Annotated in this window: 816 protein-coding genes, 14 tRNA genes, 3 rRNA genes, 1 other RNA gene, 8 pseudogenes and 1 riboswitch (2 of these 843 cut by a window edge); of the genes and pseudogenes, 535 read left to right on the top strand and 307 right to left on the bottom strand. The window is 60.6% G+C overall.

The window, feature by feature from the left end:
* The 4 genes from AC1Z36_RS16645 to AC1Z36_RS16630 form a co-directional block, all read left to right on the top strand.
* On the top strand, positions 1–7,548 hold the 3' portion of the coding sequence (locus AC1Z36_RS16645) for an SdrD B-like domain-containing protein (protein WP_483561476.1). It extends 975 nt beyond the left edge of the window; 7,548 of the gene's 8,523 nt are visible here — the last part of the coding sequence; its start codon lies beyond the left edge, outside the window; the stop codon is at positions 7,546–7,548.
* A 180-nt stretch (positions 7,549–7,728) separates the two neighbouring features.
* Positions 7,729–10,056, top strand: coding sequence for a helix-turn-helix transcriptional regulator (locus tag AC1Z36_RS16640; RefSeq protein WP_133833059.1), 2,328 nt, complete (start codon positions 7,729–7,731; stop codon positions 10,054–10,056).
* Positions 10,057–10,328: 272 nt separating this feature from the next.
* Positions 10,329–10,592: a type II toxin-antitoxin system Phd/YefM family antitoxin gene (locus AC1Z36_RS16635; RefSeq protein WP_105657093.1), complete on the top strand. Its 264-nt coding sequence runs from the start codon at positions 10,329–10,331 to the stop codon at positions 10,590–10,592.
* Entirely contained in the window at positions 10,589–10,837 is a 249-nt protein-coding gene (locus AC1Z36_RS16630) for a type II toxin-antitoxin system RelE family toxin (RefSeq protein WP_105657094.1), read from the top strand. The genes AC1Z36_RS16635 and AC1Z36_RS16630 overlap by 4 nt, the downstream gene beginning before the upstream one ends.
* Positions 10,838–11,122: 285 nt before the next feature.
* Here the strand turns inward: AC1Z36_RS16630 and AC1Z36_RS16625 are convergent, their stop codons facing one another.
* Positions 11,123–12,427, bottom strand: coding sequence for a CocE/NonD family hydrolase (locus AC1Z36_RS16625; protein ID WP_402735501.1), 1,305 nt, complete (start codon positions 12,425–12,427; stop codon positions 11,123–11,125).
* Between AC1Z36_RS16625 and AC1Z36_RS16620 the strand changes: the two genes are divergently transcribed.
* Positions 12,417–12,872: a hypothetical protein gene (locus tag AC1Z36_RS16620; protein ID WP_166650658.1), complete on the top strand. Its 456-nt coding sequence runs from the start codon at positions 12,417–12,419 to the stop codon at positions 12,870–12,872. The two genes, AC1Z36_RS16625 and AC1Z36_RS16620, sit on opposite strands and share 11 nt — an antisense overlap.
* Positions 12,873–13,262: 390 nt before the next feature.
* Here AC1Z36_RS16620 and AC1Z36_RS16615 read toward each other — a convergent pair whose 3' ends face one another.
* A complete protein-coding gene (locus tag AC1Z36_RS16615) occupies positions 13,263–15,053 on the bottom strand; it encodes an ABC-F family ATP-binding cassette domain-containing protein (RefSeq protein ID WP_105657291.1) in 1,791 nt (596 codons plus the stop codon).
* Positions 15,054–15,250: 197 nt separating this feature from the next.
* Between AC1Z36_RS16615 and AC1Z36_RS16610 the strand changes: the two genes are divergently transcribed.
* From AC1Z36_RS16610 to AC1Z36_RS16600, 3 genes are all read left to right on the top strand, one after another.
* Positions 15,251–15,325: transfer RNA gene (locus tag AC1Z36_RS16610), tRNA-Gln, on the top strand.
* A 133-nt stretch (positions 15,326–15,458) separates the two neighbouring features.
* Positions 15,459–16,910 (top strand): bifunctional UDP-N-acetylglucosamine diphosphorylase/glucosamine-1-phosphate N-acetyltransferase GlmU, encoded by a 1,452-nt coding sequence (gene glmU / locus AC1Z36_RS16605; protein WP_402735502.1) that lies wholly within the window; start codon positions 15,459–15,461, stop codon positions 16,908–16,910.
* 72 nt (positions 16,911–16,982) lie between these two features.
* Positions 16,983–17,963: a ribose-phosphate diphosphokinase gene (locus AC1Z36_RS16600; protein ID WP_105657098.1), complete on the top strand. Its 981-nt coding sequence runs from the start codon at positions 16,983–16,985 to the stop codon at positions 17,961–17,963.
* 136 nt (positions 17,964–18,099) lie between these two features.
* On the opposite strand, the gene AC1Z36_RS16595 is transcribed toward AC1Z36_RS16600, so the two are convergent.
* The gene (locus AC1Z36_RS16595; RefSeq protein WP_402735612.1) at positions 18,100–18,801 is read right to left on the bottom strand and encodes an HpcH/HpaI aldolase family protein; all 702 of its coding nucleotides are present in this window, start codon (positions 18,799–18,801) and stop codon (positions 18,100–18,102) included.
* 568 nt (positions 18,802–19,369) lie between these two features.
* Here AC1Z36_RS16595 and AC1Z36_RS16590 point away from each other — a divergent pair.
* From AC1Z36_RS16590 to sufU, 5 genes and pseudogenes are all read left to right on the top strand, one after another.
* On the top strand, positions 19,370–19,666 hold the full coding sequence (locus AC1Z36_RS16590) for a hypothetical protein (RefSeq protein ID WP_146112922.1): 297 nt from the start codon (positions 19,370–19,372) through the stop codon (positions 19,664–19,666).
* Positions 19,667–19,880: 214 nt separating this feature from the next.
* A pseudogene (locus AC1Z36_RS16585) lies at positions 19,881–20,153 on the top strand (50S ribosomal protein L25); the annotation flags it as partial.
* Positions 20,154–20,195: 42 nt separating this feature from the next.
* Positions 20,196–20,777, top strand: a complete 582-nt coding sequence (gene pth, locus AC1Z36_RS16580; RefSeq protein WP_105657104.1) for an aminoacyl-tRNA hydrolase — start codon at positions 20,196–20,198, stop codon at positions 20,775–20,777.
* Positions 20,778–21,034: 257 nt separating this feature from the next.
* Positions 21,035–22,327: a SufS family cysteine desulfurase gene (locus AC1Z36_RS16575; protein ID WP_105657292.1), complete on the top strand. Its 1,293-nt coding sequence runs from the start codon at positions 21,035–21,037 to the stop codon at positions 22,325–22,327.
* Positions 22,328–22,780: a Fe-S cluster assembly sulfur transfer protein SufU gene (sufU, locus tag AC1Z36_RS16570; RefSeq protein ID WP_105657105.1), complete on the top strand. Its 453-nt coding sequence runs from the start codon at positions 22,328–22,330 to the stop codon at positions 22,778–22,780.
* Between the two features lie 80 nt (positions 22,781–22,860).
* Here sufU and nhaA read toward each other — a convergent pair whose 3' ends face one another.
* Both nhaA and AC1Z36_RS16560 read right to left on the bottom strand, forming a co-directional pair.
* Positions 22,861–24,210, bottom strand: coding sequence for a Na+/H+ antiporter NhaA (nhaA, locus tag AC1Z36_RS16565; protein ID WP_402735503.1), 1,350 nt, complete (start codon positions 24,208–24,210; stop codon positions 22,861–22,863).
* Between the two features lie 170 nt (positions 24,211–24,380).
* Positions 24,381–24,875, bottom strand: coding sequence for a DUF2505 domain-containing protein (locus tag AC1Z36_RS16560; protein ID WP_105657107.1), 495 nt, complete (start codon positions 24,873–24,875; stop codon positions 24,381–24,383).
* A 240-nt stretch (positions 24,876–25,115) separates the two neighbouring features.
* Here AC1Z36_RS16560 and mfd point away from each other — a divergent pair, with 240 nt between their 5' ends.
* Positions 25,116–28,730, top strand: coding sequence for a transcription-repair coupling factor (gene mfd / locus AC1Z36_RS16555; RefSeq protein WP_105657108.1), 3,615 nt, complete (start codon positions 25,116–25,118; stop codon positions 28,728–28,730).
* A 60-nt stretch (positions 28,731–28,790) separates the two neighbouring features.
* Here mfd and AC1Z36_RS16550 read toward each other — a convergent pair whose 3' ends face one another.
* From AC1Z36_RS16550 to AC1Z36_RS16530, 5 genes are all read right to left on the bottom strand, one after another.
* The gene (locus AC1Z36_RS16550) at positions 28,791–29,285 is read right to left on the bottom strand and encodes a tetratricopeptide repeat protein (protein ID WP_105657109.1); all 495 of its coding nucleotides are present in this window, start codon (positions 29,283–29,285) and stop codon (positions 28,791–28,793) included.
* A gap of 84 nt (positions 29,286–29,369) precedes the next feature.
* Entirely contained in the window at positions 29,370–29,627 is a 258-nt protein-coding gene (locus AC1Z36_RS16545) for a hypothetical protein (RefSeq protein ID WP_105657110.1), read from the bottom strand.
* Between the two features lie 35 nt (positions 29,628–29,662).
* Entirely contained in the window at positions 29,663–30,349 is a 687-nt protein-coding gene (deoC, locus tag AC1Z36_RS16540) for a deoxyribose-phosphate aldolase (RefSeq protein ID WP_402696468.1), read from the bottom strand.
* 59 nt (positions 30,350–30,408) lie between these two features.
* Positions 30,409–32,139 (bottom strand): phospho-sugar mutase, encoded by a 1,731-nt coding sequence (locus AC1Z36_RS16535; protein WP_426735265.1) that lies wholly within the window; start codon positions 32,137–32,139, stop codon positions 30,409–30,411.
* A 52-nt stretch (positions 32,140–32,191) separates the two neighbouring features.
* A complete protein-coding gene (locus AC1Z36_RS16530; protein ID WP_483561979.1) occupies positions 32,192–32,992 on the bottom strand; it encodes a purine-nucleoside phosphorylase in 801 nt (266 codons plus the stop codon).
* A gap of 126 nt (positions 32,993–33,118) precedes the next feature.
* Between AC1Z36_RS16530 and AC1Z36_RS16525 the strand changes: the two genes are divergently transcribed.
* The 4 genes from AC1Z36_RS16525 (at position 33,119) to AC1Z36_RS16510 (ending at position 37,734) form a co-directional block, all read left to right on the top strand.
* The gene (locus AC1Z36_RS16525; protein WP_181148819.1) at positions 33,119–34,528 is read left to right on the top strand and encodes an NAD(P)H-quinone dehydrogenase; all 1,410 of its coding nucleotides are present in this window, start codon (positions 33,119–33,121) and stop codon (positions 34,526–34,528) included.
* Between the two features lie 335 nt (positions 34,529–34,863).
* Entirely contained in the window at positions 34,864–36,252 is a 1,389-nt protein-coding gene (locus tag AC1Z36_RS16520; protein WP_483561475.1) for an MFS transporter, read from the top strand.
* A gap of 183 nt (positions 36,253–36,435) precedes the next feature.
* Positions 36,436–37,176 (top strand): SDR family oxidoreductase, encoded by a 741-nt coding sequence (locus tag AC1Z36_RS16515; protein ID WP_483561474.1) that lies wholly within the window; start codon positions 36,436–36,438, stop codon positions 37,174–37,176.
* Between the two features lie 102 nt (positions 37,177–37,278).
* Positions 37,279–37,734, top strand: coding sequence for a DUF6176 family protein (locus AC1Z36_RS16510; protein ID WP_483561473.1), 456 nt, complete (start codon positions 37,279–37,281; stop codon positions 37,732–37,734).
* A gap of 71 nt (positions 37,735–37,805) precedes the next feature.
* Here AC1Z36_RS16510 and AC1Z36_RS16505 read toward each other — a convergent pair whose 3' ends face one another.
* Positions 37,806–39,587, bottom strand: a complete 1,782-nt coding sequence (locus AC1Z36_RS16505; protein WP_181148829.1) for an acetyl/propionyl/methylcrotonyl-CoA carboxylase subunit alpha — start codon at positions 39,585–39,587, stop codon at positions 37,806–37,808.
* A gap of 303 nt (positions 39,588–39,890) precedes the next feature.
* Between AC1Z36_RS16505 and AC1Z36_RS16500 the strand changes: the two genes are divergently transcribed.
* Complete coding sequence (locus AC1Z36_RS16500) at positions 39,891–40,313, top strand: hypothetical protein (RefSeq protein WP_483561472.1); 423 nt, start codon at positions 39,891–39,893, stop codon at positions 40,311–40,313.
* A 190-nt stretch (positions 40,314–40,503) separates the two neighbouring features.
* On the opposite strand, the gene AC1Z36_RS16495 is transcribed toward AC1Z36_RS16500, so the two are convergent.
* Positions 40,504–41,022, bottom strand: coding sequence for a CGNR zinc finger domain-containing protein (locus AC1Z36_RS16495; protein ID WP_332498375.1), 519 nt, complete (start codon positions 41,020–41,022; stop codon positions 40,504–40,506).
* Between the two features lie 25 nt (positions 41,023–41,047).
* Between AC1Z36_RS16495 and AC1Z36_RS16490 the strand changes: the two genes are divergently transcribed.
* Entirely contained in the window at positions 41,048–41,251 is a 204-nt protein-coding gene (locus AC1Z36_RS16490) for a hypothetical protein (protein WP_332487832.1), read from the top strand.
* A 54-nt stretch (positions 41,252–41,305) separates the two neighbouring features.
* On the opposite strand, the gene AC1Z36_RS16485 is transcribed toward AC1Z36_RS16490, so the two are convergent.
* The 5 genes from AC1Z36_RS16485 to AC1Z36_RS16465 all read right to left on the bottom strand — a co-directional run bounded on the left by AC1Z36_RS16485 (position 41,306) and on the right by AC1Z36_RS16465 (position 48,325).
* Positions 41,306–41,947, bottom strand: a complete 642-nt coding sequence (locus AC1Z36_RS16485; protein ID WP_483561471.1) for a Maf family protein — start codon at positions 41,945–41,947, stop codon at positions 41,306–41,308.
* Positions 41,944–45,447: an MMPL family transporter gene (locus tag AC1Z36_RS16480; protein WP_483561470.1), complete on the bottom strand. Its 3,504-nt coding sequence runs from the start codon at positions 45,445–45,447 to the stop codon at positions 41,944–41,946. The genes AC1Z36_RS16485 and AC1Z36_RS16480 overlap by 4 nt, the downstream gene beginning before the upstream one ends.
* A gap of 4 nt (positions 45,448–45,451) precedes the next feature.
* Positions 45,452–46,123, bottom strand: coding sequence for a TetR family transcriptional regulator (locus AC1Z36_RS16475; protein WP_483561469.1), 672 nt, complete (start codon positions 46,121–46,123; stop codon positions 45,452–45,454).
* Positions 46,124–46,237: 114 nt separating this feature from the next.
* Positions 46,238–47,614 carry a dicarboxylate/amino acid:cation symporter gene (locus AC1Z36_RS16470; protein ID WP_483561468.1) on the bottom strand — a complete coding sequence of 459 codons (1,377 nt, stop codon included), beginning with the start codon at positions 47,612–47,614 and terminating at the stop codon, positions 46,238–46,240.
* A 246-nt stretch (positions 47,615–47,860) separates the two neighbouring features.
* Positions 47,861–48,325: a DUF2975 domain-containing protein gene (locus AC1Z36_RS16465; RefSeq protein ID WP_483561467.1), complete on the bottom strand. Its 465-nt coding sequence runs from the start codon at positions 48,323–48,325 to the stop codon at positions 47,861–47,863.
* Between the two features lie 189 nt (positions 48,326–48,514).
* On the opposite strand from AC1Z36_RS16465, the gene AC1Z36_RS16460 reads away from it, so the two are divergent.
* A complete protein-coding gene (locus AC1Z36_RS16460; protein ID WP_105657125.1) occupies positions 48,515–48,904 on the top strand; it encodes a VOC family protein in 390 nt (129 codons plus the stop codon).
* Positions 48,905–48,957: 53 nt separating this feature from the next.
* Here AC1Z36_RS16460 and AC1Z36_RS16455 read toward each other — a convergent pair whose 3' ends face one another.
* The gene (locus AC1Z36_RS16455) at positions 48,958–50,625 is read right to left on the bottom strand and encodes a DUF885 domain-containing protein (RefSeq protein ID WP_105657126.1); all 1,668 of its coding nucleotides are present in this window, start codon (positions 50,623–50,625) and stop codon (positions 48,958–48,960) included.
* Positions 50,626–50,976: 351 nt separating this feature from the next.
* Between AC1Z36_RS16455 and AC1Z36_RS16450 the strand changes: the two genes are divergently transcribed.
* The 9 genes from AC1Z36_RS16450 to AC1Z36_RS16410 are packed head-to-tail and all read left to right on the top strand — an operon-like array spanning position 50,977 to position 67,972.
* Positions 50,977–57,171 (top strand): Ig-like domain-containing protein, encoded by a 6,195-nt coding sequence (locus tag AC1Z36_RS16450; RefSeq protein ID WP_483561466.1) that lies wholly within the window; start codon positions 50,977–50,979, stop codon positions 57,169–57,171.
* Positions 57,172–57,220: 49 nt separating this feature from the next.
* Entirely contained in the window at positions 57,221–58,231 is a 1,011-nt protein-coding gene (locus AC1Z36_RS16445) for an AAA family ATPase (protein WP_105657128.1), read from the top strand.
* The gene (locus AC1Z36_RS16440; protein ID WP_483561465.1) at positions 58,231–59,550 is read left to right on the top strand and encodes a DUF58 domain-containing protein; all 1,320 of its coding nucleotides are present in this window, start codon (positions 58,231–58,233) and stop codon (positions 59,548–59,550) included. The genes AC1Z36_RS16445 and AC1Z36_RS16440 overlap by 1 nt, the downstream gene beginning before the upstream one ends.
* Positions 59,547–61,901 carry a DUF4129 domain-containing transglutaminase family protein gene (locus AC1Z36_RS16435; protein WP_105657130.1) on the top strand — a complete coding sequence of 785 codons (2,355 nt, stop codon included), beginning with the start codon at positions 59,547–59,549 and terminating at the stop codon, positions 61,899–61,901. The genes AC1Z36_RS16440 and AC1Z36_RS16435 overlap by 4 nt, the downstream gene beginning before the upstream one ends.
* Positions 61,892–62,989: an RDD family protein gene (locus tag AC1Z36_RS16430; RefSeq protein ID WP_105657131.1), complete on the top strand. Its 1,098-nt coding sequence runs from the start codon at positions 61,892–61,894 to the stop codon at positions 62,987–62,989. The genes AC1Z36_RS16435 and AC1Z36_RS16430 overlap by 10 nt, the downstream gene beginning before the upstream one ends.
* Positions 62,986–63,810 carry a PP2C family protein-serine/threonine phosphatase gene (locus AC1Z36_RS16425; RefSeq protein ID WP_105657132.1) on the top strand — a complete coding sequence of 275 codons (825 nt, stop codon included), beginning with the start codon at positions 62,986–62,988 and terminating at the stop codon, positions 63,808–63,810. The genes AC1Z36_RS16430 and AC1Z36_RS16425 overlap by 4 nt, the downstream gene beginning before the upstream one ends.
* Entirely contained in the window at positions 63,807–65,705 is a 1,899-nt protein-coding gene (locus tag AC1Z36_RS16420; protein ID WP_105661755.1) for an FHA domain-containing protein, read from the top strand. The genes AC1Z36_RS16425 and AC1Z36_RS16420 overlap by 4 nt, the downstream gene beginning before the upstream one ends.
* The gene (locus tag AC1Z36_RS16415) at positions 65,702–67,261 is read left to right on the top strand and encodes a serine/threonine-protein kinase (RefSeq protein WP_105657134.1); all 1,560 of its coding nucleotides are present in this window, start codon (positions 65,702–65,704) and stop codon (positions 67,259–67,261) included. The genes AC1Z36_RS16420 and AC1Z36_RS16415 overlap by 4 nt, the downstream gene beginning before the upstream one ends.
* 9 nt (positions 67,262–67,270) lie before the next feature.
* Positions 67,271–67,972 (top strand): hypothetical protein, encoded by a 702-nt coding sequence (locus AC1Z36_RS16410; RefSeq protein ID WP_105657135.1) that lies wholly within the window; start codon positions 67,271–67,273, stop codon positions 67,970–67,972.
* 79 nt (positions 67,973–68,051) lie between these two features.
* On the opposite strand, the gene AC1Z36_RS16405 is transcribed toward AC1Z36_RS16410, so the two are convergent.
* Together AC1Z36_RS16405 and AC1Z36_RS16400 are read right to left on the bottom strand one after the other, a co-directional pair.
* The gene (locus tag AC1Z36_RS16405; RefSeq protein ID WP_105657136.1) at positions 68,052–68,270 is read right to left on the bottom strand and encodes an acyl-CoA carboxylase subunit epsilon; all 219 of its coding nucleotides are present in this window, start codon (positions 68,268–68,270) and stop codon (positions 68,052–68,054) included.
* A 52-nt stretch (positions 68,271–68,322) separates the two neighbouring features.
* Positions 68,323–69,933, bottom strand: coding sequence for an acyl-CoA carboxylase subunit beta (locus AC1Z36_RS16400; RefSeq protein ID WP_105657137.1), 1,611 nt, complete (start codon positions 69,931–69,933; stop codon positions 68,323–68,325).
* Positions 69,934–70,128: 195 nt separating this feature from the next.
* Between AC1Z36_RS16400 and AC1Z36_RS16395 the strand changes: the two genes are divergently transcribed.
* The 7 genes from AC1Z36_RS16395 (at position 70,129) to AC1Z36_RS16365 (ending at position 77,836) form a co-directional block, all read left to right on the top strand.
* Complete coding sequence (locus AC1Z36_RS16395; protein ID WP_105657138.1) at positions 70,129–70,986, top strand: SDR family oxidoreductase; 858 nt, start codon at positions 70,129–70,131, stop codon at positions 70,984–70,986.
* Between the two features lie 57 nt (positions 70,987–71,043).
* The gene (locus AC1Z36_RS16390) at positions 71,044–71,910 is read left to right on the top strand and encodes a biotin--[acetyl-CoA-carboxylase] ligase (protein WP_105657139.1); all 867 of its coding nucleotides are present in this window, start codon (positions 71,044–71,046) and stop codon (positions 71,908–71,910) included.
* A gap of 86 nt (positions 71,911–71,996) precedes the next feature.
* Positions 71,997–72,545, top strand: a complete 549-nt coding sequence (locus tag AC1Z36_RS16385) for a hypothetical protein (protein ID WP_105657140.1) — start codon at positions 71,997–71,999, stop codon at positions 72,543–72,545.
* Positions 72,542–73,753, top strand: a complete 1,212-nt coding sequence (locus AC1Z36_RS16380) for an adenylate/guanylate cyclase domain-containing protein (RefSeq protein ID WP_105657141.1) — start codon at positions 72,542–72,544, stop codon at positions 73,751–73,753. The genes AC1Z36_RS16385 and AC1Z36_RS16380 overlap by 4 nt, the downstream gene beginning before the upstream one ends.
* A complete protein-coding gene (locus AC1Z36_RS16375) occupies positions 73,753–74,709 on the top strand; it encodes a PP2C family protein-serine/threonine phosphatase (RefSeq protein ID WP_105657142.1) in 957 nt (318 codons plus the stop codon). The genes AC1Z36_RS16380 and AC1Z36_RS16375 overlap by 1 nt, the downstream gene beginning before the upstream one ends.
* 47 nt (positions 74,710–74,756) lie before the next feature.
* Positions 74,757–77,033 carry an NAD-dependent DNA ligase LigA gene (gene ligA / locus AC1Z36_RS16370; protein WP_286134146.1) on the top strand — a complete coding sequence of 759 codons (2,277 nt, stop codon included), beginning with the start codon at positions 74,757–74,759 and terminating at the stop codon, positions 77,031–77,033.
* A 2-nt stretch (positions 77,034–77,035) separates the two neighbouring features.
* Positions 77,036–77,836 (top strand): inositol monophosphatase family protein, encoded by an 801-nt coding sequence (locus AC1Z36_RS16365; RefSeq protein WP_105657144.1) that lies wholly within the window; start codon positions 77,036–77,038, stop codon positions 77,834–77,836.
* On the opposite strand, the gene AC1Z36_RS16360 is transcribed toward AC1Z36_RS16365, so the two are convergent.
* Positions 77,833–78,390: a hypothetical protein gene (locus tag AC1Z36_RS16360; protein ID WP_105661756.1), complete on the bottom strand. Its 558-nt coding sequence runs from the start codon at positions 78,388–78,390 to the stop codon at positions 77,833–77,835. The genes AC1Z36_RS16365 and AC1Z36_RS16360 overlap by 4 nt on opposite strands.
* A 197-nt stretch (positions 78,391–78,587) precedes the next feature.
* Here AC1Z36_RS16360 and AC1Z36_RS16355 point away from each other — a divergent pair, with 197 nt between their 5' ends.
* On the top strand, positions 78,588–78,821 hold the full coding sequence (locus AC1Z36_RS16355) for a hypothetical protein (protein WP_105657146.1): 234 nt from the start codon (positions 78,588–78,590) through the stop codon (positions 78,819–78,821).
* 9 nt (positions 78,822–78,830) lie between these two features.
* On the opposite strand, the gene AC1Z36_RS16350 is transcribed toward AC1Z36_RS16355, so the two are convergent.
* From AC1Z36_RS16350 to AC1Z36_RS16340, 3 genes are all read right to left on the bottom strand, one after another.
* Positions 78,831–79,280, bottom strand: a complete 450-nt coding sequence (locus AC1Z36_RS16350) for an SRPBCC family protein (RefSeq protein ID WP_105657147.1) — start codon at positions 79,278–79,280, stop codon at positions 78,831–78,833.
* Between the two features lie 28 nt (positions 79,281–79,308).
* On the bottom strand, positions 79,309–80,115 hold the full coding sequence (locus tag AC1Z36_RS16345; RefSeq protein WP_105657148.1) for a glucosamine-6-phosphate deaminase: 807 nt from the start codon (positions 80,113–80,115) through the stop codon (positions 79,309–79,311).
* Between the two features lie 69 nt (positions 80,116–80,184).
* Positions 80,185–81,315, bottom strand: coding sequence for an ROK family transcriptional regulator (locus AC1Z36_RS16340; protein WP_181148822.1), 1,131 nt, complete (start codon positions 81,313–81,315; stop codon positions 80,185–80,187).
* Between the two features lie 192 nt (positions 81,316–81,507).
* Here AC1Z36_RS16340 and AC1Z36_RS16335 point away from each other — a divergent pair, with 192 nt between their 5' ends.
* Positions 81,508–82,068 (top strand): GNAT family N-acetyltransferase, encoded by a 561-nt coding sequence (locus AC1Z36_RS16335; RefSeq protein WP_105657150.1) that lies wholly within the window; start codon positions 81,508–81,510, stop codon positions 82,066–82,068.
* A gap of 63 nt (positions 82,069–82,131) precedes the next feature.
* Positions 82,132–84,045, top strand: a complete 1,914-nt coding sequence (locus AC1Z36_RS16330) for a penicillin-binding transpeptidase domain-containing protein (protein ID WP_105657151.1) — start codon at positions 82,132–82,134, stop codon at positions 84,043–84,045.
* A 16-nt stretch (positions 84,046–84,061) separates the two neighbouring features.
* Here AC1Z36_RS16330 and AC1Z36_RS16325 read toward each other — a convergent pair whose 3' ends face one another.
* Positions 84,062–84,661 carry a GNAT family N-acetyltransferase gene (locus tag AC1Z36_RS16325; protein ID WP_181148823.1) on the bottom strand — a complete coding sequence of 200 codons (600 nt, stop codon included), beginning with the start codon at positions 84,659–84,661 and terminating at the stop codon, positions 84,062–84,064.
* A gap of 85 nt (positions 84,662–84,746) precedes the next feature.
* Between AC1Z36_RS16325 and AC1Z36_RS16320 the strand changes: the two genes are divergently transcribed.
* From AC1Z36_RS16320 to AC1Z36_RS16295, 6 genes are all read left to right on the top strand, one after another.
* Entirely contained in the window at positions 84,747–85,298 is a 552-nt protein-coding gene (locus tag AC1Z36_RS16320) for a maltokinase N-terminal cap-like domain-containing protein (RefSeq protein ID WP_105657153.1), read from the top strand.
* 84 nt (positions 85,299–85,382) lie between these two features.
* The gene (gene gatC, locus AC1Z36_RS16315; protein ID WP_038989805.1) at positions 85,383–85,679 is read left to right on the top strand and encodes an Asp-tRNA(Asn)/Glu-tRNA(Gln) amidotransferase subunit GatC; all 297 of its coding nucleotides are present in this window, start codon (positions 85,383–85,385) and stop codon (positions 85,677–85,679) included.
* A gap of 5 nt (positions 85,680–85,684) precedes the next feature.
* A complete protein-coding gene (gene gatA, locus AC1Z36_RS16310) occupies positions 85,685–87,223 on the top strand; it encodes an Asp-tRNA(Asn)/Glu-tRNA(Gln) amidotransferase subunit GatA (protein WP_483561464.1) in 1,539 nt (512 codons plus the stop codon).
* A gap of 5 nt (positions 87,224–87,228) precedes the next feature.
* Positions 87,229–88,737 carry an Asp-tRNA(Asn)/Glu-tRNA(Gln) amidotransferase subunit GatB gene (gatB, locus tag AC1Z36_RS16305; RefSeq protein WP_105657155.1) on the top strand — a complete coding sequence of 503 codons (1,509 nt, stop codon included), beginning with the start codon at positions 87,229–87,231 and terminating at the stop codon, positions 88,735–88,737.
* A gap of 143 nt (positions 88,738–88,880) precedes the next feature.
* Positions 88,881–89,813, top strand: coding sequence for a hypothetical protein (locus AC1Z36_RS16300; RefSeq protein WP_146112253.1), 933 nt, complete (start codon positions 88,881–88,883; stop codon positions 89,811–89,813).
* Positions 89,814–89,876: 63 nt separating this feature from the next.
* Positions 89,877–90,419, top strand: coding sequence for a GrpB family protein (locus AC1Z36_RS16295; RefSeq protein WP_105657157.1), 543 nt, complete (start codon positions 89,877–89,879; stop codon positions 90,417–90,419).
* On the opposite strand, the gene AC1Z36_RS16290 is transcribed toward AC1Z36_RS16295, so the two are convergent.
* Positions 90,373–91,320 carry a GlxA family transcriptional regulator gene (locus AC1Z36_RS16290; protein ID WP_105657158.1) on the bottom strand — a complete coding sequence of 316 codons (948 nt, stop codon included), beginning with the start codon at positions 91,318–91,320 and terminating at the stop codon, positions 90,373–90,375. The genes AC1Z36_RS16295 and AC1Z36_RS16290 overlap by 47 nt on opposite strands.
* Before the next feature lie 70 nt (positions 91,321–91,390).
* On the opposite strand from AC1Z36_RS16290, the gene AC1Z36_RS16285 reads away from it, so the two are divergent.
* The 3 genes from AC1Z36_RS16285 to AC1Z36_RS16275 all read left to right on the top strand — a co-directional run bounded on the left by AC1Z36_RS16285 (position 91,391) and on the right by AC1Z36_RS16275 (position 92,888).
* Positions 91,391–91,966, top strand: a complete 576-nt coding sequence (locus tag AC1Z36_RS16285; protein WP_208294210.1) for a cysteine hydrolase family protein — start codon at positions 91,391–91,393, stop codon at positions 91,964–91,966.
* Between the two features lie 89 nt (positions 91,967–92,055).
* On the top strand, positions 92,056–92,595 hold the full coding sequence (locus AC1Z36_RS16280; protein ID WP_105657159.1) for a GNAT family N-acetyltransferase: 540 nt from the start codon (positions 92,056–92,058) through the stop codon (positions 92,593–92,595).
* Between the two features lie 119 nt (positions 92,596–92,714).
* Positions 92,715–92,888: a hypothetical protein gene (locus AC1Z36_RS16275; RefSeq protein WP_166650654.1), complete on the top strand. Its 174-nt coding sequence runs from the start codon at positions 92,715–92,717 to the stop codon at positions 92,886–92,888.
* 26 nt (positions 92,889–92,914) lie between these two features.
* Here the strand turns inward: AC1Z36_RS16275 and AC1Z36_RS16270 are convergent, their stop codons facing one another.
* The gene (locus AC1Z36_RS16270; RefSeq protein WP_105657160.1) at positions 92,915–93,388 is read right to left on the bottom strand and encodes a mycothiol transferase; all 474 of its coding nucleotides are present in this window, start codon (positions 93,386–93,388) and stop codon (positions 92,915–92,917) included.
* Positions 93,389–93,451: 63 nt separating this feature from the next.
* On the opposite strand from AC1Z36_RS16270, the gene AC1Z36_RS16265 reads away from it, so the two are divergent.
* The 8 genes from AC1Z36_RS16265 to AC1Z36_RS16230 all read left to right on the top strand — a co-directional run bounded on the left by AC1Z36_RS16265 (position 93,452) and on the right by AC1Z36_RS16230 (position 104,147).
* On the top strand, positions 93,452–94,387 hold the full coding sequence (locus tag AC1Z36_RS16265; protein ID WP_105657161.1) for an aminoglycoside phosphotransferase family protein: 936 nt from the start codon (positions 93,452–93,454) through the stop codon (positions 94,385–94,387).
* A gap of 1,709 nt (positions 94,388–96,096) precedes the next feature.
* Positions 96,097–97,284 carry an ROK family protein gene (locus tag AC1Z36_RS16260; protein ID WP_105657162.1) on the top strand — a complete coding sequence of 396 codons (1,188 nt, stop codon included), beginning with the start codon at positions 96,097–96,099 and terminating at the stop codon, positions 97,282–97,284.
* 120 nt (positions 97,285–97,404) lie between these two features.
* Complete coding sequence (locus AC1Z36_RS16255; protein ID WP_483561463.1) at positions 97,405–99,006, top strand: peptide ABC transporter substrate-binding protein; 1,602 nt, start codon at positions 97,405–97,407, stop codon at positions 99,004–99,006.
* A gap of 84 nt (positions 99,007–99,090) precedes the next feature.
* The gene (locus AC1Z36_RS16250) at positions 99,091–100,014 is read left to right on the top strand and encodes an ABC transporter permease (RefSeq protein ID WP_105657164.1); all 924 of its coding nucleotides are present in this window, start codon (positions 99,091–99,093) and stop codon (positions 100,012–100,014) included.
* Between the two features lie 8 nt (positions 100,015–100,022).
* Positions 100,023–100,919 (top strand): ABC transporter permease, encoded by an 897-nt coding sequence (locus tag AC1Z36_RS16245; RefSeq protein WP_105657165.1) that lies wholly within the window; start codon positions 100,023–100,025, stop codon positions 100,917–100,919.
* Complete coding sequence (locus AC1Z36_RS16240; protein WP_105661759.1) at positions 100,919–101,923, top strand: ABC transporter ATP-binding protein; 1,005 nt, start codon at positions 100,919–100,921, stop codon at positions 101,921–101,923. The genes AC1Z36_RS16245 and AC1Z36_RS16240 overlap by 1 nt, the downstream gene beginning before the upstream one ends.
* The gene (locus AC1Z36_RS16235; protein ID WP_105657167.1) at positions 101,916–102,962 is read left to right on the top strand and encodes an ABC transporter ATP-binding protein; all 1,047 of its coding nucleotides are present in this window, start codon (positions 101,916–101,918) and stop codon (positions 102,960–102,962) included. The genes AC1Z36_RS16240 and AC1Z36_RS16235 overlap by 8 nt, the downstream gene beginning before the upstream one ends.
* A 3-nt stretch (positions 102,963–102,965) precedes the next feature.
* On the top strand, positions 102,966–104,147 hold the full coding sequence (locus tag AC1Z36_RS16230) for a Gfo/Idh/MocA family protein (protein ID WP_105657168.1): 1,182 nt from the start codon (positions 102,966–102,968) through the stop codon (positions 104,145–104,147).
* A gap of 108 nt (positions 104,148–104,255) precedes the next feature.
* Here the strand turns inward: AC1Z36_RS16230 and AC1Z36_RS16225 are convergent, their stop codons facing one another.
* Both AC1Z36_RS16225 and AC1Z36_RS16220 read right to left on the bottom strand, forming a co-directional pair.
* Positions 104,256–104,909, bottom strand: a complete 654-nt coding sequence (locus AC1Z36_RS16225) for an HAD family hydrolase (RefSeq protein ID WP_286134589.1) — start codon at positions 104,907–104,909, stop codon at positions 104,256–104,258.
* Between the two features lie 55 nt (positions 104,910–104,964).
* Positions 104,965–105,411 (bottom strand): MarR family winged helix-turn-helix transcriptional regulator, encoded by a 447-nt coding sequence (locus tag AC1Z36_RS16220; RefSeq protein WP_105657169.1) that lies wholly within the window; start codon positions 105,409–105,411, stop codon positions 104,965–104,967.
* 114 nt (positions 105,412–105,525) lie between these two features.
* Between AC1Z36_RS16220 and AC1Z36_RS16215 the strand changes: the two genes are divergently transcribed.
* Both AC1Z36_RS16215 and AC1Z36_RS16210 read left to right on the top strand, forming a co-directional pair.
* A complete protein-coding gene (locus tag AC1Z36_RS16215) occupies positions 105,526–106,707 on the top strand; it encodes an MFS transporter (protein ID WP_448940005.1) in 1,182 nt (393 codons plus the stop codon).
* Between the two features lie 44 nt (positions 106,708–106,751).
* Positions 106,752–107,582, top strand: a complete 831-nt coding sequence (locus AC1Z36_RS16210) for an aldo/keto reductase (RefSeq protein WP_105657171.1) — start codon at positions 106,752–106,754, stop codon at positions 107,580–107,582.
* A 440-nt stretch (positions 107,583–108,022) separates the two neighbouring features.
* Here AC1Z36_RS16210 and AC1Z36_RS16205 read toward each other — a convergent pair whose 3' ends face one another.
* The gene (locus AC1Z36_RS16205; RefSeq protein ID WP_146112254.1) at positions 108,023–108,499 is read right to left on the bottom strand and encodes a hypothetical protein; all 477 of its coding nucleotides are present in this window, start codon (positions 108,497–108,499) and stop codon (positions 108,023–108,025) included.
* Between the two features lie 237 nt (positions 108,500–108,736).
* Between AC1Z36_RS16205 and AC1Z36_RS16200 the strand changes: the two genes are divergently transcribed.
* Entirely contained in the window at positions 108,737–109,699 is a 963-nt protein-coding gene (locus AC1Z36_RS16200; RefSeq protein WP_105661761.1) for a carbohydrate ABC transporter permease, read from the top strand.
* A 154-nt stretch (positions 109,700–109,853) separates the two neighbouring features.
* Here AC1Z36_RS16200 and AC1Z36_RS16195 read toward each other — a convergent pair whose 3' ends face one another.
* A complete protein-coding gene (locus AC1Z36_RS16195; protein WP_105661762.1) occupies positions 109,854–110,765 on the bottom strand; it encodes a LysR family transcriptional regulator in 912 nt (303 codons plus the stop codon).
* A gap of 135 nt (positions 110,766–110,900) precedes the next feature.
* Between AC1Z36_RS16195 and tdh the strand changes: the two genes are divergently transcribed.
* From tdh to hutI, 7 genes are all read left to right on the top strand, one after another.
* The gene (tdh, locus tag AC1Z36_RS16190; RefSeq protein ID WP_105657175.1) at positions 110,901–111,953 is read left to right on the top strand and encodes an L-threonine 3-dehydrogenase; all 1,053 of its coding nucleotides are present in this window, start codon (positions 110,901–110,903) and stop codon (positions 111,951–111,953) included.
* 31 nt (positions 111,954–111,984) lie between these two features.
* Positions 111,985–113,184 (top strand): glycine C-acetyltransferase, encoded by a 1,200-nt coding sequence (locus tag AC1Z36_RS16185; protein WP_483561462.1) that lies wholly within the window; start codon positions 111,985–111,987, stop codon positions 113,182–113,184.
* Positions 113,185–113,254: 70 nt separating this feature from the next.
* On the top strand, positions 113,255–114,271 hold the full coding sequence (locus AC1Z36_RS16180; protein WP_483561461.1) for a LacI family DNA-binding transcriptional regulator: 1,017 nt from the start codon (positions 113,255–113,257) through the stop codon (positions 114,269–114,271).
* A 134-nt stretch (positions 114,272–114,405) separates the two neighbouring features.
* A complete protein-coding gene (locus tag AC1Z36_RS16175) occupies positions 114,406–115,764 on the top strand; it encodes an ABC transporter substrate-binding protein (RefSeq protein ID WP_105661765.1) in 1,359 nt (452 codons plus the stop codon).
* A 68-nt stretch (positions 115,765–115,832) separates the two neighbouring features.
* Positions 115,833–116,972, top strand: a complete 1,140-nt coding sequence (locus tag AC1Z36_RS16170) for a carbohydrate ABC transporter permease (protein WP_483561460.1) — start codon at positions 115,833–115,835, stop codon at positions 116,970–116,972.
* Positions 116,969–117,916 carry a carbohydrate ABC transporter permease gene (locus AC1Z36_RS16165; RefSeq protein WP_332498752.1) on the top strand — a complete coding sequence of 316 codons (948 nt, stop codon included), beginning with the start codon at positions 116,969–116,971 and terminating at the stop codon, positions 117,914–117,916. The genes AC1Z36_RS16170 and AC1Z36_RS16165 overlap by 4 nt, the downstream gene beginning before the upstream one ends.
* Before the next feature lie 136 nt (positions 117,917–118,052).
* Positions 118,053–119,240 carry an imidazolonepropionase gene (hutI, locus tag AC1Z36_RS16160; RefSeq protein WP_133833010.1) on the top strand — a complete coding sequence of 396 codons (1,188 nt, stop codon included), beginning with the start codon at positions 118,053–118,055 and terminating at the stop codon, positions 119,238–119,240.
* Between the two features lie 574 nt (positions 119,241–119,814).
* Here hutI and AC1Z36_RS16155 read toward each other — a convergent pair.
* Positions 119,815–120,441, bottom strand: a complete 627-nt coding sequence (locus AC1Z36_RS16155) for a class I SAM-dependent methyltransferase (RefSeq protein WP_105657182.1) — start codon at positions 120,439–120,441, stop codon at positions 119,815–119,817.
* Positions 120,442–120,539: 98 nt separating this feature from the next.
* Between AC1Z36_RS16155 and tpx the strand changes: the two genes are divergently transcribed.
* From tpx to AC1Z36_RS16105, 10 genes are all read left to right on the top strand, one after another.
* Positions 120,540–121,037, top strand: a complete 498-nt coding sequence (tpx, locus tag AC1Z36_RS16150) for a thiol peroxidase (RefSeq protein ID WP_105657183.1) — start codon at positions 120,540–120,542, stop codon at positions 121,035–121,037.
* A gap of 427 nt (positions 121,038–121,464) precedes the next feature.
* Positions 121,465–122,367, top strand: coding sequence for an SIS domain-containing protein (locus AC1Z36_RS16145; RefSeq protein WP_105657184.1), 903 nt, complete (start codon positions 121,465–121,467; stop codon positions 122,365–122,367).
* Positions 122,368–122,377: 10 nt separating this feature from the next.
* Complete coding sequence (locus AC1Z36_RS16140) at positions 122,378–123,316, top strand: ROK family protein (protein WP_105657185.1); 939 nt, start codon at positions 122,378–122,380, stop codon at positions 123,314–123,316.
* 26 nt (positions 123,317–123,342) lie between these two features.
* On the top strand, positions 123,343–124,245 hold the full coding sequence (locus tag AC1Z36_RS16135) for a 1-phosphofructokinase family hexose kinase (RefSeq protein WP_483561459.1): 903 nt from the start codon (positions 123,343–123,345) through the stop codon (positions 124,243–124,245).
* 11 nt (positions 124,246–124,256) lie between these two features.
* Positions 124,257–125,099 carry a class II fructose-bisphosphate aldolase gene (locus tag AC1Z36_RS16130; protein WP_105657187.1) on the top strand — a complete coding sequence of 281 codons (843 nt, stop codon included), beginning with the start codon at positions 124,257–124,259 and terminating at the stop codon, positions 125,097–125,099.
* Between the two features lie 207 nt (positions 125,100–125,306).
* Positions 125,307–126,560 carry an extracellular solute-binding protein gene (locus AC1Z36_RS16125; protein WP_105657188.1) on the top strand — a complete coding sequence of 418 codons (1,254 nt, stop codon included), beginning with the start codon at positions 125,307–125,309 and terminating at the stop codon, positions 126,558–126,560.
* A 123-nt stretch (positions 126,561–126,683) separates the two neighbouring features.
* On the top strand, positions 126,684–127,613 hold the full coding sequence (locus AC1Z36_RS16120) for a carbohydrate ABC transporter permease (RefSeq protein WP_105657189.1): 930 nt from the start codon (positions 126,684–126,686) through the stop codon (positions 127,611–127,613).
* A gap of 2 nt (positions 127,614–127,615) precedes the next feature.
* On the top strand, positions 127,616–128,473 hold the full coding sequence (locus AC1Z36_RS16115) for a carbohydrate ABC transporter permease (RefSeq protein WP_286134151.1): 858 nt from the start codon (positions 127,616–127,618) through the stop codon (positions 128,471–128,473).
* A gap of 2 nt (positions 128,474–128,475) precedes the next feature.
* The gene (locus tag AC1Z36_RS16110; protein WP_166650652.1) at positions 128,476–129,186 is read left to right on the top strand and encodes a copper homeostasis protein CutC; all 711 of its coding nucleotides are present in this window, start codon (positions 128,476–128,478) and stop codon (positions 129,184–129,186) included.
* A gap of 12 nt (positions 129,187–129,198) precedes the next feature.
* The gene (locus AC1Z36_RS16105) at positions 129,199–130,011 is read left to right on the top strand and encodes a DeoR/GlpR family DNA-binding transcription regulator (protein ID WP_105657191.1); all 813 of its coding nucleotides are present in this window, start codon (positions 129,199–129,201) and stop codon (positions 130,009–130,011) included.
* Between the two features lie 144 nt (positions 130,012–130,155).
* Here AC1Z36_RS16105 and AC1Z36_RS16100 read toward each other — a convergent pair whose 3' ends face one another.
* Positions 130,156–131,064 (bottom strand): phosphotransferase family protein, encoded by a 909-nt coding sequence (locus AC1Z36_RS16100; RefSeq protein WP_105657192.1) that lies wholly within the window; start codon positions 131,062–131,064, stop codon positions 130,156–130,158.
* Positions 131,057–131,902: a phosphotransferase family protein gene (locus AC1Z36_RS16095; protein WP_105657193.1), complete on the bottom strand. Its 846-nt coding sequence runs from the start codon at positions 131,900–131,902 to the stop codon at positions 131,057–131,059. The genes AC1Z36_RS16100 and AC1Z36_RS16095 overlap by 8 nt, the downstream gene beginning before the upstream one ends.
* A gap of 96 nt (positions 131,903–131,998) precedes the next feature.
* On the opposite strand from AC1Z36_RS16095, the gene AC1Z36_RS16090 reads away from it, so the two are divergent.
* Complete coding sequence (locus tag AC1Z36_RS16090; protein ID WP_483561458.1) at positions 131,999–132,781, top strand: CPBP family intramembrane glutamic endopeptidase; 783 nt, start codon at positions 131,999–132,001, stop codon at positions 132,779–132,781.
* A gap of 18 nt (positions 132,782–132,799) precedes the next feature.
* Positions 132,800–133,216 (top strand): GNAT family acetyltransferase, encoded by a 417-nt coding sequence (locus AC1Z36_RS16085; protein WP_105657195.1) that lies wholly within the window; start codon positions 132,800–132,802, stop codon positions 133,214–133,216.
* A 61-nt stretch (positions 133,217–133,277) separates the two neighbouring features.
* Here AC1Z36_RS16085 and AC1Z36_RS16080 read toward each other — a convergent pair whose 3' ends face one another.
* Entirely contained in the window at positions 133,278–133,922 is a 645-nt protein-coding gene (locus AC1Z36_RS16080) for a VOC family protein (protein WP_105657196.1), read from the bottom strand.
* Between the two features lie 172 nt (positions 133,923–134,094).
* Positions 134,095–134,214, top strand: a riboswitch (SAM riboswitch).
* Positions 134,215–134,305: 91 nt separating this feature from the next.
* On the opposite strand from AC1Z36_RS16080, the gene AC1Z36_RS16075 reads away from it, so the two are divergent.
* Both AC1Z36_RS16075 and metX read left to right on the top strand, forming a co-directional pair.
* Positions 134,306–135,649, top strand: coding sequence for a bifunctional o-acetylhomoserine/o-acetylserine sulfhydrylase (locus tag AC1Z36_RS16075; RefSeq protein WP_105657299.1), 1,344 nt, complete (start codon positions 134,306–134,308; stop codon positions 135,647–135,649).
* Between the two features lie 2 nt (positions 135,650–135,651).
* Positions 135,652–136,797 (top strand): homoserine O-acetyltransferase MetX, encoded by a 1,146-nt coding sequence (gene metX / locus AC1Z36_RS16070; RefSeq protein WP_105657197.1) that lies wholly within the window; start codon positions 135,652–135,654, stop codon positions 136,795–136,797.
* Between the two features lie 82 nt (positions 136,798–136,879).
* On the opposite strand, the gene AC1Z36_RS16065 is transcribed toward metX, so the two are convergent.
* Both AC1Z36_RS16065 and AC1Z36_RS16060 read right to left on the bottom strand, forming a co-directional pair.
* The gene (locus AC1Z36_RS16065; RefSeq protein WP_402472421.1) at positions 136,880–137,737 is read right to left on the bottom strand and encodes an SGNH/GDSL hydrolase family protein; all 858 of its coding nucleotides are present in this window, start codon (positions 137,735–137,737) and stop codon (positions 136,880–136,882) included.
* Positions 137,738–137,805: 68 nt separating this feature from the next.
* Positions 137,806–138,204, bottom strand: coding sequence for an SHOCT domain-containing protein (locus tag AC1Z36_RS16060; RefSeq protein WP_105657199.1), 399 nt, complete (start codon positions 138,202–138,204; stop codon positions 137,806–137,808).
* Between AC1Z36_RS16060 and AC1Z36_RS16055 the strand changes: the two genes are divergently transcribed.
* The gene (locus AC1Z36_RS16055) at positions 138,203–138,502 is read left to right on the top strand and encodes a hypothetical protein (RefSeq protein ID WP_105657200.1); all 300 of its coding nucleotides are present in this window, start codon (positions 138,203–138,205) and stop codon (positions 138,500–138,502) included. The genes AC1Z36_RS16060 and AC1Z36_RS16055 overlap by 2 nt on opposite strands.
* A 35-nt stretch (positions 138,503–138,537) precedes the next feature.
* Positions 138,538–139,188 (top strand): alpha/beta hydrolase, encoded by a 651-nt coding sequence (locus AC1Z36_RS16050; RefSeq protein WP_105657201.1) that lies wholly within the window; start codon positions 138,538–138,540, stop codon positions 139,186–139,188.
* On the opposite strand, the gene AC1Z36_RS16045 is transcribed toward AC1Z36_RS16050, so the two are convergent.
* A complete protein-coding gene (locus tag AC1Z36_RS16045) occupies positions 139,189–139,419 on the bottom strand; it encodes an RNA-binding S4 domain-containing protein (protein ID WP_181148825.1) in 231 nt (76 codons plus the stop codon). It abuts the gene before it with no gap.
* A 180-nt stretch (positions 139,420–139,599) separates the two neighbouring features.
* On the opposite strand from AC1Z36_RS16045, the gene AC1Z36_RS16040 reads away from it, so the two are divergent.
* The 4 genes from AC1Z36_RS16040 (at position 139,600) to chrA (ending at position 144,277) form a co-directional block, all read left to right on the top strand.
* Entirely contained in the window at positions 139,600–140,985 is a 1,386-nt protein-coding gene (locus AC1Z36_RS16040) for a glycine--tRNA ligase (protein ID WP_105657203.1), read from the top strand.
* 6 nt (positions 140,986–140,991) lie between these two features.
* Complete coding sequence (locus AC1Z36_RS16035; protein ID WP_105657204.1) at positions 140,992–141,921, top strand: GNAT family N-acetyltransferase; 930 nt, start codon at positions 140,992–140,994, stop codon at positions 141,919–141,921.
* Positions 141,922–142,000: 79 nt separating this feature from the next.
* Positions 142,001–143,014, top strand: coding sequence for a DMT family transporter (locus AC1Z36_RS16030; RefSeq protein ID WP_353615990.1), 1,014 nt, complete (start codon positions 142,001–142,003; stop codon positions 143,012–143,014).
* A 57-nt stretch (positions 143,015–143,071) separates the two neighbouring features.
* On the top strand, positions 143,072–144,277 hold the full coding sequence (gene chrA / locus AC1Z36_RS16025; RefSeq protein WP_105657205.1) for a chromate efflux transporter: 1,206 nt from the start codon (positions 143,072–143,074) through the stop codon (positions 144,275–144,277).
* Positions 144,278–144,355: 78 nt separating this feature from the next.
* Here the strand turns inward: chrA and AC1Z36_RS16020 are convergent, their stop codons facing one another.
* The 6 genes from AC1Z36_RS16020 to AC1Z36_RS15995 all read right to left on the bottom strand — a co-directional run bounded on the left by AC1Z36_RS16020 (position 144,356) and on the right by AC1Z36_RS15995 (position 150,500).
* Positions 144,356–145,324, bottom strand: a complete 969-nt coding sequence (locus AC1Z36_RS16020; RefSeq protein WP_102598153.1) for an ABC transporter substrate-binding protein — start codon at positions 145,322–145,324, stop codon at positions 144,356–144,358.
* A gap of 13 nt (positions 145,325–145,337) precedes the next feature.
* Positions 145,338–146,138: an ABC transporter ATP-binding protein gene (locus AC1Z36_RS16015; protein WP_105657206.1), complete on the bottom strand. Its 801-nt coding sequence runs from the start codon at positions 146,136–146,138 to the stop codon at positions 145,338–145,340.
* A complete protein-coding gene (locus tag AC1Z36_RS16010) occupies positions 146,135–147,181 on the bottom strand; it encodes a FecCD family ABC transporter permease (protein WP_105657207.1) in 1,047 nt (348 codons plus the stop codon). Before AC1Z36_RS16010 ends, AC1Z36_RS16015 begins: the two co-directional genes overlap by 4 nt.
* On the bottom strand, positions 147,178–148,254 hold the full coding sequence (locus AC1Z36_RS16005) for a FecCD family ABC transporter permease (RefSeq protein WP_105657208.1): 1,077 nt from the start codon (positions 148,252–148,254) through the stop codon (positions 147,178–147,180). The genes AC1Z36_RS16010 and AC1Z36_RS16005 overlap by 4 nt, the downstream gene beginning before the upstream one ends.
* 135 nt (positions 148,255–148,389) lie before the next feature.
* Positions 148,390–150,036, bottom strand: coding sequence for a DUF5671 domain-containing protein (locus AC1Z36_RS16000; protein WP_105657209.1), 1,647 nt, complete (start codon positions 150,034–150,036; stop codon positions 148,390–148,392).
* A complete protein-coding gene (locus AC1Z36_RS15995; RefSeq protein WP_133833007.1) occupies positions 150,036–150,500 on the bottom strand; it encodes a hypothetical protein in 465 nt (154 codons plus the stop codon). The genes AC1Z36_RS16000 and AC1Z36_RS15995 overlap by 1 nt, the downstream gene beginning before the upstream one ends.
* Positions 150,501–150,603: 103 nt before the next feature.
* Here AC1Z36_RS15995 and dusB point away from each other — a divergent pair, with 103 nt between their 5' ends.
* From dusB to AC1Z36_RS15975, 4 genes are all read left to right on the top strand, one after another.
* Entirely contained in the window at positions 150,604–151,788 is a 1,185-nt protein-coding gene (gene dusB / locus AC1Z36_RS15990) for a tRNA dihydrouridine synthase DusB (RefSeq protein ID WP_105657211.1), read from the top strand.
* Between the two features lie 77 nt (positions 151,789–151,865).
* Positions 151,866–153,149, top strand: a complete 1,284-nt coding sequence (locus tag AC1Z36_RS15985; RefSeq protein WP_105657212.1) for a deoxyguanosinetriphosphate triphosphohydrolase — start codon at positions 151,866–151,868, stop codon at positions 153,147–153,149.
* Between the two features lie 9 nt (positions 153,150–153,158).
* A complete protein-coding gene (gene dnaG / locus AC1Z36_RS15980; RefSeq protein ID WP_105657213.1) occupies positions 153,159–155,039 on the top strand; it encodes a DNA primase in 1,881 nt (626 codons plus the stop codon).
* Positions 155,040–155,092: 53 nt separating this feature from the next.
* Positions 155,093–155,165: transfer RNA gene (locus AC1Z36_RS15975), tRNA-Asn, on the top strand.
* 162 nt (positions 155,166–155,327) lie between these two features.
* On the opposite strand, the gene AC1Z36_RS15970 is transcribed toward AC1Z36_RS15975, so the two are convergent.
* Positions 155,328–156,155, bottom strand: coding sequence for a hypothetical protein (locus tag AC1Z36_RS15970; RefSeq protein WP_105657214.1), 828 nt, complete (start codon positions 156,153–156,155; stop codon positions 155,328–155,330).
* Between the two features lie 336 nt (positions 156,156–156,491).
* On the opposite strand from AC1Z36_RS15970, the gene AC1Z36_RS15965 reads away from it, so the two are divergent.
* From AC1Z36_RS15965 to AC1Z36_RS15945, 5 genes are all read left to right on the top strand, one after another.
* Positions 156,492–157,301: a DUF4352 domain-containing protein gene (locus AC1Z36_RS15965; RefSeq protein ID WP_166650651.1), complete on the top strand. Its 810-nt coding sequence runs from the start codon at positions 156,492–156,494 to the stop codon at positions 157,299–157,301.
* Between the two features lie 284 nt (positions 157,302–157,585).
* A complete protein-coding gene (locus AC1Z36_RS15960) occupies positions 157,586–157,777 on the top strand; it encodes a hypothetical protein (RefSeq protein WP_133833006.1) in 192 nt (63 codons plus the stop codon).
* Positions 157,770–159,290, top strand: coding sequence for an ATP-binding protein (locus tag AC1Z36_RS15955; RefSeq protein WP_133833005.1), 1,521 nt, complete (start codon positions 157,770–157,772; stop codon positions 159,288–159,290). Before AC1Z36_RS15960 ends, AC1Z36_RS15955 begins: the two co-directional genes overlap by 8 nt.
* Entirely contained in the window at positions 159,287–160,846 is a 1,560-nt protein-coding gene (locus AC1Z36_RS15950) for an SLC13 family permease (protein WP_105657217.1), read from the top strand. The genes AC1Z36_RS15955 and AC1Z36_RS15950 overlap by 4 nt, the downstream gene beginning before the upstream one ends.
* A gap of 58 nt (positions 160,847–160,904) precedes the next feature.
* Positions 160,905–162,131, top strand: a complete 1,227-nt coding sequence (locus tag AC1Z36_RS15945) for a glycerate kinase family protein (protein WP_105657218.1) — start codon at positions 160,905–160,907, stop codon at positions 162,129–162,131.
* Between the two features lie 44 nt (positions 162,132–162,175).
* Here AC1Z36_RS15945 and AC1Z36_RS15940 read toward each other — a convergent pair whose 3' ends face one another.
* Positions 162,176–162,550 carry a PH domain-containing protein gene (locus tag AC1Z36_RS15940; RefSeq protein WP_483561457.1) on the bottom strand — a complete coding sequence of 125 codons (375 nt, stop codon included), beginning with the start codon at positions 162,548–162,550 and terminating at the stop codon, positions 162,176–162,178.
* 136 nt (positions 162,551–162,686) lie between these two features.
* Between AC1Z36_RS15940 and AC1Z36_RS15935 the strand changes: the two genes are divergently transcribed.
* The gene (locus AC1Z36_RS15935) at positions 162,687–163,343 is read left to right on the top strand and encodes a DUF6308 family protein (protein ID WP_105657219.1); all 657 of its coding nucleotides are present in this window, start codon (positions 162,687–162,689) and stop codon (positions 163,341–163,343) included.
* A gap of 96 nt (positions 163,344–163,439) precedes the next feature.
* Here AC1Z36_RS15935 and AC1Z36_RS15930 read toward each other — a convergent pair whose 3' ends face one another.
* From AC1Z36_RS15930 to AC1Z36_RS15910, 5 genes are all read right to left on the bottom strand, one after another.
* A complete protein-coding gene (locus AC1Z36_RS15930; protein WP_105657220.1) occupies positions 163,440–163,877 on the bottom strand; it encodes a 6,7-dimethyl-8-ribityllumazine synthase in 438 nt (145 codons plus the stop codon).
* A 110-nt stretch (positions 163,878–163,987) separates the two neighbouring features.
* Positions 163,988–165,010 (bottom strand): LLM class flavin-dependent oxidoreductase, encoded by a 1,023-nt coding sequence (locus AC1Z36_RS15925; protein WP_105657221.1) that lies wholly within the window; start codon positions 165,008–165,010, stop codon positions 163,988–163,990.
* A 55-nt stretch (positions 165,011–165,065) separates the two neighbouring features.
* The gene (locus AC1Z36_RS15920; RefSeq protein ID WP_286134163.1) at positions 165,066–165,818 is read right to left on the bottom strand and encodes an NADPH-dependent F420 reductase; all 753 of its coding nucleotides are present in this window, start codon (positions 165,816–165,818) and stop codon (positions 165,066–165,068) included.
* 16 nt (positions 165,819–165,834) lie between these two features.
* On the bottom strand, positions 165,835–166,161 hold the full coding sequence (locus AC1Z36_RS15915) for an ArsR/SmtB family transcription factor (protein WP_105657301.1): 327 nt from the start codon (positions 166,159–166,161) through the stop codon (positions 165,835–165,837).
* Between the two features lie 104 nt (positions 166,162–166,265).
* Positions 166,266–166,559 (bottom strand): helix-turn-helix domain-containing protein, encoded by a 294-nt coding sequence (locus AC1Z36_RS15910; RefSeq protein ID WP_105657223.1) that lies wholly within the window; start codon positions 166,557–166,559, stop codon positions 166,266–166,268.
* Positions 166,560–166,605: 46 nt separating this feature from the next.
* Between AC1Z36_RS15910 and map the strand changes: the two genes are divergently transcribed.
* A complete protein-coding gene (map, locus tag AC1Z36_RS15905) occupies positions 166,606–167,388 on the top strand; it encodes a type I methionyl aminopeptidase (protein WP_483561456.1) in 783 nt (260 codons plus the stop codon).
* A gap of 22 nt (positions 167,389–167,410) precedes the next feature.
* Here map and bioB read toward each other — a convergent pair whose 3' ends face one another.
* The 5 genes from bioB to AC1Z36_RS15880 all read right to left on the bottom strand — a co-directional run bounded on the left by bioB (position 167,411) and on the right by AC1Z36_RS15880 (position 171,108).
* On the bottom strand, positions 167,411–168,643 hold the full coding sequence (bioB, locus tag AC1Z36_RS15900; protein ID WP_105657225.1) for a biotin synthase BioB: 1,233 nt from the start codon (positions 168,641–168,643) through the stop codon (positions 167,411–167,413).
* Positions 168,644–168,823: 180 nt separating this feature from the next.
* Positions 168,824–169,600, bottom strand: coding sequence for an ABC transporter permease (locus AC1Z36_RS15895; protein ID WP_105657226.1), 777 nt, complete (start codon positions 169,598–169,600; stop codon positions 168,824–168,826).
* Positions 169,597–170,388 carry an ABC transporter ATP-binding protein gene (locus AC1Z36_RS15890; RefSeq protein ID WP_105657227.1) on the bottom strand — a complete coding sequence of 264 codons (792 nt, stop codon included), beginning with the start codon at positions 170,386–170,388 and terminating at the stop codon, positions 169,597–169,599. Before AC1Z36_RS15890 ends, AC1Z36_RS15895 begins: the two co-directional genes overlap by 4 nt.
* 1 nt (position 170,389) lies before the next feature.
* On the bottom strand, positions 170,390–170,761 hold the full coding sequence (locus AC1Z36_RS15885; RefSeq protein ID WP_105657228.1) for a DUF1048 domain-containing protein: 372 nt from the start codon (positions 170,759–170,761) through the stop codon (positions 170,390–170,392).
* Between the two features lie 2 nt (positions 170,762–170,763).
* Positions 170,764–171,108 carry a PadR family transcriptional regulator gene (locus tag AC1Z36_RS15880; RefSeq protein WP_105657229.1) on the bottom strand — a complete coding sequence of 115 codons (345 nt, stop codon included), beginning with the start codon at positions 171,106–171,108 and terminating at the stop codon, positions 170,764–170,766.
* Positions 171,109–171,316: 208 nt separating this feature from the next.
* Between AC1Z36_RS15880 and AC1Z36_RS15875 the strand changes: the two genes are divergently transcribed.
* Positions 171,317–171,964, top strand: coding sequence for a maleylpyruvate isomerase family mycothiol-dependent enzyme (locus tag AC1Z36_RS15875; RefSeq protein ID WP_105657230.1), 648 nt, complete (start codon positions 171,317–171,319; stop codon positions 171,962–171,964).
* A 54-nt stretch (positions 171,965–172,018) separates the two neighbouring features.
* Here AC1Z36_RS15875 and AC1Z36_RS15870 read toward each other — a convergent pair whose 3' ends face one another.
* Genes AC1Z36_RS15870 through AC1Z36_RS15860 form a run of 3 tightly spaced genes read right to left on the bottom strand, consistent with a single transcriptional unit; the run spans position 172,019 to position 177,214 of the window.
* Positions 172,019–174,367: a GNAT family N-acetyltransferase gene (locus AC1Z36_RS15870; protein ID WP_105657231.1), complete on the bottom strand. Its 2,349-nt coding sequence runs from the start codon at positions 174,365–174,367 to the stop codon at positions 172,019–172,021.
* A 10-nt stretch (positions 174,368–174,377) separates the two neighbouring features.
* Entirely contained in the window at positions 174,378–175,724 is a 1,347-nt protein-coding gene (locus AC1Z36_RS15865; RefSeq protein ID WP_105657232.1) for a lysine N(6)-hydroxylase/L-ornithine N(5)-oxygenase family protein, read from the bottom strand.
* Complete coding sequence (locus tag AC1Z36_RS15860; RefSeq protein WP_483561455.1) at positions 175,721–177,214, bottom strand: pyridoxal phosphate-dependent decarboxylase family protein; 1,494 nt, start codon at positions 177,212–177,214, stop codon at positions 175,721–175,723. The genes AC1Z36_RS15865 and AC1Z36_RS15860 overlap by 4 nt, the downstream gene beginning before the upstream one ends.
* Before the next feature lie 353 nt (positions 177,215–177,567).
* On the opposite strand from AC1Z36_RS15860, the gene AC1Z36_RS15855 reads away from it, so the two are divergent.
* The 7 genes from AC1Z36_RS15855 to AC1Z36_RS15825 all read left to right on the top strand — a co-directional run bounded on the left by AC1Z36_RS15855 (position 177,568) and on the right by AC1Z36_RS15825 (position 183,684).
* Complete coding sequence (locus AC1Z36_RS15855; protein WP_133833003.1) at positions 177,568–178,821, top strand: MFS transporter; 1,254 nt, start codon at positions 177,568–177,570, stop codon at positions 178,819–178,821.
* Positions 178,822–178,863: 42 nt separating this feature from the next.
* Positions 178,864–179,937, top strand: a complete 1,074-nt coding sequence (locus AC1Z36_RS15850) for a glycosyltransferase family 4 protein (RefSeq protein WP_105657234.1) — start codon at positions 178,864–178,866, stop codon at positions 179,935–179,937.
* Positions 179,938–180,076: 139 nt separating this feature from the next.
* Positions 180,077–180,152, top strand: a tRNA-Asn gene (locus AC1Z36_RS15845).
* A gap of 273 nt (positions 180,153–180,425) precedes the next feature.
* On the top strand, positions 180,426–181,271 hold the full coding sequence (locus tag AC1Z36_RS15840; RefSeq protein WP_166650650.1) for a phage holin family protein: 846 nt from the start codon (positions 180,426–180,428) through the stop codon (positions 181,269–181,271).
* Between the two features lie 86 nt (positions 181,272–181,357).
* On the top strand, positions 181,358–182,269 hold the full coding sequence (locus AC1Z36_RS15835; RefSeq protein WP_105657236.1) for a DMT family transporter: 912 nt from the start codon (positions 181,358–181,360) through the stop codon (positions 182,267–182,269).
* A gap of 51 nt (positions 182,270–182,320) precedes the next feature.
* Positions 182,321–183,508, top strand: coding sequence for a glycosyltransferase (locus AC1Z36_RS15830; protein ID WP_105657237.1), 1,188 nt, complete (start codon positions 182,321–182,323; stop codon positions 183,506–183,508).
* A 99-nt stretch (positions 183,509–183,607) separates the two neighbouring features.
* Positions 183,608–183,684 (top strand) — tRNA-Ile (locus tag AC1Z36_RS15825).
* A 256-nt stretch (positions 183,685–183,940) separates the two neighbouring features.
* Here the strand turns inward: AC1Z36_RS15825 and AC1Z36_RS15820 are convergent.
* The gene (locus tag AC1Z36_RS15820) at positions 183,941–184,474 is read right to left on the bottom strand and encodes a M23 family metallopeptidase (RefSeq protein ID WP_105657238.1); all 534 of its coding nucleotides are present in this window, start codon (positions 184,472–184,474) and stop codon (positions 183,941–183,943) included.
* A gap of 396 nt (positions 184,475–184,870) precedes the next feature.
* On the opposite strand from AC1Z36_RS15820, the gene rpsB reads away from it, so the two are divergent.
* From rpsB to AC1Z36_RS15790, 6 genes are all read left to right on the top strand, one after another.
* Complete coding sequence (gene rpsB / locus AC1Z36_RS15815; RefSeq protein WP_105657239.1) at positions 184,871–185,722, top strand: 30S ribosomal protein S2; 852 nt, start codon at positions 184,871–184,873, stop codon at positions 185,720–185,722.
* 145 nt (positions 185,723–185,867) lie between these two features.
* The gene (tsf, locus tag AC1Z36_RS15810; RefSeq protein ID WP_105657303.1) at positions 185,868–186,704 is read left to right on the top strand and encodes a translation elongation factor Ts; all 837 of its coding nucleotides are present in this window, start codon (positions 185,868–185,870) and stop codon (positions 186,702–186,704) included.
* Positions 186,705–186,908: 204 nt separating this feature from the next.
* The gene (gene pyrH / locus AC1Z36_RS15805; RefSeq protein WP_105657240.1) at positions 186,909–187,631 is read left to right on the top strand and encodes a UMP kinase; all 723 of its coding nucleotides are present in this window, start codon (positions 186,909–186,911) and stop codon (positions 187,629–187,631) included.
* A 79-nt stretch (positions 187,632–187,710) separates the two neighbouring features.
* Entirely contained in the window at positions 187,711–188,268 is a 558-nt protein-coding gene (gene frr / locus AC1Z36_RS15800; RefSeq protein WP_105657241.1) for a ribosome recycling factor, read from the top strand.
* The gene (locus tag AC1Z36_RS15795) at positions 188,268–189,824 is read left to right on the top strand and encodes a phosphatidate cytidylyltransferase (protein ID WP_286134152.1); all 1,557 of its coding nucleotides are present in this window, start codon (positions 188,268–188,270) and stop codon (positions 189,822–189,824) included. Before frr ends, AC1Z36_RS15795 begins: the two co-directional genes overlap by 1 nt.
* A 149-nt stretch (positions 189,825–189,973) precedes the next feature.
* Positions 189,974–190,546, top strand: coding sequence for a DivIVA domain-containing protein (locus tag AC1Z36_RS15790; RefSeq protein WP_105657242.1), 573 nt, complete (start codon positions 189,974–189,976; stop codon positions 190,544–190,546).
* Positions 190,547–190,650: 104 nt separating this feature from the next.
* Here the strand turns inward: AC1Z36_RS15790 and AC1Z36_RS15785 are convergent, their stop codons facing one another.
* On the bottom strand, positions 190,651–191,154 hold the full coding sequence (locus tag AC1Z36_RS15785) for a MarR family winged helix-turn-helix transcriptional regulator (protein WP_105657243.1): 504 nt from the start codon (positions 191,152–191,154) through the stop codon (positions 190,651–190,653).
* Between the two features lie 39 nt (positions 191,155–191,193).
* Between AC1Z36_RS15785 and AC1Z36_RS15780 the strand changes: the two genes are divergently transcribed.
* Positions 191,194–192,144: a DMT family transporter gene (locus tag AC1Z36_RS15780; protein ID WP_105657244.1), complete on the top strand. Its 951-nt coding sequence runs from the start codon at positions 191,194–191,196 to the stop codon at positions 192,142–192,144.
* Here AC1Z36_RS15780 and AC1Z36_RS15775 read toward each other — a convergent pair.
* From AC1Z36_RS15775 to AC1Z36_RS15760, 4 genes are read right to left on the bottom strand one after another with little or no spacing between them, the layout of a single operon-like run.
* Entirely contained in the window at positions 192,141–193,616 is a 1,476-nt protein-coding gene (locus AC1Z36_RS15775) for a sodium/solute symporter (RefSeq protein ID WP_388023966.1), read from the bottom strand. The genes AC1Z36_RS15780 and AC1Z36_RS15775 overlap by 4 nt on opposite strands.
* The gene (locus AC1Z36_RS15770; RefSeq protein ID WP_105657246.1) at positions 193,609–193,974 is read right to left on the bottom strand and encodes a DUF485 domain-containing protein; all 366 of its coding nucleotides are present in this window, start codon (positions 193,972–193,974) and stop codon (positions 193,609–193,611) included. Before AC1Z36_RS15770 ends, AC1Z36_RS15775 begins: the two co-directional genes overlap by 8 nt.
* 59 nt (positions 193,975–194,033) lie before the next feature.
* On the bottom strand, positions 194,034–194,750 hold the full coding sequence (locus AC1Z36_RS15765) for a LytR/AlgR family response regulator transcription factor (protein WP_105657247.1): 717 nt from the start codon (positions 194,748–194,750) through the stop codon (positions 194,034–194,036).
* Between the two features lie 29 nt (positions 194,751–194,779).
* On the bottom strand, positions 194,780–195,961 hold the full coding sequence (locus AC1Z36_RS15760) for a sensor histidine kinase (protein ID WP_105657305.1): 1,182 nt from the start codon (positions 195,959–195,961) through the stop codon (positions 194,780–194,782).
* A 197-nt stretch (positions 195,962–196,158) separates the two neighbouring features.
* Between AC1Z36_RS15760 and AC1Z36_RS15755 the strand changes: the two genes are divergently transcribed.
* Positions 196,159–196,503 (top strand): DUF485 domain-containing protein, encoded by a 345-nt coding sequence (locus tag AC1Z36_RS15755; RefSeq protein WP_105657248.1) that lies wholly within the window; start codon positions 196,159–196,161, stop codon positions 196,501–196,503.
* The gene (locus tag AC1Z36_RS15750) at positions 196,504–198,129 is read left to right on the top strand and encodes a solute symporter family protein (protein WP_105657249.1); all 1,626 of its coding nucleotides are present in this window, start codon (positions 196,504–196,506) and stop codon (positions 198,127–198,129) included.
* An 85-nt stretch (positions 198,130–198,214) separates the two neighbouring features.
* On the opposite strand, the gene AC1Z36_RS15745 is transcribed toward AC1Z36_RS15750, so the two are convergent.
* Entirely contained in the window at positions 198,215–198,688 is a 474-nt protein-coding gene (locus AC1Z36_RS15745) for an Lrp/AsnC family transcriptional regulator (RefSeq protein WP_105657250.1), read from the bottom strand.
* A 150-nt stretch (positions 198,689–198,838) separates the two neighbouring features.
* On the opposite strand from AC1Z36_RS15745, the gene pdhA reads away from it, so the two are divergent.
* The 11 genes from pdhA to AC1Z36_RS15690 all read left to right on the top strand — a co-directional run bounded on the left by pdhA (position 198,839) and on the right by AC1Z36_RS15690 (position 214,635).
* The gene (pdhA, locus tag AC1Z36_RS15740) at positions 198,839–199,954 is read left to right on the top strand and encodes a pyruvate dehydrogenase (acetyl-transferring) E1 component subunit alpha (protein ID WP_105657251.1); all 1,116 of its coding nucleotides are present in this window, start codon (positions 198,839–198,841) and stop codon (positions 199,952–199,954) included.
* A 14-nt stretch (positions 199,955–199,968) separates the two neighbouring features.
* Positions 199,969–200,958 carry an alpha-ketoacid dehydrogenase subunit beta gene (locus AC1Z36_RS15735; RefSeq protein ID WP_105657306.1) on the top strand — a complete coding sequence of 330 codons (990 nt, stop codon included), beginning with the start codon at positions 199,969–199,971 and terminating at the stop codon, positions 200,956–200,958.
* Positions 200,958–202,307 carry a dihydrolipoamide acetyltransferase family protein gene (locus AC1Z36_RS15730; RefSeq protein ID WP_105657252.1) on the top strand — a complete coding sequence of 450 codons (1,350 nt, stop codon included), beginning with the start codon at positions 200,958–200,960 and terminating at the stop codon, positions 202,305–202,307. Before AC1Z36_RS15735 ends, AC1Z36_RS15730 begins: the two co-directional genes overlap by 1 nt.
* Before the next feature lie 196 nt (positions 202,308–202,503).
* Complete coding sequence (locus AC1Z36_RS15725; RefSeq protein ID WP_105657253.1) at positions 202,504–204,135, top strand: peptide ABC transporter substrate-binding protein; 1,632 nt, start codon at positions 202,504–202,506, stop codon at positions 204,133–204,135.
* A gap of 190 nt (positions 204,136–204,325) precedes the next feature.
* Positions 204,326–205,252: an ABC transporter permease gene (locus tag AC1Z36_RS15720; protein WP_105657254.1), complete on the top strand. Its 927-nt coding sequence runs from the start codon at positions 204,326–204,328 to the stop codon at positions 205,250–205,252.
* Positions 205,245–206,267, top strand: coding sequence for an ABC transporter permease (locus tag AC1Z36_RS15715; protein ID WP_286134154.1), 1,023 nt, complete (start codon positions 205,245–205,247; stop codon positions 206,265–206,267). Before AC1Z36_RS15720 ends, AC1Z36_RS15715 begins: the two co-directional genes overlap by 8 nt.
* Positions 206,268–206,270: 3 nt before the next feature.
* A complete protein-coding gene (locus AC1Z36_RS15710; RefSeq protein ID WP_105657255.1) occupies positions 206,271–207,914 on the top strand; it encodes an ABC transporter ATP-binding protein in 1,644 nt (547 codons plus the stop codon).
* A gap of 437 nt (positions 207,915–208,351) precedes the next feature.
* On the top strand, positions 208,352–210,160 hold the full coding sequence (locus tag AC1Z36_RS15705; RefSeq protein ID WP_332498227.1) for an ABC transporter family substrate-binding protein: 1,809 nt from the start codon (positions 208,352–208,354) through the stop codon (positions 210,158–210,160).
* A 141-nt stretch (positions 210,161–210,301) separates the two neighbouring features.
* Positions 210,302–211,819 (top strand): ABC transporter permease, encoded by a 1,518-nt coding sequence (locus AC1Z36_RS15700; RefSeq protein WP_105657257.1) that lies wholly within the window; start codon positions 210,302–210,304, stop codon positions 211,817–211,819.
* 51 nt (positions 211,820–211,870) lie between these two features.
* On the top strand, positions 211,871–212,941 hold the full coding sequence (locus AC1Z36_RS15695) for an ABC transporter permease (protein ID WP_105657258.1): 1,071 nt from the start codon (positions 211,871–211,873) through the stop codon (positions 212,939–212,941).
* A complete protein-coding gene (locus AC1Z36_RS15690; RefSeq protein ID WP_332486603.1) occupies positions 212,938–214,635 on the top strand; it encodes an ABC transporter ATP-binding protein in 1,698 nt (565 codons plus the stop codon). Before AC1Z36_RS15695 ends, AC1Z36_RS15690 begins: the two co-directional genes overlap by 4 nt.
* Positions 214,636–215,080: 445 nt before the next feature.
* On the opposite strand, the gene AC1Z36_RS15685 is transcribed toward AC1Z36_RS15690, so the two are convergent.
* The gene (locus tag AC1Z36_RS15685) at positions 215,081–215,542 is read right to left on the bottom strand and encodes a GNAT family N-acetyltransferase (RefSeq protein ID WP_105657260.1); all 462 of its coding nucleotides are present in this window, start codon (positions 215,540–215,542) and stop codon (positions 215,081–215,083) included.
* A 69-nt stretch (positions 215,543–215,611) separates the two neighbouring features.
* Positions 215,612–216,232 carry a TetR/AcrR family transcriptional regulator gene (locus AC1Z36_RS15680; RefSeq protein ID WP_105657261.1) on the bottom strand — a complete coding sequence of 207 codons (621 nt, stop codon included), beginning with the start codon at positions 216,230–216,232 and terminating at the stop codon, positions 215,612–215,614.
* A 237-nt stretch (positions 216,233–216,469) separates the two neighbouring features.
* Here AC1Z36_RS15680 and AC1Z36_RS15675 point away from each other — a divergent pair, with 237 nt between their 5' ends.
* The 15 genes from AC1Z36_RS15675 to AC1Z36_RS15605 all read left to right on the top strand — a co-directional run bounded on the left by AC1Z36_RS15675 (position 216,470) and on the right by AC1Z36_RS15605 (position 233,263).
* Positions 216,470–217,624 (top strand): acyl-CoA dehydrogenase family protein, encoded by a 1,155-nt coding sequence (locus tag AC1Z36_RS15675; protein WP_105657262.1) that lies wholly within the window; start codon positions 216,470–216,472, stop codon positions 217,622–217,624.
* 76 nt (positions 217,625–217,700) lie between these two features.
* Positions 217,701–218,924, top strand: a complete 1,224-nt coding sequence (gene dxr / locus AC1Z36_RS15670; RefSeq protein ID WP_105661821.1) for a 1-deoxy-D-xylulose-5-phosphate reductoisomerase — start codon at positions 217,701–217,703, stop codon at positions 218,922–218,924.
* The gene (locus AC1Z36_RS15665; RefSeq protein WP_483561454.1) at positions 218,921–220,270 is read left to right on the top strand and encodes a M50 family metallopeptidase; all 1,350 of its coding nucleotides are present in this window, start codon (positions 218,921–218,923) and stop codon (positions 220,268–220,270) included. Before dxr ends, AC1Z36_RS15665 begins: the two co-directional genes overlap by 4 nt.
* 23 nt (positions 220,271–220,293) lie before the next feature.
* Positions 220,294–220,593: a YciI family protein gene (locus AC1Z36_RS15660; protein WP_105657265.1), complete on the top strand. Its 300-nt coding sequence runs from the start codon at positions 220,294–220,296 to the stop codon at positions 220,591–220,593.
* Between the two features lie 114 nt (positions 220,594–220,707).
* Complete coding sequence (arfB, locus tag AC1Z36_RS15655) at positions 220,708–221,130, top strand: alternative ribosome rescue aminoacyl-tRNA hydrolase ArfB (protein ID WP_483561976.1); 423 nt, start codon at positions 220,708–220,710, stop codon at positions 221,128–221,130.
* A gap of 121 nt (positions 221,131–221,251) precedes the next feature.
* Positions 221,252–221,806: an NAD(P)H-dependent oxidoreductase gene (locus tag AC1Z36_RS15650; protein ID WP_105657266.1), complete on the top strand. Its 555-nt coding sequence runs from the start codon at positions 221,252–221,254 to the stop codon at positions 221,804–221,806.
* A gap of 139 nt (positions 221,807–221,945) precedes the next feature.
* On the top strand, positions 221,946–223,112 hold the full coding sequence (gene ispG, locus AC1Z36_RS15645; protein ID WP_105657267.1) for a flavodoxin-dependent (E)-4-hydroxy-3-methylbut-2-enyl-diphosphate synthase: 1,167 nt from the start codon (positions 221,946–221,948) through the stop codon (positions 223,110–223,112).
* Positions 223,113–223,278: 166 nt separating this feature from the next.
* Complete coding sequence (locus AC1Z36_RS15640; protein ID WP_483561453.1) at positions 223,279–223,962, top strand: GNAT family N-acetyltransferase; 684 nt, start codon at positions 223,279–223,281, stop codon at positions 223,960–223,962.
* A gap of 135 nt (positions 223,963–224,097) precedes the next feature.
* The gene (locus AC1Z36_RS15635; RefSeq protein WP_133832999.1) at positions 224,098–224,751 is read left to right on the top strand and encodes a hypothetical protein; all 654 of its coding nucleotides are present in this window, start codon (positions 224,098–224,100) and stop codon (positions 224,749–224,751) included.
* Between the two features lie 56 nt (positions 224,752–224,807).
* The gene (locus AC1Z36_RS15630; RefSeq protein WP_105661825.1) at positions 224,808–225,557 is read left to right on the top strand and encodes a hypothetical protein; all 750 of its coding nucleotides are present in this window, start codon (positions 224,808–224,810) and stop codon (positions 225,555–225,557) included.
* Positions 225,558–226,058: 501 nt separating this feature from the next.
* Positions 226,059–226,784 carry a substrate-binding domain-containing protein gene (locus tag AC1Z36_RS15625; protein ID WP_105661826.1) on the top strand — a complete coding sequence of 242 codons (726 nt, stop codon included), beginning with the start codon at positions 226,059–226,061 and terminating at the stop codon, positions 226,782–226,784.
* A gap of 103 nt (positions 226,785–226,887) precedes the next feature.
* The gene (locus AC1Z36_RS15620; RefSeq protein ID WP_286134597.1) at positions 226,888–228,105 is read left to right on the top strand and encodes a helix-turn-helix domain-containing protein; all 1,218 of its coding nucleotides are present in this window, start codon (positions 226,888–226,890) and stop codon (positions 228,103–228,105) included.
* Between the two features lie 124 nt (positions 228,106–228,229).
* A complete protein-coding gene (locus AC1Z36_RS15615; RefSeq protein WP_133832998.1) occupies positions 228,230–230,020 on the top strand; it encodes an NAD(P)/FAD-dependent oxidoreductase in 1,791 nt (596 codons plus the stop codon).
* Positions 230,021–230,625: 605 nt separating this feature from the next.
* Positions 230,626–232,413, top strand: a complete 1,788-nt coding sequence (locus tag AC1Z36_RS15610; RefSeq protein WP_105661828.1) for a proline--tRNA ligase — start codon at positions 230,626–230,628, stop codon at positions 232,411–232,413.
* A 37-nt stretch (positions 232,414–232,450) separates the two neighbouring features.
* Entirely contained in the window at positions 232,451–233,263 is an 813-nt protein-coding gene (locus AC1Z36_RS15605) for a TSUP family transporter (protein ID WP_181148826.1), read from the top strand.
* A 5-nt stretch (positions 233,264–233,268) separates the two neighbouring features.
* On the opposite strand, the gene AC1Z36_RS15600 is transcribed toward AC1Z36_RS15605, so the two are convergent.
* Together AC1Z36_RS15600 and AC1Z36_RS15595 are read right to left on the bottom strand one after the other, a co-directional pair.
* Complete coding sequence (locus AC1Z36_RS15600; protein WP_133832996.1) at positions 233,269–233,700, bottom strand: hypothetical protein; 432 nt, start codon at positions 233,698–233,700, stop codon at positions 233,269–233,271.
* 465 nt (positions 233,701–234,165) lie between these two features.
* Positions 234,166–235,239 carry a hypothetical protein gene (locus tag AC1Z36_RS15595; protein WP_105661829.1) on the bottom strand — a complete coding sequence of 358 codons (1,074 nt, stop codon included), beginning with the start codon at positions 235,237–235,239 and terminating at the stop codon, positions 234,166–234,168.
* Between the two features lie 175 nt (positions 235,240–235,414).
* Between AC1Z36_RS15595 and AC1Z36_RS15590 the strand changes: the two genes are divergently transcribed.
* The 6 genes from AC1Z36_RS15590 to AC1Z36_RS15565 all read left to right on the top strand — a co-directional run bounded on the left by AC1Z36_RS15590 (position 235,415) and on the right by AC1Z36_RS15565 (position 241,743).
* On the top strand, positions 235,415–235,981 hold the full coding sequence (locus AC1Z36_RS15590) for a ribosome maturation factor RimP (RefSeq protein WP_105657278.1): 567 nt from the start codon (positions 235,415–235,417) through the stop codon (positions 235,979–235,981).
* 2 nt (positions 235,982–235,983) lie between these two features.
* Positions 235,984–236,967, top strand: coding sequence for a transcription termination factor NusA (gene nusA, locus AC1Z36_RS15585; RefSeq protein WP_105661830.1), 984 nt, complete (start codon positions 235,984–235,986; stop codon positions 236,965–236,967).
* 141 nt (positions 236,968–237,108) lie between these two features.
* Complete coding sequence (locus AC1Z36_RS15580) at positions 237,109–237,429, top strand: YlxR family protein (RefSeq protein WP_105657280.1); 321 nt, start codon at positions 237,109–237,111, stop codon at positions 237,427–237,429.
* A 176-nt stretch (positions 237,430–237,605) separates the two neighbouring features.
* On the top strand, positions 237,606–240,572 hold the full coding sequence (gene infB, locus AC1Z36_RS15575) for a translation initiation factor IF-2 (RefSeq protein ID WP_105661831.1): 2,967 nt from the start codon (positions 237,606–237,608) through the stop codon (positions 240,570–240,572).
* A 101-nt stretch (positions 240,573–240,673) separates the two neighbouring features.
* Entirely contained in the window at positions 240,674–241,108 is a 435-nt protein-coding gene (rbfA, locus tag AC1Z36_RS15570; protein WP_105657282.1) for a 30S ribosome-binding factor RbfA, read from the top strand.
* A gap of 188 nt (positions 241,109–241,296) precedes the next feature.
* Positions 241,297–241,743: a YdeI/OmpD-associated family protein gene (locus AC1Z36_RS15565; RefSeq protein ID WP_332727082.1), complete on the top strand. Its 447-nt coding sequence runs from the start codon at positions 241,297–241,299 to the stop codon at positions 241,741–241,743.
* A gap of 114 nt (positions 241,744–241,857) precedes the next feature.
* Here the strand turns inward: AC1Z36_RS15565 and AC1Z36_RS15560 are convergent, their stop codons facing one another.
* The 4 genes from AC1Z36_RS15560 to AC1Z36_RS15545 all read right to left on the bottom strand — a co-directional run bounded on the left by AC1Z36_RS15560 (position 241,858) and on the right by AC1Z36_RS15545 (position 245,799).
* Positions 241,858–243,342 (bottom strand): molybdopterin-dependent oxidoreductase, encoded by a 1,485-nt coding sequence (locus AC1Z36_RS15560; RefSeq protein WP_483561975.1) that lies wholly within the window; start codon positions 243,340–243,342, stop codon positions 241,858–241,860.
* 199 nt (positions 243,343–243,541) lie between these two features.
* Positions 243,542–244,384: an anti-sigma factor gene (locus tag AC1Z36_RS15555; RefSeq protein WP_483561452.1), complete on the bottom strand. Its 843-nt coding sequence runs from the start codon at positions 244,382–244,384 to the stop codon at positions 243,542–243,544.
* Positions 244,384–244,965, bottom strand: coding sequence for an ECF RNA polymerase sigma factor SigK (gene sigK, locus AC1Z36_RS15550; RefSeq protein WP_286134161.1), 582 nt, complete (start codon positions 244,963–244,965; stop codon positions 244,384–244,386). Before sigK ends, AC1Z36_RS15555 begins: the two co-directional genes overlap by 1 nt.
* Before the next feature lie 171 nt (positions 244,966–245,136).
* Positions 245,137–245,799 carry a fasciclin domain-containing protein gene (locus AC1Z36_RS15545; RefSeq protein WP_105657286.1) on the bottom strand — a complete coding sequence of 221 codons (663 nt, stop codon included), beginning with the start codon at positions 245,797–245,799 and terminating at the stop codon, positions 245,137–245,139.
* Positions 245,800–246,078: 279 nt separating this feature from the next.
* Between AC1Z36_RS15545 and truB the strand changes: the two genes are divergently transcribed.
* From truB to AC1Z36_RS15490, 11 genes are all read left to right on the top strand, one after another.
* On the top strand, positions 246,079–247,002 hold the full coding sequence (gene truB, locus AC1Z36_RS15540; protein ID WP_105661834.1) for a tRNA pseudouridine(55) synthase TruB: 924 nt from the start codon (positions 246,079–246,081) through the stop codon (positions 247,000–247,002).
* Between the two features lie 17 nt (positions 247,003–247,019).
* Entirely contained in the window at positions 247,020–247,382 is a 363-nt protein-coding gene (locus AC1Z36_RS15535; protein WP_105657288.1) for a hypothetical protein, read from the top strand.
* 10 nt (positions 247,383–247,392) lie between these two features.
* Positions 247,393–247,860 (top strand): hypothetical protein, encoded by a 468-nt coding sequence (locus AC1Z36_RS15530; protein ID WP_181148828.1) that lies wholly within the window; start codon positions 247,393–247,395, stop codon positions 247,858–247,860.
* Positions 247,861–247,924: 64 nt separating this feature from the next.
* Positions 247,925–248,878 (top strand): bifunctional riboflavin kinase/FAD synthetase, encoded by a 954-nt coding sequence (locus AC1Z36_RS15525; protein ID WP_332730826.1) that lies wholly within the window; start codon positions 247,925–247,927, stop codon positions 248,876–248,878.
* A 5-nt stretch (positions 248,879–248,883) separates the two neighbouring features.
* Positions 248,884–249,669 carry a class I SAM-dependent methyltransferase gene (locus tag AC1Z36_RS15520; protein WP_483561451.1) on the top strand — a complete coding sequence of 262 codons (786 nt, stop codon included), beginning with the start codon at positions 248,884–248,886 and terminating at the stop codon, positions 249,667–249,669.
* A 107-nt stretch (positions 249,670–249,776) separates the two neighbouring features.
* Positions 249,777–250,046 carry a 30S ribosomal protein S15 gene (gene rpsO / locus AC1Z36_RS15515; RefSeq protein WP_013348393.1) on the top strand — a complete coding sequence of 90 codons (270 nt, stop codon included), beginning with the start codon at positions 249,777–249,779 and terminating at the stop codon, positions 250,044–250,046.
* Positions 250,047–250,673: 627 nt separating this feature from the next.
* On the top strand, positions 250,674–251,549 hold the full coding sequence (locus tag AC1Z36_RS15510; protein WP_434691541.1) for an ABC transporter substrate-binding protein: 876 nt from the start codon (positions 250,674–250,676) through the stop codon (positions 251,547–251,549).
* Between the two features lie 6 nt (positions 251,550–251,555).
* Positions 251,556–252,404, top strand: a complete 849-nt coding sequence (locus tag AC1Z36_RS15505; protein ID WP_105658237.1) for an ABC transporter ATP-binding protein — start codon at positions 251,556–251,558, stop codon at positions 252,402–252,404.
* Positions 252,401–253,243 (top strand): ABC transporter permease, encoded by an 843-nt coding sequence (locus tag AC1Z36_RS15500; protein ID WP_105658236.1) that lies wholly within the window; start codon positions 252,401–252,403, stop codon positions 253,241–253,243. Before AC1Z36_RS15505 ends, AC1Z36_RS15500 begins: the two co-directional genes overlap by 4 nt.
* A gap of 29 nt (positions 253,244–253,272) precedes the next feature.
* Complete coding sequence (locus AC1Z36_RS15495; protein WP_286134290.1) at positions 253,273–254,601, top strand: LLM class flavin-dependent oxidoreductase; 1,329 nt, start codon at positions 253,273–253,275, stop codon at positions 254,599–254,601.
* Positions 254,602–255,178: 577 nt separating this feature from the next.
* Positions 255,179–255,736 carry a hypothetical protein gene (locus AC1Z36_RS15490; protein WP_483561450.1) on the top strand — a complete coding sequence of 186 codons (558 nt, stop codon included), beginning with the start codon at positions 255,179–255,181 and terminating at the stop codon, positions 255,734–255,736.
* A 199-nt stretch (positions 255,737–255,935) separates the two neighbouring features.
* Here AC1Z36_RS15490 and AC1Z36_RS15485 read toward each other — a convergent pair whose 3' ends face one another.
* Positions 255,936–256,667 (bottom strand): type 1 glutamine amidotransferase domain-containing protein, encoded by a 732-nt coding sequence (locus tag AC1Z36_RS15485; RefSeq protein ID WP_105661919.1) that lies wholly within the window; start codon positions 256,665–256,667, stop codon positions 255,936–255,938.
* 304 nt (positions 256,668–256,971) lie between these two features.
* Here AC1Z36_RS15485 and AC1Z36_RS15480 point away from each other — a divergent pair, with 304 nt between their 5' ends.
* Both AC1Z36_RS15480 and AC1Z36_RS15475 read left to right on the top strand, forming a co-directional pair.
* A complete protein-coding gene (locus AC1Z36_RS15480; RefSeq protein ID WP_483561449.1) occupies positions 256,972–258,642 on the top strand; it encodes an amidohydrolase in 1,671 nt (556 codons plus the stop codon).
* Between the two features lie 95 nt (positions 258,643–258,737).
* Positions 258,738–259,958 (top strand): MFS transporter, encoded by a 1,221-nt coding sequence (locus AC1Z36_RS15475; RefSeq protein ID WP_105661839.1) that lies wholly within the window; start codon positions 258,738–258,740, stop codon positions 259,956–259,958.
* Between the two features lie 206 nt (positions 259,959–260,164).
* Here the strand turns inward: AC1Z36_RS15475 and phnE are convergent, their stop codons facing one another.
* Genes phnE through AC1Z36_RS15455 form a run of 4 tightly spaced genes read right to left on the bottom strand, consistent with a single transcriptional unit; the run spans position 260,165 to position 263,965 of the window.
* Positions 260,165–261,040, bottom strand: a complete 876-nt coding sequence (phnE, locus tag AC1Z36_RS15470; RefSeq protein ID WP_286134602.1) for a phosphonate ABC transporter, permease protein PhnE — start codon at positions 261,038–261,040, stop codon at positions 260,165–260,167.
* Positions 261,037–261,813 carry a phosphonate ABC transporter ATP-binding protein gene (locus AC1Z36_RS15465; protein WP_105661840.1) on the bottom strand — a complete coding sequence of 259 codons (777 nt, stop codon included), beginning with the start codon at positions 261,811–261,813 and terminating at the stop codon, positions 261,037–261,039. Before AC1Z36_RS15465 ends, phnE begins: the two co-directional genes overlap by 4 nt.
* 2 nt (positions 261,814–261,815) lie before the next feature.
* On the bottom strand, positions 261,816–262,736 hold the full coding sequence (locus tag AC1Z36_RS15460; protein WP_105658230.1) for a phosphate/phosphite/phosphonate ABC transporter substrate-binding protein: 921 nt from the start codon (positions 262,734–262,736) through the stop codon (positions 261,816–261,818).
* A 29-nt stretch (positions 262,737–262,765) separates the two neighbouring features.
* Positions 262,766–263,965: a TIGR03364 family FAD-dependent oxidoreductase gene (locus AC1Z36_RS15455; protein ID WP_286134603.1), complete on the bottom strand. Its 1,200-nt coding sequence runs from the start codon at positions 263,963–263,965 to the stop codon at positions 262,766–262,768.
* Positions 263,966–264,133: 168 nt separating this feature from the next.
* Between AC1Z36_RS15455 and AC1Z36_RS15450 the strand changes: the two genes are divergently transcribed.
* The 3 genes from AC1Z36_RS15450 to AC1Z36_RS15440 all read left to right on the top strand — a co-directional run bounded on the left by AC1Z36_RS15450 (position 264,134) and on the right by AC1Z36_RS15440 (position 266,820).
* Entirely contained in the window at positions 264,134–264,892 is a 759-nt protein-coding gene (locus AC1Z36_RS15450) for a GntR family transcriptional regulator (RefSeq protein WP_332594941.1), read from the top strand.
* Positions 264,893–264,905: 13 nt separating this feature from the next.
* A complete protein-coding gene (locus AC1Z36_RS15445) occupies positions 264,906–265,613 on the top strand; it encodes a phosphonatase-like hydrolase (RefSeq protein WP_286172039.1) in 708 nt (235 codons plus the stop codon).
* Positions 265,614–265,722: 109 nt separating this feature from the next.
* Positions 265,723–266,820 (top strand): pyridoxal-phosphate-dependent aminotransferase family protein, encoded by a 1,098-nt coding sequence (locus tag AC1Z36_RS15440; RefSeq protein ID WP_105661843.1) that lies wholly within the window; start codon positions 265,723–265,725, stop codon positions 266,818–266,820.
* Positions 266,821–266,911: 91 nt separating this feature from the next.
* Here AC1Z36_RS15440 and AC1Z36_RS15435 read toward each other — a convergent pair whose 3' ends face one another.
* Positions 266,912–267,928, bottom strand: coding sequence for a S66 family peptidase (locus AC1Z36_RS15435; RefSeq protein ID WP_105661844.1), 1,017 nt, complete (start codon positions 267,926–267,928; stop codon positions 266,912–266,914).
* A gap of 179 nt (positions 267,929–268,107) precedes the next feature.
* Between AC1Z36_RS15435 and AC1Z36_RS15430 the strand changes: the two genes are divergently transcribed.
* Positions 268,108–268,506, top strand: coding sequence for a DUF4282 domain-containing protein (locus AC1Z36_RS15430; RefSeq protein WP_105661845.1), 399 nt, complete (start codon positions 268,108–268,110; stop codon positions 268,504–268,506).
* A 69-nt stretch (positions 268,507–268,575) separates the two neighbouring features.
* Here the strand turns inward: AC1Z36_RS15430 and AC1Z36_RS15425 are convergent, their stop codons facing one another.
* Genes AC1Z36_RS15425 through AC1Z36_RS15410 form a run of 4 tightly spaced genes read right to left on the bottom strand, consistent with a single transcriptional unit; the run spans position 268,576 to position 272,095 of the window.
* The gene (locus AC1Z36_RS15425) at positions 268,576–268,977 is read right to left on the bottom strand and encodes a universal stress protein (protein WP_332727091.1); all 402 of its coding nucleotides are present in this window, start codon (positions 268,975–268,977) and stop codon (positions 268,576–268,578) included.
* Positions 268,974–270,560 carry a tripartite tricarboxylate transporter permease gene (locus AC1Z36_RS15420; RefSeq protein WP_483561974.1) on the bottom strand — a complete coding sequence of 529 codons (1,587 nt, stop codon included), beginning with the start codon at positions 270,558–270,560 and terminating at the stop codon, positions 268,974–268,976. Before AC1Z36_RS15420 ends, AC1Z36_RS15425 begins: the two co-directional genes overlap by 4 nt.
* Positions 270,561–270,581: 21 nt before the next feature.
* Positions 270,582–271,085: a tripartite tricarboxylate transporter TctB family protein gene (locus tag AC1Z36_RS15415; protein WP_332594928.1), complete on the bottom strand. Its 504-nt coding sequence runs from the start codon at positions 271,083–271,085 to the stop codon at positions 270,582–270,584.
* Entirely contained in the window at positions 271,082–272,095 is a 1,014-nt protein-coding gene (locus AC1Z36_RS15410; protein ID WP_105661846.1) for a Bug family tripartite tricarboxylate transporter substrate binding protein, read from the bottom strand. Before AC1Z36_RS15410 ends, AC1Z36_RS15415 begins: the two co-directional genes overlap by 4 nt.
* A gap of 229 nt (positions 272,096–272,324) precedes the next feature.
* Between AC1Z36_RS15410 and AC1Z36_RS15405 the strand changes: the two genes are divergently transcribed.
* Complete coding sequence (locus AC1Z36_RS15405) at positions 272,325–273,935, top strand: sensor histidine kinase (RefSeq protein ID WP_105661847.1); 1,611 nt, start codon at positions 272,325–272,327, stop codon at positions 273,933–273,935.
* Between the two features lie 10 nt (positions 273,936–273,945).
* The gene (locus AC1Z36_RS15400; RefSeq protein ID WP_102598037.1) at positions 273,946–274,620 is read left to right on the top strand and encodes a response regulator; all 675 of its coding nucleotides are present in this window, start codon (positions 273,946–273,948) and stop codon (positions 274,618–274,620) included.
* A 49-nt stretch (positions 274,621–274,669) separates the two neighbouring features.
* On the opposite strand, the gene AC1Z36_RS15395 is transcribed toward AC1Z36_RS15400, so the two are convergent.
* The 4 genes from AC1Z36_RS15395 to AC1Z36_RS15380 form a co-directional block, all read right to left on the bottom strand.
* Positions 274,670–275,530, bottom strand: a complete 861-nt coding sequence (locus AC1Z36_RS15395; protein WP_105661923.1) for a prephenate dehydratase — start codon at positions 275,528–275,530, stop codon at positions 274,670–274,672.
* Positions 275,531–275,655: 125 nt separating this feature from the next.
* Complete coding sequence (locus tag AC1Z36_RS15390) at positions 275,656–276,663, bottom strand: NAD-dependent epimerase/dehydratase family protein (protein ID WP_105661848.1); 1,008 nt, start codon at positions 276,661–276,663, stop codon at positions 275,656–275,658.
* On the bottom strand, positions 276,660–279,251 hold the full coding sequence (locus tag AC1Z36_RS15385) for an alpha/beta fold hydrolase (RefSeq protein WP_483561973.1): 2,592 nt from the start codon (positions 279,249–279,251) through the stop codon (positions 276,660–276,662). The genes AC1Z36_RS15390 and AC1Z36_RS15385 overlap by 4 nt, the downstream gene beginning before the upstream one ends.
* Entirely contained in the window at positions 279,245–280,270 is a 1,026-nt protein-coding gene (locus tag AC1Z36_RS15380; RefSeq protein WP_013348415.1) for a 3-oxoacyl-ACP synthase III, read from the bottom strand. Before AC1Z36_RS15380 ends, AC1Z36_RS15385 begins: the two co-directional genes overlap by 7 nt.
* Positions 280,271–280,687: 417 nt before the next feature.
* Here AC1Z36_RS15380 and AC1Z36_RS15375 point away from each other — a divergent pair, with 417 nt between their 5' ends.
* Together AC1Z36_RS15375 and AC1Z36_RS15370 are read left to right on the top strand one after the other, a co-directional pair.
* Complete coding sequence (locus AC1Z36_RS15375; protein WP_332486513.1) at positions 280,688–282,007, top strand: YjiH family protein; 1,320 nt, start codon at positions 280,688–280,690, stop codon at positions 282,005–282,007.
* Between the two features lie 824 nt (positions 282,008–282,831).
* Positions 282,832–283,806: an ADP-ribosylglycohydrolase family protein gene (locus AC1Z36_RS15370; RefSeq protein ID WP_332486511.1), complete on the top strand. Its 975-nt coding sequence runs from the start codon at positions 282,832–282,834 to the stop codon at positions 283,804–283,806.
* A 22-nt stretch (positions 283,807–283,828) separates the two neighbouring features.
* On the opposite strand, the gene AC1Z36_RS15365 is transcribed toward AC1Z36_RS15370, so the two are convergent.
* Positions 283,829–284,140: a DUF1883 domain-containing protein gene (locus AC1Z36_RS15365; protein WP_166650648.1), complete on the bottom strand. Its 312-nt coding sequence runs from the start codon at positions 284,138–284,140 to the stop codon at positions 283,829–283,831.
* 473 nt (positions 284,141–284,613) lie between these two features.
* Here AC1Z36_RS15365 and AC1Z36_RS15360 point away from each other — a divergent pair, with 473 nt between their 5' ends.
* A complete protein-coding gene (locus AC1Z36_RS15360; protein ID WP_133832980.1) occupies positions 284,614–285,216 on the top strand; it encodes a hypothetical protein in 603 nt (200 codons plus the stop codon).
* Between the two features lie 95 nt (positions 285,217–285,311).
* On the opposite strand, the gene AC1Z36_RS15355 is transcribed toward AC1Z36_RS15360, so the two are convergent.
* A complete protein-coding gene (locus tag AC1Z36_RS15355) occupies positions 285,312–286,355 on the bottom strand; it encodes an NAD(P)-dependent alcohol dehydrogenase (RefSeq protein ID WP_332486506.1) in 1,044 nt (347 codons plus the stop codon).
* Between the two features lie 558 nt (positions 286,356–286,913).
* Between AC1Z36_RS15355 and AC1Z36_RS15350 the strand changes: the two genes are divergently transcribed.
* The gene (locus AC1Z36_RS15350) at positions 286,914–289,145 is read left to right on the top strand and encodes a polyribonucleotide nucleotidyltransferase (protein WP_105658211.1); all 2,232 of its coding nucleotides are present in this window, start codon (positions 286,914–286,916) and stop codon (positions 289,143–289,145) included.
* A 620-nt stretch (positions 289,146–289,765) separates the two neighbouring features.
* A complete protein-coding gene (locus AC1Z36_RS15345) occupies positions 289,766–290,647 on the top strand; it encodes a PaaX family transcriptional regulator (RefSeq protein WP_332502873.1) in 882 nt (293 codons plus the stop codon).
* Here AC1Z36_RS15345 and AC1Z36_RS15340 read toward each other — a convergent pair.
* Together AC1Z36_RS15340 and AC1Z36_RS15335 are read right to left on the bottom strand one after the other, a co-directional pair.
* Positions 290,624–291,367: an alpha/beta hydrolase gene (locus AC1Z36_RS15340; protein WP_332595228.1), complete on the bottom strand. Its 744-nt coding sequence runs from the start codon at positions 291,365–291,367 to the stop codon at positions 290,624–290,626. The genes AC1Z36_RS15345 and AC1Z36_RS15340 overlap by 24 nt on opposite strands.
* Positions 291,368–291,440: 73 nt before the next feature.
* The gene (locus AC1Z36_RS15335) at positions 291,441–291,929 is read right to left on the bottom strand and encodes a cupin domain-containing protein (RefSeq protein WP_105658208.1); all 489 of its coding nucleotides are present in this window, start codon (positions 291,927–291,929) and stop codon (positions 291,441–291,443) included.
* 227 nt (positions 291,930–292,156) lie between these two features.
* On the opposite strand from AC1Z36_RS15335, the gene AC1Z36_RS15330 reads away from it, so the two are divergent.
* Positions 292,157–293,191, top strand: a complete 1,035-nt coding sequence (locus tag AC1Z36_RS15330) for an MBL fold metallo-hydrolase (RefSeq protein WP_332502878.1) — start codon at positions 292,157–292,159, stop codon at positions 293,189–293,191.
* Positions 293,188–294,663: an MFS transporter gene (locus tag AC1Z36_RS15325; protein WP_332499018.1), complete on the top strand. Its 1,476-nt coding sequence runs from the start codon at positions 293,188–293,190 to the stop codon at positions 294,661–294,663. Before AC1Z36_RS15330 ends, AC1Z36_RS15325 begins: the two co-directional genes overlap by 4 nt.
* 391 nt (positions 294,664–295,054) lie before the next feature.
* Here the strand turns inward: AC1Z36_RS15325 and AC1Z36_RS15320 are convergent, their stop codons facing one another.
* Positions 295,055–296,398, bottom strand: coding sequence for an MFS transporter (locus tag AC1Z36_RS15320; protein ID WP_332489234.1), 1,344 nt, complete (start codon positions 296,396–296,398; stop codon positions 295,055–295,057).
* A 113-nt stretch (positions 296,399–296,511) separates the two neighbouring features.
* On the opposite strand from AC1Z36_RS15320, the gene AC1Z36_RS15315 reads away from it, so the two are divergent.
* From AC1Z36_RS15315 to AC1Z36_RS15305, 3 genes are all read left to right on the top strand, one after another.
* Complete coding sequence (locus AC1Z36_RS15315) at positions 296,512–296,991, top strand: acyl-CoA thioesterase (protein ID WP_286134605.1); 480 nt, start codon at positions 296,512–296,514, stop codon at positions 296,989–296,991.
* A 209-nt stretch (positions 296,992–297,200) separates the two neighbouring features.
* Positions 297,201–298,016 carry a cyclase family protein gene (locus AC1Z36_RS15310; protein ID WP_105658204.1) on the top strand — a complete coding sequence of 272 codons (816 nt, stop codon included), beginning with the start codon at positions 297,201–297,203 and terminating at the stop codon, positions 298,014–298,016.
* Positions 298,013–299,665 carry a thiamine pyrophosphate-binding protein gene (locus tag AC1Z36_RS15305; RefSeq protein ID WP_332489232.1) on the top strand — a complete coding sequence of 551 codons (1,653 nt, stop codon included), beginning with the start codon at positions 298,013–298,015 and terminating at the stop codon, positions 299,663–299,665. The genes AC1Z36_RS15310 and AC1Z36_RS15305 overlap by 4 nt, the downstream gene beginning before the upstream one ends.
* Here the strand turns inward: AC1Z36_RS15305 and AC1Z36_RS15300 are convergent.
* The 6 genes from AC1Z36_RS15300 to AC1Z36_RS15275 all read right to left on the bottom strand — a co-directional run bounded on the left by AC1Z36_RS15300 (position 299,662) and on the right by AC1Z36_RS15275 (position 307,653).
* Positions 299,662–300,999, bottom strand: a complete 1,338-nt coding sequence (locus AC1Z36_RS15300) for an amino acid permease (RefSeq protein ID WP_483561972.1) — start codon at positions 300,997–300,999, stop codon at positions 299,662–299,664. The genes AC1Z36_RS15305 and AC1Z36_RS15300 overlap by 4 nt on opposite strands.
* Before the next feature lie 256 nt (positions 301,000–301,255).
* The gene (locus tag AC1Z36_RS15295; RefSeq protein WP_483561448.1) at positions 301,256–303,652 is read right to left on the bottom strand and encodes a bifunctional salicylyl-CoA 5-hydroxylase/oxidoreductase; all 2,397 of its coding nucleotides are present in this window, start codon (positions 303,650–303,652) and stop codon (positions 301,256–301,258) included.
* A 63-nt stretch (positions 303,653–303,715) separates the two neighbouring features.
* Entirely contained in the window at positions 303,716–305,347 is a 1,632-nt protein-coding gene (locus AC1Z36_RS15290; RefSeq protein WP_483561447.1) for an AMP-binding protein, read from the bottom strand.
* A gap of 34 nt (positions 305,348–305,381) precedes the next feature.
* Positions 305,382–306,272: an acyl-CoA thioesterase gene (locus AC1Z36_RS15285; RefSeq protein ID WP_483561446.1), complete on the bottom strand. Its 891-nt coding sequence runs from the start codon at positions 306,270–306,272 to the stop codon at positions 305,382–305,384.
* A complete protein-coding gene (locus AC1Z36_RS15280) occupies positions 306,269–306,751 on the bottom strand; it encodes a cupin domain-containing protein (RefSeq protein WP_483561445.1) in 483 nt (160 codons plus the stop codon). Before AC1Z36_RS15280 ends, AC1Z36_RS15285 begins: the two co-directional genes overlap by 4 nt.
* 41 nt (positions 306,752–306,792) lie before the next feature.
* Positions 306,793–307,653 (bottom strand): fumarylacetoacetate hydrolase family protein, encoded by an 861-nt coding sequence (locus tag AC1Z36_RS15275; protein ID WP_483561444.1) that lies wholly within the window; start codon positions 307,651–307,653, stop codon positions 306,793–306,795.
* A gap of 145 nt (positions 307,654–307,798) precedes the next feature.
* Between AC1Z36_RS15275 and AC1Z36_RS15270 the strand changes: the two genes are divergently transcribed.
* Positions 307,799–308,218, top strand: a complete 420-nt coding sequence (locus AC1Z36_RS15270; protein WP_483561443.1) for a RidA family protein — start codon at positions 307,799–307,801, stop codon at positions 308,216–308,218.
* Positions 308,219–308,291: 73 nt separating this feature from the next.
* Here the strand turns inward: AC1Z36_RS15270 and AC1Z36_RS15265 are convergent, their stop codons facing one another.
* The gene (locus AC1Z36_RS15265; protein WP_483561442.1) at positions 308,292–309,164 is read right to left on the bottom strand and encodes a PaaX family transcriptional regulator; all 873 of its coding nucleotides are present in this window, start codon (positions 309,162–309,164) and stop codon (positions 308,292–308,294) included.
* Positions 309,165–309,238: 74 nt separating this feature from the next.
* Positions 309,239–309,799 (bottom strand): phosphorylase family protein, encoded by a 561-nt coding sequence (locus AC1Z36_RS15260; RefSeq protein ID WP_483561441.1) that lies wholly within the window; start codon positions 309,797–309,799, stop codon positions 309,239–309,241.
* 121 nt (positions 309,800–309,920) lie between these two features.
* Between AC1Z36_RS15260 and AC1Z36_RS15255 the strand changes: the two genes are divergently transcribed.
* From AC1Z36_RS15255 to AC1Z36_RS15245, 3 genes are all read left to right on the top strand, one after another.
* Positions 309,921–310,412 (top strand): S-ribosylhomocysteine lyase, encoded by a 492-nt coding sequence (locus AC1Z36_RS15255; protein WP_105661860.1) that lies wholly within the window; start codon positions 309,921–309,923, stop codon positions 310,410–310,412.
* A gap of 28 nt (positions 310,413–310,440) precedes the next feature.
* On the top strand, positions 310,441–310,935 hold the full coding sequence (locus tag AC1Z36_RS15250) for a hypothetical protein (RefSeq protein ID WP_146112930.1): 495 nt from the start codon (positions 310,441–310,443) through the stop codon (positions 310,933–310,935).
* A gap of 177 nt (positions 310,936–311,112) precedes the next feature.
* The gene (locus AC1Z36_RS15245; RefSeq protein ID WP_332487865.1) at positions 311,113–312,483 is read left to right on the top strand and encodes a M16 family metallopeptidase; all 1,371 of its coding nucleotides are present in this window, start codon (positions 311,113–311,115) and stop codon (positions 312,481–312,483) included.
* Between the two features lie 70 nt (positions 312,484–312,553).
* Here AC1Z36_RS15245 and AC1Z36_RS15240 read toward each other — a convergent pair whose 3' ends face one another.
* Positions 312,554–313,264: an alpha/beta fold hydrolase gene (locus AC1Z36_RS15240; protein ID WP_181148897.1), complete on the bottom strand. Its 711-nt coding sequence runs from the start codon at positions 313,262–313,264 to the stop codon at positions 312,554–312,556.
* Between the two features lie 115 nt (positions 313,265–313,379).
* Positions 313,380–313,790: a hypothetical protein gene (locus AC1Z36_RS15235; RefSeq protein WP_105658192.1), complete on the bottom strand. Its 411-nt coding sequence runs from the start codon at positions 313,788–313,790 to the stop codon at positions 313,380–313,382.
* A 195-nt stretch (positions 313,791–313,985) separates the two neighbouring features.
* Here AC1Z36_RS15235 and dapB point away from each other — a divergent pair, with 195 nt between their 5' ends.
* Positions 313,986–314,744: a 4-hydroxy-tetrahydrodipicolinate reductase gene (gene dapB, locus AC1Z36_RS15230; protein WP_105658191.1), complete on the top strand. Its 759-nt coding sequence runs from the start codon at positions 313,986–313,988 to the stop codon at positions 314,742–314,744.
* Positions 314,741–315,193 (top strand): tetratricopeptide repeat protein, encoded by a 453-nt coding sequence (locus tag AC1Z36_RS15225; RefSeq protein WP_133832973.1) that lies wholly within the window; start codon positions 314,741–314,743, stop codon positions 315,191–315,193. Before dapB ends, AC1Z36_RS15225 begins: the two co-directional genes overlap by 4 nt.
* Positions 315,194–315,250: 57 nt before the next feature.
* Here AC1Z36_RS15225 and AC1Z36_RS15220 read toward each other — a convergent pair whose 3' ends face one another.
* Entirely contained in the window at positions 315,251–316,492 is a 1,242-nt protein-coding gene (locus AC1Z36_RS15220; protein WP_483561440.1) for a heparan-alpha-glucosaminide N-acetyltransferase domain-containing protein, read from the bottom strand.
* Here AC1Z36_RS15220 and dapA point away from each other — a divergent pair.
* Together dapA and AC1Z36_RS15210 are read left to right on the top strand one after the other, a co-directional pair.
* Positions 316,491–317,402 (top strand): 4-hydroxy-tetrahydrodipicolinate synthase, encoded by a 912-nt coding sequence (gene dapA / locus AC1Z36_RS15215; RefSeq protein ID WP_332487875.1) that lies wholly within the window; start codon positions 316,491–316,493, stop codon positions 317,400–317,402. The genes AC1Z36_RS15220 and dapA overlap by 2 nt on opposite strands.
* A 19-nt stretch (positions 317,403–317,421) precedes the next feature.
* Positions 317,422–319,128, top strand: coding sequence for a ribonuclease J (locus AC1Z36_RS15210; RefSeq protein ID WP_105658187.1), 1,707 nt, complete (start codon positions 317,422–317,424; stop codon positions 319,126–319,128).
* A gap of 91 nt (positions 319,129–319,219) precedes the next feature.
* Here AC1Z36_RS15210 and AC1Z36_RS15205 read toward each other — a convergent pair whose 3' ends face one another.
* The gene (locus AC1Z36_RS15205) at positions 319,220–319,510 is read right to left on the bottom strand and encodes a hypothetical protein (RefSeq protein ID WP_332487877.1); all 291 of its coding nucleotides are present in this window, start codon (positions 319,508–319,510) and stop codon (positions 319,220–319,222) included.
* Positions 319,511–319,731: 221 nt separating this feature from the next.
* Here AC1Z36_RS15205 and AC1Z36_RS15200 point away from each other — a divergent pair, with 221 nt between their 5' ends.
* The 21 genes from AC1Z36_RS15200 (at position 319,732) to AC1Z36_RS15100 (ending at position 340,087) form a co-directional block, all read left to right on the top strand.
* A complete protein-coding gene (locus tag AC1Z36_RS15200; protein WP_105658185.1) occupies positions 319,732–320,559 on the top strand; it encodes an ABC transporter ATP-binding protein in 828 nt (275 codons plus the stop codon).
* Positions 320,556–321,242, top strand: coding sequence for an ABC transporter permease (locus tag AC1Z36_RS15195; protein WP_105658184.1), 687 nt, complete (start codon positions 320,556–320,558; stop codon positions 321,240–321,242). Before AC1Z36_RS15200 ends, AC1Z36_RS15195 begins: the two co-directional genes overlap by 4 nt.
* Positions 321,239–321,970 carry an ABC transporter permease gene (locus tag AC1Z36_RS15190; protein ID WP_105658183.1) on the top strand — a complete coding sequence of 244 codons (732 nt, stop codon included), beginning with the start codon at positions 321,239–321,241 and terminating at the stop codon, positions 321,968–321,970. Before AC1Z36_RS15195 ends, AC1Z36_RS15190 begins: the two co-directional genes overlap by 4 nt.
* Complete coding sequence (locus tag AC1Z36_RS15185; protein ID WP_332487882.1) at positions 321,967–322,869, top strand: ABC transporter substrate-binding protein; 903 nt, start codon at positions 321,967–321,969, stop codon at positions 322,867–322,869. The genes AC1Z36_RS15190 and AC1Z36_RS15185 overlap by 4 nt, the downstream gene beginning before the upstream one ends.
* Positions 322,870–323,105: 236 nt before the next feature.
* The gene (locus AC1Z36_RS15180) at positions 323,106–324,125 is read left to right on the top strand and encodes an ABC transporter substrate-binding protein (RefSeq protein WP_332487883.1); all 1,020 of its coding nucleotides are present in this window, start codon (positions 323,106–323,108) and stop codon (positions 324,123–324,125) included.
* Complete coding sequence (locus AC1Z36_RS15175; protein WP_105661867.1) at positions 324,125–325,039, top strand: histidine racemase CntK family protein; 915 nt, start codon at positions 324,125–324,127, stop codon at positions 325,037–325,039. Before AC1Z36_RS15180 ends, AC1Z36_RS15175 begins: the two co-directional genes overlap by 1 nt.
* The gene (locus AC1Z36_RS15170) at positions 325,032–325,865 is read left to right on the top strand and encodes a class I SAM-dependent methyltransferase (protein WP_105658179.1); all 834 of its coding nucleotides are present in this window, start codon (positions 325,032–325,034) and stop codon (positions 325,863–325,865) included. Before AC1Z36_RS15175 ends, AC1Z36_RS15170 begins: the two co-directional genes overlap by 8 nt.
* A gap of 3 nt (positions 325,866–325,868) precedes the next feature.
* A complete protein-coding gene (locus tag AC1Z36_RS15165; protein ID WP_483561439.1) occupies positions 325,869–327,164 on the top strand; it encodes an opine metallophore biosynthesis dehydrogenase in 1,296 nt (431 codons plus the stop codon).
* Entirely contained in the window at positions 327,161–328,414 is a 1,254-nt protein-coding gene (locus AC1Z36_RS15160) for an MFS transporter (protein WP_332731601.1), read from the top strand. The genes AC1Z36_RS15165 and AC1Z36_RS15160 overlap by 4 nt, the downstream gene beginning before the upstream one ends.
* Entirely contained in the window at positions 328,411–329,517 is a 1,107-nt protein-coding gene (locus AC1Z36_RS15155) for a FecCD family ABC transporter permease (protein ID WP_332498705.1), read from the top strand. Before AC1Z36_RS15160 ends, AC1Z36_RS15155 begins: the two co-directional genes overlap by 4 nt.
* A gap of 30 nt (positions 329,518–329,547) precedes the next feature.
* Positions 329,548–330,345 carry an ABC transporter ATP-binding protein gene (locus tag AC1Z36_RS15150; RefSeq protein ID WP_483561438.1) on the top strand — a complete coding sequence of 266 codons (798 nt, stop codon included), beginning with the start codon at positions 329,548–329,550 and terminating at the stop codon, positions 330,343–330,345.
* A 78-nt stretch (positions 330,346–330,423) separates the two neighbouring features.
* Positions 330,424–331,827 carry a mycothione reductase gene (mtr, locus tag AC1Z36_RS15145; RefSeq protein WP_133832961.1) on the top strand — a complete coding sequence of 468 codons (1,404 nt, stop codon included), beginning with the start codon at positions 330,424–330,426 and terminating at the stop codon, positions 331,825–331,827.
* 95 nt (positions 331,828–331,922) lie between these two features.
* Positions 331,923–332,384: a hypothetical protein gene (locus tag AC1Z36_RS15140; protein WP_133832960.1), complete on the top strand. Its 462-nt coding sequence runs from the start codon at positions 331,923–331,925 to the stop codon at positions 332,382–332,384.
* A 135-nt stretch (positions 332,385–332,519) separates the two neighbouring features.
* Positions 332,520–332,771, top strand: a complete 252-nt coding sequence (locus AC1Z36_RS15135) for a hypothetical protein (protein WP_133832959.1) — start codon at positions 332,520–332,522, stop codon at positions 332,769–332,771.
* 97 nt (positions 332,772–332,868) lie between these two features.
* Positions 332,869–335,859 carry an FtsK/SpoIIIE family DNA translocase gene (locus AC1Z36_RS15130; RefSeq protein ID WP_105661875.1) on the top strand — a complete coding sequence of 997 codons (2,991 nt, stop codon included), beginning with the start codon at positions 332,869–332,871 and terminating at the stop codon, positions 335,857–335,859.
* Between the two features lie 5 nt (positions 335,860–335,864).
* The gene (pgsA, locus tag AC1Z36_RS15125; protein ID WP_133832958.1) at positions 335,865–336,467 is read left to right on the top strand and encodes a CDP-diacylglycerol--glycerol-3-phosphate 3-phosphatidyltransferase; all 603 of its coding nucleotides are present in this window, start codon (positions 335,865–335,867) and stop codon (positions 336,465–336,467) included.
* 10 nt (positions 336,468–336,477) lie between these two features.
* Positions 336,478–336,960: a CinA family protein gene (locus AC1Z36_RS15120; RefSeq protein ID WP_105661877.1), complete on the top strand. Its 483-nt coding sequence runs from the start codon at positions 336,478–336,480 to the stop codon at positions 336,958–336,960.
* A gap of 196 nt (positions 336,961–337,156) precedes the next feature.
* On the top strand, positions 337,157–337,570 hold the full coding sequence (locus AC1Z36_RS15115; RefSeq protein WP_105658240.1) for a helix-turn-helix domain-containing protein: 414 nt from the start codon (positions 337,157–337,159) through the stop codon (positions 337,568–337,570).
* Positions 337,571–337,681: 111 nt separating this feature from the next.
* Positions 337,682–337,906 carry a DUF3046 domain-containing protein gene (locus AC1Z36_RS15110; RefSeq protein WP_483561437.1) on the top strand — a complete coding sequence of 75 codons (225 nt, stop codon included), beginning with the start codon at positions 337,682–337,684 and terminating at the stop codon, positions 337,904–337,906.
* A 241-nt stretch (positions 337,907–338,147) separates the two neighbouring features.
* On the top strand, positions 338,148–339,200 hold the full coding sequence (gene recA, locus AC1Z36_RS15105; RefSeq protein ID WP_105658167.1) for a recombinase RecA: 1,053 nt from the start codon (positions 338,148–338,150) through the stop codon (positions 339,198–339,200).
* 98 nt (positions 339,201–339,298) lie between these two features.
* Positions 339,299–340,087, top strand: coding sequence for a regulatory protein RecX (locus AC1Z36_RS15100; RefSeq protein WP_133832957.1), 789 nt, complete (start codon positions 339,299–339,301; stop codon positions 340,085–340,087).
* Here AC1Z36_RS15100 and AC1Z36_RS15095 read toward each other — a convergent pair.
* Entirely contained in the window at positions 340,081–340,404 is a 324-nt protein-coding gene (locus tag AC1Z36_RS15095; RefSeq protein ID WP_146112308.1) for a hypothetical protein, read from the bottom strand. The genes AC1Z36_RS15100 and AC1Z36_RS15095 overlap by 7 nt on opposite strands.
* 159 nt (positions 340,405–340,563) lie before the next feature.
* Between AC1Z36_RS15095 and miaB the strand changes: the two genes are divergently transcribed.
* The 3 genes from miaB to dapF are packed head-to-tail and all read left to right on the top strand — an operon-like array spanning position 340,564 to position 343,968.
* Entirely contained in the window at positions 340,564–342,093 is a 1,530-nt protein-coding gene (gene miaB, locus AC1Z36_RS15090) for a tRNA (N6-isopentenyl adenosine(37)-C2)-methylthiotransferase MiaB (RefSeq protein ID WP_133832955.1), read from the top strand.
* Positions 342,094–342,097: 4 nt separating this feature from the next.
* Complete coding sequence (gene miaA / locus AC1Z36_RS15085; RefSeq protein WP_133832954.1) at positions 342,098–343,000, top strand: tRNA (adenosine(37)-N6)-dimethylallyltransferase MiaA; 903 nt, start codon at positions 342,098–342,100, stop codon at positions 342,998–343,000.
* 32 nt (positions 343,001–343,032) lie between these two features.
* Positions 343,033–343,968: a diaminopimelate epimerase gene (dapF, locus tag AC1Z36_RS15080; RefSeq protein WP_133832953.1), complete on the top strand. Its 936-nt coding sequence runs from the start codon at positions 343,033–343,035 to the stop codon at positions 343,966–343,968.
* Positions 343,969–344,037: 69 nt separating this feature from the next.
* Here the strand turns inward: dapF and AC1Z36_RS15075 are convergent, their stop codons facing one another.
* Positions 344,038–344,643, bottom strand: coding sequence for a class I SAM-dependent methyltransferase (locus AC1Z36_RS15075; RefSeq protein ID WP_105658161.1), 606 nt, complete (start codon positions 344,641–344,643; stop codon positions 344,038–344,040).
* 419 nt (positions 344,644–345,062) lie between these two features.
* Here AC1Z36_RS15075 and hflX point away from each other — a divergent pair, with 419 nt between their 5' ends.
* From hflX to AC1Z36_RS15060, 3 genes are all read left to right on the top strand, one after another.
* Positions 345,063–346,631, top strand: a complete 1,569-nt coding sequence (gene hflX / locus AC1Z36_RS15070; RefSeq protein WP_483561436.1) for a GTPase HflX — start codon at positions 345,063–345,065, stop codon at positions 346,629–346,631.
* Positions 346,624–348,621 carry an ATP-dependent DNA helicase gene (locus AC1Z36_RS15065; protein WP_105658159.1) on the top strand — a complete coding sequence of 666 codons (1,998 nt, stop codon included), beginning with the start codon at positions 346,624–346,626 and terminating at the stop codon, positions 348,619–348,621. Before hflX ends, AC1Z36_RS15065 begins: the two co-directional genes overlap by 8 nt.
* Positions 348,622–348,726: 105 nt before the next feature.
* Entirely contained in the window at positions 348,727–349,806 is a 1,080-nt protein-coding gene (locus AC1Z36_RS15060) for a glycoside hydrolase family 76 protein (RefSeq protein WP_133832952.1), read from the top strand.
* 56 nt (positions 349,807–349,862) lie between these two features.
* On the opposite strand, the gene lexA is transcribed toward AC1Z36_RS15060, so the two are convergent.
* Entirely contained in the window at positions 349,863–350,582 is a 720-nt protein-coding gene (gene lexA, locus AC1Z36_RS15055) for a transcriptional repressor LexA (protein ID WP_105658157.1), read from the bottom strand.
* 258 nt (positions 350,583–350,840) lie between these two features.
* On the opposite strand from lexA, the gene AC1Z36_RS15050 reads away from it, so the two are divergent.
* The 8 genes from AC1Z36_RS15050 (at position 350,841) to AC1Z36_RS15015 (ending at position 357,060) form a co-directional block, all read left to right on the top strand.
* Complete coding sequence (locus AC1Z36_RS15050) at positions 350,841–351,194, top strand: LysM peptidoglycan-binding domain-containing protein (RefSeq protein ID WP_105658156.1); 354 nt, start codon at positions 350,841–350,843, stop codon at positions 351,192–351,194.
* A gap of 81 nt (positions 351,195–351,275) precedes the next feature.
* A complete protein-coding gene (locus AC1Z36_RS15045; protein ID WP_105658155.1) occupies positions 351,276–352,382 on the top strand; it encodes a histidinol-phosphate transaminase in 1,107 nt (368 codons plus the stop codon).
* Positions 352,383–352,404: 22 nt separating this feature from the next.
* Positions 352,405–353,025: an imidazoleglycerol-phosphate dehydratase HisB gene (hisB, locus tag AC1Z36_RS15040; RefSeq protein ID WP_013348471.1), complete on the top strand. Its 621-nt coding sequence runs from the start codon at positions 352,405–352,407 to the stop codon at positions 353,023–353,025.
* The gene (gene hisH / locus AC1Z36_RS15035; protein WP_105658154.1) at positions 353,026–353,661 is read left to right on the top strand and encodes an imidazole glycerol phosphate synthase subunit HisH; all 636 of its coding nucleotides are present in this window, start codon (positions 353,026–353,028) and stop codon (positions 353,659–353,661) included.
* A 2-nt stretch (positions 353,662–353,663) separates the two neighbouring features.
* The gene (locus AC1Z36_RS15030) at positions 353,664–353,813 is read left to right on the top strand and encodes a hypothetical protein (protein WP_166650645.1); all 150 of its coding nucleotides are present in this window, start codon (positions 353,664–353,666) and stop codon (positions 353,811–353,813) included.
* 27 nt (positions 353,814–353,840) lie between these two features.
* Positions 353,841–354,578, top strand: a complete 738-nt coding sequence (gene priA / locus AC1Z36_RS15025; RefSeq protein ID WP_105658153.1) for a bifunctional 1-(5-phosphoribosyl)-5-((5-phosphoribosylamino)methylideneamino)imidazole-4-carboxamide isomerase/phosphoribosylanthranilate isomerase PriA — start codon at positions 353,841–353,843, stop codon at positions 354,576–354,578.
* 221 nt (positions 354,579–354,799) lie between these two features.
* Positions 354,800–355,681, top strand: a complete 882-nt coding sequence (locus tag AC1Z36_RS15020) for an SseB family protein (protein WP_105658152.1) — start codon at positions 354,800–354,802, stop codon at positions 355,679–355,681.
* A 41-nt stretch (positions 355,682–355,722) separates the two neighbouring features.
* Entirely contained in the window at positions 355,723–357,060 is a 1,338-nt protein-coding gene (locus tag AC1Z36_RS15015) for an MFS transporter (protein ID WP_105658151.1), read from the top strand.
* Here AC1Z36_RS15015 and AC1Z36_RS15010 read toward each other — a convergent pair.
* Together AC1Z36_RS15010 and AC1Z36_RS15005 are read right to left on the bottom strand one after the other, a co-directional pair.
* A complete protein-coding gene (locus AC1Z36_RS15010) occupies positions 357,057–357,602 on the bottom strand; it encodes a GNAT family N-acetyltransferase (protein ID WP_286134277.1) in 546 nt (181 codons plus the stop codon). The genes AC1Z36_RS15015 and AC1Z36_RS15010 overlap by 4 nt on opposite strands.
* A 104-nt stretch (positions 357,603–357,706) precedes the next feature.
* Positions 357,707–358,072: a DUF1844 domain-containing protein gene (locus AC1Z36_RS15005; RefSeq protein ID WP_013348478.1), complete on the bottom strand. Its 366-nt coding sequence runs from the start codon at positions 358,070–358,072 to the stop codon at positions 357,707–357,709.
* Positions 358,073–358,402: 330 nt separating this feature from the next.
* On the opposite strand from AC1Z36_RS15005, the gene infC reads away from it, so the two are divergent.
* The 9 genes from infC (at position 358,403) to AC1Z36_RS14960 (ending at position 366,470) form a co-directional block, all read left to right on the top strand.
* Positions 358,403–359,053 (top strand): translation initiation factor IF-3, encoded by a 651-nt coding sequence (infC, locus tag AC1Z36_RS15000; RefSeq protein ID WP_388023856.1) that lies wholly within the window; start codon positions 358,403–358,405, stop codon positions 359,051–359,053.
* A 165-nt stretch (positions 359,054–359,218) separates the two neighbouring features.
* Complete coding sequence (rpmI, locus tag AC1Z36_RS14995) at positions 359,219–359,413, top strand: 50S ribosomal protein L35 (protein WP_013348480.1); 195 nt, start codon at positions 359,219–359,221, stop codon at positions 359,411–359,413.
* Between the two features lie 104 nt (positions 359,414–359,517).
* A complete protein-coding gene (gene rplT / locus AC1Z36_RS14990) occupies positions 359,518–360,168 on the top strand; it encodes a 50S ribosomal protein L20, sunset domain variant (protein WP_105658148.1) in 651 nt (216 codons plus the stop codon).
* Positions 360,169–360,279: 111 nt separating this feature from the next.
* A complete protein-coding gene (locus AC1Z36_RS14985; protein ID WP_133832949.1) occupies positions 360,280–361,194 on the top strand; it encodes a TrmH family RNA methyltransferase in 915 nt (304 codons plus the stop codon).
* Positions 361,184–361,624, top strand: coding sequence for a (deoxy)nucleoside triphosphate pyrophosphohydrolase (locus AC1Z36_RS14980; RefSeq protein ID WP_133832948.1), 441 nt, complete (start codon positions 361,184–361,186; stop codon positions 361,622–361,624). The genes AC1Z36_RS14985 and AC1Z36_RS14980 overlap by 11 nt, the downstream gene beginning before the upstream one ends.
* 72 nt (positions 361,625–361,696) lie before the next feature.
* Entirely contained in the window at positions 361,697–362,338 is a 642-nt protein-coding gene (locus AC1Z36_RS14975) for an LppM family (lipo)protein (protein ID WP_483561435.1), read from the top strand.
* A 142-nt stretch (positions 362,339–362,480) separates the two neighbouring features.
* Complete coding sequence (gene pheS / locus AC1Z36_RS14970; RefSeq protein ID WP_483561434.1) at positions 362,481–363,560, top strand: phenylalanine--tRNA ligase subunit alpha; 1,080 nt, start codon at positions 362,481–362,483, stop codon at positions 363,558–363,560.
* Between the two features lie 3 nt (positions 363,561–363,563).
* Complete coding sequence (pheT, locus tag AC1Z36_RS14965) at positions 363,564–366,107, top strand: phenylalanine--tRNA ligase subunit beta (RefSeq protein ID WP_483561433.1); 2,544 nt, start codon at positions 363,564–363,566, stop codon at positions 366,105–366,107.
* Between the two features lie 153 nt (positions 366,108–366,260).
* Positions 366,261–366,470 (top strand): hypothetical protein, encoded by a 210-nt coding sequence (locus AC1Z36_RS14960; RefSeq protein WP_105658142.1) that lies wholly within the window; start codon positions 366,261–366,263, stop codon positions 366,468–366,470.
* Here the strand turns inward: AC1Z36_RS14960 and AC1Z36_RS14955 are convergent.
* The 3 genes from AC1Z36_RS14955 to AC1Z36_RS14945 all read right to left on the bottom strand — a co-directional run bounded on the left by AC1Z36_RS14955 (position 366,467) and on the right by AC1Z36_RS14945 (position 367,935).
* Complete coding sequence (locus AC1Z36_RS14955) at positions 366,467–366,949, bottom strand: GNAT family N-acetyltransferase (protein WP_133832945.1); 483 nt, start codon at positions 366,947–366,949, stop codon at positions 366,467–366,469. The two genes, AC1Z36_RS14960 and AC1Z36_RS14955, sit on opposite strands and share 4 nt — an antisense overlap.
* Positions 366,950–367,030: 81 nt before the next feature.
* The gene (locus tag AC1Z36_RS14950; RefSeq protein WP_133832944.1) at positions 367,031–367,618 is read right to left on the bottom strand and encodes a hypothetical protein; all 588 of its coding nucleotides are present in this window, start codon (positions 367,616–367,618) and stop codon (positions 367,031–367,033) included.
* 44 nt (positions 367,619–367,662) lie between these two features.
* Positions 367,663–367,935: a hypothetical protein gene (locus AC1Z36_RS14945; protein WP_483561432.1), complete on the bottom strand. Its 273-nt coding sequence runs from the start codon at positions 367,933–367,935 to the stop codon at positions 367,663–367,665.
* Between the two features lie 127 nt (positions 367,936–368,062).
* Here AC1Z36_RS14945 and AC1Z36_RS14940 point away from each other — a divergent pair, with 127 nt between their 5' ends.
* Positions 368,063–368,770 (top strand): hypothetical protein, encoded by a 708-nt coding sequence (locus AC1Z36_RS14940; RefSeq protein WP_133832942.1) that lies wholly within the window; start codon positions 368,063–368,065, stop codon positions 368,768–368,770.
* Here AC1Z36_RS14940 and AC1Z36_RS14935 read toward each other — a convergent pair.
* Positions 368,759–369,742: a GNAT family N-acetyltransferase gene (locus AC1Z36_RS14935; RefSeq protein ID WP_133832941.1), complete on the bottom strand. Its 984-nt coding sequence runs from the start codon at positions 369,740–369,742 to the stop codon at positions 368,759–368,761. The genes AC1Z36_RS14940 and AC1Z36_RS14935 overlap by 12 nt on opposite strands.
* 119 nt (positions 369,743–369,861) lie before the next feature.
* Here AC1Z36_RS14935 and AC1Z36_RS14930 point away from each other — a divergent pair, with 119 nt between their 5' ends.
* Positions 369,862–370,335 (top strand): GNAT family N-acetyltransferase, encoded by a 474-nt coding sequence (locus AC1Z36_RS14930; protein WP_133832940.1) that lies wholly within the window; start codon positions 369,862–369,864, stop codon positions 370,333–370,335.
* A gap of 60 nt (positions 370,336–370,395) precedes the next feature.
* Here AC1Z36_RS14930 and AC1Z36_RS14925 read toward each other — a convergent pair whose 3' ends face one another.
* Entirely contained in the window at positions 370,396–370,917 is a 522-nt protein-coding gene (locus tag AC1Z36_RS14925; protein WP_105658140.1) for a phosphoribosyltransferase, read from the bottom strand.
* Between the two features lie 294 nt (positions 370,918–371,211).
* On the opposite strand from AC1Z36_RS14925, the gene AC1Z36_RS14920 reads away from it, so the two are divergent.
* A complete protein-coding gene (locus AC1Z36_RS14920; protein ID WP_166650644.1) occupies positions 371,212–372,726 on the top strand; it encodes a DUF5129 domain-containing protein in 1,515 nt (504 codons plus the stop codon).
* Positions 372,726–373,406, top strand: coding sequence for a 4'-phosphopantetheinyl transferase family protein (locus AC1Z36_RS14915; RefSeq protein WP_483561431.1), 681 nt, complete (start codon positions 372,726–372,728; stop codon positions 373,404–373,406). The genes AC1Z36_RS14920 and AC1Z36_RS14915 overlap by 1 nt, the downstream gene beginning before the upstream one ends.
* 22 nt (positions 373,407–373,428) lie before the next feature.
* Here AC1Z36_RS14915 and ppk2 read toward each other — a convergent pair whose 3' ends face one another.
* The 4 genes from ppk2 to AC1Z36_RS14895 all read right to left on the bottom strand — a co-directional run bounded on the left by ppk2 (position 373,429) and on the right by AC1Z36_RS14895 (position 380,952).
* Entirely contained in the window at positions 373,429–374,325 is an 897-nt protein-coding gene (gene ppk2, locus AC1Z36_RS14910) for a polyphosphate kinase 2 (protein ID WP_105658137.1), read from the bottom strand.
* A 131-nt stretch (positions 374,326–374,456) separates the two neighbouring features.
* Entirely contained in the window at positions 374,457–375,758 is a 1,302-nt protein-coding gene (locus tag AC1Z36_RS14905; RefSeq protein ID WP_133832938.1) for a M1 family metallopeptidase, read from the bottom strand.
* Between the two features lie 13 nt (positions 375,759–375,771).
* Positions 375,772–379,707 carry a Pls/PosA family non-ribosomal peptide synthetase gene (locus AC1Z36_RS14900; protein ID WP_483561430.1) on the bottom strand — a complete coding sequence of 1,312 codons (3,936 nt, stop codon included), beginning with the start codon at positions 379,705–379,707 and terminating at the stop codon, positions 375,772–375,774.
* A gap of 276 nt (positions 379,708–379,983) precedes the next feature.
* The gene (locus tag AC1Z36_RS14895; protein WP_181148893.1) at positions 379,984–380,952 is read right to left on the bottom strand and encodes a quinone oxidoreductase family protein; all 969 of its coding nucleotides are present in this window, start codon (positions 380,950–380,952) and stop codon (positions 379,984–379,986) included.
* Positions 380,953–381,133: 181 nt separating this feature from the next.
* Here AC1Z36_RS14895 and argC point away from each other — a divergent pair, with 181 nt between their 5' ends.
* The 7 genes from argC (at position 381,134) to AC1Z36_RS14860 (ending at position 389,059) form a co-directional block, all read left to right on the top strand.
* The gene (gene argC, locus AC1Z36_RS14890) at positions 381,134–382,165 is read left to right on the top strand and encodes an N-acetyl-gamma-glutamyl-phosphate reductase (RefSeq protein ID WP_133832936.1); all 1,032 of its coding nucleotides are present in this window, start codon (positions 381,134–381,136) and stop codon (positions 382,163–382,165) included.
* Entirely contained in the window at positions 382,162–383,376 is a 1,215-nt protein-coding gene (gene argJ / locus AC1Z36_RS14885; RefSeq protein WP_105658133.1) for a bifunctional glutamate N-acetyltransferase/amino-acid acetyltransferase ArgJ, read from the top strand. The genes argC and argJ overlap by 4 nt, the downstream gene beginning before the upstream one ends.
* Before the next feature lie 21 nt (positions 383,377–383,397).
* The gene (gene argB, locus AC1Z36_RS14880) at positions 383,398–384,333 is read left to right on the top strand and encodes an acetylglutamate kinase (protein ID WP_483561429.1); all 936 of its coding nucleotides are present in this window, start codon (positions 383,398–383,400) and stop codon (positions 384,331–384,333) included.
* The gene (locus AC1Z36_RS14875; RefSeq protein ID WP_483561428.1) at positions 384,330–385,589 is read left to right on the top strand and encodes an acetylornithine transaminase; all 1,260 of its coding nucleotides are present in this window, start codon (positions 384,330–384,332) and stop codon (positions 385,587–385,589) included. The genes argB and AC1Z36_RS14875 overlap by 4 nt, the downstream gene beginning before the upstream one ends.
* A 52-nt stretch (positions 385,590–385,641) precedes the next feature.
* Positions 385,642–386,601: an ornithine carbamoyltransferase gene (gene argF, locus AC1Z36_RS14870; RefSeq protein WP_483561427.1), complete on the top strand. Its 960-nt coding sequence runs from the start codon at positions 385,642–385,644 to the stop codon at positions 386,599–386,601.
* Between the two features lies 1 nt (position 386,602).
* Positions 386,603–387,106, top strand: coding sequence for an arginine repressor (locus tag AC1Z36_RS14865; protein WP_105658129.1), 504 nt, complete (start codon positions 386,603–386,605; stop codon positions 387,104–387,106).
* Positions 387,107–387,205: 99 nt separating this feature from the next.
* Positions 387,206–389,059 (top strand): HNH endonuclease signature motif containing protein, encoded by a 1,854-nt coding sequence (locus AC1Z36_RS14860; RefSeq protein WP_483561426.1) that lies wholly within the window; start codon positions 387,206–387,208, stop codon positions 389,057–389,059.
* Positions 389,060–389,139: 80 nt separating this feature from the next.
* Here the strand turns inward: AC1Z36_RS14860 and AC1Z36_RS14855 are convergent, their stop codons facing one another.
* Positions 389,140–389,691 (bottom strand): macro domain-containing protein, encoded by a 552-nt coding sequence (locus AC1Z36_RS14855; protein ID WP_105661899.1) that lies wholly within the window; start codon positions 389,689–389,691, stop codon positions 389,140–389,142.
* Positions 389,692–389,943: 252 nt separating this feature from the next.
* Here AC1Z36_RS14855 and argH point away from each other — a divergent pair, with 252 nt between their 5' ends.
* The 19 genes and pseudogenes from argH to AC1Z36_RS14760 all read left to right on the top strand — a co-directional run bounded on the left by argH (position 389,944) and on the right by AC1Z36_RS14760 (position 414,349).
* Positions 389,944–391,359, top strand: coding sequence for an argininosuccinate lyase (argH, locus tag AC1Z36_RS14850; protein ID WP_105658126.1), 1,416 nt, complete (start codon positions 389,944–389,946; stop codon positions 391,357–391,359).
* Positions 391,360–391,478: 119 nt separating this feature from the next.
* Positions 391,479–392,219: a maleylpyruvate isomerase family mycothiol-dependent enzyme gene (locus AC1Z36_RS14845; protein ID WP_105658125.1), complete on the top strand. Its 741-nt coding sequence runs from the start codon at positions 391,479–391,481 to the stop codon at positions 392,217–392,219.
* 105 nt (positions 392,220–392,324) lie between these two features.
* Positions 392,325–392,864 (top strand): adenine phosphoribosyltransferase, encoded by a 540-nt coding sequence (locus tag AC1Z36_RS14840; RefSeq protein WP_105658124.1) that lies wholly within the window; start codon positions 392,325–392,327, stop codon positions 392,862–392,864.
* Between the two features lie 248 nt (positions 392,865–393,112).
* Positions 393,113–395,395 (top strand): HelD family protein, encoded by a 2,283-nt coding sequence (locus tag AC1Z36_RS14835; RefSeq protein ID WP_105658123.1) that lies wholly within the window; start codon positions 393,113–393,115, stop codon positions 395,393–395,395.
* Positions 395,396–395,585: 190 nt separating this feature from the next.
* On the top strand, positions 395,586–396,905 hold the full coding sequence (gene tyrS, locus AC1Z36_RS14830) for a tyrosine--tRNA ligase (protein ID WP_483561425.1): 1,320 nt from the start codon (positions 395,586–395,588) through the stop codon (positions 396,903–396,905).
* 522 nt (positions 396,906–397,427) lie between these two features.
* A 16S ribosomal RNA gene (locus AC1Z36_RS14825) occupies positions 397,428–398,953 on the top strand.
* A 598-nt stretch (positions 398,954–399,551) separates the two neighbouring features.
* Positions 399,552–402,683 (top strand): 23S ribosomal RNA (locus tag AC1Z36_RS14820).
* 164 nt (positions 402,684–402,847) lie between these two features.
* A 5S ribosomal RNA gene (gene rrf, locus AC1Z36_RS14815) occupies positions 402,848–402,964 on the top strand.
* Together the 16S, 23S and 5S rRNA genes form the textbook arrangement of a ribosomal RNA operon.
* 390 nt (positions 402,965–403,354) lie before the next feature.
* Positions 403,355–404,197, top strand: a pseudogene (locus AC1Z36_RS14810) (hypothetical protein); the annotation flags it as partial.
* Between the two features lie 318 nt (positions 404,198–404,515).
* The gene (locus AC1Z36_RS14805; RefSeq protein ID WP_105659023.1) at positions 404,516–405,382 is read left to right on the top strand and encodes a tetratricopeptide repeat protein; all 867 of its coding nucleotides are present in this window, start codon (positions 404,516–404,518) and stop codon (positions 405,380–405,382) included.
* 48 nt (positions 405,383–405,430) lie between these two features.
* The gene (locus tag AC1Z36_RS14800) at positions 405,431–406,438 is read left to right on the top strand and encodes an HAD-IIA family hydrolase (protein WP_105659024.1); all 1,008 of its coding nucleotides are present in this window, start codon (positions 405,431–405,433) and stop codon (positions 406,436–406,438) included.
* Positions 406,439–406,440: 2 nt separating this feature from the next.
* The gene (locus AC1Z36_RS14795) at positions 406,441–406,614 is read left to right on the top strand and encodes a hypothetical protein (protein ID WP_388063492.1); all 174 of its coding nucleotides are present in this window, start codon (positions 406,441–406,443) and stop codon (positions 406,612–406,614) included.
* Entirely contained in the window at positions 406,611–407,399 is a 789-nt protein-coding gene (locus tag AC1Z36_RS14790) for a TlyA family RNA methyltransferase (RefSeq protein WP_105659025.1), read from the top strand. The genes AC1Z36_RS14795 and AC1Z36_RS14790 overlap by 4 nt, the downstream gene beginning before the upstream one ends.
* Positions 407,400–407,473: 74 nt before the next feature.
* The gene (locus tag AC1Z36_RS14785) at positions 407,474–408,499 is read left to right on the top strand and encodes an NAD kinase (RefSeq protein ID WP_105659026.1); all 1,026 of its coding nucleotides are present in this window, start codon (positions 407,474–407,476) and stop codon (positions 408,497–408,499) included.
* A gap of 117 nt (positions 408,500–408,616) precedes the next feature.
* Positions 408,617–410,371, top strand: coding sequence for a DNA repair protein RecN (gene recN, locus AC1Z36_RS14780; protein WP_483561424.1), 1,755 nt, complete (start codon positions 408,617–408,619; stop codon positions 410,369–410,371).
* A 107-nt stretch (positions 410,372–410,478) separates the two neighbouring features.
* Positions 410,479–412,158 carry a CTP synthase gene (locus AC1Z36_RS14775; RefSeq protein ID WP_332487349.1) on the top strand — a complete coding sequence of 560 codons (1,680 nt, stop codon included), beginning with the start codon at positions 410,479–410,481 and terminating at the stop codon, positions 412,156–412,158.
* Positions 412,159–412,278: 120 nt separating this feature from the next.
* Positions 412,279–412,923, top strand: a complete 645-nt coding sequence (locus AC1Z36_RS14770) for an NUDIX domain-containing protein (protein ID WP_105659029.1) — start codon at positions 412,279–412,281, stop codon at positions 412,921–412,923.
* Complete coding sequence (xerD, locus tag AC1Z36_RS14765) at positions 412,920–413,843, top strand: site-specific tyrosine recombinase XerD (protein ID WP_483561423.1); 924 nt, start codon at positions 412,920–412,922, stop codon at positions 413,841–413,843. The genes AC1Z36_RS14770 and xerD overlap by 4 nt, the downstream gene beginning before the upstream one ends.
* The gene (locus AC1Z36_RS14760; RefSeq protein ID WP_483561422.1) at positions 413,843–414,349 is read left to right on the top strand and encodes an 8-oxo-dGTP diphosphatase; all 507 of its coding nucleotides are present in this window, start codon (positions 413,843–413,845) and stop codon (positions 414,347–414,349) included. The genes xerD and AC1Z36_RS14760 overlap by 1 nt, the downstream gene beginning before the upstream one ends.
* 14 nt (positions 414,350–414,363) lie before the next feature.
* On the opposite strand, the gene AC1Z36_RS14755 is transcribed toward AC1Z36_RS14760, so the two are convergent.
* From AC1Z36_RS14755 to AC1Z36_RS14730, 6 genes are all read right to left on the bottom strand, one after another.
* The gene (locus AC1Z36_RS14755; RefSeq protein ID WP_105659032.1) at positions 414,364–414,576 is read right to left on the bottom strand and encodes a helix-turn-helix domain-containing protein; all 213 of its coding nucleotides are present in this window, start codon (positions 414,574–414,576) and stop codon (positions 414,364–414,366) included.
* Positions 414,576–415,073: a DUF2975 domain-containing protein gene (locus AC1Z36_RS14750; protein WP_483561421.1), complete on the bottom strand. Its 498-nt coding sequence runs from the start codon at positions 415,071–415,073 to the stop codon at positions 414,576–414,578. The genes AC1Z36_RS14755 and AC1Z36_RS14750 overlap by 1 nt, the downstream gene beginning before the upstream one ends.
* Before the next feature lie 178 nt (positions 415,074–415,251).
* Positions 415,252–416,391 (bottom strand): bifunctional 2-methylcitrate synthase/citrate synthase, encoded by a 1,140-nt coding sequence (locus AC1Z36_RS14745; protein WP_332487340.1) that lies wholly within the window; start codon positions 416,389–416,391, stop codon positions 415,252–415,254.
* A gap of 95 nt (positions 416,392–416,486) precedes the next feature.
* Positions 416,487–417,416 carry a methylisocitrate lyase gene (prpB, locus tag AC1Z36_RS14740; protein ID WP_400343243.1) on the bottom strand — a complete coding sequence of 310 codons (930 nt, stop codon included), beginning with the start codon at positions 417,414–417,416 and terminating at the stop codon, positions 416,487–416,489.
* A gap of 1 nt (position 417,417) precedes the next feature.
* On the bottom strand, positions 417,418–418,935 hold the full coding sequence (locus AC1Z36_RS14735; RefSeq protein ID WP_483561420.1) for an MmgE/PrpD family protein: 1,518 nt from the start codon (positions 418,933–418,935) through the stop codon (positions 417,418–417,420).
* The gene (locus AC1Z36_RS14730; RefSeq protein WP_400290604.1) at positions 418,932–419,585 is read right to left on the bottom strand and encodes a GntR family transcriptional regulator; all 654 of its coding nucleotides are present in this window, start codon (positions 419,583–419,585) and stop codon (positions 418,932–418,934) included. Before AC1Z36_RS14730 ends, AC1Z36_RS14735 begins: the two co-directional genes overlap by 4 nt.
* 188 nt (positions 419,586–419,773) lie before the next feature.
* Here AC1Z36_RS14730 and AC1Z36_RS14725 point away from each other — a divergent pair, with 188 nt between their 5' ends.
* Positions 419,774–421,690 (top strand): AMP-binding protein, encoded by a 1,917-nt coding sequence (locus tag AC1Z36_RS14725; RefSeq protein ID WP_483561419.1) that lies wholly within the window; start codon positions 419,774–419,776, stop codon positions 421,688–421,690.
* Between the two features lie 13 nt (positions 421,691–421,703).
* Here AC1Z36_RS14725 and AC1Z36_RS14720 read toward each other — a convergent pair whose 3' ends face one another.
* Together AC1Z36_RS14720 and AC1Z36_RS14715 are read right to left on the bottom strand one after the other, a co-directional pair.
* On the bottom strand, positions 421,704–422,453 hold the full coding sequence (locus tag AC1Z36_RS14720; RefSeq protein WP_105659039.1) for a response regulator: 750 nt from the start codon (positions 422,451–422,453) through the stop codon (positions 421,704–421,706).
* Positions 422,454–422,467: 14 nt separating this feature from the next.
* Positions 422,468–424,165 (bottom strand): sensor histidine kinase, encoded by a 1,698-nt coding sequence (locus tag AC1Z36_RS14715; protein ID WP_332498099.1) that lies wholly within the window; start codon positions 424,163–424,165, stop codon positions 422,468–422,470.
* Between the two features lie 176 nt (positions 424,166–424,341).
* Between AC1Z36_RS14715 and AC1Z36_RS14710 the strand changes: the two genes are divergently transcribed.
* The 3 genes from AC1Z36_RS14710 to AC1Z36_RS14700 all read left to right on the top strand — a co-directional run bounded on the left by AC1Z36_RS14710 (position 424,342) and on the right by AC1Z36_RS14700 (position 426,820).
* Positions 424,342–425,640 (top strand): cation:dicarboxylate symporter family transporter, encoded by a 1,299-nt coding sequence (locus AC1Z36_RS14710; protein WP_483561418.1) that lies wholly within the window; start codon positions 424,342–424,344, stop codon positions 425,638–425,640.
* A 115-nt stretch (positions 425,641–425,755) separates the two neighbouring features.
* Positions 425,756–426,367 (top strand): DUF459 domain-containing protein, encoded by a 612-nt coding sequence (locus tag AC1Z36_RS14705; RefSeq protein ID WP_133834499.1) that lies wholly within the window; start codon positions 425,756–425,758, stop codon positions 426,365–426,367.
* A gap of 9 nt (positions 426,368–426,376) precedes the next feature.
* Positions 426,377–426,820, top strand: coding sequence for a cytidine deaminase family protein (locus AC1Z36_RS14700; protein WP_105662547.1), 444 nt, complete (start codon positions 426,377–426,379; stop codon positions 426,818–426,820).
* 16 nt (positions 426,821–426,836) lie between these two features.
* Here the strand turns inward: AC1Z36_RS14700 and AC1Z36_RS14695 are convergent, their stop codons facing one another.
* The 3 genes from AC1Z36_RS14695 to AC1Z36_RS14685 all read right to left on the bottom strand — a co-directional run bounded on the left by AC1Z36_RS14695 (position 426,837) and on the right by AC1Z36_RS14685 (position 427,852).
* Positions 426,837–427,187, bottom strand: a complete 351-nt coding sequence (locus AC1Z36_RS14695) for a VOC family protein (RefSeq protein ID WP_133834498.1) — start codon at positions 427,185–427,187, stop codon at positions 426,837–426,839.
* A 69-nt stretch (positions 427,188–427,256) separates the two neighbouring features.
* The gene (locus AC1Z36_RS14690; protein WP_133834507.1) at positions 427,257–427,427 is read right to left on the bottom strand and encodes a maleylpyruvate isomerase N-terminal domain-containing protein; all 171 of its coding nucleotides are present in this window, start codon (positions 427,425–427,427) and stop codon (positions 427,257–427,259) included.
* 44 nt (positions 427,428–427,471) lie between these two features.
* Entirely contained in the window at positions 427,472–427,852 is a 381-nt protein-coding gene (locus AC1Z36_RS14685; RefSeq protein WP_105659045.1) for a hypothetical protein, read from the bottom strand.
* Between the two features lie 186 nt (positions 427,853–428,038).
* Here AC1Z36_RS14685 and AC1Z36_RS14680 point away from each other — a divergent pair, with 186 nt between their 5' ends.
* From AC1Z36_RS14680 to abc-f, 10 genes are all read left to right on the top strand, one after another.
* Complete coding sequence (locus tag AC1Z36_RS14680; protein ID WP_013348536.1) at positions 428,039–428,935, top strand: ParA family protein; 897 nt, start codon at positions 428,039–428,041, stop codon at positions 428,933–428,935.
* On the top strand, positions 428,935–429,837 hold the full coding sequence (locus AC1Z36_RS14675; protein WP_332498103.1) for a segregation and condensation protein A: 903 nt from the start codon (positions 428,935–428,937) through the stop codon (positions 429,835–429,837). The genes AC1Z36_RS14680 and AC1Z36_RS14675 overlap by 1 nt, the downstream gene beginning before the upstream one ends.
* The gene (gene scpB / locus AC1Z36_RS14670) at positions 429,830–430,420 is read left to right on the top strand and encodes an SMC-Scp complex subunit ScpB (RefSeq protein WP_105659047.1); all 591 of its coding nucleotides are present in this window, start codon (positions 429,830–429,832) and stop codon (positions 430,418–430,420) included. The genes AC1Z36_RS14675 and scpB overlap by 8 nt, the downstream gene beginning before the upstream one ends.
* Before the next feature lie 101 nt (positions 430,421–430,521).
* A complete protein-coding gene (locus tag AC1Z36_RS14665) occupies positions 430,522–431,631 on the top strand; it encodes a pseudouridine synthase (protein WP_105659048.1) in 1,110 nt (369 codons plus the stop codon).
* 3 nt (positions 431,632–431,634) lie between these two features.
* Positions 431,635–432,735: a prephenate dehydrogenase gene (locus AC1Z36_RS14660; RefSeq protein WP_483561417.1), complete on the top strand. Its 1,101-nt coding sequence runs from the start codon at positions 431,635–431,637 to the stop codon at positions 432,733–432,735.
* Positions 432,717–433,412: a (d)CMP kinase gene (cmk, locus tag AC1Z36_RS14655; RefSeq protein WP_426734947.1), complete on the top strand. Its 696-nt coding sequence runs from the start codon at positions 432,717–432,719 to the stop codon at positions 433,410–433,412. The genes AC1Z36_RS14660 and cmk overlap by 19 nt, the downstream gene beginning before the upstream one ends.
* Before the next feature lie 65 nt (positions 433,413–433,477).
* The gene (gene der / locus AC1Z36_RS14650; protein WP_105659051.1) at positions 433,478–435,010 is read left to right on the top strand and encodes a ribosome biogenesis GTPase Der; all 1,533 of its coding nucleotides are present in this window, start codon (positions 433,478–433,480) and stop codon (positions 435,008–435,010) included.
* Between the two features lie 101 nt (positions 435,011–435,111).
* Positions 435,112–435,185, top strand: a tRNA-Pro gene (locus AC1Z36_RS14645).
* A 100-nt stretch (positions 435,186–435,285) separates the two neighbouring features.
* On the top strand, positions 435,286–436,128 hold the full coding sequence (locus AC1Z36_RS14640) for a PhzF family phenazine biosynthesis protein (RefSeq protein WP_400343255.1): 843 nt from the start codon (positions 435,286–435,288) through the stop codon (positions 436,126–436,128).
* 209 nt (positions 436,129–436,337) lie between these two features.
* On the top strand, positions 436,338–438,044 hold the full coding sequence (gene abc-f, locus AC1Z36_RS14635; RefSeq protein WP_483561416.1) for a ribosomal protection-like ABC-F family protein: 1,707 nt from the start codon (positions 436,338–436,340) through the stop codon (positions 438,042–438,044).
* Here abc-f and AC1Z36_RS14630 read toward each other — a convergent pair.
* Positions 438,037–438,489, bottom strand: coding sequence for a hypothetical protein (locus AC1Z36_RS14630; RefSeq protein ID WP_332487305.1), 453 nt, complete (start codon positions 438,487–438,489; stop codon positions 438,037–438,039). The genes abc-f and AC1Z36_RS14630 overlap by 8 nt on opposite strands.
* Positions 438,490–438,525: 36 nt before the next feature.
* Between AC1Z36_RS14630 and AC1Z36_RS14625 the strand changes: the two genes are divergently transcribed.
* Positions 438,526–438,837 carry a hypothetical protein gene (locus AC1Z36_RS14625; protein ID WP_483561415.1) on the top strand — a complete coding sequence of 104 codons (312 nt, stop codon included), beginning with the start codon at positions 438,526–438,528 and terminating at the stop codon, positions 438,835–438,837.
* A 211-nt stretch (positions 438,838–439,048) separates the two neighbouring features.
* Positions 439,049–440,938 (top strand): FAD-binding monooxygenase, encoded by a 1,890-nt coding sequence (locus AC1Z36_RS14620; RefSeq protein ID WP_105662555.1) that lies wholly within the window; start codon positions 439,049–439,051, stop codon positions 440,936–440,938.
* 236 nt (positions 440,939–441,174) lie between these two features.
* Here AC1Z36_RS14620 and AC1Z36_RS14615 read toward each other — a convergent pair whose 3' ends face one another.
* Positions 441,175–441,537, bottom strand: a complete 363-nt coding sequence (locus AC1Z36_RS14615; RefSeq protein WP_133834491.1) for a DUF488 domain-containing protein — start codon at positions 441,535–441,537, stop codon at positions 441,175–441,177.
* Positions 441,538–441,804: 267 nt separating this feature from the next.
* On the opposite strand from AC1Z36_RS14615, the gene AC1Z36_RS14610 reads away from it, so the two are divergent.
* From AC1Z36_RS14610 to AC1Z36_RS14595, 4 genes are all read left to right on the top strand, one after another.
* A complete protein-coding gene (locus AC1Z36_RS14610) occupies positions 441,805–442,257 on the top strand; it encodes an FHA domain-containing protein (RefSeq protein WP_105659058.1) in 453 nt (150 codons plus the stop codon).
* A 74-nt stretch (positions 442,258–442,331) separates the two neighbouring features.
* Positions 442,332–443,087 carry a transcriptional regulator FtsR gene (ftsR, locus tag AC1Z36_RS14605; protein WP_286172266.1) on the top strand — a complete coding sequence of 252 codons (756 nt, stop codon included), beginning with the start codon at positions 442,332–442,334 and terminating at the stop codon, positions 443,085–443,087.
* A 40-nt stretch (positions 443,088–443,127) separates the two neighbouring features.
* Positions 443,128–443,610, top strand: coding sequence for a bifunctional nuclease family protein (locus AC1Z36_RS14600; RefSeq protein WP_105662558.1), 483 nt, complete (start codon positions 443,128–443,130; stop codon positions 443,608–443,610).
* Positions 443,611–443,852: 242 nt separating this feature from the next.
* Entirely contained in the window at positions 443,853–444,446 is a 594-nt protein-coding gene (locus tag AC1Z36_RS14595) for a MerR family transcriptional regulator (protein WP_105659060.1), read from the top strand.
* Positions 444,447–444,539: 93 nt separating this feature from the next.
* Here the strand turns inward: AC1Z36_RS14595 and AC1Z36_RS14590 are convergent, their stop codons facing one another.
* Positions 444,540–445,355 carry a ParA family protein gene (locus AC1Z36_RS14590; RefSeq protein WP_105659072.1) on the bottom strand — a complete coding sequence of 272 codons (816 nt, stop codon included), beginning with the start codon at positions 445,353–445,355 and terminating at the stop codon, positions 444,540–444,542.
* Positions 445,356–445,706: 351 nt separating this feature from the next.
* Here AC1Z36_RS14590 and AC1Z36_RS14585 point away from each other — a divergent pair, with 351 nt between their 5' ends.
* Together AC1Z36_RS14585 and AC1Z36_RS14580 are read left to right on the top strand one after the other, a co-directional pair.
* Complete coding sequence (locus tag AC1Z36_RS14585; protein WP_483561414.1) at positions 445,707–449,159, top strand: pyruvate carboxylase; 3,453 nt, start codon at positions 445,707–445,709, stop codon at positions 449,157–449,159.
* A 98-nt stretch (positions 449,160–449,257) separates the two neighbouring features.
* Positions 449,258–449,800, top strand: coding sequence for a hypothetical protein (locus AC1Z36_RS14580; protein ID WP_332487293.1), 543 nt, complete (start codon positions 449,258–449,260; stop codon positions 449,798–449,800).
* On the opposite strand, the gene AC1Z36_RS14575 is transcribed toward AC1Z36_RS14580, so the two are convergent.
* The 3 genes from AC1Z36_RS14575 to AC1Z36_RS14565 all read right to left on the bottom strand — a co-directional run bounded on the left by AC1Z36_RS14575 (position 449,773) and on the right by AC1Z36_RS14565 (position 452,902).
* Positions 449,773–451,584, bottom strand: coding sequence for an AMP-dependent synthetase/ligase (locus AC1Z36_RS14575; RefSeq protein WP_105659063.1), 1,812 nt, complete (start codon positions 451,582–451,584; stop codon positions 449,773–449,775). The two genes, AC1Z36_RS14580 and AC1Z36_RS14575, sit on opposite strands and share 28 nt — an antisense overlap.
* Positions 451,585–451,697: 113 nt before the next feature.
* Positions 451,698–452,132 (bottom strand): hypothetical protein, encoded by a 435-nt coding sequence (locus AC1Z36_RS14570; protein WP_105659064.1) that lies wholly within the window; start codon positions 452,130–452,132, stop codon positions 451,698–451,700.
* Positions 452,129–452,902, bottom strand: a complete 774-nt coding sequence (locus tag AC1Z36_RS14565; protein WP_105659065.1) for an alpha/beta hydrolase — start codon at positions 452,900–452,902, stop codon at positions 452,129–452,131. The genes AC1Z36_RS14570 and AC1Z36_RS14565 overlap by 4 nt, the downstream gene beginning before the upstream one ends.
* Before the next feature lie 135 nt (positions 452,903–453,037).
* Between AC1Z36_RS14565 and AC1Z36_RS14560 the strand changes: the two genes are divergently transcribed.
* Positions 453,038–453,709, top strand: coding sequence for a lysophospholipid acyltransferase family protein (locus tag AC1Z36_RS14560; protein WP_105659066.1), 672 nt, complete (start codon positions 453,038–453,040; stop codon positions 453,707–453,709).
* A 71-nt stretch (positions 453,710–453,780) separates the two neighbouring features.
* A complete protein-coding gene (locus AC1Z36_RS14555) occupies positions 453,781–455,184 on the top strand; it encodes a class II 3-deoxy-7-phosphoheptulonate synthase (protein WP_105659067.1) in 1,404 nt (467 codons plus the stop codon).
* Positions 455,185–455,255: 71 nt separating this feature from the next.
* On the opposite strand, the gene AC1Z36_RS14550 is transcribed toward AC1Z36_RS14555, so the two are convergent.
* The 3 genes from AC1Z36_RS14550 to AC1Z36_RS14540 form a co-directional block, all read right to left on the bottom strand.
* Positions 455,256–457,472, bottom strand: coding sequence for a Stk1 family PASTA domain-containing Ser/Thr kinase (locus AC1Z36_RS14550; protein WP_105659068.1), 2,217 nt, complete (start codon positions 457,470–457,472; stop codon positions 455,256–455,258).
* A 202-nt stretch (positions 457,473–457,674) separates the two neighbouring features.
* Positions 457,675–457,923, bottom strand: a complete 249-nt coding sequence (locus AC1Z36_RS14545) for a WhiB family transcriptional regulator (RefSeq protein ID WP_013348560.1) — start codon at positions 457,921–457,923, stop codon at positions 457,675–457,677.
* Between the two features lie 638 nt (positions 457,924–458,561).
* Positions 458,562–462,371: an FHA domain-containing protein gene (locus AC1Z36_RS14540; RefSeq protein ID WP_483561413.1), complete on the bottom strand. Its 3,810-nt coding sequence runs from the start codon at positions 462,369–462,371 to the stop codon at positions 458,562–458,564.
* Between the two features lie 249 nt (positions 462,372–462,620).
* Here AC1Z36_RS14540 and AC1Z36_RS14535 point away from each other — a divergent pair, with 249 nt between their 5' ends.
* From AC1Z36_RS14535 to AC1Z36_RS14525, 3 genes are read left to right on the top strand one after another with little or no spacing between them, the layout of a single operon-like run.
* A complete protein-coding gene (locus AC1Z36_RS14535; RefSeq protein WP_483561412.1) occupies positions 462,621–463,841 on the top strand; it encodes a TadA family conjugal transfer-associated ATPase in 1,221 nt (406 codons plus the stop codon).
* Between the two features lie 2 nt (positions 463,842–463,843).
* Positions 463,844–464,695, top strand: coding sequence for a type II secretion system F family protein (locus AC1Z36_RS14530; protein ID WP_483561411.1), 852 nt, complete (start codon positions 463,844–463,846; stop codon positions 464,693–464,695).
* Positions 464,692–465,633, top strand: coding sequence for a type II secretion system F family protein (locus tag AC1Z36_RS14525; RefSeq protein ID WP_483561410.1), 942 nt, complete (start codon positions 464,692–464,694; stop codon positions 465,631–465,633). Before AC1Z36_RS14530 ends, AC1Z36_RS14525 begins: the two co-directional genes overlap by 4 nt.
* A gap of 216 nt (positions 465,634–465,849) precedes the next feature.
* Here AC1Z36_RS14525 and AC1Z36_RS14520 read toward each other — a convergent pair whose 3' ends face one another.
* The 4 genes from AC1Z36_RS14520 to AC1Z36_RS14505 form a co-directional block, all read right to left on the bottom strand.
* Positions 465,850–466,014 carry a hypothetical protein gene (locus AC1Z36_RS14520; protein WP_483561409.1) on the bottom strand — a complete coding sequence of 55 codons (165 nt, stop codon included), beginning with the start codon at positions 466,012–466,014 and terminating at the stop codon, positions 465,850–465,852.
* Between the two features lie 416 nt (positions 466,015–466,430).
* On the bottom strand, positions 466,431–466,745 hold the full coding sequence (locus AC1Z36_RS14515) for a hypothetical protein (RefSeq protein ID WP_483561408.1): 315 nt from the start codon (positions 466,743–466,745) through the stop codon (positions 466,431–466,433).
* A gap of 8 nt (positions 466,746–466,753) precedes the next feature.
* Positions 466,754–467,692 (bottom strand): VldE C-terminal domain-containing protein, encoded by a 939-nt coding sequence (locus AC1Z36_RS14510; protein ID WP_483561407.1) that lies wholly within the window; start codon positions 467,690–467,692, stop codon positions 466,754–466,756.
* 2 nt (positions 467,693–467,694) lie between these two features.
* A complete protein-coding gene (locus AC1Z36_RS14505) occupies positions 467,695–467,829 on the bottom strand; it encodes a hypothetical protein (RefSeq protein ID WP_402735808.1) in 135 nt (44 codons plus the stop codon).
* A gap of 111 nt (positions 467,830–467,940) precedes the next feature.
* Between AC1Z36_RS14505 and AC1Z36_RS14500 the strand changes: the two genes are divergently transcribed.
* Positions 467,941–468,477: a hypothetical protein gene (locus tag AC1Z36_RS14500; protein ID WP_402735807.1), complete on the top strand. Its 537-nt coding sequence runs from the start codon at positions 467,941–467,943 to the stop codon at positions 468,475–468,477.
* A gap of 18 nt (positions 468,478–468,495) precedes the next feature.
* Here the strand turns inward: AC1Z36_RS14500 and AC1Z36_RS14495 are convergent, their stop codons facing one another.
* The 33 genes from AC1Z36_RS14495 to AC1Z36_RS14335 all read right to left on the bottom strand — a co-directional run bounded on the left by AC1Z36_RS14495 (position 468,496) and on the right by AC1Z36_RS14335 (position 494,869).
* Positions 468,496–468,957 carry a hypothetical protein gene (locus AC1Z36_RS14495; protein WP_402735806.1) on the bottom strand — a complete coding sequence of 154 codons (462 nt, stop codon included), beginning with the start codon at positions 468,955–468,957 and terminating at the stop codon, positions 468,496–468,498.
* A 123-nt stretch (positions 468,958–469,080) separates the two neighbouring features.
* Positions 469,081–469,875 (bottom strand): ATP-grasp fold amidoligase family protein, encoded by a 795-nt coding sequence (locus AC1Z36_RS14490; RefSeq protein ID WP_483561406.1) that lies wholly within the window; start codon positions 469,873–469,875, stop codon positions 469,081–469,083.
* Between the two features lie 203 nt (positions 469,876–470,078).
* Positions 470,079–471,545, bottom strand: coding sequence for a hypothetical protein (locus AC1Z36_RS14485; protein WP_483561405.1), 1,467 nt, complete (start codon positions 471,543–471,545; stop codon positions 470,079–470,081).
* Positions 471,546–471,548: 3 nt separating this feature from the next.
* Positions 471,549–473,126 (bottom strand): SGNH/GDSL hydrolase family protein, encoded by a 1,578-nt coding sequence (locus AC1Z36_RS14480; protein WP_402735803.1) that lies wholly within the window; start codon positions 473,124–473,126, stop codon positions 471,549–471,551.
* A 111-nt stretch (positions 473,127–473,237) separates the two neighbouring features.
* The gene (locus tag AC1Z36_RS14475; protein WP_402735802.1) at positions 473,238–473,726 is read right to left on the bottom strand and encodes a hypothetical protein; all 489 of its coding nucleotides are present in this window, start codon (positions 473,724–473,726) and stop codon (positions 473,238–473,240) included.
* Positions 473,727–473,761: 35 nt separating this feature from the next.
* Positions 473,762–473,980, bottom strand: coding sequence for a hypothetical protein (locus tag AC1Z36_RS14470; protein WP_402735801.1), 219 nt, complete (start codon positions 473,978–473,980; stop codon positions 473,762–473,764).
* A gap of 11 nt (positions 473,981–473,991) precedes the next feature.
* On the bottom strand, positions 473,992–474,921 hold the full coding sequence (locus AC1Z36_RS14465) for a hypothetical protein (protein ID WP_483561404.1): 930 nt from the start codon (positions 474,919–474,921) through the stop codon (positions 473,992–473,994).
* Positions 474,922–474,923: 2 nt separating this feature from the next.
* Positions 474,924–475,901 (bottom strand): hypothetical protein, encoded by a 978-nt coding sequence (locus AC1Z36_RS14460; protein ID WP_402735799.1) that lies wholly within the window; start codon positions 475,899–475,901, stop codon positions 474,924–474,926.
* Positions 475,902–476,026: 125 nt separating this feature from the next.
* On the bottom strand, positions 476,027–476,200 hold the full coding sequence (locus tag AC1Z36_RS14455) for a hypothetical protein (protein ID WP_402735798.1): 174 nt from the start codon (positions 476,198–476,200) through the stop codon (positions 476,027–476,029).
* Positions 476,201–476,208: 8 nt separating this feature from the next.
* The gene (locus AC1Z36_RS14450; RefSeq protein ID WP_402735797.1) at positions 476,209–476,970 is read right to left on the bottom strand and encodes a hypothetical protein; all 762 of its coding nucleotides are present in this window, start codon (positions 476,968–476,970) and stop codon (positions 476,209–476,211) included.
* On the bottom strand, positions 476,963–480,058 hold the full coding sequence (locus AC1Z36_RS14445; protein WP_483561403.1) for a phage tail tape measure protein: 3,096 nt from the start codon (positions 480,056–480,058) through the stop codon (positions 476,963–476,965). Before AC1Z36_RS14445 ends, AC1Z36_RS14450 begins: the two co-directional genes overlap by 8 nt.
* Before the next feature lie 15 nt (positions 480,059–480,073).
* Positions 480,074–480,370 (bottom strand): hypothetical protein, encoded by a 297-nt coding sequence (locus AC1Z36_RS14440; RefSeq protein ID WP_402471085.1) that lies wholly within the window; start codon positions 480,368–480,370, stop codon positions 480,074–480,076.
* A 41-nt stretch (positions 480,371–480,411) separates the two neighbouring features.
* Entirely contained in the window at positions 480,412–480,996 is a 585-nt protein-coding gene (locus AC1Z36_RS14435; RefSeq protein ID WP_483561402.1) for a hypothetical protein, read from the bottom strand.
* A 102-nt stretch (positions 480,997–481,098) separates the two neighbouring features.
* Positions 481,099–481,611, bottom strand: coding sequence for a phage tail tube protein (locus AC1Z36_RS14430; protein WP_483561401.1), 513 nt, complete (start codon positions 481,609–481,611; stop codon positions 481,099–481,101).
* Positions 481,608–481,784 (bottom strand): hypothetical protein, encoded by a 177-nt coding sequence (locus AC1Z36_RS14425; protein ID WP_483561400.1) that lies wholly within the window; start codon positions 481,782–481,784, stop codon positions 481,608–481,610. The genes AC1Z36_RS14430 and AC1Z36_RS14425 overlap by 4 nt, the downstream gene beginning before the upstream one ends.
* 18 nt (positions 481,785–481,802) lie before the next feature.
* A complete protein-coding gene (locus tag AC1Z36_RS14420; protein ID WP_483561399.1) occupies positions 481,803–482,228 on the bottom strand; it encodes a hypothetical protein in 426 nt (141 codons plus the stop codon).
* Positions 482,225–482,620 carry a hypothetical protein gene (locus AC1Z36_RS14415; protein ID WP_483561398.1) on the bottom strand — a complete coding sequence of 132 codons (396 nt, stop codon included), beginning with the start codon at positions 482,618–482,620 and terminating at the stop codon, positions 482,225–482,227. The genes AC1Z36_RS14420 and AC1Z36_RS14415 overlap by 4 nt, the downstream gene beginning before the upstream one ends.
* Positions 482,617–483,009, bottom strand: coding sequence for a DUF6093 family protein (locus tag AC1Z36_RS14410; protein ID WP_483561397.1), 393 nt, complete (start codon positions 483,007–483,009; stop codon positions 482,617–482,619). Before AC1Z36_RS14410 ends, AC1Z36_RS14415 begins: the two co-directional genes overlap by 4 nt.
* 3 nt (positions 483,010–483,012) lie before the next feature.
* Entirely contained in the window at positions 483,013–483,399 is a 387-nt protein-coding gene (locus AC1Z36_RS14405) for a hypothetical protein (RefSeq protein ID WP_483561396.1), read from the bottom strand.
* A gap of 27 nt (positions 483,400–483,426) precedes the next feature.
* A complete protein-coding gene (locus tag AC1Z36_RS14400) occupies positions 483,427–483,744 on the bottom strand; it encodes a hypothetical protein (protein WP_483561395.1) in 318 nt (105 codons plus the stop codon).
* 12 nt (positions 483,745–483,756) lie between these two features.
* Positions 483,757–484,713 (bottom strand): major capsid protein, encoded by a 957-nt coding sequence (locus AC1Z36_RS14395; protein WP_434690848.1) that lies wholly within the window; start codon positions 484,711–484,713, stop codon positions 483,757–483,759.
* 54 nt (positions 484,714–484,767) lie between these two features.
* Positions 484,768–485,454, bottom strand: coding sequence for a hypothetical protein (locus AC1Z36_RS14390; protein WP_434690845.1), 687 nt, complete (start codon positions 485,452–485,454; stop codon positions 484,768–484,770).
* A 54-nt stretch (positions 485,455–485,508) separates the two neighbouring features.
* Positions 485,509–486,744, bottom strand: a complete 1,236-nt coding sequence (locus AC1Z36_RS14385; protein WP_483561394.1) for a hypothetical protein — start codon at positions 486,742–486,744, stop codon at positions 485,509–485,511.
* On the bottom strand, positions 486,741–488,195 hold the full coding sequence (locus AC1Z36_RS14380) for a phage portal protein (RefSeq protein ID WP_483561393.1): 1,455 nt from the start codon (positions 488,193–488,195) through the stop codon (positions 486,741–486,743). The genes AC1Z36_RS14385 and AC1Z36_RS14380 overlap by 4 nt, the downstream gene beginning before the upstream one ends.
* A gap of 16 nt (positions 488,196–488,211) precedes the next feature.
* Positions 488,212–488,802 carry a terminase gene (locus tag AC1Z36_RS14375; protein WP_483561392.1) on the bottom strand — a complete coding sequence of 197 codons (591 nt, stop codon included), beginning with the start codon at positions 488,800–488,802 and terminating at the stop codon, positions 488,212–488,214.
* Positions 488,799–489,842 carry a terminase gene (locus AC1Z36_RS14370; protein ID WP_483561391.1) on the bottom strand — a complete coding sequence of 348 codons (1,044 nt, stop codon included), beginning with the start codon at positions 489,840–489,842 and terminating at the stop codon, positions 488,799–488,801. The genes AC1Z36_RS14375 and AC1Z36_RS14370 overlap by 4 nt, the downstream gene beginning before the upstream one ends.
* On the bottom strand, positions 489,826–490,341 hold the full coding sequence (locus AC1Z36_RS14365) for a hypothetical protein (RefSeq protein WP_483561390.1): 516 nt from the start codon (positions 490,339–490,341) through the stop codon (positions 489,826–489,828). The genes AC1Z36_RS14370 and AC1Z36_RS14365 overlap by 17 nt, the downstream gene beginning before the upstream one ends.
* Positions 490,342–490,611: 270 nt before the next feature.
* Entirely contained in the window at positions 490,612–490,944 is a 333-nt protein-coding gene (locus tag AC1Z36_RS14360; RefSeq protein WP_434690830.1) for a hypothetical protein, read from the bottom strand.
* Positions 490,945–491,011: 67 nt separating this feature from the next.
* Positions 491,012–491,635 carry a DUF4145 domain-containing protein gene (locus AC1Z36_RS14355; RefSeq protein WP_483561389.1) on the bottom strand — a complete coding sequence of 208 codons (624 nt, stop codon included), beginning with the start codon at positions 491,633–491,635 and terminating at the stop codon, positions 491,012–491,014.
* A gap of 109 nt (positions 491,636–491,744) precedes the next feature.
* On the bottom strand, positions 491,745–492,404 hold the full coding sequence (locus AC1Z36_RS14350) for a hypothetical protein (protein ID WP_483561388.1): 660 nt from the start codon (positions 492,402–492,404) through the stop codon (positions 491,745–491,747).
* A gap of 64 nt (positions 492,405–492,468) precedes the next feature.
* Complete coding sequence (locus AC1Z36_RS14345; protein WP_434690823.1) at positions 492,469–492,825, bottom strand: VRR-NUC domain-containing protein; 357 nt, start codon at positions 492,823–492,825, stop codon at positions 492,469–492,471.
* The gene (locus AC1Z36_RS14340; protein WP_483561387.1) at positions 492,825–494,084 is read right to left on the bottom strand and encodes an HNH endonuclease; all 1,260 of its coding nucleotides are present in this window, start codon (positions 494,082–494,084) and stop codon (positions 492,825–492,827) included. The genes AC1Z36_RS14345 and AC1Z36_RS14340 overlap by 1 nt, the downstream gene beginning before the upstream one ends.
* A gap of 470 nt (positions 494,085–494,554) precedes the next feature.
* On the bottom strand, positions 494,555–494,869 hold the full coding sequence (locus tag AC1Z36_RS14335) for a hypothetical protein (RefSeq protein WP_483561386.1): 315 nt from the start codon (positions 494,867–494,869) through the stop codon (positions 494,555–494,557).
* Between the two features lie 118 nt (positions 494,870–494,987).
* Here AC1Z36_RS14335 and AC1Z36_RS14330 point away from each other — a divergent pair, with 118 nt between their 5' ends.
* Entirely contained in the window at positions 494,988–495,248 is a 261-nt protein-coding gene (locus AC1Z36_RS14330; protein WP_105661338.1) for a GlsB/YeaQ/YmgE family stress response membrane protein, read from the top strand.
* Positions 495,249–495,302: 54 nt separating this feature from the next.
* On the opposite strand, the gene AC1Z36_RS14325 is transcribed toward AC1Z36_RS14330, so the two are convergent.
* The 15 genes from AC1Z36_RS14325 to AC1Z36_RS14255 are packed head-to-tail and all read right to left on the bottom strand — an operon-like array spanning position 495,303 to position 502,140.
* Positions 495,303–495,719: a hypothetical protein gene (locus AC1Z36_RS14325; protein ID WP_483561385.1), complete on the bottom strand. Its 417-nt coding sequence runs from the start codon at positions 495,717–495,719 to the stop codon at positions 495,303–495,305.
* Positions 495,698–495,961, bottom strand: coding sequence for a hypothetical protein (locus tag AC1Z36_RS14320; RefSeq protein WP_483561384.1), 264 nt, complete (start codon positions 495,959–495,961; stop codon positions 495,698–495,700). The genes AC1Z36_RS14325 and AC1Z36_RS14320 overlap by 22 nt, the downstream gene beginning before the upstream one ends.
* Positions 495,958–496,191, bottom strand: a complete 234-nt coding sequence (locus AC1Z36_RS14315) for a hypothetical protein (protein ID WP_483561383.1) — start codon at positions 496,189–496,191, stop codon at positions 495,958–495,960. The genes AC1Z36_RS14320 and AC1Z36_RS14315 overlap by 4 nt, the downstream gene beginning before the upstream one ends.
* Positions 496,188–496,712 (bottom strand): hypothetical protein, encoded by a 525-nt coding sequence (locus AC1Z36_RS14310; RefSeq protein ID WP_483561382.1) that lies wholly within the window; start codon positions 496,710–496,712, stop codon positions 496,188–496,190. The genes AC1Z36_RS14315 and AC1Z36_RS14310 overlap by 4 nt, the downstream gene beginning before the upstream one ends.
* Before the next feature lie 59 nt (positions 496,713–496,771).
* Positions 496,772–497,866, bottom strand: a complete 1,095-nt coding sequence (locus tag AC1Z36_RS14305; protein WP_483561381.1) for a DNA translocase FtsK — start codon at positions 497,864–497,866, stop codon at positions 496,772–496,774.
* Positions 497,863–498,207 carry a WhiB family transcriptional regulator gene (locus AC1Z36_RS14300; protein ID WP_483561380.1) on the bottom strand — a complete coding sequence of 115 codons (345 nt, stop codon included), beginning with the start codon at positions 498,205–498,207 and terminating at the stop codon, positions 497,863–497,865. The genes AC1Z36_RS14305 and AC1Z36_RS14300 overlap by 4 nt, the downstream gene beginning before the upstream one ends.
* A gap of 2 nt (positions 498,208–498,209) precedes the next feature.
* A complete protein-coding gene (locus AC1Z36_RS14295; RefSeq protein ID WP_483561379.1) occupies positions 498,210–499,718 on the bottom strand; it encodes a ParB/RepB/Spo0J family partition protein in 1,509 nt (502 codons plus the stop codon).
* Between the two features lie 44 nt (positions 499,719–499,762).
* The gene (locus AC1Z36_RS14290; protein WP_483561378.1) at positions 499,763–499,972 is read right to left on the bottom strand and encodes a hypothetical protein; all 210 of its coding nucleotides are present in this window, start codon (positions 499,970–499,972) and stop codon (positions 499,763–499,765) included.
* 5 nt (positions 499,973–499,977) lie between these two features.
* Complete coding sequence (locus AC1Z36_RS14285) at positions 499,978–500,277, bottom strand: hypothetical protein (protein ID WP_483561377.1); 300 nt, start codon at positions 500,275–500,277, stop codon at positions 499,978–499,980.
* Positions 500,274–500,729 (bottom strand): hypothetical protein, encoded by a 456-nt coding sequence (locus AC1Z36_RS14280; RefSeq protein ID WP_483561376.1) that lies wholly within the window; start codon positions 500,727–500,729, stop codon positions 500,274–500,276. Before AC1Z36_RS14280 ends, AC1Z36_RS14285 begins: the two co-directional genes overlap by 4 nt.
* Positions 500,722–501,039 carry a hypothetical protein gene (locus AC1Z36_RS14275; RefSeq protein ID WP_483561375.1) on the bottom strand — a complete coding sequence of 106 codons (318 nt, stop codon included), beginning with the start codon at positions 501,037–501,039 and terminating at the stop codon, positions 500,722–500,724. Before AC1Z36_RS14275 ends, AC1Z36_RS14280 begins: the two co-directional genes overlap by 8 nt.
* Positions 501,036–501,170, bottom strand: coding sequence for a hypothetical protein (locus tag AC1Z36_RS14270; RefSeq protein WP_483561374.1), 135 nt, complete (start codon positions 501,168–501,170; stop codon positions 501,036–501,038). Before AC1Z36_RS14270 ends, AC1Z36_RS14275 begins: the two co-directional genes overlap by 4 nt.
* A gap of 12 nt (positions 501,171–501,182) precedes the next feature.
* The gene (locus AC1Z36_RS14265; protein WP_483561373.1) at positions 501,183–501,506 is read right to left on the bottom strand and encodes a hypothetical protein; all 324 of its coding nucleotides are present in this window, start codon (positions 501,504–501,506) and stop codon (positions 501,183–501,185) included.
* A complete protein-coding gene (locus AC1Z36_RS14260; RefSeq protein WP_483561372.1) occupies positions 501,503–501,880 on the bottom strand; it encodes a hypothetical protein in 378 nt (125 codons plus the stop codon). The genes AC1Z36_RS14265 and AC1Z36_RS14260 overlap by 4 nt, the downstream gene beginning before the upstream one ends.
* Positions 501,877–502,140 carry a helix-turn-helix domain-containing protein gene (locus AC1Z36_RS14255; RefSeq protein WP_402735761.1) on the bottom strand — a complete coding sequence of 88 codons (264 nt, stop codon included), beginning with the start codon at positions 502,138–502,140 and terminating at the stop codon, positions 501,877–501,879. The genes AC1Z36_RS14260 and AC1Z36_RS14255 overlap by 4 nt, the downstream gene beginning before the upstream one ends.
* Positions 502,141–502,388: 248 nt before the next feature.
* Between AC1Z36_RS14255 and AC1Z36_RS14250 the strand changes: the two genes are divergently transcribed.
* The 14 genes from AC1Z36_RS14250 (at position 502,389) to AC1Z36_RS14185 (ending at position 514,330) form a co-directional block, all read left to right on the top strand.
* Complete coding sequence (locus tag AC1Z36_RS14250; protein WP_483561371.1) at positions 502,389–503,021, top strand: hypothetical protein; 633 nt, start codon at positions 502,389–502,391, stop codon at positions 503,019–503,021.
* The gene (locus AC1Z36_RS14245; protein ID WP_402735759.1) at positions 502,987–504,207 is read left to right on the top strand and encodes a hypothetical protein; all 1,221 of its coding nucleotides are present in this window, start codon (positions 502,987–502,989) and stop codon (positions 504,205–504,207) included. The genes AC1Z36_RS14250 and AC1Z36_RS14245 overlap by 35 nt, the downstream gene beginning before the upstream one ends.
* Before the next feature lie 48 nt (positions 504,208–504,255).
* Positions 504,256–504,687: an ImmA/IrrE family metallo-endopeptidase gene (locus tag AC1Z36_RS14240; protein ID WP_483561370.1), complete on the top strand. Its 432-nt coding sequence runs from the start codon at positions 504,256–504,258 to the stop codon at positions 504,685–504,687.
* Between the two features lie 90 nt (positions 504,688–504,777).
* Positions 504,778–506,202 carry a recombinase family protein gene (locus AC1Z36_RS14235; RefSeq protein WP_483561369.1) on the top strand — a complete coding sequence of 475 codons (1,425 nt, stop codon included), beginning with the start codon at positions 504,778–504,780 and terminating at the stop codon, positions 506,200–506,202.
* 141 nt (positions 506,203–506,343) lie between these two features.
* Positions 506,344–506,763, top strand: coding sequence for a TadE family protein (locus AC1Z36_RS14230; RefSeq protein ID WP_105658363.1), 420 nt, complete (start codon positions 506,344–506,346; stop codon positions 506,761–506,763).
* Positions 506,756–507,202 (top strand): hypothetical protein, encoded by a 447-nt coding sequence (locus AC1Z36_RS14225; protein WP_105658364.1) that lies wholly within the window; start codon positions 506,756–506,758, stop codon positions 507,200–507,202. The genes AC1Z36_RS14230 and AC1Z36_RS14225 overlap by 8 nt, the downstream gene beginning before the upstream one ends.
* 49 nt (positions 507,203–507,251) lie before the next feature.
* Positions 507,252–507,650, top strand: a complete 399-nt coding sequence (locus AC1Z36_RS14220) for a hypothetical protein (protein WP_332487271.1) — start codon at positions 507,252–507,254, stop codon at positions 507,648–507,650.
* A 391-nt stretch (positions 507,651–508,041) separates the two neighbouring features.
* Positions 508,042–509,157, top strand: a complete 1,116-nt coding sequence (gene prfB / locus AC1Z36_RS14215) for a peptide chain release factor 2 (RefSeq protein ID WP_105658366.1) — start codon at positions 508,042–508,044, stop codon at positions 509,155–509,157.
* A 280-nt stretch (positions 509,158–509,437) separates the two neighbouring features.
* Positions 509,438–510,235, top strand: a complete 798-nt coding sequence (gene ftsE, locus AC1Z36_RS14210) for a cell division ATP-binding protein FtsE (protein ID WP_105658367.1) — start codon at positions 509,438–509,440, stop codon at positions 510,233–510,235.
* Positions 510,232–511,146 (top strand): permease-like cell division protein FtsX, encoded by a 915-nt coding sequence (gene ftsX, locus AC1Z36_RS14205; protein ID WP_105658368.1) that lies wholly within the window; start codon positions 510,232–510,234, stop codon positions 511,144–511,146. The genes ftsE and ftsX overlap by 4 nt, the downstream gene beginning before the upstream one ends.
* A 53-nt stretch (positions 511,147–511,199) precedes the next feature.
* The gene (locus AC1Z36_RS14200) at positions 511,200–512,663 is read left to right on the top strand and encodes a M23 family metallopeptidase (protein WP_105658369.1); all 1,464 of its coding nucleotides are present in this window, start codon (positions 511,200–511,202) and stop codon (positions 512,661–512,663) included.
* 54 nt (positions 512,664–512,717) lie between these two features.
* Positions 512,718–513,197 carry an SsrA-binding protein SmpB gene (gene smpB / locus AC1Z36_RS14195; RefSeq protein WP_105658370.1) on the top strand — a complete coding sequence of 160 codons (480 nt, stop codon included), beginning with the start codon at positions 512,718–512,720 and terminating at the stop codon, positions 513,195–513,197.
* A gap of 113 nt (positions 513,198–513,310) precedes the next feature.
* Positions 513,311–513,679: a transfer-messenger RNA gene (gene ssrA / locus AC1Z36_RS14190) on the top strand.
* Positions 513,680–513,856: 177 nt separating this feature from the next.
* Complete coding sequence (locus tag AC1Z36_RS14185) at positions 513,857–514,330, top strand: DUF2568 domain-containing protein (protein WP_166650814.1); 474 nt, start codon at positions 513,857–513,859, stop codon at positions 514,328–514,330.
* A gap of 47 nt (positions 514,331–514,377) precedes the next feature.
* Here the strand turns inward: AC1Z36_RS14185 and crcB are convergent, their stop codons facing one another.
* The 7 genes from crcB to aroA form a co-directional block, all read right to left on the bottom strand.
* On the bottom strand, positions 514,378–514,758 hold the full coding sequence (gene crcB, locus AC1Z36_RS14180; protein WP_105658372.1) for a fluoride efflux transporter CrcB: 381 nt from the start codon (positions 514,756–514,758) through the stop codon (positions 514,378–514,380).
* Positions 514,758–515,219, bottom strand: coding sequence for a CrcB family protein (locus tag AC1Z36_RS14175; RefSeq protein WP_105658373.1), 462 nt, complete (start codon positions 515,217–515,219; stop codon positions 514,758–514,760). The genes crcB and AC1Z36_RS14175 overlap by 1 nt, the downstream gene beginning before the upstream one ends.
* Positions 515,216–515,701, bottom strand: a complete 486-nt coding sequence (locus AC1Z36_RS14170; RefSeq protein WP_332504504.1) for a universal stress protein — start codon at positions 515,699–515,701, stop codon at positions 515,216–515,218. The genes AC1Z36_RS14175 and AC1Z36_RS14170 overlap by 4 nt, the downstream gene beginning before the upstream one ends.
* A 74-nt stretch (positions 515,702–515,775) precedes the next feature.
* Positions 515,776–516,405 (bottom strand): metal-dependent transcriptional regulator, encoded by a 630-nt coding sequence (locus AC1Z36_RS14165; RefSeq protein WP_105658375.1) that lies wholly within the window; start codon positions 516,403–516,405, stop codon positions 515,776–515,778.
* 14 nt (positions 516,406–516,419) lie between these two features.
* A complete protein-coding gene (locus AC1Z36_RS14160) occupies positions 516,420–517,226 on the bottom strand; it encodes an inositol monophosphatase family protein (protein ID WP_105658376.1) in 807 nt (268 codons plus the stop codon).
* A 14-nt stretch (positions 517,227–517,240) separates the two neighbouring features.
* The gene (gene rsgA, locus AC1Z36_RS14155; RefSeq protein ID WP_105658377.1) at positions 517,241–518,332 is read right to left on the bottom strand and encodes a ribosome small subunit-dependent GTPase A; all 1,092 of its coding nucleotides are present in this window, start codon (positions 518,330–518,332) and stop codon (positions 517,241–517,243) included.
* Positions 518,332–519,648, bottom strand: a complete 1,317-nt coding sequence (gene aroA, locus AC1Z36_RS14150) for a 3-phosphoshikimate 1-carboxyvinyltransferase (RefSeq protein ID WP_133834483.1) — start codon at positions 519,646–519,648, stop codon at positions 518,332–518,334. Before aroA ends, rsgA begins: the two co-directional genes overlap by 1 nt.
* A 295-nt stretch (positions 519,649–519,943) precedes the next feature.
* Between aroA and AC1Z36_RS14145 the strand changes: the two genes are divergently transcribed.
* Together AC1Z36_RS14145 and rsrA are read left to right on the top strand one after the other, a co-directional pair.
* Positions 519,944–520,597: a sigma-70 family RNA polymerase sigma factor gene (locus AC1Z36_RS14145; protein ID WP_166650812.1), complete on the top strand. Its 654-nt coding sequence runs from the start codon at positions 519,944–519,946 to the stop codon at positions 520,595–520,597.
* A 1-nt stretch (position 520,598) separates the two neighbouring features.
* A complete protein-coding gene (rsrA, locus tag AC1Z36_RS14140; RefSeq protein WP_105658379.1) occupies positions 520,599–520,859 on the top strand; it encodes a mycothiol system anti-sigma-R factor in 261 nt (86 codons plus the stop codon).
* Positions 520,860–520,931: 72 nt separating this feature from the next.
* Here rsrA and AC1Z36_RS14135 read toward each other — a convergent pair whose 3' ends face one another.
* The 3 genes from AC1Z36_RS14135 to AC1Z36_RS14125 all read right to left on the bottom strand — a co-directional run bounded on the left by AC1Z36_RS14135 (position 520,932) and on the right by AC1Z36_RS14125 (position 525,684).
* Positions 520,932–521,006: a 50S ribosomal protein bL37 gene (locus AC1Z36_RS14135; protein ID WP_369299107.1), complete on the bottom strand. Its 75-nt coding sequence runs from the start codon at positions 521,004–521,006 to the stop codon at positions 520,932–520,934.
* 98 nt (positions 521,007–521,104) lie between these two features.
* Positions 521,105–521,710 (bottom strand): GDSL-type esterase/lipase family protein, encoded by a 606-nt coding sequence (locus AC1Z36_RS14130; protein ID WP_105658455.1) that lies wholly within the window; start codon positions 521,708–521,710, stop codon positions 521,105–521,107.
* 215 nt (positions 521,711–521,925) lie between these two features.
* Positions 521,926–525,684, bottom strand: a complete 3,759-nt coding sequence (locus AC1Z36_RS14125) for a multifunctional oxoglutarate decarboxylase/oxoglutarate dehydrogenase thiamine pyrophosphate-binding subunit/dihydrolipoyllysine-residue succinyltransferase subunit (RefSeq protein WP_105658380.1) — start codon at positions 525,682–525,684, stop codon at positions 521,926–521,928.
* A 429-nt stretch (positions 525,685–526,113) separates the two neighbouring features.
* Here AC1Z36_RS14125 and AC1Z36_RS14120 point away from each other — a divergent pair, with 429 nt between their 5' ends.
* The 5 genes from AC1Z36_RS14120 (at position 526,114) to AC1Z36_RS14100 (ending at position 531,035) form a co-directional block, all read left to right on the top strand.
* Positions 526,114–527,430: a hemolysin family protein gene (locus AC1Z36_RS14120; RefSeq protein WP_105658381.1), complete on the top strand. Its 1,317-nt coding sequence runs from the start codon at positions 526,114–526,116 to the stop codon at positions 527,428–527,430.
* Positions 527,423–528,496 carry a hemolysin family protein gene (locus AC1Z36_RS14115; protein ID WP_166650811.1) on the top strand — a complete coding sequence of 358 codons (1,074 nt, stop codon included), beginning with the start codon at positions 527,423–527,425 and terminating at the stop codon, positions 528,494–528,496. Before AC1Z36_RS14120 ends, AC1Z36_RS14115 begins: the two co-directional genes overlap by 8 nt.
* Before the next feature lie 130 nt (positions 528,497–528,626).
* Positions 528,627–529,460: a metal ABC transporter ATP-binding protein gene (locus AC1Z36_RS14110; RefSeq protein ID WP_105662569.1), complete on the top strand. Its 834-nt coding sequence runs from the start codon at positions 528,627–528,629 to the stop codon at positions 529,458–529,460.
* Positions 529,461–529,469: 9 nt separating this feature from the next.
* Complete coding sequence (locus tag AC1Z36_RS14105) at positions 529,470–530,327, top strand: metal ABC transporter permease (protein ID WP_105658383.1); 858 nt, start codon at positions 529,470–529,472, stop codon at positions 530,325–530,327.
* Between the two features lie 78 nt (positions 530,328–530,405).
* Positions 530,406–531,035 carry a maleylpyruvate isomerase family mycothiol-dependent enzyme gene (locus AC1Z36_RS14100; protein WP_105658384.1) on the top strand — a complete coding sequence of 210 codons (630 nt, stop codon included), beginning with the start codon at positions 530,406–530,408 and terminating at the stop codon, positions 531,033–531,035.
* Positions 531,036–531,080: 45 nt separating this feature from the next.
* Here AC1Z36_RS14100 and AC1Z36_RS14095 read toward each other — a convergent pair whose 3' ends face one another.
* Entirely contained in the window at positions 531,081–532,541 is a 1,461-nt protein-coding gene (locus AC1Z36_RS14095; protein ID WP_483561368.1) for an HNH endonuclease, read from the bottom strand.
* 114 nt (positions 532,542–532,655) lie between these two features.
* On the bottom strand, positions 532,656–533,081 hold the full coding sequence (locus AC1Z36_RS14090) for a Fur family transcriptional regulator (RefSeq protein ID WP_105658386.1): 426 nt from the start codon (positions 533,079–533,081) through the stop codon (positions 532,656–532,658).
* A gap of 152 nt (positions 533,082–533,233) precedes the next feature.
* Here AC1Z36_RS14090 and AC1Z36_RS14085 point away from each other — a divergent pair, with 152 nt between their 5' ends.
* From AC1Z36_RS14085 to AC1Z36_RS14070, 4 genes are read left to right on the top strand one after another with little or no spacing between them, the layout of a single operon-like run.
* Positions 533,234–533,938, top strand: coding sequence for an MBL fold metallo-hydrolase (locus AC1Z36_RS14085; protein WP_133834478.1), 705 nt, complete (start codon positions 533,234–533,236; stop codon positions 533,936–533,938).
* The gene (locus AC1Z36_RS14080; protein WP_402697264.1) at positions 533,935–534,771 is read left to right on the top strand and encodes a sulfurtransferase; all 837 of its coding nucleotides are present in this window, start codon (positions 533,935–533,937) and stop codon (positions 534,769–534,771) included. Before AC1Z36_RS14085 ends, AC1Z36_RS14080 begins: the two co-directional genes overlap by 4 nt.
* A 29-nt stretch (positions 534,772–534,800) precedes the next feature.
* Positions 534,801–535,229 (top strand): HIT family protein, encoded by a 429-nt coding sequence (locus AC1Z36_RS14075; RefSeq protein ID WP_105662573.1) that lies wholly within the window; start codon positions 534,801–534,803, stop codon positions 535,227–535,229.
* 3 nt (positions 535,230–535,232) lie between these two features.
* Entirely contained in the window at positions 535,233–535,613 is a 381-nt protein-coding gene (locus AC1Z36_RS14070) for a hypothetical protein (protein WP_105662574.1), read from the top strand.
* Here the strand turns inward: AC1Z36_RS14070 and AC1Z36_RS14065 are convergent.
* Positions 535,610–536,044, bottom strand: coding sequence for an Lrp/AsnC family transcriptional regulator (locus tag AC1Z36_RS14065; RefSeq protein ID WP_105658391.1), 435 nt, complete (start codon positions 536,042–536,044; stop codon positions 535,610–535,612). The two genes, AC1Z36_RS14070 and AC1Z36_RS14065, sit on opposite strands and share 4 nt — an antisense overlap.
* 81 nt (positions 536,045–536,125) lie before the next feature.
* Between AC1Z36_RS14065 and AC1Z36_RS14060 the strand changes: the two genes are divergently transcribed.
* Complete coding sequence (locus AC1Z36_RS14060) at positions 536,126–536,902, top strand: AzlC family ABC transporter permease (protein ID WP_105658392.1); 777 nt, start codon at positions 536,126–536,128, stop codon at positions 536,900–536,902.
* Entirely contained in the window at positions 536,892–537,215 is a 324-nt protein-coding gene (locus AC1Z36_RS14055; protein ID WP_105658393.1) for a branched-chain amino acid transporter permease, read from the top strand. Before AC1Z36_RS14060 ends, AC1Z36_RS14055 begins: the two co-directional genes overlap by 11 nt.
* Here the strand turns inward: AC1Z36_RS14055 and hrpA are convergent.
* Complete coding sequence (hrpA, locus tag AC1Z36_RS14050) at positions 537,210–541,169, bottom strand: ATP-dependent RNA helicase HrpA (RefSeq protein WP_483561367.1); 3,960 nt, start codon at positions 541,167–541,169, stop codon at positions 537,210–537,212. The genes AC1Z36_RS14055 and hrpA overlap by 6 nt on opposite strands.
* Before the next feature lie 398 nt (positions 541,170–541,567).
* On the opposite strand from hrpA, the gene AC1Z36_RS14045 reads away from it, so the two are divergent.
* The 3 genes from AC1Z36_RS14045 (at position 541,568) to AC1Z36_RS14035 (ending at position 544,364) form a co-directional block, all read left to right on the top strand.
* Positions 541,568–542,563, top strand: coding sequence for an ABC transporter substrate-binding protein (locus tag AC1Z36_RS14045; RefSeq protein ID WP_105658395.1), 996 nt, complete (start codon positions 541,568–541,570; stop codon positions 542,561–542,563).
* A gap of 99 nt (positions 542,564–542,662) precedes the next feature.
* The gene (locus tag AC1Z36_RS14040; RefSeq protein WP_133834475.1) at positions 542,663–543,580 is read left to right on the top strand and encodes an ABC transporter permease; all 918 of its coding nucleotides are present in this window, start codon (positions 542,663–542,665) and stop codon (positions 543,578–543,580) included.
* The gene (locus AC1Z36_RS14035) at positions 543,573–544,364 is read left to right on the top strand and encodes an ABC transporter ATP-binding protein (RefSeq protein ID WP_133834474.1); all 792 of its coding nucleotides are present in this window, start codon (positions 543,573–543,575) and stop codon (positions 544,362–544,364) included. Before AC1Z36_RS14040 ends, AC1Z36_RS14035 begins: the two co-directional genes overlap by 8 nt.
* Positions 544,365–544,625: 261 nt before the next feature.
* Here the strand turns inward: AC1Z36_RS14035 and AC1Z36_RS14030 are convergent, their stop codons facing one another.
* From AC1Z36_RS14030 to AC1Z36_RS14015, 4 genes are all read right to left on the bottom strand, one after another.
* Positions 544,626–544,751, bottom strand: coding sequence for a hypothetical protein (locus AC1Z36_RS14030; protein ID WP_286134315.1), 126 nt, complete (start codon positions 544,749–544,751; stop codon positions 544,626–544,628).
* An 826-nt stretch (positions 544,752–545,577) separates the two neighbouring features.
* On the bottom strand, positions 545,578–546,060 hold the full coding sequence (locus AC1Z36_RS14025) for a hypothetical protein (protein WP_133834473.1): 483 nt from the start codon (positions 546,058–546,060) through the stop codon (positions 545,578–545,580).
* A 276-nt stretch (positions 546,061–546,336) separates the two neighbouring features.
* Positions 546,337–547,173, bottom strand: a complete 837-nt coding sequence (locus AC1Z36_RS14020; protein ID WP_133834472.1) for an SDR family NAD(P)-dependent oxidoreductase — start codon at positions 547,171–547,173, stop codon at positions 546,337–546,339.
* Between the two features lie 181 nt (positions 547,174–547,354).
* Positions 547,355–547,430 (bottom strand) — tRNA-Arg (locus AC1Z36_RS14015).
* 166 nt (positions 547,431–547,596) lie between these two features.
* Here AC1Z36_RS14015 and argS point away from each other — a divergent pair.
* From argS to AC1Z36_RS13915, 20 genes are all read left to right on the top strand, one after another.
* Positions 547,597–549,240, top strand: a complete 1,644-nt coding sequence (gene argS, locus AC1Z36_RS14010; RefSeq protein WP_105662579.1) for an arginine--tRNA ligase — start codon at positions 547,597–547,599, stop codon at positions 549,238–549,240.
* Between the two features lie 6 nt (positions 549,241–549,246).
* Entirely contained in the window at positions 549,247–550,668 is a 1,422-nt protein-coding gene (lysA, locus tag AC1Z36_RS14005; RefSeq protein ID WP_105662580.1) for a diaminopimelate decarboxylase, read from the top strand.
* On the top strand, positions 550,669–551,955 hold the full coding sequence (locus AC1Z36_RS14000) for a homoserine dehydrogenase (RefSeq protein WP_105662581.1): 1,287 nt from the start codon (positions 550,669–550,671) through the stop codon (positions 551,953–551,955).
* Between the two features lies 1 nt (position 551,956).
* Entirely contained in the window at positions 551,957–553,057 is a 1,101-nt protein-coding gene (thrC, locus tag AC1Z36_RS13995; RefSeq protein WP_105658402.1) for a threonine synthase, read from the top strand.
* Positions 553,058–553,187: 130 nt separating this feature from the next.
* Positions 553,188–554,120, top strand: a complete 933-nt coding sequence (gene thrB, locus AC1Z36_RS13990; protein WP_483561366.1) for a homoserine kinase — start codon at positions 553,188–553,190, stop codon at positions 554,118–554,120.
* Positions 554,121–554,455: 335 nt separating this feature from the next.
* Complete coding sequence (rho, locus tag AC1Z36_RS13985; protein WP_483561365.1) at positions 554,456–556,684, top strand: transcription termination factor Rho; 2,229 nt, start codon at positions 554,456–554,458, stop codon at positions 556,682–556,684.
* 188 nt (positions 556,685–556,872) lie between these two features.
* Entirely contained in the window at positions 556,873–557,946 is a 1,074-nt protein-coding gene (gene prfA / locus AC1Z36_RS13980; protein ID WP_105658405.1) for a peptide chain release factor 1, read from the top strand.
* Between the two features lie 7 nt (positions 557,947–557,953).
* Positions 557,954–558,811 carry a peptide chain release factor N(5)-glutamine methyltransferase gene (gene prmC, locus AC1Z36_RS13975; RefSeq protein WP_332731250.1) on the top strand — a complete coding sequence of 286 codons (858 nt, stop codon included), beginning with the start codon at positions 557,954–557,956 and terminating at the stop codon, positions 558,809–558,811.
* Between the two features lie 34 nt (positions 558,812–558,845).
* On the top strand, positions 558,846–559,529 hold the full coding sequence (locus AC1Z36_RS13970) for an L-threonylcarbamoyladenylate synthase (RefSeq protein WP_332731251.1): 684 nt from the start codon (positions 558,846–558,848) through the stop codon (positions 559,527–559,529).
* On the top strand, positions 559,526–560,647 hold the full coding sequence (locus tag AC1Z36_RS13965) for an MraY family glycosyltransferase (protein ID WP_332488148.1): 1,122 nt from the start codon (positions 559,526–559,528) through the stop codon (positions 560,645–560,647). The genes AC1Z36_RS13970 and AC1Z36_RS13965 overlap by 4 nt, the downstream gene beginning before the upstream one ends.
* Before the next feature lie 247 nt (positions 560,648–560,894).
* Positions 560,895–561,251 (top strand): hypothetical protein, encoded by a 357-nt coding sequence (locus AC1Z36_RS13960; protein WP_483561364.1) that lies wholly within the window; start codon positions 560,895–560,897, stop codon positions 561,249–561,251.
* Positions 561,252–561,536: 285 nt separating this feature from the next.
* Positions 561,537–562,328 carry a F0F1 ATP synthase subunit A gene (atpB, locus tag AC1Z36_RS13955; RefSeq protein ID WP_105658410.1) on the top strand — a complete coding sequence of 264 codons (792 nt, stop codon included), beginning with the start codon at positions 561,537–561,539 and terminating at the stop codon, positions 562,326–562,328.
* A gap of 107 nt (positions 562,329–562,435) precedes the next feature.
* Positions 562,436–562,648: an ATP synthase subunit C gene (locus AC1Z36_RS13950; protein WP_013348621.1), complete on the top strand. Its 213-nt coding sequence runs from the start codon at positions 562,436–562,438 to the stop codon at positions 562,646–562,648.
* Between the two features lie 80 nt (positions 562,649–562,728).
* Positions 562,729–563,283 (top strand): F0F1 ATP synthase subunit B, encoded by a 555-nt coding sequence (locus AC1Z36_RS13945; RefSeq protein WP_013348622.1) that lies wholly within the window; start codon positions 562,729–562,731, stop codon positions 563,281–563,283.
* Complete coding sequence (locus AC1Z36_RS13940; protein WP_332488160.1) at positions 563,283–564,095, top strand: F0F1 ATP synthase subunit delta; 813 nt, start codon at positions 563,283–563,285, stop codon at positions 564,093–564,095. Before AC1Z36_RS13945 ends, AC1Z36_RS13940 begins: the two co-directional genes overlap by 1 nt.
* Before the next feature lie 125 nt (positions 564,096–564,220).
* Positions 564,221–565,858: a F0F1 ATP synthase subunit alpha gene (gene atpA, locus AC1Z36_RS13935; RefSeq protein ID WP_483561363.1), complete on the top strand. Its 1,638-nt coding sequence runs from the start codon at positions 564,221–564,223 to the stop codon at positions 565,856–565,858.
* Positions 565,859–565,934: 76 nt separating this feature from the next.
* Positions 565,935–566,828 carry a F0F1 ATP synthase subunit gamma gene (locus AC1Z36_RS13930; protein ID WP_133834460.1) on the top strand — a complete coding sequence of 298 codons (894 nt, stop codon included), beginning with the start codon at positions 565,935–565,937 and terminating at the stop codon, positions 566,826–566,828.
* Positions 566,829–566,863: 35 nt separating this feature from the next.
* Positions 566,864–568,309 (top strand): F0F1 ATP synthase subunit beta, encoded by a 1,446-nt coding sequence (atpD, locus tag AC1Z36_RS13925; protein ID WP_133834459.1) that lies wholly within the window; start codon positions 566,864–566,866, stop codon positions 568,307–568,309.
* Between the two features lie 2 nt (positions 568,310–568,311).
* The gene (locus tag AC1Z36_RS13920) at positions 568,312–568,581 is read left to right on the top strand and encodes a F0F1 ATP synthase subunit epsilon (RefSeq protein WP_038990466.1); all 270 of its coding nucleotides are present in this window, start codon (positions 568,312–568,314) and stop codon (positions 568,579–568,581) included.
* Positions 568,582–568,589: 8 nt separating this feature from the next.
* A complete protein-coding gene (locus AC1Z36_RS13915; RefSeq protein WP_105658413.1) occupies positions 568,590–569,018 on the top strand; it encodes a DUF2550 domain-containing protein in 429 nt (142 codons plus the stop codon).
* A 131-nt stretch (positions 569,019–569,149) separates the two neighbouring features.
* Here AC1Z36_RS13915 and AC1Z36_RS13910 read toward each other — a convergent pair whose 3' ends face one another.
* Complete coding sequence (locus AC1Z36_RS13910) at positions 569,150–569,287, bottom strand: hypothetical protein (RefSeq protein ID WP_181148912.1); 138 nt, start codon at positions 569,285–569,287, stop codon at positions 569,150–569,152.
* Between AC1Z36_RS13910 and AC1Z36_RS13905 the strand changes: the two genes are divergently transcribed.
* Positions 569,286–570,272, top strand: coding sequence for an NAD-dependent epimerase/dehydratase family protein (locus AC1Z36_RS13905; protein WP_483561362.1), 987 nt, complete (start codon positions 569,286–569,288; stop codon positions 570,270–570,272). The genes AC1Z36_RS13910 and AC1Z36_RS13905 overlap by 2 nt on opposite strands.
* 23 nt (positions 570,273–570,295) lie before the next feature.
* Here AC1Z36_RS13905 and nagA read toward each other — a convergent pair whose 3' ends face one another.
* From nagA to nucS, 3 genes are all read right to left on the bottom strand, one after another.
* Positions 570,296–571,504: an N-acetylglucosamine-6-phosphate deacetylase gene (nagA, locus tag AC1Z36_RS13900; RefSeq protein ID WP_402697275.1), complete on the bottom strand. Its 1,209-nt coding sequence runs from the start codon at positions 571,502–571,504 to the stop codon at positions 570,296–570,298.
* A gap of 129 nt (positions 571,505–571,633) precedes the next feature.
* Positions 571,634–572,380 (bottom strand): DUF4126 domain-containing protein, encoded by a 747-nt coding sequence (locus AC1Z36_RS13895; RefSeq protein ID WP_146112977.1) that lies wholly within the window; start codon positions 572,378–572,380, stop codon positions 571,634–571,636.
* Positions 572,381–572,556: 176 nt separating this feature from the next.
* A complete protein-coding gene (gene nucS / locus AC1Z36_RS13890; protein WP_105662590.1) occupies positions 572,557–573,252 on the bottom strand; it encodes an endonuclease NucS in 696 nt (231 codons plus the stop codon).
* Between the two features lie 59 nt (positions 573,253–573,311).
* On the opposite strand from nucS, the gene AC1Z36_RS13885 reads away from it, so the two are divergent.
* Positions 573,312–573,683, top strand: a complete 372-nt coding sequence (locus tag AC1Z36_RS13885) for a hypothetical protein (RefSeq protein WP_402697277.1) — start codon at positions 573,312–573,314, stop codon at positions 573,681–573,683.
* Positions 573,684–573,707: 24 nt separating this feature from the next.
* Here the strand turns inward: AC1Z36_RS13885 and AC1Z36_RS13880 are convergent, their stop codons facing one another.
* Complete coding sequence (locus tag AC1Z36_RS13880; protein ID WP_105662591.1) at positions 573,708–575,075, bottom strand: AI-2E family transporter; 1,368 nt, start codon at positions 575,073–575,075, stop codon at positions 573,708–573,710.
* A 161-nt stretch (positions 575,076–575,236) separates the two neighbouring features.
* Here AC1Z36_RS13880 and AC1Z36_RS13875 point away from each other — a divergent pair, with 161 nt between their 5' ends.
* The 6 genes from AC1Z36_RS13875 to AC1Z36_RS13850 all read left to right on the top strand — a co-directional run bounded on the left by AC1Z36_RS13875 (position 575,237) and on the right by AC1Z36_RS13850 (position 582,668).
* Positions 575,237–576,931 carry a hypothetical protein gene (locus AC1Z36_RS13875; RefSeq protein WP_402697280.1) on the top strand — a complete coding sequence of 565 codons (1,695 nt, stop codon included), beginning with the start codon at positions 575,237–575,239 and terminating at the stop codon, positions 576,929–576,931.
* Positions 576,932–576,936: 5 nt separating this feature from the next.
* Positions 576,937–577,848 (top strand): co-chaperone YbbN, encoded by a 912-nt coding sequence (locus AC1Z36_RS13870; protein WP_105662593.1) that lies wholly within the window; start codon positions 576,937–576,939, stop codon positions 577,846–577,848.
* 139 nt (positions 577,849–577,987) lie between these two features.
* Positions 577,988–578,746, top strand: a complete 759-nt coding sequence (locus AC1Z36_RS13865) for an ABC transporter ATP-binding protein (protein WP_105658422.1) — start codon at positions 577,988–577,990, stop codon at positions 578,744–578,746.
* Positions 578,728–580,293 (top strand): transporter, encoded by a 1,566-nt coding sequence (locus AC1Z36_RS13860; RefSeq protein ID WP_105658423.1) that lies wholly within the window; start codon positions 578,728–578,730, stop codon positions 580,291–580,293. The genes AC1Z36_RS13865 and AC1Z36_RS13860 overlap by 19 nt, the downstream gene beginning before the upstream one ends.
* A gap of 301 nt (positions 580,294–580,594) precedes the next feature.
* The gene (locus tag AC1Z36_RS13855; protein ID WP_105658424.1) at positions 580,595–580,846 is read left to right on the top strand and encodes a DUF3039 domain-containing protein; all 252 of its coding nucleotides are present in this window, start codon (positions 580,595–580,597) and stop codon (positions 580,844–580,846) included.
* A 55-nt stretch (positions 580,847–580,901) separates the two neighbouring features.
* The gene (locus tag AC1Z36_RS13850) at positions 580,902–582,668 is read left to right on the top strand and encodes a DEAD/DEAH box helicase (protein WP_105658425.1); all 1,767 of its coding nucleotides are present in this window, start codon (positions 580,902–580,904) and stop codon (positions 582,666–582,668) included.
* 78 nt (positions 582,669–582,746) lie between these two features.
* Here AC1Z36_RS13850 and AC1Z36_RS13845 read toward each other — a convergent pair whose 3' ends face one another.
* A complete protein-coding gene (locus AC1Z36_RS13845; protein WP_105658426.1) occupies positions 582,747–583,340 on the bottom strand; it encodes an isochorismatase family protein in 594 nt (197 codons plus the stop codon).
* Positions 583,341–583,444: 104 nt separating this feature from the next.
* Positions 583,445–584,743 carry a nicotinate phosphoribosyltransferase gene (locus AC1Z36_RS13840; protein ID WP_105662594.1) on the bottom strand — a complete coding sequence of 433 codons (1,299 nt, stop codon included), beginning with the start codon at positions 584,741–584,743 and terminating at the stop codon, positions 583,445–583,447.
* Between the two features lie 142 nt (positions 584,744–584,885).
* Here AC1Z36_RS13840 and clpS point away from each other — a divergent pair, with 142 nt between their 5' ends.
* The 4 genes and pseudogenes from clpS to AC1Z36_RS13820 all read left to right on the top strand — a co-directional run.
* Entirely contained in the window at positions 584,886–585,170 is a 285-nt protein-coding gene (clpS, locus tag AC1Z36_RS13835) for an ATP-dependent Clp protease adapter ClpS (RefSeq protein WP_105658428.1), read from the top strand.
* 2 nt (positions 585,171–585,172) lie between these two features.
* The gene (locus tag AC1Z36_RS13830) at positions 585,173–585,751 is read left to right on the top strand and encodes a DUF2017 domain-containing protein (RefSeq protein ID WP_105662595.1); all 579 of its coding nucleotides are present in this window, start codon (positions 585,173–585,175) and stop codon (positions 585,749–585,751) included.
* Positions 585,752–585,754: 3 nt separating this feature from the next.
* Positions 585,755–586,678, top strand: a complete 924-nt coding sequence (gene murI / locus AC1Z36_RS13825) for a glutamate racemase (protein ID WP_105662596.1) — start codon at positions 585,755–585,757, stop codon at positions 586,676–586,678.
* Positions 586,675–587,469, top strand: a pseudogene (locus AC1Z36_RS13820) (MBL fold metallo-hydrolase); the annotation flags it as partial. The gene murI and the pseudogene AC1Z36_RS13820, both read left to right, overlap by 4 nt.
* Before the next feature lie 228 nt (positions 587,470–587,697).
* On the opposite strand, the gene AC1Z36_RS13815 reads toward AC1Z36_RS13820, so the two are convergent.
* On the bottom strand, positions 587,698–588,081 hold the full coding sequence (locus AC1Z36_RS13815; RefSeq protein WP_483561361.1) for a hypothetical protein: 384 nt from the start codon (positions 588,079–588,081) through the stop codon (positions 587,698–587,700).
* Between the two features lie 169 nt (positions 588,082–588,250).
* Here AC1Z36_RS13815 and AC1Z36_RS13810 point away from each other — a divergent pair, with 169 nt between their 5' ends.
* From AC1Z36_RS13810 to rdgB, 3 genes are all read left to right on the top strand, one after another.
* Positions 588,251–588,907: a helix-turn-helix transcriptional regulator gene (locus AC1Z36_RS13810; protein ID WP_105662597.1), complete on the top strand. Its 657-nt coding sequence runs from the start codon at positions 588,251–588,253 to the stop codon at positions 588,905–588,907.
* An 89-nt stretch (positions 588,908–588,996) separates the two neighbouring features.
* Positions 588,997–589,731, top strand: coding sequence for a ribonuclease PH (gene rph / locus AC1Z36_RS13805; RefSeq protein ID WP_388025335.1), 735 nt, complete (start codon positions 588,997–588,999; stop codon positions 589,729–589,731).
* The gene (rdgB, locus tag AC1Z36_RS13800; RefSeq protein ID WP_105658434.1) at positions 589,728–590,360 is read left to right on the top strand and encodes an RdgB/HAM1 family non-canonical purine NTP pyrophosphatase; all 633 of its coding nucleotides are present in this window, start codon (positions 589,728–589,730) and stop codon (positions 590,358–590,360) included. The genes rph and rdgB overlap by 4 nt, the downstream gene beginning before the upstream one ends.
* A gap of 66 nt (positions 590,361–590,426) precedes the next feature.
* Here rdgB and AC1Z36_RS13795 read toward each other — a convergent pair whose 3' ends face one another.
* The gene (locus AC1Z36_RS13795) at positions 590,427–591,554 is read right to left on the bottom strand and encodes an HNH endonuclease signature motif containing protein (protein ID WP_426734837.1); all 1,128 of its coding nucleotides are present in this window, start codon (positions 591,552–591,554) and stop codon (positions 590,427–590,429) included.
* Positions 591,555–591,937: 383 nt separating this feature from the next.
* Between AC1Z36_RS13795 and AC1Z36_RS13790 the strand changes: the two genes are divergently transcribed.
* The 5 genes from AC1Z36_RS13790 (at position 591,938) to AC1Z36_RS13770 (ending at position 595,852) form a co-directional block, all read left to right on the top strand.
* Positions 591,938–592,297: a GntR family transcriptional regulator gene (locus tag AC1Z36_RS13790; RefSeq protein ID WP_181148913.1), complete on the top strand. Its 360-nt coding sequence runs from the start codon at positions 591,938–591,940 to the stop codon at positions 592,295–592,297.
* Positions 592,298–592,326: 29 nt separating this feature from the next.
* Positions 592,327–593,244 carry an ABC transporter ATP-binding protein gene (locus AC1Z36_RS13785; protein WP_332488202.1) on the top strand — a complete coding sequence of 306 codons (918 nt, stop codon included), beginning with the start codon at positions 592,327–592,329 and terminating at the stop codon, positions 593,242–593,244.
* Positions 593,241–593,936 (top strand): hypothetical protein, encoded by a 696-nt coding sequence (locus AC1Z36_RS13780; protein ID WP_105658437.1) that lies wholly within the window; start codon positions 593,241–593,243, stop codon positions 593,934–593,936. The genes AC1Z36_RS13785 and AC1Z36_RS13780 overlap by 4 nt, the downstream gene beginning before the upstream one ends.
* A gap of 189 nt (positions 593,937–594,125) precedes the next feature.
* Positions 594,126–594,623 (top strand): SRPBCC family protein, encoded by a 498-nt coding sequence (locus tag AC1Z36_RS13775; RefSeq protein ID WP_332502815.1) that lies wholly within the window; start codon positions 594,126–594,128, stop codon positions 594,621–594,623.
* A gap of 227 nt (positions 594,624–594,850) precedes the next feature.
* Positions 594,851–595,852, top strand: coding sequence for a 3'-5' exonuclease (locus tag AC1Z36_RS13770; RefSeq protein WP_483561360.1), 1,002 nt, complete (start codon positions 594,851–594,853; stop codon positions 595,850–595,852).
* A 77-nt stretch (positions 595,853–595,929) separates the two neighbouring features.
* Here AC1Z36_RS13770 and AC1Z36_RS13765 read toward each other — a convergent pair whose 3' ends face one another.
* Positions 595,930–596,868 (bottom strand): hypothetical protein, encoded by a 939-nt coding sequence (locus AC1Z36_RS13765; RefSeq protein WP_332498734.1) that lies wholly within the window; start codon positions 596,866–596,868, stop codon positions 595,930–595,932.
* 51 nt (positions 596,869–596,919) lie between these two features.
* Between AC1Z36_RS13765 and AC1Z36_RS13760 the strand changes: the two genes are divergently transcribed.
* The 3 genes from AC1Z36_RS13760 to AC1Z36_RS13750 all read left to right on the top strand — a co-directional run bounded on the left by AC1Z36_RS13760 (position 596,920) and on the right by AC1Z36_RS13750 (position 602,563).
* Positions 596,920–598,086 (top strand): exonuclease SbcCD subunit D, encoded by a 1,167-nt coding sequence (locus AC1Z36_RS13760; RefSeq protein ID WP_483561359.1) that lies wholly within the window; start codon positions 596,920–596,922, stop codon positions 598,084–598,086.
* Complete coding sequence (locus AC1Z36_RS13755) at positions 598,083–601,175, top strand: AAA family ATPase (RefSeq protein ID WP_483561358.1); 3,093 nt, start codon at positions 598,083–598,085, stop codon at positions 601,173–601,175. Before AC1Z36_RS13760 ends, AC1Z36_RS13755 begins: the two co-directional genes overlap by 4 nt.
* 113 nt (positions 601,176–601,288) lie before the next feature.
* Positions 601,289–602,563, top strand: coding sequence for an MFS transporter (locus tag AC1Z36_RS13750; protein ID WP_105658442.1), 1,275 nt, complete (start codon positions 601,289–601,291; stop codon positions 602,561–602,563).
* Between the two features lie 115 nt (positions 602,564–602,678).
* Here the strand turns inward: AC1Z36_RS13750 and AC1Z36_RS13745 are convergent, their stop codons facing one another.
* Positions 602,679–603,374, bottom strand: a complete 696-nt coding sequence (locus AC1Z36_RS13745) for an IclR family transcriptional regulator (RefSeq protein ID WP_105658443.1) — start codon at positions 603,372–603,374, stop codon at positions 602,679–602,681.
* Positions 603,375–603,640: 266 nt separating this feature from the next.
* Between AC1Z36_RS13745 and AC1Z36_RS13740 the strand changes: the two genes are divergently transcribed.
* Entirely contained in the window at positions 603,641–604,981 is a 1,341-nt protein-coding gene (locus AC1Z36_RS13740; protein WP_388025320.1) for an MFS transporter, read from the top strand.
* 197 nt (positions 604,982–605,178) lie between these two features.
* On the opposite strand, the gene AC1Z36_RS13735 is transcribed toward AC1Z36_RS13740, so the two are convergent.
* Together AC1Z36_RS13735 and AC1Z36_RS13730 are read right to left on the bottom strand one after the other, a co-directional pair.
* Complete coding sequence (locus AC1Z36_RS13735) at positions 605,179–606,186, bottom strand: LacI family DNA-binding transcriptional regulator (RefSeq protein ID WP_402697289.1); 1,008 nt, start codon at positions 606,184–606,186, stop codon at positions 605,179–605,181.
* A gap of 112 nt (positions 606,187–606,298) precedes the next feature.
* Positions 606,299–607,987 (bottom strand): glycoside hydrolase family 13 protein, encoded by a 1,689-nt coding sequence (locus AC1Z36_RS13730; RefSeq protein ID WP_483561357.1) that lies wholly within the window; start codon positions 607,985–607,987, stop codon positions 606,299–606,301.
* Positions 607,988–608,255: 268 nt separating this feature from the next.
* On the opposite strand from AC1Z36_RS13730, the gene AC1Z36_RS13725 reads away from it, so the two are divergent.
* The 7 genes from AC1Z36_RS13725 (at position 608,256) to AC1Z36_RS13695 (ending at position 616,177) form a co-directional block, all read left to right on the top strand.
* Entirely contained in the window at positions 608,256–609,524 is a 1,269-nt protein-coding gene (locus AC1Z36_RS13725) for a sugar ABC transporter substrate-binding protein (protein ID WP_105658446.1), read from the top strand.
* Positions 609,525–609,640: 116 nt separating this feature from the next.
* The gene (locus AC1Z36_RS13720) at positions 609,641–611,236 is read left to right on the top strand and encodes an ABC transporter permease subunit (RefSeq protein WP_434693425.1); all 1,596 of its coding nucleotides are present in this window, start codon (positions 609,641–609,643) and stop codon (positions 611,234–611,236) included.
* The gene (locus AC1Z36_RS13715; protein WP_434693428.1) at positions 611,236–612,150 is read left to right on the top strand and encodes a sugar ABC transporter permease; all 915 of its coding nucleotides are present in this window, start codon (positions 611,236–611,238) and stop codon (positions 612,148–612,150) included. Before AC1Z36_RS13720 ends, AC1Z36_RS13715 begins: the two co-directional genes overlap by 1 nt.
* 101 nt (positions 612,151–612,251) lie before the next feature.
* The gene (locus AC1Z36_RS13710) at positions 612,252–613,241 is read left to right on the top strand and encodes a hypothetical protein (protein WP_332595165.1); all 990 of its coding nucleotides are present in this window, start codon (positions 612,252–612,254) and stop codon (positions 613,239–613,241) included.
* Positions 613,242–613,304: 63 nt separating this feature from the next.
* Positions 613,305–614,060 carry a TetR/AcrR family transcriptional regulator gene (locus AC1Z36_RS13705; RefSeq protein ID WP_105662609.1) on the top strand — a complete coding sequence of 252 codons (756 nt, stop codon included), beginning with the start codon at positions 613,305–613,307 and terminating at the stop codon, positions 614,058–614,060.
* A gap of 98 nt (positions 614,061–614,158) precedes the next feature.
* Positions 614,159–615,715: an MFS transporter gene (locus AC1Z36_RS13700; RefSeq protein WP_332488224.1), complete on the top strand. Its 1,557-nt coding sequence runs from the start codon at positions 614,159–614,161 to the stop codon at positions 615,713–615,715.
* Positions 615,716–615,760: 45 nt separating this feature from the next.
* Positions 615,761–616,177: an META domain-containing protein gene (locus AC1Z36_RS13695; RefSeq protein ID WP_105658452.1), complete on the top strand. Its 417-nt coding sequence runs from the start codon at positions 615,761–615,763 to the stop codon at positions 616,175–616,177.
* A gap of 22 nt (positions 616,178–616,199) precedes the next feature.
* Here AC1Z36_RS13695 and AC1Z36_RS13690 read toward each other — a convergent pair whose 3' ends face one another.
* Entirely contained in the window at positions 616,200–617,300 is a 1,101-nt protein-coding gene (locus AC1Z36_RS13690) for a fatty acid desaturase family protein (protein ID WP_400290833.1), read from the bottom strand.
* 127 nt (positions 617,301–617,427) lie between these two features.
* Positions 617,428–619,068, bottom strand: a complete 1,641-nt coding sequence (locus tag AC1Z36_RS13685) for an ABC-F family ATP-binding cassette domain-containing protein (RefSeq protein WP_105661061.1) — start codon at positions 619,066–619,068, stop codon at positions 617,428–617,430.
* 83 nt (positions 619,069–619,151) lie between these two features.
* Here AC1Z36_RS13685 and AC1Z36_RS13680 point away from each other — a divergent pair, with 83 nt between their 5' ends.
* From AC1Z36_RS13680 to AC1Z36_RS13660, 5 genes are all read left to right on the top strand, one after another.
* The gene (locus tag AC1Z36_RS13680; protein ID WP_105658020.1) at positions 619,152–619,517 is read left to right on the top strand and encodes an ArsR/SmtB family transcription factor; all 366 of its coding nucleotides are present in this window, start codon (positions 619,152–619,154) and stop codon (positions 619,515–619,517) included.
* Positions 619,518–619,544: 27 nt separating this feature from the next.
* The gene (locus tag AC1Z36_RS13675) at positions 619,545–620,789 is read left to right on the top strand and encodes an MFS transporter (RefSeq protein ID WP_105661062.1); all 1,245 of its coding nucleotides are present in this window, start codon (positions 619,545–619,547) and stop codon (positions 620,787–620,789) included.
* A gap of 310 nt (positions 620,790–621,099) precedes the next feature.
* Positions 621,100–622,335 carry a CaiB/BaiF CoA transferase family protein gene (locus tag AC1Z36_RS13670; protein ID WP_105661063.1) on the top strand — a complete coding sequence of 412 codons (1,236 nt, stop codon included), beginning with the start codon at positions 621,100–621,102 and terminating at the stop codon, positions 622,333–622,335.
* Complete coding sequence (locus tag AC1Z36_RS13665) at positions 622,332–623,213, top strand: hydroxymethylglutaryl-CoA lyase (RefSeq protein WP_286134517.1); 882 nt, start codon at positions 622,332–622,334, stop codon at positions 623,211–623,213. The genes AC1Z36_RS13670 and AC1Z36_RS13665 overlap by 4 nt, the downstream gene beginning before the upstream one ends.
* Before the next feature lie 93 nt (positions 623,214–623,306).
* Entirely contained in the window at positions 623,307–624,710 is a 1,404-nt protein-coding gene (locus AC1Z36_RS13660; protein WP_483561356.1) for a 2-hydroxycarboxylate transporter family protein, read from the top strand.
* Positions 624,711–624,791: 81 nt separating this feature from the next.
* Here the strand turns inward: AC1Z36_RS13660 and AC1Z36_RS13655 are convergent, their stop codons facing one another.
* Positions 624,792–625,436: an IclR family transcriptional regulator gene (locus AC1Z36_RS13655; RefSeq protein WP_105661066.1), complete on the bottom strand. Its 645-nt coding sequence runs from the start codon at positions 625,434–625,436 to the stop codon at positions 624,792–624,794.
* Between the two features lie 210 nt (positions 625,437–625,646).
* On the opposite strand from AC1Z36_RS13655, the gene AC1Z36_RS13650 reads away from it, so the two are divergent.
* Positions 625,647–626,741 (top strand): isocitrate/isopropylmalate dehydrogenase family protein, encoded by a 1,095-nt coding sequence (locus AC1Z36_RS13650; RefSeq protein ID WP_105661067.1) that lies wholly within the window; start codon positions 625,647–625,649, stop codon positions 626,739–626,741.
* Between the two features lie 10 nt (positions 626,742–626,751).
* A complete protein-coding gene (locus AC1Z36_RS13645; RefSeq protein WP_105661068.1) occupies positions 626,752–627,744 on the top strand; it encodes an NAD(P)-dependent oxidoreductase in 993 nt (330 codons plus the stop codon).
* A 104-nt stretch (positions 627,745–627,848) separates the two neighbouring features.
* Here AC1Z36_RS13645 and AC1Z36_RS13640 read toward each other — a convergent pair whose 3' ends face one another.
* The 5 genes from AC1Z36_RS13640 to AC1Z36_RS13620 all read right to left on the bottom strand — a co-directional run bounded on the left by AC1Z36_RS13640 (position 627,849) and on the right by AC1Z36_RS13620 (position 633,450).
* On the bottom strand, positions 627,849–628,475 hold the full coding sequence (locus AC1Z36_RS13640) for a phosphoribosyltransferase (RefSeq protein ID WP_483561355.1): 627 nt from the start codon (positions 628,473–628,475) through the stop codon (positions 627,849–627,851).
* A 200-nt stretch (positions 628,476–628,675) separates the two neighbouring features.
* Positions 628,676–629,122, bottom strand: a complete 447-nt coding sequence (locus AC1Z36_RS13635) for an HD domain-containing protein (RefSeq protein ID WP_332488666.1) — start codon at positions 629,120–629,122, stop codon at positions 628,676–628,678.
* Positions 629,123–629,309: 187 nt separating this feature from the next.
* Positions 629,310–630,818, bottom strand: a complete 1,509-nt coding sequence (locus tag AC1Z36_RS13630) for a carboxyl transferase domain-containing protein (RefSeq protein ID WP_133834734.1) — start codon at positions 630,816–630,818, stop codon at positions 629,310–629,312.
* Complete coding sequence (locus AC1Z36_RS13625) at positions 630,815–632,044, bottom strand: CaiB/BaiF CoA transferase family protein (protein WP_332488669.1); 1,230 nt, start codon at positions 632,042–632,044, stop codon at positions 630,815–630,817. The genes AC1Z36_RS13630 and AC1Z36_RS13625 overlap by 4 nt, the downstream gene beginning before the upstream one ends.
* A gap of 44 nt (positions 632,045–632,088) precedes the next feature.
* The gene (locus AC1Z36_RS13620) at positions 632,089–633,450 is read right to left on the bottom strand and encodes an SLC13 family permease (protein ID WP_105658024.1); all 1,362 of its coding nucleotides are present in this window, start codon (positions 633,448–633,450) and stop codon (positions 632,089–632,091) included.
* A gap of 153 nt (positions 633,451–633,603) precedes the next feature.
* On the opposite strand from AC1Z36_RS13620, the gene AC1Z36_RS13615 reads away from it, so the two are divergent.
* The 3 genes from AC1Z36_RS13615 to AC1Z36_RS13605 all read left to right on the top strand — a co-directional run bounded on the left by AC1Z36_RS13615 (position 633,604) and on the right by AC1Z36_RS13605 (position 636,101).
* On the top strand, positions 633,604–634,314 hold the full coding sequence (locus AC1Z36_RS13615) for a FadR/GntR family transcriptional regulator (RefSeq protein ID WP_332498674.1): 711 nt from the start codon (positions 633,604–633,606) through the stop codon (positions 634,312–634,314).
* A 460-nt stretch (positions 634,315–634,774) separates the two neighbouring features.
* Complete coding sequence (locus AC1Z36_RS13610) at positions 634,775–635,104, top strand: PadR family transcriptional regulator (RefSeq protein WP_105658025.1); 330 nt, start codon at positions 634,775–634,777, stop codon at positions 635,102–635,104.
* Position 635,105: 1 nt separating this feature from the next.
* Entirely contained in the window at positions 635,106–636,101 is a 996-nt protein-coding gene (locus AC1Z36_RS13605) for a permease prefix domain 1-containing protein (protein ID WP_483561354.1), read from the top strand.
* 429 nt (positions 636,102–636,530) lie between these two features.
* Here AC1Z36_RS13605 and AC1Z36_RS13600 read toward each other — a convergent pair whose 3' ends face one another.
* Positions 636,531–637,427 carry a LysR family transcriptional regulator gene (locus AC1Z36_RS13600; protein ID WP_105658027.1) on the bottom strand — a complete coding sequence of 299 codons (897 nt, stop codon included), beginning with the start codon at positions 637,425–637,427 and terminating at the stop codon, positions 636,531–636,533.
* 126 nt (positions 637,428–637,553) lie between these two features.
* On the opposite strand from AC1Z36_RS13600, the gene AC1Z36_RS13595 reads away from it, so the two are divergent.
* Together AC1Z36_RS13595 and AC1Z36_RS13590 are read left to right on the top strand one after the other, a co-directional pair.
* The gene (locus tag AC1Z36_RS13595) at positions 637,554–638,969 is read left to right on the top strand and encodes a M20 family metallopeptidase (protein WP_105658028.1); all 1,416 of its coding nucleotides are present in this window, start codon (positions 637,554–637,556) and stop codon (positions 638,967–638,969) included.
* A 9-nt stretch (positions 638,970–638,978) separates the two neighbouring features.
* Entirely contained in the window at positions 638,979–640,292 is a 1,314-nt protein-coding gene (locus tag AC1Z36_RS13590) for an MFS transporter (RefSeq protein WP_105658029.1), read from the top strand.
* Between the two features lie 79 nt (positions 640,293–640,371).
* On the opposite strand, the gene AC1Z36_RS13585 is transcribed toward AC1Z36_RS13590, so the two are convergent.
* Positions 640,372–641,367, bottom strand: a complete 996-nt coding sequence (locus tag AC1Z36_RS13585) for a helix-turn-helix transcriptional regulator (RefSeq protein WP_332595293.1) — start codon at positions 641,365–641,367, stop codon at positions 640,372–640,374.
* Between the two features lie 94 nt (positions 641,368–641,461).
* Between AC1Z36_RS13585 and AC1Z36_RS13580 the strand changes: the two genes are divergently transcribed.
* Positions 641,462–641,827 carry a VOC family protein gene (locus tag AC1Z36_RS13580; protein WP_105658031.1) on the top strand — a complete coding sequence of 122 codons (366 nt, stop codon included), beginning with the start codon at positions 641,462–641,464 and terminating at the stop codon, positions 641,825–641,827.
* 126 nt (positions 641,828–641,953) lie between these two features.
* Here the strand turns inward: AC1Z36_RS13580 and hpaD are convergent, their stop codons facing one another.
* From hpaD to AC1Z36_RS13560, 4 genes are all read right to left on the bottom strand, one after another.
* Complete coding sequence (gene hpaD / locus AC1Z36_RS13575) at positions 641,954–643,051, bottom strand: 3,4-dihydroxyphenylacetate 2,3-dioxygenase (protein ID WP_105661547.1); 1,098 nt, start codon at positions 643,049–643,051, stop codon at positions 641,954–641,956.
* A 63-nt stretch (positions 643,052–643,114) separates the two neighbouring features.
* On the bottom strand, positions 643,115–644,608 hold the full coding sequence (hpaE, locus tag AC1Z36_RS13570) for a 5-carboxymethyl-2-hydroxymuconate semialdehyde dehydrogenase (RefSeq protein ID WP_105658032.1): 1,494 nt from the start codon (positions 644,606–644,608) through the stop codon (positions 643,115–643,117).
* 78 nt (positions 644,609–644,686) lie between these two features.
* Complete coding sequence (locus AC1Z36_RS13565; protein WP_105658033.1) at positions 644,687–645,346, bottom strand: GntR family transcriptional regulator; 660 nt, start codon at positions 645,344–645,346, stop codon at positions 644,687–644,689.
* Positions 645,346–646,869: a fumarylacetoacetate hydrolase family protein gene (locus AC1Z36_RS13560; RefSeq protein ID WP_181148882.1), complete on the bottom strand. Its 1,524-nt coding sequence runs from the start codon at positions 646,867–646,869 to the stop codon at positions 645,346–645,348. Before AC1Z36_RS13560 ends, AC1Z36_RS13565 begins: the two co-directional genes overlap by 1 nt.
* Before the next feature lie 547 nt (positions 646,870–647,416).
* Between AC1Z36_RS13560 and AC1Z36_RS13555 the strand changes: the two genes are divergently transcribed.
* Positions 647,417–649,045: a hypothetical protein gene (locus AC1Z36_RS13555; RefSeq protein ID WP_483561353.1), complete on the top strand. Its 1,629-nt coding sequence runs from the start codon at positions 647,417–647,419 to the stop codon at positions 649,043–649,045.
* A gap of 189 nt (positions 649,046–649,234) precedes the next feature.
* On the opposite strand, the gene AC1Z36_RS13550 is transcribed toward AC1Z36_RS13555, so the two are convergent.
* From AC1Z36_RS13550 to AC1Z36_RS13540, 3 genes are read right to left on the bottom strand one after another with little or no spacing between them, the layout of a single operon-like run.
* Positions 649,235–650,470, bottom strand: a complete 1,236-nt coding sequence (locus tag AC1Z36_RS13550) for an ABC transporter permease (protein WP_105658037.1) — start codon at positions 650,468–650,470, stop codon at positions 649,235–649,237.
* A complete protein-coding gene (locus AC1Z36_RS13545) occupies positions 650,467–651,174 on the bottom strand; it encodes an ABC transporter ATP-binding protein (protein ID WP_105658038.1) in 708 nt (235 codons plus the stop codon). Before AC1Z36_RS13545 ends, AC1Z36_RS13550 begins: the two co-directional genes overlap by 4 nt.
* Entirely contained in the window at positions 651,164–652,243 is a 1,080-nt protein-coding gene (locus AC1Z36_RS13540; RefSeq protein WP_146112297.1) for an efflux RND transporter periplasmic adaptor subunit, read from the bottom strand. The genes AC1Z36_RS13545 and AC1Z36_RS13540 overlap by 11 nt, the downstream gene beginning before the upstream one ends.
* An 886-nt stretch (positions 652,244–653,129) precedes the next feature.
* Here AC1Z36_RS13540 and AC1Z36_RS13535 point away from each other — a divergent pair.
* Positions 653,130–660,983: a prealbumin-like fold domain-containing protein gene (locus tag AC1Z36_RS13535; protein WP_483561352.1), complete on the top strand. Its 7,854-nt coding sequence runs from the start codon at positions 653,130–653,132 to the stop codon at positions 660,981–660,983.
* 167 nt (positions 660,984–661,150) lie between these two features.
* On the opposite strand, the gene ilvD is transcribed toward AC1Z36_RS13535, so the two are convergent.
* Positions 661,151–663,070 carry a dihydroxy-acid dehydratase gene (ilvD, locus tag AC1Z36_RS13530; protein WP_105661080.1) on the bottom strand — a complete coding sequence of 640 codons (1,920 nt, stop codon included), beginning with the start codon at positions 663,068–663,070 and terminating at the stop codon, positions 661,151–661,153.
* 85 nt (positions 663,071–663,155) lie between these two features.
* Between ilvD and AC1Z36_RS13525 the strand changes: the two genes are divergently transcribed.
* Positions 663,156–663,935 carry a helix-turn-helix transcriptional regulator gene (locus tag AC1Z36_RS13525; RefSeq protein ID WP_332489037.1) on the top strand — a complete coding sequence of 260 codons (780 nt, stop codon included), beginning with the start codon at positions 663,156–663,158 and terminating at the stop codon, positions 663,933–663,935.
* A 434-nt stretch (positions 663,936–664,369) separates the two neighbouring features.
* Here AC1Z36_RS13525 and AC1Z36_RS13520 read toward each other — a convergent pair whose 3' ends face one another.
* Both AC1Z36_RS13520 and AC1Z36_RS13515 read right to left on the bottom strand, forming a co-directional pair.
* On the bottom strand, positions 664,370–665,518 hold the full coding sequence (locus tag AC1Z36_RS13520) for a TRAFAC clade GTPase domain-containing protein (protein WP_483561351.1): 1,149 nt from the start codon (positions 665,516–665,518) through the stop codon (positions 664,370–664,372).
* Between the two features lie 142 nt (positions 665,519–665,660).
* Positions 665,661–666,419, bottom strand: a complete 759-nt coding sequence (locus tag AC1Z36_RS13515; protein WP_483561350.1) for an alpha/beta fold hydrolase — start codon at positions 666,417–666,419, stop codon at positions 665,661–665,663.
* A 116-nt stretch (positions 666,420–666,535) separates the two neighbouring features.
* Between AC1Z36_RS13515 and AC1Z36_RS13510 the strand changes: the two genes are divergently transcribed.
* From AC1Z36_RS13510 to AC1Z36_RS13490, 5 genes are read left to right on the top strand one after another with little or no spacing between them, the layout of a single operon-like run.
* On the top strand, positions 666,536–667,261 hold the full coding sequence (locus AC1Z36_RS13510; RefSeq protein WP_332489031.1) for an NUDIX hydrolase: 726 nt from the start codon (positions 666,536–666,538) through the stop codon (positions 667,259–667,261).
* 51 nt (positions 667,262–667,312) lie between these two features.
* The gene (nadA, locus tag AC1Z36_RS13505; RefSeq protein WP_483561349.1) at positions 667,313–668,596 is read left to right on the top strand and encodes a quinolinate synthase NadA; all 1,284 of its coding nucleotides are present in this window, start codon (positions 667,313–667,315) and stop codon (positions 668,594–668,596) included.
* Positions 668,593–670,236, top strand: coding sequence for an L-aspartate oxidase (gene nadB, locus AC1Z36_RS13500; RefSeq protein WP_402734958.1), 1,644 nt, complete (start codon positions 668,593–668,595; stop codon positions 670,234–670,236). The genes nadA and nadB overlap by 4 nt, the downstream gene beginning before the upstream one ends.
* Positions 670,233–671,099: a carboxylating nicotinate-nucleotide diphosphorylase gene (gene nadC, locus AC1Z36_RS13495; RefSeq protein ID WP_402697534.1), complete on the top strand. Its 867-nt coding sequence runs from the start codon at positions 670,233–670,235 to the stop codon at positions 671,097–671,099. The genes nadB and nadC overlap by 4 nt, the downstream gene beginning before the upstream one ends.
* Entirely contained in the window at positions 671,096–672,238 is a 1,143-nt protein-coding gene (locus tag AC1Z36_RS13490) for a cysteine desulfurase family protein (protein WP_332489023.1), read from the top strand. Before nadC ends, AC1Z36_RS13490 begins: the two co-directional genes overlap by 4 nt.
* 65 nt (positions 672,239–672,303) lie before the next feature.
* On the opposite strand, the gene AC1Z36_RS13485 is transcribed toward AC1Z36_RS13490, so the two are convergent.
* Positions 672,304–673,731, bottom strand: a complete 1,428-nt coding sequence (locus AC1Z36_RS13485; protein ID WP_483561348.1) for a D-alanyl-D-alanine carboxypeptidase family protein — start codon at positions 673,729–673,731, stop codon at positions 672,304–672,306.
* Between the two features lie 449 nt (positions 673,732–674,180).
* Between AC1Z36_RS13485 and AC1Z36_RS13480 the strand changes: the two genes are divergently transcribed.
* Both AC1Z36_RS13480 and AC1Z36_RS13475 read left to right on the top strand, forming a co-directional pair.
* Positions 674,181–674,690, top strand: a complete 510-nt coding sequence (locus AC1Z36_RS13480; protein WP_181148973.1) for a GNAT family N-acetyltransferase — start codon at positions 674,181–674,183, stop codon at positions 674,688–674,690.
* A 69-nt stretch (positions 674,691–674,759) separates the two neighbouring features.
* On the top strand, positions 674,760–675,236 hold the full coding sequence (locus tag AC1Z36_RS13475) for an SRPBCC family protein (RefSeq protein WP_332499038.1): 477 nt from the start codon (positions 674,760–674,762) through the stop codon (positions 675,234–675,236).
* 13 nt (positions 675,237–675,249) lie between these two features.
* Here the strand turns inward: AC1Z36_RS13475 and AC1Z36_RS13470 are convergent, their stop codons facing one another.
* The 5 genes from AC1Z36_RS13470 to AC1Z36_RS13450 all read right to left on the bottom strand — a co-directional run bounded on the left by AC1Z36_RS13470 (position 675,250) and on the right by AC1Z36_RS13450 (position 678,753).
* Entirely contained in the window at positions 675,250–675,843 is a 594-nt protein-coding gene (locus AC1Z36_RS13470) for a dihydrofolate reductase family protein (protein ID WP_133834714.1), read from the bottom strand.
* Between the two features lie 109 nt (positions 675,844–675,952).
* Positions 675,953–676,636, bottom strand: a complete 684-nt coding sequence (locus tag AC1Z36_RS13465; RefSeq protein WP_332489013.1) for a GIY-YIG nuclease family protein — start codon at positions 676,634–676,636, stop codon at positions 675,953–675,955.
* A gap of 122 nt (positions 676,637–676,758) precedes the next feature.
* On the bottom strand, positions 676,759–677,217 hold the full coding sequence (locus tag AC1Z36_RS13460; RefSeq protein WP_105658053.1) for a MarR family winged helix-turn-helix transcriptional regulator: 459 nt from the start codon (positions 677,215–677,217) through the stop codon (positions 676,759–676,761).
* Positions 677,201–678,334: an LLM class flavin-dependent oxidoreductase gene (locus AC1Z36_RS13455; RefSeq protein WP_483561347.1), complete on the bottom strand. Its 1,134-nt coding sequence runs from the start codon at positions 678,332–678,334 to the stop codon at positions 677,201–677,203. The genes AC1Z36_RS13460 and AC1Z36_RS13455 overlap by 17 nt, the downstream gene beginning before the upstream one ends.
* Positions 678,335–678,519: 185 nt before the next feature.
* Positions 678,520–678,753, bottom strand: coding sequence for a hypothetical protein (locus AC1Z36_RS13450; protein ID WP_483561346.1), 234 nt, complete (start codon positions 678,751–678,753; stop codon positions 678,520–678,522).
* 87 nt (positions 678,754–678,840) lie between these two features.
* On the opposite strand from AC1Z36_RS13450, the gene soxR reads away from it, so the two are divergent.
* The gene (gene soxR / locus AC1Z36_RS13445; RefSeq protein ID WP_332489009.1) at positions 678,841–679,350 is read left to right on the top strand and encodes a redox-sensitive transcriptional activator SoxR; all 510 of its coding nucleotides are present in this window, start codon (positions 678,841–678,843) and stop codon (positions 679,348–679,350) included.
* On the opposite strand, the gene AC1Z36_RS13440 is transcribed toward soxR, so the two are convergent.
* Positions 679,331–680,008: a response regulator gene (locus AC1Z36_RS13440; RefSeq protein WP_483561345.1), complete on the bottom strand. Its 678-nt coding sequence runs from the start codon at positions 680,006–680,008 to the stop codon at positions 679,331–679,333. The genes soxR and AC1Z36_RS13440 overlap by 20 nt on opposite strands.
* A gap of 15 nt (positions 680,009–680,023) precedes the next feature.
* Positions 680,024–681,373 carry a sensor histidine kinase gene (locus AC1Z36_RS13435; protein ID WP_483561344.1) on the bottom strand — a complete coding sequence of 450 codons (1,350 nt, stop codon included), beginning with the start codon at positions 681,371–681,373 and terminating at the stop codon, positions 680,024–680,026.
* Between the two features lie 140 nt (positions 681,374–681,513).
* On the opposite strand from AC1Z36_RS13435, the gene AC1Z36_RS13430 reads away from it, so the two are divergent.
* Positions 681,514–682,437: an ATP-binding cassette domain-containing protein gene (locus AC1Z36_RS13430; protein WP_483561343.1), complete on the top strand. Its 924-nt coding sequence runs from the start codon at positions 681,514–681,516 to the stop codon at positions 682,435–682,437.
* Positions 682,434–683,228 carry a hypothetical protein gene (locus AC1Z36_RS13425; RefSeq protein ID WP_483561342.1) on the top strand — a complete coding sequence of 265 codons (795 nt, stop codon included), beginning with the start codon at positions 682,434–682,436 and terminating at the stop codon, positions 683,226–683,228. Before AC1Z36_RS13430 ends, AC1Z36_RS13425 begins: the two co-directional genes overlap by 4 nt.
* A gap of 71 nt (positions 683,229–683,299) precedes the next feature.
* Here AC1Z36_RS13425 and AC1Z36_RS13420 read toward each other — a convergent pair whose 3' ends face one another.
* From AC1Z36_RS13420 to AC1Z36_RS13410, 3 genes are read right to left on the bottom strand one after another with little or no spacing between them, the layout of a single operon-like run.
* Positions 683,300–683,737 carry a DoxX family protein gene (locus AC1Z36_RS13420; RefSeq protein ID WP_483561341.1) on the bottom strand — a complete coding sequence of 146 codons (438 nt, stop codon included), beginning with the start codon at positions 683,735–683,737 and terminating at the stop codon, positions 683,300–683,302.
* Positions 683,730–684,152 carry an organic hydroperoxide resistance protein gene (locus AC1Z36_RS13415; protein ID WP_105658061.1) on the bottom strand — a complete coding sequence of 141 codons (423 nt, stop codon included), beginning with the start codon at positions 684,150–684,152 and terminating at the stop codon, positions 683,730–683,732. Before AC1Z36_RS13415 ends, AC1Z36_RS13420 begins: the two co-directional genes overlap by 8 nt.
* A 34-nt stretch (positions 684,153–684,186) precedes the next feature.
* Positions 684,187–684,639: a MarR family winged helix-turn-helix transcriptional regulator gene (locus tag AC1Z36_RS13410; protein WP_400290915.1), complete on the bottom strand. Its 453-nt coding sequence runs from the start codon at positions 684,637–684,639 to the stop codon at positions 684,187–684,189.
* Positions 684,640–684,871: 232 nt separating this feature from the next.
* Between AC1Z36_RS13410 and AC1Z36_RS13405 the strand changes: the two genes are divergently transcribed.
* The 3 genes from AC1Z36_RS13405 to AC1Z36_RS13395 all read left to right on the top strand — a co-directional run bounded on the left by AC1Z36_RS13405 (position 684,872) and on the right by AC1Z36_RS13395 (position 686,684).
* Positions 684,872–685,312, top strand: coding sequence for a DUF6153 family protein (locus AC1Z36_RS13405; RefSeq protein ID WP_483561340.1), 441 nt, complete (start codon positions 684,872–684,874; stop codon positions 685,310–685,312).
* A 93-nt stretch (positions 685,313–685,405) separates the two neighbouring features.
* Positions 685,406–686,011 carry a DUF305 domain-containing protein gene (locus AC1Z36_RS13400; protein WP_434693516.1) on the top strand — a complete coding sequence of 202 codons (606 nt, stop codon included), beginning with the start codon at positions 685,406–685,408 and terminating at the stop codon, positions 686,009–686,011.
* A gap of 34 nt (positions 686,012–686,045) precedes the next feature.
* Positions 686,046–686,684: a CueP family metal-binding protein gene (locus AC1Z36_RS13395; RefSeq protein WP_483561339.1), complete on the top strand. Its 639-nt coding sequence runs from the start codon at positions 686,046–686,048 to the stop codon at positions 686,682–686,684.
* A gap of 87 nt (positions 686,685–686,771) precedes the next feature.
* Here the strand turns inward: AC1Z36_RS13395 and AC1Z36_RS13390 are convergent, their stop codons facing one another.
* On the bottom strand, positions 686,772–690,119 hold the full coding sequence (locus AC1Z36_RS13390; RefSeq protein WP_483561338.1) for an efflux RND transporter permease subunit: 3,348 nt from the start codon (positions 690,117–690,119) through the stop codon (positions 686,772–686,774).
* A 250-nt stretch (positions 690,120–690,369) separates the two neighbouring features.
* Between AC1Z36_RS13390 and AC1Z36_RS13385 the strand changes: the two genes are divergently transcribed.
* Positions 690,370–690,648, top strand: coding sequence for a hypothetical protein (locus tag AC1Z36_RS13385; protein WP_105661102.1), 279 nt, complete (start codon positions 690,370–690,372; stop codon positions 690,646–690,648).
* A 70-nt stretch (positions 690,649–690,718) separates the two neighbouring features.
* On the opposite strand, the gene AC1Z36_RS13380 is transcribed toward AC1Z36_RS13385, so the two are convergent.
* From AC1Z36_RS13380 to AC1Z36_RS13370, 3 genes are all read right to left on the bottom strand, one after another.
* Positions 690,719–692,212 carry a malate:quinone oxidoreductase gene (locus tag AC1Z36_RS13380; protein ID WP_483561971.1) on the bottom strand — a complete coding sequence of 498 codons (1,494 nt, stop codon included), beginning with the start codon at positions 692,210–692,212 and terminating at the stop codon, positions 690,719–690,721.
* A 72-nt stretch (positions 692,213–692,284) separates the two neighbouring features.
* Positions 692,285–694,129, bottom strand: coding sequence for an ABC transporter substrate-binding protein (locus AC1Z36_RS13375; RefSeq protein ID WP_483561337.1), 1,845 nt, complete (start codon positions 694,127–694,129; stop codon positions 692,285–692,287).
* A 150-nt stretch (positions 694,130–694,279) separates the two neighbouring features.
* Positions 694,280–695,212, bottom strand: coding sequence for a 2-hydroxyacid dehydrogenase (locus AC1Z36_RS13370; RefSeq protein WP_483561336.1), 933 nt, complete (start codon positions 695,210–695,212; stop codon positions 694,280–694,282).
* 173 nt (positions 695,213–695,385) lie between these two features.
* Here AC1Z36_RS13370 and AC1Z36_RS13365 point away from each other — a divergent pair.
* Positions 695,386–695,458, top strand: a tRNA-Lys gene (locus tag AC1Z36_RS13365).
* 49 nt (positions 695,459–695,507) lie between these two features.
* Positions 695,508–695,580: transfer RNA gene (locus AC1Z36_RS13360), tRNA-Lys, on the top strand.
* 358 nt (positions 695,581–695,938) lie between these two features.
* Here the strand turns inward: AC1Z36_RS13360 and AC1Z36_RS13355 are convergent.
* Positions 695,939–696,466 carry a hypothetical protein gene (locus AC1Z36_RS13355; protein WP_483561335.1) on the bottom strand — a complete coding sequence of 176 codons (528 nt, stop codon included), beginning with the start codon at positions 696,464–696,466 and terminating at the stop codon, positions 695,939–695,941.
* Positions 696,467–696,924: 458 nt separating this feature from the next.
* On the opposite strand from AC1Z36_RS13355, the gene AC1Z36_RS13350 reads away from it, so the two are divergent.
* The 4 genes from AC1Z36_RS13350 (at position 696,925) to AC1Z36_RS13335 (ending at position 698,410) form a co-directional block, all read left to right on the top strand.
* Positions 696,925–696,997, top strand: a tRNA-Lys gene (locus tag AC1Z36_RS13350).
* 66 nt (positions 696,998–697,063) lie between these two features.
* Positions 697,064–697,555 (top strand): thioredoxin-dependent thiol peroxidase, encoded by a 492-nt coding sequence (gene bcp / locus AC1Z36_RS13345; protein WP_133834698.1) that lies wholly within the window; start codon positions 697,064–697,066, stop codon positions 697,553–697,555.
* Positions 697,556–697,647: 92 nt separating this feature from the next.
* A tRNA-Leu gene (locus AC1Z36_RS13340) sits at positions 697,648–697,732 on the top strand.
* Between the two features lie 117 nt (positions 697,733–697,849).
* Positions 697,850–698,410, top strand: coding sequence for a MarR family winged helix-turn-helix transcriptional regulator (locus AC1Z36_RS13335; protein ID WP_483561334.1), 561 nt, complete (start codon positions 697,850–697,852; stop codon positions 698,408–698,410).
* Between the two features lie 20 nt (positions 698,411–698,430).
* On the opposite strand, the gene AC1Z36_RS13330 is transcribed toward AC1Z36_RS13335, so the two are convergent.
* Positions 698,431–699,894, bottom strand: a complete 1,464-nt coding sequence (locus tag AC1Z36_RS13330) for an SDR family oxidoreductase (RefSeq protein ID WP_483561333.1) — start codon at positions 699,892–699,894, stop codon at positions 698,431–698,433.
* Positions 699,891–700,721: a tryptophan-rich sensory protein gene (locus AC1Z36_RS13325; protein WP_332499214.1), complete on the bottom strand. Its 831-nt coding sequence runs from the start codon at positions 700,719–700,721 to the stop codon at positions 699,891–699,893. Before AC1Z36_RS13325 ends, AC1Z36_RS13330 begins: the two co-directional genes overlap by 4 nt.
* Positions 700,722–700,834: 113 nt before the next feature.
* Between AC1Z36_RS13325 and AC1Z36_RS13320 the strand changes: the two genes are divergently transcribed.
* The 10 genes and pseudogenes from AC1Z36_RS13320 (at position 700,835) to AC1Z36_RS13275 (ending at position 707,663) form a co-directional block, all read left to right on the top strand.
* Positions 700,835–701,323 (top strand): MarR family transcriptional regulator, encoded by a 489-nt coding sequence (locus AC1Z36_RS13320; RefSeq protein ID WP_181148977.1) that lies wholly within the window; start codon positions 700,835–700,837, stop codon positions 701,321–701,323.
* 12 nt (positions 701,324–701,335) lie between these two features.
* Complete coding sequence (locus AC1Z36_RS13315; RefSeq protein WP_332499218.1) at positions 701,336–702,439, top strand: polyprenyl synthetase family protein; 1,104 nt, start codon at positions 701,336–701,338, stop codon at positions 702,437–702,439.
* Positions 702,440–702,444: 5 nt separating this feature from the next.
* On the top strand, positions 702,445–703,389 hold the full coding sequence (locus AC1Z36_RS13310; protein WP_483561332.1) for a phytoene/squalene synthase family protein: 945 nt from the start codon (positions 702,445–702,447) through the stop codon (positions 703,387–703,389).
* Positions 703,380–703,448 (top strand): annotated as a pseudogene (locus tag AC1Z36_RS13305) (hypothetical protein); the annotation flags it as partial. The gene AC1Z36_RS13310 and the pseudogene AC1Z36_RS13305, both read left to right, overlap by 10 nt.
* Before the next feature lie 3 nt (positions 703,449–703,451).
* Entirely contained in the window at positions 703,452–704,978 is a 1,527-nt protein-coding gene (gene crtI / locus AC1Z36_RS13300) for a phytoene desaturase family protein (RefSeq protein ID WP_483561970.1), read from the top strand.
* Positions 704,975–705,337, top strand: a complete 363-nt coding sequence (locus AC1Z36_RS13295) for a lycopene cyclase domain-containing protein (RefSeq protein WP_483561331.1) — start codon at positions 704,975–704,977, stop codon at positions 705,335–705,337. The genes crtI and AC1Z36_RS13295 overlap by 4 nt, the downstream gene beginning before the upstream one ends.
* Positions 705,327–705,647, top strand: coding sequence for a lycopene cyclase domain-containing protein (locus tag AC1Z36_RS13290; protein ID WP_483561330.1), 321 nt, complete (start codon positions 705,327–705,329; stop codon positions 705,645–705,647). Before AC1Z36_RS13295 ends, AC1Z36_RS13290 begins: the two co-directional genes overlap by 11 nt.
* Positions 705,644–706,507 (top strand): prenyltransferase, encoded by an 864-nt coding sequence (locus tag AC1Z36_RS13285; RefSeq protein WP_483561329.1) that lies wholly within the window; start codon positions 705,644–705,646, stop codon positions 706,505–706,507. Before AC1Z36_RS13290 ends, AC1Z36_RS13285 begins: the two co-directional genes overlap by 4 nt.
* A gap of 26 nt (positions 706,508–706,533) precedes the next feature.
* Positions 706,534–707,058: an isopentenyl-diphosphate Delta-isomerase gene (gene idi, locus AC1Z36_RS13280; protein WP_483561328.1), complete on the top strand. Its 525-nt coding sequence runs from the start codon at positions 706,534–706,536 to the stop codon at positions 707,056–707,058.
* Positions 707,059–707,138: 80 nt separating this feature from the next.
* Complete coding sequence (locus tag AC1Z36_RS13275) at positions 707,139–707,663, top strand: hypothetical protein (RefSeq protein WP_332728512.1); 525 nt, start codon at positions 707,139–707,141, stop codon at positions 707,661–707,663.
* An 81-nt stretch (positions 707,664–707,744) separates the two neighbouring features.
* On the opposite strand, the gene AC1Z36_RS13270 is transcribed toward AC1Z36_RS13275, so the two are convergent.
* Complete coding sequence (locus AC1Z36_RS13270; RefSeq protein ID WP_105658083.1) at positions 707,745–708,206, bottom strand: hypothetical protein; 462 nt, start codon at positions 708,204–708,206, stop codon at positions 707,745–707,747.
* A gap of 619 nt (positions 708,207–708,825) precedes the next feature.
* Here AC1Z36_RS13270 and AC1Z36_RS13265 point away from each other — a divergent pair.
* From AC1Z36_RS13265 to AC1Z36_RS13250, 4 genes are all read left to right on the top strand, one after another.
* Positions 708,826–710,709 carry an acetolactate synthase large subunit gene (locus tag AC1Z36_RS13265; RefSeq protein WP_105658084.1) on the top strand — a complete coding sequence of 628 codons (1,884 nt, stop codon included), beginning with the start codon at positions 708,826–708,828 and terminating at the stop codon, positions 710,707–710,709.
* A gap of 3 nt (positions 710,710–710,712) precedes the next feature.
* Positions 710,713–711,231 carry an acetolactate synthase small subunit gene (gene ilvN, locus AC1Z36_RS13260; protein ID WP_105658085.1) on the top strand — a complete coding sequence of 173 codons (519 nt, stop codon included), beginning with the start codon at positions 710,713–710,715 and terminating at the stop codon, positions 711,229–711,231.
* 122 nt (positions 711,232–711,353) lie between these two features.
* Positions 711,354–712,385 (top strand): ketol-acid reductoisomerase, encoded by a 1,032-nt coding sequence (gene ilvC / locus AC1Z36_RS13255; protein ID WP_013348730.1) that lies wholly within the window; start codon positions 711,354–711,356, stop codon positions 712,383–712,385.
* Positions 712,386–712,658: 273 nt separating this feature from the next.
* The gene (locus tag AC1Z36_RS13250; RefSeq protein ID WP_483561327.1) at positions 712,659–713,924 is read left to right on the top strand and encodes a hypothetical protein; all 1,266 of its coding nucleotides are present in this window, start codon (positions 712,659–712,661) and stop codon (positions 713,922–713,924) included.
* Between the two features lie 136 nt (positions 713,925–714,060).
* On the opposite strand, the gene AC1Z36_RS13245 is transcribed toward AC1Z36_RS13250, so the two are convergent.
* Positions 714,061–714,717, bottom strand: a complete 657-nt coding sequence (locus AC1Z36_RS13245; RefSeq protein ID WP_105661116.1) for a sunset domain-containing protein — start codon at positions 714,715–714,717, stop codon at positions 714,061–714,063.
* A gap of 164 nt (positions 714,718–714,881) precedes the next feature.
* Here AC1Z36_RS13245 and AC1Z36_RS13240 point away from each other — a divergent pair, with 164 nt between their 5' ends.
* A complete protein-coding gene (locus AC1Z36_RS13240) occupies positions 714,882–715,586 on the top strand; it encodes a class I SAM-dependent methyltransferase (RefSeq protein ID WP_208294286.1) in 705 nt (234 codons plus the stop codon).
* A gap of 56 nt (positions 715,587–715,642) precedes the next feature.
* On the opposite strand, the gene rfbA is transcribed toward AC1Z36_RS13240, so the two are convergent.
* Positions 715,643–716,560, bottom strand: a complete 918-nt coding sequence (rfbA, locus tag AC1Z36_RS13235) for a glucose-1-phosphate thymidylyltransferase RfbA (protein ID WP_483561326.1) — start codon at positions 716,558–716,560, stop codon at positions 715,643–715,645.
* Between the two features lie 105 nt (positions 716,561–716,665).
* On the opposite strand from rfbA, the gene rfbB reads away from it, so the two are divergent.
* From rfbB to AC1Z36_RS13180, 11 genes are all read left to right on the top strand, one after another.
* Positions 716,666–717,682 carry a dTDP-glucose 4,6-dehydratase gene (gene rfbB, locus AC1Z36_RS13230; protein WP_105661550.1) on the top strand — a complete coding sequence of 339 codons (1,017 nt, stop codon included), beginning with the start codon at positions 716,666–716,668 and terminating at the stop codon, positions 717,680–717,682.
* Complete coding sequence (locus AC1Z36_RS13225) at positions 717,682–719,103, top strand: sugar nucleotide-binding protein (RefSeq protein WP_105658088.1); 1,422 nt, start codon at positions 717,682–717,684, stop codon at positions 719,101–719,103. Before rfbB ends, AC1Z36_RS13225 begins: the two co-directional genes overlap by 1 nt.
* Positions 719,104–719,538: 435 nt before the next feature.
* On the top strand, positions 719,539–722,067 hold the full coding sequence (locus tag AC1Z36_RS13220) for a helix-turn-helix transcriptional regulator (RefSeq protein ID WP_483561325.1): 2,529 nt from the start codon (positions 719,539–719,541) through the stop codon (positions 722,065–722,067).
* Positions 722,064–724,751 (top strand): helix-turn-helix transcriptional regulator, encoded by a 2,688-nt coding sequence (locus tag AC1Z36_RS13215; RefSeq protein WP_402697576.1) that lies wholly within the window; start codon positions 722,064–722,066, stop codon positions 724,749–724,751. Before AC1Z36_RS13220 ends, AC1Z36_RS13215 begins: the two co-directional genes overlap by 4 nt.
* A gap of 568 nt (positions 724,752–725,319) precedes the next feature.
* Positions 725,320–726,849, top strand: a complete 1,530-nt coding sequence (locus AC1Z36_RS13210; RefSeq protein WP_105661121.1) for a sugar transferase — start codon at positions 725,320–725,322, stop codon at positions 726,847–726,849.
* Between the two features lie 627 nt (positions 726,850–727,476).
* On the top strand, positions 727,477–728,010 hold the full coding sequence (locus tag AC1Z36_RS13205) for a hypothetical protein (RefSeq protein ID WP_146112301.1): 534 nt from the start codon (positions 727,477–727,479) through the stop codon (positions 728,008–728,010).
* Positions 728,007–729,272, top strand: coding sequence for a hypothetical protein (locus AC1Z36_RS13200; RefSeq protein ID WP_483561324.1), 1,266 nt, complete (start codon positions 728,007–728,009; stop codon positions 729,270–729,272). The genes AC1Z36_RS13205 and AC1Z36_RS13200 overlap by 4 nt, the downstream gene beginning before the upstream one ends.
* A 33-nt stretch (positions 729,273–729,305) precedes the next feature.
* A complete protein-coding gene (locus AC1Z36_RS13195) occupies positions 729,306–734,762 on the top strand; it encodes a PKD domain-containing protein (protein ID WP_483561323.1) in 5,457 nt (1,818 codons plus the stop codon).
* A 244-nt stretch (positions 734,763–735,006) separates the two neighbouring features.
* Positions 735,007–735,750, top strand: a complete 744-nt coding sequence (locus tag AC1Z36_RS13190) for a CDP-alcohol phosphatidyltransferase family protein (RefSeq protein ID WP_105658095.1) — start codon at positions 735,007–735,009, stop codon at positions 735,748–735,750.
* Positions 735,751–735,826: 76 nt separating this feature from the next.
* Positions 735,827–737,119, top strand: a complete 1,293-nt coding sequence (locus tag AC1Z36_RS13185) for a Wzz/FepE/Etk N-terminal domain-containing protein (protein WP_332595080.1) — start codon at positions 735,827–735,829, stop codon at positions 737,117–737,119.
* Positions 737,120–737,121: 2 nt separating this feature from the next.
* Entirely contained in the window at positions 737,122–738,414 is a 1,293-nt protein-coding gene (locus tag AC1Z36_RS13180) for an O-antigen ligase family protein (RefSeq protein WP_483561322.1), read from the top strand.
* A 78-nt stretch (positions 738,415–738,492) separates the two neighbouring features.
* On the opposite strand, the gene AC1Z36_RS13175 is transcribed toward AC1Z36_RS13180, so the two are convergent.
* Positions 738,493–741,039 carry a right-handed parallel beta-helix repeat-containing protein gene (locus AC1Z36_RS13175; RefSeq protein WP_483561321.1) on the bottom strand — a complete coding sequence of 849 codons (2,547 nt, stop codon included), beginning with the start codon at positions 741,037–741,039 and terminating at the stop codon, positions 738,493–738,495.
* Between the two features lie 397 nt (positions 741,040–741,436).
* On the opposite strand from AC1Z36_RS13175, the gene AC1Z36_RS13170 reads away from it, so the two are divergent.
* The 5 genes from AC1Z36_RS13170 to AC1Z36_RS13150 all read left to right on the top strand — a co-directional run bounded on the left by AC1Z36_RS13170 (position 741,437) and on the right by AC1Z36_RS13150 (position 748,986).
* Positions 741,437–742,624: a DUF1972 domain-containing protein gene (locus tag AC1Z36_RS13170; protein ID WP_483561320.1), complete on the top strand. Its 1,188-nt coding sequence runs from the start codon at positions 741,437–741,439 to the stop codon at positions 742,622–742,624.
* A gap of 109 nt (positions 742,625–742,733) precedes the next feature.
* The gene (locus AC1Z36_RS13165) at positions 742,734–743,174 is read left to right on the top strand and encodes an FAD synthase family protein (protein ID WP_332504758.1); all 441 of its coding nucleotides are present in this window, start codon (positions 742,734–742,736) and stop codon (positions 743,172–743,174) included.
* Positions 743,175–743,193: 19 nt separating this feature from the next.
* Positions 743,194–743,946 (top strand): hypothetical protein, encoded by a 753-nt coding sequence (locus AC1Z36_RS13160; protein ID WP_483561319.1) that lies wholly within the window; start codon positions 743,194–743,196, stop codon positions 743,944–743,946.
* Entirely contained in the window at positions 743,943–747,470 is a 3,528-nt protein-coding gene (locus AC1Z36_RS13155; protein WP_483561318.1) for a PKD domain-containing protein, read from the top strand. Before AC1Z36_RS13160 ends, AC1Z36_RS13155 begins: the two co-directional genes overlap by 4 nt.
* Before the next feature lie 70 nt (positions 747,471–747,540).
* Positions 747,541–748,986, top strand: coding sequence for a glycerophosphodiester phosphodiesterase (locus tag AC1Z36_RS13150; RefSeq protein ID WP_483561317.1), 1,446 nt, complete (start codon positions 747,541–747,543; stop codon positions 748,984–748,986).
* A 25-nt stretch (positions 748,987–749,011) separates the two neighbouring features.
* Here the strand turns inward: AC1Z36_RS13150 and AC1Z36_RS13145 are convergent, their stop codons facing one another.
* Positions 749,012–750,097, bottom strand: a complete 1,086-nt coding sequence (locus AC1Z36_RS13145; RefSeq protein ID WP_483561316.1) for a glycosyltransferase family 4 protein — start codon at positions 750,095–750,097, stop codon at positions 749,012–749,014.
* A 431-nt stretch (positions 750,098–750,528) separates the two neighbouring features.
* On the opposite strand from AC1Z36_RS13145, the gene serA reads away from it, so the two are divergent.
* The 7 genes and pseudogenes from serA to AC1Z36_RS13110 all read left to right on the top strand — a co-directional run.
* Entirely contained in the window at positions 750,529–752,121 is a 1,593-nt protein-coding gene (gene serA / locus AC1Z36_RS13140; RefSeq protein ID WP_402734930.1) for a phosphoglycerate dehydrogenase, read from the top strand.
* A gap of 380 nt (positions 752,122–752,501) precedes the next feature.
* Positions 752,502–753,920, top strand: a complete 1,419-nt coding sequence (locus AC1Z36_RS13135; protein WP_483561315.1) for an ATP-grasp fold amidoligase family protein — start codon at positions 752,502–752,504, stop codon at positions 753,918–753,920.
* Positions 753,921–753,956: 36 nt separating this feature from the next.
* On the top strand, positions 753,957–755,879 hold the full coding sequence (locus tag AC1Z36_RS13130) for a glycosyltransferase family protein (RefSeq protein WP_483561314.1): 1,923 nt from the start codon (positions 753,957–753,959) through the stop codon (positions 755,877–755,879).
* The gene (locus tag AC1Z36_RS13125) at positions 755,879–756,847 is read left to right on the top strand and encodes a glycosyltransferase (protein WP_402734927.1); all 969 of its coding nucleotides are present in this window, start codon (positions 755,879–755,881) and stop codon (positions 756,845–756,847) included. The genes AC1Z36_RS13130 and AC1Z36_RS13125 overlap by 1 nt, the downstream gene beginning before the upstream one ends.
* Before the next feature lie 34 nt (positions 756,848–756,881).
* Positions 756,882–757,811: a hypothetical protein gene (locus tag AC1Z36_RS13120; RefSeq protein WP_402734926.1), complete on the top strand. Its 930-nt coding sequence runs from the start codon at positions 756,882–756,884 to the stop codon at positions 757,809–757,811.
* A gap of 30 nt (positions 757,812–757,841) precedes the next feature.
* Positions 757,842–758,126 (top strand): annotated as a pseudogene (locus tag AC1Z36_RS13115) (IS1380 family transposase); the annotation flags it as partial.
* A 151-nt stretch (positions 758,127–758,277) separates the two neighbouring features.
* A pseudogene (locus AC1Z36_RS13110) lies at positions 758,278–758,634 on the top strand (transposase); the annotation flags it as partial.
* A gap of 200 nt (positions 758,635–758,834) precedes the next feature.
* Here the strand turns inward: AC1Z36_RS13110 and AC1Z36_RS13105 are convergent.
* Positions 758,835–760,046 (bottom strand): annotated as a pseudogene (locus AC1Z36_RS13105) (IS3 family transposase).
* Positions 760,047–760,111: 65 nt separating this feature from the next.
* Positions 760,112–760,390, bottom strand: a pseudogene (locus AC1Z36_RS13100) (IS481-like element ISAar27 family transposase); the annotation flags it as partial.
* A 374-nt stretch (positions 760,391–760,764) separates the two neighbouring features.
* Between AC1Z36_RS13100 and AC1Z36_RS13095 the strand changes: the two are divergent.
* The 8 genes from AC1Z36_RS13095 (at position 760,765) to metG (ending at position 775,518) form a co-directional block, all read left to right on the top strand.
* Positions 760,765–765,198, top strand: a complete 4,434-nt coding sequence (locus AC1Z36_RS13095; RefSeq protein ID WP_483561313.1) for a glycosyltransferase — start codon at positions 760,765–760,767, stop codon at positions 765,196–765,198.
* 109 nt (positions 765,199–765,307) lie between these two features.
* On the top strand, positions 765,308–767,221 hold the full coding sequence (locus tag AC1Z36_RS13090) for a glycosyltransferase family protein (RefSeq protein WP_402734924.1): 1,914 nt from the start codon (positions 765,308–765,310) through the stop codon (positions 767,219–767,221).
* A gap of 50 nt (positions 767,222–767,271) precedes the next feature.
* The gene (locus AC1Z36_RS13085; protein ID WP_400289343.1) at positions 767,272–768,447 is read left to right on the top strand and encodes a glycosyltransferase family 4 protein; all 1,176 of its coding nucleotides are present in this window, start codon (positions 767,272–767,274) and stop codon (positions 768,445–768,447) included.
* Positions 768,428–770,203 carry a glycosyltransferase family 4 protein gene (locus tag AC1Z36_RS13080; RefSeq protein WP_483561312.1) on the top strand — a complete coding sequence of 592 codons (1,776 nt, stop codon included), beginning with the start codon at positions 768,428–768,430 and terminating at the stop codon, positions 770,201–770,203. The genes AC1Z36_RS13085 and AC1Z36_RS13080 overlap by 20 nt, the downstream gene beginning before the upstream one ends.
* 132 nt (positions 770,204–770,335) lie before the next feature.
* On the top strand, positions 770,336–771,568 hold the full coding sequence (gene wecC / locus AC1Z36_RS13075) for a UDP-N-acetyl-D-mannosamine dehydrogenase (protein ID WP_133834664.1): 1,233 nt from the start codon (positions 770,336–770,338) through the stop codon (positions 771,566–771,568).
* 27 nt (positions 771,569–771,595) lie between these two features.
* Positions 771,596–772,780: a non-hydrolyzing UDP-N-acetylglucosamine 2-epimerase gene (wecB, locus tag AC1Z36_RS13070; RefSeq protein WP_133834663.1), complete on the top strand. Its 1,185-nt coding sequence runs from the start codon at positions 771,596–771,598 to the stop codon at positions 772,778–772,780.
* Between the two features lie 122 nt (positions 772,781–772,902).
* Positions 772,903–773,910 carry an NYN domain-containing protein gene (locus AC1Z36_RS13065; protein WP_402734922.1) on the top strand — a complete coding sequence of 336 codons (1,008 nt, stop codon included), beginning with the start codon at positions 772,903–772,905 and terminating at the stop codon, positions 773,908–773,910.
* A 57-nt stretch (positions 773,911–773,967) separates the two neighbouring features.
* On the top strand, positions 773,968–775,518 hold the full coding sequence (gene metG / locus AC1Z36_RS13060; RefSeq protein ID WP_400288790.1) for a methionine--tRNA ligase: 1,551 nt from the start codon (positions 773,968–773,970) through the stop codon (positions 775,516–775,518).
* Positions 775,519–775,595: 77 nt separating this feature from the next.
* On the opposite strand, the gene AC1Z36_RS13055 is transcribed toward metG, so the two are convergent.
* Positions 775,596–776,288: a response regulator gene (locus AC1Z36_RS13055; protein WP_105659141.1), complete on the bottom strand. Its 693-nt coding sequence runs from the start codon at positions 776,286–776,288 to the stop codon at positions 775,596–775,598.
* Between the two features lie 7 nt (positions 776,289–776,295).
* Entirely contained in the window at positions 776,296–777,528 is a 1,233-nt protein-coding gene (locus tag AC1Z36_RS13050; protein ID WP_105659142.1) for a sensor histidine kinase, read from the bottom strand.
* 183 nt (positions 777,529–777,711) lie between these two features.
* Between AC1Z36_RS13050 and AC1Z36_RS13045 the strand changes: the two genes are divergently transcribed.
* The 10 genes from AC1Z36_RS13045 to thiL all read left to right on the top strand — a co-directional run bounded on the left by AC1Z36_RS13045 (position 777,712) and on the right by thiL (position 790,222).
* Positions 777,712–778,770: a 3-isopropylmalate dehydrogenase gene (locus AC1Z36_RS13045; protein WP_105659143.1), complete on the top strand. Its 1,059-nt coding sequence runs from the start codon at positions 777,712–777,714 to the stop codon at positions 778,768–778,770.
* Between the two features lie 115 nt (positions 778,771–778,885).
* The gene (locus tag AC1Z36_RS13040; RefSeq protein ID WP_483561311.1) at positions 778,886–779,980 is read left to right on the top strand and encodes a branched-chain amino acid aminotransferase; all 1,095 of its coding nucleotides are present in this window, start codon (positions 778,886–778,888) and stop codon (positions 779,978–779,980) included.
* 155 nt (positions 779,981–780,135) lie between these two features.
* Positions 780,136–782,307, top strand: a complete 2,172-nt coding sequence (locus AC1Z36_RS13035; RefSeq protein ID WP_402734920.1) for a hypothetical protein — start codon at positions 780,136–780,138, stop codon at positions 782,305–782,307.
* 129 nt (positions 782,308–782,436) lie between these two features.
* Positions 782,437–783,201, top strand: coding sequence for a fumarylacetoacetate hydrolase family protein (locus AC1Z36_RS13030; RefSeq protein WP_402696305.1), 765 nt, complete (start codon positions 782,437–782,439; stop codon positions 783,199–783,201).
* Positions 783,202–783,302: 101 nt separating this feature from the next.
* Entirely contained in the window at positions 783,303–784,808 is a 1,506-nt protein-coding gene (gene gltX, locus AC1Z36_RS13025; protein WP_105659146.1) for a glutamate--tRNA ligase, read from the top strand.
* Between the two features lie 686 nt (positions 784,809–785,494).
* Positions 785,495–785,566: transfer RNA gene (locus AC1Z36_RS13020), tRNA-Gln, on the top strand.
* A 48-nt stretch (positions 785,567–785,614) separates the two neighbouring features.
* Positions 785,615–785,690, top strand: a tRNA-Glu gene (locus tag AC1Z36_RS13015).
* Positions 785,691–785,789: 99 nt separating this feature from the next.
* Positions 785,790–787,556 carry a dynamin family protein gene (locus tag AC1Z36_RS13010; protein ID WP_134780360.1) on the top strand — a complete coding sequence of 589 codons (1,767 nt, stop codon included), beginning with the start codon at positions 785,790–785,792 and terminating at the stop codon, positions 787,554–787,556.
* A complete protein-coding gene (locus AC1Z36_RS13005) occupies positions 787,556–789,199 on the top strand; it encodes a GTPase (protein ID WP_483561310.1) in 1,644 nt (547 codons plus the stop codon). The genes AC1Z36_RS13010 and AC1Z36_RS13005 overlap by 1 nt, the downstream gene beginning before the upstream one ends.
* Before the next feature lie 6 nt (positions 789,200–789,205).
* A complete protein-coding gene (gene thiL / locus AC1Z36_RS13000; RefSeq protein ID WP_483561309.1) occupies positions 789,206–790,222 on the top strand; it encodes a thiamine-phosphate kinase in 1,017 nt (338 codons plus the stop codon).
* 27 nt (positions 790,223–790,249) lie between these two features.
* On the opposite strand, the gene AC1Z36_RS12995 is transcribed toward thiL, so the two are convergent.
* The gene (locus AC1Z36_RS12995) at positions 790,250–790,975 is read right to left on the bottom strand and encodes an IclR family transcriptional regulator (RefSeq protein ID WP_105659150.1); all 726 of its coding nucleotides are present in this window, start codon (positions 790,973–790,975) and stop codon (positions 790,250–790,252) included.
* 122 nt (positions 790,976–791,097) lie between these two features.
* Between AC1Z36_RS12995 and leuC the strand changes: the two genes are divergently transcribed.
* The 6 genes from leuC (at position 791,098) to AC1Z36_RS12965 (ending at position 797,693) form a co-directional block, all read left to right on the top strand.
* Positions 791,098–792,537 carry a 3-isopropylmalate dehydratase large subunit gene (gene leuC, locus AC1Z36_RS12990; protein WP_402734990.1) on the top strand — a complete coding sequence of 480 codons (1,440 nt, stop codon included), beginning with the start codon at positions 791,098–791,100 and terminating at the stop codon, positions 792,535–792,537.
* Between the two features lie 14 nt (positions 792,538–792,551).
* Positions 792,552–793,157: a 3-isopropylmalate dehydratase small subunit gene (gene leuD / locus AC1Z36_RS12985; RefSeq protein WP_402734917.1), complete on the top strand. Its 606-nt coding sequence runs from the start codon at positions 792,552–792,554 to the stop codon at positions 793,155–793,157.
* A 257-nt stretch (positions 793,158–793,414) separates the two neighbouring features.
* On the top strand, positions 793,415–794,734 hold the full coding sequence (murA, locus tag AC1Z36_RS12980; RefSeq protein ID WP_402734916.1) for a UDP-N-acetylglucosamine 1-carboxyvinyltransferase: 1,320 nt from the start codon (positions 793,415–793,417) through the stop codon (positions 794,732–794,734).
* Positions 794,735–794,841: 107 nt separating this feature from the next.
* Positions 794,842–795,513: a lysophospholipid acyltransferase family protein gene (locus AC1Z36_RS12975; RefSeq protein ID WP_223261508.1), complete on the top strand. Its 672-nt coding sequence runs from the start codon at positions 794,842–794,844 to the stop codon at positions 795,511–795,513.
* Between the two features lie 33 nt (positions 795,514–795,546).
* A complete protein-coding gene (locus AC1Z36_RS12970; protein WP_402734915.1) occupies positions 795,547–796,581 on the top strand; it encodes an NAD(P)H-dependent glycerol-3-phosphate dehydrogenase in 1,035 nt (344 codons plus the stop codon).
* A complete protein-coding gene (locus AC1Z36_RS12965; RefSeq protein ID WP_388021770.1) occupies positions 796,581–797,693 on the top strand; it encodes a D-alanine--D-alanine ligase family protein in 1,113 nt (370 codons plus the stop codon). The genes AC1Z36_RS12970 and AC1Z36_RS12965 overlap by 1 nt, the downstream gene beginning before the upstream one ends.
* Before the next feature lie 77 nt (positions 797,694–797,770).
* On the opposite strand, the gene AC1Z36_RS12960 is transcribed toward AC1Z36_RS12965, so the two are convergent.
* Positions 797,771–798,220, bottom strand: coding sequence for a DUF3515 domain-containing protein (locus tag AC1Z36_RS12960; protein WP_105659156.1), 450 nt, complete (start codon positions 798,218–798,220; stop codon positions 797,771–797,773).
* 141 nt (positions 798,221–798,361) lie between these two features.
* Here AC1Z36_RS12960 and AC1Z36_RS12955 point away from each other — a divergent pair, with 141 nt between their 5' ends.
* Genes AC1Z36_RS12955 through rsmD form a run of 4 tightly spaced genes read left to right on the top strand, consistent with a single transcriptional unit; the run spans position 798,362 to position 803,183 of the window.
* A complete protein-coding gene (locus AC1Z36_RS12955; RefSeq protein WP_388021772.1) occupies positions 798,362–799,408 on the top strand; it encodes an LCP family protein in 1,047 nt (348 codons plus the stop codon).
* 23 nt (positions 799,409–799,431) lie between these two features.
* Positions 799,432–800,400: a DAK2 domain-containing protein gene (locus tag AC1Z36_RS12950; RefSeq protein WP_105659158.1), complete on the top strand. Its 969-nt coding sequence runs from the start codon at positions 799,432–799,434 to the stop codon at positions 800,398–800,400.
* On the top strand, positions 800,393–802,579 hold the full coding sequence (locus AC1Z36_RS12945) for an ATP-dependent DNA helicase RecG (protein ID WP_402696296.1): 2,187 nt from the start codon (positions 800,393–800,395) through the stop codon (positions 802,577–802,579). Before AC1Z36_RS12950 ends, AC1Z36_RS12945 begins: the two co-directional genes overlap by 8 nt.
* Positions 802,580–802,598: 19 nt before the next feature.
* Positions 802,599–803,183: a 16S rRNA (guanine(966)-N(2))-methyltransferase RsmD gene (gene rsmD / locus AC1Z36_RS12940; RefSeq protein ID WP_105661164.1), complete on the top strand. Its 585-nt coding sequence runs from the start codon at positions 802,599–802,601 to the stop codon at positions 803,181–803,183.
* Here rsmD and AC1Z36_RS12935 read toward each other — a convergent pair.
* Together AC1Z36_RS12935 and AC1Z36_RS12930 are read right to left on the bottom strand one after the other, a co-directional pair.
* A complete protein-coding gene (locus tag AC1Z36_RS12935; RefSeq protein WP_402696292.1) occupies positions 803,160–803,942 on the bottom strand; it encodes a spermidine synthase in 783 nt (260 codons plus the stop codon). The two genes, rsmD and AC1Z36_RS12935, sit on opposite strands and share 24 nt — an antisense overlap.
* Positions 803,939–805,150: an aminotransferase class I/II-fold pyridoxal phosphate-dependent enzyme gene (locus tag AC1Z36_RS12930; protein WP_402734913.1), complete on the bottom strand. Its 1,212-nt coding sequence runs from the start codon at positions 805,148–805,150 to the stop codon at positions 803,939–803,941. The genes AC1Z36_RS12935 and AC1Z36_RS12930 overlap by 4 nt, the downstream gene beginning before the upstream one ends.
* A 110-nt stretch (positions 805,151–805,260) precedes the next feature.
* Between AC1Z36_RS12930 and coaD the strand changes: the two genes are divergently transcribed.
* The 11 genes from coaD to AC1Z36_RS12875 all read left to right on the top strand — a co-directional run bounded on the left by coaD (position 805,261) and on the right by AC1Z36_RS12875 (position 818,202).
* A complete protein-coding gene (gene coaD, locus AC1Z36_RS12925) occupies positions 805,261–805,731 on the top strand; it encodes a pantetheine-phosphate adenylyltransferase (RefSeq protein ID WP_105661166.1) in 471 nt (156 codons plus the stop codon).
* Between the two features lie 55 nt (positions 805,732–805,786).
* Entirely contained in the window at positions 805,787–806,689 is a 903-nt protein-coding gene (galU, locus tag AC1Z36_RS12920) for a UTP--glucose-1-phosphate uridylyltransferase GalU (RefSeq protein WP_402696288.1), read from the top strand.
* A gap of 210 nt (positions 806,690–806,899) precedes the next feature.
* Entirely contained in the window at positions 806,900–807,874 is a 975-nt protein-coding gene (locus AC1Z36_RS12915; protein WP_483561308.1) for an LCP family protein, read from the top strand.
* 136 nt (positions 807,875–808,010) lie between these two features.
* A complete protein-coding gene (locus AC1Z36_RS12910; protein WP_133833488.1) occupies positions 808,011–808,859 on the top strand; it encodes an ABC transporter permease in 849 nt (282 codons plus the stop codon).
* 88 nt (positions 808,860–808,947) lie between these two features.
* Entirely contained in the window at positions 808,948–809,736 is a 789-nt protein-coding gene (locus AC1Z36_RS12905; RefSeq protein WP_402696327.1) for an ABC transporter ATP-binding protein, read from the top strand.
* Between the two features lie 7 nt (positions 809,737–809,743).
* Positions 809,744–810,781 (top strand): glycosyltransferase family 2 protein, encoded by a 1,038-nt coding sequence (locus tag AC1Z36_RS12900; protein ID WP_388021784.1) that lies wholly within the window; start codon positions 809,744–809,746, stop codon positions 810,779–810,781.
* Positions 810,782–810,783: 2 nt separating this feature from the next.
* On the top strand, positions 810,784–811,602 hold the full coding sequence (locus AC1Z36_RS12895) for a CDP-alcohol phosphatidyltransferase family protein (protein WP_402696284.1): 819 nt from the start codon (positions 810,784–810,786) through the stop codon (positions 811,600–811,602).
* A 40-nt stretch (positions 811,603–811,642) separates the two neighbouring features.
* Complete coding sequence (locus AC1Z36_RS12890) at positions 811,643–812,533, top strand: glycosyltransferase family 2 protein (protein ID WP_133833485.1); 891 nt, start codon at positions 811,643–811,645, stop codon at positions 812,531–812,533.
* A 66-nt stretch (positions 812,534–812,599) separates the two neighbouring features.
* Positions 812,600–813,061: an FAD synthase family protein gene (locus AC1Z36_RS12885; RefSeq protein WP_105659212.1), complete on the top strand. Its 462-nt coding sequence runs from the start codon at positions 812,600–812,602 to the stop codon at positions 813,059–813,061.
* A 48-nt stretch (positions 813,062–813,109) separates the two neighbouring features.
* Entirely contained in the window at positions 813,110–814,387 is a 1,278-nt protein-coding gene (locus tag AC1Z36_RS12880; RefSeq protein ID WP_483561307.1) for a CDP-glycerol glycerophosphotransferase family protein, read from the top strand.
* Between the two features lie 302 nt (positions 814,388–814,689).
* Positions 814,690–818,202, top strand: coding sequence for a CDP-glycerol glycerophosphotransferase family protein (locus AC1Z36_RS12875; protein ID WP_483561306.1), 3,513 nt, complete (start codon positions 814,690–814,692; stop codon positions 818,200–818,202).
* 76 nt (positions 818,203–818,278) lie between these two features.
* Here AC1Z36_RS12875 and AC1Z36_RS12870 read toward each other — a convergent pair whose 3' ends face one another.
* Positions 818,279–819,493, bottom strand: coding sequence for a CDP-glycerol glycerophosphotransferase family protein (locus tag AC1Z36_RS12870; protein WP_133833482.1), 1,215 nt, complete (start codon positions 819,491–819,493; stop codon positions 818,279–818,281).
* Between the two features lie 421 nt (positions 819,494–819,914).
* Between AC1Z36_RS12870 and AC1Z36_RS12865 the strand changes: the two genes are divergently transcribed.
* Genes AC1Z36_RS12865 through mutM form a run of 4 tightly spaced genes read left to right on the top strand, consistent with a single transcriptional unit; the run spans position 819,915 to position 822,284 of the window.
* Positions 819,915–820,436: a YceD family protein gene (locus AC1Z36_RS12865; RefSeq protein WP_181148963.1), complete on the top strand. Its 522-nt coding sequence runs from the start codon at positions 819,915–819,917 to the stop codon at positions 820,434–820,436.
* 2 nt (positions 820,437–820,438) lie between these two features.
* Positions 820,439–820,642 (top strand): 50S ribosomal protein L32, encoded by a 204-nt coding sequence (gene rpmF / locus AC1Z36_RS12860; protein ID WP_013348816.1) that lies wholly within the window; start codon positions 820,439–820,441, stop codon positions 820,640–820,642.
* 3 nt (positions 820,643–820,645) lie between these two features.
* Positions 820,646–821,344, top strand: a complete 699-nt coding sequence (rnc, locus tag AC1Z36_RS12855) for a ribonuclease III (RefSeq protein ID WP_105659217.1) — start codon at positions 820,646–820,648, stop codon at positions 821,342–821,344.
* 10 nt (positions 821,345–821,354) lie between these two features.
* The gene (mutM, locus tag AC1Z36_RS12850) at positions 821,355–822,284 is read left to right on the top strand and encodes a bifunctional DNA-formamidopyrimidine glycosylase/DNA-(apurinic or apyrimidinic site) lyase (RefSeq protein ID WP_133833481.1); all 930 of its coding nucleotides are present in this window, start codon (positions 821,355–821,357) and stop codon (positions 822,282–822,284) included.
* A 1-nt stretch (position 822,285) separates the two neighbouring features.
* Here the strand turns inward: mutM and AC1Z36_RS12845 are convergent, their stop codons facing one another.
* The 5 genes from AC1Z36_RS12845 to AC1Z36_RS12825 all read right to left on the bottom strand — a co-directional run bounded on the left by AC1Z36_RS12845 (position 822,286) and on the right by AC1Z36_RS12825 (position 828,128).
* A complete protein-coding gene (locus AC1Z36_RS12845; protein ID WP_133833480.1) occupies positions 822,286–823,014 on the bottom strand; it encodes a DUF6270 domain-containing protein in 729 nt (242 codons plus the stop codon).
* Between the two features lie 84 nt (positions 823,015–823,098).
* A complete protein-coding gene (locus AC1Z36_RS12840) occupies positions 823,099–824,925 on the bottom strand; it encodes a hypothetical protein (RefSeq protein ID WP_483561305.1) in 1,827 nt (608 codons plus the stop codon).
* 124 nt (positions 824,926–825,049) lie between these two features.
* Positions 825,050–825,895, bottom strand: a complete 846-nt coding sequence (locus AC1Z36_RS12835) for a hypothetical protein (RefSeq protein ID WP_133833478.1) — start codon at positions 825,893–825,895, stop codon at positions 825,050–825,052.
* 279 nt (positions 825,896–826,174) lie between these two features.
* Entirely contained in the window at positions 826,175–827,089 is a 915-nt protein-coding gene (locus AC1Z36_RS12830; protein WP_133833477.1) for a hypothetical protein, read from the bottom strand.
* A 166-nt stretch (positions 827,090–827,255) separates the two neighbouring features.
* Positions 827,256–828,128: a serine hydrolase domain-containing protein gene (locus AC1Z36_RS12825; protein WP_286172112.1), complete on the bottom strand. Its 873-nt coding sequence runs from the start codon at positions 828,126–828,128 to the stop codon at positions 827,256–827,258.
* A 104-nt stretch (positions 828,129–828,232) separates the two neighbouring features.
* On the opposite strand from AC1Z36_RS12825, the gene smc reads away from it, so the two are divergent.
* Together smc and AC1Z36_RS12815 are read left to right on the top strand one after the other, a co-directional pair.
* Positions 828,233–831,805: a chromosome segregation protein SMC gene (gene smc, locus AC1Z36_RS12820; protein ID WP_133833476.1), complete on the top strand. Its 3,573-nt coding sequence runs from the start codon at positions 828,233–828,235 to the stop codon at positions 831,803–831,805.
* Positions 831,806–831,879: 74 nt separating this feature from the next.
* Positions 831,880–833,325, top strand: a complete 1,446-nt coding sequence (locus AC1Z36_RS12815; protein ID WP_133833475.1) for a glycosyltransferase family 2 protein — start codon at positions 831,880–831,882, stop codon at positions 833,323–833,325.
* A gap of 136 nt (positions 833,326–833,461) precedes the next feature.
* Here the strand turns inward: AC1Z36_RS12815 and AC1Z36_RS12810 are convergent, their stop codons facing one another.
* Together AC1Z36_RS12810 and AC1Z36_RS12805 are read right to left on the bottom strand one after the other, a co-directional pair.
* Positions 833,462–835,531 carry a cell wall-binding repeat-containing protein gene (locus tag AC1Z36_RS12810; RefSeq protein ID WP_402734909.1) on the bottom strand — a complete coding sequence of 690 codons (2,070 nt, stop codon included), beginning with the start codon at positions 835,529–835,531 and terminating at the stop codon, positions 833,462–833,464.
* Positions 835,532–835,816: 285 nt separating this feature from the next.
* Positions 835,817–837,052: an MFS transporter gene (locus AC1Z36_RS12805; RefSeq protein WP_133833473.1), complete on the bottom strand. Its 1,236-nt coding sequence runs from the start codon at positions 837,050–837,052 to the stop codon at positions 835,817–835,819.
* Between the two features lie 176 nt (positions 837,053–837,228).
* Between AC1Z36_RS12805 and ftsY the strand changes: the two genes are divergently transcribed.
* The gene (ftsY, locus tag AC1Z36_RS12800) at positions 837,229–838,410 is read left to right on the top strand and encodes a signal recognition particle-docking protein FtsY (protein WP_105657694.1); all 1,182 of its coding nucleotides are present in this window, start codon (positions 837,229–837,231) and stop codon (positions 838,408–838,410) included.
* 439 nt (positions 838,411–838,849) lie between these two features.
* The gene (locus tag AC1Z36_RS12795) at positions 838,850–840,982 is read left to right on the top strand and encodes an acyltransferase family protein (RefSeq protein ID WP_133833472.1); all 2,133 of its coding nucleotides are present in this window, start codon (positions 838,850–838,852) and stop codon (positions 840,980–840,982) included.
* 64 nt (positions 840,983–841,046) lie between these two features.
* On the opposite strand, the gene AC1Z36_RS12790 is transcribed toward AC1Z36_RS12795, so the two are convergent.
* On the bottom strand, positions 841,047–841,721 hold the full coding sequence (locus AC1Z36_RS12790; RefSeq protein ID WP_133833471.1) for a DNA-3-methyladenine glycosylase: 675 nt from the start codon (positions 841,719–841,721) through the stop codon (positions 841,047–841,049).
* Positions 841,722–842,099: 378 nt separating this feature from the next.
* Between AC1Z36_RS12790 and AC1Z36_RS12785 the strand changes: the two genes are divergently transcribed.
* The 5 genes from AC1Z36_RS12785 (at position 842,100) to AC1Z36_RS12765 (ending at position 848,034) form a co-directional block, all read left to right on the top strand.
* Positions 842,100–842,414 (top strand): hypothetical protein, encoded by a 315-nt coding sequence (locus AC1Z36_RS12785; protein WP_105657697.1) that lies wholly within the window; start codon positions 842,100–842,102, stop codon positions 842,412–842,414.
* A 220-nt stretch (positions 842,415–842,634) separates the two neighbouring features.
* Positions 842,635–843,855: an ammonium transporter gene (locus AC1Z36_RS12780; RefSeq protein WP_105657853.1), complete on the top strand. Its 1,221-nt coding sequence runs from the start codon at positions 842,635–842,637 to the stop codon at positions 843,853–843,855.
* Positions 843,856–844,089: 234 nt separating this feature from the next.
* A complete protein-coding gene (locus AC1Z36_RS12775; protein ID WP_133833470.1) occupies positions 844,090–846,192 on the top strand; it encodes a catalase in 2,103 nt (700 codons plus the stop codon).
* A 132-nt stretch (positions 846,193–846,324) separates the two neighbouring features.
* Complete coding sequence (locus AC1Z36_RS12770; protein WP_332727418.1) at positions 846,325–847,455, top strand: YihY/virulence factor BrkB family protein; 1,131 nt, start codon at positions 846,325–846,327, stop codon at positions 847,453–847,455.
* 102 nt (positions 847,456–847,557) lie between these two features.
* Positions 847,558–848,034, top strand: coding sequence for a pyridoxamine 5'-phosphate oxidase family protein (locus tag AC1Z36_RS12765; protein ID WP_133833468.1), 477 nt, complete (start codon positions 847,558–847,560; stop codon positions 848,032–848,034).
* Positions 848,035–848,162: 128 nt separating this feature from the next.
* Here AC1Z36_RS12765 and AC1Z36_RS12760 read toward each other — a convergent pair whose 3' ends face one another.
* Positions 848,163–848,354 carry a CsbD family protein gene (locus AC1Z36_RS12760; RefSeq protein ID WP_105657701.1) on the bottom strand — a complete coding sequence of 64 codons (192 nt, stop codon included), beginning with the start codon at positions 848,352–848,354 and terminating at the stop codon, positions 848,163–848,165.
* 260 nt (positions 848,355–848,614) lie between these two features.
* Between AC1Z36_RS12760 and AC1Z36_RS12755 the strand changes: the two genes are divergently transcribed.
* Genes AC1Z36_RS12755 through AC1Z36_RS12745 form a run of 3 tightly spaced genes read left to right on the top strand, consistent with a single transcriptional unit; the run spans position 848,615 to position 851,767 of the window.
* Positions 848,615–849,676: an acyl-CoA dehydrogenase family protein gene (locus AC1Z36_RS12755; protein WP_105657702.1), complete on the top strand. Its 1,062-nt coding sequence runs from the start codon at positions 848,615–848,617 to the stop codon at positions 849,674–849,676.
* Entirely contained in the window at positions 849,670–851,040 is a 1,371-nt protein-coding gene (locus AC1Z36_RS12750; RefSeq protein ID WP_483561304.1) for a PIG-L family deacetylase, read from the top strand. The genes AC1Z36_RS12755 and AC1Z36_RS12750 overlap by 7 nt, the downstream gene beginning before the upstream one ends.
* Positions 851,033–851,767 (top strand): glycosyltransferase family 2 protein, encoded by a 735-nt coding sequence (locus AC1Z36_RS12745; RefSeq protein ID WP_483561303.1) that lies wholly within the window; start codon positions 851,033–851,035, stop codon positions 851,765–851,767. The genes AC1Z36_RS12750 and AC1Z36_RS12745 overlap by 8 nt, the downstream gene beginning before the upstream one ends.
* A gap of 106 nt (positions 851,768–851,873) precedes the next feature.
* Here the strand turns inward: AC1Z36_RS12745 and AC1Z36_RS12740 are convergent, their stop codons facing one another.
* The 7 genes from AC1Z36_RS12740 to AC1Z36_RS12710 all read right to left on the bottom strand — a co-directional run bounded on the left by AC1Z36_RS12740 (position 851,874) and on the right by AC1Z36_RS12710 (position 856,988).
* Positions 851,874–852,200: a hypothetical protein gene (locus AC1Z36_RS12740; protein ID WP_286134213.1), complete on the bottom strand. Its 327-nt coding sequence runs from the start codon at positions 852,198–852,200 to the stop codon at positions 851,874–851,876.
* Between the two features lie 359 nt (positions 852,201–852,559).
* On the bottom strand, positions 852,560–853,987 hold the full coding sequence (locus AC1Z36_RS12735) for a phytoene desaturase family protein (protein ID WP_483561302.1): 1,428 nt from the start codon (positions 853,985–853,987) through the stop codon (positions 852,560–852,562).
* Positions 853,984–854,514, bottom strand: coding sequence for a hypothetical protein (locus AC1Z36_RS12730; RefSeq protein WP_483561301.1), 531 nt, complete (start codon positions 854,512–854,514; stop codon positions 853,984–853,986). Before AC1Z36_RS12730 ends, AC1Z36_RS12735 begins: the two co-directional genes overlap by 4 nt.
* A 120-nt stretch (positions 854,515–854,634) precedes the next feature.
* Entirely contained in the window at positions 854,635–855,249 is a 615-nt protein-coding gene (locus AC1Z36_RS12725) for a flavodoxin family protein (RefSeq protein ID WP_483561300.1), read from the bottom strand.
* A gap of 43 nt (positions 855,250–855,292) precedes the next feature.
* The gene (locus AC1Z36_RS12720; protein WP_483561299.1) at positions 855,293–855,928 is read right to left on the bottom strand and encodes a cyclodeaminase/cyclohydrolase family protein; all 636 of its coding nucleotides are present in this window, start codon (positions 855,926–855,928) and stop codon (positions 855,293–855,295) included.
* Entirely contained in the window at positions 855,918–856,121 is a 204-nt protein-coding gene (locus tag AC1Z36_RS12715) for a DUF6480 family protein (protein WP_105657709.1), read from the bottom strand. Before AC1Z36_RS12715 ends, AC1Z36_RS12720 begins: the two co-directional genes overlap by 11 nt.
* A 141-nt stretch (positions 856,122–856,262) precedes the next feature.
* Entirely contained in the window at positions 856,263–856,988 is a 726-nt protein-coding gene (locus tag AC1Z36_RS12710; protein WP_454090831.1) for an esterase/lipase family protein, read from the bottom strand.
* Positions 856,989–857,873: 885 nt separating this feature from the next.
* On the opposite strand from AC1Z36_RS12710, the gene AC1Z36_RS12705 reads away from it, so the two are divergent.
* From AC1Z36_RS12705 to AC1Z36_RS12685, 5 genes are all read left to right on the top strand, one after another.
* Complete coding sequence (locus tag AC1Z36_RS12705; RefSeq protein ID WP_483561968.1) at positions 857,874–859,505, top strand: M23 family metallopeptidase; 1,632 nt, start codon at positions 857,874–857,876, stop codon at positions 859,503–859,505.
* Between the two features lie 194 nt (positions 859,506–859,699).
* Positions 859,700–861,265, top strand: coding sequence for a signal recognition particle protein (ffh, locus tag AC1Z36_RS12700; protein WP_105657711.1), 1,566 nt, complete (start codon positions 859,700–859,702; stop codon positions 861,263–861,265).
* On the top strand, positions 861,252–862,475 hold the full coding sequence (locus AC1Z36_RS12695; protein WP_146112279.1) for a hypothetical protein: 1,224 nt from the start codon (positions 861,252–861,254) through the stop codon (positions 862,473–862,475). Before ffh ends, AC1Z36_RS12695 begins: the two co-directional genes overlap by 14 nt.
* A 99-nt stretch (positions 862,476–862,574) precedes the next feature.
* Positions 862,575–863,759 carry a hypothetical protein gene (locus tag AC1Z36_RS12690; protein WP_402741336.1) on the top strand — a complete coding sequence of 395 codons (1,185 nt, stop codon included), beginning with the start codon at positions 862,575–862,577 and terminating at the stop codon, positions 863,757–863,759.
* Between the two features lie 393 nt (positions 863,760–864,152).
* Positions 864,153–865,397 (top strand): hypothetical protein, encoded by a 1,245-nt coding sequence (locus AC1Z36_RS12685; protein ID WP_146112280.1) that lies wholly within the window; start codon positions 864,153–864,155, stop codon positions 865,395–865,397.
* 199 nt (positions 865,398–865,596) lie between these two features.
* Here the strand turns inward: AC1Z36_RS12685 and AC1Z36_RS12680 are convergent, their stop codons facing one another.
* The gene (locus AC1Z36_RS12680; protein WP_483561298.1) at positions 865,597–867,309 is read right to left on the bottom strand and encodes an AMP-binding protein; all 1,713 of its coding nucleotides are present in this window, start codon (positions 867,307–867,309) and stop codon (positions 865,597–865,599) included.
* Positions 867,310–867,604: 295 nt separating this feature from the next.
* Between AC1Z36_RS12680 and AC1Z36_RS12675 the strand changes: the two genes are divergently transcribed.
* Positions 867,605–868,408, top strand: a complete 804-nt coding sequence (locus AC1Z36_RS12675) for an IclR family transcriptional regulator (protein WP_105657715.1) — start codon at positions 867,605–867,607, stop codon at positions 868,406–868,408.
* A gap of 49 nt (positions 868,409–868,457) precedes the next feature.
* Here AC1Z36_RS12675 and AC1Z36_RS12670 read toward each other — a convergent pair whose 3' ends face one another.
* From AC1Z36_RS12670 to AC1Z36_RS12655, 4 genes are all read right to left on the bottom strand, one after another.
* Positions 868,458–869,420, bottom strand: a complete 963-nt coding sequence (locus AC1Z36_RS12670; RefSeq protein WP_105657716.1) for a beta/alpha barrel domain-containing protein — start codon at positions 869,418–869,420, stop codon at positions 868,458–868,460.
* On the bottom strand, positions 869,417–870,658 hold the full coding sequence (locus AC1Z36_RS12665; protein WP_105657717.1) for a CaiB/BaiF CoA transferase family protein: 1,242 nt from the start codon (positions 870,656–870,658) through the stop codon (positions 869,417–869,419). Before AC1Z36_RS12665 ends, AC1Z36_RS12670 begins: the two co-directional genes overlap by 4 nt.
* Before the next feature lie 25 nt (positions 870,659–870,683).
* Positions 870,684–872,105 carry a GntP family permease gene (locus AC1Z36_RS12660; RefSeq protein ID WP_105657718.1) on the bottom strand — a complete coding sequence of 474 codons (1,422 nt, stop codon included), beginning with the start codon at positions 872,103–872,105 and terminating at the stop codon, positions 870,684–870,686.
* 259 nt (positions 872,106–872,364) lie between these two features.
* Positions 872,365–874,071 (bottom strand): AMP-binding protein, encoded by a 1,707-nt coding sequence (locus AC1Z36_RS12655; protein ID WP_105657719.1) that lies wholly within the window; start codon positions 874,069–874,071, stop codon positions 872,365–872,367.
* Between the two features lie 756 nt (positions 874,072–874,827).
* Here AC1Z36_RS12655 and AC1Z36_RS12650 point away from each other — a divergent pair.
* From AC1Z36_RS12650 to AC1Z36_RS12640, 3 genes are all read left to right on the top strand, one after another.
* On the top strand, positions 874,828–875,076 hold the full coding sequence (locus AC1Z36_RS12650; protein WP_105657720.1) for a type II toxin-antitoxin system Phd/YefM family antitoxin: 249 nt from the start codon (positions 874,828–874,830) through the stop codon (positions 875,074–875,076).
* Positions 875,077–875,163: 87 nt separating this feature from the next.
* Positions 875,164–875,274: a type II toxin-antitoxin system YoeB family toxin gene (locus AC1Z36_RS12645; RefSeq protein WP_353615991.1), complete on the top strand. Its 111-nt coding sequence runs from the start codon at positions 875,164–875,166 to the stop codon at positions 875,272–875,274.
* A 664-nt stretch (positions 875,275–875,938) separates the two neighbouring features.
* A complete protein-coding gene (locus AC1Z36_RS12640) occupies positions 875,939–876,808 on the top strand; it encodes a VOC family protein (protein ID WP_105657722.1) in 870 nt (289 codons plus the stop codon).
* 78 nt (positions 876,809–876,886) lie between these two features.
* Here the strand turns inward: AC1Z36_RS12640 and AC1Z36_RS12635 are convergent, their stop codons facing one another.
* Together AC1Z36_RS12635 and AC1Z36_RS12630 are read right to left on the bottom strand one after the other, a co-directional pair.
* On the bottom strand, positions 876,887–877,678 hold the full coding sequence (locus AC1Z36_RS12635; protein ID WP_105657723.1) for a CatB-related O-acetyltransferase: 792 nt from the start codon (positions 877,676–877,678) through the stop codon (positions 876,887–876,889).
* Between the two features lie 78 nt (positions 877,679–877,756).
* Complete coding sequence (locus tag AC1Z36_RS12630) at positions 877,757–879,565, bottom strand: glycosyltransferase (protein ID WP_483561297.1); 1,809 nt, start codon at positions 879,563–879,565, stop codon at positions 877,757–877,759.
* Between the two features lie 358 nt (positions 879,566–879,923).
* Between AC1Z36_RS12630 and AC1Z36_RS12625 the strand changes: the two genes are divergently transcribed.
* On the top strand, positions 879,924–880,052 hold the full coding sequence (locus tag AC1Z36_RS12625) for a hypothetical protein (RefSeq protein WP_286134218.1): 129 nt from the start codon (positions 879,924–879,926) through the stop codon (positions 880,050–880,052).
* Between the two features lie 118 nt (positions 880,053–880,170).
* Here the strand turns inward: AC1Z36_RS12625 and AC1Z36_RS12620 are convergent, their stop codons facing one another.
* Positions 880,171–881,178 carry an ABC transporter substrate-binding protein gene (locus AC1Z36_RS12620; protein WP_105657725.1) on the bottom strand — a complete coding sequence of 336 codons (1,008 nt, stop codon included), beginning with the start codon at positions 881,176–881,178 and terminating at the stop codon, positions 880,171–880,173.
* 253 nt (positions 881,179–881,431) lie between these two features.
* Between AC1Z36_RS12620 and AC1Z36_RS12615 the strand changes: the two genes are divergently transcribed.
* The 3 genes from AC1Z36_RS12615 (at position 881,432) to AC1Z36_RS12605 (ending at position 885,231) form a co-directional block, all read left to right on the top strand.
* Complete coding sequence (locus AC1Z36_RS12615) at positions 881,432–882,379, top strand: FecCD family ABC transporter permease (RefSeq protein WP_286134219.1); 948 nt, start codon at positions 881,432–881,434, stop codon at positions 882,377–882,379.
* On the top strand, positions 882,376–883,431 hold the full coding sequence (locus AC1Z36_RS12610) for a FecCD family ABC transporter permease (protein WP_105657727.1): 1,056 nt from the start codon (positions 882,376–882,378) through the stop codon (positions 883,429–883,431). Before AC1Z36_RS12615 ends, AC1Z36_RS12610 begins: the two co-directional genes overlap by 4 nt.
* A gap of 63 nt (positions 883,432–883,494) precedes the next feature.
* Complete coding sequence (locus tag AC1Z36_RS12605; protein WP_402696236.1) at positions 883,495–885,231, top strand: HNH endonuclease signature motif containing protein; 1,737 nt, start codon at positions 883,495–883,497, stop codon at positions 885,229–885,231.
* Between the two features lie 46 nt (positions 885,232–885,277).
* Here AC1Z36_RS12605 and AC1Z36_RS12600 read toward each other — a convergent pair whose 3' ends face one another.
* Positions 885,278–885,907 (bottom strand): LysE family translocator, encoded by a 630-nt coding sequence (locus tag AC1Z36_RS12600; protein WP_105661208.1) that lies wholly within the window; start codon positions 885,905–885,907, stop codon positions 885,278–885,280.
* A 250-nt stretch (positions 885,908–886,157) separates the two neighbouring features.
* On the opposite strand from AC1Z36_RS12600, the gene rpsP reads away from it, so the two are divergent.
* The 17 genes from rpsP (at position 886,158) to AC1Z36_RS12515 (ending at position 900,596) form a co-directional block, all read left to right on the top strand.
* Positions 886,158–886,568 (top strand): 30S ribosomal protein S16, encoded by a 411-nt coding sequence (rpsP, locus tag AC1Z36_RS12595; protein WP_105657730.1) that lies wholly within the window; start codon positions 886,158–886,160, stop codon positions 886,566–886,568.
* 2 nt (positions 886,569–886,570) lie between these two features.
* Positions 886,571–886,813 carry an RNA-binding protein gene (locus AC1Z36_RS12590; RefSeq protein WP_038991490.1) on the top strand — a complete coding sequence of 81 codons (243 nt, stop codon included), beginning with the start codon at positions 886,571–886,573 and terminating at the stop codon, positions 886,811–886,813.
* Between the two features lie 154 nt (positions 886,814–886,967).
* Positions 886,968–887,510: a ribosome maturation factor RimM gene (gene rimM / locus AC1Z36_RS12585; protein WP_133833441.1), complete on the top strand. Its 543-nt coding sequence runs from the start codon at positions 886,968–886,970 to the stop codon at positions 887,508–887,510.
* A gap of 3 nt (positions 887,511–887,513) precedes the next feature.
* Entirely contained in the window at positions 887,514–888,338 is an 825-nt protein-coding gene (trmD, locus tag AC1Z36_RS12580; RefSeq protein ID WP_483561296.1) for a tRNA (guanosine(37)-N1)-methyltransferase TrmD, read from the top strand.
* A 250-nt stretch (positions 888,339–888,588) separates the two neighbouring features.
* The gene (gene rplS, locus AC1Z36_RS12575) at positions 888,589–888,948 is read left to right on the top strand and encodes a 50S ribosomal protein L19 (RefSeq protein WP_105657733.1); all 360 of its coding nucleotides are present in this window, start codon (positions 888,589–888,591) and stop codon (positions 888,946–888,948) included.
* A 13-nt stretch (positions 888,949–888,961) separates the two neighbouring features.
* Entirely contained in the window at positions 888,962–889,609 is a 648-nt protein-coding gene (lepB, locus tag AC1Z36_RS12570) for a signal peptidase I (protein WP_402741333.1), read from the top strand.
* Positions 889,610–890,033: 424 nt separating this feature from the next.
* On the top strand, positions 890,034–892,217 hold the full coding sequence (locus tag AC1Z36_RS12565; protein WP_483561295.1) for a S1 family peptidase: 2,184 nt from the start codon (positions 890,034–890,036) through the stop codon (positions 892,215–892,217).
* 173 nt (positions 892,218–892,390) lie between these two features.
* Complete coding sequence (locus tag AC1Z36_RS12560; protein WP_133833437.1) at positions 892,391–892,978, top strand: hypothetical protein; 588 nt, start codon at positions 892,391–892,393, stop codon at positions 892,976–892,978.
* 164 nt (positions 892,979–893,142) lie between these two features.
* On the top strand, positions 893,143–893,847 hold the full coding sequence (gene lepB, locus AC1Z36_RS12555) for a signal peptidase I (RefSeq protein ID WP_483561294.1): 705 nt from the start codon (positions 893,143–893,145) through the stop codon (positions 893,845–893,847).
* 11 nt (positions 893,848–893,858) lie between these two features.
* Positions 893,859–894,584 (top strand): ribonuclease HII, encoded by a 726-nt coding sequence (locus AC1Z36_RS12550; RefSeq protein ID WP_105657738.1) that lies wholly within the window; start codon positions 893,859–893,861, stop codon positions 894,582–894,584.
* The gene (locus tag AC1Z36_RS12545) at positions 894,584–894,904 is read left to right on the top strand and encodes a DUF2469 domain-containing protein (RefSeq protein ID WP_105657739.1); all 321 of its coding nucleotides are present in this window, start codon (positions 894,584–894,586) and stop codon (positions 894,902–894,904) included. The genes AC1Z36_RS12550 and AC1Z36_RS12545 overlap by 1 nt, the downstream gene beginning before the upstream one ends.
* Before the next feature lie 161 nt (positions 894,905–895,065).
* Positions 895,066–895,428 carry a YraN family protein gene (locus tag AC1Z36_RS12540; protein WP_105657740.1) on the top strand — a complete coding sequence of 121 codons (363 nt, stop codon included), beginning with the start codon at positions 895,066–895,068 and terminating at the stop codon, positions 895,426–895,428.
* The gene (locus tag AC1Z36_RS12535) at positions 895,425–896,984 is read left to right on the top strand and encodes a YifB family Mg chelatase-like AAA ATPase (RefSeq protein ID WP_105657741.1); all 1,560 of its coding nucleotides are present in this window, start codon (positions 895,425–895,427) and stop codon (positions 896,982–896,984) included. Before AC1Z36_RS12540 ends, AC1Z36_RS12535 begins: the two co-directional genes overlap by 4 nt.
* Positions 896,985–896,992: 8 nt before the next feature.
* On the top strand, positions 896,993–898,237 hold the full coding sequence (gene dprA, locus AC1Z36_RS12530) for a DNA-processing protein DprA (protein ID WP_286134221.1): 1,245 nt from the start codon (positions 896,993–896,995) through the stop codon (positions 898,235–898,237).
* 33 nt (positions 898,238–898,270) lie between these two features.
* Positions 898,271–899,266 (top strand): tyrosine recombinase XerC, encoded by a 996-nt coding sequence (locus AC1Z36_RS12525; protein WP_105657856.1) that lies wholly within the window; start codon positions 898,271–898,273, stop codon positions 899,264–899,266.
* Positions 899,267–899,407: 141 nt separating this feature from the next.
* Positions 899,408–899,911, top strand: coding sequence for a DUF3145 domain-containing protein (locus AC1Z36_RS12520; protein WP_105657742.1), 504 nt, complete (start codon positions 899,408–899,410; stop codon positions 899,909–899,911).
* 298 nt (positions 899,912–900,209) lie between these two features.
* Complete coding sequence (locus AC1Z36_RS12515; protein ID WP_105657743.1) at positions 900,210–900,596, top strand: VOC family protein; 387 nt, start codon at positions 900,210–900,212, stop codon at positions 900,594–900,596.
* Positions 900,597–900,602: 6 nt separating this feature from the next.
* On the opposite strand, the gene AC1Z36_RS12510 is transcribed toward AC1Z36_RS12515, so the two are convergent.
* The 6 genes from AC1Z36_RS12510 to aceE form a co-directional block, all read right to left on the bottom strand.
* Positions 900,603–901,178 (bottom strand): dihydrofolate reductase family protein, encoded by a 576-nt coding sequence (locus AC1Z36_RS12510; RefSeq protein WP_105657744.1) that lies wholly within the window; start codon positions 901,176–901,178, stop codon positions 900,603–900,605.
* Between the two features lie 193 nt (positions 901,179–901,371).
* A complete protein-coding gene (gene fabF / locus AC1Z36_RS12505; RefSeq protein WP_105657745.1) occupies positions 901,372–902,619 on the bottom strand; it encodes a beta-ketoacyl-ACP synthase II in 1,248 nt (415 codons plus the stop codon).
* Between the two features lie 121 nt (positions 902,620–902,740).
* Complete coding sequence (locus AC1Z36_RS12500) at positions 902,741–902,986, bottom strand: acyl carrier protein (RefSeq protein ID WP_105657746.1); 246 nt, start codon at positions 902,984–902,986, stop codon at positions 902,741–902,743.
* Positions 902,987–903,205: 219 nt separating this feature from the next.
* A complete protein-coding gene (locus AC1Z36_RS12495) occupies positions 903,206–904,129 on the bottom strand; it encodes an ACP S-malonyltransferase (RefSeq protein WP_105657747.1) in 924 nt (307 codons plus the stop codon).
* Positions 904,130–904,305: 176 nt separating this feature from the next.
* Complete coding sequence (locus AC1Z36_RS12490) at positions 904,306–905,517, bottom strand: PucR family transcriptional regulator (RefSeq protein WP_105657748.1); 1,212 nt, start codon at positions 905,515–905,517, stop codon at positions 904,306–904,308.
* A gap of 156 nt (positions 905,518–905,673) precedes the next feature.
* Positions 905,674–908,418, bottom strand: a complete 2,745-nt coding sequence (gene aceE, locus AC1Z36_RS12485; RefSeq protein WP_105657749.1) for a pyruvate dehydrogenase (acetyl-transferring), homodimeric type — start codon at positions 908,416–908,418, stop codon at positions 905,674–905,676.
* Positions 908,419–908,780: 362 nt separating this feature from the next.
* Here aceE and AC1Z36_RS12480 point away from each other — a divergent pair, with 362 nt between their 5' ends.
* From AC1Z36_RS12480 to AC1Z36_RS12445, 8 genes are all read left to right on the top strand, one after another.
* The gene (locus AC1Z36_RS12480; RefSeq protein WP_105657750.1) at positions 908,781–909,197 is read left to right on the top strand and encodes a DUF3052 domain-containing protein; all 417 of its coding nucleotides are present in this window, start codon (positions 908,781–908,783) and stop codon (positions 909,195–909,197) included.
* Positions 909,197–909,649 (top strand): redoxin domain-containing protein, encoded by a 453-nt coding sequence (locus tag AC1Z36_RS12475; protein ID WP_105657751.1) that lies wholly within the window; start codon positions 909,197–909,199, stop codon positions 909,647–909,649. The genes AC1Z36_RS12480 and AC1Z36_RS12475 overlap by 1 nt, the downstream gene beginning before the upstream one ends.
* 115 nt (positions 909,650–909,764) lie before the next feature.
* Positions 909,765–909,840, top strand: a tRNA-Val gene (locus tag AC1Z36_RS12470).
* A gap of 662 nt (positions 909,841–910,502) precedes the next feature.
* A tRNA-Val gene (locus AC1Z36_RS12465) sits at positions 910,503–910,578 on the top strand.
* A gap of 112 nt (positions 910,579–910,690) precedes the next feature.
* Entirely contained in the window at positions 910,691–911,299 is a 609-nt protein-coding gene (locus tag AC1Z36_RS12460) for a class I SAM-dependent methyltransferase (protein ID WP_105657752.1), read from the top strand.
* Between the two features lie 282 nt (positions 911,300–911,581).
* Positions 911,582–911,908 (top strand): hypothetical protein, encoded by a 327-nt coding sequence (locus AC1Z36_RS12455; protein ID WP_483561293.1) that lies wholly within the window; start codon positions 911,582–911,584, stop codon positions 911,906–911,908.
* Positions 911,895–912,188: a transcriptional regulator gene (locus tag AC1Z36_RS12450; protein ID WP_105657754.1), complete on the top strand. Its 294-nt coding sequence runs from the start codon at positions 911,895–911,897 to the stop codon at positions 912,186–912,188. Before AC1Z36_RS12455 ends, AC1Z36_RS12450 begins: the two co-directional genes overlap by 14 nt.
* Before the next feature lie 161 nt (positions 912,189–912,349).
* Positions 912,350–912,544 carry a CsbD family protein gene (locus AC1Z36_RS12445; RefSeq protein WP_105657755.1) on the top strand — a complete coding sequence of 65 codons (195 nt, stop codon included), beginning with the start codon at positions 912,350–912,352 and terminating at the stop codon, positions 912,542–912,544.
* 86 nt (positions 912,545–912,630) lie between these two features.
* Here AC1Z36_RS12445 and AC1Z36_RS12440 read toward each other — a convergent pair whose 3' ends face one another.
* Positions 912,631–913,757 carry the 3' portion of a methyltransferase gene (locus AC1Z36_RS12440; RefSeq protein WP_105657756.1) on the bottom strand. Its footprint extends 100 nt past the window's final position, so only the last 1,127 of its 1,227 coding nucleotides appear in the window; its start codon lies off the right edge, out of view; it ends in the stop codon at positions 912,631–912,633.

Below are 913,757 nucleotides of genomic sequence, written 5' to 3'. Positions count from 1 at the left end.
ACGGTAGATGCCACGAAGTCCTTCTCCCCGGAGTTGGTCGTTGCTGGTGATGCCGCAGAAATTGGTGAAGGGCGCAATGCTTCTACGGTGAAGCTTGGACTGACCAACACCTCAAATCGAAATCTCACTAATCTAACTTTGAAGGAACCCGCAACGGGTACTTCACCGTTCGGCGAAGGTATTGATTTCGACCAGTTCAACGGCGGCACCTGGCCAGCCGGAGCCACCGCGGGTGTGCTGACGGTTGACGGCATAGAATACCTACTTGAGAACAATGACGGAAAGATCTCCTTGCCTGACAATCTTCCTGCGGGTAGTGACGTCAAGGGCTTTGAAATCTCCTTCGACGGCACTTTCGCCCCTGGATCTGGATACGAGTTCGAATTCGGTGTTCTGGCAACCGCAGTTTCTCCCGACGGCTACAAGAACGTTGTTCTGGGCCAGGGCACTCCCTCTGGAAACCAAGATGTCGTCGAAGACGAAGCCGATGCGACCTTGCTGGTCCAGGAGCCAAAATTCGCGTTGATCGGTGGCAAGGGGTTTACCCCTCACCGCATCGAAGGTATACCGGGCGACAAGACTACCGTTTGGCTAAACACCAAGGTTGATCAGAACAACACCAACATGGACGTCCGCGAGATCGTGCAGACCGACGACTTCTCATCAATGGTCCCCGCACTCAAGGCCAACAGCATCTCGGTGCCGGCTACCCAGGGGGCCACTAAGGTCGTTGTAAAATATAAGGATGCCAGCGGTGATTGGCATGACTTGGTCATCTCCGAAGACGGCAAGGCAATCGAAAACACCATCTTGCCCGAAGGTGCTACCGGAGTTCAGATTACCTACACTCGCGATTCAGGCTCGTTCCCGCACGACAAGGATGTGCAGGCATTAGTCAACTTCGAGGTCATTACGGAGCTATCCGATGAGTTGAAGACCGACAACGTCTTGGGTGTCAACAACGGTGACGATACCGAAGGGTCAGTCTGGGTCGACAAGAAGATTCAGCTGCAAAGTTCGAAGTCTTGGGACCCGAGCGTCATCGTTCAGAAACCTGTTTCCGAGGCGCCGACGAACAAGAACCCAACGAGCGCCTTGAGCCTATGGGCGAAGAACACTTCAACCTATGGTGTCGACAAGCTGTCGATCGTTGATTCGAAAGACGGCGAGGTTAATCCTTTTGACTACGTTGACATTACAGGTATCAGTGTGCGACTGTCTGACGAAGCACTCCAGGATCTAGCCCACCTGACTTTGAAGACCGCTGCTGGGGACCTGAACTTCACCGGTGCGGACGCTCTGACCCCAACGCTTTCGGACGGACGCAGCTGGGAAGAAGTCACAGCATTTGAATTCAGCCTCGCGAAGGACGGCGAAAAGCTGGTTCCACGCGACGCCGAGTTCTGGGTCTCTGTTGGCACCAAGCTGCGCGATGACCTTCGTGGCTCGGATCCGGCACAACCCATCGACGCAGCATTGGCCGAGCTTGACCGTATTGACGGCAAGCGCGGCTACGTTCTGCCTAACACGGCTGTAGCGACCGTTCAGCGCGGTGACGAATCGGCTGTCAAAGAACCACAGGCACCGCTGGAGATCATCACCGAAAACTCGGTGGATCTCAATGCAACTTTGACCAAGACGTTCAACCCCGAAGGCCCGATCGACTTCTTTACCAGCAACGGTAACCCCGCACCGGTAAACGTCACCTTGAACGTTAATAGCGGAACCCACAAGGCCGACTATGTTCAGATTGTGGATCAGGATCCAACATTCTGGAACACCTTCGACTTCGCCGGGTGGGATCCCGTCCCAAACAGCCGTGTCTACGATGTCACCATCGAGTACTTCACCGGTGCGGAGTATGTGTCGAAGGATGGAACGCTGGTCGCTGAAGGCGGCGACTGGACTACTACTGCGCCTGCTAATGATCAGGTTCAAGGCGTTCGAGTCACTGCTGAAGGTCGGAACTTTGAAGAACTTGTCAGCAATGACACGACCATCAAGTTCAATGTTCTGCCGCGGTACACCCTGCGCAGTGGTGAACTGATTGCACTCGAAGACGGTCAGAGTAATCCTGGCGAAACCCAGGCACTGGCAACCGAGAACACTGCTTCGGCAGAGGTCTCCCGTCTGGGCAAGGATCGTGACACCGACGACGCAACCGACGATCTGGTATTCAACCCGGGAAAGACCCATTCCGAGGTTTCTAAGACTTCGGATGCTCGCAACGGTCAGATCGCGCCGGGCCGTGAGTTGAACTACACGTTCACGGCCACCAACAACGGTACCGACGCGATCTTGAATCCTGTCATTACCGATATATTGCCAAGCGATGCTCAGGGTCCGAAGCTGATTCTTGATCCTGAATGGCAGTCGCTGACTACGTATTCTTTTGACAAGAAGTTCAACCAAGCGCCGGAAGGCAGCGCGGTTGATACCTCGAAGGTTGTTGCGGTTGAAGAAGGCAACTCTCTGAAGTTCAGCTTCCCCGAGGGAACCAAACTGTACCCGGGCGAATCGATCACCGTGAAGCTCCCAACCACGGTGCGTGGAGGGCTGAACGCGAAAGAAAAACTGGAGAACAAGGTCACCTTCAGCGGTGACAACTCCGAAGAGAGCAGCGATGACAATCTCGTTTCGATCATCGAAGGCCAAGCCTACTCATCACGTAAGCTCGTTCGCGAGGTTCTGACAGGTGGACAGACCGAGAAGACCGGCGTGTACAACGTCAACTCTAAGGTTGAAAACGCTGACACCTGCTACGAATTTGAAGGCGGATTCTATCGTTACCCATGCATCGTGGAGACCAAACCGGGCGGTATTGCCGAGTGGAACCTCAGCGTCACCAACACCGGTAACGTCAACGCGCAGCACATGGAAATTCTGGATATCTTCCCCTACATCGGTGACACCGGTGTAACGGGTTCCCAAGCCAGCACCCCGCGTGGTTCCCAGTGGATTCCAACCCTCTTGGACATCAAGCTGCCAGAAGTGCCTGCAGGAACCGACATGGTGCTCTCTTACCTGACCGGCGACCCTGCGCTGTGCAAGCCAACCGGCGCAAATATGCAGGATCCATGGGCTGGTTGCGACGGAAACTGGACCACCGAGCGTCCCGCTAATCCGAAGGAAATCAAGGGCATCAAACTTGTCCTGGATTCGTCCGAAGGGTTTGCGCCAGGCGAGAGAGTATCGCTGACCTTCACCACCGTTTCGGAAACTGAAATGCCCGAGGGCGCTTCGGACTTCGCGCCGGCGTGGAACTCCTTTGGTTACGCAGCCCAGGCTCAGGTAAATGGCCAAACCGATTACCGCAGCCAGGAGCCAATCAAGACTGGTATCACCTTCAAGCCTGAGGAGAAGGAGAAGGTCTCGGTCGGTGACTACGTCTGGATCGATGAAAATCGTGATGGTCTGCAGGATGAGGATGAGAAGGGCATCAAGGATGTCGTTCTGACCCTCGCCGGGCCGGATGGCAAGGAAGTTACCGATGTCTTCGGTAACCCAGTGCTGCCGACCATGACCGATGAGAACGGCCTTTACATCTTCGAGAACCTACCAGTCCTCGAAGACGGACAGTCCTACAAGGTGAGCATCGATCGCGAAGCGTCGAAGGAACCGTTGGCTCCTTACATTCCGACCATCGAGACAGATGATAGCCGTGAGAATGACTCCTCGACGTGGGAAGCAACCTCTACCGGTCTGACCGAAGACGGCCAGCATGATCCAACTTTGGACTTCGGATTTGTTACCCCGAAGGTCTCCGTTGGCGACTATGTCTGGATCGATGAAAACCGTGACGGAATCCAGGATGAAGATGAGAAGGGCATCAAGGATGTCGTTCTGAAACTCGCTGGACCTGACGGTGAACCAGTAGTTGATATCAACGGCAACCCCGTTGAAGCAACTATCACCGATGAGAATGGATTCTATGAATTCAAGGACCTGCCGGTACTCGAAGATGGACAGTCCTACAAGGTGACTATCGATCGGGAAGCTTCTAAGGAACCGTTGGCTCCTTACATTCCGACCATCGAGACTGACGACAGTCGTGAGAATGATTCGTCGACATGGGAAGCCATTTCACAGGGGCTGACTGAAGACGGGCAGCACGATCCAACCTTGGACTTCGGATTTGTTACCCCGAAGGTTTCCGTTGGTGACTATGTCTGGATCGATGAAAACCGTGACGGAATCCAGGATGAAGATGAGAAGGGCATCAAGGATGTCGTTCTGACCATCACCGGGCCGGATGGCAAGCCAGTAGTGGATGTCAACGGGAAGCCTGTTGGGCCAACCACCACCGACGAAAACGGCTACTACGTCTTTGACAACCTGCCGGTTCTCGAAGATGGACAGTCCTACACGGTGAGCATCGATCGTGAAGCGTCGAAGGAACCTTTGGCTCCTTACATTCCGACCATCGAGACTGACGACAGTCGTGAGAATGATTCGTCGACTTGGGAAGCCATTTCGGAGGGTTTGACTGAAAATGACGATCATGATCCAACGTTGGACTTCGGTTTCGTCACGATTCCGAAGGTTTCCGTTGGTGACTATGTCTGGATCGATGAAAACCGTGACGGAATCCAAGATGAGGATGAGAAGGGCATCAAGGATGTCGTTCTGAAGCTTGTTGGACCAGATGGTGAGCCAGTAGTGGATGTCAACGGTAACCCTGTTGAACCGACTACTACCGATGAGAATGGTTTCTACGAGTTCAAGGATCTTCCTGTACTTGAAGAGGGGCAGTCCTACAAGGTGATCATTGATCAGGACGCGTCGAAGGAACCATTGGCTCCTTACGTGCCAACCAAGGAAAACGGCGCCGATCGAGATAAAGATTCCTCGACTTGGGAAGCTGAGTCGGGTGACCTGACTGAAGACGGTCAGCGTGATCCAACCCTGGACTTCGGGTTCATTGCTCCGAAGGTCTCCGTTGGTGACTACGTCTGGGTCGATGAAAACCGTGACGGAATCCAAGATGAGGATGAGAAGGGCATCAAGGATGTCGTTCTGAAGCTTGTTGGACCAGATGGTGAGCCAGTAGTGGATGTCAACGGTAACCCTGTTGAACCGACCACTACCGATGAGAATGGTTTCTACGAGTTCAAGGATCTTCCTGTACTCGAAGAGGGGCAGTCCTACACGGTGAGCATTGATCGAGAAGCGTCTAAGGAACCGTTGGCTCCTTACGTGCCAACGATTGAGACCGATGGTAGCCGTGAGAATGATTCGTCGACTTGGGAAGCCATTTCGGAGGGTTTGACTGAAGATGGCGAGCATGATCCAACGTTGGACTTCGGTTTTGTTATTGCTCCAGAGGAACCACGGGTCTCCGTTGGTGACTACGTTTGGGTTGATGAGAACAACGACGGACTACAGGATGAGGATGAAAAGGGCATCAAGGATGTTGTTCTGACTCTTGTTGGTCCAGATGGCAAACCTGTAGTAGATGTCAACGGTAATCCTGTTGAACCGACTACTACCGATGAGAACGGTTTCTACGAGTTCAAGGACCTTCCTGTACTCGAAGAAGGTAAGTCCTACACGGTGAGCATCGACCGAGAAGCATCTAAGGAAGCTTTGGCTCCTTATGTGCCAACTGTTGAGACGGAAGATAGCCGTGAGAATGATTCATCGACTTGGGAAGCCAAGTCGGAGGGTCTGACCGAAGATGGTCAGCACGATCCAACCTTGGACTTCGGTTTTGTACTGAAGCCTGAGCCGGTCAAGACTTATGCCGTGGGCGACTATGTCTGGGTTGATAAGAACAATGATGGGTTGCAAGGCGATTCTGAAGTTCTTGATGGCGTCAAGGTAATTCTGCTTGACGGTAACGGTGAGGAAGTTTCCTCGACGACTACCGATAAGAATGGCCGCTATATCTTTGATGAGCTGCTGGCCGGCGATTACCAGGTCAAGTTCGAGCTGACTGCCGAGCAGGCTGAGAAGTATGAATTTACTTCGCAGGATGCTGGGGAAGATGATGCGAATGACTCGGATGCTGATCCGAAGTCTGGCCTGACTATCAAGTTCACCTTGGATGACGAGAATTCTTCGTTGACCAAGGATTACGCCGATCAGGAGTTCAAGGCTACTGAGGGTATCGACCCAACGTGGGATGCCGGTGTGGTTCTGAAACCAGAACCAGAGCCGACTGAACCAACTGTTGAGCCGACGGAACCGACGGAACCTACGACTCCGACGGAACCTACCGTGGAGCCGACGGAACCTACGACTCCGACGGAACCTACGGTGGAGCCGACGGAACCTACGACTCCGACGGAACCTACGGTGGAGCCGACGGAACCTACGACTCCGACGGAACCTACGGTGGAGCCGACGGAACCTACGACTCCGACGGAACCTACCGTGGAGCCGACGGAACCTACGACTCCGACGGAACCGACGGAACCTACGACTCCGACGGAACCTACGACTCCGACGGAACCTACGACTCCGACGGAACCGACGGAACCTACGACTCCGACGGAACCGACGGAACCTACGACTCCGACGGAACCTACGACTCCGACGGAACCGACGGAACCTACGACTCCGACGGAACCTACGACTCCGACGGAACCTACGACTCCGACGGAACCGACGGAACCTACGACTCCGACGGAACCGACGGAACCTACGACTCCGACGGAACCTACGACTCCGACGGAACCGACGGAACCTACGACTCCGACGGAACCGACGGAACCTACGACTCCGACGGAACCTATCGTGGAGCCGACTGAGCCGACTGAGGAACCTTCGGTTTCCTTGGGCGATTATGTATGGGTCGATAAGAACCGCGACGGAATTCAGGATAAGGACGAAGACCCAATTGAGGGTGTCGTGCTGAAACTGATCGGCCCGGACGGCAAGGAAGTTGTTGATGTCAACGGGAACCCAGTCGGTCCGGTAACCACTGACGAGAATGGCTACTACAACTTCAAGGATCTTCCGGTCTTGAAGGATGGAGAGTCTTACACGGTGGTCATTGATCGGGAGGAATCCGCTGATGCTTTGGATGGCTACCTGCCAACCAAGGAAAATGGTACCGACCGGGATAAGGACTCTTCGACTTGGGAAGCTAAGTCTGAAGGTCTGACCGAAGATGGGGATCACGACGGGACTCTCGACTTCGGCTTCTATCTAGACGAAGATCCTGAACCGACTCCGACGGATCCAACTGAGCCGAGCCCGACGGATCCAACTGAGCCGAGCCCGACGGATCCAACTGAGCCGAGCCCGACGGATCCAACTGAGCCGAGCCCGACGGATCCAACCGAGGAACCTGCAGAAGATTCAACCGAGTCGCCAGAGAAGAGCAAGGATCCTTCACAGGATCCAACCTCTGCTGAGAAGTCTGATCAGCCTTCAGGCTCGGACTCTGTGGATGGTTCCGAGGAACCGCAGCAGACGCAGAAGCCAAAAGACGATGGACTGGCTAGCACCGGTTTCACTGCCTTGTGGCTACTGGCGCTTGGTTTGGTCTTGACGGCGGCTGGTTTAGTTTTGGCTCGACGCACTCGCGGACGTCACAGCTAGTCAGCTCTTGAAGTAATACAAAAAGCAATGCCCGGATTTCCCATTTAGGAGATCCGGGCATTGCCCTATTCCTAGCAATATTTCTCGACCGTGTGAGCTAAAGTCCGGCGGTGCCCCTGTGTCAAAAAACTACCCGGAACTCCTTCCGAAAGATCCCAAGTCAAAAGATATAATTTGGGCATGGACCCCCAAACGCAGTCAAGGCCTCCCGCTGAAGAACTTGTTGCCGAGATTTTATGGGACCGGATAGCCCCAAGCCTCGATCCGGAGATACGCTTGTTGTTGATCTATGCGCCGCAAGAATCGAATCGGCACCGGGTGGCTCTACGATGGCTCGATGGCCAAGGCGAGCTGATCAACGTGGGTATTCCGCCCGAGGAGATCTTCGATAAAATTGCCGAACAGCAGATGCGTGCACCCAACACACGCATAGCGGTCATTCTTCCTGCTGATTTTCCCGCCGCCAAGATGCTGCGCCATTTCAATGCTCACGTTGTTGATTTCAAGGATCTTTTCTTAACCGCTTCAGATATATCCACGTTGACCGGAGAAGATTTCCCTGATGCAGAAAGATTATGGCAACTGACCGGTGGTTGGCCTGGTTGTGTGCGTAGTCTCTTGGCGGATTCCTCTAATCAAAATGCTGCAGTCAATGCGCTGCGTCGTGCAGCCTTGCCATGGATTGATGCTCTTGATCCTGAAGGCATATTGAGGGAGTGCGCGTTCCTTCCTGAACTTACTGAAGATCTCATGGTAGCTTTCTATGGCGATCGTTATCCAAACCCTCCAAGTATCTCGGCCCTTAGCCGCGCGGCCATGGCACAACGCTCCCTGTCCGGGGACTGGGCTATGCCCCAATTGCTTCGGCAGGTGATTATTGACGACTTGGAGTGGCGGGAGCCCCAGCGTGCACAGTGGCTCCACGAGCACGCCATCGAATCCATGCATGCGGCTGGAAGAACCGGCGAGGCCGTACGTTCAGCACTAGGCAGACATTCGTGGCGGGCTCTTTCCACCGTCCTCGTCGATGGGTGGGTGGACCTTTTTACCACTGAGCCACGTCTCCTATTCGAGGCAGGCACCCGGTTGCCTCGATGGGCTACTCGACGATCGCAAATCTATGGTCCTGCGATGAAGATCGCTGCCGCGGCCGTTAAAGACCGGATGGTTATTCCTTTTCCGACAACGGAGCCTGACTATTTGACGGATCAGACTGCCCAATTGCTACGCGAGCACACCATCGAGCTCTATAGGCAACCGAAATCTGAGGCTATCTTCGCGGGCTTGGTTGAGTTGGGAATACTGAGGTTCCACGGCCACTACGGTTCCGAAGGGGCAGATGCCGCACGCCGTCTACGTCGTGCGGTCCGGCAGGCAACAGCTGCTGGCAATGTCAGACCATCGTTGGCAGCCATGGCTGAATTACATGCCGGAATGTCGATGGATATCGCCAACGAACGCCCTGCGGCGGCAGCCGCTTACGAATCTGCGTGGTCCTTGGCCGAGGTTACGGAAAACCATTTTATTGCCGCGGATGCAGCATCCAAATTGTCGCTGGTTCATGCTCAGGAAGGCAACACCCGTGCTGCTCGTCGCTGGCTCGTAAGCTTCCGCCATCATCATTCCAAGGTTCGTTGGGGTTCGGCAATGGTCGGTCGAGCTGCAGAACTTGCCGAAGCATTCGTGGCTTTCGCCGAGTTGGATATCGGAAAATTGGGTTCAGTACTTGGTCAACTGCCAGATGAGCCTGATAACGATGAGTTTTGGGCGGTGCACGCGCTGCTACTTGCCATCCATGCGGCATCGACTGATCGAGCAGAGGCAGCGCACCGGATTCTGGGGGCACTTGTGCTCTCCCGCCCCTATGCAGCCAATTCACCCATGGCCGGTAGAGCCTTGCATCATGCCGCAGCATTTCTGGGTGTTGAGGGTGGTTTCAATGCGTTGAACCATCAAGGCGCGTCCACAATACCCGCTTCTTCACCTGAACTCATTGCAACCCGTGCGCTGTATCGACTGTATCGGGGGGACCGCAACGGGGCTCTTGCTGTTCTGGCGGCAACGCCGAGCTTAGTGACTGGAGCCCGGCACGATAATCTGATCCGAAATACGCGGCTAGCAGCACGTTACATTGGGGTGCTGCCGGAAGGCGTCCTGGAGGACATTGCAAAACGACATGCATTGGATGGTGAGCTGATTGATTTGGCCCCGTTTTGGATGAGCGGGAGCATGTTGGAATTGGAAGAGTTGCTGCAACTTACTTCCGATCAGCTGGGCAGATTGAAGATTTTTATGCCACCCACCAGTGTCGAAGTCAGGCCTGTTTTGACTGATCGTGAACTCAGTGTGCTCGCAGGCCTGCGTGCGGACCGTTCACGCGGTCAGATCGCAGATGAGCTTTTTGTCTCGCCTAATACTGTTAAATCCCAGATTAGTTCTCTATACCGCAAGTTGGATGTGAATTCAAAAGCAGAAGCACTAAAAATTGCCACACGTTGGGGGTACTAATCAGCGCCTGGTAAGCCCCAAGAGATATCCAATGAGCCTAGATGTATCAATACTCGTGGGAAGAGTGCTTTACGGATAGGCGGTTTATGGAACTGGGTTTAACTACGAAATGACTTGGAAAATCTGTTGATTTTTCAACTGTCGAAAATATCGTCAAGGGAAGTTGATTGATGTGTCGTAAACGACGATTTTGACACGCACCGCCGATGCTTTAGTTTTCAATTGAAACTGTCCATTATGTATATTGTGTACACAAATGATATCGTAGAAGAATGAACTCCATCACCTCCTCTGTCACGATTCGCGCACTTCGCGATGGTCTTGCTGATGCTGTTAGCCGTGCTAGCTATGGGCATGAGCGTGTGCAGATTACGAAGAATGGAAAGCCTGCTGCGGTCCTCATTGGACCTGAAGATTTTGAGCTTTTGGAGCAACTGGAGATGTTCCGGGATGTCGCCGATTATCGAGCCGCCAAGCTGGTCGATGATGGCGAGCGCATTAGCCTCAGCGAACTGCGCGCTGAGCTCGACGCGTGACCTCTTGCCGCGTCGAATTTACCACTTCGGCTGCTAAAGAACTGAAGAAGCTAGACCCTGGTATACGGCGTCGCGTTTTGTTAGGTATTGCTCATCTGGAGAGGGATCCTCGTCCTAGCGGGTGTAAGAAACTAGTAGGTGAAACTAACGCGTGGCGGATTCGTATTGGTGACTACCGGGTACTTTATGAAGCGATGGACGAGGTTCTTGTCGTCACGGTCGCCCGAGTGGCGCATCGTCGCTAGGTTTATAGGTAGTCGTCGCCTGAATTGTCAGCTAGCCGCGTCTGGGGCTCCGTTATCAATGATTTCTAGTCGTTGAGCGATTCATTCGCTTTGGCCTTATTTAGGCGGATCGCGCATGGTTCATGCAGGCATTGCGAGATATCAATGCCGTTGCTCGACCTTCGCCCGCTGCGGGGTGAATGATCCTGAGACTTTCAGCTGTGTGTAATCACTCCACATAACCGGCGTACGAACACAATTCCCCGTGGCGCGCTCAGCGCCACGGGGCAGTTGCCAGTATTCAGCTCAGGTCGTCGCGTGCCCTGAAACCGACATCAGCGCCCGTGCCGTCAAGCCCATGGTCAGGCGCCACTTGAGGGAACCAGGCCAAGGGTTCTTGATCCATTCCCCCTGTGCTTCGACTGAAACGATGGGCAGATTCACCTTGGAACCGGTTACGCCGGACAAGATGTCGTTGTGCGAGACGACCATGTCATCTTCGGTGCACGTATTCAGGTCGATGAAGCTGCCTGGGTTGCGTTCGTAGGTGGGGAACTTGCCGCCCGAGATGGCAATTTCAATCCTTTCTCCGGGTTGGACTTGGACCGAGGTCGGGCGCATCTCGATGGTGTAGGTGACTTCTTCGCCTGGCACCACGGCCTCGGGCTTGTCCCGGCCATTCCGGTACCGTGCGCGGGTGATGCCTTCGCTGTAAAGCCGCGAGGTTCCATATGCTGAAACGACATTCAGCTCAACCAGCCAGTCGACGTCTGTGGAGGAGGTTCGAGCTTTGAGCTCGACGCTTGGCCATCCGGTAATCTCGACCGGGACAGTAAGCACGTCCGATTGGTAGACCAGGACCCCAGGGTGGTCGTGATGTGCTCCGACATCGGGCAGGCCACCAACGACGGACTTGGCATCGTATGGGTTGCGCGGATCGTAGTCGAATGAGCGTTCACCTTCTGGGCCTGGATCTACGCTGAGCCTGTTGTCGGCGCGAAGGTAGTGGGAGGTGACCTTGGTTCCAGCGATGGGCCACTGTTGCTCAGCGCGCCACTTGTTGGCACCCAAAACGTAGATGTACGCCGATGGGCTCGACTCATCTCGCTTGCTGTCTCGATTGCGCGATGCGATCCAATCGAACACGATCTGGTTGGTATCCACCGTGCTGCCAGGAAGTTTGACGCCAGACAATTTTTCGCTGACGAAGTTTCCGTGCTGCCACGGGCCGACGACCAGGAGCTGATCGGTCGATGCCATCTCGCTGGCCAGCTCGAACTGCCGCACCGTATTGCGGGTAAAGAGGTCGAACCAACCGCCAATGTGGGCGATTGGAACTTCGATGCGTGCCGCTTCCTCGCGCTCGACGCAGCTCTCGGAAAAGAACTGCGGATCATCTCGGTGGTTCAGGCGGTCTTCCAGCAACGTCGGGAAATGACGGAAGAATGGGAAATCGGACATTGGAAGCCTACGGTATTTTGCCGCTGGATTTGCATTCAAGGCGTCGAGTTCGTCCTTGATCGCAGCACGCTCCGGCTCGGGCTTGGTCGCGATCATGGCTGGCCCGACGATTGGGTTGGTGGCCCATCCCAAGACGTCCTTGATCGACATCACTCCATTTTGGAAAGTGCGGGTGGTGTATTCATTGTTTGCAGTATATTTTTTTCCAGTCGAAACGTCAGCGCACGATCTTTGGCCCGACGTCTTCGTCTCTATTTCGTCGGTGGTAGCTTCTCTTGCTCGGCCACTGGCCGTCATTTTTCTACTTATGAAGTTCCGCACTGGATTAGAAAGTCTCTTGGAAGCGATAAAAGACCGTTTGCCCAGCATGGAAAGCCTGAAAAGTCCTTGGCTTGAGGCTTCGTGGAGCACCGCTGCAGTCAAAGTCCTGTCCGAAGGAATCAAGAGTTTAGGTCAAGAGCAGACTGTTGGCTCTGAGCCATCGGACGAGCTCTCATCGCAACTCGCGAAGGTGAAACCATCGGCCGGGGTTATTAACGCATTTCTCGAGGTTGAGCGGCAAGTCGGAAAGTATCTTAAGGCTGTTGGTTCCTAGCCCTCACGTGCTGGATCGTCCATCACCGCCTTTCGAAGAGATTCCTCCGCCCCCAGTAATCTGAAAAAATGCTGTGACCGAACTAGCTTCGCTTCGAAATGCCGCCGCTCATGGGGTGGGAGATATAAGCCTTGAATCAGCTCTGGAATACATCCGTGTGGCGTCGCAAGTAGCTGGAGAGCTGGATTCCCTCACCAATGAATCGTCGACGGGACTGTCGCAGGGACCCTTCTAAAGGCGCACGGCAGTGATATTTTAGGAACCGTACACAGCCAGTAACGTGGCAAGCCAGTACCAAATAAACTAACAGTAGCGTCGCCTTAACTCGTCTGCGTGTGTCTCAACAATGACCGTTTCCGGACCCTCCAGCTCAGTCACAGTACGCAGACGCTATCCGAGCAGCTCGGACAGTTCCAGCCACCGTTCTTCCAATTCGTCGATCTGCGCTTGATACTCGTTGATCTCAGCGGTGAACTTGCCCAGCCCTTCATAGTCGCTCTGGTCATGATCGGCCATCTTGGCGTGGACCTTGGCGATCTTTTCCTCTAGCTGGCCGACCTTGCGTTCATTGGCATTCAGTTCCTTCTGCGCGGCACGCAGCTCTGCGCCCGAAGGGCCAGCAGGCTTGGCGGCAGTTTCGGAAGAAGCCTGCGAAGGATTGGACCCGCCAGTGGAACCTTCGGCAGCTCGCAGCAACAGGTACTCGTCCACGCCGCCGGGCACGTGGCGGAAGTTGCCGTTCAGGATCGCGTACTGCTGGTCGGTGACGCGTTCGAGCAGGTAGCGGTCGTGGGAGACCACGATCAAGGTGCCGGGCCAGGAATCCAGCAGGTCTTCCAGGGCCGCCAGCATGTCGGTATCGACATCATTGGTGGGCTCATCGAGGATCATCACGTTGGGCTCATCCATCAGGATCATCAGCAGCTGCAAGCGGCGGCGCTGGCCGCCGGAGAGTTCAGCAACCTTGGTCGACAGGTGTGCCGAGGAGAAGCCCAGGCGCTCCAGCAGCTGGGCCGGGGTCAGGTCCTTGCCATCCACATTGAACGTGGTGCGGTAGCGGGCGAGGATTTCGCGGACCTTGTCCTGGCCGATCTGCTCCAGTTCGCGGAACTGCTGGTCCAGCACGGCCAGCTTCACGGTCTGGCCGCGCTTGATCTTGCCGCCAGTTGGCTCCACGGTCCCGGCGATCAGGCCCAGCAAGGTGGATTTGCCGGCACCGTTGGCACCGAGCAGGCCGGTGCGTTCGCCCGGGCCGATGCGCCAGGTGAAGGGCTTGAGTACTTGCTTGGCGCCGAAGGAGACCTCCGTGTCCAGCAGGTCGATGACGTCCTTGCCCAGCCGGCTGGTGGCCATCTTCTGCAACTCCAGCGGGTTGCGTGCCGGCGGGACATCGGCGATCAGCTGGTTGGCTGCCTCAATGCGGAACTTCGGCTTGGAGGTACGGGCCGGGGCGCCGCGGCGCAGCCAGGCCAGTTCCTTCTTCATCATGTTCTGGCGCTTGTTTTCGGTGACCGCGGCGATGCGGTCGCGTTCCACGCGCTGCAGCACGTAGGCGGCGTAACCGCCCTCGAAGGGCTCGACCAGGCGGTCGTGCACTTCCCAGGTGGTGGTGCAGACCGCGTCGAGGAACCAGCGGTCGTGGGTGACGACCATCAGGCCGCCGGCGTTCTTGGACCAGCGGTTATTGATGTGCTCGGCGAGCCAGGAGATGCCTTCGACATCCAGGTGGTTGGTCGGTTCGTCCAGGATGACGACGTCCCAGTCCTGCACCAGCAGCGCGGCCAGAGCCACGCGGCGGCGCTGGCCGCCGGAGAGGGTGCTGACCTTCGCTTCCCAGTCCAGGTCGGCGACCAGCCCGGAGATGATGTCGCGGATGCGCGCTTCGCCGGCCCACTCGTGGTCGTCCATCTCGCCCACCACGCAGAAGTGCACGGTCGCTTCGGGATCCAGGGTGTCTGACTGGTCCAGCACGCCCACGCGCAGGCCGTTGCGCTTGGTAACACGCCCGGAGTTGGGCTCGATCCTGTCGGAGAGCATGCCGAGCAGCGAGGACTTGCCTTCGCCGTTGCGACCCACCAGGCCGATGCGGTCGCCATCGGAAATGCCGATGGTTACCGAGTCGAAAACGACATGGGTGGGATATTCCAGATGTAGGGCTTCGCCCCCGAGTAAATGAGCCACAATTTCCATTTTACGTTCCGGGAGCAAATCGAGGCCCTGGCAGGACCATCTGAGCGTGTGCCGTGCCAGAGGACTTGGGCAGTTTAAAGCAGAGAATAAAAGTGAGTTTAGCTACGGTGTTTTGCGATTTCGCACATTGGGCTGATCATGGCAGAATAATTAGCGTGCTTGTCGGGCATGACCTGCGCAAGCCATTTTCCGCCCTGGTGTAATGGCAACACGCCAGCCTTTGGAGCTGTGCATTCTAGGTTCGAATCCTAGGGGCGGAACCAATGATGAAGCGTCACGCAAGTGGCGCTTTTATTTTTTAAACAGTTTCAGCGCACCCCGAAGCTCGCGATAGACTTGCTTTGAGGTTTTACTTCTCTGCCCAAAACCTTGAATCCAATTTGCAGGAGAATGCACTTGAGTGATCAGGTCAACGCACCAGTAGCTGTCATCGTCCTAGCCGCCGGCGCTGGCACTCGCATGAAATCGGCGAAGCCGAAGATCATGCATGAAATCGCAGGTCGGTCCATGATTGGCCACGCACTCTACGCGGCTTCCGCGTTGGAGCCGCAGAACCTGGTAGCGGTGGTCCGCCACCAGCGTGATCTGGTCGCAGAGCACATTCTGGGACAGTTCCCTTCCATCACCATTGCCGACCAGGATGAAATCCCGGGTACCGGCCGCGCCGTGCAGTTGGGCTTGGAAGCCGTGGACCCATCGCTTGAAGGCACCGTTGTGGTGACCTATGGCGATGTGCCGTTGCTCACCAGCGAGGTGCTCCAGGAACTGGTTGCTACGCACGAGTCGAACCGCAACTCCGTGACCGTGCTGACCACCGAATTGGATGACCCTAACGGCTACGGCCGCATCCTGCGCGATGAACAGGGCGAGGTTGCAGGAATCCGCGAGCAGAAGGACGCTTCGGCAGAAGAACTGCTGATCAAGGAAATCAACTCCGGCATCTACGCTTTCGATGCCCAGATCCTGCGTTCGGCGCTGACCGAGGTCACCACCGAAAATGCGCAGGGCGAAATGTACCTGACCGATGTGCTCGCCATCGCCCGCGGCCGCGGTGGCCGCGTCGCCTCCTCGCAGATCGCTGACCGCTGGCAGATCGAGGGCGCCAACGACCGCGTCCAGGTTTCCAATCTGGCCCGCATCTACAACGAGCGCAAGACCGAATTCTGGATGCGCCAGGGCGTGACCATCGTTGATCCGGCGACCACGTGGATCGACGCTGACGTCATGATCGGCCAGGACGCCACCCTCAAGCCAGGCACCCAGCTGCACGGCGAGACCATCATCGGCGCCAATGCCACCGTTGGCCCGGACAGCACCCTGACCAACGTGGTTGTTGGCCAGCGCGCTACCGTGAAGCGCACCGACGCCACCGACTCGCGCATCGCTGATGGCGCCTCGGTTGGCCCGTTCGCCTACCTGCGTCCCGGCACCGACCTCGGTGCGGATGGCAAGATCGGCGCCTTCTACGAAACCAAGAACGTCACGATTGGCCGTGGCTCCAAGCTCTCGCACCTCGGCTACGCCGGAGATGCTGAAATCGGTGAATTCACCAATATCGGCTGCGGCAACATCACCGCAAACTACGATGGCGAAAAGAAGCACCGCACCAAGATCGGTTCGCATGTGCGCACCAGCTCCAACACCGTATTCGTTGCCCCGGTTGAAATCGGGGACGGCGCCTACACCGGAGCCGGAGCCATCGTCCGCAAGAACGTCCCGGCCGGTGCCTTGGCACTGTCTGTGGCACCGCAGCGCAACTCCGAGGGGTGGACGCTGGAAAAGCGCCCAGGCACCTCCTCGGCTGACGCAGCGTTCAAGTCCTCGCTGAACTCTTCGGCTTCCGAGTAATTCAGCTACAGACTTCATTTCCTCGACAACAACCTCATACGTGATAGCGAAGCGAGCGAGAAAGCAAACCCCATGAGTGAAATCAGCCATAACGTCGACAAGAAGCTGGTGCTGGCCACCGGTCGTGCGCACCCTGAGCTGGCTGCAGAAGTAGCCAAGGAACTCGACACCGAACTGCTGCCGTTGAACGCCTACGACTTCGCCAATGGCGAGATCTACGTGCGTTCGGATGAGTCGGTTCGCGGCAAGGACGTTTTCCTGCTGCAGTCCTACCCAGCACCAACGAACAACTGGCTGATGGAACAGCTGATCATGATTGACTCGATGAAGCGTGCTTCGGCCCGCCGCATCACTGTCGTGGCGCCGTTCTACCCTTACGCGCGCCAGGACAAGAAGGGCCGCGGCCGCGAGCCGATCTCGGCCCGCCTGGTTGCCGACCTGTTCAAGACCGCCGGTGCTGACCGCGTGATTTCCTGCGATCTGCACACCGCACAGATCCAGGGCTTCTTCGACGGTCCGGTGGACCACCTGTTCGGCTTCCCGCTGCTGGCTGACTACATCAAGTCCAAGGTCGATGTAAATGAAGTCACCGTGGTTTCCCCTGACACCGGCCGCGTGCGCGTTGCCGAGCAGTGGGCAGATCGACTGGGCGGCACCCCGCTGGCCTTCGTCCACAAGTCCCGCGATCTGACGGTGCCTAACCAGGCCGAGTCCAAGACCGTGGTTGGCCAGGTGGAGGGCCGCATCGCGATCCTGATCGACGACATGATCGACACCGGCGGAACCATCGCAGGCGCTGTGCGCGTGCTGAAGGAAGCCGGCGCCAAGGACGTCATCATCGCGGCTACCCACGCGGTCTTCTCGGATCCGGCCGCCCAGCGTTTGGCTGATTGCGGTGCCCGCGAGGTTGTTGTCACCAACACCCTGCCAATCCCTGAAGAGAAGCGTTTCGAGAACCTCACCGTGCTCTCGATTGCCCCGACGATCGCCCGCGCGATCTCGGAAGTATTCCACGACGGTTCGGTCACGAACCTGTTTGACGGCCGCGCCTAGCAGCCCTCGTTTCGCAAAGCCTCTGGCCGGCACCTTAGGGTGCCGGCCAGAGGCGGTTAACCGATCATTGACAGTGCCCGTAAGAGGAACGCTGAGCGGGTCAGGGGAATCGGAATCCTGCCCGTCAACGGCAGAATCAGCCATCGAGGGCTAGTGCGGCACCTGCCTTAAGGAGTCCCATATCCGTATCGGTGGCCACCCAGTCGTAGCCGAGTCCTTCGAAGGCGCTGGCCCTGACCGACGAGCCTGCGAAAGCACCTACTTCAATATGGTGGTCATGGCACGCTTTTGCTATGTATCCAAGCGGAGAGTCCTTGGCGGCGAGCAACGAATCCACGTCCGTTCCAAGGCTCATTGCCAAGTCGACCGGGCCCACGAATATGGAGTCGATGCCCGGTGTGCCAAGGATTGCGTCCAGGTTTTCCAGTCCTTCGGCGGATTCGATCATCAACGACAGGTGAATTCGAGAGTTCGCTTCTTGGGGGTTAAGCACGGGTGCCCCGAACAGCGCACTCATCGGTCCCCAGCTTCTCCCGCCCTGCGGAGCGTACCTTGCCGCGTGGGCTACGTCTTGGGCTTCTTCGGCCGTATTGACCATGGGAACCATGATGTGGGTGGCACCGGCATCGAGGGCAAACCCAATATCTGCGTAGCTTCCGCTGCGAACCCGCACGGCGATGTTTCCACCTGGTGCCTCAGCAAGAGCGGAAATTATTTGGGGTTCACTCCACAGGCCATGCTGCATGTCCAACCCGTGCCAACCGAAACCCATCCTTGAGGTCGTTGCCAGAATTGCCGGTGAATCAAGAAAATGCCACAGCCCACGACCTGAATACATTGCCAAGTTGTCCTCCTAGAATACTGCCAACGAACAGCAGGCAGTCCATAGAAAATTTACAGCTATTCCGTGGGCAAGACGATTCAGTATGTGTTTTGTGCTTCATCCTTTCGTCATGTACGTTGGGCATTTTCAAGAATCCTGCATTGAGTTGAAGTTCAAAGATGTATCGCAGGGAAGTGTTCCGTAAGCCGGTCGTCATACGGGATATACGTGTTCTTGACTCGGCTAATTTTTGAAACACCGAGTTTTCAAACACTTCGGATTCCCATATACCCCGCCCGAGAAAATGCCCGGTGAAGGTGCCTTATACAGACACGGAAAACTATTATTTATGGTGGATCAAGGACCAAGAGGGGCAGCATGGAACTTGGCATACGCCAGGTCGCTGTGGGAGGGCTGGAACGCGCTGAGCTACTGCAACGCATGGTCCAAACAGGGGTTCAGCTTAACGACTACGCCAAAATGCTGTTAGCCCACCGGATTTTCGATGAGGTTGTGTCGGCCCCAAAAGGTGACCGTGGTAAGTCGTAATCTGCGACAGCTTGGTCTGGAGGTCGGAGCAACGTTGACTCAGGTCCTTGAACGCGCAGTCAGCGTCGGATTGAAGTTGTGCCCCGCCATGACCGGCCCGTATATGCGACTGGATTTCCTAGACCAAGCGTCTTCCAACAATTCAGTGCTCAGTGATGGGAAGAAGCCGGCTGATTCGTTGACCGTCGCTTCCGCGGCACCCGGCGATCAGGAATTCCCGCGCGGATTCTATCTGCGGATGGTGGATGGAGTGCCGTGGCTGCGCGGTTATCGCTGCGATGACGCCCACGGCTTTACGCTGGACGATACTTTTATTTTCCAAAGCCGTTGAGCGGAATCCAGGAATAGTGGCGTTCGCTACAGGTTTTCCCGTTGGCGATGGCAGCTGGTAGAATTGTTGACTGTGCCCAGGCGAGGGAAACACCAGCAATGGTGGGACCGTTATCGACAAGGCCGGAAAAGCTCTTTCATCTCCTAGATGTTGGATGCTTCCCGAGTCCACGCAAGGGCCTTAACGAAGCATTCATTTCCTAAGGAGAATTATCATGGCATCTGTCAACCTTGACGCCGTTGTACGTAGCGATTTCGGCAAGGGCGCTGCCCGCCAGGCTCGCCGCGATGGCCAGATCCCAGCAGTTGTCTACGGTGCAGGCTCCGAGCCACAGCACGTACTGCTTCCAGGCCGCGAAACCACCCTGGCCGTTCGCGACCGCGGTGTTGAGCTGGTTCTGAACATCGAAGGCAAGACCGTGAAGACCACCATCAAGGACATCCAGATCCACGCGCTGAACCGCACCGTTGATCACATGGACCTGATCATCGCTGCCTAATTACAGCGACCTAGGTTTTAGCTGAGCATCATGAGTGATGGAACTTGGCTCGTAGCCGGACTCGGGAACCCCGGGTCCGGCTACGCTGGCAATAGACACAATATCGGGCAGATGGTGCTCGATGAACTGGCTCATCGAGTCGGCTCGAAATTCAAGACCCACTCCTCGCGTTCCCAGGTTGTCGAAGGACGCATGGGGGTTGGCGGTCCACGCATCGTGCTGGCCAAGCCCATGGTTTTCATGAATCTTTCGGGCGGGCCGGTAGCTAACGCGGCGAAGTTCTTCGGCATCGATGCCGCCCGGCTGATTGTCGTGCACGACGAGATTGACATTCCCTTCGATACCATCAAGCTCAAGCGCGGTGGCGGTGAAGGCGGGCATAACGGCCTGCGGGATATCTCAAAGGCCATGGGCTCCAAGGACTACCTGCGCGTGCGCGCAGGCGTTGGGCGCCCTCCGGGCCGCATGGATACTGCCAAATGGGTTTTGCAGGACTTCTCCAAGACCGAAAAGGCCGATCTTCCGTTTCTGATCGACAATTGCGCTGACGCAGTGGAATTGCTGATGAACTCGGGATTGGAAGCTGCCCAGGCAAAATTCCATATCAGCTGACCGCTGATCCCTATGGGGCGCGGTGAAGCCAAGCGGGGACCGCTGGGGACTTGAACGGTCCGCAGCGGTCCTCGACTTCATTAAATTAGGAAAGCTATGGACCGAGGCGTTCCTTACTAAGGCCTAACTTAGATGTGCTTCGAGGCCCGGAGTGGAATAATTACCCAATGTACCCCTTGCCTAATAGGCCTGTGACGATTCTTTGCCACGGCCTGTCCGGCATCCATGACAATTATTCGGAGGACCACGTGCACACGATGACCGGTCAGCCAGAAGCCCTTGAGGCGTTGACAGCTGGAGAAGTTGAGCGCATCAAGGCCGACTTTGAAATTCTGGAGCACCAAGTCAACGGCGTTGACGTTGTGTACCTGGACTCCGGCGCCACCAGCCAGAAGCCGCGTTGCGTCTATGAAGCCGAGCAGCACTACTACGAGAACGCCAACGCAGCAGTACACCGCGGTGCGCATTCCTTGGCAGTTGAAGCTACCGAGATCTATGAGGAAGCACGCGAGAAGGTCGCCAAGTTCATCGGTGCACGCACCAACGAACTGGTGTGGACTGCCAATGCCACCGAAGCGCTGAACCTGATCAGCTACTCGATGTCCAATGCCTCCTTGGGACGCGGGGGAGAGGCCGCGGCCCGATTCCGCTTGGGCCCGGGCGATGAAATCCTCACCACCGAACTTGAACACCACGCGAACCTGATCCCGTGGCAGGAACTGGCTTTCCGCACCGGTGCTACGCTGCGCTATGTGCCCGTCACCGAAGATGGTGCACTGCGCTACGAATTGCTTGATGAGCTGGTTACCGAGAAAACCAAGCTCGTTGCCTTCACCCACGTTTCGAATGTGCTGGGTACCATCACCGATACCCAGAAGTTCGTTGACGCTGCCCGCAAGGTCGGGGCCCTGACCGTGCTGGACGGATGCCAGTCCGTGCCGCACCTGCCGGTCGACGTGAAAGCCCTGGACGTTGACTTCATGGCCTTCTCCGGCCACAAGATGCTCGGCCCAACCGGAATCGGCGCACTCTACGGCCGTGAAGAACTGCTCAACGCAATGCCACCGTTCCTCACGGGTGGATCGATGATCACCGTGGTGGACATGGAGCACGCAGAATACATGCCATCGCCGCAGCGTTTCGAGGCCGGAACCCAGCGCATCGCCCAGACCCACGGCTTGGCTACCGCAGTCAGCTACCTGGATGAAATCGGCATGGGCCGTATCGCGGCCTGGGAAGAGCACCTCGGAGCAATGCTCTATGAGGGCATCTCGAAAATCGAAGGCGTGCGCGTCTTCGGTCCGGCCGACGCGCAGCGTATCGGTACTGTCCCGTTTGAAGTGATCGGGGTGCACCCGCATGATGTCGGCCAATACCTCGACTCGCGCGGCATTGCGGTACGCGTGGGCCACCACTGTGCGCAGCCGCTGCACCGCGCCCTGGGCGTGAATTCCACGACCCGCGCCAGCACCTATCTGTACAACACGGAAGAAGACATCAAGGCCCTGCTTGAGGCCTTGAGCTCCGTGCGCGAATACTTTGGAGTTTAAATGAACGAATTGGATCAGCTATACCAACAGGTCATCTTGGACCACTCGAAGCGCCGCATCGGTTCGCCGCTGGTTGAGACCACCGAAGGATTGCTGCACGGCGAGTCCCACCAGCACAACCCGATCTGCGGCGACCAGATCCGTGTCCGCGTAGAGCTTGATGACCAGGAGCATTTCACGTCGATGAGCTGGGAAGGCGATGGGTGCTCCATCTCCATGGCCTCTGCCTCGGTGCTGGCCGAGATGCTGCCTGAGCTGACCAAGGAAGAATTTCTTGGGAAGAGGGACTATTTCCGCGAGATGATGCGCTCCAAGGGAAACTTCCAGCCGGATGAAGAGGTGCTGGAAGACGCCGCTGCCTTCGTCGGCGTCTCGAAGTTCCCCGCACGCGTCAAGTGCGCAATGCTCGCTTGGGTAGCCGCTGAGGTCGCCATGCACGAGGCCCGCAAATAGTAGCAAAACCAAATAGCTCGGGCGCCGGCTTCCACATGTGGAAGCCGGCGCCCGAGCTATTTCTTCAGGATTCCAGAAGGCTACTTTCCTTCGTCGTCCTGCTGGTACACATCAGGGATGCCATCCTTATCGGCATCGCGGGTCTCGCGCGCGTGGATGACCTTGTATCGGCGGTTACGGGGAATCAGCCACAGGGCACCGAGGATCGCGGCAACGAATGAACCAGCCAGGATTGCTACCTTGGCATGCTCATAGTGCGCCGACTCCAACCCGAAGGACAATTCGGAGACCAGCAGGGATACGGTGAAACCGATACCTGCCAGCAACGTGACACCCAGCAGGTCGCCCCAGCGGGCATCCTTGTCCAGCGAGGCCTTGGTGAACCGGGTCAGCACCCAGGTCGAGCCCATAATGCCGATCGGCTTGCCGAGCACCAGACCCAGCACGATGCCCCAGAACACCGGATCGGTGAGCAGGCCGCCGCTGCCATTGTCAGGGGAAATCACGGTCACGCCGGCGGCGAAGAAGGCGAAGATGGGAATGCATATGCCGGAGGACAGCGGGCGGAAACGGTGCTCGAATCGTTCAGCCAGGCCGATGCCGTCACGGCCATCGGTGCGCTTGACCGGGACACAGAAGCCCAAGACCACACCGGCGATGGTGGCGTGGATGCCGGAGCCGAAGACGAAGATCCAGGTAATGACACCCAGCGGCAGCAGGATTGCCCACGCGGCCCACGCACGCTTGGCGAAGAACTTGCCAAGGAAACGGGCAAGGACCGTGAAGAGAATGATGGGGATCAGCGACAGGCCCAGGTAGGACAGCTTCAGGTCATCGGTGAATACGACGGCGATAATGACAATAGCGATCAGGTCATCGACTACAGCCAGAGTCAGCAGGAAGATGCGCAGCGCTGCGGGAAGCGCCGAACCAATCACCGCGAGCACAGCCACGGCGAACGCAATGTCTGTTGCGGTTGGAATGGCCCAGCCACGCAACAACTCACCGCCACCGGACATGGAAGCGATAGCGACAAAGATCAATGCCGGCACCAGCACGCCGCCAAAAGCGGCCGCTACCGGTACGGCTGCCGTTTTCGCATTGCGCAGATCGCCAATGACGAATTCTTTTTTCAGCTCCAAGCCGGTCAGGAAGAAGAACACCGCCAGCAGAGCATCGGCAGCCCAGTGGCCGATGGACAGATTCAGATCCACACCGAAAAGGGTAGGTCCGAAGTGGAAGTCACGCAGTGCGAAGTAGGACTCGCGCAGCGGGGTGTTAGCCCAGATCAATGCCAGCAAAGCGCCGGCGATGAGTACCATGCCGCCGACGGTTTCCTTGCGCAGGATGTCGCCGATACGGATAGATTCTTTATAGCTGGGGCGCGAAAACAGGTTCTTGCTGGAACCCGAAGACGGAGTTTGGGTCATGCTTTTAACTCGCTTACTTCGTTAAATGAATATTTCTCGCCGACCAGACTTCCCGGCACACCTGTCACCAACCCTAGCGCGAACAGTGCTTCAGAGCACAAATCCCCGGACGCTTTGCGAGAAATCGCACGTCCGGGGACTGAATGTGAAACGTAACTATTCGGAGTGGCTTATTTCGAAAGCCAGGCATTGACCTGAGCAGCCTGCAAATTCAGTGCCTTGCCCAGGTAAGGCTCCGCAGCCGAAGCCAACTTGCCGCCGATGAATGGAATCGACGAGGAAACCTTGGCGTCGATGGAGAATTCGGAAGTTTCGCCCTGGGCCTTGAGCTGTTCGGTGCCGCTGACGGTCACCGGAACACCGGCAACGGAGATCTTTACCGTAGCCGAGCGGTTGCCGGCAGCATCTGGTGCTGTCCACTGGTCTACCTGGGTGATCTCGATGGTCGCGCCAACGAACTTGCGGGCGATATCCGGAACGCGATCGGTGGGGACCGAACGAACGGTGGTCACGGTGAAGGCGCCTGCGGTATCGCCGTTCACGGAGAAATCGGTCAAGGAACCGTTGGCGACCTTGGTCAGGTGCTCGGCAAAGCCACGATCGCTAAGCGTAGCGATGACCTGGTCTGCAGGGTGGGCGATCTGAGTGCTTGCGTTCAATGCCATGAAAGCTAATCCCAATCTGGAAATCTAAGTGGCCGGGCAACGAAATCGCAGGCCCGGCAACGGACAGTATTAACACTATCTGCAAAGCCGCATTGGGTAGGCTAGGACTGCACCCAAAACAGCATATTGACGTTTCCGGCCGTGGAAAAACATTTACGGTCGGCGTTCGTGGTGTCGTTTCGACGTAATACAGTATGAATGCACCCGGCCAAGCGTCTGCATGAGAGGACCCGAACCCCCATGAGCCTAAGCGGACTTCATGATTTCCTGCGCGAGGAACCTTCCTTCAGGCGTATTGGGCAACGCGCAGCTCATGACTACCCGACGCGCAGCGAAGAGCTGGAAATCGCGGCCCCGCAGGGCATGCGACCGATCCTCTCGGCGCATATCAGCCAGGCGCTGCGTGAAAGCAAGCATTCGGGGGTGACGCTCATCGTCACCGCGACCGGCCGTGAAGCCGAAGAAGTCTCCAGCTCACTGGGTGCCTACCTCCCGGCAGGCCAGATCGCCGAGTTCCCTTCTTGGGAAACCTTGCCCCATGAGCGCTTGTCGCCGCGAAGCGATACCGTGGGACGCCGCCTGGAAGTGCTGCGCCGGCTGCACGACCGGGATGAGAGCCTAAACATCATCATTGCTCCAATTCGTGCCGTGCTGCAGCCGTTGGTCGCCGGCCTTGGCGAATTGCGCCCGGTCATCCTGGAACTGGATGCCGAGCCGGGCTTCGATAAAGTCATCAAGGACTTGGCTGCTGCGGCTTATGCCCGAGTGGACATGGTGACGCACCGCGGCGAGTTTGCGGTGCGTGGTGGCATCATCGATGTTTTCCCGCCGACATTGGACCATCCGGTCCGCATTGATTTCTTCGGGGACCAGATCGACTCGATGCGATTCTTCGCCATCGCAGATCAGCGGTCCACTGATGATCCCGGTCCCACCCGGATCATTGCCACGCCCTGCCGTGAAATGCTCATCACCCCGCAGGTGATGAGCCGGGCAGCGAATCTGAAGAACCATTTCCCGGCGGCCCAGGAAATGCTCACCAAGATTGCCGGCGGCATCGCTGTTGAAGGCATGGAATCCTTGGCTCCGCTGCTGGTGGACAAGATGGTTCCGCTGCTGTCCTTGTTGCCGGAATCGTCCATTGCGCTGGTGATGGAGCCAGAGCGCGTGCGCGCCCGCGCGCATGACCTGAACGCCACCAATGCCGAATTCCTGGCTGCCGCGTGGGCTTCGGCTTCGGATGGAGCCAGCGCTCCGTTGGATCTGACCACCGCGGATTCCGAGCGAAAGCTGGCTACCGGTGATTTTGCCTCGCTGGCAGAAACCGTAGAACACGCACAAGCCGCCAAGGTTTCCTGGTGGGCTATTACCTCCCTGGGCGCCGATGACGAGCTGGATTTGGGCGCGGCCACCATCCGTGTCCCGGCCCGTGAACCGCACGGCTACCAGGGCGACATCGAGGCGATGATGGAATTCATCGCCGGACGCGTCAAGGACCAATGGCGTTTCGTCGTGGCTACCGAGGGTCCCGGCCCGGCAGCCCGCCTCTCGGAGCTTTTCGCCGAGTTCAAGATCCCGGCACACAGGGTGGATGACCTGTCCGCGGAACCCACCGCTGGACTGATCGAGATCACCCAGGCCACCGCCGGCCGCGGGTTTGTCTTCGAGGAACTGAAGCTGGGACTGCTCACCGAAGCAGACTTGCTGGGCCGCTCCAGCGCGTACCCGAACCGCAAGGGCCGCAAGCTGACGGTCAAGCGCAAGCGCAATGCCGTTGATCCGCTGAGCCTGCAGGCCGGGGACTACATCGTCCACGAACAGCACGGCATCGGCAAGTTCGTCGAGCTGGTGGCCCGCAAGGTCAATGGCTCGGGCAAGGATGCCAAGCGCGAGTACCTGGTGGCGGAGTACGCCTCTTCCAAGCGCGGAGCCCCGGGGGACCGTCTGTTCGTCCCGATGGACCAGCTGCATATGGTCACCCGGTATGTCGGCGGCGAAGCGCCGACCTTGTCCAAAATGGGCGGTTCGGACTGGGCCAGCACCAAGTCCAAGGCGCGCAAGGCCGTCAAGGAAATTGCTGGCGACCTGATTAAGCTCTACTCGGCACGCATGGCCAGCCGTGGCCACGCCTTCGCATCAGACACCCCGTGGCAGAACGAGCTGGAGGAAGCCTTCGCGTTCATCGAGACTCCGGATCAGCTCACCGCCATCAACGAGGTGAAATCCGATATGGAGAAGGAAATCCCGATGGACCGGTTGATTTCCGGTGACGTGGGCTTTGGCAAAACCGAAATCGCGGTTCGCGCCGCCTTCAAGGCCGTCCAGGACTCCAAGCAGGTTGCCGTGCTGGTTCCTACCACCCTGCTGGCTTCCCAGCACCACCAGACCTTCACCGAACGCTATTCGGGCTTCCCAGTCCGCGTGAAGACCCTCTCGCGTTTCCAGAGCGCCAAGGAATCGAAGGAAATCCTGGCCGGCCTCAAGGACGGCAGCGTGGACATTGTCATCGGCACCCACCGCCTGCTCTCCAAGAACGTGGAGTTCAAGAACCTGGGCCTGGTCATCATTGACGAGGAACAGCGCTTCGGAGTGGAGCACAAGGAAGAGCTCAAGAAGATGCGCACCAACGTGGATGTGCTGGCGATGAGCGCCACCCCGATCCCGCGTACCTTGGAGATGTCGCTGACCGGCATCCGCGAAACCTCCACCTTGGCGACCCCGCCCGAAGAACGCCATCCGGTGCTGACCTACGTGGGTCCACGCAGCGACAAGCAGATTTCCGCGGCCATCAAGCGTGAGCTGATGCGCGATGGCCAGGTGTTCTTCGTGCACAACCGGGTCAGCTCCATTGAGCGGGTAGCTGCCGAATTGCGCGAGCTGGCCCCCGAAGCGCGCGTGGAGGTAGCGCACGGCAAGATGAGCGAATCCCGGCTGGAGCGGATCATCCAGGACTTCTGGGAGAAGAAATTCGACGTGCTGGTCTCCACCACCATCATCGAAACCGGCCTGGATATTTCCAATGCGAACACGCTGATTGTGGACCGCGCGAACAACTACGGCCTGTCCCAGCTGCACCAGCTGCGCGGGCGCGTTGGGCGCGGCCGTGAGCGTGCCTACGCCTACTTCCTGTGGGATGTAGAGAAACCGCTGGGGGAGGTCGCCCTGGAGCGCCTGAAAGCCGTTGCCGCGCACAACGAGCTTGGCTCCGGCTACCAGCTGGCCATGAAGGACCTGGAACTGCGTGGAGCCGGTAATCTGCTGGGTGGCGAGCAGTCCGGGCATATCGCCGGTGTGGGCTTCGACTTGTACCTGCGCCTGGTAGGCGAGGCCGTGGCCGATTACAAGGGCGAAGGCGAGGAAGAAGCCGCCGAGATGAAGATTGACCTGCCGGTCAATGCCCACCTGCCACACGACTATGTACCTGGTGAACGACTGCGTTTGGAAGCCTATCGCAACATTGCCCAGGCCGAGACCGACGAGGCGCTGGGTGAAGTCCGCGATGAGCTGGTGGATCGCTATGGCAAGCTTCCAACTCCGGTGGAGAACCTCATGCGCGTGGCGGCCCTGCGTATTCGCGCGCGTGCTGCGGGGCTGCATGATATCCAGCAGGTCGGCAACCACATCAAGCTGGCTCCGGCCAGAATTGAAGACCTGCCAGCTTCGCGCCAGGTGCGCTTGGAACGCCTGTACCCGGGGGCTGCGAACAAGCCGGCGCTGAATTCGATCTTCATCCCGAAGCCCAAGACCTCGCCCATTGGCGGACGGGACTTGGCCGACGGGGAGATCCTGGAGTGGGCGGAGAAGCTGCTCTACGCTATTTTCGAGCCAACACCCGCACCGGCAGCAAAGGACTGATTCGGTTGAACTCGCGGGCCAGTAGCATGCCTTTTCCGGCAGGCTGCTGGCCGGCGTTTGCTACCGCTGGCCCGAGGCAGCAGGCGAGGCCAGTTCTCCGGCGTAGCCCTTGATCGCCCGGGCGTAGAGCGAGGCATGGCGCGCTAATGCGCTGACCGCCAGCTGGACCGCTTCGGTGGATTGCCCGGCATCGTGCAGGGCCAGAACCAGGAAGGCCTGGGCGTCGGTAAAGATCGGTGAATCGGCAGTGATCTGCTGCAACAGTTCGATGGACTGGGTGTGCTGCCCGAGATTGCGCAGCGTGCTGGCTAGCTGGAGCAGCGCTTCATCGTGCCTTGGCGCTTCCAGCCCAGCTTCCAGTGCCGCCCGGTAGGGGCCGACCGCTTGTTCTTCTTCCCCTAGGTAGTCGTGCAGGGACGCGACCTCGAAGAGCACCCGCGGATCCTGCGGATCCTTGCCCTGCACCAGGAGTGCCAGTTCGGTGCGCAACTGTTCAGAGCGTTTGCCATTGGCTGAGTTCCAGAATTCTTCGATGCGCTGATCCCATGATTCCATGGGGCCAGTCTAAGCGAGGCAAGGCAGCTTAAACGCAAGAGAGGGAAACCCGGACACGGGTTTCCCTCTCTTGAAAAGTTCTAATTAATTCTGGTGGGCGTTAGCTGCCGCAACCAGATCCTCAGCCTTTTCCGCGCGACCCATCAGGTGCATCGGGATAGCGAAAGCCAGGAACATCAGAGCGAAGCTGACCAGGGTCGGCCACCAAGCAACCTCAAGGGTCCAGTAGCCCAAGGTGTAGACGCCAGCCGAGAACATCACGAAGAAGATCACGAGGTTGACGATATTGCCGACAAGGCGGCCTTCACCGGAATGGGCAGTGTTCTTGCCGTTCGAGTACACTTTTTCTCCTTGGGAAAACGGATTGGTGCGATTTCCTAGTAGCTGGAACCGCTTTGCTCTCCCTCTAGGATAGCAACTCCTGAGCTAGAACCTAGCCGGGTCGCACCGGCCGCAATCATGGCGCGCGCGGTTTCAACACTGCGAACGCCGCCCGAGGCCTTGACACCCATTTCCGGGCCGACGGTCTTGCGCATCAGCTCGACGTCTTCGACGGTCGCGCCGCCGGTGGAGAAACCGGTGGAAGTCTTGACGAAATCAGCGCCAGCGGCCTTTGCGGCCTCGCAGGCCAGGACCTTGGCTTCCTCGGTGAGCAAGCAGGTTTCGATGATGACCTTCAAGATGGCTCCACCTTCATGCGCGGCCTGCGCAATGGCGAAGATCTCGTTGACCAAGGCATCCCGATCGCCACGCAGGGCGGCGGCAACGTCGATCACCATGTCGATTTCGTTGGCACCGTCTGCAACTGCGTGCTTGGTTTCGAATACCTTGGTATCGGTGGCCGAGGCACCCAGCGGGAAACCGATGACCGAACAGGTCAGTACGTCCGAGCCTTCCAGCTCGCGCGAAACGGTGGAAACCCACAACGGGTTGACGCAGACCGACTTGAAGCCGTACTTCTTGGCTTCCTCGCAGATCTGCACAACTTGTTCGCGGGAAGCATTCTGAGCCAACAGGGTGTGATCGATGTAGCTTGCGATCTCGCGGGCGCTTAGTTCAGTCATCATTTCCTCTAACAATAAAGATTTCAATCATTTCAAATGAAGGTCTCGAAGGGGTAAGCCTAGTTGGCATTCAGGTAAGCTGCCAATTCATCCTTGATTGCCAAGACCTGCGCGGTAGCGCGTTTGCGGGCTTCAGGGACCTCGGCCAGATCATCGACCGGCTCAATAGTTTCCAAGTAGCACTTGAGTTTCGGTTCCGTTCCCGAGGGCCGAACGATCACGCGTGCACCGGAAAATGTATGCAAGACCATGGCGTTGGTCGCAGGGAGCTTCTCGGTGCCCATCGACAGGTCGGTCACCTCGGAAACCTCGGAGCCGCCCAGCGAGGCCGGCGCGTTCTTGCGGATCTTTTCCATGAGCACCGGGATCTGCGCCAAGTCGGTGAAGCGCAGGGAGAGCTGGTCGGTGACGTGCACGCCGTGCTTGGCGGCCAGTTCATCCAGGCGGTCCGGGATGGAGCTGCCAGAGGCCTTCAACTGCGCAGCCAGATCGGCCAGGACGATCCCGGCAGAAATCCCGTCTTTGTCGCGCACCAGTTCCGGGGCTACGCAATAGCCCAGGGCTTCTTCGTAGCCGTAGCCCAGGTCCTCAACGCGTGAGATCCACTTGAATCCGGTCAAGGTTTCTTCGTGCTCGCGTCCGGCGTCCTTGGCGATGGCTGCCAGCATGCGCGAAGACACGATGGAATTGGCCAATTTCTTGCCCTCTGGCAAGGTCTTGGAGACCTGGTCTCCGAGCAGCCAACCTACCTCGTCGCCGCGCAGCATCCGCCAGCTGCCGCCGTCGAGGATGGCAGCCGCGCAACGGTCGGCATCGGGGTCATTGGCAATGACCAGATCAGCGCCGACCGTGCGGGCCAGTTCCAGCGACAGGTCGATGGCCCCTGGCTCCTCGGGGTTAGGGAACTTCACGGTAGGGAAAAGCGGATCGGGGTGTTCCTGCTCAACGACCATGTGCACGTCGTCGAAACCAGCGTTCAGCAGGGCTTGGCGCATGGTGTGGCCACCCACGCCGTGCATTGCCGAAACCACAATTCGCAGATTCTTGCGTACCAGGCCCTGCGGCTGGTTAGCTTCGATGATCGGGTGGATGGAAGCGAGATAGGCTGCCTCGATATCGCCTTCTTCGCCTGGGGCCGGGAGCACTTCCCAACCGGACTGTGCCAGCGGGATCTGCGCCACTGGCTGGTCATGGTCAATCAAGGAAGCGATCTGCGCATCGATCGGGGAGACGATCTGGGCCCCGCGGCCCGACGCATCGGTGATCCTGCCGCCAACGTATACCTTGTAGCCGTTGTCCCGTGGGGGGTTGTGGCTGGCCGTGACCATGACACCGGCTTCCGCGCTGAATTCACGAACGGCCCAAGCCAGCACCGGGGTCGGCAAGGCCGAGGGCATCAGCAGCACCTCAAAACCGGCAGCGGCGAAGACGGCGGCTGAATCCTTGGCGAAGGCATCCGAGTTGAAACGGGCATCGAATCCGATGACGACCTTCGGGACATATCCGCCGTTGGCCTTTTCGCCCAGGAAACGGGCGATGCCCGCAGCGGTGCGCAGGACCACCACACGGTTCATGCGCATCGGGCCGGCGCCCAATTCGGCACGCAGGCCTGCGGTGCCGAATTCCAGGACGCCGCTGAAGCGGTCGGCGATGTCCTCGAAGGCCAGCGCGTCGCCGTCGGTGACGCGCTGGATCAGTAATTGCAGTTCTTCCTGCGTTTGCGGATCGGGATCCTGGGCTGCCCATTGGCCCGCCGCATCAAGCAACTGGATTTTCTGCGTGTGATTCACTGATTTCCCTTCGAAGGACACTGACTGCTTCTTTGCGCCGATAATGCGAGGCTTAGAGCTTCGCGATGATCTGTGCCAGCAACTTGGAGATGCGCGGACCGGCGGCCTGGCCGGCCTCGATGACTTCCTCGTGGCTCAGCGGCACCGGGCTGATGCCGGCGGCCAGGTTGGTCACCAGGGAAATACCGAAGATCTCCATGCCTGCATGGCGGGCGGCTATTGCTTCCAATGCGGTGGACATGCCGACCAAATCAGCACCGATCACCTTGGCGTACTGGACTTCGGCCGGGGTTTCGTAGTGCGGTCCGGTGAACTGCGCGTACACGCCCTGATCCAGGGTCGGATCAACTGCGAGGGCAATCTCGCGCAGGCGCGAGGAGTACAGGTCGGTCAGGTCAACGAAGGTCGCGCCCTCCAAAGGGGAGGCGGCAGTCAAGTTGATGTGGTCCGAGATCATTACCGGGGTGCCTGGGGTCCAGTTCGGATCCAGGCCGCCGCAACCGTTGGTGAGCACCAGCTGCTCGCAGCCGGCAGCTGCCGCGGTGCGGATGGGGTGGACGACAGCGCGCACGCCGCGCCCCTCGTAGTAATGGGTGCGGGCACCCAGAACCAGGACCCGCTTTCCAGTGGACGTCAGGATCGAGGAGATGCTGCCCTTGTGCCCGGGTACGGCCGGGGCATGGAAGCCTGGAATGGAGGCGGCATCCAGGGTGTGGGTGGTTTCGCCGATGAGTTCGGCGGCCTGGCCCCAACCGGAGCCCAGGACCACCGCGATGTCGTGTTTTTCGACGCCGGTCTGTTCGGCGATTGCCTGGGCAGCTTGTGCCGCCAGGACCTGTGGGTCATTTTGCATATCAGTCACGGGAAATACGCTACCGGTAGCGGGGCGCTTTGTCAGGTGAAACTAGTGCTTCAGATTCAAAATCACGTTCCGGGATCGTGCTTCGATGTGCGCAATCACCGTGCATGGTGAACAATAGTGAATGTGAGCGCAGATCGTAGGAATGAAGCAACCCGTTTAGTTATTCTCGGCGGAGGACCTGGCGGCTACGAAGCTGCCATGGGTGCAGCCCAGCTGGGCGCCAATGTCACCGTCGTGGAGCGTGCAGGCATGGGCGGTTCAGCGGTGCTGACCGACGTCGTGCCCTCCAAGACCCTGATCGCTACGGCGGACGCAGTGCGCCGGGTGAAGCACGCAGAGACCTTTGGAGTCCACGTTGACGGCCTCGACTCGGCCGTCACCGACTTCTCGGTGGTGAACCACCGCCTGCTGGATCTTGCCAAGGAGCAGTCCTCGGATATCCGCACCACCCTCGAACGCGCTGGCGTGCGCATCGTGATCGGCGAGGGCCGCTTGCTGGACGACCACACGGTTGCCGTATCGCACCCGGATGGTTCCGAGCAGGAAATCGAAGCGGACGCCATGCTGATTGCCGTGGGAGCCCACCCGCGCGAACTGCCTACCGCCAAGCCTGATGGCGAGCGAATCTTCAACTGGACCCAGATCTACAACATGAACGAGGTGCCTGAACACCTGATCGTTGTAGGCTCCGGCGTTACCGGTGCAGAATTCGCTTCGGCGTACAACTTGCTCGGTGCCAAGGTCACGCTGGTTTCCTCGCGCGACCGCGTGCTGCCCGGCGAGGATGCAGACGCAGCTGGCGTGCTGGAAGATGCTTTCAAGGACAACGGCGTTAACGTTGTTTCCCAGGCTCGCGCCGAGGGCGTGGAGCGCCAGGGCGACAGGGTGCTGGTCACCTTGGCGGACGGTCGCGTGCTCGAAGGCAGCCACTGCCTGGTTGCAGTGGGCGGCATCCCCAATACCGCCAACATGGGTCTGGAAGAAGCCGGTGTGCAGCTGACCGACTCGGGCCACATCAAGGTCGATGGCGTTTCGCGCACTACCGCAACCAACATCTACGCTACCGGCGACTGCACGGGCGTCTTCGCCCTGGCTTCGGTAGCAGCCATGCAGGGCCGCATTGCCGTGGCCCACCTGCTCGGCGACTCGGTAAAGCCATTGAACCTGGATCTAGTGGCATCCAACGTCTTCACCTCCCCGGAAATCGCTACCGTGGGTGTGACCCAGCGTGCGGTTGCCGAGGGCAAGTACCAGGCCAACATCATCAAGGTTGACCTGAACACCAACGCTCGCGCCAAGATGATGAACGTGGACCAGGGCTTCGTGAAGATCGTTTCCCGCAAGGGCTCGGGCACTGTTATCGGCGGTGTTGTGGTTGCTCCGCGTGCCAGTGAATTGATCTTCTCGCTGGCACTGGCGGTCCAGAACAGCCTTCATGTTGATGACGTGGCTGAAACCTTCACCGTTTACCCGTCGTTGTCCGGTTCGCTGGCCGAAGCGGCACGTCGCCTGCACCGTCATCGGTAGGTTCTGAAGAACTTTTCCAGGGCGGCATTTCCCTTGCATTCAGGGAGATGCCGTCCTTTTGCCATTAATGCCGTAATACAAGCTCTTGTGACGCCATTCACTTTGCCGACCGACTCTGATATAAGTGTAAAAACCGTTTTCTCAGGTCATGTCTCAATATGTGGAAGCGCATATTCCTGCTAGTAGGCCCATGAATTGCCGTTTGCTGTTCATTTTCATTTCATCTGGTGTCCAAATGCTGGACATCAATATCCGAATACTGGTCACCGAGGTTTACGATTATGGCAACGTAAATGAACATCTGACTCGTACTTTCACTCTAAGGAGCAGCCTCCATGTCGCAGGCTAACCAAGCAGTGGCGCCGAAGGAAAACACCCGCGGTCGCGTGCTGTTTGCCAGCATGATTGGCACCACTGTCGAATTCTTCGACTTCTACGCCTACGCCACCGCGTCGGTTCTCGTTTTCCCGGCGTTGTTCTTCCCTAACGCCTCCACCATCAACGCGATCCTTTCATCGTTCGCGATCTTCGGCGTGGCTTTCGTGGCTCGTCCACTGGGTTCGATCATCTTCGGCCACTACGGCGACAAGCTCGGCCGCAAGGGCACCCTGGTGGCGTCACTGCTGCTGATGGGCATTGCCACCTTCCTGATCGGCTTCCTGCCGCCGGCCGCGGGCAACTGGACCGTTTTGGCTCCGACCGCACTGGTGCTGCTGCGCTTCGCACAGGGCCTGGCGCTGGGCGGCGAATGGTCCGGCGCTGCGCTGCTGGCCACCGAGAATGCGCCGAAGAACAAGCGCGCCATCTACGGCACGTTCCCCCAGCTGGGCGCACCCATCGGCTTCATCATCGCGAACCTGATGTTCGTGGCCCTGCAGACCTTCTGCACTGCAGAGCAGTTCATGGCATGGGGCTGGCGCGTTCCGTTCTACTTCTCGGCAGTCATGGTGATCATCGGCCTGTGGGTACGCCTGAAGCTGGTTGAATCCGCGTCCTTCAAGAAGGTCCTGGACCAGAAGAAGGTAGTGAAGTCGCCGTTTGCGGTGACCATGAAGAAGCACTGGCGCCCAACCCTGGCCGGTACCTTCATCATGCTAGCAACCTATGTGCTGTTCTACCTGATGACCTCCTTCACCCTGACCTACGGCACCCAGCCAGCTACCGTCGAGCAGGCGATTGCTGCAGCTGAAGCCAAGGGCAAAACCTTTGACGCCGCAGGCTTCGTTCCGGGCTTGGGCATTGAACGCCCGACCTTCTTGACCATGCTGATCATCGGTGTCGTCTTCTTCGGTATCTTCACCGTGGTTTCCGGCCCGTTGGCTGAGAAGTTCGGCCGCCGCAAGTTCCTGATCTGGGTTACCGCGGGCATCTTCGTCTTCGGACTGTCGTGGACCCTGTTCTTCGGTCCAGGCCAGGGCGCTGCCATGGCCGGGCTGATCATCGGGTTCACCCTGATGGGTCTGACTTTCGGCCCAATGGCTGCGTATCTGCCTGAGTTGTTCCCGTCCAATGTCCGCTACACCGGCTCGGCTGTTGCCTACAACATGTCCTCGGTGATCGGTGCGGCTCCTGCTTCCTTCGTGGCTGTAGCCCTGTGGAAGGCCGGTGCGGGCAACACCACCGGCGTTGGCCTGTACTTGGCACTTGGCGCGGTACTGACCTTGGTCGCGCTGTTCATGACGCGCGATACCTCTGACATGGACATGGAAGAGTGGGTCGAGTAGTTCGACAGTCTTGCCGAGGGAACGGCTCGGCGAATCATCAAGCCATGATGATTCGCCGGGCCGTTTCCCGTTTCCGTGCAGCCTGGATGAATACGAGCTGAAAAGGGCCATCAACCCCTGACAACTTGATGCGCGGCATGGAAGCATGGGACGCGGAATATCCAATACCGAAGGGGAATGCTCATGCGTATTGCAGTTGCGGGAGGCACCGGCTCTATCGGCACGCTGGTGGTCGAAAAACTCAAGAGTGCTGGCCACGAACCAGTGGTGCTCGCACGGTCCGTGGGATGCGACCTGGTGAACCGCAACGCGGTAAAGCAGTGGCTGGTTGACTGCCAATCGGTCATCGATGTTTCCGGAGTTTCCACCACCAGCTCTGCTGCATCCATGCGGTATTTCACCCACTCGACGGCCAACCTCGTCAGTGTGGGGCGCGAGTCCGGGGTGCAGAACCACGTGGTGCTCTCGATCATCGGAGCGGCCGAAGTGGATTCCAGCTATTACGCGGGCAAAGCCGTGCAAGAGCGGATGCTGCACATGCTTCCCGGTGGCTATACGCTGCTGCGCTCGACCCAGTTCCACGAATTCATTGGCCAGAATATCAAGCGTCTGGGCGCGGGTCCGGTGCAGATGGCGCCGAAAATGCGGATGCAGCCCATCGCGGGCATCGAAGTGGCTGCAGCACTAGTGGATCTTGCCGAGGGGTCGGCGCAGGGCGTGGTGCAAGACCTTGCTGGGCCGCAAGAAGAATACGCTCCCGACCTGTTTGCCAAGTACCTGCAGGCCCAAGGCAGGTCTCCAAAGATGGTTGAAGTGCCTGTTCCTGGCCCCATGGGCAAGGCCATGCGTGATGGGGGACTGCTGCCAGGCGGTTCCGCCCGGTTGGGCCACGAAACCTTCGATGCCTGGCTAGCGCGGCAGTAGCCCAAACCAGCCTCCTTATTCAGTATCCATTGGCTGGCGTGCGGGAACTTCCAGCATCCGAATAGCCGTGACAAAACAAGTGGATTCTGGAAGCATCACGTCATGGACGAAAAAGAACCGCATGTTCCCTACAATCCCACGCCTCGGGACTTTCCCGGCTTTGCGATGCCAGCTTCAGTGCCGCAAGGCATGCGTCTGGAGCTGAGCCGTTCAAGGATCAAGGATGGGCAGGATGAGAACTTTGGCGCCTGGATGGACATGCTCAATGCGCGCTACGAGGAATGCGAAGCATCCTTATCGGCACAACGGGCAGCGCTGGAAGCAACATTCAGGCATGTGGAAGCCGATGGTTCAATATGGATCTACCACCTGAGCCTGGTAGGCGAGAACGGCGGCGGGCTCGATACGCAGCAGGATATCGATGCGGCGCACGAAGCAGCTAGCCGCCAGGCGAAAATGCCTGGCTGGGAAGAACTTGAACCGAAGTTCCTGCTCATGCCCGATCACCTGAAGGCATCCATGGCGCACTGGGCAGAACATGGACAGGTGCCAGAGTAGAAGATTCCAGTTGCAGAACGACGCAGGGCCTGGACATATCTGTCCAGGCCCTGCGTCGATACCAACGAGTGCTACTTGGCTTCTTCGATCGAAGCGATGACCGCGCCCGAGGACAGGGTCTCGCCCGGGGCAACTTCCAAGCCGCTGACCACGCCATCACGGTGCGCAGTAATTGGCTGCTCCATCTTCATCGCTTCCAGCACGACAATCAGATCGCCCTGGGCCACGGCCTCGCCATTCTCAACGGCAACCTTCACGATGGTGCCCTGCATTGGCGAACGCAGTTCTGCGCTGTTCGCGCCAGCGGAGCTGGCTGCCTTGCGGCCCGGCTTGCGCTTCTTCTTGCCTGCGGCCTTCTCGGCACCGTTGGAGGATACCGATCCCAGCGACGAAGGAAGGGTGACTTCCAGGCGCTTGCCGCCAACTTCAACGGTCACGCTGGTGCGCTCGTCTTCGGCTGCGTCCTCGCCGTCCATTGGCATCGGGTGGGGCTCGATGGCGTTATCGAATTCGGTTTCGATCCAGCGGGTGTGGACCTTGAACGGCCCCTGGGCCGGAACGAACGATGGGTCGCTCATCACTGCACGGTGGAATGGCAGCACGGTAGCCATGCCCTCGATCTGGAATTCTTCCAGCGCACGGCGGGCACGAGCCGCAGCCACTTCACGGGTGCTGCCGGTGACGATCAGCTTGGAGATCATCGAGTCGAAGTTCCCTGAAACGCTTTCGCCCTGCTCGATGCCCGAGTCAACGCGAACGCCGGGCCCCGATGGCAGGTTCATCTTGGAGATGGTGCCTGGGGTCGGCATGAAGTTGCGGCCGGCATCTTCGCCGTTGATGCGGAACTCGAAGGAGTGGCCGCGGATCTCCGGGTCGGTGTAGCCCAGTTCTTCGCCGCGGGCGATGCGGAACTGCTCGCGCACCAAGTCCAGGCCGGTGACTTCCTCGGAGACCGGGTGCTCAACCTGCAGGCGGGTATTGACCTCGAGGAAGGAAATGACGCCATCCTGGCCTACCAGGAATTCGCAGGTGCCTGCGCCGTTGTACTTCGCTTCGCGCAAGATGGCCTTGGAAGCTTCGTACAGCCGGGTGGTCTGCTCTTCGCTCAAGAACGGGGCCGGCGCTTCTTCAACCAGCTTCTGGTTGCGGCGCTGCAGCGAGCAGTCGCGGGTGGAAACGACAACCACGTTGCCGTGGATATCGGCCAAGCACTGGGTCTCCACGTGGCGCGGTGCATCCAGGAAACGTTCGATGAAGCATTCGCCGCGGCCGAAAGCGGCTACAGCTTCACGCACTGCCGAGTCGTACATCTCGCCGATTTCTTCGCGGTTGCGGACCACCTTGATGCCGCGTCCGCCGCCACCGTAGGCAGCCTTGATGGCCAGTGGAAGTCCGTGCTCGTCGGCGAAGGCGTATACCTCGTCGGCCGAGGCCACCGGATCCTTGGTGCCGGGAACCAGCGGAGCGCCCACCTTTTCAGCAATGTGGCGGGCCTTGACCTTGTCGCCGAGCTGGTCGATGGACTCTGGCGAAGGGCCAATCCAGGTCAAGCCCGCGTCAATAACAGCCTGGGCGAACTCGGCGTTCTCCGAGAGGAAGCCATAGCCCGGGTGGATCGCGTCGGCGCCGGAGCGTTCAGCTGCGTCCAGGATCTTCTCAATGCGAAGGTACGATTCAGCGGCGGTGGTACCGCCCAGCGCGTAGGCTTCATCAGCCAGACGCACATGCAGAGCATCGCGATCCGAGTCGGCATAGACCGCAACGGACTCGATTCCTTCATCGCGTGCGGCACGGATAATACGCACTGCAATCTCGCCGCGGTTGGCGATAAGCACCTTCGTCAATGGATTCATCATGAACCTTGTCTTTTAAAAATAGGGTTTCTCAGCTACGAGCCTATCGTTTTTGTGGGAACTATATGTAGTTATCGCCTAGAACGAGGGTGTTAGGGCGAATTTTTTGGAGGAATCCTACAAAGGAGCTTCGTACTGGCTCTTCGCGGAACCTGCCCCGCGAGGCTTGCAGACCCTGTCGCCCGCGAGGCCTGGAAAGGGGCGCGGCTCTCCGCTGGTGCGCTGGCAGCGCTGGCATCTGCCCTAGTCTTCGCGCACCCGGCGAACTAGGCTATCGCCAAGATGGAAAACAAGGAGGCAGTCGTGGGAAATCAAGGCAAGGCGCTCTGTGCGCTGCTGGCTGCTGGAACGCTCGCCTTGGCCGGTTGCTCCAGTGGGAGCGGCATCCCGGCGCTTGACCGCGATCCGGCTGGAACCGACCAGTGGCCGGGGGATAGGAGCCAGTTGGAGAACCTTGGCATGCAATCCGTGCGTTTTCTGGTCACGCACGGCAACGCCGACTACTTCGCCACCGCATCGGCAGATGAGCAAACGGCTTGCCTGTTCAAATTCGCCCAAGGAGAGGCCTCGGCAGCTGGCGGATGCGGCGGGGCCGGGGACGCGGATGCCATCGTCGAAGTGAGCGCCCCTGGAACGAGGATGATGCTGGTCCGGGCCGGAGCCGACTTCTCGGACTTGGAAGAGGCGGGCTGGACCAGGATCCACGAGAACATTCTGGTGTTCTAGCTGGCCGGCAGCCCGGATCGCGCTGTGGAATGGTGTCCTGCCAAAGATTGGCGCCCACCGGCCAACCAGTGCCGCGCCAAACCCCCGTCCATCGCTGGATCCAGCAACCCAAGCGCGGCCAAGCCAACCCGGCCTTCCTCCGTGCGCCGCCACGCCATGGCTCCGGTCTGGAAGGAATCAGCCCCGGCGGCTACGCCTGCCGTTCGCGGTGCCGCCTGACGGCCGCGCGATTGGCGCAACGCACCGAGCAGAAACGCTGGCGCCCGTTGCGTGTCACATCCACGACCACATGTCCGCACGGTGCGGCCTCGCAGCGCCGCAGCCGGTGCATGCCCCTGGTGGTCAGGTGCAATGCCGTGCCCACGCAGAAGACCGAGCGCAGCACCTGGGGCATGCTCTGGCCGTCATCGCGATAGTGCAGGTGCCAACCCTCCCCATCGTGGTCCACCAGGCGCGGATAGGCCGACGCACGAGCCGCCTGCAAATTCAGCAGCAGCGCCCGCTCGGGATCGGACGGCGCGTCAACGATGTCCAGCCAGTCATCCACCACCGCGCGCGTTTGCGCATAGTCAGAGGCGAGCTGCGGAAAGGGCATGGTCATGCCGCTCTGACGGGTGCGTTGTTCGATGCCGTCGCGGTCCGATGGCCAGTCATTGGCCAGCGACGCAGCGAGGAGCACTGCATATTCTCCGTAAGGGTTGAGTTGCATAAGAGCATTACATCATGCTGGAGCCATGACTATTGCACAGCACAGCCAAGCCGTTGATTCCCGGCAGGAAACCGTTGTCCATGAGCACTGCTGGGAGATCGGATCCAGCCATCGGACTTCCGCCGGGATTGTTGAATACTTCCATTGCCGCCGCTGCCGGCGCCACATCATGCTCCAGCGCGGGTTCGGGCACGAGCAGATGCTGCTGAGCAGGGAACTGCAGGCATGAAAAAGGTGCCTTCCGCTGTGGGGCGGAAGACACCATTTGCCGGCCGGAACCGGATTATTTCCAGAGATCCACGATGCTGATCCCGGCTTGGGCCAGCAGGCTGCGCAGCACGAAGACATCCAATCCGACGACGTTCTGGAAGTTGCCTTCGATGGACTCGATGAAGGCTGCAGCCAGCCCGTCAATGGTGAATGCCCCGGCGCAGGGCAGCGGTTCCCCGCTGGCGACGTAGGCCTCGATCTCGGCATCATCCACGGTGGAGAAATGCACCACGGTGGAAGATACCTGGCCGCGAGCCTGTTCCGGATTGGCGGGATCAATCAGCCAATGGCCCGAGTGCAGGATTCCGGTAGAACCGCTCAGCTGCAGCCATCGTTCGCGGGCTACCTCTTTGGTGTGCGGCTTGCCGTAGGCCACGCCATCAAGTTCGAAGACCGAATCGCAGCCCAGCACCACGGTGCCTGCCGGATGATCTGCCTGGGCCACGTTCTCGGCCTTGGCACGAGCCAGCAGCAATGCGGTCTGCGCTGGACTCTGCTCGCCGTTGCGGGCCACGGCAGCTGCCAGCACCGCATCTTCATCCACCTCGGAAACCTGGGTGGCGAATTTGATGCCCGCATCGGCCAGGACCTTCTTGCGTCCCCACGAAGCCGAAGCCAGCAGCAACCGGGGTCCTGTCTTCATCTGTTCGCTCATACGGCGGCGTTCTCCTTGGCCTGGTCCTGGCTGGAATTATCAGCGGAAGTGCTTTCCCCGGAATCCAGCATATCGTTGAGTTTCGATCCTTCGACATCAACATCCGGCAGGATCTTGTCCAGCCATTTAGGCAGGTACCAGGCCTTGTCGCCCAGCAGGTGCATCACTGCCGGAATGAAGGTCATGCGGATGATGAACGCATCGAAGAGCACACCGAAAGCCAGCGCGAAACCGAGCGGGCGGATCATTGCCAGGTGCGAGAACACGAAGCCGGCGAAGACCGAGATCATGATCAGCGCAGCGGCGGTGACGACCGGTGCTGCCATCGAGAAGCCGGAACGGACCGCGTCCTTGGCCGGCTCGCCGTGAGCGTAGCGTTCACGCATCGCCGAGACCAGGAAGACCTGGTAGTCCATGGCCAGCCCGAACAGGATGCCGGTGAGCAGGATCGGCAGGAAGCTGAGCAGCGGACCGGGAACGTTGACATCGAAGAGGCCGGAGAACCAGCCGAACTGGTAAACCATGACGCTGGCGCCGAAGGCCGCGGCCAGCGAGAGCAGGAAGCCACCGGTGGCCAGCAATGGAACCACGACCGAACGGAAGACCAGCAGCAGCAGGATCAGCGACAGGCCAACCACGATGCTCAGGTACGGTACCAGGGCGGCGGTGACCTTTTCGGAGACGTCAATCTGCGCGGCAACCTGGCCGGTCACGGCAATGTCAGCACCCGTGGCCTCGGAGAACTCCGAGTAGTCCGCACGCAGCTGGTGCACCAGCGCTTCGGTGGCTTCCGAGGAAGGGCCATCGGTAGGGATCACCTGAATGGCTGCCAAGGTACGGTCTTCGGTCATGGTGACTGGAATTGCGGCCACCACGCCGTTGTATTCGCGCAGTTTCTCGGCCACATCGAGGCTAGTTTCCTCAGCTTCGCGCTCGCTGAGCCCTGCAGGCAGATCAGCTAAGACCAGCAGCGGGCCGTTGTAGCCGGAACCGAACTTGTCGCTGGTTTGCTCGTAGGCCTGGAAGGCCTGCGAATCGGCAGGTTCTGCACTGCCATCAGGCAAAGCGGTTCGCATCTGCGTGGCCGGCAGGGCGATGGCACCCAGGACGACTATCACCAGCAGGGTCACCGGAGCAGCGATCTTGGTGACCATGCGCACCCAGCGAATGGAGAATGATTCCTTGATCTGGGGATTCTCGGCATCCGCAGCTGCCTTCTTGCGGGCCCGCTTGGAAACCAGTTTGGTGCCGGCCAGGGACAGCAGTGCTGGCAGCAAAGTGATGTTCAGCAGCACCGAGCAGAACACGGTGAACGCTGCCGACAGGCCCAAGACGGTCAGGAACGGAAGTCCTGGAACAGCCAGTGCGGCCAGTGCGATGATCACGGTCAGACCAGCGAAGACTACAGCGTTGCCGCTGGTTCCGACGGCGCGTGCAATCGACTCTCCGACCTCCATGCCGGACAGCAGCTGCGAACGGTGGCGGTGGATGATGAACAGCGCATAGTCGATGCCCACCGCAAGGCCCAGCATGAGAGCCAGGGCAGGGGTAATCGAGGCCATGTCAATCAGCGAGGAGAACGCCATCGTAGTGCCCACGCCAGCGCCCACACCGAGGATCGCCAGCAACAGCGGCAGGCCGGCGGCGACCAAGGTGCCGAGCATGGCAATCAGGACAATGGCAGCGATGACCACACCAATGATTTCCGAGGCTCCGAAGACCTGGGACATGTCCTGCATGATCTCCTTGGAGAACAGCACCTCCACGCCGTTGGCCTGTGGACCTGCGGCGATAGCCTTGATCTGCTCGCGGTCATCGGGAGTCAAAGCGTCGGTCTGGACCTTGAAGGTCACCTGCGAAACTGCAGTACTGCCGTCTTCGGAAACGAAACGCATATCGGAGCTTGCGCCCACCTGGCGCGAAGCGAATTCCAGTTCAGCGCGGCCGGATTCCAGATCCTTCAGGCCTTGATCTATGTCCTTCTCGCCCTGCTCAAGCTCGGCGGTCTTTTCCTTGATAGTTTTTTCGCCGTCTTCAAGCTGGTTCTTGGCTTCTGCCAGCTCGGCCTTGCCTGCAAGGAACTGGGCCTTCTTGGCATCGAATTCACGTTGCCCGGCCTCCAGCTTGGCCCTGCCGGCATCGAGCTCGGCCTGGCCTTCGCTCAGCTTCACCTTGTTGCTGGCGATCTCAGTTTTCGCTGCATCCAGCTGCGCCTTGGCGTCGTCCAGCTGGGTTTTGGCGGCGCTAAGCTGGCTGCGGTTCGCCTCCAGTTCCTGATGGCCGGCCTTGGCCTGGGCCTGTCCAGCGTCGAGTTCCTTGCGGGCGGCGTCAAGCTGCTTCAAGCCGGCTTCGGCCTTGGCGATCTGCCCCAGTGCGGCGGTGGCCTGCTGCTTACCGGCGGTCGCTTGGGCGATGCCGGATTCAGCCGAGGTTTTGCCGGCTTCGGCTTCGGCGAGACCACCCTGCAAGGCGTTCAACGCAGCGGTGTATTCGGAGATTTCCTTTTCATTGCCGGCTTCTTCAGCGGCATCAAGCTGCTGTTGCACGCCTGCAATCTGGATCTTCAGATCATCGATAGCGGCTTCAGCCTCGGCCAGTCCGGCCTGTGCGGCGGCCAGGCCATCTTCAGCTGACTTCAGACCCGTGGTGGCTTCTTCCTTGCCGGCCGACAGGGTTGCGTCGAATTCTTCGCGGGAAGAGTCGCCCAGCAGCTGTTCCATGCCAGCCTGGTACTCCTTCTCGCCCGCGGCGAGCTTGGCGTCAGCGGCATCGAGCTTCTGCTCGCCAGCGTCGAACTTTGCGCGGCCAGCGTTGTATTCGGCCGTTCCGTCCTTGTATTGGGCTAATCCGGCGTTGTACTTCGTTTCGCCGGCTTCCAGCTGGGCACGACCCGAAGTCAGCTCGCGCTGGCCGGCTTCCAGCTGCGCGCGGCTATCGGCGAGCTGCTTTTCAGCGGCGGCAATTTGCGGCTCGGCAGCCTGGATTTCCTTCTGGCCGTCAAAGTACTGTGCCCAGCCATCGGTGAGTTCCTCGCGGCCTTCCTTGAGCTGCACCTTGCCATCGGCAATCTGCACCTTGGCATCGTCAAGCTTTTCCTGGCCGTCAACGAGTTCCTGCTGCGCTTTCTCCAGCTCTGGCTGCGCCTTATCGAGCTGTTCCTGCAGTTCGAAGGGGCTCATGGCTTCGACTACCTGGGACTGCATGGCCAGCTGTTCCAGGGACTCGGCGACGGCCTGCTTCTGGGTTTCGTTCAGCGGCCGGTTCGAGCTTTCACGGAACACAATCGAGCCAGAGCCGCCGGCGAGATCCGGGAGCTCTTCCTTCATTCGGTCGAGGGTGCGCTGGGTTTCAGTTCCGGGCAGGGTGAAGGTATTCGATAGCTGGCCCATGAACAAGCTGGCGCACAGGCCGATGAAGATGAAGGCCGCCAGCCACATTGAAATGACGCGGTAGCGGTGCAGGTGTGCCCATCGAGCGAGGCGGTAGAGGAGGGAAGCCATGAGCTTAGATGTCCTTCAAGGTGCTAGTGCTGGTCAGCGGCAAGGCGGTAAAACCCTGGTCAAGGGTTTTCATGGCCTGGGTAATCAAGGAATGGAAGACGGAGATGAGCTCGGGGGAAATATCCAGACCGTGAGTTTCGGTAGCTGGCAGACGCTCGATCCACTCATCAAATGCTGCTTGGCCTGCGCCGAGCAGAGCATGGGTAAAGACTCTGATGGAAAAACTGTCGGCCTGCGGATAACGGCGGGCGACTTTTTCGATGACTTCCGTGGTGGCTGTCCGCCATTCGTTCATCGTGGAGGGGAAGCCGCAGTTGGCTTCTTCCGTTCGCAAGAATGCACCAAACTGGGCCACTTGCCCGAGCATCTGCGACACGTCATCAGACTTGAGCGATTCGATGATCGCTTCGACCAGAGGCATGGAGTCGGTCAGGTCGCTAATGGAATCCACCATGGTTCCCAGAACCTGGTGCAGGGGATAGGAGAAGACCGCATCTACTGATGGAAAGTAGTTGAAGAGTGTACGGCGCGAAACACCGGCCGCTTCAGCGATCTGCGTAGCGGTAAGCGCCGTGGCAGAACCGTTGCGAAGCAGGTCCGCGACGGCTTCAACGATGGCCTGTTTCGTTGCTCGTTTGTTTAGTTCGCGGCGGGTGCCGGTACTCGGGGAAGTCACATAACTTACACTACGTGCAAAGTTGCACCCTGTGCAAAGTAAATCCGTGTGACCTTAAACCGGAAAGCGGCGCACGAGCAATAGTGCTCGTGCGCCGCTTTCCTTCAGCAATGCCTACTTGGTTGCAGCTGCCTCAGCATCTGCCGATGAGATGCTTTCATCAGCGAAGGGGTTGCCATTGCGTGGTGCGTTGTACATGTCAATGTCCAAGATGCCCTCGCGCTTGGCGACAATGGTTGGAATCAGTGCTTGGCCGGCGACATTTACCGCGGTGCGGCCCATATCAATGATCGGGTCAACGGCCATCAGCAGGCCAACGCCTGCCAGCGGCAGGCCCAGGGTGGAAAGGGTCAGCGTCAGCATGACGATGGCGCCGGTAGTGCCTGCGGTTGCTGCCGAGCCCAATACGGAAACCAGCGCAATCAAGAAGTAATCGGTGAGGGACAGTTCAATACCGAAGAACTGGGCAACGAAGATTGCTGCGATCGCCGGATAGATGGCAGCGCAGCCGTCCATCTTGGTAGTCGCGCCCAGCGGCACTGCGAAGGAAGCGTAGCCCGAAGGCACCCCGAGGTTGCGTTCGGTCACGCGCTGGGTCAATGGCAGGGTGCCAATCGAAGAGCGTGAAACGAAGGCCAGCTGCACTGCAGGCCATACACCCGAGAAGTACTGCTTGATTGACAGGCCATGTGCGCGGACCAGTACCGGGTAGAGCGCGAATAGCACCAGTGCCAAGCCGACGTAGATCGCAACGGTGAACTTGCCCAGTGCGCCAATAGTGTCCCAGCCATAGGTGGCAACAGCGTTGCCGATCAGGCCAACCGTGCCGATCGGCGCGATGCGGATGATCCACCAGAGGACCTTCTGGATGATCGCCAGGATAGAGGCCGAGAACGCGAGGAATGGTTCGGCCGCCTTGCCAACCTTGAGGGCAGCGACGCCCACGGCGATGGCAATGACCAGTATCTGCAGGACGTTGAAGCTGATCGAGGTGGAAGCGGTTGCTTCATCAACCAGCTTGGTGCTCGCGCCCAGACCCAGGAAGTTGGCTGGGACCAGGCCAGTGAGGAAGCCGAGCCAGTCGCCGGTCTTGCCATCGTATTCATCTGGCATGCCCTGGCCGGTATTCGCTCCGGGGCGGAAAACGGTGCCAAGAACCATGCCGATGATTACCGAGATCAAGGCAGTGATGGCAAACCAGAGCAGGGTCTGCCACGCAAGGCGTGCCGCATTGGTGACCTTGGCCAAATTGGCAATTGAGGCGACAACCGCAAAGAAGATCAGTGGGATCACTGCAGTGCGCAGCAACGCAACGTAGCTGGAACCAATGATCGACAGGGCTTCACCCAGCCCGTTGGGTTCCTCGGCGGTGCTGCCGGTGTACTTGGCTAGGAGACCCAGTAGAAGACCAGCAATCAGCGCCGCAATGATCTGCGGGCCGAAATTGGTCATCCAGCGTGGAAGCTTAGATGAAGGCGCGGTAGTAGACATGCGTTCAAGATTAGGGCGCTTTTCTTCGCCGGCGGCAGTTTATGTTACGCAACATGACGGTATTTCGCCGTTTGTGCTTTATTGCACTGAAAAGCGGTGTCTAGGGTCACTGGACCGGCGAAATGGCGCACGATTTGTGCGAAGACTTCGGTGCGAGGACACAGATCTTCACATGGGAATTTTTGGCTCCGTGCCATTGTTGCTGGACTAATCGCCGCGACTGTGCTTGAAGAAGCATCGCTCACTTCACGCAGTTTGCTTTCGTATCCTGGACGCGAGCATGCCGCGAAATGCGACCAGCAAGCAAGTGGCAGTTCCTCCCAGTGCCGCCCCGCCGGCAACGGCAAGGACGACACCGGGACCGCCGGCGCCGATAAACCCCAAGAGGTGAATTCCCAGCCCCAGGACCAGCAGGGTTGCTGCAGCGGCGGCGCAACTGGCGATGCTGAACCAATGCAGTGAGCTGGCCTGGTAGAAGGTTCGGCGCCGAAGCTTCAATATGAGGATCCAAAAACAAATCAGGGCAATCTGCAGGAAAACAAGCCCGGCCGTCACTGCGCACCGGTACGGGGTCGCCAGATGGGCCACTTCGGGATGAATGTAGGTGGTCTCCTCGATGAACATCGGCAAAATCAGCACTTGGCCAAGGAGCGCCCCGAGGAAGATTGCGATGAGCGCGATTCGGGCGGGTAAAACTGCGAGACTGGTCATCTAATGATTTTCGGCTATTATCTATCGTTAATCAATAATTTCTTGTTGTTTTTCCCTGGAATATAGAGCTGGGCTCTTCAGTGCTGCTTCCGTGATCTTGACCTGTCGGAACCATATGGAAAGGTAGAAGCCAGCAAGGCGTGGGAAATCCCTGGTTGCTGCATGGGCCGGAACTGAAAGAAGGAAATAATGCGGGTTTATATCACTAGTGTGTGCGTGGATGATCAGGCGAAAGCTAAAGCGTTCTATACCGAGGTGCTGGGCTTCAAGGTCAAGCACGATATACCTGTGGGCGAATACAGCTGGCTGACCCTTGTTGCAGCGGACCAGGAGCAAGGTCCTGAAGTGCTTCTGGAGCCTTCAGCACACCCTGCCGTTGGGCCGTACCGTTCAGCACTGAAAGCAGACGGCATCCCGGCAACTTCCTTTGCCGTTGATGATGTCCAGGTGGAATTCGAGCGTCTTAGCTCACTGGGCGTGAAGTTCACGCAAGAACCGACGGATGCCGGACCCGTCGTGGTTGCGACCTTTGATGACACGTGTGGCAATCTGATCCAGATTTCCAGCTACAAGGGATAAAACGAATGGCGGTCCTGCCAATAAGCAGAACCGCCAAGCCGATTTCCTGGAGGCTACTTCACCAGGGCGCGCTTCAAGGTATCCAGGCCAACTGAACCGAGCTTCAATGCCGCGGTATGGAATTCCTTGAGCGAGAAGTCCTCGCCCTCGGCGGCCGCGAGATCGTCGCGGATCTGCTCCCAGAGCCGTTGGCCGATCTTGTAGGACGGAGCCTGGCCTGGCCATCCCAAATAGCGGTTGTACTCGAAGTCCAGCTGACCCGTGGACATGTCCAGATTCTTCTCCAGGAACTCATAGCCGTTTTCGGCGTTCCAGGTGCCGGTGCCCCACTGTGCAGGAACTTCCAAGCCCAGGTGAACTCCTATATCAAAGACCACTCGCGCGGCTCGAATGCGTTGCGCATCGAGCATGCCCATGTAATCGCCCGGGTCATCGAGGTAGCCCAGCTGGTGCATGAGGCGTTCGGAGTACAGCGCCCAGCCTTCGCCCTGACCGGAAACCCAGCACATCAATCTGCGCCAGCTGTTGAGCGTGGAAGCCTGCATTTGGGCTGTACCGATCTGCAGGTGATGGCCGGGAACGCCCTCGTGATAGACGGTGGTGAGCTCGGCCCACGTGGTGAATTCATCTTCTCCAGGCGGAACCGACCACCACATCCGTCCCGGGCGGCTGAAGTCTTCTGATGGGCCGGTGTAGTACACGCCGCCATCCTGGGTCGGAGCGATCATGCATTCGATGCGGTCCATTGGCGCCGGGATGTCAAAGTGCTTGCCCGACAAGTCCGCCATGGCCTGGTCAGCCTTGCCCTGCATCCACTCCCGCAAGGCGTCGGTGCCTGAGAGCTTGCGCGCCGGATCCTCGTTGAGGATCTTCTTGGCTTCCTCGATCGTGGAGCCCGGCTTGATCTGCTGGGCGACGCGCCGCTGCTCGGCGATGATGGCATCGAGTTCGCCGACGCCCCAGGCATAGGTCTCTTCCAAATCCACTGCGGCGCCCAGGAAACGGCGGGACATCAGCGAGTAGTACTCTCGGCCCACCGCGTCTTCGGCCGGTGCCTGTGCCAGGAGTTCATCTTGCAAGTACGCGGTGAGTTTGCGGTAGGCCTTCTTCGCGGCTTCGGCTCCGGCTTCCAGCTGTGCTTGCAAAGTGGTATCCACTGCGGTGCCGGAGGTGGCCAACTGGTCGAAGAATCCGCCATCCTTGGCGTAATCGGTGGTTTGCGTGATCACTATGGACACTTGGCGCTGCGCCGCAACCAGATCATTTGAAGCGGAATCACGCAAAGATGCGATGTAGCCGTCAATCGCAGCCGGAATGTTGGACATTCGCTGGGCGATGAAAGCGTAGTCCTCGGAGGACTCCTGCGGCATCAAATCGATGATTGAGCGGATTTCCTGTGCCGCGCTGGCGATATTGTTCAGCTCGGTGCGCCCGGTGAACAGGATTTCCAGTTCGAGGCTCAATCGCTCGGTCATCGCGTCAAGCGAGACTTCGTCAATTGCGTCGACCGCAGTGGCGTTGGCCAATGCGCCCAAAGTCTCCCGCAGTAAGCTGATCTGCTGGGTGGTGCCAGCAGGGGAGTAGTCGCCATAGGTGGTCTCGTAGCCTGGCAAGCCAAGGGAAACTCCCCATTCCGGGGTCAGTTCAAGGGACTTGACGAAGAAGGCTTCGGCGATCTGGTCGATTGCCGAAGGCTCGCGGTGCGGTGCAGAGGATGTCATGTAACTAACAGTAGTTGATATGAAAGATTTGTTGAAGACTTTTGCGCAGGTTCGTTCTGAACTGCTTCCGCGGTCGTCTAGCAGGTGCTTCCAGGCGCGGGTTATGCCGCTGGACCTGCCGAAAAGGAATCAAAGGGCATCTGCGGTCGCATAGGCGGTTCCCGCTGATGAAGATGAAGCACGCGAATTGTCTTGCGTTGATGAATCGCCCAGTCAGTGCCCATGGGGAGAACTCTCCATGGCGGAGGTTTTGTCAGTTCGTTAGAATTGGAGGGCGTTGAGTCTGGCTATGGGGAATAAGGCCGGATTCTGGCGCACACTCGTACCAGCAAACCAAGGACTGACCTCTAGATGGCCAAAGCCGCTTCGACCGGATGGACCGGACTGCTCAAAAGCACCGGGTTCAAGGTGACTGCGATCCCAGTCGTGGCGGCCCTTGCCGTCACCGGCGCCATTATCTATCCGGGCTTCGAAACAGCTGACGTGGAACTCAACGACGGTGGTGTCTGGGTAGTCAATCAGTCCGAAGGCAAGATCGGGCATGTCAACTACCAGTCGCGCACCATCGACGGTGGCGTTGCCACCCCGCTGGCCAACTATGACCTGGTGCAGCATGAAGAAAGCGTGCTGGTACGCAACCTGGAACAGGCCTCGCTGACCACTATTGACCCCGCGATGGTGCAATTTGCTGGCGATAACAACCTGCCAGCCAACTCATCCTTCTCCTTCGGTGCGTCCGTTGTCGCCGTCACCGACGCGGAACACGGAACTGTCCAGGCCAGCAACCTCGAACAGATTGCCGATTTCAAGGGCGAAGGCGCCGAACCGCTGATCGAGTCCAAGGGCGAAGTCGCCGCCGTGGTTGGCGCCGACGACACCATCTGGGCCGCAGACCTCAGCGCAGGAACCCTTTCCAGCTTCACCCTGGACGACGATGGGAAAGCCGAACTCGCCCAGGAATTCGAAATTCCGGAACTGGCCGAAATGAAGGAGCCGCAGCTTTCGTCCGTCGGCAAGATCGGCGTGGTCTTCGATGAAGCCACCGGCGAACTGGTCACCTCGGAGGGCAACTCCGCAATTCTCGAGAATCCTGCCAACGCCCGGATCCAGTCTCCGGGCCCGGCAGCCGAGAACATTGCTGTGGCCCTGGACCAGTCGCTGGCAACGGTGAGCCTGTCCGGCAAGGTCACCAACTATGAGCAGCTGGAAACCGCTGGCACCCCTATCCAGCCGGTGCGCGTGGGAACGTGCACCTACGCGGCCTGGCAGACCAGCGGCGAGTATCTGCGCTTCTGCGATGACCCGGCACATAACCAGAGCACCGCAATTCCGGAAATGCCAGAAGGCGCTGAACTGGCGTTCCGCGTCAACCGGGACGTGGTCGTGCTCAACGACGTGCATTCGGGGCAAGTCTGGTTGGCCAATGAAGGCATGGAAATCGTCAGCAACTGGAGTGATCTGGAACCGCCTGCTGGCAAGGGCGAAGCCAAGGAAGAAGAAACCAAGGAAATCACCGACGCCATCGAGCTGCCCAACCGCACCGAGGAAAACAAGAAGCCGATCGCCGAGGACGACAGCTATTCGGTACGCCCCGGCCGCACCACCTTGCTGCCGGTGCTCTATAACGACGTGGATCCGGACGGCGATTTGCTGACCGCGAACCTGGAAGGCGCTGCGCCCTCGGTAGGTGCCGTGCAGCCGGTCCATGACGGCACCGGATTCCAGATTGTGGTCCCCGAAGATGCCAGGGGCGGCGCGAGTTTTTCCTACACCACCAAAGACGGCCGCGGGGGACAGGACACCGCGACCGTCAAGCTGAACGTGGTGGACGATGAAACCAACAAGGCTCCGGAACAAAAGCGCACCACCGTGCTGCGCGTGCAGCAGGGCGAGTCAGTCAGCCACAACGTGCTCGCTGACTGGACCGACGCGGAAGGCGATGACCTCCGCTTGCTCGGTGGAACCTCCGATGGCGATGACGTGATCCGCGTCCAACCCGATGGCACCTTGACCTTCCAGGATGACGGAAAGAAGCTGGGGCAAAAGGAATTGGCCATCCAGGTTTCCGACGGGCAGGAGGGCACCAAGGGCCGGGTACTGATCGAGGTCTTGGCCGACGCCACCGTGAAACCGGTGACCGCGACCGATCATGTGGTGGCCAATATCAATGAATCCGCCAGTTTCTCCCCGCTGGACAATGACACTGATCCCAGCGGAGACGGACTGCGGCTGGCCGGGGTGGATGATGTTCCCGGGTTGGAAATCAAAACCAACGCACAGACCGGAACCGTGACCGCGCGCGCCGAACGCGCCGGAACCTACTACGTTGAATACATGGCCACCAACGGCCCGGCCAGCGCCCCGGGCCTGGCCCGCATCGATATCAAGAAGCCGGAAGAAAATGCCGAGGATCCGATCGCGGTACGCGATGTCGCCTTGCTGCCTGCCGGCCAGGATGTACTGGTCAACGTGCTGGGCAACGACACCGACCCGGCCGGTGGCGTACTGGTGGTAACCGGCGTGCAGACCGCCAGCGACAAGCCGTTCTCCACCTCCGTAGAACGCAATACCTTTGTCCGCATCACCGACGTGCGCGGCCTCACCGACCCGACCACCATTAGCTACACCGTGTCCAATGGCTCTCGTGAAGCGACCGGTTCCATCCGCGTGATTCCGATTCCGGCACCACCACGCATGGATCCGCCGCAGGCCAACCCGGACACCGTCACCGTCCGCGAGAACGACGTGGCCACCGTCAAGGTTCTGGAAAACGACATCCACCCGAACGGCGGAGAGCTGCTCTTGCGTCCCGAGCTGGAAGAAGCTGATGATCTGGGAGAAGGGTCCCTGATCTCGGTTGCCGACGAAACGATTCGATTCCGCGCCGGCGACTTTGGCGGCAAGGCCAAGCAGGTTTCCGCGGTCTACACCGTGGCAGGACCTGATGGCCAGGAAACCAGCGCCAGCGTCACCTTCAACGTCCTGCCCGAGGCAGAAGCCAATGACCTGGAAAAGAACACCCCGCCGAACCCGGAACCAGTCACCGGGCGGGTCTTCGCCGGCTCCAGCACCAACGTGCTGATCCCGATTGACGCTATCGACCCCGATGGCGACTCGGTCTCCCTCGTGCAATTCGGCGATTCTCCGCGCATGGGCACCGCGAAGATCCGCGGGGCCTCCATCGACTACACGGCCAACCCCGATGCCTCGGGCACCGATGAATTCAGCTACGTGGTGGAAGACCGTTTGGGTGCCCGCGCCACCGGCACGATCAAGATCGGCGTGGCACCGCTTGCCGAATCGAATAATTCCCCGGTTGCCGTCAACGACTTCTTGACCGTGCGCCCCAACCGCCCGGTGGCGGTGGACGTGATGGACAACGACACCGACCCGGATGGCGACCCGATCGCCTTGATGAGCGAAGTCTCCACCGAAGCCAGCACGGAGGTGGAAGTCATTGACGGCCGCGTCACCCTGACCTCGCCCCCGGAAGACGGCAACGTTTCGGTGCGCTACATGATTTCCGACGGCCGCGGCGGTACCGCGGCGGGCACGCTGAGCATCAGGTCCGATCCAGAGGCCCAGCTGCTGGCGCCCATTGCCCGCGATGACCGGGTTTCCTTGGAAGAAGTCATCGGCGATGAACAAGTGACCGTAGATATCTTGCGCAATGACGAGGACCCGGATGGCAGCTCCAGCGAATTGGAGATCAGCTTGCCGGATAACCCGTCTACTGCCCAAGTCACCGAAGATGGCCTGGTCGTCACCGCCACCGAGGACGCGCAGATCATTGCCTACACCCTGACCGACCCCGACGAACTGGCTTCTACTGCCTTCGTCCATGTGCCAGGCACCGCTGGAGCACGGCCAATCCTGCGCAGCGGGCTGAATCTGCAGGTCGAGGCGGGACAGGTCCTGCCACTGAACCTGGATGACCTGGTCCTCGTCCGCGAGGGACGCACCCCGCGCTTGACCACCGAAGAGTCGGTGGCCTCGATGCCGCAAAACGACGGCGAGCTGGTCAAGTCCGCCACCGAGCTTTCCTTCCGTGCACCGGTCGATTTCGACGGCTCGGCTACCGTCAGCTTCGAAGTCACCGACGGCACCGGCCCCGACGATGAAATGGGCCTGAAGTCCAAGCTGACCCTGCCAATCAATGTCACCCCGGCTCCACGCCAGGATGATCCCGACGAGCGCCAGAACCAGAACGAAGAAGGCCAGCCGGAGGAGGAAGAGCCAGAGGAAGAGGAAGAAGAGCAGCCGCAGGAGGAGAACTTCGCTCCGACCCTGCAGGCCAATGCCTTGGCCGTGGGCCAGGGCGAGGAGCCAGCCTTCCTGGACCTGCGCATGGCCGCCAACGATGCCAATGAAGACGACGTTCCGAAGTTGAAGTTCGCCATCTCTTCGGTGGATATCCAAGGTGTCCAGGCCGAACTGGTCGAAGAGCATAACCTGAAGGTCAGCGCCGGAGCTTCGACCCCGAAGGGCACCACCGGTACCGTCACCGTCACGGTCAGCGACGGTGTGAACCCGCCGGTTCCGGCCGCCATGAACATCACCGTGACCGGCTCGGTCCGCGAGCTGCCGGTAGCTGTGGCCGATAACGTGGCCGATGCGGCCCAGGGCAAGACCGAAGTGGTCGATGTGCTGGCCAACGACCACAACCCGTACGCGGATGAAGGCCCGCTGCGCCTGATCAACGCCCGCGCCCTGGAAGACACCGGGGAAGTGGAAACGAGCGGCGACAAGGTATCCATCACCCCGAAGGACAACTTCGTGGGCACCATGCGGGTGGAATACACCATTGGCGATGTCACCGAAGACGTGGCACGCAACGTCATCGGTACCGTGACGCTGAACGTCAAGGGCGCCCCGGAAGCCCCGGGCCTGCCACGCGTCCAGTCCACCGGGGATGAGAAGGCTGTGCTGCAGTGGGATCCACCGGCCAACAACGGCTCGCAGATCACCCACTACACCGTGACCGGCGGCGGGCACACCCAGCGGTGCGCCACCACCACTTGCACCATCACCCCGCTGGCCAACGACACCGTATACAACTTCACGGTGACCGCCGCCAACGAGATCGGCCAGTCCCCGGCCTCGGCGCCGTCAGCCGATGCCCGACCGGACGTGGAACCCGAACAGCCTGCCGCCCCGACCGGCACCGACGGCGACCAGCAGGCGGCCTTCAAGTGGACTGCCCCCGCCAGCCGGGGTTCGGCCATCCAGAGCTACACCTTGGAGATCTCCCCGGCACCGGCCAACGGCGTCACCCAGGTCACCGGCATTACCGGCACTTCCTATACCTGGAAGGGCCTGAAGAACGGCACCGATTACCAGGTCCGCGTGCGTGCGGTGAACAAGGCATCCAAGCCATCGGCCTTCAGCGCCTACTCGGCAGCCGTGACCCCGGCTGGCAAGCCGTTCAAGCCGTCCGCCCCCACCGCGGCCCGCAAGGAATCCGCGGTGGATGGCGGCGTGGTCAACGTCGCCTGGAACGCACCGGGCACCAATGGCGCACCGATCACCGGCTATGCCCTGCGCGTCTACAAGTCCGGAACCCTGGAGAAGACCATTGGCTCCATTGCTGCCAACCAGACCAGCCAGTCGGTCACCGGCCTGAGCACCTCGGGTTCCTACACCTTCACCATCGCGGCAACCAACCGCAAGGGCAGCTCGGAACAGAGCTCGAATTCGGTGGCGGTGACCCCGTACGGGCGTCCAAAGGCCGTGTCCAGCGTGAGCGCCAAGGCCACCGGCGCCAATCGCATGGTGCAACTGGGCTTCCAGGCTCCTGCGGCCAACGGCTCGAAGATCACCGGATACCAGTACTCCGCCGATGGCGGAGGGTGGCAGTCCTTCGGCGGCCCCGGCTCGGTGATCGACACCGGTTCCAACGGCACCGCGCATACCTGGCGCGTGCGTGCCTTGAATGCTGCCGGCCCGGGAGACCCCAGCCCGGCCAGCAACCAGACCAGCGCCTACGGTCCGCTGCGCGATAACGCGAAGATTTCCTCGTCGCATGGCGATAATTGGATTTCCTTCAGCTGGAATACAGCCGCCGGCGAATCCAACGGACGCAAGGTCACCCAGACGGTAGCCATTGGCGGGTCTAACACGGCTAACGACGGTACGGAGAAGGTCAGCAACCTGGGCTACTCCACCAGCCGCACCCTTAAGATCGTGGCAACGGATACCGAAGGCCAGAGCAAGTCCTGGTCCAAAACGGATCAGACCAATCCTAAGCCGGCCCGTTCGGTGAAGCTGTCCGAAGGACCGTTGTACAACGGCTACGCGAACTCCACCTGCCCGCCGAACTGCTACAAGTACCACGTGGAGCTCTACGACTTCGACCCGGGCACCCACACCTACCTGGCGCAGTGCTACCACTCCAAGGGAATGTTCTCGGATAATTACGTGACCTTCAACGTCGACGGCAATGGCCGGGCCTCCAAGGACTTGCCATGCGTGATCGAATCGGGATATGCCCAGCCGTACTTCGCGAAAATCGACGGCACGGAATCCGACCGGGTTAATTTCAGATAAGCGCGGCATCGGCCGAGCATCAAGACGTACAGAAAGAACAAACACTGCCATGACCATGAGCACCGAGCAGGCCAACTGGTTCTGCGATACCTTCGCCAAATTGGTGTCCAATGTCGGACTGTCCGTGCTGGGCAAGGACCAGGCCATCAAGCTGGTGCTAACTGCCATGCTCACCGAAGGGCACGTGCTGCTCGAAGACGCACCGGGCACCGGCAAGACCATGCTGGCCCGCTCGCTGGCCGCCACGGTGCGGGGCAGCAACTCGCGCATCCAATTCACCCCGGACCTGTTGCCCTCGGACGTCACCGGCATCACCATCTACGACCAGCGCAGCGGGCAGTTCGACTTCCACCATGGACCGATCTTCGCCAACCTCGTGCTGGCCGATGAGATCAACCGCGCGTCTCCAAAGACCCAGTCGGCGTTGCTGGAAGTCATGGAAGAAGGGCGGGTCACCGTCGATGGCACCACCTACCCGCAGGCTCGCCCGTTCATGGTGATTGCCACCCAGAACCCGATCGAGCAGGCCGGTACCTACCGGCTGCCCGAAGCCCAGCTGGACCGTTTCCTGATCAAGACCTCCATCGGGTATCCGGACCGGGAAGCCACCGTGGCGCTGCTTTCGGGCAGCACCCAGCGTGACCGCTCGACCGCGCTGAGCGCCATCATCACTACCGAAGCAGTGGTGGAAATGGCCGAGCTGGCAACCACCGTGCATGTGGACACCGCCGTGCTGGAGTACGTCGCGGCGCTGTGCGAAGCGACCCGCGAAGTTCCGGAAACCCGTTTGGGAGTTTCGGTCCGCGGAGCCCTGGCGATGGTGCGCGCGGCCAAGGTGTGGGCTGCCAGCCAGGGACGGAACTACGTGCTGCCGGATGACATCAAGGAATTGGCGCCCTATATCTTCACCCATCGCCTGGTGCTGGACCCGGAAGCGGAATTCACCGGCACCACCTCCGCCCAGGTCATCACCTCGGTGCTGCGCAAGGTCCCGGCCCCAACCCGTCGTGGCAATGAAGACTCCGCTCCGGCCGCCGGCAAGGACCAGGACGATCATTAATGAGCAGACGAGCTAAGCGTTCTGCACGGAGCACCAGGCTGAATCGCAGGGCCGAAATGTCGCTGACCATGGCCAGCGAAGCAATGCAGGTGCTGCGCGAATACCTGCGCCCTGCAACATCGCGGGTCAAGGAATTCAGCACCCGTTTCCTCGCACCGGTCACCACGGTCATTTCGCCGCTGGGCTTCGTGCTGCTGGGTACAGCGATTCTCCTGTGGATCCTGGGCGCCAGTTTCGGCTGGCAGGAGGCCCTGCTCGGCGCCTTCATGGCCACCTTGCTGCTGCTGGCTTCCGTGGGATTCATCCTGGGCCACAATGATTTCAGCGTGGACCTGGACCTGCACCGCACCCGTGTCGCTGTGGGGGACCGCGCCGTTGGCGCCCTGCAGGTGGCCAACCAGGCCTCGCGCAGCGCAGCGCCGGTGATGATGGAACTTCCGGTAGGCCATGGTGCCGCCCAGTTCCGGATCCCGCGCCTGGAGCCGCAAGGAACGCACGAAGACCTGTTCACCATCCCGACCCAGCGCCGCCAGGTGCTGGAGGTGGGGCCGGTCCGCTCGGTCCGCCAGGACCCCTTCGCCATTCTGCGCCGGCAGGTGAAATGGACCGACCGCTACGAGCTGTTCATCCATCCGCGCACCACCGCGCTCGATGGCTCCTCTGCTGGTTTCATCCGCGACCTCGAAGGCATGCCCACTTCGGATCTCTCGAACTCCGATGTGTCCTTCCACGCCCTGCGCGAATACCAGGCAGGAGACGACCGCCGCCATATCCACTGGAAGTCAACGGCGCGTACCGGTGAATTGATGGTCCGCCAGTTCGAAGAGACCCGGCGTTCGCACCTGGCACTGAGCCTGAGCACCAATCTGGACGAGTACTGCGAGGCGCACGCAGAGGAAGATTTCGAACTGGCTATTTCGGTCGCTGCCTCCATCGGGCAGCAGGCAGTGGCGGAACAGCGCAAGCTGGCCATCGTGACCCAGCAAGGTCCGGTGCGCACCGACAGCGGCCGCATGATGATGGACTCGCTGACCCGCATCGAAGCAGCCGCTGGCCAGCGCGAGAACCTGGTGCAGGTGGTTCGCCACACCGCCGATATCGTGCCCGGAGCGTCGGTGCTTTTCTTCCTCACCGGCACCAGGACCAGTGCAAAGTCGCTGCGTGAAGCCTGGATGCATGTGCCTGCCGGAGTGCGCGCCATCGCTATCAGGTGCGAGACCGGCATGGAGCCGACGCGCTCGAACATTGGCGAGCTGACGGTACTGAGCCTGGGCAAGCTGGAAGAACTCGGCTTGATGCTGCGAAAGGCCGTGGCATGAAACAGTCTTTGCCCCTCTGGCGCTTCGGCGTTGACGCGATCTGTCTGGGATTGGCCCTGGTCCTTGGTGCCCTGGGTCTCCTGGACGCCTACGGCGCGAGCTTGAACTTCATCCTGGCTGCCGTCGGCGGAATTGTTGCCGGTCTTGCATTGGCCTGGGCCAATGTGCACTTCAAGCTGGGCACGTGGCGGACCATGGCCCTGTTCGCACTGCTGTACCTCGTGCTGGGCACCCCGTTGGCGACTCCACGCGAGGCTGCCTTCGGAATCTTGCCCACCGGGCAATCCCTGCGCACCTTGCTGACCGGCCTGGTCTTCAGCTGGAAAGACATGCTCACCGTGGCGCCACCGGTAGGCTCCTACGGCGGCGTACTGATCGTGGCCTTCCTTTCCGCGCTGCTCACTGCACTGCTGGCCGGCTTGGCGGCCTGGCATTTGCGCTCGCCGTATTGGACTTTGCTGCCGCTGCTGGCGATGTTCGTGCTGGGTATTGTTTTCGGCACCCGCGACGTGCCGATGCCGATCGCCCGTGGCGTCGCCTTGATTGCGGTATTGGTCGGTTGGCTTGCCTGGCGGCGCTTTATGGACACGCGCATTTCCGGCGGATTCAGCTCGCTGAACCACGAGCAGCTTGACTCCCATGGCGGCCAGCAGATGTTGCTGCGCCGCATCATTGCCGGAGCCCTGGTGCTGGCCGGAGCCGGCGTAGCGACCGCCGCGGCCACTCCGCTGCTGGCCCCCGAAACCCCGCGCCAGGTGTGGCGCGATGCGTTGGAACCACCGGTGGATCTCTACGATTATCCAAGCCCGCTGACGAGTTTCCGCAAGTATGTGAAGACAATGGCTGACGACACCCTGCTGACCGTCAAGGGCTTGCCAAAGGGCGAGCGCATCCGCTTGGCCGCATTGGATTCCTACAACGGCATGGTCATCAACGTGGATCCTTCCGCTGGTGGCAGTTTTGCCCCCGTGGGTGATGCCAGCGATATTCGTTCTGCCCAGACGCTGGAAGGCCGCGAAGCGGCTGAACTTGAAATCTCGATCCAGGACTATGAAGGGGTGTGGGTTCCTTCCGGAGGCAAGCTCATGGGCTTGGATCTGGCCGGCGGTCGTGAAGATGAACTGGCCCGTTCCCTGTTCTACAGCGATACCTCTGAAAGCGCGCTGAGCTCCATTGGCCTGGAGAAGGGCGATGCCTACACGGCTAAGGTGCTCTTCCCCGCCAAGCCGAGCGATGACCAGCTCAATGAACTGGATTTGGCGCAGTTCCGCATGCCAGAGCTGGCCAATGTGCCAGCCACGGCGGGAGCCAAGGCCGCCGAATTCACCGGTACGGCACGCGGCGACCTGCAGCGCGTGCGGAGCATTGAAGCCATGCTTTCCGGAACCGGATTCTTCTCCAACGGCACCGAGGGCCAGGTTCCCTCGCTCTCCGGGCACGGAGCGGGACGTATCACCAGCCTGCTCGATGCCGAGCAGATGATCGGCGATGACGAGCAGTATGCTGTCGCGATGGCGCTGATGGCCCGCGAGCAAGGGATCCCTGCGCGCGTAGTCATGGGTTTCTACCCGGAGGAATACGCGCCGGGGAAAGCCGTTGAAATCAAGGGGTCCGATGTTCATGCCTGGGTGGAGATCGCTTTCGAGGAAATAGGCTGGGTTGCTTTCAACCCGACGCCGAATGAAGACGAGCAGCCCACTCCTCCGGAACAGGAACCCAAGGCTGTGCCGCAGCCGCAGGTGCTGCAACCGCCACCACCGGCGCAGGAAGAAGCGGATTTGCCTCCGCAAACTGCACCGGAGCCGCAGGAAGTCGAAGAGGAACCGAAAACCTTCTGGGAACGCTGGGGCCAGGTCATCATTGTCGCCGGCATTTCGCTGGGTTCGGTGCTGCTTGTGCTCTCGCCGCTGCTGCTGGTTGCCTTGCTGAAGCTGCGCCGCAGGCAGAAGCGTTCTCAAACCGGCAGCGCCGGTGACCGCGTGAGCGGTGGCTGGCAGGAATTGCTCAGCCATGCCACTGACCACCGAATCGCGACTGCCAGCGGTGCGACCCGGCGGGAAAGTGCCGGCGTGCTGGCCGACGGTTTCCCGACGCTGTCCAGCCCGGTGCAGTCGCTGGCGCAGCGTGCGGATGCGGCGAACTTCGCGCATGAAGAACCGACCGAAGAGCAAGTGCGGAAGTACTGGGAGGATGTCATTGCGCAGACCCAGAAGATGCAAGAGCCGCTGGGCTTCTTCGGCAAGATGCGGGTGAAATACTCTCCACGCTCTCTGATACACGAGTTGGCGGCTAAAACGGTCACCACGGCACGAACATTGCAACGGAAAAACAGGAGCAAGCCATGGCGGTAAAAATGGACCTGGTAGATGCCCGAACTGCGCAGCGGCTGCTTTCGTGGCTCGTCGACTTCCTGCCAGTACTGGTCCTCTCGGCTATTTTCCTGCCGATGATCGGATCCAGGATGGTGAACTCGCTGGATGCGCCGCAGATCATGGGCGAGATCGCCGGAACGTACATCCTGTACGGCGTCCTGGCTCTGGCCTACACGGTGTTCTTGTGGTGGTGGGAAGCTGCTGCAGGCAAGAGTCTTGGCAATGTGCTCCTCGGGTTACGCACCGCTACTGTGTCAGGCGAGCGCCCGGGCTGGGGTAAAATCATTATTCGCCGTTTGCTGATAGCCGTCGCGGGTATCGTTCCGATCCTGGGACCGGTGCTGATGGTGATCTCCAACCAATTCGACGCGAACGGCAAGAAGCAGGGATGGCACGATAAGGCGGCCGGGACGCTGGTACTGGATATCAAGGCTGGACGGGATCCGCTGACTACCGGTGGTACCGGGGGACCGGGGTCTTTCGCGCCTGAGCAGCAGTATGCTCCGGGCCGTCGCTTCGTGGGCGAACCAGAAGAAGAGCCCGGCAAGTCCTCGGGAGTCATCGATTCGGTGCCAGGCGCCGTGCGCGCCAATGCGCCTGAGGCGCAGAAAGCAGCTCGTCCCCGTCCTGCCTCGCAGCCTAAGCCGGAGGCGAAGATCGTTGAAGTCCCTTCGTCCAAGTCCGGTGGTGACCCGGATGCAGATCTCGGTCACACGCAGATTCGTTCGCAATCGCCTGATGCCTTGCATCTGCTCTTTGACGATAGCCGGTGCCTTGACCTTGCTGGCAGCATCTTGATCGGACGCAACCCTTCCTACGCAGAGGGCGATGCAGGTGTTCACCTGGTCGCGGTGGATGATCCGGAACGCACCGTCTCCAAAACGCATCTGCTGATCGAGCCGGGCGTAGGCAGTGTCTGGGTTACGGACCGGGATTCGGGCAACGGTTCTTCCATTGTCGATGAAGACGGAAATGTGCGCGAACTTGTCCCGGGCAAGCCGGAGCAGGCAATGATTGGCCATACGGTGTACTTCGGTGACCGCTACTTCCAGGTGGAACGTCCGTGACAGATACTAGCCCGGCAGCCAGCCTCAGATTCAGCCACGGCCAGGCAACGGACCGTGGACTGCGCCGCGCCTTGAACGAGGACAGCTTGCTGGCCTCGGAACGGTTGCTGGCCATTGCCGATGGCATGGGCGGACATGAAGCCGGTGAAATAGCTAGCGCCCTGTGCCTCAAGATCCTGGGTGCGGGATTCCAAGACGCCGGCACCAATCTCGATCCGGAAACCCTGGACGCGCTGCTGCTTGAAGCTGACCGCAGCATTGTGGAGGCAGGCTCCGGCCGAGCCGGAACCACACTCACTGGGGCCGTGCTGATTGATGCAAGGACCTCCAGCGGGCAGGAAGAACAACCCGAACTGCTGGTGTTCAATGTGGGCGACTCGCGCACCTACCTGTGGGCCCAAGGATTGCTGCAACAGGTCAGCATCGATCACTCCGAAGTGCAGGAGCTGATGGATATCGGCCAGCTGGACGCCGCGCAAGCGGCCACCCATCCGCGCCGGCACGTCATCACCCGCGCATTGGGGATCAACGCCAACAGCCAACCCGATTACTGGCTGGTGCCACTAGCAGGGCACGAACGCATTCTGGTCTGCTCAGATGGGCTGAGCAGCGAAGTCGGCGACGCCGCAATCCAGGAGATCCTCACGCGTTTCCCGGATCCGCAGCAGGCGTCCGAGGAACTGGTCCAAGCGGCCATCGACGCCGGAGGACGAGATAATATCAGCGTGATCGTCGCCGACGTGCAGTATGGGCACCCCGATGATGTTGGCATTACAATCCCACGCATATCGACCACGAGCCACCAAGAGGAGAAATCATGAACGGCCTGAGTTACATTCCCGGAGACTGGTACGCCCTGGTGAATAACCAGCACATCGTCCTGCTTCCTGCCAGCGCCAGCGCCGAACAGGTCAACGTTTTGTGGTCCAACCTCGTTGGGAAGACGACGGTGGAAGCACTGCTCTCAGAGCTGTTGCCGCTTTACCAGATGAACATTGCCGAGCTGCCGAACTTCGCTTTGGTTTCCCGGGACAGGGCACCGCATCTGGTCTTGCGGGGAGCCCCAGAATTTACCGCACGGACAGCTGCCGGTGACGAGCTGGTCAGCGGTGCCGGCATTGCGACCTGGACCGAACGCAAACTTGGCGAGTCGAAGTCATGGACTTTGAGCACCGGTTCGGCGAATCCTGAAGCTGCGTTCGCGCTGCCAATTAGCGAAGGCATTGTTCGAGTATCAAGCCTTGAGTGGGGCACCGAAGGGGACGCCGCTGCTGGTGCGCCCGCCGGTGCCGCATCCAAATCACCTGCCACCCCTTCTGCTCCGGCCAAAGCAGCTCCAAGCGTGATGGCGCCTGCCGCCGCTGCGGCCAAGCCTGCTGCGGCTCCGGCAAAGGCGCCAGCGCCAACTGCGGCTAAGCCTGCTGCTGCGCCCGCGCAGGCAAAGGCCCCCGCAGCAACGGCGGCTAAGCCTGCGGCGGCCCCCGCTGTTGCCAAGCCGGCGGCTGCTCCGGCAAAAGCTCCAGCGGCAGCGAAAGAGCCAGCGCCAGCTGCGGCTAAGCCTGCGGCGGCCCCCGCTGTTGCCAAGCCGGCGGCTGCTCCGGCAAAAGCTCCAGCGGCAGCGAAAGAACCAGTGCCAGCTGCGGCTAAGCCTGCGGCGGCGCCCGCGCAGGCAAAGACCCCCGCAGCAACCGCGGCCAAGCCTGCGGCGGTGCCCGCGCAGGCAAAGGCCCCAGCGGCAGCGAAAGAACCAGCGCCAACTGCCGCCAAGCCGGCATCCGACCCGGGCGCCGCCGCGCCGTCCAAAGAAGCAGGAGATCCCAAGGGCCCCGCAGCTGTGTTGGCACGAGCAGCCAAGGCAGCCGACGCGGCCAAGGTATCTGCACAGGGTGCCGGGGATGAGCAGACAGATGGCACGGCAACGAGTTATGCGCTGCCGCCGACCGAAGTCTCGGAAGAAACTCAGGATCCAGCACAATACGAGCAGGAAGCCTACTCGGAGGAACTATCGCTGGGCGGACAGCTGCTGGGCGCCAGAGGTGCAGCAGAGACCGTCTACGATACCGGCCAGGGCGATGATCTGGACACGATTATCAAACCGCGCCCGGGAAGTCCTGCCTCTTCGGCGCGGCCGGTTGAACCAGCCGACGACGAGCACACGATCATCCGCGGCTCCAGTGTTCCGAAATCCAGCGCCGCTTCAGGTTTGGACGCCAAGGACGGCACCGAAAATTCGGTGTCGCTGAATGAATTCATCTTGGCCCGCTCTTGCTCCAAGCGGCATCCCAACCCTCCAACTGCCTCGACCTGCCGGGAATGCGGCGAGCGCCTCACCGGCCAAGCGCAGCAAGTTCGCAAACCGGCCATGGGGCGCATGATTGTCAGCGATCACGGTGGCGCCCGCGAATACGCCCATGAACTGAACCGCTCGGTGATCCTGGGGCGCCAGCCAAGCGCAGCAGCCATCAAATCCGACACCGAACCCCGCCTGCTGAAGGTGGAAAGCCCAAGCGGTGACATCTCCCGCTCGCACCTGCATGTGCGAGTGGAAGGATGGCATGTGCAGCTGGTTGACCTGGGTGCGACTAATGGCACCGTGCTCCTGCGCGAAGGGCAGCGGCCACGGCGCCTGTCCCGGCACCAGGAGATCATGCTGATCAACGGCGATGTTGCTGATCTGGGCGATGGCGTGAGCATACGCTTCGAGGATCTGCCGTGAGCCTGCGGCGCGCGCCAGCTCCGGCACCGCAGATCCCGGGATTCACCTACGTCAAGCCGCTGGGCACGGGCGGATTTTCCGATGTCTACCTGTACGAGCAGCACCGGCCCAACCGCAAGGTGGCGGTGAAGGTGCTGCTGGCGGATGTCAGCGATGAGGAAGCCCGCCAGCGATTCGAGGCGGAAGCCAACTTGATGGCCCAGCTGTCCACCCATCCGTATATTGTCACGATCTACCAAGCGGAGATCACCGAAGACGGACGTTCCTATTTGGCCATGGAGTATTGTTCCCGGCCTTCTTTGGACGTCCGATACCGTCGTGGCGTCCTGAGCATTGATGAAACGCTGTCCCTGGCGATCCAGTTGTGTTCAGCGGTGCATACTGCGCATCTTGCTGGCATTGTGCATCGCGATATCAAGCCGGGAAACGTGCTGACCACCGACTACAACAGGCCGGCGCTGACCGACTTCGGCATCTCGGGAACTATCGGTTCACACACCGCTGGGCTTTCGGTGCCATGGTCCGCACCGGAAGCCTTCGGCGATGGCATGCCTCCGGGTGTGCGCATGGATGTGTACTCGCTCGGTGCCACGATCTATACGATCTTGGCCGGGCATTCGCCATTCGTCCGTCCTGGACAGGATAATTCGCAGGCAGTACTCATTGAGCGGATTTGCAATACGCCGTTGGTGCCGTTGGAACGGCTTGATGTTCCTGAATCATTGAGCCAGGCGCTGGCGGTAGCCATGGCGAAGAACCCGGCGTCGCGATTCGGCTCGGCTGCCGAACTGGCCCGCTCGATGCAACGAATCCAGATCGAGCTGGGCTTCTCGGTCACGCCCTTTGAAGTACTTGAAGAACCTGCAGAAGCGGTTGACGAAGATCACGGCGAGAGCACTCGCGTTCGCAATGTTACTTCGATTAGCGATGCGCAGCGTCCGCTGCCTACCCCACCGATGATTTCCTCCGTTCCCGGGCAACGGCTGCGGCAGGCAGGACCGTCAGTTCCAATACCGCGGCTGGAAATGCCGAAGGATTCCATTTCGGCTCCGGGCCAGCAGAGCGCAGCTCGAGGCGAATCAGGAACGCCGGTGGACGCGCCGGCAGAACCGAAGCCGCGCCAGGGCCTGCCGAAGGTCTTCATCGCAGTGGGCCTTGTGCTATTTCTCCTGGTTGGCGGCGCTGTCATTGCCAACATGTACTTGCCGGACCAAAATGCTGCACAGCGTTCTGGCCCGCCTATTACAGCGACGGACGGGCCCAAGGATGCATTGGTTGGCGGCACTGTGCCGAAGGTGGATAATTTTGCGTACTCCACGGTCGGAGAAACTGTAACTTTCCGTTGGTCCAACCCAGAACCGAATAAGGCAGACCATTACCGGTGGGCTCCAATTACCGCCACGGAAACGGGAGAATACAAGCAGACGATGTCCCCAAGCGCCACTACCGAGATCGGGAAAGGCGGACAAACCTGTATCGAGGTCAAGCTCGTGCGCGATGATGGACGTATCTCGGATGGAGCACGGTTCTGCACCGCCGCAGGTTCAGGAAAGTAGGCAAGAGAGATGAGTGAAGTAACTATCGAGTACTGCGGACAGTATTATCCTGTCCAAGACGCCAAGCCCTTCACCATCGGCCGAGAAGGCGATCTGGCCATCGACGACAATCCCTACTTGCACCGGCACTTCTTGACGATTACCAAGCAAAGCGGGCTGTGGTGGCTTAATAACGTCGGTAGCCGGCTGACCGCGACGATTGCTGACCGTACCGGCGGACTGCAGGCCTGGCTCTCGCCGGAATCGAGCCTGCCCCTGGTGCTGAACCGGGTGGGCGTGGTTTTCACCGCCGGTCCCACCACCTACGAGCTATCGATTCATGTTGCGCAGCCGGCATTCCGGCAGGCCTACATGGACTACGACGCTTCGGGCGAGACCACCATTGGCCCGGTGCTGCTGACCAGTGCCCAGCGGGCCTTGGTCGTTGTCCTGGCTGAGCCGATGCTGCGCCGTGAAGGCACTGGCTTGAGTTCAATTCCCACAAGTGCCGTTGCCGCCGCCCGGCTGGGGTGGGGAATTACGAAGTTCAATCGCAAACTCGATAACGTCTGCGACAAATTGGACAAGGCCGGCGTGGCCGGGCTGCGCGGGGGGCCTGGAAAATTGGCCACCAACCGCAGGGCGCGACTGGTGGAACACGCTGTGAGTTCGCATCTGGTGACTCGTGCAGACCTAGCCATCTTGGACTTCGAAGTTCCCGACGAAGACTAGGATGCCAGCGGCGCTGCACAGAGCAATGGCCCGGAAAATTCCGCTAGGGAACGTTCCGGGCCATCGCTTTCAGCAGGCCTTAGCGCCGGCCAATAGTCCAGCCCAAACGCGGGGCCAGCGCCCGGCGCCTGCGGATCCGGGCTACACGCTTCTTGGGCTCTGCGGCTTCTGGTGCAGGAGCCGGAGTATTGCCCATGGCAGCGAGCAGCGCGGTAACTACCGCCACTTCCTCGTCACTGGGGTTTCCCTTGGTGACGCGGATCTGCGGGGCAACAGGCAACGCAGCGTTCTGTTCCATGGGAGTGCTCCTTATTGGTTTTAGCTGGTACTAGGCGGGCAGGCACTGCTGCTTACAGCGGGATGTTGCCGTGCTTCTTCGGCGGCAGGCTAACGTGCTTCTCGCGCAGTGCGCGCAGGCCGCGAACCAGCTGGAAGCGGGTCTCGCTCGGGGCGATGACCGCATCCACGTAGCCCAGCTCCGCCGCCTGGTAGGGGTTGAGCAGTTCGGCCTCGTAGTCGTCGATAATCTGCTTGCGGCGTGCCTCGACGTCTCCGCCTTCGGCTTCCACTGCGGCCAGATCGCGGCGGTAGAGGATGTTCACTGCGCCCTGGGCACCCATCACGCCGATTTGCGCGGTAGGCCAAGCCAGGTTCAGGTCCGCGCCCAGCTTCTTCGAACCCATCACGATGTACGCTCCGCCGTAGGCCTTGCGGGTGATCACGGTCAGCTTCGGCACCGTGGCCTCGGCGTAGGCGTAGAGCAGCTTCGCACCGCGGCGGATGATGCCCTGGAATTCCTGGTCCTTGCCCGGCAGGAAGCCTGGCACGTCCACGAAGGTGAGGATCGGGATGTTGAAGGCGTCGCAGTTGCGCACGAAGCGGGCAGCTTTTTCCGAGGCGGCGATATCCAAGGTGCCAGCGAACTGCATTGGCTGGTTGGCGACGATGCCCACGGTGCGCCCTTCGATGCGGGCGTAGCCAATCATCACGTTCGGTGCATACAGCGACTGCATTTCAAAGAAATGCTCGTCGTCGACAACCGACTCGATGACCGTGCGCATGTCATAAGGCTGGTTGGCGGAGTCCGGGATGAGCGTATCGAGCTCCAGGTCCTCGGCAGTGATATCCAGCTCTTCATCGAATTCGGCAATCAGCGGATCCGAGAGGTTGGACGACGGGAGGAAGTCCAGCAGTTCCTTGCAGAACTCCACGGCGTCTTCTTCATCGGACGCAAGATAGGTGGCGGTACCGGTATTGGCGTTGTGCTGGCGGGCGCCGCCCAGGGTTTCCATGTCGATTTCCTCGCCGGTAACCGTCTTGATGACGTCCGGACCGGTGATGAACATGTGGCTGGTCTTGTCGACCATGATCACGTAGTCGGTCAGTGCAGGGGAGTACGCTGCACCACCGGCCGATGGGCCCATGATCAGCGAGATCTGCGGGACAACGCCCGAGGCATGGACATTGTTGCGGAAGATGTCGGCGAACATGGCCAGGGAAGCGACGCCTTCTTGGATGCGGGCACCTCCGCCATCCAGGATGCCGACAACTGGGCAGCCGTTGCGCAGCGCAAATTCCTGGACCTTGACGATTTTCTCGCCATTGACCTGGGACAGGGAGCCGCCGTAGACGGTGAAGTCCTGGGAGTAGACAGCCACCAGGCGGCCATCGACGGTGCCGTAGCCGGAGACCAGCCCATCGCCTAATGGCTTCTTCTTCTCCATGCCGAAGGCGGTGGAGCGGTGGACTGCGAGGGCGTCGAACTCAACGAAGGAATCCTCGTCCATGAGCATTTCAATGCGTTCGCGGGCAGTGTGCTTGCCGCGGGAGTGCTGCTTTTCAATCGCTGCTTCGCCACTTGGCGCTTTAGAGAGCTTCTGGCGGCGGCGGAACTCAGCAAGCTTTCCGGCGGTGGTGGACAGGTCGATTGACTCGGCTGCCTCGGTTCTGCCCTGCGTCATGCCTTCGACTCCCTCGAGTTGTCTTCAATGTGTAGGAATGGCACAAGAAAAATGCCAACTAAGCCAGTCTAGCTGGGCAAACAGCTCATTTGTTTGTAGGAATCTTACAAAATGGCCCGATATCTGGTGCGTGGCACGCCAGAATAAGTTACTGAACAGTAGCTTAGTGGGGGATCATCGCGTAATCTATATCACATGACTAGTGAATCGCGCACTCTTATCGCACCTGTTCCCGGGAACCTGGAAAACCGCACCATCCTGATGAGCGGCGGTAGCCGCGGCATCGGCCTGGCTATCGCCCTGGCCGCAGCCAGGCTGGGGGCCAACGTGGTCCTGCTGTCCAAGACCGATACGCCGCATCCGGCACTGGAAGGGACCATCCATACCGCCGTTGCGCAAATCGAAGAAGCAGGTGGCAAGGGCCTGGCCGTAGTTGGCGATGTCCGCGTGGACGCCGATGTGCAGCGCGCGGTGGAAGAGGCGGTTGCAAAGTTCGGCGGCATCGACATTGTGGTCAACAACGCCTCGGCCATCAACCTGGCCAAGACCGATCAGCTTGATATGAAGCGCTACGACCTGATGCAGGACATCAACGTCCGCGGCACTTTCCTGCTCTCAAAGTCCGCGCTCCCGTACCTGCGCGCCTCCGAGCATGCCCATGTACTCACCCTCTCCCCGCCATTGAACCTGGAACCGAAGTGGGCTGGACGGCATTTGGCCTACACCATGGCCAAATACGGCATGTCGCTGACCACCCTTGGCCTGGCCGAAGAGCTGAAGGACGATGGCGTCGGCGTGAACTCGCTCTGGCCCGAAACCCTGATCGATACCGCAGCCATCCGGAACCTGCCAGGCGGACAGGAAATGGTTCAGGGAGCGCGCGACGCTTCGGTCGTGGCAGATGCCGCCATGGCCATTCTTGCCAGCCCGCCGGCCGGAGTCAGCGGAAACTTCTTCACGGATGGACAGGTGCTGACGCTGGCTGGGGAGACGGACCTGGAGAAGTACACCTTGAACCCCGAAGTCCCGCTGGTTGAAGACATCTTCCTCTAGGCAGATGACGAGGCAGGACTAAGCGTAATCATCGGCCGGTGCCATAGGGTTGGAGGTATGGAAAACCCGCATGGCACCGACCGCGCAATTCTCGATTCCCGGCTCTTCACCGAGCTCACCGCCCAGCTGGAATTGGGGCTGGTTAATATCAAGCCAACCTCCGGTTCAACCAATACCGAGTTGGCGCAACTGGCTGGCAATGGGGATGCCGGCCACCTCAGCGTGTACTTCACGGAGCACCAGCAGGCAGGCAAAGGGCGTTTGGGCCGTGAATGGGTAACTCCGGCAGGATCCTCCCTGACCGTCAGTGTCTTGGCGGTGCCGGGTCCCAGCTTCCCTGCCGAATCCCTGTCTTGGTACACCATGCTTGCGGCCTTGGCCTGGAGCCGAGCCGCCGAGAATATCGGCGGCGTTCCCTTGGGCATCAAATGGCCCAACGATTTGTTGGCCGGAGAGCAGAAAGTCTGCGGCATACTGGCGCAAATGGTTCCAACTGGCAACGGCTACGGGGTAGTGGTTGGCACCGGAATCAACGTGAACCAGAACCGGGACGAGCTTCCGGTGCCCACCGCGACGTCCCTGCGTTTGGCTGGCGCCCAGAACTTGGACCGCACCGAACTGCTGGCTGAGTACCTGAAGCAATTCGCAGCACTGGATCAGGGTTTCCGCCGGGTCGGCGGCTTTGCGCAGATGCCGTTGCCGGGAAATAATGGAAAATCTTTGCGCCAGCTCGTCAGCGACAAGCTGGCCACACTGGGACATGAAGTGCGTGTGGAATTCCCCGATGGATCCACGCTAGTTGGCAACGCGGTCGAGTTGGGCGCAGACGGCTCACTGGTTCTGGAATATGGAACCGGGCAGCGGAAGCACGTGATGGCAGGGGACGTGCACCACGTACGGCGCGCCGACGGAAAGTATGCCTAACCAGACTTGGGTCTTGGCCCGGGACTATTATTGGAGATGATGACCGAAACACGGAGTCGAGAACAGGAGGGGCGAGGAACAACACGATGAAGTTGCCGCTGCATGAAAGGGAACGAGTGATTATCAAAACTCGTGAACATTCGCGAGTGCTGCGCCAGCCCGTGGGAGCCTTCCTCGTATTGACTGCCGTGTGCACCTTCTCGTTGGGCTATCTCTCCCGGGACGATCTCTCGGACTGGCTAGCTGGCAACGCGAATGTGTGGATGGTCGTTTCGGTGGTTCTCTGGGCCGCACTGGTGCTGATCTGGAGCGTGATTCCCTGGGCCCGGTGGCTACGCAGCCAAATCGTCTTGACCACCGAGCGGATCATGTTCCGGCCCACATACAACGATGGCAAGCTGCAATCTGTAGGATTATTTACAGTTCGCGACCTCGTCGCGCACAGCAAGGCGAAGAACACCATGACGCGTGCGGGAACCTTGGATATCGTGCTGAACCAGGGATACGTGAGACTCTCACATGTCCCCTCGGTACCGTATTTCCGTTCCCTGGCAATGGAGGCGATGGCGAACCTGCGCAGCAACCAGAATGCGGTGCATACCGAAACGACGAACAGTGAGGGCATGGGGGCATGAGCACCGAGCACACCAACACACCCCGAGCAGACTCTCCGCAGTCCGCCGCCGAGGCTGTCCGCGGCGCCCGCCAGCACCCCCCTGTGGCCACACCGGCCGAGTCGGATCCAATTTTCGAACTTGCGCAGGCCATGGAAGGCCCCTTGCGCATTCCGGCCCACACCCCCGACGCTGTCCGCGACACCGTCGCTTCGCTGGAAAGGCGGCTCATCGGCGGCCAACGCGAATTCCGTCGCCGCGAGGTCGCTTCCGAGGCCGGTGTTTCCCTGCACTCCGCGCGCAAGCTCTGGCGCGCCATCGGCTTCCCTGAACTCAGCGATGATGAAGTGTTCTTCACCCAGGCCGACAAGGAAGCCCTGGGCACCATGGTGGGGATGGTCCGCGAAGGCAAGCTGACCGAAGAAACCGCCATTTCCCTGATGCGTTCGGTTGGCCAGATGACTGACCGCATGGTGGTGTGGCAGATCGAAGCACTGGTTGAGGACATGATCGCCAACCAGAACATGTCGGACCGCCAGGCGCGCCGCCAGCTTTTCGGCCTGCTGCCCGAAATCATTCCAGCGATTGAAGACCTGCTGCTCTACTCATGGCGCCGCCAGCTGAACTCTGCCGTGCACCGCATGGCATTGCGGGTGGAAACCGGAGTGGCTGCCTACAACCAAGACCGTGGCGACGAAGATGGCGGCACCCCGCTGCCGCTGGCCCGTGCGGTGGGCTTTGCCGACCTGGTCTCCTACACTTCGCTGTCGCGCCGCATGAACGAGCGCACCCTGGCCCAGCTGGTGCAGCGCTTCGAAGCCAAATGCGCCGAGGTCATTTCCGTGGGCGGTGGCCGCCTGGTCAAGACCATTGGCGATGAAGTGCTCTACGTGGCCGAAACCCCGCAGGCTGGCGCCGAGATTGCGCTGTCCCTGTCGCGCGAGCTGGCCAAGGACGAGCTCTTCCCGCAAACCCGCGGCGCGGTGGTCTGGGGCCGGCTGCTCTCACGCCTGGGTGATATCTATGGTCCTACGGTGAACATGGCGGCTCGGCTGACCTCGCTGGCGGAACCGGGCACCGTGCTGACCGACGCGATTACCGCAAACACGTTGCGCAATGACGCACGCTTTGTGCTCACCGCCCAGGAAATCACCGCGGTGCGCGGCTTTGGAGACATTCAACCCTATGAGCTCTCCGCAGGCGAGGGAGCAGGACTGGTGATCGACTAATGGCTAAAGAACCAGCACCGGTACCGTTCATCCTCGCCGCGGCAGGGCTGACGGACGTGGGCCGGAAACGAACGCAAAACCAGGACCGCATCCTGATGCATGACATCGTGTATGCGGTAGCCGACGGCATGGGCGGTCACGAAGCTGGCGAGGTGGCCAGCCAGCTTGCGGTGGAAACGATGCAGGAAATCTGCACCTTCGCCAATAAGACGTCGGTTCGGAAACTGCCATCCGTGCCGGATGTCCAGCGCCAGGTGCAACTGGCTGATGACCGCATTCGCGAAGCGCTTGAATCACGTGGCGGCACTACCTTGTGCGCATTGGTGCAGATCAAGACCCCCGGCAAAGGCCGGGACAATGTGACCGCTCCACTGGCCGCGGTGCCGCCCTGGACCTCAAGTTTCGCGATGACGCAGAACACTGATGTCATCTCCAAGATCACTCCGCAAATGCTGGAGAACCACCGCGCCAGTTTGGCTCCAGCTACCGAGCCGATCCCGGTGGTCGCCGATGAAATCCCGAGCTTGTTGCTGGTCAACGTGGGGGACTCGCGCGGATACCGGTTGCGTGATGGCGCCCTGCAGCAGCTGACCCGTGACCACTCGGCCGTGCAGGAAATGGTGGATGCCGGGCAGATCACCGAGTTGGAAGCCCGCAATCATCCGCACCGGAATCTGATTACCCGTGCGCTTGGCGCCGGCGCCGAAAGCCAGCCGGATCTCACCGTCTTGCAGCCACGCATCGGCGACCGCTACATGCTGTGCAGCGACGGGCTCTCGGGCGAACTGACCGAAGACATCTTGCAGACCTTGCTGGTGAACTACAAGGACCGCACCGAAGCGGCCCGGATTCTCACCGGGGCCGCACTGGAAGCTGGCGGCCGGGACAACATCGCGGTGATTGTCCTTGATGTGCTGGCAGCCGAGTCCGCGCAAATTGACGCACCTGGGAACTAGGGCTCCAAGCCAGCTAAACTGTCCGCCGGTGGGGCACAATTGAATACGTGAGTGAAAAAGACGTAACACCAGTTGAGGCCACCAACGTTCCGCCAGAAGCTGACAAGTCCCGCTATGAACAGCTGGTCGAGCAGATCCGTGCCCACCGCGAGGCGTACTACCAAAACGATGCTCCTCTGGTCTCCGACGCGCAATACGATGCGTTGTTCCATGAGCTCCAGCTGCTCGAGGCAACCTATCCCATCCTGGCTGGACAGGATTCGCCCACGCAGGAAGTCGGCGGCGAAGTTTCCGCCGCCTTCGCATCGGTCACCCACGCAAGCCGCATGTACTCGCTGGAAGACGTTTTCTCACTTGATGAACTCGAAGCGTGGCTCGAACGTGCCCAGGTCAATGCCGAACGCCTGCACCCGCAAACCCCGGTCAAGTGGCTGTGCGAAGTCAAAATCGATGGCCTGGCACTGAACCTGACCTACCGCCAGGGCAAGCTGGTGCGTGCAGCTACCCGCGGCGACGGCACCACCGGTGAAGACGTTACCCACAATGCGCTGACCATCGGCGACATCCCGCAGGAGTTGTCCGGCACCGGCTGGCCCGAAGAATTCGAAGTCCGCGGCGAAGTTTTCATTGCCACCGATGACTTCAACAAGTTCAACGAAGCGTTGATTGCCCAGGGCAAGGCGCCCCTGGCCAACCCGCGCAACGCGGCCGCCGGGTCCTTGCGCCAGAAAGACCCGGAACAGACTGCTAAGCGCCCGCTGCGCATGTTCGTGCACGGACTGGGCCGCAGCCGCGATTTCAACCTTGCTGAACAGTCCCAGGCTTACGAGCTGATGCGCAACTGGGGTCTTCCGGTTTCGCCCTACGGCCGCGTTGTCGGCAGCCGCCAGGAAGCCAAGGACTACATTGCCGAGCACGGCGAGAAGCGCCACGACTTGATCCATGACATCGATGGCATCGTCATCAAGGTCGATGACCTGGCCACCCAGGAACAGCTGGGCTACACCTCGCGTGTTCCACGCTGGGCTGTCGCCTACAAGTACCCGCCAGAAGAAGTGCACACCAAGCTGCTGGACATCCAGGTCCAGGTGGGGCGCACCGGCCGCGTGACGCCTTTCGGCGTGATGGAACCGGTCCTCGTCGCTGGCTCCACCGTTGCCCGCGCGACCCTGCACAACCAGGAAGTCGTCAAGGCGAAGAACGTCAAGATTGGCGACACCATTATCCTGCGCAAGGCGGGAGACGTCATCCCTGAAATTGTTGGCCCGGTGCTGCCACTGCGTGACGGCAACGAAGACCTGCGTGATTTCGTCATGCCTGTCGAATGCCCATCCTGCGGGCAGCCACTGGCGCCGGCCAAGGAAGGCGATGTGGACATTCGTTGCCTCAACGCTGAATCCTGCCCGGCCCAGCTCACCGAACGCGTGGCCTACCTCGGCGGACGCAGCGCCCTTGATATCGAGGCACTGGGCTACGAAGCAGCGGCGGCCCTGACCAGCGGTCCGGGCGAGGACCCTGCCACCCAGGGCGGCATCATTCTGCCTGCTGGCCCCGGCCCGCTGAAAAACGAAGCCGAACTGTTCAACCTCAAGGACATGCTCGACGAGCTTGGCGAGGTGAAGGTATGGCGGGAAAAGCGTTCCAAGGGGGAGGGCACCGGCATTTTCGAGCTCGTCCCGTACTTCTACTCCAAGGCCACCGCCAAGAAGCCGTCAGAACCAACCAAGAGCACCATGAAGCTGCTCGATGAGCTGGAAAAGGCCAAGGGCAACCCGCTGTGGCGCGTGCTGGTGGCACTGTCCATCCGCCACGTTGGCCCGAACGCTTCGCGGGCCATTGCCACCCGCTACGGCTCCATGGATGCCCTGCTCGAGGTCCTTGACTCGGGCAACGCCGAGGCTGAACTGAGCGAAATCGATTCCGTCGGATCAATCATTGCCGACGCGCTGGTGGACTGGTTCAAGGTGGATTGGCACCGTGAAATTGTCTCCTCCTGGCAGGCCGCTGGGGTGAAGATGGAAGACGAGCAAGATGCGAACATCACCAAGAACCTCGAAGGCTTGGCCATTGTGGTGACCGGTACCTTGGAACACTATTCCCGCGATACCGCCAAGGAAGCGATCATTGTCCGTGGCGGCAAGGCCACCGGCAGCGTTTCGAAGAAGACGGACTTCCTGGTGGCCGGCGAAGCCGCAGGGTCAAAGCTGGACAAAGCCCAGTCCCTGGGTGTTCCGGTACTGGACGAAACCGGATTCGGCGTCCTGCTTGAACAGGGCCCAGACGCAGCGCGCGAGGTAGCCCTCGCCGCACTAACGGAAGGCTAGAAATGGACCGCGCAGTGACTCATGATCCGCTGGTAATGGTTGCCCGCCGGGCCGCCGCCGCCGGCGCCGAAGTACTCAACCGCCGCGATGAATCGCAGTTCAACCTCACCGACAAATCGGCGGCCGGGGACTGGGTGACCGACTTCGACCGTGCCGCCGAGGAAGCAATTCGCGCGGCCATCCTGACCTCCCGGCCCAACGACGAACTGACCGGCGAGGAATATCCAAGTGCCAAGCCTGCGAACCCGAGCGGCTTGCGCTGGAGCATTGATCCGCTGGATGGCACCACGAACTTCGTGCGCAACATCGCCTATTACTGCTCCTCGGTGGGCGTCTGCCAACGCAATGAGGATGGCAGCGAGACCTGGGTAGCCGCGGCCATCGTCGCCCCTGCATTGCAGGTGGAATACTTCGCCGGAAAGGGATTGGGTGCATGGAAGCTTGATCTGCGATCCGGGAAGCTCACACAGCTCACCGGGCCGGCCGAATCCGAGACCAGGATCCTGGCAACTGGCTTCGGCTATGATTCCCAGCGCCGCCAGTTCCAGGCCCAAGTGCTCGGGCAGATGCTCCAGGACTACGTCAATGTGCGCCGACTCGGCTCGGCCGCGCTGGACCTGTGCCTGGTGGCCGAGGGGTCTTTGGACGCCTACGCCGAATATGGCACCCAGGAGTATGACTGGGCTGCCGGCGCGCTGATTGCGGAGGAAGCCGGATGCCAGGTAGGCCGGCCCAGCAGCAACCCGGGCTGGCAGTACGCCGGATTGGTGGATCCAGCCAAGCTCGCGGAGCCTAGCGCCTAGGGAAGCAAAGCTGCTATCCACTGATGCGCGTAATGGATGGCGATGCCCACAGCTACACCGCCGCACACCTGTGCGGCGGTGTGCTGGTAGCTGCGGATCCGGGCCCAGGAAAGCACCGCAAGGAAGAACACCACTAGCGGCATCAGCTCGGCCTGCTGTCCCGCCACCTGCAAAACAACGTAGGTGCCCACAGCCAGGTGCACCGAGACCTTCCACCACAAATTGATCACGGCAACAAGCGCCAATCCAAGCAGGATGCTGAGCACTTCGAGGAAGATCCCGGAACCGGCATCCATGACCCGCAGCACGAGCAGGCCGCACAGGATCAATCCTGCGGTATAGGCATAGATCCCATGCCGCTGACGCCGGACGGTCACGTGCATATCGGTGACCTTGCCGCGCAGTTTCGCCCCGGCCAGGATCAGCCACGGAATAATCGTGGTGAACAAGGCGGCAACAATCGACTCGGTCCAGCGCACTGAGGAATCCCGCCATGGCGTTGCCAACAGCAACACGGTGGCCAGGATAATGGGGGAGAGCACGTGCGAAACCACTAAGGCGATTTTTCGCACCGCAAGAGGTGAGCTGGCTGTCGAGGTCTGCTGCATCGGGGTCATTGGCCTTGATAGGGGTAGCGGTTTACTGCCGTCGTGGCGACTAATCCACTGTACACGTGGAGCCGTCAATAATTCCCCTCGCAGGCCGACGGCGATGAGCCCTCGGATCCAACTTCCAGTCCCGCACTGCAACCGTGTACTCCGTCATCTTGGAGCGGGGCGAAGCCATATTGGATCAAGGCCCGGATCTGAAAATCCCGGTTAACGCCGACGGTTCGTTCACCCACGTGCTTCCGGTGGATGCCAGTGAATTGCCCAGCCCGATGGCCGTCATCGTCCAGGCGCAGCCGCAGACCGGAGAATGCGGGGAATCCGACTCCTGCGCGGTGCGCCAGTGGGCTGTGGTCATCGAGCCACAGGACCGCTAGCGAGCAGGATTAGCCTTGCGCGTTGACCAGGTAGTCGTTGCGGATCCGGATGAGCTTGGGCAGGTACCAGCCAAGCACGAGCCGCTCGGCTAGCCAGCCCAAGGGACCCATTGGAGCGCTGAAGCGGATCTTGTCCACCATCAACGTCCCCTGGTCCGACTCGTAGAATTCATGGACGTGGTGGAAGGACTTGAAAGGCCCTCGCTCCTGCTGGTCGGTGAACGTGTGCGGGGCATCCAGGTCGGAAATCCTCGAGGTCATCCGGAAGGGGATGCCGAAATGCTTGGCACGCCAGGTGACCTGCTCGCCTAATCCGATAGTGCCGCTGGTAACCCCCGCCACGGCCTTTTCCTGCGAATCGGCCATTGAACCGGCGTGCGCGTCGATGCTGAGCGATTTCTCGAAGAGGTCGGCACGTGAAGCACCGCAAAGCGTAACGCATTCAAAGTAGACGGCCATGGCTTCAGTATGCCATTGACTGGGCGGTTTAGCTGACCACGAGGTCTACGACGGTCAGTTCCTCAGCCGCGTCATCGTAGTATTCACGCAGTTTCAGCCCCTTGGCTGCCGCTTCATCAACTACTACCACTGCATCCTGGTGCAGCTGCAGGACGGATGCCGGGCAGGAAGCTGACAGCGGCCCTTCTACGGCAGCGGCAATGGCTTGGGCCTTGCCCGCGCCTACAGCCACCAGGACCAAGCGGCCGGCGTCAAGAATAGTACCTAGTCCCTGGGTGACGCAGTGGGTGGGAACGTGCTCGATGCCGTCGAAGAACCGGGCGTTGTCTTCACGGGTATTGGCCGCGAGGCGCTTGATGCGGGTGCGGCTTCGCAGCGCGCTGCCTGGTTCGTTGAAGCCCAGATGCCCATTGGATCCGATGCCCAGAATCTGTACGTGGATGCCACCGGCCTGGGCGATGGCGTCATCGTACGCCCGGGCCGCCGTCTCGATGGCTTCCACGGATGCGGCCATGCCCTGCGGTACATGCAGGCAGCGGGCAGGCAAGCCGATGACATTGCAGACCTCGTTGATCAGCGTCTGGCGGTAGGACTGTTCGTGGGTGTCCGGGATCCCGATGTACTCATCCAAGGCGAAACCCTGGGTATCGGTGAAATCGGCACGGCCTTCCTGGACCGCACGGGAAAGTTCACGGTATAGGCCCAACGGAGACGAACCTGTGGCAAGCCCCAAATTCGAGGGGGCTCCAGCGCTGTGGTGGGCCAGGCCGGCCAACACGTTGTCGGCAGCGATGCGTGCAACTTCTTCAGGGGATGAACCAATGAGCACTCGCATGGTGGGCACTCTCCGATCTTGGCAGTGATGATTAGTGGAATACAGGTATGGAGAAACCGGGCGGCCCCGCTAGGTGATCCCCAGTTCATGGAATAGCACGTTGACCGCGCAACCTCGGAGCACCAGATGCTCTGGATCTTCGCTCAGCGAAAGCCGGAAGTTCTCGGCGCGTGCCGTATGCGAGCGCAGGGCCAGTGCTTCGCGTAGCGCTTGCGCGAGAGGCTGATCCACGACTTCCGGGGTCCCGGTGAAAATGACATCGCGAATGTCGAGTACCGAAAGAAGCGGGGCAAGTGCGCCAGCAAGATACGCGGCGATCCGCTGATCCAGCTGTTCCTTTGGTTCCCCCTCGGCCAGGGACTTCCAGATTGCAGGAACGGAAGCATAGGCTTCCAGGCAGCCGATTTGCCCGCAGCTGCATAAGGCAGTGTCCTGCGCACGCTGGCGGACATGGCCCAGCTCGCCGGCGGCGAAATCCGAGCCGCGCACCAGGGTGTTGTGGGTGATGACGCCGCAGCCTACACCGCGCCCCAGGCGCAGCAAGATCATGTGGTCGCTGCCTTGGCCGAACGTGTGCTCGGAAAGGATGGCGCAGTCGGCGTCATTGAGGACATGAGCGGCCAGGCCGGTAGCCTGCTCGACCGCAGATCGCAGGTCGTAGTCGCGCCATCCGAACTTTTCGGCTGCGAGGACAATTCCCCGATCGGTCACTACACCGGGCGAGCCAATGCCCACGCCCAGAACCGGTGCGTCGCATTCGGCTAGTGCGGTGTCGAGCAGCTCCAGGAGCTGGACCGTCGCGGCTTCACCGGTTGCTTCGCGTGCCTGGGCAGAAAACTTCTTGAGGATGGCGCCATCCAGGTCCATGATGGCCGCCCGGAACGGGACAACGCCGGATAAGTCCACGCCGATGATCCTGAGCCCCGGGCGATTCAAATCGACGAGGGTGGAGGGCTTGCCGGGGCGTTTTTGCTCTTGCTGCCCGGTCTCAATGACGTGCGAGCGGTTGATCAATTCCGCGACCAGTTCCGAGACGGTGACACGTGTCAGGCCGGTAGCGCGTGCCAGATCGGCACGGCTCGAAGCGCCTTGGTCCGAAAGTGTTTGCAGAACCAGAGAGAGGTTGTGCTCCCTCCCATGGGAGGGCAAAATAGCGCTGCCGTGCGACAGCACATTCCAGTCCTTGCGTGGGGAAGTCACAGGGTTAGTTAACTCCATTAACAAACTTGCGGGCAAGTTTTTCTCCAAGTTATTCGCAAGGCACTATTTCCCACCGCGAATCACTGCAGATCAGAGAAGAATTGCTCAGCAAAAATTTCAGCCAGAGCATCATTTGCCTTGGGCTCGGTGACGTGCAGAAACCCCCTGAGCTCGTGGCACACTTGGAGCATCATGACTGACACGCAAACTTTTTCAACCAGCATTGGCGACTTGTCGATTGAACTGGCTGCTCCCGAGCACTACCAGCGTGTGGGGGAGCTGACCGCAGAGTCCTATTTTGCCGCTGGGCATTTCGACAGCCCGGATAACGAGTACCTGGACTTCGTGCGCAAGGTGGCCGAGCGTGCAGCCCAGACCGAAATCTACGTGGTGCGCCGGGAAGAAGAGATCATCGGTTCCATGACCTTGATCCGGGCGGGCAGCGACTATGCGGACATTGCCAGAGCGGACGAGCTGGAAATCCGCATGCTCAGCGTTGATCCGGCCGCGCAGCGCAGGGGTGTTGGCCGGAGCATGGTGCAGGCCGCCATCGAGCGCGCCCGGCTCATTCCCGGAATCAATGCCGTCTCCCTGACTACCGGCAGCAGCTGGGATTCTGCCCGGGCACTGTATGAATCCCTCGGATTCGTCCACTATCCCGAACGCGACTGGTTTGTGCCGAACACCGATATCGAATTGGTTGTCTACGCCTATAGCCTGCAGCCAAGATGGATTCAGCCTGGATCCAGGTGAACCGCCCATGACTTCGGCGGACACACGTTGTGGTCTGTCCGAGCGCGTGAATAGAATGGCGCCATGAGTGCTATTCGCCGAAGTGTTGCCGCCCTGTCCGTTGCGTCCCTGGCCATGGGCGCACTAAGTGCCTGCAGCGCTGGCGCGCCAGACCCGGCGCCTTCGGCCGATGCACTGGTATCCGCCATGAATAGCGGCGATTTCGGCTCAGTGCAATTCGCTGGGACCAGCCCGAAAGATGCAGCGAAAGCCCAGGAAACTGCCTTTGGCACCATGGGCGAAATCAAGCACACGAGCACCGTTCGTTCGGTGGCCGAAGACGAAGAAGAGCAAGATGGGGTCAAGACAGCTACCGCGAGCATCACCACGGTATGGGATATCGACAAGTCGGACAAGGATCTGAGCTACGACACCCAGGCTGTGTGGGAATTCGACAAGGAATCCGATTCCTGGAAACTGCGCTTTGACCCGTCAATTCTTGCCCCTGAGTTCGAAACCGGCGACTACCTCAAAGCGGCCTTCGACCCTGCAGCACGAGGCAGCATCACCGATGCAGAAGGCGAAAGCATTGTCTCCAATCGGCCGGTGATTCGTGTTGGCATGGATAAGACCCACACCGGAAAAGAAAACTGGGAAAGCTCGGCGAAGAAACTGGCCAAGCTCGTGGACATCGATGAACAGGCCTATGTGCAACGAGTGATGGCCGCTGGCGACAAAGCCTGGGTGGAAGCAATTGTCTTGCGCGACGACGCAACGCGGGAAGTCACCGACGAGGAAATCAAGGGCATTCCGGGTGCCGGCTTCCACAACGACGAGCTGCCCTTGGCACCCACTCGCTCCTTCGCCCGCCCGCTGCTAGGCAGCGTTGGCAAGGCCACCGCCGAGAATATCGAGAAGTCTGAAGGCAAGGTCAAGGCCGGTGACCAGGTAGGCCAATCAGGATTGCAAGCCGCCTACAATGACACCCTCGCGGGAACTGCAGGAGTCTCGGTATCGCAGTACAACGCTGAAGATGAAGCGGTAGCGGAACTGATCACCACAGCCCCGGTAGCAGGCAAGGATCTGAAGACCACTTTGGACACCGGACTGCAGGAAACCGCGGATGAACTGCTGGCCGAAGCCGAATCGAACTCTGCCATCGTGGTCATTCGGCCCTCTGACGGCAGCGTCCTCGCGGCCTCCTCGGGCCCGGTTTCTTCCGGGCTGAACACCTCCTTGCAAGCTTCCTATGCACCGGGTTCTTCCTTCAAGGTCGTGAGCGCCTTGGCGATGCTGCGTGACGGAGCGACACCGGGCACCGAGGTCAAGTGCCCGGCAACCACGGTGGTGGATGGCAAGAGCTTCAAGAACTATGACGGCTATCCTGCTGCCGCCGTAGGCACCATCCCGCTATCCGAAGCAATCGCGCAGTCATGCAACACGGTCTTTGTGAATCAGGGAACGGAAATTGGCGGCAAGAACCTGGCTGAAGCCGCGGCTGCTCTCGGCTTGCTGGCAGAGGACGGAACCGGTGCCGGCGCAGTGTTCGGTTCGGTGCCCGAAGATTCTGAAGGCACCACCCAGGCCGCGAACATGATTGGCCAGGGCGTGGTGGAAGCATCGCCACTGGGCATGGCCACCGTGATGGCATCGATCCAGGCGAAGTCCACGGTGCAGCCCAAGCTGATCCTGGCGCCAGAACCCCAGGCACCTGCCAAGCCGGCTTCCACGCTGAGCGAAGAGGAAGCAGGGCAGCTGTCCACCATGATGGCCGAGGTCGTGGACCACGGAACCCTGGAGGACCTGAAGGCAGTAGGCAGCGGAAAGATCATCGGCAAGAGCGGCACCGCCGAATACGACGGCGAAAAGAACGCGCATGCCTGGGCCATCGCCGCCCAAGGCGATCTGGCGGTTGCCGCGTTCGTCGAGGATGGAGACGGCGGAGCCCAGACGGCGGGACCGCTGGTGAAGTCCATGCTGGAGGAAGCGGCCAAATAGTAGCGCGGGGTGCTGCTCAGCCCCGCTGGGCGAAGTATTCGCCGGCGAGCAGGCTCAGCTGCACCTGGTCGTGGAATACGCCATTGTGGAAGTACACCTCGCGTTGGCGCCCCTCCTGGGTATACCCGGCTTTCTCATAAGCCCGGATGGCCCGCTGGTTGAAGGCGGCAACGCACAGGCTAATCCGGTGCAGTCCCAACTCGCGGAAACCATAGCCGGACATCAACGCGGTGGCACGGGTGCCGAAACCCTGGCCGACGAAGTCCGGGCCGATCATCACCGCCATTTCAGCGGCGCGATGGGGCAACTGGCCGCCATGCAGCGTGATGTGCCCGATGAAGGTTCCGCTGCCGCGCTCGAAGATGCTGAAGCCGGCATCGCCGGAAGAGGGCTTGTTCTCGCTCCACTGTGCGAATATTTCCACGAGCGGAGCCCCGGGACGCGGTTTGATGGTTCGTTGCTGGAGCACCGCCCAGGCCGGGTCGTTCCACCACCCGGCCATGACCGAGAAGTCCTCGTGCTCGGACTCGCGCAGTTCAATGGCGGCATCCCGCAGCAGGTTCTGCCCGTACTGCTGCGCCTGCTGAACTTCATCCCATGGCTCATGTGTGTGCATGAAACCATCGTAGGAGCTATCGGCTGGCCAAAGAACCGTTGCGCTAACACTTGTGCCTAATACCAGCAATTGACAGACTAAGCTCATGGGAATCGTCTACAACACCACCATGTCTCCAACTAAGACCGAGTTGGTGGCAGCCTGGCTGGCCAAGCAGGAGTTCTACACCGGCCAGGGCGCGCCGAAACTTGAAAGTGTTGGCGGATTCCGTCTGGAAGACCCGCAGGGTGAAGTCGGTATCGAGCTGAGCTTCTACGCTGACCACAGCGATACCTCTGACGTGATTTACCACGTTCCGCTGACCTATCGGGATGCCCCGGTTGACGGTGCGGAACGCTACCTCCTGGGAAGGAGCGAGCACGCGATTCTGGGCACCCGCTTTGTCTATGACGCCGCCGGCGACCCCATTTTCATCGCCCAGGCACGTGAACTGCTGGCCGGAAATGCCACGCCGCAGCACCGGTCCGAGTCCTTTACCGCAGATCCGCGGATCCTGGTCCGCGGCGAGAGTCGGGGCAAAGACGCGGTGATCATCCGCAAACCGGTAGCCGGCGATCCCGCCGAAGCCGGTGTTATCGGGATCTGGGAGAACGCCCTCGGCCAGGACCTGAGCGGTTTGGTATTGCGCACAGCATAACTAATGCCCCGCATATAGGCATTGGGGCAGGCGCGTAAGGGATAGACTTGTCTATGAAACCCAACCGCCATTCTAGGGAGATACATGTCTGCCATCAGCCGTGAGGACGTTGTGCATCTGGCACACCTTGCCCACATCGAGATGAGCGACGCAGAGCTGGACAAAATGACCGGTGAACTCGACGCTATCGTCGGTGCCATCGCGTCCGTCAGCGAAGTCGCCGCCTCCGACGTCCCAGCCACCAGCCACCCGATCCCGCTGACCAACGTGTTGCGCGAAGATACGGTGGGGCAGACGCTGAGCATTGAAGAAGTTCTGCTCAACGCGCCTGATTCGGACTCGGACCGCTTCAAGGTCCCGGCTATTCTGGATGGTGAATAATCCAAGTGAACGAACTGATTAAGCTTTCCGCCACCGAGCTGGCCGCCAAGCTGCGCGCCGGCGAAGCCACCTCCGTTCAAGCAGTCCAGGCCCACCTGGACCGCATCGCCGAGGTTGACGGCGCACTGAATGCCTTCCTGCACGTGAACGCCGAAGAAGCGCTCGCCGTCGCAGCCGAAGTTGACGCCATCCGTGCCGCCGGCGGCGCGCAGGCCGAAGCCCTGCACCCGCTGGCCGGCGTGCCCATCGCGATCAAGGACCTGATCGTCACCAAGGGCCAGCCGACCACCGCCGCATCGAAGATGCTCGAAGGCTGGATGAGCCCCTACGACGCGACCGTGATCGAGAAGATCCGCGCTGCCAAGCTGCCGATGCTGGGCAAGACCAACTTGGATGAATTCGCCATGGGTTCCTCCACCGAGCACTCCGCCTACGGCGTGACCCGCAACCCGTGGAACCTGAACCGCATTCCGGGCGGGTCCGGCGGCGGCTCGGCCGCAGCCGTGGCCTCCTTCGAAGCTCCGCTGGCACTGGGCACCGACACCGGCGGCTCCATCCGCCAGCCAGGCGCCGTCACCGGTACCGTCGGCGTGAAACCGACCTACGGTGCCGTCTCACGCTACGGCGCGATCGCCATGGCCTCCTCGCTGGACCAGATCGGCCCGGTCTCCCGTACCGTGCTGGACTCGGCCTACCTGCAGGAACTGATCGGCGGGCACGATCCCAAGGATTCCACCTCGCTGCCCAACCCGCTCGAAGGCCTGGTTGCCGCCGCTGAATCCGGCGCCACCGGGGACATCAAGGGCCTGCGCATTGGCGTCATCAAGGAACTGACCGGCGAAGGCTACCAGGAGGGTGTCCAAGCACGCTTCAACGAGTCGCTGGAACTGCTCAAGGCCGCCGGTGCAGAAATCGTCGAGGTTTCCTGCCCGAACTTCAAGTACGCGCTGGGCGCCTACTACCTGATCATGCCGTCGGAAGTTTCCTCCAACCTGGCCAAGTTCGATGGTGTGCGCTACGGCCACCGCGTGCTTCCGGAAGAGAGCCCGATGACCATCGAGCGCGTCATGGGCTCCACCCGTGCCGCCGGCTTCGGCGACGAGGTCAAGCGCCGCATCATCCTGGGCACCTACGCCCTGTCCGCCGGCTACTACGACGCCTACTACGGCTCGGCGCAGAAGGTCCGCACGCTGATCCAGCGCGACTTCGAGGCCGCTTTCGAGCAGGCCGACGTGCTGGTTTCCCCCACCGCGCCGACCGTCGCCTTCGAGCTGGGCGCGAACGACAACGACCCGCTGGCCATGTACCTCAACGACGTGGCCACCATCCCGGCCAACCTCGCTGGCGTTCCGGGCATCACCGTCCCGGGCGGCCTGTCCGAGAACCTGCCGGTAGGCATCCAGTTCCTGGCCCCGGCCTACGAGGATGCCCGCTTGTACCGTGCCGGCGCAGCACTGGAAACCCTGCTCGAGAAGCAGTGGGGCCACTCGCTGATCTCGCAGGCACCAGCCATTGACACCGCTTCGATCGCGCAGGAGGCCTAGGCACCATGAGCAACTACACCGATGAACTGGTCGACTTCGATACGGCACTGGATCGCTACGACCCGGTCCTGGGCTTCGAGGTCCACGTCGAGCTGAACACCAAGACCAAGATGTTCTCCGACGCGCCGAACGCTTTCGGCGATGCCCCGAACACCAACGTCACCCCGGTAGACCTGGGCCTGCCCGGCGTGCTGCCGGTGGTCAACAAGACCGCCGTGGAGTACTCCATCCTGATCGGCCTGGCACTGAACTGCCAGATCGCGCAGAAGTGCGGCTTCGCCCGCAAGAACTACTTCTACCCGGATACCCCGAAGAACTTCCAGACCTCCCAGTACGATGATCCGATTGCCTTCGACGGCTACCTGGACATCGAGCTGGAAGACGGCGAAGTCTTCCGCGTCGAGATCGAACGCGCCCACATGGAAGAAGATGCCGGCAAGCTGACCCACATGGGTGGCGCTGCCGGGCGCATCCAGGGTGCGGACTACTCGCTGGTTGACTACAACCGTGCTGGTGTTCCGCTGGTGGAGATCGTGACCAAGCCAATTACGGGTGCCGGCAAGCGCGCTCCCGAGCTGGCCAAAGCCTACGTGGCCGCCGTGCGCGAAATCGTGAAGAACCTGGGCGTTTCGGATGCCAAGATGGAACGCGGCAACGTGCGTTGCGATGCCAACGTCTCGCTGATGCCCAAGGGCGCGGAGAAGTTCGGCACCCGTACCGAAACCAAGAACGTGAACTCCCTGCGCGCGGTGGAGCACGCCGTGCACTTCGAGATCGAGCGCCACGCAGCGGTGCTGGATTCCGGGGCGAAGATCGTCCAGGAAACCCGCCACTGGCATGAGGACACCCGTTCGACCACCTCGGGCCGCCCGAAGTCGGATGCCGATGACTACCGCTACTTCCCGGAGCCGGATCTGGTGCCTATCGTCACCACTGCCGAATGGGTCGAAGAGCTGCGCGGCCGCCTGCCGGAACCGCCAGCCGAGCGCCGCAAGCGCCTGAAGGCCGAGTGGGGCTACGCGGACAAGGAATTCCGCGACGTGGTCAACGCCGGTGTGCTCGACGAGATCGAGCAGACCATTGCCGCTGGCGCCAGCGCCGCTGTGGCCCGCAAGTGGTGGATGGGCGAGATCGCCCGCCTGGCCAAGGCCGCGGACAAGGACATCGCCGATCTGGGCGTGAGCGCTGCGACCATCGTTGAGCTGAACTCGCTGATCGAGGCGAAGAAGATCAACGACAAGATCGCCCGCCAGGTGCTGGAATTCGCCATCGCCGGCGAAGGCACCCCAAGCGAAATCGTCGAGAAGCGCAGCTTGGCTGTGGTGAATGACGATGATGCCTTGGGCAAGGCCGTGGATGATGCCATGGCTGCCATGCCTGATGTGGTCGAGAAGATCAAGGGCGGCAAGATGCAGGCCATCGGTGCGCTGATGGGCCCTGTCATGAAGGCCACCCGCGGACAGGCCGACGCCGGCCGCGTGCGCGAAATCGTGATGGAGAAGCTGGGACTCTAGTCCCCGGACTCCAGCCCTGGCGCCAGCCTCGGACTTCCAAGCGTGAAGTCCGAGGCTGGCGTTTTTTAACAAGCATTACACGCAAGCGGTCTTGATGGCACAAGTTTTTATGAGTCGTTTTTATATTCAGTTATCATCTGAACATGGTCAATGCATCTCGTGGAGCAAGAATTTTCAGCACGGTGGCCGCGGTTGGGCTGCTGCTCACTGGGTGCAGCGAACCAGAGCCGGACCTGGAATCCTCAACGCCAACGGTAGTTCCTTCGCCGAGCAAGGAAGAACCTGGGATCGAATCCCTGCGAGATGCGGATCTTGGAAACGCAACCTGGATGGATCCGATGGCGCTCGATGGCAAACCCTCGAAGATCCGTCTTGAGAATTCGAAAGCCAGCGATGAATTCAACAGCTATGAGCTGGGCAAGATCGTCTACGCGGATCTGGATGGCGACGGCGTAGACGATGCCGTCGCATCGTTCATCAGCACGTCCGGCAATGCCTATTGGGAGCACTTCGTTGCCTGGGTTGCGACGGAGGAGGGGCCAGTCCAGGTTCCCGGCGAGATCGCTTATTCGCATAATTGCGGATCCACCGTTGCGAGCGTGGTGCCAGCCACGCAGGGCGTCAAGGTCACTGAGTACCTGCGCAGCGATTTCCAGAATACTGCCTGCGCGGAAAATGGCCCGCTGGAACAGGTTCGAACGGTAGGCGTAAAACAGTATTCCGGCGATGACCAGTACTACCTCGTGCGCACGGACGGTCTTGGAGGCGACGGTGGATACTGCCACCCGGAGGCAAATGGCGACACCATTTCCGTGTCGATCCCCGTCTATTCTGCCCCGAACGCCAAGAGCGAGATGCCTCTGGACGATCAAGAAATGATGGGCTACCTGGCCGGACCGGAAGCCATGGAAAAGGTCACCGACGACGGGCAGTGGATGCTGGGCACGGTGCTGATCAGGGATGGGCAAGCGGTGTCGGGCATGCAGACGCGCTGCGCGTGGATGCCGACGATGAAAAACCCGCTGCATACCGACGGGGAAGCGGTGCTGGGTGAAAACGGCCAGCCGGCTGGATAGGGCGAAGTGGAACCTGCCTGGAATTGCACCTTCCGGCTTCCGGCATCGAGGCATACTGGATAGATGAATAGCGAATGGTTTGATAAGCCCGGTGGTGAACCTGTCCATCTTGTCGAGCATGATCCGTCGTGGGCCGTCCAGGCCGCTGATTGGATGCTGCGCATCCAGGACGCCATTGGTCCTGCCGCGGCATCTGCAGAGCATATCGGGTCGACAGCAGTTCCGGGCCTCATCGCCAAACCAGTTCTCGACCTCCAAATAGCTGTTCCGGATATTTCAGAAGAGTCCGCGTACCGCAGCGGCCTCGAAGCGCTGGGGCTTGTGCTGCGGCAACGGGAGACCGGCCATCTCTTCTTTCGTCCGCCCGCGGGAGAGCCCCGAACAGTGCATGTTCACGTGTGCCAACTCGGTTCGGTCTGGGAACGCGAGCATCTGGTGTTCCGCGATCGACTGAGGGAAGACGCCAATGTTGCTACCGCATATGCCGAGCTGAAACAGGACTTGGCCACGAGGGTCGGGGATGACAGGATCGCTTATGCGCGAGGCAAGGCGCAATTCATCAAGGACGTTGTCGACGGAAAGCCGCTGCATGGCCGGTCGGCGTGATCCCCAATCGCGACGAGAAATGCTTGCGCAGCAGATCATCAGAAGCAAAGCCAACCTGACGGGCAACGGCGCCAACCGACAGGTCGCTTTGTTCCAGTAGGCGTTGGGCCTCGCTGATTCGAAGATCATTGAGCCATGCAATAGGTGTTGTCCCGACCGCGTCTGAGAACCACCGGTGAAAAGTCCGTGGTGACATTGCGCAGACCGCTGCTAGTTCTTGGACGTTCCAATGCCGTTGAAGATCTTGGCTGACTGCCAGATGCAGTTGTTCAACTGACGGCGATGAATTCCCAGGGATGCTGGTATCCGCGTATTGCGCTTGGGTTCCCGGTCTGAAAACAGGGGTGACCATGGCCTTCGCGATAGTTTCTGCAGCGCTGGTTCCCCAGTCTAGACGTACTAGATGGAGTAATAGATCAACTCCTGCGGTGACTCCAGCCGAAGTCCATACTTTGTCCTCGCCACAATACAAATCCCTCGACTTGACGTTGACCTCTGGATAACGCCTTGCAAGTTCATTGGCAAAACGCCAGTGAGTCGTCGCGCTTCGCCCATCGAGCAGTCCTGCAGCGGCGAGTGTGAATGCGCCGGTACACAACGAGGCGACAAGGACCCCGGCGGAAGCAGCTCGTGCAACTGCTGCCACTTCCTGCGGGTGAGGTTCTGCGAGCGGATTCTCGCTTCCTGGAACCACCATCATGTCGAGTTGCTCCACCGAAGCAAGCGGATGTGTGCGCCGTATTGAGCGAACCGGGTCAAGAGCGGTGACCGTGGTTGCTGCGAGGATTCGAACTGCGGGCCGGGGGAGACCACGGTCGGTTCGGTCGTCGTACACCTCGCGTGCAACTTCGATATCAAATGCTCGACGGCCCGGCCCAACTAGAATCCCCACGATGGTCATGGCGCAATCTTATCGAACCATGTCATTTATGCCACTGGTTGGGTTCCTCGATCCCTGATGAAGTAGAAGCATGATGACAAGTACAAAGACCGCATTGATCGTGGTTGACATGCAGCAGGGTTTCTACGACACCTCATGGGGCCCGACAACCAACTACCCGCAATGCGAGAACAACGTTGATCGGCTTCTCTTGGAGTGGTCCCAAAAGAACATGCCGATAGTGATCGTCAGGCACGATAGCCGAAATTCGGACTCGCCCTTGTTCGTGGAAAGTCCCGGCAATAATCTTCACGAATCGGTGCAAGCGGTCACCCCTGATCTGTTCGTAACCAAGTCAGTGAACTCATCATTTTATGGCTCCCCGGATTTGGGCCAGTGGCTGAGGTCCAATCAGATCAAAAAGATCGTGGTTTGCGGAATCCAAACCAACTTGTGTGTAGAAACCACCGCCCGGATGGGCGGAAATCTGGGATTTGACGTCATTGTGCCTCTCGATGCCACACGAACTTTTGATCTGGCAGGACCTGACGGCACGGTAATACCGGCAGCCACTCTGATGCAGGTTACGGCGACCAATCTTCACGGAGACGGCTTTGCGCTGGTGGTTTCGACGCAAGAGATTCTGGATTCATTGAAAGCGGCCTGACATGGAAGCAGATATTCGGCCGGGTGCTGTCGCCACCGGATTCATGTTTACGCTGACTGGATCCGGCATGTCTTCTATAGGCTGGCCCCATGAATATCTCGTTCACAGCAATGGTACCGGAAGACAGCAGTGCCATCGCCGCTTTTCTATCAAGCAACAGCTTCCCATTCCATGTCCGTCGGAACTGGACAGAGCCGGAGCTGAGACGACTAGTCGATAGCGGAAGATATTGGAACAGCGAGCGCCAAGGATTCTGGATTATTGGCGAGGGAGAATGCTTGGGAATGGCAGTACTCGAAGATCTGGAAGACGACACTCCCATGCTTCACCTGCGCTTGGCGGAAAAGCACCGGGGATCAGGCCTGGGTACCCTCGTACTGAGGGAATTGACCGCCAAGGTGTTCACTGATTTCCCCGGCACCTTGCGCTTCGAAGGCCAAACCAGGGAAGACAACATCGCGATGCGCAAGACTTTTCTTCGCGCCGGATTCCTCAAGGAGGCGCATTACCGGATGGCGTGGCCCACCGGCGACGGGCGCCATCTCGCCTCGGTTGCCTACGCGATCCTGCGCCAGGATTGGGAATCCGGGACCGCTACCCGCTTCGATTGGGAAGATCTGGACCTGTGAGCGGCGCGCGGTCCTGCGGCATTTGATTTGGCGCCTCTGGCAACTGCGCACTGATCCTGCTAGGGTTTCACACCAAATCAACTACCGCTGAGCGGTAGAAGGCTTCTAGGAGGGCAGTCATGGCTGCATGGCCCAGAATCGCGGCGCTGGCCATGCTGCTGGCCGCCATGGTGGCATTGATGGCATTCCAGTGGCTTCCAGCTCTCTTGTTCTTGCCTGCTGCAGGAGCCTTGCTCGTTTGGGACGGCTCTGCGCGCGGACGCTCTTCAGGCCCCGGGAAAGGCCATGGGTAGGCCAGCTGTGACCTGCCGGATGCCTTTCACGACGCGTCCTTGGCCAAGTGATCCCGGGTGATTTCCAGATGCCCCAAGTGCTGGCAGAGCTCTTCGAGCACATGCAGCAGCACGCCCTGGCAGGTGGACATCCAGTATTCGCCCTCCCTGCCTGGCGGGGCCGCAACGGGAGCATCATTCATGCCCGTGAGCGCCAGGTCGTTGGCGAACGCCTTCCTGGCCTCATGCGCCAGTTGCAGGGCAGCCTCCTTGTCCATCACCGCGGTGAACTCGGCGGCCCGATCGCGGGGGACCTCGAGGCCGAGATTGACCGTGGAAGACCAGCGGCGCATCATCCCGCAGCAATGCAGCACCAGCTGCACCGGCGAATTGCTGCCGTGAACTGGCAGGACGCTATTGGCTTGTTCCTGCGGAATGCTCGCCAAGGCTTCGGTAAGCTGGTCGAATTTCTCTAGCAGGAGCGTGGCGAGGATCTGCTCGCCGGGTGCAGGGGAGTCCATGCACCGATTCTAGAACGATTCGCGCGGCAGCGTGAGCCATGCGGGGTGCACTAGCATTGAGCAATGACTTCTTCTGTCTCCACGGATAAGGGAATGCCGCCAGCCGAAGTTGAAATTGACGCGGAGCTGGTCAGGCACCTGCTGGTTAGCCAGGCGCCGAACTGGGCGAACCAGGACATTGCCTATCTGGCTACCGGGTGGGATAACGAGGTGTACCGGCTGGGTGCTGAGCTGGTGGTGCGCCTGCCGCGCCGGGAACTAGGCGAGGCCATTGGACTCAAGGAACGGCGTTGGCTGCCGCAATTGGCCGCCGAGACCGGACTGCCCATCGCCATGCCGGTCTTCGTTGGCCGGCCCGCGCCGCAGTACCCCTTCACGTTCTCCATCTGCCCCTATGTCCCGGGCCGCAGCGCAGCGACGGTGGACCGCCGCAGGCGCGATGGCTACGCCGGAGAATTCGCGCAGTACTTGTACCGGCTGCACCAGCCTGCCGGAGCGTCCGGACCGCACAGTGAATTCCGCGGGGTGCCGCTGGCCGCGCTCGACAAGAAAACCCGCAAGCAGATTTCGGCGCTGGACCCTACATTGCACGAACCGGCCCTTGCACTTTGGGAAGACGCAGTGGCCGCGGCACCGCATGAAGGCGCACCGCTTTGGTTGCATGGTGATCCGCATCCGCACAACACGATTGTCAACGACTCAGCCAACGACGATGCCACGGTTTCGTTGGTTGATTTCGGAGATCTCTGCATTGGTGATCCAGCCAGCGACCTTGGCATGTTCTGGATGCATTTCAGCCCTGCAGCAATTTCGGAGGCATTCGACCAGTACGGGGCAGAACCCCGAAGCTCGTTATGGCGACGTAGTCGAGGCTGGGGTCTGAGATATGCAATGTTGACCGCAGACCTCGGCCCTGATGATCTTTTGGGCGTCATTGGCCGTGAAACATTGGGAATTTTGCTTACCGATTCCGAATCAGCGGCGATTGCCGGTAATTGAACGATGGGCGGGTCCGTAACACAATGCGCCATGGGAATGAGCTTCGAATACCTTTTAGGTGGTCAGCTGGGCTTTCAGCCTATTTTCTCTACTCTAAGATTCCATCACTGTTGTCTAGATGATTTGCGGGTGAAGAGTTACGGAAGCGCGTCGAACTGAGAGATGTTGCCCAGGTCAATATTCATTTGAGGGTACGGTATCTGAAGGGTTGATGGGGTAAGCATCAAGAAGAGGATCCTGGAGGATCTTTTGCGCGGTCCGTCGCTCGCATCCGACTACGAGACTTCTCGCGTAGATGTCCTGACCGACGAACCAGCGAAGATTCGAGGGCCACCAGTACATCGGCACACGCTCCGTTGACGTCGTGGACAAGAGGGAAGCTCCGCGCTGATCCGTCAATTTTCCGGAGTAGAGCAGCATTTCGCTTTGATACGGAGAAAACATCGTGGTCTGTTCATGAAATCCATGGCATACCCGGCCCAGGAAGCGAAAGAGTGGGTGCTCGGATCTGGATCGAGGGTTTTGGTCAGTTGCCTTGCAAGACTGGCGGGTGGATTTCCCCTGTCGGGTACCCGCCAGTAACCCTCCGGTTACTTGGCGTCTTTTTTCACTGCGAGCTCGGGCCACTGGATCCATGCCCGAGGCTGACTCCGTTCCTGCCCATGACATCCGTCCGGAGGATAGTTGAACCGTCTCGAAGTTCGACCGGATTGAGGACCAGCACATACGATTCGTAACCAGAGGGAATCACTGAGGTCACTGTGTTTCCCGTTTAGTCCAGCAGCCTGGCGACAGCTTCTGCTGGATGCATATCGGCTTCATAGCGCGAGGTATGCATGGACGTAGACTACCCTGGCTCGATGGCTGAATCCAGTGAAGCCCGATTCGCTTGATATGGTTCCAGTCGGAGAGGAGTAAAGACCAAAATGAACTTGGTTGAGCCTTCCCACAACCATGCTTTGCAGCCACGCCGATTCGGCAAAGGCGGACGTATTTCTTAGCTGGAAAAGTGTGCTTCAAGCTGCTCGGTTCGAGGGCTGATGAAAGCGACTTGCTAGCCTCTTACGGCCACAGCGATAGAAGAACGCTCTACGCGACAGCAGCAGAAATGTCGAATGCGGGGGACCGAGCTCCTTGAACAGCAGCACCGTCCAACCAGGCTATGGGCTGGCAGATGGTGTTGTGGATCGGCGGCAAGGTGATCCCATATCGCCGGGTTTAGCACACGGGGCACAACATTGCTTTTCAAGTTCCGAAGCGCGCTGTTTCCCGCAGTCCGCCCTACTTTACCCACCAGCTTCGCGGCTTCCCACACGGGATCTTCTGCCGCTGAAAGTGCGCGCGTTGGAAAGGGCGCGATCAACCGGTTTTCCGTACAAAGAAACCCGCTGCGCCGAACGAAGCGAAATGCGAGAGTCCTTGCATCACATGTTGTTGATGGCGTACTTGCGGCTTGACGGGGAATATGCCGCAGCCAGCGAATGGGGCAGCGAAAAGTGGTCCGAATGGATGCTGCGGCCCCAGAAAATGGCGAACCAACCAGAACGAACCGGTCCGCTTCGTTCCTGGTGTAATAGCTGGTTGGGCTGCGTAATTCTGCTCAATCATGGCCTCTGAATGCCACCTGTGTTCCCGAAGTTGACCCGCACAGTGACACAATAAGCCAAGTAGCCCCTTCAGGTTGCTGTCATGGAAAGGACCTTCTCCGCATGTCCCGCAAGTCCGACCCGGCCCGGGTGCGCAACTACTCGATGGTGCTCCAGGAGATTTTCTCTTCGCCCGGCGGCTCCCGCAAGGATGTCGCCGATGCCCTGGGCATCAGCGCCGCATCGGTTACCGGCATTGCGGCGAGCTTGCTGGAAAGCTCATTAATCAGCGAAGCCGAACCAATGGCTGTGGGGCAGGGGCGGCCCAGGGTCCCATTGCACGTTGATACCAAGTCCAATCTGGTGATGGGCATCCACCTGGGACCGCGAGTCACCGGCGTGGTGCTTACCGGGCTGGATGGGGTGGCCAAGGCCTCGGTTCTCGTGCCGCATGATGGCTTGGGCGCCCAAGAGTCCTTCAAGCTGGTCATTAACCAAGCGAAACAGCTGGTGGACGAGCATGCCAAGGGGAGGCCAATCTTGGGGACCGGGGTAGCCACCGGCGGCATTGTCGACCGGATCAACGGGCGGATTGTGGAGAATCGCGGTGCTCGTTGGCAACAGGTTCCCGCGGTGCAGATGCTCGAAGAATTGCCCCAGCCGATTATTCTGGACAACAATGCCCGCGCAGCGGCGCAGTCCGAGCTGTTCTATGGGCATGGCGCCACGGAGCGCGATTTCCTGCTCATGGTGATCACCTCGGATTTGGGCGCGGTTTTAGTCAGTGACGGGCGGATCCGCGCCGGCTGGTCGCAGCATGCCGGGAACATTGCCCATCTTCAAGTCAGTGACCAGGGGTTCCCTTGCGATTGCGGACGCAGTGGCTGCCTGCAAGTCATGGCAACCGACGAAGCTACCGTACGCCGGGCGCATGAGGCCGGTCGCCTTGATGTGATGCATTATGGCGATATTGATCGGCTTTATGACGCTGGTGATGAACAGATCCGTGCCCTGGTCGCTGATCGCGACACCTTTGTCGCCCGGGCCGCTGCGATGCTCTTCGACCTGCTGGACCCGGGGCTGCTAGTAATCGCCGGGACCCCGGCCGAACGCCCCGAAACCCGGACCCTGGTCCAAACGGTGGTCGCGGAGAATTCCCTGCAGGGCGCCCAGGCCTCAAGCCGCGTAGTCTACTCCAGCGACCATTCGCTGTCGCTGTCGATCTTCGCAGCCAGCTTGATGGTGAACGAAGTGCTGGCCAATCCGCTGGCCTTTATTGATCGGCTGCATGCGGAGACAGAGGCAGAATAAGCCCCGGAAAGTGTTGACAGTCACACCTTCTGCAATGTTTACTTTATTTCATAAAATAAATAAAGTGACAGCGGCCACGAGCCCGGCACAGGTGCCGGTAGCCGCTCAGGGAGGAACAAGATGGAACGACAGAAGAAAACTGCGCTCGTTGCCTGTGTCGTATCGCTGATGCTCGCCGCAACCGGCTGCTCATCAGCCAGCAGCCAAGCGGAGCAAGTCGGTGATGGATCCGGTGAGGCAACCTTGTCATTCATGACCAGCGAGCCAAAGAGCATCGTGCCGCAGAAGGATCCCGGAAGCCAGATCGGTATGGCGCTGTGCGCGAACCTGATGGAAGTGAATTCCGAAACCCAGAAGCTGGAACCGCTGGCCGCCAAATCGGTGACCAGCGATGATGCCCAGGTCTGGGATATCGAGCTGCAAGACGGATGGACCTTCCACGATGGCACCCCGGTAACGGCACAATCCTTCGCCGATGCCTGGAACGCCACCGCCACCGGATCCAACGCCTGGCAGGGCAATGGCACCTTCGTCTCCTTCGAAGGCTATGACAAAATGAACCCGCTGGATGGAGGCAAAGCCAAGGCCAGCGAGCTCTCCGGAGTCAAGGTTGTGGACGACACCCACATGGAAGTCACTCTGAAGGCGCCGAACCGCGACTTCCCGGCAATTCTGAGCACCAACCCGACCTGCCCGATGCCGCAAAGCGCATTCGATGACGAGACCGGTTACGACCAGGCACCAGTTTCTAACGGACCATACAAGTTCGACTCCTGGGATCACAACCAGCAGGTAGTGATGGAGAAATGGGACGGTTTCAAGGGTGCCGAGGGCTTCAGTGGCGGAGCCGAGAAGCTGATTGGTAAGATCTACACTTCCGTGGATCCGGCCTACACCGACATGACCGCAGGCAACCTGGACATGATCCGCAACGTGCCGGCCACCATGGTGGACAAGGCTTCCAGCCAGCTGGGCGAAGAAGCGCTGTACAAGGTCGCAATCGGCTCCAAGCAGCAGACATTGCAGGTCCCTGACTACGTCGATGAACTGACTTCCCCGGCTCTGCGCCAGGCGATCTCCATGTCCATTGACCGCGAAGCGATCGCCACCTCGCTGCTCAAGGGTCACGCCGAGCCATCTGACTCATTGGTCCCGCCATCGCTGGAATCCTACGTTCCCGGATCCTGCGAAGCATGCACCTTCGACCCCAAGGAAGCCAAGGAGATCCTGGCTGATGACGGCGGCTTTGAAGGCACGCTGACTATCGAAAGCAACTCCAACTCCGACCAGCAGCTGGTGCAGGCCATTGCCAAGCAGATCCAGGACAACCTGGGCATCAAGGTGCAGATGAAGCCGATGCTGGGCACCGAGCTGTCCGAGCGCCGCAACAACCAGAAGCTCGAAGGCGCAGCCTTCGGCTTGTGGGGCTGGTCGTACATGTCTCCTGACCAGTACCTGAGCCAGTATGAGACCGGTGGCGACGGCAATCTGGCCACCGGCTACTCCAATCCAGAAGTGGACAAGCTGCTACGCGCGGCCCGCGCCGAGATGGATGATGGGAAGTCCACCGAGCTGTTCAAGCATGCCGAGGCGAAGATCATCAAGGATCTGCCAGCCATCCCGCTGTTCATCCCGACCGACTACGGCCTGCAGTCCAAGTGCGCCGTGCTCAACGACGTGCAGGGCGACCTGCAGTACTACCGCGCGGGCTACGGCTGCTAGCACCACCAGTCTCCGGCGGGCGGGCCATGAAACGAGTCATGGGTCCTCCCGCCGGTACACACTATTCTTCTTAAGGGGTAACCAATGCTGGGTTATACCGTGCGGCGCATCTTGCAGATGATCCCGGTGCTACTGGGCGCCACCTTCATTATCTACGCACTGACCTTTCTGATGCCGGGCGACCCGATCTCGGCGCTCACCGGCGAACGCCCGCTGCCCGAGGCCACCGTGATGCAGATCCGCCAGGCCTACCATTTGGATGACCCGTTTTTCGTCCAGTACGGCAATTACATCCTCGGGGTCTTCCGCGGGGACTTCGGCATCGACTTCTTCGGCCGCCCGGTACTGGATTTGATCCTCGAGCGCTTGCCGGTGACTTTCGCGCTGGCGCTGACTGCCTGGGTGCTCAAGCTGTTCATTGGCCTGGTTATCGGCGTTTACGGAGGGCTGCGCCGCGGACAGTCGGGAGACCACTTCGCACTGGTGTTCACGGTGCTGTTCATGGGTGTACCGGGCTTCGTGATCGCTCTGGGCGCACAGACCTACTTCGGTGTGCACTTGGGCTGGGTGGACCCGGCCGGCATCCGCGCGGGCTGGCCCATGGCCTTCATTCTGCCCGCCTTGGTCATGGCCTTCGAGGCCGCCGCCGGGCTGGCCCGGCTGACTCGCACCTCGCTGGTGGAAGTGCTGCGCGCTGAATACCTGCGCACCGCCAAGGCCAAGGGCCTTTCCCCGCGGCGGATCATCTGGGGCCACGCACTGCGCAACGCCATGATCCCGGTGGTGACCTACCTGGGCCTGAGCCTAGCCGGCATGCTCGGCGGCGCGGTCATCATCGAGGCCATCTTCAACATCCCGGGCATTGGGGGACTGATGGTCAGCTCCATCAACAACAAGGAAGGCACAATCGTGGTTGGCATCGCTACCTTGCTGGTGCTGGTGTACTTGGTTTTCAACCTGCTGGTTGACCTGACCTACGGCCTGATCGATCCACGGGTGAGAATATGAGTTCGAGCATGAGCACAGTCAATCCCGCCGATGGCGCCCAGGCGGTGGACCGCTCCCCGCAGAAGTCGCGCGGCGCGCACCGGCGCTGGTGGCTGAAGCCGCGCTTCGCGATCTCCGGGTCCATTGTGCTGCTGATGATCCTGATGGCCGCGTTCCCTCAGCTGTTTACCGGCTTTGGTCCCGGGCCCACGGAGAGCTGCGACATCCTCAAATCCAACCAGCCGCCTAGCGCCGCGCACCTGTTCGGCATCGATATCCAGGGCTGCGACTACTATACCAATGTCATATATGGGGCGCGCGCCTCGATCCTAGTGGGCATCGTGGTCTCGGCCATCGCCTTTGGCATCGCCGCGCTGGTCGGGGCCGTCGCCGGATACTTCGGAGGCTGGGTGGACGCAGTGATTTCCCGGGTGTGCGATATGGCCTTCGGCCTACCGTTCATCCTGGCCGCGATCGTGGTGCTGCAGCTGTTCAGCGAGCGCAACGTGTGGACCGTGATCTTCGCGCTGTCCCTGTTCGCATGGCCCGGGGGCGTGCGCTTCATGCGCTCTTCGGTGCTGGAAGTGCGCAACCGCGAGTACGTGCAGGCCTCCCGGCTGCTGGGCGCCAGCAATGGGCGGATCATCGCAAAGCACATCGTGCCCAATGCAATCACCCCGCTGCTCGTGCTGCAGACCCTGGGTGTGGGCGGGATGATCTCTGCCGAGGCCGGCCTGACCTTCATCGGCATCGGGCTCACCCCGCCGTCGGTGTCCTGGGGCCTGCAGCTGGCAGCGGCCCGCGACTATATTGATGCCGCCCCGCACCTGCTGCTGTTCCCAGCCGTATTCCTGACCATTACCGTGCTCGGCTTCGTCCTGTTTGGCGAAGCCATGCGCGACGAGTTCGACCCGAAGGGCAAGTGATGAGCACTGCGCACGAAGCAGCAAACCCGCTGCTGGAGATCAAGGACCTGCGCGTTGAGTTCGCCACCCGGCAGGGAGTTGCCACCGCGATCAACGGCGTGGATCTCTCGCTGCAGCGCGGCCGCGCCCTGGGCATACTGGGTGAATCGGGCTCAGGGAAGTCCGTGACCGCGCGAACCATCATGGGCCTGCTGGACACTCCGCCGGCGAAAGTCACCGGTGGGCAGATCCTGCTGGACGGAGAAGACCTGCTCGCAGTGACCCCCAAGCGCCGCCGGGAGCTGAACTCGGCCAGCGTGGCCATGGTGTTCCAAGACGCGCTCAGCGCCTTGAACCCCGTGCACCCGGTGGGCCGCCAGATCGGCGAGCTGTACCGCGTGCACCGCGGCTACAGCCCGGCAGAGGCCAAGAAAGCGGCCATCCAGATGATGGACCGGGTGCGCATCCCAGTTGCAGCCAGTCGGGTGAACGACTACCCTCACCAGTTCTCCGGGGGCATGCGCCAGCGCATCGTGATCGCGATGGCCCTGGCCCTGGACCCGCAACTGCTGATCGCCGACGAGCCGACCACCGCGCTGGATGTCACCGTCCAGGCCCAGATCCTGGAGCTGCTGACCGAGCAGCAGGTGGAGAACAACATGGGCTTGATCCTGATCACCCACGACATCTCGGTGGTCCGGGAGGTCACCGACCAGGTGGCGGTGATGTATGCCGGGCGGATCGTGGAGAACGGGCCCACCGCCCAGGTGCTCTCCGAACCGGCACACCCCTACACCCGCGGTCTGGCCTCATCGGTGGCCAGCGAGGAGCTCAAGGGCCAGCTTCTTCCAGCAATCCCGGGCAGCCCGCCGGACCTGCTGAACCTGCCGGCTGGCTGCGCCTTCGCTGGGCGTTGCCATCTGGCCAACCAGCAGTGCGCCACCGAAGTCCCGGAACTAGACGAAATCGCCGCGCAGCGCCACACGGCCTGCTTCAACTCCCAGGAGGTGCTAGCCCATGCTTAGCCCGCAGACCCTGCCAGAGACCGCGACACCGGATGCCGCCCCGCTGATGGAAATGCGCGGGGTTACCCGCCACTACCCGGTGGCCCGTTCTCTGCCCATCGGGCCGCGCAAAGTAGTCAAGGCCCTGGACGGGGTGGACCTGCAGGTGCAACAGGGCAAGACCCTGGGAATCATCGGGGAAAGCGGCTGTGGAAAGTCCACCATGGCCCGCGTGCTCAGCGGGCTGGAAAAGCCCACTGCTGGCCAGGTGCTGTTCGAGGGCCACGACATCAATGCGCTGCGCGGAGCGGAGCGGGCGCAGATGCGCCGGAATATCCAGCTGATCTTCCAAGACCCCTACGCGTCGCTGAACCCGCGCATGACTATTGAGCAGATCCTCTCCGAGCCCTTCGAAATCCACCCGGACATCGCCAAGCGCGGCTCCCGCCGAGCTAATCTGGGCGAGATGATGGAATTGGTCGGGCTGAACCCCGATCATTTGGGACGCTATCCGCACAACTTCTCCGGAGGCCAGCAGCAGCGCATCGGCATCGCCCGCGGCATCGCACTGAATCCGAAGGTGCTGATCTGCGACGAAGCGGTCTCGGCCCTGGACGTATCGGTGCGCGCCCAAGTGGTGAACCTGCTCGATTCGCTGCAGCGCGAACTGGGTCTGAGCTACGTCTTCATCGCCCACGACTTGCAGATCGTGCGGCATATTTCCGACTCCGTGGCCACCATGTACCTGGGACGGGTGATCGAGACCGGCTCCTACGCCCAGGTCTATGACGCCAGCGCCCATCCCTATACCCAAGCATTGCTCTCGGCAGCACCGGAACTGCGCCAGGATCCGGCGCATGCGCGCCAGTTGATCATGCTGCAAGGCGACCCGCCTTCGCCGATCGACCCGCCCTCCGGCTGCCGCTTCCACACCCGCTGCCCGGTCGCCCGGCCGGACTGCGCAACTAGCGAGCCGGAGCTGGATCCGGTGGCCGATGGCCACCGCGCCCGCTGCTTCTATCCGGGCCCCATCAGCACAGAACTATCCCAAGGAGACTGAAACATGGATTTGAAAGTTGGCATTATCGGCTTCGGGCTGCGCGCTTCCCTGCACCGCTACCTGCAGCGCCCAAACGAAGGCAGCGTCGTGTCCATTGTTTGCGACACCAGCGAACGCGGCCGTCAGGATGCCGCTGAGGCGCTTCCTGATGCGGTAGTCACCGGGGATTTGCAGGAATTGCTGGACTTCGAGCTGGACGCAGTGCTGGTGCTCACCCCCGACTACACGCACCGGAACGTGGTGGTGCGCACCTTGAAATCCGGTATTCCGACCTTCGTGGAGAAGCCGCTGGACATCACTTTGGAAGCGGCCGACGAGATCCTGGATACCGCTCGGCGCACAGGCACCCGGCTGTATGTTGGACACAATATGCGCCATATGCCGGTGATTCGGCAGATGAAGCAGCTCGTCGACTCCGGGACCATCGGCGAGGTCAAGGCCGTCTGGTGCCGCCACTTCGTAGGCAACGGCGGAGATTACTACTTCAAGGACTGGCATGCCCAGCAGCGCTATGCGAATACGCTGCTGCTGCAAAAGGGAGCCCATGACATTGACGTTATTCACTGGCTGGCCGGAGGCTACAGCACCCAGGTTTCGGGCGTTGGCGCGCTGGCCGTCTACGGGGACGTCACCGATCGGCGGGACAACTCGGATCTGCGCATGCGCGACTGGTTCTCGCTGTCGAACTGGCCCCCGGCCAAGCAGACGCAACTGAACCCAGAACTGGACGTGGAAGACTTGTCAATGGTGCAGATGAAGCTGGATAACGGGGTGCTGGCTTCCTACCAGCAGTGCCATTTCACCCCTGACTATTGGCGCAACTACACAGTGATCGGCAGCGCCGGGCGGTTGGAGAATTTCGGCGACGGTCCCGGGGACTTCATTCACGTGTGGAACACCCGCAGCACCCATGGATTCGCCGAACCGGATTTGAAGGTCGAAGTCAATGGCGATGATGAAGGCCATGGCGGCGCAGATCCGAATTTGATCGCAGAGTTCCTGCGTTTTGCCCGCGAAGGGGGAGCGACCGATACTTCCCCGGTTGCCGCTCGCGCGGCAGTGGCCGTGGGCGACTACGGCGCCCGCTCAATGCGCGCGGAGGGAGAGGCCCTGCAAATTCCAGCGCTCGATGGACAGCTCGCCGAGTATTTCGCTGCCAACCAGCAGGCGGCGGCCGTTAGCTGACCTCGATGGGGCTGGCATTTTTGGTGCAGCTGGGCGGTCGCTTCAACGTTCTGAGCAGGCAGAGCCTGCCAAGATTAGGCGAACCGGCCAGCTCCCCGGGGCTCTGGCTTATTGCTTGGATGCCAAAGCTGGCAGCTTATCCATGGAGGTGAACACCTGCGTTGCGCCAGCTGCGCGCAGCAGCTCGGGCGAAGTGCTCGTGGGTCCGCCGTTGGAATAGCCGTACACCGTCGCGCCGGCCGCGATCCCGGCAGCCACCCCGGTGGCCGTGTCCTCGATAACCAGTGCGCCAGCTGGGTCAATGCCCAGTGACGCAGCTGCGGCCAGGTAGACATCCGGTGCCGGTTTGCTGCGTGGGCATTCCATGCCGCTGAAGACCCGGTCTCCGAAGTACTCGGTGAACCCGGCCAGGGCCAGCTGCATTTCGACCTTGGCCCGGTCTGCGCCAGTGGCGCAGGCAATGTTCTGGCCGTAGACCGCCGAAATCTGATTGACTGCTTCCAGCGCTCCGGGGATCGGCTGCAGCTCCGAGCGCAGCGCTTCGTCGCGGCGTGCGCGGAACTGGCTAATCCACTGGTCGTCGATGCGGAATCCGGTCTGGTCGAGGATGGGTTGCCACTGGTCTTTCAACGCCTTGCCGATGAAGATCTCGATGCATTGCTCGGGGCTGATCTCCCAGCCCAGCTCGATGAGCATCTGGCGGAGCACGGAATTGGTGATGGACTCGGAATCCACCAGGACGCCATCGCAATCGAAAAGCACGGCGGAAAATTTCGGATGCAGCAAGGACGGTCCCTTCCAAGGATTCAGCAATTGGCTACGCGGCAGAGAATTCGTGGAGAATGCGGGCCAGCGGCGCCAGCTCGGGCTGCTCTTCTGCCTGCTTCAACACGCGTTCCAGCGTGGCATCGTGAATGGGCTTGGCCTTCTGGTACAGCTCGTGGCCAGTGGGAGTGAGCTCGGTGTAAATGCCGCGGCGGTCATCGGCGCACAGCACCCGCGAGAGCAGATTGCGGTCTTCGAGCCTGGTAACCAGTCGCGTCGTTGCGCTGGGGCTCAGTGCCGTGGCGCGGGCCAGCTGCGCCATGCGCATATGCCAGCCATCCTGACGATTCAGGGCATCCAGAAGTGTGTACTCGACCACAGAGAGCCCCACCTGCGCCGTCAGGTCCTTTTCAAGTGCAGTATCGATTAATCCGTGCAACGACGCCAAAGTGCGCCACCCTCGGGCACGGATTTCGACAGCATCATCTGCGATTCCCATGGGTTCCTCCAAAAGTACTTGCTTGCGCTGGTTAGTTGCGTGTGCAACGATAGTGTTCATCGCGCAATAACAAGCGTGTGCAACTAATTTATCTAGTCTATCAGGAGTAACGCTATGCCGCTCGGTCTTATTGCGTTGGCCATCGGTGCCTTCGGCATCGGGCTTACCGAATTTGTCATCATGGGCTTGTTGCCGGATGTGGCAGCCGACTTCGGCGTCAGCGAGGCCGCAGCTGGCTGGCTCATTTCCGGATACGCATTGAGCGTCGTGGTCGGCGCGCTCGGCCTGACCGCAGCCACCGTCCGCTTGCCGCGCAAGCCGGTGCTCGTCGGGTTGCTGGTACTTTTCATCATCGGCAACTCGCTTACCGCGATGGCCGCAACGTACGAAGTGGCCATGATCGGCCGCGTCATCGCCGCCCTGTGCCACGGTGCCTTCTTCGGTATCGGCGCGGTCGTGGCAGCTGACCTGGTCCCGGCCAACAAGAAGGCTGGCGCCATTGCCATCATGTTCACCGGGCTGACCGCCGCCAACGTACTGGGTGTTCCCTTCGGTACCCTGCTGGGGCAGCATTCCGGCTGGCGCTCGACTTTCTGGGCCATCTCCGGCATTGGCATTATCGCCCTGATCGGCATCCTCGTGCTGGTGCCAGCCATCAAGCACGCAGCCGAAGGCATCTCCCTGCGCAGAGAACTCGGGGCCTTCACCTCGCTGCAGGTCTGGCTGTCCCTAAGTGTCACGGTCCTTGGCTACGGTGGCATGTTCGGCGCCTTCACATACATCGCCTACACCCTGACCGAGGTCACCGGATTCAATGAGACCAGCGTTCCATGGCTGCTGATGCTCTTCGGCGTGGGTCTGTTCGTCGGCAACTGGATCGGTGGCCGCATGGCTGACAAGAGCATCGACCGCACTCTGCTCATCTTCATCTCGGCACTGCTGGTGGTCCTTGTCCTCTTCGGATTCTTCGCAAGCAACCAGATCGCCACCGTTATCGCTTTGCTGCTGATGGGCGGCTTCGGGTTCGGAACCGTTCCCGGTCTGCAAAGCCGCATCATGCAGTACGCCGGCAATGCACCGACCCTGGCATCCGGCGCCAATATCGGTGCGTTCAATGTCGGCAATGCGCTGGGCGCATGGGCTGGCGGCCTGGGCATTGCGGCAGGCCTGGGCTACACCTCGCCGATCTGGATCGGCGCACTGATCACCCTCGTCGCACTGGTCGTTATTCTCCTGGCCATGGGCTTGGCCAAGAAGTCTTCGGCAGCATCACCCCAGCTGGTTACAGCTGGCTAATCCACAGTTTTGTTCAGTCCCCAACCAATTTCTAGGAGTTAGACATGACTACCCCCATTCCAACCATCACGCTGAACAATGGCGTTGAAATGCCTCAGGTAGGTTTTGGAGTCTTCCAGGTTCCCAACGAAGAGACCACTGCTGCAGTGGGTTCAGCGCTCAAGGCCGGCTACCGCAGCATCGATACCGCCGCCATCTACGGCAATGAGGAAGGCGTGGGCGCAGCACTGGCCCAGTCCGGCATCGCCCGAGAAGACCTGTTCATCACCTCCAAGATCTGGATTGCGGACATGGGTTACGAGCAGGCGCTGGAAGCCTTTGATGCAAGTCTTGAGCGCTTGGGCCTGGACTACCTGGACCTGTACTTGATTCACTGGCCAGCCCCGGAAAAGAATCTCTACGTTGAGACGTGGAAGGCGCTGGAGAAGCTGTATGCAGAGAAGAAGATCCGCGCCATCGGAGTTTCCAACTTCCAGCCTGAGCACCTGGAGCAGCTGGTCGCCGAAGGAACCATCGTTCCGGCCGTGAACCAGGTGGAGCTCCACCCAGCTTTGCAGAACCGCGAAGTCGTTGCAGCTAACGCGCAGCACGGTATCGTCACCGAAGCATGGAGCCCGCTGGCTCAGGGTGCAATGCTCACCGACGAAACCATCGTGGGCATCGCTCGGGCACATGAGGTGTCCGCGGCTCAGGTCATCCTGCGCTGGCATCTGCAGCAGGGCCGGGTGATCATCCCGAAGTCTGTGACTGAATCACGCATCATCGCCAACTTGAACTTGTTCGGCTTCAAATTGACCAGCGACGAACTGGCAAGCATTGATGCCCTTGATCGCGATGGACGCACCGGCCCAAACCCGGACACCTTCAACGGCTAACTTGATGACAACAACCAAGATGCTGCCTGTGCCCTCATCGGGCCACGGGCAGCATCTATGGCTTGGATAGTCCGAGGATTTGTTCGGATGCGGACTTTCTGCACTGGCGCCGGCTGGCCACAAGCATTATGGAGTGACGGACGACTATGCGTCTGATACAGCTATACGGCGGATCGTACAGTTTCCATTGATCAATGCTCTGCGGAAAAATGTAGGTAGAAATCATGTTTCGCCCGTCGGCCAGCTATACAGTCAAATGGAGACAGATCGGCGACGCGTGCTGTCTCCGGTTCGGCATCCTGCTGGTACGGCAAATTTTTTTCTGCCGCAGTCACGGTTGGAGAACGCAACGGCGCGTACTTGCTTGAGAATCATGCCTATCAGCGCCGTAAGTTCGCCTTTGGAGATTTCGAATGCCGAACTTGCAACTGCAGCGGGCGTTAGTTCGCCACCCCGGAGATAGCCACGGCGAGGACTCCACCCGTTCCCTCACCGAGGATGCCGTTGAATTGCACCGCATCGACCTGTGCCGTAGACAGGATCTCTGAAACCGATACGTTGTTCTCCTCGCCATTGCAGATGACTTCGACAGTATCGTTGCCGCTCCAACTGGACCCAGTCTGGGTGGCGAATCCGAGTCGAAGCGTTCCCTCTCCGAAGCAACTGACGCGGATCCCCGTGATCCGGGCGCCGGAGTCATAGTTGAGAACGATGCCCGAATCAGTATCTCCCGGAGTACCTTGGCCAACGCGCAGGGTGCCCCCACCGAGGGATCCCTTTGCAGACGTGGCTGCCTCCAGGAACATACTTGCCTCGTTTTGTGACTGATTCCAATCGACTTCAGGCATCGACGAGCAAGAGGCCAACCCGATAATAAGGACAGTTGGCATGATGACCGGAGAAAGACGTTTAACCATTTGAAGCCATACTATCAAGGTGACTGAAGAATGAAACTTTGGTGTAACCGGACTGTCAGAGCTACGGCACGGCTGGTGTTTGAACGTGTTTGGTTTTAGGCGCACAATGTACAAAGTTCAAAGGCCGTGAATCTGGGCGCGTTTTGTCTCAAAGAGGTGACGTACGCTGGGAGAGGTTGGATCCGCTCAGCCTTTACCCTGCCTGGCGACGGAGCGCCCGCGTCGAGGATCCGATTCATGAGCGTCCATGTAGATTCGAAAATAAGTACTTCTACCGCGCAGGACCGCAATCAGTCTGAGACGGGCTCGACGATTGCTAAATCCAGACTGGGAAAGCTCGTATCCGTGAAACCGGTTCAATCAAATCGTGAAACTACGTTGTTGAGTCGGCTGATTGTCACTATCGTGTTGGGATGCTTTGCGATTTATTTCCTAGCACCAATATGGTGGTTACTGGTGTCGGCTTCAAAACCGATGGGCGAGCAGTTTGCTGCTCCAGGTTTTTGGTTCAACGGAATGCACCTGGGGAACAACATCGCCGAGTTGTTGGCGGCACGCGACGGAATTTTCCTGCGGTGGATTATGAATTCCGTATTTTATGCCGGGATCGGTGCCCTGGTTGGGACGTTACTGGTATCGATGGCTGGCTATGCCATGGCCAAATACCGCTTTCGTGGACGCGAAGTAGTTTTCAGTGTGGTGCTAGCAGCGGTACTAATTCCCAAGATTCTTTTCACTTTGCCCCTGTACCTCATGTTTTCAGAGCTGGGATTGATCAATAATCCATTGGCTGTCCTGCTGCCCAGTATCGTCAGCCCCTTCGGTGTATACCTTTCGCGAGTCTTCGCCGCGCAGTCCGTACCTGACGAAGTAATTGAAGCAGCGCGTCTTGACGGGGTAAGTGAGGTTGGGATCTTCTTCCGCGTGGGTGTGCGCATGATGACGCCCGCTCTGGTGACCATCTTCTTGATCAATTTTGTAGAAATCTGGAATAACTATCTGTTGCCTGCAATGGTCATCAATGACTCCTCATTGCAGCCCGTGACAGTGGGTTTGGTGGCTTGGTTTGCTTCCAATGGCAAGGTGCCAATGTCGCTGGTAGTCGTTGGAGCACTGGTTTCCGTGATTCCGTTGCTGTTGCTATTCCTGTTCCTGCAACGCTTCTGGAAAGCAGGCCTGACAGCTGGCGCCATCAAATAAGCGGAATGCCCAAGGCTCGGTATTTTTACATCATTGGTCAGCAAAGCGGCCAGCTCAACGCTCTAGGTTGAGCTGGCCGCCTTGCTGTTCGGAGCTGTCCGGGAAAGTGGTAAAGCCTCCCAAGAAATGGCCTCCAACGCGAACTAACCCGGCGCTAGAGATTTTCGGCCACCAACTTCCGCGCCGTCTCTCTGAGGGCATCGATAACTCGAATAACTGTCGGTCTGTGAAGGTGTTCGGCGCGTACCAGGATGTCGATTTGTCGACCTGATTCCAAGCCTGAAACTGGTCGTAAAGTCACATCCTTGCCCAGCATGGACCGCGAAGTGAAGCGAGGCAAAATTCCCAAGCAATGACTGGCTCGTACCAGTGCGGCTGCCGTGCCGTAGTCGTTGACCCGATGCTCAATTCGAGGAGCCGACCCCGACAACGCGGCGATGGTATCGAGCACATCAGCCGGCGAGAATCCTGGGCGGGAGACCACCCAAGGCTCTTCGATAACTTGAGCTGGCGAGAGACTTTCAAACCGTGCCAGTGGATGATCTTGATGCACAGCAATATCTAGGGGTTCGAAGGCCAATGGGATTACGGAAACTCTGTCGGCAGGCCAGGCCTCGGTATGCGGCATTCGGTGAGCGAGGACCAGATCATATGTAGAAGTTAGGGCCGGAAAATCTTGTTGTGAAACGTCTTCATCAAAGAAACGCAAGGGCGGCAGGTCATCATCACCGGAATTCAGTAACGGCGCGAAGATCGTTTGGCCAATGGAATGAAATCCAGCGATGAGTACCGGTTGGGCAAAGTTGCCTTCATAGTTCCTGATCTTGGAGTCTGCCTCGGCGAGAGTTGAAGCAACCTGGGCGCTGGCTTGTGCCAAGATCCTTCCTTGGCTGGTGAGTACTAGCCGCCGTCCCTCTTTCTGTGTCAGTGGCACAGGGAAATTGCGCTGCAGTTGGGCCAACTGCTGCGAGACCGCCGAGGGCGAGACAAAAAGGGCCTTCGCCACGGCGTTGACGCTGCCCAAATCCGCGAGTTCACGCAGAATCCTCAACTGATGCAATTCCATGAAGTAAATTCTAAATCGTTGGATCAGTAAATCAGTGATCTTCTAAGGTGTTGTACCGTGCTGTCGGGTGCGACACTTGAAGCGACCCCATGTCTGTGTTGCGCGCACCCAGGTGCCCAATCCAAAGGAACCCGCATGAAAGCACTGTACAAGTCCGGCCCGCACGCGGGGCTGGAACTCGTTGATCGCCCAGAACCAGAGACCGGCGCCCACGAGGTCAAGATCCGCGTCATGACCGCCGGAATCTGCGGCACCGACCTGCACATCGAAGCCTACGACGATGCAGCCAAGGCCATGATCAACACCCCGCTGGTTCCGGGCCACGAGTTCTACGGCGAGGTCGTGGAAATCGGCGACTTCGTGCACGGGGTCAAGATCGGCGACCGCGTCTCGGGTGAAGGCCACGTCGTGTGCGGCCTATGCCGCAACTGCCGCGCCGGCCGCAAGCAGATGTGCATCAACGTCGATTCGGTAGGCGTGCAGCGCGACGGCGCATTCGCCGAATACGTGGTGATCCCCGAAAGCAATGTCTACATCCACCGCGATGAGCGCATCACCCCACTGCTCGGCGCCATCTTCGACCCGTTCGGCAATGCCGTGCACACCGCACTGCAGTTCCCGATGGTGGGCGAGGACGTGCTGATCACCGGTGCCGGACCCATCGGCCTGATGGCCGCGGCAGTGGCTCGCCACGTCGGCGCCCGCAACATCGCCATCACCGATGTCTCCGAGCAGCGCCTGGAACTGGCCCAGTCCATGGGCATCGATCTGGCCGTGAATGTCGCGACCACCCGCATCAAGGAAGCGCAGCAGAAGCTGGGCATGGTCGAAGGCTTCGACTACGGCATGGAAATGTCCGGGCACAAGACCGCCCTGCCGGAAATGATCGAGAACATGAACCATGGCGGCAAGATCGCCATGCTCGGCTTGCCCAGCACCTCGATCGACATCAACTGGGGCAAGGTTGTCACCCACATGCTGACCCTGCGCGGCATCTACGGCCGCGAAATGTTCGAGACCTGGTACGCCATGAGCGCCATGCTCACCTCCTCGGAGGTGATGCGCGAGCGCATTGCCTCGGTGGTTACCGACTTCCTGCCGGCCACCGAATGGCAGCAGGGCTTCGAAGCTGCTCGCAGCGGGCACGGCGGCAAGGTCGTGCTCGACTGGACCGTTTTCTCAGGCTAAGAATTTCCCGCATCAACAAGGAGCATTTGCAATGTACACGGATCTCAAAGACCAGCTTGCCGCCGAATTGGACGAGCTGAAGTCCTCCGGCCTGTTCAAGGCAGAACGCCACATCGACTCGGCCCAGTCCGCCTCCATCATGGCCGGCTCGCTGGGCGACGATGCACGGAAGGTGCTGAATTTCTGCGCCAACAACTACCTGGGCTTGGCCGATAACCAGCAGATCATCGACGCGGCCAAGACCGCCATGGATGAGCGCGGCTTCGGCGTGGCCTCGGTCCGCTTCATCTGCGGCACCCAGGACCTGCACCTGGACCTGGAAGCCAAGCTCTCTAAATTCCTGGGCACCGAGGACACCATCTTGTTCTCCAGCTGCTTCGATGCCAACGGCGGCGTGTTCGAATCGCTGTTCGGCAAGGAAGACGCCATCATCTCCGATGCGCTGAACCACGCCTCGATCATCGATGGCATCCGCTTGTCCAAGGCCGCGCGCTTCCGCTACGCCAACCAGGACATGGCCGACCTGGAAACCCAGCTGCAGGCTGCCGCGCAGCTCAACGGCGGGGCGGGCGCCCGCCGCACCATCATCGTCACCGATGGCGTCTTCTCCATGGACGGCTACCTTGCTCCCTTGGAGGCCATCTGCGATCTGGCTGACAAGTACAACGCGCTGGTCATGGTCGATGACTCCCACGCTGTGGGCTTCATGGGCGCCACCGGGGCAGGCACTCCGGAGCATGCAGGAGTCTCGGACCGCGTGGACATCTACACCGGCACCTTCGGCAAGGCATTAGGCGGCGCCTCGGGCGGCTACGTGTCCGGCCGCGGCGAGGTTGTCGCGATGCTGCGCCAGAAGGCCCGCCCGTACCTGTTCTCCAACTCGCTGGCTCCATCGATTGTCGCTGCCACGTTGAAGGCGCTGGACCTGGTGGTGGACTCCGGGGACCTGCGCGAGAAGCTCTTCGAGAACGCTGCGCACTTCCGCCGCCGCATGACCGAAGAGGGCTTCGAATTGCTCGACGGCGAGCACGCCATCATTCCGGTGATGTTCGGCGACGCGGTCAAGGCCGCAGAGGTCGCAGGCAAGATGCTGGAGCAGGGCGTCTTCGTCACGGCCTTCAGCTTCCCGGTAGTGCCCAAGGGCGCCGCGCGCATCCGCGTCCAGCTTTCTGCCGCGCATTCGGCTGAGGATATCGAGGCCTGCGTGCAGGCATTCGTCGCCAGCCGCTGACCCAGGGGGATTGCCCGGCGCCGTGTTTCAATAGGGATGACGAGTTGGAATAACCAAAGGCGGTGGGCTCATGGCTACCAGGAACGACGTGGCGCGCTTGGCCGGCGTATCTCCTAGTACCGTGTCCTACGTGATCAGCGGCCGGCGCACCATTTCCGAGGCGACCAAGGCCAGGGTCCTGGCGGCCATGCGGGAGTTGAACTACACCCCGGATGCCTTTGCCCAAGGCCTGGCCGGATCGCGCCGGGGCATCCTTGCCCTGCACTTTCCCACCAGCCTGGACGGCTATTCTTCCACCGAGTTCGAGTACGTCACCGCCGCCATGGAGCGTGCCCGCGCGCTGGGCTACCACATGCTGTTGTGGTCCAACCCGATGACCGATGCCATGGGATTGGAAAGCCTGGTCGGGCAGAAGCTGGTGGCCGGGGTGCTCTTGATGGAAGTGTCGATCAATGACCCGCGCTTTGATGTCCTGCGGCGCGCGGGCATTGCCTTTGCCTCCATTGGCCGTCCCGATGACAGCGCGGACCTGTCCTATGTCGATAATGATTTTGCCCAGGCCGGGCGCATCGCGGTGAACTATTTGGCGAGCCTCGGCCACCAATCCATCATGTACATCAACGTATCGGTGGAAGACCAGGAAGCCGGCAACGGCCCGGCCATCCGCACGGCCCGGGCCATCTGCGATGCCGTGCGCGATCGGGGCATGGCGATGCAGGAAGTGCCGGTGGAAAACAACGCCCGCGGCGGCCGCGCGGCGTTGAATGCCTACCTGGAACTGCACCCGCGACCCACTGCGGTGCTGGCGCTCAAGGAGTTCGCCACCGCGGGATTTGTCAACGCCGCTGGCCTGGCTGCGTTGCGGATCCCCGATGACCTCTCGGTGATCGCCCTGGGGGTCGGGGACCGTTTGGCCGAGATGGTTGCCCCGGCGCTGACCACGGTAGCCCCGCCGGGGGAGGCCATTTCCCATGCCGCGGTGGACGCCCTGGTGCAGCAGATCGAGGGGCGCTCCCAGGCGCCGGTGCAGCAACTGGTCGCGCCGCTGATGGTGGTCCGGGACAGCTCGGGCCCGGCACCGCGATGACCTGCCCGCGCCAATTTCTCCACGGTGTTCACCCATAACTGTTGACGCGCGTCGATGACCTGCGTCACTATTGAGGGGATCACTCGTGCCAGGCCGCCTCATCCGGCAGGGCATTACCCAACGTGGAGGGCATCATGACTAAAGCAAAACGTGGGCTGAAGTTCGCGCCGGTTATCTCGGTGGCAGCAATCGGCCTGCTCCTGGCCGGTTGCTCGGGCGGAGCAGACCCCAATGACCCCAACGCCTCCGGCGGCGGCGAAGCCCAAGTGGGCCAAGCCGACGGAGTCGTCGATATCTACGGTCCGGTCACCGGCATTGAAGCCGAACTGCTGGAAGAATCCTGGGCCAAGTGGTCCGAGGAGAACGGCATCAAGATCCGCTACACCGGCGACAAGAACTTCGAATCCCAAATCGGAATCAAGGTCCAGGGCGGCGACACCCCGGACCTGGCCGTCTTCCCGCAACCCGGCTTGCTGCAGGCCACCGTGGCCCAGGGCAAGGTGCAGCAACTTCCCGAGGCAGTCCAGTCCCAGCTGCAGAGCAACTGGTCCGAGGACTGGCAGAACTACGGCAAGGTCGATGGGGTGCAGTACGGGGTGCCGCTGATGGCCAGCGTGAAAGGCTACATCTGGTACTCGCCCAAGCAGTTCGAGCAGTGGGGCTTGAGCGTCCCGGAAACCTGGGATGAAATGACCACCCTGGGCACCGAAATCTCGAAGCAGACCAATGAACCGGCCTGGTGTGCCGGATTCGCCTCGGGCGAGGCCTCGGGATGGCCGGGCACCGACTGGATTGAAGACGCGGTCCTGCGCCAGTCCGGAACCGAAGCCTACGACAAGTGGGTTTCGGGCGATCTGGAATTCACTTCGCCAGAAATCACCAGCGCCTTCGATTCCGTTGGAAAGATCCTGCTGGACCCGGAGCAAGTCAACGCCGGATATGGCGACGTGAAGTCGATCAACGCCACCGCCTTCGGCGATGTTGGCACGGCCGTGGCCAAGGGAACCTGCCCGCTGACCCACCAGGCATCCTTCCTGGAAGGATACGTCCTGGATTCCAAGAACGCCGATGGCGAGAAAGCTACCGTGGCGCCTGACGGGGATGTCTGGGCTTTCGTTGCCCCGCCAGCCAAAGCCGATGACCCCGTATCTGTTGTAGGCGGCGGTGAATTCGTTGCCGCCTTCTCCAATGATGAGGATACCGCCAAGGTCCAGGAATACCTGGCCAGCGCGGATTGGGCCAATAGCCGCGTTGGACTCGGCGGCGTGATCTCGGCGAACTCCGGGCTTGATCCGAAGAACGCCAGCAGCGATCTGCTGCGTTCCGCTGTTGAATTGCTGCAGGATCCGAACACCACCTTCCGCTTCGACGGGTCTGATCTGATGCCCAAGAGCGTCGGCTCCGACTCCTTCTGGAAGGGCCTGGTGGACTGGATCGATGGCAAGCCGACCAAGGAAGTGCTTGAAAATATCCAGTCCGGCTATGACTCCTAGTCGCCATCTGGTCCATTGCCAACGGCCGGGAGCCCCGGCCGTTGGCGGGATTGTAGGAGCCTGAGCGCATGTCTGAATTCTTCCAGTGGCTGGCTGGCGTTCCGCCGCTAGTCCAAGTGCCGATCGTCCTGGTCGCCTTCGCGGTCCTGATCGCAGCGATCCTCGCCTTTGTCGAGATAGCGACCAAGGGCGGACGGGTTTTCGCCGTCGTGCGCTTTGCCGCCGCGGTCTTGGTCCCGGTGGCGATCCTGCTGGTCCTGGGCCTGTACAACTCCGTGATGTGGGTGGCCGCGCTGGCCGCGGTGCTCGGTGCGGTGCTGTTTTTCCTGGACCGGCGCTCGCGATCCGGCGCCGGCTCGCTGCTGCAGCTGTCCGGTTTCCTGGCTCCGGCCATGCTGCTGCTCGCTATGGGCTTGATCTACCCCACGGTCCGCACCGCGCTCAGCGCCTTCATGGCCAACGACGGATCCGGCTTCGTCGGCCTGGGGAATTTCCTCTGGGTGTTCACCAGCCCCGATGGCCTGACCGCCCTGCTCAATACCCTGGTGTGGGTTCTGGTGGCGCCCGTGGTCTCCACTATTATCGGATTGGCCTACGCGGTATTCATCGACAAGAGCCGTGGCGAGAAGTTCTTCAAGCTGCTGGTGTTCATGCCCATGGCGATTTCCTTCGTTGGCGCATCGATCATCTTCAAGTTCTTCTACGACATCCGCCAGGGCGAGCAAATAGGCGTGCTCAACGCGATCATCACGGCATTCGGGGCCACCCCGGTCGACTGGCTCGGGCTCGAACCGTGGAACACGTTGTTCCTGGTGGTCATCCTGATCTGGACACAGGCGGGATTCGCCATGGTCATCCTGTCCGCGGCCATCAAGGGCGTGCCCGCAGAGCAAATCGAAGCAGCCTCCCTGGACGGGGCCAGCCCATGGCAGCGTTTCGCCAATGTCACGCTGCCGGGGATCCGCTCCACCGTCATCGTCGTATTGACCACCATTTCCATTGCCTCGCTCAAGGTCTTCGACATCGTCTCTTCGATGACCGGCGGACGCTCGGATACAACGGTACTGGCATTCGAAATGGTGCGCCAGTTCCAGCTCGGGGCACGCACCGGCTACAGCTCGGCCCTGGCCGTCATCCTGTTCATCCTGGTACTGCCGATCATCATCTACAACGTCCGCCAGCATAAGAAGCAAAGGGGAGTCCGATGAGCACCGTCAGCGAATCCTCTCGACGCCTCTTGGCAGCTACCGAGAAAACCAGCGGGAAACTGCGCAAAGCCACCACCTCCCGCGCAGCCACCATTGCGGCGTTCATCATTGCCGCGGTGTGGACCATCCCCACCTTCGGCCTGTTTGTCTCCTCCTTCAGGCAGGCTGATGACATCAAGACCTCGGGCTGGTGGACGGCCCTGTCCAACCCTTCATTCACGCTCGATAACTATGCGCAGGCCTTTGCCTCCGGCGACAGCCTTCCGCTGTCCAAGGCGTTCCTGAATTCGCTGGTCATCACCATTCCGGCGGCGATCGTGCCGATCCTTGTCGCCAGCTTGGCTGCCTACGCTTTCGCGTGGATCAACTTCAAGGGGCGCAATACGCTCTTCGTTCTCATTTTCGCCCTGCAGATCGTTCCGATCCAGATGGCGCTGGTTCCGCTGCTCCAGCTGTTCTCGGACGGAGTGAAGATCGGTGGGCTGTATATCCTGCCGGGCTTGGGAGTCAACGGGCTGGATGGCGCCTACGCCAAGGTCTGGATTGCCCACACGATCTTCGCCTTGCCGTTGGCGATCTTCATGCTGCACAACTTCATTTCGGAGATCCCCGATGAGGTCATCGAGGCTGCGCGTGTTGACGGAGCCGGGCACGGGAAGATCTTCTCGAAGATCGTCCTGCCCCTGTCGATGCCGGCTATTGCGTCCTTCGGAATCTTCCAGTTCCTCTGGGTGTGGAATGACCTCTTGGTGGCGACGGTCTTCACCTCGGGTGGAGGCTTGCCGATCACGAAAGCGCTCCAAGACCTCTCGGGTACCTACGGGCAATCCTGGGAGCTGCTCACCGCAGGCGCTTTCATCTCGATGATCATTCCGCTGGCGGTCTTCTTCGCCCTGCAACGGTTCTTCGTGCGGGGATTGCTGGCAGGTGCCACCAAGGGGTAACCCTGGCCTGAAGTGGGAACAAAAGGGTGCCAGTCTGAAATCCCAGACGGGCACCCTGTTGTTCTGCCCCATAGGCAACAAGCCATGGGTAGGCTCTTGGCTAAAGGATTGGAAATACCACGAAGGCGGAGCGCTCATGGCAACCTTGTTGCTTACCAACATTGGACAGCTGACTACGGTTGACGCGAAGGGCCGCGTGCTGGAAGACGCGGCGGTGCTGATCGAGGACGGACTGGTCGCATGGATCGGCAACATGGCGCATGCACCTGCTGCAGGACACGAGATCGATTTGGGCGGCCGTGCGGTGCTGCCCGGTTGGGTTGATTCCCACAGCCACTTGATTTTCGGCGGCGACCGCGCCGAGGAGTTCGTAGCCCGCATGGCAGGCCAGTCCTATGCCGCTGGAGGCATCGCGGTCACCACATCGGCCACCGGGCAGCTCTCGGACAAGGAGCTGGCCGACCTCGTGGCTGATCGCCGCCGTGAAGCTCTTGCGATGGGCACCACCTGGATGGAAACCAAGACCGGCTACGGACTGGCACTGGAGGAAGAAATCCGGCATTCGGTGCTGGGCAAGCCGCTGGTCGATTCCCTGACTTTCCTTGGCGCTCACCTGGTACCGGCAGGATGGGACGCCGATGACTACACCGATTTGGTCACCGGACCGATGCTGGATGCCGTGGCGGCCAACGTCGACTTCGTGGATGTCTTCTGCGAACGCGGCGCATTCACCGAAGAACAGTCGCGCCGGGTCCTGGACGCCGCAAGGAACAAGGGACTGGCAACCAAGGTCCACGGAAACCAGCTGGGTCCAGGGCCGGGCGTGAAGCTGGCCGTAGAGTTCGGCAGCCACTCGGTAGACCACGTGAATTACCTGGACGATCAGGACCTCCAGGCGCTCGCCGGAAGCTGGGCTGGCTGGGACACGGGAACAAGAACAGGGACTGCGGGCACCGTCGCCACCTGCTTGCCCGCCTGCGACCTGTCGACACGGCAACCGCTGGCACCGGGCCGTGCACTGCTCGATGCAGGCGTGCGAATCGCACTGGCAAGCAACTGCAATCCGGGTACCAGCTACACGAGCAACATGAACTTCTGCGTGGCTACCGCAGTGCTCCAAATGGACCTGACCCTGGCTGAAGCCATTGAGGCGGCAACCTACGGAGGGGCGCTCGCGCTGGGGGTTGCCGACCAAGTGGGATCCATTGAGATCGGCAAGCGTGCGGATCTGCATGTTCTTGACGCGCCAGTTGCTGCGCATCTGGCGTACCGTCCTGGGATGAACTTGACCCACAGCGTGTATCGGGCCGGCAAAGCGATCTAGAGCTTTGTGAGAGCGCATCTAAAATCTGTCTGGATCGCGCGCGCCCAGGGAAGGGGATAGGGGCGGCAGGAATCCGGCCGCAAGGATTCTTCGGCCCCGAGCCGTGCTGCGGATTGAAGCAGTCCAAGCCGTAAGCAAAACTAGGACTCTGCATTCTGTCCGCCCGGTAGATCGAAGCGATGAGAAGCCTTCAATGCCTGCACCTGCTGGCCACGCAGGTCCGATACTCCCAATTCCCGACGATTGTTGGCGGCTTCTGGCGAGATCGAGGCAAGCCTCCGTGCCTTCCCGGACCGGTAGCTTCCTAGCGCTGGGAAATCAGCGTCTTGTGCCCGGAGCCATGGGCAATTCTCCCCGCTTGGCTCAGCACAGTTCAGCTTCGGGATGCCCACTGTCCCAATGTCACTGAGAATAAAAGAGGCTTGCCGGCGGCTCGTGGAAACCTATGAAACGGCAGCTTCTCTTGCGAAGTCAGTTGGCTACGAAACAGCGGTCGCATTTAGGCAGCGATTCCAGGCCTTGAAAAGTTGCCGCCTGTTGAATACCTGGCGGCGTTTCGCAAATAGCCACGAGGCTAGGAGGGCAGAATGAATATCCCATCTGGGCTCTCGAATCCTGAACGCTGACCGGTGCGCGCGTACACGCTCACAGACCATTGGGAGCCAGAACGGTAGGGAGCTAAATGGCAATCGGCGAATCGCTGCACGAGCTGCAGCGAGGTCCCTTCGCGAAGTTCGTCCTGGTCTTCCGGTCCGCCTCTGGCATGGCGGGTGGTTCCGACAACGAGTACGCCCGAGACGCTGAGTACCGGATCGGCTAAGTTGAATATGCCTCGCAGTTCATCGCGAGAAATGAAAGCAGGCACATTACCGGTCAACAATATGGCGTCGTACGTCCTTGGCAGGTCATGCTCGTCCAATGAGCCCAGGGCCAGCTGGTTCGCCGATAGCTGCCGGAACCAGCTCCCGTCGAATAGCTCTGCAGCTACATCCAGCACTTGGGGTGTGGGATCTATGCCGTAGCCACGGTGTCCCAAGCGGCGCAAGGCGTTGACGGTGTTGCCTACCCCGCAACCGATATCGAGAATTCGTGAATTGCGGCGGCAGAGCATGTCGGTGAAACGGGCGACTACTTCCAAATCAGTGCCGTCAAGGGTCTGAGCACGCATCTTCGCTGCGTATGAATCGTAGTCGGGGCCCATGTCCACAGTTTTGCATAGGAACGAGAGGTGAGCGACTTGTTTGCGCTAGTAGGCAGAAAATATAGCTCCGGATTAGGCATTCATGATAAACAAGACCTATGGCTAATACTGCTTTCAAGGGAACCCCTGTACAGACTATTGGTGATCTGCCGGCCGTTGGCTCGCAGGCTCCAGCTTTCACTCTCACCGACACCGGCCTTGCAGATGTCACCAGCGAATCGCTGGCTGGCCGTCGCGTTGTCCTGAACATCTTCCCGTCGGTTGATACCGGCGTTTGCGCTGCCAGCGTGCGTCGCTTCAACGAATTGGCTGCCGGCCTGGAGAACACGACCGTGGTGTGCGTTTCTGCTGACTTGCCATTCGCACTGGGACGCTTCTGCGGTGCCGAAGACATCGAGAACGTTACCGCTGCTTCGGTCTTCCGTTCCGACTTCGGTTCGGACTATGGCGTGACCCAGGTTGACGGTCCACTGGCTGGCTTGCTGGCCCGTTCGGTTGTTGTCCTGGATGAAGACGGCCAGGTTGTTTACAACCAGATCGTCCCGGAGATCACCACCGAGCCGGACTACGATGCAGCCATCTCAGCACTGAACTAGATATTGTTTGCACCGGAAACGGTGCATGAAAGCCCGCTTGAAAATTTTTCAGGCGGGCTTTCTTTATGCCCAAGCCGGTAATCCCATCGGTCGATCAAGCCAAATCTCACGTGGCTTGTGGTGGGAACACATTTCGCCGAGGTTGATCATCAGTGGACCGGCTATCGGACGAGCAGAATCTGCATGCCTGGAACAACGCGGTAATTTCCTCGCTGACTAGTTAATTCCCATCAATAGTCGATTGCTGCCGCACTTTTGGGAGCGGTCTGCCACTGGCGGGAATTGGAGAATTTCTGGGCAGGCATTCTCAAGACGGGTTTCTCACCCTATACTCGAAATAGATTGTTTCTGACTGTTATCATCTAAAAATAATCATAAAACATCAATCCTGATCTGTCGGGCACTGCATGCCAAAAGGAGCAAACGCATGAGCGAGCGAACCGTGCTAGGCGCACATATGGAAGAAGAGCTGGTCTCGCAACCAGAGATGTGGCGTCGTGCAGTAGCGCAGCAACAGCGCGAAAACCTGTTGCCGGCCAAGGGCGCGAAGGTTGCCGTAGTGGGATGCGGGACATCATGGTTCATGGCTGAAGCCTATGCCGCGGCGAGAGAAGCAGCAGGCCACGGTGTGACTGATGCCTTCGCCGCATCTGAAGCGCGTATCGCTACGCGTGACTACGATGCCGTGGTTGCGATTACTCGTTCGGGCACCACCTCTGAAGTGCTCCAACTGCTGGCCGAACTCGATGACAGCATCCACACCGTAGGCATCATCGGGGACGTGGCCTCGCCCATAGTGGACAGGGTCGATGCCGTGATTCAGCTGCCTTATGCCGATGAGCAGTCCGTCGTCCAGACGCGTTTTGCTACCACTGCCCTGGCTTATTTGCTCTCCAGCGTGGGGGAAAAGCTGGATCACGCAATGACCCAAGCCGAAGCGCTGGTGAACTCGCCAACACCACAAGAACTAGTGGACGCAGAACAATTCACCTTCCTTGGACGGGGATTCTCCGTGGGCCTGGCCCATGAAGCCGCCTTGAAAATGAGAGAGGCTGTCCAAGGGTGGACCGAAGCCTACCCTGCAATGGACTACCGTCACGGGCCGATCGCCATTGCCGCGCCCAACCGAGTGACGTGGATGCTCGGCGAACAGCCCGAGGACCTGGATATCCAGGTGCGCAGCACTGGCGCCATCTACATCAATGAAGACCGTCACCCGTTGGCCGAGCTTGCCTACATTCACAGGGTCACCCTGGACCGGGCGCGTGCCCGGGGGATGGACCCGGACCACCCGCGCAACCTCACGCGCTCGGTGATTCTGGAAGGCTGAGTACTCAGCCATGTTAAAGCGATATCTGCTCTTCGATGTCGGAGGCACCGACGTTAAAGCCGGGCTGGCCACAGAAGAAGGTGAAATTCTCCGGGTACTGCGAGAACCTACGCGCAAGGCATCCCCGCAGCTTGCCGCCCAGGTACTCGTTGACCAGTTGCTCGGGCTCGCAGCCAAGCTCCGTGAAGCGAATGACCAGCAGCCGGCGGCAGCGGGCCTGGTGGTCTGCGGATTGGTAGACCCGGTTGCCGAGATGGCAGTGTTCTCAGCGAACCTCGGCTGGCGCGATGTTCCGATGAAGCGGCTGGTCTCTGACGCGCTCGGACTGCCTGTGGGCTTCGGGCATGATGTGGCTTCGGCTGCCCGTGCAGAACTGGAGTTAGGAAGCGGCGCACACGACGACGCACTGCGGCGCAACAGCGCCATTTTGATCATAGGAACCGGGATTGCGTCGGCCTTGGTGGTCGACGGCCGTCTCTTGGAAGCTGGCGGGTACGCAGGGGAACTGGGGCATGCGCCGGTCCCCGGAGGCCTGCTCTGTGCTTGCGGTGCCACAGGCTGCCTGGAAACCCTCGCCTCGGCCGGTGCCATCGCACGAAGATACGAACAAGCCACGGGAACATCGGCCGGTGCCAAAGAAATCTTCGCCGCCCGGGCCGCTGGAGACGCCAAAGCGGCAACGATCATCGCGGAGGCCATTGAGGCTCTGAGCTTCACGCTGGCTCAACTATGCTCATCAACCGCGCCAGAAGGAATCATCATTGGCGGAGGTTTGGCTCAAGCCGGGCCATCGTTCTTTGCTGAGATAGAACAATCGCTAGAACGGCGATTATCTTTCCAACGCAGACCACGGATTGTTCCGGCGCGGCTTGGCGCGGAGGCAGGGTTGCAAGGTGCCTTGCTGCTCGCCCGCCAGGCAACACGTCCCGGGGCAGGGCGCCACCCATGATTCTTAGCTTCACGCCGAATCCGGCCATGGACGAAACCTACTTGACCCCGAATTTGAAGCTGGACTCCAGCCACAGGGTCACGCTGCAGCATCGCCAAGCAGGTGGCAAGGGGATCAACGTAGCCAAGGTACTGCACTCCCAGGGCATTGACGTCGAAGTCATATGTCCGCTGGGTGGCAGCCTTGGAGAGGAATTCGCTGTCGAATTAGGACAGCAGGGCATTGCGATCAATCCGGTTCGCACTTCTGTCCCCACCCGCCGCTCCATGGCTTTCCATGACGCGGAGTCCGACATGACGAGCATCTTCAACGAAACAGGTACCGCGCTGGCAACTGCCGAATGGTCGCGTATAGAAGACGAGTTCCAGGCCTTGCTATCGACAGCGAGCGCGGTGGCCATCTGCGGATCCTGGCCACCGGGAACTCCCAAGGAAACAATCAGCAGGCTCATTGGCCACGCCACCGGCCAAGGACTGTGGACTGTGGTGGATACCAGCGGGCCAAACCTGCTGCTCGCTGCCAAATGCGGGGCAGTTCTCAAGCCCAACGATCATGAGCTGCGCGAGGCCACCGGTTGCGCCAGCATAGGTGGGGGAGCGCGGGAATTGCTGCGTCTTGGCGCCCCGGAAGTCTATGTCAGTGCCGGGGCCCAAGGGCTGTACCACTTCACCAGGGAAACACCGCTGGTCGCCCATGCCAAACTCAACCGAACGCTGTCCGGGAACCCAACTGGGGCAGGGGATTCGGCCGTGGCCGCTATCGCCTCGGGGTTTGTGCAGCTGCTGAACCGGGAAGCGATCTTGCGACGGGCTGTCGCCTGGTCCGCGGCTACGGTACTCATGCCAACTGCAGGGAGCCTGTCACCCCAGCACATCGAGCTGGCTAGAGACACCAACTACCGCATTATCCCTGCGAACGAACAAATCTAAGGAGCACGACCATGCCATTGGTTCCCACCAGCCAAATTATGGATCAGGCAGTAAAGCAACGCCGAGGCCAAGGAGCTTTTAATGTTATTCACCTCGAGACCGCCCAAGCCATAATCGGTGGTGCTGAGCAGGTCGGGTTGCCGGTGATCTTGCAGATTAGCGAGAATTGCGTGAAATACCACGGTGGACTCCACTCGATTGCCGCTGCAACACTGGCATTGGCCGAATCTGCCGAAGTCCCGGTGGCTGTGCATCTGGATCATGCCGAGGATGAATCGCTGGTATACCAGGCAATGGATCTGGGATTTGGATCGGTCATGTTCGACGGCGCCAAACTGCCCTTTGAGCAGAACGTTGCAGCCACCATACGAGTAGTGGAAGCCGCCCATCGCCAAGGGGTCTACGTCGAGGCAGAACTTGGAGAAATTGGCGGAAAGGACGGTGCCCACGCTCCTGGGGTACGCACCGACCCTGTCGAAGCACGGCATTTTCATTCTCTGACAGAGGTTGATGCCCTCGCCGTGGCCGTCGGTTCCTCGCACGCCATGCTTGAGCGATCTGCCAGCCTGGACTTGCCACTGATTGAGCAGCTTTCGTCAACGCTGGCCATACCAGTGGTGCTCCACGGGTCATCCGGGGTCCCCGACACTACGCTGGTCAAGGCGATTAACTCCGGCATGCGCAAGATTAATGTTTCCACGCACCTGAATGGATTCTTTACCCGTGCCGTGCGTGATTGGCTCGAAGCTAATCCTGGTGCCGTTGACTCACGCAAATATGTGGGCGCTGGCCGCGCAGCCTTGGCCTCAGAAGCGGCCCGCCTGCTCCGCCTCTTTGCCTTGCTTGAGCACTAAACTGGCAAAGAAGCATGCATTAATGATTACTTATGAGCTTTTTCGAACAAGTTAAATCTCTAAATATCAAAATTCTCTTGACCTGTGATCTGTAACACTTCATACTTTTTAGTGAATCTGACTTTTCTTGATTTATATCGGCAAGAAAAGTCACGAATTATTCACACTTGCATCGATGCAAAAGCATCACAGCGATGAGGAGCAACCATGAAACGTACGACGCGAACCGGGGTTCTCGCCCTTTCAACAGCCGCGGCATTGCTACTGACCAGTTGCGGTTTTTCTGATAATGGTGGCGGATCCGCGGATGCTTCAGGTGGCACTACGACCTTGAACATGCTCGTACCGACTTACTCGGATGGGACCAAGGGCCTCTGGGAAGGCGTAATCGCTGACTTCGAAGCCGAGCACGAGAACATTGACGTCAACCTCGAAGTCCAGTCTTGGGAAAACATCGAGGGTGTGCTGAAAACCAAGTTGCAGGGTGGACAAGCTCCTGACATCTACAACGGCGGAGCCTTCGCGGAGTTCGCTGCCGAGGGCCTGCTTGCACCGGCAAGTGACATTGCCTCGCAGGAAACCATCGATGATTTCCAAACGACTTTTGCGGACGCGGAGAAGTTCGAAGGCACCCAATTCGGTTTGCCATTGATCGCTTCGGCCCGGGCTTTGTTCTACAACAAGGCCCTGATGGAAGAAGCCGGCGTTGATGCCGTTCCTACCACCTGGGAAGAACTCCATGATGCATCGAAGCTGATCAGCGAGAAAACCAAGGCCGATGGTTACGGGATGCCCCTGGGCAGCGAGGAAGCCCAGGGCGAATCGCTGATCTGGTTCGCCGGAAACGGTGGCAGTTTCGGAGACTCGCAGAAGATCTCGGTGAATACGCCGCAAAACCTCGAAGCGGCCGAGTTCATGAAGAAGATGGTAGACGACGGTGTCACCCAGAATGATCCCGGTGCCACACAGCGTACCCCGATGCTCAACACGTTCGTCCAAGGCAAGCTCGGCTTCGCCTACGCGCTGCCGCAGACAATCGGGCAGATTGAGGACGAGAACCCGAAGCTGGACTACGGTGTGGCTGCCGTGCCGACGAAATCCGGTGAGCCTGCAACGCTGGGTGTTGCCGATCGCTTGATGTCCTTCAGGAATGACGGCAGCAAGTCTGCTGCCGTCAAAGAATTCATGGACTACTTCTTCTCCGCTGACGTCTACACCGATTGGGTGAGCACCGAAGGATTCTTGCCAACGACGAAGTCCGGCTCCGAGAAGATGGCTGGAGACGAAACACTCACGCCATTCCTGGACATGTTGCCTAACGCGGTCTTCTACCCGACGACAAACCCGGCATGGAACGCCACCGATGGTGCATTCAAGTCACTGATGGGCGAGTTGGGGACCGGCAAGTCTGCTCAGGAAGTACTCGAGAGCATCCAAGCCAAGGCCGACGCCGCAAGCTAGGAACTGCTACCGGAAGCATTCCACGGCAGGCCCGGCGTAACACCGCCGGGCCTGCCGTGCTGGACAACCGAGAATCTCCGGTCCCAGGGTTACCTGGCCGAACGCAACGAAAGCGAGCCGACTATGAGCTCCGTACTGCCAGCTACGAACCGGGCCCGGCGCACCCGCCGCCGAGGCACGGATTCCCAGACATTCTTGTCTTCTTTGCCATGGATTGGGCCGGCACTCTTGCTGATCCTGGCCATCGTGGTGTTCCCCGCCGGCTACATGATCTACAACTCGACCAGGAAGATCTCTTCGGTGGGAACCGATCTTGAATCGGCAGGCCTGGAGAACTTCGTGACCATCTTCCAAGACCCGGTCTTGCCCCGCGTTTTGCTCAACACCGTTCTCTGGGTGGTGTCGGTGGTGGTCATTACCGTGCTGCTGTCACTGGTCCTGGCCCAGTTCTTGAACAAACCCTTCCCTGGACGCACCATCGTCCGGATGGCGGTTATCGTCCCATGGGCCGCCTCAGTAGTCATGACCACCACAGTTTTCTACTACGGGCTGGATCCGAACTACGGCATCTTCAACCACTTCTTTGTTCAACTCGGCTTGATGGATGAAGGCTACGGATGGACCAAGAACGCCGTTCCCGCCATTGCCGTTTCGGTAGTTGTGGCCATCTTTGTTTCCATCCCTTTTACGACCTACACCCTGCTGGCCGGGTTGCAAGCAATCCCGCAAGAAACTTTGGAAGCAGCCCGCGTAGATGGAGCCGGTAGATGGAAAACCTACCTGTTGGTGATCATTCCCCAGCTGCGATCCGCGCTGGCCGTCTCGATGCTGATTAACATCATCAACGTCTTCAATAACTTGCCGATATTGAAAGTGATGACCGGATCCATCCCCGGCAACAGCGCAGACACGCTGATGACCTACATCTTCAAGGTGCTGCAATTCGACCGCCGACTGGATCTGTCTTCGGCACTTTCGGTTGTGAATTTCGCAATCGTGCTGGTGATTGTGGCGATCTACGTGAAAACCGTCAAACCCATGCAGGAGATCTAGCCGTGACATTTTTGGTAACCGAAGATCGAGCCGCGAAGAAGACTGTCATCGGCCGGATGGTTGTAGGCTTCGCGGTAGTCATTATCTTCCTCATTCCCTACGGCACGATGCTGATCGGGTCGCTGAAAACCCAATCCGAAATCCTGGCTATCCCGCCAAAATACCTGCCGCAGGATGGTGCGCAGTTTTCCAACTACATCACCATGTGGGACACCCCGGAAACTCCGGTGCCCTACAACTTGATCTCCACCATCGTGATCGCGGTTTTCGCCACCTTGCTGGTACTGCTGGTCGCGACCCCGGCCGCCTACTACACCGCCCGATTCAAGTTCCCGGGCAAGATGGTGTTCATGTTCTTGGTGATTGTCACGCAGATGCTGCAACCTGCCGTGCTCACCGCAGGTTTGTTCAAGCAGATGCTGGCTTGGAATCTGAACGACACTTGGCTGGCAATGATCCTGATCAATGCCGCCTTCAACTTGGCCTTCGCGGTATGGATCATGCACTCTTTCTTCGCAGGCGTACCACGCAGCATCGATGAAGCTGCGCAGATTGATGGGGCTGGAAAGCTGCGGGTGCTGTTCACCATCAACCTTCCACTGGTTTGGCCGGGTATTGTCACAGCAGTGATCTTCACTTTTGTTTCCTGCTGGAATGAATTCGCTGCCTCGCTGGTGATCCTCTCCACCGCCGAGAACCAGCCGTTGAGCGTCGCGTTGACCAAGTTCGTTGGCCAGTACTCCACTGCATGGCAATACGTTTTCGGAGTATCCATTGTGGCCATCGTTCCGGTGATCGTGCTCTTCGCATTGATCGAGAAGCGGCTGATCGGCGGCCTGGCTGCCGGTGCGGTGAAATAGCCGTGGGCACGGCGTTGCCGGCGCTGGAAATCGTGGCCACGTCTGGTGCATGCGCCCAACGGGCAACGCGGGCCGGAGCCGATCGGCTCGAAGCCTGCCAAGCGCTGGAACTAGGCGGGCTCACGCCAAACCCGGAAGCGCTCGAACAGATCCTTGAGCATCGGCCTCCACGAGGGGTGCACGCACTGCTGCGCAGCCGTCCGGGAAATTTCCGCTACACCACCGAGGAAGCCGCGCTCATGGAGAGGCAAGCTGCACGTCTTGCTGCCGCGGGGGTAGACGGGATAGTGCTCGGTGCGCTGGATCCACGCGGGGCACTGGACTTGGCCATGATGCGGCCCTGGGCCGAGGCCGCCCTGGCGGTGAACCAGAGGCTGGAAATCACGGTGCACCGGGCCATCGATGCCAGCCGAGACCCAATAGGGGAACTTGCCAGGCTTCTGGAGTTCCCGGCTCACCGAGTGCTCAGCAGCGGCGGGAGAAGAACCGTTGGCCAGGGCATGGCCACGATCGAGGCCATGGTTCAAGCCGCCGGCAGCCGGATCGAGATCATGTGCGGTGGCGGGCTGCAGGCAACAGATATTGAATCCGTACGCAGACTGGGAGTCGCAGCCGTTCATTCTTCTGCCAAGACCCGCTATGCCGATACCATCGAAGTATCTGAGCAACAGGTGCGCCAACTGCGCTGCACGCTTGATGAACTGGAAAATTAAGGAGCGCGCACGATGAAACGCGAGGAACGGCAGAACCAGATCCTCGATCTGCTGGCCAGCCGCGGCCAGATCGATGTAGAGGAAGTCGTCAAGCAACTGGGTACCAGCCCGGCCACGGCGCGCCGGGACCTGGACGCATTGGCCGCCGCATCACTGCTTACCCGCACTCACGGAGGTGCGGTCTCCAACTCGGTGGCCTACGACCTGCCTTCCCGCTACCAGCGCGATAGCAACGACCGCGCGAAGGCGCAAATCGCGAAGCTGGCAGCCGACATGGTCTCGCAGAATATGGTCATCGGATTATCCGGGGGAACCACCACCAAGGCGATCGCCAGCGAACTGAGCCTGCGCCAAGACCTGGTGGGTGAACCGGGCCGGGTTACGTTGACCGTGGTCACCAACGCGGTGAACATTGCCTCGATGCTGGCCGTCCGCCCGCATATCCGGGTGATGGTTACTGGCGGCGTGCTCAACGACCGTTCTTACGAGCTGGTTGGTCCAATGGCGCAGTCCTCTCTGGCAAAGATCACCATTGACTTGGCTTTTGTCGGAATCAACGGGTTGGATCCCGAAGTCGGTCCGATGGTCAGCGATGAAATGGAAGCGGCAGTCAATGAGCAAATGATCCGGCAATCGAGCAGCAGCTACCTGGTGGCCGATTCATCGAAGATCGGCAGGCGCTCGTTTGTCATCTTGGATCGTCAGAACCTGACCGGCATCATCACGGACAACGACGCCACAAGCGAGCAACTGGGTGCCTTGGCCAAGGCCGGCATGCGTGCAGCCATGGACGTGGCGGAATATCGGCCCGAGGAGAAATCCTAGCTGCGCTGGAACTGCCCACCGAGCTGCTGGTCCGGTCGGCGTTTGTGCTTGCGGAACCAGCGGATGCCAAGCACTATCTTTTCCGATGGCCTGCGCTGGTCCTGTCAAAGCAAAGCGCGCAACAAGCAGGGCCGGCCGCACAGGTCAAAGCGAGGAGCCCAGGTTTTCAAGCAACGCCCGGCTTCGCGCGAGGAAGAGCTGTTCACGATTGCTATTGGGAGCCACGGAGTTGAATACCCCGGCGAGCATCACCGCAGCATCCAGCCTCAGCACAGTCCACGCTGCCGAAGTGTCGTCGAAACTGCCGCCATTTCCGGTGTATGCAGTACGCAAGCGCTCGCTGTCCAAACCGTTTTCGGCAATGGCAGCGTATTCCTCGATGCGTGCCAGTTCCATCTCCGGGGCAGCGCAGAGGGCATTACTCCAATCGAATATGGCCAGGGGCATTCCAGCCAGAACACGAACGTTCTGCCTACGGATATCCAGATGCAACAGGCTGCGCCGGTGCAAGGATCTTTCGAGAAGAGCACGCAACACGTCGGCCGATGGCAAGGCTGGCATCGCATGCTGGCGGGCTAGCTTCGCGTAGCGGTCAGCGATGCGCTGGGCAACCGTCGCATAAATTGTGCCGGCCTGGCTGCCTTCCTCGTCGAAAGCGAGCGGCGGAAGTTCGTGCAAAGAAGCCAGCAACGAGCCCAATGCGTGAGCGTCCACTGGTGAGCCGTCATCTTCGATGACTTCGGTGATCAACACCGGGTACCCGTCTTGATCTACGAGATCAATTGCCCGTGCGCTGGGCAACCCATGTTGTTGAGCCCAGATGCTGCAGTTCAATTCCTTGATCTGAAGGCTGCTGGCCGGAATCTGCGGATTGTTGCTGGTGTTGTAGACCCGCATTCGAGGGATGCGGTAGCCCTCGTAGCGGGTCCCGCGCAGCGAGCTGTAGAAAAGGAATTCGGTGCCTTCCCCGGTTAGTGCCAGCTCGCGTGCGCCACGGCGGGCGGCTAGCCTGGCAGCGACCTGATGGGGCTCGAGAATATGCGTCCTAGCCATTGATTGACTGCGCAGCGGTGAGGATGCGCGGACCAATCTTGCGCATGAGCTTGCCCATCTTCGGGTTGTCGGTGCGCGAGAGCGTATCCGATAGCCGTTCAAGACTCATCAGGCCCAACCAGATTTTGGCCCTGTATGCTTCCTCGGCGCTGGGAGCAATCAAATCCGCCATTTCCAACCCATGCCACAGGCTCAGGTAAGCGGTGTTCAAAGCCGGGTCCCACGCAGCGGCCAGGTCCCAGTCCAAGATGCCAACCAGTTTCTCGCCGATCCAGTGCATGTTGTGGCCGGCCAAGTCGCCATGAACCAAGCCCGCAGGAACCTGCGCCAGGATATCGAGCTGGGCCCAGAGCTCAGTAGCAGGCCCTCGCAGCTCCTCGGGCAGCGCATCGAAGCATTGCTGCTGCCTGGCCTGGGTCCATTCGCCACGGAATGAAAACGGTTTGGCCAGATGCTCGCTGATCGGCTCCAGCGGCAGCTCGGCCAAATCCTTGACCAGCTGTCCCAGCACCTTCGGATCCCCGTAATGCGGTTCATGGGCGCTGCCGGGGATGAAAGACATGGCCACGGAGCTGAGTCCGTCAACGTGCAGGATCTCGGAAACCGCCACCGGAATCTGGTAGTTGAGCTGGCCCTCCAGCAAAGACAGCAGCTTGACGGAACGGGGCATCTGTTCCGTGGCCGCTGGCGTGCGCGCCATGCGAATCACCGCTTGCGGATTGCCAATGACCACCTTGTGGAATTGTCCGCCTTCGTTCACCGCCGCGTCTTCCCAGGAAAGATCGGGGCAGAGCTGACGGGCAATCTGCAGTTCTCCAATGGTGGCAGGACGGCTCACTCGCACTCTTCTCGTTCAGCTTGCTGGTGGTCTCAACCTCAGGCTATCGCAGGTTTGCCACGTGGCTGCTCAGTACGCGCACAGCCAGATCAGCCTATGATCGGAAACGTGAACGCTGAACAAGTTAAGCAGACAGCAACCCGCGAGACCCTCAAGTTCGAGATCGTCTTGGTTCTTGCCCTGTCTTTGGGACAAAGCGCGGTCTACTCGCTGCTGAGCTTTGCCGATAAGGTCACCCGGGCGCCACTGCGCGAGCAGACTACATCCTTGAACAACCCGCTGAGCACCCGCGAGTTCTTTGATTTCTCCTACCAGCTGCTGGACATCTTCTTTGCATTGGTACCCGTCGTGCTGGCGCTCTACCTGATGAAGCGCACGACCGGACGAACTATCCGGGACATCGGTTTCGATATGCGCAAGCCGGGCAAGGACGCACTGCTCGGGGCGGGGATGTTCTTGGCCATGGGAGTGGGAACGCTGGGCGTCTATGCCGCTGGACGGGCACTGGGCGTCACCACAGCACTGTCAGCAGCGAATCTAGGCGATTATTGGTGGAGCGTTCCCGTGCTTCTGCTGTCGGCTGCACGTCATGCAGTCCTCGAAGAAGTGCTGATGCTCGGATTCCTGTTCACCTACGCCAAGATATTGAAGCTGGGCTTGTGGAGCACCATTATTGGTTCTGCGATAATCCGAGGCAGCTACCACCTCTACCAGGGGGTGGGGCCGATGATCGGCAATATGCTCATGGGCGTCGTCTTCGGCTGGGTATACCAGAAGTACGGGCGGGTGATGCCGCTGGTTATCGCGCACTTCCTGCTTGATGCCATCGGCTTCGTGGGATACGCCTTGGTCGGGCCGGCCATCGGAATCGGCCAGTAGCGCCGGTAAGCTGAGCCAATGCAGATTACCGTGCTGCGCGAGGAGGACCTTCGCCAAGCAGTTGAATTGTGGGAAGCAACTGGGCTGACTCGTCCGTGGAATGATGCGCTCGCCGACGCCCGACGGGCTTTGGCCGAGCCTACTTCCACGGTGCTGTCCATCGTTGAGAACGATCAACTCATGGCTACTGCGATGGTTGGCCATGATGGCCACCGAGGTTGGCTCTACTATGTTGCGGTGGATCCGTGCCGGCAGGGCAACGGCCTGGGAAGGGCGCTGGTGGATGCCGCTGTCCTGTGGCTGCGGGATCTCGGCGTGCCCAAGGTGCAGCTCATGGTCCGCGAGGAGAACTCTGCCGTCATCGATTTCTATGAACGGCGGGGCTTCGAAGACCAGCACGTCGCGGTCCTGGGGAAGCGGCTGGACCGGCCTTAAGGAAAAGAAAGTAGGTGGGGACGCCATTGTCCCCGCCTACTTGCGATCTCTGCGGAACTGTTTACAGCACCACGGTTCCGGACTCGGTCTCAAAGGTAACCGACATGATGCCCGGAGTGCCATTCGGCGCTTCATATTGCATGGTGACAGCGCCCAAATTGACGTTCTGCGGCTGGCCCAGCCAATCCAGCACCCGTTCACGCGAGCCGGCGATGGAGATCTGGCTGATGGCGCCGGCAGGTTCCAGCGCCTTGGACGGATGCAGCTCCTCGGATCCTTCATCCCAGGAAATCAGGTACGGGCACTGCGGATCGGCGATCAGGCCCTTGATGCCAATCTGCTGCCAGGTCAGTTCGCGGCCATCAGGGAACTTCCGGTTGCCCGGCACCGACTTGCGGCCCAAGCGGTCCTCGGCACTGGATAGATCCTCCACCGAGACGCACCAGCCCATCCAGCCGCCGCCGAGCTCCGAACGGGCGCGAACCGCCTGTCCGAAGGGTGCCTTGTCGCTGGCCGGGTGGTTCAGGACTTCAACCACCTCCAGGTACTGGCCATGCTTGAGCGGGAAGATGACATTGCGTGTTCCGAATCGTGGATGCACGCCGCCCTTGACGAATTCCAGTCCAAGGGACTCGGAGATTCTTTCAGCGGTTGGCAACAGCCCGTCCGGGCCGCATGCATAACTTACGTGATCTAGCCTCATCATGTGCCCATCATGACAACATGTGATGCGAGTCTCTACTTAGGCACACCTAAGTTCCGTGATGCTATCGAATACTCTGCGATGAACCTGCAATATTCGCGAAATATGACCGATTGAGTCCAATCACCAGCCCTTGCGTTGCAAAAATCTTCGGTTTTCGGGCAAACTGGTACCAGGTCATGAGTCCCAGTAACAAGCCCCGGCTTACTGGGCGGCAACCCTCCAACCGCGGTGGGGTGCCCCGGGTGAAGACCTGGCCCTTGAACGCACAAGGCATCAAGGACAAGCGCGGGTTACCCCTGGAAGTCGTCACGATATGGTGCTTCCTGTCGGTGTCTTTTCAGTGGCGTACCCCCATAGTCATGAAACGCTATTTGGAGGAAACCATGAGCAATAACTGGTCATTTGAAACCCGTCAGATCCACTCCGGCCAGACCCCGGATCCGACGACCGGGGCACGGGCTCTCCCGATTTTCCAAACCACCTCTTTCGTCTTCCCCAGCGCCCAGAGCGCTGCTGCACGTTTCGCGCTGCAGGAACTGGAGCCGATCTACACCCGTATCGGCAACCCGACCACCGACGCGGTGGAAACCCGCATCGCTGACCTGGAGGGCGGCGTTGGAGCACTGCTGCTCTCCTCGGGACAGGCTGCCACCACTTTCGCCATCTTGAATTTGGCCGAAGCCGGCGACCACCTGGTGGCCAGCCCCAGCCTGTACGGCGGAACCCAGAACCTGCTCAAGCACACGCTCAAGCGCCTGGGCATCGAGGTCACCTTCGTTTCCGACCCGGACAACCTGGATGATTGGCGCGCCGCGGTGCGTCCGAACACCAAGGCCTTCTTCGGGGAAACCATCTCCAATCCGCGACAGGACGTCCTGGACATCGAGGGCATCTCGGCGATCGCCCACGAAGCTGGCGTGCCGCTGCTGGTGGACAACACCCTGGCCACCCCGTACTTGATCCGCCCGATCGAGTGGGGCGCGGATATCGTGATCCATTCAGCCACCAAGTTCCTCGGCGGACACGGCAGTGCCATTGCCGGTGTCATCGTGGACTCGGGCAACTTCGACTTCGCCAAGGACGCCGACCGCTTCCCGGGCTTCAACACCCCGGACGAGTCCTACAACGGCCTGGTCTTCGCCCGCGACCTGGGTGTCAACGGCATCCTGGGCGCCAATCTGGCCTACATCCTCAAGGCCCGCGTGCAGTTGCTGCGCGATTTGGGTTCCTCGGTTGCGCCGTTCAACGCGTTCTTGATCGCACAGGGCCTGGAAACCTTGTCGCTGCGCATTGAACGCCACGGCCAGAATGCCGTAGAAGTTGCCAACTGGCTCGAAGCCCGCGAGGAAGTGCAGAAGGTCGCCTACGCAGGCCTGAAGTCCTCGCCTTGGCATGAGCGTGCGCAGAAGTACAGCGATCAGGGCGCCGGCTCGATCATCGCGTTCGAACTGGAGGGCGGTTCGGAAGCCGGCCAGGCCTTCGTGGACGCACTGGTATTGCACTCCAATGTCGCGAACATCGGCGACGTGCGCTCATTGGTCATCCACCCGGCCTCCACCACCCACGCCCAGCTCTCCGAAGCTGAGCAGGTTGCGGCCGGCGTGAGCCCGGGACTGGTGCGGCTGAGCGTTGGACTGGAGAATATCAAGGATATTCTGGCCGATCTGGAACTGGGCTTCCAAGCAGTTGCAGCCCTCGAGAACAAGGAACTGCAGGAAACCCTCTAGGCATGGCATCCATTGTGACTACTGAAGATACTCTGCGCGCCGAAGAGCTCGCCGGCGGGCAAGACGGCATTTTGCGCCGTAAGTCCGTGGGGGAGCACCACTTCGAATTCGGTGGATTCCTTCCGGACGTGGTGCTGGCCTATGAAACGTGGGGGACGCTAGCAGCTGATGGCTCCAACGCGGTGCTGGTGATGCATGCGCTCACCGGTGACGCCCACGTTGCGCAAGGCGATTCGCAAAGCGCCGGCTGGTGGGAAGAGCTCGTAGGCCCCGGCGCCACGGTTGACACCAATGAGTACTTTGTCGTGTCCATCAACATGGTGGGTGGTTGCAATGGTTCCACCGGCCCCTCGTCCTTGGGCGACCAGGGCCTGCCCTACGGTTCGAGCTTTCCCTTCGTCACCATCAAGGACTCGGTGCGCCTTGAAGCGCGGCTGGCCAAGAAACTGGGAATTGATTCCTGGCATGCGGTCATTGGCGGTTCGATGGGCGGTGCGCGCGCGTTGGAATACGCCGTCGAGTTCCCCGACCAGGTCAAGAATCTCGTAGTGATGGCCTCGAGCGCGCAGGCGACTGCCGAGCAAATTGCCTTTGCACAGGTGCAAACCCAATCCATCCGGTTGGACCCGCACTTCTGCAATGGCGACTACTACGGCAACGATGCCCGCCCGGACGCCGGTCTTGGCTTGGCTCGCCGCCTGGCCCACATCACCTATCGTTCCGAGGCCGAGCTTGAAACCCGTTTCTCGCGCAACCCGCAGGATGGCGAGAAGCCGACGGGTCTGCTCGAGGGGCCTCGCGGGCGGTACCAGGTGGAAAGCTATCTTGACCATCAGGCCAGCAAGCTGGTGAATCGTTTCGACGCCAACAGCTACCTGGTGCTCACCGAGGCGCTGATGAGCCATGATGTGGCTCGCGGCCATGAATCCCTGGAAGCCGCCTTGGCGCGACTGGCGAAGATCAACGTGGTGGTTGCCGCGGTAACCACTGACCGGTTGTACTTTCCTGAGCAGTCAGTGAAGCTGGCCTCGTCGCTGGCCAAGCCAAAACCGGTGCACTACATTGATTCGCCGATTGGCCACGATGGATTCCTGACCGACGCCACGCAGCTCGACGGCGTGCTTCGGACCTTGGTGTTCGGAGACTGAGCCCCGGAAGGGGCTCGGGAAGATTTCAAAGCCTGAAGCAGTTCCGCCAGTAATCGGTGGAACTGCTTCAGGCTTTTCGTGCCTACTTGGCGCTGTCGCCGGCGCCGAGCGAGTCGTTTGGCTTGGTCTGCGCAAACGGCGTGGCCGAGGGCCGCTTCGGGGTGATGCCGTCGCCGGAGGACTGGTGGCGCAGGCGGCGCAATACCCAGGGAGCAAGATGCTCACGCGCCCACTGCAGATCCTCCTTGCGGGCTTCCCGCCAGCTGCGTTCATCCACGGCCGGAACGATTTCGGTGTCCAGCGGATGCGCGACGTTCAGCGAGTCCAGTGCCATGGCGGCAATGCGCTGGTGCCCGGCGGGGGAGAAGTGCAGGCGATCCGGTGCCCACATCTGGGATTGGTGCAACTCCTGCAAGGCCCACATGTCCGCCACGATGGCGTCGTGGCGGGCGGCTACGGTGCGCACGTTTTCGTTGTAGATCGCCACCTTGCCTCGGATGCTTCCCAAAACCGGGGTATCGCGAATATCGGGCCCGGTGAAGAGCAAGAGCGTGGCACCCGTATCGGTGAGCTTGGCTACCGCATTGTCGAGGATATCTGCAATCTTGTCTGGATCCCCGCCCGGGCGCAGGACGTCGTTGCCGCCTGCGCAGAGCGAGATCAGATCGGGCTTCAGGTCAATGCAGGGATCGAGCTGTTCGGCAACGATCTGGCCAATCAGCCGGCCTCGAATGGCGAGATTGGCATACGAGAAGTCCGGGACGGTGCGGCTGAGCTCATGGGCCAAGCGGTCGGCCCAGCCAAGGTGGCGGCCGGTGCTCGACGGGTCGGGGTCGCCGATGCCCTCGGTGAACGAGTCCCCAATGGCGACATAGCGGCGCCACGGATGCAGTGGGGCATTGGCGGATGTTGATGGTTCAGAAGCAGAATCGTTTGGCACGAATCTATTGTTACCAAAGGGTAACTTATAGTCAATCATTCCCGAGGATGATTCCATGAACCGCCGTGCTAGTCGCTCAAAGCGTCCCGGCGCGCCTGCAAGTACTCGTCGCGGGTAATGATTCCTCGCGAGTGCAGGGAATCGAGTTCGGCAAGCTTGTCCTCAAGGGATTTTTCCGGCGCCAGCATAGCTGAATTAGCGGCTCTTGCCATCAGTTCGGTTTCCAGGGTCAGCGGATCAAAACCGGCGCTCTTGGCTTTGCGGTAATTGCGCACCGCTACGAAGATGATCAATCCGATAACGGCGATAAAGAGCATGGCGAACAGGGGAGTGCCGACTGAAAATACGGTGTCCACGTTATCGAATAGGGACGAAGCGCTTCCCGGGTCCGGTTCGATGTACCCGAAACTATCGAGATCCTCTTGCAGCTGCCCCGGAATATCTTCGCTGTATTCAATTTCGTCCATGGCGCCTATTCCTAACTCTGTCGCTGTCTCGTCCGGCGAGAGCGGCGTTCCGGAGGACCGTGAGGCCCTTGGTCCAGTTGAACACGAAAAACTTGAAAAGCTAGGCAATTTTTTGAAGATTTATAATCTTGTAACATGTCAACTGGATTTCGAGGCCTTGGAAGACCATGGTTCCAGGATAGTGCCGGCCAACGCCTTCAGGAGATTCGACGGTGATTACGGGGAAGTTCTGCTGCACCCGGGCGCTGCCATCGCCGGTGGCCGGGGACTTGATGGAATCGGGCCGCGGAAGCGCTGAGCTAGCGAGGTCCTGTTCGATAGTCTTGGGGAACTATGACTATCCCGGACCAGGCTCCAGTGGCCATCATCTCCCGTAACGACGAATCCCGCCTTGGAACTCCGCTGCTGGTGTTCCTGCACGGCTATGGCTCGAATGAACAAGACCTCATGGGGCTCTCGCAGCATCTGCCCGAAGAGTTCACTTACCTCTCGGTGCGCGCACCGCTCCAAGCAGGCCCGGGGTACAGCTGGTTCCCGCTGACCCAGGAAATCGACTACTCCATCGAGTCGGTGGCACGCAGCGTCGAAGCGCTATGGGCATTGCTGGAACCGCTGGTAAAGCAGCACTCCTCGATCACCCTGCTCGGTTTCTCCCAGGGCATGGCCATGGCCACTTCATTGGCACGCTACCAGCCCGATTCCATTGAAGCCGTCGTCGGGCTCTCGGGCTTCGCAGTGGATCCCGGGCCCTTGGATATATTCGACGACGCGAAGCTGGCAGAAAAGCCGCTGCCGCTGTTCTGGGGCCGCGACCTGGCTGACCCGGTGATCACCCGGGACAAGATCGAATACACCCTGGGGTGGGTTCCGGGGCACACCGAATTGGCCAGTGAAACCTACCGGCAGATTGGCCACTCGGTGTGCATGGAAGAACTGCAGGATGTGGCCGAGTTCCTCAACAGGGTCGTCCTGGGGAAAAGCTGACTACTGCTGCGCGGTGACCTTCACGCATTCACCATTCACGCACACCACGTCGCCGGGGCGGATCTGCGCCCCGCGACGGGTGTCCACCTCTCCGTTGACGGTGACGATTCCGTCGGAAATCATTTCCTTGGCGTGGATGCCATCCTCGGCCAGGGAGGCAAGCTTGAGCAACTGGCCCAAGCGGATGGACTCGTCGCGGATTTCTAGGTCAAAAGCTTCGTTGGCACTCATGGCTTCCATTCTTCCCTAAATAAGCGCGCTGCATCGTTAGAATCGGCCAAAGGCGTGGAAGTTCACGTCGGCGTTACCTGATTCGGCTTCGTCTGCAGGCCGCGGAAACGATACCCTTGGAAGGTATGTATTTTTCTACGGACCGCAACCAGCGGCCTCGTAATTCCCATTGGAGTTGATATGGCGCCACAGTCCAAGCTAGACCAGGTTATTTCCCTCGCAAAGCGTCGAGGATTCGTTTTCCAGGCTGGTGAAATCTACGGTGGTTCCCGTTCGGCATGGGATTACGGTCCCCTGGGCACCGAACTGAAGGAAAACATCAAGCGCGAGTGGTGGCAGAACTTCGTTCGCGGCCGCGAGGACATGGTTGGCCTGGACTCGTCGATCATCTTGCCCAAGGCTGTCTGGGAAGCATCGGGCCACGTGGCCACCTTCACCGACCCGCTGGTCGAATGCATCCAGTGCCACAAGCGCCACCGCCAGGACCACCTGATCGAGGCTTTCGAGGCCAAGAAGGGCCGTGCGGCCAAGGACGGGATGAGCGAGATCGCCTGCCCTGACTGCGGCACCAAGGGCCAGTTCACCGAGCCGCAGATGTTCTCCGGCCTGATGAAGACCTTCCTGGGCCCAGTGGATACCGAAGCCGGCCTGGCCTACATGCGTCCGGAGACCGCCCAGGGCATCTTCGTGAACTTCGCCAACGTGCTCACCGCCTCGCGCAAGAAGCCGCCATTCGGCATCGGCCAGATCGGCAAGGCTTTCCGCAACGAAATCACCCCGGGCAACTTCATCTTCCGCACCCGCGAGTTCGAGCAGATGGAAATCGAGTTCTTCACCGCTCCGGAAGATGCCCCCGCCTTCTTCGACCAGTGGGTCAAGGATTGCTGGGCATGGTTCCTGGATCTGGGCATCAAGGAAGAGAACCTGCGCCAGTTCGACGTGCCAGAAGACGAGCGCGCGCACTACTCGGCCGGCACCATCGACTTCGAGTACCGCTTCGGCTTCCAGGGTTCGGAGTGGGGCGAGCTCATGGGCGTTGCCAACCGCACCGACTACGACCTGTCCAGCCATGCGAAGGCTTCGGGCTCCGAGCTGTCCTACTTCAACCAGGCCACCGGTGAGCGCTACACCCCCTACGTGATCGAGCCTTCCTTCGGCCTGACCCGTTCCATGATGGCCTTCCTGGTCGATGCCTACACCGAGGACGAAGCACCGAACACCAAGGGCGGCGTGGACAAGCGCACCGTGCTCAAGCTCGATCCGCGCCTGGCTCCGGTCAAGGCCGCGGTGCTGCCGCTGAGCCGCAATGAGAACCTTTCCCCGAAGGCCAAGGACCTGGCTGCCGAGCTGCGCAAGCGCTGGAACATCGACTTCGATGACGCCGGTGCCATTGGCCGCCGCTACCGCCGCCAGGATGAGATCGGCACCCCGTTCTGCATCACCGTGGACTTCGACACCCTCGAGGACCAGGCCGTGACCATCCGCGAACGCGACACCATGTCCCAGGAACGTGTTTCCCTGGACCAGGTCACCGCTTACCTTTCCGAGCGCCTGAACGGAGCCTAGAGCCCGATGAACGAACTGGAATTCCGCCTGTGGCGCTCCGGGGACGACCTCCAGCTGCTTCAGATCTTCGGCGACCCGCGTTCCCCGCAGGCCCACCAGGATCGCACCATGCTGCGCGAAAACAGCGATGCACCGTTCTCCCGCACTCTGGTAGCCACCGTTGACCAGGTGGCTATCGGCGCCGGGGTGGTGTTCGCTTCCTCGCTGCATCCGCAGCGCCTGTGGCTCTATGTCGAGGTAGCCGCCGAGCAGCGCCGGTCCGGCGTTGGCACCGCCCTGGTGGAACAGCTGCGCAAGCAGATCCCGGCCGGCCAGGCGCAGGAGCTCAAGGCCCGCTACACGGTGACCGCGGGCGATCCTGCTGCCGCGGCGGCTGGCTTCTGCCAGTCGCTGGGCCTGGGAGAAATCCAGGTCTCGCGCGATGTCATCCTGGAGCCGGGGGCTCTGGCTGAACCGGTTTTCGACACCAATGACCGGGTGATCGAGGACCTGTCCACCGGCAGTGTCGAGCTGACCCAGCTGGTGATGGATTTCTACAACGCGGTGCACACCGGTTGGGATCCAGCCAAGATGACCGTGGGTTCGGCGCAGCGCATGCTGCTCGACGAGCACACCGGCGCGCAGGGCGCCCTGGTGCTGCGCGACAAGCCGAAGCGCGAGGGCGGTGTTCCGCTGGCTTTCGCGGTCAGCTACGTGCCCGCCCGCGAGAACGCCCCGACCGACGTGCTGGTAGGCCACAACCCGGCCTTCAGCGATGACGAAGTGGCAGAAGCGGTGCGCGACATGGTCGCCATGCTGATCCACCAGTACCCGGTGAAGCTGGAAGTCGACTCGTCGATGTTCATCCTCTCCTCGCTGATTGATGCGTTGGCCGTGGTTGACCAGGCCACCGTCATATCCACGACGCATATCCTCGCCAGCGACGCGGCGAAGTAATGCCAGCAAGAACGGGACCCGCCTGGCGGGTCCCGTTTTTGCCATTCTGCACCAGCCTCCACTTCGTGAAAGAACTCCGTTGACCACCAGCACCACCATGACCGCGCAGGTCCGCTCCGGCGGAAAGATCCTGTTCATCCTGCTTGCCATCGCTTCGGGCCTGCTGCTGTGCGTGCAGTCTCGCATCAACGGGGCGCTGGGCGCGAAGCTGGGGGACGCCATCGCGGCATCAACCATCAGCTTCGGTGTCGGTTTGGCGGCATTGGTACTGCTGGCCATCTTTGTTCCCGCGGTGCGCGGCTCGGTGGCGCAAGTGCCGCGCGCCTTGGCCCAGGGCCGTTTCCCGCGCTGGTACCTGGTGGCCGGCGCGGTAGGTGCCCTGATTGTCTTCAGCCAGGCCGCCGCGGTGCCGCTCATTGGGGTGGCGCTGTTCACCGTCTGCCTGGTGACCGGCCAGGCAATCGGTTCCATGTTCATGGACCGGGTGGGCTTTGGCGGGGCCGCGCCGCGCAAGATCAATGCCTTGCGCATCCTCGGCGTGGTGCTGACCATTATCGGCGTGGTTTGGGCGGTCAGTCCGCGCGGAGCCGACGCGGACCTTTCCGCGTTGCTCCTGCCGATGGCGCTTTCGGCAGCCGTCGGCATGCTCATGGGCTTCCAGGCAGCTGCCAACGGCGCGCAAGCGGCGGCTTATGGCGGCGCCACGGCGGCGACCCTGGTGAACTTTGCCGTCGGGTTCGTGGTCCTGGCGATGGTGATGCTGGTGCGGTTGCCTGCCGGCATCGGCCTGGACCCGCTGCCAGGCACCTGGTGGTACTACATCGGCGGACTGCTCGGTTGCCTGTTCGTCGGCATCACCGCCCTGGTGGTCAAGCGGCTCGGAGTGCTGGTCACCAGCCTCGCGGCCGTTGGCGGCCAGCTGGTGGGCTCGCTGCTCCTGGACGTTTTCTTCCCGGCTCCCGGGTCGTCCGTCACCGCCGCAACTGTCATGGGTACCTTGCTGACACTGCTCGCTGTTGGCCTGGCCTCGATCTCAGGAGCGCGGAACGCGAAGCGCACCAGCCCCCGGATCCCGGTGGCATCACGCAATTAGCGTGGCGCGCTATCGCTGTTTACCTTCCGTTTTCCTCCACGACTTATGCTGGAATCCATGGAACCACAGCGCATGGCACAGGGCTCGGCCAGGGAAGTCTTCAAGGTCTTCCTGAAGCTCGGCTTGACCTCTTTTGGCGGTCCCATCGCCCACTTGGGATACTTCCGCACCGAACTGGTTGATCGCCGCCGCTGGCTCGATGACCAGCAGTACGCCCAACTGGTCGCATTGAGCCAGTTCCTGCCGGGCCCGGCATCCAGCCAGGTCGGTTTCGGCTTGGGCTTGCACCGGGCCGGAATGCGCGGTGCCCTGGCGGCATTCCTGGCGTTCACCCTGCCCTCTGCGGTGGTGATGGCGGTCTTCGCCTTCGGCGCTTCGCTGTTCAGCGGTCCCATCGGTACCGGGCTGCTGGCCGGCCTGAAAATCGTTGCGGTCGCCATCATCGCCCACGCGGTACTGGGCATGGCAAGGAACCTGGCTCCGGATCGTGCCCGTGCCGCCATTGCGGTTGTCGCCGCCGGATCGGCGCTGCTTTTGGCCGGAAGCTTCGGGCAGGTCCTGGCCATTGCCTTCGGCGCATTGGCAGGATATTTCTGGTGCCGCGGCAAGGATGCCGGAGCAGCGGCGGCTATGCAGTTTCCGGTATCAAGGACCGTGGGCATCAGCTGCCTGTCGCTGTTCGCCATCCTGCTTTTCGGGTTGCCGGTGGCAGCCCTTGCAACGGGCTGGGATCTGCTGGGCTTCATCGATGCGTTCTACCGCTCCGGCGCCCTGGTCTTTGGCGGCGGGCACGTGGTCCTGCCGCTGCTCCAAAGCGCAGTCGTGGATCCCGGGCTGATCAGTTCCCAAGAATTCCTCGCCGGCTACGGCGCGGCCCAGGCCATGCCCGGACCGCTCTTCACCTTCGCCGCGTACCTTGGCGTCCTCGTCGACTCGGGTCCCGGCGGCGCTGCCGGAGCGCTCATCGCCTTGCTTGCCATTTTCCTTCCGGGCTTCCTGCTGCTGCTCGGCGTGCTGCCGTTCTGGAACCGGGTGAGCCACTGGCCTGCCGCCAGGGCCATCATGCATGGCGCCAACGCGGCAGTGGTCGGGGTGCTCGCCGCCGCACTGTACAACCCGGTCTTCACCTCGGCGATTACTTCGGCTCCCGCTTTCGTCCTGGCCTTGCTCTGCTTTGTTTTGCTGACCGCCTGGAAGATGGCCCCATGGATTGTCGTGGCCATCGGTGCGCTCGGGGGAGTGCTGCTGGGCGTGCTGGCTTAGGCAGGCTCGGTGAGCTGCTGGGGCCGGCACCCCGGTGCGCCTCGTGGCCCCCGGGTACCGGACCTCGGCGCAATGCCCCTAGTTCAGGCTCTTGGCTGTGTTGAGCACTGCGATCAGCTCGTCGAACCATTGCGCATAGCTGCTGTAGGTGAACGGACGCTTATCATCCCATTCGACCACCTGGCTGGCCTCTACCGCTGGCAAAGACGCGAAGACGGGATGGTCCTTGACCTGCTGCGCGGTGCCCGAATAGCTCAGCACCACATCGGCAGGGTAATCGGCAACCTTCTCCCAGCTCATTGAAGCCCAGCCGCTGTCCTCGGTCTGGCCGACAATATCGAATCCGAGTTCATCCAGCAGGGCCAGCTGGCCCAGTGATTTCTGGCCGACGTACAGGTCGTCATACCCATTGAGCGCGATGATCCGCAACGGCTGGTCCTTGGCCAAGGCACGCAACTGTTCAAGTTTGGCTTGGTAGTCGGCCTTGGCGGCGGACTGCGACGCAATATCCCCACCCAATGACTTGGCCAATGATTCATAGTCCTCGATGACCTCCAGAACAGGCCGGTTGCCAAATTTGATGCCCAGGAATGGAGCCGTGGCAGTGGCCTCTGCCTGGACCTTGTCATCCCACCAGGTCCAGCCCGTGCCTTCGGCATTGCCGAAGCCCACGATCAGATCCGGGTCGAGGCCAAGCAACTTCTCCAGGCTGAACTCTCCGTCCTGGCCGATGATGGTCATCTCTGCTGGATCCGCACTGCCAAGGGCCAGGCTGCCCGACTCGTCCAAACCGTATCCGAAGACGCCCGAGGGGCGGATGCCGTAGTCCCAGAGTGCCGCAGCCGAATAGGAATCGGTGACCAGCGTTTGCGGTGCAGCATCCATGGAGATGGTTTTTCCATAGCCGGAATCGGTGAAGCTCCACGCTGCGCTGGCTTCGCCGCTTGAAGGGGAAGCGGCCTGGGTGCTCGGGCTGCAGGCGGCCAGGGCCAGGGCTGCGGCCAGCGAAGCTGCGCCGAAAAAGACGCGTCGGGTCATTGGTTGCATGTTCTTTTCCTTCTTAGATGGCCTCGTGGCCCAGCGGGATCACGAGTGGTGTGTGCGAGACGGGATCCTGGATGATGGTGCAGGGCAAGGCGAAAACCTCGCGGATCAGTTCCTCGGTGACAATCTGCGAGGGAGGTCCTGCGGCGACGATCTCACCGGATTTCATCGCGATCAGGTGCGTGGCGTAGCGGCACGCTTGGTTCAAGTCATGGAGCACCGCAACCACCGTATTGCCCTGTTGCTCGTTGAGCCTGCGGCACAGTTCCATGATTTCGATCTGGTGGGAGATGTCCAAGAAGGTGGTCGGTTCATCGAGCAGCAGCAAAGGAGTCTGCTGGGCCAGTACCATAGCGATCCAGACGCGTTGGCGTTGCCCGCCGGATAGTTCGTCGACCAGCCGCCGGGAGAGCCCGGTGGTGCCTGTGGCGTGCATGGCGCTGAGCACTGCTTGCTCGTCCGCGGCAGACCATTGGGAGAACAAGCCTTGGTGCGGGCTGCGGCCGCGGGCGATCAGATCCGCAACGGTGATGCCATCCGGGGCGATGGAGGACTGCGGCAGCAGCCCCAGCCGCTGGGCCACCTGCTTGGCTGGCAGGGACAGGATCGGTTTGCCATCCAGGATGACCTGGCCGGAGGAAGGCTTCAGCACCCTGGACAGGGCGCGCAGCAAGGTCGATTTGCCACAGGCGTTGGGTCCAATGACGACCGTAAACGAGCCCGGGGGGATGGATAGCGAGAGGTTTTCGGAGATGGCCGATGGCCCGTAGCCCAAGGTGAGCCGGTCGGCGGATAGCTGCGGATGGGTCATGCTCATTGGCGTCGTGCCTCACGAAGTAGTAGCCAGATCAGGTAGACCCCGCCGATGCTGACGGTGACTACGCCAACCGGCAGGGAAGTGTTCTCCAAAACGCGCTGGGCCAGCACATCGCTGGCCAGCAGCAGCACGGCGCCGAGCAATGCCGAGTAAGCCAACGACACGCCTGCGCTGCCCATGATCCGGCGCGCGATTTGCGGAGCAGCTAGCGAGATGAAGGCGATGGGGCCTGCCGCCGCGGTGGCCAGGGCAGTCAACGCCACCCCGATCACCAGCAAGGACAGCTTGCTGGATTCGGTGTTGACGCCCAGCGCCACAGCAGCGTCATCGCCCAATTCCAGCAGGCGCATCCTGCGCGTGCAGGCCATGGCGCCCAGCGCGAGAGGCAACGCGACCGCTGCGGCCGGTATGGCCTGGTCCCAGCCGATGGCATTCAGCGAGCCGGCACCCCAGATGGCCGCGGACATGGCGTCCTCCAGCTCGCTGCGCAAGATCAGCCAGGTGTTGGCCGAAGCGAGGATCGCGCTGACCGCGATCCCGACGATGATCAGCCGGAATCCCTCAGAGCCGTTCTTAAAGGACAAGGCATACACCACGGCCGCGGTGGCCAAGCCACCAGCCAATGCACCGAGTGCCACCTGGAAATACCCGCCGCCGAAGACCAGCATGACGGCCAGCGCACCGGTATAGGCACCGGTATTGAATCCGATAATGTCTGGAGAACCCAGGGGATTGCGGGTCATGGATTGGAAAATTGCCCCGCTGGCGCCTAGCGCTGCGCCCAATAGCAGTGCCATCAGAACGCGGGGCAGCCGCCATTGCAGCACCACCCGCTGGCTGCTGGCCTCCCCGGCTCCAGCCAGGGTATTGAGCACTTCGCCCAAGCCCAGCGTGTAGTCGCCAGTGGCCAACGCGTAGAGGCCCAGGGCGGCCGCCAACACCGAGAGGAGTGCGGCGAGAAGCAGCTGACGTGGTTGCACGCGCAACCAGATGCGTCCAATGCGCAGTACCCGGTGGCCCGGGCCAAAATCCACAGCACTCATAGTCCGCTAGCCTGCTTGCGCCGAACCAGCCAAATCAGCACCGGAGCGCCAAGCAAGGCCGTGACGACCCCCACCTGCATTTCGCCGGGCGGGACAACGATGCGGCCGAGCACATCGGAAACGAGCAACAGCACCGGGCCGAGGATCATCGAGAAACACAGGATCCATCGCTGATCCGGTCCGACGATCCAACGGCTGATATGCGGGATCATCAAGCCCACGAAGCCGATCGGGCCGGCGGCGGCGGTCGCTGCGCCGCAGAGCAGGGTGACCGCCACAATCACCACTGCGCGGGTCAGGCCGATATTGGTACCCAGCGCGAGGCTGGCCTCATCGCCCAAGGCCAATGTGTTCAGCGAGCGGGTGCACAGCACCGCCAAGACCAGCCCCAGGATAACGAAAGGGGCGATGACGCCCACCATGGGCAGGGTGCGGTTGTTCAAGGTTCCCGCGCCCCAATAGCGCATGCGGTCAAAAGCCTCGGGGTTGAGCAGGGTCATCCCGTTGGAAATTCCTCCCAGCACGGCGCCCAGTGCGACGCCGGACAAGGTCAGCCTGGCCGGTGTCGCTCCACCGCGGCCACGCGATCCAATGAGGTATACCGCGAGGGTGGCCAGCACGGCTCCGGCGAAGGCGAACCAGATGTACTGGGAAATGTGGGTGATGCCGAGGAACGCCACAGCGAGCACGACGGCGAATCCGGCGCCCGCATTGACCCCGAGGATACCGGGATCTGCCAGCGGATTGCGGGTCAGTGCCTGAATCAATGCGCCGCCAACAGCCAGGGACATTCCTGCCAGGAGCCCAATCGCGGTGCGCGGCAGGCGCAGCTCGTTGATGATCACCAGTGTTTCGGGTGTGCCAATTCCCCATAGCGCCTGCCCGGCAGCCAGCGGCGCAATCGCCTTTGCTCCAATGCCCAAAGACGCGAAGAGGGCGACTGCGAGCAAGCCGAGGCAGAGGGCCAACGCCGCTGACTTCCAAGCATTGCTGGCGGCCAATCCTGCTGATCCATGGGCGGCTTTGGCTTGATCGGACTTGTTGGCGGGCTGATGCGGCGCAAGGAGGGTCATGCGACTTTCCGTAATTAGGGAACACTCACTGAATCGCGAGCACAAAAAGTCACACTACCATGATGTTTTTAGTTTAGGGCAAAATAAGTCACAATAGACGCACCTATTTACAAATTGGTGCTGAATGCGTTCCGACTAGGCGAGATTGATAAAACGCACCGACCCGTCAGCTTCGGCAAGAACCATGAAGGAATCATGATGAGTTGCCAGGTATTCCTCGATGCGCGCCAGCACCGACACCTCGGCCCGGTCGTCCAATGCAGGGCCGGACGAAGCCATCCACGTCACCGCTAGCTCCGGGCGCGCTTTGAGCTGAGCCGCCATCGGCTCGGAAGCCGCCGGGCCAACGATTACCACTGCTCGACGTGTTATCGCCCCCTGAGAGGCAATGGATTCTCCGGAAGAACCGGCTCTGGAATCCTTATCCGAACGCCACAGCGCAAAGTGGTAGCCGGCCACGGCAGCGGTCGCAACCAGCCAGCCCAGCGTGCCGCGAACGGTGTCCAGGAGGGAATCAAGACGAGAATCGGGTTCCAGGTAGAACTCGAAAATCCGGTACCCGAAGACCAGCAGGGAAACCAGCGCGACGACGGAACTGGCTCCGAAGAACAGGACCAAATAGGCGCTGCGCGAGTCTGCCGGGAAGGGCTTCCAGGGCTTGAAGTACCAAAGCCATGCGGCGGCTCCGAAGGCGAGCAAGCCGAGACCATGGCCCAGCAAACCCGCGGAGTAGCCCACCGAGACGCTGGACCCGAGTGCTGCGAAGAGCGCATTGACCACCATGCCCAGCCCGGTAGCCAGCACGGCCAGGCTGACACCGCTCAGCGCCAGGTGCGCTGCGCCAACCACGGCGGCAGGGTGCAGCCCGGAACGCAGCTGGGACTGGTGGTAAATCCAGAGAACCGCGGCCGCCACAATGATGGCCAGCAGGCTTGGACCGCCGTCGAGGAACAGCTCGGTGCGTTCCTGCGCCGTCCATGCCTGCGGCCACACCCAGGAAACCAGCTCGGCGATCGCCAGCAGGAACGCCAACGCCGGTGCGGCCAGGCCCAATACAACCAGCAGGACGCTGTTCAGGAGATTGGACATCTTCTGGACTCTGCGCAGTTTCCAATGCCAGAACCACAGGGCCGAGGAACCTGCCAGCCAGACCAGCGCCATCAGCAGATTCGGCATGCCGGTGGGGCCCACCAGCGTGTTTTCCGGCACGACCAGGATTTCCAACGCGACCGTCAGCGTGGCAATCAGCGAAAGCGCGAAGAGCACCATGCTGAAGTAATTTCCCGCGGTGGCCGCCAGCTGGGCGAATTGCCGCGGTGCCGTACGCGATGAAGTGATTTGGCGGTGCTGCCAGGCGCACACCGTGCCCCAGCCCAAGGCCACCGCCAGCGTCGACTGCCATGCACCGTCGCGGGCTGCGGAAACAAGTCCCGCCAGGAACGCCAGCGCGGCGCAGCTGCTGGCAGCCAGGGTGGCAAGGTACGCGGCCGAGGCCTGCAAGGACCAGATGGCTGAGTCGAAGGCCGACGGCCGGGCCAAGCGCTTGCGGATGGAACGCCACAACAGCCAGGCCAAGGGGATTCCAACCAGGGTGAAGGTGAAGGCCATCGCCAGCTGCTCGGTGCTGACCAGCAAGGAATCGAAACCATGGAAGAGCGCGGTAAAGAGCGTAGACAAGCCCGTAGCCGAGACCATCAACAGCACGAACAGCAAGCCGTGGAGGATCACTGGACGCAGCACGCTGCTGCTTTGCACGTGGAACGCCGGGGCGGTTGCGGCCATCAGTAACCCATCTCCTCGGCGGTGCACAGGCCGACCTGCCACGGCATGCGGTCAATCAGCCATGCTCCATCGATCTTGCGCAGCTCGAACGCCTCTTCATATGAGGACAGATTCCCCAAGGGCAGGAATTGGGCGTCGCGGGTATTGAACCTGGTGCGCACGGTAGCACTGGACTCCTCGACGCTGCTGCGCAGCAGCTGCACATCAAGCGGCTGCGGGGCATAGGGTTCGGGAGAGCACAGCGTCCTGGATTGGCCTTCAACGGTGTAGCCCTGCATGGCCGGCAAATCCTCGGCCTCGAAAGCCATCAGATATCTTTGCACGACCCCTTCCGGAGTGTTCTCCCCGTGGACCTCTGGTGCCGAACGCAGCGAAACCACGAGCAATGCGGCTATAACCAAAGCCACAATGGCGGCGGCAAGGGCCAGCAGAACCACCCGCGCCGCCGAAAATTTACTTGTCATTGCATCATTTTGGTCCACATCAGGACAATAATCCAGCGCCTCGGCATCAAGATTTGATGAAGATCTCAGTTACTGTTTTGCGTTCGTGCGGGATAATGGATGGGTGACGACCCTGACTGATGCGCCAACCAACACCCCGACCCTCAAGCTGCCTCCATTGCAGCTGGGCAAGCTGACCATTGATACCCCGGTGGTTCTTGCTCCGATGGCTGGGGTGACCAACCGCGCCTTCCGCCGCCTCTGCCGCGAATATGGCGGCGGGCTGTACGTGACCGAAATGGTGACCGCCCGGGCACTGGTGGAACGCAACCCCGAATCCTTGCGCATCATCTCCCACGATCCCGACGAGGAGATCCGCTCCATCCAGATCTACGGCGTGGACCCCGGCACCGTGCGCGCTGCCGTGCGCATGGTGGTTGACGAAAACCTGGCGGACCACGTTGACCTGAACTTCGGCTGCCCAGTTCCAAAGGTCACCCGCAAGGGCGGCGGCTCGGCCCTGCCCTGGAAGTCGGATCTCTACACCTCCATCATCGAAGCCGCGACCTCAGAGGCCGCCAAGGGCGATATCCCGCTGACCGTGAAGATGCGCATCGGCATCGACAAGGACCACCTGACCTACCTGGAATCAGCGAAAATTGCCCGGGACCACGGTGCGGCCGCAGTCACCTTGCACGCGCGCACCGCCGGCCAGTACTACGCGGGGCACTCCGACTGGGACGCGATCACGACCTTGCGCGAAGCCATGGATGACATGCCGGTGCTGGGCAACGGCGATATCTTCAGTGCCGAGGATGCCATTGAAATGGTTGAGCAGACCGGTGCCGCCGGCGTCATGGTAGGCCGTGGCTGCCAGGGCCGGCCATGGATTTTCGGCGACCTGCAGGCGGCCTTCGAGGGCCGTGAAGACCGTTTCCGCCCGGGCGTGCGCAAGGTCGCCGACACCGTATACCGCCATGGCGAACTGCTGGCCGAATTCTTCGAGGACGAGGGCAAGGGCATGCGCGATATCCGCAAGCACATTGCCTGGTACTTCAAGGGCTACCCGGTAGGCGGCGAAATCCGCTCGCAGCTGGCCCAGGTGCCATCCCTGGCAGTGCTGCGCGAACTGCTGGACCAGCTGGATCTGGACCTGCCGTACCCGGGGGTTGCCGCAGAAGGCACCCGCGGACGTGCGGGCCACCCGAAGAAGACGCACGTCCCCGACGGCTGGCTGGATAACCGCGTGATGAGCGATGCCCACCGCGAAATGATCAAGGCCGCCGAGCTGGATATCTCCGGCGGCTAGCCACCCCGGGATAGCCACGGCTACGCCACTAGTGGATAACTCCTCAATGCCGGCAAAGAGTTACTAGACTAGGAACTATGACTCAGATCCCCGGATATACCGAAGCCGACCAGCAGCGGTGGGTGCCTGAACCAGCGAAGAAGTCCTACCGTACTGCCTTTGAGCGGGACCGTGCCCGCGTGCTGCATTCCTCCGCCTTGCGCCGTTTGAGCGCCAAGACCCAGGTAGTGGCACCGAACCAGAATGACTTCGTGCGCAACCGGCTCACCCACTCATTGGAAGTGGCCCAGGTGGGCCGCGAGCTCGGTGCGGCCCTTGGCTGCGATCCGGATGTTGTCGACACCGCCTGCTTGGCGCACGACCTGGGTCATCCGCCCTTTGGCCACAACGGCGAGAAGGCGCTGGACAAGGCAGCCAAGGACATAGGCGGATTCGAGGGCAATGCCCAGACCTTGCGTTTGCTCACTCGCTTGGAAACCAAGACCTTCCGGCACAACGGGCATTCGGCCGGGTTGAATCTTTCGCGGGCCTCCCTGGATGCAGCGTGCAAGTACCCGTGGCTCAAAACCGATGCGCCAGAGGTCAACGGCAAGAAAACCAAGAAGTTCGGTGTCTACGAGGATGACGCCACCGTCTTCAACTGGTTGCGCAATGTCCCGGAAGCCACCGCCGGAGCAGTCTGCATGGAAGGCCAGGTCATGGACTTGGCTGATGACATTTCCTACTCGGTCCATGACGTGGAAGACGCAATTGTCGGCGGCAAGCTGCAACTGCGTTGGCTCAAGCAGGATCTGCAGCGCGAGCGCGCGTTGCAGGTGACCAAGGACTGGTACTTGCCGACCACTGGGGAGGCCGACATCGACGCGGCGTTGCGCCGCCTGGAAATCAGCGATGAGTGGGTTTCGCATTTTGACGGCTCACGGCGTTCCATGGCGGCGCTGAAGGACATGACCAGCCAATTCATTGGCCGCTTCGCCGCCGCCGCAATGGATGCCACCCGGGCACGCTTCGGGGAAGGCAAGCTCACCCGCTATAACGCGAACCTGATTGTGCCCGAGGAAACCGAGCACGAGATTGCCGTGATGAAGGGCATCGCGGCCAGCTACGTGATGGCTTCGGAAGTGCGCCAGCCGCTCTATCTGGATCAGCGCACGCTGCTGACCGAGCTGGTCGAACTGCTCTGTGAAACGGGCCGGGATAATCTGGAGCCGATCTTCGCAGCTGACTGGGAAGACGCCGCTGATGAAGCGGCCCAGCTGCGTGTGGTGATTGACCAGGTCGCCTCGCTCACTGACGTCTCAGCCACCGAATGGCACTCGTATCTGGTCAAGGGCGAAGCCCCTGACGCAAAGTTGTTCTAGAAGGGAATCATGGCAGGGCTGATCAAGCGTGAAGATATCGACGAGGTGCGTAACCGCACCGACCTCCGTGAGGTCGTCGAATCCTATGTCACGCTCAAATCCGCGGGCATTGGCTCGTTCAAGGGCCTGTGCCCTTTTCACGACGAACGCAGTCCGTCCTTCCATATTCGCCCGCAGCTAGGAACCTTCCACTGCTTTGGCTGTGGCGAGTCCGGCGACGTGATCGCCTTCATCCAGAAAATGGACCACTCCTCGTTCACCGAAACTGTGGAACTTCTGGCTGCCCGGATCAATTACGAGCTTCGCTATGAAGACGGGGGACCGGGACCGCGCCGCGAAGACTACGGCAAGCGCCAGCGCCTGGTCGACGCGCACAAGGTCGCCGAGGAATTCTTCCGCGCGCAGCTGGCTACCGAGGAAGGAGCCGCCGGCCGCGAGTTCCTTGCCGGTCGCGGTTTTGACCAGGAAGTCACAGCCCAATTCTCCGTGGGCTATGCGCCCAAGGGCTGGGATTCGCTGCTCAAGCACCTGCGCTCCAAGGGCTTCGTTGATGATGAGCTGAAGCTGACGGGCATGTTCTCCGAGGGCAATCGCGGAATCTATGACCGATTCCGAGGACGTGTCATGTGGCCGATCCGCGACCTGTCTGGTGCCACCATCGGCTTCGGTGCACGCAAGCTCTACGAGGATGACCAGGGCCCGAAGTATCTGAACACCCCGGAGACCCAGCTCTACAAGAAATCCCAGGTCCTCTATGGCCTGGACCTGGCCAAGAAGCAGATTTCCAAGAGCCGCCAGATCGTTGTGGTGGAAGGCTACACCGACGTGATGGCCTGCCATCTGGCTGGCATCACCACCGCGGTGGCCACCTGCGGTACCGCTTTCGGCACGGACCACATCAAGATTGCCCGTCGCCTGCTGCAGGATGACGGCACCGGTGGCGAAGTCGTCTTCACCTTCGATGGTGACGCCGCAGGCCAGAAGGCCGCGCTGCGCGCCTTCGAAGAAGACCAGCGATTTATTGCCCAGACTTACGTTTGTGTTGAACCAACCGGTGCTGACCCGTGCGACTTGCGTTTGCACCGCGGAGACGAAGCTGTACGCGAGCTCATCGAGCTCAAGCGTCCGCTGTTTGAATTCGCCATCCGTGCCGAATTGAAGAAATTCAATCTGAACACCGTTGAAGGACGTGTCCAGGCCTTGCGCCAGACCGCTCCGATCGTTGCGCAGATCCGCGACTCGGCCATTCGTCCGGCATATGCCCGTGAGCTTGCCGGCTGGCTGGGAATGAATAATGAGGACGTCAACCGCTCGGTGGGCGCCTCCATCAAACGCGCCCGGTTGCCGAAGAACGCCGACCTGCAGGCACCACACCCGCAACCGGGGGAGGCTGAACAGGCAATCCCGGCGGCGGCCTTTGAACGCCCGGATCACCGCGACCCGGTGATGCGCCTTGAACGACAGGCCCTGGAAGTGGTGATCCAGCAGCCGCAGCGGTTGAAGGACGAGCAATGGCAGGCGTTCTACGAGGCTCGCTTCCTGGCCCCGGCGCACTCTGCTGTCCACGATGGCGTCGTTGCCGCGTCCAGCGCAGGCGCTTCGGCGACCTCCTGGGTTGAAGTCATTCGCGACGAAGTCCCCGAGCAGTTGCGCAGCTTCGTTTCAGAACTCGCAGTGACCAGCATTCCGGCATCTGACGAACATAGCCTGAACCGCTACTGCGCCGATATCATCAACGGCTTGATTGAGCTTCAAATCACACACCGCAAGGCTGAGCTGATCGGCCGCTTGCAGCGTGCTGAAATGGCACCCGAGGGTGAAGAATATGCCCAGATCAACCGGGAACTGATGGAACTGGAGATGCGCCGGAGGATCCTTCGCGGAACCTAGGATCCCGATTTTGCATTCGCGGGAATCTTGGGTAAAGTTATATCTCGTTGCAATCCTCCATAGCTCAATTGGCAGAGCATTCGACTGTTAATCGAAGGGTTACTGGTTCAAGTCCAGTTGGAGGAGCTTACAAGAAGGTTCCGGCTCGCATTCGCGAGTCGGAACCTTTTATTTTCGCCTGAAACCGGAATTCTGGCACCTAGTCCTGACTAGCCTCGCCAGGAAAAAGCCGAGTTAGGTAGCAGGGGCCAGTTGCTGGACCAGCGGCGGGTTTTTTGCCTAGCGGATTCAGGCAGCCGGGTTCCATAAGCGCCGGGATTCCAGATACCAGAAATACGAGAAAAGGCTGATCTCGAACCATTCGACAATGAATAGGGCCTCCTGGATGCCCGCGGCCAGCAGGATCGGCCAGGCAATCAATCCGATGAGCATCAGCACCAGGATGATTGCGTAGTGCAGCTTCTTGCCTCCGCTGGTGTCCATCGCGCACAGCGGCTTGTGGTCCAGGTGGCTGGCGATGGCGATGCCCATGGAGAAGATCAGCAGGAATGCAGCGCTGGCATGCACGCCGGCGAACTGCTTGCCTTCAACGGTCCGCCACAGCAGCAGCAGGACAAAGCCGACCAGGAGCAGGGTGCTCAGCAAACCGAGCGCTTTGGTCGCGGTGCTGTGGAACAGCGCGCGGTGCGGAGCGCGGCTAGTCCTGATTCCCAGCCAGATGAATACCGAGCTGACGACGAGAACCGCAATAACCGATACCTGCACGGAGAAGATGAGCCGCCTCTGCTCGCCCAGGGGCAGCTGCGCCAGCGTTTCACCCAGCTTGGTGGGAACCAAGGCGACGAACATGGCGTAGAAGCCGGCCAAATTCAGTGCATAGTCCTCCAGCTCGTCTCCGGTGTAAACCACCAGCAGCACTCCGGTAGTCACCAGCATCGCAACGAACAAGTCCCGTGCTGGACCCAGGTAATAGGAACTCAGGGAGTCTTCAATGCGCTGGTTGGCAATGCCATAGATGACGATGGCAACGACAAGGAGCAGGGGCACCGCGAGCAGCATGAGGCGCACATAGCGCAATGTACTGCGGCCCGGGGAGTGTTCAAGGGAAGTGGCCATAAGTGCATTCTGTAATGAATCACCCAGGTTTTGCCAACGGGCCCGCCTAGCGCAGGAAAATTCCCGGGAGAATCGCAGGCATCGGTCCGCGGGCCAGATGCACCTGCTGGAACACCTGAATGGTGCACGTCAATCGCCCGCACTTGGCTTCCGGAAACTGCAGCTGCCTTGGGCAGCTCGGCTGGAGCCGAATCCGGGACAAGCTAAATTGTCGTAGGCACTGGCATGATTCTTGAAGAGTCAACAAAGACTCTTTTCGGCCGAAGTCCTCATCCGCTTGGGCTGATATCCGCCTCGGCGCCAGCGTGGCGCCGTCTTCACTCGAAGGAAGCTTTCATGTCCGTACAAAATCCGGTCGATCCGAACATGGTGCCACCGGCACCGCCTGCCAAGAGCTCAGCTGGCAAGGGCCTGGGCATTGCGGCCCTGGTCGTGGCCATCGTTGCATTGGCCCTGTGCTGGGTACCGATCGTCAACAACTTTGCCGCCGTGCTCGGTTTCATTGCTCTGGTACTGGGCATCGTCTCGCTCATTGTCGCTTCCAAGCGCCGTGGCAGCAAGGGCTTGGGCGTTGCATCGAGCATCATCGCCATCGTAGCCATCGTTCTTGTGTTCGCCACCCAGGCAGCCTATGTGAAGGCGATCGACGAGGTCGCCAACGGCATTGCCGACGCTTCCGACGGCGAAGTGGCGGCACCGGCTGAGATCATCGAGCAAGCCGAAGACGAAACACAGGTATTGGCCTTGGGGCAGGCCGCTGCTGTTGGCGAGTATTCGGTCAATGTCAGTGCGGTGAACCTGGATGCCGGCGCACAGATCGCCAAGGCAAATGAGTTCAACCAGGAGGCCGAAGGCCAGTATGTCCTCGTGGACCTTTCTGTTGTCTACAACGGAGAAGAAGAAGGCGACGCATGGCTGGACCTTAATCCAGAGCTGGTGGGCTCGGATGCAAGCATCTACAGCACCAGCAGCGCGACTGCGATCACCGCCAAGCCGGGCATGGACGTTCCTACCTTGGCCAAGGGCGGGAAGGGAAGCTACCAGGTGGTCTTCGACGTGCCGGCCGAGGCCGTGGCAGATGCGAAAATCCGCATGAGCGAAACGCTCTCGTTCACTGACGACTCGGTGCTCTGGGCTGCGAAGTAGCTCGAATTCGCAGAGGTTCCGCTATCCCATCAGGGGTGGCGGAACCTCTTTTCTTTTGCCCTGGCGGCGAGGAAGCCCGCAGCTCGCGGATTGCGACCACAACATGAACACCGAAAATAGGAAGATCGGAAAAATTTTCAAGGAATTCCCCGCGCTGCCGGACCTCGGAAATACGCGAGAACCCGGGGCGATTCGCTCGCTCTCATTTGCTTCTCATGGACGCGCCATAATCCTCTCACCACCGCCTAATGCGCTCCTCACAAGGGTCTTTTAATGTTCAAAGCATGAATCGCCGCATACTTCTCATCCTCATGGTGTTGGCCGTGCCAGCGGGACTGGCCGGTGCCAGCCAGGCACTTGCCGACAAGGCCAATCCGCCCATCCCGCATCAGCAGCCAATCATTGTCCAGCTCTCACCGGCTCCCGAGCCCGCTGCTGCACAAGCGCAAGCTGAGGAGCTGATCGCCAATGGCTGATATCCATGAGCACCAGGGATCAACGGTGTCGGCACGGTTGCGCATTGTCGGGTGGATCGTGCTCACTACTGCACTGGCCCTGCTGGCCGTAACGGTTTCGATGCGTTCGATCATGTCCGGCCAAGTAGCCGAAGCTGCCAACGTGGGCATCGCGCAGGAAATCGAGGAGTTCCGGACCTTCGCCGCCGAGGGACTGGACCCGAAGACAGCTCGCCCGTTTTCCTCGATCGGTGAATTGATGGAACGCTATCTGGCCCGCCAGCAGCCGATGGCCGGCGAAGCGATTCTCGCGCAGGCCAATGGACGGGTGCTCACCGCAGGCACCGCAGCCAACCAGGCCGGGACCTGGCTGGCTGATGACCCCGTGCTCCTGGGCCGTATTCTCGATGACGCGAAGACCTCCGGAATCCTGGAGAGCAACCACGGGACGGTTCGCTGGGCGAAGGCCGAGGCCAAGGATGCCTCCGGAGCCAGCGGGGCGGGGCACCAAGCCCATCTGGTCGTCGCGCACTTCATTGGCGGGGCCCAGGAAGAAGCCAACCGGCAGGCAACCATGCTCTTCGGCGTGGCCGCCGGGGGACTGGCCTTGACCGCGGGGATCGCCTGGTTGGCAGCTGGGCAGATCATGCGTCCCATCCGCACCATGAGCGAAACCGCCGCCTCGATTAGCGCCAATGACCTCTCGGCCCGCGTTCCGGTTGAAGGACGCGACGACTTGGCGCAGCTGGCCAGGACACTGAATGCGATGCTTGACCGGGTTGAAGCTTCGCATCTGGCCCAACGCCACTTCATCGCCGAAGCACGAGAGCACCTGGGAAGCCCGCAACGCAAGATGGCAGCTGCCTTGCAGAAGCTCAACGAGGAAGAGGTGCCCCGGAAGCAACGCGGCAGGATCATCAGCACCGCGCAGGCGCACATTTCGCTGATGGGGCAGACGCTTGCCGACCTGGAATTGCTGGCGCAAAGCTCGGACCCGGACTTCATCCAGCGCCGAATGGTGCCCGTCGGCGAAGTCACGGCGGACGTTGCCGCGGCAGCCGCCCGCCCGGGCGCCTACCCGGACCGCCGATTCCGCATAGCCGAGTCTGCCAAGGCCCAGGCGTGGCTGGATCCGCTGCGCGTTGCCCAGGCCATGCACCAACTGATTCAAAATGCCGTCGCGCATACCGAGGATGGAGAAAGCATCCGGATCGGTTCTGCCGCAGCAAAGGGCATGGCCAGCTTCTGGGTTGCCAACGATGGACCGGCGTTGGACCCGGACCAGGCCCGTGCCCTGCTGGAAAACTATCGCAGTGCCCCGGAAGCCGGCCAGCAGGGATCCGGCATGGGCTTGGGCTTGGCCGTGGTGAAAGCGGTCGCGCAAGCCCACGGCGGCACGGCCTGGGTGGAATCCGGAAACGGCAACGGGACCAGTTTCGGATTTTCCCTCCCGCAAGCTGATGCCGGACAAGGCATCCGCTGCGAAGAAGAATTCGCCCAATCCATGGCCAGCAGCCTGGGCGGTGAGTCATGAGCATCAAGCCAACTGCGCCACGCTCGGGATTCCGCTACACCGCCCAGCGGTCCACGGACCAGGCCGCGGAACAGGGCAACGACGGTGCGGTACGAAACCGGTGGAGCAAGCAGAACGCAGCGCGAATCATCGCCGCACTGGTCTTGCTGGGCTTTCTCGGCTGGTGCGCCTACGGAGCCTTCGGCCCAGATGCGGGGACAGCGCAGGCATTGCCGGCACAAGGGGCCCTGACCCTGGCGGTCTTCGCCTTGGCCATCTGGCTCTGGGTCTTCTCGCCAGTAGGCGATACCTTTATCGCCTTGGGCGCAGCAGTGGTGCTGGTGCTCATGGGCGTGCTGCCCGAAGCCGAACTGTTCTCCTCGCTGGGAGAAGACACCATTTGGCTCTTGCTGGCCGCCTTCGTGATCGCGGCGGGGATCACCGCCACGGGACTGGCTACCCGCGCCGCAGCATGGATAGCCGCAGGGGCGAACACCCCGCGGCAGCTGATCCACCTGACCACCGGGGTGCTGGTCGCTACCGCATTCGCGGTGCCGTCCACTTCCGGGCGCGCGGCCCTGGCCATTCCGGTCTTCATTGCCCTGGCCAAGGCGCTGGCGGATCGCCGCCGCATCGTCCTGGCCCTGTCCCTGGTTTTCCCCTCGGTTATCCTGCTTTCGGCCGTGGCATCCTATCTGGGAGCCGGAGCGCACTTGATCACCAGCCAGATCCTCGCCACCGCGGGCCATGAAGGATTCTCCTTCGCCGGCTGGCTGGTCTACGGATTGCCGCTGGCTTTCGTTTCCTCCCATCTGTGCGCCGAACTGGTGCTGTGGATGTTCACCCGCAAGGAGGACCGCGCAGAACCGCTGGCGGTGGGCATCGAGCGGCTGCAGCAGTATTCGCCGGTGCCGCTCTCGGGCCCGCTCACGGTGGGGCAATCCAGGGCAGCGCTGCTGGTCTCGGCCGTGGTGGTGCTCTGGTGCACCGAGCCCCTGCACCAGCTCCATCCCGCCATCGTGGCCCTGCTTGGTTCATTGCTGGTAGCCAGCCCGGGATATGGCTCTGTAGGCCTGGCCAAGGCATTGAAGGCGGTGCCGTGGTCGATGCTCATCTTCATGGCCGCGACCCTCACCCTGGGCACGGCGCTCGCCGGAAGCGGAGCCGCCGAATGGCTGGCCCGCAAGGTGCTTGGCCCTGTCGAGCAGCTCGGCGCTGCCGCACCCTGGGTCTTCACCGTCCTCGTGGTGGTGGTCTCTGCCGCGGCGCATCTGGTCATCCAGTCCCGTTCGGCCCGCTCAGCGGTGCTGATTCCGCTGGTGGTCTCGCTGGCCCCGGGCGTCGGGGTCAACGCGGTAGCCATTGCCCTGGCTTCCACCGCCGCCGCCGGTTTCTGCCACACCCTGACCAGCAGCGCGAAGCCGGTGAACCTGTTCTCCGAGATCGAGGGCATCGAAACCTATAAGCCGGCAGACCTGCTGCGCCTGAGCGCGGTGCTCGGACCGCTCATGGTCCTGCTGGTCCTGGTCTTCGCCTTCTGGATCTGGCCGGCCATGGGACTGCCGCTGTTCCTCTGAACCACCTCATAGCTTCACATCTCATCGCATTCATCCTCACTGAAAAGGACAACGAATCATGGCACACGCACTTCCACAACGCATCCTGGTAGCCCCTTCCGGATTCAAGGAATCCCTCGACGCGGCGGCAGTCGCGGCGGCCATCGGCGCCGGGGTTCGCCGGGCCTTGCCCGGAGCCACGGTCAAGGCAGTGCCCATCGCCGATGGCGGCGAAGGCACCGCAGAAACCCTGGCGTGCGCTACCGGCGGCCACCTGGTGCCAATGGCAGTCACCGGTCCGGTCGGCCAGCAAGTCGAGTCCCACTACGCCATGCTCGGTGGCGAAGCGGCCGGAACGGCAGTCGTCGAAACGGCCGCCGCTGCGGGCCTGCGGCTGGTTCCCCGCGACCAGCGGGATCCGGGAACCACCACCAGCTACGGTGTGGGCGAGCTGATCGCGGCCGCCATTGATGCCGGGGCCTCCAAGATCCTCGTGGGCTGCGGCGACTCGGGTACCTCGGATGGAGGCATGGGTGCATTGCAGGCGCTGGGTGCACGAATCCTTGATGCCAGCGGCCATGAGGTCAAGGCCGGCGGCAACTACCTCGGATCGGTGGACCGGTTGGATCTGTCCGGCCTGCACCCGGCCCTGGCTGCCGGGAATGTCCGGATCACCATGGCGCTGAACCCGCACAATGTGCTGACCGGCCCGCGCGGAGTGGCCCGCGTTTTTGGTCCGCAGAAGGGGGCAACTCCGGAACAGGTCGAAATCATGTCAGCAGGTTTCGAACGCTGGGCCTCGATCCTGCGCCGCGATGCGTTGGAGTCCTCGCGCTCAACGGATTTCGCTTTGGCCCCGGGGACGGGTGCTTCGGGCGGGCTGGGTGCTGGCTTGGCGGCGGTGGGGGCGGTGCTCTTGCCTCGCTTCGAGGCGATCCTGGACTCGGGCTTGGCCGGCATCGATCTGGACTCGATGCTGCGCGGAGCGGATCTGGTCATCACCGCAGAAGGCGCCATCGACTTCCAGACGCCCAAGGGCAAGGTGCCGGCGGAGGTAGCACGGCGCGCGGCGCTGCATGGGGTGCCGGTAGTGGCCTTGGCAGGAACTCTGGGCCGCGGCTGCCGAGACGTGCACGATATCGGAATTGACGCCATTGCCTCGATCATGCCGATCCCGATGACGCTGCAAGAAGCAGTGGATGACGGGGAGCGGCTGCTGATCGAAGCGGCCGAACGCTTCATGCGCACCATCATCCTGGGTGCATCAATGGCAGCAGCCCGGCTCAGCCCGCGCGAGGCTTGGTAGCAGCCAGCGGTCGCGCCCTGAATAGGAACAAGCGTGCTGCCTTGCTAGAGCACGTAGGAGGCGATGAGCTGAGAGAGGGCCCGGACATCAACTTTGCCCTTGAACTCCAGACGAACTTTGCCCAACCCGCTGAACCACAGGTCCAGCTCCGCATCCAGATCGAAGGTTCCAGCTGTTTCAACGGAGAACGACTGGACTTTCGAATACGGTAACGAGGTGTAATCCCGCTTTTTGCCGGTCATGCCTTGCACAGTGACGGCGATGAGTCGCTTGTTGCTGAAGACCACGTAGTCGCGTGCACCCTTGAAAGCGCTTAGTAGCTCTTCGCCAGTGACCATCATGGGTACGATCTCCGGTGCGACTTGTGAAAGGTCCCATGGGCCCAATTTGAAGACAGAGGAATTATTGAAATCAATCATGTAAAGAGCGTACGAAGGATGAGGGACAAATAGGCGACGACTAATTTCCCGAATCGTGGCTGAGAGCCCAACTTGTCGGTACTTTCAGGTACGGTGAAATAATCAAATCTTCAACCAATAATGGGGGTCAGTGTAAATGCAACTTCGATCAAAAGTAGACTTCAGCACTGCGGTAGAAGATGTAAGGGACTATTTCGGGACCATGGGAAACGGTCGGCCCAAGTATTCTGGATCGCGCTTTGAAACTCTGGGTGAAGGTGTCGATACTGATCCACATCGAATCACTGCGACCGACTTGGTGGCGGTATCGATGCTCTCCGTTGACGTGCCAGCGCAGGCTTCCTTGGGAATCCTCGAAACGCTAGCCGAGCAAATCAGCGAATTGCTGTCCCAGATTCCGCAGGACTTGAAGTTTGAGAATTTGACACCAGAATCATTCGAGAAATATCTCGCTGAGGGATCGCCTGCGGATAAATTGTGGTCGCTTCTACGGCAACATGAAGACCCTTGGAAGGTTGGACAAACCACGGCAAGCAAGATCATGGCTCGCAAGCGGCCGGACTTGATTCCGGTTTACGATTCGGTTGTCGAAGCAGTTGCCGGGATCAAAGGCAGTGGAGAACAGTGGATCGTTTGGTACTCAGCCTTCCACGACGGTTCCTCCGAGGCCGCGGAATTTGTAGACAAGCTCAGAGCGATCAGGGCTGAGGCTGGCCAACCTCACTTGTCGTTATTACGAGTTTTGGATATTGCATTATGGAAGCAAGGAAAGCGCGAAATAAGGCATTCGTAAATCGCGCCTAGGGCTTGGCCCAGAATCGGCTCAGGCGTGCTGCCTTGACCGTTGACAACGGCGTTCAAGGCAGCACGCCTGTTTTTCGCGTATTCCCTAGAGCTCGATAGCCGCCACGGCCTGAACCGCGCGTGCCGCCTCGGCGCCCTTCTTCAGGAAATGCTCGAAGTAGAAGCCCTGGTGCTCATCATTCGAGTGGAAGTGGTGCGGGGTCAGGCTGACCGAGAAAGTAGGTACATCGGTATCCAGCTGGACCCGCATCAAGCCGTCCACTACCGCCTGGGCAACGAAGTCGTGGCGGTAGATGCCGCCGTCAACCACGAGGGCTGCGGCTACCACTGCATCGTACTTGCCGGTCTTCGCCAGGCGCTGGGCCTGCAATGGCATTTCGTAGGCGCCGGGTACGCTGACGACATTGATGGTGTATTCCTGCCCGGAAGAATCCATCTCGGCCTTGAAGCCGGCCAGGGCCTGGTCGACGATATCCGCATGCCAGCTGGCCTTGATGAAGGCGACGTTCAATGGCTTGCTCATGAGTTGCTCCCTGATTCTGCGTGCAAATGTCTAAGTCTTTTGATCTAGCCTAGTGGCGTGGGTCTCAATGGAATAAATGGGGAAGGGATCCGCGTAACGAATGAGCCGGTTCAGCGCCAGCCCATCAGCGGGGCCACGTGCTTGAGCACTGATTCGATGACGTGGGCGTTGTAGTCCACGCCCAACTGGTTTGGAACGGTGAGAAGGAGCGTATCCGCCGCGGCGATGGCTTCGTCTTCGGCCAGCTTCTTGGCCAGTTCATCTGGTTCCCCGGCATAGGACTTGCCGAAGACCGCACGGGTCTTCTCATCGATGTTGCCGATCTGGTCCGAGCTGTAGCGGTCACGGCCGAAGTACTGCCAGTCGCGCTCATCGGTCAGTGCGAAGATGCTGCGGCTCACCGAGACGCGCGGTTCGCGTGAGTGGCCGGCTTCCTTCCAGGCGTCGCGGTAGAGCTGGATCTGCTCGGCCTGCTGGACGTGGAAGGGCTTGCCCGATTCATCGTCCTTGAGCGTGGAGCTCTGCAGGTTCATGCCCAGCTTCGCGGCCCACACTGCAGTGGCATTGGATCCGGAACCCCACCAGATGCGTTCGCGCAAGGTGTCCGAATGCGGCTCGATGCGCAGCAGGCCCGGGGGATTGGGGAACATCGGGTTCGGGCTAGGCTCGGCGAAGCCTTCCCCGGAAAGCACCTCGAGCAGGCGCTCGGTATGCCGGCGGCCCATATCGGCATCCGATTCGCCCTCGCGCGGCTCGAAGCCGAAGTGGCGCCAGCCGTCAATGACCTGCTCGGGCGAACCACGGCTGATGCCCAGCTGCAGGCGGCGATTGGAAATCAGGTCGGCGGAGCCTGCATCCTCAGCCATGTACAGCGGGTTCTCGTAGCGCATGTCGATGACGCCGGTACCGATCTCGATGCGGCTGGTTCGCGCGCCGATGGCAGCCAGCAGCGGGAACGGGGAGGCGTATTGCTGGGCGAAGTGGTGCACGCGGAAATAGGCGCCGTCCGCGCCGAGCTCCTCGGCGGCGACCGCCAGATCGATGGCCTGCAGCAGGGCATCGGAGGCGGTGCGGGTGCCTGATTGCGGGTGGTCGGTCCAGTGGCCGAAGGACAAGAATCCGATGTTCTTCATGCTTGAGGCAACAAGTAGTCTCGAATGGTTATTCCAGTCCTAGCCTCGTGGTCTGCTAGAACTGGCGGGCGGCGACGCCGGCTCGATGCGCAGTGGCGAGCGCCTCTTCGAGCTGCGCGATAGTCACTGGCTGACCGCGATCGGCAAGGTGCGCGGAGTAGAAATTAGCGGGATCTTGGGCGTAGACGTGAGTGTAGCCACCGGATTCGGGCTCGGCGCGCCACGAATCAGCCAAGGTTCCGGCATTGACCGTGTCGAAGCCCAACGCTTGGACAAGTTCCAGCACTTCGGTCTTGGCAGCAAGGTCATCGCCATATATTGGCAACGCGGTCCTCGGAGCTGAATTGACCAGAAGCGGGATGTGATGCGCCACGATGTTGTTGAAGGCTTTGGTGATGCGGGCGCCGGGAAGGAGCGATGCTTCCAATTGCGCAGTAGTGGACTTCAAGGAATCGAGAACTTCTATGCGCCCGTCGCGGGATGGGTAGTAGTTGCCGGTGGATAGGACCGTCTTGTTGGCAAGCACCTGGGTTGGAAGGTCCGAATAAGCCGACAGCGGGATGGCCAACACGACGATATCGCCATATTCAGCGGCTTCAGCAACGGTTGCCGCGTGCGCGTTGTCGCCGAGTTCTTCCACCACGTCGGCGAGCGAGGCGGTGCCGCGTGAGTTCGCGATGGCCACGGTGGCGCCAGCGGCCACAGCTAGGCGAGCAATGGCCTGGCCGATATTTCCGCTACCGATAATCCCGATCTTGGTTGTGCTCATGGGTTGCTCCGAATTCTTATCTTGTGGTCGATGAGGTATCTAAGGGTGAAGAATTTTATGTGGTGCGGGCAAGTTCCTGGCGAACCGTATCCATGAGTCCAGGGAATCGATGATCCAGTTCTTCGGTGCGCAACCAGTTGCGGTGCCGGGTGCCATCAACCTCTTGCCTGATCAAGCCGGATTCCCTGAGGATGCGCCAGTGCCGGGTGAGTGCCGACTTTGAGACACCAAAGTCCGAGCTGCTGCACGCGCCACCGGGGGTTGCGCCAATGTGAGCGATGATGGCGCGCCTGACCGGATCGGCCAGAGCGGCCATGATTTCGAATAGGTCCATTTCCTCTTCGGAGGGAATGGTTAGAGGTCGAGTGAGGCGGCTTGCCACGTTCATTTCCTTAACTCCGAAAGGCGTGCATGTACGCAAAAAAGTGTACATACTAGTTATGTACGCGTCAACATGTACATGCAGAAGGGATCAGGCCCTGCGAATTAGCGGTGCGATAGCTGTGAGGGGTGAAGCGCTGGAGAGCCGCAGGTATTCTGCGAGTTGATGGTTGACCAGATCTCATCGAGCGATAGGCTCAGCGCGGCCGCGACAGCGGCGATGGTGGAAAAAGCGGGAGTGGCGACGCGGCCGGTTTCGATTTTCCGCAGGGTTTCGGGGGAGAGGCCGGCTTGGATCGCGACGTCGAGGATTGTTCGTTCGCCGCGTGCCTGCCGAAGCAGCGCGCCGAGGTTCTTGCCCTGTTCGATTTCCCGGGCGGTAAGCGGCAGTCTGACCATAATGAGACCATTATACCGGTATTAAAATACCGGTATAGTAATTGGAATGATCGAGATTCTCACAGCCAGCGAAGTAGAGCGCGCCCGCGAGACCGGACGCCTTGTCGGAAACATCCTCAATACGCTCAAGCACCGCGTGCAGGTCGGCACCAATCTCTTGGAAATCGACGCCTGGACCAAGGAAATGATCGAGGAGGCCGGCGCGGTCTCCTGCTACCTCGACTACGCCCCGTCCTTCGGCAGCGGCCCCTTCGGCCATTACATCTGCACGGGAGTCAACGATGCGGTGCTCCATGGACTGCCTCGCGACTACCAGCTGGCCGATGGCGACTTGCTCACCCTGGATCTGGCCGTCACCTTGAAAGGCATCGCCTTCGACGCGGCGATCAGCTTCATTGTCGGCACGGCTGCGCGTGCAGAAGACCTGAAGATGATCGAGACCACGCAGCGCGCCCTGGCTGCGGCTATCGCCGAGGCGCGTCCCGGAGCCAAGATCGGCGACCTGTCCTTCGCCATCGGATCGGTGCTGACCGCCGAAGGGTACAAGGTCAACATGGAATTCGGCGGCCACGGCATCGGCAGCACCATGCATCAGGATCCTCACGTTTCCAACGATGGCCGCCGCGGACGCGGGTACACGCTGCGTCCCGGTCTTCTGCTGGCCATCGAACCGTGGGTCATGGCCGATACCAGCAAGCTGGTGACCGACCGCGATGGCTGGACCCTGCGCAGCGCCACCGGCTGCCGCACGGCGCACACCGAGCACACCATTGCCATCACGGAAACTGGCGCGGAGATTCTCACCCTGCCCACCGACCTCTCGGCATAGGCAGAGGCCGGCATGGCGGCGATCAGGCGTTCGGGCTTTCCCCGGTGCCGGCGCCGCGGCGGCGGAGCACCGGTTCGGCACTGCCGGTGCCGCAGCCCGAGGAGGCGCTGCCGCAGGCCGGGGAAGCAACGGAGGTGCAGCACGATCCGCTGCACCCGCTGGCCCCGGCGTTGCCCGCATCCTCCGGCTGGCGCGAAGCATGGCCGGCGGCTTCGCGCAGCGTCCTGGCCAGCTGCGCCGGGTCCTGGCCTTCTTGGCCCAGCACCACGAACCCCGCGTCGGCAATCATCGCCAGGTCGGCTTTCGCATCCTGCCCTTCGCTGGTCAGATAGTCGCCGAGAAACAGCGAATTGGCCACTTCCAGGGCATTGGCCTGCAAGGAACGCAGGTGCATTTCGCGTCCGCCGGCCATCCGGATTTCCTTGTCCGGGCAGGCTAGCCGCACTACGGCCAGGATCCGCAGGCAGGCGCGCGGGGTCAGGTTCCAGGTGCCTTCCAGCGGAGTGCCGTCGAAAGGCATCAAGAAGTTCACCGGAATGGAATCGGCCTCCAGTGCGCGCAAGGCGAAGATCGCCTCGACCAGCTGCTCGGGTGTTTCGCCCAGTCCAACGATGAGCCCCGAGCAGGGGGAGAGGCCGGCTGACCTGGACTGCTGGACGGTGGAGACGCGCTCGGCGAAGCTGTGGGTGCTGCAGATTTCCGGGTAGAGGGACTCGGCCGTATTCAGGTTGTGGTTGTAGGCGTCGGCACCGGCCTCCTTGAGCCGCTGGGCCTGCCCCTGCTTCAGGATGCCGATGCAGGCGCAGACCTCGACCTGCGGATGCGCTTCCTTCAATGCGCCGATCATGTCCGCGACGCGTTCCACATCGCGGTCCGTGGGTCCCTTGCCGGAGGCGACCATGCAGACCCGCGAGGCGCCGCCGGCGATGCCCAAACCTGCCTGGCGCACCGCTTCGCCGGGCTTGAGCCAGGTGTATTTCAGGATTTCGGCCTTGGAGCCCAGACGCTGGGAACAGTAGGTGCAGTCCTCGGGGCACAAGCCGGACTTCAGGTTGACCAGGTAGTTGACCTTCACGGTGTTGCCGAAATGCTTGCGCCGCAGCACCCCGGCCGCACTGACCAGTGCCGACGTCTGCGCGTCGCTGGTGGCCAGCAGCCCGAGGGCCTCTGCTGCGGTGAGCTGGTGGCCAGCGGAGATGCGTGCGGCCAGCTCGGTGAAATCTGCGGTGTCGGTGCGCTGCGCGTGGATGCTCATGGGTTCCTTCGCCTGGTTGGATGGCTGCCTGCCAAGGTGCAGCCATTCTTGAACGGTGTTCAATTGCTGGCACCAATGTACACGAAAAGCCCCCGACTCGAACAATGTTCAAGTCGGGAGCTTGCGCTGCTTTCCACAGCAGTTGCAGACGGCGCGCGTCCCGTGCGGAGCGCCCGCCGCTCAGCTGGAGGTCTTGCTCCGGTAGATCCGCGTGGCCAGCGCCCAAGCCAGGATCAAGATGCCTGCCAGCCAGGCCAGGGCGATCCAGAGCTCGGAACCCACGGGTTCTTGCGACAGCAGGGCGCGCAGCGAATCGACGATAGCAGTGATCGGCTGGTGCTCGGCGAACCAGGCCACCGGCCCGGGCATTGACTCGGTGGGAACGAACGCCGAGGAGATGAAGGGCAGGAAGATCAGCGGGTAGCTGAAGGCGCTGGCGCCATCCACCGATTTCGCGCTCAAGCCGGCAAGCACCGCTACCCAGGTCAGACTCAGGGTCACCAGGCACAGCAGCGCGAGCACGGCGATCCACGCTGCCATGGAGGCGGAGGAGCGGAAGCCCATGGCCAGAGCGACCCCCAGTACCAGCGCCAGGGACAGGAGGTTCGCCGCCAACGAGGTCGCCACATGGCTCCAGAGCACGCTGGAGCGGGAGATCGGCATGGAGCGCAGGCGCTGCACCAGCCCATCGCGCAGGTCCAGGAACAGCCGGTAGGAGGTGTAGGCGACCCCGGAGGCGATGGTGATGACCAGGATCCCGGGCAGCAGGTAGTTGATATACGGCCCGGTGGCGCTGGTGGCGCTGGTGCCGATAGCCCCGCCGAAAACGTAGGTGAACAGCAGCATCATGGCCACCGGGGTGATGGCCGTGGTGATGATGGTGTCGGGGCTGCGGACAACGTGGCGCATCGAGCGCCCGGTGAGGATTCTGGTTTCCCGCAGTGCCGCGATGCTCATGGCTTGCTCCCTTCGGTTCGCTGGTGGTGGCCGATCAGTTCCAGGAAGATCTCCTCCAGGCTCGGCCGCTTGGCCACCAGCTCGGTGGTGGCCGGCGGCAGCAGGGCCTGGAGTTCGGCCAGCGTGCCCTGGTGGATGATGGTGCCCTCGTGGAGGATGGCGATTTGATCGGCCAGGTGCTCTGCTTCATCCAGGTACTGGGTGGTGAGCAGGATCGTGGTGCCGGACTTGGCCAAGTCGCGGATCACCTGCCAGGTCTCGCGGCGCGATTGGGGATCCAGTCCCGTGGTCGGCTCATCGAGCAGGAGCACCGGCGGGTTGCCGGCCAGTCCCATGGCGATATCAAGGCGCCTGCGCATCCCGCCGGAGTAGGTTCCTGCGGGCCGGTCCGCTGCGTCGCAGAGGTTGAAGCGCTCCAGCAAGCCGTTGGCGATGGACCGCGGATTCTCCAAGCGGAGCAGCCGCGCGATCAGCAGCAAGTTTTCGCGCCCGGTCAGGACCTCGTCCACTGCGGCGAATTGCCCGGTCAGGCCCAGCGACCGGCGGACCTGGACCGGGTTCTCGCGCACTGCAGCTCCGCAGACCCGGGCGGTTCCCGCATCGGCGGGAAGGAGGGTGGCCAGGATCCGCACCAGCGTCGTCTTGCCGGCGCCATTGGAACCGAGCAAGGCGAAGATGCTGCCGGGCTGCACGGTGAAGTCCAGTCCGCGCAGCACGGGCAGCTTCTTGAATGACTTGGCCAGTCCGGTGACCTCGATGGCCGGTTCCGGGGCCAATGCGGTATTCATGTCATTGCTCCTTCGATTCGTTCTCTGCTTCGGAAATGGTGTCGGCCAGGCGGGTGCGTTCCTTGTCGGTCCAGCGCTTGCCCCCGTAGGCCTGGGCGAAGTCATCGGCGAATTCCGCCGGGTCCTGGCCAAGCAGTTCGCGCAGCGCGGTGCCGTTGGCGGCTGCTCCTTCGAAGAGGTCGGCCAGGTCCGAATACATGGAGATCATCGTTTCGGCGTCGGTGACCCCGCTCTGGTTCAGCAGGTAGCGCTGCACTCCTGCAGCGGCCTTGGCATAGGGCTGGGGCAGGGCCTTGAGGCGTGCCATGCTCTGCTTGTACTGCTTCTTCTGCTCCAGCGAGCCGGTGAAAGCTTCAATCCATTTGGCGACCATGATCAGTGCCCTTTCTGCGGGGTGCTCGGGTGGGGGAGGTTGTTGATGCGGGAGACGAGCAGGTTCCAGATGGTCCAGAAGTCGTCGAGCTGCTGCTTGCCGCTGGGGTTGAGGGTGAAGACCTTGCGGGGAGGCCCTTTTTCGGACGGGACTTTCTCCACCGAGACGAGGCCTTTCTGCTCGATGCGCACCAGCAGCGCGTAGATCGTTCCCTCGGCCAGATCGGTGAAGCCGCGTTCGCGCAGTTCCGTGGTGATCTCGTATCCGTAGGCCGGGCGTTCGGCCAGGATCGCCAGGACGATCCCTTCCAAGGTGCCTTTGAGCATCTCGGTCATCTGTGTGGCCATGGTGCACCCCTCTCTACTTAGTGTCATTGAGTACAAGTAGATAGTAGAACTAAGTAGCGGTATTTAGCAATACTTAGTACCAAGATTTTCCAGATATTTTTCGGAGCTTTGGAGAACCGCCATTTGACCAGTGGCAAGATGGCGCAACCGGAAATCCGGTATGCTCCTGGAAGCTGAGCCGGTACTGGATCTATGGAGATGAGGCGCCATGAAGGATGCGAGATGGCATTGGGAGCTGGTCCATGCCGAGCGTGCGCGGTTGACAGGATTGCTGGGCAGCTTGGCGCCGGAGCAGTGGAACGCCCCATCGCTCTGCGCGAACTGGCAGATCCGCGATGTGGCGGCGCATCTGGCGGCCGCCGGATCCACCTCGACCGCCCGCTGGCTGGTGAATATGGCTCGTTCCGGATTCAATGCCGACCGGCACAACGAGCGGCTGCTGCGCCTGCAGCTCGGGGACGGCGCCCGGCAAACGCTGGATAATTTCAATCGTTCTGCCAGCAAATCCATTGCCCCGCTGAAATCGGTGACCGGTTTGCTGGGCGAAGTGGTAGTGCACGGGCAGGACATCGCCCAGGCACTCGATCTGATCCTGCGGCCTGAACCCACGGCACTGCGAGCGGTGGCAGGATTCTTCGCCTCCAAGGACTTCGCAGTCAATAGCAGCACCCTGGTCAAGGGCTTGCGGATGTCGGCGGCGGACGACGCTTTCAGTTGCGGGAACGGTCCCGAGGTGCGTGGCGAACTGCTGGATCTGGTCCTGGCGATGGCCGGAAGGGAACAGGTCCTCCCGCGGCTTCAGGGCGCAGGGGTCGGCGAGCTGGCACGCAGGATCACGGCACAGCCGCGGAAATAGCAAGCATCGCGCCGCACGATGACTGTACGGCGCGATGCTGGGGAAGCCGGCAAATCAGCCAGCGGGAATGAGGGCGGTGGCCAGCGGGTTCTCCAGATCGCCTGCGTAGAGCAGGCCTCCGGACTGGTCGGCGAGATCCAGCATCTGCTGGTTGTTGCGCAACTGCAGGCGGTTCAAGCACGACAGCGGGAAGCTCTGCGCGAAAAGTCCCAGCTGATCAAAGCGTTCAGCGAACTGCGGATGCTGCCCGCGATAATCCAGCAGCCGTTGAACTACGGTCTTCCAGAAATCTGCTTCGGAAAGCAGTTCTTCGGCATCCAGCAGCGGCGCGAGGAAGCGGAAGAACGAATCAAAGACATCCGTGAAGACCGACAATACCGGATCTCCACCGGTGCGTACCCGGCGAATCTCCTCCGGGAGTTCCACCCGGTCCGAGAGCACGGCAATCTCTTCGCCCAGATCCTTGAGCAGGACCTTCTTCACAGCACCGTTCTCAAGCACCATGATCACGTTTTCGCCATGCGGCATGAACACCAAATCATAGGCAGCCAGGCAATGCACCAGCGGAATGAGGTAGGCATCGAGGTAACGGCTTAGCCAGTCGGCCGGTGCTAGCCCGCTGCGGCGAATGAGGGCGCCGGCAAAGGACCTGCCGGATGCATCGACATGCAATAGGCTGGCCATCGTAGCCAACTTTTCTTCCGGGCCCAGCAGGCTGATCGGGGACTCCCGCCACAGCGCAGCCAGCATCTTCCGCTGCGGATCGCTCTTGCCGGTGGCTGCTTCGAACTGCGGGTTGCGGTAGCCTACGGCCGCAATTTCACGCAGCAGGGCGACCGGCTGGATCGAGAGCACCGGGTCCTTTGCGAACAGCTCGCCCAACCACTGGTTGATCGCGGGAGTCACCTTCATGTACTCGGCACTGAGCCCGCGCATGAACCCCATATTCAAGATCGACATTGCCGTCTTGACGTAGTGTCGTTCCGGGTTGGACCGGTTGAAGAAGGTGCGGATCGACTGCTGCGCCTGGTACTCGTCAACGCTGGTGCCCAGCCAGATCAATTGCTTGCGGGCAATATCATTGGCGAACGTGATCGACAGGCGGTTCTCCCATTGCCAAGGGTGCACCGGAATGAAGATGTAGTCCCCGGCTGCATAGCCGGTGCCGAACAAGGAGGCCTCCAGGGCCGCATCCAAGCGCTGGCGCTCGGCTGGATCCAGCTCGGCGGCCAGCAGCCCTTCGTAATCCAGCGAATCCACGGCGTCGAATTGTGCTCGGGACTTGTGGGCGGCAGCCCAGCCAAGGTGCAGGGCGGAACCGGTTTCGGGGGCGTACCTCAGGTAGTCGGTGCGCCCGATGCCCATTCTTCCGTTGTTGGCTATGAAGCACGGGTGGCCCTCGGTCATGGAAGATTCGATGAGCTGGAAGGACTGTGCGGCTGTGCCGTCGAACCGGGCCAGCTGTGCTGAATTATGGGTTGCATGAACCTGCTTGTAGCAGTGGCTGGCCAGCGTGGATGAGAGCTCTTCAAGGTAGGTGGGCAGCTGCACCGGGGAAAGCGTGAGTTCCTGGCAGAAGTGGGTGATGAACTCAATGGCGCCCACCTCTGCCTGCTGCCAGCTGCCGTCAACGAAGTGGTGGTGTTCCACGGACTGCGGTGAAACCAACCAGTGGTTCAGCTGGTACCGCTGGGCGCTGAAGCTGTAGCGGTGGGCATCCTTCTGGACTGAGTAGCGGTTTTCTCCATGGCCGGCAGGCTCCAGGAGGCGCTCATGCGAAAATTCGCCCAGGGCCTTGGCCAAGACATGGCGGTTGGCGATGTCCCAACGTGCAGGGGAGAGGAATGAGGATTCCAAGCCGCGGCCGGTAGCGGTTTCGAAATCCTGGCGAGTGCAGATGGACAGCAGAGCCTGCTTGATTGAGCCGTCTGCCTCGGAAAGCTCCACTGGACGTACCGGGCTGAAGCCAACGCGGGCATTCAGGGCATGGATGGCTTTGTTGCGCAGGTCAGGTTCCACGATGATTCGTTCGGTTCCGGGCAGGGCGAAAGCCTGGACCATGGCCGAGGAGAGAGCGTCGAGGGTGAACCCAGGCTGCGGCTCGGTGGCTGCCGGAGCCAGGAAGTGCAGTCCACGGTCGCCGCGGACGCAGTTGTACGCATCGGCCAGTGGCGATGCTGCTGGGTCGTAGAGCTCGACAAGGAATTTCTCGTCCCCTGACGCGTCGATGCCGAAGAGGACTTCGTAGCCTGGGGTGCCAAGCAATGTGCGGTATTCTGCTTCGATTTCCTTTTCGGTTGCGTTGGCCATGCCCCAGAAGGAGGCATGCGCGGTGGCAATCCACGAATGCAGCAGCGCAGTATCCCCGGGCAACGTCACGGAACGGAAAGTGTAGTTGGTCATCGGAAGTTCCTTAGGCTCGTGCGCTGGCATTGGCGGAAGTGGGCAAGCCGCTGAGTTCGGCGGCGCCGAATCGCTGGAAAGCGATCCGTCGCTCGACCGGGTAGACCTCGCGTCCAGCCAAGCGGTTGATAATTACTGAATTGCGGTAGGCTCCCATGCCCAGATCCGGAGCGGTGAAGCCGTGGGTGTGCAGTTCAGCGTTCTGCACGAAGATGTCCTGGTCCAACCCGATGGAATATTCGCGATCTACATTGAAGCGGCCATCGGGAAGGTAATCGATGCGTTGGCTGATGCCTTGCAAGAAGTCCGGAGTGCCTGCGCGGTAGCCGGTTGCCATGACAAGGTGGTCGGCGAGGAATTCCAGGTCTTCACCGGTGCGTTCATGGCGCAAGCTGATGGCCAGGTGATCCGTGTCAGCGCCGATGCTCGTGGCCGCGCAGCCGGTACGCAGGTGCACATTCGCTGCGCCATTGACGCTTCGCTGGTAGAGCTCTTCGTGGATTTCGTTGATCAAGTCCGCGTTGATCCCCTTGTAGAGCCCCTTTTGCTCTGCTGACAGGACATCCCGCTGATCCATGGGCAGGGCATGGAAGTGGTCGATGTATTCCGGAGATGTCATCTCCAAAGTGAGCTTGGTGTATTCCAGCGGGAAGTAGCGTTCTGAACGCGTTGCCCACACCAGATGATCCTCTTCTGGCAAGCTGCGCAGAAGATCCAAGAAGATTTCTGCGGCGCTCTGGCCGCTGCCGAGCACAGCAGTTACTTTCGGGCCGGAACCTGCGGTCCGGGAGGATAGGAGTTTCTCGCGGTGGAAGGCGTAGTCGCTTGAGTGCACCACGTTGCCGGTGGCTTGTGCTTCCGTGGTGAGAACCGGCGGCAGATAAGGCTGGGATCCGGTGCCCAGCACCAACTTGTCTGCGGTGAATCGGGTCAGTCCTGCGGCAGTGAGCACCGACAACAGGTAGACCCCGTCGTGGTATTCGGCTTCGAGCACCCGGTGCCCGAATCGTACGCTTTGAATATTTTCTGCGGCCCACGCCAGGTAGTTGGAATACTCCTCGCGCAAGGCGTAGAAGTCTTCGCGGATATAGAACGGGTAAAGCCGCTGTTTTTCCTTGAGATAGTTCAAGAACGAATGCTTGCTGGTCGGGTCCGCCATGGTCACCAGATCTGCCATGAAGGGAACCTGGAGATGGGTTCCGGGAAGCATCATGCCAGGGTGCCAGACGAACTTCTCTCCGGCTTCCAGAACTGCAACGTGCAGATCATCCAATCCATCGGCCAAGGCGGCAAAACCCAGATTGAAAGGGCCAGCGCCAATAGCGATGACGTCAAAGTGCTCGGTAGGTTCAATCATTTCTTCTCTCCAAGGGTGCGTTCGGCCAGCAGTCCGGAACCAATCCGGCAGATAGCGTCGAGGATCTCGCTGATATCGGCCAGGGTCGTATTCGGATTGAGCAGCGTCAGTTTCAGCAGGCGTTTGCCTTTGACCGTGGTGGCGGCGATCATCGCTTCGCCGCTGGCATAGAGGCGTTGGCGGATCTGGTTGGCCAGGGCATTGTGCTCGTCCAGTTCCAGTGGGTGCTGTGGATCTTCAAAGGAGAAGACCAGCGTGCTCAGCTGCACGTCGGCTGCCATCCGAAGCTGGGCGCGCATGGCAACTTCCTGTTGAGCGTCCTCTGCCAAGGCGATGACCTGGTCGAACATGGCACCCAAACGGCTGGCCCCCAAAGAGCGCAACGTGACCCACAGCTTCAGCGCATCGAAGCGCCGTGTGGTCTGCAGGGACTTCGAGACCTGGTTGGGGGTGGACTCGGCCTCCGCACGCGGGTTCAGGTACTCGGCATAGTGGGCGATGGATTCCAAGGAGGCTGCCGAGCGGACCACCAAGGCGCTGGAGCCGATGGGCTGGAAGAAGGACTTGTGGTAATCCACGGTGACCGAGTCGGCCAATTCAATGCCGTCCAACCGGTGGCGGTGGGAGTTGGAGACGAGCAGGCCGCAACCGTATGCGGCATCCACATGGAACCACGCGCCTACTTCTGTGGCGATAGCACTTAGCTGGGGCAACGGATCGATGGCCCCGAAGTCGGTATTCCCGCTGGTGGCGGAGATGGCCATGGGCACCAAACCGGCGGCGAGGTCTGCGTCCAGGCGCACGCGCAATGCCTGCGCATCCATGCGGTGCTGGGCGTCTGTAGGGATCGCCCCGGCCGCGTCGTAGCCCAGGCCAAGGAGCATCGCGGCGTTGCGAATCGAGAAGTGCGCATCTTCCGAGCAATAGATCCGCAGATTAGCCAGCCGTTCAGGCAAGGTGCCCCGCAGCTTTGCGGTTGCGGTGTTTCGTGCGATCAGCATGGCCTGAAGGTTGGATTGAGTTCCGCCAGAGGTAAAGATTCCGTCTGCCTGCCCGGTCCCGAAGCCGATCAGATCGGCGGTGAAATCGATGAGTTTGCGCTCGATCAGTGTTGCTCCAGCGCTCTGGTCAAAAGTGTCCATCGAGGTGTTGATGCTAGTGACGAAGTTCTCGGCGACCACCGCAGGGATCACGACGGGGCAGTTCAAGTGCGCCGCGTACTTCGGGTCGTGGAAGTAGACCGCGTCGTTGAAATACAACTCATTCAGCTCGGTGAACGAGTCCTGGGTTGAACCCAACGGACTATGCAGGTCGACCAGGTCGATGCGTTCCTGCAACTGCTGCGGAGTCGGTCCGGTCGTCGGCGCGTTCACCGATGCCAATCGGTGGGCCACGCGTGAAATGGCTTCACGCGACTCGTTTTCGTAGACACGGGCGGTGTCTGCGCAGAGCAACGAATCATCGTAGATCGGCAGTGGTAGATCAGGCATTTGCAGGGTAGGCAGTGAGGCACCCAAAAGCATGCTCCTCAGATAGAGACAATCAATAGTTGGTCAGGCTCACCTAACAAGAATCTATTAACAACACACTTCAATTAGTTAATGCAAGCCGAGTAATTCACTCTCTCCGCCAGAAGAAAAGTTTCTACATTTTCCTGCGGGTGGCGCCCGGCTGTGATAAGTTACCCGCTGACCTGCATCTGAGCGAGGCTGAAGTTGGACCCCTGCGAGGTTGAAATGGAGAGAACTTCTCGATTTCCAATGTCCCGGAATTATCACTAATCGTTTGATTGCACTTTCAAGCTAGAACTGTATGATCAAACAGTTAGAGCAAGGGAGGGCAAGTGGCCACGGCAAGCCCAGGAAAAGTCCAGCGATCCCAGCGTCTGCTCCTCGGGTCGAACGCAACGGACGCGGCAGGACGCTCACTTTTTGATATCACGATTGATCTGCTGTTCGTAGGTACCCTTGGCGCAACTGCCATGCAGATGGGAGTGCTCAATGCGCTTGGTTCCCTTTCCTTTGTGCTCGCCAGCATCCCCGCGGGCCATTTGGTCGACAAGTATTCCGCGTTGCGGGTCCTGCGCATCGGTCTCGGGTCCAAGCTTTTCCTGCTGGGGTGCCTAGCGGCGCTGTCCTTCGCCGAGGAGCTAACGATCCCGCTGGGGATGCTGTTGTGCGCATTGCTCGGCTTCTGCAATGTTTTTTCCGAAACGTCCCAAACCACTGCCGTTCCGCAGCTCATCGGAGATGAGCCTGAAGTCCGAGCGGCGAGCATTAGCAAGCTGATCGCCTCGCTGGGAGCTGCGGACCAGTCAATGACCGTGATTGTCCCGGCCTTGGCGGGAACCGGCTTCGCGCTGTGGGGAGCGCCAGCGCTGCTGAGCATCTCGACGGCTCTGGGCCTGCTGGCAATGCTGATGGCGCTGCAGGTGCGTTCCTCTCGCCTGTCGCAAGGCCCTGGCCGCCGCCCCGGGCCGTCGACTGAAAAGGGCGGCATCCTGGCTGGCCTCAGGTATCTGGCCCGGCACCGCCTGCTCTTGGCAATTACCGTTGCAGTGATGTTCTCCAACTTGGGGCTGGCCATCGGGTCATCCGTGGAAGCGATCTTCATTATCAACGAGCTCGGCTTTGGCGAATTCGGGTACGGCCTTTTCGCCTCGGTGGGTGGCGTTGGCGGGCTAATTGGAGCTGCTATCGCAGGAACGCTGGCTGGAAAATTCGCTCCGGCAACCTTGCTGATCTACACCGGTTCGATGCAGGCAGTTTTGGCGGGCTGCGTATTGGCCGCGGCTTATGCAACCGAAATGTGGTCCATGGCGCTGCTGGGAATTTTCGCGCTGGGATGGGGAATCGTCGTGCTGCTCTTCAACATTGCTGCCTCGTCCTGGATTGTGCAGATCGTTCCGGAGCAGCTGCTGGGCCGGGTCCTAAGCGCACGCCGGTTATTCACCTTTGGAGTCGTACCCGTTGGCGGATTGGCGGGCGGCGCATTGGCCAGCGCGTGGGGGATTACCGCTGGACTGCTTGCCTGGGTCGTTGCCGCAACCCTCTCAGTTATTAGCTACCTAGTGATGCGCGGCCCCGCAAGCCGTTAGGCTGGAAAGCATACGCACCACGAAGTAAAGGCAACCGCGCACGTGAAACTCGTTATCGACGCTCGATACACCCGCATCACCCACCATGATGGCATTAGCCGGTATACCGCCGGGTTGATCGAGGCCGCCAGCAAGCTTGCCGAGGTCACGATGCTGGTCAATGACACCAGGCAGCTGGCAATGCTCCCCGATGTTCCGTATCTGAAGATTTCCGGCCCCACGAGCGTGCTCGAGCCATTCGTCGCCCTGCAGATCAACAAGCTCAAGCCGGATGTCGTGTTCTCGCCCATGCAGACCATCGGATCGTTGGGGCGGAAATATCCCTTGGTCTTGACCCTGCATGATTTGATCTACTACTCGCATCCGCATGCACCGAAGTTCCTGCCTGCTCCGATTCGCGCTGGATGGTTCTTGTTCCATCAGGTCTACTGGCCGCAGCGGATGCTCCTGAATCGGGCCGACGCGGTGGCTACCGTTTCCAACACCACAGCCGAACTCATGCGCAGGCATCGACTGACCAAGAAGCGCATTGGACTGGTGTCCAACGCCCCCACCGGAAATTTTGCTCGTCGAGACCAAGCGAAGCGCCCAAAGAAGACCTTGGTCTATATGGGTTCCTTCATGGAATACAAGAACGTCGAGACACTCATCCGCGGTATGGCGCACCTGCCGGACTATGAGCTGCACCTGCTAAGCGGGATCAACGAGCAACGTCATGCTGAATTATCCAAGCTCATCCCCTCGCAATCCACAGTGGTATTCCACCGCGGTGTCAGCGATGAGGAATACGAGCGGCTGCTCAGCGAATGCACTGCCTTGGTAACCCTTTCGCGAGAAGAAGGCTACGGGCTTCCCCTGGTCGAAGCGATGAGCATGGGAACTCCGGTGATTGCCACCGATATGCCGATTTTCAGGGAAGTCGCGGATGACGCCGCGCTGTACGCTTCGGCAGATGATGCACAAGGCTTCGCGGACCAAGTACGCACTTTGGATGAGCAGGCTACCTGGAGACAGTATTCGCAACGCGCCGTGGAACGAGCCGGGCACTACTCATGGGAACAATCAGCGCAGCAGCTGCTGGATTTGGCCAGATATGCGGCAGATCACAGAAAGTAGTTTGCTGCTGCTTGGTGGATAAGCATCCGGTCTCGCCCGGAAAATGGCGGAATTTCGGGGCAGGGAACGCATGCTCCGCAACGGGAACTTCCGATTTGAAAACGGCACTTGGCCAGTGCTAAAGTATTACTCGTTGCATTCCTCCATAGCTCAATTGGCAGAGCATTCGACTGTTAATCGAAGGGTTACTGGTTCAAGTCCAGTTGGAGGAGCCAAAGAAACCTCCCAGCTCCGCAAGTAGCTGGGAGGTTTTGTTTTACCCAAAAGCGGTCGTTGCCATGCGCAAATTCGAAGTGAAAACCCAGCAACACCCGAACCTCCTATAACCACAGGTGATTAGACGATAGACTTTCGAATCGTTAACAGTTACACCCACAGCATGAGATAAATGCAGTGGGTTTTACGCCTGAAGACTGAGTCGTATGCGGCAACCGGGGTGTTAGCGTTTGATGTACCGGTTGCTGAGCGATCGAGAATATGGAGAAACCATGTCTGAAGCTGAATCGACGCAAGCTGACGAAAGCCTTAAGTCGAGTGTCAAGAGTGCTAAGACGCAGGTTGATGGTCTCAAGGAGCTTGTTCCACAACAGCTCTCGGACGAGATCAAACTCGCGACTACGGTACTCAAAGGCAAGGGAATCAGCATTGGCATGGCGGCGGCGCTCGCCGGAGCTGCACTGCTCGTAGTGCTGCTCTTCGTCATTGCTGTTGTAGTTACCCTGGTCAATGTATTGGCTCTCTGGTTGCCCGGTTGGGCAGCCGCATTGATCGTTGCAGGATTCTTCTTGCTGGTTGCTGCCATCTTGGGATTGGTTGGATATGCCAAGGTCAAGAAGGCACTGCCGCTGAAGCCGGAAGCAGCTATTCGCGGACTCCGCCACGACTTGGGCGTGCTCAAGGACGGCAGCGCCTTCGATGTCAGCACTCTTGATGAGCCGCTGAAGAAGAAGTCGGCTGAGGATGACGAGAAGGCTGAAAAGAAGAAGGAACCGAAGCCTCCGGCACCGAGTGCCGATGAGCTGATCCTTCGCACCAAGCGTCGCCGCCGCCAGATCCAGGCTCTGCGTGACAACCTGGGCGAGAGCGTGCAAGCGCCACTGGCCAAGATCGACAAGATTCGTTCGTTCACCCAGGGAGCTGGGGAAAAGTTCTCCGGAGCAGCTGCCAAGGCGAAGGGATTCGTTCGCCCTTCCCCGTCTTCGTCTTCCGAAGACCAATCGGAGGCTGACAGAGCCGGCTCAAACCGCTTAGAGCAGGCACGACCGTATATCGTGATGGCAGGTTCCGGGCTGGCGCTGATGGCTGTTGTCCGCGCATTGTTCAAGCGCTCCTAGGTCTTTCGCCGACGGGGCCAGGCATTAGCCGTACCAAGCGTGCGCGTGCCCCGTCGTATGAAAACTTAGGCTAGAAAGGCACTGACATGGTTTGGATCGCTATTGCAGCGGCACTATGCAGTGCCTTTTGTCTTGCCTTTGGAGCGCACTTCCAATCGCAGGCAGTCCGCAGTGCTGTTGGCGGTCTGGACCTGACAATTAAGAATGTCGGGAAGCTGGCCCGCAACAAACGCTGGATGAGCGGACTGGGGCTGATGGCTCTTGGCATGGCCTTGAATGTTTTCGCGCTAGCCAGCGCGCCCTTGACGGTGGTGCAGCCAATTGGTGCCATTGCATTGGTGATCACTGCGATGGTCAATGCCAAGGAAACCGACCTGACGATGAATCGTCCCACCGTATTGGCGATCATCAGCTGCATGGTGGGTTCGGTTGGCTTCGTGCTTCTGGCCGTCACTGCCACTAGCAGCAACCAGGAGGTAAACGACTACGAAGCGCACTTGATTGAAATGATCTTGGCGGTAGTCGTTGCCATCGTGGGATTGGCCACCATCTTCTTCCACAAGAAGCTCGGTGCGTTCTTCTTCATCCTCGGTGCTGGCGTCCTATTCGGATTCGTCGCCGTACTGGTTCGAACCATTGCAATCGCCGTGATGAATATCGGCGACGGCAGCTTTGTCCAGCTGCCTTGGCTGGCTGGCCTAGCGGTAGTTGTAGCTGGCCTTCTCGGCTCGTATTTTGTGCAAAAGGCCTACTCAAAGGGACCTCCTGACCTTGTCATCGCAGGGTTGACGGTGATTGACCCGATAATTGGCATTGCCATTGGAATCGGTATCCTAGGGGAGCTGCGTCCTGATGTTCCGGTACTGGTCACCGTGCTGATGCTGGTGGCTGCTGGTTTGGCTATCGTCGGTGTGACCGCACTGTCCAGACATCACCCGGATGTTATTGAACGCCGGAACCAGTCTGAAGCAGAAAAATCCATGCCTGATTCCAAATAGACTGAAGCTGCAGATTTTAATAGAAACTACAACGCGTGTGAACGCCGAAGGATGCTCGTGGCCAAGGAAAAACCGCTGACCATCGTCATTGCTGCTGACACTTATCCGCCAGACGTCAACGGTGCAGCGATGTTTTGCTACCGGTTGGCTACTGCGATGCATGCACGCGGCCACCGGGTGCATGTGCTGGCGGCCCGTGGAGATAAGGGCAAGACCTACACCGAGATCCGTGATGAAGCAATTGTGCATCGTCTGGAATCGCATTCGGTACCTACCCACGAGTACTTCCGCATCGTGTTCCCGTGGGAAGTCAATCGGCAGATCAGCAAGCTGCTCTCGGATATCAAGCCCGATGTAGTCCACGCCCAGAGCCACTATATGATTGGCCAGCGCACGATCGGATGGGCTCGCAAGAACAAGGTTCGTTCCATCGCCACGAACCACTTCATGCCGGAAAACCTTGACCCCTTCCTGCCTTTCCCGCAGTGGTTCAAGCGAATTGTCGCGCAGAATTCGTGGAGAGACATGGGGAAGATCTTTGGGCGGGCAGACGCCGTCACGACCCCGACTCCACTGGCGGCCAAGGCAATGCGTGAGCGTGCCAAACTGAACCGGGTGCTTCCGCTGTCTAACGGGATCGAGATCGGCAACTACGAGCTGGCGGCAGGGGAAGAAATCATTAAAAACGAGTTCCCCACGATCTTGTTCGCAGGCCGTCTTGCCGTTGAGAAGAACATCAATGAACTCATCGAGGCATTGCCTTTAATGAGCCAGGTGCCGGATGCCATCATTGAAATTGTTGGCGGGGGAGAGCAACGCGCTCACTTGGAGAAGATCGCCGACGAATTGCAGCTGCGAGACCGTGTCCGTTTCCTTGGGCATGTAAGTGATGAACAACTGCGCCAGGCCTACCTGCGTTGCGATGTGTTCTGCCAACCAGGCACCGCCGAACTGCAGTCATTGGTAACCCTGGAAGCACTCTCGGCTTCCAAACCCGTCGTTCTGGCCAACGCGATGGCCCTGCCGCACCTGGTAGACGAAGGCATCAATGGTTACATGTTCACGCCGGGAGACCGGCAGGATCTGGCCAACAAGCTAGACCAGGTTCTTGCCTTGGATGGGCAGCGCCGTGCCAAGATGGGTGAAGCCGGGCACGAAAAGGTGAAGAACCACGCGCAGGAAAAGACAATGAACTCCTTCGAAGCCCTTTACCGCGGCCACGAAGTTTCCACCCATTAATAGGTTCATCGTCATCGGGTGCGTCAAGTCGGTGTTTCGGCTAGTGATGCCCTAGAATATTTCGAGTGTGGTTACGCCGCTTCGGCGATGGGCCCATGTGGGGAGTTAGCTCAGTTGGTTAGAGCAGGGGACTCATAATCCCTTGGTCATGGGTTCAAGTCCCATACTCCCTACCAAACAAGATCGTCCAGCAGCTTATGCAAAAAAGCTGCTGGACGATTTTTCGTTCCGGGGTCTGGAAACTGGAAGAAGCCAGTTCCCGGCCCATTGCGCGGTGCCAACTTGCAACTCTCATGGCAGTCCAAGGAACAGGCCACGCGGCTGCGCGGCATGGAGCTCTCGCCAGGGGCAAGAACACGCAGAGGATCCGGTCTGCAAGACCCGCGACAGTAACCGTGGCTCTTCATGGTGCACCCCTGGGAGCCTTCACGGTCATTCGTGCAGCGGCAAGAGTATTGATGGACGCATGTCGCGGATCAGCAACACCGGGTCAATGTATTCTCCTTCGAGTCGCACGCCCCAGTGAATGCATCGGCCCGAGCAGTGCGCCCCGGTTGCTACCTGTCCCACCTTCGCGCCAGCCTCGACCCAATCGCCCACCGAGACTCCGGCGGCTACCGGTTCGATGCTGGTCCTGAATCCGGAACCGTGGTCGATGACCAGCACGGGTCGATCCACGATCACTGAAGCGAAGGCGACTTGGCCGCGCTGGGGCGCGAAGACCGAGTCTCCGGAGCTGGCAGCCAAATCCACGCCGCGATGACCGGGAAGCCAATTCTCCTCCGGCTTATCGAAGGGCTCCAGAATTTCCGGTTCGCCAGCTAGCGGCCAACGCCAGCCGTTGCCGGCGGCGAGTGCAGCTTGTGCTTGGACTGGTTGTGGCGCCGCAGTCAGGGGCGAGGCCGGAGGACCACTGAAGGCCAGCAGCAAAACCTGCAGCCCGGCGACTAGATACTTGGATTTCATCCTCTCAGGATGGACCCAATAGCCGGATCTTAAGCAGTTGGAAGAGCGAATTGTGGGCAAGCGAATGGGCTGCAGATCACCGATATCGCCGTGTAAAGCGTTGAGTTCTCTGTAGTACACTTGAAACAGCAGTGTCCTGTCACAGGTGTGTCCAAAACTGGGTGCGTCGGGCAGGGGATTGACTTCGCGTATGAGTATCCACAGCTTCATGAGCTGTGGCCTGAGGTTCCAGTGGTCCGAGAGAATCGGTGGACCGAAGGCGAGATGCCAAGCATCTATCGGTATTCATGCTAGGGCGGATATCCACAATGGCTATCTGCATCAACCCGAACAAACAAGAGCAGTTACCGCGGGCGCATGCGCGCCCGGTCCGCCACTGCTGAAAGGAGTTGCGACATGCCAGTCGTAACCATGCGAGAGCTGCTTGACAGCGGCGTCCACTTCGGCCACCAGACCCGTCGCTGGAACCCAAAGATGAAGCGCTTCATTTTCACCGAGCGCAACGGCATCTACATCATCGACCTGCAGCAGTCGCTGTCGTTCATCGACCGCGCTTACGAGTTCGTCAAGCAGACCGTTGCCCACGGCGGCACCGTACTGTTCGTCGGTACCAAGAAGCAGGCTCAGGAATCGATCGCCGAGCAGGCTAACCGCGTTGGCCAGCCATACGTGAACCAGCGTTGGCTCGGCGGTATGCTGACCAACTTCCAGACCGTCTCCAAGCGCGTTCAGCGCATGAAGGAACTGGAAGAGATCAACTTCGAGGACGTTGCTGGCTCCGGTCACACCAAGAAGGAACTGCTGCTGCTGAAGCGCGAGCTGACCAAGCTGCAGAACAACCTCGGTGGTATCCGTAACCTGACCCGCACCCCTTCCGCTATCTGGATCGTTGACACCAAGAAGGAACACTTGGCTATCGACGAAGCACAGAAGCTGGGCATCCCAGTTGTGGCCATCCTGGACACCAACTGCGATCCGGACGAAGTTACCTACCCAATCCCAGGCAACGACGACGCAATCCGCTCCGTCAACCTGCTGACCCGCGTTGTTGCTGACGCTGTGGCCGAAGGCCTTATCGCCAAGAACAACAAGGCTGCCGGCAAGACTGAGGGTGCTGCTGAGCCAATGGCTGAGTGGGAGCGCGAGCTGCTTGAGGGCGAGAAGGCCAAGGCCGAAACTCCAGCTGCAGAAGCTGCAACTGAAGCACCAGCTGCAGACGATGCAACTGAGGCACCAGAAGCCAAGTAGTCACCTCGGTGACTCCAGAAGTTTGCCTGGGCGCACTAGCGTGTAGCTCGGGGTGAACTTCACCAAGTCTTGTGGGACGGGCCGGAAATCCGACCCGTCCCATAAGCAAAATAAACTTGAAACTCCTAGCTGAATGGGATTGCACGTGGCAAACTACACCGCTGCTGATATCAAGGCACTGCGCGAGCGCACTGGCGCCGGCATGATGGACGTTAAGAAGGCACTGGACGAGGCTAACGGCGACGCCGAGAAGGCCATCGAGATCATCCGCGTCAAGGGCCTGAAGGGCGCTACCAAGCGCGAAGGCCGTTCGACCGCTGAAGGCCTGGTTGCTGCCAAGGTTGAAGGCAACGTCGGCGTCATGATCGAGATCAACTGCGAGACCGACTTCGTTGCCAAGAACGAGAAGTTCATCGCACTGGCCAACAAGGTCCTGGATGCCGCTGTGGCTTCCGGTGCTGCAGATGCAGAAGCACTGCTGGCTTACGAGCTGGACGGCAAGACCGTTGGCGACATCGTTATCGAAGAGGGCGCAATCCTCGGCGAGAAGGTTGTTGTACGCCGTGTTGCACGCATCGAGGGTGCCAAGGTTGCTTCGTACCTGCACAAGACCAGCAAGGACCTGCCAGCTCAGGTTGGCGTTCTGATGGCTGTTGACGCTGACAGCGAAGCTGCCGCAACCGTCGCACACGACGTTGCTGTCCACACCGCTGCAATGGCTCCTACCTTCCTGTCCCGCGAGGAGGTTCCAGCTGACAAGGTTGCCGACGAGCGCCGCATCGCAGACGAAACCGCTCGCGCGGAGGGCAAGCCAGAAGCTGCACTCACCAAGATCGTTGAAGGCCGCCTGACCGGTTTCTTCAAGGAAATCGTCTTGGTTGACCAGGCTTTCGCCAAGGACGCAAAGAAGTCCGTAGGCAAGGTCTTCGAAGAAGCTGGCACCAAGCCAGTTGCCTTCGCACGCTTCCGCGTTGGTGCCTAAGCTTTTACAGCTCTAAGCATTAGCCGTACGCATTAAGCGAACCGCGTTCAGGGCAACCTGAGTGCACAAGATCAAAGGGAGGTGAGCACCGAGAGAAAACTCGGTGACTCGCCTCCCTTTTCTTGAGCCCGGATCTCACGATAGCTTGGGATCTGGGAAGTAGTACCCCCAGCTTGATTCCGACCTCCAGGAGTAAGACACCTCATGCCAAGCACCCCAGAAACCAAACGACGCCGCGTACTGCTCAAGCTCTCCGGTGAAGTATTCGGCGGCGGCAAGATCGGCGTTGACCCGGATACCGTTCGCGGCATCGCCAAGCAGATCGCTGAAACCGTAGGCGAAGTAGAGGTCGCAATCGTGGTTGGCGGCGGCAATTTCTTCCGCGGCGCAGAACTCTCGGCCTCCGGCATGGACCGCTCGCGCGCAGACTACATGGGCATGCTTGGCACCGTCATGAACTGCCTGGCACTGCAGGACTTCCTGGAACAATGCGGCGTCGAAACCCGCGTCCAGTCGGCCATCGCCATGGCCCAGGTCGCAGAAAACTACATCCCACGCCGTGCCATCCGCCACATGGAAAAGGACCGCGTTGTCATCTTCGGCGCTGGCGCAGGCCTGCCGTACTTCTCCACCGACACCGTGGCCGCGCAGCGTGCCCTGGAAGTCGATGCTGACGAAGTTCTGATGGCCAAGTCGGGCGTCGATGGCGTGTACACCGCGGATCCGAAGAAGGATCCGACCGCCAAGAAGCTGGAGACCTTGACCTACAGCGACGCGCTGGTCAACGACATCCGCGTGATGGACCAGACCGCCATGACCATGTGCCAGGACAACAAGCTCAATATGCTGGTCTTCGGCATGGAAGGCGAAGGAAACGTGGCCGCGGCAATTCGCGGCGAGCGGATTGGCACCACTGTCACCGTCTAATCGGTGATCGTGGCTTAGGATTGAAGTAGATTTTAATTTCCCGTAGCGGAAACACAGATGAAGTACTTGAGGAGTACCGGTGATTGACGAAACGCTGGCGGAAACCGCCGAAAAGATGGAACGCACCATTGAGGCCGCCAAGGAGGACTTCGCGACGATCCGTACCGGTCGCGCCCACCCAGGCATGTACTCGAAGGTCATGGTGGACTACTACGGTTCCCCGACCCCACTGCAGCAGTTGGCTTCCTTTGCAGTGCCAGAAGCACGCACCATCACCATCACCCCATTCGATGTGACCGCTATGCGCGCAATCGAAAAGGCTCTGGGCGATCCAGAAGTTGGGGCAAACCCATCTTCGGACGGAAAGATGATCCGCGTTGTCCTTCCAGTGCTGACCGAAGAACGCCGCAAGGAATACGTCAAGCTGGCCAAGGCCAAGGGTGAGGACGCCCGCGTTGCGCTGCGTAACCACCGCCGCAAGGCCAAGGACTCCATCGACAAGTTGGTCAAGGATGGCGAAATTGGCGAGGACGAGGGCACCCGTGCAGAAAAGGACCTCGACGCGCTGACCAAGAAGCACGTTGACGCAGTTGACGAGATCTTGAAGAAAAAAGAAGCAGAGCTGCTGGAAGTCTAATGCCAGGCTCGACAGACAACACTGAGGGCAACGCTTCGGCGGTGCCCTCAGTGGCATCCGGAGAATCCCAGCCCCTGACCCGACGTGAAGCTCGTGCCCAGCGCGAGGCTGCCGCCAAGGGGAAAAAACGCGGTTTCATGAAGAACCGTGCGGCTAGGGAAACTCCAGAACCTGCCACTGGAATCCAAGAACCGGTCACGACTGGACCGGCCAATCCGGTAGCTGCTCCAATGGCCACGCCAGCACCGGCACCAGCCGTGGAGCAAGTTGCCGGCACCGATGGCGTTTTGCCGACCCCTCAGCCAGGGGCTGGCGCGAACCCGGCAGCCGAGGCTTCCCCAGGCAAGGATGCAGCCGCTACGGCTGATACCGGGCAAGCGAAAGAGCGTGCCAAGGCAGCCTTCAAGGCTGATACGTCCAAGTCGGTGGCGGCTCCGGGGCCGGTAGCTGCCCAGCAGGCCGGACCAGCCGAGGAACCGGCTGAGCCCGTAGAATCGGCGGAACCCGGCAAAGCCAAGATCTTAGCGGCCCCAGCTGCCCAGGGTGGTATGCCAGCGAAGGGCGAAGCGACCAAACAGGACGCCGAATCAGCGGCGCAGAATCCAGCGCCTGCCGAGGGCAAGGTGCCTGCTCCACCGGTTTCCGACTCCACGGACCTGGCCGAGACCGGCCAGCCCGACGCGGCAGAAGCAGACATCCCTGCCGAGCTGTTGATAGGAACCCCGGAGCCGAAGAAATCGCGCGCCGGACGCAACCTGCCCGCGGCAATCGGCGTAGGCTTGCTGATGCTCGGCGTCGTCCTCGTTGGCCTGATGTGGTCGCAGCCATTGCTGGTCATCGCGCTGATTGCGCTCAGCGGCATTGGCTGCTGGGAAGTTGCGAGAGCTACTACTCACGCCAAGACCGCGGTGCCTCAATTGCCGTTGTACCTGTCCTCGGTCTTGCTGCCGGTCAGTGCCATTTGGGGCGGGGTGGAAGCCCTTGGATTCAGCTACATTGCCTGTATCCTCATCGCTCTGCTCTTCCGGCTCATGGAAGGACTCAAGGGTGCTGTGGCCTCGGTGATGAGCAGCGTGTTCATCATCAGCTGGGTGCCGCTGCTGCTTTCCTTCGCCCTGCTGATTCTTGATTCCGAGAATGGCCAATGGCTCATTGCCACGCTTTTGCTGCTCGCGGTCGCCAACGACACCTTCGGCTACATCGTGGGTGTGCTAATAGGCAAGCATCCGATGGCGCCAAAGATTTCTCCGAAAAAGTCCTGGGAGGGCTTCGCCGGATCAATGATTGGTTCGATGGCTATTGGTGCTTGCGCAATGCACTTCTGGCTGGAAATGCCATGGTGGACGGGCGTCATCTTGGCGTTCTTCACCACCATTGCCGCGACCACTGGCGACTTCGCGGAATCCATGGTCAAACGTGAACTGGGCATCAAGGACATGAGCAACTTGCTGCCGGGCCATGGCGGAATCATGGATCGCTTGGACTCGATATTGTTTGTCATTCCTCTGGGCTACGTGATTTCGCATGTGTTGGCCTGGAGCGTCGAAGTCTTCTGACCGGTCCCGCCAGCGGGTGTGATCCTCTACTGGAATGCACTGGCTGGTGTGGCCATTAAGCCAACTATTGGCCCAAGCCAATAGAATATGAGGGGTATCGCCTTACCGGGGTACCCAACTGATATCTCTCTAGAGAAAAAGGAACTGTCGTGTCGCAGCAGCAAGATGCTCCGTTTTCCCGCGTACCGGACTCGGAATTCGGCTACAATGCAAAGCAAGTTGATGCATTCCTGAGCCGTGCCCGCGCCACCTTCAACGGTGGAGGAAACGACGACAGTGTGGTCACCAGCCACCTGATCCGCCGCACCACTTTTGCGCCGCAGAAGGGCGGGTACCAGGCCCGCGAAGTCGATGGTGCGCTGGACCGCTTGGAAGATGTCTTTGCCAAGCGCGAGCGCGACGACTTGATTGCCCATCAGGGCGAGGAGGTCTGGCTGCAGCAGGTAGGCCGCCTGGCCGCGATCCTGCGTGGCCGCCTGCACCGTGCCAAGGGTGAGCGTTTCCGTCGCCCGTCGCGTTCCAACGCGTCGAGCTACAACATCGAAGATGTCGATCGCCTATGCGATCAGCTCATCGACTATTTCGAGAACGACGTGCCCATGGCCGTTGACACCGTACGCCGCGTGGAATTCCGCTCTTCGCAGGGAACCGATGGCTACGAGGAATCGCAGGTCGATGCATTCCTTGACCGCGTGGTCGAGCTGATGGCTTCGATCGACTAGCAGCTGTCTCCAGCGCAAACGCATTGCCGCGCAGGGCAGTGGGAAATTCTTCCCGCTGCCCTGCGCGGCTTTTTGCATTCTTGGCGACGCGCTGGCCCATATGGCTAGGGCCGGGTCTGTTCATAGTGGGCCAACCAGTTTCGCAGCATTTCTTCGAGCGCAGGACGATCAGCGGGGGCCAGCTGGTCCACGAGGCGCTTTTCGTTGCGCATGTGGGCGGTAAACGCTTCATCGATTTTCTTCTTGCCGCTAGCCGTCAAGGAGATGCGGCGCCCACGCCTGTCATCACCGGATAGCGCGCGGGTGACCCAGCCGTTGCTGACCAGCTTGTCGAGCCGCTTGGTCATGGCTCCGGTGGTCACCATCGTCTGCTGTGCCAGCTCGCCGGGGGCCAGGGAGTGGGGTTCTCCTGCCCGCCGCAAGGCCGCGAGCACATCGAATTCAGCTTCGGTCAGCCCATGCTCTGCATAAACCGTGCAGAGCTCCTCGGTCAGGTAATTAGCCAAGCGATGCAGCCGGCCGATGATTCCCTGGGGCGCTGGGTCGAGATCCGGCCGTTGTTCTGCCCACTGCTGTTGAATGCGCGATACGTGGTCGTTTTGCTCCATGCCTTTATTATATCTTCCAAGGAAGCTAAAGTATCTTCCATGGAAGATATTTTGAATTCCGCGGGGCACCGGCTTCGAACGCTGGGCTGGGTAGCACTGACCGCGATAGCCCCGATCGCGTGGGGCTCCAATTACTATGTCACCAAGGAATTTCTTCCCGACGGCTCAGCGCTCTGGGGTGCGGCGATCCGCGCATTGCCGGCGGGCTTGGTGTTGCTGGGGCTAGCCAGGAAACTCCCGCAGGGCAGCTGGTGGTGGAAATCCGCGGTTCTGGGCGTGCTGAATATCGGTGCCTTCTTTGCCCTGATCTACGTGGTGGCGCAACTTTTGCCATCGGGTGTCGCTGCTACGACCATGGCGATTTCTGCCGGTGTGCTCATGCTGTTCGCATGGCTATTGCTCGGTGAACGTCCTGCACGTTGGCCTTTGGTTGGGGCCCTCTTGGGCTTCGTCGGCGTGGGCATCATGGTATTCGATGCACAGGCCGGCATCGATATCCTGGGGATCGTCTTGTCGCTGGTAGCAATGGTCCTATCCAGTGCCGGGTTCATCTTGACCAAACGATGGTCTGAAGGGATGCCGATTATCCGTGTCACCGCGTGGCAGCTGGTGGCCGGAGGGGCAGTACTGGTCCCCTGCGCGCTGTTCGTGCATGGAGCACCCCCTGCGCTTGACCTGCAGGCGATGGCGGGCTTCGGCTATGTCAGCCTCATTGCCACCGCGGCTGCCTATCTTGCCTGGTTCACCGGGCTGCGCCATCTCCCTGCATCGTCAGTTGGCCTCATTGGCCTGCTCAATCCAGTGACAGGGGTCCTGCTGGGAACATTGCTGGCAGCGGAAAGCCTCGGCCTCCAAAGCCTGATCGGGATGGGCTTGGTTCTCGGCGGAGTCCTTCTGGGGCTGGCCAAGGGATCCCGGCGCAGATCAGCTTCGGCACGCGAAGCATCTGGCCGCGACGCGCCTGCCGGAGAATCCGTGGAGACTGGCTAGAACTTCGCCCGCCAGTCCGGGACATGGAGCAACGCCATGACGCGTTCAACGTTGGCGGGCACGCTCCGCTTGGTGCTGCGCGATACGAAGATCATCACCATGAAGGCCAAGGGAACGCTCCACGCCGCAGGCTGGCGCAAGAGGTGGATCCAGATCTCATCTTCCTGGGGCAGGAAGGCGCCGGTCATCAAGGCCAGCCCGCAGGAGATGCCGCCAGCCAGCAGTCCGGCAACAGCACCTCGAGCGGTCAGTGAACGCCACCAAATGCCCAAGAGCAGCAGCGGGCAGATGGTGGATGCAGTGAAGGCGAAGACGTTTCCAATGGCGCCCGCCAAGGCCAATGAATTGGTCACCACCGCGACCAGGACGGGCAGGGCGGTGGCCAGCACGGTAGAGATCCTGAAGCCCCGCACGGTACCCGAGAAGAATTCCTGGGACAGCGCACCAGCCAGGGATACCACCAAACCGGAGGTGGTGGAGAGGAAAGCTGCGAATGCGCCACCGACGACAATTGCGGTCAAGGCGTCGCCCAGGAATCCGTCGAAGAGGCGCCCGGGCAAGAGCAGGATGGTGGCATCGGTTTCATTGGTGGCACCGAGCTCCGGGGTGTAGAGCAAGCCCAGCACGCCCAAAGTCGTCGGCAAGAGGTAGAACGCGGAGAGCAGGCACAGCACAATCACCGTGGTGGTACGCGCAGCCTGGCCTGTGGGGTTCGTGTAGAAGCGCACCAGCACATGCGGCAGCCCCAGGGTGCCGAAGAGCAATGCCAAGATGATGGATACCGTCTCGTAGAGGTTCATCGCGTTCACGGACTCCAGCTGCGCATACAGGGCCTGGGCATGCCCGGATGCCGAATGCTCGGGGATGGCCCGCCCCAGCAGGAAAATCGTGGGAATAACCAAGGCCGCCAGCTTGAACCAGTACTGGAAGGCCTGGACGAAGGTCACCGAGCGCATCCCGCCGGACAGCACCGTCACGCAGACAACCGCGGCAACAATGACCGGACCGGCCCAACTCGGGAATCCGGTAGCGATGGATAGGGTCAGGGCTGCTCCGTGCATTTGCGGAACGATATAGAGCCAGCAGATCACCACCACCAGATAGGTGGTGATTTTCCGCAGCATCGGCGAGCCTTCGAAACGGATCTGCGCGAAATCGGGAATTGTGTATGCCCGGGAACGTCGCAGGGGAGCGGCAACAAACAGGAGCAGCATCAAGTAGCCTGCGGTGTAGCCGATGGGGAACCACAAACCTGATTGCCCAGAGAGCACAATCAGTCCGGCAACGCCCAGGAACGAAGCCGCCGACAGGTATTCGCCGCCAATAGCAGAGGCATTCCACCACGGGCGTACGGTGCGTGAAGCTACGTAGAAGTCGGAAGTTGTACGGGACAGGCGCAGGCCGTGGAAGGCGATCAGCATGGTGGTGAGGCAAACGATCACCAGGGAGGAAACGGACAGCAGGCTAGCCACGGCTGATGCTCCGATACCGTTCTTCATTGCGTCCCGCGGCCCTGTTGTAGAGCATTCCGGCCACGATGATCAGTGGATACATGCCGATGCCCAAAACCCACCATGGCAGGGGCAGGCCCAGCAGGTGGATGTCCTCGAAGACCGGCCAAAAGACGAGCAATGCACTGATGCCTACCAGCATCGCCAGCAGGCCCGCCGCGACGGCACAGGCCAGCCGCAGCTGGGAGCGGATCAGCTGGCGAACATAGAATTCTTCTGCTGTGTGCTCGGGACGGTCGGGGGAGACAGTCAAGGATGCATCCTGCGGAGCCTGGACACGCACGCGTTTTGGACGCTGCTCAGCGAAACGTCCGGGCATGAGGGGCTCTCGCCGGCTGTTGTCTTGGGGAAGGTGCTCCACGGAAGGCCAGCAGCTTCCTACAGCGGGCGGACGCGGTTGGCAGCCAAGCGTTCCCGCAGGTATGGCAACGCGCGACGAGAAATCGGAAGTTCGGTGCTGTTGACCAGCACAGCGGCCTTGCCGGTCTGCAAGCGAACGGTTTCGATCTTATCCATGCACACCAGGTAGGAACGGTGGATCCGAACGAAACCGGACTCGCCCCACTGCTGTTCCAGATCGTTGAGCGGAACCCGGATGAGATAGCTCGAATCCTTGGTGTGCAGCCGGGCGTAGTCTCCCTGGGCTTGAACGTAGGCGATATCCGCCCGAGGGATCAGCTTGGTGATGCCTCCCTGGTCCACCGTGATCATTTCCGGCTTGGCAGGGGTCTCCTCGACCAGCTCGCAGATGCGGCGAACGGATTCGGCCAGGCGCTGCGGGCGAATGGGCTTGAGCACGTAGTCGATGGCGGCCAACTCGAATGCTTGCAGCGCTTGATCTTCATCGGCGGTGACAAAAACAATCAGTGGGGGATTGGTGAACCGGGAGATGACGCGGGCAATGTCCAGGCCTGACAAAGCCGGCATGTGGATGTCGAGGAAAAGTGCGTCGACAGTATTTTCCTCCAGCGCCTTCAGCGCCGCGGCACCAGAGGTGGCGCGGTGAATTTTCCCGATGCGGGAATCCTGGCTGAGCAGAAAAGCGATTTCTTCTACCGCTGGAAGTTCATCATCGGCGACCACCACGTTAATCATGCGAAAATTCTACCGTTTATTGGATTTTTCTATGCATCGGAAGTGATCGTGTTGGGCGGACGGAACTTCGGGACACGCAAAGTGATCAGCGTTCCGGCCCCCGGCGCGGTCTCCACCACCAGTCCATTGGAATTGCCGTAGAGCTGGCGCATGCGCAGGTCGACGTTGCGCAGGCCTACGTGCATATTCGGGGTATCGCCAGCTAGCACACTGGACAGCTGCTCGGGATCCATGCCCATGCCGTCATCTTCCACGCTGATGACTGCGTGCATTCCGTCTTCGGTGGCCGTGATGGAGATGACTCCGCCATCTGGCCGGGCTTCGAGTCCATGGCGTACCGCGTTTTCAACCAGCGGCTGCAAGGCCAGGAAGGGAATTTGCGTGGGCAGCACCTCGGGAGCGATCTGCAAGGAGACCTTGATGCGCTCACCGAAACGGGCCTTTTCCAGCAACAGGTAGCGGTCAATGGCTTCCAGTTCTTCGGCCAGGGTGGTGAATTCACCGCGGCGGCGGAAAGAGTACCGGGTGAAGTCGGCGAATTCTATGACCAGCTCACGGGCTCGAGCGGGATCAGTATTGATGAACGAGGCGATCGCATTCAGCGAGTTGTAGATGAAGTGCGGGGAGATCTGAGCGCGCAAGGCACGCATCTGCGCTTCGAGCAGCATGGCCTTGGATTCATCGAGCTGGGCGGTGGAAACTTGCGCGGATACAAAGACCGCTACCTCGGAAACTGCCCGAACGAAGCTGGCGCCGGCCCTGCGTGATAGCGCGGTCACCGTTCCCACGCTTTGATCTCCTACGGTGATCGGCGCGGACACGAAGTCCATGCCGGAGGAACGTTCTACCTGGGTTTTGCCGGTTGCCAGCGCGCTTTTGGAAACCTTGGAGGCTGCTTCTTCGAGTTCCGCGGTGAAATCGGCCCCTGCATCGGTGGCCAGCACATGGGTGGTGTCGCTGATCAGCAATACCTGGCAGTTCAAGAGCCTGCGCAGCGCCTTGGCGCTTTTGGCCGCCCCGTCCTCAGTCAGGCCGCGCTCCAAATGGGGAACCGCAACGGACATGTGGTGCAACGTCTTGTAGGTGGCTTCCTCGACGTCGGTACCCATTTCCTTGGTGGAGCGGGAAATCCTGAAACCGATGTAGCCGACAAGAGCGATTCCGACCATCGCAATGGCGACGATCAGGGTGACTTGCAGCGCTGGAGACATGTATCCCATCTTAGGGCCCTGCCTGATCTGCCGACCGTTCAGCGCGCCATGCTGCGCCGTTGGGCGCAGAAAGCAGTCCGTTGAGCCACGAGCTGTGCAAGCCCCCTAGTCGCCAACGGGTTTATCGCCAATAGTGAACTTAGTCACAAAACCGATGTGCGCCCAGTCACATCATCAACTCGCTCAAGGAGGGCATCATGAGTGCCAACCCGGAACACGGCGTCGCTGCTGACGTTGATTTCGTCAAGGAGAGCCAATCCGAGGAATTCCAGGAACTGCGAAAGACCCACCGCAGTTTTGTTTTCCCGATGGCAGTCTTCTTCCTCGTCTGGTATTTCGCCTATGTGCTGCTAGCCGACTACTTCCACGACTTCATGTCCATCAAGGTTCTCGGCAATATCAACATGGGTATTGTTCTCGGGTTGCTGCAGTTCGTGTCGACCTTCGCGATCACCGCGGCCTACGTCAGTTTTTCGAATAAGAAGCTCGACCCCAAGGCAACCAAAATCCGTGAACGCCTAGAGAGCGAGGGAGTGAACTAAATGAACCAGCTCAGCATCCTGGCCCAGGCCGCGGGAGAGTCGACCCAGGTCGGCAACCCCTTGGTCAATATCGCCATCTTCCTGGCCTTCGTGGGCGTCACCATGGTGATCGTGCTCCGCGCCTCCAAGAACAACAAGACCGCTGCGGATTACTATGCAGGCGGCCGTTCCTTCACGGGAACGCAGAACGGCACCGCAATTGCCGGTGACTACCTCTCGGCAGCCTCCTTCCTGGGGATCGTTGGCGCTATCGCCATCCAGGGCTACGACGGCTTCCTCTACTCGATCGGCTTCCTGGTTGCTTGGCTGGTTGCCTTGCTGCTGGTTGCGGAGCTGCTGCGCAACACCGGCAAATTCACCATGGCCGATGTGCTGTCCTTCCGCCTCAAGCAGCGTCCGGTGCGCATCGCCGCGGCCATCTCCACGCTGGCAGTGTGCGTCTTCTACCTGCTGGCGCAGATGGCTGGCGCCGGCGCGCTGGTTTCCCTGTTGCTGGGTATTGACGAGAAGCTGGGACAGTCGCTGGTGATCGTTATCGTTGGCGCATTGATGATCCTCTATGTGCTGGTTGGCGGCATGAAGGGCACCACCTGGGTGCAGATCATCAAGGCCTGCCTGCTGATCGCCGGCGCGCTGATCATGACCGTGTGGACGCTGGCCATGTTCGGCTTCAATTTCTCCGACCTGCTGGGCAAGGCAGCTGAAGTAGCCGGCAACCCTGAGATCCTGAATCCGGGCATGAAGTACGGTGTTTCTGAAACTGCCAAGCTGGACTTCATCTCGCTGGCCCTGGCCTTGGTGCTTGGCACCGCCGGCCTGCCGCACGTGCTGATGCGCTTCTACACCGTTCCTACCGCGAAGGAAGCCCGCAAGTCCGTCGTCTGGGCTATCTGGCTGATCGGCGCCTTCTACCTGTTCACCCTGGTGCTGGGCTTCGGCGCCGGTGCACTGATTGGCCCGGATCGAATCCAGGCGGCTCCAGGCGGCGTGAACTCTGCGGCACCGCTGCTGGCCTACGAATTGGGCGGCACAGTGCTGCTGGGCCTGATCTCTGCAGTGGCCTTCGCAACCATCCTTGCTGTGGTGGCGGGCTTGACCATCACCGCGGCGGCATCCTTCGCCCATGACGTGTACGCGTCGGTGATTGCCAAGGGCAAGTCCACTCCAGAGAAGGAAATGAAGATTGCCCGCCGCACGGTCTTGGTTATCGGAGTCTTCGCTATCGCTGGCGGCATCGGTGCCCAGGGGCAGAACGTGGCCTTCCTGGTGGCATTGGCCTTCGCGGTGGCCGCTTCGGCTAACCTGCCAACCATCTTGTACTCGCTGTTCTGGAAGGGCTTCAAGACCCGCGGCGCAGTGTGGTCCATGTACGGCGGCCTGGGTTCGGCTTTGCTGCTGATCATCTTCTCGCCAGTGTTCTCGGGCTCGGAGACCGCAATGATCCCAAGCATCGATATGGTGATCTTCCCGCTGGCTAACCCGGGTATCGTCTCCATTCCGCTGGCCTTCTTCCTAGGCTGGCTGGGCTCGGTTACCGACAAGCGTGTCGAGGACATTACCAAGCAGGCGGAAATGGAAGTTCGTTCGCTGACCGGTGTCGGTGCCGAGAAGGCAGTCGACCACTAAGGCGAAGAATTCATAAAACTCAATAGCGAAGTTCCGGGAACCAGCCAGCAGGCTGGTTCCCGGAACTTTTTTGCTGCCCTGAGTGCTACGCGTTGTCGGCTAGCGAGTGCTGAAGCAAAGCGGTGGTGCGATAGGGGACGAGCTCGGCCATGGATAGTGCCGAGTCCGCACGATTCACTCCGTCTATATGCAGCAGCTGTCCATGGACCCGAAACAGCTCCTCGGCGTCTTTGGCCGCTACCCGCACCAAGATGTCGGCAGAGCCGGTGAGCCCGTGTGCTTCAAGCACCTCGGGGATGGCTTCGAGCTTGGCGGCGATGTCCCCGAGATGGCGTTGCTCAACATGCAGCTCGACAAAGGAAAGCAGCCCGTAGCCCAGCACTTCGGGCGGGATGCGGCGGTCAATGGAATCAAGAACTTCATTCTCCAGGCGGGTCATCCGCGTCTGCACGGTATTTCGCCCGAGGTTCAAAGCCGTGGCGATAGCCGAGCCGGTGCGCTTGGCTGCGGTCGAGAGGGCCAGCAGGATGCGCCGGTCGGTAGTGTCCAGAAGTAGCATAATGTGCACGTTAGCACTGACCGGTTCTCATAAACAGTGCGTTTTGCTCTAATTCCAAAAACACCATTGTGCATCCTGCCTTGCGTGAGTAGCATCACATTAAGCGGTGTTTGTGAATGAAAACCCGCAACCGACTACGTGAGAGTAAGGATGCCGATCGTGTCCACACAGCACATTGACGTAGCCGCCGGATGCCTACCCACGCATCAGCTGCTGAACGTCGACGGGAAACGAATCCCGGACGAAGAACTTGACCATTATCTGAAGGACCTCAAAGAAGCGGACCTTGCAGATTTCCTTCGCGACATGGTGGTCCTGCGCCGCATGGACAATGAAGCCACCGCATTGCAGCGCCAGGGCCAGCTGGGACTCTGGGCCCCGTTGCTAGGCCAGGAAGCCGCACAAATCGGCTCGGTCCGCGCCACCGAAGCGGATGACTTCATTTTCCCTTCCTACCGCGAGCATGGCGTCGCATGGGCCAGGGGAGTGAAAGCAGAAGATCTGCTCAGCGTGTGGCGCGGGGCCCAGGCTAGCGGCTGGGATCCGAATGAAGTCAATATTGCTTGCCAGCAGATTGTCATTGGCTCCCAGGCTTTGCACGCAGCCGGATACGGAATGGGAATCAAATTCGACGGGGGCAAGCAAGTTTCTGTGGCCTACTTTGGCGATGGCGCCACCAGCCAGGGCGACGTGAGCGAAGCCATGGTCTTCGCCGCCAGCTACCAGGCGCCAGTGCTGTTCTTCTGCCAGAACAACCAGTGGGCCATTTCCGAACCAGTCCACCTGCAAAGCCGCACCCAGATTGCCGACCGTGCCCACGGCTTCGGGCTGAAGACCTGGCGGGTGGATGGCAATGACATCCTTGCAGTCTACGCAGCCACCAAGGCCGCCCTGAATCACGCGCGCAACGGCCTGGGCCCAACCTTCATTGAAGCGGTCACCTATCGCATGGGGTCGCACACCACCGCCGATGATCCAACCCGCTACCGCAAGAGCGAGCAGCTCGAAGAGTGGAAAGCCAAGGACCCTATCGACCGCCTGGTGAAGTACCTGCATGAGATGGGTGCCGATGTGCAGTCCTACGAGCAGCGTGCCCAGAACGCAGCCGATGATCTGGCCGCGAAGCTTCGCGTCGCGATCACCACCATGGAGGACCCCAAGGTGGAAGAGCTGTTCACCAATGTATATGCCGAGAAGCACGAACCAACCGAACGCGCAGCCAAGAACTATCTGGACTACTTGGCAGATTTTGAAGGTGGAGAGTAACTGTGGCAACCACCATGCTCAAGGCGCTGAACAAGTCGCTGCACGATGCCCTGGACGAGGACGAGAAAGTCATCCTGCTTGGTGAAGACATCGGAACCCTCGGCGGCGTCTTCCGGGTCACCGATGGCCTGAAATCCAAATTCGGCGAGCACCGCGTCGTCGATACCCCGCTGGCAGAATCCGGCATTGTCGGCAGCGCCATCGGCCTGGCCTACCGAGGCTATCGCCCAGTAGTGGAGATCCAGTTTGACGGCTTCACCTACCCGGCCTTTGACCAGCTAGTATCCCAGCTGGCTAAATTGCATTACCGTTCCCGGGGCCGTGTGAAGATGCCGGTGACAGTTCGAATTCCCTACGGCGGAGGAATCGGTTCACCGGAGCACCACTCCGAATCGCCGGAAGCATATTTCGCCCACACCGCCGGTCTGCGCGTCTTCGCGCCTTCAAGTGTCGAAGATGCCTATAGCATGTTGCGCCAGGCCATCGATTGCGATGATCCGGTCATCTTCTTCGAGCCGAAGCGCCGCTACCACGAGAAAAGCACAGCTGAACTTCTGGCTCCAACGCCAGACGGATCGCCAAAGGCCAAGATCATCCGACCCGGTGAAGATGTCACCGTGGTCGGCTATGGCCCGACCACTTACACCTTGGTGGATGCGGCCAAGGCCGCAGAAGATGAAGGTACCAGTCTGGAGGTCATCGACCTGCGCACCCTGGATCCGTTGGATATCGACACCGTGGCCGAATCCGTCAAGCGCACCGGCAAGCTGGTTGTAGTCCATGAAGCCAGCCGCACCAGCGGTATCGGTGCAGAAATCTGTGCCGAAATCACCGAGCGCTGCTTCGACTATCTGGAGCACGCCCCATTGCGCGTCACCGGATTCGATATTCCGTATCCGCCATCGCGGCTCGAAAGCCACCACCTGCCCGATTTGGATCGAGTGATGCACGCGGTTGATACCGTGATGCGCCACAACGAGGCAACCGAAGGAGCTGCCAAGTGATGACCGCCCACACATTCAAACTCCCGGACCTCGGCGAAGGGCTCACCGAGTCCGAGGTGCTGAATTGGAAAATCAAGGTTGGCGAGCATGTTGCGCTCAACCAGATCATTGCCGAAGTTGAAACCGCCAAGGCAGTGGTTGAACTGCCCTCGCCGTATGCCGGCTTCGTTCAGGCTCTGCATGCCACCGAAGGTGAAACAGTGCAGGTTGGCGGTCCGCTGGTCACTTTTGATCAGGAGCCAGGCGCTTCCGGCGGGCAGCCGCCAGCAGCAGGTCCCGGAAATCATGGGGAAAGTGCGGCCGTCGAGCGCACCCCAACCCTCGTTGGCTACGGTGCCCCGGCAGACACCGGCAACCGTCCAACGCGAAAAGCTCGTGGCTCCCGCAACGGGGGAGCGGCGCAATTGGCGGAACCAGTTGCATCCGCACCGGATGCCGCGCCGGCCAGTCCTGAGCGCGAGCAACATGAGACGACTCGATGCACACCGCCCGTACGCAAGCTGGCACGCGATCATGGAGTCGATATTTCGGCGCTCGCCGGCAGCGGCGAGGGTGGGCTGGTGCTGCGTAGGGATGTTCAGCAGGCCATCGATTCCGTAGGTACCAGCACCTCATCGGCAAGGGGAAATGAGCCAGCGTCCTCGCCGGATGTGGACCGCCATGTGAAGATCACCGCCGTCCGCAGAGCCACAGCCAAAGCGATGGTGCAGTCGGCGTTTACTGCACCGCATGCCACCGAGTTCCTCACTATTGACGTCACCGAATCCATGGCGTTGGTGGAAAGAATGCGTTCGCATCGCTTGCTGAAGGACCGGAAACTCAACATCACAACGTTGGCGGCGCTCGTGGTGACGAGATTGCTGAAGACTTATCCTGCGCTGAACTCGACGTGGGATGAAAAGGCTGACGAAATCATTGAGTTCGGGTCAGTGAATCTGGGCATGGCTGTGGCAAGTGACCGCGGCTTGCTGGTTCCGGTGCTGAAAAATGCCCAAGCCAAGACGTTGCCCGTATTGGCAACTGAACTCAGCGAGATTATTCTCCAGGGCCGCGAAGGAACGTTGTCACCAGCCCAATTGACCGGTGGCACATTCTCCATTACCAATGTGGGGGTTTTCGGCGTGGATGCCGGGACCCCGATTCTACCTCCGGGGCAGGCTGGAATCCTGGCATTAGGCCAAGTGAAACGAAGGCCTTGGGAATACCAAGACCAAGTTGCCCTTCGCCATACCATGACTTTGGCTTTGTCCTTCGATCACAGAGTGGTTGACGGCAAGGAAGCAAGCGAGTTCCTCGCAGGTGTCGGCTCGGTATTGGAAGACCCCGGAATGATGAATATTTTTATTTGAGCTTAAATAAAAACTGACCCGGCTGAAGTTATTTCAGCCGGGTGAGTAACCCGATTTCAAGCATTGCTTTCATGACTATTCATTGGTTGTTTCGCAATGTTTGATGTAATCTCATTCACTACGTGCTATAGCTCACGCTTGCCTGCACGGCTCTGCGAAATGCAGAAGCAGCAACGATCTGTTGAGGAGAAATAGGATGCGATACTCGCACGCATCTAAGGCTGTCGTTTTATCTGCAGCCTTGGCGCTGACCCTGTCCGCTTGTGGCGGCGGTTCCAATGAAACCGCCGGTGGCGAAGGTGACGGCTCGTACGTCGTCACCGCAAACACCACCGAACCGCAGAATGGCCTTCTGCCGGCTAACACCAACGAAGTTGGCGGCGGCCGCGTAATGGACCTGATCTTCACCGGTTTGGTCAGCTATGACGCAAAGGGCGCTCCGGTCAATGAACTCGCTGAGTCCATCGAAACCGAAGACTCCCAGAACTACACCATCAAGCTGAAGGCCGGACATACCTTCTCGGATGGTTCCCCAGTAACTGCTGCTTCGTTCGTGGATGCCTGGAACTTCGGCGCCGCGGCAAAGAACGCACAGCTGAACTCGTACTTCTTCGAATCCATCAAGGGCTTCGATGAGGTCAACAAGGAAGGCTCCAAGAAGGAAGAGATGGAAGGCCTGAAGGTAGTGGATGACACCACCTTCACCGTCGAGCTGTCCCAGCCTGAGTCCGACTTCCCGCTGCGCTTGGGCTACACGGCGTTCATGCCGTTGCCTGAAGCGGCCTTCGAGGATCCAAAGGCCTTTGGCGAAAAGCCAATCGGCAACGGCCCATACACGTTGACCGAGTGGAACCACGATGTGAACCTGAAGCTGGACGTCAACGAGAGCTACGACGGACCACGCAAGGCGGCTAACGCCGGCATCGACTTCAAGGTCTACCAGTCCACCGACTCGGCGTACAGCGATCTGCAGTCCAACAACTTGGACGTGCTGGACCAGATCCCGCCAAGCTCGCTGGCTTCCTACGAGACTGATCTGGGCGACCGCTCGATCAACTCGCCCTACGCTGGCAACGCAACCATTACCATTCCGGGTTACCTGGAGCACTTCAAGCAGGGTGAAGAGGGCAACCTCCGCCGTGCAGCGATCTCCCGCGCCATTGACCGCCAGCTGATCATCGACAAGGTGTACAACGGCGGCAAGATCAAGGCCGACGACTTCACTGCACCGGTACTTGAAGGCTATAACGCAGAGGTTCCAGGCAGCGAAGTCCTGGACTTCGACGGGGCTGAAGCCAAGAAGCTGTGGGAAGAGGCTGATGCAATCAGCAAGTGGGACTCCGGCGATGAATTCTCCGTCGGCTACAACGTTGATGGCGCTGGCAACAAGGAATATGTCGAAGCTGTCGTCAACCAGTTGAAGAGCAACCTGGGCATCAACGCCGTGGCCAAGCCATTCAGCTCCTTCAAGGAATTGCGCGAGAAGGTCACCAGCTACGAGATGACCGGTGCATTCCGTACCGGTTGGCAGGCCGACTACCCATCGCTGTACAACTTCCTTGGTCCACTATTCGGTACCGGGGCTGGTTCGAATGACGGCAAGTACTCCAGCAAGGAATTCGACGCCAAGCTGACCGAGGGCCTGTCCGCCACGGATCCTGTTGAGGGTGCGAAGATCTTCAACGAAGCACAGGAAATCCTGTTCAAGGATCTGCCGGCTATCCCGCTGTGGTACCAGGCAGTTCAGGGTGGTTGGAGCGAAAACGTGGATAACGTTGAGTTCGGCTGGAACGGTGTTCCTATGTACCAGCAAATCACTGGCAAATAAGTTTCCTTCAGCATTCGGCCTAATCAGAGCGAATAGAAGCTGAAAACTCGTCAAGGGAGATCCGAGCAGCTCAGGGTCTCCCTTTGGCGTGTCCGTCCTGCCTCGCAAAAATACACGTCGATTACTTTATCGACGGAAAGAGGATAAAAATGGCCTTGTGCCCACATGTGTCTCGAGGTGAGATGCAAGCATGTTAAGTTTTACCCTGAAGAGAATCGCGCAGCTGATCCCGGTGTTTATCGGTGCTACTTTGCTGGTGTACTTCTTGGTTTTCGCGACTCCCGGTGACCCAATCGCGGCACTCTCCGGCGGCAAGCCAATGAGTGATGCCACCCAAGCGGCCCTAACTGCGCAATACAACTTGGATAAGCCTTTTTGGGTCCAATACGGCCTGTACTTGAAGAACCTGGTGACTTTGGACCTGGGAACTTCATTCTCGGGCCAAGAAGTCAAGGAGATGCTCGCACGAGCATTCCCTGTCACTGCACGCCTGGCGATACTGGCGTTGCTGATCGAATCTGTCTTCGGCATCATCTTCGGCGTCATCGCCGGCATGCGCAAGGGCAAATTGTTCGACTCGACCGTCCTGATCGCATCGCTGCTGGTCATCGCAGTTCCAACCTTCGTACTGGGCTTCCTGCTCCAGTACGTGGTCGGAGTCAAGCTCGAATGGGCAAAGCCAACCGTTTCCGGTTCGGCAACCTGGGGCGAACTGATCCTGCCGGCCTTGGTCCTGGGACTCGTTTCTCTGGCTTACGTTTTGCGACTGACGCGTACCTCCATCATTGAGAACAAAACCGCTGACTATGTGCGCACCGCAACTGCCAAGGGCCTGAGCCGCAACCGCGTTGTCACCGTGCACATCTTGCGCAACTCGCTGATTCCAGTCGTGACCTACCTTGGCGCCGACTTGGGCGCACTCATGGGCGGCGCCATTGTTACCGAGGGTATCTTCAATGTCCCCGGTGTCGGCCACTTGCTCTACCAGGCAATCCAGAAGGGCGAAACCCCGACGGTGGTTGCCGTTGTAGGCGTCTTGGTGATCGTCTTCGTGATCGCCAACCTGATCGTGGATATGCTGTACGCACTGCTTGACCCAAGGATCCGTTATGCCTGAGAACCAGAACTTTAATCCCGAAGACGGCCTTCCCATCCGAAACACCCGTGCCGGCAAAGTTTCCAAGTACAAAATTGAGCACTACGTGGCCCCATTGGAGGAGACTCCGCTGCAGGCGGTGGATTCTGTCAAGGAAACCGGCAAGCCATTGTCCATGTGGGCTGAAGCATGGCGTTCACTGCGCAAGCAACCGCTGTTCATCATCTCCACGCTTCTGATCATCGCCGTCGTGGTTGTAGCTGCGTTCCCGCAGCTGTTCACGTCCATTGATCCGACTGGCAACCAGGCATGCTTGCTGGAAAATTCCAATGAGCCAGCACGCCAAGGACATATCATGGGCTTCAACCTGCAGGGTTGCGACATCTACGCCCGTACGATCTACGGCACGCGTGCTTCGCTGCTCGTAGGCGTATTCACTACCCTCATCGTGGTGCTGCTCGGCGGTGCCATTGGCGCCCTGGCAGGCTACTACGGCGGCTGGATCGACACCATCCTGGCTCGTCTGGGCGATATCTTCTTCGCGCTGCCGCTGATCCTTGGCGCCATCATCGTGATGCAGCTTCCTGCCTTCCGTGAAAACCGAAGCGTTTGGACGGTTATCATCACCCTTGCGATCTTCGGCTGGCCGCAGCTGGCACGCATTACCCGCGGCGCAGTGATCGAGGCCCGCAACGCGGACTTCGTGAAGGCCTCGCGCGCGTTGGGCCTGTCCAAGTTCAGCGCTTTGGTCAAGCACGTCATCCCGAACTCGTTGGCACCGATCATTGTTGTTGCCACGGTGAACCTCGGCGTATACATCGTTGCCGAGGCCACGCTGTCCTTCCTGGGCGTCGGGCTTCCGCCAGACGTCATGAGCTGGGGCAACGATATTTCCTCCGCACGTACCCAGCTGCGCAATAACCCGACCATGCTGATGTGGCCAGCACTGTTCCTTTCGGTAACGGTATTGAGCTTCATCATGCTCGGCGATGCAGTGCGCGACGCACTGGATCCGAAGGCCCGGAAGGGAGCCTAAGCAATGACTCAGAGTGCAACTCCAAAGCCTCTGCTGGAAGTCAAGGACCTGGCGATCACTTTCTCCACTCCTGACGGTCCAGTGCACGCAGTGCGCGACGCCAACTTCACCGTGATGCCCGGGGAAACCGTGGCCATCGTGGGCGAGTCCGGTTCCGGCAAGTCAACTTCGGCACTGGCTGCTATCGGCCTGTTGGCCGGCAACGGCAAGGTCTCATCCGGCCAGATTCTTTTTGACGGCGAGGACATCGCCCAAGCGAGCGAAAAGCGATTCGTAGAGCTGCGCGGCAACCATATTGGCATGGTTCCGCAGGATCCGATGTCCAACTTGAACCCGGTCTGGAAGATCGGGTTCCAGGTCAAGGAAACCCTGAAAGCCAACGGCTTGGCGGGGGATAACCCGAACAAGCGTGTAGCCCAGGTCTTGGCCGATGCAGGTTTGCCCGATCCGGAGACGCGTGCGAGGCAGTACCCGCACGAATTCTCCGGTGGCATGCGTCAGCGTGCGCTGATCGCCATTGGCCTGGCCTGCCGCCCGCGCCTGCTGATTGCCGATGAGCCAACCAGCGCACTGGACGTCACCGTGCAGCAGCAGATCCTGGACCATCTGGACACCATGACCAGTGAACTGGGCACCGCCGTGCTGCTGATTACCCACGACCTGGGCTTGGCAGCAGAGCGTGCCGAGAAGGTCGTCGTGATGTACAAGGGGCGTGTCGTCGAATATGGCCCAGCGCTGGAGATTCTGCGCAACCCCAAGCACCCGTACACCCAGCGCCTGATCAACTCGGCTCCATCGTTGTCAGCACAGCGTGGAGACAAGCACGAGGCGATTGTTGATGAGGTAATTCCGGGCAAGGCCGAGCCGCTGCTGAAAGTCAGCAACCTGACGAAGGTCTTCGATATCCGCAAGGGGTTCGGCAAGAAGGAGAAGTTCACCGCGGTGGACAACGTGTCCTTCGAGATCCCCAAGGGCACCACCACCGCCGTGGTAGGCGAGTCCGGTTCCGGCAAGTCCACCATCGCCCAGATGGTGCTCAACCTGTTGGACAAGACCGAGGGCGAGATCATCTTTGATGGCGAACAGATTGGCAACCTGAGCGAGAAGCACTTGTTCAAGTACCGCCGACGTGTCCAGCCGATTTTCCAGGATCCGTACGGATCCTTGGATCCGATGTACTCGATATTCCGAACCATCGAAGAACCACTGCGCATTCACGGTATTGGTAACGCGGCATCACGGGAGAAGAAGGTCAAGGAACTGCTGGATCAGGTTTCCATGCCGGCATCCACCATGCACCGCTTCCCGAACGAGCTGTCCGGCGGACAGCGCCAGCGCATCGCGATCGCGCGTGCTCTGGCCTTGCAGCCGGAAATGATCGTTTGCGATGAGGCTGTTTCGGCGTTGGACGTGCTGGTGCAGGCCCAGGTGCTTGAGCTGCTTGATGAGCTGCAACGCGAAATGGGCCTTACCTACCTGTTCATTACCCACGACCTGGCTGTAGTCCGCCAGATCGCGGACAACGTATGCGTGATGGAACACGGAAAGATCGTCGAACAGGGAACGACGGACGAGATTTTCGATGCGCCAAAGAGTGCATATACCCGCAACCTGCTGGCTGCGATCCCTGGAGCTTCGCTGATCTAGCAGCTCGGAAATCCGCTGAATGGGCCGGTGAAACCGTAAGGTTTCACCGGCCCATTCAGCGCTTAACCTGAGCTCAAGCAACGTCATATTCAACGAATATTTCAGATTTAATCAATCTGAAACAAACGTTGCAAAAATGTTATAAATCACTCCGCGAGTCAACATGCATGAAACAGTTGCCCGATTGATTTTTCCCAATCTGAAAGAAATCCTTGAAATCTCGGGGATGTGAGCTGGATCTCGTAAACCCGTGGGTAACAAGCGCGTTGCGAATGACTCTCAGGGGGAGAGTCGCGGCAATATCTGAAGCGCTTCTTTCTATATCCAAGCCAGAAAATTCGGGTTAGTCTATTGCTCAATGGATTGATCATGTGATCTGATCCACATTGGATCCACCGATCCAGCACTCGTATCGTTCAAGAACTCAAGGAGGCGAAATGCGGTTTCAGCGCGTTTCGAAAGCAGTAGCTGTAGGCGCAGCACTGGCCCTGGCCCTTTCGGCTTGTGCACCAGGCGGCGGAGACACAGGCGCCGATGCATCAAAGGATGCTGGCGCAGGTGGCGGCAACGGTTCGGCAGAAGCAGCAAACAGCGGCAAAGCCGATCTGGGTGATATCAAGACTGCCGAGGACAATATCAACGTCACCGTAGGTGCCCCGGAATTCCTGAGCTACAACGGCTTTACTCCGAACACCTATTCCACCTACAACTCGGCCATCGTGGACCGGATGTTCGCTGGGTTCAGCTACTTCGGTACTGACGGCACGCTGTACCCCAACGAGGCCTTGGGCAGCTATGAGAAGGTGAGCGACGATCCGCTCACCATCAAGTACACCATCAACGAAGAAGCCAAATGGTCCGATGGCACGCCGATCACCGTGGCCGACTCCGTGCTGGCATGGGCAGTGCAGAACCTGAACCTCAACGAAGGTGCCAAGGACAAGCCGCTGTTCAACTCGGTCTCTGTTGATCTCGGCGACACTGTTCCAGCTGGTCCGCAGGGCGACTGGGATGGCAAGGAATTCACTGTTGAATTCGCCGAGCCTGATCCGGACTGGGCCCTCCAGTCCTGGATGCTCCACCCAGCACATGTGGTGGCCGAAGAGTCGGGCATGAGCACCGAAGAGCTCGTCAAAGCCATTCTCGCTGGGGAATCCGACAAGCTGAAGAAGGCTGCCGATTTCTGGAACGAAGGCTGGATGACTGACCCGGGCAAGCTGCCCGATGAGAAGATCTCGCCTGTATCCGGCCCCTACAAGCTGGGTAGCTGGAAAGCTGGAGAGTCCGTAACCCTGGTTGCCAACGAGAACTACTATGGCCCCGCGCCTGCAACCAAGGAACTGACCTTCCGCTTCCTTGAAGACGCAAGCATGGTCCAGGCATTGCAGAATAAAGACGTTGACGTCATTAACCCGCAGCCCACCGTTGATACGCTCGCGCAGCTGGAGAATCTTGGCGACGCTGTAGCAATCCAGAAGGGCGACACCCTGACCTGGGAGCACCTTGACTTCAACTTCGCCAAGGGCAACGAAATGACCAATCTGGAACTGCGCAAGGCCTTTGCCATGTGTGTTCCACGTCAGCAGATTGTTGACAACCTGATCAAGCCGCTGAACCCTGACGCCATCGTGATGAACTCCCGCGAAGTCTTCCCGTTCCAGGATAACTACCAGGAAATAGTGGACGCATCCTACGACGGCCGCTACGACCAGGTTGATATCGAAGGCGCCAAGAAGATCCTCGAAGAGCAGGACGCTGTGGGTACCGAAGTACGCATCGGCTACTCGGCACCTAATGAACGCCGCGCCAACCAGGTCTCGGCCATCAAGTCCTCCTGCGATGAAGCGGGCTTCAAGATCGAGGACACCGGTTCGGCTGACTTCTTCTCGCCAAACGGTGCGCAAGACCGTGGCGACTACGAAGTAGCACTGTTCGCTTGGGCAGGTTCCGGCCAGATCAGTTCCGGCCAGAACATCTACGCCACCGGCAAGCCGCAGAACTTCGGCCAGTACTCGAACGCTGAAGTCGATGCAGCATGGGCGACCCTGGCAAGCTCGCTGGACCCGGCTGTCCATGCCGAGCAGACCAAGAAGATCGAGAAGCTGTTGTGGGATGACCTGTTCGGCATCCCGGTATTCGCCCACCCAGGCTTGAGCGCCTCGGGTTCGGATATCCAAAATGTCCGTCACACCGCAACGCAGGACCAGATCGTCTGGAACGCCGAGCAGTGGGTACGTGCTGAGTAATTGCCCCTAGGCAACGTACTTGCACAATGTGAGTGAGCACATGTGGGGCCCGATCAAAAATCGGGCCCCGCAGTGTGTTCAAAGGTCCCCAACCTCAAGGGCCGGCTCACTTCCGTGAGATGAAAGTAGGACATTAGAACCGTGTGGAAATTTATCGCCAAGAGACTAGGCTCAGCACTTGCCGTGCTGTTCGCCGCATCGCTCTTGCTCTACGTACTGGTAATCAATTCAGGTGACCCGCTCAAGGACCTCCGCGAAAGCAACGCGGATAACCGCGAGTACTTGATGGCCCAGCGTGTGGAATACATGAACCTGGATGCACCCTGGTACGGACGCTACTGGGACTGGCTGACCGGCGCCAGCAAATGCCTGATTGGCCAATGCGACCTGGGACAGAATATCAACGGCGTAGAGGTCTCCGGCTTGCTGGCCAATGCCGCATCGTCCACCTTGCGGCTGGTAGTGCTCGCTACGGTGATCGCCGCGGTTCTGGGTATCGCCATTGGCGTTTTGACTGCAATCCGCCAGTACTCCGGCCTGGATTACATCGTTACCTTCATGACCTTCCTCTTCTTCTCGCTTCCCGTCTTCTGGGCAGCTGTGCTGCTCAAGGAGTACCTGGCGATCAGCTACAACGACTGGCTGGCGGATCCGCAGATATCCCTGGGGTCATCCATAGCCATAGGCATCGTCGTCGGACTCGTCCTGCAGATGTTCCTCGGGGGCTCCTTGAAGCGCCGTGGCATCACCTTCATAGCTGCCGCTGTTTTCGTCCCGCTGGTGCTGCAGTACAGCATTTGGCTGAATTTCTACCGCTACCCGCAAATGGGCCCCGCAATCATCATCGTGCTGACGGCACTCGTGGCCTTGAGCGCCACTGCCATGAGCGTTGGCCTGAATGAAAAGCGCGTGCTGTACCCGGCGCTGATTACCGTCGTGCTGGTCTTGGCCATGTACTACGCGACCTTCTACATGCTGCTGGAACCAAACGCATGGATCCTCTTGTTCGGATTGGTCCTCGCGGTAGCGATTCCGGCAGTAGTCGGGCGCTTCATGGGCGGCCGCTTGCGCAAAGCAGCGATGTCCGTCTCCGTAGCCACCGGTGTTGTCGGTGCAGGATTGACCGTTGTCGATCACATGTTCCGCGCTTGGCCTGGTTTCCTGGATGTCAAGGGTCGCCCCATCGCGACCATCGGGTCGTCCACTGCTAACCTCGAAGGCGGTTTCTGGGATCACTTCCTGGATAACGGCACCCAGTTGCTGATGCCGACCATCCTGCTTGCAGTGATTTCTTTGGCTAGCTATTCGCGCTACACGCGTTCTTCCATGCTCGAAGTGCAGCGCCAGGACTACATTCGCACCGCCCGTTCCAAGGGATTGAGCGAACGCACCGTGATTTTCCGGCACGCGTTCCGCAACGCGATGATCCCCATCGCCACCATTGCAGCCTTCGACTTCGCCGGCCTGATCGGCGGTGCCGTGATTACCGAGCGCGTCTTCGGCTGGAAGGGCATGGGCGAAATGTTCGCAACCGGCCTGGATCATGTCGACCCGGCACCTGTGATGGCGTTCTTCCTGGTTACCGGTACCGCCGCAATCATCTTCAACTTGCTGGCGGATATCGTTTACGCCCTGCTTGACCCACGAATCCGAGTCTAGGAGGCATGGACCAATGAACATCCTTCATGCCTGCAACCCTAAGGACCAGCGATGAGCACCCCGAACAAGAACTTGAACGAGAACGAGCCGCAGAACCTGAATTCCGTGGCCGAGGTGGAAGACGCCAAGCTGGCCCAAATCCACGAAAAGCCGAAGAGCCAGGGACGCATTGTTCTCGAGCGCTTCGTCAGCCACAAGCCGGCGATGATTTCCGCGGTGATCCTGGTCGTCATCACCGTTTTCGCTTTCAGCTCCATTGGCTGGGGACCGATCCCCGGCTGGTGGGGACAGAACTTCTACCACGCTGGTGCCGTTGTGGATGGCGGCAAACCGACCTTGAGCCTGGTCCCCGCCTGGCTCGGCGGCGAAGGCATCCGCATCGGCGAGCACCCCTTCGGGCAGGACTCGGTCGGCAAGGACTACTTCGCCCTGGTCATGAACGGCACGCAGAAGTCCATCATTATCGGCGTTGTGGTTGGCTTGGTCGCCACTGTCCTGGGAACCGTCATCGGTGCTGTTGCCGGCTACTTCCGCGGATGGGTCGACGAAATCCTGATGCGCATCACTGACCTGTTCATCGTGATCCCATTGCTGGTCCTGGCCGCTGTTCTGGGCAAGATGGCTGGTGCATCCACCGGTTCCATCATCATCCTGGCCCTCGTGCTCGGCCTGGTGACCTGGACCGGCTTGGCCCGACTGGTGCGCGGTGAAATCCTTTCGCTGCGCGAACGCGAATACGTTGCTGCCGCCCAGGCCATGGGTTCGAAGACCAGCCGCGTGATCTTCAAGCACCTGATCCCCAACACCATGGGCGTGATCATCGTGAACGCAACCTTCGCGATCGCTGGCGCGATCCTGCTGGAGTCCTCGCTGTCCTACCTGGGCTTCGGCGTGAAGGCTCCAGAATCCTCGCTGGGCCTGCTGATCAGCCAGTACCAGAACGCCTTCACCACCCGCCCGTATTTGTTCTGGTGGCCAGGCATGATCATCGTTACCATCGCCCTGTCGGTGAACTTCTTGGGTGACGGCTTGCGCGATGCGTTCGACCCGCGCCAAATCGGAAAGAAGCGCCGCCGCCGCGCCGGCCTGTTCGCCCTTCCAACCCGCAAGGAGAAGCCATGAGCCACGCAGCACCAATGAACGAACAAGGCTCAGACGGCTACGCGCTGAGCTTCACCGACCTCAACGTCGTCTTTGCCACCGGTGGTGCAGACGTCCACGCAGTCAAGGGCTTGTCCTTGACCGTCCGCCCCGGGCAGGTCGTGGCGCTGGTTGGCGAGTCCGGTTCCGGCAAGTCCGTCACCTCAACTGCGGCGATGGGCCTGCTGCCGGAAAACGCCAATGTCTCAGGTGCCGCCAAGGTCGGCAACGTCAACGTGGTTGGCCTGGACGAAGGCAAGCTGCGCAAGATGCGTGCCACCGACATCGCGATGGTCTTCCAGGAGCCCATGACTGCGCTGAACCCGGTGCTGACCATTGAGCGGCAGTTGACTGAAGCGCTGGAACTGCACGACATCGCCTATGGCAAGGAAGCAACCGACCGGGCCATCGAGCTGCTGGACATGGTGGGCATCCCGGATCCCGCCAAGCGCGTCAAGCAGTACCCGCACCAGTTTTCCGGCGGCCAGCGCCAGCGTATCGTCATTGCCATGGCGATATCCTGCGATCCCAAGGTGATCATCGCCGATGAGCCAACCACCGCACTGGATGTAACGGTGCAGGCAGAAATTCTCGATCTGCTGCGCGAGCTGAAGGATCGACTGAATACCGGCATCTTGCTGATCACCCACAACATGGGTGTTGTCGCGGATATGGCCGATGAAGTGGCCGTGATGTTCCAGGGCAACCTCGTCGAGACCGGCACCGTGGAGCAAGTTCTGCTGCGCCCGGAACATCCATACACCCAGCGCCTGCTGGCCGCGGTACCGCGCTTGTCTGCTCCGGCTGTTACTACTGCGACGCCCCCGCACAGCTCCGAAACTGCGCCTCCAGGACGCGAGCTGGTGCTGGAAGCCAAGGACCTCGTGCTGGAATACGACATGCGGGGAAAGATCTTCCGCGCCGTGGAAGAGGTGAGCTTCGATATTGCCAAGGGCGAAGTCCTAGGCATTGTGGGCGAGTCCGGCTCTGGCAAATCCACCATCGCCAAGGCGGTGCTCGGCTTGTTGCCTGTGGCTAGCGGCAGCTTGTCGGTCCAGGGCCATGATCTGCCGAAACTTTCCCCGAAGGAAGCCCGCGCGGTTCGCAAGAAAATCGGCGTCATCTTCCAGGACCCGGCAGCATCCTTGAACCCGCGTTTCCCTATTGGCGATTGCATCACCGAACCAATGGTGGTTCACAAGGTTGGCAGCAAAGCAGGGCGCATCAAGCGTGCTGAAGAACTGCTCGATGCGGTGAAGCTGCCGCGCAACGTGATCAACCGATACCCCCACGAGCTCTCAGGCGGCCAGCGTCAACGTGTTTGCATTGCTCGCGCGTTGACTTTGAACCCCGAGCTGCTGATTGCCGATGAGCCAACTAGTGCTTTGGATGTTTCGGTTCAGGCAGTCGTATTGGAAATGCTGCAGGACCTGCAACGGGACTTCAACTTCGCGTGCCTCTTTGTCAGCCATGATCTGGCTGTCGTTGACATGCTGGCTGATGCGGTCGTAGTGATGCAGTCAGGCAGGGCGGTTGAGCAGGGCATGGTGGATACCGTGCTGCATGCCCCAACGCACGACTACACCAAACGCCTGTTGGCCGCGGCTCCGGTGCCGGATCCGCATGAGCAGGCAGTACGCCGTGAGGCTTGGCGCTTGCTGAACAGCACGAAGTAGATACTGAGCTGAACGACGAATAAGGGGGCTCGTTTCCAGATCTTTCACTGGAAGCGGGCCCCTTCCGTCTGCCCGGGAGAGCTGGACATGGCGAAAGCCGATTCCCCGGATCCGGCCTCGGTCCGGGAAAGCGATACAAGTACTTGCGGGCCTACGAGCAGGTGCTGGGCGGCGGAACTTGGACCAGCTGAACGAGAGGGAATGCCTCGGGCTCAACACTCATCGCTGCAGGAATCACAGGATGACCCGCACTGGCGTTCTTGCACGGATCGTGCAGCAGAAAACCAGCTCGGACGGAACCCGCAGACGCCTGCCTGGGGCTTTGCGCCGGGCGCGGGACGATGCTGATCCAGGAAAGGACCAAGGGAACCTCGGCGGTAGAGGCCCGTTAATAGGCAAAAGCTGGCTCTCTGCCGAGAGCCAGCTTTTGCCTATCTTTTGGAATCTAGTCCAGCTGCATGACGTTTTCGGTAACGACCTCTGCGCGGGCGTTGGAGAAGATCTGCTCGGTGCCAACGGTCTTGAACCCTCGGCGTTCCAGGACCTTGATGGAACCTAGATTGTCCTGGACCACATGCGCGGTCAATGGGCGCTTGGTGTATTCGGCGAGGAAGGTGTCTACCGCGCTGGTGGTCAGTCCCTTGCCCCAGTACTTGGTCGAAGTCCAGAAATTGATCTCTGGTACTTCGCCGTCGAAGACCAGAATGGATCCAACGACTTCGCCCTCATGCTCGATGGTGCGAACCAGAACATTCGGATCGTTCAGAATCGAGTTCCAGTGGTGGTCGAATACCGCGCGGTCGGCTGGGTTACGCGCTTGATAAGCGGCCATGAGGTTCGCCTCAGGTTCTTGCTGATGAGCGAAGAATGCGTCCAAGTCGGAAGGGCGGACTTCTCGTAGCTGCACGATAAAGGCCTTTCAATCGTGTGGGTCAGCGTGCCGGTATTGGCACACCAGTGAACAATGGCTTGAAACCTACACTACCGGGGAAGTGAGTGCGGCGAGTGCCATGTTGGACAATAACGGCTTCAGGCCGGACTTTTTAGTCCTCGGCGAGTGGGCGGAATGAGCAGTCGAGTTCAGCAAGCCGAAGACGGCGTGCGCGCGGAATCTGTGCGACTGCTTGCTTCCGGTGGGATGCAATTTGGCCAGTTCCGTAGTCCAAAGCCCGATATAGGAGTTCTGGAGTTTGCGGACTAATGCCAGTTCGGCCTTCGGGAGCGATTTCAAATCACGGTCCTGGACCTGCAAAATGTCCGGGCGGGACAGCGAGAAGTCAGTGTGGAAATCAACCAGACGCGAAAGCACCTCCAGGGGAGTGCCGCCGGCTTCCGTGGCCGTGCAGCCCCCGGCATAGATATCTTTGGACATATCTACTAGCAGAGCGATAAGCACTGCCTGCTTGCCGGCGAAATGCCGGTACACGGCCGGACCGGATATGCCGCAGGCAGCGCCCAGATCCTCCAGCGAAACACCCGCGTAGCCATTCAAGGCAAACAGTCGAGTGGCTTCGCGCAAGAGTGCTTCTCGTCGTTCAGCTTTGGCGCGCTCACGCTCTGTTGGTTCATTGAGCGACTGGTATTTGCTCGCCAACACAATCAACTCCTTACGTTTGCCAAGCCTCGGTCTGGACAAGTGTGACCGCTGCCACTAATGTCAAAAATGTAGCTGTTTACCCACCCGTAGGCAGCAACCAGTTAATAAATATTAACCATACGCGTCGCGGCGTGTGCTTCCAAGAAACTCACGCACCTGGCGCAGAACATGACCGCCACCGGTTTATGCACATCCCGCAGCCGATGCCGGTTCGTCCCTCAACGAAGAGAGAGCCTGATGATTGATCTCGAACTCGACGACCAGTATCAAGACCTGGTCGACATGGTCCGCGAATTCGCCCAGGAAGTCGTAGCCCCGCAGAGCGCGCAGAACGATGCCAACCATGCGTTCCCCTATGACATCGTCAAGCAAATGGGGCAGATGGGTCTCTTCGGGCTGCCAGTCTCCGAAGAATACGGCGGTTCCGGCGGCGACTACTTCCACCTCGCGCTGGCGCTCGAAGAACTGGGCAAGGTAGACCAGTCGGTAGCCATCACTCTCGAAGCCGGCGTCTCCCTGGGCGCGATGCCGATCTACCGCTTTGGCAGCGAGGGCCAGAAGCAGAAGTGGCTGCCAGCCCTGGCCGCCGGCGAACGCTTGGCCGGTTTTGGCCTGACCGAACCCGGTGCAGGCTCCGACGCCTCAGCTTCCTTGACCAAAGCGAAACTGGAAAATGGCGAATGGGTTATCGATGGCGCCAAAGAATTCATAACCAACTCCGGTACCGACATCACTTCCCTCGTCACGGCCACCGCTGTCACCGGTGTCGACGAAGCAACCGGCAAGAAGGAAATCTCGGCAATCATCGTGCCGACGGGAACCGAAGGATTCACCGCGGAGAAGGCCTACGACAAGGTGGGTTGGCGTGCCAGTGACACCCATCCGCTGAGCTTCAGCAGTGTGCGAGTTCCGGAGGAGAACCTGCTTGGCGAGCGCGGACGCGGATACGCCTACTTCTTGGAAATTCTCGATGAGGGACGTATCGCCATCGCGGCGTTGGCCACCGGAGCCGCCCAGGGTTGCCTCGACGAGGCGGTGAAGTATGCCAAGACCCGGACTTCCTTCGGTCAGGCCATCGGCCAGTACCAAGGCATCTCCTTCATGATCGCTCGCATGGCTTCGCGCGCCCACACGGCCCGTCTGGCCTACTACGCGGCGGCGGCGAAGATGCTCGCCGGCAAGGACTTCAAGATCGAAGCCGCGCATGCCAAGCTGATTGCCAGCGAAGCGGCGATGGATAACGCCCGTGATGCTACCCAGATCTTTGGCGGCTACGGATTCATGAATGAATCATTGGTTGCACGGCACTACCGCGATTCGAAGATCCTGGAAATCGGCGAAGGAACCACGCAGGTCCAGCAGATGCTCATTGCCCGCAGCTTAGGTCTCTGATTCTTGCCAGAGGGGGCGCTGCATCCTGATTTTGGGGTGTGGCGCTCTTTGGGCGCTCACAGTAAAACGAACCATAATGGGTAGGGTGAGCTCCCAAAAAACTTTCATTCCAGCCGGACATCCCCGTCGCGTCAGCCTGATCGGTTCCACCGGTTCCATCGGCACGCAGGGACTGGACGTCATCGAAAACGCATCCGGACAATTCTCCGTGGCAGCGCTGTCCGGTGGGTACAACCTTGAATTACTGGCTCGCCAGGCAATTAAGCACCGCCCTGCGCTCGTTGGCAGCGCCGTGGAATCCAAGGAGGAGCTTGCCGCGGCCATTAAGCGAGCCGCAGAAGATGCATCGGTAACCGGATACACTCCCGAGCTGGTGGCCGGCGCGCATGCGGCAACCGAGGTTGCCGCTTTCGCCGAGGCCGACGTGGTGCTCAATGGCATCACCGGTGCCATTGGCCTAGCCCCGACCATTGCTGCCTTGGAAGCCGGCCACCTGCTGGCACTGGCCAATAAGGAATCCCTGATCATCGGAGGCCAGGTAGTCAAGCGGATCGCGGCACCAGGCCAGATCTCGCCCGTTGATTCCGAGCACTCCGCCCTCGCCCAGGCCCTGCGCTCCGGCGCGCCCGAGGAAGTGGCCAAGCTGCTGGTGACTGCCTCTGGCGGTCCATTCTTCGGCTACAGCCATGAGCAGCTGCGTGATGTCACCCCCGCCCAGGCGCTGGCTCATCCAACCTGGGACATGGGGCGCATGGTCACCACCAACTCGGCCACCATGGTCAACAAGGCTTTGGAAGTCATCGAAGCCCACCTGCTGTTCGACGTGCCACTGGAAAAGATCGAGCCTGTGGTGCATCGCCAGTCAATCATTCACTCGATGGTGGAGTTCATCGACGGTTCGGTGATCGCCCAGGCATCGCCGCCGGATATGCGCCTGCCGATCGCTTTGGGCATTAATTGGCCGCATCGGGTTGCCGGTGCCGCGAAGGCTTGCGATTTCTCCACCGCAGCAAGCTGGACCTTCGAACCACTGGATGAGGAGGTCTTCAGCGCTGTAAAGCTTGCCAAGCAGGCCGCAGCGTCGTCGGGAACGCATATGGCTGTCTATAACGCCGCCAACGAAATTGCAGTGGATGCCTTCCATGATGGAAAGATCCGCTTCACCGACATCGTTGAGACCGTGGAACGGGCCTTGGACGAGTACACCCCGATGAGCGCAGCGCTATCGGTCGAAACAGTGCTGGAAACAGACCGCTGGGCCCGCGCCCATGCAACGAAGATCATCGAGGCCAAAGCATGAGTGCATTGCTGTTCATCGGCGGCGTCCTATTCATGGTGGTAGCCGTCGGGCTGTCCATTGCGCTGCATGAAATCGGGCACCTGGTACCCGCGAAACTGTTCAAGCTGCGCGTTCCGCAGTACATGATCGGTTTCGGCAAAACGCTGGTTTCCTTCAAGCGTGGCGAAACGCAATACGGCATCAAGGCCCTGCCCCTGGGCGGCTACATCTCGATGGTGGGCATGTACCCGCCACGCGACCAGGTCGTCTCGGATGCTTCCGGGAAGAAGCCGAATCTCTTCCAGAAGGTCTTCGGACAGATGGTGGATGACGCACGCTCGCAGGCCAACGAGAACGTGCTGCCCAGCGATGAAGGCCGGCTGTTCTACCAGCTGCCGATCTACAAGCGCGTCATCATCATGCTCGGTGGCCCAATCATGAACCTGGTCATCGGGTTCGTGGCGATCGGCATCGTGCTGACCAGCTTCGGCCAGGCTACGCCAACCACCACAGTCTCCGAGGTGTACCAGTGCATTGCCAGCGCACAGAACGCAGAGCAGGCCGAATGCACCGACAAGGATGTCCCAGCGCCGGCTTACGAGGCAGGCCTCCTGCCAGGGGACACGATCACCGCCGTAAACGGCACCGCTGTTGCGGAAGCTGAATGGAATAAGCTCACCGATGTCATCCGCGATCATCCAGGAGAAGCCATCACCCTGGACTATGCCCGCGACGGGCAGATTCGCACCACCGAGCTGACTCCGTACCTGACCGAACGCCCGGCGACCGACGAAAATGGCTACGTGCTGCTCGATGAGCAGGGCGAATACATCATGACCAAGGTCGGTTTCGTCGGGATGGGCTCCTTGCAGCGGGACCTGACCCAGCCGCTGAGCGCGGTTCCCGGCGTGATCGGGGATCAGTTGCTGAGAATTGGCGATGTCATCCTGCACCTGCCCCAGCGCATGGTGGATGTCGCCCAAGCTGCTTTTGGCAGCGAGGAACGCGACCCGAATGGGCCGGTGTCCATCGTGGGCGTTGGGCGCATTGCCGGAGAGATCAGCGCGGAGGATTCCATCTCGGTAGCTGACAAATTCGCAACCTTGCTGTCATTGGTGGGCGGTTTGAACTTGGCCCTGTTCGCCTTCAACCTGATCCCGCTGCTGCCGCTGGATGGCGGCCACGTGGTGGGCGCGCTGTATGAGGGGCTGAAGCGCACAGTTGCCAGGATCTTCAGGATCAAGAAGGTACGGCCTGTGGACACGGTCAAGCTTTTGCCGCTGACTTATGTCGTGGTGGTAGCGATGCTGGTCATGGGCGGGCTCTTAATATATGCGGATATCTTCAAGCCGATACAGCTGTTCTAAGCAGGGAGAAATATGCTGTAGGCATGACTGTTTTTGCTGTTGAATACGCGTACGCCGAGAACTCCACCGAGCTGCGCAATGAACACCGTCCAGCACACCGCCAGTACCTTTGCGGCTTCCTCGGCGAAGGTGCGGTACGCCTTCTTGCTTCGGGGCCGACCCCGGTCAACGACGGCGCGCTGTTGATCTTCGCGGCAGAATCGCAAGCTGCGCTGGACGAAGTGCTTTCCAATGATCCTTTCCAGAAGGTTGGCGGAATCGGCGCGGCCACCGTCACCGAATGGAACCCGGTAATTGGCCTGCTGGAGGATTTCGCGTCCTAGACGATAGGTACCTTGCACCAGCCTCCGCTGTTCTTTTCCGAGAACAGCGGAGGCTGCCTGCATTAAACAGCTCGGATGGCGCAGACTGGTAGGGGAGAGGAAGTGGAAAACATCATGGATGTGCAGATCACGTCAACGCTGGCGATCCCTGCAGCCGAGCTGAACTGGCATTTCTCCCGTTCCTCGGGCCCCGGCGGGCAGCATGTGAATACCTCGGACTCACGGGTGGAACTCACCTGGGTAATTGGCGCTTCGCGGGCCTTGTCCGACTGGCAGCGTCAGCGCTTGCTGGCGAAGCTCGGACCTCGCTTGGTGGCCGGGGCCATCGTCGTGACTGCTTCCGAAGAGCGATCGCAATGGCGCAACCGCCAGCTCGCCCAAGAGAAGTTGGGGCGCATCGTGGAAAAAGCGCTGGCGCCGGATGCACCGGCACGCAAGGCAACGAAACCTACCCGCGGTTCTCACCGGCGCGGGCTGAGTGCCAAAGCTACTCGCTCAGCCACCAAGCAACTTCGCCGCAAACCAGGGATGGACTGATCTCAGCGATCAGCTACTGTGCTTCATGTCACTTTGCTGCACGGAATGGTTGGGGTGGGGAAACGGTTGAAAGTAGGTGAAGCGTCAGCTTTCTATTATTTTGCCTTTAGGAGAACACCCTATGACCACCAAGGTCCTCACCCTCGTCGGTTCCCTGCGCAACGGTTCGACCAACCAGCAGCTGGCCGAAGCCACTTCGCACAACGCACCTGAAGGCATGGAAGTTTCCGTGTTCAGCGGCTTGGAGAACATTCCTTTCTACAACGAGGACCACGACGTGGAAGGTGGCGTTCCTGCCGCCGCCCAGGCCCTGCGCGACGCAGCGGGTGACGCCGATGCGCTGATGCTGGTCACTCCTGAGTACAACGGCACCATGCCAGCTGTCCTGAAGAACGCCATTGACTGGCTGTCCCGCCCCTTCGGTGCCGGTGCGCTCAAGGACATGCCAACCGTGGTCGTTGGCACCGCTTTCGGACAGTACGGTGGCGTCTGGGCGCAGGACGAAGCGCGCAAGGCACTGAACATCGCCGGCGCCAACGTGCTGGAAAACGTCAAGCTGGCTATCCCTAACTCGGTAGTACGCTTCGCTGAACTGCACCCGAAGGATGACGCTGAAGTTGTCGAGCAGGTCTCTGGCGTGCTGAGCAGCATCAAGGAAATCGCCGAAGCCAACTAGGTTTTCACGATCCCCGGAAGCTCAATAGTGCAAGAAAGGCCACGGTAACCGTGGCCTTTCTCGCATGAGTACCCGCTCACCGCGATACGGTGACATACTTGGACTAGAGAAATACCCACAATCTATTCGGAGGCGTCCATTGACTTCGGTCAGCCTAGGCATGCCGGCAGGCCCACCGCCGGTACTCGCACCACGTCGCAAGACTCGCCAGTTCCAGGTTGGATCCGTAGGTGTCGGCTCCGACTCGCCGATTTCGGTTCAGTCGATGACTACCACCAAGACCCACGACATCAACGCCACCTTGCAGCAGATTGCCGAGCTGACCGCTGCCGGCTGCGACATCGTGCGTGTGGCCTGCCCAACGGATAAGGATGCGGAAGCGCTGAAGATCATTGCGATGAAGTCGCAGATCCCGGTGATCGCCGATATCCACTTCCAGCCAAAGTACGTCTACGCTGCCATCGAAGCAGGCTGTGGCGCGGTGCGCGTGAACCCCGGCAATATCCGCCAGTTCGATGACCAGGTCAAGGAAATCGCGCAGGCCGCCAAGGACCACGGCACCTCCATTCGCATCGGCGTCAATGCTGGCTCGCTGGATCGCCGCTTGCTGCAGAAGTACGGCAAGGCCACCCCTGAAGCGCTGGTTGAATCAGCTGTTTGGGAAGCTTCCCTGTTTGAAGAGCATGGATTCCATGACTTCAAGATCTCGGTAAAGCACAACGACCCTGTGATCATGGTCCGTGCCTACGAGATGCTGGCCGAACGCGGGGACTGGCCACTGCACCTGGGCGTGACCGAAGCCGGTCCAGCATTCCAGGGCACCATCAAGTCCGCCACCGCTTTCGGTGCACTGCTCTCCAAGGGCATTGGCGACACCATTCGCGTATCGCTGTCCGCTCCACCGGTAGAAGAGGTGAAGGTCGGCAACCAGATTCTGGAATCGCTGAACCTGCGCCCCCGCAAGCTGGACATCGTTTCTTGCCCGTCCTGCGGTCGTGCCCAGGTGGATGTTTACACCTTGGCCGAGCAGGTTACCGCTGGGCTCGAAGGCATGAAGGCTCCATTGCGCGTGGCAGTAATGGGCTGCGTTGTCAACGGACCGGGCGAAGCCCGCGACGCTGACCTCGGCGTTGCCTCCGGCAATGGCAAGGGGCAGATCTTCGTTAAGGGCGAAGTCATCAAGACCGTCCCGGAAGATCAAATTGTTGAGACTTTGATTGAAGAAGCCAACCGTTTGGCAGCAGAAATGGGACTGGACAATGACGAGAATCCTTCCTCGGGTTCTCCCATGGTCTCCGTCAGCTAGAACTAGCCGCCGGAGCGTCGAGGGAGAGCCGCGCATCTTGGGCCGTCGTGATACGACAGCCCTCATTGAGCTGCTCGATCGCGACCCCGTCGCCAATATATTCACCCGTTCGCAGGTGAGCATCCACCGGTCAGCAGTCCCAGACGGGTTTGCGCACATCGTTGGCTTGGACGGCAGCGAAGGTCTTGAATCGGCATGCTGGGTGGGCGCTAATATGGCGCCCACCGCCATGCCGGATTCCGATGCCCAGAAGTACGCCATGCATGCCATCGATTCCCGACAGCGATTCGCCTCGGTATTCGGTCCGGCAGAAACAGTTCTGGCCATGCATGAAGTCTTGCGGGATGGTCCGCAAGAAATTTTTGATGTCCGGGAAAATCAGCCATTAATGGCCATCACCCAAATCCCGGAGGGAATTCGCCGCAACCGGATTCGGCCGGCTCAGGTTCAGGAATTCGACCTAGTCCTGCCTGCCAGCGCTGCCATGTTCGAAGAAGAGCTTGGATATTCGCCGTTGGAAAACGGTGGAAGCTTCTACCGCAACCGTGTACGCCAGTTAATTCGTGAGGGGCACACGCTCATGGACTGCGACCAGCGCGGCAACGTGATTTTCAAGGCTGATTTAGGCACCGTCACCGACGAAGTAGTGCAAATCCAAGGTGTTTGGGTGAACCCGATTTATCGCGGCCAAGGCTTGGCTGCCGGCTACATGGCCTCCACGGTGGACTACGCGATGCAGTTCGCTCCTGTAGTGAGCCTGTACGTCAACGACTACAACACCGCTGCAATCAAGACTTATCAGAGCATCGGCTTTGAACAGGTCGGCACCTTCGCAACGATCCTGTTCTAGCGTGCCGCTGGTTAAATGTCCCTGAGGCTTCTTAATGCGGGGCAAGCGCATCCGAATCTCATACACTCGTAGGTGTTATAACCACGGACGGGGAGAATAGTGTCAGCAGCAATCACTATCAAGAAGATTCCGGCCGTGCTCGCCTTGCTGGCAATCCCGATGTTAGCATCGTGCTCCGTTGGAGGAGAAAGCTCTCCATCTCCGAACTCGCTGCCGCTGGTGCAAATGGATGCCCAGCAACTTGAGACCAGGCTTACCGAATTCGGAAACGGTTTGCCCAAGGCCAAAGTCTTCGATGACCGGGCGCTCCGCTCCAGCATTCCCGTAGCGCAAGAGTGGATGGAAAATATGGAAGTCAATCCCAGCAAATGCGGCGTGACTTTTGCAGCTCCGATTACAGAGCAATTGAAGAATTCCACGATGGGAGCCATCGAATATCAACATGGCTATTTGACCGTGGCCCTGTTCAACGACGAGGAAACCTTGAAGGAACAGTGGAAAGCCAAATTGGAAGAGAACGCCGGATGCTCCCGGTACACCGTGAAATCCGGCAATGAATCGCGGGCCTACCACCTGGCGAAGCAGCCGATCGATTCTCCAGCCGAGATGAGTGAAAGCTATGTAGTAACCAGTAGCAACGGCTCGTCGACGGAACAGCAACTGATTGTCCGTTCGGCAACATCGAACGTGTTGATTGGCCTGCAAGAACCGACTTCGAAGGACTCGGCGGCCGAGCAGCTGACGGCGGCAACTGAGACCATACACGCGTTGCTGGAACAATTGAACTAGAGCGCCACGCTGATCTTCACACGCATGTGCCGGTCGGCAACGACAGGAAGAAAACTATGATTAAGCGTTCAGCCCTCTGGGCACTGCCTTTGGCCATTGCGATGGCTTTGACCAGCTGCTCATCGGGATCGAGTCCAGAGCCCTCCGCTTCCTTGGAATCGCAAGCACCATCGGCGGATCCCAGCCAGCCAGCGGAGCAGTCCGTCGGGGATGCGCTGTCGGCAGAGGAAGTCGAGAGCATCGCCTCCAAGATTGTAGAAGGCGACAAGGCTGTGCAGGTCATTGGCAACGAGCAAATGCAAAAGCAGTTAGCTGTTGCCAAGGATGCGAACTTGCCAAGCGGCATCAAGCCTGAGAAATGCGCCGACATGAATGCCGAATATACGGTCACGGATCTGACCGGCTCTGTCGCAGCCACTGCAACCAGTTCCTCGGAGGCAGTGGGCAAGGTGGTGCAGGTGTTTTCCCTGACCGATGAGGTGACGCGAAAGAGAGTAGCGCAGGCCTTGACGCTGGATGATCTCGAAGACTGCAAGACGGTCGCCATCGATCAAGGGGGACAGGAAATCCAAGCCGAACGCCAGATCCTAGCACTGGATGTGCAAGCAGAGCAGTCGTTGACAATGTCCACTCAAATGGATGCCGGTGGCGGCCAGATTTTGACCTCGGTTGCCGTGCAGGCCTTGGACGGAAACGACTTCGTCCTGGTCACCTTGCAAACCGGCTCGCAACAGCCTGCAGAATTGGCTGGAGAGGCAGTAAACCTGGCGGATCGGGCATTCGCTGAGATCAAATCGGTGCAATAGGACTGCGCTGAAGGCACCCGCGTGATCCCATCCGCAGCAGCGTTGGTGCATCTTTTGCGTCGACTCGAGCCATGGTTTAAGAACCTGGTTCCAACGTGAGCGCAACATGCCCAGCGCAGACGCGGACTTTCCTGGCCATGGCTACGCCATTGCCTTGCCGTGCGACATGGCAATGATTCTGCCCACCTGCCCGGGCGGAGCGGTTCGCAGATTTCCGAATCACCAATGCTGAGCAGAACCTGTAGCTTGTCCCTGGTCCATGCCCAATACTTTCGCGATACGTTCGTTTGCAGCCGCCGGGCGCTGACTGCCGCCCGCAGAGGGTGAGAGGCTTTGACGACGTGCCGTTCCGATCGTGCTACCGAGCTTTGCCAGTGCCGGCAACTGGGGTGAATACGTGCTCAAATCGAATCGCGGCATTACTCCCCGAAAGTACTTTTATTTCCAACGTATTGTGAAATACTGAAGATGATCAATTGTCGTCGACGTGAGGAAGTCACCATGAAGAAGCGCTCAATTTGGGTGTTGCCCGTAGCAATTGCCCTGGCTTTGACCGGATGCGCCAGTTCAGACACCGAAACCGGCGGCACTGCAGATTCCGCTGGAAGCAGTGAATCCGAGGGGGCGTCCGGTAAGGTTCTCGATGCCACGCAGGTCAAATCCGTCATCGACAAGGTAATGGAGGGCCAAGACAGCGCGCAGGTGTTCGACAACGACACGTTGCAGCAGCAGCAAGAAGGCTTGGACCTTAGCGCCTTGGCTGAAGGCGTCTCTCCCAAGGAATGCGCCGATCTGCAGAAGGAGAACAGCTTCACGGATCTCAGCAAGGCCTATGCGGCAGCAGGCGTCGTGGCTGAATCTGCAGGCAGTACCACGGTGCAGTTGCTGTCCTTGAAGGACGATGCAACAAGTCAAACCATTGCTAGTCTGCTGGAGTTCGACGACTTCGGCAAATGCTCCACGATGCAAGTGGAGTCCGGAGGCCAGAAGCTCGATATTGAGTCCAAGGTGCTGGATGCCGATACGCAGGCTCCACATGAATTGGCCATTTCCACGACCACTTTAATGAGCGGAAAAGCAGTCCAGGACAGCGTGAATGTCCAGGCTTTGGACGGTTCGACCTATGTCCTGGTCAATGTCATTGGGCAACCAGGCTCCGAAGGACTGCAAGAGCAGGCAACGCAATTGGCCGAGAAGACTCTGGCTGAAGCCAAGAACGCCCAATAATCAGTTTCGGCGCTGAGGCGTCGCTGATGAGGCCATGGGCCCCGGGAAGTTGATCCTGAATCAGCATCTCGGGGCCTTCACCATGTCGTGATTTGAAAGAGAAGTGGCTGAATTCCTTTTCATCGCCTCGTCGACATGGCATTCTCAATGGATGACCCTGGAACACGGTGCGCCACGCAAATCCATCGAGGCTGCCTTGACTGCGGGCGAGGATCCGACGCGCAAAGCCCGAAGCTTGAAGTCCCTGCATCAGCTCTGGGCCGAAGGTGCGTGCATCCCTGAAGTGGTTCGGCCAGTGGTGGCGCGTTCATGGTCCAGGGCCGGCAAGCTTGAAACAGATATTGTTCCTTTGGATACGTCTGAAATACGCGAGCGCAGGCAGGCTAACGAAGAACTCAACGGACTGGTCGAGCTCTTCAAGGAGCGTTTGCTCTCCTTGGCCACCCAGGCGGGAAACCAGCTGGTCATCTCCGACGAGCAAGGATTCGTGCTCTGGGTGCTCGGGCCCTCTGCAGTACGCCGCCGAAGTGACGGCATCGGATTTGTCGCCGGTGCACGCTGGCGCGAAAGCGACGTGGGCACTAATGGGATCGGCGCGGCAATGGCCGAGCGTACCCCGGTGCAGATTTTCGGCCCGGAGCATGCCCGGGAAGAACAGCACAACTGGGTCTGCACATCGGCGCCGGTCATGAATCCTGCCGCCTCGGCGCTGATTGGCACGATCACGCTGGCAGGCTCGTTCCGCACGGCGCATCCGCACTCCTTGGCTCTGGTCTCATCCGTGGCCCGAGAAGCAGAATTATTCCTGCAAACCGAGCATGCCTTGAAAATGCAGACGCTCCAGCTTTCCACCCAACTGCCCGAAGGCGAGTACGTCCTAGTTGACGTGCAAGGCTCCATAGCCGCCGCCCAAGGCTACAGTGTTGGATCCAAGCTCAATTTGCCGATGTCCATGGAAGAAGGGCGGAACTGGATTTCCGGGCTGGGATCAATTGATGCGCGGCGGACACCGGGAGGCTGGCTGCTGCAAAGGGCAGAAGGCCAGGTGAGCCTCCAGCTGTACGCAGGAGCTTCACTGCAGGCTATTGTCCATTCGCCCGGTGGGGCGACGCGCATCAACTTGAGCGCGAAGCATTGGCAGATCCTTGAGCTGCTGGCTGCGAACCCTCACGGAGTGAGCTCAGGGCAGTTGGCGAGCCTGTGGCCTGCGGATACGCCGAACGTCACCATCCGCGCCGAAATATCCCGCTTGCGTTCCAAGCTGCGTGGCCTGATCGCCTCACGTCCCTACCGGATCGTGGTCCCGGTGAGCAGCCACTAGCAATCCCGGAGCAGCTGCAACCTATTGCAACGCTTTTCTTTTGTGACGCAGATCATATTCTTTCATTAGTCGCGGAGGGCCCGAATGGCCATCCATTGAATCCCGATGAAGAGATGAGACGCAAATGACTGACAATGATTGCTTGTTGCAAGCCCGGAGCTGGTTCCATTCCTTGCAGATAGCGTTGGAAGCGGGTGACGCGCCAGCAGCTGTGCAGCTATTTTCGGAGGAGTGCTACTGGCGGGATCTGGCCTCGATGACATGGAACCTTCACACCAGCGAGGGCCGTGACGGGATCGAGAAGATGCTGCTTGGCGTTGAACGAGGCGCGTGGCCGCGGAACATCGAAGTCACCAGCGCACAAGAGGCTGACGGCGTCATTGAAGCCTGGTACACGTTCGAGAACGACGCATTCAACGGGCTTGGATTACTCCGCTTGCGCGATGGGAAGGCCTGGACCCTGCTGAGCACCGCGCAGGGCCTGCGCAAATTCCCCGAACCTGCTGGTCCGCGCCGCGAACTGGGCGCCGAGCACGGCGTAGCGATGAGCAAGGAAAACTGGCTTGATCGACGTACCGCGCAGCAGCAGTCCCTGGGGATCACCGACCAGCCCTACACGCTGATTGTCGGCGGCGGCCAAGGCGGCATAGGCTTGGCCGCTCGGCTCAAGCGCATGGGTGTTCCTGCCCTGGTCATCGATAGGCATCCGCGTCCCGGTGACCAATGGCGTTCGCGCTACCATTCCTTGGCGCTGCACGATCCGGTCTGGTATGACCATATGCCCTACATTGATTTCCCCGACCACTGGCCGGTGTTCACGCCCAAGGACAAGATGGGGGATTGGCTGGAAAGCTACACCAAGCTCATGGAGCTGGACTATTGGTCACTGACTGAAGCGACCAGCGCCCGGCAGGATCCGGAAGGAGAGGGGTGGATCGTCGAGGTAGAACGCGACGGAGTACCGTTGACCCTGCGTCCCATCCAGCTGGTGCTGGCCACCGGCATGTCCGGTATTCCGAACATTCCCCAGTACCCGGGAGCCGAGATCTTCAAAGGCGAGCAGAACCATTCCTCCAAGCATCCAGGCGGCGAACGGTACGCGGGCAAGAACGTCGTGGTTATCGGCGCCAACAACTCCGCACACGATATCTGCGCGGATCTGGTGCAAAACGGGGCCAAGCCGACTATGGTCCAACGTTCCAGCACGCATATCGTGCGCTCCGAATCGCTGATGAAGCATGTGCTGGGCGGACTGTACTCGGAAGAAGCCCTCGCTGCCGGCATAGACCACAACAAGGCAGACCTGATCTTCGCCTCCATCCCGTACAAAGTCCTCCCGGAATTCCATAAGCCGGTCTTCGAGAAAATCCAGCAGGAAGACGCGCACTTCTACAAGTCGCTGGCGGATGCGGGATTCGAGCTGGACTTCGGCGACGACGGTTCAGGGCTGTTCCTCAAGTACCTGCGCCGCGGCTCGGGGTACTACATCAACATCGGTGCCAGCGAGCTGGTGGCCGACGGATCGATTGCTTTGGCCCATGGCGAGGTATCGCACTTGACCGAAGAATCGGTGGTGCTGGCCGATGGCACTCGGCTGCCGGCGGACGCGGTGGTCTACGCCACCGGTTACGGCTCGATGAACGGATGGGCGGCGAAGCTCATCTCCCAGGAAGTCGCGGATGAAGTCGGAAAATGCTGGGGCCTGGGGTCGGGGACCGCTAAGGATCCGGGTCCATGGCAGGGGGAACTGCGCAATATGTGGAAGCCCACCAAGGTCAAGAACCTCTGGTTCCACGGAGGCAACCTGCACCAGTCCAGGCATTATTCGAAGTATCTGGGCTTGCAGCTCAAGGCACGGTACGAGGGCATCGGAACTCCGGTGTATGCGCTCGCCGAAACCTATCATCAATCCTGATAACACCGTTTCCCTGCCCGTGAATCGGTTTCCCGGACCCGGAGCAAGCGCTGTATGGCGCTTCCTCCGGGTCACCCGCGCGTCTGCCACGTGGCGGTTTTCGGGCCTTATCCGGACGTTTCGTTGAACTGCAACGGCCTGGAAATCGCACAACGAATTGAACGGAAAGCCGGATGAACCATGACTCCCACGCTCCTGGCACCTGCGCAGTTTATGAATCGGCGCAGACCGCGGATGCCGCAACAACGCCGGTGCACCGGCCTGCGCGCCGCAGCCGACCCAGCTGCACCATGCTTCCGCGTAAGCCTCGCCATGGGTGCTGGCAAGTACAAATCGGCGGGGAACTGGCACCCGACTGGGATGTCCTTTGCTGGCAGCGACTCAACGAAACAGAACCCTGCAGCGCCCACCATCTATCCAGAGGCCCGCATCCGGCCCCGGGCACGCAACACGATTCCGCGCAAGCCCTTGAATTTATTGGGAAGTGGCCGAAAGCTGTAGCATTGATTAAGGCCAATTTTGCGGCCAAAACCCATTTGATTTTGCATAGCTAGTCGGCATCCGAAAATATTTCTGAAGTCGACGGACGGAAAAGGACACCCCGAGTGGTTTTGAAGCTTTCCACTACCTTCTTGCGCACCTTGCGTGAAGATCCGGTTGACGCCGAAGTCGCCAGCCACAAGTTGTTGGTACGCGCCGGTTACATCCGTCGTGCGGCCCCGGGCATCTACACCTGGTTGCCGTTGGGTTTGAAGGTCCTTGCGCGCGTTGAAGCTATTGTTCGCGAGGAAATGAACGCTATCGGCGGCCAGGAAGTCCACTTCCCAGCGCTGCTGCCACGTGACCCTTACGAACAGACCGGCCGTTGGACCGAATACGGCGAAGGCCTGTTCCGTCTCAAGGACCGCAAAGATGCAGACTACCTCTTGGCACCGACCCATGAGGAAATGTTCACGCTGCTGGTGAAGGATCTGTACAACTCGTACAAGGATCTTCCGGTCTACCTGTACCAGATCCAGAACAAGTACCGCGACGAAGCACGTCCACGCGCGGGCCTGCTGCGTGGCCGCGAATTCATCATGAAGGATTCGTACTCCTTCAACATCGATGATGAAGGCCTGGACGAAGCCTACATGGCTCACCGCGGCGCCTACCTGAAGATCTTCGAGCGCCTGGGTCTGGAAGTTATTCCGGTCTTCGCGCAGGCTGGTGCCATGGGCGGCTCCAAGTCCGAGGAATTCCTGCATCCAACAGCTATTGGCGAGGATACCTTCGTCCGTTCGGCCGGCGGTTACGCAGCCAACGTGGAAGCTGTCACCACCGTAGTGCCAGCGTCCATCGATTACGCCAACGCACCTGCGTTCGAAGTTGTCGATACCCCGGATACCCCGACCATCGAGACGCTGGTTGCCGCGGCCAACGAGCTGCGCCCACGCGAGTCCGGTGCTTGGGAAGCCAAGGACACCCTGAAAAACGTTGTCCTGGCGGTCACCGATCCAGAAGGCAACCGCCAGTTGGTAGTCATCGGTGTTCCAGGCGACCGCCAGGTGGACCTGAAGCGTGTCGAAGCTACCGTGGGTGCCCCGCTGGGCATCATCGGCGAGGTCCAGGTTGAAGCCGCTAGCGGTGAAGACTTGGCCAAGCACCCGGAATTGATTGCCGGCTACATCGGCCCAGGCAACGGCCTGGATCAGGCTGTTCTGGGTACCGAAGGCACCAGCGGCATCACCTACCTGGTTGATCCTCGCGTAGTATCCGGTACCTCGTGGATCACCGGCGCCAACGAAAAGGGCAAGCACGTTTTCGGCTTGGTGGCCGAGCGCGACTTCGGCTTTGACGGCACCATCGAGTCGGTCAACGTGCTAGAGGGCGACCCGGCACCGGACGGCTCGGGCCCATTGCGCACCGAACGCGGTATCGAAATGGGTCATATCTTCCAGCTTGGCCGCAAGTACGCTGAGGCTCTGGATCTGCGGGTCCTGGACCAGAACGGCAAGCTGAAGGTTGTCACCATGGGCTCCTACGGCATTGGCGTCACCCGTGCGGTAGCAGCACTGGCCGAGGCTTACCATGACGAAAACGGTCTGGCATGGCCAAAGCAGGTTGCTCCAGCCGACGTCCACATGGTCGTTACCGGCAAGGGCCCAGAACTGCTTGAGGCTGCTGAGAAGTTGGCCTCAGAACTAGAATCGGCCGGTTTGGAAGTTATCTTGGATGACCGTCCAAAGGTGTCCGCGGGCGTGAAGTTCTCGGATGCAGAACTGATCGGCATTCCAACCATCGTTGTTGTGGGCCGTGGACTTGCTGAGGGCGTAGTTGAGGTCAAGGATCGTGCCACCGGCGAACGCCGCGATGTCAAGGTCGAGGACGTTGTCGCTGAGCTGAGCGCCTAAAAGGCTGTAGCCAATAACTCAATAGGGGAGTAGCGCGGTGCAAGAGTTCTTGGAATTGCTGTCCGTCAACGGTGAACCCGTCTCCTTCTGGCCCCTGGTGTTGCTGCTTCTTGCAGCTTTGGGCGCTGGATGGATTGACGCGGTAGTTGGCGGTGGCGGCCTGATTCAATTGCCCGCGCTGCTTCTTTTCCCCGGCATCACCCCGGTGCAGGCGCTGGCCACGAATAAGCTGGGCTCAATCTTCGGAACGGCTACCAGCGCGGTGACGTACTACCGGCGCACCAGCCCGGATTTGAAGACCGCTATTCCGATGGCATTGACTGCCATGCTCGGTGCCTTCGGCGGAGCTGCGCTGGCCACAATTCTTCCCTCTGGAGCCATTCAGCCCATCATTATCGCAGCGCTCATTGCGGTGCTGCTGTTCACGATCCTGAAGCCCAAAGCCGGGGAGCTGTCGCGCCTGCGCTACGCCGGGCATGGGCATTATCTTCGAGCCATCCTGATTGGGCTGCTGATTGGCGGCTACGACGGGATGATCGGTCCCGGGACTGGATCGTTCTTGATCATCGCCATGGTGACAGTGCTGGGCTACAACTTCTTGCAGTCCTCCGCCAAGGCGAAGATCGTTAACCTTTGCACCAACGCAGGTGCTCTGCTGCTCTTCATCCCCACGGGGCACGTCCTAGTCGCATTAGGCCTGGCCATGGGCGTGATGAATATGCTTGGCGGTTATCTCGGGGCGCGCATGGCGATCTCAAAGGGCAGCGCCTTTATTCGCATTGTTTTCGTGATCGTCGTTTCGGCACTGATTATCAAGCTCGGCTCGGACCTGATCCTCGCCGGCAAGTGAGAGCTTTAGCGGCCGCTAGCCGCTGATGTGTCGATTGGCGGGTATCCGGCGTAGTGCTGGACATGCTGGGGTTCAATGGCATGGACCATGGAACTGGTCGCCATTTGCGCGATCCTGAAAGTCAAGAAGCTGGAACCCATTGCAGTTTTGTAGAGTTGGGAAACCGTAGTGTGGCTTTCCAGGGGATCTACAACCTGCAACGCTGTGCAACCGATGGATACATACAGGAACCACAAATCGTTGTTCGCCGGATCGAGAGTAGCGATCAGCGCTGGCGGCTGATGCGCGGCCACGAGCGACATGACGTCGTTGACTGTTTCCTCAGGTTGCGCAATGACAATAGGCATGCCCTGGACCCAACCATGTGAACTGAGTTGCGCCCGACCTTGCCTTGAACCGATCACTTCGCTGACCAGTTCTGCTGTCTTCGAACGCATGAATTGACCTGACATTACCCAACCTCCAATTGACGACCTAGCCACAAGTTGTTAGTTCCCCAATAAGTGGAAGAAAGCGGAGAATTCCGCTCCGTGTTATTGGAGCCAAATTCCGTATCTCAAGCACTTGTTATTCACGATAGCCCCTTTCGGCGCGAATATCGAGAGCCAGTGAATAGGAACGAGATTCATATATCTTTGGAGTCATTCCATGGCGGAGGAAATGGTGGTCGTTGATAAATTGGTTTCGAGTAATACCGCGCAAAACCCGCATGCCATATGCGGGTTATATCTTATAGTGCGGATGGAAATCACGGATCATCCGTGAATTTTAGTGCGCCTCGCGCTGTTTTGGCTCTACCCGAACCCGTGCTCTATTTCGACTCAGGGCAATTAGCAGTCGTGATTATTTCGTGATAATTCAACGAAACGTGAAATACGGCTGAATTCTAGCTGAATCCAAAACTATTTGCCGACTTCGCCAGTCTCCAAGATGCGGTATTCCTCATTCGATCCCTGCTGGCCATTGAGAGTCTGGAAAGCGACGGCGGAAATTTTTGCGCCGGCTGCACCATCGCTAACGCCCGCTGCTACGACCAATGCATCAGCAAAATCCCCTTCGGCTTCCGCGGATAGGGCAGCCAGGTCTTCGAGGCCGCCTTCGGGTAGCGCATAGGCGGGTTCACGCAGGTCTGCGCACTGTTCGTCAACGGTCGCACGCAGGCCGCGAAGCTGGCGTCCCAGCTCGCTGCGTCGAGCTTCGACGGCTTCCTTGGCGCTGTCGGCACCACGTGCAGCCGTGAGCTGCAGAAGGAAATCTAGTGCATAGCCGCGGTCCAGGGCCCGGGCGACGGCCGTTGGTTCGATGTTCTGCGCTTCGGTGATTTCCTTCACGGGGTCCAGCAGCTCCTCATTAGGCAGGCAGGCTACTGGCTGGTCTTTCTGCTCTTCTTCACCCGAGACTGCACTCAGTGGCAAGGCCAAGTCCACATCACGCTCTTCTCCCAAAGATGCAACAGCGCTGCGGGCGTCCAGGTTGATCTGGAAAGCAATCTGGGCCAGCTTCGAATCCCTGGACAGCGATGGTTCTGCAAAGGCAGGCATCGCTGACGATGCGTCGGCGACATTCGTGGCAAGCGCAACCAGCGCGTCGGGGGAGAAGGTTTGCGGCAATGCCGCAGGCTCTTGGTCGTCGAAGCGCAATTCACCGAGCACCGCTGACCCCTGCGACAAGGAAGTCGCCAATGCGGATAGCCTCGAAGCGTTATCCTCGGGTGCCAGCTGGGCCAAGGCATGGGCCTGAGATGCCAGGTCTGCCAGCTTTGCCCCGTATTCCCACATCATGCGGGCATCGGCGCTGGCCTCATTGACCTGTTCGGGCAGGCCCCGCTCCACCAGGGCGCCTCGGAAGATGGTGCTGCCAATGCCCCACGTCACGGCAAGGGCAACTGCACCAGCCAGTACCGGAGCAATCCAGCCTGGAGCGCGGCGTACTTGCCTGTCGGTGCGACGGGCGGAATGGGGCGATTTTTCAGTCATAGCGTTTCGATCATGCCATGATCAATGCAGGTAAAGAGGGCAATAGCGGTGTCGAGCGCCACGATGGATAGAAAATGGGCGTGAGTTCCTTCACCTGTGCCCGTTTAGATGTTCTCAATGAGCGGAACGCAATATAGGCTTAACGGACAACATCGAATAGCGTGGGAGGATATCCATGACCGGAATGCCGGCCGATACCGAACAGGAAGCGCAGCGTCTGACTGCATTGCTCTCCAAGGAAGTAGAATCCCACGGGCTTCTCCTGGAGGAAGTCGCCTTGCGTCCCTCCGGCAAGCAGATGATCGTGCAGATCATCGTCGACAAGGCCGACGGTCACGAAACGCTGACTCTCGATGAACTTGGTGAAGTTACCACCACCATCTCCAACGCTCTGGACAAGGACGCCGTCTACGCATCGTCGGCTCCTTACGAACTCGAAGTCAGTTCCCCAGGACTCTCCCGCCCATTGACTGCCCAGCGCCACTGGATCCGCGCCCTCAACCGCATGGTCAAGATTTCGCTGGCCGACGGCACGAAGCTTCGCGGGCGCCTGCTTGAGGTCAACGACGGCGACGTGTTGATTGCTGAGCACCGCGAGCCGGCCAAGAAGGGCATGAAGGTCAAGGTGCTCGATCCTGCGGCCTATGCCTTTGAAAATATCCGTAAAGCTGTTGTCGATCCAGAGCTGAACTTCGATGACGCACTATTTGACACTGCCGATACTGAAGATTTGGAGGGCTAAGCGTGGATATCGATCTGAATGCGCTGCGCATCCTGGAAAAAGACCGCGACATCCCAATGGATGTTTTGATTCCGACCATCGAGTCGGCACTGCTGCTGGCTTACAACAAGACCGAAGGCGCCATGCCTGGCGCCCGCGCGCACATTGAGCGCAGCAACGGCCATGTGGCGATCCTGGTAGAGGACCGCGACAACGCCGGCGTGCTGCTGGGCGAATTCGACGACACCCCGCACGGTTTCGGCCGCATCGCCGCCTCCACCGCCCGCCAGGTAATCATGCAGCGCCTGCGTGAAGCTGAAGATGCGCAGGTTGTCGGCGAGTTCGCAGCCCGCGTTGGCACCCTGATCTCCGGCGTCATCCAGCAGGGCTACTCCTCGCATATGGTGCAGGTCAAGATCGGTGATCTGGAAGCGCTGCTGCCACCAGTTGAGCAGTCCCCAGGCGAGAAGTACCAGCACGGAAACCGCCTGCGCGCCTACGTTGTTTCCGCTGAGCGCGGCAACAAGGGCCCAGCCGTTACCCTGTCCCGTTCCCACCCGAACCTGGTTCGCCTGCTGTTCGAAATGGAAGTTCCAGAAATCGCTGACGGCACCGTCACGGTCGAGGCACTGGCTCGTGAAGCTGGCCACCGTACCAAGATTGCTGTGCGCGCAACCAAGGCCGGTGTCAACGCCAAGGGCGCTTGCATCGGTGAAATGGGAACCCGCGTGCGCGCCGTGATGAACGAACTGAACGACGAGAAGATCGACATCGTTGACTACAACGAGGATCCAGCGAAGTTCATCGCCGCGGCCCTGTCTCCATCGAAGGTCGTCTCGGTAGAGATCCTGGACGAAGCCGAACGCCGTGCTCGCGTGGTTGTTCCCGACTCCCAGCTCTCGCTGGCAATCGGCAAGGAAGGCCAGAACGCTCGCCTTGCTGCCAAGTTGACCGGCTGGCGCATTGACATCCTGGCTGCCTCGGGCGGCAAGGAACCGCAGCTCTAAGCAGCTGCGGGAAATAATTCCAGTTCAGCGTGTTGGAAGCCTAGCTGCGTGTGAGCCACAACTCATGCGTGCTATGGCGTCCAAACGCGCTAGACTAGTAGATGGCTCGTAATAACTAGGGAAGGTGGCGACGGCGCTCGCATGAAGCTGCATCAGCAACGCACGTGCATTGGCTGTCGAACCGTAACCAGTAAAAATGAGCTGCTCCGTTGGGTCCTGAAAGACGGTACACCGCTGCATGCGGTGAGTTTGGATCAACAGGGTTCCGCTTCCGGGCGGGGCACTTGGACCCACGGGACCGAAAAGTGTGTGCAGCAAGCGGTGCAGCGCCGGGCGTTCGCGCGGGCCTTCAGGTCTGCGGTAGACGATTCGCAGGTGCTGCAGGAATTCACTGCATACGAAGATCAGCTGGCAAGCAACCAGCTATCTGGCAAACATGATGAAAGCGGGTCAGAAATCTGATGGCAACCCGATGAGTCGGCAATGCTGAGCGCACAACGATGAACAATCAGTTCTGCGTGATCCACCGTGCGACGGAAGAATTTCACGAATTACACAGCTGATCTGCCAGACCGCTGATCTAAAGATTTATCTTTTGATACCGGGGTTTGAGCAGATCACATCGACACAGGAGAGATGTGGCTAAACCCCGCGTTCACGAGCTCGCTAAAGAGCTCGGAATCACTTCAAAAGAAGCACTAACCAAGTTGCAGGACATGGGCGAATTCGTTCGCTCGGCATCCTCGACCGTTGAACCGCCAGTAGCGCGCAAGCTGCGCGACGCATTCCCAGGTTCCAACGGTGCCGCTAAGCCAGCAGCTGCTGCCAAGCCAGCCGCCGCCAAGCCAGCGACCCCTGGAGCACCGAAGTCGGCTTCCAAGCCGGCTGCTACCCCAGGTGCCTCGGCCCCGAAGCCAGGCGTTAAGCCAGCTGCGGCAGCTCCGGCTCCTGCAGCCCCAGCCGCACCTGCGGCGCCTGCAGCTCCGGTCGCGAAGGCAACCCCTGGCGCTCCATTGCCAGGTGCAGCCCCGGCACCGAAGCCAGGTGCCAAGCCAGCTCCGAAGCCAGGCGCTCCACGCCCAGGCAACAGCCCGTTCTCTTCCCAGCAGGGTATGCGCGGCGCTGAGTCCGGCGAACGCCGTGGTGGCGGCAACCGCGAAGGCGGTCGTGCCCCACGTCCAGGCGCACCTCGTCCGGGCGGTCCACGCCCAGGCAACAACCCGTTCTCCTCGCAGCAGGGTATGCGCGGCGAAGGCGGCCAGGGCGGTCCTCGCCCACCACGCGACGGCCAGCGCGGTCCACGCCCAGCAGGTGCCGGCGGTCCACGTCCGGCTCGTGACGGCCAGGGCGGTCCACGTCCGGCACGTGACGGCCAGCGCGGTCCACGTCCAGCAGGTGCCGGCGGTCCACGCCCAGCAGGCCAGGGCGCTCCACGCCCAGCCGGCGCAGGTGGCCCACGCCCAGCAGGTGCCGGCGGTCCACGCCCAGGTGCTGGCGCAGGTACCACTGCAACCCCGCGCATGATGCCTAACCGCACCGATCGTCCAGCGCCAGCAGGCGGCGGACGTCCAGGTGCAGGTGCCGGCGGCCGCGGTCGCCCAGGTGGCGGCAGCGGTGGCGGCAGCGGTACCGGTGGCGGCTTCCGCCCAGGTGCACCACGCGGTCGCGGTGGCGTTGGCGGTGCTTTCGGCAAGGGAGGCGCCGGTCGCGGCAAGCAGCGCAAGTCCAAGCGCGCAAAGCGCCAGGAATTGGAGCAGATGAGTGCTCCGTCATTGGGCGGCGTGAATGTTCCACGCGGCAACGGCGACACCGAGATCCGTCTGCGCCGCGGCGCGTCGATCACCGACTTCGCTGACAAGATTGGCGCGAACCCAGCAGCACTGGTGACCGTACTGTTCCACCTCGGTGAAATGGCTACCGCCACCCAGTCGCTGGATGAGGCAACCTTCGAGGTGCTCGGCGAAGAGCTGGGCTACAAGGTGCTTGTCGTCTCCCCTGAGGACGAAGACAAGGAACTGCTCGAAGGCTTCGGCCTGGACCTGGATGCCGAACTTGAGGCTGAAGGCGAAGACGTGCTTGAAGAGCGCGCCCCAGTCATCACCATCATGGGCCACGTCGACCACGGTAAGACCCGACTGCTGGATGCTATCCGCAAGTCGAACGTTATCGAGGGCGAGCATGGCGGCATCACCCAGCACATCGGTGCGTACCAGATCAACCACATCCATGAGGGCCGCGATCGCGCAATGACCTTCATCGATACCCCGGGCCACGAGGCGTTCACCGCCATGCGTGCCCGTGGTGCCGAGGTCACTGACGTGGCCGTGCTGGTTGTCGCCGCGGATGACGGCGTCATGCCGCAGACCGTGGAAGCACTGAACCACGCACAGGCTGCCCGCGTGCCGATCATCGTCGCTGTGAACAAGATCGATAAGGAAGGCGCCAACCCTGACAAGGTCATGGGCCAGCTGACCGAATACGGTTTGGTTCCAGAAGAATACGGTGGCGACACCATGTTCGTGAAGGTTTCGGCACTGCAGAAGCAGGGCATCGACGAGCTGCTGGACGCTGTCCTGCTGACCTCGGACGTGCTTGAGCTCAAGGCCAACCCGGACAAGTCCGCTCGTGGCGTGGCCATTGAAGCGAACCTGGATAAGGGCCGCGGTTCGGTTGTTACCGTCCTGGTCCAGTCCGGTACCCTCTGCGTTGGCGACACCATGGTGGTGGGCACCGCCCACGGCCGCGTGCGTGCAATGTTCAACGAGAACGGCGAAAACCTCGACGTGGCACTGCCATCGCGTCCGGTACAGGTCCTGGGCATGTCCTCGGTCCCGCGTGCTGGCGACGGCTTCCTGATCACCGAAGACGAGCGCACAGCCCGCCAGATCGCTGACAAGCGCGAAACCGCAGAGCGCAACGCAATGCTGGCCAAGCGCCGCAAGCGCATCACCTTGGAAGACTTCGACAAGGCTGTTGCCGATGGCAAGATCGATACCCTGAACCTGATCCTCAAGGGTGACGCTTCCGGTGCTGTTGAAGCACTGGAAGACTCGCTGATGAAGATCGAGGTCGGCGACGATGTGCAGCTGCGCGTGATCCACCGCGGTGTCGGTGCGATCACCCAGAACGACGTCAACTTGGCAACCGTGGACAACGCCATCATCATTGGCTTCAACGTCCGCCCAGCCGAGCGCGTGGCAGAACTGGCCGACAAGGAGGGCGTCGACATGCGCTTCTACTCGGTCATCTACTCCGCTATCGACGACATCGAGAATGCGCTCAAGGGCATGCTCAAGCCGGAGTTCGAAGAAGTGGCCCTCGGCACCGCCGAGATCCGCATGGTCTTCCGCTCCTCGAAGTTCGGCAACATTGCCGGTTCGATCATCCGCTCGGGCACCATCAAGCGCAACACCAAGGCTCGCCTGGTACGCGACGGCAACGTCGTGGGCGACAACCTGAACATCGATTCGCTGCGCCGCGAAAAGGACGATGTCACCGAGGTCCGCGAGGGCTTCGAATGCGGTATCGGTCTGGGGTCGTTCAACGACATCAAGGAAGGCGACATCATCGAGACCTTCGAGATGCGCGAAAAGCCACGCGACTAATTGCCGACAAGCAATTAGCAGTGTGACTCACTGATTCGTGGGCGTTTGACCGATAAGCTTTGGTCAAGCGCCCACGAGTTTTGAACCATTAGGAGAAAACCATGGCTGATTCAGCCCGCGCCGCACGCCTGGCTAAGCGCGTACAGGTCCTCATGGCCCAGTCGCTGCGCAACGTCATCAAGGACGAGCGCATTGACAACGTCACCGTGACCGACGCTCGCGTCACCAACGACCTGCAGCACGCGACGGTGTACTACACCGTCTTTGGCGATGACGAGATGAAGAAGGACATCGCCACCATGCTGGAAAAGCGTGGTGGTGCCCTGCGCAAGGAATTGGGCCGCAATCTGACCATCCGCCTGACCCCGACGCTGGCATTCGTCGCCGACGAAATCCCCGAGGGTGCCTCGCACCTGGAGGAATTGCTGGCCAAGGCCCGCGAGAAGGACGCCGAGGTTGCAGCTCTGCGCGAAGGCAAGGACTTCGCCGGAGACCAGGACCCGTACAAGAAGGACGAGGACGCCGAAGAAGCCTAAGGGTTTCTGGGCTTCATCCTGACTGGACCAACGCCCCGGCCAGCACGCATTGCGTGCTGGCCGGGGCGTTATGCGTTGGCCTCGATTACCCTCACAGCGAAGCGCGAATCCCTGCCGAAGGCTGGTCGCCGGGAAGATGGTGGGATAGCGTGATCAGAAACCGCCGGATCCGACCAAAGGTGCAGCACATGCCAGAATTCACCACAACATTGAGCGCAACCGGCGGGAACAACGTGGGCATCGTGGTTCCCGATGGCATCGTGCTCGGATTCGGCCGCGGCAAGCGCGTGCCGGTCATCGTGTGCATTGACGGGGACTACACGTACCGGAACAGCATTTCCTCCATGCACGGGCAGTTCCTCATTTCCTTCAGCTCCGAGACCCGTGCTGCCACGGGCAAGGGTGCGGGCGATGAAATCAGCGTGAAACTCGAGCTGGACGAGGAACCGCGCACCGTCGAAATCCCCGAACCGCTGGCCGTGCTGCTCTCCGCCGAGCCAGAGCTGCTGGACGCCTGGAACAAGCTGTCCTACAGCAAGCAGCGCGGCCACGTGGACCCCATCGTGGCTGCCCGCGGCGAGGACACCAGGACGCGCCGGGTCGAGAAGGTCATCAAGACGCTGCGCAGCCACTAGCCTGCCGGGGCCATGCCCGCTGAGCCAGGAGCTAAGCCAAAGGCGGCGCCCAACAGGCCAGCCAGCCCCGGTCGCAGTCGGCAGTAGTGTGAACAACCCACTGGTGCCCCGGAGCTACTGCACGGTGAATTGCAGGCGCTGCCAGCCGCTGGCGCCATTGGGCACCGGGTTGGCTTTCTCGCTGGTCTGCAGCTTGCCCTGTGCATCATAGGCGCGGACGGTTGCCGAGTGCGTTCCGGGTGCTGCGTCCTTCCATACGAAGCGCCACTGCCGCCAGGTATCCAACGAGGCTTCGGTCGCCAGTTGGGCATCTGCCCACGGTCCGTCATCGATCTGCACCTGCACACGCGAAATGCCCCGGGTCTGCGCCCATGCAGTTCCGCCCAAGACGACTTCTCCGGTAGGCACCTGGGCGAACGGGCGAGGGGTATCGATGCGGGAAGACATCTTGATTGGACCGCGTTCGGACCAGCCGCGAGTAGTCCAGTAGGCCGCCTTGTCCTGGAACCGCGTCACTTCCAAATCGACCACCCATTTGGTGGCCGACACGTAGCCGTAGAGACCTGGCACCACCATGCGCACCGGGAAACCATGCTCGAAAGGCAGCGGCTCGCCGTTCATGCCGATGGCCAGCAAAGCCATCCGGTCGTCGGTGAGCGCTTGGAGCGGGGTGGAGGCGCTGAAACCGTCATGCGAAGTCGAAAGCACCATATCCGCGCCGGCCTGCGGAACCGCGCGCTCCAGCAGCTTACGCAGCGGGTAGCCCAGCCATTTCGCGTTGCCTACCAGATCGCCGCCGACGGGATTGGACACGCAAGTGAGCGTCAGATAGGTTTCCACGAGTTCTTCGCCCAGCAGTTCGTCGAAGTTCACGGTGAATTCCTTCTCCACCATGCCGTGCACGCGCAGCGACCACTGGTTCGGGTCGATCTGCGGCACCGAAAGCGCGGTATCGATGCGGTAGAAATCCTGGTTGGGAGTCACGAAGCGGGGCATGTCCGCTACTTCTACCTGCACCCCTTCGGGCAGGGGTTCCGCCTTGGTCCGGGCCGCAGGCAGGCGCAAGGCCTTGCGTGCGGCGGCGGCCATATTCCGCGATGCCGACAGCGAGGTGGAAACACCGGTGGAGACGGCCGCGGCGGCCAGGGACAGGGCTGCGCCTATCAAGAACTTCCTGCGGCTTGGACCCGTCGCGGTGGCGCCCTCGTCCTGCCTAGGGGCCGCGGCCGCAGCCAGCCGGGTCAGCCACTGCAGAAGCCCTATACCGGCGATCGCGCCCAGTACCGTCGGGATGATATCCAGCAGGCTGGTGGAAGCACGAGCGGCCACGGCACTGGAGAGCAGCACGGCCAAGCCGATGATGGCCGTGCAGGCCAGCGCAAAACTTCGCTTGGCGATCAGGCCGATCATCGCCGCCAGGACTGCGGCGGCTGCACCGATGGAAATGAATAACGCCAACTTGTCATTGGTCCCGAAGGTCGCGATGGCGAAGTCCTTGAGCCATGGGGGAGTCAGGTCGATGATGGCTGAACCCAGCGCGAAAAACGGCGAGGATGCATTGTTGAAAAATGCCGAGGCGAATTGGGCCACGGCAAACATGATTGCGGCCGAGCAAATTCCAGCCACCGCGTGGAATACGAGTTTACTGCTGCTGCGCTTCTGCCAAATGCCCACTGCCACTCACCTCATGCGTTGCGGTCCATGTTCCCCTGCAGAATGCAGGGGGAACAACTTCTCACAGTGTTTTCGGAACGGGCAGCATTGCGGATTGGAACAGGCTACAAGAACTTCCGCACGCTCACAGCGATTGGACCATGATGGGGTCTGTTGTCGGAGCCGGGGAGCCGGTGGCCGGCTCGACCGTGATCCCGAAGTGGGTGATGCCCTTCATTGGATCCGAAACCATGATCATGCCGTTGGCATCGCCGCCGGTGAGCATTCCCGCAGGAACCGCCCCTTCTGCCGAGATCAGCCACAGCTCGTAGCCCTTGTCGCTGGACAAGGCTGGCATGCCCGAGGTGGACACCGCCATCAGGCCTTCGTCGGCAGAATAGGACAGCGTGATTCGCGCGCCGTCGTCCAGTGTCTGCGTTTTCGACTTGGCATCTGGGGCAGCCAGGATGCGGCTGAGCTCTTCTTGATGCGAGGCCATGGCGGCCATCTGGCTTTCCAGCTCGCGCTGCTGGGAATTCTGGTTGATGGCCAAGCCGCCCAGAGCCACCGCTGCGAGCAGCAGGACGCCGGCGGCCAAGGCGAAGAAGCGCTGCGGGCCGCGTTCTGCGCCAGCTTGCGGGGCCTGGTGCGTTGCAGCGGTTTCGGTTTCCCGTACAGCAGGAGCAGCTGGTTCAGCAGGAGCTATTGGGTCCTGTGCCTGGGCGCCGTCGTGATCGAGGGCCGTCTCCTGCACAGGTGCCAATTGCTCGGTAGTGCGGATAGCGGCCATGATGTTGTTCTTCAGCCGGGCCGGAGGATTGACCGGTTGCGCTGACAAGCCGAGCAGTCCAGCAGTTTCCTGCAGGGCATCCAGTTCCCGGCGTGCCTGGGCAGAGTCGGGACCCCCATGCTGGAGGGCTTCGCGTTCCTTGTCTTCCAGAGCATCCAGGGCGAAGCTGTCGGTCAGCTCGTTCTCGTGCTTGTCCATTACGCCGCTCCCATCAGTTCTCGAAGTTTGCCCATTCCATCGCGTATTCGCGTTTTCGCGGTTCCCACCGGTATTTTCAGCAGCTCTGCGACTTCCGTGTGGGTGTATCCGCCGAAGTAGGCCAGGTGTATCGCCTCGCGTTGCGGGGCGGTGAGCCGCTGCAGGGCTTGGGCTACGCGCATGGTCTCGTCGTGCAAGATGGCATTCTCTTCCACGTCGTCGTAGCTGTCCTGGAATTCCTTGATTCCAACGCGCAAATCCCGGTCCTGGCTCGCTTGGCTTGCTCGCACCCGGTCGACGGCCCGGCGGTGGGCAATAGTCAGCAGCCATGATGCTGCCGTGCCACGCGCCGGATCAAAGCGCCTTGCCTGTTGCCACGCTTCGACAAACACTTCCTGGGTGACTTCTTCGCTCTGTGCATTATCGCGAAGCACCCGCAGCACGAGTCCGAAGACCCGTGAAGCCATGGCATCATAGAGCGATTCGAAGGCAGATTCATCTCCCAGCGCGACCTGTTGCAGCAGGACGTCTGGCGTTTTCACGGAATCGTCTTCCATGGCATCGAGTCTATTGGAACTCATGAATCCTAGGGTCTCATGCATCTGTGGCTAAGCGGCTATCTGCTGTGGCGTGGCGTTTTGCGAAAAGATCCGTCCAAGGGAACCAGGTTCCCGTTGCACCGGCGAAGGTGATGCCTGGAAGGTATTCCATGCACCACCTTCATGCCAGCGGCTTTGATGATTCTGGCGATACTACTTCTTTGCCGGTGGCATCAGGACGGTGTCCACCAGGTACACGGTTGCGTTGGCGGTCTGCACGCCGCCGCAGATGACCGAAGCCCCGTTGACTTCCAGATCGTCGCCGCTACCGGTGACTTCCACCTCTTCGCCCTGGACCGTTGCGTGGGTTCCGGGAAGATCATCTGGTGCAATCTGGCCGGAAACGACGTGGTAGGTCAGGATGCTGGTCAGGGTGTCGGCATCCTTGGCAACTGCGGACAGGTCATCCTTCGGGATTGCCGCGAAGGCGTCGTCAACCGGTGCGAAGACGGTGAATTCGCCGCCATTGAGGGTATCGACGAGATCGACATCAGGATTCAGCTCACCGGAGACTGCAGAAGTCAGGGTGGTCAGCAGCGGGTTGTTCGAGGCAGCGACGGCCACTGGATCCTGGGCCATTCCGGCTACCGAGCCATCACCGGTCGGGACTGCTTCGGCGTAGGCCGCGCAACCCTTGCCCACAAGATTGCTTGCTGGATCCATTGCCGATTCGCTGGCCATGGGCGAGCTGCTTTCCGAGGCGGACGCCGTGGGCGATTCCATGGTTTCCGAACCGGTCGAGCAGGCGCTCAGTCCCATGGCGGCGACTGCGATGAGCCCGAATGCTCCAGCGACTTTGCTGTATGTGCGCTTCATGATTTTCTCCTTGCTTCGCCGCGACTGATGTCGTCGGTCCTTTTCCTGTCCGTGCGGATCAGGTTGTCAATGAGCATTCGGGGCAGGTTGCCCGACGGATTGGATTCTCTTGGAAATTTTTTTTCGTCTTGCTGGCAGGCCGTGAAGCTGCCGGATCCGCGGGCTGGCGGGCCCGGTCCCGGAGCATTGCCGGCTCATGGAAATAGGCTGCAAGTGGGATCTGCCACGCTTGGAACCAGCGACAGCCTTATTCTCCGCACAAGCCATATACTGGAAGGCGTGAGTAAAGCCGGGCAGAACACGCAAGAGCAGGCCTCAGGCCTCGTATTAGTCGACAAAGAGCAGGGAATGACCTCCCATGATGTGGTCGGTCGCATCCGCAGACTTGCAGGGACTCGGAAAGTCGGCCACGCCGGCACCCTGGACCCCATGGCCACCGGCGTGCTGGTTATCGGCGTGAACAAGGCAACCCGGCTGCTGACCTACATCGTCGGCCACGACAAGACCTACACCGCCACCATCCGGCTGGGGCAGAACACCGTCACGGACGATGCCGAAGGCGAAATCATTTCCGAGCGCATCGCCGCGGCGGTCAGCGACGAAGACATCGAGCGCGAGATCGCCCAGCTGCGCGGAGACATCGAGCAGATCCCGAGCTCGGTCTCGGCCATCAAGGTCGATGGCAAGCGTTCCTACGCTCGCGTGCGCGCTGGCGAACAGGTAGAACTCAAGGCCCGCCCGGTCACCATTTCGCGGTTCGAGATCCATGAGGTGCGCCGCGAAAACGGCGGCAAGATCCTCGACGTCGACGTCACGGTATCGTGCTCTTCTGGAACCTACATCCGGGCGTTGGCCCGCGACCTGGGCGAAGCATTGAACGTTGGCGGGCACCTGACGGCGCTGCGCCGTACCGAGGTGGGCCCATACAAGATCGAGCTCACCCGCACCCTGGAGCAGCTGGCCGGGGAATTCGAGATTCTCCCAATCGAAAAGGCTGCTGCCGCGCTGTTCCCGAACCGCACGGTCAGCGTCGACGAAGCCGTGGAATTGTCTTTCGGCCGCACCATCCCCGCCTCGCATCTGGGCATGGACATTGCCGAAGGCCAGACCGTTGCGGCTTTCGCTCCCAATGGCGTGCTGGTCGCACTGCTGGAAGACAAGGGCGACAAGGCGCGTACGGCCTTGGTCTTCACCGCTAAGTAATCCCGAAAGGAACTGGCTTGATTGCCGTCAATGGATTCTTCATCGCCGGAGCGGTGGTCTGTGCACTGGCATTGCTGGTGGCAGTTATCGCAACCGCTATCCGCAAGCACCCGGATGACTGGGCGCTGATCGGTGCGGTGGCCACCGAGCTTTTCCTGATTGCCTACGGCATCGCGGCCGCGATCCGCCAGGTCGGGGGAAATGCGGTGCAAGGCGACCCGGTGGAATTCTGGGGCTACTTCATCACAGCGCTGATCATGCCGCCGGTGGCCTTCTTCTGGGCGATCAGCGAGAAGAGCCGTTGGTCCAACGCCGTGCTGGCCGCGTCGGCCGCCGTCACCTTCGTAATGGTGTTCCGCATGGAACAGATCTGGCAGTAGGAGTACTCACATGGGTGAAAAGCCGCGAAATTCGCGAATCATGCAGGCCGCTCAGGCGCGCAGCACCAATAAGGCCCCCAAGCCAAGCCGGTCCACCGGACTGGGCCGGGTGATCATTGCCGTGTACGGCATCCTCGCCCTGGCGGCGAGCGTGCGCGCGGTGTACCAGATCATGAGCAAATTCGACGAAGCGCCGATCGCCTACAGCCTGTCGCTGTTTTCTGGCCTGGTCTATATCCTTGCCACATTCTCGCTGTCTTCAGCCAAGCGTGGTGCCTGGCTGGTTTCGCTCTGGGCGGTAGCCGTTGAATTGGCAGGCGTGATCGTGGTCGGCATCTTGTCGCTGACCCACCCCGAAGACTTCGCCCATCCGTCGGTGTGGAGCGGTTTCGGCGAAGGATACGGCTACGTTCCACTGGTGCTGCCGATTGTCGGCTTGTGGTGGCTGTACCGTAACCGTAATGAGCGTCACGCCTAAAGACGTGCAAGAATTACCACGGTGGGTTTTCCATCCACCGCAGCAGAATTTCTGAAGGAGCAAAGTGCACTATTGGAAGGGCTTGGATGCCGTCCCCGCGGATATGGCTCCCACTGTCGTGACCATTGGCAACTTTGATGGTGTCCACCTGGGCCATTGCGAGGTGCTGGATGCAGCTGTCGCGCAGGCCAAAGCACGCTCGTCTCAATCGGTAGCGATCACTTTCGACCCGCACCCGGCGCTGGTGCACCGTCCCGATGATGCTCCTGAATTGATCATGGGTCTGGCTGACCGCGTGGACACCTTGGCCAGCGTTGGCCTGGATGCCACGCTGATGATCCACTACACCCTGGAATTCGCGGACCAGAGCGCTGAAGAGTTCGTTCGCTCCATCATCGTAGAGAAGCTGAATGCCGTGGCCGTTGTGGTCGGGCATGATGTGCGTTTTGGCCGCGGCAATTCCGGGGACTTCAGCTACATGCAGGAACTGGGCACCAAGTACGGTTTTGAAGTCATAGGTGTCGAAGACGTAGGGGACAAGCGCCGCTTGTCCTCGACCTGGGTCCGTGAAGAACTAGCCGCCGGCAATGTCGAAGCTGCCGCCGCGATCCTCGGCCGGCCGCATCGCATGCGCGGAGAAGTAGTCCATGGCCATGCCCGTGGACGCGAGCTGGGATTTCCCACCGCGAATCTGGACACCGAAGCCACTGGCATCATCCCCGCCGATGGGGTCTATGCCGGCTGGGTGATCGACGAGGCCGAGGTGCGTTGGCCAGCAGCAATTTCCGTCGGGTCGAACCCCACCTTCGATGGCGTCTCCCGAGTGGTTGAAGCCCACGTGATTGACCGCCCCGAAGAAGGCGTGGAAGATTTCGATCTGTACGGACAGCAGATTGTCGTTGAGTTCATTTCCCACCTGCGTCCGATGGTTGCCTACCGCGGCATCGAAGCCCTCATTGAGCAGATGACCGAGGACGTTGACCAGGCCCGTGCGGTGCTGGCTATAGAACGCCACTAGGAATCATGGCTGAGATACCATCATTGCCGCAGCGGGCCTTCGTCGTGGGCGCCCAGCGCCGCGACGAATTAGCTTCCGCTTTCCAAGCCGACGCTGAAAGCTATGACAAGATCCGTCCTTCCTATCCGCAGGAAGCCTTGGAATTCACGCTGCAGCACCGACCGGTGAGTGCCATTGACATCGGTTGCGGTTCGGGCATCTTCACCGAACAGCTCATCCGTGCAGGCCTGGAAGTCAGGGCCGTAGACCCATCGGCAGAAATGCTCTCGGTCCTGTCCAAGCGGCTGCCATCGGTCGAGGTAACCTGCGCCGCAGGTGAAGCGACCGGCTTGGAGGCCGATAGCGCTGGCCTGGTGACCTATGCCCAGGCATGGCACTGGGTGGACCACCCTCAAGCCAGTGCCGAAGCGGCCCGATTGCTCCATGATGGCGGTTGGCTCACCCTGCTGTGGAATCAGCTGGATGTCGCCATTCCCTGGGTTCACCGCTTGGCACGCATCATGCATGCCGGCGATGTGCACCGGCCCGAGCTGGAGCCGCCGTTGGGACCGCAGTTCCAGAAGGCGGAGCATGGCATCTGGCATTGGTCCATGGAACTGGATTTCCAAGAGATCGTCGAGCTGACCAAATCCCGCAGCTACTACCGCAAGTCTTCAGAGACTACCCGCGCCAAGGTGGAAGCGAACTTGGCCTGGTATTGGCAGGAGCATCTGGGGCACGAGCAGGACGCAAAGGTGCAGGTGCCCTATCTCACCCATGCCTGGAGGTCCCGCCGGCGCACCCGTCGGTGATATGATTGACGATGGTTCTCGCTGCAGTCCGCGGTTGCGAGTTTCCGCCGTGAGCGTCTCAACGTTCGCACCGACTTATGAACGCGGTCCAACTCTAGGAGTTTGTTATGGCATTGGATGCCACTATCAAGAACGAAATCATCAAGGCTTACGCTACCCACGAGGGTGACACCGGTTCGCCTGAGGTTCAGATTGCCGTCATGTCCCGCCGTATTTCGGACCTGACCGAGCACCTGAAGATGCACAAGCATGATCACCACACCCGCCGTGGCCTGATGGCTCTGGTTGGTCGTCGTCGTCGTATGCTCGGCTACCTGAAGAACACCGACATCGAGCGTTACCGTTCGCTGATCGAGCGTCTGGGCCTGCGCAAGTAGTCCTCTGCTTCAGAGCAAGAAATTCCCCGTCTCCGCTTCAGGAGTCGGGGATTTTTCTTTGCCTCCGGACCTTGGTAACGCCGTTCATGTGTTCGCTATTTGCCGGCACGAATCAAGATCAGTAATCGACAGAGGCAAGAATCGGATGAATTCCTGCTCTCCCAGGCTCATCCCGCAGGCAAGCACATGACGGAACAGGCGTCGGAGCGACCTTGGACGCACCCGCTAAGGTTTCCCCGGATTAAATTCCGCCCCGAATATCTCGGTATCTGACCTTCCTGTGGAGCCACGTACCGTTGGGCTAAGGCTAATGAGCCATCCCGCGACATTTTCCGAAACCTGAAGGTCACTTTGACCTCAGGTTTCTTCTCGTTTCTCCAGTTTTCCATGCCCTTTCCGAGGCGCCGCCGAAGTGGTTGCATGGCTACCAAGCACGGAAAAAGCGCGAAATAGAGGGGAACAGGGATGAATAATTTCAAACGGTTGAACTTTCGAAGCATGGGCACGGCGGCGGGGCTGACGGCAGCAGCGTTCTTTTTAGCCTCATGCACTGCGTCAGCTCACGGCACGGATCTTGAGAACCCTGACGGCACAATAACCGTCCGCTACGAAGGAAGCGCCAATACCGTGATCCTTCCGGAGCTGGCTGAAGACCTGGGCTACCTTGACGGTGTGTCCTTGGAATGGGTTGGCAACAACTCCAGCGGGCCCTCGGCGATCCAGAACACGGCCACCGGTGCCACCGAGATCGGCAGCGCGTTCTCCGGAGCAGTGGTGAAGCTGCAGGAAGCTGGATCGCCTGTCACCGCGGTGGTCTCATCCTATGGTTCCAATGCAGACTACTTTGTCGGGTTCTACACGAGCGAAGACAGCGGCATCGAAGAACCGAGGGACCTCATTGGCAAGACAATTGCAGTCAATACTTTGGGCGCTCATTCTGAAGCGGTCGTTAGCAGCTATCTGAAATCCGAAGGCCTGACGCCGCAAGAGATCGAGCAGGTGCAGCTGGTCGTTTTGCCACCTACCGACACCGCACAAGCTGTTCGCACCCATCAGGTCGACGTTGGCGCTCTTTCCGGGGCTTCCCAAGTGCATGCAGTGAAGCAAGGCGGCTTGCGAGAAGTTTTCAGGGACACAGAAGTCTTCAGCAACTTTGATGCCGGAGAGTACGTCCTTCGGGATGATTTCATCGCTCAATACCCTGAAGCAGCGCATTCCCTGGCCACTGGCATTGCCAAAGCAGCGGACTGGGCTTCGACGCATCCGCGCGAAGAGGTCATCAAGAGATTCACCGCAATCGTTGAATCCAGGGATCGCGGAGACGACGTTGAAGCCCTGCAGTACTTCAACGGCTATGGCTTGGGCGAACACGCAGCCATCGAAGACGAGGACTTCAGCAGATGGGCGCAATGGCTCAACGACGCGGGGATTCTCGAAGGAGAAATCACCCCCAGCGAGTACTACACCAACGAATTCAACGACCTCGCAAACGAAGGGCAGTAATCGCGCATGTCTACCATTGAGATCAAGAACTTGGGCAAGAAATTCCTCCGCTCCGGATCAAGTGAAGATACTGCCGTCACGGCCATTGAATCACTGGATCTCCGGATCCAGGACGGAGAATTCTTCACCCTTGTCGGCCCCAGCGGATGCGGCAAATCCACTCTTCTGGATATCTTGGCCGGGTTGGCCGCGCCAACTTCGGGCGAAGTTCTCGTTGATGGCGAGCCGGTCTCCGGTCCCAGCCTGGAACGTTCAGTAGTCTTCCAGCAATATGCGCTCTTCCCATGGCTCACGGCAGTGGCCAATGTCGAGGTGGGGCTGGAGAGCCAGGCCCGTCGCGGTCGGGGACTGGACAAATCGGGAAGGCGGATCCGCGCTAACGAATATCTGCGACTCGTTGGCCTGCAGGGTGTGGAAGACAAGTACCCCCACGAACTATCCGGCGGCATGCGTCAACGCGTGGCCATAGCCCGTGCCTTGGCCCATGAACCCAAGGTGCTGCTGATGGATGAGCCGTTCGCCGCCCTGGATGCCCAAACACGCGAACAACTCCAGGACTTGCTGCTAGATATCTGGAGTCGCACCCGAACCACGATTGTCTTCATTACGCACGGCATAGAAGAAGCCGTGTACCTGGGGCAGCGGGTAGCGGTGATGTCCTCCAAACCCGGACGAATCAAGGAGATCATCAACATTGAACTCGACGGGCGCCACAGTGTTGATGACATCCGCTCGGCTCCCCAATTCAGCGATTACCGCCATCGCATCTGGACGCTGCTTCACGAGTCCGCTCCCAGTGCCGGCAAATCGCCGGTGAGCCACAAGTCGCTCGTTTCTCCAGGAGTACCAGCATGAGCACCTTAGCCGTACCGGACCAGCGCCTGCAGGGCTCCACCGGGGAGTCAAACCGGCCTTCTCCTTTCCTGCGTTTGGCCGGAAGACTGCGGTCAACGCTGTACCGTTCGGGTGCGATCATCGGTTTTCTCCTGGTGTGGGAGCTTGTCCCGCAATTCGTCCTGGAACCATCATCCCGGGTCTTTCTTCCTCCCTTGCATGAAGTCCTGCAGGCACTGGGGAAGATGATTGCCTCAGGGGATCTGGGCACGCACATCCTGGCAAGCCTAGGCCGGGCGGCCGTAGGATTCACGCTCGCTGTCCTCATCGGCGTGCCCGTCGGATTGGTCGTCGCGTGGTTCTCGAAAGTCGGCGATTTCCTCAACCCGTTGCTGGAGGTATTCCGAAATACCGCGGCCTTGGCGTTGCTTCCGGTCTTCACGCTCCTTCTCGGTATTGGCGAAGTATCCAAGGTATCGATTGTCGTCTACGCGGCGTTCTTCCCGGTGCTTCTCAACACCATCCTTGGAGCACGCAGCGTAGATCCCTTGCTGATCAGGGCGGCAAAAACCTTGGGGCTCACCAGCTACGAGATCTTCGCGAAAGTTGTCTTGCCCTCGTCCGTACCCATCATCTTCACCGGCGTCCGGATGGCAGGAACGTCATCCGTGCTGGTGCTCATCGCCGCCGAAATGATCGGCGCCAAGGCTGGACTGGGCTTCCTGATCACCAATTCGCAAGCCAGTTTCCTGATCCCGAAAATGTACGCAGCCATACTCACTGTCGCCATCCTAGGCTTCACGGTCAACGCAGCACTTGTAGCGCTGGAGCGCCACTTCTCGCGCTGGGCTCGCGCCTAGACAATCTTCCTACCGAAGGGACTACAACCATGACACGAACTTTGACTCTCAACGCGTTCTTGATGACTACCGGGCATCATGAATCCTCATGGCGCCTGCCGCTGAGCGACCCACATGCCGGAACGGACATCGGCCACTACATCCGTTTGGCGCAGCTGGCCGAGAAAGCGAAGCTCGACGCGATCTTCTTCGCAGACGGCCCAGTGCTTCAAGGGCCGGTCGCCCAACGACCTGCAGGAATCCTCGACCCTGTGACAGTGCTTTCTGCCATCGCCCCGTTGACCCGGCACATTGGGCTGATAGCGACCGCATCAACCAGCTACAACGACCCCTATAATCTTGCCCGCCGCTTTGCAAGCCTGGATGTGATCAGCAATGGGCGTGCGGGCTGGAACGTCGTCACCACAGCAGGCGATGCAGCGGCGAGGAATTTCTCCCAATCCGCCCAATTGGACAGCTCGCAACGATACCGTCGCGCCGAGGAATTCCTGGAGGTGGTCAAGAAGCTCTGGGACTCCTGGGAGCCGGATGCAGTCGTTGCTGACAAGGGAAGCGGGATCTGGGCGGATCCGGGCAAGATACACTCCGCGGCACACATCGGGGAGCACTTCCAGGTTGCTGGAGCGCTCAATGTCCCGCGGTCGCCCCAGGGGCATCCGGTGATCGTCCAGGCGGGAGCTTCGGCCGCCGGCAAGGAATTCGCCGGGCGATGGGCTGAAGCCATTTTCACCGCTCACCAATCATTTGAGTCTGCCAGGGACTTCTACCAGGAAATCAAGGACAAGGCAGCAGGCAACGGCCGAGCAGCGCATTCGGTCAAAGTCCTTCCAGGAATTGTTCCCATCCTTGGTTCCACGGAAGCCGAAGCCAATGAATTGGCGGATTCCCTGGATGAGCTCATTCTGCCGGAATACGCCAGGAATACGTTGGCCCAGCAGTTGCATGTGGAGCCGGCAATCCTTGAACTGGACCGAGAACTTCCCGCCGAGCTGGAGAATACCGTGGCCAAGGAGAAATCCACCTCCCGAAGGGATCTCATCTTGGATCTGGGTTACCGAAGGAAGCTCACGGTTCGCCAGATCATCCGGGAGCTAGGTCCTGGCCGGGGACACCAGACGTTCTCGGGTACGCCGGAGCAGCTGGCGGACCGGATCGAGTACTGGTTCAAAGCCGGAGCGGCCGATGGATTTAATATCATGGCTCCGGTCTTGCCGGCAGGTCTCGAAGTATTCACGGAGCAGGTAGTCCCGATTTTGCAGCAGCGCAAGCTCTTCCGTACTGAATACGAGCAGAGTACGCTTCGCGGAAACTACGGGTTGCCAGTACCGGCAAATAATCGCCTGGGCTTGGCATTCTAGAGCCTGAAAGTCGTGTACCGAAGGGCGAGAGCCATTGCTCTCGCCCTTCGGTTGCCGGTGGGATCAGGCCCCGGCGGATACCGGTTGCTGGTTCAGCTGCGTCCTCCAGGAATGCCCTGGGTGATCAGCATGGAGAAACCGCAAGGAAAGTACTGGCGATGGGAGCCGCACGAAGTTGATTCGACAAGGCTCCCACCACGGGCAGCAGCTGGTGAAGTGCAAATCGAAGTAGCGCGATTACTACCCGGCAACGCGCAAGAGCAATAAGAGCTTCATCAGCGCCAAGGGCCTGGCCAAAACCAAGGCTGTCACCCGTGGCAAGAAAGGCAACGGCGTTTGGGCGCTTTCCAGGAACAAAGCAAAATCCCTAGCTGCAGCTACTAAGGACGGCAAGGCGCCAGTTGGACCCGAAATCAGTGGAGGAGGCAAGAAGGGTACATGTGGCACTTCCACCCCAACAAGCGGACCCCTGACATTCATCTCTTCTACGGAAGCTCGACCTGGGAAAGAACTTGCACGAAGCATTGGTGCCGCCAGCTACTGTTGGCGGCACCAGTAGTGCTTGAATTGGGGAACTATGACTGACTACCAAAAACTCTTGCAGGCTGCTCGTGCACACTACGGGGTTGGCGCTGCTCCACGCGTGTCGGAAGCTGCAGCACTTCTCACCTCGTTGGGTGGCAAGACCTTCGACTACTCCAGGTTCGCCGGCAACCTCATCGATGAATATGTAGACTCGGCACGTGTAGTTGCAGCCTACGATATTTCCGACCCAGAGCTCCTTGCTTCCCGGTCCTTGCCGGTTGAACGCGAAATGATGGAATGGCCTCCCGAAGAAGATGAAGACAGCTACGACGTTGTGTTCACTAAGGATGAAGAGCTGTGGAACGTCATTCAGAACGAGCTCGGTGGGATGAGGCGAGCAATTGTCTTGCTTGAGCATGCTGAAGGGGATGCAGGCGCTGTAGGCAACTTCCGTGTAGCTGGATTCGCACAGTGGCTAAGGGAGACGCTCTGGGCTGCTACCGGTGTCGTTCCGCGAGATCCAGGCTGGCCGGATGAGAGCGCCACTCTGTATGAGAAGGCTTTTGCGATGCAGGGACGGCCAGGTTGCGAACCAGACCCAATCGATTGACGAGTATTGTCGGGTCAATCCGAGACGCTTTCCAAGCTGCTTGCATCACCAGCCACGCTTTCGGCAAGGGGTGCATGGCGTTGCATGGAGTACGGAATGCGTTATATAAAGTCCAGTAGAAGTCGAAAACGCTTGGATCCGCGAAGCTACACGGATCCAAGCGTTTTTTATGAGATTTCGGGCTGGGTTACGACTTAGCTCATTGTGCCTCGGCCTCGGTCTCGGCGGCTGCGGCTTCAGCGGCCTTCTCCTGGTGGATCACTTCGGCCAAGAGCTTTTCCATTTCCTTGGCGACACCTGCGGCGGAAGCTGGGTTCTGTCCGGTGACCAGGCGTTCGGAGACTTGTACATTCTCTTCGAAGTTATCGGCGGCGATATGCGTGGCGCCTTGCTCGGTGAGCTTGTCGGCCAGGAAGAACGGAATGATCTTATCCTTGCCTACGGCCACTTCTTCATCGTTGGTGAATGCTGCAACGGTTTTGCCACTTAAGAGTTTCAAACCATGATGCAGCTCGACATCGAGCAGACCGGCCGGGCCGTGGCAGACTGCACCGACAACGCCGCCCTTGTTGTAGATAGCGCCGACCAGCTTTTGCAGGCCCTCATTATTGGGGAAGTCCCACATGGTGCCGTGGCCTCCCACGAGGTACACGGCGTCGTACTGTTCGGGGTCGACGACTTCAACCCTTGCGGTGTTGTACAAGCCGGCACGGGTCGTTTCGTCCTGGGTGAACTGGACCTGGACCGGGTCGTCCTGGTCCACTGTGTCGCGCGGGGGCTGTCCGCCTTTAATGGAAGCGAAGTCGACGAAGTGCCCGGAATCCCGGAACACCTTCCATGGATGTGCGGCCTCGGCGACGTTGTATCCGGTAGGTTCCTTGTCATTACCGATTTCGGAAACGCTGGTCAGGACCATGAGGATTTTCTTCAAGGTGTGCTCCTTTCGCATTCGTCCTTCCACCCTTGTACAACAGGCAGGCTGTCGCAAGGGCGATGCGCAAGTTGCCAGTTTGCTTTCCGGAATCGTGCTCCGGAGGGAGAACAAGTGGGACGTGGCTCCTGTTTCTAGCCCCGGAGCGAGTTTGGCGTGCGTTGCCAACTAAGCATGCGCTTAAAGCCAACGCCCTTGGGGCGGACTTTGCGAGAATGAATGCACCGGCCGGGATATGCCGTGCATCACTTCTTGAACCTTGGAGAGCCATCCCGGATTGGTATCTTTCGAAAGGATTGCACTCGTGAACACCGCCCCTAGCCTTCTCTTGGTCAACGGCACCATCCATACGCTGGATCCGCATGAACGCATAGTCAATGCGATGGCCGTCCGCGCAGGAAAGATTGTCGCGCTCGGAGAGGATGCGCTGGCGCTGCGTGGGCCGGAAATGGAAATTATCGATCTGGACGGGGCCACGATCATGCCCGGGCTGATGGACGTGCACAATCATCACATGCTTGCCGGGCAGATGGACCTGTTCGAGCTCAACGTTCCGCCAACTCTCAACCTGGACGAGTTCCTGGAGGCAGTCGCGGTCTGGTCGGATAAGCTGGCTGCGGACCAGTGGGTCATCGGTGGCAGCTGGGGTTCGGGCCTGTTGAGCGAGATCAATACGCCCCAGGCACTGGCGCGGCTGGATCAGGCCACCGGCGGCCGGCCGGCCTTGCTCAAGGATGATGCTAAGCACAACCGATGGGTGAACAGCCATGCCTTGGAGCTTGCGGGCATCACCGGCGCGACCCCTCACCCCGAAGGCGGGGAAATCATGCGGGATGCCGAAGGCCGAGCCACCGGCGTGCTGCTGGAAGCCGGCGGGGTCATTGTCGAACAGGTCCGCGAATCAATGAGCCCCACGCCGACTTGGCAGTTGGCCGAAGCGGCATCGCGGGGCATGGAAATACTGCATTCTTACGGCATCACCGGTTTCCAGGATGCTGCCGCCTCCTTGCAACTCATGCAGGCCTTGAAAGAACTCGATGAATCCGGGAATCTGCACGCCTGGGTGGTTTCCAGCATGCAGGCCAATGACTTCATTTTCGGGACCCATCCGCTGGGCGAGGGGATCATTGCCGAGCGCGAGCAAACCAGGTCAACTCATCACCGCCCGGATTTCATCAAGATCTTCCTTGATGGCGTTCCGCCGGCAGGGACCGGAGCCTTCATCGAACCGTATCTGGAGGGTGCGGGATTCCCTGAATGCCATTGCGGCAACACCACAATGCCTCCAGAAGAACTCGCGGGCTGGCTGATGAGCACGGCGCGGCGGGGCATTTCCGCGAAGATCCACTGCACCGGCGATGCTTCGGTGCGCCTGGTCCTGGACACAGTCCAGAAGGTGCGCGAGGCAGGTCTGGGCGAGCCGAAATACCATATCGCCCACGGCCAGTTCATTCACCCGGATGACCTGCCGCGCTTTGCAGAACTGGGAGTCACCGCCGATATCTCGCCGTCATTGTGGTTCCCCGGGGTGATTACCGAAGCCATGAAACTCGTCCTTCCCGCCGACCGGGCATCCAAGATGCACCCGAACAAGACCTTGCTGGCCACCGGGGCGCTAGTTGCCGGCGGCTCGGACTGGCCGGTGAGCGTTTCCCCGAACGCCTGGGAGGGAATCTACGGTCTGGTCACCCGCAAGGATCCTACCGGAGCTTTCCCCGGAACGCTCTGGGAGGAAGAAGCCGTGACCTTGGCGGATGCCTTGCGTATCTACACGATCAATTGCGCCAAAGCGATGGGACTGGATGACCTGACCGGGTCGCTGGAAATCGGTAAGTCCGCTGACTTCATCATGCTCTCGGCAGACCCGTTTGAGGTGCAACTCGAAGAGCTGCCGCAGATCACTGCACAGCAGACCTGGTTCAGCGGGCAAAAGGTCTACGAACGACTCGGATCCTCGAGCGTGCCGGTGCGCTAATCGCCTGCCCAGCACGTTGTTCTCAGCCGGCCAGGGTATCGGCCGGAGCATCATTATTTACCCGCGGCAACTCGCCGCTGTCTCGAAGGAAAGCCATGGACTCGATACTGGCTGGCGCGCGCACAAAAACAGGCGGCGACCGCGGAATCTACATCTACATCGGTGCCTACAGCGCGGTGCTGTACATGGTGCTGCTGACCGCACCGGTGATCGCCTCCAAGCTGGTGGCGCAATTCGGCCTGACGGCCACCCAAGTAGGCGGGCTGCTGTCCATGGAGCTCGGGGCCTTCAGCTTGGCGACTATCCCCGCCTATCTGTGGCTCAAGCGCGTCAACCTCGTGACGGCAACTCGTGTCTTCACGCTGGTTGCCGTGGCCGGAAATGTGGTCTCGGGCTTTGCGGACAACTACGCGCTCTTGGCGGTGTGCCGCATTGTGACGTCCCTGGCTGCTGGCTCGATCACCGTGGTGATCCTGAGCTTGAGCGGCAGGAGCGCGAACCCAGGACGGGCCTATGGGTTATTCGTTGCGGCCCAGCTGGTCATGGGCGCCGTGATTCTGGCGCTCTTCCCGGTGCTCTTCGCGGATTCCGCGGTGTCTGCGATCTACTGGACCATGGCTGGGCTAGCCCTGTGCTGCATGGCGGTTGCGCACCGCATCGATGGCAACGTGCTGTTGGGAAGCGCCGCTGACCCGGCTGCCGATAGTGCCAACTACGGGCACCGGCCGGCCCCGAGATCCAAGGCGTTTCTGGCCCTGGCGGCGGTAATGCTTTTCTACGTAGCGTTGAGCGGGGTGTGGTCGTTCATGGGGCAATTCGCGGCGTCCGCGCAGATCAATTTGGGTACGACGAGCCTGATTCTCGCTGTTGCGACAGTCCCGGGAATTGCTTCCTCCTTGCTGGCCACATTCCTGGGCGACCATCCGCGCCGCCCGCTGTTCCTCATTCTCGGTTATCTGGCGATGCTGCTGTCCATCGGCTTGCTGTTCGGGTTGAGCGGAGCCGTGCAGTTCGCGGCCGCGGCGATCATCTTCAAATTCTCCTGGACCTTCATCCTGCCCTACTTGCTGGCCACGGTCTCCGACCTGGACTCCAGCGGCCACCTGATGAATTCCACGAACTTGATGATCGGCACCGGGTTCGCGCTTGGACCAGTTCTGGGCGGCATGCTCATCGAGGCTGCCAGCGGCTTTGGCGTGCTTCTCGTCGCCTGCAGTGTCGGAGTGCTGCTGTCCATGACCTGCGTGGTTCTCGTCCAGGGCCGCAATCAGCACGGCTTGCCCCAGCGCGTCGCTCCAATGGGAATTCCTGAATAGCAGTGCACGGTCCACCACCGGCACATGCCAACCAGTGGAAAACAACGACTTTCCAGGACCTGCGCCGCTGGTAAAGGTGCCGAGGCATCTTCAGGGACCACAACGATTCGCCCAGAGCGCCATGAAGCCCCAGCCGGTGTCCTCGATCCTGTAAGGTTCACGGACACCCGCTGGGGCCCAGGCGCGCTTTTCCGATTGGCGAGGCGCTAGACTGCCAGCTTGCGGCGGATGAATCCGGACGCTTGGTCAACGACGATGATCAGAATCAGCACGATGATGATGTGCGTAAGCATCGTATCGAACTGGAACGACTTGATCGCCTGGTTGATGAGCAAGCCGATGCCGCCAGCACCGACCAGGCCCAGGACCAGTGACGATCGGACGTTGACGTCGAAGCGGTACAAGAGCAAGCCAACGAACTGCGGGATCACCAGCGGCAGTGCGCCATGGGTAAGCTGCTGAACCCGTGATGCGCCGGTGGTGGACAGCGCTTCCTGCGGGCCCTGATCGGTTTCTTCCAGGGACTCGGCCCAGAGCTTTCCCATCACTCCCGTGTTGTGGCAGATCAGCGCCAGCACACCTGCGAAGGGACCCAAGCCCACGGCGGTGACGAAGATGAGCGCAAAGACGATATCCGGTACCGCGCGGAAGAAGGACAAGATGCTGCGTGCTGCTTGGTAGGCCAGCGGATGCGGCGTCGTGGTGCGGCATGCGAGCACAGCGAGCACCAAGGCCGTAGGAATGGAGAAGGTCGTGCCCAGCAAGCCGATCCACAAGGTGACCAGCGTTGCCTCCAAGCCAGGAAGTATGACCTTGTCCCAGCTCAGATCCGGCGGGAATGCGTCGCTGATGAATCGTGCCATCCCGCGCCAGCCATCCACGAGCAACGCCGGATCAAAATCAGTTCCCGCGATGGCCAGAAGGTGAAGGACGGCAATCACTGCAACTGCGGTAATCCAAAGGGTACGCCGGGCCGCCTTGTGCGGGTCTCTGGGCAGTGCTGGCGCGGTCTTTCCAGCGATCATTTGCGAAGTGCTTTCCACTGCCTGTTCCTTGATGCGAGTCCGGGTATGGAGGCTCATGCTGCAATCCTCTCGGGAGAGTAGAGAACGTCCAGGAAGTCGTCGCCGAGATTCTGGACCGGACCGTTGAAGGCGATACGTCCATGCAGCAACCCGATCGCCCGGTCTGCGTAGCGTTGTGCAAGCTCTGGCTGGTGCAGAACCGTGGCGACTGCAAGGTTTTCGTCGTGCGCCAAGGTAGCGAGCAATTCCATGATGTTCTCGGCCGCATGCGGGTCCAGAGCAGAAACCGGCTCATCGGCAAGCAGCACCGACGCGCGCTGGCACAGGGCCCTGGCGACGGCTACGCGCTGCTGCTGTCCGCCAGAAAGGCGCCCGACCTTGTCCAGGGCGCGGTCGGCCATGCCAACCCGGTCCAGGCAGGCCATTGCTTCTTCCCGCAGTTCGCGCGAGAAGAAAGCGGGGGAGAATGAGGCCAAGCCGGTGACACGGGCCAGGGCGCCTGCGCAGACATTGTACAGTGCTGTGCGGCGGGGCACCAGATGGATCTTCTGGAACACCATGGCTGCCCGGGATCGCGCACGGGCTAGATCACGGCCATGGAGATCGGCCAGGTGGATGCCATCCAATTCGATGCTTCCCGAATCCGGCGTGGCCAATCCCGCGACGCACTTGAGGGTGGTGGATTTTCCGGAGCCGTTGGCACCCAGAAAGACCACGAGCTCGCCGCGGTTGACGGTGAAATCGACGTCATCAAGCACGCGGCGCTGGTTGAAGGACTTGGCCAGGGACTTCACCGAGAGGGCCGGACGGGCCAATTGCGTGGTGTCCATGGTTAGATATCGTCCTCGGTGAGGCCCATTTCGGAAGCCAGGTCGAACAGCGGGCCGTAGGTTTCCTTGGTGACTTCCAGCAATGGGCCCGGAGGGGTCACATCCAGGAAAGCTCCTACCTGGGCGATATCTTCCTCCGGCAGGTTCAGCAGCGCGTGCTTAACGGCTTTCTTCAGTTCCGGGTCGGCATCGGCGCTGATGGTGATCGGGTCGTTCGGGATGGGTTCCGAGGTCCAGATCTGGCGGTAGTCTTCCGGGTTGAAGGTACCTTCTTCTTCGGCAACCGCCTGGGTCTGCGAGTTGAGCTGGGCGGCGTCGACAGTTCCGTTGGCCAAGGCCAGCAGTGATTCAGGATGCCCTCCTGCGTAGTTCAAGTTGACTTCGGACTCGGCAATGCCGGCAGTCTTCAGCGCGTAGCGCGGCAGGACATCTCCGGAGGTTGAGCCCACGCCGCCAAGTGCGAAGTCCTTTCCGCGCAGGTCTTCGAGGGTCTTGATTTCTGAATCCTTCGCAACCCAGATGCCACCGGTGTAGGTGCTGAGCTCGCCTTGAGCGGTCCCGAAGGACACGAGCGGTTCAGCGCCGGCCTGCTGGCTGGCGAACACGTATCCCACGGGACCGAACTGGCCAAGATCCAGTTTTCCATTGCGCATTGCCAGTACCTCTGCGGCGTAGTCCTCGACAACTTGGACCTCGACTTCGCATCCGAGCTCGCGCTCCAATGCGTCGGCGAGCACGCCGTACGCCGGTTCGAGCTTGGCTGGTGCTTCGTAGGGCTCGATGCCGAAATTGATGGGCCCATCGGCGCAGAACGCGGGGGCAGCGGAGTCGGCCTGCTCATCCGCCTGGGCGGACCCGCAAGCGGTGAGGGCCAGCAGGCCCAGCGAGACGGCAGAGAATTTAAATGCCTGAGAGATCTTCATGGTTTGCTCCAATGCGTGGTGTAGCTAGGCTAGGCGGTGATCGATGAAGCCATGGCCGGCTTGGCGAGGTTTTTGATGTTCTTGTCGGCCAGGCCGAAGGACAGGGTCATTCCGACTCCGGCGGTCACGGAGACGACGGTAATGGCGTCGGCGGCATTGCGGATGAGCAAGGGCCCGGTAGCGCTGGAGGCATAGATTCCTTGCCAGCGTTCAATGACTTTCAGCTCGGTGCCACTCATGTAGCCCCCGATGGCCGAGAGCAATGTTTGCGAGGTCGCTTCCTTGAGGAAGGGAGCTTGGGTTGCGGCGTAGCTGTGCGAATCTCCCATGAGCAGGGTGCCGTCGGGCCTTTGGGTGAACATGACATTCGCCTGGATATCCAGCAGCTCCGGGTGCTCGGCGAGAACTTCAGCCTGCAGGGCCTTGGCTGCTGGCACTTCGGTGAAGGCCTCGTAGCGAAGCATGGAGGTGGCGGTGAGGACGGCCGGCTTCAATTCCAGGTCTTCGGAAGCTTCTGCGCGGAGCATCTGCAGCGCGCACCGGGTGATCTGGTGCTCCTGCGCGATCTGCGGGAAGAGGTAGTCCACGTCGTGGCCGACGCAAACGAAAACCTGGTCGGCTTCGAAGGCGCCGCGATTAGTTTGCACGCTGGCCCGGCGATGCCGGCCGGCACCGAATCCCAAGGCGCTGGTGCTGAAGTGGACGCTGCCAGCAACATGGGCGTTGACCCACTGGGCCAGCTTGGCCACCGTGGTGCGCGGGTCGACGCGCAGGTCATCACGCAGGAACGCGCCGCCGAGGAATCCTTCGGTGCTTTCGCGTCCGAGCTGTTCTGCGATGTCCTGCGCGTTGAGCATCTCGACCTGCCCGGTTTCGCGGCGTGCGGACAGTTCGCGCAGGACCTGCAATTCCGTTTCTGTCGAGGCCACCACGACAGCTCCCGATTCACCGGCCCAGAAGCCAGCGCGTTCAGCGTAGTCAAGCCACAAGGGACGTCCTGACTGCGCCAGGTCGTAGAGTTCGCCGGACTGCGCGGTGATGCAGCAGTGGCCGAAGTTGCGGACCGATGCGCCGATGGCCTCATGGTCACGTTCAATGACGATTACCGAGAGGCCGGCGTCCAGGGCTCGAGCGGCATGGGCCAGGCCGACAATGCCGGCGCCGATCACCAGCACATCTGCGTGGTTGGCGACTGGCCGGGGCTGTGGGAAATTTTTTTCGTTGCTCACGACAGTGATCATCCATGCCCGGCATGAGCGGATTCAACCCGAAATGGCACTTGTTTGAACAAGTTTGCCTAGAGTTCAGAATGGGGTCCGTCTATTCACTTTCAGTTCACTGGAATGTCTTGTGAATCGCTGATTTCACAATAAAACCACTTGTATGATCAAGAGGTGATGGAGAACAAGAAGCAACCCAAGTACCAAGCCCTCACCACCTGGTTGCGGCAGGAAATAGCGGCTGGCACATGGCACGAAGGAGATGTCCTGCCCAGCGAGGCAGAACTCTGTGCCCGCGCCAATGCCTCGCGTGGCACGGTCCGGCATGCGCTCGCCCAGTTGCGTTCGGAGGGCCTCATTGCGGGGGGACAAGGCAAGCCGCCAATCGTGGCGCAACAGGTGCAATCCCAATCGTTTACCACCTTCATGTCCTTTACTGATTGGGCGCGCTCCATCGGATTGGAGGCTGGACAGGAAACGCGGGAATTGGCGCAGCGCCCGGCCGATGCCCTCGTGGCCGAGCAGCTCGAACTCGAAGAAGGTGCCAAGGTGGTGCAGATCCTGCGCCTGCGCTTGCTCGATGGGAGCCCGGCGATGCTGGAGCGGACTAGCTTTACCCAAGAAGTCGGTCGGCTGCTCTTCGAATTCGATGCGGATGACGGTTCGATTTTCGAGTACCTGCGGGAGCAAGGCGTAGACCTCTACCGAGGCAAGCACACCATCGACGCGGTGGCGGCCGATGAACTGGACGCGCAGCTGCTGGGTGTCCGGCTCGGCGCCCCGCTCCTGCGCGAACGGCGCGTGACTTCCTCCAAATCGGGGCAGAAACTTGAGTACTCCGATGATCGGTATTTGCCGGATCTGGCCAACTTCACCATTGAAAACACCAGCGAGCATCGCGCCTCATTGAGCCGTGTGCGAAGCATTGCTGTCTGAACAGGAAAACACGATGAAACGAGAAGACATGTTTGAACTCATTGCCTGCGATATGGCTGGAACGACCATTGACGAGCATGCCGATGTGTACCGGGCTCTGGAAAATGCGGTGTGCGAATTCGGTGTTGAGGTCAAGGAGGAGGATCTGCAGCATTGGATGGGCGCCGAGAAGAAGGAAGCGATCAAAGCGCTGATTGAACTTGGCGGAGCTGTTGCCAGCGACGAGCAGGTGCAGGTGCAGTTTGACCGTTTCCGCCATTTGCTGCTGGGGTATTACCAGGAGAATCCGCCCGTCGCATTGCCAGGTGTCGTGCAAGCGCTGGAACGCTTGGCTGCCAGCGGCAAGAAGATCGCATTGACAACGGGGTTCTCGCGCGATGTTGCCGATATCATCCTCGATGGCTTGGGGTGGAAGGTCGGTCCTGGCGAACTTCTCGACGCAGTGGTTGCCGGCGATGAAGCCGCAGCGGGACGCCCCGCGCCGTACATGATTCATCGAGCCATGGAGCTGACGGGAATTCGCGATGTAGCCAAGGTTGTTGCCGCAGGCGACACCGCCAACGACCTGCTGGCCGCGCATCACGCGGGAGTGCATGGGATCGGTGTGCTGACCGGGAAGCTGGGCCGCGAAGAGCTGGACCGGTTCCCGCATGCCGCCATCCTCGAATCCGTGGCGGAGCTGCCGGATTATCTCGAGGCGATCGAGCCCGCGGCCGTGTAGTTCGACCCGAGTAATTTTGCAATGCGGAAGATATGTTTCGTTTCGGATTGGGATGCGGGATATGCTGAGCTCTAGTTGGAACATCCCATTGAGATGAAAGAGAGTCGTCATGAGCAAGACTGTTCTTCAGCGCCACCTGTTCGGACCGGGTCCATGCAACCCGTATCCCGAGGCAACGGCGGCGCTCGGCCTTCCGCTGCTGGGCCATCTGGATCCGGAGTTCATTGCACGCATGGATCGCGTTGCTGATGGTTTGCGTACTCTCTGGGGAACCGGAAACTCCCGTACCTTGCCTTTGAGCGCCACGGGCTCAGCTGGCATGGAAGCCGCTTTCGTCAACACCATCAACCCAGGCGACGTAGCGGTCATCGCGATCAACGGCTTATTCGGCGAGCGCATGTGCGAAGTTGCTGCGCGCGCTGGCGCTGAAGTAGTCCGCGTCGAGCATGAATACGGCACGCCGATCGATGCCGAACGCGTTGCCGCGGCGCACCCGAACCCAACCGTCATTGCCGGCGTGCATGCTGAAACCAGTACCGGAGTTGTTTCCGATATAGCCGCGCTGGGCGCAATCAAGGGCGATGCACTGCTGATCACCGATGCAGTGACCTCCATTGGCGGCATGCCGGTGCTGGCTGATGAATGGGGGATTGACGTTGGCTATGCCGGCACGCAGAAATGCCTCGGCGTGGCTCCGGGATTGGCACCATTTACCATTTCAGACCGTGCTTTCGAGCGCCGCGTCCAGAAGCCCCAATCCTGGTATCTGGATCTAGGCTTGCTCGGCGGCTACGCCACAGGTTCCACCGGGGGCCAACGCACCTACCACCACACCGCACCGGTCTCGATGGTCGCATCGCTGGAAGCCGGCATCGACCGCATCCTGGCTGAGGGCCTGGACGCGGTCACCGCCCGCCATCAGGAAGCGGGAGGCTTGCTGCAAGATGGCTTGCAGGAAATGGGCCTGGAGCTATTCGCCCAGGAGGGGTACCGCCTGCCGCAGCTGACGACGGTCTACGTTCCTGAAGGCGTTGATTCGGCGAAGGTCCGTGGATACCTGCTCGACCGCTTCAATATTGAAATCGGCGGCGGTGTCGGCAAGTACGCGAGCACCGTTTGGCGCATCGGCATGATGGGCCCCAACGCTAATCCGGGATCGGTGGCGCTGCTGCTGGCTGCGCTGAAGGAAGCGATCGGCAAGGCCTAGGCGCGCAAGGGCCGTGGTCCTCTGAATGCAAAGCGAGGCGGGACTAACCAGGGGATTCTGGTTGGTTCCGCCTCTTGCTGTTGCCCATGGGCTAGCTCAGCTGGTCCTGTGAATGCGCAAAATGCAGCTGCACTGAATCAGCACTGGTCGAAATCATGGCGTAGCCGCCAATCGGCAACGTGAACATCGGGGAGGTATGGCCGAAATCGAGGTTGGCCACAACCGGGATGCCCTGCAGGATCGGGTGCTTTGCGATAACTTGCTCCAGCAGGCTACGGGTGATTCCGGACTGCTGCTGGAAGCGCCCGATGGCCAGCCCGGTAATGCCAGCCGCGCTGGGGGACTGCAGGAACGAGGCGAGCTTCCGGGCGATTTCGTGGATGTCTTCTGAGGAGTCATCCTCGATGAAGAGCATTGCCCCGTCCAAAGATGGCATGAAATCGCCGCCCAGCAATAAATGCAGCGTGCCCAGATTCCCGCCAATTACCTTGCCCGTGGCCACCCCCTGGTTCAGGATCCATGGTCCGCTGGATGCTTGGACGGACCTGTTGTCTTGATCCATGAACCACAGATCGTCGGTGAATTCGCTGGCGTGCTCGATGGTCCACGAGTGCTCGTGGGTTGCGGTCCGGAACCACTGGCCGGTCGGTTCAAAATGATCGCGCATGCCGAAAGAGGACCAATGCGCACCGACATAAGTTACCAGGCCGGTCTTGGCGTGCACGGCGTTAGCCAGGGCGGTGAAATCCGAATAGCCGCAAAAGACCTTGGGATTGGCGGCAATGAGATCCCAGTCGAGGTAGGGGAGCAGCTCGTTTGAATTGAAGCCGCCAATGACCGAGATGATTCCGGCGACAGATGGATCGGCAAATGCGGCGTGCAGATCGGCCACGCGCGACGGGATCGGCGAGCTGTCGAAGTCATCGTTCTCGTCTACGTGATCGCCGAATTCCTGCTTGAGCCCCATGGCCTCGAAGCGTTCAGTGATCCACTTCGTATTGTCGTATTCCATCACGAAGGCGCGGGAGCACGATGGCGCAATGGCCCTGATGGTGTCTCCGGATTGCAATCGGGCTGGGACAATCGTCGGCTTCTCATGGCTTGTCATGCAATCAGTCTAGGGTCTGGCTTGGCAGGGGATAATAACCCGCACGCAGTCGCAGGCGACTAGTTGGCGAAATTTTCGCAACAAATGAAGATATTCCGCTCCAGCTACTGGGAGAATACTGCGAAATTCGATAACGTGGGCGGGACAGCGCAATTTCTCTAAAGAAAGAAGCAAATAAGGTGAAGTCCCTCTTCGACTTGGAATTCAAACAATTCATCACGCCATCGATCATCAAGATCGTTTACATCCTGATCATGGTCCTGTTGGCGATCGGCTACCTCGGAATCGTGATTTCCGGGTTCATGGCTGATGCAATGCTCGGCTTCCTCATGCTCCTGATCGTGGGTCCTTTGGTGTCCCTAGTCTATTTGGTACTGGTCCGTGCAGGACTCGAATCCTTGCTGGCACAGATCCGCACGGCAGAGAACACCACTGAACTCGTTCGTCTGGCCGGTGGCATCCCGCCGGCAGAAGGCGGCTACCGCCCGCACCCGGGTAATCCTCCTGCTCCCCAGCAGCCGCAGGATCCAACCGCCAATGGCGGCGGCACTCCGCCAGCCAACCCTTACCAGAAGTAAGTCCAACGGCCAATGGCCCGCACCCGTGGTGCGGGCCATTGGCCGTTGTTGAGCGAACAGCGTGCAGAACTACCAGTCGCTGGACGCTTTGAGCGACAGCACTGGGCAGGAAGCCTGGAGCAGAATCCGTTGCGCGTTGCTTCCCATGAGGAACTTGCCCATTGCCGTCCGCTTGCGCAGGCCGATCACGATCAGCTCGGCTCGTTGGGCCTGGGCTACATGCAGGATCTGGTCTGCCGCATCGGCACCCTGGGTGTGGCGCTCAATCCAGAAATCGATGCCGGCATCGGAAAGGCGGGCTTCCAGCTCGTGGTACTGCTTCGCGTCAATGAGCCTGTCGTCAACGAGCTGATCGCCCTTCGAAGAGTTCACTACGATCAATCGCACCTCGCTGCGCCTGGCTTCGAGAATGGCTCGTTCCAAGGCGGCTTCGCCTTCTGGCGAGGGAATATAGCCCACTACGATCGTCATGATTCATTCCTTTCAGCAGCCTTGCTGTTCTCATTTCCGTGGCCAGGCTTCGCCTGTTCCGGTTCGGGGCCGCCAGCTGCATCGTCGCCCAGCAGGGCCTCGGCGGCGGCAGACGCTGTCCCGCGTTTGCGCCGAATAGCGGAGATCAGCACTGGCAGCAGGAGCAGGACGGCGATGAGCACGTAGATGCCCACGGCCAGCGGCTCGCTCCAGAGACCTGAGACTTCACCAGCAGAAAGCTGGAAGGTCTTGCGCAGCTGTTCCTCGGCCATGGGGCCGATGATGACACCAAGGATCAGCGGAAGCACTGGCAGGCCGAAGCGGCGCAAGGCAAAGCCCAGCAAACCGATCAGCAGCAGCAGCCAGAGATCAGCTACCTGCATGTTCACCGAGAAGGCGCCCAGCGTTGCGAAGAACAAGATGCCTGCGTACAGGTAGGGGCGCGGGATCTTCAGCAGCTTCGCCCATAGCGGCGCTAATGGCAGGTTGATCAGCAGCAGCAACGTGTTGCCAATGAACAAGCTGGCAATCAGGGCCCACACCAGGTCTGGTTCATTCTCGAAGAGCAGCGGACCGGGCTGGATGCCTTTCATGGTCAAGAACGCCAGCATCACCGCAGCGGTGGCATTGGTGGGCAAGCCCAAGGCGAGCATCGGAGTCAGGGTGCCAGCGGCAGAGGCATTGTTCGCGGCCTCCGGGCCGGCAACGCCCTCAATGGCGCCGTGGCCGAACTCCTCAGGATGCTTGGACAGCTTCTTTTCGGTGACGTAGGACAGGAAGGTCGGAACTTCGGCACCGCCGGCAGGCAGCGCGCCGAAGGGGAACCCAAAGGCGGTACCGCGAAGCCAGGGCTTCCACGAACGCTTCCAATCTTCCTTGCCCATCCACGGGGCACCCACCGGAATGGTGCGGGCCGGGCTGGTGCGCAAGTGCGCGGCAATCCACAGCGCCTCGCCAATGGCGAAGATCGCCACGGCGACCACCACGATGTCCATGCCGTCCACCAGGGGAGCGAAGCCGAAAGTCAGGCGCTGCTGCCCGGAGACCGGGTCCATGCCGACCAGGCCAATGGCCAAGCCCAAGCCCAGGGAAGCGAACCCGCGGATCTTGGAAGAGCCCAAGACTGCGGTGACAGTTACCAAAGCGAGGACCATGATGGCGAAGTAGCTCGGTGCGCCAAGGCTCACCGCGAACTTCACGACGATCGGGGCGACGGTCACCAGCAGCGCGGTACCGATGGTTCCTGCAACGAAGGATCCAATGGCCGCGGTGGCCAAGGCCTGTGCCGCACGGCCGGCCTTGGCCATCTTGTGGCCTTCGATGGCCGTGATGACTGTTGCCGATTCACCCGGGGTATTGAGCAGGATCGAGGTGGTTGACCCGCCATACATCCCGCCGTAGTAGATGCCGGCGAACATGATCAGTGCGCTGGAAGTTTCCATGCCGAAGGTCAATGGCAGCAGCAGTGCCACAGCCATGGCCGGGCCGATGCCCGGGAGCACTCCTACAGCGGTGCCCAGGATGACACCGGCGAAAGCGAAGAGCAGGTTAATCGGGGTCAGCGCCGAGGCGAAGCCGCCCATCAATAAATCCAGAGTTTCCAATTAGAGCACCCCCGAGAGGATTCCGGCCGGAAGCTTGATGCCCAGGCCCAGATAGAAGCCGTAGAACGAACCAAGCGCCAAGGCAAGCGAAATAACCAAGGTCAATACCCAGCGCCGCGCACCCAGGCAGGTGGCCGCGCCGAAGAACATGATGGTTCCCGAGATGACCCAGCCAGCCCAATTCACGATCAGCAGGTTCAGCACGAAGATGCCGATCAGCGGGAGCAGGACCTTCCAATCCGAAGGTTGGCTCAGGTCCACGTCTTCGCCTTCTTCGCCCGCTGCAAGGTTGCCACGCATGACGGTGATGGCCAAGGCAATGGACGAAAGAATGAGAATGCCCGAGACGACGTAAGGCAGGGCCTTGGGACCTACAACGTCTGCCTGGGAGTACGTCACATGAAGCTGCGACGCGTCAACAAACACGATGATTCCGACGATAAGAAGAAACGCGGCGAACAGGAGTTCGACGCGTTTCTTCTTTGCGGTGCCTACTTCGCTCACGCCAGGCCCAGGGTCTTCAGGACGCTGGCAACGCGCTCGTCCTGGTCGGTGAGGAAGGCGGAGAATTCGTCACCGGTCATGAAGGCGTCGCTCCAGCCGTTGGTCGCCAGGGCTTCCTTCCACTCGGCCGAATCATGCATTTCGGTGACCAGGTTGACCCACTTGGCCTTGTCCTCTTCGGAAATCTCAGGTGGAGCCACCAGACCGCGCCAGTTGGAGAACACCAGATCGATATCCGATTCCTTCAGGGTCGGGGCATCTACGCCTTCCAGGCGCTCTTCGCCGCTGGTGGCCAGTACGCGAACAGAGCCCTCTTCGATCTGCTGCATGTACTCGCCGGCACCGGAGGCAGCGAAGGCCAGCTTGTTGCCCAGGATGGCCGGCAGCAAGTCGCCCCCGCCATCGTACGATACGAAGTTCACGTCCTTGGGATCAATGCCCACGGCTTCGGCCAGCTGCATTGGCAGCAGATGGTCCGGGCCGCCAGGGGAGGAGCCGCCGCCGACCGAGAGCTTGCTTGGGTCGTCCTTCCAGGCCTTGACCAAGTCGTCAATGCTCTTGTATGGAGAATCCTTGGAAACCATGATCGCTCCGGGCTCTTCGATGAGCTTGGCAATCGGGGTGGTATCGGTCAGCTTGGAGTCGGTTTCGTTGGTGTAGCTTGCACCCACCACGCCCAGGCCCATGAGCATGGCCAGATCGCCATTGCCCTTCTCATTGACAATGCGGGCCAAGCCGACGGTGCCTCCGGCACCGGCAAGGTTGAAGACTTCCGGGTTGCTGGCCAGCGATGCGTCATCCATCACCTTGGCGGCAACACGGGCAGTGGTGTCGTAGCCGCCGCCTGGGGTGTTTGGCACCATGATGCGGAGGTTCGCGATGGGGCCCTTGGACTCTGCGGCATCAGTGCTGGAAGACTCTGATGTCACGCCGCAGCCAGTGGCGGTCAGGGCCAGTGCAGCGGCAGCTGCCAGCGCGCTCAGCGCACGGAACGACTTGAAGGGTTTCATGGGGATTCAGCCTCTTTGCTTTCATCGGGGTTGCGAGTGATACCAACTTACGTGCCATCGTGAGCCGGGTCACTCTTGCGTACTCAAAGAAAATACTGTTCATTGTGTAACCGGAAATTGTGATCTGAACCATTCGAATCTTCGGTAAGGTAGCACAGTGCCCGGATGCAGGTGCCAGCAAGGACCTGCCGGGTGCAACGTGGATTTCTGGAATATTGGGGGCGAGGCAATGGGTGCCGTGCGTTTCTGGCTCGCTAATCTGTACACGCGCCGCAAGCTGACCCTTGCAGGGCAGTACCTGATACTGCAATTGCTCATTATCGCGGTGGTGCTGGCAGGGGTCATCACGGTATCGCTGACCCAGGCCACCAATAACTTCGAAAAAATCGAGGGGCGCCGCAGCCTCTCGGCCGCCGAATCGCTGGCTGCAAACCCCCTGCTGCGCGTGCTCCTTCCCGAGGCGGAGCCGGAAATGGGTTCGGCGTTGCCGGCCATGGGCGAATCGGTGCGCAGCACCTCGGGTCTCCAATTCGTGACCATTGCCGATCCCCGGGGAACGGTCGTCACCTCCAGCTACCCGGATGAAGTCGGAACCTCGATACTGCACCCTGAATCCGCCGTCACCGAAGGCCGCGGATGGACCGGGGAAATCTGGCGCAATGGCAACCACGTATTGATTGCGCAGGTTCCGGTGCTGGACGACGAAGGGAAGATGGTCGGCATTGTCAGCGCCGGCCAAAGCTATCCCAGCACCGGCGAGATGATCCAGGAGATCGCTCCCAACGCCTTGTTCACCCTGGTCATTTCCCTGCTGCTGGGGACCGCCGGCTCAGTCTTGCTGGCCCGCCGGGTCAAGCACCAGACCCGCGGGCTTGAACCCCGGGAAATTGCAGAGCTTTTCGAGCATCGCGAAGCCCTGCTGCACGGAGTCAAAGAGGGAATCATCTCGGTGTCGCCGGATAGCCGGGTGATGCTGGCCAATGATGTCGCCATCGAGCTGCTCCAGCTGCCCAGTCACTGCGTGGGCAGGACCCTGGACGAATTGGATGTTGTTCCGCAGGTCCGCCATGCACTGACCACCAGCCAAGAGCTGCCCGACCGGCAATTCCTTGTCGGCGAGCGGGTATTGGTCTTCAACCGGATGCCGGTCAAGACCGCCAGGCGGGATTTGGGATCGGTCACCACCTTCCGAGACAAGACCGAACTGACCCTGCTGGAACAAGAACTTGGAGACAGCAAGGCCACCGCCGACATGCTCAGGGCGCAGACCCATGAATTCGCCAACCAGCTGCACGCAATTTCCGGGTTGATCCAGCTCGGGGAATACGACGAGGTCGTGGGCTTCATCGATGGCGTGAGCTTCAGCCGGAGCAAGATCTTCGAGGACGTCTCCGCATGCATCGCCGAACCCACGATTGCCGCGTTGCTGATTGCCAAGTCCAGCGTGGCCGCCGAGCGAGGGGTGCACCTGAAGATGGCGCCTAGCTCAACCTTGGGCAGGTGCGAGGACCAGCTGGCGCGGGATCTGACCACCGTGATCGGCAATCTCGTCGATAACGCGATGGACGCGGCCGCTGCGGCTGCCAATCCGGAAATCCAGGTCGGGATCGAGGAAACCAGCGAGCTGGTGCGAATCACCGTGAGGGACAATGGAGAAGGCATCGCGGAAGATGCCATGGACGAGATCTTCACCCAAGGTTTCTCCACCAAGGACAGCGCGGTTTCCGGCGGCAGGGGCTTCGGCCTTGCCATCAGCCGCCTGGTTTGCCGCCGCCGCGGTGGAGAGCTGGCCGCGGCCAATGCACAAGGTGCCCGGTTTACCGCCACGCTCAGGAAGTAGGAAGCAAGAAGTGATCAAAGTACTGGTGATCGACGATGATTTCATGGTCGCCAAGGTGCACGCTGGATTCGTCAACAGCGAACCGGGGTTCACCGTGGTCGGCGTGGCGCACTCCGCCGGTGACGCGATCAAGGCCGCCGGCGCGCTCTCGCCGGATCTCATCTTGCTCGATATCCATTTGCCGGACATGAACGGCCTGGACCTCTTGCAGCGCCTGCGCGAAGTCCAGCCGGAGCTCGATGTCCTGGTGATCAGCGCGGCGCGGGAAATGGATACCGTGCGCCGCGCGCTTCGTGGCGGCATCGTCCACTATCTGATGAAGCCCTTCTCGCGGGATGACCTGCGCGAACGGCTGGAGCACTACGCGAAGGCCTACCAGCCGCTGGGCGAAGCAGCGGACCAGGAATTGCAGCAGGCCGATGTGAACATGCTCTTCGGGCTCGGCGGACAAAAGCGCCGGCCTCTTCCCAAAGGCTGCAGCGCCGAAACCATGGAACTGGTTGAGAGCATCGTCAAGGAAGCTGCCGAACCCATATCGGCCACCGAAACCGCGCAGAAGCTGGGCACGTCCCGGGTGAGCGCTCGCCGGTATCTGGAATACCTGGCAGAGGAAAACCTGGCTCAGGTGAACCTGCGCTACGGGGGAGTCGGCAGGCCCGAACGCCGCTACTCATGGAGGGGGTAGTGGCAGCGGATCGTCCAGCCGCCCCCGGACGCAGAAAGCCGGGGCAGGCCTAGACGAAAGCTGCCGAACCCCGTTGGCGATGCTCGCTGGCCGCGTACGTGCCGAGGATCTTGATTTCCCAGGTGAAGAATTCCAGTTCTTCCAACGCCAAGCGCACAGGAAGGTCTTCGGGGTGGCCCTCGATGTCGACCATGAAGGTGGTAGCGGCGAAGGACGAACCGACCATGTAGCTTTCCATGCGGGTGAGATTCACGCCGTTCGTGGCAAATCCGCCTAATGCCTTGTATAGCGCGCTAGGCACGTTGCGCGCCTGGAACACCAAAGTGGTAATCACCGAGTCGGGGAGCTGGGAACGGTGCGGCAGTTCGTGCCTGCGGGCGAGCACTACGAAGCGGGTCGTGTTCGTCTGGTCGTCCTCGACACCGGAAGCCAGCACCTCCAAGCCGTAGAGTTCGGCCGCCATGGGCGGAGCGAGCGAGAGCTTGGCAGGATCGTTCCATTCGCGCACTTCGCGGGCCGAACCTGCAGTATCACCGGCAATCACCGGGGTCAGGCCGTGCTGGCGTATGACCTTGCGGCACTGGCCCAGCGCATGGATGTGGCTGTGCACCTCGGCCGCATCCGCGATGGTGCTGCCAGGCAGTCCGAGAAGGTCGAAGCGGATCCGCAGGTAGTGCTCGCCGACAATGTGCAGTTCCGACTCGGGGAGCAGGACATGGATATCGGCAACGCGACCGGCAATGGAGTTCTCTATCGGAATCATCGCCAGCTCCGCTTCACCGTTTTCCACCATGGCGAACGCGTCCTCGAAGCTGGCACAAGGCACGGCTTCCATGTCCGGGAAACGTTGCATGCAGGCCATATTCGAGTTGGAGCCGGCTTCGCCCTGGTATGAAATCTTCTTGCTCATTGAATCAAGATATCCCAGCGCAATGGCTGGGCAGGAATCCACGAAAGCAGATGACGCCAAGACGCACGGACTGCTGCCAAGGCAACTGCGCGCGCTCCAAAAACGGCGGCTGCCTTCCCGGCCAACTAGTTCTGGTAGTGATCCGCCAGCTTCTCCAGGCCCTCGTCAATGCCTACCGCAGGTTTCCAGTCCAGGACTTCATGGGTTTCGCGCTGGTCGAACCAATGCGCGGTAGACAGCTGCTCGGCCAGGAAACGGGTCATCGGCGGCTCATCATGAACCAAGTTGCGCGAACCGGCTGCCAACCACAACTTCTCGATCACCGAACCGGCCGCACGGGCCAGCCAGCCCGGAACGTTGAGCTTCGGAGCCGGGGCGCCGCCAGCCTTGCAGATGCCGGCGATCAGCTCGCCCACCGGCCGAGGTTCGCCATTGGTGACCACCAGGGCTCGCCCGTGGGCGTGGTCCATGCGTTCCAGGCCGCGGACAATCGCCGCAGCGGCATTGTCGATATAGGTGGTGTCGATCAGTGCTGCGCCCTGGTCCAGCAGGGGCAGCCGTCCGGCCTTGGCCCGCTGGATGACGCGTTCCACCAGCTGGGTATCGCCGGGCCCCCACACAACGTGCGGGCGGATGGCGGTGACGCGAAGTGCTGGCGAATCGGCGCCCAGGGCATTGAGCTCGGCCGCTGCCTTGGAGCGTGCATAGAATCCATGCGCCTTGGCCGGATCGGCCTCACCCGCACCGGCGCCCGCCAGCGAATCGCCGAAGTGCGCCACGGAAGGGGAAGAGACGAACACGAAATCCCTGATTCCTGCGCGCTTGGACGCTTCGAGCAGATTGCTGGTTCCCGCGATATTGGTGGCGGCGAAGTCTTCCCATGCACCGGTGAAGGAGACCTTGGCTGCCAGGTGGATGACCGCGTCCATGGACTCCACGGCCGCGGCGACAGCCTGCGGATCCGTGAGCGAGCCGCGGACTTCATCAGTGGCTGATGCCGAGCTGCCGCGCTGGAAGGTGCGCACATGGTGACCCTTGTCGCGCAATAGCTGGGCTACAGCGCCACCCAGCATGCCGCTGGCTCCGGTGACCAGAACGCGACGGGCAGCGTCTTCATTTTTCGATGGGCTCACGGATTGCGGATCCTTCCACCTGCGAGGGTCGCGGCAGCCCAGTGGGCGAGCGCGGCCCGGTCAATCTTGGAGTTGTGCCGGATATCGGTGGGCAGGCTTGGGACTACCAGGACCGCTGCCACCTCGGTGCCGGTGGCCGCGACCGCGGCGCGAACCTGGCGGGCCAGATCGCTGGCGGCCGGACCGGATTTGCGGGCCGCGGGCACCGTTTCCATGACGACCACCGCGGCCTGGGTTCCGTCAGGTCCCACGCCGACCAGCGCGGCACGGCCAGCGCCAGCAACCGACTCGACAGCGTGCTCGGCGGCTACCGGGGTAATCGCGCCCTTGGCGGTGCGCAGCACGTGGCCAAGGCGTCCTTCGACCCACAGGCGTCCGGCCTCATCCAGGTGCCCGACATCGCCGGTGCGATGCCAGCCGGGGATGGAGACGCTGAGCTGTTCGGTGATCCACAGCCGGTCGTAGCGGTCCTTGACGTGCGGGGCGCGGACCAGGATTTCGCCGGTGGCATTCGGGGTGTATTCCGGCTTGTCTCCGGCCACGCCCAGGGCGTCAATCGGCGCGATGGCAACGGTGGCTCCGGCGACTGCGGTGCCCACGCACACGCCATTGCCCGCTCCGGCAGCGCGGATGCCGGCCAAGTCGATATCGGTGACCGGCAAGGCCTCGGTCATGCCGTACGGGGTGTGGACCCGGGCATTGGGAACCAGATCCTGCACCTTGGCCAGCAGATGCTCGGGAATCGGGGCGCCGGCGGACAGCATCAGCGAGACGCCTTCCAAGGTTTCCCGCTGAGCCTGGTTCAGCGCATCCTGGGTTTCCAGGACATTAGCCAGCGCGGCGGGGGAGGCGAAGACGGTGGTTGCATCCACCGCGAGGGCGGCGTCTGCCAACGCAGCGGCAGTCAAGGTCCGCGGTGCGGTGACGTCCATGTCCGGGGTGACCGAGGTGGCACCCAAAGCAGGGCCCAGCAGCGCGAACGGCGCGAAGCCTGCCACCAGCGCAGAGCCGGCCTTGAGGTTGTAGGTTTCACGCAGGGTATCGCGCATGGCGGCCAGTTCGCGATGCGTGTACACCACTCCCTTGGCCGGACCGGTGGAGCCGGAGGTGAACAGGACCGCCGCATCGGCATCCGGATCGGATGGCTCGAAAACCCGGGACCCGGAAGCGGCCTGGCTGCCGGCTTCATAGAGCTCGGGCAGGGTATGGGCTACCCCCAGCAGCTTGCGCTTCGCAGCAGGCAGGTCTCCAGCGGCAATCCTGGTTCCCGGCCAGCCGAACAGCCGCGCACCGGTGAGCGCACGGTCGATGCCAATCAGGTAGCTCGGGCCAGCGCCCTTGATGGCTCGTCCCATGCCCTTGGTGCCAAGGCCGGCATCGGCCACCACAATGACCGCACCCAGGCGCAGGCAGGCGTAGATCAGGGTGGTCAGTTCAATTCCCGGTGGAACCAGCAGGTTCACCCGGTCGCCGGCCTCCACTCCGATCTGCCGCAATCCTGCGGCCAGGGCATTCACGCGCTGCCCCAGTTCGGCCCAGGACAGCGATCGCGCAGGATTGATGTCCACGACCGCGGCCGATTGGTCCTCGGTGCGCGAATCGAGTTCGGCAAGCATCGGACGGTATTCGCCCAGGGATTGGGCACGCGAGGTGTTCTTGGAACTCTTCTCGCCGGCAAGCCACTGGAAGATCGGGGTGGCAATATCGTTGTCTTCGCCCACCAAATGGCTGGAGCCTTCAAAGCGGTGTACCTGGGCGTGGGGCAGTCGCGACATCAAATCGCGCAGGTAGCGGTCGGAGAAGACCGGGTCCTTGGGTCCCCAGAGCATCAGGGCCGGGACCTTCAAGGAGCGCACTGCTTCCGAGATCTCGTCCAAGGCCGGACGGCTTGGGTGATCCTGGGAGAACGGGATATCGGCGACAAAGTTGGCTACGCCCTCGCGCTTTTCAGCGTTGGTGTACGGGGCCATGAAGGCCTTGCGGATATCCGGGGCCAAGGCCGGCTGCGCCAGCGCGTGGGTTACCTGCAAGAAGGCAGGGGAAGTCTTGGTGCCCCAACCGTGCACCGCGGGGTGGGACGCGAGTTTCAGCGCGGAGGGAAGCTCGAAGCCTGCAGGGTGGATTGCGGTGTTGGTCAACACCACGTTCTCCAGCTGGTCCGGGTGGGAAACGGCCCAGCCCAGGGAGATGATGCCGCCCCAGTCATGGCCGACGGTGGAGATTTTGCCGGTCAGCCCCAGTGCGCCAGTCAGATCGCCGAGATCGTTGACGCGGTCGGCCAGGCGGCGGAACTTGCCGCTGCGCTCGGAGAAGCCCATGTCCAGCTGGTCCACTGCCACCACTCGCCACGGCAGCCCGTGCTCGGACACATGGTTCAGCAGGCTGCGCCAGAGGTAGGACCAGGTGGGGTTGCCGTGCACGCAGAGCAAGGTGCCGGCCGGCTCAATTCCGCGTTGCTTCAGTTCTTCGTTGTTATCCAGGATGTGCCACCGGTGCCTAGTGCCCGGGGAGTCCACCTGCGACGTGGACGGTACTTCCAGATACTTCGAATAAATGGCATCTACACCGGGGAAAAGCTCGGTCACCAGGCAATCTCCATCATCGCGGTGTTCAGGCCGGAACCGACGCCCATGCACAGCACCCGGTCGCCCTTCTTCAGCGAGTCGGCTTCTTGGGACAGGGTCATGGGCAGGGAAGCCGGTCCGACATTGCCCCACTTGGAGAAAGTGATTGGCACGCGGTCCTTGACCAGGCCGACGGCCTTGATAATGGCATTGGTGTAGGACTTGGAAACCTGATGGGTCACGTAGCGGTCCATGGACTTCCAATTCCAACCGGATTGATGGGCTTCATCCCAGGCATCCACGACCAGTTCGAGGCCGTTATCCAGCAAGCCCTTCGTGTCCGTGTACATGCCCGAGGGTCCGCCGACACACAGCTCGTGGTGCTCGGTGCCGGCACGCGATACGCCGCCGACGATGCGGTGCGCTTCCGGGTGCGCATCCGCTGGGCCAATGACCGCAGCGGCGGCGCCGGAACCCAAGGTCAGCGTGGCGAATTCACGCATGTAGTCATCGCGCGTGGAAGTTTCAGCGTTCAGCCGCTGGAAAGTGGTTTCCTGGGTTGGCTTGGCATCTTCGCCGGCAACAATCAGGGCGTACTTGATCTGGCCGGAGTCGATCATGTTCGCTGCCAGGCTCATGCCGTTGACGAAGCCGAGGCAGGCGTTGGCCACGTCGAAATTCATGGCGGAGGATGGCAAGCCCAAGCCGTTGTGCACCTTGGAAGCCACCGACGGCTCCAAGTTGCGGCGGGTGACCGAAGTGTTGATCAGCAGGCCGATTTCGCTGGCATCGACACCGGCCTGGGCCAGCGCCTTCTTGCCGGCAAGAATTGCAGCGTCGTCGAATTCAACGCCATCGGACCACCAGCGGCGTTCCTTGACCCCGGAAACTCGTTCCAGAAGCTTCTTGGACAGGCGAAGGCGTTTCAGGCTAGGAGCAAGTCGCTCGTCGAATTCTGCAGAGCTCACCACCTCGGGTGCGAGGACGCTGTTCACTGATAAAAGCGCAACGTTGTGGTGCTTAAAGGTGGCATTGCCGTTCAAAATGGTGCCTTCGTTTCTGCTGGACTATCTATGTGCTGCGTGCTGCATTGAAACGTCGTGGCCGATGGGTGTGCGCCATCGGTTGCGTATGTGTTCTCCCTAGGTTATTCCCTGCATGACGCCAAGACCTATTTGAGCGCATTTTTTCAGCCGAAAGCTGGAATCAGTGCCTATGCAGACTATATCGATCCTACAGACTAGTCCTATGAGAATCATGGCAAGTGGGGGCGATCGTTCTGTGGGCCTGCTTCCATCTGCGCAGCCACAGGAAGCGCGCAGAAGCGCTCATCTGCGCGAAGTCTGAAACTCCGGACAATAAAAGCGATCCCCGTCACATTGCTGGGCCAGAGTCGCGTTGTATGGATAGCGCATCAAATCACGCTGATGCCCTCGCCCTCATCGACAAGGCGGTATCCAATGACAACTTCAAGCGTTGAAGCACAAAGCACTCTTCCGGTCGTTCTGCGATTCGTGATCTATAGCCTTATCGGTATTTTGTTCTTCTTCCTCCCCATCACCATCAACGGCAAGAGCACCATCCCGTTGGATCACTTGGTGACGTGGATTCAAACTGCCGCGGCACCGGTCGTTCCGTACATTATCTTGCTGATGCTCGTCTGCGGGACAGTTATTCCCTTCGTCACCGGAGGATGGAAGGCATCCAAGGTACGTGGCATATTCGCATTCCTGAACATCTTCGGGCTGGCTGTCGGCTGTTCGCTGCTCTTCAACTTTGCCCCGGCGTGGCTCAGCGATCCGGACATGGGTCCTTTTCTGCTGGACAAATTGGTCATTCCCGTTGGCTTGATCGTTCCAGTAGGTGCCATCTTCTTGGCCTTGCTAGTTGGCTACGGGCTGATGGAGTTCCTTGGTGTCTTCTGCCAACCGGTCATGCGTCCAATTTGGCGCACCCCGGGACGTTCGGCCGTGGATGCCGTGGCTTCCTTCGTGGGAAGCTACTCGCTGGGTCTGCTGATCACCGACCGCATGTACCGTGGCGGCCGCTACACGGGTCGCGAAGCTGCCATCATCGCTACCGGTTTTTCCACGGTGTCAGCCAGCTTCATGGTTATTGTTGCCAAGGCGCTGGACCTGATGGACCACTGGAGCCTGTACTTCTGGCTGTCGCTGGTAGTCACCTTTGCGGTGACCGCCATTTCGGTGCGCATTCCGCCTTTGAGCCGGATTCCAGACACGACGTACCTGGGCATGGAACATGACAAGGAAAAACTGGTCACGGGCAATCGTGCACGCGTTGCCTGGAGCGAAGCCATGGGAGCCTCGCGGCGAGCGCCATCGCTGCTCAAGAATGTCGGCGCCAACGTATGGGATGGGCTGAAAATGGCCATGGCAATTTTGCCGTCCATTCTCTCTGTCGGATTGCTCGGACTGGTGGTTGCCCGCTTCACTCCAGTTTTCGACTGGCTAGGATACCTGTTTGTCCCATTTGCCTGGATCGTCGGGCTGGATGACCCGTTGCTGGCTGGCAAGGCTTCGGCTACCGGCATTGCTGAAATGTTCCTTCCAGCAACCCTCATTGCGGGACACGAATCCATCGAGCTGCGCATGGTGATCGCCATCGTTTGCGTCTCTGCAATCATCTTCTTTTCAGCATTGGTGCCATGCGTCCTGGCGACGCAGATTCCGCTGAACATCCCGCAGATGGTAGCTATCTGGTTCGTGCGCGTTGTCCTGACCATCCTCATCGCGACACCAATCGTGCGCATGCTGCTATAGGTCGGCTGCGCTGGCGCACGGCAGCTTGCGAAACCAATGGGTTGAACCGAGTGATGCTTTCCGATTCGACGCGACCACGCCATGTCGCGGCACTGTTGCAGCTTTGCGATTCCTGAATGCCGTTGCAAGGCGGAGACGATCCGTCGTTGAATGGTCGAACCGATACGACGGAAAGCAGGTTCCAATGAATCACTTACACGAATCAGGTGCTCCGATGCAGGGTGATCCGAGTATTCCCGACCAGCCAGAACCGCCAGCGCAACCGCCGACACCAGATGCTCCGCCAAGCCCGGCGCAGCCGGACGTACCACCAAGCCCTTCGCATCCGGATGGGCCGATCCCGCCCCCGGGCCCGCAGGATCCCACTGAGCCGGCGCCGGGGCACCCAACTGACCCCACGACTCCGCCACCGCCTGCATTCGCCTAGGCGCAACGACCGAGGCTGGCGACATCCAATGCCCTGCAGGAACCTGGTTCCTGCAGGGCATTGGCCATAACTGCAAGAAGTTGGGTCAAACGCCTATCGAGATCAAGGAGATCTGCCTCCGCTCGGCGATGCCCGTGAGCGCTTGCAGCAAGCCGGGACAGCGACGAAGCCAACCGGGTGAGCTATTTACCGAAGTCGGGATCGCAGGTAGAAGCGGAACGGTTATCGTGACCGCATCAATGTCCTCGTTCGCTATTCCGGTCGACGACGCAAGGACGCAAATCAACCGTGGGAACGCTATCGGGGCCGCTCAGGTAGCTCTACTGTCGCCGCGCATCGGTACAGTGGATCCAAGCAGTATTACTCTGCATTGGCGACCACCCTGTGAAAGGCGCAAATGGCACATTCAGTACAGGTGAAAGATCGAATTCGTGGAGTCCTGACCGGGATGGCTGCCGGAGATGCCCTGGGCGCGGGCTACGAATTCAACGCACCGTTGCCCGAATCCGCCAAAATCTCGATGATTGGTGGCGGGTTGGGCGATTTTGCGCCCGGGGAGTGGACCGACGACACCTCAATGGCCATAGTCATTGCCCAGGGCCTGCTGGATTCCAACGGCAAGCTTGATGGTGACGCGAGCAACTACATGGTTCGGGAATGGGCCAAATGGGCCACGAACGCACCGGACGTCGGCAACCAGACGCGGGCTGTCCTTGCCCACGCCCAGCATGTTGCGTCTGCTGACGGAAGAGCCGAGCCGACCGCTGATGATGCGCTAGCTGGTTCTGAACAGATTCACCGGAGAACTGGCCGCTCCGGCGGGAACGGCAGTCTCATGCGCACAGCGCCCGTGGCGCTGGCTTATCTGTCTGAACCGCCTGCTGCCGCATTCGAAGCTGCGGCAGCTATCAGCAAGCTGACCCATTTTGATGATGAAGCCGCTGAGGCCTGCGGGCTTTGGACAGTAGCCATTCACCACGCTGTGCTCACCGGCGAACTAGATATTCGCAGTGGTCTTGCGATGCTTGAACCAGAACGCGCACAAGCATGGGAGCAGCGCATCCACCAGGCCGAAAACCATCGACCTCGGGACTTCACAAATAACGGTTGGGTCGTTGAAGCATTCCAAGGTGCTTGGAGCGCGATCGCCACCGCCGAACCGGAAGACGGGAACGCTCGCTTGGTTCCGGTGCTGGAAGCGGCTGTTCGCGGAGGCGTGGATACCGACACCGTGGCAGCCATCGCCGGATCGCTCATTGGCGCAGCTTCAGGGTTCTCGAGTGTTCCGGCGCAGTGGGTGGATATGGTCCACGGTTGGCCCGGAATGAGGATGCAACAGCTTGTCGATATTTCGAGTGAGCTCGCGGGCTAAGTTCTCCTGCGGGATCTTGCTTCTAGTCCCGGGCTGGTCGTCGAGCTTCCAGCTTCTGTGGCAGCACGATGCTGACTTCGTGGCGCACCCCACGCGCACCGAGGCCAGTCAGATCAATCGCTAGAAACCAGGGTCCGGAATGGGGCACCTTGATTCGGTATGGAGCACGGCGTGCCAGTCCACCGTATGCTTCGAATTCTTCTCCGTCTTGGAATGCCGCGAAATTTTCCGGATCCATCAACCGCAGATGAGCCGGTCCACTGAGAGTCACTACCAAGATGCTTCCCCGCTCAATGAAATCCCAATAATGTTCAGCAAAATTAGGCTCCGCCAATGCCAGCCTCCTCGATCCCAGGTGATCCGCCGAGCAGCGGATCCAGACCCATTAACTCAAATTCAGGCCAGTGTCGCCAACGCACCCAAGGCAAGAGCACTGTACCGGTTCGGGCATTTGCAACGGCAAAGCTGCAGGAGTCTGGAGAACGGGGTCTTCTGGTCTTTGGGGTGCGTCGCGTTGCCACCTCAACCGATGCCAGATCCGCGATCGCAAGAGGGCTAGTGGCAATTACCATTCGAGCTGCCGGCAGGTGGCATGAGCCGATCGTTGCATTGGACGAGCCGGAAGCCATCGGCTATTGGGTCCCGGATACCGGGGCAAGGAAGCAATATGACGACTCGAACGATTCGATCTCAACCGGATTGACGTGCTAGGCGGCAATTAATCCGCTGCTCGCGATAGCGTACCTAAGTGGGATGAAGTAACGCACAACTTGGGTCATGGCGGCCCAGAGCAATGAGGCAAAGTTCATGGATTTACTGACGGGCATTGGCCTGGAACAACTGCGAATGTGGATTTGGATTCTGGTGATTGGTTTTGCCGTGGCGGCGGGGCTATGGCGGAGGCACCAGCTAGTGGCGGTCGCCCTGGCCTCGGTGCTCTTATTCGCCGCTGCCAGCGCCGGTGCCGGGATCTATATCCTGAAGCGGCCAGGTGATCCGCGATGGACCATGGGCGAGCCTCCGGTGAATGCCCCTGATCTTTCCGGAATACCAGTTGTGGGCAAGCAACTGGCTCCCGTGGAATCTGCATTGGAATCGATTGCCGGGGGAGTGAATTCCTTCTGGGAATTCAATCAGGCCCTGCCGGTGGCCCTCGACTTCTTTGAACGCAGCGGCTGGGCCCTGCTCGCGGCCATTCCGCTGATCATCGCCATGATGATCAAGACTTTCAGGGCTGCCAGCCGCCGCAGGCAGGAACTGAAGAACCTCAGTGGTGCCGTGGCGCAACTCCAATCCGAGCTTGCCGCGATCAAGGGGAATTTGTCTGAGCAGGGCACTGCGGCCGAGGCTCCAGAACAGGGCAGCCAACGGGAGAACGCAGGCACTCGTAGATCGCGCCGGGGCGAATGAACGTTAATTAGCCAGACGCGAAACGGCGCCGGATCTGTCCTGCACTGCTGGACAAGACCGGCGCCGTTCTCTGCGACCCGAGTGAGCTGGGGTAACTAGGCCAACGTCGCGGTATCGATTACGAAGCGGTAGCGGACATCGGATGCCAGCACGCGCTCGTAAGCCTCATTGATCTGCGTGGCACCGATGACCTCGATCTCTGCGCCAATGCCATGCTGGGCACAGAAATCCAGCATCTCCTGGGTTTCCTCGATGCCGCCGATCTGCGAACCTGCGAAGGAACGGCGTCCCCCGATCAGTGCGAAGGCATTGACAGGCAACGGTTCTGCCGGAGCACCAACGTTGACCATGGTGCCGTTCACGCGCAGCAGTCCGAGGTAGGCACTGACGTCGATGGAAGCGCTGACGGTGTTGATGATCAGGTCGAACTTCTTCTGCAGATCCTTGAAGGTGTTCTCATCGCTGGTGGCCCGGTAGTCGGTTGCGCCCAGCTTCAGTCCATCATCCTTCTTCTTCAGCGACTGCGACAGAACGGTGACCTCAGCGCCCATGGCACTGGCGATCTTGACCGCCATGTGGCCCAGGCCGCCGAGTCCCACGACGGCAATCTTCTTGCCCGGCCCTGCACCCCAGTGCCTCAGCGGGGAGAAGGTGGTGATGCCGGCGCAAAGCAGGGGCGCGGCAACATCCAGATCGATGCCTTCAGGAATGTTCAGGGCGAAGTTCTCGGTAACCACGACATGCGTGGCGTAGCCACCTTGGGTCATGCTGCCATCACGGTCAAGAGCACCGTAGGTACCAACACTCTGCTCGCAGAATTGCTGGTCTCCGGCAAGGCAGTTCTCGCATTCCATGCAGGAATTGACCATGCAGCCCACGCCAACGCGGTCGCCCACCTTGTGCTTGGTTACCTCTGGCCCGACTTCGGCAACGATGCCGGCAATTTCGTGGCCCGGCACTAGCGGGTAGGTCTGGTTTCCCCATTCTCCGCGCACCGTGTGGATGTCGGAGTGGCAGATGCCGGAGAACTTGATATCAATCAAGACATCGTGCGGACCTACTGCACGACGTTCAATCTGCGTCGGAATGAGTCCATCAGTCGCAGAGTGCGCTGCGTATGCATTGACCATAGTTGCCATCAGGTTTTTCCTTTGTCTTGCGGGTTGCGACTGGAAATGTTCTGGACTGCGGCGATTGCCGCGGTCCGTCAGGGCAAAGCCCATGGAGAACAACAATCGACAGGCTATGAATAATCCCGGCTGGAGAAATTTTCCTTCTGCAGGTTTCCCTGCCTAAATGAGGATCAACGCGCACCGTGCTGGTTGCGCCCGGGGATCGCCAGGGCAGCAGCGCCGCATGATCTTCGCTGGTTGCCCAGGCTGCAAGGCCGCTCTCAAACGATGAATGGCAGCGACGCAAGTGGCTGGCACGCGCCTATCGCCCAAGAACTGCGTCTTTTGCCAATTCCCGGTAGGCTAGTACCTGGGTCTGCATGTTCTATGCGGGCCCCAAAAGAAAATAACTCCCAGGGCTGACTGACCGTTGGTCCCGACCGCCAGTTTCGCGGTCCTCGGTAGTGACTTTCGCTAGGGCAAATATGCGCCCCAGCGCGGGTCTCGATCGAAGACCAGATCTGGGTAGGGCCACACGGTTCGCTCATCCACCACGTGGGAGCGATCGAAAGGAGCACCCCCTTAATGGAGGGTCCAGAAATCCAATTCGCCGAAGCACAGATCGACAACGGTCGCTACGGCACCCGCACCATTCGCTTCGAAACCGGCCGCATTGCCAAGCAGGCTGCAGGTTCGGCAATGGTCTACATCGATGACGAGACCGCACTGCTCTCGGCAACTACCGCTGGCAAGCACCCACGCGAAGGCTTCGACTTCTTCCCACTGACCGTGGACGTTGAAGAGCGCATGTACGCAGCCGGCCGCATCCCAGGCAGCTTCTTCCGCCGCGAAGGCCGCCCATCGACCGAAGCCATCCTGGCTTGCCGCCTGATGGACCGCCCACTGCGCCCAGCCTTCGTCAAGGGCCTGCGCAACGAGGTCCAGGTTGTCGTCACCGTGCTGTCCATCGAGCCAGATGAGCTGTACGACGTCGTAGCGATCAACGCTTCGTCGATGTCCACCCAGCTTTCGGGTCTGCCATTCTCCGGCCCAATCGGCGGCGTTCGCGTTGCACTGGTTGATGACGGAAACGGCGCACAGTGGGTTGCCTTCCCACGCCACTCCGAGCTGAAGAACGCTGTCTTCAACATGGTTGTTGCCGGCCGTATCGCTGGCGACGACGTTGCCATCATGATGGTGGAAGCTGAAGCTACCGACAACGCTTGGGAACTGATCAAGGAACGCGGCGTCCAGGCTCCAACCGAAGAGGTTGTCGCTGAGGGCCTTGAGGCTGCGAAGCCATTCATCAAGGTCCTGTGCGAGGCCCAGGCCGACCTGGCTGCTCGCGCTGCCAAGGAAACCGTTGAATTCCCGGTCTTCCGCGATTACGAAGAAGATGCCTTCGCCGCTGTCGAGGCTGCTGCTTCGATCCGCTTGACGGAGATCTACACCATCGCTGACAAGCAGGAGCGCGACAACGCTGCCAGCGCATACAAGGAAGAGATCGTTGCATCGCTGGCTGGCGAAGGCAACGCTTTCGCAGGCCGCGAGGGTGAAATCTCCAAGGCATTCGGCGCTGTTACCAAGCACATCGTGCGCCAGCGCATCCTGACCGACCAGATCCGCATCGACGGCCGCGGCCTTGCTGACATCCGCCAGCTCTCCGCCGAGGTCGAGGTTCTGCCTCGCGTTCACGGTTCGGCAATCTTCGAGCGTGGCGAAACCCAGATCATGGGCGTCACCACCTTGAACATGCTGAAGATGGAACAGCAGATCGACTCGCTGTCGCCGGTGAAGACCAAGCGCTACATGCACAACTACAACTTCCCTCCATACTCGACCGGTGAAACCGGCCGTGTTGGTTCGCCTAAGCGCCGCGAAATCGGCCATGGCGCACTGGCTGAGCGCGCACTGGTTCCAGTGCTGCCTAGCCGCGAGGAATTCCCATACGCAATCCGCCAGGTCTCCGAGGCATTGGGCTCCAACGGCTCGACCTCCATGGGCTCGGTTTGCGCATCGACCCTGTCGCTGCTGAACGCTGGCGTGCCACTGAAGGCTGCCGTTGCAGGCATCGCCATGGGCCTGGTTTCGGACACCGTAGACGGCGAAACCCGTTACGCTGCCCTGACCGATATCCTCGGTGCCGAAGATGCCATGGGCGACATGGACTTCAAGGTTGCAGGTACCTCCGAGTTCGTTACCGCGATCCAGCTGGACACCAAGCTGGATGGTATTCCGGCATCGGTTCTGGCCGCCGCGCTGACCCAGGCTCGCGAAGCACGCCTGCACATCCTGAACGTTCTGAACCAGGCTATCGACGCTCCGGATGAACTGAACGTCAACGCTCCACGAATCATCTCCGTGAAGATTCCAGTGGACAAGATCGGCGAGGTCATCGGCCCTAAGGGCAAGATGATCAACCAGATCCAGGAAGACACCGGCGCTGACATCTCGATCGAAGATGACGGCACCGTGCTGATCGGCGCAACCAACGGCGAGTCCGCTGAAGCTGCCCGCTCGGCCATCAACGCTATTGCCAACCCTCAGGTTCCTGAGGTCGGCGAGCGTTACCTGGGTACCGTCGTGAAGCTGACCACCTTCGGTGCGTTCGTTTCGCTGACCCCGGGCAAGGACGGCCTGCTGCACATCTCCGAGCTGCGCAAGATCAACGATGGCAAGCGTGTCGAGGACGTCGAAGACGTCGTCGGCGTTGGCCAGAAGCTGCAGGTGGAGATCACCAAGATTGATGACCGCGGCAAGCTGTCGCTGGCTCCAGTCGTCGAGGAAGAAGCTGAAGAAGCAGTTGCTGCTGAGTAGTCTTTAGATTCTTGCTGAAAACCCCGATTCGCTTGGCGAATCGGGGTTTTTGCTTATTCTTGCCCGGGAGCAGGTTCCTGCCAAAGTCTTTGGCGGTCCTGGTTGGAGGCATGACCTGATGACGCAGCCAATTGAACTCTCATAGATCTTCTCCAAGTTCCAAAGCGGGTGCCGCTTGGCGGAGAGAACCTATCGCGGGGGCTCACGCTTCCAATTCAAGAAGCATCTGCAGTGCCTCGCGAGAAATTGTGCGCAAGGCATTTCCACTGCGCCGCGCTGCCCTTTCGGACGACCTCAGTGGAGTTTCTCAGGCGCTAGCTGCCAGCCTGATACCCAGTACCTTGCGGGCCGCAGCTAGCGCCGGACAACACGTGCTGTACCCCATTGCCGCTTTCCAGCCACGTTGGCTTTGGGCGGAGGCAAGCACTGACCTTAACCAGATAAAACCATCTGGGTCAGATGGACTGCGGAGAGTTGAACCAGCGGTCCTAGTGTCCAGAGTGTACTCGTCCCGGTTCGCTCAGGCGCAGAGCCGCAGGCGGGAAGGCGCTGATACCCCTGATTCGATCGCTGGCCACCTAGGATAGGAACGAGGAATAGAAAAAGTAGCCGTAGCGCAAATGAAGGACGTTGAACCAGTGGATATCGGGGGAACGAAACTGCAGCACCAGAATCTGCTGGTGACGCTGTACGGCCTGTATGGCGAACCGGCCAATGGCTCTTTCCCTGTTTCTATCATCGTCGAGATGTTCGATGCCTTGGGAATCAAGTCGCAAGCAATCCGCTCCACCATTTCACGGTTGAAAAGCCGCGGCGTGCTCATTAACGAACGCGCAGGGAACGAATCCCAGTACCAGCTCTCCGCCGAGGTTATGGACAGCTTCCGGAAGGACGACCAACGGATCTTTGCTCCTTCGCGTTCAACCTCCGGGGACTCCTTGGTGCTGGCTATTTTTTCCGTACCCGAGAGCGAGCGGAATCGCCGGTACGAACTGCGCACCGAGCTGGCTAGCTTAGGGTTCGGGATGGTCTCCGGAGGAGTGGCTGTGGGGCCGCATCTGGCATTCGAGCAGGCTAAGGTCCGCTTGGATGCGCGAGGATTGTCCAAGTACGTCGAGTTCTTCAAGGCTGACTACATGTCCCCTGCCGATATCCGGGACAAGGTTGCCCAATGGTGGGATCTTGAAGCACTGGACCAGCAGTACACCGACTTCCTCCAGTTGTATGTCGGACGCTTAGGAACGTGGCAGCAACGGCTAGCTGATCCCGTCGAGTCAGCCGAGCAGCGCTCGGAACTGGAGCGGGCGGCTTTCGCCTTCTATATTCCGATGCTTACGCGCTGGCGGCGTTTCCCTTATCGGGATCCGAATTTGCCCTTCGAATACCTGCCTGATGGGTGGAAAGCTCCGCAGGCCAAGAAGACCTTCCTGGCGTTGCACGCGCTGTTGTCCCCGCATGCGGAGCTATACGCGAGTCGGCTACTCGGCTCGCGCGTCGACTAGTACCTGCCGCATCCAGGTCTGCACGGCCTGCCAATGATGCTGCTGCGGGTCGATGATTTCAAAGTGGTCCAGCGACCGGTGGATCATTTGTTCCGGCAGAACGTGTCCGGCCAGGGAATCCAGGTATTCCCGCGTGTGCTCCAGCGGTACCCGGTCGTCGTTGAACCCGTGGACCAAGAGCGTTGGCACCGAAGGCGGTGGGGCCTGGATTGGCGAAGCATCGTGGTAGATTACCGGAATCCCGGCCGGAGAATCGCCGAAATATTCCATTGCTGCACCATCGCCGAGGGATTCTGCATGCACCTTGGAAGCATCGGTGACTGGAGCGAGGCCTACCACGGCATCGGCGAAATTGGAGTTCAGCAGCGCCAATTGACCGCCGACCGAATGTCCGATAAGAATAGCTGCCTCGGATTGGCCCTGGTATCGCAACGTGCTGCGCACGAGCTGGATTGCCGCGGCCACATCGAAAGATGGGGTGGGCCACGGGTGGTCCGGACCGCGCCGGTATTCCACGTTGGCCACGCTCCAGCCAGAGCGCAGCAAATCGTCAGCCATCGGTTGCATCACGCTGGCGGTGATCCGCTGGCGCCAGTAGCCGCCGTGGACCAGGACCGCAGTGCCCAGGGAAGGCTGTTTGAACGGGTGCGCCAGGATGAAATGCTGGTCGGGATGATCCCCGTACTTGAGCAACTCGGACTCTCGCGTATTTTGCGGCACTGCGCTTTTTCCTTCCATCCTGCGGCGGCCGGCAGGAGTAACCCTGCCGGCCACGTAGTAATTTCTGCCAATGCTAGTCTGCGCCGGGTACGGATCCCGGTGGCAGGAAGTCCACGTCACGCAGTGCTGAGAGGCGGACAACTTCCTCCGGGTCAGACAAGTTGTGAAGCTCATCGAAGAGCGTGGACAGTTGTCCCGAAGGGCTTACCCAAAAGAGCGATTTGCCCGGTGCGCCATCCTTGACGTAGTAGGCGTGAGGAAGTCCCATGGGCATGCGGACGGTATCGCCAGGCCCGGCCTTGAACCATTCGCCGTCCAGGTACAGGGTGTAAGTGCCTTCCATTATGTAAATGTGCTCATCTTGCTTAGGGTGCACGTGCGGAGGCACACCGGTTCCAGTGGGATCAAGGGAAAGCCATGCAAAGCTGCTGGAACTCTCGACCTTGGAGAGATAGGTGTGGCCGAGGACATTCCACGTCTTGTTGCCCATTGATTCACTGGCCAAAGTTATGCCCTTGGGCAGATCGCCCAGAATGATTTCTTGGCCTTGCTGCTGTTCCATGATGACTCCTTAACGGGTAGATGGCTGGTGCGTCCAGCATGGCATGAATCACATTAGATATGCAATAGGTCTTGCGATCGCAAAATTCGGTGTATATGATTTCTATCACTTCGGCCTATGCTGCCGGACTCTTCACTACCCTCGCAATTCACGCATCGCGGTCCAAGGGACCCGTTGCTGCACTCTACGAGTAAGGCACCAATGTGAATACCACTCAGGTAAAAGGAATGAGCGTCTACACGCTTGGCACCGGAGGCGGCCCGATCGTTTCCAGTTCCCGTGCTGGCACCAGCACGGCGATTAGGGTCGATGGGGCAACCTACGTGATTGACTGCGGCATGGGAAGCATCCGCAATTACCGGTCGCATGCCGAATGGGGCGAATTGCGCGCGGTGCTGCTGACCCATCACCACTCGGACCACATCTACGATCTCGGCGCCTATCTGGTGACCGGGTGGCAGGTCCCGGGGGAGTCTTTCGCCCGGCCTATCCAAGTTTTCGGCCCTGGACGTCCCAATCGCATCCCCGCCCTTGGCCCGGAGCACGAGCAGCAGATCGCTTCGCGCGTCGCCGAGCGGGAAATGACCAGCACCGAAGAAATCGTCGATGCGCTGCTGGACAAGGTCTTCTCCTCCGACGTGTTGATCCGCATGGCCGATGAAGGCCGCGACGAACCCCACGAATGGATCCAGTCGCAGAACATCCAGATCCCCGAGGCATCCGGGGCCTGCGCAGTTGAAAACCGCCACCCGGAAATGGAGCCCTTTGAGATCTACCGAGATGAGCTGGTGGCGATCTCCGCGATTCTGGTCGACCACCGCTTGTGCTTCCCGGCATTCGCCTTCCGGATCGACTCGCGCTACGGTTCCGTCGTGGTCTCCGGAGACACCGCCTACTCCGAGAACTGCATCAGGCTCGCCCGCGGAGCTGACTTGCTGCTGCATGAGGTCATCGATCTGCCTGGCATCCTGGCGACATTCCCGGACGGCCCGACGCGCGATGGCATCGAAGTGCATTTGCGTGAATCGCACACGCCGTACAGCGAGGTGGGCAAGGTCGCCGCGAAAGCCGAAGTCGGCGCGCTGGTGCTGCATCACATCGTTCCCAACACCCCCGGTGCCGCTGATCTGGAAGCTATGCTGGAGACCGCACGCGGTGATTTCGCGGGGAATGTATCCATCGCCGAGGACAATGACGTCTTCAGCATCGGCCCGGCGGCGCTGGGACTCTCCGCGGCCGATTCCAAGGGGAGCTTGGTATGAGTACGACACAGAATCTCGCGGACCACACCTTGCGTGCGGCCATTGCCAACGGCAAGATGAACCGGCGCGCCTGGATGGTGACCGGCATGCTGGTACTCTTCCAGATCGTGAACTTCGCCGACAAGGCGGTCCTGGGGCTCGTGGCTGATCCCGCCATGCGCGAACTCGGGTTGACTGCCGGTCAGTTCGGCTTCATCGGCAGCGCCTTCTTCTTCCTCTTCGCCATTGTCGGAGTTATTGTCGGCTTCCTGGCCGGAAAGGTATCCACCCGCTGGATCCTGCTGACCATGGGCATTGCCTGGGCGGTCCTGCAGTTCCCGATGCTCTTCGGCGGAGGCGCGGCAATCCTGCTGGTCACACGCATCCTGCTGGGTGGAGCCGAGGGGCCGGCGACCCCCATTTCGCTGCAGCATGCCCACGGCTGGTTCAATGCGAAGGAACGTGGGCTGCCCAGCAGCGTCATCGCTGCCGGTTCAACCCTGGGGCCGATCCTCGCGGCTCCTGCCCTTGCATGGATCATCGCCAACCCGGCCCTGGGCTGGCGCTGGGCCTTCGGTTTCCTGGGGATCTTCGGGCTGCTCTGGAGCGTAGCGTGGCTGCTTCTGGGCCGCGACGGCCCGTACAGCCATTCCACGGCGGGCAAGGCACAGGCGAAAGCCGGTGCCATCTCATTGGCGGAGGACCAGCAGCAGGCTGGGCAGAAACCGGAACCGGTCGCCGAATTCGACCTGCAGGGCAAGGGGAGCATTGCGGATTCCTCCGATCTGCTGAAAATCGTGCCGATTCGACGAGTCCTGGGCTCGTGGATGTTCGCGGCGGCGGTGCTCGCAGGTGCCGGCTGCTTCTGGGCGCAGGGATTCTTGACCACGTGGTCCCCGAAATATCTGGCATCCGTCGTTGCCCTGACACCGGAAATGATCGGTTTGGTCTCCACCTTCCCCTGGGTGATCGGCGCTATCGCGCTGCTGGTTTTGGGCTTCGGCTCCCGCTACTTGATGAAGCGCGGCGTGACGGTTCGCTGGGCCATGGGCGCCCTGTTCGGCGCAACGTTGCTGATTTCCGGGGTCTGCTTCTCGATCCTGCCCTTCCTCTCCGGCTACGCCGCCGTGGCGATGCTGACTCTCGGTGCCGGTACGGCAATGATCTATCCCTTGGCTCCCACGGCAATCGCCTTCAGCGTCTGCTCCAGGCAGCGCGCGGCCCTCATGGCCACGCTCACTGGACTGGCTTCGGTGGGCGGCGTGGTCGCTCCCGCAATGGTCGGTGGCCTGATGGACAGCGCGGGCTATATTCCCAGCCCTAAGGGCGTGGCTGACTCGGCGGAGATGGCCGAGTTGCTGGCTCAGGGCATGAATGCCTCATTCGGGATGATCGGAATCTACCTGGTTGTTGTTGGCATCTTCTGCGTCTTGATGCTCAATCCGGACCGGACAGCGCGCAAGCTGCAGACCAGCTTCACGTTCACCGGCTAGCCAAGATCGCCCCGGATCGAGCTGCAGGATCCCATCGGCCAAGTCGCAACGGCCGATGGGATTCTGCTGCACATGGCGATCCGCGGCCTAGCTCCTATGGATGCCGGTGGGAGTGATGGCGCAGGAAGCATGGCCGCACTCAGGGCAGGCATTCATGGAATGCGCTGCAATGCCTGCATGGCTGTTTCGCCTTTTGGAAAATCCCTTTGCATTCCACCCGGCCATCGTTTCCCCGGTGCCAGCGCACTTGCATTTCGCAAGTGCGATCTTGCCGGCAAGCGGACCCTTGGCAGGCCTGGGGGTGCTGGAAAAGGATAAAACCGTGGCACACCGCTGTGCGCGGTGTGCCACGGTTCAGGACGTTCGTGCTGGAAGGTGCGCAGAGCCAGGGCTAATCGGACGCGAAGGCCTGCTTGGCCTTGGCAGATCGGGCAGCATCTGGTTTGATGCGTGGTGGAATCATCGCCACGGAAATGGCGGCGACTACGCCGACGATGGCGAAGAATACGAAATTGAACTCGAAGCTGATGCCCGAAGCCGCGATCCAGCCGCCGATGATGGGGCCGGAGATGGCGCCGATGCGGGCGAAGGACAATGCCCAGCCCGTGGCCGTGCCGCGCTGCGCGGCCGGGTAGTAATCGGCAATGTATCCGGTGAGAACCAGCGACGTGGAAATCGAGCCGATGCCGGCGAAGGCCACGAAGAACAGATTGACCAGCATAGTATTGGGGAACATCAGCAGGAGGATGCCTCCCGCACCGAGCAGGTAGAAAATCACCAGAATGGTCTTCTGCCCGTACTTGTCGGCGAGGAAGCCCAGGGCCAGTCCGCCGGCGGCTGAGGCGAGGGAGAAGACCAGCAGGAATGTTAGCGAGGAACCGAGGTTGTACCCTGCGCTGCGCATGATCTGCGGCAGCCAGGTATTCAAGCCGTAGACCAGGACCATGCCGCAGAATAGCGAGATCCAGAAGAAGATGGTTGATCGCAAGTACGTTGCGGAGAACATGGAAGCCATGACCTGGCGCCAGGGGGCCTTGCCGGTGCGAACCGGTGGCGCCACGGGCTCGTAATCGGGGATGCTGTGCCGGGCGGCCAGTGCTTTGGCTTCGCTGATCCGGCCCTTGGATACCAGATATTCAAGGGATTCGGGAAGCATCCAGGCAACTAAGGGAAGTAGAACTACAGGTAATGCGCCCACCGCGATAACCCCGCGCCAACCTATCGCGGGCAGAAGCGACATAGCGACCAAGGCAGCGGCGACGATTCCCAGGGAATAGCCTGAGTACATGATGCCGTAGTTAAGTGAGCGTTTCTTGGGTGGCGAATACTCGATGGTCAGCGCGGCGGCCACCGGGATGATGCCGCCCATACCCAGTCCGCCGATCAGCCTGAAGAGGCCGAATATCTCGGGAGTAGGAGCTAGCGCGGCACCGGCTTGGGTGATTGTGAAGACTAGCATGGCCAGCAGGAGCATGCGCTTACGGCCGATGATGTCGCTGAGCGTGCCGATGAACAGTGCGCCGAAGAGCATGCCCACCAACGCGTAGGCTCCGAGGCCGCCGAGCTCCATGGGACTCAGCGACCATTCCTTGTATTCGGCCAATGCCGGGAGCACTGCACCGAGCACGCCGACGTCGTAGCCTTCGGCCAGGATGGCCAGCCAGCAGGCGAAGAGCACCATTGAAGTGGTTCGTTTGGGGATTTTCCAATCCGCGGCTGCGGGGGATTTCGGCATTTGTTCAATCTCCTTGTGTGGGTAGGGCGGAGTTCTTGGAACACCAATAGGATTATCACGTTAAAGTGACGTGCGTTACAATAGCTATACACTTTTTAATTAGGGGGATCTTGATGCCTGCATTCGCGGGAATGGACGAATCCGGGCAGTTGTTGCAGCAGCTCGCCGCAGACTTCATCGCGTCGGGAATCGCAGGAACGGCGTTGGAGCGAACCATTGAATGGGTTGATACCGATGCTGCGGGGCATCATCATAATTCAGCCATCTTGCGCTTCGTCGAGGCGGCCGAAGCCAAACTGTTTCGCGAGGCTGGCGCGGAGTCCTACTTCTCCATCTCGCCACGAGTCCGCCATGAGGTCGACTATCGGGCCAAGCTGTATTTCGGCCAAGCGGTGACCACCGCGATTCGCGTGGAGAAGGTCGGGGCCAGTTCGATGTCGTTCGGATTCAAGGTCTGGGGGCATGCGCACCAAGGGCGCGGGTTCGCGCTGGCCGCTGAAGGCCGTTTCGTGACAGTGTGCGTTCCGGTTGGCGGTGAGTCATCTGCCCCCTGGCCCCGTGAAATCCTCGCTGGCATTGATGCTGGTTCCTGAGCGCGGCACCGCGCCCCGTGCGAGCTGGTGGATATATGCGCGAGCCAGATTTGCGGAACTAGGTCTTCGCCCCTGGTTCTCCTTCGGGTGGCCTGTTGGCTAGCAGAGGTGGTGCTGGTAGATTGAAGCTAATTCCGCGAATGTGACGACCGTCAGGATCTCTCTATCGTCGGAATGTGTCCTGGACCGTCTCTGCCCAAGGAGAAACAATGCCTGCTGCCGAAGAAACTTGCACGAGCGCGATATTGTCCGCTCTGGCCTCCGGGACTGTCCAAGTCCATGACCTGACTGCCCCGCTGTCGGACAGGACTCCAACCTTAGTACTGCCCGATCCGTTCTCGAACCTCATTGATTTCAGTCTCGAAGAGGTCTCGGCCTACAACGAGCCCGGACCATACTGGAAGCACCACAATATCCATACTGGTGAGCACATCGGAACGCATATAGATGCGCCGATCCACTGGATTTCGGGACGAGGGGGCAAGGACGTGTCGCAGATTGATCCGCAACGCCTGGTAGGTCCGGCCGTCGTGTTGGACTTCAGATCCTTAGCAGCAGATGATCCGGATGTTCTCATCGATGTGCACCATTTGGAAACGTGGCAATCGGAATATGGGCGGTTTCCTTCCAACGCGTGGCTGCTTTTCCGCACCGGATGGGAGCAATACGGTGATGACAAGACAGCTTTCCTGAATGTCGATGCCACCGGATCGCATACTCCCGGGTTTACTGCGGAGTGCGCCAGATACATCGCCGAGAAGCTGGACATTTCCGGCATCGGCGTGGAAACGGTGGGGATCGATTCCGGCAATGCCGGAGCACTGGAGCCGCCATTCCCCATGCATTACTTCCTGCTCGGTGCAGACAAATACGGGATCACCTCGCTGAAGAACTTGGACAAGCTGCCCGTGTTCGGAGCGATGCTAGTGGTTGCCCCTCTGCCCATAGTTGGCGGTACCGGCGCACCGACCCGGGTGCTGGCATTAGCGCCCCAAAACACCAAGAAAATGGAGGCACAATCGTGAACGTTGCTGAACTGGTCGGCAAGACGCTGGCAAACTTGGGCGTAGGGCACGCTTTCGGCGTGGTGGGAAGCGGGAACTTCGATGTCACGAATGCACTGATTGCCAACGGGGTGCCATATACCGCAGCGCGGCATGAGGGCGGCGCAGCAACGATGGCCGATGCCTACTCACGGACCAGCGGCCAGATCGGCGTGGTCTCGGTGCACCAGGGGTGCGGCCTGACCAACGCGGCCACCGGCATTGGAGAAGCCGCCAAGTCACGCACCCCGATGATCGTGCTGGCCGCCGAAGCCGCCCCGAGCGCCGTGTATTCGAACTTCGCCATGGACCAGGGCTCCTTCTCAACCTCCGTCTACGCCGTCTCCGAACGAATCCACAGCGCCCGCACGGCAGTGGCCGATACAGTTCGCGCCTACCGCAGAGCAGTGAACGACCGGCGGACGGTTGTACTGAACCTGCCATTGAACATCCAAGGGCTCGAAGCTCCGGAATCCCCGGTGGCAGCCGAGGTGGTTCCGGCGGAGCCGGTCCGCCCCTCGCGTGCCGCGGTGCGAGCGCTGGCGGTACTCATCGAAAATGCCCGGCGCCCGGTGTTCGTCGCAGGGCGCGGCGGACGCGGGGCCAAGGCCGAAATCCTGGCGCTGGCCCGGCACAGCGGGGCGCTGGTGGCGACCTCGGCGGTGGCCAAGGGCCTGTTCAACGACGAGGAATTCAGTCTCGGGATCTCCGGCGGGTTCTCGTCGCCGCTGGCCGCCGAATTGATTGCTGGAGCAGATCTGATTGTGGGCTTTGGCTGCGCGCTGAACATGTGGACCATGCGCCACGGTCGGCTCATTTCCGAGGGCACCAAGGTAGTGCAGGTGGACCTGGAAGAATCCGCCCTGGGGGCGAACCGGCGCATCGACTTGGGCGTGATCGGCGACTCGGCGCAAAGCGCACGCGATGCGCTGGAATATCTGGAAGCGCAGAAGATGCCGGCGCGCGAAGGCTACCGCACCTCCGCGGTGAGCCAGCAGATCGCCGAGGGGGCCAACTGGAGTCAGGTAGCCTACCGGGACCTGTCCACAGACGACCGCATCGATCCGCGAACTCTGACCAAGTCGCTGGATGAGCTGCTGCCGGCCGAGCGCATCGTCAGCGTGGACTCGGGCAACTTCATGGGATACCCGAGCCAGTTTCTCGCCGTTCCAGACGAGCACGGTTTCTGCTTTACCCAGGCGTTCCAGGCGATCGGCCTGGGGCTCTACACGGCCATCGGAGCGGCTTTGGCGCAGCCCGGGCGCTTGCCGGTGCTCGGCACCGGAGACGGCGGATTCCACATGGCCATCGCCGAACTGGATACCGCGGTTCGGCTGAAGCTGCCAATGGTGTGCATCGTCTACAACGATGCCGCCTACGGGGCGGAGGTACATCATTTCGGCGATACGGGTACGGCACCGAATATGGACTCGGTGACCTTCCCTGACACCGATTTCGCAGCCATCGGCCGCGGTTTCGGAGCCGATGGCATCACGGTGCGCAAGCTGGAGGATCTTGACTCGGTAGCCAGCTGGCTCGGCTCAGAACCCACGGGGCCGTTGGTCATCGACGCGAAAATCGCTTCGGACGGCGGCGCCTGGTGGCTAGCGGAGGCCTTCAAGGGGCACTAGCCCAGCCCTGGAACCGCGATTGCTGGTGGGTGGCCCCGGTGCGGCGCATGGTGCGCTGCGCCGGGGCTCGCTTGCACCTTCAAGGCGTCGCTGATCTTTTCAGGCTCGCGCGGCTGGCTTGAGCCGCCAGTCTCCTCATTCCCGGTGCCTGGACCTGCCTGTGCCAGTTTCATGCGCTTGCGCATCAGGAAGTACAGGGCAGAGACGGTCAAGGCGAAGGGAATGCCGAACAGCAACGTCATGGAGAATTGCTCGGTGAACAAGGTCGTGACCAGCAACGCGGCCATCAGCTGCGCCCCGGCCGCGGATCCAGCGGGATAGTACGGCAGGCGGTATTTAAGCGGTGCTGCACTGCGCCGATGGGAACGGCGGAAGAACAAGTGCGTGATGAAGATCAGCATCCAGGCCATCATTGCGCCGAACATCGACAGCGCCATCATTATTGTGAAACCGGATTCTGGATTCGATGCGTAGATGATGGCGGCCACGGCGATTCCGCCAGCCGAGAGCAGCAGGGCGTTGACCGGCGCGCCGTTCTTCTTCAACTTACCCAAGCTGCTCGGAGCCTGCCCGCCGCGGGATAGAGAGAACATCATTCGCGTGGAGATGTACAGCTGCGAGTTCATGGCGGAGAGCGCGGCGATGATGACCACGAAATGGAGAGTGGAATCGGCAAACGGAATGCCGATCACCTGCATCACCGTGACGAACGGGCTGTCGCCTTCGAGGATCTCGCTGACCGGTGCGATGGCAAGGATCAGCGACAGGGTCAGGATGCAGAAGAGGAAGAGCCTGAACAAGGTCACCTTGAAGGCCTTCTTCGCTGCGACTTCGGGATCTTTTGCCTCACCGGCTGCGACGGCGATCATTTCGATGCTCAGGTAGGAGAAGATCGCCACGACAACGGCAAACCAGACACCTTGGGCCCCGCCCATGAAGAATCCGGATTCCGCGGTGTAGTTCTGGAATCCGAAATCATTGCCCCTCTGGCCGAAGACCAGATAGGCAGCAAGCAGGATGAACGCGGCAATAGCGAATTCCTTGGTGGCGGAGAACCAGTATTCCAGTGTTCCGAAGGCTTTGACATTGAACATATTCACCCCGATCAGCAAGGCCGATAGGCCGATGATCCACACCACTGCGGGCAAATCCGGGAACCACATTCGCATGCAGCCGCCCACCGCCGTGATTTCGGTGCCTACGGCCAGTACGAGGCAGGACCAGTACAGGTATTTGAGCAGGAACCCGGTGAATGGGTTGATGTAGTGCTCGGCGAAGGCGCCGAAGGAGCCGGTCGTCGGGTGCGCCAGGATCATCTCGGCCAACGCCCCCATGAGCAGCACGGCGATCTACCCGCCGATGGCGCCGCCAAGCGCAATCATGCTCAGCTGGCACGAAGTTAGCTCCTTCGACAGGCCGGCTTCTCGCTGTGCGATTTGATCCAGGGAAGATTTCATTGAATTATCCAAAGGTGGTTTGGTGGCCGATTTGGGATCCGAGCCGAGCCGCCAAGCGGTTCCCGTGCCCGGCAAAAAGCCGCAGGATCGGCAGCCCAAACTGGGCCGCCAATCCTGCGGCTGGCAGCAACAGCTAAGCGCTGGTTACCAAATTGGAGGTTTCGGATTTCCTGGCCGGAATCCAGCGCAGGTGCGTTTGTTCCTGCTCCTCGGCTTCCCGAACCAGCGAGAGCCGCGGGCGGACCGCGTCGGTGCGGGCGGCGGGCGGCTTGCGGCGTCCGGCCTTGAAAGGCAGCGGCCAGGTGGCGCCGTCACCGGTATAGTCCTGCTCGGCGGCTGCCTGCAAGGTCCACTGCGGGTTGTACAGGTGGGTGCGTCCCAGCGCCACCAGATCCGCGCGGCCTGCCAGCAGGATCGAGTTCACGTCGTCGTAGGAGGACACCGCACCCACCGCGATCACCGAGACCCCTGCCTCGGCGGCGACCTGGTTGCGGATCCTGTCGGCGAATGGCGTCTGGTAGCTGCGCCCGAAAGCCGGCTTCTCGTCCTTCACGATCTGCCCCGACGAGACATCGATGAACTGGGCGCCGTGGGCGATGAAGGCCCGGGCGATGTCCACGGCATCTTCTTCGGTATTCCCGCCTGGCGACCAGTCGGTAGCCGAGATGCGCACGCCGATGGTCTTGCTTGCCGGCCATGCTTCGCGGACCGCATCCAGGACCTCAAGCGGGTAGCGCAGCCGGTTCTCCAAGCCTCCGCCGTATTCGTCGGTGCGCTGATTGGACAGCGGCGAAAGGAAGGAAGAGAGCAAGTAGCCGTGGGCCATATGCACTTCCAGCACGTCGAATCCTGCCTCATCGGCGCGGCGTGCTGCGGCGGCGAACTGCTCGCGCACCTCGTCCATCTGCGCACGGTCCATTTCCACCGGCACATGGCAGCCTTCGCCATAGGGCAGTGCGCTGGGGGCGAGCACATCCCAGTTGCCTTCTTGCAGCGGCTGGTCGATGCCTTCCCACATCAGCTTCGTCGAGCCCTTGCGACCCGAGTGGCCGAGCTGGGCGCCGATCTTGGCGTTCGAATTTCCGTGCACGTAGTCGGTCACGCGCTTCCAGGCAGCCGCCTGCTCATCGGTGTACAGTCCGGTGCATCCCGGGGTGATGCGGCCGATATCGGAAACGCAGACCATTTCGGTCATCACCAGCCCGGCCCCGCCCATGGCCTTGGAGCCCAGATGGACCAGGTGGAAGTCCCCGGGCACCCCGTCGGTGGCCGAGTACATGTCCATGGACGAAACCACCACGCGATTGGCCAGATCGGTGTTGCCCAGCTTGTGCGGCTGGAACATCGCCGGCGCCACGGAAGGCGAACCGTTGAGCCGGGCGAAGTTCTCATCGACCTGCTGCGCGAATCCGGTATCGCGCAGCTTCAGGTTCTCGTAGGTGATGCGCCGGGAGCGGGTGAGCAAGTTGAAGCAGAACTGCACCGGGTCCTGGTCCTTGTACTGCCCGATGTTCTCGAACCATTCCAGCGAGGCCTGGGCCGCGCGCTGGGTGGATTGCACTACCGGGCGGCGCTCGGTCTCGTAGGCGGCCAGCGCCGAATCAACATCGGCATGCTCATGCAGGCAGGCAGCCAGGGCCAGAGCGTCCTCCATGGCCAGCTTGGTGCCCGAGCCGATGGAGAAGTGGGCGGTATGCGCCGCATCGCCCAGCAGGACGACGTTCCCATGGCGCCAGTTCTCGTTGCGCACCGTAGTGAAATTGATCCACTTGGAGTTGTTAGTCAGCACCTGGTATCCAGCCAGTTCCTCGGCGAAGATCCCGGCCACCTTGTCCACCGACTTCTGGTCACTCACGCCGGGGGCGAAGACCTCATTTTCGGTTTCGTCGAAGCCGGCCGCGCGCCAGACGTCCTCGTGCATTTCCACGATGAAAGTCGAACCCTCGTCCGAGTACGGGTAGCCATGGATCTGCATGGTTCCGGCATTGGTTTCCTTGACGAAGAACTTGAAGGCCTCGAAGACCTGGTCGGTGCCCAGCCACATGTACTTCGAGGTCCGCGGATCAAGGGAGGGCTTGAAGGAGTCCGCGTACTTGGTTCGCACCGCGGAGTTCAGCCCGTCAGCGGCCAGCACCAGGTCGTACTCGTCCGCCAGCTGCTCCACATCCGGGGCAACGGTGGAGAAGCGCACATCCACGCCCAGTTCGATGCAGCGGCGCTGCAGCAGCTGGAGCAGTTCCTTGCGGCTCATGGCCGCGAAGCCCTGACCGCCCACGGTGTGCATCTGGCCGCGGAAGTGGATGTCGATATCGCTCCAGCGGGCGAAGCGCCGGGACATGTATTCGGCCACCACCGGATCGGCGTTGCCGATGCCGCCCAAGGTCTCATCGGAGAACACCACGCCGAAGCCGAAGGTGTCCGATGCGGCATTGCGTTCCCACACGGTGACATCGTGGTTCTCATCCAGCTGCTTCATCAGAGCCGCGAAGTACAGGCCGCCAGGGCCGCCGCCGATAACTGCAATCTTCATGGTGTGTCCTTTCATCAGCCCCGGAGGGCGATTGGGCCGGGGCCCGAAAAATATCTGGGGAGTTTATGCGACCGGGGAGCCATTGAAGGCCTCGCGCAGCTTGAAGTGCTGCAGCTTGCCGCTGGGATTGCGCGGCAGCTCGGTGACAAAGCGGATTTCCCGCGGGTACTTGTACGGGGCAATCGTGGCTTTGACGAAGTCCTGCAATTCCTTGGTCTTCGCCTCATCGGCTTCGGCGCCTTCGACCAGAACCACGAACGCGCAGACGATTGATCCGCGGTTCGGATCCGGGCGGGCGACCACCGCGTTTTCCAGCACATCGGGATGCTGGTCCAGGGCTTGCTCGACTTCCGGGCCGCCGATGTTATATCCGGAAGAGACGATCATGTTGTCGCTGCGCGCCTGGTAGGTGAAGAAGCCGTCCTCGTCCCGGGAGAAGATGTCCCCGGTGATGTTCCAGCCGCTTTCGACGTAATTGCGCTGCCTCGGGTCATTGAGATAGCGGCAGCCGGTCGGTCCGATAACCGCCAGGCGCCCCGGCTCGTTGGCCGCGGCTTCGTTGCCCTCGGCATCCAGCACCGTGGCGCGGAAACCGGGAATGGCCTTGCCTGTGGTTCCCGGCTTGATGTCCTTGCCGGCGGCGGAGACGAACACGTGCAGCATTTCGGTGGAACCGATGCCGTTGACCAGTTCCAGCCCGGTTGCCTCCCTGACATGGTGCCAGGTGTCGGCAGGCAGGTGCTCGCCGGCGGAGACCGCCACGCGCAGGGGCCTGAGCAGGTCGGCCTTGCCGTTCTTCAAGATGGCCCGGTAGGCGGTGGGGGCGGTGAACAGGATGGTTGCCCCGGCCGCGTGGGACTGCTCGGCCAACTGCACCGGGGTGGCGCGTTCGGTCAGCAGCGAGCTGGCGCCGAAGCGGAAGGGGAAGACCACTAGCCCGCCCAGTCCGAAGGTGAAAGCCAGCGGCGGGGAACCGGCGAAGACATCGTCCTTGGTGGGTTCCAGGATGTAGCGGGCAAAGGTGTCCGCATTGGCCAGGATGTCCCGGTGGAAATGCATGGTGATCTTAGGGACGCCAGTGGTTCCCGAAGTCGGTCCCAGCAATGCCACATCATCTGCGGCTGTGGCCACCGCGGCGAATTCGCCGGATTTGCCTGCTGCCTGCTGGGCCAGGTCGTCGCGGGACGTGCCGCCGTAGCTGATCACAGGGTAGCTGCCGCCGCTGGCCTTGAGTGCGTCCTCGGCGAAGCGGTGGTCGGTGATTAGCGCCACCGGGCCGGTCAGCGTGGCCAGCTTGGAGATTTCCGCAGCGCGCAGGGCAGCCATCGTGGTGACCACAACACCGCCGGCCTTGATCACTCCGAGCCAGCAGGCCACCAGCCATGCGTTGTTCGGACCGCGCAGCATTACCCGGTTGCCCGGCACCAAGCCATAGTCCTCGACCAGCACCTGGGCTACCTGATTGGCCCGCTTGAGCAGCTGCCCGTAGCTCAGGCTGGTGCCATCGGGGGCCAGCAGCGCCGTGCGCTGGGCGCCGAACTTCTCGACGGACTGGTCGATCAGCACTTCGGCGGCATTGAGCCGGTCCGGGTACTGCAGCTCGGGCAAGGTGAATTCCAGCGTCGGCCACAATTCGGGGGATGGAAGATGGTCGCGGGTAAAGATATCGACATGTGCAGAAGGTGAAAGTTCCATAAGGCAACTCCGTTGGCAGGTTCGGTGGGAAGTCCTAGTTGGCGTTCCGCCCGGGGCGGATCATTCCTTCTTGGGCTACGGTGGCCAGCAGCTTGCCATCGCGGGCATAGAAGCGCCCGATGGCCAGTCCGCGGTTGTCCTGGCTCGAAATGGCTTCCTGAGCGTAAAGCACCCAGTCGTCCATGCGCCCCTCGCGATGGAACCACATGGAATGGTCCAAGCTGGCGGTCACCAGGCCCTCATCGCCCCAGCTCAGCCCGAGGCCGCGCATGATCGGCTCCAGGATGGTGTAATCGCAGACATAGGCCAAGGCTGCCTTCTGGATCACCGCATCATCGGGCAGCGGTGAGAAGGCTCGGATCCAGACCGCTTGGCTGCCGGTCTTTTCGCGCTCGCCGGGAAGGTAGATGGCTTCGGGAACATGGCGCATGTCGAAGCTGCGGCCGCCGGCCCAGTACTTGGCGGCGTCGCCCTCCACGCCTTGCAGGGCCTCGGCGGCGCTGGCCAGGGACTGCGGATCCAGGTCCAGCGAAGCGCCGGGGGCATCGAGCGCGAATTCGGCCCCGTCTTCGGGAACGTGGAAGGAGCCTAGCGCGCAGTAGACCGGCTTGCCGTTCTGGAAGGCGCGCACCTGGCGGGTGGAGTAGCCGCGGCCATCGCGCAGGTGCTCCACCTCGTAGCGGACCGGCTGGTGCATATCCACTGGCCGCAGGAAGTAGGAGTGCATGGAGTGCAGTTTGCGGTCGGTGCCTACCGACTTCATCAGTGACAGGGCGCCCTGGGCGACCATGTCGCCGCCGTAGGCCTTGGGCCAGGGCACGTACTGAGGGATGGCGGTGAACGCCTGGTCGAAGACCTCCGCAGCGCATTCGGCCAGGTTGATGGCGTCCAGGAAGACCTGGGCGGACAATGCTGTGGTGCTCATGCTCGGCGGTATCCTTCCAAGGTTTCGTCGGCGACATCGGGCAGGTTGACCACGATGTTCTCCGGGGTCCGGGCGGTGAGCCACACCAGTTCCTCGGTGACCGACATGTTGGCCTCGACATGGGGCATGAACGGTGGGACGAAGACCCAGTCGCCGGCCTTCATGTCGGCGTACTGCTCGTAGTTCTCGCCGAAGTAGATCCGGCCGTGGCCGCGCAGCACGTAGCCGCCGGTTTCCGCTTCACCATGGTGGTGGGGGAGGGAACGGTAGCCCGGGACATTGGAGACCTGGCCGAACCAGATCTTTGTGGCGGGCGTGTGCTGGATGCTGACGCCCGAGACGCGGATGCAGTCCCCGGACTGGGCGGTGTTGGTGTCCTCGGATCCTGCCCGGGTGACTACGGGGACAACCTGGCCATTTTCCGAGGCATAGATCGAATTGTCGCCTTCGGTGCGGTAGGTTATGGGTGCTTCGGTCATGGTGTGCTCCTTCAATTTCGGTAGAGGGATGTTGCTGATGGTCATTGGGACAGGGCCGGGCTGTTCACTCGGAGCCGGAACCTGTTGGAGAGGATGCCGATGCCAGGGATTTCGGTTTCGAGCCGGTCCCCGTCAGCGAGGAAGCGAGGCGGAACCATGCCCATTCCGACTCCGCCGGGGGTCCCGGTCAGCACGATGTCCCCGGCACGCAGCGTGGTGAATTCGGAAATGTAGCTGACCAGCCGCGCCGCGGAGAACACCAGCGTCGAGGTGTTGCCGCGTTGCACTTCCTCGCCGTTGATGCGGCAGATGACCTCCGCGCCGGCCACCGGGTCGATCTCATCTGCCGTGGCCAGCACGGGACCCAGGGGAGTGGTGCCGTCGAAGGCCTTGCCTTGGAACCACTGCAGGGTCCGGCGCTGCCAGTCGCGCATCGAGACGTCGTTGGCTACCGTGTATCCGGCAATGGCGGCCTGGGCTTCTTCCAAGGACGCTGAGCATGCATCTGAACCAAGCACTACTGCCAATTCAGCTTCCCAGTCGACATTGGCGGAGGAAGCGCTGGAAATCTCGGCGTCGGGATCTGCCAGGGTGTCGGCGAACTTTGCGAACAATGTGGGATATTCGGGCAGTTCCCTTCCCATTTCCAGGATGTGGTCGCTGTAGTTCAGCCCGCAGCAGATCACCTTGGCGGGCGCTGGCAGCGGATTAAGCTGCCGGGCCTGCTCCGCGGGGATAAGATCGCCTGCGGTACTGGATTCCAGGGCTTCGGAGGCGATTGCTTTCCAGTCCTGGTGCTTGAGGAACTCGCTGAGATCGCCAGCTGGCAGGGGCAGATATCCCTGATCGGTCTGGATTGCCGCCAGGCTCTTCCCGCCGGCGTGGATCGTTGCGAGTTTCATGTGTGGATTCCCTTTGTCAGTTGGGTGAAAAGCTATGTGTCGACTTTTTTACCGCCGTCACGTAAGCTCAATGTAGCACGCATCACAAAGATGGCGCTAGAGCCAATTGGGGCAAATTTCATGCACCCGGTACAAGGAGTAGGAAATGACTGAAACCAAGTTGCACCGCAACGAGACAATCAACCCCGCATCCATGGCGAAGCCCTCTGGCTATGCCCACGGAGTCAAGGCGGGGGATACGGTCTACCTCGGCGGGCAAACCGCTCTGGACAAGGATATGAAGATCGTGCCCGGCGGCATCGTGGAACAGTTCAAGCAGGCATTCTCCAACGTGCTGACCACCTTGGTTGAAGCCGGGGGCCGCCCCGAGGACCTGACCAGCGTGACCATTTACTTGACCGATGTGGATGATTACATGGCCCATGGCAGGGAAATCGGGCGCCTTTGGCGCGAGATGGCCGGTTCGGAATATCCTGCGATGGCAGGGATCGGGGTAAGCCGGCTTTGGCAGCAGGAAGCCTTGATTGAAATCCAGGGCGTGGCTGTCATCCAGGACTGCAACTAGTCCCTGGATGCGGAACAGGGCTGCGAAACCAATTGGTTTCGCAGCCCTGTTCCTATCGGTCGAGGCGCAAAGATCAGCGTTGCTCGCCGATCACCCGCTGTACATGGCGCGAAGCCAGTGGCGACAGCAGCGTATGCAGGTCCTTGAACAGCGCTTCAGCCTTCAACGCGTTCCAATCCTCCGGGAGCAGCTCGGCCGGCAACCCGGGATCGGAATAGGGGAATCGGCGCCACTGGGTAAGCAGGACCAGATGGTCCGCGAAGCCCTGGGCATCGATCTCAGGGCTGTGCTGCGTGCCGGCGCGTTCCTTCCAGAATTCCAACCGTCCCTGGTTCTCCTTCAGGAATTCGGAGTACATAGCTTCCAGGGTCCCTAAATCCCACCAGGAATCCAGGTTCTCGCGCAGCTGCGCGCCGCCGATGTGCTCGGCCAGGAAGAACTCGAAGTACTTGTCCAGGCCGTGCCGGGCGAAGTAGGCCAAGGCAGGATCCTTGGCATGTTCCGGTGCAATCCAGAGCCCGGGGACCACCGAACCGAAACCCATGCGCACCAGGGAGGAACGGATCTTGTGCCGGATGTTGCGCTGGGTTTCGGGGACCGTGAAGGTTGCCAGCAGCCAGCGGTCTTCGGCCGTTGCGCGGCGTGGATGGAAAATCCGCTCGTCGCCTTCGCCAAAGGTGGTCAGCACCGATTCGGACAACGAGTATCCGTTGCGACCGCGGACTTGCACGCTGTCGATGATGCCGCGCTTCTTCAATCGGGAAATCGAGGAACGAGTGCCTGCAGGCTCGACTCCCACGTCCTGCATCAGGGATATGATTGCCGCCACCTGCAAGGCGCCGCCGTGCTGGCGGGCATGCATGCCGAAAAGCGAAACGATCAGCTGGTGGTGGCGGGGCATGGAGAGCTCTGCTGCACCGACGTGTGGTTTTGCCTGTGCTGTCATGGAACAATCTCCGTTCGCTGCTGGTGTTTCAATTCTAGAGCTAACCTTCGGTGGAAGGTCCCGGCGGCAGTCTGCTACCCCAGGTGCTTGTCGTAGAACTCGCGCAGCTGGACGCTCTTCTGCTTGGCGATATCATCCCATTCGTCGATCGACGCCGAATCATCCGCGTAATCGGAAGGGATCTTGAAGATCTGCAGCGGCACGTTGAAGCGTTGGCAGATGCTTGCGTAGGCGTAGCCTTCCATATCGACCAACGAAGCGCCCAAGGACTTGATGTGGATACGCTGCTCATCATTCGAGACGAACACGTCGCCGGTAGCCATGGTGACCTGGAAATCAGGAAGCAGGATGGCGCCGGTAGGGTCCACATCTGCCGATGGCAGCGGGAAATCATGCTGGATCAGTTTGGTGATCTGGTAAATAGTGTCCAAGCTCGGGCGGTCTTCACCGGCATGGCCAACAACTCCAGCGGTGCCAAGCACGACGACGTTTTTGATGTTGCCTTCAGCAAGCGCGCCAGCCAAGGCTACCGACGCGTTGACCTTGCCAACACCAGAAATCAGGTGCTCGACATCTGCAAAGGCTAGGGCTTCGTCTGCATGCGCAAAGACGAGCAAGGACTTCTGGTCCGACATGAACTTCCCCTCTAAAGAAATCAGTTCGGGAATTGCTGCCCCGAACGTCCTAAGAAGTCTATCGGTTACCTCCTTCGATAAGCTCTCGATTCGCCAGACGGTGAGCAGATAGACTTTGCATATGAGTGATATTGAACTTGCTGAAGTTGAAAGCTTTGCACTGGACCACACCAAGGTCAAGGCGCCGTATGTGCGCAAAATCGGGGTGGAGCACGGTCCCAAGGGAGACGCCATCTCCAACTACGACATCCGTTTAGTGCAGCCGAACCACGGTGAGATTCCAACGGCAGGTTTGCACACCATCGAGCACACCATGGCTGGTCTGCTGCGTACCCGCATCGATGGCCTGATCGATTTCTCCCCATTTGGCTGCCGCACCGGCTTCCATATGATCTTGTGGGGCGAGCCGACACCGGAGGTCGTCGCCGCTGCGATCAAGAGCTCGCTGGAAGATATCGCGGAGAAGGTTACCTGGGAAGATGTTCCAGGAACCGAAGCCGTAAGCTGTGGCAACTACCGCGACCATTCCCTGCACTCTGCTCGCGAGTGGGCCAAGGTCGTCCTGGAGCAGGGCATCAGCCTTGATGCGTTCGATCGTTCCAAGCTTGCCTGAGCAATAGCTTGAGATCTGGAAATCCCGTGTGTTCCGTTTGGAACGTGCGGGATTTTCTTGCTTTGTTGTCCCTTCGCCGAAAGGAAATGATGGCCGCCGATTCGCCAACTTGCAGGATCCCGTCGGTAGCATGGAGACTATGCGCAGAGTTCACTTCTTAGCTGCAGCACTGCGCGCCGTGGCATTAGCTATCAGCGGATGCGAGAATTTCGATGCGGCTAGGACATCTAATATCGGCGAGGAATGCCAGTCGGCAATTCAAAAGCAGAACGAAGCCTGGTCTGATCATGAAACGCCGCAAATTAAGATTAGCGAAGCAGAGAAAATGGCGCTCAATGCTTGCAAGAACCTCGATGAGTGGAGCACTGCCGTCTCCTATAATCCCGGATCAATGGGATATCCGGAATTGAGCACAGAAAATGCAGCGAACACTGTTTATCTAGCCTGCGCTTCAAGTGACCCAGGACGGCAGACCCCAGTGTGCGCTGACGCCGAGAAACGCGGATATCTCGACGCAACTTAGCCCACCAACCGAGCTAGTGAGTATTGCCGCAGTCGCGGTCCGATCGCGTAATTTCCCAGAATGTGATGGCTCCGTCACCACTGAGCTATTGCTTTCAAACCGCGGTTCTATGGGAGAATGAAAGACAGTGTACTTAGCTTGAAATGGCTATTCTCGACGACTTAAGGACGTATATTCGTGGCCATGATTCCATTGCCGTTGCATTCGGTGGAGACCACGCAGTTTTCTCCGATTGACCCGGCGGACCCGACGTTGGTCCACCGAGGCGAAGGCGGCTCTGAAGTCCGGCGCAGCATCCTGCCCGGTGGCGTACGAGTCCTGACAGAAGCGATGCCCGGACAGCGGTCCACCACAGTGGGCTTCTGGGTACCGGTCGGTTCCCGCGACGAGGAATCAGGGCACTTCGGCTCCACGCACTTCCTGGAGCACCTGCTGTTCAAGGGCACTGCCAAGCGCACTGCCTTGGAAATCGCCCAGTCCTTCGATGCCGTGGGCGGCGAATCAAACGCAGCCACCGCCAAGGAATCGACCTGCTATTACGCCCGCGTCCTGGACACGGAGCTGCCAATGGCCCTTGAGGTCATCGCCGACATGGTTACCTCTGCAGTTATCGACCCGCAGGAATTGGAACAGGAACGCGGGGTGATCATCGAAGAGCTGGCCATGGATGCAGATGACGCGATGGATGTCGCCCACGAGCGGTTCGTTGCCAATGTCTTGGGCGATCACCCATTGGGACGTCCCATTGGAGGAACTCCTGAAGAGATCATGGAGATCTCCCGCGAGGCAGTCATGGAGCACTATCGTGCGCACTACCGCCCAAGCGAGTTGATTGTTACTGCCGCCGGATCCCTGGAGCACGACAAGCTGTGCGAGCTGCTTCTCAAGGCGCTGACCGAAGCAGGCTGGGAACTGGACCCGATGGCTGTGCCAGAACCACGCCGCATGGGTGAACCAGCGCAGATCACTTCGAAGGCCGGGCTGGAAGTAATCAACCGTCCGGGCGAGCAAGCCAACATCATCATGGGATGCTCCGGCATCACCGGACATGATGACCGCCGTCAGGTTCTCGCAGTGCTGAACGCTGTTCTCGGCGGCGGCATGAGCTCAAGGTTGTTCCAGGAAATTCGCGAGAAGCGTGGACTGGTGTACTCGACCTACTCCTTCTCCGCCGCCTACACCGATGCCGGCTACTTTGGCATGTACGCGGGCTGCGCCCCGGCTAAGGCTGCTCAGGTTATCGGGCTGCTGGGGGCCGAGCTTGATCGGTTGGCCAAGGACGGCATCACCGAAACTGAATTGGCGCAGGCCAAGGGCCAGCTATCTGGTGGAACGGTGCTGGCACTGGAGGATCCAGGAAGCCGCATGTCCCGTTTGGGCCGGGCAGAAATGATTACCGGAGAATTCCAGGACATCGACGAAGCACTGTCTCGCGTCAATGCCGTCACGGCCCAGGAAGTTCAGGATCTGGCCCAGGAACTGGCCTCCAAGGATCGAGTGATCACCGTGGTGGGACCGTTTGAAAGTGAAGCCGACTTAGGCCTCTAGAGCTGGATGCCGTGCCCCTGGAATCGAATCCGAGGATTTCGATTCTAGGGGCATCGCCGTTTTCTCTGGGTCATGCCGCGGCATCTACTAGCGCTGCAAGCTCGGGCGCATGAGAGAAATTGAAGCCATGCGCACCATGACGCATGACGGTGAGCTTGGCTTGCGGTGTTCTTGCGACCAGGCGAAGACCGAACTCGGGTGGAGACAGCGGATCCCGGGTGCCGCACACGACATCAATCGGGCACTGGACCGTACGGAGCAAATCAACGGTGGAGTAGTCCAGCATCTGGGCGCAGCTTTTGGCCCACCACGGGATGCCGCAGCGCAGGTAATCCACCAGCAAAATCGCCTTCACCGAGTTCAACTCGTGCGGGAAATCTTCAAAGAGCCGACGTGCCTGCCTGAAGAGCGTCGCTTCACGGTCGTTGACCGCAGGAGCCGCAATGACCAGGTGCTTGACCAGATCCGGCCACGCGCGAGCTAGCTCAATGGAAACCTGCGCGCCCATGGAATGCCCGAGGACGATAGCATTCTCGACCTTCAGCTCGCGCAACGCCAATGCTACTTCGTGCGCGAAACGCGGTACGGTCACCGGGCGGCCATCATCCAGATTCTTGCCGTGGCCTGGAAGCTCGGGAACGATCACTCGATACTTCTTAGCCAAGATGTTGGCCAGCGGAGTGAAATAGCGGCTGGATGCTCCGAGCCCGTGAATCAGCACCACGTCGGGGCCATGGCCCGCGACACGAACCGAAAGCCTGGTCCTGAGGGATTCGGGCAATTGCCCAAAGTAATCGTGGCGCACGCCAGCCTTTCATCGTGCGAAAAGTGCGCACACACTATCGGTAGGGAAAATCGGCACGCTCACCTGAAATGGCGAGACAGGCAAAAAGGAATTAACCGCCCGCCCCGGTCGAATGCTGGGTAATAGCGGAACGAAGGTCTTCCGGGAAGAGCTCCTGCACGCCTTCCTCGTATTTGGAACCGTCATCTGGACGGCGCAGTTCCTGCCCGTCAATGCGGAATGGGAAGGCATCCGCCTGGGCAGCGGTGTCCGCCGAGTCCTGGCTATCGGGTGCGCAAGTAGCCCAGCCGTAGGTCGTGGAGTCCTCGATACGGAAAACCTCAACCTGGCAAGTCGGCGAATCGATGACCGTTCCCTGTTCTTGGACGACATCAGTAATAGTTGCTCGCTCGTCATCGGACAGGGTGATCGGTTCATCGCCTGAACCGCAGGAAGTGATTGCAAAGGTCGCGACAAGCGTTGCGCCGATGCCGAAACCAAAGCGCTTAATTTTCTGACCCATGGCCCTGCTTACTACTTGGAGACTCCTGACACATATTTTTCCCCTATTTGCTAGGCAAAACAAGTTGGGCTGGCCGTAGGGAACAAGCAGAAGCAAATATCTGGGAAATCGCCTCAGGGTATTCGCTGCAAAACTCGCGTGGGATCACGTAATCGTTGGCAAGGCAGGTGCCTGCAGGGCGATAGGCTTAAGCCCATGAGTGCACAGATCAAGGTGGCCGTGCTCGGCGCGGCCGGACGAATGGGCTCGGAAGCGGTCAAGGCCGTAACTGAGGCTGCAGACATGGAATTGGTAGCAAGCTTGGGAAGAGGCGACGATTTGTCGCAGATCCTTGAAGCCGGAGCAACGCACATCGTTGACCTTTCTGTGCCGGCATCCACCGAGGCCAATGTGCATTTTGCCGTCGAGAACGGGCTTCATGCAGTGGTTGGCACCACTGGCTGGGATGATGATCGCCGCGCGAATTTGGAAGGGCTGCTGGGCAAGCATCCGCAGGCAGGTGTGCTGATTGCGCCCAACTTCGCCCTGGGCTCGGTGCTCGCCAGCGCTTTCGCGGCTACGGCCGCCAAGTACTTCGAATCCGTAGAGATCATTGAGCTGCACCACCCGAATAAGGTGGACGCGCCTAGCGGCACCGCGGTGCGTACCGCTGAACTGATCGCGAAGTCGCGTGAAGCCGCTGGAGTCCCCGCGAGCCCGGACGCTACCGAGACCCAGCTCGATGGCGCCCGTGGCGCAGTCGTCGATGGAATCAACGTTCATTCGGTACGCCTGCGCGGCCTCGTAGCCCACCAGGAAGTGCTCTTTGGCGGCCCGGGGGAGCAGTTCACCTTGCGCCATGATTCCTTCGACCGTGCCTCGTTCATGCCAGGCGTCCTCCTGGGCCTGCGTACTGTTGGCTCCCGCCCGGGCCTGACCTATGGCCTTGATGGCTTCCTGGAGCTGGGCCAGTGAAAACGAAACTTTGGGTAGGCGGCATTCTGCTGCTGTTCGCGCTGTACATTGGAATGACCTTCACCCAGGCGATCCGTCTGCTGAAAACCGGGGAACTGGTCGCGCAGGTCATGGGCATTGCAATCCTGGTTATTCCTGCACTGTGCGTCTGGATCCTCATTCGCGAGGTGCTCTTCGGGCTGCGCACTGAGAAAATGGGCAAGTCCTTGGCCGCCTCAGGTGAGCTGCCAGAGGATCTTCCCCGCATGCCGTCGGGACGTTTCCTCCGTTCGGCCGCCGACGCTGATTTCCCTATCCATCAGCAGGATGTGGAAGAGAACCCGGAATCATGGAAATCCTGGTACCGTCTGGCACTGGCGTATGAAGCCTGCGGTGACAAGCCGCGCGCCCGCAAATCCATGCGTACTGCGATCGAATTCTGGCGAGCAGACCAGAAGGTCAGCCAGTAATTGCATAAAGCAGCATCCTGTTGATGGCCCGGACTCACGAGAGTCCGGGCCATCGCTCTAGAATTTGCTCTTCGTCTCGGGGGTGCTGTCAGCTCCGCTAAGCACCCGGACGCCATATTCCAAAGGGCCAGAGGCCTTGCTGAAGCCAAGCCAAATTCCGAAGACGGCCGTCGTTGCACAGAGAACCCACCAAATGGCCATTGGGTCCAAGTGCTCTTTCAGCGCCGGCAGCAAGATAACGTGCCCTGCATACAGGGTCAGCGGGGCCCGGCCGGCGCCAGCCAGAATCCGGCCGAGCGCACCCAGACGACCAATGATCAGCTGGAGCAGGCCGATGATAGCGACAGCGCAGGCGGCGTTGTGCAGCGTTGAGAGCGAAGAATTGCTGTGACCGGTCGGCAGCCAGAGATAGGCTGGATTGTCCAGGAATGGATCCAGGTTGGCGCCCGGCAAACGCCCGGTGGTGATCATTGTGGGAACGAGGGATACCTCCAGGCCCAGTTCACGGGCTATGAGCCCGGCATTTTGCATGCTCACCGAATGGCCCACCCATTGGGTTGCCGCCGCGATAATCGAACCGCCCAATGCAAGCAGACTCGCGGTCCTCGTGCTGTGCAGGTTGCATCTTGCAATGGCTATTCCAAGAAGGCCGAAACCGAACCAGACCATCAATGGGTAGTATCCGGTGACCGTTAGATCCTTGAGGAGCAGTTGCAGGGTGAGAATGTCGCCGAAGCTCGGATTATGGCCCAGCGAGTCCGCAATCCAGTTGCTGGCAAGCGGTCGCCAAAGAACCGGCATAAGCAGCAGCCAAAGGGCCGAGACTACCCAAATGGTTATTCTCGACAGCTTCAGCGCCAGTGGAAGCAATAGAAACAGTAGCCCATAGTGGACAAGAATGACTGCGATGGCTTCATTTACTGACCCAATTGCCATTCCGAGCACGGCAATAATTAATGCTCTCAGCACAAGGACTGAGTAAACCTTAGGGTGGGAAAAGCCCTTTCGAGCCAAGGATTTCGAGAGCAGAACCAGGGATAAACCCGCCAGCACCATGAACAGGACAGATGCTCGGCCGGAGGCGAAAGTCCCGGTAAATGTTGGGGAGTAGGCGGGTGCGCCGCTGGTTTCATAGAGCGCGAAAATGTGCGCGGCGAACATCCCGAGGATGGCGGCAAGCCGTGCCGCGTCCACGCCCAGCAACCGCTGGGAACTACCCAAATCGTTCATGGAATCATCGCACCACGAATTGCGCGGGGGATGCCATTGCAACATGCGCGAGTGTAGATTTAATGCCATGGCTACAAGTGCAATTGATAATCAGGCATACCCGTTCGGTACCGTGCTGACCGCTATGGTCACACCCTTCGATGAAGCGGGTGAAGTCGATTACGCGATGGCTGCCAAACTGGCAACGAAGCTGGTTGATGATGGCTGCGACGGACTGGTCGTCACCGGCACCACCGGCGAGACCTCGACCCTGACCGATGAAGAGAACATCGAGATGTTCCGTACCGTCGCCAAGGCGGTGGGGGACCGTGCCGCAGTGCTGGCCGGTTCCACTACCAACGACACCCGCCATTCCATCAAGCTCTCGCTGGCTGCCAAGGAAGCGGGCGTAGACGGTGTGCTGTTGACCACCCCCTACTATAACAAGCCAAGCCAGGCCGGCGTCATCGCCCACGTCAAGGCCATCGCCGAGGCCGTTGAGCTGCCCATCATGCTCTACGACATCCCGGGACGCACCGGCATCGCGCTGGCGCCCGAGACCATCATTGAACTGTCCAGGATTCCTCAGGTCATTGCCCTGAAGGACGCCAAGGCGGATTACCAGTCCACCACCACCGTGCTGGCCACAACCGATCTGCACGTGTACTCCGGCGACGATGGGCTGACTTTGCCGCTGATGGCGGCAGGTGCTGTCGGCGTGGTTTCGGTCACCGCTCACGTTGCGGCCGCTAAGTACCGTACGCTTGTTAATGCAATGCATGCAGGAGATCTGGCGACTGCACGCACCACACACTTTGAGCTGGACGCGATCCAGCGCGGCATCATGGGCCACATTCAGGGCGCCGTAGCCGCAAAATATGGACTTCACTGGCAGGGTGTCCTGCCGAACACCGTCGTCCGACTGCCGCTGTTGGCACCGTCGGACGCAGAGCTCGATGCCATCCGCGCGGACCTACGTGAAGGTGGATGGGATCTGTAACGAAAGGGACTAACCACATATGACTGAGAGTTCAGTAGGCAAGGCTGACGCTGCGCGTATGCAGACTCCGGCGAAGCTGAAGAAGGGAACAATGCGAATTGTTCCCCTCGGCGGCTTGGGCGAGGTCGGCCGAAACATGACCGTTTTCGAACTCAACGGGAAACTGTTGATCATCGACTGCGGCGTGCTCTTCCCCGAGGAGCACCAGCCTGGCGTGGATCTGATCCTGCCAGACTTCTCCTACATCAAGGACCGCTTGGACGACGTGGTGGGCCTCGTGCTGACCCACGGCCACGAGGACCACATCGGTGCTGTTCCGTACCTGTTGCGCCTGCGCGAAGACATCCCTTTGTACGGGTCGAAGCTGACCCTGGCCTTCGTCGAAGCAAAGCTGGCAGAACACCGCATCAAGGCCAACACCAATATCGTGGTGGAGGGCGAGATCGCGCAGGTTGGCAACTTCGAATGCGAGTTCGTAGCTGTGAACCACTCGATCCCGGATGCCTTGGCAGTATTCCTGCGCACCGAAGCCGGTACCGTGCTGCACACCGGCGACTTCAAGATGGACCAGCTGCCACTTGACGGCCGCATCACCGACCTGCGCCACTTCGCGCGCCTGGGCGAGGAAGGCGTGGACTTGTTCCTGCCGGACTCCACCAACGCCGAAGTTCCGGGCTTCACCGTTGCCGAACGCGAAATCGGCCCGGTACTCGAGGCCAAGTTCGCGCGCGCCCGCCGCCGCATCATCGTCGCTTCGTTCTCCTCGCACGTCCACCGCGTGCAGCAGGTTCTGGACGCCGCAGCGGTGCACGGCCGCAAGGTGGCCTTCATCGGCCGCTCGATGGTGCGCAATATGGGCATCGCCGAACGCTTGGGCTACCTCGAAGTGCCACAGGGTGTCCTGGTCGACCTGAAGCAGATCGATTCGCTGCCAGACCACAAGGTCGTGCTGATGTCCACCGGTTCGCAGGGCGAGCCGATGGCTGCACTGTCCCGCATGGCCAACGGCGAGCACAAGGTCCAGATCAACCCGGGCGACACCGTCATCCTGGCCTCCAGCCTGATCCCGGGCAATGAGAACTCGGTCTTCCGCGTGATCAACGGCCTGATGCGCTTGGGTGCCGAGGTCATCCACAAGGGCATGGCCAAGGTCCACGTTTCCGGTCACGCATCGGCTGGCGAATTGCTCTACTGCTACAACATCCTGCGCCCGAAGAACGTGCTTCCGGTGCACGGCGAAACCCGCCACCTGATTGCCAACGGCCGCCTGGCCGCGCAGGCCGGTGTCCCGGAGGACAACGTGCTGCTGGCAGACGACGGCTCGGTCATCGACATGAAGGACGGCGTAGCAAAGCTCGTTGGCCAGGTCGAATGCGGCTACGTCTACGTTGACGGTTCCAAGGTCGGCACCATCACCGATGATGACCTGAAGGACCGCGTCACCCTGGGTGAAGAAGGCTTCATCTCGGTCATCACCGTGATCAACCGCCAGAACGGCACGATCATCTCCGGCCCGGACATCCACGCACGTGGTGTAGCCGAAGAGGACTCGGTCTTCAACGAGATCAAGCCGAAGATCGCAGCTGCGATTATGGAAGCGGTGGGCAACAACCCGAACCACTCCACGCACCAGCTGCAGCAGATCACGCGCCGCGTGATCGGCTCGTGGGTATCGCGCAAGCTGCGTCGCCGCCCAATGATCGTTCCTGTAGTGCTCGAAGCCTAGGCTTCCAAAAATATTGCCTCGAACCAATTAAGGTTCGAGGCAATATTTTTTATGGGCAAGCGCCCGCAAGCCGTGCGTCACAGCTCAAGCGTCAGCCAAAGAAGCCCAGGTATGCAGGACTTGGCGAGTCATCGAGCTCGATTGCCGGGGCGGGACTGTGCGGCAGGATTTGCCCTGTTTGCGCGTCGACTACGACGACCGAATCCCACTGGTCCATATCGATCTGCTCCAGCACCTCGCCGGTGCGGGCTTCCATGGACACTGAGCTGTCCCAATCACCGGATGGGGCGACGTCTTGCTGGCCAGCGAGTGCCGGTGATGAGAGTGCCAGGGCGCCAACGATTAAGGTTGCTGTCGCGATGCCAATTGAGCGTATGCGCAAGGTCTTCTCCAAATGCAGTAAAGATGATTTTCACTGACTCTACCGATGTTCCCGAAGGAAACCGGGAACCACCACGCAGCCTGAAACTGGCTATTTCCCGGACATCTGGTGCTGTCACAGCACTTTTAAGGCAGAATTGGGCTCAACGCCAGCTCAAGGAGACGAAATATGCCCGGGCATCACCCAATGGGTTGGATCGAAGCCGCTGTGGAGGAATGTGCATGATTGAGTTCGATAACGTTTCCAAGCACTATCCGGATGGCACCGTTGCCGTCAAGGATTTCAGCCTGCAAATTCCGGCACACCGCACCACAGTCTTCGTAGGTTCCTCAGGCTGCGGCAAGACAACATTGCTGCGGATGATCAACCGCATGGTTGATCCGAGCAGCGGTACGCTCCGTATCGACGGCGAGGACATCGCCAGCAAGCCGGCGGTGGGCCTGCGCCGCAGCATCGGCTACGTGATGCAGAACTCCGGCCTGCTGCCTCATTTCACTGTCGCACAGAACATTGCGACCGTGCCGCGGCTCATGGGTGAAACGAGCAAGGCATCACGAGCGCGTGCCTTGGAACTGATGGGCACGGTTGGGCTTGCCGGCTCCATGGCCGACAGGTATCCGCATCAGCTCTCTGGAGGCCAGCAGCAACGCGTTGGCGTGGCACGCGGGCTGGCCGCCGATCCGAACATCCTGCTCATGGACGAGCCCTTCGGCGCAGTGGACCCTATCGTTCGCGCCGAGCTGCAAGAAGAATTGCTTCGTCTCCAAAGAGAACTCGATAAGACCATTGTTTTTGTCACCCACGATATTGATGAAGCCTTCCTCCTGGGGGACCAGGTGGTAATTCTGGCGGCGGGCGCACAGAAGCTCCAGGTCGGCAGCCCCAGCGAGATCATTGAAAATCCGGCCAATGATTTTGTCGCCTCCTTCATTGGCGCGCAGCGTGGGGCACGGGCGCTGAGCTTGAAGCAGACGGAGCACGGAACCGTCCTGGTTGATGCGCAAGGCCGGACTCAAGGCAAGCTCGTCGAGGATGGGTCTGTCCAGTGAACTGGGTCCTGGAAAATCTCGGACTCATTGGTTCGCTATCGCTGGAGCACCTGCGCCAGTCCCTGATAGCAATCATTCTCGGATTCGTTCTGTCGATTCCGCTGGGTTGGGTGGCCTGGCGCTACAAACTGGTGCGCGGACCGGTCGTGAGCATCACCGGATTGCTCTACACGATCCCTTCGCTGGCTCTGCTGATGATCCTGCCCGTACTCACCGGGATGAGCGCGATCAGCGAAGCCAATCTCATTCTCGCCTTGGCGATCTACGCGATAGCGATCATGGTGCGCAGCGTGGTCGATGGGCTGAACTCGGTGGACCCGGCGACCAGGTCGGCCGCAACTGCCATGGGCTACGGATCGGCACGCCGCTTCTTCGCTGTCGACCTTCCCTTGGCCGGTCCCGTAGTTCTGGCTGGATTGCGAGTGACAGCGGTCAGCACCATCTCGCTGGCAACGGTCGGCATCCTGGTCGGGGTAACCAACTTGGGCTACCTGTTCACCAACGGTCTGCAGCGTCGCATCATTGAAGAAGTCCTGGCGGGGATCATCGCGGTGGCAGCGATCGCGTTGCTCGTTGACCTGTTGTTGCTCCTGGCCGGCCGTTGGCTGATGCCTTGGGCTGCAACGAGCACCAGGCAAAAACGAACTGCAGCGCAGCCATCCACGCAGAAGGTGTCCTCATGAATCTGATTTCCGATGCGCTGGCGTGGATCTTCGCTCCCGAGCAGTGGCAGGGCGATGGGGGACTGGCTAGCTTGCTGGGGCAGCACTTGCTGTTCACGGTGGTTGCTGTGCTGATTGCTAGCGCGATTGCCATCCCTGCGGGGTGGGCCATTGGGCATACGGGGCGAGGAAGGGAATTGGCCGTCGGGCTGGCCGGCGTTGCGCGTGCGGTGCCATCCTTCGGACTGCTGATTCTGCTGGTGCTGCTTCTGGGGGTACTGCACAAGCCAGAAGCGGCCATGCTGACCTTCGTCGTGCTGGCGATTCCATCACTGCTGGCCGGAGCCTATACCGGCTTCGAAGCAATTGACCGCAAGACCATCGATGCTGCCCGGGCCATGGGGATGACCGAATGGCAGATCCTCGTCAAAGTCGAGATCCCACTGGGACTTGCGCTGCTCGTAGGCGGGATCCGCTCCGCAGTGCTACAAGTGGTCGCCACCGTTACTGTTGCCGCCTACGTGAATCTCGGCGGCCTGGGATTGCCCATCATCACCGGTCTGAACCTGCGGCGCTTCGACATGGTCCTGGGCGGCGCCTTGATGGTTGCCGCGCTGGCCTTGGTGCTGGATTTGGCATTTGCCATCGCCCAGAAAGCGGCAGTACCCCGCGGGCTGGGCGTGCCCTCAAAGAAGAAGACTTTCCAAGATACCGATGACTCAATCACCCGCGAAAGGGAAATGTCATGAAAATCAAGCAGATTTTGTCCACGAGTGCTCTCGTGCTGGCCGGAAGCCTCGCACTTGCTGGATGCTCCGGTGCGGATCCGTTGGCCACCGAAAGCGATGCTGCCCAGGAGGGGGGAGAATCGATCGTTGTCGGTTCGCAGGCCTACTATTCCAATGAAATCGTTGCTGAGATCTATGCCCAGGCGCTTGAAGGAGCCGGCATGGAAGTGGAACGGAAATTCAGCATCGGGCAGCGCGATGCCTACATGCCGCAGTTGGAAGACGGGAGCATTGATGTCTTCCCTGAATACACCGGCAACCTGCTGCAGTTCTACAAGGAAGACACCGAAGCACGCTCCGCCGATGAGGTGTACAGCGAGCTGAAGGAATCCTTGCCGGAATCATTGGCCGTGCTCGAAGCCGCGCCAGCTTCGGATCAGGACTCCTACACGGTGACCAAGGAATTCGCTGAAGCCAATAAGGTCGCGAGCATCGAGGATTTGGCCGGCATTTCCGAACCCTTGACCGTGGGCGGCCCGCCTGAATTGGCCCAACGCCCCTATGGACCCCAGGGCTTGGAGAGCGCATATGGCGTCAAGGCCGAATTCTCGGCAACTGGCGACACGACCGTTGAAGACCTGGCCGCCGGCACGGTGAATGTCGCCAACGTCTTTACCGCGGATCCGCGGATCCAGACGGAGGACTTGGTAGTCCTTGAGGACCCGAAGTCGCTATTCCTGGCATCGAATGTGGTGCCATTGGTGGCCGCTGATCAATCCGGGAAATTGGCAGAAGTCCTGAATCCGGTCAGCGAAAAACTGACAGCGCAGGTTCTGGTGGACCTCAACGTGCAGAGCACCGTGGACAAGAAGTCTGCCGCCGACATCGCTTCGGCATGGCTGACTTCCGAGGGGCTGTAGCCCGGCAAGCCAGCATAAGAACATAGCTTCACCGCAGCCGCACCGCCCACGCAATGACGGGCAGTGCGGCTGCTTTTCCTTGTCCGGAAACGGCAGCGGCTTGGCTGAGGGGTATTCCGTGGCTTGCTCGTTTTGACAATTGATAATGATTCTCATTAGTGTTTAGCTCTGTTGGCAGAGGAGCTCGCCGGATCTCGGCGGCCGAGGCCTGCCCGCCATGAATGGAGCACTGATAGATGAAAAAACTCAATCCCTGGAAGTTGGCCGTGCCGGTTGCCATCCTGGCCCTGGCCACCGGATGCGGCGCGCCAGCCGGATCTGCCAGCGGTGCACCGCAGGGCACCGGCGCCAAGAGCGTTTCCCTGGACAGTTGCGGAAGGCAGGTCGTCTTCGACAAGGCGCCGGACAGCGTTCTTGCAGTCGGGTCGGAAGCCCCGGCCCTGCTGGCCGCCGCTGGAGCGGGAGACAAGCTCACGCACTACGCAGGCAGCTGGCAGGTGCCTTTCGACGAAGAGACCATGGGGGCAGTGCGCAACGCGGAGCGGATTACCGAGGACTCGCATGATGTCTCCTACGAAATGATCCTGGACTCGGGAGCAGACGTGGTGATCGGCACCGATATCGCTGCTGGAATCGATCTCGACTCGTTGGCTGAACGCCTGGAAAGCGCCGGAGTGAAGATGCTGACCGTCAGTGGATATTGCGCCGGATTCGAGGATCGATCCACCGGCGGGCTGAGCGGCTTCGACCAGATCTACAAGGACGTCCAGTCCTACGGCCAGCTCTTCGGCACCGAGCAGGCGGCCGAGGACTCCGTGCAGCAGATGCGAGCACGCGTCGAGCAAGCCGCGCGCAGCGTCAAGCAGGAAAGCCAGCAGCGCGGGATGCCGCTGTACGTGCCCACCGCAGGCACCTTGGGATCCTACGGCCATGAATCGCTGGTTGCCGAGCAGATGGAACTGCTTGGCCTTCAGAACGTCTTCAACGACGTGCCCAAGCGCTACTTCGAGCCCTCCACCGAAGAACTCGTGAACAGCGGCGCCGACAAGGTCTTCGCCATGTACCTGCCGACAGGCTCCTCGAACTTGGAAACCGACCAGCAGGTCATCGAGGCGCTGCGCGACCGCCCCGAATTGGCCGGATTGCCCGCCATCGAGCAGGACAGCGCCATCGTGCCGCTGAACTACTACTATTCCTCGCCCGGTCCGCTGGCAGTGGACGGGGTCGAGCTGATCGCCGACCGGCTGGCCCGTTGATGAGCCAGCCAGCGGCGCTGCGCCGGCAAGCGGCCTCATCGCGCCGCGTGGCCCGCCCGGGGCACGGACGCGGCCCCAACCGCGGCCTGGTCCGGGGCGCCACCCCCGTGGAATTCGTCAAGCTCAGTCCGGCATCGAATACCACCGTGCTGGTGACCAGCCGGCACCCGGCGGCGCACTACCGCAGTATCGCTGACCGGCTGCTGCGCGCCGAGCATGTGCACGCCGAGCAAGTCGGGTTCATCCTGCCTCCCAGCTCGCCCCGGGCCCAGGCCCGGCTGCACATGGCCGGTGGCGAATTCTGCGCCAATGCCGCGATGTCGCTGGCCGCGCTGCAGGCCGCGCGCCGCGCCCGCAGCGGCCCGCTTGAGCTGCTGATCGAAGCCTCCGGCGCCGCGCAGCTGCTGGGCTGCCGGGTCGAGCCGGCCGGTGCCGCCTACCGCTGCCAGCTGAAGATGCCCTGGCCGCTGCGCATCGACCCGTACCCGTTCCCGGGCGTCGCCGGCGCCGGGCTGGTGCGCTACGCCGATGCGGTGCATCTGGTCGCCGAATGCGACGTCTCGGATCCCCAGCTGCGCGGGCATGCGCAGCAGCTGGCCCTGGATCTGGGCGCCAGCGAAGCGGTGTCCGTCGTGGGCATCATGCTCTACGATCCGGACCGCGGGCAACTGGCCCCGCTGGTCAGCGTCCCGGCACTGGGCAGCCTCATCTGGGAGGGCAGCTGCGGCTCGGGAAGCGCCGCGCTGGGCGCCTACCTGGCAACGAAAGCCGGCGCTCCGGTCAATGCCAGCGTGAAACAGCCCGGAGGCACCGTGCAGGTGCACGCCGATGGCAGCCGCGCCAAGGCCACCGCGCTGCAGATCAGCACCGAAGTAAGCATCGTGGCCGAAGGGACTGCATATATCCATGACTGAAACACCACTGGCCACCCAGGCCGCCGCCGCCGGCCTGGCCGGCGTGCTGCACGGCTACCTCGGACGGTTCGCCGAAGCCGCCCGAGACTATGACGGATCGACGCGGCACGCGGCGGCGCTCGAAGAGCTGCTGGCCGGCTATGCGCAGCTGGTCACCGACCCGGCCAATGAACCGGGCTATGCCCAGATGGCCGCCACCGACCAGGGCACGGCGCTGGTGGCGGCGCTGCGCACCGAATCGGCGCGCTGCGTCGCAGTCATCGAGAAGTACCGGGCGCTGCGCCTGCTCGAAGGCCGCAGCGGAGCCGAGGGCTACTTCGCCAACATCGAATCGTGCATCGCCGGGGAATTCGGCGCCGTCGCCCCCGACTCCAGCTCCAAGGTGCTGCTGGTCGGTTCGGGTTCCTTCCCGATGACCCTGCTGAACCTGGCCTCGCGCACCGGGGCCAGCGCCGTGGGGATCGACATCGATCCCGAAGCGCTGGAGCTGGGCCGCCGGGTCGTGGCGCAGCTGGGGCAGGGCCTGGACATCGGCCTGCAGGGCGATCAAATCCACCAGCTGGACTTCCTGCCGCAGGCCACGCACATCGTCTTCAGCTCCACGGTGGCCGTGAAATACGAGCTGCTGCACCAGCTGCACGCGCGCACCCGGCAGGACGTGGTGGTCGCAATGCGCTTCGGCGACGGGCTGAAGTCGCTGTTCAACTACCCGATGCAACCAGTGGACCCCCGGCGGTGGCAGCTGGACGGAACGATCCGCCAGCCCGGGCAGGTCTTCGACATCGCGCTGTACACCAAGGCGCGCACGAGAACGGAAAGCAATTAGCCCATGGATGAACTGGGAAATATCCTCATTGCCGGAACCGGACCGGTTGCGGTGCAAAGCGCCGTGCTGCTCGGGGCGCTGCCCGGGGAACTGGGCATTGCCGGGCGCGCCTCGCAGCGCTGCGCCGCCTTCTTCGACGCGCTGGAGGCCAACGCCGGCACCGCCCGCGTCCAGGTGCAAAACCCCTCCCATGCCGCACTGGCCGGGCAGGTGCGCATCGAGCACCGCTACCGCGGCTACCAGCAGGTGCGCGGCGGCTGGGACACCCTGGTACTGGCGGCCACCGCCGACGCCTACCTGCCGGTGCTGCGCGAACTGCCGCCGGGGGTGCTCGCATCGCTGGCGCGGATCGTGCTGCTCTCGCCCACGCTGGGCTCGGCGGCACTGGTGCGCGAATTCGCCCGCCGCAGCGGCGCCGACCCGGAAATCATCAGCTTCTCCAGCTATCTGGGGGACACCCGGCAGGTGGAGGGGACCGGCGGAGCGCTGGTGCTGACCGCCGGCGTCAAGGCCCGCATCTACGCCGGCTCCACCGGCGGGGCCACGCCCGCGCTGCAGCGGCTGCGTGCGGTGCATGCCGCGGCCGGCACCGAAGTGCAGCTGGCGGGATCGCCGGTTGAAGCCGAGGCGCGGAACATGTCGCTGTACGTGCATCCGGCCCTGTTCTTCAACGAGCTGGCGCTGCGCGCGGTCTTCGCTCCCGCCCCGCCCGTCCAGTACGTCTACAAGCTCTATCCCGAAGGCCCGGTCACCCCGGCGCTGATCCACTCCATGGCCGAGGCCTGGCGGGAACTGTCGGCCATCACCGCCGCACTGGGCGGCCAGCCGGTCAACCTGCTGGCCTTCATGCTCGATGACGGGTATCCGGTGCACCCCCAGAGCATCGACCCGGGGAAAGCGGCCAGCTTCGAGCAGCTGCCGGCCATCGAGCAGGAGTACCTGCTCTACGTGCGCTACGCCTCGCTGCTCATCGACCCCTTCTCGCAGCCCGACGCGCAGGGCCGCTACTTCGACTTCTCGGCCATCGCCTTCCGCCCGGTCTTCCGCGATGACCAGGGCCAGTGGGATGTGCCGCGGATGCCCAAGGAAGACTACTACCGCACCAGGATCATCGCCGGCCTGGCCCGGGAACTGGCCGTGGCCTGCCCGATGATCGACGCGCTGCTCGCCGCCTACGAAGACGCCCTGGTGCAAGCGGCCTCGGCCCGGGAGGGCCAGGGCTGCTCGCCGGCCTTCGCGGTGCAGGATTTCGCCGAGGACCTGGCCATGATCAGCGCCGGAATCGGGAGTGCGGCATGAGCCAGCCAGAAGTCGAAACAGCGCAGCAGCTGCCCAGCGAACGGCGCATCATCGCCGAGATCTGGCCGGCGCTGCTGGCCTCGGCGCTGGGCCTTTTGCCCTTCACGGTGCTGAGCACCTTCCTGGTGCCCATCGCCGACTGGGCCGGGGCCGGCTATGCCGAAACCGGCACCCTGCGCGGGCTGGCCGGCGTCGGCGCGGTGCTCGCCGGGGTTGCGCTGGCCCCGCTGATCGGGCGCATCGCCCCGGGCACCGTGGCCGCCGCGGCGCTGGGGCTGATGGGCGCCGCCGCCATCGCGGGGACCTTCTCGGGCCTGGCGGCACTGGCAGTTTTCTGCCTGGCCACCGGGGTGTCCAACGCGCTGCTCTACCCGGCGCTGTCAACCGCGGCCGCGGACCGCTTCGGCACCACCCCGGCCGCGGGCCGGGCAGCCACCTTGGTGATGACGGCCCAGACCCTGGCCTCCACGATCGGCGCGCCGCTGCTGGTGCTGCCGGCGATGTTCTGGGGCTGGCAGGGAAACCTGGTCGCCATCGCCGCCATCAGCATCGCCCTGATCCCGGCGGTGCTGCGCTACGGCCGCCGCGGCGCCGGGCACTGCGCGGCAGACCCGGCTCCGGCTCCAGCCCGGCTGGGCTACCTGGCTGCCTTCCGCACCCTGGCCGGCGTGCCCGGAGCCCGGGCGCTGCTGCTGGTCTCCTTCGGCCGCGCCGGCGCCTTCATGGGGCACCTGGCCTTCCTGGCCCCGCTGTACGCGGAGAAGTTCGCGCTGACCGCCAGCTGGTTCGCGTTCATCTGGTCGGTCAGCGGCGGGGCCTTCTTCCTGGGGCACCTGCTGGCCGGGCGGATGCTCAACGCCGGGGATTCGCAGCGGCGCACCCGTGCGGTGATGGTTTTCAGCCTGGGCATTTCGCTGGTGGCGCTGTTCGGCGTCTACCTCTCACCGGTGCTGCCGCTGGCGGTGGCCGGCACGGCGGTGCTTTCGGCCAGCCACGCGGTGGTCTCGGCCGCCGTGATGAGCCTGCTGGTGAGCCGTTGCACGCAGGTGCGCGGCACCGCGCTGAGCCTGAACGCGGCCGGCATGTCCCTGGGCCTGTTCCTGGGCACAGCAGCCTCCGGAGCGGCGTTGGCCGCCGCCGGATACCTGGCCGCCGCTGCCGTGCTTGGCGCATTGACCCTGATTGCGCTGGGTGCCGCACTGGGCCTGCGCACCGATTCCATTGGCGAAACCCCCGAAAGGCAGCCATGACCCCGTTGGAACCTATCGTGCGAGAACCCCGGGAACCGCTGGCCTGCGCCGGCGATGACCTGGACCATGACCGGCGGGCCCGGCACAGCTGGCTGTGGATCGCCGGGCTGCTGGCCGTACTCGTGGCCACCTTGCCGGTGGCCGTAGGGCTCGGCCCGGTGTCCATCGAGCCGGGCACCGTGCTGCAGATCCTCAAGGCGCACCTTTCCGGGATGCCCGCACCTGGTGCATTCAGCGCCTCGGACCAGTCCATCGTCCTGCTGCTGCGCGTGCCGCGGGTGCTGCTGGGTGCCGCCGTCGGGGCCGGGCTGGCCCTGGCCGGGGTGGCGCTGCAGGCGCTGACCCGCAACATCCTGGCCGAGCCCTACCTGCTGGGCGTGACCTCCGGGGCCTCCACGCTCTCGGCGGCCGCGATCCTCTTCGGCGCCACGGCCGGCATCGGCACGGCCTCGCTGGCGACGAGCGCCTTTGCCGGGGCGCTGGCCGCCGGGATCTTCGTCTACCTGCTGGCGCGGGTCGGTTCGGAGATGACGTCCACCCGGCTGGTGCTGGCCGGGGTGTCCGTGGGCTATGTGCTGCACGCGCTCACCTCGCTGCTGATCTTCGCTTCGGATGATCCCAATGCGGGCCGTTCGGTGCTTTTCTGGACGCTGGGTTCACTGGCGCAGGCGACCGGGCAATCGGCAATGATCACCTGGATCGTGGTGATCGGGACCGCCACGCTGCTGGCCTATTGGTCGCGGCCGCTGGACGCGCTGGCCATCGGCGATGGCACCGCGCAAGCGCTGGGAATATCTCCGGCGAAGCTGCGTGCGGCCGTCATGGTGGTGACCGCGGTGTGCGTGGGCGCGCTGGTCGCGTCCTCCGGCGGCATCGGATTCGTCGGGCTGGTGATTCCGCACGTAGCCCGGCTGTGCGTCGGTGCCACGCACCGCACCCTGATTCCGGTAGCCGCCCTGCTCGGCGCGATCTTCCTGGTCTGGGCCGATGTGCTGGCCCGGACGGCCATGGCACCGCAGGAATTGCCGCTGGGAATCGTCACCGCATTGCTCGGCGCCCCGCTGCTGTTCGCGCTGGTTCGCAAGCTCAATGCGGCCCAATAGGAACCAAGGACCTGGAAGAAGGCAAGAACCATGATTACTGCTACAGATATTTCGGTGGGCTATGGCGGAAAGCTGGTCATTGAATCGGCGGGGCTGCAGGCAGGCCCCGGGGAAGTGGTGGGGCTGATCGGCCCCAACGGCAGCGGCAAGTCCACCCTGCTGCGCACGCTCTATGCGGCGCTGCGGCCCACGGCAGGGCTGGTGCTCGTGGACGAGCGCCCGGTCAGCGGACTGCGCGGCAACGAACTGGCCCGCAGGATTGCCGTCGTGGCCCAGGAAACGCCGAGCGAACTGCCGGTCAGTGTCACCGAAATGGTGCTCCTGGGCAGGGTTGCGCACCGCAAGGCGCTGGCCGGCTTTGCCCGCGAGGACCACCAGGCGGTTGCTTCGGCACTGTCCCGGGTCGGCGCCCGGCATTTGGCCGACCGCCGCTACTCGACCCTGTCCGGCGGCGAGAAGCAGCGCGTGCTGGTTGCCCGGACACTGGCCCAGCAGGCCGAGCACCTGCTTCTGGACGAACCCACCAACCACCTGGATATCCGCTACCAGCATGAGCTGCTGCGCATGGTCGGGGAACTGGGAACCACCACGGTGGTGGTGCTGCACGATTTGAATCTGGCCGCCCGCTACTGCAGCAAGCTGGTCATGCTGGCCAACGGCGGGGTCATCGCTGCGGGCACGCCCCAGGAGGTGCTGGACCCTGGGCTGCTGCTGCAGGTCTACGGGATCCACGCGGAGCAGGTGGTGGTGAACGGCATCGTGCAACTGGTCTTCAGCCTGGCCGATGAGCCCAAGGTGCAACATAGTGGCACTCCAGTGCCCGGATGATAGCCTGCCCGGTAGGCAAGCATTGGCCAAGCGCCTGCCTGCCGGGCCCCAGCATTGACCGTGAAAGGTACCCCTGCCATGACGTCTTCCGCCGCAATCGAGGCAGACAAGCACTACGATCTGATCATCCTCGGCACAGGTTCTGGCAACTCTATTCCGGGTCCAGAATTCGATGGAAAATCCATTGCCATCATCGAGAAGGGCGCTTTCGGCGGTACCTGCCTGAACGTCGGCTGCATCCCCACCAAGATGTATGTCTACGCCGCAGACGTCGCCCTGGAAACCAGGCAAGCGGCACGGCTGGGAATCGATGCCCAGGTCAATTCCGTGGACTGGCCAGGCATCGTGAGCAGGGTCTTCGATAAGCGCATCGATCCCATTGCCCAGGGCGGCGAAGACTACCGCCGTGGCGGGCAGACACCGAATATCGACGTCTACGACCAGCACGCGCGTTTTGTCGGCGAGCGCACGCTGCGTACCGGGCAGGGAACAGAAGCCAGGACCATCAGCGCGGACCAGATTGTCCTGGCCGCCGGGTCGCGCCCGTTTATTCCGCAGGAAATCATCGATTCCGGCGTAGCCTTCCACACCAACGAGGACATCATGCGCTTGGCCCGCCGGCCCAAGTCCATCGTGATCATCGGTGGCGGCTACATTGCCATGGAGTTCGCCCACGTTTTCGAAGCACTGGGCACCAAGGTCACCATCCTGGCCCGTTCCGAGCTCATGCGCCAGCTGGATGCCGATCTGCGCGGGCCATTCAACCAGATGGCCGCAGAACGCTATGACGTGCGCCAGGGCAGGAGCATGGTCAGCGCCGTGCAAGAGCCCGACGGGGTGAAGCTGACCCTGGATGACGGTTCCACCGCCAGTGCAGAGGTGCTGCTTGTGGCCACGGGGCGCATCCCCAACGGCGACCAGCTGGATCTGGACCGTGCGGGCATCGACTCCGAGGACGGACGGGTCAGCGTGGACGAATACGGCCGTTCGACGTCTGCCGAGGGCATCTGGGCGCTGGGCGACATTTCCTCGCCATTCTTGCTCAAGCATGTGGCCAACGCGGAAATGCGCGCGGTGCGCCACAACCTGCTGAACCCGCAGAACATGAAGAAGATGCCGCATGAGCACGTGCCGGCGGCGGTCTTCACCCACCCGCAGATCGCCTACGTCGGAATGACCGAGGAAGAAGCCCGCGAGGCCGGGCATGCCATTACCGCCAAGGTGCAGAAGTACGGGGATGTGGCCTACGGCTGGGCGATGGAAGACAGCACCGGTATCGCAAAGCTCATCGCTGATAGGGAAACCGGCAAGCTGCTGGGCGCGCACTACATGGGACCGCAAGCTTCAACGCTGATCCAGCAGATGATTACGGTCATGGCCTTCGGACTGGATGTGCGCGAGGTCGCCACGCAGCAGTACTGGATCCACCCTGCCTTGCCGGAGGTCACCGAGAACGCATTGCTCGGGCTGGACTTCTCCTAGCGGCGGTTTTTCGGACCGGCGGCGAACGGATGATAGCTGGCAGCAGAACCCGAAAGGCAGTAGCAAATAGCGCCTGTTCGTCCTAGGCTGTAGCCATGAATGGGAAAACTTCAAGGACCGTGGCCTCGATGACCCGAAGCATGTTCGCGATCGCTGCAGGGGTGGGCATGGCGCTCGGTGCGCTGGCGGTGCTCTGGATGTTCTGGCCGATCCGCGGGGACGGCTATGGCAGCGGTCTGGGTGATCTCGGCCTGCCCTTGGCCTACGGCGCGCTCGCAGGAGTGCTGATGGGGCTTGTCTGCTGCAGCGGTGCGTATGCGGCCATTGAGATCCAGGCCATGGGGAACCAGCCGGCCACGGCTGCCAGGCAATCGGCCGCTGCCGGAATCGGCGCGGTCCTCGCGGCACTGCTTCCGGCGTTGGCCATAGCCGCGCTGGGCCTGGGCGAAATCGATCCGGCCCCGTTCCTAGGCACGGCCCTGGGGTTCCTGGCAGTGTGCTTTGCCTCGGGCTTCGCTATCCTGGCTGGGCTCAACCGCTGCGCGGCCCGCGGCTGAGGCCATCCGGGCTCCGCGGCCAGGCGCTGGCTGGATCTTGGCTGGAAGCTGCTGGCAGTGCAGGGCGTGCTGTGGCACTTTTGGAAGCGGGCGCTTGGCCCAAGCGCCGGGGACGAAAGCAGACCAGGAGTGCAAATGAAGATCAAGAGCCATCTCGCCGCATGCGCCGTGGCCGGCCTGCTGGCCGGGGCGGTGGGGCTGGCCGGAATTCCGGGGGCCCACGCCAGCGGCACGACCTACACCCAAGAGGTCTCCAGCGCCGCTACCTGCGCCATGATGGAAACCGCCACGGTGGATGCCTTCAAGGCGTCCGGGTACGAAGTCGGCAGCCACGCCTGCCTGGAAGGCAATGGCCGCTACACCTTGGTGATCGAGTACTCGCAATAGTTCCCGGGCGCCACGTGACGATTATCTAGCTGCTGGCGCACCCCGTGCAGACGTGTAAATTCTGGGTGCATCCAGCCGGGGGCGATACCCTTGGAGTATGGCCCCACGTACCCAGTCTCAGGGGACGAAGAAGACCGCGGCGCGCAAACCCAAGGCGCCTGGCTCCTCGTCCTCCAAGAAAACGCCCGAGAACCCGGATGCGGAACTCGCCCTGCCGCTGCGCGCAATACGCAGCGTGTGGATGGGCATTGCCCGGATCTTCGGCGGCGCATTCCGCCGCATCGGCGGAACCGTCAAGCCTGACTACGAGCTGCGCCGCGACGGCACCGGACTGTTCCTCGCGCTGATCTCGATGATCGTCGCGATCATCGAATGGTGGGGCCTGCGCGATGCGGGGTGGTTCGGCACCGGCGTGCACGCGGTCGCCGGCGGCACCCTGGGCTTCATGGCCGTGCTGCTGCCGGTGATCTTGTTCATCGGCGCCTTCCGGCTCTTCCGCTACCCGGAGGCGGTCACCGCGAACAACCGCATCGGCATCGGCCTGCTGATCATGACGCTCTCCGGCTCGTCCATCGCCTCGCTGGCCAACGGCTCGCCAGCGGTCTCCGACGATTTCCAGGCGCTCTGGAATGCCGGCGGCATGGCCGGTTCCATCCTGGGCACCCCGCTGGGCCTGCTGATCTCGGTCCCGGGCGCCATGGCCGTGTTCATCTTCCTGGTGGTCATGTCCATCCTGATCGTCACCGCCACGCCATTTACGCAGATCCCTTCGCGCGTGCGTTCGGGCTACAACCGCCTGCTCGGCCAGGACCCGGATGCACCCCGTGCCGCCCGCCCCACGGCCGCAGTGGAACTTGATCCAGCCGGCGAGGACCATGACCAGTCCTACCTCTACCCGCAGGACGAGGCTCCGGCCCCCGCTGCCAGGAAGAAGAAGCCCGGCTTCTTCGAACGCCGGGCCGCGGCCGCCCGCAAGGTCACCGAGGTCTACGACGTGGACGGCGGCGAGCACGCTGAACGCCCCGGCGATGTCGCCTACGACAAGGCGGTCATCGGCCAGGATGATCCTGCCGAACAGTCCACCGGCGCGATGCCTGCCGTCAACCGCAACTCCGGCAAGATCTTCGACGCCGACGAGGCCGCCACCCAGGCCATCGCCCGCCCGGACTTCGAGTCCGCCGCCGCCCCGGCCCAGGAAGACACCGCCACGGTTGCCATCCCGAAGCCCTCCGGTCCTCCGCCAGGGGTCAAGCGCCCGACCAAGGCCGAATCCGAGATGGCCGAGATCATGGCCAATATCGGGCTGAAGGCCGAGCCCGAGGCCACCACCTCCGCGATGGACCAGGTCTCCTCGCGCGCCGCCGGGCTCTCCGCATCCCCGCAGGCGCCGATCCCGGCACGCAGCGAGCAGCTGCAGCTCTCCGGGGATGTCACCTACACCCTGCCCGAGGAGCACTACCTTCCTGCCGGCCCGCCGGCCAAGGAAGCATCCGAGGCCAACCAGGTGGTGGTCGACGCGCTGACCAACACCCTGCAGCAATTCAAGGTCGACGCGAAGGTCACCGGGTTCTCCCGCGGGCCCACGGTGACCCGCTACGAGATCGAGCTGGCCCCGGGCACCAAGGTGGAGAAGGTCACCGCGCTGTCCAAGAACATCTCCTATGCGGTGGCTTCCTCGGATGTGCGCATCCTCTCGCCGATTCCGGGCAAGTCCGCCATCGGCATCGAGATCCCGAACACCGACAAGGAAGTCGTGGCGCTGGGCGATGTGCTGCGCAGCTCCAATGCCCGCAAGACCGAGCACCCGATGGTGATGGGCGTGGGCAAGGACGTGGAAGGCGGCTTCGTCGTGGCCAACCTGGCCAAGATGCCGCACCTGCTGGTGGCAGGCGCCACCGGCGCGGGCAAGTCCTCGTTCGTGAACTCGATGATCACCTCGATCCTGATGCGCTCCACCCCGGACGAGGTGCGCATGGTCATGGTCGACCCCAAGCGCGTGGAGCTGACCGCCTACGAAGGCGTGCCGCACCTGATCACCCCGATCATCACCAACCCGAAGAAGGCCGCCGAGGCACTGGGCTGGGTGGTCCGCGAAATGGACACCCGCTACGACGATCTGGCCAACTTCGGTTTCAAGCACATCGACGACTTCAACAAGGCGGTCAAGGCCGGCAAGGTGCACCCTCCGGAGGGTTCCAAGCGCGTGCTCAAGCCCTACCCGTACCTGCTGGTGATCGTCGATGAGCTCGCCGACTTGATGATGGTCGCCCCGCGCGATGTCGAAGAGTCGATCGTGCGCATCACCCAGCTGGCGCGTGCCGCCGGCATCCACCTGGTGCTGGCCACCCAGCGCCCCTCGGTGGATGTGGTCACCGGCTTGATCAAGGCCAACGTGCCCTCGCGCATGGCCTTCGCGACCTCATCGGTCACCGACTCCCGCGTGGTCCTGGACCAGCCCGGGGCCGAGAAGCTGCTGGGCCAGGGCGACGCCCTGTTCCTGCCGATGGGCACCTCCAAGCCGATGCGCGTGCAGGGCGCCTGGGTGACCGAATCCGAAATCCACCGCGTGGTCGAGCACGTCAAGAGCCAGCTGAAGCCCGAGTACCGGGAAGACGTGATCCCGGCTGCCGAGAAGAAGAAGCAGATCGATGAGGACATCGGAGACGATCTGGATCTGCTGCTGCAGGCTACCGAGCTCGTGGTCACCAGCCAGTTCGGCTCCACCTCGATGCTGCAGCGAAAGCTGCGCGTGGGCTTCGCCAAGGCCGGACGCCTGATGGACCTGATGGAATCGCGGGGCGTTGTCGGCCCTTCCGAGGGCTCCAAGGCCCGCGATGTGCTGATCCAGCCCGATGACCTGCCCATGGTCCTGGCCGCGATGCGCGGCGATGACCCGGCGACCAGCACCCCGTCGGCCACCGAGGCCGCGCTGGTGGCCGAAGCCAACGTGAACCACGCCGAGCCGGTCACCGACTATGCCGAGGACCTGGTTGCCAAGGATCTGGAAGATCGCCCGCAAGCCGTCGACTACTTCGATGGCTCCGACGAACCTGGCGAAGACGCCTGGGACCTGACAGGAAGAAACTGAAACCCATGAGCGAGCAAGCTGGCCGCAGTGCCCAGCCACCGGTACCGACGCTGAATATCGCCAACGTGCTCACTACCATCCGCATCATCATGGTGCCTTTCTTCGTCTGGGCCCTGATGGCCGATAACCACGAGCAAGGCCTGTGGCGCTGGGTCGCGCTGGGACTTTTCGTGGTGGCCATGTACACCGACAAGCTCGACGGGGACCTGGCGCGCAGCCGCGGGCTGGTCACCAACTTCGGCAAGATCGCGGACCCGATCGCCGACAAGCTGCTCACCGGTTCGGCGCTGGTTTGCTTCTCGATCCTGGCCGAGCTGCCTTGGTGGGTCACCATCGTGATCCTGGCGCGCGAATGGGGCATCACCTTGCTGCGCGTGGTGGTCATCCGCTACGGCGTGATTGCCGCGAATATGGGCGGCAAGATCAAGACCGTGTTGCAGGCCATCGTGATCGGCCTGTACCTGCTGCCCTACACCCACACCATTGACTGGCTGGGCACCGTGGCGTGGTACCTGATGCTGCTGACCCTGGCCGTCACCGTGGTCACCGGACTGGAATACCTGGTCAAGGCCGGCCAGCTGGCAGCCGCGGCCAAGAAGCAGAAGTAGGGCCGGCACCATGAAGCCCCAGGCACCCGAGGTGATCGCCAAGGCCATTGAAGGCGATGTGCAGCTGGCTACGGCCGAATCGCTGACCGCTGGCATGATTGCCGCGCGCCTGGCCGAGGTGCCCGGCGCCTCGGCGGTGCTGCGCGGGGGAGTTGTCAGCTATTCCTCGGCGGTGAAGTCATCGCTGCTGGGCGTCGACGAGATGCTGCTTGCCTCCAACGGATCGGTGGATCCCGAGGTTGCCCGGCAGATGGCCGTAGGGGCGCAGCGTGCCTGCGGTGCAGACGCGGCGATTTCTGCAACCGGGGTCGCTGGACCGGACCCGCACGATGGCAAGGCGGTGGGAACCGTGTATATTGGGTGGGCCATGGGCGCTGACTCGGGATCCGAAGTCCACCACTTCGTGGGAGACCGGGCACAGATCCGCGAGCAGAGCACCCTGGCGGCACTTCACCAGTTCGCTGCCATCTTGGATAAAGCTTCTTCACAGTAAGACGCGAAATACTCTTCTTCCCGAGATGTTACGCAAAAATCACGGCATATGTGGCGTAGGTCGCATTTAAGTGATTAGGGTGAATGTACGGGAACAAAATCGTATGACCTGTCGTTGTACGAATTGCAGGGCCGCAAGGATGGCCCCCGTATTTGATTAGATCTTCGAGATGGACCTAGGAGCAGAGGCTAAATTCATGGTCAAGCAACCCGTAACTGTCAATGGTGTCGTCCGTTGGCGCGATATGGGAGAAGCCCATATGGTCCAGCCCGAGAAGGAGGAGCACAAAATGGTAGTACTCCGTCATGAAATCGGCGATGTTCTGCGCGACGTCCGTCAGCGCCAGGGGCGTACCCTTCGCGAGGTTTCGCATAGCGCACGTGTTTCCCTTGGCTACCTGTCCGAGGTTGAGCGTGGCCAGAAGGAAGCCTCTTCGGAGCTGCTCTCCTCGATCTGCGTGGCGCTGGAAATCCCATTGTCCCTGATGCTCCGTGAAGTATCCGAGCGCGTTGCCCTGGCAGAGGGCATTGCTATCCCGGATACCGTCCCTACGGATATGGCCAACGAGTTTGCGGCCAAGAGCGGCAACAAGCCATTGGCCTCGGTCTAGAACCAAATTTTTTAGGGCTACCGCTACTCAGTAATCGAGACTGCCGGCAGCCGTGCAAGGAGCCTGCGCGAAATGCGTGGGCTCCTTGCCTATGCGTGGGAGAATAATTAGGTGAAAATCAGCGATTTCTGGCGCAACATGGAAAACGAGTTCGGCGCGCGGTACTCCCACGTGCTGGCCGATTCCATGGCCCTTACCGAACTTGGCAGCCTTACCGCCGCGCAGGCGCTGGACAAGGGCATCAAGCCCAAGCAGATTTGGAAAGCCCTGTGCAAGGCGCAAGACATTCCGGCCGAACGCTGGCTTGGCGTGGATATCGAGCCGAAGGAATCGTAGCGATTCCGTTCGAAAGTCCCGGCACTGGATCTTCGAACACGCCGTGTTGAATTTCGAACACCTGTTCGGATAGGGTTATCCTAGAAGCAACGCAGGAAACTGCACCAAGAACTTAAGCACTGAGACTGTCCACACTTGAGGGCTATCGGAGTCCAAAGTGTCGGTGGGCAAGCATACTGTCTATTGCAGGACAAAATTCATGAGCAAGTACGTAGCAGGCTTGCAAGAGCAAAGGTGAACCATGGCAGCAAAAAATGATCGGGAAAAGGCGCTAGAGGCTGTCCTGGGCCAAATCGACAAGGCCTACGGCAAGGGCTCGGTCATGCGCCTGGGCGATGAAACCCGTGCACCCATTGAAGTAATTCCTACCGGTTCGGTTGCCTTGGATGTCGCCCTTGGCATTGGCGGCCTGCCACGCGGCCGCGTGGTTGAAATCTACGGCCCTGAGTCCTCGGGTAAAACCACGGTTGCCCTGCATGCAGTCGCCAGCGCGCAGAAGGCCGGCGGCGTTGCGGCTTTCATCGATGCTGAGCACGCGCTTGATCCGGAATACGCCAAGAAGCTGGGCGTCGACACCGACGCACTGCTGGTCTCCCAGCCGGATACCGGTGAGCAGGCCCTGGAAATCATGGATATGCTCGTGGGCTCCGGCGCTCTGGATATCATCGTCATCGACTCCGTGGCAGCACTGGTTCCACGCGCCGAAATCGAAGGCGAAATGGGTGACAGCCATGTCGGCCTGCAGGCCCGCTTGATGTCCCAGGCTCTGCGCAAGATCACCGGCCGCCTCTCGGCCTCGAAGACTACCGCAATCTTCATCAACCAGCTGCGTGAAAAGATTGGCGTCTTCTTCGGCAGCCCGGAAACCACCACTGGTGGCAAGGCGCTGAAGTTCTACGCTTCGGTTCGCATCGACATCCGCCGCATCGAGACCCTGAAAGAGGGCACCAACGCGGTCGGCAACCGCACCCGCTGCAAGGTCGTCAAGAACAAGATGGCTCCTCCTTTCAAGCAGGCTGAATTCGACATCCTGTACGGCCACGGCATCTCCCGCGAAGGTTCGCTCATCGATATGGGTGTCGAGCATAACCTGGTCAAGAAGTCCGGTGCCTGGTTCACCTACGACGGGGACCAGCTGGGCCAGGGCAAGGAAAACGCCCGCCGCTTCCTGCGCGACAACCCGGATCTGGCCGACGAACTCGAGCGCCAGATCTTGCAGAAGCTCGGCGTTCTGCCACAGGAAGAAGTTGAAGAAGACGAGACCGAACTGCGAGTCGTCGAGGGCGATAAGTAGTGGCCCCAGGCTTCCAGCGACGTAGCGTCCGACCCGGAAAGAATTCCGGGTCGGACGCTACGTCCGTTTCCAAAGAGTTCCAGGGGGATCCCGAGGACATGCCGGACTGGGCAAAACCCAGCCCGGAAGAAGTGGAAGCACAAGCGGCTGAGGAATCAGCTAGGCGGGAACGCGCCGCCCGGCGCGCCGCAACCCCAGCCATGCCAGCGGGCAGCACCTCCCGCACCATTGCCAGCTTCCCGGAGGAATCCAGGAAACCGGGCAGTGTTGAAGAGCTGCGTGCGGCGATGGAACAGATTGTTGCCGCGCCCGCACCGGCCAAACCCTCGAAGCAGGAACGCCGCGAAGCACGCGAAGCGAGAAAAGCGGCGCGCGAAGCCGGGGAGCCTGAAGAGCTCAGCGATGACCAGTGGCGGGAAAAGGCGCGTGGCATTTTGCTGCGCCAGCTCGCAGCCAGCGACAAGACCGCGAAACAGCTCAAGGACAAGCTTCTTGACAACCAATGCCCTGAGGATATCGCTGATGAAGTCATCGACCGGTATGCCGAGATCAATCTCGTTGATGATGAACGCTTTGCGAAGTCGTGGGTAGTTGCCCGCGCGCGCTCGCGCGGTTTGGCCCGTGGGGCGATCAAGCGCGAGCTGCGCACCAAGGGCGTAGACGATGAACTGGCCGCTGAAGCGCTTGAGCAGATTGATGATGAGGCCGAGGAGCAGCGGGCCCGTGAACTGGTTCGCGCGAAACTGCGCCCGGAATCCATGGGCGCAGATCGGGATAGGGCATTACGCCGACTAGTAGGGATGCTGGGGCGTAAAGGCTACAACGGCGGCTTGGCCTTCAAGGTCGCGCGCGAAGAATGGGAAGAGCGCTTCGGTAGCCGCTACTGATTGCGCTTCGGATCCTGGGCAGGTGCTTTGCTGCGGCGTCCAAGCCAATCGTCAATGCCCTGGTATGCCCACAGGATCAAGGCGGCGATCCCGGCAAGCACCGAGCCAACACCGATATTGAACAGCAGGTCATCGGTCTCGTGGTCCATCGGCGGGAGGAGGCCGATGGCGATCGGGATGGCGAAAAGGAAAAGTGCGGATATTCCGGCCATCCAGATATGGAAGACCTTCATGCCGCGTGACAAGCGCAATGGGCGGGATTTCTCGGGTTCCGGTTGTGGGCGGGGTGAATGGTTTTCCACGGAAATCTCTCTCATAGGCCGAATTGGCTAGTTGATAGTCTAATTCAATCCTAACCCTTCCGAGGGAAGCGGTGAATCCGGCGATTAGCGGGCACGCGCTGCGAACAGCACGCAGGAGCGCGTCCCAAGGTCACCTGTATTTCAGCAGTACCCAATCTTCGGTAATCTTGAAGAGTGACTGAGCAACATACCTTGAGCAACATAGGCAGTGGAGAACTACCCCGTACCTATGAAGTACGTACCTTCGGCTGCCAAATGAACGTGCACGATTCCGAGCGGCTCTCCGGTCTCCTGGAAGATGCGGGCCTAAGCCGCAAATCCGAAGAGCTGGCCGAAGAAGCAGCCGACGTCGTCGTCTTCAATACCTGCGCAGTGCGTGAAAACGCAGACAACAAGCTCTACGGGCATCTGGGCCTGCTGAAGAACCTGAAGGCCGAACGCCCCAATATGCAAATTGCCGTCGGCGGGTGCCTTGCCCAGAAGGACCGGGACACCATCGTCAAGAAAGCCCCATGGGTAGACGTGGTGTTCGGCACGCACAATATCGGTTCGTTGCCTACGCTGCTGGCCCGCTCGCGCCACAACCAGGAGGCGCAACTGGAGATCCTGGAATCACTGGATGTCTTCCCATCCACCTTGCCGACTCGGCGCGAATCCGTGTACGCAGGCTGGGTCTCCATTTCCGTGGGTTGCAACAATACCTGCACCTTCTGCATCGTCCCATCCTTGCGCGGCAAGGAGCGCGATCGCCGCCCGGGCGAGATCCTCGCCGAAATCCAGGCCCTGGTCGATGATGGGGCCATCGAAGTGACCCTGCTGGGCCAGAACGTGAATTCCTACGGCGTGGAATTCGGAGACCGCTTGGCCTTCGGCAAGTTGCTGCGCGCTTGCGGCGAAATAGAAGGACTCGAACGCGTGCGCTTCACCAGCCCGCACCCAGCGGCCTTCACCGATGACGTCATCGATGCCATGGCCGAGACCCCGAACGTGATGCCGCAGCTGCATATGCCGCTGCAGTCCGGCTCGGACAGGGTGCTCAAGGAAATGCGCCGCTCCTACCGGTCCAAGAAATTCCTGGGCATCCTGGAAAAGGTTCGCGAACGCATCCCGCATGCGGCAATCACCACCGACATCATCGTTGGCTTCCCGGGCGAAACCGAAGAGGACTTCCAAGCCACCCTCGACGTGGTTGAAGCGTCGCGATTCTCCTCGGCATTCACCTTCCAGTATTCCAAGCGGCCGGGAACACCGGCAGCCGAACTTAAAGACCAGCTGCCCAAGGCCGTGGTCCAGGAACGCTACGAGCGACTGACCGCGCTCCAGGACCGCATTGCCAAGGAAGAGAATGCGAAGCAGCTGGGCCGTACCGTAGAAGTGATGGCCACCGAGCAGTCCGGACGCAAGTCCGGGGAAACCCGGCGCCTGTCCGGACGCTCGCAGGACCAGCGCCTGGTGCACTTCTCTGTGCCTGACGGAGCCCAAGCCCCGCGCCCAGGCGATCTGGTCACCCTGCCTATTACCGAAGTGGCATCATTCCACCTGATTTCCGATCCCACCGCTGACCAGTACTCCCTGCGCCGTTCGCGTGCCGGGGATGCCTGGGACCGTGCCCAAGCCGAAAGCTGCGGGGTACCTTCCCCAGCTGCGAACGGTTCCATCGGCCGCACGAGCTTGGGCATGCCAACCTTGAAAGTGCGTAGCTAAGTACATGACCAATTCGAACCTGCCGGTCATCGCCATCGTCGGCCCCACCGGCACCGGCAAGTCAGATTTGGCTATTGCCCTGGCCCGGGAACTGGGCGGGGAAATCGTCAATTCAGATGCCCTGCAGTTCTACCGCGGCATGGATATCGGCACCGCGAAGCTGCCGGTGGATGAACGTGGCGGCATCGAGCATCATTTGCTCGACACCATGGCCATCACCGAGGAAGCGTCCGTCGCGGCCTTCCAAGCCCAAGCCCGCGACCACTTCGCCCGAATCCAGGCCCGCGGCAAGATTCCGGTGATGGTCGGCGGCTCTGGACTGTATGTACGCGCAGCACTTGACGTCATCGATTTCCCGCCGACGGATCCCGGGGTCAGGAAACGGCTGGAGGCTGAGGTCGAGGCCGAAGGCGACGGACCCCTGCGCCGCCGATTGGCCGAGGTGGACCCGGTGTCAGCTGGGCGCAACCTGGATTTGCGCCGCGCGATCCGGGCCCTTGAAGTCTACGAGATTTCCGGGCGGGCCTTCAGCTCCTTCATGCCGCAACGCGAGTATGCCGCACCGGCAATCCAGATCGGTTTGAACTATGACCGGCATGCATTGCACGAAGCCCTGGAGGCCCGCGTGCACAAGATGGATGCCATGGGATTAGCCGAAGAAGTCGCAGGACTTCTTGAACAAGGATTACGCGAAGGCAAGACCGCTTCGCGTGCCATCGGGTACCAGCAGTACATTGACTACTTGGATGCGCTGATCACCCGAGCCGAAGCCATCGACCAGACGATCATCGCCACGCGCAAGTTCGCGCGACGGCAGATCACCTGGTTCAATGCAGACCAGCGGGTCAACTGGCTGAACCCGATCGAACCGGGACTGCTGGAAAAAACGCTGAAGATCATTGGCTAGCCAACATACGCAGGAAAACTCTAGGAGCATTGATGTACCGCACCGAACTAGGACAGCTGGCTGGACAACATTTTGCCAAGGGCCACGCTACCGGCAACGACTTCGTACTGGTTGCAGACCCTGAAGCAAAGCTCGACATCACCCCCGAACAGGTAGCGGCCCTGTGCCATCGCCGCTTCGGCATTGGCGGCGACGGGCTCATCCGTGCCGTGCCAACCTCCAAGGTTCCGGGATACGAAGAGCAGTTCCTGGAGAACCCCAAGGCCTACTGGTTCATGGATTACCGGAACAACGACGGTTCCATCGCCGAAATGTGCGGCAATGGCGTGCGTGCCTTCGCGCACTACCTGATTGCCGAGGGGCTGGTGAGCCTCCAGGTGGGGCAAAGCTTCCAAATCGGCAGCCGTGCAGGGGTCAAGGAAATTACCCGCCTGGTCGATGGCTACGCAGTGAACCTGGGTCCTTGGGGCCTGATCTTCGAGCAGGACGCGGCCGAAAAATCCGTGGACTCCATGGTCAAGCCGCGTGGCTGGGAACAGGCCCTGCCGGCCTTGAGCATCACCATGGGCAATCCGCACACCGTTGTGGCGTTGCCCGATGCCCGAATGCTCGAAGAATTGGACCTGTTCCAGGCACCAGAGGTATCTCCCGTTCCTGCCCACGGCACCAACGTGGAATTCGTGGTTCCATCCGAACCGCTGATTGAAGAAGACGGAGTTGCCCAGGTCCAGATGCGCGTCCATGAACGCGGGGTAGGCGAGACCCTCTCTTGCGGTACCGGTGCCTGCGCGGCTGCAGCTGCCGTACGCTACTGGGCGCGCAGCACCGCGCTGATCAACCAGTGGGCTGTTGCGGTGCCAGGCGGCGTGGTCGGCGTTGAATTCCGCGGCAATGCAAGCGGCGGAGAAGATACGATCCTCAGCGGCCCCGCGGATCTGGTGGCGCGCGGGATCCTCGGTGCGCAGTAGAACTGATCCGGTTCTTCGCAGAACCGCAGATTGGCTCGGCTAGCGGATCTGCGGTTTGCCTTCGGTCCTCTAGGCCGGGCGCGCTACCTTCAGCACGCGGAAGGCCTTGGCGGTCGCTTCGCGGGTGATCTTCCACTCCGAGGGAAGCTGCTCAACCAGCCACTTCTGCAACGAGTCACTGCCAAGGTTCTTCTGCACCACCATCCAGGCCTCGCCGCCCGGCGCCAAACGGGGCAACCACAGCATCAGCAGCTCATGCAGGGCATCCTTGCCGATGCGAATGGGCGGGTTGGACCAGATGGTGTCGAATTCCAGGTTCGGATCCACGGATTCAGGAGTGCCGACAACAACGTTGGACAAGCCCAACGCCGTGGCGTTCAAGCGGGCCAGATCGATGGAACGCTCATTGACGTCGACGCCGTAGACCTCGGACTGCGGGGACTGCTCGGCAGCGGCCAAGGTGATGGGCCCCCAGCCGCACCCGATATCCAGGATGCGTCCGCGAGGGGCCGGCACGTACTGCAGCAATACCGCTGTGCCCTTATCCAGCCCGGCAGGGGAGAAAATGCCGGAGGCCGTCTGCACTTTGCGCAGCGAGCCATTGAGCTCGACTTCGATGGTGCGACGTTCGTCTGCCGAGGCCGGGCTGGCGGTGAAGTAGTGATCCGAGGTCATAGGCAAAGTTTATCGCCCAGTACGGTTACCCCAAAGAACAGGGTCTCCAACGTGAGCAAAGCGATATAGGCACGACACGATATCACTGATAGAGTTTTCCCTATGACTTTCATTTTCGTCTAATACGTAATCCTCTTGGTTACCCGCGATTCCACGAGCTGGCCGTGCACTTCTTGCGCGCCCACCTGCATGAATCAGCAGACAGCAAAGTCATTTCCCCTTCTTGGCAGTTCTTCTTTTTGGAACCCCGCATTCGCCTTTGCTCACCGGTAACCATGCATTCACCTGTCTGCTCATAGACCTTTACTCCTTGCAAAGGACCACGAATGTTTGATGAACCAACCGAAACTGAACGCGCCACGTCGCAAAGTGGGGCCCACCCGCACTATTCTGGAAAGCGAAGTACTTCTAAGGAGACCATGACTAACTCCGAGTCACACGAGCACGATTCGGCATCTATGGATGATGCCCAGATCCAGGCCGCCATCGATCGAATCCTCGCAGCCGACGATGCGCAGAGCCCGCAGGTCCAGCACTTCGGCGAAGAAGAGAGTTCCATCTTCGCCGGGCAAGCCTCTGCACTGAACCGTTTTTCCTCCGGCCTCACCCATTTCGACGGGGACCAGGAAGATTTGGACGACCGCCGTGCGCTGCGCCGCGTCGCAGGCCTGTCCACGGAACTGGAAGACGTCACCGAAGTCGAGTACCGCCAGCTGCGCCTGGAACGCGTCGTGCTGGCTGGCATCTGGAGCGACGGCACCGTCACCGACGCCGAGAATTCTCTGCGTGAGCTCGCCGCTTTGGCAGAGACCGCCGGCTCGGAGGTCCTGGACGGGCTGGTGCAGCGTCGCAGCAAGCCGGACCCATCGACTTTCCTCGGCTCGGGCAAGGCTGAAGAGCTGCGCGGAATTGTTGCTTCCACTGGCGCCGATACCGTGGTTGTCGATGCAGAGCTGGCTCCTTCGCAGCGTCGCGCCTTGGAGGATATCGTCAAGGTCAAGGTGATCGACCGCACCAGCCTGATCCTGGATATCTTTGCGCAGCATGCCCAGTCGCGAGAGGGCAAGGCGCAGGTTGAACTGGCCCAGCTCGAATACCTGCTGCCGCGCCTTCGCGGTTGGGGAGAATCGATGTCCCGCCAGGCCGGTGGCCGCGTGGGTGCCGCCGGTGGCGGTATCGGTTCGCGTGGACCGGGTGAAACCAAGATTGAAATGGACCGCCGCCGCATTCGCGACCGCATGGCGAAGCTGCGCCGCGAGATCAAGGCCATGAAGCCTGCGCGCGAAGCCAAGCGTGCCAACCGCAAGCGCAATGAGGTTCCGGCCGTAGCCATTGCCGGCTACACCAACGCTGGCAAGTCATCGCTGCTTAACCGACTGACCAACGCCGGTGTGCTGGTGGAGAACGCGCTGTTCGCTACCCTGGACCCGACCGTTCGCCAGTCGGCGACCGAAGACGGGCTGACCTACACCCTGGCCGATACCGTGGGATTCGTTTCCAACCTTCCGACCCAGCTGGTGGAAGCCTTCCGTTCCACTTTGGAGGAAATCGCCGATTCGGATCTCATCCTGCACGTCGTTGACGGGTCCCATCCGGATCCCGAAGGGCAGATCCAGGCCGTGCGCACCGTGCTCGGCGAAGTCGACGCGTTGAACATCCCAGAGATCATCGTGGTGAATAAGGCTGATGTGGCTGATCCGTTCGTTATCGAACGCATCCGCAACAAGGAATCCAACACTGTGGTTGTCTCTGCGCATACCGGTGAAGGCATCCAGGAGCTGCTGGAAAAGATCAGTTCCTCGATTCCACGCCCCGGAGTCCAGCTTGAGCTACTCATTCCCTACAACCGGGGGGATTTGATCGCCAAGCTGCACCAGAGCGAATCCGAGATCCTGGAAAGCGAACACCTGGAGGAGGGCACCCGGCTGATCGTCAAGGTGCGCGATTCCTTTGCTGCAGAGTTGGAGACCTTCAACCTTCATGGATAAGCAAGAGCAGGCCCTGGGGCTCCTGGAGGCCGCGGTCACTTCCATGGGCGGCGCCATGCGCACCGGCCAGCAGGAAATGGTCAAGCACGTGGTCAGCGCGTTGGAAGACGAAAAGCATTTGCTGGTGCAGGCCGGTACCGGAACGGGCAAGTCCATGGGCTACCTGATTCCGGCACTGGCCCACGCGCAAACCAGCGCCAAGCCAGTGATCGTCTCCACCGCGACATTGGCGCTGCAATCGCAGATTGTCGGCCGTGACGTACCGCGATTACTCGACTCGCTCAAGGGCAAGCTCTCGCGCCCGATGGATGTCGCGCTGCTCAAGGGGCGCTCGAACTACCTGTGCCAGTACAAGCTCGGCGGCGGATACCCGGATGACGAAGGCACTCTTTTTTCCATGGACGAGCCGGCAATACCTGCCGGCACAACTTACTCGCCGCTGGCTAGCGAAGTAATGAAACTGCGTGAATGGGCCGAAGAGACCGACACGGGTGACCGCGATGAACTGGTGCCCGGGGTTAGTGACAAGGCTTGGAAGCAGGTCTCGGTTTCGGCCATGGAGTGCCTCGGCTCGCAGAAGTGCCCGATGGCGGACGAATGCTTCTCGGAAATGGCGCGTGCCCGTGCCGCCGAGTCCGACGTGGTCATTACGAACCATGCGTTGCTGGCGGTTTCGGCCTTCGAGGGGCTTTCGGTTCTCCCGGACTTCGAAGTCGCGATCATCGATGAGGCCCACGAACTGCAAGATCGCGTGACCAGCTCGGTTTCGGGCGCGCTCTCCTCGCGCATGGTGCTTACCGCCGCTGGCGGTGCCAAGCGCCATTGCGGTATCAATGCGGATGAGATGGTCAAGGCCGCAAACCGCCTGGAAAAGTCGTTGACCGGGTTGCCGACAGGCTTGCTGGAACATGGTCTGCGCGAAGACATGGGCATTGCCCTGAACGACATCGTGGAGCAGGCCCGGCTGGCTCTGGCGCTGTCCAAGCCCGAAGCCAATGCACCGGCCGATGGCGGCCGCCAGACTGCCCGCTCCCAGCTGCAGGCAGTGATGGATGATGCGATTCGCATGCTCGAATCCGAAGAACGCCGCGAGGTCCTGTACACCACCCGTCCGCGGGAGTTTGTCGAAGGCCGGGGCTACGTCGAGGCCGATGAGAGCCAGCCTGCAACCTTGAACGTGGCACCGTTGTCGGTGGCCGGCAAGTTGCGCGAGGGCCTCTTCGACGGGCGCACGGTCGTATTGACCAGCGCCACCTTGGCCATTGGCTCGCAGTTCGACTCGGTAGCAGGCTCCTTGGGCCTGATGGGCGCCGGCGCTCCATCATGGACCGGCGTAGATGTTGGCAGCCCTTTCGATTACCCCAAGCAGGGCATCCTCTACGTGGCCAAGCACCTGCCCAAGCCAGGACGCCAACTGGCGGCGGAGACGCTGGATGAGATCGAAGATCTCATCAAGGCCTCCGGTGGCGGCGCCTTGGCGCTGTTCACTTCCAAGCGTTCCGCCGAGGAAGCGGCAAGCATCTTGCGCGAGCGCCTGGACGTGGAAATCTTGTGCCAGGGTGAAGCCAGCATGAAGTCGCTGGTCGAACAGTTCAGCAGCGAACGCGACACCTGCCTGTTTGGAACCATGACCTTGTGGCAGGGCGTGGACGTGCCAGGCGATTCTTGCCGGCTGGTCATCATCGACAAGATTCCTTTCCCGCGCCCGGATGATCCTATCTCCAAGGCCCGTTCCGAGGACGTGGCCAAGCATGGCGGAAATGGCTTCATGCAGGTTGCCGCCACCCATGCGGCGATTCGCCTGGCCCAGGGTGCTGGGCGCTTGATTCGTTCGGTCGGGGATAAGGGCGTTGTGGCGATCCTTGATTCGCGCATGGCCACGGCGCGGTACGGCAGCTTCTTGAAAGCTACCCTGCCGCCGATGTGGCCGACTGTCGATAAGAAGGTCATCACTGGTGTTCTCAAGCGATTGAACCCGGGCGGGAAATAGCCGCGGCCAGAGTATGAACTTGAGCTGTCCTTCGGGACAGCTCAAGTTCTTTAACCGGTACCAGCATGATGCTTCCAGATGCACTAAGGTCTGTGACAAGAACTGATGAAGCTCGAATCGGAAGGCACCATGGAGTCCATGCAGGAATTGGCGCACCAAGCCGCGATCGACACCCACCAGCGGTTCGGGCATCGCCTCATGGGGTTGCCCGGAACGTGGATTGGACAGAGCTACAGCAAAGCGCATCGGTTGCGCGACGGAAGCATGCTCAGCAATCTCAATGGTTTCGCGCACCCGCTTGCGGAGTGGAACTATTGGTGGCAGGCGCACTATCTGGATGCCATCATCGATGAGGGCCGATCGTACTGGGACGAAGGCAACGAACACCGGGCGCGCGAAGCGCTTGCCCGGGCCAACGGCCTATTGCGCGGCATTCGAATTCGAAACTTCGGGATCTTGCCCAACTACTTCTTCGACGACATGGCTTGGCTTGCCCTGGCCAGCGGCCGCCTGTCAGAGTTCACGCAGCTGGTGACGGGACACAGGAGCCGTCCTGCCGAGGCGGCAGTTCGGACGCTGGGACGGCAGCTCCATGCCGGCATGGATGGGGTGCTGGACGGCGGCCTGTACTGGTCCAGAAAGCGGGATTTCAAGAACACGCCAGCCAACGCGCCGGCGGCACTGTTCTTTGCCCGTACCGGGGAGAAAGAGACCGCGCGAGAGCTTCTCCAGTGGCTGGAAAAGAATCTGTTCAGCGTGGAGCGAGGACTGTATCTGGACGGACTTCGGTTGACCACGCAGGGACACGCCGTGGAACCAGCGGTCTACACCTATAACCAGGGCCTGGTGCTCGGGGCATTGCTTGAGCTTGGCGAGCCTGCTGATCTGGCTCACGCTAAAGTACTGATCGATGCCACCACGAAATCGCTGTCAACTGCTGCCGGGGTCCTCTCGTTCAACAGCGGGGGAGACGGCAACCTGTTCGCGGGGATACTCTGCCGATATCTGGCCCTCGCCGGTAATGATGTCCGCATAGAAGCCCGGAGCCGGGAGCAGGCCAGGAGGCTGGTCATGGCAACGGCGCGCCATCTGGCTGACCAGGAACCACGCCGGCTTTCGGCGGCAATCCAACGCTGGATGATCTTCTCGGCGGCCGCTCAATTCGAGCTGAACGCCGGCCAATAGCGGGTTAAACGAGAATTGCGCTGGTGCCAAGCACCGGCGCAATGACCGTACGTATTCTAGAGCGAGCGCATCACCGAGACGACGCGTCCCATGATCGTTGCGGCATCACCCAAAATTGGTTCGTAGCGCGAGTTCTGCGGAAGCAGCCAGGTATGCCCGTCACGCTGCCGGAAAGTCTTTACCGTGGCTTCTTCATCGAGCAGGGCAGCTACGATGTCGCCGTTGTCCGCCGTCTGCTGGCGGCGGACAACTACCCAGTCGCCATCGCAAATCGCAGCGTCAACCATTGAATCGCCGGAAACCTTGAGCATGAACAGTTCGCCGTGGCCTACGAGCTGACGAGGCAACGAGAAAACATCTTCGACGGACTGTTCGGCAAGGATCGGACCGCCGGCAGCGATACGGCCAACCAGGGGAACCATGGTGGTGTCAGCGGAAGTGCTCAATTCAATGATCTTGGCGTCTTCGCTGGCATCTGGCTCGACCGGCTTCGAAACTTCGGCCTTCTCGGCGTCTTCGGCCAGCTGCAGAGGCAGCAGGATTTCCATTGCGCGCGGACGGCGTGGATCTCGACGGATATAGCCGAGCTTTTCCAGCTGGCTCAGCTGGTGGGTGACGCTCGAAAGGCTCTTGAGCCCTACTGCGTCACCAATCTCACGCATCGATGGTGGATAACCGTTCTTGCCGATTGACCGCTGGATCGTCTCCAGGATCTTCTTTTGGCGAATCGTCAGCGAACGTGCATTCGATCGGGGAGTGCGTTGTGAAGCTGACATGAGATTTTGCCTTCCCTAGCAATCATTCGAAAGTTCGTAAGTCCAAACTGTCGGCGCTAGATGGTGAGATGTTTTCATTGCTCGTCTACTTCGAAATCTTAGTAGATAAGCGAGCTTCTTTCAAAGATTTGTTCGAAAACTTCTGGACAAGTTCCGCAAACCTCTGTTAGAACAGATATACGAGGTTCGAATAAGTTTTCGAATCTACGCTTTCGAATACAAATTCGCATCACTTGAATTTCTTGAGGAGACAAAGTCATGGCAACCGTCGCACTTGACTCAAATCAGACCCAGGCACCACTGAAGATCCGCATCAACCGTCGCGGATGGGCCGTGCTTGTGGGTATGCCCATTTTCGCACTCACCATCGCCGCAGCTTTCTTCATCTCCATGTTTGCCTCTGACGCGCATGCCGCAGCCGATACTCCTGTTGGAGTCGGAACCGTTGATGTCACCGTTATTCCAGGGGATACGCTGTGGAGCCTGGCCCGGGATTACGCCACCGGTTACGACGTGACCTCGGCAGTGGGCCACATCGCCGAACTCAATGCCCTGACCGGCAGCGAAATCCAGGTTGGCGAAACCTTGTCGATTCCGGTCCTTGCCGGCTAGCTTCCCCAGCCTGCTTCGAGTTTGTTACCTGTGGCCGTAGCGGATTCACCGGCAGGCGCGCTGCGCACGTAGACTTGATGCGTGAATGACCGCAGTGAACTTTTGAGTCAGCTGCCCTTGCGTGAGAATCTCCGCGGGCTATCCCCTTATGGCGCACCACAAATTGACGTGCCCATCCAGCTGAACGTCAACGAGAACACCCATCCGTTGCCACCGACAGTCGTCGATGCCATTGCACAAGAGGTGGCCAAGGCGGCGGCAATGTTGAACCGGTATCCGGACCGCGAGTTCACCGAGCTTCGCGAACTCCTAGCCGATTACCTCGGCCACTCGCTCACCAAGGACAATATCTGGGCCGCTAACGGTTCCAATGAAATCCTGCAGCAAATCCTGCAAGCCTTTGGCGGCCCCGGCCGTGCCGTGATGAGCTTCGGCCCAACCTACTCCATGTACCCGCTGCTTGCCAGTGGTACTGACACGAAATATATCGCCGGTGAACGCGCCGCAGATTTCACGTTGTCCGCCGATTCCGCAGCCGCACAGGTTCGCGAGCACAAGCCGAACATCGTTTTCCTCTGCTCTCCGAATAACCCCACCGGCACGGCCCTTGGCCTGGACGTCATCACCGCGGTATATGAAGCCATGAGCGAGCATAACGGCATGGTGATCGTGGATGAGGCGTACGCCGAGTTCTCCTTGGCCAGCACCACCTCGGCGCTGAGCCTGCTCGAAGGCCGCCAGCGGCTGATTGTCTCGCGCACCATGTCCAAGGCTTTCGGCCTGGCCGGTGCGCGCGTAGGCTACCTGGCCGCTGCGCCAGAAGTCACCGATGCCATCCGCTTGGTGCGACTGCCGTACCACCTGTCGGCAGTGACCCAGGCAACCGCCATCGCGGCCTTGAAGAACATCGAGTTGCTGTTGGCCCAGGTCGAGGACATCAAGTCCCAGCGGGACCGCATCGTCGCGCGCCTGAAGGAACTTGGCCTCAAGCCATCGGTCTCCGACTCCAACTTCGTCTTCTTCGGTGGCGTCGAAGACCCCCACAAGATTTGGGAAGGCCTGTTGGAAGCCGGCATCATCATCCGCGACAATGGAATCCCGGGAACCTTGCGTGTTACGGCAGGAACCGAATCGGAAACCACAGCCTTCTTGGAACGACTTGCCGAACTGCTCGGCTCGCAGAAGTAATCAAAGACAAGCGAAGGAAGACATGTCTGCCGAATTGATTGGCGCACGTCGCGCCCGCATGGAACGCGTGACCAGCGAATCGTCCGTATTCGTTGAACTGGACCTCGATGGCACCGGTGTCTCTGAGATCAGCACCTCGGTGCCGTTCTACGACCACATGCTGACTGCGCTATCCAAGCATTCGCTCATCGATCTCACCGTGCGTGCAACCGGCGATACCCACATCGACGTTCACCACACCGTCGAGGACACCGCGATCACCATTGGCGAAGTACTGCGCGTGGCACTGGGCAACAAGGCCGGCATCCGCCGCTTCGGCACCTCCTACGCTCCACTGGACGAAGCCCTGTCCCGTTCGGTAGTCGATGTGTCGGGCCGGCCATACCTCGTGCACTCCGGCGAGCCTGCGGGCCAGGAATACCACCTGATCGGTGGTCACTTCACCGGTTCGATGACCCGTCACGTCTTCGAAGCCATCACTTTCCACGCACAGATCTGTGCTCACATCGAGGTGCTCTCGGGTCGCGACCCGCACCACATCGTTGAAGCGCAGTTCAAGTCCTTCGCGCGCGCATTGCGCGAAGCGGTAGAGCGCGATGAGCGCATGGGCGACAAGATCCCATCCACGAAGGGTGCACTGTAAGTGGAAAAGAAAACAGTAGTTGTCCTGGATTATGGGTCCGGCAACGTCCGCTCCGCTGTGCGCGCTTTGGAAGCCGCCGGTGCCGAAGTGGAACTGACCGCAGATCCGAAGAAGATCGTGGCCGCCGACGGCCTGGTAGTCCCCGGTGTTGGCGCCTACGCCTCGGTCATGGAGCAGCTGGCCAAAACCGGTTCCCTGCGCTGGATCGGTCGCCGCATTGCCGGGGGCCTGCCGGTTTTGGGTATCTGCGTGGGACACCAGGTCTTCTTTGAAGAAGGCGTGGAACACGGTGTGAAAACCGAAGGCATTGGCGAATGGCCGGGCAAGGTTGAACGCCTGCAGTCGGATGTCATCCCGCACATGGGCTGGAACACGGTACGCCCGCCGGAAGGATCCAAGCTGTTCGCCGGCATCGAGGGTGAACGTTTCTACTTCGTGCACTCCTACGCTGTTCAGAAGTGGGAATTCGACGTAACCCAGCCAGCGATGACCCCGCCACAGGTGACCTGGTCGACGCACGGAACGCCCTTCGTGGCCGCCGTCGAGAACGGCCCGCTATCGGCAGTGCAGTTCCACCCGGAGAAGTCCGGGGACGCTGGCGCGCAGCTGCTTCGCAACTGGTTGGGGACGCTCTAGGCATGTGGACCCTTATTCTGGGCGTTGTCGGGGCCTTCCTGATTGGCGGAGCCATTTCGCTGAAGAGCCAGAAGGCCCATATCTCATGGATCATCGCGCTGTGGGTACTTGCAGGCCTGAGCCTGATCGCAGCCTGGTCCTTGACCTACTAATCACATTACTTCTTCACTAAGGACATCATGAGCGAGCAACCAATCCTCGAACTTTTGCCTGCAGTAGATATCGCTGGCGGACAGGCAGTGCGCCTGGTCCAGGGCGAAGCCGGTTCCGAGACCGGATACGGCGACCCGCTGGAAGCTGCGCTCTCCTGGCAGAACGCCGGCGCTGAATGGCTGCACCTGGTCGACCTGGACGCAGCCTTTGACCGTGGCAGCAATGTTGAGATTGTCCAGCGCATTGCCAAGGAACTGGATATCAAGGTCGAGCTCTCCGGCGGTATCCGCGATGACGCTTCACTTGACCGGGCCCTGGAATTCGGCGCTACCCGCGTCAACCTCGGAACCGCCGCGCTGGAGAACCCGGAATGGACCAAGCAGGCCATTGCCCGCCACGGCGACAAGATCGCCGTGGGCATGGACGTGCGCGGAACCACCTTGTCCGGCCACGGCTGGACCAAGGACGGAGGCGACCTGTGGGACGTTCTGGCCCGCCTCGAAGATGCCGGATGCGCCCGATACGTCGTCACCGACGTGACCAAGGACGGCACCCTGCGCGGACCGAACGTTGAACTATTGCGCGAAATCGCTGCCAAGACCAGCAAGCCGATTGTCGCCTCGGGCGGCATCTCCTCGCTCGAAGACCTCCGGGTCTTGCGCGAGCTGGTTCCAGAAGGCATCGAAGGAGCCATCATGGGCAAGGCGCTGTACTCGGGCCAATTCACCTTGCAAGAAGCGCTCGATGTAGCAGGTCGCCGCTAGGCCCCATGCTGCAGCAGGGAAAGACGATTCAGAAGCTCGCGCTTTTGAATCGTCTTTTTTTATTCGTGAAAGCGGATCCCGGTCTTTCCCTCCTCGGGCCCGCGACTGCGCGCAGGTGCTGGGAAAGAAATCTGAAATCATCGGATAGGGGTGTCCAAGCTCATGACTGCAGTTTTGAAACTTCCCTCCAACAACCCCGAAACCACCGATAGCATGGAGCTATGAGTACCGAGCAACCTGAATCTGCACCCAAACGCCACCTGCCGGGACATATTGTCGCTGCACTGGCGCAGGCAGGCTCTAGCACCGACTCTGCCGGTCAGGACTGGGAAGGCCGGGACCTGAGCGGTGAAGGCAACCCCCTGCATAATTTCGACAAGGACGACGGCAAGGCCGACGCCAACGTCGTTGCCGCACTGGCGGCCTTGCGCGATGGCAGCGCAGGGGAGGGCGAGGTGCATAAATCCTTGTCCGAGGCACGCGTTTTCGTTGCGGTGGTAGCCCAGCTCGGCGAAGAAGCCATGACGGAACACGGCTTCGCATCCGACAAGGAAGCCGATATGGCGCTGGTGAAAATCAAGGCTCCAGATGGCCGCATGGCCCTGCCGATCTTCACGACCGTCGAACGATTGCAGGCTTGGCACAAGGAAGCTCGACCAGTGGCGGTTTACGCCCCGCGGGCGGCCCTCTCGGCAGTCAGCGAGGAATGCCAGCTGCTGGTACTCGATCCCGGAAGCGAATTCACCTTCGTGCTTCGACGACCGGGGGTCTGGAACCTGGCCAAGCAGATCGACTGGATTCCGAGTTATCAGAACCAGCAGATCGCCAACCTAGTGCAGGATGCAACCGAAGGCTTTGGCCAGTTGCAGACCGTCAAGGTTGCCCCGGGCAGGGGAGTCGGCTCACGCAGCAAGGACGGGCAAGTGGTCCTTGGCGGAGGTCCCGGACCGGAACTGAACTTGCAGTTTGTTTTTGCTCCCGGAACGAGCGAGAACGACGCTCGCGAGACGACTCGCGCAATCCACGGACGTTTGTCCCAAAACACCGAATTCGCTGAAGCAGTGGATTCCCTCGAACTCAGTTTGCACAGCGCGCCGAACTAAACCGGCGGGCTCCTTTCGACCAGACAAGGAACTTTCCGGGCATGAAAAGCTATTGGCAGATTTTGCGTCAACCGCAGATCTCACTTTTGTTGCTGATTGGCATGATTGCCCGACTTCCGCACTCCGCATTGAGCATGCTGCTGCTCCTGCATCTGGTGAACAACCTCGGCCAATCCTGGGTTTCGGCCGGTCTGGTCACGGCCGTCATGACCTTGGGCATCGCCATTGGCGCCCCGTGGCGCGGTGCCCGCGTAGATGTCTGGGGATTGCGCCGCGCGATGATCCCATCGGTGATCGTCGAAACACTCGTCTGGTGCACGGTGCCGCATGTTCCACTGGTCTGGGTGTACCCGCTGGCCTTCATCGGCGGACTCTTCGCGCTACCGGTCTTCTCAGTGGTGCGTACCGCGCTGGGCATCATGACCACCGGCGAACAACGCCGTACCGCCTTCGCCTTGGATGCCACCGCCACCGAACTGGTGTTCATCGTCGGACCTGCAAGCGCCGGCATTGTCGCCACCCAGATCAGCAGCGTCATTGGATTGAGCGTCATCGGCGTGACCTCGACGGTTGCCGGGTTGGCGCTGATGATCCTGAATCCGCCAACGCGCAGCGATGATCCCAAGGCGATCGCCTCGCGGGCCAACGTGCACGAGGAACGCTTGGGGGCGGAGGCCAGCTTCATTGCGGCCGCGCCGATGGGTGTACCCGAAGTCGAGGGCGAGCTGATCGCAGCCGGCATGAAGTCTGCCCGCGCCCGCATCAAGCAGCGTGGCCGCAACTTCAAGAACCGTTTCAACTGGGTCAGCGCTTCGGTCCTGGCAGTATTCATTGCCGCGGCCGGAGCAGGCATGCTGCTCACCGGCACAGAAGTGGCCATCGTGGCCGAATTGGACGCGTCGGCGCAGAGCCACCAGCTGGGTCTGGTGTTCTTCTTCTGGTGCGGAGCTTCGCTGGTCGGCGGCCTGATCTACGGGTCGATGAAGCGGGTTATTTCTCCACTGGTGCTGCTGCTGAGCATGGCCGTGCTGACGATCCCCATGTACTTCGCGTGGGATACCTGGTCATTGGCGCTGTTCTCCGCACTCCCCGGCTTCCTGTGCGCGCCGACGCTGTCGGCGGCCTCTGAGTGGCTCACCGACTTGGTGGCCGAAAAGCGTCGCGGCGAAGCCATGGGCTGGTATGGCTCTGCGATGACCGCTGGCACCGCGTTGGGATCGCCGATCACCGGCATATTCGTCGACAACCTCGGACCCGCCCCGGCCTTCCTTGGCATCGGCGCCATGGCTGCAGTGGTCGTGGTGATTGCCTTGATTGCGCAGCAGATCCGCCGCCGCGTTCGCCGCGCCCGCCGCCGTCGCCTGGAAACGATCGCCTAGGCTGGTGGAGCTGCCCTGAGCCGCGAGTACATGTACATGTCCCTGCGTGCGGTGCCCACCTGTTCCCAGCTGCGCAGCAAGCCTTCACGCTGGAAGCCGCACGCTTCAGCGGCCCGCCACGACCCCTCGTTCCACGGCTCCACGTAGAGCTCGATCCGGTCGATTCCCGGATGCTCCAATGCCCAGGCGCCGAGCGCAGCCAACGCGTGCTTGGCAATGCCGCGCCTGCGGTGCTCCGGTGCGATCCAGTATCCGATGCTGGCCCTGCCGTGGTCGGCATTGCGCAGCCACAAGCCGATTTGCCCAACGGCACGATCCGTGGCCGTTTCGGCTATGGCAAATGAATACCCGCTGCCCTCGGCCACCCGGCGGTGCTGGCGCTCGATGAATGCCGCATAGCCGGCTTCAGTTCCTTGCGCCGGGACCGTGGTGATTTGCGTAATGTAGGGGTCCGTGGAGGCCTGCCTCACGGCAGGAATGTCGCTGGGCTGGAAGGGGCGGAGCCGGAAAGCACCGGCGTCGATCACTGGTTGTTCGAGCATCTGCATGATTCCAACCTAGCTTGGTGATCCAAACAACAAATGGACCCGTTTCCCTGGGGAAACGAGTCCATGATGTTAATCTCTTAAAATTCAACCAATATTACCTAGTTGACCGGTCCGGTGAACTTCTCGCCCGGGCCCTTGCCTGGTGCATCCGGGATGATTGAAGCTTCGCGGAAGGCCAGCTGCAGGCTGCGCAGGCCGTCACGCAAAGGCGCTGCGTGCTGCGAGCCGATCTCAGGCGCACCGGCGGTGACTAGGCCTGCCAGTGCGGTGATCAGCTTGCGGGCCTCATCGAGATCCTTCAGCTCATTGGCATCTTCGCCCTCTGCAAGTCCGCACTTGACTGCTGCTGCACTCATCAGGTGGACGGCGGCCGTGGTGATGATTTCAACGGCTGCAACTTCTGCGATATCGCGCACCTGCTGGTCGACAGCGTGCTGGTGCGAGTTGGTGTCTTCGTTAGTCATACTGCTAAGCTTGTCACAGACCGACTCGATGCCGGTACTTCTCGCAGTTCTCCAGCTAGCACTGGATGAGGGATTCGTACTAGTATTGAGCCATGCAAGTGGAGGCCAACTCCCACCCGCTGTCGCCGTTTCCAGGCTTCCGGGTATTTCGGCAGGATTGCAGCAATGCATTCCCCAAGCGCTTACGCAGGAGCAATCCCGTGTTCGGCTTTGTCGTTCTTTTTGGCCTTCGCCTGCAATCGCAGACGGGGGCCTTCTTTGTTTGCGGTCATGGATTACGAATTTCAGGAGTGACACATCAGCGATCCACGCATTAATGAGCGCATTCGCGTGCCAGAGGTACGTCTCGTCGGCCCTAATGGCGAGCAGGTAGGCATCGTCCGTATCGAGGACGCGCTTCGTCTTGCTCTAGAGTCCGATCTGGACTTGGTCGAGGTGGCACCCAGCGCCAAGCCTCCAGTGTGCAAATTGATGGATTTCGGCAAGTACAAGTACGAAGCCGCTGTCAAGGCTCGCGAAGCTCGTAAGAACCAGACCAACACGGTCTTGAAGGAAGTCCGCTTCCGCCTGAAGATCGACACCCACGACTACGAGACCAAGGTCGGCCACGCACTGCGCTTCCTGGGCGCCGGCGACAAGGTCAAGGCCATGATCCAGTTCCGTGGTCGTGAGCAGCAGCGTCCAGAGATGGGCATTCGCTTGCTTGAAAAGTTTGCAGCAGACGTCGCCGAAGTTGGAATCATTGAATCCAGCCCGCGCATCGATGGCCGAAACATGGTCATGGTTGTTGGTCCGCTGAAGAACAAGGCAGAGGCTCGCCGCGAACAGCAGCAGAAGTCGGGTGGCCGCAGCGCGGCCAAGCGAAAGATCCGCACCGACGCGCCGGCTGAGACCGAGGGCCAGAATGTCGCAGCTTCCATGGATGATGAAGCCCGCGCCAAGTTGGAGCAGGCACGTCAGGCAGCTGAAGGCGACGCCTAGCCAAGCCTGTTGGGCTTTCGAGCCCGTCACCGTTCACGGTGAAGGATCTTCTTCCGGGAAGGTCCAACTACAAGAGAACAACAGCGGTCACCTTTATCGGGGCCCGCTTCGGATGATCCCCACCCGGTGCTTTACCGGGTGGAGCACGTAAGGAGAACGGCAGCTATGCCGAAGTTCAAGACTCACAGTGGCGCCAAGAAGCGCTTCAAGCTCACCGGTAGCGGTAAGCTCGCTCGCCAGCAGGCCAACCGTCGCCACTACCTGGAGCACAAGTCCTCGCGCGTTACCCGTCGCCTGGCTTCTGACCAGATCGTCGCTAAGGCCGATGTAAAGACCATCAAGCGGATGCTGGGCCTCTAAGCTCTCCCTTTCGCAATACGGGGAAGCAATACCCCACCACCCATAGATTTCACCCATCCCGCAAAATCGCGGGCACTGGGGAACTGACTTGAAGGAGTACACACGTGGCACGTGTGAAGCGGGCAGTAAACGCCCACAAGAAGCGTCGCGTCGTTCTGGAACGCGCAAAGGGTTACCGCGGTCAGCGTTCGCGCCTGTACCGTAAGGCCAAGGAGCAGCTGCTCCACTCGTTCGTTTACAGCTTCAACGACCGCCGTAAGCGCAAGGGCGACTTCCGCCGCCTGTGGATCCAGCGCATCAACGCTGCATCCCGCGCCAACGGCATGACCTACAACCGTCTGATCCAGGGCCTGAAGGCTGCTCAGATCGAGGTTGACCGTCGTATGCTCGCAGAGCTGGCTGTTTCGGACTCGAACGCTTTCGCTACCCTGGTAAAGCTTGCCAAGGATGCACTTCCAGCTGACGTCAACGCCCCAAAGGCTGCCGCTGCTGAGGTTGCTGCACCTAAGGCTGCCAAGGCTCCAAAGGCTGCTGCCAAGTCCGTCGAGGGCGAAGGCGTAGTCAAGGCCGTTGAAGGCGAAGACGCACCTGAGGGCTTCATCATCAAGGGCAACGCCGGCTCGAACAAGTACCACGTTCCAGGCTCGACCTGGTACGACCAGACCGAAGCCGAGTTCTGGTTCAACTCCATCGAAGCTGCCAAGGCTGCAGGCTTCGAACCAGCTGGCGGCGAATCCCGTCAGCAGATGAAGTAAATCTCTTCTCCCTTTGAGCTGAGGCTCAGGTAGGACAGATCACACCGAAGGGTGGGTCCCGCGCACAGCGCGGACCCGCCCTTTGCGTGTTTCTACCGGTATTCTCGAGACATGAGCAGTTTTCCTCCAGAAGTGATGTCCAATCCACGCGCCGAACGAGTCAAGGCCATCGCGCGTCTGGCCAAGAGCAAGGGGCGCGAAGCCACCGGCGAATACCTCGTTGAGGGCCCGCAGGCGGTACGCGAAGCACTCAGGGCCCATCTGGAGGACGACAACCTGGTCCAGGGCGTCTATGTTGTCGGCGGCTTTCTGGAGAGCCACGAAGAATTCGTGCAGCTGCTCGATAGCGCCAAGGTTCCAACCCGCATCGTCACCGGCGAAGTGCTGCACGCCATGGCTGACACCCAGACCCCGCAGGGCATTCTTGCCGTGGTCGCCATGTCCCAGCCGCAGCTGAGCGAGGTGCTGGACACCAAGCCGAAGCTGATCGCCGTGCTCTGCCGCATCCAGGACCCGGGCAATGCCGGCACCATCCTGCGTGCCGCCGATGCCGCCGGAGCCGATGCGGTGATCCTGACCAAGGGCAGCGTGGATATCTACAATCCGAAGGCCGTGCGCTCCACCGCCGGCTCGCTGTTCCACGTACCGGTGCTGAACAACATCGAATTCGACCACCTGGTCGCCGCCGCGAAGACCACCGGAAGCCAGATCCTGGCCGCCGACGGCTATGCGGCGCACAACCTGGACACCCTGCAGGATGCCGCCGTGCTGCGTGCAAGCCAGCCAGGCACCGAAGCGCCAGAAGCACAGCCGGTGCTGGAAGCGCCAACCCTGTGGCTGTTCGGCAATGAAGGCCAGGGGCTGGAGGAGCACGAGAAGGACGCCGCCGACTACCGCGTGGCCGTGCCGCTCTACGGTGTTGCCGAATCCCTGAACGTGGGTACCGCATCCACCGTCTGCCTGTACGCTTCGGCCCGCGCCCAGCGCTCAGCGAATCGGAGCGCACTGGACTCCCATGGAAGCTGAACTCAAGCAAATTGTTGCCGTGGCCATCGTCGATGACCTGGCCCGGCCCACCAGGCTCCTGGCCGCGCGCCGCAACCGCCCTCAAGCCCTTGCCGGGCTCTGGGAATTCCCCGGTGGAAAAGTCGAACCCGGCGAGAGCGAAGTCCAGGCCGTGCACCGCGAGCTGCGCGAGGAACTCGGGGTGCAGATGCGTCTTGGCGCGCCCATCCCAGGCCCGCATCCCCAAGGGTGGCAGCTGAACGAGAAGGCTGCCATGCGCATGTGGTTCGCCCAGATCACCGAGGGCGAGCCAGCGACCCTGGACGGGCATGACCAGCTGGCCTGGCTGGAACTCGATGACTCGCTGTCCGCCGTCGTCCCGTGGATTCCGGCCGATGCGCCGATCGTGGCGGCATGCCTGGCCCAGGCACGTGCCGGGGCGCAGCGCTAAACACCCGTAAGCTTATTACCGCGCCAACTTCTGGCACTGTGCCTATAGCCGATATTTTGAGGAGCACTTTTCGTGAAGCGATTTATGAGCGTTATCGCTCTGGCCTTCGCCGCCGTCCTAGCACTTTCTGGTTGCGTCAACATGAACGCAGAAGTCAACGTCTTGGGCAAAGACAAGGTCGCCGGGGCCGTGCAGTTGACCCTGCACAAGTCGACGCTCAATGGCGTCAGCTTTGAAGAAGTCCTCGAGAGCCAGATCGACATCGAAATGATGGAACAGCAGCTGGGGGACCAGTGGAGCTACAGCAACATCGATGATGGCGAAAACGTCGGCCTGCGCTTTGAAACCACCAGCCCGATGACCTACGTCCAGCTGGCTGACGCATTCCGCGTCTTCGGATTCGAGATCAACCTGGGCGATGACGGGAAGGAATACTCCTTCTCGATGCCGGGCGACAAAGCCACCGTGGATTCTTCCTTCACCGAAGCGAACCTGCACGTCACCTTCCCCGGCGCAGTCACCTCGCACACCCCGGGTTCCGTCGAGCACCACACCGTCACCTTCGACATGATCAAGGGCGCCGCCGCCTACCAGGCCACCGCCAAGGTCGACCACACCATGTTCTACTCCGCCGTATTCGGCGGGGCGCTGCTGGTTTTGACCTTCGTCTTCGTTGCCGCTTTCGCGCCAAGGGGTGCCAAGGAATCGCGTTAATGAGCAGCAATCCTGCTTCAAGGTAAGAAGCTTCACGCCAAGGGCCCGTCATCGGTGAAACGATCACGGGCCCTTAGCCATAGAATGGAAGCAAAGTGTTCTACGCGTAAGTACAAGATAAGAGTAAGGATCGATCGATCCCATGTCTGATCAGACAACTGAACAAGCTCCTGTCGGGGAGTCCAATGTTCCGCACCCAACCGATGAAGCCGGCATCCAGGGCGCGGTCGACGCCGCCCTGACAGCCATCCAGGCCGCTGGCGACCTGAACGAGCTGAAGGAAGCGCGCCTGGCCCACACCGGCGAGAAGTCCGCGCTGTCCCTGGCCAACCGCCAGATCGGCAAGCTGGACAAGACCCAGAAGGCTGTTGCCGGCAAGCTCGTCGGCGGTGCCCGCGGACGGGTCAACAAGGCCCTGGCTGCCCGCACCACCGTGCTCGAAGAAGCCGAAGCCGCCCGCATCCTGGTCGAAGAAACCGTGGATGTCACCGCGGCCGCCCGCCGCCGCAGCGTTGGCGCCCGCCACCCGCTTTCGGTCCTGCAGGACCGTGTATCCGACATCTTCGTCGGCATGGGCTGGGAAATCGCCGAGGGCCCGGAAGTCGAATCCGAATGGTTCAACTTCGACGCGCTGAACTTCAAGCCGGACCATCCTGCCCGCGAAATGCAGGACACCTTCTTCGTGGAGCCTGCCGACGCGCACCTGGTGCTGCGTACCCACACCTCTCCGGTGCAGGTCCGCTCGATGCTCGAGCGCGATGTGCCGGTCTACGTGCTGTGCCCTGGGCGCACCTTCCGCACCGATGAGCTCGATGCCACCCACACCCCGGTTTTCCACCAGTTCGAAGGCCTGGCCGTGGACAAGGGCCTGACCATGGCCGACCTGCGCGGCACCCTGGAGCACTTCGCCCGGCAGATGTTCGGCGCCGAAGCGCAGATCCGCCTGCGCCCTGCCTACTTCCCGTTCACCGAGCCATCGGCAGAGCTGGACATCTGGCACCCAGGTGCCAAGGGCGGACCGCGCTGGATCGAGTGGGGCGGCTGCGGCATGATCAACCCGAACGTGTTGCGCGCAGCTGGCATTGATCCCGAAGAGTACTCCGGCTTCGCCTTCGGCATGGGCATCGAGCGCACGCTCATGTTCCGCAACGATGTCCCAGACATGCACGACATGATCGAGGGCGACATCCGTTTCAGCCAGCACTTCGGGATGGAGATCTAAGCAATGCGTATTCCACTATCTTGGCTGCGCGAGTACGCGCAGGTACCAGCCGACGCATCGGCTGAAGACGTCATGGCAGACCTGGTCAAGGTCGGCCTCGAAGAAGAAGATGTCCACCGTCCAAGCGATGAGCTCTCGGGCCCCATCGTGGTCGGCCAGGTGATTTCCCTGGAAAAAGAAGTTGCCTCCAATGGCAAGACCATCAACTGGTGCCAGGTTCGCGTGGTTCCAGAAGGCGCCGAGCAGACCCTGACCGGCAAGGGCATCGACCCCTCGGGCGTGCAGGGGATCGTGTGCGGTGCGCACAACTTCGTGGAAGGCGACAAGGTCGTTGTCACCCTGCCCGGCGCCGTGCTGCCAGGGGACTTCAAGATCTCGCCGCGCAAGACCTACGGCCACACCTCGGCGGGCATGATCGCTTCCTCCCGCGAGCTGGGCATCGGCGAAGACCACGACGGCATCATGGTCCTGTCCAAGCTGGGCCTGGACCCGGAACTGGGCACCGACGTCTTCGAGCTCTTCGGCCTGGATGACCAGGCGGCGGAGATTAACGTGACCCCGGACCGCGGCTACTGCTTCTCGATCCGCGGCGTAGCGCGCGAATACGCGCTGGCCACCGGCACCTCCTTCACCGATCCCGCATCGATCGTGACCGTTTCGGAAGCCACCGAAGCCGGCCATGAGGTAGTGCTCCGCGACGAAGCGCCGATCTACGGCGTACCGGGCTGCACCCGCTTCGTGACCCGCGAGGTCACCGGCATCAACCCGAGCCTCCCGACCCCGCGCTGGATGGCTTCGCGCCTGCAGCTGGCCGGCATGCGCTCGATCTCGCTGGTAGTCGATATCTCCAACTACGTCATGCTGGAACTCGGCGCGCCACTGCACTTCTACGATGCTGACAAGCTGGCCGGTGCGATCACCGTACGCCGCGCCAACGCCGGCGAAAAGCTGGTGACCTTGGATGCCAAGGAACGCGAGCTGTCGGTCGAGGACCTGCTGATCACCGATGAGTCCGGCGCCATTGGCGTTGCCGGCGTCATGGGCGGCGCGGCCACCGAGGTCTCGGATTCGACCAGCCGCGTGCTGATCGAAGCCGCTCACTTCGACACCGTGTCCATCGGCCGTTCGCGCCGTCGCCACAAGCTGCCTTCCGAAGCCTCCAAGCGCTTCGAGCGCGGCGTGGACCCACGCATCATGCAGATCGCGGCCCAGCGTGCCGTGGACCTGCTGGTGCAGCTGGCCGGCGGCACCGAAACCACCAAGGCCACCGACGCGGGCCAGATTCCTGCCGACACCCAGATCCAGCTGCCGGCAGGTTTCGCTGGAGCCCTGATCGGCGTGAACTACACCGATGAGCAGACCATCACCGCGCTGGAAGGCATCGGCGCGAGCGTTGAGCAGAACGCCGAGGGCTTCCTGGTCACCGCACCAAGCTGGCGCCCGGATTTGGACATCAAGGAAGACCTGGTCGAGGAAGTAGCCCGCGTAGTCGGCTATGACAAGATCCCGGCGACCTTGCCTGTGGCCCCTCCGGGCCGTGGCCTGACCCGCGCCCAGTCCCAGCGCCGCCGCCTGCTGCAGGGCTTGGCAGATGCAGGGCTGACCGAGGTCTTGAACTACCCGTTCGTTTCCGAAGCGCAGAACAGCACCTTTGGTGCTGCGCAAGCCGGTACCGAGGTCAAGGCCATTTCGCTGGCCAACCCGATTTCCAAGGAATTCCGCTTCCTGCGCACCTCGCTGCTGCCGGGCTTGCTGGAAACCGCTCGCCGCAACATCGGCCGTGGCTTCCGCGACCTGGCGCTGTATGAAGGAGGCCTCGTCTTCCTGCCAGGTACGCAGCTGGGCTCCTCGGTTCTGCCTCCGCTAGGTGAAAAGCCAAGCGATGAGGTCCTGGCCGAGCTGCTCAACGGCGTCCCTGACCAGCCATGGCACCTGGCCGCGGTTCTCACCGGCCGCGAAGCATCGGCTGCGGCCGGCTTCGCACCGCGTGCCTGGGACTGGGCCGACGCGCTGGATGCGGCGCACTGCGCGGCAGATGTCCTCGGCGTTGAGCTTGAGGTTGCCCAGGGCAGCCACCAGGCCTTCCACCCGGGCCGTGTTGCAGTACTGAAGGTTTCCGGGCAGGTCGTTGGCTACGCCGGTGAACTGCACCCGCAGCTGCTCAAGGACCAGGACCTGCCAGCACGTACCGTGGCCATGGAACTGAATGCTGCCGCACTGATGGCTGCTGCACCTGCAGTGGTTGTTGCCCAGCAGCACCTGTCCGCCCAGCCGCTGGCTACCCAGGACGTGGCCTTGGTTGTCGACCAGGACGTCGTGGCTGGAGATGTGCTTGCCGCCCTTCGCGAAGGCGCCGGTGAACTGCTCGAAGACATCGCGCTGTTCGACGTGTACCAGGGCCAGGGCATCGAAGACGGCAAGAAGTCGTTGGCCTTCGGCCTGAGGTTCCGTGCCGCCGACCGCACCCTGACCGCCGACGAGGCGTCCGAGGCTCGTGCCGCGGCGGTGGCTGCGGCTACCGAGAAGTTCGGCGCGTCCCAGCGCTAGGCTTTTGGCCTGCCAGATGCCCTGCTGCTCTCCTGATGATCGGGAAGCGGCAGGGCATTTTGCTTTGTCGCCATGCCCGGGTTGGACAGGTTGAGGACTACACTTGATCTGGGATATCCCGACAAGGCGACTAGATGAGGGAAGAGGCTTGAAGTGAAGGGATTGCGGTCATGCGGTGCTGTGCTGCTGGTGTTCTTCCTCGGGATCCTGGCCGTTGCCGTCCTCATCGCGGCAGGCTGGGCAGCGGTGCTGTTTATCCAGCGTGGCGCCGGAACCCACCTCGAAGAACCGGCGACCCCGAGCGCTACGGTAGAGGAAGAAGCACCCGATAGGCTCCGCCCATCGGAAACCTACACGCCCTAGCTGGCTGGCGGCACCGGTACAGTGGGAAGAACCCGTGTCAACGTTATGAGCCCAGGGCCTTCCTTCGCCTGCGCGATGAACCCGTAACGGGCAAGCACTTTCAGCGAGGCGATATTCGAGGCATCGGCACGAGCGATAAATGCGCTTCGACCGGTTTCCTGCAATTGCGCGAGCCCCTCGCTGACTATTTCCTTCGCCAAGCCTTGGCCCCAGCATTCCGGGGCGATCCAATAGCCGATTTCGGTGGCATGCCTGCGTTCGGTAGCGGTGAAAAGTCCAACCGGAGAATTCTGGCGGCGCGCGATAAACCAGGAGATCTCCGGACTGCTCAGGGCATGATCCACGCGTTGCGCGGTGTACTCCAGGCTCCAAGTGCTTCCGTCGCCGATATGGGCCATGACGCGTTCGTCTGCAGCCAGGCGCGCAACGAAATCTGCATCCCCCTCGGTCATTGGCGTTAGCAGCAGTGAAGGACCCATGGGTTCAGCCTATGCGGGAACGAAGCGCGGGCAAACTTGTTTCATTGGCCGTAGCTTTCCCGAAAAGGTACAAGGCCAGCCCTAGATGCGGGATTCCGCTGCTGCTATCGCCAGACGCGAAGATGCGAGTTGATCTTCAGAGGCATTCAGCCTCTGCCTTAGGGATAGGGAACTGCGGAAACAGTCCAGGGCTTGGCCGATCAGGCCCCGGTCGAAATAGAGCTTGCCATGGTGTTGCAGGGCAAAAGCTTCAAGGGTGGTGGCGACGTGTTTCTCTGCAGCGGAGGAGCAGTCCCTATTCTGAATAGACGCTCGCGCTGACTCAAAGATTGCCTGGGCGAGTTCGAAACGACCCTGCCAATGCAGAACATGGGCTAAGCGAAGCGCTGCAGCAACGCCAGAATAGGGCAGTGCATTGCTGCTCGCGAAATCCTGGCTGGCAAAGCCGCTTCGACGCAGGCAGCTCCATGCCAGCTCTTCGGCTTCTTCCAGTCGCCCGGTCATTCTCAGCCACCCGATGCGTTCTGCTTCGCCTGGTGTCCCGAGTTCTTCCAGATGGAGGATTCTTGCCTCCACGGCTGAAACGTCGGTAACAATTTCACGCAGCGTCTGTGGATCAATCGAATATTCCGCTGCAACGGATTCTTTGCTTGTCGAGTTGGCAGTCATGTTCGAATCCACATTTGCGCTCCGAACCTTTCAAACTCTTCCAATTACGGGGCCGATCCCTGTATGCGCGTAGCCACATGTTTTTCCAATTCTTCATCGACGCGAGCTCGCCATGAAGGCAACCAGCTTCTGATCTGCAAATTCATCACTGATGCACAGAGGTCTTGATCAACGCCGAAAAGATTAGCCAGATCAGCTATTGCAGTTTCCCAGTCTGTAGCCTGATCCACTATGGCAAAAACTTCATCACGGCGGTCTAATACCATTTTCATTACTTCAAGGGTTTCTTCGGTGAGAGATTTCGCTGGATTGGCCATGACCCTATCCTGCCAGACCTTTGGGAACTGACGTGATTGGAATTTCGGGTGATTTAAGCCTGCACCGAACGCCCATCTGGAGGTCCCATTCATGGACAAGAACTAGATATCGGAGCATGCTAAAGGCATGAGAAAGGATGGACGTGTTGATGCGGCCACGCCGGATCCACGCTTGGCACAAGCAGAACAACTCAAGCTCATGCCTGTTGCGATAATGGGACTGCGCGCACAGCCACTGTCGGACGATGCGGGATACCTGAGTATTCAAGACAACTATGACGACCATGGTCTGTGCGATATGAGTGTGACTGTCAGCTACACCCTTTGGGATGCTGCGGATGATCGATCGAAATTCCTGGGTGGCTTGGAGCAAGGTGCAGTCGAAGGGGTGGTGCCTGGCTCCGTTCACCAGTACAAGCGGCCGCGGTGGCTGGAAGAATACGTCCGTCGCATGAACTATCCGCAATTATTTGAGGCCGTAAGAACTACATGGACGCGTGATGCAGAAGCAGCTCAGCCGTTGGCCGCAGCGCTGGTTGATCATGCCAACTACGTACTTATCAACCAATTTCGGCAGGAGCTCGGATTGCCTCAGGAATCGTCGGCGATACCGCCGATGATGTTGACCGAGAAGACGGTCAACGGCCACGCAGAGGTCCAGATTGAGGATAGTAAAACCGCAGGTGCTGAGATCGACACCGACCCGTACATCTACGCGGCCGGGGTGGAATTTCCTAGCGGCGCACTCATGACCGCGGTCCTGCCACGCAAGTACTTGCATCAGCTGGAGCTGCGATTTGCGGCTCGCCCGCAAGGAAAGGGATCAGCCGCCTAGAGGCGAGCATTTCTTTTGATAGACCGCTTCATGCTCGACCGGCACAAAGCCGATTTTCTCATTGATCGCATGCATCCAAGTATTCTGGTCGTCGCTGCTTGTTCTTACCCGGTGAATCGTCCCCAGACGTTTGGCAGCGTCCAGGCTAGCTGCCTTCACCGCTGTCCCGAGCTGATGTCCTCGATGCTGGCGAAGAACGAGCGTCCCGTCGATATTCGAAGGGCTCTCCGGTGCCGGCGCAACAACAAGGCAGGTCCACGCAGCCACGTCACCGTGCTTGTCCAGCGCAATGGATTCAATGGCCGTGGAACCTTGGGCGATCCATTGCGTGATTTCCTGAGCGTATTCTTCCGCGGAAACCGCTGACTCGCTCCAGCCTAATTCGCCATTTGGAGCCTGCGCATCTACGAGCCCCTTGATTTGTCCAACTTGTTTTCGCAGGTGCTCCGGAACGCCGTTGACGTGGGTCGAAACTTCGTAGCCACGAGTGGCTCCTTGGCACCAAGGAGTCCAGGAATCAAGGTCCAGCTCCAGCACGGTTTCAGTAGTAGCTACGTGGTAGCCAAGCGGGGCAACGAATTCCTGTTCCAGGGCACCAAGTTCAGCGGAAGTGCCGCGGTAGGCGCTGGAGACGAATCGTTTCACCGATGAAGGGCTAATCTCTTCAGCAGCGGAAACTAGCGCGCTTCCGATGGAACGCGACTGGTGGATGGGATCGACCCAAACATAGATCCACGACGTGTCGGGAGCGGAGTGGTGGGTCATCGATGCCGAGAAGCCGAGTAAGGAAGAACCTTCCCAAGCACCGCGGAGGTTCTTGCTCCATCCGTCAGCGGCACGCCACTGGAGCATTCGAGCCTCGACACCGATTCCTTGCCAACCAGGACGGGCCTTCTCGTTCGCGGCAGCCTCGATTCGGCTGGCAGCGCGAAGCGCGTCGTCGTCGAAAACGCTGAGGCTGCCAATTCGCATGCCAACATCTTATGGCCTCGCTTCGCTGACTTCCGCCAGGCGCTGCCGGAAGATGATAATGAACGGGAAAAATTCATGGGGCGCACGCGGCGCACCGAAAACGCTTCTAGGATCGATGCATGAGTACTACTTCGAATAGCATTCGTCGCGCCAGATCAGGCGATACCGCGGAGATCTACCGTCTGGCGCGTCTGTTTACGCCGAGTTTAGGGCTGGACGCAGAAGACTTTGAAAAGAATTTCCAGTCGCTGGTAAAGGATTCCAGCTGGTTCATCTGCGTTGCCGAATCCGTCCAGGGGCTATCGGGCTATGCGGCGGCCCAGGACTACGGACGGGGGCTGCGCGCCCCGTTCAGCGTTGGCCGATTGCATGACTTATTTGTGGCACCTGCCGCCCGGCGCACGGGTACCGGAAAGAAGCTGGTTGAAGAAGTTTTCCACTGGGCTAGGCAACGCACGGTTCCGATGATTTTGGACTGGCAAGCCACCCCCGAATCAATTGCCTTCTACGAGTCCTTCGGGATGGAAGCCGACTTCACCGGGGACTTTCCGCAATGCCCCGGATTCAGCCTGGACCTGCGCCCGCGGCAGTAGCTTCAAAACAAAAGCAGGGAACGGCGAAAGCTCGCCGTTCCCTGCTGAAATTCAAATACTTTACTTGGCTGCGCCAGCGGTAACTGGTGGCAGATCCGACCATGGGAAGGTAATCCACTTGTCGGTGCGGCGCCATTCGTAATCCGGGACCATGATGGTGCGCGGCTTGGTGTACAGGCAGACGGTCTTGACCTCGGCGCCCCAGGCGGACACCAGATCGACAACCTTTTCAAGGGTGCGGCCGGAGTCGGAGACATCGTCAACGATCAGGATCTTCTTGTCGCGCAGGTGGCCATCGTCCAGCATTGGAGGAAGAACCACTGGCTCCGGCAGGACGGTGCCGATGCCGGTGTAGAACTCCACGTTCAGCGCACCGCAGGCCTTGACGCCCAGAGCGTAGGAAATCGAGCCGGCCAGCAGCAGGCCGCCTCGTGCTACTGCCAGAACGATGTCCGGCTCGAAGCCGTCGTCGACAATGGTCTGTGCCAGTTCGCGGGAAGCTTCACCGAAGGTGTCCCAAGTGAGGATCTCGCGCTCTGGTTCTGAAAGGACGGATGCCCCGGAATCGTCAATGCTAGTCATTCTGCAATTTTAGCCCCGAATTTGGTGCGGTGCTGTCCAGTTCAAACCAATCGATCATTTTTTCCTCCCATGCCCGGAGGATTCCCATCCGTTGATTAGGCATGAATAGGCATGCAATGCACCTGCTTGAGGAATCCATCACTTTTCGGCGAATCCCGGTTGGAACAAGCGCGTTGCGGCCCCAATGCGCCGAAAGCCGTCTTAAGGATGATCGATGCCACACCCCGGCTCGCTAGGATAGGAGAAAGGCCATCAGCCGGAGATAACCCGGAACTCGAAAGAAGGAGACGCATCGTGGGCCCACGAACCCGGAGCATTCGACTAGCCGGTACCGCAGCGGCACTTTCCTTGGGGCTGGCTGGCGCCCTGCCTGCCGCGCAAGCTGCCACCGGTGTGCAGGTCGTGGCCGGGCAGAACCTGGAATCAGTCACCATCGAGGATTCCACCGGCAAGCTCAATGAGCAGCGGCTGCGTGATGCACTGGACGAGCTCGATTTCAACGAGCCCACGGACGTGGCAATCTACGCCCGCAACGGAGAATACTCCGATGACATCAACACCAAGACGCTGGAATACGCCAAGTCATCCCATCCGGAATGGATATCAGGGAAGCCCGAAGACTATGGCGACTACTGGGCCGACGGCCTGTTCATCATCACCTTGTCCATCGAAGGAGAAGGAGATGGACAGATCGGCACGTACTTCGGCGAAGACCGCAAGGTCTCAGAGAGCTCCATGGAGAGCATCCACGAAGCCGGCTACGACGACTTCAATCTATCCCGGTGGACCGACGGCGTCATTGCGGTAGCCGATCAGGCGGCCGTGATCATGAATCGGCCCTGGTACCAGCACCCGGCCTTGTGGATATCCACGGGCGTCGGAGGCCTCGTGGCTGCCATTATCGGCGGCGTCGCACTGCACACTCGGTCAACGCGTCGGAAAACTTTCGCGGAAGAACTGCATCAGGGGACCTTGCACCTGACCAACGTCACGATGGATCTGGAAGAAACCGAATTGGCGGCTCGTACGCTGCCGTCGGCTTCAGGGCATGCAGCCGAGCTGGAGCAGCGCTTCACCAAGTTCATGGCCAAATACCGTGCTTGTTTTGCAGCGCAGCAGGCACTGGAAGACTCGGGCAAGAAGGAGCGGTCCGGCTCCGAAGGCGTTCGCTTCGCCAAGGAATTCCGCGAAACAGCGCAGTCCCTGGACCTGACCGATGACGCCATCATTGCCGCGGCGGCGCTTTATACCCGTTCAGCATCCTGGGAAGAGGCGTGGCATGCACAGACCGAGCCGCTAGAAGAGGACCTCGACGAGATCAGGGAGTTGCTCAACGACGTAGAGCCGGAACTGATGGGCAGCGCGGCCGCCTTGGCTTCCTACCGGGAAATGGCAACCACGCAGCTCGGCGAACTGTCAGTGCAGCTGAAGGAAGAATCGATCACGGTGGATCAAGCGCTCGATGGATTATCGGAGTTGCGTGCCGAATTGACCGAAAAGCTGGATGTCTTCGCCCAAGCTCAAATCGAAGTGTATGCGGAAAGTGCCGAAGAGAAGGCCGACATGCAATCGGCATTGAAGAAATCCCGCTATGAATCCGGGGCATATGACGGCCGTTCCGGCACCATCCTGGACGTTTTGAATCCCGCATCGATGTATTGGCGCGTGGGTGGCTACCACCACGGATATTCCGCGGGCGTCAGCGCAGTGGCTGAGTCGCGTGAAGCAGCGAGCTCGTCGGGCGGAGTCTCCGGCGGATACTCTGGTGGCGGAAGCTTCTCCGGCGCTGGCGGATCTTCGCGCTTCTGATGGAAGGCAACGATATCTTCGCAGAGCTGCTGCCGTCTTCGGTACATATGGTCCAGTCGCGTACCGAGCTGGAAGACGGCCGATCCTACGGGGAAGAAGAACGGTACATCGCCGAGGCGGTGCCTGAGCGGCAGCAGGAATTCCGTACTGTCCGTGTCTGCGCTCGCCGAGCGCTGGCACAACTGGGCTATGCGGGCGTTGCCTTGGTTCCAGATCAAAAACGGGCACCGATCTGGCCAGCTGGCGTGGTGGGGAGCATGACCCATTGCGCTGGCTTCCGTGCAGCGGCGGTAGCCTCCACCAGCGATATTCGCGGCCTTGGCATCGACGCCGAACTGCATGCTCCGCTGCCGGCAGAAATCCTCGACATCATCTTGCTTCCCGAAGAGCAGGTGATGGCCGCCGAGCTATCGGCGCACCATCCGGGCATCGCCTGGGACCGGCTGATTTTCAGCGCCAAGGAAAGCATCTTCAAGGCGTGGTTCCCACTGACCAGGCAGTGGCTGGATTTCCTGGAATGCGAGATTCGCGTCGATGCGCAGTCCCACCGTTTCCACGCCGGAATCCGGGCTACGGGACCGGTCGCCGCGCAGCATGCTCTCGCATCGATGAGCGGTCGCTGGATCGCCGAAGGACCGCGCGGCCAAGGGCTGCTGGGGACCTGCGTCATCGTTCCCTAGCAGCGGTGCACCGGGAACGGATCTAGAATTCTTCGCCGTGGGTAATCACCTTGGCCGCGCGGCCCACGATTTTCGGATCGGGGGAGCCTACCAGGTGGTGGTCCTTGCCCTTGTACTCGAAAAGGTTCAGCACGTGGCGCATCGCCTGCAACCGGGCGCGCTTCTTGTCGTTGGACTTCACCACGGTCCACGGTGCATGCTCCGTATCGGTCTTGAGGAACATTTCCTTTTTGGCTTGGGTGTACTTTTCCCACTTATCCAGGGACTCGAGATCCATGGGCGAGAGCTTCCACTGGCGCACCGGATCGATGCGGCGGATGGTGAATCGGGTCAGCTGCTCGCTGGCGGACACCGAGAACCAGAACTTCACCAGGTCGATGCCCTCGTCGACGACCATCTTCTCGAAGGCGGGAGTCTGCTCCAGGAAGTGGTCCACCTGGGTTTCGGTGCAAAATCCCATCACGCGTTCGACGCCGGCACGGTTGTACCAGGAGCGGTCGAAGAGCACGATCTCGCCCGCCGAGGGGAAATGCTGCACATAGCGCTGGTAGTACCACTGGGTGGACTCGCGCTCGCTCGGCTTTTCCAAGGCCACCACGCGGGCGCCACGCGGGTTCAGGTGTTCGGTGAAACGCTTGATCGTGCCGCCTTTGCCGGCCGCATCGCGGCCTTCGAAAACGATCATGATCCGGCGGCCATGGGCTTTCGCCCATTTCTGCAGTTTCAGCAGCTCGATCTGCAGTGCCCGCTTTTCAGCCTCGTAGGTGGCGCGATCCAGTTTCTGGAAATACGGGTAGTTCTCCCGCCAGGTATCGACGATGCTTCCATCGGCGCGGACGAGCACCGGATCGTCATCGTCGTTATCGAGGACGGAATAGCCCTGGAAGGCTTCATCGAGCAGGGGGATCTCTACAGTCATGCAATGACCGTAGAGCCATCCGGTGAACAGCTTGTGAACAAATGCTAAACAAGACCAAGCCAGAGGGTTATTTGTGATGAAGGACAACAGCCCTGCGGACCTGGCCGGAACATCATGGCACCGTGCGCCGATCAGGCAGGGAAGGGCGGAAGCGCCTCGGAAAACAGCCATGCGTCCAGGATGTCCTGGATCTCTTCCGCCGGTGCGTAGTGGCCCAATAGGTCAGCGAATTCCTGCGTGCTCACCGTCGAATGCTGATGCGTGGCGGTCCATTGGCGAAGCATCGTGTAGAAGTCCGTTTCGCCCAGCCGCCGCATCAGCGCATACAGGGCCAGCGCTCCGCGCTTGTACACCCGGTCATCGAACATGTCCTGGGGCCCGGGGTCCCCGACCATGATGTCCTGCGGCAAGCCTTCGAGCATGGCCCACGCGTGGCGGGCACGCTCGTCCAACGCCATCACCTGGGCTTCTTCGGAGTACACCCATTCGCTGAAGCAAGCGAAACCCTCGTTGAGCCAGATATCCTTCCAGCGCCCCGGAGTCAGGGAGTTGCCGAACCACTGGTGCGCGAACTCGTGGGCGATCAGGCGCTGGGCTTCCCACTGCAGCGACAAGTGGTTCTTGCCGAAGATGCTCAGGCCCTGGGCTTCGAGCGGGATCTCCAGTTCGTCATCGACCACGACGATCTTGTAGCTCTCGAACGGGTACGGGCCGAATTTCCGCTCGAACAGCTCGGCCATCGCCGTCTGCTTCGCGAACGCGCCGCGCACCGGCACCTCGGTTCCCGGAACCGAGTAGGCCACCAGGTGGCCGCCTTCATCGAAAGGAATCTGGCTATAACGGCCGATCTGCACGGTGGCGAGGTAGCTGGCCATCGGCTCACGCTGCTCGTAGACCCACATCTCGCGGCTGGCCGAACGGCGATGGTCCACCAGCTGGCCATTGGCCACGACGCGGTAGCCGGCATCCGCCGAGATCTCGAAGCGGTAGCTGGACTTGTGGCTGGGGTGGTCGTTGCACGGGTACCAGGTCGAGGCGCCTACTGGCTGGCCGGAGACCAGGATGCCATCGGTGAGCTCTTCCCAGCCAAGCTCGCCCCACAGCCCGTTTTCTGCCTGCGGGCTGCCGGCATAGCGCAGGTTCAGCTCCACGCGCTCGCCGGCTTTCACCACTGCTGGCAGGGAAACGACCATCCGGTGGTGCTTCTTGGCCACCGGCACCTTGCGCCCCTGGCAGGTGGCCTTGATGATCTTCAAGCCGCTGAGGTTCAACGCGACCTCATTGATATCCTCCACGGCGCGGATGCGCAGCATGGCCCGGCCATCGAGCAGGTTGCTGGCGAGCTTGATGACCAACGACAGGTCATAGTGCTCCACCGTGTACGTCGGGGACCCATGGTGCTTGGTGTACTCATCGAGTATGCGGTGGGGCATCGGCGGGGAATCCTCAGGCTTGTTGGTCAGCCGGTTGCTCGGCTTTGGTCTCGGGTTCGATGTTCCAGCGTACCGCCGGATTACCGCGCCAGTAGGTATTTGCCGGAAGCACCTCGCCGCGCAGCACCAGGCTGGCTGGCCCGGTGGTGGTGCCTTCGGAGATCCGCGCGGCGGGCAGGATGACGCTGTGCGGGCCGAGCGTTGCCCCGGCGCCCAGGGACACCGCGTCGATGGACATGATCCGGTCGTGGAACAGGTGGGTTTGCAGGACACTGCCGCGGTTCACCGTGGCGTGGTCTTCCAATGTCACCAGGTCCGCTTCCGGGAACCAGTAGCTCTCGCACCACACGCCATGGCCGATCTTTGCCCCCTGCGCGCGCAGGAACCAGACCAAGGCCGGGGTGCCCGAAGCCAAGCGGGCGAACCATTGGGCGCAGACCAGCTCGGTGAAGGAATCCACCATTTCGGTGCGCCATATGAAGGAACTCCACAATGCGTGCTCGCCCGGGCGAATCACGCCAACCACCAGCCACTTGGCGGCGACCGCCACCAGGGCGGCGACTGCTCCGGCCAGGACCAGCACCGCGCCGGAAAGCAGGATCGCGACCAGCGGGTTGAAGTAGGCGGTCAAGGCGGACAGCGCCCAAAGCACGCCGCCGGCAATTCCGACCGTGGTGAACACCGCGAGGCCACGGGTCAGCTCCCACCCCGCCCGCATCGCCTTGAGCTTCAGGGTTGGGCGGTAGGTCAGATCCGATTCGCCTTCCACGGTGGTGCGGCGCAGCTTGTGCGGGGGCGAGCCGATCCACGAGGTGCCGGCCTTCATCTTCTTCGGCGTGGCCGACAGCACCGCGATCAGCGAGCGCTTGGGCACCCGGCGCCCGGCATGCAGGATGCCGGAGTTGCCCAGGAAGGCCTTCTTGCCCACGCGAACCGGGGCAATGTGCATCCAGCCGCCACCGAGCTCATAGGAAGCAACCATGGTGTCATCGGCCAGGAACGCACCCGAGGAAATGGTGGTCATCTTCGGAATCAGCAGCACCGTGGAGATCTCCACGTCGCGGCCCACCTTGGCACCGAGCAGGCGCAGCCAGATCGGGGTGAAGAGCGAGGCGTAGAGCGGGAAGAGCAGGTCGCGGGCGGTATCCAAGACGCGTTCGGTAGCCCAGGCCTGCCAGCCAACGCGGGAAGTGACCGGATGCCACCCCTCTGCCAGGCCGATGGAAAGCAGGCGGACAATGGCGATGGTCAGCACCATGGTGGCCAAGAACCACACGGTGGCGCCCAGCAGCACGGCCGGAATGAACCGCCAGCCGATCCCGGCCAGCGATTGCGCGCTGCCAAGTACCGGGGCTATGGCCAGCAACGCGGCAATCACCGGAAGCCACTGTGCGAGGTTCAACGCCATGGAACCGATGCCGCCCAGAATACGGGGCAGCGCCTTGTGCTCCGGTTCCTGCGTTGGCCACTTCGGCTTGGCCTTGCCTTCGCGCTGCGCCGGCGAACCGGCATAGCGGGAATGGCTCCGGGCCTGGCCGTAGACCGCGGATCCCGCTTCAACGATGGTGTGCGCACCGATGGCTGCCCCGGGGGCCAGGGTGCTGCGGGCGCCGATGGAGGCGTGGGCGCCGATCTCAATGGTGCCCACGTGCAGCTTGTCCCCGTCGATCCAGTAGCCCGAGATATCCACCTCGGGCTCGATGGAGGCTCCGGGGCCGACTCGCAGCATGCCGGTGACCGGTGGCAGGGTGTGCATGGTCGCGGTGCGGTCGATCTGCGCACCGAGCATCCGCGCATACCAAGGCAGCAGCGGAGCGGACGCCAGGGACACCGGATCGACCACGTCGGCGATGTGCTGGGCCAGCCAGAGGCGCAGGTGCACCGAACCCGAGCGGGGGTAGGTCCCCGGCTTCAAGCCGCGGAGCAAGAGCTTCGTGGCCGCGATGGACAGGCCCATGCGCCCTACCGGGGTCACGAAGACCAGCCAGAGGCCGGCAAGCACGTACCACGGGGTCGGCAGGTGCGCCTCGAAAACACCGAGGAACACCAGCAACAGGTGTCCGAGCATGAGGTAGGTGAACCAGCGCAGGCCCGAGAGGATGAACAGCGGCCCGGCGGCCAGGGACTGCGCCCATTGAGTTCCCCGATGGGTGCGCTCGACCGTGCGCGGCTGCGCCGGCGTCACGGATTGCTGCTGGCCGCCGAGGTATTCGAGCAGTGCGCCAAAACGCGGGTAGTCGTAGAGCTGCGCGACGGTCAGGTCAGGGTAGCGGGCACGCAGTGCCGAAACCAGCTGGGCCGCGGCCAGCGACCCGCCACCGGAAGCGAAGAAATCGGCGTCCAGGCCGGCGGCCGAAGCGCCCAGCGCGCCGCGCCAAGCTTCGGCAAGAAACTGCCCGGTCTCATCGAGTTCGGGCAGGCCGGAGCCCTCGGCAGCCAGTTCTGCGCCCGGCAACGGCCACGGCAGCGCATTGCGGTCCACCTTGCCGCTGGTCTTCATCGGCAGGCTGCCCATCACCGCCAGGATCGGCACCATCGGCGCTGGCAGGTCGGCAAGCAAGCGGGTGCGCGCTGCCCCCAGATCGTAGTTTTCCGCTGCCTGCAGGTAGCCGACCAGGACCTTGTTGCCGGTGGCGGTCTCGCGTACCGCTACCGCCGCGGAAGAAACTTCGGGAAGGGAGTTGAGCGCGGCGTCGATTTCGCCCAGCTCGATACGCCGACCGCCGATCTTCACCTGGTCATCCACGCGGCCGATGAAGATCAGCCCCAGCGGGTCATTGATGACCATATCGCCCGAGCGGTAGGCGCGCTCCCAGCCCAAGGTGGGCATCGGCGCGTACTTCTCGGCATCCTTTTCCGGATCCAGGTAGCGGGCCAGTCCCACGCCGCCGATGATCAGCTCCCCGGATTCCCCTTCGGCGACCGGGATCCCCTCGGTATCAACCACCGCCAGATCCCAACCGTCCAGCGGCAGGCCGATGCGTACCGGCACGCTGCCGTCCATGGTGGCGCCGCAGGCTACCACGGTCGCTTCGGTCGGTCCGTAGGTGTTCCAGACTTCGCGGCCTTCGGTGGCTAGCCGCCCGGCCAGTTCCGGCGGGCAGGCCTCGCCGCCGAAAATCAGCAGGCGCACCGAGTCCAGGGCCTGCGCCGGCCACAGCGCCGCCAGGGTGGGCACGGTGGAAACGGCGGTAATGGAACGGGAAATCAGCCACGGGCCCAGGTCCATGCCGCTGCGCACCAGGGCGCGCGGGGCCGGGACCAGACAGGAGCCGTTGCGCCAGGCGATCCACATTTCCTCGCAGGAGGCATCGAAGGCGACCGACAGTCCGGCGAGCACCCGGTCGGTGGTGTTCAGCGGATCGCCGGGCAGGAACATCTTCGCTTCGGCATCCACGAAGGCCGCTGCCGAACGGTGGGTGACCGCGACGCCCTTGGGCTTGCCGGTGGAACCGGAAGTGAAGATGATCCATGCGTCATCTTCCAGTCCAGGCATTCGCGGGTTCGCAAAGGGCTTGGGGCGCTGGCTATCGGCCACGACGGTATCGCGTCCCTTGATGATGCCCGCGACTTCGGCCTCGGTGAACACGGTCTTGGCGCGCTCGTCGGGGTCATCGGCATCGACCGGGACATAGGCGGCCCCAACCCACATGATCGCGAGGATCCATTCATACAGGTGCCGGGTGCCCGATTCAACGCGCACGCCGATGCGGTCGCCGGCGCCCAGGCCCTGGGCATGCAGCCGCCGGGCCTTGTTCTTGACCTCTTCGAGCAGCTCCGCGTAGCTCTCTACGCGTTCGCCGTCGTCAATGGCCGGCGCATCGGGATGAGCCTGGGCGGTGGCCTGCAGGACGTCCATGAGGGTGCGCGCAGCCGGCGCCAGGGTTCCGGAGGGGAACTGGGGTGGATGGATTGGTGCATCCGGCGCTGGAGTTCGTTCGTTGTCCATGCTGATCGGATCCGTCCCTTCACTAAGAGTGCAAGATGGGTCGCTGGGGGAGAGCGTCCCAGAAGTGAAGTGGATCCTGGAGGGGTGGAACGCAAGGGTTCCAGTCACCATTAAAGCGTGTTACGGGTTAAGAGCGGAAAAATTTGATTGAAGTGTCATGCATCTCTCAACTGTTGCGGACCGGCGGCAGCAACGAGCCGCGGTGGATGCCCGGCATCGCCCCGGTGCTTTCGGGGCAGATGCCGGCATGCCCAGCCTGCGGATGCCCGGCCATCGCTAGGGAACCAGGATGACCTTGCCGGTGGTGGCGCGCGATTCCAGCGCGGCATGGGCCGCGGCGGCTTCGGCCAGCGGGAATTCGGCGCCGATGCGCACATCGATGTCCCCGGTGGCGACCCAGCCGAAGATATCGCCGAAGCGCCAGTGCAGCTCCTGCTCGGTGGCCAGGAAGTCATCGAGCTTCGGCCGGGTCACGCTCAGCGAACCGCCGGCGTTCAGCCGCTGCAGGTTGAAGTCCGGGACCTGGCCGCTGGCCCCGCCGAAGAGCACCAGGGTGCCGCGCCGGCGCAGGGCTGCCAGCGAGGTCTCGAACGTGTCCTTGCCGATGCCGTCGTAGACCGCGTGCACGCCCGCGCCGCCGGTGACCTGCGCGACGGTGTCCGCCACCTGGTCGTAATCCACCACGTAGTCGGCTCCGGCCGCCTTGGCCAGGTCCTTCTTTTCCTGCGTGGAGGCGGTGGTGATCACGGTGGCGCCCTTGAGCTTGAGCAGCTGGGTGAGGATCAGGCCCACGCCGCCAGCGCCCGCGTAGGTCAAGACGGTATCGCCGGAGCGCACCATGTAGCTCGAATGCACCAGGTAGTGCGCGGTCATGCCCTGCAGCGGCAGCGCGGCGGCGATGCTAAGGTTCACCGCATCGGGCACCTTGCCCGCGCGCTTGGCTTCCACCAGCGCGTACTGGGCGTAGCCCCGGGAGCCGGAGGCGGTGGCCACCCGGTCGCCCACCTGGTAATTCTGCACGCCCTCGCCGATCTGCTCCACCACGCCGGAGAATTCGCTGCCCGGGGTGAAGGGGTAGTCCACCGTGTACACGCCGCTGCGCTGGTAGGTTTCGATGAAGTTCACGCCGGTGGCCGCGACCTTCACCAGCAGCTGGCCCGGGCCCGGGGCAGGGACCGGGATCTGATCCGGGACCAGCCCGCTGGCATCGGTCGGTTCGTGAACCACAATGGCTTGCTGCTGCATAGTGCCGCGCTCCTTAAGCTGCGTGTTTCGATCCCGGCACGCGATGCCGGGACGGTCTCTAGGGCCAGTTTAGGACTTCGGAGCGCTGCGCGGGCACCGTGGGGCGGATGTCGGGTTACGTGACGAAGAATTTTATGAATATTTATTAGCCTGCATGAATATTTCGCGGTAGAATCAGGTCATGACGATTTCAGTAGCTGTTTCCGGCGCCAGTGGATACGCCGGTGGCGAGGTCCTGCGCATCCTCGCGGCCCACCCAGAAGTAGAGATTGGCGCGATCACCGCGCATTCGCAGGCCGGGCAGCGGCTCGGCTCGATCGCCCCGCACCTGCATGCGCTCGCCGATCGCGTCCTGCTGGACACCACCGTGGAAAACCTCGCCGGGCACGACGTCGTGTTCCTGGCCCTGCCGCACGGCGCATCGGCCGCCGTGGCCGCGGCGCTGCCCGAATCCACCCTGGTCATCGACGCCGGCGCGGACCACCGGCTGGAATCCGCCGAGGCCTGGGAGAAATTCTACGGTTCGGCGCATGCCGGCTCCTGGCCCTATGGCCTGCCCGAACTTCCCGGTGCGCGCGAAAAGCTGGTGGGCACCAAGCGCGTGGCCGTCCCGGGCTGCTACCCGACCGGCGCGCAGCTGGCCCTGGCTCCGGGCTTCGCCGCTGGCCTGCTGGAAGCCGACGACGTGGTTATCGTCTCCGCCTCGGGCACCTCGGGCGCCGGCAAGTCGCTGAAGCCCAACCTGCTGGGCAGCGAAACCATGGGCTCGATGAGCACCTACGGGGTGGGCGGGTCCCACCGCCACATCCCGGAAATGGAGCAGGGCTTCTCCCAGCTCGCCGGCGAACCGGTCACCGTCTCCTTCACACCCACCCTGGCCCCGATGCCGCGCGGCATCCTGACCACCGCCACCGCCAAGGCCAAGCCCGAGGTGAGCGAAGCGCAGCTGCGCGAAGCCTGGTCCGCGGCCTATGCCGACGAGCTCTTCGTGCACCTGCTGCCCGAGGGCCAATGGCCGACCACCGGGGCGGTGCAGGGATCGAACCACGTCCAGCTGCAGCTGGCCTTCGACACCCACGCCAACCGCGTGATCGTCACCGCCGCACTGGATAATCTCACCAAGGGCACCGCAGGTGCCGCGGTCCAGTCGATGAACATCGCACTGGGACTGGAAGAAAATACCGGATTGCTCATGCAAGGAGTTGCACCGTGAGCCTCGCGCACACCAACACCCACCCATCCGCTGCCGCCACCGGGGTCACCGCACCGGCGGGCTTCGCCGCCGCCGGCGTCCCGGCAGGCCTGAAGTCCACCGGCAAGAACGACGTGGTCGTGGTCAAGAACCTCGGCCCGCAGTTCACCGCCGCCGGCGTATTCACTTCCAACCGCGTGGCCGCCGCCCCGGTGCACTGGTCCAAGCAGGTGCTGGCCGACGGCCGCATCGACGCCGTGGTGCTCAACTCCGGCGGGGCCAACGCCTGCACCGGCGCCGAAGGCTTCGCGAACACCCACAAGACCGCCGAATACGCCGCGCAGCTGCTCTCGGTTTCCGCCGGCGACGTGGCCGTGGCGTCCACCGGGCTGATCGGGATGCAGCTGCCCATGGACAAGCTGCTGCCCGGGGTCCAGGCTGCCGCCGGGGCGCTGGCCGACGACCAGAACGCGGCCGATGCGGCCGCCGCGGGCATCATGACCACCGACACCGTGCCGAAGCTGGTCTCCCGTATCGTCGGGGCACCGGGCTCCGGCCAGGTCATCATCGGCGGCATGGCCAAGGGCGCGGGCATGCTCGCCCCGGCGCTGGCCACCATGCTGGTGGTGCTCACCACCGATGCGGTGCTGACCTCCGCACAGGCCGATGCCGCGTTGCGCGCCGCCACCGCGATGAGCTTCGACCGCGCGGACTCCGATGGCTGCATGTCCACCAACGACACCGTGCTGCTGCTGGCCTCCGGCGCCTCGGGCGCCGCCCCGGACCTGGCCGAGTTCACCGCGGCGCTGACCGACGCCTGCTGCGAGCTGGCCGCGAAGCTGATCGAGGACGCCGAGGGCGCGCAGCACACCATCGCGATCCGCACCTTCAATGCCGCTACCGAGGCCGACGCCCTGGAAGTATCCAAGGCCGTCTCGCGCTCCAATCTGGTCAAGACCGCGGTCTTCGGCAAGGATCCGAACTGGGGCCGGGTGCTCTCCGAGGTCGGCACCACCAAGGCCGCGTTCGAACCCGATGAGCTGAACGTGTCGATCAACTCCGTGATGGTCTGCAAGAACGGCGGGGTGGGCGAGGACCGCAGCCTGGTTTCGCTCGAAGAACGCAACGTGTTGATCGAGATCGACCTGAACGCGGGCACCGAGGAAGCCACCGTGCTGACCAACGACCTGACCCACGACTACGTCCACGAGAACTCCGCCTACTCCAGCTAGGCAGAAACTAGGAACACTCCCATGGCCCACACCGCCCGCACCAACCTGGGCATCGCCCAGTCCAAGGCCGAAGCGCTCATCGAGGCGCTGCCCTGGATCCAGCGCTTCGCCGGGACCACGATGGTCATCAAATACGGTGGCAACGCGATGGTCAACGACGATCTGCGCCGCGCCTTCGCCGAGGACATCGTGTTCCTGCGCCACGCCGGGATCAACCCGGTGGTGGTGCACGGCGGGGGACCGCAGATCAACAGGATGCTCGACACCCTCGGGATCGACTCCGAATTCCGCGGCGGGCTGCGGGTGACCACCCCCGAAGCCATGGACGTGGTGCGGATGGTGCTCACCGGCCAGGTGCAGCGCGACCTGGTCGGCCTGATCAACTCGCACGGACCCTACTCGGTGGGCATGTCCGGCGAGGACGGTGCCACCTTGCAGGCAGTGCGCACCGGCACGGTCGTGGACGGCCTGCCCGTGGACCTGGGGCTGGTCGGCGAGGTCACCACCGTGCGCACCGACCAGGTGGACTCGCTGGTGGATGCCGGGATGATCCCGGTCATCTCCACCGTCGCCCCGGAGTTCGACGAATCCGGCGAGCCCACCGGCGCGGTGCTGAACGTCAACGCGGATACCGCCGCGGCCGCGCTGGCCACCGCGCTGGGTGCCGCCAAGCTGGTGATCCTCACCGACGTGGAGGGCCTGTACGCCGCCTGGCCGGACAAGTCCTCGCTGATCAGCTCGATCACCAACGACGAGCTGCGCTCCATGCTGCCGTCGCTGGAATCGGGCATGATCCCGAAAATGGGCGCCTGCCTCAAAGCCGTCGACGGGGGCGTGGGCCAGGCCCACATCGTCGATGGCCGCGCCCCGCACTCGATGCTGCTGGAAATCTTCACCACCGCCGGCGTGGGCACCCAGGTGCTCCCGGCCACCGCACAAAAGAAGGACGCCAAGTGAGCGAGCACGCCGCTGAAACCACCTCCTCCGCCCTGGCTGGAACCGCTGAAGCTGCCGGGCTGGCGCAGCTGTCCTCGGCCGCCCTGGCCGAACGCTACTCCAGCTCCCTGCTCGGCGTCTTCGGCACCCCGCAGCGCGTGCTGGTGCGCGGGGCCGGCTGCCATGTCTGGGACGCCGATGGCAACCAGTACCTGGATCTGCTCGGCGGCATCGCGGTCAACACCCTGGGCCACGGGCACCCGCTGCTGGCTTCCGTGATCAGCAGCCAGCTGTCCACCCTGGGCCATGTCTCGAACTTCTTCACTTCCCCCAGCCAGATCGCGCTGGCCGAGAAGCTGCTGGACATCTCCGCCGCCCCGGCCGGCTCCAAGGTCTTCTTCGCCAACTCCGGCACCGAAGCCAATGAGGCCGCGCTGAAGCTGACCCGGCGCAACGCCGGCACGCCGCAGGCCCCGCGCACCAAGGTGATCGCCCTGGAGCATTCCTTCCACGGCCGCACCCTGGGCGCGCTGTCGCTGACCTACAAGGAAAAGTACCGCGCGCCCTTCGCCCCGCTGCCCGAAAACGTCAGCTGGATCCCGGCCGGGGACATCGACGCGCTGCGTGCCGCGGTGGACGAAACCGTCGCGGCGGTCTTCATCGAGCCGATCCAGGGCGAAGCCGGCGTGAAGATGCTCTCCGCGCAGTACCTGCAGGCCGCCCGCGACATCACCCGCGAAGCCGGCGCCCTGCTGGTCTTCGACGAGGTGCAGACCGGCATGGGCCGCACCGGGGCGTTCTTCGCCTCGGCCCCGGTGATCCCGGACGTGATGACCCTGGCCAAGGGCCTGGGCGGAGGCTTCCCGATCGGCGCGATGATCGTGTTCGGCGAGCAGAACACCGCCTGGCTGGCCCCGGGCGACCACGGCACCACCTTCGGCGGCAACCCGGTGGCCTGCGCTGCCGGCCTGGCCGTCATCCACACCATCGAATCCCAGAACCTGCTGGCCCACGTGCGCGCCACCGGCGCCTGGCTGCGCGAGCAGCTGGCAGGCGTCGAGGGCATCGCCGCCGTGCGCGGCGCCGGGCTGCTCACCGCCTTCGAACTGGAATCCGCCAACGCGCCGAAGCTGGTTGCCGCGGCGCTGGATGCCGGATTCATCGTCAACGCCACCGACGAGAAGACCATCCGCCTGGCCCCGCCGCTGGTGATCACCACCGAGCAGCTGGGCACCCTGATCGCGGCCCTGCCGCAGCTGATCAGGGCCGCCAGCTAGCGGCCGGCAGCAACTTCGCGACCACCCCCTGCGACAGCAAAGGACTAACACCATGAGCGCAACCCGCCACTTCCTGACCGACCTGGATTTCACCCCCGACGAGCAGTCCAAGGTGCTGGACCTGGCCGCGGCGATGAAGGCCGACAAGTACGGCTACCAGCCGTTCGCCGGCCCGCAGAGCGTCGCGGTCTTCTTCGACAAGACCTCCACCCGCACCCGCGTGTCCTTCCACGCCGGCATCGCCGAACTCGGCGGCTCGCCGCTGATCATCAACTCCGCCGATTCGCAGCTGGGCCACAAGGAGTCCATCGCCGATTCCGCCAAGGTGCTCGAGCGCATGGTCTCCACCATCGTGTGGCGCACCTTCGCCCAGTCCGGCCTGGAAGAAATGGCCGCGAACTCTTCGGTTCCGGTGATCAACGCGCTATCCGACGACTACCACCCCTGCCAGCTGATCGCCGACCTGCTCACCGTGCGCGAGCACAAGGGCAAGACCGCCGGGCTGACCATGGCCTACCTGGGCGACGCGGCCAACAACATGGCCAACTCCTACCTGCTGGCCGGGGTCACCGCCGGCATGCACGTGCGCATCGCCGGCCCCGAGGGCTACCTGCCCGAAGCCCGCATCATCGAGGCCGCGCAGCAGCGTGCCGCGCTGACCGGGGGATCGGCCACGATCACCACCGATGCCGCCGCCGCGCTGCAAGACGCCGACGTGGTCGTCACCGACACCTGGGTGTCCATGGGCCAGGAAGCCGAGAAGGCCGAACGCCAGCAGCTGTTCACCGGCTACTCGGTGACCGCCGAAGCCATGAAGCTGGCCAAGGACGACGCGATCGTGCTGCATTGCCTGCCGGCCTACCGCGGCTACGAGATCGACGCCGAGGTGATCGATGGCCCGCAGTCGGTCGTGTTCGACGAGGCCGAGAACCGCGTGCACGCGCAGAAGGCCGTGATGGCCTGGCTGATGGTCGTCTCCGGCCTGGCCGAAGATCCACGAGTGGAGCTCTAGGATGTCCGCCCAGCCAAGCACCAAAACCGCCCGCCAGGCCCGCATCCGCGCGTTCCTGGGCAACAACTCGGTCAAGTCCCAGGCCGAGCTGCTCGGCCTGCTCAAAGACGACGGGCTGGAAGTCACCCAGGCCACGCTCTCGCGCGACCTGGTGGAAATCGGAGCGGTGCGCATCCGCGACAACTCCGGGCAGCTGATCTACGCGGTGCGCCAGGAAGGCGGGGACCGTTCCCCGAAGACCGCGATCACCCAGGAAGTGCTCGACGCGCGCCTGGCCAAGATCTGCGCCGAGCAGCTGGTCACCGCCGAGGCCTCCGGGAATATCGTGGTGCTGCGCACCCCGCCGGGCGCGGCGAACCTGCTGGCCCTGGCCATCGACCACTCGCAGATGCCCTCGATCCTGGGCTGCATCGCGGGGGATGACACCATCATGGTCACCACCCGCGCGGCCGACGGTGGCGCCGAAGTGGCCGCCCGCTTCCTGCAGCTGGCCGAGCCGCGCTGACCGGCGCCGCCAGTCCATCGGGCGCTTGCCGCCGCGAACTTCTCCACAGTCCGCGGCGGCTTTGCCATGCCGGTCGAGATGGCGCCCGATGATCGGGGCATGGAACCACTTCAGAGCGCCAGCGCCACGAGCACCGCGGGACCCGCACTGGCCGCCAGCCTGGGGACCGTGGCGCAGCAGCTGGCCAGCGGCACCCCGCTGGACGCCGCCAGCTTGCTGCGCGCCGAAGCCGCGTGCCTGTTGCTGTTCCAGAACCTCTGCGCCCAGGCCTCGGGCTGCGCCGATCCGCGCCTCGCGCTAGCCCACGCCCACTTCGCCGAAGCCTTCAGCCGGCAAGCCGCCCGCACTGTCGTCATGGCGGCTAGCCAGGTGGAGACCAGCGCCGCCCACGCCCTGGACCTCGCCGAATTCGACCACCTGCGCGCGGGCACCACCGATTTCAGCGCCCCTGCGCAATTCGCGCCCGGCCGCACCCTCTACCTCGATGCGGCCACCGTCCTGTCCCAGATGCTGGATGTGAATTATTTCGAGGCCGACCGCCGCGTCAAGGATGCCCATCTGGTCCACGCCCGCAAGGATATCGCCGGCGCTGCCTGCGCCCCGCGTTTCACCCTGCTCGCAGAACACTTCGCCGGCACTCCCGCCCCAGGCACGCCAGTCGCAGATCCGTCCACGGAGGCCTTGCTGTCGCCGGCCGGCTGGTCCCTGCCTGGCCTGCACAGCACACCGGATCCCCGCGAGGTGCTGAAAATCGCCCGCGCGCTGGACAAGTTCGAACCCGAGGACACCACCTTCGACGGCCTGCCCACCACGGCCACTGCCAAGGCCGCCGACGGCACCTTGCTGGAGGAGCATGCCGCCGCGCATCTGAGGGAAGACCAGATCCGCATCCGGCAGAAGCGCATCAATGGCTTGATCAAGGAGTACAAGGACGCGCACGACCAGGCTACGACCCCGAAGCTGGGCCTCTTCCGCAGCAAGGTGGTCAACGGGGTCCATGAATTCATCGTCCGTGTCCGGGAGATCGACGCGGAACTCTGGGAATCGCTGATCACGCAGGCCGACAACAAGCGCACCAAGGCCGGCGCCGCCGCCCGCCAGGCCGCAGGCGCCGCCAGCGACAGCCCTTCCGGCGATGAGCACGGCGATACCGCAGAGCCGTCTTCCAGCGGACACCCCGTCCCGGAGCCCGACCCCGTCCCGGAATCCGACGGCGGCGAGCAAGCGCCTGATGGCAAGGCCGGGTGGGAAGAACCCGCGGAGCACCTCTGGAACAGCGACCAACCTGCTCCGGACTGGGCGGGCGTTGGCCTGCCAGCTCCTGCGGATGATGCCACGCCAGATCCCGACCCGCCGAACCCGCCGGGCACACCACTGCCGGGCTTGCCGGCAACTTGTTCGGTGCCCGAACGCCGGCTCAATGCGCTGAACGCAATCCTGCGCAATATCGGCCCCGACAGCCAGGGCAAGCGCATCACCCCCGAAATCGTGGTGCACGCGCGCTTCGAGGATCTCCAGGATCTCGCATCGCTCACCGGCATCAGCGCGCACGGCGTGCAAATTTCCGCGCCCCAGTTGCGCACCATGCTGTGCGAAGCCAAGGTGATCAGCCCGATCTACAACGCCGACGGGGTGGTCATGGATATCGGCCGCGACGCCCGGCTCTTCCCGCGCTGGATGAAACTTGCCGCCCGCGACCGGGACGGCGGCTGCCTGGTCCCAGGCTGCACGGCAGACCCGGCACTGATCGAATTCCACCACTTCAAACCGTGGGCCAAGGGCGGCCATACCCGACTCCAGGACTGCTGCCCGCTCTGCGCACTGCACCACACCATGGTCCACAGCGGCTACCTGAAACTGGTCAAGATCAAGGGCCTGCCCCATGTCATCCTGCCCAAGCATCTGGATCCGCAGCAGCTGCCGCGGCGCAACACCTATTTCGCCCGCGCCTAGCTGCCCGACCTCGCAAAACTGCCGCGCCCTCGACTGGGAGTGCGCGGCAGAGTTCGTGCGTTAATGCCATTCGGATTCGGTCAGGCGGCAATATCCTCCACGGCATCCAGCGAGAACGCCCGCTCGAAGGCGGCCTGGACCTCATCGGTATGCGCGACCAGGATGATCTTGTGGATCGGCGAAATATGCTTATTGGTCTCGATCCACCGGCTGATCGCTGCATGGGCGATGCTGGCAACCTGCTCAGGATCCCACCCGAACGCCCCTGCGCCAATCGCCGGGAACGCGACCGAGTGGGCCTCGTGGCGGGCCGCGACATACAGGGAGTTCACGAAGCAGTCGTCGAGGATCTTGGGGTTCGGCTTGATCAGCGCCAAGTTGGGGGCCGCGGTGTGGACGACCCACTTGGCATGCAGGTTGCCGGCCTTGGTGACGACGGCAATGCCCGAAGGAATCCCGTCGGGGTAGCGATTGGCCCGAATTTCCCGGCAGGCGGCCAGCAGGCTGGGACCAGCAGCTGCATGGATCGCGCCGTCGACGCCGCCTCCACCGAGCAGCGAAGGATTGGCCGCATTGACGATGGCATCAACATGAAGGGTGGTGATATCACCCCGGTACAGCTGGATTTCCATTGGGTACCTCCGAAGAACGTTCCGTATCGGCTCTATGATCACACCATACGCCCGGGCGCTGAGTACTGGAAGAGGCAAAACTTAAGGTTTCCTGCGTGTTCCGGAGCCTGGCCAGGCCCCGCAGAGCAGGCCGCAGTGATAAGCATGTGATGCATGAATCGGCACACCGTTGCATAAATATGAGTTACATTGCATAAAGTTTTGCTAGAGTAGGGTGCAACGTCAATTTTCTCCGGCAGAAAGGAACGGGCCATGGCCTCGTCAACAAATGAAGGATCGCTCTGGGGCGGTCGCTTCTCCGGCGGCCCAGCGGATGCAATGGCAGCGCTGAGCAAGTCCACCCACTTCGACTGGCGCCTGGCCAGCTACGATATTGCCGGATCCCGTGCCCATGCCAAGGTGCTGAACCGCGCGGGCCTGCTCACCGATGCCGAGCTGGCAGACATGATCGCTGCCCTGGACCAGCTCGAAGCCGATGTCATCTCCGAGGCCTATGTCGCAGCGCCAACCGACGAAGACGTCCACGGCTCGCTGGAACGCGGCCTGCTGGAGCGCGCCGGCACCGCCCTGGGCGGCAAGCTGCGCGCCGGCCGGTCGCGCAATGACCAGATCGCCACCTTGGGCCGGATGTTCCTGCGCGACCACGCGCGGATCATCGCCCGCGGCGTGATCGACACCCTTGACGCGATGGTCGAGCAGGCCAAGGCGCACCCCTATGCGCCGATGCCCGGGCGCACCCACCTGCAGCATGCCCAGCCGATCCTGCTCTCGCACCTGCTGCTGGCCTACTCCTGGCCGCTGCTGCGCGATGTGCAGCGCCTGGTCGACTGGGACAAGCGTGCCGCCGTGTCGCCCTATGGTTCCGGTGCGCTGGCCGGCCAGACTCTGGGCCTGGATCCGAACTTCGTCGCCGCCGAGCTGGGCTTCGACTCGGCCGTGCACAACTCGATCGACGGCACCGCCGCCCGCGACGTGTTCGCCGAATTCTCCTGGATCGCGGCCATGATCGGCGTGGACCTCTCGCGCGTCTCGGAGGAGGTCATCCTCTGGGCCACCAAGGAATTCAGCTTCGTGAAGCTGCACGACTCCTTCTCCACCGGCTCCTCGATCATGCCGCAGAAGAAGAACCCCGATATCGCCGAGCTGGCCCGCGGCAAGGCAGGGCGCCTGATCGGCGACCTGACCGGCCTGCTGGCTACCCTCAAGGCCCTGCCCCTGGCCTACAACCGCGACCTGCAGGAAGACAAGGAACCGGTATTCGACGCCGCGGACACCCTGGAAATCCTGCTGCCGGCGGTCGCCGGAATGATGGGCACCTTGACCTTCAATACCGAGCGCATGGCGGATCTGGCCCCGCAGGGCTTCGCCTTGGCGACCGACATCGCCGAATGGCTGGTCCGCCAGGGCGTGCCGTTCCGCGATGCCCACGAGCTCTCCGGCGCTGCGGTGCAGCTGGCCGAATCGCGCGGCGTGGAACTGTGGGACCTGACCGACGAGGAATACGCCGGCATCTCCGAGCACCTGACCCCGGCGGTGCGCGAGGTGCTCTCCACCGAGGGTTCGCTGAACGCCCGCAACGGCCAGGGCGGCACCGCCCCGAGCGCGGTCGCAGCGCAGCTCGCCGAGTTCGAGCGACAGCTCGACCAGATCAAGGCCTGGGCCAAGTAGCACCGGGCAGGGCCAAGCGGCCGCCGCGCGGGAAGAATCCTGCCCGGCGGCCGCTTGCGCGTTAACCACGGCTTCGAGCCCTTGCGCATTTGCGCCCGGTTCGCGCTAAAGTGTGATTCATGACTCGACTCCTGGCCCCTGCCGAACTCATCGCGCAGGTCACCACCGCATTGGATGAACTTTCCGTACAGGTGCGGGAGGTTCCCGACACCCAGTACAGCAAGCCCAGTTCGCTGCCGGGCTGGAGCACCGCCCAGCTGATCGCGCATCTGGCCTCCTTCGCGAAGGCCGCCGTGCGCCAGTTCGAGAACGCCGGAGCCCAGCGGCCGCCGCTGATGTACGACGGGGGCGCCGAGGGCCGGATCGAGGCGATCAACATGACCGCGCTGATGCGCCCGGAGTCCCTGCGCGCCTTGGCCGCCGACGCGTTGGCCCAGTTGCGCGCCACCCTGCCTGGTGCCGAAGCCACGTGGGAGCAGCCGGTGGGGTACCGCCCGGGGGCCAAGGCCGCGGACCTGATGTACGCGACCTGGCGAGAGATGCTGATCCACGCCACCGACCTGGACGAATTCCTGCGCCCGGCCGCCAGCTGGCCGCCGGCATTCAGCGCGCATCTGTTCCGGGCGCTCGAAGCCCGCGTTCCGGAAGGAACCCGTCTGGTGCTGCAGCCGCATGGCAAACCCCGGATGGTGCTCGGGGACGGGGCGAAATCGTGGGTGCTCTCGGGCGCCGATTTCGACTTGGCCGCATGGATGGCCGGACGCCCTGCGGCCGGGCCGGTGCAGGTTACCGCGGCCGCCGACGGGGCCGCGGACCCGCAGCTGCTGCCCTGGCCCAGCGATCGCTTGATGAACCGCTAGCCTGGATGGTTAACCGCCGTACCGCATGGACACCGCCCAAAATGTGCTCATGATTATGCACGATCGTGCGGCGTGCGGCGCGCGGAGGGACTAAAATTACTAGGCGTGACTACTTCTGAGAGCATTAGCGACCTGCTGGATCGACTGTGCGAGATCGTGCCCGACTACCCGCAGCCAGGGATCTCCTTCAAGGACCTCACCCCGGTCTTCGCCGACCCGACCGGCCTGCGCCGCATGGTCGACGAGCTGATCGCCCCCTTCGAGGGGCAGTTCGACATCGTCGCGGGCCTCGAAGCCCGCGGTTTCGTGCTGGCGGCGGCCGCCGCCTACGCCTCGGGGAAGGGCATGCTGACCATCCGCAAGGCCGGCAAGCTGCCGCGCGAGGTCTACCGCGACGAGTACACCTTGGAATACGGCACCAGCTGCCTGGAGGTGCACAAGGACGAGATCGCCCCGGGCACCCGCGTGCTGATTCTCGACGACGTGCTGGCCACCGGCGGCACCGTGGGTTCAGCGGTCCGCCTGCTGGAGCAGACCGGTGCCAGGATCGCCGGCGTCGGCGTCGTGCTGGAACTCGATGGCCTCGAAGGACGGGCCAAGCTGCCGGGGCACAAGGTGCTCTCCTTGCAGGTCGTCCACTCCTGAGCCGGGCAGCGCGGTGCCGAAGCGGCAGCCGGGAAGCGGCGCGCAGGTAACAAACCGCCACGCTTCCACGCCGCTGGCGAACAGCCCGGCAGCGGGCCCGGCCAGCGCTTGGCACCGGTGCGCGCGATTACCTGCGCCGGGCCAAAGGCGCGTATCATTATCTGTCCTGTGTTTTTACGTGGGAACCGTTTTACGTAGGGCCCTGTGCTTTGCGCAGGGGCACATTTTGAGCGCGAGGGGAAACTGGGTTGACCGATACGATCGAGGCCGATCTGTTAGCTGAATCCGACTATGTGGGCCGCCTGTACGCGCGGCTGGACGAGTTGCGCGCCGAAAAGGTGGAGCAGCTTGAGCGCACCCGGGCCCAGGGGGCGGTGGGCACCTTCCAGAACATGTCCGAACGCGACTCTTTCGCCACCCTCTACGAGGACCGGATTGCCCAGCTCGACGCCGTCGAGGACCGCCTGGTCTTCGGCCGCCTGGATATGGCAGCCAACGGCCAGGGGCAGGAAGCCGGCAACGGCTCATCCTCCGGCACTCCCCGCTACATCGGCCGCATCGGCCTGTCCGACGAGGACCTGAACCGGCTGATGATCGACTGGCGCGCCAGCGAAGCGGCCCCCTTCTACCAGGCGACCGCGCTGAATCCGCGCGGGGTGCGCCGCCGCCGCCACCTGATGCTCAAGGGCCGGACCGTGGCCGGCATCGAGGACGACGTGCTCGACGAGACCTGGCTGGATGAGGGGCACACCCACCACGGCGAGGGCGCGCTGATGGCCGCTTTGCGCGAGAAGCGCACCGGCCGCATGGGCGATATCGTCGGCACCATCCAGGCCGAGCAGGATGCGATCATCCGCGCGCAGCTGCCCGGCGCCGTCGTGGTCCAGGGCGGTCCGGGCACCGGCAAGACCGCCGTCGCCCTGCACCGCGCGGCGTTCCTGCTCTACGAGTACCGCGAACGGCTGAAGAACGCCGGGGTGCTGATCGTCGGCCCGTCCACTTCCTTCATGCGCTACATCGAGCGCGTACTGCCCTCGCTGGGCGAGACCGGCGTGGTCATGTCCTCGGTGGGCGAGCTCTACCACGGCATCCACGCCGTGCCGGAAACCAACCGCACCGTCGCCCGGCTCAAGGGCCAGCTGTCCATGGCCAGGGTGATCGCCACTGCGGTGCGCAACCGCCAGCGGCTGATTCCGGAAACCCGCACCCTGGTCGTGGAGGGAACCCGCCTGACCCTGACCCCGAAGATGGTCAAGAACGCGCGCGAACGAGCCCGCCACACCCACAAGCCCTACAACGAGGCCCGCGAAACCTTCGTCAAGGTGCTGGTGGGGGACCTGGCCGAGCAGTTGCGCCGCAAGCTGGAGGAATCGGCCGGGCAGTCCTCGACCACCGACCGTTCCTACCTGCCCCAGGAAGTGCGCGAATCGCACGATGTGCGCGTGGCGCTGAACCTGTGCTGGATGCCGATGACCCCGCAGCAGCTGGTGGCCGAGTTGTTCGCCACCCCGCACCTTTTGGCCGCCGCGGCCCCGCACCTGAAGGAAACGGACCGCGACGCCCTGTACCGCCGGGCCGGCTCGCCGTTCACCGAGGCCGATGTGCCGCTGCTCGATGAGGCATCCGGGCTGCTCGGCGAGTTCGCCGACCCGCTGGCCGGCACGCACACCGCCCAGTACGAGGCCGACGTGGAAAATGCCAAGGCCGCGCTGCGCAATATGCACACCATGCTGGAAAACGCCGGCATCGACGGAGTGGTCACCGCTGAGCAGGTGGCCGGAGTGAACCAGGAAACTGCGGCCCGGCTCACGGCCGCTGAACGCGCCGTCGCCGATCGCACCTGGGCCTACGGGCACATCGTGGTCGACGAGGCGCAGGAGCTTTCGCCGATGCAGTGGCGCCTGCTGGTTCGCCGCTGCCCGATGAAGTCCTTCACCATCGTGGGCGACATCGCCCAGACCTCGGCCGCCTCGGGCGCCAGCAGCTGGTCCCAGGCCCTGGAGCCGTTCTTCGGTGAGCGCTTCGAGCTCGAAGAGCTGACCGTCAACTACCGCACCCCGGCGCAGATCGCCGACGCGGCGGTGCGCGTGGCCCAGGCCGCCGGCCTGCGGATCACCACCCCGCAGGCGGTCCGCGAAGGCGACTGGCCACCGGTGCTGACCAAAACCACCGAGGCCGAAGTCCAGGATGCGGTCCTGGCCGCGCTGGGCGAGGAGCTGGAGTACTCGGCCGGGGGACTGCAGGCGATCATCGTGCCTCAGCAGGATCTGGCCCGCATCCGCGCGGCGGTCCAGGACGTGCATGGCGACCGCGTTGGCGCCGGTTCGGGCGGATTGAGCCAGGACATCGTGGTGATCACCGCGCGCGAGTCCAAGGGCCTGGAATTCGACGGCGTGCTGATCCTGGAACCGGCCGAGCTGGTCGACGAGGTGGACGGCGGCGTGGGCGATTTGTATGTGGCGATGACCCGTACCACCCAGCGCCTGCGCGTGGTCCACACCCGCGAACTGCCTGAAGGCCTGGAAAGCTAGCAGCGCACCGCGGGGTCGGCTATGTGACCAAGGGGCGGGCCGGGGAAGTGGCACGAGCCTGCCACCAAGCGATAACCTTAAACCCATGCGCCGGGAAGGCAACCCCAACTCCCGGTGCGATCACAGGTGCACGCAAGCAGCAACGCGGGCACTCGGGGCAGAACGAAGACAGAAAATGGTCACAGTGAGCATGTCTGATACGAAGCAGAATCCCGTGATTGCGGGACAGAGCAACGACGCATCTTTCGAGAACGTCTGGCAGGAACTCAAGTGGCGCGGCCTGGTGCACGTGTCCACCGACGAAACCGAGCTGGAACGAGCCCTGTCCGAAGAGTCTGTGACCTACTATTGCGGGTTCGATCCGACTGCGCCGTCCCTGCATCTGGGCAACCTGGTGCAGTTGCTGAATATGCGCCGCCTGCAGCTGGCCGGCCACAAGCCGCTGGCCCTGGTTGGCGGTTCCACCGGCCTGATCGGCGACCCGCGCCAAACTGCGGAGCGCACCTTGAACACCAGGGAGACGGTGACCGAGTGGGTCGCCAAGCTCCAGGCGCAGGTTTCCCGCTTCCTCTCCGATGAGGGCGAGAACGCGGTGCAGCTGGTCAACAACCTGGACTGGACGCAGCAGCTGTCGGCCTTGGACTTCTTGCGCGATGTGGGCAAGTACTTCCGTGTGGGCACGATGATCAAGAAGGAGATCGTCGCCGCGCGACTGAACTCCGACGAGGGCATCAGCTACACCGAGTTCTCCTACCAGGTGCTGCAGGGCTACGACTTCCTGGAGCTGAACCGCCAGTACGGCTGCACCCTGCAGACCGGCGGCTCGGACCAGTGGGGCAACCTGACCAGCGGCACCGACCTGATCCGCAAGGTCCAGGGCAACTCGGTGCACGCCTACGGCACCCCGCTGATCACCAACTCCGACGGCACCAAGTTCGGCAAGTCCGAGGGCAACGCCATCTGGCTGGATGCCGAAATGTGCAGCCCGTACACCTTCTACCAGTTCTGGCTGAACACCTCCGACGCGGATGTGATCGACCGCTTGAAGGTATTCACCTTCCTGACCCGCGAGCAGATCGCGGAACTGGCAACCGAAGTTGCAGAGCGCCCGTTCAAGCGCGTCGCCCAGCGCACCTTGGCCTGGGAAGTCACTTCCCTGGTTCACGGTGTGGAGGCTACCGAGCAGGTGATCGCCGCTTCGGCTGCGGTCTTCGGCAATGGCGATCTGGGCGCGATTGATCTTCCTACCTTGGAATCGGTTATCGCGGAGCTGCCTTCGGCGAAGGTTGCTGCGGACGATCTGGGCATTTTGAATGTCCTGGTTGCCTCGGGCCTGAGCAAGTCATTGTCCGAAGCACGCCGTACGGTCACTGAAGGTGGCGCCTACGTCAATAACGGCAAGGTTGGCGGCATCGAAACTGAACTGGCCGAGGCGGACTTCCTGCATGGCCGCTACGCGATCGTGCGCCGCGGCAAGAAGAACATGGCAGTGGCTGAACTGGCCAAGTAGGGCCCAGTAACTACCGCACTACACGAAACCGCCGGAAAAGCTTGTGAACCAAGACACTTTTCCGGCGGTTTTGTTGTACCTAATTATGATAATCCCTAGTCAAGTTGGGATTAGTGGCTGAAATTCGACCCGGAGGCCGATTTTGCGTCGTGGCTGAACCCGTGTAGAGTTTTATCTCGCGCCGCTGATCCGGACAGCCTGAGAGGGCGAAACGGAAACGGCGGGGTGAACAAGACTGAAACGTCGAGTTGACAACGGTCAACTTGGTGGTAAGCTTGTAAAGTTGCTCCGGAGCGAAGCAGTCATCGAAGGATTGGTGGTTGTGGTGTCGAGAGTGTTTGTTGTTTGAGAACTCAATAGTGTGCCAAGTTTGTTGATACCGAATATTTTTATTTGGTGAATACATAACATTTGCTTGAGGCATTGCACCCCCGTGCAGTGTTCTTGAGTGTTTTATTATTCGCCAGGACTTCATTGGCTTCGCCCTTATTTTCCAAGGGGTTGCCGGTGGCTTTTTATTTTTTTATGGAGAGTTTGATCCTGGCTCAGGATGAACGCTGGCGGCGTGCTTAACACATGCAAGTCGAACGATGAAGCCCAGCTTGCTGGGTGGATTAGTGGCGAACGGGTGAGTAACACGTGAGTAACCTGCCCCCGACTCTGGGATAAGCCCGGGAAACTGGGTCTAATACCGGATATTACCTTTGACCGCATGGTTGTTGGTGGAAAGATTTATCGGTGGGGGATGGACTCGCGGCCTATCAGCTTGTTGGTGAGGTAATGGCTCACCAAGGCGACGACGGGTAGCCGGCCTGAGAGGGTGACCGGCCACACTGGGACTGAGACACGGCCCAGACTCCTACGGGAGGCAGCAGTGGGGAATATTGCACAATGGGCGAAAGCCTGATGCAGCGACGCCGCGTGAGGGATGACGGCCTTCGGGTTGTAAACCTCTTTCAGTAGGGAAGAAGCGAAAGTGACGGTACCTGCAGAAGAAGCGCCGGCTAACTACGTGCCAGCAGCCGCGGTAATACGTAGGGCGCAAGCGTTATCCGGATTTATTGGGCGTAAAGAGCTCGTAGGCGGTTTGTCGCGTCTGCCGTGAAAGTCCGAGGCTCAACCTCGGATCTGCGGTGGGTACGGGCAGACTAGAGTGATGTAGGGGAGACTGGAATTCCTGGTGTAGCGGTGAAATGCGCAGATATCAGGAGGAACACCGATGGCGAAGGCAGGTCTCTGGGCATTTACTGACGCTGAGGAGCGAAAGCATGGGGAGCGAACAGGATTAGATACCCTGGTAGTCCATGCCGTAAACGTTGGGCACTAGGTGTGGGGGACATTCCACGTTTTCCGCGCCGTAGCTAACGCATTAAGTGCCCCGCCTGGGGAGTACGGCCGCAAGGCTAAAACTCAAAGGAATTGACGGGGGCCCGCACAAGCGGCGGAGCATGCGGATTAATTCGATGCAACGCGAAGAACCTTACCAAGGCTTGACATGTGCCAGACCGCCTCAGAGATGGGGTTTCCCTTCGGGGCTGGTTCACAGGTGGTGCATGGTTGTCGTCAGCTCGTGTCGTGAGATGTTGGGTTAAGTCCCGCAACGAGCGCAACCCTCGTTCCATGTTGCCAGCACGTAAAGGTGGGGACTCATGGGAGACTGCCGGGGTCAACTCGGAGGAAGGTGGGGATGACGTCAAATCATCATGCCCCTTATGTCTTGGGCTTCACGCATGCTACAATGGCCGGTACAATGGGTTGCGATACTGTGAGGTGGAGCTAATCCCTAAAAGCCGGTCTCAGTTCGGATTGGGGTCTGCAACTCGACCCCATGAAGTCGGAGTCGCTAGTAATCGCAGATCAGCAACGCTGCGGTGAATACGTTCCCGGGCCTTGTACACACCGCCCGTCAAGTCACGAAAGTTGGTAACACCCGAAGCCGATGGCCTAACCACCTTGTGTGGGGGGAGTCGTCGAAGGTGGGACTGGCGATTGGGACTAAGTCGTAACAAGGTAGCCGTACCGGAAGGTGCGGCTGGATCACCTCCTTTCTAAGGAGCTAACCATTATTGGTTGCCCATGCTGGACACGAGTGTTGTCCGGGTGGGTTGCTCATGGGTGGAATATCAATGGACTCAATACCGGAAAACGTGCTGGCTGATGCTGGTGCGGGGTATTGGCTGTGGCCGCGTGGTGCTTGGGCATCTGCTAGTACGCATTGCAGGGGGTTTTCTTCTTGCGGTGCTGGAATGCGGTGTGTGGGTGTTGCGTGGTTTGTATGGTTTGGCATGCTGTTGGGTTTTGAGGCAACAAGCCTCCTTTCCTGGTGAATGGTTGCTGGGGTTCTTCCTGTGGGGAGGGTCCTGGTGGTGTTCGCTTGGGTGAGGGGTTCTTGGTGTTTCGGTGTTTGTCCTGTGTTTGCTGCAAGGATGTCCTGTTGGATTGATGCTGGCCTTTGGTTGGTGTTGGTTTTGGGGTGTTGTTGCGGGGGTGCGGGGTTGTTGTTTGGGAACTGTATAGTGAACGCGAGCATCTTGCAGATGAGATGAGCTGGGTAGTCCTTTTCCTTGGATTGCCTGGTGTTGGAGTCTTGTCTGCGTGATTTTGTTAGATTGTTTTATTGCTCATATCTTTTGACTTTGATGTTGTGTTGAAGTTTTTAAGGGCGCACGGTGGATGCCTTGGCATCAAGAGCCGATGAAGGACGTGGGAATCTGCGATAAGCCTGGTGGAGTCGATAACCGGACGTTGAGACCAGGATTTCCGAATGGGGGAACCCCGCACCATGTTATGTGGTGTGACCTGCAGCTGAATGTATAGGCTGTGTGGAGGGAACGCGGGGAAGTGAAACATCTCAGTACCCGCAGGAAGAGAAAACAACAGTGATTCCGTTAGTAGTGGCGAGCGAACGCGGATGGGGCTAAACCGGTTGGTGTGTGATAGCGGATAGGCGTTGCATCACCGGGGTTGTGGGGTCGGCATGTACCAGCGCTATCTTGCTGGTGGGATGAGGTGCAGGCGTATAGGTGAATCGGTTGGAATGCCGGACCATAGAGGGTGATAGTCCCGTAGGTGTAATGCGTGTCTGCCGTTCTAGTGTTGATACCCGAGTAGCACGGGGCCCGTGAAACCTTGTGTGAATCTGCCAGGACCACCTGGTAAGCCTGAATACTACTTGATGACCGATAGTGAATCAGTACCGTGAGGGAATGGTGAAAAGTACCCCGGGAGGGGAGTGAAATAGTACCTGAAACCGTGCGCTTACAATCCGTTAGAGCTGGGGACTTGTTCCCTGGTGATGGCGTGCCTTTTGAAGAATGAGCCTGCGAGTTAGTGTTACGTCGCGAGGTTAACCCGTGTGGGGAAGCCGTAGCGAAAGCGAGTCTGAATAGGGCGTTTGAGTGGCGTGATCTAGACCCGAAGCGAAGTGATCTACCCATGGCCAGGTTGAAGCGCGTGTAAGAGCGTGTGGAGGACCGAACCCACTTCAGTTGAAAATGGAGGGGATGAGCTGTGGGTAGGGGTGAAAGGCCAATCAAACTTCGTGATAGCTGGTTCTCCCCGAAATGCATTTAGGTGCAGCGTTGCGTGTTTCTTGCTGGAGGTAGAGCTACTGGATAGGCGATGGGCCCTACAAGGTTACTGACCTTAGCCAAACTCCGAATGCCGGCAAGTGAGAGCGCAGCAGTGAGACTGTGGGGGATAAGCTTCATAGTCGAGAGGGAAACAGCCCAGAACGCCAACTAAGGCCCCTAAGCGTGTGCTAAGTGGAAAAGGATGTGGAGTTGCTGTGACAACCAGGAGGTTGGCTTAGAAGCAGCCACCCTTGAAAGAGTGCGTAATAGCTCACTGGTCAAGTGATTCCGCGCCGATAATGTAGCGGGGCTCAAGCACACCGCCGAAGTTGCGTCATTCAAATATTAACCTGGTTTCGATTGGGTGTTTGGATGGGTAGGGGAGCGTCGTGTGGACGGTGAAGTCGCGGTGTAAACCAGCGGTGGAGGCCACACGAGTGAGAATGCAGGCATGAGTAGCGAATGACGGGTGAGAAACCCGTCCGCCGAATGATCAAGGGTTCCAGGGTTAAGCTAATCTGCCCTGGGTTAGTCGGGACCTAAGGCGAGGCCGACAGGCGTAGTCGATGGACAACGGGTTGATATTCCCGTACCGGCGAAGGACCGCCCATACTGAGCTGTGGATGCTAACCATGATTGACGCTAGCTGTTGGTGCCTTCGGGTATCTTGCTGGTTGATGTGGTGGGAACCGATGCAGTGAGGTCAGCGTATTAACAGGTGTGACGCAGGAAGGTAGCCGAGCCAGGCAATGGAATTGACCTGGTCCAAGGGTGTAGGAAGAGTGGTTGGCAAATCCGCCGCTCATGTTTCTGAGACCTGATAGGCGCCCCGTTTTCGGGGTGATTCGGTGATCCTATGCTGCCTAGAAAAGCATCGGCGCGAGGTCCAAGTCCGCCCGTACCCCAAACCGACACAGGTGATCAGGTAGAGAATACTAAGGCGATCGAGAGAATCATGGTTAAGGAACTCGGCAAAATGCCCCCGTAACTTCGGAAGAAGGGGGGCCTGCCCCGTGATGAGAACTTGCTTCTCTGATGCGGGTGTGGGCCGCAGAGACCAGGGGGAAGCGACTGTTTACTAAAAACACAGGTCCGTGCGAAGTCGCAAGACGATGTATACGGACTGACTCCTGCCCGGTGCTGGAAGGTTAAGAGGACTGGTTAGCAGTAATGCGAAGCTGAGAATTTAAGCCCCAGTAAACGGCGGTGGTAACTATAACCATCCTAAGGTAGCGAAATTCCTTGTCGGGTAAGTTCCGACCTGCACGAATGGAGTAACGACTTCCCCGCTGTCTCAACCATGAACTCGGCGAAATTGCAGTACGAGTAAAGATGCTCGTTACGCGCAGCAGGACGGAAAGACCCCGAGACCTTTACTATAGTTTGGTATTGGTGTTCGGTGCAGCTTGTGTAGGATAGGTGGGAGACTGTGAAGCTTGGACGCTAGTTCAGGTGGAGTCATCGTTGAAATACCACTCTGGCTGTACCGGTCACCTAACTTCGGACCATGATCTGGTTCAGGGACAGTGCCTGATGGGTAGTTTAACTGGGGCGGTTGCCTCCTAAAATGTAACGGAGGCGCCCAAAGGTTCCCTCAGCCTGGTTGGCAATCAGGTGTCGAGTGTAAGTGCACAAGGGAGCTTGACTGTGAGAGTGACAGCTCGAGCAGGGACGAAAGTCGGGACTAGTGATCCGGCGGCACCTCGTGGAAGGGCCGTCGCTCAACGGATAAAAGGTACCTCGGGGATAACAGGCTGATCTTGCCCAAGAGTCCATATCGACGGCATGGTTTGGCACCTCGATGTCGGCTCGTCGCATCCTGGGGCTGGAGTAGGTCCCAAGGGTTGGGCTGTTCGCCCATTAAAGCGGTACGCGAGCTGGGTTTAGAACGTCGTGAGACAGTTCGGTCCCTATCCGCTGCGCGCGTTGGAAATTTGAGAAGGGCTGTCCTTAGTACGAGAGGACCGGGACGGACGAACCTCTGGTGTGTCAGTTGTACTGCCAAGTGCATCGCTGATTAGCTACGTTTGGAAGGGATAACCGCTGAAAGCATCTAAGCGGGAAGCCTGCTTCGAGATGAGATTTCCATGCACCTTGAGTGTGAGAGGCCCCCAGCTAGACCACTGGGTTGATAGGCAGGATGTGGAAGCAAGGACTAAAGACTTGTGTAGCTGACCTGTACTAATAGGCCGATGACTTTCAACACACAATAAAACAATATTTGAACTGATGATTTCAATGCTGTTCGCGTTCACTATGCGGTTACGAGACAACAACCTCTAACCAGCAAATGCAAGATGAGTTACAAGACTTTGTAGCACCGGAAAACATTGACCAGGAAACGTTTTGGTTTGTGTGCTTCGTGATTGTTACGGCGGTCATAGCGTGGGGGAAACGCCCGGTCCCATACCGAACCCGGAAGCTAAGGCCCACTGCGCCGATGGTACTGCACTCGTGAGGGTGTGGGAGAGTAGGTCACCGCCGGACTTAACTTGAGTAGATGGTTTGAGGCCCTGGTACCGTTTGGTGCCGGGGCCTCACCTGTTTAACCCGTCCCCTGGTAATCGACTTGCTACAGCCTATGGGTTCAGTTTCATGCTGGGCCCTTTTTGTCGTTAACCCCTTTTAGAAGAGTTGAATCTATCAAGGGGCTTCGATCGGCTACGCATGCGTCGATGGCTGGGGGACAACCTTAGGGCCGCCACTGAGTGTCTTGCCACATTGGACCCGTTTCCCTATGGTATGACTCGTGCCTCCCGTAGACTTGAATTTAGATGTACATGCCTCGAGGGCATGCTGAATAGTTAATAGTGAAGTGATTTGCAAAGGCAAACACGAAGGTTGCGGTATTGAGATAGCCGCTGAAGGGGACATTAGATGTCTAACGAATTCCGCCGTAACTCCGACAACGGACGAGGCGACTTCCGGAACTCAGATTCAAACCGCAACAACTCCCGCGATGGCTTCAAGCGTCGCGACGACCGTAGTGATTTCAAGCGCACCGACGATAACCGTGGTGGCTTCCGCGGTGACCGTAATGCTGACCGCGGCGGTGACTTCAAGCGCGACGACAACCGTGGTGGTGGCTTCAAGCGTGATGACAACCGTGGTGGTGGCTTCAAGCGTGACGATAACCGCGGTGGCGGTTTCCGCAATGATGACCGTGGTGGTTTCCGCGGCGAGCGTCGCGATGACAACCGTGGCGGTGGCTTCCGCAATGATGACCGTGGTGGTTTCCGTGGCGGTGGCTTCAAGCGTGATGACAACCGTGGCGGTGGCTTCAAGCGTGATGACAACCGTGGCGGTGGCTTCAAGCGTGACGACAACCGCGGTGGCGGCTTCAAGCGTGACGACAACCGTGGCGGTGGCTTCAAGCGTGACGACAACCGTGGCGGTGGCTTCAAGCGTGATGACAACCGTGGCGGTGGCTTCAAGCGTGACGACAACCGCGGTGGCGGCTTCAAGCGTGACGACAACCGTGGCGGTGGCTTCAAGCGTGACGACAACCGTGGCGGTGGCTTCAAGCGTGATGACAACCGCGGTGGCGGTTTCCGCAATGATGACCGTGGCGGCTTCAAGCGTGATGACAACCGCGGTGGCGGCTTCAAGCGTGATGACAACCGCGGTGGCGGTTTCCGCAATGATGACCGTGGCGGCTTCAAGCGTGACGACAACCGCGGTGGCGGTTTCCGCAATGAAGACCGTGGTGGTTTCCGCGGCGAGCGTCGCGATGACAACCGTGGCGGTGGCTTCAAGCGTGATGACAACCGTGGTGGCGGTTTCCGCAATGACGACCGTGGCGGCTTCAAGCGTGATGACAACCGTGGCGGTGGCTTCAAGCGTGATGACAACCGTGATGGTGGCTTCAAGCGTGCCGACGACCGTCGCTCGAAGGGTGAGTACCCAGCACGTGAAGACCGCTTTGCTGATAAGCGCGGTGACGCACCGCGCGCACATAATCCTGGCGATCTTCGCATCTCGAACCGTGCCGATCGTGAACAGTCCCCAGATATCGATGAGGATGTTACCGGTAAGGAGTTGGACCGCGTAGCACGCGCCCAGCTGCGTTACCTCGAAGAGCGCTCGGCAAGCTGGGTCGCAAAGCACCTGGTGATGGCTGGCCGCCTGCTGGAAGACGACCCAGAGCTGGCATACGAGCACACCCTGGCAGCATCGCGCCGCGGCGGCCGTGTCGCGGTGGTTCGCGAGGCCGTTGGCATCGCTGCCTACCACGCTGGCAAGTACGCCGATGCACTGCGCGAACTGCGTACCCACCGTCGTATTTCCGGTTCGGACTACAACCTGCCATTGATCGCTGACTCGCTGCGTGGCCTGGGCCGCCCAGAGAAGGCAATCGAGCTCGCCCAGTCCGAGGAATGCGCCAATCTGGAAAGCGCCGTCAAGGTTGAAATGCAGATGGTTGCTGCCGGTTCGTATGGTGACTTGGGCAAGCTGGATAAGGCACTGGCTGAGCTGGAGTCGCTGGAACAGCTGAACTTCAACCGTGCCTTCTCCTTCAGCCCACGTTTGTTCACTGCCTACGCTGATCTGCTGTCGGCTGCCGGCCGTGCAGAAGACGCGAAGCGCTGGAACGCTCAGGTCGAGGTTGCAGAAAGCGCCCTGGGCATCGAGCGTGAAACCGAATCCTTCATCATGGACCTGGCTCCGGAGATGGATGAGGAAGAGGAAACCCCACGCGCCAAGGATCTGATCGAGCCTTCGGAAGCTGAAGAAGCAGATGCCGACGCCGAGGCTGAAGAAGCAGATGCAGAAGCCGAGGCCGAAGAAGCAGAAGAGGCAGAAGCCGAGCAGACCGGCATCGACGAGGAAGATGACCTGAACGAAGTCATCGAATCCGACACGGAAGCTGGCGAAGCTGACGTGGAAGAAGAATCGGCGAAGTAAGCTTTGGCGTAGTAGCCAAACACCTCAAGTAGTAGGAACCACCACCGAATGCTGATTTCCGGATTTGATTCCGTCCTCTCCGACTTGGACGGCGTCGTCTATGCTGGCCCGAACGCCATTGACGACGCCGTGGAGTCGCTGAACACCCTCGCAGAAGTGAATGTCACCTTGGCGTTCATTACCAACAATGCTGGGCGTTCGCCGATGTCCGTCGCGGCCCACCTGCGCCAGCTGGGCGTGAAAACCAGCGCTGAGCAGGTTTTCGGTTCTGCCGACGCCGGTGCGGAGATGCTGGCCCGCGAATTGAATCCGGGATCCAAGGTTTTGGTGGTGGGTTCCCCCTACCTGCGCGAATGCATTGCCGTGCGCGGGTTGGAAGTCGTCGAATCCCATAAGGAAGAACCCGTAGCGGTGATCCAGGGGTTCGACCCGGACATCTCGTGGAAGAACCTGGCCGAGGCCAGCTACGCGATCAATCACGGTGCCCAATGGGTTGCCACCAACACCGACCTGACGATTCCGCGCGCCGAGGGCCTGGCCCCGGGCAACGGATCGCTGGTCAATGCGGTGAAACTGGCCACGAGCGTGGAACCACGCGTGGCGGGCAAACCCGAATCCTACCTGTTCGCTCGGGCCGCGGACCGACTGGATTCCCAGCGCCCGCTGGTCGTCGGCGACCGCCTGGATACCGACATCCTTGGAGGCTTCCGTGCCGGGTTCTCCACCGCGCTGGTGCTGACCGGTGTGGACACTCCGCGCACAGCACTGGGCGCACCGGTCGAGCAGCGCCCCAACTACCTCATCAATTCGATGGCTGATCTGTACCGGCCGTACCCGACCATCAAGGTACTGGGCTACGGCGTGCAGGTCGGCGACGCGGTTGCCAAGGTCGATAACGGCGCGATCGAAGTCTCGGGCAGCGACCAGGACCTGAATGCCTGGCGCGCCGCCTGCCATGCCTGGTGGCTGGCCCATCCGCGCCAGTCGGGGCACGAAGAACCGGAAATCCGGTTTACCGAACGCGGGCTCGATGCCCTGCGCAAGATCCGGGGCTAAGCATGCAGCCGCAGAATCCTCTTCCGAGCCCTGGCCCTCGCGGGCCGGATGATGCAGCAGTGGAGCAGGCGCTGTCTTCCCTGGCCGACCATGACATTACCGAGCATGCCGGAATCTATGAGCAACTGCTCGCCGGCCTGCAGCAAGAACTGAATCGTACGGAGCACGGCGCGTGAATCGCCTGGATCAAGAACTTGTCACCCGTGGGCTGGCGCGCTCGCGCACCGAAGCAGCCAAGCTGATCGATGCCCAGCGGGTGCTGCTGAACGGGCAGGCCGCCACCAAGGCCGCCAAGAAGGTTTCCGCCACCGATGAGCTGGCGCTGGTGCCCAGCGAAGGCGAAGAATACGTCTCCCGTGCCGGGCATAAGCTCGCCGGAGCCCTAGATGCTTTTACGACTATTGACCCCGCTGGCCTGCACTGCCTGGACGCCGGTGCCTCGACCGGCGGCTTCACCGACGTGCTGTTGCGCCGCGGTGCGAAATCTGTGGTCGCAGCCGATGTAGGCCATGGCCAGCTGGTCGACGAGCTGCGCGAAGACCCCCGCGTCACGGTCCACGAAGGACTGAACGTCCGCTATCTGGCCCCCGAAGATATTGGGGGACCAGTCGACCTCGTAGTAGCCGACTTGTCCTTTATTTCGCTGCGCCTGGTGATCGACGCCTTGGCCGGGGCCGCCAAGGACGGCGGCTTCCTGCTGCTGATGGTCAAGCCGCAGTTCGAGGTCGGGCGCGAACACCTGAACCGCACCGGCGTGGTCACCGATCCCGCCCTGCGCCGCAGCTCCGTTGAAGCGGTGGTCGCCAGCGCGCAAGCCGCGGGACTGCACCTGCGCGGGCTGGCACGCAGCCCGCTGCCGGGACAGGACGGCAATGTCGAATTCTTCCTTTGGCTTGCCGCAGGAGAGGATCCACAGCCTGCCGATGTTCCACGCATCGGGCAGGATGTTGACTATTCTTAGTAGTGACGTGTTTTAGCCGTGGTCGATAACCACGGTCATTTTGCACCTCGCGATGCTGAGAGGGGCCGACCGCCTTGCGCCGAATCCTGATTTTCACCCATACCGGACGCCAAGAAGCGATCACCGCGGCCATAGAAACCTGCGCCCTGCTCAACGCCGCCGGAGCTATCCCGGTGATGCGCGGCAAGGACCAGCTGGCGATGACCGAAGCGATCGGCGCGGCTGTGCCTTCGGTGCAGGTGCTCGGCGAGGATTGCCAGATCGAGGACGTCGACATGGGCGTGGTGCTCGGTGGCGATGGCTCCGTGTTGCGTGCCGCGGAATTGGTGCGGGAATCCCCGATGCCGCTGGTGGGGGTAAACCTCGGGCATGTGGGTTTCCTCGCCGAAGCTGAACGCAGCGAACTGGCCTCCACCGTGGAAGCACTGGTCAATGAGACCTACACCGTGGAAGAACGCATGACCATGGAGGTCAAGGTGTGGCTGGACAACGTCTGCCTCGCCGAGACCTGGGCCTTGAACGAGGCCGCGGTGGAAAAGGCCAACCGCGAACGCATGGTCGAGGTCGTGATCGAGGTCGACGGCAGGCCGATCTCCACCTTCGGTTGCGATGGTGTCGTGATGGCCACGCCTACCGGTTCCACCGCGTACTCCTTCTCCGCCGGCGGCCCGGTGGTCTGGCCGGACGTGGCGGCGCTGATCATGGTGCCGATCTCCGCGCACGCACTGTTCGCCAAGCCCTTGGTCATTTCCCCGGATTCGATCATGGCCGTCGAAATGCTGACCCGCACCGATGCCGGGGCCGTGCTCTGGTGCGATGGACGGCGCACCATCGAGCTGCCGCCGGGAGCCCGTGTGGAAGTAACGCGCAGCGACCGCCCGGTGTACATGGCGCGATTGAACACGACGCCGTTTTCCGAGCGCCTGGTCAACAAGTTCGAGCTGCCCATTACCGGTTGGCGCGGACCAGCGAAGGAAGAGGCGCGCCGTCCGGCCACTACGGCACTGCCGGTGATCGGACCAGGCCTGCAAAGCGTCGATCCGCATTACCGCGATGAACCGGGCATTCCCATGGTGGGACGCCCCGAGGACCAGGACTGAATAGCGGCCTCGAAGAAAAACTTTCCACACGCTCGAACATAGTTACGAAAAATAGGGTTAGAACACATATACTAAAAGCGCACGGTACGACTTGAACTCGACATTCGGGAGCAGGCATTGATTCAGGAAATCCAGATATCCAACCTTGGGGTGATCACCGAGGCCACGCTTCCGCTTGGTCCGGGACTCACGGTAGTCACGGGTGAAACCGGCGCTGGCAAGACCATGGTGATCACCGCCTTGTCCCTGCTGCTCGGGCGCCGGGCCGATGCCGGTGCGGTGCGCAACGGCGCCAAGCACGCCCTGGCTGAAGCCGTGGTGCACTTGCCGCCAGATCACCATGTGCTCGATGCCGCAGGCCAAGCAGGCGCATTCATCGAACCAGCAGGGGAGAACAGCGAACTGCTGCTTTCACGCTCGCTCTCGGCCCAAGGCCGTTCACGCACCACCATCGGCGGACGCAGCGCCCCTGTCGGCCTGCTGGCCGAGCTGGGGCACGATCTGGTGGCCGTCCATGGCCAGTCGGACCAGATTCGCCTGAAAGAGCCGGTAGCCCAACGCGATGCCCTGGACCGCTTTGCTGGCAGCTCGCTGTCGCGCACGCTAAGCAACTACCAGCGAGCCTACCGCCAGTGGCGATCGGCTTCCAAGGAGCTGGCGGGGCTCAAAACCGAATCGCGCAACCGTGTTCGCGAAGCAGAGAACTTGCGCCTGGCGCTGGACGAGATCGATTCCCTGGATCCGCAGCCGGGCGAGGACGAAGCCTTGCGCGAGCAATCCATGAAGCTGGGCAATGTCGAGTCCCTGCGCACCGCCGGCCGGCAGGCGCAAGCCGTCATCGACTCGGAGGATTTCGAGAACCCGGGCGTTACCACCCTGGTGGAGACCGCCCGCGGCGTGCTGGCCCAGGCCAGTGACGATGACACTGCGCTGGCCGCCTTCGCGGAGCGGGCAGCGGAACTGGGCATTCTCGCCTCGGAACTCTCCAATGATCTTGCCGCCTACGTTGCCGACCTCGATGAAGAAGGCCCGGAGCGCTTGGCGCAGATTGAAGCCCGCCGTGCCGATTTGAGCAAGCTCATGCGCAAGTATGCACCGAGCATTGATCAGGTGCTCGCCTGGGCTGCCGAATCCCGTACCCGTCTGGAAGAACTCGGTGGGGATGACTCGCGCATCGAGGAGCTGGAAACAGAAGTCGTTGAATTGGAGCACAAGGTGGCCTCGCTGGCCTCGGACCTCTCCGACGCGCGCCGCAAGGCTGCCAAGAAACTCTCCGCGCAGGTTTCAGCCGAGCTCAAGGCCCTGGCGATGCCGGATGCCAAGCTCGTCATCGAGGTGAAGGAACTGGAAGAACCAGGTGCCTTCGGCCAGGACGCGATTTCCATGCTGCTGGCCCCGCATGCCGGAGCCTCGCCGCGACCGCTGGGCAAGGGTGCCAGCGGCGGCGAGCTCTCCCGCGTCATGCTGGCCATTGAAGTCGTCCTAGCGGCGGTCGACCCGGTGCCGACCTTCGTCTTTGACGAGGTGGACCAGGGCGTGGGTGGCAAAGCGGCGGTGGCCATTGGCGAGCGCCTGGCGATGCTGGCAAAGCATGTGCAGGTCATCGTCGTGACCCACCTGCCCCAGGTGGCCGCCTATGCGGATCGGCACATTCGTGTGATCAAGAATTCAGATGCCAAGTCGAAGGCGGGAGCTGGCTACACTGCCAGCGATGTCATCAGCTTGGATCAGGAAGCCCGCGTCAAGGAACTTGCGCGCATGCTCGCCGGCCAAGAGGAATCCGGCACGGCGCAGGCGCATGCTGAGGAGTTGCTTGAAGAAGCGCAGAACCTAGTGTCATCGCTCACCTCCAAGAAAATGGCGAAAGCCTAAAAGTCTTGGTGAGCCCCTGAATTACGGCAATGCTAGGGCATTGGCCGGAGGTGCACTAGAGTCTTATGAGGATGCGAAATATTGGAATGGTGATAGGATGAAATCCCGTGGTGCAGCGTAATTCAACTCGTGATTCTCGGTCGTCTGAAACGACAAAGCATATCTTCGTCACCGGCGGTGTGGCCTCTTCCCTGGGTAAGGGATTGACGGCATCCAGCCTTGGACATCTACTTCGAGCTCGTGGTCTCTCAGTGACCATGCAGAAGCTCGACCCGTACCTGAACGTCGATCCAGGTACTATGAACCCCTTCCAGCACGGTGAAGTCTTCGTTACTGACGATGGCGCAGAAACCGATCTGGATATCGGACACTATGAGCGTTTCCTGGATGAGAACCTTCCGGGTACCGCCAACGTGACCACCGGACAGGTCTACTCGACCGTTCTTGAACGCGAACGTCGCGGTGAATACCTCGGCGATACCGTTCAGGTCATCCCTCACATCACCGATGAGATCAAGCGTCGTATGCGCTTGGCAGCAACCGAACCAGGGGCCGGCAAGTCGGCACCTGACGTGATCATCACCGAAATCGGTGGCACCGTCGGCGATATCGAATCCCAGCCATTCCTCGAAGCAGCACGCCAGGTCCGCCAGGACATCGGCCGCAAGAACGCATTCTTCGTACACGTTTCCCTGGTTCCATTCATCGGCCCAAGCCATGAACTGAAGACCAAGCCTACCCAGCACTCCGTTGCCGCTTTGCGTTCGATCGGTATCCAGCCAGATTCGCTGGTAATCCGCTCGGACCGTCCAATCCCGGCAGAAATGCGCGCCAAGCTCGGCCGTACCTGCGATGTGGACACCGAAGCAGTGATCAACTGCGCCGATGCTCCAAGCATCTACGACATCCCAAAGGTCATCCACTCCCAGGGCCTGGACGCTTACATCGTCCAGACCTTGGAGATGAAGTTCCGCGACGTCGACTGGGCTTCATGGGATCGCTTGCTCGAAGTCGTGCACAACCCCGCAACCGAGCTGACCGTAGCTTTGGTGGGCAAGTACATCGATCTGCCCGACGCCTACCTGTCGGTCACCGAAGCTCTGCGTGCCGGCGGGTTCGCAAACAACGCCAAGGTCAACATCCGCTGGGTACCAGCAGATGACTGCGCTACCGAAGCAGGGGCCGCCAAGGCGCTTGAGGGTGCAGAGGCAATCTGCGTCCCCGGTGGCTTCGGCATCCGCGGTCTGGAAGGCAAGCTGGGCGCGCTGCGCTTCGCTCGCGAAAACAAGCTGCCAACCCTGGGCCTGTGCCTGGGACTGCAGTCGATGGTCATCGAATACGCCCGCAACATGGCTGGCCTCACCGATGCATCGTCCACCGAATTCGATCCTGAAACCTCGACCCCGGTCATCGCGACCATGGAAGAGCAGCTGGACATCGTTGAAGGCAAGGGCGACCTGGGCGGCACCATGCGTTTGGGCCTGTACGACGCAAAGCTGCTTGAGGGATCGGTTCTGGCTGAGACCTACGGCAAGACCGAGGTTGCGGAGCGCCATCGCCACCGCTACGAGGTCAACAACTCGTACCGCGCGCAGCTCGAAGAGGCTGGCCTGGTCTTCGCTGGCACCTCGCCAGATGGCAACCTGGTCGAGTTCGTTGAACTGCCAAGGGAAGTACACCCGTACTACGTTTCAACGCAGGCTCACCCTGAGCTCTCCAGCCGCCCGACTCGCCCGCACCCGCTGTTTGCAGGTCTGGTCGAGGCAGCTCTGGAGCTGCGCAAATAAGTAATACAGCTTGCCGGAGGTAAAACTCTGAAGGCACTGCGCGCCGGTCGTTACTGACCGGCGCGTAGCTGTTTAAGCTGGAAAATACCGACCAGCTTTTTCTACCGAAGGACGATCCTCGTGCCGCTGCATCCTATAGCCGATGAATTCTCACCACGTGAATTGCTGAACCGTGAAACCGTGTACGAGGGACGGATCTGGGACGTCATCCATGACACGGTGAAGCTCTCCGAATCCGGGGCGACCATTGAACGCGATTACATCAACCACCCCGGTGCTGTATGCGTTCTGGTCATGGATGCTGAAGAACGCATCTTGATGGTCAACCAGTACCGCCACCCGGTAGGCATGCGGCTGTGGGAAATCCCTGCCGGGCTGCTCGATGTGGCTGGAGAACCACCTTTGGAAGCTGCCAAGCGCGAATTATGGGAAGAAGCGGATCGTACCGCCGAGCACTGGTCGATCCTCACCGATGTCTTCTTGAGCCCGGGCTCCTCGGCCGAGGCAGTGCGAGTCTACCTCGCGCGCGATGCGAAACTGGTTGCCGCCGATCAGCGCCATGAGCGTACCGAGGAGGAAGCTGAAATGATCAGCACCTGGGTGCCGCTGGAGGAAGCCGTCGCAGCCGTGCTGGCAGGCAAGATTCATAACCCCACCGCGACAATCGCGATCCTTGCCGCTCATGCAGCCCGTACCAGCAAGTACTTGGACCTGCGCGATGCGAACGAGCCATTCGATGTGCACCCATACCTGCGCGAAGGATGAGCGGCCACTTCGAGACCCCGCTCAAGCGCTACCTGCAGCATCTGGCGATCGAGCGCGGGCTGGCCGAGAATACACTGGCTTCCTACCGGAGGGATCTGCTTCGCTACGTTGAAGCGCTGCAGGCAGCCGGCGTAGCACAACCGCAGCAGATTACCGAGCTGGCCATCAGCGGCTACCTTCAGGATCTATCCCGCGGGGACCAAGAGCATAAGCCGTTGAGCGCCCGCTCCGTCGCTCGCCATTCGGTAGCCATCCGCCAACTGCACAAGTACTGGGAGCTCGAAGGGATTTGCGCGCCTAACCCGGCCCGCGAGATCCAGCCTCCGGCTATCGGGCAATCCCTGCCCAAAGCGATCTCCATCGACCTTGTTACCAGGATCCTCGAATCGGTGAGCATCGAAACTCCTGCCGGGCTGAGGGATCGCGCGATTCTGGAATTCTTGTACTCCACCGGTGCGCGCATTTCCGAAGTCGTTGACCTGGACGTCGATGACCTGCACTTTGCCGACGATGCGGTGGTGCGCTTGTTCGGCAAGGGATCCAAGGAGCGGGTCGTTCCGGTGGGCGGTTATGCCCAGCGTGCGGTGAGCGATTATCTGGTGCGTGCCCGTCCCGGGCTAGCCGCCAAGGGCAAGGGAACTCCAGCGTTGTTCCTGAACCAGCGCGGGGGACGGCTTTCCCGCCAATCGGTGTGGCTGTTGCTTTCGAAGGCCGCTGAGCGCGCCGGGGTTTCCACCGAGGTCTCTCCGCATACGCTGCGCCACTCCTTCGCCACTCATTTGCTGGAGGGCGGCGCGGATGTGCGGGTGGTCCAGGAGCTGCTGGGACATGCATCGGTCACCACCACGCAGATCTACACCAAGGTCACCGTGGATTCGCTGCGTGAGGCCTACCAGCTGGCCCACCCGAGGGTGAACTAGTGGTCGCCGGCCACCAGGTGCGTTCTGCCAAGCAGGTAGCCCTCGTGGCGCTGCTGCAGGAGCGCGAAGGACGGCTGCACGTGTTGCTCGGACGCAAGCGTCGCGGATTCGGCAAGGGCACTATCGTGTTGCCCGGCGGCAAGATCGAGCAGGGAGAGAGCGCGCGGCAAGCGGCCATCCGGGAATTCTCGGAGGAAACCGGACTGCTTCTCGCTCCGGAGGAGCTGGAGCCTGCGGCGCAGGTCAATTTCCGGTTCCCCGCCCAGCCGGCAGCCGACATGGAATGCGCCACCTTCATAGCCCGGAAGGCATCGGGCCAGCTGCACATCACCGAGGAGCTCGAGCCGCTGTGGGCCGATCCGGCGGCCTTGCCCTTGGAGCAGATGTGGCAGGATTCCCCGTTGTGGCTGCCGCAACTCGTAGCCGGCGGGAAATTTACCGTCGAGATCGTGCTGGCGCAGGACAACACCTCGGTGCAGAGCATCAGCTTCGAGAACTGGGACTAGCCAGCGAGCTGCATCTAGTCCTGTTCGGTTTCGAAGATCAAGAGGTCGCCGGGCTGGCATTCCAATTCCCGGCAGAGGGCTTCAAGGGTGCTGAAACGTACGGCCTTGGCGCGCCCGTTCTTGAGCACCGCGAGGTTGGCCGGGGTGATGCCGATGCGTTCGGCCAACTCGCCGACGGCCATTTTGCGGCGGGCCAGCATCACGTCTATATCTACGCGGATTCCCATTAGATCACGCCGCCCAGTTCGGTACGGAGCGCATCGGCTTGGGCTTCGGTCATCGCCGCTTGTGCGAGCAACTGCCGCAGTACGAGCACGATGATGCTGATGCCGATCATCAGCACTCCGGCTCCACCAACAAGAAGCACGACTCCGGGTGCAATTTCCGTGCTGGCGGCGAAGATCGCTCCGAGGGCAAAAGTGGATAGGGCGCCGATCGTGAAGGCAATGATGATCGGTGTTACATAGCCCAGGGAAGCGGGATCGAAAACGGTGCCGCGTTTAACTCTCGTGGCTAGTTTCCACACGCTGTAGACGCAGGTTTCAATGATGAGACCGGCGAGAAGCAAGTAGCCGAGGAAAGAGGCTTGAAAGAACTTGTCGGTGCCGTTGCTCGGCGACTCGTGGATCAAGATCATCGGGATCATGAACACCTGCACAAAAAGCGTGCCGGCCAGGATCACGGCCAGAACTACCTTCAAACCGATAATGCTGAATTTTCCCATGGCAGTAGACCTTATCGTTCTTCGGAATGTATCTATCGTTAAACGATAGGACCATTGGCCTGGGACTGCAACTTTGGGCAACGATGGCAAGCCGATGCCGTCCCGCAGCTGGCACGGCAATGGCCACGGGCTGGCACGGCTGTGCCATACCCGCGGCCTATGCCGTGAGTCGAAGTGTCTACAGCGAGCGCTGCTCCACGCCGTTGTAGGCCGAAAGCGGGCGGATCAGCGCATTGGCTGCGCGCTGCTCGAAGATGTGGCTGGTCCAGCCGGTGATGCGTGCCGCGATGAAGATCGGGGTGAACATCTCGGTGTCGAAGCCCATCAGATGATAGGTAGGGCCGGCCGGGTAGTCGAGGTTCGGCTTGATGGACTTGGCCTCGTCCATGGCTGCCTCCAGGCCGTCGTACAAGCCCAGCATCTCATGGCGGCCGTAGTGCTCGATCATGCGATCAAGCGCGGCCTTCATGGTTGGCACGCGGGAGTCGCCGTGCTTGTAGACGCGGTGGCCGAAGCCCATGACCTTCTTCTTGGCGGCCAGCGCCTCTTCCATCCACGCCTTGGCGCGCTTGGCGGCATCCTCGCGGGATTCTTCCTTGTCGATGCCGATCTCGTTGAAGGTATGCATGACAGCTTCGTTGGCGCCGCCGTGCAGGGGGCCCTTCAGTGCGCCGATCGCCCCGGTGACGGCCGAGTGCAGGTCGGAGAGGGTCGAGGTGATCACGCGGGCGGTGAAGGTCGAAGCGTTGAAGGAGTGCTCGGCATAGAGCACCATCGATACGCGGAACGCGTCGACAACCTCGGGGGCTGCTTCTTCGCCGAAGGCCATCCACAGGAAGTTCGAGGAGTAATCCAGATCTCCGCGCGGTGCTACCGCGTCCTGGCCGCGGCGGCGGCGCTGGTCGTAGGCAACCACTGCGGGGAAGGCCGCGAACAGCTCTTTGGCCTTGAGCAGCTCTGCCTCGGGGGAGGAGTTCTCGGCCTCGGGGTGGTTGGCGCCGATTACCGAGACGGCGGTACGGCCCACATCCATGGGATGGCAGTCAGCTGGAAGCAGGTCGATGGCGGCCTTCACCCGCGGGTCCAGCGCGCGGTTGGCCCGCTCGAAAGCACTGAACTCGGTCAGTTCGCTTTGCGTTGGCAGCTCGCCGGTCCAGAGCAGCAAGGCGACCTCTTCGAAGGACTTGTTCGCGGCCAGGTCCTGGACCGGGTAGCCGCGGTAGAGCAGCGAGTTGGTGTCTGGATTGACCTTGGAGACGGCGGTGTAGTCAACGACGACGCCTGCTAGGCCCTTCTTGATTTCCTCGGTGGCAGTCATTCTTGCTCCTCTTCATTGCCGGAGAATAATAATGCTTTGGGTCGCGCCGGCCGGCGGGTGCCGGCCGGCGCAGGGGGTAGTAGGTGCTTGCGAGCCTAGAGGTTCGCGCTGTTGGAATCAATGTCCAGGGTTGGGACCTGGAAGTTGAAGATTCCGGTGTCGAAGCGGTTGTAGGCCTCGTAGTCCACGAGCTCGTACAAACGTGACCTGGTCAACATGCTATCCACTTCACGGGCCTGGGTGCCATCCTCGCTGATGGCATCCAGTACGCGTTCAGCCGCGCCCATGGCGCTGCGCAGCAAGGTGACCGGATAGATGATCAGCGCGACGCCTGCATCGGCCAGTTCCTGGCGGTTGAACAGCTCGGACTTGCCGAACTCGGTCATGTTCGCCAGCACTGGCACGTCTACCGCGTTGCATACTGCCTCGAATTCGGAGACGTTTTTCATCGCCTCCGGGAAGATCGCGTCGGCACCAGCATCGACCATCGCCTTGGCGCGGTCGATCGCCGCATCCAGGCCCTCGACCGCACGGATATCGGTGCGGGCCATGATCAGGAAGTTCTCATCGATGCGAGCATCAGCGGCAGCGGCGATGCGCTTGAGCATGGTCTCGGTGTCCACCACGTTTTTGCCATCCAGGTGCCCGCAACGCTTCGGGTTGAACTGGTCCTCGATGTGGCAGCCGGCCAGGCCGGCGTATTCGAGTTCCTGGATGGTGCGGGCCACATTCATCGGCTCGCCGAATCCGGTATCGGCATCCACGATCGCCGGCAGGTCCGACATGCGCGCGATCTGCCCGGCGCGGGTTGCTACCTCGGTCAGCGAGGTCAGGCCGATATCCGGAAGGCCCAGATCGTTGGCCAGGACCGCGCCGGAGATGTAGATTCCGTCGAACTGCTTCTCGCTGATCAGCTTGGCCGAGAGCGGGTTGAAGGCTCCGGGGAACTGGCGCGCAGCTCCCGGGGTGAGCATCTCGCGCAGCGCAAGGCGCTTTTCTGCGGGGGTTTTGGTTGAGTACAACATGTTAGAACAGGCCCTTCGGTGCGGCCGCGGCGTCGATGACACCCGCTGCGGCGGCGATGTTCAGCTGATCCAATTCGCCGGCGGCCAGGTTTTCCAGGTTCTGGGCGGCCGCGATGAAGCGGTCGATCTCAGCGTCGTCCACCAGGCCGGTGGCCAGGGTGCGGAACTTGTTGATGTACTGCTCGCGGGCGAATGGCCGTGCGCCCAGTGGGTGCGCGTCGGCTACGGCAATTTCATCGGTGATCACGGTGCCATCGTTCAAGGTGATTTCCACCGAGCCGCCGAAAGCCTTCTCCGCGATATCCAGCGAGTGGTAGCGTCGGGTCCATTCGGCATCTTCTTCGGTGGTGACCTTGTTCCACAGATCCACGGTGTCGGCGCGGCCGGCACGCTCTGGCGAGTACGAATCCACGTGGTGCCATGCGCCATCCTGCAGGGCCACGGTGAAGATGTAAGGGATCGAGTGATCCAGGGTCTCGCGCGATGCGGTCGGATCGTACTTCTGCGGGTCGTTCGCTCCGGAGCCGATAACGTAGTGCGTGTGGTGGCTGGTCTTGATCAGCACCGACTTGACGTTCTCCGGGTCGGTGGCCTCCGGGTGCTCGCCGTGCAGCTTGCGGGCCAAATCGATCCAGGCCTGCGCCTGGTACTCGGCCGAGTGCTCCTTGGTGTAGGTGTCCAGGATGGCGCGCTTGGCTTCGCCAGCCTCCGGCAGTGGCACCTCGTAAGCGGCATCCTTGCCGTCAAGCATCCAGGCGATAACGCCGTCTTCGCCTTCGTAGATTGGCACTGGGGAGGTCTGGCCGCGCATCGCGCGGTCGGCAGCCTCGACGGCCATCTTGCCGGCGAAGGCCGGGGCGTGGGCCTTCCAGGTGGAGATTTCACCCTTGCGCGACTGGCGGGTGGCGGTGGTGGTGTGCAGGCCCTGGCCAACGGCCTGGAAGATGGTCTCGACATCCAGTCCCAGCAGGGTGCCGATGCCGGCAGCGGCCGATGGGCCCAGGTGCGCTACGTGGTCGATCTTGTGCTTGTGCAGGCAGATGGCCTTGACCAGGTCCACCTGGATCTCGTAGCCGGTGGCGATGCCGCGGATCAGGTCCTTGCCGGAAGCTCCGGTGTGCTGGGCAACAGCCAGGATCGGCGGGATGTTGTCGCCCGGGTGGGAGTACTCGGCAGCCAGGAAGGTGTCGTGGTAGTCCAATTCGCGCACGGCCACGCCGTTAGCCCATGCGGCCCATTCCGGGGAGACCTTCTCGGAAATGCCGAAGACGCTGGCGCCCGCACCGCCGGTGGATGGGGCGTGGGCCAGTGCCTGGGCACGGGCGGCGACGATCGGGCCGCGGTTCAGCGAAGCGATCGCGACCGAAGCATTATCGATGATGCGGTTGATGATCATGTCGGTCACTTCTGCGGTGACCTCTACCGGATCGGCAGCAACCGTGGCGATCTTATGTGCCAGCTGGTCTTCGCGAGCCAGGTTTTCCTCTGAGCGGTATACGCGTACTGGGTGGTTGATCATGGTAACTGCCTTTCTGATCCGGCCGCGTGGGCCATGATGTGGGTGAAGGATTGGTGCAGGTGAACTGTGGTGGCCGCGGCTGCGACCTCGGGGTTTCCGCTGGCGATCGCTCTCGCGATGGCCGCGTGCTCGGAGGCGGAAGCCTTGAGCCTTTCGGGATTGTCCTTGGCCATGCGCCGCACCCGTTGCAGGTTCACCCGCAAGGTGCGCAGTGCGTTGGACAAGTACTTGTTGCCAGCTGCTTCGTCGATGGACTCGTCCAGCAGCTGCACCAGCTGGTAGTAGGACTCCCGGGATCCGGGAAGTTCCACCTCCGTGACGGCTGCTTCGAAGCGGCCGGCCAGCTGGTTGAAGGCCGATCGCTGCGCGGACTTGGCAGCTTCGCGTGCGCTGGCGCATTCCAATGCCAGGCGCAATACGAACAGGTCTTCCACGTGGTCTTCACTGACCTCGGAGACGACAGCACCGCGTCCGCGATGCTGTACCGCCAAGCCGTCGGCGACCAGTCGGCCCAAGGCCTCGCGCACCGGAGTGCGGGAAACGCCCAGGCGTTCTGACTGTTCCACTTCGGCAAGAACGGTACCTGGAGCCAGCCGCCATTCGACAATGTCGGCGCGGAGGCTCTCGTAAACCTTGTCGCTTGCTCTCATGGCTCCAGTGTATACATGAAACCCGAAAATGTGTGAGTTGCGCCAAATTCTTTTGGTATTTTTTCGAAATCTGTATACAAAGTGGTTGCGGTGATGTGATCGTACTCATACAGTTAACGCCAAGAGGACGACCTCAACCACCACACAGGTGCCGGATGATGATGCCCCGGTGCCAGGAGGAGAGAACCATGGTGCAGGAATACCGCCAGGCCTATGACCAAGCCACCAATGACCCCGCCGCATTCTGGCTGCAAGCTGCCCGGGATATCCATTGGGACAAGGCGCCGCGGATTGCGCTGGATGATTCGCGCAAGCCGCTGTATGGCTGGTTCCCGGATGGCATGCTGAACCTTTCGGCCAATGCGCTGGACCGCCACGTCGAAGCCGGACGCGGAGAGAGCGCCGCCTTGGTCTACGATTCGGCAATGCTGGGCACCGCCACCACCTACTCCTACTCCGAACTGCTGCGCGAAGTGGAAATCTTCGCCGGCGTGCTGGCCGGACGCGGCGTGAAGGCCGGTGACCGCGTGCTGGTCTACCTGCCGATGATCCCGCAGGCGGCCATCGCGATGCTTGCTTGCGCACGCCTGGGTGCAATCCACTCGGTGGTCTTCGGCGGCTTCGCGCCCAAGGAACTGGCGGCCCGCATCACCGACTGCGCCCCGGTCGCGATCATTACCGCCTCCGGCGGCATCGAGCCAAGCCGCCGCATCGAATACCTGCCGGCAGTGGCCGAAGCGCTGGGCCTGGCCGAGCCTGCGGTCAGGGACGTGATCGTTGCCCACCGCGATGGCTTCGAGCACGGCCTGGACGAATACCAGGCAAAGCCGGTCAACGGCCAGCAGATCAATTGGCTGGACTGGGAAGAGCAGGCGAAGACCGCCTCGCCGGCCGGGCCGGTCTCCGTGCCATCCACCCACCCGCTCTACGTGCTCTACACCTCGGGAACCACCGGTGCCCCCAAGGGCGTGGTGCGCGACACCGGCGGCTACGCCACGGCCCTGCAGTACTCCATGAACGCGGTCTACGACGTGCATCCGGGAGACACCATGTTTACCGCCTCCGACGTGGGCTGGGTGGTCGGACACTCCTACATCGTCTATGCGCCGCTGATCGCCGGGGCCACCACGGTGCTCTACGAGGGCAAGCCCATCGGCACTCCGGATGCCGGCGCGTTCGGCCGGATCATCGAGGACCACAAGGTCACCACGATGTTCACCGCGCCGACTGCGCTGCGCGCGGTGCGCAAGGCCGACCCGGAAGGCGCGATGATCGCCAGCCACGATCTGTCATCGCTGCGTGCGCTGTTCGTCGCCGGCGAGCGGCTGGATCCGGATACCTACCACTTCGCCTCGAAGCTGCTGGGCATCCCCGTGGTGGATAACTGGTGGCAGACCGAAACCGGCTGGCCGATCGCGTCCAACCCGCTGGGCCTGGAAGAGCTGTCTGCCAAGGCCGGTTCGCCCACCACCCCGGTACCGGGGTTCGACGTGCAGATCCGCGATGCGCTGGGCGAGCAGCTCGGCGCGAACCAGGAAGGCAACATCGTAGTCCGGCTGCCCTTGCCGCCCGGCGCCTTGACCACCCTGTGGGGCAACGACCAGCGCTTCATCGACACCTACCTTTCGCAGATCCAGGGGTGCTACCTCACCGGCGATTCCGGCTTCCTGGACGACGACGGCTACCTGTTCGTCATGGGGCGAACCGATGACGTGATCAACGTGTCCGGGCACCGCCTGTCCACCGGTGCCATGGAGCAGGTGCTGGCCAGCCATCCCGCCGTGGCCGAATGCGCGGTGATCGGCCTGGCCGACGCGCTCAAGGGCCAGCGGGCCAGCGGCTATGTGGTGCTCAAGTCCGGTGTGCAGATCCAGGAGGAAACGCTGAAGAAGGAAATCGTCGCGCTGGTGCGCCAGCACATCGGTGCGGTGGCCGACTTCCGCGAAGTCACCGTCGTGGCGGCGCTGCCCAAAACCCGTTCGGGCAAGATCCTGCGCAAGACCATGCGGCAGATTGCCGATGGCAAGGAATACTCGGTCCCGTCGACCATCGAGGACACCGCGGTGCTCGACGAGCTGGTGCCGCTGCTGCGTCCCGAAGCCTAGGGGAAACCAGAGCCTAGCTGCGCGAGGCTGCCCGGTATTCGTATTCCGGGCGGCCTCGTGTGCCATGCCGGGGCTGCTTGACCACGGCCTTGACCTCGGCAAGATGCTCCAGATAGCGCCGGGCGGTGACCCGGGAGATGCCCAGCTCTTCTCCGAGCTCGGTCGCTGACAGGCAGGTATCGGGCTTGCTGCGCAGATGGTCGGTGATCTGCGCCAGCGTTTCCGGAATCAGCCCCTTGGGCAGGGACGCGGAAGCGCTGGTGGTGCGCAGGGCCGAGAACGCATTATCCAGCGCGGCCTGGCTGGTATCCGGGCCGGTGGAGCTGATCTCGGAAATGAACCGCCGGTGGTTCTCCAATTTCTCGCTGAACGCCGCGAAGGTGAAGGGCTTGATCAGGTACTGGGTGATTCCGGTGGCTACCGCCGAACGCACCACAGCCAGGTCCCGCACCGCGGTAATGGCGATGATGTCGGTGGTCAGCCCGCGGCCGCGCATGCGCTTGGCGACGTCGATGCCGTGCAGGTCGGGCAGGGTCATATCCAGCAGGACCAGGTCAAAGGGGTCGTGGGCATCGCGGGCCGCGGCCAAGAGCCCGAGCGCCTGCTGGCCGTTGGCGGCAATGGCGCCGGTGGCGAATCCCGGAACGCGGTTGACGTACTTGGCGTGGGAGGCGGCAGTTTGCGGCTCGTCGTCGACCACGAGCACCTTGAAGCTGTGCGAGGCGGTGCCCGGCGGGGGCGTGGCTGCAGGGGATTCGTGCACGGTACCCTCCTGGGCTAGTCGCTGATTCTCAAGGGCAAGGTGACGGTGAAGATTGCGCCGGCATCGTTATCAACACCCATTGTGCCACCTAGCCGCAGCACCGCCTGCTGCACCAGTGCCAGCCCCAGGCCGCGCGGCTGGCCGCCGGCCTTGGTGCTGGCCCCGAAGCGCAGCAGCTGATCGAGGAACTCGGGTTCGATGCCCGGGCCGGAATCGGCCACCGCGATGATCAGCTCGTCATCGGCCGCGGCCACTTCCACCCACACCGTCGCGTCCTGGGTGCCCGCCGAAGCATCCAGCGCGTTATCCAGCAGGTTGCCGACGATGGTGACGATGTCGGTGGCGGCAAAGGCATTGCCCGGAATCATGCCCTGCGCGTTGATATCGAGCTTCACGCCGCGCTCATGGGCTTGGGCGGCCTTGGCCACCAGCAGGCTGGAAAGATAGACGTCGTCGATGGAATGCACGATCGCATCGGTGAGCTTCTGCGAATGCTGGCGGTCATCGACCGCGAAGGCCAGCGCCTTGTCGCTCTGGCCATTTTCGATCAGCGTGGCAATGGTGTGCAGGCGGTTGGCATGCTCATGGGTTTGCGCTCGCAGGGCGGTGGAGAAGGTCTTCAGCGATTGCACTTCGCCGGCCAGTTCCTGCACTTCGGTCAAATCGCGCAGCGTCATGACCTGGCCGGTCACCGGCTGGGAACCGAACCAGCGGGCCGGCAGCCCGCCGCGGCGGGGCAATCGCGCGTTGGTCAGGCGGGCCGGGCCCTGGGAAATGGACAGCACGGTGTGGGTGCCCAAATGGATTTCGTCCTTGCAGCTGCGTCCGGTCGCCATCAGGGTGCGCAGGGTTTCGGGGATCTGCACCTGGTCGAGGTCCAATCCGCCGGAAGGCACTTCCTCGGGGAAGCCGAGCAATCTGGAAGCTTCCTGGTTGTAGAGCACGATGCGGTGCCGCCGGTCCAGCAGGACCAGGCCCTCGCGAACCGAGTGCAGGGCCGAGAAGTAGAAGGCGTAGAGCCGGCGCAGCCCGTGCGGGCCGAAGCCGAGCGTGGCCTGGTTGACGTAGCGGGAGAAGGACCATGAGCTGAAACCCGCCAGCAGCAGGGCCAGCGCCGAAACGGTCATGATCTGCGGAAGTTCGCTGCGGTAGATCGACTCCAGGCTCTCCAGCGTGATGCCCGAAGAGACCATCCCCACCAGCTCGCCGTCGTGGTAGACCGGGGCGATGGTGCGCACCGAAAGGCCCAAGGTGCCCGCGGCCACCTCGTTGTGGGTCTGGCCGGCCAGCGCTTGGTTGATGCTTCCCGAATATCCCTTGCCCAGCTGCTCGGGGTCGGGGTGGGTGACGCGCAGGGCATCGGGGGTCATGATCGTAATGAAATCCACGCCTTGCCCGCGGTCCAGGATCTTGTCGGTGTAGGGCTGCAGCTGCTCGGTGGGGTGATCGCCGGCCAGGGCCTGGGACACGAAAGGATCGTTGGCCAGGGTGATGGAAATCGTGGCCACCGTGGCCTGCTTGTCATCCTGGATCACCTGCGCCTGGTGCTGGTAGGTGGCGACCGCCAGGCCCACGACGACGAAGATGACCACCAGCATCTGGGCGGCGAAGATGACTACCGCCAGGGACCAGCCGTCGCGGCTGAGCGGTGCGGGGGAGGCGGCCTCGCGGGTGGGGCGGGCCAGCGACAGGTCGGTGAAATGATCGGTCACTGCGCTCATCTCCTTGTGCTGCCTGGTCCTTGTACTGTTCACCGCGTGACCAATATGAACGCAATGGAGATGCGGATCACTTCGAGCCGCACCATGGATACAGAACGATTCTACGTAATGCCGGCTGTGCAAGGGTGCACGGTTCGGTTCCATGCGCTCACAAGGGTAGGACTACCATGGCTGTCACAGACCAGATGCCGCCGGCAGGCAATTCGCCGCAGGCCGGAACGAAGAAGAAAGACAAGACCCACTGGCTGTACATCATGGTGATTGCCGCCGTGGTGCTCGGCGCAGCGGTCGGCCTGCTGGCCCCGGAGGTGGGCAAGGCCCTCAAGCCCCTGGGCACCGGATTCGTCGCACTGATCAAGATGCTGATCGGTCCAGTCATCTTCTGCACCATCGTCCTGGGCGTTGGTTCCATTGCCAAGGCGGCAACCGTCGGCAAGGTCGGCGGCCTGGCGCTGCTGTACTTCATCACCATGTCCACCTTTGCGCTGGCCATCGGCCTGGTCGTCGGCAACATCATCCACCCGGGTTCGGGGCTGAAGCTCGAGCCGTACGAGTCGGGATCCGGCGGCGGGGAGAACTCCACCGTGGCCTTCCTGCTGGAAATGATTCCGGGCGACATCCCCGTGCTGCCGACCCTGGTGCTGGCCCTGCTGGTCGGCTTCGCGCTGCAGTCCATGGGCAAGTCCGGCGAGCCTGTGCTCAACGCAGTCAAGCACATCCAGGCGGTGGTCTTCCGCCTGATGATGATGATCATGTGGGCTGCCCCGATCGGTGCCTTCGGTGCCATTGCCGCAGTGGTCGGCGCTACCGGCTGGGCCGCCATAGGCTCGATGGCGATCCTCATGGGTGCCTTCTACGTCACCTGCGCGCTCTTCATCGTCGTCGTCCTCGGTTCCCTGTTGCGCCTGGTCACCGGCCTGAACATCTTCCTGCTGCTGAAGTACCTGGCTCGCGAATACCTGCTGATCTTCTCAACCTCATCCTCCGAGTCGGCACTGCCGCGCCTGATCGCCAAGATGGAGCACGCAGGGGTGTCCAAGCCCGTCGTGGGCATCACCGTGCCTACCGGCTACTCCTTCAACCTCGATGGCACCGCCATCTACCTGACCATGGCGGCACTCTTCGTCTCAACGGCCATGGGCATGCCCATGAGCCTGAGCGAGCAGATCGGCCTGCTGGTCTTCATGATCATCGCTTCCAAGGGCGCAGCCGGCGTGACCGGCGCGGGCCTGGCCACCCTGGCAGCCGGCCTGCAGTCGCACCGCCCGGAACTGCTGGACGGCATGGGCGTGATCGTGGGCATCGACAAGTTCATGTCCGAGGCCCGCGCGCTGACCAACTTCACCGGCAACGCCGTGGCAACCTTGCTGATCGGCAAGTGGACCAGGGAGATCGACATGGACCAGGCCAAGGCTGTACTGGCGGGCAGCCTTCCATTCGACGAGCGCAGCGTCGAAGGCCACTAGGACCTTGCTGGAAATCCGTTATCCGACACGTTCGGGTAACGGATTTTCTGCGTCTGGGCGCCTTTGGCAAGATAGGGCCCAGCCGGGCGCAGCAGCCAGCAGGCGGAAAGGCATCATGGGTTCAGCGGTACGAGTGTGCTTTGTCGGCGATTCCTTCGTCGCAGGAGTCGGCGATGAAACCCATCGCGGATGGGCAGGGCGGCTGGTCGCCCGGGGAATCGAACGGGGCCATGGGCTCACCGGCTACAACCTCGGTGTTCGCGGCGATACCAGCGCCATGATCCGGCAGCGATTCGAAGCTGAATGCGCCGCACGCTTTCCGCCAGGGGATTACGCGCCAGGCGTGGTGCTCTGCTTCGGAGTCAACGACGTGATCCGCTGGGACGCGAAGTCGCGGGTGGCCGCCGGAGAACGGATCCAGAACCTCGAGGCCATCCTGGATGCGGCAAAGGAACGCAATTGGCCGGTTCTCATGATCGGTCCGCCGCCGATCGCCGATGATGCATTGAACGCGGAACTGCGCGAGCTGGATGCGCAAATGCGGGCACGGTGCGCATCGAGGAATGTGCCTTATCTAAGCGTGTTCGGGGATCTCGCGGAACATGAGCTGTGGCGCCGCCAAGTGGCCGCCGATGATGGAGCGCACCCGCGCGCAGCAGGCTACGACCTGCTGGCGGGGATGGCCAGCCAGGCTTGGGACCCGTGGCTTGCGGAACTGGGCAGCTAGGCTGGAGCAATGAACGGGACACCGCACCGGCAGCAGTATCGTGCACTGGCAGACGCCGAAGAAGAACTGGTCGAACTCGCCCGGCGGACCATTGAGGCAGCAACCGACGCGCCCGATGGCGGCGACGGAGTGCACACCATGGGTGCCGCGGTGCTGGCTGCCGACGGCGCCATGCACGCGGGCGTGAATTTCTACCACTTCACCGGAGGCCCGTGTGCAGAGCTGGTGGCCTTCGGTGCGGCCCGTGCGGCCGGGGCAAGGGATCCGCAGGTGGTGGTGGCAGTGGGCAACCAGGGGCGCGGCATCAAAAACCCGTGCGGGCGCTGCCGCCAGGTGATGGCTGATAGCTATCCGTGGCTGCGGGTCATCGTCGATACCCCGCACGGGGCGCGCAGCATCGGCATTCGCGAGCTGCTGCCGTTGTCTTTCGACTGGTTGGCCGAGCAAGCCTGAGAGCCTGATGCCCGGCTCAGCGCGAGAGGCCGGGCAAGGGCGAAGCGAGCATCACCCGGTTGCCGTCGGGATCCTGCAGCTGCACGATCCGTGCTCCGCCGCCGGGCTGCGGGCCGTGATGCCCGATGCCCGCATCCAGCAGGCGCGCGGCCTGCGCGTCGAGGTCGGCCACTTCCAGGACCAGCGTGCTGTATCCGGCACGGTCGGGCTCCGCGAAGACCTGGACTCCGAATCCCGGGGCCAGATGCCATTCGAGCAGCCCGTCCATGGGCCGCTGGTCCGGCGCCCGGTTGAAGAGCCGCGCGTACCAGTGCTCGGCTCGGGCCAAATTCGATACCGTGCAATTGCTGAGCATTCCCGTGAACATCTGCCTCGCCCCTTATGCCGCCGGATGCCGGCGCGTGTGGAACCATTCGACCACCGGAATGCGCCAGGATCAAGAACTTATCCGAATAGCCAGCGGATGATCGGGCTGGGCACCAGGGCGCTGCCCAGCCGGGGACTCCACGGCAGGATCACCCTCCAGTGCCTGGCCGGTGGCTTGGGCCAGATCGCAGGGGTGGTCGAGCAGGTCGCGTACCGTCCAAGCGGTGCATGGCGCGGGAATCCTGGCTCATGATGATTCCGGTTTTCGGCCCAGAAGCACACAGGTCAGTGGCCGGCCGCGGTGAGCAGGCGCTGCAGGCGCGGGCCGAACTGGACCTCATGATCCAGAGCCATCAGCTCGTCGATCGACGCGTGCAGCTGTTGCGCAGCGAGAATCGACTGGATGTACTCCCAATAAGCATGCAGCTCCTCGGCCCGTGTCCACCCCGGTGCCGGTTCATCCGGGCCCACCACAACCAACGCGGTTTCGCGGATTCCGGCCGGCGTCACCTGCGCCCATTCTTCGCTGCTGGACCATCCGCGGTCGTCGAGCACCACGATGAATAGCCCGTCGTCCAGTTGGGCCTGGAGGAGCACACGGACCCTTGCCTGCTTGCTGCCTGGCTCGGCTTCCGCCCAGCTGGCGAGCTTTTCAATGGTGCGCATCGCGCCCTTCCCGTAAATGCCAGATTGCGTTCAGCTCGCATACAACATTAGAGCTAAGGTTCAAGGTAAAGGCTCGCCGTGGAAGAACCCAAAAAACCAAGATCTTTTGCTTCGACCGATAACCTTGAAAAGAGCTTACAGCTCGAAGAATCAGGTTTATCGAACGGGAAGTGTGGTTTACCCATCGTGAGCGAGGAACAGGGAAACAAGCACCGCGGAGCGGGGATGCTCAAGGAGCCTCGCCCAGTGGGTCCTACTGGCAAGCCATTGACAGATTTCCCCGTGCCAGCACCGTTGCCATCGCACGGCCCGGCACGCGTGATCGCCATGGTGAACCAGAAGGGCGGCGTTGGCAAGACCACCTCCACCATCAATCTCGCCGCCGCGCTCGCCGAGTACGGCCGCAAGGTGCTGCTGGTGGACTTCGACCCGCAGGGCGCGCTGTCTGCCGGCTTCGGAACCAACCCGCATGAAATGGACATCACCGTCTACAACGTGCTGATGGACCGCAAGGTGAAGATCACCGACGCCATCGTGAAGACCGACGTCGAGAACATCGATCTGCTGCCAGCCAACATCGATTTGTCCGCAGCCGAGGTGCAGCTGGTCAACGAGGTCGCCCGCGAGCAGGTGCTGGAACGTGCGCTGCGCAATGTCATCGACGACTACGATGTGGTGCTCATCGACTGCCAGCCATCGCTGGGCCTGCTGACCATCAACGCGCTCACCGCCGCCCATGGCGTGATCATCCCGCTGACCGCAGAGTTCTTTGCGCTGCGTGCGGTGGCATTGCTGATGGAAACCATCGACAAGGTCAAGGACCGGCTGAACCAGGTGCTGGAGTTGGACGGCGTGGTGGCCACCATGTACGACGCCCGCACCCTGCACAGCCGCGAGGTCATCACCCGGCTGGATGAGGCCTTCGGCGACAAGCTCTTCGAGACCGTCATCAAGCGCACCATCAAGTTCGCCGACGCGAACGTGGCCGCCGAACCGATTACTTCCTACGCCGCCAACCACCCGGGCGCTGAGGCCTACCGCAACCTCGCCCGCGAACTGATTTGGCGTGGTGGTGCCCCGTAATGAGCGCCACGCTCAGCGAAGAAGCCGCCACCGATTCCACCACGCCAGCAGGAGCTGAGCAGGAATCGGCTGGCGGTTTTCGCCTTGCCCTGCAGAATTTCAACGGGCCCTTCGATGTGCTGCTGCACCTGATTACCAAACGCGAGCTGGATATTACCGAGGTCGCGTTGGCAGAGGTCACCGACGAATTCATCGCCTACCTGCGCGAGCTGCAAGCCACCAGTGCCGCCGAGGGGAGCGACGGGATGAAGGTGCTCGATGAAACCACCGAATTCCTCGTGGTCGCCTCCACGCTGCTGGATTTGAAGGCGGCCCGCTTGCTGCCGCGCGGCGAAATGGCCGATGAGGAGGACTTCGAGCTGCTCGAAGCCCGCGACCTGCTTTTCGCGCGGCTGCTGCAGTACAAGGCCTTCAAGCAGGCCGCCGAGTTCTTGGGCGAACGCTACGGAATCGAGGGAGCGCGCCATCCCCGCGAAGTCTCGCTGGAACCGCAGTTCGCTGCCCTGCTGCCGGAACTGGTGTTCAGCATCGGGCCCGACGCCTTGGCCGCGATGGCGGCCAAGGCGCTGGCGCCGAAGCCGGAACCGGAAACAGAGGTCGGCATCGGGCACCTGCACGGGGCGAACGTCACCATTGCCGAGGAAGCCGATGCGATCACCGCCCTGCTCGAAGCCCGCGGCACGCTGGCATTCACCGAGCTGGTGGCAGACGCGGATGCGCAGCTGGTGGTGGTCGTGCGTTTTCTGGCATTGTTGGAGATGTTCAGGCAGAAAGCCATTAGCTTTGCGCAGGAAGATCCGCTCGGCCCGCTGCTGATCTCGCTGGTCCAGGAGTCCAGTTTCGATGCGCAGGCCGTGCAAGACGACTACGAGGGGAGTGGTGGTGAGGTGGATCATGAGTGAGATTGCACCCATTGACCAGCTGCCAGGAGGCCTGGAATCGGGCCTTGAAGCGGTGCTGATGGTCGCCGATATCCCCGTATCTTCGGCGCGTTTGGCCGAAATCTTCGAAGTCCCCACCGCCAGGGTTGCCGCCGCTTTGGAGACCCTTGCTACCGAGTATGATAGTAAGGATCGCCCGCGCGGATTTGAACTGCGTCGCGTCGCCTCCGGGTGGCGCTTCTATTCGCGGGCCGATTACGCCGATTTCGTCTCCAGTTATGTGCTCGACGGGCAGACAGCACGCCTGTCACAGGCCGCCCTAGAAACCCTGGCTGTCATCGCTTACCGACAGCCGGTCTCGCGTGGACGTATTTCGGCGATTCGAGGTGTCAACGTCGATTCAGTGGTGCGCACGCTGCTCACCCGCGGATTGATCACGGAGTATCCGGAAGTTGGGGATGGCGGAGCGACGCTGTACCAAACCACCGAATACTTCCTGGAACGACTGGGACTGGGCTCGCTTGATGAGTTGCCTGCGCTGTCCCCGTATCTTCCCGGGGTGGCCGACCTCGAATCGCTCGATTCGGCAACCTACGACGACTAGGTAGCTGCCAGCCGGCAGCTACAACGGACCAACCACGCGTGAAGCCCCAAGACTGGCGGGCTCGCGCAGCGAACACGTAACAGCAAGGGACACAGGCAAGCATGAGCAGGGGACCATCCTCAGGCCGCAACGATCGCGGCAACAATTCAAACTTCGGCGGCAAGCCAGCAGGCGGCCGCGGCACTACCGGCGGCAAGGCCTACGGCAAGCCAGGCGGTGCAGGCCGCACCGGTGGCAAGTCCTTCGGCGAGAAGCCATTCGGCGAGAAGCCGTATGGCAAGTCCGCCTCGGGCAAGCCAGGGGAAAAGTCGAATTCGGCCAAGCGCAACACCGCAGCACCGCGCAAGAACTCCGAGCGTGCTTTCGGCAAGGAACGCTTCGGCAACTCCGTGCCGACCAACTATGCGCGCCCGACCCAGCGCGCCCGCGCCCAGGCTCGTGCCGAAAGCCAGGCAGCTCGCGAGATCAACGGCGAGCAGCAGGACGGCATCCGCCTGCAGAAGGCCATGGCCAACGCCGGGGTGGCCTCGCGCCGCGTCTGCGAGGAGATGATCCTCGAAGGCCGCGTCGAGGTCAACGGCAACCTGGTCGTCGAGCTGGGTTCGCGCGTGGATCCAGCCAAGGACCGCATCCACGTCGATGGCATGCGCATCCAGATGAACCAGGCAAACCGCTACTTCGTCTTCAACAAGCCGAAGCACGTGATGTGCACCATGGATGACCCGGAGGGCCGCCGCACCATCGCCGACTACTTCAAGAACGAGCACCACTCGCTGCGCTTGTTCCACGTTGGCCGCCTGGACTACAAGACCGAAGGCGTCTTGATCCTGACCAACGACGGCGAGCTGGCCAACCGCCTGCAGCACCCGAAGTACGAAGTCCCCAAGACCTACCTGGTGCAGATCCCCGGCCCGCTGCCGCGTGCGGTAAGCAACCAGCTGCGCGAGGGAATCAAGCTCGAAGATGGCTGGATCAAGGTCGATGACCTGAAGATCATCGCCACCACCCCGAAGCACGTGATGGTCGAGGTGACCCTGCACTCGGGCCGCAACCGCATCGTGCGCCGCATGTTCGACGCCGTAGGCCACCCGGTCCAGCGCCTGGTGCGCGTTGCCGTGGGTCCGGTGCTGCTGGGCGACCAGAAGCAGGGCACCATCCGCTCCCTGGGCAACCAGGAAGTCGGGCACCTCATGGCCATGGTGGGGATGTAGCCCATGGCGTCTTCTCACCTTGCAGGCCCGGTGCTGGTCATCGGCACCGGCTTGCTGGGCACCTCGGTGGGATTGGGCCTGCGCGCCAAGGGCGTGCACGTCTACCTGTCGGATATTTCGCCAACCGCTGCCGGAGTAGCCCAGGACATTGGCGCCGGGGTGCTGCTGGAGCACCAGCAGATCGCCCCGGAACTGGTCGTGATCGGTGCTCCACCGGATGTCACCTCCGCCCTGGTGGGCGACGCGCTGCTGGCCTATCCGAACGCGGCCGTGGTGGACATCGCCAGTGTCAAGGGCTCGATCCTGGCCGGCGTGCTGGCGGACGAGCGGCTGGGCGAGGCCGAGACGTCCCGCTATGTGGGGACGCACCCGATGGCGGGCCGGGAGAAGTCCGGACCGGCCGCGGCCCGTGGCGAATTGTTCACCTCCATGCCGTGGGTCATCTGCGCCCATGAAGGAGCGCAGGCTTCGCGGGTCAAGGCCGCCGAATCCCTGGCCATCGACCTGGGTGCGACCATGTACCGGATGAGCGTGGTCGAGCACGATGAGTCCGTCGCGCTGATCAGCCACTTCCCGCAAGCGGCCAGCTCGATGATCGCCTCGCGCCTGCTGAACGCCGAAAGCCACCAGCTGGCCTTGGCGGGCAACGGGCTGCGCGACACCACGCGCATCGCGGCCAGCGACGAGAAGCTCTGGATCCAGATCTTCTCGCACAATGCCGCCGCACTGGTGCCGATCCTGACCGGGATGAAGGAAGATCTGGACCGGCTGATCAGCACGCTGCAGAACCCGCAGGGCCCCGGAGCGCTGCTGGACCTCTCGCAGCTGATGACCGAGGGCAACGCCGGCAAGGCCCGGATTCCGGGCAAGCACGGCGCACCGCCGCAGGCGTTCGCGTTGGTCACCGTCGTGATCGATGACCGGCCGGGGCAGATCGCCCAGTTGCTGGCCGAAATCGGCGACGCGCAGATCAACATCGAGGATTTGCGCATGGAGCACTCCGCGGGCCATCAGGTCGGCATGGTGGATGTTTCGGTCGTGCCCGGCCGGCGCGATGAATTGATAGATGTATTGACCAAGAACGGATGGAAGGTAGCCCAGTGAGCACCTTGAACAACGACAAGCTGGTTATTGCCATCGACGGCCCTAGCGGCTCCGGCAAGTCCTCGGTCTCCAAGGCCGTCGCCCGCAAGCTGGGCGCAGCCTACCTGGACACCGGCGCCATGTACCGTGCGATCACCTACTCGGTGCTCGCCGATGGCACCGATCTGTCCAACGCCGAGGCCATTGCCCAGGCCGTGCGCGATGCCAAGCTGTCCATCTCGGTCGATCCTGATGCTGAACTGGTTGAAATCGGCGGTGTAGACGTGACCGCGGCAATCCGCGAACCACGCATCTCCGAGCAGGTTTCCGCCGTTGCCACCAACCTGGACGCGCGTGCCGAACTGGTCCGCCGCCAGCAGGAAATCATTGCGGCCAACACCCGCATCGTGGCCGAAGGCCGCGACATCACCACCGTGGTCGCCCCGGATGCCGATGCGCGCATCCTGCTGACCGCATCGGAAGAAGCCCGCCTGCGCCGTCGCGGCCTGCAGCTGGGCGGATCGCAGAACGAGTCGCAGCTGGCTACCCAGGTGCTGGCGCGCGATGCGAAGGACTCCACCGTGGTGAACTTCACCCAGGCCGCCGACGGAGTCATGACCGTAGACTCCTCGGACCTGGATTTCGAGCAGACCATCGACGCAGTGCTTGACGCAGTCGGCACTGCAACGAAAAACTAGCCTAAAGCTGGTGCCCATCCTCGGCGAGAGCCGATGAAGATTACGATCGCTGTGAAGGGAAAATCATGAGCGAGAACAACTCCACCCACGACGAGGAATACATCCCCGTTGGAGACGACGATATCGCCGAGCGCCTGGCCGAACTGAGCGAGGAAGAGGCCGCGGTTCGCGCCCAGGCCCTGCTCAGCGGACTGGAAGACTACGAACTGGACGAAGAGGACTCCGCCCTGCTTGCAGGCCTGGATAGCTTCGATGACGACGATGAAGACGTTGTCATTCCGCCGGTCCTGGCTGTTATCGGACGACCTAACGTCGGCAAGTCCACCTTGGTTAACCGCATCCTGGGCCGCCGCGAAGCGGTAGTCGAGGATACCCCGGGCGTCACCCGCGACCGCGTGTCCTATTCCGCCGAGTGGGTGGGACGCCCATTCACCATCGTCGATACCGGTGGCTGGGAGCACGATGCCAAGGGCATCCACGCCTCGGTTGCCGACCAGGCCGAAATTGCCGCCGACGTCGCTGACGCCATCCTCTTCGTGGTCGACTCCCACGTGGGCGCGACCGCAACCGACGAGGCTGTGGTGAAGATGCTGCGCAAGAAGGGCAAGCCGGTCTTCCTAGTGGCCAACAAGGTCGACGACTTCAACCAGGAAGCCGAAGCCGCCGCGCTGTGGGGACTGGGATTCGGCCAGCCATGGCCAGTCTCGGCCCTGCACGGCCGCGGCACCGCCGACCTGCTGGACGCTGTCATGGAGAAAATGCCGGCCCATTCGGCTTTCGGCGGCATGATCCCATCGGGCGGTCCGCGCCGCATTGCGCTGATCGGCCGTCCGAATGTGGGCAAGTCCTCGCTGCTGAACAAGGTGGCCGGCTCCGAGCGCGTAGTTGTCGACGATCTGGCCGGCACCACCCGCGATCCCGTGGACGAACTTGTCGAGCTGGGCGGCGAAGTCTGGCGCTTCGTGGATACCGCCGGTATCCGCCGCCGCCAGCACATGGCCGTCGGCTCGGACTACTACGCGTCGTTGCGTACCCAGACGGCGCTGGAGAAGGCCGAAGTCGCCGTCATCCTGCTGGCTGCCAATGAAACCATCTCCGAGCAGGACGTGCGCATCATCCAGCTGGCCATCGAAGCCGGCCGCGCGATGGTCATCGTCTACAACAAGTGGGATGAGGTGGATGAGGATCGCCGCTACTACCTGGACCAGGAGATCGAGCGCGACCTTGCCCATATCGAGTGGGCACCGCGCGTGAACATCTCGGCGAAGACCGGCTGGCACAAGGACAAGCTCGTTCCCGCACTGAATACCGCGCTGGAATCCTGGGACAAGCGCATTCCAACGGGCAAGCTGAACGCCTTCCTGGGCGAACTTGTCGCAGCCCACCCGCACCCGGTGCGCGGCGGCAAGCAGCCACGCATCCTGTTCGGCACCCAGGCTTCGGCCCGTCCGCCGCGCTTCGTGCTGTTCACCACCGGCTTCCTGGATCCAGGCTACCGCCGCTTCATCACCCGGCGGCTGCGCGAAACCTTCGGTTTCGAAGGAAGCCCCATCGAGGTTTCGATGCGAATCCGCGAGCGCCGCGGACGCAATCGCTAAATTTCGAATTTAGCCCTTCACTTGGTGTAGGCTAATAAAGGAGCTTTTCGCAGACGGCACCCTTGGTTCTCACGACTTGGGGATAACGGCTGCGAGGGCATCGGGCTATGGCGCAGCTTGGTAGCGCGCCTCACTGGGGGTGAGGAGGTCGCAAGTTCAAATCTTGTTAGCCCGACGATCCAATCGGAAAACCCCGTCGAGAGTTTCTCTCGGCGGGGTTTTGCCGTGCCTCCCCAGAATTCCACACCCACGGCGAAGATCCGGAAGATGGTCCAATGCAACGCAGATTCCAGCAGGTCGATGTCTTCGGCGCCACCCCGTACAAGGGCAACCCGCTAGGCGTGGTGCTCGACGGGCAGGGCCTGGATACCGAGTCGATGCAGGACTACTCGCTCTGGTCCAATCTCTCCGAGGTCACCTACGTACTGCCGGCCAGCGATGAGCGGGCCGACTACCGTTTCCGCATCTTTGCGCGCGAACGCGAATTCCCATTTGCCGGCCACCCTGCCTTGGGCACAGCGCGTGCCTGGCTGCAGGCCGGGGGAGTGCCGCAGGATCCGAAGCAGCTGGTCGTCGAGTGCGAAGCTGGTTTGGTACCGATCAGGATCGAAGGTGAAACGCTTTCCTTTGCTTCGCCGCCGGCTGTTCGAACCGGTGCAATTGCGCCGCACGAACTGACGGAAATGATCCAGATCCTGGGCATTGAGCCCGAGCAGATTGTGGATTCGCAGTGGACGGACAACGGGCCGGGGTGGGCCGCGGTGCTGCTGGAAAACTCGCAGCAGGTTTTGGACATCGCACCGCGGATCCCCAATAGGCCGGGACGCTGGAAAATCGGGGTCTTCGGCGCACTGCCGCAGTCGTCGGCACCGGAAAAATTCGAAGTCCGAGCTCTGGCCATCGAAAACGGGGGCTTGCGCGAGGATCCGGTCACCGGAAGCCTGAATGGAGCGGCCACGCAATGGCTGATGGCCACCGGGCACGCCACCGCGCCACTGGTCAACCGGCAGGGTGCGAAAGTCGGGCGCGATGGGCATGTGCATCTGGACTTGGCCGACGGCCAGCTTTGGGTTGGCGGGGCCGCGAACGTCCTGATTGAGGGCATCATCGAGCTGTAGTGCGCAAAACCTTGCCTGTTGTGATGGCTTGGGCTTAGCCTTGAATGGTGGGAACGTTAATTCATGGAGTCCATTTCCTCTAGGCGGTAACCAGTGTCGAGCTTCGCTCCGCTGACGCCATATTCATTGCACCTTTGTGGTGCCCGCCAACCACCAGCACCGCACCGGCCCTGATTACTCGGCGAACCGGTGCTAGGCAGGAAACTCCCATGACCCAGTCCCAAAATATCCACCAGTCTTCCCAGCATGAGCGCGAAACCGAACCGGACTACGTATGCTCATTGCAAGGCATCGCAGTCAGTTTCGGCGAACGGGATGTGCTGACCGGCATCGACCTTGCAATTTCCGGTACCGACCGCATCGCAGTACTTGGCGATAACGGTTCGGGAAAATCCACGCTGATGCGCGTGATTGCAGGGAATCTCGAACCCGACCACGGGCAGCGGAAGATGAACGCGCCCGGTGCCGTTGCCTACGCTGCGCAGAACCCGAGCTTCGCTGCGAACATGAGCGTGCAACAGGTGATCGATTCCTATCATCGGCGCTTCCGTGAACTGGAAGGCTTGATGCGCGTCGTCTCGGCCAAGCTCGAAGATGCTCCAGAACCTGTCGCCGAACGTTTGATGAAGCAGCTGCAGCAGGTTACCGACCTGTATGAGGCGGCCGACGGCTATTCGCTGGCTCCGCGCCTGGATAGCGCTTTGGCGCAGCTGGGCCTAGGAGATCTGGATCGCCAGCGCCTTGTGTCCCAACTTTCCGGTGGGCAGCGATCCCGGCTGTCGCTGGCCTGTGTCCTGTGTTCGGGTGCGCAATTGCTCCTGCTCGATGAACCAACGAACGACCTGGACGAGGCGGCCATGAACTGGCTGGAGCGCACCCTGGATAAGCATCGCGGTGCGCTGGTGCTGATCAGCCATGACCGGATGTTCCTCAAGCGTTTTGCCCGATCCATCGTGGAGGTTGCCGACGGGTCGGTCGCGCATTACGGCAATGGCTATGACGGTTATCTGCATGCCAAGGAGCAGGAGCGCATCGCGATCCGCGTCGCCTACGAAAATTGGGTGCAGGAGCTTGAGCGTTCACAGAACTTGGTTGATAAGTATGCTTCACGCGTCAGCGCCATTCCGCGCAAGCAGGAGAAATCCAGTTTCGGACATGGAAATTTCCGGGCCCGCGATTCCAGCCATGGGTCGACCTCCAAGATCCGCCAGGCAAAATCCCGAATCGAAGACCTCGAAACCCACCGGGCACCCGAGCCGGCTGCTGAGCTGTCCTTCTTGATGCCCGGCAGCACCCAGGACCAGGCTGGTGGCGAAACCTTGCTGCAGGTGATGAACGCCCGGCGCGGCTCGGATCCGAAACTGTCCACGCCACGCTTCGACATCAAGCTCGGCGAGCGCTGGCTAGTCACCGGCCCCAATGGTGCTGGCAAATCCACATTGCTCAAAATGCTCGCCGGAGAACTGGAATGCGCCGAGGGGAAGATCGAGCGCGCTGCCAACTTGCACTGCGGTTGGCTCCGCCAGGAAGTCGGAATTTTTCCTGGCAGCACCCTGGTTGAAGCCTTCGCCGCGGCCACCGGCCAGTATGTCCAGTACGCCGGTGCGTCCCTGGCCCAGCTGGGCCTGTTTTCGCCGCAGGATTTCCTGCGGCACCCCATGGCGCTTTCGGTAGGCCAGCGCCGCCGCCTGGAACTGGCTATTGCGGTCAGCACCAAAGCGCAGATGCTGTTCCTGGACGAGCCGACGAACCATCTCTCACCGGCCTTGGTGGAGCAGCTGGAGTCAGCGCTGGCGGAATATCCGGGCGCCGTGGTCACGGTCAGCCACGACCGGCGCTGGCAGCAGAAAATGCGCGAGCATTCGGTGGTGCATCGGCTCGGGGTGGAAGCAGGACGCGTCGAGCTGATCAGGTAGCGCTGGAGTTCTGGCTTCTCAAGTTCAGTCCGCCATCAAACAGGTGCTGCGGGTCAGTTCTCTCGGACAGGGCACGCAGCCGGGTTCCGGTCTGCCCAGGCCAGGCGAGCTCGGCAGCCGAACGGCGAACGTCCGAAGAGTAGGCGCCGTACGCGCCGGTGCCCAGAACCTGCAGGGCAGCGAACGACTGGTCCTGCTCGGCGATGCCCAACGGGTGGATCCAGGTAGCTGCCAGCACTTCTTGATGCCGCGACCCCCAGGCGGTGGCGTGGGCCGGAACCCGGGCTACGGCACCGCCCAAGGCCCGCAATTCGCCGACCAGGCTGGCCCGATGGGCCAATGACTGCGCCATGGCATCGCCCAACTGCTCATCCGCCTGATCGACCAGGACATCACGCATTTTGATGCGCTGCTGACCGGCATGCGGCGAATTCGGGGCTGGCACGATCAGCGGATAAGGTACTAGCTCGGTGCGCGAATCGTGAAGTTGGGCCAGGCCCAGGGCCTCGCGCAAGACCGGTGCTGCCTGGTCCTGGCCATCATTCGCGAGGGAGCGGATCGGGAACCATCGGCGATCCTGCCATTTGCCGCGGATTGCGCTGCCACGGCCAGCATCATCCGCCCCGATCTGTCGGCCACCAAATGGAAGCCGTGGCTGGTCGGAGATATCTCGTCCTCGCGCGACTTGGAGATTGGCGGGAAGTTCAACGCGGTGCACGGAGCCTATGGGCGTTCGCAACTTAATGAAGAGCAGATGCTGGAGTATGCCGGACCCGAGTGGGAGCATCGGTAGCAGCTGGCATCAGTGATGGGCCCCGGCGCGAGGTTATTGCGCCGGGGCTTCTGCCCATCTGCGGCTTAGGGTGGCCGGCGCAGCGTGCGTGAACTTGTGCCTGAGCTCACAGATTGTATATGATTAGTGTGCGATAAAAGATCATGCAGTTCTAATATCGAACATCATATTTATTGACTGAGGTCATCACAGGGAATTGGGGGATGAAACGGTGCAGTTTCACCACAACGGATACATTTCAGCCGATCCACGGGTGCAGCCAGCGGCTGGCGTGGGCATAAACCGTCCCATGGAGATGCCCGATGTCATGGATGTGCTGATCGTCGGTGCCGGTCCCGCAGGCATCATCACCGCCGCCCAGCTTTCCCAGTTCCCTGATGTGCACACCCGCATCATCGACCGACGGCCCGGCCGCCTGGAAATCGGCCAGGCCGACGGGATCCAGTCACGCACGGTGGAGACGTTCCAGGCTTTCGGTTTTGCCGAGCGCATCACCGCCGAGGCCTACATCATCAAGGAAACCACCTTCTGGAACCCTGATCCGCAGAACCCGGATCAGATCATCCGCACCGACCGCACCGCCGATGATCCAACCGGCGTCAGCGAATTCCCGCACCTCGTGGTCAACCAGGCGCGCGTTATCGACTATTTCGCTGATTTCGCGGCGAACTCCCCAGCTCGCACCGTCCCGGACTACGGGTGGGACTTCAAGGAACTGGTCGTTGAAGACGGTGAAGAGTACCCGGTGAAGGTCACCCTGATCGGCTGCGGCGAGAGCAATGACGGCATTGAGCGTGTAGTGCGTGCCAAGTACGTGGTCGGTTCCGATGGGGCCAGAAGCAATGTCCGCCGCTCGATCGGCGCGAAGCTCTCCGGTGACAAGGCCAATCACGCTTGGGGCGTCATGGACACCCTGGGCCTGACCAACTTCCCGGATGTGCGCACCAAGTGCGCCATCCATTCCAAGGCTGGTTCGATCCTGCTGATTCCGCGCGAAGGCGGGCAGCTCTTCCGCCTCTACGTCGACCTGGGTGAAGTTCCGGAAGGGGATAACGGCAAGGTCCGCGAGACTCCGCTGGAAGAAATCATCGAGCGCGCCAAGGCGATTTTGAATCCCTATACCCTCGAGGTCAAGGACGTCGCGTGGCACAGCGTCTACGAAGTAGGCCACCGGCTGGCTGACCGCTTCGATGATGTGCCGGTTGAAGAGATCGGTACCCGTGAGCCGCGCGTGTTCATTACCGGCGACGCCTGCCACACCCACTCGGCCAAGGCCGGCCAAGGCATGAACGTCTCCATGCAGGACGGGTTCAACCTGGCCTGGAAGATCGGCTATGTGCTCTCGGGCCAAGCTCCGGAAAGCCTGCTGCGCACCTACTCGGACGAGCGCAAGGTGATCGCCAAGGACCTGATCGACTTCGACAAGAAGTGGTCCTCCATCATGGCTGCTACTGCGAAGGAGCTTGAAGGCCAAGAAGGCGTTGCCGAGTTCTATGTACGCACGGCCGAATTCCCTGCCGGCTTCATGACCGAGTACGCGGCATCTGCGCTGGTCGCCGGCAAGGAGCACCAGGAGCTGGCCGCCGGATTCCCCGTGGGCAAGCGCTTCCGCTCTTCGGAAGTCATGCGCTTGGCCGATGCCAACCCAACGCACCTGGGCCACCACCATCGTGCCGACGGCCGCTACCGCATCTACGTCTTTGCTGATCAGCAGCCGGTGGGAGAGTCCCAGAAAATTGCCGCCTTGTCGAGTTGGCTGCTGGAGAATGAGCGCTCGCCACTGGTTCGCTTCACGCCGAAGGGTGCCGACGCCGACGCGCTGTTCGATGTCAAGGTGGTCTACCAGCAGGACTACACCACGATGAACGTGAATGACGCGCCGAAGGTGTTCCGTCCGGACACCGGCGTGTTCGGCCTGATGGATTACGAGAAGGTCTACACCGCATTGGACGGCTCGGACATCTTCGAGGAGCGCCAGATCTCCCGCGATGGCGCGATCGTGATCGTCCGTCCGGATATGTATGTTGCCAGCATCCTGCCATTGGATGCGGCCAACGAGCTGGCCCGTTTCTTCGAGCCGATCCTGCTGGAGCAGAACTAGTAGCGCCCTCGCTCCACATATCACCGATGGCACCGCGAGTATCTCGCGGTGCCATCGGTTTCCCTGCGCAGGGCGTCGCGTGGAAGTGCGGAATATTTTTCGGCGCAACGTGGTTGAACCACCAAGGGACAGGACTTCGATGAAAGGTGCCACGGTGAGCCAGGAATTCAGCTTTGACCTTCAGCAGGTGGTCGATTCGGATATGGTGTGTGCCGACGGCGTGTGCTTCGTGCCGCCTACGGACCAGAGAGCTGATCGAGCAGATAGTCACGCAACACCACAGCATGATTAGCCTGCTCATTTTTTGCTCCGTAGACCAAAGTGACCACGGGATGCTGGTCCAGTACTTCCAGAAAGCCATCGACAGCGGGGTTCTGATCTAGCTCGGCGCGATAGTGCTGCGCAAATTCGCCAAAGCGGTCGGCATCGTGATCCCAGCCTTTGCGAAGCCCGGTGCTCGGTGCCAAGGCCTTGGCCCAGTGATCCAGCTGAAGGGCAGCCTTGCTCTTCCCGCGCGGCCAGAGCCTGTCAACCAGGATCCTGTAGCCGTCCTCGACGCTGGGCGCGGTATACGCGCGTTTGAGAAGTATCTTCGTCATGATTCACCTGAAAGTTCCTGAATTCTCATTGCATCGCCTCCATCTGTGGGAAAGGATCGAAGTGCAGGGGCTGCCAAGGCATCATCGTCTCTCTTGGCATCTTGCCACACTGGCAATCACTTGCAGCGGAAAATATGTACTTTTCTGTTATCAGTTGGGCAGTGAGTAGGCTAATCTGTAAATAGTTTGGTATTACTGACTGTGCCAACACAGAACTCAAGGTCGTCACGCACGAACTGTTAACAGAATTTTCTGGAGGACCCCATAATGTCGGAACATCGGCCGGTTGACCCGCACAACGAGTCTGCCTCTGAGACGACCAATATCGCTCTTCCTGCGGTGCACAAGGGTGCTGAACCTTCGGTCATCTACACCCTGAGTGAGGATGAGAAAAACGCAGTTAACGCCCTGCCAGCTGGTTCTGCGCTGCTGATTGCCCATTCCGGACCAAACAAGGGCGCACGCTTCTTGCTGGACACCGACGAGAGCATCGCAGGCCGCCATCCAAACGCGGATATCTTCCTGGACGATGTGACCGTTTCGCGTCGGCATGCCAAGTTCTCCCGAACGGACGCGAGGTTCACGCTCAGCGACATCGGATCGCTGAATGGTACCTACATCAACGGCGACCGTATCGACGAGATCCCGTTGAGCACTGGTGTTCAGGTTCAGATCGGCAAATTCCGCCTGAATTTCTACCAAAGCGTTCCGAACCTTTAAACTAGTAGAGTTCGAGGTTTTGTCCGCCGGCGTCTGGCACGCCGACATATCCATACATCCGAGGTGTAGACCCTTTGCCGATCTTTGACGCAGCCCGCAGCCCACGTCTCGAGGCTCAACGCCACGAGACCTTCCGGCAGGCCGCGCTGAATATCGGCGAGGTGCTCTCGGAACTCAAGGATGAGTTCCCACGTGTCACTGCGTCCAAGATCCGCTTCCTGGAAGACAAGGGACTGATCATCCCGCAACGTACCTCCGCTGGATATCGAAAGTACTCCGCGTCGGATGTGAGCCGCTTGCGTTTCATCCTTTCGGTTCAGCGCGACCAGTACCTGCCGTTGAAGGTCATCAAGGACCATCTCGACTCGGTGGATCGCGGTGAAGCGCCAGCAGCATTGCCTGGGGGAGCCCCGGTGGCGCCACAGGCGGTCAACGATGACATGGCTGAGGCCGTGGAGCGCAAAACCCGTTCGGTGTCCATGGCTGAACTGCAGGGGCTGACCGGTGCCAGCGAGGAGCTCGTTGGCGAATTGATAAAGTTCGGCTTGATCGAACCGGTTGCTGGCCTGTTCGACGCCAACAGCATCAAGGTCACCAAATCGGCCGTTCAGCTGGCGGGCCATGGCGTTGAACCTCGCCACCTGCGGCAGTTCCGTACCGCAGCTGATCGCGAGTTCTCGCTGATTGAATCGATTGTCGGCAACGAACTGAAGAAGCCTGAAGTCTCCGCTCGTGCCCGCGCTGCGGAAGAGGCCCAGGAAATCTCGCGCCAGTGCCTGGAAATTCACGAGGCCCTGGTGCAACGTGCTATTTCCCAACTGGATCGCTAGGCTGAATTCGAACAGGCAACAACAACTCTAAGGGGCTAGCATGCTGGAACTGGAGTTTGCCGGAATCCGTATTCAATTGCCGGCGAATCAGCCGCTGTTGCTGCTCAAATACCCTGAGCGTAATCTCTACCTTCCGCTGTGGATAGGTGCGCCCGAAGCCTCGGCCATCGCAATGTCTGAACAAGGGCTCACTCCGCCTCGGCCGATGACCCATGATCTGCTGCTCAGCGTCATTGAAAGCATGGACGTGAAGCTTGAGCGGATCGAAATAGTCTCGGTAAACAATGCCGTGTTCGTCGCGGAGCTTGTCCTTTCCAACGGCAAACGCGTAGATTCCCGTTCCTCGGATGCCGTCGCCCTTGCCGTGCGCGCCCAGTGCCCGATCATGTGCGCCGAGCACGTCCTGGAAGAAGCTGGCGTGGCCATCGAGAATGAAACTGGCGGCGAAGAGGCACCCGAAGAGCAGTTGCGCGAATTCCGTGAATTCTTGGACAATATTGATCCAGAAGATTTTTCTTCGTAGATATCGCGCGTTTGGTTTCAGTGGAATATTGGCCTTGAATTGGGTAATTCCCCAAGCCTGCGCGACACGCCTTAAAGTTAAGCTTGAAGGTCTTTGACCATTAGTCGTTATCGCCGTACCGTCTTTGCATAGGGACATTTAAAAAGAGCTGTTTTTTGATGGTCATCACTCGCATCTGCGCGGTTCTCATTCGGTCCCTGGATACTCGTTTAGGAACGTGCTGACACGCAAGGAGCAATTGGATGGAGTCTCGCCAGACTGGGCCTCACTATGGGGTCGACGGTGGCAACAAGCAATCCAGCACCCAGGGACTGCTCTTCACCGATGACCTGCCTGAGCTGGATGAACATGCCGGCTACCGCGGTCCAATTGTGTGCAAGGCAGCCGGCATTACCTACCGCCAACTCGACTACTGGGCACGTACTGGCCTGGTAGAGCCGGCAGTGCGCGGAGCCAAGGGATCCGGCAGCCACCGCCTTTATTCATTCCGGGATATCCTCGTGCTCAAGGTTGTCAAGCGGCTGCTGGACACCGGAGTATCCCTGCAGCAGATCCGTTCGGCCGTTTTGCACCTGCGTGAACGCGGCGTTGAGGACCTTGCCCAGATCACGTTGATGAGCGATGGAGCTTCGGTCTACGAATGCACCAGCGCCGACGAGGTCATTGACCTTGTCCAGAAGGGCCAGGGCGTATTCGGCATCGCCGTAGGCCGTGTTTGGCGCGAGGTGGAAGGTTCCCTTGCCCAGCTGCCTTCAGAGAGCTCTGTGCAGCAGACCCTGCCAGAAGATGAATTGGCTGCCCGTCGAGCTGCCAAGGCGGCGCGCAACGTCGGCTAGGGCCGGCAGATAATTCAAGAGCTTAAGCAATTGACCGGATCTTCCTTGAAGGAAGATCCGGTCAATTGCTTAAGCTGCTATCCGTATCCGGGCCTAGGTGTTGTTCGGGCCTGCTGCGGACATGACTTCCTTGAGCAACGCGTCGAACTGCGCCAGCATCGGAGCAGTAGCCTTGGAAGGCCACTGGTGCACCGAGTACGCGGCACCTTGGATCTGCTGCCATTCCGGGTGTTCGGGAATCTCGGGCTTGACCATGGAGTCGCCGAACATCTGGCGCATTTCGCCCAAACGGAAGGTATGCTCCGCGGAGTCCTTGCGGACGCGGTTGGCGACAACACGTACCGGTCCCAGGGAAGGAGCGAATTCACGGCGGAAGAGTTCCAATGCGCGCTGGGTGCGCTCGGTGCCGGCCACGGAGAACAAGCTGGGTTCTGCCACTAGCACGAGCTGATCCGACGCGCTCCATGCCATGCGGGTCAAGCCGTTCAGCGATGGCGGGCAGTCGATGAGAACCAACTGGTAACCGCTGGTGCGGCTCAGAAGCTGGGAGAGGCGGCGTAGGTCGCGGGTCCGCAGATCTGGTCGATCGTAGATGCCGGTGAATGCGTCGCCAACGGCAACATCGAGCACTGGAATGCGGGTACGGGATTTCTTCTCTGCTGCCTTGGACTGCCAAGCGCTGGCGACAACCTGATCTTGCAGACGGGCGCGACGAGCGTTCTTGAGCATTTGCCCAATTGGCTGCTTCCCATTAGCCCGGACTCCAAGGCCAGTGCTGGCATCCGCATGGGGATCCAGGTCAATGACGAGAGTCGGAATGCCGGCGGCAAGTGCTGCTGAAGCCAATCCGAGTGTCACGGAGGTTTTTCCTACGCCACCCTTGAGGCTGCTGATGCTCACTACGTGCACGGACCAGACCACGCCTTTCACTGTTCGTTAGTTTAAACGTCCCACCGAATTTTTAGTCTCTCATCATCATAGTGTGCCGAGCCGTGTTTCTCCGACTTTGCAACGTCAGTTTTTGCCATTAGGCACCAGTTAGTGATTAAAACTTCAAAGATCCAATTATTTCATGTGGTCTGACCACAAGGCGAAATGTTTGGACGTTCTGGAGAATCCCCGTGTAGTGTGTTTCACAGAAGTGGCAAATGCTAGCTGCTTTTCGAGACCCGACACGCTGGGATGGCGGGCCTGCACCTGAGGGGAACAGTCCTGATTGTGCCGTTGAACCAGCGTGTACAGATTCGATGTAGGGACACTATGTTTGAAAAGATCTTGGTCGCCAACCGCGGTGAGATTGCGATTCGCGCTTTCCGCGCCGGCTACGAGCTGGGCGCAAAGACCGTTGCTGTCTACCCACATGAGGATCGCAATTCGATCCACCGTCAGAAGGCCGCAGAGGCCTACCAGATCGGCGAAGAGGGCCATCCGGTCCGCGCCTACCTGGATATCGACGAGATTATCCGCGTTGCCAAAGAAGCCGGCGCGGATGCAATCTACCCGGGCTACGGCTTCCTCTCGGAAAATCCTGACCTCGCACGAGCTGCCGAAGCAGCAGGCATCAAGTTCATCGGTCCAAAGGCGGACGTGCTTGAACTGGCCGGCAATAAGGTAGCGGCGCTGAAGGCTGCTCGCGAGGCAGGCATTCCGGTACTGGAATCCTCCGAGCCAAGCGATGATGTTGATTACCTGATTGCCGAGGCCGATCGCATCGGCTTCCCGATCTTCGTCAAGGCTGTAGCCGGCGGCGGCGGTCGCGGCATGCGCCGTGTCGACAAGCGCGAAGACCTGCCGGAGCTGATGGGCGCGGCAATGCGCGAAGCCGGCACCGCCTTCGGGGACCCCACCGTTTTCCTGGAACAAGCAGTGCTGCGTCCGCGCCACATCGAGGTGCAGATCCTCGCCGACGAGCAGGGCAACATTGTCCACCTGCATGAGCGCGACTGCTCGCTGCAGCGCCGCCACCAGAAGGTTGTCGAAATCGCTCCAGCACCGAATCTGGATGAATCGATTCGCCAGGCGCTGTTCCGGGACGCCGTGAAGTTCGCGCAGACTCTGGGCTACCAGAACGCAGGCACCGTCGAATTCCTCGTTGATACCGTGGGCGACCGCGCCGGGCAGCACGTATTCATTGAAATGAACCCGCGCATCCAGGTTGAGCACACGGTGACCGAAGAGGTTACCGACATCGACCTGGTGCAGGCGCAGATGCGCATCGCTGCTGGCGAGTCGCTGAAGGATCTGGAGATCAGCCAGGACACCATCCAGGTGCGTGGCTGGGCCTTGCAGTCCCGCATCACCACCGAAGATCCAGCCAATGGCTTCCGTCCGGATGTTGGAACCATTACCGTCTACCGCTCCGCCGGCGGCTCGGGTGTCCGTCTGGATGGCGGCACGATCTACACCGGCGCCGAGGTGTCCCCGCACTTCGACTCGATGCTGGTCAAGCTCACTTGCCGTGGCCGTGACTACCAGACGGCTGTGGCTCGCGCCCGCCGTGCGCTGGCCGAGTTCCGCGTGCGCGGTGTGGCCACCAACATCCCGTTCATCCAGAATGTGCTCAGTGATCCGCAGTTCCTGGCCGGTGATGTCGCTACCGACTTCATCGACTCCCGCCCGGATCTGCTCACCGGCAATGAATCCCAGGACCGCGGTACCAAGGCGCTGAACTTCCTGGCCCATGTCACGGTGAACCAGCCAAATGGCAGCCGTGTCGAGGGAATCGACCCGCGCAAGAAGCTTCCTGCTTTCCCGGGTGACAAGACCGACGAGCCAGAGCGTTCGCCATTCGATGGCCCCTCCAAGTCCGCCGTGCCGGCCGATGGCTGGCGCCAGAAGCTGCTGGATCTCGGTCCGGAAGGATTCGCCAAGGCCCTGCGCGAGTCGAAAGCGGTGGGCATCACCGATACCACCTTCCGCGATGCGCACCAGTCGCTGCTGGCCACCCGCGTCCGCACCCGCGACCTGCTCGCGGCAGCACCGGCCTACGCGCACAACGTCCCGCAGCTGTTCTCCATGGAAGTCTGGGGCGGTGCCACCTACGATGTGTCCCTGCGATTCCTGGGCGAAGATCCCTGGAAGCGCCTGGAGCTGCTGCGTGCGGAGCTGCCGAACATCCCGTTGCAGATGCTGCTGCGCGGCCGCAATACCGTGGGCTACACTCCATACCCAACCGAGGTCACCGACGCTTTCGTGAAGGAAGCCGCGTCCGCAGGCATCGACATCTTCCGCATCTTCGATGCGCTGAACGATGTTTCGCAGATGGCTCCGGCCATCAAGGCGGTACGCGACACCGGCACCGCAGTCGCCGAAGTGGCCCTGTGCTACACCGGCAACCTGCTGGATGCCAACGAGAAGCTGTACACCCTGGACTACTACCTGGAGCTGGCACAGCAGATCGTCGACGCTGGCGCGCATATCCTCGCAATCAAGGACATGGCCGGCCTGCTGCGCCCAGCGGCAGCAACCAAGCTGGTCACGGCCCTGCGCGAACGCTTCGATCTTCCGGTGCACCTGCACACCCACGACACCTCCGGCGGGCAGCTGGCGACGTTGATGGCTGCCATCGACGCCGGTGTGGACGCCGTCGACGTGGCCAGCGCGGCCATGGCGGGCACCACCTCGCAGCCATCGGCCTCTGCCCTGGTCGCAGCGCTGGAGTTCACCGAGCGTGATCCCGGCCTGTCACTGGATGCCGTGGCGTCGCTGGAACCGTACTGGGAAGCAGTGCGCGCCATGTACAAGCCATTCGAATCCGGACTGCCAGCGCCAACCGGCCGTGTCTACCAGCACGAGATTCCGGGCGGCCAGCTTTCGAACCTGCGCCAGCAGGCCATTGCATTGGGCCTGGGCGAGCGTTTCGAAGCCATCGAGTCGATGTACGCCTCGGTCAATGACATGCTCGGCAATGTGGTCAAGGTGACTCCATCGTCCAAGGTCGTCGGCGACCTGGCCTTGCAGCTGGTGGGTTCCGGAGTCCCAGCCGCGGACTTCGAAGCGAACCCGCAGAACTACGACATCCCGGATTCGGTCATCCAGTTCCTCTCGGGAGAGCTGGGCAACCCTCCAGGCGGCTGGCCGGAACCGTTCCGCACCAAGGCGTTGCAGGGACGCAATGTCAAGGCCCATGTCGAGGACCTCTCGGCAGAGGACCTGGCAGCGCTGCAGGCGGATTCGGACACGATTCGCGGTACCCTGAACCGGTTGCTCTTCGCTGGCCCAACCCGTGACTTCGAGAAGTCGGTGGAGAACTACGGCGATTTGTCCGTCCTGCACACCCGCGACTACCTCTACGGCCTGGTTCCCGGCTTTGAGCATGTCATTTCGCTGGGTACCGGTGTTCGATTGCTGGTCAGGCTGGTATCGGTATCGGAAGCCGATGAGAAGGGCCTGCGCACCGTCGTGGTCAACCTCAACGGCCAGCCCCGCCAGCTCAAGGTCCGCGACGAATCGGTAGAATCCACCGTGAAGTCCGCGCCGAAGGCCGATCCGAACAACAACGGCCACGTCGCTGCACCCTTCGCGGGAGCGGTGACTGTGAACGTCAAGGTCGGCGACCTGATCGAGGCCGGCCAGTCCGTGGCCACCATCGAAGCAATGAAGATGGAAGCTGGCATCACCGCCAACGCGGGCGGCGTGGTCAGCCAGGTAACCCTGAATGGCACCAGCCAGGTACAGGGTGGCGATCTGCTGCTGGTGATCGAACCCAAGTAGCATCCGCAGTACCCAGAGCACGGGGGCTCGTGACCAAGGTTGCGGGCCCCTGCGCTCTGCCAACTAATCGTGCGAACCACAAAGCAGAAGGAGCTGTGATGCGCCCAAGCAAGATGACGCCCGGGGCTGTGCCCGCCCGGCTGAGGCAGCAGGTTGCCGAGCTGGGATCCAAGGGCCAGCCGATCACGGTACTGGTCTTCACCCTCGACACGCATCTTCCGTTCTGCGAAATCGCAGAGCACCTGGCCGAACAATTCGGCGAATTGGATTGCAAGGCCCAGGTGGCCACGGCCGGACCGCAGCGCGTGCAATCGGTGATGGACGGGAAATTCACAACCACCAACGTGTTGGTGGTTGTGGGCGATACCAGTGCCGACTCGGAAGACCGGCTCATGGAATTGGTCGAATGGCTGCTGGCCAATGGCCGCAAGGACCTGGCTGGGAACCTGATCTACGCGGTGCTTGGCCACGAGCACCAGAATCACGCCACCCAGGCATTCAGCCGCGTGGTATTGCCGCGCAGCTACTATGCCCGAACACAGCAAAGCGGCCTCAAGTTGCCTTGGGCCGCCTCAGCTCGCGAATCGTGGGAGCTGGCTAATGCAGTGCTGGACTATGCTGTCGGCTTGGGCGCCGAGTAGATGCCTTCGATCACGGCCTCGTAGTCCTTGAGCACTACTGCACGCTTGATCTTCATCGAGGGAGTCAAATGACCGGTTTCCTCGGTGAAGTCAGCAGGCACAACGCGGAAGGACTTGATCGCCTCGGCCTTGGATACCGAGGTGTTGGCCTTGTCGATGACCGCCTGCACGGTTTCGAGCACCTTTGGATGGGTCGATAGCTCGTCCAGCGACAGGTTCTGGTCCATCTGGTGACGGGCCAGCCAACCTGGCAGGGCTTCTGGATCCAAGGTCACCAGGGCCGCAATGAACGAGCGGCCCTCGCCGATGACCACGCACTGGGAAACCAGCGCGTCGGCGCGGATCTGGTCCTCAAGCAGCGCAGGAACCACGTTCTTGCCGCTGGCGGTGACGATGATTTCCTTCTTGCGCCCGGTGATTCTCAGGAATCCGTCGGCGTCGAGTTCGCCGATATCCCCGGTGCGGAACCAGCCATCGGTGAAGGTCTCATCCTGCAGCTCTGGACGGTTGCGGTAGCCGCGCATCACGCAAATGCCCTTGGTGAGGATTTCTCCGTCCGCGGCGATGCGCACGGCGTTGCCCGGCAGCGGCTTGCCTACGGTGCCGATCTTGATCCGGTCCAGGGTGTTCACCGTGATCGGTGCGGTGGTTTCAGTCAGGCCGTAGCCTTCCAGAATGGTCACCCCGATGCCGTTGAAGAAGTGGCCCAGGCGCTCGCCCAGCGGACCTCCGCCGGAGACCGCATGGCGGATGTTGCCACCCATCGCGGTGCGCAGTTTCTGGTAGAGCAGGGCGTCGAAGAGCTTGTGCTTCAGGTTCAGCACCAGCGGAACCTTGCCCTCCTGCTTGGCGCGGGAGTATGCCACTGCAACGTCAACGCCGGCGTGGAAGATCTTGCCCTTGCCGCTATCTTCAGCCTTGAGCATGGCCGAGTTGTAGACCTTCTCGAAGACGCGCGGCACAGCGAGGATGAAGTTCGGCTTGAAGGACTGGAGGTCCTCGAGCAGGTGCTTGACATCGGGGGTGTGCCCGGTGCGGCAACCAGCGGCAATGTTGACTACCGAGATGAAGCGGGCGAAAACGTGAGCCAGCGGCAGGAACATGATGGTCGATGCGCCCGGGTAAACGGCGCCGGGCAAGGTAGCCACAGCGTTCTCCGCCAGCTCCACGAAGTTGCCGTGGGTCAGCTCGCAGCCCTTGGGACGGCCGGTGGTGCCCGAGGTGTAGATGATCGTGGCGATGTCATCCAATGCTGCGCCCGAACGGCGGGCTTCGAGCAACTGGTCATCGACGTTCCGGCCATCTTCGGAGAGCTGTTCCAGCCCGCCATCGAACTGCCAGACGTGATCCAGTCCGTCGAGCTGTTCCTGATGGGCGGCGCGGCGCACCACGGCTTCCTGGGCGGCGGCCTCAACGACGACGGCCTTGGCACCGGAATCGGAAACGATCCAGGCAACCTGGCTAGGGGAGGAAGTTTCATAGACGGGGACAGTGACACAGCCGGCGAACCAGATGGCGAAGTCAACCAGCGTCCACTCGTAGCGGGTCTTGGCCATCAACGCGATGCGGTCGCCAGCTTCGATGCCATTGGCGATGAACCCCTTCGCAATGGCCCGGGCGTCGGCAGCGAACTGCGATGCCGTGACATCATTCCACGTTCCGTCGGTTCCCGGCTTTGAGAACAATGCCGGGTTGGCCGCTGAATTCGCGTGGCGTAATAGCAGATCTGTAATATTCGACTGCTGTGGCGAATGAATGCGAATTGGCGAGCTGTATTCGCGCATCTGGTCTTCAACTCCTGAAACTCTGTGGGACCCCATTAGCAATAGCGGGTAACCCGCATCACATCTTTATTACTATAGAGTAACCTACCGTGTGGTGTACTCAAAGCCGTTTTCTATACTTGAGCCCCATCATCTCCCGGATCGCGTTCAGTGGGAAGACGTTTGAGCAAGTAGGCGATTCCGAGCAGGGCGGCGAGTGCCAGTCCGAAATAGATGAACACCGGAGCTGATCGGAAAAACACCACGCACAGCAGCAACCCAAGCGGACCGCCAGCGGCGCCAACCCAGGCGAGGTTCAGCATCGGATCACCCGAACCCAGCGCGGCGGGTTCTTCTGGAACGAACTCTTCCGGGGTCTGCTCAGCAACATAGTCGCGCGGTCCGCGAACCGCGGCAGGCCCGGTGTTGAAGAGCTTCTCCAGTCTCGCCGCGCGCTCGTCGGCGCTGGGTTCGCGGGGTGCCGAGGCATCAAGCTGACGGAAATTCTCGACTAGCTCATCCCACTGCGGATCATTCTGGTTTGAAGGATGGGCATCTTCCGGATTCATGCGCGCTCCTCCTTGCGCTTCTGTTCCGTGGCGGCCAGCTGCGCGAAGAAGCGAGCGGATTCGTGGAAAATCTGCTCCGCATCGTAGTCCAGTGTGGCTACGTGCTTGGAGTGCAAGAGCATGTGGTGCTCGGCCAGGGTGCCTGAGTTCAGGCCCTCGACCAGCTCGCGCACCGACTGCTCTGAGACTACGTTGTCGACGGTGGAACGGAAGAGCTGCACCGGGGCGTTCACCAGTTCCAAGCGCCGGCGGGTCTGGGCAAAGAGCGAACGGAGTTCGGCTACGGCTGCTACCGGGGTGCGCGGGTAGGCCCCTTCATCGACACCGCGCTTGGCGATGTCATTGCTGATAGGGGCAACGCTGCGCACTACATGCTTGAGCCAAGGAGTATAGGGGGACAAGGGGGAGTCCACGACCAGGCCCGGATTGACCAGCGAAACACCGGCTACATTGCGGCGGGTCGCCAGATGCAGGGCCAGGGCGCCACCCATGGAAAGGCCAGCGGCGAATACCTGCTCGTGCGTGCGCGCGAGCCTGTCAAAAGCCGCTTCGGTAGCGTGGATCCACTGGCCATAACCTCGACCGACCATGTCCTGCCATTGCGTTCCGTGCCCGGGCAAAAGGGGAATGTCCGTGTCGAATCCGGCCTGCTCCAAGGAATCCGCCCATGGCTGCATGGAAACAGCGGAGCCGGTAAAACCGTGGATCATAAGTACTGCACATGGACGTTTGCGCTCGTCCAGCGGAGTATTGCCTGCATCAAGTTTCATCGTGAACCCTCCGGATTTCTGCCTTCACCTTCGAGCGTAGTGCACAATTGAAGGGTGCGGAGTGCGCTTCGACCAGTAAGGTCGCGGTTTCTCTTCCCGCGTAGCTGGTCAACTAGAAGAAGGAATTTTCCCGCTGTGCTGTACGACTTCCTCAAGCGTTTCGCTGTCCGGCCGCTAATACGAATTTTCTTCCGCGTCAAGATCCAGGGCATCGGCAATGTGCCTGAAACCGGTGCGGCGATCTTGGCTTCCAACCACCTGTCGGTGAGCGACTCGGTGTTCCTCCCAGCGGCGCTGGATCGTACCGTGATCTTCCTGGCCAAGGACGAGTACTTCAACGGCAAGGGCATCAAGGGCCGGATCACCGCGTGGTTCTTCCGCAATATCAACCAGCTGCCCATGGACCGTTCAGGCGGGCAGAAATCGGCTGCTTCGCTGGCCAGTGCCAAGAACGCACTGGCGCAGGGCCAGGTGCTGGGCATCTATCCGGAAGGCACCCGTTCACCGGATGGACGGTTGTACCGGGCCAAGCTCGGCGTCGCAAAGCTCGCCCTGGAAACCGGTGCACCGGTGATACCAATTGCAATGATTGGCACCGACAAGGTCCAGCCCATCGGCCAAAGCCTGCCGCATCCGGGCCGGATCGGGATCAAGATCGGCAAGCCGCTGACCTTCGAGCACCTGAACGGCAGGTCCGCGAATCCTGAAACGCTTCGCGCTTGCGCCGACGAAATCCGCAAGGCAATCAATGTCCTGTCGGGTCAGAGCTACGTCGACATCTATGCTCCACGCAAACCAAAGAAGTAGCAGGCCGCTATGCGCAGTGTTACGGCGACTTGTTACATTCGTCGCGGTCCTTTGAGCTGATGCCACGTAGAATGGGCAAGGTGAGCGAAGAAAACCGAACCCCATTGCCAGGCTCCTCCGTAGCCGGCCCCGCCACCGATCCGCAACTAGATTTGTGGCGTGAATTGCCAATTGCCCAGCAGCCGACTTGGCGTGAGCACAAGGACTATCAGTCCTCCATCAACGAATTGGGTTCGCGTCCGCCACTGGTATTTGCCGGCGAAGTCGACGTACTGCGCGAACGCTTGGCCGCAGCAGCCCAGGGCAAGGCCTTCTTGCTGCAGGGCGGCGACTGCGCCGAAACCTTTGCCGATGCAACCGCCGACAAGATCTCCTCGCGAGTTCGCACCATCTTGCAGATGGCTGTGGTGCTGACCTATGGCGCTTCGATGCCGGTAATCAAGATGGGACGCATGGCTGGCCAGTTCGCCAAGCCGCGCTCCTCGAATGACGAAACCCGAGATGGTGTAACTTTGCCGGCATTCCGCGGCGACATCGTCAACGGCTTCGACTTCACACCCGATTCCCGTGCCCACGATCCGAAGCGCATGGTGCAGGCCTACAACACCTCATCGGCCACGCTGAACCTGATCCGCGCGTTCACCCAGGGCGGCTTCGCAGACCTGCGCAGCGTGCACTCGTGGAACAGCGGATTCATGGCCAACCCGGCGCACTCCGCCTACGAGCAGCTGGCCGGCGAGATCGACTCGGCCATCCGCTTCATGGATGCCTGCGGTGCAGACTTCGAGGCGCTCAAGCGCACCGAGTTCTTCGCCTCCCATGAAGCACTGCTGCTGGACTACGAGCGTGCGTTGACGCGTACCGATTCGCGGACCGGCCTGCCGTACGACACCTCCGGCCACTTCCTGTGGATCGGTGAACGAACCCGTCAGCTGGACCACGCACATGTGGACTTCCTCTCGCGCGTGCGCAACCCAATCGGCGTGAAGCTGGGCCCGAACTCGGATCCGGAAGATGTCCTCGCGCTGATCGAAAAGCTCGATCCGAACCGCGAACCAGGACGCCTGACCTTCATCACCCGCATGGGTGCGAAGAACATCCGCGAGAAGCTGCCAAACCTGATCGAAAAGGTCACGGCCTCCGGCGCCCAGGTGCTGTGGGTTACGGACCCAATGCACGGCAACACGGTCACCAGCCAGAACGGCTACAAGACCCGCAACTTCGAAGATGTCATGGACGAAGTCCGCGGCTTCTTCGAAGTGCACGACGCGCTGGGCACCTTCCCAGGCGGCCTGCATGTGGAGATGACCGGCGACGATGTGGCTGAGTGCCTCGGCGGAGCGGATCCGATCCGCGAGGAAGACTTCGACTCGCTGTACGAGTCGCTGTGCGACCCGCGCCTGAACCACCGCCAGTCCCTGGAGATGGCCTTCCTGGTCTCCTCGGCACTGCAGAGCCGCAGCCGAAACCGCTAGCAGCTAGAGAATAATCCGGTTCCCGACAGCGGGAACCGGATTATTTTTATGCCTGGGGAACGGCGCAGGCCTCAGAAGGCGTAGATGCTGATCTCGCTGCCGCGCACGGCTTGCTGGTGCAATGGAGACTGCATGCGAACGGTCTGGCTGAAACCGCCAAAGACATTGTGCGTCTTCACGGAAAAGCCGGCGGCTTCCAGTGCAGAGAGTGCTTCCTCGACGCCCATGCCGAGCACGGATGGGATCTGGACGTATTCTGGTCCTTCCGAGAGATTCACTGTCACGGTGCTGCCGTACGCAACGGTGCCCTGGGCCGGGTCCTGGACGGCGACTAGGCCTTTTTCGGTCGTCGTGGAATGGACGGATTCACCGGTTTCCAGCTTCAAGCCCATGGACTCAAGCTTTTCCTTGGCCGCATCCTTGCCAAGACCAATGACCGCAGGAACAGGAACCGGAGCATGTCCCTTGGAAACAGTGAGGGTGATGATGTTCTTCCGCGGCAATTTCTTGCCGGCGGCAGGGGAGGAACTGATAATCTCGCCCTTCGTCACCGATTCCGAGTAGGCCTCGGCTTCCTGGACATCTTCGAAACCGATTTCATCGAGCAACTTGGTGGCCTGATCCAGGGTTTTCCCGGTGAAATCCGGAACTGCAAAAAGCTGAGGGCCTTGCGAAACGATCAGATCGATTCCCTGGAACTTCATGATGTTCTCGCCGGTCCCCGGCTGCGAGTCGACCACCCTGCCGATGGCAATCTCATCGTTGTAGGTCGTGCCTACCCGAACTGGAACACCTTGGCCATCCATTTGCGCGACTGCCTGCGATTGAAGCATGCCGGTCAATGACGGGATGCGGATGACGGTTCCGGGGCCGCGGCCGAAGAACCATCCGGCACCTGCGACCAGAGCCACGATGAGGATCCACATCACGGTGATGACGAACTTCTGCGTACCCGAGCGAGGCTGACGCAACCGGTGGGTGGGTACCTGTGCTTCCTTGCGCCACTTTCTTGCAGCCTGCTTCTGCGCACGCTTTTGGCCACGTACCGACAGCGGTGCTTCGGAATCGGCGTCATTCTCGTGGGCCGGTTCCAGATCGCGGCCGCGGGTGTACACCGACGTTGCGGCTATGCCAGAATCAGCGGCAAGATCAGTGGGACGAGGCTGGGCCAGTGTGGCTTGCGCATCGCGAAGATCCAAGACTTCGGTGGCGTCAACCGCGGCAATGACGGTTGTCTGGTCAGGATCGGCGGGGGCATCATCGATAACGTAGCTGTCCTCGTGCTGAGCAGTATTCCGCTTCAGCCATAGCTGTTCACGCTCATCTTCGCGCTCGCGTTGCATCGCATCAAGACGCTGCTGCAGCGTAGTGGGCATCTGCGCCATAGTTTGCGGGGTGAGATCTTCAATCCCGCCGAGGTCCTCGGCGCCCAGGTCCAGTTGCGCATCGTTGAGCGTTGAGCGGATCTGGATGATCTCCTCCAGCAGCAGCGAAGCATCTTGCGGGCGCTTCTCTGGATCCTTCTCGGTGCACCATCGAACCAACTCATCGAGATCTTCGGCCAATCCCGGAACCAAGTCCGAGGGCATGGGCATGGGGGAGTCCAGATGATGCTTCATTAATGCAGCGGCATTGGTCTCGGTATACGGTGCTTGTCCAGTCAGCATCTGGTAGATCATGATGCCCAGTGCGTAGATGTCGCTGCGCGAATCGGCTGGTGCCCCTGAAACTAGTTCGGGGGAGACATGGGACAGCGTGGCGACGAGCGTGGCTGACTGGGTATGGGCGCTGGCAGCACGGGCCAAGCCGAAGTCGGTAACTTTCACTTCGCCGGTATCGGAGAGCAGCACATTTGCCGGTTTCATATCCCGGTGGATGATTCCCTCGCTGTGCGCGGCGCTGAGACCGTGGCAAATTTGTTCAAGGACGCTTAGCGCCTGACGCGGAGTAAAGCGGCCGCGTTCTTCAATGACCTGTTCGAGGTTCCGTCCTCGAACATACTCCATCACGAGGTACACCAGATTATCGCTCACGTTGTGATCGCGGATGGAGACCACATTCGGATGAGTGATATTCGCAGCGATGACAGCTTCGGATTCGAATCGCTCACGCACTGTATGCTCGCTGGAGAAGTTGTCGTTCAGGATCTTCACGACAACCGCTCGATGCAGGCGCTTGTCCATGCTGCGGTAGATGCGTGACATGCCACCCAGGGCAAGCAGATGGTCCAGTCGGTATCGACCATCCAGCGTCTTGCCCAGGTTGGGGTCGGTCAGGGCCGGGCTCATTTTGCGGTCGCACCTGCCTGAACGGTGCACGCGAAGCGGGCCAGAGTCACTAACGGATCCTTTCGAACATGAATACTACTTTTAATGTACCTAGCTGAGCTGACAATTTGTCGCTTAAACTCGAAATCCGCCAGTGGTGTTTACCTCTGGCGGATTTCGTATAGCGTCTCGGGTTGCGAGAATTACCTCGAGCGCAGCTTAATTAGGAAGCGCGGCGAGCTCGTGCTGCACGACGCTTCAAGGCACGACGCTCATCTTCGCTCATGCCACCCCAGACGCCTGCATCCTGGCCGGACTCAATAGCCCACTGCAGGCAGGTTTCGGTTACTTCACATCGACGGCAGACGCTCTTGGCCTCTTCGATCTGCAACAGGGCCGGACCGGTGTTTCCCACTGGGAAAAACAGTTCCGGGTCCTTTTCCAGACACGCCGCGCGGCTACGCCAATCCATGCTTATTGATGCTCCTTGAAATCTGAGAGGGTGTGAAACACCAACGACAATCAACACACAGGCAAAAAATAACTAGGAGTGAAATGAAATCCTGGTTGCCTAGCGGTTAACATCTGGCGTCTCGAAAGGTCGGAGAAGTCCATTCGGGCACTTCGTTTAACCGACCACATAAGGTTTTCATGTAACGCGGAAGTAAACAAGAGTCACGGTAGCGAAATGTTGCTGAATGCCTGAGTGCTTTCTCACATGGCATTTGGCACTAGGATCCGCTAGTTATCAGAGGTGTGGCGCGAGCAACAGCAAAAGTCAATTGTTGCGGTTTGAGTTCCTGCAGAAGGTCAACGAAAATTGTTGATGTGAGCAACGAAAATGCAATCTCGTCCCGCCCAACCAGTGTTTTCGTGGTTGCCGCGCTTGTCCTAATTGAGGCCCTGGCTGTTCTGGCGTACGCCATCAGCTACATGTTGAACCTCGACACCAACGGAACAGTCAATATGGGCGGGCAGTTATTCATGCTGGCCCTGTGCTTGCTTCTTGCCGTTTGGCAAGGCTCGGTAGCTGTCAACTTCTTCAAGGGAAAAGCGTTCACTCGTGCTCCGATTGTCGTTTGGCAACTATTCCAGCTCATCCTCTCTGTTTCATTCCTGAGCTCCAATATCCCGATGGTGACGGCCGCGGCGGTACTTTCCATCGTGGTCGCCGGAACCACTGTGGTGATGCTCTTCGCGCCGAAGACCACCGCATTCCTCGGAGACCGGCCAAACCGCTGAATTGCCAGCAGATAATTCGTACGGAATATGAATCATCCGCGGTTTGCCTCGTTTGGAGATGACCGCGCACCAATAGTCTTTGGCTCCTTGATGAGGCACCTGATGGATTGGCTGCCAATTCATCGGTTGAAGATCTTGCGGATGATGGGCTTCGACAGCGACTACCTGGCGATCATCGAACCCGTTGGCGCTCAATCCCAGGTCGAAGGCCATCCTGCTGGACGGCGGAACGAATAGCGCGACACCGATTCCCCTCGAATTCAGAGCGTTCAAGAGCGGTGGCAACCGAGAGTCATTGGTGGTTTCGAGGAAGAGGCAAAGCAAGTCCTGCCGAACACGGTACGAGCCGTCCTCGAGAGAACGTACGAACCGTTCAAAGTCCGGTAGGCCGCAAATATGCGGGGAGTTCCAACGCACAGCGAGTACGGCAGTCAGCTGCCAACGCTGTTGCGTATCGGGGCACAGCACAACAACCATCGGACCTGCTGGTCGAGGGACCGCCTCACCATCGAAGGGCGAGTATCCCAGAAAGTTTGCCGGTTGAAGGGCAGAACCTGAAGGCATCTGCCAAGCCGAAGGCACTTCGGGCCAGGTGCTTCCCGGGATTTCAGCTAATTGAACTTCGGTGAGTTGGAAGACCTGCGGAGGATGCCCCGAACTCAGCTTGACCCCTCGACCCGGCAAAAGCGAACAGGCCGGGATCTTGGGCCACATCATCTTTAATGACTCGGTAGCGTTGAATGGGAAGAACCATTGCTCTGTACAAAGACCGGTGGACTTCAACGCGTTTTGGTCGCGGTCAACTGAACAAATCACCATAGGCGATTGCGGGCCGCCGAAACGCAATATCGTACCGAGTGCTTCGTCCAGGCGTTGGAAATGTTGCGGGTGGATATTGGACTGCAACTGGGCCAGTGAATGAACGAGAATGATCAATGCTGGATCACTGGGCATGGATTCCAGGAAGTCGACAGCATCGAAAAAGCCATAGGGATCCTCACCCGTGACAACCTTGACGTTTTCAGTGGCATCCGGGATCGGCGACGGACCGAAGCAAAGTATTTTTCTGGGCGAACGGGCGAGGGAAGCGAACAGGGTTCGGGCACCGGCTTCTGGCAAGCCGCAGATCAATGTTGATCGTGAACGGGCAGGGTCAAGAATCAAAGGTTCAAGCCGGGCCAAATGCAGATTATCTGCAACGCCGCAGTAAATCGTTCCTCGTTCCTTCCCATCCCACGTATCTGGCGAGTGCGTTGGTTCTGCTGGCCGAGGCAACGCTGGAGCAAAACCAGATACCGGGAGCTCCGAAGTGGACCACTGTGAGGAAAGTTCTGCTGCATGGTTTTGCAAGCGATCTCCAGCGACTGACGCGATGCTCTTTTCGAATCGGCACAACGGACGAAGGCTGAGATCTTGACGATTCCGCTCGAATAGTTCGCCGTGCAGTGGCGGCTCGATGGCCAACTGGAATTGCATGTTCCTAGTGGGCTTGGAAGCGCCCTTGATGATCGCCTGTCCGGGGTGGAGGAGTTTGGACACCTCGGTGGAGCCCACCAGTTCCACGGACTCACCCGGGTCGTTTACCCTCAATGCGATTGTCGTGTTTAAGTTCGCCTTGGTTTGTCCCGTCAAAGCGCCAGCCGGACGCTGCGTGCTGAGAATCAGATGGATTCCTAGAGCTCGACCCACCGCAGCTAAACGATCAATTCTGGCGCTGGCTTGAGGAAGCGTTTCGACGAAAACACGGAATTCGTCAATGACTACCAGCAAGCGAGGCAGAATCGGGCCTGATTCGTCGAGATCTTGATATTCCGCAATGTCGCTGCAGCCTTGTGCTGCCAGAAGCTCCTCGCGCCGCCGCACCTCATGTTCTAGTTGTTCCAACGTGCGCTGAGCCGCTGCCTCATCGAGGTCGCTTGCGAAGAGCTGGACATGGGGCAAACCTGCATAGACGCCTAGTCCAGCTCCACCCTTGAAATCAATAAGTGCGAAGGCAAGCTGAGTCGGCGGGTAGTTCCGGGCAAAATCAGCAATCAGGCGCCTGAGCGCTTCTGACTTGCCTGACCCTGTAGTGCCGCAAATCAGTACATGCGGACCATCCTCATGAAGATCAAGGAACACGTCCTCTTGCTGTTCATCGAGGCCCAGATGTGCCCGTACGGCTAGTGACGGGGATGCAATGGATTCTGCGTTCTTGGTTATTGCCTGCTTTTGCAGCTGCACATACTGCTGCACCATCCTGTCGAACCGCGAAAGGCTCAGCGTGCTTAGGTTCTGCAGCACTAAGCGTTCGTCGGGCAAACGCGAGGACACGGGGCTTGGAACAATCCAATTCTCCACGGATTCGGCCAGCACCGGTGAAACGCCCAGCACCAGGGCGCCGGAAATAGGTTGAGGTTCCTGGGCAGTGACGTACAACGTCGCCAGGTTGGTTTCCTCTTTCCTGGTGAAGCTCGATTCTTCGGGAATCGACAGGTGGGCCACGGAAACGTTGCTCACCAAAAGCAGCGACGCCGGAAGACACCTGACACTGGGATCGAGCACGAGCCGTATCTGGCCGGAATGTATGGCCGGGAGATAGCGTGCAAGTACTGCGGCCAGAATAGCCCCAGCGCTTTGCCCTTGTGCAGAATTCAGCTGCCAGACGCTCGGGGTACTCGGGAAAAATACTGGACCGAACCAGGGCGCGTCCGACTTCGTCTTCCTGAGGCTACGAAATACTTTGCGGATCCCCGTGGGATCAGAACGAGAGGTGTCCTGCGGAGACCACAGTCCCTCGCCCCAAACCAGTGGTGGTATCCGGGCATGCGACAGTCCCAAAGAAGCGGAATCCAGTCCGGCTACGAACGATTCTCCGAGAGCCGGAGAATATTTACTTCTCGCGATAATGGCGGAAGCTCGTTGCACTTCCATTTCCCTTTTCCATTCGCGACGCTCCACGAACAGTTGACCGGCAGGCACCATACCCATAAGGGCCGAAACGCCACTCAAGATCAGAAAGAGCATCGAACCGGTAACCAAGGCAAGCAAGACGCCGGAGATGATCGGAACGAATGCTGCGAGGACCAGAGCAATTAAGCGGGACAGCTCGGGCTTGGAAGGTACTTGGATTTCCAATTGTTCGGGGGTTACCAATTGACCGGATTGGGCGGTTAATGGATCGCCGACAGCGAATTCAGTGTTGCCCAGAAAGAAGCGCGATCCGTGTTCCAATTCCACGGACTCGCAGCGGCTGCCATCTGGCATGGCAAGTTGCTGCTCAGAGCAGGCTACCAGGCGCAAGCTCCGGGTTGTCACGAATAACTTCGCGTGAACCCGGGACACCAGCGGATCTTCTAACCATAATGGGGCGGTTCTGCCGATGACATGTTCTCCCTTTGTGAGCGGAATCCAGGCACCAGCGTCGGGGCCGCGAACTACATATAACTTGAGGCACGAAGCTGTGGTGCTTGTGGCGCGAACAGGTTGGGGCAATTCATTGAGCAGAAGACGTTCAGACGCATGCAGGATCCCCAACTCTTCTATCCGCGTTATTCCCGAATACCATCGTTGTCCCGGGAAATGCTGCTGCAGCAGTGCGGCGAGCTGCTCGCCCGATATTCGTCCGGACATGACAAGTTCGAATTGCCGCGGATGCTGGAATTTTCGGGAAATCAGAAGTAATTCATAGCGGACCATGAGGTCTCCTGAATGTAATGGAATGTTGTCGTTCCCATCTAAACCAGCATTGAGGGCGGCGCTGGAAGATAAGAATCTTGGTGTGGAGAAAGTACCAAGAACTATCCACAACTTCGGGAACCTCTTGAAAGCGGTCTCTGCTGCAGATAGCATCCCTTGTCATACGAATAGGTATGCTGCACCGACGACGCGCTCGCCGATAGTCCCCGAGATCGGGATCCTCCAGTAGGGAAGCCAAAGGAGTCAGTCGTGGATGCGCTGTCCATTGTCGAAGACGAAGTACGCGAGCTGGTTCGCCGGCGTGGATTGGACCCGGCAAAGCAGCCAGCGATGATCCGATCACTTATTGAAGAGGTCATTCGCGACTACGACGAACGCGCATTGCTTGGCGCCGTGCCTTCACTTGGATCGCTAGAGGCCGCCCAACGTTCAGTATTCGATAATGTGGCCGGGTTCGGAGCGCTGCAACCCTTATTGGATGATCCTTCTGTTGAAGAGATCTGGGTAAATTCTCCACATCAAGTATTTTGCGCCAGAGGTGGCCAAAGCGAACTGACCCACATACGCATGGAATCGGCAGAAATCGCGGCTCTAGTAGAACGCATGCTCAAAACGTCGGGCAGGCGTCTGGACCTTTCCCAGCCATTCGTCGACTGCCAATTGCCTGATGGGTCTCGTCTTCACGTCGTGATTCCAGACATCACCCATGAGCATTGGGCCATCAACATTCGTAAGTTCATTGCTCGCGCGGGAAAACTTGAAGATCTAGTTGAGCTGGGAGCCTTGAGCGAACAAGCAGCGAGGTTCCTTTCTACGGCGATCAGTGCCGGTCTGAATGTCATCGTTACTGGCCCTACACAAGCCGGCAAAACGACAATGCTCAACTGTCTGGCATCAGCGATCGGCCCCAGGGAACGCATTATCACCATCGAGGAAATCTTTGAGCTGAATCTTTCACTAAGAGATGTCGTTGCCATGCAAACTCGCTTCGCCAATCTTGAAGGCACCGGTGAAATCACGATGCGCCGGCTGGTCAAGGAGGCCTTGCGCATGCGCCCGGAACGGATCATTATCGGCGAGGTCCGCGAAGCAGAGTCCTTGGATATGCTCATTGCCCTGAACTCGGGAATCGCGGGGCTATGTACCTTGCATGCGAATTCTGCCCGCGACGCTATCACAAAAATTTGCACTTTGCCGTTGCTTGCAGGACCAAATATCACCAGCGACTTCACCATCAAGACCGTGGCTGCATGCATTGACCTTGTGGTTCATTGCGTGCGGAGTCCACAGGGCCATCGCTATGTCAACGAGATTCTCAGCGTGCGCAACCGCGTGGAGGAAGGGCAAATTGAGTCCTCGACGCTATTCGAGCGGCAAGCCGATCGCCTGCTGCCGGCTCGGGGAGCCGATTGGTCCCATGAAAAGTTTGATGTCGCTGGAATCAATATTGCCGAATTGATGGCGGTGTAGCGGTGGTTGCTTTCTTTGCTCTCCTTGGCGGGCTAGGCATTGCCCTCATGGTTGACTGGTTGCTCTTCGCCCCGTGGGCAAAATCGCCCAAACGTAGCTCGGCCATCAAGAATGCTCTTTTGCATGCAGGAATGAGCAATCTGGCTCCGGCAAAATTCATCGTGATTTGCCTGGTCTGCGGGCTGACTTCCGCGTTGGTGACGTTGGGACTCACCGCTTCGTGGCTCTTCGCCTTGGTGTTTAGCATCTTCGGTTCATTCGCACCATGGGTCTACCTGCGCCATCAAGCCACCAAGCGCCGCACAACATTGCAAGAACAATGGCCAGAGGTGGTTGATCACTTGCGAAGTGCCATCCGGGCGGGCCTATCTCTTCCCGAAGCATTGAGCCAATTGGCTGTCGTCGGCCCGCAGGTATTGCGTCCGCTATTTCGGGATTTCGCATTGGACTATCGAGCCACAGCGAACTTCTCCGTGGCGCTGGACCAGCTGGGCGAACGCTTGGCAGACCCGGTAGCCGACAAGATTCTCACGACATTGCGGATTACGCGTGAAGTCGGGGGCACCGACTTGGGGCATACGCTCACAACTTTGTCGGCATTCTTGCGCGATGACGTGAGAACACGAGGGGAACTCGCTGCCCGCCAATCATGGATTGTCTCGGCAGCGCGTTTGGCAGTCGCCGCGCCATGGATCTTGCTGTTGGTCTTGGGCACCCAGGAAGCTGCGAAGGATGCATATATGACGTTCGGGGGAGTGATAGTGCTATGCCTGGGCATGCTGGTTTCCCTCGTTTGCTATCGAATCATGCTCCGGCTGGGCACCTTGCCAGTAAAAGAACGAGTCCTGGCATGAACAGCTATACACCGTGGGCGGCGCTTTGCGGTTTGGGACTTGGCATAGGCCTTGGGCTGGTCTTTGTGAACCTGCCGGGCTGGCGAAGAATGGCCTTCGCTGATCGTATTGCGCCCCATGTTCGCGTTGGCGTTCGAAGCTCACGCATGCTGGAAGACTCATGGCACTCTGACTCCGGGCACTCGGCTTTAGGCCAACTCGCTGCCCCCATGTTGCTGCAAATCAAGAAGCTGGCTAGCCTACACAGTCCTTCGGCAAGTACTCTTCGGAAGCGTCTGAACGCTGCCGGATTGGACATGAGCGTAATTGACTACCGGTCTCAAGAAATTGTTTATGCTCTGGCAGGCCTAGTAGCAGGATCTGCGCTCATGGCCTTTGCCGCCGTTCAGTATCATGTCTCTTTGATCCTATCGGTGCTAGTCGTTATTGGTTTCGGGATTGTTGGCTATGCATTGCGTGGTTGGTGGCTTGGCGAACAGATCCATCGGCGGGCCAGGAAAATATTGACTCAGTTTCCAACCGTGGCCGAAGTGCTGGCGCTAACTGTCGGCGCAGGCGAATCAACCACCGGGGCCATCGAAAGAATTTCACGAATCTGCCACGGGGTGATCGGTGACGAATTCACCAAGACTTTGAACGACATTCACGCAGGCACACCGATGGTCCAAGCGATGCAGAATATGTCCGACCGGATGCAAGTTGGAGCCATGACGCGATTTGTCGATGCAATCGTTGTTGCAACAGAGCGAGGCACACCATTGGCTCAAGTGCTCAGAGACCAAGCACAAGATGTCCGCGATGCGTCCAAACGAGAACTTATGGAAGTTGCAGGAAAACGCGAGATTTCCATGCTGGTACCGGTCGTGTTCGGAATTCTTCCTCTCACGATCGATTTCGCCGTATTCCCCGGTCTGGCGTTATTGGAGATGAGTTATTGATCGGAGCATAGAAAAGCTTGAATCTCCCACTTTGAAATCCTTTAGCAAGTTAGAAGGGCCGTCATGAATCACATACAAGAAATGATGCTCAAACTGGTATTGCAAATCACTGCAACCGGTGAACTACTCTTTCGTAAGGTTTCCCCGAAACTCAGGGATAGCAGAGGCGACGTGCCCGGATGGGTCATGATTACACTCATGAGTATGCCCCGATTGCTACTGGTTACTGCCCCCGTGCGAACGGTCCACCATGATGCTAAGGCACACGGCAGCTTTGGGTACTAGGTCGAAAGCTTGGTCTCGGGCTGTTTCGTAGTCATCACCGATGACTGACACGGCGCCGGGTTCGCCGTCTTGCAGGTAGTTCACTTTTACTTCCACAACGCGAATTCTATCGGGCTTCTTGTTGGTAGACGGTCCATGGGTCTGCCCGGTATTTGATTCTCTCGTCCTCTGTCTGGTGCCAGCCGTGGTCGTCTTCGGTTGAGAGCCAAATACTGTCTGACCGTCGGATGCGGACGGCAGCAGCAGTGGGCACCCACATGACTTCTAGTTGTCCGGTGGTTACGTAGTCGAGAATTTTGATCGGATACTCAATGAACACTTCCCCTGGGATCCAGCCGATAACCCGCGCATGGTACTTCCCTAGGTCTGGACAGGTAACTTGCACGTACGGTCTGCGCCTTGGTTCGTACCGGCTCATACGCTCGAAACGCGGATCCCGTTCAGTCATAACCTAATTGTGCCTTAACGCAGAAATCCGCCCCACCCTCGCTATGAGGATGGGGCGGTTCTGTCTATTCGTCCAGGGGCACGGTGCCTTCGACATTGCCTGCGGGTGGTTCGTCGGTCTTGGTGCCTGCTGCCAGCCACGGCAGGAAGCGCTGGAAGAACGCCTCCACACCGGGCAGAGCCAGTATGCGGGTGATCGCCGCAGCGATACCCAGTGCCAGCGCAGCGGCTCCGGTGGCAGCCTCTGGACTGCCCATCGTGGCCGCGGTGTAGATCGAGGGGGCCATGCCCGCGAGAGCGACGATGACCGCGAGGATCGTGCGGACGGTAGCTCGCCAGGGGTGCTGGGACTGGGTGGTGACGGCTGCATGCTTAGCCATGGTGTCTCCTAGTTGTTGTCGTTGAGCCATCGCTGGATGGCCTTGCCGGTTTCCTTCAACGGCTTACCGTCGAGGCGCCACTTGCGGGTGTCGTAGTAGCCCTTGCCGCGGTGTCCCAGGTCGTCGGCCAGCATGCGCTGGAACTCGACCCAGAACCAGTAGCCGGCCTTGCCGTCCTTCTTGAGCGGGGTGCCCTTCTTGGCACCACGGGCGGCGAACGGGGTCTTGAGGTAGTAGCCGTTGCGCTGCATGAGCGTCATGGTGTCGGTGATGGTCAGCTTCTCGAACTTGCCATCCCACTGCTTGTTGAGACCGTTCACGACGTTCTCCAGAAGGATCTGCAGCGCGCCGACCTCCCAGGACAGGAAGTTGCCGTTGATCTTCAGATCGGCGTAGTTGTCCGGGAAGTTCGTGGAACCGTTCGGAACGTTGGTCGGCGACTGATCCTCGACCTTCGGACGCGAAGCCACAGGCACCGTCTCACCGGTGACCTTGCCGCCCAGTTCGTTCTCCCACAAGGCCACGGTGTCCTCGACGCTGCGGTTAGCAGCCGTCCAGGAGAACTCAACATGCAGGTGATCGGTGTGCGGGTTCACGCCCGTGTACTTGTACCAGCCGGTGTACTTGTAGCCACCGGAGAAGATCTTGCGGTTGAAGATGATGCACTGGATGCCCAGTTCCTTGGAGTTCAGACGCAGCTGCTCGGCCAGCTCCTGGAACACCTCGATCTTGTCGAACCAGCGCAGACCAAGGTCGAAAGCACGACCTTCGCCGTGCAGCGAGGTCGTGCGCTTAGAACCGCGCACTGGCCGACAGTTGTAAATGCCTGAGTTTCGGCCGCCCTGCTCCTTGTACTTGGCCAGGAACCAGGACATGGCGCCCTTCGCACCGGTGGTCGGGCCCTGGGTGCAGGTTTTGGCGCCTGCGTAGCCTCGGTAGATCGCCATGCTTACTTGCCTCCTAGCGGCTTGATGCCCTCGGCCGGCGCCACGTAGTCCGGGTGGTCCGGGTCAGTGATCTCCTCGGGGTTCGGGTCCTCGTAGTTGTCCTGGTCGATGGCTTCCATCGGGTTACGGTCCGACATGATGCGTTCCTTTCGGGCATAGAAAAACCCAGACACCGTTCGTGTCTGGGTGAGTACGAGAGAGTCGCGTATTCTGGCTCTGGATTCGAATAATGTGGTGAGATTGTTCCTATGAATCAAATAGTTGCTTTGTGCCCCGACCACGGAACATTCCCTAGTCGGCTAGTTGGCGGCACCATAAACGGACTCACTCTAAGTGGGAATATCGAATCCTGTCCAATTTGCGGAAAGCCATCGAAAACCATCGAAGGTACTTTCAATGTCGGCCCGGATTACATTCAGGTTTTACAAGCTCCGACCTGGACGAAAGACGTTCTAGCTGGACTACGTGACGCCGTCAAGAACACAAAAGCACAGGCGGAACTGGCCGCAACTAACGATCAACTATTTGAAGCAATTGAGCAGTTGACTGATAAAGTAGGGAAAATTGATTCAACGCTGGCAAGCTTTATTCAGGAACAATCCAGAATCACGGCGGATCTCACCGATCAACTCGGCAAATCAGACCGTCGCGGTCGGATCCTGAACCTACTTTCGTTTCTTGTAGCTCTATTGACTTGGGCTGTTCCAGCGTCAGATGTTGCCGATTTCACGAGAACTAGTATTCAACCAATTATCGAGCAACTTGCTGAACGTTACTTAAAGTAATCCCCTACTGCGTGAGTATCACTTTTCTGGCGCGTATTTCGATTTCAACTTTCCTATATCGGCAATGAGTCGTTCCTGGGCCTTGTCGGAATCCTTAGCGATGACGATATGTTCATCGAGCTTCTCGGTCGTCTCAGCGAGCTTGTATGCGGTTTCATTCCCTCGTTCTTCAATGCGTTTCACTGCGTCCTTGATCGAACCCCCATGGTTTGGTGTCACCTCATGGTGGATTCGCTCAGTCTTCTCTTCCAAGGTGAGAATGCGGGCCGAAACGCCAGGTTCGGCATGTTGCACGATCTGGCCAGAGCGGTCTTTCTTCTCAGCTTTCCCGTTCCATTGGTCGAGGAACGCCGCAAACTCTTTCAGTCTTGAGTAGATAACCCTTACTGGCTTCCAGAAAAACGCGATCAACAGGATCACGACCGCTGTATAACCGAGCCACCCATTCGGCCCACCCAGGAACTCTGGAATCACCGGCATGCACACCCCCTCGGCGGGTTGCGGGACGGCTGAAAAACATGAGTCGGCATGGAGCCTCCTAAAGGTTTCGGGTATGACAAAGGCCCTCACCCGCGAAGGTGAAGGCCTTTATGCATTCTGAATTTATCGAAGTTGGTTTTCAGCTTGCTCCCACAGATATCCCATCCTATAGGACAGTGGAGCATGCATCTTTTCGCGGTCTTCATAGTAGAACGTTCCCGGAACGAGTGTGAATTCTCCAAAGACCGGACCATTCAAGGTGTCGTACATGTCCACGCGAACGAATGGAGACGGAACAGCCACAGATATTCGCTTGGCGATATTCAGCATGCTTTTCCAGTTATCCGGGCGTGGCTCCACAATTCGTTCAATGATCTTGGTGTTGACTTCGATTAGTCGATCTTCAGGGTCAACGATTGGTTCGAAATTTCCGTCGAAGAATGCATGTTTGTTCTTTTTGGGATCGCGAATCGTTCTGTGGATTAGACCTATCTCACCCTGGAAAGTAAAGAATTTATAATCGTCCGGAACGGGATTCCCTTGAGGGTCAACAATTCTCTCTTCGACTATCCACTCGTGCTTGGCCCTTGGAGTCTTCTCAGATAGCTCGGTCTGCTCAGCAACAATTTGCTCGGCTGTGAGATCTCGGTGTCGAAGATGATCGTGATAACCCTCCTCTTTTCGTTCCAGAACCATAACGCCGAATGACGATGAAGAGAACGTTGGCTTCAGTACGAACGTGTCAGGAAGTTCGTCTAGACGAATGTCATCAGCCGAGGTATACGTAGCAAGTAGTTTTGGAACTGGGCCTCCAATGCGTTCTACGAACTCTCGGCCTTTGATTTTGTCGTGTAGGTACGAGGGCACTCCTCGTTCTTGCCCAGCGCCACGTTCTCGTATCCTCGTTAGATAATCCACTCATGCTCCCTTTTCATCGTCTTATAGTTAGATGTTAGCAAGTTGAAAATGAGTGACAGGATTTTTACGGTGAGCACCAACAGTTTTAGTGATCTTTCGGATGATGAATTGTTCGATGTAGGTATGCGTCGCTGCACATGCGGAGCCGCCGTTTATCCAAACGGCGACCCCGACCAGAAGCATTGCTCTGAGGACATTCGCTCCTAGGTTGAAAACTCCTGGTAAGCGTTCGGCCGCAATTGATGGATGTAGTCCCCGCTGAATCGATGAATGGTTCCGGCGGGGACTACTTCGTTAGTTGCCCACAGCTTTTGGTAGTGCTTGAGGATCTGCCCGCCTGCCCTGTGCTCCAACCACGCCCGTGTCCCTTCCGGATTCTTCCCCGGCTGGCCCCGGCGAGTTGTTTCAGCCGGGTTGTTGTAGCGGAACGCAGCTACGCTATCCGGTGAAGCCGACGAGAGGAACGCCCATGACGTGCCCCAGTCCGATTCGGGAAGGTTGGTATTAGTTCCCTCCTGCGCAACTGTGTTTGGGTACGAGTTTCCAATCGGGGAAATAACTGTGTCGAAAACTGCTGAATTGACCGGATTCATCAATACGTACGTGTTCGTTACTTGGATATCGAAGTTCACGCGAATCTTGCCTTCGATCGTCATCCGTCCAGAGGGGTGGATCGTGGTTGTAGTCCAAATATCCAACAGGTTCACGCTGGGCTCGTCAGGGTTTCTGCCGTAGACATGCTGGACGATGCTCACTGGCCCCGTTGCGTCGTATGGCTGGCCGACCTGCAACCAACTGATGCTCAGTTCCCGGTTGCCGTCGTAGAACCTTGGGGCTTCAGCGTTGAAAGCCGTTTGAGCGGTATGGTACGGGACCCAACGAGCGGTCTGCTCTGTGGCAGCCCGCTTGATCCACCACGCAAATTCGCGGTTCGACTCTATACCCTGCTTCGTTCCTTGTACCCAACCACCAGAAATGTCCGGGTACTGAATGAGCGCGTATTGGCCTGGATACTGGTCGGTTCCGGGCGTGCGTGCCAGCCAACCTCGCGCTGTGCCGCCGATCGGAGGATTCGCCGGGTCCGCACCAATGAACTCCGCGGTTAGCAGCTGGCTGCCCGCAGACACCTCCGGTGAGGATACCAACTGGCCATTAGTTTCACGCGAAGCTGAAGCTGAGTATGTGGAGAACTCTGTGACTTGCCCTCCGATACTGTAGCGCCAGATCCCGCCACGGTTGTCCTTATATGGATGCACTCTGATCTCTGCGCCCTTGAACGGAACGTTTACGAGCACCGACCATTTTGCGCCGACCTGTGTCGTGTACCCATACTGTTCACTTGTTGCGACGAACGTCCCAGTAGTGGTGAGGGCGCTGTAAGTCACTTCTTTAGCTGGAAGCTTTCCGGCGTAGACGTCGCCGACTATGCGGTAGTCGTCGCGCCCGGACGTTGCGGTATTTCCCTCCATCAGGTGAGCTGTGAAGTCACCATTCGGGGAATGAGACACAATCTGAAGCGATTCGCCGGAATCAGTTTTCAGTATTTGGACGCCATTCATGGGCGACTTCGAATCAAGCAAACCAACGTAGTCAGCCTGTCGCTGATGTCGGATTTCCAGTGGAGCGGGCATCCGATATTCTTCGTCCACAGGTACGAGACGGTCGGCCATTGTTTATCCTCCTATGAGGTAGAACCCTTCCGGGTCTTTGACGAGTTTGTTTTGCTTCAAAGCGATAGCTGTCGCTTGCGGGCCTGATACGGGTTTGTTCGCATCGGTGGTGTTGTCCACGTTGCCCAATCCAACAAGGGCGCCCGTGATGGTGTCCCAAACAGTGCCATTCCCTGTCGAATCCTTGCGAAGCACCTGACCAGCTGCACCGCCGGCAGGTACTCCCGGACCAGCAGGACCAGCCGGGCCCGGTGCGCCCCCGCCGCTCGCAACGAGGATGGAAGCGCCGAGCATATGCTGACCGTAGGTATTCAGGTGGGTGCCATCGCCCGAGTCGAAATCAACGCGCATCAAGCCATTCGCATCAGATACCACCGAGACACGGTCATGGCTGACGAGGGTATTCGCCGGCAGCGTTTTCAGCCAGGCGTTGAACTCTTCACGCACCGCCTTGATAGCTGCCGTTTCGGATCTACGCGGGAACACGTCAGCGGATTCAAAAGCATCGCCAAGGTACTTGCGCACCCACACAGCGAACGCCTCGAACCGTGACTTCATAACGCTCAGCGAGTTTCCGCCATAAACGTCATTCGAGCCAGGGTTTCCAATAACCTTGTCAGCGCGGGCGATGGTGGAGAACTTGCCACGGATGTAGTTGTTCGCTCCCACCCACGAATCCAGCGTGGTGCCGGACTGCCCGATCAACGCGGGGATCGCCCCATGTGCTTCTGCGTGCCGCCATCCCCACACGTCACGCAAAGGGTAGTCGGTGTTCAACCCGGTTTCGGAAGACGACCCTGGATAGACGTAGAAAGGAACGTCGGTGGAGGCTTCCAGCTTCAAATACACATCCAGCGGGGTGTACTGCGACCACTGGTTGGAAACGCTCATCGACTGCACACCAGCCGGGTTTGTTCCCAAATACGAACCGCCAATACCCATATGGTTCGGTGTTCCGCCCGGGGTCGTGTACGCGTACGAGAGCAGATACTCAACGTTGGCTTCCAACTGGAAATGAATATCCGTGATCAAGTACCGCTCAGACGTAGCACCGGCACTGTATCGCACAGGAGTGCCAAGCTTCGTCGGGGTTTCCGCGAAATTCTGCGTGTACCCTCCGTTGCCGTCCGAAGCGCGCTTCGCAATGAACACGTCAACGAAATCCAAGGCTCCGTAGTTCGCGGAGTTGCGGTCGTTGAAGTTCTTGAAGGCCAGTTCCCACGAGTCAATCGTGGAGAACACCTTGATCGGCAATCGCACGTGACGGGTCGGCTCCGTGTCCTGGGTGGCCGGAGAGCCAGGCATGGACAGCTGGTGCAGGACAGTGCGAGTGACCTTGTCGATACGCTTCCAGTCAGTGCGGTTGCTGGAGCTAGTGGAAATGATCTTCTCGAAGGTGCGCCGTGGAGCCTGGTATTCAGTCCACGTGACCTTCGAACCGCCACTGGCCATTGGTTCGATCTGCGCGAACGCAGGCCCGTCAGCACCCAACGGACGATTGATCACTGCTTGGGCAGCATCCGAAGTGATGAACCGGTAGATTCCTACTAGAGAGGTGCCGAGCCATTCGGCAACGTTCAACGTAGGCAGGTCCGAGGTTGGTCGGAAGCTGATGTCACCGGGCCGCCCCTGGATTCCCTGAATCCCTCGCGGACCCCTGTTGTTTCCAACAACAATGTATGCCAAGTCTGGTCACCACCATCTCGTAATAATGTCGCCCAGAGTGAGCGAGGAAATTGGTCCGGTTTCCCGGTCTGGGTCGGCTGGATCAAGGTAATTCCAGATGTAGCCGCGTGCAGGTGGCGGAGTGAGTCCGACCCACCAGATCCAGGGGTTAGCCCCGCCCCCGCCGATGCCGTTCAGATTCGCCAATTCCGACAGCGTGCCGCCGCCGGAGGGGACCCTGATCTGAAATTCCAGATAGGCAATCAAGTTGCCCTTGTCGTCCAGCCATTCGACGCGTACGTTGTACCAGGCGTCAGCGAGCATCGACACTGTTGGTTCAAGGTTCGTGGAGAATTTCCCGTCCGAAGTTGGAGTCACCTTTTTTGGCTTGTCCGGTCGTATGCCTCCACCGTTGGCCATGATGTTCGGACGGTTTAGGTTGAATATCACCACGGCGTTATAGGCCGCCATGGATTGCCCGCCTAGGTCAAGTACGTCACCGCTCACTATCGCCATGTCGTCCCCCTTTGGGTATGAGAAAACCCACCGTGCTATGCGGTGGGTTGGTTTGAGATATTGAGTAGTGCCTGCGTTTTCCACAGCTCGAACTGCGACGCGTCAAGAGCTTCCTGGTACTTCGGAATTACTGATTCAGCGACCAGCACCTGCTGTCGAAGCGACCTTTTCTCTAACCGAAGTGCGGCTACTTCTTGCTGTAGCTCTTCGATCCACTCAAGAAGTTCTGATTCCGTATCGTCATGCTGAGGCATGCTATGGCTCCTTACGGGGTCCATGTTGAGCGGTACACCTGACCGCCCGAAGTGATGTGAAGGTTCGGTGGGTTCGACGTTGACGGGAGATTCGGAGCGTAGAACCCCACGCCTTGGAAGCGGGCAATCCCGGCAACTTCCATCTGACCGGTTAGCCACGTTTTGGCAGCGTCCAGATCGATCGCTCCGGCGCGGGCTTTGACCAGAGTTGTCCCGAAGCTGAGCTGAGCTTTCGACCCGTCCAAGGTGGTTTTTGCTGCGCCCTTGTAGTCCAGTTCGGCTCGGGTGGAGTCCAGAGATACCGACGATGAGGAAGAAGACGACAATGAAATCTGATCAGCGGCACCTGAAACCATGTTTCCGCCCGGAGCCTGAATCATGTAGATGCTGTTCGGGTCAATGACCACGTCCCCGAACGTTGCTTTCCCAGTTGGCTCAATCGTGGTTTGACCAGCAATCAGCCGGCCCCCAGCAATCAGCTCCAGATCCGCTGCAACAGTCGTCGCGCCTTCAATGTCTAGCGTTCCTGAGATCGTCGTGGGGCCGTCAACGGCGAGCAAGCCAGTAATCGTGGTGTCTCCACCAATATCCAACACGCCGTCCAGGGTGGTCGGACCGGTCACGTTCAGTTCACCAGTGATGTTCGTGTTGCCGCCGATAGTCGTCGTACCAGTGACGTTCAGTGGGCCGGTGATGCCGGTTGAGCCCGATAGGTTGATCGAACCCGACGCGTTCAACGTACCTGTTACTGACAAGACACCAGAGACTGTGGCTGTTCCAGCAACACCGAGGAACCCGTCAATATTGACGTTTGACCCCTCGGCCCAATGCGTGTTACCGCGTTCAACCGTTGTGGACGAAAGGTCGGTCTTGGTGCCGTAGTTCCGTTCCTTACGCCGCTGCCGGGTAACGTCCTCGCCGGTGAGGTCAACGACTCTCACTGCTAACCTCCCTTGGGCTGGAACTCGATCGTCACGAAGTCACTGTCAATATCTCCGGAGTACTTGAGCACTCGCCATTCACGCCAACCGTCCGTGAAGTACGGGTCACCGCTGATGTACCAGCGGACGATCGTGCCCGGTCGCAGTTCCCACAGATTCCCGAGGATGGGCGAGTCAAGCTTCAGTTCGAAACCTGCCTGCCGAACAGCACTGTTTGTCGCGACTAGCGCGGACGCCGCTTGGTCGTAGAGTTCGGACCCCTTCTTGATGTTCTTGAACTGCTCCACCCGCTCTAGTGCCGGGTAGTCTGCGATGTTTGCCGATTGCGACTCGCGCACCAGCATTCCAGGGCTCTTCGCGGTCTTCTTGCCGGATCCTTCACCGACCGCGAACATCTGGGTTGCCACGTCGCGGGCACTGGTCTTGATCCACAACTCTTGCGCCGGGGTCTCCGGGGCCGAGAAGTTCACCTCGATAGTGTTCAGCGAGAGGTCGCCGGTGCGCAGGGTGAAGCGGATGCCACCGGCGCCGTCCCATTCGGGCCGGAAATCAATATCAGGCCCATCGGAGAGGTCCATGATTTCTTCCATGGCGCTTAGCGCGGTGTCCATGTTGTACCCGTTATAGGTCCGGGAACGGCCACCTGTGTAGTCGTCCTCGTAAACCATCGGCACACCACGGCCGGACCCGACTACGGCTAGCTGGATGATCCGCTTCACGATGGTGTCGTATTCGAGCCCGGAGTACGTTTTCTCCCAGTTCACGATGTTCTCGTCACGAATCTCACTGATGAGGCGCGCATCCCAGAGCGACCAGATATCCTCATGGTCGATCGTGAGCATCTGAGTGTTGCGTTTGTAGTGCGCTTCCCAGATGATTCCCGCGTAAACGACAACGTTGTCGTAGTCCACGACGATGGCACGCTGCCCAGGATAGGAATCGTTGAGCCCTGCGACCGCTGCCACGTCAGGATCGGACAAGACCAACGACGTTGAACCGCCAGCACTATGGTTGAACGTCCGCTCCCACGACGTGGACTGAACTTTCAGTTCAACCCGGTCAGCCCACGTCTTCGAAGAAACACTCCATACACGGTAACCCGCCATTAGATCCGCCCATCAAGACGAGCACGAATCGCCGCAACGTAGGCACCTAAGTGAGTTTTCGAGCGAGCCCCAGGGATCCAGCCGCCCCAATCCGCTACCACATAGCCCTGGAAGGACTCCAACTCAATCTTGTGGTATTCGATAGACCGGAGCCAAGCAACAGAAATACTCATGATCCCTCCTAGATGTAAGTGTCGGAATAGCGGACGGTGATCGACCCGTAAGATCCGGTGCCGGTGCTGATCGACATGTTCTGAGCCATACCAGGGTTGACGGGCGCAAAGTTCGCTGTGCTTAGCCCGCCGCGGACAACCGAACCCCCGACCCGGAGGATGCCCGTCCTGAAATCAATCTCATGCGGGCTAGATGAAGCAATTGCACGCGTAACCACAACCTGCCTGCCATTCAGCGTGAGGGTGTACCCGCTGGACGAAGACGCTGAAACCGTCACCACAGGCCATGCAGGAACCGTCCCACGATGAAACAAAGAAGCCGCATCAACGGTGTTTCCCGGAACCGCATACGACTCGCCATACTTGAACGGGTCGATCGCCTCCAACGGGATCTGGAAGTTTAGATACGTGTCGGTCTCGAAGCTAGTCTTCACAGAATCGCGAGGATCGACCATTGCCCATTGCGTCGGCCCGTGGCCTTGCACCAAGAACTTAGTATTGCCGCGGTGCCCTAACGCGGTGAGAATCCCTGCCGTCTGGTGCAGGTAGTCGTGGTTCTTCGATATGATCCGGCCTTCGTAGGTGATCAGACGATTGCCGTACTCGATCGGAGTGCGGAAGCTGCCGTCGCCGTTCGTTCGGTCGGCACGCTGCCGGCGGGGTGGCGGGCTGTCCCACCACCCCTCGATCGATCCCAGACGCTTCCACACCCCGTCGCGTGTGATCCCGGTCAGCGGATAACCGTCGAGTGTCACTAGCTCGTTATCCAATGCGCATCCCCACCTTCGCCAGCTTGTGGCTGATCGCGTCAGTTACTTCACGAGCAACACGGTTAGCATCGGTCGCCCCCGTGATTTGGACGGTGATCGGCGGCAGGCTGGATCCGGATGAGATGACCGGGGTCGCAGTGGACTGCATAACCGAAGCCGTAGGAATACCCACCGATACGCCTCCGATCTCGCCGCCCGTCGCGTGACCAGGGATGGACCCAGCATTCAGCGCTGCACGGAACTTGTAGACGCTGTCGTGCCCACCCATGAGCTGGACTTCCTTGGCGGTGAGCATGTGCTCGCCGTTGGAAGCCATGATCGGCACATCATCCGAAGTTCCGGATCCAGGGCCGAAGATCGCACCGCCGGTAGCCTTCGTCTGGCCACCACCGCCTCCACGACCGGTGGAAACATGCGTCTCCGAGTAGATGGATTTCTCATGCGTGGTGATCCAGACGTTGGCCGTCTTCCCATCCACTGCATCAACCGCGGCCTTGGTTTCCTCAGCGGTCTTCTTCGCCGCCTCGGACATCCAAGACTCGACCTTGACGTCCTCGGGGATGCCCATGATCTCGCGCGCCATCGCGTCGGCCTTGTCGCCAGTGATTCCGAACTGGCCGGCAGCTACGATCAACGACTCATAAGTCGAAGACATTGCCGCCTGCAGTTCTTCCTCGGTGGCGCCGCCGGCGGCGAGCGCTCTGACGTATCCTTCGCCGCTTTCGGCGAGGGCATCGAGGGCGGCTTGGTTGGCGCGTCCTTTCTCGGTGTGCGCGTCCAGTGACTTGCCGTTGGTTTCGATGGAGGCGCCGATTTCGTCGATCGCTGCCTGGTATTCGCGGAAGGCTGCGCGTTCGTCGCGGGTGATGACTCCTGCTTGGAAGAGGATGTCGAGGAATGCTTCCATGTCATCGACTACACCTTCGGCTGAGACTCCGACTTCTTCTAGTGCGCCGGTGAGTTCCGCGCTGCCGTCTGCGGCTCCCTGGGTCTCGGCTGAGGCCCGGTTGAGTGCATCCGAGTATGAAGGGAAGAGATAGGCTGCTTGCTCCGCGGAGACGCCGGCATCTTTCAAGCGGTCCTGGACTTGGCCGAATACTTCGGCTGCGTCTTCGGCGTTGCCCGATGAGACGAGGCTGGCCAGCTCTGCGTCGATTCCTCCGAAGGTTTCTTCGGCGATTTGCTTGCCGCCACGGATGCCGGTCAGCGAGTTGACGACGTCTTGGCCCCAGCGGTTGAATTTCTGGCCGGGGTCGTCGGCGAATAGGTAGTCGATGGCCGAGTTGATGCCGTCAATTTCGCCGGTGATGCCTTCGCCGTTGCGGTTCTTGAATACGCTGTCCAGTGCTACGCCTGCACCTGGCGCTTCGTTGACGATGCGTTGGATGCTGTCTGCGACGTGTCCGGTGCCTTCAATCAGGTCGCCGGTGTAGGAGAGCTCCGCGAGCTTCGCGATGCCGACACCTGCGGCCATGATGGTTCCGGCCGCGCCTGCAGCCCGCGCCGCGCCGCGCATCCCTCTGGATACGCCATCGAGCGCCCGGCCTGCACGCGTGCCGTCGGGAGCCAGATCCCGCAGTGCTGCACGGGTGTCGCGGATCCGAGGGATGAACGTGATCAGTGCGCCACCGGCGAGCGCTGCGCCGCCGGCGATTCCGGTGAGGATGCCGCCTGCTGCGAGTACTGGTTGGGGGAGGTTGCCGATGATGTCGACGAAGCCTTCGGCTGTTTGGACGAGGCCTCGGAGTGCGTCGTTGGCTGCCGAGCCGGATTGGAGGAAGACGGTGTCGAGGGATCCGCCGAGTTTTTCGAGGTCGCCTGCGAGGTTGTTTTGCATGGCGGCTGCGGTTTCTGCGGCGTAGCCTGCGTCGTTGACTGCGTCTTCCCAGTTCTGGATGCCTTCGGCGCCTTGTTCGTAGAGGATGTTGGCTGCGCGGACTGCGTCGGATCCGAAGATCGTTTTCAGGGTGGCGTTGCGTTGTTCGTCGGACATGTCCTTGAGCGCGATTTGGAGGATGCCTGCGTATTCGGACATGCCTACGAAGGTGCCTTGGGCGTCGTAGGCGCTGATGCCGAGTTCGTCCATGAGGTCTGCGGCCTGCTTGGAGTTCGGTGTCAGTGACTGCAGCATGGTTTTGAAGCTGGTGCCCGAGTCGGAGCCGGTGAGGCCGGCTGAGGCGAAGGCGGTGAGCGCTCCGGTGGTTTCCTCAATGGTGAGGCCCACGGAGTTGGCTACGAGTCCGGATTGGTTCAGGGCCATGCCGAGGTCTTCGACGCCGCCCTGGGCTTTGCCGGCGCCTGCTGCGAGCAGGTCGGCGACGTGGGGGACTTCTTCGCCTGCGAGGTTGAACTGGGTCATCGCTGAGGCGGCGATTTCGGCGGCTTTGGCCACTTCGATGTTGTCGGTTGCGGCCAGCGACAGTGCACCGGTCAGCCCGCCGTTGATGATGGCCTGGGTATCCACGCCTGCCTTGGCCAGTTCCTTGATGCCGCCGGCAGCCTCGGAGGCGCTGAAGGCGGTGTCTGCGCCTGCACCCACGGCTGCTTCGCGGAGCAGGTTCATGTTGCCGGCGGTCTCGTGCGTGGCTGCCTGGACCTCGGACATGGACTTGTCGAAGTCGGCGTAGGTGGTGAGCATCTTGCCGAAGGCGAGGGTGAGCGCGCCACCGGCGATCGTGACGGCAGGTGCGAGGGTCTGGTAGGCCTCGGCCTGCTTGTCCACGGCCGCTTTGGTGGCTGCAGCCGCATCCTGCGCTTCGACGTTGGCCAGGTACACGGCATCGGAGAACGCATCGACACCGTGTGCCGCGGCCTGGGAAGAAGAAACGATCTTCCCGTTGGCGTTCACCAGCTGGCCGTTGGCGTTGTAGAGCAGGCCTGCGGCCTTGGCTGCCTTCTGGTCAGCGTCGGCAACGAGCTTGATCTTCTTCGCCGCTTCTTCGGAGAAGCGCGAGTTCTCCTGGATCGCCTTGTTGGCGTTCTGGGTGGACTGGGTCAGTTCTTCGGTGGACTTCTTCGCGTCCTTGAACCCGTTGATGAAGTTCGACACCACGGCTTCAAGCCTGGCGACTACTCGGCGTTCGGCCATGTGCCCTCCTTCGGGTTATCCCGGCAGGTCGCGGATTGGCTTATCCGCTGGCCTGTCGTAGCTGGTGTAGACCCGTTCGCCGGGGTCGGGCTTGTACTGCTCTTTGCCGATTCCCTGGGTGGAGCGCTCACGGGCTGCGCAGGACTGGCAGACTTTCTTGTGTGCCGTGTACCAGCCGTCGTTGTCCGGGTGGTGGGCCAGCTCGGTGGGCTGGCCACAGGAGCACAGGCCGTCCTCGTAGATGGTGAGGACCAAGGACAGGAGGTAGTCCTTGTCCGTCCAGTCGCCGCGCTGGCTGGTGAACCAGTGCATGGGCGGCTTCTGGACGGCTCGGGCTGTGCGCAGGACGTTGACTACTGGCCGGAGTCTTGGCTGGTACCAGAGGCATCGGGCAAAAAATCTGCGTCCGGGGCTGGCGCTTCGGACTGCACCTGCTGACGCTTGGTAAGGAGCTTGGAGAGCTGGGCCGCTCCGAGTTTCGCTTCCAGGGTGGTGATCAGCGGGATCGTCATTTTGATGTCGCGCTTCTCCAAGGTCGGGGACTCGAACGCGACGATGGACTCAGCCAGCAGCGCACGGTTCAATGCAACGCGCTGCGCCATCTGGTCTTCACGGGATGCGTCATCGGAGAGCGGGTGCTGATCGACCAGTTCCTTGATCTTGGACTGGGGGAGTGCGCGCAGATAGAACGTGACCTCGGACCGGGCGAAGTTCTTCATCAGCTCTTCGCGTTCCTTCCTTAGTCTCCTCATCAGCGGAGATCCTCCGCTGACAGTCTCGCCGCCGATCGCTTCGGACTCCACGCGGATCTGGCGGGCTAGGTGGTTGATCTTCGCAACGAGGTCGCCGCGCTTGAACACGGTCTCCGAATCCTCGGGAAGTCGTGCGTCATCCATCCACGCTTCGAAGTCGAATTCAGCAGGGTTCAGTTCAGTCATGGTGGGCTCCATTTCAGGTGTGCGGGCTCTTATGGGTATGGGAAAGCCCGGTGACGCCGGAGCCCATCCGCGTCACCGGGCTAGATTGAGGAACTGGTCGGGCTAAGCGCCGGCCGGTACCAGTACTTCGCTGACCATGTTTTGTGGCAGGAACTCCACACGGCGCTTGATGTTGCCATCGTTGCCCGGGCGGGTTGGCGAATCGGTCTTCACTTCGCCACCGAGGAAGATTTCATCTCCCGCAGCCCACGGCTCTGTGGAGTCCTTATCGGTCTCGCGCAGATAGATCCACACGGTGGTGTCCTTGACCTTCACTGCCTGGTAAGCAGCGTCCAGACCTTCAATGTCTGCACCGGTGCCGGTGGTCAGCCATTCGCGGATGAAGGTCAGCGCGGTCTCGTAGTTCGAAGCGCCCAATGCCTGGGAGTTGCCCTTCTGGCACGAGGTCTTCTCGTTGAAACGATCCGATGCGGTAGGCGACCACGTCACGTCAGAATCCAAGATCATGCAAGAGGGATCGATCATGGCATTCAGCTCGGTTGCGGTCGGGATCGGGCTTGCAGGCTTAGTGAGCGAAAGAGCCCACTTCTTCTTGCCGTCAGAAGAAAACTTCACTTGGCATCCCCCTCAGCATTGCTTGCCGGCTTGACTTTCTCCTTGGCGCCGGTGTCGCGGATGGATGGCACTTCGACGAAGCCGAGTGCCGGATTGGTCAGGTAGTGCTCCGGAACTAGCCGGATGCCCCCGCCCCCTTTGGGTCGGGCTTCCACAAAGCCAGGCTTAGCCATGGTGTTGTGTCCTTTCGGTCAGACCCGAGAGCCCATGAACGGGTATTCGTCCACGAGATACACGGGGTTAGTGGTTTCCACGGAGACCCGGTTATCCGGTTCAGCCGTGAGTACTTCGACTTGGCGAAGACGAGAGAACCGCCAGCCGGCTACCACCGGACGCTGACGGTTCAAGGACGTGCGTGAAGTGCGGGCCAACGCGTTCAGCCCCTCCAGCGACAAGGCCACGACCGTGCAACGCAACGTGAACGCCGTCTGGTCCGGAATGTCGTCGCTGGAACGGTCGCCGCGTTCACCCGAGGTTTCCTCGCCCCACCCTCCGTTCAGCACCACGTACGGGAAGTCGGAGAGCTTCGGAGGACTGGACAACTTCGCTTCGTGGATATGCACCCGCGTGCCAGCAGGGAACATCGCCTCGATGCCGCGGAACACTTCAAGACTCATATCAGCCCCTCCAAGACATCCAGCAGGTACTTCTCGAAGTTCGGAGCTTCATCGGCGAGCGCTTCGGCTGGGTCGCGGACTGTGCCGCCACCGCCGTTGGCGCCGCCGAAGTATGCGATGCCGGCGAGTCCGGCAGCTGCGTGCCGGGATTTGTTGGGCCCGATCTCTGCGGCGATATTGGTTTGCCCGAATGCGCCGGAGCTGACTTCTTCGAAGTCGACAGAACGTGCTGCGACTTTGAAGTAGTTAGACGTTCGAAGGTCCTGCTGCATCGCGGTCTTGACGTTGAGAGCGCCTTTCTTGACGACCCCTCGTACCTTAGGGACTAGTCCGTCTGGAACAAGTCCAAGGTCTTGGGAAAGCATGCGCAGTTCCGAGTCATCGAGGCTCACGAGGACACCGCCCTCCATCGTTCCGCTGTGCGGTGGGTACCGTCAGCAAGTTCGACCAGTTCGGCCTTAGTGCCCGGACGTGGCAGATCAAATCGGGAAGAAGTGATTTCTACCAGGTCGCCCTTTTCAGCTCCGGAGAGAATGGGCAACTTGGCCAGCATGTTGGTGATCTGGAAGTTAGCGCCTGCCAGCAGGAGATCGGTTGGCTGTGCGGTCTCCACTTTCAGAGCGCATCGGCCGGTGTAGATGGTGTCGTAAGTGGCCACCTCGTGCCCCAGCGCGGGGTCGTAGGTTGTTCCGTTTGGACGCTTCACGATGCACTCGGAGGTCATCGCGAAAAGCGCGTCTCGCCGTCCCTCGGCGATCATCTGGGAGTCGAACAGATCCATTGCCTACCCCCAGAGCGAGACGCTGTAGGCGCCGGCCGGGAGTATCGCTGGCTTTGGTGTCACCAGAGCCAGTTCGTGTTCGTTGACATACAGCTCGCCAGTCGATACCGAATTATCGAACGTCTGCGAACGGGACCAATCGTCATAGGACTTTGCGAGCTGGCGTACCGAGTCCGGATTCTTCAGCACTCGAATGATCATCGAGATCATGGCCGATGCCACCGACTCCAAGGAGACTGTGCCGTCAGCCAAGTGCTGTTCCAGTTCCGGGCGTGGCACGAGCAACCTGATCCATGCCTGGTTGGACAGGCCTGGAACAATGACAGATTCCGCTTCGGAAAGAGGCCGCCATACACCAGCGATGTCCTCAGGAGTTACGCTAACGGGCATGACGGCCCCTTTCTTCTGCGGAGTTTGCTAGTCCTCGATCAGTTCGGCGGTGGTCGCGCCGGTGTCGATGTTGCGGGTGACCTTGAACAAGCCCTTCGGCCCACGCTGCTCGTACACTTCGACGCGTTCCTTTGGCTTGGCCTTTGCCGGGGCGCGACGATTAGCTGCGGGCTTCGACGCCGTCTTGGCATCGGGAGCCTTGGCTCCCGGCTTCGGCTCGGACTTGGCTTTGGCCGCTTCATCCTCGTCCTTGGCCTTCTGGTCTTCGATAGCCTCTACGCGGGCCTTTTCCTCGGCTGCGTACAGTTCGGCTTCGGTCGGTTCCTTCTTAGGCTGAGTTGCCATGTTTGTCGCTCCTTAAGCGTTCTTGATGCCGCGCAGGCGTGCAGCGGCCTTGCCGCCGAACAGTGCCAGCCCGGTGTAGAACTCGATGCGGGTACGGTAGGAAGGCTTTTCCTGCAGCTCGCCCAGGTCATCGACCTGCACGCCGCCGTTGGTTAGGCCGGTTACGCCTCGGTCGCCTTCGTCCTGGCCGAACTTCACGGCGTAGATGGAGGAGGTGTCGAGGGAAGCGCCCATGGTCTCGGACTGCGGCAGGATCAGGTTTCCTGCTGCGTCGTCCGATGGATCCAGGATCGCGATGCCGTTGTACTGCAGTACGCGCTTGCCGGTCAGGTCCTCACGGACAATCTCGGTGCCACCGATGCGGCGGCCGGCCGAACGGATCTTTCCGGAGATCTGCGCGTTGGCGTAGATGGCGCCGTTGGAACCGTTCAAACCCGGCACCTGGGCAATCAGCGCGTCGAGCATGTCGAAGAAGTCGTGCGCTGCGTCGCCGTTGGTACCAAGCACCGGAGCGCCATCAACGTCAGCGTCCAGCACCTGCGCTCCGATGAGACGCTTCTTCAGGCCGTCGAAGCCCAGAGGCTCGGTCGCCACGTCGCCGTTGAAGAACGAGTTCTGGAACTTGTACGAAGCGGCCTTGACCTTCATCGCGGTCTGCACCGCACGCTGGTCGTTCAGGTCGCTGCGGGTCTTCTGGATGAAGCGGTCTACGTCAGCGTCGCCGCCGAGGATGACCAGCGACTCGGTCGACTGGTTCACGGTACCGGTGGACTCCGAGTACGCGCCGTTCACGGCACGGAACTCAACGCCTGGCAGGGTGCCTTCAGCGTTGTACGCGTAGGCGTTGCCTTCAATGTTCATGAAGGGAATGCGGTCCAGGATGGAGGATTCCTGAACGAAGGTCTCGATGACGCCTCGCTGCAGGTGGGTGGTCGACAGCTTAGCTGCCTCGGGCAGAGTGAGAGCCATGGTGGCTTCTCCTTTCAGAGTTGCGTGTCACCGCGGCCCATCGGCCGAAGTGTCTTACTTTTTGGGTGACTGCGAGTAGCCCAGGCGCATGCGTGCCATGCCGGGAGCTACTTCTTCCGTTCCGGAACCGATGTGGCCAGCGCCCGGGACAACACCGTTGCCCGAGGCCTTTCCCCACTTCGCGATCCATGCATCAGCGTCCGCTTCAAGTTCTTCCTTGGAACTGCCGCGCAAGCGCTCGGCCGCTTCCAGATCCAAGCCCTTAGCAGCGGCAACTTGGTACTGCAGGACCGCCAGTTGGGTCTTAGCCAGCTCCGATTCGGTGGTGCTCTTGCCGTTGCGAAGATCTTCAAGCTCCTGCTCGCGCTTTTGCTCGTCGGTCTTCCCAGCGTCCTCGAAACCCTTGATCTTCGATTCGCGTTCGGCCAGCTGGGCCTTGAGCTGCTTCACGGTTTCCCGTTCCGCTTCCAAAGCCTTGATACCTGGGGCGCCCAGTGGTTCGTTTCCTGCCGGCGGCTCGCCACCTCCCGCGGGAGTGCCGCTTGGATCAGTGCCAGCACCGCCGCCGGCCGGATCACCTCCTCCAGCAGGTGCCCCGCCAGCAGGATCACCAGCGTTCGCGGACATGACCGCGTCACCGAACTTGGCACGGTTGAACGCAAGCAGCTGCTCAAGCCCACCAGGTGCAAATGGGTCAATGAACCCGTGCATCAATGCAGGTGCAGTCGTAGATTCAGGCATTTCTTTTCCCCTATCGCAGGGTTAGTCCTCCCGGCGTCGCACCGAGAAGAAGGTTTACCGTGTGAAAATCTCGCCAGCGGAACCGATCCACCGGCGATAGTTCGTCTCAGCCTGCGCACGTATCTGCGGGGTGAGAGGTCCTTTACCAAACGGGTTACGGCCTTCCTGCACCGCATCCCATGCCAAGGTGGCTCGCTGCACACGCTTCTGGGCCTCGCTCATCGTGGAGACAGGCCTAGAAGGGTTCGCGATGACACCGTTGGGGTTCTGACCGCCGGGCTGGATATATCCGAACCGGCGAAGCTGTTCAAGCGTCTGTTCTCGCGGAAGGTTCTGCGCGTAGATCCCTTCCGGTGTCAGGCGCTTCTGCACTGTTCGTTGGTACTTGCTCCGAGCCACTGGCTCGAAGCCCTCAGAATCGGCCCTGAGCCGCTCGGAGGAACCAAAATCACCGCGCTTGGTCGTGCCTTCATCCGTATTCAACGAAAGAAGGGACTGGCCGCGTCTCGTACCGTCCTGAGAAATTCCCGCATAGGACATGCCTCGGCGGGAGTTGACCACCTGGAACAAATCCGAACCGTCACGAATCGCCTGCGCGCCCGCCGTGGTGAAGTGCTTATCCTGTTCCTCCGGCGACAGCGAGTTGAAGTATTCGTACGGATCAACTCGCAAATCGTCGGAATGGGACTCCTGCGCGGGAATCCCGCGGCAGTCACAGCGAGGATGCCGGAGGAACCCGGCATTCCACCGATAGAACCGCCCAGCAAGCACCGCGCAACGGCTGCACGACGGCGGGTTGAGCATCCTGATATAACCGACACCTGCACGAGACGCGCGGTCCACAGAAGCAGCCCCACGGCCTGTGTCAGACAAGACCGTCCGAGTGATCCTGTCCAGATCCTTACCGCCCATAGCCAAAGCCTGCTGAGGCACCATGCCAGCACCAATCAAGCTCTTCGTCTTCGTCACCGGCGAATACAGCAACGACTCCAAAGGCCGTCCATCAGGCGCAGACAAAGCGAACGCCCGTGGATTCACGAACCCTTGAGGAAACACGTACGCGCCCTGCTCGGCGAGCGCCATGGCCCCGAAGGCGGCTCCTTCGGTGGCGGCGGCGGTCATGAGTGCTTGGACGCTTCCGGTGAGTTCCGGTGCTGTTTCTGCCCATGATCGGTCGAGGTCCACGAGGGAGATGTTCCGCCAGGCGTTGCGGGTTACGCGCAGTGCTTTGAGTGCGAGTAGCCGCATTTGGCGGTCGTGCTCGGTCGCGGCCGCGGAATAGGTGATCATGGTTGGATCAGTTTCTGTTCCAGGTCATTGATCATCAGGTCCTGCATTTGGCGCTCTGCGTCGGAGTTCGACACCCACTGTTTGACAGCTGGCGGCGTTGCGCCTGGAAGCATCAGCCATGCGTCCTTGCGTGCCATGCCACCGGCAATGAGCTTGCCGATGGCATCAACAATTTGCGCGAAGGAACGAGGCTCGGTGTCTGCCCAGATTATTTCGCTGCCTGCATCCTCGTGGGATTCGCCGCGGGCCCGGTTTGCCAGGCGCATGACTTGTTCCAGCGACTCGCCTGCGGATCGCTTGAGGTCCTTCACCAGTGCCTGCAGCGTGGATTCCGCTCCTGCAAGTGCATCGCCGGAGAGGTTGGCCATGCGGGAGAGCATGTACTGGGGAGGGATCTGGCCGATTGCGAAGAAGTCGGTGAGGAATTCGGAGAGCACCTTGATGTAGTTGTCCAGGTTGGACTCCGGCAGATCAAATACCTTGGTGTCTGAGCCAGGGAATACCAATGCTCGGTCTACACCGAGGCGACCGGGACTGTTGAGCATCGGCAGCGGAAGCCCGTTGCCGTCTAGCACTGGTTTTCCGTCTGCACCCATGCGGATGATCGGGTTGCCTGAGCTGTCTCGAACGACCGGGTCGTAGCCGGTGAAGACTCGTTGGCGGTAGGCCGAGAACTGCATGGCCAGCAGGGTATTAAACCGTATGGTGTTCAATGCGTCCTGCTGCGGGATCAGCGTTTGTATAGCTGATCTCGGTTTGCCGTCTGCATTCAGGTTGTAGTCGAATCCGACGAAAGGAAGTGCGTCCAGTCCGTGCCGGCCATAGTCTGATAGCGACCAGGCGGAGGATCCGCCCGCGGCTTCGTACTTGAACCATTCGTTTTCGTCGTAGACGAACGCGATCCTATTTGACGCCGAGTATTTTACGGAGGATGGAAGTATCAGCGAGGAACCGCGGCGCTCCTGCACGCTGAAAATCTTGACCGCCCAAGTATGCGTGAACGGATCTTCCGCATCAGCACCAAGCCAGACTCGCCGGCCGCTTTCGGGGCGGATCTTCGGGGTCTTCTTGTTCTTCGGGTTCGCAGAAACCGACATGACGCCGCGGCCATGGGTGTACATCTCCTGGAACGGGATTGCCTGGCGGGAATCCAGCCGGTTCGGCTGCCAAATTTCATTCCAGACAGTTTCGTCAGCGGTGTCTTTGCGTCCGGTCTTGATGCCATCGACTTGCAGTCGCTGCGTGGGTGCTTTGACCGCAATTTCCATCCAGTTGGCAATGGACATGTCCTGCAGCTGCCGGTACTCGGCATTCACGCCTTCCGGGGCGTACGGCAGGTCCTGGTCGCCGGCAATGTAGCGTTCCCGGTAATCCCAGTCCTGCTCCTGCTGCTTGAGCTCCCATTCGCCAACGTCCAGGCGCTCACGTGCAATTACCTCTGCATCAGCCACAGAGCACCTCCTTGGTCTAGTTGAATCCGTAGGCTTGCCGGGAGATGCCGTCTTGCGGCTTCCACCCGGTGGACCAGCCCGCGGCGCGAGCGTCACAGGCAGCCTCGTGCGCGAGCACTGAGGTGACGGCCGCATCGATCTTCTGGTGGGCCGAGGGCTTGAGGATGATGTAGCGCTGGTTGGTTCGGGCGAACATTCGCGCGTTGGAAATGTGCAGCGCGGTGATGGGGCACGCGTCGTGCAGCAGTGCGCCGGATTCCAGATCAACGATGAATCGCTCCAATGCGGAGTGCATCGGTGCTTGCCGGTAGGTTTCCCACTGAATGACCCGGTCATCACCGTATTTCGAGGACCAGGCTTCTATCTCGGTCTTCCACAACGGTGGATCGCAGTACATGCGTTCCACTTTGTGGGCCGTGAATAGCTCTTCCACCGCCGCGTGCACTTCCTCGCGTGGAATACGGCCACCGAACTCTGCCGGATCCCAGATGGTCGGCCGGCGGTCCGGCCCGTAGGTGGGCGTGAATTGCCAGCCGCCCAGAGTCTCGGCACGAATCGCCGTGAAGTCGTGCTTCTCCGAACCGTCGAATGCAAGGCAGATATTCACGCAACAGACTCCGTTCGGCTCCACAGCCCTTCAGGCATCCACGCGCCCTTGCCCTGGGAAAGAATGTTCCCGTAGAAGCGTTCTGCTTCCTCCGGGTCTTTCTCCATCATTTCCACGGCTTCAGCTTCAATGCCGTCCAGATCCACCCAAGGTGAACCGCGATAAACGAACTCGAGGATCTTCCGGCGGTCACGAGCATTCTTGAATTTCAGATGCTCCGGCGGCCGCCGGAAGAAACGGAACACGTCTTTCGCGGATGACTCATAGGTTTCCTGTGCAGTCGAAGCCTGCGACGGGTCGTAGGCGTTCGTGGTCTCAATGCCTCGGCCACCGATGCCGGCCAAGCCACGGCGAGCTGTCTTAGCTACGTTCTTCAGCTTGTTCGTATCGGTGAATGTTCCGGTCTCGTCGAACAGGCCGAACGTGATCGGGTTACCCAGGCGGGAGAGAGCCGATGAAGTGACCGCTTGGATCAGCCCGTCCTCCCCGATTCTGGCGAAGCTCTCGGTTGTTCGTATGAACTCGGACAGTGGCCCGTCCTTGACCATGCCCTGCAACGGACCGTAGGTGTTGTCGACTTGTTCCTGCGATGTGGCGAACAGCTGGATCAGGGGAGTAGGCCAGGGGATTCCCTTGGCTTCTCCCTCCTCGTACTCGTACACGAAACCGCAGCTGCAGTCGTATGTTGAGCATTCGAATGCTTCACCGTCATGTGCCCAGCCACCGAATAGTGCCGGACCGCGAGCCTCGTTCAACGTTATCGAGGCAGCCCAAGGGCCTTTGCCAGTTTTCTGCGGTGCAATGACCTGGGAACGGCGGTTTTCGAAAGCCGGGGCCAAGATCGGACGTTCCGGACGCCACATCGCTTTTTGCTTCACCCGATAGTGGTTGACCGTGCACCACAACTGCCAGTCACGGTGCACAAACGGCAATCCACGGTCGAAACCGGTAGGAATCGGGCAATGCGCCTCGATCCAATCTGCGGCAAGGAACCCTATCGTTGGGAAATCGACAACAAACTCGCTACTTTCCTGATCCATTGCGCACTACATGCATGCGATCACGGGCAGACTCACGGCGAGCGCGGTTATTCGTCTGCTTCTTTTCTTCGCGCTTCTCGCCGAGTTCGTCCGTGGAGATGCGCCAGCGGTTACGGAGCAACGCTGTTTGAGATAGGCCGAGGCGATCAGACCATTGTCGCGCTTCGCCTGCTGCCTTGAGGTTGCCTCGTTCGCCTGCAACCAGGACTCGGACGTACATTCCTACGTCGTGGCGCCACCCCAGCCCGTCCCAGGCGACCGCTTGGGGCGTCTTCCAGATTTCCCTCCACACAGCTAGTTCGCGTGCGTCCAGCGCCTTGGCTAGGGCCTCGTCACGCTCTTCTGCGGGTTTGAACTTTTCCTGGTCACGCCATTTCTCCAAAGGGAATGCTGGTGCGTTCCCCTTGCGACCTTCGGCAGGAAGGGTGGTCCATCCTGAGGAGTCGGTCTTGCGCATCCGGCGAAGTGCGTTCGGGTCTGGCGCCGGGCCAGAGTTCACGCGTGCTCCTCCACTTCCCATGAGATACCTGCTTCCATACCGCGTCGCGCGGTGTGTTGAGAGGGGCATCGCGCCCACTCTTTTCAATGCATTTCGTGGATTCAGACTTACTGGTTTTGATGCTGAATCCAGAACCAGATTTGAACCTGACAGACCAGTGAAACTTGAACCTGACTAGGGTTTTCAGAATTCCTTGAACCTGACAAACTATTTAGAGACCTCCCCGGCGGTACTGGGCACCCCGGGCGGGAAGGGGGCTACCCCCAGGGGTCACGAGGGTCGTTCGAACACCGCATGCGAGGCGATACCAGCTGCTCTAAGGTTGCATCTGATGTGCTCAGGGCCGGTCCAAGCTTTGCGGTCATCGGTGTGGCCGAGCTGGAATGGTTCGCCGTGTTCGAATTGATTGCGGCACTTAGCGCATGCGAAGTTGTGGATGCCAGCCTTGATGATTCGCTGCCGTTCCTTCTGATGCGCTGCGTCGTACCCGCGCTGGTAGCTGTTGCCGCGCTTCTTCTCATAGGCCCGGGCATGCTCGGGGCATCGCTTCTCCGTGCTGAGTGCGGGGCAACCATGCTCGGTGCAGACTCGCATGCGCGCCATGATCACCTCACTGCGTCCGGGTACGACGAAGCCCCGAACCGTATGGCTGGTCCGGGGCTGTGGTTGGCTAGGCTGACATCTCGTAAATTGTTCGCAACACGTAATGTGTCACGTCGAGAGTCTTTATAGCTTGCTCTTTCGGCGTGCTAGCTAAGTCGTGAGTTGCTCGGTTGCCACGTTCACGGATACCGTCAATGACCGGCATCATCATGCGTGGGAAAAACCGCTCTTCATCTAGCTTCTTCACGTACGCTGTGAAGTTCAGTCCTTCATCCATATCGAATTGGTCGACAGCGATATGCATCAGGATCTTTCGGCACATCAGTTCGGCGGCAGTCCATGCTGAAGCTCTGCCCGCGTTCAGCACTTCGTCCCATGCTGACTCGATGTCATCGGGAAGGTTCTTCAGTCGGGGCATTGGTAGCGGCCCAGGAGACAGTGTGTACATGTCTGCATTGTTCACGGCTGAACGTTGAAGCAATTCAATTTCCTCCCGCCGTCGCCCTTGCTTGTACTGAAGTTTCAGATTTAGTACAGATCCGCTGTTGCAGCGCGGACAGATGAAAACTTCGAAGTCATCGACTGGGAAGTCTTGTCCATATTGAAAGTTGGTGGAGACCCTCAGCTTTGTAAGGCTGACTTCTTTACCGCAAGTACCACAGATGGAATCAATTAGGTCGAGATTGCTCATGACGTAATCGTCTCACGACGAAGCCCCGAACCACTGTTGTGATCCGGGGCTATCGCTTGAGCCAGTAAGGCCATTCAATCAGTAAATTTACGCCACTAAGTCAAGTCCGTCAAACCCGGCCCAGACGGGGAGGCCGAGCACCTCGACGCTGTGGCCGAGACGCCTTCAGCATCTTCGACCAGGTGTCCCATTGCACCGCGTGATGGGCATCAGCTGCACACCTGACAGTCTTCACACCATCGGACCTCTCGGCAATGAACAACTGGCCTTTGCACCCGGGGCGCTTGCAGTACTGGTCCGGGAGCTTGGCCGTGGTCTCGACACCGTACGTCTTGGCCGCGATCTGATCAGCTGCCTCGGCAACCCACCAATACGCCTGGCGGGTGAAGCTCTTGTCGGTGGCTCCTGCGATCTTCACCATCTGCCACCGGGCCAGCCACTCGGCCAAGCTCGGCGTGGTCTGATCAGCCGGCAACATGAGACCAGGATGATCATCGATCAGCCTGAGAGCCACAGACCAGATGTTGTCGCGCACGATCATCAACGCATCCGATACCGAGACGTTCAATGGCAACGGTGCTTCAGTGCGCTGGGCGTGACGCTCGCTGTCACCACCTCGCGACGGATGCAATGCGTCCTGAGCTTCATCCCAACGATCAGCCACCAGGTGAAGATCAGCACGCATCCGGTCATCGCAAGTCGGGCAGAGATTCAGATCAGCCGACGCAGCCGGTGGAACCTTGTCCTGCTCGGCTACTAGATGAACCACGCACACCCCAGCACCTTCACGAGCGATCGACTGGCAACCCCAGCAACCACAATCCGCAGCATCCTTATGCTCTGGCAACGGTCGCACCTCCTCGCAACACCTGAAGAATCCGGCCAGACACCCAATCAGATGGGCGCCACACCTCAGCCACCTGGCCACCCAAACGAAGATCATTCAGCCACGACTCCTGCGCTGGACTCACTCGGCCGGCCTGGGCCTTCAACTCGGCAAACATCAACATCTTCGTCCGCCCATGGATCAACACCAGATCAGGAAATCCCGGATTCGAACGCCGAGAATCATGGGTGTGATACTGCTGCGTGTAACCCAACGACTTCGCAAGGCTCTGCACATGAGACTGGAACTCTGATTCACTCCACAAGAGGACAGGGTTCTTGAACAGCTTCTGGTTGTACTTCATTAGCTCTTCCTCCTACGAGGTCTTCTACGTCTTGAACGGGGCTGAGTATTGTTCGAAGGCTTAGCAGGAGGAGGGGAATCAGCAGGTGAGTGATCGCGCCACCCAGCCCTGCCAGACCCTTCCCGGCCCGACCCGTCCCGACCCGTCCCGACAGATCCAGATCCGACACCCTCAGGTTTCTTGATGATCAACTGATTATTTTTTGATTCGGAGTTGATCGGTGACTGGGCGGGGGACGAGCCGGGGGTATCCGTTGCTTCGTCGCCGGCCGGAGCCTCACCCTGGCGGGGAGTCTCTACGGCTTCGCGTTCAAGTGCTGCGATCATTTCCGAGTATTCGATGTCGTGGAGCTCGGTGGCCATGTCCGAAGTGGACAGGCGTTCTTTCCGGGCCGGGTTATCCGTTGCCTCGGAGTGCTCAACCTTGCTGGCTGCCGTCGCATTCTTGCCGGTGGTGGTGGACGAGCCGGTGGTATCCGTTGCTTCGTCGCTTGCCGTTACCTCGGTGGAGGCCGGACCATTCACTGGGCTCGATGCCGGAGCTGGCTTAGGAGCGTGGAGCTCTACACGTTCAGTCGAGACCTTGACCAGGATTCCCGCCTTGTCACGCAGCCATGCGGCCGCGGCGGCGGTGAAGTACGGGGTTCTTGGTGCCGGTCTGAGTTCTTTATCCCAGAAGTCACCTTCCTTTCTCGTTGAATTGCAATCCAGGCAGGCAACCACGAGCCGGTCAATGGGCGTGGGGTCGCTGGTGTCCAGATCGGTCGGGTCAAGGTGGTCTATGGTGTGGGCCTTGATCGATTTGCGGTCATTGCCAAAGGTGACAATGCGGCCACACCAGCGGCACTCGGCGCCATCGCGCTTGATGATGGCGCCCTTCTTGGCCATGTCGTAGGTATCCGCGCGACGGTTCTTCTCGCGGTCCTTATCCGATTTGAGGATCATGTGGAAGAGGTCTTCCTCTTCCACGAGCTTGAGGACCCGACGCTTCTTGCCGTTCTCCTCAATTTCCTTCTCCTCGAAGATCCCGCAATACAGCGTGGTCTTCAGCAGCTCGGCGTACCGGCTCAGGCCGGCCAGCATCCTGGCTGTGCCGACCTCTACGATGTAGTCCTTATCGAATGCAGCCGATTGCGTGGCGCACCGATTCACCCACCCGTAGACCTCGTTCAGTAGGCGATCATCGACCCAGTTCACTTCCAGAACACGCAAAATCAGTGGATGATTCGCCGATACGTCCGACTGCTTCAACCACGACATTGGCGTTCCTGTTCATGTTCTTAGGCTTCGGCAGCTTCCGGGCTTGCGCCCTGGCTACGGCGAGCGCTTCTTTGGGGTGTTTGGTGTCTGCGAGGGCGTTGCCGCGTTGGAGGGTGATCCAGCGGCGGGAGTGCGGGTTTCGGCAGACGTAGATTTTTTCCGAGTCGTCGGTGAGCGCTCTGATTAGCATCATTGGTGGGCCTCGATTCTTATTACTTGTTCGGGGTCGCTTCGGTGCTTGATTTGGACGCCGTTCCAGGTGAGTTCCACGACGGTGGCGTGGAGTTGGTGGGTTATGTAGGTGATGCGCCCGTAGAGTCGTGGTTCTCCCGGGATGTTGATGCAGGCGTGGAGCCCTAAGTGGTCGAGGTTGTTGAGCCGGCTGGTATGGATTTCATCCATGTCCCGGAGCGGGTCGAGACGTGGGACTGGGCCATCGTTCCTGGGGCGTTTAGGGGTTGCTGGTTCAGTCACTTTTCCTCCTGAGACTGGTTAGCGCGGGCACGGAGCCATGCGGTGATTGGCTGGGCTACGCGCAACCGGTCTTGCAGGCTGCCCTGGATCAGTTCGTTCCATGCCTTGTACTGAAAAGCGTTGGCTACCTCGTTGAGCGCTTCTGTTTTTGCTTCGGCGCGGACGGTTTCAAGCCAGCGGTTGAACTGGGCAGCGCGACCCGGAATAGGGTTTCCGTCAGTGTCGCTTGTATAGAACGTTCGTATGGTCGCAGTGTCCGGCGTGAATTCCCCGCCGTGGTAGGTGGCTTCATGCTTGTCATTAGCGCCCATGGGAATCATCTCCTATGTTTTTGATTAGTAATTCCTGTGCCCCGACCTGTATTGTTTTCCCTTGTGCATCTCAGTCCTGATGCTGAACGAAGTCACTCGATCCCAACAGGAGGAAGTTATGGGTTTCATTGGTTGGATTGTTTTAGGCCTTATTGCTGGCGCGATCGCTAAGGCGATCAAGCCCGGTGAGCAGGGTGGCGGCTGGCTCGCTACCCTGGTGCTTGGTGTTGTTGGCGCTATCGTAGGCGGATGGATTGGATCCGCGATCTTCGGAGTCGGAGTAAACGAATTCTGGGATCTGTCTACATGGTTGCTGGCCATCGGCGGCTCGCTGATCGTCCTCGTTATCTGGGGACTGATCACACGCAAGAAGGCGTAGTTTGCGCGACAGAACGGGGTCTTACCTTTCGAGGTGAGGCCCCGTTCGCCATGCCTAGGCATCGTTCACCTCCGGTCCGTCAGCAACGGCATGGATCGAGTAGAAGCGCCACCAGGCTGTCCTGCCGTCGTTTGCCGCGTCGTCCTCTTCTTCAGCTGTCCGGCACATGCTCTGGTGTGGCCCTGTCATGGATTCAATGGCTGATTCGATACTCGTGTGGAGTTCACCGTCCCAGTCAATCGCGTTGGTTTTCTTGTCGACGATGATGTACCCGCGAACTTCCGGCTGGGCGACGGCGAGGACAGCGCGTGCGTTGCCCCGGTAGTGTTCCATGCTGGTTTCGGTGAGGTCTTCCCAGTTCGGCGGTTCTGGGCATTCAATGCTCGGCGTGTGGTACTTCCTTTCACGCATGAACAACGCTTTCGCGCCAGCTTCGAGCGCGTCCGGGTTTAGCGGGGGCTGGTCAGGCATTGGGGATCTCCTTGGATTTCGTCTCTTGGCTCGGGCGCTTTCCAGCCCTGCTCGATCATGACCGGGACGATCAACTTCAGCGCTTCCGCGATGTCCACCTTGTGCTGATACCGGTTGAACGCTCCAGCGCCGGCCCAGCTAGGCATCGGCAGCTCGCCATTCTGGATCCTGGTCTGCTCGTAGGAGACGATGGCTACCTGCTGGACCAGGTCCTCAGTGATGTAGGACTTCGGGGCGATCATGACTGCACCTCTGGCTTCTTCATTTGTCCGGTGATGGTGATCTTGTCCGATGGCTGCAAGATGTGGTGCTGACCGTCCAGCACGACTCCGACAAACTTCAGCTTCTTCCCGGCTAACGTTTCGTAGGTGCTATGCGAAATGGACTCCAAGGTGCCCTTCGAATCCGTGAACTCGACCGTCTTGCCGGTGTCGGTGCCGTTGAGGCGCCGGGCTTCGATGACGGTGCTCATGCCTGCACCAGGAATCCGGTGAAGCATTCACCCTGCGTTATTCCGGTCAGCAGGTAGTCGTCTTCCTCCTGGGAGGCTTCCACACCTCCGACAGCCCACTTCAAGTCGTGGTGCCGTGTGATCTTCAATGGATCGTCGCCGAGGATTTCGTGCAGGTCCACCCCAGTGTCGTAGCTGCAGTACGCACGGACGGCTTCTTCAGCGGCCCTGGCATCACTGGTTCCGGTCACGACCCAGTAATCACTGTCTTCGCCGAGGGTGAGGACGTCGATCGAGTCGCCACCGTTGCTGGTGACGCTCAGATATACGCCAAGGCTGCGGGCCCATGTGATCGCGGCGCCGTGGACGTTGGCACGAAGAAGGCCGATCAGATTGTCCGCCCGGTGGTGGTTCCGGATCATATCGTTGCGCAACGGACCGTCGATGTAGGCAATGACCTGGTCGGTGGTGCCGGTGAATTCGAATGGTGCACCGGCATCGTCTCTGTTATCGATGTCGCGCAAGGTAATCATGGTGGTCATGGTTCCTCCTTACAAGGTGGGTGGTTTGTTAATTTCTTGACAAGGTTTTTGGGTCCTGGTCAGGTCGTTGCAGCACTGTTCTCGGTTTGGTCGGCAAGTGCTCTGTCGAGTTGGTCGGCCGGGATCAGTACTTCTCGTGCTTTGCTGCCGCTGGCAGGGCCAACGATGCTTCGCGCTTCCAGCTCTTCCATGAGCCGCGCGGCTCTAGCGAAACCGATTCTGAGCTTGCGTTGCAGCATTGAAGTTGAGCCGAACTGGGTCGTGATCACTAGGCGCATGGCTGAACGGAACAACTGTTCATCGTCATCGTCGCTATTAGGCTTGGCCGTGACCGTCATGCTGGTGTTTCCGCTGCTGAAGACGATCACGCCTTTGGCGGCCTTGAGTGCTGCGACCGCTGCTGCTTCGGCGCGTTCGGCTTCGTTGTCCGGCCGGCCGGTGCTCCGCTGGCGCAGCGCGTATGCCAAGGCGGGCAGCCGACGGTTCCATCCGTCGCGGGCTTCAATGAGCTTCACGTCGAGGTCGGATCCTTCCTCGGCTCGGATTGGCATCAGCAGGCCGATGAAGGATTCTCCGCAGGTGATCAGCATCCGGGTTCGGGTGGCCGTTGGTTCGACCGCCAGCGGTTCCTTGTAGGCCGCGGCCGCGTGCGCGAAGAGCTGCAGGAGCTTGCCGTTGGCCAGGATGCGGGAAGGCACCTGCTTGGCAGCGGACACGGCTTCTTCGAATAGCCTCGGCAGGTTCGGGAATACCTCGGACGTGTTCCCGTTAGGCACGATGTACGCCTTCCCCGGGAACAAGCCTGAAATGTCGGTGAAGATCAGTTCCTTGGTAGAGACCTTGATCTGCAAGGAATCGCCGATTTCATCCTCAGGCTGGTTCTTCGAAGCTTTGAAGACTTGGAGCAGTTCCTTGACCACGGTCGGGTCCAGGTCGAAGGAGTCTTCTTCGGGGTCTCCGGTGAGCCCTTCGGAATCCCAAACGCTCACGATTGCCAGTGCAGCCGACGCGGTGTTGGTTGCTTGGACGTAGACATTCTGGTCATCGGCCATGAAATGCACGACGTCCAGGCCGGTAGCAGCATCATTGTGAACATGCGGCTGAACTGCGATCAGTGCGTGGCGCAAGTCCGCGGTGTTTACGGTGAGGATCATGGCTTCTCCTTCAAAGCTGGGCGGGGTCTTCTGGTGTTCGCCGAGGCGCGTTTGCGTGCGGCCTTAGCCCGGTCTTCGGGAGTGGTGCCGCCGAAGATGCCGTACTTGAACGTGTCCTTATCGGAGAACGCCGTTTCCCGGCAGGCATACCGGACTGGGCAGGTAGCGCAAATGCTCTGAGCTTTATGCGCTTCCGATGCGGCGATGCTCGATGGGAAGAACGGATCACCGTTCTTCTTGAAATCCCACGGATAGCAAGCTGCCTTGTCCTGCCACGAAGCAATGTCATCGGTCAGCTTGGGGGCTTGGCGGGTAATGCTCGCCATGCTTCTGGTGGCCACGGCTACTCGTTCTCCCCGTCGCAGTCGATGCACAGGCCCTGCCACTCGGAGTCGGCCACGACTTCCTGATTGCAGCCGCCACAGGTCGCGGTGACCTCGTCAGGGAGCGGGACCAGATCCAGATCGCGATTGCGGCCAGGCAGATTCATGGCCGAGTACTCCATGGCCAGCTTCTCGTCGAGGTCGAGTTCATAGCCGAGATGCTCAGTAAGGAACTTGTAGTAGGCGTGACCGTTCTTCCAGCGAGCGCCGTAGTTGCCGTTTTCAAACCCTGAGCGTTCGAAGCCAGACAGCTTGCCCAGCGATTCTTCAGTGCCGATGTAACCAGCGAAGGCCAGCATCATGCCCAGATAAGCCATGGACTGGCGCACCAGGTGCTTGTGCACTTCAGCGTTCCAGCGGTCCAGGAGTTCGGAAGAGCTGGTGATTCCGTCCAGCTCGGGGGCTTTGATGCCTACGACCTCGCCCATAATGGTGCGGCCTTCATCCGAGTAGAGGATCTGCTCCATGATCTTCTTGGCGATGGTTTCCTTCGCCAGCTGCTCCGACGGCTTCACGGTCTCGAAAGCATTCTTGATGAACGCGATTCGGGAGCGCTGCACAATCTTGAGCATGCTCTTGAGCTTGTTCTGGGTTTCCTTGTCGTGCTTCTCCTGCTCGGTCAGCTCGGGCTTGACCTTCTTCTCCTTGACGTACCAGGTAGGTTCAGGATCGCGATAGCTGAAGTAGTAGCGGTGGCCGGCCGTCTTGTGTTCTTCGTCGGTCATTTCGTCTTCGACCTTCGACCACGAGGCGTCGTACTGAATGTTGAAGTCTCCAACTTTGGCGTCCAGCTCTTTCAGCTCAGCCTCGCGCTGAGTCTTCTTGATCGACACCTCGGTTTCAGCAATGACGCGCTCAACGGTCTCCACGCTGGCGCCGTTCGGCATGTCCTCGATGCGTTCCACGGCGCGTTCGTACAGGTTGGGGATATCGGACTTCTCTTCCAGCTCCTGCAAGCGCTGTACTGCGTCCAAGCTCAGTCGGCCGGCGGAGTAGGCCTTGGATACGCCGTCGTTCTTCAGGGCGACCTTGGCGCGAGCCTGGACTTCCTTGCGGGACATCTTGAACTTTTTGCCCACGGTCGTGATATCCAAGCCCAGATCCAGCAGGCCCTGGATGCCCTTGGATACCTCGGCCTCGGACAATGGGCGGTGGTTGCGGCCGGTGGTCAGCATCGTCTCGATGTCAGCGCGCGGGCCACGATCGGCCTTCGGCACTGGAAGCACCACGCAAGGAACTTCAGTCAGGCCGGCCTGCGCGGCAGCAGCACGACGGCGGTTGCCGTCCTGCACCACGAAGTCGCCCTCGCGGACCGGATGCGGATATACCAGTAGCGGGTTGAGCAGGACCAACTCCTTGATCTCGCCGGACAGCTGGGTCAGATCGCCCAAGTCCTCGCGGATGTTATCGGGGTGCTGATGCACTGCGGAAAGGGCAAGAACTTCAAGTCTGCCGTTGAATTTAGCCAAGAAAATACACCTCTAGTGCGTAGGAAAGAATGGAAAGGGAAGAGTTATGCGGCGCGGAAAGCGCGAAGGTCAGATGCCACCCAGTCGCCAACAGCAAGGACAACCCAGCCGAACGCGGCAATAGCGCACAAGCCACTGAAACCGGAAGGCAACTGCACGGTCAGCATGCAGAGCAGCAACAGCAGCCCGATGGCCGGCATATGGACCCAGAACATGCGGCGAACCGCGAAAAGAAGAACGTCTGCAGGACTCATGGCGATCATCCTTCGAACAAGGACTGGGCCGGCACCGGGGGAGGAGCGAGGACTGCGGAGAAGTCCGCGATCTCCATCCCGTTCACGTGCAAGTGGCCCACGCCGTTGTCGCCGTCCGCGATGGTTCCGACCTCCACATAGACGCTGCATCCGCGGTACTTGTTCTTCGCCCACGCGCTCACCGTCGCCTTAGCTGCCCTGGCACGATCAGCCTTAGGGGATTCCAGCCAGGACGTGTGCAGCGTGGCAGACGGCCGGCCGGAGCCCTTCGGATTGATGACCACGCGGCCCTCGACCCGGCTCACAGCACTATGCCTTTCTGGTTTAAAACTTTGTCAAGCGTCTTGGTGACCTGTTCGGCGACTGACTTCCGCGTGGCCACCACCGAGCCGCCGATGGATACGCGAATGGCCTGCCCACTGGGCTGGACCATCATATTTTCAGGCGAGCGCATGGACGGATGATCTGAGCGCTGCATCATCTCCGCCACCTGCTGGCCACGGAACTTATCGACCTGGTCCCGCAGCTCGTCGAGGGCATCGTCCAAGCGGTCGATGTTCACTAGCGTGTGATCGATGGCCCCGTTGATGTTGCCGGTGGAGTCGAAGCCTGGCCATTGCTTCAAAGCAAGCAGCAAGTGAACGGTGGCTTCTTTCGCACGGTCGTACGCCTCTTGGCGGGTAACCAGATTCTGTGCTTCGGCCAGACGTGCTGGGGAAACTGACTGGTGATTCTTCCGGAACCAAAACTTAGACATCGGTCTCTCCTCTTCTTGCTTTGCACTTGCCGCACTGGCACGGTCCGCCCTCGTTGGGGGAGAAGCCAAGAGCGAACTCGCCCAGGCCTTCCACCGAAGCCAGCTTGCGGCCCATCTCGTTCGCTACACGGTTCGCCACCTTCGCGGACTCCACCCGAGTGCGGTTCAACGCCGCTTCGGACTCACGCAACTCAGCGGCCTTCTGGTTGGCCGTCGCGCCGGTCAGGAAGAAATACGTTCCCGAGCTGAGCGTTCCAATCGCGGTCAGGCCGACGCCGGCACCGATGACGGTGAGAATCAGATCGTTCACGCCGCCACCACCTGGACGATGGCCTCTGCGCGCCAGCTGGCTAGCACGGCTCCTGCCTCACGGATGCACTGCTCCCGCGATGGCCGGGCCTCGGCCTGTGTGCTATCAACAGTGTTCGATACACTGGACATTGAAATCACTCCTTACTTACCGTTTGAATGTTTGGTTTCGTTGCCCTCAGCAGTTGCACCTGCTGAGGGCATTTCCTTTTCCTGGCCGGTCCAGACACGGTATGCCCGGTCGTAGACTTCCCAAGCTTCACGGGCCGCCTTGGACTTCTGGCCGGCCAGTTCCTTGGCTTTCTCGTAGACGACGAGGATAGTCGTGTCGGCGGAACCGGTCTTCAACAACTGCTCAGCGATATCCACCGCGGCAGAGCCGACAAGCTCGTTAGCTTCGATGGCATCGTTCCGGGCAGCGCGGTAGCTCTCGCTGGCCCGGTCGTAGTTGTTGCTGTACCGACTCACAACTGACCTGCCTGGTGCGCCTCGAAGGTGAGCCGCACGCAATTGGCGAGTGGCCTTGATTCCGGGTGATCAGTCTCGTGGTCGGCCGGAACCGGGTGTAGCTGCTCGCAGACGAACAGATCACGCTCGAACTCGAAGTGCGTCGCGTACGCCTCGGAGCTGGACAACAGCGAATCCAAGTTCGCGTGAACCTGGGCTCGCATGTCGTCACGCTCTAGCGCATCGCGTACCTCGGTGATGCTGTTCGAGGTGTTGCCGACAGAGTGGCTCTTGACAGCGGCCGTGCTGGCAACCCGGCTCGCGTCTGCCTGAGCGGGTACACAACCGGCGAGCGCGAGGGCTGCGACGGCGAGGGGTGTGAGGTTCTTTTTCATGCCGCACGTACCTTTCCTGACTTATTTTCCGGTTGGCCACTCTTTTCTTCCACTTTGGTCAAAAAAAGATCGTCTACAGCCACGCCTAGGAATTTCGCAATTCGCAACGCTGGTTCTGGCTGCAAAGTGTCAACCTCGCCATTGCAGAGGCGGTTCATGTAGCTATGAGACTTCCACCCCGCAATGCTGGCGAGTTCGCGACGAGACACCTCCTGAATCTCCATGATGGTCAGGAGCTTCTTCCTGTCCTTGAGTTTCATCCAGATATCTCCTAGCTGGATCGGGAACTTTACGACCTTCACTGTACTAGCCTTTCTTCCAAGTGTCCAGATAATCATTACATTAACTGCCCGCTAGTGTCCACTCTTTTTCTACGGATTTACCTAGAACTGCGTGGATTCAGGCATTCTTCGCAATTTATAGCTAGAGTTCTTAGTGTCCACGACATGCTTACAAGAAGTGTCCGCACTGTTTGCGCGTGTCCATGCGATCCGGAAAGACTATGGCTGTGAACGAATTACACCCACTCGGCCGCCTCATCCAGGCAGCGCAAGACCGTGAAGGTTGGTCAACCCGCGACATGGAGAGGGTGGCTGAGCGAAACGGCCACTCGATGAAGCACTCGAATTTTTCTCGGCTGAAGATTGAACCTGTAGTTGCAATCAAAGCCAGCCAGATTCAAGTCCTAGCTTCAGTGCTTGGTGTCTCAGAGCAGGCGGTCGCTTATGCGGCCGTGGCCAGCATGGGAGTCCAAATGGACGCCCAGGATGCATCTTTGGAAAATTCGCTTCGCTATTCAACGGATCTAAGCGTCCGGGACCAGCGATTAGTTTTGTCTCTGGTAGCCGCGATGCATGACGCGGAAAGTGGCATTAATGGACAACGAGGCCAATCTCAAGCAAGCGAAACTTCAACACTGCGAGAGGTGGCGCCCGCGGGTGACGCTCGCCCTGGACAGAAGACCGAACGTGACTACGGCATCACGGAGCTCCACGGCGAAGAAGCCAGGAGCATCCCAGTGCCACCACTCCAGAAACTCGCAGCGCACCCAAAGGTGAAGACCAAGCAAGAGCAACTTGACGCGGAATTGGACCACAGTGTGTCCGATGCTGACCCTGAAGGACGTGATTCCGATTTCTGAAATTGATCTCGCAGCGAAAGACAACGCATTTCGACTTTTGCGGGCTACACTCCAAGGAATCTCGGATAACTTCAACGGCTGGGCTCGGACCTTCAACCAGGCAGACCCTATGGGGCGGATGGCGAGCTCAATCGCTTCGGTAATTGATCAGCACACCAACATGTTCACGGGCTTGGTACTTGAGCATTTGACCCAGGTCTCCCCGGACAAATTTGTCAATCTTGAGCGCTATCTTGACCAGTCCTATAAAAAACTGGATCTTTCTTCTGCCAATACACTTCAAGATCTGACGAGGGTTTTGCACTGGATGGAAGAGGTCTACTTCATGGAGTTAGACCCCGCACACTATATTCCCGAGTTGTCTAACGACCCAACTTACGGCAAGAAGTTCTCCAACCTCCGTCGAGATTTCATAGATCTCCAGTATGCCTTGAAGAAGGAGGAGCAGCAGTTGGCGCTTGATCGCCAAGCAGCAGCGGCGATTGATAAACTCAACTCCATCAATCTGGATCCGGATGAGATATCGAGCCTTCGGAATCGGTTGGAAAGCCAAGCTACTGACTTGAGTTCGTGGACAGTTCGAGCAGAGAATTTGGCGAGGGATCTTGAGGGAACTAAAAGCACGATAAGCCAACTAGAGTCACAGGCACTGGATGCAGTAAATAATTTCTCCGCCGCCCAGGCAAGGTATGACGCAGTTTCTAAGCGGTCCTCGGCAGACACGCTTGTGCAACATTTTCAGTCGTTTCGTAAAAAGCATGATGTGTCAACCATGTTCTTCTTCACAATTGGAATCATGGTCCTTTTCGGAGTGGCAGACTTTTCAGTAACCTTTGCATTGCAGTCCGGGGACGCCGAATTTAATTTGCCTGAACTGTCATGGCGGTTCGCAATTGTGGCCGGGGGCGGAGCGATTGGAACTTATTTGTTGCGACTGGCCACATATCATCGCCGCCTCGCAGTTTGGGCGGACACGATGCAAGTTCAGCTTCAAACGTTTGCCTCCTACACCGAGCAAATCGGAGACGAAGCTTCCAAAAATCAACTTCGCGCCGAATTTGCGAAACGAGTATTTGGCGAAGAGCCAGGGCGCCCTCAATCCGGTTCCGGCGAAAAAATCGAAAGTATCAGCATCGCTGATCTTTCGACGCTCATCGCCAATATCGCCAGAATCCAAGTTAAGTAACGTCACCGACCGCTGATGTCACGGACCTGATTCCAGTCATATTGTGACTTGCAAGCTTTCGAACATATATTCGATTATATGCAAAATGTATGGGCTATGCTGCGCTCGTTCGCGCACGTCATTATCATTTGGAATCGTCCTCACCCGGACATAGTTGCGGCCACGGATGGTCGGCGTATCTGGATCGACCCGAAACTCACCGCAGTGGAGCGGAAATGCTTCCTGGCGCACGAGGCAATCCACATCCGGCACGGTCACGACGGCTGCCAGTCGCGGGCCATCGAACGGCAAGTCTGCCTGGAAGTAGCTCGTTTCCTTGTCAGCTTCGAGAGCCTACAGGAAGTTGCAGGCTGGTCACGCTGCCCGGCCGAAATGGCCGAGGAAATCGGCGTCACCGAACAAGTCATCCTGGATCGGCTGGCCACGTTAGACGGCGACCAGATCCAGGCGCTTTGGCCGCCAGGCGAACATATCGCCTAACCACTTATTCCCATCCCGTAATTAGTCGCGCCCAAAAACTCGCGTCAACGCACAAAGTAGAAGCATCTCCGAAGCACAGGAGTGATTCCGATGAATCCAAAGAAGACCCAGCAACGACCCCGAGCTATCCTCTACCTGCGCCAATCCGTGGCCAAAGAGGAATCCATCAGCCTAGAGCTGCAAGAGGACGCAGGCCGCCGCTACGCTACACAGGCAGGCTACGATGTAGTCGCAGTCGAGTCCGATCACGGTATCAGCGGCCGAACATGGAAACGCCCGGCAGTGCTGCGCGTCATGAAGATGATCGAAGACCAGGAAGCCGACGTCATCATCCTCTGGAAATGGTCACGCCTCTCACGCGCACGCCTGGACTGGGCTGTGGCCATCGACAAGGTTGAAGCTGCCGGCGGCCGTATCGAATCCGCGACTGAGCAAGTCGACGTCAGCACGTCCACTGGACGCTTCGCCCGCGGCATGCTCGCAGAATTCGCAGCCTTCGAATCCGAACGCATCGGCGACACCTGGAAGGAGGCACACCGGCGCCGCATCGAGCAGGGCCTGCCGGCGACTGGCAAGAAACGCTTCGGCTACCAGTACGACAAGAAGACCGGTTTCATCCCGGACCCCATCGAGGGCCCGATCCTTCAAGAGTGTTACCGCAAATACGTCGCCGGGGCCTCCTTCTACGACATTACCGACTACCTCAACGCAGGACCCACCAAGCCTGGGGAAGGCTACACCGGGCCGAAGCCGGGCATCTGGTCAGCAAACACCGTACGCCGCGTCATGGACAACCCCTTCGCCTCAGGCCGCTTCATCTCCAAAGGAGAAGTCCGCCAAGGGATCCACGAACCGTTGATCAGCGAAGAAACATGGGAACAATTCCAGGTGCGCCGCAAGAGCCGTCGGGTCACCCGCTCCCGCACCAAAGGAAAATACCCGTACACCGGCCTGATCTTCTGCGAGCTCTGCGGCCACGGAATGTACGCCGGCCTCTTTGGCTCAGACCACACCCTCAAATACCGCTGCAGCGGGGCCGCCCAATGGAAACTCCACCCCGGCGGCTACGTCATGAACAGCACCATCGAAGCCACCCTACTTCCCTGGCTGTCCGACATAGCGGATGAAATCAACGAGGCCACCCAGGACCACAAGGCACCTAAGCCCCACGACCCCACACCCGGACTTCGGCGAGCGCTGATCAAGGTGGAGTCCAGGTTGGAGGCGTTGACTGAGAAGCTGGTGGATGGGACGGTGCCGCAGGAGGTCTATGAGCGGATGCGTGATCAGTGGGTCGGTGAGAAGAAGTCTCTGGAGGATCAGCTGATGGCGGCGCGTGTCGAGTCCCGGGTTGAGCCCTTGAAGTTGCCTCCTGATCTGATGGAGCAGTGGGGTGAGATGCCGGCGGAGGTGAAGCGGGAGCTGCTGGCCAGGGTGGTGGCGAAGATTGTGGTGAAGCCTGGTCGGCCTCGTGGTCAGGTGCAGATCGTGCCTCGCTGGGGGAGTACTTCCTAGTCAGGGTCTAGGAGCAGTCAGGTACTAGTCATACTCATGTCCGCGTTGCTGGTTGCCGCCTTGCTGGCCATTGCAGGGCCTAGGCTGCAGGACCTGTTCAACCAAGCGATCGATCGAGTTTCCGGATTGGGATAACCGCGCATGTGGTCGAGTGCGGGGTCTCCTGGAAATTCGGAATCTGCGGAACTTGTAGATTGCGAGAACGGGTCTGCTGTAGCCGAATTTGTCATGGTCACAACGTTGCTTGTGGTCATCGCAATGACGCTCATCCAACTCGCGTTGGTACTGCATGTGCGCAACACCCTGATTGACGCAGCATCGAACGGCGCCCATTACGGTGCTTTGGCCAATCGGTCAGTATCCGACGCTCGAAGCAGAACTCGGATGTTGATCACCGAAAGCTTGCATGGCGGATTTGCCCGTGACATTGCTGTGAGCACAACCCGCGTTGGTGATAGCCAGTTGGTAACTGTATCGGTTAACACGAGGGTGCCCTTAATCGGGTTCTTGCCCAACGGGTGGGATTTGCAGGTTCAGGGAGAAGCTGTGCGTTATGGGTAGAGCCAAGTATCTCGCTGCCGCGATGCACAAGAGAATCCGGGCCGAAGATCGCGGCAGCGCGATAGTGGAGTTTATTTTTGCTTCAACTGTCTTGCTGATTCCCATGGTGTACCTGATTCTGGCCGTCGGACAGCTGCAAGGCGGTAGCTATGCCGTGGTTGGAGCTGCTGATCATGCAGCGAAGGTTTTCGCCGCCGCCGATAACCCCGCCCAGGCAAGGTCAGATGCGCACGCAGTCGTACGAAGAACCATGAACAACTTTGGATATGCCGACGCTCGCACATCGATTAGTTGCGACAAGGAATGCTTGAGTCCGGGCAGTGTCGTCACTGTGACGGTAGCGTTGGATGTTCCCCTTCCTTTCGTTTCCGACTGGGCAGAGGTATCTGCTTTCACCGTGGATTCTTCAGCCTCGCAAAGGACTGATCGCTTTGGCTAGGACAAAACGCGCTGCCCTGAATCCACGGGACGAGGATGGACAATCCTTAGTGCTGGCAATCGGCTTGTGCGCCATCACTTTGCTGACAATTTCAGTGGTGCTAGCAGTCAGCGCAGTCAACCTCAAAGCGCGTCAGCTGTTGTCAATTGCCGACGGGGCGGTCGTGGCTGCCGTGGATGAATTCGAATTTGTTGCGGACAATGGCGACCCGAGGATTCAGTTGGACCAGCAGCGCGTGCAACAAGCCGTGCAACAGTACCTTTCGGATGTGGGTGCGGCCGGCCGCGTCGACAATTTACGCATTGGCCGGGTGCAGATCACGCCTGATGGGCAAGGCGCGAATCTCGTGCTGCAGGGCTCGGTGCAACCGCCGATAGTGGGGTGGATCGTTCCAGACGGAGTACCAATATCTGTAGATTCATCAGCAAGAACTGTACTGAGCAGGTGAACACCTCCGCGCAGAGCAGCATGGATGTTCCAGGGAAGCGGGAAATGCACAAGTACGGGGAAGCAAGAGAAAGAACGTGTCAGCGAGCAACGCTGCTGCATGCCCCAGGAGCGGAATCCAAGAAGGATGGATCCAGCGCAACCGGATCCATCATTTTTGCGGTAGTTCGGGCTTCTTTGGAAGCTTGCGGACCCCACCTCCAAATCCCAGTTCAGAAATACTGTTCGAGAACTGACTGGCCGGATTCCCGATCGACCCGTGGATGCAAGCCTTGCAAGTTGGCTAGGGGTTCCACAGCGCGATTTTCAGTGAAAACCTCGATTGGAACTTCTTTTCGGCGATAGCACCGGACTCATTGATCAATGGCTAAATGACGTAGTCTTAGAGGACCATGGCAAAAACTGACTTCTCCGCTGAAATCCGCTCACTGCGTTCTACATTCTCCGCAATTGAAGACGTGAGCGATGTCGAGCAGATCAAAGCTGACATCGCAGTCCTCTCGGAGGAAGCTGGCGTTCCGAACCTCTGGGATGATCCGGCCGCCGCGCAGATCGTTACCAGCAAGCTATCGCATCGCCAGTCTGAGCTGGAACGGCTGACCCGGCTGAAGACCCGCATCGACGATTTGGAAGTCTTGGTTGAGCTTGCTGAACTTGAAGACGACGATGATACGTTGCACGAAGCGGATAGAGAGCTCGTCAGCGTCCAGAAGTCCCTTGCCGAACTCGAAATTGTTACCCTTCTCAACGGTGAATTCGATGCTCGCGGAGCGGTTGTCACGATTCGCTCCGGTGCCGGCGGCGTTGATGCCGCCGATTTCGCAGAGATGCTTTTGCGCATGTACCTGCGCTGGGCTGAACGCCGTGGTTACAAGGCCACCGTTATGGATACCTCGTATGCCGAGGAGGCCGGCCTTAAATCGGCAACCTTCGAAATCGACGCACCGTATGCCTTCGGCACCCTCTCGGTCGAAGCCGGCACGCACCGTCTGGTTCGTATTTCACCATTCGATAATCAGGGACGTCGCCAGACGTCGTTTGCCGCAGTGGAGGTCGTGCCGCTGATTGAGCAGACTGACACCATCGAAATCCCTGAATCTGAAATCCGCGTGGACGTCTTCCGTTCCTCTGGCCCTGGCGGACAGAGCGTTAACACCACCGACTCTGCAGTACGCATGACGCATATTCCTACCGGAGTTGTCGTCTCGATGCAGAACGAAAAGTCGCAGATCCAGAACCGTGCTGCCGCACTTCGAGTTCTGCAATCGCGGTTGCTGCTTCTGAAGAAGGAACAAGAAGACGCCCAGAAGAAGGAATTCGCCGGAGATGTGAAGGCATCTTGGGGCGATCAGATGCGTTCCTATGTGCTTAATCCGTACCAAATGGTCAAGGACCTGCGTACCGAACATGAAGTCGGCAATACCCAGGCAGTACTTGATGGTGAAATTGACGATTTCATTGATGCAGGCATCCGCTGGCGTGCAGGACAGCGTCGCCCTAGTAAGTAAGCGAAATCGCGAATTCCAGCTGGTCTAAACGCTTTTGCCACAGAGGGTGTAAGTATCATCACCGTTACGAACTCCGTTTCGCTAATTCCAGCTAGTCATGCCTAAGCTGGGCATTCTGCGTTAGCTGTATGTACGGCATGAATCTCGCAACACACCTTATATTTCGGCTGGTTAGCTACCTGGCACCGATAGTGTTTGGAAGACTGGCGCACCAAAAGACGTTTGATCTCGAGATTGGTATTCGTGGGTCGCGCCCCGACGAAGACTAGCGATTGAAGACATGATTAAATTCGAAAACGTCTCGATGGTTTACGAGCCAAAGCAGCAGAATGCAGCTTTGGACGATATAAACATCGAGATAGACCGTGGCGAGTTCGCCTTCTTGGTTGGCGAATCCGGTTCGGGTAAGTCGACCTTCCTCAGCTTGGTGCTGCGCGAAAAGCGCTCCACCGACGGATCCGTCTACGTGGCGGGACAGAACCTCAACCGCATTCCGAGCCGCCGTGTGCCTAAGCTGCGCCGTGACATCGGTTTCGTTTTCCAGGACTTCCGCCTGCTGCGCGAGCGCACGGTCTTCGACAACGTCGCGTTCGCCATGGAGGTCATTGGAGCTTCACGGGCCCAGATCCGCGAGCGTGTGCCAGATGCACTTAAAATGGTCGGCCTTGAAGATAAGGCGCGTCGCAAGCCAACTGAACTTTCCGGTGGCGAGCAGCAACGCGTCGGCATTGCCCGCGCCATTGTGAACAGGCCCTCGATCCTGCTTGCCGATGAGCCTACGGGTAACCTCGACCGCAAGAACAGCATCGAAGTCATGAACGTGCTCAACCGCATTAACCAGAACGGTACGACTGTCCTGATGGCTACGCACGCACATGAACTGGTGAGCGAATACCGCCACCGCGTTATTGAACTGAGTCGCGGGCAGGTCATCCGCGATGAAATTGATGGACAGTACGCCCCGATGACCACCGTGGTGAACCAGGACGGTTCGCGCGAACTGCTCGTCGGCGATTCCGCCGTGGAGTACGACGAAGAGTCACAGGTTGCTGAGGACAAGAAAGACGAGGACCAGTGAGACTAGGATTTATTCTCCGCGAAGCGGCGAAGGGCCTGCGGCAGAATGTCGTCATGGTCGTCTCTGTGGTGCTGGTGACTTTCGTATCGTTGACCTTCGTCGGTGCCTCGGTATTACTGCAGCTCCAGATCAACCAGATGAAGGGCTACTGGTACGACCGCATGGAAGTTGCGGTGTACCTCTGTGATGACACGAGCACTTCGCCCAACTGCGCTGGTAGCGCGGTTTCCGAAGAGCAGCGCCAGAGCATTGAAGAGATGCTCAAATCAGAGCAGCTTGCGCCGTATATCAAGGAATTCGCCTACGAGTCGAAGGACCAGGCATACGAAAACTTCCTCGACCAATACGAGAACTCGGCATTGGTTGACCAGGTCACTGCTGAGCAGCTGCCCGAATCATTCCGCGTCGCACTGGTAGATCCGGAGAAGTACCCGGTGATCAACGAAGCGTTCTCCACGGTACAAGGCGTTGACTCGGTCATTGACCAACGGGAACTGCTTGAAAAGGTCTTCCAGTTGGTGCGCGTGGCATCCGCCGCCGCTGCTGTCGTTGCAATCGTGATGATTGTTTGCGCGGTGCTGCTGACCGGTACGACTATCCAGCTCTCAGCCATGCACCGGCGACTCGAAACAACGATCATGCGACTGGTTGGTGCATCGAAAGCAACGATTCAGCTGCCGTTCATTATCGAAGGAGTCATCGCGTCGCTGATTGGTGGATTGCTGGCTTCTGGCACCTTGTGGTTGCTGCTGAAGTTCCTCGTCGAGGATAAGTTGGCCAATGAAAACGTCGGTGTAGCGTTCATCTCCACCAGCGAAATATGGCTAGTTGCTCCGATACTCTTGATTATTGGTATCGTTTTGGCCACAATTTCATCAGTGGTAACGTTGAAGCGTTACCTGAAGGTTTAGCTGAAACGTTATCTAGGCTTGAACTGAAGTACGCAATTTCTAAAAGGAGCTTTATGCTGTCGAACGCAGTGCGACGTAAATTCTTACGCGCCTCCATCGGTGGAGCAATGGCTCTCGCGCTCACGCTGCCCGCAGGGCTGGTAGCCGCCGATGAGCTGGACGACAAGAAAGCTCAAGTCGAAAAGAACATCGATACCCTCGAGAACGACATGGAATTCTTGGATGCCGACATTCAAGAAACCGACAGGAAATTGCGTGACCAGCAAGCACAGGTTCCTGTAGCCCAGCAGGCATTGGCTGACGCGCAAAGCCGCGTAGCCAATGCACAGGCCACCCTTTCCGATCTCAACAACCGCTTAATCAGCGCGCAAGCGACTCGTGATGAAGTGGCTAAGCAGATCGAGGAAAACGCGGCTAAGCTTTCCGACGCTCAAGATGCGATGGCGCAGATCGCTTCTGAGGCTTATAAGCGCGGCGGCGTTTCTGGCGGGCTGGACATGATCCTCAACATGGATTCGGCGACCAAGATGGCCGATGGCCTGGACATGGCCAACCGCGCCATGGAATCCCAGAATGCCGCATACAATGACCTGGCCCAGGAACAAGCCAGCAATGAAAGCAACAAGCTTCGCCTGGTTGCTGTTGAAAAGGAAATTTCCTCCCTGAAAGCCCAGGCTGAGGAAGCCTTGGCGCAGGAGCAGGCGGCGCGAGATGCTGCGCAGAACGCCAAGAACGAACTGGATGCGCTGGTTGCCAGCACCGAAGAACTCAGTGCTGAACTTGAAGCGCAGAAGCCGCGTATCCAGGCGAAACTGCAATCGCAGCAGAAGGAATACGCCGCGGTCAACCAGCAGATCAAGGAACGCCAGGAGCGCTTGATCAGGGAAGCTGCCGAACGCAAGCGCAAGGCAGAAGAAAAAGCGCGCCGCGAAGCAGAAGCCGAGCGAAAGCGCATCGCCGAGGAAAAGGCGGCCTACGAAGCTGAGCAGGAGCGCAAGGCAGCAGAAGCTCGCGCAGAGAAAAAGGCCTACAAGAAGAAGGCCTATGTAGCACCCAAATCCGAGCCAAAGGCACCGACATATGCCGAGCCAAGCAGCTGGGGTTTGGTTAAGCCCACTACCAGTAACCGATTGACCTCGACCTTCGGGTGGCGCCCGACTCCAGCTGGAACAATCGACTATGGCGGCCGTGGCGGCTATGTCCACGCAGGCATTGACTGGGGATTCGGCGGCCAGTGCGGCTCGCCAATCACGGCTGCTGCCTCCGGTGAAGTGTGGATGGCCGGTTGGGGCGGATCCTCGGGTAACAAGGTCACCGTTTCTCACGGCGTCATCAAGGGCAAGGCCCTGGCCACCAACTATCACCACATGTCCCGCATCGCGGTAAGCGTCGGCCAGCATGTGAAGCAGGGCCAGGTTATAGGCTACGTTGGCACCACCGGCAATTCGACCGGCTGCCATCTGCACTTCGAAACGATCATCAATGGTTCACATGTGAACCCCTTGGGACTTCTCTAGCGCTAGACTTGTAATCTGTGCGCGGGAATCCGCCCGCGACATGCAAGGAGTAACGTGGCTAAGAAGAATCAAGAAGATCGAGTAATCGCGAGCAACCGCAAGGCGCGCCACGATTTCGAAATACTCGACACCTTCGAAGCTGGCATGGTGCTCACGGGTACTGAGGTGAAGTCGCTTCGCGAAGGCAAGGCCTCGCTGGTTGACGGTTTCGGCCAGTTCTACCGTGGCGAGCTGTACATCGAGAACGTCTACATCCCCGAGTACCTCAATGGATCGTGGACCAATCACGCGGCCCGTCGTCGCCGCAAGCTCTTGCTGCACCGCCAGGAACTGCTCAAGATCGAACGCAAAATCAGTGAAGCCGGCCTGACCGTCGTCCCGCTGAGCTTGTACTTCAAATCCGGTCGGGCGAAGCTGGAGATCGGCGTTGCCCGCGGTAAGCGCGAATACGACAAGCGCCAGACCCTGAGGGAAAAGCAGGATAATCGCGAGGCGTTGCGTGCCATGCGCGAACGCAACCGCGGAAACGCATAAGGCTAGCTTGTGGCGCATTTCGCATTGGGGGAAACCCGGGCAGTGCGCTATGATTGGTAGACACGCCCTAGGGTGTGGTTGTACCCGGGAGACCGGGACTGACAACAAAATACGGGGATGATCGGTTTCGACGGTGTGAGTCGCGACAGATGAAGCGGGCCGAGGACGCAAAGTTATCTCGTAAACGCCCTTTGCAAACCAATAAGTGCCGAATCAAAGCGCACTGACTTCGCTCTCGCTGCCTAAGCAGCCAGACGGTCCGTTAGCCAGGGGACGCTATCGCCCCTGTTCCTAACGTCATTTAGATAGCCAATGTATCCAGCGGATGTTGCCGCTTCTGGATACACATTCAGGCAACTGTGCCCGGATCAACCACATGTTTGCGTGATGGTTGGGGCAGAGAAAATCCGCAGCAAACTGCGCCCGGAGAAGACCTGGCAACACCACATCGGACGGGAGTTCAATTCTCCCCATCTCCACAATATCCAGCTCCGGAGCCAGGCCCATAGGTCTGGCTCCGGAGCTTTTTGTTTGTTTCGGAGTCCGCAGTCACATCGCGAGCCTGTTCGCGGGATGGAGAATTTACACATAGACTTGAAATGAAAGTCCAAGGCTTTCGAAACGACAGCGTGTGCAGAAACGGAGTGAGATTGAAGTCGATGGGTAAAAACAGTTCCCAGCGGGTATCGCCTTTCCTTTCAGCAAGCTATGCGGCAGTTGCCTTCCTCTTGGAAGTAGGATTGCTTTTCGCCGCGGCACTAGCCGCTATCGCTTTCATCCCATGGCCGACAATTCCAGCAATCCTTGTAGTAGTTGTCCCGCTGCTGATCCTCTGGTCGATTTTCTTCTCGCCGAAAGCCGTCATCAAGTTGAGGCTGCGAACCCGTCTGCTCCTGGTCCATATCATTTACCTCATCGGAGCCTACGTGCTGTGGCTGAGCGTCGACCATTCCTTCTACGATCAATCGCAGATTTGGGCCATCGGAATGCTTGCGTTGACCGGCATCAGCGCCATTCTGGTCATCGCCACCGGCGGATACGTGGTCCCGCACGATCGAACCAAGCAGCCACCGAAGCAAGTTCCGAGCCGGGCACGAGCGGGTGCTCCCAAGGGACGCCGGGCAGCACGCTAGAACTGATGGAATGCCAAGCCGAAAGGCTTGGCATTTTTCGTTTGCGGCTAGAAGAGCCCAGCGACGTGGTAGCCGAGCAATGCCGCGAGCACCGCTCCAGCGAGGGTCCCCAATGCATTGGCCAGGCTGGCTGCGAGGCGGCCGGCCTGGAGCAGCCGGACAGTTTCGAAACTGGCCGCCGAAAACGTCGTGTAGCCGCCGAGCAATCCTGAACCTATGGCCGCAAGCCATTGCGCCGACAACAACTGCTGGGCCATCAGCCCGGTCAGCGCACCCAGCGCGAAGGAGCCGGAGAGATTGACCAGGATCGTGCCCCAGGGCAGCGGGGCCGGAAGCCACCGCTTGATCAGGGCATCGACCACGAAACGCAGGCAGGCGCCAAGGCCGCCGCAGAGCGCAACGATAAGAAATAAGCCGGGGGAGAGCACTAGTGTAGCCCTCCCGATTTCCGGGCCATGCGCCTAGCACCGGCGGCGATTCCGCACCAGGTTGCCAATGCACCGAAGAACACCGTGAACAGTGCGTAACCCAGGGCATGGAGCGCTGCGCCGGATGCGAACATCTGCATGCTGCCGGTGGCCAGCGCGCTGTAGGTCGTGAAGCCGCCCAGGAAACCGGTGCCCAGCAGCAGCCGCAGCCGGTGACGCTTGCCCTCGTCGAGGCCGGGATGCGAAAGCGCCTCGAGCAGCAGGCCGAGCAGGAACGCCCCCAGCATGTTGGCTAGGAAAATCGCGATCGGGAAACCGCCGGGATCTGGCAGCAGCAGGCCCAGGCCTTGCCGGCAGGCAGTACCGGCAGCGCCGCCAAGGAATACCAGCAGCAGGAAACGCGGGTTGAGGAAGGAACCCTGCGCGGGGCGCTGGGCCATGGGTGTTGGCGGACGGGTCATGAATTGCGAATCTGTTCTGCGCGGCGTGGCGGGATGAGGAGCACCGGATGGCGCTGTCGATGGGTCAGATGCACCGCTACCGAACCGTTGAGCAGTTCCCCAATAGTGTTGGCCATGGAACGCTCCCGAACCCCGAGCACAATCAGCGCCGCATCATGCTGCAGGGCAAGATGCGACAGCTGCTGACCGGGGCCACCGGCCGCGGCATGCGCCTGCCATTCCAGTCCCGATCCGCCGAGCTGGGCTTCGAGCTGCTGCAGAAGCCGTGCCGGGAAGCGCTCAATTGCTTCGTCCCCGGATTCGGGATCCAGCGGTGCGCTGCGGATGGTGCCATCGGGAAGCTCTTCGAGCGGATAGCGGGTGGGATCCACGTGGACGCAAAGCAACCGCGCTCCGAGCGCGCCTGCGAGGTCTGCGGCTGCGTCCAGAACGTGGGGATCGAGGCGATCCGGGATGCCCAGGATGATCGGTCGTGTCTCCAATGGCCCTCCCTTTGGCAGTGTGGCGCACCGTGCAGCGCGTCGCTGCTTTTAATTCTTGCACAGCCGGCAATCAGCTAGGCTTTGCGCACCCAGATCAGCGAAGCCTCAATGAAATCCAGCTGATGCGGCAGCTCGATGACCGCCCCGGGAACCAGCCCCTGGGCGGCGGCACGACGCAGGAACTGGGGATCTTCATCGCTGATCCGGTCGATGACGGCCCGGGCACCGGAGAAGCGGTCAAGCCGGATGGCCCCGGAGACCGGCAGTTCCCCTTCCGCGCTGGGAATCGCGTCGCCATGCGGATCGTGGCGCGGGTGGCCCAGCCGGGCTTCCAGGGCGTTGATGAAGCGGTCGGTGACGGTGTGCTCCAGGGCCTCGGCCTCGTCATGCACCTCATCCCAGCCGTAGCCCAGCTCATCACGCAGGAAGGTTTCCAGCAGGCGGTGGCGGCGCACCATGCGCAAGGCCTCGCGCCGGCCGGTGCCGCTGAGCGTAATGGCCCCGCGCGGCACGTGATGGACCAGGTGCTTGGCTGCGAGCTTCTGCACCATGGCGGTGGCCGAGGCAGGGGACAAGCCCAGCTGGTCGGCCAGCGCGCCGGTGCCCACTTCGGTGTCTTCCCATTCGGTGAGCAGGTACACCGCCTTGAGGTAGTCCTCTTCGCTGGTGGTCAGCCCGGCCGGCCCGCGTCGTGCAGTTGCCATCGTCCTCGCGCTGCCTAGCTGCGGTTCAGGTAGGGAAGGATCGCCTCGTGCAGCTTGCCGTTGGTGGCCAGGGCGTTGCCGCCATGGCAGCCCTCTTCTCCGGCCACCGAGGTGAAGCGGCCCCCGGCTTCGCGTACCACCGGCACCAGGGCGGCCATGTCGTAGAGCTCCAGTTCGGGTTCGAAGGCCGCATCGACCGCGCCTTCGGCCAGCAGCGCGTAGGACAGGAAATCCCCGTAGCCGCGGGTGCGCCACGCGGTATCCAGCAGTTCCAGGAAGCCCTCGAGCTTGCCGGCCTCCTTCCAGCCGTTCAGCGAGGCGTAGGCCAGCGAGGAGTCAGACAGCTCGCTCACCGAGGAGACCTTGATCTGGCGGGTGGCGGTGGTACCGGCGGTGGCACCCGGTTCGGTGACGTACGCGCCCAGGCCGCTCGCGGCATGCCAGCGGCGGGTCATGGCCGGGGCGGAGATGACTCCCAGCACCGGTTCGCCGTCGATCTCCAGCGCGATCAGCGTGGCCCAGACGGGTACGCGGCGCACGAAGTTCTTGGTGCCGTCGATCGGGTCGATGACCCAGCGCCGGGAGCCGGTTCCGTGCACGCCGAATTCTTCGCCGAGCACCGAATCATCGGGGCGGTGGGCGGCCAGCTCGGCCAGGATCAGCTGCTCGGCGCCGCGGTCGGCGTCGGAGACCGGGGTCATGTCCGGCTTGGATTCGACCACCAGGTCGTTGGCGCCGTAGCGGGCCAGGGTGAAGGCGTCGACCTTCCCGGCCAGAGCCAGGGCGAAGTCGAGATCTTGCTGCAGGGTGTATTCAGCCATGGTGTTGCGGGCGCCTAGAGCGCGCCGAGCTCCTTTTCGTGCGTGGTTTCCTCGGTGGTGACCAGCCGGCGGTAGGAGGCCAACCGGTCAGCGGCCTGGGTGCCTTCGGCATTTTCGGCCCAGGCTTCCAGCGCGCAGCCCGCCTCGCCGGCGGCATGGGTGCAACCGCGCGGGCAGCCGGTGGCGATTTCTGCCAGGTCCTCGAAGGCGGCCAGGATATTGTCCCGGTCTACCAGTCCCAGCCCGAAAGAACGGATGCCGGGGGTGTCGATCAGCCAGGATCCAGGGGTGTCGCCCAGGCGCAGTGCCAGGGCGTTGGACGAGGTATGGCGTCCGCGGCCGGTGACCGCGTTGACGTGCCCGGTGGCGCGGGTCGAACCGGTCAGGGCGTTGACCAGGGTGGACTTGCCTACTCCGGAGTGGCCCAGCACTACCGAGACGCAGCCGGAGAGGATCTCTTCGAGTTCGGCCAGCGCGCCGGCATCCAGCCGGGCGCTGGAACCGTCGGCGCCGCGCGCGTCCACGCCGGAGGCGTCGGCAGTGGTGGTGCGGGAGATGACCACGGGGAACTCCAGTCCCTCGTAGTGCTTGAGGAAGTCGGCCGGATCCTTCACATCCGCCTTGGTCACGCACAGCACCGGCTGGATGCCGGCGTCGAAGGCGGCGACCAGCGCGCGGTCCACGAAGCCGGTGCGCGGCTCGGGATTGGCGGCGGCCACGACGATGACCAGCTTGTCGACATTGGCGACGACCACGCGCTCGGTGGCGTCGGTGTCGTCGGCGCTGCGGCGCAGCAGCGTGGTGCGCTCTTCGATGCGGATCAGCCGGGCCAGGGTATCGGGCTTTCCGGAGGTGTCGCCCACCAGTCCCACCAGGTCCCCGGGCACGATCGCCTGGCGGCGCAGCTCGCGGGCCCGGGCGGCGATGACGATGCGCTCCGTGGCGGTGTCCTCATCCAGGATTGCGGTGTAGCGGCCCCGGTCCACGGTGATGATGCGGCCGATGACCGCCTGTTCGTAGGCCGGGCGGTCCTTGGTGCGCGGACGGCTGCCCTTCTTGTTGGGGCGGACGCGGACCGAGGATTCGTCGTAGTCGGAGTAGCGCATTAGCCCTGGCCCTTTGCGGTAGCCGCCATGCGGGACCATAGCTGCGGGAAATCCGGCATGGTCTTGGCGGTGGTGGCGATGTTTTCCACGCGCACCCCGTCGATGGCCAGGCCCAGCAGGGCACCGGCGGTCGCCATGCGATGGTCCTCGTAGGAATCGATATCCGCTGCCTGCAGGGCTCCGGGAACGATTTCCAGCGCGTCCGCGGTGGCGGTGATTCTGGCGCCCACCTTGGACAATTCGGTTTCCAGCGCGGCCAGCCGATCGGTTTCATGGCCGCGCAGGTGCCCGATGCCGGTCAGCTTGCTCGGCGAATCGGCCAGCACGCACAGTGCTGCCAGGGTAGGGGCCAGCTCGGAGGCATCGGCGTAGTCGATGCCGCGGATGACTCCGGTTCCGCGCACGGTGAGCACGCCGTCGCCGCCGTGGCTGACTTCCGCTCCCATCGCGGCCAGTATTTCTACCCACTTGCCGCCGACCTGGGTGGTCCTGGCAGGCCAGAAGGGCACGCTCACGGTGCCATGGCTCGCCAGCGCGGCCGCCAGGAACGGTCCGGCGTTGGACAGGTCCGGTTCCACGGTGACGGTGAAGCCCGCCAGCTGGCCCGGGGCGATGCTCCAGCCGCGCGCGTCGGCATCGACGCTTACCTCTACGCCCAAATCGCGCAGGGTCTGGACGGTCATCGCGATGTGGTCCGGGGAAGCGATAGGCCCCGGCGCCGCGCGCAGCTTCAGCCCGCCGGGCAGGGCCTGGCCAACCAGCAGCAGCGCGGAGATGAACTGGGAGCTGCCCGACGCGTCGATGACCACTTCGGCATCCTGCTTCAGCTCGCTGGCATCAATGGTGAAGGGCAGCATGCCGGTGCTCCCGGCGTAGTCGATGCGGGCGCCCAAGGCTGCCAGCGCGTCCAGTACCGGGGCCATGGGTCGCACGCGGGCCGCGGCGTCGCCGTCGAAGGCCACCTTGGCGCCGGCGACGGCAGCCAATGGGGGAACGAAGCGCATCACCGTGCCCGCCAAGCCGCAGTCGATCGCCAGCGGTCCGGCGGCCAGCTGGCCCGGGGTGATGTCCACGGTGGTGGAGCCGTCGGCCTGCTCGGTGCGCTTGATCCCGACCCCGAATCCGGCCAGGGCGCTGAGCATCAGCTCGGTGTCGCGGCTGATCAGCGTGTTGTGGATCGTGGATGGCGAGGAGGCCAGGGCCGCAAGGATCAGATACCGGTTGGTCAGCGACTTCGAAGCTGGCACCGGGACGGTTGCATCCAGTCCGGCGGCGGCATAGGGCGCTGCCCACCAGTTCTTTTCTGCGTCGTGCAGCTGATCGAGGGGGCTCCCGGGGGCGCTTGCAGTGCTGATTGGTAGATCCTTAGGCTCGAGGCTTCAATTCGGGGCCGCTGGCAGTACCGCAAGTACTGTGCGCCCACTGCCTAATTCTAGCCGAGATCGGTGCGGGAATAAGGCTTTAGCTCCGCTGGTTATACCTACTGTGACGATACGACAGGACACTTCAAACGCCGGCGGCACCGCTTGCGCCGTCGCCGAGCAACCGCGGCCGGCCCGGGCCCGCGCTGGCACGCGCATAAAGCCGTTCGAACGCGTAGACTCGGCAGTGATGAACAACAAGAGTGTGGACGAGAATTTGCCCGATGTGGCCTCCGAGTCCGAGCAGCAGCGCCGCGAACGCTTCGAGCGTGACGCGATGCAGTACGTGGACCAGCTCTATTCGGCTGCCCTGCGCATGGCGCGCAACCCGTCGGATGCCGAGGATTTGGTGCAGGAGGCCTACACCAAGGCCTATTCCGCCTTCCACCAGTACAAGCCGGGCACCAACCTGAAGGCCTGGCTGTACCGCATCCTGACCAACACGTACATCAATTTGTACCGCAAGCGCCAACGCGAGCCGCTGCGCACTTCCACCGATACGGTCGAGGATTGGCAGATGGCCCAGGCCATGGAGCATTCGCCGACCGGCTTGCGCTCGGCCGAGGCCGAGGCGCTGGACCACCTTCCGGATTCGGATGTGAAAGCCGCGCTGCAGTCGATCGGCGAGGATTTCCGCATGGCCGTCTACTTCGTGGATGTCGAGGGCTTCAGCTACAAGGAAGCCAGCGAGATCCTGGGCGTGCCGATCGGCACCGTGATGTCCCGGTTGCATCGCGGACGCAAGAACTTGAGGGAACTGCTGGCCGATTACGCAGCAGATCGTGGGATCGCCACCGGCACCCAGAGCAAGAGTGCCGCCAAGGCTGACCGAGGAGCGAAATAAGATGGATTGCAATTCAATGGGTGATTGCGCCGATGACCGCATCGTCCGCATCTACGAGTACCTCGACGGAGCGCTGACGCTCGATGACCTCAAGGAGGTCAAGTCCCATCTGGATGGCTGCCCGGAATGCACCGAGCAGTACGATCTGGAGTGCATCATCCGCTCGGTGGTGCGCCGCAGCTGCCAGGAGCATGCCCCGCAGACCTTGAAGGCCAGCATCATCGCGCGGATCTCGCAGATCCGCGTGGAATCAGGCCACTAGCACGGCAAAGAGAAACCCCGTATCTTCCGAGTTGATCTCGAAGGGTACGGGGTTCTTTTTTGTTCGCTTCGCTTAGCTGTTTGGGCGCTTGCCGTGGTTGGCACCGCCACGCTTGCGATCGCGACGCTTACGAGCGCGCTTCGACATGGTGACTCCTTAGAGGGAACAATATTGCTTCCCGAAAATTCGGGCCGGCTCATAGTCTTTCACACTTCCGGCCCATTTTCCTAACGGACCGGCGGTCCCTAGCCCTCGCCTGGCTCAGGCAACTCCAGCCAGGAATACCAGCCGCGGTGCAGCACCAGCCAGGCCATCAGCCCGTAGCCTGCCTGGCCGGGCACCCCGCCGGAAGCGTTCAGATCGGCACGCCACTGGGCATGGGAACGCAGGGGCGTGAAGGTATCGACGTAGTGGTGGTTGCGGCGCAGCGCCACATCCGAGTAGACGCGGTTCAGTTCTGCCACGCGCTGGTTGCGCGCATCATCCAGGCCCGGGGCCGGGCCGACCAGCAAGGCCTTGATGTTCATCTGCGAGGCCGAATCCAGGATGTTGGCCAGGTTCAGCCGGCTGCGCGCGGTGGTGACATCCAGATCGACGTCGCGGTCCGAGAGCGCGATGACCAGGCGGTTTTCGTATTGGTCGCTGAATCGGCGGGAAGCTTCCCCCAGCCAGCGTTCGGCCAGCGCTTCGGATCCCTCGGCCGGGGAAGCCAAGACGAAGGACTGCAGGCGCAGGGCCGGATCCTGGGTGCGGGCCACGACGCGGCCGAACCAGCCCAGGCCCCGCGGGTCGCCATGTCCGGCCAGTAGCTCATCTCCGATTGCGGTAATTCGGATTGTGCGTAACTCCAACTGGGCGACCTTTCGTTGGCTCAAAAATGATGAATCGCTCCCCACCTTAGCAGTCGGAACGCTGGCATCGGGGGAGGCGGTCATTGGTTAAACCCCACAATTCCCTGCGAAAAACCAGCGCCGGGGTTAAAGCGCTGTTGCCGGCGAACCTCCGAGGTGGAACCCCCGGATAATTCGCCGGCAACAGTTGGCCAGCAGCGTTCAGGCGATGCGGTCTAGCGGGCGAAGGCCTGCTGGATCAGCACTGCGTTTTCTGCGTCGTGGCGCTTTGCATTGCCAGCGGAGGTCGCAGCCGATGCCGGGCGGGAGATCAAGGTGATCTTCTGCTCCAGTGCCGGTGCAACGTACAAGCCGAAGAACGGCCATGGACCCTGGTTCGCAGGCTCGTCCTGGACCCAAGCCACCTCGGCGTTCGGGTACTTGGCCAGTTCGGCAGCGATCTGCTCGGCCGGAGCCGGGTAGAGCTGCTCGACGCGTACCAGCGCGGTCTTGGTGTCGTTCGCCTTGGTGCGAGCGGCCAGCAGATCGTAGTAGACGCGGCCCGAGCACAGCAGCACCTTGTCCACGGCGTTCGCATCGGTGATCGACGCATCGCCGATGACCTCGCGGAAGCCTCCGGTGGTGAAGTCCTCTACCGAGCTGGCCGCGGCCTTCAGGCGAAGCAGCTGCTTCGGGGTGAAGACGATCAGCGGCTTGCGCGGACGGGCGTAGGCCTGGCGGCGCAGCAGGTGGAAGTGGTTTGCACCGGTGGAAGGCTGGGCAACGACCATGTTGTTCTCGGCGCACAGCTGCAAGAAGCGCTCGATGCGGGCCGAGGAGTGATCCGGGCCCTGGCCTTCGTAGCCGTGCGGCAGCAGCATGACCAGCGAGGAGGACTGCGACCACTTCTGCTCTGCGGAGGAGATGAACTCGTCGATCACGGTCTGCGCGCCATTGACGAAGTCGCCGAACTGCGCTTCCCACATGACCAGTGCATCCGGGCGTTCTACCGAGTAGCCGTACTCGAAGCCGAGCGCGGCGTATTCGGAGAGCAGGGAGTCGTAGATCCACAGCGGTGCCTGGTCTTCGGCCAGGTGGTGCAGCGGGTACCACTCGGTGTCGTTCTCGCGGTCGTGGAAGACTGCGTGGCGCTGCACGAAGGTGCCGCGGCGCGAGTCCTGGCCTGCCAGGCGGACCGGCACGCCTTCCATGGTCAAGGTGCCCAGGGCTGCCAGTTCTGCGAAGCCCCAGTCGATGCCGCCTTCGCGGGACATCTTCTCGCGGCGCTCGAGCAGCGACTTCAGCTTGGTGTGCATGGTGAAGCCGGCCGGGATATCCAGGTGGGCGGCACCAATCTTCGCCAGCGTCTGGGCGGTGATGGCCGAGCCGCGTGCGCCGTCGACGGTGTTCTCGTCGGCAGCCTGGGCGAATGGCTTCTCCAGGTCGTTGATGGTCGAGCCCGGGGTGATGATCGGGATCGGCGAAGTCTGGGCCGCATGCGTCTCGGCGAAGATGCGCTCCAGGTTCTCCTTGTACTCGGCCAGCACGTTCTCGGCTTCTTCCTGCGTGATGTCGCCGCGGCCCACCAGGGCCTCGGTGTACAGCTTGCGGGTCGAGCGCTTGGCTTCGATCAGGTTGTACATGATCGGCTGGGTCATCGAAGGGTCATCGCCCTCGTTGTGGCCGCGGCGGCGGTAGCACACCAGGTCGATGACGACGTCCTTGCCGAACTTCTGGCGGTACTCGAAGGCCAGCTGGCCCACGTGCACCACTGCCTCCGGGTCATCCCCGTTGACGTGGAAGATCGGAGCCTGCACGGTGCGTGCAACGTCGGTTGCGTACACCGAGGAGCGCGAGGAGCTCGGCGCGGTGGTGAAGCCGATCTGGTTGTTCACGATCACATGGACGGTGCCGCCGGTCTTGTAGCCGGGCAGCTGGCTCATGGCCAGTACCTCGGAGACCACGCCCTGGCCGGCGAATGCCGCATCGCCGTGGACCAGGATCGGCAGCACGGTGTTCTTCTGGTTCAGGCGGTCCAGCTTGGCGCGGGTGATGCCCTCGAGCACTGGATCGACTGCTTCCAGGTGCGATGGGTTGGCAGCCAGGTAGATCTTGGTCTGGTTGCCCGCATCCGAGGTGTACGAACCCTCGGTGCCCAGGTGGTACTTCACATCGCCCGAACCCTGGACCGAGCCCGGGGTTGCGGTGCCTTCGAATTCGCGGAAGACCTGTGCGTAGGTCTTGCCGGCGATGTTGGTCAGCACGTTCAGGCGGCCGCGGTGGGCCATGCCGATCGCGACCTCGTCCAGCTGCTCGTCGGCTGCGTCGGAGATGATCGCATCCAGCAGTGGAATCAGCGATTCGCCGCCTTCCAGCGAGAAGCGCTTCTGGCCAACGAACTTGGTCTGCAGGAAGGTCTCGAAAGCCTCGGCGGAGTTCAGCTTCGACAGGATGCGCAGCTGCTCTTCGCGGCTTGGCTTGGCGTAGCCGGACTCCAGCTTGGCCTGGAACCATTCGCGCTCTTCGGGGTTCTGCAGGTGCATGTACTCGGTGCCGATGGTGCGGCAGTAGGCATCGCGCAGCACGCCGAGGATGTCGCGCAGCAGGCCGCGGTCCTTGCCGCCCAGGCCGCCGGCCAGCCATTCGCGGTCCAGATCCCACAGGGTCAGGCCGTAGGAATTGATGTCCAGGTCCGGGTGCTTGCGCTGGACGTACTCCAGCGGGTTGGTATCGGCCATCAGGTGGCCGCGCACGCGGTAGGAGTTGATCAGGTGCTGGATGCGGGCAACCTTGTTGACCTGCAGGTCGATGTCGACCTGGTTGTCAACGGCCCAGCGAACCGGCTCGTAAGGGATGCGCAGCTGCTCGAAGATCTCGTCGTAGAAACCCTGCTCGCCCAGCAGCAGCGACTCGACCAGCTTCAGGAATTCGCCCGAACCTGCACCCTGGATGACGCGGTGGTCGTAGGTGGAGGTCAGGGTGATGTGCTTGCCGATACCCAGGGCGGCCACGGTCTTCTCCGAGGAGCCGCGGTACTCTGCCGGGTATTCCAGTGCGCCAACGCCGATGATCGCGGCCTGGCCCTTGGACAGGCGTGGAACCGAGTGAACGGTGCCGATGCCGCCTGGGTTGGTCAGCGAAACGGTGGTGCCTGCGTAGTCGTCAGCGGTCAGCTTGTTGCCGCGGGCGCGCTTGATCAGGTCTTCGTAGGTGGCCCAGAACTCGTTGAAGCTCAGGGTCTCGGCAGCCTTGATGTTCGGCACGGCCAGCATGCGGGTGCCATCCGGCTTCGGCATGTCGATCGCGATGCCGAAGTTCACGTGGGCTGGCTGGATCGCAGTTGGCTTCTTGTCGATCACGTCGTAGGTGACGTTCATCGACGGGATCTGCTTCAGCGCACGGATCACGGCGAAGCCGATCAGGTGGGTGAAGGAGATCTTGCCGCCGCGAGCGCGCTTGAGGTGGTTGTTGATGACAATGCGGTTGTCGATCATCACCTTCGCCGGTACGGCACGCACGGTGGTGGCCGTAGGCACGGTGAGGGAGGCATCCATGTTGGTTGCGATGGCCTTCATTGGTCCACGCAGCGGGGTGCGCTTTTCCTCACCGAAAAGTTCGGTGGACGGCGTAGCCTTCGGAGCCTGTGCCGGGATCGGCGCAGTCTTCGGTGCTGGCTCGGCCTTCTTGGCTTCAGCGGCCGGAGCTGGTGCTGCCTTGGCAGCCGGTGCTGGTTCGGAGGCACGGGCCTGGGCTGCGGCGCGTGGCGCGCCCTGCCCGTTGGCTGCAGATGCTGCGGCAGGTGCTGCCGCTGCTGGCGCCGGCTGCGCTGCCGGTGCTGCTGGTGCCTTCTTTTCGGCGGCGAGAGATTCGAAAATATCCCACCATTTCTTATCTACCGAGTTCTTGTCGACGAGATACTGTTCGAACAGCTCGTCTACTAGCCACTCGTTTCCACCAAACTCTTCAGTAAGTCGGTGGTGTGCTTGCTCTGGCACGTGCAACGCCTCTTCCCTGATTTCTACGTTGTTCTAGCTTGAGCCGGTGGTCTTTCGAGGACGTGATACGACCACTGCGGCCCACAAGATTTCTAGACCTGCGCACCAGTCTAGTGACTTTTCCGCCCACTTGGCCACGGCACGTATGTAATGTCACGAAAGTGTTGCGCCTAACATGCCGTTCAGCGTATCCAAAGCACCGCTGGGCGAGCATGTGTCGAAGTGGTGCGCAATGGCCCTTCGTTCGATAGACTAATTCGCACTATGGAATCCCACTCTCCAAGCCGGTGTGCCGCCCAAGGGCGCAGTGCCGGCCACAACAGTCCATGTTCAGGAAGTTCCGCCTCCCTTTTGGAGCCTTCTAGTTGCCGCCCTGTCGGCACTGGAACTGAACTTCGCACGCCAGTGAATAGGCGGCGGTAAACGCCTATGGAATGGCTCTCAATACTTTTCGGCCTGCTGCTGATTCTCGGCACCGGCTTCTTCGTGGCCGTGGAATTCTCCCTGGTCGCCCTGGATAAAAGCACCGTGCAGCGTGCCGTAAATGACGGCGAGCGTGGCGCTAAGCCGCTGCTGCAGTGCCTCACCTCCCTCTCTACCCAGCTGTCCAGCTGCCAGCTGGGCATTACGCTGACCACGCTGCTGACCGGCTACGTGCTTGAACCCGCAATGAGCGCGCTGCTCGAGCCGTTGATGGAACAATTCGGCATTCCGGCCGCAAGCTCGCTGGCCATTGCCGTGGTGATCTCGATGGTTGTTGCCACCTTGCTTTCGATGCTGATCGGCGAACTGGTCCCGAAGAACATGGCAATTGCCCAGGCGATGAAGGTTGGCAAGCTGCTGGCCCGCCCGCAGCTGGTTTTCACCGCCATCTTCAAGCCGGCCATCATCGTGCTCAACGGCTTCTCGAATGCGGTACTGCGCAAGTTCTTCGGACTCGAAGCCAAGGAAGAAATCTCCGCGGCCCGCTCCTCGCAGGAACTGGCATCGCTGGTCCGCCGTTCGGCTCAGCTGGGCACCTTGGATGTGCAGACCGCTCGCTTCGTGGAATCCACCATTGAATTCTCCGAGCGCACCGCCGCCGACGTGATGACCCCGCGAACCTCGATGTCCACCATTGATTCCGAGGCGGCACTTTCCGAGCTGATCGAGGTCAGCGCGGACACCGGATTCTCGCGTTTCCCGGTCACCACCGGCTCCACCGATGAAATCCAAGGCATCTGCCACGTCAAGGCAATTGTCTCGGTGCCCCGCGAACGCCGCGCAGCGCTGCAGGTCGGCGAGTTCGCCCGCGACGCGCTGTACGTTCCGGAAACCATTCACCTGGATGTGCTGCTTGAGCAGTTGCGCGCCGCCGAGTTCCAGGTCGCGATCGTGATGGACGAATACGGTGGAACCGCTGGACTGGTGACCCTTGAAGACCTGGTCGAAGAAATCGTCGGCGAAGTTTCCGATGAGCACGACGAGGACGAGGAGGAAGCAGTCACCCAGCCCGACGGCAACTGGCTGTTCCCGGGCATGTACCGCCCGGACCAGATCAACGAGAACTTCGATACGGACGTCATCCCGGAAGAGTCGACCTACGAAACCATCGGCGGCTTCATGCTCGCCGAACTGGGCCGCTTGGCTGAACTCAATGACCGCGTCGCCACCGAGCACGGCACCTTCACGGTGACCGAGCTCGATGGCCGCCGCATCTCGCAGGTTCGTTTCGAACCAGCAGTGCAGGAGGATGGCAATGAATGACTTCATGGGCCTGGTCTGGCTGATTGTCTTGCTGGCTGGCAATGCCTTCTTCGTTGCCGGCGAATTCGCGGTGATGAGTGCGCGTCGTTCGCAGATTGAACCCTTGGCCGACGAGGGCAATAAGCGGGCAAAGATCGCGCTGTACGCCATGGAGCATGTTTCGATCATGCTCGCGGTGTGCCAGTTGGGCATTACCGTTTGCTCGCTGCTGATCCTGAATATTTCGGAGCCGGCGATCCACCACCTGCTGGCCGAACCGCTGACCATGATCGGCATGGCCGAATCAGCTGCGGACACCGTAGCGTTCCTGATTGCCTTGATCCTGGTGACCTTCCTGCACGTGACCTTCGGCGAAATGGTGCCGAAGAACATTTCGGTTTCCGTTGCGGACAAGGCCGTGCTGCTGCTGGCCATGCCACTGGTCGGCCTGTCCAAGGTGCTCAAGCCGATTACGGCGTCGCTCAATGGCGTGGCGAACCTGGTGCTGCACGCCTTCGGTATCGAACCGAAGGATGAGGTGGCCAGCTCGTATACAGCCGCTGAAGTCCGATCGATCATCGATGCTTCATCCGAGGAAGGCGCGCTGGATGAGGACGATGCCGCACGCTTGACCAAAGCGCTGGAATTCTCCTCGGTTACCGCGCGCAGCTGCATGGTTCCGCTGGATGACCTGTTCACCTTGGAATACGGGCAGACGACCGCGCGCGCTTTCGAGAAGAAGGTCGGCAAGACCGGATTCTCGCGCATGGTGATCACCAAGAACGAGGTTCCGGTGGGCTACTGGCATGTGAAGGACGTGATGCTCATCGATGATGCCCACTCCACGCAGCCACTGCTTGATTTGCCATTGCACCCGCTGGGCCGGTTGGAGCAGGACACCGAAATCGAGGCCGCCCTGGAAGCGATGCGGCAGGAAGGCAACCACCTTTCGGCGGTTGTCGACGAGTCGGGGGCAACGCTCGGCGTGCTCTTCCTGGAGGACGTGATCGAGGTGCTGGTCGGTGAAATCACCGATACCACGCGAAAACGCGTCAACCCGCCTCGCAGCGAAAAACGGGCAAATTAGCTCAAGCTCACCCCTGAGTGCATATTGCGAATGACTCGCAACTGATACGATTGACTGCGGCACCCATTGCGGGTGCCGCAGTTTTTCGTTGCCGGCCCATCCTCAGCCAGCGCAATCCAGAAAGCAGTCAATGACAGAGACCCCCATCGTCAGGTTTGAAGACGCGCGCCTTGCCTATGGCTCCCGCGTGCTCTGGGATGAACTCAACCTATCCATAGCGGCGGGGGAGTTCCTTGCAGTTCTAGGGCCCAACGGCTCGGGCAAGACCAGCTTCATCAACACGATGCTCGGCACCACCGCGCTCAATCGAGGCAGGGTCTCGATCGCCGGGGAGGCCGTGCGCCGGGGGTCGGCTGCCGTGGGGTTGATCCCGCAGCAGCGCCCCTTCGGGGACAACGTTCCCCTGCGCGCTCGCGACCTGGTCGCACTGGGACTGGATGGAACCCGGCCCGGGATTCGCGTGGCCCGCAGGGCCGTGCGCAACAAGGTCGACGAACTGCTGGAACTGGTCGGCGCTACCGCCTACGCCAACCGTGCGGTGTCCGACCTTTCCGGAGGCGAGCAGCAGCGCCTGCGCGCAGCGCAGGCTTTGGCCAGCGATCCCCGGGTCCTGCTATGCGACGAGCCGCTGCTCTCCCTGGACCTCAATCACCAGCAGGCGATCAGCGAAGTGATTCACCGCCAGGCCGCAGAGCGCGGCAGCGCGGTAGTCTTCGTGACGCACGAGATAAACCCGATCCTGCCCTATGTCGACCGCGTCTTGTACCTGGCCGAAGGTCGCTTCCATCTGGGCAGCGTGGATGAAGTCATGCAGTCTGCGGTGCTCACCGAACTTTACGGTGCTCCGGTCGAGGTGCTGCGGGTCAATGGCCGCATCGTGGTGGTCTCGGGCGATGGCAATCGGGCATTGCCGGCCGATGGGCACGACCACGTTGAAGAAATCGATCTAGAGACCGGAAAGTAGGAGCAGGACATGGACTTTTCGGATCTCATCGAGAAGGCGTTCAACTTCCAGGATTACGGACTGCTGCTTCCGCTGGTGACCAATTCCCTGATTGCCGGTGCAGTCCTGGGCGTGGTTGGCGGTCTGATCGGCATCTTCATCATGATGCGGGACATGGCTTTCGCCGTGCACGGCATCGCTGAGCTGTCCTTTGCGGGGGCGGCCTTCGCCTTGCTCATCGGCGCCGACGTGGTGACTGGCTCGGTGTTCGGGTCCATGATCGCGGCGCTGATCCTTGGCATTCTCGGAACCCGGGCGAGGGACCGGAATTCCATCACCGGCGTGCTGATGCCTTTCGGCCTTGGCCTGGGCATCTTGTTCCTGTCGCTGTATGAAGGGCGAAGCGCCAATAAGTTTGGCCTGCTGACCGGCCAGATCGTGGCCGTGGATGACGTGCAATTGACAGGAATGCTGGTCCTTTCGGCGGTGGTAGTGATCGCGCTGCTGGTTATTTGGCGTCCGCTGACCTTCGCTTCGGTGGACCCGGTGGTTGCCAATGCCCGGGGCGTGCGCACTGCTGGCCTGTCCATCGTCTTCATGATGATCCTGGCGCTGGCTGTAGCGGTGACGATTCAAGTGGTCGGTGCCTTGCTGGTGCTGGCGCTGCTGATCACGCCCGCCGCAGCCGCCATGCGCGTGAGCTCCAATCCGGTCATCACCGTCGTGCTCTCCATCGTGTTCGCGGAACTGGCTGTCGTGGGCGGCATCCTTCTTGCCCTGGCTGGTTCCTTGCCGATCAGTCCATATGTGACCACGATTTCGTTCGTGATCTATGTGGTCTGCCGCGGAATCGAAGCGGTGCGTTCCCCTCGCCGCCACCAAGTCTAGGAGCTGCATTCGGCCTGCGCGCCCCCGCTGGTTCCGGGCCCGGTTGACTAGCAAGCAGCCGAACCTCCAAGCTGGAGCATGAGCAAAATTCCAGCCAGTGAGATCTGGCCATTGGTGCATGCCGAACGCCTGGCCCTGATCGACGATCTGGGAACTTTGGATCCGGATCAGTGGGAAGTTCCCTCCCTGTGCGATGGGTGGAGCGTCCATGACGTGGCTGCTCATTTGGCAGATAACGCGCGTGCGACTTTCTTCCGCCTGCTTGCCGGGATGGCCAAGGCCGGATTCAGCTTGGACCGCCAGAACGACAATGGCGTGGCCGCCGAGAAGGCCGCGACTCCCGATGGGACATTGCGCAGGCTCGTCGAGGTCGCGGCTTTGCGGGCCACTCCACCGGTTCCGCTTGCCAGCAGGTTGGTGGAGGAAATCGCCCATGGGGAAGACATCCGTCGTGCCGTGGGCCTGAAACGGGACTATCCTGCAGAATCCCTGGAGCCAGCAATCAAATACCAGGCAGCGACCCCGCAGGGTGTCGGGGGTGCCAAGGAATTAGCGAGCAGGGTCCAGCTGTGCAGCGAAGACGAAGACTTCCGGCTGGGCATCGGCCCGCAGATCGCAGGACCGCGCCTTGAACTGCTGATGCTGGTTTCAGGCCGAGGCAAGCACGCTGTGGGCCTGACGGGTCCGGGGCTGGCCCTCGTGCGGTAAATTGCAGAATAGGGAGGGGCCGCGCGGCAGAACGCGCGCCGCTGCCTAGGTTTCAGTAGTTCCTGGTCCGTCGGGCCTGGTGAGCCGTTCCTTGAAATCAGCGAACCATTTCGAGTCGCGCATTAGTTGCGGGAATGGCTTGTGCATGAATCCAGTTGCCGGTGGCGCAGTGGATCGATAGGACATCGCCGAGCCCGGACAGATCATCATCGAGTGCCGATCGCGGAAAGCGGTGTACTCGTACCAGCCGTCGGCCTGCTTTGCCTTGTTGCAGGTCGCGCAACGGCCCGAAGCATTGGCCACGGTCGTCTTGCCGCCACGTGCATACTGGAGCACGTGGTCTGTTTCTTCGACCAGCCCGTCGCAGAAGGGCGTTCGGCAATGCCGATCGCGAATCCCGATGAACCTCTTGAGCTTATCCGGGAAGATCCGGGCTTTGGAATCCATCGCGATCAGTTCCTGGTCCCCGGGAGCGGTGTAGAGACGAGTTATCTCCGTCATCACTTCGATCCGCTCAATATTCTCGGGGGCGAGTTCGGCTTCCATTTCCGCGAAGGTCAGCTCGTTGGGAATCTGGTGGCCGCCAATGAGTTCCCGCGCAGTCTGCGCGGGGATGAAGCCGTAGCCTTCCAAGTAGGCCGGTTCGCGATCACCCATGAACAGCGCTCTATCGGTCATGACCAGTCCGAGCTGGACGTTGATCTTCTGCTCATTGTTTTCATCGAAGAACATGTAGCGGGCCAGCAGATCGGCCTGGATCTGGGTGCGGGTGCGGGCATCGCCCTTGCGCTTGATCCTGCATGACTGGTTTCGCAGCGTCATCTGCAATCCGGTTCCGCCAACGATAGGCAGACGGGCCTGGAGGAAGACGCACCCTGCTTCCCGATCGGTGCGGAAGCGAACGTAGCGTTGCTGGTTGGCTTCCTTCAGCTTCTTGTCTTCCCGGTCCGATGCGTACTTGATCGTGAAGCTGGTGACCGTCTCCTTGATGCGCTTGGGGCCCATGGATTCGAACATGTCTGGATTCTGCCCGTAGATCGCATCGAACTCGGTGCGGCGCAATGGCCGGACTTCCTGCAGCGGGGTGAGCATTGCATTGATCTGCGCTTCGGTGAATTCACCACGGGAGAATGCGGCAGCGATATTCGGGGTGTCCTCGAAGAGGATGCGGCAATTGGCCAGGTAGTTCCTGGAGCCTCGTTGAGTCTGCTTGCGGGCGATGGCGACGCGGCTGGCCGCTCCGCGGACCTGGTCATCGATGTTGGTGCCGCGCTCTTCATTCTCGCGCAGGATTTCCTTCTCCAACTGGTGAGCCAGGCCGGCTTGCTGATAGCGCAAGGATGAGACCAGTCCTTCGACGGACTCGATAACCCGGGCGCACGCGGCCTTGCCGCCGTGGTCATGGAACCATGACAGGTCGTTCTGCAGCTGGATCAGGTGGGATTCGAAATCCGGCTGATCTGCTGGGCGGGCTAGGCTGTTTCCGTGCGCCTTTGCTTCGAGCATAGTACTAGTATACGCCCATTGTTCGAATATGTCTTCGAATAATTCAGCTGGGGATTACCGAATTCTTGGGGCGCTGAACAGTCCGCTGGACCCAGGTCCAGGCAGCGGAAAGGGCTACGAGGCAGCGGGGGCGCCAGCCTTGGCTTTGGCACGGCAGTCGGCGCAGAGGCCGTAGATTTCCACGGTGTGCTCGGGATCGGAGAAGTCGTGCTCCGCGGCAACCCGAGCGGCCCAGCGCTCGACGGAAGGGGCAAGTACCTCGACGGTTTTGGAGCAAACGCGGCAGACCAGGTGATGGTGGTGGACCTCGGTGACGCACTGGCGGAAGCGGGCTTCGCCATCTCCGCTGCGCAGCACATCGACCAGGCCATCGTCGGCCATGGACTGCAGCAGGCGGTACACGGTGGCCAGCGAAACCTTTTTCTCCGAATCCTGCAGCCAACGATGCAGCTGCTGGGCGGTGGCGAAATCATCGACCTCGCCCAGTGCCTCGGTGACGGCCAGGCGCTGCTTGGTGACCCGGGTTTCTGGCTGGGACATCGACGTGCACCATTCCTTGAGTTTGTTGCGGACCGGCGATGAGCCAGCGAACTGGGCCAATCACCTGCGGTTTCCCTCAATTTTAGCCAACTTTGCGTTGCAATGCGTGTCTGGCTCTGGCATGGGCGGGGCGCTGAGCCTACGCTAAGGATATGCGCATCAAACTTAGGGGCCATTCCTGCTTGGAAGCGAGCACGATCGACGGCAAGGTCTTGCTGGATCCGGGCGGATTTTCGCAGCTTGACGACGCGTTCGACGGCATCAATGCCGTGCTGGTCACCCATGAGCATGCTGACCATGCCGACCAGCCGGCCATTGCCGCCGCGCTGGAGGCGAATTCCATCCTGGAGCTCTACGCGCCGGCCGCGCTGGCGCAGGCGATGCGCGACCAGCTGCCGCCAGCGGCCCAATCCCAGGTGGTGACGGTGCGAGCCGGGGCCGACTTCATTGTCGGCGGCATTCGCGTACGGACTTTCGGAGGCACCCACGCCACCATCCACCATTCCATTGCAGTGGTTGCCAACGTGGGCTACCTCCTGGGGGACCGCGCGGTAGGCCAGCTGGAGGTCTTCCACCCGGGCGACAGCTACCAGGTGCCGGTGGGGGCGCAGCCGGATGTGCTGCTGCTGCCGGTGATGGCCCCGTGGGGCAAGATGGCCGAGGCTGCCGACTTCGCGGTGGCCGTGGATGCGAAGTGCTGGATGCCGATCCACGACGGGCTGCTCAACGCCGACGGACTGGGGCTTTTCGATCGCCAGCTCGGCGCGATCGCCCAGCGGGCAGGATGCAGCTATGTGCGCTTGGAACCTGGAATCGAACATCATCTCGACGAGTTGCTGGGAGGCACCAACGAATGAACCCCTTGATAAGCGCCGCGCAGCTTCGCGAAATCCTGGACGCCGGGGGCCAGCCGGTGCTGCTCGATGTGCGGTGGGTCCTGGGCCGCGACGACGGGGCGCAGAGCTACGCTGCCGGGCATATCCCCGGCGCGGTGTTCGCTGACCTGGAAAAAGAGCTTTCCGGTGCGCCGGGCGAGCATACCGGCCGCCACCCGCTGCCTTTGCCGGCGGACTTCGAGCAGGCCGCGCGCGGCTGGGGCATCAACGCCCAGAGCCACGTGGTGGCGTACGACAACTCCGGAGCCCTCGCCGCGGCCCGGGCCTGGTGGCTGCTGCGCCATGCCGGATTCGACCGCGTGCAGGTGCTCGACGGCGGGCTCGAGGCCTGGACGGACGCCGGCGGAGAGCTGGCGCTGGGCTACGAGCAGGCCGCCAAGGGCAGCGTTTCGCTGTCGTGGGGCCGGATGCCGGTGGTGGAGTACGAGGAGCTGGACACCTTGCCCGGCACCCTGATCGACTCGCGGGCCACCGCGCGCTACCTGGGCATCGAGGAGCCCATCGACCCGGTGGCCGGGCATATTCCCGGTGCGCTGAACCGTCCCACCACCGACAACCTCGACGCGCAGATGCGTTTCCGGGCGCCGGAGGTGCTGCATTCCAGCTTCGTGACGCTGGGTGCCCACAGGCCGGGATCGGCCGCCTACTGCGGTTCGGGGATCACCGCGGCGCACCAGGTATTGGCCGCGGCAAGTGCCGGGATCCCGCTGGGGCTCTTCCCCGGCAGCTGGTCCGAATACTGCTCCTACCCGGATGCGCCGGTCGCTACGAGCGACGAGAAGCACCGCCACTAGAATTCAGCCATCGAGCAAGAAAGGCAGCAATGAGTACGCTGTTCACCAAGATCATCAACGGGCAGATCCCGGGCCGCTTCGTGTGGGAGGACGAAACCTGCGTGGCGTTCTTGTCCATCGGGCCGCTCTCCGACGGGCACGCACTGGTGGTTCCGCGCGAGGAAATCGACGAGTTCACCGATGCCTCCGACGAGCTGGTTGCGCACCTGACCCTGGTCGCGGCCAAGATCGGGCGCACCCAGAAGCGCGTGTTCTCCGCGCAGCGCGCGGGCCTGATGATCGCCGGATTCGAGGTGCCGCACCTGCATGTGCATGTCTGGCCGACCAACTCGCTGGCGGACTTCGACCTGTCCAATGCGGCCGATAACCCGGATCCGGTGGCCATGGACAAGAACGCGCAAGCGCTTCGCGCGGGCCTGCGCGAAGATGGCCACGGGGAATTCGTGCCCGAGGCCTAGCCGGTGCAATTCATCCGCTACCAGGGCACCGAGCCCAATCACCGCGGCGTGCACCTGGGGATTTTCGCGCTGGCCAATTCCCTGGGCCACGGCGGGAAGCTGAGCGCCGCCGAACACGCCATCTGGCGTGCGGGCAACGACTGGTACGACGCTGCCTATCCGAACCCGAGCCGCACCCATCGGGCAATCTACGATCATGCGATCAACCCCGGGGCCGTGGCGTGGTTCAAGGGCAGCGCGCAGCACCTGCTGGAGCGCGTCGAGCCGTATTTGCGGTTGCTCGACGCGCACCGGATCGGCTGGGAGAAGCTGGAAAGCAGTGCTCCGGGCACCATCATCTACGAAGATGACGTGCAGGTGATCGCCACGCCCGCAGTGCCCTAGCCCTTCACCCGGCGCATGGTCATGTGGGAGGTGACGCGGCGGACCGCCGGCAGCGCGGTCAGCTTGGGAATCAGGTCCCGGTCGTAGGCCTCGGCATCGGCCACCTGGATGCGCAGGAAGTAGTCGGGCTGGCCGTAGAGGCGGCGTATTTCGGTGACGCCGGCAACGGTGTCCACCGCCTTCTCGAATTCGTCGAGGCTGTGCTCGTTGTTCATTTCGACGTCAATGGCCACGGTAACCTCGAAGCCCCTGCCATAGGCCTTGGGATTGACGATCGCCTTGTAGCCATGGATGATTCCCTCGGCCTCCAGGCGCTGGACGCGGCGCAGGCAGGGAGCGGGGGTCAGGCCCACCCTGCGCGAGAGCTCGAGGTTGCTGATGCGGCCGTCATTTTCCAGTTCGGCAATAATTGCGCGGTCAAGATCATCCATGCATCTATTATTGCCGATCCAACCCGTCGGTTGGCTAGAATTGGCAACCATATTTGGCTTGGAATTTCCTAATATTGCTTCATGAGCGAAAAACTGGCAATTAAAGGTTCCCGGCCTTTGTCCGACGAGGGCCGATGGCAGCAGATCAGGCTGGGCGCGAAAAATGTGCTTCCCGCCAGTCTGGCGGTCATGCCATTGGGCCTGGCCCTGGGCGTGCTGCTGGTGCGCTCGGGATTGCCCTGGTGGTCAGCTCCCTTGCTTGCCGGGCTGGTGTTCGCCGGTTCCCTGGAATTCCTCTTGATCGGGCTGCTTGCCGCCGTGGCGCCGCTGTCCCATATCGCCCTGACCACGCTGGTAGTCAATTTCCGCCACGTATTCTATGCGATCTCTTTCCCGCTGCACCGGGTCAAGGGCCAGGGGGCGAAGTTCTACAGCATGTTTGCGCTGACCGATGAGGCCTATGCGCTGACCCTGCAGGCCGAGCGGAAGGACTATTCCTCGACGCGGATCCTGGCCATCCAGAGCCTGTTCCATGCAAGCTGGACCACCAGCGTGCTGGGCGGATCGCTGCTGGGCGCAATGATCCCCGAATCCATCAGGGGTCTGGAATTCGCGGTGACCGCATTGTTTGCCGTGCTGGCGATCGAAGCGTTCAAGGCCTACCGCAGTGTGCCGCTGTCCATGCTGGCGCTGATCAGCGCCGTGGCGGCCAGCTGGATCGCACCGCAGAGCATGATGGTGGTAGCCATGGCGATTTTCCTGGCCGGACTTGCGGCGGCCTACCTGCTGCGACGGCGCACCGGCACCGCTCAGCAGGCCGGCGGGCAGCAGGCGGGAGAAGCAGCCGATGCCCGATAGCCTCTACCTCTTCTCGGCCATCGCGTTGAGCACCGCAGTGACCTTCGGGCTGCGTGCCTTGCCCTTCGCCTTCATCGCCAAATTGCGCAGCAACGCGTTCATCAACTACCTGGCGCTGCGCATGCCCTTGGGAATCATGGTGGTGCTGGTTGCTTCCACGGTGCCTGCCGGCATTGCGGATCCGGCCGTGGCGTGGCCGGTGGCCACCGCCCTGGCGGCCACCGTGGTGCTGCACCTGCTCAAGTCCAATGCGGTGCTCAGCGTGCTGGGCGGTACCGCCGTCTACGTTGGGATCCTCAGCTGGCCGCTATAGCTGCGCCAGCGAATCCTTGATCGCCTTGCGGATGCGCTTTTCGCTGACCGAATAGGCGGTGCCCAGCTCTTGGGCGAACAGCGAAATGCGCATTTCCTCCAGCATCCACTTCACCTGGGCCAAGTCCGCCGGCACCCGGGCTCCGGGCGGAACCCGATCCAGGGCGGTATCGTATTCGTCTTCCAGCTTCTGGATCACGACCAGGGCCTGGGAATCACGGGTGACCGCACCTGCGCGCAGCTTCTCCAAGCGCTTCTCGATGCCCTGCACATAGCGCGGCAGGCGCATCAGGTTCGCTGCCCCGGTGGCCGCGATGAAGCCCGGATAGATCAGCTGCTCGAGCTGGGAGCGGATATCGGTGACTGCCGCGAACATCGCCAGGGAGTTGGTGCTCTTCAGATCCTTGTTGATCCGGGTCGAGGAGCCGAAGACCTTCGCCACGATCCCGGTAATCGTGAAGACCGTGTCGATCTGCTCGGCGCGCACCGTCTCGAACAGCGCCTCGAATTCGGCGCGGTTCATCGGTAGCTTCTCGGGCACCAGCTGGTCTACCGCGGCCATGGTGCAATCGGCAATCAGCTTCTCGATGGACCCGTGCGGGTTCTGCGTGAACACCAGCTTCTCAGCGTTCTTCAGGTGCGAAATCACGAACTTCCCGGCAGGCGGCAAGCGCAGCATCAGCAACCGGATGACACCGGTGCGGTGCGCCGCATCGCGCTCGGCCTGGGTGCGGAAAACACTCAGGTCGACCTTTTCGCCGGTGTCCATCAGCCCCGGATAGGCGGTGATCTGCTGGCCCATCACCGTGGTGGTGACCTTGGCAGGCAGCGTATCGCCCAGGGTTTCGCCTGATGATTCCAGCTGCGGCCAATGATCCAGCGACTTCTGGTCCCAGGCGCCGGTGGCCGCCGCTGCGGTGGCCGCGGCGCCCTTCTTCTTGGACTGCGCCTTCGACGCGGCCGCAGGCCTGCCAGGCACCCCCGGCTTGCCGGTGGCGACACCGGGGGAGTTGACCCCGCTGGCCAGCGCGGCGCGGTTGGCCGCGGCGAACTTGTACTGCAAGGCGGCCAGGTCATCGCCGCTGCCCAGCGCCTTCCCCGAAGCATCGGTGACGGTGAAGCCGAAGCGCAGGTGCGCGGGCAGCGTGGAGAAATCGAACACCGAAGGCTCGACGACCATGCCGCGCAGCCGGCGCAGCACCAGCGCCAGGGAATCGGCCAGGTCATCGGCCGCCGGATCGAAGTCCGCCTCCAGCATGGCCAGCGCCTTGGCCGCCACATCCGGGGCGGGCACGAAGTTCTTGCGGATGGCCTTGGGCATCGAACGGATCAGCGCGGTGAGCAGCTCGTGGCGCAACCCCGGAATCAGCCAGGCGAAGCGCGCGGGATCCAGCTGGTTCAAGAACACCACCGGGACCGTGAGCGACACGCCATCGCCTTCTCCTGGGGCGGCCGCCGGGTTGTACTCGTAGGACAGCGGCAAGTGGATGCTGCCCAGCTGCCAGGTGGTGGGGAACGCGGCCTCGTCAACCGCATCGGACTCGGCCAGCAGCGCCTCGGGGTCGAAGTCCAGCAGCGAGGGATCGGTGGCGCGGGCCTTCTTCCACCAGCGGTCGAAGTGGCGCTCCGAGTAGACCTCGGCGCCCACCCGGGCATCGTAGAAGGCGAACAGGTCTTCATCGGAAATGCGCAGGTCATGGCGGCGCATGCGGGTTTCGAGCTCTTCGACTTCTTCGAGCAGCGCCCGGTTCTTGGCGAAGAACTTATGGTGGGTGCGCCAATCGCCCTCCACCAGCGCGTGGCGGATGAACAGCTCGCGAGCCAGGTCCTTATCCACCCGCCAGTAGTGGAACTGGCGGCGCGGGATGATCGGCAGGCCGAAAAGCGTGACCTTCTCGTAGCCCATGACCGAACCGGTGCGCTTGGACCAGTGCGGCTCGGAGTGGGTGCGCTTGAGCAGGTGCGGAGCCAGCTCTTCCACCCATTCGGGGGAGATGGCCGCGTTGGTGCGGGCCCACAGCCGCGAGGTTTCCACCAGCTCGGCGGACATCACCCAGGTCGGGGACTTCTTGAACAGGCCCGAGCCGGGGAAGATCGCAAAACGGGTGCCGCGCGCGCCCAGGTAGTCGCGCTTGCGCTCATCGTAGAGCCCGATGTGCCCCAGCAGGCCCGACAGCAGCGACTTGTGCACCTGGTCCTCATTGGCCGCCGGGTCGATCGGGGCGGCCGCCATGGTGATGCCCAGCGGCTTGGCCAGCTGGCGCAGCTGGGTGAACAGGTCCTGCCACTCGCGCACGCGCAGGTAGTTGATGAACTCGTTCTTGCACAGCCGGCGGAAAGCGGAGGAGGACAGGTCCTTCTGCTGCTCCTGCAGGTAGGCCCACAAATTCAGCAATGCAATGAAGTCGGACTTGTCATCGGCGAAGCGCTTATGCAGCTCCACCGCACGATCACGCTGCCCGGTCTCCTCGCTGGGACGCTCGCGCGGGTCCTGGATGCTCAGCCCGGCAGCCAGCACCATCACTTCCTTGGCGACCCCGCGCTGTGCGGACTCGACGATCATCCGGCCCAGGCGCACATCCAGCGGCAGCACCGCCAGCGCCCTGCCGGTTTCGGTCAGCTTCGCGGCCTTGTCCTGCTCCAGCGCACCGAGCTCGCGCAGCAGGCTCACGCCATCGGTGATGGCCTTGGCTTCGGGCGGCTGGACGAACGGGAAGCTGGCAACCTCGGCGGCCGAAGCGACCACGCCCATGGAGATCATCTGCAGGATCACGCTGGCCAGGTTGGTGCGCAGGATTTCCGGGTCGGTGAATTCGGGACGCGCCTCGTAGTCGGGCTCCGAGTACAAGCGGATGGCGATGCCCTCCGACACGCGGCCGCAACGTCCCGAACGCTGGTTGGCGCTGGCCTGGGAGACGCGCTCGATGGGCAGGCGCTGCACCTTGGTGCGGTGCGAGTAGCGCGAAATGCGGGCGGTGCCGGTATCGATCACGTACTTGATGCCCGGCACCGTCAGCGAGGTCTCGGCGACGTTGGTGGCCAGGATGATGCGCGGGGCGCCACCGGGGTGGAAGACCCGGTGCTGCTCGGCCAGCGACAGCCGGGCGAACAGCGGGAGCACCTCATAGCGCGGCAGGCGCTTATTGGCGGTGACCATGGCGCGCAAGGCTTCGGCCGCGTCGCGGATTTCGCGCTCGCCGGAGAAGAAGATCAGGATGTCCCCGGGCGCTTCGCCGCTCAGTTCCTTGACCGCGTCGGTGACCGCATCCAGTGGGTCGCGTTCTTCCTCCAGCGTGTTCTCCGCGGCCTCGTCCGCGTCGACATCGAGCTCGGCCTGCAGCGGGCGGTAGCGCAATTCGACGGGGAAGGTGCGCCCGGAAACCTCCAGGATCGGGGCAGGCTCGACGCCGCCGCCGGGCAGCGGCTTGCCGAAGTGCTCGGCGAAGCGCTGCGGGTCGATGGTGGCGGAGGTGATGATGATCTTCAGCTCGGGGCGCTTGGGCATGATCTGCTTGAGGTAGCCCAGCAGGAAATCGATGTTCAGGCTGCGCTCGTGGGCCTCGTCGATGATGATCGCCGAGTATTTCTTGAGCAGCTTGTCGCGCTTGATCTCGGCTAGCAGGATGCCGTCGGTCATCACCTTCAGCTTGGTCTTGCGCGAAACCTCGCCGGTGAAGCGCACGTGGAAGCCGACTTCCTCGCCGATTTCGGTGCCCATTTCCTCGGCGATGCGCTCGGCCACGGTGCGCGCGGCCAGGCGGCGCGGCTGGGTGTGCCCGATCATGCCCTTCTCGGCCAGGCCGAGCTCGATGAGCATCTTGGGAAGCTGGGTGGTCTTGCCCGAACCGGTTTCGCCGGCGATTACCACGACCTGGTTTTCGCGGACCGCGGCGAGGATGTCCTCGCGGCGGGCTGAAACGGGAAGGGCTTCGGGATACGTAATGCTGAGCGCCATGATGTTCCCATTCTATTCGCGCCACGCATTTTCGTGGTGGCCGCCGGGCCGAAGCCCGATTCGGGGCAGGAAATGTGCTCCCGGACGCATTGCTCCATGAGTCAAATTTTCAGATTGTCCAAGCAATTGTCGACAAGTTCGGGCCGGTAAATACAAAACTTCCAGATTCTGCTTCCCGGCGGAGCATTTGTGTCCACAAGAATCCGTATCAAGATGCAAACGTCTAGGAATCGACCTTGATTGTAGGCAAGGTGAGGTCGTTCACATGTAAGATCGGGGGTAATCATCGATGTGATGCCTGGACGGTTCCCGCATGCTGCGCACCAGTTGCGCTTCATAACCAGGCTTCCGCGCTATCGGTGGGAATCACTCGCAAGGGAACTTTGAAAGGAACTTCAATGAAGAGCTTCACCGCCATGAAATTCGCTGCCATCGCAGCAGCTGGCGCACTGGCCCTGACCGCCTGCGGCGGCAGTGGCGAGCAGGGCACCGCGGAGGGCGGCGACGAGGCCGTCAAGATCGGCATCTCCCAGTTCGTCTCGCACCCTTCGCTGGACGCAGTGGTCACCGGCTTCAAGGCAGGCATGGAAGAAGCCGGCTACACCGGCGAGAAGATCAGCTACGACGAGAACAACGCCGAAACCGATCAGGCTACCAACACCTCGATTGCCGGCAAGCTCGCCGCTGATTCGGATATCGACCTGGTGCTGGCAATTGCTACCCCATCGGCCCAGGCTGCGGCGCAGGCGATTACCAAGGTTCCGGTGCTCTTCTCCGCTGTGACCGACCCGGTTGATGCCAAGCTGGTCGCCTCCAATGAAGCTCCGGGCGCGAATGTCACCGGCACGTCGGACATGAACCCGGTCGACGAGCAGCTGCAGTTGCTCAAGGACCTGGTGCCCGATGCCAAGAAGGTCGGCATTGTCTACTCCTCGGGTGAAGCCAACTCCGCAGTCCAGGTGAAGATGGCCAAGGAAGCAGCCAAGGGCCTGGGTCTGACCATTGAAGAAGCCGCAGTCTCGGCGTCCAGCGAAGTCCAGCAGGCCGCCAGCTCGCTGGATGTCGACGCGTACTACGTTCCGACTGACAACGCTGTCGTTTCCGCCCTGGAAGGCCTGCTGCAGGTTGCCGAGAAGAACGGCGTGCCGGTCATTTCGGCTGACGGCGAGTCCGTCAAGCGCGGCGCTACCGCAACCTACGGCATCAACTACGAGAAGCTGGGCGCGCAGACCGCTGCCATGGCCGTGAAGCTGCTCAAGGGCGAGGCCGAGCCGGCAACCCTGCCGGTGGAGACCATCTCCGAGGTCGATCTCTACCTGAATGAAGATGCCGCCAAGAAGGCAGGCATCGAATTCACCGACGAGATGAAGTCCGAAGCCGTAGAGGTCTACTAAGCCCCGGCAACAACTTACCGACGCAAGGCGAGGCGCATAACCTGGTGCCTCGCCTTTCGTCGTGATTACCTGCAAAACTTACAACTCAAGGATCCACACATGATCACAGCGGTTGAACTCGGCCTGATTTACGCCATCATGGCGCTCGGGGTGTACCTGACCTTCCGTATCCTGGACTTTCCCGACCTGACTGTCGACGGCAGCTTCACCACCGGTGCCGCCGTCGCCTCGGTGGGCATCGTGAACGGGATGAATCCCTGGCTGGCCACCGTGCTGGCCTTCTTCGCCGGCATGGTTGCCGGTGTCATTACCGGCCTGCTGCATACCAAGGGCAAGATCGACGGCCTGCTCGCCGGCATCCTGACCATGATCGCGCTGTACTCGATCAACCTGCGCATCATGGGCAAGGCCAACACCCCCTTGCTGGGGGAGGAGACCCTGATCAGCCCGATGCGCGTCTCGGGCCTGCTCGGCTCCTGGGCGTCGGTGGCCATCCTCTTTGCCGTCTGCCTGGTCTTCGTGGCAGCGATCGTCTGGTTCCTGCACACCGAGCTGGGCATGGCCATGCGGGCCACCGGCGACAACCAGGAAATGATCCGTTCCTTCGGCGTGAGCACCGACAACCAGAAGATCCTGGGCCTGGCGCTGTCCAACGGCCTGGTGGCGCTGTCCGGAGCGGTCATCGCCCAGTACCAGGGCTTCGCCGATATCGGCATGGGCATCGGCCTGATCCTGATCGGCCTGGCCTCGGTCATCGTCGGCCAGGCGATCTTCACCCAGCGCTACATCTGGCTGGCCGCCATCGCGGTGGTCTTCGGCGCAGTGATCTACCGCCTGGTGATCCAGATGGCCCTGTCGGCAGGCCTGGAGGTCAACGACATGAAGCTGATCTCCGCGGTCCTCGTCGTCGTCGCCCTGCTGCTGCCGAAGTGGAAGGGCTTCCAGAAGATCATCAAGAACTTCAAGCGCACCCCAGCAGAAGTTGAAACCAAGGAAGAGGTTCGCACCAATGCTTGAAATCAAGAACCTGTCGCGCACGTTCTTCCCGGGAACTGTCAACGAGCGCAAGGCGCTGCGCAACATCAACCTGAACCTGTCCGACGGTGAATTCGTCACCGTCATCGGCTCCAACGGCGCCGGCAAGTCCACCGTGCTGAATATGGTTGCAGGCAAGCTGCAGCCCGATGCCGGTTCGGTGTCCATCGCGGGGAAGAACGTCACCAGGATGGCCGACTACACCCGCGCCAAGTACATCGGCCGGGTATTCCAGGACCCGATGGCCGGCACTGCGCCGACCATGTCCATCGAGGAGAACATGGCGCTGGCCTACGCCCGCGGCCGTTTCCGCGGCCTGGGCCTGGGCGTAGGCTCCAAGCGGCGCGAGCTGTTCGTCGAGGAACTCAAGAGCCTGGAACTCGGTTTGGAAGGCCGCTTGAAGACCAAGGTGGGCCTGCTCTCGGGCGGCCAGCGCCAGGCGCTGAGCTTGCTGATGGCCACCTTCTCCAAGCCCAAGATCCTGCTGCTCGATGAGCACACCGCGGCCCTGGATCCGCAGCGTGCCGCGCTGGTCTCGCGCCTGACCAAGGAAATTGTCGAACGCCACCAGCTGACCACGTTGATGGTGACGCACAATATGGAACAGGCCTTGCAGCTGGGCACCCGGCTGATCATGATGCACGATGGGCAGATCATCCTGGACCTGGACCAGGAAGAGAAGTCCAAGATGACCGTCAAGGGCCTGCTGGAGGAATTCAGCAAGATCAAGGGCGCACAGCTCGATGACAAGACCATGCTGCAGTAGCCGCTGGCCAGCATCTGCGCAGGCTCCGCACCCGATGGGTGCGGGGCCTGTCGGGTTTAAGGCAGCGGTTTGCGAAGGCGGTGCTCGACGCGTCCTGAGCTCCGGTCGATGACTTGCTGTCCTGTCCATTGGTACCCGCAACGGCGATAGAGCGCCTCGGCACATGCATTGCTGGCGATCAGCAGACTGGACATGGCTGGGGCAGTGACCAGCAGGATGGATCAGTTCTACACCTGTCGGCCTGCCTGCGCTGTCAAGATCCTAGTTCACGAGGTACGGCATGCTAGAAGACTCGATTTCTGCCGTTTCAACTGCTAGCTCATGAGAGAGCGCGACATGCGCGGCCGCAGCTCTGGCATCGTAGGTGGCATTAATGGGTTTACTCATGCAGCTGATCTTCGATACTCAATATGAATTTGAGAAATATTCATGCAGTTAAAGATGCATTGCTATAAACCTGCCTAGGATTAACACCTTCTGCGAAACGAATGGTGGACTATTGAGAACCCGTAGCGCGTACATAGCTGCAGCGACAGGAGTCGTCGGTCTGGCTCTCATCACTGGATTGCTGTCGGGTTGCTCTTTGACTGGGAAATACTCCGATGAAACCTGCGACGGCCGCAAACCCGTCAGCTCGTTAGAGCAGGCGGGCACGGAATTGGTAGTTGCTGCGTATGCTGGCGATCGCACTGGAGTTTGCCGGGTTACTTCGCCATTTCCAGGAGGAAACCTGGATGACCAGATGGTCAGCCAGACTCGGCAGATTCTAGAGAACCACGGCATTACACCTGAAAATGTGTCGGTCGTGGTTGGAGAGCAGTTTGGAAGCGCAGTATCCATTCACCTGACTGATGGTAGCCAGTATGCTCGGCACTCACTGTGGGTCGGTGGCCATAGTATCCGTGAGGAAGGATTCACTATAGGGCTACCGGAGGAACTGTATCCTGCTGCGCCCGAGCATCCGGCATCCCAGTCATCCACGGTTGATCCCTAAGCTTTGCAATTCTAGTGATTCAGGATTCTTGGCATCCGGGTATCTCGTAAGCGCGATACAAAGCGAAATTTCCCCGGCTATTGCTCTAAGTGGAGCTTTGGTTCCCTCTCGGCAATGCCGGTTAGGCTTTCGCCGAATCATTAGCGCGGACAGTCAGCTGCCGCGCGATGTCTTTAGGCTTTTCGCCTAGTGTCCAAATGAAGAATCGGAAACGCCTGTCTATTCTTCATTCGTGGCATAAACAGTGACCCAGACTCCCACCGGCTCTTTGAATTCGAGCTGTACCTCATTGGTGTTGATTTGATGTGCCGGGGTAGAAAGGCTCGTATATATTTCTGAATTCGAATCGCAACCACTCGCACCGGTTTTTGATCCACCTAGCAGGATAATCTCCCAAGGGGACGTTGCATCACATGAAATTATGAAGCCAACTGAATCAAATCCTCCGGGAAGATCCCCGAGGCGCAGAGTGGTCGAGCCCACGGAATGAGTTTCATTGAGAATCTGGAAGGAGTCTTCGCTCTGGGCGAGGAATTCGGCATGCTTCTTTAGGGGATCTGGCGATTCCGAGGTGCTGGCCGACGTATCTGACGAAGGAATCTCTCCAAGCGCTGTCTCAGGGGAAGTCGAAGGGCTGCATGAAGACAGTGCCAAAGCAATCACAGAAGCAAGTGAAATGATTCCAAAGAGGCGTTTCGTCATGTGTCAAGATTATCTTTTAGCGGGATAAAATCAAGAGTTCATGAGAGTACTTCGATTTCCCGCGTTTTCGCTCGGGTAGTTTGCCGAGGAACTCTTGAATGGCAGCGATGCGAATTCAGTGTCGAGTGGATGGAGTATCGCTCTTTCCATCAAGCGGTGGGCAGTTAGCGGCCGCGGGCAATTTGATGCGGGTATCGCCATCTCGGATTGGTGACGAGCCCGGTCCATGCCGGCAGTAGTTCCCGAATAGGCCGGTCGGGTCGACTCCGAGATCCCCTATGTGCAGTTCTGGATTTGAAGCAAGGTCGCCGAGCGGTCCCAGAGTTGCTTCGCTAGTACCTCATCATGGATCAGCGGGTTGACCTTCGATGCGATCTTTCCCGACTCGTAGTAGGCGCCCGGTTCGAATTGCACGCCAGGCTTCGCCTCCGCAAGCCAGACGAGCTGGTCGGCACCCTTGCTCGAGTCGACCGTGAAGAAGCGCCTAAGCGGACCGTGGTAAAGGAACTTCAATAACCCCTTGGAGTCCGAGGCGAAACTGGTGCCAACGATCCCGGGGTGGAACGCCACGGCGTTAATCCCGGAACCGCCAAAGCGCCGCTGTAATTCCGAGGTGAACAGAATGTTCGCCAACTTTGCATTGCCGTAGGCGGCCCTCGGTGAGTAGCTGTTTTCGCCCTGTAGGTCCGCAATGTCGAATTTGGCCATGAGACGCGCAGCCATGCTGGCGGTCTGAATGACCGTGGCACCCGAATCGATTAGTCGTTGCAACAACAGATTCGTGAGCAGGAAGGGCGCGAGGTGATTGACTTGGAAAGTCTTTTCGAATCCATCCACGGTCAGTTCGCGCTCTGCCTTGATCCCGCCGGCATTATTAGCCAGCACATCAATTCGGGGATACTTCTGGAGCAACTGCGTGGCCAGGCCGCGTACCTGTGCGAGCTGGCTGAAGTCTGCCACGAAATAGCTGGCGCCTAGCTCATGGGCGATGGCCTGGGTTTTGGTTTGCGACCGACCGACAACGACAATCTGGTGCCCCTGTCGTGACAGTTCTCGGGCCGATGCGGCCCCGATCCCGTCGCTGGCTCCGGTAATGAGAATGGTTTTTTTCATGGTGCCCTTATGCGCTAGTTGGTTTATCCGAGTTTAGGGCCTAGCCGAAGCTAAAGGTTGTGGCGACGGGGAAGCTGCCAGAAAATGCTGACAGGAGATTGTTCGCGGCCTCGCGCGAGCTGCGGCGTGAGAAGAAGAGCGAAAAAAAGCAGGCCCTGGTAACCAGGACCTGCAATTTAGGTGGTGCCCCTGAAAGGAATCGAACCTTCGGCCTTCTGCTCCGGAGGCAGACGCTCTATCCACTGAGCTACAGAGGCGTGTTGCTGGGCAACAGGAAAAATACTATCAGGTCGTCACTTGATCTGCGCAATTCCAGCACCTTGGCACGCATGTGTTGCAAAAGTCACCGGGTTGGGCCAGTCTCACAGGCGATGCAAGTCATGAATGCTGAAGAAGCACGGCAATTGCCGGTATTCTTGAACGGTGACTCCTGAAGAACTCTCCGCAGCAATATCCGCATGCCTCACCGAAGCCGTAGCCGCCGGCGAAATCTCCGTCGAGGTGCCAGAGACCGTACGCGTGGACCGCCCGAAAAGCCGTGAACACGGCGACTGGGCGACCAACATCGCGCTGCAGCTGGGCAAGAAGGCCGGCATGGCCCCGCGCGACTTCGCCCAGATCCTGGCCACCCGACTTGCTTCGGTCCCAGGAGTCGGCGCCGTGGACATCGCAGGTCCCGGCTTCCTGAACATCACCCTCGAAGCCGGCGCTGCCGGCGAGCTGGCCCGCACCATCGTCGAGGCTGGTTCCGCCTACGGCAGCAACGAGGCCCTGGCCGGCCACGTGGTCAACATGGAATTCGTTTCCGCGAACCCCACCGGCCCGCTGCACATCGGCCACACCCGCTGGGCCGCGCTGGGAGATGCCATCTCCCGCGTGCTGCGCGCTTCGGGCGCTTCGGTGACCAGCGAGTACTACATTAACGATGCCGGCAACCAGATGAACGTCTTCGCCCGTTCGGTGTACAACCGCATCCACGGCCTGCCAGTGCCAGAGGGCGGCTACCCGGGTGAATACATCAAGGAACTGGGCGACGCCGTCCTGGCCGAAGCCCCGCAGCTGCGCGAGCTGGACGAAGCAGAAGCCATTCCTGCCCTGCGCGACGCCGCCTACAAGGCGCAGCTCGAAGACATCAAGTCCACCCTGGCCGACTTCGGCGTCAGCTTCGACGTGTTCTTCTCCGAAACCACCTTGCATGAGGGCGGTGCGGTGGCTGACGCCGTGGCCCGCCTGCGCGAGCAGGGCCACATCTTCGATCTGGAGGGCGCGGTTTGGCTGCGCACCACCGACTTCGGCGATGACAAGGACCGCGTGCTGATCCGCGCCAACGGCGAGCCGACCTACTTCGCCGCGGATGCCGCCTACTACCTGTCCAAGAAGGACCGAGGCTTCGAAGAGAAGATCTACCTGCTGGGCGCCGACCACCACGGCTACGTCAACCGCCTGAAGGCGATCGCCGCCTGCGCGGGAGATGACAAGGACAAGAACATCGAGGTGCTGATCGGCCAGCTGATCTCTGTCAACGGAGCCAAGCTGTCCAAGCGCGCGGGCAACATCATCGAGCTGCGCGATTTGATCAACTGGATCGGCGCCGACGCGCTGCGCTACTCGCTGGCCCGATTCCCGGCTGATTCGCCGATCGCGCTGGACCCCGAGCAGCTGAAGAAGAACACCAATGACAACCCGGTGTTCTACGTCCAGTACGCCCATGCCCGTTCGTGCGCCGCGGCCCGCAATGCCGCCGCCAAGGGCGTGACCCGTGACGGCTTCGATGCCGCGCTGCTGACCGACCCGACCGAAAACGAGCTGCTGGCCGTGCTCGGCCAGTTCCCGTCGGTGGTTGCCGGTGCCGCGGAATTCCGCGAACCGCACCGCATTGCCCGTTACCTGGAGCAGGTCGCCGGCGCCTACCACTCGTGGTACGCCGCAACCCGCATCACCCCGGTGGGCGAAGGCGAAGCGGTCGCGCCGGTGCACGGCACCCGGCTGTGGCTGAACGACGCCGCCACCACCGTTTTGGCAAATGGATTGGAACTGCTGGGCGTTTCCGCCCCAGAGAGGATGTAAGACCTTATGGCCGTATCGCCGCTAGCCCCGCAATGGCTGCAATTCCCGGAAAACATCAACGCACTTCGACAGATCGAGTGGGCTTCGGGGGTTTCCCGCGAGGCTGGCGGCGAACTGTCCATCCAGGGCCTTCCCGTCTCCCAGCTGGCCGCCGAGTTCGGCACCCCGCTGTTCGTGCTCGACGAGAACGACTTCCGCGCCCGCGCCCGGGGTTTCAAGACCGCCTTCGACGACGCGTTCAGGCAGCTGTGCGGGGGAGTCGACGTCTACTACGCCGGCAAGGCATTCTTGTGCACCGAGGTGGCCCGCTGGGTGACCGACGAAGGCCTGCGCCTGGATACCTGCTCGGGGGGCGAACTGGCCGTGGCCAACGCCGCCAAGGTGCCCGCTGCCAACCTCTCGCTGCACGGGAACAACAAGTCGGCTGCTGAGATCACCCGCGCCATCGAAATGGGCGTCGGGCGCCTGGTCATCGACTCGCTGGACGAGCTGGACCGGGTGATTTCGATCGCTGACGCCATGGGCCAGAGCGCGCAGGTCATGCTGCGCATTACCCCCGGCGTGCACGCCTCCACCCATGAGGCCATTGCCACCGCGCACGAGGACCAGAAGTTCGGGCTGTCCATCCTGGACGATGCCTCCGGCACTTCTCCTGCGCTGCGTGCGGTCGCCCAGGCGATCGAGGCGCAGAACATCAACCTGCTGGGCCTGCACGCCCACATCGGTTCGCAGATCTTCGAGGCCGAAGGCTTCGCAATGGTCGCCCGCACCATGCTCGGCCTGCTGGCCAAGATCCGCTCGATCCATGGTGTGTCCCTGCCCGAGCTGGATCTGGGCGGCGGCTACGGCATTGCCTACACCTCCGAGGACCACCCCTCCACCCCGGCCAAGCTGGCCGGGCAGATGGCCGAAGTGGTCTCGGCGACCTGCGCCGAACTCGAGCTGGAATGCCCGCGCATTTCCATCGAGCCGGGCCGCGCCATCGCCGGCCCGAGCACCTTCACCCTCTACGAGGCCGGTGTGCGCAAGGACGTCCAGGTGGAAGACGGCTCAGGGGCGCTGCACCCGCGCCGCTACCTTTCGGTGGACGGCGGGATGAGCGACAACCCGCGCCCGGTGCTCTACGACGCGCAATATACCGCCGTGCTGGCTAGCCGTATGACGCAAAACGACGCAATTATTTCTCGTGTAGTTGGGAAACATTGCGAGTCAGGTGACATAGTCGTGAAGGACGTTTACCTGCCCGATGACGTGGCGGCCGGCGATTTGATCGCCGTTCCGGCCACCGGCGCCTACTGCTGGGCGCTGTCGAGCAACTACAACTACCTCACCCGCCCCGCGGTGGTAGCGGTACGCGATGGCCAAGCCCGTCTGATCGTGCGCAGGGAAACGGAAACAGACTTGTTGGCCCGTGACATGGGAGTTTAATTGAGCGGCGAAAAGAACCTGAAGGTAGCCCTGCTGGGTTGCGGCACGGTCGGAGCCCAGGTGGCCCGGATCCTGCTGGAAGATGCAAACGAACTGGCGGCCCGCTCGGGCGCCGGCCTGCAGCTGATCGGCATTGCCGTGCGCAACCCGGATGCCAAGCGCGATGCAGTGCTGCCCCAGGAGCTTTTCACCACCGACGCCCACGGGCTGATCGCCCAGGCCGATGTGGTCATCGAACTGCTCGGCGGCATGGAGCCGGCCGGCGAATACATCGCCGCCGCCCTTGCCAAGGGTGCCAGCGTCATCACCGGCAACAAGGCGCTGATTGCGCTCAAGGGCGCCGAGCTGAACGCGATCGCTGCCGGCAACGGCGCCCAGCTGCGCTACGAGGCCGCGGTGGCCGGGGCCATCCCGATCCTGCGCCCGATTGCTGACTCGCTGGCCGGAGACCACATCACCAAGGTGATGGGCATCGTCAATGGCACCACCAACTTCATCCTCGACGCAATGGACACCACCGGTGCCGCGTTCGACGACGTGCTGGCCGAAGCCCAGGCGCTGGGCTATGCGGAAGCCGATCCAACCGCCGACGTGGGCGGGCACGATGCCGCCGCGAAGGCCGCGATCCTGGCTTCGCTGGCCTTCCACACCACCGTGTCCTCGGACCAGGTCTGGACCCAGGGCATCACCGAAGTCAGCGCCGCCGATGTCGCGGCCGCGGCCGCCGCCGGCTACGTGATCAAGCTGCTGGCCATCGCCGAGCAGGCCGAAGCCGGGATTTCGGTGCGCGTCTACCCGGCGCTGGTGCGCCGCAGCCACCCGCTGGCTACCGTGCATGGCGCGTTCAACGCCGTGTTCGTCGAAGCGCAGAACGCCGGCGACCTGATGTTCTACGGGGCTGGAGCCGGTGGCAACCCGACCGCGTCGGCGGTCATGGGCGACGTCGTTGCCGTGGCCCGCCAGATCGCTGCCGGAGCCCCGCTGCCCAACGGCTCGGTTAACCAGGCGCCACGGATGCTGGACTTCGAGGCCATCGACACCCGCTACTGGATTGGCCTGTCGGTCAAGGACCAGTCCGGCGTGCTGGCCGCCATCGCCACCGTCTTCGGCGAGCACGGGGTCTCCATCGAGTCGATGAGCCAGCAGGTGGATGCCGAAGCCGGCGCGCAGCTGCGCATCCTGACCCACCAGGGCACCGAAGCGGCCCTGGCCAGCACCGTCGAGGCGCTGACCGCGCTGGACGCGGTGCACTCTGTTCTATCCGTTATGCGAGTTGAAGGAAACTAACGTGGCTCACCAGTGGCGCGGAGTGATCCGCGAATATGCCGATCGCCTGCCAGTAGACGAAAACACCAAGGTCATCACCCTGGGCGAGGGCGGCACCCCGCTGGTCTACGCCCCGGCGCTGTCGGCGCAGACCGGCAACGAGGTGTACCTGAAGGTCGAGGGCATGAACCCGACCGGTTCCTTCAAGGACCGCGGCATGACCATGGCGATGACCGCCGCGGTGGCTGCCGGCGCCAAGGCCGTGGTGTGCGCCTCCACCGGCAACACCTCCGCTTCGGCCGCCGCCTACGCTACCCAGGCCGGGCTGAAGTGCGCGGTGCTGGTGCCCGATGGCAAGATCTCCATGGGCAAGATGTCCCAGGCGATCGCCCACGGTGCGGACATCATCCAGATCGACGGCAACTTCGATAACTGCCTGGAAGTGGCGCGCAAGCTCAGCGAGAACTACCCGGTGTTCCTGGTGAATTCGGTGAACCCGGCCCGCATCCAGGGCCAGAAGACCGGCGCCTTCGAGGTCGTCGACTTCCTGGGCGACGCCCCGGATTACCACCTGCTGCCGGTAGGCAACGCGGGCAACATCACCGCGTACTGGAAGGGCTACAAGGAGTATTCCTCCAAGTGGACCAACGAAGCCGGCAAGGAACTGCAGCCGGTGTCCACCAAGAACCCGGTCATGTGGGGCTTCCAGGCCGCCGGGGCCGCCCCGATCGTGGCCGGCCACCCGATCACCGAACCGGATACCATCGCCACCGCCATCCGCATCGGCAATCCGGCATCCTGGGAACAGGCCGAAGCCGCCCGCGACGAGTCCGGCGGGCAGATCGACTCGGTCACCGACGAGCAGATCCTCGAAGCCCACCGCTGGCTCTCCAGCCGCGAAGGCGTCTTCGTGGAGCCAGCTTCGGCAGCCGGCGTCGCCGGCCTGCTCAAGCACCACGCCGCCGGCACTGCGCCGACCGGCAAGAAGATCGTGATCACCGTGACCGGCCACGGCCTGAAGGACCCGGACTGGGCCCTGAAGCAGGCCGACGGCTCGGAAGTTGCGCCGAAGAAGGTGGCCTTCGACGTGGTCGAGGTCGCCGGCGCGCTGGGCCTGGCCTAGCAGCTTTTCGCCGGCCAGCCGCCGGCAGCACGACGGCCCGCCGCGTCATTGGCTCTCCCGGACCGGGGGAGCCAATCGCGGCGGGCCGTTGCGCACCTGATACCTATCGCACCGAATTCTTGAAGGAACCATGACGCAGCAGATCGCCCTGGGCCAGAAGTTGATCGTTTCCCCGCCGGCCACCTCAGCCAACCTCGGTCCTGGCTTCGACTCGCTGGGCCTGGCCCTGGAATACCGCGACCGCCTCGAAGTGCGCACCGTGCAGTCCAGCAGTGTCGAGATTTTCGGCGATGGGGCGCAGGAGCTGCCACGCGATGAGTCGCATCTGATCATCAAGGAAATGCACCGCTACTGGAAAGACGCCGGTTTTGAACCGGTAGGCGTCCAGCTGGTGGCGCATAACAACATCCCGCACGCGCGCGGCATGGGATCCTCGGCCGCGGCGATTGTCGCGGCCTACGCCGCCGCCGATGCGCTGCTTCCAGCCCCAGCTCGTGGCGGGACCGAGCGGATCTTCCAGTCGGCTGCAGCGTGGGAAGGGCACCCGGACAATGTGGCTCCGGCGGTCTTTGGCGGGCTGAGCATCTCTGCCACCGATGCCGCCGGCAGCTTCAGCTCGGTGCAGGTGCCCCTGCACCCGGACCTGCGCGCAGTGCTGGCGATCCCGTCCAACGGCTTGTCCACCGAGGTCGCGCGCGGCGCGCTGCCTGCACAGGTCGACCACGCGGTAGCCGCGGCGAACAGCGCGAGCGCCGCGCTGCTGATCCATGCGCTGAGCAACGATCCGCGCCAGCTGCTGGGCGGCACCAAGGACTACCTGCACCAGGACTATCGCGCCGCGGCCATGCCCGAAAGCGCGGCGCTGATTGCCAAGCTGCGCGGTGCAGGCCTGGCCGCAGTGGTTTCCGGTGCCGGACCGACCGTGTTGACCCTGGTGGCCAGCGATGAACAGGTCGCTGCCGTGCAAGCGGCCATCGATGAATTCTCTGCAGGATCTCCAGTGACTTGGCGTGCTGAAGTTCCCAAGCTGGCCGCCAACGGTGTTACAGTAGAAGTGCTGTAACACCATGGCAGGCCGGATAGCTGGGCAGTAGCCCGGTCCGAATCCTTTGTGGCCAGTGTTGATGCGGATAAATTCGGTTCTCGAACCCCATTTCATCCGTCCAGCCGTCCCGGATCTTCCTGCAGTTCGCAGCAACTTTGATATCCCGCATTCAGGTACGTCTTCGTGCCTAGGAGATGTCAGTCTCTCTAATCCACTGCAGTTTTGCCCCGAATTCTGGGCCATCTTGCGGGGAGAAAGTGAAGTAGCCACGAAATCTTCGGCTGCTGAACATCATTTACGGCATAGTGGGCCTGCCTTGAAGCGGCCCATCCTACGAGTCAGAAGGAACTTTCGTGACCGAAACCACGAGCCTCAACGAAGGCGTGGACACCAAGACTTCCGAAAACAAGAGCGCCGGACTGGCCTCTTTGAAAATGACCCAGCTCCAGCAGTTGGCTTCGCAGCTGGGTATCACCGGCGGTTCGCGGATGCGCAAGGCTGATCTGGTCAAGGCCATCGGCGACCACCAGCGCGGTGGCTCCGTTGCCGCCAAGGACGCCAAGGCCGCACAGGAAGCGAAGTCTGCCAAGACCGAAGCTCCGGCAGCGAAGGCTGAAGCTCCAGCCGAGCAGGCCAAGGAAACCAAGACCCGTGCGCGTCGTGCGCCAAAGGCCGCGGCCCAGGCGCAGGCCGAGACCGAGAACGCACCAGAGGCCGGCGCGGCTGCTGAAGCTCCGGCTGAGAAGCCAGCTCGCGCACGCCGCACCTCGCGCCGCGTGACCGACTCGGGCAAGGTTGCGGCTCCTGCCGAAGCCAACGAAGCCGCTACTGAGGCTCCAGCCGAGAACCAGGCAGCAGCCGAGGAGTCCAAGGCTCCACGCCAGCGCCGCAACTCTCGGAACAACAAGCCGGTTGACCAGCCAGCAGAGCAGGCAGCCGAGCAGGCCGAGGCACCGGCGGAGAACGCCGAGAGCTACGGCGAAGCACGCGAAGAGCGCCGCGAGCGCGGCAACCGCCGTGAGCGTGGCAACCGCCGCGATCGCAACACCGAGCGCACCGAGCGCACCGAGCGCACTGAGCGCACCGAAGTTGCCGAGTCGGAGAACGCTGAAGAGCGCACCGACCGCCGCGAAGAGCGCCGCGAGCGCAACAACCGCCGCAACGAGCGCAACAACGACCGCAATGAGCGCAATAACGATCGCAACGATCGCAACAACGACTCGAACGACTCGGAGAACACCGAGGATCGTTCCGAGCGTGGCGACCGCAATGACCGCCGCGAACGCCGCGAGCGCAACAACGACCGCAACGATCGCAATGACCGCAGCAACCGCCGCGAGCGCAACAATGATCGCAACGATCGCAACAACGACCGTAACGATCGCAACAACCGCAACCGCCGCAACCGCCGTGATGACGACGAGCCGCAGCTGAGCGAGGACGACGTCGTATTGCCGATCGCCGGCATCCTGGACGTGCTGGAGAACTACGCCTTCGTGCGCACCTCCGGCTACCTGCCCGGCCCGAACGACGTCTACGTCACCCTGGGCCAGGTCAAGAAGTACAACCTGCGCAAGGGCGACGCCATCGTTGGCGCGATCCGCCAGCCACGCGAGGGCGAGACCCCGAACCCGCGCCAGAAGTTCAACGCCCTGGTGCAGCTGACTTCGGTCAACGGCAAGAAGCCAGAGGACAACCGCGAACGCGTCGAGTTCAACAAGCTCGTCCCGCTGTACCCGACCGAGCGCCTGCGCCTGGAAACCGATCCGAAGCTGGTCGGCCCGCGCGTCATCGACCTGGTCGCGCCAATCGGCAAGGGCCAGCGCGGCCTGATCGTTTCGCCTCCGAAGGCCGGCAAGACCTTGATCCTGCAGGCCATTGCCAACGCGATCACCATCAACAACCCGGAAGTGCACCTGATGATGGTGCTCGTTGATGAGCGTCCCGAAGAAGTCACCGACATGCAGCGCACCGTGAAGGGCGAGGTCATCGCCTCGACCTTCGACCGCCCGGCCGATGACCACACCACCGTGGCCGAGCTGGCCATCGAGCGCGCCAAGCGCCTGGTGGAAATGGGCATGGATGTCGTGGTCCTGCTGGACTCGATGACCCGCCTGGGCCGTGCCTACAACCTGGCCGCTCCGGCCTCGGGCCGCATCCTCTCCGGCGGCGTCGACTCGGCAGCGCTGTACCCGCCGAAGCGCTTCTTCGGTGCAGCCCGCAACATCGAGAATGGCGGCTCGCTGACCATCCTGGCTACCGCCCTGGTGGAGACCGGTTCCAAGATGGACGAGGTCATCTTCGAGGAATTCAAGGGCACCGGCAACATGGAGCTGCGCCTTTCGCGCCAGCTGGCCGAGAAGCGCATCTTCCCGGCAGTGGATGTCAACGCTTCCTCGACCCGCCGCGAAGAGCAGCTGATGAGTGCCGAAGAAGTGCGCATCATGTGGCGCCTGCGCCGCATGCTCTCGGGCATCGATCCGCAGCAGGCACTGGAAGTGCTCACCGGGAAGATCCGCGAAACCGGATCGAACGCGGAATTCTTGATGCTGGTCAACAAGACCACTCCAAACAAGGATTAGCACCACCCACCGCCATGGCGTCCAGCCAGCTTGCCGCACCGGCAGCTGGCTGGACGCCATCGGCGCGTAGTGACACCTCGCACGCCGGCCCCGGCCGGCGCAGCGTTTAGAATTGAATTCCAGCAGTGCCCCAGCCGCAATAGCCGGCGGCACTGCGCGGAAAACGCCAACAAGGAAGCACACCCACCATGTTCGAGTCCGTCAAGTCGCTACTAGAAGAGCATGCCGCAATCCAGGCGCAGCTCTCGGATCCAGCGGTGTACGCCGACCAGGCGCTGGCCCGCAAGCTCGGCCGCCGCTCGGCACAGCTGAACGGCATCGTCGAGGCCTACAACAAGTGGCACGCCGCCACCGAGGACCTGGAAGCAGCCAAGGAAATGGCTGACGAGGATCCGGACTTCGCAGAAGAGGTGGAAACCCTCACCGCCGCCCTGCCAGAGCTCGAGGAGAAGCTGCGCCGCCTGCTGATCCCGCGCGACGAGAACGACGGCCGCGACGTGATCCTCGAAGTCAAGGGCGGCGAGGGCGGCGACGAAGCAGCGCTGTTCGCAGCCGACCTGCTGCGCATGTACACCCGTTTCGCCGAGCACAAGGGCTGGAAGGTGGAGATGATCTCCTTCAACGAGTCCGACCTCGGCGGCTACAAGGACGCCCAGGTTGCCATCAAGGGCAAATCGAATGACCCGGCCGAAGGCGTCTACGCCCAGCTGAAGTTCGAAGGCGGCGTGCACCGCGTGCAGCGCGTGCCGGTCACCGAATCCCAGGGCCGCATCCACACCTCGGCTGCCGGCGTGCTGGTCCTGCCCGAGGTGGACGAGCCCGAAGAAGTCGACATCCACCAGAACGACCTGAAGATCGATGTCTACCGTTCCTCGGGCCCCGGCGGCCAGTCGGTGAACACCACCGACTCCGCGGTGCGCATTACCCACCTGCCCACCGGCATCGTGGTGGCCATGCAGAACGAGAAGTCGCAGATCCAGAACCGCGAAGCCGCGATGCGCGTGCTGCGTTCGCGCCTGCTGGCCCACCAGCAGGAGATCATCGACAAGGAGAACTCGGCCCAGCGTGCAAGCCAGATCCGCACCATGGACCGCTCCGAGCGCATCCGCACCTACAACTACCCGGAAAACCGCATTGCCGACCACCGCACCGGCTACAAGGCCTACAACCTCGACGCCGTGATGGACGGGGACCTGCAGCCGGTGGTTGAATCCTGCATCCAGATGGACGAGGAAGAGCGCTTGGCAGCGCTGGGCGAGTAACGACGCCTTGGAAGAACTCACTGCCGTGCGCCGCCAGGCGATTGCGGCGCTGGCCGACGCCGGGGTGCCAAGCCCCGGCGTCGACGTCGACCTGCTGCTGTGCCACGTGCTGGGCATTGACCGCTCGGAACTGAAGCTGCGCGAACTGCGTGGCGAGGGCCTCGACCCTGGATCCCGGGAGCAATTCACCGCCCTGGTGGCCGCCCGGCGCACCCGCATCCCGCTGCAGCACCTGACTGGCGTGGCGTACTTCCGCTACCTGGAGCTGAAGGTGGGACCGGGAGTATTCACCCCGCGCCCGGAAACCGAAACCGTGGTGCAGCTCGGCCTTGATTTCCTGGCCGGCCAAGGCATCGGCACCCCGCGGTGCATTGATTTGTGCTCAGGCTCCGGCGCCATTGCAGCGTCCGTGGCCAGCGAAGTGCCAGCAGCCAGCGTCTGGGCCGTGGAGCTCTCGGAGGATGCCATCGGCTACACCCGGGCCAACTGCGAGCCGCACCGGGTCACCGTGCTGCACCAGGATGCCACGGCGGTCCCCGGGGAACTGGAAGGCACCATGGACCTGGTGATCTCCAATCCGCCGTATATTCCGCCCAACGCGGTGCCGCGCGAAGTGGAAGTGCGCGAGCACGACCCGGAAATGGCGTTATACGGGCTCGGGGAGGACGGACTGGACATTCCGCGAGCCATTACCGCCCAAGCCATGAAGCTCTTGCGTCCCGGCGGCTACTACGTGATGGAACACGCCGAAGTGCAGCACGAAACCGCGGCAGCCATGCTGCGCGCGGCCGGATTCACGCAGGTAGCTGGCCATGAAGATTTGACCGGGCGCGCCCGCGCCACATCCGGCTACGCGCCGCAATAACCAAACCACACCCAGTGCATGAAAGAATGATCCCGTGAGCACAACATTTTCGGTAAGCAACGAGCAGGAACACGCTGAAGGCATCGCCGCAGCCAAGGCCGCGCTGGCGGACAAGCGCTGCATCGTCTTGCCTACAGATACCGTCTACGGGATCGGCGCCGATGCATTCAGCGCCCAGGGCGTGGCGATGCTGCTGGCCGCCAAAGGCCGCAACCGCACCATGCCCCCGCCAGTGCTGATCGCCCAGAGTTCCACCATGGACGGATTGGCCAGGGACATCCCCGAGGCCGCGCGCAAGCTGGCCGAAGCGTTCTGGCCAGGCGGACTGACCCTGATCCTGCAGGCCCAGCCTTCGCTGACCTGGGATCTGGGGGAGACCCGCGGCACCGTGGCGCTGCGCGTGCCCAACGACGACACCGCCCTGGAACTCCTGGGCCAGACCGGCCCGTTGGCCGTGTCCTCGGCCAACCGCACCGGCAACGCGGCGGCGCTGGATGTCGAGCAGGCTTTCGCTCAGCTCGGGGAGTCGGTGGATGTCTACCTCGACGGCGGCCCGCGCGGCGAGGCCGGGGAAGAGGTCCTGCCATCGACCATCATCGATTGCACCGGCCAGAACCTGCGGGTGGTTCGCTCGGGCGCGATTTCCATTGAGGAATTGCGCGTGGTCGTCCCTGGCATTCTCGATTTGGGACAGGACGCACCGGAAACCGGCGCATGAGAACATACGTACTGCTCATAGCATTCAGCTTTACGGTTTCGTTCCTGCTCACCCCGATCATCCGCACCCTTGGCCACCGTTTCACCGGCAACCAGTTGGTGCGCGAACGCGACCAGCACGAAAAACCGATCGTGAAGTTCGGCGGCCTGGCGATTATCGCCGCTTTCGCCGCAGGGCTATGGCTGGCCAGCAACTTCCACTTCTTCCGCGGGGTTTTCGGCAATGACGACGCCATCCGCGGAATCGCCTACGCCCTGGGCGTCATCGTGCTCATGGGCCTGGCCGATGACATGTTCGACCTGAAGTGGTGGCTGAAGCTCGCCGGCCAGATCCTGATCGGCTGGCTGGTCGCCACCAACGGAATCGTCATCCAGTCCCTGCCCGTGGGTTCGTGGCAGATCGATGAGCAATGGATGCAGATTTCGGTGACCATTTTCCTGATCGTGCTGACCATGAACGCGATCAACTTCTCCGATGGATTGGATGGCCTGGCCGCGGGCCTGGCCGCCATTGGCGCGGCGACCTTCTTCGTGTACTCCTATGTGCTGGCCACGCACGTGAGCGCCGATGACTACGCGAACATCGGGGCCTTGCTCTGCGCCTTGCTGCTCGGTGCCTGCCTGGGCTTCTTGCCGCACAACTTCAACCCGGCGAATATCTTCATGGGGGAGACCGGCGTTCTCGCCATCGGCATGATCCTCTCGGTGGCCGCGGTGGCGGTGACCGGTGATGTGCAGGGCCTGGAGGCCCGGCGCTTCCGCAACATCCCGGCCTACATGCCGATGCTGCTGCCGATGGTGATCGTCTTCCTACCAGTACTGGACCTTGTACTCTCGGTCTTCCGCCGGCTAGCCAACAAACGCTCACCCTTTTCCCCGGACGCCAAGCACATCCACCACCGGATGCTGGCCCAGGGCCACTCGGTGCGCCAATCGGTAGTTCTGCTCTACCTGTGGGCCGCCGTGATTGCCGTCTCAGTGGTTTCCATCGCCTTCATCCCGGTCATTCTGGTGGTCCCGATGGCCTTGCTGTTGTTCCTAGTGGCAGCGGTAGCAACGTGGCGTCCCCTGGTGATCAAGCGGGTCGAGGCCTTACGCAAGCGCATGGGCAAAGCCTAGCCCGATCAAATAGCAGGGTAACGCACAAGCAATCTGTTTCTATCTCGTGTAGAATTCAATCTGGATCTTCTTTCATCTGCTCTTTAGGGAATAGGTGGAAGTTTCAAGTTTCATCAGCATCGATGGGTGCACGATGGTTCCTCGGTGTTGACGAAGAAAGGTTGCGGACGTGAATTCTGGTTCTGCCCGCGTCAGTGCTTCATCAGCCCCGAAATCCATCTGGTTGCCGATTCTTGGCTTGTCACTGGTGTATTCGCTGATCGCTACCGCCATATTTTTCCTGATTTCATGGTTGGTTGCCGATCTTCGCTACGCGCTTTCTGGCGCGCTGGCTGCCGGGATTGTGATTGGCTTTTTCGCGATTGGCATTCTCATTGCCGAAGCTGCAGGGCGAATTCGCCACTCGTGGGCCATGCCCGCGTTCTTGGGTGTCTTTGTCATCAAGGTTCTTGGCATCGCCTTCGTGTTGTTGAACCTGGGGTTGCCCGATTGGGTTAATCGCCAGGGATTCGTTCTTGCAGCAGCTATCTCCCTTGTTGCCTGGCAGGTTGGCGAGGTGCGCTCTTTCATGAAGGCGCGCCTGGCTATCTACAACGAGGAATAGAGTATTCCGCGCGACTTTGTGTCGGTGGGGTGCTGTGAGTTTGATAAGCTTACTTCGGGTCATTTTTGGCCGTCCGCTCAACTGCGGGCGGAATACGCAATATGCATCCGCGGGGTAACCCGCAGATGGACCTTCATCAGGGTTGATGCTTCTGGCATGGGCCATGATGGGATCCCCGTTTGATCTTTTCTTCACACGGTGAGAGGCAGTTACCGCCAGTCACCGCCTTTTGCCCGTGACCGTTACTGCAGAGAGGACAGCGCGTTGTTCGCGTTTGCGCTCCCAATGGCCTCAGAAGAAGGCGGCTTCGTACCGCCATCCGTTTCCGATACCCACCTCCCGGATCTTTTCCCGTGGATGGCTGAGTACGGCACGGGTTTCGGCAAGCAGATGCTCATGATCGTTTTGTCGATCGTGCTTATCTCTTGGTTCTTCACCGTGGCCATCAAGAACCCGAAGCTGGTTCCAGGCAAGATGCAGTACATCGCTGAGTCCGGTTACGCGTTTGTACGTAACGGAATTGGCCGCGACATCATCGGCGAGAAGAACTTCCGTCCTTGGATTCCTCTGCTGTTCGCGACCTTCTTCTTCGTACTGCTGAACAACCTCTTCGGCGCGATTCCGTTCCTGCAGCTTCCATCGTTCTCACACGCTGGTTCTGCATACGCGATGGCTATCATCATCTACGGCACCTGGATTGCTGTAGGCCTGAAGAACCACGGTATCCGCTACTTCAAGTTGGCCGTCGTCCCGTCCGGTGTTCCGGGCTGGATCATGCCACTGATGATTCCGTTGGAAATCATTTCTAACTTCATCGTTCGCCCGCTGACGCACTCGCTGCGTTTGATGGCAACGATGCTGGCCGGTCACATGATCGTGATGCTGGCAGCTGCCGGCGCTCGTCACCTGATCGTTGTCCAGGACTCCCTGGCCATGAACGGCCTTGGCATCCTGGTCATCGTTGGCTCGGTCGCCATGTACTTCCTGGAACTGCTGATCATGGTCCTGCAGGCGTTTGTTTTCGCCCTGCTGACCGCGATCTACCTCCAGGGTGCAATCGAAGCCGACGCCCACTAGGCCAACACTTCTTTTCTTCCAACCCATAAAGATCTTCCTTGAGTCGCTCAAGGAATACCTCACAACCTACCGGCAAAAGCTCGGTATCTTGAAAGGAACATAATCACATGTTGCACGGCTCCCTGAATATGATCGGCTACGGCCTGGCTGCTATCGGTTCGGCTATCGGCGTTGGCTTGATCTTCGCTGCCTACATCAACGGTGTTGCACGTCAGCCTGAGGCTCAGCGCATCCTGCAGCCAATCGCCATGCTTGGCTTCGCACTTGCTGAAGCACTGGCCATCCTGGGCCTGGTCTTCGCTTTCGTCATCGGCGCCTAGTCTTTTCGCAACTGTAGTGGCCTCGCCACTATCGCGAGGCGTACACACAAGCGGAAACTAGTAGATAAGGAATAGTGAGAATGAACAGCACTGATTTCATCCTCGCTGCGAGCGAATCGGTCAACCCGCTGTTGCCGAACCCGTGGGAAATTCTCGTCACGGGTGTTGGTTTCGCGGTCCTTCTGTTCATCGTCATCAAGGTAATTGCTCCAAAGTTCGAGCAGTCCTATGAAGATCGCGTCACCGCGATCGAAGGTGGCCTTGAGAAGGCTGAAGCAGCGCAGAAGGAAGCAGAGGAGACCTTGGCACAGTACAAGGCCCAGCTTCTGGAAGCACGCACCGAAGCAAACCGCATCCGTGAGGAAGCTCGTAGCGAAGGTGCTCAGATCCTTGCGGATCTGAAGACCAAGGCAACCGATGAGGCAGCTCGTATCACCGAGCAGTCGCACCGCCAGATCGAAGCTGAGCGCGTATCCGCTCTGGCTTCGCTCCGCACCGACGTGGGCGCATTGGCTACCGAGCTTGCAAGCAAGGTTGTTGACGAAGCTCTGCAGGACGATGCCCGTGCCCAGCGCGTGGTTGACAAGTTCCTGACCGATTTGGAAGCTCAGCAGAACGCAGGTGCATCGAACTAATGGCAAGTGTATCGAGCGAGTCACTGGCAAAGGCTTTGGCGTTCCTGGAACCCAAGCTGGCACTGGCATCTATTGAGCTGCCTAAGGAACTGTTCGCGGTCCTGGAAGTACTGGATGCAAATGCCGGTCTCCGCCGCGCAATGACTGACCCAGCCCGTGGAAATGCCGACAAGGCAGGCCTTTTGGCTCAGCTGCTGCACGGGAAGGTCTCGGCTGACGCCGAGGACGTCGTCGCACAGCTGGCTTCTACCCGCTGGAGCTCGGAACGCGACATTAGCGATGCGCTCGAATCGCTGGCTGTCACTGCGGTCACCGCAGTGGCAGAGCAGCAGGACGGCGCTTCGGGGCTGAACAAGCTGGAGCAGGATCTGTTCTCCTTCATCGAGGTAGTGCGTGGCAATCACGAACTGCAGCGTGCGTTGGATGATGCACAGGCCCCAGTCGAGGCTAAGCGCACTCTCGCGCTGAAGCTCGTGCCTAACGCGTCGCAGACCTCGCAGGTTTTGATCTCCCAGGCAGTTTCGAACCCCCGCGGTTTGAAGCCAGCAGCCTTGGTTGGACGTTTCGTAGAGCTCGTGGCCAAGCGCCAGCAGCGCTGGATTGCCTCGGTAACCAGCTCTGTAGAACTTTCCGAAGCCCAGCTTTCGCGCCTGGAGACCAGCCTGAACAAGCTATACGGTCGTCAGCTCAAGCTCAACGCCACTACCGACCCATCGCTGGTCGGTGGACTGGTAGTCAAGGTTGGCGACGAAGTTGTCGACGCTTCCGTGGCATCACGCGTGGCCGAGTTGCGCCGCGCCTTGGCCAGCTAGGACTCATTGGGCTAGGGAGTGATCCTTCGCCTGGTGTTCCTGGCTGCCAGGACCACAACAGACTTCATTCACATTCGATTCGGTCCAATGGACCGGATCACAATTTAGGAGAGCAGGGACTGCAGATGGCCGATTTGACCATCAATGCCAACGACGTCCGCGATGCCCTAAACGAGTTCGCATCTTCCTACGAACCGGGTAAGGCAGAGCGCACCGAGGTGGGACGCGTCGTCGCCGCGAGCGACGGCATCGCCAGAGTGGAAGGCCTTCCTTCCGTCATGGCCAACGAGTTGCTGAAGTTCGAAGATGGCACCCTGGGCCTGGCCCAGAACCTCGATACCCGCGAAATCGGTGTCGTTGTGCTTGGTGACTTCACCGGCATCGAAGCTGGCCAGAAGGTAGAGCGCACCGGCGAGATCCTTTCGGTTCCAGTCGGCGACGGCTACCTGGGCCGCGTGGTCGACCCGTTGGGCGAGCCACTGGACAACTTGGGCCCAATCGCTGCCGAGGGCCGTCGCGCCCTGGAGCTGCAGGCACCAGGCGTGACCCAGCGCAAGAGCGTGCACGAGCCAATGCAGACCGGTCTGAAGGCTATCGACGCCATGATCCCGATCGGCCGTGGCCAGCGTCAGCTGATCATTGGCGACCGCCAGACCGGCAAGACCGCTATCGCGGTTGACACCATCCTGAACCAGCGTGCTAACTGGGAATCCGGCGATCAGACCAAGCAGGTCCGCTGCGTCTACGTGGCAATTGGCCAGAAGGCATCGACCATCGCTGCCGTTCGCCAGACCCTCGAAGAGCAGGGCGCACTGGAGTACACCACCATCGTGGCGTCCCCGGCATCCGACCCGGCCGGCTTCAAGTACTTGGCTCCATACGCAGGCTCGGCCATCGGCCAGCACTGGATGTACGGCGGCAAGCACGTTCTGATCGTCTTCGATGATCTGTCGAAGCAGGCTGAAGCCTACCGTGCCGTGTCCCTGCTGCTGCGCCGTCCGCCAGGACGCGAAGCCTACCCAGGCGACGTCTTCTACCTGCACTCCCGCCTGCTTGAGCGTTGCGCCAAGCTGTCGGACGAGCTGGGTGCAGGTTCGATGACTGGCTTGCCAATCATCGAAACCAAGGCCAACGACGTGGGCGCGTTCATCCCGACCAACGTCATCTCGATCACCGACGGCCAGATCTTCTTGCAGTCGGACCTGTTCAACGCCAACCAGCGTCCAGCTGTCGACGTGGGTATCTCGGTATCCCGCGTTGGCGGTTCGGCACAGGTCAAGGCCATGAAGAGGGTCTCCGGTACCTTGAAGCTGGAATTGGCCCAGTACCGCGACATGCAGGCATTCGCAATGTTCGCCTCGGACCTGGATGCTGCTTCCAAGCAGCAGCTGACCCGTGGTGCGCGCTTGATGGAATTGCTCAAGCAGGGCCAGTACACCCCGTACCCGGTTGAGGACCAGGTCGTTTCGATCTGGGCCGGCACCAACGGCTACCTGGACGATGTCCCGGTTGAGGATGTACGCCGCTTCGAGGGCGAGTTCATCGACTACCTGCGCCACCGCACCGATGTACTGACCGTGATTGGCCAGACCGGCAAGCTGGAGAACGAGACTCTGGAAGCCATGAAGACCGCTGTTGCGGACTTCAAGGCCGGCTTCTTCGGCGAAGGCGACGACAAGCTTGTCGCCGCCGGGCACGAAGAGCACGACGCTCTCGATTCCGAGTCCGTTGACCAGGAAAAGATCGTCAAGCAGAAGCGCTGACAATTTCCTTGCCAAGGGGGAGCGGCGCCGGTAACGGCGCCGCCCTCCCGAGGTAGGGGATAAGGAAAGGACACACATGGGAGCCCAGATTCGGGTCTACCGCCAGAAGATCGGATCGACCAAGTCGATGCGCAAGATCTTCAAGGCGATGGAACTGATCGCTGCATCCCGCATTGGTAAGGCACGTACGCGTGTCTCGGCCTCGCTGCCGTATGCCAATGCGATTACCCGTGCAGTAACCGCCGTCGCGTCCCAGGCCGATGTCGAGCATCCACTGACCACCGAGCCGGCGCAGGTACGCCGCGCCGCGGTCTTGGTGATGACTTCGGACCGAGGACTTGCCGGGTCCTACTCCGCCAGCGTTCTGAAGCAGGCAGAGCACCTCGTGGAACTCCTGCGTGAAGAAGGCAAGGAAGTCAAGACCTACTTGGTCGGCCGCAAGGCCCAGGCTTACTTTGATTTCCGTTCACGCGAGTACGCACGAGTGTGGACCGGGGAAACTGATTCCCCGCGTTTCGAAACCGCACGCGAGCTGCGCGATGTCCTCCTGGAGGACTTCGACACCGATTTCGAGCAGGGTGGCGTGGACGAGATCCACGTCGTCTACACCCAGTTCAAGTCGATGGTCACGCAGGAACCGACGGTCATCCGTCTGTTGCCGTTGGAGGTTGTCGAGGATGAATCCGAGACTCCAACCGACGAGCTGTTGCCACTGTACGAGTTTGAGCCATCGCCGGAAGAAGTGCTTGACGCACTGCTTCCGCGCTACATCGATTCTCGACTGTTCAACTGCCAGTTGCAGTCCGCTGCTTCCGAGCTCGCTGCCCGCCAGCGCGCCATGAAGGCCGCAGGCGACAACGCTGGTGAACTGATCAAGAAGTACACCCGATTGCTCAACAATGCCCGTCAGGCTGAAATCACCCAGGAGCTTTCGGAAATTATCGCCGGCGCCGACGCGCTGAACAGCTAATTACCGATACTCCGACCAGACAAGAAGTGAGAAAGATGACTGCCCAACTCAACGAGCAGGTTACCGCAGGGGCCATCGGTCGCATCGCGCGCGTGACTGGCCCGGTCGTGGACGTCGAGTTCCCAGCCGACGCACTGCCTGCTATCTACAACGCACTGACCGCTGAGCTGACCCTCAACGGCGAAACCAAGAAGATCACCTTCGAGACCAGTCAGCACCTCGGTGAGGGCCTGGTCCGCGCAGTATCGCTGCAGGCCACCGACGGCCTGGTCCGCGGTGCTTCGGTGACCGATACCGGCGCTGCCATCTCCGTCCCAGTAGGCGACGGCGTCAAGGGCCACATCTTCAACGTTCTGGGCGACGCCCTGGACGTTGACAACTCGGAGATCCAGGTCACCGAGCGTTGGCCAATCCACCGCCAGCCTCCGAAGTTCTCGGAGCTCGAGGGCTCGACCGAAATGCTGGAAACCGGCATCAAGTCGATCGACCTCCTGACCCCGTACATCAAGGGCGGCAAGATCGGCCTGTTCGGCGGCGCCGGCGTTGGCAAGACCGTGCTGATCCAGGAAATGATCACCCGTGTTGCACGTAACTTCGGTGGTACCTCGGTATTCGCCGGTGTTGGCGAGCGCACCCGTGAAGGCAACGACCTCTGGGTCGAAATGGACGAGGCAAACGTCCTGAAGGACACCGCACTGGTGTTCGGCCAGATGGATGAGCCACCTGGAACCCGTTTGCGCGTGGCACTGTCGGCTCTGACCATGGCGGAATACTTCCGCGATGTCCAGAACCAGGACGTGTTGCTGTTCATCGACAACATCTTCCGCTTCACCCAGGCCGGTTCCGAGGTGTCGACCCTGCTGGGCCGCATGCCTTCCGCCGTGGGCTACCAGCCGAACTTGGCCGATGAAATGGGTCTGCTGCAGGAACGCATCACCTCGACGAAGGGCCGCTCGATCACCTCGATGCAGGCTGTCTACGTCCCGGCCGATGACTACACCGACCCGGCTCCAGCAGCAACCTTCGCCCACTTGGATGCAACCACCGAGCTGTCGCGTGAAATCGCGTCGCGCGGCCTGTATCCGGCGATCGACCCGCTGACCTCGACCTCGCGAATCCTGGATCCGCAGTACATTGGCCAGGATCACTACGATGTAGCCATCCGCGTGAAGGCCATTCTGCAGAAGAACAAGGAACTGCAGGACATCATCGCGATCCTCGGTATCGACGAGCTGGGCGAAGAGGACAAGATCGTCGTTGCCCGTGCACGCCGTATCCAGCAGTTCCTCTCGCAGAACACCTACACCGCAAAGCAGTTCACCGGTGTCGAGGGCTCGACCGTATCGATCAAGGACACCATCGAAGGCTTCAAGGCCATTTGCGATGGCGAATTGGACCACATTGCAGAGCAGGCGTTCTTCAACATCGGCGGTCTTGACGACGTCGAGCGCCAGTGGGCCGAAATCCAGAAGGCCAGCTAATTATGGCTGAGCTTCAGGTCGAAATCGTCGCGGCTGACCACTTCGTGTGGTCGGGCGCTGCGAAGCTGGTCAAGGCTCGTTCGGTGGACGGCGAGATCGGTGTTCTGCCCGGTCACGTTCCGATGCTGTCCGTGCTTGCCGCTGGGGACCTGGAAATCGAACCGGTTTCCGAGTCCCGCTTCTCGGTCCAGATCGACGGAGGCTTCTTCTCTGTTGATTCGGATCGCGTAGTGATCGTTGCTGACAACGCTGTGCTTGGTACCGCAGCGTAGGCGATGAATTGTTTGAGATAACCGCACCAGTTCTGATCGCGTTGCTGATCCTGATCGGCATCGCCATGTTCTTCGGGGCCATGGCCGTGCGCCGCATCCAATTGCGGCGCACGCTGGGCACCTTCGATGCATCCATCCTGGCGCCTTCGGGCAAATGGATGATGGTCATCGGCCGCTACGGCGGAGCGCATGTGGACCTGTTGCGGTTTTTCTCTGTCTCCCCGGTCCCGAGCTTCGTGATCGAGCGCCGTGGCCTGGATATCACCGGGACACGCCAGCCCACCGATGAGGAAACCTCGCGGATCCCGCCAGGATTCATCATCGTGATGCTGGTGCGCAGCGGTGATGAGCTGCTGCTGGCCATGGACTACCGCGACTACACCGGCTTCTCGGCCTGGCTCGAAGCCGGGCCGATCGCCGGGAGCTGGCAGATCTAGAACTTGATAAAGCAAAACCGCCGTTGCAGATGCAGCGGCGGTTTTCGCGTTCCCTGGCCAGTCAATGCTGGCAGGCAGCGTTGGCAGGCTGGGGAGGCCGCTGCGGATCGCCTGCGTGCTCGGCGCACTGCTCAGCTGCGCGTGGCGGCTTGGGGGAGCACCTCCGGATCCCGGGCACCGCAGCCACCGATCCGGAAACGGCCGGCAGGAACTGCGCTGAGTGCGAAATGCCTGGGCGCGTGGCGCAGGACGTAGTTGACTGTTCCCATGAAACGAACCTTGATCCTTGGCGGCACCGCGTGGCTCGGCCGCGAGCTGGCGCGGCAGCTGATCCGCAGTGGCCACGAAGTCACCTGCCTGGCGCGCGGCAATTCCGGCGAGGTTGCCCAGGGCGCGCAGCTGGTGCGTGCCGACCGGAGCCAGCCCGGGGCCTATGATGCCGTGCAGGGCATCGGATTCGACTCGGTCATCGAGCTGTCCTATGAGCTGCAATGGGTGCACGAAGCGCTGGCGGCCCTGGCCGCGAATGCGCGGCACTGGACCCTGGTTTCTTCCATCTCGGTGTATGCCAGCGCGCAGCTGCCCGGTGCCGGCGAAGACGCGCAACTGCATGAACCGTCCGATCCCGGCGACTACGGGCATGCAAAGGTCCTTGCCGAACGGGCCAGCACGGCGATGGTTGCCGACCGGCTGCTCATTGCCCGTCCGGGGCTGATTGCCGGACCTGGCGATCCCAGCGACCGCTTTTCCTACTGGGTTTCGCGCTTGGCCTTGGCCGGTGCCGGCCAGGTCCTCATCCCGCCAACCGCGGGCCGCCATGTGCAGGTCATCGACGTGCGCGATGCCGCCGCGTGGATTATCGACGCCACCGCGCGTTCGCTGACCGGAACCTTCAACGTGGCCGGAACATCACATGGCTTCGCCCAGTTCCTCAGTACGGCCGCACGGATTGCGGGATTCAGCGGGGAACTGGTCACCGCCCAGGACGCATGGCTGCGCGAACGCCAGGTCAATTACTGGGCCGGGGCGCGTTCGCTGCCGCTGTGGCTTGCGCTGGAGGACCACGGCTTCGCCCAGCGCAGCAACCAGCGGTACGCCTTGGCCGGTGGCCCGGAGCGGGACCTGGAGGACTTGCTTGGCGACGTGCTGGCCGATGAACGGGCTCGCGGACTGGACCGGTCCCGGCGTGCTGGCCTCGGCCGGGCCGAGGAGCTTGAGCTGCTCGGCCAGCTCGGGCGGATCCGGCAGGGCTAGCGCAGTCCGGGATTTTCAGTGGGCTAGAGGTATTCCCCGTTGCGGATCGTCTGGACCAGCTGCAGATTGGCATCCAGGATCAGTGCATCGGCGGCGAAGCCGTAGTGCAGGGAACCGACTTCGTCGGCCAGGCCGATCAGCGAGGCGGGGATGGACGTAGCCGAGTTGACCGCCTGGACCAGTGAGACCCCGGCCTGCACGGCGCGCTGCACGATTTCCAGCAGCGTGCAGGTGCCGCCGGCCAGGGAATTGTCGCTGGCCAGCCGTGCCTGGCCCAGGGCCACATTCACATCCTGCGGGCCGAGGGTGTACTGCCCATCGGCCAAGCCGGTGGCCGCCATGGAATCGCTGACCAGCAAGATGTTCTCCGCACCGACCAAGCGGAAGACCAGGCGCACGGTATCGGGGGACAGGTGCACCCCGTCGGCGATCAGCTCCACGAACGCATTGCGGTTCACCGCCTCTTCCAGGCAGGCGGCCACCGGACCGGGTTCGCGGTGGTGCAGCGAAGGCATGCCGTTGAACAGGTGGGTGACCGTAGGGCGTTCGGTGAAGCCGTCCACCCCGGCGCTGCGCAGCTGTTCGCGGGCAAAGCGCAGGGAATCCGCGGTGATCTGGGCGCTGGCATCGGTGTGCCCCAGCGACGGGACCACGCCGTGGGAGACCAGCTGCTCAACGAGTTCCTCGCTGCCGGCCAATTCCGGAGCGTAGGTCATGGTGCGCAGCTGGCCGCGGCTGGCAGCCACCAGCTCGCTGACGAATTCCGGATCCGGATCCTGCAGGAAGCGCGGGTCCTGGGCGCCGCAGCGGTCTACGGAGAGGAACGGGCCTTCGGCATGGATGCCGGCAATCTGGCCGGCCTCCGCCAGCTCGGCGAGCAGCTCGGCGGCCTCGATCATGGACGAGGGCTCTGCGGTGACCAGCGACGCGAGCAGGGTAGTGGTGCCCGAGCGGTGCAGGTACTCCACCGCTTCGGTGACGCTCGAATGATCCGGTGCCGAGAAGTCCGCGCCGAGGGCGCCATGGCAATGCAGGTCGATCAGGCCCGGGATGATGATGGAGCCGGGGGCTACCTCGCGTACCGGGTAGTCGGCAGCATCGGCCAGGGCGTTGAAGTCATCGCGGTTGCCGGCAAAGCGGATGCGGTCGCCTTCCACGGCGAGCACGCCATCGGTGACCTTGAGGCCATCGGAAATCAGGGTGGCATGAAGGGCGTAGCGCGTCGTAGTCATGTTCCCAGCTTAGAAGAGAGAACGCGTCCAGTCACCGACTCGACGGATTATTTTCTCAGCGGACTTGGCATTTAGCGAACCGGGAACGCAGCAGCCCCAGCGCGCCGGGCGCCTGGCCACGGCAAGGAGCTAGCTGCCCTTGCCCGCAGGATCTTCGGAAGCCGGCGCGTTGCCGGTGGCCAGGGCCTGCAGCGCCTGCAGCGTACTGGTCTTCGTGCCGGAGGCCAGCTGCGCTTCGCGCGCGGAGTGCGCGGCGGCCCGGTTCTGCCTGATGCTGCCGACCCGGTTCTTCATTGACCGGTAGACCCGGCGGAACATGCGGTAGAGGAAGAAGCCGATGGCAATGGCAACGAGTCCGAGCACGGCGGCCAGTACCGGAACCAGCACAGCTGCGAAGACGAGAACCAGCGCGCCAAGATCTTCTGCCAGGCTGCGCACCCATTGGGTGATGGGTTCGGGCACGGCATTGGTCGCCGCGGTCATCGACGATTTGCCCAGGCTCACCGACAGCGCGGAGCCCGCACCGAGCAGTCCGGTGAGGACGGCAACCTCGACTCCCGAATTGGCGCCAAGGCCGATGCCAACCAGGGCGCCGAAAACAGGTCGCAGCCACACCGAGATGGTTTCCATGGACAGATTGAGGAAAGGGATCTTATCCAGGCCGGCCTCGCCGATGGCAAGTACGGCACAGATCGCCAGGACCCACGGATTGGTGATGCTTTCAGGAATCTGCCGTGCCGCAGAAGCGATCATGTCAGGTGCGGTATCGGGGATCACGAGTCCCGCGATGCCCAGGGCCAATACCGTGAAATACGGCCGCAGGCCCGCAGCGGAACCGCTGCCAATGGCCATGAGCGAAGCTGTCAGCGGATCCAATGGACCTCCCGAGCCTGGCGGCCCGGGCCGTGCGGCACCGAGCGCTTTTGGTAGAGGAGATCAGACTAGCAGTCGGGATGCAGTTTTCTGCAGGGCCAAGCTAAGGCTGCCAGGCAGCAGCATCCGGCCGGAGGCGGATGCGCCAGGGCCAGGCAGCCCGGGGAGGACCCGCAACCCTAGAAGAGGCGTCCTGCCGAGTCGTCGACTCCGCGCATTGCGTCGTAATCCAAGGTGAGGCAGCGGATGCCGCGGTCTTCGGCCAAGGTGCGGGCCTGCGGCTTGATCTGCTGGGCGGCGAAGATGCCGGTAACCGGCTTGAGCAGCGGATCGCGGTTCAGAAGCTCCAGATAGCGGGTCAGCTGTTCCACTCCGTCGATATCGCCACGGCGCTTGAGCTCTACGGCAACCGTGGCGCCCTTGGCATCACGGGCCAGGATATCCACCGGACCGATGGCGGTCATGTATTCACGGCGGACCAACTGGTGGCCAGCGCCGAGCAACTCGATCTGCTCGGCCAGCAGGCGCTGCAGGTCGGCTTCGACGCCATCCTTGATCAGCCCCGGATCGGTGCCCAGGATGTGGGCCGAGTCGTGCTCGAAGCTATGGAAGTGGATGGTCAGCTTGTCATCGGTCTTCGCACTGGACACGGTCCAGGTAGCGGTGGCACCCAACGCAGCGGCGTCCTCATCGGGATCTGCCTCACGCAGGATCAACGGCGGATTCATCCAATTCAGCGGCTTGTAGCTGCCGCCGTCCGAGTGGATGAGTACCGAGCCGTCGGCCTTGACCATGATCAAGCGGGTCGCCAACGGAAGGTGGGCTCGAAGACGGCCCTCGTAATCAACTGAACACTTCGCTACCACTAAACGCACCCCACACACTTTACTAGCTGGTTGCGACTTGTGCCGGGAGATACGGCATGATTAAAGACATGCCACGTTCCAACCGCCCGCGCCGCTCCAAGAATTCCCGACCCGCCCAAGGCCGGAAATCCGGCTCCGGCTACGGTTCCGGGGATGAAGAGCAGGGCTACGGTTCGGGCCAGGAAGAGTGGATGCAGCGTGCCCGCTTCGGCGTGGTGCTGCGCCAGGATGCCCCCGACGGCCAATGGCATGTGCGCAAGATTGCGCCGATGAACGCCAACAAGCCCTATTCCTGCCCGGGGTGCCACCGTTCCATCGGAGTTGGAGTTGCCCATGTTGTTGCCTGGCGCGCGGACCACTGGTCGGGCGATGACGCCGCGGCCAACGCGCGCCGCCACTGGCATCCGCACTGCTGGGAAACCCGTTCCTACCGCTACTAGGCCAGCTGCCTGGAGGGGCAGGTGCTAGCGGCGGTCCTGCCGGGCGATGAAGACTTCGCGCAGCAGGATCATGGCGCTGGCTGCCACCGGGATGGCCATGAGCGCACCGGTGACCCCGGCCAAGGTGCCGCCGGCAATCACCGAGATCACCGCGACCGCGCCGGGCACTGCCACCGCACGGCGCATGATGCGCGGCGAAACGAAATACGCCTCGACTTGCAGGTAGCCGAAGTAGCACACCGCGTAGATCAGGGCGGTCTGCCAGCCCAGTGACAATGTCACCAAGGTAACCAGCACGCCGGCGATCACCCCGCCGACCAATGGGATGAAGGCCAGCATCGCCACCAGCAAGGTGAGCAGCGCGGTGAATGGAACACCCAGAATGCTCATCAGCACCAGCGCCACCAGGCAGTTCAGTATGGCCACGGTGGCTTGGCCCATCACGTAATTGCCCACGGAGCGGGTAATGCGCACGGTCAATTCGGCCACGCGGTCGCGTTTGGAGCGCGGGGCCAGGCGCAGCGAGAAGCCCATCATCCCTGGCAGGGAAGCCAGGAAGTAGATGGCCAGCACCAGCACGATCAGCACGCCGAACATGGACTGGGCGACGGTCTGCGATACGCCCAGGACGCCGCCGAACACATTGGTCACCGCGCCCGAATCGCCAAAGAAACGGTCGACCTCGGTAGTGATGCGCTGGGAAATCGCGTATTGCCGGTCGATTTCCCGGACCCAATCGCTATTGAGGAAATCATCCACGATTTCAGGCGCCCGCGTGATGAAGGCGGTGATCTGGTTGACCAGGGTAGGGATGATCAAGGCCATGAAGCCGCCGAAGATCGCCAGCAAGCTGACCATGGTCGCGGCCACGGCCAGCGGACGGGTCATTCCCTTGCGCATCATGAAGCGCACAATCGGATCAAGGCCCAAGGCGATGAACAGCGCAATGGCAATCCAGGTCATCAGCGAACCGACGTTGGTCAGCAGGTAGTAGCCGCCCAGGGCGATGCCCACGCCAATGGTGCCCAAGAAGCCCATGGAAATAGGGTGCAGCGCCGGAATCGGTTCCGGCGAGCCATCCAGCGGATGCTCCGGTTCCTCGCCCAGGGCCGCACTGCGCTGCGGGGTGTTGAGCATCTTGCCCACGCGTTCGGCGATCTTCTTGGACCAGCCCTCGCGGGACGGATTAGCGCCCGTCGGCGCAGCGCCCGGATAACGGGCCTGCGCGCTGGCGGCCGCAGGTGATTCCGGTTGGGAATTGCCCTCATGAGGCTGGGAATGCGCTGTGGATTCCGGGCCGGAGGTTGCCGGCCCGGAAGAGCGATCCGACGCGTCGGAACGCTGCTCGGGTACGTGCTTATCGCGATGCGGGTGCGGCTGATCAGGCTCCATGGGTCAGAGCATATCGCGCATCGGCCACTGTTAAGTGGTTCAAGACACCGTGCTGTTGCGTTGTTGAGCCAGTTCACAGGCGAGGATCGGAACCATGATCGGCCGCAACTCGTTAGACTTGTCAAAGAACAGCTGTGAGACGTAGGCGAATAGGTGAACTTGTGCGAAAAGTAATCTCCGTGATCGCGATGCTGCTGGGGGCCGCGGCCCTGGTAGTCGGCATCGGACAGAAGACCTTTTGGGCCCCGCCCGAAACGGTGACCGCGAGCATGCCGCAACTAGCTGATGAGGCACCGCTGACCTTGATTGAATCCTCGGTCAACGACCCCAAGCTGGACCCGGTGGAACTGGTGATCAAGTCGAAGGGTGAATTCACTGCTTCCTTGGGCCGCGACTATGACGTCGAGGCGTGGATCGGCGATGCATCGCATGTATCGGTCACCGGCATCGACACCGAAAACCACAAGATGATCGCCGAGCACGCCAAGGGCAAGGCCGATGCGCCTAATCCCGCCGGTGATGACATCTTCTTCGACTCGCAGACCGCGGATCAGACCATGACCTACCGCTGGACCGCTCCGGATTCCGGCGACTGGTCCTTGCTGCTGGCCGCAGGCGGAAAGGATGCCGCTCCGGTGGATATCTCGGTAACCTACGCGAACGACGACGCCATGCCATTTGCCCTGCCGCTGATCATTGCCGGCTCGCTGCTGCTGGTCTTCGGACTGGCCCTGCTGGTCATGCGCCCGGGCAAGCCGAAGAGCGGGGCGAACACCCAGCACTCGGTCGCCGCCGTGGCCGTGGTGGCCCTGGCGATCTCCGGTGTTTCTCTGCCCATGGCGCCAAGCGACGAGTCCAGCGCCAAGCCTTCGGAATCCGAGCAGAAGTCGCAGGACGCCAAGGCGTCCGATGATGCCAAGGGCTCCGAGTCCGCCTCTTCCTCGGTTGGAGAAGTATCCAGCTTCCCGGTCATCACCGAAGAGCAGCTCAAGCGCGTTCTGGCTGATGCCCAGAAGCAGGTAGCCAAGGCCGATGAGAAGAGCGACGCCAAGGCCCTGGAACCACGCACCGCCGGTGCGTTCAAGTACCTGCGCGATAAGCGCTACGACATGCTCAAGGAGAAGTTCGAGGTAGACAAGCCGCTGGCGCTCAATACCCAGGTCATCCGCTCGGCCGCTGTGCCGAATGCGAATGAAGCCAAGTTCCCCCGCGTAATCTCCGTGGTGACCGCGAAGAACAATGATGCCGACACCCTGCCGCAGGCGCTGACCCTGGTGCAGGCCAACGCCCGCGATAACTTCAAGGTGGTCTTCGCCGGCCAGATGCTGCCGAACTCCACCTTCCCGGGCATCGCCGTTGGCGACCCGTCGACCAAGCAGCTTGCTGCCAACGCCGAGGGCCTGCAGATGACCCCGGAGAAGGCCCTGGAAGCACTGGGCAAAGTGCTGACCGATGGCAATGCCAAGGACAAGGACAAGTTTGCCGAATCGGACTTCATCAAGGCGGTGCACGCAGCCCAGAAGGATGAGTCCAAGGAAGCCAACGAGGCGGACGTCAAGTACAACCGCACGGTCACCAAGGGCGACACCAAGGTGGTTTCCACCCCGGATGGCGGAGCGATTGTTACCGGCAAGCTGAACAACAAGGCGCTCTTCGTGCGCACCGAAGACGCTGACCCGCTCAAGAGCACCGACAAGCTGACCGAACAGCTGCTGGGATCCAGCTCCTCGAACGGCGACGTGGAAAGCACCTACGCCGAACCGGTGATGTTCTACCTGCCAGCCGACGGTTCCAAGGACAAGATCCAGCTGATCTCTGCAAGCCAGATCCTGCTCGATGTGAAGGAAGTTGACTAACCCCCATGACTGATCAGAACATTCCCTCAACCCGCGGTGCGGTAGATCTCTCCGCCCTGGCCAGCCAAGGCCCGGAAGCTACCGGCAGCATGCCGGCTGGTCCGGCAAGCTGGACCACCAATCTGGATGAGGCTGCGTTCCAGCAGTTCGTCGGCATGTCCCAGCAGGTACCTGCCATCGTTTCCCTCGGCTCGCCTCGCGTGCAGGTCTCGGCAGACCTGGATGCGACGCTGCGCAAGCTGGTGGATGCCAAGGGCGGCAAATTCATCCTCGGCCTGGTGGATGCGGAAACCTACCCGCAGATCGCCCAGGCCTTCCAGGCCCAGCAGATCCCGATGGTGGTGGCGCTGATCAAGGGCCAGCCGGTGCCGCTGTTCCAGGGTCCTGCCGAGGAACAGCAGATTGTCCAGGTTTTCGCACAGCTTGAACAGCTCGCAGTCCAGCAGGGCATGAGCGGTACCGCCCCGGCATTCTCCGGGCAGGCCGGCGAACCTGAACCAGAGCTGCCGCCGCTGCACCAGAAGGCCGTGGACGCCATCGATGCCGGGGACTACGCCGCCGCCGAGGCCGCCTACCTGGAAGCGTTGAACGAGAAGCCGAACGACAAGGACGCGCAGATCGGCGTGTACCAGGTTCGACTGCTCTCGCGTACGCACAACCTGGATCTGAACAAGTCCCGCGAGCAAGCCGCGCAGAACCCTGAAGACATCGCAGCCCAGCTGGATGTAGCAGATCTGGACGTGGTGGGCGGGCATGTCGAAGATGCCTTCGCCCGACTGGTTTCGCTGATCTCCCGCCTGGCTGATGAAGACCGCGAGCGGGTCCGCCGTCGCCTGATTGAGCTCTATGCGGTAATCGGCAACAGCGATCCACGCGTGGCTGCCTCGCGGCAGAAACTGGCACGCGTACTCTTCTAGGCTGACGTCCAGGGACTGGACCAAGCAGTTCAACCGCCGTGGCCCAGGGTTTTTCCCTGGGTCGCGGCGGTTGTCTTAGACCTGGGTTTAACTCCAAAGGATGATGCGTTCTGACTAGGGGCATTGCTAGCCTTAAGCTATGAATCAGATCGCACTGGACATTCGGGGTCTTGCCAAGCAATTCGGCGCCAAGATTGCCGTGAACAACGTCAGCCTGCAAGTTCCTGCGGGTTCCTTCTACGGTCTTGTCGGACCCAATGGTGCCGGCAAGACCACCATGCTTTCCATGGCCACTGGATTGCTGCGCCCGGATTCAGGCCAAGCGCTGGTCAACGGCGTGGATATCTGGGCTGATCCGCAAGCGGCCAAGGCCACGTTGGGAGTCCTGGCTGATGGCGTGCGCCAGTTTGACCGGCTGACCGGCCGCCAGCTGGTGACCTACTCGGGATTGCTGCGCGGCATGGAACGCGCAGAAGTTGCCCAGCGTACCGAAGACCTGCTGCGCGTGATGGATTTGCTCGATGACGGCGACAAGCTGGTGGTGGACTACTCGGCCGGCATGACCAAGAAGATTTCCTTGGCTACCGCGATGATCCACTCGCCAAAGCTGCTGGTTCTGGACGAGCCGTTCGAGGCGGTGGACCCGGTATCTGCGGCGAATATCCGCGACATCCTGAATAACTACGTTGAATTCGGCGGCACCGTCATCGTTTCCTCGCATGTGATGGACCTCGTCCAGCGCATGTGCACGCATGTCGCGGTCATTTCCGATGGCATGCTCAAGGCGCAGGGCACCGTGGATGAAGTCCGCGGCGGCATGAGCCTGGAAGATCGCTTCGTCGATCTGGTGGGCGGCCGCGCCAATAATGAAGGGCTGTCATGGTTGCGCACGTCCTAAGCCTGAAACTGCGCTTGCTCGCCAACGGCTTCAAGCGCTCCGTCGGCCAGCTCATCGGCGTCATTATCGGTGGCCTGTACGCACTGGGCATGATCACCATGCTGACCTTGGCCATGTGGTTTACCGCCGGCGATATTCCTTTCCAGAGCGAAATCTTCACCCTGATCGGCTCGGCCGTGGTGCTGGGCTGGGCCATCATCCCGCCGCTGCTGACCGGTGTTGACCTCACCCTGGAACCTTCACGCTTTGTCCACTTCGGGATTCCGGAAAAGACCTTGGGGCCAGCGCTGGTGCTGGCTGGCTTCATCTCGATTCCCGCGGTGCTGACCATTGCGGGCCTGCTCGGCGCCTCGCTGATGTGGCGCTTCGATGCGGGCGCGCTCATGCTGGCCCTGCTGGCAGCGGTGGCGACCGCGGTGATGGCGATTCTTCTTTGCCAGTATCTGGTGATCATGGCGACCGCACTGCGGGCCAAGCGCCGATTCCGTGAATTGACCTTCGTGCTGCTGTTCGTGGTGCTCATCGCCTTGGGGCCGATCGTGACCTCGGCATTGGCTGCCGCGCAGAGCATGAGCGACTGGATCCAGCCGATTGCCTCGGTCTTGGGCTACACCCCGTTGGGTGCCTTTGCCGCGATTCCCGGGGCTTTTGCCTCGGCGCACTACGGCCAGATGGCGATCCATCTGGCGCTGGGCTTGCTCTACCTTGGCGGACTGTACCTCCTGCTGGCTCGAGCTACCGCCAAAGCCACGGTGACCCCGCCGCCAGAGCAGCGCGCTGCCACGGCCAAGGGGCTGGGCTTCTTCAAGTTGATGCCGGCCACGCCAACGGGCGCCGTGGCTGCCCGCGCACTGACCTACTGGTTCAAGGATCCGCGCTATGCCATTGGCGTGCTCATTGTGCCGATGCTGCCGTTGCTCTTCTGGTTCACCGGCAACCAGACCGGCAGCTACGTGATGATGTTCCTGCTGGGCCCGTTGATCGGCATCTTGATGGGCTTCTCCATCTCGGCCGACATTTCCTATGACAACACCGCCTTTGCGCTGCACGCGCTGACCGGCATTTCCGGACGTGCTGATCGGGCAGGGCGAGTGCTGTCCTGTTTCCTGATTGCCATCGTTCCGGTCCTGGCGGCAGCCATTTTGCCGGGCCTCATCTCCGGTGCGCTGTGGCGCATCCCGGGAGACCTGGGCCTGTCACTGGCGGGGCTGCTCATCGCGTTGGGCGTCGCGTCGGTGTCCTCGGCCCGCTACACCTATTCGGTGCCGCTGCCGGGTGATAACCCGATGAAGACCCCTCCGGGCAATGGCATGCGCATTGCGCTGACCCAGCTGGGAATCATGCTTGCCATGGGCCTCCTGCTGATCCCGGTACTCATTCCCTACATCATCGGCTGGGTGAAGCAGTCGCAGTCCTTCGGCTTCATCACCTTGGGCGCGGGCCTGGCCGTGGGTATCGGACTGATGCTCGGCGGCATTGCCCTCGGTGGCAAATGGTACGAAAAGCGCACTCCTGAGCTGATGCAGTCGGTCATCCTCAATAAGTAGGCGCAGCAGCCGAATTGCTGCCTCCGGCCGTCTAGCGGGACGCTGTTTTCCGCTAGGCGGCCGTTTGCCTGCCTTGGGTGCAAGGAGGTTCACAGGATATTGATCGGGTCGCGCCCAATTGGCGCAATATCGACTTCCAACGGCACCGCAACGCATCGCAAGAACATTGAAAAATGGTTGTTGACTTGCAGCGAGGAAGAAATCGATGGGGCGGCCTAGTGCAGCGCGGCAAAGTCAATGTGGACAAGCTCCCATGCTTGCCACGCGGACAGCAGTGGCAATCCGTATTAGACTTGGAGGCATGGTGGAACAGTCTGAAGAAACCCGCGGTGGCACTGCCACGATTGAACGTACCGAGACAACCCAGAGTGTCGAGGCCGGAGATCATGAGCGTTTTGCTCACTACGTGCAGAAGGAAAAGATCATGGAGTCGGCAATGACCGGCGACCCAGTGATCGCTCTGTGCGGCAAGGTCTGGACGCCAGGCCGAGATCCGCAGAAGTTCCCGGTATGCCCCGAGTGCAAGGAAGTCTACGACTCCATGATGGGGTAGTGCTGCGAATGAACTAGCACTACTTCACACAATGCACGCGGCCGGGAAAAGGTAAATGACCGAGACACTCTTTGATTTTGGCGACAAGCTTCCACTAGAAGACAAACTGCCGGTAGCGTATCCGGAACGTGCGGCTTGGGGAACTGGGCCGAAGCTGCGTGCCTGGCAGGCCGAGGCCTTGGCTCTGTACTTCGATACGGAGCCCAAGGACTTCATGGCGGTGGCGACCCCTGGCGCAGGTAAGACCACCTTCGCGCTGCGCTTGGCCAAAGTGCTGATCGACTCGGGCAAGATCAACCGCATGATCGTTGTCGCGCCCACCGACCACCTGAAAAAGCAGTGGGCGGATGCGGCGGCGCGTGTGGGCATCTCACTGGACCCGAACTACAAGAACTCCGACGGCCGGCACGGCTCGCACTACATGGGCGTGGTGGTGACCTATGCCCAGGTCTCGCTGAAGCCCGCGGTGCACCGCGCGAAAACTGAAGATGCCCGCACCCTGGTGATCATGGATGAGGTCCACCACGCCGGCGATGCCCTGTCCTGGGGCGATGGCATTCGTGAAGCATTCGAACCGGCTACCCGGCGGCTTGCCCTGACCGGTACCCCATTCCGTTCCGATGCGGCCCCGATTCCTTTCGTGCAGTATGTGGACGAGGGCGATGGCATTCGCCGTTCCAAGGCGGACTACACCTACGGCTACGGCAGCGCCCTGGCCGACCACGTGGTCCGTCCGGTGCTGTTCATGGCCTATTCGGGCAATATGCGCTGGCGTACCTCCGGCGGCGAGGAGATGGAAGCAAACCTCGGCGAAGGCTTCACCAAGGATGTCACCGCCCATGCCTGGCGTACCGCGCTGGATCCGCACGGCGACTGGATCCCGTCGGTGCTGCAGGCCGCTGACCGGCGGCTCTCGGAGGTCCGCCGCACCGTGAAGGACGCCGGCGGCCTGATCATCGCCACGGACCACGAGGACGCGCGCGGCTACGCGGCCCAGCTCGAAGCGATCTGTGGCGAGAAGGTCACCACCATTCTTTCCGATGACCCCAAGGCATCGCAGAAGATCGACGATTTCTCCGAATCCGACGCGCGCTGGATGGTTGCGGTGCGCATGGTGTCCGAAGGCGTGGACGTTCCGCGTCTCTGCGTGGGCGTTTATGCGACGTCCACCTCCACTCCGTTGTTCTTCGCCCAGGCGGTCGGCCGCTTCGTGCGTAGCCGCAAGCGCGGCGAGGTGGCTTCGGTCTTCCTGCCCTCGGTGCCGATCCTGATGGCCTTGGCCAACGAGATGGAAGTCGAACGCGACCACGCCTTGGACCGTGAAGGTTCCAAGGACGAAGACGGGCTGGACGATTCGCTGCTGGAAGCGGCGAACAAGGAAGACAAGGCCAGCGACGAGCTGACGCGCAACAAGTTCGAGGCGCTGAACTCGCAGGCCTCCTTTGACCGCGTGCTCTTCGACGGCGGCGAATTCGGTACCGGCGCCGACATCGGCAGTGAAGAAGAACTCGGCTTCCTGGGGATCCCGGGCCTGCTGGATACCGAACAGGTTTCCGAGCTGCTGCGCAAGCAGCAGAACAAGCAGATTTCCAAGGGCGGCACCAAGCCCGAGCCGGTCTCGGACCACCGCCGCATGATGGAGCTGCGCACCAAGCTGTCGAAGAACGTCTCGGCATGGGCCGCCCGCACCGGCACCCCGCACGGGCAGATCCACAACAAGCTGCGCAGCGTCTGCGGCGGGCCTGCCGTGCCGCAGGCTACTGCTGACCAGCTGCAGGCGCGCATTGACAAGCTGCAGGACTGGTTCGTCGGGCGAAAATAGGTTCCACGAGAGAACGGCTTTGCCCCTGACCGGAAAATTCGGTCAGGAGCAAAGCCGTTTCTGCTTTCCGGGGGATCATCAACCCAGCGAAATCACCGTTACCCCGGCTGCCCTCAGTTCCTCGCGTATCGCCGGCAGATTCTCCGGCGAGACTGCTGCGGTCAGCGGAGAAATGATGGTCGTGGTGAATCCTGCTTCAGCTGCATCGAAGGCGGTCGCCTTTACGCAATGATCCGCGGCGAGCCCTACGACATCTACAGAGTCAATGCCTCTGGCCTTGAGCCATGGACCTAGCAGTTCTCCGCTTTCATCAGCCTGGTCAGCCGATGGATCCAGCACTCTGGCTTCGAAACCCGAATAGGCTGCGGTGAAGCGCCCCTTGGCGAAGTGCGCATCCAGGGGCACCTCGGCGAGCTGCGGATGCAGGGCGGCGCCAGATGTTCCGGCGACACAGTGCACCGGCCAGGAATCAATGAAGTCGGGGGTTTCCGAGAAATGATTCCCGGGCTCGATATGCCAATCCTGGGTGGTGACGATTGCCGAGTAGGCATCGCGGCGTTCGGCAATATCCGCGGCAATGGCCGTTGCGACGGCGTTGCCGCCGGTCACGGCCAGGGCTCCGCCTTCGCAGAAGTCGGGTTGGACATCAATGATCAACAGGGCTCTGCTCATCGCTGCCTCCTGGCTGGGGGAAGTGTAGAGATTGGAAAACTGCGGACCGCAGGATCCTTGAATCTGGATCCTACGTCCCGCAGCTGGGATTTTCGTGTGTTCGACTAGTCCTGGATCATGACGGTCGGGATGACCGGTTCGCCACGCTGCATCTTGCGTGCCACGCCTGGCAGTTCCTGGACCGATGCGAAGTGGCGCTCGGTGGCGAGCTTGACGCCAGCTGCACCCACGTACGCCTGATCGATCTCGCCATGGCGCACCAACGGGACCACCAGATCCCGCTCGGGGCCGCCGGTGGTGTACTCGGAAGTGGAGACGATTTCAGCGACAGCGCGGTTGCGTTCATTGAGCTGGCGCACCGCGTACTTGCGCCCGCCCACGCTGGCCTTGTTCGCCGCGGCCTTGGCGACCGGAATCCATTGCCCCGAATCGTCTTGGCGGGCAACCAGCTTGTAAACCATCGACGCGGTCGGATGGCCGGAGCCGGTGACCAATGCCGTGCCGACGCCATAGGCGTCAACCGGGGCGCTGGCCAGGGCGGCGATCGCGTACTCGTCGAGGTCCGAGGTCACGGTGATCTTGGTGTTCCAGTTGCCCAGGTCATCAAGCAGCTCGCGAACCCAGCCTGCCTGCTGCACCAGGTCGCCCGAGTCCAGCCGGACTCCGCCTAGTTCCGGACCCGCAACTTCAACCGCGGTGCGTACGCCCTTCTCCACGTCGTAGGTATCCACCAGCAAGATGGTGTCCTTGCCCAGCGAGGCAACCTGCGCTTCGAAGGCGGCGCGCTCGGTGTCGTGAAGCAGGGTGAACGAGTGGGCCGAAGTGCCAACGGTCTTCAAGCCATAGCGGGCACCGGCTTCCAAATTGGACGTTGAAGTGAATCCGGCAATCATGGCGGCCCGCGCGGCAGCCACTGCTGATTCCTCATGGGTGCGGCGCGAGCCCATCTCGATACATGGGCGTTCGCCGGCCGAGGCGATCATTCGCGATGCCGCCGAAGCGATGGCCGAATCATGGTTCATGACCGAGAGCAGGAAAGTCTCGATAACGCAGGCTTCAGCGAAAGTCGACTCCACGGTCAGCAGCGGCGAATTCGGGAAGTACAACTCGCCCTCGGCGTAGCCGGAGATGCTGCCGGTGAAGCGGAAGTTCTCCAGGTACTTGATGGTTTCCGCGTTGACTACCTTGTTGTCGCTGAGGAAACGCAGCTGTTCGTCATCGAAGCGGAAGTTTGCCAACCCTTCGAGCACGCGACCAGTACCTGCGACCACGCCATAGCGCCGGCCCTCGGGCAAGCGGCGAGCGAATGCCTCGAAGACAGACGGGCGGTGAGCTGCACCGGATCCCAGCGCTGCTTGAAGCATGGTCAGCTCATAGTGGTCGGTGAAGAGACTGGTGCGCATGTGACGCTCCTGATGATCGGAAAAGGCCTTATACGGTGCTGCTTGGGAAAGCAGACCGGTTTTACTGTATAACGGCTCACGCTCAAGGTGATATTTGCCGTGTCCGGTGTTGCGTTCAGCTTCCAAGCGTAAAATGGAAGCCATGACCGCAATGCCCGATGTACTTTCCGAATTTGAAACCCTGGTATCCCAAGACAAGCCCTGGCGCTTGGTCGTGTGGAATGATCCAGTGAACTTGATGAGCTACGTATCCTACGTGTTCCGTTCCTACTTTGGTTTCAGCGCGGAAAAAGCCGAGAAGCTCATGCTGCAGGTGCACCATGACGGCTTCTGCACGGTGCGCAGCGGCAGCCGCGAAGCTATCGAATCCGATGTGCAGGCAATGCACGGATTCGGCCTGAACGCAACGATGACCCAGGGAGCCTGAACGTGGCGAAGGCCTTCAAGAACGGTTCCAAGGGCATTACCGGAACACTGCACTCCGCAGAACGAAAACTGATCCGCGAACTCTTCGGCGATGTCATTGGAATGCTCGAGGAGCGTGCGCAGCTGCACCAGCTGCCCGAAGATGTTGATCCGCTTTACGCCCTGACCGGCATGCGGCCCGAGTCCATGGACCTGCCGCCGGTTTCCGATCCAGCGCTGGCCAGGCTGCTGCCGGATGCCAGCGATGACGCAGTGGCCGCCGCGGAGCATCGCCGGCTGACCGAAGCCGACCTGATCGCGCAAAAGGTTGGCCGCCTGCGCGAGGCCCAGATGCTGCTGGACACCGAAAAGCTGGTCTTGGACAAGGACACCGCGACGCGTTTTGCCCAAGCGCTGAACGACGTGCGCCTGGTGCTCGCAGAGCGCCTGGAAATCCGCAGTGAAGAGGATTCGGCCCGGGTCGCAGAGGTGCTCGATGCATCCGAGGTGAACACCCCGGACGAATACATGTCCTTGGTGTACAACCTGATTTCATGGGTCCTCGATACCCTGATGGCTGCACTGATGGATGCGGAGTTCTAATCCATGAATTCCTACTTTGCTACCGGGCAGGTCTCGGCCCCGGAGGCCAATACCCCCATCGGCATTTTCGACTCGGGCGTTGGCGGGCTGACCGTGGCCCGCGCGATCATTGACCAGCTGCCGGGCGAATCGCTGATCTATGTGGGGGATACCGCCAACTCTCCCTATGGCCCGCTGCCCATTGCCCAGGTTCGGGCCAATGCGCTGGGGGTGATGGATGAGCTGGTAGATGGTGGCGTGAAGCTGCTGGTGATTGCCTGCAATTCGGCCTCTGCCGCAGTGCTGCGCGATGCTCGCGAGCGCTATACCGCGCGCTATGGCATCCCGGTCGTCGAGGTCATCCAGCCGGCGGTGCGCCGTGCGGTAGCCGGCACGAAGAATGGCAAGATCGGCATCATCGGCACCCAGGCGACTGTTGGTTCACGCGCCTACGAGGACGCCTTTGCGGCCGCGCCGAACTTGCAGGTCTCCACCGTGGCCTGCCCGCGTTTCGTGGAGTTCGTGGAGTCCGGCATTACCGCCGGTGCCGAGCTGCTGGAGATCGCGCAGGAATATCTGGCGCCGCTGCAGGCCGCCGATGTAGACACCCTGGTTCTGGGATGCACGCACTATCCGTTGCTGACCGGCGTGATCTCCTATGTCATGGGGGATTCGGTCAGCTTGGTTTCGAGTGCCGAGGAAACGGCAAAGGACGTTTTCCGGGCGTTGACCCGCCATGCCCTGGTGCGCAACGACGGCGCCGCGGCGCGTCATGAGTTCCTAGCCACAGGCAACGCTGATAGCTTTGGTGTACTGGCTCGCCGATTCCTCGGACCCGAGGTGCTGCAGGTGCGCCACGTGGACCATGTAGCCGCCCACTATCCGACCGGAGCTATTTCGCGGATTACCCCGCAGATGATTGCCGCGTCGAAAGCGAGTAACGAATGAAGCTGACCATCATTGGATGCACCGGGTCATTCCCAGGGCCGGGATCGCCCGCTTCCTGCTACCTGGTGTCGGCCTTTGATGGCACGCGCGACTGGAAGATCCTGCTGGATCTGGGCTCAGGCGCATTGGGCGTGCTTCAGCGTTACACCGATTTAAAAGACATTGACGGGATCATGATTTCCCATCTGCATCCGGATCACTGCATGGACCTTTGCGGTTTGCATGTGGCGATTCGCTGGGATCCGACGGGCTGGGGCCGGGACCGGATGCTGGTGCACGGTCCGGAAGATACCGCCGAACGCATTGAAACGGCCTACTCCCTGCCCGATGGCGACACCATGGCCAAGGACTACGACTTCCAGGTCTGGAAATCCTTGCAGCCGGTGAACATCGGTCCCTTCACCATCACTCCCTACCCGGTGCGCCACCCGATCAAGGAAGCCTATGCGCTGCGCGTGGAAGCGCATGAGCCGGGCCCCGATGGCGAGTTGCTGACCAGCGTGCTGACCTATTCCGGGGACACCGACAGCTGCGATGGCCTGGTTGAGGCAGCCCGCGGCGCTGACATGTTCCTGTGCGAAGCGGCCTTCGAAGAGGGCCGCGATGACCATATCGACGGCGTGCACCTGACGGGCAAGCGTGCTGGCGAAATGGCGACCGCGGCCGGTGCCGAGCGCATGCTGCTGACGCACATTCCGGTATGGACCGACATCAACAAGGTAGTCGAGGAAGCCAAGGAAACCTACGACGGCGGGATCGCTGTTGCCGTTTCCGGGGTGACTTACGGCGTGTACTCCGGCAGCCTGAAGGAAGACAAGGACCCGGCCCTGTTCAAGGGGGAGCGCGGTACCGACTACCTGAAGACCCGTACCGGCACCATGCCGACCATCAAGTACGAGAAGACCCGCAAGTTCCCCTTGCTCAAACGCAAGAAGTAGGCACGCGGAACCGGGAAAAAGCACTGGCGGACAGGAAGAAATATCCTCTGCGCCGGTGCTTTTCGCGTTCCCGGAAGCAGCCTAGCCGGCGCCGTGCTTGGCGCCCCAGGGCTTGTCGTATTTGCTGGCCAGTCGGGTCAGGGCCAATGCGGCGACCAGCAGTCCCACGTCGCGCAGGGCGACATCGAGGAAGATGCCCATCGAGACCAGATTGACGATGATGCCCAGCAGCCACAGTGACAGCACATAGCTCGCGTAGCGCGGCTTGATGATCATCGATGCGGCGGCAACCAGTTCCACCACGCCAACGAAATGCATGGCGGTTTGCGCGGAGAACGGCACGATGGCAATGATCCACGGGGCCAGGTATTCCGGCCAGTAGGTCATGACGTTCGCGAACTTGTCCAGTCCCATCAGCAGGGGCAGGACGACAAATCCAATGCGCAGGATCCAGAATGCGCTCAACGACGGGTCGGTGTTGACTCGTGCAGCTGTTGTTGCCCGTATGTGCTAGACCGGATGCTTCTCGCTCCATGAGGCGCTCATGGCGATCACCCTCCAAAGGTTTGAACGTATACCCAGAATTCGCCTCTCGGGCCTATTTGTCAAGATCCATTGTTGATAGAATTCTGGCATGTCGACAAAACTGAGCTTGCAGCAAGATGCGGTCCTCAAATCGCTCAACGATCCGGTTCGGCGGCGACTGTTCGAATTCATTTCGCAAAGTCCGCAACCGGCAGGACGCGACGCGGCATCCAAGGCCGCAGGAATCAGCCGGACCCTGGCCGCCTACCATCTGGACCGGCTGGCAAGCGCAGGATTGCTGGCGGTGACTTTCGCACGGCCGGAAGGCAAAAACGGGCCGGGGGCCGGGCGCACCGCGAAACTTTACGCGCTCGCCCAAGAGGAAGTATCCGTGAGCTTGCCAGCGCGCAATTACCGCCTCTTGGGCAGCTTGCTGGCGAACGCGGCCAGTGCCGATGCCTCGGGGGCTGTGCTCCAGGCGCTGCGTCAGGCGGCACGTGGCGAGGGGCAGAACCTGGGGCAGGCCGGTGACGGGCTCGTGCCGTCGCTGGACGAGCTGGGCTATGCGCCTGAAACAGACGAGCGAGGAGAGATCTCCATGGGGAACTGCCCCTTCCATCTGGTCGCGCAGCAGCAGACCGAACTGGTCTGCTCCATGAACTATGAACTGGTTTCAGGCGTCTTGGAGGGGTGCCAGTTGGATTGCAGCCGGGCCGAGCTGAGCCCGCGTCCGGGGCGATGCTGCGTTGTGGTGCATCCTCAATAGTTGCCAAGGATACGCCACGAGGTGCATTTCACCGTAACTCGCGGGTTCACCCGTACAGATCGAGCGGTGCGCGTGGTTAGGATGGAAGCATGACTTTACGCGCTGACGGCCGAGGAGCCGCGCAACTTCGAGACATTACCATCACCCGTGGCTGGTCCGCTCAGGCCGAAGGCTCGGCGCTGATCGAATTCGGCGACACCCGCGTGCTGTGCACCGCGTCCTTCACCGAGGGCGTGCCACGCTGGCTCAAGGGCGAAGGCACCGGCTGGGTCACCGCTGAATACGCGATGCTCCCACGTGCTACCAACACCCGCAACTCCCGCGAATCGGTCCGGGGCAAGCTCTCGGGCCGCACCCATGAGATTTCCCGCCTGATCGGCCGCTCGCTGCGTGCCGTCGTGGACACCAAGGCCCTGGGCGAAAACACCATCGTGCTGGACTGCGACGTCCTGCAGGCCGACGGCGGCACCCGCACTGCCGCCATCACCGGTGCCTACGTGGCACTGGCAGAAGCAATTTCCTGGGCCCGTTCGCAGGGCATCGTGAAGGCCAACGCCAAGGTGCTCACCGACTCGGTCGCCGCGATCTCGGTGGGCATCATCGATGGCACCCCGATGCTGGACCTGCCCTACGAGGAAGATGTTCGCGCCGAGACCGACATGAACGTCGTGGTCACCGGATCCGGCGACTTCGTCGAGGTCCAGGGCACCGCCGAAGGGGTTCCATTCAAGCGCGAGGAGCTGGATGCCCTGCTGGACCTGGCCCTTGGCGGAACCAACGAGCTGGCCGAGATCCAGCGTGAAACCCTGAGCAGCACCAAATGAGCAAGCCGGTACTGGTGCTTGCCTCGCGCAACCAGGGCAAGCTGCGCGAATTGCGCGAATTGCTGCGCGGGCAGGTGCCGGGCTTGGATGTTGACAGCCAGGTCATCGACGCCGCCACCGCTGGGGCTGCCGATCCGGTTGAAGACCAGGTCACCTTCCAGGGCAATGCGCTGAAAAAGGCTCGCGAGATCTCGGCATCCACCGGCCTGGTGGCGCTGGCCGATGATTCCGGCTTGAGCGTGGATGTGCTCGGGGGAGCGCCGGGAATCTTCTCGGCGCGCTGGTCCGGGGTGCACGGCAATGACGAAGCGAATATCGATCTGCTGCTCGGCCAGCTCGGCGATATTGCAGCCGAGCACCGCGCAGCGCAGTTCGTCTGCGCCGCGGCACTGGCTACCCCAGAGGGTGCCGAGCACGTGGAACTGGGCAAGGTCGAGGGCGTGCTGCGCACCGAGCGTGCCGGCGAGCATGGGTTCGGCTATGATCCGATCTTCGAACCGGCCGGTGCCGGCAAGTCCATGGCCCAGCACACTCCGGAGGAGAAGAATGCGATCTCGCACCGGGCTCGCGCCTTCGCCGCGTTGCTGCCCAGCATCATCGATGAGGTCACCAAGGCCTTGGCCAAGTAGCCTCCAAATCCCGGATAGAACAAGAACGCCAGCAAATCCTGAAACGGATTTGCTGGCGTTTTTGCGCTAGTGCGGGAAGTTCTCGCCGGACCGTGCCAGGGCCAGGTAGGGCCGCTCGTCGAACTCGGTCACCAGGTATTGGGTTTCGCATGCGCGGCACTGCCACTGTGCGGGAGGCCCCACAGGCATCATGCAGCCAGCGGTGACGTACTCGTCGTCATTGGGCATGAAGCTTGGCATTCCCCAGATGATCTTCAGCGGATTGCGTTCCCCGCATTCCGGGCAGGCAGGCTTCGCGAACTTCCGGAGCTGTTCCAGGGTTGGCTGGTGGGCCATGTCGTGGCAGCCACGGCAAAGCAGCACCACCTCATCGGCATGGTCCTGGATCTCCCAACGCAGGCCGTTGTGATGGCTCTGCGGCAGATGGACCTCGGGTCTGGCAGAAATATCCCGATCGCAGATTTCGCAAGCAAGCGGTTCATACGGTGAAGCCTTCTGGAGGATGGCCACAACGCCCAGCACCTCATTGGCCTTCGCAGGCTGCGAGGGAGTGCAAGGTCCGGCGGTGACGAATATCGGGCGGGGGCGTTCGAGAAGATCCCCGATGCTGCCCAGAAGCTTCTGGGCAAGGGAATCTGCCAAATACTGCGAGCGTCCTGGAAGTTCTGCGCCGATCATGGACTCGAGCTCAGCCACGGAGATCGGGTCGGTGAAGGTCGCCAAATTGGTGAAGGTGAGCCGCTCCGCCTCATCGGCTTCGGTGATTTCAAGGCTGGCAATCAACGCTGGAGTGCCCTCCAATGCCGTCAGGACGAGATCGCCTGCCCGCAGGGGTTCCTCCAAATTCCAGCGGAATGACTCGTTCTCCTGCCCCAGGGCCGCCGCGGAAGCCAGTGCATTTGCCTGGCGGCACCAATATACCGGCTGGCCCTTCGTGCCGGTGAGCAGTGCGCGATTCAATGCCGCTTGGTTCGGGCGGCGCAAGGGGTAGTCCAGGATATTGCGGCCGGGACGCTGCATGGTGCCAGCGCGCGAGTCCTGGATTCTGGCGATCAGCTCGCGCCGGGTAGCGCGGGCCATTTCTTCACCGGTGGATTCGGGGAAAAGCACCTTGTACAGCCCGAGCAGGATCTGGCGATCCAATGCTCCGAGAAGCGGATCCGGAGCCTCAAGGCGATTGAAAAGTTCTTGCATGGTCCCTCCCATAAAGGCCTGCAATCCGTGGATTGCGGTCATTGCCCAGCGTGCGATCACTATTTTCCTGGGCCAGATACTGCAAATTATTCGTAGCCATCGCCAGCCCTTCCCGGTTTCGGGTTGCGCCATGCGTTGTCTCGGTCTGCAGCTCCATTTCCGTGCTCACCACGGTGAACGCACCATCGCCGGTGCCCGTTCCAGGCAGCCCCGTCGACAGTTCCCAGCATAGATAGCGAGGCGGACAGTTTGGGGTACCGGATTTTCCGTGGATATTTTGCCGCCCCGCTATTGCACAGAACCGAACTAGGTTCTATGGTTAGTTACATGAGTAACTAACCCACTAACTCATCTAGTGGAAATGAGCACGGAGAGGAGCCAGCATGATTGATGATTCAAAACCGATCTTCTTGCAGATTGCTGAGCTGATTGAGAACGACATCATCTCTGGTGTTCTTGCAGAAGAAGCGCAAGTTCCATCAACCAATGAATTCGCAGCGTTCTACCGGATCAATCCGGCCACAGCAGCCAAGGGAATCAACCGGCTCGTGGAAGACGGACTGCTCTACAAGAAGCGGGGGATCGGCATGTTCGTCACCGAAGGTGCACCGCGGCGGCTGCGAGAACAGCGCCGCGAGAAATTCCAACAGCAATTCATCACCCCATTGACCGCAGAAGCCTCCAAGCTGGGCATTGGCCTGGATGAGCTGGTCGCCATGATCAAGACCGGTTCGGATTCTTGAAACATCTCTACTAGGCAGGGAGGAACGACATGCCACGAACGACAGCAATCGCCACACGCGAGCTGAGTAAGACCTACAAGGACGTGCGAGCGCTCGACAACGTCAGCCTGGAACTGGAACCCGACCGTATCTACGGGCTGCTTGGACGAAACGGGGCCGGCAAGACCACGCTCATGTCCATCCTGACCGGGCAGAACTATGCGGACCAAGGCACCGCCGAAATCTTCGGCCACGCCCCCTTCGAGCATGATCCGACGCTCTCGCGCATCTGCTTCATCCGCGAATCCCAGAAGTACCCCGATGACTTCAAGGTCCACCAGGCCTTCAAATCCGCAGCCCTGTTCTTCGAGAACTGGGATGAGGAACTGGCCCAGGATCTCGTCGAGGCGTTCGCACTGCCGACCAGGCGCAGGATCAAGAAGCTCTCCCGCGGGCAGCTGTCCGCGGTGGGCGTGATCATCGGCATGGCCTCGCGGGCTGACATCACGTTCTTCGATGAACCCTACCTCGGCCTGGACGCGGTAGCGCGGCAGATCTTCTATGACCGCCTCGTCGAAGACTTCGCGGAATATCCACGCACCATCGTGCTCTCCAGCCACCTGATCGATGAAGTCGCCAACCTGCTCGAGCACGTCATCGTGATCGACAAGGGGCGAATCGTCATCGACTCGGATGCCGAAGAGCTGCGCGGCACAGCGGTAACGGTAACTGGCGAGGACGCCAAGGTCCAGGAATTCATCGGCTCCGCGCAGGTAATCCATCGTGATGCACTCGGCGCCCTGGCCAGCGTCACCATCAAGGCCAAGCTGGATTCGGAGCAGCGCGAACAAGCGAAGCTCATGGGCCTGGACCTGAGTCCGGTGTCGCTGCAGCAACTGGTAGTCCGCAGCGCCTTGAGCAGCACCACCGAAACAGGGATCGACGAACGGACGGAGGCAAGAAAATGAACCGCATCATCAAAGTCGCCCGCATGCAACTGATCAACAAAGCCACTTTCATTGGAATCCCGCTGATAATCCTGGGTGGATCGTTCCTCTTCACACTGGCCATCTGGTGGCTGGTCCGGCGCAACGGCAGCGACGAAGGGCTGTACAGCGGTGGCGCCCAAGCGCCGATGTGGTACTTCTTGGCCCTGGGCATCCAGGCGCTGACGCTGACTTTCCCGTTCTCCATGGCCATGAGCATTTCGCGGCGTACCTTCTATCTGGGAACCGTGGCACTGTTCTCCGTCTGCGCACTGGTTCTGTCGGTGTTCTACTACCTGATTGGATTGTTGGAAGTCGCCACCGGTGGTTGGGGCATGGGTGGCCAGTTCTTCGCCCTGCAATGGATTGCGGATAACAACTGGCTGGTCCAGATCCTGTTCTACTTCGTGCTGATGGTGCTGCTGTTCATGGTCGGCTTCCTGATAGCGACCATCTACATGAGGTGGCGCACCACGGGCATGGTGGTTTTCTTCACCCTGCTGGGTGTGGTGGTGCTGGGAATCATCGCCCTGTTCACCTTCGGCAATTACTGGGACCAGTTCTGGAGCTGGGCCTTGACCTGGACCGCCGCGGGGATCACGCTGTGGGGCGGCCTGGTGGCCCTGCTGATGGCAGGAGGATCCTATCTCACCTTGCGCAAGGCAACCGCCTAGCCCGGGTCCGAAATGCAGGGCATATGGGCACCGGTTCCCTTTCCCTTGGGGGAAGGGAACCGGTGCCTGCTTTTGCAAGAAGGCGCCCAGCGGCCCGGGACCGCGATTTGCTATTCTTCAATGACTGCCGGTGAAGGCGCTGGAGCCGCCCGTGCCGCGGCGGCAGGGGAGCAACCCAGGAGAGAAATCATGAGCGCCTCGCCGACCGGAATTCGAACCGCAGACGGAGCGCTGGAATTGCGCCGCGAGTTCACCCAATCCCCGAGCAGGATCTGGCGCTATCTGGCTGACTCCCAGTGCTTGGCGCTCTGGTATGGCCCATGGCACGGGGACCCGGAGCGCGGCGCGGTGGACGTAGTGATGCTGCTCGAGGACGGTTCACCCACCGAACGAGTCGAAATCCTGCGTTGCGATCCGCGCATGCACCACCTGCAGGTGCAACTTGGAACAGGCCCCTCGGCATGGCGGCTGGAGCTCGCGGTGCAGTCCTGCGGCGAGGGCAGTTCCCTGGTCTTCCGGATGCCGGGCCTTGACCCGCAGCTCGCCGGCTCCGTCGGGCCGGGCTGGGACTACTACCTGGACCGCCTGGCAGCCGTGGTGAACGGAGCCGATGCCGACAGCGTGGACTTCGAGGCCGATTACTATCCGGCGCTCAGTGAGCATTACGAGGAGCTGTTCGGGCACTGAGTTCCCTGCGTGCAGGGTTCGACTCGCTCAATGCGGCCGGCTGATGATTGTGAGATGCCCTGCCTTGCGCCCAAGCCAGCCAGGCCGCCGATAACTTGATCGATACAGGTCAAAATCGGGTTGCAGCGAATTATTGGCACGTTATCGCCCGGCGGTCACCGCGCGGTGCACGGTGCGCGAATGTCACGCATGCCGGTGCCAGCGATTAAGCGAGTAAGCTATTGGGCGTGGCATTGGACTTCACAGCAGTAGATTTTGAGACAGCAAACGGTTTTATCGGCTCCGCCTGTTCGGTGGGCCTGGTCAAGGTACGCTCCGGGCAAATCGTCGAAACCGAACAGTGGCTCATGCAGCCGCCGGCAGGCTTCGACCACTTCGACCCGCGCAACGTCTCGATCCACCACATCACCCCCGACATGGTGAGCGCCGCGCCACGGGTGACCGACAGGATTCCGGAACTGCTGGAATTCATCGGATCCGACGTGCTGGTGGCCCACAATTCTTCGTTCGATTCCGGAGTGATCCGCGCGGCGTGCGAAGCCGGCGAACTGCCGGTACCGGAAATTGCGCACCTGTGCACCGTCAAGCTCTCCCGCAAGGCCTACGATCTGCCCAGCTACTCGCTGCCGTTCGTTGCCGAAGAAGCGGGACACCCTATCGAAAACCACCACGAGGCCCTGGCTGACGCTGTGGCCTGTGCCTGGGCAATGATCGATATCGCCGGGCGCAGCGGACAGCAGTCCGTGTTGGAGACGGCAGACCACTATGGCGTCCGGCTGAGCCTGACCCAGCCGTGGCAGCCAGGCCACGAACTGTCCCGCGCCACCCGCGACGCCCAAGGCTGGCTGGCTGCAGGCAACCCGTTGCCGCCGCAGGATTCCTTCAACAACTGGCCGCAGGAAGGGCCGAACCCGAAGCCGAGCGACAACGCGGATCCCAGCCATCCGCTGTTCGGCCAGATCATGGTGTTCACCGGCAACCTGTCCATGCCGCGCCCCAAGGCCAAGGAACTGGCCGCCGAACACGGCGCGCAGACCGCCTCGCGGGTCACCCGCGCCACCACGGCGCTGGTCGTCGGAGACGGCTTCGTCCCGGAGGATCTGGCCAACGGGCGGCTGACCAACAAGGCCAAGCACGTACTCCGGCTGCGCGAAAAGGGCCAGTGGGTCAGCATCATCTCCGAAGGCGAGTTCATGCAGATGGTTGGCGGGTTCGGGCTGACCGCCTAGCAGACCGCAGAAGCCCGGCCGGCACAGATCGAATCTGTGCCGGCCGGGCTTCTGCCATTTTTTTCTGGGCGCGGTTCCTAGACCAGCAGTGCCATCCAGCGGTCATGCAGCTCGGAGATGATGTCATCCAGTGCGCTCGCGGGGCGCTCGCCGACGGCTTCGGTGCCGTAGATGGCAGCCAGCAGCGCTACAGCGTAGGCGTCGACCTCGGGATCCCGGGCAGCTTCTTCTTCGGCGGTTGCCGCCGGGGCGGCCTCGATGTCCGATTCCGCGTCCTGCTCGGCGGCATGCTCGCCGAAGTACGCCGCGTAGGCCTCTTCGGGGGACAGCGAGATGTTCTCGGCGATCCTGGTGGCCACCTCGCGCAGCGCATCGGCCGACGGGCCCTGCAGGCCAACGAGCAGCTCGGCCCATTCGCCGGCGGCGGCCTCGGAGCGTTCCATGGCCGAGCGGATGATCTTCGCCGCGGCAATGGCGGTCTTGGCCGCCTGGTCGTCGTGGGTCAGGAAGGCGGCCGAACGGGCCAGGGTCTCGGTGGTGCCCACAGGGACCCGGGCCAGCAGCGCGGCAATCGCGGCACGCGGCAGCACGCCGGTGGAGTCGGCGCCAGCGCCGGTGGGACGCCCCGGCTGTCCCATGTCGGGGCTGTCCAGGCCGGCGAGGTTCTGCGGATCGCCGTCCAGGATCTTCTCGAAGATCTCGACGTTGGCGAATTCCTTGTCGATCCAGCGGCCCAGCGGTTGCGGGGCGCGTTCCGGGAAGGAGCCGGCGATCTTGCTGTAGCCGCGCAGGGCCGCAAGCCACATGCAGGCCGCTTCGTCGCTGGCGACACCGTCGTTGGCCCATTCCAGCGCTTCCAGCAGGCCGTCGGCCAGGTAGAGCGGGAGGATTTCGGTGGCCCCGGGGTCAATTTCGTCACGGGCGTGGGTTGCGCCATCGGCTAGGCCGAGGAGGATCGCAAACACCTTGTCTGAGTAGTTCTCTGGCAGGAGTGCAGTTTCACCGGTTTCATTCACATCACCATTCTAATGTCCAAGTTGTCCGCGGCATTGCATAAGGTTGGACACATGCGATTGCTTCACACCTCGGACTGGCATTTGGGACGGACCTTCCACGGGGCCTCCCTGATCGAAGCGCAGCGCGCAGTGCTGCAGGAAATCATCGATATCACGATTAATCAGCAGGTTGATGCGGTGCTGATTTCCGGTGACATCTACGACCGCGCGCTGCCGCATGTGGATGCCGTCCAGTTGTGCAACTGGGTGCTGCGCGAGCTGCGCGCCACCGGGGCCGCCGTCGTGGTCACCAGCGGCAACCACGACTCGGCCTCCCGTCTGGGCTTCGGCGCAGAGCTCCTGGACAGCGCCGGGGTGCACATCATCGCCGACCTCCAGCGCATGCTGCTGCCGGTTATCCACGATGCCGGCGATCACCGGGTGGCCATCTACGGTATCCCGTACCTGGAACCGCGCATGGTGATGGAACGCCTGGGCGTGGAAAAGGCCAACCACGAAGCGGTGGTCCGAGCGGCCATCGCGCAGATCGAAGAAGATCTTGCGCAACTGCGGGCAGGGGAAAAACCGGTAGTTTCCATCGCGATGGCCCACCTGTTCGCCGCCGGCGGCTACGGCAGCGACTCCGAACGCGAGCTGAGCACCGGCAACCTCGACGTGGTTCCGGCAGAGCTTTTCGAGCGCTTCGACTACTCGGCGCTGGGGCACCTGCATGGACGGCAGAAGGTCAAGGAGCACGTGCGCTATTCGGGCTCTCCGCTGGCATACTCCTTCTCCGAGGCAACGCAGCGCAAGGGCGTATGGCTGATCGACACCAACGCCCGGGGCATAGAGTCCGTGCAGGAAGTCCTGCTTCCGGTGCCGAAGAAATTGGCCATCCTCAAGGGCAAGCTCGCTGAGCTCCTGGCGGATCCGGAACTGGAATCCGCCGCCGATGCATGGTGCCAGGTCACGCTGACCGATAGCGAACGCCCCGCCGACGCGATGGCAACGATTCGAACCCGTTTCCCCGACACCGTGGTGCTCAATTTCGCCCCCGAACACGCCGGCGGGGATGCCAAGCCGGCGAGCTATGCCGAGCGCATGGCCAAGGCCGCCAGCACCGAACAAGTGGTGGGGGACTTCATGGAACATGTCCGCGAACGCGCGGCCGATGAACTGGAACGGGAAGTCATCGGCGCCGTCATCCAAGCCACCCGAGAGGCACAGGCCAGCCAGTGAGAATCCACAAACTCCAGATCCAGGCGTTCGGGCCCTTCGCAGGCACCGAAGAGATCGACTTCGATGAATTGGCCGAAGGCGGGCTGTTCCTGCTTGATGGCCCCACCGGTGCCGGCAAGTCCAGCATCCTGGATGCGATCTGCTACGCCCTGTACGGTGCGTTGCCCGGAAGCCGCGCCGGCAGCCGGCAGATCCGTTCGGACCATGCCCCGGCCGGTTTGGCTCCGGAAGTGGTCTGCGAGCTGACCATCGGCGACCGGCGCTTCGAGGTCACCCGTTCGCCGGCCTGGATGCGCCCGTCCAAGCGCGGCAAGAACAAGACCACCGAGCAGAAGGCCGCCAGCTTCCTGCGCGAGTTCACCGGTTCGGGCTGGAAGGAACTGTCCACCCGCAACGACGAGGTGGGCCACGTCCTGGGCAGCCTGCTGGGTCTGGACCGCGAGCAGTTCACCAAGGTAGTCATGCTGCCGCAGGGCGGCTTTGCGGACTTCCTGCGGGCCAAGGCCAAGGACCGCGAAGATCTCCTGGTGAATCTCTTCGATACCAGCGGCTATGCGCGGATCGAGGATGAATTCGCCGCCCGGCTGGCCGAAGAGCGCAAGAAAACCGAGAGCCTGGAAGCACGCCTGAGCGCCAGCGAAGAGGCCATCCATTCCGCTGCCCGGGCGTTCCTCGCCGGCCGCGAAGCCAGCGATGAGCCCGCCGAGGCCGACGGCGAAGCGAACGCCGACGCCGATGGCGCTGGACAGGCCGCGGCGGTGGACCTGAGCAGTGCCGAGCAGTTCGCCGGCTATCACCGCCGGATCGCGGCGGTTCACCGGGACTCGGCCCTAGAAGCGGCCAAACTGCGCACCGAGATGACCCGCACCCGCGAGCAGGCGCAGGCCCTGGAGGAACGCCGCCGGATCTTCGCGCGCCTGGCCGAGCTGCGCGGCATGCAGGCCGGCTATGCCCAGAACCATGAAGCGGCCGCAGCGGCTGCCGCGCGCTTGGACAGCGATGCCAAGGCAGGCGCGGTGCGTGCCTACCAGGCCCAGCTCCAGGAGGCATCCGTCGCCCAGGAGCAGGCCAAGGCAACCTGGCTGGACAGCAAGCTGTGGCTTGAAACCGAACAGGGGCTGGACCCCAGCGCCGACGCTGCCGGTCTGGAGCAGCTGCGCCTGCCGGCGCAGCAAGCGGCCGAAGAACTAGCGGTGGCCAAGGCGGGCCTGGACGATGAAAAGCGCCGCGGCGTCCTGGCCGGCCAGGCACGCAAGGCCGCCGAACTGGCCGCTGCGCAGGAAGAGACCCGTGCCCAGGCCGAAGCCGAAGTTGCCTTGCTCAAGGCCGAACGTGCTGCGCTGGAAGCCGCGGACCTCGACCAGGTAGCCGCCGGCGGCAAGGTCCAGCAGGCCAAGGAACACGTGAATGGGCTGGAGACCAGGATCCAGCATGCCACCGAGCGCGACACCCTGGAGAAGCAGGCGCTGTCCGCACGGGAGAAGTCCAGCGCACAAGAGCTGGAGATTGTAGGCGTAGCCAATACCTTGCTTGACCTGCGTACCGAGCAGCTGGCCCAGAGCGCTTTGCGATTGGCTGCCGCGCTGGAAGACGGGCAACCGTGCCTGGTCTGCGGTGCGCAAGAGCATCCCGCCCCGGCCCGGGCGGATGCCGATGCGCCGCTGATCGACGATGAGCAGATCCAAGCGCTGGAAGCCGCGGTGGCTGCGGCAAGAGCTGCCGGGCAACGGGCCGCGCAGGCGCGCGACACCCTGGTGGCCAAGTTCCAGGCCGCGCAGGAAGCCGCTGGCGATGCCCCGGTCGCGGACCTGCGGGCGGAGCTTGCCACGGCGCAGGCCGGGCTGGAACGGGAGCAGAAGCAGCAAGGAGAAATCGCTGCCCGCGTGGCAAAGCTGGATGCGGTGCGCCAGCGTACCGAGCAGCAGAACGCGCGGGCATCCGAGGCCGTACTCGAGCACGCCACCGCGAAGCAGCGTGCGCAGTCCCTGCAAACCCAGCTGGCAGAACTCGATGCCAAGCTGGAGCAGCTGCGCCAAGGCCGGGAGAACCTGGCCGAACTTGTGGCGCAGCTGTCCGCCACGTCCCAGGGCTTGGCCAGCGCAGTGCAGAACCTGCGCCGTTTCCTTGAGGCCGGCGAGGCGCTGGAGAAGGCCGAGGCCACCTGGAATAGCCAGCGCACGGCCGCCGGTTTCGAGAATCCGGCTGCCTTCGAGGCCGCCTTGCTGGACAGCGCCGAACGCGAGCGCCTGCGCCAGCTGCAGCGTGCCGATGCCGATCTGGCCAGTGCCATTGCCACCCTTGAAGCGTCGCAGGACTGCCGCAAGGCCCAGGAATTATCCGCGCAGGGCCTTGAAGGGCCAAGCGAAGAAGGGATTGCCGAAGCGAAGCTGCTCTCTTCCCTCGCCGAAGAACGCTTCGAAGCGGCGCGGGAACAAGAAGTGCTGGCGCAGACCCAGCTCGCTCGCCACGAGCAAGCAGCCACTGACCTTGAACGCCAGCGGACCGAGGCAGGCCCGGTCATCGAAGACTACCGCCGGCTGCGCGGATTGGCTGAAGTGATTCGTGGCGGGGGAGAGAACCTCTACAAGATGACGCTGAGCACCTATGTGCTCGCTGCCCGGCTGGAGGAAGTGGCCATCGCCGCAACACAGCGCCTGGGCATGATGTCCGGCGGCCGCTACTCGCTGCACCATGATGATTCCAAGCAGGGCAATTCGAAGTCCGGGTTGGGGCTGCAGGTGCTCGATTCGTGGACCGGGAAGCGCCGGGAAACCCAGACGCTCTCCGGAGGCGAGACCTTCATGGCCTCGCTGGCCCTGGCACTGGGCCTGGCGGATGTCATTTCGCACCATTCCGGGGCCGTGGACATGCAGACGCTCTTCGTCGATGAAGGCTTCGGTTCACTTGATGCCGAGACGCTGGAAGAAGTCATGCAGGCGCTGGAAAACTTGCGTGCCGGGGGACGGACCATCGGCTTGGTCTCCCACGTGGCGGAAATGAAGCAGCGCATCACCAATCGGATTTCGGTCAGCAAGACCCAGCACGGTTCCACCATTGAACGCGATGGCACTGTGATCTTGGCTGGATAGATTGGACTTGCCCCAGGGCAGTAGCTATCTTGAAAGTAGTGCCATCAGGCATGCCTGGGAAATTTTGTGCGTCGGGGGGTGTGGGACGACGCACGCTTCGTCATGGAGTTTTGTTGACTCAGCCTACTTTGTCGAAGGAAAACAGTGAGGAATCCGAGAAGATGTCCGGATACTCCGCGTTAGTTCCTTTGGTGGGAGCACCCTTCCTGCCGCTTACTTTCCTTGCACGCCTCCCGCTGGCGATGCTCACCATCGGGTCCATGACCCTGGTAACTGCTACCACCGGCTCATATGCCATGGGCGGCTTGGCCGCGGCCATGGTTGGCCTGGGGTCCGCCATTGGCGGTCCGAGCATCGGCTATCTGGCTGACCGGGTGGGCCAGCGCCCGGTATTGACCACTGTCGCGGTCATCCACACCATCCTGCTGGTTGCCCTGACGCTGTTTGCCGATTCGGGACCGGACATGTCCGCGGCCTTGCTCTCGATCATGTGCCTGGCCGCCGGTGCTACCGGCCCGCAGGTCGGCCCGATGTCCCGCGTCCGCTGGATTGCAATCACCCGCCAGCAGAAGAAGAACCACAAGGTCCTTTCGGCGGCACTGAGCCTGGAGTCCATGTTCGATGAACTGGGCTTCGTCTTCGGCCCGGTTGCCGTGGGCCTGCTGGCCTCCCTGGTGGATCCGGTGCTGCCGCTCTACCTTGCCGCCCTGCTGACCCTGGTGCTGGTGCCGGTGTTCGCCTCGCACCGTACCGGCAATGCGGTGAAGCCGGCGAGAACCGCCGAGCACACTCCCAAGGTCTCGATCAGCGGCGCGCAGGTTGCCGCGATCGGTGCCCTGGTCCTGGGCATGATGGCGCTGGGCACGGTCTTCGGTTCCTCGGCGGCCGGTACCCTGGCCTTTGCGGGGGCGCAGGGCGATTCCAACTCCGGCGGCCTGCTCTATGGCGCCATGGGCTTCTCCAGCGCGATTGCCGCGATCTCCGTGGCCGCTTGGCCGCAGGCCTTCAAGCAGATCAACCGCTGGATCCTGTGCGGCGCAGCACTGACCGTGCTCAGCTTCGGGCTGCACGTGGCCGGCAATGTCCCGCTGATGCTCGTTGCCCTGTTCATCGCAGGATTTGCGGTAGGGCCGGTGATCGTCACGGTCATGACTCTGGGCGGCGAAGTCGCTCCGCCGCAGCGCCTGTCCACCGTGATGACCATGCTCTCTGCCGGCATTGTTGTGGGAACCGCGATCGGAAACGGCTTGGCCGGCGTCTTCGCCGAGACCCTGGGCTACCTCGGCGCCTTCTGGGTCTCCACCGGTGGCGCACTGGTGATCTTCCTGGCCGCTGTGGCAATGAAGATCGTTGTCGCGAAGTCCCCGTCGCTGGCCCGCGTCCGCTAGGGCAAGAACTCTGCGCACGAGACCGCCGTCCAGCAAAGCTGGATAAGAAGCATCCCGTTGCACCTCGCCCAGCAGGCGAAGGGCAACGGGATGCTTCTTTCCCCGCCGGGAATTGCTAGTGCGCGAGCTTTTCGCTGATGCGCGCCGCTGCGTGCTTGAGTTCCTCGATCATGCGCTCGTACCCGCCGACCGTGCTGGCGGCGAAGACGACGGCCAAGGCCGCCGGGGTTTGCCCGGAATGCTGGATCGGAACGGCAATGGACGTCACGCCCTGGATGACTTCATTCTCGCTGGTGGCATAGCCGTCAATCCGGGCCGCGACGGCAGCTTCGCGGTACTCGATGCCCGTGTCCAGGGCATCCCACTCGGCCTTGGCATAGCGCGACTGGATCGCGATGCCGGCTGCTCCCACATCCATGCCGTGCACCGAGCCCGGGCGATGGACGATCGCGCGCTGGGAGTTCAACGGGGAGACCGACTGCAAGGTGGTGCACAGGTCGTGTTCCCAGACGGCTACGAAAGCAGTCATCGACAGCTCGTTGGCCAGCGCGGTGAGTTCCGGGGTGGCGGCCGCCTGCAGGTCGCGCTGGACCGAGCGGGCGAGCACGGCCAAGCCGGAAGCGGAACGGATGTGCCCGGCCTCGTCGCGGTTGAGCAGGTGATGCTGCTCCAGGGTGCGGATGATGCGGTAGGCAATGGAGCGGTGGACTTCCAGTTTCGCGGCGATTTCCGCGATGGAAAGGTTGACCGGGGAATTGGCGACGATTTCAAGGACGCGGATTCCACGCGAAAGCGTCTGGGAGGTAGGCATTGCTCTTCAATCTGGCGTGCGGCGCTGCTGGAACGTCGTCGAGGGCCTTCGTAGTGAACCGGGGGACCAAGCGGTCGGTGATCTATATCCGATTTTAGTCGTTCTCTATTAGAACACCGAATTCCCGGCCCGTTGCGGGAGAGGGCGCCTGGTTGGAGCTGGTCATGATTTGGATAGATCTTGTGATCTGCTTCACTGAGGGCATATGATGGTGTGCGACATAAACCGTCCGAACGGTCGGTAAACAACTCGCAAAAGGCCAACTCATGTCATCGACTGTCACTCGCACCCAGGAGGAGCGCCGGGTTCTTGCCGGCACCCTGGTGGGCACCACCATTGAGTGGTACGACTTCTTCATTTTCGCCCAGCTCACCGCGACCCTGCTGACCCCGTTGTTCCTCGAGCCCCTGGGGCAGTCGAATCCGGGTGTCGCGCAGATCCTTTCCTTCGCAATGATCGGCATCTCCTTCTTCTTCCGTCCCCTGGGCGCAGTGGTTGCCGGCCACCTGGGCGACCGCTACGGACGCAAGCGCATCCTGGTGCTCACCCTGATCCTCATGGGCGTTGCCACCGCGGCCATCGGCCTGCTGCCAACCTACGCGTCCATCGGCGTGGCCGCGCCAATCCTGCTGGTGCTCCTGCGCGTGGTCCAGGGCTTCTCGGCCGGTGGCGAATGGGGCGGTGCAGCCTTGATGGCGGTAGAGCACGCACCAAAGGATCGCCGCGGCTACTTCGGCGCCTACCCGCAGATCGGCGTGCCCATCGGCATGATCCTGGCTACCGGCCTGCTCTACATCCTGCGCGTTGCGATGAGCCCGGAAGAGTTCGCCGCATGGGGCTGGCGCATTCCGTTCCTACTCTCCATTGCGCTGATCTTCGTGGGCTACATGATCCGCCGTGCGGTTGAGGAATCCCCGGTCTTCAAGCAGCTCGCCCAGCGCAAGGCTTCCGAGCACACCCCGCTGCGCGAGCTGATGACCAGCCATTCCAAGCAGGTCCTGCAGGCCGCGCTGATCTTCATCTCGAACAACGCCGCCGGTTACCTGGTGATCGCGTTCTTCATTTCCTACACCACCAAGGTCCTCGAGATGCCGGTGGCACCGATCCTCCTGGCTACCACCATCGGTTCGGTGGGCTGGCTGATCTTCACCCTGGTCGGCGGCTGGCTCTCGGACAAGATCGGGCGCCGCAATACCTTCGTGATCGGCTACGCGCTGGTGTTCATCTGGATGATCCCGATGTTCCTGATGGTCGACACCGGAAACATCGTGCTGTACACCATTGCGATCTTCGTGCTGACCGTCGGCCTGGGCTTGTCCTACGGCCCGCAGTCGGCGATGTACGCGGAGATGTTCCCGGCGCAGATCCGCTACTCGGGCATCTCCATTGGCTACGCCATTGGTGCTATTCTGGGCGGTGCCTTCGCGGCCACCGTGGCGCAGATCCTGCTGGAGACCACAGGCTCTTCGATCTCGATTGCCATCTACATCATGGTGCTGACCATCATTTCCGTGGCAGCGGTGTTCTGGGTGGGCGAGACCCGTGGACGCAACCTGCACGTGGAAGAAATCGAGGGCGAACAGGCCGACTCGCGCGTGGCGCACTAGTTTCGCGGCAGCACCATGCCCGCGCAGGCAAGGGATCAAGCGATCCTGGCCCGCGCGGGCATTTGCGCGTCTGGCGACCGGTGGTTTGGCGATCAGCAGGCGGATGCAGCGGGCAGTTTGCTGCACGGCCGACGTCCGGCCACCGCCATCCATTGCGCCTATGCCGCCGGCATGCGGGACCCGACTGCCTGGCCAGGTTACTGGGCGGGGCGGGTGGTGGAGGAACGTACGATCAGCCGATGGCCCAACTCGTGGGCTTGCGCCGGTTCCTGGCCACGGATAGCACGCAGCAGCATGGCGACCGCCAGCTGCCCCTGCTCATGCGGACGCTGCTCGACGGTGGTCAAGCCGAAGAGCTCGGCCAGGTCGTGATTGTCCACGCCGATGACCGACAGGTCATGGGGCAGCTGCAAACCGAGATCGCGGGCGGCCAGGATCGCGCCAATGGCCATTTCATCACTGGCTGCGAACACTGCCGTCGGTCGGGATGCCGGGTTGCCCAGCAGCTGCTTGGCCACCGCGTAGCCCTGGGCCATGGAGAAGTCCGCGCTGGCGAACAGCGACTCATCCAGTTCAAGTCCAGCCTCGGCCAGCGCCCGCTCGTAGCCGGTGCGGCGGTGGGTGGGCACCATGAAATCCACATCGGTTTCCGCGTTGCCGCCGATGAAGCCAATGCGTTCATGGCCCAGGGAGATGAGGTGCCCGGTCGCGAGGGCAGAAATCGCTTCGTCATTCACGTGCAGGGTCGGCACACCGGGAAGCGGTCCTCCCACGCCAACCAGGGGCTTGTCCATGGCCAGCAGCGCATGGACCTCGTCCTCAGCCAACTCGACGTTGACCGCGATCACCGCATCCACGCGCTGGCGCAGCAGGAAATCGGAGAAGATCTTCTCGCGCTGGGTGCGGTCCTTGGTCAGCTGATAGAGCGTGGTGTCATAGCCCTCGTCCATCAAGCGGCTGGAAATGCCTTCCAGCACGCAGGCATAGAACCAGTGGTTGATCACCGGAACGAGCACGCCGATGTTGCGGGTGCGTCCCGAGGCCAGCCCGGACGCGGAAGATGAGACCACATAGCCCAGCTCGGTGGCGGCGCGCTGCACAGCCTCCTGCGCTGACGCGGAGACAGAACCCCGGCCAGACAATGCGCGCGAGACGGTGGCAATGGATACGCCAGCGGCTTGTGCTACGTCTTTGATCCCGGCCACTTCTCTTCCTTCCTTCATAGGCACAGCCGTGGCTAGGGGAAATTCCTTCCCCTGGCCACGGCTCCTGCCCAACATTACCCGGTGCGGCTGCAGCCGGTCAGCAGATTGCCGGCTACGGCAACTGGAACCAGAGCGTGGTTTCGCCCGGAATCATTTCCGGTTCCGCCGAAATCTCGCTTTGGCTGCGCACCAGTTCGGTTGCGCCCTGCGCACCGGCAGGCAAAGGCTGTGCAGTTGCAGCGTAGTTGGCCACGACCAGCACTGTGCCGTTGGCGAAAGCCAGAACATCATCTCCGGTGCCTTCGACCCAATCCAGGGTGCCGGTGCCCAGTGCATGATCCTGGCGCAGCTGCAACAGGCGGCGGTACAGGTTCAGCGTGGAGGACTGTTCATCGACCTGCGCATCGCGGGCGTAGGAGTCCCAGCCTGCCGGCTGCGGCAGCCAGCTTTCACCGGTAGCGCTGAAGCCGAAAGCGGGCTTGCCGCTTTCCCAGGGCAAGGGCACTCGGCAGCCGTCACGCCCGTAGCGCTCGCCATTGGTGCGCAACCAGGTAGGATCCTGGCGCGCCTCATCTGGCAGTTCAACGGCTTCTGGCAGGCCCAGCTCTTCGCCCTGGTAGATGTAGGCGCCACCTGGCAGGGCCAGCATCAACGCGCTGGAAGCACGAGCGCGACGCAATCCCACGGCAGCCTCCGGCAGGTTCGGGGTGTTCAGGCCGATGCCCTCGCCCTGCGGGTTCTCATCGGTCAGCGCCAAGCGGGTCGCATGGCGCACCACGTCATGGTTGGAGAGCACCCAGGTGCTCGGGGCGCCGACCTTGCCGAACTCCTCCAGAGACTGGTCGATGGTTTCGCGGATCTGCTGGGCATCGAAGTCGCAAGAGAGATAAGGGAAGTTGAAAGCCTGGTGCATCTCGTCCTCGCGCACCCACTTGGCCATCAGCGACAGGGGATTGACCCAAGCCTCGGCGCACAGCACGCGCTCGCCGTCGTACTCGTCCATGACCTTGCGCCAGTCGCGGTAGATCTCATGCACGCCATCCTGGCCCCACCACGGAGCCAGTTCGTCGGTGCCGCCCATGGAGGCACCGGATGGGTCCGGGGTGAAGTCCGGCAAGCCCTCGGCCTTGATCAGCCCGTGGGCCACGTCAACGCGGAAGCCGTCGGTGCCCCGGTCCAGCCAGAAGCGCAGGACGTCGCGGAACATCGCGCGCACTTCCTCGTTGTGCCAGTTGAAGTCCGGCTGCGAGGAGTCGAAGATATGCAGGTAGGACTGGCCGGCGCTGCCATCAGGATTCGTGGTTTCGGTCCACATGGGGCCGCCGAAGACTGAATCCCAATTATTCGGGAGCCCGGTTGCCGGGGTGTCCTTGAAGATGAAGCGGTCGCGTTCGGGGGAGCCGGGCGCGGCCTTGAGCGCTTCCTGGAACCACGGGTGCTGGTCCGAGCAGTGGTTCGGAACCAGGTCGATGATGACGCGCAGGCCCAATGCGTGGGCCTTGGCCACCATCGCGTCGTAGTCCTCCAGGGTTCCAAACAGCGGATCCACATCGCAGTAGTCCGACACGTCGTATCCGGCGTCCTTTTGCGGGGAAGTGAAGAATGGCGAAAGCCAAATCGCGTCGACCGAAAGCTGCGCGATGCTTTCCAGGCGTTGGGTAATGCCGCGCAGATCACCCATCCCATCGCCATTGGAATCGGCGAAGGAGCGCGGGTAGATCTGGTAGATCACCGAGGAGCGCCACCACTGCGAGTCTTCGGATTGCAGAAGGGAATCAGCTGCTGAACGAATTGAAGTCATGACGGTAACGATAAATGATTCACCACAGTTTGTAAACGCTTGCAATTATGCTTCAAAGCCTTCGTTCCATGATGAGGTCTGAATTCGTGCCTCGGCCGATAAAAACTGATTTTTATCGGCGTTGTTGTCAATTTTCATGATCTGTGCCACGCTGTAAACGCTTACAATCAATGTGTTACTCGCACCACTAAAGACCCGACCGGCAGGCCCAGCGGAAATCGCGGCCGACCCGGTCCCTGATGACACAGTTGTCACGAAAGGACATCCCATGAAGGTGAATAAGCACCCTTGGCTTCTCGGCGGAGCACTGACGGCCATTGCCGCACTCTCGCTCACCGCCTGCGGCGGGTCTGGCTCCAACACGCCAGCAGTTTCCTCCAGCCCCGCAGCGGCGCAATCCTCGCCGGCAGCTGCCTCCGGCGGCAAGCTGACCGTCTGGGTCGACGCCAACCGCGAGCCAGTGCTCAAGGATGCAGCAGCTGACTTCGAGAAGCAGTCCGGGGTCAAGGTGGACCTCGTGATCAAGGACTTCTCCAAGATCCAGGAAGACTTCCTGCGCCAGGTTCCAACCGGCAAGGGCCCGGATATCACCATCGGCGCCCACGACTGGTTGGGCAACCTGGTCAACAACGGCGTAGTCCAGCCAGTTGAGCTGGGCGACAAGGCCGGCGAGTTCCAGGACGTCGCGGTCAACGCCATGAGCTACGAGGGCAACACCTACGGCGTTCCCTACGCCACCGAGAACCTGGCCCTGCTGCGCAATGCGGATCTGGTCAAGGAAGCTCCAAAGAGCTTCGATGACATGATTGCCGCCGGCGAGAAGGCCGGCACCGAATTCCCGTTCCTGGTCCAGGTCTCTGACGTCGGCGATCCATTCCACGCCTACCCGTTCCAGACCTCCTTCGGCGCACCGGTGTTCGGCACCGATGATACGGGCGCCTATGACCCGGCAGATCTGCAGATCGGCAACGAGGGCGGCATCGAATTCGCCAAGTGGCTGGCTGAAGAGGGCGAAGAAGGCAACCTGAAGACCAGCCTCGACGGGGACATTGCCAAGGAGAAGTTCGTCTCCGGCGACTCGCCATTCTTCCTGACCGGTCCATGGAACGTGGAAGCAGTAGAAGAAGCTGAAATCAACCTGGAAATCGACCCGATTCCATCGGCCGGTGGCGAGCAGGCCCAGCCATTCGTCGCCGTGCAGGGTTTCTTCGTTTCCGCGAAGACCGAGAACCTGCTGGCCGCTACCGAATTCCTGACCAACTACATCGGCACCGAAGAAGTCCAGACCGAACTGTACGAGGTGGGCAACCGCCCGCCGGCAAACAAGGCGGCATTCGAAGCGGCCAAGGCCGATGAAACCATCGCTGCCTTCGGCGAGGTCGGCGCCAACGGCGTGCCGATGCCGAACATCCCGGAAATGGCTGCCGTATGGGAGTTCTGGGGCGTAGCCGAGGCCGAGATCATCACCGGCAAGGCTGATCCGGCCAAGCGCTGGAAGCAGATGACCTCGGATATCGAAAAGGCCATCTCGAAGTAGGAACGCCTGCCACCAGGCACAACGATGGGCGCTGGGGCCGGGAGGAACTCCTCCGGGTCCCAGCGCCTGCAATTCACCAGCGCTAACTGCACTTGATCGACAGGGACATCTGGAAGATGACAAAGACCGCCCGCCAAGGGCCGCAACCCGGCACCGAGGAGACGAAGCCCAAGCTGTCACCGGCAGCCAGGCGCTTCGCCAACGCCACCAGCACCTCCACTGGCGCCATGCTCGCCAAGATCATCCTGGTGGCGATCGTCGATGCGACCGCGCTCTTCGCGGTCTTCACCGCACTGGGGCGCGAAGCCTGGGCGATCGCCGCGGTGATCGCGGCCATTACCGTGCTGATCAACGTGGTCTACTTCAAGCGCGGATGGCTGCCGGCAAAGTACCTGCTGCCGGGCACCATCTTCCTGCTGATCTTCCAGGTCTTCGTGATCGGCTACACCGGGTATATCGCCTTCACCAACTACGGTTCGGGGCACAACTCGGATAAGGATGACGCGATCAGCGCGCTGCTGCAATCCAACCAGAACCGCGTCGAGGGATCAGCCGGCTACCCGGTGTCCATCCTCGAGGGGCAAGACGGGCTGGCGATGCTCATTGAGCGCGATGGCCAGCAGCTGCTCGGCGATGCGGATGATCCTTTCGTCCCGGTAGACCCCGCTGGCCTGGGGGACTACTCCGAACTGGCTTTCGCCGATTTGCTGGGCCGCCAGCAGGAAGTCACCTCGCTGGCCGTTCCATTCACCGAGAACCCGGCAGATGGCACCGTGCGCACCAGCGATGGCCGCACCGCCTACCAGTACACTTCCTCCATCAAGCATGATGAAGCCGCGGACACCATGACCGATCAGCAGACCGGCGTGGTGTACCGGGACACCGGCGTGGGCGCGTATACCGCGCAGGACGGCTCGCAGCTGATGCCCGGCTGGTCCATCAACGTGGGCTTCGAGAACTTCACCCGTGCGGTCACCGATTCCTCGATCCGCAACGCCCTGTTCTCTGTCACCGTGTGGACCTTCGCCTTCGCCTTCCTGTCGGTGGCGACCACCTTCTTCCTCGGGCTGTTCCTGGCGATTGTCTTCAACGACCTGCGCATGAAGGGGCGGAAGGTCTACCGCGTCATCTCGATCCTGCCTTACGCATTCCCTGCGTTCCTGGGCGGGCTGGTCTGGGCCGGCATGCTCAACCGCGACTTCGGGTTCGTCAACCAGGTGCTCCTGGGCGGAGCGCAGATCCCTTGGCTGACCGACCCGTGGCTGGCGAAGTTCTCCGTGCTCTGGGTGAATCTGTGGCTCGGATTCCCGTACATGTTCCTGGTCTGCACCGGGGCGCTGCAGTCCATTCCGAATGAACTCTCCGAAGCGGCCACCATCGACGGGGCGAAGCCGTTCCAGATCTTCCGGTTGATCAAGCTGCCGCTGCTGCTGGTCTCGGTGGCTCCGCTGCTGATCAGCTCCTTCGCCTTCAACTTCAACAACTTCAACGTGATCTACATGCTCACCGAAGGCGGGCCGCGCATGCAGGATGCAGGACTGAACGTGGGATCCACCGACATCCTGATCTCCATGGTCTACAAGGTGGCCTTCGTTGGCTCCCAGCGCGACTATGGGCTGGCCAGCGCCTTCTCCATCATCATTTTCGTGATCGTCGCGATCATCTCGATTATCAGTTTCAAGCAGACCAAGGCACTGGAGGAGCTGAACTAATGAGCACCGAAATCACCGGCAGGCCGGTAGCCGGCGCACCCAAGGGACGCGCGGGGCGCCAGGGCCTGGGCAAATGGTTCGCCTCCACCGGCTGGCGCCACCTGATCGGCGTGGCCCTGTGCATCTATGCGGCCTTCCCGCTGCTCTACGTGCTCTCGGCCTCGCTGAACCCCAATGGAACCCTGCTGTCTTCCAATGGATTGTTCACCACCATCGGCTTCAACAGCTATGTGGAGCTGTTCCAGAATCAGCAGCGTCCCTTCGGCGCCTGGTTCATCAACACCTTGGTGATCGGCCTGACCACGGCGGCCGCTTCGGTGTTCCTCGGCGCCTTGGCTGCCTACAGCTTCTCGCGGATGCGCTTCACCGGCCGCCGCGTGGGCCTGGTCAGCTTGCTGATTGTGCAGATCTTCCCGCAGCTGCTGGCCGTAGTGGCGATCTTCATCCTGCTCACCTCGCTGGGAGATGTCTTCCCGGTCTTGGGCATCGATAACCAGATCGCATTGATCATGGTGTACCTGGGCGGGGCACTGGGTGTGAACACCTATCTGATGTACGGCTTCTTCAACACCATTCCGGTGGAAATCGATGAAGCGGCGAAGATCGATGGTGCTGGCCATGCCCGCATCTTCTTCACCATGATCCTGCGCCTGGTGGCACCGATCCTGGCCGTCGTGGGCCTGCTGTCCTTCATTTCCAGCACCTCGGACTTCGTGATCGCCTCGGTCATCCTGGTCTCCCCGGAGAACCAGACGCTGGCTGTGGGACTGTACTCCTACGTCTCGGAGGAATTCACCTCCAACTGGTCGGTCTTCGCTGCCGGTGCGGTACTGTCAGCGATCCCGGTGATGGCATTGTTCCTGTTCTTGCAGAAGTACATTGTCGGCGGCCTGACCGCCGGCGCAGGCAAGTAGCCCGCAGCAACTGACCGCTTCGGGCAGATGGGGCAACGCCACTGGCGTTGCCCCATTTTGCCTGCGTCAGCCCATGGGCCGGAGCACGTAGAGTAAAAGGCATGAAGCCCTACTTGCCGCGCGCCGCCCGCAACTACCTGGAGCAACTTCGCCGTGCGCTGGATTTCTTGTCTTTGCAAGAACGCAACGAAGTCATTGAAACCACCAAGCAGGAGATTCTCCGCCTGCCTGGCGGCGGACGCCGCAAGAGCGATTTGATCCGCTTGCTCGGCGAGCCTGCCTCGCGCGCGCTCAAATTCGAACGCCATGAGCCCGAAGCCCTGGAAGTGGGCAGCGGCAAGTACTTCTTGACGCGTATTCTGGCGTGGCCAATTTTCGCTCTCGCACTGCTGACCCTGATGGTGGTGCTTTTCGCCCCGCCGCAAGCCGCCTTGGCCAACGAACAGAGCTTCGGCTTTGTTGCCGGGGGAGTTGGCGGGCTGCTGGGGCAACTCGAATTGCTGATCGGATCCCAGCTGATTTGGCTGGCGTTCATTCCGGTCATCCTCAGCCTGGTTCCCTTGTGGCTGCCCAATAGTGCCGGCACCACCATCCACATCCTCGGGGCTGTGATCATGACCGTTATCTGCGCGGCCGGTGGCGGACAGCTCTCGCTCTTCTTCATTCCGGTGACCGTGCTGCTCTGGGCACAGGTTTTCACCCCGCTGCTGATGATGCGCGGTTCCATGGCAAGCCCCGGGCCCGGCTGGCTGGTGTGCGCGGCGGTGCTGCTGATCCTGGTCCTGGGGTATGCCAGCTACCAAGGCCTGGCCAGCTTCAGCGCTGCGCCATGGCTGATCCTGGCTCCGGCCGCGCTGCTGGCCGTGCTGGCGATGCTGTTGCCCTTCCGCTGGAAGCTGGCTCATATTGCGCTGGTCGCAGCCGGCCTGCTGGTGATGGCCGCTGGATTCGTCGCTGCGCTGCCAGGAACCTACGGGGCGGTCCTGGCCTGGCCGTGGCTGGCTGGCGGCATGAGCTTCGCCGTAGGACATCTCGCGCTAGCTGCCGGCATGTGGCACGAACGAGCCAGGAAATTGCTGGCCCTGTTTTAGGAGTTTCAATACTTGTAGGCGCTTAATGGGAATTTACAGAGAAAATGCGTATATCCTCGTGACATGGCCGAGAATAAGGAAAATTCCTCTCCTGAACCGACAAAACGTGGTCGCGGGCGCCCGCGCAAGGACTCTGAATTCCAGTCCCTGAGCAAAGAGCAGCTGGCCCAGAAGGCTCTGGAAATCGCCGGTGCCGAGGGCTACGACGCGCTGACCATGCACCGTCTTGCGGCCGAATTCAATGTCACCCCGCGGGCGTTGTACAACTACGTGGCGGATCGCCAAGAAGTCATCAACCTGGCGGTGGGGCGCTTCATCTCGATCAATCCGCTGATCGAGTTCGACTGCAACGACTGGAAGCTCGGGGTGACCGAAGCGTACAACGCGACGCGCCGGGCCTACCGGGCCTACCCCCGGGCCTCGCAATTGACGCTCGACGAAAAGCTCAAGGTGGAGCCCGGCCCGTTCCGCAATGAATTGATGGAACGGATCCTCGCCTTCTTCGTGGATATCGGGCTGACGCTCAAGCAGGCAGTGGCCATGGTCCGCGCCCTGGAACGGGATGTCCTGGGTTTCGTGATGCATGTGGATTACTACTATGACCGCCGCTCGAAGGACAGCCCGGACTACGTGAGCTCGCTGGTGCCGGTCCAATTGCTTGACGCCTACCCGGAAGTTCCGACACCGCTGGCACGCCAAGCGCTCGAGCTGCCGCAGCAGGACAGCGATGACCTTTTCGGGGAAGTCGTCGAGTTGCGGTTGCTGGCTATTGCGCAGATGCTCGAGCTCAACCGGGCCGCCGAAGACCACAAAGAGTGAAATAAGCACCTCGACAGGGAATATTAGCCAGCTGGCCAACGCTGTAGGTTGAAGGACCGCAGGATTGTGCGGCCTGGAATTCGTTTGAAAGTTGGCCCATGTCCCAGAGCAAGCCGCATCCGGTACCAGTTGCTGAAGAACTCTCGGCCGGAGCACGATGGCGATTGCTGGGCGTGCTGCTGGCAGCGATGTTCATGTCGCTGGTTTCGGTCAGCATCGTCAACGTGGTTCTTCCTGCCATCGGTTCCACCCTGCACGCCACCGAAGCGGACCTGCAGTGGGTATTGGCCGGATATGCGCTGACCTTCGGCGTGGTGCTGGTTGCTGCCGGACGCGCCGGCGACCTGCTGGGCCGTGGCGTGATGTTCGTGGCGGGTTTGGCGATCTTCACAGCCGCCAGCATCCTCGCAGGGCTGGCCGCGGATCCACTGGTATTGAACATTGCCCGCTTCATCATGGGCGTTGGCTCGGGCCTGCTCAACCCCCAAGTGATGGGCATGATCCAGCAGCACTTCCGTGGCGCGGCCCGTGGCCGGGCCTACGGGCTGCTGGGCACCGCCGTCGGCTTCTCGGTAGCTATTGGGCCGGTGCTGGGCGGATTGCTGATCAACTGGTTTGGCGAAGACGCCGGCTGGCGCGCCACCTTCTTGATCAACGTCCCGGTCGGCGTGCTGGCTATTGTCCTGGCGCTGCTGTGGCTGCCTAAGCCGCTGTTCAACAAGCCAGCGGGCAAGGTGGATCTGGACCCGGTTGGCGGCCTCCTGCTGGCGGTTGGCATTTTCGCCCTGCTCCTGCCATTCGTCCAGGGCCGCGAAACCCCATGGCTCTGGTCGCTGCTGGCCTTGGCAGTCCTGGTCATGGTGCTCTGGGTCTGGTGGGAGAAGAAGTACAAGAAGCTCGGGCGCGAACCAATGGTGGAATTGGCCCTGTTCAAGATCCGCAGCTTCACCAACGGCACGCTCATTGCGGGCCTGTACTTCATGGGTGTTTCCAGCGTCTGGGTGCTGGTGGCCATTTACGTCCAGCAATCCCAGGGTTTCAGTGCCCTGCAGGCAGGGCTGATCTGCCTTCCCGCGGCCCTGCTCTCCGCCTTCAGCTCCGACATCGCCGGACGCTATGTCATGACCGTGGGGCGAAAAATGGTCATCGGCGGCATTCTCAGCGCCCTGTTCGGCCTGCTGGCCACCATTGCCGTGGTGGTCCTGGAGGATCGCGGGCTGCTGAACATCTGGTGGATGCTGCTTTCGCTGGCCTTCATCGGCGTAGCCCAGGGCTTCATTATTTCGCCTAACCAGGCGCTGACCCTCATGGAAGTTCCCGTGGCCAACTCCGGCAGTGCCGGCGGCTTGATGCAGACTTCCCAGCGCGTGGGCACTGCGGTGGGCATTGCGGTGATTACCGCTGTCTTCTACGGCATGAACCACGTAGCCGGGTATTCGATCGCCATGGCGCTCTCATTCGCTGCCATTTCCCTCTTGGTCCTGGCCACCTTGCTGGTCGGTATCCTTGATCTGCGCCATAGCCATGCTGCCCGCAGCAAGCCAGTTGCCGAAGAAGTCGTTCCCGTCAGCACCGGCGTGCAGCGTACGGTGACCGGGGCAATCGAGGTTGTCGGGCCGAAGGAGCCTACCCAGCCAGTAGACTCCCAGCCGTAATCCGGTACTGGCCAGCGGGTGGGCCGAAGACCTAGGCTGGGGGATATGAAGCGATTCTTCCTGCGCACCGCGGCACTGTCTTTGGCTTTCGGTGTTGCCGCCTGCGGGGCGACCCCGGGCGAGCCGGGCGCCAGCCAGCCAACTGAAAGCGAGACCAGCGTGATACTCCAGGATCCGGTCGGCTTGTGGGGCAGCAAGGAGCAAGGCCAGCCGTGGCTGGAGCTTGCCGAAGACGGCAAGATCACCGGCAGCGATGGCTGCAACCGCCTCGCCGGTACCTGGAGTGCATCCGAAGACCTGGAATTCGCCGCGCTGGCTTCGACCAAGATGTTCTGCGAAGGCGTGGATGACTGGCTCTCGCGCGCTGCCTCCGCCAAGCTGGAGGACGGCGAAAAGATGCTTGTCCTTGACGCAGACGGGAAAGAGCTAGGAACCCTTGCCTTTGGTGGCAAGGGATCCTAGCTCTTTGCTGCTTCAGCCTGAACTATGCGCTGACGCGGTAACCGGAGATCATCGGGCACTCGAAAGGATCCCGGGCCGATAGCCCGACCTTGTTCAGGTAGGTGATCACCTGTGCGTAGGATTCGCGGACACTGGCCACGGTGTACGGGACCTGGTGCTCGTCGCAGTACTGGCGCACGATGCGCGAGACGCCGGCCAGGTTGGCGCGCGGCATGGACGGGAACAGGTGGTGCTCTACCTGGTAGTTCAATCCGCCGTAGACGTGGGAGAGCACGCGGTTTCCCCAGCTGGACTTGGCCATGACATTGCGTCCGGTCAGTACCTGGCGGGAGAAGAAGTCGATGCGGGCGTCCTGGGGAACCATCGGCATGCCCTTGTGGTTCGGGGCGAAGGAGGCACCCATGTAGACGCCGAAGACTGCCAGCTGCACGCCGAGGAAGGCGAAAGCCATGCCCACTGGCAGGAAGTAGAACACGATCGCCAGGTAGATGGCGATGCGCAGTGCAATGCCGGTCATCTCGCGCTTGCGGTTCTTGACCCGGCCGGCCTTGAACAGGTACTTGATCGAATGCATATGCAGATTCAAGCCCTCAAGGGTGAGCAGCGGGAAGAACAGGTAGCCCTGGCGGTTGGTGATCCACTTGAGCAGGCCGCGCTGGCGCTTGGCGTCCTCGGTCTGGAAGGAGATGGTGTCCCACTCGATGTCCGGATCCTTGCCCACGGTATTGGGGGTGGCGTGGTGCTTGTTGTGCTTGTTCATCCACCACTGGTAGCTGATGCCCACGACGATATTGGCCAGGAACTGGCCCAGCTTGTCATTGCGCTTGTGCGAAGCCAGGATCTGGCGGTGTGCCGCCTCGTGCGCCAGGAACGCGAATTGGGTGAGCAGCAGGCCCAAGGCTGCGGCCATCAGCAACTGGAACCAGCTGTCGCCCAGGAGGATGAAACCGGTAACGGTACCGGCTAGCAGCACCGTCAGCACGATGCCCAACCCGAGATAGTGCCCGCGGCGGCGGCCGACCAGTCCAGCTTCGGTGACCAGCTTCTTGACGTGGAAGAAGCTCTTGGGGTCGCCCGGCTTGACCGTTGGCCCTTGGGGATGGAGTGTTGCAGTGCTGCTCAAGAAAATATCCTTGGGTACTAGGCGTCGACCTCGCAGTCGAAAGAACTGAAAAACTCGGCTCCCATAGTGCCAATCCTACGTTGGATAGCTGTGAACTTGCCAGTGCAATAAGTGCCCAAGTGAGGCCCTAGAAATGGGCCGTTAGTTGACCCTGTGCAACTTCCCATCGGGCGTCCAGTCGCACATTCTCCAGCAAGCGCCGATCATGGGTGACCAGCAGCAGTGCTCCGGTGTACGCTTCCAGGGCTTCTTCGAGCTGTTCGATGGCCAGTACGTCCAGGTGGTTGGTCGGCTCATCGAGCACCAGCAGGTTCACCCCGCGGGCCTGGAGCAGCGCCATGGATGCGCGGGTTCGCTCGCCGGGGGAGAGCGAATCCACCAGGGCCGAGGACTGGTCGGCCTTCAAGCCGAACTTGGCAAGCAGGGTGCGCACCTCCGCGGCGGAGTACTCGGGCACTTCCAGTTCGAAGGCTTCGCCCAGTGGCAGGTCGCCGGGCAGCTGGGTGCGCGCCTGGTCGATTTCTCCGATATTCACCGAACTGCCCAGGGATGCCGAGCCGCTGTGCGGGGCCAGCTTGCCCAGCAGCAGGTTCAGCAAGGTCGACTTGCCTGCTCCGTTCGGGCCGGTGATGCCAATCCGGTCCCCGGCGTTGACCTGCACCGAAACCGGTCCGAAAGCGTAGTCCCCGTGGGATACCGAGGCCTCGTTGAGCGTGCACATCACCGAGGACCCGCGCTCAGCCGCGGCGATGGAGAACTGCAGGACCCATTCCTTGCGCGGTTCGGCCACTTCGTCGAGCCGGGCGATGCGCGATTCCATCTGGCGCACCTTGGCGGCCTGCTTTTCCGAGGACTCGGAGTTGGCCCGGCGGCGGATCTTGTCGTTGTCCGGCGCCTTGCGCATGGCGTTGCGCACGCCTTGCGAGGACCATTCGCGCTGGGTGCGGGCGCGGGAGACCAGATCGGCTTTCTGGTTCTCGAACTGCTCGTAGGCCTCACGGGCATGGGTGCGGTTGATGGCCCGTTCGGCAAGGTACGAGTCGTAGCCGCCTTCATAGGTGGCTACCTGGTTCTGGGCCAGGTCCAATTCGATGATGCCGGTGGTGCAGCGGGAGAGGAACTCGCGGTCATGCGATACCAGGATCACCGGCGCGCGCAGGGAATTGATGAAATGCTCCAAATGCTCCAGGCCCTCGAGATCGAGATCATTGGTCGGTTCATCGAGCAGCACCGCATCGAAGCGGGAGAGCAGCAGGGCTGCCAGAGCCACGCGGGCTGCCTGGCCGCCGGACAGGGCAGTCATCTCGGTTTCTACCGGGAGGGTGAAGCCGAGCTTGGCCAGCACCTCGGGGATGCGGTCTTCCAGATCCATGGCGCCACAGGCCATCCAGTGGTCGAATGCAGCGGTGTAGGCGTCATCCGCACCGGGCTTGCCGCTGCCAAGTTCTTCGGCGGTGGATTCCATGGCGGTGGTGGCGGCGGCGCAACCGGTGCGGCGGGCCAAATACGCGGTGATGGTTTCACCTGGAACGCGGTCGTGTTCCTGGGGCATCCAGCCGATGAACGCAGAATCCGGGGCGGTGCTCACCGTTCCGGCCTGCGGGGCCGCGGCCCCGGCAAGCAGCGAGAGCAATGTGGACTTGCCAGCGCCGTTGGCACCCACTACGCCGTAGACATCACCGGGTGCGGCGGTGAAGTTCAGATTCGAGAAGAGGGTTCGGTGGGCGTGGCCGCCAGTCAGGTCCTTGGCCACGAGCGTTGCAGTCATGGCTCCAATTCTAGTTCCAGTCGGACGCGGAATATTTCCGGTGTGCCCTAGGCAATACCGGGCGAGAGTATTAGTCTATTAGCATGCATGCAGATAATAAGATTTATGCTCCGGATCCTTCCTCGGATTTCGTGGAGCTGGCCGCGGAAGTCTTCGGCTTGCTGTCCGATGCCACCCGGATCCGGATTGTGCTGCATCTGCGCCGTGCCGGTGAGCTCTCGGTCAACGCGCTCGCGGAACTGGTCGAGAAGAGCCCTTCGGGGGTATCCCAGCACCTGGCCCGTTTGCGCATGGCGCGCATGGTGACCACGCGCCAGGACGGAACCAAGGTCCTGTACAGCCTCACCGATGAGCACCCGGCGCGCCTGGTCAGCGAAGCGATCAAGCAGGCGGAGCATTCGGTATCCAACGGCCAGCTGCCGCTGCACCACGAAGCCCCGCAAGGCTAGCGGCAAAAGATACGGGAGTCGGCAAAGATGCTCGCAGTACTCAGGGACCAGGCGTACGCCAAGCTTTTCAGCGCCCAGATGATTGCGCTGCTGGGCACGGGCCTGCTTACCGTTGCCCTGGGCCTGCTGGCTTTCGATATTGCCGGCAGCAACGCGGGATTAGTGCTTGGGCTGGCTTTGACTGTGAAGATGGTCGCCTATGTGGCCGTTGCTCCTGTGGCCAATGCCCTGGTTTCCCATATTCCGCGCAAACCCGTGCTCATCGGGTCCAACATCATTCGTGGACTAGTGGCGCTCTGCCTCCCATTCGCCAGCGAAGCGTGGCAGATCTATGTGCTGATTTTCGTACTGCAATCAGCATCGGCGACCTTCACCCCCGCGTTCCAAGCGGTCATTCCCTCGATCCTGCCCGATGAGCGGGATTACACCCGGGCCTTGTCGCTGTCGCGGCTGGCCTATGACATGGAGTCGTTGGCCAGCCCGATGCTGGCGGCCGCGCTGCTGACCGTCACCAGCTACCACAACCTCTTCGCCGGGACCGTGCTCGGCTTTGCCGCGTCCGCTCTGCTTGTTGCCGCGACGCGCTTCCCGGCGATCCCGCCGCCCCAGAAGTCGCTCTTCTTCCATCGCCTCACCGGGGGAACCCGGGCATTCTGGGCGGCACCGGAACTGCGCAGCCTGATGGCGCTGAATCTGGTGGTCGCCGCGATCTCCGCCATGGTCATCGTCAACACAGTGGTGCTGGTGAAGGGGGATCTGGGCCGTTCGCAGGTGGATGTGGCGCTGCTGCTCGGAGCATACGGTGCAGGTTCGATGGCGGTGGCACTGGGCATGCCGGGGTTGCTGGAGCGATTCGAAGACCGCAGCGTGATGCTCGCAGGCGCCGTGATGGTGCCGCTGCTGCTGTTCGTCGGTGCCGCTGTGATCGGCTGGGGCGAGGGTTCTGGCCAATGGGCCGGGCTCCTTGGCCTGTGGCTGGCCCTGGGTGCGGCGACCGCAACTATCCTCACGCCCTCGTCGAGGCTGCTGCGCCGCAACAGCACCGAGCAAAACCGCCCCGGTGTTTTTGCCGCGCAATTTTCCTTGTCCCATGCCTGCTTCCTGTTGGCCTATCCGGTGGCCGGCGCCCTGGGCGCTTCGATCCGCCTGTGGGGTGCGGCTCTGGTCCTGGTCGGCATCGGAGTGGTCGGTACGGTGCTGGCATTTGCCTCGTGGCGCCCGGAAACGGTTTCGGCGCACCAGGCTGATCCGATACCCAACGCCAATTCTTGAGCTGTCGTCTTCGGGATTTATGCGCGGCTGCACGGCAACAGGCCGGTGGATCGTGTTCCAAGTACCGTGCAGCGGCGGAGCGGTGCGCTCATCCTGCCACCGCCGGTCGGCCAATTACTAGCTGGCGAGGCACGGGCGCCGATGACAGGATGGTTGCCGTGTCTCGCGGGACGGTGAGATGAATCCACTTATTTCAAAAAGTTCTTGCTGTGTTGTGGCTCACTTGCTACAGTCTTACCGCTAAAAGGGATTCCGATCCCATTCAGTGGGAACACTTACCTTCAGATTAACATGAAAAGGGGTCATTCTGATGGACGATCAGCTGAACCTCGGCGAGAACAACCTTCCGTTAGCAGGCGTGCGCGTGCTGGAACTTGGAAACTTCATTGCTGCTCCCTTCGCTGCCCGGATCTTTGGCGATTTCGGCGCTGAAGTAATCAAGATCGAGCGACCTGATGGGGGAGATGAACTGCGCGACTGGCGCAAGGCCCGCGGTGAAACCTCCATGCTCTTCCGCACTATCGCGCGCAACAAGAAATCTGTCGAGCTCGATTTGCGCAGCGAGCTAGGTGCGAGGGCAATTAAGGAAATCATCAGGACCACAGATGTGCTGATCGAGAATTTCCGTCCTGGCACTTTGGAAAAGTGGGGGCTTGGCCCTGAGGTGCTCAGTGTAATCAACCCTGAACTGGTGATCGTGCGTATCTCGGGCTACGGTCAGACTGGACCCTATAAGGACCGCGCCGGATTCGGCAGTTCTGCTGAATCATTTGCCGGATTGCGCTACATCACCGGCGAACCCGACCGTCCCGCAGGACGGGCCGCCGCCTCCTTGGGTGATACCGTCGCAGGTCTCTACGGAGTCATCGGCGCCTTGATGCTGATGCTCAACAAGGCCAAGGGAGGGAGCAACCAGGAGCAGAACGTCGTCGATGTGGCACTGTACGAAGGTGTCTTCTCGCTGCTCGAATCACTGGTCCCGGACTACGATGCCTACGGCATGGTCCGCGAGCGTACCGGCGGCCGGCTTCCAGGAGTGGTGCCTACCGGCTCCTATACTTGCCAGGATGGCCTGGAGGTGGTTATCGGAGGGAACTCCAACTCGGTATTCACCAGGTTGATGCGCGCTGTCGGGCGCGAGGACCTGGCCAACGACCAGTCCCTTTTAACCACCGAGGCTCGCGGTTCCCGCGAGGCAGAGCTCAACGGAGCCATCGAGGCATTCACCGGATCCCTGCCGCTGCCGCAGGTGCTCGACGCGTTGGATGCGGCCGGGGTTCCGGCGGCTCCGGTCTACGACGCTGCCTCCATCGCCCAGGACGAGCACTACCTTGCCCGCGGCATGATCGAGACCCACGAAGTGAAGGTCGACCAGGAGCCCGAACTGATCCGCTTCCCGGGCGTGGTGCCAAGGATTCCCGGCCACCAGGGCGAGGTCAAGTGGGTCGGCCCGGACCTGGGGGAGCATACAGAGGAAGTCCTCAAGGACCTGGCTGGCTTCGATGAAGGGCAGATCCGGGCCATGGGCAACAAGGCGGTGAAATGATGCGGATCGAAATCACCGACGTGTTCTTGCGTGACGGATTGCAGGACGAACCGGTCATCGTTTCCACGGCCGACAAGGTGAAGATCGCCCGAGCCACCATGGACGCAGGTGTCGAGCGCATGGAGATCGCGTCATTCGTCAACCCGAAGCGCGTGCCGCAAATGGCCGACGCCAGCGACGTGTTGTCCGCGCTGTCCATGGAATCCAGGGTGCGTTTCACGGTCCTGGCCCTGAACGGCCAGGGCATCGCCCGGGCGGCAGCTGCCGGAGCGCGCGAAGTCCAGGTGGTGGCGTCGGCCAGCCAGGCGCACAGCAATGCCAACGCCGGTGCTGGCATCGAGAAGTCACTGGCCTCGCTCGCGGGCGATGTCGCAGCCCACCCGGAAACCGGATTCCACGCCGGGATCTCCACCGCCTTCACCTGCCCCTACGAGGGCGAGATCGACCCCTCTCGTCTCCTGCAACTGGTACGCGCCTTCAAGTCCATGGGCATCACGGACATCGGGCTGGCTGACACCCTCGGAACCACGCCACCGCAACGCCTGATCGACAGCGTGAAGCACATCCAGGACGCTGAACCCGACCTGGCCTACTCGTTGCACCTGCACAATGCCCACGGCCTGGCCCTGGACACGGTGAAATTGGCCATCGATGCGGGCATTACCCGCTTCGATGCCGCACTGGGCGGCTATGGGGGCTGCCCATTCGCTCCGGGCGCGGCAGGAAACCTGTCCACAGAAGAGCTCGTGGATTTTCTGCACGCCGAAGGGCACATCACAGGAATTGATCCTTCAGGGCTCGCAAAGGCCACCGATCTGGCCCGCGCAACGATCTCCAACGCACCACCTGTCCAAACAGATTCCCTCTCCATCCACTAGGCAACCAGGCCTGCCTTCACGGCTGGCCATGCAACGGCCTTCCGCGCAAAGACGCCGGTAGCCTTGCAAGCCACGAAACATCGGGAGAATACGATGTCAAAGACCAACCAGGAAGCCCAGCTTCCGCGTTCCATCCAGGGTGAAGACCAAGACCTTCTGCGGCGGCTGAACGAAAAGGCCCAGCTGCCCAAGGGCGCCCACCACGCCAACCCCCGGCACTTCGCCATCTCGGGCCTGCCGATCTGGCTTTACCTGACCATGGCCGCGGTAGTGCTCATCGCAGCCGTGACCGGCAAGCTTCCCGGCGGCATGTTGCCAGGCTTCGCCGTCGCGATGCTGCTGGGCGGCCTGCTGATCTGGTTCGGCAACCTGTTCCCGATAGTCCGTGACTTCGGGCTGCCGACGATCCTGTGCACCTTCGTCCCGGCGCTGGTGATGTTCTACGGGTTCATGCCGGAGGCGATCATTACCGTGGTCACTGACTTCATCACCACCCACGGGTTCCTTGACTTCTTCGTGGCTGCGGTGATCGCCGGCTCGATCCTCGGCGCGCCGCGCGCCCTGCTGCTCAAGGCAGGTCCGCGCTTCGCGATCCCGCTGGTTTCCTGCATCCTGATCTCCTTTGCTGCAATCGGACTGATCGGAGCCGTAGCAGGATTCGGTTTCTGGAACGCGATGCTCACCGTAGCGGCCCCGATCATGGCTGGCGGCCTGGGCCTGGGGGCGGTGCCGATGAGCGAAATGTACGGCGCCCAGACCGGGCAGGATTCCTCGGCATTCATGGGCGACCTGATGTCGGCTGTGGTCGTCGCCAATGTCTTCTGCATCCTCTTCGCCGGAATCCTCAACGGACTGGGCAAGCGCAAGCAGCTGTTTATCGGCTTCAGCGGCAACGGCGACCTGATGCGCGTGAAGGGAACCAGCAAGGAGCTGTCCAACCCGCCCAAGCGCACCATGGCGAGTTTCCTCACCTTGGGCAAGGGACTGGTGCTGACGGCAGGGCTCTACGTGCTGGGGGAACTGCTCGGCGGGTTCTTCGCATTCCTGCATCCCTACGCCTGGATGATCATCGTCGTGGCCGCGCTGAAGATCTTCGGGTTGCTGCCCAAGGATATCGAGGAAGCCACCACCGACTGGGGCGAGATGATCACCTCGGTGCTGGTCCCGGCGCTGCTGGTGGGCGTGAGCATTTCCTACATCGACATCAACGAGGTCTTGGCTTCGCTGGGCGACCCGATGTTCATCGTGCTGGTGGTCATTACCGTGCTGATCGCCGGACTGAGCGCCGGAATTGTGGGCTGGCTGCTGAAGTTCAACTTCGTCGAAGCGGCCATCACCCCGGGCCTGGTCATGGCCGACACCGGCGGTTCGGGCGACGTGTCGGTACTCAGCGCGTCGGAGCGCATGCACCTGATGCCGTTCGCGGCCCTTTCCAACCGCATCGGAGGGGCCTTCGTGCTCTTCTTGACTACACTGCTGGTGCTATTCATGGGCTAGCGAACCGCGGCGTGCTCGCCAAGGATCCGGTCCACGCATCGATGGCGGGGCCGGATCCTTTTGGTGATTGCCGGGGTGGCGCTACCTCTGGTCGCTGAAGGCCGCGGAGATCCTCGCTGCGGTGCCCGCTACCAGCTGGCCGTGATCGGTGCCGGGGGAGACTTCGCATCGCGAGAGCGGCATGGCCAGGCAGATCGAAGCAATGATGTGATCACTCTGGAGTACCGGTGCGCTCACCGATCCCAGCCCGGGAGTGCGCAGCCCCACGGATTCCACCCAGCCGTGGCTTTCGATCGAGGCCATGGCCTCCTGGTCGAAGGCCAGCAGCCGTCCGCTGGAACCATGCGGCAGGGCGAGGCTTGCTCCTGGGGGCAAGGTCGCCTTCAATTCGTGCCGGGAATCCACGGAGCTGATGCAAACCCGATGATCGCCGCGGCGAATCCATAGTTGCGCCGTCTCACCGGTCGCATCGCGCAGTTCGGTGAGGTGTCCGAGTCCGACCAGTTCAAGCCGGCTGCGCACGAACCGCCTCCCCAGGCTGTAGTTGCCCGACGGCTCGCGCTTGAGGAAGTCGTACTCGACTAGGCTCAGTGCCAGCCGGTGGGCGGTGGAAGTGGACAGTCCGGTTTGGCGGGCCAGCTCGCTGGCCGTTGCATCACCGAATTCGAGCGCGTCGAGGAGCTGGCAGATGCGTTCCAGCTGCCGATTGGTCGTGGGTTCAGTCATGGAGCGGGCCTTTCAGGGTAACGGGTAAACGGGCGGTGGCGTGGTCGGTGCTCGGGGATTGAATCAGTGATTCCTACTGTATGGGAAGTGGATTTCGCTGGCCAGTAATGAATACTGCCCTGGAGTCTAGTGATCCTCGATACATACTGATATTGTATTCCCGCTGAATAGAAATTGAATCCCACTACATAGGAATATCAGGAGGTTGTCATGGCCAATTACAGGATTACGGTCATTCCCGGTGACGGGATCGGGCCGGAAGTCGTCGACTCGGCGCTGAAGTTGCTCGGAGAGGTCCAGGAGCAGTTCGGGTTCACCCTTGACTACGTCACCTACGATTTCTCAGCTGACCTGTACCGGCGCACCGGGCGCAAGATCACCGCTGCCGACATGGACGAGATTGGAAAGAGCGACGCAGTGCTCTTCGGGGCCATGGGGCTGCCCGACGTGCGAGACGAAGAAGGCCTGGAACTTGGAGCGCAGGTCGAGATGCGCGCCCACTACAAGCTGTTCGCCAGCCTGCGTCCGGTCAAGCTCTTCAAGGGTGTTCCGAACGCGGTACGGGCTGAGAACATAGACATGCTGGTGATCCGTGAGACCTCCGAGGGCATGTTCGCAGGTCTGCACGACAAGCATGAACCCAGCGATGTGGAAGCCACCGACCGGATGACCATCACGCGGGCGACCTGTGAAACGCTCTTTGCTGAGGCCTTCGACCAGGCCCGGTCCCGCCGCAAGCGCGGTACCCCCGGCCGGGTGACCCTGCTGCATAAGTCCAATGCCCTGCGCAGCAACGTGCTGATGGAAAAGGTCTTCGACGAAGTCGCAGCGAAGAATACCGACATCGATAGCAGCAAGTACTATATTGACGCCGGTTCGATGTACATGGTGACTGATCCGGGGCGGTTTGACGTGATCGTCAGCGAGAACATTTTCGGCGACATCACTTCGGAAATTGCCGCCGGTCTAGTTGGCGGACTGGGCGTGGCACCTTCGGCTGATGTGAGCCGGACCCACGGGGTCTTCCAGCCGTCGCATGGCAGCGCGCCGGATATCGCCGGCACTGGCAAGGCCAATCCCACAGCAATGATCCTCTCTGCCGCCATGATGCTCGACTGGCTGGGAGAAAAACGCGAGGATGAAGCGCTCGTCTGCGCTGCACGCAGCATTAACTCCGCTGTCCAAGAGGTGCTCGCCACCGGTCCGCGCTCGGCCGATCTGGGCGGGAATGCCAGCACCGGGGAAGTGACCGACGCGGTACTCCGCGCCCTGCAAGCCTCCGCAAGTATCCCGGCCGGATCCTGAAAGGATAATCATGACCTGGAAAGTCCTATTCATCAACCCATTAAATGACTACATCGACGGCCTGAAAGCATCGACTCCCGAAGGGTTCGAGCTGGTGGTATTGCCAGCTGGCACCAGCGTGGAGGAGCTGGTAGCCGAGGCAGCTGACGCAGACTTCATCATTTCGGGCATCGAGGTCCCCGAAGAAGTCTTCCGTGCAGCCACCCGCGCGAAGTTCATCCAGTACATGAGCTCGGGTTACGGCCAGCTGCCGTTGGGGGTGCTCAACGACCTGGGCATTCCCGTGGCGCAAATGAAAACCCATTCGATCTCGGTGGCCGAGCACGCGGTGAGCCTGATCCTTAACTTGTTGCGCCGTATTCCGTCCTCGATGCAGCTTTTGCGCGAGGGCAAATGGCGCCAGGACCTGGATGAAGCCTCCTATGCGGAACTGTATGGCAAGACCGTGGGAATCGTAGGCCTGGGAAATATTGGGCGTTGGGTTGGCAAGGTGGTGCACCATGGCTTCGGTGCCAACGTCGTCTACTACGACACTGCCCAGATCCCGCTGACAGTGTCCGAGCTGATCTCGGCACGGGCGGTGTCATTGGAGACTTTGATGCGCGAATCCGATGTTGTCTGCGTAAGCCTTCCGCTGAATCAGGGGACCGGCAAGCTCATTGGACGCGAGGAACTGGCCATGATGAAGGCGTCCGCCGTGCTGGTCAATGTCGGTCGCGGCGAGGTCATCGATGAAGAGGCATTGATTGACGCCTTGCGCACCGGGAGCATTGCCGGTGCCGGGCTGGATGTCTTCGAACTGGAGCCGCTGGAACTGGGCAGCGAGCTATTGAGCCTGGACTCGGTGATCTGCACGCCCCATATGGCGGGGGTGGGCTGGGAGAATGTGCAGCGGAGGCTGGCCACAGTTTGGGACAACATCGATGCCGTTTTGCGCTCAGAAGTTCCTCTTGGGGTCGTCACCGAAACCAGGCGCGTCCCGATAAGCGGTGCCGTAGGTTGATCCGCCGGTTGGCCAGGCCTGTCTATCCTGAACAGGAAGACCGGTTTGGCTGACTAGGTCCTGGGACCTCACCGCGCGGAGCGCAGCATTTCCAGGACCTGGTCCTAGCCCACTTGCCCGAAGTCCTCGTAGAAGGCTCCGACGGCAGTGAAATTTTCCGGGGTGAGCAGTTGGCAGATGCCATTGACCCGGGGTGCCAATTCGGCAGCCGTTCCAGGCGAAGCCACCGGAACTGCCAGCGTGATGGAGGCGGGATCCAGGTCCTGGATAAGATCCAGCGCGGCCTTCATCGTGGCGCCCGTGGCCATTCCGTCATCGCAAAGCAGCAGGTCGCGCTCGGCCAGATCGGGGCAGTAGTCCTTGAAGGTGCTGGCCAGAGCCAGCAGGTCGGCACCGGTGCCGCGTTCCAGGGATTCGAGTTCGTCCTTGCCGAAATACTGCAGAGCCCGGCGGTAGATCGCCTCGTTGATGTGGCGAGCGCTGCTAATCCCGTACCTGGCAATGGCGCCGAATGCCAGTTCGGGATTGCGCGGCACCCCGAGCTTGCGCACTGCCACCGCGCCCAGTGTGGCCCCGAGGGCCTTGGCCACTTCATGGGCGATGGGCACTCCGCCGCGCAGCAAACCCAGCACGGTGTATTCGCCGGCGGGCAGCAGGGTGGACAGCTTCATGCCCAGCGCGGCGCCGGCATGGCTGCGGTTTTCGAACACTGTGCTTCTGCCTGTTGCCATAGTCCAAGTCTTGCCCAATGGCGCCCGATTGCAAGGGGGCTGCGGGAAATATCCAGCATTCCGAGTTCTGCGCGGTGATCAGGTGCCGCCACCGGATGCCGGCGAAGAAGTGCTGGCCGTGCGCGGCGGGGATCTTGAATGTTTATGGCCAGGAACTATTTCCGGGCAGACCCGGGTTGGACCCAGGATTCCGGGCGCTGCTAGAGACCCAGGAGGGACCGGGTGCGCTGGTATTTCTTGGCCAGCCGTTGCCGGGTAGCCTGATCCAGCTGGCTTGTGCGTTCCGGGTCGGTGTTATCGGCCAGGTCCGCTTCCTTGACCAGCAAGGCCAGCGCATTGCCGCGCACCCCGGCGCAATATTCTTGCAGGCTCTGCCCGGGCCGCTTGCTCAGCAGTTCCACCGCCACGATGACCGTGTCGGGAATGCCAGCGGCACGCAGGTCCGCCGCGCTCACGTCGCAATCCTCGATCACATCATGCAACCAGGCGGCCGCGATGGCTTCTGGCGAACCGCCGAGGTCGCGCGCGTGCCCGGCCACTCGTGCCGGATGCCCGATATACGCGGCGCCGAGCTTGTCGACCTGTCCTTCGTGGGCGCCGGACGCGATGTCCTTGGCCGTATCGATCATCGATTTGCGCTCGCGCATAGTCCGCCTCGCTGGGTAGTTCCTGTCGAGTCCCACTCTACGCAGGGCGGCCGGCATTTGGGGAGGTAGCCTGATCCTTGAACTTCCACGTGCCTGCAGCGTGCAGCCGGCCGGCCCGGCGAGGGCAGCCAAGCCAAGGGCCGGTCCAGCAGCCGTTGCCGGACCGGCCCGGTGTCCCAGTGCGGAACTAGCTGGAGGCTCGTCCCAAGTTCTGGAACTTTTTCTGCCGGCGCTCCAACCGATCTGCCTCGGGAATGGCAAGGGCCAAGGAGATCTCCGCAGCAATAGCCGTTCCGAGTTCCTGGCAGAACTCGCGCGGCCGGGTGGCAGCGTCATCGAACTCGTCCACCACGTGGTCCACCAGGCCAAAGTCGCACAGCGAAGCAACGCCGATCTTCTGCTGGCGGGCCATATCCGGGGCATGGCTGGTACTGCGGTGCATGATGGCGCTGGCGCCCTCGGGCGGCAACGGCGAGAGCCAGGAATTGCGGGCTGCGATGGTCCGGTCCGCCGGCAGCAGCGCCAGTGCGGCGCCGCCGGTACCCTGTCCGAGGAGCACCGACACCGAGGGGGACCGCAAGCCGATCAATTCGCTGAGCGAACGGGCAATCTCTCCGGCCAACCCGCCTTCCTCTGCCTGCACCGAGAGCTCGGCGCCGGTGGTGTCGATGATGGTGACCAGCGGCAGGCCGAGTTCCTGGGCCAGCTGCATCCCGCGGCGGGCCTCGCGCAGCGAGGCGGGCCCGAGGCTGGCCGTATCCGGGTGCCGCGGCCGCTGCTGGCCGAGCACCACGCAGCGCTGTCCTGCGAACCGCGCAAGCGCCAGCATCAGCCCGGGGTCTTTCTCTCCCTGTCCGGTTCCGTTCAAGGGCAGCGCGTCGTCAGCTGAGGCCAGCAGCATCCGGGTGTCCGGTCGGCGCGGGTTCCGGCTGGCCTGCACAGAGCGCCAGGCGTCTTCGTCCGCACTGCACGAGATGCTGCCCACCGGTGCCGGGAAAGCGCCGGAATCTCGTACCGGCTGCAGGATCTGCAGTGCCCGGTCCACTAGCTGCGGAAGGTCCTGCGGCGGGACAACCGCGTCGATCAAGCCCTTGCGGAACAGGTTCTCCGAGACCTGGACGCCCTCCGGGAAGTCCTGTCCGTAGAGCGCCTGGTAGACCCGTGGACCCAGGAAACCCAGTAGCGCCCCTGGTTCGGCAACGGTGATGTGCCCCAAAGAGCCCCAGGAGGCCATGACACCGCCGGTGGTGGGATGGCGCAGGTAGACCAGATAGGGAAGTCCTGCCGCCTTGTGCCGGCGGACCGCATCGGTGATGGCGACCATCCCCAGGAAGGCCAAGGTGCCTTCCTGCATGCGGGTGCCCCCGGAAGCGGGCCCTGCCAGCAGCGGCAGTCCGGCCGCCGTTGCGCGCTCGATGGCCGCGACGATGCGCTTCACGGCGGCCTGCCCGATGGAACCTGCCAGGAAGTTGAATTCCGAGACGATCACCGCAACTTCGCGGCCCTGGATCAGTCCCTTGCCCGTGAGCACCGATTCATCGGTGCCGCTTTTTGCGCGGGCGGCATCGAGGTCGGCCGCATAGGATTCGCTGAGCTCGGGCTGCTGCGGCTGGCTGTCCCAGGACTCGAAGGAGTCTTCATCCAAGACGATGGACAGTAGCGCCGACGCGTCAATCCGTTGGGTTCTGGTGCTCATGACTGGTCTTCCTTCCGCTCTTCGAGCCAGCGGTCCACGTCCGCTGCATCTGCATTGAGCAGGGGCGGAGCGGTATGCGCCTTGCGGGTGGTCTCCTTGCTGGTGGCGGCATCGAAGAAACGCAGGGGAGGGCCGGGCAGGCTGACCCTGCCCAGCACTTCGTGCTCCACCTCCACGATGAGCCCTTGGGATTGGACCTGGTCCCAGTCATAGACCTCCTCGATGGAGCGCACCTTTCCCGCTGGAATGCCGGCTGCGTCAAGGGAGTTGAGCAGCTGCGCCGCATCGTATGCGCTAAAAGCCCGTTCGATTAGCTCATTGAGCGCCGCGCGGTTCTCCACGCGCTGGGAGTTGCTGGCAAAGCGGGGATCCCCGGCGGGCAAGCCGAACCGGGAGGCGAAGGCCTGCCAGAGCTTTTCGCTGCCGATGCTGATCTGCACTTTCCCATCGGCACAGGAATACAGGCCGTAGGGTGCAATGGAGGGATGGTGGTTGCCGATGGCTTGGGGATTCTCCCCGGCCACGGTCTGCCGGGTGCCCTGGAAGGCATGGACCCCGATGATCGAGGCCAGCAGGGAGGTGCGGACCACTTGGCCGCGACCGGTCCTTTCGCGTTCCAGCAGCGCTGCCAGCGCCCCGTACGCTCCATACATCCCCGAGAGCAGATCCGCGATGGGCACCCCGACCTTCTGCGGATCCTCCGGGCCGGAGCCGGTAATGGACATCAGCCCGGCCTCGCCCTGCAGGATCTGGTCGTAGCCGCTGCGGTGGGATTCGGGGCCGTCGTGCCCGAAGCCGGTAATGGACAGGATCACCAGCCGCGGATTCAATTCATGGAGCACCTCGACGCTGAAGCCGAGCCGGTCCAGCACGCCGGTGCGGAAGTTCTCCATGAGCACATCAGAGTTCCTGACCAGGTCGGCCAGCTTGGCTTGGTGCGCGGAATCCTTCAGGTTCAGCGCAACAGACTGCTTGTTGCGATTGCATGACAGGAAGTAGGTGGCCTGCCGGTTGTCTTCCGGCCCGACGAAGGGTGGGCCCCAGCCGCGGGTGTCGTCCCCGGTGCCCATCGCTTCGATCTTGATGACCTTGGCACCCAGGTCGCCCATCATCATTCCGGCATGAGGCCCGGCCAGTGCACGGGTCAGGTCAAGGACCACGTAGCCGCTCAGGGGGCCGGTGCCGGTGGCCAGGGTTTCTTCGGGTTGGACTGTAATCGAGCTCAAGAGATACCTCCTAGGAGTGGAAAGATTGGCGATTCCGCTGGTGCCTACAGCCAGCCGGGCAAGACCAGCAGCGCCCAGGCCAGGACAGGGCCGGCCAGGACGATGATGCCGCCGTAGCCCAGGACCTGCTTGTAGAAGCGGTCCTTGTCGGTGCCTTCCGGGGCGTTGGCAAGGACCAGGGCGCCGTTGGTGGAGAAGGGCGAGACATCCACGATGGTCGAGGCGATGGCAAGTGCGCAGATCAATCCGGTAGCGCTGATCGAGCCCGAGCCCAGGAACGGGATCGCCAGCGGGATGAGCGCGGCCAGGATGGCAGTGGATGATGCGAAAGCCGAGACAACGGCGCCGATGTAGCAGATGAGCAAGCCCGCAAGCAGCGGTGCTCCCAGGGTCGCCACGGCGTTCGAAGCGTATTCGATGGTGCCGGCTTCCTCCAGGACTCCGACGAAAGTGAGCATGCCGCAGATGAGCAGGACCGTGGACCAGCTGATCTTGTTGACCGCCCCCTTCTGGGCAGCGGGGTTGACCAAGGCCAGGACGACAGCGATGGTGATCGAAACGAAGCCGACGTCCACCTTGAAGCCCAACGCGATCACGGCCAGGGCGACCAGGCCGAGGATGGTCATTGCCTGGCCGAAGCGCTGGCCCGGGGCATGCGGCGCGGCGCCGTCGCCGGCAGGATCGCGGGGACCGTAGGTTCCCGAGCCGCTTCCCTTGAAATCGACATCGGCTGCCTGCGAGCCCACGGAGACCGACAGGCGGGCCTCGGCAACGCGTTCGGCGATGGCGCTGGCCCGCTGGCCAGCCAGTTTGCGCCCGCCCAGGACCAGGAACAGCACGATGGCGATCACCAGGTTGAAGGCGAAGCTGGTGAGGAACAGGGCGGTGGGGCTGAAGGCGAACCCGGCTTCCTGGATCAGCCCATTGACGATCACGCCGTAGACGGCGATCGGGGAGAAGCCGCCGGCTTGCGCGCCGTGCACGATGAGCATGCCCATCATGAGCGGGTTGATCTCGTATTTCTGCGCGAAGCGCAGGCCGATAGGGGCGATGATCGCCACCGCTGCCGGGCCCAGGGCGCCGATGGCGGTAATGGCTGCGGTGATGGCGAACATGACCCAGGGGATCAGCGAGATCCGGTTGTCGACAAGTTTCACCGCCCGGTCAACCAGGATGTCGATGGTGCCATTGTTCTGGGCTATGGCGAAGAGGTAGGTGACCCCGACCAGGGTCAAGAACAGCCCTCCGGGGAAGCTGGCGAGAATGTCCTTGGCATCCATGCCGAGGAATATCGTGCCGAGCAGGAAGGCGCCAACGAAGGCCAAGGCTCCCATGTTGATCGGGAACATCGTGGCAATTATGAACATCACCGCCAAGACGATGATGGAGACGAGTGCGACAGACATGGGAAATCCTTTTCGGGAGGCTTTGCACTGAATGGTTTTGGTGTGACGGGTGTCACTGGCTCACTGGCCTAGCCTCCTAGACTCTCGGTGTCTTGTCAAGGTAATTTTCGGTGTAAGTTTGAGGAAGAACACATTTTCAGGTGGGGAGTGGTTGTGGCTGAAGCCAAGAAGGCCAGGGCGTTCGCGAAGGTGCAGCGTCCTCGGCTCTATGAGCAGTTGATGCAGCAGATCCTGGCTTTCGTCGAAGCAGAGCAGTTGGGGCCCGGTGACCATTTGCCGGCCGAGCGCGAGCTGGCAGAACAGCTCGGCGTCTCGCGAGCGACCCTGGCCCAGGCCCTGGTGGCGCTGGAAGTACTCGGGGTCATCGACGTGCAGCATGGAACCGGCGCGGTGCTCGTGCACCGTCCGAGCGTCGCCACGGTGCTGCGCGAACTGCGCGAGCACAAGAGCCGGTTGCCTGATATCGTCGAGGCGCGCAGTACCTTGGAGGTCAAGCTGGCCGCGCTGGCTGCCGCACGCCGCACCGAGGCGGACCTGCGCAAAATCGATCACGCGCTGGAGGTGATGGCCGCGGAAATTGGCGAGGGCGGCCGTGGCGAGCGCGGTGATGAGCTTTTCCACGAGGCAATTACCGCTGCAGCTAAATCAGCGGTTTTGCAAAAACTCATGACGTTTATCGCCGAGATGGTGCTCGAAACCCGCATCGAATCGTTGGGGCAGCCAGGACGCCCGGAGCGCTCGCTGGAGTCGCACCTGAAAATCGCCGATGCGATTCGCCGCGGCGATGCCACGGGTGCCGCCGCCGCGATGGGCGAGCATATAGAAATGGTCTCCGACGTGGCCCTGCTCAGGGACGGCAGGTAGCCGCAAAGCCGTTCAGCCAGTTGCTGCCGGGCGTGGCTGGCGCTTTTCCGCCGGAGCCGTTTTCTTCGATGTCCGGGCGGCTCGAGGTGCTGCCGGCCGCTAGCTTTTGCTATTCTCCCGCGCGCAGTGCGCGGAAGGCCTCCGTGGCCGGAGGTTGGCCTGTTGCGGAAAGTTCGCAGTTATCAAAAGGCGATGGGCGATGGGCTGGAAAAGCGCGGCCACTGCCGATCTATGGACCACGCTGCGCTGGAATTCAACAGATCTTGGCACTCCAGTCCAGTCGCCAGTCCTGCCGCTACGCGATGCGTTACTTGCTGGTTTGCTTGTCCCGCCTCAGCGCCCCGCTCACTTCCGGCTGCGATGCCCAGTTCTGCAACGAATAGTATTGAACACCCGCTCTCACCTTGTGACAGTAATGTGTGATTGACGATAGTGTGTGACGCACGGTAATGTGAGCGGCATGGAAGAGTTCGACACCCAACTGCAAGAGCTGCGACGCGGCACCGTTGTGCTTGCCTGCCTGCAGCTGCTGCGCAGTGCAGGATACGGCTACAGCCTGCTGGAGCAGCTCGACGACCACGGTTTCTCCACCGATGCCAACACCTTGTATCCGCTGCTGCGGCGTCTGGAGAAGCAGGGTTACCTCACCAGCGAGTGGAACACCGAGGAGGCCAGGCCACGCAAGTTCTACCGAACCTCGCCTGACGGTATCCGTCTTGCCGACACGTTGACCACGGAATGGCGATCACTGGCAACGGCGATCGCCTCGCTCACCGAAGAGGAGCACTGACATGACTGCCACATTGACCGAACGCTACATCTCGGCCACGATCCGCAGCCTCGAGCCCGGCATGCGGAACGACATCCGCGCCGAGCTCGAAGCCTCCATTGCCGACGCCATCGAGGCGCGCGTAGCCCAAGGCGAAGCCGCGCAGGAGGCAGAACGCCGCGTCCTGGCCGAACTCGGCGACCCCGGCATCCTCGCCGCCGGCTACGCAGACCGGCCGCTGCACCTGATCGGGCCGAAGTACTACCTGGCTTGGTGGCGCCTGTTGAAACTGCTGCTGTGGATTGTGCCGCTCTGCGTGGCAGGAGCAATGGCGCTGGGTTTGCTGGTCTCTGGACAGGACGTGGGCGAAAGCATCGTCCAGTCGCTTACCGTCGGACTGCAGATCATCGTGCACGTGGGCTTCTGGACCACGCTCGTGTTCGTCGTGCTCGAGCGCACCGGCGCGGCCACTGGCGTGAAGTGGGATGTCGACCAGCTGCCGGAAATTCCCGAGGATGGCGCGGGCCGCAGCGAGTTGATCGCGTCGCTGGTATTCCTGGGCATCGCCGCCGGCGCGGTGGTGTGGGACCTGGTCCGAGGATTCTTCCCCACAGGCGGTGAACCGATCCCGATCCTCAACCCGGGGCTGTGGCCGTGGTGGATCGGCGTCCTGTTCGCACTGATCATCCTCGAGGCCGTCTTCGCCGTCGCGCTGTTCCGCCTGTGTCGTTGGACAACTGCCATGGCGGTGCTGAACACCGTGCTCGCCTTGGCCTTCGCGGCCTGGGCGCTGATCCTGCTGCTGCGCGGCGAGCTCGTCAACCCGGAGTTCCTCTCGTTCGTTGCGGTTGCCGGAGGCGACGGGTTCGCCGCCGGCAACGCGCAGGCCGCTGGCAATGGCGGCATCTTCCGCATTCTCGCCGTGCTGCTCGGGTGCGGAATCGCGGCCGGCATTGGCTGGGATATCGTTGACGGCTGGCGCAAGGCTGTGCGGGAACGGGGCACAGCCCGGGGCTGAACGCGCTGAAGGGCAGGTGGGAGTCCGTGCCACCGTGTCCAGCGCTGAGCTGCCTGCCGGCAATGATACGAGCTCGCGGGTCACTGCCCCCGGCTTGTGTTCCGGCACGGAAGCCCCTCCATCAATTGGGCCGACAGTTGCTCGAAAGGCACCTAGGAAAGCACGTCATCACGATCAGGAAGAGCGCCGTCAACCACGACTGCTCCGAACGCTTCCGGCGCTCGCTCGGCTCCGCCTGCGCAAATACTCGCCGTTCGAATCCCGGGTGCACCCGACGAGCGAAGCCTCCGGCAATCAGCGATCCCTCGGAGGGGCCATCACGGTACATGCGACTGCCTCCGTGCCGCACCGCCACCCATTAGCTGGGGCCGCTGTTCGGCCAGTAGAATCCCATGCCGGCCCCTGCGGCGAGGCCGCCTTCTTCCCTGATCAGTATTCCTGCATCAGGGCCGTGATCTGCTGGATCAGCGCACTGACCAAGGCTGGTTGCCGTCGTCGCGGCATGGTGAGGATCTGTGCGCTGCGTTCGGCCAGAGCCGGATGGTCAATCGGGATGAACCTCAGCCCTTGGCTCAGCCCATCGCGACGAGCGAAGCGGCTGAGCAAGGTCACCCCCGCGCCGGAACGCGCGAACTCCATGGCCGGATTGATGTGATCGGTAGTTAGCGCGATCTTCGGCGTGAGTCCGGCCATGGAGGTGGCGATGTCAAAAAGCTCGCGCTGGGTGATGCCCTTGGCCGGCATGGACATCGGGTACTCGCAGAGCTCGGCCAGCGACAGCTGCGTCCGCTCAGCCAGGGGGTGGTCGGCGCAAACCACGGCATAAGCCGGAGCTGGGCAGGAATGCTCGACGGTTACATGGCGCTGCGGGCCCAGGGCAAAGATCGTCGCGAGATCCGCAGTGCCTTCGATAACCTGCCTGGTGGCCTCGGCCGAGGGCAAGACGCTCAGGTGAACCGTCACCTCGGGATGTTCCTTGCAGAACGCGGAGACGGCGCGAGGAGTCACCGAGGCAGCAAGTCCTTCCGAGCTGGCCACCTCGATGACTCGTGAAGCCCCCGAGGAGAGCTCGCTCAGATCCTGAGCCAGTTGCTCGCCTTCGGAGAGCATGCGGCGGGTATGGGCCAGCAGCAGCACCCCGGCATCGGTCAATTCCATGCCGCGGGCATGGCGGCGGAAAATTGCCGCGCCGACGTGGCGTTCGAGCTGGCTGATCTGCCGGCTGATCGCCGACGCGGAAACATGTTGCGATTCGGCGGCATCGGAAATAGATCCCGTGCTAGCCACCTCATGGAAGTAGCGCAGCGCCGTTGGCAATGTTTGCATTCTCTTGTTCCCGTTCGATCAGCATTTTGCATTTAACTCAAACCTGATGCACGAAACGGCACTGGTTCCCGTCGCGCCCATCTCCTAATGTGATCTACAGTACAACACGCCGAGCGGGGAGAAATCATGCCGAATAGAGAAGATTTGCTAGTAGCTGCGGACAAGTATGTCGACTCGGGGGAGCTGTTCGAGGACTTGTCCGAGCTGGTTGCCTGCCCGACAGTCAGCACCGACCCCAGCCAGAGGGTTGCAACGAACTCATATCTGGATAAGAACTTACGATCGAGGCTCGAAGGCATGGGCTTTACTGTGCGGCTTGATCTGGACTGGCGGGGATCGGGCAATTCTTTCCTGCGCGCGGTTCGCACAGAACATCGGGATTACACTACGGTGCTGTGCTACGGGCATGCCGATGTGGTTGACGGCCAAGCGGGGCAATGGGAGCAGGGGCGCGATCCTTTCGTGCTGGATGCCCAGGGCGAGCGCTGGTACGGACGCGGCGCGGCGGATAACAAGGGCCAGCACCTGGTGAACCTCAAGGCCTTCGAGATGCTGCTGGCCCAGCGCGGGGAATTGGGATTCAACGCGGTCTTCCTGTTCGAAGCCGGCGAGGAAATCGGGTCCCCGCAGCTGGATGAATACGCCGCGGCGCACCGCGAAGAACTCGCCGCAGATCTCTTCATCGCCTCGGACGGCCCCAGATTGTCAGCCCAGGAACCCACGATATTCCTTGGCGCACGGGGTGGGGCGACCTTCGAACTCAGCATTCCGCTGCGCGCGGGCGGCTATCATTCAGGGAATTGGGGCGGCCTGCTGCGCAACCCCGCAACCACGTTGGCTGGCGCGATCGGTGCACTGGTCGATGGGCATGGGCGTATCCAAGTACCAGGGCTGCTTCCCGACGAACTGCCCGACTCGGTGCGCCAAGCGCTCCAATCGGTGCAGGTGGGCGGAGGAGCGCAGGACCCGCAATTGGCCGACGGCTGGGGCGACACCAGGCTGAGCGCGGCAGAACGGCTCTACGCCTGGAATACCCTGGAGGTGATCGCGCTGCAATCGGCCGACGTCGCCCGGCCGGTCAATGCCATCCCGGGTGAGGCCCGGGCGGTCCTGCAACTGCGCTTCGTCGTTGGAACGGATCTGGCGGGGCTGGAAGCGGCGATCCGGCGGGCACTGGACGAGGCCGGCTACCCGATGGTGCAGCTGGCCATGGGACAGTGCTTCCCGGCCAGCAGGACCAACCCCGACAACCCTTGGGTGCGCTGGGCCAGCGAGTCCATCCAGCGGAGCACCGGCGTGCCCGCGGTGGTCTTGCCCAATATCGGCGGTTCGCTGCCCAATGCGGTCTTCGAATCGACGCTTGGCCTGCCGACCTTGTGGGTCCCGCATTCCTATCCGGGGTGCCAGCAGCACGGGCCCAACGAGCACGCCCTGGAGCCGGTGCTGCGCCAAGGACTGAAAATGATGTGCGGGCTCTTCCATGACCTGGCAACGAACACGACCTTGCCGCGCACGGTAGCGGCTAGCAGCGAGAAGATCTAGGACTCCAGCATGGAAAATCAGCAATTACCAGTTAAAGACCAGACAGCGCCGGCCCGACGCCAGTCCACCGCTCGCGGTATCGCCGCAGCCACCATTGGCAATGCGCTGGAGTGGTACGACATGGCCATCTATGCGCTGTTGGCAATCTATATCGGCCACAACTTCTTCCCCTCGGAAAATCCGGCCGTAGAGGTCATCCAGGCTTTTGCGGTCTTCGGTATCTCCTACCTGATCCGCCCTCTAGGTGGACTTGTACTCGGATCCTATGCGGACCGCAAGGGCTTGAAAAAGGGGTTGATCCTCACTATCAGGCTGATGGTAGTGGGTACGGCGATCATTGCACTGCTGCCGGGCTACGACACCATCGGCATCTTCGCTCCGCTGGGGCTCATCCTGGGGCGGCTCATCCAGGGCTTCTCCGCCGGTGGCGAGTTCGGTGCCGCCACCTCGTACCTCTTGGCGCAGGACAAGGGGCGCAAGGGATTCCTGGGCAGCTTCCAGTTCGCAAGCCAAGGCCTGGGCGCGATGATGGCTGCCATCACGGTGGTCGCTTTGACCAGTATCTTCACGACGGAGCAGATGAACGACTGGGCCTGGCGCATACCGTTCTTCATCGGTCTGCTGGTGGGCCCTGCCGGCTGGTGGATCCGTCGCCACGTCGATGAAGCGCCGCTGCCCGAAGCGGCCCCGGGGGATCGGCACAGCGCCAAGAACGCGGTGCATGCCCCGGTGCGCGAGCTGTTCCGCTCGAACAAGGCCTCGGTGTTCATCGCCGGCGGAGCGCTGGCTATTTCGACAGCGCTGAACTTCGTGCTGCAGTACATGCCGACTTTCGGCATCAGCCAATTGGGCATGAGCCCTACCGTTTCCTTCTCCTCGCTGATTATCTCCGGGGCGATCTTGACCTTCGCCACGCCAGTGGTGGGCCACCTTTCGGACCGCTTCGGACGATTGCGCATCATGATTCCCGCCGCCCTGGCGATCATGCTGCTGACCATCCCGCTGTTCCTCTGGTTGATTGCGGGCAAGACCTTCCTGGTCCTCGCGGTCGTAATGGTCATCCTGGGATTGCTCAAGGCTTTGTACTTCGGTGCGCTGCCGTCGGTGATGGCTGATGTCTTCAGCGATTCGTCGCGGGCCACGGGCCTGTCCTTCAGCTACAACACCTCTGTGGCGATTTTCGGCGGATTCACCCCGATGATTTGCGCCTTCCTGATCGAGGCCACTGGCCAGCCGATTGCCCCGGGCTACTACCTGGCGGTGCTGGCCATCGTGAGCATCGCGGCGCTGGGCTCCGCCTTCCGTTTCCGGGCGGTGCGCTGACCCCGTCACTGGTGAAGCAGCGCAGGAAGCACAAGGCCGGCAACCGCAGCGGTTGCCGGCCTTTGCGCGCTCGCGACGATCACGAACGATCCGGCTCTCCGGGCACCGGTGCGGCGGATGGATCCTGATGGCGCGAAACCAGATCGGTGGCCAGCGCGCGAATCATGTCACGTGCCGCTGGGGGACCAGTTACGTGGATATGGTCGGCAAATTGGAGCAGTTGGCGCACGTCTTGGATTTGCCGGAACACGATAGTGATCGGGTACCACCCTCCTTCGGCTGCGTCCACGTCCCGGAGACGCTCGCCCAAGATTCGCCGGGCCAAATCCAGTCGAGTTGCACGCAGGCGGGCCGTGATCATCACGTCCCCGGGTGCCTCTGTGCGTTCCTTGAGCGAGAGCCACACCGTGCGCAGGGTGGCATCGACCTGCAAGTTTGCCGGCGCCTGCAGGATTTCGAATGAGTAGAGCCGCTCCAACGAGAACAGCCGCTGCTCACCTTGCTGTTCGGCGACGAGATACCAGCGACCGGACTTGGCCACGAGTCCATAGGGATCCACGAGCAGGAACGCTGGGTGCGCCTCGGTACTGCGCCGATACTTGATGCGCAGCTGGCGCCGAAGCCGCAACGCGGTTGCCAGATCCGCGATATCGACCAGCAGGCTCCGGCCCGACAGCCAGGCAGAACTATCCACCATGACAATATCGGCCAACGTAGCCCGGGGATGGGCCGCTGGAGCTGCGTCCTGCTTCAGCGCGACCTTGCGCGCCGCCGTAGCATGTGCGTCCCGCAAGCCCAGAAGTTCCAAATGCCGTTCATCGAGCCCCGCCACGGACAAGGCTTCCAGCTCCGGCGGCTCCAGATGGGCCAGATTCAATCGGGAGCCCGGCAGCAAGGCGATTCCTCCGTGGCGCCCGCGCTCGGCGTAGACAGGGACGCCAGCCATGGACAGCGCTTCGACATCGCGCAGGATGGTCCGTCGCGAGACCTCCAGCGTCTGGGACAGTTCCGAGGAGCTGATGCGCTGACGAGTCTGCAACAGCAAGAGCAGGTGCAACAGCCTGGAAGCTTTCATGACCTCCAAGTATCCCAGAAAAGAAGACATGTTCTGTCGTGATTTTCTGGTGGACTGCTAATGTCCACTAATTCATTGATCCCAGGAGTCCCCGATGCCCCGCCCGAACCTGTTCCTCGTTTATGTCAAGGATGCCCGGAAAGCTGCCGAATTCTATGGCGATTTGTTCGATATGGATCCCGTCTTCGTCTCGCCGCGCTATGTGGCATTCGCCCTCAGCGAGCAGGTGAGCTTCGCTGTGTGGTCCGGCAAGAATGAAGATGCGGTCCCGGAAACCCCGCGCACCAGCGAGGTGGGTTTGATGGTCCCCGGCTCCGGCGGTGACGTTGACGAAACTTGCCGCCAATGGTCCGCCAAGGGAGTGCGCATCGTGCAAGAACCTTACGACGAAGTCTTTGGCAGGACCTTTGTTGCCGCGGATCCAGATGGCAACCTGATCAGGGTCTCGCCGATGGACTAGGAATTAGCGTGGCCAATAAAAGCAGAATCCCGGGGCATCGGCGAAGAAATTCGCTGATGTCCCGGGATTCTTGTGTTGCAGCTCAGGGAAGCTGCCAAGCTCTGGGTCTAGAAGAGCTTGCCTGGCTTAGAGCTGGTTGCCCAGCTTGAAGCCCTTGGAAGCCTGGCCATGGTACGAGCCGTCTTCGTCACCGGCACGGGTGAAGGAGAAGCCGTCGGCGCCAATGGTGACTTCCAGCTCGGAGTCATCGGTGCGCTCGATGACTTCCTGCACGTTGCCATCCAGGTCCAGGACCTTGGAAGCTTCGGTGTACCACGATGGAACAACCGGGTTGCCCCACCAGTCGCGGCGCTGGTTGTCGTGCACGTTCCAGGTGATGGTCGGGTTGTCCGGATCGCCGGTGTAGTAATCCTGGGTGTAGATCTCGATGCGGTGGTCATCTGGATCCAGGATGTACAGGTAGAACGCGTTGGAGACGCCGTGGCGGCCGGGGCCGCGCTCGATGCGGTCCGAGATGCGCAGTGCGCCCATCTTGTCGCAGATCTGGATGATGTTGTGCTTCTCGTGGGTGGAGAAGGCCACGTGGTGCAGGCGCGGGCCGTTGCCGCCAGTCAAAGCGGTGTCGTGCACGGTGCCCTTGCGGTGCATCCAGGCTGCGTAGGTGGTGCCTTCGTCGTCCTGGATGTCCTCGGTGACGCGGAAGCCCAGGTCCTCGAGGTAGGCGCGCCCGCGCGGCACGTCCGGGGTGACCTGGTTGAAGTGGTCCAGGCGGACCAGTTCGCCGGCCGAGTACAGGTCGTAGCGCATGTGCAGGCGCTCAACGTGGGTGGTCTCGAAGAAGAACTCGTACGGGAAGCCCAGTGGATCCTCGACGCGCAGTGCATCGCCGATGCCCTTGACGAAGCCTTCCTTGCGGCGCTCGGTGCGGCAGCCCAGTTCCTTGTAGTAGGCCTCGGCCTTGTCGACCTCTTCGGCGCTGCGCACACGGAAAGCCATGGCCTTCAGTGCTGCCACCGGGCCCTTGGTCAGCACCAGGTTGTGGTGGATGAATTCCTCGAAGGAACGCAGGTAGATCTGGTTCTCGTCTTCGTAGGATACGTGCAGGCCCAGTACGTCCACGTAGAACTTGCGCGAGCGCTCCAGGTCGGTGACGACCAGTTCAGCGTAGGCGCAGCGCAGGATATCCGGTGCTGGAACCGAAGGGGTTGGGATCGGGTTTGCGATCTCTTTGCTCATGATTTGCTCCTTTGCAAGCAAGAAAAACTAGGGGCGGGAAGCGCGTGCTTCCTAGACGCCGAACTTAGGGGAGTGCGCTTCGTTCAGGGTGATCTGGATGGACTGCTGGGTGGTGTAGAAGTCCACCGAGCGGTAGCCGCCTTCGCGGCCCAGCCCCGAAGCCTTCACGCCGCCGAATGGGGTGCGCAGGTCGCGGACGTTGTTGGAGTTCAGCCACACCATGCCCGAATCGATCTGGTGCGCGAAGTTGTGCGCGCGCTTCAGGTTGGAAGTCCACACGTAGGCTGCCAGGCCGTACTTGGTGTTGTTGGCCAGTTCCAGTGCTTCCTCGTCGGTGTCGAACGGGGTGATGGCAACAACCGGGCCGAAGATCTCGTCCTGGAAGATCTGCGCATCCGGGGCAACGTCGGCGAAGACGGTCGGAGCAACGTAGTTGCCCTCTTCGAAGCCTTCGGCACGGCCGCCGCCGGCCAGCAAGCGGCCTTCGGTCTTGCCGATCTCGATGTAGCCCATGACCTTCTCGAAGTGGTTAGGGTGCACCAGTGCACCGACTTCGGTCTTCGGGTCACTCGGCAGGCCAACGCGGATGTTCTTGGCGCGTTCTGCGAACTTGGCTACGAAATCATCGTAGATATCGCGCTGGACCAGCACGCGGGAACCGGCGGTGCAACGCTCGCCGTTCAGCGAGAACACGCCGAAGACGGTGGCGTCCAGGGCGGCTTCCAGATCAGCGTCGGCGAAGACCACTGCAGGGGACTTTCCGCCCAGCTCCAGGGACAGGCCCTTGAAAAATGGCGCAGCCGCGGTGGAGATGGTGGCGCCGGTGGAAGAGTCGCCGGTGAAGGACACCAGTGGCACATCCGGGTGCTTGACCAGGTAGTCGCCGGCGACGCCGCCGGAACCGAAGATCAGGTTGAAGACGCCCTCTGGCAGGCCGGCTTCGCGGAAGATTTCTGGCCACAGGCCAGCGGAGAGCGGGGTGTAGCTGGCAGGCTTGAGGACCACCGAGTTGCCGGTGGCGATGGCCGGAGCCAGCTTCCAGGATTCCTGCATGAATGGAACGTTCCACGGGGTGATCAGCGCGGCGACGCCAATGGGCTTGCGGTTCACGTAGTTCATCTGGCGTCCCGGGACGCGGAAGGAGTTATCCACCTGTGCGACGATCAGGTCGGCGAAGAAGCGGAAGTTCTCCGCGGCGCGGCGGGCCTGGCCCTTGGCCTGGGTGATCGGCAGGCCGGAGTCGTAGGACTCGAGCAGCGAGAGCTCTTCGTCGCGGGATTCGACGATGTCAGCGATCTTGTGCAGCACGCGGGAACGCTCGCGTGGCAGCATCTTGGCCCAAGGGCCTTCCTTGAAGGCCTTGTTGGCGGCGGCAACTGCCAGGTCCACGTCTTCGGGCTGTGCCGAAGCCACGGTGGCGTAGTTGGTGTTGCTTACCGGTTCCTGCACGTCGAAGGTGGCTCCGCCGATGGAGTCAACGAATTCGCCGTTGATGTAGTGCTGCAGGTGGGTCGGAAGGTTTTCCGGTACGAAGTGCTTGCTCATGGCAGTTCCTTTCGTGCTGTTCCGGTGTTTTCACCGGATGGGTTGTGGCAAATCTATGAAAGTTCTCGGTGCTGCTGGCTAGATGGCGCTAGGTGCCATGCCGGCCGCTTTCAAATAGGCGTTGAGCGTATTCGAGCGGTGGTCCCGGCAGGCGGCTTCGATCTGCGCCGGGGTGGCATGGTTGCCGATCAGATCCAGCAGCGCCTCATGTTCCTGAACCGAAGCGCGAGCCCGGTTGGGAATGTGGGTGAAGCTGCTGGCCCGCATGGCCGCCAGCCGGCGCCATCCGCGCTGGACCAGGTCCAGGATGTGCGGATTGGGGCACTGGCCGTAGAGCAGCTGGTGGAATTCGGTATTCATCCGGGTGAAGGCCACCGGATCGAAATCCTCCAGGCACTGGCGCATGTTCTCGTTCAGCGCCCGTGCCTTGGCAAGCCAGGCGGCATCCATGGCATCGGCAGCCAGCGCGGTAGCGGCCGGCTCGATGACCATCAGGGTCTGCATGGTGTGCAGGTACAGGGTGGAATCCACGTGGGCCACCGTCGCCCCGACGTTGCGGGTGAAGTGCACCAGGCCCTCGGCCTCCAGCCGGCGGATCGCCTCGCGCACCGGAACCACGGAGCAGCCCAGCTCGTCGGCAATGGTGCCCAGCACCAGCCGGTAGCCGGGGGAGTATGCCCCGTTGACGATGCGCTCGGAAACCAGCTGGTAGGCGGCTTCGGACTTGGAGGCGGTCATTACAGCGACCATGAGTCCAGATCCGGGCTGCCTGCGTCCTTCCAGGCGTTGTACTTGCTCTTCCACGCATCATTCATCGGGAACAGGCCCTCGATGCCGTGGCCGCGCTGGACCATGGCGAAGATGAATTCGTCATTGGATTCGGTCACCGCGGCTTCAGCGGCCACCTCGGCCACCATTGCTGGCGGGATGACCACGATGCCATCGGAGTCGGCCACGATCACATCTCCTGGCTGCACCGATACGCCGCCGCAGGCCACGGTGATGTCCTTGTCCCAGGCCACGTGCTTGCGGCCGAGAACCGCTGGGTGGGCGCCGTTGTAGAAGACCGGGATCTGCAGGTTGGACACGGCGTCCAGGTCCCGTACGCCGCCATCGGAGATGATGCCGGCGGCGCCGAGCTGCTGGGAGCGCAGGGCCAGGATGTCGCCCAGGGTGGCCGAGCCGGTTTCGCCGCGGGCTTCCATGACCAGGATCTCGCCGTCATTGAGCGAGTCGATGGACTGCTTCTGCATGTTGTAGCCGCCGCCGTGGGCCTTGAACAGGTCCTCGCGGTTGGGGATGTAGCGCAGGGTGCGGGCGGTGCCGATCACGCGCTGCATGCCCTTGGTGGCACCGGGGACTTCGATGTTCACGTTGTTCAGGCCGCGCTTGCGCAAGGTGGCGGACAAGGTGGCGGTAGCCACCGAAGCCAGCTGCTCGCGGACCTTGTCGGTCAGCACGTCCTTGCCGGTGATGATCGGGGCCATGCCGGCGGTCTCGCGATCGCCGTAGGCATCTTCCTTGTCCTTGTCGGTGACCTTTGGCTGGTTGCCGAAAGCGGCGAAGGCCGCGGTGCCCTCGATGGCGGTGGTCTCCAGCTTGCCGGTCGTGGCGCCGGAGACCAGGTCGGTGACCTCGACTTCGACAACGTCGCCGGGGAAGAAGACGGTGGAGCCGGCCGGGGTGCCGGTGAGGATCATGTCACCTGGCTGCAGGGTCATCTGCTGGGACAGGTCGGCGATGATGGTTGCGAAGGAGAAGAGCAGCTCGGAGGTGTCGGCGTCTTGGGCGAGGTTGCCGTTGACCCAGGTCTGCACGCGCAGCTTGGCAGGATCCAAGGTGGCAGCATCCAGGGCGTTGGGACCCACCGGGGTGTAGCCGTCGCCGGACTTGGAGCGGATGTTCGAGCCCTTGTCCGCGTACTTCATGTCGTGCACGCCGAGGTCGTTCGATGCGGTGACCTGCCCGACGTAGCCCCAGGCTTCGTCTACCGAGACGCGGCGAGCGGTCTTGCCGATGATCAGTGCGATCTCGCCCTCGAAGGCGAGCAGCTCGGTGCCAGCTGGGCGTTCCACGGTGGAACCGCTGGCGGCCAGCGAGCTGGTGGCCTTCATGAAGTAGCTGGGGAACTTCGGGGTGCGTCCGCGCTGCGCCGCACGCGAGGAGTAGCTAAGGTGTACGGCCAGGATCTTGCCTGCCTGCGCGAAGGTCTCTTCGGTTACTGGGACAATATTGCTCACCGTTGATCGGCCTGCTTTCATCGAACATCATCTCGTACATCAAATCGTATACGATCAGTGTGCGCCGAATCTCAAACGGTGTCAAGCGGGCTTTGGAAATCTTTGGAAATGATTACCGTGAAGGCCTGGGAATCCGCAAGATCACGCGGAATTCTCCGGGAGCGGGAATGTTTCGAAATGGACAATTGCGGGGCGCCGGAACGGATGTACTGCAGCACACAATCGATAGCTGGAATCCTGGCTAGCCAGTCGATCTGATGCCGGATTCCCTGCATGGCCATCGTTGCCCTGTAGCCGGCAAAGGATGCCCGACCGGCGCTATCCTCTTGCCAGCTGGGCGGCAGGGGCAAGCTCGCTCGCGAACCGAAGCCGAGCTACGGCAGGCTCTTTTCGGCCGATCATGGAAATCGGCCAGTTCACTGAGGGTGAGGGTAGGTGGAGTTATGGATTGTTCACGAGAAATATTCCGTTGCTCCCTCCTGCATGCCGGGTAATTGTAGATAGCCTGTATTTATGGGGAGTGTATTTAATATCCGAAACTCGCTGAGATGAGAGTGCAAGGAAAAAGATGTCTTCAGGTCAAAACACAGGCGTGATTGATTCGACCCTGCCGTCGCACCCTACCGAGGTCCACGCAAATAGCTGGATGTGGGGATCCGTGGCGTTGGTCGCCAGAGTTCCGGCATCTTCGATCACGGAACCTGATGGAAACTTGTGGTGGGTTCCGTCGAATGCCGCGGATATCACGTGGAAGATGTTCTGCAAAGTTCTGCAAAGCGAAACCTCTGAGTTTCTCCAAAACGACGCGGGAAATCTGCATAAAGCATCAAAAAGCTGGTTCGACAAGACTTCGGTCGGACCTCATTTCCTGGCCATGACTGCCGACGCGAAGCAAGCACTATCGGGTGCTCCAACGTTTGCTTTCGACAACCAGAAGGTAATCAGCAAGCTGACCGGCGCCGGTATCCGGATCGCTGGAATTTCACGTTCTCGTAGTGAGGCGGAAACAGGAGCCGGCAACGCTGAATACGTCGCCTTGCACGTGAAGCTTTCGAAAGAGGCATTGCAAACCCCGGGTTGGGTGACCTCTGCGCTGCACCGGCCGACTCGTGCTGGGCTACTGCCGGGCACAAACATCGATGGCAAGGACTTGCGAGCGGGTGTAAACAACGCCTTGCGTTCAGCAGGCTTGGCAGTAGAACTGAATAATGGCGGCGCTCTGCAATCAAAAGACAAGCAGGATCCATGGGGGAACATCTATACGATCTCCACTTTTATTCCGCAAGACAAGATTCCTCAGTGCCAAAAACACTGGCACGGACCGAGCGCGATGGACAACCCTGCAGTGCGCTGGGCGCATGCACTGAGCATTGCTCAAACCGCCACGCCTAAGCCAACTTTGAGCGACTGGTCCGACCTCGGAGTTAGCAAAGCCCAAGTCTCCCTTGGCCCGTCAATTGGTTGGTGCAGTGATCGGGGGATGGGGATTGTTGCCCAGTCCCGTCCGGATGGCGATCCTGAACACTGGATCGCAGAGACTGGGCATACGGTGGCCTTAGCGCATTCAGTCTTCGTCGATTTGGCGGTCTTGACGATGCAGCAAGATGAATTCTTGACCCAGCGCGCCGGACACCTGGCCAATCTAGCGGCAACCGGAAACCTTGAGGATTCCGCTGCTTCGCTTAAGCGATACAAGGACATTCAAAAAAGGTTTATCGAGTTCCACGGCAAGCGCTGGTTGCAGGAGATACCCGGACGTGAATCTGCAACTCGGGTGCTGCAAGCCATGCAGAACGTGCGCATGCTGGAAGAAAGAATCAAGCATTCACTGATCGAGCAGAAATCCATCATGGATTATCTGGAAGCCAGCCAGCGCGCCGAAGAAGAGCAGGTGAATCGCGAACGAGCCGAACAACTGCGCGAAGAGGCGGTTAAGCGTGAGAAGTTCAGTCACCGAGTGAATATTTTTGCGTTTATATTCCTGCCGGCCACACTGATTTTCACCGTTACCGGAGGTCTGGGGATCCAGTTATCCACACTTTGGGGAACTATTTGGATCGGCATCGCTGCTGTCACTACTATCGGGTTGATTGCTTGGATGAAGACGGAAGATGGAAAGAGGAAGAAGGATAGAAATCGCGCGTCCGGAGGCGCATCGCGCAGCGACGAATCCCTCCCTGCCGTGAACAAGGGATAAACAGATCAGCTCAACACAGTTCGCGGCCACTGAGCTGGAGAAGAACCTCTTGGTTTGCGACCTCGGCGACGGAGGCTTTCTCAACGGTCCTCGGCTACCGCAGTTAATCAGCCGACTCACCAGGGGTACGCAGAAGGCGCTGGAACGGAAGTCATGTTTCCGTTCCAGCGCCTTAGCGGCATCTGCATATTAGACGCGAATAGCATCCACAATCTTGACTCGGGCTGCCACCAGCGCGGGAAGCACACCGGTCAGTGCGCCTACGGCGATGGAAACTCCCATGCCAAGTAGGGCCGCACCGATAGGGAATGCCGGCATTTGATCCAGCTCGGTAGCCATCACCATATTCAGCAGATTCTCGTTGGAGACCAAGGCAACGGAGATGAGCACGCCAATGCCACCTGCTACGGCCGTGGCCACGACGCTTTCCATCATCACCGAGAAGAATACGCGTCCGGTTGTTGCACCGAAGCTGCGTCGGATACCCACTTCGCGGATACGCTGCTTCATGGTCACCATGGCAACATTGAGCAGACTCAGGGAACCAAGCAGCAAGATGATGATTGCGATCCCGGCAACCACCATGGTCAACATCTTCAAGCTCGCATCAGCACCCCACATCAGATAATCTTCGCGGTGCGCATCAACTGTGAGACCAGGAAGTTCTGCCTGCATTTGCTGGCCGAAGTGCATGGCCAGCTCTTCGGATCCCTCGATGGGCACCCACAGCTTGTAGCTGACCTCATTGAGCGGAGCTTGCATGCCGAACCAGTGCTCATAGGTGGCCGGCAGCATCCACAGCTTGCCGCCCATGCCGTAGCTAGATGCTTTGGTGGTTCCGATGACCGTAACTGAGACGGTGTTCCCATTGCTCATCAAATCCACGGTTAAAGGCAGTCGCTGGCCTTCCAGTCCCAATTCTTTGATGAAGGTGTGGTCAACCACCGCCGCTGGGGCAAGATTCTGTGCATCTTCGGCTTCCAGCCAGCGGCCGTCAGTAACAACTAACCGGTGCATTGGAGCGTAGTCGGGATCAACCACCATGATCTCGGCATCAAGGCTCAGCCCTTGGGCTGAAGCTTTCTGGTCGTAGCTGCGTCCCATCATGGTGGTGTGCTCGACCTTGAACCGGTCACTGGTCTTTTGAAAGGCCTCATCGATTTGGTCGTTGCCCGCAGGACCAGCATCCGAGTTCGGGTCGTAGGCGTAGACAACAATCATTGCTGGCCGACCCTCGCTTTCAAGGCTTTCGGTCATCATCTGACGCGCCATGCCAGCTCCGGCCAATGCCGTAGTCAACGAGGCCACCGCAATGGTGACACCAACCAAGGAGAGCAAGACGCGCAACTTGTGAATACGCAGTTCCTGCCATGCCTCCAGCAGCGCAGCAACAAAACCGGTTCCTAAGCGAGTTAAGGATTTCATCTTGCCGCCACCTCACTGAGCGGATGCAGCCGCCCGCCATCCAACTGCAGCTGTTCTCGGGCCAAGGCCGCAACATTGCTGTCGTGCGTGATGGTGATCAGGGCAGCGCCGGAATCAACCGTGGCGGAATCCAAGAGATCCATCACCGCACGTCCGGTAGTGACATCCAAGGCACCGGTGGGCTCATCGGCCAGTACGACTCGTGGCCGGCGGACCAGGGCGCGAGCGATGGCCACACGTTGCTGCTCACCACCGGAGAGGGTCTGGGGCATTGAATCCAAGCGTTTGCCCAGTCCCACGCGCTCCAAGGACTCGGTTGCTAGCTTGCGCCGATTCCAGAAGTCGCGTCCACCGGCGTACATCAGTGGAGCCATGACATTTTCCAGGGCAGTGCGTCCGGGCAGAAGGTTGAACTGCTGGAAAACGAAACCGAGGTCGCGCCCGCGTGCATGGGCCGCCTGTTTGGCGCTCAGCCGGGTCGCATCCTTGCCTCGCCACAGCAGGCTACCGTTGGTGGGCCGATCAAGCAGGCCAAGGATATTCAGCAGCGTGGACTTGCCCGTACCCGAACGGCCGACAATGGCTATGTGATCGCCTTCGGACACCGTGAGATCAATCCCGTTGAGGATATGCAGCTCGCTGTCATCGGGCAGCAGGACGCTGCGCGTGACATTCTCGAGCTTCAGCAATGGCTCACCACTCATCTGAGTAGGACTCCATATCCATCATTTCTTCAGGTGCCGGGGTGGATCCTGGGACGAAGCGGAGAATTTCCGTCTCATCCTTCAGTCCTGAAATCACCTCGATGACCTTTCCGTCGGTCACGCCAAGCTCTACCTCGGTGCGGATTTCCTTGCCGTTTTCATCCAGCCGCCACACCGCACCCTGGCCAACCAGGCCGCGAACAGCCGATACCGGTACGGTCAATACGTCCTCGGCGGTGCCTGCATCAATTTCCATGTTCATGCTCAGGCCGTCGAAAACCACGATGTCTGCAGGTACGGCACAAGAAATCTCGCTGCCCGAAGAGCTCTCCGTGGATTCTCCGGATGCCATTGGATCCATCTGCGATTCCATGTCCTGGTCTGCGGAGCCGGCGCTGGTTTTCTTCGAAGCGCTGTCACCGACAGACAGGTCCTTGCAGGTGAATGGCTCCGGTCCGCCGTCAATGGTGATCGTTGCTTCGAGGCTTTCATCGAGCAACCGGTAGCGGTCCAACGGATCGATTGAACCGGCGGCCAAGAATTCTTGGGGTTGGATCGCGCCGATTGCCGTGCCCTTGGTGACGTCATCGCCAACCTCGATCTGGAAAGCGCCGACCTTGCCTGTGGCCGTTGCGTAGACGTCGTGGTACTTCACCACTGGTGCAGCTTCCTGCGGTTGCTGCTCGTCTTGTGAACCTTCACTATCCGTGTTGTTGGCCTCAACGCTCTCTGGCTGGGATTCGGCGCGGACCTGGAAGATTCGATCGCCGAGGGAGACATTGTCGCCTGGCTTGACGAAAGCCCAATTGACAACGCCGTCCACGGGCGCATTCAGCTCTTTCGATTCGGTGAGCTTAATGGTTCCGGGAATGGACAGCTTGTTCTCTACCGTGGCTTTCTCGGCAAAGATGGTCTCTGCCGGGATCTCTCCGGTGGGGAACAGGTCATCGTCGGCGCTGGCAGTGCCGCCGGCAAACGCGAGTTTCACGAGGCTGACGGCGATCAAGGCGCCGATAACTAGCCATGCAGCGGGAAGTAATATGCGACGGAACGCGCGTCGTTGGCTCATAGGGTTGCTCTTTTCACCATTCAATGATTACCAAAGTGTTCAGCAACTACCAAGCTCAAACGGAGAAAACACGCAACCTTTATCAGATTGAGATTTATTTTTACTTTGCAGGTCAGACAGGGTACTCAAATTAGTAGTTGAAGGTCGTAGTGAATCTTCTCGACGTCCCGGGGTGAAGCGGGGCAGTCTCCGGGGCTCGATGCCGCGGAGCTCTTCGGTGGATGTGGAGCTCCCGAGGCGTAGTGCCATTGCTTCTGCTCTGGCCCCGGGGTCGGCAGGATTGCGCCAGGCCGGTTTCTGCCAAGCCTCTCGGGTGCCGCGGGCGAGCGGGGGTGCCAAAGCCGCTGTCGCAGAGCATCGACCTTCATTGCTGTCCCCTAGGGCCTGAATCGTGAATTTGGCAGGTGACAAGCACGTTTAATCCATGGGCAAAGAAGTGCACCGATTGCTTCATTTTCAGCCAAATTTATTTCCTTCCATTTGCTGGCACAAAGCCGAATGCCGGCGTAGGATGTCGGCATATCGTTGTCTTGAATTGGGGGATTTAAAGACGAATTGAAACACTCGCATTCATTTCGCATCTTTAGGTGCATTGGGGAACTTATCCTGAGCAGTTGAGCCACATGGGGTGGCTGAATCATGGGCCAGGCTTTCATTATCTGAGGTCAAAGCCTTACTATAGCTCGCTCTTTTTCGGGTGGATCGCTCCTGCACGCCGCGCGATCCACTCAGGACATTCTTGTATGGGGGAGAAATGTCTAGGCATCAAAGGCGTGGCACTTTTGTGCCAAATTTGCGCCGTAAAACAGCTTTAAACAGATTATTAAAAGCATGCTTGGCGATAATTTCGTCGATTTCCTTGTGCTTTGTCATGACCATTCCGGGCATGGCAGTTGCTGCCGAAACTTCTGTTGGGGAAGAAGCCGAGGCCACACAGCAGGGGACTGAACCGGAGAACTCTGAATCGGTCCTGGCCACCGGCTCGGCCGAGGAAACCAAGGCCGAAGCCGACGAATCGTCCACGGCTGACACGGGGGAAGAACAGCCTGCTGCTAAAGCAGAAGTCAGTGCCAAGACCTCGGCGCCAGAGGAAGAAGCAGCGGCCGAACCCGAGTCCGTCCCTGCACCGGCACCGGCAACTCAGAAGCCAGAAAAGCCAAAAGCTGTGGAAACCACGCAGCCGGCACCCGAAGCGCAACCTGTGGAATCAGCTGCGCCCAAGACAGAGAAGAAGCCAGTGGACAAGGCTTCACCGGAACTTGCGCAGCCGAAGGCCGAAGTTTCGGAATCGGAAGATTCTACCGGGTCCTCGACAGCGGCCCGCGAGCCGATCACGGCCGCTGCCCTTGAGCCAGGTGCTCCGCGGATTTGCGAATACAACGAGAATGAAGGCGCCATCAACACCTTCAGGCAAAAATCCGATGAGATGCCCGACTACGCCAACGGCAATGTCCACGACGGGCTCTACGAAGGCGGTGTGGTCCACCAACGCTTGGAAATGACCCTGCCGGCAGGCGAGAACGAGCTGGTCATCAAGTACCAGGTCAAGCAGGCAGGCAAATGGGCCTATGACTATTTGCTCAACGAGACTGTGGACGGCGCGATGATCGCCGGCTGGACTATCGACGAAGGCAGCGGGGACGACCGCGTCGACACCGTCTTCATCACTTTGATGGTCGACGGAGAAGAAGGCGACGAATCAAGTGTCACCCTCTACTTCGACGCGCACATCGCCTCCGAGCTGGACCACGGATCGGGAACCGGTGCGTCGTCCATCAACGGCTCGCCATATCACGTCGTGATCTCATCGCTGAACTGCAAGTCCGTTGGACAACGCGACAACCAGATCCAGGCCGGTGCGGTCCAAGCCGGTTCCGTAACCGTCATCAAGGACGCGGTTCCTGCCGACGGCACGGATTTCGACTTCACCCTCGCCGAGGACCGCTTCGGCGACTCGACATCATTCAACCTCGATGACAGTGCCGATTCCGATACCGGCGCGAGCTTGCCGCAGAGCGTCACCTACACCGTGGCGCCAGCTACGATCACCGTCACCGAAGAGGACTTGCCAGCTGGCTGGAATCTTTCCTCGATCGCCTGCACCGGCGCCGCCGCCATCCGCAGCGGTTCGGCCATCACCTTCGAGCTGGGCGACAACGATGAAGTCACCTGTACCTTCACCAATACGAAGACCACCTACGACGAGCTCACGGTCCACAAGGATGTGCAGGCATCCTATGACCGCGACTACGACTGGGATCTGGACAAGTCGCTGGCCCAGGGCCAGCAAGCCACAGTGAAGGCCACGGCCACCGGAGTGGACGTCGACTACAACGTGGTCGCCACCGCCAGCGAGGCCCAGGACAGCAACTTCCAGCTCTCCGGCACCATTACCGTGATGAACCCGAATGACACAGAGATGTCCGGGATCACGCTGGCCGACCAGCTCGATGGCGCCAATTGCGTCATCTCCGCTGGCGGATCGCCGATCGCCAATCCGGTGACCATCCAGCCCGGCGAGAATTCCTTCACCTATGAATGCGACCTGCCCGAGGGAACCAGTGCCGCCAGCGACGGCACCAACACGGTGAGTGCAACCTGGGACCCGGAGGCCTACTATGGCACCGATGGCCAAGCCAGCGCCTCGGCCGACTACGATTTCGCGTCCGTCTCGCCAACGGTGACCGACGATGAAGTCACCGTTACCGATAGCGAAATCGACCTTTCGGGCATCGCCGGCGGTAACACCGTTACAGCCGGGGAAAGCCCGAAGTCCTTCGCGTACACCATCGAGTGGGACGGCGTGCTCGGAGAATGCACCGACTACCAGAACATCGCCAGCCTCGCCGCAGACGACGGCGAAACGCTGACCGACAATGCCACCGTGGAAGTCTGTATCGGCCAGGACCTGGCCATCGAGAAGCTGGTCGTGTCCAGTTTCAACCGCAGCTACGACTGGAGCATCGCCAAGGACGCAGTAGGCGAGCAGCCATTCACCGCGGATCCGGAAACCGGCGAATTCACCGCGCAATACTCCGTCACTGTCACTCCCGAAAGCTATTCGGACAGCGACTGGGCCATGAGCGGAACCATCACGGTATCCAACCCGAATGACTGGCAAGCCATTGACGTGACCGTCACCGACCAGGTCGATGTGGGCGGGGACGCAACCTGCCAGGTGGTCGGCATTGCCGGCGAACCGGACACGCTGGACGCCGATCCGGTGGCACCGGGCTTCCAGGCAACACTGGATGCCTCCCAAACACTGACCTTCAGCTACAGCTGCACCTTCGGATCGCAGCCGAATTACGAGGGCAGCAACACCGCCGAAGTGACGTGGTCCTCCAGCGAGGCCTCCACCGCTTCGGGCAGCGCCACCGAAGTTGTACCGGTGGATGCAGGCGACTGGACGCAGACACCACTGAACCAGACGGTGACCGTGACCGACCCGCTGCATGAATTCGATCCGGCCTGGACCATCAATTACTCCGATGGACCGCAGACTCGGACCTATGAATACACCTGGACGGTGGAGGAAGCCGGCAAGTGCCAGAGCTTCATGAACACCGCCACGATCACCGGAAGCAACCAGCTGGTCAAGAGCGATGACGCCCAAGTCGAAGCGTGCCGCCAGGCAGGGCTGACCGTCACCAAGGACGTGACAGCCTCCTATGACCGCACCTATTTGTGGAGCATCGACAAGCAGCTGGCCGAGGGCCAATCGCCAGATGCCGTCGTCGAGGAAGACGGAACCGCCACCGTTCACTACACGGTGCTGGTGGACAATACCGGCTACGAGGATTCTGGGCAGCAGCTTTCCGGGTCCATTACCGTGGCCAATCCCAACGAATTCGAAGACCTCGAAGTGACGATCAGCGACGAGAATACCCTCTCGGCCGCCTGCACCATCATTGCCGAGGACACGAATCCGGGAATGGAAGGCATGCAGCAGGTGGTGCCGCGCAGCGGCTCGATCACCGTGGACTACAACTGCGATGCATCGGCCGTGGCGGAGGCCGACTACACCGGCCACACCAACACCGCGGTGGTCACCTGGGGTGATGGGCTGCAGGCTGAGAGCCAGCCGGTACCCATCGAATTCACCCTGGATGAGAGCACCGATGAATCAGTTGGCGTCTGGGATGACCAGGCTGATCCTTCCGGGGACCCGGTACTGCTGGGCACGGTCCACTACGCCGACGCCCCGCAGAGCTTCAGCTACGAGATCACCTACGAAGTGCCGCGTGATGAATGCCTGGTCTTCACGAATACCGCGTGGGTGGATCTGGCCGGCGAGGACATCGAGGACTCGCAGGACGTGGGCATCTGCGACCAGAAGAATCTGGTTATCACCAAGGACGTGGACGCCAGCTACGCACGCGACTACGACTGGTCGCTTCACAAGCAGGTGGACCGCAGCGAATTCACGGTCGCCGGCAACGGCACGGTCACCGCGCACTACACGGTAGTGGCCACCGCCGGCGAAGCGCAGGACAGCGCGAAGCAGGTGTCCGGGACCATCACCATCAGCAACCCGAACACGCAAGTCGGGGACCTGGCGGCCACGGTCACCGATGTGCTCTCCATCCCGTCGGCCAGCTGCACCATCGAGGGCACCGATGCGGATGGAAGCGCCGGCGGTTTCCAGCTCGTGCTCGGTGACGGGGAAAGCACCACCCTGGGCTACAACTGCCAGGTCCCGGCGGACACAGACATCACCGCCCAGTACACGAACACCGCAACCGTGGCCTGGGGCCAGGAGCGCCAAGCTGAAACGGACGTCGATTTCGGGTTCGAGCAGGCCCTGCTGACCGACGGCGAAGTCGCCATCACCGATGACCAAACCGTAGAAGGCCAGGAAGTGGTGCTGGGCACCGCGATGGCCGGGGAATCGCCGAAGGCCTTCGAATACGACCTGGAACTGCAGGGCGTGGCCGGAACCTGCACCGAGTACACCAACACCGCGGTGCTCGATGAGGCCACCGGCGAGGGCAAGGAGAACACGGCTTCGGCCAGCACCACGGTGTGCGCCGGAGCAGATCTGGATATCGCCAAGAACGCCGTGACCTCCTTCGACCGCTCCTACCTGTGGTCGCTGGACAAGGAACTGCTCTCCGGGCAACCGCTGGCAGCCAACCCGAATACCGGCGAAGCCACCGCGAACTACCGGATCACCGTGACCCCCGAAGGCCACGAGGACGGCAATTGGGCAATGAGCGGAGAAATCACGCTGGCCAACCCGAACGACTGGCAGGACGCGCCGGTCACGGTGCAGGACTTCGCCGATGTCGGCGGGGACGTGGCCTGCACGATCACCGGGGTGCAGGGCGAAGCGGTGGCTGACATGTCCGCCGAGCAAGCCGGCTTCCAGACGGTGATCCCCGCAGGGGCCCAATGGGTGATGGCCTACTCGTGCACCTTCGCATCCCAACCGGACTACGAAGGCAGCAACACCGCCACCGTGGACTGGGACGCCCAGGCGCTGAGCACGGCCAATAGCCAGGACTCGGACACCGTGGGGATCTCGGAACAGGACTGGAACCAGACGCCGCTGAACGACACGGTCACCATCACGGACAGCGCCCACGAGTTCGATCCGGCGTGGACAGTGGATGTGGCCGATGGGCCGCAAAGCCGGGACTACTCGGTGACGTGGAACGTGGAGGAGGCAGGCACCTGCCAGGTCTTCGAGAACGTCGCCACACTCACCGGCGATGACGGCTTCACCGCGACGGACAATGCGCTCGCCGAAGCCTGCCGCGAGGCGGCCTTGGAGATCAGCAAGACCGTCGAAGCCGCGTACGACCGCACCTACCAATGGCAGATCGACAAGTCCTTGGCCGAAGGCCAAGACCAGGAGATCACCACCAACGGGGCGGCCAGCGAACCGGTGGACTACGTGGTCAAGGTGGAGAACACCGGGTATGAGGATTCGGGATGGGTGCTGGAAGGCCAGATCACCATCACCAACCCGAACCAGTACACGGGCATCGACGCCACGATCCAGGACGTGGTCGATCTGGACGCGGTCACCTGCACCACCTCTGAATCGCTGGTGGGCATCCCGGCCAACGGGACGATCACCGTCGGCTACAGCTGCGATGTCTCCGCGGGAGTCGATCCCGGCTCCTACAGCGGCGGCACCAACACCGCCACGGTCAGTTGGGGCGATGACCGGGCATCGAGCACGCAGGTGCCCATCGAATTCGCCATTGATTCCCACATCGATCGGCAGGTCGAGATCTGGGATGACCAGTCGAATCCCCAGGAGCCGGTGCTGCTGCGCACCGTGGACATCGATGATTCGCCGGTGCTCATCGAGTACCAGCTGGAGCATGATGCTCCGGCCGGTGAATGCATGAGCTACACGAACACCGCCTGGGTCGATATCCAGGCAGGGGAGGATCCGAGGGATGAGGCGACCGTGCAGCTATGCGGCTTGCTCGATCTGATGATTGCCAAAGATGCCGAAGCCAGCTTCGATCGGACCTACCTGTGGGACCTGGAGAAGAAGGTTGACCGCACCGAAACCATCGTTGCCGAGGACGGCACCGCCGACTTCTCCTACACCGTGTCGGCCATCCCGGACGGAGCGGAGGATTCCGGCCATGAAGTGCACGGAATGATCGTGCTGGTGAATCCGAACCGCTTCGCAGCAGCCTCGACGGTAGCCACCATCACCGATGAGATCAGCATCGAAGGGGTCACGTGCACCATCGACGCCGAGGACGCCGATCCGCAAACCGGGGGCCTGCAAGTCGCGGTCCCGGTGGGCAGCGACGGAACCGGCGCCACGGTGCAGCTGCCTTACAGCTGCTCGGGCACCCCCGGCCAGCTGCACGGCAGCAACACGGTTACGGCAACCTGGGGCGAGGGTTCGGTGGCCACGTCAACCGCACCGGTGGACTACCTGCTGGATGCGGAAACCGATCAGCAGGTCACCGTCATCGATGACAAGACCAATCCCGAGTCGCCGGTAGTGCTGGGCGAAGCGATCTGGAATGCCGAAGGCACCCCGGTCGACTTCGACTACACCCTGCGCCACCAGGCCCAGGCCGGCACCTGCACCGAGTTCACCAACACCGCGGTGATCCAGCAGACCGGGGCCGAGGATTCGACCACCGTCACCCTCTGCGGACAGAAGGCCCTGGGCCTGCAGAAGACCGCGCAGGGACTGGTGGATCTGGATTACGAATGGGAGGTGGAGAAGCGGATCGACCAGAGCAAGCTCACCGCGAACGGGGATGGAACCTTCACCGCGCACTACTGGGTTCAGGCTCGCAACACCGCAGCCGTTGAGCAGAACTTGCGGCTGGCCGGTGAAGTGATGGTGCAGAACCCGAATGATTTCGGTTCCATCACCGCCACCTTGGAAGACCGGAGCGATACCGCTGGCACCAGCTGCCGGATCGATATGGAAGATGCCGATGAAGCGGCCGCTGGATTGCAGGTCGTGCTCGATGCCGGGGAGAACTTGGGGGCCCGGTATGAATGCGACCTCGCTAGCTGGCTCTCCACCGATGCCTTCGAAGGAGCAGTCAATACGGTGATTGCCACCTTCGATGACCGCGAAGTGCGTGCCGAGGCACCGATCGGCTTCACGATCGATGCAGTCACGGACGAATCGGTGAGAGTCACCGACGACATGATGGATCCTGGCGCCGAACCGAAGGTGCTCGGAGAAGTCCACGTCCAGCAAGCTCCCATGCAGTTCGAATACGAACAGGTGCTGGAACCCGAAGCGGGAACCTGCACGGTATACACCAATACCGCGGCAGTGCATGAGAGTACCGACGGCAACGGCAAGGACGAATCCTCGGTGGACCTGCAACTGTGCATTGAGCAGGGCCTGATGATCGCCAAGAGCGCCGCCGCCCAGTACGTCAGGGACTACGATTGGTCGGCCCGCAAGGAGGCGAAGGAAACGAAGTTCGAGGTTGACCCGGACGGGCAGGCCACGGCCAAGTACACGGTCCAGGCGATGCTGGAGGGCTACGAAGACCAGGACTTCACCGTCACCGGTGAGATCACCGTGGCCAATCCGAATGACTTCAAGGACACGCAAGTGCTCCTGGAAGACAAGCTATCCATCGCCGGGGCCAGCTGCTCCATCGAAGGATTGGCGGAGGGGAAGCTGGAGCTTGCGGCCGGGGAAACCCGCACCGTGAAGTACAGCTGCACCTTCGAAACACCTGTTGCCGAGGCCGACTACACCGGCCACGAGAACACGGTGAACGCCAGCTGGACCGACGTGGAGGGGACAACCCGCACGGTCAGTGCCAAGGCTCCGCTGGAATTCGAGGCGGCAACGGCCACCGATGAAATGGTGACGGTCTTCGATGACTACACCAATCCCGGCCAGCCGCGGGAACTGGGCACGGCCAAGGCCGAAGAACAGAGCAAGAAGTTCACGTACGAACTGGTCTTGGACGGCGTAGCCGGCAAGTGCCAGACGATGACGAATACGGCCTCGATACCGGAGAAGTCCGGCGAGGATGGGAACAATTCGGATTCGGCGGACGTGGAAGTTTGCTCCGAGGCTCCGCAGGCAGCGCCACCGGCACCACCGGTTCCTCCGGCTCCGCCAGCGCCGGCAGCGCCGGCAGCACCACCTGCCCCGCCAGCACCGCTTGCGGCAACCGGCCTTGACCAGGGCTCGTTGTGGCTGGCAGGGGCTGCAGGGATGGTGATTGTCGCCGGAGCATTGATCCTGCTTCGGTACCGTCGCCGGAACCCATAGTCCGCGCGCCAACTGGATGCCGGTCTTGCCTTTCGGGGCAGGGCCGGCATTCGGCGTGCGGGGAACAATCCCTGCTGCTTCGGGGCTAGTGCCTTGGAAACAGAACAGGCCCGGTCCGCTTATTCGCATAAGTGGTCCGGGCCTGTTGCCATGGTCAAGCCTTCTGGCTAGATTTGGGCTGCGCTTTGGGCTGCGGCTTCACGCTCATCGGCTTCGCGCATGGCACGTTCTACGCGATCCACGTCGCGGACTGCACCCTTGTCAGCGGACAACGCCATGGCGGCGTAGGCACGCAACGCAGGGGAGACCACGCGCTCGCGGCTCTTCGGGCGGTAGCCGGTGGTAGCGATCAAGCGCTCGCGGCGTTGTGCCAAGACCTCGTCAGAGACGTTCAGGGTCAGCTCGCGGGTCGGGATATCGATGGAGATAGTATCGCCATCTTCCACCAGGGCGATCATGCCGCCGGAAGCGGCCTCGGGGGAGACGTGCCCGATGGACAGGCCCGAGGTACCACCAGAGAAGCGGCCATCGGTGATCAGTGCGCAGGCCTTGCCCAGGCCGCGGCCCTTGAGGAACGAGGTGGGGTAGAGCATTTCCTGCATGCCCGGCCCGCCCTTGGGACCTTCGTAGCGGATGACTACTACGTCGCCTTCCTTCACCTGCTTGTTCAGGATCTTCTCGACGGCTTCATCCTGTGATTCGCAGACCACTGCTGGGCCGGAGAAGGTCCAGATCGAAGGGTCAACGCCAGCGGTCTTGACCACTGCACCGTCCACGGCGATGTTGCCGCGCAGTACGGCCAAGCCGCCGTCCTTGGAGTAGGCGTTCTCAACCGAGTGGATGCAGCCTTCTGCATCATCGGTGTCCAGCGCCGCCCACCGCTCGGACTGCGAGAAGGCGGTGGAGGAACGCACGCCGCCCGGGGCTGCGTGCCACAGGTCGAAGGATTCCTCCTTGGCCTTGCCGCTGCGGATATCCCAGTCATCGAGCCATTCGCCCAGGGTTGCCGAGTGAACCGTGTGCACGGTTTCATCCAGCAGGCCGCCGCGGCGCAGCTCGCCGAGGATTGCGGGGATGCCACCGGCACGGTGGACATCTTCCATGTAGTAGATGGTGCCGTTGCCGGCAGCGTTGGGTGCAACCTTGGCCAGGCACGGTACACGGCGGGACACTTCATCGATCTCATCGAGGCCGAATTCCACGCCGGCCTCGCGGGCGGCGGCCAGCAGGTGCAAGATGGTGTTGGTGGAACCGCCCATGGCGATATCCAGCGCCATGGCGTTGCCGAAGGCCTTCTTGGTGGCGATGCTGCGTGGCAGCACCGTCTCGTCGTCTTCGCCGTAGTAGCGGTTGGCGATATCGACTACCAGCTTGCCGGCGTTTTCATACAGGTCCTTGCGGGCCGTGTGGGTAGCCAGGGTGGAGCCGTTGCCCGGCAGGGACAAGCCCATGGCCTCGGTCAGGCAGTTCATCGAGTTGGCGGTGAACATGCCCGAGCAGGAGCCGCAGGTCGGGCAGGCCGACTCTTCGATGCGCAGCAGGTCTGCATCCGATACGTTCTCGTTCACGGCCTCGGAGATGGCATCCACCAGGTCCAAGGTGCGCACGGTGCCATCTACCAGGGTGGCGCGGCCGGCTTCCATCGGACCACCGGAGACGAAGACCGTAGGGATGTTCAGGCGCAATGCGGCCATCAGCATGCCCGGGGTGATCTTGTCGCAGTTCGAGATGCAGATCAGCGCGTCGGCACAGTGGGCATTGACCATGTATTCCACGGAGTCGGCAATGAGGTCGCGCGATGGCAGCGAGTAGAGCATGCCTCCGTGGCCCATGGCGATGCCGTCGTCCACGGCAATGGTGTTGAATTCGCGGGGGATGCCACCGGCGGCGGTGATGGCGTCGGAGACAATACGGCCTACCGGCTGCAGGTGGGTGTGCCCTGGAACGAATTCAGTGAAGCTGTTGGAGACAGCGATAATCGGCTTGCGCCCGAGGTCAGCGCCGTTCACGCCGGCTGCGCGGAACAGTGCGCGAGCGCCGGCCATATTGCGGCCATGGGTGACAGTGTGTGAACGAAGTGTGGTCATACCTAAAATCTCACCATATATTTGCCCTCAAACCCAGACGGTGACGATACTAGTAGTACTACTACCATGCAATGAGGTTTACCCCGTGACTCCAAGTCAAAGACGTCGCGAAGAACTCGCCGCGTTCCTCAAAGACCGCCGGGCCCGGGCTGACAGGGCTTCCCATGGATTGCCGGAGATCGGACGCAGCCGCGTGCGCGGCCTGCGCCGCGAAGAGGTCGCCACCTTGGCTGGCGTTTCTGTTACCTGGTACACCTGGCTTGAGCAGGCCCGCGACATCAATCCCTCGCGCCAGGTTCTGCAGTCCTTGGCACGGCTGTTCCGGCTCACCCCGGTGGAATCCTCGTACCTGTTTTCTCTGGCAGGGCACGGTGAACTTGACCCCATTGGCACCGGCGGCATGACTCCAGCCCTGCAGCGTTTGCTCGATGCTTTGCAGTTCCCTGCCTTCCTGCTCTCCGCCGACTGGACCATCCTGGGCTGGAACGAGGCCTATGAACAGCTGTATCCGCGGGTGGCTTCACTGGACAGTGAGGATCGGAACCTGTTGTGGCTCGTTTTCACCGATGCGCAATTGCGTGAGATGCTCCCGGATTGGGAAGTGCAAAGCCGCGGTTTCGTGGGAAGCTTCCGTGCCGAAACGCGTGGATGGCTCAGCCCGTCGGGGGAGAGCGGCATCGTTGCGCGGGTCTCGGCGGCCTCCCCGGAATTTGCCGCTATCTGGAATGAACGCGACGTTGCAGGTTTCCGTACTGGTGAACGGGTGTTCCGGCACCCAGCTAAAGGCCTGACCCGCTATGAGCAGCACAACCTGACCCCTACCGAAGCCTCGGACCTGACCTTGTTGATGTACACGCCGCTGTAGATGGAACCGATTTCGCAATGAGTTTGTCGTAGGGAGAGCTTCGTAACAGAACGCATCACATTGCCATTCGGTTCCAGTACTGCAAATTAGTCCCGAAACCGAACGCTCCGTTTAAAGATCCTTATCCCAAATTTCACTGTATTCCGTGCTGAAGGCGGGCCAAATTTTGGATCGAACATCATCGAGACACGAAATGCCCTTCATATCGTCGCCTGTGAGGACAAATTCATGAGGAATGACTCGGCCCGATCTGTCCTTGCGGTCCAGCGGATCAGCGAAACGAATAGCTATGGAATCGGCGTCTCGGTGGAATACTTCTAATTCGTCGTCGACTTCAGAAAACGCTCGATTGTAGAATTCCAGAGGCTTTTCGTGACTCCCATCTCGAAGAAATCGAAATCCCCAAATCCTGCCCCGTGTGGCCCAAATGACGCTCAACGTGGGCTCCTGAGCAATACCTTGTCAGATTCAGCTTGTGAGAGTTCTAATTGGAAACCCGCAATAATGGCACTGATAAAGTCCTTCTTCTGTATTGCCTTCTTCTGGAGTTTCTCCAAACCTTCATCCGCCATGTTTGCTACGTGAGCCATAGCTTGTGGCTGGACTTTATTAAGCAGCGATGCGATGCGATTGGGGAATCGATGTTGGGCCAGTTGAACCGCCGCAGCGATTAGTCCTACGCCATTTAGCAGTTCTTTCGCAACCTTGCCGGGCAGGACACGTGCATTCGCCCAGCGAAGATGGCGTTGCATTGGCAGTGCTGAAGCGAGGGGTAGGACCAGATTGATGCCAACGCGATCACCGAGATCGATATGGCCAGATTCAAATTTCGCTGATGATGTCAGCACGAAGTCTTCCCCCACAGACAGTGCTTCATTTCCAGTGACAAACCCTGACAAAATTTGCCGGAGATCTGCGATTTCGCCTGCGACCTTACCGATCAAAAGATCGCGAAAACGATACGCATCATAATCTGGCAGCAAGTCACATTTCGTCAGTGCAAACATCCAGATTCGAGGGAACCTGACGAGCTTCTTGCCATCATGCAGCAATTCGTCTTGAAGTGATAGGAGAGTGCTCTTGAGATTTCCTAGCAAGGACTTGAGATAACGCTCGATGTCGTCGTCATCGTCAAGGAGTCGCGAACTGTCGACGAGGATCAAGGCAACGTCCGACTGGATTAAGTTGTTAAAGGTCTTCAGGCGGGTCTCAGCTTCTTCCTCAGAATCGGCTCCGTGGCTGAGCCATTCGCCTGGATAATCGTGCCATACGAGCCTGAGCGCATTGAAAGGGATGCTCGGATGGTTTTGTCCGTTGTTTTCTTTCAGCTTTAAAGTGAATGAGTACGTTTCGTTATTGAAGCGGTTGGCTAGCGGTGTGCGCGAATTTTCCCGCATTCCCAAGTAGTTCTTATGAAGTTTTGCACCCTGCTTAAAGTCGTCGGCAACTATCCGATAGAGGTTGCGTTCGGTGAACTCCGGTTCTTGCGCGGCTCCGTATAAAGCGGACAGTAGAACTGTTTTTCCGCTACCACTTTCGCCGAAGACAGCAATGTGCTGCTCAGGTGTTTTAGTACTCGCCATGGAATCATTCCTCAGGCTTATCGCGCAATTAGCGCTGTCAATCGATTTCTGTTGGGATCAGCTTATAGGCATACAGCGACGAAAGGGCGGAGGTGTATAATAGGCGAACTATTTTGACTGCAGAGTAGCGGCGAAATGTAAATTATAAGAATTCAGCATTAACGAAGTTTAGTGCCTTTTCCTTGAACTCGCGGCTGGTTACCGCGTTGGCGTGATTGCGTCCTGCCAGCCACAGCACTTCATTGCGTGTTCCTTCGTCCTTCAGGAGGCGACGCAAATGCGGCATGGTGGTCGCCAGATCGTCCTGGTCTCCGGCGACCAGCAAGGTGGGAACTGACGGCACCTTGGCTGCCGGATCGTAAGGCTCGGATTTGATTGCTTCTATGAGCTCAAAGAGCGCTGATAGATCATTGGACGGTTCAGCCTCGGCAATCCGCATGATGGCGGCGGTGTAGTCGTCATGGATCTTTTCGCCCGTCTCGACGTAGGCACGCGCCTGGCCCAATTCGAAGGCGGCCAGCGGATCACCGGCTCCTGGACCCCCGATGACCAAATGATTCACCAAATCCGGATTGAAAGCGGCGAATTCCCAGGCCAGCCGGGAACCCAAAGAGTAGCCGATGACATCTACGGGTCCATCGTCCAGATCCATCACGATGGCAGCCAGGGCCTGGCGAATCTGGCTTGGTGCCCAGCTGCCGTCGTTGCGGCGAGGATCTTCTCCATGGCCCGGCAAATCAACCAGAAGGACATCGCGTCCTGCATCAGTGAAATATTTCAGCCACCGCGAGCGGTCCCAATTCAGTTCGCCGGATGAGGCGAAGCCGTGGATAAAAAGCACGGATGGGCTTTTCACCTCAGCGTTTGCGCGAACCACTCGAAGATTCAGATCCAATGTCATGCCATTGATCATAGGCCATTCACCCTCGAAATGTGATCTGGGCTAGCGCCTCAAGAGCGTTAATGTCAGAATGACTCTAACGAATCCGAATGTGCTGAAAACGAGGCAAATAAGAAATGTCATCCGTACCGGGTTGGGCGAACGTCGATGAACGCCGCAACCTCCCGCCCGCTCTTGCGGTTTCCACTGTGATCCTGGGAATCCGTGAAGGCAAAGATGGCGGACCCGACAAACTCTGCTTGCCAGTGGTACGCCGCATTCGCCAACCCCACACCGGAATGTGGGCGCTGCCAGGCGGACCAGTTGATCCGCGCGAATCCCTCGGCCAAGCGGCAGGGCGCAACCTTGCTGAAACCACAGGCCTACGCCCCACCTATCTGGAACAGCTCTACACCTTCGGGGATATCGACCGCTCGCCAACCCACCGCCTAGTCACCATCGCCTACTTTGCGCTGCTGAACGCTGACCAGGTCGGTGCCACCGTCCAAGACGACAACGTGGCCTGGTTCGATATCGATGATCCGCAGATTGCCCAGATGGCTTTCGACCACCGAAAGATCTTGGACTACGCCATGTGGAGGCTGCGCAACAAGACCGAGTACGGGCAGATAGCGCATCGATTGCTAGGAGAACGCTTCACCCTGGCGGCCCTGCGCGGAGTCTATGAAGCTATCCTCGGACGCCGCCTGGATCCTGCGAACTTCCGCCGAACACTCAAGAACACTGCCTCCATCGAGGAGACCGATGAGTATCTGGCCGGCGGACAGCACCGGCCGCCACGGTTATACCGCTACGTGGGCCACGGACCAGACCCGTTGGAAGTCGACCCGCTGCACGACTAGCAAGCACCATTCATACTTTTCACCGTCATCCTGTAAGAAACGGACGAACCCATGAGCACCCAAATCACTGACAACGCCAATGCCTCGGTAGCCCAGAACATCGCTCGGCTCAATCTGCTGGCTCCGGAATCCACCTGCTCCACCGATCTGGCCTCCAACCCGTGGGACACCCCTGCGGGCTACGGGCCAGGTGCCTCCCAAGAGGATTCGGTTCCAGCTGGTTACCCGGTGCAGGGTTCCATCCCAGAGGAATACCTGGAGGCTAGCGACGCCGAGCTTGATACTCGCATCATTGCTGCCAAAGAAACCCTGGGGGACAGGGCAGTGATCCTAGGGCACTTCTACCAGCGCGATGAAGTGGTGAAATATGCGGATTTCGTGGGTGACTCCTTCCAGCTGGCCAACGCAGCATTGACCCGCGACAAGGCGGAAGCCATCGTGTTCTGCGGTGTGCACTTCATGGCCGAAACGGCAGATATTCTCAGCCGCGAGGACCAATCGGTGATCCTTCCGAATCTTGCAGCAGGTTGCTCCATGGCAGACATGGCAGACGGTCCGAGCGTGCAAAAGTGCTGGGAAGAGCTCACCGCCCTATATGCGGATGAAGCTGATGATGGGCGGATGCCGGTCATTCCGGTGACCTACATGAACTGCTCTGCAGAGCTCAAGGCCTTTGTCGGTCGCAACGGCGGACTGGTCTGCACGTCCTCCAACGCTGCAACTGTTCTGGAGTGGGCTTTCGAGCGAGGACGCCGCGTCCTGTTTTTCCCGGACCAGCACCTTGGACGCAACACCGCTAAGGCCATGGGCATTCCCATGGAGCAGATGCCGATGTGGACTCCGCGCAAGGAATTGGGCGGCAACGAAGCCGACACGCTGCTCGATGCCAAGGTCATTTTGTGGCACGGCTTCTGCTCCGTGCACAAGCGCTTCAACCCCGCGCAGATCGCCAAGGCGCGTGAGGATTTCCCTGGCGTGCGCGTGATTGTGCATCCGGAATGCCCCATGGAAGTTGTGGACGCGGCAGATGAAGCCGGCTCTACCGACTACATCCAAAAGGCTATTGCCGCTGCTACCGAGCCAACTGCTTTTGCCATCGGTACCGAAATTAATATGGTCAACCGCTTGGCTGCCCAGTACCCGCAGCACAACATCTTCTGCCTTGATCCAGTGATCTGCCCATGCTCCACGATGTACCGAATCCACCCGGGCTACCTTGCCTGGGTGCTCGAAGAGCTGGTTGCCGGACGAGTCGTCAACCAAATTTCGGTACCGAAGGAACAACAAGGGGATGCAAAGATCGCCTTGGAGCGCATGCTAGCTGCCAAGCCATGAGCCAGGTCCAACAAGAACCGAAGAAGCTGGTGATCGTCGGCTCCGGTGTGGCTGGACTGTGCGCAGCTTTGCACGCCGTAGAGCTGGGCATCCAGCCGGTATTGCTGACCAAAGGGAAACTGGGGGACTCGAACTCCGAGCTCGCGCAGGGCGGGCTGTCAGCTGTTACCGGAGCATCCATGGCCCAAGGCGACTCTGTTTCCAAACACGTTGCCGATACGCTCAAAGCTGGCGCGGGCCACTGCGGCGTGGAACCGGTGGAACACCTGTGTTCCTCAGGCGAAGAGCTAGTGCAGGCTTTGGAATCCTATGCAGTGGATTTTGACCGTAATGCAGATGGCTCCTACCAGCTTGGCCTTGAAGCCGCGCACAGCGCACACCGTATTCTGCATATCAATGGGGATGCCACCGGCGCTTCATTGGTGCAAACCTTGGTTCGTGCCGTGCGCCAACTGGAAACTGCAAACAAGCTCAGCATCTTCGAGGATGCAGTTGCCACCGAACTCCAGCTGCATGATGGAAAAGTCTCAGGGGTGCACTACTTGCGCAACGAGGCAGAACAACTGCTCCTGGCAGAAGCGATCCTGCTGGCTACCGGTGGACTGGGCCAGTTGTATTCAGCGACCACCAATCCTCAAGGAGCAACCGCCGACGGCCTGGGACTGGCCGCCCGGGCAGGTGCTGTCATCGCGGATGCCGAATTCATCCAGTTCCATCCAACGCTGGTTGACCCCGCCCGATATCCAGAAGCCGGGATGGTTTCCGAAGCCGTACGTGGTGAAGGTGCCATTTTGGTCAATGACGCCGGGCAGCGCTTCATGCCTGGAATTCACCCGGATGCTGAGCTGGCACCCCGTGATGTCGTGGCCCGAGGCATCCATGAACAGATCCAAGCCGGGCACCAGGTCTACCTTGATGCGCGGGCCGTGGAAGAAACGCGTGGCACAGGATTCCTCGCAGGCCGTTTCCCATCCATAACCGCCCGGCTCGCAAGTTGCACCGCGGGCGGCTCCGGCCTGGACATGGCTCATGACCTGATTCCGGTGGTAGCGGCCCAGCACTACTTCATGGGCGGGATCCACACCGACATCTCAGGACGAACCTCTGTCCCAGGCCTCTATGCGGCCGGCGAATGCGCCAACACGACAGTTCATGGTGCCAACCGCTTGGCCAGCAACTCCTTGCTGGAAGCAATGATTTTTGCCCGAGAAGCCATCCTGGCCTTGATCAGCGACCCACCAGATGCTCGCTGCAATACCGATGCGCTGACTATCCAGCAACTCTCCGAGCCTGCCCCGGAAGCACCCCTGGATCTTGAACAGCTGCAAACGGCAGCCAGCAGCAAGCTTGGTGTCTACCGCACCGGCGAGGAGCTCGAAGAAATGGCCCAGATACTGGCGACGAGCGCGCCTGTCGCTGCCACTGCGCGAGAGCAGGCGGAACTGCGCAATCTGTGGATCGCTGCAAGGATCATCGCTGCAGGTTCCATGGCACGCACAAAAAGCCTGGGTGCACACCACCGCTTGGATTCAACCGAATTCACCAGCAGCCTGTCAGATGAGGGTGTGCGCTATGGCTGGACCCTGCACCCAAGCGAGCTGAACAACGAGAACCTTTTGAGCAAGGAAATGAACGCGTGAACACTTTGATCCATCCGGTACCCAACGCTGCCATGGACCGCATCATCGAGCTGGCGCTCGCCGAGGACAATCCGCGCGGCGATATCACCGCACTTACCATCGTTCCCGAAGGCGCGACAGCTACCGCCGTGGTGCAGGCGCGCCAGCCAGGCGTACTCTCCGGAGGGGCAGTATTCACCCGGACTATGCAGCTAGTCGATGCGCAGCTGGAGGTAGAGCAGCTGATTGCCGACGGAAACACGTTTGCCGCCGGTGACAGCTTGCTCAAGGTCTCCGGGCCGGCGGCGAGCTTGCTGACCGCTGAACGCGTGGGGCTCAATCTCCTGCAGCGCATGTGTGCCATCGCCACGGCGACCGCTGAGCTCGTCGGCCTGGTTGCGCATACCAAAGCCCGCATTGTCGATACCCGGAAAACGACGCCGGGCCTTCGCGTCCTTGAACGCTACGCAGTGCGCTGCGGTGGAGGAGTCAACCACCGGGACAACCTATCGGATGCTTTCATGGCCAAGGACAACCACCTGGCTTTGCTGGATAACGGAGAGCAGCTTACCGCTGCCCTGAAGTCGGTACGTGCGCGGCTGGGGCACACCACGTCGATGGAAGTTGAAGTAGATTCCATTGCACAGATTCCACCAGTGCTCGCCGCCGGAGTGGACATCATCATGCTGGATAACTTTGATCCCGCTGACATTCCCGCAGCCATTGAACTGATCAACGGGCAAGCAGTAGTAGAAGCCAGCGGAAACATCAACGCATCAACAGTCGTGGCTGTCGCTGAAGCCGGTGTTGATGTCATTTCCTCGGGTGCCATTACACACTCGGTGAAAGCAATTGACCTTGGACTGGATATGGTTATTGCATGATCTACATGGATGCCGCATCCACCGCGCCACCTCGCCAAGACGTTCTCGACATGCTCAATCCGTTGTTGACCAAGGATTTCGGTAATCCGGCATCTTTGCACGAAGCCGGGCAGCAAGCCAAGCGGGCTAACGACTGGGCAAGAACGCAGCTGGCTAGCCAGCTGGGCGTGGCAGCAGAGGAAGTCTATTTCACTTCCGGCGGCACCGAGGGAGCCAACACTGCCGTGATCGGGGCGGCCTTGGCCAACCCCCGTGGACGTGTGGTGGTCTCAAGCTCCATTGAGCATCCAGCGGTACTGGAAGCCTGCAAGTACCTTGTTGAATTCCACGGATTCGAACACCGCATCATCCCGGTATCGGCCACGGGGCTGGTCGATCTGGATGCGGCCGGCCAGCTGATCGATGCAGCTGTTGCCGTGGTTTCGGTGATGGCAGTGAACAACGAAGTCGGCACCATTCAACCGGTAGTGCAGGTTGCCCAACTGGCCCGCAACGCTGGGGCGATCATGCATACGGACGCCGTGCAGGGCGCCGGCTGGATCGATCTCAAGCCGTTGTGCGCCGCAGTGGACGCATTGAGCATTTCCGGGCACAAGCTCGGCAGCCTCAAGGGCAGCGGAGCACTGTACCTGTCCGCTAAGCATCGCTTTGTGCCGCTGCTGCACGGTGGCGGACAGCAGGGCGGAATGCGTTCGGGAACCGAGAACCCGGCCGCTGCCGTGGGCATAGCCGCGGCATTGCAGGCAGCGACCGCACAGCGCGAAGCAGGACTGGGCGCAAGCTTTGGCCCGTACCTGGTTGAACGGATTCTCAAGGAACTCAATGCCAAGCATCCGGGCAGCGTCCAGCTGACAGGGGATCCGGAACATCGTGTTGGAGGCATAGTCTCCTTCGTTTTCCCGAAGACCGCCGGTGAAACTGTGCTGATTGAATTGGCCCGCAGGGGAGTCCTATGCTCTTCAGGTTCTGCATGCGCAGCAGGCTCGACCGATCCTTCGGCGGTACTCACTGCGATGGGCTATGAAGAAGAACTGGCCCATACTGCTGTCCGTCTTTCGTTCATGCGCACCGCAAAAGAAAATGAGATCAGCCAGGTGGCCTCGGCTGTAGTTTCCTGCGTCTCCGGGCTCTTAAGCTGAAAATCCTGCTTCCCGGAACAGAAAAGTTCTTGGAAGCAGGACTGCAGCCAGCCGATGCCGGCGCCCTAGCGCAAGTACGTGCCGGCGACCCAGCCGTTCTTCCCGGCATACTTCACCGGGTACCAGCCGGACTTCTTCGAGCCGCGGATGGTCACCGTCTTTCCTTTGGGAATAGTGAGGATGACACGCTTGCCTGTTCCCGCACCACTGCGCATGTTCAGGTTCGCGATGGTCTTCTTGGACGAGGACTTTGAGCTCTTGGGATTGGTGGTCTTCGGTGCAGTCCCGGAGGAGGAGAAATTGCTCAGGTAGGTGCCCGAGACCCAGCCATTCTTCCCTGCGTACTTCACCGGGTACCAGCCGGACTTCTTTGCGCCGCGAATGGCGATCTTCTTGCCATTCGGAATAGTCAGCACGACGCGATGGCTGGTGCCTGCCCCGGCAAGCATATTCAAGTTCGCAGTGGTCTTGGCAGACTTGGCATTGCTGGTGCTCTTCTGAGGCGCGCTCTTCTTCGAATCCTTCTTCGGTGCTGCCGGCATCGAGATGTTCTTCAGGTACTTGCCCGATACCCAACCGGTTTTCGAGCTGTAGCGAACCTGGTACCAACCGGACTTCTTGGATCCGGTCAGTTGGACGCTCTTGCCTTTCGGGATGGTCACCAACAGTCGGTTTCCGGCGCCTGCCCCGGTGCGCATATTCAGATTCGCGGTGGTCCGCGCTGTGCCCTTGGTCTGCTTGGGAGTGCTCTTGGCTTTCTTGCCAGAAACCCCATAGAAGGCTTCGAGGCTCTTGGCGCCGGAGTTATTCACGCTCTTGGCCAAGGAGGTACCCAGGTAGCGGAAGTGCCACGGCTCGTAGGAGTAGCCCGTGACGGATTCCTGGCCCTTCTGGTAGCGCATGATGAAGCCGTACTTGTGTGCGTTCTTGCCGACCCACTTGCCCACGGGAGTGTTGGCGAAGCAGGCCTGCAAACCGCAAGCGCCGTTGGCATTTCCCACGTCAATGGCCAGGCCAGTCTGGTGCTCGCTGGTGCCCGGTACAGCGGAGATGCGTGAAGCGTAGCTCTTGCCATAGATGCGGGTGTAGTAGTTGAACAGCTCAGCCTGGCGGTTGTATGAACGATAACCGCTGACAGCCCGGATCTTGACACCGTCCTTCGCAGCTGCCTTGGCCATCTTGCTGTAGGCCTTGGCCGCCGAGGACTTCAGCCGGACGTTGGTGCCCTTGACCGCTACCGTCTTCGGTGCGTACTTAACGGGACTGAGCGGGTACTTCTTGTTGACGAAGACGTCATCCTTGCTCGGATTGCGCTGGATTTTCTTGGCGGCAATCTGCAGTCCGCCATCAACTGCCAGTGCCTGAGCCTGTACCGCTGAAGTTGCTGGAGCAGGGGCTGCGGCTAGTGCCGGGGTTGCCGGAAGCACTGTTGCAAGCAGTGCGGCCGACAGGACGGCAGCCATTGAAGTCTTGAACGCCCGAGGCAGTTTCATGGAACTCTCCGATAGAGGTGACAAGCGATGCGACCATCATTCCATCATCTATCCATGACTCGTTCAAGACGTTACTGCAAACGTTAGAGAAGGAATAGTCTCGTTGGGCGCATCTTTTGAATCAACTAGCGCGGCAGTTCCGCACTTGGCGCCAGAGGCCGGCAACCAGTTGCTGCTGGCGGTGTGGATATGGATAAACGGCCTCCCACTTGAGCCACCGCAAGTATTCCATGGGCCGTGGCCGCAGGGTCTTCGCAACTGGGTTTTCCAGTCGGCCAGGCGTGCCGCAAGGAGCACGGCCTGGGAAAATGCTCGCTGAACTTTGCTTGCAAGAAGTCGCAATCCTCACGCCAGCCGCCAGGAAAATGCCCCGTTCCTGGAGTCAAGTTGGTGGAAGAACACGAAGGGCCAATTTTTCTAGCTCGGCGAGATTTGGTAGGTTTGCGTGCATGCGTATCCGTCCAGAAGTCTTCGATGACCGAGCTGCGGTGTATGCAATAACCCATGCTGCGTTCTCCGGCATCGATCCGATGGTTGAGCCTGAGGAAGTCGGACTGCTGCAGCGTCTATTCGACTGCGACCAGTACGATAACCGTTTCTCAATCGTTGCCCTGGATGACACAACGGTCATTGGGCACGTCATCGCTACATGGGGAGAAGTGAATGGGGAACCCTTGCTGGGACTTGGCCCGCTAGCTGTCGCCCCGGAATACCAGCACCGAGGTGTCGGGTCGATCCTGATGCAAGAAATTCATGACAGGGCCGAGCAAGAAAGCATCAGCGGTATCGTTCTGCTGGGCGCCCCTGGCTACTACCGCCGCTTCGGCTACGAATCGGCGCAAGGTCGCGGGATCCTGCCTACGCGCACCTCATGGGGCGAGCACTTCATGGTGCGGGTCTTCGACGATAACCGCCTGCCGCGCGGCAACTACCGCTATGCCAAGCCGTTTGGCGTCTAAGCGCTAATTTTCGCTGGGAATTTTCCCATATCTATTGTCACTAGTGCTCTTCGGGCGTAAACCTGTCTTATGGAACCACATGAAGAGCTTCGCGAACTGTCCTTCACCGTGTCGGGAATCATTTCCAAATCGATCAGGCAAGTATACGAAGCTGTGGCTGATCCAGAACAGCTTTCACATTACTTCACTACCGGCGGAGCATCCGGGCACATGGAAAACGGTGCCACCGTGACCTGGGACTTCCATGATTTCCCCGGCCCGTTCCCGGTCAAGGTCGTGGAAGTGGAAGAGCCAAAGCGCATTGTCCTGCAATGGGGCGGCCAGCAATCCACCGCTGCCGATGGCATGAATACCGTGACGTTCGAATTCGCTTCTCTGGAAGACAGCACCCGAACCAAGGTGACCATCAGCGAGGCCAGCTGGGTGGCGACCTCCGAAGGAGCCAAGGCCGCCTTTGGGAATTGCGAGGGCTGGACCGGGATGCTGGCCGCGATGAAGGCGTGGCTGGAATACGGGATCAACCTCCGCGAGGGGTTCTACAAATAGCCGGGATCGGCAGCTAGCGGCGGCGCTGGTAGTAGACGTGCGTGGCAAGCGTCGTTTCGCGCCGCGACACGCGGTCCATATGCGTTTCTATATCTTCAACGCTGATCGGTTCGCCATGCCCGAGGCGGATGGGCGCGATATGCAGCCGCAGCTCGTCAATGAGGCCGGCTCGCAAGAACTGCACAATGGTGTTTGCTCCACCGGCGATGGCCACTGGATTCTCTCCCGCCGCTTCCTGGGCTTCGGCGAGGGCTTCCTCGATCCCATCGGGGACGAATTGGAAGCTGGTCCCGCCCTCCAGGCAGAGCATCGGCTTCGGATGGTGGCTGAGCACGAAGACCGGGGCATGGTACGGAGGGGTCTCTCCCCACCACCCGATCCAGTCGGCGTCTTCCTCACCGGCTGGAGGGCCGAACATCTTGCTCCCCATGATGAAAGCCGAGGCTTCGGTAATAGCGGAAATTTCCGCCTGGTTCTCGTCGAGGCGCTCAAACTGCCAGCGGTGCAGGGCTTCGGCTCCCTCGCCCAGCGGATTATCCATGCTCTGATTGGGTCCAGCGCAGAATCCGTCCAGGGAGACGGTGACATCGCAAACTACCGAGCCCATGGCAAATGCCTCGATTCAACCTACATGCCGGCGGGAGAGTGGCTACTCCTACAATGAACCTGCCCGGAGGCAGAATCAAGCCCAGGTTCGGGACAATGCACCCAGACGCCTAGCTCTCCACGTCTTTTGGCGCACCGGCAACATTCCACAGCGACAAGTGGTATTTCCGGATCAGCGCTGCTTCCAGGAGCAGGGCCGCCTTGCGGTGGATGCAGGTGACCCACCGGCCTTCAAGATTCAAGCGGTCAATGGCCAGGCGTGCCACTTGCTGGATTGAGCGGGATTCACCGCGGTCCGCCTCGATTGCCAGGTCCCGCAGCCACTGGGGATCCGCTAGTCCTTCGTCAAAAGCGTACTTGCCCATGCCGGAGGTCGCGCCCTGGCCGCTGGAATAGATCTTCAGTCTTCCGCGAAGTCCCTTGCCGCTGCGTTCACCAGCCTGGCCCACGTAGATTGGCTCATGGTCCGAGGCGCCCGCGCGGCGGAACATGTAGACGCCCGGGGCCACTGGCGCCGAGTCGGCGGTGGCTTCAAAGGAGTCCCACGGCGACCAGTCCAGGGATTCAATGACCTGGTCGTCAATGGGCGTGAGGTAAATTTCCAGCCCCGGCGCGCCGGCGAACTGAAGTTGGGTCTGCAAAGCGGCGGAGACATGCCAGTTGCCACCTGGCTGAGGCGGCTTCTGGATGGCGCCCTTGGGACGGTGCTGGCGCAGATAGCTGCGCAACTCCTTGGTTTCTACGCCAAGGGTGCTGGCAGCTTCTTCCAAGCTGAATAGCTTTTCGTCCTTCAAGAGTGTTCTGCCTTCTGTGCGCCGGGATTGAACAGTTGATGCTGAATCAATTTAATCCCATGGAATGCCCGGGAGCCCGGAAGGAGCTGCCTATGGCATGTCCTTCCGGGCTGGGGCAAACGCTACTGCACCGCTTCACGCAGTTTGGTGCTCAAGCGTTCCAACTCATGGAATTCTTCTTCGGTCAGTGCGGTGCCCAGCAAATTGTGCAGATGCTTGACGTGTTCCCTTCCGATTTCCTGCTGGAGCTTGCGGCCTGCCTCGGTCAGCGAGAGCTGCATGGCACGGTGGTCATCCGGGTCGGCCTCGCGAACTACCAGCCCCTGGTCTTCCAATCGGGTGACCATGCGGCTGAGGCTGGGCTGCGAAATCAGCAACTGCTTGTTCAGGTCTACCATCCGGCTTTTGCCGCCGGGGCAGGTGCGCAAGTTGAACAGCACGTCGTACTCGCGCATGGACAGCTTGCCGAACTCCGGCATTGCGGTGATCTGGCGCATGACCGCCACCTGTGCCCGGAAAAGCGCCTCCCAGGCATCGGTGGCGACCTTCAATGAGGCTGCTGGATTACTGGTCCCGGTCACTTGCTACAGGCTCCTTGGTGTTTGCTTGCTCAGCTTCCAGTTTAGCGTCGCGAGCAGCAACCAATCCCGCATGGGTAGGAGCCGGGGTAAGGTCCTTCGGTGCCCGGGAATCCATTTCCTTGAGCAGTTCAGGCAGCACGTACTCGCCGAACAGGTCCAGTTGGTTCAGCACGGTCTTCAGCGGCAGGCCGGCATGGTCGATGAGGAACAGCTGGCGCTGGTAGCTGCCGAAGTACTCCTGGAAGGACAGTGTCTTCTCCAGCACCTGCTGCGGGGAGCCAACGGTCAGCGGGGTCTGGGAGGTGAAGTCTTCCAGCGACGGGCCATGGCCGTAGACCGGGGCGTTATCGAAGTACGGGCGGAATTCCTTGACTGCCTGCTGGGAATCCTTGGCCATGTAGAACTGGCCGCCCAGGCCAACCACGGCCTGGTCGGCGCGTCCGTGCCCATAGTGCTCGTAGCGCTCGCGGTATAGGTTGATCAGCTGCTGGTAGTGCTCCTTTGGCCAGAAGATGTTGTTGGCGAAGAAGCCGTCACCGTAGTAGGCGGCGATTTCTGCTACCTGCGGGGTGCGGATCGAGCCGTGCCAGACGAATGGTGCCACGTCATCGAGCGGGCGCGGGGTGGAGGTGAAGTTCTGCAGCGGGGTGCGGAACTTGCCTTCCCAGTTCACCACGTCCTCATCCCACAGGCGGCGCAGCAGGTGGTAGTTCTCCACGGTCAGGTTGACCGAGTCCTGCATGTTCTTGCCGAACCATGGGTAGACCGGCCCGGTGTTGCCGCGGCCCAGAACCAGGTCCACTCGTCCATCTGCCAGGTGCTGGAGCATGGCGAAGTCCTCGGCGATCTTCACCGGGTCATTGGTGGTGATCAGCGTGGTCGTGGTGGAAAGGATGATGCGCTCGGTCTGGGCGGCAATGTAGGCCAGCGTGGTGGTAGGGGAGGAGGAGAAGAACGGGCGGTTGTGGTGCTCGCCGATGGCGTAGACGTCCATGCCGATTTCTTCGACCTTCTTGGCGATCGCCACCGATGCGTCGATGCGCTCTTTTTCGGTAGGGATGCGGCCGATAGTCGGGTCGCGGGTGATGTCGCTGACTGAGAATACTCCGAATTGCATGTCCACTCCTGTTTTCCTGGTGCAAGCGTTATGTCCTGACACCAATTTATATGCGTATGCATGTAATAACAAGTTGATGCGTCAAATATTCCCGGGCTCCTCGGAGATCTTTCTTCCTGGGGTGCACCGTCCGGCGGGTGCCCGCCGCACTGCCGGCAACGTGCAATGAGTCAATGGGCAACGAGTCAACGGCGGGTGGGGATGAAACCGCCACCCCAGAACAAGTTGCCTTGCTCGTGGGCCGGTTCCAAAGAGGGCTGCCCTGGCACGCACCGGCAATTGCGCCTGTGCTTGCGCAACTGGCGCAAAGCCCGTCGCAGCTGGCGCGCAGTCAGCGCGGATCCGGTATCCGTACCGGATTGCTGCTCCTGGATGCGAGCGAGCAGGATGGTGCATGGCGGAATCTGGGTTGCGTTCATGAGTTGGCCTTTCGTAGAAGTTCATACGACAGCCAACAGGCTCCAGCTAACTTGAGGTCAAGCGGCCGGACCTGAATAATTTCTCATATGACATCCTCCAGCCACTCCGCAGTTCCAACAAGGAAAAGCCAATTAGGCATCGGGGATCTCGCTCGGCGCGCGGGAGTATCAGTGGCGGCGATCAGGTACTACGAGTCGCGGAACCTGATTTTCTCCACGCGGACCAACGGGAACATGCGCGTGTTCCCCAAGCACACGTTGCGCAGGCTGGCGATTATCGCTGCTGGCCAGCGCGTGGGCCTGACCCTGGCTGAAATCGCCGGCACGTTGGGCGAGCTGCCCGAAGACCGGGCGCCGCGGCAGAGTGAATGGGAACAGCTCAGCACGCATTGGAAGCAGATCATCGATCGCCGCATGCTCCAGCTCGAATCGCTGCGGGATTCGCTGGATGGATGCATCGGCTGCGGATGCCTGTCGATCAAGAATTGCTCGCTGGTCAACCCCGGAGATGAGGCCGCCGCGGAAGGCGAAGGCTCTCGCTGGATCCGCAAACTCGATGCGAACTCCAGCCACGGGTTTACCGGCGCCGTGGAGTGACGATTCCGCCCTGATAGGCAATCAGGGCGGCCTCCACGCGGTTGCGCGCCCCGAGCTTGAGCAGGATCGCGGTCATATGCCCCTTGACTGTCGCCTCGGTGAGCACCAGCCGGGCGGCAATCTCCGCATTGGACAGGCTCTGGCCCACCAGCGCCAAGACCTCGCGTTCGCGCACGGTCAAGCCGTGGACCAGGGACCGGGCCCGGGACTGCGCGGCGGTGTCGATCCCGCGCACCTTGTCGATCACCCTCCGGGCAATGCGCGGGGAGAGCGCCGCGGCGCCTTCGGCCACCGCATGGATGGCGCCGAGCAGTTCCTCGGGTCCCGAGCTCTTGAGCATGAATCCGCAGGCTCCGCCGGACATGGCCTGGTCGATGTATTCTTCCTCGCCGAAGGTGGTCAGGACCAGCACCTTGGTTTCCGGAGCCTGGCCCAGGATTGCTTCCATGGCTCCCAGTCCGTCGAGCTGCGGCATGCGGATATCCATCAGGATCACTGAAGGGTCCAAGCGCGCGGCCAGTTCGATGGCGCGCACCCCGTTCTCCGCTTCCCCGGCAATGACGATGCCCGGGTCGCTGGACAGGATCGCGCGCAGCCCGGCGCGGATCAGCGCATCGTCATCCACTAGCAGGACGCTGACGGGGGTGTCCATGCTCATCTGCAGTTCCTTTGGCTAGCCGGCGGGGTAGAGGTGGTCGGTGGAAACCAGTACGTTTTCGGTGAAGCACAGGCGGAACATCTCGCTGCCCAGATCCAGCAGCCCGGTCCGGGCCGCATAGTAGCGGCACTGCGCATCCCCTGGCGGTGCCGGCTCGTCGATCACGGGCAGCGGCTCATCCAGGCCCGGGGCGTGGACCAGCGAAGCAACCTGCCGTGCGTCCATGCCCACCGAGAGCTTCTGGAAGTCCGAGGGGTGCAGGGCGGTGGCCTGGTAGGTGGCATGCTGCAACAGCAGCAGGGCCGCGGCAATCACAGTGACGGCGAGGACCGGCATCAGCACCAGCATCGAGGTGCTCGCGCGCTTCACCGGCGGCTGCACCCCGGCAGGCGCCGGGTGCGGGGATGCCTGGGCAATGGATGCGCGCAGTTCGAAACGCTCCTTGGTGCGGTGCACCGCCAGCGAGCCTCCGGCAGCTTCGAGGGTGCCGCGCAGCGACGCTATCCCGGTGGCCCCAACCCGGCTGGGAGGCAGGGGGCCATGCAGCGGATTGGAAATGCTCAGCACCGCCTGCTCCGAGCGCGTATCGAGCTCGAGGTCCACCTCGGCGTGCGGCGCGTACTTCGCCGCATTGGTCAACGCCTCCTGGGCCACCTGGCGCAGCACCGCGGCCCACCGGATGGACCCGGGAGCCTGGGGCGAGGGGCCCTTCCGGGAGAAATTGATCTTCATGCCCTTGGCCCGGGCCTGTTCGACCAGCTGCTCCAGCGATGAACCTGCCGGGCCCAGCGGCGCTTGTTCGCCGTCCTCGTGCAGCACCCCGATGATCTGGTGCAGATGCCCAATGGACTCATCGGCCTGCTCGCGGATCCGCTTTGCCTGTTCGTAGGCCGGCGTGCCCTTTTCCAAGGACACCTGCAGCCCGCCGGTGGACAGCGCCAGCAGCGCCAGATCGTGGCCCAGCTGGTCATGCATGGCTTCGGCAATGCGCGCCCTTTCCCGCAGCTCGGCTTGCACCACCACATGCCGGCGCTCCTGGCTGCGGAACAGCACCGCATTGCGCCGCGCCCGGCCCGCCCACCAGGGCAGCAGTGCAAAGAGCACCAGGCCGGTAAGGATATTCAGTGCGAAGGCCAGCAGGCTCAGGTGCGAGGACCATGCCAGCGTCACCCCGGAGGCCAGCGTTCCTGCCCCGAGGGCCAGCAATCCATGGGCCAGCGCGGAAACATGCCGTCCGGCCAGGTAGCTGCAGGCCGCGGCCAGGGGAGCGAGCACAACCCAGGCCCCGTTCGTGGAGATCGGAACCAGATAGGCGCACAGTGCCAGCAGCAGCAACAGGACCGGCTGCTTCCACGAGGTAGTCATGATCAACATGCTACGCAGAATCGGCGCAGCCAGACACCGACCAAGGTAGGGGTTCGGGGCCGCGCGTTGGCAGACTTCCAGCCAGTGCGCGGCAGCCCGGGCGAATCCTAGGGTTGAGCGCAGAACCAAAGGAGCACACCATGATCGCACTTGAAGCGCTGAGCAAGGACTTCGGCGCCACCCGCGCAGTCAATGCGCTGACCGCCACCATAGAACCCGGGCAGGTGACCGGATTCCTCGGACCCAACGGGGCCGGCAAATCGACCACCATGCGGATGATCCTCGGACTGGACGCGCCCAGCAGCGGGCGGGCACTGGTCAACTCGGTTCCCTACGCGCAGCTGCGCTACCCGCTGCAGGTTCTCGGAGCGCACATCTGCGGCACGGCGGGGCACCCGGGGCACACCCCGCGCACCTTCCTCGCATCCCTGGCGCAAAGCAACCGGATCCCGGCAACCCGGGTGGATGAGGCACTGGCCGACGTCGGGCTGCAGTCCGTGGGCACCCAGCGGATCGGCGGATTCTCGCTGGGCATGCGCCAGCGCCTGGGCATTGCCGCGGCGCTGCTGGGCGACCCCGAGATCCTGGTCCTGGACGAGCCGATGAACGGGCTGGACGCCGAAGGGATCGTCTGGATCAGGCAGCTGCTGCGCGCCCGGGCGGATCGCGGCGGGACCGTCTTCGTCTCCAGCCACCTGATGAGCGAGGTGCAGCAGGTCGCGGACCAGCTGATCCTGATCGGCCGTGGAGAGCTGATCGCCCAAGCCCCCACCAGGGAGCTGATCAGGCAATTCACCCAGCAGGTCATTACGGTGCGCTCGCCGCAGCTCGCGGCGCTCGCCGGGCTCCTGCAGCAACCGGGCATCGAGCTGAACGCTGGCGAGGACCGGCTGGAGATCGTCGGCCTGCCGCTGGAAAATGTCGGCGCGCTGGCCTTCGCCCATGGCATCGAGCTGCATGAACTGAGCGTTGCCCACGGATCGCTGGAAAACGCCTACAACCAATTGACGCATGGCATGGTGGAGTACTCCGCCGAATCAGCTAGGGGAGCGGGAAGCAAATGAGCACGCTGCAGATCAAAGAGTCCGCATCCGGATACCCGGGCGCAGGGCTGCTGCCGGCGGCCCGCGCCGAGGCCGCTAAATTCTTCGGGCTGCGTTCGCTGCTCTGGCTTTATGGCTCGGGAATCACGCTGTCCATCGCCCTGGGGTGGCTGCTGGGTGCCAGTGCGAAAGCCAGCGGGGACAATGGCTTCGACACGGCGATGCCCGCCCCGCTGATGGTTTTCGCAACCCTGCAATTCGGCCAGCTGTTCTTCGCTGCCGCCGCGGCCCTGCACATCACCAGCGAGTACTCCAGCGGCACCATCACCACCTCCTTGCAAGCGGTACCGCGCCGCGGGCTGCTGCTGGCAGCGAAGTCGCTGCTGCTCTCCGGGCTCGGTTTCGCTGCCGGGGTGGCGTTGATCGGCGTGGGCACCATCCCGGCAGCGCTCAGCGCGGGGCCGTATGGTACCTTCACCTTCTCCGATCTGGTTTCGGCCTGCGTGGGCGCCGGAATCTACCTGGCGCTGCTGAGCTTGATGGTGCTCGGGCTCGGGTTGCTGTGCCGGAATTCGGCCGGGGCGATCGTCTCGGCGATCATGCTGGTGATCGGGCTGCCGCAGATCCTGCAGCTGATTCCCTTCTCATGGGTGCAGACGGTGGCCGACTACCTGCCCAGCAATGCGGCGACGTTCATGGCCACCGGCGCCACCGAACCCTATGGGCCGGCAGCGGCGCTGCTGGTGCTGGCAGGCTGGGCCGTGGCCCTGCTCGGAGCCGGATATGTTTCGCTGAAGCGGCGCGACGCCTAGCCGCAGGCAGCGCACAGCGGGGTATCGGGCATGATGCCCGATACCCCGCTGTGCGCACGTGGCTGAAGTTGCTAGGCCTTGGACCGAAGCTGGGCCCGGTCCCGCCATGCAGCGGTGCTCCATAGGGCGAGCGCTACCAGCGCTGGCTGGAAGAAGAGCCGGGCAAGCCGTTTCCCGTCGGTGTCCAGGCCGAACGCGTCGCGTCCCTCCTGCCACTGGGCGAGATTGCCGGGGAACACCGCGACGAAGAAGAGCGCGGCGATCCAGCCTACGGCGACCCGCTTCTTGAGCAGCGCCAGCAAGGAAAGTCCCAGGCCGATTTCGGCGACACCGGAAAGGATGACCGTCAGGTCCGGATCCAGCGGGAAGAAGTCCGGGACCTGGGCGCGGAATTCCTCGCGGGCAAAGGTCAGGTGGCTGACCCCGGCGAAGACCAGGAATGCCCCGAGCGCAATCCTTGCGCCGTGCCGGGCAAATCCCAGGGGCTTCGCCGCGGGAGACCTAGTCATCGCTGACGCTGACAAGGACATCGATGTTGCCGCGGGTGGCATTGGAGTAGGGGCAGACCTGGTGGGCCGCGTCGGCCAGTTCCTGGGCCAGCGCAGGTTCCATGCCGGGAATGATGACTTCCAGCTCAACCGAGAGCTTGAACCCGTTCTCTCCGTCGCGGTTCAGGTGGACTCGGCCGCCGACGCTGGAGTCCTCGATCTTGACCTTGCGGCCGCGCGCCACCATATTCAATGCCGAGTGGAAGCAGGCGGCGTAGCCCGCTGCGAACAGCTGTTCCGGGTTGGTGCCGGCTCCCGAGCCGCCCAGCTCTGCCGGGGAGGCCAGGGCCAGATCGAGCTTGCCGTCCGGGGTCTGGACGCGGCCTTCGCGGCCTTGGCCGGTGGACAGGGATTCAGCGGTGTACAGGGTTTCCATGAAACTGCCTTTCGATGAGGGGGAAATCTGGTAGCTATTTTCCGGAGGGTTGGTCGGGAGCGGGGATTTGCTGCATGGAGGCGGTGATGCGGTGCAGGGATGCCAGCAGCGCTTTGGCGCTTTCCATATCCGGCAACCCGGTGCCGCAGGCGATCTGCGCCGGGATATGCGCCAGTTCTTTGCGCAGGGATACGCCAGCGGGGGTCAGGCGGACGTTGACGACGCGGCTGTCCTTGTCATCGCGTTGGCGTTCGATGAAGTCCTTCTGTTCCAGCCGGCGCAGCAGCGGGGACAGGGTCCCGGAGTCCAGCTGGAGCATCTCGCCGATTTCGCGCACCGGCTTATCGCCTTCGGACCACAGTGCAACGAGCACCAGGTACTGGGTGTAAGTCAGCTGCCAAGGGGCGAGCAGCTCGGTATATGCGCGGGTGGTGGCCCGGCTGGCCGAGTAGAGGGAGAAGCACACCATGTCGTCAACTATTGCCATGGAATAATGATTGCACGCAATTCAATTGTGCGCAACTTAAATTATTGATTCGCCAGGCACGGCGCTGCGCGGACCGCAGGACGGGGGGCTTGGAATCGGATTTGGAATTGGAGCCGGACCGGCACTGGAATCGGGGGACAATGACGGGTCGGAGCACCGGCAGGGATCTTGTCCCGCCGGTTGATGGGGTCATGTTTCGCGGCCTTGCGGTGGCGTCGCTAAGCTGGGAGCCATGAGCATCGGCAACTACCTGGCGAAGGCCGGAGGGCGCACCTGCCCCCGCCTGGCGGTAGTCCGCTCGCTGCTGCTGATCAGCGCGGTGCTTTTCGGCTTGTTCTCGATGCATGTGCTGCATCATGGAGCCTCGGCGCAATCCCCGGCCACGGCCCCGGTCGCGCAGGCGCATCCGGCTCACACCCAGCCCGCGCACCATGCTCCGCCAGCCGATGCGGGCGGCGAGGAACAGGGCTGTACCGACTGCCCGATGGGCCATGAGATGGCCGCCGCCGGTTGCGTCTTGGCGTTGCTGGCCATGCTGCTGTTCCTGCGGCCGCCGCAGACCGTAGCCGTTCTCCGGTCGGTGTTCCCGCGGACCCTTTGCGCGGCACCGGAACTGCGGGGGATCGCACCGGATAAACCCGATCTGGTTGCGTTGGGGATCTGCCGAACGTGAGAACTTGGCCGGTCGATGCACTGGCCTCCAGCTAGTTCCGGCGCCGCCGCAGGCGGGCGCCGCTCACGTTCCAGATCCACCAGGAGAATCACCATGAACAAGCAGACCCTCATTTCCAGCGCCCTCGTACTGGGTGCAACTCTCGCCCTCGCCGGATGCGCAGGGGAACCATCAAGCACCGAGGCGCCCAGCGCCTCGGCCTCCGGTTCGCATTCCGGGCATTCCATGGACCAGTCCGCATCGGCCAACGACGCCGATATGGCCTTCGCCGCGGGCATGAAGGTGCACCACGAACAGGCGATAGAGATGTCCGGCATCCTGCTGGGCAAATCCGGGATTCCCGCCGAGGTGGCATCCCTGGCCGAAAGGATCCAGGCTGCGCAAGCCCCGGAGATCGAACGCATGGACCGCTGGCTTTCCGAGTGGAATATGCCCGGCGGGATGGATCACGGGGGCATGGACCACGGCGACGGGATGGTCCCGGAGGAGGGCATCAAGGCGCTGGAAGACGCGACCGGCTCCGACGCTGCCCGGCTCTTTCTCGAGCAGATGATCATGCACCACGAAGGCGCCGTGGAGATGTCCAAGACCGAGATCAGCGAGGGAAGCTACCCGGCGGCCATCGACCTGGCCCAGCAGATCGTTGATTCCCAGACCAGGGAAATCACTGAGATGAAGCAGCTGCTTGAGACGCTGTAGCCCGGAATTGGAGACAGGAAGATTGGGAGTGGCCATGTCCGAGAAACTTTCCGGCGGCAAGAGCTACCGTGCCCGCATTGCGGCCAGGGGCGCCGGTTCGCTGCTCGCGCTGGCCGTGCTGGCCGGATGCAGCACCGCCGCGGCACCCGTCGCGCAGCCCGAGCCTACAGTAGTTGCAGCCGAGGACACCGGTCAGTTCCTCGCCGAACTGGGACTGGAAGGACTCGACGCCAAGGCGGCCATCGACCGGCTCGATCGCTTGCCGCAGGAGCAGCGGCCGGAGAACTTCACCGCCATGGTGCAGCCAACGCAGCTGGTGCTGGCTGATGCGTCGGGACGCACCGCGAACCTGCCGCTGCCCCAAGACCAGTACTATCTCTCGGCCGCGCCCTATGTGGACCAGACCCACAGCTGCCATTTCCATAGCCTCACCACCTGCCTTGGGCAGCTGCAAGGCAGGCAGATGGAGGTCAAGGCCGTGAACGCCGAGACCGGCGAGGTGCTGGTTGACCAGGGCATGGAAACCTTCGACAACGGATTCATCGGCCTCTGGGTTCCGCGGGGAATCACGCTGGACCTTGAATTCACCTACCAGGGGAAGAGCGCCAAAACCACGGTGTCTACCGCCGGGCAGTCCAACGCAACCTGCCTGACGGAGCTGCGCCTGGTCTAGGGCCAGCGGCCGCGGACAGCGCGCAAACGGACTCGGGCCTGCAACCACGAAGGTGGTTGCAGGCCCGAGTCATAGCGTCGCCAAAGCCTAGTCGTTGGGCTTTGGCGGTGCCTGCTTCATCAGCTCTTCGAAGGCCCGGCGTTCCTTGCGCGAGACCGGGATCTGGCCGGTCAACGGGTTGACGACCTGGCCAGCGGCTTCGGCAGGCGCAGGCTTAGCCGCGGGGCTCTTCCCGGCATCCGCGGTCTTCGAGGCCTCCGTGGCCGCGGCTTCTGGCGCAGCGCCCGGAACGATCTTGGCGCTGGCGCTGTCCATCGCCCGGGACAGGTCCTGGGCAGCGGTATGCTGCTGCGCCGAATGCTTGCGCGCGCGGCGGGCCTTGGCGTTCTTCTCCTTGCGGGACTCGACCAAGCGGTAGAGCACCGGCACCAGGATCAGGGTGAGCACGGTGGAAGAGACCAGGCCGCCGATCACCACCACGGCCAGCGGCTGGGAGATGAATCCGGACTGGCCGGTCAGGCCCAGGCCCATCGGCACCAGCGCGAAGATGGTAGCCAGGGCGGTCATCAGGATCGGGCGCAGGCGCTGGCGGGCGCCGTGCATGATGGCATCCTCCAGGGACATGGCCGGACGTTCGGCGCTGTCCTGGCGGTACTGGTTGATCAGGTCGATCAGCACAATCGCGTTGGTCACCACGATGCCCACCAGCATCAGCATGCCGATCAGCGAAGGCAAGCCCAGCGGGATCCCCGAGATCAGCAGCAGGCCGATAGCGCCGGTCGCCGCGAAGGGAATCGAGACCAGCAGGATCAGCGGCTGGATCAGCGACTTGAAGGTGGCCACCATGATCACGTAGACAATCGCGATGGCCGCCAGCAGCGCCAGGTACAGCTGGTTGAAGGACTCGGCCTGCTCGGTTGCGGCGCCGCCGATCTCCGCGGTGGCGCCCTCGGGCAGCTGCACCGAGTCCAGGCTCGTGGCGACGTCCTTGGAGACCTCTCCGAGCATGTTCTCCACGGGAGCAAGGGTGACCGTAGCGATACGTTCGCCGTTGGAGGTGGTGACCTGCTGGACCACCTTGGCACGCTCAACGGTGGCCAGATCCTGCAGTTCCCTGATGCCGGTGGCGGTAGGGATCTGCAGCTCGCGCAGCTTCTCCAGGCTGTCCAGATCCATCCCCTCGCCGATCTGCACCGTCATGTCGGTGTAGTCCAGGCGCAAGGTGCCTGCCGGAACAGGGGAGACCTGCGAAGCGACCATGCCAGCGAGCTGGGTCTCGGTCAATCCCGCCTCGGCAGCCTTCTGCGCATCGATATCGATGGACACCTGCTCGCGTTCGGCAGAGAGGTTATCGGAGATTTCGGTGACGTTCGCGGTACCTTCCAGTGCTTCGCGCATTGTGGAGGTCGCCTCGCGCAGGATCCCCTCGTCCGGGGCCTTGATCTCGATGGTGACATCGCTGGACATCATGGCCGAGGAGTTCGAGCCGAAGCTCAGGTCCAGGTCCTCGGCCAGGTCCAGGCCTTCCACCTGCTCGCGCACCGTGTTCGTCAGCGCTTCCTGGTCGGCATCGGCATTGGTGATCACGGTGAAGCTTGCGGTATCCGAGCCGGAGGAGAACATGGCAGCCATGCCGCTGGCGGTGCCCACGGTCAGCTGGACATCTTCGATTCCCTCGATATCAGCGAGCCCGGTCTCGATCTTTGCCGCTTGCTTTTCGGTGGTTTCCATGGAGGTGCCCGAAGGCATCTTGGCGGTGATGGAAATGGAGTTCTCGCCGGTGGAACCCAGCAGATTGGTGTTCAGCAGCGGGGTCATGGCCACGGTGCCGGCAAGGACCAGCACCGAGGCCAGCAAGGTGATGACCGGGTGCTTCTGGGTCCCCTCCAGCACCGGAATGTAGGCACGCTGCAACCACGACTTGTCTTCGGCCACATGCACGGTATGGGTTTCGCCGCTGCCCGGGCGGTGCGGCAGGAACCAGTACGCCAGTACCGGAACAATGGTCAGCGATACCAGCAGCGACGCCAGCAGTGCGATGGTCATGGTCAGCGCGAACGGGCTGAACAGTTCGCCGGCCATGCCGCCCACCAGGGCGATCGGCAAGAAGACCGCCACGGTGGTCAGGGTCGCCGCGGTAATGGCGCCGGCCACTTCCTTGACCGCCAGCAGGATCGACTGCGCCTTGGATTCGCCATGGGACAGGTGGCGCTTGATGTTCTCGATCACCACAATCGAGTCATCCACCACGCGGCCAATGGAAATGGTCAATGCGCCCAAGGTGAGCATGTTCAGCGTGTATCCGAAGGCATTCATCCCGATGAAGGTGGCCATCAGGGATAGCGGAATGGAGATCGCGGTGACCAGGGTGGAGCGTACCGAGAACAGGAACACCAAGATGATGATCACCGCGAAGCCCAGGCCCAGGGCGCCTTCCAGCGCCAGGTGCTTGATCGAGTCTTCGATGAAGGGCGCCTGGTCGAAGATCGTGGTCATGGTGGCCTTGTGGCCCAGCTCTGACTCCAGGTCGGCAAGCATTGCGGTGACCGCGTGCGAAATGGCTACCGTGTCTCCATCGGGAGTCTTGGTGACCTGGATGGACAGGGTCTCCTCGCCGTTGGTGCGGGTAATGCTGGTGGCCTCATCGGCCTTGACCGAGACCTCGGCGACGTCCTTGAGCAGCACCGGACCGCCATCGGTGACCAGCGGGATATCCTTGATGGCCTCCAAGCTGTCCGGGGTGGAGCCGGCAATGACCGGCAGTTCCAGGCCATCGACGTCCATGTTGCCAATGGGCATGGGGGAGCCGGCGTTCTCGATGCCGTCCTTCAGATCCGTGACGGCTAAGCCGGCATCGCGCATCTGGTCGTCTTTCGGGATCACCGCAATGTGCTGGGAGGCGCCACCGGAGACCGAGGCCTCGCGGACCCCCTCGATCTTCTGCAGCTTGGGAAGGGTCAGGCGCTCCACGTCGTCGTTGAGCGCTTCCAGCGACTGGTCCGAGGAGACGGCCAGGGCCAGGACCGGGAAGTCCGCGATGGAGCCGGCGAAGGCGGTAGGCTCGACATCCTCGGGAAGCTGGGCCTTGGAATTGGCAATGGCCCGTTCCACCTGGGTCCGGGCACGGTCCATGTCCGTGCCGTATTCGAAGGTCAGCGAGATGCGGGTGAAGCCGGTCTGCGAGGTAGCGGTGGAGGATTCCAGTCCCTCAACTGCCTGCAAAGCGGTTTCCAGCGGCTCGGCCACCTGCTCGTCGATCACCTCGGGGCTGGAGCCCATTTGGGTTGCCATGACCGAGATCTGGGGGAATTCCAGGGCGGGGATCAGCTCCTGCTTGAGCGATCCCATGGAAATCACGCCGAAGACGGCGGCGAAAACCGTGATGAGCGCAATGAGCGCCCGGTTTTTCAATGACAAGATGGCCAAGCGCTGCATGCGGGTGTGGTCCTAGCTGTGTCGCAGTGGGAAGGGCTGATCTCAACTTTAGTTGGTTGCCATTGCTCAACAGTCACCGGGAGATGTAAAGCACGCAAAATCATCCCAATGGATTACCCCGAAGCTGCCTGGGGCCCGCCCGCCCGCACGTGCCAATGCTGCCGATGGCGCGGCGCGCGCAGCGCTGCTGGAGCGCATGCCCGATTCTTAGGGAAGGCGGTGGCTGGTGGCCGCATGGAATACTGGGGACATGAGTCTGCAGATGCCGATTGCGGTGCAAGCCACCGCACAGCAAGGGATCCGGCGGCTGATCAGGATCCGCTACCGCTATTTCAGCTACGCCCTGCGCTACGCCGACGGGCGGGAAGTCTCCGGCCTGGGCTGGGCCGAGGCCGATAAATTGCTGCAAGGGCACCGGTATCCCGCCGATGCCTCGTGCACGCGCCACGGCGCCGAACGCCATTGCCCCGACCTTGGCGCTGGTGCCTGGGTGGACTACCCCTACGGCGAGCCGCTGGACCGGCCATAGCCCGACCAGTGCCCGGATACGCGAGAACCGCCCACCAATGCTGGTGGGCGGTTCTCGTTGTGCTTGGTGCCTACAGTCCCAGGGACTTGTCGGTGGCTGCCTTGACCTCAGCGTAGAGTGCTGGGTTCTCGTTCAGCTTCTGGCCGTAGGAAGGAATCATGTCCTTGAGCTTCGACTCCCAGCCTGCGAACTGCTTGGGGAAGCAGCGCGAAAGCAGCCCGACCATGATCGGGGTAGCGGTCGAAGCGCCTGGCGAAGCGCCGAGCAGGCCGGAGATCGAGCCGTCCGAGGAGGTGATGACCTCGGTGCCGAACTGCAGCACGCCGCCCTTTTTGGCATCCTTCTTGATGACCTGAACGCGCTGGCCAGCGGTGATCAGCTCCCACTTGGAACCATCTGCATCCGGGAAGTACTCGGCCAGCGCCTCGTCCTTCTTGGAGCGGGACTTGAGAACTTCCTTGATCAGGTAAGTGGTCAGATCCAGGTTGTCCTTGCCAACAGCCAGCATCGGGATGATGTTGTGCGGGCGCAGGGACAAGGGGAGATCCAGCTGGCCGGTGGACTTCAGGAAGTTCATCGAGAAGCCGGCGTAGGGGCCGAACATCAGCGAGCGCTTGCCGTCGACAAAGCGGGTATCCAGGTGCGGTACCGACATTGGAGGAGCGCCCACCGAAGCCTGGCCGTAGACCTTGGCGTGGTGCTGGTTGATGACGCTCTCATCGGTGCAGCGCAGGAACTGACCGGAGACCGGGAAGCCGCCGAAGCCCTTGATTTCGTCGATGCCGGCCTTCTGGAGCAGCGGCAGTGCGCCACCGCCGGCACCGACGAACACGAACTTGGCCTTGACGTTCTTGACTGCGCCCGAAGCGTTGTCCTTGACGCTCAGTTCCCAGCCGGCGCCCGAACGCTTGATGCCCTTGACCTTGTGGCCGTAGTTCACCGAGGCGCCAGCGGCGCCCAGCGAGTCGGTCAGGTCCCGGGTCAGGCGGCCGAAGTCGACATCGGTACCGGAGACAACGCGGGATGCGGCAACCTTCTGCGAGGCATCGCGGCCCTTGGCCACCAGCGGGGTCCACTGGTTGATGGTGTCCAGGTCGTTGGTGATTTCCAGTTCCTCGAACAACGCATTGGGCTTCAGTGCCTCGTAGCGGGTCTGCAGGTACTTGGAGTGGTCCTCGCCGATGACGAAGGACATATGCGGCAGGGCGCTGATGAAGCTGTTGTCGGCAACGCGGTTGTTCTCGACGGCCCACGAGTAGAACTGGCGGGAAACCTGGAACTGCTCGTTGATGCCAATGGCCTTGGCCGGATCGACCGATCCGTCAGCCTTGGCAGCGGTGTAGTTCAGTTCGCACAGTGCCGAGTGGCCGGTACCTGCGTTGTTCCAAGGGGAGGAGGATTCCTGCCCGGCCTTGTCCAGGTTCTCGAAAAGACCAATGGACCAGGTTGGTTCCAGCTGGTTGATCATGGTGCCAAGGGTGGCACTCATGATGCCGGCACCGATTAGTACTACGTCAAAAGATTCGGTTGACGTTTCAGAAGGCACGAGGATCTCCATCGACAGTGATACTTTGCTCTCTCCCAGAGTAGACCTATATCCCCGGGGGTTAGAAATCGTTAACTGGGTTAACGGTCACTAACTTGAGATAGACGGCGAGTTTGCCATCTGCACATCCGCGTAGCACTCATTGAGCATCGGCGAGGGAGGATAGAAGGTGACGTTGCCGTTAAACGCCAGCGCAGAGATCGGAAAGACCAGTGGGAGCGCGGGCAGATCCGCGTTCAGGGTCTTGAGGATATCGGCATAGGCGGCGGTCCGTTCCTCTCCGGAAGGGATGGAACGGGCCAGCATGATCTGTGAGTCAAGTAACGCCGAGGTGTATCCGAACTCATTCTCCTTGGCCGCCAAAATGCCGGAAAGGAAGTCATCTGCCGAACGGTAGCCGCCGGAGAAGCCCAGCAGGTGCAGTCCCTCGAAGTCCTTGGACTGCACGGTCTGCACGTAGCCGTCGGTCCATGCAATCGGGCGCGGCTTGATGCGGATCCCCACTGCGGCGAGGTCCTCGGCGATCTGCGCGAAAGTGCGTTCAGGCAGCGGCAGGTAGTTGCGCGAAACCTGCAGCGGGTAGGCGAACTCGATCTGTTCGCCCTTGTAACCCAGCTCGGCCAGCAAGGTCTTGGCCTTCGACGCATCGTGGTTCGGCGTATCTTCCGGTGCCGGAATGCTCAAGGCAGAGGGCAAGAGGGTCGAAGCGTGCTTGGACCCTTGCAGGAACAGCTTCTCAGCCAGCGAGCTGCGGTTGACCGCGTGCGCAATGGCCATGCGGAATTCCGGCTTGGCCAGCCACTTATTGCGCTGGTTCATGCCGAGGTAGAGCACGGAGAAGGGATCGCGCTGGACAACCACCTTGGCATTGCGCACCAGCGTGCGCATGATGTCCACCGAGACCATGTCGAAGCCGTCGATTTCATCGGCCAGCAGCGCGCCTTCGCGGTTGTAGGGCGAAGGCACAGCAGAGATCAGCGCAACCTCGGGATGCGCGGTGTTATTGGATAGCCGCGGTTGATTCCAATAGTCCTTGAAGATCTCCAGGCGCACCACATTGTCCTCATGGGAAACGAAAGTGTATGGCCCGGTACCTACCGGGTGGGTGGAGAGCGACTCGGCCGGGTTCTGCCCAGGGCCGCCGGTCAACGCACTGGGCGCGGCAATGGCCATGCCCGGCAGGGTCAGCGCTTCGATCAGCCCTGGCAGCCGGCGGCGCAGGTTCAAGGCGACCAGGTACTTGCCGGTTGCCTTGACGGATTCGAAATAGCTGGCGGAACCGGCTGCGGACTTGCCTTCGAAGAGCTTGGTGTCGAATTTCTTGGTCAGCTCTTCAAGCTGCTTGGTGCGCAGCTGCTGGGTGGCCAGTTCCTCTTCGCTGGCGTCGGCAGCGCTCTTGAACTCTTCTTCGAGTTCCTTGGCAGTTGGAAGCTTGGGGATGTCGCTGTCGAAGTGGAAAACATTGGCAAAGCCCTGGCTGGATGAAGCGCGCAGCTGCGGGGACAAGTTTTCCCAGCGTTTGAAGTTGGCGACCACTGCTTCTGCGGTCAATTCGGTGCCGTCGTGGAAGAGCACGCCTTCGCGCAGGGTGAAGGTGTAGCGCAAGCCATCAGGGCTTTCGGTCCAGGATTCGGCCAGGCCGGCTACGGCGCCACCGGTATCGGGATCGATATCGACCAGCGTCTCGTACACCTGGCGGGTGATCCGGAAGGATTCGTTATCCGCCACGATGGCCGGATCCAGCTTGACCGGGGGAGCGGCTGCTGCCAGGCGCAGGGTCCGGGGAATGCGCGGTGCGCTGGCCGAGGCTGTGGGCGAAGCGGAGGCCGCGGGCCCTGGGTTTCCGGTGCAGGCGGTCAGTGCCAGTGCGGTAGTCGCCAATGTACCGGTCAGCAATGCGCGTCGTGATACGAGTTTCAATGGCAATTCGGGCACTGGGATGACTCATCTTCCTATGGCAGGCGGTACTGCTTCGCGCAGGGAACAAGCAAGTAAATGTGCGCAAAGGTATTTATCAAAGATAGCGCACCACGGCCACGGCTCCGGGAGCCAAAACTCCCGGAGCCGTCAACTGTCGCTAAATTGTTAGCTGCGGTGCACGAGGTTCTCGCCGTCGTTGCCCGCTGCCCAGGCCTGCACCTGCTTCTTGAGCAACTTCACCATGCGCGGGAAGAACGCCTTGGTGTTGCCGCCGTTGTGGGGAATGACCAAGGCATTAGGGTGCTGCCACAATGGGTGATCGGCCGGCAGGGGTTCTGGGTCGAATACATCCGATGCCATGTTCAAGCGGCCCGAAGCGACTTCTGCCACGATTGCGTCGGTATCCACCACCGGGCCGCGAGCGACGTTGACCACGGTTGCACCGTCAGGAAGCTTGGCCAGCAGATCAGCGTCGACCAGATGATGGGTGGAATCGTTGAGCGGCACGATCAGGATCAGCACTTCGATCTGCGCCGCGCGTGCTGCGAGATCAGAAGTTGCGAAGATTTCGCCATGCTCATCGGTGCGGGCCGTGGAGCCGAAGCGCAGGAGATTGACCTCGAAGGGCTCCAGGCGCTTGCGGATCTCTTCGCCGATGCCGCCCACGCCAACCAATGCCACCGTCCGATCAGCCAACCCGGGCCACTGCTGGGGATTCCAGCGGCCTTGCTGCTGGTCTCGGACCGCGTGCGGGTAGCCGCGCAGGGATGCGATGGCCAGGCCGATGGCCATCTCGGCGGTAGCCGCTGCATGGACGCCGGCCGCGGTATTGATATTTGCGCGATCGCCAATCAGGTCAACCATTCCGTCGAAGCCGGTGGTCTGCGTCTGGACGATCTTGACGTTCGGTGCCTTGCGGATGTTCTTCAGCGTCTGGGGATTCGACATATAGGGAAGGATCGCAATGTCGATTTCTTCCAGCGCAGTTCCGGGGGTGCTCTCCAGGTCCCAGAGCACAGCTTTGAGGTTTTCCGGGATCGGACCGACCGCATCAATCAGATCTTGTGTCGGGAATGAAATCGTTCGTTGGGTGCTCATGGAAACACTGTACAAACCCCATCCGCGCTTTGGTAGTAACCCCTAGTCATGTCCTGTAATGAAGGTCACCGCAGAATACTGGCCCCCGAATTTGCGCTGAGGGAAATTGCTGGTAAAGTTTTATCTCGTTGCGAAAGCGCGAAGCCCGAAAAGCTTCTAGAACATCGCAGCGGGCGCCTCTAGCTCAATTGGCAGAGCAAATGACTCTTAATCATTAGGTTCCGGGTTCAAGTCCCGGGGGGCGCACGAACAATTTGTTCGGTTCACCAGACAACTTGTTTGCATAAATAAATACGCGCTTTTAGCTCAATTGGTAGAGCAAATGACTCTTAATCATTAGGTTCCGGGTTCGAGTCCCGGAGGGCGCACAAAACAAAGGTCAGGCTTCGGTCTGGCCTTTTTTGTTTATCCCGGTGGTTATTCTTCACGTTCAGGACGGCGCTCGGCAAGGACAAGGGGCCATGGTCTCCAGGCAACCACGGTGTTCGCATCCGAAGCTCGGGCGTTGATCGCACTCTTCAAGATATGAACATCAAGTGAGTTCAGCACGTCGATAGCGTTCGAGCAGGCTCATCTTGACTCCCTCGCATGAACGCAGCCCCGATAGATGGCTTCGACTCATTAGCTGGCTCGATGATTGGCTTAACTTCGACCTCGATAGCCTCAGGGGTTACCGACTAGGGCGAGGGAATCCAGCGTAACCAGAGCTGTTACTGTCTTTTTGACCTAGTCCTGCGAGGTTTTTGCCGCCACGGTTTCGACCACCACATTGTTGTCGGTCTTCACGGTGACGTTTGTGAGTTCAGGGGATTCGTGGCCAACCGTGATCAAGACCAGATTCGCATAGGCCTCCAGGTCTTCTGAAGACCAGCCATCCTCTACGGTAATCACAAGCTTGCCTTCGGCTGGGGAGCTCCAACGGATCGTGTCACCTTGCGCGCTACCAGGGAAAGCGTCGAAACTATGAGCGCCATTTCCATTTAGGTACTGGGTTATTTTTTCATCTGCCCATTCCTGGCTGACTTCGCTCATCGTCTTTGGCGTGCTTTGGGTGTTGGCTGTCGACCGTGGGGTAGGGCTCGGCGTGTTCAGCGCCTGAACAATAGGGGTTCCGGCATTTGCTTCAGCAGTAAGCTTCGCGTCGTTCTTCAGCAACGTGGGGCTAGTCGCTGAAACCACGAGTACGGCCACAAGTGCGACAAGTACAACAAATACAGAGACGTTCCCGAGAATTCGTTTGGCCGAGCGCGACATGATTCCTCCAAGTGATGGTTGATAAAAGCCTAGCCTCAACTGACGACATTATGAACCTAGTAGCTTTCGCCGGCCATGGTCACTAGGGCGGTCACTGTTGGCAGTCTGCAATCGACTGCATGCTTCGCTGGTGTTTGCCGTTCGATGCCTAGATAGGTTGCCATGCCGTCGCGATAGTAAGTGGACAATCATTCCATTGTTTTCACCACCCGGATGGTGGAAGTCGAACCCATGCCAAGAGTGCCTGCATTTCAGTGTTCGACGACTACTGCAGAACAAGATGTTATATGTGTTTTAGATTACTTTCAAGCCGGACAAATAGTGATATTATGAATCTGACTTGGACTTTTATGTTCTCAGGTCGGGCACTGGCCGATTTTTGCTTTTGCACCATTTCTGCCTATGATTGTCTACGTCGCAAAGACGAGTTCTGAAAAAGAACTAGTCAGAGCGAGGAAGCGCTTTTAGCTCAATTGGTAGAGCAAATGACTCTTAATCATTAGGTTCCGGGTTCGAGTCCCGGAGGGCGCACAGTAGATCCGATCTGATTCGTCAGGTCGGATTTTTTGTATACCGCAAAGAAAAGAGGATCAGCTCATGAGTACTTCCGAAAAGACTAACCGTCTGTCCATCGGTGACCAGGCCCCTGATTTCACCTTGCAGGACGCTGCTGGCAAGTCTGTTGCCTTGGCTGATTACCGCGGCAAGAAGACCATCGTGTACTTCTACCCAGCCGCATCCACCCCGGGCTGCACGAAGCAGGCCTGCGATTTCCGCGATTCACTCGAATCCTTGCAGTCCCTGGGTTACGCAGTTCTGGGCATTTCCCCGGACAAGACCGCCAAGCTGGAAAAGTTTGTCGCCAAGGAAGAATTGAACTTCCCGCTGCTCTCCGACGAGGACCACGCGGTAGCTGAAGCCTACGGCGCCTGGGGAGAAAAGAAGAACTACGGCAAGGTCTACGAGGGCCTGATTCGCTCCACTATCGTGCTCGATGAAGAGGGCAAAATCGCGCTGGCGCAGTACAACGTTCGCGCCACCGGCCATGTGGCCAAGCTGCGTCGTGACTTGGGCATTGATCCCAAGTAGACCCCTCCTCTGGCTGATTTCATATCAGGCAGAACTTCCGCTACACTAAATGAGGTCGCCTTCGAGGAAACAGTGTTTCCGGTGTAGCGCTAGCGAGTATGGCGGAATTGGTAGACGCGCTGGATTTAGGTTCCAGTGTCTTCGGACGTGAGAGTTCAAGTCTCTCTACTCGCACCAACTGAACCCTGCGGTCTGATTCCATCGGCCGCAGGGTTTTTGCATGCATCCGCAGCGGTTGACCAAGCGTATGATCCAAATAAGGCAAGCGGCCGCGATCCGAGGAGGAGGGGCACCATGGCAGCCAAGGAACTGCCCACCATGTATGGGCTTTCTGAATCCGATCCTGGCCAGGACCTGATCAAGCGGGCGGGCATAGCCCCTGCCAATCTGGAGCAAATCGACCGCATCATGGCTGAAATGGGCCGGATGCGCCAGATCGAACGCCGCATCATGCGCAGCTCCCAGCAGTTCATGAAACTGAACGAAACCGACATGCGGGCGATCCGCAAGATGATCTCCGCCAAGCATGCGGGCCAATCCGTCACCCCGGGTGCGCTGAGCCAGTATCTGGGAATTTCCAGCGCATCGGTCACCAAGATGATTGACCGCTTGGAAGCCCACGGCCATGTGCGGCGCACCAGGCATCCAACCGACCGGCGTTCGCAATGCGTCGAGGTCACCGAGGAAACCCACCTGGCAGCACGGGAGCAAGTGGGGCGGCACCATGCCAAGAGATTCGAAGTGGCCAACTCGATGAGCCCCGAGGAGCGGGACGTAGTGATCCGGTTCCTTGCCGGGACCTCTGATGCCTTGGAAAGCAGCCTCGATTCAACGACTGCCGGCGAAGCGGACTAGTACCGGGACGTGCTGGATCCTCAGCCAGCCGCCTGCTTCTCCGCATCGCGCACAATGTTCTTGATGGTGGCCGGGAAAATGGCCCCATGGAACGGGTATACCGCCCACCAGTAGCAGCGTCCGGCCAAGCCCCGCGGGAAGAACACCGCTCGCTGGATCAGTTCGCTGCGCCCGTCAGCTCGCTTGTCGATCCGGTAATCCAGCCATGCCTGGCCCGGGGCACGCATCTCCGCGCGTAAGCGCAGCAAGCTGTTTTCCTCCAGGGCTTCCACGCGCCACCAATCCACCACATCTCCCAGTGCCAGCGTGCTGTGCGAGCGTCGTCCGCGCCGCGACCCCACGCCGCCTGCCAGCTTGTCCATCAGGCCGCGCAGCTTCCACAGGGCGGGGAAGGCGAAATACGGTGATTCCCCGCCGAGCCGATGCAGCACGCTGAAGAGCTGCGCCTCGGTTGCCGTGGTGCTGATGCGGCGGATGTCGGTGTAGGCCTTGCGCCCTGACCAATCCGGATCAGAGGGCAGCGGTTCGGCGGGTGCCGAAATCGGCTGGGCGGTAGCCCAACTGGTTTGCACCGCGTCGGCATCCATCTTCTCCAGTGCCAGCTGCACCGCTCGCGGATAATCGCACAAGCCCTGGGCCGGCGGGGCAATCAGCTTGTCGATGTCCCGCGAGCCCATGACGCAATCATGCTGCAGCGACTGCACCAGCGCGGAAGCCAGGGTGTGCGGCAGCGGCGTCACCAGATTCACCCAGTGCGAAGCCAGCCGCGGGGTGAGCAGCGGCAATGGCCAGACTTTCGGCTCGCGCAGGCCGGCCACCTGGGCATAGATCTTCATCAGCTGCGCGTAGCTGTAGGTGCCGGGGCCGCCGATGTCATAGGTTCCCTGCGCGGGCTGCGCCAGCTCGGCGCAGGCCGACAGGTAGTGCAAGGTGTCGCGGATGGCGATGGGCTGGACCTGGTTCAGTACCCAGCGCGGGGCCGGCATCACCGGCAGCACATCGCTCAGGTGCCTGACCATTTCGAAACTGGCCGAGCCGGAGCCGATCACCAGGCCCGCCTGGAGCACCAGGGTGCTGGCGGCCGCTGACAGGATCTGCCCCACGGCCACGCGCGAAGCCAGATGCTCGCTGAGTTCACCTGCAGGATGCAACCCGGAAAGGTAGACCAGCTGGCTGACGTCCTGTTCGCGTACGGCCTGCGCCATGACCTGCGCGCACGCTTTTTCCTGAGCCGCGAAATCCCGGGTCCCGGACATCGAATGCACCAGGTAGTAGAGCAGGTCCGCGTCCTTGCAGAGCTTGGCCACTGCGTGCTCATCTTGCAGGTCGCCCTCGACGATCTCGACTTGGCTGCGCCATGGGGTATCGCGCAGGCGCTGCGCGTCACGGGTGAAAACCCTGACCTGGTGCCCGTTGCGCAAGAGCAGGGGCACCAGCCGTCCGCCGATGTATCCGGTTGCTCCGGTCACTGCTATCAGGCTCATGGAGTTCGAACACCGCGCTTGCGCCAGGCGATCACCATGGATCCGAGCAGGAGCAGCGCGGCGCAGCCCAGCGCGGCGTACCCGGCCAGTTCAGACTGATTGGTTCCGGACAGCCGGCTCACGCCGATCCAGCCCAGGCCCCAGGCGATGGCCAAGGCGGTGAAGATCCTGCCCGAGTAGGCGGTGGTGCCCAGCCCGATGGCCGCTGCGACCACCAGCAGTGCCACTGCCGCTCCTGGTGCCCAGGAGGCGTCCTGGCCAAAGCCCAGGGAGAGCAGCCATGCGGAGGTGTTGGCGATGCTGGCTACGCAGACCCAGCCCAGGTAGATGCCGAAGGTCAGCCACATGATCCAGTATTCGGTGCGCGAAGACGGGGTGCCTGCCACCATGATGGTCAGCATCCAGGCCAAGCACGCGACGAGGATGAAGATCACCGCGACGCTGGCCCCCAGCCAGCCCAGCTGGACCACGGTAATCCATGCGGCGTTCAGCAATGCGGAAAGCAGCGCGGGAATCCGCAGCTTGGCAGCCCAGGCCGAGCGGCGTCCGGCGGGGGTGAGCTGGAAGATGCCGTAGACGGCCAGCCCGGCGTAGATCACGCTCCAGATGGAGAAGGCCGGACCCGCGGGGGCCAGCAGCGTCGAGTCAGCGCCCAGATAGCCGCCGGCTGCCTGCTGGACCGGAGTTCCGCCCAGGGCCCCGCTTCCGATGAATGAAACGGCAATGGCCAGGACCAGGGCAATCGCCGTGAACACCGGCAGTGCCCAGGATGTTGCTGACGCGGGGGCTCGATAGGGAAAATTCGGGGAATCCGTGGAACTGCTCATCGTGTGCTCCTGATGTCGGTTGAAAATTTTCCCGCTTCGAGTCGACAAAACGAGATAGTTAAACCATGATGTATCTAGAAAAGCTAAATATCAACTACGCGAGAGAAGTTATCATGGATTGTTCACGTCCGCTGATTGCCTCGGAAGTGTTCCGGTTGTTGCTCAAGCTCCAGCGGTCCTATGCACTGAGCGAAGCGCGCCTGCGCCACAGCCTTGACCTGAACGATACAGATTTGCGTGCGGTGAACCTGCTGCGTTCCATGCAAACGCCCAGCTCCGGGGAACTGGCCCGCGAACTGGGAGTGTCATCGGCAGGAATCACCTCGGTCCTGGACCGGCTCGAAGTCCGCGGGATGGTTGAAAGAAGGCACCATGCCGCGGACCGGCGGCGCACCCTGGTAGTCCCGGGGCGCAATTTCCCGGTGTCCACCGGGCCAGGGCAGGTGCTGCTGCGCAAGCTGCACACGTTCTACGCGCAGCTGGACGAGCCGTCCCGCAGGAATCTGGGCGCCCTGCTCGAAGAAGCCCGGCGAGAGCTGGAAACGCGGGACACCGTGACCAGCGAAGAGAACCAAGCAAACCCCACCACATCCTTTCAGTAGGGAACCATGAGAATGCACACCACCACACACCAGGCCCCGCAGGCCGCAGCGGCTGGCGCGCCAGCCTCAGGCGGGCTCATCGATGCACCCACCCGGCGCGCCATCAGCGATCGGCTGGAACTGCTGGCCACGCAGGCCCAGCGCCGCAGCGCCGCCTACTCCGCGCAGACTGCGCTGCTCTGGTCCCGGATCTCCGAACGGCTGGCTACCGGCAAGCTGATGCGCCCGGGGCTGGTAATGCTCGGCTACCGTGCCTTCGGCGGCCGCAATGAGGCCCGCGCCATCGACCTGGGCTGCGCCTTCGAGTTGCTGCACGCCGCCTTGCTGATCCACGACGACGTGGTGGACCGCGACTTCGTGCGCCGCGGGGAAAAGACCATCTCGGCGCTCTACCGCGACCACGCCATCGCCAGCGGCCGGAACCGGGCCGATGCCGAGCATGCGGGCAATTCCGTGGGAATCATCGCCGGGGACCTGCTGATCAGCGAAGCGATCAAGCTTGCGGCCAGGGCCTCGGCCGGAAGCGACAGCGAGGCCGGGGTCCAGCAGGCCTTCTTCCAAGCCATCGAGCAGGCAGGGGCCGGAGAGCTCGAGGACCTGCTCTACTCGCTGGCCCCGGCTCCGGCCACCACCAGCCAGGTGCTGCGCATGGAACAGATGAAAACCGCGGCCTACTCCTTCCAGCTGCCGCTGCAGGCCGGAGCGCTGCTGGCCGGGGCGCACCCCGGGCAGGCCGAGGCCCTCGGTGCAGTGGGCTGCCAGCTCGGGGTGGCCTACCAGATCATCGATGATGTGCTGGGCACCTTCGGTGACCCGGCACGCACCGGCAAGCCGGTGGAATCGGACTTGCGCGAATTCAAGAGCACCATCTTGCTGGCCCTGGCCAGCGAGCAACCCGAATTCGCCAAGCTGCTGGGCGGATTCCGCGAAGGAACAGTGGATGCCGGCCGGATCCGCCAGGAACTGGCCGCGCAGGGGGCCGAGCGCTTCGCCCGGCAGCTGGCTAAGCAACTCTGCTCACGGGCCACCGGCTCCGCGGCCTTCCTGGACCTGCCCGAAGAAGCCCGGACGCTGCTGCGCGAATGCACCAGCCTGATCCTGGATCGAAGCAGCTGAACGCCATGAAACCCGACAATTCCCCTCACAGCACCGCAGGCACCGCCGCCTTGGAGCACTATTCGCGCACCGCCCAGCGCAGCGCCAGGGTGGTACTGGGCGAATACTCCACCTCGTTCTCGCTGGCCTGCAAGCTGCTGGATGCCGCCAGCGCCAGGCACATCGCCAATATCTATGCGCTGGTGCGCCTGGCCGATGAAATCGTGGACGGGGTGGCCTGCCAGGCCGGCCTGGACAACCAGGCCATCGCCGCGTGCCTGGACGAGCTGGAAGCAGAAACCCTGCGCGCCATGGAACGCGGGTACAGCACCAACATGGTGGTCCACGCTTTCACCATTTCCGCCCGGGCCACCGGCATCCACGCCGAGCTCACCGCCCCGTTCTTCGCCTCCATGCGCGCGGACCTGGGCACCGGGCAGCATGATGCGCGCAGCTTGCAGGACTACATCTACGGCTCGGCCGAAGTCATCGGGCTGATGTGCCTGCAGGTCTTCCAGGCGATGCCCGCCGCGCCGGACTTGACGCCTGCCCAGGCGCAGCGCGCCAAGCACGCCGCCCGCAGCCTGGGCGCGGCCTTCCAGAAGGTCAACTTCCTGCGCGACCTGGCGGAAGACAGCGAAGATTTGGGACGCAGCTACTTTCCCGGCCTGGACCCGGCAGGATTCGATGAGCCAAGCAAGGCGAAGCTGGTTGCGCAGATCGAGCAGGACCTGGCCCAGGCCCGTGCCGGCCTGCCCTACCTGGCCCCGTCCGCTGCCCGGGCCGTGCGCCTGGCCCATGACCTGTTCCGCGAACTGAACTCCCAATTGGACAAGGCCCCGGCCGCCCAGCTGCTGCGCACCCGCATCTCGGTCTCCGCCCCGCGCAAGGCGCTGATCGCCGCCCGCGTGCTGCTGGGCACCCGGGGCACCACCGGCCGCAAGCCAAGAATGGAAGTAGCAAGCAGATGAACCACGCACAAAGAGAAGTCGTAGTCATCGGGGGCGGATTCTCCGGCCTGGCCAGCGCCGGGTTGCTCGCCGCCCGGGGCTGCAAGGTCACCTTGATCGAGCAGCAGCCGCATCCAGGCGGTCGCTCCGGGCGCCTGGAGCGCGACGGGTTCCGTTTCGATACCGGCCCCTCCTGGTATCTGATGCCCGAGGTCTTCGAGCACTGGTTCAAGCTCATGGGCACCAGCGCCAGCGAACAGCTGGAGTTGCGCGAACTGGCCACCGGCTACCGCACCTTCTTCCAGGACCGCGAAGGACCGGTGGATGTCGGAACCGGCGCTGCGGCCAGCGGACTCTTCGAAGCCCTGGAACCGGGCAGCGGCCCAGCCTTGGAGCGGTACCTGCGCACCGCGAAGGAGGGCTATGAATTGGCCTTGGAGCATTTCCTCTATGACGATTTCAGTTCGCTCGCCTCCCTGCTGCACCCGCGGATCCTGCGCCGGAGCCCGCAACTGGCCAAGCTGCTGGCCTCCAGCTTGGAAAGCCATGTGGCCCGGCGCTTTTCCAGCAACGAGATCCGCCAGCTGCTCGGATACCCGGCGGTGTTCCTGGGCTCGAGCCCGAGCCGCACCCCCGCGCTCTACCAGCTGATGAGCCACCTGGACCTCACCGACGGGGTGAAATACCCGATGGGAGGCTTCGCTGCGGTGGCCGATGCCATGGCCGAACTGGCCCGGAAACACGGCGCGGCCATCCATTTCTCAGCCACCGCAACGGCCATTGAAACAAGCGCAGGAAAAAATCCCCGGGTCAGCGCGGTGCGCTGGATCGACGTGCACGGCAGGCAGCAGCGCACCCCGGCGACCCATGTGATCGCAGCCGCCGATGTGCGCCAGCTGGAAGGCCATTTGCTGCCCGAGGAGCTGCAGACCCATACCGCCAAGAGCTTCCAGCGCAAGGACCCTGGCCCCAGCGCGGTGCTCCTGTGCCTGGGCATCAGCGGCAAGCTGCCGCAGCTGGAGCACCACAACTTGCTGTTCACCACCGACTGGAAAGAGAATTTCTCGCGGATTCGCCAAGGGAGGATGCTGGAGGCTGAAACCAGCATCTATGTCTGCAAGCCCAGTGCCACCGACCCTTCGGTGGCCCCGGAGGGTTGCGAGAACCTGTTCATCCTGGTTCCGGCTCCGGCCATGCCCGAATGGGGGATTGGCGCAGCCGATGGGGCAGGAGATGCCGCGGTGGAAGCGGTGGCCGACGCGGCCATCGACCAGCTGGCCGCATGGGCTGGCATCACGGATCTTCGCGAGCGGATCGTGGTGCGCCAGAGCATCGGCCCGGGGGACTTCGTCCAGCAGTACGGCGCCTTCAAAGGCGGTGCGCTTGGCCTGGCCCATACCCTGGGGCAAAGCGCCATGCTGCGTCCGGGCAACGGCAGCGCCAAGGTGGGCGGGCTGCACTATGCCGGCAGCACCGTGCGCCCTGGAATCGGCGTGCCGATGTGCCTGATCAGCGGGGAGCTGGCTGCCAAAGCGGTGCTCGGGATCAAGGCCGCGGGGCCCATGGACGAAAACTGCGCGGCCACGGTGCGTCAGGAGGCCGGAGCATGATCTACCTGGGCATCTTGCTGGCACTGCTGGCCTGCATGGGGCTGCTGGACGCGAAGGGAAAGCTCTTTATCTTCCGCCACCCGGTGCGCGGGATCCTGGCCCTGGGGCTGGGCACCGGATTCTTCGTGCTCTGGGATGTGCTGGCCATCAGGCAGGGCATCTTCCTGCACAAGGAATCGGAGCTCATGACCGGAATCATGGTGGGCGAGCAGTTCCCTGTGGAAGAAGTCTTTTTCCTGGTCTTCCTGTGCTATTGCGCCATGATTGCCTTCACCGGGTTGCCGGTGCTGGCCGGCATGCTGCGCAACCGGAACCAGAAAGCATCCAAGCGCACGTTAGGGGAGAACCATGTTCCTTGAATTGAGTCTCTGCTTCCTTCTTGCGGCCATGGCCGTCTTTGCCGCCGGGCTGGCCGCCAGCAAGCAGCGCCTGCGCTCGGTAGCCAAGCCGCTGGGCGCCGCCATGGCCCTGATGCTCGTGCTCACCGCGATCTTCGACAACCTGATGATCTACGCCGGGTTGTTTGGCTACGGCAGCGGGACGCTGTCCGGGCTGCATCTGGGCCTGGCCCCTATTGAAGATTTCTTCTACGCCGCCTGCGCGGTCTTCCTGCTCCCCGGGCTGTGGTGGCTGCTCGGTGGCCGCAGCCACAGAAAGGACGCTTCATGATCCGCGGAATCCTGGCGAGCTCACGCCCCATCTCCTGGGTGAACACCGCCTACCCGTTTGCCGCCGCCTATCTGCTGGCCGGTGGCGGGATCGATTGGCGCTTGGTCCTGGGCACGGTGTTCTTCCTCTTCCCCTACAACCTGCTGATGTACGGCGTGAACGATGTCTTCGACTACGAGTCGGACCTGCGCAATCCGCGCAAGGGAGGAATCGAGGGGGCGCTGCTGTCCAGGCAGAGCCATAAGGCGCTGCTCGTCGCCTGCGTCCTGTGCGCCGCGCCGTTCCTCGCGGTGCTCGTGGCGGCCGGGGATGGCGCAGCCAATCTCGTTCTGGCCGTGTCCATCCTTGCGGTGCTGGCCTACTCCGCACCGCGGCTGCGTTTCAAGGAAAGGCCCGGGCTGGACTCGCTGACCAGCGCGGTGCACTTCGTCTCTCCGGCGGTCTACGGGTGGGTGCTGGCTGGCGCCAGCGTGCAGGCCGAGCAGTGGCTGGTCTTCGGCGCGTTCCTGCTCTGGGGGATGGCCAGCCATGCCCTGGGCGCAATCCAGGATATTGTTCCCGATCGCCAAGGCGGGCTCTCCTCGATCGCCACCGCCTTGTCGGCCCGCACGACCATCTACCTGGTCTTGGCCGCCTACCTGCTGGCCGGAGCGCTCGTGGCGGTGGGCCTGTCGGGCCTTGGCCGCTGGGCGGCGGTGCTGGCCCTTGCCTATGTGCTCAACGTCCTACCCCATCTTGGAATCAGCGATGCAAGCTCGGGTACGGTTAATCGAGGATGGAAGAGATTCTTGTGGATCAACTACCTGTGCGGTTTCCTGCTGACCATGCTCCTGATCTTTTCGGCACTTTTCACCTACTAGACCCGGATGGGGATTCAAGGATTTCAATGGACGTCATTTTGCTTTCGGATCAAGGCCAGCCTATTGGCACGCACCCGAAAGAATTGGTTCACACCACGGATACCGTGCTGCACCAGGCATTCTCCTGCCACGTGCAGAATGAAGCCGGCCAGGTGCTGGTGACCCGTCGCGCCCTGTCCAAGGTGACCTGGCCAGGGGTCTGGACGAACTCCTTCTGCGGGCATCCCCAGCCCGGCGAGAGCTTCGAAGAAGCCATTACGCGCCACGCGGCCCATGAGCTCGGCTTCAAGGTCAACCGCATCGAATCGGCGCTGCCTGACTTCCGCTATCGCGCCGTGGATGCCTCGGGCATTGTGGAAAACGAAATCTGCCCGGTCTTCACCGCGATAATCGACAGCGAGATCTCTGCGAACCCGGACGAAGTCATGGACTACTGCTGGGTGGATCCGGCACAACTCGGTGAAGCCCTGCGCGCCACCCCGTGGGCCTTCAGCCCGTGGCTGGTGATGCAGGCTGCAGGGATGTCCCTGTACCAGGTCGAGCAAGGCTGATTCCGGGACCGCCGCCGGCGTGGAATCCGTGCAGGGTGATTCCTGTGGAATTGTCCGGGTCATTGGCTATGCTCGATTGCATGGTGCTTCAAGTAATTTCTTCCGGTATCCAGCGGCGCTGCGTGGCCATCGATGCGTTGCGCAAGGCCAGTGTGGTCGCCGGCGGCTTGGTGCTGGCTTCGTCCTTGGCCAGCTGTGCCCCGCTCCAGTTCGAAGCATCCGCGCAAACTCCTGGCGTGAGCCCGCAGATCGCGGCCTTGCCGAAGTATGCCGACAACCTCCAGGAAGTCGAAGGGCGCCAGGAATGGGCGGATCAGAAGATCTTCCAGTACCTCAATGGCCAGGGCGCCGCCGGCTTCCATTCATTCGCCGAGGATTCCATCCAGTACGCCACCGTGGGGTGGCTCTCTCCGGTCCAGGGCGTGCTCGCCATTGTCGTGGAGGGCAGCGATTGGATCGCGGAGGGCAGTGCTGCCGGCTATGCCGAGCGGGTCATGACCTCCGTCGGCTACGAATCAATCGAGTTGGACCGGGTTGAGATCCTCACCGTCGAAGGGCAGCTGCTCGCCTCCGACTACCGCGGGAATCATCCCGGGGCTTTGTAAGCGAAAAGGCCATCTCGCCGCGTAGCTCGTAATGGAGCTAGCTGGCGGGATGGCCTTTGCTATGGCGAATTCTCTTGCTGGTTATACGAAGTTCTCGGTGCCTTCGATGGTGTTCATGAAGTGGTCCATGAAATCAGCGAAGTCCTCTGCATCTGATTTCTGGTCAATGGTGGCACCAATGCTGATGGCATCATCGACATGCAAGTCGATGCTCGGCGCTTCGGGAATGCTGAAGCGGAACACCCGGCCCGAAGAGATCGCGATTTCGTAGCCGCCATCGCTGAGCTCGGCGAGCTGGTTCACATTCGTATTGTTGATGTTGATCGCATCCTCGGATGCTTCCAAGCTGCTGGCATTCACTGGCGCAATAATCAGTTCCGCTGGTTGGCGCCGATATCCAATGACCTTGAGCCCTCCGGAGCCGGCGATGCCGGTGCCCGCCACGAGATTGTAGCTGGCGAAGTTGGGGATCTGCGAGTCGAAGGCCTCATGGAGGCGGGCCTTTACCTGCTGGGTTGGATTTTCGTCTGGGCGCTTGTCCATAACCAATACTCTACCGATAACTTTGGACAATTTGACCAGTCGCAACATTTATCGAAATGTGTCATCGGCACGTCATGGGTTATCTGATTGGTCATATTGACTTCTAGAATGGGATTAATGAGCCAGGATGCTAATTGAGTCGTCAAGCCATGCGCCCGTGTGGCCATCGACGGAACTCATGCCTTTCCCGGCTCAACGCTGCAAGCGAAACCAACTGCCTGGCAGGTGGCTTCCTTGGAGCAAGGGGTGCGCAGCGCGAGCGATGCGCGTCCAAGGCAGCTGGTGCTTGTCTCCAGCTAATCCCGTTTCGACAGGCGCTGTTGGTGCCTGGGAAGCGAAATAACCAAGTCTTGTTCGCGGTGTCGCGTCCAAGGTTTGGACATCCGTCTCATATAATGAGATAAACAGGGTGTCTAGTTGCTCTTTGCCGTGAGGTGGAGAAAACTAGAGGCATGCAAACAAACACCGATGTACTACTAGTTATCAGGCGCGGAGCCTGAGACACTGTCCAACACCACGGACAGTACGTCGGTAACGCGCAAGCCCCCTTTCGTCAGTAGTGACGGCCGCGGGGCGTTTTTTATGCGCAAACGAAGAGATAGATATGGAAAGGATCCCGATGAGCAACTCAACACCCGCCAATCCGGCGTCGGTTGCGAAGTCAATCAATCGAACCAAGGATGCCGCCGCCGCTGTCTCTTCCGTCGTGGAGGCTTCGAACCCGGTACAGGGTCCGAATAATATCGTTGCTCCCACGCAGATGACGGGCTCACAAGCCATCGTCCGCTCGCTGGAAGAACTGGGCGTCAAAGACGTCTTCGGATTACCAGGTGGGGCCATCCTTCCCACCTATGATCCACTGATGGATTCGACCAAGATTAACCACATCTTGGTCCGCCACGAACAGGGTGCCGGCCATGCCGCACAGGGTTACGCCATGGTGAGCGGGGAAGTGGGCGTATGCATCGCTACTTCCGGACCAGGCGCAACCAACCTCGTCACCGCACTGGCCGATGCCAATATGGACTCGGTACCAATGGTGGCAATCACCGGTCAGGTCAATAGCGCTTTCATTGGCTCTGACGCATTCCAGGAAGCAGACATTGTCGGCATCACGATGCCGATTACCAAGCACGCTTTCCTGGTCACCAACGCGGAAGACATTCCGCGCACGCTGGCCAGCGCGTTCTACCTGGCGCAGACCGGCCGTCCCGGTCCGGTGCTGGTGGATATCACCAAGGATGCCCAGCAGAGCGACATGACCTTCTCATGGCCGCCAAAGGTCGACCTGCCGGGCTACCGCGTGGTCACCCGCGGACACAACAAGCAGCTGCGCGAAGCCGCCAAGCTCATCGCTTCGGCAACCCGCCCGGTGCTGTATGTTGGCGGTGGCGTGATCAAGGCCAACGCCCATGAGCAGCTGAAGGAATTCGCGGAATTCATCAACGCTCCGGTGGTCACTACGCTGACCGCACGCGGTGCCTTCCCGGACTCGCATGAACAGCACGTGGGCATGCCAGGCATGCACGGTGCCGTCTCGGCGGTCACGGCACTGCAGCAGTCGGATTTGCTCATTACCCTCGGCGCCCGCTTCGATGACCGCGTCACCGGCGTGCTCTCCACCTTCGCGCCGAACGCGAAGGTGATCCACGCCGATATCGATCCTGCGGAAATCTCCAAGAACCGCGTGGCCGATGTGCCGATCGTCGGCTCGCTGGATGAAATCATCCCGCAGCTGCACGAGGCCTGCGCCTCGCGCTTCGAGAACGAAGCCCAGCAGGACCTGGCCGGCTGGTGGGGACTGCTCAACCGCCTGCGCGAAACCTACCCGATCGGCTACACCGAAACCCACGACGGCCTCTCTGCTCCGCAGAATGTTATCGGGCGCATCGGCGAGCTGACCGGTCCGGAAGGCGTCTACGTGGCAGGCGTGGGCCAGCACCAGATGTGGGCAGCGCAGTTCGTCAAGTACGAGCGCCCGCGCTCGTGGCTGAACTCCGCCGGCCTGGGCACCATGGGCTACTCGGTGCCTGCCGCCATGGGCGCCAAGGTGGCGCAGCCGGACCGCGTGGTCTGGGCCATTGACGGAGATGGCTGCTTCCAGATGACCAACCAGGAACTGGCTACCTGCGTGATCAACCGGATCCCCATCAAGGTTGCCATCATCAACAACTCGTCGCTGGGCATGGTCCGCCAGTGGCAGACCCTGTTCTACGATGGCCGCTACTCCAACACCGATTTGAACACCGGCCACGGAACCGCCCGGATTCCGGACTTCGTGAAGCTGGCCGACGCCTACGGCTGCGTGGGCCTGCGCTGCGAACGCGACGAGGATATCGATGCGACCATCCAGAAGGCATTGGAAATCAATGACCGTCCGGTAGTCATCGACTTCGTGGTCTCGGCCGACTCCATGGTGTGGCCAATGGTCCCATCGGGAGTCAGCAACGACCAGATCCAGATTGCCCGCGGCATGACCCCTGAATGGGAAGAGGAGGACTAGGACATGGCAAAGCATACGCTTTCGGTACTGGTTGAAGACGTTCCCGGCGTGCTCACCCGCGTCGCCAGCCTCTTCGCCCGCCGTGCCTTCAACATTCACTCGCTGGCCGTAGGCCCCACGGAAATTGCCGGCATCAGCCGCATGACCGTGGTGGTGGACGCCGAAGGGGATTCCCTGGAGCAGGTCACCAAGCAGCTGAACAAGCTGGTCAACGTCATCAAGATCGTGGAACTGCTGCCGGAAACCTCGGTGCAGCGCGACCACATCATGATCAAGGTGCGCGCCGATGCGGCGACGCGACTGCAGGTCACACAGGCCGCGGAGCTGTTCCGCGCATCGGTGATCGACGTATCCACGGACTCGCTGGTCGTTGAGGCCACCGGCAATGCGGCGAAGATCGAAGCACTGCTGGCAGTACTTGAGCCATTCGGCATCCGCGAGATCGTCCAGGCCGGAACGCTGGCCGTGGGACGCGGAACAAAGTCGATGAGCGACCGTGCCCTGAAGACGCTATCCGCCTAAGCGCACAACGACTTCAAGAGACACGAACTACAAATTTAGGTATTTGGCACCTAGCTTAGAAGAAAGCAACAGTGCCTAAGCACAAGACTTCTTTACCAGAAGCACAAATAAGGAGAATTACAGTGGCTGATCTGTACTACGAAGACGACGCAGACCTCTCGATCATCCAGGGCAAGAAGGTAGCTGTCATTGGCTACGGCTCCCAGGGCCACGCCCACGCATTGAGCCTGCGCGACTCGGGCGTCGAGGTTATCGTCGGCCTGGCTGAGGGCTCCAAGTCCCGTGCCAAGGCCGAGGCCGAAGGCCTGAAGGTAGCTACGGTTGCCGAAGCAGCGGCTTGGGCAGATGTCATCATGATCCTGACCCCGGACCAGGTCCAGGCCCAGGTCTACACCGAGTCGATCGCCGAGCACCTCGAAGAGGGCAACGCGCTGTTCTTCGGCCACGGCTTCAACATCCGCTTCGGCTTCATCCAGCCACCAGCCAACGTCGACGTTGCACTGGTTGCTCCCAAGGCACCAGGGCACACCGTGCGCCGCGAATTCGAAGCCGGCCGTGGCATCCCTGACCTGATCGCCGTGGAGCAGAACTTCACCGGCGGCGCCAAGGAACTGGCACTGTCCTACGCTGCAGGCATCGGCGGCACCCGTGCCGGCGTTATCGAGACCACCTTCACCGAAGAGACCGAAACCGACCTGTTCGGCGAGCAGGCTGTGCTGTGCGGTGGCACCTCCCAGCTGGTCCAGTACGGCTTCGAGGTCCTGACCGAAGCTGGCTACAAGCCGGAAATCGCCTACTTCGAGGTGCTGCACGAGCTGAAGCTGATCGTCGACCTGATGTGGGAAGGCGGCATCGCCAAGCAGCGCTGGTCGATCTCCGACACCGCTGAGTACGGCGACTACGTCTCCGGCCCACGCGTGATCACCCCAGAGGTGAAGGAAAACATGAAGGCTGTGCTGGCTGATATCCAGTCCGGTGCTTTCGCCAACCGCTTCATGGAAGACCAGAAGGCTGGCGCTCCGGAGTTCAAGGAACTGCGTGCCAAGGGCGAAGCGCACCCAATCGAGACCACCGGTCGCGAACTGCGCTCGCTGTTCTCCTGGATCTCGGATGCATCCTCGGATGACTACGTAGATGGTTCGGTAGCCCGCTAATCGCGAGGTGACAACTAGCTTCATAAGCTGAAAACCGCTGGCTCTGAACGATAGGAATATCGTTTAGAGCCAGCGGTTTTCGTTTAAATGCATGTTGCGTCCATTCTGCGATGAGCGCATCGAAAAGGGAGCTGCACTCCTGCTGTGTGCTGAAGTGCCGCGGCCTGAAGGAACTTTAGTATTCAATCTTTTAGTGTAAGAATTGTTCCGGGCGAGAGCAGAACGAACAATGCCGCCGCCGCTGTTCAATAGCTGATAGTTCAAGGAGCAAAAGTGGCTAGCGAAGATATTGAGATCGTTTCTGATGGAAATGGCGTGGCAGTCCTTGGCGAACGCAGCGCCGTTGACAAATTCGTGGAATCCGTCGGCTTGATTTCCAAGGAACTGCCCTTGGAACGCGTAAGCAAAGCAGCTGGCCTCAGTGCAACCGCGATGCAAGCCGGTAGCGGGATTGCGCAGACGTCCGGACGCTGGATCAAGCTCTCGGAAGACTCAGCACGGATCTTCAATGCCAAGAAACTGATGGCTGGATCGGAGAACGGCCTGGCGCGTGCAGTCGTCATGAAAGATGGCAAGATCAGCAATTTGCTTGAAATCGTCACCAGCCCAACGGCGATGCTTTCAAACCCGGCTGTGCTGGCAGGCGTGGGTGGGATTATAGCCCAATACGCGATGCAGCAGAGCATGGATGAGATCACCGATTACTTGAAGGTGATCGACGAGAAAATTGACGATATCCTCCGTGCGCAGAATGACGCGGTCCTAGCGGATCTTGATGGTGTTGGAATGCTCATCGATGATGCCATGGTCGTGCGCGACCAAGTGGGGCATATCGGCGAGACGACATGGTCAAAGGTTAATTCGAATGCCAAGACCATCGCAACGACCCAGTCCTATGCGCTGCGGGCCTTGGCAGGATTAGCTGAAAAGCTGGAAGACAAAACGAAGATGGGTGAACTGGCCAAGATCACCCGCGAGATCGAATCAAAGGCCACCCAGTGGTTGGCAGTACTGGCACGTTGCTTCCAACTCGAAGACGGCATGTCTGTTCTGGAACTGGACCGTGTGCTCAACGGGTCTCCTGACGAACTGGAGAATCATCGAATCGCGCTGCAGATCGCGCGCGAACGCAGAATCGCACACATTACGAAGGTGACCGAGCAGCTTCTTGAGCGAATCGCTGTCGTCGCCGGACTGGCGAATTCAAAGGTGCTGCTGCATCCGAAGTCATCGAGCGAAGTCGTGAAGGCGACGAATGCCGTCTCGAATGATCTAGTGGAATTCCAAAGCCGATTGGGAATCGAGAGCGCCTACGGGGCACTGGAGTCAAAGAAGTGGCTCAAGGCTGTCTCCGAGGTTCGGGACAAGGTGACTGATGCAGGCGCTGATGGCTTGAGCGCAATCAAGCAGTTTGGGGACGAGACGAAGAACCGTGCCTTGGACAAAGCCGAGGACGTAGCAACTTCATTTGCCGAGAATATCAAGAAAAGCCGCAGTGGGGAGTCCGCGAAGGATTCTCCAGAAGCCATTGAGAAGTAGGAGCTGGCGGAACTAGATTCTTCCCTCGCACTTGGCTCCATTGCATTTCAAATAAATCGACCTCGGTTGCTTCCCATATGGGAAGCAACCGAGGTCGATTTTTTAGTTTGCTGGGTCGGATACCAGCCAGGCAGGTTTAGAGCTTCGAAGCCCGGTAGCCGGCCTTGCGCGCATCAGCTGCAGTCTTGAAGCATTCTTCTGGCTTCGTGATGTTGTAGAAGCGCTGTCCCTTGACATGGTACTTCCACTCCTTCTGGCTGCCGGTGCGGTTGCCCTTCACCGGGTAGCCTGCAGGGCAGTTCTTTGCCTTGCCGCTCATCTTCACGGAACGCTTGGCGGCCGCCTTCTTCACCAGCAAGGTCTGCGTCTTCTGAATGGTCGAGGTCTTGCCCTTGAGCTGGTACTTGACCGTGGTGGTGACCTTGTAGGTGCCCGCTGCGAGCTTGACGGACTTCTTCTTGCTGGCGACGGTCTTCTTGCCCTTGACCACCTTCAGCAACGCCGACTTGATCTTCACGTTCTTTGCCTTGGAATAGCTAGGCTTGATGGTTGCCTTGGCTGAACCCTTGACAGTCTTCGTGCCAATTTTCTTGATCGTTACCGCAGGAGCCTTTTTCTTCGCAGCAACGATGCTGGCAGATGAAATGCTGGTGGGCAACGGAGCGGCCGAGGCCGCGGAGACACCGGAGAATACAAGTGCTCCCGAAGCGATGACAGCGAGTGAACGCTGAACTAATTTATTCAATTTCTCCCCATGGAAAGTCGAACGAGCATGGGCACTGATCGGTCCCATGTGCTGATTCTAATCTGGACTGGGAATAGAAACTATGGCTGGACGCGATTGTGATCGATTGCGGCTATTGCAGTCAAAGCGTTACTCGATCAGTCGAGTGTTTTCCCAATGATTAGTTGAAGCCTTTGCTAGGCTCGGGCAAAACCATGCAAAGGAGCGCGCCCGTGCCACAGGAAAGCAACTACGACGATTTCGCCCAGGACTACGCTGACGAGAACGAATTCAGCATGCTGAACGCCTACTATGAGCGGCCGGCCACCTTGGAACTGGCAGGAGACGTTGCCGGCCGGAACATCCTGGATATCGGCTGCGGCGCCGGCCCGCTGTCGGAACAGCTCATGAGCCGTGGAGCGAGCGTCTCGGGCTTCGACACCAGCCGGGCAATGGTGGACCTGGCACGCCAGCGGCTGGGCGAAGATGCCGACCTGAAAGTGGCGACATTGGGGGAGAAGCTCCCGTATGCCGACAACAGTTTTGACGATGCCATTGCTTCCTTGGTGTTCCACTATTTGCCGGACTGGGACTACGCACTGGAGGAAGTCCGCCGGGTCCTCAAGCCCGGCGGCCGGCTCATCATGTCGGTGAACCATCCGATTCTCTACCCGTTCAACCACCGAGGCAAGGACTACTTCCAGCTCACCCAGTACACCGACGAAGTGACTTTCAAGGGGAAGCCTGCCGAACTGACCTATTGGCATCGGCCTTTGCATGAAACTATGAAGGCACTGATCTCCGCAGGGTTCGCGGTGGAGCGTGTTTGGGAGCCGCCGTATGCCAAGGATGCGCCCGAAGGCGTGATTCCAGAAGCCTTGCGTGAACGCGACGCGTTCTTGAGCTTCCTGTTCTTCTCGCTGCGCTCGACGCGCTAGCCAGCGCACTGCTTCCGGGTGCCAACGGCGTCCGGAAGCCGCGAAGCCCTCGAATATCAGCTGATAGCCGGCATAGCGGCAGGACGCGTTGAATGATGGGGATCGACGAAACTGTTTTCTGCCAGCTGAAGCAAGTAATCGCCATACCCGCTCTTGCCCAACTCCCGGCCCAAAGTGCGCAACTGGTCATCGCAGATGAACCCCTGGCGCCATGCAACTTCCTCGGGAGAACCGATCTTCAAACCCTGCCGCGCTTCGACAGTGCGCACGAAGTTGGAGGCGTCGTTGAGCGAATCGAAGGTTCCGGTATCAAGCCACGCAGTTCCGCGGGCCAGCACCGTGACGTTGAGGTTGCCCTCTTCGAGGTACAAGCGGTTGATGTCGGTGATCTCAAGCTCTCCACGGGCCGAAGGCTGCAATGTCCGGGCTTTGCCAACCACGGAATTGTCGTAGAAGTACAATCCCGGAACAGCGTAGTGGCTTTTCGGGTCCAGCGGCTTCTCTTCCAGCGATACGGCCCTTAGGGAGCTATCGAACTCGACGACGCCGTAGGACCTGGGATCCTTGACCCAGTAGCCGAAGATCGTCGCGCCGGTCTGGTCGGCGTAGCTTCCCAACTGGGTGCCGAACCCCGGTCCATGGAAGATGTTGTCACCCAGCACCAGCGCCACGGATTCCCCTCCGATGTGCTCGGCGCCAAGCATGAACGCTTGGGCCAGGCCTTCAGGCCGGGCTTGCACGGCATAGGACAGATTGATGCCGAACTGCGAGCCATCGCCGAGCAAGGACTTGAACTGCCCCTCATCCTGCGGCGTCGTGATGACCAGGATGTCCCTGATTCCAGCGAGCATCAGCGTGGTCAGCGGATAGTAGATCATCGGCTTGTCGAAGACAGGCACCAATTGCTTTGAGATGCCTCGCGTGATCGGGTGCAAACGAGACCCGGTTCCCCCAGCTAGAATTATTCCCCTCATGGCTATCGAGCCTAATGAAGCGGGCAGCGATCTTGTCAGAGTAGTCATACTCGAGAATTGCTAGGAAGCTGCTTGGCCGCGGTGCCCACTGGCTACATTGGTGAGATGAAAAGAATCCTTGTAACTGGGGGAGCAGGATTCATTGGGGCAAATTTCGTGCACCATATGATTGCGCATTCCGACAGTGAAATCACCGTATTGGATAAGATGACCTACGCCGCCAACCGGCAGTCGCTGGAAGGCTTGGACAGCAAACGCGTCAACCTTGTTGTTGGCGACATCTGCGACTACGTGTTGGTCAACGAACTGGTGCCGCAGCATGATGCTGTGGTCCACTTCGCGGCAGAGACGCACAACGATAATTCCTTGCATGACCCGCGCAGCTTCGTGAATTCCAATGTCTTGGGAACTTTCGAACTCCTGGAAGCCGTGCGCAACCACGGTGTGCGCCTGCACCATATTTCCACCGACGAGGTCTATGGAGACCTGGAACTCGATGATCCGCAGCGCTTCACCGAAACCACGCCCTACAAGCCATCCAGCCCTTATTCGGCTACCAAAGCCTCCAGCGACCTGCTGGTCAAGGCCTGGGTCCGTTCCTTCGGGATCGAGGCGACGCTATCCAACTGCTCGAACAACTACGGGCCGTACCAGCATGTGGAGAAGTTCATCCCGCGGCAGATCACCAACGTCCTGGGGGGATTGCGGCCCAAACTCTACAGCAATGGAACAAATGTGCGCGATTGGATCCACGCCAGCGACCACTCCTCGGCGGTGCAGCTCATTCTGGAAGCGGGCCAGACCGGGCGCACCTATTTGATTGGTGCGGACGGAGAGAAGAGCAACCGCGAAGTGCTCGCCCTGATTCTGGAGCTGATGGGCAGGAAAGCCGATGACTTCGATGCGGTGGCCGACCGGGCCGGCCATGACCTGCGCTATGCCATCGATTCCACGGTGCTGCGCACCGAGCTTGGCTGGCAGCCGCGGTACACCGACCTGGTGCAGGGCCTGGAGCAGGCCATTGGCTGGTACCGTCAGCACCGCTCCTGGTGGGAGCCGGCCAAGGCACAGACCGAGCAGCGCTATGCGCAGCAGGCCGATGCGTTCAAGGTTGCCAGCTGATGGGCGGCGCGGCACAGCTACGGGTAGAGGACAGCCCGATTCAGGGACTCAAAGTGGTCAGCCTGCCGGTGCACCGCGATGAGCGCGGCTGGTTCAAGGAGAACTGGCAGCGGGAGAAAATGGTGGCTGCGGGTTTGCCGGACTTCCGTCCGGTGCAGAACAATGTCTCCTTCAATGGCCAGCGCGGGACCACTCGCGGATTGCACGCCGAGCCATGGGACAAATACATTTCGGTGCTGTCTGGGGAGATCTTCGGCGCCTGGGTGGACCTGCGTCCCGGGCACGGTTTCGGCAGGCTGTTCACCGCTCAGGTGGGCGAAGGCCAAGCGGTCTTCGTGCCCCGCGGGGTGGCCAACGCCTTCCAGACCCTGGCCTCGAATACCGTGTACTCCTACCTGGTCACCGAGCACTGGACCGAGCCAGCCCGGTTGGAATACAGCTACGTCAATCTGGCCGACCCGGATTTGGACATCCCCTGGCCCATCAGCTTGGATGAGGCCATAGTTTCACAGGCGGACAAGGAGCACCCACCGCTGGCGCAGGCGAAACCAGTGCAGCCCAAGAAAATTGCGGTGCTCGGCGGGAACGGTCAGCTCGGACGTGCCTTCGCCCAGCTGGCGAAGTCAGATGAACGGATCGCTTTGTATACCCGCGCCCAGACCGACTTGCAGTCCCCGGGCTTCGCGGCATCGCTGGACCTTGCAAATTGCAGCCACGTGGTCAACGCGGCGGCGATGACCTCAGTGGACCGGGCGCAAACCCCTGCGGGCAGTGCCGAAGCGTGGCAGGTCAATGCCGTGGCCGTGCGCCAGCTGGCGTCACGATGCGCCGAGCGGGGGGTGCCGCTGGTGCATGTGTCCACCGACTATGTGTTCGATGGCGCGCAACGCGAGGTTGATGAGTTGCATCCGATCGCGCCGCTCGGAGTCTACGGCCAAAGCAAGGCCGCCGGCGAGCAGGCCGTGCTGGCCCACACCAGAAACTATGTGGTGCGCACCAGCTGGGTTATCGGGCAGGGCAACAATTTCGTGTCCACCATGCGCCGGCTCGCCGAGCAGGGAATCGCGCCCAGGGTGGTCGATGACCAAATCGGCCGGTTGACCTTCGCCAGCGAGCTGGCCCGCGGCATCATGCATTTGATTGATGCCGGCAGCGCCCCGGGGACCTATCACCTGCAGGGTGGCGGCGAACCCGCCAGCTGGTACCAGGTTGCCTGCGAGGTCTTCGCCTTGTGCGGCCATGACCCGGATTCCGTGCAGCCGGTTTCCACCCGGGAGTATGCCTTGGGCCGGCCGCAGTTGGCACCCCGGCCGGCGAACAGCACGCTGGACACCGCAAAATTGCAAGCGACCGGCTTCGCGCCGAAGCCGTTAGCCGACTTGCTGGATCAGTTCCTTGGCCAGAATCGCGTAACGCCATAAAAACCGGGTAGGTAAAAATCGGGTGTGGTCCCAGTGAATGGCAGGTGAACGGCCAGAACCCCTCATCCAGGCTCGGCAATCCTTCCCAAGGTGCGAGTTATTCCAAGTCAACTAGAAAAGTCATGGGGACTAACTCGTTGTTCCCGAGTGAAGGCGAAGTGTTGTGCAATCACTGGGAAAAGAAGAAAAAGTGACTGAGCTTCATTTATCCTGCCGAACCCAGTGTTCTCGCTGCCTTTAAGTCCTAGGATGGGGAAACACGAGGAAGAGTCCTGACAGATTCTTTCACGGTTAATTTGGGGGAACGAACCGATTGGGGCGGTTTGAATAATGGAATATTCACGAATTCTCTCGCTGGCGGGCACTCGCAATGCTCGATCGCAGCGGGGAGATAGCAAGACAACTTCGAAACTTTCGCGGATTTCGCAAGGCATTTTGGGCAGGGTCCTGAACGACCCGCATTGCGCCGGAGCTGTGGTCTCCGGACCACCGGGCAGCGGTCGAAGGGCGCAGCTGGAAACCGACTTGGGCCAGATGGCCGAGCCGCCGAAGCTGATCCGGCTGAACGGAAGCAACTTCGGCACGAAAGTGCCTTTCGGTGTGCTTTCATTCCTGCTTGCCCAAGTCGACGTGGCCGGAGCTTCGAGCCGTCATGAGCTGATCCACCAGCTGGGCCGGGTGCTGTGCACCGACCAGCGCCCGTCAATGGTGGTGCTCGGGCGGCCTGAATTGATCGACGAGCAATCCAGCTCCTTGCTCGCCCAGCTGGCCACGATGGGCAAGATCAAGCTTTTCGTGATCTGCGAACACGTGCAGGATCTTCCTGGGGACCTGTTCGCCTTGTACCGTTCGGGCCGGCTGGCGCACCAGCGCGTCGAGCGCATGGGCAGCATGGAAACGCACGCTTTCGTCCAGCAGGAATTGGAAGGGCGGGTCTCCGCCTACGCCTCGGCAACCCTGTGCTACTTGGCCGGGGGCAACCGCTCGCTGATGCTCAAGCTGATGCACAGCTGGCGCGAAGACGGCCAGCTGCTGCAGCGCAACGGTACCTGGGCCTTGCGGATGAACGCGCTCGATTCCGGGCCAGCGATGCAGGCCCTGCACGCTTCGCTGGTCCATGGGCTCGATGACGGTGAACGCGAACTGCTCGGGGCCCTGGCACTGGGCGGGCCGGTGGAACTCAACCGCATCCGGCGTTCGGGCCTGACCTGCGAGCTTGACGGCTTGCTGAACCGTGGCCAGGCCAAGTACCTGCCCGGCGCCGCCTACAAGGTAGGCATATCCAATCCGCTGCTGTCCCTGCTCGTGCGCGCCGAATCCAGCAACCAGGCCCACCCTCACGGTGTGGAACTGCTGGCCAAGCTGCACAAGGACCCATTGGCTGCCCGGATCCTTGCGCAACTGAAATCCCTGAACGACCTTGGCGACTACGAATCGCAGCTCAGGGTGGCAGAAGACTTCCAGCAGCAGGGCTATCACGCCGAATGCTGGCCAACTGACCCGCGCACCCGGGTGGCCATCGTGGAGATGCACGTGCGCGCGCAGGCCATGCTCGGCCAGCTTTCCAACGGACTCGAAGCAATCGACCTGGCCAGGGCGGGACTGGCCCAGGCCGCCAGGGAGTCCGGTCCGCGCGAATCCCTGGATACCGCATTCCAGGAACTGGAACTGCTCAGCACGTTCGCGACCTTATTCAGCACCGAGATGACCAAAGAAACGAGCATCGCCGGCAGCAGCGAGTCACTGCTGTCTTCGTCAGGCTGGATGAGCGAGTCATTGCACCTGCGGTCCCTGTCGTTGCAAGCTGCCAGCTGGGCGGCGCAGTCGCGACAGGCCGATGCCATGAAGCTGGTCAGTTACGTGGACGGGGAACTGCGCAATATCCGCTTCAACGGCCCGACGGTCTCGAATTTTCATTCCGAGGACGCAGCAGATATAGAGTTCCAGCTGCTCCAGGCCGAATTGCTCTCCGGAGTCTGGAACGCGGCATCAGCCCGCGCCCAGCGCCTGGCCGAAGGGCAGTACATCAGTCCCTTGCTCATTTCCTACGGGGACATCATGCGGGGGATCCTGCTGGGACTGGGCAATGACTACGACGCTGCCTTGCGCCTGCTGGAACCGAACCTGCACCAGATGCAAGTGGCCGGAGACCGGGGAACCGAAGCGCTGATTGGGTCGGTCATTGCCTATGCGCTGGCTTGCTCCGGGAGGCGGGTGGAGGCATCCGCACTGGTATGCCCTGAATACGGGACCCCCGGAGCGATGCAGATGCCGCTGAGCTTCTACTCCTGGGCGGCAGAAGTCTTCTCCTGCCTTGCGTTGGCCGAACTCGGCTCGCCGCAGGCTGCAAGGCTGCGGCTGGCAACCTTCGCCCAGCGTGCCCGCGGCGGCCAGCACACCCTGCTCGAAGCGCTGACCTTGGGGTTCGCCGCGCGGCTGGGAGACCAGCTGGTGCTGCCGCAGCTGCGCAGCGCCGCCAGACGCTGCGAGGGCCTTGTCGGACAGAATCTGGAGGCGCTCGCAGACGCGGCGGCGGCCAAGGACTCGCCGCGCTTGGCAGCGGCTCTGGACAGCATGGTCGAGGCCGGGCACTTGCTCATGTCCGTGCCATCGAACAACGAGTTCGTCACATCAATGGAAGCCAGGGATCAGCGCAAGCTTGCCCGGGCAGTCAACAGCCGCAAGCGGGACTCGGCTCCGCAGATCCAGCAGCACGACGAGCTGCAGTTTGAAGCCATCGAACAGCAGCCGGGCTGGATGCGCGAGTTGACCAAGCGTGAGGCCCAGATCGCCAAGATGGCCATAACTGGCAAAACGAATTCGGAAATTGCAAAATTCAATGGCGTCTCGATTCGCACCGTGGAGGGGCATCTGTACCAGGTATATTCCAAGCTCCAGGTCCGAAATCGCCAGGAGCTCACTGCGCTTGACCGCACCAGCCGCCGTACCGCAGGGCTGCGATGAAACAGCATCAACTGATTACCAAGACCAGGCCAACTGAATACAACCGGCTGCTGCAGATCCTGCAAAGGCCAGGTCCCGCCGGCGTCTTGCTGCTGGGCGAGCAGGGCGTGGGCAAGACAAGCCTCGTGGAGGCAGTGCTTGCCTCCTCGGGCGCGGGCGAGCCGGTCATGACGCTGTATGGCACGCCGTCCTTGAGCACTGTTGCCCATGGTGCCTTGTCGCCATATCTTGGGGCCCTGGAGAGCATCGACGAGCCGGTGAGCGTGCTGCGCGAACTGAATCGGAGCCTGCTTTCCAGCCGCGGGCAGCTTGAACCGCATATCGTTGTCGTCGAAGATGCGCAGTTCCTGGACCCGCAGTCCTGCTTTATCCTCTCTCTGCTGGTGGAAAACGCCGAGGTGAAGGTGCTGGCTCTGGGCAGCGGGTCGTTGGAAGCGGATAGCCCGCTGGGCGCGCTGGCCGAGCTGGGATCCTTCACCACCATGGCCCTGCAGCGCTTGGACCGCAAAGGAGTGCGCGCGGTGGCCGAAGGCGTGATCGGACGCAAGCTCGCCGAGGGCACGGTGAGCCTGATCGACGTGGTCACCGGCGGTAACCCCAGCTTCGTTGAAGCCTATGCTGCATCCTGCCTGGAACAAGGCACGCTTTTCCACGATGACAGGTTGCTGCAGAGCCACGGGCTCCACGAGCCGGTATGGATCGTGGCCCGCGCACTTCCGGAAATCGATACGCCAATGTTGACGCTGGGCCGGGAAATCACCCGGACCCTGTCCGTTCAGGAGCAGCAGTCGCTGTTGCTGTTGGCTTTGGCTGGCCCGCAGCCCCCAGAAGTGCTGGAGCAGTGCGGATTGCCTTACCAACGGCTGCTGAAAATCGGTGAGCTGATGCAGCAAGGCCCGGCAATGGTCTTGAAATCCAAGCTGATGCAGCGGATCGTCCGCGCCTTGGCCACCGAACATGACATCGCACAGCTGCATGACCTGTGGGTTACCGCGGCGGTCTCGCTGGGAAACGAGCCAAACGCCCGCGAGGTGCTGTGGTCCTTGGAAACCGGTAAGCAGGTGCCCATGAAGTTGGTCCTGGATCTGGCCGAGCAGGCCGCTCGGGAACTGAATTTCGGGTTGGCCCTGCGCCTATGCGTCCTGGGTAAGCTCGCCCGGCATCATGGGCAAGGAGCGCTGCTCGAAGCGCGGATGCTGCTGAGCATGGGGCGGCACCATGCCGCGCGCGCGCTGTTGCTGCGCCTGATCGATCAGCTGACCGATCTGGCGCTGCTGGGGCAGGCCTACGCCTACCTGCTGGAGGTCACCACGAATATCGGAACCGATGGCGTCGAATTGGGGCGGATCCTGGACGATTGGAAGCATCGGGCCCTGGGGCACGCGGACGCAGAAGAGGTAGCCAGCTTCTTGGCCCTGCATAGCGCAGGGGCCAGGGTCCTGGATTTCTGGCTCAGGGTCAATACCGCCCGCGGTCCACTGCCGAGCGTTTCCGAGCTGCAAGAATTCCTGGAGGACCGGCTGCTGCCCGCGCAGGTGCGCTTCATCGGCATGATGGTGCTCAGCGACCTGCACACGTCCGCCGGCCGGTGCCAGCAGGCCTTGGATCTGATGGAACCGGCTTTGCAAGACCTCAAGGAGTACCCGGCCCCGCAGTCCATGTACGAGGTCCGGGTGTTCTTCCGCATTGGCTGGAACCTGCTGTTCTTGGGACAATACGAGCGCGCCGCGGCATTCATCGACTCCTACCGCCATGCCCGGCTCCGTTCCATCCAGTACTACCAGGGGGCAATCTCGCTGCTCGACGGCGTCAGCCACCTGCTGCAAGGCAGAGTACAGCTCGCCATGGCCAAAATGGCCGAGGCCGTGACGGAACTGCAGATTGCGGACACCACTCAACTGCTGGCCTTGGCCAGTAATCTGTACCGGCTGCTGCTGGCCCGGTTGGGCTTTCCGGTGCCTGAAGCCCTGGTCACCGGGCCCGAGTCCTTCAGTTCCAGCGGTACGATTTCGCTGAACGGACAACTGGGCGAGGAGTCGTCGAAGCAGCGCATCTTCGCACGGGCCTTCGCAGCGGGACTGGGCCATCCGTATCCGGGTGAGTCGCTGGAGTGCTTCCCGCTGGTGGAACGCGAATTCCTTTTCAGCATGACCCGGCAGCTGGGGGACCAGGAGCTGGCCGAATCCCAGATGGGTGAAAGACTGCGTGCCTTGGCTGCGGGGCAGCAGGGATCGCGAGCGGCGTTTTTGGCGCGCCTGATGGACTTGCGAGGCTCAGAGCTTGGCGAGCCGCTGGAGCAGCTGGCCCAGGACGCCCTGGCCAAGAAAGAATACCTGGTGGTGATCGAGGCCTGGGCCCGGGCGGCCGAACGCTACGCCCAGTCCGGGGACCAGCGGCGCTGCGGCGCCTTGCTGCGCCGGGCCGCCCAACTGATCGACCAACAGGGGATGGACCCGGGAAAGTACATCGCCCGTGTCCTGGCGCTGACCGAATTGACCGCCCGGGAAGCGGAAATCGTCGGTTTGGCCCGGCAGGGATTGAATAACGCGCAGATTGCCCGGACCTTGACGGTCTCGCAGCGCACGGTGGAGGGGCATCTCTACCGGGTATTTTCGAAGTTGGGGATTACCGAGCGCGCGGAATTGGATCACGCAGGGCTTGAAGCGGGTACAACCGGCAGGTAGCACGTGCCGGTTTGCGCAAACTTGGAGTAGGTACCACCCGTGCCCGGCCCAGCACAGGTGGGTAATGTGATTTGCGGGAGCTGGAGACTTACGCAGGCGTTCTTTTGCGAACGAGTGCCTATCCGTAGGGTGCGCGGTCGGTGCCGTGGCGGCGAAGCTCTTCCCTGAAACGGGGCCGGCGGCCAGCGAATCCGCGAGGATTACCCCCAGCGCTACCGCCGGTCCCTTCCCGAAAAGGCCCTGTATCGGCAACCCCTCTGCGCCGGTGCAGGGTTTTTCCATGCCCGGAAACTTCCTTCCAAGTAGCGAGCGAGTATGAACCAAGTGCCGTGTGAGTATTTGAAGGATATGCAGGCCATCTTTTGAGTGTTCTTCCACTCGTGCATCGGATGCATTCGCATCATAGGCTCAAGGTCGAGAACGGCAGCCGGGCTGGTGGGACAGCGCGATTGCCATGTGTATTGGGGAACTCGCTTATTTCTTGGGGGAATACAGATGATTGACGTTGTGTTGCCGGTCTGCGACCACCCTTGCTGCGTCGAATCGCTAGCCAGGGCGGGAACAAGACATGTCGCAAATTAGCAGCAGGCTGCGCGAAGATCGCGTATCTTCTCTCGGCACCTGGACGTTCGCACCTCCAAGGACAAATCAGGAAACCGGTACCGCCAGTGCCCGGGGCCGCGCTTATCTGCGTCGGCTTTACGGCACTGATCTGCTGGTCATTTCCTTGGTGAGCTCCTTGCCGGCAATCACGCAATTCCAGAGCTCGCAGATGCCGCAGTTCATTGCGGGTAGCACGCATTACTACGTGCTGGCCGGGTTGCTGCTCACCTTCGCCTGGATGGCCAGCTTGCTATCCTTCAAGGCCCACCGGCTGGGAAGTGTTGCCGTGGGGATGCAGGAATACAAGATCATGGTCTATTCGGGGCTGGCACTGTCGGGCTTCATGGGGGTACTTATCGTGCTCACCGGCCAGGACAGCCTGAAAATTTTCCTGGTCCTCTCTTTGCCGCTGGGACTGCCCGCACTGCTGCTGAGCAGGTGGACCTGTCGCCAGTGGCTGAGCTGGCGCAGCCGAAGCGGCTACGCCTTGAGCAATGTGCTGATCTACGGCCAGCCCACCGACGTCCCGTACGCCGTCCGCCAGATTTCCAAGAAATCCGGGCCCGCCTACCGGGTTGTTGGCGCGCTGATGGACGGCGCGGCGGATCCGGAAGCCGAACGCGATATCCGCAAAACCGATCCGACCCTTCCTCTGGCCTACGACACCGGCGCCATCGAGCAGGAAATCCAGCGGTTGCATGCTGATTCGGTGATCGTGGCCGGACCATTACCCGGTGGCAATGAAGCCTTGCAGCAACTGGGCTGGCGGCTTGAGGGCACCGGGACCAGGCTCATCGTGGCCTCCTCGATCATCGGGGTTGCCAGCCGCCGCGTGCGGACCAGCCCCGTGGATGGGATGCCGCTGCTGCATGTGGAACTGGCAAAGTTCACCGGAGCGCGATACCTCTGCAAGCGCGGCTTCGACATCGTCTTCTCGCTGCTCGCCTTGCTGGCCTTGTCACCGGTTTTCCTGGTGATCGCCTTGCTGATCCGGCGCGAGGGCCCGGGGAAGATCTTCTTCCTCCAAGAACGGGCCGGACAGGACGGCCGCCCCTTCAAGATGATCAAATTCCGCACCATGGTCCACGATGCCGAAGCGCAATTGGCCGCCCTGCAAAAGCTGAATGAAGGGGCAGGGCCGCTGTTCAAATTGAAAGACGACCCGAGGGTCACCCGGTGCGGCAACTGGCTGCGCAAGCATTCATTGGATGAGCTGCCGCAGTTCCTCAACGTCCTGCGCGGGGACATGTCGGTGGTCGGACCCCGTCCGGCGCTGTTCGCCGAAGTGGAAACCTATGAGGGCCAGGCCCGCCGCAGGTTGCTGCTGAAGCCGGGGGTGACCGGACTTTGGCAGGTCTCCGGACGGTCAAACCTGGAGTGGAAGGAAAGCGTGCGGCTGGATCTGTACTACGCAGAGAACTGGACCGTGCTCAGCGATTTGCGGTTGATCTGGCGTACCTTCCAGGTCATGATCAAGCCCGACGGTGCCTACTAGGAGCCAGGATGAGAACTTGCAGCTTGCCCGCGGGCACGCCGTGGCAGGGCCACTGGGACAAGCAGATATCGGGCCGGATCAATTTGCAGCCAGGATCCGCAAGCATGCGCTACCTCTCATCGGGTGCCAAGCGCAACCAATGTTCGAAAACAAAGCAGTACGGATTCTGTGGGGGATCAGAAAATGCGTTCGTTGCGAGCACATGAGCCTGGAAGCACTCGGGCTATCAACAAGAATTGCTCTGGCGGGACACCACCGGATGCGCATCAACCAGTCCATCCGATTTCCTGCGCGGGAGAATTCCCGCTTGCGAGTTCCGGGTGGGCTCATGAGGCGGAGTCGGCGGCATGTCAGTCGCGCGAAAACACGACTTGCCCCCCAGCTGCCGCCGACTCCTTTGCCACGAAACCCGCCGGACGGATAAGAATTCTGTCAACGCTGGCGATGCTCTGCTCGTCGATCTTCTTGCTTGCAGCGTGCACTTCAGCTGCGCCCCAGGCGAGCGAGCTGGACAATGCGGCGCCGCAAGAACAAGCACCATCACCGTACGCACCGCCAACTGGGAAGCCCCAGGCCAATCCGACGAAGGCACCGGAAGACAGTGCGCCGCAGCTGGAAGCTACCAAAGTGCCCAGCGACGAGCCAACACCCGAAGTAGAGAAGCCAGCGGACTACAGCGGGATAGCCTTCGAAGCCGGCGATGGAAAGCTGCCGGTGGTGAAGCGCTCCGGTGAAGCAGTCAGGGCCGCAGACCGCATGCCGGCGAATATGAAGGATGCGACACAAGCCAGCTATCGGGACGGCGTCAACGTCACGGTTGCCGCGATCGGCAATGGCATCGTGAAAAGCGAGGGACCAGGCTATTTCACCGGAGCGAAATACCGGGTGTACGAGGTCCGGATTAGCAATGGATCCGGTGAGGAACTGGACATCTCCAGTGTGATCATTAACCTCGTGCCGGGCAAGGGCCAGCAGGCAGCACTGCCGCTATACGGCGAGGTCGAGGCCTATGACTTCTCTGGCACGATCGAGGCAGGAAAGCAGGCCAGCGCCCACTACGCCTTCATCGTCCAAGATGCCGGCGCCGTGGCAAAGGTGCAGGTGGATCTGGACAACCAGCACGCTCCAGGGTTGTTCACGTTGAAGGCAGAGAAGAAATGACTCTAGCCAGAACCCTGCTGAACAAGATTGCCGGTGTAGCTTCATCTTCCACGGCACAGGCAATCCAGTCCCTGACGAGCCTGATTGTGCTGATGCTGGCCGCCAAGCTTCTCGGGCTGGAGGCGCTGGGCCTCATTTCGACGCTTTACGGAGCGCTGATCCTTGCAGCCGCCGTCATCTCCGGCTTTGTCGGCGACTCGCTGACGGTACTGGACCGGCATGATCCGCATGTGCGGGCCGGACTGCGCTTCTGGCTCGCGTTGCTGGCCCTGTCCTTGGGGGCCATCGGAGCGTTGCTTTGCTGGGCGGGTACCGAGCTGGGCTTGCTCGGAGCTGTGCTCTACGGCCTGGCAGTGGTTGCCTACGTCGCTGAAGAGCTGGTTCGGCGCAGTTACATGGTGATCCTCAGCTTCGGAAAGCTGATCGCGGTGGACCTGGTGGTATTGGGAACCACCAGCATGGTGCTGCTGGGATTCGGCGTCTTCTCCACCCTGACGCTGGAAGCGTTCTTCTTGGCGGTCCTGGCCGGGCAATGCGCCGGAACCGCCTTCGGTTGGCTGCGCCTGCCAAACAGCGAAAAAACGCTGGCCCACCGTCCGGCGCAAATCCGGGCTGTGGCCAGATTCGGAATCTGGCGCTCTGCCCTGCAAGGACTGCGCCCGGCCCAGCTGACCGTGATGCGCGTGCTCGTCACCGCCTTGATCGGCCTGGCCGCAGCCGGCGCGCTGGAGGCGGCTAGGCTTTATGCTGCTCCTGCGATGCTGCTGGTCACCGGCACCTGTGCCTACCTGTTTGCGTCACTGGCCCGCGACCGAGATGCCGGTCCTTGGCGCCAGCTGAAGAACACTGATTCGGTGGTGCTCAAGCTTTTGCTGGCCACCGCAGGCTGCGCGGCCATTGGGCTGGTGCTGCTGCCTTGGGGCGGACCTCTGCTGACGGGCATCCGCCCGTCAGGTCTTGCTGTTACCGGGTGGCTGGCGTATGCCAGCGCGGTGGCGGCATCCACGCCGTATGGCCTGCTGGCTGCGGTACACGAGAATGCACGGCCGGTATTTGCTATCAGGTTCATGGACAGCATCCTGTCCGTGGTGCTGATTGCCTCGGTCCTGGTATTCACTTCGGACTACCGGCTGGTTCCGTGGGCCGCCGCCGCTGGTGCCTTGGCCGGCGGCTTGGCCATGCGGCGGTGGCTGCAGAAATCGGTTGCCGTGCACTTGCCCCGGCAGGGGCAACCAGCGGGCCGATTCGCCCAGCAGCGCTGACTTGGCAAAGACCCGGTATCAACAATGAACGGAATGGACATGGAAGAGCAGCAGATAACGGCAGGCCGGCGCACACCCGTGCGGCGATTCACACGGGTGCTGGCTTCGGTCGCCGCGGCTGTGCTGGTCATTGCCGGCCTGAGCGCAATTCCGGCGACAGCCGCTGGCGAAGAGGAAATCGAGCTGCCCGAGACGGTCAGCGCAAATCATCTTCCTACCCCGCAGCTGAACGGGGTGGCTTGGGACCTGCGTGTGCGCGGGAATGTGGCTTATGTGGTCGGTTCGTTCACCCGGGTACGGCCAAGCGGTGCGAATCCTGGCGGCGCCGGGGAAGTGGTTCGCAATAACGCCATGGCCTTCAACATCACCAACGGGCAAATCCTGCCCTGGAACCCGAACTTCAACGCTCCAGTCATGGATATCGAGTTCTCTCCGGATGGAAGCCGTTTCTACGCAGGTGGACAGTTCACCGCCGTCAGCGGCCAAGCCCGCAGCAAGATCGCTGAATTCACCACTTCCAACGGGGCGCTGACTTCCTTCTCCGCCAGCGTGGGCGGGTCCGTGGAAACCCTTGCAGTGACCAGCGACGCTGTCTACCTGGGCGGCTCCTTCAACTCCGTGGCCAACCAGACCCGGCGCAATGTCGCCAAGCTGAACCGCGCCAACGCGGAACTTCAGGCGTGGGCACCGGCCACCGATGATATCGTCCACGGCATCATCGCCACCGACCAGAGCGACCGCGTGGTCATTGGCGGACGCTTCCAGACGATCAACAACGAGCCCAAGGTCGGCATCGGCGCCGTGAATGCGACCACCGGCCAGCAGGCGGCATGGAGCTCCACTCCGGTCCCGGCGCGGATCGATGACAATGCCCGTGCATGGGTCGTGGACCTGAAACTGGAAAACGGCGTCATCTACGCGGCGAACAACGGCATGGGCTGGCACTGGTTCGACGGCCGATTTGCCGCCGATTACGCCACCGGAGACCTGATCTGGCTCGATAATTGCTATGGATCGACCTCATCGATCAGCATCATGGGCGACGTGGTGTACTCGACCCCGCACGCCCACGACTGCTCGTCGGTCAACGGGTTCCCCGAGGAGAATCCGATGATCTGGAAGCGCGCGCTGGCGGAGACTGCCTTCGCCACCGGTACGGATGCCACTGCGCCGTCGAATAATTCGCTGGTGCGCAACCAGCCAATCCCGACCTTGCTGCACTGGTATCCCTCGATCAATACCGGTACCTATACCGGGCAGTACCAAGGTGGCTGGGCCATGGACAATAACGGGGACTACCTGGTTCTCGGCGGCGAGTTCACCAGGTTGAACAACACCAACCAGCAGGGCTTGGCTGTCTTCCCCAAGCGGTCGCTGTCGTCGAATTCGATACGGCCCGAGTACACCGCGGGGCTGAAGCCGTCGGCGATCTCCCAACGCAGCGGCTCCGTGCGCGTGGCCTGGCCGACCACCTGGGATATCGATGACGAAACGCTCACCTACGAGCTGCTGCGCGATAATTCGCTCACCGCCATCGACAGCCAGGATGTGTCCTCCATCTGGTGGAAAAAGCAGTCGCTGGGCTTCCGCGATGACAGCGTGGCTCCGGGCAGCACCCACACCTACCGGGTACGCGTCTCGGACCCGTGGGGCAATAACTACATCGGTCCGCGCTCGGATCCGGTGACCGTCAGCAACAGCGCCGAGAGTCCGTATACGCAGGTCCTGCGAGAGACCGGCGCGGATATCTACTATCCACTGAACGAATCCGATGGCAGCGTAGCCTTTGACAACATCGGCTTCGTCGATGCCGACGCCAGCGCGGCCCTGCAGCGCGGCCTGCCCGGTGCGATCAGCGACGATGATGCCAGCGGATTCAGCGGGCAGTCGCTGGCGAGCCGAAATGCCGCGACCGCGCCGGACACCTTCACCACCCAGCTGTGGTTCAAGACCGAGAGCGACCAGGGCGGCAAGCTGATCGGCTATGGCAGCTCGGCCACCGGCGACTCCGGTAGCTACGACCGCCATGCCTGGATGGACAATTCCGGACGCTTGCACTTTGGCACATGGCTGGGGTGGGCGGCAACGGTCAGTTCCTCGGCGAGCTACAACGACGGGCAGTGGCACCAGCTCACCGCAACACTGGGCCAAGCCGGAATGCACCTGTACGTTGACGGGCTGAAGGTCGCCGAACGCACCGATGCCAGCAGCGGCCAGGCCTACTCCGGCATGTGGCGCATCGGCGGGGACAACCTCAACGGCTGGCCGAACCAGCCGTCGAGCAAGGCCTTCAACGGCGAGCTGGACGAGGTGGCGATCTTCAACGAGCAGATTGACGCAGCCACCGTGCTGCAGCTCTTCCAATCCACCGGGCGCACTGCGGACATTCCCGAGCCTCCAGCCGATGCCTACGGCATCGCGGTCTACGCCGATGAACCGCAGATGTACTGGCGCCTGGATGAAACCGGGGGCAACGTGGCCACGGACAGCACCATCGCCCGCAACGACGGAACCATCAACGGCCCGGTCCGCTACGCAGAAGATTCCGCCATCGGCCACGGCACATCGCTGGGCTTCGGGGAGTCCGATGCCGCGGTGGTCTCGAACCGGGCGGTGCAGAACCCGACAGTGTTCTCCACCGAGGCCTGGTTCCGGACAACCACGGGCAATGGAGGCAAGATCATCGGTTTCGGCAATGCGGCCAGCGGCCTGTCCTCCAGCTATGACCGGCATGTCTACATGCGCAATGACGGCACCTTGGTCTTCGGCGTCTACACCGGAGCTGAAAATCTGGTCACCACCGGCCGGGCCTACAACGACGGGGACTGGCATCATCTGGTTGCCACGTTGTCCGGCGAGGGCATGAAGCTGTACGTAGATGGCGGGCTCACCGGCACCAACCCGCAAACCGCGGCCGAGCCGTTCAACGGCTACTGGCGCATTGGCGGGGACCGGGTATGGTCCGGAGCCAGCTCCGCATGGTTCGATGGCGAAATCGATGAGGCCGCCGTCTACGCCAGGGCACTGAGCCAGGCCGAGGTCAATGAGCACTACGGGATTGCCGGCGAGCCGAACCAGGATCCGCTGGCCGACTTCACCAGCACCAGCCAAGGTCTGGCGGTGGCCTTCGACGCCAGCGGATCAACCGATGCCGACGGCACCATCGCCAGCTACGCCTGGGACTTCGGCGACGGGCAAAGCACCACCGTGCAGACCGAAGGAGTGCTTCATGAATACGCCCAGGCCGGCACCTACACGGTGGTGCTGACCATTACCGATGACCGCGGTGGCACTGCCACGAAGACGCAGCAGGTCGAGGCCAAGGCGGTCAACCAGCCGCCGGTGGCCGCGATAGCCAGCGAACAGACCGGTTTGAAGGTAAGCCTGAGCGGTTCCGGATCCGAGGATCCGGAACAAGGAGAGCTGTCCTACGAATGGGACTTCGGCGATGGCAGCCAGAAGGCCTCCGGCCAGGACGTGGAGCATGCCTATGGCGCAGGCGGAGAGTACACGGTGACCCTGACGGTGACAGACAACGCTGGGGCCACCGCCCAGGCGCAGAGCATCCTGACGGTGGAAAACTCCGCTCCGCTCGCGGCCATGGAAGTGGTTGTTGACGGCCTGGGCATCCAAGTCAACGGATCTGGCTCCGCAGACCCCGAGGGCGGGGAACTGGACTATGCCTGGGACTTCGGCGACGGGACCGAGGCCACCGGGGCCGAAGCCGCCCACGAATACGCGGAACCGGGAACCTACGAGGTCACCCTCGTGGTGGCCGATGAGCACGGGGCCACCGGCACAGTGGCGAATTCGGTGCAAGTGAAGGTGCCGAACACGGCACCGGACGCTGCCTTCGAATCCACCGTCGACGGACTGGCCGCCGTCTTCACCGCTGCACCATCGCAGGATGCCGATGGGCAGATCGTGTCCTGGGAATGGGACTTCGGCGACGGGACCACCGGAACCGGGGCCGAAGCCATGCACCAGTACTCGAGCAGCGGCACCAAGACCGTGACCCTGACCGTCACCGACAACGAGGGCGCCACCGGCACCGCTTCCAGCGAAGTCACCGTGCAGGACCCGGCCGAGCTGGATCCGACCGCGGCCTTCACCTGGGAAGCCGATGAGCTCGCGATTACCGTGGACGCCTCCGATTCGCTGCCTCCGGCAGCCGGCGGGGAGATCACCGGGTACCTGTGGGAGTTCGGCGATGGAACCCAGGCCAGCGGAGTGGCGGCCAGCCACAGCTACGAGTCGGCCGGCACCTACTCGGTGACGCTGACCGTCCAGGCAGGGGAGCGGGAAAGCACCATCAGCCAGGTGGCCACGGTTGCCGCCGCCCAAGGTCCGCAGGCGCAGTTCAGCACCTCGGTCCGCGGACTCGCACTGGGCGTCGATGCCTCGGGCAGCACGGCCGGGGATACGCCGATTACCGGATACCAGTGGGACTTCGGCGATGGGCAGAACGCTCTGGGAGAAACTGCGCAGCATCGCTACGCCGAGGACGGCCGGTACACGGTCACCCTGACGGTCAGCGATGGGAACGGGCTGGAATCACGCACTGAAACCGAAGTGGATGTCCAGAATTCGGCACCGGTGGCGGCCTTCGCCCTGGAAGTGAACGGACTTGAAGTCCAGGTCGATGGCGCCGCCTCCAGCGATGCTGATGGCCAGATTGCCACTTACGCATGGGATTTCGGAGACGGGAACACCGCCAGCGGCCAGAATGCCTCCCATGAGTACGCCGAGCCAGGCGGCTATCCGATCAAGCTGGTGGTCACCGACGAGGACGGCGCAAGTGCCGAGCTGGTCCAGCAAGTGCAGGTCGCGGCCGTCGCCGAACCGGCCCTGCTGGTTTCAGATGCATTTGGACGCACCGTTTCCGATGGCTGGGGTGACGCCGATACCGGGGGAACCTGGACGCGGCAAGGCTCATCGTCCAACTTCAGCGTGGCTGGAGGCACCGGAACGATCCGCATGTCCTCCGCCGGCAGTGGACCGCTGTCGTGGCTGCCAGCCACGGTACGGGAAGGCGACATGCGCATCAAGCTCAGCCGCGACAAGGCTGCCACCGGCGGAGGCATCTACCAGACGGTGACCATCCGGGATATTCCTGGCGTCGGGGCGTACCGCGCCAAGGTCAGGTTCCTGTCCAACGGCTCGGTGGCGGTGACCCTGGAGAAGGTTGTCTCCGGCAGCGTCAGTGCGTTGAGCGCCGAGACCGTCATCGGCCAGGTAGACGGTTCGCCGGGCAAGGCCGTGTGGCTGCGTTTGCAGGCTCAGGGCAGCAGCTCCACCAGCTTGCGGGCCAAGGCCTACAACCAAGGCCAGGATGAGCCGGTGAACTGGCAGCTCAACGTCACCGACTCCACCGCCGCACTGCAGGCCGAAGGCCGTTTGGGGTTGTCGGTCTACCTCTCCGGCTCGGCGGGTAACGCGCCGGTCAACGGCGGGTTCGATGATCTGGAGGTGCGGGAAATCGCCGAATGAGCCCGGCCGTTCGCGGTTCGTTGCGCCAATGCGGTGCGAATCGCGAGCGCTGGCTCAGCGGCTTCGCCTAGGAATGGGAATTCGATGGATAGAACACGGGAAATGAACTAGATTGTTTTCAGCTTGGGTTGTCCCCTGGGGATGCGCTGCACAAATGCGGTGCTTGGGGACAGGGCTGAATATCGGGGGCGCTTGCGGCCGATCGCGGCCGCAAGCACATAAGAGTTCACTGGGGAGGACTCACATGCTGCAAGAACAACAAGGATACCGTTGGGCAGTCGCAGAACTGCGCCAGCGGCAGAAAACCAATAAGGGAGCGCCAGCCTACTCGCGCTTCGTCAACAGGCCACTGGGCCGCCGGCTGGCGGCACTGGCCTATCTGCTTCGGCTAACGCCCAACGGCGTCACCGGCATCAGCGCTCTATGCACGGCTGGCGGACTGGCGGTGATCGCGCTGCTGGAACCGTCCTTCGGCTCTTCGCTGCTGATCACGGCTTTGCTGGTGCTCGGCTACGCGCTGGATTCTGCTGATGGGCAGCTGGCCCGTCTCCAAGGCTCCGGATCCGCTGCCGGCGAATGGCTGGACCATATTGTCGACGCGATCAAGACCGCCGCCCTGCACGCGATGGTGCTGATCTCGTGGTACCGGTTCTACCCGGTAGAAGGCGCCTGGTACCTGGTGCCCATTGCCTACCAGGTCGTGGCCTGCAGCCTGTTCTTCTCCATGATCCTTACCGATCAGCTGCGCCGGCTGAACTCCGGAAGAACGGGGCACTACCTGCAGGGCCAGGGCAAGAGCTCGGCCCTGTATTCATTGGCCGTCGTGCCTACCGACTTCGGCCTGATCTGCCTGGCCTTCCTGACGCTGTGGCTGCCATCGGTGTTCATTCCGGTGTATGTCCTGCTGCTGCTGGCCAACGCAGGCTTCCTGGCGCTGGCCCTGGGCAAGTGGTACCGGGAGGTGAAGGGCCTTGGCCAAAGCGCTTGATTACCAAGAACATCGCACCTGGCCAGCTGCACCGGAATTGGGCTGGGGACAGCATGCGCATCGGGAGGCGGCAGGCATGGATCTGAGTGATTTCCTCTTCGTGCTGCGAACCCGCATGTGGTGGATCGCGGCCAGCACCCTTGCCGGGATACTCGCCTCCATCGCCATCACCCTGGGGATGACCCCGGTCTACACCGCGAAGTCGACCTTGTTCGTCAGCGTCAATTCCAGCCAGGACACGGCCTATGCCCGTGGCCAGTTCGCGCTGCAGCGAGTGGGGTCCTACCCGCAGCTGGTCAATGATCCGCAGCTGATCAACCAGGTGATCCGCGAGCTCGATCTGGATCGCAGTTTCCAGGACGTCAAATCCAATGTGAACGCCACCAATCCGGTCGATACCGTGCTGCTGGCCGTGACGGCGAAGGCCCCGGAGGCCCAGCAGGCCGCGGACATCGCCAATACGGCTGCCGGGTTGCTGGCGGAGTCCATCCAGAAGCTGGAGAACACCGACCCCAAGAAGCTCGAAGTCAAAGCGGAGCTGTCCGTGCCGGCCGCGGCACCGCAGTACGCCACCGCGCCTCGCAAATCCGTGAATCTGGCCCTGGGCCTGGTTTCGGGAGCCAGCTTGGGATTGCTGCTGGCCCTGGCGCTGCACAAGTTGGATCCGAGGATCCTGCGCGGCCGCGACGCCGAACGGCAATTGCGCATGCGCGTGCTGGGCACCGTGGCGGCCCGGTCCAAGGACGGAGCCCGTGCCAACCCGACCGGCATCCAGGTCGGTTACCGCCAGCTGGTATCGAACCTGCTGATGGCCAATGACGGGCGCCTGCCGCAACGCATCCTGGTGCTCAGTACCCGTGCCGATGCGGTTCTCGATGGGCAGCAGCTCGCCCAGACCCTGGCGGCCATGGGCAAGCGCTCGGTGATCGTGCAGGCCGACCGTCAACTGGAGCCGCTGCGCCGCGACGAGGCAAGTGGAACGGGCCTGGCCCAAGTGCTCGCTGGCACCAGCGAGCTGCATGATGCACTCACTCATATCGAATCGGTGCCGATGGGCTACCTCCCTGCCGGACCGCAACCTGAAACGCTGCGCCGTTTCGATGTGTTCGCCGGATTGGACAGCTTGATCGCTTCCCTTGAAGAGGATTTCGATGTAGTGATCTTCGTAGCCAGCATGGAGGGCCAGCCGGTGGACGCCACCGCAGTGGCCCTGCACAGCGATTGCGTGATCCTCACCGGTCGTGAACGGCGAACCACCTACCGACAGGTTGCCGATGCCCTGCAGGAGCTGAACGCTGTGCGAGTCGGAGCGACCGGGCTGGTGCTGGTGCGCAAGCCTTCGCGCTTCCGGCACCGGCGGGGTACCTGATCATGCCTCCGGCCGTCAGCGCGTCCTGGACGCCGGCGGAGCAGATTCCGGTGCCACGGCGCTACCGGGTTCCGCGTCTGTGGCAGTTGAACCTGCTGTGGATCCTGATGGTCTTCAGCGTGGTTGCTTGGCGCCAGGGAACGCTGTTCACCGGCGGACTGGACCTCGTGGTCGTGCTCAAGGCGCTGTTGCAAGGCGCCGTGCTGTGCTGGGCGATCCTGCTGTGGATGTGGAGTGGGGCCAGCCAGCCGGTAGGCGTGCGCAGTATCGCGCTGCTCGCTCCGGTTCTGGCCCTGAGCGTGATCGGGGCGATGGCAGAAGGCAATGTCATGGCCTCGGCCATCATCGCGATCCGCGTGGCGATGCTGGCAGCGACAGTGCTGTTCATCATGCGGGTTTTCCCGGCCCACCAGGTGCTGCTGGCCATGTGCGTCGGTTTGGCCGCGGTGGGCATCATCAGCGCGGGGACCGGGCTGGCGCTGGGCGGAGGCGGGCGCTTGACAGGCGGCATCCCTCCGCTGAGCCCCAATGAGATTGCCTTGCTTTCCGGTATCCCGGCACTGGTTCTTTTCCACCAATCGCTGCGCGCGCACGTGCGGTGGTGGCACGTGGGGATGCTGGTGTTGCTCAGCGCCATCCTTCTGCTCTCCGAGTCGCGCACCGCTCTCATCGCGGCTGCTTGCACGGCAGCTGGCATGCTGCTGATGCTCCGCCGAATCCCGTTGCAGACCATCGTGGCGGCGCTGGCGGCCCTTCCGCTGGTGTTCTACCTTGCGTTCCTGACTCCGGTTTTGCAGAATCTGATGGCTCGCGAGGACAGTGCCTCGGTGATGACGTTGAACTCCCGGACTATCAGCTGGTCGGTCGTGCTGAACCTGCCCAATGATTCATGGCAGAGATGGATCGGTGCGGGATTGAGCCAGAAGACCATTGCTGTCGAAGGGCAGTACTGGGACGAGCAGGTCTTCGATTCTTCGTGGATTTCCTTGCTGGCGCAAACTGGAATCATCGGAACGCTGCTTGTGGCTTTCTGGGTTCTGCTGACGGTTTTCGCCGCATTGCGTTCAAGCAGGCTGCGCAGCTTGCTGTTCCCGCTGCTGGCATTCGTGATCATCCGCAGCGTGATGGAAAACGGGCTGGTAGATGCCGGTGCGCTATTCCTGATTTTCCTGGTGTTCGCCCTGATGCTGGAACCGGCCAGCAGCCGAGCGGCCTTGGACTGGGAACACGCTGCACCACTGCAGCGCAAGCAGCCGCCGGAGCCGCCGGATCCGCCGGTGGCGATGGGCAACTGAACCCGAATGCACCGGATCCCGGCTGGGCACACTGCCGATCCGGGATCCGTTGCTTGTACTGCCGGGGTGGCCCGGAGCCTAGCGCGGGTAGCTGCCGATGCGCTTGGAAGCGGGGGCCTGTCCTATCAGGGAGGCAATATCGCTAGGCAATGCGGTAGCCTGGCTGTTCTTGCCCGTAACGCTGGTAGTCGGATTATTGGTACTGCTCAGCACCGTGCTGGAGGTGAGTTCAAAGGAATTCAGCTCTTGTCCGGTGGACTTGGCGAAGGCCGGCAAGGTGGTGAACACCGCGGGGTTTCCAGCGCCTTTGGACCAGACGGAGGACCACTTCGGATTCGTGGAGTTGACGCGGTGATAGGCATTGGACGCCAGGGAGATCTTCATCTGTTCCGCCGTGTAGCTGCCCGAATAGTCCTCGACGGCAAGAATTGCGTTGCCACCGCCGGTATTGGAGAACACGTTGTTCTTCGCGACAATGTTCTTATTGATCCAGGTCATGGTGGTGTCAGGGAATGGCTGGCGCGGATCGTGCCCGGGGTCGGACTTGTTCGCTGCGCGGCGCGCATCCTGCACGATGTTCAGCACCCGGTTCTTGCCGCTGATGGTGTTGTTCCAGATCTTCACATCGCTGGTGTTGTTCAGTTTGAAGGCGAATCCGGAATTCTTGGTGATGCGGTTGTTGGCCACCACTGCTTTTGCGGAGATCTCCAGCGACAGTCCGTGCCCGGTATTGGAGACCAGGTCATTATTCAGGATCTTGGAATCGTAGACGGATTCATCCAGCCATAGTCCCGGACCGTCGTTGCTGTTGAGCTTGGAATCCTTCACCGTCACGCCCCGGGTGCGTCCGATCTTCAGCCCGCCGGAGACAGGCGAAGTGTTGAACCGCTCGTGGTTATTGCCTGTGGAGGCCAGTTTGTTGACGACCAGTCCGTCAGCGTACACGGCGTTCATGCCCAGCATGCCGCTGCGCTGGATCTTCACGTTGCTCACGGTGTTCTTCACAGCGCTGACGTTCAAACCCGTGGTTGCCGTATCCTCGATGGTCAGGTTCTGCACAGTGATGCCCGGCTTCTCCGCGGTGACCGCACCCATGTCGGGCACCGAAGGAGCGAACTTGCGCACATTGATACCCGAAACGCTGGAATTGTCGCTGCGGATGCTCAGGGCCTTGACCAGCGTAGAAGCGCGCACGGACTTTCCGGTTGGGTCGGTACCGAGGTGCAGCTTGTTATTGGCGCGGTCCACATAGAAGGCACCCGGTTTGAGCTTGGCAACTGAGGATACCTGGGTCTGCTTGGTCCCGTTGATCCATACCTGGTCGGGATGGGCTGCCATGGGATAGCTGGAATTGATGAAGCCCCATGCTTCAGCCATATTGTCTGTGGCTCCCCGGGTGTAGGTCGGGCTGGTATCGAAATCGTAGTCCCAGCCGGATTTCACCCATCCATTGCTCGCGGCGGAGAAGCCCGTGATTGCCTTGGAACCATCGAGCCAGACGGTCTCTCCCGGGTATTCGCGCAGCTTGAGGCTCTTGCCTGCGGGGATCACTACCGACTCATGGTAGCTGCCACCACGCACCACGATGGTCTGTCCGCTGGAGGCTTTGGAAATGGCCTTGGACAGGGTGCGCAGTGGCGCTGAGGCGGTACCGCCGGAGGCATCATTTCCGGATGCCGAAACATAAAGTGCTGTTGAAGGGATGGCGCCCAGGGTTCCCGCCTGCGGTGCCTGCTCGCCAACGCTGACCTCTGCGGAGTGGGGAACGGTTCCTTCGGCCTCAGGTGCAGGTTCGGGAGTTGGGGAAGGCGATGGGGCAGGTGCCGGTTCCGGGGCCTGCATCGCCGGTTCGGTAGCTGAACGCGCCACCAGATTATCAACGTGCAGACCGGAGTTGCCGGCGGCGCTGGCCGAAAGGTAACCGCCTATGCGCAAGCTGCCTTTGGCCGAGGCCAGCGCTGTGGATGCATCTTCCGATTCCAGCTGCCATTCGGGGGTTCCGCTGCCAGCTGCGAAGGCTCGGGCCTTGAGCGACGCGGTGCCGCTTCCGGTGACGGCGAAGTCAACATGGTACGCAGTCCCCGGGCGGGCCGCTGCGCTGATCTGCCGAGAATCGAGCACGATCTTCTTACCGCTGACGGTCCGTGAAATTTCCAGGGACAGATTGCCAGTGCTTTGCAGCCGAAGCGAAGCGGTGTATTGGCCAGCTGCGGTACTTCGGGCACCTAGGTGCGCATAGGACGAACCCGTGCTGGGCAGCGAGTCGAAGGAAATATCGACGCCGGCCTGCATGTCGGCAGCGTTGATGGCGGCGGTGGCATGGCTGAGCTTGCCGGGGACCAATGTAATTTCACCCTGGGAACCATCTACGGCGAAACTGCTTGGACTGTTGGCTAGGTAGGGGATTCCACTTGAAGCAGAGCCCCAGCCGGAGCCAACTGTGCGGTTCATGGCATCGGCGACCAATGTGGTCGAAGCGGCCACGGGCACCGGGTTCAAGGAGGTGGCGACGATGCCGCACGCGGCGGCTAAGGCCAATACCGCGATCAGGCGCGGCCGCTGGGAAGATTGGCCAGATGTATCCGGACCTAGGGGCAAGAGGTTCTTGGGGGAAAGGTTCTGCAAAGGATCCTCGGAGCTTAACCCGTGCTCCCCAGCAAAACAGGCCCTGCTCATTCAATATAGACGATGGTTTAAGGGTCACGCGGGCCCTGCTGTAAATGGTGGCATGGAATGAACCGTTATTCAATCGTGATGTTTCTCTCTCGATCCCTGGACTTCGAGGTTGACGAGGAAACTTCCCCAGTGGCCAGTGAGTATTCCAAGTACCCCCGAGCAAGTAATTCGCGGGTAACGCAAGTACGGGTGCACTCGTGTGCCGCAACGGCACGACACATATGCTCGGTAGATGAGAAACGCATGCTTGCGGCATGTTCCGGAACTCGCCGTTGATTTTGGGGATCGACGCTGGTGCGGCAAGCAAGCGAACGTTGATTCTGCTGTTTAAATTTGGGGGAACAGAATGCAACGCACCGAGCACCATGACTCGCGCGCCAAGCTGCGCATCGCCTTGATCGGCACCAGGGGAGTACCTGCACGCTATGGCGGTTTCGAGACCGCTATTGAAGAGGTAGGGCGCCGCCTGGCCGATCAAGGGCACGAGGTGACCGTATATTGCCGTGGCACTGCCAAAGACGAGCGCATGAGCGAATACCAGGGCATGAAGCTGGTGCATTTGCCTGCCATGAGGCGAAGGAGCCTCGAGACGCTGAGCCATACTGCACTGTCCGTGATCCATGCCCTCTTCAACCGGCCCGATGCGGCGATTGTCTTCAACGCGGCCAATGCCCCGCTGCTCCCGCTGCTGCGTTTGGGAAGGATTCCCGTCGCCACGCACGTGGATGGGCTGGAATGGAAACGGGCCAAGTGGGGACCTATTGGCCAGAAGTACTACCGGCTATGCGAGCGCCTCTGCGTCTGGTGGAGCAGGGAATTGATTGCCGATTCCCTGGGTATCGCCAACTACTACGCGGCGAAATTCTCGCGGGCAACGAGGCTCATCACCTATGGGGCACCGCAAATTCCCGAGGCTGCTGCAGTGAAATTGGCTGAGCTCGGCTTGGAATCCGGAAAGTTCCATCTGGTAGTGGCCCGCTTCGAGCCGGAGAACCACGTGGAGATGATTGTCCGTGGCTACAGCCAGTCGCAGGCCAGGCTCCCGCTGGTGGTCGTCGGTTCGGCGCCCTATGCCGAGCAATACACTCAGCAGGTTCATGCCGCGGCCACGGAACAAGTCCGCTTCCTCGGCGGGGTATGGGACCAGCAGCTGCTAGATGAGCTCTATGCCCATGCACTTGCCTACTGGCATGGCCATTCGGTCGGCGGTACCAACCCATCATTGCTCAGGGCGTTGGGTGCCGGTACGGCGATCAACGCCTATGACGTGAACTTCAACCGCGAAGTGGCCCAGGCAGCCGGCGAATACTTCGATGACCCGCAATCCGCGTCCAGGCTCTTCGACCGCACCGAATCAAAAGACGATGCCGTTCGCCAACGCGCCCAGCTCGCACGAAAGCGCGCTATGGACTATGACTGGGACGATGTTGCCCAGGCCTACGAAAAGCTGTGCTTGGATTTGGCCGGTGCCGGAGAGCCTTCGGTGGAATTCGACGCAGTACCGTCTGCGGAAACTGGCCGACGCCGCGCCTGAGGCTGGCACGAGAGTTCTGGGAAACAGTAAAGCGTCCAGGCCATGGGGATGGCCCGGATGCTATGGGGAATCGAATCAGCAACTGGTTCATGAGAAATTGGGGAAAATAATGATCACTGGGTACGCCGCAGGTGCTTTCGACCTGTTCCACGTCGGGCACCTGAATATTCTCAGGCAAGCCAAGTCCAGATGCGACTACCTGATTGCCGGTGTGGTCAGTGATGAAAGGCTGCTCCAAACCAAGGGGAAACGGCCGGTGATACCCGAAAGCGAACGACTGGATATCGTCTCCTCGATAGGCTTCGTGGATGAGGCGGTTCTCGATTTTCATCCGAACCGATTACTGACGTGGGAGGATGTCAGATTCGATGTGTTCTTCAAGGGAGATGACTGGAAGGGCACCCGCGAAGGAAAAGGACTAGAAGAGCTCTTTGCAACCGTCGGGGTGAGAGTCGAGTACTTCCCCTACACCGTGCATACTTCCAGCACCAAGCTCAGAGTGGCCTTAGGGCAACTAAGTTCGCCATCTATGCAGGTCCAGCGGGCCTGAGCGCAGAACCAGACAGATCATGCAACGCGCACAAGCAACAGAACCTCCGGCCTTCGGCCATGTCCCAGCCAAGATGCGCATCGTTCCGATGCTGCTCTTGCTGGGAATCGCCCTGGTGTCCTGCACGGTAGAACCCCAGGCTTCGCCGCAAGCGGCCATGCCTGGGGAACCAGCCGAAACTACATTGGCGACTATCGATCAGCAGCTGCACGAATCAGCCTTGGCGGCGCCCGCCACCAAGGCGGGCAAAGCCGCTGAAAAATCCGAGGATTCAGCTGCTCCTGCCGAGAAAGCAGAGAAGTCCACATGGAAAAAGGACAAGGACGCGCAGAAAGTGGCGCCGGACGCCCAAGCGGCTGGCAAGCCGCCTGCCACAGCCAAGGCAGTGGACCTTGCTGAAGAAGTCCAGGCGGGCCCGCATGCGCAGATGCGGATCAAGCGCATCGAGCAAACCCAGTCCGAAGCAGAAGGCATCGGGCAAATCGCAGGGGCCGCGACACTGGTTGAAATCGAGTTATCCAACGACGGAGTCACCACGCTGGACTTGGGCAAGGCCCAAGTGCGCTTGTTCTACGGCGACGGCAGGGAACCGGCGGCCGTGCTCACCGACACACGCAGCACCGTACTTCCCGCACAACTGGCGGCAGGCAAGCAGGCTACTGCCACCTATCTCTTCAGCGCCCAAACAGAATCCGAGTCTGACGTGACCCTAGAATTCGAAACCGGCGCAACTAAGAAAATCCAACAGCTCGCAGGTGAGGTATCGCCATGATCCGCAGATCCGCCCCGGCCATCGCCCGATGGGCCATGACCATGATTGCTGCAACCGCGCTGATCGCGGCCGCCGCATTAGCCACGCCGCCGCAGGCACTTGCAGATAGTGTGCCCGCGGATCCGTCAGACCCGCTCACCCCTGCGACCGTCACCGCCGATGCCCTCCCGACCGTCCAGATCGATGGCGTGGTCTGGAGCCAAGTGGTCATTGGCAACACGGTATATGCGGGAGGAAGCTTCGCTACCGCACGTCCTGCAGGTGCGGCGGCCGGGACGCAAACCGCAACACGCAAGAACATCCTCGCCTACGACATTCGAACCGGAGAACTGCTCAACAGCTTCACTCCGGAATTCAATGCCCAGATACTCACTCTTGCTGCCTCGCCGGACGGCAGCCGGCTCTACGCTGGCGGCGACTTCACCACCTTGGACGGGCAAAGCGCCTCGCGCATTGCGGCACTGGACCCGGTAACCGGAGAACGCATCGAGGAATTCGACCCGCAGCCTTCCAATTCCGTGCGCAGCATTGTCGCCACGAACACCACGGTGTACCTGGGCGGTTCGTTCTTCCGCATTGGCGAAGCCTGGCGCGAGCAAGCGGCTGCGTTGCGTGCCAGCGACGCGGCCCTCCTGTCGTTCAGGCCCGTGGTCGCAGGAGGGCACGTCGAGTCCATGTCGCTGTCGCCCGATGGGACAAAGCTGGCCTTGGGCGGCAAATTCACGCAGGTGAACTCGACCAGCGACTTCGCCAACGGCCTGGCCGTCGTGAGCACCGAGACCAGCGGGAAGTACCCATATCCGGCAGCCTCGCATGTCCGCAATGGCGGGGAGACTGGTTCCATCACGTCCATTGCCACAGACCAGGACACTTTCTACGCCAGCGGCTACACGTTCGGTCGAGCGACCACCCTGGAAGGCGTGGTGGCCATCAAATGGGCAGACCTCGAAACACGCTGGGTAGAGGACTGCCACGGGGATACTTACTCCGTGCACGCCACCGGAGACCTGCTCTACCTTGCCGGGCATCCGCACTATTGCGGAAACATCGGCGGATTCGCCCAGGAACCCAACTGGCAGTACAACCGCGCCATGGCCTTCAGCAAGGAAACGGCAGGGACAATTGACCGTGAAATCCACGGATATACCAACTTCGAAGGACTGCCGCATCCGCGGCTGCAGACCTGGTTCCCGGCGTTGAGCACCGGCACCTATACCGGGCAGAGCCAAGGCCCATGGAGTGTCACAGGCAATGACGAATTCATTGTCTATGGTGGGGAATTCCAGCGGGTGAACTACAAGAACCAGCAGGGGCTGGTCCGCTTCGCCATCCGCAGCCTGGCGCCCAATGACAGGGGCCCGCTGCCAAGCGGCGAGGACTTCGTTCCGACCCTGAGCTCCACCACTGCAGGCGAAGTGCGCATCCGCTGGCAGGCAGCCTCGGACATGGACAACGGGACCCTGGCCTACAAGGTGATCCGGGACGGAGCGAATAACGCGCCCATCCACACGGTCCAAGCCGACTCGACCTTCTGGATGCGCCAAGGCATGTCCTTCGTGGACAAGGACGTGGAGCCGGGAAGCACGCACAGCTACCGGATCTTCGCCGTGGACCCGACGGGGAAGGAGGCACGCAGCACCACCGAAAGCATCACGGTGGCGCAGGACACCGTTGCCTCCACCGCATACGAAAAGGTCATCAAAGCTGACAAGCCCAAGGCCTACTGGCCATTCGGAGCAGCTGACAACTCCACTGCCCTTGACGCCGCCGGAAGCGAAGACCTGCAGCTCGCAGGAAATGCAGGAGTCGATTCCTCATCAGCTATTGCCGGGGGAAATGGCCGCAGCCTGTCCCTGGGCGGCAGCGGGGCGCAGGACATGGTTCGCTGGCAGCGTCCGCAGGAGTTCACGACCGAATTGTGGTTCAAGGCCTCGCCCCTGCAGCGTGGCCGGCTCATCGGCTATGGCAATGGACAGAATGCGGACTCGACCGACCATGACCGGTTGACCTATGTGAATTCCCTGGGACGGTTGTCCTTCGGCGTGACCGAACGCGGCGCTCGCCGGGTGATCACCTCTTCCGGGATCTACAACGACAACAGGTGGCATCATGTGGTCTCAAGCCTGGGAGAAGATGGCATGCGCCTGTACGTGGACGGGCAGCAAGTAGCCTCGCGTGCAAGCACCAAATCCGCATTGGAACTCGACGGCTTCTGGCGAGTGGGCAATGACCGTGTCAGCGGATGGAGCTCGGCGCCAACTGGCGGTTTCGCCGGACGGGTCGACGAAGTCGCGGTCTACGGCAAGCAGCTGAGCCCGGCCGCGGTGGCGAACCATTACCAGGCTGGAATCGGACGACCTGCCAATGCCAGTCCGACGGCTGAATTCACCCATGAGATCCAGGGCCAGCAGCTCTCCGTGGATGCATCGGAGTCCACGGATCCCGACGGCACCATCGCCAGCTATGGATGGGATTTCGGAGATGGAAACAGCGCCGAAGGCATCACCGCCGGGCATAGCTACGCAGAACCCGGGACCTATCAGGTGAAGCTGACGGTCACCGATGATGCCAACGGGACGGATACGGCCACGAAGCAGGTCACCATTCTGCCGCCGCCCGAACCCAACCAGCCTCCGGAAGCGGCCTTCGAAATTACTGAAGTGGACGGGCTGAAGGTTACCGTTGATGCCTCGCAGAGTTCTGATCCCGATAATGATGAGCTCAGCTACCGCTGGTCCTTCGGCAACGGCAGCGACTGGGTGGAGGGCTCAGCCATTGAATCGTTCAGCTACAGCGAACCAGATGAGTACACGATAACCCTGGAAGCCAGTGATCCGGACGGCTTGGTGGATAGCCACACCGAAACGGTGAAGGTCTCGCTACCGCCAAGGCCGGTGGCAGTTGACGCCTTTAGCCGCAATGTCACCGGCAATTGGGGCGCTGCCGATACCGGTGGCACGTGGACGCGGACCGGATCCGCGGCGACAGCCAACGTCGCTGGGGGAGTCGGCCAGCTTCTGGGCCTGAATCCCGGTTCAGGGCCGGCGATCTACCTGCCGGTGGTCGACAGCACCACCACGCAAGCCGCTGTCCAGGTGCAGCTGGATAAACAGCCGACCGGCAATGGAACCTATGTGTCCTTCTCGTCGAGGTATCTGGGCAATGCGAACCAGTACTACCTCAAAAGCCAGTTCACTTCCTCGGGCGGCATCCAGATCCAGCTGATTCGTGCCGTGGGCGGTGCGGAGAGTGTTCTGGCCACGCAGTACCAGTCCTCCTTCGGCTACCAGGCTGGCCAGGCGGTCCACTTGAAGCTGTCGGTGACAGGAACCAACCCGACGCAGCTGGCGGCAAAGATCTGGGCTGCCGCAGACAGCGAGCCAGCCGACTGGCAGCTCAACGCCAGCGACTCGACCAGTGCGCTGCAAGTTCCAGGAGGCATAGGCCTGCGCCTGTACCTCTCCGGCTCGACATCCAATGCACCGGTGACCGCGTCCTTCGACAACCTGTCCGTGATCGGTTAGCTAGGATCCGCACAATGCCAGACCCGCCAGAGCCCAGGCTTTGGCGGGCCTGGGCTGCCGAGGGGGCATCATGGAAACCGGAACTGCAGGGCCGCTCGCGGTCAGCCGCCGCACGTTCCTGGGCTTGGCTGCCGGCGCATTGCTGCTGGCCGGGTGCTCAGGGGAATTGGTGGCAAAGCGCGCCTCGCCCAAGGCAGTCAGCGCGGCAGACCTGCTCGGGCAAGATCTCTTCTACATTGCCCATCGCGGGTCGGGGGATAACTGGACCGAGCATACGCTGCACGCCTACCGGCAAGCCCTGGCCCATGGCGCCCAAGCCATCGAGATCTCGGTGCACCGGAGCAAGGACGGCCAATTCATTTGCCACCATGACGCCAGCCTGGAGCGCCTGTGCGGAGTCCCGCGGCTGATCAGCGAAACCGCGTGGGACGAGCTCCAAGCACTGCGCAACAATGCTCGCCAATGGCTTGGACCGAATGCTGCGTTGGAGCCCTTGGTACGCCTGGAAACCGTTCTGGAAGCACTGGCGGACCAGGCGGTCCTCTTTATCGAGGACAAGAGCGGACAGCACGCCGCCGAGCTGATCGAGATGATTGCCGCTTCCCCGGTTCCTATCGAATCGACGGTGTGGAAGCAGCCGGCAACCGGTACCGGAGCCGAATTGGCATCGGCCGCCGGGATGAAGACTTGGGGCTACTTCGCCCCGGAGAATTTTGGCGGCATTGAACAGCTTGCTGGTGGGTTCGATGCACTAGGAATCCACGATTCGGCTGACCCGGGCACCATTGAACGCGCAGTGGACACGGGGCTTCCAGTGATCTGCTGGGAAGTGCACCGCAGAAGCCAGAGGGACTGGCTGGCACGGCAGGGCGTGCGGGGGATGATGTGCTCGAACTTGCCCTACGTAACTTCTTCACCGCAAGCCGTGCCGACGGTTGCAGACGGCTTCACCAGCGGCCTGCGGGCCGCGGGTGATCTGCCCGATGCGATCACCTGGAAAGCGCAGCCGCAGATCTCTGCCGCAGAAGGCATTCTCACGCTTGGCGACTCCCGCAAGGCATCCTATGCCCTGGGATCAATGGCCTTGGCTGGGGCCGGGAATTGGCGTTTGACGGCCCAGATCCGCTGGCCGCAGCGGGGAAGCGGGAACCAGATTGCCGGACTGGCCTTCGGATTGCCAACGGATGAGCCCTACCGGGCATTCGAGGAATCGCAGGCAGACGGATTCCACCTCCAGCTCGAAAGCCAAGGCGAAGTATCGCTTTGGCGAGCAGGCGGCAAAACTCCGCACAAGCTGGGAAGGGCAATGTGGAATGCGCCTTCTGGGGGTGAATGGGTGCAGATCGAGCTGGTGATGGCGGATGGGCGGATCCTGGCCGAATGCGGTGGCGAGGCATTGGCCGCGGAACTGGGCGAATCTGTTGCACCTGGCTACCTGAACCTGATGAACCTGATTCCGGCCGGGCATGGGGTGGACTTCCGAAAGGTGTCGCTGGAGCTGGAAGCATCGGCGTAACCGGGGCAGAGCATGGAGCTGAAGATTATCCGGAGGCAAGAAGCGATTTCAAGGCAGAATCCATGCGCTGTCCGAAGAGCTCGGGGTCGTGGAATTCTCGCGCCTTCAGCGCCGACTGCTTCGCCGAAACTCTGAACTGCTCCCACCCGCTGCGAATCGTCTCGATGGCCGCCGCCAGCTGTTGGGGATTTCCTGGTTCAACGAGTACCGCGCTGGAATACGGTTCCACGGCTTCCTGCAAGCCGCCGATGCGCGAGGCAATGACCGGACGTTCGGCGAGTATGGCTTCCACCGCGGTGTTCCCGAAGGATTCTTCGAGCTGCGCGGGGACCACAGCGATGTCCGCGGATTCATAATGGGGCCAAACATCGGATTGGAATCCCAGGAACTCCACAAGTTCGGGTCGCGGCAGAGCCTTGACGCGATCTTTGAGCGCCTGTTCGAAGGCTTCGTAGCCTTCGAATACGGCCCCGACCAGGCTCAACGACACGTCCACGCCTTGATGTTGCAGTATCGTGACGGCATCGAGCAGCACCAGCAACCCTTTTCGCTCAGAGAGCCGTCCGACGTAGAGCAATCGCAAGGGGCCGTTAAGTTTCTGCCGGGCCGGCGCTGGATGCGGGGGTCCTGCGATGCCGTTGTAGATGACTTGGCTGTTCTTCTGCGCCCAAGGCACGTGCTGGAGGTACGCGGCATTGGTGAAGCGGCTGTTGGCGATGATCCTGTGAGCGAAGGTCCCGGGCAGGGACAAGCCCAAGCGCATCGGTTTGGGGGAATGGGATTCGGACTCGTGCACGTGCAGGGCAACCTTGTGCCCCGACAGGCGGGCATAGGCGACCCATAAGGGGATGATGGTGGTGTTCACCAGGACAGCGGATGGCTTGGTGCTCTTGAGCAATGCATGCATTTGGCGCACGCCTTGGAAAGTGTCTTTGGCAAACCCCACGGCCCCGCGCGGGGTGAAGATTGACTTGCGCAGCACCGGCGTATTGCAGACCACTACCTTGGCGCCCTGCTCACGCAAGGCCGACGCCAGCAGACCCTCGGCAGGAAGTCCGACGGTGACCCTCCAACTTCCCCGCAACAAGCCTTTGACGTCCTCCAGCAGCATTCTGTCGGATCCATACATTTCGGAACCTGGATGCGCTACCACGATCGTTCGGTTCGATGCCTTTGCCCCCATGAAGTGATCTTCCCATTCGAAACTGATATCCGATAGGAGCAGTCAGTCTCAGATCTTGTATCCAAGTAAAAGTAGGGGGACCGCAAAAAATCCGCCAGCAATGCGGCGAAGTTGGTGTGGATCCGGAAACACAGGGATGAGAGATGGCATCCTGAGCGGAAACGTAATGTTTCGCACCGGCATTCGATACATCCTATCCAATAAGTGAAAGTTTTCACAAAGTCGGTTTTTCCCTGCGTAACATGCATGAATTCGAGGGAAAACGGGGGATGCATAGCGCTACTCTGGAAATGTAGGCAGTGGAAAACAGCTGCCTCCAAGCAAGCATCAGCCCAAGAAATCGCAAAGGTGCCACACCCGTGTCTGACAACAAGCCAATCGTACTTCTGGCCGAACAACTCTCCCCAGCAACCGTTGCTGCTCTCGGCCCCGACTTTGAAATTCGTCAGACCGACGGAGCTGACCGCTCCCAGCTGCTCGAAGCCATTGCCGAGGTAGATGCAATCCTCGTTCGCTCCGCAACCCAGGTGGATGCCGAAGCTATCGCCGCAGCAAAGAACTTGAAGGTTATCGCCCGTGCCGGCGTGGGCCTGGATAACGTAGACATCAAGGCAGCCACCCAGGCTGGCGTCATGGTGGTCAACGCTCCAACCTCCAACATCATCTCCGCGGCTGAATTGACCGTGGGCCACATCGTGTCCCTGGCACGCCGCATTCCTGCTGCCAACGCATCGCTGAAGAACGGCGAATGGAAGCGCAGCGCCTACACCGGCGTTGAACTCTTCGAGAAGAAGGCCGGCATTATCGGACTGGGCCGCATCGGTGCACTGGTTGCTGCCCGACTGCAGGGCTTCGGCATGGAGATCGTTGCCTACGACCCATACGTCACTCCTGCCCGTGCAGCACAGCTGGGTGTCACCTTGCTGACCTTGGACGAGCTGCTGGCTGAGGCCGACTTCATCACCATCCATATGCCAAAGACACCGGAAACCCTGGGCATGCTGGGCAAGGATGCCTTCACCAAGATGAAGAAGTCCGCATACGTGGTCAACGTGGCCCGTGGCGGTCTGGTGGATCAGGATGCGCTTTACGAAGCATTGAAGAATGAAGAAATTGCAGGCGCCGGCATTGACGTGTTCGTCAAGGAGCCAAGCACCGATCTTCCATTCTTTGAATTCGAGAACGTCACCGTCACCCCGCACCTTGGCGCTTCAACAGATGAAGCACAGGAAAAGGCCGGTGTCTCGGTTGCCAAGTCGGTTCGCCTGGCACTGGCCGGCGAATTGGTCCCGGATGCTGTGAACGTTGCCGGCGGCGTCATCGATGAGAACGTGCGCCCTGGCATCCCGCTGATTGAGAAGCTGGGCCGTATCTTCAACGCCTTGACTTCCGGCTCGCTGACCAGCATTGACGTTGAAGTTGCCGGCGAGATCGCTTCACTGGATGTCAAGGCACTGGAGCTCTCGGCACTCAAGGGCGTCTTCATGGACGTTGTTTCGGATCAGGTCTCCTACGTGAATGCCCCGGTCTTGGCTGAGCAGCGCGGTGTTGCTACCCGTCTGATCACCACCCCTGATTCGCCTGAATACCGCAACCAGCTTACCATCAAGGGGTCCACCAACGAGGGCACCCAGCTTGCTGTGGCGGGCACCTTGACCGGGCCTAAGCAGATCGAGAAGCTCGTAGGCATCAACGGCCACGAAATCGAAATCCCTATTTCGGATCACATGATTGTCGTTCGCTACGCGGATCGTCCAGGTGTCGTTGGCTCGCTGGGCAACGTGCTGGGGGAGCAGGGCGTCAACATTGCAGGTATGCAGGTATCGCGCGATGAAAAGAGGTCGGAAGCCTTGGCGGTCATCAATATTGATTCGGCGTTGCCGCAGGGCGTTCTGGATGTCGTTGGTGCTGCCATCGGTGCAAGTGTGGCGAGGGAAATAAACCTTCGTTAGATTCGTTAAATCTCAACTATAGTATAGGGTAAGGCGCTGAGCTTTACCCTATACCTATTTTACAATCTATATTGCACATTGAACGGAAAATCTTGAAAGCCGAGCAGATAAATCAGGACGCCTCGAATGTAAATATTCGTAAAGTCTATAACCCAACTAAGTTGGATATCGACCCCCATGAAACAGTATCTCGGTACGTCTACGAATGGAATATGGCTGAGCTCCATGCGCTCTTGATTAATAAGTCCTCCGATACGCTAGTCGTAAGCTTTCATGGCGCAGTCGATCGAACCTCCACGCGACTTCCAAGGTTTGAAAGACTAAAGAGCCTAAAAGAACGAGACCATAGTTCAATGTTCATAGCTGATCCGACTTTGTTCTTGGATAAGAACCTCAGCTTGTCTTGGTATGTAGGTTGGCAACAAGTCGACGTTCAGCGACTTATTGCAAAATGGATCGTAAAAGTTGTAGAGCAACTTAATATTCGAAACTTGATACTTTGCGGATCTTCTGGTGGGGGATTCACTGCTTTACAAGTTGCTTCGTTTATTCCTAATTGTGTTGCACTGGCATTTAACGCTCAGACAGACATATCAAAATATTTAGTTGACGGTGAAAGCCCTGCCGCGAGAAAAAACTTCATCAGGGTTTCGCGGCCGGACCTGTGGGAGGAGATGAATGCCGAAGAACGCCAACTTGGGGAAATTGACTGGGAAACAGGTTTCGATTCGAGATATGCACCTGTCGAGCGATACAAACAACGGGTCGAGAACTTTGTTTATATAGTGCAGAACGAAGAGGAATTTCATTTCCATGATCATTATCTGCCATTCGTCAAAGTCCTCCAAACATATCAGAGGAAAGGTACTTACAGAACGGCGATCACCCGGGAAGGCACGAGACATAACCCGCCTTTGATGACTAATTTCATCGAACACTTGGATAAATCTATTGCTTGGGCAAGTAAATTGCCTCCAGCGGCACGGTCGACTTCGCGGATTCCAGGAAGAAACTCTTGGTTTGACCTTATGTCGGAACGAATCGCTGGGAACGACAGAAGCTACGACACACAACTTGAGAACAAGATCCATTTCGATAGATTCTGCCGCGAAAATTCTATTCCCACACCTGAACTGTTAGCTGTACTTTCAGACTTGAACGATTTGAATAAACTACCAAAGAATGATCAGATCGTTTTGAAGCCTGTTGAATCGAGTTCAAGTAGGGGAGTTCTTGTATTAAAAAGACATCCAAAAGGTTTCCTCAACCTTGCTAATAATGAAATTTATTCGGCAAAAAATCTTATTGATTTTTACAAAGACCTGTTTGAGAAATATCCTCAAGAAAATAACCAGCTGATGGTTCAGGTAAAAATACACGATAGAGGAAAATATACGATACCCAGAGATTTCAAGTTATATGTGTTCAACGGAGAAGTTGAGATAATCCAGTGTATCGATCGGAATGAGACACCAAACGCCGTATCGTGGTGCGATGCAAACTTCGTACCACTAAGCAAGGATCAAGTCGACGTTAATAGCACTTTGGCCCGAAGGACGACTTTCGCTTCACCAACAGGGTTAGCCGACATGAAAATACTCGCATCAAAAGTAGCAACTCTTATCGGAACGGAATTCTTAAGAGTAGATTTCTACATGTCGGGCCTGGGACCTATTTGCGGCGAAGTAACCTTCACACCTGGCGGGCCGTATTTTGAACAGATTGAAACTTTTACTGCAGGTTTCCAAATGGAACTTGGACTCAATTGGTCGCAAAACAACCGTTCCAATGGCGCATGATGCGCCCATCGATGAACTACATGTAAGGGAATTAGGATGATATTTTCAAAAGACTGGCATATTTCAGGAAAGAATAACAGTGTATCTGTAGAGATTTCCGACGAATTTTATCGCGTCGTCGTCGACGTACAAGATGACAAACCTTGTTATCTTGTACATCGTCGTGATGAGGCAAACTTCACGGAGGCGCCGGTGCGGTCGAGCATTGATATTGGTGGTGCGGGGTGGCTGAGCCTGACTTACGAATGCGAAGTTGAACAAAGTACCGTATCGAGCCGAAGAATAGAGGGAGGGGTTGCCACGTACGTAAAACGTGCTGGATCAACCCACGAGAAACACCTCTACTTCGCTGAGAATAATAGCCTTTGGAATGAAATTCCCGATCATACAGATTCATGCACTTTGTTTTTCAGGATTTCAGGCAAGGGGATATACACAATCTCAGAAATTGATCTAGTCTGGTTTGACCAGTTGTTCTATGACGATGTGAACACGCTAGGATTTTCGTCCCGTGTTCTCGACAGCATCGATGACTCGAATTCTGTCCACATAAATGTCAACTCGTACTCACCAACTGGATCCGAATCCAGCGCTATCATCACGGCAGCCTGGAGCGATTCGCAAGGCCATCAAGTGCCGGGAGTGCCAGAGTACGCGATTAATTCCCAACTCGGTCCATACCAGTATCTTGAACCTTCAAAATCAGTTTATAACTTTTCTGTACCTCAGTATGCATCATCTGTCGAAATTCAGATACGTTCATGGAAGAAAAAAGGAGACTTTCTCCTTTCCAGAGAATGGACAGTTGAGGGTTTTACTGAACCGTTGAATGACGATCTTATCGACGAAACTAATTTGAATAGTATCCTTGGCTTGATCCCGTCCGATGATAGATTAGTTGTACTTCATACAACTGCTCCACCGTTGGGCCATGCCACATTGTCACTGCGACCTAATCGTTTGGCAGCAGAATTCACCAAACTAGGTATTTACGTAATTTTCTTGCCATTTAGCAAGGTGCCTGGTGGCATAGAACGACACAGTGATAAAGCATGGATCGTATGTCGCTCCTTGTGGCCCAAGCTTCAGTATCTTCTTAGTAAGAGAAACAATTCTAAAGACGTATTTGTTTGTACTTCGTTTCCAAACTTTGAAGCGGTCTCCGCGCTTGATCTCTTGAACTCTTCTGGATGGACAACAGTCTATGAAATTCGAGACGATATGGAAGAGTTCAATCGGGTCGGTTATTCGAAATGGTTCGATAATCAGCTCGAACAGTACGTGCTGGAGCGCGCGGACCACGTAACCACAGTTAGTCCCCGTTTGGCAGAAAAGGCGGCCATCATTGCAGGACGCAATGACGTCAGAGTCGTACCAAACGCCGTATCGGACTTTCTACTTGAAAATGGCAAGCCCCACCGCACCATTGAGTCTCAGCGGCGAAAGTATGGGTCTAAAGTCGTGGGATATTTGGGGCATTTGACTGACTCTTGGTTTGACTGGTCCACTCTATTGGACGTAGCGACACAACTCGAAGAATACGAGTTCAGGGTAATTGGGCACGGTATGCCAAACCATATGGTTGATAGACTCCCGAGCAACGTAAACTATCTTGGTCCAATGGACCACGCAAGTTTTGTGGAAGAGTCAAAAAACTGGGCAGTAGGATTGATTCCATTCAAATTATCTCCTCTCACTTTTGGTGTAGACCCCAATAAACTCTATGAGTATTTGGCGTTGGGAGTAAAAGTAGTTTCCGCGCCAATGGGCGGCGTCGGCTCCGCACCTTGGTCAAAGGTCTATCGAGGGGCCGAAGAAATGAAACAGTCGATTGTTGCAACCTCATCCGAAAGAGTGACAGAAGAAGATATAGCAGAGTTAGATGCGTATTTGAATTCTTCGAGCTGGGGCGAAAGAGCTCAACAAATGATTAATATATTCGAATCTGAGGTATCCTAATGAAAAAAATTCTCGTTGTTTATCCGAATTGTAGCATGGGGGGAATGGCCTCCGTTTATCGTAACAGAGCATTGTCGGATGAAAATAATCTTTATCACTTTATATTCAATAACGATAAAGGTGGCGTGTCATTTTACGAGGATTTAGAAAATGCTCAAATAACCATTGTAAGAAAAGATAGACTTGTTAAATATTTAGAATACTTAATTAGCATTACTGAATACGATGAAGTATGCATAACCTCCATTCCTGAGGTTGTCAAAATTTTCAGCGATTCAGATATTCGAGTCACCTATGAATTTCATACTTCTACCGATAGCATCATTGAAAGCGAATGCAAAGCGTTTGATGTTCAAGAGGTCGATAGCATTAACGTACCGAGTGAGTATCTAAAGGCAATCGTGAGCCAGTTTGTGGATTCCCAGGCAATAGGAAAGCTTTCGGTAGTTCCCAATCTCGTTGACGTAAGCATATTCAATTCTGAACCGATTGCAGGGTTGGACTATAAATTCGGGTCTGACGAAAAGAAACCGCTTATCTGGATAGGTCGTCTTGATAAGGGCAAGAACGTGAACGACTTCTTAAGGCTGCTGAAAGTCCTTGGTGAAGACTATGTTGGAATTATACTGCTTGGACTGGAGGATGATCCTGAGCGATTCTCTAGATTTATGGGCTACGCATCTTCGCTCGGAGTGAAAAATCGTGTGTACACGCTCGTCAATGTTCCTCAGCCCGGGATTGCGAGCTTGTTCTCCATGGTGAAGGCCCGTAATGGGTTCTATGTGAGCACGAGCCTTGGGGAATCGTTCGGGTATGGGGTGCAAGAGGCTCTAGATAGCGGTGTTTCTACGGTTGCTTATGATGTCGGCGCATTGTCGGAGAGGAATTCTCGGTCATCCGAAGTTACCTACGATCTAGTTGATGTGGGGTCAATCTCGGAAATGTCACGAGCGATTAGAGGACATTAAATGGTACTAAGTCCAGCGTTTGATACAGGTATATATGGTTGAACTAAAGAATTTCATCTATAGAGGCTTTTCGGCTGAATATGACGATCTGATGAAAATGCCTATTCGAAGGTTTGGATCAATTAACAAGTTGGTAGTTGATCCTGATGTTTCGTGCAGATATATCATTCAAGAACATAGTTGTGATTTACCAATTGACTTCGTCTACATTCCAGGTAGTGGAAATAGGTTATTAGTAGGATTTCACGGTGCAGAAATGCGCAAAATAGCCGATCTGCCAAAATTTCAGTTTGTAGGATCATTGCGATCTCGTACTGAACCTTTTGTATCTTTTTCTGATTCCACTCTTCTCAAGAATGAGAAGCTTAGTATCGGTTGGTACGCCGGCGATTCCTTATTTGATTTATCGCGTAATATTGCTGAAGTAATACGTAAGATCGAAAAGGTAATGAATTTCACAAAAACAATATTAATGGGACATTCGGCGGGCGGTCTAGCTGCTATAGCAATTGGTATGCAAATCCCCAACTCCCACGCAATATCTGTAAACGGCCAAACTATCGCGGGAATTCATCGTCCATGGGTCATTAAGAATCTGTATAATTCCGCTTTTCCGGAGCTTTCCTCATCGGAAGAGATGCTTGAACGCTATCCGGATCGTTTTGACATCAGAAGAATGTCAAGCGATAGGAGTAGCGGTGCAACTTTCACCTTATTTAGTCACAAAGACGACCCGATTTCTTTCTCTGAATATCCGCATTTCCCACTGCTTTCTGAGTATTTCGGATTGGGTTCAGAAGGAGGGCTTACTGAATTCGGTGATGCGCTGGTGCCTTGCCGTTGGGAGACCCTGAATCCGAGCGCACATGCACTTCCAGGAACAGTTCTGCCATTTTTGCAGGCTACTCTTGGGGAGGCTGTTGGCGTTCCCATTACATACGATTTTGTTCTTCCGTCCCGATAAATACCACAACGCAATGGATTGTCCCCGAAAGCGTTCGGCGCGAACCAGGCCTGGGCGAATCTGGCGATGTTCGCTTTGAACCTGGTGACATGGCTGCAGCTGGCGGTGCTGCCGGCCGAGCATGCCGCCGTCAGTTGGGATTTGAAGCGGTGGCGATATCGTATCTGGTCGCTGGCCGGGAAGCTGGTGACCGGCAGCCGAAGGCCGCGAATACTGGTCAACCAGGACGCACCAGAAGCGGGTCTGGTGCTGTTGTTGCAGGAGCGGATCAGCAGGCTGGCTGGCAGGTGGCGAGACGGGCACTTGGCAGCCTGAGCCGCTGGCGTCCGGTCCTTGATTCCTTCAACGGCAATGCAGTTTTCGGTGGGTGGTGGCCGGTGCATGCGCCAGCGGGTGGCGCTCTTCGTCGTGCCCGCAAATGGGGAAACCCACCAGTGCGTGGCTTACGCCAGTCGTAGGTGGGTTTCCGGACCGTCATGAAAAAGTTGGGCTAGGGCCCGTGACCACGGCATGGATTCTCATGGCCTATTCTCACAATGGGCGCGTTCATTCTGAAGCTGCGTTTGCCGCTCTGGCTGGCGTTGCTCCGTTACAAGCTTCGTCGGGAAACTATGAGCGTCACCGCCTGAACCGTCATGGTGACCGGCAACTGAACAAGGCGTTGGACGTGGTCGCGCGGACGAGGGTGGGACATGCTGAGGCAACGAAACGCTATGTCGAGAAACGTACGGCTGAAGGTTTGAGCTCGAAGGATATCAAACGGATTCTTAAGCGCTATATAGCTCGGAGCATCTATCGTCAGTTGCAGGTGATTACGGCTTGATAAAGGTCATAGAAGGGTCTCTCGTGCTGCTGGTACGCCCACGACCCAACGTCGTAGCGGGTTGCGTCATCGATCAGCTGGTAGACAGTGCTGACCTTACCGCCGCCGGTCCGGTATTCGAAGACATCCAGCTGCCATGATGCCTTGGCCTGAGCTGGTCAAGTTCTTGAGACACGATCTTTGATCTTTTCTAAATATTCTCAAGCCGCCAAGGCTAAAGAATTTCTTTCCTGGTACGAGTCCAGAACTGCCTGAGGGCTGAGCCCTCCGTTAGCTGTATGCGGTCGCTTCCGGTTGTACCAAACCTCGATGTATTCCATCACCGCGGTACGCGCTGCTACTCTGCTGGTGAAAGCCCGGTGGTGATACATTTCGTTCTTGATCGTCGAGAAGGTTGACTCTGCGACGGAGTTGTCCCAGCACACCCCCCGTGCGCCCCATCGACTGCCGCACCCCTTGCTCAGCGCACCGTGCCTGGAACGCGCCAGAGGTGTACTGCGTGCCCCGGTCTGAATGGAACACGGTGCCAGACTGGATAAAGCCCCGCGACGCGGCAAGCTCCATCGCGTCAATGACCAGCTGAGTTTGCATGTTCTCGCCCATTGACCAGCCCACGATCTGACGCGAATACAAATCGATGACCGTCGCCAAATACAACCAGCCTTCGCCGGTGCGCAGGTATGTGATATCGCCAACCAGTTTCGCCCCAGGACGGCAAGAGCGGAAGTCCCGCCGGCCGAGCTTATCGACCATATGGTTCTTGATATGCGCCGTCCGGGCCTGATGATCACGCACCGTCGTGGTCTTGAACGCGCTCATCCGCTTGGCTTGGATCCCCAGGTCTTTCATGATCGAGAGCACCGTGGACTTCGGGATCTCTTCTTCATGGTTGTTGCGGAGCAGGTCCACCAGTTGGCCGGCCCCAGCAACCTGGTTGGATGCTTCGAACTCGGTATGGACCAGTTCGGTGCGGCGCATGCGCAGTGCTTTGGCCTCGCTCAGCTCCTCACAAGGGTTCAGCCACCGGTAACAGGACGCCCTGGAAGCCTGCAGTTTCTGGCACATCCAGTTCACCGGGTACTGGCCGGCATGGGCTTTGATGAAGGTGAAGATTGCGCTTATTTCTTGCTGTTCGAGGCGAAATAGGCGCTGACATCTTTTAAAAAGTCGTTCTCCCGTTTCACCTCCAGCAGTTCCTTGCGCAGCTTCTCGTATTGGGCCCATTCCACTGGACCGCGTTCCTCGACTTCCGATTCTGGGTGCTCGGACCGGTAAGCACGGACCCAGTTGCCCAGGGTCCCTTCGTTGATGCCTAGAGAGGCTGCGACCTCGACCAAGCTCTTCTGGGAGGAGATCACTAGTTCGACTGCTTCGGCACGGAACTCCGGGGTGAACTTCTGACGTTTGGACATGCACTCATTCTCCTACGAACGCGTGTCTCACAACATCATGACAGCTCAGCCGTTGACTTGACGAAGGGCAGGTACGAGGACTTCGGTCGCTTGAGCTGTTTCCGGATGCGGACCAGCTCGTTGACGACCTCGGGTCCGTATCGTCGGGCAGGATGGTGGGGCGCTCTGGACTGTGGATGGAGTGCGGAGGCGGACTCGATGGAGGCACGAGAACAGATGCGGTAGAAAATGCTGCGGGAGATCTTCTGTGTTTTGCAGAATTCACTAATCGTCAAAGCGTCGGGTTGGGCCGGATCGAAGTTGATGATCATGGCGCGTACGCGCGGTGGCAGTGGCTTGTTCATGTATTGAAACTGCCAGATTACCCACGTGAAACTGTCCACGATGTATTGAGACATTCTGTCCACAATGTCATGAGATCGGTTGTCAACGATGTGACGAGATTCGGTGTCCACGAAGTCACGAGATTTCACACCCGGTTGCCAGAACAGAGGTACCTTCAAACGCTACTCTGCAGACCATCAATCCAAAAAGTATTGAAGTTCCTGATCAGGCTCATCGCCAAAAACGGGTGGAACGTGAATTCTATCGACAACGCGACGAGTTGAGCAGGGCTTTGCGGAAACTCTTTCGCTAGATTGTGTCAAAATTCAGCTCTTCCAATCGAACCGCTAGAATTACTTGTGGATAAAAATACAAAGTTGAGGGAGTTTCCTCGTTGAAACGATCGAATCGCAAGACCGCTCAAGCAATGAGTTCGCGTGCCGAACTTTTTAGCATTAGACAGGAATATCTGAATCTTGAAGGTGACTTTGAGACCAGGGTACTGGATGATTTGGCTAAGTACCGTGCGCAATCATCGAAATTATCGCGGGAGAACGAGTCTCTGCGATCGCGCAAGGTGAAGTCAGATGGTCTAATCGCAAGGCTCGAACGAGAACTTGCTGCCGCTAAGGACGCACGACAGAAATTCAGCCGTGAGGCATCGATTCTCAAGACGCAACTCGCGAATGAGCATGACCGGGCCGAGAAATTCAAAACGGCGTATGAGAATCTAAAGAACCATCCGGTCGTTAGAGCCGCACGCGGTTTGAAGAGCCCCTTTGCGCGTAAGCCTGTTGCTCCTCGCCAGATTCAAAAGAATGTTCCAGTCCTGGCGGCATCACCAAGCATTTCCAACTTCGACAATGTAAGTCGGCCAGGCAGTCCTGCCGGAACCGGCATCGAAGAAAGCTTCATCGATGCTATTAAGCGTGAAGCGGATGCATATATAGCCCGTTACCGCGACCAGGGCGAGATTGTTGAACCGTCAGAAGGGTTAGTTGCTCTTGCTGCGAAGGAGGAATCGCCTTCAAGCTTCGGAGCCTTGCACGATCAGATTCTGGGACAAGCCCGACTATTCGATTCCTTGCCGGTAGTTCCGGCGAAGACCTCTACGCCTGCTTATATGCCGCAGCCGGATAAAGTGATGTATTGCGCGCACAGCACTGGCGAATACAACAGCAACGGTTATTCGACGCGTACGACTGGTCTCACCACTGCCGTCACCGAAGCCGGCATGGATCTCTTCATTGCAGCGCGACCTGGCTACCCTTGGGACTCCAAAGTCAACAAGAAGATGCCGAAAGAAAAGCGCCTGATTCGCGAGTACCAGGGCGTCGATACGTACTTTAACCCGGGTGTGTCACTACGTAGCGATCCACTGGATAAGTTTGTGCAGATCGCGGCGGATATCTATGTTCGCGAAGCGATGATGAATCGACCTTCAGTGATCGTTTCTGCGTCCAATCACATTACGGCGTTGCCAGCATTGATCGCAGCTCGTCGTCTTGGAATCCCGTTCATCTACGAAGTACGTGGGCTTTGGGAAATTACCGCAGCCGCTGGTAACGAAACCTGGCATAAATCGGAACGATTCGAACTAGCACGCCGCATTGAGACTCTGGTGGCGAACGAAGCGGATCGCGCCTTCGCAATCACGGAGGAAGTCCGTGAGGAACTGGTGAAGCGCGGTGCAGAAAGAGACAAGATTGAAATCTTGCCGAATGCTGCGAACATTTTTCAGTACGTCCCTCTCCCAGCTGAGCGATCGAAGGTCGTTGACAAGAAAAAGAAGGGCGAGTTCCTTCTTGGATATGCTGGCAGCCTTGTGGACTACGAGGGGCTGGATCTACTAATCAACGCGGTAGCCGAGCTACCAGAATCTCTGTCGCACGTTGGCGCACTAATCGTTGGCGACGGCTTGGTCTTACCCGCGCTCAAGCGGCAAGTGACCGAATTGGGCTTGGAAGAGCGAATTCGTTTCACCGGGCGCGTACCGAATGAACAAATCAACGATTACCTGGCAATTTTTGACGCCGTGGTCTGCCCGCGAAAATCGAATATTGTTACAGAACTAGTTTCACCATTGAAGCCTATTGAGGCAATGGCTGCAGGCCGTCCGGTGATCGGTTCCAACGTTTCGCCAATTGCTACGTTGCTTGGTGCCGATAGTGCTCGAGGCTTGCTCTTCGAAGCGGATCATGTGCAGTCCTTGGCTGAATCGATCGCCCTCCTGGCTAATGATCCGAGGACCGCGCAGGATATGGGGCGTCGTGCCCGTAAGTGGACGGTAGAGAACCGTACATGGCCAATCGTGGCAAAAACTTTCGTTGCCCAAGCTGCCACTGTCCAGAGCCGTAGGCCAACGGGCAAGAAGCTTAATGAGATTCGTATGGCTCTTATCGCTGACGAATTTACGACCTCAACCATCAGCCGCGAAGTTAATGTGGTGTCGCCAACTCCTGAGAACTGGCGAGAAGCCTTGACATCGAATCCGGTCGATGTGCTCTTCGTAGAATCGGCGTGGGCAGGCAATGATGGAACTTGGACCCGCAAGGTCGGTTACTACGATGATGAGCAATGTGCGGATCTAGTAGCGCTAATTGGCTACTGCCGCAGCAAGAACATCCCAACAATCTTCTGGAACAAGGAAGACCCGGTTCACTTCAATCGATTCCGCCGTACCGCAAAGTACTTCGACGTTGTTTTGACTACTGACGCCAACTGCTTGCGGGACTACTGGGATCACCGTGGTGGAAATCTCAAGGCGTTGGGCAGCCTTTCCTTCTGGGCGCAAGCGGAAATCCACAATCCAATGGGATCTTCCCGCACCTACTCGCATACTGTGGCGTACGGTGGCTCCTATTATGGTGATCGTTATGCGGAGCGTTCGAAGGAACTGCGCGCAATCCTCGAGGGAGCACGTCCCCAGGGGCTGACCATCTATGATCGCCAAGCCGATAATCCTGAATCGCCATACAAGTTCCCACCAGCATTGCAGGACTATGTCCAGGGCGGTCTGACTTACGAAGAAATGGTAGAGGCTTACAAGTCTCATCCGGTGCACGTGAACGTTAACTCGGTGAATGCCTCGCCAACTATGTTCTCCCGTCGAGTTTTCGAGCTTGCGGCATGTGGTACTCCGGTAATTAGCGGCAAGAGCTTCGGCGTTACTTGGATGTTTGATGGGTCGGTTCCTGTGGTCGGTTCGCGCCGGGAATCGGAACTGATTTCAACACTGTGGATGAACTCCGAAGCTGATCGCGTGGCCGATGCTTGGGAGCCATTGCGTGTGACCTTCCGCAAACATCTGGCGCACCATCGTTTGGCCATGGCGCTTCGCATGGCTGGTCTCGCAGTTGATATCCCGACTTTGCCATCACTTGGCATTGAACTGAAGACGTTAACCGAAGAAATTGCTTGGGATCTTGTAGCAGCTAGCGTGCGACCTATGCAGGTATACGTTGCCGGGTTCAGCGACGATGATACTGCAGTAAACATTCTGCGAACTGCAGGAATTGCAGTAATGAGCAATGACGCAGTTCGTGAAGCAGAGGTGATTGCCTCCAACGCTGAAGAAATTCTCCAAGATCATCAGGTTCTTGAAGACATGCTAACTGCCATGTTCTATAGCCAAGCTGCAACGGTACAGGTCTCTGACAAGTACGTGGGTACGCAGGGCCTGCCGCTCTGGATGCGCGAGCACGTGGATGCGCAGCTGCCCACCTTGACGCGCAGTAGCAACATCGCAGATTCTGCCGTAGAGACCATATGCCTTCGACGCCCACTTGACGTCGAAGAAGCGGACGGCACGCTCATTGACAATCCTGCGTCCAAAGACTCGCAGAACATCCTAGTCGCGGGACATGACCTGAAGTTTGCCGGGTCAATCATGGCCGGGATATCCGAACACGGGCACAACCTGAAGATCGATAAGTGGGACGGCCACGCTCAGCACAATGTTGAAGAGAGCCAGGATCTTCTAGAAGATGCTGACACGGTGTTCTGCGAATGGTCACTTGGCAATTTGGCGTGGTATTCAACGCATTTGAAGCCCGGGCAGAAACTGGTTACCAGATTCCACTCGCAGGAACTATTCACGGATTACCCTCGATCGGTGAACTTCAAGAAGGTTGACAAGGTGATCTTTGTCAGCGAGTTGATCCGAGGAATGGCGATTCAAAAGTTCGGAATTCCTGAGGAAAAAACGATGGTCATTCCTAACTCTGTGGATACCAGGAAGCTGGATCTTCCCAAGTCCGATGATTCTCAATTTGTATTGGGCTTCGTCGGCATGGTTCCGCAGATGAAGCGATTCGACCTCGTGCTTGATCTACTGGAAAAGTTGCGTGCAATCGATAGCCGCTTTACGTTGCGCGTCAAGGGCAAACGACCGGAAGATTACCCCTGGATGGCTGCACGCGAGGAAGAAATGGCCTTCTACGAGGCGCAGTATGCTCGTATTGAAGAATCTGATCTACTCCGCGGTGCTGTGGTCTTCGATCCTCAAGGCGATAATATGGCCCAGTGGTACCAGGAGATCGGTGTTGCCGTATCCACCAGTGATTTCGAGTCCTTCCACTTCACTCTTGCAGATGGAGCGGCATCTCGTGCGTTGCCGGTAGGCCTGGCCTGGCCGGGAGCGGAATGGCTGTACCCGAATGAGTGGTTGCATGCAGACACTGCGTCAGCAGCTCAATACGTGATCAGTCAGGTACAGGATCAAGCGAAACTGGCAGAGCAGGTTGAAGCTGCACGCGAGTTCACTGTGAAGAACTACGATTCCAACGATGTGCTTGCTCGAATCATGAATGAAATTGAAGCTAACTAGCGCTCTTTAGTGCTTTTCTCTAGTGAGGTGCGTTCAGTGGCAATCGCCACCGAATGCACCTCACTGTATTATTGATCTAGTCTGCATTGAAGATAAAGTGAGTTGAGAAGTGAAAATTGCATTAGGGGACTTCCGAAAAGCACTTTGGCATCTTCGCCAGGGTGGTCCACAGCAATTGCAGGAGTGGTACCAGCGCCGCAACTATGATTTGCGCATCGGGGGACAGCAGCGCTACTTGCGAACAGATGTTGAGAAATTGCTTGGACTGCAATTCCCACCGGTAGAATTTGAACCTTCAGAGGACCACGATGGAAAGTTAAACGTTGCCGTCATTCTTGATGATTTCAGCGCGAAAGCTTGGGCGCCTGAATGGAACTGCACCTTTATCACCCCCAGCTCATGGCAGGATGAACTTGAAACACGAGAATTTGATCTTCTCTTCGTGGAGTCGGCCTGGGCTGGAAACAACAAGTCTTGGCAGTACCACCTAACCGGTCCGTCGGCACCTCGACCAGCGTTTGTCGAGATGGTGGAAGCGTTTAAAGAACGATCTGTTCCAGCAGTTTTCTGGAATAAAGAAGACCCACCGCACTTCGCCGACTTCCTCGATTCTGCAAGGCTGTTCGATGTCGTTTTCACATCAGATTCCCGCAAAATTCCGGAATACCATGAAGCACTGGGCCATGAACGTGTCGCAGCGTTGAGCTTTGCAGCTCAGCCGAAGTTCCATAATCCGGTACTGACACTTAGCCAAGAACGCCGAGATGTAGCTTTCGCCGGAATGTATTTTGCGGACAAGTACCCCGAACGACAAGAACAGATGGAGATCGTGCTTGGCGGAGCCATGGATATCTCGCCAAAGCTCACTAGCGGGCTAGACATTTTCTCCCGGCAGCACGGCGGAGACGCGAAGTACCAGTTCCCGGCACCGTATGACCAGAATGTTGTCGGCTCGCTCGACTATGACAAGATGCTTTCTGCGTACAAGAACTACAACGTTTTTCTGAACGTCAACTCCGTGGTCGATTCGCCAAGCATGTGTGCCCGTCGAATATTCGAGATCACCGCCGCTGGCACTCCTGTGATTTCGGCTCCAAGCGCTGCGATAGAGAATTTCTTCACGCCTTCAGAGGTACTTCAGGTATCCACCAGGGAACAAGCATCTAACTCGATTCGCAGCTTGGTTCGGAGCCCAGAACTTCGCCAGCGAATGGTCCATATGGGTCAGCGCAGGATCTGGAAGAACCATACTTATGCGCATCGTGCTCAACAGGTTGAACAATTCGTTGGGCTCCGTTCTGCTCACGGTCAGCCAATGTCCATGTCCTGTACTCCAAAGGTAAGTGCGATTGTTTCGACCATAAGGCCTCACCAGCTTCAGCATATATTCGAGACTGTAGGGAAACAGAAGGATGTTGAAGTTGAGCTCGTCCTCGTGGCTCATAAGTTCTCGGCCGCCACTGGACAACTGGCCGATATGGCATCAGCAGCTGGAGTAGCGAACTACCAACTGCTTGAGATGGGTGAAGAAAATACTTTGGGTGACTGCCTGAACGCCGCGGTGGCCATGGCCAACGGCGACTTCATCACCAAAATGGATGATGACGACCTATACGGGGAGTACTATCTCTTCGATCAAGTTTCAGCGCTTCGATACAGCGGCGCCTCGATAGTAGGCAAGCAGGCGCATTACATGTACCTCGCGGATTCAGATGCTACTTTGCTGAGATTTGCCGAACGTGAGCACCGCTTTACAAACCTCGTGATGGGTCCGACGATGCTTGGCCGCGCGCACGTTTTCCGCGAGACACCCTTTGATACACGTAACCGTGGCGAAGATACAAGATTCCTAAAAGACGTCATTGAACGTGGAGGAACCATTTATTCGAGTGACCGTTTCAACTTTACCCAGATGCGCGGGAATGATGGGCTAGCGCATACCTGGGATCTGAGTGATGCGGAGTTGACTGCAACTGGTAGTATTCAGTGGTTTGGACGCAATGATAAACATGTCTTTTTCTAGGAAAGTCTTATTGTGCAAATAGTACGAGGTAAATCAGGGGAGTGAAGAAGATGAAAGTTATGCTTCTGACTCACTCGTTCACGCCTGAGATCTCGCCACCTCAGCGACGCTGGTCAATTATTGCCGACGAACTGGGGCAATTGGGGCACGAAGTTACTGTAGTGACCCCGAAATCAAATCGGATTGCAACTAAACGGCAAAGTCGTCTTCTTGATAATCATTATTTGAAGCTGCAACACTATCCATCAATGCGTCGTTCCAAAACGATGCTCGGAAAAGTATTGAAGCATGGCGTTGATGCAGTTCTGAGCGTCCCTGCTGCATTCCGAGGGCAAAAGCCTGACGTTATTATCGCAACTGTCCCAGCAATTCCAACGCTAATTGTTGGCTTCGTGGCCAGCCGTTTACGGGGTGTACCCTTAGTTGTCGACCTCCGGGATGCTTGGCCAGATTTGCTCAGTGAATCACAAGTTATCAAGTTCCGCTGGGTCGAGCCAGCTATTTCGAAGATCATCAGTTTCGTTGTGAATAAAAGCGATATGCTCGTCACGGTGACGTACGGCCTGGCGGGGAAGATGAAGCGAAATGGCGTGAAGAACGTCGCCACAATCACCAACGGCGTTGAAACCGAACGCGAAGATCTTACAGTTTCTCAACGCGAGATCGATGGCGAATTCCATATTCTCTATCTAGGGAACATTGGTCGGAGCCAGGGTCTGGAGACCGTTATCCGAGCGATGGAGTACGTACCAGAATTTGTACGTCTGCGCATTGTTGGCCAGGGTACTGAAAAGAGTAAATTGATGAGCCTAGCGATGGATCTTGGGCTTGATATTGACTTCCGAGACCCTGTCTACGGCCAGGAGGTACTGGAAAATTACTCGTGGGCAGATACATGCCTAGTTTCTCTGCGTCCTGACTGGCCGAGCTTTAATCACACAGTGCCTTCGAAACTCTATGAACTTCTTTACTTGAATCAGCACATCAGCGGTTTGGTCAGAGGAGAAGCAGCGGAAATTATTCGTGATTCCGAGGCTGGGACTGTGATTGAACAAGATGTACCTTCCCTGGCCGCTTACATTAACAACTTGGTTGCGAACCCTGGAATTTTGCGGACCGATCGTCGCGGGACCGACTGGGTCAGGAAACATGGATCGCTACGTCAAGCCGGGCGGGAATATGCCGAACTACTAGCCACAGTCGTCGATGCGTACTCCAAGAGATAGAGCAGAACTTTTGAATCTAAAAGTCATTCCGAATGCAATCAACACCGGTAATTTGGTACTTTCCAACATTGCTGATGATCCTACTTATTTTGCGCTCCAAGTTGCTCGCCGCTTCAAGTCCAAGCCGGTTCTACGCTCGTTGATTATTACTCTTGGGAGTGATAAATCCAGCATTCGGCTACGCGCGCTCTCGGCCATGCTGAAGGATGACACTAGTGCCCTGCTCTCTGCCTGCAGAGAATGGTTAAGCTCCGACAGCAACCCAAGGCAGTCAGTATTCCTGGCTAACCTTTGCATTGCTTCCAATGAGTGGGAACTTGCAGAAGAATTACTCAATAGGGGCAAACCTTCCATCGCCCACGTACGTGCCAAGGCCCGTCTATTGTGGTCATTGGGCTGGATGACAGATGCCATTGAGCTGTTGCAGCAGAATCGCAGTGGCCGTCAACTTCGTCACTATGAATCAGAATTGGCATCCTTCAAGGGGGCAGAGCCCTGTCTTTCTCCGCTCCGTACCGCCGGTATATCGACTAGCGCGACTCGTTCTGTTCTTTACGTTGCTACCAATTCGTTGCCACACACTGGTAGCGGTTACGCACAACGAACTCATTCAATTCTCGCGTCATTAAGGGATGCAGGATGGGGAGTCAAAGGACTTACCCGTGTGAATTATCCCTTGAATATCGGCAAACTATCCGTCTCAGAAGCTGACGTGGTTTCTGGTATCGAATACCAGCGCTGCCTGCCTTTTCCAGCGAAGCATGACTTCACCGGAAGAATCCAGCAACAAGCTGAAGACCTACTGAGCAGAGTCCTTCAAGAGGCCCCTTCTGTACTTCACACGACGACAGATTTTTCTAACGCTCTAGCGGTTAAGTCCGTTGCAGAAGCGACCGGTATACCGTGGGTTTATGAAGTTCGCGGACAGCTGGCAGACACGTGGCTTTCTACGCGTCCCGAGCGCTCGAAAGATTCAGAACGATACCGACTATTCGTGGAACGCGAAGCGTTTGTAGCTCGGCATGCCGATCATGTCTTCACCTTGGGCGATGCCATGAAACGCAACCTGATTGACGCGGGCGTTGATGAATCAAAGATTTCAATATTACCGAACGGGATAGGGGAAAAGTTCCTAGAGGAACCCGTGCCCAGGGTCCAAGCTCGTGCGCAGCTGGACCTCGATTCTGAAGCATTTTATGTGGGGACGGTTAGCAGCTTGGTCCCTTATGAGGGGCTTTCGACAGTTGTCCGTGCTGTTGCTGAACTTGCGAAGCAGCACAAGGAGTTACGTTTGTTGATCGTTGGCGATGGTACGGATCGCGAGAATCTGATCAGTCTTGCCAAAAGTCTAGGCATCGCCGCGCGTTGTGTTTTTCCTGGTCGCATTCCGCGGGAACAGTCGCATGTCTATCATGCTGCGTTGAACGCTTTCGTCGTGCCACGAATTGACTCTGCTGTCACTCGCTCGGTAACTCCGCTCAAACCAGTTGAAGCAATGGCATCGAACGTACCTGTCTTGGCATCCGATCTTCCTGCCCTGCAGGAGCTGATCGCTGACGGTGAGAACGGTCACTTGATACTTGCGGGGGATGTGGCTGAGTGGGCCGAAAATATCGAAAAGTTGATTTTAAACCAAGGGGCAGCTGAACGCATGGGCAAGTCAGGGCGGGAATTCGTGCTTGCCAATAGAACTTGGGAGCAAAACGCGCTTAGCGTTGTCCAAGTTTACGAGCAAGTAATAAGTAAAGCTCCGTGACAATGAGGCTGTCGCTGAACTCAGTGATGGGATATGGTTTATAGGGCTAATCTTGCACTTCTTGTGCTTCAAGATCAGCTTGCAGGCCCTTTCGTAGGGAACATCGCTCGTACCAGAAGGAAAGTCACTTTAGTGAACAACATTAAAGAAGTCGCCGTAATCGGTTTGGGTTACATCGGATTGCCAACTGCTGCAATTCTTGCCTCGAAGGGCATCACCGTAAAAGGCGTCGATGTAACTCCTCGAACTGTAGAGGCAGTCAACAAGGGCGAGGTGCCGTTCGTAGAGCCGGCGTTGGGCGAATTCGTTTCCGCCGCGGTGACTGCAGGTACCTTGTCTGCAAGCTTCGATACTCCAGAAGCTGAAGCGTACATTGTTGCTGTGCCAACGCCGTTCAACGATGACTACACCGCTGACCTTTCATACATTGAGGCTGCAGCAGAGGGCATCGCTCCAAAGCTGAAGGGCGGCGAACTGGTTATCCTCGAGTCGACCTCGCCTCCAGGTGCAACCCAGCACCTCTTCGACTACCTGCTGAAGAAGCGTCCCGACCTGAACAAGGACAGCCTGCTTGTAGCACACTGCCCAGAGCGCGTACTTCCTGGCTACGTCATGGAAGAATTGGTCACCAATGACCGTATTGTCGGCGGTATCACCCCAGAAGCTGCAGAGAAGGCCAAGGCTCTTTACGAGACCTTCTGCCAGGCAGCTATCCTCACCACCGATGCTAAGACTGCTGAAATGGCAAAGCTGGTCGAGAATTCGTACCGCGACGTGAACATCGCCTTTGCTAACGAATTGTCGGTCATCTCCGACAAGCTGGGCATTGACGTTTGGGAACTGATCTCCCTGGCCAACCGCCACCCACGCGTAAACATTCTTCAGCCCGGTCCAGGTGTTGGCGGTCACTGCATCGCAGTTGATCCATGGTTCATTGTCTCGGCTGCTCCTGAAGAATCAAAGCTGATCCGCATGGCTCGTAACACCAACGATGCAAAGCCGAACTGGGTTATCGACAAGGTTGTAGAAGCTACCAAACTCCCATCCTTCAACGGCAAGGTAGCGGTCATGGGTTTGGCTTTCAAAGCGAACATTGACGACATGCGTGAATCGCCATCGATTGCGATCGCTCGCAAGTTGGCTGAAGCCAACCCAACCGTCGAGTTCCTTGCAGTGGAGCCACATGTAGAAGAATTGCCTAAGAATCTTGCGGGCATCGCCAACCTGAAGCTGGTTGCAACCGATGAAGCCCTAGAATCGGCAAGTGTAATTACTTTGCTGGTCGACCACGACCAGTTCAAGTCCGTACCAGCAACCGCGCTGGCCGGCAAGGAAGTTATCGACACTCGCGGTCTCTGGCGCTAGTTCTCCAAGCTGACAAGGTATATATCTATGAAGAAGATCATGCCGATCTATGGCACTCGTCCTGAGGCCATCAAGGTTGCGCCGATCGTCAAGGCTTTGAAAGAAGCTGACGAGTTTGAATGCGTTGTTGTCGTAACTGGACAGCACCGGGAAATGCTGGATCAGGTCAACGAGCTCTTTGGCATCACGCCGGACTATGACTTGGACGTCATTCAGCCGCGCCAGACCCTGAATGGTCTGCTTACTAAGACCATTGCTGGTCTTGACGAGATTTTCGAAAAGGAAAAGCCTGACGCTGTAGTGGTCCAGGGCGACACCACCACTTCGACGGCTGGCGCAATCGCTGCTTTCTACCGTGGTATCCCAGTGGTTCACGCTGAGGCTGGACTTCGGAGCTATGACATCTTCTCTCCATTCCCGGAGGAAGCTAACCGCAAGCTGACCAGCCAGATCGCCAGCCTGCATTTGGCTCCAACGTCGTTGAGCAAGCGTAACCTTGAGCGTGAAACGTTCAAGGGAAGTGACATCGTTATCACCGGTAACTCTGTCATTGACGCACTGCTGACTGTTGTCGAAAAGAAGGTTCCTTTCTCGGATCCCAAGTTGGAAGAATTGGTTTCTTCTGACAAACGCATTGTTCTGGTGACGACGCACCGTCGTGAGAACCAAGGCGAACCAATGCGCGGCATCGGCCGTGCATTGGCAAAGCTCTCCAAGGCGGAACCAGATGTTGAATTCATCTTGCCGTTGCATCGCAACCCTGCGGTTCGCGAAGCGTTGCTTCCGGAAATCGATGGACTGCCTAACGTGACTTTGACCGAGCCGCTGGCTTACGGCGAATTCACTCGCATCATTGATGCTTCGACCGTCGTCTTGACCGATTCCGGTGGCGTCCAGGAAGAAGCTCCAAGCCTCGGCAAGCCTGTTCTGGTCATGCGCCTGAACACCGAGCGTCCTGAAGCTGTTACCGCGGGTACCGTACGCCTGATCGGCACCGATGAAAACCGCATCTTCGAATCGGTCACTGAGCTGTTGCATGATGAAGCGGCTTACAACGAAATGGCTAACGCTGTAAACCCTTACGGTGATGGCAGGGCTTCCGTACGTACCGTCGCTGCAATTGCAGAATTGCTTGGCGTAGGTTCGCGTATCGAGGAATTCGATTCCAGTCTGTCAGATCCAGAAGACATGATGCGGGCAACCAGCATCTAGTTCCGTTCAAAAGACCAGTTCAACACCAGTTGAACTGGTCTTTTCTGGTTTATACCGGAAAGAGTCATGCGATGCAGGCCCTTTCAATATGGTTTGCCTAGTTTTATCAGTACGATCGAATCATGATGAATCAAACTGCAATATTTATTGATGCCGGATTTCTGCTCTCACTAGGCGGTCATCGTGCCGCCGGAACGACCTTAAGATCAGCCTTTACAACCCATTACGAGGCGCTGGTACGCGGGATCGTGCAAACCGTAAAGAAGAATACGGGTCTTAATAACCTCCGCGTGTATTGGTATGACGCCTCGAAAGACGGGCTATTTACTGAGCAGCATAAGCGGATTGGCTTGATACCCGGCGTTAAAGTGCGCTTAGGTCGTATCTCTTATAACGGCGAGCAAAAAGGTGTGGACCTGAGACTGGCGCTGGACCTTGTAGGGGTTGCCCGTAATGGCTCGGCATCAATTGCTTACTTGGTCTCCGGCGATGACGACCTCGCCGAGGCCGTCGAAGAAGCGCAAGACTTGGGCATGAAAGTAGTGTTACTAGGCGTAGCGAAATCCGATAGCCGTCTTGGAGTAGCCTCGGTGGCTGAACACCTGGCTTTGACCGCTGACTACATTGAAATCGTTCCGAATCAACTATTGGATAGCGCATTCACCAAGGTTCTTGAATGGGACAAGAATCATTCTGAAAAGACGTCTCTAATTGCTAGTGCGTCTTTGGAGACAGAAGCAAAGCCAGCAGCGAAGCCATCGGTTCCTACTCCTGCCGTCATGGCTCAGAAGCCAGTTATCAGGCCAGCCGTTGAACCGGAAGCCGAACCTGTGGTGATCTACTCCAGTGGTGGTGAATCTTCTGGCTATCAGGGTTCCGCGGCTTATGAGCAACAAGAGTTGAAGGTTGCAGAAGAGATCGGCGCAAAGGTTGCTGAATCCTGGCTTGCCTTCACGACACAGTCTGACGTAGTAGAACTCATTGCTGACAAGCCGCAGCTGCCACCCGAAATTGACAGGACTTTGCTCAAGGATTGCGCTCAAGTGCTTGGGGAATGGAAAACTGATCAGCAGATCATCCGCCGCACACTTCGTGGCGCCTTCTGGGAGTATTTGGGCAAGATCATGTGACGAGTCAGTACAATCTGGAAATCCGCTTTCCGACGCTAGCTAAGGTAAATTTATATCGTGACTTCTCAGCAGAAACCTTTTTACATCACCACGGCTATTTCTTACCCGAACGGTACCCCGCACATTGGGCATGCCTACGAGGTAGTGGCTACCGACGTTATGGCTCGATTCAAGCGCCTGGATGGTTTTGACGTCTTCTTCCTGACCGGCACCGACGAGCACGGCCAGAAGATGATGCAGACCGCAGAGAATCTTGGGGTCACGCCGGCTCAGCTGGCCCAGCGTAACTCGGATGCATTCCAGGCCATGAATGATGAGCTGGGTACAAGCTACGACCGCTTCATCCGTACCACTGATGCAGACCATCATGCGGCTGCGCAGGAACTCTGGCGCCGCATGGAAGCCAATGATGACATTTACTTGGATAAGTACGCAGGATGGTACTCGGTACGCGATGAGGCCTTCTACACCGAAGACCAGACGGAAGTGCGCAAGGACGGTATTCGTTATGCCGTTGAAACCGACACTGAAGTTACTTGGACTGAAGAAGAGTCCTACTTCTTCCGCTTATCCAAGTACCAGGACAAGTTGCTGGAGTACTACCAGAACAACCCTGAATTCGGCGCGCCACGTTCCCGCTTCAATGAAGTAGTACGGTTTGTCGAAGGCGGTCTGATGGACCTTTCGATCTCTCGAACGACCTTTGATTGGGGCATCCCGGTACCGGGCAACGAGAAGCATGTAATGTACGTCTGGGTAGACGCCCTGACCAATTACCTGACGGGCGTTGGATTCCCGGACGTTGAGTCTGCTTCTTTCCAGAAATACTGGCCGGCAGATGTCCACGTGATCGGCAAAGACATCTCGCGATTCCACGCGATCTACTGGCCAGCATTCTTGATGTCTGCAAAACTGCCATTGCCTAAGCGCGTCATGATCCATGGATTCCTGCACAATAACGGCGTGAAGATGTCCAAATCCCTGGGCAACACTGTTTCCCCAGATGATTTTGTGAACCGTTATGGCTTGGACCAGGTACGCTACTTCTTCTTGCGTGAAGTTCCGTTCGGTGCCGACGGCAGCTACAACCACGAGACCATCGTTGCCCGTATTAACGGTGACCTGGCCAATAACTTCGGCAACCTTGCACAGCGTTCACTTTCGATGGTCGCAAAGAACTGTGGGGGAGTAGTCCCGACCCCGGGCGAATTGCTGGAAGCTGATCAGCAGATTCTGGAAGCAGCCGGCAAGCTGCTGGAGATCAACCGAGATGCTTTCTCGCGTCAGGAATTCAGCAAGGCACTTGAATCCGTTTGGCACGTTCTGGGCGATACCAATGCCTACTTCGCTGAGCAGGAGCCATGGAAGCTGAAGAAGACCGATCCTGAGCGTATGGCTACTGTCTTGTACGTGACCATTGAGATTGTCCGCAAGGTGGCGTTGCTGCTTCAGCCAGTATTGCCGCAGGCCATGACTTCTATGCTCAATGCGTTGGCAGTTGGCGAAGGTTCGGCGCGAACCTTCGAGTCCTTTGATAGCGCTTTGGTCCCAGGCACTGAGCTCCCAGCTCCTTCTCCTGTGTTCCCACGTTACGAGGAAGAGAAGTAAGAATTTTCCTGAGAGGAAATTGAGGAGTTCTGCTTGATTCTGAATCCGAGCAGAACACCTCAATTTTTTTCATTCAGTCAGGGTGTGACGACTCCGGTCTGGTAGGCGATGACTACAGCCTGGACCCGGTCACGAGCTTCCAGTTTGGCCAGAATATGACCCACATGGGTTTTGACTGTAGCTTCTGACAGGAATAGTTTTTCTGCGATTTCCGGGTTGGAAAAACCTTCTGCAATCAGGCCAAACACTTCCCGCTCGCGAGGCGTCAGCGATTCAACCGCGGCAATCAGGTGATCCTTGTGCTGTGACGAGCTCTTCTTGAGCATTGGCGCCATGTGGTCCAGCAACCGTCGAGTGGTCGATGGCGCTATGACGGCGTCTCCTCGATTGACGGTGCGTACTGACTCCAAGAGTTCTTCTGGGGGCGCATCCTTCAAAAGAAAGCCGCTGGCGCCGGCTTGAATGGCGCTTAGCGCATATTCGTCCATGTCGAAAGTCGTCAGCACGATGATCTTGGGACCATCAGCGGCCTTCTTATCTGGATCCAATAGGCGTTCGGTAGCTTCGATGCCGTCCATTTCCGGCATTCGCACGTCCATCAAGATGACATCCGCCTGAGCCATCAGTGGTGCAGCTAGTGCTTCACGGCCATTGCCAGCTTCAACAATGACTTCCATATCCTCTTGGGAATTAATGAGCATTCTGAAGCCACTGCGAACCAAGAGCTGATCATCGACCAAGCCGACCTTGATGGCATCTGTATTAGGCATTTGAATATTAGTCCTCGGTGTAAGGGATGAAAACATTAACGGCGAAACCGCCCCCGGTCCGGGGGAGTGCAGTGCAGGTACCTTCATATAAGGCTACGCGTTCTTTCATTCCCTGCAGACCTTGTCCTACGCCTTCCAGGACGATGGAACCGGCACCTCGCCCATCGTCGCTGACGCTCAAATTCAGGCCCCGGGAAGTCCACTCAATATGGACTTGGGTCTGTGTATCAGGACCAGCGTGCTTAATGACATTCGTGAGCGATTCTTGAACGCATCGATAGATTGTGAGCTCCGCGCCTGCCGGTAGTTCTTTCCGCGGGGTTCCAGAAGTTTCGAGATGGACATTCAGTCCGGACACGGCAACGCTTTCTACGAGTTCAGGTACGTTTGCCAATGACGGAAGAGGGCGATTCTCCAATTCCTCATCTTTGCGTAGAACTCCCAGAAGCCTGCGCATTTCTTTCAGTGAAGCGCGGCCAGTATCTGAAACTGTCTTCAGGGTCTCGATGGCAATCTCCGGGTCTTTCGCCGCCGCATATCGTGCCCCGTTAGCCTGGGTGATGATGACAGAGAGCGAATGGGCCACGATGTCATGCATCTCGCGGGCGATGTGGTTTCTCTCGTCGGAAGCTGCCAGGGCGCGCTCGGTGAGGCGTTCTTTCTCGAGGCGTTCGGCGTGATCCCTCAGGGACTTCATGGCCAGACGCCTCGTTCGCGCTAAGTCACCGAAGGTCCAAGAAAGGGTGACAACCAATGCAAGACCCACGAAAGAAATCATCATGTCGAAGGTGAAGACGGGGGATGGATCAGGCGAGTACCTTGAGGCGCCGAACATGCTGAACGTCGCCAACAACGCGCCAATCAGACCCAGCCCCAGCGTGCTGAATGACTGCCAGCGTTTCCCGTAGACAGCCATGGTATAAACCATGATTGGAACGGATACTTGCGAGAACATCATTAGCCCGTCAAAGCCCAGTTGCAATACATGCCCGGTGGCGACAACGAGGGTCGCTGCCCATGGGCAGCGACGCCGCACCATCAGCGGAGCTGACTGGAGAAGAGAAAGGCTCAGCACGGCGAGAACGGCGGCAACTGACATCGAAGAAGCGAGGCTGAGGGCGGCCGGTATGCAGAACAGCGTGTACAGCAGGCCGGTGATGAAATCTACCCGTCCGGGATTCTCGCGGATCCAACCGTCAATTCGACGGTGGGGATTGGCAAAGATCAAGAGTTCCTGCAATTCAACGTTTTAGTAGCTGTTGATCCGTATAGCGAAGCAAAGGATCTGTTTATCCAAGGTTATCGGCAATGGAGACGGCGATGCCTCATGCCCAGGGAGGAAATATGTCGGCGGAAACTCATCAAATCTCATTATTTGAGATGAACTCTCAAATGGCGGACGCTAGTCGATAGAATCTGTGCCATGGGAAATGTAATTGATATTGCGGTCATTCCGGGTGACGGTATTGGCCCAGAAGTTGTTGCCGAAGCGGTTAAGGTTCTGAAGTTCGTCACTAATGGTGGCAAGAACGAGATCAAGCTGACCGACTACAAGCTTGGTGCAGAGCATTGGCTGGCGACTGGCGAAACACTTCCGGATGCGACGCTGGAAGCTCTTAAGAAGCACGATGCCATTCTCTTCGGCGCTGTTGGCGCTGCCCCTGGAGATACGCGCATTCCGTCCGGAATTATCGAGCGCGAAATGCTTCTGAAGCTCCGCTTCTCGCTGGATCATTTCGTGAATCTGCGTCCGGCTAAGCTCTATCCTGGAATTGAGAGCCCCCTGGCTAACCCCGGTGAAATTGACTTCGTGGTGGTTCGCGAAGGTACCGAAGGCCCGTATGTAGGCAACGGCGGTTCGGTGCGCACGGGCACCGCGCATGAAATCGCTACCGAAGTATCGGTAAATACCGCCTATGGTGTGGAACGTGTTGTCCGCGACGCATTCCGCCGTGCATCAGAGCGTGAACGCAAGCGTGTCACCCTGGTGCACAAGCACAACGTGTTGGTGCACGCCGGGCATTTGTGGAAGCGCACTGTCGAAATGGTGGCGCAGGAATTCCCAGAGGTTACCCACGATTACCTGCACGTGGATGCGGCTACCATCTTCTTGACCACGGACCCATCGCGTTTCGACGTGATTGTCACTGACAACCTCTTTGGCGACATCCTCACCGACCAGGCCGGCGCCATTACCGGTGGTATTGGCCTGGCAGCCAGTGGCAACATCAATATGGACCGTACCTACCCATCGATGTTCGAGCCGGTTCATGGTTCGGCTCCGGATATTGCCGGCCAGCAGAAGGCAGACCCAACCGCGGCGATTCTGTCCGTGGCACTGATGCTTGATCACCTCGGGTTGGCTGAAGAAGCTCGCACAGTTGAGCAAGCTGTTGAAAAAGAGATCACTTCACGTCAAGAATTGACCGATAATCGCACCACAAGTGAAATTGGCGATGCAATTGTCGCGTTACTGGCATAAGCTGAAAGTGACGTTTCTGGTTAGCTGATAACCAGTAGCCAAATCCACGAACGGATGTTCCGCAGAGGCGTGGAGCATCCGTTCTTTGTTTATTGAACTAGGAAGTCCAGGGTAGATGGAATTCACCGAAAATCTCTCAACGAATCGCAAGAGCGAACAGGACCGAGCCGGCGTCTTGGCTAATCCTGGGTTCGGAGACTTCTTCACTGACCACACCGCAGTCATCGACTGGTCAGCAGACGATAGCGGCAGTAACGGTGAATGGCATGATGCTCGAATTGAGCCATACGGCCCTATCGCCATGGATCCGGCCGCCTCGGTCCTGCATTATGGCCAGGAAATCTTCGAAGGCCTGAAGGCCTACCGCCACGCCGATGGTTCGGTATGGACTTTCCGCCCGCAGGCCAACGCTGCCCGCATGAACAAGTCGGCTCAGCGCCTAGCACTTCCGCAGCTGGATGAAGACGTTTTCGTCGACTCGCTGCGCAAGCTGGTGGCAACGGATATCGATTGGGTTCCTACCGGTGACGGCGAAGCCCTGTACCTGCGTCCATTCATGATTGCTACCGAAGCATTCCTTGGTGTGCGTGCAGCGCGTGAGGTTTCCTACCGCGTCATCGCATCTCCAGCAGGCAATTACTTCGGTGGCGAACTCAAGCCAGTGGCTATTTGGGTATCGAAGAACTACGCACGAGCAGGCCGAGGCGGTACAGGTTCGGCTAAGTGCGGTGGCAACTACGCGGCCTCGCTCGTAGCCCAGCTGGAAGCTGAAGAAAACGGCTGCAAGCAGGTTCTGTTCCTTGACTCCTTCAATGACAATGCCGTTGAAGAGCTCGGGGGCATGAATGTCTTCTTCGTAACGAAGGACAACAAGCTGGTGACCCCAGCGTTGACCGGAACCATCCTTGAAGGCGTGACCCGTTCGTCGGTCATCCAGCTCGCGAAGGATCGCGGCATGGAGGTCGAAGAACGCAAGATCACCCTGGATGAGTGGCGTGAAGGCATCGCCTCAGGCGATATTGCCGAGGTCTTTGCTTGCGGTACAGCAGCGGTGATCACCCCAATCGGCCTGCTGAAGAACGGCGAAGAGCTCATTGGTGAGGAGAATGCTGGAGCCGGTGAGGTGACCATGTCCATTCGCGAAGAACTGCTGGGAATTCAGCGGGGTACCGTGGAAGACCGTCACGGTTGGCTGGAACGTTTGGCGTAAAGCTAGCTCAAAGTTGCTGGTCTCGAGACTTGTAGTCTCGGGACCAGTGGTTTTTAAACCGAATTGGTCATGTGCAAACGCAGTTGCTAGCGTCAGTACGTAGCAGACGCTGCTCCACTGCAAGAAGTTCTGGGGCCGATCGAACGGAGTAATGTTTGTCTGGAGAAGAGCGCAGGGAAACTAGAAGCATTGCAAGACGAAGCTTGCTCGGTCTGGCTGTTGTTGGTGGAACCGCCGCAGGGCTTTCTTTCCTCTTCCCGGACCGTCGGGCCTCTGAGATTAGCGCTCCTTCAGTGACCCCGTCTCCGAGCCCCACGCCGAAACCGACTCCCGATATGCGGTATTTAGCGAATCTGAAGAGTGGGAAAGAAATTAGTGGCCATGAAAAGGTCTTCGGCAGAGCATATTCGACGCTGAAGATTCTAGAGGCGGTACCTCTAACCAACTATCGCAATTCTTCGAAGCTTCGGTTGGCGGTGTCTGTTGTCGGGCATATCAATGAACTGCAAATAATCGATCCCTCCGTCGGCAACGCTATTCACACGTTGAATTTGCCCGATGACAGCGGGCACGGAATTGATTCGATGGTTTGGGATGAACCCCGGCAAAGACTTTATGTCAGTGTGGACGGGAGTGTTCTCGCATGGAATCCAGCAATTCCTGAGCAGTTCAATACCTTGGTGGACGTTGAAGGCGCCTCGGTTGCATATGAGCTTCGGCTTGATTCGAGCGGCAATTTGTGGGGAGGAACCTATCCACTCGGCGCAAGCTTCAACTACAACGTCGAAAGCAAGAATCTTCGAGTATTTGATCGTGTAGCCGAAGACACCGACTATATCCGCCGGCTGGCATTGGATGGCCGGGGCAGAGTATGGATGGGAACGGGGTCTCGGAATCCTAGGCTATTCACCTTCGAAGCGGGGAAGCCGGACGCAGTACGTGAAATAAACCTTCCAGTGCATGTGGCCCATGGATTCATTGGGTCGCTTGACCCTATCGGGCACTACCTCGCTGTTACCGTTAGCTCCGTTTCCGAACAATTCATACTCGATACCCGGACGATGAAATGGCACGAGCCAGTGACCCGGGTATGGGCATCGCGCGAGATTTCCAAGTCCAGTGCGGGGAGATTCTTCAGCATCACTTCCGGCCATCTGCATTCAACTGCATTCCAGGGAATGGACGACAAGCAACTCGGAAAAGTCGAGGCGCGCGGCATCTTGTGCATCATTCCGCAGAATGGGCGCATCCTCATCATCAGTACGACAACCGATGGGATTCTCTGCGAAACATTCGATCTGGGTTTGAATCGCGTACGCGCTACCCGCGAAATCAGATTGACCCCGAGCGCCATCAAGATCCAATCGCTGCTCGGACACAGTGACGGAAACATCTATATCGGAGGATACAAGGCGAACGGTGTCGCCGCATTGAATCCGGAAACTGGCGTTCGTTGGAACTCCGGCGATGACGAGCAGGTGATCAACCAGATCGAAGGAATGGTCGAATACAACCAGAACAAGACCTACATCGGTTCCTACGGTAGCGCTGACCTGGTCCTCATGGAAACACCTCAAAACAATGCCGACAGAAAATACGATCGCATTGCACGTCTGATCACAGAGTACTCGCAATCGAGGCCCTTCGGCTGGGCAGCGAATTCATCCAGCGTGTTTTTCGGAACTGTTCCGGAATATGGAGTCTCAGGCGGTGTTCTGGGGAAGATTGATCCTGCTACTGATACGGTCTCTTGGGTTCTTGACGGGGACGGCAAAGGATTCGTTTCAGGCCATTCCATCATCGGGCTAGCCGCCGATGAATCGTATCTCTATGGCACCACTTCGGTACGCAACGGATATGGCGTTGAAGATACGACAAGTCCTGCCAAGGTCTTCAAGATGCACATAGCGTCCCGCAAGATCCTCTGGGAAACAAGTCCTGTGGAATCCGCTGGCGCGTTGTATTCACCTGTGATCATCGGCGGTTGGCTGGCCGTAGCCGATCTGCAAGGTGTAGCCTTGCTGGACTTGGACAGCGGACAGTTGAAGAAACGGCATATCGTCAACAACGTTAAAAACACTTCCTATCGTCCTGGATGGCTAGCTGCAGACGTAAGGGCAACGCCGGATGGGCAGAAGATGGTTCATGCTGCAGGGGGTGGAATAACAGTGATGGATTATGTTGCAGGAACTACTCATTCCGTCGTGTCCACACGAAGCCATGACCGGCACGGCACCAGATTGACCGTTGGTGCCGACGGCCACGTGTACGGGATTCTAAATCAAACCACACTGGTGCAGCTTGCCCTGGCGCCGGAATTGACCTAGCCAAGTTCGCGGCGACGAGCCGAGGTGGATTGCCGTCCGAGGATTTCCTTCCCTTCATTAGCCGTATTTCGCAGTCGCAGTTCCTGCAGTGAAGGAAAAGCCGAGACGTCATAGTTTAGGCTTGTATTCATGCGCATTGCACGATTTGTAGTAGATAGCGACCCGCTGTACGGCGTAGTCGACGGTAACGATATCCATGTTTTGGCTGGAGACCCATTTTTCCAGGGGATCAAGACCACTGGTGCTACGCACTCTTTGGATGATGTTCGGTTGGTAGCGCCGATCATCCCTCGCTCAAAGGTCGTGGGCTTTGGCCGCACGTACCGCGAGCACGCCAAGGAACTTGGAAATGAAGTTCCTGCTGAGCCGCTGATGTTCTTGAAGCCGAATACTTCCGTAGTCGGCCATGGAGACCCCGTCACCCTGCCGGCGTTTTCAAATGAAGTTTCCTTCGAAGGTGAACTTGCCGTGGTGATCGGCCGTATCTGCAAGGACGTTCCAGCCGACAAGGCGCAGGACGTGATCTTCGGCTACACCGTAGCAAACGACCTGACCGCCCGCGATGCTCAGCGCACCGATCCGCAGTGGGCTCGTGCCAAGGGCTTTGACGGTTCTTGCCCGCTGGGCCCGTGGATTGAGACTGAGATTGCCGACCCGGATGATCTGGGAATTATCAGCCGCGTCAATGGAGAGGTTCGCCAAGATGGAACTACCAACGACATGATCTGGCCAGTCAACGAATTGGTTGCTCGTGCTTCCGAAGCTTTCACCTTGCTGCCAGGCGATGTCATCATGACCGGCACCCCGGCAGGCGTCGGCCTAGTAAATACAGGCGACGTTGTAGAAGTGGAAGTCGAAGGTATCGGTTCATTGCGAACCGTCTTCCGTCGCTAGGAACCATCACTGATGTTGTGAGGCTTTCGATCGCTAATGTGATCGGGAGCCTCGCGCTTTAACTGCAAGTTTCTTTGCAGAAGGCATAGAATGAAAACATCATGACTGATCTTTCGTTGATTCCCGTTGTTACCGAAGATACCCCGGTACGCGTTCGTTTTTGCCCATCCCCAACTGGTACCCCTCACGTAGGTTTGATCCGTACTGCCCTCTTCAACTGGGCCTACGCGCGTCACACCGGCGGCAAAATGGTCTTCCGCATCGAAGACACTGATGCCAAGCGTGACTCCGAGGAAAGCTACAACCAGCTTTTGGATGCTCTGGCTTGGTTGGGTATCGATTGGGACGAGGGCGTTAACGCGGGCGGTCCGCATGAGCCATACCGCCAGTCGCAGCGTGGTGAGATCTACGAGGACGTCATTGCCAAGCTTCGCGCTGCAGGCCATGTTTACGAGTCCTACTCGACCCCAGAAGAAGTCGAAGCACGCCACAAGGCAGCCGGCCGTGACCCGAAGCTGGGCTACGACAACTTCGACCGCGAACTGACCGATGAGCAGAAGGCTGCGTTCAAGGCCGAAGGCCGTGAACCGGTATTGCGTGTACGCATGCCGGATCACGACATCACCTTCAACGACCTGGTACGTGGCGAGATCACCTTCAAGGCTGGATCCGTTCCCGACTATGTGGTGGTGCGCGCCAACGGCAAGCCGCTGTACACCCTGGTCAACCCAATCGATGATGCGCTGATGGGCATTACCCACGTACTTCGTGGCGAAGACCTGTTGTCCTCGACCCCACGCCAGGTCGTCTTGTATGCGTTGCTGCACGATATCGGCGTTGCCCAGTACATGCCGCGTTTTGGCCACCTGCCATACGTTATGGGACAGGGCAACAAGAAGCTCTCCAAGCGTGATCCAGAATCCAGCGTATTCTTGCACCGCGACAATGGATTCATCCCGGAAGGCCTGCTGAACTATCTCGCGCTTCTTGGCTGGTCGCTAAGTGCTGATGAAGATATCTTCTCGCGTGAGCAGCTGGTAGAAGCCTTCGATGTAGCAGATGTGTTGTCCAATCCTGCCCGCTTCGATGTGAAGAAGGCAGAAGCAATCAACGGAACCCACGTGCGCATGCTCGAAGCACAGGATTTCCGTGATCGTTTGGTTCCTTACCTGCAGGCCGCTGGCCTGGTGGGCGAAGAACTGACTGAACGTGAAAACGACATCCTGGACCAGGCTGCGCCACTGGTACAGGAACGTATTGCCCTGTTGGGTGAAGCGACCGACATGCTTGAATTCCTCTTCAAGTCTGATGACGAAATTGTCATCGACGAGAAAGCGCTCAAGGGAATGCCGGCAAACCTGGTTGAGGTTGTCGATGCTACTGTCCAGGGCCTCGAAACCCTTACCGAATGGAACGCCGAAACCATCCAGGCAGCACTGCGCACGAAGCTCGTGGACGAACTGGAACTGAAGCCTCGTCAGGCATTCGGACCAGCCCGCGTTGCTATCTCCGGAAAGCGCGTATCTCCACCGCTCTTCGAGTCCATGGAAATTCTTGGACGCGAGTCGAGCCTCAAGCGTTTGCGCGCATTTGGTGAGTCCCGCTAGCTATTCGCCGAAAGCCCGCTGAAAAGCACGTTGAACGCCTCGGATGGTTCCAGTCCTGTGAGCTGGTCCTGTCCGAGGCGTTTTCGTTGAGATTGTTGACGCACTCGTAGATGTGCGAACGGCCGCAATCCGCGTTTATCGTCCATGTCCGAGCCGGAGCTGGCTCATCTGTATCTTGAGCGACTGGCCGGGATTGAGGCAGGTTTTGCGGATGATGGTGCTTATGCCCGGGAAAGGTACATGGCAGGCGGGCTTATGTTCATGGGGCAGCGAGAAGTGCGGTTGCTGCGTGCGTGGAGTTTGGCAAGATTAACCGCGTCAAGCGGAGAAGCCTAAACCCCATTTGTGCCCCGTTCCTTGGCCGGTGCGCTGAACTAGAGGGTCTGCCGGCACAGGCGCTTTGCATAGGGGATGACCCTGTTGGCGGCTATCAATGTGCCGTTGACGCGGGACTCCAGTATTTTCTCACGGACAGTGCTTCACTTCACAAGAATTTCCCTGCTTGGCTAGTGGCGGATTTGGGATGACTGGCAGCTGTTCTTTGCTGATTTTCCGCGGATTCTGCGTGGGGCACCGGTCGCGAGGCTCGATTTGTGTACTGAACATTAGGCCGGTATAGTTTTATCTCGTGCTACGGCAGTGGCCGGAATGACGCTCAGCTGAATTCCGGAAAGGCCAAGTCACAGTGGGATATGGTGTAATTGGCAACACAACGGTTTCTGGTTCCGTCATTCTAGGTTCGAGTCCTGGTATCCCAGCGCTTCACCAAAGAGATTTGGTGAGCTGAAGATTAATCTTCAGCATACGGCCCCATCGTATAGCGGCCTAGTACTCCGCCCTCTCACGGCGGCAACACGGGTTCGAATCCCGTTGGGGTCACCACAGTAAAACCGCGGAGAATTCCGCGGTTTTTGCGTTTCCCGGACAAAATCTGCATCAGGCTCGCGGGTTTCCCTGTTGGCATGAGGCAAGATAGTTCTCATGGAGTCGAATTCAGATCTGGCTAAGAGCTCAGGGCAGGAAACTGCCTCGCAAACCGAAATTGGCAGTGATTCCGCGGCGCGTTTGAGCGAGCTCCAGAAGCTGCTCGAAGAGCTTTCCTTTGTAAATGGCCAGCCACGAGAAGCCTCTGCGTTCGAAGAACTGCGCAACAAGGCATTGCATCAAATCTCGGACTACCTGATTCCACGAGTTTCGAATCTCGGCGCACCGCTACTGGTGGTCGTCGGTGGCTCCACGGGCTCGGGCAAATCGACTCTAGTCAATTCCCTTCTGGGAGAACCTGTCAGTCTCTCCGGCGCCGTGCGTCCGACCACCCGGACTCCGGTCTTGGCTTTCAACCCTGTTGACCAATCCTTCTTTGAATCTGAACGGATTCTTCCCGAACTTAAACGCGTAGCCGGACGTGGCTTCAATGCCGATGCCGGAGCAGCCAGTAATCATGCGCTGTTGATGACGCCCCGTGAGCAGGTACCACGAGGTTTGGCCATCCTCGATGCCCCGGATATCGACTCGGTTTCCGACGAGAACAGGGAATTGGCGGGCCAGCTTCTGAACGCAGCAGATCTGTGGATTTTTGTCACCACAGCCAATAGATACGCCGATGCTCTTCCTTGGGATATGCTCACCGAAGCCGGCGCACGGAAAATTACCGTCTGCGTCGTCTTGAACAGGGTGCCACCTGGAGCCGAAGACGATATTGTTCCGGATTTGAAACGCCTGTTAAGCGAGAAGGACCTGGATCCGTCGTTGCTGCATGTCCTGAACGAGACGCAACTGGATGACCAGAAGTTGATTCCAAGTGAGCATGTGGAACCCTTGCTCGCGTGGCTGAACTCACTGGCAGCAGATTCCGCTAAACGGCAGCAGATTGCGGCCCAAACACTTGACGGCGCGTTGCGGCGCACCACCGCAGATGTCAGTGAGCTTATCGCTGAACTGCAAGAGCAGGAGAAACAGCTCGTTGAATTGCGCGCCATTACCAATGAGCGCTTTGAGCAATCGCTGGCCAGAATTAACGATTCGCTCAATGACGGCTCATTGCTGCGTGGCGAAATCCTGGCCCGGTGGCAGGACTTCGTAGGAGCGGGCGAGCTGCTGCGCGGAATCGAAGGCGCCATTGGACGGATGAGGGATCGTGTTGGCGCATTCTTGACGGGAAAACCGCCAGCGACCCATCGTGTTGAACAAGCCATCGAATCAGGCCTGCACATGGTCTTCATTGCCGAGGCAACCAAGGCCTGCCACGACGTTGACAGGTCGTGGAAGAACACGCCATTTGGCCAAGCGTTACGCTCTAATCTGCAATCGCCGCGCCCGCCACAGGATCTCAATGAGCAAGCTTCGGAAAGCATCCGGCTTTGGCAAAAAGATGTCTTGGACATGATTCGGCAGGAGGGCGCCGGGAAGCGCAAGACGGCCCGCATGGCGGCATTTGGAGTCAACGGGGTGGCGGTCATCCTGATGGTCGTGGTCTTTGCGTCAACAGCGGGCCTCACCGGTCTGGAAATCGGTATTGCCGGCGGCTCCGCATTGGTAGGGCAGAAACTGCTGGAAGCAATCTTTGGCGAGGATGCGGTACGTCGCATGGCCACCAAAGCCCGCAAGATGCTTGACACCCGGGCACGGGATCTACTGGATAGGACCTCGTCGATCTACCTGGACGAGCTAGCCGCAAAATCGCAGCCGGAGCTTGCCGATCGTTTGGGCAAGATTACCTCAGCCTTGAGCAGCAAAGGGGCTCACTAATGTCCGAGCGCAAGATTCTCAGAGCAGTCAGCGGTCTCAACTCTCAAATCAACAGCATCGTGGAAGCGATGCAGCTTGCAGAACCATATCTGGAACCAGAAACCATCGATCTAGCCGCGGACGTTATCACGCGTGCTGAATCTCGGCGCCAGCTTTCATCCGAACATGTGGTTGTAGGACTTTTCGGTGCCACGGGCAGCGGAAAATCAACGATGTTCAACGCTTTGGTAGGGCATGAGTTGGCGGCCACGGGTGTCATCCGCCCGACTACTACTGATACTGTCGCTGCAATCTGGGAACCAGAAGGATCAAGCGAGTTACTGGACTGGCTGGAAGTTACTACTCGTCACGTCATGGGCGATCAGGACAGCCGGGCGCAACCTGGAAAGAAAAAGAAGTTCGACTCCGGTCTCTTGCTGTTGGACCTACCGGACATGGATTCCACGGCAGTGGATCACCACAAGATTGCTGCTCGTTTGGTGGGCCAAGTGGATTATCTGGTATGGGTGCTTGATCCGCAGAAATACGCCGACGCGTCAATACACCATGGATATCTCAATTCCTTGCGCAGCCAGCAGGGGAACCTGCTGATCGTCCTGAACCAGATTGACAAGATTACAGAACAAGAACGCAAGCAAGTCGTCGATTCCTTGCGCGGCATCTTGGCAACCTCCGGCTTGGAGAACCTTCCCATCGTTTGCGCCTCTGCTGCCACGGGTGAAGGCGTCGCAGATGTGCATGCCAAGATTGCGGCCGCGGCGAAAAACAAGGCACTTTCCACACGTCGGCTCCGCGCAGATGTTGATCAAGTCATCCACCGCCTGAGTGAGGAACTCCAGGTGGAGAAGGTGCGCCTGCCTAGCCAGCTGCACCAAGCGGAGTTGGAGCGTGTGATCGCAAAAGCGCACGGCGCCCAGTACATTGCTGACGCAGTGGAGACCTCCTACCTGCTTCGGGGTGCTTCGCGAACAGGATGGCCTTTGACCACGTGGCTGGTGAAGCTGCGCAACGATCCGCTGAAGCGGATGAATCTCGGGCGCCGGCATGAAGACCCGGAATTGTCCTTGACTTCGCGTCCAGAGCTTTCTGTCGCGGAGACTGCGGCTATCGAACATGGCATCGACCAGTATGTTTCCGAGGCTTCCAATGATCTTCCGGAAAGCTGGAAAGAGCCACTGCGTGAAAAGGTGCACGCGAATACGGAGGTACTAGATGACGGCATCGATGCGGCTATAGCCGGGACACCGCTGGGTGTTGAACGGTCATCCTGGTGGTGGCCGGTAGTCAAAGTCATCCAATGGGTGGCACTTGTTGCCGCCCTGGGCGGCGCCTTGTGGCTCGCGGGCTATCCGGTGGCTGGATACTTCCAATTCGACCTGCCGCCGGCTCCCCGGGTCGAAGGAATCGCCGTCCCGACGCTGCTGGTTTTCATAGGAATACTGCTGGGTATTGTCCTTGGCTTGGCTTGCTCGTTTGTCAACCGAATAGTCGCTAAAGTTAAGCGTAGGAAAGCGTTGAAGAACATTGAACGCTCGGTATCCCACTTGGTCAGGCAGGCCGTGATTGATCCTGTTGACCAGCATTTGGACACCTTCAATAGTTATTCTGCATTGATCACCTCAGCAGCCAAGAAAGCCGATTAGAACTCTGTGACTACAAACCAACCAAACGCCGATGCAACGGTAGGTGACCTTGGGGAACAAGGCATCCTGGACGCGATGTTGCCGCTGCTTGATTCAGAACAAGCAAGTCTTGGGCCCGGCGACGACTCAGGTGCGCTGCGCGTGCGCGGAACGGAAGTTCTCGTCTCCGTGGATACCCTGGTTGAGAATCAAGATTTTCGGTTGATCTGGCCCAGCGGGCTAGAGCACAGAGCCTATGACATCGGGTGGAAATCCATTGCGCAGAATGTTTCGGACATTAATGCAATGGGCGGTCAAGCTACTGGCGCCGTGATTTCTTTGTCCCTGCCGAAGGACACTTCCTTGGAATGGGTCAGGGACTTCAGCCGCGGCGTTGCCGAGGCTATACAGGGACTTGGCGCACAGGAACTTACCATTCTCGGGGGAGACCTCGGGAAGTCCCAAGAAATTTCCGTTACCACTACAGTTCTGGGCGAATGCGAGCATGGCAAGGTCCTGAGGAGCGGAGTCCGAGTTGGCGACCGCATTGCCGTGGCGGGACGTGTCGGTGCTGCGGGGGCAGGGCTTTCGGTGCTTGAGCATGATCGCAACGAACAAGGCTGGAGCCGGGCAGTGCGCCGGCTGGTCCAGGCGCAGTGCCGTCCCGTGCCACCGTTGGAATCCGGCCCGCGTGCCGCGGAAGCTGGTGCTGCAGCCATGATGGACATATCTGATGGGCTGATCCGTGACGCTGGGCGCTTGGCCAAAGCCAGCCATGTGAATCTCGAGTTAGAGTCTTCCGCGCTGCAGGATTATGCTGTTCGCTTGGAAGCCGCGTCAGAACTGACCGGCACCGATCCGATGTCGTGGGTATTGTACGGCGGCGAAGATTTTGGACTCCTTGCTGCCTTCCCAGAGGGAATTGAAATCCCAGAGGAATTCACCGTAATTGGTGCTGCCAAGCCGGCTAATGGTCGCCGCGCAGTGGTGAAACTTGATGGCAAGGTAGCAAAGCCTGAGTCAGGCTTTGACCACTTCGGCTAGCTGCTCCGAACGTGCTTCATGAGCTGGCTACGCGCGGTCATTCTGGATGCGCAGCAGTTCGGAAAGCTCGTGGGCGGCGCTAGTCACGGCTTCGTGGTGAATCTTCCCTGGCTGGCGCGTGAGCCGTTCAATCGGGCCGGATAAGGACAGGGCCGCAATGACTCGTCCGGACTGCCCGCGAACTGGTGCTGATACGGAAGCTACACCTGGCTCGCGTTCGCCCAGCGACTGGGCCCAGCCACGCCGACGGACGCCAGCCAGAATTGTCGGCGTGAAGCGCGCGTGATGCAATCCGTCGACCATGCGTTCATTGTCTTCCCAGGCGAGCAGAATCTGGGCTGCCGAGCCGGCTTTCATGGACAGCTGGGTTCCAACAGGGATGGTGTCACGCAGGCCGATTGGACGCTCAGCACTGGCGATGCACACACGATAATCGCCCTGCTTGCGGAAAATCTGCGTGCTTTCACCGGTGAGGTCGCGAAGCTTGATGAGCACGGGGCCCGCTGCGCTGACCAATCGGTCTTCGCCAGCGGCGCTGGCGAGTTCCACCAGACGGTTCCCCAACTCAAAGCGGCCGTGCATGTCGCGTCCCACCAATCCATGGTGAACCAGCGATTGGGCAATACGGTGCACCGTAGGACGCGAAATTTCGGTGAGTTCCACCAGCTGGGATAGGGAAGTGGGTCCATTCTCCAATGCGTTGAGAATGGCCGCTGCCTTGTCCAGTACGCCTACGCCGCTGCCTGTTGTCATAGTTCCAGTATCACGTCTCAGTATTTGAGATTCAAGTCCGCATACTGGAAAAGTCGATCTATGAAGTGTCAAAGTTGGAGTATCAAATGTTCGTAGCTTGAGGAGTGTGTCGCATGTCCGCCATGCAGTCGCCCCAGACATTGGCAGAAAAAGTCTGGAATGCGCATGTTGTGCGCCGAGGAGAAGGCGAAGGCGAAGCTCGCCAGCCAGATTTGATCTACATTGATCTCCACCTGCTGCACGAGGTGACCTCGCCGCAGGCCTTCGAGGGCCTTCGCCTGGCTGGCCGTCCACTGCGTCGGCCGGACCTGACGATTGCGACCGAAGACCACAACACCCCAACGCTGGATATTGACAAGCCCATTGCCGACCTGACCAGCCGCACCCAGATCCATACCCTGCGGGATAACTGCAAGGAATTCGGTGTCCGCCTGCACTCCTTGGGCGACAAGGAGCAGGGCATCGTTCACGTGGTGGGTCCGCAGCTGGGTTTGACCCAGCCAGGAATGACTGTTGTCTGCGGTGATTCGCATACTTCGACCCATGGCGCCTTCGGCGCCCTGGCTTTGGGCATCGGCACCTCGGAAGTCGAGCATGTCATGGCCACTCAGGCGCTGAGCTTGAAGCCATTCAAGACCATGGCCATTAACGTCGAAGGCACCTTGAAGCCTGGTGTCACCTCCAAGGACATCATCTTGGCGGTCATCGCCAAGATCGGTACCGGTGGCGGCCAGGGATACGTGCTGGAGTACCGTGGTTCTGCGATTCGCTCGCTGTCCATGGATGCCCGCATGACCATCTGCAACATGTCCATCGAGGCTGGCGCCCGCGCCGGCATGATTGCTCCGGACGAGACCACCTTCGAATACGTCAAGGGACGCCCGCATGCACCGGCAGGCGAAGACTGGGACGCCGCCGTCGAGGACTGGAAGCAGCTGCACACCGATGATGGCGCGCGCTTCGACGCTGAAGTCTTCTTGAATGCAGATGAACTTGAACCATTTGTCACCTGGGGCACCAACCCGGGCCAGGGTGTCTCGCTGTCCGAGAATGTGCCTTCTCCGGAAGACTTCGAAGACGAGAATGATCGCAAGGCCTGCGAGCGTGCCTTGGACTACATGGGTCTGACCGGCGGCACGCCGCTGAAGGACATCCGCGTGGATACCGTCTTCCTGGGGTCCTGCACCAACTCCCGCATGGAGGACCTGCGTGCAGCAGCTCAGGTCATCAAGGGCAAGGAAAAGGATCCTGATGTCCGCATGATCGTGGTACCCGGCTCGGCGCGTGTTCGGCTGGAAGCCGAAGCAGAAGGCCTGGATCAGATTTTCAAGGATTTCGGTGCTGAATGGCGCTTTGCAGGTTGCTCCATGTGCCTGGGCATGAACCCGGACCAGTTGGCCGAGGGGGAGCGCTGCGCGTCCACCTCCAACCGCAACTTCGAAGGACGACAGGGCAAGGGCGGACGTACCCACCTGGTGTCGCCACTGGTGGCCGCGGCTACCGCAATCCGTGGAACCCTCTCGTCGCCTAGCGACCTCGTCAACGTACCGGCTTCGGTCTAGGAAGGATCACCGTCATGGAAAAGATTGTCAGCCACACCGGTATTGGTGTTCCACTGCGCCAGAGCAATGTGGACACGGACCAGATTATTCCTGCCGTTTACCTCAAGCGCATCACCCGCACCGGCTTCGAGGATGCGTTGTTCGCGGGTTGGCGACGGGATGAGAAATTCATCCTGAACCAGGAACCTTTCAATACCGGCTCCGTGCTGGTGGCAGGTCCCGACTTCGGCACCGGTTCTTCGCGCGAGCACGCTGTCTGGGCGTTGAAGGATTACGGATTCAAGGCTGTGATCTCCGCTCGGTTTGCCGATATTTTCCGTGGCAACTCGGGCAAGCAGGGACTGGTTGCTGCTGAAGTTGCCCAGAGCGATATTGAATTGATCTGGAAGGAACTGGAGAACAATCCGGGCACCACGGTCACCGTTGACCTGGAATCGCGTACGGTCCAGTGCGGTTCCATCTCGGCACCGTTCCAGATTGACGACTACACCCGCTGGCGCTTGATGGAAGGCCTGGACGATATCGGCCTGACCTTGCAGCATGAGGAAGATATCACCGCATACGAAGCCAAGCGTCCTGCGCATAAGCCGCAGACTTTGCCGGCACGAACCGCAGGCTAAGCACCGAGTTCAAAGTAATTGGAATGGTCCGCTCCTCCCTGACGTTGTTAGGGGTGAGCGGATTATTGCATTCCTGATGGAATGAATTTCGGCAGAGCATAATAGGTCTGTCTGAAAGCATGCTCACAATGTGTGCGCCACGAGATGATCTGGGCATACTGGCAGGTGCAGAGGCGGTATGCTTACTTAGTCCTGCCAGTTCGAAAGCCTAGAAGCTTCGGCGGGCGATAACGACTACGCGATGAGGTAATTCATACATGGGTAAGATCCTGACGATCCATGGTGGTGTCCCGCTCAAGGGCACCGTACGAGTCGGCGGAGCAAAGAACCTAGTGCCAAAAGCCATGGTCGCGGCTCTGCTTGGCGATACCCCTTCGGTATTGCGCAACGTACCGGAGATCAAAGATGTAGCTGTCGTGCGCAGCCTCCTTGAAATCCACGGTGTCAAGGTTGACCAGGACCCTGAAACCGGCGATCTGACCATGGACCCTACCCAGGTCAAGACCGCCTCGAACCAGGCGATCGATGCCCATGCCGGTGACTCGCGTATCCCTATTCTTTTCTGCGGACCATTGATCCACGCCTTGGGCGAAGCGTTCATCCCGGATCTGGGTGGCTGCCGCATCGGCGACCGTCCGATTGACTTCCACCTGGAAGTGCTGCGCGACTTTGGAGCGATCGTTGACAAGGCTGCCGATGGCATCCGCATCTCGGCCCCTAATGGGCTGACCGGCGCCAAGGTTGAACTGCAGTACCCAAGTGTCGGCACCACCGAACAGGTACTGCTCTCGGCCGTTCGAGCCAAGGGTGTCACCGAAGTCAGCAACGCGGCCATTGAGCCAGAAATCCTTGACCTGATCTCGCTTCTGCAGAAGATGGGCGCCATCATCTCCGTGCACCGCGACCGCGTGATCCGCATCCAGGGTGTCGAGAAGCTTACGGGCTTCGACCACTCCGCGTTGCCTGATCGCAACGAAGCCGCATCATGGGCCTCTGCCGCGCTGGTCACCAAGGGCGATATTTTCGTCCAGGACGCGACCCAGCGTGATTTGACTGCTTTCCTGCACGTCTACCGCCAGATCGGTGGTGAATTCGACGTCAAGTCCGACGGCATTCGCTTCTATCACCCAGGTGGAGACCTTAATCCACTGATCCTGGAAACCGACGTCCACCCGGGCTTCATGACTGACTGGCAGCAGCCGCTGGTAGTGGCCCTGACCCAGGCCAAGGGCGTATCGGTCATTCACGAGACCGTGTATGAGAACCGCTTCGGATTCACCGATGCGCTGGTTCGCATGGGTTCCACCGTCCAGGTTCACACCGACTGCCTCGGGTCCACACCTTGCCGCTTCGGACAGCGCAACTTCAAGCATTCTGCTGTTGTCGTAGGCCCAGCGAAGCTGATCGGTGCCGACATCGATGTTCCTGATCTTCGTGGCGGTTTCTCCCATTTGATCGCTGCTCTGGCTGCAGAAGGCACCAGCAAGGTCACCGGCATTGAGATCATCAACCGAGGCTACGAGCACTTCATGGAGAAGCTGCAGGCCCTGGGCGCAAATGTCGAGCTGAGCAACTAAAGGGGATCCGATTCGTGGTAAAGATTCTGGCCCCTGGCGAATCTGCTAAGACTAAACGGGTTTTCTCGCTATTGGCGGGCATTGTCCGTTCTGCCATGAACGGTTTGATGGGCAAAACGTGGAAGGGCTTCGAAACCCTCCCTCCGGGCGGGTACATCCTCTGCCCCAATCACCTGACCGAGATTGATCCGCTGGTTGTCGGCCATGCTATTTACAGCAATGGCCGGCTGCCACGCTGGCTGGCCAAGGAATCCTTGTTCAAGATTCCAGTGCTCGGATGGATGCTGCGCGAGACCGGACAGGTCCCGGTGTCACGCAGCGCATCCAATGCTGGCGAATCGCTGGCCGCGGCCCGAAAAGTCCTGGACGCCGGCGGGGTCATAGTCATTTACCCGGAAGGGACGCTGACCCGCGACCCTGGTCTGTGGCCAATGGTAGGGCGAACCGGTGCCGCACGTTTGGCCCTGCAGACTGGCGCACCAGTGGTACCGATGGCTCACTGGGGCGACCAGGAACTGCTGCCGCGCTATTCCAAGAAAATGTATCCGTTCCCGCGAAAGCATGTCACCGTGTCAGTTGGGCAGCCAGTGGATCTTGATGACTTGCGTGATGGCCCGCGTACTCGGGCAGTGCTGCAAGAAGCCACTGATCGCATCATGGACGCGATCACCGCACTGACCGCAGAACTGCGCCAAGAAGAAGCACCAGCTGCGCGTTGGGATCCCAGCAAGCATGGCCAGTCGAAGACTGGCCGCAATTTCGATACCCCGGATAACTAATTACCTTGATCAACACCTTCCAGAGGACTGACATTGAATAAGCCGCTACCACGCAAAATCGCCGTCATGGGCGCTGGCAGCTGGGGGACAACCTTCGCCAAGGTGCTTGCTGATTCCGTTGCAGACAAGGGCATCGACGTTCAGATTTGGGCCCGTCGCGAAGACGCCGCCGATGAAATCAATGAACGCCACACCAATTCACGCTACCTGCGCGAAACCAAGCTTCCGGCCAACATCACGGCATCATCGGATCCGAAGACCGTTCTCACCGACGCTGACCTTGTCGTCTTGGCGATTCCGGCTCAGTCGTTGCGCCAGGAATTGGCGAAGTTCAAAGAATTCTTTGAACCCGGTGCGGTATTGCTTTCACTGATGAAGGGTCTTGAACGCGGGACCGATCTGCGCATGAGCCAGGTCATCGCCGAAGTCACCGGGCTGCCTGCAAAGCAGATCGCTGTGCTGTCCGGACCAAACCTGGCAATGGAAATCGCACGCGAGCAGCCAACGGCTTCGGTCGTGGCCTGCACCGATTCTGATATTGCGCAGTGGATTGCTGAACTGTGCTCCGCTGCATACTTCCGTCCCTACACTAATGACGATGTCTTGGGTGTTGAGCTTGGCGGAATCGTCAAGAACATCATCGCCCTTGCCGTTGGCATGTGCGATGGCATGGGAATGGGCGATAACACCAAGTCCACCGTCATCACGCGCGGCTTGGCTGAAACCACTCGCTTGGTCCTCGCCCTGGGTGGCCGTTTGGACACCTTGGCAGGTCTTTCTGGCTTAGGCGACCTTGTGGCTACCTGTTCTTCCTCGCTCTCCCGCAACAACACTGCAGGACGCCTGCTTGGCCAGGGGCTCTTCTTGGAAGAGGTCAATGACCGCATGTCGCAGACTGCGGAAGGCATCAAGTCAGCACGTGCCGTATTCGACTTGTCCCAGGCCCATCACGTGGAAATGCCAATCACCGAAGCAGTGGTCATGGTCCTGGAGGGCACCTTGAGCGTTGAAAATATGGCTGCACGCCTGTTGGCGCGTGAATTGAAATCTGAAGGAGAACGTCACTAATGACTGAACGCAAGCTCCGTGTCCTCTTGCTCTTCGGTGGCCGTTCCTCAGAGCACTCCGTTTCCTGCGTTACTGCGGCCGGCGTCATGCACGCCATCGACCGCGAGCGTTTCGAAATTGTTCCGGTGGGTATCACCCGCGACGGCGGCTGGACCCTGCTGGACGAGGATCCAGAAGGCTGGGCACTGAATACTGGCAAGCTGCCAGAAATTTCCTCGGTGGATCATCCGGTGCATCTTTCCACCGACGCGCAGAAGACATCATTGCTGTCCTACTCGGACTCCACGGTGGCAGATCTGGGCGAGATCGACGTGGTCTTCCCGTTGCTTCATGGTCCGTTTGGCGAGGATGGATCAATCCAAGGCATGCTGGAAATGGCTGGCGTTTCCTACGTTGGCTCGGGTATCGCAGCCAGCGCGATGGGCATGGACAAGCATTTCATGAAGGTAGTCTTCGAAGGGGCAGGCTTCAAAGTAGGCCCGTACGAAGTCATCACCAACAAGCAGTGGCTGCGCAACAGCGAAGCTGCCATGAAGCGTTGCGAAGACCTGCAGTACCCGTTGTTCGTCAAGCCGGCCCGTGCAGGATCTTCGGTAGGCATCACCAAGGTAGACGAGTCTTCGGGGCTTCGTGCCGCTATTGAAATTGCCCGTGCTGAAGATCCCAAGGTGATCATCGAGCAGGGGATCGTTGGCCGTGAAATCGAATGCGGTGTTCTTGAAGGCCGCGGCTGCGAACCTTCGCGTGCGTCATTGCCAGGCGAAATCGCGGTGGCAGATAACGAGCACACCTTCTACGATTTCGAAGCGAAATATGTTGATGGCGCCGCGGCCGAGCTCAGCTGCCCAGCAGATCTGAGCGAAGAAGCCACTCGCGAGATCCGCGAACTTGCAGTCAAGGCCTTCGACGCTATGGATGCAGAAGGCTTATCTAGAGTTGATTTCTTCTACACTCCCGAGGGGGAGTGGATCATCAATGAAATCAACACCATGCCCGGCTTCACGCCTTCAAGCATGTACCCGCAAATGTGGGCCAAAACGGGAATTGAGTACCGTGAACTTATTGATGAGCTGATTGGGCTGGCTACCGACCGGAATATCGGTTTGCGCTAATCCGGGAATAGCCGTTAAAGCTTGAGGGTGTGTTGAAGAATCAACACACCCTCACGTTTTGCTTGTAGGCGATCCGCTTACAAGCTCACTGACTTGTCAACACTAACGCACTTTTTGGAAGCCGGGATCTTCTGGGCTGCATCCGACAGCGTGGCCAGCACGGTACTTGACGGGATGACGTTAGGATCCAAGACGACTTCGGTCGCCGGCGTCCGGCCGTAAGTAGTCAAGGTCCAGATACCTGATTCTTCATCCTCATTCGCTACCCAGTCGACGTCATTCACGGATACGCAGGGGTCAGTAGTGGGTCCGGGAACTTCGACACCGCAACGCAAGACAACTTTTGACGGGTCGCCCCAGGCCGAGGTTGCCTGCGAGGTCGTTGAACGGCGCTCGGCATCATCGATGGCTTCGGGCAGGACAACCATCATTTCCGCACAAAGCGGGTTGGCTGCGTCCGGGGCAGCATCCACGGAAGCGACTGATGCGCAGCCTGCAAGTACTGGTAGTAATAAAGTACCGCTCATCACCAATGCCGAAGTTTGAGCAAGTTTTCGGTTAAGTTTTGGTGACAGTCGGGCTTTCAAGCTGATTTTAGACACGTTATAAGACTACATCGGCACTCTGAAAGATAGGATGTACAGAGTTGAAACTGTGAAAGGTAGCAAATGTCCTTTGAAGAGCACCCAGCGCGACCGCGCAAAAAGAAAAAGCGCACCGGGCGAGCCATCGTCTTAAGCGTGCTTGCCCTCGTCATGGTCGCGGCGCTTGTTGCCGCCGGTTACCTTTGGAACCTTGGCAGAACTTTCGACTCTGAAAGCCAGACGATTACGGATGCCTTCCCCGCGGAAGAAACTCGTCCTGAAGTCAATGACGAGTCCAAGGACGCCGTCAACATCCTGCTGCTCGGAAGCGATACTCGCGCAACTCGTGAGGCGGATGAGGACAGCGAAGACTTTGGTACCCTGCCTAACGGTGGCCGCTCAGACACCATGATGCTGGTTCATATTCCTGCAGACCGCGAGAATGTGTTTGTCACCTCCGTCATGCGCGACACCTGGCTTGATATTCCGGGCGTAGGAACTGCCAAGATCAACCGTGCTTTTGCCAGCGGTGGAGTGCCCAAAGCAGTCGAAACCCTTGAGGGGCTCTTTGGCGTTCGCATTAACCACGTCGCGTCCGTCGATTTCGAAGGATTCAAGGGTCTAACCGACGCAGTGGGCGGAGTTACCGTTAATAACCCGCGAGGCTTCAAGCAGTCAATTGTTAATGGCATGTACTTCCCAGAGGGTGTTCAAACCCTGGACGGTGAACAGGCACTGGCATTTGTCCGTGAACGCAAGTCCTTCCCAGGCAGCGACTACGAGCGCGTCAAGAACCAGCAGCTTTTCGTCAAGGCTTTGCTTGGTCAGTTGATGTCCAAGGAAACCCTGACCAACCCGGGTAAGGTCTCTGAAGTTGTTTCTCAAATTGCACCGTTTATTGCAGTTGATGAAACTCTGGATTCTGGCAAGGTTGCCTCTTACGCTTCCTCCATGCTGAACCTGCGTTCGAGCGATATGGAATTCTTCACCCTTCCAAACAAGGGCCCGGGACGTTCGGCCGACGGACAGTCAATTGTCATTCCGGATATGGAAGTGATTGAGAAGTTTGGCAAGGCACTGCAAGAAGACAAGATGGCAGAGTTCGTAGAAACTACTGACCTGTCACGATAACTCCACTGAAGGACCAACTTTCCATGACTCCCCAAAAACTCGATACCTCGGTGCGTGCCATCAGAGAATGGCTCGCACGGAGTGTCAAGAGTCTCGGGAACCATTCTGACCGGCTCAATGCCATCAACGTTTTCCCGGTAGCAGACGGAGATACGGGCAGTAACCTGTATCTGACTGCACGGGCAGGTCACGATGCAGTGAGTAAACTGGAAAGCGACGACATCGGTGGCTTCTTAGAAGTTGCCGCGCGCGCGTCAATGGAATCGGCGCGCGGCAACTCTGGAACCCTGTTGGCTGTATTCCTCAGCGGCCTGAGTGAACCGTGGGTCGGTTACGAGCGGCTTACCGCGCCGCTGCTAGCCCTTGGGCTTGAACGTGCCAAGGTGCGCTCCTGGTCAGCACTGAGTGAACCAGTCGAAGGCACCATGCTCTCCGTGATCAACGCCATCGCGTTGGCCGCAGGATCGACCCTTGCTCACTTGAAGTGTGATTTAGAGAGCCGTGCAGCGTTGGACACGGTATTGACCCAGATGAGCCAAGCGGCTCGATTGGCAGTGAAGGGAACTGAAACAGAGCTCCCGTCCCTCGTTGAAGCCGGTGTAGTAGATGCGGGCGCGGTGGGCATGCTGATCATCATCGATGAACTTTGCGCTGCTATTCGAAGCGACGCCACTGATTTTGAGTCCTACGAGAAATTCCATGGCTATCAGGTCCAGGATCCGCATGTCCATCTGAACAATGACACTGAAACCGGCGTCGAAGTCATGTGCACTGTCTCTCTGGATGCATTAGGCGCCGCTACTCTGCGCGGTCAGCTAGATGCCATGGGCAATTCCGTGATCATGTCCCCGGTAAACCAGCTTGAAGAAGACACCTACCGTTGGCGCGTACATGTGCATGTCCCGGAGTCTGAAAAAGCCTTGGACCTGATCAAGAAATACGGTGACCCAGTGAATATCAGCGTCACCGATCTGTGCACCCACGATGGCTGAAACAACGCTGACCACGTTTGAGAATGCAGAACTCTCAACATTCCTCGGTAATAAGAACGCCACCGCGCTGGAAAAGGCATTCGGCTACAGCACAGTGGGGGAGTTCCTCTGGCATTTTCCTCGGCGCTATGTCGAAGTAGGCGAACTTACGCCAATTTCAGAGCTTCCCTTTGACGAGCACGTCACCGTTGTAGCCCAGGTGGTCAACGTTAGCCAGCGGCAGATGCACTCGCGTCGCGGTTTCATTTTTGAAGTGACCGTTAGCGATGAGCTCAGTGCAGGCGGCCAAGAGCTGAAGATGACCTTCTTCAATGGTTACCAAGCCCGAACGGACTTGGATATTGGAACTATTGCAATGTTCAGCGGCAAGGTTGGCTGGTACCAAGACCATCTGCAGCTGAGCCAGCCCGAATACGCGATCCTGGATGAGGCATCACAGGCGGATCCGCGCCCTATCCCGATCTATCCGGCTTCGGCGAAGATGCCGAATAAGCGCATCAGGGATTTGATGGCGTTGTTGATGGAACAATTCACAGATCAGAATCTTCCTGAATTTCTTCCAGCAGAACTGCTACGCACCCATCATTACCCAGTACGCCATCAAGCGTTCTTGGATCGACATTTTCCCAAAGAAATCAAGCAGGCTTACGTGGCTCGACAGCGCTTTGCCTTTGAAGAAGCCTTCATGCTGCAGCTGGCATTAGGGGAACGCGGTCGCCAGCTGGGAGCGCAGAAAGCTATCGCGCGTCCACAGGTGCCAGGACGACTGGCCGATAAATTTGATGCCATCCTGCCGTTTACCCTGACCGAAGACCAGCTCCTTGTCGGAGAACAAATCTCTGCCGATCTGGCACAGCCACATCCGATGCATCGCTTACTGCAAGGAGAGGTAGGTTCCGGCAAGACCATTGTCGCGCTTCGCGCCATCTTGCAGGTGATCGATGCCGGAGGACAGGCGGCGCTCCTAGCGCCGACAGAAGTCCTGGCCGCGCAGCACTATGCGTCTATCAAGAAGATGCTTGGCAACCTCGCAGAACCCGGATTGTTTGGCGAAGGCGAAGGAACTGGAGTCGCGCTCCTGACAGGTTCTGCAAAAACTGCACAGCGTCGTGAAGCTCTATTAGGTATTGCCAGCGGCGAAACAGGACTGGTTATTGGTACGCATGCCCTGCTGGGCGATCAGGTGCAATTCGCTGAACTTGGCCTAGTCGTCGTGGATGAGCAACATCGTTTTGGCGTTGAACAGCGCGATGCCTTGCGGGCTAAGGCGGCCGGCTCAGTCCCGCATACCCTGGTCATGACTGCTACGCCGATCCCGAGAACCGTCGCTATGACCGTGTTCGGCGATTTGGACACGTCGACAATCAAGCGCCTGCCCGCCGGGCGCGCACCGATCCAAACGCATATTGTGCCCATGCAGCTGACCGGTTTCCGGGACAGGTTGTTCTCAAGGATCATTGAGGAAGTCGGGAAGGGCCACCAAGTCTATGTGGTGTGTCCAAGAATTTCGGACACGACAGCGGAACAAGGCGTTCTCCTAGCGACCTATGAAGATTCTGCCGGACAAACCATGAGCGTCGAAGCCATGCAGGAGTTGCTGGGTGGGATGCCTGAATTTGTTGGGATACGTACCGAAGCGCTGCACTCGCAACTGGATGCAGCAGACAAGCAAGAAACCATGGATTCCTTTGCACGTGGCGAAATTGACGTGCTGATTTCTACGACTGTCATTGAAGTTGGTGTTGACGTTCATAATGCGACGTTGATGGTGATCATGGACGCTGAGCGCTTTGGCATCTCGCAGCTCCACCAGCTGCGTGGCCGCGTAGGCCGTGGCGGATTTCCCGGGACGTGCCTCATGACCACATGGTTGGACGCGGACCATCCGTCGGTAGGACGATTGAAGACGATCGAGTCAACAATCGATGGCTTTGAGCTAGCTGAAGCAGACTTGGCGGAACGCAAAGAAGGAAATATCCTTGGCGTTCAGCAATCGGGTAGCCGATCGTCGTTGCGGGAACTGAGCATCATCAAGGATCGCACGCTTATTGAGCGGGCTAGAACCGATGCGGGTCTCCTCCTTGCCGATGGCAACTGGGGACGTCAACACCCCGGACTCCTGGCGGTTGCCGGGAATTGGCTTGATGAATCCACCAAAGAATATTTGAATAAGAACTGATTGAAGGTAGATCTAGGCAATGAGCCGAATAATCGCTGGAGCCGCTGGCGGGCGTCCACTGAAGTCCGTACCTGGTGATGCAACACGCCCTACAACGGACCGGGTCAAAGAGGCTCTCTTCTCCCGTTTGGAAAGCTGGGATATCCTCTCTGGCGCACGAGTACTGGATCTCTTTGCAGGATCAGGGTCGCTAGGCGTCGAGACAGCCAGCCGCGGGGCGCGGCAGGTTGTTCTGGTAGAAAAGGCGCCCAAAGCGGTCTCTGTTTGCCAGCAAAATGCGGCACTGGTGAATAAGGTTCTGAAGACCGATACAGTGACGGTTCAGCGCGGGAGTGTTGATAGCGTCCTCGATGGGTATTACAACGCGGTTTCGGGAGTGCCCAGCAAGACCTTTGACGTGGTCTTGCTGGATCCTCCTTACCCGCTGACTGAAGAAGAACTAGCTGTCACGCTCGAGAAGATATCCAGAATCCTAGCTGAAGATGCCACCGTGATCGTCGAGCGTTCCGGTCGTTCACCAGAACCAACATGGCCGAGCGCCATGGAGAAGTTCGCCGACAAGAAATACGGCGAAACGCACCTATGGTTTGCAGAACCCATCTAGATCCATCGAATGGCGAACCTCTGACGGGTGTGGTCCCGCTGCCTGGCATTGGAGTATTAGATCGTCCCGGAATCGTTGGCGGGACGCTGTCAATATCAAGTTCCCGGGGAAGCGCTTGGTAAACATTTCCGGACTTGAACTCAGCATCACGAATTCAAAGCTGGAACCTGCTGCCTCAACTTGAGAACAAGTGAAATCCAAGGGAGGATCATCGCCAATGTTCACAAACAGCAATCCGTCGTTGGCCAATGAATTCTTGAGTTCTGCGTAGTAGCCGTCGGTGGTGAGGTGTTCTGGTGCGTCCGGCCCAGAGAAGATATCCAGTACGATGACGTCAAACTTTTCATCGACCAGTTGTTCGGCAAGCACGCTCCTTGCATCGGCAACAATTGGGGATAGATCGCAGCCTTGAGGCAAAGGCAGATGCGTGAGAACGAAATCAAGAAGTTCCCGCTCAATGTCTACAGCTACGTGAGTACTCGACGGATAAACCACACTCGCCCAGCGAGCCAGAGTCAAAGCGCCTGCGCCGAGATGCAGCATCTTCATTGGACGCTCCTCTGGGCGCAGGACCTTCAGATGATTGGCAATGCGCGCGAGATATTCGTAGAAGACTTCTTCCGGATGCGAAAGATTGACATGCGACTGGGGCGCGTCGCCTATGGCGAGTATTTTTGACCCGGGGACCAAGTCATCGTCGTAAATCGTGGCGTGTTCCTGTACGAAACCAAGCCACCGTTTAGCCGGCTTTCGTGTCAATTGGACAGCACCTCTGGCAGGCGCTGCAATCGCTGAACCGCATCGGAAATCACGTCAGGCTTTTTGCAGAAGGCGAAGCGCAGCAGGCCCTGGTAGTCACTTCGGTTTTCGGGATGGACAAAGGTCGACATCGGTATCGCCGCAACGCCGAGGCACTCGGGCATCATTCGGGCTACTTCAGCAGCATCATTCAATTCAAAGCCACGTACATCAGCAACCAAGAAGTAGGTACCCTTCGGGCGAATTACCGGGATGCCAGCTGTTTCCAGGCCGGATGCGAGAATTTCTCCCGACTGTCCGAGATCGGCGGCGAAGCGCTCGAAGAAGGCGTCTGGAAGTTGCAGGGCTTTCGCTACTGCCGGTTGGAACGCTGGGCCCGAGGAGTAGGTCAGGAACTGTTTCACTGTACGGACAGCAGTGATCAGTTGGCGAGGACCGGTTGCCCAGCCTACTTTCCAGCCAGTAAAGGAGAAAGACTTGCCCGCTGAAGAAATGGTGATGGTTCGCTCTGGTCCACCGGGCAAGCTCGCGATGGGAACATGTCGCACACCGAAAGTCAGATGTTCATAGACCTCATCGGCGATGATGATGCAGTTGTGCTGATGCGCCAGGGCAATGATTTCTTGGAGCACTGAAACATCTAATACGGTGCCAGTTGGATTATGGGGATTATTCACGAGGATTACCCGCGTCTGGTCAGTGACTGCACGTCGAAGGTCATCCAAATCTGGTTCGAAATTCGGAGCCTTGAGCTGAACGACCTTATGCACAGCGTTGGTCAACCCAATCATGGCTGCATAGGAGTCGTAGTAAGGCTCAAAGGTCACAACTTCATCGCCAGGTTCCAGGAATGCCAGCAGAGAAGCGGCGATGGCTTCAGTTGCGCCTGTGGAAACGACAATCTCAGTCTCCGGGTCAAGCTTCAACGAATAGAACCGTTCCTGATGCGCAGCGATAGCTTCGCGGAGGTTCAGGGTCCCTGAACCTGGTGCGTATTGGTTAGCGCCATTTTGAATTGCGTCGATGGCAATTTGCTTGATTTCTGGTGGACCCTCGGAATCGGGAAACCCCTGGCCTAGATTGATGGCCTTGTGGTGATTCGCTAATGCGGTGATTTCTTCAAAGATCGTCACTCCGGGCTGTCCATTGGAATCTAGTAGGTTGGCACCATATGCGGTTCGCTGCCATGGAGTGAATTCAATGCTCATAAGTCCATTATCGTCTCGTACAGAGGAACGAGGGTATTAAGTCATGGAATCTTTACGAGACATTCACACCAGATCGCTAATTTGACATGAGTTCTTGATAGATTCAGTTCATGCGAAGAGCGGTATGCCCGGGTTCTTTTGACCCAATTCATAATGGACACGTCGAAATCATTGCGCGTGCGGCGAGCCTTTTTGATGAGGTGATCGTGGCAGTGTCCACGAATTACTCCAAGAAGTATCGCTTCAGCGAAGACGAACGAGTCGCCATGGTAGAAGAAACTGTCGGTGGACTGCGTGGGGTTTCCGCTGTGCCGATGGGCCAGGGGCTGCTAGCTGATTTCTGCAAGGAGCAGGGAGCGGAAGCAATCGTCAAGGGATTGCGTAGCACTGTTGACTACGCCTATGAGATTCCCATGGCCACGATGAATCGGCATCTGACAGGTGTTGAAACGGTCTTCCTTCAGGCTGATACGCGATACACGCATCTTTCCTCATCTCTGCTCAAGGAAGTACAGGCTCTTGGCGGGGACGTTGATGAGTACTTCCCGCGCGCTGTAATCAAGAGGCTTACTCATCCGTAGGTAGTTGCGCAATACTGTCGCCATTAACTAATCCGAAGATAGGGGATTCAACACTATGTCTGCACCTCGCGCTATTACCAAAGCGGTCATTCCGGCAGCCGGTTTAGGCACACGTTTCCTTCCTGCAACGAAGGCAATGCCAAAGGAAATGCTCCCAGTCGTCGACAAGCCAGCGATTCAATACGTTGTCGCCGAAGCTGCTCGTGCTGGGCTTAATGATGTCCTGATGATTACCGGACGAAACAAGCGCGCTCTTGAAGACCATTTTGATCGTGTTCCGTCACTGGAAGCGTCTTTGGAAGCGAAGGGTGATACGAAGAAGCTCGCGTTGGTGCAAGATGCCACAGCGTTGGGGGATATCCATTATGTACGGCAACGCGATCCTCGCGGGCTGGGTCATGCAGTCTTATGTGCCAAGCAACATGTAGGGGATGAACCATTTGCGGTTCTTCTCGGTGATGACTTGATCCATGAAGATGATGACTTGCTTTCTTCCATGATTGACATTCAAAAGTCGACTGGCGGTTCAGTTATTGCTCTGATGGAAGTTGATCCGAAACAAATCAGTGCTTATGGATGTGCAGATGTGTCCCCGGTAGCGGATGCCGACTACGTCAAAGTTAATGGATTGGTTGAGAAACCGAGCGTTGAAGAAGCACCGAGTAATCTAGCTGTCATTGGACGTTATTTACTGCATCCCCGTGTATTCGAGATTCTGAAGCACACGGCTCCCGGTAGGGGCAATGAAATTCAGTTAACGGATGCTCTACAAGAGTTGGCGACTGCCGACGGGGAGGGAGCTGGTGTCCACGCTGTAGTTTTCCGAGGTCGGCGTTACGACACAGGCGACAAACTAAGTTATCTGCAAGCGAACATTGCCCTTGCTGTGGAGAACGAAGAACTCGGGGCCAACTTGAAGACTTGGCTGAAGAATTTCGTTAGAACTCTAGAAGACTAGTTCTTGACCTAGGCTACTCAGGATAATCACATTTATCTTGGGTAGTCTTTTTCATTGCGCGAAGTCACCCAGGTTGCCGTTGACCTTGGGGGATCGTTGCCCGGTGGAGTAGGAATGAGAATAGTGCAAGACCAAGATTCAGTCTTTTTGTCGCGGAGCGCGCGGACTCGATCTGAACGTCGGAAAAAGAAGAGAACACAAGGCATCGTCGTGTCTGTAGTTGTAGTGCTCCTGGTGGCAGTGCTCAGCACCGGCTATGTTCTTTTCGATTTGCAGCGCCAGTTCAACACGAAATCTAATACCGTGGATTTAGGATTTTCAGACGCCGAGGAGCAAGCTCGTCCGATCAAAGATCCTGAAGATAAGTCCATGAATGTCTTATTACTGGGCGTCGATCATGCAGATGAAGGTACCGCCGATGCTCAAGCTCTTGATGGGGCAGTTTCACAACGTAGCGATTCAATGATGCTTGTTCATATCCCGGAAGACCGCTCACAGGTCTACGTTATGTCGATGGTTCGAGACATGTATGTGGAGATTCCGGGGCATGGAATGAACAAGCTCAATGCCGCGATCTCGCTTGGCGGGGTTCCTCTGTTGATGCAAACGATTGAAGGACTCTTCAGCACCAAGCTTGATCATGTAGCCATGGTTGATTTCGAAGGGTTCCGTGAATTATCGACTGCTCTCGGTGGTGTGACTGTAAATAATGAGATCCAATTCACGGCAAACGACACGGACTACTTCTACCCAGCCGGCGACATCACGCTGGAAGGCGACCGCGCACTTCGGTTTGTGCGCGAGCGAAAGTCGTTTACCAATGGTGATTACCAACGCGTCGCGAATCAACGCAAGTTCATCGCTGCAGCAGCAAATCAGGTGCTCTCATCAGGCACATTAACTAACCCTGTCAAGCTGTACGAAATCGTCGACAAGGTTTCTCCCTATCTCACCTTTGACGACAACTTTGATGCCGCAACCTTGGTCGGACTGGGTTTGCAACTCAAAAACGTGGACACGGAGAATATGGAGATGTTCACCATGCCAACTGCTGGAACATCGACTAGTGCAGACGGGCAATCAATAGAATTGGCAAGCGAACTCGCTATTGCTCAAATTAGCGAAGCTTTGCAAGGCGATGCCATGGCTGACTACCTTCGCGAAAACCCGCCTGAAACACCGTAAGTAGTAGATGTGGGATGTACTACACCAAGCTGAAGAGCGAAAGCCAGAAGAACAGCTCTCCATCTACTAGACTTTGTACATCTATGCTTAGCCGATAATGCATCAAGAAGCATTCGAACAAGAGGACATAATTCGCATGACAGTTGCAGATGAGGCCGAAAAATACGGCTTGCACCGTGTTGGTGCAAGACCAACATTGGTCAACTATCTGAAGCAGACATGGCAACGCCGCGAGTTCATTTATGAGCTGGCTAAAGCACGCGTCCAATCGCAGAACCAGCGAAATCGCCTGGGGATGGTATGGATCGTAATCAAGCCGACATTCAATGCTTTGGTGTACGGATTTGTCTTCGGCATCTTGCAGGGCGGCGCACGAGGTGTCGATTTCCCCGTTTATGTCGTGATCGGCGTTTTCCTTTTCGAGTTCTTTTCAACCTCGATGAACGGCGGAGCCAAGTCGATCACGGGAAATGCGGCTTTGGTGCAATCTCTTGCCTTCCCACGATTATCTCTGCCTGTCGCTCAGGTTACCCAGAACTTGCTGACTCTCATGCCAATGATCGCAGTGATGTTCATTTACGCTCTGATTCTTGGTACCAGCCCTAAGTGGACTTGGTTTGGGATTATACCGATCCTTGCGATCTTTACTGTTTTCAACCTCGGAGTCGCGTTAATTTGTGCTCGCATCACTGTGCACGTCCGTGACTTCTCGAACGTGTTACCCATGATTGGCCGCGTTCTGTTTTACACCTCAGGAGTGCTTTTCAGCGCAGAACGACTTCTGAATCATTGGCCCTGGATGATTGCAATCTTCGACATACATCCGATATATCAGACCCTGCAATTGGCTCGTGGATTCATCATGGATCATGCTGAGTATGACCCGCAGGCATGGTGGGTTATATCTGTTTGGGCAATTTTCATGCTTATCGCTGGGTTGATCTTCTTCTGGAAGGCCGAAGAAAGGTACGGACGTGCGAATTAGTTTCGATGATCTGATTAACCCGCAGCTGCATCCGGAGTACGAGCCAGCGCCTATATTCTCAGATGACACCTCCTTCATCGATGTTGTGATGCCTGACCAAGTCGAGTCGCAGTCGATTACTGTGGATTCGTCAAGGCAGCCTGTCGTCATCGTCGATAATCTGCATGTGAAGTATGAGGTGTTTGCAAGTGGCAAGGCAATTGGAAACGCAGGCGCCCGCCGCCTTCTCCAACCAAAGCTCAGAGGTGTTCGAACAGTTCATGCGCTCAAGGGAATTTCCTTTGTCGCCTATGAAAATGAATCAATCGGTGTAATTGGTTCGAACGGCTCGGGCAAATCCACGTTGCTTAGGGCCATCACTGGACTGACTCCGCCATCGGATGGCGCAGTATTCGCTCGTTCACGCCCCAGCCTACTTGGCGTAGGCGCAGCTTTAATCCCCGATCTTTCAGGCGACAAGAACATTACCCTAGGCGGGTTGGCGCTTGGATATAGCCGCGCTGAAGTCGAGAAGATGCGGGAAGAGATTACGAAATTTGCCGAGCTCGAAGAGTTTATCGACCTCCCAATGCGTACATATTCTTCGGGCATGGGCGCAAGGCTAAAGTTCGCGATTGCAGCTTCTAAAAAACATGACATCCTCATTGTTGATGAGGCTCTTGCTGTAGGCGATGCGAAATTCCGAAAGCGCAGTGAGGCCAAAATCCGCGAAATCCGGGATAGCGCGGGTACCATTTTCAATGTTTCCCACTCTATGAATTCCATCAAGGAAACCTGTGATCGTTGCATCTGGATTGAAAAGGGTGTGCAAATGATGGATGGTGACACTGCTTCAGTGATAAAGGAATATCAGAAATTCTTGAAAGCGAAGAAGTAGGGCCCGCATGACTCAACTTCCTGGCGTTTCCTATGTCATGCCCGTGCTGAACGAAGCGGACTACCTTGAAGAAGCGGTAAGTTCGATCTTGGGGCAGGACTATTCTGGCGAGAAGGAACTTGTACTGGCATTAGGGCCCAGTACTGATACAACAAACAACGTTGCCCGACGCCTGGCTGATGCCGACGCAAGAATCGTATTAGTCCATAATCCTCTTGGCAGAACACCCATTGGTCTCAACTTGGCTATTCGGGCGTCTACTTTGCCGATAGTTATTCGCGTCGACGCCCATAGCGAGCTGCCGTCGCACTACACACAACGTGGAATCGAAACTCTTTTTCGCGTGAATGCGCACGACGTTGGGGGACTGATGGACGCAAAAGGGCGTACACCTGTCCAGCGAGGAATCGCAGCGGCTTATCATTCGAAGTTTGGTTTTGGCGGACCGGCATATCATTCGGGTGCCCCAGAAGGCCCTGCTGAATCTGCGTACCTCGGTATCTTTCGTCGCGAAGTATTTGAAGAAGTCGGTTACTACAACGAGGAACTATGGCGAGCCCAGGATTGGGAACTCTGCTTGCGTATTCGCCAGGCGGGCCACACCGTTTGGTTCGATCCAGAACTAAAGGTCGGCTACTATCCGCGTGATAGCTTCAAATCCTTGATTAGCCAGTCCAAGGCCTCGGGGACTTGGCGAGCAGAAATTGCGCGGCGCTTCCCTGAAGGTAAGTCGTTGCGCCACGATGTTCCACCACTATTGCTTTTGGGGGTTGCAACGGGACTAGCGGCAACTGTAATTGAGCCGCTAGTTCGCGAAGCAGCCCCAACCGGTGTGAGCGTAGTTTTGAACTTGGCCAAGGCCGTACCTGCGGTCTATGCGGCGATCGCGTTGGCTGCGGGGCTGACTAGCAACGCAAAAGGATTGAAAGACAAGTTGCTGGCAGCATGTGCTTTCCCCGCAATCCATTTGCCTTGGGCTTTTGGATACATCAAGGGTCGTTTTTGCGGGGCAGCCGGCACTGTCGACAAAGGGCGCGTTAGGTAATCATGGTTGAACGTCCAAAGAATCCAACGCTCGAACAGCTGCGTGCGGTCTGCCAACCTCCGGAAGTCCGTGCGCGTAAGAATGCCGAGCACTGGACAGCTGAGCTGTACCTGCGCCATATCTCCATTTACCTCACCGCAATACTGGTGCGCACGCGTATCAGTGCCAATGGCGTTACCGGCTTGATGATTCTTGCGGGTTGGTTCATGTCTCTAGCGCTGTTGATTCCTGGCATCTGGGGACCGTTGCTGGCAGTAATCTTGTCGCAGCTCCAGCTGTATTTTGACTGTTCTGACGGAGAAGTCGCACGTTGGAGGGGAACTCAATCTCCCCGCGGTATTTTCATTGACATGGTTGGGCACCACACAACAGAGGCGCTGATCCCAATTGCTTTGGGCTACCGGGTCTTCATAGAACTGTCTGCGGATGATTCCTCAGTTGAGCAGGCCTGGCCTACACTGTTCATGGCCGCTTGCCTGTCGGTTCTTCTGGTCCTGAACCGTTCGCAGTCACTCATGGTTCATGCAGCCAGAGGCATGGCTGGCCTCGGAAAATTGCCGGATACTGCAGCCGCCAGATCAGTTCCAACAACTTCACTCGTTGGAAAGCTGCGTTCCCTGGCTCGCTTCTTGCCATTCCATAAGCTCCTGCACGCAGTTGAACTATCGCTGATCATTCTTGGATGCTCGGTTATCTCCGCAATCGTGGGTATTCCAGGAGCCGCCGAAAAGTGGATGGTCTGGATCCTATTGCCGGCATGCGTCCTAGTGAACTTTGGGCATTTCCTTTCCAATATGGCCTCGTCCCGGCTCAAAGCATAGTTTGACCTGATTCCGTATAGCCCACCGCCTTAGAGGACAAATGCCTGCAGAGATCAAACCGACCATCGGCGTAGTTGTGTTGACCATGGGTAACCGCCCGGTTGAGCTCCGACGCGCCCTGGAATCTTTGCTGGCCCAACGTTCAGTGCAGATTGACGCTGTAGTCGTAGGCAACGGATGGGATCCAACGGATATCCCTGAAGGGATCAAGACTCATTTTCTTCCAGAGAATTTGGGCATTCCGGCCGGCCGCAATGCTGGAGTGAACCAGATAAATGGCGAATACTTGTGCTTCCTCGATGACGATTCATGGTTCATCGATGATGACTTCTTGATTACGGCTGTCGAACGGTTCAAGCATTACCCTCGCATGGGGCTGTTGCAGCCGCGCATCACTGATCCTGAAAACGAAGAACAGAATCCACGACGTTGGATCCCGCGCTTGAAAAAACGAACGGCAGTGGAACCAAGCAAAGTTTTCCACGTGGGGGAAACTTGCCTAGTTACTACCCGTAGAATTTTTGATTCCACGGGTGGCTGGGCGGGGGGATTCTGGTACGCGCATGAAGGCATCGAACTTGCCTGGCGCGTATGGGACACAGGCACTTACGTCTGGTATGCCGGCGACATGCAGATTGGCCATCCGATCGTGGATCCACGACGCCACGACGAGTTCTATCGTTTGAATGCCCGAAACCGGGTGTGGCTGGCTCGCCGTAACTTGCCCGTGCCGCTGCGTTGGATCTATCCAACAACCTGGATGCTCATTGAGTGCTTGCGGCTGCGACACAACAAAAGCGCTGTGTCCCAGTACATAGCCGGATGGCGGGCAGGTTGGACCGGCAGCCCCTGGTACCGTGAACCACGGCCTAAACTTAGATGGAAAACAATAGTTCGCATGACCCTCGCGGGTCGTCTGCCTATTATCTAACGACGAACACAAGTGAGCGCCACTAGCTAAGCAAGCGAAGCTATTACCTTACTTCGAAAGGGACCCATGACTAAAACTGTTTTGACGTACGGAACTTTTGACCTGTTCCATATCGGCCACCTGAATATCCTGAAGCGTCTCAAGGAGAAGGGCGACCGCCTGGTTGTTGGCGTATCCACTGATGAGTTCAACGCCATCAAGGGCAAGAAGCCTGTAGTTCCTTTCGAACAGCGTCTTGAGATCGTCCAAGCCATCAAATACGTAGACCTCGCCATTCCCGAAGAGAACTGGGAACAGAAACGTACTGACATCAAGAAGTACGATGCAAAGGTCTTCGGCATCGGCGAAGACTGGAAGGGCAAGTTTGACGACCTCGGTGATGAAGTCGAAGTTGTCTACCTTCCACGTACCTCAGGTATCTCGACAACCGAAATGAAACGTGTCCTGAGCGAGTTCGATGAGCGACATGTCACGTCGTTAAAGAACACATTGGACACTTTGAGCCAGATCGTGAAGGAACTGAGCTAGTAAACTCGTTTAGTTGTAAGTTGTTGTTTTCGAGATTTGAAAGTACTCATGGCTAGCGAGCACATCACAGACTCCATCAAGTCCAGCGTAAAGGGCGCCCTGCAAAAAGTGGGGCGACGTCCGGAAGCAAAACGGATATCCCGTCTGATGGGGCTAACCGGTCGTCCGTCGGCCAATGTGAATGTTGGTGTATCCAATATTCCGGTACCAGGATCTGTAGCGGTTTACTTCGGAGATGGCGCTGACAAGATCTATCAGGTGACTCAGTGGCTTCCGGTGCTTGAAGAACTGCATGTGAAAGAAGAAGTACTGCTGGTCTTCCGTACTTTGAGTGCTTTCAAAGCGGCGGAGAAATTTACAGACCTGCCAAGGATCTATGTACGCCGATTGACTGATCTCATGGATCTGTATGATGACAATGACCTGAAGCTGGTCATATACACCAACAATTCGCGCACGAATTTCCAGTCCCTGGATCACCCAAGGCTTGTTCACGTGCATGTAAACCATGGTGAGAGCGACAAACTCTCGATGGTTTCGAATAAGGCCAAGGCCTACGACAAGGTTTTTGTCGCAGGCCCTGCAGCCATCAAGCGCCACGAGGCAATGTTGCTTGACTTCGAGTTCAACAAATTGGAAGTCACCGGTCGTCCGCAGCTGGATATCAACTTCGAACTCGAATTGGAACCAAGCGAGAAGTTCGATGTCATGTATGCGCCGACGTGGGAAGGGGAAAACGAAGACAACAACTACACCTCGTTGGACAAATATGGTGTTGCCATTGTCGAGTCATTGTTGGAGAACCCTTCTTGGCGCGTCGTCTATAAGCCGCACCCACGAATTCAGGAAAGCAATACTCCTGGCGTTGCTCAGGCACACGCACGCATTCTGGAAATGATCGAAGCTGCCAATGAAGCCGGCGCAGAGCACGTGATATCCGAACAGGGCAATATCTTGGCCATGTTCGAGTCGACCGATGCGCTGATTACCGATGTTTCCAGCGTAGGCCTGGACTACCTGTACCTCCACCCGGGCAATCCGTTAGTCATTTCCGACCGACGTACCAACCGCGAAATTCTTCACCGCGATGCACCAGTTGCGCAGGCCTGCCACGTAGTAGACCAAGATAGCGTGAAGAACGTTGGAGACCTGCTCGCCGATGCACTGACTCGTGACGGACACAAGGATCAGCGCATTGAAATGCGCCAGTTCTACTTTGGCGACCTGAACCGAGGGGATTCAACTAAGCGATTCCAGAACGTCATTCAGAAGCTGATTGTTGAACGTCAAGGAAAGCTGGAGAACTTCCGGGGTTGGCACAGCTAGAGGTCCGCTGACTCCTTGGTCCCAATTCGTACCATACGAATTGGGACCAATTGCTTTAAGCGCCAGATAATGACAACGCTCCAGTCGAAGCAGACTCTATGGCCATTTGCAGGTGTCCGTGGCGGTTTCAAACTGATTTGATCGCCCATGGGCGGTAATCTTAGACTGTGGATCACATGAAATGACGGCCACTGCCGTGTGGTGCTAGCGGCCTATTCATGTTGTACACGCGCGATTTCCAGGCTGTTCCGCTGAACGACTTAAGCGGGGGATAGCAGCTAAAACATTGAAGGACACTATTCGTGGCAGTTGAAATTCGAGCTATGCAAGACTTGGCGCAGTCAGCGATGCAGACTTTGCGTACCCAGCGGTTAAAGCGCAAAAAGTATCGCTACTACAGCGGCTACCAAGAGCTGAACCTTGCAATTCGTGATGAAGTTCTGCATCTGGACGCTAGCGTTGCCCATCCCGTGCAATCCGTTTCGGTATTACACGGTAGCCACATCGTTCTTTCTGTTGCGCCACTTACGTCTGATCTAGTCAAAATCGGTCACGATGAATCCCATCGAATCTATGCTGAGATCTCTCTGGATCCCCTTCTTGATCGGTGGCAAGACTATCGCGAACTCGCTTCCAGCAACGAAGAGCCGGAATCCAGCGTTCCTGATTCGGATGACGCAGATGACAACCAAGTGACTCTGGAAAATGACCTGTACGCCGGTACGGTTCGTCTTGCACTGACCTTCAGCTCCGAATTCGATCAATTGCCTCCGGGAATCGCATGGTTGCAGCTAACTGAAGACGGTGAACTGCTCAGGCGCAAAGAGGTCCGGGAACGGATCGACGCCGGGGAACTAATCCTCAACGGCCCTGTTATCGCCCACCGTATTCTGGGGCGGTTTTCGTCGACTACTTTTAGCCATGACACGGTCTATAATTCAGGCGAACGCAGCGTAGGACTTTATATCAATAAGAAGGCCGAAGTGGCTTTGGCCCTGAACCGTCCTCTACGCTTCAAATATCGAATTCGTACTGACATCACCCGGATCCACGACGGCATGCTGTCGTTGGGCGGAGTTCTGGAAACGCAGAGCGACCGGTTGTCCTCAGTCACTTTGCAACTGGTTGGACGTAAATCGGAATTTGCAGTTGAAGTTCCAGCGGAGCTGGTTTTCGACGAAAAGCATGCAGCAAAGCGCTTTGGACGTGCTATCTACAGCTGGTCAGCAACCCTGGATTTCAAATCTGCTGACTGGGAGGCGATCGATCGTGGCGATAACTACGATCTCTATCTGCTGGCGACTTCGAATTCCAGCGGTGAGCTTGCACGCATTCGAGTGACTCGTACCCCGTTTGCCGTGCGCAGCACGACGCGTGCAGATGCGGTGACAATCGGTGAAAAGACTCTAGCGATTTCTCCATATTTCACCTTCAAAGCAAAATCAACATCGGTGATTTTGGAAGTGTTCGACAAAGAAGCCTTTGCCGTACTTGCTAACGCTAAACAGCGCAGTTTCCCAATCAGCCAGCCATCGGATTCGAAGCCGATTTGGATCGTCGGCGAACTATCCTACAAGGCTCAGGACAACGGGCTGCATCTGTTCAAATACCTGCGTAAAGAACGCCCAGATATTGATGCATACTATGTCATCGATGAGAAAGCTCCCGATTTACGGAATTTCGATTCCATGGATCACGTCGTTTTCCATGGCAGCAAAGAACACTTTGAATTGGCCATTCGTGCGCAACGAGTCATCGGCACGCACCATGCCGATTACTTATACCCAACAAGGCACCATAGCTTCTCGTCGCGTTGCCGCGCTACTCGGGTGTTCTTGCAGCACGGCGTCATGGGAACCAAATGGATGGTTCCCAACTACGGCAAGAATTCACCTGGCTTTGCGACGGACCTTTTCATGGTTTCCTCTGAGCGCGAGAAGCAGTACATCGTTAAGGACTTCCTTTATTCGCCTGAAGAAGTCAAGGTCACCGGGCTATCCCGGTTCGATTCCTTGCTAGCGACGGATTTGAGTGTTAACGAGAACATGCTCCTGATCATCCCAACGTGGCGTGATTGGTTGCAGAATGAGGAAGTTTTCCTTGAATCGGACTACCTCGAGCAATGGAAAAACCTGCTTAATTCGGCGGAACTTGCAGAATTAGTCCAGAGGCATGGCCTGGAAGTTGTTTTCTGCCTCCATCCCAACATGATGCAATTCAGGGATCATTTCGCTGGCGCGCCCGCTCGACTAATTGTCCAAGGTGAAATTGACGTCCAGGAACTAATCAAGACCGCGGCAATCATGGTCACGGATTACTCTTCAGTGAACTTTGACTTCAGCTTCCTGCACAAGCCTGTTCACTACTACCAGTTCGATCGCTCTCGCTTCTTGGGACCGAGCGGATCGCATTTGAACTTGGACGACGAATTGCCAGGCCGCATTGCCTTTGATGCAGAAACATTGCTGCATGATCTTTCGCGTACCCTGCAACGAGGTAAAGCCATGGAAGACAAGTACCGTCAACGTGCTGACGTGTTCATGACCCACCGGGACCAAAACAATTCGCAACGCATAACGGGAGAAATAGAGCGAGCCGAGTTGCGTGGCAAACCCAACGTTGGCTGGCGTGCCGAATTGCCGGTTAAGTTGAAGAACAAGTTCCGAAGGAACAAGCGGTACTTTGACGTCATGCGCAAGCTATACAAGTTGTACAAGCTTGCTCCCATGGAAGAAGACCTCATCGTCTTCGAATCGGGTCTCGGGAATCAGTACGGCGACTCTCCTCGGTATATTTACGAGGAATTGCTGCGACAAGGTGACACACGTCGCAAGGTATGGGTTTACTCGGGAAAGCACTGCTTCTCCGATCCTTTGACGACTACCGTTAAGCGATTGTCCCCAGAATATTTCTGGCATCTCGCACGGGCAAAATACTGGGTGAATAACCAGAGCTTCCCGCACTATGTGAAGCGTCGCGCGAAGGGAGTGTTCCTGCAGACCTGGCACGGAACACCACTCAAGCAGATGGCACTCGATGTTCGCGAAGTTCAAGGCCGCGATGAGGGGTATCTTGAGCGTGTTACACGAGCAACGCGCCAATGGACGCACCTCATTTCGCCTTCTCGCTACACGAGCGAGATCATGCGATCCGCCTATGCATTCTCAGGCGAAGCCGTGGAGCTTGGCTATCCCCGAAACGACATCTTGACCGGTACCGACGTTGCTGAGCAAGAAAAGCGTGTTCGCGATGAGCTTGCGATACCCCCAGGAATCAAGACCGTACTTTACGCGCCGACATTCCGTGACGATGCGGCTTCAAGCCGCGGTAAATTCAGATTCGACTTGCCAATGGATCTGGAGGAGTTCGACCGTCGTTTTGGCGAAGACACCATCTTGATGTTGCGCATGCATGTGCTGGTATCAAATGCCGTGTCGATTCCGGAGAGCCTGCGGCACCGCATTATCGATGTCTCGAGTCATCCAGATATTCAGGAACTATACCTTGCTTCTGATGTATTGATTACTGATTATTCGTCGGTATTCTTCGACTACTCGCTGTTGCGACGACCAATTATCTTCTATGCATACGATCTGGAGAACTACCGGGATAATCTGCGTGGTTTCTATTTGGACTACGAGAGTGCGTTGCCTGGCCCAATTGTTGAAGAAGAGAACGACCTTTGGGATGCACTATCGTCAGCTTTGGCGGGGGCTGATCTGCCAGGGGTGAATCGAGACGAATTCATTCAAAAGTTTGCCCCAAATGATGACGGGCATGCCGCGCGGCGCGTTGTTGAGCGCTTCTTCAAATAAGGAAGACACCGCAGCTTATTGAAATTGCGGTGCCGGGCCTCCTGCAGGCCCGGCACCACTATGCTGCTGAAGCTGGCTAGTGATCAGTGACGCTGTCTTCTTGCACTAGCGCCAGCGTTTCTGCAATGAAACGTTGCATGCTGGCACCGGGGGAAACGTCGCCAAAGTAGTAATTGACCAGACCTCGTAGCTGCGGGTTGTTGCCGGCCAAGGCTTCTCGCGCCAGCCGGCTGATTTCCGTTGCCGCCGCAGCTGTAAGGGCAGGCACCTGTTGCAGCGCTGGAGATTCATCAACGGTAGCCTCGGTCGACACCGGTTGCGTCACGAACATTGGTTTTCCTGTAGCTAAAAAGTCATAAGCAACTGCGGAAATGTCAGTCACGCAAAGGTCGGCAGCTGACCACTGCCAGCCCCAGTGGGCCGAGTCATCGAAAATGAATTGGGCTTTCGAAGTTTCGCTGTGCGCCCTCAGCTGTTTTCGGATTCTTTCTACGCCTTGCCCATAGGGTTTCGCACCCAGTCCAGAACGTGGATGGGGGCGAAAAATAACGTTGAATCCGCCGTCCTTGATCAAGGCGTCAATTAATTGTTCACCATGGGATAGTACGGAGCCATAATTCATGGAAGGCCGGTCGCCTTCCCAGGTTGGGGCATAGAGAAGCGTCGGTAGTTCCTTATTCAGGTCGACAGGCGACGCATAATCCACATCTATTTGCGGACGCCCAATTAACCGGCATCGCAACGAAGCGTCGAAATTGCGCAAGTGATTTACCAGGCGATCTCTAGCTGCTTCACCGGCTGAAAATACATAATCGTAGGCCTTGAGCTGGTTGGACCACATGTAGGCTTTTTCGCTTTCGCCATGGCAGATGAAGACATGATTAGGCGCATTGAACCGCATGATTTGAAAGTTCCGGATATTTTGATTCACGTAGAACACCACACGTAGATCCTGGGATTGCATGAATCGCTCAACATCTACCACGGCGGGGGCGAAGTGAATCGGTAGCGGGCATTCCTTGCGCAGCGACAGCGCAGTATCTGGACTTCGTGCGATGATTACCACCGGCACGAACTCTGCCAAGGCTAAAAGCGGTTCGTACCATTGCCTGATCTGGTAGGCGTTGGCCATCTCATCGGGAAAGTGCAGCGCTACCTTGTACCGGTCAGCGTCCACGGGCAGGTGGCGTAGTTCTGTGGCGTGGTTCTGAATGAACTTCAGGTGTCGCCGTGTCTCAAAGCGCGATTGCACTTTCTTGACGACGCTATTGACGGTTCGTAACACTTTCACGGAGAATCCCTCACCACTTAATTCGAAGCATGACCAAGCATAATTCGCTGGGCAAGCTTTCTTCGGGATGTTTGCTATAAGCCGTTTTGCGTCGCGCTCGTCCCTGGCGTTATTCCGATTCTTCTTCGAAGTCCGCGGCGCGGATTGCAAGGTCGGGAATGTTGGATTAGCAACGCGTGCAAGTAGGGATTGGCAGGTCGTCTAGGATATGCTGTGGTGAGTGCAACACCGGCATCGAGCTCTGAAAACTGGTTTCAGTTTGGGAACTTGGCCTACGGCAAGCTAAGATGAAATGTCGGACTATGTTTCTATAGGAGTCATCATTAGCGAAAAGCGTTCTGATCGATCGTCACACGGCGAACTCGATCGCAACTCGCCTCTGGTTTTTTCAACCAGGGAGCTCGGCCGTTCGCCTGGCTCAATGAAAACTCTCAATGAGCAGGTTTCGGCACCCGCAGATGTGGGAAATGCACTTATCGGTATTCGTGGAGGATCTGAGCTTGACTTAGATCTTCGCTTTGAAGCCGTGCATGAAGGAATTCTGGTATCGGGTACCGCTACAGCGCAAATCGCTGGGGAATGTGGACGATGCTTGGAGCCCATCGAGTACGACTTCGAGGCTGATATTCAAGAGCTCTTCTATTATGAAGAGAGCGAAGAATTCGAAGACGATGATGATGTGGATCAGTATTGGGTGGTCGGTGACTTGATTGACATCGATCCGGTAGTACGGAGCGCAGTGGTTACCGCCCTGCCGTTCCAGCCGGTTTGCCGGGAAGATTGCTTGGGGCTCTGCAGTGAATGCGGAATCAGTCTCAACGATGACCCTCAGCATGATCATGAGATCCTGGATCCACGTTGGGCAGCGCTAGCGCAGCTGTCCGATATTGTCGCAGAGGATGCGACAAATGATAAAACGTCAGACAAGAGAGAAGAGAAGTAGTCGTGGCTGTTCCAAAGCGGAAGATGTCCCGTGCGAATACTCGTGCCCGCCGTTCTCAGTGGAAGGCTACCGCACCGAACCTGGTGAAGACCGTTGAAAACGGTCGCGTAACCTACAGCCTGCCTCACCAGGCTAAGGTTGTCACCGACTCGGCTGGTACCGAATTGTTCCTTGAGTACAAGGGTCGCAAGGTCGCAGACGTCTAAGACATGTCTTCAAAAGAAGAACTTATGAAGCGTCTCGGAATCAATATTGATTCCGAGACGTTTCGTCTTGCATTTACCCACCGCTCATATTCCTATGAGAACGGTGGCATTCCAACGAATGAACGCCTTGAATTCTTAGGTGATTCAATTCTTGGCTTCTGCGTTGCAGAATACCTATACGCAACTTTCCCGAATTTGCCAGAAGGCGATCTCGCGAAGCGGCGAGCGGCTATTGTCAGTACCCGCGCCTTGGCGATCATTGCCCGTGATTTGGAAGTGGGGGAGCACCTGCTCCTAGGACGTGGGGAAGCCCAGTCCAACGGAGCCAATAAATCCTCCATTCTGGCAGACACCATGGAAGCAATTCTTGGGGCCACCTACTTGGTTCAAGGCATGGAAGCTGCGCGCTCGTTTGTGCTTCGCTTCGTCACTCCACTGCTGGAAGATCATCGGCTGCTGGGCGCGACGACTGACTGGAAAACTGTAATCCAGGAAGAAGTAGCCTCCCAAAAGCTAGGCGAGATGCACTACCAGGTCACTGGTTCCGGTCCTGACCACGCACGCACTTACCTTGCCGAACTCCGCATCGGAAACGAGGGATACGGCCAGGGGCATGGGCCATCCAAGAAGGAAGCTGAGCAGGAAGCGGCACACAAGACTTGGCTGTTGCTGCATCCAGGTGAGCAGCTACCTAAGGGATAGCGTTTAGTTCATGCCAGAACTGCCAGAAGTTGAAGTGGTCCGAGAAGGACTGGATAAGTGGGTTCGCACTCGAACGGTACTAACCGCTCAAGTGCTGGACCCGCGGTCCGTCCGCCGTCATACCGACGGCGTTGAAGATTTTGAACAGACATTGAGCGGTTGCTCTATCGCTTCCGTGGTTCGCCGGGGCAAGTTCCTCTGGATGGACCTCGAAGGCCTTTCAACTCCGGCAGCATTGGTTGCCCACCTCGGCATGAGCGGCCAACTTCTTGTCGAAGAACCTGATGCTCACGATGAGAAACATCTAAAAGTCAGGCTCTCACTCAGCGAGAGATCCGATTTCCCCAGCGAACTGCGTTTCGTAGACCAGCGAATCTTTGGGGGAATGTTTATCTCCCCACTGGTTGCAACAACCGATGGGTTGCCTGCCGGAGCCGGGTCGCTAAAAGCATCGATCCCACAGGCGGCTGCTCACATTGCCCGAGACGTGATGGATCCTCACCGCAAGACCGAAGACCTGTACGTCGCGCTTCGCAAAAAGACGACAGAACTCAAGAGAGCCATTCTGGACCAGGGGATCATTTCCGGAGTCGGCAACATCTATGCGGATGAAGCACTTTGGCAAGCAGGCCTTTCAGGTTTGCGCAATACTGGCACTATCAGGCGTCCAGAAGTGCAACGCCTCAATGATGCTTTGGTTGATGTGATGACACGCGCCCTCGCCGCTGGTGGTACGAGCTTTGATTCTCTATACGTGAATGTTAACGGCGCTAGCGGTTATTTCTCCAGGTCCTTGAACGCCTACGGGCGCGAAGGCAAAGCCTGTTTGCGTTGCAGAGAAAACGGCCGTGAGTCTCTGATTCGTCGTGATCCCTTCATGGGCCGTTCTTCCTATAGCTGCCCAGTGTGCCAGCCGCGACCACGCCGTGCACCGAGATAAGCTACTTTTCTGAAATTTGGTCGAATACTTGCACAAGGATTTCCTGATAGTACTCCGGCTGATAATGATACGGTGAACTACCCCATTTATGATTTTCATCGGATAGGCTGATATCCAGAGACGGTTTTATTGATCTAAAACCCAATTCTCGAAGGTACGAAAAATATGGTTCGTATAACTTATTCGCGTAATGAGCGGACCAGTTTCTGAATTTAGGAACGTTACTGCCTTGACAAGAATGATCAGTCCAAATGGTCTCAATGTATATGCTATTGCTGAATAGACCACATTCTACGAGAATATCTTTGAGGGTAAGTACTCCTTGTTTCCAAAGCTCAAAGTGTTGGCTGGTGCCAAAATGAATCTTAGCCTTGGCATACGGAAAATCATCTAAAAGACTTGATTTGGATAGTTCCGCGGAGTTCGTGATGTATCGCCCGCCCTGGAGTCGATAAACTCCTAGTCGTTCACTTAAGATGTCAAATAGGAATACTTCGACTTCATTCGATTTTTCACGCAAAGTAGAGAAGAGCGAGGACTTAATGTCTCCGACTACCATCCGGGAATTAAAGTTTGTCGATGAATTTGCTGTGTTAATTCGTGTCTCGGGTAGCGAGTTGGCGCTAATAAGCGACTGGCGAGCGATGTAACCCGTTAAATAATGTTCATCCTTGACCAGTTCATAGGCATCCCTAGAAACGCAGCCACCGTATATGAAGAAATTTACCATTGTTCCTGCGAAATAAATATTAGTAGTTATGAGAGAAAAGATTATCGGATACTGAAGATCTTAACCTAGTAAGACTATTCTTAATTACCCGAAACTGAGCCAAGACATGATGCCACCCAAACTGTAAAGATCACGGAGTTGCTTCTTGTTTAGTGAACTTGCAGTTGATAATTTACGAATGTATTCGATATCGACAGTTCCCTGTAAAGCAGTACCATTCGTTTGTTCGAGAGCGCTAGATAACAGTTCTTGTCCAGTCTCCTTGTAAACTACCTGCCAAAAATTAACTCCCAATCCGTTGGCTTCCTCCACCTTAGCTTTGCGTTGCGCGGCATTAAGTTTGGGTTCGGTGGCATTTAGGCGTCGAAGAACGGATAGGAAAGTGCTATCAGCTTCACATTCAGGTGTGAGCCCTTTTACAAAATTAATTTTCTCGTTATTCTTTGGCCATGAACGTAATTCTCGTCGATTTCTTAGTTGTAATAGGTCTTGGCTGAACCTGTCGTAATCGAAGGGCCATGATAATAGATCAGGTTTCAGCGAGTCTAGTAAATCATGGCCAATGAGATTTGCCGATCTGACATGTTGCGTAGATCTTCTGGCTAATTCGAAACCAGCAACAGAATACAACGGGTCAAACCTAGAGCCAACACGACTCCATAATAAAGACGTCTGACCGATATGGTAGCGATTCCGATTATGCGTATAAAACGCATCGCCTATGAAACTGGCATCCTGATAAAGATGGGACAAGTGATCGAATTTTTTTGTTAGTAATGATGAAACGTTCGCGATTGCTTCTGGCGAAAAATAGGTGCTCTTGGTATTTGCTGTGGGCAGATAGCTTGATATAAGGAGGCTGCTATCAAGTCGACCAAGTGAGTCGGTAATTTTTCTGTTTCCAAAGAATGTTCGAAGCACTTCTCCGTAGCCGCCGCCCATTGCGCTAACTGGTACAGAGATTTCTCGACCGAACGGGCCCGTATTAGTTATTCCACCACTCGCAAAGAGTGCGCCCATTAGTCGTTCTGACATGTTCGTCGTTGGTGCAGTCGTGAGCCCTGCCCCGTCTACTCGTTGTAGGCCGTATTGTCTCGTCAGGCCATCGGCGATTATTCGATCGGTGGAACCTTCAGGGCCGGAACAGAATATATTGACTCGATCTCGCAGTTCTAGGTTCAATACTGCGGAGAGAACTAGGCGTGAGTCAAAACCGCCTGTCAAGTGTGCGGTGATTTGCTGAGAATTCGTCTCTGCTATTGCTTGGACAGCGCCTTGGACGTCAGATCGAAGAATTGTAAACAAATCATAGAGCGATGCAGAGTCAAGGCTCTCGCGAATCTTGTAATTCTTTGTAAAGATTTGATTTCCGTACAATACGAAATACTGAAAAGGCTCAAGTGAATGTACACCCTTGTAACTTGCAGGTGTGAGCCCTCCGTTGCCAAGCATGAGACGCTCTACCTGAAACAATGGATCCTTTTCCAAGATGATTCCATGTGTCTCGGCTGCATGTACAAGTTCTACGATGCTGGTAGAAACGAATGCTTTGCCCTGCTCATTGAGAGAGAACGCAAGTGCACCGCCCAGTGGGTCAGGCAGACAAGCGCTCCATGAATCTACTGAATCTTCAATGAATAGTGCACCAGGGTTTCGTGCACCTTTCGACCACCAATCAGCAAGTTCTTCAATACTCCACCGTTCCGCTGCTTGTGGTAGTGACGAATCGAGATCCGCAGTTCGCTGAATGCATGTTCCGTTTAGAATTACGCTTCCATCGAGCCAGAATCGTCGTGAACCACGAATAACGGGATCTTCATTCCGTTTCACAACTGTGTTTATTGGCGCCGAACTGATTGAGGTATGCGGTAACCCCGTAATCACCGGAGCATAGGTCTTAGTAGAAGCCATACGTCTAACCTTACTATGTGATGTTTGTTCAAGTCTCGGTGGGCAGTCCCCGTGACTACGAGCAACCTGAACCCAAGATGATAATCACGAATGAACGGTGACTAGAACTGGAAGTACGGGTGCCTCAACTGGCAAAATTTGATAGCCCTGCGTTCCAATTCGGAGCATGGTTAACGAGTGACTTAAGAGGTTCCATGTATTCGTTCGCAGGAGGGACTATGTGCCCCTTTCCCCAATTCTGGATCTTAAAATGAATATTTGATTGCTCACGCGTAGCAGCCTCAAAGCGCGAGAAATGATTCTCGTAATACAGTCTGTCACCAGTATTTTGTATGTATGCCACGGTATTTTCTCTTCCTTTGGCGTACCACTTTGACATGCTTGTTGGAATTTTTGCGGCAATCATTTGTGGGTTCCATCCCGGATACGCTTTTCGGGAGTAGTCGTCAAAGCGATCAGGTTTTCCGAGAAGTTCAATGCGAGGATTCATCACTAATGCAACTGACTCTGGAAAGTAGGTACTGTAATGAAGAGCCGCATATCCGCCAGCGGAGGAACCAAAAAAAATAAGATGTTTTTCTTGCCCGGGACGTTGTGTCAGGGCGATGATTGACGGGATGAACTTACCAGACGGAACTCGTTTGGTGCTTTGGTGCCAAAAAGTGAGTAGTTTTTCTGCTCCGCCACAAGCGGAGTCGGCGAAGGCGAGTAAGTTGACACCGAGCTTCTCAGCGAAACGCGATCCGGTAAAAATAGGATACTCAACGGTTTTAGGTCCAGTTGCCGCATGGAATGTGACAAGGGTCACCGGAGAATTTCGGTCTTCGAAATAGAAATCGAAATATCGTCCGTTGGATTTGATAATGGTAAGCCCTTCAGAAAGACCTGCACGAAGTGCGCTATCAAAGTCGTCAAATATGCGTCTACCGCGGGAAGAGTGCTTCTTAATGTTCCTGGTACGATTCAGCATATCGAGGACCTTATCTGGGGCTGGATAGTTATTTTGACGGTCGATGGCTTCGTGTTATCGCAACGAAATCTCATTTGACCCATTGCGGGTAAACGAGGAGCGCGCATTTTGTTTCGTGACTCCGGCTTTAGGGTAGGAGTGTCCCGCTCTTCTTCATATCGAAAACATGGGCAATTTTCGAGGGATGAACCTAGGTCGGACAGTGCGAGCTGCTTAGCGGGAAGCATTGTCAGTCTCACTGGCTTCCGTTTTTTGATGAAGTCAATTTGAGTTTGCTTCTTAGAATTTTAAATCTTTGGCATTCATCGAGAGGTCCATTAATTGTTCCAAGAGGCTACCGATTAGGGTGGACGGTGGTGGTGCGTGCCCTTCGGCGAATTCCCTGACGAAGACGATGTGATTATCGTCCAGCGAATTGATCCCTTCTTGTAGTTCTTTTTGCGTCGTCATTGACCAGAGGGGCTTGAGGTGTTTGCTCCGATGCCAATCAGCACTGTTCTGAAGGTAAATAACACGTCGGGGCGCGGTAAGAGTCTGGCTTCGCAAAACGTGGGTGTGTACTTTGGAATCGGTTCTGCTCTTACAAAATTGTTTCCAATCGGGTGAGCCTAAAGTCGCAAAGGCGAAATTAAACCGACTTCTCAAGTATGCTTTTACGAAGCGTTCTGCGTATTCATATATATCCGTTTGTGGATTCCAAACCAGCGCGGTCGAGTCTCCTTTGAACCTTGAAGCGATATTTAGCGCAGCAAATCCACCTCCTGATCCACCTATGAAAATCAACTCGCGTTTAAGGCTCTCCTGAAGGACAGTTAAAGTCGCGAGTAGATTAGCTGTGAAGTTGTCGGTTGGACCACCTGTGTACCAAGCTAGGCTTAAGGAAGCGTCATCATCGAGGCTTGGGTCCGCGACGGCGATTAGTGGAAGTTTTTTATTGTTCGTCAGTCCCAGTCCGGAAAAGAATGGCCCTTTCTTATCTCCTCGTGAAGAGATGGCACCTGTGAAGAACACTGGTTGTGCTTTAAAATCTGACGCATTAATATATTCATTTACATAAATGTCAATTGGGGATTCATCTTTACCAAATTGAATGGTGTGGATCCCCGGTAGCATAATCCAGCGATTTTTAAAATCTGACAAGTTGTCCCATACGTAGTGCAGAACTTGCCACTGCCTGTAGTTTTTATCAGTCATTGAAATCCTCGTTAGTTCTGGATGATAGGTGTTGAAAGGAGTGAGCTGTAATAGTGATTATGCTTAGAATAGCTGTGATTCACACTGTTTCTATATCTGTTGATCAGTCTAGCTGTTTTGATCGAAGATCAAACTAAAGGATCGTAGGCAGACTGACTCGGAATAACTAGTTATTCCGAGTAATTTTCGTGGCGACTAGAACTTGGTCATTGAACGGGGCCCAAGTGTCAACAGCCCACTGGCCAAAGCTTTTATCGGTGAGCGTCACACAGGCCAGACGATGTTTAGGGTCCACCCAGAGGAACGTACCAGACTGCCCAAAGTGTCCATAGGTGGACGCTGGATGGCTTGCGCCTGTCCAGTGCGGCGCTTTGGACGATCGGATCTCAAACCCGAGTCCCCAGTCATTCGGGTTCTGCCGGCCATAGCCGGGCAGAATTCCAGCGAGGTTCTCGAAATGCACACGCGTTGCCTCGCTCAATGTTTCTTGCGCCACGATAGTTGGGGTCAAAAGTTCGGCAGCGAATTTTGCCAGGTCGGCAGCGGTGGATCGGCCATCCTTTGCGCAGCTGCCGGCAATTTCTGTATCAGCCATCCCCAGGGGAGCGAAGACCGCTTCCTGGGCATACTGGGCCATGCTGATTCTGGTCTGTTGTTCCAGATGCTCTGCGAGCTTTTCAAAGCCGTAATTCGAGTATCCGCGTTTAGTCCCTACGGCAAAGCGGATGGTTCCGGAATCAAAGTCATACCCGGCTGTGTGCGCCAATAGGTGGTGCACGGTTGAACCCTCTGGCCCTGCAGGGTCTTCGAGGGTGATGGCTTCTTCTTCCAGAGCAACCAAGAACGTGTAGGCACTGAGCAACTTGGTCACCGAAGCCAAGGGGTAAACACGGGCAGTATCACCGTGCTGGTCAACGATTGCACCATTGCCGTTCACCACCACGGATACCGCGTTGTCACTTGGCCACTGGTCAATCTGCGTCAGAATGCTCATAGAATGATCTATCCCTCGATTTTCTTCCTCGGATTTTGCGAGCACAACCAGATAATCCCCAGTGCGCTTCGCTAGAATTGCGACAAGGATTGGGTTTGATTGCCCAACCCAACTTTAGCGATTTCGCCCAAACATAGGAACTTCACGCCGTGCATCTCAAGACTCTCACCGTTCGCGGATTCAAGTCTTTCGCATCGGCGACCACTTTTGAGTTTGAACCGGGCGTCACGGCTGTTGTAGGACCTAACGGTTCCGGCAAGTCCAACGTGGTTGACGCGCTGTCCTGGGTCATGGGTGAACAGGGTGCCAAGACGCTTCGCGGCGGCAAGATGGAAGACGTGATCTTTGCTGGCACTTCTGGCCGCCCACCACTGGGCCGTGCCCATGTGTCCCTGACAATCGATAACTCTGATGGCCAGCTGCCTATCGACTATGCAGAAGTCACTATCTCCCGCACGCTGTTCCGTACTGGTGGATCCGAATACGCCATTAATGGAAGTTCTTGCCGTCTTCTGGACATTCAAGAGCTGCTTTCGGATTCCGGTCTGGGTCGAGAAATGCATGTGATTGTCGGTCAGGGACAGCTGGACCGCATCTTGCACGCTACCGCTGAAGATCGGCGTGGTTTCATCGAGGAAGCGGCCGGCGTGCTCAAGCACCGACGGCGCAAGGAGAAAACCCTGCGCAAGCTGCAAGCGATGCAGGGAAATCTGGATCGTCTTGAGGATTTGAGCGCCGAGGTTCGCCGCCAATTGGCTCCGTTGGGACGGCAAGCGAAAATCGCTCGCCGTGCGCAGACGGTGCAGCTTGATGTCAGGGATGCAAAGTCCCGTCTGCTGGCAGATGATTTGGTCACACTGAACAACAAGCTGGCCCAGGATATTGATGACGAATCCAAAATCCAAGCTCAGCAAGAAGACGCTGCGGCACGCCTGGAACGCATCAAGAAGCACATCGCTGAACTGACTGCCCAGATGGAAACCATTACCCCGCGACTGGTTCAGATCCAGGAAACGTGGGTTTCGTTGAGCACGCAGGCAGAGCGTTATCGATCGCTGGCCGCGTTGGCTCGTGAACGCGGGAAATTGCTGGAAAGCAATGAAACCCATTTCGATTCCAGCCGTGATCCTGAGCGTTTGGAAGCTCAAGCTGAGCGAATGAGCGAAGAACTTGAGGAACTTGAAGAAGCTCTTGAAGACCGCCACGAGATTCTTGCTGAAGCTGTAGAGGCTAAAGAGCAGGCCGAGGAAGCATCACGCGCCGAACAGCAGCGGATGGCTGCCATGCTCCGTGCCGCGGCGGACCGTCGAGAAGGCATGTCACGGCTCGCCTCGCAGGTGGCTTCCGCACGCAGCCGTGTCGACGTGACCCGGGCCGAAATATCCCGCCTCCAGGAAAGCGTCCAGTCCTTCGACTCGGACCTTGAACTGGATTTGCGCTCTCACGCAGAAGTTGCCAGTGATCTTGAAAAACAATTGGCGGGCGAAGCCCAACTGAATATCGATTTTGAGAGTGCTGATCGGGAACACGCAGCATTGTCAGAAGAGCACAATGCCGATAGTCAGCGTGAACGCGAGCTATCGGTGCGTGTTTCCGGATTGCGTGCTCGCCTTGAAGCCCTGAAGTTGAACTCCAAACCAGATGATCAGTCATCACAGCTTCTTGGATCAACATCCGGACTGCTCCTCGGCCGTTTGGGGGAGCTGATTACGGTTAATCCGGGATATGAACAGGCCATCGCCGCGATTTTGCGTGACAGTGCAGAAGCTTTGGTAGCCAAGAACCTTGGTGATGCGTTGGAGCTCATCGAAGCCCTGCAACAGCAGCAGGCCAGCCAAGTATTCCTGCACGCCGAAGTTCTGCCAAGTGGTGCAAAGGCTACTGCAATGCCTAATGCCGTCAGTGCTCGTGAAGTTGTAGCTGCCGATGGCCCACTGGATAGCTTGCTTGATCAGCTTCTTGTTGGCCATTACATCATTGAGGAAATGAGCCAAGCTCCTGCGGCCTTGGTGCAGAACCCATCTGCGTTGCTCACCACCTTGGATGGCATCACTGTTTCGGCAGTTCGCAGTTCCGTGGGGGACTCAGCAGGCGCTTCCCTGATCGCGCAGCAGGCCTTAGTGGAACAGACGGAAACTGAACTCTCCCAGTGCCAGGAAGAACTTTCCACAGTCGAGCACAGATTGGCTCAGCGGGGACCAGAGCTTTCCATCGCTCAGCAACAACGCGATGAGGCCCTGTCGGCGCTGGCTGAATCTGATGCCGCCATTGATGAATTATCCTCGTATTTGGCACGTCTTGGACAGAAACTTCGCAGCGCGCGATCGGACAAAGCCAAGCTGGAAGAAAAGCTCGAAGCAACGCTGGAGAAGCTGGAAATCGAGCAGGAATCTCTGGAAGAGATTACCGAGCGCATGGAGCTAGCTTCAACGGATCAAGATGAAGAAACCGTTGATGACGCGGCACGAGCGGCTCTTGCAGATGCTGCAGCCGCGGCACGACAGCAGGAATTAGAAGCCCGGCTTGCCTTGCGCAGTAGTGAAGAGCGCGTTTCTGCGTTGCGTTCGCGCGTTGAGGGTCTGCGCCGCACTGCGGCAGCTGAGCGCAATCACCGTGAAGTTGCAGCTCGTCGAGCGGAGCAGCGCAAGGCGCAAGCAGCCAATGCGATCCGTATTGAGCAAGCTGCTGAGCGCGTCCTGCGTTTCATTGAAGTATCGGTATCGATGGCTGGCCAAGAACGCGAAGAGCTGGCTGGAAAGAAATCCGAACTGGAATCCATGCTGGGCAGCCAACGCAAGGAAGCGGAGCAGCTCTCCGCCGAGCTGGCCCGTCTTGCTGATGCTGTGCATCGTGATGAGATGGCCCGTGCGGAACTGCGGATGCGCATTGAGAATCTTGAGACCAAGGCCCTGGAAGAACTCGGATACACCCCTGATCACCTCATCGCCAACTACGGTCCAGACCAGCTGATTCCGGAGGCCCTCGACGAAGATGACAAGTGGGGCGCGCTGCGGCAAAACGTTGATGAAGAAGGCAATCCTGTCGGCACCCGGGCATATGATCGCGTCGAGCAGGAAAAGCGGCTGAAGAAGTCCGAACGCGACCTGGCGGCCTTGGGCAAAGTCAATCCGTTGGCACTTGAAGAGTTCGCTGCCTTGGAGGAACGCCATAAGTTCCTCTCCGGCCAGCTCGAGGATTTGAAGAAGTCCAGAGGGGATTTGCAGCAGATCATTGCCGACGTTGATTCCCACGTCGAGCGGGTGTTCACCGAAGCCTACAACGACACCGCCGTTCAGTTCAGGCGGATCTTCGATCGCCTCTTCCCAGGCGGCGAGGGCCAGCTGGTGCTCACCGATCCCGAGAATATGCTCACCACAGGCATCGAGGTGGAAGCGCGTCCGGCCGGCAAGAAGATCAAGCGGCTCTCGCTGCTCTCCGGTGGAGAGCGTTCGCTGACTGCTGTCGCGTTGCTGGTCGCCATCTTCAAGGCTCGCCCGTCGCCGTTCTACGTGATGGACGAGGTGGAGGCGGCCTTGGACGATATGAATTTGGGACGCCTGATCACGATCTTCGAAGAGCTGCGCGAGTCATCGCAGCTGATTGTGATTACCCACCAGAAGAAGACCATGGAAGTAGCTGATGCTCTGTACGGCGTCACTATGCGCGGAGACGGGGTTTCTACAGTGATTAGCCAGAAAATGGAACGAGCTGTGACGACGTAGCTATTGCGGTAAAGTAGGGATTTGCAGGGGCGAACTTGCATGCTCCGTAATTCACTGTCTCTACTGAGGATGACATGGCATTTTTCCGTAAACGTATCAATGATAACCCTGCTGTTTCGAAGAGTCCGGCACATCGGGAAACAGGGGAGGAGGATGTCCTCCCGAGCGGGTCGATGCTCCAGGGATCTTCTCCATTGGTGAGTGTGGTTATTCCCGTTTATAACGCCATGCCGTTCCTTACGGAACTGCTTAATTCTCTAGAAGCCCAGGACCTGGAACCAGAAGAATTTGAAGTCATTGCAGTGGATGATGGCTCGACGGATTTTGGCGGAGAGATTTTGGATGTCTATGCGAAGCGAAATTCGAACTTCATCGCCTTGCATCAAGAGAACAGTGGTTGGCCGGGCAAGCCGCGCAATGTAGGCATTGAAAATGCGCGTGGAGAATATGTTTTCTTCATCGACAGTGATGACCGGCTCGGTCCCCAAGCGCTCAGGCGCATGACTTCATTTGCGCTGGAGCATGACGTGGATGTCCTCGTTCCGAAAATGGTCGGTTTGGACGGCCGGAGAGTTCAAGCGAAGCTGTTTGAAAAAACAATTCTCGATGTGGACTACGACTTCATTCTGCGGACCCTTTCGCCGCAAAAGATGATCCGGCGACGGCTTCTCAATTCGCATGGCATCCGCTTTGTCGAAGAAAAAGTCAGGCTTGAAGATGGCATCGCCATGGTCGAAGCCTATTCCGCTGCTCAGCGAATCAGCATCCTGGGCGATTACAACTACTACGAGATCCGGCTAAGGTCGGACGGCCAAAATATTAGTACGCAGCAAATCGATCCTGCCGGTTACGTAGGTTCTTTGACCAAGATCGCGGAAACTATCGCGACGTACACTGGGCCGGATCTGGAAGTGGCCAGGAAGCGCATTGCCGGATTGTTCGTTCGCAAGGGTTTGCGTTTCTATGACGGACAACGTTTCCTGCGTTATACCGCCGAACAGCGCGCAGCATGGGTGTCGAGCCACAAGAGCTTCTTGGAAACCTTCCATCTGGATAATTCTGCAGCGCTCTTCAAGCCGCAAGAGGCAAAGCTGGTCGACGCCATCCTCGCCGGCGACTTGGAATACCTGGAGCAGCTTGCCCAGAATAAAATGGAAGCTGAGAAAGCGCCTGCAGTTGTTTCGGTCGAGAATACTGCTGAACGCATCTGTCTGGTCGTCGATTTTCCAGTCTCGGGACCGTCGCCAATCGGCATTCATATAAGGGATCGAGACACCGAAACCGTGGCAAGAGGCGAGCTTGCAGTTGACGAAAGCGGATCGCGGCTCACTGCATCTTTCCCGCGTGCCGCCGTGCTTGAATCGATTTCTCGCTTGGGCAACATCTTCATCGAGTATCAGGGCGTTCCTGCAAAGCGGATCAGGATGGGGAAAAGCGTTGCGAGCCAGGAATTCTCGGGTTTGCTGGTCTACGCAACAGCCAATGGGTATATGAGCATAGATGCTCGCCAAGCTAAGTAGCACCGCGCTATAGGGAGCCGGGGTACCAGCCTTTCCCGGGACAGGCTCCCTCCTGCAGAACACAGAGAGGCTCGTAGTTGCCCCAAACAGCAACTACGAGCCTCTGTGCAGCTAGGCGAACCCTAACTCGCAACGCCTACGAACACGTATTGAGGGTTCCGTCATTTCGGTAGGCAACAGTCTCGTCGAGAACCAGCGGACCGCCAATCAGCACATTAGTCCAACCTTCCATGCCGGTCAGCGCTGAGCCTATGGACTTAGGCAGGCAGGACTTTTTAGCCAGCAGCATTGGCGCGCCGTTGTAGCCTGCAGCAACGGCACCGCTCAGTCCGTCGGGGAAGCTCTTGCCGTTGGCAATGAACTGGCGCTGCGCACCATTTGGCCAGAAGGCCTTCGCGATGACAGCACTGGTGTCATAACGTGATTCTCCGCCGTAACGAGCGATCCTGGCATTCGGAAGCGCTTTTCGGATCTCGTTTTCCGCATTTCTGGAGATTGCCAGTGGCCCACCAGCCAAGTACACGGTGGAGGGATTCAGGCGCTTGAGCTGCTTCAAGATGGTGCTTGGCACGTATTTCTTACTGCTCAGCAGCAATGGAGCCTTGCGGTCTGCCGCGACAGCTGCCATGGACAGGGCATCAGGGAACGAGCGTCCAGATGCCACAAACACGTTCTTGGCAGAAGACCAATTCGTAGCAATCTCTGCGCTGGTTCCATAGCGCGTGTTTCCTGCTTCTCGGGATACCGGTGCATACTTCTTCAGCTGCGTGAACGTCTTGCTGCTGACTGCGGTTGGGCCACCTGCAATGACGATGCGGGACGGATTGAGCCGCTTGATTTCCGCAGCCACTGCGCTCGGCAGATAGGCCTGCTTGGTCAGCAACAGGGGTGCATTGTGGCGGTTGGCCAGCGAGGTAACTGATAGTGCGTCAGCGAAGTGCTCGCCGGAAGCCACGACAACAGTTTTGGCCCCGTAGGGGAAGGTGCGCTTGGAGATCGCAACAGGCGTTCCATAACGGTTGGCGCCAGACATGCGTGATGGGCCCAAGCGGGTCGGCCAGACATCCATATTGCCAAAGTAGCTGGTAGTCAGCTTGTACTGCGTGCTGCGGCGGTTCTTCGCGAAGTCGCGCAGCGACGTCAGATCGCCGTTCCACACGTTGGCATCCACATTCTTCGTTGACCCCAACAAATTGGAGTTGGAAGAATACTGCCAGACATTGAACGTGGTCCAGCCTTCAGGAAGTTCGCGGGGATTCTTCGCAACGTCAGCGGTGGGGAAGATCGAGACATGCAGTGGCCAGGACTTGAACGCTGCGGAATCACCCGTGCACTCATCCCACCACGACTGGGCCGTGTAGATCATCGGCAGGCGACCGGTCTTGGCCTTGACAGTATTGCCGAAGTCCTTGATCCAGGTAACCAATTGGGAAGGCGTCATGCCGTAGCACATATCGCCCTTGCCCTGCGGATAAGCGGTCTTGTTGTACGGGTTCCACTCGATATCCAGCAGTGGGGGCATGGTGTACCCGTCATTGGTCCACCCACCACCGTTAGCCATGAATTCCCTGGCCTGAACAGCACCGGAAGAATGGGCAGGCATGGCGAAATGGTACGCACCGCGAATCAGGCCGGCATTGCGCGACTTGGTGTAGTTCTGGCTGAACTTAGGGTCCTTGTACAAGGAAGAAGGCCACGACTGGGTGGCCTTGATGTAGGCGAAACGTGCCCCGTTTGCCTTGGCAGTGGACCAGTTCACGTCGCCTTGATGGCGGGAAACATCGATCCCAAGGGTGCCCGGTGGACGCCAGGTCCGCAACTCATCAAGGGAAGCCGGCGCGCCCACCTGGAACGGAACTGAAGTCGCAGAATCATTTGAAGACAGCTTCGCGAGATCCGCTAGCTCATCCATGGTAGGGATCGTCGCGTCACCGGTTTCGGCAATTCGCTTGGCACCCTGGCCCAGCTGGGCATCGAGGTGCTCGAGCTCCATTTCGGCCAGCGCCTTGTCGGCTAGCTGTACGCGTTCTTTCTTGGAAAGATCATCGTCTTTGGACAGTGCCTTGGAAATTTCTTCAGCTGCTGGAGTGGCAATAGCAGCCGGCGCACTTGGTGCTGGCGCCTCGGACTCAACTTCGCTGGTGCTGGTCCCGGTGGCCTCGGCCTCGCGAGACGGCGTAGACGATGGTTCCGGCGCATCAGCCACGGTAGCAGTGGGCGAGGGAGACTGAACAGTTTGAGCGGAGGGCTCTTCTGTTGGCGAGGCGAACCCCGGACCAGCAGAAAGCGGGATGGAAAGTGCGGCTATAACCGCAATTGATAGAGCTTTGGATCGTCGCGTCCGGATAGCCGGCATGGATTCCCCTGAATAATCGAGTGCAAGTGAAATGGCGAAAGCCTTTGCTAGTATATCTACCCGATGTTTCCCGGCAAGATTCCGGGAATTAATATCGCCGCCGATGCCAAGGGAAATCTAAAACTGCGGAATTGCTTAATCGGCCAATTCCACCGGTTTTATGGTCTTTGGAACCAACAGCCAGGCAACCACTCCGACCAGGCCCACGACAGCCGAAATGTTGAAGGCTAATTGGAAGCTGATCATGTCGGCCATGGCCCCGGCCAGCAGCGGGCCGATGATGGAGCCTAGATCGGTGCACATCTGGAATCCGGCCAGTGCCTTGCCGCCGTTGCGGCCGGAACCAATCACGTCAGCCACGGACGCTTGCTGTGCTGGGCCCAGCAGCCCGCCGCCAATGCCTGCCAGGACCGAGAAGACGATGAAGCCAACCAGGGAGGTCGAATACCCCATCGCGCCAATGGACACGAGCAGGACACTCATGCCAAGGACCACGGGGATCTTGCGTCCAATGCTGTCTGTCAGGCGACCGGAGAACACCAGCGCGCAACCATTGCCGATGGCAAACACCGTCATGGAGATTCCGGCGGCCGTGGCACCCATGGTTTGGCCGAACACGGCCAAGGCGAAAAGCGGGATCATGCTGTTGCGCACGCCGAACGCCAGCCAGCCGTAGCTGAATCCGGAGAACAATGCCGCCCGGTAGGCGGGGGAGACCAGCGCCTCGCGGGTGGTCACCACTTCAATATCGGAATGCCTTGATCGCGGGTTTGCCGCATCTGCATCCAGATCGCGGCGACGGCCCAAGGCCATGTAGACCACGCCTGCGGCAATCACCAGGGCGGTGCCGTAAATCAAGAACGGAATACGCATGCCCAGCGGGGCAAGCAAGGTTCCAAGAACCGGGCCGAAGACGTTGCCCAAGAGGAACGAGCCGGCATACAAGCCCGAGATGCGTCCACGGGATTTCTCCGGAGCCAGGCGCGCAATTAATGCCATGGCTGAAATGGTGAACATGGTCGACCCGAAGCCGCCCAGTCCACGAGCAATCAATAGCTGCGTATAGTCCTGGACCACAGCGCAAAGCAAAGTCGATACCGCAACTAGCAGAACGCCGGTGACGTAGATCTTGGGCTCGCCGAGCTTCCCTACCAGGACGCCTGCTACCGGTGCGAAAATCAATCGGGTAAAGGCGAAAATGCTGACAATAATAGTGGCGGCCGCATTGCCGACATCAAAGCTCACTGCATACTGGGGCAAGATGGGGGCGATGAGCCCGAAACCCAATGCGATGATGAATGCCGCAACCAGCAATACGCTGATCTCTTGGGGGATGGGCGCCTTGGCAGCACGGGTGGTTTTCAATGCCATATCAATTGAACAGATGGTTCTGCCGCTCAGCGAGCAGTAACCCTCAGCCTTTCTGGAACGACGAACGGGGCTAAGCAACCCACCTGCCAGTCTAGCCTTGAATGCAAAATGCGCTGATGCTGGTGCTGCCTGCCATATGATCCCTAAATGGTTGGAGATATGAGACGATTTAGAGCGTGTCTGATTCGCTTATATTAACCATCATCATTGTCGCGGTTGTTGCCGTGGTGGCCATTGGCGTCATTGCCTTCGTCACCAAGGGCCGCAAGCCTAAGACTCCGTATACGTCAGAGCGCGATGCAGACGACTTGCCAGCTGGCCAGAGTGCTGAGGGCGATACTGATGCCGCAGCGGACACTGCCGGTGCAAGCGATGCGCCTGTCGCGGTCCAAGAGCCTGCCGCACCTGCTGCGCCACAACTCGATGTTCCAGAACCAGTGCAGGGCCGTCTGGCCCGGCTGCGTGCGCGACTGACAAAATCCAACAGCATGTTCTCCAAGGGCCTGCTGGCCCTGCTCAGCCAAGACTCGATTGACGAGGATGTCTGGGAAGAGATTGAAGAAAACCTGCTGATGGCAGACCTGGGTACCGAGCCTGCACTTGAGCTTGTTGACGCACTGCGTGAACGAGTGAAGATTGAAGGCAGCAAGGACCCGGCTCGCGTCAAGGCAATGCTTCGCGAGGAACTGCTCAAGCTGGTGGATCCTAGCTTGGACCGCAGCTACCTGCCTGAACCGCATCCGGACCGCCCAAGCATCATCATGGTGGTCGGTGTCAACGGTGTTGGCAAGACCACCACCATCGGCAAATTGGCGCGAGTACTCGTTGCGGAAGACAAGGACGTCCTGCTGGGCGCTGCCGATACCTTCCGTGCGGCCGCCGCCGAGCAGCTGGCTACCTGGGGCGACCGCGTGGGCGTGCCTACCGTGCGTTCCGAGATCGACGGCGCCGACCCGGCCTCCGTTGCCTTTGAAGCCGTTTCCGCGGGCATCGAGCAGGAAGTCGACATCGTCATGATCGACACTGCCGGCCGCCTGCAGAACAAGGTCGGCCTGATGGACGAGTTGGGCAAGATCAAGCGAGTGGTCGAGAAGAAGGCCACCATTGACGAAGTCCTGCTGGTCCTCGATGCGACTACCGGGCAGAACGGCCTGCAGCAGGCCAAGGTCTTCTCCGAGGTTGTCAACGTTTCGGGCATCGTGCTGACCAAGCTCGACGGTACTGCCAAGGGCGGCATCGTCGTGGCTATCCAGCGTCAGCTCGGTGTTCCGGTGAAGCTGGTGGGATTGGGTGAGGGTCCGGATGATCTCGCGCCATTCAACCCGGAAGACTTCGTGGACGCACTGCTCGAAGGCTAATCGATAATGCCATATTTTCTTGATCTCCCCGTCGTTTCCTGCGGCGGGGAGATCTTGCTTAAGCGGGCGCTGCGCATCTGTAATCCTGCACAGAGCGGTTTTGTTCCTGCTGGGCCATGGGGCGCGCACAGGGGTTGGAATCAAGGGAATCTTGCAGTGAGGTCAGTCACACCACTCGCTCCTGGGTCCGAAACTTTCCTTGGGGCCTCTACGGAAAAGATCTAGTCAGTGAGTGAATGGAACTTTTCGGGCGCCTTCTGGCCGCAGGTCACCCAAGGAGGCAGTGACCAGCGCTACAGAAAACGTCCAGACTACTTGGGTAAAGATGTTTTCTGGGGAAATGTGTCCCTTCAATCTGTACGCACTGCATGAGGGATACTCCGGTTGGTTCTGGATGCCCCCGTGCGGTCAGACCAGCCGGTAAAGGATCCATCCAGAAGTGTCGTCGAACCAAGACCTGCCCATACCAGTCAAGCAGGACCCTAAGCCCAGGGCTTTCCGCATGGACATCCAGGGCCTGCGCGCCATCGCCGTAGGTGTTGTCGTGCTGTACCACTTCTGGGGGCACTATCTGCCCGGCGGCTTCGTCGGAGTCGACGTGTTCTTCGTGATCTCGGGATTCCTGATCACTTCGCATCTGCTCGCCAAGCCGCCGAAGAATATTGGCGATGTCGTCAATTTCTGGATGAGGCGAGTCAAGCGGCTGATCCCTGCCTCCTTCTTGGTGATCCTGGCCAGTGTATTGGGCATCTGGTTCTTCGCACCGTCCACGGTGTGGCAGGACTGGGGGCTGCAAGCGATGGCCGCGACGTTCTACTTCCAGAACTGGTACCTGGCACTGACCAAGGTCGATTACCTTGCCGAAGGCGAAGCTCCAAGCCCCTTCCAGCATTTCTGGTCCCTGTCTGCAGAAGAGCAGTTCTATTTCGTATGGCCAATTCTGATCGGCGTGCTGATCTTCGCCGCAATCAAGTCCGGAATCAAGCCGGCAACCGCCGCGTTGGCCGGAATCAGCGCCGTCTTCTTGATTTCCTTCGGATACTCGCTATACGCAACCGCGACTGAACCGGGCAGCGCGTACTTCTCGACCTTTACCCGAGTCTGGGAATTCTCGGCAGGCGCCCTGGTGGCGGCTTTGGGAGCGCGTGCGCATGCGGCCAAGAAGGATGCGATGAGCTTGATCGGGTCGTGGGGCGGAGTCCTTGCCATCGCATTCAGCGCGGTGGCCTTTACCGGGCAGATGCCGTTCCCCGGATACATCGCAGCGATTCCCGTATTCGGCACCGCACTGATCCTGCTCTGCCATTCCACGCATAAGTACTCGCCGAACATGTTCTTGAGCAGCAAGCCGTTCCAGTTCTTCGGTGACAATTCCTATGCCATCTACCTCTGGCATTGGCCGCTATTGATCCTGATGCCGTTCATGGTGGATGACTTCAAATGGCCCCAGAAGATCATTGCCCTGGCCTTGACGCTGGTTTTGGCTGTTTTGACGCAGAAGCTTGTCGAGGTTCGATTCCGTAAGTTCATTGACGCCTCGGTACTGCTCACGGCGCCACGCTTCCTTGCCACGGGCAGCCTCGTCTTGGCTTTGGTTGCCGGAGCTTTCTACCTCAACACCGAACGCATTATCAATGACGCCCAAGACGTCGACAAGGCCTTGGCCCAGGTCGAAAAGGAGCTGGGCGAAGACTGCTTCGGTGCCGCGTCGCTCAGTGAATCATGCGGTGAAGCAGTGAATATCGAGACGGCCTACCAGCCGGTGGCTCCCGCCCCGGTAGTTGCGAAGACCGACAAGCCGGTTGTCTACAAGGACGATTGCTTCGCCAGCCAGGACGCCGACTACAAGGACCGCCCGGTATGCAACTACGGTGATGGCAAGATCAAGGTAGCACTGGTTGGAAACTCGCATGCAGGCCAGTGGATTCCTGCCTTGGAACCTATGGCGAAGAAGAATGGCTGGAGTATTGATACCTATTTGGCCAGCCGATGCGCCGTCATGGGCGAACCCCAGGTCTTTGACTCCAAGGCACGGGAAAAGGGCTGCGCTGATTATGGCAGCTGGGTGACCAAGCAGATCGAAAAGGAAGACTATGATCTGGTGATCAGCTCCAACCGCCAGTCCCTTCCGGTTTCCGGATACGAAATGGAAAACACCGCTGAGCCTGCCCAGAAGGCCTACGAAAAGATTCTCCAGGACTGGGCCGGCACCGGCGCCGCTGTAGCGGTCATCCGGGATACGTCCTTCCCGGGGGAGACCGTGGAGAATGTGCCTGACTGCGTGGCCTCCAGCGATGGCGAATTCAGCGAATGCAGTGGCGAGGCGAAGCAATGGATTCCGATGGATCCGCAAGCCGACGCGGTGAAGGCCCTGGATAAGCCGAATATTATCGACGTCGACATGAATGACCAGCTGTGCGAGGACGGACGCTGCTTTGCGGTAGTCGGTGGCATCGTGGCCTATTGGGACCACTCGCACCTGACCGAAACCTTTGCCGAGTCCCTGTCCCAGACCCTGGAATCCCGGCTGAAGAAGGAACTGGATTCGAAGGAACTGTTCCCGGCAGCATAGGGCTTTGCGGCACCTTGCTCGATAGGCTCTGGCTTCAACGCATTAATTGCGTTGCAGCCAGAGCCTATTTCTGATTCCTGATGCCCGTGACTGCCCCAGGAGCATCGCGGCCCGGGCGAAAAGCGGAAACGCTTGGCTCATCGGGCAGCCAGAATCGCCAGGGGAACTGCGGACCGCCGGCTATCCCCGCGACGCCAACACGGGGTCCGGTGCGCAAAGCCTCCGGGGGACCAGAGGCAGCATGGAGGGTAAAGGGTGCAGCGAACAGATCCAGCCCGTCATGTTCCAATCTCGTGAGTCCCAATGCGGTGGCCAAGTTCCCCGGTCCACGGGCCAGCTGGATTTCCGGGATGGGATTGCGGGCGTAGCGGATGGGCCGCTTCTCCAGTCTTCGTGCGTGGGCCAGGTCGGCGCCGGAAATAATTTCGCCAGAACGTATCAGCACCCCGGACGCAGCTCCTGGCGGTGAGCAAACGAAATTCAGGGCGTAATGCATTCCATAGGTGAAGTACACGTACGCGTGCCCGGGTTCCAGGAACATGGACGCGTTGCGATCGGTTTTCCTGTCCTTCGAGTGGCTGCCCGGATCATAGGGCCCTGCGGTTCCCAGGCCCATGTACGCTTCGGTTTCGGTGATGCGCACGCTGACCGGTCCATCACTGGAATCCACGGTGAGTACTGCCCCGAGCAACCGGGGCGCAACGTCCAAGGCATCGGGCAAGAAGAAAGATCGGTCCATGCTTCCAGTGTGCCTGCTCCAGCTAAATTGTCCCCGGCCCCTGTAAGGATCATGGGTACTTGAAACTTGGGGGTTCAAGCAACTCGCACTCGTGAAATGGGGAATGAGCATGAAAAGGTTCTTAGCAACTGCAACCGCACTGGCCGGAATTCTATCGATGGCTGCCTGCGGGGTATCGGCAGAAGAGTTTGAGGCTGCGCAAACCTCGAGCGCAGCCATAGCTGCTGAAAAGGAAGCACTGCAAGCCCAGCTGGCAGAAGCAGAAGTGCAATTGGCCCTGGCCCCAAGGAAGAAGCAGCAGAGCTTCGCGCAGCCGCGGCTGAGAAAGCCACGGCTAACAAGGCCAAGAAGGTCACCAAGCGTGCTCTGGCGCACATCATGAAGCAACCGGACTCGCACATTGATCAGAATGTGATTCTCTACGGGCTGGTCACCCAGTTCGACTCCGCGACCGGTCCATGCACCTTCCATACCGAGCTGAGCCACGCGCAGGTGGGCAAATACGACTACGAGCACAATCCGATGTTCACTGCCGGTGACGGCCTGGCGGACTGCGAGGCGCCGGATGGCGTCGTGGCCGAGGGCATCGTCCAAATCACCGCCACGGTGACCGGATCCCTGAGCTACGACACGAGAATCGGCGGATCCCCTACGGTGCCGAAGTCCCGAGTCGTGAAGATCAAGCGGCTATAGCCGCTGCCGGCGTCCGCCCCGGGCTGTTCTTTTGACCGTCGGCCAGCAGCACCGTGAACTGTTCGAAACGGCGGCGAAACATTGCCGAGAAGCAAACGTTACCCCCGGCAGGAACTTGATACACAGCGGAAACGAAGCAGCGAGTGTTCGGAAACATCGGGCGCGTTAGATAGTCATAACACCACCGATACACCGAATACCTTGAGGGGAAGTGATCCAGATGGAGTTGGATGTAGCCAGCTTATGGATCCTGATAGCTGCCGCACTCGTATTGCTGATGACACCGGCACTGGGACTTTTCTACGGCGGCATGACTCGCGCCACCGGCGTGGTGAACATGATGCTGATGAGTTTCTCCGCCGCGGCGATCACCGCCGTTGTCTGGGTGCTCTGGGGCTACTCGTTCTCCGCCGGGGAACCAGCCATCGCCGGAATCGTCGGCAATCCAATCAGCGACTTTGCCATGCACAATACCGAGCAGTCCGAGCTGCTCGCCGCCGGATTCGCCGGTACCTTCGCCATGATCTCGGTAGCCATCATCTCCGGAGCCATCGCCGACCGTGCCCGCTTTGCGCCATGGCTGTTCTTCGTCCCGCTGTGGGTCACCCTGGTGTACGCACCTGTGGCCTTCTGGGTCTGGGGTGGAGGCTTGCTCTCCGCAGACGGATTCCTGGGCAGCATCTTCGGCGAAGCCATTGACTTCGCCGGCGGCGCAGTGGTCCACACCAACGCAGGTATCGCAGCCCTGGTCCTGGCCCTGAAGCTGGGCCAGCGCCACAACTTCCACGATCGTCCGCAGCCGCACAACACCCCGCTGGTCATGCTCGGTGCCGGCCTGCTGTGGTTCGGCTGGTTCGGTTTCAACGCCGGTGCGGCGACCACCGTCGAGCAGGCTGGACTCATCTGGGTCAACACCCTGGCAGCTCCGGGTGCGGCCGTCCTTGGCTGGATCCTGGTTGAGAAGCTTCGCGGTTCCCGCCCCAGCTCGCTGGGTGTCGCCTCCGGCCTGGTGGCCGGCCTGGTCGCCATCACCCCTTCCTGCGCAGATGTGGCCCCGTGGGCCGCGATGCTGCTGGGCGTACTGGCTGGCGCCGGTGCAGCCTGGGCAGTGAACTTGAAATGGAAGCTGGGCTACGACGACTCGCTGGATGTTGTCGGCGTGCACCTGGTCGCCGGCTTGATCGGAACCCTGTTCCTGGGCTTCTTCGCCCTGCCAACCGAGGAGAGCGCTGGCGGACTGTTCTACGGCGGAGGCGTCGCCCAGCTGATCGCCCAGGCAGCCACCCTGATTGTGGTCATGGTCTTCTCCGCGGTGATGACCTGGGTCATCGCCACGGTCATTGGAAAGTTCAGCCCATGGCGTGTCGCGGCAGATATCGAAATTGCCGGCATCGACGAGGCGGAGCACAACGAAAATGGATACCAGCTGGTTTCCAAGTAAGGAGCGGAATCTGGAAAATAACGCAGCACAAGCACGAGGGGCAGGGCGTTTCTGAAACGTCCTACCAGGACCGCCGGTGGGCCATGCAGCCACCGGCGGTCCTGGCGTGTTCACGCCCGGGGGCGGGCACATGTGTAAATCATGGGAATCGCCTAGTTCGCTGGCATCAGCGGTGCACCGGCCCCTAGCGTGGCATTCACCAGCCGATTATTCCCAAGCAGCTAGGAGAGTGCCATGGCCAGCGAACCACAACAGCAAGCAAGCCCGGGAGGGGAACCGGTCTTGTCCGGCCCCGGCCAGGACAGCGAATTCCTGACCACCAACCAGGGAGCTCCCGTCAGCGATACCGACCACTCGCTGAAAGCCGGAGAGCGCGGGCCCACCTTGCTGCAGGATCACCACCTGCGCGAGAAGATCATGCATTTCGACCATGAGCGGATTCCGGAGCGCGTGGTCCACGCCCGCGGGGCTGGCGCCCACGGCTCCTTCATCAGCTACGGCAACGCCTCCGAGCTGTGCCGGGCCGATTTCCTCAAGCCGGGAAAGCAGACCCGGGTCTTCGTGCGGTTCTCCACCGTGGTCGGTTCCCGCGGCTCGATGGACACGGCCCGCGATACCCGCGGCTTTGCCACGAAGTTCTATACCGAAGAGGGCATTTTCGACCTGGTGGGCAACAACATCCCGGTGTTCTTCATCCAGGATGGCATCAAGTTCCCGGATCTGGTCCATGCCGCGAAGCCGCACCCGGATACCGAGATCCCGCAGGCGCAATCGGCCCACGATACCTTCTGGGATTTCGTCTCCCTGCATACCCCTGCCCAAGCCCACGTGATGTGGCAGATGAGCGACCGCGCGATACCCCGCTCGCTGCGCATGATGGAAGGCTTCGGCGTGCACACCTTCCGCATGGTCAACGAGGCGGGCAAAGCGTCACTGGTGAAGTTCCATTGGAAGCCCAAGCTCGGCGTGCACTCGCTGGCCTGGGAAGAGTCCCAGCTGGCCGCCGGCGCGGATCCGGACTTCCACCGCCGCGATCTGGCCGAAGCCATTGATGCCGGAGCCTACCCCGAATGGGAACTGGGCGTGCAGATTTTCCCCGACGACGGTTCGGGGGTCTTCGAGGGCATCGACCTGCTGGATCCGACGAAATTCGTGCCAGAAGAACTGGCCCCGGTCCAGCCGCTGGGCAAGATGGTGCTGGACCGCAACCCGGAGAACTACTTCGCGCAGACTGAACAGGTCGCCTTCCACCCCGGGCATCTGGTTCCGGGCATCGATATCAGCGACGACCCGCTGCTGCAGGCGCGGCTCTTCTCCTACCTGGACACCCAGCTGACCCGGTTGGGCGGACCGAACTTCGCGCAGATCCCGATCAACTCGCCGGACTCTCCGGTCAACGACATGTTCCGCGACGGCTTCCACCAGCACCGGGTGCCCAAGGGCATCGCGCCGTACAAGCCGAACTCGCTGGATGGCGGCTGCCCGTACATGTCGCAGGTTCTCTCTGGCCAGCAGCCTCCGCTGGACTTCCCGCAGCCTGTGGCCTCCGGAAAGAAGGTGCGTTCCGAGCCGGCCAGCTTCTCGGACCACTACAGCCAGGCGCGCCTGTTCTACATCAGCCTCTCGGCCGTGGAGCGCGCCCACGTGCAGCAGGCCTACTCCTTTGAACTGGGCAAGTGCACCGATACCGCGATCCGCCAGCGGCAGGTGGAATGCCTGGCGAAGATCGATACCCAGCTGGCCGCCGGGGTCGCCCAGGCACTGGGCCTGCCGGCACCGGCCGCAGTGCAGCTGGATGATCCGGTGGCCAGCCCCGTGCTGTCCCAGATCGGAAAAGCCTGGCCAGTGGACGGGCGCAAGGTCGGGGTGGTATTCAACAGCGGAAACCACCAGCACGTGCCAGCAATAGCCCAGGCGCTGGCCGAACGGGGCATGTCCCCGCTGCTCGTTTCGGCCTCCGGCGGCGAGGTGGCCCCGGACCTGCCCATTGACCGCACCTACCTGACGGCGCGCTCCATCGAATTCGATGCGCTGGTGCTCATCGGCCCGTTGCCGCCGGCCCCGGACGCCGCGGTTGCGCTGGATGCCAAGGCCGGCGCCTTGGGGGCAGGCGGGGTTCCCATCGACCCGCGCGTGGCGTTGCTGGTTGCGGAGGCCTACCGGCACAACAAGGCCATCATCACCCTGGACGGGCTCTCCGATGGCCTGCTGCAAGCGGTGGGCCTGGAAGATGACGCGCCGGGCATCGCACTGGTCGAGCTTTCGGCGGTGGCCGAAAGCGCGGAGCAGCTGCTGTCCACCCACCGCGCGTGGGAGCGTTTCCCGGTCGCCGAGTAGCAGCGCGGCCCAGCTGGCCTAGCAGGTGGCGCGGCAGGTGCATGATTCGATTTGCCTGCCGCGCCGGCCTGGCCCAGCAGCAGGGCCGGCGGCAATCAACTGGCACAGATAGCTGATGAAAAGAGGTGCAAGATGCCTTCAGGAACCGATAGCCATGCCGGGAACGGGAACGCGGCCGAAACCGCTGCCAAAGCCCGGCACGCTCCTGGACCCGATGCCGAATCCAAACCCGATTCCCCGCCGGATATGCACTCCAGGTCATGGAAATACGCGGCCAAGCGCTCCATCAGGGAATTCTCCCGGAAGAAATGCACGGACATGGCGGCCTCGCTGACCTATTTCGCGATGCTCTCCATTTTCCCGGCCCTGCTGGCGGTAGTCTCCCTGCTCGGAGTTGCCGGCCAGGCGGAGAACATGACCCGCAACATCCTCTCGCTGATCCAGGAACTGGCCAGCAAGGAAGTGGTCGAAACCCTGCGCCAGCCCATCGAGCAGCTGGCCTCGGCCCCGTCGGCAGGCCTGGCGCTGATTGCCGGTCTGCTCGGTGCGCTATGGAGCGCCTCGGGGTATGTCGGGGCGTTCGGACGGGCAATGAACCAGATCTACGAGGTGGCCGAAGGCCGGCCGTTCTACAAGCTGCGCCCGCTGATGCTGCTGCTGACACTGGTGCTTCTTGTGGCCGTGTCCGTGCTGGGGATGCTGCTGATCGTCTCCGGTCCGCTGGCCCAGGCGCTGGGCAACGCCATGGGGCTGGGCGAGGGCGCGGTGGCGATATGGAATATCGCCAAATGGCCGGTGATCGTGCTGTGCGCGATTGTGCTGGTGGCCGTGCTCTACTACGGGGCTCCCAATGTGAAGCAACCGAAGTTCCGCTGGATCAGCCTCGGCTCGGCCATCGCGCTGCTCGTGCTGGCGGTAGCGACCGTCGGCTTCTTCTTCTACGTTTCGAACTTCGGCAACTACAACAAGACCTACGGCGCCATCGGCGGGGTCATCGTGCTGCTGCTGTGGCTGTGGATCGCCAACCTGTCGCTGCTGTTCGGCGCGGTCTTCGACGCGGAAGCCGAGCGCGGGCGCCAGCTGCAGGCGGGGATTGCCGCCGAGCGCTCGGTCCAGCTTCCGCCGCGGGATACCAAGGCCAGCATGAAGCAGGAGGAAAAAGAAGAGCAGGACATCAGCGACGGGCGGCAGCTGCGTTTCGCCAGCGAGCTGGACGCCGAAGAGCAAGCGGATCCGGATTCCAGGCGGAACCCGGAAAGCTGAGCAGGAGCCGAAGCTGGCAATCGCCTGGGCGCCCCTTGGCGCGGGCCAGCACCTCGGTAGCGTGTGAAACGACCAGATCATTCCAAGACAAAGGAGCTCTTCATGGCCAACGACGAGGCAAGCAAAGTCATCAGCATCATCCAGGACCTGCGGATCGCCATGGTCTCAACCCTCAGCGCTGGACGGCTGGCCAGCCGCCCCCTGACGCTGATTGAAGCCACCGACGAAGGAGAACTCTGGTTCTTCTCTACCGCCGACGCCGGGATTGTCCAGGAAATCCGGGCCCAGGGACTGGTCAATGCCGCGTTCAGCGGATCCAAGGCGTGGGTGTCGGTCAGCGGCCACGCCGAGGTGGTGCTCGATGTCGCCAAGAAGAAGGAACTGTGGAACGCCGCGGTGGAGACCTTCGCCAGCGAAGGCCCGGAATCTGCGCAGACTGTGCTGCTGCGCGTCGATGCCGACTCCGCTGAATACTGGGAGAACCCCGGTGGGGCAGCGAGCCTGGTGGCCGGCTGGGTGAAGCAGAAGCTCACCGGCAAACCTGCCGAGCCCGGGGACTCGAATAGCGTCGAACTCTAGGACGCCGAAAACCGCCAACGGCCGCTGCTCCAAATTCCTGGAGCAGCGGCCGTATTCCTGTGCACATTGCCTGGCGCAGAGCTATGCCCCATGGATTCGTATCCATGGGGCATAGCTGGTGGTGCGGTTTAGGACAGGTCGTCCTTGACATCCTTGGCGGCGTCCTTGACGTGTTCTCCTGCTTGCTTTGCCTTGGCGGCGGCCTGGTCCTTCACGCCTTCGGCTTGCAGGCGCTCATTATCAGTGGCATCGCCGTAGGCCTCCTTGGCCTTGCCAGATGCTTCCTGGGCCTTGTTCTGGATCTTGTCTCCAATTCCCATGATTCTTACCTCCTGTGTGGATCTGGTTACTGACAACTTGAACTATAGGGCAGATTGCAAATTGGGGTCCCGAAGCTGAAAGTTTGCTTGCGGCCAACTTTGCAGATCATCACAGTGCCGCCGTCGCGGCGGCCAATCCCATAAACTGCCTCGCTGCGTTGCGCTGTTCTTTGCGGTTATCAGGAGTCATTCAGCTGGGCCGGGCACGAATGGGCCGTGACCTAGACTGGCCAAAAGTTCCGCGCAGAGAAGGAGAATCGATGGACCAGCGGCCGGTGTCGTTTAGTGCAGCCGAACCAGGATCCCGCCCCCGCAACAGCGAGTCATGGTGGGGCGCCGAAGAAGCGGTGCGTGCGGCCGCCGTGCACTGCGAGGGCAACCCGGAAGCGATGCTGCGTACGCTGGAAAGTTCGGGGGAGGAACCTCCGGTGCCAGCGGCCGGACAGACCCAGCGCCTGTGGGAGCTGCTGGCCTCCGTGGCCGCCACCGACCTGGTCGCGGCCAGGACGCTGGAACCGCATTTGGATGCCGCGGGAATCCTGAACCAGGCGGGCATGTCGTGGCCGGCCGGCACTGCATGGGGCGTTTTCGCCGCGCAGCCGCCCAACGCCACCCTGGAAGCGGTTCGCCAGTCCGGCGGGGGATGGGAGCTGAACGGCACCAAGCCCTGGTGCTCGTTGGCCGCGCAGCTGACGCATGCCCTGGTCACCGCCCCCACGCCCGATGGTGGCCGGCTGTTCATGGTTTCCTTGCGGCATCCGGGCGTTGAACCGGCATCGGATGCCTGGGTCAGCCGCGGCATGGCGCAGCTGCCCAGCGGCAGCGTGAACTTCACCGGCGTGCCGGCACAACCGGTGCAGGACGCCGGCTGGTACCTGTCCCGTCCCGGGTTCGCTGTCGGGGGCGTTGGCGTGGCCGCCTGCTGGTTCGGGGCAGCGGTGGGAATCTACCGCCATCTGCTGCGCAGCGCCCAAGCGCGCACCCCGGATCAGCTGGCCCTTGCTTGGCTCGGCGAAGCAGACCGCTTGCTGGCCGGCTGCGCCGCGCTGCTGGAACAGGCCGCCGGGCTGGCCGATGCCGGAGCGCTGGATGCCATTTCGGCCCATCGGGTCCGCGGCCAGGTGGCCGGGGCCTGCGAGCGGGTGTTGCAGCTCAGCGGCCAGTCCACCGGTCCGGGCCCGCTGACCGCCGATGAGGAGCATGCGCGGCGTGCAGCTGACCTGGGCATATATCTGCGCCAGCACCACGCGGCCCGCGACGACGCGGCGCTGGGCCAGTTGATTGCGGACCGCGCCGGAACGGAAAGTGGCAGCGCATGGTGAACTTCACGCATCAGGACCAGGGAACATCTGCAAGCTGCTGGCAGCAGGCTGGGCTTGAGCGGATCGCCGCACTGGATCCGGAGAAGCTCTTCCACGCAATCGCATCGGTGGTTGTCCTGGCCGCCCACCCGGATGACGAGACGCTGGGAGCCGGAGGGCTGATCCGCATGGCCCTTGGCCGGGGGATCGATGTCCACGTGATCGTCTGCAGCTTCGGGGAAGCCTCGCATCCGGACTCCACCACACACTCCCCGGCCCAGTTGGCCGCGCTGCGCCAGGCCGAGCTGGCCGAGGCCATGGACACGCTGCGCGCACAAGGACCGCGCAGCGGAACGCTGCATCTGCACTGCTTGGGCCTGGGCGACGGGAAACTCGAAGCGCAGCAGGAGCCGATCCGCGCAGCCCTTGAGCAGCACGCCGGCGAGCGCTGCCTGATCGCCAGCACCTACCGCGGCGACGGGCACCCGGACCACGAAATCCTGGGCCTGCTCGCCGCGGACTGCGCCCTGGCGCACAATGCCTGCCATCTGGAATTCCCCATCTGGTTCTGGCACTGGGCGCAACCGGACCGGCAGCCCAGCTTCAGGCATTGGCGCCGGCTGGCCCTGGATGCCTCCAGCGCGGATGCCAAGGCCCGCGCCCTGGAGGCCCACCGTTCCCAAACCCGGCCGCTGTCCGCCCTGCCAGGAGACGAAGTCCTCCTTAACGAAGGCTTCCTGCAGCATTTTTCCCGCGGCGCCGAGATCTTCCGCGCCACCTGGCCTGGCCACAAGGACGCCGCGTCGGCTCCGGTGGTCTTCGACGAGCTCTACGGGCAACGCGAAGATCCGTGGGAATACCGCAGCAGCCGCTACGAGCAGCGCAAGCAGCAGATCCTGCTCGCCTCCCTGCCCCGGGAACAGTATGCGGCGGTTTTGGAGCTGGGATGCTCCATCGGGGTGCAGAGCGCCGAACTGGGCCGCCGCAGCACCAGCCTGCTGGCGGTGGATGCCAGCGCTACAGCGCTAGTCCAGGCCCGGCGTGCCGTGGCCGGAATGGAGCATGTCAGCTTGCTGCAGGCCACGGTGCCCCAACAATTTCCGCAGCTGGAGCCGGGGAGCGTGCAGCTGGTAGTGCTCAGCGAGATCGGCTATTTCCTGGCCGCCGACGAATTGGCGCAGGTGCTCGCCGCCAGTGCTGCCGCACTGGAAGCCGGCGGAGAGCTGGTGCTCTGCCATTGGCTGCATCCCATTGAAGGCTGGCCGCTGGACGGGGAGGATGTGCACCGGATGGCGGGAGAACTGGGGTGGGAGCGCATCGTGGAGCATCGCGAGGCCGATTTCCTGCTTGAAATACTGCGCAAGCCCGCTGGTGCCCATGGGTAGGCAGCTGGCGGCCATGGCGGTCATCATCCCGGCCCATGACGAGGAAGAACGCCTGGGCCGCTGCCTGGATTCGGTGCGCGCGGCCATGGACCGGTTGGCGCGTGCCCGCCCGCAGCTGCAGGTCCGGGCCATCGTGGTTGCCGATAGCTGCACCGACGGCACGGTACAGGTTGCCCAGCGGCAGATCAGCTCAGATCAGCGGATCAGCTTGCTGCAGGCCAGCTTCGGCAATGTCGGAGCCAGCCGGGCTGCCGGGGCGCGCCACGCCCTGGCCAGCTTCGGCGCGGACGCGGACCCGAGCGCCATCTGGCTGGCCAGCACCGACGCGGATACCTGCGTCGCCGAGCATTGGCTGGAGGGCTTTGCCACCCTGCACGCCAGCGGGACCGATGCGGTGGCCGGAACCGTGGAACCGGACCGCGGCGAACTCGATGAGCACATCTTCGCCTTATGGGAGCAGGCCTACCAGCCGATTGAGGGGCATGGCCATATCCACGGCGCGAACTTCGGAGTGTGCGCTGCTGCCTACCTGGATGTTGGAGGCTTCGAGCCCTTGGCGGCCCGGGAGGATGTGGCCTTGGTCGAAGCGCTGCGCCGCGCCGGCTACCGGGTCCAGGCCACGGCCCGGCTGCAGGCGATCACCTCGGGGCGCTTGCGCGGGCGGTTGCGCGAGGGCTTCGCAGACTATCTTGCCGCGCTGGATCACCGGATGCTCCACGCCCGGTAGCGCCCAAGTAAGCGGTCCCGGTCCCTGCCATAGGAACGGCCCCCGGGGAATCTGCGCGGATGCGCGGTTTCCCTGGGGGCTGTGCCCGTTGCGGCGGTGCTTGCTGTTACACGCTGCTGCCGGACTCCTGCGTGGCGTACCTGTGTCCCAGCATGCTGGCGTCGAAAGCCGGAACCGCGTGGGCGAGCGCAGTGTATTGCCAGTACTTCACACGGAATGCAGCCATTCCGCTGTGCTCGGCCTGGCCGAACAGATCCTTGATCTTGCTGCGCGGCGCGCTGGCCTGAACCACTTCCAAGACTGGAGAAGGCTCGGAAATGTGCAAGAACTTCAGTTCCTCGCTCTGCGGTTCAACCATCGCGACCAGCACCGGCCGCTTGTGCACCGAGACCAGGCCCATCACATCATCGAGCGCTTCCAAAGGCTGTGTCATGACCACTGGCATTCCTTGGGTCCAGCCATAGCTGCTCAGATGCCTTCTTCCCTCGCGTGATCCCAGCAGCTCTGCTACGCGCAACGCGGTCTGGGACCTGACTAGCCTTCCTGGCATGTGAACTACCCTCCACTTCTAGACGATACTTCTCACTTCAACAATGCAGTTATCCGTCCCTCCGGACTGGGCAGCGTGGCCCTTAGAATACGCTGTGGACCATGCGGCCAGCGGTGGGGGACTCGATAAGAAATTATCATTGGCACACCAAGTTGTTGCGAACAGACCGTGATTCTGAGGAAATTCCCAGACTTTATTCTCTACTAGTCAGTATCCCTATTCAGCTACCGTGATTGCGCGGCTCAGTCCCGCCCAAGATCACGCAGCGCCCGGTGCGCCGCATGCCAGCCGGCCATGCCATGCACCCCGCCGCCCGGAGGGGTGGAGGAGGAGCACAGGTACAGTCCCGGCACGCCCAGCGAATAGGGATTCAGCGAGGGCGAGGGGCGGAAGAACTGCTGGGTGCCGGCCAGTGATCCGCCGCCGATATCCCCGCCGACCAGATTCGGATTCCAGGCCTGCAGCTGCGCCGGGCCGGTGACTACCCGCTGCACGATCCGGTCCTTGAAGTCCGGCGCGAACCGCTGGATCTGCGCATCGATCAGCGCCCCGGCATCCCCGCTGTAGCCTTGGGGCACGTGGGCGTAGGACCAGATGATTTGGCAGCCGGCCGGGGCGCGCGAGGCATCGGCGCTCGAAGGCTGGACCACCATCACGAATGGGCGTTCGGGCATTGACCCGGCGGCGACCTGGCGCTCGGCCCGGGCCAGCTCGGCGGCATCGCCGATGACATGCACGGTGCCGGCCTGCGCGGTGCGCGCATCCTTCCAGGGGATCGGTCCATCGAGCAGGTAGTCCACCTTGTAGGCCGCGGTGCCATAGCGCCAGCGCTCGAACCGCCGGCGCAGTCGTGCCGGGAGCTGGTCGCCGGCGAGCTGCACTACCTGGCGGGGCGTGGCATCCAGGAAGGTGAGGTCCGCGTCGGGAAGCTGCGCGAGGTCAGTGATCTGGTGCCCGGTGTGGATCTGCACCCCCAGCGCGTCGAGCACCCGCAGCAGCGCGTCGATGATGCTGCCGGTGCCGCCGTGCGCCACCGGCCAGCCCCAGGATTGGCCCAAGGCCCCGAAGAGCGCGCCGAATCCCGAGGTGAACGGGTGGGAGAGCGGCAGCATGGAATGCGCGCTGGATCCGGCGAAGAGCGCCGCGGCCTGCCGGGTCCGGAACGCGGCGGAAGCCAGCAGCTTCGCCGGCGGCAGCGCGCGCAGCCCGAAGCGTGCCATGAGCACCGGATGCGGCGGGATGCCCAGCAGCGGGCTGGTGGCGTTGTCCAGGATCTCCTGCGGATGGCGCACCAGCGGGCCATGCAGCAGCTGCCAGATCTTCCGGTCGGCGGGGAACTGCGCCATGGTGGCTTCCAGGTCCTGGTGCAGGAAGACCGACTCGGCGTCGTCCAGCGGGTGGGCCAGCGGATAGCCGTGGAAATCCCACTGCAAACCATGTCCGGCCAGATCGAAATGCGCGAAGGCGCGGCTGCCATAGGCGAAGGGGTGGGCGGCAGCTCCCAGGTCCACGATGGTGCCTTCGCCCAGCGTGCTGCCGGAGGCCGCGGCACCGCCGGGATGGGCATTGCGCTCGAAGACCTGGACATCGAATCCCTGCTCGGCCAAAACCGCCGCGGCGACCAGCCCATTAGGGCCGGCGCCAACAATGTTCGCTTTCTTTGGTGTCATGGGCGGTGTTCCCCCTGTTCATCGTTCACTGGCGGGGCGAAGCGCTCGGGCCAGGTTTCGTCGCTGAGCGCCTTGAGCTGGCTGATCTGTGACTCTGCGCGGTGCGACAGGTCCTGCAGCAGCGCCTGGTCCAGGCGCGGATCATGAGGCAGCATCATCAGCAGCGTCTGCCACATGCGCAGCTTGGCATTGAGCAGCCCTGTGAGCACATCGAGCTGCACCTGCGCGGCGGCCAGCTTGCGCATGCGCAGCGGATTGAACGGGTTGACGTGCCCGGCGAGCTTGGCCGCCGGAGCGAGCAGGCGGGCCATCGGCCGCTTGGTGCAGCCCAGCCGGTCCATGATCCGTTTCAGGTCATCCTGATCTGCTTCGACCTGCTGGTGCAGCGATTCGAAACGCTGGGCATAGGCGGTGTCCGCCCAGGTGCCGTGGGCGGCCTTGAAGTGGTTCAGACCCGATTCGGAACCCAGCAGGTGTTCGCTCAGGTACCGGTGCAAAGTCGTCTGGTCGATGGTGTTGTGCGGCATGGGCCCGTCCTTAGTTCTCGCCTGGGGTCGCAGTCTTCTGCTGGCTGAAACGCTAGGGCACCGGCCGCCGCTGGCCAATGGCCGGACGCTGATCCGCAGGCAGCACCCAGCATCCGGCGGCTAGGGGGCCGGGAAAGGCCGGGCCTTGAGCAGCCGCGCCAGATGCGCCGCGTTGCTCGTGGCGATCTGCGTGGCGTTGGCCGTGACCTGCGGGGTCTGGTCCAGATCCTGGTAGTCGGTGGTGTGCATGGCCTGCCCCACCCAATAGGTGGAGCCCTGGGTCGGCAGGGTGAACCCGACATCGGCCAGGCCCTGGCCCAGATCCGCAATCACGTGGTGCGCGCCGTCCTCATTGCCCACCACGGCCACCACGCCCACCTTGCCGAAGAGGATCGGGCGGCCCTGCTCGTCGGTCTGGGACAACTCGGCATCCAGCCGCTCCAGCACCCGCTGGGCCAGGCTCGAGGGGTGGCCTACCCAGATCTGGGTGGCCAGCACCAGGATGTCCGTGGCCAGCAGCTTCTGCCGGATCCCCGGCCACTGGTCGCCGTCTCCCATGTCCTTGAGCACTCCGGGCTTCACGTCGAAATCGGCAATGCGCAGGATCTCGGAGTGGACCTGGTGCTCCGTGAATTCCGCCGCCACCTGCCGGGCCAGCAGATCGCTGCTGGAGGCTTTGGGCGAAGGGGAAAGGGTGCAGACCAGGATCAGTGCATTAATCGGTGTCTGGGCCATGGCTATCATTCCTTGTCATCGAGGGTGCTCCCGGGCAGCCGGATCAGCGCTTGATGCGTGCATCAACGCGTGCGGCCAGCTGCGCGGCGGTCTGCATCGCCCGCTCCAGCGATGCTGCGGTATCCCATAATCCGGAGTGCTGCGCGTGCGCCGGGCCGAAGGGCAGCTGGGACAGGTCGTAGCGCAGGTTGCTGCTGGCGGCCTGCAGCACTGCGCGGACCATGCCCAGCGCTGCGGCGACATCGGCCACCAATTGCGGTTTCGCATGCTGGTCAAGCCAGCGCAGGTCATTCACTGCGGTCATGGCCAGCGCACCGAGTGCGGCCGAGGATTTCGCGGCCTGCAAGCAGGCCGCGGCGAGCTGGCGGTCGCGCTGCTCCGAGGGCGGTTGCGCGGAGGCTTCCCCGAAATCCGCGGAGGCCTTGGCATCCCGGTCGGCCAGGCCCAGCGCGTCGATCCGCAACTGCTTGGCCCGGGCCAGCAGGCCGGCGAATTCTGTGTGAACGGGTCCGGAAGCCGAGCCGTAGCCCGCGGACATGGACATCAGCGCGGCGGCAGCACCGAGCATCAGTGCCGCCGCCGCTCCGCCGCCCGGATTCCCGTCCGACTCGGCCAGCTCTTCAAGCCAGCGTCCAATGCGCGCCTCGCTGATCGGACGCTGCGGGCCGCTATTCGCCATGCCCCTGGTCTTGGCTCATCGAGCCTTCACCGGGAGGGGTTTCGCCCGGCGGCACCGAACCGCCCGGCTCCAGTCCGGTAATCAGTTGCTGCTCTGGGTCGGGGTTGGATGTGGCTGCGGCTTCGCGATTGGCCTCTTGGGCTTCATCCAACTGTGCGTCGGGCTGCGACGCGGAGGATTCCTGCGGGTCCATCGGCTGCTCCTGTCTGCATCTGGGCTGCGGGCTGGGGATCCAGCCCTTGTCCGCTCACGCTAGGCCAGGGCCCCGGCGGGCTCAACAGCACCGGGCGATTCACACGGAACGCACGGATTGCGGTGTGCTGCCTGCCGGAATTCAGCTGGCCGGAGGCAGTCCAGGCGCCAGGTGCTTGAGCACTGCGGCGTGCAGGCGCACATCGGCCAGCAAGCGGAAATGCCCCAGTGTAGGCAGCTTGATGTTGGTGGCTCCGGCCAGGTCGCAGCCGCCCGGGATGTGCGGGTCGAAGCTGCTGTAGATGGAGATGATCCGGGAATTCACGCTCAGGTTGGCCGAGAGCTTGAGCAGGCCCTGGTCGTTGGGGGACAGGGAACGCAGGGAGCGGACCGGCGCATAGCGTGCATAGCGCGAACCGGAGAAGGGGGTGCCAATGGCGATCATCCGATTGATCCGGTAGCCCTGCGGCGAGGCGGACATCAGGTACTTGCCGATCAGACCGCCCTTGCTGTGCGCCACCAGCACCGCATCGTCGAGCTGCGCCCGGCCCAGGTAGCTGGAGACCACCTGGGACATCTCCGGCACCGTGCCGCGGTTAAAGCCGAGCTGCGGGATCACGTGCACCGGGTGGCCGGCCTGGTGCAGCGCGTCGGCCAGCGGGAGCAGGAATTTCCAGGATTCCCAGATACCCGGAATTAGCACCACCGGTTCGGCTGCCGGATGGCTGCCGGAGCGCAGCCGGCCGGCCTCCGTACCTGGCAGCAGCGAACGCAGCTGCCAGGCACCGGCATAGAGATAATCCTGCAGCCAGGCGCGGGACAGGACCGCCCACCGCGATAGCCTGCTGGACAGGGTGCTGGTCTCCACCGGTGCTCCTTTGCTGCGTGTTGCGCTGTGGGACCGGTTGCGCCGCGGCGCGGTCCCAAGAGCATTATCACCACATGAGTAGGGCTGAGTCCGGCAGCGACATCGCCCGGCCTGGGAAATTCCGGGACTCGGGCCGCCCGCCAGACCGCTGCCGCGGCGAGCTGAAGCCCTCTTCACGGCCCATGCCAGCCCACGTGCCACGTGGGGCCTTAAAAGGCTCAGCCCAGCAACCAGCGAAGATGCGCCCCGCGAGCTGCAGATTGCATCCAGTTAGCGCACGCCTGCCTGCTGGCTACTCCGGATTGACGTTGGATTCCCGAGCCGATTTTAGGGTGCCGCAGGACTCGCACAGGTCCCGAAACCGCATCGAACCGGTGCTGGATTTCCACGCGCGTGGCGTGGCCGCGATGGCGCAGGGGGGAAAGAGGTGGTGCATGGAATCCTCACGCTGCTGAAGAGGCTTCAACTAGCCATGGATTAATCATCGTGCCGGGGCTATTCTGAGGTTCTGTTGAGTAGTTGCAGTTTTTGGGGGACTGGCAAGTTATGAAACGACAACATCATGGTTTAAGCAGTTCTGTGCCGCGCGGCGTTTTGGGGAATGGCCGGCGGCTTCCGTATGGGGCGCTGGCCATTGCCGCGGCTTTCGCTTTAAGCAGTGCATTGGCTTGGCCCGGGGCGGCCGGTGCAGTGCCAGCCAGAACCCAATCAAGCACACTGGCCTTTCCCGCCGCGCCAGCGCCGGCGCTCGGGAGCGAGGCTGTCACCGCACCGGATCTGGGCGGAACATCCGCTCTCCAAGTGCTCGGACTGAGTTCACTTGGCGGAAGAACTGGAAGGTCCGCGCCCGACCCGCTGGCCCACGTGGCCGCCAATCGGGCAGCGATGACAGCAAAGACAAGCCCTGGAGCGCTGGCACAGCCCGCGCCGCTAGCTGCCGACCAGGGCATTCGTCCGGCAATGCTGAGCCCTGGTTTGCTCTTGGAGCATCCAGTGGCCACCCGCCGGATTTCCAGCCCGTACGGTTGGAGGTTCAATCCGACCGGGTTCGGCCGCCAAATCCATATCGGCCAGGACTATCCAATTTCCTGCGGTTCGCCCGTGCGCGCCAGCGAGTCGGGCCGGGTGGTCGTCGCGGGCTGGGCCGGGCACTCGGGCCAGCGGGTCACCATCGACCACGGGCATGAGGTGCAGACCGGGTACAGCCACAATTCGCTCTTGCTCGTCAGAGTGGGCGAGCTTGTTGTCCAAGGCCAGATCATCGCCCTGGCCGGGACCACCGGCAACTCCACGGGGTGCCATGTGCACTTCGAGGTCATCGTCAATGGCCAATGGCATAATCCGCGCAACTACCTTCCTTCAGGCGGAGGGCAGCGCCAGGCATTGTTCGCTTCGACGCAATTTGCAGTCGATGCCGGCAGCGCGATCCGCCATCAACCGGCAACAGGAAGAAGCGGGCAGTACACCGGGGCGGCCAGGCATCACGGATCGGCCCGAACTGAGCATCCAGCGCCGCCGAAGACCACGAGGCACTCCCACGCGGATCCGCTCCAGCCGCCAGCGGCGAGCAAGAAGAAACAAGCCGCGCCAGCCAAGCCGAAGGCCCAGCTGAAAAAGGAATCCGGCAAACTCCGCCCGACCCCGCGTCCGGCGCAACCGGCACCAGAGCCGAGCAAGAAACACGAGCCGCCGCAAAAGTTGAATACCGGAAGCCCGAAGGCCACGCCATCTGCATCAGCGTCACCAGCACCCGTTTCGGCCAAGCCGAGCGCGCCGAGCGTAGCGCCGACGCCCAGCACTGCACCAGTTGCTGAGCCGAGCCCGTCGACGGCGCCGACCGCCTCGCCAAGTCCTTCGGCACTACCTTCCAGCGTGTCGCCATCAGCTCCGGATAGCGTTCCGGAGGCAACGGAATCGACCAACTCCACGCCAACCTCTGAACCAACCCAAGTGCCTGGACCCAGCGAGGAAACTGTCGTCGAGCCCCGGGAGGACCAGGGCCCAGGCGGTAAGGATGCTCCAGCCAGCGAGGAACCCACCGACCCTGCAGCTCGTGTCGAGCGCCAAATAGGTGCAGCCCAACCCAAAACCGTGGACTTGCAAGCACAAGAGCCGGAGAAGAAACCGCCAGTGGCCAAGGCCCTGCCACCGGCCAAGTCCACAACTGCGAAAAAGCCGGCCGTGAAGGAAGCGCCGGCAGAAAAGCCCAAGCCCAAGCCCGAGGTTGCAGTGCCGGCTGCGAAAAAGCAGGCCAAGCCGCCAGTGAAGCCCAAGGCCGCGGCCCCGGCCAAGCCTAAAGTTGCAGCGCCCGTGAAGCTGGTCGCCAAGGCGCCGGTCGCAACCCTGCCCAAGCCCAAGCCTGCTATCGCAGCGCCGGCCGTGCAGAAAGTTGCCCCGGCACCGGCCAAGCCGAAGCCGAAGGCAACAGCGGCGGTGAAGCCCGAGGCGGCCGCTCCGGCCAAGCTCGCGCAGGCGCCGGCAGCGGCCGCACCACCTGCCAGCGAGGCCAAGCCGTAGTCCGTGGCTGCCCGGTTCCCTGACGCTGCTCCCGTCCCTTTGGGCGGGAGCAGCGTGGCGCTGGGGAAGAGACAACGGGTGAAACGCTGCACAGCTGGTTAGTCCAGCGCCCGATTATTGATATTCTTGGGAGTTGAGTCCTGTGCGATTTTCCAATGCGCACCACAAGACCTATCGAAAGAAGTGCCCGGCACGTGTTTAATTCACTTTCCGATCGCCTGACAGCAACCTTCAAGAACCTGCGCGGCAAGGGCCGCCTGACTGAAGCGGATATCGACGGTACCGCACGCGAGATCCGCCGCGCCCTGCTTGACGCCGACGTTGCCGTACCGGTGGTCCGCGGCTTCGTGGCCCAGGTGAAGGAACGCGCTCTGGGTGCCGAGGTCTCCGAGTCGCTGAACCCGGGCCAGCAGGTCGTCAAGATCGTCAACGAGGAACTCGTTGGCATCCTGGGCGGGGAAACCCGCCGCCTGAACCTGGCCAAGAACCCGCCGACGGTGATCATGCTCGCCGGCCTGCAGGGTGCCGGCAAGACCACCCTGGCCGGCAAGCTGGCCAAGCACCTGAAGTCCGAGGGCCACACCCCGTTGCTGGTGGCCTGCGACCTCCAGCGCCCCAACGCCGTCAAGCAGCTGCAGATCAACGGCGAGCGTGCCGGCGTGCCTGTCTACGCGCCGCACCCGGGCGTCTCCTCGGAATTCGACACCGCCACCGGCGACCCGGTAGCGGTAGCCCGCGACGGCGTGGCCGAGGCCAAGGCCAAGCTGCACGACATCGTGATTGTCGATACCGCCGGCCGCCTGGGCGTGGACACCGAGATGATGGCCCAGGCCGCGAACATCCGCGCCGCCATCAACCCGGATGAAGTCCTCTTCGTCATCGACGCGATGATCGGCCAGGACGCGGTCAACACCGCCCAGGCCTTCCACGAGGGCGTCGACTTCACCGGTGTCGTGCTCTCCAAGCTCGATGGCGATGCCCGCGGCGGCGCCGCCCTGTCGGTCGCCTCGGTCACCGGCAAGCCGGTCATGTTCGCCTCCACCGGCGAGAACCTGGACGACTTCGAGATCTTCCACCCGGACCGCATGGCTTCGCGCATCCTGGACATGGGCGATGTGATGACGCTCATCGAGCAGGCCGAGAAGAACTGGGACAAGACCGAAGCCGAGCGCATGGCGAAGAAATTCGCCGACCAGGAAGACTTCACCCTGGACGACTTCCTGGCCCAGATGGCCCAGATCAAGAAGATGGGCTCGATGAAGAAGCTGCTGGGCATGATGCCCGGCGCACAGATCTCCCGCCAGCAGCTCGAGCAGTTCGACGAACGCCAGATCGACCGCGTTGAGGCCATCGTCCGTTCGATGACCCAGCACGAGCGCGTGGCTCCGAAGATCATCAACGGCTCCCGCCGCGCGCGTATCGCCAAGGGTTCGGGTGTTTCGGTCTCCGAGGTGAACCAGATGCTGGAGCGTTTCGCCGAAGCGCAGAAGATGATGAAGAAGATGGCTGCCGGCGGCGGCATCCCGGGCATGCCGGGGGCCGGCAAGGGCGCTGCCCGCAAGGCGAAGGCCAAGGGCAAGGGCAAGAAGCAGCAGAAGTTCGGCAACCCGGCCAAGGCCGCGCAGGCCGAGCTGGAGGCCAAGAACAAGAAGGCCGCCGCCCCGAGCGGTGCCGCCTTTGGGCAGGGCGCCAACCAGGACTTCGATTCTTCGAGCCTGAACCTGCCGGCGGGCTTCGAAAAGTACCTTGGCAACAAGTAGCAACCAGTCCTTGCAGGGCGGCGACCAGGAGCACACGCTGGTCGCCGCCCTGACTCTTTTCTTCGAAGAACCCCAGGCGCAGCAGGCCGAAGCCAAGGTCCGCGAGCTGCTGGCCGCCCGCGAAGTGATCTCGCTGGTCTCCGTGCCGGTGCCCTGGAACGGGCTGGCGATGATCGAGGCCAGCCTTGCGGTGAACCACGAGGGGCTCTTGCTGCTCGCTGGCGCCGCGGGCGCCATCAGGCTGGGCCAGCAGGTCGAGGACTTCGCGCTGGCGCTGAAGCTGGGCACCGGTGCGCTGTACATCGACCAGGACGACGCCGAGGTGCAAACCGGGGAGCCCATCGAGGATCCGCGGCTCGATGCCATGCCGCCGGGGCGGACCGTGGCCATCGGCGCGCTGAACGAGCCGGACATGGGGGTGTGGGCCGCGGCGAGCAAAACCAGCTGGCAGCTCCTGCCGCCGGAATCCGCCGGCGCGGCCGTGGCCGTGCACGAAGGCTTCCTGGTGGGCGGCGTGCTGGCTGCCAGCCAGCATCCGGCGATCATGCTCAGCCGCACCGGCGCGCGCTTCACCGCGAGCTTCTGGTTCGACAAGCAGCCTGCCAAGCTCGGCGGGCACCCGGCCTGGGTGCACATCTGGCCGGTCGCGGCCAGCCCCGCCTTCTGGCCTCAGGCCTCAACACCCGCCCGGCGCGAACTGGACTGGCTGCTCGCCAACCAGGACAGCGTGGATGGCCAGGAACTCGACGAGCTGGCCGGGCTTGTGGTCGATGCCGAGAACATCGAGCGGCTCAAGCTGGCGCTGGTGGGCACCGGCAGCCTGCAGTCGGCCCAGCGGGTGCTGGAGACCTTCGGGCATCCACCGGTCCTGGCCCGCTATCTGGACGACGCCGATCTTCCCGGGGGCGCGCGATGGATCGAACCGGTGTCAATGGCCAGGGCAGTGGGCCGTGCACTGATCACCGAATCCCGCACCTCTGGTGCCCGGCCGCGATGGTACAACACGTTGTCGTGGAAACCCGCCGCGCAGCTGGCGCTGGGGCTCATCGAGGCCCTGGTATTCTCGCTGGTGCTTGCGGCCACCCATTGGCAGCAGCCCTGGGCGCCGCCCTGGGTAATCGTGCTGCTGCTGGTGCTCGGCTATGTTGATGCCACCGGGAACACCGTCCTCGGCGCGGTCCGCTGGTTCCGCGCCCGGCGCCGGCGCTAGCGCCAGGCAACCACCCGGGCGCTGCCTGCCAGGACGGCACGGGTTACCGCCTATGATTGACTTATCGCCATATCCAAATAACCAAAGGGGTTACTTTTCGTGGATTCAACCGGGTTCAACTACCTCAACCTAGAGTTCATTTTCATGGGCGACAAGCCTGAATCTGCACAACTGGTACGCACCGCGCTGGCCGATCGCCGCCTGCTGGGTTTCATCGGCGGAGCTGTTGAGCGCGAGAATTCCACTGAAGTAGCCGCCGAGGTGGCCACGGTGAGCGAAGCCCGCGATGCGGTGCTCTACCGCATCGATGCCAAGGGCAAGCTGCGCGAAGGCTCGCGCGTGACCAAACTGGTCCACGAACTGAAGAACTCCACCGGCGCCGACTACGTACTGGTTGACGGGGACGAAATTGACGGCCCCAACCCGGATGACGAGCAGCTCGGCGAGTACGGCGGCACCAACGAGCTGCTGCACGGGCCAAAGCTCAAGGGTTCCGAGCTGGTGCTGGCAGCCGGCTTTGCCGAGAACGAGATCACCGTTTGGGAAAATGCATCCGGGCTGATGGCCATGCCCAAGGAACCGGTCTATGCCCCGAGCATCTCGCGCTCGAACCGCCCGTACCTGTGCTTGGACCGTACCGGCAATGTCATTACCGCAACCATCGAGGCCAAGGGCCCGCGCCGGACCATGTTCGGTTCCTCGGTGTCCATGGTGGTGGACCTGGAACGCACAGCAATCCTGGAACCGGAAGCCGGCTCGCCGGCAGCGGTGCGCCTGGATGAGCTCAACAGCTTGCTCTTCGGCTGGGACGAAGAAGAAATGCAGATCATCGAGCAGCTGATTCCGGATCCGGCCGACCGCTCCGAGGCCCAGCAGCTGCTGTGCAGCAGCGGGGACCTGAAGGACATGAAGCGCCTGGTCTCGCTCTTCGGCTTCGACCCGCGCAGCATCGATTATCTCACCGGCCGCCCGCTGCCCGAAGACCGCAGGGTCATTGCCACCGGCGGCCCGTTCAAGACCTTGAAGTCCGCACTGGCTGAGCAGGAGCGCGAGGCCAAGGGCCTGGAACGGCTGCTGCACCGGCACAACTGGAATCCGAAAGCGCTGATGGGTTCGGGTGCCGCCGTACTGGCCTCCGGCGCGGCAGCGCACCTGGTCCTGGCCAAGAGCGGCAAGTTCGCCTGGTTGCCCAAGCCGGCGCGCCAGCTGCTGATGCTGGCCTGGTACGCCGACGGCGCCTTCTATCTGGGCAAGGGCATCGTCGATGCGCTGAAGGCCAAATGAAACATTGAAGCACTTTCTTTAACGCCGGACCGATCGTCCCTTGATGCGTACTGAGACTTTTATGATACCTATCTGAGAAATTTCCTTCAGTCGCGCTGAGTTCTAGTTTTCTGTCGGATCAAAGTAAGTAGTATATTTAAACGAAACGTTCTCTTTTCTGGTGTCAAGACTTCAAATTTTTGTGCAACCATAGCGTTTACGCGGAATCATAATTTCACTCCAATCACCCTGAAATCTTGAATTCAACAAAATTTAACCAACTTTCTAACAGTATTGCCGCTACTTGTTGTATGGTTCCTTGCATTATTCAACCAGAATAAGGGTTTTGCGGAACTTATCGTATACTCGATCGCTAGAGGCTGGTTCGGTTTTCTTGAGAAGGAATTTCGGTAAATGAACTTAATTTGGGAAACTCTTGCATCTATCTGTCTCGGTGCAATTGCAGGTATTCTACTCAAGCCTATATTTCGTGCTTATGCGTTGGAGTGGCCTGCGCAGTACTCTGATGTAGCCAACGTCGTAGACTCGGGCAGTAGCCGAAATCACTGGGTATATTTTGTTTTTCGCTTCGTTCCTGTGCTTCTTACTTCTGCGCTGCTTGTTGGAGTAAACAGCGCTTTCGAATTGAGTTCTTTCTGGTCGATAGTTGCACTTATTGTCGTTCATCTCGCTGTTACGACACTTTCTCCAGGTGTCTGGCGTGACGTAGGTCGTCAGTCATGGGGAACTAAGGTCAGGCGAGTGCTTGTTCATACATTGTCGCTTCTGATAGTGGTGTTTGCGGCAGTGATCCCGTACCTGCTTCGAAGATTCACGGATGTCTGGACTCCGAGTGCACTTGAGTTGAAGGAAGCCTTCTGGGGCTCTTTATTGATAGGCGCGTTGTTTCTGCTTTATCGCAAACTGACTAGGTTTACTGAAGCGCAGTCGCAATTATCGATTCAGGACATCCTAGGGAAAATTAGCAAAAGTAACCAGTCCTTAGTTCTAAAATATGCAAGGAAGTATTCGACTTCTCCAAGATTTATTATTTCGATAGTCGCCACGGAAAACATTAATCGCCCTGTTGTTCTGCGTCGTTTCGAACGTGCGGTGGGTTTGATTTTTCCAAAAGGCACCTATGGAATTGCTCAGATCTTCTCAGAGAATCCAATTAACGATGAAGAGTCGATTCGACGTTTATGCAGAAAATATGAGGGTTTTTTTCCTGTTGAATTAGACGATCGCTTCAAACGGGTAAACCTTATAGCCAAATTTGCGGAACATAATGTTGGGTCGAAATTCATAGATCAGGCAACGAGTATTTACGACTTATTTATGGAGGAGTTCCACGCGAAATCAGATAATGTAGATTATGAAAATGATCTACCTGTATTGATGTTGGTTAATTCTCGTGTGGTCGGCGCAGGTGTTCAAATTCGCTTTTCAGTTTCGTCAGATGTTACTCAAGTCAGTCTTGAATGCGATGGTGTTCCGATTGGATTAAAGCGCGAAGAAAGTACTTGGTTGGACAGAGATGTGCATGAAGGAATGTTGACTTGTCCTTTGTCTGGTTCGATTGTGATTAGGGGACAATCTAGTGGCTATGAGGACGAAGTTACTCTAAAAATTGGTAGTGATTGGGCCCTGTTATCTTAGCTATCCCATCTGAAGAGACACGACAGGATCGGGCAGCAGTTTGGTGCGCACGGTGACTGTATTGGCATCGTCCGGAAAATTTTGTCGTCCGACGAGGACAGGCTGCACCGCTCAAATTTCATTAATCCTGTATCTCAGTATGCGGATTTCATCTGAAACGATTGCGTCAAGCACAAAGGGTGCTATGTAAGGCCTTTACTCACCCGCGTTCCTTCAGCTCAGGGAAGTCGGTATCGCGGTATTCGCCGCTCGGGGTCGTGCCGGCCGCATGCTGCTCTTCCTCCGCCAGGCGCAGCTCCACGCGGCGGATCTTGCCTGAAATGGTTTTGGGCAGCGCGGAGAATTCGAGCCGCCGGATCCGCTTGTACGGCGCCAGGTGCTCGCGGCAGAAGCCGAGGATGTCCTTGGCGATCTCCGCGCCTGGCTCGACGTGCGATGCCAGCACCACAAAGGCCTTGGGCACCGAGAGCTTCAGTGGATCCGGCGAAGGCACCACCGCCACCTCGGCCACCGCGGGATGCTCCAGGACCACTGACTCCAGCTCGAAGGGGCTGAGCTTGTAGTCGCTGGATTTGAAGATGTCGTCGGCACGCCCCACATAGGTCAAGACGCCCTCATCATCGCGTTCGGCGATATCTCCCGTGTGGTACACGCCGCCACGCAGCGCCTCGGCGGTTTTCTCCGGATCGGCGAAATAGCCCTTCATCAACCCGGCAGGCCGGGGATCCAGTCGCAGGCAGATTTCCCCGATTTCGGCCAGCTGCCCGGTGGTCGGATTGCGCAGCTCCACCGCATAGCCCGGCATCGGGCGGCCCATCGCGCCGACCTTCACCTCGGTACCCGGCGAATTGGCAATCTGCACGGTGGTCTCGGTCTGCCCGTAGCCATCACGGATCACCTGCCCCCACGCGGTGCGCACCTGGTCGATGACTTCGGCGTTCAACGGCTCGCCGGCAGAGACCAGCTTGCGCGGGGGAGTCTGCAAGCTGCCTAAGTCCGCCTGGATCAGGTAGCGCCAGACGGTGGGCGGTGCGCAGAAGCTGGTGACCTTCTCCGTATCCATCTGGTTCATCAGCGCCAGCGGATCAAAGCGCTCGTAGTTGTAGACGAAGACCGTCGCTTCGGCGATCCACGGGCCGAAGAAATTCGACCAGGCGTGCTTTCCCCACCCGGGGGACGCCACATTCAGATGGACATCGCCTGGTTCCAGGCCGATCCAGAACATCGTTGCCAGGTGGCCGATGGTGTACGAGGTATGGGTGTGCTGGACCAGCTTCGCCAACGAGGTGGTGCCCGAGGTGAAGTAGAGCAGCATGTTCTCATCGGCCAGGTTCGGGGAGTCCAGGCGGAATTCGGCCGGAGCGTCGTGGGACTTGGCATAGTGCAAGGTCCCTTCGGCGGCCTGCCCGCGGACTTGCACGATCCGGTAGTCCCCGGGGACTGCTTCGAATTTGGCGACCTGGTCATGGCTGGTGATCACCCAGTTCGCGTTGCCGCGCTCGATGCGGTCGGCGAGGTCCGCGCTGACCAGCTGCGTGGTGGTCGGGATGATGACCGCACCGAGCTTCATGCCGGCCAGCATCACTTCCCAGAGGGCCACCTCGTTGCCCAGCATGACGATGATGGTATCGCCGCGCTGCAGGCCTTCGTCGGAAAGCCAGCGGGCCACCTGGGTGGAGCGGCGCGAAAGTTCGGCCCAGCTGTAGCGTGCCGAGCTGCCATCGGGTTCGGTGAGGATCAGTGCCGGTTCGTTGGCTCGCGCCGGGTCCTTGGCTACCTCGTCGAACCAGTCATAGGCGAAGTTGAAATCGGTGAATTCCGGCCACGTGAACTCCGCCCGAGCCCGGTCGTAGTCATCGCGTGCCGCCAGCAGCAGATCGCGTGCTGCCCGGAACTTCTCGGTATTGCCCATGGGGGTCCTTTGCGTGATGGGCGCCTGCGCCCGACAGAATTCTTCGGTCTTCAGGATTCAATATACTTCAGTGCACAGTTCTGGCGAATTGTTGCGTCACCATGCGTGGTGCAGGTGCTGAAGTTCACGAATTTTGTCCACTAGCTTCCTGTGCGGGCATGCATAGTGACCGAATGCCCGATCCGGCTGAACCCGCTGGCGGGGACGCTGCCGGTGGCGGGCTGGCCAAGGCGCCTGCGAGCAGTGCCGGGTAGGCAACTGGACTCGCAGATGCCGATGGTCTAGCGTCTGGAATATGCCAAAGGAAGAGACCCCCGCCAAGAAGCACAACCCCTTGTTGGTCTTGGGAAAAATCAGTTCCATCCTCGATTCCTTTTCACTGCGCCAGCCGGTGATGAACTTGGCCGATATCCGTGAAGCAACGGATTTGCCTGCCTCCACGGTGCAGCGGCTTGTCGCGAATTTGGTGGGACAGGGTTTCTTGGACCGCGAGGATGACGGCTTCCGCATCGGGATGAAGATGGCCTACTGGGCCGCGCCGGCGACCCGGGGGCGGGAAGTGCTGGACGTCATCAGCCCATCGTTGCGCGAACTGCGCGACTTCACCGGGGAAACAGCCTGCCTTTTCCGTGCCGAGCAGCAATTCCGCGTGTGCGTGGGCATTGCCGAAACACGCCACGCGCTGCGCAGGGAAATGCACCTGGGCGAGCTCGCCCCATTGCATGCCGGATCTGCCGGCCGCGTGCTGCTGGCCTGGAAGCCCGAGCTCATGCAGCGGTTGCAGGAATCACAGCTGCAGCCGTTGACCGATGCCACGATTACCGGCATGGCCAACCTGGAAAAAGCGGTTCAGCAGACCCGCGCCGATGGCTTCGCGATCACCACGGGGGAGCGTGAAAGCGGGGCCTCGGGACTGTCCGCACCGGTGTTCGATTCCGCGGCGGGCCTGGTGGCGGCGGTGACCATCAGCGGACCCACCCTGCGCATGCCGCGGGAGATCTGCCAGAGCTGGATCGAGCCGTTGCTGGACACTGCTGAACGGATGACCCGGCTGATCGGCGGACGCTTCCCGGGCGAAACCCACCGGCCTTCCGCCTAGCGCCGCCCGCCCGGTCCGAGGGCTGCGGCGGCACCAGGCAATAGCGGCACTAGAGGCTGGTACCGCAATCCGGGGTGGCATCAGAGGGGATCACCCAGGCAAAGGCTTCTGCCTTGGAACGCGCCCCCTGGGCCGACTTGGAGCGGTTCGGCTCGCCCAGCTCCTGCAGCAAGGATTCGGAGAGCCCGACGAGCCCGGCAAAGCGCTGCGGCGTGAGCCATGGCGGCTGGGTAGCGAAGAGGATGTCCTCGCTGGAAGTGTTCCCGCTGGCCCCGGGGGCGAAGGGACAGCCTCCCAGGCCGCCGAGCGCTCCATCAACCAGGGTGGCTCCTGCCGAAATGGCTGCCAGCGTATTGGCAACACCCAGCCCCCAGGTATCGTGGCCGTGGAACACGATGCGCCGTTGCGGGGTTTCGCCGCGCACCCTGGAAATGAGCGAGGCGACCTGTGCCGGAACTGCTTGGCCCAGGGTGTCGCAGATGACGATGTCGCTGGTGCCCTCGGCCCGTGGATCGTTGGCGATGTCCAGCACGCGCTCGGCGGGGACTTGCCCCTCGAAAGGGCAGGTGAACGAGGTGGCCAGGCATAGCTGGATGCGCCCGCCGGCTTCCTGGGCATAGCGCACGGCTTCTGGCAGGGCGGCGAGGCTTGCCTCCGTGCTGCGCCCGATATTCGCCTGGTTGTGCGCATCGGAAACAGAGAGGCAATACTGGAAGTTCCGGATGCCCGACTTGGCCGCCTTGGCCACATGCCCCGGGGTCGCCACCCAAATCCAGCAGCGTTCCAGCTCGTCGGGGCGCAGCCCCCGGGCAACTTCGAGGGTATTGGCCATGGGCGGCACCAGGTCGGCACGCGCCATGGAGCCGAGCTCGATTTCCTGGACTCCGAGCCGGATCAACTCGCGCACGGTCCTGATTTTCTCCGGGGTGCTCAAAAGCTTCCCGGTCAGCTGCAGCCCGTCACGCAGCGTGACGTCGCGCAACGCGGCTGCGGGGGTGAATGAGTAGCTCACGCGATATTCCTTTCGCCAGCCGAGGCTTGCGCAATTTGCGCATCGGTCATTCCCAGCAATCCGCCCAGTACCTGTTCGGTATGCTCGCCGAGGTCGGGGCCGAGGTTCCGAATAGGCAGCGAGGTGCCTCCCATGACCGGGACGATGCCGGGGAAGCCGACACCTTGCAAGGTTTCCTCGCCGGTGGAGACATCCAGATGCTGGATCATGTTCCGGCAGATGTATTGCGGCTCGTTGGCAATGTCCTTGGCGGTGTAGATCGGGCCGGCAGGAACTCCTGCCGCATCGAGGATGGCCAGGGCCGTGCTCGAATCCACGCTTGCGGCCCACTGGCCAATGGCGGCATCCAGCATTTCCCTTGCCTCCCAACGCTGGGCATTGCCCTGCAGCCGCGGATCGGCCCCGAGCTCCGGCCTGCCGATGGCTTCCATGTAGCGGCGGTAGATCCCGTCACCGTTTCCGGCGACCACAATGCTGGCCCCATCGGCGCAGACATAGGCATTGGATGGCGCAATGCCTTCCATGCGTCCACCGGTGCGGGTCCGGGTTTCGCCGTAGGCGCCGTGGTCCGGGAGCAAAGATTCCATCATGGAGAACATCGCCTCGTGCAGCGCCACATCGATCACGCGATGGTCCAGACCGAGGGAGGCCTTTTCCCCGCGCGCCATCTCCCGCTGGTAGAGCGCCATCACCGCGCCGAACGCGGCATACAGTCCGGCAATGGAATCGCCAATCGATACGCCGACACGAACCGGCGCGCGATCTGGATCGCCCACCAGATTGCGGAAGCCGCTGAAGGCCTCGGCCACGGCGGCAAAGCCCGGGCGCTCGGAGAGCGGCCCGGTCTGGCCGAAGGCCGAGATGCGGGTGATCACCAGGTCCGGATTCACGGCGCTGAGTTCCTCTGGACCCAGGCCCCACTTCTCCAAGGTGCCCGGACGGAAGTTTTCCAGCAGCACATCGCAGTGCTTGGCCAGTTCCAGCACGGCCTCCCGGCCGGCGTCGCTGCGCAGGTCCAGGACGATGGACTTCTTGTTGCGGTTGATCGTCCGGTACAGCATCGAGACGCTGCCCTTCTTGAGCCGCCAATTTCGCAGCTCGTCCCCGGTTCCCGGGCGTTCCACCTTGATGACTTCGGCGCCGAAGTCCGCCAGGAGCCGGCCTGCAGTGGGGGCGGCAATGTAGTTGCCCAATTCGAGAACGCGGACACCCTTCAATGGGGCGATGTGCTCTGACATGTTCTGCCGTTCCTTTGCTGTCGCGCTAAATGAAGATGTTGAGGATCATGACCATTCCAAGGGCCACGATGGATGCGACCGACACGCCTACGCTGACGGTCTTAAGGGCACCGCGCACGGTCTGCCCGAACAACGACTGCAGGAGCCAGAAGGTGTTCGAGGTGACATGGACCATGAACAGCGCTCCGGAACCTGCCGCCAACGCGATGAGCACCGGGTCGATGCCCAGGCTCGGGGCGATCGGTGCCAAGAGGCTTGCGGCAGTAATCCCGGAAAGGGTCACCGAGCCAACGGCAATGTGAAGCAGGGCCGCGATGCCCCAGACAACTACCAGTGGTGCAACGGTGCTGGCCGAGAAGAACTGGCCCATGATGTCGCCCAATCCAGCCGTGGAAACCGTGGCTGCCAAGGAGCCGCCGACACCGGTCAGCAGCAGGATCTGCCCGCTTTCCCTGAACCCGCTGGCCACGCCGCGGTCAATCGCCTTCTGGCCGATGGTGTAGCGTGCCACGGCGATCGTTCCGACCAGGCCGATGAGCAGGGCAACTACCGGATTGCCGACCAGCTGGATCCAGCTGGCCTCATAGCCGAGGATTTCGGCCAGCGCGCCGCTGGCGATGAGCAGCAAGGATGCGAGCAGCGGCAGGAAGAGCAGGAACAGGGGCGCCTCGCGGCGCTGCCCGGTCTGCACCGCGGTGGCCGCGGCGGCCGTTCCGGCGTTGCCGGTGCGTGCCGCATCCTGGCCGGTCCCTTCGCCGCGCTCCAGCTTGCGGGTTCCCGGTGTCGGCTCGTCTTGCGCCAGCAGCTGCTCATCGCTCTCGGCTTTCCAGAAGCCGCGGTCGAAGAAGAAGGACATGATGGCGACGGAAATCAAGACCGTGGGCACGACGACCAGCAGGCCGAAGATCAGCATCTTGCCCAGGGGAACTTCAAGCATGCCGGCCAAGGCGACCGCGCCGACGCCAGGAACCATGAGGACGATGCCGACCTCGCCGGCGATGGCCATGGCCGTGGCAATGCGCGCGGTTCCGTGCTTGCCGATTTTCGGCGCCATGCGCCGGGCCAAGGGGGCCGCGATGACCAGCAGCACATCGAGGAAAATGGTCTGCAACGCGGTGCTGACAGCCAACGCCATGGTGTATGGCAGTCGTTTGGGGCCGAAGGTGTTCAGCAGGTGCTCGACCAGGCGGCGGATGGCGCCGGTCTCATTGAGGATGGAACCCATCAGCACGCCGAAAGCCACCAGGAGTCCGACTTCCACCATGATGTCGCCGAAACCCTGGGTGATGGTCTCGATGGTCTTGGTGACTCCCAAGCCGGTGGATAGGCCCAGGTAGAGCGAGCCAATGACCAAGGCGATGACTGGGTTGACCTTGAATCTCACGATAAGCACCACGGCGGCAAGCACGGCCACCGCGGTATTTATCAGAATCGCGATATCGGACATGTTGGATCCGTTCTAGAGGAATCGGGGAGCAGTGTGACATAAGCCACGGCATAAGAACTCATAGTATGAGTGTCAGCTCACGATGTAAACTATTGGCTTCTTAAGCGGGAAACCTCTGGAAATAAACCCGATGCGAACCCTGGCGGCTTGACGCGAGGAAGGGGAGTAGCGATGGGCTGGCGAAAGTTTCGAGGGAAGAGAAAAATCCAGGGCGCCTGCCGAAGCCATGTCCGGAACGCGCCCTGGATGCTCGAGGTCTCTACCCCTTGAGATTCGGGAAGTCGGTGTCCCTGTATTCGGTGCCCGCCGGGGCGCCGGCGCGGTGCCGGTCCTCTTCAGTCTGGCGCAGCTCCACCCGTCGGATCTTGCCCGAGATCGTCTTGGGCAGGTCCGCGAATTCCAGCCGGCGGATGCGCTTGAAAGCCGAAAGGTGCTCGCGGCAGTAGGCCAGGATCGATTCGGCTAATTCCGGTCCGGGCTCATGCCCGCCGGACGCGACGATGTAGGCCTTGGGCACCGTGAGCCGCAGCTCATCCGGTGCTGGAACGACGGCCGCTTCGGCCACGCCCGGATGCTCAATCAGAACCGATTCGAGTTCGAAAGGGCTGATCTTGTAGTCGCTGGATTTGAAGACGTCATCGGCGCGCCCCACATAGGTCAGGACGCCGCGTTCGTCCCGCTCGGCGATATCCCCGGTGTGGTAGACCCCGTCCCGGAAGACCTCATTGGTCTTTTCCTCGTTCTCGAAATAGCCTTTCATCAGCCCCAGCGGGCGCTGGGCGGTGACCAGGCAGATCTCGCCCACATCGCCTTCTTCCCCGGTGACCGGATCGCGCAGCACGATCTCGTAGCCGGGCATCGGGCGCCCCATGGCGCCGATGGTGATGGGCTCTGCCGGGGGATTGGCGATCTGCACCGTGGTTTCGGTCTGCCCGAACCCGTCGCGGATCACCTGCCCCCAGGCCTTGTGGACCTGGTCGATGACCTCTGCGTTCAGCGGCTCGCCGGCCGAGACCAGTTTCTGCGGCGGATGCTCCAGCGCACCGAGGTCGGCCTGGATGAGCAGGCGCCAGACGGTCGGCGGCGCGCAGAAGCTGGTGACCTGCTGGGCGTCCATCTGGTTCATCAGGGCCACTGGATCGAAGCGGTCGTAGTTGTAGATGAAGACCGTCGCTTCGGCGATCCACGGGGTGAAGAAGTTGGACCACGCGTGCTTTGCCCAGCCCGGCGAGGCGACGTTCAGGTGGACATCGCCTGGTTCGAGGCCGATCCAGAACATCGTGCTCAAGTGCCCGACCGGATACGAGGTATGCGTATGCTCGACCAGCTTGGCCTTCGAGGTGGTGCCGGAGGTGAAATAGCGTAGCAGCGTTTCATCGGCGCGGGTCGGATGCTCCAGTGCGAAGGCCGCTTCTGCCGCGGACGACTGGGAGTAGTCGAGGATGCCAGCCGGCGGCTGCCCGCCGATCTGGATCAGCGTGTAATCGCCCGGCACCGATTCGAACTTGGGGATTTCGCCCTCGTTGGTGACGACCCATTGGATATGGCCGCGGGCAATGCGGTCGGCCAGATCGGTGGGCGTCAGCTGCGTGGTGCACGGGACCATGACCGCCCCCAGCTTGATGCCTGCCAGCATCGATTCCCAAAGCTCTACTTGGTTGCCCAGCATGATGGCGATTGAATCCCCGCGCTTGATGCCCTGGTCGCTGAGCCAGCGCGCAAGTTGGGTGGACCGGGTTGATAGTTCTGCCCAGGTCCGCTGGGTGCAGCTGCCGTCGGATTCGGCGATGACCAGTGCTGGGCGCTCGGAGCGCTGCGGATCCCGGGCGACGTGGTCGAACCAGTCGAAGCCGAAATTGAACTCGGTGAATTCCGGCCATGCGAACTCGGCGCGAGCCTGGTGGTAATCCTCCCTTAGCTCCAGGAGACGGTCACGGGCTGCTCTGAATTCTTCGGTAACGCTCACAACTAACCTTCCGTAGCTCTGGGTAAACCACCAAAACCCAAGGTGAGGTGGATCACCAGTCAATATACTTGGAAGTCCTAGCGAGTGGCAGATCGCCACCGATATAAAACCGGGCCACCCCATGATTGCTGTGCGAAGTCGGACTGAATCCCGGTCCCTGGTTACGCGGTGGCCAGAGCCCAGCTAGCAGTTTGTTCCCGATATCCCGTCTGCAGCCGCGGCGTGTGGCCTTGCATTATTTCTGGGGTCCGACTGCCCGGATGCAGGCTTCTTCGTTGTTGGCCTTTGAGGTCTTCGGCCAGGGCTGTTAATGCTGCATTTCCAGGGCAGTGGTTTTACCGATCCTCGCGGATGCAACCCGTACGCCGGGGCAACGGCATGGAATGCAGTGGCTGCAGTGTGGCCCGGGGCCGCTGCGGAATCTGCCTGATCGGCGAGCTCGTCTGCCTGTTCCATTGTTGTCGCATCAGCGGTTTCGCTTGCGACCGGAGTAGTTGAAGCGGGTAGAAACGTGCTGTTGATTGATCTGGATCCACGAGCAGTCCAGGCCTATCCTCTATTAAGTGCCGACGAAGAAATGGGACTGGGTGACCCATGGTTAAAGCCAAGCGGCTTTGTCCGGGCAGCCCATTTTCCGTGAAATCTGAGTATCAACTGCGATGCCCCATGGAAACAGGGATCGGGTTGCACTTGGGGATAGAGTCTCTCGAAGACGGCTAGAAGTTGTACCATATCCAGTACTGACCAAGGAGGGGCATGGCAATCACAGCGAGTGAGGCGCGCCGCGATCTTTTCGGCTTGATCGAACGAGTCAATCTTGACCGTGCCGAAGTGGAGATCTTGTCAAAGCGCGGATCTGCAGTCCTCATGTCAAAAGATGAGTATGACTCTCTGGTGGAAACGAGCTACCTTCTGCGCTCGCCGAGGAATGCGCTCCGCCTGCTTGCTTCGCTGGAAGCGGTACGCGGTAGCCAAGTGTCCGAGCGTGGACCTATTGATCCCTGAGTGAAAGACTGCTGACCTGGACGGCTGCCGGCTGACTATTTCCACTGGCAGACCCAAGATCGCAAAACGCTCAGGCGCATCCATGCGTTGATTGAGGCTGTGCTGCGCTGTGACCCATTTGAGGGTATTGGCAAGCCTGAACTGTTGAGGCGTACCCTGGCTGGCGCGTGGTTGCGCCGCATTGATGAAGCTAATTGACTGGTCTATATTGCCGATGATCGCGCGGTGGCAATCCTGCAGGCCAGATACCGTTAGTGAACGGTTTCAAGCATTCGGTCGCCTGGCAGGCGTGCGTTGTCGCGGCGCTTCGAGGGGAACGCGCGGGCGATATCTCTATTGATGGGCAGATCGCTTCCAGGGACGGCCGCAAGGGTCCGGCACGCATGGTCCGTGCGGGGCACGTTGTAATCCCAAGCTGACTCTTTGTCCTGCCGGCAGGGCGTGCTCAAGATATTCGGCAGCCGCTGGCCCGAGGCATTTGACCCCATTGCCCGGGTGAATGGCTTCGGGGATGTCGATGTTCAGCAGCTGGACTCGAGTTTCTGCGCCCGCCACCCTGGCATCCATGGTGTCGCCATCGCCATCGGCAACCCGGGTGGCCGTACCGCGATTCTCCGATCCGCCACTGCTGGTGAGTTCTATGGCACTGGCAAACAGCGACCTTGCTGCCGCAAGGAAATCCGGATGGCCTTCGTAGTTTTTGCAGCGGGGTTCTTGGTGTGCGAGCAGGGGAGGCTAATGCCATCCCCGGAACAGAATTCGCTGTGATCGGCTGAACATCCCAATTTCATTGAAGCATCAAGTAATTTGCGATAGGCTGTTAATCAATAGGGAATCGATGCACTTGGAAAAGGAGCTTGCCATGTCAGTACTCCAGCAAGACAAACTAGCGGCCAACACCCACATGAACGCAGTCCAGCTCAAGGTCGGCGACATGAAAACCATGAGCGAGTACTACCAGAAGGCCCTGGGCCTTGAAGTGCTGGCCGAATCAGCCGAAGGCACCCGCCTGGGCCGCGGTACCCAGGAACTGGTCAACCTGCAGAACGCGCCAGGACTGCAGCTCCCGTCGCGCAACGAAGCGGGCCTGTTCCATACCGCGCTGCTCTTCGACACCAAGGCTGATCTGGCTGCGACCGTCCTGTCGGCAGCCCAGTTCGACCAGAGCCGCTTCGTGGGCAGCTCCGATCACCTGGTATCCGAAGCGTTCTACTTCACCGACCCGGAGGGCAACGGCATCGAGCTGTACTGGGACCGCCCGCGCGAGACCTGGAGCTGGAGCGGCGGCGAGGTGGCCATGGACACCATCTACCTGGATCCGAACAAGTTCCTCAATGAGCACCTGACCGAGCAGTCCATTGCCGGACAGCGCAAGGCCGCCGCGGATGTAGGCCACGTGCACCTGCAGGTGGGCGATGTCGCAACCGCCCGCCAGTTCTACGTCAGCACCCTGGGCTTTGACGAAACCACCACCCTGGGCGAGCAGGCACTGTTCGTCTCGGCTGGCGGGTACCACCACCATATGGCCATGAACGTCTGGAACTCGCGCGGAGCCGGCCCGCGCAAGGACACGCTGGGGCTGGGTGAAGTGCTGATCAACGTCCCGACCGAAGAAGAAGTGGGCAAGCTGGCCGAGCGGCTGGCCTACGCCAAGGTGGCAAACCACCACACCGGAGCCGAACTTCGCTTCCGGGACCCGTGGAACAACGAACTGCGCGTCGCCGTAGGCTAACGCGGATCCAACGCCCAGAGGCTTTAGTGCCCCCGGGCGCTCGCCGAATCGGCGAGCGCCCGGGGGCACTTCCTGTCTTCACCCGGTTCCGGTGCCCAGGGCCTCCAGGTGCTCGGCAATGGTCTTGGCGGTCAAGGGCCTCGTCTGGAATGGCCGCACAGTCCCTGCCTCGGCCTGCTCGAGCACCTGCTGGGCGAAGGCGGCCGGGTTGGCCACGTCCAGGTGGGTCAGGTTCTCCGGGGCGTACTGCCACCACTGCGATGCCTGGAGGGCCTGGACGGTCGGCGCATCGAAGCGGTCGCGGATCTTCTTGGCCGGCAGGCCGCCGACCACGGTGTACGGCTCGACGTCGCTGGTGACTACGGAATTCGAGGCGATGACCGCGCCGTCGCCGATGGCGACCCCATGGCCCAGCGTGACCTTTTCGCCGATCCATACATCGTTGCCGATGGAGATCTTCCCCGGCGTGTAGCCGTACTTCGTCGTGCCCAGATCCACGCCGTGATCAGCCGCGTAGGTGCGCATCAGCAGCCGCTGGTTGTAGAACACCGGGCTGGTCGATGCCCACTCCAGGGGGTGCTTGGCTCCCATGACAGTCATGCCCTTGGCGATCGAGGTGAACCGTCCGACGCTGATGGCCTTGTTGAGCTTTGAATGGGTGTAGGAGAACGCGCCCATGCGCGGAAGGGCTGTTCCGCTGGTTCCCCAGAAGGTGGTGTAGGGATCCAGCGCGAGGTCTTCCCGGTAGCTGATCCACGCCTCGGGATTGCAGGTGCTTCCGGTGTCCTGGAAATCCTTCATGCCCGGAACCGTCATGAGGATCCGGTGGCTTTTGAGCAGCGGTCGCAGTTGGGACATCTGAATTCGCATGCGATCGACTTTATGGGACCGGACTTGGAGAATTGTCAGCAAGTCCCGAACGCGCGCTGGATGCGACCTGCTGCCCGGCTACTGCTTGGGGCGGAAGGAGAGGTTCTTGTGCGTGGTGAAGTACGGCAGGATCATTGATTCGGGCAGACCCAGGCGCTTCATTTCCATGGCCCTGCCCACGCGCAGGCGCAGGTTCACGTCCACCGCCGCATCCTGTTCCTGGGTCTCGCCCAAGAGCTGCGGTTCCACATCGAAGACCGCCAGCTGCTCGTCCACACTGCTGCTGGCCACGGCCGCGATTTCTTCCTTGCTGTCCCGATTGACGAAGACCAGCTCGAAGGTTGCCGGATCGGGCAGGTCTTCGACGTGGGCCCGATGCTCCACCCGCACCTGCAATCCCTGGCCGTCAGGGAAGTCGACGCCCCGCAGCCTTGCTTCGAAATGCGGGACGCGGTTCTTCGCGCCGAGCTTCTTGAGCATCTTCGCTATGGACATGGTGTCCTCCCAAAGTGAGACTAGATCGCGGGCTTGGTACTCGCTGGCAAAAGTGCGGGCCTGCTGCGACATCCGGGCGGCCAGGGCGGGATCGTCCATGAGCTGCTGCACCCGGTCGGCCATGGCCTGGATATCGCCATGGCGGACCAGGAAGCCGTTATGCCCATCGGTGATGCTGTCGGCAGGGCCGAAGTTGATGTCGAAGGACACCGGGATGCATCCCTGGGCCTGGGCCTCGAGGATGACCAGCGCCTGGCCCTCGTTGGTCGAGGTGAATAATTGGGCCGTGCAGGAAGCGAAGTGCCGGGGGAGCTGGTCGGAGTAGCCGTGGAAGATCACCGACTCGCGCAGGCCCAGCTCGGCGGCCCGTTCCGCTAGCGCGTCGCATTCGCTGCCCTGGCCGACAATGTGCAGGGTTGGCCGCTTGCCGCGAAGAGCCAGCTCGTGGAGGACATCCAGGGCGGCGGCTACGTTCTTGTTGGGGGTCAGCGAGCCGGCCACGATCAGGCTGGTCGAGCTGCGTGCCGGTACCGGCGGTTGCACGGTGGACGGGTTCAGCGGGTTGGGAATGACGAATGCCGAGTCGGCTTCGCCGAAGCGGTCGACATAGGCCTGGCGCTGGGCGTGGGTCAGGAAGACGAAGGCATCCCAGTTGGAGCGTTCTTCGATGATGGGCCCGTGGCCCTTGGAGAGCTGGCCGCTGGCAAGGTCCTGCCCCTTGGCCACATGGATGCTGTGGAACGCGAACACCTTGGGCACGTGCACCGGTTTCCAGGAAGCGAGCATGGCCGCGGTGTACTTGCTGTCGATGACCACCAAGGAGTTCGGGTGGTCGACGATCTGCGACAGCCAATGGCGGTAGAACGACGCCGCGCTGGGGAAGCGGGCCACCAGGGTTCCGCTGCGGTCAAAAGCCTCAACGATGCGGCGGGCCTTCCCGTCGTGGAACTTCATATCGGACAAGAAGGCGGTGCCATCGGCCCGGTAGTACGTGGTCTTCTTGATCCCGCCTTCGGGGCCGGCAACGCTGTGCTCGCAGAACAAGGCGGCGTCCTGGCCAGGGTGGTGGACGGACTCGCGCACCGTGAAGTCCAGGCAGCCCGGTTCGGCCTTCCGCTCGGGGATGCTGGTCTGCGGCTGCAGGTCATGGTCCGCCAGGTGGAGGTAGGGATTGAGCACCCGGACCGTGGGCGAAAGCTTGCCGCGCGCGACGAGTTCCTCGACGATCTGCGGGAGCTGTTGGTTGGGGCCGAAGGTCACCACCGCGGCAGAACCGTGCCGCTGGGCGAAAGCGGCCGCGCGCTGGGTACAGACGGTGGTCATCCCGCCGAATTCGCGCTCAAGCTTCCACGTGACCATGTAGGCGTCCAGCTGCTGTTCCCTGATATCCACGGAGAATGATCCTTAGTTTGACCACGACAAAGTTAATTTCGCGCGAGGATATGCAGTTCCTCGCGCCACATTCCAGACTACGCGGTGAAGCTAGGCGGGCGCTGGGAAGACGCCGTCGTGTCGGCCTCGATTTCCCTGGCCTGCACCGCAGGGATGGCCCAGTGGCCGAAGAAGCCGCCAACGCGGATTCGAACGTATCCTCGAAAATGCCATGGCGCTCGCCGAAAGCCGTGGGAGAATCGCCGGGAAGGCTCCAGCCCTTGCTCTTCGGTGCGAAACTTCCTATGGTTCAGGTTATGGGGTACTCTCCCCACATTTGTTGGAGGCGCAGCGCGTCTCCGGTAAAGGACGGCACGTCATGTCGAGCAAATCCCCACGCAAGGGCGAAGCGAAAAAACCAGGCAAGAGCATCAAGGAAAAGCGCGCTGAGAAGCGGCTGAAGCACGCGGAGGTCGCTGTCGATCCGGTGCGCAAAGCTGCCAGATAACCACTGATTGGCACCGGTTCCCGCGCGCGGAGCCGGTAAATGAATCGAGTCCCTGCCTACGGCGAACGACGCCGGGCAGGGACTCGAGTATTTTAATTGCCGGTTTTCCGGGCGCCGCTTAGGGCAGCTGCGGGTCGACCTCGAAGTGCTCGGCGACCTGGGTGATGACCTCGTGGGCGCCCTGCAGCGACACCGAGGAGAGGAAGATCGAGTCGTCGACCTGCATGACCTCGCCTTCCAGCTTCTCCCACAACGGGTTGGAGGTGAACTTGTCTTCCTGGGCGCGCGACGCGTCGCCCTCGGCGCCTTCCGGGGCCCAGGTGGACTGGAAGATCACTTCGGCGTCGGCCTTCAGGATTTCCTCCGGCGACAGCGGAACGAAGATCGACTCGGTGGTATCCGGGGCATCCTCCGGGCGCGGAATGCCCATGTCCACCATGATCTCGCCGATGAACGAATCGGTGGCGTACAGGCGCGCGGTGTCCTCGCCGGCGAAACGCACCAGCGAGTAAGTGGTCTCGGGCTTCTTCGCCAGGATTTCCTTGCCCACCGCGGCGGCGCGGGCCTCGTAGTCAGCCACGGCCGTTACCGCCTGCTCCTTCTTGCCCAGGGCCTCGCCCAGCAGCACCACGTTTTCCTTCCAAGTTGGTCCGGTGGACTCGGAGAAGATGGTCGGGGCGATCTTGTTCAGCTGGTCGTACATGGCGCCCTGGCGCACGTCGGCGGAGATGATCACGTCCGGCTCGGTGGCCAGCAGCTTTTCCAGATCCGGTTCGGTGATGGTGCCGACGTTCACGGCTTCGTCGGTCTGCTCGGTGATGTCGCCGAGGTACTCGGGGAAGGGATTGTTGCCCTTGCGGTATTCGGTGTAGGCCACCAGCTCGGCTCCCAGCAGCATGGCGGCATCCACGTAGGAAGGGTCCAGTGCGGCGACGCGCAGCGGGCGTTCGGCCAGCTCGGTGGTGCCGCGGAAGTGCTTGATGGCCGCCGGGAAGCTGGAATCGGCTTCCGCGGTGGCGGCGGTTTCTGCTGGCTCGGTGCTCGGGGAAGAGCTGGCGCAGGAGGACAGGGCCAGTGCGGCCGCGGCCAGGGCGGCGCTCAGGGCGAGAATGCGGGGAGTGTGCATGCGAGTGCTTTCCATGAAGGTGATTGACTAATTAGCGCATGATGTATTTTTGCTTGCCCCACTTAGGCAAGGGTAAGCTTAGCGCGCGAGAAGAACAGTAGCATGGATCCGGCCGTCCTGGTCAAGGTCCTGCGACATCATTGCTTCGCATATCCTGCACGCACCCGCCGCGCACTCCGCGGCCCGAGAAAGGCCACCGACCATCGACCGCACCACACCGCGCATCAGCTCGCTGCTGGCCCTGGCCGCCGGCGTGGGCGCCGCCATCGGGCTCAGCCTGTGGATCGGCAGCACCACCTCCAGCTTCGCCGAGCTGCGCCACGCGCTGCTGGCCCCCGACGGCCAGGTCAGCGACATCGCCATTCGCGAGATCCGCTGGCCGCGCACCGTTACCGCGCTGGCCGCCGGCGCCGCTTTGGGCATGGCCGGCACGCTGATCCAGGGCCACACCCGCAACCCGATAGCCGAACCCGGCCTGCTGGGCATCAACCAGGGCGCGGCCCTGGCCATCGTCTCGGTCGCCGCTTTCACCGGCCCGCTGCCGGCGTGGACCCAGGCGCTGCTGGCCCTGGGCGGAGCGCTGCTGGCGGCCCTGGTGGTCTTCGGCATCGGGCGCATCGACGGGCGCGGGGGATCGCCCATCACCTTGCTGCTGGTGGGCGCCGCGGTCACCGCGCTCTGCGCCGGAGTGGTGTCGGCCATCGTGCTGCTCAGCGAGGCCGCCCTGGAAACCCTGCGCTTCTGGCAGGTCGGCTCCGTGGTCCAAGGCTACGAATCCTTCTTGTCGCTGTGGCCGCTGCTGGTGGCCGGTACCGTGCTGGCGCTGGCCAATGCCCGCGGGCTGAACGCGCTGACCCTGGGCGAGGATTCCGCCCGCAGCCTCGGGGTCACCGCCCTGCATGCCCGCGGGCTGGGGCTGGCGGCGATCGTGGCACTGTCCGGGCTGGCGGTCACCCTGGCCGGGCCGATCGCCTTCCTGGGCCTGCTGGTACCGCATATTTCGCGGCGCATCTTCGGCGCCGACTACCGCTGGGTGATTCCCGGCTCGGCCCTGTGCGGCGCGCTGCTGCTGTGCGTGGCCGATGTGCTCGGCCGCATGCTGGCCCGCCCCGGGGAACTGCCCGTGGGCGTGGTCATCGCGCTGCTCGGCGCGCCCTTCTTCATCTACGTGGCCCGGCGCCGCAAGGCGGTCACCGTATGAGCGCCCCGGCGATCCGCACCCCCGCTTCCGCGGTGCGCGCCCGGCGCGCTGTGGCTACCGGCCTGATCCTGCTGGCCGTGGCCCTCGCGGCCTTCTGCCTGCACCTGGCCATCGGGGGCACCCCGATCGCGCTGGGCGATGTGGTGGCCACGCTCTTCGGCGCGGCCCCGGATCCGCGCACCGAGCTGTCGATCATCGAGTTCCGGCTGCCGCGCAGCGTGGCTGCGGTGCTGGCCGGGGCCGGCTTCGGAGTGGCCGGGGCGCTGACCCAGAACGTGGCGCGCAACCCGCTGGCCAGCCCCGACATCCTCGGGGTGACCAACGGCGCGGCCCTGGGCGCAGTGGCCGTGCTGGCCCTGAGCGTGCACGCCGGCGGGCGTTCGGAACTGCTGGTGCACTACGGGCTGCCCATTGCCGCCACCTTGGGCGGCTTGCTGGTCTCCGCCCTGGTCTTCGCGCTGGTCTGGCACAGTTCCCTGGAAAGCAACCGGCTGGTGCTGGTGGGCCTGGGCTTTTCCGGGCTGTGCGCCGCACTGACCTCCTGGATGCTGACCCTGGGAGAAATCTACAACGCCCAGCAGGCGCTGACCTGGCTGGCCGGGACCATCAACGCGATCTCCTGGGCCGACCTGGCCTTCGCGCCGGCGGTCATCGCGCTGGGACTGGCCGCGGCCGCGCTGCTGCGCAACCAGCGCGAGGTGCTGGCGCTGGATTCGGATACCTCCCGCGCGCTGGGCATGAACCTGGGGCGCGACCGGGTCCTGATGCTCGGCCTCGCCTCGCTGCTGGCCATCGCCGCGACCGTGATCGCCGGGCCGCTGGCCTTCGTTGCGCTGGCCAGCGGGCATGCCGCGCGGCTGGTGGCCCGCGGCACCATCCCGCCGGTGCCCCATGCCGCGCTGATCGGGGCGATCTTCGTGCTGCTGGCCGACCTGGTTGCGGCCCGGGCTTTCCCGGTGATCCTGCCCGCCGGGGTGGCCACCGCGGTGATTGGCGCCCCGTACCTGATCTTCCTGGTCATCCGCCAATCCAAGGTCCGCCAACGCGGCTAGCGGTTTATCCACAGTTGGCGATGGCTGCCAGCTCGGGCCTCTGGCCGCGCCCATGATGGGTCCATGGGCATCCACCAGCTAGCCGCAGCGATCCAGATCCTGCGCGAATCCATCACCGGGTCGCTCCCGCGCGGAGCGATCCAAGTGCTCCTTGAGCTGATGGCTTCCTGCTGCGCGCTGCTGGCCAAGCTCTCCTGCACCCTGCGCGAGTCCGATGACCCGCGGGTGGCGGCGGGGCATGCACGGCTGATTGAAACGCTCTACCGCTACACCCTGCGGGAGCAATTGCACTGCGCTATCCATCTCGAATCAACCGGCGCCCACCTGCTGGAAGACGATGAGCTGGCGGCCATTTCCGCATCGCGGACCAGCTACGACCGCCCCGCCCGCCAGCATTCAGGCCGCGCCCACTACCAGAACACCGGCGACTTCCTGGCCAGCTGGCTGGGGATCAACGCCCATGAGGGGCAGCACCGGGTGAATGACGCGCACCTGCTCATCGCCCGGCGCCTCATGGATGGCAGCACCGCCGCGCCGCGCTTGTCCCAGCTGGCCAGGCTCTACGCCGAAGCGCCGGACCTGGACCCGCGGCTGATTGCCCGCACGGCCCGCGCACTGGACAAATTCGAGCCGGCTGACACGAGCTTCCAAGGCCGGCCGCTGGAATCGTCCGCCCGCAATGAACAGGGCCAGCTGCTCGATCACCAAGCCGCGGCCCTGCTGCAGGAACCTGACCGTGCCACCCGCGAGACTCAGCTCGCGGCAATGCTTTCCGCTGAGCGCAAGGCCCGCAAGCAAACCAGGAACCCGGCACCCGGCATCTATCCGCGAGGCACCGTGGGCGACTGCGACAAGTACGAGCTCTACATCGCCGGGACCCAGCGCGAGGAATTCCGCTCCACCCTGGCCCAGGCCGATAACCCGCGTACCAAGGCAGGCAAAGCCGCCCGTGCCGCCAAATCCGGTTCAGGCGCTGCCCCTGATGATGGCCAGAACGCCTCAGAGGACCAGCAGGAAGCGGATCCCGGGGCAAATGCCGGGCAATCAGCCACCGACGACCTGTTCAGCAGCAAGGAACCACCACCGCCATGGGCCCAGGACGGGCACGGGGAGGAAGAATCCTTGTCCGGAGCGCAGCAACAACCTGACAAGCTTGTTGATGAGCAGGAAACGCGCGGCGCAGGCCGAGCAGGTGAAGGCCTCCAAACGTCCCTGCTGCTTGGCTATGGGGAGGTTCCGGTGGCCCAGCGCCGGCTCAACGCACTATTGGCCGCGCTGAGAGCGCGCACGGCAGGTGCCGCGCCCAATGGAATCATTCCAAGGATCGGCATCCATATCCAGTTGCGCGATCCGCAGGATCTTGGCGATCCGGCCAAGCTTCGCGCCACCTCCGACCACGGGGTGAAACTCGATTCCGCGGACACCGCACAGCTGATCTGCCAAGGCGAGATCTACCGGGTGGTCTTCGGACCCGATGGGCAACCGCTGGATGTAGGACGCAAGGAACGCTTCTTCACGGATGCAATGAAGCGCGCAATTTTCGCCCGCGACCGCGGATGCATCGTCCCGGGATGCACCGCACCGCCTGAAATGCTCGAATACCATCACGACAACTGGTGGGAACGTGGCGGGTGCACTTCATCGCGCAATGGCAGCTGCCTGTGTCGGAGGCACCACCATGCCATTCATGCAGGATTGCTGACCCTGGTTACCGTTGGGGGACTGGCTCACATCCTGCTGCCCAAGCACCTGGACCCGATGCAGGTACCGCGAAGAAACAGTGTTCCGGTGGCCGCCTGAGCACCCGGAGCCGCGAACTGCTGCACCTGCCGGCGTGGCCAAGATGCTATGGGCGCGAGAGCGCAACTTTCAGTCCGAACCCGATCAGCACTGTCCCGGTGATCCGGTCCATCCAGGACACCGACTTCGCGGAGCCCAGCCAGCGGCCAGCGATCCGAACCCCGTATACCAAGGCCACTGCCCACACCAGGGTCAGTGCAACATGCACCGCCGATAGCCCCATGCCCATGAATAGGGCGTTGGTGCCCGCCGGGGTGAACTGCGGGATCGCGGCGATATAGAAGACGCCGATCTTCGGGTTCAGCACGTTGGTCACCAGCCCGGTCAGGTAGGTTCGATACCTGCTGTGCGATACCGGGACATGGATCGTGGCCAACTGCTTGCCCCGCAGGCTCCGATGGATCATCTGCCCGCCCAGGAACACCAGATAGGCTGCGCCGGCATAGGCCAGCACCTGGTAGGCCAGGGATGAGGCGGCCAGAATTGCCGAAGCTCCCGCGGCCGCGGCCACACCCCAAACGAATACTCCCGTGCAGATCCCCAGCGCCGCCAGCAGCGCTTCACCGCGTCCCCGGGCAATGGCCGATCGCAGGATCAGCGCGGTATCGACACCCGGAATCAACGTCATCAGGGCGGCAACTATACTGAAACCCAGCAAGGCGGAAGCAACGGTCATGCACTCAATGCTAGAAGCTGCAGCTGGGCGCAGGCCCCAGGGTGAGCAAGCTCATGATCTTCGCCCGACGCGCGGGGCCAATTAGAGTTGGCCACCGCGCACGCTCTCTGGCATAATTGCAGGGTACTCGATTCGCAGTGGCCCCTCTCTCCGCTATGAGTCCTGTCCTTTTAGAATCCGACCAGTAAGGCCTGCCCCACAGGTGCTAAAAATTGGATTCGACCATGTTGAGAAACAGGAGACCACAAAAGTGGCCGTAAAGATTCGTCTGAAGCGCTTCGGTAAGATGCGCGCACCTTTCTACCGCGTTGTCGTCATGGACTCGCGCGCTAAGCGCGATGGCCGTGCCATCGAGGAGATCGGCAAGTACCACCCAACCGAGAACCCATCGGTTATCGAGATCGATTCGGATCGTGCACAGTACTGGCTGTCCGTTGGCGCTCAGCCAACCGAGCAGGTACACGCACTGCTGAAGATCACCGGTGACTGGCAGAAGTTCAAGGGCATCGATGGCCAGGAAGGCACCTACAAGGTTGCCGAGCCTAAGCCAGCATTCGTTGCTCCTGACAAGGGTTCGGTGATCCTCCCAGAGGCAATCACCAAGAAGGCTGAAAAGCCAGCTGCTGAAGAGGCAGAGGCCGAAGCTACCGAGGCTGAGTAACAGTGCTCGTTGACGCGCTAGACCACCTGGTACGCGGGGTTGTCGAGGAACCGGAAGACGTCAAGGTCGCCTTGAAGTCCACCCGCCGCGGCGACCTGCTCGAAGTACGTGTGAACCCTGAGGATCTAGGTCGTGTGATCGGACGCCAGGGACGCACCGCACGAGCACTGCGCACCGTAATGGCAGCGTTGGCCAAGGAGCCGGTACGTGTCGATGTAATCGACACCGACCGTCGCCGAGGCTAAGCAACTTAGAGGTCTGGCTTTTAAGTTGGCTTCGAAACGAAAGGAGTTTCCGTCCTAACTAGTGACGGAAACTCCTTTCGTGTTTACCCCTAGAATTTCCATTCCAGTCTCCCGGCACACGCCACGGAACACAGTGCAGAAAGAGCAGCAGACTATGCGATTGCAGGTTGCCCGCATCGGCAAGCCCCACGGCATCCGTGGCGAAGTCACCGCCCAGGTCATGACCGACACCCCGGAAGAGCGCTTCACCGCTGGCGAAGAACTCATCGTCGTCGACGGCCCGGTCAAGACGCTGACCATCGCCAATGCGCGCTGGAACAAGACCATCCTGCTGCTCTCCTTCAAGGAAATCGCCGACCGCAACCAGGCTGAAACCCTGCGCGGCGCGCGCCTTGAGATTGAAGTTTCCGATCAGCCGGAAGATGACTCGGACGAATGGTACGAGCATGAACTGCTGGACCTGAAGGTCATGCTCGATGGCGAGCAGGTCGGTACCATCACCGCACTGCGCACCAATCCCGCCCAGGACCTGCTGGTCTTCGAAGACGCTGACGGCCAGGAGATCTACCTCCCGTTCGTCGACGAATTCGTCCCGGAGATCGATCCGGAAGCCGGCATCGTAGTCATTACCCCGCCGGCAGGCCTGCTGACCTTGAACAGCGATGAAGACGGCAGCGACGAAGAGGGACAAAAGTAAGCCATGCGTCTTGACGTCATCTCGATTTTCCCTGAGTACCTCCAGCCACTCTCGCTTGCGCTGATCGGCCGCGCCGCCGAAGACGGCATCTTGGATCTGAACGTCACCAACCTGCGCGACTTCACTGCCGACAAGCACCGCAAGGTCGACGACACCCCGTACGGTGGCGGCGCCGGCATGGTGATGATGCCGGAACCATGGGGACAGGCACTGGACGCGGTGCGCCCAGCCGATGCTGGCGGCCCCAAGCCAACCCTGATTGTCCCTTCGCCTGCAGGCGCCGTCTTCAACCAGCAGATGGCTTACGACCTTGCCGAGGAAGAGCATCTGGTCTTCGCCTGCGGCCGCTACGAAGGCATCGATGAGCGCGTCATCGAATACGCGCACGAGAACTTCAACGTCATCCCCGTATCCATCGGCGATTACGTGCTCAACGGGGGAGAAGTGGCCGTGATGGTGATGGTGGAAGCCATCGCCCGGCTGATCCCAGGAGTCATCGGCAACCCGGAATCGCTGGTAGAAGAATCCCACTCGGATGTTCTGCTGGAATACCCGGTGTACACCAAGCCGGCCTCCTGGCGCGGCCGCGATGTCCCCGAGGTGCTGCTCGGTGGCAACCACCAGCGGGTGGGACGGTTCCGCCGCGACGAGCAGATCAAGCGCACCGCAGCGCGTCGCCCCGACCTGATCACGCAGCTGGATGCCGAGAGCCTGAACCGCAGGGACCGCGATGCCCTATGGCACAGCGGATTCGCGCTCGTTGACGGTGCCATAACCCCCAAGTCCGAATTGGACTGGGCTACCGGCGCCGGCACCGAGAGCGACTAAGAGGCCAAAATCACTCGAAAGCCATTTCGGGCAAACTCGCATCGGCTTCGCTGATACGGCATAATTGTTTCTTGGTGTGTTTTTGTTCGACTCCTGCCGCAGGGGGAAGCTCGAGCCACAGAAGACCGCCGCACCGTTTGCTAGAGGCAATCGGTGGTACAACGTTCCGGGGATTTCACTGGTTTCGACCGGTGTCGGGCCCCGCTACGAGGATTCGGTGACCTGCGGCATTGATCCTAGGAGATGCACTATGCATATTCTTGACTCTGTTAACGCAGCCTCGCTGCGCTCCGACGTTCCAGCCTTCGGCCCAGGCGACACCCTGAAGGTTCACGTCAACATCATCGAAGGCAAGAACTCCCGTGTTCAGGTCTTCCAGGGCTACGTCCTTGGTCGCCAGGGCCAGGGTGTTGGCGAGACCTTCACCGTTCGCAAGGTTTCCTTCGGCACCGGTGTTGAGCGTACCTTCCCAGTTCACTCCCCAATCATCGACAAGATTGAGGTTGTGACCAAGGGTGACGTTCGTCGTGCAAAGCTGTACTACATGCGCGATCGTCACGGCAAGGCTGCTCGCATCCGCGAGAAGCGCGACTTCAGCGCAAAGAAGTAATCTGCGTTCTTCAATGAACCGGATTGCACGCACTGAGCGGGCAACAATGAAGCGCCGGGCCTTTTCATGGGTCTGGCGCTTCGCTGTACTCGCCATCACTCTTGGTCTGCTAGCCACCATCGTCATTCGCGCCACCCTGATCGACGTCTTCCATATCGAGTCCAACTCCATGGAATCCACGCTCAACCCTGGCCAGAGCATCGCCGTAGACCGCCGCGCTTACTCGGATGCCGAACCGCAACGCGGAGACATCATCGTCTTCGATGGCCGCGGCTCGTTCCTGCCCTACGCCAAGGCCAGCTTCGCTGATGATCTGCTGGGGGCGTTCAGCCTCACCGGGAGCAGCAATAAGTACGTCAAGCGCGTCATTGGCGTTGGGGGAGACACAGTGGAATGCTGCAGCGCCGATGGGCGACTGCTCGTCAACGGCGAGCCTGCAGACGAGCAGTACATCTTCGCCGGGGACGCTCCGAGCGAACAGAAGTTTTCCGTAGAAGTGCCGGTTGGCCGCTTGTGGGTCATGGGCGATCACCGCTCCACTTCCAAGGATTCGCGGGCATTGCTGGGCGCAAGCGGCGGCGGAATGATCAGCGTCGAGCGCGTCACGGGCAAAGCGACCGAGGTGATTTGGCCGCTCGATCAGCGTTCAGTAATCAGATGACACGCCGTAACAACCGGCGATTTTGATAGCGCCAGATGGGTAGAACTACCCATCTGGCGCTATTTTTCTAGGTTAATGGAATTAATTCGGATGGATTTCCATCCCACCCGATTTGCTGTGCAATTGGTGTGTAAATTTCGCGACAACACTCAGGATCCACCAAGCTGACTAGGGATTAGAAAGAGAAGTCCAATCTTAAACCAATACTACTGGCACGTAAGTTGTAACCAAGCTCGATGAGGGTAGAGCTATTTGACTAGGTGAAACGGGTTCTGGAATTTATATTTTTGTTGGATTCGATGGTTGAAAAGCTGTGTCGGAACAAAGTATTGTTTCATTTTGGTAACAACACCTGTGCTTACGCGCGCGCCCTTAGGTAAGGGGACGCGCGGGCACTCGCACCATAAATCTGGGAGAAGCATTAATGCCACATCCAAAAAAGAAGACTGCGCAACGCGGCATCGTTGCAGCAGCCGCGACCGCCTTGGTGGTCGGCTCTAGCTTCATGCCTGCCGCAGCGGCGCCAACGGCCTCCGAATCGCCGTCTGCGTCCGCTACGGCAAGCGAGAAGCCTTTGGCCAGCGAAACCGCTCTGGACACCGAGGGGCTCGACAAGGCTATTGAGAAGGACCTCAATAAGTCCGTTGAAGAGTACGTCAAGGACGGGGAGACCAGCGACGCTGCTTCCAAGGTCCGCGATGAACTGAATGCGAAAGGCATTGACGCCACTGCCTCGGTGAAGGACGGCAAAGCCGAGATCACCGTAAGCAAGAAGGACGCTGCCAAGGCCAAGGAGATCGTCAAGGCCAGTGCAGCTCCGGCTCCTATCGTAGTGACCGAAGTTGACTCGCAGGTCAAGACCGTAGACAAGGTCTACACCGAGCTTTTGGCCAACATCGAGCCGAAGGAACTGAAGCGCATCACCGCTATCCTTCAGACCAACGATGGCTTGAAGATCTACGCAAAGGGCTTCGACGAGAAGGAAGCTGCGGACGAACTGAAGTCCAAGTCCGCTGGCTCCCTGCCTGAGAAGCTGACCGTTGAGCAGTTCGTCAGCGAAGCTACGCACGTTGACGGTGTAGAAAGTTCGGGTGTTGCCAAGACCACCGCCGCAGAGGATATTTACGGTGCCCTGGGTTACGCAATGGACAAGTCCGGCGCACCTACTAGCACGTCGACGGTCTGCTCGCTCGGATTCACTGCGTGGACCGCAGAGGGTGAAGATGCCATCATCTCGGCTGGGCACTGCTCGGAAGATGGCGCCACCAAGATTTTGGGCCTTGCCGAACAGTCGGTACCAGGCCAATCGCCAACGCTGGGTGCCGAGCTGGGTACCTTTGGATTCAACCAGTTCGGTGGTCCGGGTAATTCGGGCCTATCTGCCGAAGAACTGAACTCCTTGACCGAGGAAGAGTTCAATAACCTGGAACCAGGCACGGATATCTCGGTGATCGATAACATCAATCCTGCGCTGAACCTGCATGCTGCCGTGTCCGAATGGGTTGACGGCAAGGAACCTCGCGACGACGTTATCAACGTGACTGGCACGACCAAGGCTCTCGTCGGGTCGGAAGCTTGCTCTTCGGGCCGTACCACCGGTTGGAGCTGCTCCCCGATCATCGGCGAAGGTGTCTTCTTCGTCGGCGGCTCGGACCAGACCTACCGTTCAGTTGCTGGCTATGTCGCTGAAAATCCTGGCCAGAGCGTGCTTGACCAGGGTGACTCCGGTGGCCCAATGCTGGTTGGCAGCAAGGCTGCAGGCATCAACTCGGCCAACGCCGCAGGTGAAGACCTGGAGGAAAACACCGCTGATGACATCGCCATGTACACCTCGCTCGATGATGTCTTCGACAAGGGCTACATTGATGGCTACACGCTGAAATTCCATATCAATACCCCTGCCATCACGGTGGAAAACGGTACTGAAGTTGAACCTGGTGAAGCAATCACCGGTACCCTTGCCAATGCTCCGGCTGGCACCATCATCCGTGTGGTCGTTGACGGCAAGCTCTACAAGAAGGTTGAGCTGGACGCTAAAGGAAACTTCTCGTTCCCAGCCCCGGAAGAACCAGGAAAGTTTGCGTTCAGCGTTGTGGCCAAGAACGGCTTCAACACCTCTGAGCGGGTCAACGCCAACGTCGTGATCGTTGCTGCGCCGACTCCAACTCCGACGCCGACTCCAACCGAGGAACCGACTGAGGAGCCAACCGAGGAACCTACCGAGGAACCAACTGAGGAACCAACTACGGAGCCTTCCGAGAGCACCTCGCCATCGCCTTCCGAGGAACCAACTACTGAGCCTTCCGAGAGCACCTCGCCATCGCCTTCCGAGAGCACCTCGCCATCGCCTTCCGAGGACGAAAGCGACAAGCCATCGGAGAGCACCTCTCCTTCCGCTTCGGAGGACGACGACAAGTCGGAAGCTCCGAAGGACCAGAAGGACGACGAGCCAAGCAAGTCTGCAACTCCAAAGGAAACTCCTAAGAAGGACGATCCTTTGGCGGATACCGGTTCGAACAGCGTTCCGCTGATCGCCGCCGGTGGCGCAATGGCCCTGGCCGGTGCGGCATTCCTGCTGTTCCGCCGCAACGCACGTCGCCACGGCTAAGGGATTCTGATCCGGCGGGACTGGGTCCTGCTGAAAATGCCCCGCTACTTGAGAACAAGTAGCGGGGCATTTTTACTTGGCACACATGTAGTTCCTTGGTTGCTCTACGATTTCGGCACTAGTCTCAAAGCTAAGATCGTTGCGGCAACGTGAATATCACCGAGGTGTAAATTATGAATTTCAACGCTAGAACTTCACGCACGCCAATCATGCTGGCCTCTACTGCCGCCATGGCTGCCCTATTGCTAACCGGCTGTGGTCAGGGAACTGATCCAGGTGCGCAGGCTACGGCCAGCGCCACGGCTTCGGAACCCTCGCAGCAAACAGAAAACTCGAGCGGGAACACCGTGGACCAAGACGCATTGCTCCAGACTAATGACCAGCTCTCCGAAGCCTTGGGCGATGAATACGTCCAGGGTTGGATCAAGGACGGGCAGCTGAACGTTTCGACGACCAGCGAAGAGCAGCTATCCGTTATTGAAGAAGCCGGGGCTATCGGGCACCTAGTCCAATTCAGCAGCGAGGAGCTTCGTTCGGCGATTTCCGAAATCATGAAGTGGCAGGGCAAGCAGGAAAACCCCGTGCGCACTGCCATCCATGCATACACGCTGAATCCTGAAACGGGCGGCATCACCCTGTCGGTGGATAAGAGCCAGCTGGACGAAGTCCAAAAGCTGATTGAAGCTGAGAAGCCCATCGGCGAAATCCCCGTGGACTACAAGCAGAGCGGTGGCATCATGTCGCCTGCTGCCACCCAGTAGCCCGCAGCCCGCTTGAACGGACGCACCAATGGCCAGGCCCGGCGACGGACCTGGCCATTGGTGCGTTTCTGGGCAACTGGCCGTGGCTATGCAATGATCCGTTGCGCCTGGCAAGACACGTAAGATGGGGATTACACGCGACAATGGAAGGTACTAATCGAATCGTGAGCGCAGCATCAGCAGAGACTCCTCCAAGCAGGGGACCCCTATACACAATATGGCGCTTCGTCCGCGAGATTGTCATCATCATCGCGATCGCGCTGTTGCTCTCGTTCGTGATCAAGACCTTCTTCTTCCGTGCCTACTACATCCCGTCAGGCTCCATGGAGCATACCCTCGAGGTCAACGACAGGATTTTCGCCAACCTCATGGTTCCCGGGCCGTTCGAGCTGGAACGTGGCGACGTCGTCGTCTTCCGCGATGACCAGGAATGGTTGCCACCGCTGACCGAGTACCCCACCGCGTTCCAGAATGTGCTCTCCTTTGTCGGAGTGCTGCCAGCGGCTGATGAGCAGTACCTGGTCAAGCGCATCATCGGCATGCCCGGTGACACCGTGGAATGCTGCACCGCGGAAGGTGCCATCACGATCAACGGCGAGCCCATAGACGAGCCGTACATCTTTGACGGCGACAGCCCGTCAGACATGGAATTCAAGGCGACCGTCCCAGAGGGAAAAATCTGGGTGATGGGTGATCACCGAGGTGCCAGCGCGGATTCCCGCTTCCACGCCGATCGCCAGGGTGGCTTCGTCGACCTCGAATCCGTCCAGGGCCGCGCTTCGGTGATCTCTTGGCCAACCTCGCGCTGGGGCATCGTCGACTCGCACGAAGAAGTCTTCGCCAACGTCCCGCACGCAGTGGCGAAGTAGGGGCACCGCCCATGGCCGTTTTGAAGAGCAAGGCAACCACGCTAGAACATGAGCGCGCCTTGGCAGCCAAGCATGGGTTCCGCTATATCGCAGCGGTCGATGAGGTGGGACGCGGCGCCTTGGCTGGTCCGATTACCGTCGGCATGACGGTGATAGATATTGAGCAGGTCACGGAGTTCCCAGCGCTGCGCGACTCCAAGCTGCTGAGCCCGGAAACCCGTACGGAACTGGTCGATCCAGTTCGCCAGTGGGCCGTGGGCTATGGCGTCGGGCATGCCTCTGCGGCTGAAATCGATGAGCTGGGAGTTACTGGCGCCCTGCGCCTGGCCGGATCGCGGGCCATGGAGCTGTGTGCGGTACAGCCCGAGGCGGCGCTTCTGGATGGCAGCTACGACTGGCTGACCGCACCGGAACCGGATCTCTTCGACATCCTGGCCGATGACCGCGAACCAGTGGGCCTGCACATCCCGGTGACGACCATCATCAAAGGCGACATGACCTGCCAGGCGATCGCCGGAGCTTCCATCCTGGCCAAGGTCGAACGCGATGGAATCATGGTTGATCTGGCCATCGAGCATCCGGCCTTCGGCTGGGAGATCAACAAGGGGTATGCCACCGCTGCGCATCGTGCCGCGATCGTTGCGCAGGGTCCCTGCGACTACCACCGCAAGAGCTGGAACTTGACTTCGGGTGCTGATCAGGCCCAAGGTGAAGCCACGACAAAGAAAGCAAAGTGATGGCTGCCGACGACCTGGAAAACTACGAGTCCGACATGGAACTGCAGCTATACCGCGAGTACAAGACCGTGGTGGGGCTGTTCAATTACGTGGTCGAGACCGAGCGCCGCTTCTACCTGGCCAACCAAGTGGACGTGAAGACCCTGTCCAACGCCGGGGAAGTGTACTTCGAGTTGAACCTCACCGACGCGTGGGTCTGGGACATCTACCGCCAAGGGCGCTTCGTGAAGTCCGTCAAGGTGCTGACCTTCAAGGACGTCAACGTCGAAGAACTGAACCCTGACGAGTTCCAGATCCCGAAGGATGGGCTGGGCTCCTAACAAGAGGCACTGCGGCATTCGATCGCTGGCTCTGTTCCTGGAACAGAGCCGGCGATCTCGCTTAAAGCGAATTGTCCACATTCCGCGGCGGGCGCCGCCGCTGTGGACCATAATTCTCCGACGATGTTTCCATTACGGATCGCAGACATCGAGGAGCAAACATGCAGACCGCGAAGCAACGCCTAGGGACCGATGGCGAACAAGCTGCCGCCGCATTTCTCACCGGGCAGCACTACGAAATTCTCGATCGCAATTGGAGATGCCCAGCAGGGGAGCTGGACCTGGTAGCAAGAGCCGGCAACGGTCAGATCACCGCCATCGAAGTCAAAACGAGGTCCTCGCAACGCTATGGATCAGGCTTCGAGGCGATCAGCGCGGCAAAATTCCGCCGGCTCAACAGGCTGCTGATTTCCTGGGCCCAATGCCATCGCATGTTTCTCGCCGAACTTCGCGTGGACATCGTCGAGGTCTATCTGACAACAACAGGGTTCGAATGCCGGCTGCATGAGAACGTGCGCTCATGAGCACCGCGCGCACCAGCGCAGTGGCCCTGCACGGGGTCAGCGCCTCACTGGTGGAAGTCGAGGCCGACCTCGGCAACGGCATCCCAGGATTCGTCCTGCTGGGCTTGCCCGATGCATCTTTGAGCGAGGCCCGTGAACGAATCAAAGCCGCGGCAAGGAATTCAGGGATTCCTCTGGCAAACCGGAAACTGACGGTCAATCTTTCGCCAGCCACCCTGCCCAAGTATGGATCAGCTTTCGATCTGGCCATCGTCATCGCCGCCTTGGCCGCTGATCAACAGCTGTTCGCGTCACCGAGCACGCTGTACATGGCGGAACTCGGCTTGGATGGCACCTTGCGGCCAGTACCCGGGGTGCTGCCAGCGGTGCAGCTAGCCAAGGTCCATGGTCTTGACCGGGTGATCGTGGCCGAGTCTAACGGGGCAGAAGCGAGGCTGGTGCATGGAATCGAGGTCATGGCGCTACGCCATCTGGGACAGGTTCTCACCTGCTGCGGAGCCCCAGCCGAACAGGTCACCACTTACCTGCGCCACCGGCAGCCGCAGGCGCCTACCGAATCTGCCGGCCCTGCCGCAGGAACTGCTGCCTCGGGCGATGCGGACCTGGGCCTGGTCAACGGGCAGCAGGAAGCACGGCTCGCCTTGGAACTGGCCGCGGCCGGCGGGCACCACCTGATCATGGTCGGACCGGCCGGCGCCGGCAAAACCATGCTGGCCAAGTGCCTGCCATCGATTCTGCCGCCACTTGATGACGTACAAGCCCTTGAAGCCACCGCGGTGCATTCCATTACTCGGGGCGGATCCGGGGAATTGGACCAGCTGCAACGCACCCCGCCTTTTGTGGCACCGCACCACACCGCGTCCCGCTCAGCCCTGATTGGCGGCGGAACCGCACAACTCATTCCCGGGGCCATTACCCGCGCGCACCAGGGCATTCTATTCCTCGATGAAGCAGCGCAATTCCAAACCGGAGTACTTGATGCGCTTCGCCAACCGATCGAGGAAGGCTATATCAACCTCGCGCGGACACGCGGCCACCAGCGGTTGCCGGCCCGTTTCCAACTCATCATGGCCTCCAATCCGTGTCCCTGCGGAAAAAACTTCGGCACCGGTACCGGGTGCACCTGTACGCCCATGGCCCGCCGGCGCTATTTCGCCCGGCTTTCAGGACCCATCCTCGACCGTGTGGATCTGCAAGTCAGAGTCAATCCGGTAGCGCAGGCACAGCTTCTTAGCGGAGTACCAAATGAATCCAGTGCACAGGTGCGTGAACGCGTCTTGGCCACCCGGGCACGCAGCAAGGAGCGGCTGGGAAAGTTCTCTATTGCTTGCAACGCGCAAATACCAACTCAGATCCTCAGGAATGAACTGGAATACTCGGCCAAGACCCGGGCGGCGCTTGAACAACTCGCCACACGACGCGGGCTCTCTGCGCGTGCCATCCACCGCCTCCTGCGGGTCGCGTGGACGGTTGCAGACCAGCAAGGGCATGCAGCACCGACCGAGGATGATCTGGCCATCGCCGCTCACCTTCGCCAGAACTTGGAAAATAGCTAGGTAAGGCCATGACTTTCAACGATGTGAACACTGCCGGAAAAGCTTCGGCTCCAACCAGCCAGGAGCGCCGGGTCTACGCCCATCTGAACCAACTTATCGAGCCCAACGACTATGTGGCCACGGCCTTGCTGGAATTGATGAGCCCACAGGAACTGCTGCGCCTGATCCAGCGGGAGGATTTCTATCCGGCCGCGCTCAAAGCGCCGGTCGACGGAATCCTCGGATTCCACCCGCCCGGAGATGGCGCACAAGACTTGAGGGTAGCCTTGGCCCGATGGAGAAAGCGCCTGTCGCTGAGCAACCCGGCGGGAGCCTTGGATGCCGCTGCGCACGCGGGTGGCGGATTGCTGATCCCGGACGATGCTTCGTGGCCGCGACAGCTAGCCGACCTGGAACTGGGACGTCCCCTGTGCCTGTGGTGGCGTTCAGCGAACCCGCAATTGCTCGACGGCCAAGAGCTGGCGCGCAGCGTGTCCATCGTCGGCTCCCGCGATGCCAGTGACTACGGTGATCAAGTCACCTTCGATCTTGGCCGGACCCTGGCCTTGAACGGGTACACCATTGTCTCGGGTGGCGCTTACGGCATTGACGCCAGCGCGCACCGGGCCGCTCTGAGCGTGGACGATTGGCAGCATCCGAACCCGCCAACGATCACGGTTATGGCTGGCGGCATCGATCGGCTCTACCCTTCGGGCAACAGCAACCTGCTCAACCAGATTGTTGCTCGCGGCGTGCTGATCTCAGAGGTGCCTCCCGGAACCACATCAGCACGCTTCCGCTTCCTGAACCGCAACCGGCTGATCGCGGCATTGAGCAGGCTGGTTATCGTCAGCGAAGCGCGCCACCGCTCAGGAGCGCTGAACACCGCCAGCCATGCAGTCGAGTTGGGACGCGATGTAGCGGCCGTTCCCGGAAGCGTTTTCGCGCCCAACTCCGCAGGGTGCCACCGATTGATTGCAGAAGGCAGTGCGGCCTTGCTCGCCAGCCCGCAAGATGCGCTGGGCCTGGTTGGCCACCACTGCCAAGCAGAGCCGCGGAGTGCCAAAGTTCAGCAACGCCCGACGGACATCCTGGGTAGGGACGAAGCAATGGTGTACGACATCATGTCCTTCACCAAAGGACTGCTGGTCGATGAGATCTCTGCCCGCAGCGGGGTGCCGCTGATCCAGACGCTACGCGCCATCAATCGATTGGAGACACTGCAAATGGCTGCCACCGATGGCCTGGCATGGAAGTTGGTGCGCCAAAACTGACCGGTGACGCAGCTGAGGGTATCCTCAATAGTGATGAAGCAAGAATCAACGACGCACGCCAGCAATGCGACGTCAGCAAAATTCGCTGAGCCGGTGGCAGACTACCTGGAGTACCTGCAACGCGAACGCGGCCGCAGCACTAATACCCTGCGAGCCTACGAAGTGGATTTGCGGAACCTCGGCCAGTTCTTGCTCCACCATGCGCAGGATCCGAGCCTCAAGCAGATTTCAGTTGATACGCTCCGCGATTGGTTGGCACAGCTTCATGAATCGCAGATTTCCCGCACCACCTTGGCCCGCAGGATCTCTGCGGTGAAGAGCTTCTTCGCGTGGGCGCTGAAGCATCAGCTGATCGACGCGGACCCTGCCCTGCGGCTGGCCGCGCCCAGGAAGGAACGGCGTCTTCCGCATGTTTTGCAGCCAAGCCAGATCGACCGCTTGCTCTCCGAAACAGCCCAGCCGCCTGCTGGAAAAGAAGTCAGCGAGAGCAAGCCGGAACCTGCCCCCGATGCCAAGAGCCAGGCAGTAGCGGCACGCGATAAAGTCATCGCCGAGTTGCTGTACGCATCCGGCCTGCGTATCAGCGAGCTCGTGGCCTTGGACGTTGACGACATCGACTTCGAACGACGCACCGTCAGGGTTCTCGGCAAGGGCAACAAGGAACGGGTTGTTCCGTTTGGCAAGCCCGCCGAACGCGTGATCATCGGGTGGATTCGGTCGCATCGCAAGGTCCTGGCCCGCCAGGAAGCTCAAGGCGCTTTGCTCGTAGGGGTGCGCGGTGCGCGCTTGAATGTACGCCAGGCACGAGAGGTCATTTCCAAGGCCTTGCAATCGCTGGGGGATACCGCTGCCAGCGGCCCGCACGCGTTAAGGCACACCGTAGCCACGCATCTGCTGGATGGCGGCGCAGATTTGCGTGCTGTCCAGGAATTCCTCGGGCATGCTTCGCTGGCAACGACCCAGCTATATACTCACGTTTCGGTTGACCGATTGAGGCAAAGCTACCGCCAAGCCCATCCCCGAGCCTGACTATTTGGTACCAATCTGCAAAAATAGCCTTTCTGGGTGGCGAAAGGCCTCTTCATCGGGCAAAATGGAAGTATCGGCGGCGATGGCACCGGAACGATGTTGACGTAGGGGAAGACGATCAACACCGCAACGGAGGATGGCATGTCTGCACCGATGTCCAGAGGCGTGATTTATATTCATTCCGCCCCTGCAGCGCTATGCCCACATCTGGAATGGGCAATCGGGTCCGTGCTCGGTACTCCAGTAAAAATGGAGTGGACCGAACAGCACGTCGCACCCGGATTTTGTCGCGCCGAAATCGAGTGGGTAGGTACGCAAGGTACAGGCGCTTTGCTGACCAGTGAGATGCATGGTTGGCAGCACCTTCGTTTCGAAATCACCGAAGACCCAAGCCCGGGTGCCGACGGCAGCCGTTGGTCCGTGACCCCTGATCTTGGCATCTTCCACGCCACCGTTGATTGCGCTGGCAACGTCATGGTCAGCGAAGAACGCATCCGGTGGGCCTATGAAAAGGGCGACGGCAATCCCTCGGTCTTCTACCAGGAGATGTCCATCGCTCTCGGCGAGCCCTGGGATGAAGAACTTGAACCCTTCCGTCACGCAGGCGAAGACGCGCCTGTTCGATGGCTCAACCAGGTGGTTTAGCAACTGGTTATCTAGTCCCTGAGTGACTTATCAACAGACACTCAGATACAACCCCGATGGTGCGGGGTTGTTACCCAAAAGAAGTGGGATCCCATGCCGGGGATCCCACTTCTTGCTTTAAAAACTGCGGTTGTGGAGAAGTGCCGAAGCGCAGTGCTATGCTCGATGGCGATGAAGACCAGTCAGGCCGCATGCGGCCACTCCCGGAACGGCAAACTGGTCGTTCCCTGATCCGCGGCCCTCCCGTGCCAGATGCATTCCACCAAAGAACAGCACATCTGAACCACGAAAGGGAGACATGACCGCACAGTTCAACCACACCATCATCGCTTCACTCGACCCGCAACGCATGGCAAAGTTCTATCTTGAGTTGCTCGAAGCCCGCGCGGAATCAAGCTGGGGACCATTTACCAACATCAGCCTGGCCCACGGGGTGCTGCTTCAATTCGCTGCACCACCGATGGACTTCCCAGCGCAGCACTATGCCTACCTGCTCGATGACGAGCATTTCGACCGCGCCTACGCGACTATCCGCGAGGGGAAAATGGAGCATTGGGCCGATCCCCAACGGCAGCTGCCAGGGCAGATTAATCATGAACACGGCGGCCGGGGAGTCTATCTGCTTGATCCTTCCGGGCACTACCTGGAATTGATCACCCGGCCTTACCTGCCCGCAGCCAGCTAGGACCAGCTAGCGCTGAACCTTGAACACGTTCTTCTGGATGCCGTTGGAGTAGACCTGCGAATCAATAAGGGCCAGCTTCTGCGCGTCCAGGCTCGCGTCGCTGAAAAGGCGCTTGCCTGCACCAAGCAAAACCGGGAAGACCAGCAGGTTATACTGGTCGATGAGCTGATGTTCTTGCAGCGAGTGGACCATCGTTGCCGATCCATGGATACTGATCGGGCCGCCGTCGCCGGCTCGAAGCCGCGCCACATCGGCGACCGAGCGCAAGATCGCAGTCTCGCCCCAGTTCCCGGCCAAGTCCTTCTCCCGCAAGGTAGTGGAGAGCACGTACTTGGGCATCGCGTTGTACTGCGGGAACTGCTCGGTCATCGAGGGCCACACCGCGCAGAAGGCCTCGTAGCTGTGCCGGCCCAAGAGCATGGCGCTGGCTTCTTCTTGCTCGGCGCCCTTCAGTTCGTAGGCGGCGGGGTCGAACTCGACCGAGTTCATCGTCCAGCCTGAATTGCGGTAGCCGGGTTCGCCGCCCGGGGCTTGGACGACACCGTCCAAGGAGACGAAGGAAGTGGCGATCAGGGTGCGCATGGGAAGGGATCCTTTGCTCGTGGCATGTACCGTCAGTTGCCTCCGACATGAGGCGGTACTTGAGCTTAACGAACATGTCAGGACCGAAGCAATGGCTCTGAGCCAATTCTTTCGGGGTTAAAGACCACTGGGCTGGTTGAAGATTACTCTTCAACCAGCCCAGTGGCGCGCTCGCCTGCAGCTGCCGGAACGGCTAGACGCTGCGGATGGCGACCACGGCGTTATGGCCGCCGAAGCCGAAGGAGTTATTCAGCGCAACGATGGAGCCCTCTGCAGGCAGCTGCGCAGGCTGGCCGGTGACGACCTTCAACGGGATCTCTGGATCCTGGTTGTCCAGGTTAATGGTCACCGGGGCCTTGCGGTTGTAGATGGCCAGTGCGCACAGCACGGACTCCACGGCACCGGAAGCGCCCAGCAGGTGGCCCATCTGTGACTTGGTCGCGGATACCCACACGTTCTCGAGGTGATCGCCCAGGGCGTTCTTCAGCGCAGCGTATTCCGGCTTGTCGCCAACTGGGGTGGAGGTTGCGTGGGCGTTCACATGGACCACGTCCTCTGGCTGGATGCGGCCATCGAACATGGCAGCCTTCAGCGCACGGGTTGCACCCATGCCTTCTGGATCCGGTGCGGTGATGTGGTGCGCATCGGAGGTGACCGAGGAGCCTGCCAGCTCGGCGTAGATGCGTGCGCCGCGGGCGATTGCATGCTCTTCGGCTTCCAGTACCAGCGCGCCAGCGCCCTCGCCCATGACAAAGCCATCACGGTCGGTGTCGTAGGGACGCGAAGCCTTGGTCGGATCATCGTTGCGGCGGGAGAGTGCATGCATGGACGCGAAGGCGGCCATCGGCATGGGGTGGATCGCGGCTTCTGCGCCACCGACCATGACCACATCGGCCTTGCCCGAACGGATCAGTTCCAGGCCAACGTGCATCGCTTCGGTACCCGAAGCGCAAGCCGAAACCGGGGTATGCGCGCCACCGGCGGCACCCAGGTCCAGCGACACGGCAGCTGCTGGGCCGTTAGGCATCAGCATTGGCACGGTCATGGGCAGGACGCGGCGTGGGCCCTTTTCACGCAGGGTGTCCCAGGCGTTGAGCAGGGTCCAGACGCCGCCGATGCCGGTAGCGAAGGCAACGGCCAGCTTGTTCTGGTCCATCTCTTCCTTGACCAGGCCTGAGTCGGCCCAGGCTTCACGGGCCGCAACCACAGCGAACTGGGTCGATGGGTCCATGCGCTTGGTCTCCGGGCGGGAGAGTACCTCGGTCGGCTGCACAGCAGCGCGGGCGGCGAAGGTGACCGGCAGGTCGTATTCCTTAACCCAGTCATCTTCCAGGGTTACGGCGCCGGAGACGCCCTTGAGGGCGTTTGCCCATAGGGTGGGGACATCCCCGCCGATTGGGGTGGTGGCTCCGAGACCGGTGATCACTACTTTGCGCGCCATCATCAAACTCTCTACTGTGCGAATAAGAACTGTGCTTGGAAATTCAGGGGGCCGGCTTGACGTACCGGCCGGTGTGCGCGGCTTGCCCGCACAACGGTGTGGCGAAAAAACGCCGGGAAGCTTAGGCCTGTGCCGCAGCGATGAAGTTGACGGCGTCGCCGACGGTCTTCAGGTTCTTGACCTCTTCGTCAGGGATCTTGACCTCGAACTTTTCCTCAGCCTCAACGACGATGGTCATCATCGAGATCGAGTCGATGTCCAGGTCCTCGGTGAAGGACTTGTCCATCTGCACGTCTGCTTCGTCCAGGCCGGTCTCGGAGTTGACGATTTCGGCGAGGCCCGCCAGGATTTCTTCGTTGCTAGCCATGGATGGCTCCTTTTCTTCTTAGCCGGAGGACTCCGGTCATTTTTGTGGCTGGGCGCAGATCCTGTTTCCAGGAACCGGTTCCAGCCGGCTTAATGAAACTTTGGTGGCGCATCAAGAATGCGCGGCACGTTTCGTCGGTTTAAAGCTTAGGCCAGAGACGCGCTCGGCGGACGCAACATGACGTTCCCGGCGTGCACAATCTGTGAACGGCGCAAAAGCCTAGTTGGCGGTGTGCTCGGCGATGAACGCCTTGGCAGCTTCCAGATCCGCTGGACTCTTCACCGCCAGGGTCTTCACGCCCTTGAGCCCGCGGCGGGCCAATCCCACCAGGGTTCCGGCCGGTGCCAGTTCCAGCACACCGGTCACGCCAGCTTCGGCCAGCGTCTGCATGCACAGGTCCCAGCGGACCGGACGCGATACCTGGGCGACCAGCGAATCGAGGTTCGCCTGGCCATCGGCTACGGCCTTGCCGTCGAAGTTCGAGAGCAGGGTTTCCGCTGGTTCCTTCGGGGTGATGGTTCCGGCCAGTTCCTCCAGGATGCCAACTGCGGGCTGCATGTGCGCGGTATGGAATGCGCCGGCAACCTTCAGGGGGATCACGCGAGCCTTGGCCGGCGGGTTCTCGCCCAGGGCCGCGAGCTGCTCCATGGTTCCTGCGGCCACAATCTGGCCGCCGCCATTGGCGTTGGCCGGGGTCAGGCCCAGTTCGTCGAGCTTGGCCAGGACCTCATCCGGGTCGCCGCCGAGCACTGCTGCCATGCCGGTCGGAGTCGCCGCAGCGGCTTCGGCCATGGCGTTGGCGCGGACCTTCACGAAATTCATGGCGTCAGCTTCGTCCAGCGCGCCGGCCAGGGCCGACGCGGTGATCTCGCCAACCGAGTGGCCGGCCACCACGGCGCCTGCCGGCAGCGAGCTGCCAAAGAGCGCACGGGCGGTGACCAGGCCGGCAGCGACGATCAGCGGCTGGGCGACGGCGGTGTCCTTGATGGTCTCTTCATCGGAGGTGGTGCCGTGGGCGGTGAGGTCGCGCTCGGTGATCGAGCTGAGCGCCTGCAAATGCTCGGCCACGCCATCGACGTCGAGCCATTCGGTGAGGAAACCTGGGGTCTGGGAGCCCTGTCCGGGGCAAACGATTGCTAACACTCTTACAGCTTTCCAAATGTTGGGAGCTTTTGGCGCTTCATTTGAGTACCAAGCTCGTGGTGACTGTTTGTAGGATCTCTACAAAAGCCTAGCGTATCCAGAAGCTGAATTCCGCTGTAATGCGCGATCAACTCGGAATTATCGGTGTCGGGAGCTCGACGCTCTTTGGTTGAAGCCTACAAGTTCGATTCGTGGAGCCGTCCGAAAAGCAGCGCGGTTTGCAGGACGAAGGCATCCCGGGGAACCAGTGGATCCCAACCGGTCACTTCGCTGACCCGCTTGAGCCGGTAGCGCACCGTGTTTGCATGGACAAACAGTTCCCGGGCGGTGCCTTCGAGCGAGTGGCCAAGCGCCAAGTAGCTGGAGAGCGTTTCAGCCAGGCCATTGGAGGCCTGCTGCAGCGGAATGTAGACCTGGTCCACCAGCGCCGTGCGGGCCAATTCATCGCCGTTGCAGGCGCGTTCTGGCCACAGGTCATCGGCACCGACCGGATTCGGCGCTTGCGGCCAGGCCTTGGCAGCGCTGAATCCCGCCACGGCTGCCACCGCGGCGTGGTGCATTTCCTTCACCGTCGGAGCCATGGGGGAGTAGACCAGCGGGCCGGGCCCGAAGAACCGGGTCAGCCGGCTCAGATCCGCTTCTTCGAATTTGGTGTCCGAAAGCATCAGCACCGAGCGGTCGCCGAGCACGCCCACCAGCGAATCGCGCGAGTAGCGGATGGCAATACGACGCAGGGCCGAGACGAAGGTGGCCGGGTTGGACGAAGGGGTGGTGCCCACCAGGATGCGGATATTCTTCTGCGACTTCCAGCCAATGGCCGCAATGCGCGAGGAGAGCGAGTCGTGGGCCTCGCCGTGCAGCACCGCGTCGACCACGTGGGCCTCCAAGCGCGAGTCCCAGGCGCCGCGGGTTTCGGCGGCGCGGGCATAGACATCGGCGGCGGCAAAAGCGACCTCGCGCGAATAGCGCAGCACCGCTTCGCGCAGGGCTGCCTGTTCATGCTCGGCGGCGATGTCGGGCACCTGGGATTCGACCACTTCCACGATGGTGCGCAACAGGCCCAAGGCCTTCTGCAGGGAGATGGATCGGGTCAGTTCCGTGGGAGCGGCGCCGAAGACGTCGGTCACCACCCAGGACGGGGTGGAGGAGGGATCCTCGTACCAGGTAACGAAGGTGGAGATGCCCTTCTGGGCGATCAGTCCCAAGGCGGCGCGCTCATTGGGCGCCAGCGATCGGTACCAGGGCAGTTGCTGGTCCAGGTACTTCAGCGCGGTGGTGGACAGGACGCCAATATGGCTTTTGAGTCGCTTGAGCGTTTCACTGCTGGGTGCCTGGGATCGGCTGGGACGGTTCTTCGGAGCTGCGGCGGCATCCATTTCAGGACTCATGGGTTCCAGCTTAGTTTCTTTTCTTCCCCCGCGCCCGGCACAGCAGGTAAAGGTGAGATTAAATGAGCCAGCTGCCCGGCAACGAGGAAAACCTCGTCATCGGGCAGCTGCTCAATGCGGCGCCAGAGCAAGCTCCGGGCACCTGGACCCTGGGGCCTAGGCGTCGCCGCCAGCGTTGCCGGACTGGCCGGCGTTGGCGTTGTTCAGGTCGTACTTGGCGTGCGCCTTCACTGCGGTGTCCGCAGGGATTTCGCCACGCTCAACCAGCGACTGCAAGGTCTGCACGACCAGCGAGTGCGCATCGATCTTGAAGAAGCGGCGGGCCGCGGCACGGGTGTCCGAGAAGCCGAACCCGTCCGCGCCCAGGGTGTGGAATTCACCTGGCACGTACGGGCGCAGCTGCTCGGGCACGGCGCGCATGTAGTCGGTGGTCGCGATGACTGGGCCCGGGGTGGACTCCAGCTTCGAGGTCACGTACGGGGTGCGGCGCGGCTTCGATGGATCCACGAGCACGTCGGCGTCGGCGCGCTGGCCGTCGCGGGCCAGTTCGTTCCACGAGGTGACCGACCAGACATCAGCCGAAACGCCCCACTCCTCGGCCAGGATGGCCTGGGCTTCCAGCGCCCATGGCACGGCCACGCCCGAGGCCAGCAGCTGTGCGCGCGGGCCGTCGGTGGTAGCTTCCTTGAGCAGGTGGATGCCCTTGATGATGCCTTCGATGTCAACGTTCTCCGGCTCAGCTGGCTGGCTGATCGGCTCGTTGTACACGGTCAGGTAGTACATCACGTTCGGATCGGCGTGGGTTCCGCCGTACATGCGTTCCAGGCCGGAGCGCATGATGTGGCCGATTTCGTAGCCGTAGGCCGGATCGTAGGTGATCACAGCAGGGTTGGTCGAGGCCAGGATTGGCGAGTGGCCATCTGCGTGCTGCAGGCCTTCACCGGTCAGGGTGGTGCGGCCGGCGGTAGCGCCGATGATGAAGCCACGGGTCATCTGGTCCCCGGCTGCCCAGAACTGGTCGCCGGTGCGCTGGAAGCCGAACATCGAGTAGAACACGTAGATCGGGATCAGCGGTTCATCGTGGGTCGAGTAGCTGGTGCCGGCAGCGGTGAAGGCTGCGACAGCGCCGGCCTCGTTGATGCCCGGGTGGATCAGCTGGCCCTGAGGGGATTCCTTGTAGGCCAGGACCAGATCGCGGTCCACGGACAGGTAGTTCTGGCCGCCCGGGTTGTAGATCTTCGCAGTCGGGAAGAACGAGTCCATGCCGAAGGTACGGGACTCATCTGGCACGATCGGCACGATGCGGTGGCCGAATTCCTTGTCGCGCATCAGGTCCTTGAGCAGGCGCACGAAGGCCATGGTGGTGGCCGCCTGCTGCTTGCCCGAACCGCGCTTGGCGATCGCGTAGGTCTTCTCGCCTGGCAGGGCCAGCTTCTTCGAAGCTTCCTGGCGGCGGGTAGGCACCGAACCGCCCAGGGCCTCGCGGCGCTCCATCATGTACTTGTACTCAGCCGAATCCTCGGTTGGGCGGTAGTACGGAGGAGTGTAGAGGTCCGCTTCGAGCTGCTCGTCTGTGATAGGGATGCGCAGGTGATCACGGAACTTCTTCAAGTCCTCCATGGTCAGCTTCTTCATCTGGTGGGTCGCGTTGCGAGCCTCGAAGTGCGAACCCAGGCCGTAGCCCTTGACGGTCTTGGCCAAGATGACGGTCGGCTTGCCCTTGAACTCCGCAGCAGCCTTGTAGGCGGCGTAGACCTTATGGTAATCGTGGCCGCCACGCTTCAGGTTCCAGATCTCGTCGTCGCTCATGTCGGCAACCAATTCCTTGGTTTCCGGACGCTGGCCGAAGAAGTGCTCGCGAACGAATGCGCCGGACTCGGCCTTGTAGGTCTGGTAGTCGCCATCCGGGGTCTGGTTCATGATGTCAACCAGCGCGTTGGTCTTGTCTGCTTCGAGCAGGGCATCCCACTCGCGGCCCCAAGCAACCTTGATGACATTCCAGCCGGCACCGCGGAAGAAGGCTTCCAGTTCCTGCATGATCTTGCCATTGCCGCGAACCGGGCCGTCAAGGCGCTGCAGGTTGCAGTTGATGACGAAGTTCAGATTGTCCAGCTTTTCGTTGGCGGCCAGCTGCAGGAAGCCGCGCGACTCCGGCTCGTCCATTTCGCCGTCGCCCAGGAAGGCCCAGACCTGCTGGTCCGAGGTGTCCTTGATGCCGCGGTTCTGCAGGTAGCGGTTCAGCTGCGCCTGGTAGATGGCGTTAGCTGGGCCGATGCCCATCGAGACGGTTGGGAATTCCCAGAAGTCAGGCAGGGAACGCGGGTGAGGGTAGGAAGGAAGCGCATGGCCTTCCTTCGACTTTTCCTGGCGGAACCCGTCCATGTCCTCTTCGGACAGGCGGCCTTCGAGGAATGCGCGGGCGTACATGCCTGGCGAGGCGTGGCCCTGGAAGAAGACCTGGTCGCCGCCGCCTGGGTGGTTCTTGCCGCGGAAGAAGTGGTTGAAACCTACTTCATACAGGGTCGCTGCACCGGCATAGGTGGAGATGTGCCCGCCAACGCCGATATGAGGGTTCTGGGCGCGGTGCACCATGATGGCGGCATTCCAGCGCATGAAGGCGCGGTAGCGGCGCTCGATGGCCTCGTCGCCCGGGAATTCTGGTTCCTGGTCCACAGGAATGGTGTTCACGTAGTCGGTGGTGGTCACGTGCGGCACGCCCACGGACTTGGCACCTGCACGCTGCAGCAGCGAGCGGATAATGAACTGGGCACGCTCGGTGCCCTGGGTCTCTACGAGGGAGTCAAACGAGTCCATCCATTCCTGAGTTTCCTCAGGATCCCGATCGGACAGCTGGTAAGTCAACCCGCTACGGATCTGGGAGATGTGTTCCTCTACAGCCACGGAAGCTCCTTGATTGAATTGCGGCTCCGACGCTGTGCAGTTTTGCGCTGCGGTGCATCGGTATTGGGACAACGGGTGCAGTAGCACTGGAATGATGTGCACTGCCGGTTCATATGCAACTCTAGTGTTAAACGATCCAGTTTTGTGGCGCGTTTTCCAGCAAAAACCGGTTTAAATCAGATATTTGAAGTGACTTGCGCAACTAGGTACGGGAGCTAACTTCCCGATGGCCATGTCAATATGATGCGGGTCACTGGAATGTGGGTTATATTTGTTCGGCGTGTTATCGCTGTAGCGCTTGAACGGAGCGGCAAAACCGTGTTTCGTTGGTAGTAACGCTTTGCACCAGCAGGAGGAATGAAGTGAGCGACGCCGTATCGGCAAACTTGGAGCCCGCCAAAAAATTGGGTTTCGCTAATGAAGACCTTATTCAGGAACTGGGTTACGACGATGACGTGGACTACGATCTGCGCGAATCGATCGAGGACCTGATTGGTTCAGAGCTGCTCACCGAAGAGGACCATGACGTTGTCGACGCAGTCATTTTCTGGTGGCGCGACGGCGATGGAGATCTAGTTGACGCATTGATGGACGCGCTGAACTGCTTGGACGAGAGTGGCATCGTTTGGCTGCTTACTCCTAAGCAGGGCCGCGAGGGACATGTATCCCCAGCACTTATCCAGCAGGAGGCGCCAACCGCTGGCCTGCATGTAACTACTAGTGAAGGCGTTTCGGAGGATTGGTCCGCAATCCGCCTCGCCCCGCGTAAGAAGAACTAATGATTCAAACAGGTTCACGCCTGTTCGACTTCTCGCTGGAAAATCAGTACGGCGAAACGATAACCAGTACCGGGCTGTCTAGCGGCCGGGTGCTGGTTGTCTTTTATCCCTGGGCATTTTCGCGGGTATGCGGGTCGGAACTGGCAACACTCCAAGAGCACTACGAATTCTTCACGCAGCACCAGGTGCGCATCGTGGCCATTTCGGTGGACCATAAATTCACCCTGCGCAACTATGCGCAGTCGCTTGGCTTGGACTTCGAGCTGCTGGCCGATTTTTGGCCTCATGGGGCGGTGGCGCAACAGGCCGACGCCTTTGACCCTGAGCGTGGGGTCGCGGCCAGATTGACGCTGTACCTGGTTGACGGTGAAGTGCGCGATATTTTCCGCAGCGAGATGACGCAGTCAAGAAGCATTGATGATTACAAGGCGGCAGTGGAACGCGCCGTTTAGCGTGCCGATATGGGCTGTGCTCCAGTTCACGAAAAAAGTCGGCTCACCGATTTGCCCGGACGCAGAAACCTGTGTAGAGTTATTCCTCGTTGGCTTGCAAAAGCGAACATGGTAAGGGCCTTTAGCTCAGCTGGTAGAGCGTCACGTTTACACCGTGAATGTCATCGGTTCGATCCCGGTAGGGCCCACCAAATAAGAATCCTCGATCCATTCGGATCGGGGATTTTTTGTCTCCTTGAGGCGATTTTTCCACTCGGGCAAGTCCTGCGGTGCCCATAGTGCCGCCTTCATGGAATATTTGATCCTCGATGACGCTGGACTCCTGGCATTGTCGTCCGAAGCCAGCGTGGCTGAGCCGGTGGCCCTTGCGCGGCACCGGAGGGTGCTTCGAATCTGCGAACCCGGTACAGCGATCTGGCATCGCTGTTTTCCAATGCCCCGTGGAGGGTGGCGGCGTCGTCTTCGATCACCGCTTCTTGGTACGTGCTATCGCTCATCGAGCTGCTTCGCTTCCACCTGCGGGGTAAGTCCGCAGATCCAGGCGCCTCGTGTTCTTCCGCGCTGGACTGAGCTCGCGCCTCGGTGGCGCTGGTCCCAGTGGTGCAGCGGGGAATAAGCAGGTGTGGGGGCGATGCTGGCGATTGCGGATTACCCGTGCATGCGAACAGCCTCGAACTTGCCGGCAACGCCACTGGAGAGTAGGTTCCAAGATCAGGCGATGTGGTGACGCTCGGCACTCTTTTATGAAAACCTCCATTTCAATTTGCCAAGTCAGTTCGGGATGCATTAGATTATTACTTGTTGCAGCGAAGGACTGAAGGAAAGAAACTTCCCGATTTCACACACTGCAGGAGGGCCTTTAGCTCAGCTGGTAGAGCGTCACGTTTACACCGTGAATGTCATCGGTTCGATCCCGGTAGGGCCCACCAAAACGAAGACCGCTTCAATCACTCTGGAAAGAGCGATTGAAGCGGTCTTCTTCGTATTCCCGGCCGGCGCCAGCCAATCGCCGAATGCCAGCGAAAGTGCGAAACTGGATGCATGACTGCACCAGAAGAAAACCTTTGGCTCGCCACCGTTCGCAAGAACCCGGACCACTCGCAGAATTTTGCCCAGCGCTGGCGCACGCTTGCCGCCGAAGGCCAGGATATTTTCGGGGAAGCTCGCGCCGTTGACGCGATGGTTGCCCGGGGCAGCAGAATTCTGGATGCCGGATGCGGGACCGGGCGGATCGGCGGCTGGCTTTCCGAGCAAGGGCACCAAGTGGTTGGCGTGGACCTCGACCCGCATTTAATCGATGTTGCCCGGGCAGATTACCCCAAAGCCCAATGGCAGGTCGGCAATCTGGCTGACTTCACCATCGCTGACGCAGCGGGGGAGAACCAGGAATTCGACCTGATAGTTTCTGCCGGCAATGTCGTCACCTTCCTCTCCGAGTCCGAACGCCGCCCGGCGCTGCAGCAACTGCGCGGGCATCTGGCGGCAGACGGGCGCATGATCATCGGCTTCGGCTCGGGACGCGGCTACGGGTTCGATGACTTCGAGGCCGACGCTTTGGAGGCGGGGCTGGCACTGCAGCAACGCTATTCGACCTGGAACTTCCATTTGCCTGCCGCCGATTTCCTGGTGGCCGTGCTCGGGCGCAAATAGCGCCAAGCGCAAACCGAGCGCTGCAGGAAAAATCCACTTCGCTTCCATGCGACGTGCAATCGCTCTTGAAGGGCCCTGGCCTGCGGCTTCTGCCGTGGTCAGGAAACCGCGGGGTGCGAGTCTGCGCGGCTGCTGCCGCCAGCAGTTGGCATCGGCACCGCAGTTGCCTCATTCCTCATTGTGATCGTGATTTCCGCCGTGCATTCGGCCAAGCGCGGGTCTGGGACCAAAGGGCCGCCGATGGCGCAAGGGGCGATCTACGGCAGCACTTTCAGTCTGGGCATGATCATCACCGCCTTGCTCGGTTGGCGGCTGCATGCCGAGGGGCTGAGCTCAATGGGCATGGCGACTTTTGCCCTCACCGGCCTGTGCCTGGTGATCGGCGTGCTCGTGGTTGCCGGCTCGGTGCTCTTCAACGACCGGGCCCAGCTGGTCTTCGGGTCCTGGATCCTGGCTATTGCCCTGCTCTCACTGGCCGCGCCGGCACCGCATAACCTCTTGGCCGGTGCAGTTGGCGGGCTGGGATTCATCGTGCTGGGCCTGCTGCACGGCAGCAAGCCGGAACTGGTCTCAGGAGCCTTGATCCGGGGTGGGCATGCAGGAGCTTGACCCGCTGATCCACGCCCAGGCACGGCTGAGGACCGTCACGGTCCTGGACACCTTGCGGGCCGGGGACAGCATCTCGTTTCCCAAGCTGCAGGGCCTGCTGTCGATGACCTCGGGTAATCTGGCCACGCATTTGCGCAAGCTGGAAGACGGTGACTACGTGAAGGTGGACAAGATCCTGGAGGGGCGCAGCCCAGTGACCTACATTGCCTTGACCCGCGCTGGGCGAACCGCCTTCGAAGAGTACAAGGAACAGCTTCGCGCACTGCTGGATGCGGTGTGATCGCCGGACGAACGTGCAAGGATACACGCAATTGCGCAGCCGGGGAGGAACCGGGAAAATCTGCCAGCTAATGCAGAGGCCCGGGACAGGTGAATCATCTGCGCGGCCCATTAGGCTGGAGAAGGTACGCTGTCGAATCAACTGCAGAAGGAGATTTTCCAATGGGCCTAGGCGATAAGATCCAGAATAAGGCGCAAGAAGTTTCGGGCAAGGCCAAGAAATCCGTAGGCGATGCGACCGGCAATGAACGCCTGCAGGCTGAAGGCGTTAAGGACCAAGCCGCTGCGAAAGCCAAACAGGCCGGCGAGTCAGTCAAGGATGCGGCCAAGGACGTACGCGACGGCCTGGACAAGTAGCAACAGGCACGCAGGAGCTTAAACGGCAAAGGTGCCCGCGAATTCCGCGGGCACCTTTGCCGTTTCTGCATGGAACGCACTCGGGGCTACTTGGCCTTGAGCCTCCACAATGAAGTGACTTCCTTCGAACGGGCCGCATGCAGCACGTCCTGGGCATCCTGTGCGCGGTGGTGCCTTGGCGCGGTGTCGATCTTGTCGATGACTTCCAGGCCTGCCGCCTCGATGGCCTCCAGCAGCAGCGCGCGGGTACGCAAGCCCAGCAGCTCGGCGAGATCCGAGATGATCAGCCATCCTTCGCCGCTCTCGGTCAGGTGACCGGGCAATCCGCGCAGGAACTGCATCAGCATCTTGCTCTCGGGATCGTAGATGGCCGCATCCAGGGTGCTCGGCGCGCTGCCCGGAAGCCACGGGGGATTGCACACGACCAGCGGGGCCCGGCCCTCGGGGAACATGCTGGTCAGTTGCGTACGAGCGGCGCCGGAAATGCCCAAGCGCGCGAAGTTGTCGTTGGCGCAGTCCACCGCGCGCTGGTGAATGTCGGTTCCGATGACCTGCTTGACTCCGCGGCGGGCCAGCACTGCCGAGAGCACTCCGGTTCCGGTGCCGATGTCGAAAGCCAGCGAGCGATCCTCCAGCGGAGCCACCGCCACCAGATCCACATATTCCTGGCGGGTGGGCATGAACGTCCCGTAGGCCGGGTGGATTTTCGCTCCCAGGGCCGGAACGTCCACACCCTTCAGGAACCACTGGTGGGCACTGAGCATGCCAGCTAGTTCCTGCAGGCTGGCCACAGCCCGGTGTCCAGCCAGGTCCGCGGCCTGCTCGTAGCCGAATGCCACCGCCGGACCGACGATCGGCGCCCGGGGCAAGTCCAGGACGGCCAGGCCGTCCTCGGCCTGGAAATCCAAGGGAACCAGGATCAGCGACAGCATCCGTGAACGCTGGGCCCGGGCCTGCCGGATGGCGTAGAACTTCTGCGCATCATCCAGGACCTTTTTCTTGGCCTTCGCGCTGCTGGCCTTGGCCGCGTTGGCGGCCGCCATGCGCCGGTCCATGGCGGCAAGCAGCTGCTTGGCGTTGTGGAAGTCGCCGGTCCACAGCATGGCCGTGCCGCGGGCCGCGTGGCGCATGGCCGCATCCGCGCTCAAGCGGTCATCGGCCACCACGATGTGTGCTGGTGCCCGGCGGGAATTGGCGGACAGCCAGATGGCTG

It is taken from the genome of Glutamicibacter sp. BS14 (genome assembly GCF_056934375.1).
Note: the sequence above shows the minus strand (reverse complement) of the source record. Positions and strands in the feature narration are given on the sequence as shown.

What these genes read in the sequence shown, in the direction of transcription:
- leuC (WP_402734990.1), top strand. Translation starts at nt 791,098, where the DNA reads ATGCAGTCGCCCCAGACATTGGCAGAAAAAGTCTGGAATGCGCATGTT.
- AC1Z36_RS14420 (WP_483561399.1), bottom strand. Translation starts at nt 482,228, where the DNA reads ATGAGTCTTGAAGTGTTCCGCGGCATCGAGGCGATGTTCCCTGCTGGC.
- AC1Z36_RS13155 (WP_483561318.1), top strand. Translation starts at nt 743,943, where the DNA reads ATGATCCGCAGATCCGCCCCGGCCATCGCCCGATGGGCCATGACCATG.
- AC1Z36_RS15545 (WP_105657286.1), bottom strand. Translation starts at nt 245,799, where the DNA reads ATGAAGCGCACATACAGCAAAGTCGCTGGAGCATTCGGGCTCATCGCA.
- rsmD (WP_105661164.1), top strand. Translation starts at nt 802,599, where the DNA reads ATGAGCCGAATAATCGCTGGAGCCGCTGGCGGGCGTCCACTGAAGTCC.
- AC1Z36_RS12890 (WP_133833485.1), top strand. Translation starts at nt 811,643, where the DNA reads ATGCCTGCAGAGATCAAACCGACCATCGGCGTAGTTGTGTTGACCATG.
- AC1Z36_RS13595 (WP_105658028.1), top strand. Translation starts at nt 637,554, where the DNA reads ATGCCGAATAGAGAAGATTTGCTAGTAGCTGCGGACAAGTATGTCGAC.
- AC1Z36_RS14640 (WP_400343255.1), top strand. Translation starts at nt 435,286, where the DNA reads ATGCAACGCAGATTCCAGCAGGTCGATGTCTTCGGCGCCACCCCGTAC.
- AC1Z36_RS14610 (WP_105659058.1), top strand. Translation starts at nt 441,805, where the DNA reads ATGTCGGAACATCGGCCGGTTGACCCGCACAACGAGTCTGCCTCTGAG.
- AC1Z36_RS15795 (WP_286134152.1), top strand. Translation starts at nt 188,268, where the DNA reads ATGCCAGGCTCGACAGACAACACTGAGGGCAACGCTTCGGCGGTGCCC.
- AC1Z36_RS14800 (WP_105659024.1), top strand. Translation starts at nt 405,431, where the DNA reads ATGCTGATTTCCGGATTTGATTCCGTCCTCTCCGACTTGGACGGCGTC.
- AC1Z36_RS12830 (WP_133833477.1), bottom strand. Translation starts at nt 827,089, where the DNA reads ATGACTGATAAAAACTACAGGCAGTGGCAAGTTCTGCACTACGTATGG.
- pheS (WP_483561434.1), top strand. Translation starts at nt 362,481, where the DNA reads ATGTCTGATCAGACAACTGAACAAGCTCCTGTCGGGGAGTCCAATGTT.
- AC1Z36_RS16265 (WP_105657161.1), top strand. Translation starts at nt 93,452, where the DNA reads ATGACTTCTTCTGTCTCCACGGATAAGGGAATGCCGCCAGCCGAAGTT.
- AC1Z36_RS16285 (WP_208294210.1), top strand. Translation starts at nt 91,391, where the DNA reads ATGATGACAAGTACAAAGACCGCATTGATCGTGGTTGACATGCAGCAG.
- AC1Z36_RS16595 (WP_402735612.1), bottom strand. Translation starts at nt 18,801, where the DNA reads ATGTATTCAGGTCGTGGGCTGTGGCATTTTCTTGATTCACCGGCAATT.
- abc-f (WP_483561416.1), top strand. Translation starts at nt 436,338, where the DNA reads ATGACCCAGTCCCAAAATATCCACCAGTCTTCCCAGCATGAGCGCGAA.
- AC1Z36_RS13655 (WP_105661066.1), bottom strand. Translation starts at nt 625,436, where the DNA reads ATGACTGAACCCACGACCAATCGGCAGCTGGAACGCATCTGCCAGCTC.
- AC1Z36_RS15895 (WP_105657226.1), bottom strand. Translation starts at nt 169,600, where the DNA reads ATGAGCATCGCGGCACTGCGGGAAACCAGAATCCTCACCGGGCGCTCG.
- AC1Z36_RS15505 (WP_105658237.1), top strand. Translation starts at nt 251,556, where the DNA reads ATGTCTACCATTGAGATCAAGAACTTGGGCAAGAAATTCCTCCGCTCC.
- AC1Z36_RS13040 (WP_483561311.1), top strand. Translation starts at nt 778,886, where the DNA reads ATGGAATTCACCGAAAATCTCTCAACGAATCGCAAGAGCGAACAGGAC.
- AC1Z36_RS16515 (WP_483561474.1), top strand. Translation starts at nt 36,436, where the DNA reads ATGCGTATTGCAGTTGCGGGAGGCACCGGCTCTATCGGCACGCTGGTG.
- AC1Z36_RS15890 (WP_105657227.1), bottom strand. Translation starts at nt 170,388, where the DNA reads ATGAATACCGCATTGGCCCCGGAACCGGCCATCGAGGTCACCGGACTG.
- bcp (WP_133834698.1), top strand. Translation starts at nt 697,064, where the DNA reads ATGAGTACTTCCGAAAAGACTAACCGTCTGTCCATCGGTGACCAGGCC.
- AC1Z36_RS14470 (WP_402735801.1), bottom strand. Translation starts at nt 473,980, where the DNA reads ATGCCTCAGCATGACGATACGGAATCAGAACTTCTTGAGTGGATCGAA.
- AC1Z36_RS15410 (WP_105661846.1), bottom strand. Translation starts at nt 272,095, where the DNA reads ATGAAACCCTTCAAGTCGTTCCGTGCGCTGAGCGCGCTGGCAGCTGCC.
- AC1Z36_RS15320 (WP_332489234.1), bottom strand. Translation starts at nt 296,398, where the DNA reads ATGCCGAAATCCCCCGCAGCCGCGGATTGGAAAATCCCCAAACGAACC.
- AC1Z36_RS15445 (WP_286172039.1), top strand. Translation starts at nt 264,906, where the DNA reads ATGAAACGAGAAGACATGTTTGAACTCATTGCCTGCGATATGGCTGGA.
- AC1Z36_RS12790 (WP_133833471.1), bottom strand. Translation starts at nt 841,721, where the DNA reads ATGGACCGATCTTTCTTCTTGCCCGATGCCTTGGACGTTGCGCCCCGG.
- AC1Z36_RS13210 (WP_105661121.1), top strand. Translation starts at nt 725,320, where the DNA reads ATGTCGCAAATTAGCAGCAGGCTGCGCGAAGATCGCGTATCTTCTCTC.
- AC1Z36_RS12685 (WP_146112280.1), top strand. Translation starts at nt 864,153, where the DNA reads ATGAACTTAATTTGGGAAACTCTTGCATCTATCTGTCTCGGTGCAATT.
- AC1Z36_RS12550 (WP_105657738.1), top strand. Translation starts at nt 893,859, where the DNA reads ATGGCCGTTTTGAAGAGCAAGGCAACCACGCTAGAACATGAGCGCGCC.
- AC1Z36_RS14405 (WP_483561396.1), bottom strand. Translation starts at nt 483,399, where the DNA reads ATGCCCGTTAGCGTAACTCCTGAGGACATCGCTGGTGTATGGCGGCCT.
- AC1Z36_RS12725 (WP_483561300.1), bottom strand. Translation starts at nt 855,249, where the DNA reads ATGGCCCAGACACCGATTAATGCACTGATCCTGGTCTGCACCCTTTCC.
- AC1Z36_RS14455 (WP_402735798.1), bottom strand. Translation starts at nt 476,200, where the DNA reads ATGAGTATTTCTGTTGCTTGGCTCCGGTCTATCGAATACCACAAGATT.
- AC1Z36_RS15335 (WP_105658208.1), bottom strand. Translation starts at nt 291,929, where the DNA reads ATGGAACAGCAGCAAGGCCAAGAAATCATTCTGGGCGATCTGCCCAAG.
- AC1Z36_RS16220 (WP_105657169.1), bottom strand. Translation starts at nt 105,411, where the DNA reads ATGGGAATCGCAGATGATGCTGTCGAAATCCGTGCCCGAGGGTGGCGC.
- AC1Z36_RS13600 (WP_105658027.1), bottom strand. Translation starts at nt 637,427, where the DNA reads ATGCAAACATTGCCAACGGCGCTGCGCTACTTCCATGAGGTGGCTAGC.
- AC1Z36_RS15330 (WP_332502878.1), top strand. Translation starts at nt 292,157, where the DNA reads ATGAGCGTCTACACGCTTGGCACCGGAGGCGGCCCGATCGTTTCCAGT.
- der (WP_105659051.1), top strand. Translation starts at nt 433,478, where the DNA reads ATGAGCGAGAACAACTCCACCCACGACGAGGAATACATCCCCGTTGGA.
- AC1Z36_RS15160 (WP_332731601.1), top strand. Translation starts at nt 327,161, where the DNA reads ATGAGCCAGCCAGAAGTCGAAACAGCGCAGCAGCTGCCCAGCGAACGG.
- AC1Z36_RS13790 (WP_181148913.1), top strand. Translation starts at nt 591,938, where the DNA reads ATGATTGATGATTCAAAACCGATCTTCTTGCAGATTGCTGAGCTGATT.
- AC1Z36_RS16210 (WP_105657171.1), top strand. Translation starts at nt 106,752, where the DNA reads ATGACTACCCCCATTCCAACCATCACGCTGAACAATGGCGTTGAAATG.
- AC1Z36_RS14930 (WP_133832940.1), top strand. Translation starts at nt 369,862, where the DNA reads ATGAGTACTACTTCGAATAGCATTCGTCGCGCCAGATCAGGCGATACC.
- AC1Z36_RS14435 (WP_483561402.1), bottom strand. Translation starts at nt 480,996, where the DNA reads ATGACTGAACTGAACCCTGCTGAATTCGACTTCGAAGCGTGGATGGAT.
- AC1Z36_RS16240 (WP_105661759.1), top strand. Translation starts at nt 100,919, where the DNA reads ATGAGCACTGCGCACGAAGCAGCAAACCCGCTGCTGGAGATCAAGGAC.
- AC1Z36_RS14860 (WP_483561426.1), top strand. Translation starts at nt 387,206, where the DNA reads ATGGAACCACTTCAGAGCGCCAGCGCCACGAGCACCGCGGGACCCGCA.
- AC1Z36_RS15705 (WP_332498227.1), top strand. Translation starts at nt 208,352, where the DNA reads ATGCGGTTTCAGCGCGTTTCGAAAGCAGTAGCTGTAGGCGCAGCACTG.
- AC1Z36_RS14055 (WP_105658393.1), top strand. Translation starts at nt 536,892, where the DNA reads ATGCCCGATAGCCTCTACCTCTTCTCGGCCATCGCGTTGAGCACCGCA.
- AC1Z36_RS16035 (WP_105657204.1), top strand. Translation starts at nt 140,992, where the DNA reads ATGAACGAACTGGAATTCCGCCTGTGGCGCTCCGGGGACGACCTCCAG.
- argC (WP_133832936.1), top strand. Translation starts at nt 381,134, where the DNA reads ATGACGATTTCAGTAGCTGTTTCCGGCGCCAGTGGATACGCCGGTGGC.
- atpD (WP_133834459.1), top strand. Translation starts at nt 566,864, where the DNA reads ATGACTGCCCAACTCAACGAGCAGGTTACCGCAGGGGCCATCGGTCGC.
- AC1Z36_RS14660 (WP_483561417.1), top strand. Translation starts at nt 431,635, where the DNA reads ATGGCGTCTTCTCACCTTGCAGGCCCGGTGCTGGTCATCGGCACCGGC.
- AC1Z36_RS12930 (WP_402734913.1), bottom strand. Translation starts at nt 805,150, where the DNA reads ATGAGCATTGAATTCACTCCATGGCAGCGAACCGCATATGGTGCCAAC.
- rimM (WP_133833441.1), top strand. Translation starts at nt 886,968, where the DNA reads ATGCGATTGCAGGTTGCCCGCATCGGCAAGCCCCACGGCATCCGTGGC.
- AC1Z36_RS13630 (WP_133834734.1), bottom strand. Translation starts at nt 630,818, where the DNA reads ATGAGCACCAGAACCCAACGGATTGACGCGTCGGCGCTACTGTCCATC.
- AC1Z36_RS12515 (WP_105657743.1), top strand. Translation starts at nt 900,210, where the DNA reads ATGACCGCACAGTTCAACCACACCATCATCGCTTCACTCGACCCGCAA.
- arfB (WP_483561976.1), top strand. Translation starts at nt 220,708, where the DNA reads ATGGATGTGCAGATCACGTCAACGCTGGCGATCCCTGCAGCCGAGCTG.
- lexA (WP_105658157.1), bottom strand. Translation starts at nt 350,582, where the DNA reads ATGTCAGCTTCACAACGCACTCCCCGATCGAATGCACGTTCGCTGACG.
- AC1Z36_RS14030 (WP_286134315.1), bottom strand. Translation starts at nt 544,751, where the DNA reads ATGAGTAAACCCATTAATGCCACCTACGATGCCAGAGCTGCGGCCGCG.
- scpB (WP_105659047.1), top strand. Translation starts at nt 429,830, where the DNA reads ATGAGTGAGATTGCACCCATTGACCAGCTGCCAGGAGGCCTGGAATCG.
- mutM (WP_133833481.1), top strand. Translation starts at nt 821,355, where the DNA reads ATGCCAGAACTGCCAGAAGTTGAAGTGGTCCGAGAAGGACTGGATAAG.
- AC1Z36_RS16230 (WP_105657168.1), top strand. Translation starts at nt 102,966, where the DNA reads ATGGATTTGAAAGTTGGCATTATCGGCTTCGGGCTGCGCGCTTCCCTG.
- AC1Z36_RS13855 (WP_105658424.1), top strand. Translation starts at nt 580,595, where the DNA reads ATGGTGGAACAGTCTGAAGAAACCCGCGGTGGCACTGCCACGATTGAA.
- AC1Z36_RS14485 (WP_483561405.1), bottom strand. Translation starts at nt 471,545, where the DNA reads ATGGCCGACCGTCTCGTACCTGTGGACGAAGAATATCGGATGCCCGCT.
- AC1Z36_RS15150 (WP_483561438.1), top strand. Translation starts at nt 329,548, where the DNA reads ATGATTACTGCTACAGATATTTCGGTGGGCTATGGCGGAAAGCTGGTC.
- AC1Z36_RS15985 (WP_105657212.1), top strand. Translation starts at nt 151,866, where the DNA reads ATGACTCAGATCCCCGGATATACCGAAGCCGACCAGCAGCGGTGGGTG.
- AC1Z36_RS12675 (WP_105657715.1), top strand. Translation starts at nt 867,605, where the DNA reads ATGCCAAAGGAAGAGACCCCCGCCAAGAAGCACAACCCCTTGTTGGTC.
- hutI (WP_133833010.1), top strand. Translation starts at nt 118,053, where the DNA reads ATGGCAACCTTGTTGCTTACCAACATTGGACAGCTGACTACGGTTGAC.
- AC1Z36_RS14665 (WP_105659048.1), top strand. Translation starts at nt 430,522, where the DNA reads ATGAGCAGGGGACCATCCTCAGGCCGCAACGATCGCGGCAACAATTCA.
- AC1Z36_RS14325 (WP_483561385.1), bottom strand. Translation starts at nt 495,719, where the DNA reads ATGCCTGACCAGCCCCCGCTAAACCCGGACGCGCTCGAAGCTGGCGCG.
- AC1Z36_RS14725 (WP_483561419.1), top strand. Translation starts at nt 419,774, where the DNA reads ATGGTGCAGGAATACCGCCAGGCCTATGACCAAGCCACCAATGACCCC.
- AC1Z36_RS16045 (WP_181148825.1), bottom strand. Translation starts at nt 139,419, where the DNA reads ATGAGTGCCAACGAAGCTTTTGACCTAGAAATCCGCGACGAGTCCATC.
- AC1Z36_RS16140 (WP_105657185.1), top strand. Translation starts at nt 122,378, where the DNA reads ATGTTAAAGCGATATCTGCTCTTCGATGTCGGAGGCACCGACGTTAAA.
- rdgB (WP_105658434.1), top strand. Translation starts at nt 589,728, where the DNA reads ATGAGCAAGCCGGTACTGGTGCTTGCCTCGCGCAACCAGGGCAAGCTG.
- AC1Z36_RS13150 (WP_483561317.1), top strand. Translation starts at nt 747,541, where the DNA reads ATGGAAACCGGAACTGCAGGGCCGCTCGCGGTCAGCCGCCGCACGTTC.
- AC1Z36_RS16040 (WP_105657203.1), top strand. Translation starts at nt 139,600, where the DNA reads ATGGCGCCACAGTCCAAGCTAGACCAGGTTATTTCCCTCGCAAAGCGT.
- AC1Z36_RS15280 (WP_483561445.1), bottom strand. Translation starts at nt 306,751, where the DNA reads ATGACCGAAGCACCCATAACCTACCGCACCGAAGGCGACAATTCGATC.
- AC1Z36_RS14120 (WP_105658381.1), top strand. Translation starts at nt 526,114, where the DNA reads ATGGAATGGCTCTCAATACTTTTCGGCCTGCTGCTGATTCTCGGCACC.
- AC1Z36_RS16395 (WP_105657138.1), top strand. Translation starts at nt 70,129, where the DNA reads ATGACTAGTGAATCGCGCACTCTTATCGCACCTGTTCCCGGGAACCTG.
- AC1Z36_RS16495 (WP_332498375.1), bottom strand. Translation starts at nt 41,022, where the DNA reads ATGCAACTCAACCCTTACGGAGAATATGCAGTGCTCCTCGCTGCGTCG.
- AC1Z36_RS16450 (WP_483561466.1), top strand. Translation starts at nt 50,977, where the DNA reads ATGGCCAAAGCCGCTTCGACCGGATGGACCGGACTGCTCAAAAGCACC.
- AC1Z36_RS16060 (WP_105657199.1), bottom strand. Translation starts at nt 138,204, where the DNA reads ATGGACGAAATTGAATACAGCGAAGATATTCCGGGGCAGCTGCAAGAG.
- AC1Z36_RS16105 (WP_105657191.1), top strand. Translation starts at nt 129,199, where the DNA reads ATGAAACGCGAGGAACGGCAGAACCAGATCCTCGATCTGCTGGCCAGC.
- AC1Z36_RS13160 (WP_483561319.1), top strand. Translation starts at nt 743,194, where the DNA reads ATGCAACGCGCACAAGCAACAGAACCTCCGGCCTTCGGCCATGTCCCA.
- AC1Z36_RS15100 (WP_133832957.1), top strand. Translation starts at nt 339,299, where the DNA reads ATGCCGGACTGGGCAAAACCCAGCCCGGAAGAAGTGGAAGCACAAGCG.
- argF (WP_483561427.1), top strand. Translation starts at nt 385,642, where the DNA reads ATGAGCGCAACCCGCCACTTCCTGACCGACCTGGATTTCACCCCCGAC.
- AC1Z36_RS15555 (WP_483561452.1), bottom strand. Translation starts at nt 244,384, where the DNA reads ATGGACAAGCACGAGAACGAGCTGACCGACAGCTTCGCCCTGGATGCT.
- AC1Z36_RS15955 (WP_133833005.1), top strand. Translation starts at nt 157,770, where the DNA reads ATGGCTGATATCCATGAGCACCAGGGATCAACGGTGTCGGCACGGTTG.
- AC1Z36_RS12605 (WP_402696236.1), top strand. Translation starts at nt 883,495, where the DNA reads ATGGGCATCCACCAGCTAGCCGCAGCGATCCAGATCCTGCGCGAATCC.
- AC1Z36_RS13795 (WP_426734837.1), bottom strand. Translation starts at nt 591,554, where the DNA reads ATGCAAGAACTTTTCAATCGCCTTGAGGCTCCGGATCCGCTTCTCGGA.
- AC1Z36_RS13845 (WP_105658426.1), bottom strand. Translation starts at nt 583,340, where the DNA reads ATGAGCAGAGCCCTGTTGATCATTGATGTCCAACCCGACTTCTGCGAA.
- AC1Z36_RS13610 (WP_105658025.1), top strand. Translation starts at nt 634,775, where the DNA reads ATGGAAGAGTTCGACACCCAACTGCAAGAGCTGCGACGCGGCACCGTT.
- AC1Z36_RS14945 (WP_483561432.1), bottom strand. Translation starts at nt 367,935, where the DNA reads ATGGCCAATCCAGCGAAATCTCTCACCGAAGAAACCCTTGAAGTAATG.
- AC1Z36_RS13740 (WP_388025320.1), top strand. Translation starts at nt 603,641, where the DNA reads ATGTCATCGACTGTCACTCGCACCCAGGAGGAGCGCCGGGTTCTTGCC.
- AC1Z36_RS14390 (WP_434690845.1), bottom strand. Translation starts at nt 485,454, where the DNA reads ATGCCTGAATCTACGACTGCACCTGCATTGATGCACGGGTTCATTGAC.
- phnE (WP_286134602.1), bottom strand. Translation starts at nt 261,040, where the DNA reads ATGAGCCTCCATACCCGGACTCGCATCAAGGAACAGGCAGTGGAAAGC.
- AC1Z36_RS14845 (WP_105658125.1), top strand. Translation starts at nt 391,479, where the DNA reads ATGACTCGACTCCTGGCCCCTGCCGAACTCATCGCGCAGGTCACCACC.
- AC1Z36_RS13785 (WP_332488202.1), top strand. Translation starts at nt 592,327, where the DNA reads ATGCCACGAACGACAGCAATCGCCACACGCGAGCTGAGTAAGACCTAC.
- AC1Z36_RS12445 (WP_105657755.1), top strand. Translation starts at nt 912,350, where the DNA reads ATGGGCCTAGGCGATAAGATCCAGAATAAGGCGCAAGAAGTTTCGGGC.
- AC1Z36_RS16125 (WP_105657188.1), top strand. Translation starts at nt 125,307, where the DNA reads ATGAAACGTACGACGCGAACCGGGGTTCTCGCCCTTTCAACAGCCGCG.
- gatC (WP_038989805.1), top strand. Translation starts at nt 85,383, where the DNA reads ATGTCTGCCATCAGCCGTGAGGACGTTGTGCATCTGGCACACCTTGCC.
- AC1Z36_RS15120 (WP_105661877.1), top strand. Translation starts at nt 336,478, where the DNA reads ATGAAGCCCCAGGCACCCGAGGTGATCGCCAAGGCCATTGAAGGCGAT.
- AC1Z36_RS13945 (WP_013348622.1), top strand. Translation starts at nt 562,729, where the DNA reads ATGAACAGCACTGATTTCATCCTCGCTGCGAGCGAATCGGTCAACCCG.
- murA (WP_402734916.1), top strand. Translation starts at nt 793,415, where the DNA reads ATGGGTAAGATCCTGACGATCCATGGTGGTGTCCCGCTCAAGGGCACC.
- sufU (WP_105657105.1), top strand. Translation starts at nt 22,328, where the DNA reads ATGAACGAATTGGATCAGCTATACCAACAGGTCATCTTGGACCACTCG.
- gltX (WP_105659146.1), top strand. Translation starts at nt 783,303, where the DNA reads ATGACTGATCTTTCGTTGATTCCCGTTGTTACCGAAGATACCCCGGTA.
- AC1Z36_RS12455 (WP_483561293.1), top strand. Translation starts at nt 911,582, where the DNA reads ATGATCATCACCGCCTTGCTCGGTTGGCGGCTGCATGCCGAGGGGCTG.
- AC1Z36_RS13400 (WP_434693516.1), top strand. Translation starts at nt 685,406, where the DNA reads ATGAACAAGCAGACCCTCATTTCCAGCGCCCTCGTACTGGGTGCAACT.
- AC1Z36_RS16135 (WP_483561459.1), top strand. Translation starts at nt 123,343, where the DNA reads ATGGACGAAACCTACTTGACCCCGAATTTGAAGCTGGACTCCAGCCAC.
- AC1Z36_RS13685 (WP_105661061.1), bottom strand. Translation starts at nt 619,068, where the DNA reads ATGACTGCAACGCTCGTGGCCAAGGACCTGACTGGCGGCCACGCCCAC.
- AC1Z36_RS16090 (WP_483561458.1), top strand. Translation starts at nt 131,999, where the DNA reads ATGATCGGAAACGTGAACGCTGAACAAGTTAAGCAGACAGCAACCCGC.
- AC1Z36_RS13775 (WP_332502815.1), top strand. Translation starts at nt 594,126, where the DNA reads ATGAGCGCCTCGCCGACCGGAATTCGAACCGCAGACGGAGCGCTGGAA.
- AC1Z36_RS12610 (WP_105657727.1), top strand. Translation starts at nt 882,376, where the DNA reads ATGAGCGCCCCGGCGATCCGCACCCCCGCTTCCGCGGTGCGCGCCCGG.
- AC1Z36_RS16200 (WP_105661761.1), top strand. Translation starts at nt 108,737, where the DNA reads ATGAGCGTCCATGTAGATTCGAAAATAAGTACTTCTACCGCGCAGGAC.
- AC1Z36_RS15300 (WP_483561972.1), bottom strand. Translation starts at nt 300,999, where the DNA reads ATGGGGGCGTTGGCCGAGATGATCCTGGCGCACCCGACGACCGGCTCC.
- nagA (WP_402697275.1), bottom strand. Translation starts at nt 571,504, where the DNA reads ATGACTACGACGCGCTACGCCCTTCATGCCACCCTGATTTCCGATGGC.
- AC1Z36_RS15590 (WP_105657278.1), top strand. Translation starts at nt 235,415, where the DNA reads ATGACCGGAATGCCGGCCGATACCGAACAGGAAGCGCAGCGTCTGACT.
- sigK (WP_286134161.1), bottom strand. Translation starts at nt 244,965, where the DNA reads ATGAGTTCCAATAGACTCGATGCCATGGAAGACGATTCCGTGAAAACG.
- AC1Z36_RS15405 (WP_105661847.1), top strand. Translation starts at nt 272,325, where the DNA reads ATGGGTGCCGTGCGTTTCTGGCTCGCTAATCTGTACACGCGCCGCAAG.
- AC1Z36_RS12740 (WP_286134213.1), bottom strand. Translation starts at nt 852,200, where the DNA reads ATGACACAGCCTTTGGAAGCGCTCGATGATGTGATGGGCCTGGTCTCG.
- AC1Z36_RS14165 (WP_105658375.1), bottom strand. Translation starts at nt 516,405, where the DNA reads ATGGCAACTGCACGACGCGGGCCGGCCGGGCTGACCACCAGCGAAGAG.
- hpaE (WP_105658032.1), bottom strand. Translation starts at nt 644,608, where the DNA reads ATGAGCAAGCACTTCGTACCGGAAAACCTTCCGACCCACCTGCAGCAC.
- AC1Z36_RS16400 (WP_105657137.1), bottom strand. Translation starts at nt 69,933, where the DNA reads ATGACGCAGGGCAGAACCGAGGCAGCCGAGTCAATCGACCTGTCCACC.
- AC1Z36_RS14695 (WP_133834498.1), bottom strand. Translation starts at nt 427,187, where the DNA reads ATGTTCACGGGAATGCTCAGCAATTGCACGGTATCGAATTTGGCCCGA.
- AC1Z36_RS16120 (WP_105657189.1), top strand. Translation starts at nt 126,684, where the DNA reads ATGAGCTCCGTACTGCCAGCTACGAACCGGGCCCGGCGCACCCGCCGC.
- tyrS (WP_483561425.1), top strand. Translation starts at nt 395,586, where the DNA reads ATGTCTGATACGAAGCAGAATCCCGTGATTGCGGGACAGAGCAACGAC.
- AC1Z36_RS14550 (WP_105659068.1), bottom strand. Translation starts at nt 457,472, where the DNA reads ATGAGCCCGGCCCTGACCGACCCCAACCTGGGCAAGACGCTGGATGGT.
- AC1Z36_RS12785 (WP_105657697.1), top strand. Translation starts at nt 842,100, where the DNA reads ATGAAGCAACCGGACTCGCACATTGATCAGAATGTGATTCTCTACGGG.
- rfbA (WP_483561326.1), bottom strand. Translation starts at nt 716,560, where the DNA reads ATGAGGGGAATAATTCTAGCTGGGGGAACCGGGTCTCGTTTGCACCCG.
- gatB (WP_105657155.1), top strand. Translation starts at nt 87,229, where the DNA reads ATGAGCAACTACACCGATGAACTGGTCGACTTCGATACGGCACTGGAT.
- AC1Z36_RS15135 (WP_133832959.1), top strand. Translation starts at nt 332,520, where the DNA reads ATGAAGATCAAGAGCCATCTCGCCGCATGCGCCGTGGCCGGCCTGCTG.
- AC1Z36_RS15435 (WP_105661844.1), bottom strand. Translation starts at nt 267,928, where the DNA reads ATGACAAGCCATGAGAAGCCGACGATTGTCCCAGCCCGATTGCAATCC.
- AC1Z36_RS13265 (WP_105658084.1), top strand. Translation starts at nt 708,826, where the DNA reads ATGAGCAACTCAACACCCGCCAATCCGGCGTCGGTTGCGAAGTCAATC.
- AC1Z36_RS16390 (WP_105657139.1), top strand. Translation starts at nt 71,044, where the DNA reads ATGGAAAACCCGCATGGCACCGACCGCGCAATTCTCGATTCCCGGCTC.
- AC1Z36_RS13395 (WP_483561339.1), top strand. Translation starts at nt 686,046, where the DNA reads ATGTCCGAGAAACTTTCCGGCGGCAAGAGCTACCGTGCCCGCATTGCG.
- rpsB (WP_105657239.1), top strand. Translation starts at nt 184,871, where the DNA reads ATGCCAGTCGTAACCATGCGAGAGCTGCTTGACAGCGGCGTCCACTTC.
- AC1Z36_RS15715 (WP_286134154.1), top strand. Translation starts at nt 205,245, where the DNA reads ATGCCTGAGAACCAGAACTTTAATCCCGAAGACGGCCTTCCCATCCGA.
- AC1Z36_RS15010 (WP_286134277.1), bottom strand. Translation starts at nt 357,602, where the DNA reads ATGCTCGAACAACCAGTGATCGACGCCGGTGCTTTCCGGCTCCGCCCC.
- AC1Z36_RS15580 (WP_105657280.1), top strand. Translation starts at nt 237,109, where the DNA reads ATGAAGCTGCATCAGCAACGCACGTGCATTGGCTGTCGAACCGTAACC.
- AC1Z36_RS14705 (WP_133834499.1), top strand. Translation starts at nt 425,756, where the DNA reads ATGGGTTCAGCGGTACGAGTGTGCTTTGTCGGCGATTCCTTCGTCGCA.
- AC1Z36_RS15210 (WP_105658187.1), top strand. Translation starts at nt 317,422, where the DNA reads ATGACTGAGAGTTCAGTAGGCAAGGCTGACGCTGCGCGTATGCAGACT.
- AC1Z36_RS14505 (WP_402735808.1), bottom strand. Translation starts at nt 467,829, where the DNA reads ATGTCGGACCGTAACCCGATGGAAGCCATCGACCAGGACAACTACGAG.
- AC1Z36_RS15870 (WP_105657231.1), bottom strand. Translation starts at nt 174,367, where the DNA reads ATGACCAACTACACTTTCCGTTCCGTGACGTTGCCCGGGGATACTGCG.
- AC1Z36_RS15065 (WP_105658159.1), top strand. Translation starts at nt 346,624, where the DNA reads ATGGATAAGCAAGAGCAGGCCCTGGGGCTCCTGGAGGCCGCGGTCACT.
- AC1Z36_RS16440 (WP_483561465.1), top strand. Translation starts at nt 58,231, where the DNA reads ATGAGCAGACGAGCTAAGCGTTCTGCACGGAGCACCAGGCTGAATCGC.
- AC1Z36_RS16405 (WP_105657136.1), bottom strand. Translation starts at nt 68,270, where the DNA reads ATGGAACAGAACGCTGCGTTGCCTGTTGCCCCGCAGATCCGCGTCACC.
- AC1Z36_RS13585 (WP_332595293.1), bottom strand. Translation starts at nt 641,367, where the DNA reads ATGAAAGCTTCCAGGCTGTTGCACCTGCTCTTGCTGTTGCAGACTCGT.
- AC1Z36_RS13670 (WP_105661063.1), top strand. Translation starts at nt 621,100, where the DNA reads ATGGACGATCAGCTGAACCTCGGCGAGAACAACCTTCCGTTAGCAGGC.
- AC1Z36_RS13455 (WP_483561347.1), bottom strand. Translation starts at nt 678,334, where the DNA reads ATGCAATTCGGAGTATTCTCAGTCAGCGACATCACCCGCGACCCGACT.
- AC1Z36_RS12950 (WP_105659158.1), top strand. Translation starts at nt 799,432, where the DNA reads ATGACTCCCCAAAAACTCGATACCTCGGTGCGTGCCATCAGAGAATGG.
- AC1Z36_RS13275 (WP_332728512.1), top strand. Translation starts at nt 707,139, where the DNA reads ATGGTGCTTCAAGTAATTTCTTCCGGTATCCAGCGGCGCTGCGTGGCC.
- tpx (WP_105657183.1), top strand. Translation starts at nt 120,540, where the DNA reads ATGGCTAATACTGCTTTCAAGGGAACCCCTGTACAGACTATTGGTGAT.
- AC1Z36_RS14385 (WP_483561394.1), bottom strand. Translation starts at nt 486,744, where the DNA reads ATGATCACCTATTCCGCGGCCGCGACCGAGCACGACCGCCAAATGCGG.
- AC1Z36_RS12720 (WP_483561299.1), bottom strand. Translation starts at nt 855,928, where the DNA reads ATGGCGAATAGCGGCCCGCAGCGTCCGATCAGCGAGGCGCGCATTGGA.
- AC1Z36_RS16490 (WP_332487832.1), top strand. Translation starts at nt 41,048, where the DNA reads ATGACTATTGCACAGCACAGCCAAGCCGTTGATTCCCGGCAGGAAACC.
- AC1Z36_RS16550 (WP_105657109.1), bottom strand. Translation starts at nt 29,285, where the DNA reads ATGGAATCATGGGATCAGCGCATCGAAGAATTCTGGAACTCAGCCAAT.
- AC1Z36_RS14260 (WP_483561372.1), bottom strand. Translation starts at nt 501,880, where the DNA reads ATGAAAAAGAACCTCACACCCCTCGCCGTCGCAGCCCTCGCGCTCGCC.
- AC1Z36_RS14075 (WP_105662573.1), top strand. Translation starts at nt 534,801, where the DNA reads ATGAGTACGCTGTTCACCAAGATCATCAACGGGCAGATCCCGGGCCGC.
- AC1Z36_RS12900 (WP_388021784.1), top strand. Translation starts at nt 809,744, where the DNA reads ATGACTCAACTTCCTGGCGTTTCCTATGTCATGCCCGTGCTGAACGAA.
- AC1Z36_RS14060 (WP_105658392.1), top strand. Translation starts at nt 536,126, where the DNA reads ATGAGCGAAAAACTGGCAATTAAAGGTTCCCGGCCTTTGTCCGACGAG.
- AC1Z36_RS14580 (WP_332487293.1), top strand. Translation starts at nt 449,258, where the DNA reads ATGCGCCCAAGCAAGATGACGCCCGGGGCTGTGCCCGCCCGGCTGAGG.
- AC1Z36_RS15290 (WP_483561447.1), bottom strand. Translation starts at nt 305,347, where the DNA reads ATGGAACTTTCACCTTCTGCACATGTCGATATCTTTACCCGCGACCAT.
- AC1Z36_RS16245 (WP_105657165.1), top strand. Translation starts at nt 100,023, where the DNA reads ATGAGCACAGTCAATCCCGCCGATGGCGCCCAGGCGGTGGACCGCTCC.
- AC1Z36_RS12965 (WP_388021770.1), top strand. Translation starts at nt 796,581, where the DNA reads ATGACTGAACGCAAGCTCCGTGTCCTCTTGCTCTTCGGTGGCCGTTCC.
- AC1Z36_RS14145 (WP_166650812.1), top strand. Translation starts at nt 519,944, where the DNA reads ATGAACAACAAGAGTGTGGACGAGAATTTGCCCGATGTGGCCTCCGAG.
- AC1Z36_RS15440 (WP_105661843.1), top strand. Translation starts at nt 265,723, where the DNA reads ATGAGCAAGACTGTTCTTCAGCGCCACCTGTTCGGACCGGGTCCATGC.
- AC1Z36_RS15560 (WP_483561975.1), bottom strand. Translation starts at nt 243,342, where the DNA reads ATGTTTGCCGTGGCCCAATTCGCCTCGGCATTTTTCAACAATGCATCC.
- AC1Z36_RS13965 (WP_332488148.1), top strand. Translation starts at nt 559,526, where the DNA reads ATGAGAACATACGTACTGCTCATAGCATTCAGCTTTACGGTTTCGTTC.
- AC1Z36_RS14280 (WP_483561376.1), bottom strand. Translation starts at nt 500,729, where the DNA reads ATGTCTAAGTTTTGGTTCCGGAAGAATCACCAGTCAGTTTCCCCAGCA.
- AC1Z36_RS15175 (WP_105661867.1), top strand. Translation starts at nt 324,125, where the DNA reads ATGAGCCAGCCAGCGGCGCTGCGCCGGCAAGCGGCCTCATCGCGCCGC.
- AC1Z36_RS13535 (WP_483561352.1), top strand. Translation starts at nt 653,130, where the DNA reads ATGGCAGTTGCTGCCGAAACTTCTGTTGGGGAAGAAGCCGAGGCCACA.
- AC1Z36_RS13325 (WP_332499214.1), bottom strand. Translation starts at nt 700,721, where the DNA reads ATGAGCAGTTCCACGGATTCCCCGAATTTTCCCTATCGAGCCCCCGCG.
- AC1Z36_RS14980 (WP_133832948.1), top strand. Translation starts at nt 361,184, where the DNA reads ATGGAAGCTGAACTCAAGCAAATTGTTGCCGTGGCCATCGTCGATGAC.
- AC1Z36_RS15735 (WP_105657306.1), top strand. Translation starts at nt 199,969, where the DNA reads ATGCTCAAGGCGCTGAACAAGTCGCTGCACGATGCCCTGGACGAGGAC.
- AC1Z36_RS16635 (WP_105657093.1), top strand. Translation starts at nt 10,329, where the DNA reads ATGAACTCCATCACCTCCTCTGTCACGATTCGCGCACTTCGCGATGGT.
- AC1Z36_RS13390 (WP_483561338.1), bottom strand. Translation starts at nt 690,119, where the DNA reads ATGCAGCGCTTGGCCATCTTGTCATTGAAAAACCGGGCGCTCATTGCG.
- ppk2 (WP_105658137.1), bottom strand. Translation starts at nt 374,325, where the DNA reads ATGACTGTAGAGATCCCCCTGCTCGATGAAGCCTTCCAGGGCTATTCC.
- mtr (WP_133832961.1), top strand. Translation starts at nt 330,424, where the DNA reads ATGACGTCTTCCGCCGCAATCGAGGCAGACAAGCACTACGATCTGATC.
- AC1Z36_RS15650 (WP_105657266.1), top strand. Translation starts at nt 221,252, where the DNA reads ATGACCACCAAGGTCCTCACCCTCGTCGGTTCCCTGCGCAACGGTTCG.
- AC1Z36_RS13930 (WP_133834460.1), top strand. Translation starts at nt 565,935, where the DNA reads ATGGGAGCCCAGATTCGGGTCTACCGCCAGAAGATCGGATCGACCAAG.
- AC1Z36_RS13435 (WP_483561344.1), bottom strand. Translation starts at nt 681,373, where the DNA reads ATGACTACCTCGTGGAAGCAGCCGGTCCTGTTGCTGCTGCTGGCACTG.
- AC1Z36_RS15170 (WP_105658179.1), top strand. Translation starts at nt 325,032, where the DNA reads ATGACTGAAACACCACTGGCCACCCAGGCCGCCGCCGCCGGCCTGGCC.
- AC1Z36_RS13010 (WP_134780360.1), top strand. Translation starts at nt 785,790, where the DNA reads ATGGAGTCGAATTCAGATCTGGCTAAGAGCTCAGGGCAGGAAACTGCC.
- coaD (WP_105661166.1), top strand. Translation starts at nt 805,261, where the DNA reads ATGCGAAGAGCGGTATGCCCGGGTTCTTTTGACCCAATTCATAATGGA.
- AC1Z36_RS15675 (WP_105657262.1), top strand. Translation starts at nt 216,470, where the DNA reads ATGATTGATCTCGAACTCGACGACCAGTATCAAGACCTGGTCGACATG.
- atpA (WP_483561363.1), top strand. Translation starts at nt 564,221, where the DNA reads ATGGCCGATTTGACCATCAATGCCAACGACGTCCGCGATGCCCTAAAC.
- AC1Z36_RS13920 (WP_038990466.1), top strand. Translation starts at nt 568,312, where the DNA reads ATGGCTGAGCTTCAGGTCGAAATCGTCGCGGCTGACCACTTCGTGTGG.
- AC1Z36_RS15910 (WP_105657223.1), bottom strand. Translation starts at nt 166,559, where the DNA reads ATGGTCAGACTGCCGCTTACCGCCCGGGAAATCGAACAGGGCAAGAAC.
- AC1Z36_RS14395 (WP_434690848.1), bottom strand. Translation starts at nt 484,713, where the DNA reads ATGGCTCTCACTCTGCCCGAGGCAGCTAAGCTGTCGACCACCCACCTG.
- AC1Z36_RS13695 (WP_105658452.1), top strand. Translation starts at nt 615,761, where the DNA reads ATGAAGCGATTCTTCCTGCGCACCGCGGCACTGTCTTTGGCTTTCGGT.
- AC1Z36_RS15495 (WP_286134290.1), top strand. Translation starts at nt 253,273, where the DNA reads ATGACACGAACTTTGACTCTCAACGCGTTCTTGATGACTACCGGGCAT.
- AC1Z36_RS13550 (WP_105658037.1), bottom strand. Translation starts at nt 650,470, where the DNA reads ATGAAATCCTTAACTCGCTTAGGAACCGGTTTTGTTGCTGCGCTGCTG.
- AC1Z36_RS15595 (WP_105661829.1), bottom strand. Translation starts at nt 235,239, where the DNA reads ATGACTGAAAAATCGCCCCATTCCGCCCGTCGCACCGACAGGCAAGTA.
- AC1Z36_RS14500 (WP_402735807.1), top strand. Translation starts at nt 467,941, where the DNA reads ATGAATCAAATAGTTGCTTTGTGCCCCGACCACGGAACATTCCCTAGT.
- AC1Z36_RS16575 (WP_105657292.1), top strand. Translation starts at nt 21,035, where the DNA reads ATGACCGGTCAGCCAGAAGCCCTTGAGGCGTTGACAGCTGGAGAAGTT.
- AC1Z36_RS15490 (WP_483561450.1), top strand. Translation starts at nt 255,179, where the DNA reads ATGACTGACTACCAAAAACTCTTGCAGGCTGCTCGTGCACACTACGGG.
- dapA (WP_332487875.1), top strand. Translation starts at nt 316,491, where the DNA reads ATGGCTACAAGTGCAATTGATAATCAGGCATACCCGTTCGGTACCGTG.
- AC1Z36_RS16165 (WP_332498752.1), top strand. Translation starts at nt 116,969, where the DNA reads ATGAGCACCGTCAGCGAATCCTCTCGACGCCTCTTGGCAGCTACCGAG.
- galU (WP_402696288.1), top strand. Translation starts at nt 805,787, where the DNA reads ATGTCTGCACCTCGCGCTATTACCAAAGCGGTCATTCCGGCAGCCGGT.
- AC1Z36_RS14600 (WP_105662558.1), top strand. Translation starts at nt 443,128, where the DNA reads ATGCTGGAACTGGAGTTTGCCGGAATCCGTATTCAATTGCCGGCGAAT.
- AC1Z36_RS15420 (WP_483561974.1), bottom strand. Translation starts at nt 270,560, where the DNA reads ATGGGCGGCTTCGCCTCGGCGCTGACCCCGATTAACCTGCTCTTCGCT.
- AC1Z36_RS12535 (WP_105657741.1), top strand. Translation starts at nt 895,425, where the DNA reads ATGAGCACCGCGCGCACCAGCGCAGTGGCCCTGCACGGGGTCAGCGCC.
- AC1Z36_RS13130 (WP_483561314.1), top strand. Translation starts at nt 753,957, where the DNA reads ATGATATTTTCAAAAGACTGGCATATTTCAGGAAAGAATAACAGTGTA.
- AC1Z36_RS14575 (WP_105659063.1), bottom strand. Translation starts at nt 451,584, where the DNA reads ATGCGCGAATACAGCTCGCCAATTCGCATTCATTCGCCACAGCAGTCG.
- AC1Z36_RS13635 (WP_332488666.1), bottom strand. Translation starts at nt 629,122, where the DNA reads ATGCGCGAGCGCAAATCGATGATCGATACGGCCAAGGACATCGCGTCC.
- AC1Z36_RS14095 (WP_483561368.1), bottom strand. Translation starts at nt 532,541, where the DNA reads ATGCTCGAAGCAAAGGCGCACGGAAACAGCCTAGCCCGCCCAGCAGAT.
- trmD (WP_483561296.1), top strand. Translation starts at nt 887,514, where the DNA reads ATGCGTCTTGACGTCATCTCGATTTTCCCTGAGTACCTCCAGCCACTC.
- AC1Z36_RS16145 (WP_105657184.1), top strand. Translation starts at nt 121,465, where the DNA reads ATGAGCGAGCGAACCGTGCTAGGCGCACATATGGAAGAAGAGCTGGTC.
- AC1Z36_RS14305 (WP_483561381.1), bottom strand. Translation starts at nt 497,866, where the DNA reads ATGATCCTCACCGTAAACACCGCGGACTTGCGCCACGCACTGATCGCA.
- AC1Z36_RS13850 (WP_105658425.1), top strand. Translation starts at nt 580,902, where the DNA reads ATGACCGAGACACTCTTTGATTTTGGCGACAAGCTTCCACTAGAAGAC.
- AC1Z36_RS14525 (WP_483561410.1), top strand. Translation starts at nt 464,692, where the DNA reads ATGAACAGCTATACACCGTGGGCGGCGCTTTGCGGTTTGGGACTTGGC.
- AC1Z36_RS14755 (WP_105659032.1), bottom strand. Translation starts at nt 414,576, where the DNA reads ATGGGAATCCGCGTAGATATAGACGTGATGCTGGCCCGCCGCAAAATG.
- AC1Z36_RS12650 (WP_105657720.1), top strand. Translation starts at nt 874,828, where the DNA reads ATGGCAATCACAGCGAGTGAGGCGCGCCGCGATCTTTTCGGCTTGATC.
- AC1Z36_RS15710 (WP_105657255.1), top strand. Translation starts at nt 206,271, where the DNA reads ATGACTCAGAGTGCAACTCCAAAGCCTCTGCTGGAAGTCAAGGACCTG.
- AC1Z36_RS15965 (WP_166650651.1), top strand. Translation starts at nt 156,492, where the DNA reads ATGTCCGTACAAAATCCGGTCGATCCGAACATGGTGCCACCGGCACCG.
- AC1Z36_RS13760 (WP_483561359.1), top strand. Translation starts at nt 596,920, where the DNA reads ATGCGATTGCTTCACACCTCGGACTGGCATTTGGGACGGACCTTCCAC.
- AC1Z36_RS15370 (WP_332486511.1), top strand. Translation starts at nt 282,832, where the DNA reads ATGGCACATTCAGTACAGGTGAAAGATCGAATTCGTGGAGTCCTGACC.
- rph (WP_388025335.1), top strand. Translation starts at nt 588,997, where the DNA reads ATGACTTTACGCGCTGACGGCCGAGGAGCCGCGCAACTTCGAGACATT.
- AC1Z36_RS15155 (WP_332498705.1), top strand. Translation starts at nt 328,411, where the DNA reads ATGACCCCGTTGGAACCTATCGTGCGAGAACCCCGGGAACCGCTGGCC.
- AC1Z36_RS14035 (WP_133834474.1), top strand. Translation starts at nt 543,573, where the DNA reads ATGCTTGAAATCAAGAACCTGTCGCGCACGTTCTTCCCGGGAACTGTC.
- AC1Z36_RS13540 (WP_146112297.1), bottom strand. Translation starts at nt 652,243, where the DNA reads ATGAGCCAACGACGCGCGTTCCGTCGCATATTACTTCCCGCTGCATGG.
- AC1Z36_RS13725 (WP_105658446.1), top strand. Translation starts at nt 608,256, where the DNA reads ATGAAGGTGAATAAGCACCCTTGGCTTCTCGGCGGAGCACTGACGGCC.
- AC1Z36_RS16005 (WP_105657208.1), bottom strand. Translation starts at nt 148,254, where the DNA reads ATGACCCTCCTTGCGCCGCATCAGCCCGCCAACAAGTCCGATCAAGCC.
- AC1Z36_RS12560 (WP_133833437.1), top strand. Translation starts at nt 892,391, where the DNA reads ATGAATTTCAACGCTAGAACTTCACGCACGCCAATCATGCTGGCCTCT.
- AC1Z36_RS12680 (WP_483561298.1), bottom strand. Translation starts at nt 867,309, where the DNA reads ATGGGCAATACCGAGAAGTTCCGGGCAGCACGCGATCTGCTGCTGGCG.
- bioB (WP_105657225.1), bottom strand. Translation starts at nt 168,643, where the DNA reads ATGAGCATCCACGCGCAGCGCACCGACACCGCAGATTTCACCGAGCTG.
- AC1Z36_RS15220 (WP_483561440.1), bottom strand. Translation starts at nt 316,492, where the DNA reads ATGGCATTAAATCTACACTCGCGCATGTTGCAATGGCATCCCCCGCGC.
- AC1Z36_RS14710 (WP_483561418.1), top strand. Translation starts at nt 424,342, where the DNA reads ATGGCTGTCACAGACCAGATGCCGCCGGCAGGCAATTCGCCGCAGGCC.
- AC1Z36_RS15745 (WP_105657250.1), bottom strand. Translation starts at nt 198,688, where the DNA reads ATGCTACTTCTGGACACTACCGACCGGCGCATCCTGCTGGCCCTCTCG.
- AC1Z36_RS13515 (WP_483561350.1), bottom strand. Translation starts at nt 666,419, where the DNA reads ATGACATTGGATCTGAATCTTCGAGTGGTTCGCGCAAACGCTGAGGTG.
- AC1Z36_RS15050 (WP_105658156.1), top strand. Translation starts at nt 350,841, where the DNA reads ATGGCAACCGTCGCACTTGACTCAAATCAGACCCAGGCACCACTGAAG.
- AC1Z36_RS14585 (WP_483561414.1), top strand. Translation starts at nt 445,707, where the DNA reads ATGTTTGAAAAGATCTTGGTCGCCAACCGCGGTGAGATTGCGATTCGC.
- AC1Z36_RS14985 (WP_133832949.1), top strand. Translation starts at nt 360,280, where the DNA reads ATGAGCAGTTTTCCTCCAGAAGTGATGTCCAATCCACGCGCCGAACGA.
- AC1Z36_RS12780 (WP_105657853.1), top strand. Translation starts at nt 842,635, where the DNA reads ATGGAGTTGGATGTAGCCAGCTTATGGATCCTGATAGCTGCCGCACTC.
- AC1Z36_RS12840 (WP_483561305.1), bottom strand. Translation starts at nt 824,925, where the DNA reads ATGGCTTCTACTAAGACCTATGCTCCGGTGATTACGGGGTTACCGCAT.
- AC1Z36_RS14245 (WP_402735759.1), top strand. Translation starts at nt 502,987, where the DNA reads ATGCTGACCCTGAAGGACGTGATTCCGATTTCTGAAATTGATCTCGCA.
- AC1Z36_RS15350 (WP_105658211.1), top strand. Translation starts at nt 286,914, where the DNA reads ATGGAGGGTCCAGAAATCCAATTCGCCGAAGCACAGATCGACAACGGT.
- AC1Z36_RS13165 (WP_332504758.1), top strand. Translation starts at nt 742,734, where the DNA reads ATGATCACTGGGTACGCCGCAGGTGCTTTCGACCTGTTCCACGTCGGG.
- nadA (WP_483561349.1), top strand. Translation starts at nt 667,313, where the DNA reads ATGAGCACCCAAATCACTGACAACGCCAATGCCTCGGTAGCCCAGAAC.
- AC1Z36_RS16480 (WP_483561470.1), bottom strand. Translation starts at nt 45,447, where the DNA reads ATGGCTTCCCTCCTCTACCGCCTCGCTCGATGGGCACACCTGCACCGC.
- AC1Z36_RS12750 (WP_483561304.1), top strand. Translation starts at nt 849,670, where the DNA reads ATGGTGAACTTCACGCATCAGGACCAGGGAACATCTGCAAGCTGCTGG.
- AC1Z36_RS13885 (WP_402697277.1), top strand. Translation starts at nt 573,312, where the DNA reads ATGCCACGTTCCAACCGCCCGCGCCGCTCCAAGAATTCCCGACCCGCC.
- AC1Z36_RS16485 (WP_483561471.1), bottom strand. Translation starts at nt 41,947, where the DNA reads ATGAGCGAACAGATGAAGACAGGACCCCGGTTGCTGCTGGCTTCGGCT.
- AC1Z36_RS14955 (WP_133832945.1), bottom strand. Translation starts at nt 366,949, where the DNA reads ATGGGTCCTTCACTGCTGCTAACGCCAATGACCGAGGGGGATGCAGAT.
- AC1Z36_RS13485 (WP_483561348.1), bottom strand. Translation starts at nt 673,731, where the DNA reads ATGAAACTGCCTCGGGCGTTCAAGACTTCAATGGCTGCCGTCCTGTCG.
- AC1Z36_RS14360 (WP_434690830.1), bottom strand. Translation starts at nt 490,944, where the DNA reads ATGGCGCGCATGCGAGTCTGCACCGAGCATGGTTGCCCCGCACTCAGC.
- AC1Z36_RS12665 (WP_105657717.1), bottom strand. Translation starts at nt 870,658, where the DNA reads ATGTCAGAGCACATCGCCCCATTGAAGGGTGTCCGCGTTCTCGAATTG.
- rpsO (WP_013348393.1), top strand. Translation starts at nt 249,777, where the DNA reads ATGGCATTGGATGCCACTATCAAGAACGAAATCATCAAGGCTTACGCT.
- deoC (WP_402696468.1), bottom strand. Translation starts at nt 30,349, where the DNA reads ATGACTGAACTAAGCGCCCGCGAGATCGCAAGCTACATCGATCACACC.
- AC1Z36_RS13430 (WP_483561343.1), top strand. Translation starts at nt 681,514, where the DNA reads ATGATCGCACTTGAAGCGCTGAGCAAGGACTTCGGCGCCACCCGCGCA.
- AC1Z36_RS16560 (WP_105657107.1), bottom strand. Translation starts at nt 24,875, where the DNA reads ATGGCATTGAACGCAAGCACTCAGATCGCCCACCCTGCAGACCAGGTC.
- AC1Z36_RS15060 (WP_133832952.1), top strand. Translation starts at nt 348,727, where the DNA reads ATGAAGCTCGAATCGGAAGGCACCATGGAGTCCATGCAGGAATTGGCG.
- AC1Z36_RS15960 (WP_133833006.1), top strand. Translation starts at nt 157,586, where the DNA reads ATGAATCGCCGCATACTTCTCATCCTCATGGTGTTGGCCGTGCCAGCG.
- AC1Z36_RS15725 (WP_105657253.1), top strand. Translation starts at nt 202,504, where the DNA reads ATGCGATACTCGCACGCATCTAAGGCTGTCGTTTTATCTGCAGCCTTG.
- AC1Z36_RS15005 (WP_013348478.1), bottom strand. Translation starts at nt 358,072, where the DNA reads ATGACTAACGAAGACACCAACTCGCACCAGCACGCTGTCGACCAGCAG.
- AC1Z36_RS12815 (WP_133833475.1), top strand. Translation starts at nt 831,880, where the DNA reads ATGGCATTTTTCCGTAAACGTATCAATGATAACCCTGCTGTTTCGAAG.
- AC1Z36_RS14045 (WP_105658395.1), top strand. Translation starts at nt 541,568, where the DNA reads ATGAAGAGCTTCACCGCCATGAAATTCGCTGCCATCGCAGCAGCTGGC.
- AC1Z36_RS13180 (WP_483561322.1), top strand. Translation starts at nt 737,122, where the DNA reads ATGCCTCCGGCCGTCAGCGCGTCCTGGACGCCGGCGGAGCAGATTCCG.
- AC1Z36_RS16155 (WP_105657182.1), bottom strand. Translation starts at nt 120,441, where the DNA reads ATGGGCCCCGACTACGATTCATACGCAGCGAAGATGCGTGCTCAGACC.
- AC1Z36_RS15885 (WP_105657228.1), bottom strand. Translation starts at nt 170,761, where the DNA reads ATGGTCGCCAAATGGATTGAAGCTTTCACCGGCTCGCTGGAGCAGAAG.
- AC1Z36_RS13245 (WP_105661116.1), bottom strand. Translation starts at nt 714,717, where the DNA reads ATGGGACCGATCAGTGCCCATGCTCGTTCGACTTTCCATGGGGAGAAA.
- AC1Z36_RS15425 (WP_332727091.1), bottom strand. Translation starts at nt 268,977, where the DNA reads ATGACGATCGTAGTGGGCTATATTCCCTCGCCAGAAGGCGAAGCCGCC.
- AC1Z36_RS13745 (WP_105658443.1), bottom strand. Translation starts at nt 603,374, where the DNA reads ATGCCTACCTCCCAGACGCTTTCGCGTGGAATCCGCGTCCTTGAAATC.
- hrpA (WP_483561367.1), bottom strand. Translation starts at nt 541,169, where the DNA reads ATGGCGCTCAGCATTACGTATCCCGAAGCCCTTCCCGTTTCAGCCCGC.
- AC1Z36_RS14160 (WP_105658376.1), bottom strand. Translation starts at nt 517,226, where the DNA reads ATGGCTGAATACACCCTGCAGCAAGATCTCGACTTCGCCCTGGCTCTG.
- AC1Z36_RS13045 (WP_105659143.1), top strand. Translation starts at nt 777,712, where the DNA reads ATGGGAAATGTAATTGATATTGCGGTCATTCCGGGTGACGGTATTGGC.
- prfA (WP_105658405.1), top strand. Translation starts at nt 556,873, where the DNA reads ATGTTCGAGTCCGTCAAGTCGCTACTAGAAGAGCATGCCGCAATCCAG.
- AC1Z36_RS13490 (WP_332489023.1), top strand. Translation starts at nt 671,096, where the DNA reads ATGATCTACATGGATGCCGCATCCACCGCGCCACCTCGCCAAGACGTT.
- AC1Z36_RS14495 (WP_402735806.1), bottom strand. Translation starts at nt 468,957, where the DNA reads ATGCCGGTGATTCCAGAGTTCCTGGGTGGGCCGAATGGGTGGCTCGGT.
- AC1Z36_RS13940 (WP_332488160.1), top strand. Translation starts at nt 563,283, where the DNA reads ATGGCAAGTGTATCGAGCGAGTCACTGGCAAAGGCTTTGGCGTTCCTG.
- AC1Z36_RS13645 (WP_105661068.1), top strand. Translation starts at nt 626,752, where the DNA reads ATGACCTGGAAAGTCCTATTCATCAACCCATTAAATGACTACATCGAC.
- AC1Z36_RS15325 (WP_332499018.1), top strand. Translation starts at nt 293,188, where the DNA reads ATGAGTACGACACAGAATCTCGCGGACCACACCTTGCGTGCGGCCATT.
- rbfA (WP_105657282.1), top strand. Translation starts at nt 240,674, where the DNA reads ATGGCTGATTCAGCCCGCGCCGCACGCCTGGCTAAGCGCGTACAGGTC.
- AC1Z36_RS14110 (WP_105662569.1), top strand. Translation starts at nt 528,627, where the DNA reads ATGACAGAGACCCCCATCGTCAGGTTTGAAGACGCGCGCCTTGCCTAT.
- AC1Z36_RS14410 (WP_483561397.1), bottom strand. Translation starts at nt 483,009, where the DNA reads ATGGATCTGTTCGACTCCCAGATGATCGCCGAGGGACGGCGAGACGCG.
- AC1Z36_RS12625 (WP_286134218.1), top strand. Translation starts at nt 879,924, where the DNA reads ATGTCGAGCAAATCCCCACGCAAGGGCGAAGCGAAAAAACCAGGCAAG.
- AC1Z36_RS13860 (WP_105658423.1), top strand. Translation starts at nt 578,728, where the DNA reads ATGGTTGCGCACGTCCTAAGCCTGAAACTGCGCTTGCTCGCCAACGGC.
- AC1Z36_RS13420 (WP_483561341.1), bottom strand. Translation starts at nt 683,737, where the DNA reads ATGACTAGGTCTCCCGCGGCGAAGCCCCTGGGATTTGCCCGGCACGGC.
- wecB (WP_133834663.1), top strand. Translation starts at nt 771,596, where the DNA reads ATGAAGAAGATCATGCCGATCTATGGCACTCGTCCTGAGGCCATCAAG.
- AC1Z36_RS12475 (WP_105657751.1), top strand. Translation starts at nt 909,197, where the DNA reads ATGATTCAAACAGGTTCACGCCTGTTCGACTTCTCGCTGGAAAATCAG.
- AC1Z36_RS15030 (WP_166650645.1), top strand. Translation starts at nt 353,664, where the DNA reads ATGTGGACCCTTATTCTGGGCGTTGTCGGGGCCTTCCTGATTGGCGGA.
- AC1Z36_RS15295 (WP_483561448.1), bottom strand. Translation starts at nt 303,652, where the DNA reads ATGAAGATTGCAGTTATCGGCGGCGGCCCTGGCGGCCTGTACTTCGCG.
- AC1Z36_RS15140 (WP_133832960.1), top strand. Translation starts at nt 331,923, where the DNA reads ATGAATGGGAAAACTTCAAGGACCGTGGCCTCGATGACCCGAAGCATG.
- AC1Z36_RS13950 (WP_013348621.1), top strand. Translation starts at nt 562,436, where the DNA reads ATGTTGCACGGCTCCCTGAATATGATCGGCTACGGCCTGGCTGCTATC.
- AC1Z36_RS15190 (WP_105658183.1), top strand. Translation starts at nt 321,239, where the DNA reads ATGAATCTGATTTCCGATGCGCTGGCGTGGATCTTCGCTCCCGAGCAG.
- AC1Z36_RS15075 (WP_105658161.1), bottom strand. Translation starts at nt 344,643, where the DNA reads ATGACCTCGGATCACTACTTCACCGCCAGCCCGGCCTCGGCAGACGAA.
- AC1Z36_RS16255 (WP_483561463.1), top strand. Translation starts at nt 97,405, where the DNA reads ATGGAACGACAGAAGAAAACTGCGCTCGTTGCCTGTGTCGTATCGCTG.
- ilvD (WP_105661080.1), bottom strand. Translation starts at nt 663,070, where the DNA reads ATGACCACACTTCGTTCACACACTGTCACCCATGGCCGCAATATGGCC.
- AC1Z36_RS14445 (WP_483561403.1), bottom strand. Translation starts at nt 480,058, where the DNA reads ATGGCCGAACGCCGAGTAGTCGCCAGGCTTGAAGCCGTGGTGTCGAAC.
- AC1Z36_RS16180 (WP_483561461.1), top strand. Translation starts at nt 113,255, where the DNA reads ATGGCTACCAGGAACGACGTGGCGCGCTTGGCCGGCGTATCTCCTAGT.
- AC1Z36_RS12500 (WP_105657746.1), bottom strand. Translation starts at nt 902,986, where the DNA reads ATGGCTAGCAACGAAGAAATCCTGGCGGGCCTCGCCGAAATCGTCAAC.
- dnaG (WP_105657213.1), top strand. Translation starts at nt 153,159, where the DNA reads ATGGCAGGGCTGATCAAGCGTGAAGATATCGACGAGGTGCGTAACCGC.
- AC1Z36_RS14255 (WP_402735761.1), bottom strand. Translation starts at nt 502,140, where the DNA reads ATGAAACTCAAGGACAGGAAGAAGCTCCTGACCATCATGGAGATTCAG.
- AC1Z36_RS13030 (WP_402696305.1), top strand. Translation starts at nt 782,437, where the DNA reads ATGCGCATTGCACGATTTGTAGTAGATAGCGACCCGCTGTACGGCGTA.
- AC1Z36_RS13330 (WP_483561333.1), bottom strand. Translation starts at nt 699,894, where the DNA reads ATGAGCCTGATAGCAGTGACCGGAGCAACCGGATACATCGGCGGACGG.
- AC1Z36_RS13470 (WP_133834714.1), bottom strand. Translation starts at nt 675,843, where the DNA reads ATGGGCTCGGTAGTTTGCGATGTCACCGTCTCCCTGGACGGATTCTGC.
- pdhA (WP_105657251.1), top strand. Translation starts at nt 198,839, where the DNA reads ATGCCGATCGTGTCCACACAGCACATTGACGTAGCCGCCGGATGCCTA.
- AC1Z36_RS14905 (WP_133832938.1), bottom strand. Translation starts at nt 375,758, where the DNA reads ATGCCCCACCGCATACTCGATGAGTACACCAAGCACCATGGGTCCCCG.
- map (WP_483561456.1), top strand. Translation starts at nt 166,606, where the DNA reads ATGATCGAGATTCTCACAGCCAGCGAAGTAGAGCGCGCCCGCGAGACC.
- AC1Z36_RS16640 (WP_133833059.1), top strand. Translation starts at nt 7,729, where the DNA reads ATGGACCCCCAAACGCAGTCAAGGCCTCCCGCTGAAGAACTTGTTGCC.
- AC1Z36_RS12755 (WP_105657702.1), top strand. Translation starts at nt 848,615, where the DNA reads ATGGACCAGCGGCCGGTGTCGTTTAGTGCAGCCGAACCAGGATCCCGC.
- AC1Z36_RS15235 (WP_105658192.1), bottom strand. Translation starts at nt 313,790, where the DNA reads ATGGGTCAGAAAATTAAGCGCTTTGGTTTCGGCATCGGCGCAACGCTT.
- AC1Z36_RS16530 (WP_483561979.1), bottom strand. Translation starts at nt 32,992, where the DNA reads ATGCAAAATGACCCACAGGTCCTGGCGGCACAAGCTGCCCAGGCAATC.
- AC1Z36_RS13145 (WP_483561316.1), bottom strand. Translation starts at nt 750,097, where the DNA reads ATGCTGCTGGAGGACGTCAAAGGCTTGTTGCGGGGAAGTTGGAGGGTC.
- AC1Z36_RS15270 (WP_483561443.1), top strand. Translation starts at nt 307,799, where the DNA reads ATGACTGAAACCAAGTTGCACCGCAACGAGACAATCAACCCCGCATCC.
- AC1Z36_RS13185 (WP_332595080.1), top strand. Translation starts at nt 735,827, where the DNA reads ATGGATCTGAGTGATTTCCTCTTCGTGCTGCGAACCCGCATGTGGTGG.
- AC1Z36_RS13055 (WP_105659141.1), bottom strand. Translation starts at nt 776,288, where the DNA reads ATGCCTAATACAGATGCCATCAAGGTCGGCTTGGTCGATGATCAGCTC.
- AC1Z36_RS14440 (WP_402471085.1), bottom strand. Translation starts at nt 480,370, where the DNA reads ATGCACTGGTTCACCAGCCAGCGCGGCGACTGGACGGACAAGGACTAC.
- AC1Z36_RS15690 (WP_332486603.1), top strand. Translation starts at nt 212,938, where the DNA reads ATGAGCCACGCAGCACCAATGAACGAACAAGGCTCAGACGGCTACGCG.
- AC1Z36_RS16175 (WP_105661765.1), top strand. Translation starts at nt 114,406, where the DNA reads ATGACTAAAGCAAAACGTGGGCTGAAGTTCGCGCCGGTTATCTCGGTG.
- AC1Z36_RS16185 (WP_483561462.1), top strand. Translation starts at nt 111,985, where the DNA reads ATGTACACGGATCTCAAAGACCAGCTTGCCGCCGAATTGGACGAGCTG.
- AC1Z36_RS15830 (WP_105657237.1), top strand. Translation starts at nt 182,321, where the DNA reads ATGCTCGTGGCCAAGGAAAAACCGCTGACCATCGTCATTGCTGCTGAC.
- AC1Z36_RS14345 (WP_434690823.1), bottom strand. Translation starts at nt 492,825, where the DNA reads ATGAAGTACAACCAGAAGCTGTTCAAGAACCCTGTCCTCTTGTGGAGT.
- AC1Z36_RS13085 (WP_400289343.1), top strand. Translation starts at nt 767,272, where the DNA reads ATGAAAGTTATGCTTCTGACTCACTCGTTCACGCCTGAGATCTCGCCA.
- lepB (WP_402741333.1), top strand. Translation starts at nt 888,962, where the DNA reads ATGAACCGGATTGCACGCACTGAGCGGGCAACAATGAAGCGCCGGGCC.
- AC1Z36_RS16270 (WP_105657160.1), bottom strand. Translation starts at nt 93,388, where the DNA reads ATGGACTCCCCTGCACCCGGCGAGCAGATCCTCGCCACGCTCCTGCTA.
- argB (WP_483561429.1), top strand. Translation starts at nt 383,398, where the DNA reads ATGGCCCACACCGCCCGCACCAACCTGGGCATCGCCCAGTCCAAGGCC.
- AC1Z36_RS15925 (WP_105657221.1), bottom strand. Translation starts at nt 165,010, where the DNA reads ATGAAGAACATCGGATTCTTGTCCTTCGGCCACTGGACCGACCACCCG.
- AC1Z36_RS14615 (WP_133834491.1), bottom strand. Translation starts at nt 441,537, where the DNA reads ATGACGAAGATACTTCTCAAACGCGCGTATACCGCGCCCAGCGTCGAG.
- rplS (WP_105657733.1), top strand. Translation starts at nt 888,589, where the DNA reads ATGCATATTCTTGACTCTGTTAACGCAGCCTCGCTGCGCTCCGACGTT.
- AC1Z36_RS16420 (WP_105661755.1), top strand. Translation starts at nt 63,807, where the DNA reads ATGAACGGCCTGAGTTACATTCCCGGAGACTGGTACGCCCTGGTGAAT.
- AC1Z36_RS15465 (WP_105661840.1), bottom strand. Translation starts at nt 261,813, where the DNA reads ATGGACACCACGCAATTGGCCCGTCCGGCCCTCTCGGTGAAGTCCCTG.
- AC1Z36_RS15115 (WP_105658240.1), top strand. Translation starts at nt 337,157, where the DNA reads ATGGTCAAGCAACCCGTAACTGTCAATGGTGTCGTCCGTTGGCGCGAT.
- AC1Z36_RS12620 (WP_105657725.1), bottom strand. Translation starts at nt 881,178, where the DNA reads ATGCACACTCCCCGCATTCTCGCCCTGAGCGCCGCCCTGGCCGCGGCC.
- AC1Z36_RS13780 (WP_105658437.1), top strand. Translation starts at nt 593,241, where the DNA reads ATGAACCGCATCATCAAAGTCGCCCGCATGCAACTGATCAACAAAGCC.
- AC1Z36_RS13475 (WP_332499038.1), top strand. Translation starts at nt 674,760, where the DNA reads ATGGAACCACATGAAGAGCTTCGCGAACTGTCCTTCACCGTGTCGGGA.
- AC1Z36_RS12945 (WP_402696296.1), top strand. Translation starts at nt 800,393, where the DNA reads ATGGCTGAAACAACGCTGACCACGTTTGAGAATGCAGAACTCTCAACA.
- AC1Z36_RS14355 (WP_483561389.1), bottom strand. Translation starts at nt 491,635, where the DNA reads ATGAGCAATCTCGACCTAATTGATTCCATCTGTGGTACTTGCGGTAAA.
- AC1Z36_RS13620 (WP_105658024.1), bottom strand. Translation starts at nt 633,450, where the DNA reads ATGTCTGTCGCACTCGTCTCCATCATCGTCTTGGCGGTGATGTTCATA.
- AC1Z36_RS14320 (WP_483561384.1), bottom strand. Translation starts at nt 495,961, where the DNA reads ATGATCGCCCCGAAGTCCTACATCACTGAGGACCTGGTCCAGCAGGTA.
- AC1Z36_RS14675 (WP_332498103.1), top strand. Translation starts at nt 428,935, where the DNA reads ATGAGCGCCACGCTCAGCGAAGAAGCCGCCACCGATTCCACCACGCCA.
- AC1Z36_RS15315 (WP_286134605.1), top strand. Translation starts at nt 296,512, where the DNA reads ATGCCTGCATTCGCGGGAATGGACGAATCCGGGCAGTTGTTGCAGCAG.
- AC1Z36_RS15695 (WP_105657258.1), top strand. Translation starts at nt 211,871, where the DNA reads ATGAGCACCCCGAACAAGAACTTGAACGAGAACGAGCCGCAGAACCTG.
- AC1Z36_RS16250 (WP_105657164.1), top strand. Translation starts at nt 99,091, where the DNA reads ATGCTGGGTTATACCGTGCGGCGCATCTTGCAGATGATCCCGGTGCTA.
- nadB (WP_402734958.1), top strand. Translation starts at nt 668,593, where the DNA reads ATGAGCCAGGTCCAACAAGAACCGAAGAAGCTGGTGATCGTCGGCTCC.
- AC1Z36_RS15935 (WP_105657219.1), top strand. Translation starts at nt 162,687, where the DNA reads ATGCAACTTCGATCAAAAGTAGACTTCAGCACTGCGGTAGAAGATGTA.
- AC1Z36_RS14510 (WP_483561407.1), bottom strand. Translation starts at nt 467,692, where the DNA reads ATGGCGATCTACCGAGGCTACGCAGGCGCCAAAACCTGCACCCAGGGC.
- AC1Z36_RS16015 (WP_105657206.1), bottom strand. Translation starts at nt 146,138, where the DNA reads ATGAGCATGACCCATCCGCAGCTATCCGCCGACCGGCTCACCTTGGGC.
- AC1Z36_RS16445 (WP_105657128.1), top strand. Translation starts at nt 57,221, where the DNA reads ATGACCATGAGCACCGAGCAGGCCAACTGGTTCTGCGATACCTTCGCC.
- AC1Z36_RS13700 (WP_332488224.1), top strand. Translation starts at nt 614,159, where the DNA reads ATGTCCCAGAGCAAGCCGCATCCGGTACCAGTTGCTGAAGAACTCTCG.
- AC1Z36_RS13370 (WP_483561336.1), bottom strand. Translation starts at nt 695,212, where the DNA reads ATGAGCACCCAACGAACGATTTCATTCCCGACACAAGATCTGATTGAT.
- rsrA (WP_105658379.1), top strand. Translation starts at nt 520,599, where the DNA reads ATGGATTGCAATTCAATGGGTGATTGCGCCGATGACCGCATCGTCCGC.
- murI (WP_105662596.1), top strand. Translation starts at nt 585,755, where the DNA reads ATGAATTCCTACTTTGCTACCGGGCAGGTCTCGGCCCCGGAGGCCAAT.
- AC1Z36_RS14940 (WP_133832942.1), top strand. Translation starts at nt 368,063, where the DNA reads ATGAGAAAGGATGGACGTGTTGATGCGGCCACGCCGGATCCACGCTTG.
- AC1Z36_RS15755 (WP_105657248.1), top strand. Translation starts at nt 196,159, where the DNA reads ATGAGTGCCAACCCGGAACACGGCGTCGCTGCTGACGTTGATTTCGTC.
- AC1Z36_RS12805 (WP_133833473.1), bottom strand. Translation starts at nt 837,052, where the DNA reads ATGGCATTGAAAACCACCCGTGCTGCCAAGGCGCCCATCCCCCAAGAG.
- dxr (WP_105661821.1), top strand. Translation starts at nt 217,701, where the DNA reads ATGGGTAGGGTGAGCTCCCAAAAAACTTTCATTCCAGCCGGACATCCC.
- AC1Z36_RS12885 (WP_105659212.1), top strand. Translation starts at nt 812,600, where the DNA reads ATGACTAAAACTGTTTTGACGTACGGAACTTTTGACCTGTTCCATATC.
- AC1Z36_RS12490 (WP_105657748.1), bottom strand. Translation starts at nt 905,517, where the DNA reads ATGAGTCCTGAAATGGATGCCGCCGCAGCTCCGAAGAACCGTCCCAGC.
- AC1Z36_RS15835 (WP_105657236.1), top strand. Translation starts at nt 181,358, where the DNA reads ATGGTTTGGATCGCTATTGCAGCGGCACTATGCAGTGCCTTTTGTCTT.
- AC1Z36_RS12525 (WP_105657856.1), top strand. Translation starts at nt 898,271, where the DNA reads ATGAAGCAAGAATCAACGACGCACGCCAGCAATGCGACGTCAGCAAAA.
- cmk (WP_426734947.1), top strand. Translation starts at nt 432,717, where the DNA reads ATGGAAGGTAGCCCAGTGAGCACCTTGAACAACGACAAGCTGGTTATT.
- hflX (WP_483561436.1), top strand. Translation starts at nt 345,063, where the DNA reads ATGACTAACTCCGAGTCACACGAGCACGATTCGGCATCTATGGATGAT.
- AC1Z36_RS14200 (WP_105658369.1), top strand. Translation starts at nt 511,200, where the DNA reads ATGCTGTCGAACGCAGTGCGACGTAAATTCTTACGCGCCTCCATCGGT.
- priA (WP_105658153.1), top strand. Translation starts at nt 353,841, where the DNA reads ATGAGCGAGCAACCAATCCTCGAACTTTTGCCTGCAGTAGATATCGCT.
- AC1Z36_RS14105 (WP_105658383.1), top strand. Translation starts at nt 529,470, where the DNA reads ATGGACTTTTCGGATCTCATCGAGAAGGCGTTCAACTTCCAGGATTAC.
- AC1Z36_RS16410 (WP_105657135.1), top strand. Translation starts at nt 67,271, where the DNA reads ATGAGTGAAGTAACTATCGAGTACTGCGGACAGTATTATCCTGTCCAA.
- AC1Z36_RS15820 (WP_105657238.1), bottom strand. Translation starts at nt 184,474, where the DNA reads ATGAAATCCAAGTATCTAGTCGCCGGGCTGCAGGTTTTGCTGCTGGCC.
- AC1Z36_RS13065 (WP_402734922.1), top strand. Translation starts at nt 772,903, where the DNA reads ATGATGAATCAAACTGCAATATTTATTGATGCCGGATTTCTGCTCTCA.
- ilvN (WP_105658085.1), top strand. Translation starts at nt 710,713, where the DNA reads ATGGCAAAGCATACGCTTTCGGTACTGGTTGAAGACGTTCCCGGCGTG.
- prfB (WP_105658366.1), top strand. Translation starts at nt 508,042, where the DNA reads ATGGCAAAAACTGACTTCTCCGCTGAAATCCGCTCACTGCGTTCTACA.
- AC1Z36_RS13170 (WP_483561320.1), top strand. Translation starts at nt 741,437, where the DNA reads ATGCAACGCACCGAGCACCATGACTCGCGCGCCAAGCTGCGCATCGCC.
- AC1Z36_RS16290 (WP_105657158.1), bottom strand. Translation starts at nt 91,320, where the DNA reads ATGACCATCGTGGGGATTCTAGTTGGGCCGGGCCGTCGAGCATTTGAT.
- AC1Z36_RS16365 (WP_105657144.1), top strand. Translation starts at nt 77,036, where the DNA reads ATGGACCGCGCAGTGACTCATGATCCGCTGGTAATGGTTGCCCGCCGG.
- AC1Z36_RS15840 (WP_166650650.1), top strand. Translation starts at nt 180,426, where the DNA reads ATGTCTGAAGCTGAATCGACGCAAGCTGACGAAAGCCTTAAGTCGAGT.
- AC1Z36_RS15785 (WP_105657243.1), bottom strand. Translation starts at nt 191,154, where the DNA reads ATGGAGCAAAACGACCACGTATCGCGCATTCAACAGCAGTGGGCAGAA.
- AC1Z36_RS13680 (WP_105658020.1), top strand. Translation starts at nt 619,152, where the DNA reads ATGCATGCAGATAATAAGATTTATGCTCCGGATCCTTCCTCGGATTTC.
- AC1Z36_RS13605 (WP_483561354.1), top strand. Translation starts at nt 635,106, where the DNA reads ATGACTGCCACATTGACCGAACGCTACATCTCGGCCACGATCCGCAGC.
- AC1Z36_RS13450 (WP_483561346.1), bottom strand. Translation starts at nt 678,753, where the DNA reads ATGAACGCAACCCAGATTCCGCCATGCACCATCCTGCTCGCTCGCATC.
- AC1Z36_RS13520 (WP_483561351.1), bottom strand. Translation starts at nt 665,518, where the DNA reads ATGGCGAGTACTAAAACACCTGAGCAGCACATTGCTGTCTTCGGCGAA.
- AC1Z36_RS15095 (WP_146112308.1), bottom strand. Translation starts at nt 340,404, where the DNA reads ATGAGAGAGATTTCCGTGGAAAACCATTCACCCCGCCCACAACCGGAA.
- AC1Z36_RS14555 (WP_105659067.1), top strand. Translation starts at nt 453,781, where the DNA reads ATGGGCAAGGTGAGCGAAGAAAACCGAACCCCATTGCCAGGCTCCTCC.
- AC1Z36_RS14370 (WP_483561391.1), bottom strand. Translation starts at nt 489,842, where the DNA reads ATGGATCAGGAAAGTAGCGAGTTTGTTGTCGATTTCCCAACGATAGGG.
- AC1Z36_RS13355 (WP_483561335.1), bottom strand. Translation starts at nt 696,466, where the DNA reads ATGTCGCGCTCGGCCAAACGAATTCTCGGGAACGTCTCTGTATTTGTT.
- AC1Z36_RS13415 (WP_105658061.1), bottom strand. Translation starts at nt 684,152, where the DNA reads ATGGAAACCCTGTACACCGCTGAATCCCTGTCCACCGGCCAAGGCCGC.
- metX (WP_105657197.1), top strand. Translation starts at nt 135,652, where the DNA reads ATGGCATCCATTGTGACTACTGAAGATACTCTGCGCGCCGAAGAGCTC.
- AC1Z36_RS15200 (WP_105658185.1), top strand. Translation starts at nt 319,732, where the DNA reads ATGATTGAGTTCGATAACGTTTCCAAGCACTATCCGGATGGCACCGTT.
- AC1Z36_RS14700 (WP_105662547.1), top strand. Translation starts at nt 426,377, where the DNA reads ATGAACGGGACACCGCACCGGCAGCAGTATCGTGCACTGGCAGACGCC.
- AC1Z36_RS14515 (WP_483561408.1), bottom strand. Translation starts at nt 466,745, where the DNA reads ATGGCTAAGCATGCAGCCGTCACCACCCAGTCCCAGCACCCCTGGCGA.
- AC1Z36_RS15180 (WP_332487883.1), top strand. Translation starts at nt 323,106, where the DNA reads ATGAAAAAACTCAATCCCTGGAAGTTGGCCGTGCCGGTTGCCATCCTG.
- AC1Z36_RS12975 (WP_223261508.1), top strand. Translation starts at nt 794,842, where the DNA reads ATGGGCAAAACGTGGAAGGGCTTCGAAACCCTCCCTCCGGGCGGGTAC.
- AC1Z36_RS13705 (WP_105662609.1), top strand. Translation starts at nt 613,305, where the DNA reads ATGGCCGAGAATAAGGAAAATTCCTCTCCTGAACCGACAAAACGTGGT.
- dprA (WP_286134221.1), top strand. Translation starts at nt 896,993, where the DNA reads ATGACTTTCAACGATGTGAACACTGCCGGAAAAGCTTCGGCTCCAACC.
- AC1Z36_RS13125 (WP_402734927.1), top strand. Translation starts at nt 755,879, where the DNA reads ATGAAAAAAATTCTCGTTGTTTATCCGAATTGTAGCATGGGGGGAATG.
- tdh (WP_105657175.1), top strand. Translation starts at nt 110,901, where the DNA reads ATGAAAGCACTGTACAAGTCCGGCCCGCACGCGGGGCTGGAACTCGTT.
- recA (WP_105658167.1), top strand. Translation starts at nt 338,148, where the DNA reads ATGGCAGCAAAAAATGATCGGGAAAAGGCGCTAGAGGCTGTCCTGGGC.
- hisB (WP_013348471.1), top strand. Translation starts at nt 352,405, where the DNA reads ATGTCTGCCGAATTGATTGGCGCACGTCGCGCCCGCATGGAACGCGTG.
- AC1Z36_RS16460 (WP_105657125.1), top strand. Translation starts at nt 48,515, where the DNA reads ATGCGGGTTTATATCACTAGTGTGTGCGTGGATGATCAGGCGAAAGCT.
- AC1Z36_RS14540 (WP_483561413.1), bottom strand. Translation starts at nt 462,371, where the DNA reads ATGGTCCGCTATGAATTACTTCTGATTTCCCGAAAATTCCAGCATCCG.
- AC1Z36_RS13425 (WP_483561342.1), top strand. Translation starts at nt 682,434, where the DNA reads ATGAGCACGCTGCAGATCAAAGAGTCCGCATCCGGATACCCGGGCGCA.
- AC1Z36_RS13200 (WP_483561324.1), top strand. Translation starts at nt 728,007, where the DNA reads ATGACTCTAGCCAGAACCCTGCTGAACAAGATTGCCGGTGTAGCTTCA.
- AC1Z36_RS16215 (WP_448940005.1), top strand. Translation starts at nt 105,526, where the DNA reads ATGCCGCTCGGTCTTATTGCGTTGGCCATCGGTGCCTTCGGCATCGGG.
- AC1Z36_RS12510 (WP_105657744.1), bottom strand. Translation starts at nt 901,178, where the DNA reads ATGCGCACCCTGATCGCCACTTCCTTCGTCTCCTTGGACGGTGTCGTC.
- AC1Z36_RS14855 (WP_105661899.1), bottom strand. Translation starts at nt 389,691, where the DNA reads ATGGAAATCCAGCTGTACCGGGGTGATATCACCACCCTTCATGTTGAT.
- AC1Z36_RS13865 (WP_105658422.1), top strand. Translation starts at nt 577,988, where the DNA reads ATGAATCAGATCGCACTGGACATTCGGGGTCTTGCCAAGCAATTCGGC.
- AC1Z36_RS14915 (WP_483561431.1), top strand. Translation starts at nt 372,726, where the DNA reads ATGGAAGGCAACGATATCTTCGCAGAGCTGCTGCCGTCTTCGGTACAT.
- AC1Z36_RS15520 (WP_483561451.1), top strand. Translation starts at nt 248,884, where the DNA reads ATGGCTGAGATACCATCATTGCCGCAGCGGGCCTTCGTCGTGGGCGCC.
- AC1Z36_RS15760 (WP_105657305.1), bottom strand. Translation starts at nt 195,961, where the DNA reads ATGTCTCCAGCGCTGCAAGTCACCCTGATCGTCGCCATTGCGATGGTC.
- AC1Z36_RS15660 (WP_105657265.1), top strand. Translation starts at nt 220,294, where the DNA reads ATGACTGTTTTTGCTGTTGAATACGCGTACGCCGAGAACTCCACCGAG.
- AC1Z36_RS16170 (WP_483561460.1), top strand. Translation starts at nt 115,833, where the DNA reads ATGTCTGAATTCTTCCAGTGGCTGGCTGGCGTTCCGCCGCTAGTCCAA.
- AC1Z36_RS13640 (WP_483561355.1), bottom strand. Translation starts at nt 628,475, where the DNA reads ATGGCAACAGGCAGAAGCACAGTGTTCGAAAACCGCAGCCATGCCGGC.
- AC1Z36_RS13440 (WP_483561345.1), bottom strand. Translation starts at nt 680,008, where the DNA reads ATGAGCATGGACACCCCCGTCAGCGTCCTGCTAGTGGATGACGATGCG.
- AC1Z36_RS12995 (WP_105659150.1), bottom strand. Translation starts at nt 790,975, where the DNA reads ATGACAACAGGCAGCGGCGTAGGCGTACTGGACAAGGCAGCGGCCATT.
- AC1Z36_RS16100 (WP_105657192.1), bottom strand. Translation starts at nt 131,064, where the DNA reads ATGGCTAGGACGCATATTCTCGAGCCCCATCAGGTCGCTGCCAGGCTA.
- AC1Z36_RS16320 (WP_105657153.1), top strand. Translation starts at nt 84,747, where the DNA reads ATGGGAATCGTCTACAACACCACCATGTCTCCAACTAAGACCGAGTTG.
- AC1Z36_RS14925 (WP_105658140.1), bottom strand. Translation starts at nt 370,917, where the DNA reads ATGACTAGCATTGACGATTCCGGGGCATCCGTCCTTTCAGAACCAGAG.
- AC1Z36_RS15995 (WP_133833007.1), bottom strand. Translation starts at nt 150,500, where the DNA reads ATGACAAGTAAATTTTCGGCGGCGCGGGTGGTTCTGCTGGCCCTTGCC.
- pheT (WP_483561433.1), top strand. Translation starts at nt 363,564, where the DNA reads ATGCGTATTCCACTATCTTGGCTGCGCGAGTACGCGCAGGTACCAGCC.
- AC1Z36_RS13215 (WP_402697576.1), top strand. Translation starts at nt 722,064, where the DNA reads ATGAAACAGCATCAACTGATTACCAAGACCAGGCCAACTGAATACAAC.
- AC1Z36_RS16430 (WP_105657131.1), top strand. Translation starts at nt 61,892, where the DNA reads ATGGCGGTAAAAATGGACCTGGTAGATGCCCGAACTGCGCAGCGGCTG.
- AC1Z36_RS16345 (WP_105657148.1), bottom strand. Translation starts at nt 80,115, where the DNA reads ATGCGAGTGCTCATTGGTTCATCCCCTGAAGAAGTTGCACGCATCGCT.
- AC1Z36_RS15375 (WP_332486513.1), top strand. Translation starts at nt 280,688, where the DNA reads ATGACAACTTCAAGCGTTGAAGCACAAAGCACTCTTCCGGTCGTTCTG.
- AC1Z36_RS15780 (WP_105657244.1), top strand. Translation starts at nt 191,194, where the DNA reads ATGGAAGATATTTTGAATTCCGCGGGGCACCGGCTTCGAACGCTGGGC.
- AC1Z36_RS12760 (WP_105657701.1), bottom strand. Translation starts at nt 848,354, where the DNA reads ATGGGAATTGGAGACAAGATCCAGAACAAGGCCCAGGAAGCATCTGGC.
- pgsA (WP_133832958.1), top strand. Translation starts at nt 335,865, where the DNA reads ATGAGCGAGCAAGCTGGCCGCAGTGCCCAGCCACCGGTACCGACGCTG.
- AC1Z36_RS14090 (WP_105658386.1), bottom strand. Translation starts at nt 533,081, where the DNA reads ATGTCCCAGCCAGAAACCCGGGTCACCAAGCAGCGCCTGGCCGTCACC.
- AC1Z36_RS12910 (WP_133833488.1), top strand. Translation starts at nt 808,011, where the DNA reads ATGACAGTTGCAGATGAGGCCGAAAAATACGGCTTGCACCGTGTTGGT.
- AC1Z36_RS14185 (WP_166650814.1), top strand. Translation starts at nt 513,857, where the DNA reads ATGGGTAAAAACAGTTCCCAGCGGGTATCGCCTTTCCTTTCAGCAAGC.
- AC1Z36_RS16375 (WP_105657142.1), top strand. Translation starts at nt 73,753, where the DNA reads ATGGCTAAAGAACCAGCACCGGTACCGTTCATCCTCGCCGCGGCAGGG.
- AC1Z36_RS15475 (WP_105661839.1), top strand. Translation starts at nt 258,738, where the DNA reads ATGGACTCGATACTGGCTGGCGCGCGCACAAAAACAGGCGGCGACCGC.
- AC1Z36_RS13310 (WP_483561332.1), top strand. Translation starts at nt 702,445, where the DNA reads ATGAAACCCGACAATTCCCCTCACAGCACCGCAGGCACCGCCGCCTTG.
- AC1Z36_RS14950 (WP_133832944.1), bottom strand. Translation starts at nt 367,618, where the DNA reads ATGACTGCCAACTCGACAAGCAAAGAATCCGTTGCAGCGGAATATTCG.
- AC1Z36_RS15165 (WP_483561439.1), top strand. Translation starts at nt 325,869, where the DNA reads ATGGATGAACTGGGAAATATCCTCATTGCCGGAACCGGACCGGTTGCG.
- AC1Z36_RS12765 (WP_133833468.1), top strand. Translation starts at nt 847,558, where the DNA reads ATGGCCAACGACGAGGCAAGCAAAGTCATCAGCATCATCCAGGACCTG.
- xerD (WP_483561423.1), top strand. Translation starts at nt 412,920, where the DNA reads ATGAGCGGCCACTTCGAGACCCCGCTCAAGCGCTACCTGCAGCATCTG.
- AC1Z36_RS14115 (WP_166650811.1), top strand. Translation starts at nt 527,423, where the DNA reads ATGAATGACTTCATGGGCCTGGTCTGGCTGATTGTCTTGCTGGCTGGC.
- AC1Z36_RS14085 (WP_133834478.1), top strand. Translation starts at nt 533,234, where the DNA reads ATGCGCATCAAACTTAGGGGCCATTCCTGCTTGGAAGCGAGCACGATC.
- AC1Z36_RS13730 (WP_483561357.1), bottom strand. Translation starts at nt 607,987, where the DNA reads ATGACTTCAATTCGTTCAGCAGCTGATTCCCTTCTGCAATCCGAAGAC.
- AC1Z36_RS15310 (WP_105658204.1), top strand. Translation starts at nt 297,201, where the DNA reads ATGCCTGCTGCCGAAGAAACTTGCACGAGCGCGATATTGTCCGCTCTG.
- AC1Z36_RS16510 (WP_483561473.1), top strand. Translation starts at nt 37,279, where the DNA reads ATGGACGAAAAAGAACCGCATGTTCCCTACAATCCCACGCCTCGGGAC.
- AC1Z36_RS16260 (WP_105657162.1), top strand. Translation starts at nt 96,097, where the DNA reads ATGTCCCGCAAGTCCGACCCGGCCCGGGTGCGCAACTACTCGATGGTG.
- AC1Z36_RS16600 (WP_105657098.1), top strand. Translation starts at nt 16,983, where the DNA reads ATGAGTGAAATCAGCCATAACGTCGACAAGAAGCTGGTGCTGGCCACC.
- AC1Z36_RS13120 (WP_402734926.1), top strand. Translation starts at nt 756,882, where the DNA reads ATGGTTGAACTAAAGAATTTCATCTATAGAGGCTTTTCGGCTGAATAT.
- AC1Z36_RS14795 (WP_388063492.1), top strand. Translation starts at nt 406,441, where the DNA reads ATGCAGCCGCAGAATCCTCTTCCGAGCCCTGGCCCTCGCGGGCCGGAT.
- soxR (WP_332489009.1), top strand. Translation starts at nt 678,841, where the DNA reads ATGACATCCTCCAGCCACTCCGCAGTTCCAACAAGGAAAAGCCAATTA.
- AC1Z36_RS14900 (WP_483561430.1), bottom strand. Translation starts at nt 379,707, where the DNA reads ATGGACAACGAACGAACTCCAGCGCCGGATGCACCAATCCATCCACCC.
- AC1Z36_RS13710 (WP_332595165.1), top strand. Translation starts at nt 612,252, where the DNA reads ATGAAGCCCTACTTGCCGCGCGCCGCCCGCAACTACCTGGAGCAACTT.
- AC1Z36_RS12960 (WP_105659156.1), bottom strand. Translation starts at nt 798,220, where the DNA reads ATGAGCGGTACTTTATTACTACCAGTACTTGCAGGCTGCGCATCAGTC.
- AC1Z36_RS15360 (WP_133832980.1), top strand. Translation starts at nt 284,614, where the DNA reads ATGGATTTACTGACGGGCATTGGCCTGGAACAACTGCGAATGTGGATT.
- AC1Z36_RS14735 (WP_483561420.1), bottom strand. Translation starts at nt 418,935, where the DNA reads ATGATCAACCACCCAGTACGCGTATACCGCTCAGAGGAAAACCTGGCT.
- rnc (WP_105659217.1), top strand. Translation starts at nt 820,646, where the DNA reads ATGTCTTCAAAAGAAGAACTTATGAAGCGTCTCGGAATCAATATTGAT.
- rsgA (WP_105658377.1), bottom strand. Translation starts at nt 518,332, where the DNA reads ATGCGCTACTCCGACTACGACGAATCCTCGGTCCGCGTCCGCCCCAAC.
- AC1Z36_RS14100 (WP_105658384.1), top strand. Translation starts at nt 530,406, where the DNA reads ATGAGCAAAATTCCAGCCAGTGAGATCTGGCCATTGGTGCATGCCGAA.
- AC1Z36_RS16380 (WP_105657141.1), top strand. Translation starts at nt 72,542, where the DNA reads ATGAGCACCGAGCACACCAACACACCCCGAGCAGACTCTCCGCAGTCC.
- idi (WP_483561328.1), top strand. Translation starts at nt 706,534, where the DNA reads ATGGACGTCATTTTGCTTTCGGATCAAGGCCAGCCTATTGGCACGCAC.
- AC1Z36_RS14895 (WP_181148893.1), bottom strand. Translation starts at nt 380,952, where the DNA reads ATGCAGCAGCAAGCCATTGTGGTTCACGAACCGACCGATGCCAGCGGG.
- AC1Z36_RS15285 (WP_483561446.1), bottom strand. Translation starts at nt 306,272, where the DNA reads ATGAGCACCACAGCATTGTCCGCCCAGGTCTTCCTGGACGCCATCAAC.
- AC1Z36_RS13335 (WP_483561334.1), top strand. Translation starts at nt 697,850, where the DNA reads ATGGCAGCCAAGGAACTGCCCACCATGTATGGGCTTTCTGAATCCGAT.
- AC1Z36_RS13080 (WP_483561312.1), top strand. Translation starts at nt 768,428, where the DNA reads ATGCGTACTCCAAGAGATAGAGCAGAACTTTTGAATCTAAAAGTCATT.
- AC1Z36_RS13545 (WP_105658038.1), bottom strand. Translation starts at nt 651,174, where the DNA reads ATGAGTGGTGAGCCATTGCTGAAGCTCGAGAATGTCACGCGCAGCGTC.
- AC1Z36_RS14040 (WP_133834475.1), top strand. Translation starts at nt 542,663, where the DNA reads ATGATCACAGCGGTTGAACTCGGCCTGATTTACGCCATCATGGCGCTC.
- AC1Z36_RS16385 (WP_105657140.1), top strand. Translation starts at nt 71,997, where the DNA reads ATGAAGTTGCCGCTGCATGAAAGGGAACGAGTGATTATCAAAACTCGT.
- AC1Z36_RS16470 (WP_483561468.1), bottom strand. Translation starts at nt 47,614, where the DNA reads ATGTCTACTACCGCGCCTTCATCTAAGCTTCCACGCTGGATGACCAAT.
- AC1Z36_RS14080 (WP_402697264.1), top strand. Translation starts at nt 533,935, where the DNA reads ATGAACCCCTTGATAAGCGCCGCGCAGCTTCGCGAAATCCTGGACGCC.
- AC1Z36_RS16455 (WP_105657126.1), bottom strand. Translation starts at nt 50,625, where the DNA reads ATGACATCCTCTGCACCGCACCGCGAGCCTTCGGCAATCGACCAGATC.
- argH (WP_105658126.1), top strand. Translation starts at nt 389,944, where the DNA reads ATGGCCTCGTCAACAAATGAAGGATCGCTCTGGGGCGGTCGCTTCTCC.
- AC1Z36_RS13910 (WP_181148912.1), bottom strand. Translation starts at nt 569,287, where the DNA reads ATGGGAACAGTCAACTACGTCCTGCGCCACGCGCCCAGGCATTTCGCA.
- AC1Z36_RS13285 (WP_483561329.1), top strand. Translation starts at nt 705,644, where the DNA reads ATGATCCGCGGAATCCTGGCGAGCTCACGCCCCATCTCCTGGGTGAAC.
- AC1Z36_RS13195 (WP_483561323.1), top strand. Translation starts at nt 729,306, where the DNA reads ATGGACATGGAAGAGCAGCAGATAACGGCAGGCCGGCGCACACCCGTG.
- dapF (WP_133832953.1), top strand. Translation starts at nt 343,033, where the DNA reads ATGTACCGCACCGAACTAGGACAGCTGGCTGGACAACATTTTGCCAAG.
- leuD (WP_402734917.1), top strand. Translation starts at nt 792,552, where the DNA reads ATGGAAAAGATTGTCAGCCACACCGGTATTGGTGTTCCACTGCGCCAG.
- AC1Z36_RS16625 (WP_402735501.1), bottom strand. Translation starts at nt 12,427, where the DNA reads ATGTCGATCAAGGACGTCTTGGGATGGGCCACCAACCCAATCGTCGGG.
- AC1Z36_RS15665 (WP_483561454.1), top strand. Translation starts at nt 218,921, where the DNA reads ATGAGTGCATTGCTGTTCATCGGCGGCGTCCTATTCATGGTGGTAGCC.
- AC1Z36_RS12450 (WP_105657754.1), top strand. Translation starts at nt 911,895, where the DNA reads ATGCAGGAGCTTGACCCGCTGATCCACGCCCAGGCACGGCTGAGGACC.
- AC1Z36_RS13905 (WP_483561362.1), top strand. Translation starts at nt 569,286, where the DNA reads ATGAAACGAACCTTGATCCTTGGCGGCACCGCGTGGCTCGGCCGCGAG.
- AC1Z36_RS16335 (WP_105657150.1), top strand. Translation starts at nt 81,508, where the DNA reads ATGACTGACACGCAAACTTTTTCAACCAGCATTGGCGACTTGTCGATT.
- AC1Z36_RS15500 (WP_105658236.1), top strand. Translation starts at nt 252,401, where the DNA reads ATGAGCACCTTAGCCGTACCGGACCAGCGCCTGCAGGGCTCCACCGGG.
- AC1Z36_RS13410 (WP_400290915.1), bottom strand. Translation starts at nt 684,639, where the DNA reads ATGGCAATAGTTGACGACATGGTGTGCTTCTCCCTCTACTCGGCCAGC.
- AC1Z36_RS12770 (WP_332727418.1), top strand. Translation starts at nt 846,325, where the DNA reads ATGCCTTCAGGAACCGATAGCCATGCCGGGAACGGGAACGCGGCCGAA.
- AC1Z36_RS13810 (WP_105662597.1), top strand. Translation starts at nt 588,251, where the DNA reads ATGTCGACAAAACTGAGCTTGCAGCAAGATGCGGTCCTCAAATCGCTC.
- AC1Z36_RS13665 (WP_286134517.1), top strand. Translation starts at nt 622,332, where the DNA reads ATGATGCGGATCGAAATCACCGACGTGTTCTTGCGTGACGGATTGCAG.
- AC1Z36_RS14935 (WP_133832941.1), bottom strand. Translation starts at nt 369,742, where the DNA reads ATGCGAATTGGCAGCCTCAGCGTTTTCGACGACGACGCGCTTCGCGCT.
- AC1Z36_RS16280 (WP_105657159.1), top strand. Translation starts at nt 92,056, where the DNA reads ATGAATATCTCGTTCACAGCAATGGTACCGGAAGACAGCAGTGCCATC.
- AC1Z36_RS14310 (WP_483561382.1), bottom strand. Translation starts at nt 496,712, where the DNA reads ATGACCACCATGATTACCTTGCGCGACATCGATAACAGAGACGATGCC.
- AC1Z36_RS15395 (WP_105661923.1), bottom strand. Translation starts at nt 275,530, where the DNA reads ATGAGCAAGAAGATTTCATACCAGGGCGAAGCCGGCTCCAACTCGAAT.
- AC1Z36_RS14340 (WP_483561387.1), bottom strand. Translation starts at nt 494,084, where the DNA reads ATGTCGTGGTTGAAGCAGTCGGACGTATCGGCGAATCATCCACTGATT.
- AC1Z36_RS13675 (WP_105661062.1), top strand. Translation starts at nt 619,545, where the DNA reads ATGCTCGCAGTACTCAGGGACCAGGCGTACGCCAAGCTTTTCAGCGCC.
- fabF (WP_105657745.1), bottom strand. Translation starts at nt 902,619, where the DNA reads ATGGCGCGCAAAGTAGTGATCACCGGTCTCGGAGCCACCACCCCAATC.
- AC1Z36_RS16195 (WP_105661762.1), bottom strand. Translation starts at nt 110,765, where the DNA reads ATGGAATTGCATCAGTTGAGGATTCTGCGTGAACTCGCGGATTTGGGC.
- AC1Z36_RS14745 (WP_332487340.1), bottom strand. Translation starts at nt 416,391, where the DNA reads ATGACTGCCACCGAGGAAATCAAGAAGGGCCTAGCAGGCGTCGTCGTT.
- AC1Z36_RS16020 (WP_102598153.1), bottom strand. Translation starts at nt 145,324, where the DNA reads ATGCAACCAATGACCCGACGCGTCTTTTTCGGCGCAGCTTCGCTGGCC.
- AC1Z36_RS15185 (WP_332487882.1), top strand. Translation starts at nt 321,967, where the DNA reads ATGAAAATCAAGCAGATTTTGTCCACGAGTGCTCTCGTGCTGGCCGGA.
- AC1Z36_RS16275 (WP_166650654.1), top strand. Translation starts at nt 92,715, where the DNA reads ATGGCTGCATGGCCCAGAATCGCGGCGCTGGCCATGCTGCTGGCCGCC.
- AC1Z36_RS12895 (WP_402696284.1), top strand. Translation starts at nt 810,784, where the DNA reads ATGGTTGAACGTCCAAAGAATCCAACGCTCGAACAGCTGCGTGCGGTC.
- AC1Z36_RS13320 (WP_181148977.1), top strand. Translation starts at nt 700,835, where the DNA reads ATGGATTGTTCACGTCCGCTGATTGCCTCGGAAGTGTTCCGGTTGTTG.
- AC1Z36_RS14570 (WP_105659064.1), bottom strand. Translation starts at nt 452,132, where the DNA reads ATGAATCCGGAAGATGCCCATCCTTCAAACCAGAATGATCCGCAGTGG.
- AC1Z36_RS13480 (WP_181148973.1), top strand. Translation starts at nt 674,181, where the DNA reads ATGCGTATCCGTCCAGAAGTCTTCGATGACCGAGCTGCGGTGTATGCA.
- AC1Z36_RS13405 (WP_483561340.1), top strand. Translation starts at nt 684,872, where the DNA reads ATGAGCATCGGCAACTACCTGGCGAAGGCCGGAGGGCGCACCTGCCCC.
- AC1Z36_RS13190 (WP_105658095.1), top strand. Translation starts at nt 735,007, where the DNA reads ATGCTGCAAGAACAACAAGGATACCGTTGGGCAGTCGCAGAACTGCGC.
- ftsE (WP_105658367.1), top strand. Translation starts at nt 509,438, where the DNA reads ATGATTAAATTCGAAAACGTCTCGATGGTTTACGAGCCAAAGCAGCAG.
- AC1Z36_RS13870 (WP_105662593.1), top strand. Translation starts at nt 576,937, where the DNA reads ATGACTGATCAGAACATTCCCTCAACCCGCGGTGCGGTAGATCTCTCC.
- AC1Z36_RS14750 (WP_483561421.1), bottom strand. Translation starts at nt 415,073, where the DNA reads ATGGGAAAATTCAGCATTATCGGTTTGAAGGTAGTTCTGGCCGTGATC.
- AC1Z36_RS14425 (WP_483561400.1), bottom strand. Translation starts at nt 481,784, where the DNA reads ATGGCTAAGCCTGGCTTTGTGGAAGCCCGACCCAAAGGGGGCGGGGGC.
- AC1Z36_RS15600 (WP_133832996.1), bottom strand. Translation starts at nt 233,700, where the DNA reads ATGCGTTCGAAGACAGCAGAACTGGTCAGCGAAGTGATCGGTTCAAGG.
- AC1Z36_RS14330 (WP_105661338.1), top strand. Translation starts at nt 494,988, where the DNA reads ATGGGTTTCATTGGTTGGATTGTTTTAGGCCTTATTGCTGGCGCGATC.
- AC1Z36_RS12640 (WP_105657722.1), top strand. Translation starts at nt 875,939, where the DNA reads ATGTCAGTACTCCAGCAAGACAAACTAGCGGCCAACACCCACATGAAC.
- prpB (WP_400343243.1), bottom strand. Translation starts at nt 417,416, where the DNA reads ATGTTGTACTCAACCAAAACCCCCGCAGAAAAGCGCCTTGCGCTGCGC.
- pth (WP_105657104.1), top strand. Translation starts at nt 20,196, where the DNA reads ATGAGTGATGGAACTTGGCTCGTAGCCGGACTCGGGAACCCCGGGTCC.
- AC1Z36_RS13565 (WP_105658033.1), bottom strand. Translation starts at nt 645,346, where the DNA reads ATGACCGCCTCCAAGTCCGAAGCCGCCTACCAGCTGGTTTCCGAGCGC.
- AC1Z36_RS12635 (WP_105657723.1), bottom strand. Translation starts at nt 877,678, where the DNA reads ATGCGAATTCAGATGTCCCAACTGCGACCGCTGCTCAAAAGCCACCGG.
- AC1Z36_RS15950 (WP_105657217.1), top strand. Translation starts at nt 159,287, where the DNA reads ATGAGCATCAAGCCAACTGCGCCACGCTCGGGATTCCGCTACACCGCC.
- AC1Z36_RS15625 (WP_105661826.1), top strand. Translation starts at nt 226,059, where the DNA reads ATGAAGAAGCGCTCAATTTGGGTGTTGCCCGTAGCAATTGCCCTGGCT.
- AC1Z36_RS15015 (WP_105658151.1), top strand. Translation starts at nt 355,723, where the DNA reads ATGAAAAGCTATTGGCAGATTTTGCGTCAACCGCAGATCTCACTTTTG.
- AC1Z36_RS12735 (WP_483561302.1), bottom strand. Translation starts at nt 853,987, where the DNA reads ATGACACCAAAGAAAGCGAACATTGTTGGCGCCGGCCCTAATGGGCTG.
- AC1Z36_RS15865 (WP_105657232.1), bottom strand. Translation starts at nt 175,724, where the DNA reads ATGATTGAACCTACCGAGCACTTTGACGTCATCGCTATTGGCGCTGGC.
- AC1Z36_RS15130 (WP_105661875.1), top strand. Translation starts at nt 332,869, where the DNA reads ATGGCCCCACGTACCCAGTCTCAGGGGACGAAGAAGACCGCGGCGCGC.
- atpB (WP_105658410.1), top strand. Translation starts at nt 561,537, where the DNA reads ATGGCCTCAGAAGAAGGCGGCTTCGTACCGCCATCCGTTTCCGATACC.
- AC1Z36_RS16010 (WP_105657207.1), bottom strand. Translation starts at nt 147,181, where the DNA reads ATGAGTGCTGTGGATTTTGGCCCGGGCCACCGGGTACTGCGCATTGGA.
- AC1Z36_RS14475 (WP_402735802.1), bottom strand. Translation starts at nt 473,726, where the DNA reads ATGGCGATAGTGAGCGGTGACGTACTTGACCTAGGCGGGCAATCCATG.
- AC1Z36_RS14020 (WP_133834472.1), bottom strand. Translation starts at nt 547,173, where the DNA reads ATGAAAAAAACCATTCTCATTACCGGAGCCAGCGACGGGATCGGGGCC.
- AC1Z36_RS13650 (WP_105661067.1), top strand. Translation starts at nt 625,647, where the DNA reads ATGGCCAATTACAGGATTACGGTCATTCCCGGTGACGGGATCGGGCCG.
- AC1Z36_RS12905 (WP_402696327.1), top strand. Translation starts at nt 808,948, where the DNA reads ATGCCTGACCAAGTCGAGTCGCAGTCGATTACTGTGGATTCGTCAAGG.
- AC1Z36_RS14865 (WP_105658129.1), top strand. Translation starts at nt 386,603, where the DNA reads ATGTCCGCCCAGCCAAGCACCAAAACCGCCCGCCAGGCCCGCATCCGC.
- AC1Z36_RS14400 (WP_483561395.1), bottom strand. Translation starts at nt 483,744, where the DNA reads ATGGCAACTCAGCCTAAGAAGGAACCGACCGAAGCCGAACTGTACGCA.
- chrA (WP_105657205.1), top strand. Translation starts at nt 143,072, where the DNA reads ATGGAACCACAGCGCATGGCACAGGGCTCGGCCAGGGAAGTCTTCAAG.
- AC1Z36_RS15450 (WP_332594941.1), top strand. Translation starts at nt 264,134, where the DNA reads ATGGAGAACAAGAAGCAACCCAAGTACCAAGCCCTCACCACCTGGTTG.
- AC1Z36_RS12600 (WP_105661208.1), bottom strand. Translation starts at nt 885,907, where the DNA reads ATGACCGTTGCTTCCGCCTTGCTGGGTTTCAGTATAGTTGCCGCCCTG.
- AC1Z36_RS13580 (WP_105658031.1), top strand. Translation starts at nt 641,462, where the DNA reads ATGCCCCGCCCGAACCTGTTCCTCGTTTATGTCAAGGATGCCCGGAAA.
- AC1Z36_RS13720 (WP_434693425.1), top strand. Translation starts at nt 609,641, where the DNA reads ATGACAAAGACCGCCCGCCAAGGGCCGCAACCCGGCACCGAGGAGACG.
- AC1Z36_RS12705 (WP_483561968.1), top strand. Translation starts at nt 857,874, where the DNA reads ATGACAGCAAAGACAAGCCCTGGAGCGCTGGCACAGCCCGCGCCGCTA.
- mfd (WP_105657108.1), top strand. Translation starts at nt 25,116, where the DNA reads ATGAGCCTAAGCGGACTTCATGATTTCCTGCGCGAGGAACCTTCCTTC.
- AC1Z36_RS15970 (WP_105657214.1), bottom strand. Translation starts at nt 156,155, where the DNA reads ATGGCCACTTCCCTTGAACACTCCCCGGGCCGCAGTACATTGCGCTAT.
- AC1Z36_RS13005 (WP_483561310.1), top strand. Translation starts at nt 787,556, where the DNA reads ATGTCCGAGCGCAAGATTCTCAGAGCAGTCAGCGGTCTCAACTCTCAA.
- AC1Z36_RS15945 (WP_105657218.1), top strand. Translation starts at nt 160,905, where the DNA reads ATGGCACACGCACTTCCACAACGCATCCTGGTAGCCCCTTCCGGATTC.
- AC1Z36_RS16325 (WP_181148823.1), bottom strand. Translation starts at nt 84,661, where the DNA reads ATGCACACACATGAGCCATGGGATGAAGTTCAGCAGGCGCAGCAGTAC.
- AC1Z36_RS14545 (WP_013348560.1), bottom strand. Translation starts at nt 457,923, where the DNA reads ATGGATTGGCGTAGCCGCGCGGCGTGTCTGGAAAAGGACCCGGAACTG.
- AC1Z36_RS12835 (WP_133833478.1), bottom strand. Translation starts at nt 825,895, where the DNA reads ATGCTGAATCGTACCAGGAACATTAAGAAGCACTCTTCCCGCGGTAGA.
- AC1Z36_RS13880 (WP_105662591.1), bottom strand. Translation starts at nt 575,075, where the DNA reads ATGGAGCCTGATCAGCCGCACCCGCATCGCGATAAGCACGTACCCGAG.
- AC1Z36_RS14270 (WP_483561374.1), bottom strand. Translation starts at nt 501,170, where the DNA reads ATGTCCAGTGTATCGAACACTGTTGATAGCACACAGGCCGAGGCCCGG.
- clpS (WP_105658428.1), top strand. Translation starts at nt 584,886, where the DNA reads ATGACCGCAATGCCCGATGTACTTTCCGAATTTGAAACCCTGGTATCC.
- AC1Z36_RS15730 (WP_105657252.1), top strand. Translation starts at nt 200,958, where the DNA reads ATGACCGCCCACACATTCAAACTCCCGGACCTCGGCGAAGGGCTCACC.
- miaA (WP_133832954.1), top strand. Translation starts at nt 342,098, where the DNA reads ATGACCAATTCGAACCTGCCGGTCATCGCCATCGTCGGCCCCACCGGC.
- AC1Z36_RS13225 (WP_105658088.1), top strand. Translation starts at nt 717,682, where the DNA reads ATGGGCGGCGCGGCACAGCTACGGGTAGAGGACAGCCCGATTCAGGGA.
- AC1Z36_RS14565 (WP_105659065.1), bottom strand. Translation starts at nt 452,902, where the DNA reads ATGAAACTTGATGCAGGCAATACTCCGCTGGACGAGCGCAAACGTCCA.
- AC1Z36_RS15275 (WP_483561444.1), bottom strand. Translation starts at nt 307,653, where the DNA reads ATGAAACTCGCAACGATCCACGCCGGCGGGAAGAGCCTGGCGGCAATC.
- AC1Z36_RS15345 (WP_332502873.1), top strand. Translation starts at nt 289,766, where the DNA reads ATGAAGGACGTTGAACCAGTGGATATCGGGGGAACGAAACTGCAGCAC.
- AC1Z36_RS16350 (WP_105657147.1), bottom strand. Translation starts at nt 79,280, where the DNA reads ATGGCCGTCTACTTTGAATGCGTTACGCTTTGCGGTGCTTCACGTGCC.
- AC1Z36_RS16130 (WP_105657187.1), top strand. Translation starts at nt 124,257, where the DNA reads ATGCCATTGGTTCCCACCAGCCAAATTATGGATCAGGCAGTAAAGCAA.
- dapB (WP_105658191.1), top strand. Translation starts at nt 313,986, where the DNA reads ATGAGTGCACAGATCAAGGTGGCCGTGCTCGGCGCGGCCGGACGAATG.
- AC1Z36_RS15265 (WP_483561442.1), bottom strand. Translation starts at nt 309,164, where the DNA reads ATGACAGCACAGGCAAAACCACACGTCGGTGCAGCAGAGCTCTCCATG.
- AC1Z36_RS12730 (WP_483561301.1), bottom strand. Translation starts at nt 854,514, where the DNA reads ATGCCGCACAACACCATCGACCAGACGACTTTGCACCGGTACCTGAGC.
- AC1Z36_RS16075 (WP_105657299.1), top strand. Translation starts at nt 134,306, where the DNA reads ATGAGCAATAACTGGTCATTTGAAACCCGTCAGATCCACTCCGGCCAG.
- AC1Z36_RS14315 (WP_483561383.1), bottom strand. Translation starts at nt 496,191, where the DNA reads ATGAGCACCGTCATCGAAGCCCGGCGCCTCAACGGCACCGACACCGGC.
- AC1Z36_RS15860 (WP_483561455.1), bottom strand. Translation starts at nt 177,214, where the DNA reads ATGCCTGATCTACCACTGCCGATCTACGATGATTCGTTGCTCTGCGCA.
- AC1Z36_RS15930 (WP_105657220.1), bottom strand. Translation starts at nt 163,877, where the DNA reads ATGAGCAAGCCATTGAACGTCGCCTTCATCAAGGCCAGCTGGCATGCG.
- AC1Z36_RS16435 (WP_105657130.1), top strand. Translation starts at nt 59,547, where the DNA reads ATGAAACAGTCTTTGCCCCTCTGGCGCTTCGGCGTTGACGCGATCTGT.
- AC1Z36_RS15720 (WP_105657254.1), top strand. Translation starts at nt 204,326, where the DNA reads ATGTTAAGTTTTACCCTGAAGAGAATCGCGCAGCTGATCCCGGTGTTT.
- AC1Z36_RS16000 (WP_105657209.1), bottom strand. Translation starts at nt 150,036, where the DNA reads ATGGCCGCAACCGCCCCGGCGTTCCACGTGCAAAGCAGCAGCGTGCTG.
- AC1Z36_RS12715 (WP_105657709.1), bottom strand. Translation starts at nt 856,121, where the DNA reads ATGGACCCGCAGGAATCCTCCGCGTCGCAGCCCGACGCACAGTTGGAT.
- nhaA (WP_402735503.1), bottom strand. Translation starts at nt 24,210, where the DNA reads ATGACCCAAACTCCGTCTTCGGGTTCCAGCAAGAACCTGTTTTCGCGC.
- AC1Z36_RS12460 (WP_105657752.1), top strand. Translation starts at nt 910,691, where the DNA reads ATGACTGCACCAGAAGAAAACCTTTGGCTCGCCACCGTTCGCAAGAAC.
- AC1Z36_RS15530 (WP_181148828.1), top strand. Translation starts at nt 247,393, where the DNA reads ATGGGTGAAAAGCCGCGAAATTCGCGAATCATGCAGGCCGCTCAGGCG.
- pyrH (WP_105657240.1), top strand. Translation starts at nt 186,909, where the DNA reads ATGCCAAGCACCCCAGAAACCAAACGACGCCGCGTACTGCTCAAGCTC.
- AC1Z36_RS12880 (WP_483561307.1), top strand. Translation starts at nt 813,110, where the DNA reads ATGGCTAGCGAGCACATCACAGACTCCATCAAGTCCAGCGTAAAGGGC.
- AC1Z36_RS14175 (WP_105658373.1), bottom strand. Translation starts at nt 515,219, where the DNA reads ATGACCCGTCCGCCAACACCCATGGCCCAGCGCCCCGCGCAGGGTTCC.
- AC1Z36_RS16050 (WP_105657201.1), top strand. Translation starts at nt 138,538, where the DNA reads ATGACTATCCCGGACCAGGCTCCAGTGGCCATCATCTCCCGTAACGAC.
- thrB (WP_483561366.1), top strand. Translation starts at nt 553,188, where the DNA reads ATGACGCAGCAGATCGCCCTGGGCCAGAAGTTGATCGTTTCCCCGCCG.
- AC1Z36_RS16330 (WP_105657151.1), top strand. Translation starts at nt 82,132, where the DNA reads ATGAGTGCTATTCGCCGAAGTGTTGCCGCCCTGTCCGTTGCGTCCCTG.
- AC1Z36_RS12745 (WP_483561303.1), top strand. Translation starts at nt 851,033, where the DNA reads ATGGGTAGGCAGCTGGCGGCCATGGCGGTCATCATCCCGGCCCATGAC.
- AC1Z36_RS15940 (WP_483561457.1), bottom strand. Translation starts at nt 162,550, where the DNA reads ATGATTGATTTCAATAATTCCTCTGTCTTCAAATTGGGCCCATGGGAC.
- AC1Z36_RS15765 (WP_105657247.1), bottom strand. Translation starts at nt 194,750, where the DNA reads ATGATTAACGTGGTGGTCGCCGATGATGAACTTCCAGCGGTAGAAGAA.
- AC1Z36_RS15355 (WP_332486506.1), bottom strand. Translation starts at nt 286,355, where the DNA reads ATGGCAACTATGGTCAATGCATACGCAGCGCACTCTGCGACTGATGGA.
- AC1Z36_RS12520 (WP_105657742.1), top strand. Translation starts at nt 899,408, where the DNA reads ATGTCTGCACCGATGTCCAGAGGCGTGATTTATATTCATTCCGCCCCT.
- AC1Z36_RS15565 (WP_332727082.1), top strand. Translation starts at nt 241,297, where the DNA reads ATGCCAGAATTCACCACAACATTGAGCGCAACCGGCGGGAACAACGTG.
- AC1Z36_RS12545 (WP_105657739.1), top strand. Translation starts at nt 894,584, where the DNA reads ATGGCTGCCGACGACCTGGAAAACTACGAGTCCGACATGGAACTGCAG.
- rpmI (WP_013348480.1), top strand. Translation starts at nt 359,219, where the DNA reads ATGCCGAAGTTCAAGACTCACAGTGGCGCCAAGAAGCGCTTCAAGCTC.
- AC1Z36_RS15750 (WP_105657249.1), top strand. Translation starts at nt 196,504, where the DNA reads ATGAACCAGCTCAGCATCCTGGCCCAGGCCGCGGGAGAGTCGACCCAG.
- rfbB (WP_105661550.1), top strand. Translation starts at nt 716,666, where the DNA reads ATGAAAAGAATCCTTGTAACTGGGGGAGCAGGATTCATTGGGGCAAAT.
- AC1Z36_RS14025 (WP_133834473.1), bottom strand. Translation starts at nt 546,060, where the DNA reads ATGACGAAACGCCTCTTTGGAATCATTTCACTTGCTTCTGTGATTGCT.
- AC1Z36_RS16505 (WP_181148829.1), bottom strand. Translation starts at nt 39,587, where the DNA reads ATGAATCCATTGACGAAGGTGCTTATCGCCAACCGCGGCGAGATTGCA.
- AC1Z36_RS16055 (WP_105657200.1), top strand. Translation starts at nt 138,203, where the DNA reads ATGGCGCCTATTCCTAACTCTGTCGCTGTCTCGTCCGGCGAGAGCGGC.
- AC1Z36_RS12865 (WP_181148963.1), top strand. Translation starts at nt 819,915, where the DNA reads ATGAAAACTCTCAATGAGCAGGTTTCGGCACCCGCAGATGTGGGAAAT.
- AC1Z36_RS12660 (WP_105657718.1), bottom strand. Translation starts at nt 872,105, where the DNA reads ATGTCCGATATCGCGATTCTGATAAATACCGCGGTGGCCGTGCTTGCC.
- AC1Z36_RS13555 (WP_483561353.1), top strand. Translation starts at nt 647,417, where the DNA reads ATGTCTTCAGGTCAAAACACAGGCGTGATTGATTCGACCCTGCCGTCG.
- AC1Z36_RS16300 (WP_146112253.1), top strand. Translation starts at nt 88,881, where the DNA reads ATGGTCAATGCATCTCGTGGAGCAAGAATTTTCAGCACGGTGGCCGCG.
- AC1Z36_RS16235 (WP_105657167.1), top strand. Translation starts at nt 101,916, where the DNA reads ATGCTTAGCCCGCAGACCCTGCCAGAGACCGCGACACCGGATGCCGCC.
- AC1Z36_RS16080 (WP_105657196.1), bottom strand. Translation starts at nt 133,922, where the DNA reads ATGATGAGGCTAGATCACGTAAGTTATGCATGCGGCCCGGACGGGCTG.
- AC1Z36_RS13560 (WP_181148882.1), bottom strand. Translation starts at nt 646,869, where the DNA reads ATGAAAGCAGGCCGATCAACGGTGAGCAATATTGTCCCAGTAACCGAA.
- AC1Z36_RS14065 (WP_105658391.1), bottom strand. Translation starts at nt 536,044, where the DNA reads ATGGATGATCTTGACCGCGCAATTATTGCCGAACTGGAAAATGACGGC.
- AC1Z36_RS13270 (WP_105658083.1), bottom strand. Translation starts at nt 708,206, where the DNA reads ATGGACAAGCGCCCAGACGAAAATCCAACCCAGCAGGTAAAGGCCCGC.
- AC1Z36_RS15460 (WP_105658230.1), bottom strand. Translation starts at nt 262,736, where the DNA reads ATGAAGATCTCTCAGGCATTTAAATTCTCTGCCGTCTCGCTGGGCCTG.
- AC1Z36_RS15615 (WP_133832998.1), top strand. Translation starts at nt 228,230, where the DNA reads ATGACTGACAATGATTGCTTGTTGCAAGCCCGGAGCTGGTTCCATTCC.
- AC1Z36_RS14290 (WP_483561378.1), bottom strand. Translation starts at nt 499,972, where the DNA reads ATGAGTCCTGCAGACGTTCTTCTTTTCGCGGTTCGCCGCATGTTCTGG.
- AC1Z36_RS15630 (WP_105661825.1), top strand. Translation starts at nt 224,808, where the DNA reads ATGATTAAGCGTTCAGCCCTCTGGGCACTGCCTTTGGCCATTGCGATG.
- AC1Z36_RS15770 (WP_105657246.1), bottom strand. Translation starts at nt 193,974, where the DNA reads ATGCCCGGACGTTTCGCTGAGCAGCGTCCAAAACGCGTGCGTGTCCAG.
- AC1Z36_RS13385 (WP_105661102.1), top strand. Translation starts at nt 690,370, where the DNA reads ATGAGTCTGCAGATGCCGATTGCGGTGCAAGCCACCGCACAGCAAGGG.
- AC1Z36_RS14230 (WP_105658363.1), top strand. Translation starts at nt 506,344, where the DNA reads ATGTGGTCGAGTGCGGGGTCTCCTGGAAATTCGGAATCTGCGGAACTT.
- AC1Z36_RS13840 (WP_105662594.1), bottom strand. Translation starts at nt 584,743, where the DNA reads ATGCGCACCAGTCTCTTCACCGACCACTATGAGCTGACCATGCTTCAA.
- AC1Z36_RS16205 (WP_146112254.1), bottom strand. Translation starts at nt 108,499, where the DNA reads ATGGTTAAACGTCTTTCTCCGGTCATCATGCCAACTGTCCTTATTATC.
- AC1Z36_RS14595 (WP_105659060.1), top strand. Translation starts at nt 443,853, where the DNA reads ATGGAGTCTCGCCAGACTGGGCCTCACTATGGGGTCGACGGTGGCAAC.
- AC1Z36_RS12540 (WP_105657740.1), top strand. Translation starts at nt 895,066, where the DNA reads ATGCAGACCGCGAAGCAACGCCTAGGGACCGATGGCGAACAAGCTGCC.
- AC1Z36_RS16295 (WP_105657157.1), top strand. Translation starts at nt 89,877, where the DNA reads ATGAATAGCGAATGGTTTGATAAGCCCGGTGGTGAACCTGTCCATCTT.
- AC1Z36_RS12565 (WP_483561295.1), top strand. Translation starts at nt 890,034, where the DNA reads ATGCCACATCCAAAAAAGAAGACTGCGCAACGCGGCATCGTTGCAGCA.
- AC1Z36_RS16520 (WP_483561475.1), top strand. Translation starts at nt 34,864, where the DNA reads ATGTCGCAGGCTAACCAAGCAGTGGCGCCGAAGGAAAACACCCGCGGT.
- lysA (WP_105662580.1), top strand. Translation starts at nt 549,247, where the DNA reads ATGGCCGTATCGCCGCTAGCCCCGCAATGGCTGCAATTCCCGGAAAAC.
- AC1Z36_RS16465 (WP_483561467.1), bottom strand. Translation starts at nt 48,325, where the DNA reads ATGACCAGTCTCGCAGTTTTACCCGCCCGAATCGCGCTCATCGCAATC.
- AC1Z36_RS15255 (WP_105661860.1), top strand. Translation starts at nt 309,921, where the DNA reads ATGAGTGATATTGAACTTGCTGAAGTTGAAAGCTTTGCACTGGACCAC.
- AC1Z36_RS13295 (WP_483561331.1), top strand. Translation starts at nt 704,975, where the DNA reads ATGATCTACCTGGGCATCTTGCTGGCACTGCTGGCCTGCATGGGGCTG.
- AC1Z36_RS12955 (WP_388021772.1), top strand. Translation starts at nt 798,362, where the DNA reads ATGTCCTTTGAAGAGCACCCAGCGCGACCGCGCAAAAAGAAAAAGCGC.
- AC1Z36_RS14685 (WP_105659045.1), bottom strand. Translation starts at nt 427,852, where the DNA reads ATGCGCACCATTGAAAAGCTCGCCAGCTGGGCGGAAGCCGAGCCAGGC.
- AC1Z36_RS16085 (WP_105657195.1), top strand. Translation starts at nt 132,800, where the DNA reads ATGCAGATTACCGTGCTGCGCGAGGAGGACCTTCGCCAAGCAGTTGAA.
- AC1Z36_RS12775 (WP_133833470.1), top strand. Translation starts at nt 844,090, where the DNA reads ATGGCCAGCGAACCACAACAGCAAGCAAGCCCGGGAGGGGAACCGGTC.
- AC1Z36_RS15880 (WP_105657229.1), bottom strand. Translation starts at nt 171,108, where the DNA reads ATGGCCACACAGATGACCGAGATGCTCAAAGGCACCTTGGAAGGGATC.
- AC1Z36_RS14730 (WP_400290604.1), bottom strand. Translation starts at nt 419,585, where the DNA reads ATGAGAGCAAGCGACAAGGTTTACGAGAGCCTCCGCGCCGACATTGTC.
- AC1Z36_RS13510 (WP_332489031.1), top strand. Translation starts at nt 666,536, where the DNA reads ATGTCATCCGTACCGGGTTGGGCGAACGTCGATGAACGCCGCAACCTC.
- AC1Z36_RS14235 (WP_483561369.1), top strand. Translation starts at nt 504,778, where the DNA reads ATGAATCCAAAGAAGACCCAGCAACGACCCCGAGCTATCCTCTACCTG.
- AC1Z36_RS15020 (WP_105658152.1), top strand. Translation starts at nt 354,800, where the DNA reads ATGAGTACCGAGCAACCTGAATCTGCACCCAAACGCCACCTGCCGGGA.
- AC1Z36_RS13660 (WP_483561356.1), top strand. Translation starts at nt 623,307, where the DNA reads ATGTCAAAGACCAACCAGGAAGCCCAGCTTCCGCGTTCCATCCAGGGT.
- AC1Z36_RS13290 (WP_483561330.1), top strand. Translation starts at nt 705,327, where the DNA reads ATGTTCCTTGAATTGAGTCTCTGCTTCCTTCTTGCGGCCATGGCCGTC.
- AC1Z36_RS13715 (WP_434693428.1), top strand. Translation starts at nt 611,236, where the DNA reads ATGAGCACCGAAATCACCGGCAGGCCGGTAGCCGGCGCACCCAAGGGA.
- AC1Z36_RS15875 (WP_105657230.1), top strand. Translation starts at nt 171,317, where the DNA reads ATGAAGGATGCGAGATGGCATTGGGAGCTGGTCCATGCCGAGCGTGCG.
- AC1Z36_RS13590 (WP_105658029.1), top strand. Translation starts at nt 638,979, where the DNA reads ATGGAAAATCAGCAATTACCAGTTAAAGACCAGACAGCGCCGGCCCGA.
- AC1Z36_RS13315 (WP_332499218.1), top strand. Translation starts at nt 701,336, where the DNA reads ATGCACACCACCACACACCAGGCCCCGCAGGCCGCAGCGGCTGGCGCG.
- AC1Z36_RS15260 (WP_483561441.1), bottom strand. Translation starts at nt 309,799, where the DNA reads ATGTCGGACCAGAAGTCCTTGCTCGTCTTTGCGCATGCAGACGAAGCC.
- AC1Z36_RS12845 (WP_133833480.1), bottom strand. Translation starts at nt 823,014, where the DNA reads ATGGTAAATTTCTTCATATACGGTGGCTGCGTTTCTAGGGATGCCTAT.
- AC1Z36_RS14225 (WP_105658364.1), top strand. Translation starts at nt 506,756, where the DNA reads ATGGGTAGAGCCAAGTATCTCGCTGCCGCGATGCACAAGAGAATCCGG.
- AC1Z36_RS14335 (WP_483561386.1), bottom strand. Translation starts at nt 494,869, where the DNA reads ATGGGCGCTAATGACAAGCATGAAGCCACCTACCACGGCGGGGAATTC.